The following is a 922,746-nucleotide window of genomic DNA, read 5'->3' as shown; positions in this document are numbered from 1 at the left end:
TAAAAATAAAGTCCTATTAATCTGCTGATTACAGGATGGAATTTATTGATGGTTAGCCGTTTATGTGTTGCTGAGTGTTTTAATATTTGTTGCATAAATTGATGATTTGTCGGAGTTTTCGTACATTTTTTTATAAATTTTCACCTGTTTGACATTGAGTTATAACTTTTGCATTCTTGAAAATGAGATTTACGAGTGTTCAAATAACCAACGCAAGTAGTCGATAATGCTTTTCGTTTTGTTTGTTTTGGTTTTTTGTAATGCTTTATATAAAAAAGGGAACCTAAAAAGGAATTCCTAACTAAGAAAAGGCAGTGGATTATGATGAAGAAAACTCTCGTTGCGTTATCGGTGCTTGCTGCATCTAACTCAGCATTTGCGATTGAACTTTATAACAAAGATAAAGTGTCCGTTAACATGACCGGCGACGTTGAAGTGGTTTATTTAAAGCCATTAACTGACGGAGAAGATTTCCAACAAGAAATTCAAGATGCTGACTTTGGTTTTGATGTTCAATATATGGTGAACAACGAACTATCTGTTGGTGCGTATCTTGAATTCAGTGCGGATGAAGATGATGGTTCAAATGAAGGTAATGCTTACGTTGCTTTATATAGCCAATCATACGGTAGCATTAAATTTGGTCGTTTAGACACTGTACTTGATGATGCAGGTATTGGTGATGACTATCAATTTGGTATTTCTTCATTCTTCCAAAATGGGCACCCATACAATATGGATGAAGCCTTGCGTTATGACCTTGATACAGGGACTTTCTACGCAGCATTGGCTTTGGCACAAAATAAAGATGGCGATGTTGCTACCATGGGCGAAGACGGTCTTTGGGTTGACGGTAAAGTCGGTGCGCGTTTCGCAGACTTTGATCTAACAGCATTCTTTGGTGATCTGGATTCTGACGGCGCAATGATAGGTGGTGACCCAGTTGGCGACCAAACGGTTGTTGCGCTTGAAGCGCGCTATGGCGGTTTCGGAAACTTAGGTCTTGCTGCGGGTTATTATTATTCTGATGTCGATGGGGATCTTCCTGGACAAGGTAAGGCCGATACTTTTGGCTTAGCAGCTAACTACGCACTGAGTGATTGGTTGTTTGCAGCTGGGTATAGCTATTCAGATCAAGACATCGGTGGTGACTACAATGCTTGGTACTTAAATGCTGGCTACGGTATTGCACCCGCAACGACCATCTATGCCGAGGTCGGTGGTGATGACGCTGATGACTCACAAACGGGTTATGCGATTGGCATGTTAGTTGAGTTTTAATTAAACTTAACAATATGTTGCAAGGAAGCCACCTTGATACAAGGTGGCTTTTTTAGTTGGTATCTTAGATTTAGTTGGTATCTTGGGGAATATAACATGACCATTGATGGTGTATCTTTGTGTAATCCAATCGCGTTAAAGGCAGCGAGACTGGGTAAATGGATTGGTGTTGCCGCCGTGAGTGTTGCCGCTTTTTGTGTACAGGCAACAACAGTCACCCCTCTTAGAGGTGTTGATCTTCTGTTTGTGAATGGGGTTGAGACAGAAAGTTCTTCTGATGATCATCAAGTCGCGCAGGGACCAGTACAACTTGTAGTGAGAATGAATAAAAAAGTAGGGCGAGGCAGCAATGAAAGGCCCTACGTGTCGTCACCCTATATCATGACGTTGCAAGCCAGCGGTGAGGAAATCAAGATCAATCACCCAGTCGCAAGAAGCCGTATCGAGGCCGAGGCGGTGTTCAGAAAAGATGAGCCAGAGTGGCGTGTACTGCAAGATGGTAATACGGTTCAATATACGGTGACTAAGCTGGAAGGTAACTCGGGGCTATTTCCGTACTCTGATATGGAGGGCTTGCTTGAAGAATATAACAAAGAACATGCTCCTCAATGGGCGACAAGTGTGTCATCAGCTAATACTGACTCTCTAGCTACCGCCGCCGTTGTCCCTGTCGCCACTGCTTCTGCGGTAGCAACATCAACGACAGCCTCTAATCACGCGCTGGAGGTATCAACCGTATCAACAGTATCAACACCGAGTGATTCAGAAAATATTGATCAACTTAAAGCTTGGTATTTAAAATCGAGTGTAGAGGAGCGTAAAGCGTTTCGTCGTTGGATGATCGATCAAGAATAATTCCGGCAGTGCGCTTCATCGGATTGAAGCGAAAGCCGATGATAGGTTTAAACGGGATAACGAATCTAAGGCCACCGCAGAGTGGCCTTTTTGATGCCTATTATTGTGGTTCGTCGAGCACTAACCAATCAATATGGACACCCGCTTGCTCAAACATATCTTGGCTGAGAGAAATTTTATCGCCCCAACGAGACAAGAAATCTTCACTTTGCGCAGGGCAGTGGACGACAGAAATGCCAGTCTGAATGATTTTTGCCGCACAGTTTGGGCAAGGAAAATGAGTGACCCAAATATCACAGCCATCGAGATCTCGTTTAGCGAACAGGATCGCGTTTTCTTCGGCATGCAAGGTTTTTAGGTATTTAGTCTCACGCTCATCAATTTCGGCACTGTCTGAGATCCCATGTGGGTAACCATTGAAACCGACAGAAACGATACGGTTATTTTTCGTAATCACAGCCCCAACTTGTGTCGATGGATCTTTACTCCAAGAACCAACCAGTTCTGCCATCTGAATAAATCGTTTTGCCCACTTCGACGCCATATCCCCTCCGATATTGATGTTTTATGTGTAGTTAATCGCTTGAGTTTACAAAAGTTATTGCCATTAGACGAGAAGAAAATTGTAAGCTCACCCTAGCACCCTAGCACCCTAGCACCCTAGCACCCTAGCACCTAAATCCCTTTCATACCTCGCCACCATACTCTCATTCCCCAACAGCCCGCCTTGATGTATATAAAGCAACGTATGATCGGGGTGGTGAGATTGCCATTCTAGTAAGCATTGCCACATCATCGGATCGTAGAGTAGATCGAACTCTATATGCGTTTGTTGCTGGAGCTCCGTCCAAATTTCATAATCCGCTGGGTAAAGCTTGCCAAAGTGGTGCTTGTAGTCGAGCTCAAGAATGGTCGGTGTGTGGTCAAATTGCCCTAATTGGCGAAATTGAGTTTTTAAGTACTCTTTGCCACCCACGCATGGACAGGTGAGCACCTCAATCCCATTAGGCTGTAGGGTTTGCGCTAAAAATAGCGCCGTCGTTCCCGTGCCTGAAGGGAGCGCGACTTTGAGCGGCTTGCCCTCGTTATTTAGCCTCGCCCAGTCTAAAATTTCCGCGGCTAATAAATCGATACCGGGCTTGGCGATAGTGGAGCGACCACCTTCGGGTACAATCAAACACTCGGGATCTTGCCCATGAGTGGCTTCAATATAATCTTGAGGATGGGGAGCTTCTTTGCCCAGTAATTCGGTTAACGAGATGATCTCTGCCCCGAGTTCTAATGCTGTGCGATAGTTGCCGATTGGCTTTTTGTCTAACCAATGAGGTTTGTGATCCACATAAAAGGTCAACTTCCAGCCTTTAACACACGCCAGAGCGGCTAAAGCCGTTAAGGAGTTAGCTTGGGCAGAACCCCAACCAATCAAGCGAGTGACTTTAGGAGCCGGTTCGGTAAGCAAGCTGTAAAACTTACGCGCTTTATTGCCATTGAAGTGTCCGTGCAATAGGTCATCACGCTTTAAATAGAAACGTTGTCCATGAAAACAATGCTGGGTCACTGGGCTGTCTTTAAGGTTCACAACGGGTCATTCTTTGAGAAAAGAGGGGGATTCTACCGCTATCGTCAGTAAGAGACAATTAACGAATCACTTAACAAGTGGTATTGCGATTATTATTCGCTTGAGATTGAGATTGAGATTGAGATTGAAGGCGTTTAGCGTGAAAAAAATAAGGGCATTTTGACAATGCCCTTATTGGATAACTTAGTGCGCTCTCTGTTTGCGGCGTGTGGAGCTAGGCTTACCGGAACCTTGTTTACCTGCTCTTGGTTTGCCTGTGCCTTGTTTCCCAGAACTTTGTTTTCCAGAGCCTTGTTTTCCAGAGCTGTGTTTGCCTGGGCTTTGATTACCTTGTCCCGCTTTACCTTGATTAGGCTTATGGCTGTTCGCTTTGCCTTGTGCGGTGTTATTTCCGTTACGGCTTTGCGGGCTTGAATTTCCCTTGTTTTGTTGCTGCCCATCGGTACGGATATCCGGTTGACCTTTGGTGTGCTTAGTGGCAAAACGATTGGCGCCATGACGACCCGACTTTCTGCGTTGAGCCGGTGTTTGGGCTTGCAAGTCTTCAGCAGGAACTAAACAGCTTGCTTTATCACCAATCAGGTAGCTTTTACCCATGCTAGTCAAAGCTTCACGAATTAATGGCCAGTTTGCCGGATCGTGATAACGCAGTAGTGCTTTATGTAAACGGCGCTGGCGTTCGCCCTTGGCGACAGGAACATCTTCGCGTTTTTTGTACTTTACACGTTTTAACGGGTTGGTTTCTGAGTAATACATCGACGTTGCATTACACATCGGTGAAGGGTAGAAGTTTTGTACTTGATCGCATTCATAGTTGTTGCGTTTCAGCCACAGCGCGAGATTTAGCATGTCTTCATCTTCTGTACCCGGGTGAGCCGAGATAAAGTAGGGGATCAAGTACTGTTTCTTACCGGCTTGTTCGCTATATTTTTCAAACATCTCTTTAAAGCGATCATAGGCACCCATGCCCGGTTTCATCATCAGATCCAGTGGACCTTTTTCCGTGTGCTCTGGCGCAATTTTTAGATAGCCGCCGACGTGGTGAGTGACGAGTTCTTTCACGTACTCCGGAGATTCAATCGCAAGATCGTAACGAACACCCGAAGCAATCATGACCTTTTTAATGCCGTCCACTTTACGTGCCGCGCGATAGAGGTCGATGGTGTGCTTGTGATCGGTATTGAGTTTGTTACAGATCCCCGGGAAGACGCAAGATGGACGTCGACAGTTAATCTCTGCTTTTGGATCGGAGCAGCCAAGACGATACATGTTGGCGGTTGGACCACCAAGATCGGAAATCGTACCGGTAAAGCCCGGTACTTTGTCGCGAATTTCTTCTAACTCGTTCAGGATAGACTCTTGTGAACGGTTCTGAATAATACGCCCCTCATGTTCGGTAATGGAGCAGAACGAACAACCACCAAAGCAGCCACGCATGATATTGACCGAGGTTTTGATCATGTCATAAGCCGGGATCTTGGATTTTCCGTATTTTGGGTGCGGCACACGAGCAAAAGGTAAACCAAACACATAATCCATCTCTTCGGTGGTGAGTGGAATCGGCGCACGGTTGACCCATAACTCACGGTTGCCATGACGTTGGATTAATGCACGACCTGAATATGGGTTTGTCTCAAGATGCATCACACGGCTTGCATGAGCATAAAGAATACGGTCATTGTTCAGCTTTTCGAAAGGAGGTAAACGAACCGCAGTGCGCTCAGCATCATGGCGCGATGGTTGCACTGTGATAGGTGCCGCTTTTGGCTGCTCGACTTTGGTATCGCAGTTTTCTTCAACTTGATAAGGGTTAGTCGGAACAAAGGCTTTACCCGGTTTCTCAATTCTTGAGGAATCAATAATCGCAAAACCTTCTGGCTCATTGGCGAGGTTCACAGCAGTACCGCGAATATTGGTCAATGAGCTAATGCTTTCACCCTCAGCAAGACGGTGAGCGACGTCAACAAGTGCGCGTTCTGCGTTACCAAACAACAGAATATCGGCTTTGGCGTCGAGTAGTACGGAGCGACGCACTTTATCTGACCAATAATCATAATGCGCAATGCGGCGCAGACTGGCTTCAATACCACCCAACACAATCGGTGTTTCTTTGTAGGCTTCTCGGCAGCGCTGAGAGTAAACTAGCGTCGCTCGGTCAGGACGTTTGCCCCCTTCATTATTTGGGGTATAAGCATCGTCATGACGAAGTTTACGGTCGGCAGTATAGCGGTTGATCATGGAATCCATGTTGCCGGCTGTAATGCCAAAAAACAGGTTTGGCTGACCCAGCGTCATAAAGTCGTTTTTATTGCTCCAGTCAGGTTGGGCAATAATACCGACACGGAAGCCTTGCGCCTCCAAAAGACGACCAATAATCGCCATACCAAAACTAGGGTGATCCACATAAGCATCGCCAGTGACAATAATGATGTCGCAACTGTCCCAGCCTAATGCCTCCATCTCTTTTCTTGATGTTGGTAGAAAAGGCGCGACTCCAAAGCACTCCGCCCAGTGCTTTTTGTAGTCATAGATGGGGGTAATCGAATTGTGCATATTTTAACCTCTAGTTTTGACGGCGTGCATTATATACTTATGCCTCAGGCAAGTCACCTTGAGATCTTATCCCTTATATAGCGTGTGGTTAAACAAAAGTAGGTGTTAACAAGCTTAATTTACAACCGCGATTCACAAGCTAAATGTTCGCTAAACGTATAAGGGTAGGATATGATTGCTCGCTTCATAAACCAGATAGTATAGATAGACAATGACGTTCGCAGTTTTAACACTTTTTGCTCCTGCATTGACCACCACTTTACTGATTTTGACGCTGATCTTGGCGAAAGGGGAAATTTGTCCGGGTCAAAGAGGACGTATTCACCGCCTACTGCCCGCACTGGCTGTTTTATGGTTGGCGGTTGCTTCATTGAAGATAGAAGCGTTTATGGTGGTATTTGCGATTGTTTATTTCTATTCACGAGTAAGCAAAGAGAAAACTCGTGACAAAGGTCCTTTCTGGTTGCTCCATTTAGCGAATGGTTTAAGCCTTTCTTTTGCCGCTATTATTGTTGTTCAGCAGCCTTCAGTATCGCTATCGGTCTTTGTCGCTATCAGTGGTTTGCTGATTGGCTTAGCCATGAGCAGTCTGTTTTTGGTGGTCGCCAAGTCGAGACTGCAAGCCTTTCATCGCATTTTACCGGTTGTGGGGGTTGTCGTATCCATGTTTTGTGTGGTCGCACTCGCATGGAATTTGTCATCTTGGGATGATGCATTCATTGAGTCTAGTTTAAGCCTTATCGTCGTTTCGATAGTATTGTTATTTGTCGGCATTGGCTTTTGGTGCTGGCCTTTGATTAAGCATACTCCAGCTAAGCCGTTAGGCACTGCACTTGGACTACTTGCTTTAATCGGTGCAACAGCGCCGATGTTATCTCTGTTTTGGCATCAATGATCCAAATCTAAACGGTGATTTGTTAGCCAAGTCACTACCTATTTAGGCGAATAGAGCTAACATTATAAAAGCGCCAAGTTTTGAACTGGGTGGATGCGGTTTGGTAACGCTTAAGGTGTTTAGTTTTGCTTAGAGAGGTGTGGCGATGGATCTTAGTAATGTAAACCATTTTGATAGTTCAATTTTGCTCGGGATATTGAATGAGAAACTTCGTTTGGAGTGTGACTCTTTCGAAGAATTGGCAAGTCGATATGAGATGGATGTGGAGAATGTAGTCGGCAAACTTGATGGTCTTGGCTACCAGTATGATCCGCTTACGAATCAATTCAAAGCGCTTCGATAGAGTTGAACGGGTTTAGTTAAAGCGAGTGGCTTTTGAACCGAAAGACCCACCATAATTAAGGCATACCGAGTCATCAGTATGCCTTTTTGATTGGTTCAATCGCAGCAATGTTCAAATGGTTTACGTCTTGCAAGCTATGCACAGCATACAACCTATCCGCAGCATACAACCTATCCGCAGTATATAGCCTAGCCGCAGCATTTTTTGTATTTCTTACCACTTCCACATGGGCAGGGATCGTTACGTTGTACTTTTAGCGAATGTTTCGGGAGCGGTTTAGGCGCTATGCTATCGTCAATCACACCGTCGACGTAATACCATTGCTGGTTTTCAAACAAGAACCGTGAACGTTCAGCGAGGGTATATTCCATCCCATCTTCATGCAGAGTTGCTTGAAAGGTAACAAAGCCTTCGCTGTCTGTCTCTCCGGCTTCGCTACTAATAACCGATAAACCTTTCCAATCACTGTGGATTGATTCTGCAATAGCCTGACGGTCAGCTTCGGCGTTGCAGCTTGGATGATAGGTATTGACGACAAAGTCGACATCTCTACAGCAGTGTGCGCTGTAGCGGGCTCTCATAAGCTGTTCAGGTTTGGTTGCCTTACTTGGATCTTGATGGATCGGTTGGCAACATTGACGATATTCTTGAGAACTCCCGCAGTAACATAGAGTCATAGTTACTCCATTCTGCTAATTTGATCGGGTTCGATAGTCAACAGATCTTCTGTCCACTTAATCGAGGCGTCATAGTGCTTGGCTAACTGCTCATCGTTAAGTTTCAGCTTATTGCACAGCCCTGAAACCTTGTCCCATTCCGCTACTTCATAGGCTTTAACTAAGGAAAGCATATGCCCTAACTTGCCTTGACCTGTCACAAGTGCCACCTTAACCAAGCTATTGATCGGCATTTTCTCGACCAATTCAATCAATGGCTGATCAAATAGCGAATCGAGTAGGGAGAACATCCCGGTTAAGAAACCAAGTCCATCATCGATACTTCGGTCGATATCGTTGACAAGCAGTTGGCAAAATCTCGCTCGCTGGATTGAGAGATTATAAAGGGTATCAGGCTTATCATCTTGCGTTGATGTGATCGCAACTAGAGAGATAAATTTTCGTACTCTGTCTTCGCCAAGATAAATAAAAGCTTGTTTAAACGAGGTGATCTCGGAACGAATCAGATACGATGAATTAACAAAAGTCAGCAGTTTATACGACAGGGTAACGTCGATGGAGATAAGCCGTTCAAGCTCATCGTAGTCGAGTTCTGTTTTTGAGATCTCTTTGACCAATTGAATTACGGTCAAAAAAGACGGCTTTATCTGCTTGCGTCGAATCAGTTGTGGTTTGCTAAAGAAGTAACCTTGGAATTTACTAAAGCCCATCTCTTTGGCTTGTTCAAATTCCTCATGGGTTTCCACTTTTTCTGCTAAGAACTCGATATCGTACGGCGCGAGGCGTTGAATAAGCTTTTGCGCTTTTTGCAGTGAGTAGAGGCGAATATCGATCTTAATGATCGATGTGTACGCTAAGAACGGCAGCCACTCTTTTTTGGGGATAAAGTCATCCAGTGCGATGGTATAGCCTGCGTGGTGCATTTTACGCACAGCTTGCAGCAACTCTTGAGTCGGTTCGCAGGTTTCCAAGATCTCTATCACTAGATTGTCTTTTGGAAAGAGAGTTGGAACCAAATTCACTAAACTTTGGTAAGGAAAATTAACAAAAGCCAACTTATCCCCAATCGTTGAGTAATGAGTCGCGAGAAAGTGTTCGGATAGTAGTCGGTTAGTCGCTAGCTCAGGATCGATGTCTGGGAAAGTATTGTTTGGACCGTCTCTAAATAGCAGTTCGTATCCGACGGTATTCTGCTCGCGGTTTAGAATCGGTTGTCTAGCTATATATGAGTATTTCAAATCGGGCATCGTGCTCTCAAAAACTTAGCTATCATGTTATCGCTATATGGGGCTCCTTGACCAACAGTGTCGTTCTGTTTTGTGCGCAGAAGCCTACGTTTAAGCGAAATTTCTTACTTGTAAATCCTGTTTATCTGGATAGCAGACTAGAACAGAGCCTTGGTGATACCAATCACCAAGCACAATGCGTTGCATATCGCGACCATTGGCTTGGAACTCATGGATATCGGGTCGATGGGTATGACCGTGAATCAAAAGCGTAACATCAGCTTGGATCATCACGTTCTCTACTTCACTCTGGGTGACATCCATAATCTCAAGTGACTTGCTTCCTTTGTCATGCCTGATATCGGTTTGAACCTTCTGAACTATACGTTTTCTAATAAAAAATGGAAGTGTCTTGAATAGCTTTTGAATCCAAGAGGTATGCACTTTAGCTCTAAATTGCTGATATTTTATATCCTCAATACAGAGTGTATCCCCGTGCATAATTAACACCGGCTTTCCGTAGAGGTCAATCACTGTGTGCTCATCGAGCAGTGTAACCCCTGTCTTTTTACAGAACTTCTTGCCCAATAAAAAGTCGCGATTCCCTTGAATAAAGTAGCAAGGCACGCCTTTCTGGGTCAGGGTGGAAAATTCGTCTCGAATCTGTTGCGCAAACTCACTTGGGTCGTCGTCACCAATCCAGAACTCAAACAGATCACCTAATACATACAATGCATCGGCATCAATTGCTTCTTGACGCATAAAACGAACAAAACAATCTGTTGTCTTTGGCAGAGAAGGGGATAGGTGGAGGTCGGAAATAAACAGTGTTGCCATAATACTCACTAATTGGGAGGGCGAACCCTCCCGATATTACTTATTTGCTATTACTAACGGCTTGCTATTACTAACGACTTATTACTCGCTAATCGTTGTGCCAGTAATCATCACTTCTTCAAGAGGCACGTCTTGGTGCATACCCATAGAACCTGTGCTAACCGTTTTAATCTTGTTAACGATATCCAGGCCTTCAATGACTTCACCAAATACACAATAACCCCAACCGTCTAGGCTTTCTGAACGAAAATCTAGGAAAGTGTTGTCGTTAACATTGATAAAGAACTGTGAGCTTGCAGAATGCGGTTCCATAGTACGAGCCATGGCAAGTGTACCGATTTTATTGCTCAGACCGTTGTTAGCTTCATTTTTGATAGGTGCGCGGGTTGCTTTCTCTTTTAGACCAGAAGTCATACCGCCACCTTGGATCATAAAGCCATCGATCACGCGGTGAAACAGAGTGTTATCGTAGAAACCGTCTTTACAATACTGTAGAAAGTTTGCACTTGTTTCAGGTGCTTTTTCTTCGTTTAGTTGAATTTTGATATCACCGAAATTCGTGTGAAGAGTGATCATGATGAATTCCTATTCCATGTTTTGCTGTTTAAGACCACAGAGTTTAGCGTAACTCGCATCACAAGCAAACGATGAAACGGAGATATATTTGATTAAAGATGAGTTTTTGTACAGTTTGGTTTGCCAATTTGATCCATCTTGGCAAGGATTAGATAAAGCGACGGTTATTGTTTTAATTCTTAGGCGGTTCTCGCTATAATCGCCACTCATTTGTAAACCGGAATTATTTAGATAGCGATCATGTTAAAAATATACAACACACTGACAAGACAAAAAGAGGAATTCAAACCTATTCATGCTGGTAAAGTCGGCATGTATGTCTGTGGAGTCACTATTTACGATCTCTGTCATATTGGTCACGGTCGTACTTTTGTGTCGTTTGATGTTGTCTCACGTTACCTACGCTATGTAGGTTATGACTTGACCTTTGTGCGCAACATTACCGATATTGACGATAAAATTATCAAACGCGCCAATGAAAATGGTGAAGCTTGCGAAGCGTTAACAGAGCGCCTTATTGGCGAAATGCATACAGATTTTGATGCGCTGAATATGAAGCGTCCAGATGTTGAGCCTCGCGCGACGGAATTTATTGCTGAGATCATTGCTCTGGTAGAGAAACTGATTGAGCGTGGCTTTGCTTACGTTGCGGATAACGGTGACGTTATGTTTGAAGTGCGTAAATTTGACGACTATGGCAAGCTTTCTAAGCAGGATCTTGATCAATTGCAAGCGGGTGCACGCGTCGATATTGAAAGCGCTAAGCGCAGCCCACTGGACTTCGTTCTTTGGAAAATGTCAAAACCGGGAGAGCCAACATGGGAATCTCCATGGGGCGCAGGTCGCCCAGGTTGGCACATTGAATGCTCGGCCATGAATTCATCTATCTTAGGTGATCACTTCGATATTCACGGTGGTGGTTCGGATCTGCAGTTCCCACACCATGAAAATGAAATTGCGCAATCTTGCTGCGCTCACGATACCCAATATGTCAACACTTGGATGCACAGCGGTATGGTGATGGTCGATAAAGAGAAGATGTCTAAGTCTCTAGGCAATTTCTTTACTATCCGTGATGTATTGAACCATTACGACGCCGAAACAGTGCGCTACTTCTTAATGTCTGGGCACTATCGTAGTCAGCTAAACTACAGTGAAGAGAATCTAGACCAAGCAAGAGCGGGTCTAGAACGTCTCTATACTTCTCTGCGCGGACTGGATGCGCATGCTGAACCGACAACGCATGGTGAAGAGTATGTGACTCGTTTCACTACGGCGATGAATGATGACTTTAACACTCCAGAAGCTTACTCAGTACTGTTTGATATGGCGCGAGAAATTAACCGTCTGAAAACCGTGGATGTTGTGCAAGCGAGCCAACTTGGCGCATTGATGCGCGAGCTAGCGGATGTGATTGGTATTCTGCATCAAGACCCTGATGCGTTCCTTAAAGGTGATGCAGGCAACAACGATGAAGTCGCTGAAATCGAAGCGCTGATTAAGTTACGCAATGACTCTCGTGCCAGTAAAGACTGGGCGAATGCCGATATGGCACGTGATAAGTTAACTGAGATGGGCATCGTACTTGAAGATGGTCCAGAAGGGACAACTTGGCGTCGTAAATAACGTGTGTTTTTGACTGAATAAGCCCTTGTTACAAGGGCTTATTTTTATGTTCAAACCGTATAAATAACAGTTTTATTAATAAGTTATTCGTTACTTAATAGAGCTGGTTCTATTCAAATTTAATTATGTGGTGATCCGTTTTGGCTCAGATGTATTTTTATTACTCTGCAATGAATGCAGGTAAGTCGACCACCCTGTTGCAATCTTCATTCAATTATCGAGAGCGCGGAATGACACCGGTCATTTTTACCGCTGCCTTGGATGATCGTTATGGTGTGGGTAAAGTAAGTTCTCGAATTGGTCTTAGCGCTGAAGCGGAACTGTTTCATCAACAAACCGATTTGTTTGAGCATATCAAAGCCCTTCACCAACAAACGCCAAGACACTGCATCTTAGTGGATGAATGCCAGTTCTTATCTAAAGAGCAGGTGTATCAATTGACGGAAGTGGTTGATAAGTTGCGTATTCCTGTACTGTGTTATGGGTTGAGAACCGACTTTTTAGGTGAACTGTTTGAAGGCAGTAAGCACCTACTTGCTTGGGCAGATAAGTTAATTGAGTTGAAAACCGTTTGTCATTGTGGTCGTAAAGCCAATATGGTCATTCGTACCGATGAACACGGCAAAGCGATCGCTCAGGGTGATCAAGTGGCGATTGGTGGCAACGACAGATATGTGTCGGTCTGTCGTCAGCATTACAAAGAAGCTTTGGATCAGTAAATTCACTGCAGTCACAGTAAAAAAAGAGGTCATTGACCTCTTTTTTCGTTTTCAGCCCTAAACCACCGATTTCAGTCGCTGGTTATTATTGAAAGGGCAGTAGCTTTGTTTGAAGGGAAGTATTGTTTACAGGGAGCATTGTTTAAGGGGAGCATTGTTTAAAGGGAAGTTTTGCAGTCTAAAGCGCGTCAAGCGTATGTTGATACTTAAACACATAACCTAGGCGTTCTGCTCGTTCACTTGAGATGGTTTTATTGGGGACCGAATTGACGTGGTTGAGTGAGGTATCCAAACCCGCAGAACGCAGCGCAGCGCGGTAGAAACTTGCCTTGTCGCAAGTTTTTGGCGTGGTTGCATTGATCACTTGAGCGCTGACGTTTTCTAAAGCGAATAGCGTGATGCCAATAGCGTCATCAAGATGCAGCATATTCGCGGCGGCTTGGTCACTCACTGAGCTGAGTTTTGCCGCAAAACGTGACGGATGACGAAGTGGTCCAAATAGACCGCTACAGCGAATAATCGCGTAGTCAAGCGTTGAGTTCCTGACCGCTTCTTCCGCAGTGAGTAGAATCACCGATTTATCATTAAATGCTGGATTTTCGATGGCGATCGGCAGCTTAGCCATATCTTCAGTCATGATCTCACCTTGCTCTGGATAGACCGCTGAAGAGCTTATCATGACAAGCTTTTTTACCTTTGCCTGTTTCGCGATCTGTGTGAGGGTTTGCCAGTGCTTCGGATAGCCGTCGCCTGCCCCTTTTCTGAAGCCAGGTGGGAAACAACCAATAATAGCGGTAATGCCTAAATTTTCGATATCTAAACTGGTTTGCTTTATGGCGAGTTCAGTGTCTTGCTTGGCAAGATCGAGTGAAAAGCCATTGATTCCGTGTTCTACTAATGCCGTTACACCAGACTCTAGTGTTCGAGTGGCTGTGACTTTATATCCCTGCTGCATTAGCGCTTTTGCTAATGGCATACCCAACCAACCAGCACCGACGATGAGAATATGTGATTGTTCCATAGGGCACTCCTTGTGCGACACGGATTGAAAGTTGCTGAACTTTTCTGTGAGGTTGAATCTATTATTGAGAAAAGATTATTTTTCTGCAACTCAGCAGATGCACTAGCGTGTTAAGAATTGAATGTCGGGCTAGGAGTTAGGGCAGAGGTCAAGGATGATATGTGATATGACCCCTTAAAAGTAGACAACCCACACCCGCAGAGGTGTGGGTAGGTAACTGTTATACCGAGGCGGATAAGATTCTAAGGATCTTGTCAGCGTGCTCGGCGACTTCTATGCCTTCGTCAGTCAGATAGCCACCGTCGGGAAGGGTACATAGCTTTTTATTGTAAAGAGCGGCAATCGCTTGTCGCGTCTCCTCGCTGGCATCGTTGTGAACCTTGATGCCAGTTGCTGCACTGCTAAGGTCAAACTGCATTAGCAAGTTCATTTGTGCGAGAAGCTCTGGTGTGAATTTCATAGGCGTACCTTTCGTTTCTGAGTTTCCTTCAACATAGTGTGGAATAGAGGGGAAGACAATCTCCAACGGTGCAAATTGCTACTCAAGACAAAATTCTGACATCAGAGCGTTTTTAATAAGCGATAAATGATTGAAAATTAGACAAATAAATTGAAACTATTATATTTTGTCACGACTTTTGCATATATAATGGCACGGCTATCGAAGCGGCAACGAACATCGTGCAACATTCGGCTAAAGATGTTGGTTCGATAAAGATAAGATTGGAGTTCAAGGAGTAAACATGCTTTCACTTAAACATGTGATTTTGGTTATTAGTACCATGACGCTATTTTCATGCGCCAGTACTTCAGAGCCTGAGACTCAGCCAGAAAGCAGCGTTGTACAGAAAGATGTTGTCGCAAATCGCGAATATCAGGCGATCACAGAAACTCATCAGCATTGGTCACAAACCCTTGAGGGGGCAGGTGACCTTGAACTCTATGCACCTGAAAACTACAGAGAGATGATGTCGGTTTGGAAAAACGCTCACGGACACTTTCTTGATATCCGCAAAGATCCCAGTCAGTTGAATCGTAAGCATTCCATGTTTTCCAGTGAAACTTATGCGGTGGCGTTCCGCGATCGTATTAATACCGTCGAACATCACTACAAAGCGATTCTCAAGCTAAAGCAACAAGCTGATCAAGTATTAGCGCCGGCAATGGTGGAGTACGCTTATCTAGAGCAGTTGGAGGCGAGTCAGTATTTTAAATATGCGATGAGTAGCCTCACGGAAGAGTACCAACGGCTATTTGAATACTTAGTGATTGCTGAGGAAGACAGAGCCAAACAAGAACAGACTCTGTGGTTAGGTCGTGCGAATGCGCTGGAAGTGAGAGTGATTGACACCATTTACGTTGCGCCTTTGGTACAGCGATTAGAGCAGTTAGAGCTGGAAGATTATCATCGTTTGGCACCGATAACTTATGCCAATGTGACTCATGATATTGAAGAGTTAGGACAGTTTGTTAGCCAGAAACCTCGAGCGTTTGAAGAGATCAAACACCAAGCGGCTCGTATACGCTTTCAAACTCGTCGCTTAGAAGTGGTCGCGAAACAGGTGAAACAACTGTCGAGTGTGAGTAAAGGTCAGTTCGAACCCATCGTATTGGAGATGGAAGCGCGCCTACATAAGATTTCCGCTAATCTGAAAGGTGAAGATTATCGTGACCACGATTTTGCGACACATTCTGAATGGATTGTGCACGACATTGATAGGTTAAAACAAGATGGTCGCGTCGATACTTTGTTGACGGAAAATCAACGTTTAAAGCAACAAATTGCTTTGCTAGAACAGCAACTTGCTCATTCTAAGACGTTTAGCCTCGACGCAAGTGCTTCGGCGCTGAATAATGATGAAATTGAGGCTCTGAAAAAATTGGTGTCTTCGATGCAAGCTTCGCAACTGACGCAAGAGCCACAGTCTATACAAGATCCACAACCTATTCAGCAGCCTGAATCTATTCAAGAGTAAGGCTCACAATCCGCACAAGGATCAATCGAGCAGTCGGTTAACCTTGAGCGCTGCAAACCATCAACCCACCAGATTACGGTGGGTTTGTTTTATCTGGATCAAATATCTGACGGTGTTGCTATCTCAGCAACACTCCCAGTTCTCAGTGAAGGCAAGCGCAGTCAAAGTCGAGTCAGTTAACCGATAAACTCGCCAGCCTCGGTAGTGTTTGCTCACTCCCGCACAATGCGTCTTGTTCCGGTCTTTTAGCTTGAATTTCTTCGGGATCGCATATCAGCCAATTCTTAGCTTCATCATCGATGAAATATCGTGATTCCATTGCTGTATTCGCATAATTCATAGCCCACTCCTTGTGACGTGTCATGTTCACCTATCCACACACTAGTCGCCGCCTATGACACTAATATGAAATTGGATGTATTCCATTGCGTGCGAGTTGCCTTGCCTCGTGGACGGTATTGATAAGTATATGAGTTAACTTTAGTTTAGTTATCCACATTTATTGTGGATAACCTAGTTTAAACTCCGTGCGTAACGAACTTGTCAATAGGTTTTGCTCACTCAGACTGGTATTTTTTCGGGTTATGCGTAATTTTCTTGATGGTAAAATCTGTGTGTTGACGACCAACAAGAGACACGCGTTAGCGGCGCTGAACATCACCACCTAGATGATCAACATGCTATGTGATAGCAGTAATAGGGTTAGGTCCAGTGAGGATTTTACGGGTCATTTTAGCTTATGACTTTTGTATGGGTTGCAGCAATTTTAATCGATTACGATGCAAAGCGGCGTCCAATAGAACGGGCGACACTTGATTACATTTTAGTAACAATATTGTTATTTATCGGTCTGTTTTGGCGGTCATTTATTTCGAAAATCGTACAGTAACGGGCGCCCTAGGTTGAAAAATTGTTAATTTGGCACATAATTTTAAAGGTCTTATTTCTTCATTTCTGTTAATAATTTTTCACATCGATATTTAATTAAATACAACTCAGGATGACCTCAAAGAATGGTTGAATAATAAGGCTTGAAACGTCGGAAGTGTTTGAATCGAGAGCAGAGTTTGGTTTAGCATTTTCACTATAAAACAGAATTTGAGTGACGAGCCAACCGCTGGTCAAAAAAATTTTAGCGATTACAAAATAGGCAAATGTATGAGTGATGTTAAAAAAGTGGATGATGCTGGACAGCACAGCATGGAATGGAAGTCATTTTTTATTATCTGCGCGGTATTTTTCCCACTGCTGGCGGTGGCCATTGTCGGTGGTTACGGCTTTATCGTTTGGATGCTACAGGTATTTTTCTTGGGTCCTCCGGGTGCACACGGTTAAACACACAGCATAAACAGATATAACGATTTGAGAGATTAAGACATGAAATCCTTTTTAATTAAACTTTGGCGCACCATCAGTCGCCCAGCAGTGCACATCAGTTTAGGTGTACTCACCGCAGGTGGCTTTATTGGCGGCATTATCTTTTGGGGCGGCTTTAACACCGCACTCGAAGTAACGAATACCGAAGAGTTTTGTATTAGCTGCCACACCATGAGTGAAAATGTTTACGTTGAACTGCAAGAAACGGTTCACTGGAAAAACACCTCGGGTGTTCGTGCGACGTGCCCAGACTGTCACGTGCCTCACAACTGGACAGACAAAATTGCTCGTAAGATGCAGGCATCGAAAGAAGTGTTTGCTCAAGTGTTTGGCGATCTTGATACCCCAGAAAAGTTTGAGGCTCGTCGTCTTGAGCTAGCGCGTCATGAATGGGACCGTTTCTCTGCAAATGGCTCTCTTGAATGTAAAAACTGCCACAACTATGACTCGATGGACTTTGAAAACATGTCACCAACGGCTCGCATACAGATGACGTCGGCAGCCGAGCGTGATCAGAGCTGTGTTGACTGTCACAAAGGTATCGCTCACCACCTGCCAAAAGATATGGCAGCCGCGAGCGGTATTGTGGGTGACTTAGAGCAGATCGCCAACAGCACCTCTTACTCGACAGGCAACAAAGTGGTGTCTGTACGTCACTTACCTCTTTATACCGATGCAACGGCCACAACCGAGGTAGGTCTTCTAAGCCCAGCTAGCCAAGTTCAAGTGCTAGAAGTGAAAGACGATATGGTGAAAGTAGAGATTGATGGCTGGCGTAAAGCCAAAGGCTATGGTCGCGTCATCCAAGAAGATTTTGGTATGAACATTTCGACTGCAATCTTGAACAAAGAAGTGTCACAAAGCGCCGACGTTGTTGTGGGTGAAAAGAAAGAAGATGAGCTAACTGGTCTACCTTGGGAAAAAGTGGCGGTCAATCTTTGGATGAAACAAGAATCTATGGTGTCTGACTTTAATCCTATTTGGGATGCCGCTGGTGAAGCGTATAAGACCAACTGTTCTACCTGTCACACACAACCTGATGAAGCACACTTCAGTGCCAATGGTTGGGTAGGCATGCTTGACGGTATGATCGCCTTTGTAAACTTCGATACCGATACAGAAGCCTTGGTATTGAAATATCTTCAAAAGCACTCTTCAGATTTTTCTGAAGGTCACCACTAATCAGACGTCAATTGGAGCAACATAATGGCAATAACAAGAAGAAGCTTTCTTAAAGGTACAGCCGGTGCAGGTGTCGCCTCTCTAGTTGGCCCAAGTCTATTGGTTTCTGCGTCAGCGAAAGCGGCAGAGACGGATGGCGTTTGGAAAGTATCGGGTTCACACTGGGGCGCATTCCGTGCTCGAGTGTGGGCTGGCAAAGTTCAAGAAATTAAACCGCTGGAAGTGGATAAATATCCAACGGATATGCTCAATGGTATCAAAGGTATCATTTACAGCCCATCAAGGGTGCGTTACCCGATGGTTCGTCTTGACTGGCTTAAAAAGCACAAGTACGCAGCAGAGACTCGCGGTAACAACCGTTTTGTTCGTGTCACTTGGGATGAGGCACTGGATCTTTTTTACCGTGAGTTAGAGCGTGTTCAAAAAGATTACGGTCCATACGCATTGCATGCGGGTCAAACCGGTTGGCGTCAAACGGGACAAATGCATAGCTGTAACAACCATATGCAGCGTGCTATCGGTATGCACGGCTATTCAGTTAAGAAAGTGGGTGACTACTCAACAGGTGCGGGTCAAACGATCCTGCCTTACGTTCTAGGCTCAACCGAAGTGTATGCACAGGGCACCTCTTGGGAATTGATTCTTGAGAATAGTGACAACATTATTCTTTGGGCAAACGACCCTGTGAAGAACCTTCAGGTGGGTTGGACTTGTGAAACTCATGAATCTTTTGAGTACCTTGAGCAGCTGAAACAGAAAGTGGCCGACAAAGAGATCAACGTTATCTCTGTTGATCCCGTCAAGAACAAGACGCAACGTTACCTAGAAAACGATCATATCTATGTAAACCCGCAGTCTGACGTGGCGTTTATGTTGGGTCTTGCACACACGCTTTACACGGAAGATCTCTACGATAAGAAGTTTATCGATACCTACTGCTTAGGTTTTGAAGATTTTGTCAACTATGTCACGGGCAAAACCAAAGACAAGGTTGAGAAGACGCCAGAGTGGGCAGCCGACATCTGTGGCGTATCAGCCGATAAGATCCGCGAGTTCGCTCGCATGTTGGTGAATGGTCGTACTCAGCTACTGTTCGGCTGGTGTATTCAGCGTCAAGAGCATGGTGAGCAACCTTACTGGATGGGCGCGGTTCTTGCGGCAATGATTGGTCAAATCGGTCTGCCTGGTGGTGGTGTTTCTTATGGTCACCACTATTCAGGTATTGGTGTACCGTCAACGGGTTTCGCTAAGCCGGGTTCATTCCCGCTTAACTTAGATCAAGGTCAAACGCCTAAATACACTAACCAAGACTTCAAGGGCTACAGTCGTGTGATTCCTGTTGCTCGTTGGGTAGACTCGCTACTCGAGCCGGGCAAGGTCATTAATGCCAACGGCGCGAAAGTGACGTTGCCAGATATTAAGATGATGGTATTCAGTGGTAATAACCCTTGGCACCATCACCAAGATCGTAACCGTATGAAGAAAGCATTTAGACATCTTCATACAGTCGTTGCGATTGACTTTGCATGGACGGCAACCTGTCGTCACGCAGATATTGTACTGCCTGCTTGTACTCAGTTTGAACGTAATGATATTGATGGTTACGGCGCGTATTCTGGTCGAGGTCTACTCGCAATGCATAAGCTTGTCGACCCGCTGTTCCAGTCGAAGACCGACTTTGAGATCATGACAGAACTGACTCGCCGCTGGGGACGTTCAGAAGACTACACCCGCGGTATGACCGAAATGGAATGGGTCAAGAGTCTCTATGATGACTGCCGTGCTGCAAACAAAGGCAAATTTGATATGCCAGAGTTTGACGAGTTTTGGGAGCAAGGCTTGCTAGACTTTGGCAAAGGTAAACCATGGACTCGTCATGCAGCGTTCCGTGAAGATCCTGAGATCAATGCCTTGGGTACGCCGTCTGGCTTTATTGAAATCACCAGTCGTACTATTGGTAAAATGGGCTACAAGCACTGTCAGGAACACCCAATGTGGTTTGAGAAGACCGAGCGCTCTCACGGTGGTCCGGGTTCTGAAAAACACCCATACTGGCTGCAATCTTGTCACCCTGATAAGCGCCTGCACTCGCAGATGTGTGAGTCGGAAGAGTTCCGTGCCACGTATGCGGTACAAGGTCGTGAGCCGATTTACATCAACCCAACGGATGCCAAGTCAAAAGGCATCAAAGATGGCGACTTGGTACGCGTATTCAATGATCGCGGTCAGTTGCTAGCGGGTGCGGTAGTCACTGATAGCTATGCGCCGGGTGTGGTGCGTATTGAAGAGGGAGCTTGGTACGGTCCTCTGAACGAAAAGATTGGTGCTATCGATACTTACGGCGATCCAAATACGTTAACCATGGATATTGGTTCTTCTGAATTAGCGCAAGCAACGTCGGCAAACACTTGCTTAGTTGATTTTGAGAAATTCGTTGGTGAAGCGCCACCTGTAACAGCATTTGGTGGTCCAATTGAAGTCTCGTAGAGCCGTTTGATAGAGCAATAGTTCGACTTTACGCACAAAACCCATCCGCTAAGGATGGGTTTTTTTATTGGCTGTCTATAATTGAGGTATAAGCAACGTATTGTAGATAAAGGGAAATGAACGAATATATTTCTGTTTCTCAAGACATAGAGGCGATTGCCGTTAATGCCAATATTCAGGTCAGTGTTCGATATGAACAACTCTATTTTGAATATGCGGGCGTGAGTCTTGAACCCGTACCGGACAGAACACCACTTGTTCGTTTCGAAAACCAACTTGAGCTTACCGCAACTGTGTTGGGTGATGGCTTTCAGCAACCCAATCTTTTTTCCGGTCGCCCTGAGCAACTCGAAGAGCTCGGTGGTCGAGAGTTTGAGTTACAGCAAAGTGCCACCAGTCGCCCATTGCCACCCCATCGTTTTTACAATTACCTTGTGCTAGAACAATCCAGCGGCTTTGTTTTATTTGGGTTTACCAGTTGCTTTCGCTTTGCTGGCTATTTCGAATTGCATCAGGGTGAACTGGGAACCGATGTTCTGGCTTTAATTGATGGGGAAGACAGTCCACCTCAATATTGGGATAGCAATGTTTTAGAGTCGCTTGCTGTGATTCAAGGTGAGCAGTTAAGCGAGGTGTTTGCTCGCTATGTTGAATTGATCAACCATCATCATCCCCGCCGCAGTGTCGATGGCTTTACCGATATGCTCGGCTGGAGCAGCAAATGTGTTGATGAAGTGCCGATTTCTCATCAAGCTCTATGTGACAACTTGGTCAAGTTGAAAGCACAACAAGCCATGTTGAGTTGGGTTGCACTAGAGCACTACCCGCTAACACTATCAAACCTCACTCAGCCGGAGTTAGCGCAAAGAATCAGTCAGGATATCGAGCAAGTAAAACAATGCGGTAAACAATTGGCACTTCGACTGATGCCTCTCGCCGTTGGTACTGACGATCCCTTGATTGAGGAGCACCCGGATTGGTTTATTCACGATGCTCGTGGGTGTGCTATCACTTTGGTTCATCATAGCTCTCAATTTAATGAGTCAAACCAGTTTCAATTGCTTGATGGTAGCCAGTTAGAGGTTCAGGCTTTCATTACTCAGCGTTGCCAATTGCTTTGCCAACGCTGGGGAGTTCAACTGTTAATGTTGGATTTTAACTTGTGGGGTGCCATTAAGGGTTATCGGCACCAATTTGGTGTCACGGGCGTTTCCGCTTACCGACTGAGCATGCAAGCGATACAAGAAGGAGTGGGAGATAAGGTTCACTTGATGGCCATTAACGCTCCGGCTTGGCCGTCGTTAGGTTTGGTCGATATCATGCGATTTTATGATAGTGACGAACGTACCTTTGCACACTTTGAAACAACGGCTAGACAGGCGTTCTTCCGCTACTGGCAACACCAGACGCTTTGGCTGATGGACCCCGATAGCGCAAGATTTATGTCGCTTCCCAATCAAGGAGCCCCTCGCTGGGCCTATGAATTTCACCGCAATGCGTTATTGACCAGTGGTGGTATCTTGCTGTCTGGCGACCCTTTGTCGGATATGACGCCATTTTGCGCTGAGAGCTTACAGCAATTAATCGTTCGCCATAGGAGCAATCACAATTCAGCCACCTTTGCTTCATTGGCCGTCAACCATGCCGTGTTGCCTTTGTCGGAAAACAACCGCCTGCACTGCTTGTTTCATTATCAGGATCAGGTGTCTGAATATACCTTAACCTCGGAGTATCCTTGTGACTGGTTTGATTTTTGGACTGGCGAAAAGTACAACCTTGAGCCGACTCAAATCCAGATTGTCGCAGTGAATAGCCAGCAAGACAGTCGAGCGATTGTCGCAGTCACGCATTTGGATGAATAGTCAGCTCGAATATTTACCATTTTCCTCGGTCAAACGATGACAAACGCTCAAAATCAGGTAAAGTATCAGCCCTAAACACCAAGGTAGATGCGATAGGCGTCGATAGAAACAATAGATTTAGGAAGCAAAATGATTTTAGTTGTTGGTCATAAAAATCCAGATAGTGATAGCATTTGTGGCGCTCTAGTGGCGGCTGAGTTACTTAAAGCTCGCGGCCTTGAAGCGAAAGCAGTTCGTCAAGGTGAAATTAACCGTGAGACTCAGCATATTCTTGAAACCGCTGGCATGGATCAGCCGGAATTCTGTGACAGCGTTGCAGGCAAAAAAGTATGGCTGGTTGACTATACCGACGTTGCTCAAGCACCGGATGACATCAATGACGCTGAAATCCTAGGTATTGTTGATCACCACCGTCTAGGTGATGTGATGACAGTGAACCCGCTAGAAGCGTGGATCTGGCCAGTAGGCTGTACCTGTACAATTCTGTTCAACCTTTTCAAAATGGAACAAGCAGAAATCACACGTCCACATGCCTTGCTAATGATGTCAGCGATTCTTTCTGACACGGTTGGCTTTGCTTCACCCACTTGTACTGACAAGGACAAAGAAGCGGTTCAACAACTGGCTGAAATCGCGGGCGTTGAAGATCTTGATTCATTCATCAAAGATCTACTGATTGCTAAAACAAACATTGAAGGTCTGTCAGCGGCTGAGTTGGTTGAAAAAGACCTAAAAGCTTACCCATTCAATGGTCGTGACGTGGTGGTTGGTCAAGTTGAGTTAGCAACGCTTGAACAAGTTGACGGCATGATCGAAGCCCTTGAGCAAGATCTAGAGCGTCGCTGCCAACAAGACGGTTTGGCATTTGCGGCGGTTATGTTGACAGATATCACGACGGCGAACACTCGTCTTCTTTACAAAGGTGAGTGGGCAGAGAAGCTTGTTAAACACGAAGTGGATGGCATCTTGATGATGGCAGAAACGCTAAGCCGTAAGAAACAAGGTTGGCCTTGGCTACAAGCTGAACTGGTTTAATTCGAGCGAGCACTTGTTTAATTCGAGCGAATATTGCTAATTCAAACCCTAGCATCAATATGGTGCTAGGGTTTTTTATTACCGCTACACTAAGACGTAGCGAACAAGAACAATTGCGGGTGGAGAAAAATGATGGCATTAGACGCTAATCAGATGGCTGAAATTGCAGCATACGATGAAGAAAAGCGACTGAACTACAGTGTGAAAACCATGGTTCAAGAGCGACAGATTTGGATTCTTACCGATGAACACGGTTGCGTGATGCTCAATACGGAAGATGAGGACTGCGTGCCGGTTTGACCAAATGAAGAGTTCGCGACTCAGTGGGCAACCGGTGAATGGCAAGAGTGCAAAGCCGAAGCGATTTCATTGAATAAATGGCACAGTCGCTGGACTTACGGCCTAGAGGATGACGAATTGGCAGTCGTCGTATTCCCAAATCAACAAGAAGAGGGTGTGGTGCTGTATCCAGATGAATTTGATTTTGAGCTAAAAAAACAGGCTCAAAAATTGAATCGTTGATTGAAAGAAGTATTGACTGATTGAAGTATTGATCGATTGAGTTATTGATCGATTAAGGTACGGAGCGCTTGCGTGTTATCGCGTTGCCTTATTGGCGGATGCAAACGGGCAGAGTGACGCAAACAAAAAGAGCAAGAGGTCATCACCCCTTGCTCTTTTAATCGACTTAGCCAAATGACTCTAAACTAAATGACTTTTGACCAAATGACTTTGCTCAATCACGTTTCCATAAAATGTGGCAGAACTTATTGTCAGGATCGCGGCTCACAAGTAGGCGCGCAAACACATCATCGAGAACATCGTCCTCTTCATTCACTAAGCCAATGCGAACTTCCGCAAAAGTTTCATCCACTTCAAAGCCAACATGGTCACCCCAATCCGCTCCCGTTTCGACCAACTCAGCAGCGCCTCGTTCATCAAACTGGGCAGTAAACAGAATGACGTCTACAGCTTCTAGATTGTCGGCTGCCATCTCAAGGAAGATGTCATAAGCCGCGTCAATCGTGTCGTCAAAAGAGATAAGATCAGTCATGGTCAATTACGCTCGGTTCATGTATTTACGTTCAGTAGTGTTGATCACTACGCGGTCACCAGTGGCGATATACTCAGGGACTTGAACCGTTAGACCAGTAGCAAAACGTGCTGGCTTAGTACGTGCCGACGCTGAAGCCCCTTTGATTGATGGGTCGGTTTCTTCAATGACCATCTCAACAGAAGAAGGCAGTTCAATACCTGCGGCATTACCATTGATAAGGATAACTTGAACACCTTGTGTCTCTTCGTTGATAAACAGTAATTCGTCTGCGATGTCGTTCTGTTTGAAGGTGAATTGACTGTAATCTTCATTGTCCATAAAGATGTACTCGTCACCGTCTACATATGAGAACACGACGTTACGCTTGTTCATATCGACAGTGTCAACAACGTCATCAGATTTGAAACGTTCGTCAACACGAGAGCCTGTTGCTAAGTCGGTGCAACGCAGTTTGTATATCTTTGCACCGCCGCGGCCACCTGGAGTAGTGATTTCAATATCTTTGATTAGCAACGTTTTGCCATTTGATTCAATCGCAAAACCTTTTTTTAGCTCACTTGCCTTTGGCATGGAATAGTTCCTATATATTGGTTTAAACAGAGTGATTATACGACCGAAGCATAGCATTGCTCAAGATACAAATGATGGGGTGTGAAATTCGACGTTAGTGCCTAAACTTGAATAATAAACGCGATCATTTTTGGAGGTTATATCGATGAAACGTCTTCGCCTATTGAATTTACTGTTAGCGGTACCGCTCATCTCGCTGGTGGCTTGTTCATCCCCTAATCCCTATGGTGACTCCTATGGTTCTCAAGACACTCGAACCATTCAGCAAGTCTATTATGGCACCATAGAAAAACTCGCTCCGGTTACCATTGAAGCTTCTCAAGGCTCCAACGCGGTGGGTACGATTGCCGGTGCGGCGATTGGTGGCATCCTTGGCTCCAAGGTTGGTGGCGGTAGCGGCTCAGATATTGCTGCGATTGGTGGTGGTGTGCTTGGTGGTTATGCGGGGAGTAAAGCTACAGAAGAACTAGGTAAGAGTAACGGCGTGAATATGACGATTCGACTTGAAGACGGCAAAACTATCTCAGTGGTTCAAGAAGTGAATCCAGAAATGATATTCCAAGTCGGGCAAGAGGTGCAGGTAAACGTTAACGGCAAAGATGCTCGGGTGGTGCCGCGCTAACCGCTTTCAATGAGAAACAAGCGACAGTAAAGAATCCGTATCATCAAACTTATGAAACTAAAAACTTATGCAACTAACATGGCTTAAGGTTCCCTTGAGCCATTACAAAGGCGCAAATAGCCAAGGGCAATTTGCGCATCGAAATTCAGCAACTGGCTGATTGAATCATCGAACAATCCTCAGTAGTATATGCGCAACCCAGTCAATTTAGTCCGCTACCGTGTCAACCGATCAAGATTATCTATCGAGCGTCAGTCAGTCCGAATACCAACCTGTGGTAAGAGAGTTAGTGACCTATTTAAAAAGTGGTCTCAAGGATAACCTCCACAGCGTCTATCTTTATGGCTCTGTCGCGGCGGGGCGAGCCATTCCTTATCTCTCCAATATTGATGTGGTGGTGATTACCCATAGACCGTTTTCTGATACCAAAACGACCTTGTTTAATACTATTAATTGGCGTTTTCAGCGTGCTTACCCATTTGTTAATGGGGTGTCGATACGCACTGCGCTGGTGAATGAGGTTGCCTCTTTAGAGGCTCTATTTACTTGGGGGTTCTTACTACGGGAATGTTGTGTTTGTATTCATGGCGAAGATCTGGCGGAGTGCTTTGGTCATTTTGTGCCGAGCTGGGAAATCGCTAAGCAATGGAACATGGATACGGTCGATTATCTTCCCGTGATTCGTCAGCAGATTGCCACAGCAACCGGTCAAGCGTCACAAATTCAACTACAGCGAAAGTTGGCTAAGAAGCTGCTGCGCGCTGCATATAGCCTCGTTATGCATAAAGAAAAGCGCTGGATAGAGGAACCGCTGGAGTGCGGGCAACGGTTTTTACGTTACTATCCACAACATGAGCAAACCGTAGCGCGCCTTAATATCCTTTTGGGTACTCGAGTGATCCCCAAACGCTCAGTGGTCGGCTTGCTGGACCATTTCGGTTCTTGGCTGGTGGAAGAGTACAAAAAGACCGAGTTTAAGATTGGTTAGCTTGGCGAAATCGTTCACCAAGACCGATTCACTCAGATTAAAACAATCCCATCTGTGGCGCGCTGAGATCATCAAAACTTTGATTAATAAAAGGCAGAATCGCTTCTGCGACCGGACGTAACTGTTTATCAACATAGTGTTGGTAATCAATGGGTGAATTTAGGTACTCTTTTGGCTCTGGACCGTTGGTGGTAATGACGTATTCAATACGTCCACGATTTTGATATTGCAGCGGGCGACCCAGTTGTTCATTGATGGCATCCGCCATACGCGCTGCTTTGACTTGAGGAGGTATATTCTTCTGATAGTCATTCAATTTTCTGCGTAACCGTTTTTGATAGACCAACTCTTGGTCATAGTCTCCCCTTGAGGTTGCCTCGACAAACTCTCTCACATATTCCGATGGGTCTTGGTTATCAAATACCATTTGATACAGTTGGCGCTGGAATCGTTGAGCCAGCGGTGTCCAGTCTGTTCTGACGCTTTCCAAGCCTTTAAATACGATGGTTTCAGACTGCTCACTGGTCTTGACGCCAGCATAACGTTTTTTGGAACCGGTTTCGGCTCCTCGGATGGTGGGCATCAAAAACTTGCGAAAGTGGGTTTCGTATTCCAATTCAAGGTAACAGTCTAAATTGTATTGTTGACGCAAGGTGTCTTGCCAAGACTGGTTCATAACGTTAACCAGTGTTTTGCCGACTTGATCGGCTTCTTGGTGAGAGTGGACTTTGCCTAAATAAACAAAGACCGAATCCGTATCGCCGTAAATCACTTGATAGCCGTGCTGTTCAATCCACTCCTTGGTCTGTTTTAGCACTTGGTGACCGCGAAGCGTAATGGATGAAGCCAAGCGCGTATCGAAGAAACGACAACCGGACGATCCTAAAACACCGTAAAACGAGTTCATAATGATTTTGATTGCCTGAGAGAAGGCTTTTTCGTTGTTGGCTTTGGCTTGATCTCGGGCTTGCCACAGTTGCGAGATTAAACTGGGTAAAAAGTGTTTCTCTCTATCAAACTGACCCCCCCTAAAACCTTCGACCGCCTGATCGGGCGCTTTACCGACCTCTTTGTTTAAGCCTTCAATCAGTCCAAGCGGGTCGATGAGGAAAGAACGAATGATGGATGGGTATAGACTTTTGAAGTCTAGCACCAACACCGAGTCGTAAAGTCCTGGAATTGAGTCCATCACATAGCCGCCGGGACTGGCGATCCAATTTTCTGGATGCAGGTTAGGTGCCGCATATTGAGCGCGGTGCAGTCTCGGTAGGTAGAGGTTAGTGAACGCAGCCACTGAGCCGCCGACGCGATCCAGTTCAATCCCGGTTAATTTCGTGCGCTCGATGGCGAAATCCATTAAATGGGTATGCTCAAAAATGCGATTGACCAATACACAGTCTTGCAAGTTGTAGCCCGCAAGCGCGGGTTTATCGGAGCGAAACATCTGATTGATTTCCGCCATACGGTCGTGAACATTATGGATCTGTTTTCCTTCGCCGAGCAGGGTTTGCGATACCGATTCCAGTGACCATGAACGGAATTGGTAGGTAGCAGTTTTCAGGGTATCGATGCCATCCAACACCACGCGACCAGCGATAGAGATAAAGGTTTGCCCGCTAGAGGGCAGAGTACGCACGTAAGCGGTTTGTTCGCTTCGCCCCAGAGTGAGCGGAATACGATGATACTCAGCGCGGCGATGAAGCAGTTTGAAGTCAAAATCGATCACGCTCCATCCAATCACCACATCGGGGTCAAACCATTTAAACCATTCAATAAGTGCCAATAGCAACGCTTTTTCATTCTCGACCCATTGAATTGCCGTTGTTGCTTCCTCAGGCGCACCGATCATGATGACGCGACTGTCCCTTGGGCTATCGAGACCAATGGAATACAACACGCCTTTTTCGGAGCATTCAATATCCAAAGAGACAATATTGAGCTGAGGCGAATAGTCGTGAGCCTTGCACTTAGCTTGAGTGATTCTTAGGTATTGATTTGCCTTGCTCCCATTGATGACTTGAGTTTGTCCTGTGACCGCAAGGGAGCCTTGAATAAAGCGCTCCATTAGATAGCGATCAGCCAGTTTAATATCATCTTCGAGAACAAGGATGTCATTGTCTTTAAGCGACTGTGCGAGTTGGCGAGCATGCGCGATTGTCGTGCAATAGACGGCGACCAAAGGCTGATGGTCGAAACTTTTGAGATCAATAGCTTGTAAGCGCACATCGATATTCGATGAGTGAGCAATATCAACCGCTCGTTGCTGTTGCGCTTTATCGACGAAAAACACCGGCTGTTCACCTTGAATGATAACTTGGGCAGGACCGCTCTCGGTCGACAACCAAAGCTCAATTTGTGGGCCATTGTGCGTATCTCGGGCTTGACGAGTGAGTAGAAATCCGGTGTATATATTCAATCAGTAATCCTAAACCAATGGCGGTGGTAATGCTTTACGCTCCAAGGTGTTATATACCCAAGTTACCTCTGAACTCTGCATCTTGAGGTCACTCGGATATGTCGTAGTATACTCAAGCAATGAGATTATGCTAGATAACCCCTGTCTGATTGAGCGACGGGCGAATCGTGAGCGAACAGTGATTGCCTTCAAGCTTTTGTTATAAAATAAGTGGCCGTTGTTTATGCTATCGCACGTGGATTTTGTGTGAGAAAACCGTTGGTTACATTATTGATTTAGATTATTAATTGACTTGTAACTCAATGATTTTAAAACTTTTATGATTGACGGAAATTAAAGTAGATCGTAATGTGTACGACCTAGGTGAGAGAATTGCTCGACGGAATAGAGCTTTTGATACTAAATTAAGTTATTATTGGTTGTTATGCTGCTATCCACTAGCCTTGATGTGGTTGCAGAGCCAATAAATAAGTGTGGAGATACAAGTTTGATTAATGTTTTCCTTGTAGATGATCACGAACTGGTTCGCACAGGGATCCGACGTATTATTGAAGACGTTCGTGGAATGAAAGTAGCAGGGGAAGCTGACAGTGGTGAAGACGTCGTAAAGTGGTGCCGAAGCAATCACGCAGATGTGATTTTGATGGACATGAATATGCCCGGAATCGGTGGTCTTGAAGCGACAAAGAAAATTCTTCGTCACAAACCAGATGTCAAGATTATCGTACTAACCGTTCATACCGAAAACCCGTTCCCAACCAAAGTGATGCAGGCGGGCGCATCGGGTTATTTGACCAAGGGCGCTGCGCCCGATGAAATGGTTAACGCAATACGGTTAGTCAACAGTGGTCAGAGATATATCTCGCCGCAGATTGCTCAACAGATGGCGTTAAGTCAGTTCTCTTCAGCATCAGAAAATCCATTTAAAGATCTTTCAGAACGCGAACTGCAGATCATGCTGATGATCACCAAGGGTCAGAAAGTAACGGATATTTCCGAGCAGCTGAGCCTGAGCCCTAAAACCGTTAATAGTTATCGCTATAGACTGTTTAATAAGCTAGACATCAGTGGTGATGTTGAGCTCACTCACTTAGCGATTCGTCACGGAATGTTAGATACCGAGACGCTCTAGTGCCCAACCGCGAGTTTGATTCTAAGTCTTTTCTTAGCACAGTGACCAACCAGCCCGGCGTTTATCGAATGTATGACGCCGAGTCGGTGGTGATTTATGTGGGTAAAGCGAAAGACTTAAAAAAACGCCTTTCCAGCTATTTCCGTAAAAAAATAGACAGCGAAAAAACTCGCGCTTTAGTGAGCCATATTTGCAAAATTGATGTCACCGTCACGCACACCGAGACTGAAGCATTAATTCTCGAACACAATTACATCAAGCAGTACTTGCCCAAATACAACGTACTGCTTCGTGATGACAAATCCTATTCCTATATCTTCCTCTCTAAGCATCAACACCCAAGGCTGTCGGTGCATCGGGGTGCGCGCAAACGTAAAGGTGAGTATTTCGGTCCGTATCCAGACTCAGGCGCGGTGCGGGAAACCTTGCATCTGCTGCAAAAAATCTTCCCGGTACGCCAATGCGAAGACTCCGTTTATGCTAACCGCAGTCGACCATGTTTGATGTATCAGATTGGTCGCTGTGCGGGTCCTTGTGTGTCGTCTATTATCTCCGATGAAGAGTATACAGAGTTGGTGAACTACGTTCGCTTGTTTCTGAAAGGTAAGGATCAACATGTTCTGCAAACCTTGGTGGACAAGATGGAGCAAGCCAGTCAGCAGTTGAAATTTGAGGCTGCGGCTCAATATCGCGATCAGATCCAAGCAATTCGCCGAGTACAGGAGCAGCAATTTGTTTCTGAGCAGAGTGATGCGGATATGGACGTATTAGGCTTTGCTCAAGAGAACGGCGTCGCCTGTATCCATATCTTAATGATACGTCAGGGTAAAGTATTAGGCAGCCGTAGCCACTTTCCTAAGATCCCAAACAACACCCAAAAGCATGAGGTGTTTTACAGTTTCATCTCTCAGTACTACCTCAATCAAAGTGAATCACGCACGATTCCGTCGCGAATTTTGCTCAACAAAGACGATATCGGTGATAGCTCTGATCTTGAGCAAGCTTTATCGGAAATCGCGGGTCACAAGGTCAGTTTTCACCTTAGTCCGACAGGGGCGAGGGGACGTTATCTTAAACTCTCTAACACCAACGCTTTAACGGCGATCACCACTAAGATCAATCATAAGATGACGATTAACCAGAGGTTTAAGGCGTTGCAAAGTGTGCTGGATATGCCAAGTATTCAGCGTATGGAGTGTTTTGATATCAGCCATACCATGGGAGAAAGCACCATAGCGTCTTGTGTGGTGTTTAACACCGAAGGACCAATAAAGCAGGAGTATAGACGTTACAACATCACCGGCATTACTGGCGGTGATGATTATGCCGCCATGGCTCAAGTGCTTGAACGTCGTTACTCTAAACAGTTGGATGTGGATAAAATACCCGACATCATCTTTATCGATGGTGGTAAGGGGCAACTTAACCGTGCGGTAGAGATTATTTCAAAATATTGGCAACAATGGCCAAAGATACCGGTGATGTTAGGGATAGCGAAAGGGGTAACGCGCAAACCGGGGCTTGAAACTATCGTCACCCCCAAAGGGACGGAGTTTAATCTTCCTAGCGATGATCCCGCTTTGCACCTGATTCAACATATTCGAGATGAGAGCCACAATCATGCGATTTCTGGGCATAGAGCAAAGCGAGCGAAAACTCGCCGCACCAGTCCATTAGAAGGAATTGAAGGAGTTGGACCAAAACGACGCCAATCGTTACTAAAATATATGGGTGGAATTCAAGAACTGAAGCGCGCCAGTGTTGAAGAAATAGCCAAAGTACCAGGAATTAGTCATTCTTTGGCAGAAAACATCTATCAAGCATTGAAACAGTCGTAAAAATCCCGCAACATAAACACGCATCAAATTAGAGCTGATACCAATATGCGTTTAAATATACCTAACATTCTGTCTTTGCTAAGATTATTTCTTATCCCAGTTTTTGTCGTCGCCTTTTACTTACCCTACAGTTGGGGGCCTTTTGTTGCTGCAATGATTTTCTGGGTAGCCGGTTTTACCGACTGGTTAGACGGTATGTTAGCCCGCAAACTCAACCAGACCTCAAGGTTTGGGGCATTTATTGACCCTGTTGCGGATAAAGTGTTGGTCGCGACGGCTCTTATCTTGATTACTGAGCACTATGCCTCGTTCTGGATAACGATCCCGGCGGTCACGATGATCGCACGAGAAATCATTATCTCGGCTCTCCGTGAGTGGATGGCAGAAATTGGTAAACGCGCCAGTGTTGCGGTCTCTTGGATTGGTAAAGTAAAAACCATGACGCAAATGCTCGCACTGTGGTTTTTGGTGTGGCGACATGACGATTGGATGGTGTGGATTGGTTATGCCGCGCTGTACATTGCGACCTTCTTGACCTATTGGTCGATGATGCAATATCTCGCTGCTGCCAAAGACGATTTATTAAATTCCGAAGATTAATTTCTCATGATTGTAGAAAACGAGTCAGATATTGACTCGTTTTTTTATGGGACAAATACACCAACCTTGCTATTGAGTGTCTGAAACCTTTAGTCCTTTGAATTGTTTAGTGATTGAAACTATGGGGCATTGAAATCCAAGGCTGAATGCTGTTAATCATTGCTTCGATGCAATCGTGTTCAACCACGAGTAAAAACGTAACTTCAATCAGTTACAGGTTGTGAGAATAGGGCAAAAGAGTCGAATCCAAACATCTTTTCCGAATCAAATTGGCACCAATCCGTTAGTTAATTAAACAATTATGCTCATTTTGAGTGTTTATTGGTCAAACGATTCAAAAACTAAAAAATAGTGTTGACTCATTTTACTGATTGCGTAAAATGCCTGCCGTACCCAAGAGGAACGGTCAAGCAAAACGTAAGTAAGTTTGGTGTTTTTGGGTAACAACAAGAAGGCGCCTTGGCAGAGTGGCTATGCAGCGGATTGCAAATCCGTGGACCTCGGTTCGACTCCGGGAGGCGCCTCCATTCTCTCTTTGAGAATTTGCGACACTAGCTCAGTTGGTAGAGCGCAACCTTGCCAAGGTTGAGGTCACGAGTTCGAACCTCGTGTGTCGCTCCAAATATAAAGATATGGCGAAAGCGGTATCCAAGATGGTGTCTCCATCGCAACAAGTTTTGCGTGCCCTGGTGGTGGAATTGGTAGACACAAGGGATTTAAAATCCCTCGGCGTTCGCGCTGTGCCGGTTCAAGTCCGGCCCGGGGCACCATCTCAATATAGTTTGATAGATTTAGTCTGAATAGACAAATGCGACACTAGCTCAGTTGGTAGAGCGCAACCTTGCCAAGGTTGAGGTCACGAGTTCGAACCTCGTGTGTCGCTCCAAATCACAAGCCCTAGCAGAAATGCTGGGGCTTTTTTGTTTTCTGCCTAACCATTAATCTCAGCGCCCCTCTTTCTATTATTGACGAGTTTTGTCATCATTAGCGTACTTTCCCGTATGTATAAAATGCGGTATATAAAAGCACAAAGAGGGAATTATGTTTACTGGTATTATTCAGTCTGTCGCCACTATCGACACCATTACCGACTTAAATGGTATCCGAACCTTTGAAATCGAATTTGAACCGGGGTTTTGCGTTGACCTAGAGATAGGTGCGAGCGTGGCGGTTGATGGTGTATGCCTAACTGTGACGACCATTGTCTCTGACACTCGCGTGCTGTTTGATGTGATGTTACAGAGCTTAAATATCACCACACTGAGCCAGTTTGAAGCGGGTCAGCGTATCAACGTCGAGCGAGCCGCTAAAGACGGCGCTGAAATCGGCGGTCATCCTCTGTCAGGTCATGTTGATTTTAATACCTCGGTGAGAGCCATTGAGCAGCAAGGCGACAACTACCGCATCCTGTTTGATCTTCCTCCAGAGTGGAAGCCCTATGTGTTCCCTAAAGGGTATATCGCCATCAACGGTGCCAGCTTGACCATTTCTGAGGTCAACAAGCAAGAGGCTTGGTTTGATGTTTGGCTTATCCCAGAAACCCGCCGTATGACCACCTTTGGATTGAAAGCTGAGGGCTCGAATGTCAACATCGAGATAGAGCGCGGTACTCAAGTGATTGTTGATACGGTTAAAGAGACCATCGCCGAAACACTTGGACCTGTGTTGCCATTGTTCGAGCAGTTTCTTGCTCAACAGGGGCTCGATGTGGATGATATCGGTCAACTGACGACCAAAGGGCTTACAGCTCAACAACAAGACCACAAAAAATAACGCGAAAATCTGGCTGGCTTAGGATTGAGCCGACTGATATTGTCTTTCGGAATATCATTTAACAAGACGTGGACGTAGGGAATACGCGTAGTTGCGCTTGGTGGTAGGAATACAGCGTTGAATGTCAATTGAATAGCGACTCTACTCAACAACAAACAACGCTGCGTGTTATTTTACCAACAGGGCTCTGACCGTTACAAAGAGGTCACCGACAACGCCTTGGTAACAATATTAAATGTTATCTTAAAGCTGCCATCGGTATCCGCTGTGAAAGTGATATTGCCATCGCCGCTGATTCGGGCATCTTGTGAAACGATGTCCTGACTACCATGTTCAAATACCCCCCAACTTTCACCAGTGATTTTAAACTCAGCAGTGCTGCCTGCGGTCATATTGTCGAATTGGGCGCTCCATGTCGTTGATGACTCCTGTAGCATTTTTTGAGCATCGCTATGTTGCCAACCCAATAGCGAACCGGGTAAATACCAAGTCGTGTTGCTGTAGTCTTCAACTAAACTCGCGCTAATCTCAGGATTGGAGGTGTCGTTCGCATCCATGGTGAGCAAATACATGCCCAAAGAGGTAAATCCTGCATTGCAATTTCCTCCTCCACAGCCAAACGCCGTATCCCAATGACCAAAGGTAAACTTAAACTCAGAGTCATCACTGAGTCCCACTCGTTGCTGATAGACACCATCACCCGCATACGCTGCTAAAGTGCCATCCACCGTCCAGCCATTGAAATCTCCGGCAATATAGATCGCCTGACTGGCACCAAAAGGAGGAATATCCGCTTTCGAAGAGACCGGTAAACCTTGACCTCGAGTGTCACTCCTTGGTTCAACAAACACCGCCGCTGACCATGCTGGAACGCTAAACTTACCATCAGCAAAACTCGCGCTGCCAGCAATAGAGCGTGTATCGGCATGGGTTTCAATCAGTTCAAAGTCACCAAGGGTAATCGGATCACCATTATGATCGATGAAGTGAGTTGCTGTCTGCGTCTCAGGCGTTGCGTTAATCATGACCACGACAGAATTATAACGACTGTCTATATCGGTTTCCTGAGTATTACCATTGTCTATGGTCATCACGATCAATCCAGCCGTTTGCTCGGGTCCGGTGTTGCGGAAATCGACTCTCGACAGAATCTGCTGCGCATCGGGCAAAGTCAGCAAGGCGGTAGATGTGCGTACCTGAAGCAACTCTTGATAGAAATCGAACATCTGCTCGATTTGTGTCGCTTGTGGATCTGCCTGTTGTGTCAGCACTTTTTCTATCAATTCATAGTTGGCTTCATCTTTCTCTTTGGCAGGTAAGCCTTTATCCCAATTGTTGTCTTGCAGGCTAAAATCGACACGATTATACCAATCGCCAAAGTCGTAGGAGTCACGCTGCATTGACTTTGAGCGCAGTAGTTCACCGCCCATATGATTAAATGGCATCGCTTGTCCAAGTAGCACCGTCGACATCCCGACAGCTTGCATCCTTACGCGGTCGTCGAGCGAGATATCATGGGCGACTTTGTACATATTGATGTCCCAGAATGTCTGGTTATCGTGTTTGGATACGTAGTTTTGGACTTCCCAAGGTTGCTCTGCGTAGCCAGCACTTTGTCCATTGTAATCAAGCGTCGCGCCTGTTTGGCTGGTACCTTGATGATCCACCAGTTGAAAAGACTTTAGGTTACCGGCCATACCAAGGCGAATAAGATCAGATTGATGGAGGGCGCGTGCCAATTCATCGGCGACACCATCATCGTCTTGATCTGTGGTGAGAGCGTCTTGCATTAACTCGTTGGCAGCCACATAGGCTCCGGTCGCAAAACCTTGGGCGCGTCGAATATCGTCACCACTTTCGAAAGGGCTGCCGCCTCTGACCGCATCACGTAAACGGTCAGAGAACGATCCGATGCCAGTGCCACCAAGATGTTTTTGCGTCGCTTGTATAAAGCGAGCATCGTCTTGAACTTCACCAAAGTTCCAGCCTTCACCATAGAAATAGACTTCAGGATTGACGGTTCTTGCTGCCTCAAGCGTCGTTACCATCTGACTTAGCGGGTGATGCCCCATAAGATCCCAACGGAATGCGTCTATTTTGTATTGCTCGGTCCAAACCTTAATCGAGTCGTCAATCAATTTGGCAAACATGGCATGCTCAGGAGCGGTGTTATCACAGCATGTCGAGGTCTCGACCGCACCGGTATCAGGGACGAGTCGGTGGTAGTAAAGCGGGACAATTCTATCTAATACCGATTTATCACTGGTTAGACCCGAGGCATTGGTATGGTTGTAGACCACATCCACCACCACATTCATTCCAATATCTTGCTTAATGGATTGCACCATTTGACGAAACTCTATGATGCGATCGGCACCATCGCTGTTGGTCGCGTAGGAACCTTCAGGCACGGTGTAATGGAATGGGTCGTAGCCCCAGTTATAGCTATCGACGCCACGCACATACTCGTTAAGCGCCTCAACGACCGCATTGTCTTTGCTGTCTTGCTCAGACAGTTGCTCAAATACTTCCGCGATGGTCACATCTTGTGAGCAGTAGCCAGAGAACTGCGATTGCTGAACATTTGGGTTGACTGAGCATAGCTGACTAAAGGGCTGATCAATGTTGGCAACTTGCTGCGGATCTTCGTTGATGGTCGCAATATCGAACACTGGCATAAGATGTAGGTGAGTGACGCCAGCGGCTTTCAGTTTATGCAGATGGTTAACTGGTACGCTCTGTTGCTCGGTAAAGGCGAGGTATTTGCCTTTATTTTCGGTGGAATCATCGAGGGCGGAGAAATCGCGCACATGAGACTCATAGATCACCACTTTGGATAGGTCTGACTCTGCTTGCGAATGAGGGACCTCAAGGGCATCCCAGCCGCTGGGTTTTAGCTGTTCGGAATCGAGGTTAATCGCTTGGCTATATTCCGAATTCATCGCAAGGCTCACAGAGTAGGGATCGGTAACTTCAAATTGATACCCTTGTTGCTCTCTTGGTTGGAACAGACTCATTTGATAGCGATAAAACTGCCCATCCACTAGGTCTTGATCGAGTGTGACACTCCAACTACCGCTGGCGCTGTCTTCGGTCATTTCGTGGCTTGAGTCGGGCGTTTTGTCGCTGTTATACAGGGATAAAGAGACTTTTTGCGCCGTGGGTGCCCAGAGGCGGAAAGTGACCGCGTTATCTTGGTAAACCGCACCATAATCTAATTGGCTTGCTTGTGGCGCATAGATGGCATCAAGCGCCCCGGCGGTTTGAATCCCAGTCGCAGATCTCATCGTGCCGTCACTGTCACTGGCCACAGCAACCAAATTGGCTTTGAGTAATTTGTCCAAGCTCATCGTGTCAGGCAGTGTCGGTAGAGCAAACACAGGGTGATTAACAAGGTGTGGATATTGGCTTGCTTGCTCAGACGTCAATGTAGCGGCGGTTAATACAATGGACGCGCCCGAAACGGTGGTGGTGGAACCATCGTCGGTCTCTTCTTGGGTGGTTTGAAACTCTCCGTTGTTGCTAAACATAATCTGAACCACATCCGCGTTTTTCGCGGCATGCCAAACCAGAGTTTGGTCATCGATCAATAGCGCACCATGGGTATCAATCACAAATTCCGAGGATGGACCCGCAAGTTGAAACGCTTCACTACGAGAAGCAAATTGTGTGCTGTTATTTGGCATAAAGGTGGCGCTAAGATTGCTTGCTAGGTTTGCGATATCTATCTTTACATCATCGCCAATTAGTTTGCTGTTGTTGTTATCACGGAAGATAACGTTAAAGCAGCCCTCTTCGTTACTCGTGACCGGGAGATACCAAACCGGACCGAACTGATCCATTGCATCAGGTGTCACGGATTGGTCATCCCAATTGCTATTGGCTTGTTCTAACCCACTGCAACCCCCATCGGGTTGTTGCACTGTGCCCCATAGATGGAGGCTAAAGTCATCATAAGGGGCGTAATCCCCCATCGGGTCATACAACTGCAAAGCGACTTGATTGGCACTACCCGCAGGGAGTTCATCGGGTGCGGTGACGCTAGGCAGGATGATATCGGTGTCGTCTTGAGGCAGTCCGATGGCGGCAAGATAGCCGTCTTGTCGTGTGCCTGAGCTTGGTGAACCCGTTGAAGTGAGATAAAAGCTATGCCCAAAGTCTTGCTGGTCAAAAGTGACTGGGGAGCCAAAACTCTGACCATTTTTATTAATCTCAGCGGTGCCACACGCGTCGATTTGTTGCCGAGACAATTTCCACAGTGCGCCGAAACTATCGTCAGTCGATGGAGCAATCGAGGTTTGATCATCACAGACAATCAGCCATTGGTCGGCACTTGTCGAGGTGGCGTCAACATCGTTGATGGCACTTAAAACTATCTCATCGGCACTGGGTGCGTCTTCCGCGCTCGGCAGAACGACCACTGGATCCAGTTCCACTTCTTGTGGTGTTGTTGATGAGTGTGGTGTGTTGATGCTTATGGTTTCAGGCTCATCGCTGTTACAGCCCATTAAGACAGATGCTGCGATTAGCGATAACATCCATCGGGTCGGTGTGGGAGAATGATGAATTAACTTGCTATGTTTCACGTTATAACCTCCATATTATACGGCGATATTCGCCGGATTTTTAGCCAGTATAAGGAGGGGCTTGTCAACCGAGTTCATCCTGCTCTTTGTCGTTAGGGAGGAGGGAAAGGGCTGAGTTGGTTAATATGTGTACAGCGAATCACACAATGTAGGCGTAATGATGTAACTGGGTTTCAGCACGGTTTCTCCTTGGTGGCTCGGCTTCACAGTTCAACGGCTAGAAAGTCATTTTTTGTTAGGATATTTCTTCGGTAAATCTGTGACTAGGCACAAATAGAACCGATCGACATTGGTGGCGATCGACTCTGGTAGATAGTTGCTTAACCACGATAGTCGTGAACCTTACTTTTCTCAGTCAAAATAGTTTGTCACAGATACCGAATACAAATCGGTTGCTATGATAATGAGTTTTATGTTAATTTCCCGCGCAATCTCGGAATGCATCTGGGGGAGACGCGCTGTGACCATTCAAGCTGATTGTGACACAGCGTAGGGTAGGTACTGATTAAGATATTAATCAGTAGACGGGATACTAATGCCGAACATTGGCATGTTAATGGGAAACCCAACATTGAAATTCACAAACTTGCTATTAATAATCAGCTCTAAACTTCCAAACTGTGTATTGCGCTTAACTCGTAGTATCACCGAGCCTTGATCAACAAAATCATTCTATTTTACTAAACCTGCGTGTTTAGCCTTTGCCGTACCTTACATTTAGGGTCTGGCATGTTTTGTTATCTGTGATGTTTATTATCATCGCAGCGATCAGGGATTACTCATGACTACCGCTTTTGAATTAAATACCAATACCGATGCTTCATTCTCGGCGCAAATTCCTTATGTCGAAGCGCCTTACGATTTAACACCCGATCAAATGCTGCTCAATCAGCAACAACACGAGTCTGATGTGCGCTCGTACCCGCGCCGCCTGCCGATTGCTATCAAGCAAGCCTTTGGCGCGCTGGTGGAAGATACCCGTGGACAGATCTTTCTCGATTGTCTAGCTGGAGCTGGCACTCTTGCCATGGGATATAACCATCCCGAAATCAATGCTGCTCTCAAGCTGCAACTCGATTCAGGCTTGCCTTATCAAACCCTTGATATCACCACACAGGCTAAGGATACCTTTATCCAAGCCGTTAAAGCTTTCTTGCCGAGTGCTTTTGCCGAGCAATCGGTACTGCAATTTTGTGGTCCATCGGGCGCTGATGCAGTGGAAGCCGCCATCAAATTGGCGAAGCAAACCACGGGGCGCAACACCATGTTTGCTTTCCGTGGTGCCTACCACGGTATGACCAACGGCACCATGGGAATGATGGGCAATTTAGGCACCAAAGCACGTCGCACGGGGCTGATGTCTGACGTTCACTTTATGCCTTTCCCTTATAGCCTGCGCTGTCCATTTGGTTTAGGCGGTGATGCAGGGGCAAAACAGAGCATTCGCTATATCGAACGCCTTTTGAACGACGATGAAGCGGGTATTATGAAACCGGCCGCGATTATTGTTGAGCCAGTACAAGGCGAGGGTGGGGTGATTCCCGCTCCGGCGTTTTGGCTGCAAGCACTTCGTCGTATCTGTGATGAACACGAAATCCTGCTGATTCTGGATGAAATTCAGTGCGGTGTCGGCAAAACCGGCTACCGATTCGCTTTCGAAGAAGCGGGTATAGAGCCAGATATTCTGTGTTTATCCAAAGCCATTGGTGGCGGATTGCCAATGTCGTTGCTGGTATTCAACAAGAAAATTGATACTTGGAATGCCGGCGAACATACCGGGACATTCCGTGGCAACCAACTTGCGATGGTATCCGGTGCCAAAGCGCTAGAAATTATTGAACGAGATAACCTAGTCGAACATGCCCGTGTTGCTGGTGAATACTTGCGCATGGGACTCAACGCGATCAAGCAAAGAGTCTCTTGTATTGCCGAGGTTCGCGGCAAAGGCTTGATGCTGGGTGTTGAAATTGCCAAGCCAAACGGTGAGTTGAACAAGTTTGGTGAGCCAGCATCGGATGGCGAGTTGACCCTTAAAATCCAAAGAGCCGCGCTCGAACGCGGTCTGATGGTCGAGAAAGGGGGACGCGACGGTTCCGTGATTCGTTTTCTACCGCCATTAATTATCAGCTTTGAGCAGATTGATTTTGCATTGCGAACGCTAGAGCAGGCGATTTCGGTCGCCGGCGGGGGGGAAGTTTCCCAGCAAGCGCACAGCCAACAAGGTTGGAAGAAACACTTTATTCATACCGGAGAGCATGGTTCCACCGAGTTCTCGAAAGTAATGAACCACACGACACAAGTAATGAAAGAGGTGTTTGCCAACACGGATAAACCCTATTCCGGTCTTGATCCTAAGGTGTTAGAAAGCGCCATCAATGCGGTTAACCTTAATGGTGCCAATGAAAGCCTACCCGCGATCATCGATCACACGGCGGAGTTAGTGGTCGAAAACTCGATTTTCACCCAGCACCCTAATTGTATCGCGCACCTGCACACACCACCGCTGATGCCAGCAGTGGCAGCAGAGGCGATGATTGCGGCTCTTAACCAATCAATGGACTCGTGGGATCAAGCGTCAGCGGCGACTTACGTTGAACAAAAGGTATTGGATTGGCTGTGTGAGCGCTACCAATTGGGCGATGATGCCGATGGCATTTTCACCAGTGGCGGGACTCAGAGCAACCTAATGGGGCTGTTGTTGGCTCGCGACCGTATTGCGGATATCACCAACGGTCATTCAATTCAAAAACTCGGTCTGCCCGACTATGCGGATAAGCTTCGTATCCTTTGTTCTGACAAATCGCATTTCACGGTTCAGAAATCCGCTTCTCTGCTGGGCTTAGGGGAAAAAGCGGTTCACACCGTCGCAACCCATAACAACGGCACCATTAAGATAGCGGCGCTTGAAGCGGATATTGCCACTCTGAAATCACAAGGCTTGATTCCATTTGCTTTGGTTGGCACCGCCGGAACCACCGATCACGGAGCCATTGATGACCTAACGGCGATGGCGCGCATCGCGAAGCAATTTGCGTTGTGGTTCCATGTCGATAGTGCTTATGGTGGGGCTTTAATTCTCAGTCAGCAAAAAACACGATTGGCGGGTATCGAGTTAGCGGACTCGGTGAGTGTCGATTTTCATAAGCTGTTCTATCAAACCATTAGCTGCGGCTCACTGTTGCTTAAAGATCGCCGTCATTTCAAATATCTACTGCACCATGCCGACTACTTGAATCGTGAGCATGATGAACTGCCAAACTTGGTGGACAAATCCATCGCCACGACGAAACGTTTTGATGCTTTGAAAGTCTTTATGACAATGCAAAACGTGGGTCCTGATGCGTTAGGTGAAATGGTGGATCACTTAATGGATCAAACGCAACAAGTCGCTAAGCTTATTGACGGGCATAACCAATTTGAGCTTTTGGCACAGCCTTCGCTATCAACGGTTTTATTCCGCGCAGTTAATCATAACGGCATGGATTTGGATGAACTTAATAAACTCATTCGTATGGAAGCACTGACGCGCGGAGTCGCGGTATTAGGGGAAACCGTGGTTCAGGGTCATAGTGCGCTGAAATTTACCATCTTGAACCCTTGCTTGGAGCTATCTGACTTCGAGACATTACTTAACACGATTAATCTTTTAGCTCTTGAGCTAGCTAACTAAGGAAAACGAACAATGGCAATTCTACAAATTGGCGCTGGTGGTGTTGGTTGGGTTGTGGCGCATAAAGCGGCGCAAAATAACGACGTATTAGGCGATATCACAATCGCATCACGCACGGTTGCAAAATGTGAAAAGATTATTGAGTCGATCAAAGGTAAGAACAACCTTAAAGACGCAAGCAAAAAGCTAGAAGCCCGCGCAGTCAATGCAGACGATGTGGATGCATTGGTGGCACTGATTAAAGAAGTGCAGCCTGATCTGGTGATCAACGCTGGTCCTCCGTGGGTCAACATCACCATTATGGAAGCGTGTCTGCAAGCGAAAGTTTCTTACTTAGACACGTCTGTTGCGGTTGACTTGTGTTCAGAGGGTCAACAAGTCCCTCAAGCCTATGATTGGCAATGGGGCTTCCGTGACAAATTTAAGCAAGCGGGTATTACCGGTATTCTTGGTGCCGGTTTCGATCCTGGCGTGGTGAGCGTTTTTGCTGCGTATGCCGTCAAACATCTATTTGATGAAATTGACACTATCGACGTGATGGACGTCAATGCCGGTGACCACGGTAAGAAGTTTGCGACTAACTTCGATCCAGAAACCAACATGCTAGAGATCCAAGGCGACTCTTTCTACTGGGAAAACGAAGAGTGGAAACAAGTACCTTGCCACACCCGTATGCTTGAGTTCGATTTCCCGCTCGTAGGTAAGCACAAGGTTTACTCTATGGCGCACGACGAAGTGCGTTCTATGCAAGAGTTTATTCCAGCAAAACGCATCGAATTTTGGATGGGCTTTGGTGATAAATACCTAAACTACTTCAACTGCATGCGTGATATCGGTTTGCTTTCACCAGACCCACTGACACTGCACGATGGTACTGTGGTACAGCCACTGCACGTATTGAAAGCGTTGCTGCCAGACCCAACATCGTTAGCGCCGGGCTATACTGGTAAAACCTGTATTGGTACTTGGGTTCAGGGTAATAAAGACGGTAAAGCGCGCAGCGTATTTATCTACAATAACGCGGATCACGAAGTGGCTTATGAAGATGTTGAGCATCAAGCGATTTCGTACACCACAGGTGTTCCGGCGATTACTGCCGCGTTACAATTCTTCCGTGGTAAGTGGGCGGATGCGGGTGTGTTCAATATGGAACAACTAGACCCAGATCCGTTCCTAGAAACCATGCCGGAGATTGGTCTTGATTGGCATGTTCAAGAACTCGACGTTGGCGCTCCTGACATCCAGATCTTAAAATAGATCGTATACTTGAACTGACTAACATCGCCATCCCTAATACATTTAGGGATGGTCTCAAAAGCCGCCTTCTTCGAGGGCGGGTTTTTACGTTTTAGAGTAAATAAGTGATGCAAAAAAGCGAACTGAAAACACCTTACTTCATGATTGATGAAGCTAAGCTGATAGCGAACTTAGAGAAAGCGAAACAGCTCAAAGCGATCTCTGGGGTCAAACTGGTATTGGCGCTTAAGTGCTTTTCAACTTGGGGTGTCTTCGACATCATCAAACCTTATCTTGACGGCTCGACCAGCAGCGGTCCATTTGAGGTTAAGCTTGGCTACGAAACCTTTGGTGGTGAAACGCATGCTTACAGCGTGGGTTATACCGAAGAAGACGTTATTGAAGTGGCAGACATCTGTGACAAGATGATCTTCAACTCTCAGTCGCAGCTTAAAGCTTATCGCCACCTTGTTGAGGGCAAAGCCTCTTTGGGTTTACGCCTTAATCCGGGTGTTAGCTACGCGGGTCAAGATCTGGCCAACCCAGCGCGAAAATACTCGCGTCTTGGCGTCCAAGCTGACCATATCGATCCTAGCGTGTTTGATACTATCAATGGTGTGATGTTCCACATGAACTGTGAGAACAAGGACGTCGATGCCTTTATCGCTTTGCTGGATGCGATTTCCCACCAGTTTGGTGAACAGCTGGATAAGCTTGATTGGGTCAGCATGGGTGGCGGCGTGTTCTTTACTTGGCCGGGTTATGATATCGACAAACTTGGTGCGGCATTGAAAGCTTTCTCTGATAAGCACGGTGTCCAGCTCTATCTTGAACCGGGTGAGGCCATCATCACTAAGACCACCGATCTTGTCGTGACGGTGGTTGATATTGTTGAGAACGAGAAAAAGACCGCTATCGTCAACTCGGCAACCGAAGCGCATCGACTTGATACCTTGATCTATAATGAGCCAGCGTCGATTCTGGAAGCCAGTGACATGGGTGAGCATGAGTATGTGATTGGCTCTTGCTCGTGTCTAGCGGGTGACCAGTTCTGTGTAGCAAAGTTTGAACAACCGCTGCAAGTAGGGCAGAAGCTGCATATCCTCGATAGCGCAGGTTATACCATGGTTAAGTTAAACTGGTTTAACGGTTTGAAGATGCCGGCTATCTATTGTGAACGTGGCAATGGAGACATCGAAAAATTGAATGAATTTGACTACGATGACTTTAAGCGTTCACTGTCGCAATGGTCGATAAGCTAACTCGCGATCAAGACAGGAAAGACAGAACCAAAAAGCGCTGCCATTGAGCAGCGCTTTTGTTATCTAGAAAGCGAGGTATTACAGCGTCGTGTGGTTCTGATGAGAAAACATCTTAGCGGCGTACTCGACTCTTTGCTCTGGTGTTGGATAGTTGAACGGGTCCGGCTTACCAAGGGATTCAATATGCTTGAGGCGCGGTAAGATACCACAGCCATTGGCAATCTGAATCGCCAGCCCTGGGCGAGCATTCAGCTCCAATACCATTGGTCCTTCTTCACGGTCTAACACCATATCGGTGCCCATATAGCCTAACGTTGTCATTTCATAGGCGCTGGATGCCAAAGTAAGCAGACGTTTCCAGTGAGGAACGGTCAGTAAGGCCAACTCTTTTCCGGTATCGGGATGATGGGTGACAGGGCGATCAAACTGCACCGCGCGCACCGCTTTACCCGTCGCGATGTCGATGCCAACACCGACCGCGCCTTGGTGTAAGTTGGCCTTGCCGTCAGACGCAGAGGTTGATAAGCGCATCATCGCCATAACAGGGTAGCCTTGGAATACGATAATCCGTACATCCGGCACCCCTTCATAACTAAAGCCATCAAAGCAGTCATCAAACTTGATTAAGTTCTCCACCACCGCCACATCGTTTTTGCCACCCAGAGAAAAAAGACCCGCCAAGGCATTACTGATATGGCGCTCAACATCTTCTTCGTTTATGGTCGCACCGGATGGTTTGGTGTAAACGCCATCTTTATGTTCAGTGACTACAAGGATTCCTTTGCCACCACTGCCTTGCGCTGGCTTGATCACAAACCCGGGCCAAGACTTCACCATGTTATGAATGGTTTTCACTTCGGCTTGACTGCGAATCACACCGATAAGGGCAGGGGTAGTTGCCCCCGCTTTTTCAGCAATGATTTTGGTCTTGAGTTTGTCATCCACCAGTGGATACTTCGAGCGGTCGTTATAGCGACTGATGTAACTGTGGTTTCGTTGGTTCATTCCCATAATGCCGCGGGAACGGAGCTTAAAAGGACTGGTAAAGTCTTGAAACATAGCTTAGTCCTCCGTCAACGGTTTAAAGCGACGAAGCTCGGTTAGGCGATAACCGGTGTAGGTACCGAGCAGTAAGATGCCGCCAAGAATGACCAGTTGCAGACCGATAAAGTTAAAGGTGAGGTGCTGAACGTAGGAGTTGGTCATCGCAAGATAAACCAAAACCGCCGTGAGCAGTGAGCCTCCGCCTTGCAACACCACCTCTTTTGCACCTTCCTCTTCCCAAAGAATCGACATACGCTCGATAGTCCATGAAAGAATAATCATCGGGAAGAAAGTAATCGAAAGCCCTTCGGTCAGACCAATCTTATAGGCAACCACGGTAAATACCGAGATGATTAAGATAACCGTAATAATGACGGCGGATATCCGCGCCACCAGCAATAGATTGAGCTTAGAAAGATAGCTACGAATCACCAGACCCGTGCCAACAATCAACAAGAAACCGACGATGCCGGTCACCAACTGCGTCTGTACAAATGCCACCGCAATAAGGACAGGCATAAAAGTGCCCGAGGTTTTTAAACCGATCAGAATACGCAGGAAAACGACAATCAATGCGCCAATTGGGATCAGCATGATGGTTTTAAACATCGCTTGCTCTTCAAGAGGCAAACTATGGATAGAGAAGTTGAGTAAGCCATCAGCATTGACTTTGCTTGCCGTTGCTTCGCTTGCCGACACCTCTTGAGCAATCATAGTAAAGTGAACCTTACTGTCTTTGCCCCCAATTACGTCTAACAGTGAAACGTTGGATTGATCCCATACCAGCAGGTTCTGTTTATCTTTGCCCTCATTATTGTCAGGAGCGAAGATTTGCCAATGGCTGCCATCCCAGACTTGAATCATCTGTTGAACCGTTTGACGACGGCGACCATCTTCAAGTTCGATCACGCCGACGACCTTAGCGGGAACTTGTGCAAAAGCGAGTAATTTTGCAACTGCCTCGGTTTTGTCCATATCGTTAAGCAGTAGTGCGGCGTTTTGGCTATCACTATCGTTGAGGGTTTTGATGAGCTCGCGAGTGAAAGTGATATCGTCAGCAGACCGCCCTTTAGCACGTGAGATAAGTGCGTTCGCGGCGGCTTCTTCTGGACCATTGAAAGTCGGCGCAGCGATTTCACCAGTAGGGGGCGTTGGGTCAGCGACGGCCTGATCATCGACCAGAAACTGGGTTTTGTAATAGATGGTTTGCGCCCCCGTCGCTTGTCGGATAGACCACTCGGCGCGGCGTCCTGCATCAGAGTCAACATAGGAAACCCCATAACCCTGCGAAGAGGCCGATTCATTGGTCAGTGTATAGCCACTTTGGGTTTGTGGTGCTGCCAGAGAGATTTTGACTGCATCCCCAGTGGCTTTAAATTCGATTCTTGCTTCAATGTCCCAAACTTGCCTAGATTCTCCAGGTGTCCAAGGTACACCATAAGTTTGATGCCTTATTACGCTCAAGGCGATGCCGGCAATAATAAGCAGACTTACGGATAGATAAAATGGAATACGCGATGTCATAAACAGCCTTATTATTGTATTTTCGTCCCGTGAATAGTTAGTGCGGGTTTGGATTTATTAATTGACCTTCTGAATGTATTGCTTACTCACATCCACTAAAGCGATATCTTTAATAAATTCTCTCCCTAGAAGTATAGGGTGGGACATTTGCGAGCGATCTGCCAGTGTAAATTGCGCTTTTTCATGGATTTTTCCAACTTTTATCCATAATTCCACTACCGCTCTGCGTTCCCCTTTTTCATTCGCTGACTGACGTATTTTGGCATAGCGAATTACTGGTGCTTCAATATAGGGCGATTCACTGCTTTTGGTATTTTGTGAGAGCAGCTTAAATTTAACCCACTCTTTGCCATCACGCTCGAAAAATTGAATATCTCCCGCATTTAACGAAGAGGTTGCCGCACCAGTGTCGACTCGAGCATCAAACTGGGTCGCTAAGCTGTCGATCTCTACCGTTTCAATTGCCCCAAGCACGGTGACATTGCTGGGTTCTGATGTGGCTACCGCAGCAACCGGTGCAGGAGTCGATGACTCAGTTTGTTTCGGTGCTTCAGCCGTTTTTTGTTGTTGCAGCTGCTGGACTTGCTGTTGCAAGGTGTCTACCGATAACTCCAGACTATCGATATAGTCGGTTTGATTACTCAGCTGAAGATTTAAATTATAGAGTCGATTTTCGATTCTAGACTCTGCCTGTTCAATGGCAGTGAGTGTACTTTGGTGCAAATCCTGATGATTGACGGTTGAGCAACCGCTAACCATGACAATAAGAGAGATCAATGCCAAACGCTTATGCATGATAAACCCAAGAAAAAAGTGTAAGTAAGATGATTTATAACGAAATTTAGCGTGACAATAGAGGGTTACACTGCCTCTATTGTCAGAGCTTCGTCAGAGTTGGTCACCTAGGTTCAGAACCTAGGAATTATTCCAATCTGACGAGAAAATGGTCAGCTATTCGTTCGGGTTAGTTGCTACTAACACTGCGCGTCTCGGCGCAGGGTAGCCTTCAACTGTTTTGGTTGGATCATTAGGATCCAGATACTCAGGCAGAGAATTATGTGTCATCCACTGAGTTGTGCGTTGTTCTTTGGTCGATGTGACATTTTCATCAACGATGCGAACATTCTCAAAGCCGACTTTTTCTAGCCAGACTTTTAACGCTTTTGCTGATGGGAAGAAATAGACATTACGCATTTGGGCATAACGGTCAAATGGCACCAGTACCGCATTTTCATCGCCGTCGATCACCAAGGTTTCAAGGATCAGTTCGCCGCCCGCAACCAACTGGTTTTTCAATTGAATCAAGTGATCCAGTGGCGAACGGCGGTGATACAGCACACCCATGCTGAAAACAGTATCAAAGGCTTTCAGTTCAGGTAGTTGCTCGATACCTAAAGGTAATAGGTGGGCGCGTTGATCGTCTCCCATTAACTTACGGATGGCTTCAAATTGCACCAAGAACAGATGCGATGGATCAATCCCTACACAAAGACGCGCCCCTTCGCCCAGCATGCGCCACATGTGGTAGCCATTACCACAACCCACATCCAACACAGAGCGATTTTTAAGCGGGGAAATATGCGGCAACACGCGATCCCATTTCCAATCTGAGCGCCATTCGGTGTCAATATGGATATCATGGACATGATAAGGACCTTTGCGCCATGGATGGAAGGTGCGCAATAGGTTTTCCAGCTTTTTCATCTCACCTTGAGCAAGCGGTGTCTCGTTAGAGATCGCCACACGCTGTTGTAGTTCGACGTTATCCGGTCGGTCAGCTGGAATTTTAGCTAATGCTCGCAGCCAGCGATCAAAGTCGCCGTGCTGAGCGTTTTGCCAGTCAGTCAGTTGCTGCGGCAAGATATTGAGCCAAGGTTGAAGACGCGTATCTTGCGCGATAAGTTGATAGAAGTTTGCAAAATTAAACATGAATATCTCTACTTATTTGACGGCAAACATGGAGCCAAAATTAAAACACTGGAACCAAACTTCGTAGCTACTAAAGCCGATCTCTTTAAAGCGTTGCTTGTGGGCATTAATCGAATCTGGACGCATCACATTCTCAATCGCACTGCGTTTTTGACTGATTTCCAATTCGCTATAGCCATTGGCACGCTTAAAGTCGTGGTGAAGATCGATTAATAATTCGTGTGCGCCTTCATCTTCAAACACAAACTTCTCGGACAATATCAAAATACCGCCCGGTTTAAGACCTTGATAGATCTTCTCAAGCAGAGTGCGACGATCGTCCGGAGATAAGAATTGCAGCGTGAAGTTAAGCACCACAACGGAGGCGTTTTCTATCTCAATATCACGGATATCAGCTTCAACCACACTCACTGGCGTTTCGGCACGATAGGCGTTGACGTGCAACTTGCAGCGCTCAACCATAGCCGACGAGTTATCGACCGCAATAATATGGCAGCCCTCTTGATCGATATTGCGACGCATAGAAAGGGTCGCCGCGCCCAATGAACAACCGAGGTCATAAATGTTGGAATGAGGTTTAGCGAAGCGCTGCGCCAGCATGCCAATGGCAGAAATGATATTGCTGTATCCTGGGACACTGCGTTGAATCATATCAGGAAAGACTTCTGCCACACGCTCATCGAACGTGAAATCGCCAATTTTATCAATAGGTGCAGAGAAAATATTGTCTTTATTCTGCGTGTCTTCGTTGTGCATGAAAACCTCGTTGAACAGGGAATGTCGAAATAGAAAAAGGCGCGCATTTTACGCTATAGAATATTAAATGTCACTCATAGACCCTAAAGTGAAAGGGGAGTGCTGACTTGGTGCTTGTTTGCATCAATAAAACCGTGTGCCTCAAGCTTAAAACTTACACTCAAAATTCAAGAACTCAAAACTTAAGAACTCAAAACATAGCAAGTTGCTGACCATCATCATCTTCAGCGGGAAAACGCGCTAGCGCAGGCAGGGTCGTTAACTGTTGCAGTTGTTGGTACAACTGTTTAGCAAGCTGCGGCGCTAAATTGTTGTCGGGTGTATGCACCATAATATAAGGCGTTTTCCCTTGCTCAATCCATTGCGGTATTGTTTTAAGCCAAGGTGCAAAAAACGTACTGTTTGCTTCGAGGTCTGGATGACCAATAAAGCGGATCATGGGCTGCTCTGCGGTGGCAATGGCATGAGTCGGTACACGCGGCTTTTGACTATGCGCCTCAATCACGGCGGGCGTGTCTGGTTTAGCGGCAAACACTGGGCGGCTGTCCATAATAATTCGGTCTATGCCCGTTTCGACTAGCCAATGATTGAGACGCTTTTCATTCTCTCCCTTGTCGAAGAACGCCAGATGACGCACCTCAATGCCAAGAGGAAAGTCTTTAGGAAACCACTGGCAAAACGCCATCAAGTTCGATAACTGCTCGGGAGAAAATTGCGCTGGCAGTTGGATGGTCCACATGCCAACCTTTTCATGCAGCGGCGACATAACGCGAAGGAAGTCAGACAGTGCCTCTTGGCAGTTAACTAACTGATGTTGGTGGGTGATCGCACTTGGCAGTTTAAAGGTAAAGCGGAAATTATCGGGTGTCGCGCTATGCCAATTAGCGACTGTCGAACTCGCGGGCGTGGCGTAGAAAGTGGTGTTGCCCTCGACGGTATTAAAGACTTGGGCATATTTTTCTAGGCGCTGACTCGTTTTGGTGCCGCGACCAAAAAAGGACGCCTGCCACTCATTATGCGACCACATGGTTAAACCGATTCGACAGCGGGGCTCAGTAACTCGCATTAGGCGAAATCCTCGACTTGTGTTGATATTTTATACGTTTGCACCCGATACCAGCCCTAGACCGCGATTAATGACAATAAATCTGTTGAATTAGGTCGATTTTAAACGATTTTCCGAGTATAAATGAACCTTTGATTTTGCAGGCTGGACCTTTTACTTTTCATGGTTAGCCTACAATATAGATTTCATATAAACATTGGAAATTGGGAAATTCATTATGCGTAGCCATTACTGTGGTCACCTGAACAAGTCCCTTGCAGGACAAACTGTAGAACTGTGCGGCTGGGTTAATCGCCGTCGAGATTTAGGCGGTCTTATCTTTATTGATATGCGAGATCGTGAGGGTATCGTTCAGGTAGTAGTTGATCCGGATATGGCGGAAGCTTATGAAGTTGCTAACCAACTTCGCAATGAGTTCTGCATCAAATTAACGGGTGAAGTTCGTGTGCGTCCAGAGAGCCAAGTCAACAAAGACATGGCGACGGGCGAAGTTGAAGTATTGGCAAAAGGTCTGGAGATCATCAACCGTTCTGACGTGTTGCCACTTGACTTCAACCAGACCAACACCGAAGAGCAGCGTCTAAAGTACCGTTATATTGACCTACGTCGTCCAGAAATGAGCGACCGTATTAAACTGCGTGCCAAAGCCAGCAGCTTTGTGCGTCGTTTCCTTGACGAAAATGGTTTCCTAGATATCGAAACGCCAGTGCTGACAAAAGCGACGCCGGAAGGTGCGCGTGACTATCTCGTCCCAAGCCGTGTTCATAAAGGCTCATTCTACGCACTGCCTCAATCGCCTCAACTGTTTAAGCAGTTGCTGATGATGTCTGGTTTTGACCGCTACTATCAAATCGTAAAATGTTTCCGTGATGAAGATTTACGTGCTGATCGTCAACCTGAATTTACTCAGATCGATATCGAAACATCATTTATGAGTGCCGATCAAGTGCGTGAAGTGACGGAGAAAATGGTTCGCGATATGTGGCAAGAGCTACTGAACGTAGACCTAGGTCAGTTCCCTGTGATGCCATTCTCTGAAGCGATTCGTCGTTTTGGTTCTGATAAGCCTGATCTGCGTAACCCGCTTGAGCTAGTGGATGTGGCTGATCTTGTTAAAGATGTCGAGTTCAAAGTGTTCTCGGGTCCAGCAAACGATGACAAAGGTCGCGTTGCGGTTATCCGTGTACCGGGCGGTGCTTCACTCACACGTAAGCAGATTGATAGCTACGGCGAATACGTGGGTATCTACGGTGCTAAAGGTTTAGCATGGATGAAGGTGAATGACCGTGCAGCGGGCATGGAAGGCATCCAGTCTCCAGTGGCTAAATTCCTAAGCGAAGATGTGATCAACGGTATTCTTGAGCGTACTCAAGCAGAGTCGGGTGACATCATTCTATTCGGTGCGGATAAAGCCAACGTAGTCGCGGAAGCATTGGGCGCATTGCGTCTGAAACTCGGTAAAGATCTAGAGCTCACCGATAACTCTGCATGGGCACCGCTATGGGTTGTCGACTTCCCGATGTTTGAAGAAGATGATGAAGGTAACTTGCATGCAATGCACCACCCATTCACTTCGCCACTCGGTGTTAATGCAGAAGAGCTAACAGCGAATCCAGCGGCAGCAAACTCAAACGCCTACGATATGGTACTTAACGGCTATGAAGTTGGTGGCGGTTCAGTTCGTATCCACAATGCAGAAATGCAAGCGGCTGTGTTTGAAATCTTAGGCATTAATGCTGAAGAGCAGCGTGAGAAGTTTGGCTTCCTACTGGATGCACTTAAGTACGGCACACCACCACACGCAGGTCTTGCGTTCGGTCTTGACCGTCTGGTGATGCTACTGTGTGGCACAGAGAACATCCGTGACGTGATTGCATTCCCGAAAACCACCGCAGCAGCTTGTCTGTTGACGGATGCGCCAAGTGTTGCCAATCCAGCAGCCCTTGAAGAACTTGCGATTGCAGTGACAGCGGCGAAACAGAAAGACGCTTAATTTCAGTCTTGAATAGAAACTCCCGCACTTGCGGGAGTTTTTGTTTCCGCTGAGATCAAGAGAAGAGATAGGTAGTTAATGTCGATAATTTTAGGAATTGACCCAGGCTCGAGAATTACCGGTTACGGGGTGATTCGCCAACAAGGACGCCATTTGCACTATTTAGGCAGTGGTTGTATCCGCACCTCGGAAAAAGATCTACCCGGTCGATTGAAGCAGATTTATGCTGGGGTCAGTGAAATTATTACCCAATTCCAGCCGGATGTATTTGCTATCGAGCAGGTATTTATGTCCAAAAATGCCGACTCGGCACTTAAGCTTGGTCAAGCACGAGGCAGCGCGATTGTTGCTGCGGTGAATCATGACCTTCCGGTGTATGAATACGCCGCCAGATTGATTAAGCAAGCGGTCGTCGGCACGGGGGGTGCAGATAAAGCCCAAGTTCAGCATATGGTGATGAGCATGTTAAAGCTGGCAGCGAAACCCCAAGCAGACGCAGCCGATGCACTCGGTGTCGCCATTTGTCATGCCAATACCAATAAAACTCTCGTAGCCCTTGCTGGCAAAGCGACAGGTGCGAAAAAAGGACGCTATCGTTAATTGGGGGCATACTAACTCAGTGGGCTGCACAAAAGTGAACGAATAACTGGATGTCTATCCAGTTATTCTATATTCTAAGCCCCATTCAAGATCGTTATGAGAGAAACAAAGTGATAGGAAGATTACGAGGCATTCTAGTAGAGAAGCAACCACCAGAACTGTTAATTGAAGTCGGCGGCGTGGGCTATGAAGTCCAGATGCCAATGAGCTGCTTTTATGAACTGCCTGAAGTGGGACAAGAAGCCGTGATCTATACCCATTTTGTGGTTCGAGAAGATGCTCAGTTGCTGTATGGATTTAATACCGTTTCAGAGCGTGCGCTGTTCCGTGAGGTGATTAAAGCGAACGGGGTTGGACCTAAACTCGGACTTGGTATCCTTTCTGGAATGTCTGCCGCACAATTTGTTTCTTGCGTGGAGCGCGAAGATATCTCTACTCTGATTAAGTTGCCGGGCGTGGGTAAAAAAACCGCCGAGCGCTTAGTGGTAGAAATGAAAGACAGGCTAAAAGGTTGGGGCGCAGGTGATCTGTTCACGCCAGCCACGGATGCCGCTCCGATGGATTCCGTCTCTGCCGCGACATCAGGAACGCATGCAGAAGACGAAGCCGTTGCCGCGCTTCTTGCTCTTGGCTATAAACCAGCGCAAGCCTCTAAGGTGGTCTCGCAGGTTGCTCAGTCTGGAATGACGAGTGAAGCTATTATCCGCGAATCCTTGCGTGCTATGGTTTAAAGGAAACAGTGGTCTAAAGAAAACGGTTTAACAAAAAACTTGCTTAGTAAAAGAGTTTAATTTAGTCAGTCAGTAATTAGAGAGACATTCCCGTATGATTGAAGCGGATCGCTTAATTTCAGCCGATAGCCCTGACTTTAAAGATGAAGAGGTGATTGACCGTGCCATCCGACCCAAAAAGTTGGATGACTATGAGGGTCAAGAGCATGTGCGTGGTCAAATGGAGATCTTTATTAAGGCTGCACAGCTTCGTAATGAGGCGCTCGACCATCTACTGATCTTCGGTCCTCCCGGATTAGGTAAAACCACGTTGGCGAATATTGTTGCCAATGAAATGGAAGTCAATATTCGTACCACCTCGGGTCCTGTGCTTGAAAAGGCGGGAGATCTTGCTGCACTGCTGACTAACCTCGAAGAAAACGATGTGCTGTTTATTGATGAAATCCATCGTCTGAGTCCAATGGTCGAAGAAGTGCTTTACCCGGCGATGGAAGATTACCAGTTGGATATCATGATTGGTGAAGGACCCGCGGCGCGCTCGATTAAAATCGATCTGCCCCCGTTTACTCTGATTGGAGCCACGACGAGAGCCGGTTCATTAACCTCGCCACTGCGTGATCGCTTTGGTATTGTTCAGCGACTCGAATACTATAAAGTTGAAGACCTGCAGTCTATTGTTCAGCGCAGCGCTCACTGTTTAGGGCTAGAGATGCAAGCCGAAGGCGCATTAGAAATTGCTCGTCGAGCAAGGGGAACGCCTCGTATTGCCAACCGTTTATTACGCCGTGTTCGAGATTATGCAGAAGTGAAAGCGGATGGTGTGATTAGCAAAGATATCGCTGACAAAGCACTTAATATGCTGGATGTCGATAGTCGTGGTTTTGACTACATGGATAGAAAGCTACTGCTCGCTATCATGGAGAAATTCTCCGGTGGTCCAGTTGGCTTAGACAACCTTGCCGCCGCGATCGGTGAAGAAAAAGACACCATTGAAGATGTGATTGAGCCATACTTAATTCAGCAAGGTTATTTACAGCGTACACCTCGAGGACGTATTGCCTCAGATCGCGCTTATCTACATTTTGGTATTGACCGCCCAGATTAACGTTTTTTATAACAATTCTAAATATTGCACAAAGATCACAAAGTGATCTTTGTGCAATTTCTTGTATAACAATCTGTCCAAATTGATTGTTTTAGACACATCTCATTACAAAGCTCCTTGTATTAACCTGCCTTTCTATTGATGCAAATCAAGTTTAATTTAATTGTCATACATGTGCTTAAAATTAATTGATTCACATCAAGACAAGTTAATGGAGAAACCTTTTGAAACTGGCGTCAAATCGCAGTAATATTAGCGTCAGCTATATTAGCGCAAGCTTAACAATTAAATAACCAACAAGGTACATTTTCGCAACAGGGATGAGTGAAAAGCTCAACATTTTTAATGTAAACTCAACCAATATCCTTGGAGCAAGATGTAAAACGTGTCCACAATAAGGCACACAAGGAGTTACTATGATAGATGTTGTTGATCTGTCTCGATTGCAATTTGCACTCACGGCAATGTATCACTTCCTGTTCGTTCCATTGACTCTCGGTATGGCATTCTTACTTGCCATCATGGAGTCCCTCTACGTAATGACCAATAAGCAGATCTATAAGGACATGACCAAGTTCTGGGGTAAGCTGTTTGGTATTAACTTTGCCTTAGGTGTTGCCACCGGCCTAACCATGGAATTCCAGTTCGGTACTAACTGGTCCTACTATTCCCACTATGTCGGCGATATCTTTGGTGCTCCGTTAGCGATTGAGGCACTGGTTGCTTTCTTCCTCGAATCCACTTTTGTTGGTCTTTTCTTCTTCGGGTGGGATCGTCTATCTAAACGTCAACACTTGGTTGTCACCTGGTTGGTAGCACTTGGCTCTAACTTCTCTGCGTTGTGGATCTTGGTCGCCAACGGCTGGATGCAACATCCTGTCGGTGCCGAGTTCAACTTTGAAACCATGCGTATGGAAATGGTCAGCTTTGCCGAAGTGGTGCTTAACCCTGTTGCTCAGGTGAAATTTGTTCACACTGTGGCGTCAGGTTATACCACCGGTGCGATGTTTATCCTTGGCGTGAGTTCTTACTACCTACTGAAAGGTCGTGACATTGCTTTTGCACGTCGTTCATTTGCTATCGCGGCTTCGTTCGGTATGGCATCTATCCTGTCTGTTATCGTGCTGGGTGACGAGTCAGGTTATGAGCTTGGTGACGTACAGAAAGTAAAACTGGCGGCGATTGAAGCTGAGTGGCATACAGAGCCAGCTCCGGCAGCGTTCACGCTATTTGGTCTTCCAAACCAAGAGACCATGCACACCGATTACGCGATTAAGATCCCTTATGTGATGGGTATCATCGCAACACGTTCATTCGATACGCCGGTACAAGGTCTGCGTGACTTGCGTGAAGAGCACGTCGATCGTATCCGTAACGGTATGTATGCTTATGACCTACTAGAAAAACTGCGTGCAGGTGAGCGTTCAGAGCAAAACCTAACGGCTTTTGATGAAGTGAAAGACGATCTAGGTTATGGCTTACTATTGAAGCGCTATACCGATAATGTTGTTGACGCAACAGAAGACCAAATTCAAGCCGCAGCGGATGACTCTATCCCAACGGTTTGGCCGCTATTCTGGTCGTTCCGCATCATGGTGGGTTGTGGTTTCGTAATGTTATTTATCTTTGGTGCCGCGTTTGTTCAAACATGTCGTCACAAGATTGAACAGAAACCTTGGATCCTTAAAGCCGCACTGTTTGGTATTCCTCTACCTTGGATTGCAATCGAAGCGGGCTGGTTTGTCGCTGAGTATGGTCGCCAACCTTGGGCGGTCGGTGAAATCCTACCAGTACACGTTGCCGCCTCGGCGCTGACTCACTCTCAACTATGGACATCACTGTTTGCCATTATTGCGCTCTATACCGTGTTCTTGATCGCTGAAGTTTACCTCATGGTTAAATTTGCGCGTAAAGGGCCAAGTAGCTTGAAAACTGGACGTTATCACTTTGAGCAAAACGTCGACACAGTTGAAAGCAAAGTTAGTCGTCAAGTAGAAGCGTAGACAGGGAGAAAAAATATGTTTGATTACGAAGTCTTACGATTCATCTGGTGGGTACTGATTGGCGTACTATGCGTTGGCTTTGCCGTAACCGATGGTTTTGATATGGGCGTTGGTGCGTTGGTGCCAATCCTAGGTAAAAGCGACACTCAACGTCGCGTGATGATCAACTCGATTGCTCCGCACTGGGATGGTAACCAAGTATGGCTTATCACTGCGGGTGGTGCGTTGTTTGCGGCGTGGCCACTGGTTTATGCTACGTCATTCTCTGGTTTTTATCTGGCGATGATTGTGACCTTAGCGGCATTATGGCTGCGTCCAATTGGTCTTGATTACCGTTCTAAACTGGAAGATGCCCGTTGGCGTCAAGCGTGGGATGTTGGTATCTCAATCAGTGGTTTTGTTCCACCGCTTATCTTTGGTGTGGCTTTTGGTAACCTGCTACAAGGTGTGCCGTTCCAACTGAGCGACTTTATGATGCCAACTTACCATGGCTCATTCTTCGGTCTGCTTAATCCGTTTGCTTTGTTATGTGGCTTAGTCAGCGTGTTTATGATTTTGTTGCAAGGTTCAACTTGGCTGCAGATGAAAACCACAGGGGATATCCACACCAGAGCGCGTTCAGTTGCGCAAATCATGGGTTTACTGGTTGTGGTCACTTTTGTGGCGGCGGGTGTTTGGATTCAATCTATCGAAGGTTATCTGATAGTGAGTGCGATTGATGGCAATGCCGCTTCAAACCCACTGAACAAAGAAGTGATCCGTGAAGCGGGCGCTTGGATGACAAACTTTGAAAAATATCCGTTACTTTGGATTGCGCCTGCACTGGGTGTTGTGATGCCACTGCTTGCTGCATTGATGTCTCGCATGGAAAAATGCGCACTGTCGTTTATTGCTTCTTCGCTCGCTAACGCTGGGGTTATCTTCACTGCGGGTGTGGCGATGTTCCCATTCGTGATGCCAAGTAGCTTGAACCCTTCACACAGCTTAACTATGTGGGATTCAACCTCAAGTGAGTTAACGTTGAACCTAATGACCGCCGTCGCCTTTGTTATGGTGCCCGTGATCTTAAGTTACACAGCGTGGACTTATTACAAGATGTTTGGTCGTCTCGATGACAAGTTCATCGAAGAAAACAAAAATTCACTTTACTAAGGAGCAATCAATATGTGGTATTTCGCTTGGATTTTAGGTGTATTGCTTGCTTGTGCTTTCGGTATCATCAACGCACTGTGGCTTGAACACAGTGAAATGATGGACAAAGACAGTGAGTAATTTGAATCAGTCGATTGAACAGATTCACCAGCCAATGGACAGATGGTGGTTGCGTATCGCGACCATCTTGCTGGGGTTTGTTCATGTTGGGTTATTTATGTGGGAACCAGTGCTTTACGATCAAGCCATTGGTGGTTTTACACCATTGCTGGGTATCTTGTTTCTGGTCTCTGTCTGTACCAGCATGGTTTATGGCATCGGATTTAAGCCAAGGTTTTGGCTGTGGCAGTTGGTGTTTACGCCATACTTGTCCTTGAGCGTCTTGCTTTATTTGACAGTGCTATACTTGATGTAATACCTGACTTAATCGCTGACTAGAATTTAAACAAAGCCCGAGGTTGTACCTCGGGCTTTTTGCTTAGTTTGCATGCTAATCACTGATAACTTTATCAATTTCATGTAAATTATCGCACTTTATTCAAAAATTCTTGTCACTATTAATAACAATCATCACCAGTTGAGTTATATTAAGGTTTTTCAAGGAAGTGCATAGTTTGTCTAACATACCATCAGAATTTCAGTTCCCGGTCACCGTCTATTACGAAGATACCGATGCAGGAGGCGTGGTTTACCATTCAAATTATTTAAACTTCTTTGAACGCGCACGTACTGAAATGCTGCGCAGTAAAGGGATTAACCAGCGTATTCTGCTCGAACAGAGTACTGGTTTTGTCGTTCGTCATATGGATATTGACTTTATTCGTGGTGCGAGGCTTGATGATCAACTCACGGTGAAAACCACAATTGGTCAGTTTAAGCGCGCCTCATTAACATTTTTACAAGAAATAACCGATCAACACGATGTGACAATCGCCAAGGCGGTGGTTAAAGTGGCATGTGTTGATAGTTCAATTATGAAGCCCAAGGCGATCCCGACGCCAATACTTACGGAGTTAAAACACAGTGACGGCTGATATTTCATTTTTAGATCTGTTTCTACAAGCAAGTCTGCTAGTAAAACTTGTCATGTTGATTTTGCTTGGCATGTCAGTGGTATCGTGGGCGATGATCATTAAGCGTAGCAAGGTTCTTAATAGCGCCACCAAAGAAAGCCATACGTTTGAAGACAAGTTCTGGTCAGGTGGCGATTTAACTCAGCTGTACCAAGATGCGAAGAAACGTAAAGAAGCGCTTTCGGGTACGGAAGAGATCTTCTTCAATGGCTTTAGCGAATTTTTGCGACTGCGTAAATCTAACCCGGATTCCCCTGCGTTTGTGATGGAAGGCACTGGTCGTGCGATGCGTGTTGCTGTTGCTCGTGAAGTCGATGAACTTGAAACCAACCTGCCTTTCTTGGCGACGGTGGGATCCATCAGTCCATACATCGGTCTATTTGGTACGGTTTGGGGCATCATGCATGCCTTTATCGCACTGGGCGAAGTCAAGCAGGCGACGTTGGCGATGGTTGCTCCTGGTATCGCTGAAGCGTTGATTGCAACTGCAATGGGTCTGTTTGCCGCCATTCCAGCGGTCATGGCTTACAACCGACTCAGCAATAAAGTGGACAAACTTGAGCACAACTACGCGACCTTTTCCGAAGAATTCCACAGTCTACTGCACCGTCAAGCGATGGCGGGTAGGGAGCAGTAATGGCTGGTTATCAACCCAAAAAGCGTAAGCTAACGGCAGAAATCAACGTTGTACCTTACATTGATGTCATGTTGGTGCTGCTGATCATCTTTATGGTGACCTCACCGTTTGTGACTCAAGGGGTTGATGTCGAACTGCCAAAAACGTCGACGGCAAAACCTGCCTCTGAATTAGCTGGTGATACTGAAGCCAGTTTTATCATTGTCGAGGTGGATGCTGACGGCAATCTAGGCTTAAGCGTCAACAATGAAGACGTAGTGCGAGGTCTAAGTCTACAAGATGTGATTTTGCGAGTCAGAGCGGAACTGAGCATCAATCCAAACTCTCCCGTTGCGGTTGGCGGCGATGCCGCTACTCCCTATGCCGAGGTTGTACTGTTATTAGATGAATTAAGTCGTGCGGGCGTACCAAAAGTAGGCTTGTTGACTGACATCAGGGAATAGAACGTTTCAGGGTATGAAAAACAAAAATAAACAGAATAACAGTTATTTATTGCCAGTCATGGTCTCTTTAGGCGCTCATGCCGTGTTGATGGCGGCGCTGTTATGGGGAACTGACTTTACCATGGAGCAAGCCGAGCCTACCGGAATGGTTGAGGCAGTGGTGATTGATCCGGCTCAGGTTCGCCAGCAAGCGGCGGAGATCCGCAAACAGAGAGAAACGGCAGCGAAGAAAGAGCAAGACCGACTAGACAAATTGCGCCGTGAGAGTGAGCAGCTTGAACGAAATCGCAAAGAGGAAGAAGAGCGTATTCGCAAGCTAAAACAGCAGCAAGCGCAAGATGCACAAGCCGCGCGTGAAGCGGAAAAGCGTCGTGAAGTCGAACGAAAACGCGCCGTAGAAGCGGAGACAGAACGAAAAATACAAGAAGAAGCCGTACGCAAAGCCGAACAGCAGCGTAAGGAAAAAGAAGCCGCGATAGCCAGAGCTGAGAAAGAGCGCATCGCTAAAGAAGCGGCGGTAGCGAAAGCCGAGCAAGAACGAATTGCCAAAGAAAAAGCGCTAAAAGAAGCACAAGAAAAAGCCCAGCGTGAAAAAGAGGCCGCTGAACGAGCCGAACAAGAGCGCATTGCCAAAGAAAAAGCCGCTGCTGAGGCGGCAGAAAAGGCACGCCAAGAGCAACTCCGTTTAGATCAACTGGAACGCGAGCGTCAAGAGAAAGAGGCGGCACTGAATGATATTTTTTCGGGACTAGAGAGTGAAGCTGCTGCGAACAGCACAGCGCGCTCTCGTTTCGTTTCTTCCGAAGTGCAAAGAATGGGTGCGATTTACACCCAACTGATTCAACAAAATCTACTGCTTGAAGACAGCTTTAGGGGTAAAGAGTGCAAAGTGAATCTTAGACTGATACCCGCGGGTAAAGATGCTGTTGTCGGCAATGTATCTATTATTGAAGGCGAGAGCAGGCTTTGTTCTGCCGCGAAACGAGCGATAGCGAAAGTCGGTAGCTTTCCGTTGTCCACGGATGCGGACGTGAACAGTCAACTAAAGAACATTAATCTGACAGTAGTTCCATAGAAAAAGGAAAGACGAGTGTTAAAGCGAATACTTTTAGGGATGGCAGTGATGCTTGGCGTGGTCAGCCAACATGCGACGGCAGCACTAGAGCTAGTAATAACGGACGGTATCGATTCAGCACGTCCTATTGCTATTGTTCCATTTAAATGGGAAGGCGCGGAGCCATTGCCGCAAGATGTGTCGGCGGTCGTAGCCTCTGATTTACAGCGCAGTGGCAAATTCAGCCCAGTGGCAACCAGCAAGATGCCACAAACGCCTTATGATGCGATGGACGTCAATTTCAATGCTTGGACTTCTTTGGGTGTCGATTCGTTACTGACGGGCACCATTAAAAAGAACGAGCAAGGCAACTATGAGGTCAGTTACCAATTGGTTGACGTGATTCGTGGTCAGTTAACGGGTGGTAAGTCACGAGCGTTGAGTGATGATGGTCAATTAGTGTTATCAAACGACCATGTGTTATTCAAAAAGCGCGCGACCGTGCCTGCGAACCGCTTAAGAGAATATGCACACCGTATCTCTGATCTTGTCTATCAAGAGTTGACTGGTGAGCGCGGTGCGTTTCTCACTCGTATCGCGTATGTTGTGGTCTCAGACAAAGCGGATTATCCCTACCAACTGCGTATCTCCGATTACGATGGCTACAACGAAAAGCTCGTACTGCAATCTAAGCAGCCGCTGATGTCTCCGGCTTGGTCTCCCGATGGTAAAAAAATCGCCTACGTGAGTTTCCAAAGCGGTCAGGCAGAAATTTTTGTGATGAATATCTATACCGGGAAAAGTGAACGTATTACGTCATTCCCGCGTCACAATGGTGCGCCAAGATTCTCACCGGATGGCAAGTCGCTGGCATTAGTATTGTCTAAAACCGGTCAGCTTCAGGTGTACACGTTAAATCTTGAAAGCAGAAAGTTGACGCAAATTACTAGCGGTCGGTCGAATAATACCGAACCTTTCTGGAAACCTGATGGGAAATCTCTTATTTTTACGTCCGACAGGGGTGGTAACCCTCAGATTTATGAAGTAAATTTGTCTGACGGCAAAACTGAGAGAATCACTTGGCAGGGTAGCCAAAACCTCGGTGGGCAGATCACCCCCGACGGTCGTTACCTCGTCATGGTTAATGGCTCACGTTCTGGCTTTAATCTTGCAAAACAAGATCTTGAAACCGGTTCAGTGCAAATTTTAACCAAAACACTGCTGGATGAATCGCCAAGCATTGCACCGAACGGTAGCATGGTGATATACAGTTCCATCTATAACAAAACTAACGTGTTATCAATGGTTTCCATTGATGGACGCTTTAAGGCGAGATTGCCTGCGACTAACGGACGTGTTCGTGCGCCAGCTTGGTCGCCATTTTTATAGCAAATAAATTTATAGCAAATAAATAAGAAGTTAAGGAAATAATAAAATGCAAATGAACAAAGTATTTAAGGGTTTGCTGATTGCGCTACCTGTTCTCGCTATGACAGCGTGTAGCTCAAGCGACGACGCATCATCTTCTGCTGCAGCTCAAGATGCGGCAACAAATCAACAGCAGCAAGAAACGACTGTTGTTACGCCGATTGATGCAAATGGTCAGCTAACTGAGCAAGAGCTTAAAGAGAAAGCGCTACGCGAAAATCAAACTATCTACTTTGCATTTGATAACGCTTCAATCGCAGGTGACTACGAAGATATGCTAGCAGCACATGCCGCATACCTTAGCCAAGATCCGGCAATGAAAGTGACAATCGAAGGTCACGCAGATGAGCGCGGTACACCTGAGTACAACATCGCCCTTGGTGAGCGTCGTGCACAAGCTGTTGCGAAATACATTCAAGCATTGGGTGTTCAAGCTGACCAAATTTCTATCGTAAGCTACGGTGAAGAGAAACCACTCGTTTTTGGTCAATCTGACGATGCTTATGCGAAGAACCGCCGCGCAGTTCTTGTATACTAATCTCGCTTTTACGGCAAGTAAGGTAATTTAACTTATGAAAAGTAACATTAAGCGCCTAATCACGCTGACGTTACTTGCCGGTGCGGCGAGCTCAGCGCTCGCTGCACAAGCACCGGTTTCCGACTTAAACTCTTCTGCCGCGACCAGCACAACCTCTCGTGCTTCCGCAAGTAGTGAGACCGAAGTTCAGCGTCTGCAAAGACTACTGCAGAACCAAAATCGTGTGCAGGCAAGAATGCAGCAGCAACTTGATGAAATGAGTCAAGAGGTTGCCACCCTTAGAGGACAACTTGAGCGCAATAGCTACGATATGAATCAAATGCTACAGCGCCAACGTGAACTGTTTATCGAGATCGATAAATTGCGATCGCAAGCCAGCGCAACTCCGGTTGTTAGCGAACCTCAAGGTGAAACGCAAACACAGGGTAAATATAGCTCTGATGTTAGCGAGCAAGCCGCCTATCAAGCCGCAGTGGATATGATCCTTAAAAAACGTGATTACGCTGGCGCAATCAAAGCGTTTAAGCAGTTCCAAAAGGACTATCCGAACTCAACTTATGCCCCTAACACACACTACTGGTTAGGTCAGCTCTATTTTGCACAGCGTCAAGATGATCTGGCAGAGCAGAGCTTTAGTGCGGTTGTGAGTTTTAAAGACTCCAATAAACGTGCCGATGCATTGGTGAAGTTGGGCGATATTGCCAAGCGTGGCAATAAAGCTGAGCAAGCCGCTAAGTATTATCAGCAAGTGATTACTGAATATCCTGATAGCTCCTCGGCTAAAGTTGCTAAGTCGAGCTTGAGTCAATAATACGCTGCAAACCCCTAATACAGTCCGGTTAGGGGTTTTTTATTGATGTCGCTTCAAGCCCAATTCCACCCCCTGCGTTTAGCCCGTTCGCCAGTTTGTACTAAGATTTTGTCCTGACAATTTGTACGGTTAACTTGTTTAGACAACAGTTATCTTGCACAGACAACAGTGACTGGTTGCCTTTCTTTTCCTGCCAATATTCGTCTCGGATTCACTTTGTCCTCAGGTTCAGATGGGTGTACAATGTGCGGATTCATTTGCAAGTAGCATAGAGCAAGCGCTATGAGCCACATCCTAGATACAATCGATACGGTTTACCCGTTTCCACCGAAACCTGTTCCACTTAGCGATCAGGAGAAGCAGCAGCACGTTGCGAATATTAAAGCGTTACTAAAACAGAAAGACGCCGTGTTGATCGCTCACTATTATACTGACCCAGAGATCCAAGCTTTAGCGGAAGAGACCGGCGGCTTTGTTGGTGATTCGCTTGAGATGGCAAAATTTGGTAATCGTCATCCAGCCTCAACGCTTATCGTCGCGGGTGTACGCTTTATGGGCGAGTCAGCGAAGATATTGACACCAGAAAAAACCATTCTTATGCCGACACTTGAAGCCGAGTGCTCGCTGGACTTAGGTTGCCCTGCTGATAAATTCACTGAATTTTGCGATGCTCATCCAGACCACACCGTGGTGGTTTACGCCAATACCTCAGCGGCGGTAAAAGCGCGCGCAGATTGGGTCGTGACATCCAGTATCGCGTTGGAAATCGTTGAGCATTTGGATGAAGAAGGTAAACCGATTATCTGGGGTCCTGACCGCCATTTGGGCTCATACATCGCAAAGCAAACCGGTGCCGATATGCTGTTATGGCAAGGGGAGTGCGTGGTTCACGACGAGTTCTCAGCCAAAGCGTTGAAAGATATGAAGTCGGTTTACCCAGATGCAGCGATTCTGGTTCACCCAGAGTCTCCGGCGAGCGTGGTTGAATTAGCCGATGCGGTTGGTTCAACCAGCCAATTAATTAAATCCGCTAAAGCGCTCCCTCATAAACAAATGATTGTGGCGACTGACAAAGGCATCTTTTATAAGATGCAGCAGATGGTGCCGGACAAAGAACTGATCGAAGCACCGACGGCAGGCGCGGGTGCCACGTGTCGCAGTTGTGCTCACTGCCCTTGGATGGCGATGAACGGCTTGAAAGCCATTGAAGCTGCGCTGACTGAAGGCGGTCAAGAGCACGAGATCTTCGTCGATGAAGCATTGCGTCTCAAATCATTGATCCCGCTGAACCGCATGCTTGATTTTGCTGAGCAGCTACAGATCAAAGTGAAAGGAAATGCTTAGTTAATCACCGATTAACCTAAGTTATGATGAAAAAACCAGTCTTCGGGCTGGTTTTTTTGTGGCGATTTGCCAAGATGAACACAAGAATATAAGTCACGAGGAACAGTCAAAGTGATGATTTGGTTGCAGTTAAAACGATGGTTCCAAAGCCATCTTTTTGACATTCGGTTTAAGACCTTACTATTGATCGCCATTGGATATTTAGTGCTCTGCTGGGTGCTGCTTGTCGCGGCGGGAGAAACTGAGTTAACAGAATCGTTTTCTCGTTTTGTCTATTTTATGGTGGTGACGGGTTCCACGGTGGGCTATGGAGATTATTCGCCAACCACCTCAATGGGTCGTTGGGTGGTTGCTATTTTGGTTATTCCAGGTGGTTTAACTCTGTTTGCGTCTTTGCTTGGGCGTATCGCAGGGACAGGTTTAGAGTATTGGCGTTCAGGGCAATTGGGTAAAAGGAGAGTAAAAGTGGACAAACATATCTTGATATTAGGCTGGAATGGTCAGCGTACCGTGCATTTAATTCGTATGCTGCAACATGAGGAAACCGGTCGACGCCCAATCGTATTGTGCTGTCGTTCTGATATTGAGAACCCGTTACCCGGAGAAATTGGTTTTGTTAGAGTCAACAGCTATACCGATGGGCGAGAAATGGAAAAAGCCAACATCGAGTCTGCGGATTGTATCTTGATTGATAACCCAGAAGATGACATTACGCTCTCTGCGGCACTGTACTGTTATAGCAAAAACCCAAATGCGCACTTGTTGGTGTATTTCAAGGATGAAGCCCTTAGCGACTTGTTACATCAACATTGTCCAAATTCTGAATGTATTCCTGCTGTGGGTGCGGAGATGCTTGCCAAAGCAGCGGTGGATCCCGGTTCCAGCGTGCTACATCAGGAGTTGCTCAGTTCGACTCGAGGCATGACTCAATATTCCACCTATTACCCGCAAGATAGTGCTGAGACCACCATGGCAGTTCTGTTTATGGCTATGAAAAAACACCACGCTGCGACCTTGATAGCCGTCGACAGCGGGCAGGGAATTGAGCTTAATCCCGACCTAGATCGCGTGATTACTGGGGGAACCAAAGTTTTCTACATTGCTGATGAGAGGGTCGACAGCATTGACTGGAACTCACTAGTCAAATAACCAGCATAATTGTTGCTAGTTATTATACAAAGCGACGAAATATTTCTTGCTGCCGTCTTGCGTTCTGTATATTATGCGCGCTCATTTAATTGATGCTATGTGCCAAATAAATTGGAACGCAAATGATACGACTATCATCTCTATTACCAGTGCTCTTGTTACTTGCTCCAGCTTTTGTGAGTGCTAACGAAAGTGACGTTGTTTTGCCAGATTATGCTCATCTGGCGACTGATAAAGACCAGATCATTTACCAAGCTGATCTTGATGCAGCAGAAGCAGGACTTACCCAATATGAAACTGCGATTGAAAAATTAGAGCAGGACAACATCAATGATCAGTACGATCAGGCCATCGAGAACCTTGAATATGGTCAAAAGTACTATCAAGAAATCAATGGCTTACCCATGTTTAGCTTTTTGGGTGGTCCTGCCTATACACCAGAGCAAGGGTTACTGGTTGCAGCAGGTGGACTCTACTCATTTAAAACGGATCGTAGCCAGCCATTATTACAGCGTTCTAGCGCATCTATGTTCCTGATCGGTAACTATGTCGATTCTGAGATCGGTTACGGTTTGCGTTCAAAGCACGATATGTTTTGGGATAACAACGATATTCGTTTCCAAGGTGAGTTGAATGCCGGTGTTCAAAGCAAGCATTACTGGGGTATTGGTTATGACGCCGCTCAGGCAAACGACCTTGGTGATGAGACTCAGTACAAATCGAAATCCACTAATTACCACGGTACGCTCGTTTATCGCGTTCATGACGACTGGTATCTAGGTCCTGCGATTAAGGTGAACTATCTCAGCCCTAATGATACGCCGGATGTCGCGGTTGACGATGAAAACTTTAATAAGTTCAAAGACAAGCCATTTACTTGGGGTATTGGTGGTGTGATCCAGTACGATACACGCGATGTCGTGGTCAACCCATGGAAAGGTATTTTATTTAAAACTGAAGCGCTACTTTATAGCGAAGCCCTGGGCAGCCAAGCCGAATATCAAAAGCTCGATGTTGAATTACGCGGCTTTCACAGTTTTTCGACGGGACGAGTGCTAGCCTTACTCGCCCATTACCAGCAAGCATATGGTGACGTGCCTTATTATGATATGCCTGAGCTTGGCGGCGCAAAATCGATGCGCGGCTATTTCCAAGGTCAATATCGCGACAAGGTCGCAGGTGAATTAACCGCTGAATATCGCCATATGTTTAGACGCTCAACAGGTGATCTGTCGAATCATGGTTTAACAACTTGGTTAGGTCTAGGCGCGGTTGGTAACGGTATTGAAGATCTTGCGGGGCACACCGTGGTTTCTTACGGTGTGGGTTATCGCTATGAATTACAACCAAGAATGAACATTCGACTCGATCTTGGCATGGGTGAGCATGGAGCGGCCTTCTACTTTAATTTTACGGAAGCATTTTAATTTTACGGAAGCATTTTAATTTCGCGGAAGTATTTTAATTTTAAGGTATTCAGTTGTGAATAAGCTATTAGTTGGTCTGGCATTGCTTGGTGGTAGTGCCGTATCTAGTCACGTTTCTGCTCTTGAGTTTGCCGCCGATGATGATCTAAGACAGCAAGTTGAACGCGATAAGAACGAAGCTCACTGGAGTGGTCTCCCTGTATGGGGTGACAAGGTTCGTGAGATGGGTTATGAACTGCCTATTCCTGTCGGTATCGGCATCTATATGAACTCGCAAGATGTTGAGTATATTGCTAACGATGACTTTAAGATTGCGGCAACCAATGGGCTGTTAGGTAAGGCTGGCGATCATTGTAATATCTGGCAAGATTGCACCACCAATTACTCTATCCCTAAGTCTGATGTCGATATTCTTGGTCAAGATAAAAGTATTCAATTGCGTCTAGATGCATGGGTGTTTCCATTCTTAAATGTCTATGGACTGCTTGGTTACACCGAAGGAAGCAAAGATATTCAAGTCGATCTATCTAATGCTGAAATGGAGGGCGACCCGTTTCCTATTACAGGTGTCCAGTTTACGCTACCTCTTGAATATAAAGCTTATAATGTAGGTTTAGGTGCGGTTCTGGCGGGGCAAGTTGAAATTGCCGAAGGAATCAACCCAATCATTATTACTGCGGCTGGTGCGATCACAAACTCGTGGACCACCACCACAGACAGTACTATTTTGACGACGATTGGCGCAGTACGTGTTGGTCAGCGCTATGATGTCCCTTACGGTAAGCTTGCGGTTTTACTGGGTTATCAATATCAAAGTATTTCGCAAAATGTCACAGGGTCGATTGACCTCGGTGTTATAGCAGAAGAGTTGCACTTTGACGTTGACCTAGAAAGCAAAGAAACCTCAAATATGTCGGTCGCGATGGTCTATGACTTTGGATACCAAAAAGAGTGGAACATTATGGCGGAATACAGCTTCCTAAACTGGGACCAGTTGATTGTGGCTCTTGGCTATCGCTTCTAAAAAACCGCTCCTAAAAAATCGCGTCTCTATAAAAAACAAGCCTCGTAATGGAAACATTGCGAGGCTTGTTACTATTTGGTGAAGGCGAGTGCTTGCTGCCAGTGGCGCTCAATCACGACTAAAGCTCTTGAGCTAAAATTGCGCCTTTTTGCGTGATGCCACATAGCATCATCGGCATGGCAGCATAGATCTCGGCAAACTGCTCTAATCCCTGAATCCCTTGAGCTTGAAGTGTTGCCATTGAAGTTTCTGGATCGAACAGCATGCTCAGTGATAACAGGACGCCACCCAGTAGCGCATTGTCTTCGCTCTCTTCTGGCATAAGCGTTTCCCAGTCATCGCGAGCCAGTTGCCATCCTTGCAGCATCCCCTCACAAAATTGCTTGGTTTCTTCGGTCACAATCTCTTCTTCACTTAATTGGCATGCTTCAGGCCATTGCCATTCACCATCCAATAGTGCTGGGCGATATTCATTCCAAAGTGTTACGACTTGTTGAGCAAACTGCTCAAGTTGCTCTCCACTGGTAAAAGGAGAAACTTCTTCGCCGCCCCAAAGAAATGGCAGCCATTCTTCCGGCGGCAACGTATGAGGAGCGGAAGCCATGGCGGTGATAAACCCTTGCGTCTGTGGCAGAGTCAGTAATCTTCCGTCAAGCTCAGGAAGGGAAAGTATGTCTTTTAAAGTCAAAATGCTTTACCGTATAAGCAGAAAATTGGCTTAATAGTAGCAATCTGTCATCGAATAACAAGTAGTTGCAGTCAATCAGTGTCACCATAGAAGAAGGGAAGACTTCGTAGATTATGTACATTCGTCGTTCATTAAGAAGAAAGAGCATTATTGCACTAGGCATCTATCTGGCGGCGATGCTCATTCTGGTTGCGACAGTCACCTATTGGGTTGTCAAACCACCGGTACAGACCAAACTTGAACAAACGCTTGATGCGCGTACGCAATTGCTGGCGAAAGATGTCTCTGCGCCACTTAATGAATCCATTGGCGTCCTTAAAAGCGTGGTTGCCACGACGCAGTCGGTTAAAGACGTCCCTTTGCTTGATAAAATTCTCACCCAAGTGTTTACCACTCATTCTGGTGTTATTGTTGGCGGTGGAGTTTGGCCAGAGCCCTTTAGCGTTGACTCCAATAAAGAGTTAGCCAGTCTATTTTACAATCGAACTTCTCAGGGTGAGGTTGATAAGATCGATCTATGGAATAATCCTTATGGTAGCGGGTATCATCATGAGACTTGGTACTTGTCGGCAGTTTCGCAACCTACGGGTAGCGTGCAATGGTCATCGGTTTATATTGATCCCTACACCAATGTGCAGATGATTACCGCTTCTTCTCCTTATTACATCGACAATCAATTTGCTGGCGTAGCCACGATAGACCTGTCACTGGAACAACTGGTGCGCTATGTAGGACGTAAAGCGAGAGAGCATGATCTTGGCGTGCTGATTCGCGATTCAAAACACCACATAGTGAGCGAGTACAACTTCCGTCTTGGCAAAGACGTTTATGTCAGTCAAGTTTCATTTGGGCAATTTGATTGGCAGTTAGATGCGGTCAATGCACACCACTTGGTTGCCGATCAAGTGTCCGATATGGTTATGGGCGTTGAGTTAGGTATTTTGCCAGTGATGCTGCTTTGTGTCATAGGGGGCTATTTCTTAATCAATCGCCATCTGATTCGACCGATTACACGCATTGCCAAAAAAGTCGAAGCCTCCAATCCGGGTGACACGATTCATGTCTACTATCAGGGGCACGATGAGATCCGCTATTTAATCGACTCATTTAACCAAAAAACGGATTTATTAGAAAAGGAACGCGCTAAAGCACTGGCGTCAACCAACGCTAAGACGGCTTTCCTTGCCACATTGTCACATGAGATACGCACACCAATGAATGGAGTGTTGGGAACCGCACAACTGTTACTCAAGTCAGAACTCTCCAAAGAACAGCGTAAGCATTTGCGAACCCTATATGAATCAGGTGAGCACATGATGGTGTTGCTGAACGAGATCCTTGATTTCTCCAAAATTGAGCAGGGACATTTGGAGCTTGAGAACCATCCATTTCCTATCGCTTCGATTGTTGGCAGTGTCAACAGCGTCTATCACACCATGTGCACGGAAAAAGGCTTGGACTTCGAGATTATTTCCCATATTCCCAAGCATGTTTGGTATTTGGGTGACAAAGCGAGACTTAGACAGATTCTATTTAACCTGCTCAACAATGCGGTCAAATTTACCTCAGATGGCAAAGTTGAAGTGCATCTATTAGAAACGCGTGTTAATGATTTGGTATGGCTAAACATTAAGGTCAAAGATACCGGGATTGGCATCTCTCAAGAAGCCAAACAGCGCATCTTTAAGCCATTTGAACAAGCAGAGTCCAGCACCACACGTCGTTTTGGCGGCACAGGTTTAGGGCTTGCGATTGTGCATGAAATCGTCGACAAAATGAATGGCAGCATTAGCGTTGAAAGCCAAGTCGGGCAGGGGACTGAGTTTGATATTAATATTCAGCTTCAGAGCACTAAACCGGAGTCAAAACGTCAACGAGGCGACCAAAAGCTCGACTACTCGGGTCTAAGAGTATTAATCGTTGAAGACAACCGCACCAACACCATCATTCTCGACACCTTTATGAAGCGTAAAGGGTTTACCACAGAATCGGTTGTTAACGGTCGTCACGCGCTAAAGCTCCTAGCCGATAAACAATATGACCTTATTTTGATGGACAATCATATGCCGGTTATGGATGGGGTTGAAGCGATCACGCATATCCGTAATGATCAATCCATTAACCAAAACACGCTGATATTTGGCTGTACTGCGGATGTTTTTAAAGAGACAAGAGAAAAAATGCTGAATGCGGGCGCTGACTTTATTGTTGGGAAACCGGTTGATGAAAGGGTCATTGATGATGCCTTATATCAGTTTGCTCAGAAACTCTACCAATACCAGGCAGTAGACACTATCGCCACTGGAGTGTGATCTAGTCAAATTAACTGGTTTGATTATAAAAAGCAGTGCTTAGCACCAAAGATGATTCATAAAATAGAACCTAAAACTACAAAAATGGTGATTTAATAGCGCACCTTTCTGGCTAGTGCTTAATAACGAGTGAATCCATTGGTTATTAGGTTGTTTTTGTAGTTTTTTTGTCTATTGGTAGCGCAAGTGAGTAGTAAGAATCGTTTTTGTTTTCGTGGTGCAGCAGCAGATACTTTTGCAATGGTCGTGTTTTGCTTTGTTTCTGGAATGTTGATTGAAGTTCTGGTTTCAGGAATGACTTTTGAACAGTCGTTAGCCTCGCGTCTTCTCTCTATCCCCGTCAATATTGCCATCGCATATCCTTACGGCGTGTTTCGCGATTGGGTGCTAAGAAATGGTGCTAAACTCTCTGACCGTTCGTGGATGAAAAACCTAGCGGATTTACTTGCTTACGTCTCGTTCCAATCGCCAGTATACGCAGGTATCTTATTGACGGTAGGCGCATCACCAGAACAGATCGTCACAGCAGTCTCAAGCAATGCCGCCATTTCGTGTGCAATGGGCGTCGTTTACGGCTATTTTCTCGATTTTTGCCGCCGCTGGTTCCGTGTACCGGGTTACGCTCAACAAGTATAAGGTCCAATAGTTGTTCAAATTACCCATAATTTGAGCAGTTAAACCTAAAGCAGGCGTTTTTTGTCGATAAGGGCTTGACCAAACCCAAGATAATCATTAAATTAGCGCCTCGTTAGCCAATTACGCTAACCACAATTTGATTCGGTGAGTTGTCCGAGTGGCTGAAGGAGCACGCCTGGAAAGTGTGTATACGGCAACGTATCGAGAGTTCGAATCTCTCACTCACCGCCACATTCTATACTAAAGACGTCCTAGGACGTCTTTTTTTATGCCTATTATACTTCTAAATCAATAAGTTATCGTCCGATAACGTCCAAAGATGTCCTAGTTCGTTCGCCATTTTGGGGTATGACAAAGTGTATGTTTTAATCTTTCCCGACTTCGGGAATATACCACTTGAACCTGATTTGCTTAGCTCCTATTTAAGTGATTAGAAACTTAGGAATTACATGAGTTACAGCTTTGATTTTATATAAATCAATTACTTAGGGTTGAGTGGTATGACGCGAAAAACTTAACTTTTTCTGAGTGTAGCTTAGTCATACCAGGGGGCAATATGTCGCACTTAATACATCGTCTGAAAGACAAGGAAATCGAACAAGCACAGGGCCGTGATCGAATCTATCGCTTACCTGATGGTGGTGGACTTTATCTATTGGTAAAACCCAATAACCTCAAATACTGGGAGTTTCGTTACACTAAACCAGGTACAAAAAACAGAACCTTCTTAGGATTGGGTAGCCTAGATATGATCAACGTTGATGGCGCTCGTGACAAAGCGTTTGAGATGCGCAAACTTCTGAAGGAAGGTATTGACCCTAAATTAGACAGGATCGAGAAGAGGACCCAGATTCAACAAGAGCAAGCTTGTACATTCAAGTCAGTCGCTGATGAATGGGTTAAGACAAAGACGAAACTAAAACCTAAGACCGTCCAAGGTAACTGGAGAAAGCTCGAGCTTTATGCATTTCCAAAGTTCGGTGGGATCCCGGTTAAATCACTGACGCCAATAATAGTTCAGGAAGCGTTTAGGCCGATTGCTCGTAGAGGCAAGTTGGAGACAGTAAAACGCACCATCCAGTTGGTAAATGAAATCATGCGCTTTGCCATTAATAGCGGTTTGATCCAACACAACGTTTTATCTGGAGTTGGAGAAACTTTTGCTTCTCCTGATGTGAAACACATGGCGGCACTTAAACCTGATGAACTAACAGAGTTACTACAGACAGTTGCAACTGCAAATATGCAGCTGGCTACCAAATGCTTAATTGAGTGGCAGCTGCACACCATGACTAGACCAAGTGAAGCTGCTGGTGCTCGCTGGGATGAGATTGACATAGAAAATCGACTCTGGTTTATTCCAGACACACGGATGAAAATGAAACGTGAACATCGCATTCCATTGACTGACCAGACTATTGCCATACTGGAGCGCATACATCCTATCAGTGGACATAGGGTGCATGTATTTCCATCTATGCGCTTCCCTAAGCGGTCTATTGACTCTGAGACCATCAATAAGGCCCTGGGACGCATCGGGTTCAAAGACCGCACCACCGCGCATGGTATGCGCTCTCTCGCCAGTACTACGTTGAATGAAAGAGGTTTTGATCCGGATATCATTGAAGCAGCTTTAGCTCACCAGGACCGTAATGCTATCCGCTCTGCCTATAATCGAACAGATTACCTGGAACGCCGACGAAAAATGATGGAGTGGTGGAGTAGTTACATCGATGATGCAGCAGTAGGTTCATTGTCAGTAACAGGTGCTGTACATTTAAGAGCGATCGGTTGAATTCATGGTAAATGGTAATTTAGGGCTTAGCTGTAAAGCCCTAAACTTTTTTCATTTTTACTTCTGCTAACTACACGCAGATTTCAGTAATACGATTTTCACCAGTGGGAAGGCTTTCTAGTTTGACGTAGCCTTTTTGCTCCATGTGATTGATGAAATTCATGAAGGTTTTGAATTCCGTATTATTCACTTGAAAACTTGGGTCTAGAGCTTTCATCCTGTCATTAGCAATGGAAACGTTGCTTGGAAGTTTGCTCTGGTTCATATTCCTGACGGCGCTCATAAAAAGCTTATCAAGGTTGCCCACTACAGAAATATCTTTCTTTGGAAGGAAATCTTCGACGAACAATAAGTTGTCGAATGACTTAGCGATAATCGCTCTATCTTTGTCGGATTTTTTGCAGACTAACCATACTTCTCTACCGAACTTTCTCAGTTTATCTGCAATTACAGTAAAGTCAGAATCTGTGGTCATAAAGCAATATCTATCAACTCTCGGGTTATCAAGGTGCAGACTTTCAAAGGCATCCAAGCTGAGTAACAAATCCGCTCTGTTCTTCTCTTTACCAATTTTGGGCGTGTCAATAATATTGAAATTATGCTCTAAGATTTGAGCTTTCAGTGATTTCTTTGCTGTCGCTTGGTTCCCATAAGCCGACTTAATTGTGAATATACAGTTGTACTCGTCGTCAGCGCTGAGGAAAGAATTCATTACTTCTTCAAGCTGAAAGTCGCTAGCAGCTATGTTTTCCATATCAATGTAAACAGCGATATTAAAGTTTTTCTTTTTCATCAAGTTGTGTCCCGGAAATAAATTCAAGAAGGGGTAAACTAGGCAGTGACTTAGCCACTGCCTTTACTGTTAATGCTTTTTCAGTTCGTAACAGAGCCTGAAGCCTGTCTTCATGCCTTTGTATTTTCCGGTTGAATCTTGAGGACCATGTGCCCTTAACACATAAGCGTCCATATAGAACGAAGTGAGACTAGCTGAACGGATCTGAACCCCTTCTAGTAGCCACTCACAAAAGAAGTTTGAATCAATAAACTGTAATCCGTTCTCTTCGATACAGTGAAGAGGTTTTGGGAACCGAAGGTGTAAGTTGTCAAAGTCATTTTGAGCCATGTAGGGTGGGTGAGAATCATATTTGTCACCTGTAGTGGTGATGAATATCATGTCACTGTCTTGGCCACGTTTTGGTTTTGACCAGTTTTCTCCTCTCAATGATTTGTATTCTGAGTAGTTCAGAATACGAAGTGGAACCCCCGTTTGTTTCTCCAACCAGTTAATGTAGGCTAGGACGTCAAAAAATGTACATGATGCCGGCAGAGTGATATCACTCTCGGCGTTGACTGGGGCTAGTGAATCACCTTGTCTGTTTTCGTTGTACTCTGCGTTTTGTTCTAGGAAGTAGATGAGATCACCAATCGTTATGAGTTCGGAGACCATCATTTCTTTTTCATCGATGGATACTTGATTGAAACCATCAAGACGAACGTTAGAACGTCTGTGCTCAGGATGATAAATCCCTTTATATTGAAAGTACTCACGCAATATAGTCTGGGTACCGGGGTAGTTTTGCATGAGGCCACCACTGTGGTAATAGTTCATTTCTGAGCAGTGACTATCCCATTCTCGGTTCCCCTCATATTCAAAGTAGTGCCAGCGTTCAAAGCGATAATCTTCTATAAAGCTCGGGATATCTGCTCGTTTTAAATTGTCACCATATACCTCGTGAGTAAAGACCGCATCGCGTTGGTTTTGGACGAGGAAGTCAAAGTTTCCTCTGCCATCCGATAAAAAAATCAGTTTATCGTTGTAAGGCAATACGTTCACCCAGCCTGCATCACTTTGTTTAAACCGTGCTGCGAGAAGTGTTTGAATATATTTTTGAGAGTCGATATCAAGAGTCGCTTCTTCTTCAGGAGTGGTGCTTTGAGCGTAAAGTTTGATATAAGCAGTGGTACTAGGAATGTTGGTTAGAGCATTTCCTAGAAGGTGATAACTGCTGCCACTAGTAATAATCCTGTTGTTTAGCAGTATAAGGTCGACAATTTTCACCGATATTTGTTTATATCGGGTTGGTCGCTCTACTGGCTCTGTGGTTTTGTTGGTTAGATAGTCTAATACTGAAGGCAAGTTTGTTCTATCCACCACAGATAGCGTAATTTCAGATGCGACATCCAAGCTAAGTAATTCCTGTTGCCTTATTGGAAGCACGCTTGGATCAAATTTACTGTCGGCGATTTGTCGTACGTGATAATTGTTGAGTATGATCTGTTCCCAATCAGCGTCTTGCTGCAGTGCATCATGCAAGTCGCCACTATGCCATCCGAATACACCAGAAAAGTCAAAATCATGCCCGGTAAACAGTTTCTGAGGTGTAGGTTCTTCAGAGAAGAACAATCTCTCTGATACTTGCTGGTGGGTGAAAGGATAGTATAAGTGATGCGCGCCCTTTTTTCTGTGTTTGAGTAGGTCTTTGCGCTTTTTAAGGTTATGTTTTGCCATGAACGGAAGTAAGCTTCCATTGTACTCTTTCTCGTAAGCGGCAAATCCACCAGCTATTCCAAGACATTTAGTAATGGCGTTTAGTTTTGTTGTATGAGTGATTTTTTCACGGTCACGTGATGTTCTTTTCGCAGAGACTTTGAGCTCTGCTGGAGATAGCCCTGTTAAGGGAACAATATGGAACTTCTCTAATGGGATGTATGTAGTTGGGATTGAGTTATTAGTCATTCTAAAACCTTTAAAAATAAACAAGCCCCATCACACTTTAGTGACGGCGTACTTCCGGCTATAAGGTCCGAGAATGATGGTTTGATCGTGAGTGGTAGTGTCTTTTTCTTCAACGATGTGAGTGCTTTGTTTTGTAAGAAGTACATTACAAACCGCAGGTAAGCCTCAGCCCTTTGTGTATAACCTAAATTGAAATATTGGCTAAGTCAATAGATTGTTCGCGTAAATCTTCATCACTTATTCGTTTTCCAATTTGCTCTCCGGAATTGTCAAAGGTAGTCTAGCAAGTACTTTTTATGACTTACAAAACATTAAGTTGCTGCTATTTCTGCTACTAATAGCAACAAATAGCTATGAATGGAGATGCTTCGTGAGATTGTCAAACAAGCTGACTTATAAGCTTAGTGATGTTGATGAGATAGCCCCTATTGCAGATAAACTTAGAAAGTGCATTCTGTTAGAAATTCCAGTTTTCGTACCTGTACCGAGCGGTTTTCCGGTTTGGGCTATAGACCCACAACTAGAGAGCTTAACTAAATCCGATGTTATTTTAAGTGAAACGAATATTCTCAAGAAAGCACAACTTGTCAGGTATTTTATGGGAGAGCAAGATTTCAACGCTTTCGGACAGCCAAACGTGGTTACATCGAACCTGCGTTCTTCCACATTGCTTAGTGACGTAGAGCTTTTACAACTTGATACCAATGATGTAAAAAAACTTGCTGATTCAGACAGGATATCAGTTAGGAGTTTCTCAGGTGTGTTTATGTATGATGTTGAGAAGAAACATCATCGAGTATGCAAATCTGTACCTGTGCCCAAATATGTATTTGAGGTGGATGATAGCCATCAAGCGAATCTCGCCAATATTTTTTCTAAGTTCATGATGGTTGGTTCTGAACTGAGGTTTGTATTATGCTCTCAGAGCAGCACAAAGGGTGTAAAATTCAACCACCCTGTAGAGGACATCAAGACCCAAGAAATTTTCGCTTCGGATTGTGAAATATTGGAGCAAGATGTATCGAAATATCTATTCAACGAAGCTGAATACCAAAGTAGCGTTTATCATCTCGAACCTGAGTATCACGTAGCAACGACCTTTGTCGAGCTGTCAAAAGCTGGATTCCTTTTGCATGTGAAGAGTATGCCTATTGTCTCCGGAGGCGTCGCTGGCTTTATAGGACGAAAGTGCCCTAGCATTAAAGGGAAGGGAGCTAGGGAGGCTAGTGCTTTCTTAATTGCTCCTGAGCCCAGAGGTCGAGTTCAAATCAAAGGATGTCAATTTCCATGTTTAAAAAGTGTTTTTAATACTCATTGGGGCAATCAACAACGGTTGAAACGAGACGCGATTAAGAAAAAAAAGGAACAGGTTATTGGCACATTTGAAGAGTTAGGCTTCAGTGAATACTATGCCAAAGAAGCTGAAAAAATCATAAGACCCGACCAATATAAAAAAAGTTAGGAGGAGTTGAAGCCCAGTTAAATCAAGGGCTACGGATTCTTTCTCTCACCTGAACGGACGTCTTCTCCTATGACTTCCTCATGCTAATGTTTTTTACTTCTCCCATCACAACAAATTGGGAGAAGTAATATGCAAGACCAGTCCTTATCACATTCAAACAAAATCCTTCGCTTGAAAGATATAGCGTTGTTGATTGGCTTGTCGCGCTCAGCTTTATATGACAAGCAAAACCCCAAATCCCCAAGGTTTGATCCAACATTCCCTTCGAAGATCCAGCTAGGCGCAAGAGCCGTAGGTTGGAGAGAAAAGGACATCATAGAGTGGATCAACTCTATGAGGAATGAATCTACTGTTAGCGCCAAATAGAAAGCTTTTGTAAATCAACCTTAAAAGAGGAGTTGTGCACTGTGAATCACTATAGATATCAATTTCCAATCGATGGGGGGTACAGCCCAAGAGTCGAACATTCAAAGTTGATAACAAATGCGTTTAATGAGGCCAAAACAATCACTCAAGCGCCAGACCCAATGGTTTACTTAGCAACAATCAGTGCAGCGTCTGTTGCTCTACAAGGGGGTATAGATGTAGAGCTGCCAACAGGAAAGGTGGCACCAGTTTCTTTGATGTCATTAATTATTGCGGAATCAGGAGAGCGGAAGTCATCACTAGAAAATTTACTTACTAAGGGGATTAAATCCTTTCATAAGGAATCTACCGGGCGATTTAACGATAAAGTGAAGGAGTACAGTATTAGGGAAATGCTGTTCGAGAAGAGAAAAAATCAGATCGAAAAATCTTTCAACATGGAAGATGAAGGTGCAGTGGAGGAAATGGTCCATGCCTTACTTGAACATGAAAACGATGCTCCGAAGAAGCCGAAGCTAAAAAGTCTGAGTTTTGAAGACAGCACTGTTGAGGCGTTATTGAGTGGTTTGAGTGAACACATTCCTAATGCTTACCTTGGCTCTAGCGAAGGTGGAGTGCTGCTAAACAGCCGATTAATGTCTCATACAGCAAGCCTCAATGCTATATGGAGCGGCGATGAAGTTACGGTAAGTAGAAAAACAGCAGGCTCATTTACGGTAGAAGATGCTCGACTTACGATTAATATCATGACGCAATGGAGCGCGTTAGAGCGCTTCTTTAAGAGAGGCAAGGATGATGTTCGTGGTAATGGTTTTTTGTCTAGATTTCTCGTTTGCGCCCCAGAGTCTAATTGTGGTTTTAGACAATCCTATGGAGTTGAGTACTCGCTGGAAGATCTCTCAGTCTTCAACGAAAGGTTGAGTAAATTACTAACCCAAGCATCAGAGTTGCCGGATTACACTTCGAGACAGATTGTTCGGTTCTCAAATGAAGCAAAACAAGTTTGGATTGATATTGCGAATGATATTGAGTTTAAAATGGCACCAGAAGGCGTTTTTGAACATGTAAAAGATCATGCTTCTAAGCTACCTGAGAATATAGCTCGTCTAGCAGCAATAATTCATAGTTTTGATGACTTGCCAGAAGAAGATATCTCCAAAGCAGCTTTACTTGAGGCTGTTGATCTTATGGCATATTTTTCTGGCGAGTTTATTAAGGTTTTCGCAATGCAGCCTAAATACAAACAGGACGCAGAGAACTTATATTACTGGTTTAATGAGCAAGCTAATATGGGTGTCAGATATGTAAAAAGAGATAAATTGCTTCAATTTGGCCCGGATGGAACAAGAAATAAGAAATCACTTGATCTTGCTCTGGAGTATCTTAAAGTCAAAGAGCCATTTGGTGAGATCTTATTCAAGAAAACCAAGGTTATTGATTTGTTTCCTAATAACTTGTATGACGAAAGTAAACTTAGAGAAGATTTGCTATTTGATGTTGTTCATTAGTTGATATTTAACCTTAATTAATGAGGGTAGTGGATGAAGTTAATAAGTTTGGTTCAAGTTAAAAATATTACCGGTCTTGGTAAAACTAATATATATAGACTCATGAAAGATAGAAAGTTTCCTCAAAATATCAATGTGGGGAGTAGAACCCGGCGTTGGTTGGAAAGTGAAGTGCTTCAATGGGTAAAAGTAAAGCGGGGTGAGAGGTTGATGTTGTGCTCCGTTATAGTTAATCCACATAAAGAAATTATTGATAAGGTTTTTAATTAAAATAAATAGAGAGTGGCGTCTTTCTATTTATACTAGGTTTTGTTGGGTTTTTTATTTTTGTCCTTCAGTTTTTTCTTGGTTTTATTTTTCTGAAAAGGATATCTACATACTAACTTTTGGTTTGTTAATAAATTCAGGTGTCATAATGAGAGTGTGTTATGTATTATGAGATTTACAAATATTCAAAATATCTAGGGTTAAGTGTTAATAGTAACCATGACTTTAATGAAGTTTATCTTCGTTCTGTTCATAAGGTTTTATCAAGTGCGTTAAATGAGCACCCTAGAACTTTGATGTTTCATGTTGTGCTTCGTTATCCGGAAAATCAGCTTGGTGGGATAGAGGGAAGTATTAGCCGTTTTATCAACTCATTCAGAGAGAAGATAAAAGCTGACTGTGAACGAAAGACCAGGTTACACAAGAATGTCCATCGTACAAGTATTAGGTATGTCTGGTGCAGAGAGTACAGTGAGTCGATGAAGGAACACTTTCATGTCTTTTTTCTACTCAATAACGATACTTACTTCAGATTAGGAAATTATTTTTCACCAAAGGAGGGACATTTGACATGGATGGTGAATACGGCATGGGCAAGTGCTATTAATATATCATGGGAGAATATGCCTGGTCTCGTAGAGTTTGCAGGCTGCAAAACGATTAACGCTAGAAGAATTGCATCTAGTCACGTCAAGGAACGTGATGGGGTTCTTCGAGATTCATTTGAATCCGCGTTTCATTGGATGAGCTACCTTTGTAAAGTCGCAACTAAAGCTTATGGAGATAGTGTTAGAAACTTTGGCTGTAGTCGAAACTAAATTGAAGCTTGCACCGAATGTGACTTGGCTCTTGAGTCTTGCAAAAATAATTAACTCCTATCGTTACTTCCTTGAAAAGCAACAAAATATCCCACAGATGTAACTGTGGATAAATAGAGGAGTTACAAATGAGCTGGGAAACGAGATGGAGTGGAAGCGCCGTTACATGCACATGTGATGGGGAAGATTATCACGTAGAGGGTCTGATGTTGGAAAATCATGTTCATCATACAGAGCCTGGCATGAATCCAGGGGAAACCGATATAGTTCTAACGGAACATTACTCCGCAAACAATGAGCTTGGTAGCTTCAGGTGGAAGGTCACTTCAAGATTGTCTGGTCCAGAAGGTAGTGCTGTGATTGAAGATACATCCCTAATTAGCTGTGTGATTCATAGACATCCTTTCAACTATACTGGGTGTCTATGGACAGAGAAATCCAACAAAGACTACAGTGGGTAAAAATGTATGAGGAATGTGGTGACGCAGGTCTCGTATGTCGACGCTGTGGTATTTCCAGACCAACATTACGCAAGTGGGCTAAGCGATATAAGAAGTGTGGAATAGCTGGCCTGGAAAGTCAGAGCAGACGACCTCATTCATCTCCAGTTACTAAAGTCACTGATGAGCTAAGAGCATTGATCCTTACGATGCGTGAGAAACGCAATTTAGGGGCGCGGCGTTTACAAACGGAATTAATCCGACTTCACCAAATACACTTAAGCACCGCGACACTCCATAAAGTTTTATCTGAAGCGTCAGTCAAACCCATTGTAACTTACCGACGCAAAAAAGATTTCCAAAGATATGAGCGCCCAATTCCTGGTGATAGAGTCCAGATGGACACCTGTAAAATAGCACCTGGAATTTATCAGTACACAGCTATTGATGACTGCTCTCGCTATCGGGTTCTGAGGTGCTACTCACGGCGCACAGCAGCAAATACAGTCGATTTTATTGATTGTGTCGTGGAAGAGATGCCATTTCCTATCCAGCGTATTCAGACGGACAGAGGGCGTGAATTCTTTGCTGAGAAAGTCCAGAAAAAACTCATGATTTATGGAATCAAGTTTCGCCCAAATAAACCTGGCTCACCTCACTTGAATGGCAAAGTTGAACGCTCTCAGAAAACAGATAAAAGTGAGTTCTATCCGACCATAGATGTCTCCGTGGGGCTGGAAGAGCTGGATCTGTTACTAGCTGAATGGCAACACTACTACAACTGGGAACGCCCCCACAGCTCGTTAAATGGGCTAACCCCGATAGACAGGATTACTGAGATATCTGATCAAACTCCTTTGTCTGAAGAGGTATCTCAGCACTACCAGATCGAGAAAGAGCGGTTTCAAGAGCAGAATTACAAGCTTGATCTTCAGCTAAGAAAATTGAAACCATCTCTATGAATCACACAAATTAGCGTACCGGAAAGGTGCACTGTCGAGACACCGCTGTTTGAGATTATTAGCTAGACCATATCGCCATTATATTGTTAAACGCCCTTCAAAAGTAAGGGCGTCTTTTTACTTTTTAGTATATTTTAATTCTGGATAGTCGAATGTTTAAGATAAGGCCGTTTGGTCTCCACAAGGGTTTTTCTCAATAATATATCTTTGAAAGTACTAGGAAACTAATCTCCCCATACATGCTGTTAAAGCTCTGACCACCATAGGTTCTCTTGTGGGTCAAAGACATCAGGCCAACCTACAACTGAGGTAATACTTTGGCTTGAGTCTATCTCAACTTCAAAAATCATGTGTGGCTCAATGCCTGTAACCGATGATTCTAGTATGAAGTCACAAATGAATGCATTTGGCTTACCGTTATGTGAGTCAGCGATTATTGGCTGTTGACTCATCTGTGCAACAGCACCTGCCTTAGGTATGTGGGTATCAAATTGATTCTTAGTAAATTCCACGTTTGTTTCGAAAACGGTCTCGCAGATCTGGACTCTGGCTAACTCGCGAAATTTAGAACTACGTTGTGAGTCAATGCTGGTGGTTTTCTTTGATTGTGAGTGTAGACCATTAATCACATTTTCTGTTCTAACGACATCACCGTCATAGTCAAGCTTTACAATGGTAAAGACATTAATGCCTTTTGTATCGAAATTGGCATCGAGTTCGTATGGACAAGCGATAGCTGCGCCGTTGTGGCCGCGTTCTGCTGTAATTAGTTCCTCGTTGACACCATCAACTTGAATCTTCCCTGGTCTGCCAGATTCGAACAACTTTAGTTTTAAGTGGTTGTTGATTTCATCTTCAACCTCGTCCAGAACATCCTCACAGATGCCTACAAATTGATTTTTAAGCATGGCTTCCTCAGACGTATTTCCTGTAACAAGAGCCCATCCACCAATAACGATGGAAAGAGCTAGCCAACCCAGAATGATTTTTTTGATTGAACTCATGTGATTTCCTTATTTACTAGTTTGATTTTTTGCCGCCAAACAAAATGATGGCCACGATGACGAGCCAAAATGGAAGGCTTTTTGAGCCGAGTAAAACAGACAGTCCGATACCGATTGCGAGGAGAGCTTTCATAGCGCTGTCCTTGTAGTTGACTGATTTGCTGAATCGCACTTTAGTTGGCAGGATGGTTTCGTAATGCAAGCCAGTAACGTTTTAGTGAATGTCATCTAGTATCCTTTTATTGTTTTTAGTTTGAGCCCTACATGGTCGTAGGGCGGTTGTTATGCTTAATTGAGTTCTGTTGCTCGGTTGCGAGTTGCTGTTTGATGTAAGCCTTGATTGAAAATTCTTTTGGCCTTTTGAAATCGAAGGTTGATAGGTCTGCATTGGTTATGTCTGAGACGTCGGCATGCTTCACTTGACAGCTTTCTGCCTCTTGATAGACAACAGTTAAACCTTGCTCCGTTATCGCCAAACCTAGGGGTTCAATGTTTTGTTGACCACCAGGTAATTCAACTTTGAGTTGATTTGTGTTCATCAGTGCCTTGCATATCAGCTCGAAAGCTGAGCTGAAGACAGACGTGTAGCTAATGTTTGGAATCAAAGACTCGTCTACGTAGAGCAGTTCTTGCAATGGCATGGTGTCGTGTCTTTGGGACTTCTGTTGCTGGATGTCATTAAAGATAGAGTGGATGATGGCTCGATACTCGACTGGAAAAGTGTTAGTTAGCCATTGCTCTGCGAAGGTAAGAAGGATAGTTTCTCTTTCCCCGAAGCTATTTAGCGTTGAAGCCTCACGGCGATACCCATAAGGGCGGTCACGGGTATCTTTGGAAACGTTGAGGTGTTGGACAAGAATGTCGAGATTTCTTTGGATAGTTCGAATATCTCGTTCGATTCCGATAGAAGATAGTTGCTGTTGTAACTCCTGTACGGCTATTGAGTGAGTTTGTGGTATGCGATTGTGCAGCTCAAAAAGAAGCGATACGTGGTCTCTCAAGTTGGGTTTAGTCGCCATAACTAACTGCTGTGTAGGTTAAGGCAGAGCAATGCTATTCAGATAGAGTGGTTTGAACTAACTTGCTGTGCTATCAGTAAATAATTTCTGATGCTACGGATTGAGCGGGCATTACTTGCCGGATGGATTTTATGGCTTGCTTTATTTGCTATCAGTCACGGTTGGCGCAATTGAAAGGGAAGCTTCAAAGTGTGCGATGCTTAACTGATTAATAGCAATTAAAGGCGGCCGATTCACCTTGGTAATGTATGTTTGTTTTATTTTTGAATTGACTTAGCTGGCGACTTAAAGACCCAAACTACACACCAGGGGACTGCGGCGAACAAAAATTAGCTCTACTAATGTCATATCTTATGAATGGACGATAGTAGGGGGTATCATGCGATTTATCAGGATGAAGCAAGTGATGGAAATGACGAGTTTGAGTCGCTCTTCTATCAATCGTTATATCAAAGAAGAACGTTTCCCAAGATGTGTTCCGTTGGGCTGTCGAGCTGCGGTTTGGCTTGAAAGCGAAGTGCAAGATTGGATGCGCGATGTACTAGGGCGCCGTAATGAAAATGTTTTGTATGGCTATGATATGGACTGAGGTATTACATGGACCAGGGAGATTGGCTCAATGTTCGTCAGGTAATGAGTCGTGTTGCCTTAGGGCGAACCTGTATCTACAAGCTTATGGAATTTCAACAATTTCCTCGCCAAGTACGTGTAGGGGCTAAGTCGGTAAAATGGAGAGCTCGGGATATTGACGCTTGGATGAGGCAAAAAATTCGAAATCGTTAATACTAAGGCAACAAGGCTTGGTCACCCAAGCCTTGCTTTTGCTGTTTAAAAGCACTCAACTTTTATTTCATCAAAGCTTCCCATATCCAGATAAGCTAGAAAATTTCTTTCCCAAAGCGTATACATCTCACGTACATCGTCGCTATCAAGGCATTGCCAGCCCGAGTAGCGAGCAAAGAACGCATTGTTACCGATATCAAAATCCAAATCACGAGCAAGTTCGGGGTAGTGGCCTCCGGAGAAGCTGAAGTCTGTGATGTAAAGTAGGTGGCAATGATTGCCGTTAACTTTAGTAAAGCAAATTTCAACTGGATGAAATCCACCAGTATCGGCCGTGTAACTGGTATCTCTAAAGTTAACAGTGACGGTTCTTGCCTCAGATATATTCTTGTTTGACACTGTTGTTATTAGTGCATTAAGTAACTTATCTGAAACCCTTAGAGCGGTATTGGCAAAGGTTAATGGGGGTTGTGTGGTCGTTGTTACAGACATAAAGGCTCCTTACCGCTGTTGCGAGCGGCAATTAATTCAAGAGGTTGTGCTTAAGGCAAAAGCGTTTTAAGAACGGTAAGAGTGAGTTGGTTGAAGCCTTTGTTATTTAGTAACTTCACAAAGGCTTTGTCCCAAGACTGAAATAGCTCAATGACTTGTGGCTGGTCGAGATCACAGCGTTCAATGTCTGGTTGATAAAACCAGCCATGACAAAAGTTGAAGTAGAGCTGGACTTCCATTTGTGTACTGTGCTCATCTGGATAGGCAAAGCTCGCCATGACCGCGATGTGCCAAGGGCTCTCAATGGTATCTCTGGCCAGATGAACCTCGATAGGGTGAGACCCATTACCGGTTTGATAGTACTGAGTATCCCGAAAATTAAGAGCGATACGTTTTGCTTCTTTGGGAACTGCACACAATTCAAGTGAAGCGCAAAGTCTTACTTTAAGCTCGTTCGATAATGGCAATACGTCGTTATGCAAAATTGGCAAGCTCATATTAGCCCCCTTTCAGCAAATGAAACGGGTGTTTCTCCAATCACAAAATGATCAAGCACTCTAATATCGATCAAAGCTAATGCGTCACTAAGCCGTGAAGTGATGCGTCTATCTGCTTGTGAGGGCTCAGCCTGTCCTGATGGATGGTTGTGAGCGAAAATGACTGCTGCGGCGTTTCGCTCTAATGCAAGCTTAACGACTTCTCTCGGATAAACCGTAGCAGCATCAATGGTTCCAAAGAACAGCTCATTGTATTCAATCAATCGATGTTGATTGTCCAGTAATAGCACTGCGAAAACTTCGCGTTCGTGTTGAGCCAGTTTGTAAGTCAAAAACTCTTTTGTGGCGTTGGGGCTTGTAAATACATCTCCTTTTAAATGTCGGTTAGCTATTATTTGCGCGGTCTGCTCCAGCACTTGGTGTTCCGGCAACGATTTGGCTTTTAGGTAGCTGGTGGATTTGTCCTTCATTTTATTTCTCCAATCTAATCAATGCACTACTTCACCTAAGTAATATATGCCTGAGATTTTTTTGAATTGAATGAGTTGGACGTCTAGGGATGGTAAGGGAGCCAGTGACAAAAAGTGGTACTAGTTTTTCCTATATCTATGAACGAAGAAGGAGTACGAACATGAATAGGCTAATTCGTCTAAATGAGGTGATGAATCTAACCGCACTTTCTAGGTCTGCGATTTACCGAAAAATGAAAACTGGAGAATTTCCCCAAAGTGTCAACATCGGAGATAGAGCTGTTGCCTGGGTTGAACAAGATATCAAGGAATGGATCGTGTCTGTGATTGAGAGAGGTAGTGATGATAAAAGAAGATAAGTTTGTTTACTGCAAGGACTCATCTAACATCCATAAACAAGATTGGTTTGAGAAGATGCAAGTCAATCAAGAGCGAGGACCATTGTTATCTGGAGCAATTTCTTTATTCAAACAGCACTACGAACAAGCGACACAATCAAACGCAATGCTCATTGCCTATCATTTCACAATCAAGCTTCCTCAGATTGGACCCAAGTTGGTTGAACCGGTAGCCCAGCGGTGGTTCTCGATTTTTCTGAAGTCGATAGATGATTGTGTTCGATTTCAAGGAAGAGCGAATCAAAGCTGGAAAGTGATGCAAGATAGTGGGATTCGTTGCTTTTGGTCTAATGATTGTCGTGAAGTCGGCCATAACTTGGTCAAGGTTTACATTGTCTCTATGAGGCATGAGCTTCAGGAGTGGGAGTTATTGCATTTAGTACGAATGGACCTTGAAAAATACCTAAGAATTGCGGTTAACCGTTGTTCTAAGGAACTCTTTGATGGTGAAGTGGGGTTGCCCGTTGAAACTATCATTTCGGAAAAATCTGCCTTGACTCTGATTCGGCCAGATGACGAGGATTATGAACTACAAAAGGGGCTATTGTTTTATCAGCTAAGCGCGCTAGCAGTGAAACCGAAAAATTTAACCAAGGACGATTTAATGTATTTATCTGTGTTAACTAGCCCAGATAAAGACCAGACTGCACAGGTGAAAGGGGATAAATCGACACGGAGTCTAGACGTTATGTACTCATCTGCAAGAACTGGCGAAAATAAGCAGGATAAATGGCAGACTCCACTAGATATTTTTAACCAGCTAAATCAGCAGTTTGGTTTCACTCTTGACGCAGCAGCTGAGCCTGAGACTGCTCTTTGTGGAAAATATTTTACGGAAGAGGATAACGCTTTAGTGCAGGATTGGAGTGGCCATATTGTTTTTTGTAACCCGCCATATTCAAAGCTGAAAGCATTCGCCAAAAAAGCTTATGAAGAATCACTTAAGGGGGTGACAGTAGTGATGTTAGTTCCAGCTAGAACCGATACTAAGGCATGCCATGATTATCTATCAAATGGCGAGATTCGTTTTATTAAGGGGCGTCTGAAGTTCTTGCAAGGTGGTAAGTCACAAGATGCTGCGCCCTTCCCAAGTATGGTATGCGTATTGGGACCTGATGTTAAAAAAAGGGGAGTGTTTGTAGAAAAGACAGAACTATAATAGTAACCATACTGACTCAGTCAGAGAAGGAGCAACTGATATCTTGATAGCTAGGAATTGCTTTTGAAAGTTACTAGTGAGTTTAAATAGATTAGCCCCAATCCCTCTTGAAGTTCCTGCTCTACGTTTCACAGCTAGTGCATATACTTACTATTATCGTCAGTTTAAGGCTTGGTTGAGTGGCTATGAAAATCGGAAAGTTAGTTCAGGCACTTCTGCCTAAGGTACTGGAGTATTGCGAACAAAAAAATCACAATGAGTTCGAGCGTCTTTGCGATGCTGATTACTCCAAGCGCAATTTTAACCTTAACTTTCCTTTTTTGATTCCAATCAGTAGCCTTCCTTCGGATTTATCCAAACGATACTGGACCAAAGTTTACTTGGTGCGTGGGCAAACTGTTCGTGCATGTAGTCAGTGGTTTGAAAAAGATGCGGTTTACTTTGTTAAATACTCAAAACGAATCGGCATCGACTATGACCAATCTCAGTTGGAGAGTGAGTCACTTGAATCAAGAACTACACTCTCGCACAAACTATCAGCACCAACTGCCAGAGCCAATAGCCGCTACCGCGGTAATGCGATAGGCAATGCTCAAAACCTATTAGTGCGAAATATCCTTAGTAACCTTGGAACAGAGCAGTTTTCTGAAGAGGATTGGCAGGCAACCAAAGCCTACTTCAACCATCAATGTGCTTATTGTGGAGAGTCAAAGGAACTGGTGATTGAGCACGCAATCCCTATTAATAAAGTTTACCTAGGAGAGCATCGACTCGGAAATCTGGTACCGAGCTGTAGAGAATGTAATAGCGCAAAAGCAAGCAAAGATTTTCGTGAGTTCCTAGAAGGGCGGGATGACAAGGTTAAGGCGATTGAATTTTATATGGACGAGAAAAACTACGTACCTCTTGAAAACAACGAGCAGGTATCAATGATTCTCGAGATGGCTTATCGAGAGGTTGGCACAGTGGCTGAGCGATATATCACAATAATCAACGAGCTGTTTGTTAGTGACGATGATTCTTGCTGTTCATAGTTACACTTCACTATCGTGCTCGATGCTTTACTAGATTTATGGTATAGTCCTCGCAAAGTTAAAGTTGATTTTGGTAGTTAAAGTGAAAATCGTTGGTGTTGACCTATTTTGTGGTGCTGGTGGCCTGACCCATGGCTTACAAAAGGCAGGGATTGATGTAAAAGCTGGGTTTGATATTGAGGTGAACTGCAAATTTCCGTATGAGCACAACAACAGTGCTGAGTTTGTTCTAAAAAGTGTAGCGGATGTTACAGCCGAAGATATTAAGTCAAGATTTGACGATAGTGCATACTCGCTACTTGCTGGTTGTGCACCTTGCCAACCTTTCTCTAAGTACACTCAAGCGAAACCTAAAGAACAAGATGAGAGATGGGGGCTACTTTATCAGTTCGCTCGCCTAGTTAAAGAATCACAACCTGACTTCATTACAATGGAAAATGTTCCTGATTTGAATAAGCATAAAGTCTACGCTGACTTCAAAGAAGGCCTAAAATCAGAAGGTTACTTCGTTGATGAGAGAGTTGTTTTTTGTCCGGACTATGGGATGGCACAGACTAGAAGTAGGCTCGTTTTATTAGCTTCCCGTCTGGGAAAAATTGAATTAATAAAACCAACTCACGATAAAAGCAAATACATAACGGTCAAAGATGTTATAGGACATCTGCCAAGAATTAAGGCGGGTAGTGTTAGTAAGCATGATCCATTGCATCGCTCAAGTAGTTTGTCTGAGTTGAATCTGAAGCGAATAAAAGCATCAAAACCAGGAGGCACGTGGCGAGATTGGCCTGAGGAACTACGGGCTAAATGCCATACGAAAGCTAGTGGAAAAGGCTATGCTAGCGTTTATGGTCGTATGACATGGGATGAGCCTAGTCCAACTATCACGACTCAGTGCTTTGGTTTTGGGAATGGTCGTTTTGGACACCCAACTCAAGCCCGAGCAATTTCATTGCGGGAAGCCGCAATTTTACAGTCGTTTCCTGATGACTATGAGTTCGTTGAGCCAGATGGCGAATATGCGATAAAAAACCTTGGTAAAATGATTGGAAACGCAGTACCTGTGCGTCTTGGTGAAATAGTTGGTACTTCCCTACAGAATCATATCAACCAGCAACCCAATCAGTAGTTTTTACTTTAAGGCTCGATAGTATTGATTTGCACATGTTAGAGTGAAAAATGTACAGTTAACTTATTGATGTGAAGCAACTTTAGCGTTTAAGTAACTCCTCATAACTGAGTGTTCAATGCTATAATCATAGGCTGCTTTCTCTATCAGCAATAAGTAGCTATGACACAAACCATCGAATATTCAGTCACTCCAGAACCAGGCCAACTGGTTGAAGTTAGAAAGCGACAATGGATTGTCGCTGACGTGAAAACTTCACAACTCCCAACTTCATTTCGCACAAAGCAAAATTATGTAACGTTATCCTCTATTGATGAAGATGGCTTAGGCGAAGAACTTGAAGTGATCTGGGAGATTGAGCCCGGCGCTCACATTATTGAGAAATCAGGCTTGCCAGAAATAACTGGTTTTGATGATGCAAGCAAGCTGGATGCATTTCTAGATGCAGTTCGTTGGGGGGCCGCTACCAACGCAGATAGAAACTTCTTACAAGCCCCTTTTCGCAGCGGTGTGAGCATTGAAAACTTTCAGCTTGATCCTTTAGTTCGAGCAATCAATATGGCTCGTGTAAATCTTCTGATAGCAGACGACGTCGGCCTAGGTAAAACCATTGAAGCCGGCTTAGTTATTCAGGAGATGTTAATTCGCCACCGTGCTCGAACAGTGCTCATTATTTGCCCAGCTTCTTTGCAATTGAAGTGGCAAGACGAGATGCAAGAAAAGTTTGGTTTGGAGTTCAAACTTGTTAATACCGAGTATGTGAAACAACTTCGCCGCGAGCGAGGGATTCATGCTAACCCTTGGACGTCGTTTCCTCGACTTATTGCTTCGCAAGACTGGATAAAAAGTGGAGAAGGTTTAAGGCTTCTCAGAGAAACTATGCCAGCAAAGGCTGAATACCCGCGTAAGTTTGATATGTTGGTCATTGACGAAGCGCATAATATCGCTCCATCTGGCTCAGCGAATTACGCTGTTGCAAGTCAGCGTACAAAAATTATTCGAGAAATTGCGCCTCACTTTCAGCATAAGCTGTTTTTAACCGCGACACCCCACAATGGTTACACAGAGTCATTTACTTCCTTGCTAGAAATACTGGATGACCAGCGTTTCTCTCGCAACATCTTACCAAACGAGAAACAGCTCCAAAAAGTTATGATTAGGCGTTTGAAAACCGATCTTGTCGATGAAAATGGTGAGGCTCTTTATCCGAAGAGAAAACTACAAGCCTTGGAAGTGAATTTCACCGAGCTTGAGCGAAGCATGCACCAAAAGCTTGATCAATATGCGGAAAGTCGAGAATCATCTAACGCCGATGCAAAAAATGTGATGGCTACAAAGTTTGTCAACGGCTTACTAAAGAAAAGACTGTTTTCTTCGCCGGCGTCTTTTGCATCGACGCTAGAAAAACATATCAACACTCTAAACAAGGCCTCAGAATCAAAACAAACGACAGCTATTGAAGAGCGAATCCTTCGAAAAGCGATGCTTAAAGCCGAAGAGGATTACGCAAATGACCAAGATTTTGAACTGGCGCAAGAAGAGGCGATTGAGGAGGCAAGTCGTCGAGCTGTACCGCTGAGTCAGAAAGAACGATCTTTGCTCAATGAATTGAGAAGTTGGGCGCAAGCAGCGCAATATCAATCAGATTCAAAAGCTGATGCTATTTGTGGTTGGATTAATCGCAATTTAAAAGATGGTAAAAAATGGAATAATCAGCGTGTTATCCTATTTACAGAGTATCGAACAACTCAACAATGGTTGGAGAAAATTCTTACCGAAAAAGGGTTGGCTGGTAAACGCCTAGCTATCATCAATGGAGGTATGGATCATGAAGAGCGTGAAGATGTTAAAGCTGCTTTTCAAACCCATCCAGAGCAATCTGATGTCAGAATATTGTTAGCTACAGATGCAGCTTCCGAAGGTATTGATTTACAGAATCATTGTAATTGTCTAATACACTTAGAAATTCCATACAATCCAAATGTAATGGAACAGCGGAATGGTCGTATCGACCGACACGGTCAAAAAGCAAAGGAAATTCTAATTTGGCACCCTGTTGATGCTGGCTCAGCAACCGATAGTGACACTGTTGGTGGTCATAAAGATGACATCATCAGAGCACTTATCAAGCTAGAGTCGATGCGTGAAGACATGGGGAGTGTAAACCCTGTCATCGCTCCTCAAATGGCGGGATTAATTGAAGGTCGAGCCACTGAGCTCAATACACTACAAGCCGAAGCCAAAATGGCTAAAGCGAAAAAGGCGGTTAGAGCCGAGCGAGACTTACAAGAAAAGATAAAGCGTCTACACCAGCAACTTATCTCAACTCAAGAAGATTTTCACTTAACACCTGAACATGTTTTGGCTGCTGTTCAGACAGCCTTAGAAGTTGCTCAGAAACCGCCACTGAAGCCAATAACTCTCACGAATACACCTGAAGGAAGTGTGTTCATAATGCCAGAGTTTACAGGTTCTTGGGCTCCTTGTAACAAAGGTTTACGCCACCCTTTCACTAAACAAATTAGACCAATAACGTTTGATCATAACGTCGCTAAAGGGAGAGATGATGTAGTGCTGGTGCACTTAAATCATCGTTTGGTGCAAATGTGTTTGCGGCTATTACGCAGTAGGGTTTGGGAGAAAGACGATAAGCTCCACCGAGTCACAGTAAGGAGTGTCCCTTCTACAGAACTGCAAAGTGTGGTTGCGATTGTTGCATCAAGGTTAGTTGTAGTTGGTGGGACTCATAACCGCCTACACGAAGAAATTACCTATGCTGGTGGTTATCTCAAAGACAGTGGACATAGTCGAGAGCGAGGTGTGAATCAAATAGACACATGGCTTGAGCTATCAACACCAGCATATGTCTCTCAGCAAACGAAAGATGCGCTAAAAACCAGGTTTACGAATCAAGCCCAATCGATTCATCAGTCTGTCGAAGCAAGATCAAAAGAGCGTCTTACTAATTTGGAAAGCACTCTTGAACGTCTTAAACAGAAAGAGATAGACGATATTACTACCGTGCTTGATGAGTTAGATCATTCAATTGGTGAACAGCTATCACTCGAAGGTGTTCTTCACGAACAGTTGAGCTTATTTGGAGAAGATGAGAGGACTGAAGTGAAAAAAGACAGAGTAGCAATTGCAGCAAGGAAGCAGCGAATAGAGTCGGATAAAAAAGCAGAGACCGAAGCAATCGAAAAACGCTACGCAAACTACATCGACCGTACATTCCCCGTAGCGGTAATTTTCCTGGTACCAGATAACTTGTGTGAGGCGAACTGATGGCATTTTCCACAACTCAACATGCCGACTGGCTGTCACTCATTGAAGTATCAGGCCCGTTTTTGGCTGAGCCTATACTTAATCAAGCATTTCCGCAGGGACTTGAAAAACTAGACTCAATAAAGAAGAGACAGTTTCGTCAAACGTACGATGAATGGCGTGAAGTCATTGATAGTGATGTTCTAGAAGATCTAAAAATCAAAGACAAGATTCACCATCAATGGATCAACTGGGTGTTGAAATTTGGCTTGGAACTAGATGAGGATGGAGATGGAGATGTACTCAAAGAGCAACCTCAGATGCATGACTCCATTGCGGCCACTGTTCCGGAGCATCAAGTAACAATAAAACCAGATTATGCGGTCATTGCTAGTGACGAAACCAAACCTTATATGTTGATACAAACCTATCCGTCAGGTACGGCTCTGAGTGAAGTATTTCCGGGGGACAGCTGGTCTACAACGCCAGCAGAACGCATGGCACATTTATGTCGAGGTGTTGGAACTAGACTGGGGCTGATCACAAATGGAGAACAATGGATGTTCATTGATGCTCCTGTTGGGGGAATAACGACCTATGCCAGCTGGTATGCTCGTCTATGGGGGCTAGAACCTATAACGTTAAAAGCATTCTATAGCCTATTTAACATAGGAGTTGTATTTAACGGCTTTGATGAAGCTAAAACTCTCCCAGAGTTAATTGATGAATCATTGCAGCATCAAGATGATGTCACTCAAACACTTGGTGTTCAAGTAAGTCGAGCGGTTGAAGTGCTTATTCAGTCAATTGACCGCATTAATCATGATCACAATGGAGAGCTATTGGAAGGCGTTGAGCCTGAAGAGTTATACGAGGCTGGCTTAACATTAATGATGCGCTTGGTATTTTTACTTTGTGCGGAAGAACGTGGTCTATTGCTCTTAGGTGATCAAGCCTATGAAGCTAATTATGCAATGTCGACATTGCGAGCTAAGTTGAGAGAAGAAGCGAGTTTACATGGTGATGAAGTGCTCTCTTATCGTAAAAACGCATGGGCGCGTTTATTAGCTATCTTCCGATCTGTTTATTCCGGTGTTGAGCATGAAAATATGCGTATGCCAGCATTGGGCGGCTCGCTTTTTGATCCTGATAGGTTCCCTTTCTTGGAAGGTAGAAAGAAAGGTAGTAGCTGGCTTGAAGAAGAAGCCAAGCCGCTACCGATTGATAATCGAACTGTCTTATTGTTCCTTGATGCCATTCAATTGTATCAAGGTAGAACACTGTCTTATCGAGCGCTAGATGTAGAGCAAATTGGTTATGTCTATGAGGGTCTATTGGAGCAGACAGTAAAACGAGCTTCTGATGTTACGTTGGAGTTATCTGGTAGCAAAAGCTGCAAAAAGCCTTGGGTCCAGTTAGGGGAGTTAGCCTCAGCTGCTCTTGATGGCTTGCCTGCATTGAAGAAACTTCTCAAAGAACGCACTGGCAGTTCTCCATCTCGAATCACGAATGATTTGAATAAAGAAGTGACAGACGCAGATGTCGATAAGCTCCTGGTAGCTTGTTATAACGATATGGAACTGTGTCAGCGTATTAAACCTTATTACCACTTTCTAAGGTTTGATGCTTGGGGTAATCCGCTACTTTATCCTAAAAATGCTTTCATGTTGACAACTGGCTCTGATAGGCGAGAGACAGGCTCTCACTACACGCCTAAGTCATTAACCGAATCTATTGTGACCGAAACGCTTGAGGCAGTTGTTTATGTCGGACCAGCAGAAGGAAAACCTCGAGAAGAGTGGCAGTTGAAGTCACCAGAAGAACTACTTGGTCTAAAAATTTGTGACCCAGCAATGGGCTCTGGTGCATTTCTTGTTCAAGTGTGTCGATGGCTGGCTGAACGAGTGTGTGAATCATGGTTAATAGCCGAACAAACAGGTGTTTTTGTCACAGTGAAGGGAGCAACGACTCACGATGAAACTATGGAGTTGTTGCCAATTGATGCTGAAGAGCGTTTGATTGTCGCTAGGCGGTTAATCTCAGAACGTTGCCTCTATGGTGTTGATATCAACCCGCTAGCGGTTGAACTAGCAAAACTATCAATTTGGCTTGTCACTTTATCGAAGGATCGACCTTTTGGCTTTTTAGATCACAATCTAAAGTCAGGTGACAGTTTACTAGGTATACATAACCTAGATCAGCTCTGTTTCTTAAATTTAAATCCATCTCAAGCTAAAAAATCACAGTTGGTAGAGCTACCTATTGCAGAGCAAGTAAAAAAGCGGGTAACAGATGCTGCAGAACTGAGAAAACAAATTGCAGTTCATGATATCAATAGAGTGTCTGATATAGCGGAAATGGTACTCACGGCTGATCAGGTTAAAGAAGCAATAGCGTTTCCAAAGTTAGTAGCAGATGCCTTGGTTGGTATGAAATTAAAGTCTGGTGGAAAGTTAGCTGACACTTCCGTTCTTGCCGCTTTGTTACCGCAATCCATAGCTGGTGATTTAGAGTGTACTCATTACTTGAAGTCTACAGCCTTAGATGGATTGTCTGCTGACCTAACAGACAGGAAAAAAGCAAGAACGGCCTTTCATTGGTGTTTAGAGTTTCCAGAGGTATTCAGTACCAAAAAATGTGGCTTTGACGCAATTGTCGGAAATCCTCCTTTCCTTGGTGGTCAAAAAATAACGGGATTCATGGGTACATGTTATCGCGATTATTTAGTTGAATGTTTAGCTGATGGTAAAAGAGGTTCTGCAGACCTAGTTGCCTACTTTTTCTTACAGGCTTATAAGCTACTAGCTCCCAATAGTACAATGGGACTGATTGCAGTTAATACCATTGCGGAAGGAAATACGAGAGACATATCACTATCTCAAATGTTGGCAATAGGTGCTAGCATTTATCAGGCTGTACCCAGCGAAGTTTGGCCCGGTAATGCAAGTGTAGTTACTAGCCGAGTGCATTTATACAAAGGGAGCTGGACTGGAGAAAAAACCATAAATGGTCAGAAAGTTGATTATATATCTCCAAGTTTAAGCCATAGAGATAACTGGTCCCCTGTAAAAATAAACTCAAATAAAAAAATGGTTTATCAAGGTACTATCCTCCTTGGGGATGGTTTTTTGGTTGACTCAGACACAACAGAAAAGTGGGTGAAGCAGCAGCCTGAAACTAAAAATGTGATTTTTGACTTTTTAATTGGTAGAGAAGTAAACCAGAGTTTTACGCACTCTCCTGAAAGGAAGGTTATTTCCTTTTTTGATTGGGAGATAGAAGAAGCTGAAAAATATGAATTGCCATTTGCGCATTTAGAGGAAAATGTAAAGCAAGAGAGGTTATCTGGTAAAGATAAAGGAGCTCAGGAATATTGGTGGAGACATTTGAGACCAAGACCAGAGTTGTATCATAAGGTTGGAAGGGGGCATTCATTTGAACAGCATCCCAAACATTGGGATGCAATGCAGGAACCGATGGAGAAGGTCTTGGTTTTTGCAACTGGAGCGACCAAATACCCATGTTTCACATTTGTTCCTAACAGGTATATTTACGCTAATACATTATGTGTAGTAACAAGTGACAGTATGTCTTTGTTTGCATGTTTATCATCAGACTTCCATGCAGTGTGGGCCTTTGAACATGGTTCAAGGTTGCATGAGCGTCTTAGGTACACTCATGGTGATATATTTGAAACGTTCCCATTTCCAGAAAAAGTGCTGGAAGGTACACATGACGATTTAAATCGAATGGGGCGAGAATTTTTTGATTTGAGAGCAAGATATATGCTTGAAAATCAAAAAGGTATGACAAAGTTTTATAATGATTTACATGATCAAGCTTTATATTCATTTGAGATTAGTGCGTTGCGAGAAAAGCAAATCGCTCTAAACGACGCTGTTTTGTCCGCCTACGGTTTCAACGATTTGGAACCAGAGTATGGGTTTCACTGTGTGGGTTATTTACCTGAAGGAAAAAATACTCGCTTTACTATTAGTGAGAAAGCTAGAGAAGAAATCTTATATCGCCTCTCAATGTTGAACAAAGCTAGACATGAGGCTGAACAAGGATAAGGGTTGAATGGTTAGGATAACTAAGAACAAAGCATTTATTGCACTAAACACTACTAAACCAAGTAATTCGCGTTGTGCGAATTATTGCGTACAGTTGCATGGTAAGAGAGAAATATTCTCAGGTATTGTTGAAGGCTGTTGGGTACTCGTAGTTGATAGCGCAAATGCACTACTCGGTGTAGGACGGGTTTATCGGCAACGTAGTGATTTAGATTCAACAACGTTATTTTTCGATAAGTACCTGAAATCTGAACTATCTGTGGCAGTACCATTTACGTGTTCTGGTCAAGTATCACGTATTGAATGGACAAAATTTGCTGAAGAGGTCCCTAATCTCCTCGGAAAAACGCTAGCCGAGGTTCCACTTATTCAAGATGATGTTTATGTAAGGGAACTTCTGCAGTATGCGGTGATGGATGATTTGTTAGGTCCAGCAAATGGACCGCATGAGCAAATTCTTGATATGAGTGTGCGTGACCGTTACCTCGTCGGTCGTTTAGCACCATTAGATGCTGCTGAAAAAGGTGGAGAGTTTGGTATTGATGGCTCTGGAGATGAGGATGAAGACCCAGAGGATTTAATCGTCAAAGCTACCTCGACGAAATCTGACTCGCCGTCTAGCAGCGTTAAACCAGATCCTGAATCTAGCGAAGAAGTCGATGCTGCGAGTAACCAATCATTAATTCCCTCAAGCATGGGTTTTACATTCTGTGTGTCTGGTGAGGAAAAAAGTATTGAGATTCAAGCCTCTTGGGGACGTTATCAGCGCTTCTATGAGCATGATATGTACAAGACTCATACTGATCCTGAAACAGGTGAAGAATCGCAAGGTGCTAAAGTTAAAGTTTGGCAACGTATACCTTGTGGTGGTTCCATAAACTTACCATTAGAAACGGGGTCGATTAAGCCTGTTGCTATCGACAAAGAAAACTCTAATGTCGTTATTCAAGGAACCGTGAGAAAGCCGAATGAAAATGGCGATCGACTTGTTACAGTTTTCTTGGTCAATACACAAGAAGAACCAGAGTCAAACAGAGATACAGCGTGGGTTTTTCAACCTGAGATTTCAGCCTCTGCTGTTAGCGAATCCTCAAGAAAAGACGTTTTCCGCAAGCGCCCGGTACTAAAGCCTGATGGTGAGGACTTGGAGCGTGAATCATTGGAAATGGTTTATCGTAACCAAGTAGAATTTGCCTCTGGTCACGGTATCGCTGTTCATGCAGATGTGTCATCAGAGGACGTAGAGAGGGCGTCGAAAGTCAAAACCGTTGTCATGCCACAATATGAAGTGCCAGTAACGGAAGTTCCAGGCCTCCGTGATGGGGACAGGCCAGCGCTAAAGGCAATGGTATCCGGTGGCTATTTGAATATGCTGAAGTTAGCTGAAATGACAAGAGAAGAGCTTGTCGTTGCGTTAACTCAGATGACCGACGATTACACCGCTTGGATAGATGAGCAGAAACACCGAATAGGTGATGATGTCGTCAATCATGATGATGCTGCATATCGAGCTATTGCTAGTTGTTCGGAAATAAATCAGCGCTTAAAGGAAGGCATAGAGGTATTAGCAGATCCCGAAAACGACAATGCATTGGAAGCATTTCGTTTTGCAAACCTTGCTATGGCTAAGCAACGTGTTCAGAGTATTTACGCCCATAAACGTAGAACCGATAAAGCCATAAAAGTTGACGAACTTTATAAAGATCCAAAAAACTACTCATGGCGTTCATTCCAGCTTGCATTTCTTCTGTTATCTATTCCTGCTTTAGCACAGCCTGATCATCAAGATAGAACGGAGTCGGCTGAGTCTTTCGCCGACTTGTTATGGTTCCCAACTGGTGGTGGTAAAACAGAAGCTTACCTTGGTGTGGCTGCATTCACTATGTCGATTCGTCGTTTTCAGGGCAACTTGGGAGGGTATGATGCAAGCCGAGGTCTGGCCGTAATAATGCGTTACACCCTAAGACTGCTTACGCTCCAGCAGTTTCAACGTGCGACTACATTGATTTGTGCAATGGAAGTTATTCGTCAAGAGTCTGTGAAAAATGGTGATATGCGGCTTGGCGAAACACCATTTACTATCGGCTTATGGGTTGGCAATAAGGTGGCGCCCGGTAGCACTGATGATAGCGCAAAAGCGATAAAAGATATTCGAGACCCTGATAAATACAATGCAGGAGGTTCATCACCGGCTCAGTTAACGAGTTGTCCGTGGTGTGGGGAAGAGATTGAACCAGGTAAGCATATTGAGGTTAACAAGGATAAGTTACAAACAGCAATCTACTGTGGGGATAAAAAAGCACGCTGTGAGTTTTCTAAAGGTAAGTCAGCCAAATCAGCACATCCGGGTATTCCTGCTTTAGTCGTTGATGAAGAGATGTACCACCGCCCACCTTCAATGATGATTGCCACGGTAGACAAGTTTGCAATGATGGCGTGGCGAGGTGAAATCAGAAATTTGTTTGGTAAAGCAAGTCTTGAGTGCGAACGGCATGGGTTGATCTGGTCGGACTCGAATTCCTGTAATGGTAACCACCCTAAATCTAAAGCAGGCCCAACAGTAAAAGTTAAAGCTATTTCTGAAATCCGTCCGCCGGATCTCATCATTCAAGATGAGTTCCACCTAATTAGTGGTCCACTAGGGACGATGGTGGGCTTATATGAAACGGCAGTCGATGAGTTGTGTTCATGGACACTTGGCGGTAAGTTTATTCGACCAAAAGTTATTGCTTCAACAGCAACGGTGAGGAAAGCAAAGCAACAAGTTAGTGGCGTTTTTAATCGTCAAGTCGCAGTATTTCCCCCACATGGCTTAGATATTGAAGACAACTTTTTTTCTGTCCAGCGACCAATCAAAGATCACTATGGTCGCCGTTATATCGGAGTGTGTTCCCCTGGCAGCGCAAGACCTGCAGTATTAATACGAGTATACACAGCATTTTTGACAGCATCTCAAGCATTGTTTGAACGCTTTGGTCAAGTAGCTGACCCCTACATGACGAGTGTTGGTTACTTTAACTCTTTACGTGAATTAGGCGGCATGAAACGACTAGCCGAGGATGATGTTCAAACTCGTTCTTACCGAGTGCAAATGAGTTTGGTTGATCGACCTGGATTGCAGCAGCGAAGTGTCAACAATATACGAGAGTTGACTTCTCGTGTATCAAGCCAAGACATCCCTAAATATCTTGATCAGCTAGAGGTTAAATTTAAGGCAGATTTCGATCCCGTCGAAGGTAAGTATATTACTAGGTGGGGTGAGGGAGAAAGTCGCGCTATTGATGTGGTACTAGCAACCAACATGTTATCAGTTGGGGTTGACGTTAATAGACTCGGTGTGATGGCAGTCAATGGTCAACCTAAGAGTACTGCCGAGTATATCCAGGCAACCAGCCGTGTTGGACGTAGTTTCCCAGGGCTAGTTTGTACTGTTTTGACATGGTCAAGGCCGAGAGATCTATCTCACTACGAAACTTTCGAGCACTATCATTCGACATTCTACAAACATGTTGAAGCGCAATCAGTGACTCCGTTTTCTCCTCGAGCGATGGATAGAGGCCTAACAGGCTCAATGCTGAGTTTAATGCGTTTAAGCGATGACAAGTTGAACCCCAATGATGGGGCAGCAAAACTAAAATCGCCAAGTTCAAGTATTGTTCAAACAACGATCAGCTCAATTACGGATAGGGTGCACTTGGTTGAAGAGAGTTCCGAGTCAAAGAAATTAGCCAGCGCTGCTATTAAACAGAGAGTTGATGAGTGGGTAAAAGAGACTCATGTTCCAGGTCGTACGGTGGCTTATGAGAAGAAAGGGGAAAGCGTCGACTCGAAGATTGCTTTGATTAATAAACCTGGAATAGGCGAGTGGGGGCGATTTACTGTTCCTATGTCTATGCGTGAAGTTGAGCCTGGAGTTAAATTACAAATGAATACTCAACAACTCCCGGATGGTCCTTCTTGGAAGCCTCCAGTGAAGAAGAAAAGTGCAACAGAAGGTGATTTATAATGGGCGCTGGTAAAAAGACGATTTCAAACATTACTCCTGTTGGTGATGTAAGACCAAGTCAGCTTCTTTGGACCTATGGACCTGGAGCATTAATAGATATGCCAAGTCTATCGGTTGTTACACAGGGAATAGACCGTTGGGATAAAGATAGGTGCCCTCCTATTACTGAAGCTCGTTTATTGTCTGCGGTAAAAAAAGTACTTGGGCAACAAGTCGAAAGTATGAGAATGCCACCGTTTCCAAATAAAGAATCCAGTGATCCATTTTCGGCGGAAGCACGAGTGGGAGTCCCAGTGAGGCCGTTTCCTCGATGGTTACGCTGTGTTAAGTGCGGAATGTTAGCAGAGTATGACTCTGGACTTTTTGATATTAAAGAAAACAGATTCAGGCCAGAACAAACGAGATTTGTTCATTCAATGTGCCGAGGTTCCAAAGGGGATAAACCAGCGAAAAATGCTGATGCTGTACCTGCTCGTTTTCTCTTGGCATGTCGCAATGGTCACTTAGATGACTTCCCTTGGCGCTACTATGTGCACGGTGGGCACTCTACTTGTACTGGTGGTTTACGTTTCTTCGAAAGCGGTGCTTCGTTGCAAACAGAAAACCTTTGGGTTAAGTGTGATGAATGTGACGCTAAACGAAATTTAGCGCAGGCTTTTGGAAAAGCAGGTAAAGAAAATCTCCCGGCGTGTAGGGGGCGGCATCCTCATTTAGACAAATATGATTCTAGTTGTGAAGAAGATGCTAGAGCTGTGCTACTTGGAGCAACAAATAGTTGGTTCCCAATAACTTTATCTGCCCTCGCTATTCCACTAACTCGTGATCCTATTATTCAGCTGGTTCAGGATGGCTGGGATAACTTTTCAGATGTTGAGTCTGTTTTTGAAGTCAAAGCGATTCTTAAAGTATTAGTGAAAAATGCAATACTACCTGGAATTGACCAATATTCTGCTGAGGAAATTTGGTCCGTTATAGAAGCTATCAATAATGGTGAAGTAGGTGGTACGGTAACTCAGGAAGATATTAAGGGGCCAGAATGGGAAGTGTTTATTGAGCCCAACCCGCCAACTGATTGGCCACACTTTTTAAGTGAGGCAACAAGTGTACCCGCAAAATACAAGAAGCAAATATCGAATGTTTTACTACTGAAACGATTGAGGGAGGTGAATGCTTTAATTGGTTTCACGCGAGTAGAAGCTCCTGAGGAAAGCAATAATCCAGATGAGCAACCGCCAATGGCTTCGTTATGTAAGGATACACCTACTTGGGTACCAGCTAGCCAGGTACATGGTGAAGGTATTTTTATTTGTTTCAATGAGGATGAACTGAATCAATGGGAGCAGATTCCGGCTGTTCAGGTTATTAATGAAAAATTAATTAATGGCCATAAAGGCTGGAGATTAGCTAGGGGATTATCTCCAGATAGTGGGTATCCAGGGGTTCGTTATGTCTTGCTACACACTATAGCTCATTTACTAATTAGGGAGCTCGCTCTTGAGTGTGGCTACAATGCAGCAAGTATTCGTGAAAGAATTTATGGTGATACAAGTGGTGAAAACAACCAAGCTGGTATCTTGATATACACCGCGGCTGCTGACTCTGATGGTACCCTCGGAGGGTTGGTTGAGTTAGGCAAGGCTGAAAACTTGGAAAGACTACTCCATCAAGCACTAAATCGCGCGAGAGTTTGTTCATCGGATCCACTCTGCTCAGAGCATAACCCTGAAAAAGACCGAACTTTACATGCTGCGGCTTGCCACGCTTGTACTTTTGCTGCTGAAACGTCATGTGAAAAAAACAACCGCTACCTTGACAGAGCGTTGGTAGTACCAACGCTTGATAATGATGGTGCAGCGTTTTTTGAGGTTGACTGTTGATGGATGACTTACTTCTGTATATCTATGATGTCGTCAAAGATCAGCACTTTGATAAAATAAAGTCACTTTCAAAGAAAATTAAAGTGACTGAATCAATGGATTCTTTTGTATTAAAGGGTTTTTTTAATGCAGAAGCTTCCAATGATGCACTTAATTCACTTTTAAGTGCTTGGAAGAACAGTACTTGTACAAGTGAAGAGTTAGCGGCGCTGATACTCGGCGCCTCTTATGCGTCATCAAAACAAAGAGAGCATGAATCGACAGAACTTGTATGGACAGGCCCTGACTCAAACTTGTTTCCGGTTCGAAGGTCCGAACAAGTTCTATTAGACATTATAAATTCTGCTAAAGAGACGTTATTTATCGTTTCGTTCGTATTGGTGAACATCCCCAATGTTGAGCAAGCACTTAAGCAGGCAATTGCGAGGGGTGTACAAGTAAGAATGCTTTTGGAGTCTGAGGATAAGGAGTCATCAAGCGTTTTTTTAAAGACACTTGAGAGACTCCATACGAACATCCCAAACATTCAGTTGTATATTTGGCCTCGTGAGAACAGAGAAAAGTATCAAAGTGGATTTGCTCGAGTACACGCAAAGTGCGCTGTTGCTGATAGGCGAGGGGCATTTATAACTAGTGCCAACTTGACCGAAGCTGCGCTCGATAGAAATATAGAAATGGGCATCAATATCGAAGGAGGAAGTATTCCGGCTGATATTTGTAGTCAACTCAACTCTATGATTAATTCTAAAGAGATTTTTCCGTATACTTCTTCGGTCTTTGTAAACAAGAATATTCCTGAGCTTACAGATAAAAACACAATAAATTTAGATGATGCGTCAAAGGCATTGGAAGAGGGTGAACCCGTACGCATAGAGTTTGAAAACCAAAAAACTGGCTGTAAAGATGTGAGGAAATTTATCAAGTGTGACTCTAACGAGGGCAAGCCAAAAGCTGGCACATTGGTCATAATCAGCTTTGATGGAAAACTGTATTTGGGCAACTATCGCTGGAATAAGCAGCAAAATATTACTGATGGACAGCAATACTATCTTGTGACGGTTAAGGGCTTTGGTCCGACAGAGAAAATTAAAATAAGTGAAGATGAGTGGTTAGATTTCGTGCCACTAGCAATGGAAGTTATATAAAAATAGGATATTGATTTTGGCTAGATTAATTCCAAAGGTTAACATTGAAGATATAAGCATTAAGTCGGAAAGGGATGTCGCAAGGTTTCTGGTAGATTTGTTACCTGACGATTGTGTTATTTATCATAGTTACCCATGGCTTAGGGTCGACAGAAATGACAAAGGTAATACGACGCTCAAAGAAGGTGAAACGGATTTTGTAGTTATTCTTCCTTCTCATGGAATGTTGGTGCTTGAGGTAAAAGGGGGGGAAATTAGATATGACAACGAAACTCGTGAATGGAACAGGGTTTTACCTAATGGCAATCTAAGGTCAATTCAAGACCCTTTTGAACAGGCACGAAGAAATACTCATTTCTTGGAGAAGGAAATTAAGCAAAAGGGCTATAACGGAGCAAACAGTTTGCCATTTGGTTACGGTTATGCCGCCGTGTTTCCTGATTGTGAATATAGTGGGGAGACTCCAGCAGGAGCTACACCATCAGTCATACTATCTGCAAATGACCTCCCGTTTTTAGATAGAAGAATTAAGTCCGCCTTATCTCAATGGGTTAGGCGTGAAAACCCAATTCCTCTTTCAAAAGAGGATAGACAAAAAATCTACAAGTCCATTTCGCCAAGTTTTGCTCTGCTTCCAGTTCTTTTTCGGAAAATAGAAGACCAAGAAGAAAAACTATTTCGTCTTACTAACGACCAGCTCATGCTTTTGGATTTTTTATCGCATACACAAAGAGCTTGTATAAATGGTATAGCTGGCTCAGGAAAAACCATGTTGGCACAAGCTCAAGCAGAGAAGTTTGCTAGCCAAGGAATGAAGACGCTGCTTGTGTGTTACAACAGAGCCCTTGCAAAATGGTTGAGGGACAGCATCTCTCCTGTTTATACCGACAGAATCACGGTTACACATTTTCACGGTCTTTGCTCAGATTTATGTAGAAAAGCTGGAATCCCATTTAATCCTTATACTCAAAATGAAGACGAGTTCTGGCGGGAAGAAGCACCAGAGCTGTTGGTGGAGGCAATTGACGTTTTAGAAGATAGGTATGATGCTGTCATTGTTGATGAAGGCCAAGACTTTCAATCAGATTGGTGGTTGCCACTAGAGCTTATCAATACAAATGGTGACGAGGGGGCTATGTATGTCTTCTTTGATCCCAATCAGAATTTATATGTAGATCAAGAGCCGTCTTTACCTGCTTTAGGGCAGCCATTTAATCTTCCAGTCAACTGCCGCAATACTAAATCTATAGCCAGTTTGTGTAGCGAGATTCTTGATAAGCAAATTCCTACTAAAGGTGATGCTCCTGTTGGGGATGAGCCAATCATCGTTCGACTGGATAATAGTTTTGAAATCCAAAAGCGCGTAGAACGATATGTACATGAATGGATAAATAAAGGTAACTTAAAGCCAAGTCAAGTAGCGGTTTTAAGCCCATATAAGCAGAGTAATTCTTCCTTGGCTACGTTAAGCAAAGCTAGAGGAGTAGAGATTACTGGCGACATAGAACGTTGGCAGGAAGGAAAGGGAATTTTGTTCTCCACAGTTAAGGGATTTAAAGGCCTGGAGGCTGACGCGATAATGCTCATAGATATCCCTTATAATAGGGAGTCCCCCATCTTTCAACGAGCTGATTACTATGTTGCATGTTCAAGAGCTAAGCACTTGTTAGTCGTTATTAATGAGCATTGAACGAATATTTTTTGAATTAAATAGCCTAGAGTGTGGTTGCTTAAAGGTAATCGTGATAAATATCACAAAAACGAAATGTATGACAGAGTGTATATTCCCGAAAGTCGACTTGCTATAAGTTCTTAAGTTTCAGATAGATAATCTATTTGGTCGACTCCCTCACTCACCGCCACATTTTAAGCCGCAGCATTACGCTGCGGCTTTTTCGTATATATTTCAATAAACTATATGTGTAGTCATGGTATTCGGTCGATGGCGTCGACCAATTTAAATGAGCTAGAGTTCAACCTCAGGTACGTTGACATGTGCCTAGCACATGAAGTTAAAGGTGAGGTAGAAGCCGCATATGATAAAGCGGAGAATGTGAAAGCACGTTGTAAAATTATGGATCAATGGTGTAAGCACTATCGCTCTCGATCAAATCACTTTAACCTGCCGTTTACTCAGTAAAAATTTGCGTAAAAAACAAAGGACCGTGGTAGTAGAGGGACTATAGCCCCTCTACTTCTTGATCGGTAAAAGTCGTTTGGTTTAATGTGTGGATGAGTTGGATAAGAAGCAAAATTCCCGTTACTCCTAAACCGACTCCAATCCCAGCCCAAATTCCGGCTAATCCATACTGCTGCATTAATAGCCACGCGGCAGGTAGACCAAAAATCCAATAGCCAATACCTGTCATTAGGGTTGGAGAAAGAACTATTTTCATGCCACGTAATAGGTTTAGTGCAAGTAGTTGCCAAGCATCGACAACGAAACAGAGCGCAACAACCCAAATTGATGACAGCAATACTTGAGTTAGGTCACTGTTAGTCGCACTGTCTCCTTCGCCTAGCTGGAAAAGTGTCGCAATGGACTCTGGCCAAGAGATAAAAACAAACACAAGAGTAAAGCTTATGGCTGTGACGAGTAGAAAGCTCTGACTAGATATACGTTTGATGCCAGTATAATTTTCTGCCCCAAAATCTTTGCTGACGAGTATTGAAGCAGCCTGAGAAAAACCAAAGTTGATATTCCAGGTAAAGCTAAGACACTGCAGTAATATCTGGTGCATTGCTAAAGAAGTAATACTTATCATCCCAGCCATCAATGTTCCGCCGTAAATAAGTCCGTGTTCTAGAATACCCGCTAACGCGATCGGGAATCCCATGCTCAAGAGTGGAAGCATTAGTTTAAATGAATATTCTTCAACATTTTTCCACGGTGCGAACCTAGCATATTTATGGTGAGTAAAAACCCAATAACCATAGCCGATAAGTACTATTAGCGCGGAAAGAGAAGTACCGGCTCCAAGCCCGGCAATGCCGTAATTGAGGGTAAAGGCAAGGAAATAGCTTATCGGTACATTGATTAATACAGTCACTATCGACATCAGCATGACACTGCGAACATCACCAAATGTACTCGTGAGCCCTCTTAAAATCAGTAGCAGCAAAGTTGGGAGCATTGCCCATTTCAATGCGTTAAGGTAATTCATCGCGATAGTGATAACCGTTTCTGGTTGATTGGCATAACTTAAAAGGTTGGGTGCATAGGAAAAGCTAATGGTGAGTAAAGCCGTGCAGATAACCGCTAGCATAACAGCACCTTTAACACTGTTGCGAATCTGCTGAAAACCAAATTCTGGTCGGGAAATACTTTGACCAAAAGCCACAGCAATAAGATTGGCACTATAGCCAACCATGCTGGAGGCAACCAAAAAAACGAAAGCGTAAACGGATGCGCCTAGACCTCCCGCCGCGAGATCAGCCACACTGATCTGTGACATCATCCAGATATCTGTCAGCACTAGTGCCATAGAGATAAGCTGGGAGATAATAAGGGGAAAGGCGAGTGAAAATATTTTTTGCATGGAAACCTCATTGATAATGGTGACAAAGTAACGGTTTCATTGCTGGTATTCAATTTACATTTATGCCACTCTGACATTACCTAAACTCATGTGAAATATTATGACTCCGTATCCAGATTTACCCTATTCTCATAAAGGTCTTCAGGTGTTTGAATCTGTAGCAAGGCTTATGAGCTTTACTCTTGCGGCTAATGAACTCAATGTTACTCAAAGTGCGGTAAGTCGACAGGTGAAACAACTGGAAGATGACTTGAATGAATCTCTAGTTATCCGAAAAAATCGTTCTATTGAGTTAACGCTAAAGGGGGAATCTCTGTATTCTGCGCTAGAGAGTAACTATCAATCTATACAGTCTCTTTTGGCGAGTTGGAAAAGCATTCCTCAGAAAAAAATCGTTATCAAGGCTGCCCTTAGTTACGCAACGCGCTCTTTAATTCCTAAGACCCAGATGTTGATTGATAGGTATCCAGATTACGAAATCGTGATTGTTCCGACAATCGATGAAGATGAAAGTATCAATGCGAGCGATTATGACCTATTAATTCTTAACACTCGTCGCGGCAGCCTTTATAAAAATACACCAAATATTCATTACCTAAGAGAAGAGTATATGGCGCCAGTATGCGCCCAACAACTTGTTGCAGAAGGTGCCAGTATCACGTCTATTTTTCAAATGCCCAGGTTACATCCAACGATGGATCATTTTGACTGGAATACTTGGCTGCGTGGAACAAAATATAAAGTCGAACAGAATGCCCGTAACACCACGTTTTTCACCTTGGACATGGCTCTGAGTGCATGTTTAGCGGGTCAAGGCGTGACCGTTACCGATCTACTTCTGATTCTTCCAGAACTGGAACATGGTTATTTGGTTTGTCCGCCAGAAACCCCAGTGCAATTCAGTCCTTGGCAATATTTTTGTCACAGTCGTTCTCAATCTCCAGTGATCGATGAGCTGGTGGCGTGGCTAAAAGCAGAGTCAGAAAAAGAGATAGAGATTCTCTCTGAACTCGCGACCAAACATCAATGGTTGGGCGTTGTACGGTAGCTAGATAGCCTAGGAGTTAGACTCCCTCACTTAGCGCCACATTCACAGCCTCAGCATTACGCTGCGGCTTTTTATTTTATATATTTCAGTAAGTTACATTTCTGTATCTTCTGTGCTGTTCCCTTGTTATAAGCGCAAATTAATGAACTGAAGTAACCCTTGTAGTCGTCAACCCAAGTAATGCGCGATATGCCGAACCCTTAGTTGTAATAGGCGACCATCTTCTAATAACTCATCTTACTCCATTAATATTTGTTACTGACAACGATTCGGTTTCTACAATTTCTGTGATTAATTTCGTTCTTTAGCACTTTTTATTGCGGAAATTTTTACTTTTAGTGTCCCTAGAGTATTTAGTTAGCGACTGATTAACTTATGCGAGGGTTTACTGAGGATCTTCGACTCTAATTGAGAGCCAAAAGGTATCATTAATATCGTCATCTGTTGTTTGATTTTCATTCAATTTTGGCTGCAAAATTCGATAACAAGGCGTCAGTAACTTCCCCCTTATTTATTGAGCTTTGTCTAGCACTTAAGTACCAAAGTGTGTGTGATGATATAAAAATCACAAATAGAAACATTTACTTACATCTGTGATTTTTATTTCTATACAATTGATTTTTAGAAAATAAAGGTGAAGTAATGAGCAAAGGTAATATAAAAGGAAAAGCAGAACAGTTTGCTGATCGCGCAAAGAATAGCATTGATGTTAATGCTATTAAAAAAGGGGCTCAGGAAGCAAAGGTAACTTAATATTAGGGGGATTTAAAGGACTCGACACCACGAAAAAGATGATTACGAAAATGGGCACTCGCTTGACTAAAAATGCCTTATATACACATCAACTAGTTTTATCCAAATATCAAAGTTTAATTCGATGACTTTATTGAGTCATCAAGTAAAAACTAAATGAACAAATTAGAGGGAATTATGCAATTCAAAAATAAAGTTCTGACCGCGGTTATTGTTTCGATTATTAGCGTCCCAAGTTTCGCCTTTCTCGGCAGTGATATTACACTTAAAAAAAACCGTAGCCCAACTCAACCTATTCCAGCGGAAGGTTTTAAACGTAAGGTGTATCAGTTAAATACATCAGAAATTCCCAAAATCACAGTTCATGGTCAAGAACAACGTGCCCTCGATCAATTGATTTCGTCGATAGATTTACAAAACTTAGATGCCGCCGCTTTCCCAACTCTGACGTATCAGGGCGCTGAATCAAAAGCTCTGGAAGCAAACTTCTATTCAATTATTGAAGAAATGAAAGTAGCCCAGCAACGCGTACTCGCTGATGAGCAGATGAAAATTGAACAGGCAAAAGCGAGCGATGTGCGGCTTTTAGAACAAATGGCTGCTGTTGAAGCAAGTAAGGTCGGGTATCTAGCTGATGTACAAGTTGTATTGGATCGTGAGGTTGAAGTTGATCGACTACTTGTTGAGAGTGAAAAAACGATTGAAACTCTGGCGGCACAGTTGGCAGATAGTTTTAATGCTCTTGGTTCCGATGTTGTAGGTTCTAAACCAATGACAGGAAAGAAATTTGAAAAAGTAAGAATGAAATACAAAGCATGTGACGAAGAAATTGAAGTTAAAGGAAGCTACATTGCGACGTCACAAGAGATTCGGGGTTATTGCTTCACCTCTAGAATCCCGGTGAAGAGGGATGTGAGTAGTGTTGTGCTGAATAATTCGTCATTAATGAGTCACTACCACGATCTGACTGGCGCTATTTATAATGAGCTCATTCTGCAAGGTGAAGCTGATCATCGCGACAACCTGATTAGTGGCTATCGTCAAGAAGCAAAATCCTTCAGCCGAGGCGTAACCAATGACGCAAAAATTCAAGCAAGAGAAAAGCATGGCTTTACGGATAAATCTGCAGATATAAAGCTTAAAAGTCTTAGCAAGACGCACCGGTCAAACGTTGCTAAAGTCGCACGGATGGAAAAAGACCTTGCTAGAGTTGTAAATCAACAATTACTGAAATCTCCAGAAATGGAAGCACTTAGACCTAAATACGAACAACTAAAGCTGACTTCTAATGCTTATTTGATGTCCTTTGCAAAGGACATTCTTGGTAAGCCCGTAAGTGTTGATGATGACGCAAGCTACGAAATAATAGAACTAGACTATGCTGATTCAGATGAATTGACTTATGTTATCGACAGCTATTCAAATCAACTAGAAGTCTATATTGTGAACACGGAAATGTTAGAACATTACAGTGATCACCGCGACTTAAAAGGATATGACCAACTTCCAATTAACATAGCGGTAGAAGTGAGAGCTGTTGGTGTTGTAAGAGGGGAACTGTCAGATGATAATTTCCGTAAGGGTGTGAATATTGGCACGAAGGTTTTACTAGCGGGATTAGCCGATAAAAAATATCTTGAATAAGGGCACTGCAAGTAAGGATCCTGTAAATAAGGCTGTTTGCACCGTCTTGATATAGGTAAGCGTAGAACCCACCGCTCGAAGCCGCAGCATTACGCTGCGGCTTTTTAGTGGCGATGTTTTAATCGGTTATACTCCAATCTCTTCCGTGCGAATCCTTTGCTATAGGCGTAGAACAATGAACCGAAAAGTAATGCGTATCATTTTTTATGACCAAGAAAATTGCTCGCAACTTGTAGCTCGCCACGTCGTTTGATAAATCAAAGCCGCTTAAAGTGGGAAATAAGGTCTTTCTCAAATTAAGCGGTCTCTTTTGGTATTACGCTAACGTTGTTTAATTAATGGTCAAATAGGCTTTCAATGTGTTGCTGTGTTTAATAGCGTGGGATTAAGGAAAGGATCAATCATTGTCATTTTGGTATATACCCTTATTACATCTGAATCCTATATTTTGAGGTAACTTGGGTATATGTTTATTATATTGTGGCGCTCTTAGAGCTGGTTGCTCAATTTACCCCAAAGCTGCTGCCAATCATCTCGAAACGCAAAAGCTTTCTGCTGGTCTTGAAGCTCTGTGAACATTTGCCTAGCGCGCTGATCCTCTCCGACGTCAAGTAGTAAGTCGCATAGGTACAGGGCTTGAGCGGCGTTGAAGATATTGCGGTATTCTTTATTGTTCGCTATACGCGCTTCAAGCTGTTCAATGGCCTCTTTAGGCTCAACGTGCTTGCCATAAAAGTAGATAAGCTCGTTGAGTTGGTAAAAGCCTTGGTCAAATTCAAAACTGAGTGTTTGTGGCAGGTCGCTAGGCTTTGGCAGTAGAATTAGGGTGTCATTTACTTTGCCCAGATTAAGACTCAAAATGGCCAGATAGATTTTTTGCTCGCGGGCACTGAGTTTGGACTGGGCAATTTGTTGCTCTGCGGATTTCCAGTCGTTATTGATTGCTGGCGTCCAAGCGTGTCGATGCAACTGACGTATGCCATATGCTTCAAGACCGTTGTCTTCGAGTAATTTAAAGTAGAGCTCAAAGTCTGTCTCAAGCTCTGATAAGAGCTGTTGAACCTTATCCCAATCGTGCTGAATAATGGCAAGATCTAGGCCTTGATAGGCAGAGTCATGCTTCCAATCTAAACGTCTCACACGCATTGCTTGGCTTTGTAGATAGTTGTCTAAATAGTTGATGATTACTGGACTGCCTAAGCGCAGGCTCTGTTTTTGTAGCAGGCTTAGGTGGGTCATCATGTCTCCGTATTCGCTGCCATAGCGGCGACGAAACTCAGCGAGATTGTCGCGTACAATGTCTTTGTTGTGGTCGTAGCTCGCTTCGGAAAACGGGTTAAATTGCAACTCAATGGTGTTTATTTGGGCGCTGTCGACCAATTGGGTTTGCGAAAGCAGCTCGTTGAGTTGTGGGCTGATCAAAGCCTGTAGTTGCGCTGGACTTTGCGTAGGATCGATAGCCGTGATCGCCAACTGCAGACGATAGTAGTCTTGAATACTCAGTGACTCAACTCCAAGCATATCCGTTAATGCCGGTAAGATGCTGCGCATCTGTTGACGCAACTCAAAGTGGTGATCCAAGTTATTGACTGCGCGGCTTTGGTCGAAAAACGGACTTTCCGCGCTGCCGAGGTAAATAAACGCCAACAAGTCTAAACGCTGGGCGGTATTTAATGCGTGCGCTTCTAATAAATAGGGGCTCGCTTGGGCAAAAAGTGCTTGGTATTGCAACCTTCGCAGCTCTATGTCGAAGGGCATGGGGACCTTTAGCGCTGCGATGATGGCATGGAGCTGTAGTGGGTTAAGCTGTTGCTGCGAGTTAAGTGAGGCAATAAGTTGTTTTGCCAGCGGTGCTGCGGGGTTGCTATCGGGAATTAGGCTGGGATCGTTGCGGTAATTGTAAAAACTAAAGTTATCGTCACCGTAGGTCGTTTCAATGCCTTTAAAGGCGTTGAAGGTGTGAGCAAGCATCCAATAATACTGTAGCTGCAGTTGTTGCTCGTTTTGCATATCGAGTTCAGTTGCAACCTCCAAGGCTTCTAGGATGTCGAAAACAAGATCTACGTTTTCGCTGTAGTCAATAAACAAGCCCTGAATAAACAGCAAGCCGGTTTGCATTCTTGCTTGCTTGGTTAAATTTTGCTGCTGACCTAGCCAGCGTTTGGCTCCTTGAACGTAAAGTTGTTCAACTGGAGGCTGCTCAAAGCGGTGGTGTAGGTGAGGAAAGTTATCGCGTAGCATTTGTTCAAGCTGAGCCATCACTTGTTGACTGGAGGTCTGTTCGGCCATCAACACTTGGTTGTGACGCCAGGTCGCGACACTGGTTCCAATCAATAAGCTTAGGCTGAGCGCAATTGACGCGTTTATTAGTGGTCGTCGGGTGAGCCCTTTTTGGGCGCGGTATAACCAGCTATTGGAGTATTCCTTTATCGCGAAACCTTGGCGAAAGCGTTGAATAACTGCGAGAAACTCATTGGCGTCGCGATAACGCTGCGCTGGGTCGGGACTTAGGGACTTAGCGATAATCGCCCGAAGTTCTCGATCATTGATAGTATTGAGATCATCTCGACTTGGGGTTGTGCCGCTGAGCATAAACGCCAGAATTGCCCCCAAAGAATAAACGTCCGATTGGGATTTGTTCCACTTGCCTTGTCGCTGTTCGGGCGCGCTCCAATATTGCGAAAAAGCCTGAATGTAGTGTTGGGTAAAGTCGTCCTTATCATGCGGGTCGAACTGCTTAGCTAAACCTAAATCTATAAGGGTGAGCTGACCTTGACCATCAACGAGAATGTTCTGCGGTTTTAGGTCGCCATGATAAATATGTTTGTTATGGGCGTAGCACATAGCTTTTAAAAGAACCACAAATAGGGCTAAGACTTTGTCTTGCTCAATACGATGCTCCGCCAGCCAGTCGTCAAGCGCGACGCCATCGATGAAATCCATGACAATACAGGCTTGATCGAGTATCTGAGAGATGCCGTAGATCTTACAAATATTCGGCTGATCGAGTTCCATCAGGCTAGCCGCTTCACGGTAGAAAAACTGTTGCTGCTGCTCGGCGTTCATGCGCTCGTAACGCAATACTTTAACGGCGGCGCGATGCACTTTCAGCTCTTTGCTATCAGGGGAGTAGAGTTCTTGCTGCGCAAGAAAAACAAGACCCATGCCGCCTGCCTCAGAGAGGATCTCGGTAATGGTGAACCCCATGACGACTTGACCGATGTAACGCTGATAATCGACGGCTGGACCGGCTTGCATATGCTTGGCAATAAGTTGACTGCCGCTGAGTAGTTCGGTGCCAGCATCTAGCATATTACGAAGCTCATCACGTTGTTCTGGGTCTAAGTCGCTAAGCGCCTCCATGCGAGCATTTTGCTCTGCTAAGGGCAGCTCAATGAGCTCAAAGTAAAGGCTAACGATATCCATTATTTATCCAGCTTAGTGCGCAACCAAACCGTTGAAAAGCGCAGATAGTTGTCGACAGTTCGAGGTGAAATTTCCAATATTTCAGCTATTTGTGCTTGGCTGACCATGGCGAAATGTTTCAACTCAAAGACTTCGGATTGTAGAGGGTATTTTTGCTGGAGTAGCTCTAGTGCTTTGGACAGATCCATATTTTGATCCCACTGCTGCTGATGCCCCACGAGCTCTGTCATTTGCTGCTTGAGATAGCTCTTTTTAGCTTGCTGTCGATTGACCATAGCCTGATGAGGTTGGCCAAAAAGGAGGTGCCATACCGATACTCGAACATAATCAAAAAACTGTTTCCGGTTTTCGAAGGGCTGCTCGTCATTACGCCAGCGATGCAATTTGACAAAGGCCTCAGACGCGAGCTCGGTGATACTTGCGTCATGCAGGAGTGTCTCATTGGGGCTGTGTTGCTGCTTGTATTTACTGACAATGTTACGAATATCCTGATAGGCGTAACTTAGAAACTCTTTGCTTTTCTGTTGATCTCGGCTCTGCCAGGCAAGCAATAGCTGAGTTGCATCATCCAAATCTTTAATCGACATCATCAGTCCTTTGCGGGCTTTCTTTAAGGCTTATAGTAACAAAATATTAATTAAATTTGTTCAAAAGTAACAAAGGTTTAGTGTGCCAGTCTAGCCAGCATGTAACGTGCTATTGGCAGCGAATAGTGCTAGGGGAGTCAAACACAAGCGCTGGCTCATGGCGTAGGTGTCGGTCCAGTATCGATTACCGATACGCAGCAGAGAAGGTACTGGACAGTGGCCATGGACGACAGCATCTACCTCCGTGATCGATGCCACTGCGCCCATACGCTTCAGTGGTCTGCTCCATAAGCTGCGCCATACCTGTCTGGCACTGAGTCGACCGCTTTGCATCTGTGACCAACAGCCAAGACTTGACGCATGCACAAGACCGATAGTCATGTTTTGATAGGAAAGGGTTATGCTTAATGGCATGCAGATCTCTATCAGAGTCTTCCAACGCATCAGCTGATCACTGCAGTGTAAGGTATGACCTAACCAATCGCCGTTTTCTCGGGCAAGGATATCCCAGTACTTTGCCTGTTCAAATCCGAGTAAAAACAACTGCTCATGATTGCCCATCACGGAATAAAACCATTTCTGAGTGAGCAAATTAAGCGCCTCGCCAGAGTTGGGACCGCGACCAATTAGGTCCCCACAGCAAAAAACTCGGTCAACTTGGTAGTCAAAGCCTACCGCTTGTAATTGGCGATAAAATTGAGCGAGTTGTCCATGCAAATCACCAACAATAAAGTCACGACCTAAGGGGTTCATCTGAAAGAACTGATGCTGTTTGCGCGGTTTAAAATCCATATTGAGCCCCTTAGTTATTGATTATTTTTGGATGAGTTTTTTCCACAGTGCGCTGTTGGTTTTGTAGCCTGGCTTGAACAGCACCACGAGTAACAGAACCAGCGCCGCCAAAAAAACATAGGAACCAAGACCAAGTAAATCTAACGGCAAAGAATAGGTATTACGGCTGCCATAGCTGCTCACCTGCATCATGTCGTTTGCAGCGGAGACCGCTTTTAACACAACCGTGGCAAGTAAGCTTAGAGTTAATAACCGCGATAGCGCTTGCTTGGCACCAAATAGGTGTGAGAGCAGACCGCAAATCGCTAACAGGTATAGCCAAGTTGGTGAGAATTCACCCAGTGAAATACTCGCGCCAAAAAGCTCAGCGAAAGGGAGGTAGGTGCTAAGGAGTAGCAGCGCATAAGCAAAGACCGAGAAAAGGTTCATTATTTTGATCCCGCTGTAATCAACCTCTGAGGCGGCGGCTTTGGCTTTGCCAAGGGCATCGCTAGTGCGGGCAAAGGCATCACTTTGCGTTAGGTTACTGGTAAGTTGCTCGGCGGATTGTTTAGCGTCGTTGGCTATCGCTAGGGCTTTGTCTTTATTACTCATAGTCTTTTCCTCAATAATTTCAGTCGATTAAAATTGGACGATATTGGCTTGCAGAACTTTCTTTTCGAGGTATACCCCTTCGCCCTCGGCGATTTTTGTTATTAGTTCTAGTGTGCAGGCGTTGTAGACCTGTGATTGTCTGTCGGTCATATCATCCATCAGACTGCGCACCTTAGCCTGTTTAAAGCATTGTTCAATGACCTCTAGTTTTTGGTCATAGTGGGCAAAACTGTCCCATTTTTCTATCCACGCGATTTGCTCTTGAGTGCTGGATGAGTTACAAGCAGTAAGCATTGCAGCACCGACGGTGACCAATAACATGCCTTGAGCGGCTTTCAGGTTTGGCTTAGTCATGGTGTCTTCCTTTATTTGTTTTTTGGTTGTCTTAAGTGATGGAAGTAGATTAAGAAAATCTGAGTTTTTGCGGCAGTGACGTAGATTGTTTTTTTTTGCGCAAAATAAATGGAAGAAATTTTGATTTTTTATTGCGTGAATGATTTACGGGCTTCCTAATCTTTCTAAGACCAATTGAAGTGGCGTACAGCATAGCCCATCTATGCTAGACTCCCGCTATTCGCAAGATAAGTGTTTTTATTTATCAGCGAGAAGGCATACAAGTAGCCATTTTATTTTTACAAAGGTATATCAATGAGCAAATTGAGTTCAGCAGAACGCAAAGCACGCGACAACGAGCGCTTTTCACAACGTGTAAATGAACGCAGAGAGAAAGGTGAAGATGTCGTTGCGTACGCACTTTCAAACAAGAAGGCGGTGAAGTTTCTGACGAAGTCAGAAAAAAAAGCACTGAACGAACGTAAAGCCGCCGTTCAAGAAGAAATTAAGCTGAAAGAACAAGAAGAACTAAAAAGAATTGAAGAGTCTTTCTCAGTTGATGAGCACGAAGACTAGATAATACTTACGCCGTGTCTGACAAATTTAAATCTGTACGGGTAGGGTTGGACATCAACTCTCTGCTAATAAGACACCAAGATTGGTGAGTAGAATCAAGTTATCCGCGTTAACAGTAAAGCTGAGTTTGTAGCAACCCTTATAGCACAGCCTATTCTGGCTAGTATGGAAACAACAGCGGGCGCACTCGTTGTTGGTTGAGCGAGTCGCCGAATATCGGTCGGCGACTTATGCTTAGCCCATGGCTGCAAAAAAAAACGCTCATTGATGACTTTGACGATTGGCATCGTTTGTGGATAGTACCATTCAAAATCAGCGTCAGTTTTTATGACCGAAGGTTCAATAAATCCTGTTAATATATAAATGATTTTTATAAAACCATGCGTCACATATCTTAAATTGTATAATGATACTAACTTAATTAGATACCTAAATTACCAGTGAATTCGGCATTTTGAGGTAAATAGGGTATATAAATATCTAGAAATATTGAACGCTAATAAATAGAATAGCCAAGATTTTAGAACCTTAAACTTATCCTCTGTGTCTAATTGGATATATTGGATTTGGTGTAATTTATAAATTATACAATTGTGAGAAACCGATGAAAAATACCTTTTTAATTTCCCTTTCAGTCATTCTTTGTGGGTGTTCAGCATCTACTCAGTTTAATACGACCCAAGATAACACCGCGTTGACCGTTAAAGACAACGAACAATTTGTGGTGGATTTTGAACAAGAGCATACCTACAGTACGACCAGTTTTGGTCAATATGAATTTAAGGCTGAGTCAGAGGGTTATAGCGCTATGTATGGTTCTATGCCATTAAAGTTTAACGGAGGGTACTTGGTTGCTGATATCCTATTTTTTGCACCCGCGCTATTTTTTAACCTAAGAGAAGTATTCCCGTACTACGAGTTTGATGTCGAAAATAAACTTATCAAATACAAAAACAATGAGCAGGATGAATGGACGGTTTATCAGCCATCACAAGCTGAAGTTGACCGCGCAATGAAATATTTTGGTGACGCAAAAACATCAAAGTAATCGTTACATAGAATAAAAATCAAAGCCCAAAAGTCAGACAGCAGATTTTTGGGCTTTGTATGTTAGTTACTTCACAGTATGAAAAGACAGTTTTATATCTTATTGCTCTAACGACACCTTCCGCTTGCGGAGGCAGTTCGTCTAGTGGTAGCGGTTCTACAATGAGTCTAGAAGGCAAGTTATTAGCCAATGGAGACTTATTTACCAAACCAATCCAAACAGCTTTAACGTTTCGTCCGGTAACAAAGAAACGGTATCGGATGATAATGCTTAGACCGCATGTGGCGAGCGGAACAATCGACCCACTGACACTGACACTGACCCCAACCGGGTGACTGTAATTTAGTGAGACATTAGAGCCAAGCAACGTAAAGGGTATGGTTGCGCTTATTTCATTGCCAATGACGATAATCTAAAAATAATGTGATATTAGTTCCATGTGGCTGCAAATAAATGTTACATTACGCAGGTTAATGTGAAGTTTTGCTTAAAGGATGTAACAAGCAATGAGTGTCTATGATGACCTAAAGAGGTTCGAGAAAAATACGGGGTGCGATACTATTAATTTTATTAGTATGCCAACGCATGTTCGCCATAATAAAACTCGTCGCTACGCTATTTTGAATCAACTTGATGAAAAAATAGCCAGTGATTCAATGGAAATTATTGACAGACTCGATGGTACATTGGATAAAAATAACTACATTCAGCACAATGAACAGCCGTCTTTACCCTTTAAATTGCAGCAAGGTTCTGGAGATCAGACGATATTATCAAGTCTAAGCATGGTTCCCATTGCCCATAATTTAGTCGCAGAAACACCATCAGATAAAGACGCTGACGCTCCAGAAACACACGAACAAACGACATATTCTAACGTACACACCACAGTGCGAGCCGTATCATGCCCTTAATTACTGTATCTTCACCTAAAGGCGGAGTGGGCTGCACGACTATCGTAGCCAACCTTTGTTATGCGCTATCGGCTAAGGGAATTAAGACGTTAGCGATTGATTTTGACCGCCAAAACTCCCTTCGACTCCATTTCGGGCTTCCTATTAGCGACGAGCGCGGCTACGTTGCGCAGAGTCAGGAACAATCCAATTGGGGTGAGATGGCGCTGTCGTATAAAAATAATATTTTTGTTCTGCCTTATGGTGAAACCAGCAATCAACAAAGTGACGCTTTTGAATCTCGATTAACGCAGGATGAATTGTTTGTTTCTCGAGGGTTATATTCCTTACTGCAAGATCCCAAGCTGGTGATTATTGCCGATGTGCCGGGAAGTCAGTTCGCGGCATGTAGAGCGGTATCAAAGCTCGCTGATATTTGTATTACCCCTTTATTGGCGGATACGGCCTCATTATCCTTGTTGCCGAAAGTAGAAAAGATGTTTGCTGAAAATACCCATTGCCCCCATTACTTTGTACTCAACCAAACCGATCTTAAAAAACGAGTCAGTAGTGAGGTGATTGTATTTAGCCAAGATCGCTTACAAGATAAATTACTTGGTCAGATCCACAGAGATGAAAGCGTTGTCGAAGCCAATGCTTCACAAAAGTCGATATATGACTTCAATCCTAACTCTTCCGCTGCCTTTGACGTAGATATGATTAGTAATAAGATTATCACTGCTTTAGATATTAACGTGGGTGATGGTTTAACCTCTTAATTTGCAGGGTTATCACTCCAATTAAAAATATAATATGAACAAATTAAGACTTATTTTACTGCTGGTCATTCTCACTCCTATCATTATGTTGGTGGTAATGACACCGATGGATGGTGATAAACAGTATTTGTTTGCGCTGTTTAGTCTCGGGGCATTATTGTTACTGAACTTTAGCAAGAGCCGCAAAGTATCGATTGTGATGGTGGTTTTTTCCATCATTACATCCACGCGCTATCTGTATTACCGGGCGACGGAAACCCTATTATTTGAAACTCAGTTTGAAGCGATCTTAGGCATTATATTATTCATTGCCGAGGTCTACTCATGGACAATGCTATTGCTAGGTTACTTGCAAACCTCGTTTCCACTTGAGCGCAAGATCGAGCCTCTACCAAAAGACACGTCACTGTGGCCAACCGTCGATGTGTATATTCCAACGTACAACGAAGAGTTGGATGTGGTGCAAGATACGGTATTGGCGGCTCAATGTTTAGATTATCCAAGAGACAAGCTCAACATCTATTTACTCGATGACGGAAATCGACAGGAGTTTGCTGTGTTTGCCGCGAACTCAGGTGTTGGCTATATCACGCGTACGGATAATACCCACGCAAAAGCGGGCAACCTTAATAATGCGTTAAAGCTTACGAAGGGTGATTTGATCTGTATTTTCGATTGTGACCACGTTTCGACTCGGATTTTTTTGCAGGCAACGGTCGGCGCATTTGTTAAAGATCCTAAACTGGGCATTATCCAAACCCCTCACCATTTTTACTCTCCCGATCCTTTTGAACGAAACCTCTACGGTGGTCGAGATATTCCTAATGAAGGCGAGCTATTTTATGGTCCGATTCAACAAGGTAACGACACTTGGAATGCGAGTTTTTTCTGTGGTTCCTGTGCGGTATTAAGACGTACGGCTATTGAGGAAATTGGCGGTATTGCGGTCGAAACCGTCACCGAGGACGCGCACACTGCATTAAAAATGCAGCGATTAGGGTGGAGCACGGCGTACTTGCCGCTTAGACTCTCGGCGGGTTTAGCCACAGAACGTTTGGGTGTTCACGTTGTGCAGCGTAACCGTTGGGCTCGGGGGATGGTACAGATTTTCCGGTTAGACAACCCTTTATTCGGTAAAGGGCTGAGTATTCAGCAAAGACTGTGTTATCTCAGTGCGATGATGTACTTTTTATTTCCGTTGCCGAGGGTAATTTATCTGGTCGCCCCATTGGCGTACTTGTTGTTTGACTTGAAAATTATTCACGCCTCAGCGCCCGTAATTTTTGCCTACGCATTGCCGCATTTTATCATTTCCACGATGGTGACATCACGATTGAACGGTCAGCATCGTTATAGTTTTTGGGGTGATATTTACGACATTGCTTTGTCATTGCATCTGGTCATTCCGACCTTGATCACCATTTTCTCACCGCATAGAGGTAAATTTAACGTTACCGACAAAGGGCAGTTGCTCGACAAAACTTATTTCGATTTCAATATCGTTCGTCCCCACATCATTGTGGCGCTACTGCTTGTTGTCGCGGTACTTTGGGGCGGGTGGCGAATGGTTTTCCACCATCAATTCGATATGAATCCCAATGTGCTCGCGCTTAATATTGGCTGGGCGTTTTATAGCTTGTTTTTCTTGAGTGCGGCGATTGCAACAGGAAGGGAAACCAAGCAGGTGCGTAACACGATACGTTTGGATGTGACTATTCCTGCTGTGGTTCATTATGCAAACGGCATTGCATCTCGCTCGAATACAATTGATGTTTCGATGGGAGGTTGCCTGCTTGATATTCATCAGCAACCCGAATCTCCCATTGAACAGGTTGAGTTAGAACTGCAATCTGGCGCGATTTCAATTCCAGTGACCAAAACAATCATCAATGCAAAAGGCTGCGCGTTGCAGTTTGATGAGATGTCGATAACCCAGCGCCGTGAGCTAGTGAGAATTGTGCTAGCACGAGCCGATGCTTGGGTGACACCACCAAGAGCCAAAGATAATGCACTGCGCTCGATGGTGACGATCAGCCAATGTGTTTATGACGTATTGCGTGCCTCCATTCGGGAGCGACGTAGTAACAAAGGTTTAGAAAATAAAGAGATAGCAGCGAATAAAGACACCGCTAAACAGGAGCTGACCTCATGATGCGATTGCTGCTGAGTCGCCTTTCTAAGGTGAGGAGCCTTTCCAACGTGAAGTGCTTATCCAACGTGAAGTGCTTATCTAAAGTGCAGTCTGTCTTCTTGACCATGCTGCTATTGACTTCCCATGTGTTTAGTCAGGAAGTGACTTTCCAACAACTTGGTCATTCTCAAGGTATACGCTTTATGCAGGGACAAACTCAGGCGGGTCTGCGCCTTGGTATGCCTGCCGATCAGTTGGTAAATAAAGCGCAGTTGGTGTTGGATATTGATGTTAAGCAAACGCTGATTGACCGTGGGGACAGTCTGACGGTTAGCCTCAATGGTCAACAAATCGCCCAATTGCCGTTTGGGACGATGTTTGAAACCCAAGCGAGTTATTTGTTAGATATCCCTGCAGTGTTGATGACTTCACAAACGGTTATCGCATTTCAGTTAGAACAGAGTGGTCAGATCTTGTGTTACCCCGAAGCGATTCCAACGCCGGACTTAACGATTCTGCCAACCAGTCGTATCATTGTTGACACGACGGCGTTAAGCGTCACACCCGCCTTAAGTCGATTCCCAGAGCCCTTTATTGATACCAGCTATTTTGACGGTGGTCGTGTATTTGTTGGCTTACCGCAAACGCCTTCCAGTTCTCAGGTTTCAGCGGCAGCGATGCTCTCTTCTTGGTTTGGTATCCAGACAGACCATAAGACCAGCGACTTTGCGGTCACACTTGGTGAGTTGCCAAAAGAAAATGGCATTGTTTTCGCCGCTCCCGGAGAAAAAATAGGGTCTTTAACCTTTCCATACAGTGAACATCCTTATATTAAAATCATCAGTAACCCAGTGAGTCCCAAACACAATCTACTGATGGTCGCTGGTAAAGATAAACAGCAATTGCGCTCCGCGGTGTGGACTTTGATTCATGAAAAATTTCCGCATGGCGCACAATCCTTTGGCGTAAAACAACAGGCGATTGCAAAACGTTCTGCTTATGATGCGCCACGTTGGTTGCCCACTGATCGCCCGACCTATCTGCGTGATTTACTCTCGGAGTCTCAAAGTTTAGTGACTTCAGGGGTTTGGCACGAACCGATGAACATCAGCTTTAGAGCCGCGCCCGATCTGTTCTTGTGGGATGGTAACAGCGTGCCACTCAATATCGACTATCGTTTCCCTACCGTGGATTGGATGAGTGACGAACAGTCTCTGCTCAGCATTACCCTTAATCAACAGTATCTGACCGGATTAGCGGTGAATAAAACCGGTACCCTAGAAAAAATTTGGCACCAGTTGGGCGGCGATATAAGAAAAGAACAGGCTCGCGTGCCAGTGCAGCCTTATATGATTTATGGCGATAATGAGCTGTCTCTGTTTTTTAATCTCTCTTACCAGCCGGGTACGCCTTGCCATCAGCTTGCCAATGCCAATATACGCAGCAGCATTGGAGAAAATTCCAACTTGGATCTTACCCAAACGCGTCATTTTGCCAAATTACCCAACCTATCGTTTTTTGTCGGGGCTTCATTCCCTTTTAGTCGCTATTCCGATCTATCAGACACAGCTATTGTCTTGCCAGAAAGTCCGAAAGCTGAGCAGATCGCAGTGTTGTTGAATTTAACCTCTCGTTCAGGCAGTGCCACGGGCTCGGTTGTTACTTATCCCGATGTCTATTTAGGTATGCCGGATACAAAACGATTAGTTTCAAGGGATGTGTTAGCCGTCTCAGTCATGTCCGACGAGGTTTTCAATCAGGCTCTGTTCTCTGACTCTCCCTATACCATGAAACAAAATCATATTGGGTTAAAGGAAATTGGCTTAGTTGAAAAATGGCGCAACATGCTACTGGGCGAGTGGTCTTTACAGCGTTTGGAGGCGGAACGATATTTTGCTTCTGCCTCTCAATGGCGTGGATTCTTAAGCTATCGCTCGCCTTGGGATCCCGAGCGCGTAGTGGTGTTAGTGTCGGCGTCGCACAGTGAACAGCTATCAAAGATTGGCGCGGACTTACAATCTCAATCGACGAATGCCGCCATTCGTGGCGACACCACCATTATCACCAATGATAACGATGTGGCCAGCTTCCAAGTCTCGACCACCTTCCCATCAGGAGAGCTACCTTGGTATCAAGTCGTGATGTGGTATGCCAACCAACATAGTGTCATGTTGGTCGGCATTTTGTTGTTAGTTTCAATGATTTTAGGCTTCGCCATCTATCCAACGCTTGTCAAAGTCGCACAAAGACGACTGACGTCTTCTCAGCACCAACATAAAGATCAGTAATTAAGATGCAGTATAAAATTCAATCCATGATTTCGTTAACCTGCTTGGTGCAAGCGCTGAGTATGAATGTTAATGCCACTGAATTAGCCGCGAATAACTCGACGCTGAATACCTTGTTTGAGCAGGCGGAATATTGGCACTCTAAGTCCAACGATACCTTGGCAAGCGAATCGCTTGAAAAAGTCTTGATGGTGGAAGCGGACAATGAGCGCGCGCTCTATTATTTGTCGCTTTGGGCCGATCAACGCGGTGATACAAAACAAGCCGTTGAGTGGCAAACGAGACTGGCTCAAACGGCGCCACAATCGCCATATTTGCAGCAATTGCAGTCACGAGCAGGGCTTAAGCAATTACCGCAAGCACAACTTGAGCAAGCGCGTCGCTTAGCAAATACTGGCAATTTGCAACAAGCTCTAGAAACGTGGAGAACCTTGTTTGAGGACGGTGAGCCGCCTTTGGCACTGGCGCCTGAGTATTATCTCACTATGGCCAGTGATAAGGCTCAATACAACGAGGCGAAAACACAACTTAAAGAGTTATATCGTCGCTACCCGGAAAATACCGCCATTAAGCTGACCTATGCCAAGGTCCTTAGTTACCGGAAAAGTACCCGCCGCCAAGGAATGGATATGCTGCAAAGCATGGCGGAGACGAACAAAGAAGCCGATGCAAGTCTAAGACAGACGCTATTGTGGTTACAACCGACACCTGAGGATGAACGCTATTATCAAGCTTGGGTAAAAAGGCATCCGCAAGATAAAGAGATCAAGCAGTTATTCGATAAAAAAGTCAGTAATGCGGTCAGAAGTAGTGGCTTTGAGCTGCTTAACAAGGGTCAGTTAACCCAGGCGAAACGTGCTTTTTTACAAGCGATTGATGTTAACCCCAAAGATGCCGATGCATTAGCGGGTTTGGGTTACGTTTATTCTCAGCAAGGGGACTTTGCTAAAGCAGCCGATTACCTGAGTCGCTCTGCAAGTCTTGGTGGTAAACAGGCGAGCGCCAGAAGAAAACAAGCGAGCGAAGCTAAGTTCTATGCGGACTTAAACCGTGCCAAACAGCAGCAGAAACAAGGCAACGTCAAACAGGCTTTGCAGTTAAGTCATCCTTTGGCGGCGCGTTCAGACCAACTAGGTAACACAGCAAAACTGTTTAGAGCCCAATTGTTGAGACAAGTTGGCGATTACAGCGAAGCAGAAAGACTGTTGTCATCGGTGCTTAAGTCGAGCCCTAAAAATTCGGCGGCAAAAGAGCAGCTGTATTATGTGCTAGTTGAACAAAATGATGCTGAAAGAGCTCAGCAACTGCTTAACGATCTGCCTGCGGAGCAGCAACGCAAGATAAAATCCGCCGACCAGTTCGGTAATATTCGCAGTTTAGCGGAGCAGGCGGTAGCAATGGGTAACATTGAAACTGCGATTGTTATCATAGAAAACGGCGTCGATAGGCTCCCCAATAACCCGTGGATGAGACTCGAATTGGCCCGTTTGCTGCACTTGACCAACAGAGGAAGTGAAGCCGAACAAGTGATCGCACATCTGTATCGCTCCGAAGCGTCCAATGAGTCTTTGTATGCGGCTGCGGTTTATTATTCTGGTCAAGATCAGTGGCAGCGCGCTAACTCGTATCTTGGACGCATTCCTGAGGCAGAAAGAACCGACAGAATGGACGGCCTCTATCAAGAGGGCTTGCTTAATCAAACCTTGGATCGTGTTGCCAGTTATATTGCACAGGGAAATAGAGATAAATCGCTAGAGCTACTCAAAGCATTGGCGTCAGAGCCGTTTGATAAACCTTATCAAGCTGGTAAAGCGGCAGAGTTGATGGTGCAAAGTGGTGACATGAACCTAGCGGTTGAAACCATCCAAAAGAATCTCGATCAAGGCATCGAGGGCAATGCGCAAGATTACGCGAACCACATTACTATTCTCTATCAGGCGGGTTTGAAAAAAGCGGCACAGAATCTTCTTAATGATCCGCTGATCACCGCCAATAGCAGCGAGGCTCAACTGGCGAGAGCAAGAAACGTTTATGTTATTGCTGAGGCTGATCAACTGCGTTTAGCGGGGCATTATGCGCCAGCTTATGATGTGTTGACCATGGCATTGCAGCAAGATCCAAACAGTGTTGAGCTGATGCTTGCGATGGCAAGACTGTATCAATCCGGCAAGATGCACCAAGAAGCTGGTGTGGTGTATGACTATCTTATTTCAACGGATCAAGACAGCAATCAGCAGGATGCACGCATTGGGGCGATTAATATTGCACTCGCCAATAATGATCCGCAAACGGCTCGCGAGCTTGCCAAAGAACTCAAAGATACTCAAAGTCCATCAAGACTATTATTGCTGGCGCGCGTCTATCATGCTGAGGGCGACCATCAGCAAGCGATGGCGACATTGCGAAATGCTCGGGGTAAATTACTCGGCATGGAGCTGACGTCGATATCTTCAAGCCCGATGCAAGGTGGTCAGCTATTAGCGGATAACCCATTCCGAACCCATTCCAATCCTCTAGCGGATGTCAGTGCACAATCCGTCTACGGTACGACTATGCCTTGGCAGGTGGAAAGCGACGGAAATAGTCGTTCTGATGTGCCTAAATTAACGACTCAGCAGCAAACCTTAGCTCAAGTGGATAAGTTGATCGCAAGCATAGGTCAAGAAACCTCGTCACGGCTTGAAGCGGATATCGAGATCCGTGGTAGAGAAGGGGAAGCGGGTCTGAGTAAGTTAACCGAAGCTAAGTCTACCTTGGCTTGGTCTACGCAGCCTTTTGCCAATACTCGCTTCAAAGTAGAGGTGAGTGCGGTTGCATTGAATTCGGGTTCTTCTTCCGGTGATGCCAGTCGCCGCTTTGGTACGGGGGCGACAATTCAAGGGCAGGTTGCGGAAGATGAGGATTTATCAGAGCTCAATGGTGACGAGTTGCCTTCTGTGGCATCGCAAGGTTCTCAACAGCAAACTGGGGTAGAAGTTGCCATGTCAATGCAAGGTCGTGACTACACCTTGGATATTGGTACCACGCCGCTGGGGTTTGAAGAAAATACATTCGTCGGTGGCGTAGAGTGGCGTCCGAAGCTTAACAACTTTACGCGTCTTACTTTGTCGGCTCAAAGAAGACTCATCAAAGATAGCTTGTTGTCTTACGCAGGGGTAACCGATAAATATTCGGGTCAAACTTGGGGTCAAGTCACCAAAAATGGCGCTGAAGTTGCGCTGAGTTACGATGATGGTTTTGCAGGCTACTATGTTAATGCTGAGGGTTGGGCTTACCTTGGCGAAAATGTCGCGGATAATACCAGCCTCGGCGTCAGTTCCGGCTTCTATTTTAGACCGCATGTTAACGATGATGCTGAACTAAAAGCGGGTATCAGCATGTCTTATCTCAACTTTGCTGAAAACTTGAGTTATTTCACCATGGGACATGGTGGCTACTTTAGTCCACAAAACTACGTCAATATCGCGTTCCCGTTTACCTATAGCCATGAGTATATGGGGCTGAATTATTCTATTGGTGGCTCGTTGGGTTATCAGTCATACAGTTTAGATTCTGCCGGTTATTACCCGAATGATGGTGCATTGCAATCCGAGCTGGAGTATTACGCTGGGTTGGGTTACACCGAAGAAGCGTATTATGACGGTGAAGCCGTTGGTGGCATCGGTTATCAATTTAATGCCACGTTGCAGTACCTGATTCAGCGCAACTTAATGCTCGAAGCGCGAGTGTTGTATGACACCTTTGGTTCCTATAATGAGGCGCTGGGACAAATCTGGCTAAGACATTATTTTAATGATTACTGATGTTTCACTGATTACTGATATTTCAATGACGACTCATCGATTGATGTTAAAACAAAACGACGCATAAAAGGAAAGTGATGTTGTTTACAAAATGGCTGGTGATTTTTATGGCTGCGTTGGTACTTCCGGTTCATGCTGCCAGTGACACAGATTGGTTGCGTTATAAACAGCGATTTATTCAAGCGGATGGTCGAGTGGTTGATACGGGAAATCAAAATATTAGTCACAGTGAAGGTCAAGGTTTTGGGATGTTATTCGCCGTGGCGTTCGACGATCCGCAGACCTTTGAGCAGCTATGGAAATGGACTCAAGCGACCTTACATGATGAGGCAACGGGTCTATTTTATTGGAAATATAATCCCAATGCCGCTACGCCAATCGAAGATAAGAATAACGCCTCGGATGGCGATGTGCTTATTGCTTGGGCACTATTAAAAGCTGGGCAACAGTGGGATCAGCGACACTATCTACAAGCCTCCGATAAAATACTGCGTGCGTTGTTAAAACATAATATTGTCGATTTTGCCGGTAAAAAGGTCATGTTGCCTGGGAGCCATGGGTTTACTTTTGCTTCCAGTATGACGCTGAATCCGTCGTACTTTATTTATCCTGCATGGCAGGATTTTTTCGCTCGCACACGCCTGTATGATTTGCAGACGCTAATAGACGACACCCAGCAATTGATGCTCGATATTGATTGGGGTAAGCGCAAGATAGCGACCGACTGGATCACTTTATATGCTGATGGAACCACGTCTCCAGCCACGCAATGGCCGGCTCGTGCGAGCTATGACGCGATTAGAGTGCCAGTGTATATTGCTTGGCGTAATCCGGATCATCCGATCTTGGCACGTTGGCAGGCGCTGTTTTCTCCTTATAATCGGTTGACTACACCCGCTTGGGAGATGGTTAGTGGCAATCAAAAAGCTGATTATCCAATGAGTGGCGGACTATTAGCGGTTCGAGATTTCACCATGGGAGAGCTGTCGCCGAGTTCAACTCATATCAGTCGTTATGAAGATTACTATTCAGCCAGCCTTAAGATGTTGGTTAAGTTGGCTGACACGGGTTTCTAATCAGGATTGTCGCACAGGATTGTCGCAAGCCATTCGTTGATACACAAACAGCACGCTTCTGAAATCTAGTACGTTCGTTGGCAAATGGGTGGAATGTAGAGTTGCAGATACGCTTCAGAAAGGCGCAGTGCTTCTGTGGCTAATTCAGGGGTGATGTAACCGTACTTACGGTAAGAGAGAGAATAGATTTTATCGGCGACTTGCAAAGAAATAGCGAAAATATTGATTGGCTGAGGTAGCTGAGGAATATCAAAAAACTGGCGATAGATCATTTCAACTTGGTGCCCTAATTCAAGGTCGTGCTCGGTATCAGCATGTCCCAATTCGGCGAAAGTGTGGCGACCTAATATTAATTTTTTTGCGATAGGGTTTTGGTTGTAGTAATTCACATACGCCGTTTCGATCATCCGATTAATATCAGTCCAATGGAAAACTTGATCTTCATTAATGCACCGACCTAATAATAAATCAAAATCAACAAACACATTTTTTAATAAACTATGAAATAAATTTTCTATATTAGGATAATGATGATAAACCGTAGAGGTCGCCATGCCACACTCTTTCGCCACATCGTACATAGAAATATCCGTCGCTTCTCGTCTTTCTATCAAGCGGACAACCGCTTGGTTAATTTTTAACAGTTTTTCCTCTGTGCTGACTTTGCGCATATTTTATTGCCTATCCAAGATTTAATTAACGCCAAATAGTAAAGGCCACAGTGTCGATGCTTGATAAACGTTGACCTGCGACCTCAATTTGGGCATTAGCTTGTCAGACGTTTAGCGTTTTACATGAGTACCGGATTTGCCTTCTATGATTTCTAGTGCGCAAGACAAATCGCCGATATGCCCCATGCTTCCTGTGTTATCAACAAACTGACAACACGCGTCCACTTTCGGTCCCATAGAGCCCGCAGCAAAATCGTATTGTTTCATCTGTGTAACGCTCACATTTTCCAGTTTTTGTTCTTCAGGCGTGCCCCAATTTAGACAGACGTGAGTGCCGTCAGTCAGAATAAGTAGGTGCTCTGCGCCTATTTCTTCGGCTATAAGAGCCGCTGTCATATCTTTATCGATGACTGCCTCAAAGCCGACATAGGCGCCATCTTTCTCCACTACGGGTGCGCCGCCGCCGCCGCCGCAAATGATCAGGTGTTCCTTTTCAAGCAGATCTTTAATGGCTTTTATTTCCAGCACCTCTTGTGGTTTTGGCGACGGAACAACACGACGCCAGTGTGCGCCGTCTGGTTTCACGACCCAATTATGTGTTTCAGCGAGTTGTTTCGCTTGCTGCTCGCTATAAACAGGACCAATAAATTTAGAAGGGTCCGCGATAGCTGGGTCATTTTCATCAACAACAATCCGCGTCAGTATCGTCGTGGTAAAGCGGTCGTCAATCGCAGCGTTTAGCCCTTGCTGAATCAAATACCCAATCATGCCTTGTGTTTCTGCGCCAAGAACATCGAACGGATAAGGCGGACAGTCTTTGTATGCGTTGTTTTGCAAAGAAAGCAGCCCTACTTGTGGACCATTGCCGTGAACAATGACTAAACGATAGTTTTTACTCAACTCAGCCAGCGAACTTGCGGTTTGTGCGATGCTTTTTTGTTGGTTTTCGCAGCTCATGACCTCGCCGCGTTGCAATAGAGCATTGCCCCCAATCGCCACAACAATAATAGGTTTTGACATAGATAAATCTCCAAGCAAGTGATCTCAAAATAGACGGTAGATACTGTATTGAATTACCCACCTGCAATTGGCGATAAAAATCACTATTCGAACGCTATCTATAACTTGGTCTAGAAAATCATGTCGATGTCACGGAGTCATTATTATTATCGTTTTTAAATTCGATATGTGATCTGCGAATTGTTTTAGGTGTTTTGTGAGTAAGAAAGTTCTGATTTTCATAAATTGATTAAGAACAACTATTTTGCAAAAAATGTTTTTTTACTGAAAAAATGTCTTAGCTCTTTAAATTTTCAGCGTGATTAATATCAGTCATGCCGATATTAAGTTTTCATCAAGGTTCATTTTTCGAAATTCACGTCTAATTATTGCCATATTCAGTAATTAAGCGGTAGTGAAGGAGCGAAATAATGAGCAACGAAACTCAAGGCAAAATGGGGGTCATGAGTATTGCACTATTTACATTATGTGCAGTATTGGTGGTCGACACACTCACAGCGTCCGCAAGTATAGGGGTCAGTTCCATCGGTTGGTGGGTGGTGATGCTGATCATTTTTGTTATCCCTTATGGATTTATCACCTCTGAGCTAAGCACTGCTTATCCCGGTGATGGTGGGATCTATGACTGGGTAAAAGAAGCGTTCAATTTTAAATGGGCAGTCCGTACGACGTGGTTTTATTGGATTAACGTCGGTCTGTGGATGCCGGCTGTTTACATCATGTTCGCCGGCATGTTCGCGGAGTTATTCATGCCAGATCTATCGTTGTGGGGGCAAATCGCGATTTGTATTGTTCTCACTTGGTTTACCGTTTGGATCTGTAATGTCTCGGCAGACATTGGCGTTTGGGTGACCAACATCGGTGCTATTTTAAAAATCTTAGTGATTGGCACATTAGGTGTTGGCGGCTTTGTCTATGCGATGAAGCACGGTGTCGCGAATGAATTTACCTTCTCTGCGATGATGCCCACACTCGATTCTGCGGTAGCCTTTCTTCCGGCAATTGTCTTTAACCTAATGGGGTTTGAGTTGGTTGCCACTATGACCAAAGAGATGAAAGACGTGCGTGATATGCCCAAAGCCGTATTCCTTTCGATTGGTATCACTGCGTTCCTCTACATTTTTGGCACCGTGGGCATTCTGATGGCGCTGCCGGTTGAAAGTATCGGCTTGGTAGCCGGTTTAATCGATACCTTTAAAACGTTATTTGGTAATGGTCCATTCGGTACTGCCATGGTCTATTTCTTCGGTATCTGTGCGCTATTGACGCTTATTGGCAATATGGTGAGTTGGACTATGGGTTCAAGCCGTGCCGCCGCAGAAGCCGCTCAAGAAGGCGAGCTTCCCGCCCCAGTGGCAAAAATGTCTGACAAGGGTTCACCGGTTGGCGCTAACAACATCACTGGTGCTGTCTCGACAGTGGTCATTCTTTCTTACGCTTTATTTGCGCAGGGTAATGATGACTTGTTCTGGTCCATCTTTGCTTTTTCTAGCTGCATATTCTTACTGCCTTATCTGTTTATGTTCCCTGCCTACCTAAAACTGCGTGTGGTGGATGGCGAACGTGAACGTCCATTTAAAGTGCCGGGCGGGCTTGGCGCACAAGTCGTGATGTCCACGGTGTGCTTCTTAGTCATTCTCCAAGCCGTGGTGCTTTTCATCTTCCCTGAAGCGCTTGACTTGACCGTCGCCGATTGGAGTTATACCGCTCCAGTATTAATTGGCGTCATCGTCATGATCTTAATGGGAGAGTGGATCTTACTCGGTGCTTTGAAACGCAAAAATCAACAACTGGAACAGGAAAGCTGAGGCTTAGTTTAGGAGATAGACAATGAAAAAACTATTAGAGACAACACCAAAGCAAGACGGATTCAGGATGCCTGGCGAGCATGCCCCTCACAGTGAAATTTGGATGGCTTGGCCAGAGCGCACAGACAATTGGCGCAATGGCGCAAAACCAGCACAAAAAGTGTTTGCTGATGTGGCGAAGCAAATTAACAAGACCACTCCGGTCACCATGTTAGTTAGTGCCGATCAATACGACAACGCGGTTTCCCGTTTACCTGATGAGATTCGTGTCCTTGAGGTATCGACCGACGACTCATGGATGCGCGACATTGGCGCTAGCTATGTTGTTAATGATACTGGCGAGCGTCGCGGTGTTGACTGGGAATTCAATGCTTGGGGCGGGTTTGTGGATGGGCTTTACTGGCCTTGGAAGCGTGACGATCAAGTTGCACAGAAAATGTGTGAAATTACCGCTGACCCACGTTACAGAGCGCCGATTGTGCTGGAAGGAGGTTCAATCCACATCGACGGCGAAGGCACTTTGTACACCACAGAAGAGTGTTTGTTGGATGAAAGCCGCAACCCTGACTTGAGCAAAGAAGAGCTCAGTGAAGTGCTTTGTGAACACCTAAATGTTGAAAAGATCGTTTGGCTGCCTCGTGGCTTGTACAACGATGAAACCAACGGTCACGTTGACAACATTCTTCATGTCGTTAAGCCCGGTGAAGTGGTGCTGACTTGGTGCGATGACCCGCAAGACCCTCAGTATGAGATCAGCCGAGAAGCGTACGATTGCTTGTGTAATCAAACGGATGCAAAAGGTCGCAGAATCAAGGTTCATAAGCTGCCAATGCCGGGTCCTTTGTATATGACCAAAGAAGAAGCGGCTGGCATTGATATTGCCGAAGGGATGGAGCGTGAGGCGGGTGAACGCTTAGCGGCGTCGTATGCCAACTATCTGATCACCAATAACCAGATTGTCCTACCGCTGCTTGATGACCGCTATGACGCGGAGGTGAAAGCACTGTTGGAGGCGCTGTATCCGGGCTACGAAGTTAATGGTGTCCCAGCTCGTGAAATCCTGCTGGGTGGCGGCAATATTCACTGCATTACGCAACAAGTGCCCAAAGTATAAATCCATTTTAATCCAATAACTTAATACAAAAAATTTAATCCAAAGACGGAAAACAAAAGGGGCGAACTTAAGTGAGCCCCGGACGATAAAAATAGGACTATTATTATGAAATTACCTTCTTCAAGTGCAACTGACCTACACAAAGCAAACCTTGAGCACATGGTATCAATGAAAGATTTCTCGGTTCGAGAAATGGATAACATGATGGAGTTAATGAGCTACCTTAAACAAGCTCGCAAAGATAATGCTATCCCTCAACTATTCAAAGGTAAGTCCGTTGGGATGATTTTTGAAGCGGGCTCCACGCGTACCCGTGTGTCATTTGAAGTCGCGGCGACACTGCTGGGTGGTCATGCGCTCTTCCTGTCTCCGAAAGATATCCATCTTGGTGGTAAAGAGTCTATTGATGATACATCGCGAGTGCTATCACGCATGTGCGATGTGATTATGGCGCGCACTAATAGCCCGGAAACCCTCGATGGGCTATTGAATATGTCAACCGTGCCTGTCATCAACGGTCTGGATACTCGCTTCCACCCAACGCAAATGCTGGCGGACTTATTTACCATCCGTGAGCACATTACCGATGGACGCCAACTAAATGAGCTGACGTTAGCCTTTATGGGTGACGCGACTGACGTTTGCCGTTCATTAATGCTGACCTGTGCGAAATACGGCATGGGCTTTAAGCAAATCGGTCCAGTCAAGTATCACATGGAACCAGAGTGGGTGGAGCTAGCGCAATCTTACTGTGCCGAGTCTGGTGGTCATATTGAAATTACCGATGATGTGGAACGAATCAGTGAGTGTGATGTGGTCTATGGTGACAGTTTCTACTGGGTTACTCAAATGGATGAGAAAGCAGAGCGCTTGGCCGCTTTCATGCCTGATTATGTGATTTCTGAAGAGTTGATGGCAAAAGCGAAACCCGGCGCGATGCTACTGCACTGCTTGCCAGCTAATGACAAAGAAGAAGTGACCCGTGGCGCATTAGAAAGCGAGTACTCGGTGGCCTTTGATGAAGCAGAAAACCGCCTAACCGCGCAAATGGCGATTTTGGTTTACTTTACTCACAAGGATGCGGTGACGCCAAGTGAAGATACCATTAGGCGCCACGAAGATAAAATTCAAACCTTCCTTAGCACCTTGTAAGCCTCACGATTGGGTTTACTTCCCCTTTAATTCGACGCATAACCGGCTGCTCTCAATGGTTGGGAGTAGCCTAGCGCTTTTTTACCTGTAACCGTCAATAAACGTGAACCTATCTCGTCCACGTTTTGTTTATCAATTGGAGAGTATTCGACATGAGTGGCAAGATCATCAAAGTTTCTAGAAATACAGAAAACGCCCCAATCAATCGCAGTTCAACCCAATCTGTGGCATTTTCTCACTACAACAATATATCCGCACAACTGCCTATTGTTCCTAGTAGCGGCAAGTTAGTTGAAGGCGGAATTAGAGAGCATTCCCGCCAGTGTCTAGACAATATCAAGGCGATCGTCGAAAGCGTCGGTCACGGGTTGCACGATGTGGTTAAGATAACCGTCTATCTAAAATCGATGGCTGATCTTGATGCCGTCGATGAAGTTTACAACGAATATTTCTCTAGCCACCTTCCAACACGCAGTGTACTTGCTGTCGCGGCGCTGCCAACAGAAGGGGCTTTGGTGCAAATGGATGCGCTGATCTCAAATGGGGAAGGGACTCATCCACAAGCGCCATGCGAACTGATAAAACGAGTCAGAAATACACCCAAAGCGCCAATGGATCGTTTATCGAGTCAGAGCGTTGCCTTTTCCCATTACAATCACATCTCGGCTCAACTTCCTATCGAACCTAATACAGGAAACATCGCCGCCGGTGGAGTGAAAGCGCAAGCAAGACAATGTTTGACGAACCTCAAAGCGGTATTAACGAGTATTGATGTACCACTTGATGACATTGTGAAAATTAACATACACGTCACCAATCTTGATGATATTTGTGCAGTCAATGAAGTGTACTCCTCATTCTTTCCATGTTCTGCCATTGCCAGAAGCGTTGCTTACATGCCAGCCCGTTCAATCATCAAGGCGGAAGGATTACCGATGGATGCATTGGTACAAATTGATGCCACCGTGTCACACGGTGATGGCACACCACCGCAAGCCGTGGAAGATCGCCACGGTATCGTGATTCGGGCTCACAACACGGAAAACGCACCCGTAAGCAAACTCGCGACCCATACCGTTGCGTTTTCACACTACAATAATGTTTCTGCACAGCTGCCGATTCAACCTCAGAGTGGGGATCTTATTGCCAGCGACGTACGACAACAAACAGCACAATGCCTAAGTAATATTAAAGCCATTGTAGAGAGTGTGAATCATGATATGGATGATATCGTGAAGTTCAATATTCAGTTAAAACAGGTGGAAGATCTCGCCCAAGTGGATCAAGTACTGGCAGACTACTTTGACAACGATTATCCATCTCGAACCGTGATTGGAGTCTCTGATATTGCGATGGGCGCATTAGTGCAAATCGACGCGATTGTATCGAATGCCGAGGGAACACCGCCACAAGCATGAGATTAATATAAGTGAAACGCCCTGTCATTTCTGGCTCGGAGATACAGGGCGATTCCAACACATTCTTATTCCCGCACAGGCTAAAGCTCACATTCATTAAAACCCGCATTCACCAAAGCCCGCATTCACTAAAGACACTGAAGGACCAAAAAGGCAGTGTCGATAACGATATTTTGGTTCGTTCAGCCAAGCTTTTATCGCTTGGTTTTTGTACTTTTTGGCAATATGCGCTAAAATCTAGGCATATTGCCAAGAGGTGCTCACTATGACAGCAACAATCGAATTGACAGTTAATGCAAACCTCAGTCAGTGGTTTGATGCCACGATCGAGGACGAACTTGATCTGTCTAATTTGGTAAGGGATGGAGTCGACCCATCAGCGCTATCCAGATTGTATCAACATGGTTTTGAAAAGCAGGAGTTAAATTGGGTAATCCCAGCAAGAACCTTAACTCATCGAATTAATAAAGCAGAAAAGCTGAATCGTGATGAAAGCGCAAAGCTAATCCGAGCCGCACGGTTAACCGCGCAGGCTCGTGTCATTTTTGGTGATGAAACCAAGGCAAACCGTTGGTTAAGCAAACCCAAAAAGCAACTGGATGGGAAAACACCCAAAGAGGCGATGCAAGATGAGTTTGGTGGCAACATTGTTGAACAACTACTCAACAGAATCGAATCCGGATACTTCTAATGCCTATACTATGGCGCATCTCCAATTTTGAGGATCTGGATGGTATTGGTGGCTTGTACGCATCTGGTCGATGGCATAGCCGCGGAAATCAGATTGTGTATTTAGCAGAGCATCCAGCTCTCGCTCTATTAGAAGTGATGGCTGGACTTGAGATTGACCTTGATGATCTACCTAATGACTTTAAGCTGCTCAAGGTACAAGTGCCAGAACATGACATTAGCAGCAGCCATGTTTTCCAATTAAAAAGCGATTGGAATCATAGTGAGAAGGAGACCCAAGAGCTAGGTAATGATTGGCTAGCAAACAAACAACCGTTGCTAGCCAAAGTGCCCAGCGCCATTCTTCCTGAGTCGAGCAATTTTCTCTATAACCCTCGTCATCCAGATGCCCAGAATACCAAGGTGATTGAAGTGATCACTTTTCCTTTTGACCAGCGATTGGTGACCTAGCCACGGCTTCGAGGGCGCTAAAGTCAAGCCAGTGAGGATTAAATCGTCCAAAGCACGCGTAGCGCAAGCAGCAGCAACACGACTCCCGACAACCTATCAATCAAAACCGCTTTGGCGCGAATTCGATCCACCACCAGCGAGTTCGACAGCACCAGCGTAATGAAGGTATACCACAAACCATCGACAACCAAAGGCGTGGCGACAATAAGCATTTTATCGCTAATTCCGTTGCCTATCGCCACAAACTGACTAAAAAGCGCGATAAAAAATAGCGCGATCTTTGGACTTAAAATCGAAATGAGAAACCCTTCTCGGGCGGATTGAATGGCGGTGGTCTGTTCCCCAGACTTCAATTTCGCAGCAACCCCTCCCTTTGAGCGAAGCGCATTGATGCCGAGATAAGCCAAATAAGCCGCACCCGCAAGACTGATGGTTTTAAACAGCAGTGGACTTTGTTGCAATACCACGGCTAAGCCGACCAGAGTGATGATGGCATAGATCCCAATGCCGAGAGCATGAGCCCAAGCCGTCGCCAAGCCGTTGACTCTGCCACCCGCCAAAGCATGCTTAGCGACAATCGCCAAGCTGGGTCCCGGTGACATTGCGCCTAATAAACAGATGGTAAAAAGTGATAGCCAAATTGTCAGTGTCATAAAAAGTTCTCCTCTGCCCGACGATAGAGGCTAAGCCTATAACACGCAACACTTTTTTGCTGCTGATAAGCTTAAAACTAAACTAAGCATCAATAAGCATGGCGTTACCTAATCCTTTTGTTTTAACGGTATGGATATTGGTATGAAATCGTCTGTATATCAGTGTTTGGACACTATACTTATACTCAACGTTCGACGGAGTTTTAATTTTTTGCACAATGCCTAGCTGAGTTTTAGGGGGGCAAATGTCACATTTGTATGTTGGTGAGTCAAACCGTGATGGCGAGGGTAACGCATCCGTTCTAAAAAACAGTGCCTTTATCACCCACAATATCGACCTTAAAAACGCCGAGTCCTACCACGATTTTGGCGATTTCTATTATTTTCATATCCCTGATATATCCGTGTTTTCTTTACAAGGGCAATGGAACATGCCTGGCTATAAAGAGATACATCTGGAATTGGAACCGCTTATTGGGCAGGACAGTACTTGGGTGGAAATCGAAAACTTTGTCGATGTTTCTCTAGAGTGTAATTTTGAGTACAGCGATATTTTTATCTACGATGCAAAACGCGGTGACATCATCACTGGTGATGGGGAAGACTCGATCGAAATCGTGGTACACAGCAATACGACGCAACAAGGCAGTTGGTCAAATCTGTTTACTATTGACAGCGGTGGGGGTGATGACGAGATCATAATTCCAATCATTGATAAGCTGCAATCGGGTTATCATGATATGACGGGCTCTCAATGGACTGAATTGGATATTGATGCGGGTTCCGGCGATGATGTGGTGTCCTTGCTTGGGCTAAAAGATCCTCAAGCTAATGTGTCGCGATTTATTGATGGTGGCGCTGATTTTGATATGCTCACTTTCGCTGGTGTCGATAGCGTTGATTTTGTTAATTTTGAAGTGGTAAGTGGGGTGAGTAAAGAGCCAAGTGTAGAGCATCCAAGTAGCCTATTGACTGCCTCAGAGTTACGTTTAACGGAAGAACTGCTGTCTGCTAACTATGAAAACAATCAGCTTGCAGATATAGGATTAGGGTTAATCGTGAGTCATGCCAGTTTGACGTTGGCTGAAAACTTGCTGTACCAAGAGGTCTCTTTGACTACTCAAAGTACCGACTTTCTTGAGGCTAACGACTTTTTAGTCTCGGAATTTACTGCTTATGATATTAGTAACGACAACGGCGATTACATTGGTAGAATTATTGCCAATGATTTAGTGGTGTAATTGAGTTACCAAAGCCAAAGGCGGTCTACCCAAGTGACCTCTGAAGTCTGCATCTTGAGGTTACTTGGCTATAAACATCGCTCATAACGCCAACAATATGCGCGCCTCATTTTGCTGCAATGAGGCGCGCATTTTTCACCTTAAAGGCTTACCTTAATCCCTGCTTTAATATCTCCCTCTCTGCCTCAGTCATTTCCGTTTTATTAAGAAATGGCATGTCACTGCTTTCAACAGCGCGGGCGACAATGCGTGTTGACCAGCGTTCGACATCTTGCCAATTATCAAAGGCAGCACCGCCGGGGGCGACAGTGAATACATCATCAGTCGGTTGCGTGCTGTGACAGGTGGAGCAGCGCTGTGTGACGATATCGAAAACTTGCTGTTGGCTTGCTGCCATTGCATCGTTGAGCCCAGCGGTCTGTTGAGGTTGGTTGGGGTCTGCAATGTCGTTGTTTTCAGTGATGTTGTTTTCAGTAATGCTGCTTTCAGTGATATCGCTTTTGGTGACGCTGTCACTTAATGTGGGTTTGCTGACTATCGGCCAACTGACCACCAGTGCCAACAGACTCATCGCCAAAGCACCGCTGACAATGACGCTGGGTTTGGTGATGCCGCTATGTTTTAGGTTGAAATAGTGACGAATCCAAGCACTGAACAGCATCACCATCAGACCGACTAACCAGTTGTTCGGGTGCTGATAGATCATCGGATAGTGGTTGCTGATCATCAAGAAGATCACCGGCAGAGTGAAGTAGTTGTTGTGGATAGAGCGACGCTTACCCTCGAGTCCCGGCTTTGGATCGACAGGCTTACCAGCGGCGACCTGAGCAACCATTTTACGCTGTCCGGGAATGATTTTATGGAACACATTATTGACCATGATAGAGCCGATCAATACGCCCATATGAATGAATGCGCCGCGACCACTAAACACCTCGCTAAAGCCATAAAAAAACAGTGCGCCGATAAGCACAATAGCTGAAACCAGTGAGGCTCTTGTCGTCGCCAAAGGAGAGCGAAGCACCGCTTCATAAACGATAACGCCTGCGAGCACGCCACCGATGCCAATGGCGACCGCTTCCATACTAGAAAGCGGCATAATACGCGGATCAATCAGATAGGCTTGCGCATTAAAATAGTACATCCAAATTAACAGCGCAGTGCCGGTCATCCATGTGGTATAGGCTTCCCATTTAAACCAATGCAGCTTTTCTGGCATCTGCTCGGGACCGACTTGGTATTTGGCGACTTCATAAAATCCGCCGCCATGTACTGCCCAGAGATCGCCTTTAATGCCTTTGTCTTTTTTCCATTTGGGTGGTGTCTCAAGACTGTTATCGAGCCAAGTGAAATAGAAACTGGCACCAATCCAGGCAATGCCACAAATTACATGGAACCATTTGATAAATAACGCAATCCACTCGTAGAGTTGAGGCCACATACTTTACTTCCTTTCTTGTATACTAAATTCCCGCACACATAAGTGCGTTCAATAATTCGTTCGTCGCTTAGGGTGATGATGGCGAACAGTTGCTCGCTCAGGGTTTTGCAGCGCAATAGGCGCTGTTGCAGCATGGGCGTTGCCATAAAGTCGAGTTCGACAAAATCCGCTTCGCTGCCCGGATTGAGATTGCCAACGAGATGGTCGATATCCATCGCACTCGCAGCGCCTTGGGTGCAGAGGTAGAGCGACTCAAAGGGATTGAGACTGCTGTTTTGCAGTTGACAGATTTTGTAGGCGTCCGCTTGGTTGGCAAACAGACTCAAACTGGTGCCCGCGCCAACGTCACTCGCCATCGCGATCTTGATACCATCAGCCTTGGCTTTGTCGTAGTTAAATAGCCCACTGCCCAAGAACAGGTTCGAGGATGGGCAAAAACTGACACTGGCTCCGCTGGTTTTTAATCCCTGATACTCTCTTGGCTGCAAATGCACTGCATGACCAAATAGGGCACGATCACGCACAAGGTCGTACGCTTCATAGACCCCTAAATAGTCGGGGTGTTGAGGGTAGAGTTCCTTAATCCATTCAATTTCACCTAAGTTTTCACTCAAATGGGTTTGGATAAAGGCGTCGGGATGTTCGTTGGCCAGTTGCCCCGCTTTGGCAAGCTGTTCTGGACTGCTGGTGGGTGCAAAGCGCGGCGTAATCGCATACAGTGCGCGACCGTTTTTATGCCAGCGTTCCAGCAGGGCTTTGCTGTCTCGATAACCCTGTTCGGGGGTGTCTTGTAGATCGTCAGGACAGAAGCGATCCATCATGACTTTGCCACAAATCATCCGTGCTTGTATCGACTCAGCGGCATTAAAAAAGGCGTTGACAGACTGTGGGTGAACCGTAGCAAAAACACTGGCAGTCGTGGTGCCATGAGCGATCAGTTGGCTCAGGAAAAACTCCGCCTGAGCGTTGGCATATTCCTCATTGGCGAACTGCTTTTCCGTTGGGAAAGTGTACTCATTCAACCAATCGAGCAGTTGTTTGCCATAACTGGCGATCATCTCGACTTGCGGAAAGTGTACATGGCTATCAATTAAGCCGGGAATCAACAATCCTTTATGAAGTTCGACGCCGCCATAGTTAAGCAATTGCTGATTAGCCGGCAGTCGAAAGAAGTCGCTGGCTTCACCGAGGTGTGTCACTCGACCATTTTCGGTAACCAGTACGCCATCGTTGAAATATTGATAGTGGCTCGCAGGATCCGATGTGGTGTGAGGAAAGTGCAGAATACTGCCTCTATGAACCTGTCTTGGCATATTAACTCCCTCTATAGGTTGAATAAGAGTAAGGCGACAGCAGCACTGGTACATGATGGTGGCGCGAATCGGCAACGTGGAAATGCACCTCAATCAGTGGGAAAAACACCGCGCCGAAGGTGTGCTGGCAATAGTCGGCGACCTCAAAGCTCAGCGTATAGTTTTCGCCTATAGGCAAAGTCGTCTCGAAACGAGCACGTCCATCCGCATCGGTGGTTTCGCTGGCTAAGGGCTGTTGGCTGTTAAACGGGTAAACCGTGACGCGAATACCGGCAGCGGGATGGCCGCTACTGGTATCAAGAACATGGCAACTTAAACGGCTCATTGATAGACCTCCAGACGAAGTTGACTAATTTTTCTCTGCTCAACGGAAGCGGTGATTAACTCTTGGTTGCGTGGGTTGTTGATGCGTTGTGTCAGCAGCGTCAGCATCTCGCTGGCGGATTTTTCGCTGGCACAAACGATGAAGATAAAACCAAATTTGTCGAGGTAGGCTTGGTTAAGCGTCAATAATTGCTCTAATACCGCTTGCTCGGCGTTGTTGACCCCAGCCTGTTCATGGGCGCTGAGTTGCTTACCTTGCGAGTATTTCTTTTCTAGGGTGGAAAGATCACCAATCATTGGGTGCCCAGCAAAGGCTTCTAACCAGTCAGACTCATTTAATTCACTAAACGCTTGGTCGGCAGCGAGGCAAAGGGCGCGATAATCGGCAAAGGGCGCATTGCGCTGCATCAGATATTGCCAGCGTTGACTGGTGCAGATCTGAGCCAACTGCGTGTTGCTTAGCGTTAGGGTGGTGGGCATTAACGTCATAAGTTCACCTCGGTAAGCGTCTTGCGCAGTTGATTGACTTGCTGCCAATTGCGTTGTTTCGGTTCATCAGTGACATCGCATTTTTCAGTGTGGGCAAGCGGTTCAAATTTCTGCATCAGCTGAGCTGCAATGGACAGGGCAACCTGCATCGGTAGTTTGCCGCGAATATCGGGATGGCCAATCGGGCAGGTGAGTGAGTTGAGCAGGGCAGCATCGGATAACTGCTCGGTTAAACGGTAGCGAAAACGTTGGTTTTTTCCTTGCGAGCCAATCAATCCAATAAAGGGGAACTGATTGCACTCGAGTGCGCGTTTGCTGATCTCAAAATCAAGGCTGTGGTCTTGAGTCATGATTACAAGATGGGCATCGCTAGGGAGTTCACAGACGGCATCTTCAGGCGTTGCCATAAGCAGAGTAGAAATACCTAGCGCTTCAAGAGGCTGCAACCATTCGGGGCGATTATCAACCACCGTCAGATGGCAAGGTAGTTGGGTTAAAACGGTCGCGAGGGCGTGGCACACATGACCTGCGCCAAAAACCACCACTTTTGGTTGTTGGGTATGCATAAATTCCAGCAACACTTGTACGGCGCCGCCACAGCATTGACCAAGATCCGCAGCCAGTGAGAAACGTTCAATATGATTGGTACTCTGTGAGTTGTTAAGCGCGGCTCTGGCTTTGTCTATCACCTGATATTCGAGATTGCCACCGCCGAGGGTGTCAAATTGCTGTGTCGCAGTGATGATCATCTTAGCGCCTTGCGAGCGAGGCACCGAGCCGACTTCGGCAATAACGGTAGCGATGCAATACGGCTCGCCAGTTTGTTCTAAGTGTTGGCAAGCGGACAACCAATTGAGTCTTGGCTGTTTGAGTAAAGAGGCGGTCAGTGGACTCGCTGATTTTTCTGTTAATGAGGACATATCACACCTCTTGCTGTTTTTCTGGCTCATGCTGGGGCATGGCTTTAAATTGATTTACGTCGGCTTTAGCACCAAGGGTTTCACTGCGGGTGTAGCCGATGCGGTCATATTGGTCTAAACAAGCTTGTAAAATACGTTCGCCGGTTGCAGGCGCGTGCAGATCGGCTTCAAGTTGATGATTGCTAATCGAGGCAATGGCGTCATAAATGGCACACCAGACACTAATTCCATGCATAAAAGGTGGCTCGCCGACGGCTTTGGAGCGGTAGATGCTGTGCTCGGGGTTGGCTTTGTCGTATAAGGCAATGTTCATCTGCTTTGGATAGTCGCCGATGGTTGGGATCTTGTAGTTCATTGGACTGTTGCTGAGTAGTTCGCCTTTGTCATTCCACAGCAATTCTTCATTAGTGAGCCAACCTAATCCTTGAACAAACGCCCCTTCGATCTGACCGATATCAATCGCTGGATTGAGGCTGTTGCCCACGTCATGCAGAATATCGACACGATCAAGGCGCATCTCTCCGGTCAAGGTATCGATAGTGACCTCTGAGCAAGAGGCACCGATAGAAAAGTAGAAGAAAGGACGACCCACGGATTTTTCCATATCAAACCAAATCTTGGGTGTTTTATAGAAACCAGTTGTGGAAAGGGAAACCCGCGCCAGATAGGCTTGCTGAACCAGTTCCGCCCAGTCAATTTGCTGTTTATCCAGCGTCACTTTACCTTGCTTGATTTGAGGTTCTTCACTCAGGTTGTAGTGCTGTTTGGCAAAGGTACACAGGCGTTCAAGTAGTGTTTTGGCGGCATTGTGCGCCGCCATGCCGTTGAGATCGGCACCGGATGAGGCGGCGGTCGGCGAGCTGTTGGGCACTTTGTCGGTTCGCGTAGAAGTGACCAGCACCAATGCCATCGGAATATTGAGAGTCTGAGCCACGATCTGCTGGATCTTGGTATGTAAGCCTTGACCCATTTCTGTGCCGCCATGAGAAACCTGAACACTGCCATCGGTATAAATATGGATCAGCGCGCCAGCTTGGTTAAGGTGGGTAGCGGTAAAGGAGATACCAAACTTGACCGGCGTCAGTGCCAGTCCTTTTTTTAGCACCAGATTGTCACGATTCCATCGTTCAATCTCGATACGCCTTTGACGGTATTCGGCGCTGTCGGCAAGTTGCTCGATCACGGCTTTCAGCGTGTCGGTCTGCTCAACCTCCATTCCATAGGGCGTGACATTGTTGCCTTGGCGGTACAAGTTTTTCAGCCGAATATCGAGCGCATCCATATCGGCGTGAATGCTGAGTGATTGCATCGCTTTTTCAATGGTAATCATCCCTTGCGGACCACCAAAGCCACGGTAAGCGGTATGGCTGACAGTGTCGGTTTTCAGGCGGTTGCCCGTAATGGTCGCCGCACCGAGTGAGTAGGCGTTGTCTGAGTGAAACATCGCTCGGTCAACAATCGCACCGGAAAGATCCGCTGAGTGACCGCAGAGTCCATTGACCTCGATGTTCGCGCGATTAATCACGCCTTGTTGGTCGGCGGTGAGTTGGTATTGATTGTAGAATGGATGACGTTTGCCCGTGGCGGACATATCGACACTGCGGGGCAATCTTAGCTTAACCGCTTTGCCAGTATGATGAACCCCTAAAGCAGCAAGGCAGGCCCATTGTGCCGCTTGAGATTCTTTACCACCAAAACCACCGCCCATGCGTCTCATATCGACGGTCACCTTATTAAACGGAATCGCCAGCACTTCAGCCACCAGAGTTTGTACTTCAGTCGGGTGTTGGCTTGAACTGCGAACATAGATACCGCCGTCTTCTGTTGGTTCAGCTAAGCTGATTTGCCCCTCAAGGTAGAAGTGTTCTTGACCGCCAACGTGCAGGTCGCCTTCAATTGACAGTTCTGAAATAGATCGCTCTGATGCAGGCAATGGCGTGCCCTCCGCTTTGACAGCAAATTGTCGCGAGGGCAGTAAATGGGGCTGCTGACTTGCTGGCTCGAAGTCGGTGGTCGCCTGTTGCGAGCAATACTCGATCTGCGCTTTTTTCGCCGCTTGCCAAGCAAGATGATGAGTACGCGCCAGCACCACAGCAATAGGTTGGCGATGGTATTTTATCTCACCATCCGCGAGCAGCGGATCGCCTTTGAATATTGGACCGATATCTTTTTCACCGGGAATGTCGTCACTACTCAGCACCTTAATCACCCCAGAGCTTCGCGTGACTTCACTCAGGTCAATATGTTGGATTGAGCCTTTGGCGATATCGCTTAGGATGACCGCAGCATGTAGACAGTTAGCGCTGGTGGCGTAATCATCAACAAACAGCGCTTCACCACTGACTTGTTTTTCCGCACTTTCATGTTTGTGCGAGCGACCAACAACCTGACAATCCAAAGGTTGTGATTGAGAAGAGATATGATTGATGGTGGTTAGTTTACGCGTGGTTAATTTACGCATGGTTAATTTACGCATGGTCAGTCAGCCTCGTCGAAAGTTGGTGGCACTCAAAATAGAAGCGTTGAATCAGGTTCTGAATTAACTGCACTCGGTACTGTGCGCTACCTCGAACATCGGAGAGAGGATGAATCACCTCAGGCACCACCGCTTTCACTTTGCGCACTAGCAACTGGGTGAAAGGACGACCGATAAATAGCTGCTCTAGCTCGGTTAAACGCACCGATTTAGCGGCAATACCACCCGCCGAAAGGATGCAGTGCTTAACGCGGTTGTCGCTGTCGATGGTCATATTGAGCGCTAACACAACCGTCGCAATATCGTCTTCGTAGCGTTTACTCACCTTGTAAATAGCGTGTTTTTGATTTGGGGCTAAACGAGGAATATGGATGGCACTGATCCACTGGTCAGGCTGAATTAAGGTTTCGCGATAGCCCGTAATATAGTCTTGCGGCGCGTGAAGCTGGGTCTTGTGACCGTTATCGATCTCTATTTTGCCGTTTAAGCTGATGAGCAAGGGGGCAATATCGCCGATAGGAGAGGCGTGACCTAAGCTGCCACCTAATGTGGCACGGTGACGAATCGTCAGGCTGCCTAAGCGCTCGATCACCTCATCGGTGCTTGGAAAGTGTTGACGCATAAACTCATGAACTTGATAAAGAGGCACCGCAGCACCGATACGCCAACCGGTGCTGGTTTCACTGATGGTCATCAGTTCTTCTACCTCAGAGAGGTCAATAATCTGTGGAATGTTTTTTAATTGTTGTGTGACTTCCAGTGCTAAATCGGTCGCACCGGTTAGCAGCGTGGCATTGGGCATTTGTTGCTTGGCTTGAGCCAATTCTTGACGGTTAGTGGGTTTCAGGTAATTAACGGTTTGTTGTTTATCGCAACTTAATATCCAAGCCTTAATGTCATCCTCGTTGGCTTGTGCAGGGTCGTAGTAATCGACGCCAGCGATCGCTTGAGCCGCTTCAATCAGTGGTCCATAACCGGTGCAGCGGCACAGGTTGCCAGCAAGAAAGTCGGCGGGGTTGTTGGGTGGTTGTTTCTGTTTCGACAGGGCGTACAGTGACATCACAATCCCCGGAGTACAGAAACCGCACTGAGTGCCGTGTTTCTCGACCACGGCTTTTTGCACGGGGTGCAACTCTCCGTTCTGTTTTAAGTGCTCAACAGTAATGATCTGCTTGCCATGCAGAGCGTTAAGCGGAGTAATACAGGCGTTGATCTGGCGATAACGTAGTTCGTGGTTCTGCTCCATATCCACCATAACAACCGTACAGGCACCACAATCACCACTTGCGCAGCCTTCCTTTGAGCCGATAAGCCCTTGCTGTTCTCTCAGGTAGTTGAGTAGCATGCGGTCAGGCGCGGCATAGTCTATCTCCACCAACTGATCATTGATCATGAGTTCTAACATCACTTCCTCTGTCGCTATTTAACTCGTTAGTTATATGATGAGTTATATGATTATTTTTATGGTTACTTTTCGGCTGACAAAACCTGTCTAAATGGTCAGGTTATGGATCAAAAAAAGACCTGCTGGTCGACAACTAAGCCGATTGAGCAGGTCTAAGCGGGGTCTAATTAGGGATCGTTGCGTCGATACCCTCGACATACCAGTTAATGGCTGCTAGTTCGTTATCCGTTAGGGTGTAACCTGCGGCAACCACCTCTTTACCAGTGTTGTCTTTCAGTGGTCCAGTGAATGGGTGGAACTCGCCAGATTTGATCTGAGCATGGCTTGTTTGGATCGCTTGCTGCAAATCTGCGGGTAAGCTTGGGTTGATGGATACAATCTGCAGAATGTCATCCTTGAAGCCCCCCCAGAAGTTCTCTGGTTGCCAATCTTTATCCATCACCTCTTTAGCACTGCGAATATAATGAGGTCCCCACACATCACGTACTGAGAACATATGAGATTTTGGTGCAAACTGACTCATATCTGAGGCTTGACCAATTCCCATCACCCCGCGCTTTTCCGCCGCAATAAGGGGCGCTGGGCTATCTGTATGTTGCAGCATGATATCGACCCCTTGGTCCATCAATGCGTTTGCTGCATCTGACTCTTTCCCCGGGTCATACCAAGTGTTTACCCAAACGATTTTGATCTTTACATCCGGATTGACGCTTTTCGCGCCCATATAAACCGCATTGATATCACGAATCACTTCGGGAATAGGGAATGAGGCAATGTAACCGATGGTGTTGGTTTTGGTCGCCATACCAGCGGCAACACCAGAAACATAGCGGCTTTCGTAGGTGCGTAAGGTGTAGGTCGAGACGTTTTTCGAACGTTTGTAACCAGTCGCGTGTTCAAACTTAACGTTAGGGAAACGCTTAGCCACTTTGATGGTCGGGTTCATAAAGCCAAAAGAGGTGGTGAAAATTAAATCGTGACCGGACTTAGCGAGCTGAGTGATAACACGCTCTGCATCAGCACCTTCTGGCACATTTTCAACATAGGTGGTTTCAACTTTGCCCCCATAATGTTGCTCTAGTTCTTTACGACCTTGGTCATGCTCGTAACTCCAGCCATGATCGCCGACCGGACCGACGTATACGAAGCCGACTTTGAGTGGTTCTTCTGCCAAGGTTGAGGCAGAAAATAGCGCGGACACTGACAGCGCCGTCGCTTTCATCCATGTTTTAAGTTTCATGAAACTCTCCATTTTCATTGTTTTGGGTAGCAGTTCTTTGTTTAGGAAAGCTGCTGGTTGTTGAGTTAATGGAAGTAATTGCAAAAACCTGACCAATTGGTCGTGTTTTTTCTGATTATTTCATCAGCCACTTGTTGAAACCTTTGTGAGACAAGTGTTGCGGTGCTGTTAATGTGCTGGGTAGGTTGGGTAAATGAAGCGATAAGGTGTGGTAAGGGAATGCTTTGTTGATGTTTTACATCTTATTAACGCACGGTTGTTGGGCATTGCACTGATTTTGTTCGTTTAGCGAAAAGGAGGGGGGGATTAGGTTGTTAGGTTTTAGGTTTTAGGTGTTAGGAAAGGCTCTCTTGATTCGGTCAATCCCTCACACACCGTCATCCCTTCGAAGGAAGGGATCTACCATCCGCGACCACAGAACTTCATGAAGCCGCTTTGACAGTACCCCCCACCTTTTGGGTCAACCCAGTTTGCATTTAATGCAACTTAGGATCGAATGGCTTACCCAAGCTCATAGGCGTTGCCAATTTTTGCTTGAGGGCGTTGGAGCTGATGATCACCATAACGGCGATGGTGGCGACATAAGGGGTCATGGCGAGTAGGTTTGGTGAAATATCAAAACCGAAGCCTTGCATCACAAGGTGTAGGATTGAGGCGAAGCCGAACAAGTATGCCCCCAAAGCCAGAAAGCCAATACGCCAAGAAGCAAACACCACCAGTGCCAATGCAATCCAACCTCGACCTGCGGTCATGTTTTCCATCCACATTGGCGTGTAGGCCAGTGACATATAGGCTCCGGCTAAACCCGCCATTGCGCCGCCGAATAGGGTGGCGAGGTAGCGCACTTTGATCACATTGATACCCAGAGCGTTGGCAGAGTGTGGGTTTTCGCCAACCGCACGTAGCGTCAGACCCACTCGGGTTTTGTTCATCACGTACCAAGCTAAGACCACAATGACAAAGCTGGCGTAGATCAGAATATCTTGGTTAAACAGCAGTGCTCCGAGTATTGGAATATCACTTAACAAGGGAATAGCAATGGGCTGAAAACCGGATAAGGTTGAGCCAACGAGCCCGCTGCCTAAGAACGAACTTAAGCCGGTACCAAAGATGGTGAGCGCTAATCCTGTTGCGACTTGATTGGTGTTGAGCGACAGAGATAGGGCTGCGAACAATAAAGCCATTGCCATGCCTGCCATGATCGCCAGACTAATCCCAAGAAATAGGTGACCGCTGTAATAAGCGCCGGCAAAACCTGCCATCGCGCCCATCAGCATCATGCCTTCTTGTCCGAGGTTAAGCACGCCGGATTTTTCGCAAATTAACTCACCAAGTGCAATAAGCAGGAGAGGAGTGCCAGTTTTCAGTGCTGCGACCAAGATTTGTTGAATTAATAGCAGGTCCATTACACCGCTCCTTGTTGTGTGCTTTTGGGTTCGAGTTCGGGCATAGGTTCGCGTTGTTGGGATTGCTGGTTGTTATGGTTTCCACGCGGCACAATTGTGATGCGGTAGTAAACCAGAAAATCACAAGCAAGCAGGAAGAACAGTAAGGTGCCTTGGAATAAGCCCGTGATTGCGGTTGGCATCCCCAGTTCTATCTGTGCTAAATCACCGCCCATATATAAGGTGCCCATAAACAGCGCTGACAAGATGATGCCAAATGGATTGAGTCGTCCAAGGTAGGCAACGATGATCGCGGCATAACCATAACCCGGTGAGACGGATGGAATTAACTGACCGATGGGTCCTGTGACCTCCGCTGCGCCCGCTAATCCAGCAAGAGCGCCGGAAAAAAGCATCACCATCCAGACAATTTTACTCGAACTAAATCCAGCATAACGCGCCGCTGCTTGGTCCTCGCCAAAGACACGTAACTGAAAGCCGGGTAGGGTTTTAAACAGCAGCACGCCCGCTACGATGGCAATGATAATGGCGATCACGATGCTGATTGAGGCGCGTCCTTCATCCATCAGCGTCGGTAGCAATACACTGTCGGCAAACATTACGGATTCGGGGAACCCAAATCCTTGAGGATCCGCTAACGGACCGTGCACCGCCCACAACAGGATATACAAACCGATATAATTGAGCATGATGGTGGTAAGGATAAGATTGGTGTGAAATAAGCGATTTAATAGCGTTGGGATCGCCGCCCAACACATTCCAGCGCCGATGCCACCGACCAGCGACAGCAGTAACATACCGCTGCTTTCGTCATGCGCTTGAATCGCAATGGCACTCGCGACGACCGCGCCGACTAACAGTTGTCCCTCTGCCCCTATATTCCATATATTGGCACGATAGCAGAGTGCCAAGCCGATAGCGCATAACATCAAAGGCGTTGCTTTCACCATTAACTCGCCCAGATTATAAGCGTCGCCAATCGGTTGTAGGATAAACACTTCAAATGCTTTGATGGGGCTGATATCGAGCAGAGTAAACATGATCCCAGACACTAAAGCGGTGAGGGCAATGGCGATCAGCGGTGAAAACCAAGCCATCGTTTTTGAGCTTTGGATACGAGGTTGCACTTTAAGCATGAGTGACCTCCTTGCTGTTAATGTTGTTCTGGTTATCAATAGCGTCTTTTCTATCAATAGCGTTTTCTGTATCAATAAAGCTACCAGCGATCCACTTACCGATTTGTTCGATGTTGGTCGCTTCGGTCGCGACCGTTGGCGATAATCTGCCTTCATAAAGTGCCGCCATACGGTCACAAATAACAAACAGTTCATCAATGTCTTCTGAGATAACCAGCACCGCAGCGCCGGCATTACGGAGCGCAATCAATTGGCGATGGATAGCACTGGCGGCACCAATGTCGACGCCCCATGTTGGGTGAGCGCAGATCAGTACTGTGGGCGCTTGTTCCACTTCACGTCCAATAATGAATTTTTGTAGATTGCCTCCTGAGAGACTTTTGGCTTGAGAGGTTTGGTTATGACACTTCACCTTGTTGTCACTAATGATCTTATCGGCGAGTGTGCGCAGCTTATCTTTGAGGATGAAGCTAAATTGAGTCAGGCTATCGGAATGAGTAAGCAGCGTATTATCCGTCAGACTCATCTCAGGGACAGCGCCATGACCCAGACGATCCGCGGGAACATACGCCATGCCCATGTTACGTCGTGTAGACGCATTTTGGTCGCCGACAGCTTGATTGTTGAAGAGAATGGTGTCGGCTTTGGCTCGGGTATCTTCGCCACTGAGTGCCTGCAATAAATCTTCTTGCCCATTCCCCGCCACGCCGGCGATTCCCAAAATTTCTCCGGCGTTCAGTTGTAAGGTTACGTTGGTGAGCCCGCAGCCAAATGGGTGAGAGGGCGCTAGCGTCAGATTTTCGGTGGAAAATAGAGCCCGATCCGTCAACTGTTTGGAATAACTCTCTGACAGTTCGGCGTCGCTGCCGACCATCATGCGAGCAATAGAATCGGGAGTTTCATTGGCAGGCGTACATTCGCCGCTGACTTTCCCACCGCGGAGGATGACTGCGCGGTCACAGAGTTCGGTGACTTCCTTTAACTTGTGACTGATAAACATGATGCTACATCCCTCAGTCGCGAGACTCTTAAGCACTCGAAATAGACCGGCGACCTCCTGCGGTGTCAGAACCGAAGTCGGTTCATCTAATATTAGCAGTTTTACCTGTTGAATTAAGCAGCGTAGGATTTCGAGTCGTTGACGTTCGCCAATACTTAGGCTGTGTACATAGCGGTCGGGATCAACATGCAGTTGGTATTTAGAGCTGATGTCTAGGATACGTTGGCGCAGATCATCAATTTGGTCGACAAAGCTTTTATCCAACCCCAGTTCAATATTCTCCTGAACCGTCAGGGTTTCAAACACCGAAAAGTGCTGGAAAACCATGCCAATGCCCATAGCGCGAGCTTGATTAGGAGAAGTGATCGTCACCTCTTGGTTGTTCCACAAAATAGCGCCTTTATCTGGGCGGTTCACTCCATAGATCATCTTCACTAAGGTGGATTTACCGGCACCATTTTCACCGAGCAGCGCCAGTATCTCTCCTTGATGTAATTTAAGGTTAACTTTGTCATTTGCTATCACACCTGGAAACATTTTGCTTACGTTCCAGAGTTCTAGCAAGGGTGTTTTCTTCATGTTGAGCATCTTCCTTTATGCCTGCCAAATAGGGGCTGATTGATATTGTCGTTGTAATATTTGGCGATATTTACATTAGTGATAAAAATAAGGTGGTAAAAATAAAGTGATAAAAACAGTGAATCCGATTATCAATGCAATAACCTGACCAAGTGTTCAAGAAAGCTGAGTTATTGGCTTTGTTGTCAATATGTGTCTATTTGGTTGCAACTTATGGTGGCTTTATAGTGCAACTGCGCCATGTTAGTGCGTCGTGCTCTTGGGCAAACCTCAATATGACAAGGTACTTTTCTGCTTGACAGTTTGGTTGAGATTGCTGAATGTAAAGAAAGAGTTATTGGGTGATTAGAAACAAGGATGAGGATCGATAGTGACCACGGTATCGAAATCGAAGGACAAAACAGAAACCACAGGCGCGATACGCAAGAAAAATCAACAGCGAATTCTCAGCGCCGCTGCTCAAGAATTTGTGAGGCATGGATTTAAAGGCACATCGGTTCAGGCGATCGCCGATAGAGTCGAACTCCCTAAAGCCAATATTTTATATTACTTCAAGTCAAAAACGGGACTCTATAAGGCGCTGTTAAGCGACATCATGGATATGTGGAATCAAGGATTTTCGGAGCAACATCGCGAACAAGAACCCGCGCTGGTGATTGGCAACTATATTCGCGAAAAAATGCGCTATAGCCGCACCCATCCGATGGAATCAAAGATTTTTGCTATGGAAATTATCCAAGGTGCGCCCAATGTGAAGGATATTCTAGAGCGCCCGATGATCAGTTGGAGTAAACAGAAGTCCGCGGTTATTCAGCAATGGATTGATGAAGGGAAATTGCGTGCCATCGAACCGCTGTATCTGCTGTTTATGATTTGGGGAACCACCCAATTTTATGCCGATTTTGATACAGAAATTGGCTTGTTAAACGGCCAACCTCTCACCGAGCAAGAGTTTGCTGAAGCCGAAGAGTTTACGGTGCAAATGGTATTGAGTGGGTTGGGGTTAGTGTAATTTCATTGTTTTTAAGAGAAACAGTTTTTAAGAGAAACTGTTGTTAAGAGAAACTGTTGTTAAGAGAAATCGTTGCTAAAGGAGATTATTGTTAGGAAAAGTTACTGTAAAGAAAAATTGCTGTTAGGAGAAATACTCAAGAAACGATAGGCTTGGTCGATACAATGTGGTAACAATTAATTACAAGAGTTAACGCTCAAACAATATGCCAGTATCAGTTGTCCATAATTATATGTTTTATTGGAGTAAAAATGGATTTTAAGCAGACTTTATCTTTTAAAGACAAGACGTACTTTATCGGCGTTCCCCTCTCTCTTTTGTCTTTCGTGTACTTTTTCCGCTATGGCTATAGCACGATCGATTTGACGATTGCACTTGTATTAACCGCAGCAGTATTTCTATTAAACGCGAAAACTTACCGTTCAATTTTACCCTACCTTTTATACGGTTTTGTCGCTTTACATATCCATCAAGCTTATGGGGATGAGATGCTTCATTTTGAAGTCTTCATCCTACTGGGGTTGATGACGCTTTATATCGATTGGTTGATGGTTTTGCATACTCTTATCGCGGCGGCGTTACACCATGTCGGCTTCTATATGTTACAAAACTATGGATTTCCAGTTTACGCTTACCCGCCGGGCACCGAGTTTTCGCTGGTAATTGAACACTGCTTGTATGCTATTTTCCAAGCGAGCGTATCAATTTACGCGTGTTTGACGATGGCTCAGAGTGAGCGTCGTACAGAGTATGTTGCGCGTTCGATTGAAAAATTAGTGCAAGACGATAAATTGGATTTACGTCTAGAACTTCAGCAAGGCGATGAGTTTTACCAACGATTTAATCAACTGATCTCTCAGCTGCAAAGTATGGTTTCGGTTCAAAAGCAGGCCATTGGCAACTTGGAAAGTGTTGCTGACAACTTGGTATCCAATGTGTCCGTGGTTGAACATCAGGTTTCGCAAAATGCGATGAACTCAGAAATGGTGGCGACTGCTATTGAAGAACTGGGCAGTTCATTTAGTTCGATGTCATCGATTGCACAAACTTGTAATGAAAATACTGAGCAGGCGAGCAATTTAAGTAGCAATGCGCTTGATAGGTCGGCAATGTGCCAAACAACATTGGACACACTGAAACAAACGATTGGCGATACACAAGATAATGTCGCTAACGTTGTCCGCGACACAGAGAGTATCCATAAGATACTACTAACCATTACAGGTATTTCTGAGCAGACTAACCTGCTGGCGTTAAATGCGTCTATCGAGGCAGCTCGAGCGGGTGAGGCAGGTCGAGGTTTTGCAGTGGTTGCAGATGAAGTTCGTCAATTAGCAACCCGAACCAATGCAAGTGTTGAAGAGATCAACCAGTCACTGTCCGTGTTGGATAATAATATTAAACTCTCGACAAGTAACATTAGTCGCGTAATAGATTACTCAGATAATGTTAGCCATGCCGTACAAGAGATTATCGAGGTCACTCAAGATATTTCAACGAACATCTCATCGGTCAATGATCAGATGTATCATGTCACCACCTCGGTGAGTGAACAGTCGCAGGCGTTGAATCAAATTACCGATACGATGTCGAGTGTTAATCGCTCATCTCACTCTATTGCTGAACAGTCAGAAGAGCAAAAATTGGCGATCAAAGCACTGTCTAGCTCTATTGATGGATTAACTAAAGAGAGCCAGCGTTTCGTAGTGTAGTCGTTTGTTGGATGACAGCTCATAGGGTCATAGTTACCTCAAGCTCGCCACCTCAAGCAACAATGACATCTTGAACAAAGATTATGATGTACAAAAAACTGTTAGCGATTGTATTGCTGTTTTTGGTTGGGTATTCATTACCCAACCTATTTTCTCTCGATAAAAAGATGGAATTTGCGCAGGAGTTGCAAGATCCGCTTCTTTTTGAGTGTCGGTTAATCAATAATCGATGTGAAAATGGTGGGTTAGCGTTGAGAATACACAAGGGTGAATTTAGCACTTTACAGCGAACCACATTTACTCTCGCCATCAACAATACACCCATCACGACCCCGGTATTAATTTCTTCCGATGATGGTCAATTTGGTACCTTGCTTGGTCAAATGTCTAAAGAGTCACCCTCAATGGTCGAGGTGTTGCTCCCTTATTGCGGCAATAAGATTATGAAAATGATTGTCGTTGATAAGAGTAGCAACACAGGATTATTGGTTACCCTCTAGCTTATCGAAACGCCATCGCCCCTTTGCCAACACCCTCGTATGCCACGATTTGTAGTGTCTGCTGCGGTGCTAACGTTGGTTTTATCTCATCGGCGATATAGTCTGCCAATAGTTCAACCGTGGTGTCAGTGGTCAGGATCTCGGTGTCGCTTTTTGCGATGGCGAGTTCAAACGTGCCTTGAGGCGCGTTGTAGCGAAATGCGAAGTGACTGCTGTCGGTAATTGCCTTAGCGTTGTCGCTCAGATCCAGTTCCGCTAGCGTGACTTGATCTTCTTTTGAAGCCAAATAGATATCTTGCCAGCGTTTGGCAAAGGCGTTCTCTTTTTGCGCGTCACGTTGACCGTCAACCCAAATTTCTATTGGGGAGCGATGACCGTGCGCAATACGTTGGCAGTTACCATCATGTTTTTTGAGCCCGTGAGTGTAGTGATAATACGCACCTTGAATATCTTCGTGGCGCAGTGTGAGGGTTAAACCCGTTACATTGCTAGGAAGGTTAGCGCGCAAAATGTCATAAACGTGGCGAGTGACAGTTTCAATCGTGATCGATTCCGCATCGATCAAGCAGAAAGCCTCATCAGGGCAGTGCAGGTGGAGGCTTTTTTCGCCACGTAACACATCGAGCTTGGCGTATCCGGTTTTGCTTGGTTCAAGCGTAATAGCCTGATTGCGCATCGGAAGCAACAAACGGTGATCGACCTGTTCATCAACCAAGTGTTTGATCTGTTTTTTAACCTTGCCAAAATCGAGCACCATGCTCATCTCATTCAATTCACCGGATAGGGTGACATCTAGAATCCAACTATCTCCTACGACTCCTCTGTGTTCACAGATATATGATGAATCGATAACGGTAAGATCTCTTACAAATAGGTTCAAGTGGAACTCCTTACTACTCATGAGATACGGGAGGCTGAGGAATCGCTCAGCAGGCACTTCGTCTCATTGGCTAGGTTAAATAAATGGACGGGAAGAATGTCTTAACGCTGGTGTGAAGTCCACCTTTTTTACAAATAACTTCACGGATTGCCGCGTATTGATTAGTAATACTTCCCTTGGCGGTATGAAATTCAATCGTATTTTCTACATACATGGCCTTGCGCTATTTTAATGCTCGCCCCCGAGTCATTAGCAAGAACATTGAAGGCACAAAATAGAATGAGAGCAAGGTTGTTAATACCGTACCGCCCGCAATCGCCACTGCAAATGGCGGCCAAAAGCCACCTCCGGCGAGAATAAGTGGCATAAATCCACCCACCGTGGTGATGGTGGTGGATGAAATGTGTCGCGTACAAGACATCACGGCGGCGACGATGGCACTGATATCGCCAGAAGCGGCGTTGGCGTCTTGTTTTAGTTCAGCCAAGATGACAATGGCGGCGTTAATCGCCAAGCCAATAATCCCTAGCATGGCAATAATCACAGTAAAGCCAAACGGGTAGTCAAATAGCCACACCGAAAGCAGTCCCAAACCGCCTGCCAGCCAACCGACACTAAAGATAATAGTACTCAGTCTGAATGAGTTGAATGACATGACCACCACTAAGATCATCAACACCACCACCACGGCGATGTTGGACACCAGACTGTTCACCGAGCGATCACGTTCAGCGGATTCCCCTCCAAAGTCAATGCGATAACCCGTGGGTAATGAATAATCTTTCAGCCGTTGCTGGAACGCATTGAGAACTGTCTGCGGTAACACTCCAGCATCAATATAGCCCTCAATCGAGTTAACCCTTTCACCGTTGCGGCGAGGAATAGCGCCTCGACTTGGGGTAAGAGTTAAATCCGCTAAGGTCGAGACGCTGACACCCGCCGTTTGTATATCAGATTGCACCGGTAAATGGATATTGCCCAGATTGGAGACGGTTTCGCGCTGTTCGTCCGATACGCGCACACGCACCGGAAGCGATTCACTGCCCTCGATAATCGAGCCACTTTTCTGACCGATAAAGGTGGCTTGCAGCAGCCCAGCCACTTGATTAAGTGATAGACCATTCAGCTTGGCGGTATCTTCATCAACGTGCAGCCAAACCTTTGGCGTACCGGGTTGCAGTGTCTCACGAGTGTGCGAAACATGGGGCGTGCTGGCGAGGATAAGGCGTATGTCTTCGCCGATGGCTTTTAGGGTATTGAGGTTTTCGCCATAGACACGCAATTCAATCGGTGCGGTAAACGGGGGACCTTGATTGAGCTCTCGAACCAAGATCTGCGCTTGGGGCACTCGCTCATTAACCACTTGCTGCAATTTCGGAATTAACGCATAAGCTTGACTAAAATCGCCGGTTTTCACCATCGCTTGCGCAAAGTAGGGTGCGTTGTTTTCCCGAGCTTGCAGGTTGTAATAAAACGAAGGGAAGTTGGCACCAACCATCCAGTTGACACTTTCGACCTCTGCATAGCTGCGGATAATCGTGTCAATCTCGTCAGTGACGGCTTTCGTCGCGTGAATACTCGCCTGAGGTGGAAGGTAAACCTGAACCTCAAACATATCACGATCTGAAGGTGGGAAGAATTGCTCCGTGAGTTGGCTGATGCTCCAGTAACCCGTTATGGGAACGATAAGGACTAAGACAATCGCAAGCTTAGGATAATTGACCCCCGCACGGACCGACTTTTCAAATGCACGCGTTAACGCAGGAATACGCAGCCCAGTGACATACCAAGCATCGCTGTGGGTTTGATTGGCTTGATGTAAGTGACCGGGTAACAATTTGGTCGCCAATCCGGCAATTAAAGTATGAGACAGGAGATAGGAACCCAGCAGAGAGAAGGAGACGGTGATGGCAATCGCGCCAACGAACTCGCCCGTTGCGCCGGGCATCAAAATAATCGGGGCAAAGGCAAGAACCGTGGTTAATGTTGAGCCGAGCAGAGGCACCCACAAATGTTTGATGGCTTGATAGGTCGCTTGTAAACGCTGCTGCCCCTTGAGGCGGTAGCTCTGTATGGTGTCGACCATGACCACAGCGTTATCCACCATGATACCCAAAGCGACAATCAGACCCGTCACTGACATCTGGTTAATGGGCACACCCGTGGCTTTCATTAAAGACAGCGTTAATAAAGAGGTGAGTGGTAATGAGATGGCGACCAACAGCGCGGCACGAACGCCTAATGTGACAAACAGCACGATTAAGATCAGCACGAAGCCGATCAACAGGCTCTGAGCCAAGTCGCTAAGGCGAGTTTCGGTATAACCTTGTTGATTGAACAAGACATTGACTTTGATATTGCTCGGTAAATCTTGCTCAAAACGCTGAATCGCCGCGGTGGCATTCTCGGTCCAGTGATCAACCCGCAGTGTCGGTTGCATTCGAGCGGCTATAATGACGCCCGGTTTTCCATTGATAATGGCGATCTCTTCGCTTGGGGTTTTCTCGCTGCGTTTGACCTTGGCAATATCTTCTAAGTGAATGATATGACCGAGGCTGTTGATAGAGATAGGCACTTGTTTGACCCGTTCGATTGAGTCTAAATCCGAGGCGATTTCGAGACCAAAGCGAGTATGCTGGCTGACCAACTCGCCCGATGAGTTCTTTGCATCGGCACCACTCAGTGCGTCGGCGATCGTGAGGCTGGAAAGGCCTAACGCTGCCGCATCGGCAGTGTTTATGGTCACGAGGATCTCTTCCTCGGGCATTCCATATTCATCAACAAATTCCGTTCCTGAAAGGTTGCGCAGTCTCTTCGCTAGCTCCTTGCCGTAGCGACCTATGGTTAACTTGTTGGGCTCTCCTGCCCCTTGCCAAGTTAACGCGGTAATCATGGTAAAGGCATAGGTGTGGTCACTGTCGATCTCGGGGCTGCCCGCTCCATCGGGAAGTTGCGGTGTGACATCATTGAGTTTATCGCGGGCTTTTGACCACACCGGCTCTGGCTCAACAATGTCATCTTTAAGCTCGATGGTGATGATGGAAATCCCCGGACGAGAGTTGGAGGTCAGTAATTTCACCTCGCTAAGTTCACGCAGTTGATTCTCAACCACGTCGGTCACTAGGGTTTCTACACGCTCTGCGCTGGCACCGGGAAAGGTCGTAATCACCGTCGCAAAGCGATTACTGATAATGGGATCTTCGGCTCTAGGTAAGGTGGTAAACGCGGATATTCCTGCCACTAAAACCAATGCAGTAATAAGAATCAGCAGTCGAGTATTGGCAATTGCGCCCATGATATTCATTCATCGCTCCTACGATTCTGTTGTTCTATTCGGTTACGGTGCTATCAGTGATCAGCGTGGGGTTGACCCGCTGACCCGGAACGATGCGATGTAATCCCGAAGCGATAATCTGTTCGTTTGGTTCAATGGCACCAGTGATAAACGCCATCTGGTCGTTGGCAAATAGCACCTCAACAGTGCGACGTTCGACTTGATGGTCGCGGTTGACGATAAATACATTCCAGACACCTCTTAAGCCATCAATCAAACCGGTCAGTGGGATCCAGTAGCCTGTCTCGCTTATCTCATCTTGGTAGAGCAAGTAAGCCAGCTCTCCGTCAAGCACTGGTGCCTGTTGTGGAAGTAAATAACGCAGCCCCACGGTTCTTGATTGGGTGTCGACCAGTGCGCCGGAATTGAGCAACGTAGCGGGATAGTTTGTGCGACCTATCTTGATGGTTTGTTCTGGGTTGGCGGTGATTTTGCCAACCAGATAAGCTGGGATACCAATAAACGCTTCTTTGTCGTCGGCGGCGAGTAATGTCAGGGTTGGGTTGCCGACATTAACCACATCTCCTAAAGAAATATGGCGACTGGCGATGATGCCAGAGTAGGGGGCAATGATGGTGGACTTGTTTTTTCTCAGTTCGTTGGCTTGAATGGTGGCGTCAAGGCGCAATAGGTTGGCTTGCAGCACTTGCTGCTGACTGGTGAGGGAATCAATTTCTGCCTCGGCACTGAAACCTTTGCTTTTAAGCGAACGTTGACGCTTGAGATTGGCATTAACTAAGTCGAGTTGCGCTTTCACCTCATGTTTTTGCGCTTGATATTGGCTCAATTCGGTTTCTAGCAATGCCGTGTCGAGCTTCACAAGTGGCTGCCCTTGTTCGATATGATCACCGACATCGACAAGAAGCGCCTCTACCTTGCCTGCCAACTCAAAACCGAGGTTAGCTTGCTGACCCGCTTTGACCGTTCCCACATATTGACGCTCCACATGATAGGAGTCGACTTGAACCAGTGGCTGAGTTTGTACACTAAGCGCCTTTGGGGTGGGATCGACGGATTCCGTTGCAGGGTTACATCCAGCCAAGACGCTGATCATTAGCATAGCCAGAGCGCTGAGTTTACGGTGGCGCAGTGTTGATTTATTTCCAGCGTGGCGACTGGTTCCGTTGCTTGCTTCCATCAAGAACTTCTCGTCGGGTCAATAATGTTCATTAAGCCTAAACTGATCAAACTAGACTGTCTAGTTTGATTATGTTAATAATTGGTTTAATTTTGAAATGCACTAATCTTAATGTTATGCAGCGAAGTGAAAAGAAACGACAACAGATCCTAGAGGCGGCCTCGCAACTATTTAGTGAGCAAGGTTATCGCATCAATATGGAACAGATAGCCAAAGCCGCCAACGTCTCGAAGCAGACGGTTTACGCGCACTTTCAAAACAAAGACCAGTTGTTTGCTACTTGCATGCATGAGCGCTGTGCTGAGCGGGTGTTTGATCCTAATGCGCTGGATGTTGAATTGCCCCTCAAGCAAGTCTTGATCGACTTCGGCTTTAATTTTCAGGAACTTTTGCTCGATCCTCAAGCCAAGCAGACTTTTCATAATGCCGTCTCTCAATCCATCACTCACCCTGATATCGCCAAGACGTTTATCAAAATGGGCGCCGAGCAAACAACGCAGGTATTGACGGAATATTTAGAGAAAAAAATCGACCGTGGAGACCTGACATTGAATCTGCATAGCAGCGCGAAGTCAGCCGCCAGTCAATTACTGTTGCTGTTCCATGGCAAGTCGGTCTATTGGAGCTTTTTTGATTTGGATAGCGGCGAAACCGTCGCAGAGAGACGAGCCTATATTCAGGAGTGTGTTGAGATGTTTTTGGCGGCGAATGAGTGCAAATCGTAGTCAGTGCTGGGTTGGAAGTGAATATAATGCAGTGGATATTAACTCTGCCTTGTCGTTATCCAAGGCAGAGTTATTTCTTAGAGGTTATAAACCGTTCGTCAATCGTTATTGTTGATAAATCAGTTCACCATCTTTGTAGGTCTGCATTACCTCGATAGTATTGATTTTATCTTCTTCAATCGTGAGTGGGTTGGCTGACAGTCTCACTAGGTCGGCACGTTTTCCAACCTCAATCGTCCCTTTTGAATCTTCTTCAAAATATTGATAAGCCGCATTCTTGGTCATCGATGCCAGTGCTTCATAAGCGGTGGCTTTCTGCTCTTCACCTAACGTTTGTCCAGAGCGGGTGACACGGTTAACGGTGTTATACATGAGGCGGATCATATCAGGGTCGACGACAGGCGCATCATTGTGGGTGGTATAAGCAATATTGAGGTTGCTTGCGGAGCGAGTTGGACTGATACGTTCAGCTCTTTCGACGCCAAAGACTTCATCACGATGCCAGTCTCCCCAGAAGAAGGTATGGGCACTAAAAAAGGAGGGGATCATCTGATAGGTCAGCATACGTTCAAGTTGGTCGTCTCGAGTCGTTTGTGAGTGTATTGATACCGGGCGGATTGTGCTGTAATCGGTCTCTTCTGTGGTCACGGTTTCAAGCGCGTCAAGGTACATATCAACAGAAGCGTCACCATTGGTATGAACAATAAATTGCGTGCCCTCTTCGAGATAATCGCTCAATTTGACTTCAAGGAAATCACTGGTGAGTGTTGCATAGCCGACATAGGAGTTGGATTCACCAGTGGGTGGATTAAGGTAAGGTTGGGTCATAAAAGCGGTTTTACCTTGCGGTGAACCATCCAATATTAATTTTACTCCACCAATTCGGAATCTGTTGTCGTACTCTTTACTGGTACTGTAGTCATCGAGTTTCATCATGGCGTAGGCATCCCAAGTTGGGAAAGCGACCACATCCAGCATCAACTGCTCCGCACTGGCAAGGGACTCATAGTATTTAATGGTTTCATAGCCTGCAGCGCCATCTTGCACCGTAGTAATGCCAAAGCTAGCGTAGTAATCTTGTGTGTCTTGATACATGTCTAGGACGCTTTGTTCATCTTGTGGAGCGGAGCTAAATGCCACCATTGCAAGGTACATCGCCGTTTCTTCAAGCACACCGTTCGGTTCATTGCTGTCATCATAGCGAACGATTTTACCCCCATCAGGATCTTCGGTTTCTGCTGTGATGCCTAACACTTCGAGTGCTTTGCTATTAACGACGGCTAAGTGATATGAGACATGAATGATTACAATAGGCACTTCAGTGCTGATTTGGTCGAGGTCATCCCGGGTCGGGTGAGTTTGTTCGGCTAATAAGGAATCGTCATAGCCTGTCCCTATCATCCACTGACCATCAGCGAGCTCTATATCTTGCCAAAAGGTTTGCATTTCATTGACGAGCAGAGCAATAGAGTCACTAGTACCAATAGGAGAAGGGGCAAGGTTGGCATAACTCGCGGTTTGAGCAACACTGGAAAGGTGCCCATGCGCATCAATAAAGCCAGGAACAATGGTCTGGCTTGAGAGGTCAACCTTATTGGTATTTACGGTGGAGTACTCATCGGGGTCAACATTCAGTGCGACGATCACGCCATCTTTAATCGCCACGCTCGTTGCAACACTTTGCTCATCATCCATAGTGACCACGGTGCCATTGTAGAATACGGTATCGGCGTCGACCGTCGTTGTTTGATCCTCAGAATTACAAGCACTCAGCAACAATGCAGGTAGAACCGCAAGGGCGAGTTTTGACTTTGAATACATATCAAGCTCCTTTTGAAATGTAGAAATATGCATCCACACCTTAGTAAAGTAAGCTCAAGCTTCGGTAGTACCAGTTCTATCGGATTAGGGGACAGTAATGGGTCATTTTAGTGCAAAGGATAATTTATTGCTGTTTGGTCTGTGTCCATATATAACCGCTAGCCAAGATTCCAGAACCTAACATCAAGATCACCGACACGGCATTGATAACCGGGGTCGATCCCTCGCGCATTCGTTGATACATCTCAACGGTTAATGGTGAGTCTGAGCCGACCAGCATGAGTGTGGTATTAAAGTTTTCGAAGGACATCAAAAAACTGACGATGAATGCACTGACAATTGTCGGGCGCAAAAAGGGCAGGGTTACCGCGTAAAAGGCACGCCATGGCGTCGCGCCAAGGTTGAGTGCCGCTTCTTCTAAGCTCGGATCGAATCGTCGATAACGCGCGAGCAAAACCAGCGTGGTAATCGAAGTAATGAAGGTCGCTTGACCCAGTACGACAAGAATCAGCCCGGGTCTCGCCCACTGCCATTCCCATAACCATAGGTCATCAACACTGTTTGCTAATGAACTGGAGGCTACAAGGATAGAAATGCCCAGAATTACCCCCGGAATCACTAAAGGTATCAGCATTAAGATCGACAACAACTCTTTGCCTCGAAAACGATAACGGACGAGTAGATGAGCATTACTTAAGCCAAGCAGGGTTGAAATCAGAGCGACGCCAAATGCGACTTGAATACTGGTGAATAGGCTGTCGAGTAGGCGAGAGTCGTGGATTAATCCAATGTATGGTGCGGAGTCGCCAAAATACCAAACCCAACTGGCGCCTTGCCATGGGAGCGAAGGGTAGGTGGCATGGTGAAATGAGAATCCTACCACCACCGCCAGCGGTAGCAATAAAAACAGCAGGAACAGGGCGACTAGGCACTGATAAAGGCGAAGTGATGGGTTAGAAAATGGCACAGATGAAATCATAGAACAGGCTCCTAGCGACCCACGGTAGATTGAAGAGATTGACCGCTAATTTTGAGTCCCAGCCAGACCAACAGCGACGATAGAATCAGCAATAGAAGCCCAAGTGCTGAGCCTTGTTCCCAGTTAAAACGGGTAATGAATTGAGTGAATATTTGCTCGGTAAACCATAAGCTGTCTTTACCTCCCATAAGACTTGGTATCAGGTAATTACCTAAACTGAGCATAAATACAATGATACAACCCGAGACAATGCCCGGCATCGCATGAGGGATAACAATGGCGGTTAAAGCCACCCAACGGGATGCGCCGAGATCGAACGCAGCTTCAATATGACTATTGTCTAAGCTATCCAAGGCACTGATGAGTGGCACGAGCATAAATAACAGACCGTTGTAGATAAGCCCCATAATAATGGCGTAATCATTGTAGAGAAATTCGATACGATGTTCTGTCACACCAAGCCAAACAAGCAAGTGACTGAGTAAGCCCGATTCGCGTAAAACGATCATCCAGCCATACGCTCGCACGAGCTCACTGAGCCAAAATGGCAGAATACAGACCATGACTAACAGCAGTCGATTTTTAGTGTTGGCGATTTTGGCGATATAGTAGGCGATGGGGAAAGCAAGCAGTAGCGTGAACAACGTCGCCAGCAGAGACATCCATGCGGTACGAATAAAGGTATTCCAATATAAGCTGTGAGCAAAAAACTGTTCGAAATGCCGTGTTGTCCAACCGCCACGCCTGTCGGAGAAAGCCAATTCGAGTAATTGCACATGTGGAATCAGTATGAGTGCGACTAGCCAGACGCAAGCTGGTGCTAAAAACAAGCCAATCGCCCATTTCTGGTGTGTAGACAATCGATGAATCATTGTGCCTCCAAAATAATGGCTTGCTCAGGCGCCCAATGTATGGATATCGGTCTATCTTGGAGCGAGAGTGACGGTCCTTGTAACTGATTTAATTGGGTTGGTGTAATCGATAGTCTCAGGTCACCAAGATCACTGGTCACGACAATGCCGCTTGCTGCGCCATCAAAGAGTAGTTCTTTTATCTGACCTGCAATGCTGTTGTCTTGATTGGGCTCGTGACTGAAATGAATAGATTCCGGACGGAGATACAAGCTTATCGCTTGCCCGACGTTTAGGGGTGGAGTTTGGGGTGTCGGTAGTGTTACCGTATGCTCTGAGTTGAGCTTACATTGGATATGGTCACGGTCAATACGCACGACTTGTCCGGCGATTTTGTTGTTTTGGCCCACAAATTCGGCAACAAAGGGGGTGAGCGGATTCATATACAAGTCTGTAGGAGTGCCTATCTGTTCGAACCGTCCAGCGTTCATTACTGCAACACGGTCAGACATCATTAGCGCTTCACTTTGGTCATGCGTAATATAAATAAACGTGGTGCCAAATGACTTTTGCAAATGTTTAAGTTCAATCTTCATCTGTTCACGAAGCTTCAGATCCAATGCACCTAAGGGCTCATCCAGTAATAATACACTGGGCTCAAGCACTAAAGAGCGAGCAAGGGCGACACGCTGCTTCTGACCACCAGACAGTTGTTGAACACGCTTCGCGCCTTGAGAAGCAAGATCAACGCGCTTTAGGATGTTGGTGACTTTATTTTCAATCGTTGCTCGCGACTCACCACGCTGTTTAAGACCAAAAGCAACATTATCCGCCACACTCATGTTTGGGAACAACGCGAGGTGCTGAAATACCATGTTGAGTGGACGCCGATTCGGTGGCGTCTGGGTGATGTTGGTTTGATTAAGCAATATTTGCCCGCTTGTCGGCGTTTCAAAGCCCGAGAGCATGCGTAGCAAAGTGGTTTTTCCGCACCCTGATGGACCTAATATTGAGAAAAACTCGCCCTGTTCAATGCAGAGGTCTAGGTTGTGGACAGCGGTAAACTCACCGAAAGATTTGTTGAGATTGCGACATTCTAAGATCGTATTGGAATCGGACATAGACAACTTCGATATTTGGATAAGATAGCGTCACTTCTTGCCCCGTGGTTTCTGTTGAACAGATTATCGAGCAAGAAGTGACAAGATGGATAAATACTATTTAGAGGCTTGAATGCGATCTAAGGTCAACCCTTCCATCTCTTCCAATCCAGCAGGAACTGCCGGATACCATTTAATATTATCAATAGCGGCAGTTGGGAAGCTTTTGCTGTAGAGCGCTTTGGCTTGCTCGTTGACGAACTCTTCACTGCCTTGGGAAGCGGTGAAGTTTCCAGCGGATTCAGTGATCATGGCCGCAATTTCAGGGCGCATAACAAAGTTGATCCATTGGTAAGCGGCGTCTTCATTTTTGGTTTTACGCGGTAAAGCGAACGTGTCAATCCAACCCAATGCGCCAGATTTTGGAGCGATAAACTCGATGTCGCTATTCTCTTTGTTGAGTTTCCAGCCGCCGGCATCCCACGCCATACTTGCAACGACTTCTTCGCTGCGCAGCAGGTTCATCAGTGCATCCGAGCCACTCCAATAGGTTTTGACGTTAGACTTACAATCAATCAGTGTTTTCTCAACTTTATCTAATATACTCTGATACTTACTCGGGTTAGAGTAGGCGGCGAACGGGTCTTCACCGATGGCAAAAGCAAAGCCAATTAGGGTAGGTCTTTTTAAGCGGTAGCTGACCTTTCCTTGGTAGTTGCTTTGACACAGATCGGTGTAGTCAGCAACGTCGCTTGCTTGCTTTGTATTGACGACTAAGCCACTTGTTCCCCAGATATGCGGTACACCATAAATCGAACTCTCTACGGTGGTGATTTCCTTGGTAGATTCGAGCATGGATGGAATGAATTGATTGGCTTCGATCTTGCTTAAGTCGAGAGGCTTATAAATGTTAAATTCGAGTTGTGCGCCAGCGATGCGATCTTGTGATGGTTGAGCAAGGTCAAAGCCAGAGCCACCCGTCGCCCGCAGTTTTGAAATCATATCTTCGTTGTTTGAAGTGGTGACTTTGACCTCGATTCCGGTCTCTTTTTCGAACATTTCCACTACTTCGTCAGGCGCATAACCACCCCAGGTGAGTAGTCTAAGTGTGTCGGCATTAGCCAAAGATGGAAGCATGGCATACGAGAGTGTCGCGGCAACCGCGACGGTAAACTTACAAGTCATAATGTGTCCCTTTTTATATAACATTGGCTATCTATTCAATTTGTTATACAAAACTGTCTCATGAGATTATGAATAAAATATGACCATGTCAGTTGAAGTGAGGGCAAAAGCCGATATGCTAATGATTGATTAGAGTGATTCGGAGGATTGCAACCAACCGTTCTTCATTATCCCAGTGTGAGCATGATTGTTTACTCAAGGTAGCAGTATCACTGACTCAAGTGTTCGCCATGTTTTAACGATGTTCATCTTCTATCAAAGGTGATCAATGTAATAAAATTTACGATTGCTATCGGGGAATAAGTAAGAAAATGGTTTGCTTCACACTCTTTAATAAAACTATCGATTAAGCTCTTTCCCACGCAGCAAGTAAGGAAACTTGATGACGTAAAAGTGCAATTTATATTGCCGATTATCCGTTATTCATTATTCGTGTCTTGTTCAGTTATGACAGACGCGTTAGAGGGGGGAACTATGATCGATATTTTAACGAACACTATTACGCTAGCCCATATCTCATTTATCCTTATTGCCATGTCAATTATTGGGCTTTCTATCAAAGAGCTATCGAGCAAAGAAAAGGCAACTCGCTCAAAATCTAAATCACGCCGATAGCCTTATTCGGTCTGCGTTCGGCAACGAATAACTGGCGTTATCAATGTAAACAGACAGATAACAAAGCGCTCCTTGTGAGCGCTTTGTTATTGTATGCCCGAGTTATCTCTGAACTCTGCATCTTATAGGTTGTTCAATAATACCAACCGTTGTGATGGTCATAGCGCCAGAAAATGTGTGATATTCATCTCATCGATTTTGTTTACCATTGAAAGCTATCTCAGCATTGCGAACGTTGCAGCCTGTTATTACTGAGTCAATTGTAATTTCAGCAGGACATGAACACACTTTCTGTTTAATGGTGCAACATATTAAACAGGGATAGTGAAAGATGATAACTCCAGAACGTATGACACACCTTAAGCAACTGGAAGCTGAGTCAATTCATATCATGCGAGAGGTCGTCGCTGAATTCGATAATCCAGTGATGCTCTATTCGGTCGGTAAAGACTCTTCAGTGATGCTGCACTTGGCGCGTAAGGCGTTTGCTCCGGGCGCTCCTCCTTTCCCACTGATGCACGTCGATACGACCTGGAAGTTTAAACAGATGATTGCATTTCGAAACTACATGGCCGAGAAGTTATGTATGCGTCTCATCGTGCATCAAAATCCTGAGGGTTTAGCGATGAACATCAGTCCTTTTGTTCATGGCAGTTCAAAGCACACCGATATTATGAAGACGCAAGGGCTAAAGCAGGCCTTAGATAAATACGGTTTTGATGCTGCCTTCGGAGGGGCTAGGCGAGATGAAGAGAAATCTAGAGCAAAGGAGCGAGTCTATTCGTTTCGTGATCAACACCATAGATGGGACCCCAAAAATCAACGCCCAGAATTGTGGAATATTTATAACAGCAAGGTAAACAAGGGCGAGAGTATCCGAGTTTTCCCTTTATCCAATTGGACAGAACTCGATATTTGGCAATATATCTACCTTGAAGAAATAGAGATTCCAGATCTTTATTTATCGGCGGTAAGACCCGTTGTGGAACGTGATGGCATGTTGATTATGGTGGATGACGATCGCATGGAACTTAAACTGGGTGAAAAAATTGAACAGAAAATGGTGCGCTTTAGAACGCTAGGTTGCTATCCGCTCACTGGGGCGGTTGAATCTGAGGCGACGACGTTACCGGAAGTGATTCAAGAGATGCTATTGACCACAACATCAGAGAGGCAAGGACGAGCCATTGACCATGATAGTGCTGGCTCAATGGAGAAGAAGAAGCGTGAAGGTTACTTCTAAAGATGCGGAGTTGATAAGACTGTCTAACGGAAATAAAGGCTTGAACGCGCTCAAGCAATGGCTTTTTAGTATAAGGATATAACTATGTCTCATTCATCTGAGCTGATAGCAACGGACATTGAAGCTTATCTTAAGGTTCATGAAAATAAAGATTTACTGAGGTTTTTGACCTGTGGGAATGTTGATGATGGTAAGTCGACTCTGATTGGTCGCTTGCTTTTCGATAGTAAGTTGATCTATGAAGACCAAATGGCGGCGATCGAGAAAGACTCGCAGAAATTTAATACCACGGATCAGTCGTTTGATTTAGCGCTGCTGGTGGACGGATTGCAATCCGAACGCGAACAGGGCATTACGATTGATGTTGCTTATCGTTATTTTTCGACTGATAAACGAAAATTTATTATTGCGGATACACCTGGGCATGAACAATATACTCGGAATATGGTTACCGGAGCTTCTACTTGTGACCTAGCCATTGTCATCGTTGACGCACGTTTTGGTATCCAGACACAAACCAAAAGACATAGCTACATTTGTAGCCTGTTAGGTATTAAACATGTGATAGTGGCTGTCAACAAGATGGATTTGATGGATTATAGCCAAGACGTCTATCAAAAAATCAAAGCAGATTATCGCCAGATGGCTCAGGGCTTTGATATCGATGATATTCGCTTTGTCCCAATTTCTGCCCTGATCGGCGATAACGTGGTGACATCAAGTGATAATATGCCTTGGTATCCCGGTGCGACCTTAATGAAGCTACTGGAAACGGTAAAGGTCAATCAAGACACCGATACGAATTACATGCGTTTTCCCATCCAATATGTTAATCGCCCAAACCTTGATTTTAGAGGATTTTGCGGGACGTTAGCATCGGGAACGCTGGAAGTTGGTGATAAGGTTACCGCGTTGCCTTCAATGAAAACCTCTCAGATTAAATCAATTCTGACTTATGATGGAGAACTCAAATCCGCCGCGCCTAAACAGGCGATTACCGTAACGTTGGAAGATGAAATTGATGTGTCCAGAGGTGACATGTTAGTGCATACCGGACGAGAGCCAAAGGTGACGAGTTACTTTGGTGCATCGCTGGTATGGATGGATGAAAATCCAATGCGTACCTATAAAGAGTATATCTTTAAGTTTGCCACCAAGTCATGCACGGGGAAGATGAATGAGATGGCTTATAAGGTGGATGTGAATACGCTTAATCAACATGCTGAACAGAGTGAAACATTGGAGTTAAACGAGATCGGTCAAGTTGAGGTACAACTGACCGACGAGGTTGCAATCGATATATACGCGACGCTCCCTCAAACTGGATCTTTTATTGTGATTGATCGTCATACTAACGTGACGGTTGGGGCAGGTATGGTTAATCGTTTAATGCAAGACTCGCAACGACAAACCATCGCCTATTCACAAGCAGATAAAGACCTGAATACCTATATTCGCAAGCATTTCCCTGAGTGGGGGTGCAGCGAAATCTAACCTGAGAACAATTGATATTTTCGGATTGCTTTAGGTGCTCTAAGTAAAATTATCGCCCAAAACGAATCGTTACTTGCGATCTGCTTTGGGCGTTTTCTATGCTATTTCGGACTTTTATGTAAAGGGGTTCATTGCTTGTCCATTTCATAAAATTGAGAAACGGTGGGCTAAACAACGCAATGACTGCACACTAATCTGCACAACTTAACCACTAAATCATCCATAGCTGTAGCTAATGGTGCATCATTCCGTATAATGCGATGTCTATTATTTTTCTGAACGTAGTAAGTGGTTGGGACCAACGACTTACCTTATGACTAAGCTCGAAGCATATGTTATTTATCTGTTTTGGGTACATGCCAGATTCACACTAGGAGAGAACCATGGCACGTATTTCTAGAGAAGATCATCATCGTAATAAGCAGTTGTTGGACCAAACCGTATGGGAACTGTTTAAACAGAGTGGTTGGAGTGGTTTGACGTATTCAAAAATTGCTGAGCAGATGGGTATGAGCAAGAGTACGGTTCAAGGCTATTATCCATCTTCTGCTGATTTTCTTGAAGCGCTGGAGGGAAAAGGGTTGCCTGCAATGCTCCCGAAACTGGATCTAACCTGCCCACAGTCATTTTTAAACTCGTGGCGAGTTTTGATTACTCAAACTTTCTTTGCGAATCAGTTTGAGCTATTTGTTCTCGATGCGATCCAAGGGCTGAATGGACGCTATGCGCAAAGTGGCAAGGTGCGCATTTTGAAATTTTTACAGGAAACGTTTGATATTGACCAACAAGCAGCAGAGCAAGTGGTGCAGCAAGCGGTGGGTATTGCAGTGTTCGAGTTACTGGCTAAACAGCAGCAAAAGCAAAAGGTTGAAGCCTGCGAATAATGGTGTCGAATGACCGTAGATTGGAAAATATCTTGAAGATAAAGTCAGCCTTGCTAACTGAGTTAGCAAGGCTGTTTTCTATTACTTGTCTAGACCAACAAAGTAATCGAAGATAACAGGTACGTCGTTTTGACCTAGACCTGCATCAACTGCAGCTTGTAGGCTCTTAGAAGTACCTTCAGCGATTAGAGACTCAGTACCTAGGTCTTTAACCATTTCTAGGAAGTAGCCAAGGTCTTTGTTTGCGTTTGCAACAGAGAAACCTAGCTTTTCTTCGCCGTCTACTGCGTAGAACTTACAGAACTGCATGAATGGCGAGTTAGATGGACCCGCTGACATGATGTCGAACAACTGTTGGCCGTCAACACCAGCGCGTTTAGCAACTGCGAATGCTTGAGACATAGTTGCAACAGTTGTCATGCCCATGAAGTTGTTAACAAGCTTAGTTACGTGACCAGAACCTAGAGCGCCTAGGTGGAATACGTTTTCGCCTTGCTCGTCAAGAACTGGCTTAACTTTGTTGAAAGTGTCGATATCGCCAGCTGCCATGATGTTAAGAAGACCATCTTTAGCGTGAGCAGGAGTACGACCTAGAGGCGCATCGATCATGCCAGCGCCTTTAGCTGCTAGATCGGCACCGATCTTGCGAGTTGAAGCTGGGATAGAAGTACCGAAGTCGATTAGCGTTGCGCCTTCTTTAATACCCGCAAGGATACCTTCGTCACCGTAAATTACTTTTTCTACAACTGCTGAAGTAGTTAGACAAAGCATTACGATGTCAGAGTTCTCAGCAAGCTCTTTAGCAGTTGCTGGAGCTTTAGCGCCGCGTGCAACACATGCTGCTACTGCGTCTGCGTTTAGATCCATTACGTTTAGCTCGTAACCACGGTTCTGTAGGTTCTCAACCATGTTGCCGCCCATAAGGCCAAGGCCGATGAAACCAATGACAGGTTTAGTCATGTCATACTCCTGAATATATATGTCAAATTCATTTTGACGGTTTAGATTAGTGTCCGCTTTTATGCGGTCAAAATTGCAGGTCATACACTATCAGATTATTTGTATGATTAATACCGCAAAAGTCACATGCTTGATGTAAAGGAACGAAAATTGGTCATACCGCTTAACATTTAAGCTAAGCATGCTTTACCCACTGTCCAGTTCCCTTTAACGGTCGTTTGTCATCTAACGTGTTTTACAGATCTATCATCTGACTTATCAAACGATTATTCGCGTCAGTGAGGTACCAGTTGAACCCCGCTATAAGTACTAGTGATTTGATGATGTGCGCGAAAGGTAGTTCGCTTTTTAAAGCAGTAAATGGGAATAAACCAACAAGGATAAGCAGACAATATTAAGTTTTGATGAACGTTATATTTATGTTTAGTTATGGAAATAATAATACTAATTTCTGTAATATATTGTAGAGTGGCATTAATTTTGAGCGGTCATTTAATAGTGCTTTAGTTTATTTTTTGTTTGTTGATATAAGTAATTTTTACTATTAAAATAGAACCCGTCTAGCCATTTTTATTATAAACATATGATTTCTCGTTTGTTGATTTTCATCGCAAATATTTTTGTTAATCTAATTTTGCGAATTGTCATTTGATTTTGCATTGCAAATTGATAAAGATCACGTTTCTGGATTGCTACTTTTATTTAATTAAATCAATTGCTTGTAGTCTTGTTGTGGGTGAGGGGTGAAATAAGTGTGATGTAGATCTCAATGAATTTGTGTGTTGCTGAAAGTGTTCTCAAAAATAAGAACCAATAAGTTACTCATTAGCTTTGTCTTGAAATTACCCAGTACTCTCCACAAACTAACAAACGGTAGATATACTTAGGATGAGCTGAGAATTAATAGTTTTGGATAAAGTATTAAGTTCTCTATAATGTCTAGCTCACCGATGTCTGAGTGTGTTTATATTTTTAAGTATTAACTGACGCTAAAGTTGAATTGGCATTGATGTCTAGTTACCGAGCTAACGAGTGACATGGATACCTAGTTGCATAGCGTACTAATAATAGGCTTGAGAAGGTAAACAAATGTTATACATGGAACGTATTCGCAATTATGGCGAAGAGTCGACATCGGCTTACAGGATATTAGATATCTCCATTATCTTTTCGATACTTGTGATTGCTACAGAAATTTATCTGGGTGAAATGTCCAGTATCTATTTGCTTGCATCACTCTCCGCTATTGCTCTGTATACGGTTTTTGCCGAGTTGATGGGGGTTTACAAGGCCGTTCATACTAGTCGCTTACGAGATACTTTGGTTCATATATTCATCACCTGGTTTGTTTGTACGACAACACTGCTTGTTGCTGCATTTCTATTAAAATCAACAGGTTACTATTCAAGGGTGGTGATTGGCGCTTGGTTTGCATTTACTCCTATCGCGTTGGTGACATGGCGCTGGGTAGTGAAGAAGCTATCGTCGTTTCCAAGCCAAGACAATGAATACAAACAAAAAACCGTCATCATAGGTGTCACACCCGTCGGTTTAAAGTTGGCTGAAGAGATACGTCACCATGATCATCTCGGGCTTGAGCTTGTAGGATTATATGATGATAGGACCTTAGATCGTCTCGAACTGGAACAGGAACAATTGCCCGCTGAATACAAGGGTACTATCAATGATGCTTTTGTGCTGGCGAAAAACAGCAGTATCAAAAATGTTTATGTTGCCTTGCCTTTAGAAGCCACGAAACGCATTAAAGAGATCCTTCACCACTTTAGAGACAGTGCCGCTCGAGTTCATATCGTACCCGACTTTTTTATCTATGATTTAATGCAAGCACGTTGGGGTCACCTTGGTTCCGTTCCCACTTTAAGTGTGCATGACACACCGTTCTACGGTTTTAGTCAGTTTCTTAAACGTACTCAAGATGTGGTTTTATCGAGCATTATTATTACGCTCATTAGTCCTGTCTTGCTCGCTGTCGCCATCGGAGTGAAATTATCCTCTCCGGGTCCAGTGCTGTTTAAACAAAAACGTTACGGTTTAGATGGCCGACCGATTACTGTTTGGAAGTTTCGATCCATGAGTACGATGGATAATGGTTCGGTGGTTAAGCAGGCCACACGTAACGATCCAAGAATTACCCCTTTTGGTAGCTTTATTCGTCGAACGTCTTTGGATGAACTGCCACAGTTTCTTAATGTGTTGACGGGACAAATGTCCATCGTTGGACCGCGACCGCACGCGGTGGCACACAATGAAAAATATCGTACGCTGATTGACAGTTATATGCTCAGACATCACGTTAAGCCTGGAATTACTGGCTGGGCACAAATTAATGGCTACCGAGGTGAAACCGACACCCTAGATAAGATGGAAAAGCGTGTCGAGCATGACTTGGATTACATTCGCTCTTGGTCATTATGGCTGGACTTGAAGATTATCTTCTTGACCACCTTTAAGGGATTTGTAAGCAAAACCGCCTATTAGATTTGGGTAGGCTTAGAGTAGTAGCGGATTACACATACAATTTGATAAGGGATTTATCATGAAAATTGTCATTGTTGGACTAGGGTACGTAGGGCTTTCGAATGCCATGTTATTGGCGCAAAACCATGAAGTGGTGGCATTAGACATTGTTAGAGAGAAGGTAGACTTACTTAATGATCGCCAGTCACCGATTGTTGACGCGGATATCTCTCGTTTTTTACGTGAAGAAAAACTTAACTTCCGGGCAACAGTCGACCCAGAAGTGATTGCATCGGCGCAATTTGTCATTGTAGCGACGCCGACAGATTACGACCCAATTAATAACTACTTTAACACTTCGTCAGTTGAGTCCGTGATTGAGCAAGTATTACAGCTCAATAAAGAAGCAACGATTGTCATTAAATCAACGGTTCCTGTGGGATACACTCAAGGATTGCGCGAACGCTATCAAAGCAACAATATTGTATTTTCTCCCGAGTTTTTAAGGGAAGGCAAAGCACTTCACGACAACCTCTATCCATCTCGTGTCATTGTGGGTGATACAACACCAGAGGCGAAACAGTTTGCGGACTTATTAGTCGAAGGGGCGAAAAAACAAGATATCGATGTCCTGTTTACTAATTCCACCGAGGCTGAGGCGATCAAGTTGTTCTCTAACACCTATTTAGCGATGCGAGTGGCCTACTTCAATGAACTTGACTCGTACGCTGAAGCGCATGATCTTAGCTCAAGACAAATTATAGAGGGTGTCTGCCTCGATCCAAGAATCGGTGCGCATTACAACAATCCATCGTTTGGGTATGGTGGTTATTGCTTGCCGAAAGATACCAAGCAGTTACTCGCCAACTATTGTAACGTTCCTAACAACATCATTGCCGCTATCGTTGATGCCAACCGCACACGTAAAGACTTTATAGCCGATTCGATTCTAAGTCGTAAGCCAAAAACGGTGGGCGTGTATCGTCTTATTATGAAAGCCGGGTCGGACAATTTTAGAACCTCTTCAATACAAGGCATTATGAAACGCATCAAAGCCAAGGGGGTTGAGGTGATTGTTTATGAGCCCGTCTTAAACGAACCCACCTTCTTCCATTCACCAGTGATTCAAGACCTCGATGAGTTTAAAAGACTGTCTGATGTGATTGTTTCTAATCGGATGCTTGAAGAACTTAATGATGTCTCGAATAAAGTCTACACCCGAGACTTGTACGGTTCAGACTAAATAACACTTTCTGAAGCAAAATTAACCTTAAGTAGAGAGTCTGAACATACGTTATGGAACAACCAAAAATAAATCAGGTGCTTTTTATCACCCGAAAGAATATTCAGAGCGAAGTGTTGTTATCACATATTGAATCCAAAGTAGGTTTACCGATCAACTTGGTAGATTACAAAGTGTTTGACAGCCATTTGATGACTGACGCTTTTACTATGGTGATGGTTGATATGAGCATCAATGATAGTTTAAGCCCAATATCCAGTGTGATTGCGAAGTCGTCGTTTCGACCGGTTATTGTGCTGATTAATGCAAGAGCGGTGACCGAAGAACAGTTGGCTCAGTGGCGAAACCTACAAGGGTGCTTTTTGACGGATCATAGTCTAGATTTTATCTGTGATGGTCTGAACCATATTACTCAAGGGCAGAACTGGTTATCGCGAGACATCATGAATCGTTTGGTCAATTATTATCAAGATCTTTATTTAATTCGACACCCTGTAGATGTTGAATGTTTAGAGTTAACGAAAAGGGAAGTTGAGATTTTGAATAGCTTGAAGTCGGGCGGTTCTAACTTGGAAATCGCTAACGAATTGTTTGTCAGTGAAAACACCGTCAAAACTCATCTTTATAATATTTTCAAAAAGATTGAGGTTAAAAATCGAATGCAGGCAATCAGCTGGGCTCAGGAACACATTTAACAACGCTTATTTATATGGAGTAGAGCGCGTGACAAGGAAATCACAGAGTCGGTTTTTCAGTTTTATGGTTTGTATGTTGGCGTCACCTATCGTCACCGCCACAGAAGGTAGAGTGGTTAACGGCGTCAATATCAAAACGGATGTAGGACTTGAAGTAGGTCACAATGATAACCTTCTTAAAGCAGAAAGAAGCAGCGACGAAGTCGCAACAGAATACGCAATCTTATCACCTCAAATTTCCTTGGCAATTTCTCCCAAAGACAATTATTTTGCTGTCAGGTATAGGTTGAGTGCTGGTGAATATTTTAGTAGCAAGGATGACAATTTTATTGACCATGATCTAAGCAGCAATAATCTGATTCGCCTCAGTCTACGCAATGCAATTAAGCTGGATTTAAAATACAAGTATCAACATGAAGAACGCGGTTCATCTATCACAGCGGGTAGTCGAAATCGTTATGATGAACCTCTTGAGTATAGTGATACCAGTGCTAGAGCGACCTATATCTATGGTGCTCCATCGGCTAAGGGCAAGTTGTCGCTGTTTGCTCAATGGCACAAGTTGAAGTACCAAAACTTCCGCAACATTGACGATATTGCAATTGGGTATAGCACAAGATTTAACGACTATGATGATATTTCCACTGGCGTAGAATTTATCAATGCTTGGCGACGCAATGCCAAACTGGTGTTGTCTTACATTTACAATAACAAAAATTATGATTATCTCCGTAGCGGTGAGCTACGAAAAGACAGCTATAACCATTTATTGTATGCCGGTCTTGATTGGGATTTAGTCGAAAAAACCAATGGTTACATACGATTGGGTGTGCAAGACAAGAATTTTAAAGACGGAGGTCGAGAAGACTTTACCGGCTTCAGTTGGTTGGTTGGTGCCAACTGGAAACCAGTGAATCACTCTAATATCAGATTAGAGACTTCGCAAATTACAAAAGATCCAGATCAAGATGGAGACTACCTCAGACAAACCGTTTACTCATTGAACTGGAAACACTTTTGGCATAGCCAGATTTATTCAGACGTTGGTATTGATTATACCCAAGATGATTATACCGGTGCATATCAAAATGGTGTGTTGAGGGAAGAAGATTTAACCAAGTATAAATTGGCTCTGGGTTACGAGTTTAGCCGAAACATTGATACCCACCTTCGTTTGACGGTGTCAGACAAAGAGTCGTCTTGGGACCTATATGGATATGATCAAAATCTTTGGTCATTAATTGTTAAAGTGAAATTTTAGATGGTTATCGTTATGGAAAAGATTAAACAAGTAATAGCAGTGATGCTGATGGTATGTAGTGCGCCAATGGCATGGGCGACGGCTGAAGTCGATAACTATAGGCTGGGTTCCGGCGATAGGATTGAGATTACGGTTTATGCGGAGCCTGAGTTATCGCAATCGGTGTTGATCAGTTCAAGCGGTATGTTTGACTATCCGTACCTTGGTAACATCAGTGCAAAAGGAAAGACGGTACGACAGTTGCAAGCCGTGATTACTGATGGGTTAAGAGGCGATTATTTAGTTAACCCGAAGGTCATGGTGAATGTGATTGAGTACCGAAAAATTTATGTGAACGGTGAGGTTAAACAGCCTGGAGGCTATATTTTTCAACCCGGCTTAACGGTAGAGAAAGCGATAGCATTAGCTGGAGGTTTCACCGATAGAGCGGCACGTAAAAAAATCAACATTACTCCCAATGAGAACGGTATGACTCAAAAAGGTGTGGCTTTGCACACTAGTGTTGCACCAGGAGACATTATCGTGATTGAACAGAGTTTCTTTTAATGCAGTTTCTTTTAATGCATAAGTATCATGGAATTTAAGATGAAAGGTCGATATAGCCAAGAGTTTAAAAATAAAGCTGTGTCACTGGTATTAGAGCAGGGAAATAGCGTACAGGCTGTCGCTCACGAGATGGGTGTGAGTGATAAGTCACTATACAACTGGCTCGCCAAAGCGAGACCTTCTGGGTCGTCGGGGCATCAAGTCTGTGATGAGATAGATCGGCTTAAAGCCGAATTAAGGCAGGTAAAAGCTGAGCGGGATATATTAAAGGAAGCGAGCGTATTTTTCTCAGTGGAGTCAGAGAAAAATACGCATTCATAAAATCTCGACTCGATCATTGGAAAGTCGCACAGATGTGCTCATTACTTGAGGTACACCGCAGCGGCTTTTATGCTTGGCTTAAGTCACCTCAATCACAGCGTGATATAGAAAATCAAGCGCTTACTACACAAATCAAAAAGAGTTTTGTCGAATCTGGCGGTCAATATGGCAGCCCTAGAATTGCCCAGCAGTTAAGAGATAGCGGCATAACCGTCGGTGAAAATCGGGTTGCTAAATTGATGCGAGAGGCAAACCTCAATGCGAATCTCGCGCGAGGAATGTCGTTACCGAATCTGACTAATAATGATGCCCTTGAGACGCAACAATCATTAAGCCGGAAAATGAAACCTAATCTAATTTGGGTGGCTGACATTACGTATGTCGAAACCTATGAAGGGTGGTTATATCTAGCGGTCGTTATTGATGTATTTTCAAGCCGTGTGGTTGGGTGGTCAATGTGTAATAGGTTAGACAATCGACTGGTCAATCAAGCCTTGTCTAAGGCTTTAGAAATTCGTGAGCCGCGTTCTCAAGTCGTGGTGTACAACGAATTAGAAAAGCACCAAACGGATAGTGAGTACCAGCACTTTTTAGCTATCCATAACCTATCCAGTAGTCATCGTCACAAAGATCTTGTGATCGATAACAATGTTACTCAACAGTTCTTCTCTGCTTTGAACGATGAGCATGTTTGTCATCAACGCTACACCAGTAGGGTGCAAGCAAAACAAGATTTACGTCAATATATTGAAGAGTTTTATAACGCTGTTCGAGTTAACGATGGTCTTGGTTTTTGTTCGCCCGTCGAATACGAATCTCTCTGTCAAAATATTAGCCGCTTACCATAGTTTTTAAGTGTCGTGTGTACTTATATCCAAGTAATTTGCTCATTTTGAGTTTACTTGGGTATATTATATTTTTTACTTGGCGGTATGAGGATTTTTCATTTTGTTTTTTTGATGGTATAGCAAACGTTTAATTATTAGGTAATGCATGGTAATTATTGTGCTATCTCAAAAGTGCTACACGTTGTGACTTTAAAGTGTTTCGAAAGATGCTAAAGTTTATATTGGGTCTTTTTGGGTTTATATTATTTTTTTAAAATTAAACTTTCGTTTAGTTACATAGTTATAATAGTGCTACGCAAGCAATTATCATTCTAAGTTCTGAAGGTTAGTTTTATTATTCGTTATGATTCGATAGCTCTAACCAATAAGGTTGTTCGTGTTTGAATTTCGATTGCATTGAGAGTTTACCGTGCTCTTTTTTTTGTTAACTTGCTGATATTTTGGTTAATATTTGGGGGCTGACTAATTGAGCTGTCGAGGGTGTTATTAGGTTTAGTATGATTTTAATTTGTTTTACTGTGTTTAGCTTTAAATGGAATTATAATCTACCCGTGGTGGTTAGAATACTGTCATGTTTTGGTTAAATATTTTTAAATTAGGTAATCTAGGAGTTGCTAAAGATTGTTTTTTGATCTGATTGGTGCAGTGAAATTTGCAGTAAAACTATATTTGGCTTAGTGGATGCCTCAAGGGAGATACGGAAATGAGTACAGTTTATACAGGTTATACCAACACCGACAATACAGGTTCAAAGTTAAGCGAGTTTAATAATTCAGTTGATTTGGATGAAGGCACATTTCTAAATGTAGACGATGTACAGTTGAGTGACACGGGCCTAACGGGTGTGTCAATTGTCAATAACGGTGAATGGAATCAAGCTGGATACAAAGAAGTAGAAGTAGATACCGACAAAACCAGTGTCTTTATTGAGAATTTCGTTGATGTCAGCATTACTGCGACATCGAGTGATGGCGTTACGATAGATGTATTACAAGCGAAGCGAGGTACCATAGATACGGGCTCTGGTGATGACGTTATTAATGTGTCGGTGTTCAGTAATGAAAACGTTTGGGATAACACGTTCTACATTGATTCAGGGGCAGGTGATGACACTATCACATTGGATCACGACTTAAACTCCGAATATACAGAATTTAGCATTGATGCTGGTGCTGGTGATGACGTTGTCGATATATCGGCGTTGGATGAAACCATCGATGATGTAGCGGATCGTTTTGTTGATGGTGGCGACGGTTTTGATGTTTTGGTGATTTCTGGTGAAGATGCAGTGACCTTTGCGGATTTTGAAGTGATTCAAGGGGGCGAAGTTAATTCAGCGTTGACGGTAACCGCAGAACTATTAAATGCCAATGACTCATTCGTCGACCCTATCGATTTGGGTGAACGCTTCGATGAGTCGACTTTAGGTCTGATCTTTACCAATGTCGATATTACTCTGTCGGGCTTTGATGCTATGGACATTCAAGAAGTAGATTTGAGCATTTTACAGCTTGCTTATCTGATTTCAGAAGATGAGACCATTTCTGATTACAGTGCTTATACGATCTTTGATGGTGTGACTACACATACCATTCTGACCGATGATTCAGACATAATGGCCTAGTTACCCGCCACAGTGGGGATGGCATCGATGATGCTATCCCTTGAGGTTTTGCGATGGATACCGCTAGCTTAAATAGGGATAGGATTAGACAATGAAAGCATGGAATGACTTTAAGTCCTTTTCCAACAAAAATTACCGCTACTTCTTGCTGTTCTCGATTTTCGCGAATCTACTACTGCTCGTTCTTCCCCTATACAGTTTGCAGATTTTTAATCGCGTATTAACGTCGAGAAGTGAGGAAACGTTACTTTACCTTGCTGTTTTAGCGGGTGCTTTGCTATTAGTGCAAGTCATCATGGATTATGCCAGACAGCAGTTACTCAATAATGCCAGTAGTGTTTACGAAAGCGAATTTAGTACACAAGTCGGTGAACAAGCACTGCAACAAGCGAAAGCCCAAAAGCAACTGGGTGCCGAAACCTTATACAATCACCAACAAGCTAAGTTCTATCTTCAATCCCCATTTCATCGCCACCTCGCTGATTTACCCTGGAGTGTGGCATTTATTCTGGTTCTTTTTGTACTTCACCCGGCGTTGGGTGGTTATGCGCTGGTATGTGCTCTGACGATCGCCACGTTGAGTGGGTTGATGCTTATCCGTTCTCATGAGCAACAGAAAAAACATCAAGCACTCACGCAAACGCAGGGAATTGGTATCCGTAAGATGCTTCTCAAGGGACGCGTGATCTCTGCGTTGAATATTGCTCCGCAGTTATTGCAAAATTGGCAGCGACACAACCAACATCTTACGATGAGTGAAAGCGAAACCAAGCAGCAGAACGAACAGGGTATGTCTCTGCTCAAGTTAATTAGAACTTGGGTTCAAGTCGGAGTCTATGCCATTGGTGCGTGGTTGGTGATTGAAGAACAGATATTAGCGGGTTCACTGCTTGCAGCGTCCATCTTATTAGGTCGTATTTTGGCACCGATAGAGCAGGGAGCACAGCATTACACTAAGTGGCGTGATGCCAAACAAGGCTATCATGCCATTGCAGCCATGCTTGCAAGACCACAACAGGTAGAGCAGATCGATCTGCCATTACAGCAGATAGAGTTATCTCTGGATAACGTGAGTTTTTTCTCCTCCGTCACAGAAAAAGAGCTACTCAGTGGTGTGACATTTAGGCTCAAGCCCGGTCAATGTCTGGAGATCAAAGGCGCGGCAGGAGCAGGTAAGTCGATTCTGTTAGAGTTGGTGGCGAATTACCTATCACCAACACGTGGACAAGTGTGTATCAATGGTATTGATGTTGACAAGATTCAAAGTCAGAACCTAGCTGAAAATATCGGTTACCTACCGCAAGATATTGAGTTATTTGATGCTTCTATTGCCGATAACATTAGCGGTTTCGACCGCAGTCAACAACGTTCTGAAAGGTTAATTCTTGCTGGGAAGTTATCTGGCTCTCACGAATTTGTGGCGCGTTTACCGCAAAACTATATGACGTTATTAAAATCTGATGATGTGACCTTGTCACGCAGTGAGCTACAGCGGATCGGTATCGCACGCTGTTTCTATCATGCGCCTAAACTATTGATCTTAGATCAACCGACTACAGCTCTAGATAAAGTAGCCTCTGAACGCTTGCTCTCTTTAATTCAGCAAGCGAAAACGGAGGGTTCCACCATCATTTTCACCAGTGATTACAAACCATTGCAAGCTATTGCCGATTATGTGGTGGAATTGAAACACGGAACGGTAGCGAAAGCCTACCCCAACAAAGCGCAAGAGCAAGTTAGCAACGTTAAGTCAATCAATAAACCTAACTATCAAACCGTTAAGTATTAAGGTCAGTAGATGGAAATAGCGAACGAAATTCAATCAAAAAATCGACGACTCATCACACGTAGTCTGGTTATTATTGTGATCACTTTTGGCGGTTTTTTTGGCTGGAGTTGGTTTGCGACATTAGAATCGGCGGCAATCGCTCCGGGTATTGTGGTTGTTGAAAGTAAACGCAAGAGCATTGAGCACCTTGAGGGGGGAATTGTCGCTGCAGTGTATGTCAATGAGGGCGATGTTGTTAAACCGGGAGCGGCGTTAATAAAAATCGCCGATACGTCATCTGCGAGTCGACTCAAACAATCAAGACTGGCTTGGATGAGTAGGAAAATTGAATACATGCGTTTGCTGGCTGAACGCAAAGACGAACCTTCTTTTTCTCCAAAAATCGATCGGGAATTGACCAGAGGGATAGAACTAGAAGTTGAGACATTGGCAGCGAACCAGCAATCGTTGTTTTTAAGTCGCGCCAATATCCGCCAACAAGAGCATGCCATTATCAGTTCGCGCTTACTAAATGCACGTGACAGACAAAAGTTTGTTGCGCGCATGCTAAAGCAGAATGAGAACGCAAGACGTTATCTGTTGCAAGAAATCAATATGCACGCCACCTTGCTCCAAGACGGTTATACCTCAAAGATTAAACTGTTGGAGCTGAAACGATCCCGAGTGCTATTGGAGTCTGAAATTATTTCAGTGCAAGCGGATCTGGCTTCTTCTCAACAATCTGCAATTGAACTCGAACAACAACTCAATGCTATTAGCCAGCGCAACCGTTCAGAAATTGAAAATATGATTGCCGAGGTAAAAAACGACCTGATTATTGCGGAGGCTGACCTTAAACTCGCCATTGATACACAGCAGCGCTCTATTGTAACCAGCCCTGTGAATGGCATTGTAAAAAGCATTACCGTCAACGCCATTGGTGAGGTCGTTTCTCCCGGTGAAGTGATTATGGAAGTGGTGCCCGATCAAGATGGCTTGGTGGTGGAAGCGATTGTTGCTCCGGTGGATATTGATATGGTGCAATTAGGACAAAAAGCCTTGATACGCTTGTCGGCATTGAACTATAACAAGGTGCCGCCAGTTCATGGTGAGGTGATTTTTGTCGACGCAGATATCAATGAAAATGCCCAAGGTGAAAAGACCGGCTTTAAGGTTAAAGTGAAGCTTGATCCTGCGGATGTAGAAAATAGTGAGGATATACAGCTGTACCCCGGTATGCCAGCTGAGGTATACGTTCTGCTTGAGAAAAAACGTCCCCTTGATTTTTTATTGGATCCATTACGAACCAGTTTGCTAAGAGCGTTTAGAGAAAGCTAGTTACCCTAACAAGTTGTAACATTTCAGTTGGACATCTATAGTAACTTGATAACTGGAACACGGTTTTAAACCCAACTTAAGGGTGGTATCGTGTGTCACCTCTCATTTTTAAGCATAAAGTTACATATGGGCCGTTCGAAACAAAGTGCAATTTTCATTTTTATTATTGTTTCTCTTGCTGTATCAATCCTATCACTCATTAAAAGCTTTGGAACTAATCCGGCATTTATGCAATCGTTAGAGCTTTTTATGGGCAATGATACTATTCTTCATTTTGCCCTCGCTGGCAGTTTAGGTTTGTGTTCGGGCTGGTTGAGTCTATTGATGCAACGACCGATGTTTATTGCTGTGATTGCGGTCCTGATTGTCGATGAGGGATTACAGTATTGGATACCAACCCGTGACTTTTCTTTTTCTGATATGGGCGCTAATGTCTTTGGATGTTTGAGTGGTGTGCTTGTTGTCACTGCGCTACATAAATCCCTGTTACTGGTTAGAGAGCGTAGCAACGTTAAATAACTGAAAAAACCACCTATCCAAGCGTTGCTGTTGAACGGCAGAACCTGATAACGCGACCAGTCCCTGCTGTTTTGCTTGTGACCAGCTAATTTTCCCTGTCGCTAGTGCATCGAGTATATCAAGTTCGGTGATGACCATGAGATCGTTGGATGTCGGCAAAGTGTCTCTAGCGGTCACTCGGGATTGGTTCTGAACCTCGACCAAGCTGTAGTGACCTTTGATAGCCTCAAAAATGGTGAAGTTCAATTTCAGTGGCTCGGGGGTATTGAGGGCAGCACGAAAGGCAAAAAGTCGAAAATGATCGGGTTTATCTAGATTGCCGAAGCGATTTTGCTGTCTTGCATCAATCACATTAGAAAATACCATTAGCGATCCGGGTTCAGTGGTTAGGTTAAATCCGGTTGTTTGATGGAGACCACAAGCGTGGCTTAAAAAGGAAACCAAACTCATTAGCACCACTAAAGTACGTTTTATCACCATGTCGCTACCCCGTAGATTAAACAATAGAAAATAAAGGAACCCAAATGGGTTCCTTTTGGATTGCTGACGAATAGCATATTAACTACTTAGCGTACTATCAGCATCAACTCTTCTGGAGACAGGGGTTGGTCAAAATAACCCATAAACTGTCCGAAACCTTGAATATTACCGGTTGCAAACTTAAATTCACCTGTCTGCATCGTCTGACCGATCACTTGCTGAGCATTAGTACCAGCCAGCAAGATCTGGTTAAGTACCTGGCGAGTAGTGACGATTTCTACATCTGAAGAGGAGAGAGCTTGGTGGTGCAATTGAGCAATACCGTTACGAATCTCAATGGTGTATGACTCTTGAGTGTCGGTAAAACGGTAGGTCAGCGCCATATTGACATCCAGTGTTTTCTCGGCAATCAACGTAGAGGTCATCATATCGAAGATCTGAACACTCGGTAGTGCCGTCAATACATCGGCTGATGCGAAGCTAATAAGGTTTGAAAAATCTCTTGTGCCTTCGAGCTCAGCCGCTGCATTTAACGCCCAGTTACGCCAGTTGATGTTCACTTGCTCGGCCGCCCATGCTTTATAGGCTTGCGCTTTGAGGCTACGAGCTTCCATATCTTGTTTGTTAACCGTAATAGGGTAGCTTAAGATCTCGGCAGCGAAAGTATAGTTTGATGCCTGAATCGCCGCTTTTGCGGTTGAAATAATGTTATTTCGTCCACCCATGATTTCGACAAAGGCTTTGGCTCTTTGCTCGTAGGCCATTGGCTCGAGCTGCCATGGGTCCGCTTCAAAAAAACCGTTATAGCCCACATAGATCTGACGTACAGCATGAGCAACGGTGCCATAGTGCTCGCCGAGCCAAGGGTGGTGAGCAAGATGCTCTGGGAGTTTTACCACCTCTACTAATTCATCCGGAGTCATGCCTTTATTCATGTAACGAATGGTTTGGTCATGGGTAAATTGAATCGCGTCACGATAGGCGGTTAATACGTTGCTGACGGCAGCTTTGCCTTCAACAGGTCGTCCATGTGAGTTGATCATTACTTCCGTATCAAACTGGCGCATGATATCGATGCCCTTAAACCACATCGATGGGTCACGGAATTTAGTGCCGCGAATCGAATGAAGGTTCGGGAAGTTTTCGCCTTGCAGTACCTCTGCCGCATGCAGAATTTTCTGATTAGGTAAATAGACGACGATTTCATCTTTGGTTTCTGATGGCACATTGACAATTTGCATCTCAACGCCGGCAATGGTCGTATCTAAGCGGTCCTTAAACACAACATTTGGCTCGATGAACGAGATGTCGCCCTGCATAAATCGAGGACCTAAACCATCATTAACAGTACCGTGTTCACCCTCTTCAACGTGCTTAGCGCCAGTGTAGGAAGTACGGTGACCAAACAGAGTTCCAAGGTTTGAAGACCAGTTAGCCACTGCCGCCGTTAAGCCCTCTTGAGCAATGATCTGGATCTCTCCCGCGTTAACTTGTGCATCAGTAGCCCAAGCACGAACTCCAGAAATATGGTCGATATGGTTGTGAGAGTAAATGATCGCTTTTACTGGCTTTTGGGTAATTTGACGAAATTGCGCCTTAACTGCTTGAGCCATTTGCACCGATTCGCCGGGGTCAATGATGATAATACCGTCATCACCTTCAATCATTACCGGGGTATCGAGACCAAAACCGTAACCGAGATAGACATTATCATCGACCTGAATAATGGCTTGTTGCATCTTACGGCTGTGTTTGGTCAGAATCGGGTGCACGTGATCAGAGGCTTGAGTATAAGCTAATGATTGACCCGTTTGAGACAATACCTTGATACGCTCGCCTTTACCCCAGAAAAGGTTGGATTCATGTTCAAACAGTTGTTTGCTTTGATAGCGTGAATCAAGGTCGATATTTTGATATTGAGGCGCGGAACTGGTACGGAGTGGGTGACCAACCTGAGATGTGGCTTGCGTGGTTGGTGTTGCATGAGCAAACGATGCACTCAAGAGTGCGGTAGAGATGACACTAGCGAGTAGCATTTTATTGTAGCTATTTTTCATAAACACGACCTTAAAGGCAAATAAGCAATTGTGGTTCATGGTATGAAGCTGCCCCTTGATGATCGAGGCAGTAATACGATTTTAAACTATCGTAATAGCGATTGATTATAGAAAAATTAATTGGATTTATAATAAGTGGGAGCTAAGTCGCGGATTTTTAGCGGATCTCAGTGTGATTACCATCGAAGCGACATGAGTCTGATAGAACAATCTAACACTTGAAATGGTAGATTGTTCTATTGTTAGCAATCAACGACGGTTCATTTTTTACAGACAGATTACAAGAAACTGTAATTGACCTGTAAACCCACATAGTGCGCAGAGTTGTCATACTGACCGCTAATATTCACTAATCCTTGATAATCAATTTTTGGCGTATCCAAATCAATGTAGTCGTAATATCCACGAAGGGTCCATTGTGGATTAACGGTATAAGTGAAGCCTAGACCAAGGCGACGCGTCGACCCGACGGGTAGATCAATGTATTGATGTTGAGCGTCGTCTTGCGGAGACGTTTCGTAGCTGACGCCCGACTCTAATCGCCATTGTTTATTTAGCTGAAAATGAGTACCAATAGCAAAGGTCCAGATATCGTCGAAATTGCGGTCGACAATCTTGATTGGATTGCCGTTGACATCGATGGTCAGATCTTTCCAAGTTGAAAAATCATACCAAGTTACACTCCAAAGCATATCCCAGCGACGATCTACCTGATGAACTCCGCTCATTTGTAGGTGCTGCGGCATGGTAAATTTAAGCCCAACATCTAGGTTTAAATCGCCGTCACTCTGCTCTCCATGCCCTTCACCGTAGTGATCGATCTCAGATCGATACAGCATACCGATTCGATGTTTGTCATTAAACTTGTAGAACGCGCTAAGCGAATATCCCACAGTAAAGTCGTCAGCTTCTGCGTCGAGTACACTGCTGCCAATGTTGGCGATGGGATCCAGTGTGCCATTAGCGGTCAGGTACTCAAGGTTAACCGATGCTGCTATCGCGAGTTTTTGATTCACTTTGTAGGATATTGAAGGCATCAATTGTAAGGTCATAAATTCCACATCTTGCAATAAACGCGCGCCGGAAAAGTTATCGCCATAGTCGATACCGGTTCCCCCTTGGGAGGCGAAGGCTAAGCCTGCATGAAATTTGTCATTGATTGGAGTCACAAAGTACAGGCTAGCAATCGGTGCTGTGCTGCCAGCGTCAATGCGTCTGTCGACTTCTTGTTTGTCCGTGTAGTCGGTAAATTTAACGTCAGTCGCCAATGCGGCAAGGTTGGTGCTTAACTGCGTGGTCTCTAATTCAGACATCGCAGCAGGGTTGGTCCATGATGTAAGGGCACTTTCTGCGAGAGCTGCACTACCTGCGCCAGCAGTACTAGCATTTAAAGAGCCTAGCTCTGGTAGCATGTGACCAGCGGCAAAGACATTTGGGCTTGATAGCAGCAATGCGAGAAGAGGTTTTTTCATCCGTTCGACCTGTATTTGTAACATTTGGGAGCGTGGATGCTAATGTTCTGAGTTGGTAAGAAAAATAGTCTTTTGCTATTTTTATCTATCGCTATTACGATATAACTTGTGTGTTAATGGCTTAATTTGACGATATGAATAACGACATCCCCAATTTTAATTTGTTGGCAATCTTTGCCGCAGTGATGGAACAAGGCAGTTTTAGCCAAGCAGCGGAACATCTTAATACGAATCAGTCGACCATCAGTACCGCTTTGGCGCGCTTAAAGAAACAGGTAGGGCAGGAATTATTTGTTCGTAAAGGAAGAGGGGTCGTTCCAACTAGTTACTCGGAAAGTCTGTATGCTCAGATTCAGCAGCCTATTACGCAGCTTAACGACATCTTTCAAGGCTTGGGCGACTTTGATCCTGAACATAGCCAGCGTCAGTTTGTGATTACCGCACCAGAACATTTGCAATGGGTACTTCTTGATCAATTTGCTAAGCGAAAAAATCAAGGGATTGCATTAGAGGTCTATGATCAACCGGACAATGACGCTCAATTGTATGAAGAGTTGCTAACGCAAAAATATGACCTGATGATCGATATTATTCCGCCAGAGCATCCAGGCATTGTGAGCCAACCACTTTATCAAGGCGAGTTTGTTGTGGTATGCAGTCGCCAGCATCCACGCATTCAAGGAGAACTCACTGAACAACAATATATGGCAGAAAACCATGCGCTATTGGCAAGAAAACGAAATCATCTGCGTAGCTTAAATCTGTATACCAAGCTGGATCTTTCCAAGCGCAAAGCGGTTTACCATGGGCGCTCACTGTTTAACAATATGATGCTGTGTAGTCAATCGGACTGCTTGACCGCTGTTCCCACTTCTATGGCACTGCAATTTCAAGAGCGTTTGCAGTTACAAATTTTTTATCCGCCTTTTGAAGCAAAGCCGATTACGAATTACCTTATTTGGCTCAAGAAGTTTGATCATGATCCTGCGCATAAATGGTTAAGAAACGAGTTGATTACTCTATCGGGCAAGATTGATCATTTTATTCAGACTCAGTGGAAACACAATTAATGCTTGAGCTTAAATTGAATTTTAAAACAGTGTATAAGCCAGTTGAGTACCTGGAATAGCGCGGGTGTGCGTTCGGCTCTCAGAGATAAAATCGGCATCAAATTCATCAACATACCTTTGGATAAAATCAATTAATTCATTGCGGGCGGCTTGTTTGTGGATCCCCAAAGACCACATGCTACGAATATCATTATCAGAGCGTCTGACTAGCCACACTTTGTGGATATCAGCCACCATGGAACGAATACAGATTTCAGCGTCGGCATCCTGCCGGATATCAATGGCAATGTTCTGGTTGGGACTGCTTTGCGTTTTAGCAAATACGAAGTTAATTGGTAACAGATTAGGGTCGGAGGCGTAGATTGATTCTATGTTCGATTGGGCGACAATCGGAAACGAATAATCTTTATGCCATTGTTTGATGTGGATATGAGAATCGAGAAAAAGGGAAAATTCCACTTGTAGCCAAGTGTCCCAATCTTTTAGCACACGAGTATCAATGCGTTGTAGACGTTGTACAATATGGGGTTGACGAAAAAAGTGTACGAGCAATTCCTGCACAAAGTCTAAATCACGCTTCATATTTTCATTCCTTGAAAAAGCAGAGTGTCAACATTACGGTGTTTTGATCATTACGGTCTTTTAATAGAGATACTGTACCGCAAACAATCACTGTCACCCCAGTATCCTTAGTTTTTATATGTCTAATATTTGCTTTCAATCACGTTATAGCGTTAGGCAATTAATGACATTCTAGGATGATATATCCAAGTTACCTCTCATTTTGAGGTAACTTGGATATAACTGAGGAACAAGTCAGTGACAACAAAATAAAAGCAGAGCAAAGAGTTCGCTCTGCTTTGCTATGAATTGTGGAAATTAACTAGCATGAACCAGTTGGGCAGTTTTACGGTTTTTTGCCAGCAGTATAAGCAGAATGACCAGTCCGACGATATTAATAAGCAGCGAGCCAGTCAGTACACTCAGTGCCACAGCCATTAAGATGATTCGCTCGATAGGGTTCAGCCGCGCGAATAAAAACCCTTCAATAGCGCCAGCAAAGGCGATAATTAACACAATGGTCTCCACTATTGCTAACGCAAATTCCAATGGTTGCTCGCCCGTCCAGATTAATCCGGAGAAAATCATCATAGCGGGGATCAAGAAGAAACCTTGCGCCAATTTGAAAGCCTGCACCGCCGCGCGCATTGGCGAACATTTTGCTATCCCTGCACCAGCAAATGCCGCAAGGGCGATGGGCGGGGTAACATTGGACGTTTGCGACAACCAAAAAACCACGAGATGAGCAGCAAGCAGTGAAACCCCAAAGTCGAGTAGGGTGGGAACCGCCATGATCGACAACACAATATACGCTGCGGTAACCGGTAATCCCATTCCTAATACAATGGCGGCGATGGCGATGAGGATCAGAACCATAAATAGTTGTCCACCCGACAGTGCAATTAAGAACTGAGTGAACTGCAAACCGATTCCGGTTTGTCCGACGACACCGACAACGATACCAGCGGTGGCACAAGCGATTGATATGGGGAGAGCGAGCAGCGCTCCTTGCTTTAGCCCTTCAAAAAACTGACCCAGTGAGATTCGACTGTGTGGTCTGAGTAATGAAGCCACAATAATCGCTGCACATCCGGCAATACCCACCAGCACTGGGGAATAACTCATCAGCAATAGTGTGGTGATCATCACTAAAGGCACCAGATAGTGCCAACCTTTATGCATTACCGATTTTAAGCTCTCAATGCTATCGAGCCCTTTGAGTCCGAGTTTGCAGGCCATAATATGGACATAAAGTAGTGTGCAGGCGAAATACAAGATGGCGGGTGCAATCGACACTAACAAGATCTCGCTATAGGCAATGCCAGTAAATTGTGCCATTACAAAAGCACCAGCTCCCATCACAGGAGGCATAATTTGTCCTCCGGTTGATGCAGCCGCTTCGATTCCTGCGGCTTGCTCGGACTTATAACCGAGCTTTTTCATCATCGGAATAGTCAGTGACCCCGTGGTTACTGTGTTGGCAATGGCTGAGCCAGAAATGGAGCCCAATGCAGCCGACGCAACGACGCTCGCTTTGGCCGGTCCACCACGGTATTTGCCCGCAACAGCAAAGGCGCCATCAATGAAGAAATTACCTGCTCCCGTGACTTGTAGAAAGGCACCAAATAAAACAAAAATAAACACCACCCCGGCTGCAATGGCAAGCGGTGCGCCATAGACTCCGTTGGTGGAAAAGATATGAAATCGAATGATCTCCTGTAGCGAGAATCCGTTACTGGCAACTTGGCTCGGCAGCAGGTTTCCAAACATGGCATAGAGCAGGAAAATGACCGCAATGGCGACCATGACCATGCCGACAGTCCGACGGGTGGCTTCAAGCAGCAACACGATGGTAATACAACCGGCAAGTTGGTCAACTTGGTTGATGCCTTCGATCAGAAACATAATGTCGTCATAATCGAATGACGCGATACGCCAAGTTGCCCAAATGGCAGCGATACAGAAACCAAGGTCGATTAACCTTGATGCGATACCTTGCCAACCTTGTTGATTGCCCCATAAAGGGTGAGTGACAAACACCAAGCACATCACCCAACTTAAATGTATTGGACGGAATACTGGGGCAGAGATTTGGGCGCTGATTCCCTGATAGATTTGAAAGATGGATAGGCAGATGGCCGCGAGTGCAGCCATCTTGACTAAAACATCAGACAACGTATACCACTTGTTTGCTGTCATTTTAGCCTACCTTTATTGATGTTCTTTTAGGTATTTCATTGCCCCTGGGTGAAGTGGTACTCCACTGAGTTTCTGCATATTGTCGAGGGTGGTATAACTCGTTGCCTTAATGTTTTGGCGAACGGTGTCAATGTTTTCAAACATGGTTTTAGTCATTGAATAAACCAAGTCTTCGTCGGCGTTTTTGTTGACAAGCAGTACGTTCCAAACCGCTGCGGTGGTAAAGGCAGGAACATTGCGATAGCTGTCGGCTGGGATCTCGATGGATTGATGAGACGGCATCGCTTTGGAGATGGCGGCAAGCTGCTCGGGTGTAAATGAAAGCATACGAATATCACGGGTGAGTGCTAACTCGGTCACGGCGCCAACGCCTAAGCTTCCGACGATAACACCAGCGTCGATCTGTCCGTTGGCGAGCGCATTGGTCGTCGCGGTATAGTTGAGGCTTTGTGCTTTTAAGTCATCTTCTTTGATACCGAGAGCATCAAGAATGGCGATGGCGCTATTGCGCGTACCAGAGCCCGGCGCACCCAGCGATACGCGTTTTCCTTTGAGGTCGGTGACACTTTGAATATCAGAGTCGGCAGGCACCATAAAGTGGACCACGTTGGGATAGAGTGCAGTGACCACAGCAACGTCCATTTTCGCAGGGAAAGGTTTTGTCCCTTGGTAAGCCTTGAGTACTACACTGCCCATAGCAATGCCCGCAAGCTGTTTGTTTTGCGCCACTTTAATGCTGTTTTCAACCGAACCCGCCGTGACTTCGGCACGCATGGTAAAGTCTGGAATTTGTTCTCCCCAAAGTTTAGCAAGTGTGCCACCCAATGGGTAATAGGTACCACTTTGGCTGCCCGTTCCTATGGTGTAGTTGTCTGCGTAAGCGGTCAGAGATACGCCTAGAGCCAGGATCACTGTGCTGATCCGAACTGCCATATTTCTCATCATTAGAACTCCTTGTTATTGTGTCGAAAAATGTAGGGTACATTTTCGGTATCGCTTTTATTTCGATATAGCTTCTAAAGTGTGGAATAAAAAGCAAAAAGTGCTTAAAAATTAGTCATTTTATATGATTGAAATGTGGGCTGGTTTGCAATTTTTACTGGAATGAGAAGTTGAGATTAAGGCAGGGGGAATGATAATGGTGCTAGGTGCTAGGTGCTAGGTGCTAGGTGCTAGGTGCTAGGTGCTAGGTGCTAGGTGCTAGGTGCTAGGTGCTAGGTGCTAGGTGCTAGGTGCTAGGTGCTAGGTGCTAGGTGCTAGGTGTGATATGACCCCGTAGATGAGTACGGGGTCTGTTGGTTGTGGTGTTAGGTGGTTTGTTTTTCGGTGATGAGTGCGTTGTAGCGTGCTAGTCCGGCTTCTAGGTCGGCGATGAGATCGTCGATATCTTCTAGACCAATATGCAGACGAATCAGTGTACCGGTGAAGTTCGGGTTTGCTACGGTGCGTAGAGACTCAAAACTTTTTGGTTCATTGGCGAGAATAAGGCTTTCAAATCCACCCCAAGAATAGCCCATCGAGAAGTGACGCATACCATCAAGTAGTGCGGTGGTTGCTCTCGGGTAACTGGTTTTGAGTACAAATGAGAAGAGACCGTTTCCGCCCGTAAAGTCGCGCGCAAAATATTCATGTCCAGGGCAGGTTTCTAATGCGGGGTGGCGCACATGATCCACCTCTGGGCGAGTTGCAAGCCACTGAGCGACTTTTAGGCTGTTCTGTGCGTGTTGTTTTAGACGCACATCTAACGTTCTGATCCCGCGCAGACCCAAATAGGCATCGTCTGGCGAGACGCACTGCCCCATAAGGTAACTCTGCTCTCTGAGTTGATCCCAGTATTTCTCCGATGCGACTGCGGTACCAAGCATGACGTCCGAGTGACCCACAATATATTTTGTTGCCGCTTGAATTGATATATCAACGCCATGTTCAAAAGGCGAGAAATTCACACCAGCCCCCCAAGTATTGTCGAGCATGACGATTACATCGTGTTGATGTGCGATGCTCGCCATACCGGGGACATCTTGCACTTCCATCGTGATAGAGCCAGGGGATTCTAAGAATAGGATCTTAGTGTTGGGGCGAATAAGCTCACTAATGCCCGCGCCAATCATAGGGTCAAAGTAGGTAGTTTCAATGCCCATTTTCTTCATGATGGTGTCACAAAAATCACGCGTCGGCTCGTAGCAGGTATCGACCATCAGGATGTGATCGCCCGTCTCAACAAAGGACAAGATGGCGTTAGAAATCGCCGCGGTGCCGCAAGGATAGAGGGCACAACCAGCGCCACCCTCGATCTGTGTCATCGCATCTTGTAAGGCGAAATGGGTATTAGTGCCTCGGCGACCATAAAATAGCGTCTTGTTTTGACGATTAACCGTGGCTTTGTGTTTTTCTGCAACGGTTTCAAATACGATGGTTGAGGCGCGCTGTACAGGCGGGTTGACGACACCATTGGTCCATTTTTTATCGCGACCAGCGGTAATGAATTGGGTTTTTTTATTTTCTGACATTTTCTATCCCTGAACGACATCTTAAGAGTGTGGTTGAGGGCCACACTCAAGCTAGGTTTGATTCTATCCATCACTAAAACATGATGCTAAAAGGGTTGCAAGTAAATCTCGCGCAACCGCTCGTCATAGGGGTACGGAGGTCAGAGCAGCGGATTAAACAGATAGAACACACGCTCGAAGAATCGGTGATAAAGACTTCTCTTCTCCCACTGGTTGTGGCTAAGCAGTTCAGACTGCTCGATATACTCGGTCTGTAATTGATACATTTGATAGGTGAAACTGGGATCTTCCACCGCAAGGGTCACTTCAAAGTTGAGCCATAGGCTGCGCATGTCCATATTGACGGTACCGACTAAGCAAAACAGATTATCGATCACAACGGATTTTGTGTGTAGCAAGCCGCCATCAAACTCGTAGATATTGACACCACATGAAAGCAGATCGGAATAGAAAGCTCGAGAAGCCCATTGCACCATCAAAGAGTCATTGTGTTTTGGGATGATTAAGTCCACTTTGACGCCGCGCTGAGCGGTGGTTTTAATGGTATCGAGTAGGTCGGCACTGGGCACAAAGTAGGGCGTGGTTATGCGAACCGACTGCTCTGCTTGATGCATGGCTAACTTTAACACCTGACCAATCAGTTGATCTGGCATACCGGGTCCAGAAGGAACGACTTGAATAGGTTTGGAGTCATCGGGAATGTTGATATCGCATTCAGGTAATGCGGGCAATTGTCGATCTCCAGTCTCGACTTCCCAATCCCAACCATGGATTGCGGAAAGCACATTAACGGTGGGTCCTTCCACACGCACCATGATATCAATCCATTGACCCACACCAGAGTTTTGCTTGAAGTAAGCAGGGTCGACCATATTCATTGAGCCGGTGTAGGCAACTTCATCATCAATAACGACGATTTTTCGGTGTTGGCGCAGATCGAGTCGGCGTAAGAATAAACGCCAAGGTGACACTTCCAACCCTTCGACCAACTCGATACCCGCATCACGCATCATCTTAGCCCAGTGACTGCGGAAAAAAGTCACGCTGCCAGCGGAGTCCAATAGCACCTTAACCTGCACGTCTCGTTTGCGGGCTTGAATCAGTGCCGCTGCAACCGAGTCTGCCAACCCGCCGGGGTGCCAGATATAAAACACCATGCGAATGCTGTGCTTCGCCTGCTTAATATCATTGATCACGGATAACAAGCTTTCTTGAGGCGTGGTGTGGAGCTGCAACTCATTGCCAACCAAGGCGGGAATCCCCATACGGTTGTTACACAGTCTATCGATCTTTGAAATATGGGTTCCAAGTCCATCACGTTTATGAGCATTGCAATTGTTGAGCAGGTAGAACCATTCACCAAAAGGGTTGAACATCATTTTGGCGCGTTCGGCACGTTTGCGACCGAGGTTAAGCTCGCCAAATAAGAAGTAACACACCACACCAACAATAGGAATGATATAAATCACCATTAACCACGCCAGTGAAACGCTGACGGCGCGGCGCTTGAGTACAACTCGGAAAGTAACACCAGCGACCAATAGCCAGTAGAGTCCAATCATAGCAAGGGTAAAAAAGTGGTAGACCTTGTCCATTCAACCTCAAATAAATAGTCACGAGCGCGTTGGTATTGTGCAGGCTTTAGCCGTTGACGCTCCAATCTATCGCTTTATTAATGTTCTTGGCACTAAAGTGAATTGAGCCAAAGTGAATCGCGCTGAACCTCGCATCTTGAGGTTACTTGGTTATATAGGGTTTATTTTAAACCGACAATATCAATTGTTGCAGCAAAAAGCTGATAGTGAAGGGTGTTTTGTGTATTATCCAAAACAATTTTACTCTTTAGCCTGTATTTATGTTCACAATACATTTTGAAAATGACCAGTTTGTTGTTATTGACAAACAGCCCAACGTTAGCGTTCATAAAGATGAGGGTGAGACGATGCTCGTCGCAGAGGTGGCACGCTCACTTGGATTGTCGCAACTGTTTTTGGTTCATCGACTAGACAAAATGACCTCAGGTTTATTGATTTTGGCTAAGTCGAGTGAGGTCGCCCGCGAATTCGCTGAGCTATTTGCCGAGCGAAAAATGGACAAATATTATCTTGCTTTGGCGGATAAAAAGCCGAAAAAAAAGCAGGGCACCATCAAGGGGGATATGGAACGTTCAAGACGTTCTGCGTGGAAACTGACGCCAACAATGAAAAACCCTGCCATAACGCAGTTTGTTTCTCAAGCGACGCAACCCGGCGTTCGTCTGTTTTTATGTCGCCCTCTATCAGGCAAAACCCATCAAATTCGTGTGGCGTTAAAGTCGGTGGGTTCAGCTATCATTGGTGACCCTATTTATCACAGCACGAGCCAATCAGATAGAGGTTATCTGCACGCTTTTGCACTGCGTTTCCGTTTAGGCGATAAAGAATATCAGTTTGTCTCTGATCCAAGAGCGAAGTCCGAAATGGGGCAAGCGTGGAATCAAATGGAAACCTCATCTGCGATTGAACAATGGTCTAAGCCTTGGGAGTTATCATGGCCGAAGAAGTAAACACAATGGATATGAATGCACTGCCTACTTTTTTTACTCAGGTAACCCGCCAATTAGCGTTAGTGGAGGGTGAAATTCGTAGATTGTTTCACGGTAGGGGAAAGTGTTGGCCCGGTTTGGAGCAACTGACTTGTGATTGGGTCGATCGACAGTTGATAGTGAATGTGTTTAAAGAGGTCGATGACGCCTTTTTGCAGCAACTCGCCAGCGGGTTACTTGCCATTACACAAAGCGAGCTGTGGTTGGAGAAACAAGGCAAAGCGGTGGCAATTCAACATCGTTACGCTCAAGGTGCGCCAACGGAAGTGGTCTTTGGCGAGTTTGAACATCGTCCCGTGGTGACGGAACTAGGCTGCCAATATCAACTCGATATCGGTCGCAATCAAAACTTTGGTCTGTTCCTTGATATGCGCTTGGGTAGAGAGTGGGTAAAGCAACAGGCGAAAGGTAAGCGAATCTTAAATCTGTTTGCGTATACTTGCGGTTTTTCTGTTGCTGCCATTGAGGGCGGAGCCGAGCACGTGGTGAATGTTGATATGGCAAGATCATCCTTAAATAAGGGGCGCGATAACCATAGGCTCAACGGTCATGATCTTTCGCAAGTGACGTTTCTTGCCCATGATATCTTTAAGTCTTGGGGTAAAATTAAGAAATATGGTCCGTATGACATGGTGATCATCGATCCCCCTTCTTTTCAGAAAGGCAGCTTCGCGTTAACCAAAGACTATAAGAAAATTTTAAGACGTTTAGATGAGTTGATGGCTGCTGGTGGCGATGTTATGGCTTGTGTCAACTCTCCAGCAGTGACCTCAGAGTTTTTGATTGAGAGCATGCAACAGGAAGCGCCACAACTGACGTTTGTTCGTCGTTTAGAGAATCCAGCGGAATTTAACGATGTGGATAGCGAGGCAGCATTAAAAGTGATGCTGTTTTCGTAGTGTGTGTTTTTGTGGTGCAGGTTTTCATGACTGCGGAATAAAAAGCGATGACTGCCAATGAATAGGGCAGTCATCGCCTAGCGAGACTGAGAGATTAATTAACCCAATCTTTGAGTTCAAACGTCAAGGTATGAGCTGCTCCTTTGAGCTCAAGTCCTTGCTTAGTGACCGTGATGTCACTCCAGTCTGATAGGGTTTGTGACATGGCTTGTTCGACATCCATATTTGCATCCAAACACATCTTCATCGTCATACCCATTTTCTCGATTCGGAATTTACCTTTTTCGAGCTCACCTTGACCAAAGAAGTTATTACAGCCGGCGTTACCGTTGGCCATCATCTTTTCGCCAATCTCAAGGCGAGGTGCTTGTTCTTTATTCTTTAGTTGAATCGCTTCACCATCAATCTTCACTAAATTCCAGTTGTGGTGCTGTAGATCTTGAGCAGTAACCGTCGCGTTTGACGCTTTATTATCGCTTTGGCTGCAAGCCGCGAGTAATACTGATGCAACAACAGGGACAAGGTACTTTTTGGATAAAATCTTCATGTTTTTGGCTCCGACTTATAAGATTTTCGCGAATTATAGGCAATAAAACACTGTTTTTTGTCAAGGTTAGGTTATCTTTATTATAGGTGACTATTTTAAGCAAGGAGCGAGCGATTAATTATGGAGCAGTTAGAGTTTTTTTCCGTCCCAAGCCCTTGCATTGGGGTTTGCAGTGTTGATGACCGAGGTTATTGCCAAGGTTGTATGCGCAAACGTGAAGAACGTTTTAATTGGCTCTCATTCACTCCAGCTCAACAAAGACACATAATAAAACTGTGCCGCCAGAGATATAGACGAAAAATGGCAGCAAAAAAAGCAGAGACTAATAAAGAAACGATTCCGGTCAACACACCTCAACAAGCGTTGTTTTAATAGGCGACTCAATAGCATAGGATTGCTCTAGGGTGAATAAAACAACAGTGTGATCCTCGACAAATAATGTGACCTCGGTTCAAATTTCTTCTGGTAAACTGGATGAGATTCCGTTTATTATAGAGCGGTTATTGCTCACATTTGTCACCCTAGGAATTTCATGCAGATACTGATTTGTGATGATTCTAAAGTCGCCCGCAGAAGTATGGCGCGATGCATTTCTGAATCATTCTCCGGAGAGATATTATTTGCCGAACACGGCATCGAAGCACTTTCCGTCTTGGAAAGCACATCGATAGATATTCTATTTCTGGATCTCACCATGCCCGAAATGGATGGCTTTGAAGTTCTAGCTGAAGTCAAAAAGCGTGGCATTAAGACCCAGATCGTGGTGGTTTCAGGCGATATTCAAGCGATCGCCCAGCAGAGATGCTACGACTTAGGGGCATACGCGTTTGTTGAGAAGCCCCTTAAACAAGAGGTTGCTAAACCTCTGTTCCATGATCTTGGTATCCCTTACTATCTTGAAGATGAAGCGCCCAAAGAAATGCCAACGGCAGGTACGCTGTTTGAACGTTTTCAAGAGGTATCCAATGTGGCACTGGGTGTTGGTGCCGCAACGATTGCAGAGCAATTAAAAGAGTTTATTGTTTTGCCTGTCCCTCAAGTCGGCGATTTGTCATTTGGTGAATTGACCATGATGATTCTGGATACGGTATCGCGTCCAGACAGTTGTGCCGTAGCGCAACGATTTGTCGGGGGTGGCTTACATGGTGAAGCTTTGGTGTGCATTGAGGGAAATGCCATACAGCAAGTCGGTGAGCGTTTAGGTTATGCGCCCGGCGCTATCTCTAACGATGAAGTCGTGGTTAACCTTGTCAACGTCTTGGTTTCTTCATTCTTAGTCTCACTGTCAGAGCAAATTGGCTTAGATTTTTCACTACGCGAACCGCTGCGTATTGAAAACTTTAATCCTAATGATTCAATGCTGAGCGAAAACGAACATATTTTTACCGTAGAATATACCTACAACGCAGAAAGTATCGACCTAGATTGTTCCGTACTGTTTATGTTTGACCAAACTTCGGTTGCGATTATTGAAGGTCAGTTGGAGATGTTGCAATGAGTACAATGACACTCGACTTATCGGACTTTCACTGGACAATGCAGCTTATCGATACACTGGACGCGGGTCTGGTGGTAATTGATAAAGATTATAAAGTCTGTGCATGGAACAGTTTCATGCAGAATTACAGTGGCATTAACGCTGAAAATATTATGGGACAGTGTCTGTTTGCCAGCTACCCGAATCTGCCAGAAGAGTGGTTGAAAGCCAAACTGGCTTCAACGGAAAAACTGAAAACGCGTGGTTTCTCTAACTGGGAAGACAGACCGGTTATCTTTGAGTTTAAAAACTTCTCGCCAGTTTCTCAGGGCTTGCTCACCATGTACCAAAATATGGTGATCACCCCACTAAAATCACCGACGGGAATCGTGACGCATTTTGCGATCATGCTGCAAGATGTTTCAGAAATCGCCAAGAGCAAACTGCACCTTAAGCAATCGAACGAAAAATTGACCGAAATAGGTCGCCGTGATGGTTTGACTCAGCTATTTAACCGCGCTTACTGGGAATCTCGTCTGTTTGATGAATATGTGCAACTGTCCACAACAGGCGGTCGCTCAACGCTGGTAATGTTTGATATTGACCACTTTAAACGTGTTAATGATGGTCATGGTCACGCGGTGGGTGATCAGGTGATCAAAGACACCGCTCGCTTGTTGATGAAAACTGCGCGCGAAACCGACTTCTGTGGTCGATATGGTGGTGAAGAGTTCGCCGTGTTACTGGCTAATACCACCATCGACCAAGCGCACTATTTTGCTGAGCGTTTAAGAAAGCGCATTGCGGGCTTAGAAATCGAAGCGAATGGTTCGACCATCAAATTTACTATTAGTGTTGGCTTGTCTGAATTTGACCCAGAAGATGCAAACCATGTTGATTGGTTAAAGCGTGTCGACAAAGCCTTATATCAATCCAAAGACAATGGACGAAATCAAACGACCGTGGCCTAGATTGAAATATGCTTAAATAGATACTCGGACAAATCATTTTGAGACAAAAAAGGCAAGGTATGTATGTACCTTGCCTTTTTTTGTGCTTCACCGTTGTGAATAAAACGCCGTGATTAAATCAGCAGGAATGATTAGCGGTGTCCTGCGGTTAAATGGCGGCGAGTCTTGGATTATCCAACAGGTTTTGCCACTGCTGTTTCTTTTCCGTTAAGTAGAGGTCTAATTGCTCAAGACGTACTTTCACTAGGGCCTGCTCATACTTTTCTTTCACGCTGGAGCAGGCACTGGCAATCATAGATTGCTTTAATGTTTCGTATTCTTGCAGCTTTTCCAGTAACTGTTGTAACTCACTTTCGAAAGTAGCCAGAATCTTTTCAGGATTGGGCAGCGCAATAATATTAGTTTTCGCTTGTTGGAACTGTTGAGTCAGCTTAGCCTTTTCGATCTTGAAGTTGCTCACGGTACGCAAATTCTGAGCGAGTCCCAACCAAGACGCGGATTTGATCAACCACTTTGTCGGGTCAAACTGCCACCAGCGAATGCCATTGCGATAGTCGCTTTCGAATAGGTGGTGGTAATTGTGGTAGCCCTCACCAAAGGTCAGCAAGGCTAACAAATGATTGTCTCTAGCCGTGTTCTTGGTGGTATACGGTTGAGAACCCCACACATGAGCCAATGAGTTAATAAAGAAAGTCGTGTGATGACTCAGAACCAGTCGTAACGCGCCGACCATCAACATAAAGCCAATGATGTCGCCATAAATAACACCAAGAAGAAACGGAATACCCAAGTTGGTCGCCAGTGCCAAGGCGACATAGTGCTTGTGCTGCCACATAACGATTGGGTCGCGCTGTAAATCACGACAGTGACGATAATCAGAATAGCTCTCGCCTTGATACTCTCTCAGCATCCAGCCGATATGAGAAAACCAAAAACCGCGTTTGGCTGAATAAGGATCTTTGTCATTGTCATCGACATACTTGTGGTGACGGCGATGGTCGGAAGACCAATGCAAGACGCTGTTTTGTAGTGCAAAAGCACCGCCAATGGCAAAGATGGCTCTTAAAAAGAAGTGAGCTTGATAGCTCTTGTGTGACCACAAACGATGGTATCCGGCGGTGATCGATAAACCACAGAAGCTAAAGCAGATAATTAACCAAATCCAATGCGGCGCAGAATAGCCAGAGTGGAATCCATACAGGATCACTCCTGCGGTCGCGAGTACAAAAGTGCCAACAAACAGAGCAAGATTAGCCCAAAGTATCGGCGGCTTGGATTGAGTTTGCATAACAAATTCCTTTTAGCTTACAGATGTTCGCTAGAATATCAGCGTACAGTTGTAAGTCAAACATTGGTGACCAGCTTATAAACACTTTGTGACAATTAAACCAAAAAGTGACCAGTTAGCGCTGGGATTGGCATAAATAACAAATAACGCTTGCGACCACGCAAACGTTTTACTACTATCTGGACAAAAGTTTAATCGACTGGATTTATGTCTAAATGACTGAGCGTGAACAACAGATTTTACAACTGATTAAGCAAGACCCTTTGATTGCACAGAACGATCTGGCAGAGAAGTTAGGGTTAAGTCGAAGCGCCGTCGCAAGCCATATCATGAACTTGACTCGCAAGGGCTATATTCAAGGTAAAGGTTATGTGATTGCACCGGAGCGATTTGCGGCGGTCGTGGGTGGCGCAAATATGGATTTATGTGGTCGTTCATTGCAAAGCTTGCAAGTGGGCGATTCGAACCCCGGTATATTAACTTCCGGTCCTGGTGGTGTGGCTCGTAACATTGCCGATAACTTGGGGCGCATGGGCAGTAACGTTCAGTTTATTGGTGCGGTGGGCGATGACACATGGGGACTCAATTTGCTTGATTCCTGTCGAGATGTCGGTGTTAACGTTGACCACTGTTTTGTGATGCCAAATCGCACCACAAGCACCTATCTGTCGATTCATGATGCCGACGGAGAAATGCAGTTAGCGCTGAATGATATGGCACTTATTGATGAGTTGGACCAGTCTAAGTTAGCGAAACGTGCACAGGTATTTAATCGAGCTGGGGTGATCGTTTTAGATGCCAACCTACCGGAATCTGCGTTGGAATATCTGTTTCATGCCCATAGTGACAAAGCGATATTTGTTGACCCGGTATCCGGTCTGAAAGCACATAAAATTAAGCCTTATCTTGCTCATATACATACCCTTAAACCGAATCTTGCTGAAGCTGAGTTTTTATCAGGTATCACCATTGATGCAGACGACAAACTGGATCAAGTCGCCAACGCTTTGCATGAACAAGGGGTTAAGCAACTTCTTATTAGCTTAGGTGCCAAAGGCGCTTATTCCAGTGTTGAGGGGCAAGGGCGATTCATTCCTGCACCAAGAACGCAGGTGACCAATGTGACCGGAGCAGGCGATGCATTGATGGCGGGGCTTGTACACGGCTTTTTAAATCATTGGAATTGGGACCAAAGTGTTGAGTTTGCCCTTGCTGCGGCAAGACTGACACTGAGTGCCAGCACAACTATTAATTCTATTATGTCAGAACAAGCGGTGTTTCGCTTGATAGAGGAATCCTCATGTTAGAAAACTACCTAGATATCCTGCCTGAAGTGGCAGACGCGTTAGCAAATAACCAACCTGTCGTGGCGCTTGAGTCGACGATCATTTCTCATGGTATGCCTTATCCTCGAAATGTTGAAACTGCTCTGATAGTCGAACAAACGATTCGTGAATCCGGTGCTGTACCTGCGACGATTGCGATTATTGAAGGTCGATTGAAAGTCGGTCTAAGTCATGATCAAATTGAATATCTAGGCAAAGCGGGTCGCAAAGTGACGAAAGTAAGCCGCCGTGATATTCCATTCTTGGTTGCGGGTAAGCGAGATGGCGCGACGACGGTTGCAGCGACGATGATTCTTGCTCAAATGGCAGGTATCAAGGTCTTTGCAACGGGCGGTATCGGTGGTGTTCACCGTGGTGCGCAAGAGACATTTGATATTTCAGCGGACCTTCAAGAGCTTGCAAATACCGACGTTGCAGTGGTGTGTGCGGGGGCGAAATCGATTCTTGATTTGGCACTGACTCGTGAATACCTAGAAACTCAAGGTGTTCCTGTGATCGGCTATCAAACCGATACGCTGCCAGCGTTCTACACTCGTGAGAGCGAACACAGCATTGATTATCGTTTAGACAGCGCTGAAGATATTGCACTGGCGCTAAAAGCGAAATGGGAAATGGGGCTAAACGGTGGCGCTGTGATTGCTAACCCAATCCCTGAAGCCTATGCCATGCCAGTTGAAACGATCACACAGGTGATTGAACAAGCATTAGCGGAAGCAGAAGAGCAAGGCATTGCAGGTAAAGAATCGACGCCATTCTTGTTGGCTCGCGTGTGCGAATTGACTGGTGGTAACAGCTTAGACTCAAATATTCAGTTAGTGCTGAACAACGCTCGCCTTGGTGCAGCGATTGCCAAATCATACTGTGAGATCTAATCACAGTCTGATTTATTGATATTAGCGCTCGTCAGTGGACGGGCGCTTTTTCGTTTATGCTTTTGCTTTCGCTCTAGTTTAAGCTTTCGCTTTAGTTTATCGCTGCCTTTTAAAGGGCACCTCAGCACCTAGCCCTGCGAATAAAAATACGGCACAATAGCGCCACACCAATGTTGCCAAAGAAATTAAAATGAAATTCCAAGCTGCCATCTTTGATATGGATGGTCTCCTTCTCGATACTGAAAACGTCTGTAAGCAGGTGTTTGCTCAATCTTGCGCCAATCTTCAAGTGCCGTTTCTCGAACAAGAGTACTTGTCGATTATTGGTTGCAACTCGAAAACGATCAACGCCCAGTTAACGCAAGCGTATCAAGGCATTATTGATTATTCGCTGTTAAATCAAGAGTGGCGAAACAACTATGATGATGTAGTACTTAATCGTGCCATACCCAAAAAGCATGGTGTAATTGAATTACTTGAATGGTTGAAACATCAAGGGATCCCGATGGCCGTGGCGACGTCTACACAGCGCAATGTTGCAGAGGTGAAGCTAAAGTTGGCTGGCTTAGCTGACTACTTTTCTGCTTTAGCGACAGGTTGTGAGGTGAAAGCGGGCAAGCCTGCACCAGAGATCTATCAATTGGCGGCTCAGCGTCTTGGCGTTGATGCACATTCGTGTATTGCGTTTGAAGATTCAAACAACGGCGTAAAGTCGGCGGTGTCTGCGGGAATGACGACCTATCAAATCCCCGATCTAGTCACACCTTGCGCTGAGGTGTTAGCGTTGGGAAGTCAGCTAAGAACATCACTGTTTGATGTTTACCAAGAACTGAGCCTACAAAGTAAAAGCGAATTGATGATATACCCAAGCAACCTCTGAATCCTAGCTCTTGAGAACATTTGGCTGGATATCATCAATAGAGATGTAGCTATAGATAAGTAAAGTAGCTATAGATAGATAAAGTAGCTATAGGTAGATACAAAAGGAAAGGGGTTAAGTACTGGTACTTAACCCCTTTCTTATTTAGGTCAAATCAGAGTTATGCGTATTCGCCTTCACTTTGATTGCTCGCTTGAGTGTATTCAGCTTGCTCGATACCTAGTAGGTCTGCGATGCCTTTCGCGTATGCAGGATCCGCTTGATAACAGTGTTTCAGGTGACGCAGTTGAATCTCTTTTGGCACACCGTCAAGGTTGCGAGCTGTGTTACCAAACAGTAGCGCCTGCTTCTCTGGTGTCATAAGACGGAACAGCTCACCTGGTTGAGTGAAGTAATCATCATCTTCTCTATGATTCCAATGATCAGCTGCACCCTCAAGGCTTAGCGGCGGCTCAGAAAAGTCTGGTTGCTCTGCCCATTCACCTTGGTCGTTAGGCTCGTAACCCAATGTGCTGCCGTAGTTACCATCAACGCGCATTGCGCCATCACGGTGATAACTATGAACTGGGCAACGAGGCGCATTGACTGGGATGCTGTGGTGGTTCACACCTAAGCGGTAGCGTTGAGCATCGCCGTAAGAGAATAGGCGACCTTGTAGCATTTTATCTGGTGAGAAACTGATACCCGGAACCACGCTTGCTGGGTTAAATGCAGATTGCTCGACTTCAGCAAAGAAGTTTTCTGGGTTGCGGTTCAGCTCAAGAATACCGACATCAAGAAGTGGGTAGTCTGTGTGTGGCCAAACTTTGGTTAGGTCGAATGGGTTGTACGGCACTTTTGAAGCGTCAGCTTCAGGCATAATTTGCACCTGCATTAACCATTTAGGGAAATCTTGGTTGTCGATGCTTTCTAACAGATCACGGTGGTGACTTTCACGATCTTTACCCACCAAGGCTTCCGCTTCTTGGTCAGTCAGGTTTTGAATACCTTGCTGAGATTTGAAATGGAATTTAACCCAGTAGCGCTCATTGTCAGCGTTGATAAAGCTGAACGTATGGCTACCATAGCCATGCATGTGACGGTAAGTCGCAGGAATACCACGGTCACTCATTACAATGGTAATCTGGTGCAGAGCTTCTGGCAGTGAAGTCCAGAAATCCCAGTTGTTTTTTGCGCTACGCATGTTAGTTCTTGGGTCACGTTTTACCGCGTGGTTAAGATCTGGGAACTTAAGTGGATCGCGCAGGAAGAAGACCGGAGTGTTGTTACCAACCAGATCCCAGTTGCCTTCTTCGGTATAAAATTTAAGAGCAAAGCCACGGATATCACGTTCAGCATCCGCCGCGCCGCGCTCACCAGCAACCGTTGTAAAGCGAGCAAATAATTCAGTTTTTTTGCCTACTTCAGAAAAGATTTTTGCTTTAGTGAATTGAGAAATGTCATGTGTAACCGTAAACGTACCGTAAGCACCTGAACCTTTCGCGTGCATACGACGCTCTGGGATAACTTCTCTATCGAAATGAGCGAGCTTTTCTAGAAACCAAACATCTTGCAGCAACTGAGGACCACGTTTACCCGCGGTCATCACGTTTTGGTTGTGAGCAACAGGGCAACCTGCAGCGGTGGTTAGTTTTTTACTCATCGAAAATTCCTTTTACATTGCTTTTTAATGGAATGTAGTTGTCGGCTTAGGACAAAGCACGATTGAGCAATGAGGCAATCAATCGCGTTAACAAAATATTACATTTACCCAGTGTTGGAAAATGCACGTAACAGCTATTAACTGATAATTAACAATTGTGGTCTTTGATTTAAATCAAAAACTTAGCTTGTTTCGCAAATGATTCTTAATGTTAATAACAAATATTTTTTATTACGACTCTGACCGAAGTGAATTTGAGTAAACGTTTATAAAATTAAATAGGTAGCTCGCTCAATGATTCATCAGTAAATGCAATAAACCAGTGAGCGGCGTATTGGAATAATGGGGCGCTAGCGGAGAAAAATGAACCAGAAGCAGCGAGCATTTGACCTTTAGTTGTTACATTTTGGCGTCGTAGTTTTTGCTGAGTTGATTCGTTTAGATTGGATTTGCGCGTTTATCTGGCTGCTTTTGACATTGTACTAAAGCGGAAGAATATCAGAGCTGATAACAATATGGCACAGCCGATCATTTTGGATACAGGCAGAGTTTCACCATACACCAAGATACTGAGCAGTAGCGTCCAAATCGGCTCAAGCAACATGATTAATGCTGCATTTGTGGATTCAACTAGTTTTTGTCCTGTGGTTTGCAATAGATAGCGCAGGCTGGTGGCAATAATGACACTGCAAGTGAACCAAGCCCATGTGTTATGAGATACCGTCTCTGGCCAAGTTTCTAGGTGGTAGGACAATAGCAATCCCAAGCTGCCAGTAGTTAAGAGTTGTAAACTCGTGAGCAAAATCGGCGATATCTTAGCGACATAGATGCGATTGAGGTTGAAGTGAATCGAGAAGCCGATTGCCGCCATTAAAAACCACAGTTGACTAAGATCGAATTGCCATCCGGTCGCCGAGGAGATCAATAACAGCCCGACCAGCGCCATCGGTAACGCGAGCCAAAAACTGCGTGGTGGCGCCGTTCCCGTCATGACCCATGCGACAAGCGGCACAATGAGCATCGAAAGACTCATAATAAATGCCCCTTCCCCAAGGGTGTCCGAAACCGAAACGGCGAATATCCAACAAAACAAGGCACTCGCCATAAAACAACCTACCATCATGGCTCTGAGTATGTGCGCCCAGCCCAAGGCTTTGAGTTCTTTGCGACAAAACGGCAACAAAATCAACGCAGCAAGCAAAAACCGCGAACCGATAAAGCCCAAAGGGGGCAGTTCTACTATAGATTGTTTGGAAAATACCCAGCCTGCGCCTGCAATTAAGGTCGTTAAGATCAGGATCATTTCGGCACGGTAGCGAGACTTCATAGTGACAGATTAAAGCAAGATAAGATGCGGCTAATTTAGCCTAGTTTGTGCTGACTGCCTATCAAATTAGTCGCAAAACAGTATGGATGAACCGTGACACCCTGCTAATGCGAAAAATGACACCAACTTTTCATCGTGACATTCAGTTTTTGTTGACGTAAATTCCGATGTCGTACACACTAAGTGTCAACTTTTCGTGACACCTTTCAATAGGAAATTCTTAGTGCGTTTACAAGTGCTTTGTGAGGATAGATTAGGTCTAACCAGAGAGTTATTAGAGCTGTTGACGGCTCGCAGCTTAGACCTGAGAGGGATTGAAATCGATCCCGTCGGTATCATCTATCTGAACTGTCCTGATATTGATTTTGACACCTTTCGTGATCTTATGGCAGAAATTCGCCGCATTGACGGGGTTAAAGATGTACGCAAAATTCAATTTATGCCCAGTGAAAGGCATAATAACGAACTGATTTCTCTGCTTACTAATCTGCCGTATCCGGTGCTATCCATCGATCTCAAAGGTGCGGTGGATATTGCGAACCATGCCGCTCTAAAGCTGTTAGCCAAAACTGAGCAAGAAGCGGTAGGGCAGCAAATCTCTTCTTTGATCCCTAGCTTTAATTTTGCTAAATGGATGGAAGGCGAGGTCTCTCGCCAGCAAAGTACCGTTGTGATTGATGGTATCGACCACAAAATGGATATTTTGCCAGTGTATATCACCAACCATAGCGATGAAGCGGTATTGACGAGCATCGTTGTGAGCGTGTATCCAAAAGGCGCGGGTAAAACGAGTGATATGTTGCCCGATAGCCATGCCCTTGGTTTTGAGCATTTTGTCGGCATCTCCAATAAACATAAAGCACTGATCAGCCAAGCGAAAAAACTCGCATTATTGGATCAACCTCTTTTGATTACTGGCGATACTGGTACGGGTAAAGAGATGCTAGCTCGAGCTTGCCATACTCGCTCAAGTCGCGCCGAGCATCCGTTCTTGGTGGTTAGTTGCGCGTCAATGCCCGATGACGTAGCGGAGACAGAATTGTTTGGTCATGCACCGGGTTCTTTTAATCATGAACATGGACATAAAGGCATTTTCGAACAAGCTAACGGCGGTACGGTGCTGCTGGATGAAATTGGTGAAATGAGTCCGCATTTGCAGATCAAAATGTTGCGCTTGTTACAAGACGGTCGTTTTAGGCGAGTCGGTGAAGAGCACGAAATGCAGGCAGATGTCCGCATTATCGCATCAACTCGACACAATTTAGCGCAGTTAGCGGAAGCGGGGCAGTTCCGTGAAGATCTATTTTATCGACTAAATGTACTGACATTGAATATACCGCCGCTATGTGAACGCTCAAGTGACATTGCACCTTTATTGGAGCTGTTTATTACTAAGCACAGCCATCATCTAGGGTTAACTAAACCCAGTTTTGATGAAGAGTTAGTCAAGGAGCTTAGCCAATATGCGTGGCCAGGCAATATGCGTCAGCTTGATAACATGGTGTTACGTGCGCTCACTCAATTTACGGGTCATGAGCTAAAATCAAAAGACTTCAATTTGCCTCGTCTCGATGCCGTCTCTTCTTCAAGTGCAGCCTTGAACTTGGAAGGTTCGCTGGACGATATTATGAAAGAATATGAGTCTAAGGTATTGGAAAAGTTGTATCAGGCGTTTCCTTCAAGCCGCAAGTTGGCGAAGCGACTTAACGTGTCTCATACATCGATAGCAAACAAGCTTCGTGACTACAATATTCGGAAGAATTGATGCAAGACTTGAGCTCGCCAGTACAGATGTATTGCAGCGATGGGGAGATATTGGTGCGAACCACCAAGCCCTCAGATGCTTATATGTTAGCTGATTACTTTCAGCACAACCGTGAACATCTTAAACCTTGGGAACCAGAACGCGGTGAAGATTTTTATCGAGTGGATAGTTGGGCTTCGAAACTGATTAAGTTGGATGAACTGCACCGCTTAGGGAAAGCGTACTATTGCATTATCGTAGAGTTGAGCAGCCAAAAAATGATTGGCACTGTCTCCTTTAGCCATTTAGTACGATTCCCAGTTTATAGTTGCAATTTAGGGTATTCACTGGCTCAAAGCGCGCAAGGACAGGGCTTTATGCAGAAAGCCTTAGCACTTGCGTTACCTTATATGTTTGATACCCAGCAGATGCATCGAATTGGCGCCACTTATATGCCCAATAATCATCGCAGTGGCGCGGTACTTCATTCGATGGGATTTGAAAAAGAGGGGATAGCGAAAGACTATCTATTGATCAACGGAAAATGGGAGGACCATATCCTCACTGCCTTGATTAACCCTAACTGGCAAGCAAATTCGCAACGTTATATGCAAAAGATGTCGTAAAATGATGACGGCATATTGATACTTAGGAGACGAAATGTCTTACGAAACTTTGGAGCAATACCAAAGAAAATGGATTTTTACTCACCAATCTATGCCAGTTCCTGAACAGGATTGGTCACAGATTAAACCGATGACTCAAGCCCGCGCGGCTCAGTTTTGGAAAGAGAATGTCAGTGCGCAAAGCCCAGATGCTGAACGACTCAGCAGTCAAGACTGGCCAATGAATGAAAGCAACTGGCTAGAGAGCGTTGACTGGATGCAAGAGTGGGAATCGGATGATAACGCCCTACCATCAGCGGTGAATGAGTTTTTAGACTGGCAAGATGATGTGACGGTGTATTTTTGTTATGAGAAGTACAACATCATTGAAACCAAATGGTCGGTATTTAAAAAGTACTGGAAGAACTTTCTATTTTACGATGACGGTCCATTCCTCCTTGCTCGCCGTCGCAATCAAGCCTTGTGGTTTAATACAGACGGTACTGTTAGGTTGGGTCAACGCAGTTGATGCCGTTAACCGTTGCAGATTCAGTGAACAGTATGATGGTTTAAACGATGCTTTTCTAAAACAATAAAGCGGTCACTCAATACGGTGACCGCTTTACCATGTGCTAATCGCTGGTCTGGTTTAATTTCGACTTCTTCTTCATTTTCATTGTCGAGTACACGGAGAATATGGCCAACAAGATAAAACCTAAAGCAATGGGACGCTCGTAGAGGAAAGACCAAGAGTTGTCATACATTAATAGTGCTTTTCTGAGGTTAGTTTCTGCCATCGGACCTAAAATAATCGCCAGCAAAATAGGAGATGACGGAATATCCATTTTTCCTAATACAAAACCGAGTAAACCAAAGGCGATAGCGATACCCACATCAAACATCGAATTGTTGATGGCATAAGCGCCAACGACCGATAAGAATATGATGATCGGGATCATTAATAACTTAGGGACTTCAATGATTCGACAGAAAAAGCGAATACCGACTAAGCCCACCAATAACATCACCACATTAGCGACAAGCATCGAGCTGAATACGCCATAGACGACCTCAGGACTATGGGCAAAGAGCAACGGACCGGGAGTTAAGCCTTGTACGATCAGTGCGCCGAGCAAAACAGCAGCAACAGCGTCACCGGGGACACCCAATGTTAGCAAAGGAACCAATGATCCCCCCGTCACGCCATTATTTCCTGCCTCAGCGGCGGCTAAGCCTCGAATTGAGCCTTTACCGAATTCGTCAGGGTTTTTTGAAACGCGTTTTGCTTCGTTGTAGCAGACGAACGCGGAAATATCAGCACCTGCTCCGGGTACAGAACCAATCGATGTCCCCATAAGACCACTCTTGATAGCGGTTGGCATCATATCTTTGAGGTCTTGTCGGCTAAGCAAAGTGTGGTCAAACTTAGGCACTTCCGTACGTTTTTCTTTAATGATTTTCTCGATTTGATTAATGGCTTCAGACAATGCGAATAAGCCAATCAATACCGGAATGACATTAATACCGCTATAGAGATCCATAATACCAAAGGTAAACCTCGGTACGCTGCTGATAGGATCTAAGCCAACGGTTGAAATTAATAATCCAATACTACCAGCAAGCAATCCCTTTAAGATATTTTGTGCCGAGACGCTAGCAATGATAGTGAGCCCGAACAGAGCCAGTGCAAAATACTCAGGAGCATTAAATCGCAAGGCGAAATTGGCTAAAAGTGGTGAGATGGCGATCAATACGATGGTACTGATCAGACCGCCAACAAATGAAGCCACCGCAGAAATACTAAGAGCTCTTGCTGCTTGTCCTTTGGCTGCTAGCGTATGTCCGTCGAGAACGGTCGCCGCAGAGGCCGGAGTGCCGGGGGTTTTTAATAGTATGGCTGCAATCGAACCACCATAGATACCACCAATATAGACACCCACCAACATAACAAGAGCGGGCGTTGACGCCATACCAAAGGTAAAAGGAAGCAAGATGGCAACGCCCATTGTTGCAGTAAGACCCGGCAATGCACCAAGAACGATGCCTCCGACCACGCCGAAGATCAAAATGGGTAAGACCTCAGGGCTAAAAGCGGTTAAGAGGCCGTTAAATAGATGCTCTAACATAGTGTGCCCTTAATAAAAGTAGCCTTCAGGAAGCGCAATATAGAACACTTCACCAAATAGGTAGTAAACACAGAATACAAATGCCCAAGCGACAGCGTAGAACAAGGGTTTTTTGACTTTGAAAAATATCAGGTAGGCAGTGAAGGCAACAAGGCTCGCATATAGGTAGCCAATAACGCTAATTAAAACAGCGTAGGCAATAAGGAAACCAACGCCAAATGCCGCCATTTTAGAGAAAATTGGCTGCTGGTTAGCTGCCAGCTTTTTAATGCGAACTTGCACAATTAAAGCGATACAAATGAGAATTTGAATAATAGCGATTGCCGTAGGAAAAAACTTTGCATCAACACTTGCGTCTTGAAAGCGAGGTTCTGCAAATTGAGAGATAATGACCAGTACGATTGCACTTATAACAATAATAAGGGAAGGAAAGATCATGTTTCTATTGATCATATAAATACCCCAAAAAAACAAAATGGGAGCATTAATAATAATGCTCCCAAAAACAGCGGCTTAATTAATTAGTTTGCCTAGCGACTTAGTATCTTGCTCAACAAACTGAGTGAACTCTTCTGCATTCATGTTATGGATGGTCATTGCACCTTTTTCCATAAACTCTTTGAATTCTGCAGAAGCCATAGCTTCATCGAATGCTTTACCTAGCGTTTCGATGATTGCATCTGGTGTATCTTTTGGTGCGCCAATACCACGCCAAGTCCCTGTAACGACATCAACACCTTGCTCTTTCAGTGTCGGAACTTCAGGCAAGTAACCAATGCGCTCTTCAGACATAACGCCAAGCGCTTTTAGCTGACCAGAACGTAGTTGTGCAATCGCTTCACCTGGAGTCACCATAGTGACATCTGTGTGTTTGCCCAGCACTGCAGGAATGGCTTCAGAGGCTCCGTTGTACGGGATTGCGTTTAGTTTGATGTTTTGGTCCTTTTCAAGCGCCATTAAATAGAAGTTTGGCGCTGCGGTAGAAGCAAATTTGACTACGCCATCGCCTTTTTTCGCTTCGGCAATCAAATCATTAATGGTGTTGTATGGGCTGTCTTTATGAACCAGCACCACGGCAGGGTCGAGGTTAACAAGGCGAATGAGTTTAAAGTCGCTCGCGTCATGCTGCATAAGCCCCATTTGTGGAAGGGAAGCGATTTCACGCGTAACAACGGTCAGCGTGTAGCCATCAGGACGTTGCTGAGCGCCGAAGCTCATTCCGACAGCACCCGCACCGCCAGTACGGTTCATAACTGCAATATTTTGACCCAGAATGTCTTTTGCTGAGTTAGCAAGAGTACGACCCACGGCATCGGTACCGCCACCGGCTCCAAATGGTACAACGAGACGAATATTTTTTGATGGGTAATCAGCAGAAATAGCTGAAGCTGAAGCCATCACACCAGCGGTGACAAGTAGCGATTTTAGTAACTTGTTCATAATCAAGACCTTCTATACGTTATTTACGGTAAGTTTGTGTAGGGTTATTGGTTTTATTATTTTGATATTCACTCATGCAGAGTTGTTCGAACGCGACAGCTATCCAACCGCTGATAAGCATGTCGTACCATTGTTCAACGCCACTACAGGCGACAACAATGTCTCCATAGACAAAAGATCCGTAGAACAGCAGATCTTCTTCCTGTAAAGATGAGGTATGTAAAGTTTGGTTTGTTAAGTTAGGGCGACCGTTGCGCCATGCTTGTTGTGCTTTTTTACGCGCAAATTGATCGAACGGGATTGTCCACTGTTCGGGGGAGCCAAGGGATGTTTGGTACAAGATAGCTTCTTCAAATGTGCTTTCCCAAGGTTTTACTCGTGGGTCCATCACAACAATATGGAGCTCTTTTCGATTGGTTCTTTCAAATAATTTTTCGATTGAAGGCTTAACAAGTTCGACAGCATCGATAGCCAAATCTAAGTGATTCTTTACCATTGAATTAATTCCATGTTTTGTTAATCACAGAACAAAGGATATTGTATGGCAAAGTTAATTAGTAATTAAGAAAGTGTTGGATGCTACTTAGATCACTGCTGCTGTCGGCAAATAGTGCGCTGAATCTTGTTTTAGGTGATTTTAATACGACATCTAGTGATCTTCGTCGGCAGTACGCACGACGCTATAAACATGATATTTAAATCCGACTTTTCGAAGTCGATATGATTGCGCATAAATCATACAAATTCAGCAACATTTAACCTGTTGCTTGAGTTTTGGTCATACTTTGGGAAAAACAGTCTTATCAAAGCGAGAGACTCTCTTAAACTCGCGCCCGATCATGCCTAGAAACCTTGAACTAACTCAACAAATATTGATCATACGCTAAACACCTTAGCCTTAATTTAGCAATACTACGTGCCAGTCAGTTTATTGCTCGAGTTAAAGATGGACCATGCGCTCATATATTAAATTTGTCATTCCAATTCTTATTCCGTTAATTGTTCTTTGTTTACCGTTATCCGCGTTTCCTTTTGAAGGCTTAACCATAGTACAGCAACGTGTGATTGCCATTTTCCTGTTGGCGGCGCTTTGTTGGGTATTTGAGCCTATTCCTATTTACGCCACTTCTGTGGTGATTATCGTCTTGGAACTGTTGTTAATCTCGAATAAAGGCATCTATCTGTTCCGAATGTCAGAAAATGAGCCGCATTTTGGCGAATTACTCAGCTACAGCGATATCATGGCGACGTTTGCCAGTCCAATTATCATGTTGTTTCTCGGTGGTTTCTTTCTAGCAATGGCGGCGACCAAGTATCGGCTTGATGTCAATCTCGCAAGGGTGCTACTCAAGCCTTTTGGTCAAGATCCCCGTTTTGTTATGCTGGGTCTAATGCTCATTACCGGCATTTTTTCCATGTTTATGTCTAACACCGCGACCACAGCGATGATGTTGTCGATACTCACTCCGGTGATCGCCGTGTTTGGACCGAAAGATCCTGGTCGTATCGCCTTTGCGCTTTGTATTCCTGTTGCTGCCAATATTGGCGGTATCGGCACGCCAATCGGTACGCCACCCAACGCTATCGCACTCAAATATTTGGTGGGTGACAACTTGATTAGTTTTGGCGAGTGGATGGCATTTGGTGTGCCGTTTGTCGTGGTGATGATGGCGTTCGCTTGGTTTGTGATTAACGCGCTCTATAAAGCAGACCAACAGAAAATTGATTTGGAAATCAAAGGTCGATTCTTAAAAACACCCAAGGCGATCATGGTTTATATTACCTTTGGTTTAACCATTCTACTGTGGTTGATGGGCTCTTCCCATGGCATGAACTCGTATACGGTCGCATTAATCCCTGTCGCGATTTTCTCCATCACCGGCATCATCAATAAAGAAGATTTGAAAAAAATCTCTTGGGATGTGCTGTGGTTGGTGTCGGGCGGTATTGCGTTAGGTCTCGCTCTGGATAAAACCGGATTAGCCAAACTGGTGGTACACAGTATTCCGTTTGATGCTTATTCCCCTTATGTGGTGTTATTCGGTGCCGCTTTCCTATGTTTGCTGATGGCGAACTTTATGTCTCATACTGCGACGGCAAACTTGTTGATGCCTATTATGGCGGCATTAGGCGCTTCGATGGTCAGCCTTGCGCCGCTTGGTGGTGAGGTGACCTTGATTCTTGTGGTGACGTTCGCCGCCTCGTTGGGTATGTCATTGCCGATAAGTACCCCACCGAATGCTTTAGCGCATGCAACTGGTCATGTTCAGAGCAGCCAAATGGCAAAAGTTGGGGTGATTCTAGGTGTGGTTGGCGTGCTGCTCAGCTTTGTGTTGGTGTGGCTACTGCATGCGGTTGGGCATATAGGTTAAGTTGATATGCAAAACACCGTGCAGGCGCTTATACAACGCTACTTTGCTGCCGAACAGCGACAAATCACCTTGCAGCCGGATAGCGTTCTGTTCAGGCAAAGCGGTCATAATGACCGTCTATATTATGTTTTGGATGGTGAGCTTGCGGGTTATTATGAGCAAGATAGCGCCGACAATTTAGTCAAAGTCTTTAGTGCCCAACAAGGGGCTTTTATTGGTGTCCACAGTTTCTTTTCTGGAACTTGGCAAGCCTCTTCAACGGTGATAACCAAAACCCAGGTAAAACTGGCCTGGATCGACCGCCATACTGCGGCGGAGTCTCCCGACGTTAATGGACCGCTTAGTGCTCAGTTTATGCCTGTTATGGTTAACGAGTTGTCACGCAGGCAGAGGCGAGCCACCCAAGAGGCGATTGCTAAAGAAAAAGCGCTGCAAACCCTGCATACCGCTGAGCAAATGAGTACCTTGGGACAGTTGGCGGCGGGGATCGCTCATGAACTAAACAACGCGATTGGTGTGGTGAGTAGTAAGAGCGATCGGCTGCAACATGCGTTGATACAGCTTTTAGAAGAGGTCCACTCTGACGCGAGTCAATTTTTTGATGTTGGCCTGCTACAGGGACAAGTGATTTCTTCGACCGAAGCGAGAAACCAAGCCAAGCGATTGCAAAAGAAACATAAACTGGATGTCATGGTGGCTAAAAAATTGGCCAAAGCGGTGAATGATGAAGCGCTGACAGAAGCTTGGTTGAATAACCCTGAGCAAGCCGTCAGATTTTGGGAGTTAGGGCGAGATTTGCACGATCTTCGTTTGGCGGCAAAGCATACGGTCGGGATTGTTAAATCAGTGAAACAGTTGGGCAGAACCGACACTGAGCAAGATGCGTTGTTTGATATTAATGATTCCATTCATAAGGCGATGGCATTGTTGCAAAGTGATTTACGTCGTGTATCGGTCAGAATAAGACCGGCAAATTTACCCCTTATTCGCGGAGTCTCAACGGAATATGTGCAAGTGTGGAGTAACATTTTAAAAAATGCCTGCGACGCCTTGGCAAGGACGGAAGACCCACATATCGATATTCAAACCAAATTATCCAATCAAAAGATTCAAGTGATTATCGCCAATAATGGACCAGAAATAGACGAAGCCACAAGACGCAAAATTTTCCAGCCCAATTTCACCACTAAAAAAGGTGGGTTATCGTTTGGGTTGGGGTTGGGGCTTTCAATTGTGAAAAGAATTATCAGTGAAAATGGCGGTAGCATAGCGGTAAAGAGCGATGCTAACAGCACAATTTTCCGAATCAAATTACCGGTAGGAGAAGGTTATGGAAAAGCTTAACGTTATTTGTGTCGATGACCAAAGGGAAGTACTGAGCGCGGTGATACAAGACCTCGAACCTCTGAGCGCTTGGCTAAATGTTGAAGATTGTGAATCTGCTGATGAAGCGCTCGAACTGATGGATGAATTAGATGCCAATGGTGAATGGATTACCGTTTTGATATCGGATCACGTTATGCCTGTGATGACAGGGGTCGAGTTGTTAACCAAAGTTTCAAAAGATAGTCGATATGCCAGCACCAAAAAAGTTTTGCTTACTGGACAGGCGACCCACACTGATACGATTACCGCCATCAACACTGCTGGCGTAAGCCACTATTTTGAAAAGCCTTGGAATGCTCAAGAGCTTATTGAGTGCGTGCGATCTCTCGTGACCCATTTCTTATTTGATCAAGGCATCGACTATCAAGCCTACTTAGAGCACCTTGATCAGCAAGTGGTGTTAGAACGTCTACGCTAAGGGTTGATATTGGTGAAGATAAACCTTGGCTGAAGTTGATAAAGCCCGATTGCTACTATTGCTGTCCAACTATTGCTGTCCAACTATTGGGGGTCAGTTCACCGTTTTATGGACGACTCTTTTAGGCTTGCTCGGCGACTGATCTGCGATAACTGCGCCGAGTTGATCTGGGCAACATGATCGGCAATAAGATTGCTCGTCGCTAAAATGAACATCGCGCTAGCGACGTCTTTAGCTTCGATGGGTTTAAAGTTGCGAAGCGGTCCGATAAGTAAAGGCGTGATAAAGCCAAGTAGGCGTTGAACTAGCACTTCATCGGCGCGTATGTTTTCTTGTCGACCTGCCAGAGGTCCGGGGCGAGCGAAAATGACTTGTCTAAATCCCAACTCTGCGAGTTGCAGCTCCATCTCTCCTTTGGTTTTGAGGTAGTGGGAAAGCGCGTTAACGGAGGCGCCTAAACTGGAAACGACGACGACTTTAGACACACCGACTTCACGCATAGACTTGGCAACCTTGACGACTAGGTCACAATCTATTTCCCTGAGAGCCTGTTTGCTACCAGCTTGTTTGAGCGTAGTGCCTAAGCAGATAAAACCGATATCCGCTGTCATATTGGTTTTGTCATGATCAGGTACAGATAAGTCATTCGTGACCAGTTGTTCCCCTTTTACCGTGCCCTCAATGGCACGGCGACTTAAGATAAACAAACGTTCCACGTTATTGGCTTCATCGAGTTGTTGTAAAAGGTGACGCCCAACTAAACCTGTTGCGCCAGCGATAATGGCTTTATGCTTCATAAACTTTGTGCTTCATAAAATAGACGACTAGTTTACTGGACTGACTCAACAGAGTTTAATCTATTTCTTGTTTAGTGAGGTTTTGTCGATGAAGTTTTTCTTTGAGTATGTCCATCGCATTTTTCTGGATCTGTCTGACGCGCTCTCGCGTGACGCCAACAATCTCACCGACTTCTTCGAGGGTTTTAGGCGAATCGTCCAATAACCCGAAGCGGTGGTACAAAATGGTACGCGGTTTGTCTGGGAGTTGATCAACTAAGCCAATTAATGCTTTATTGAGGTTTTGACTGACGATTTCCTGTTCAGGCAGTTCGAACACATCCTCATCATCAATAGCTTGCAAGTGATCTTTGTGATCGCCATCCTCGTCCCAACCATTATCTAATGACAAAGACTGTTCAGATAGTTTGAGTAGTTTACTGACTTCTTCCGGGCTGCGTCCGGTACGATTGGCAATGTCAGCCGATGTCGGCTCATGCTTGCCTTCTTTGCGTAGTTCATTCGCCGCTTTATTGCATTCGCGGATCTGTTTTGTGATGTGGACAGGAACGCGAATGGTTCGTCCTTGGTTCATGATTGCGCGATCAATAGCTTGTTGAATCCACCAGACGCCATAGGTTGAAAAACGATAACCCAATTCAGGGTCAAATTTGTCTACCGCCTGAATGAGTCCAATATTGCCCTCATTAATTAGGTCATAAAAATCTAAGCCTCGACCTGAATAACGTTTTGCGGTTCTTATCACTAAACGTAGATTTGAGTTAATCATTTTTGCCGAGCAAGTTGATCCCCTTTAATAGCTTTACGTGCAAGGAATTTCTCTTCTTCAGCAGTAAGCAGGTTATGGTTTGAGACCTCTTTAAAATAGGTAGCGCCAATATTGAGGGCTTCGTCGTGGTTACTTTTTGTTCGATTTTGTTTTTTTTCTTCTATAACTCTCATACCCATACCTCTACACTGAACATATGTTACAAAAAAAAGCTGTAGTAATTGACGTTTATTGAATGTAAGTAATCATAACCTCGGTTGTCAGAATCTAACTTACACTATATTTCAATCAAATAGCAATGATTGATTAATAATGAATATACAATGCTGCAACATATTCGACGCTATCTTAGCCTTTCTGTTATCTATATTTGATGGAATTAGCGCTATAAAATGGCGCTATTATGTTAATTATTACTAACGGACGCTAAGGGCTAATGTTGTGCTACAGTGTTAAGTTATTGTAATTAAGTTATTTTACTCATTTTCATAGTAGGAGAAACCTGTGCTCCTTGATCTAAATGAGTTTCTTTATCACTTTCTGGTATTTAATATTAACGAAACGCTCAATGCGGGTTGAATCTGCTATTATTTTCAGTTATGTCAATTTAATTATCCGATATGTTGGGGTTTTTTGACGGATAAATTGGGGTTGTTATCTGTTCTTAGGATGTTCTACTTATTTTGTGATTTGTATACTTGCATTTATTTATTTCTTGATTAATGTCAATGGTGTTTATAAATAAAGTAATAATTTGTAATATATGTTAAATATTAATAACTGGAGTAGATATCGTGTAAGGGTGTATTACACTTGAATATAGACGCTGTATTAACTGTAGTAAATGAGGTTAGCTGTTAGATATGAATGCACAACTACAAAGTAAAATTGAAGAGCTACTCGTGTTGGCAAAGTCACAAGGTGTTTCGATTGTTGGGCTTGTCGATATTCCAGGCAACAACGTATGTCACGTATTTAAGTCTATTGAACCCGATTGCAAACAAGGAACAAGAAACCTCGATAACGTCATGATGCGCCAGTTATGTACTGGTGACTCCGATTCTTGTAAAACGTGTCATATGGGCAAGTCTACCGTATCAGAAAATGGCTTAGCCTTGCTGGCTGCCGAATTGAACGAACTCTCTTAAACATATTGTTTTCTGTTGGTTTAAATGCAGATATCCCTAACCCCAAGTTACCCCTGAACTCTGCGTCTTGAGGTAACTTGGGAATAATAGGTAAACAAGTCAATTGACAATTTATTATCAATGTTCGTTTTTCTAGCGTGCTGACGCCTTTGACAGTAAACTGGCTGACTTATGCTCTCAATGTCATCAAATTGTTCGAGCAATCAATGAGTAAAGCAAGATAGGGACAGCATGCTAAACCAACAATTTGACCACCATATCCAACAACGTATCGATCAAAAAACCAAGCCAATAGGCGCTCTGGGGCAACTAGAAGCGATAGCCTTTCAATTGGCAAAAATCCAGTCATGTCGGCTTAACTCCGCCACGAATTCAATCTCTATCAATAAACCGTCTCTGGTCATTTTTGCCGGAGACCACGGCATTGCCGATCGTGGCGTGAGCATTGCACCCAGTGTCGTGACCCAGCAGATGGTCGGAAATTTTTTGCAGGGCGGGGCAGCCATCAACTGTTTCTGTCGAGTCAATCAAATTGATCTCTCCGTCGTCGATTGCGGGATCTTGGCTCCAATCGCCTCCAATGATGATCGTCTTTTATTGAGTCGACTAGGCAAAGGCACTCAAGACTTCTCAACTCAAGCTGCAATGACTGTAGAACAAGTTCAACAAGGCATCAGTCAGGGAAAAGAAATTGTAGAAACTCTGATAGCACAGGGCTGTGAGGTCTTGATGTTTGGTGAAATGGGGATTGGCAATACCAGCAGCGCTTCGGCATTGTTATCAGCGAACTTTAATCTTGATGCAATCAGTTCAGTCGGTCGCGGTACGGGGATTGACGACAAACAACTGCTTTTGAAGCAACAACTGGTTCAGCAAGGTGTTGAGCGTTTTCAATCCAAGGATGTCGCGTGTTCTGAGGAAGAGCATGTTATAGCCAGTTTGGTTGAACTGGGCGGTTTTGAGATTGTGCATTTGGTCGGCGCTTTTTTGCAGGCAGCAGAGCGCAAAATCCCTGTGTTAGTCGATGGGTTTATTATTTCTGTTGCAGCGGCTTTAGCCTATAAGATGCAGCCTGAAACGCGAGAGGTAATGATCTTTGCCCATACTTCCCAAGAATCCGCGCATTGTGCGCTGCTGTCTATTTTGGACGTAGAGCCATTACTTGATCTCGGTTTAAGATTGGGTGAAGGCACAGGCGCTGCATTGGCCATGCCGCTACTGCGTTGCGCTGCGGAGTTTTATAACCATATGGCGAGTTTTGAATCCGCAGGGGTGACCGTTTGAATCCGCCAATGAGTCAGTGGTGTCGTTATCAAGTGCAACTGTTTTGCCTTGCAGTGAGTTTTTTCTCTCGTCTGCCTATCCCGAGCTCAACCCCTTATTCACCCGAAAGAATGAACCGCGCTGGGCGTTATTTTGCCTTGGTGGGTACGCTATTGGGTTTGCTGTGTGGATTGGTGTTTCATCTGGTTGAATACGCACTGCCTTCGTCCGTTGCCGTTATTGTCACTATGGCATTTAGCCTATTATTGACCGGCGCTTTTCATGAGGACGGTCTGGCGGATATGGCAGATGGCATCGGCGGCGGTATGACGGTCGAGCGGCGGTTAGCCATTATGAAAGATAGCCGGCTCGGCACATACGGTACCGTAACATTAGTCTTGGCTTTGATGATGAAATTTAGCTTGCTGGATGAATTATCAAATCACACGGCTTTGCTCGCCATTTTTGTCTTGGCTTACACTTACAGTCGAGCTGTGGCAGCCAGTCTTATTTCGGCTATGCCATATGTTTCTGATCTTGATACCAGTAAGAGTAAGCCATTAGCCAGTACCCAAACCCAACAGGAATTGGCGTTTCTGGTATTTTGTGGCGTGCTGTCATCACTGATTTTTGGTCTGACGGTAGCTTTACTGCTTGCGGTGGTTGCGGTTCTATTTCGTTATCTGTTTATCAAGTGGTTAACGGCAAGGTTGGGCGGCTTTACTGGTGATTGCCTTGGTGCGGCTCAACAAATTATGGAATTGCTAATCTATCTTGTTCTACTGGTTTATTGGTCGAATGGGGGAGGACGATGAGTATCGAACTTGTCTTGGGTGGTGCGCGATCGGGTAAGTCTCGATATGCGGAATCTGTGGTTAATCAAGCGCTGCAACAGCAAGTTGAGTTGGGGTCGTGTCCGGATAGCAAAAAGCACTATGTCGCGACCGCTGAGGCATTTGACGATGAAATGCGCCAAAGAATTCAGCATCACCAACGCAGTCGTGATTCACTTTGGCAACAGTGGCAAACGCCCCTTGAACTTGCACAGCAACTCAAGCAGTTTGACGCCAAGGATATTGTTCTGATCGATTGCTTAACACTGTGGATGAACAATCAGATATTTTACGCTGGTGAAAGTTGCAATGACGAGCTTTTAGAGTGCAAAGTGCAACAACTGGTCGAGGCCTTGCTTGAATGTAAAGCTCATGTGGTCTTGGTATCGAATGAGGTTGGTTTAGGCGTGGTTCCGCTAGGCAAGGTTTCGAGGTTATTTGTCGATAATGCGGGACGAATGAATCAGCGGCTTGCCAGTATTGCTGATAAGGTGGTCTTTGTCGCCGCGGGTCTCCCCATGACTTTAAAACATGACGTTAAAGCTGGGTCTTGAAATCTGGCTTCTGAAAGTTGGCTCCTGAAAGCAGGGCTCTGAAAACATGGTTTTGAAACATAGCCTATGAATAATTTTATACTGGTGCGACACGCCAAAGTGAATGCGCAAGCGGGGTTGTTTGGTCAAACCGATATAGACGTGTTGCCCCATGAACAGCAAAGCTTGCTGTCGAATCTTGTGGAGTCTTCGGTGAAGTTTGAGCGTGTGATCTCGTCGCCGCTTGTGCGTTGTGCCGAGCTTGCAACGCTGATAGAGCAACGCTATCAAGTGCCTATTGAGTTTGATGAAAATATTCAAGAAATGAATTTTGGTGACTATGACGGTTTGACCTTTGATCAAATGAGCGCCGAACAGTGGCAACTCATGGAGCAGTTCTGGCGTCATCCCGCCAAAGTGACGTTACCCAATGGTGAGTCTTTGGCGCAGTTTCAAGCTCGCGTAGTACATGCTTGGCAACAGATACAACAACGGCAAGGCAACAGCTTGATCCTTGCCCATGGCGGCGTTATCCGTATTATTATTGCTCATATACTTGGGCTTGATTGGCAACAGCCACAACTTTATGCCAATTTGCATATCGACAACGGCAGCGCCACACACATTCAAATTCATCCACAGGCTTTGCAGTTTGCACGCTTAAAAGCCATTGGAACTTCATTAAAAGGAATCTTGCTATGACCGCTGTTTGGGACTTGAGCATCGCCTACCAAGGGCTAGATGATCCGAAAATCGAACAAGATATTGAGTTAATCAAACGCTCCATTGAACTGCTCAATCTTCATCAACAAGAAAGAGAGCATGTTGTCACGATTCAAAACGCTATCCAGACGATGGAGGCTGCGAGTACCTTGCTGGCAACAGTGAATACGATGGCGATGTGTCAGGCGTCAACCAACGCGCAAAATCAATCGGCGAAGCAGATGATTGCGCGCATTGCTCAATTAAGTTCTGAATTGCAGCAAGCCTATACACCTTATGAAAATCAGTTAGCATTTGCCTCTAGCGAGTTTATTGAAGAGGTCTTGCAGCATGACAATCCGTCAGTGTCTGGACAAGCTTTCCAAATCGCACTGATGCAAATTCAAGCCACAACACAAATGAGTATAGAGTCAGAACAGTTGCTGTCGGCAATGGAAGTTGATGGACGCGATGCATGGGGACGTTTATACGATAATTTAACGGGTTCGCTAACCATTAAGGTAGCGCTTGAAAGCGGCGTTGAAGAGATGGGTTTTTCTCAGGCGGCAAGTCTGTTATATGGCGGCGAGTTTGATAAGCAGCAAGCGGTTTGGAGCGGTATTCAAGCTGCAATGAAGCAGAATGAGATTACCTTGGCTTCCATTGTTAATGCCCTTGCAGGGTGGCGACATAACGAGGGTTCAAAGCGCTCTCATACTCAACCGCAACACTTCCTTGATCCAAGCCTGTTTGAAAACCGCATCAGTCGTGACACGCTTGAAGCCATGATGTCGGTCGCAGAGCAAAACAAACATATCGGTCAGAAAGCGGGTAAATTGATGGCTAAGGTTCATGGTCTTGAAGCCATGAAACCTTGGAATCACCTTGCCGCCATGCCGCCACTGGAAAATGCGCCTGCCAAAGTTTATACCTTTGATGAAGCCATTGAGCTGATTAAAGCTGCTTTTGCTACGGTCGAGCCGGAAATGGCGGAATTTGTGCAAACGATGGTAGACAACGGCTGGATTGATGCTGAGCCAAGTGAACACCGCCGCTTGGGTGCTTATTGTACCAAGCTTGCCGCGACTCGTACTCCTTTGGTCTTTATGACTTGGGGCGGCAGTCGTTCTGATTTACTGACGCTTGCCCATGAGTTAGGGCATGCATTCCATAATTGGGTAATGCGCGATCTGCCTTTGTGTCAGACACACTATCCCATGACCTTGGCAGAAACCGCTTCGATTTTTGCTGAGAACATAGTACGAGACTATCTTTTAGAACAGGCTTCGACGCCGCAAGAACAGTTGGAAATGCTGTGGGAAGAACTCTCTTCTGCGTACGCATTGACCATCAATATTCCCGTTCGCTATGAGTTTGAAAAAGCATTCTATGAGCAACGTCTGCAAAATGAACTGGATGCACCGCAACTGTGTGAGTTGATGTCATCGACATGGCAAGCATGGTATGGCGACTCAATGACAGGAAGTGATCCCTATTTCTGGGCGAGTAAGCTGCACTTTAGTATCTCTGAGTTGAGTTTCTACAACTATCCGTATCTGTTTGGTTATCTGTTTAGTTTAGGGGTCTATGCTGAGCGAGCGAACAAAGGAGAGGCTTTCTATAGGGATTATGTCTCTTTGTTGCGCGATACTGGCAGTTATCTTGCGGAAGAGGTTGTCGATAAACATCTGGGACAAGATTTGACTCAACCGCAGTTTTGGCAACAAAGCATGGCACGCATCGAGCAGAAAGTTGACCAGTTTGAACGACTTTTGAACGAAGTGGTCATGCAGCAGACCGAAAAGGCTATGCAGTAGATCGAAGCAACCACACAACAGCCATCATTGTTGTAGCATGACTTGATGAGTTGAGTTGCATAGAAAAGGCAAGTTTGCACAGATGAATCAGCCATCATTAGTGTGCAGACTTGCTGTATTTTTGCGCAATTGCTTCATTTTCTTACAATCTTGGGTGATAGACTTCGACAAACGAGATCTTGCCCGTATAATTAACTTCAATGTTTCATTAACATACCGCTGTTATATTAGGGAGCAGCGCATGACGAAATCGCTTTTTCGCCAATCATTTCTAAAAGATACTTTAAATACCGATGCAGAGTTCGTCGGTGGTTCGCTTGTTACGGATAATGGTGTCACACTGGAACACCGTGCCCGAGGTTTGCTCGAGGTCACGCCAGAGACACTCGGACCAGATAGTAAACACATTATCATTTCTTGTGGGGTTCACGGCGATGAGACTGCGCCGATGGAGCTGATCGACAAGTTGATTGCTGATATTGAATCCGGATCAACCACGCTAAAAGCGCGTTGTCTGTTTATCATTGCTCACCCAGCAGCGACAAACCAGCAGCAGCGTTTTGTTGATGAAAACCTCAATCGTCTGTTTGGCGACAAGAAATATCCACAAAGCCAAGAGCTTGATATTGCCAAGCGCCTTAAGTCATGGGTCGCAGACTTCTATCAAGGTGTTGAGGTGGAACAACGTTGGCACCTCGACCTCCATTGTGCTATTCGTCAATCTAAACACTATTCCTTTGTGGTGAGCCCTAAGGTTCGTCACGAAACTCGCAGTAAAGCACTGTTTGACTTCGTTTCCAGCGCACAAATTGACGCGATTTTGCTATCCAATGCGCCATCGAGCACGTTTAGCTGGTTTACCGCAGAGAACTATGAAGCTCAAGCGTTAACCATGGAGCTGGGTCGTGTTGCAGCACTGGGTGATAATGACCTAGCGCGCCTAAAGGCTTTTGATGTTGCGACGCGCCATCTACTTGCCGACGAAAAACTGCAGCAGGCTTCAAGTACTCCAGTGATTTACCGTGTGGCGCGTAGTATTATCCGACGTGAAGAAGACTTTGGTTTCTTATTTGATGATGATGTAGAGAACTTTACCGAGTTCATGCATGGTGAGGTGTTCGGTCATGATGGTGATAAACCATTAATGGCGAAGAACGAACACGAGGCGATCGTTTTCCCTAATCGGCATGTCAAAGTGGGTCAACGTGCGGCGTTGATGGTGGTTGCAGTATCGGCACGCTATGACGGTGACCAGTTGGTTTACGACTGGTAAATGTGGAATAGAATCAGCAGCTTGAATAAGCTGCTGATTTGTATATTAAATGGATTTTGATCAGCTACTCTCTAAAAATCAATCTCGATGGCGATGGATACTTGTCTTAGCCTCGCTGCTACTTATCATTTGCTCCTTAGCGCATTTGGCTATCGGTGAGCATATCGTCAATCCTTTCTTTCCTAGTTCGCCCCTCGATCAATTACTGGTTTACGAACTTCGCGCCCCGCGTTTAGTCGCAGCACTAGTCATTGGAGCTGCGCTCGCTATTTCTGGTGCAACATTGCAGGTCTTATTGAGTAACGTGTTAGCCGAACCCGGTGTACTTGGTATTTCCGGAGGTGCCAGTTTAGGCATGGTGATCGTGATGTTTGCCATTCCGGCGGCAGCAACGCCACTAGGCTTTATGTCGGCGGCGGTTGTCGGGGCTTTATGCTTTACCTTGCTGCTTGTTAGCGCCACTCGAACATTGCGTTTATCGACCACACGTTTGTTATTGGTTGGGGTAGCATTGGGTATTCTGTCTGGCGCGATGGTCACTTGGGCGTTCTACTTTAGTGATGACTTAAGCATGCGTCAGCTGATGTATTGGCTAATGGGCAGCCTTGGTGGTCTAGATTGGTATCAGCATATTTTAAGTCTGTTTATGCTGCCGATTATGGTTTGGTTATGTTGGCAAGGTACTCTGTTAGATAAACTAATGATAGGTGAGGTGCATGCTAAGCAGTTGGGTGTGGATGTTGCCAAAATTCGTTGGCAACTTATTCTCGCTATTTCGATTTTGGTGGGTTGCAGTGTCGCCTTAGCTGGTGTGATCAGTTTTGTTGGCTTAGTGATTCCCCATCTTCTGCGCCTCGCTTTTGGCACTGAAAATCGTTATTTGTTGCCGCTATCGGCGATTGCTGGCGCGACACTTTTGGTGCTATCAGACATTTTTGCTCGAACTCTGTTGAGCTCGGCAGAGCTGCCTATCGGTGTGATGACTACAACCATCGGAGCGCCGATCTTTATTTGGATGCTGGTGAAAAATCATGATACAGGTTCGTAATCTCGCCCTCGGTGAGCGACTGCTGCCGATGTCGCTGGCATTCCCGCAAGGTCACGTGACACATATCATCGGACCGAATGGTAGCGGCAAAAGCACCTTATTGAGTTGTGTGTCTGGCATATTAGAGTGCGCTGGCGAGATAGAGATGGATGGAGAACCGCACACCTCTCTGTCATTGGCCGATTTAGCCCTGACGCGAGCCTACTTGAGCCAGAGTGAGCGTCCCGCTTTCAATATGCCTGTGTACCAGTTTCTATCCGTATCAGTGCCAGCTTGTTGCACGGATAAAGAAGCGTTAAATCAGGCAGTGCGCCAAGTCACTGAGTTGCTGAATCTGACCCGATTGCTTACCCGAACCGTGCATCATCTTTCTGGTGGCGAGTGGCAGCGTGTCAGGTTAGCGGCTTGCGCGCTTCAAGTATGGCGACCTATCAACCCCTACGCCAAACTGCTCATTCTTGATGAACCCTCAGCACCATTGGATATTGGTCAGCAAAAGTACTTGCATCGTTTGGTGGACATCATTAAGCAGCAGGGGACAACGGTAGTCATTGCTAATCATGACCTCAATGTGACCTTGCGATATGCAGATTATGTGGTGGTATTAAAGCGCGGTGTGATGGTGGCGAAAGGGACGCCAGATGAAGTGATGAACGAGGCATTATTGCAGCAGGTTTACCATACCAATATTACTCGCATTGAGTGGCAACATCGCCCTTACTTAGTGTTTGAAAAGTGATCCCTTGAATTGGACTCAAGGGATCGCTTGTCACCAGCTATAAATTATTATACCAGTGGTGAAAGATCAGCAGGACGGTAATAGACCGACTTTAGAACCTTACCTTGTCGGATAGTCTTTGCATCTGAAACAAAATCTTCGGCACACTTAGCAATAATATAGTTGCCTTTTTCAACCGCCATCAGCTTAATACCTTGCTCTGCATAGTATGCTTGCGTTTCTTGGTACTCAGTCATATTGCGGCAGACTTTACTCATATTACTTGAATGGATCTCATCCCAGCATTTGATGAAATCGATATCGCGGTTGGCAGCCACATGCAACAGCAGTTCAATTAGATAGCTGATCGCAAGATTGTCTTCCACCTTGCTGTCACCAAGATGCACTAGACGACCCATCAAGACATAAACAGAATCAATAATGGCATCAGCCTGTTCGACTTTACTGTCCGCTTCAGCCAATTCAGTCATCTCTTCAATCGCCAGCGAACTATGCAATTTATCCGCCGCATCATCCAGAGAAGCCACATCGTTCACAGGCAAATCAAAAGTGGTACGAAATTCAGTAATATCGCGGTAAAGATGATCGAAAATGTCTTGGGTAAGTAGTGTTAGTTTCATAAATTTGCTTCTTGAGACTCGGGAAATATTTGGCGAGGATTATAACTGATTCGTTGCAATGTTGCAGGTGCAATAAAGCGCACACGGCAGTTTTTAAAGGAGCAAGCAAAAGACCAAGCAAAGGGACAGGCAATATATGAAAACGGCTGAGTCATTGCATAAAACTTCAAACTCACGCGTGAAACTCTGTTGTGATTCGGTTTTCTATCAACTGGCAGGGGATATTGGCAGTTTTATTTTTCCTGTCTCTATAGAGTCCTCGAATTTCTTCTAAAAATTGGCTTACCATCTCCACTCTCTATTGCTGTATGTTTGTACAGTTTATTAGGTTTGAATCTGGTTTGAGTATGAAAAATGACTTGTTTTGTTGAGTGCATAGTCGTGCTTTGTTGGTAGAGGATTTAGTAAGGCATTGTTCATTAGGAGATTTGTGATGATCATACCTTAGATAACACGCACGGTTAAAAAGTGATAATACACTGGCGCGTTTCTATGTGATGACAGAATATATAGCGCGATGTATTTGCTTTAATTTTTAGTGGGTTATGATAAATTGATTAAAATTTAGCCAGAAAGAAAAACGAGACTGCCTGTTATTAAGAATGTTAGGTGTCTAATGGAGAACGATTTTGCAGCAGGTATTTTTTATTGAAAAAACAGTAGCAGGTAGGTGTGGTCCTGACAATCGCATGTGGGATCTTGCTGAGCTACGCAATAATAACGTAGCTGCAATTCTGTCTGTGAATGACGGTGAAATGGTGCATGTTTCTCTTCTTGATACATTGGGCATTGCTTACAAAAACATACCGCTTTCAAGTAATGCACCAGCTCTTGATGGTGACCTAGAACTTTGCTTGAATTCTCTTCCACAAATACTCGGTTTCCTAGATCTGCACAAACGCGATGGTTTGGTTATTGTTCACTGTAAATCGGGTAAAGACCGAACAGGTCTAGCTCTAGCTGCATATCTAATGCAAACCAAAAAGCTACTACCAATAGAGGCTATCGAAGCCGTTAAAAAGGTCAGGAGTGTTGCATTTACTGCGCCGGGTTGGGATGAATTTTCGCTCAAGGTGCTAAGTGCGCTGAGAGACACCTAACAAATTGTTCAAGAGTGATTCGGCACGCGTGGCATTTTTACTATGCGTTAAAGCAAAAGGGACAGGCAATATATGAAAACGGCTGAGTCATTGCATAAAACTTCAAACTCACTCGTAATACTCTGCTGTGATTCGGTTTTCTATCAACTGGCAGGGGATATTGGCAGTTTTATTTTTCCTGTCCCTATAGAGTCCTCGAATTTCTTCTAAAAATTGGCTTACCATCTTCACCCTCCATTGCTGTTTATTTGTACAGTTCATTAGGTTTGAATCTGGTTTGAGTATGAAAAATGGCTTGTTTTGTTGAGTGCATAGTCGCGCTTTGTTGGTAGAGGATTTAGTAAGTCATTGCTCATCAGGGGATTTGTGATGATCGTATCTTAGATAACGCGCACGGTTAAAAAGTGATAACACGCTGGCGTGTTTTTATGTGATGACAGAATATATAGCACGAGTTATTTGCTTTAATTTTTAGTGGGTTATGATAAATTGATTGAAATTCAGGCAGGCAGAGGAACGAGACTGCCTGTTATTAAGAATGTTAACTGGCAAAGGGAGTATTGAACAATGGAAGAATTGATAGCCCAATATACGGGTGCAAACGAAGACGAAAGACTAACTCGCCAATACATCGCTCAGTTAGAGTTTGATACTACGATGCATAAACTAGCGCCTTATTTACTTAAAGGTAAATCTGTATGTGAGTTAGGAGCAGCAACGGGGCGTTATTCCTTAAATTTTGCGAAATTAGGTTGTGGAGTTACAGCTGTAGAGCTTGCACCCGACCAAGTGAATATCTTAAACACTAAAGCAAAATCTGAAGGAATTGAGTTAAAAGTGTTCGAGGGTAATGCTTGTGATGTGTCATTTATCGAAAGCAGTTCTCAAGACGTTTGTGTAATTCTTGGCCCTTTGTACCACCTGAAAACTCTGCATGAAAGAGAGCTTGCGGTAAATGAAGCACTAAGAATTTTAAAACCAAATGGCGTACTAGCTATAGCGTATATTTCACGTTTCTTTGTTGCTGGTATGTTTGCACAGCAGTTTCCAGAGTTAGTAACTCCCGAGGTACTTTCAGAGTTAAATAAACATGGCACGGTATCAAACACTAAGGCAGATAGTTTTTTCAAAGTTGGGTATTTCGCAACGCCTAGTGAAATTGAAAGCCTTGCAAAAGAAAATGGTTTTAACGTAATTGGACATTCAGCAACAGATGGATTTGGGCGCTATATATCTAGTGGTGTTAATAATTTTACTCCATCTCAATATCAGACATGGTTAGATTATCATTTAGAAAATTGCGATGAACCCAGTCTTTTGGGGTCAAGTAATCATGGTTTAGTGATCGCTAGAAAAGCCAGTTAACAATGCAATTAAGTCGGATTCATGAACGCGTGCCGACTCGCTTACGCTCAAACATAGCACGCGTTCATTCACCGCTTATTGCGGCGTTATGAGGCATATGGATATTCAACTAATAAAAATAGAAAGTGATGAGTTTGAAAGTCTGTTTTCTGTTGTGAAACAAGGACTTTATTCGCATGTTGATGCCGTCTTTGGTTGGTGTGATGAGTTTCAGGTCAATCGCTTAAAAAGTGACTATGAGCCTCATTGGTTTTACTGGGTTTGTTTCAATAACACGCAAGTTGGAATGCTATGCTTTAAGCCATACTACGACAATGCCATTCATGTACATTTACTCATTATATTTCCAGAATTTCAAAATCAACAATTGGGTGAAAGGGTCATGAATATGGTTCACGACATAGCGCGAGAGCAAGAGCGTAGTCAAGTAACCCTATCAAGCTTTACTAGAAATGAGTCAGCGGTAAGGTTTTACAAATCACTTGGCTATAAGGTGACTGAAAGCGATGAAAACTTCCTTTCTTTGTCGCTTCAACTTGCCTCATAACAAACGACTATGGCGTCAATAGTTAATTTTTGGCGCTACTTTCATCCCACATCGTGCCGTCTCTCAACATCGAATTTAAGATAACAACCCTCTTCTTTACACACGCTATGATAGCCACTTTTTTAGGCTTTCCTGCGTCTAAAAGTCGCTGATACGTCGCTTTGAAAACAGGGTTACATTGCATGGCGGACATCATTGCCATATACAGAACTGTCCGAGCTTGGGCGGGGGATCCTTCAGGGACAGGCAATATATGAAAACGGCTGGCTCATTGCATAAAACTTCAACCTGACTCAGCAAGAGTGGCTCAAAGTATGTACCTAACTAGAAAGACAGCGGGCGACTTTAGTTGGCAGCAAAGCCAGCTTTCCATTAGTGATAGCGAAGATGCAACGGCAGCGGATGTGTGGCTACCAAATTGGATAATGTCATTTAAAAATCTTGCTATTAATATCAGCAAGGAAAGCTGAGCTTTCGTGTGGCAGGCATTTTGGCATTTCCCTCGTTTTCGAAAATTAGTGGTTCAACCTCACTAAGAAATACCCTAGGTTAAAGTCTGAGGAAAATAAGCTTGAAGCTGTTATGTAATTTGTTTTATTTGACCTGTCCCTATAAGAAAAAGGAGGCGAGTTAGCCTCCTTTATACATTCTTTCAAAGTTCTTTGGGTTCCAGCCGATCATAATCTGGTCGCCAATCTTAAGCACTGGCAATGAACGAGCACCGATAGCGTCCAATTCCTTTCTTCCCCTTTGCATTTTGGCGTTCGTCATTCTGTATTTATAGCCTTTTTCATCGAGGTATCGTTGAGCGTCCTTACAATGAGGGCATTTGTCTTTAACATATAGAACTAAGCGTTTCATGGGTTTTGTGCCTTGCGAAGATAATGTGCTTTGCGGAATGAAGCGCTATTTTAGCCTTTATTCGTGTCCGGCACAAAACCTAGCAACGCTTTAGTCTCAACGGGTCTGTATTTTTTGGTTGATGAAACAGAGTTGTTGATAAAGTGTCTCGGTCTTGTGCATCGGCACTCCAATTTTTGCGGCGATATCGAGCATATTTTTATACATATATTCGATCTCTAACTCTCGACCATTCCTGTAATCGAGCAGCATACTGGTGAGGTAGGGTTGCATCTTGGCGGTGTTGTTGATCATGGTATCCACGACCGCGCTATCGAGCGCAGTGCCATGGGCGTTGGCGGCAGCAATCACTTCCAGCATGATGTCTCTGGCGAGTTCGACTATCTGTTCCGTCGCCATCATTTGTGCAGTATCGGCATTGAGGATAGTTGATAGACCGTTGAAAGGTACGTTCCACAGCAACTTTTTCCAGCGTGCGCTGACGATATCGCCCGCAAAATCAGCACCGACGCCCGCGGCTTGAAATTGTTCGGTGAGCCAGTTTATGTGCGAGTCACACTCTGGGTTTAATCGACCTAAGGTGAGGTTGCCGTAATCAATATGATGAATATGACCGGGACCGACTTTATTTGAGCAGATGAAACAAAGCCCGCCACCAATTTGAGAGTGGCTAAGCTGCTCGGCAATGACCTGCTCGCCCGCGATACCATTTTGTAACAGTACGATGGTTGAGTTAGGCTTTAATATCGGTTTTAGCAGTTGCGGCAATAGTGCATTTTGAGTGGTCTTTAATGCCACTAAAATGATGTCAGCCGCTGGCATATCTTGACTATTTTGATAGGCGTTAATCGCCTCGGCTGGAATCGAAAAATTGCCCTCTTGGGAATCAACTTTCAAGCCATGTTGCGTGACATGATCAAAATCTGAGTGAAACAAAAAATGCACCTGACATTGCGCATGGTGAAGACGGGCTCCGTAGTATCCGCCAATCGCGCCAGTGCCAATCACGGCTATCGTGTGGTTATCCATAACAGCAAGTCTCTCCTTTGACTAGATAACGAGAACAATGATCTACCATCAAGACCTAAATGCTCAATAGATCCGAGGTAACTTGGGTATCAGTCTAATGTACAACAATTGCCCATGAACAGAAATTGCTGATGTAAAGAAATTAGTAGCGTACAGAAATTGACAGCGATAAAAGGATTGAATACAAGCGGGTAACGTTGATGAGAGGAGCGAAAACTCCTCTCATTTTATATTGAGACTGACTGTGTGAGATTTAATGAGTATCGTTGCCAAACTGATAGCCTTGATAGATTTCAGATAGGCTTTTCGGTTTTTTATTGTGAGTCTGTTGTTGAGAGACTTCTTTGTTTAATGCTTGCTCATGAGCTTTGGCTGATTCGACAAATTCAGGATTGCTCAGAGCTTGTTTTCTTAGCTCGTTGATACGGTCAAGTCGTTGTTGCAACATAAGCGAACCTCATTTTGTTACTGGTTGTATAAACAGTATATACCTGCCTGTATAAATATCCAGTAAAAATATTAATTCGCTTGTTAGTCACTCATTTATTTAGGTTTTGGCTCTAGTCGATAGATATTGCCATTGTCGGTGCTGAAGTAGATTAGACCATCTGGGCTTATGGCTATGTCTCGGACGCGCTCACCAAGATCGGTGACTAATCTTAGTTGTTCTTTTAACTGATCCCCCTGAATATCAACCACGTTAATATGGGCTAGTTTGAGTGCGCCGGACAGCAGTTTGCCATTGAGCTGCGGATAGTGTTCTCCGCGATAGAGAATCAGACTGCCAGGAGCAATTGATGGAATGTAAACCCATTTGGGTTGTTCAATACCCGGTAATGTCTTTGCTTCGCCAACCGTTAACGGTCCCCAGTATTCCTTGCCGTGAGAGGTTTTCGCCCAACCGTAATTGAGTCCTTTACCAATCAGGTTAATTTCGTCGCCACCGCGAGGACCATGTTCAATTTCCCATAGAGAATCGGTTGCTTTATCAAAGAAAAGACCTTGCGGATTTCTGTGCCCATAAGACCAGATTTCATTCGCCACCTTGTTGTCGTTCACAAAGGGATTGTCGGTTGGCACCGACCCGTCAAGATTAAGACGAAGAATCGCGGCAGCATGGTTACTCGTGTCTTGACCATTGTCTCTATCGCCTCGGTCGCCAATGCCAAAATAGAGATGTCCCTTATCATCAAACGTTATGCGACTGCCAAAATGTCGACCAGAGTCACTGTCGGCGTTGGCTTTGAGTAATCGCGTCCAATTTGAGAGTTTGCCATTGCTGATCGTGGCGGTCGCCAGAGAAGTGGTTGCCCCTTTGTCGGTTTTATCACTGTAGGTAAAGTAGTAGCGGTTGGCATCCTCTGGAGATTGTGCGATGTCCATCAGACCGCCTTGTCCTTTCGCATAAAGGTTGTTAACGCTGTATAAGGTGGTTTTCGTTTGCTCAGATAATGTCACTTGCACTAGATTACCTGTTCGCTCGGTCACCAGTAGAGTATCGGCGTCAGAGAACGCCATGCCCCAAGGAATCATTAAACCATCGATTACTTTGGTTACAGTGTAACTATTATCAAGCAACACTTCTTCCATCCCCGCTTCATCGGCAACAGCGTTTGACACAATAAGCTGTGTGCCAATCAAACTGGTGGCGACAAGTGCACTGACCGAAGAGAAAATCCCTGACTTCATGTTTATCTCCTTGAGGCTGTTTATATCGCGATACCTGACCCGCTTAGCGAGTGGTCTTATCCATAACTTGGTCCATCAGCGCCATACTCTGGGTAAAGTAGGGATTGTAGGTTAAACGGGCAAAGATTTTTCCCGGCTCTTGATGACCCCATGACGAAAACCAGACTGGCGCACCATTGATACAGGCTTGTTCATGCTCGGGAGTTTGACCGTTACCACAAATGATATTGCTGCCGTTGATTCCGTAAAGCGGATTGTCCGGCGAGATCAGTAATCCCTGATGAGAACCATTGGCAATGCGTTGCTCTGGCAGCTTCATTGAAAAGCGAGAGATGTGTGTATCGGTCGCCTTGGTTTCACCTTGCCAGACTAAATGTTTATTGGGGTGGGTCATGGTGTGTTGAAATACTTCAGCTGCATAGCCCGTGTCTATAATGCCGTCCGCTTCACTCATGATCATAAACACCGGCTTATCATAGCTGCGACCTTTTAGTGCCTGCTTGACGACTTCGGTGGTTTGGTAATAAACAGCGGCACCATTCATCGGTAACGAGTTGTACCTCAACGGATTGTCTTCAGGATCTTGGTCAGCCCATGTCACAAAATAGCTGGCTAGTCCTGCCCAGCGTACCGCGGTAGAGGTCGGTTCAAAAGCGGGAGAGAATAGCAGCAGCCCATCGATCGTGGGGTCTTTTATCGCCGCTTCGGTGGCCAGATTCGCGCCAGTCGAGTAGCCGCCTAACCAGAGACTTGGCGTCTGCCGTTTAAGAAGTTGAATATGGTGATGGACGACACCTTGCCAATCCTCTAATGATGGAAGTGCAAGATCACCGGCTTTACTGGCGTGACCGGGGAGCAAGATAGTGCGAACTAAGTAGCCTTTATCCGCAAGGTGCTGAGCTACATCAACAAAAGAGTAGGGGCTATCGCCAAGTCCATGTACCAACAAAACCCCTTTACCGTTTGGGTGAGTCGGTCGGTATTCTGTGGGTAGCACCAAATCAAGTTCTTGCTCATGATTGTCGGTCATAAAGACGCGATTGTCATTGAGCCACAGTTTAGTGGCTTCACGGTACTGTTCAAAACTGCGTTGGTTATAGTCAGGAAGTTCGTTTGCAACTTGGTATGCGGGATCAGCCGACGCATTACTACAACCGGTTAAGAGTCCGGCGATAACCGTTGCACTAGCCAGTAATGCTAGGCACGAAATTCGGGTCATATACAATCCTCTGTAATCACCACTAGGGTTAGTTTTAGTGGAAGCAAAATAAATTCAAGCGGTAACGAATGATTGTAAGTTTAGATACGGACCTAGTTTCAAGAAAGTCTTTTATTCAAAAATCCAATAGTAACCATAGCCGACCACCAAAGCGGGAAGTGCAGAATAAAATGTCGCAACCAAAGCAGCCTTTGGTGCCATAGCGATAGCAGGGAACAAGGCATCGCCATCATTGGATATCGCATTAGATAGCTGTGCTGACATTGGAACCGCCCCCGAGAGATAGAGGCTAGTGACCAATATTTGCGGACCGCATCCCGGCAGTAAACCCACCATCATTCCTAAGAATGGCATCCATATTCCCCACCCAGAAAGACTTTGCGTGATATTGATTTGGGCAAAATGGGTGATGAGCTCGAAAGCAAGAAAGCCAACGATGACCCAAGCGGTGATAAAGTTGGTATCTTGTGCCGCCTTTTGAAACGGGTGAGAGGCGAGTGGCTTATTATCTTCCGAAACGGTCGATTGATAGTCTTTGATTTCTCGGGTCAACGACCAAAGTAACATGCTGCCAACGATCATCACGGTGCCTGCCCATTCTATGGTCATCTCTGGTAGGGACAGCAGTGCGTTAACGTCAACTTGAAATGAGCCAAGTAGGGCGACCGCCAGCGTTGGTAGCATAATCCAACGCCAAAATTCACCCTGAACGTTAATGGCTTTTTGTTCATTCTCTGTCGGTTGCTGATCACAGCTCGCAGGGTCTTGAGCAACAGATAATGATGGCGTTGGAGGTCTAAGAAAATCATCAGCATGTAATGCATTCACTAAGCAGCCCGTTAACCAACCCACGACAACGCCCAGTGCTACGACACCTAAACCAACATCAGGTTGACTGGCGAGAAGTAAAAACGCCGCATCGCCCATGGTCGAGGTTAACACAGCAACGATTGCGCCAAAGCCGACTCGACCGCTGACGAATTGAGTGGTGACAACAATGGCACCGCCACAACCGGGTAGGGCACCGAGTAACGCGGCAAAGAAAACTTGATAGTGACGTGAGTTGCGATAGAGGGAAGCAAGCTTGTTTTCTGAACTAATAAACGCCGACAAATAGTGATAAACAACCAGAGTGAATGCAACGTACGTCGATACCGCCCAAAATGCGTCGGATAGAGAATTCACCACCAGATCTCGGGTTGAATCGGTCGCCAGCAGTGCAATCAAGCATACCGGCAAAAGTAAGCGTTTGTATGCCGGTTGAAATTGATTGACGGTAAGGGTTCTGCTGGTCATGGGTTGTTTAGAGAAGACAGTCATACTTCCTCATAAATGCAAATGATAACAATTATCATTATAGCAATTATCAAGGTGACTTCAACAATAAAAAGCGACTTCAGCAATCGGTTTCAAAAACAACAAATTGATAGAAACATAAGCGGGCAAAAAATAGCTGAGCAAAGTGGCTCTATGTGACGGATTAAATGATGCGCTTTTGGCGATGCAGCAAGTCAGGCGATGGGGTGTTGGGTTTGATTGGATTTGTCTGGTTTGTGCCTGATGGAGCACCGCACAGTTTGTCGGCACAATTATTAAGACAAAGTTGCCAAACAAACTGTTTTGCATCTGGGTTTAAGCAACGAATATGCGCAGCGCACAGGTGCCCGCTTTTGACTAAACTCGCGAGTTTATCAGCGCTGATTTCGATTTGGATATAATTGGGATCGGAAGGCATCCTGCTCTCTTAACCATTGACGAAGAATATTTGATGATAATAGTTATCAATATCGTTAAATGTCAAGTGATTGCTGTCGAGGTGCTTGCTTTCGCGATCATAAAGAGCTTTCGAGATCATAAAGAGTTTTCAAGGACATAAACCGCTTTCTCCCTTCAAAAGGGGGATTGGATAGGCAATCCACAGCAGGGAATGTTGCAACAAAAGAGTTATATCCAGTGGTATGTGGGTGATAACTTGCTCTCAAGGAATGATGAGAAATTGAACGACTGGCTCGATATGATCGAACGGGGTTGTGGGGGATGTTAAATGGTTTCTTAATGTAAATTCACTCACGGATAAAGTTGATCAAGGTCAATAATGATTATGAGAATTATTATTACTATGCTTATTCCTTAACTAAGCAGAAAACCACATTGAGCTAGATTATGCCGATTCAGAAATTAATGACAGCCGCCGCCATTGCGGTCACAGCGCTTACCTCAATGCCAAGCGCATTGGCGGATGACTCCACCCTTACTTTTGCAAACTACCGTGATATTCGTGATCTCAATCCACACCTTTATGGTGGTGAGATCTTTGCTCAGAATCTGATTTTTGAAGGTCTGATTCATTTGGGTCAGGATGGAGTATTGGAGCCTTGGTTGGCAAAGAGCTGGTCAACGTCTGAAGATGGCAAAGTCTATACTTTTAAGCTGCGCGATGATGTGAATTTCACTGATGGCACACACTTCGACGCTAATGTGGTCAAAGCAAATTTTGAAGCGCTGCTCGATAACGCCAATCGTCACAATTGGCTTGAGTCGATTCGCCTAATGGTGGAAGTAGAAAGCGCGGGCAAAAAGAGTGTCCGCGTTGTCGATGACTACACCGTTGAGGTGGAGTTTGCAGAGTCTTATTATCCGTTCCTGGTAGAATTGGGTGTGACTCGTCCATTTCGTTTCCTCTCCCCAAAATGCTTTAAAGAGGGAACGACGAAAAACGGTGCGAGCTGTTATGTCGGAACGGGTAGTTATGCGCTCAAGAACAATGTGGTGGATCAGCACGCAACATTTGACCGCAATGAGCAATACTGGGGTGAAAAGCCCGAGGTGAAGAGCATTGTTGCTCGAGTGATCCCGGATAACCAATCGCGTCTACTCTCTCTGCGTAGCGGTGAAATTGATATGGTGTATGGTCTGCAACTGATCAACGCCCAATCATTTAAACAGTTTGAAAAAGATCCACGTTTTGGCACCGCATTGTCTGAACCGGTGTCGACACGTATGTTGATCCTAAACTCGACCAGTGAAAACCTCAGTGATACTCGTGTTCGTCAGGCGCTTAGCCATTTGACGAACAAATCGATCATTGCGGAACGCATCATGCTTGGATTGGAGAAACCCGCAGACACCTTGTTGGCGAAAAACGTTCCTTACGCGAATATTCCACTGACGCCTTACGATTATAGCGTGGCACAAGCTGAGCAACTACTGGATGCAGCCGGTTGGGTGAAACAGGGCGCGGTTCGCAAGCGTGATGGTAAGGCATTTGAAATTACCCTGTCGTACGACAGCGACAAAGTGGTTGAGCGTACGATCGCCCAGTACCTGCAAAGTGAATGGTCAAAAGTGGGTCTGAAGATGAACATCGTCGGTGAAGAAGAGCAAGCTCACCGTGATCGACTCAAACAAGGTCAGTTTGATTTATCGTTCAATATCTCTTGGGGGACACCGTATGATCCACAGTCTTTCTTAGGCGGGATGCGTAAACCTGTTTATGGTGACTATGCGGCACAAAAAGGTATTCCTGAAAAAGCTGAGCTAGATAAGCAGATCCTTGAGGCTCTTGAAGCGAATGATGAGCAACAACGTCAACAACACTATACTTATGTGTTAGAAACACTACACAATCAAGCGATTTATATTCCGCTCACCTATGAGCAAAATCGTGCGATTTATAGCACCAAAGTGCAAGGAGTTGGCTTCAACCCATCTCAGTTTGAGATCCCATTACAGCGCATGTCTATAAAACCGTAGGTTGCGGTTTTAATGTTGACGCCTGTTATGACTGACACTTGCTTAGCAAGTGTCAGTTTTTTCATTTCAATTTATGTAACGTTAGAGAAAGTGTCTAAGTGGCAAAGTATATAATTAAACGACTGTTGAGCGCGATAGTGACCCTGTTTTTCGTTTCGTTCATCGCGTTTGCATTGGTCAATATTATTCCTGCCGACCCAGCAGAAGTGGCGCTTAGGGTGAACGATACGACGCCGAGTCCTGAAGCGATTGAGGAAATCCGTCAAGAACTCGGTTTAGATAAACCTTTTTTGATTCGCTACGTTAATTGGCTGTCTGCGTCTATCCAGGGTGATTTTGGGGTCTCTTATACCAATACCAATCGATTGGTATTGGAAGAACTGACGCGCAGCTTTCCGTATACCCTAAAGCTGGCGGGCTTATCATTGGTGCTACTGGTTGGTTTAAGTATCCCGATTGGTGTGTTGAGTGCAGTGTATAAAGACCACTGGTTTGATCGTATTGTACGGGTGTTTATCTTTGCCAGTACTGCGATGCCAAATTTCTGGCTGGCGTTTATCCTTATCTGGATTTTTTCCATCAGCCTTTACTGGCTGCCAAGTAGTGGCGCGTCGACGCTAGGCCATTATATCTTGCCATCAATTACCCTTTGTATGGCGTATGTTGCCACTTATATTCGATTGATTCGTAACTCTATGCTGGAATCTATGCACCATCATTACGTGGCGTATGCTCGTGCCCGAGGTATTCCAGAGCATAGGGTGATATGGAAACACCTGCTAAAGAACTCGTTACAAACCTCCATGACGGCGCTGGGTATTGGTGTGGTGCGCTTGATCGCGGGGACGGTGGTGATTGAAAGCATTTTCGCTATACCGGGATTAGGTCGCCTTGCACTTGCGGCTATTTTTAATCGCGATTACCCCATTATTCAAGCCTATATCTTAGTAATGGGCAGCCTGTTCGTGGTGTCTAATCTGATTATCGACATCTTACATACGGTGGTTGACCCTCGATTAAAGCAGGGAGGAAAATCGTAATGTGGCAACGTCTGTTTTCTAATAAAACGGTGCTATTTTGTCTGCTACTGCTGTTTATTGTCTGTATGATGGGGGCATTTGCACCTTATCTTGCTCCCCATGATCCCAACCTTGCCGATGTGATTAACACTCTCATGCCTATGTCGAGTGAGTATCCGTTGGGGACTGACTATTTGGGACGCTGCAATTACTCCCGGTTACTGTTTGGTATTCGAACCACGCTGTATTATTCACTTCTTACCATGGTAATCACAGCGGTTGTCGGCGGCTTTATTGGTGTCATTGCAGGCTATATGCGTGGCAAGGTCGATGCTTTGATTATGCGCGCTTGCGAAGTGATGCTGTCGTTTCCATATGAGATCATTGTATTGAGCATTGTCGGCATTATGGGACCCGGCATCGTTAATATTATCGTGGCGAACTTTATCGCTAAAATCGCTTGGTATGTGCGTATCGTGCGCAGTTCGGTAATCAGTTTCAATCATCAAAACTATATCCTCTATTCACGAACGGTGAAAACGCCCCAGCGCTTTATCTTCGCCAAGCACCTTGCGCCTAATATTGCAGCAGAAGTGATTATCTTGGCTACCCTCGATTTAGGCTGGATTATTTTAAGTATCTCAACCTTGTCATTTTTAGGTCTAGGTATCCAACCGCCAACGCCAGAGTGGGGCGCGATGCTATCCGATGCTAAGGAAGTGTTATTCTCCAATCCAGAGCAGATGCTGATTCCCGGCGCTGCCATTATGGTTGTGGTGGCGTGTTGTAACTTACTCGGTGACTCGCTTCGTGATGTGTTAGATCCAAGAACGGAGCGTCAATAATGCTACAGGTAAATAATCTTTGCGTATCCTTGATTCAACCTCAGCCTAAAGAACTACTATCGAATGTCAGCTTTCATTTAGGTCATGACCAATGCCTTGGGATTTTGGGGGAGTCAGGAAGTGGTAAATCGTTAACGTGTAACGCGATTAATGGATTGTTAGGCGAGAACTTTGCGGTCTCTGGCGAGGCTAAATTTGAAGGGCAAGATCTGCTGACCTTGCCTTTGGCTCAACGCCGAAAGTTGCGCGGCGAGACGATTTCCATGATCATGCAAAGCCCGATGACTGCGTTTAACCCTCTGTTTACCATAGGTAATCAAGCGGTTGAAACCATTAAACTGCACAGCGAATTATCGGCGAAGCAAGCCAGAGAATTGTTTTGTGATGTGCTGGTGAGAGTGAATCTAAAATCGCCAACCACACTGATTGATAAGTACCCGCATGAGCTAAGTGGTGGTATGTTGCAACGCATCATGGTTGCGCTCGCCTTGGTGTTGAAACCTAAATTGATCATTGCCGATGAACCCACGACAGCGATTGATTATATCTCCCAGAAAGAAGTGATTAAAGAGCTGCAGTTTGTTCGTGAGCAGTTCGCGACGAGCTTGATCTTTGTCAGTCACGATTTAAGTTTAGTGTCCCATATTGCCGACAATGTACTGGTGATGAATCAGGGGCAGGTGGTTGAATATGGTGAAACCAAACAGATCTTTACCCAGCCTAGCAGTGAATACACTCGATATTTAGTCGATACCCGTATGACTTTGATTCATCGTTTTAAATCTGTCATGGAGCCGTCCAATGTTAATTGATATAAAAGCCGTGACTAAATCCTTTAAAACCGACAATAGTTGGTTGTTTTCGACCACTCAGCAAGTCATTAACGGTGTCTCTTTAACCATTAATTACGGGGAGTGCGTCGGTATCGTGGGTGAGTCGGGCAGCGGAAAGAGCACTCTCGGCAAACTGATACTTGGACTAGAGCCAGTCGATAGCGGTGAGATTGTCTTTAACGATGAGTTGGCGAGTCTGTCAACGCACAAGGCGCTCAGTGTGGTGTTCCAAGACTACAACACCTCGGTCAACCCACGATTAACCGTGAAAGAGATCATCAACGAACCTTTGATCAAAGAGAAACTCAGCAAAAAGCAGCGACAGACGCTGCTGGAGGAGTTACTGTTTGAAGTCGGTTTAAGCGCTGACATGTTGACTCGTTATCCTCATCAATTGAGTGGTGGTCAACTACAGCGTGTCTGTATCGCCAGAGCCATTGCCCCTAACCCTAAGTTTATCTTATTGGATGAAGCGGTCAGTTCATTGGATGTGTCGGTTCAAGTTCAGATACTGGAACTGCTCGCACGTCTAAAGCAGCAGCGAGGTATCGCTTATCTATTCATTACCCACGATATTGCCGTTGCCAGTTATTTATGTGATCGCCTGATGTTTTTTAAAGACGGCATGATCGTTGAGCGCGTCGAGGATATGCGCCAATTAACGCAAGTCAAAGACCCTTATACCCAACAGCTTCTAGCCGCTGCCAGTTACCTAGAGCTTCCTTTTGAATCCGAGTTGAAGTAACGATGACCCTAACTCATAAAGATTATTTTAAAATTGCCTTCCCGTTTATTGTTTCCACCGTCACTCAGCCTTTGCTGGGGGCAGTGGACACGGCTGTTATTGGTCAGTTGGGTGTTGCCGAACTGATTGGCGGTGTTGCGATTGGTACGGTGATCATGAACACCCTCTATTGGTTGTTTGGTTTTTTCCGTGTCAGTACCACCGGTCAAAGTGCGATTGCTTTGGGGAAAAACGATCCCAAAGAGCAGGCAACCAGTCTGTTTAGACCGTTTATTCTTGCCCTGTCGGTGGGGATAATTTTTATCTTACTGCAATCGCTGATCTGGCAAGGAGCGCAGTGGGTGATCGACCCGGAAGCCGCGGTGGGAGCCAACGCGAAAATCTATTTTGATATTATGATTTTTGGCGCGCCTTTTGTGTTACTCAACTACACCTTGATCGGTTGGTTAATGGGGCAGGCGAAAGCGAAAGAGACCCTGTTTACTCAAGTGTTTGGTAACGTGTTGAACATCGTGCTGGATATTATTTTTGTACTCTATTTTGATTGGGGAATTGCTGGCGTTGCCTATGCGACCTTGATTGCGCAGATCAGCACGTTTGCTATTGGTGCCTTCCTTGTGCTGCGCACCTGCCAGTTTTCGCTGTTTGATTATCTGGGTACTGCAAGCATGAGTAAGGCAGATCTGAAAGTAATTGTGTCGTCTAATATGGACCTGTTGCTGCGCACGGTTTGTATTCTGATTTTCTTTAATATGATGGCGCGAGTCGGCTCCCAACTGGGCGCGGATGTGCTGGCGGCGAACGCGATTTTGATGCAAGTGACCTTTATTGTCAGCTATATGTTTGATGGTGTCGCCAATGCCTCAAGCGTGTTTGCAGGCAAAGCGGTAGGGCAGAAGAATATCGGTCTACTTAAATCCGTGATTAAGATGAACACGGTATGGACCACAGGATTTGTGGTCGTGCTGACCTTGTTGACGATACTGTTTAAGCAGCATATTGTCACTCTGTTTACCGAGTTGCCAGCGCTTGTCGCGATCTATAACCAGATGTCACCATGGTTACTGGTGTTCCCACTGGTGGCAGGCTATGGATTAACGTTTTACGGCATCTTTACCGGGACAGGCACCACAAGACCGGTCAGAAATTCCAGTGCCGTGACCTTGTTGCTGTTTCTTACGGTGCAGTATTTTATGGTGCCGGTATGGGGTAACCACGGTTTGTGGCTTGGGTTTACTCTGTTTTACGTTGGGCGGTTTATCTTCTTGTACCCTTACATCGGGCTAGTGAAGGGTAAGTGTTGCGAGTAAGACGATAATGACCCGCGAATACACCACTCTAAATTTAGAGTGGTGTATTCGTTCAATGCGCTATAGCGCCGCGAGAATCGTTTCCGCTTTACTGACTTCAAACTCGCCGCCAGTTTCCACATTGAGCGTAGTGACAACGCCGTTGTCGATGATCATCGCGTAACGCTGAGAACGAATACCACCAAAGTCGCCCGTATCCATCTCCAATCCCAGCGCCTTAGTAAAACTGGCACTGCCATCTCCTAGCATTAGTAGCTCAGAGGCATTTTGTGCTTCGCCCCATGCCTGCATCACGAAAGCATCATTGACCGCGACACACGCGATAAGATCAACGCCTTTGTCTTTAAGTTGATCCGCCAGCACCACATAGCCGGGTAGGTGAGCTTCAGAGCAAGTCGGAGTGAAAGCGCCGGGTACGGCGAATAGCACGACTTTTTTGTTGGCGAATAACGCTTCGGTTTTGTGTTGTTGCATCCCGTTTTCGGTGAGTTCACTTAATACTGCGTTGGGTAGAGCTTGTCCTTGTTGAATCATGATGGTTTCCTTTAGTTGTTGCGGGTTAGGTGTTGCGGGTTAGTTGCTAGGGGTGAGTGGTTACGGATTAGTTATTACCGATGTCTACCAAGTCTAACCCTTATACGCGCAGCCACAACAAAAAAGCTAAAATCGATTTTTTACGTCAACATTTTACGTCAACAAGTGCGGGATAAATAATTTTTTTAATGCGTGAAATAAAGCTTGAAATTGTGGTTAATTAGAGCGATTATCGCCGCCCATTTTTTTGTCTTGTATAAAAACCAAACAGAATGAACCTAAATCAATTTGACTCTTTGCTACCGCCACAAATGGCGGAACGCGCTGCCGAGATTGGACTCGGCAAAGCGACTAAAGATCCGGTTAAATCGTTTTTGCTGGCTATTTCAGCCGGGATCCATATCGGTATCGCATTTGTGTTTTACACCATCGTCACCACTGGTGCAGCGGATATGTCATGGGGCATGACGCGCTTTATTGGGGGTGTTGCTTTTAGTTTGGGACTTATCCTTGTGGTGGTCACGGGTGGAGAGCTGTTTACCAGTTCAGTACTGACTCTGGTCGCCAGAGCAAGCGGTAAAATCTCGTGGCTTACCTTGGTCAAAAACTGGGTTGTGGTTTATCTGGGTAACTTGATAGGCGCGCTGCTGTTGGTTATCTGCATGTTGGTGACCAAGCAATATATGTTTGACCATGGTCAGGTGGGGCTTAACGCGTTGGCGATTTCCCAGCACAAACTGCATCATGGGTTTTGGCAAGCGGTCGCATTGGGCATTATGTGTAATGTGCTGGTGTGTATCGCGGTATGGATGACCTTTAGTGGTCGTACTTTGACAGATAAAATTATCGTGATGATTCTGCCTGTTGCTATGTTTGTTTCTTCGGGGTTTGAACACTGTATCGCCAATATGTTTCAAGTACCGATGGCCATCGCGATTAAGACTTTTGCGCCTGCGGAATTTTGGCAGATGACCGGCGCAAACATTGCCGACTATGCCGACCTCAATATGCTGGACTTTATTATCAATAACTTAGTGCCCGTGACGCTGGGTAACATTATTGGCGGTGGTCTATTTGTTGGTATGTGGTATTGGATGATTTATCTTCGTGACGAACAGCCGTTGCTATAAGGGTATAGTGGCGCTCTGACATCAATAGATACCAGTGATATAAGTAATTTTGGTTGGTGATATAAGTATATCTATCAAGGGATTATATTGATAATAACCACTCTAATTACTCACTTATCAATATCCTATGTAAGGATAGGCAAGGAACTCAAAATGTCAGACGCTATTGCAACAGCTCGTTTACAAAATAAAATGAAAAACCCAATCGTAGCACTTATCCTGGGCTTTATTATCCCAGGTGCAGGTCAAATGTACGCAGGTAGCGTGATGTGGGGTGTGATTAACCTTATTTTATGTATCGTTTTCGCTATCACTGTGATTGCAAGTCCGTTGGCGTTCGTTGTGTGGTTGGTTTCTCTAGTGCTAGGTTACAAAGGCACTAAGGCACATAACGACAAAATGCTAAACGAAGCAGAATCTGAATCTGACCAAAGCGCTTAATCGCCTTACGTTTTGATTCTCTATCAGCTCTGCTATTTACTGCAGAGCTGATATTTAAAACACTCTTGTTACCTTGCTACCTTGCTACCTTGCTATCCTCCCACAGTTCCATTTTTTTCTAATCGCTCAGTTTTTCCACTTTCTTTCGACATTATCGTTACTGGGTCGCCTCGGTTATTTTGACCTCCTCTCGTCAATCACTTGAGTTTGCAGCGAAACAAAATAGATTTGTTAATCAACAGTCATTCCCTAACTTATTTTAAAAGGCGCTTTTTATGAGGTAGGGTAATGAGAAACAAAAAATTATTCGCATTCTGTGCAATAGTAATGCTTAGTGCGATTGGTTTATTGTTGTTTGATGGTTACCGCTCAGTCAACCACGGTGAGACGGCGTCTCAAGACGAGCTGCATGGTCACTCGCATGATGATGACCATAATCATGGCTCAGATAAAGAGCCGCACCATAATGCCCTCTCTTATGCCAGTTTGGTCACCAGTGACGCTCCGATTCAGCCGATATTGCCTTATGAAGAGGGTGATGAGGATGTGATTCGCTTAGGTTGGGTGTTATTTAGAGATACTAACCTTTCTTCCAATAACAAAGTCAGTTGCCAATCATGCCATGATCTTAATACCAATGGCGCAGAACCGCTCAGTGTCTCGATTGGTGTTAACGGTGTGGGGAAGCGCAATTCACTGACGGTCTTTAACGTCGCCCACAATTACCGCTTTTTTTGGGATGGCAGGGTGAATACCTTGCAAGACCAGATCGATGGTCCGGTTCATGACCCCGTAGAAATGGACTCGTCGTGGCAAAAAATTGTCGATTACGTCACCGCCTCCAATCAATATCTTGCACTGTTTGCACGTGCCGACCTTACCCCTAGTGAAGAGACCATCAAACACGCCATGGTCGAGTTTATGAAAAGCTTAACCACGATGAATGCGCCGTTTGACCAATACCTGATGGGCGATAGCGATGCCATTAACGAATCAGCCGTTCGCGGTTGGCAGACGTTTCAATCGTTAGGCTGTATCGCCTGTCACCGAGGCACCAATGTCGGCGGAGGTTTAGTGATGCAGTTTGGTTATTTTGGCGTGGATAGCCGAGGTGCGGAGCGCAGCAATGATCTGGGTCGATTCAATGTGACGTCAAAGCAAGAAGATAAACACCTGTTTCGGGTGGCGAGTCTGCGCAACGTCGCGATCACATCGCCCTATTTTCATGATGGCATGACCGGTTCTTTAGATGAGGCGATAAAAATAATGGCGCGGAGTCAGTTAGGAAAGGAATTAGAACCTGACACCGTCGCTGATATTAAAGCTTTCCTAGAATCCCTCACTGGAGAGCGCCCAACCATCCTTGAGGAGTTGCAAAATGAGCAGAATTAAGTGGATCATGATGAGCGCCGGGGCCTTATTATGTCTTTTGCTCGGTTTGCTGATGATTTCCTATCTTGAATATAAGACGGCCGCTCAATATCGACAGAAGATCAGTGTACTTGGGTATGAGCTAATAGAAACGCGCGATTTGATTACCTTTAATTCGATCAATGAAGTGACCGCCTCCTACGAGTTAGCAAGGCATCTGGTGGCAATCGAGCAGAGAGTCGGGGAGTTGGATCGCTCTTTTCAATTACATGATTCCAAATTTTTACCTTTCAGCAAAATCACAGCGTTTGCGCTAATTTCAGACTTTAGCAACACCGTACTTTCCGTCACGGATGCACTTGATCATATTACGGGATTGTTAGTAGCGAGAGAATCGACGTTGCAAGGGATCCGTCAGATAGGAGGACGACAGAGTGGCGAGGTGGAGACCAGTCTATTTGCCCCGTTTATTGATTCCATATCCTCAGCCAATATCGAACAAACCAATCCAGAATTACTTCGCTTGGTGGGTGTCTACCAGGGGCTGAACGATCAATTACAAGAGCTACTGGGGAGCGTGTTATCGGGGAAAAATGCCTCTTTTGTTGAGGGAACGGAATTTGCTTTTACCGACTTAGTGCAAAGCATTGAACATCGCATGGTGGCGATACTGTTGGTTATTTCATTACTGGTGCTGGCGACATTAAGCATGGTCTATTTTGACCGAATTCGGGAGTTACAAAGAAATAACCTGGCCTATAAACAATCGGTAGAGAAAGCCAAACACGCCAGTGAAGCAAAGTCGTTGTTTTTGGCGACCATGAGCCATGAACTCAGAACCCCAATGAATGGCGTCTTAGGCATTGCTCAGTTGATCAAAGAGCAGTCTAACGAAGCGGATATTCAGAGTCAGGCACAGATCATGATCGAATCGGGTCAGCATTTAGTGACGTTGCTTAATGATATCCTCGATTTCTCAAAAGTTGAGCAGGGTAAGATGACGCTTGAGATGCAGCCATTTACCTTTGACAGCATCACTCGCCATATAGAGGGAACCCTAGCGCCATTAGCGGAAAATAAAGGGGTTCAATTAGAGATAGACAATGAGACGCCGAGCGATCTTCGGTATATCGGTGATTCATCGAGAATACGCCAGATCTTGTTTAATATTGTGGGTAACGCCATTAAGTTTACCGAGCAAGGTAAAGTTAACTTAACCCTCTCTGCGTGCGAGGACAGACCATACAACCTAGTCATTGTGGTAAAAGATACTGGTATCGGCATTAGCCAAGATAAATTGGCGACTATTTTCAGCCCATTTGAACAAGCGGAGTTGTCAACCACTCGGAATTACGGTGGAACGGGTTTGGGGTTATCCATCGTCAAGAAACTGATAGAGCTTATGAACGGTGATATCAGCGTGTTTAGTCAGCCCAATGTGGGGAGCGAGTTTACGATTAAGCTCCATTTAGCCAGTGAAGAGTTGGCGCCAAAGCAACAACAAAGCGAGGTGCTGAAAAAAACGGCGCTTGAACCCAATCAAATCCATGTGTTATTAGCGGAAGATAACAAGGTCAATGCACTGGTCATGAAACAGTTCTTCCGCGCCGAAGGTTATCAAATGACCCATGTGACTAATGGACGTGATGCAGTGAATCAGTTGCAATCCGACGGGTTTGATCTGGTGATTATGGACAATCACATGCCAAAAATGAGTGGTATTGAAGCGATCAAATTTATTCGACGCGACCTCAAGTTGGATGTGTGTATCTTTGCCTTTACTGCCGATGTATTCAAAGAGGCGCATGATGCCTTTATTGCTGCGGGAGCCGACTATGTCCTCACCAAACCGCTACAGATTAATAGCTTGCGCGAGGCGATTGATCGATTTATCCACGCTGCTAATGCGCCACTGACGGTGACGGAGAGTTTGACGACTGCGGAGAACGTAGTGTATCTCACTCGCTCACCGATTGAGACGCTTCCTATGACGGAGGAAGAACTCTCTCAATCCGCGTTATTAGTTGAGAGCGGTTTATCTCCGGAAGAAACCGCGGATCTGCTCGCGACTTTTATTGAAGAAGTTGAGCTAAAAATAGAAGACTTAATCAACGCTTATTCGCAATCTTCTTGCGAACCGCTCTATAAAACCTTGCACTCGGTGAAAGGTATCCTATTTGAGCTTGGACTCTCTGAGGCATCGAATTTAGCGCAACAAACGGAAGCTTCTGCCAGAGATGGGGTGATACCGGATTTGATTCTGCTTCAATCGCTGATCAATCGTTTGCAAGTGAATGTTCATCAAGCAAATCGCCTGATTGCTGAACAGCAACAGCAAAATACAACTATGGGGCAGAATGGATGAAATCAGTGGTTAAGCATGTGCCTTTGAATGCCGCACTGTTGTTATTAAGTGGGGGGATTTTTTACGTTGACCTGACAATCCCTCTCGGCGTCGCAGCAGGTGTGCCTTACGTGACCGTGATTCTTGTTTCGCTCATCTCACAACGTCAATCTACCATCTTGATATGGGCAACAGCGTGTACGCTGCTGACACTGTTTGGTTATTACCTTTCCCCTATTGGCAGCGAAACTTGGAAGGTGGTCACCAATCGAATATTAGCCATTTATGCGATTTGGGCAGTGGCGATAGTCTCTATTGTAGTAAAAGAGCGTGCACGAACACTGTCGAAATTGGAGCAAAACCTAAAATTGTCCGAGTCTAGGGCGACTCTAGGTTTAGTGGCGGAGTATACCAAGGACGCGATCGTTATTACCGACAAACAAGGTTTGATCACTTGGGTTAATCAAGGATTTATATCTCTGTCGGGTTATCAGTTAGACGAGGTGCTAGGTAGCAAGCCAAGTTCCTTGTTACAGGGGAAAAAACGGATATTTCAACGGTAAAACGGTTATCGGAAGCGGTGAAAGCTGCCAAGCCTATTGATTGTGAAATCATCAATTATCATAAAGATGGCTCGGAATATTGGATAGATATTTCTATTTCTCCGGTATTTGAAAACGGGGAGTTGGTGAAGTTCATCGCTGTTGAGCGAGATATTACCCAGCGTAAACAGCTAGAAATAAAACTACAGACGGATAGAAACCTAGCGCTAAGCGAGAGTGAGCAATCCGAGAACTTGTTCTACTTGCTTAACTATTTTGTTGTTCAACAAAACAAACTAGCGCTTAAAGGCATGAGCGAAAAAGAGGACACTAGAAATTCTAGGGAACACCTAGAGTTGCTGGAGAGCGTCCGGCATCACGTGGCATTTATGGCAAGCCATGATAAAAACCAGATGCTAAGTACGCCAATAGCCCTGCAGTCATTGAGCCAGAGCTTGTCGCAAGATTTTGCTAAGTTCGCGACTAAAATGGAATTTGCCTATAGCGGCAGTATTGATGATTCCGTTGAGTCATTGCTGGTGGCCGGTAATGCAGAGACTTTATTTCGTTTTGCGTTTCATTTAGCGATGCTTATTGCGCTAACACACCGCCCTGATGCGATGACCTTACAGGTAAAAGCCAGCGTCAAGCAGGATAAAGTTCAGCTACAACTCGAGTTTATTGTGGAAGACCATGGTCAGCTACTTGAGCTGATACAAAAGTTAGTGACCTCGGATTATGATTCATCTTCGCGGTTGATGGCTGCTTTAGAGTATGCCCATAGAAAAGCGGTCACTTCTATCAATGAAAGTCATGGGCAAGTAACCAGTGGCTTATCGGGCAACAATAGCCGCTTTAGCCTCAGTCAAACGGTTGATTTAGTCGAAGATAACAAAAGGCAAGGTAGTGCCGGCTATAAAATCCTTATTGCGGAAGATAATAAAGTGAATACCATCGTGCTGACGAAGCTATTACAGACGCTGGGCTATGACACGGTTGATACGGCAGTGAATGGCAAACAGGCGGTAGACATGGCTAAAGACAATCGTTACGACCTAATTTTGATGGATAATCATATGCCGGAGATGACCGGACTTGAGGCGACCCAGAAGTTGAAACAACAGCATGCCATTGATGCGCCGATCATCGCCTGTACCGCGGATACCTCAGAACAAGCGACACAGGATTTTCTCGATTTCGGGGCGCAAAGCGTCATATATAAACCGCTAAAGAAAGCGCTATTGAGTCGAGAAATTGATGCAGCGAAGTCGGGTGCGAGAGCCGAATTGGCATCTTGAGTCCCAAGCGCATTGTGATTCCCAGTAATAAGAACTTAACTCATTCTCTCGCTTAAGACTTGCGTTTATTGGTTAATCATAAGTAGAAAAAAACCGACCAAGACTTTTCACGTGATGAAGTTTAGCATTTTGCAATTTATGCTAATGCAGGTTGCAAATTCGTTGCAATCTACTGACTAATTAGGTGATAAACTAATGACTTAGGTAGCGTAAGAGGTAATCTTAATTACCTTTTTATTACATTGCTTTAGCATTTATTTGCCTCTCAATATGCAATGATATTTTAATCTTCGCGAGTGCTAGCAAACTTGGCACGAACTATGATTGGACGTCATGTCAACTTCAAAAGCTACCTTAAGGGCAAACCAGTTGAAAGACTGGGACGCAAAGTGACAGCACTGATGGATATAGCACTAATGGATATATAGTGGGCTGCGCTACTAGGTGAATGTAAATTCATACTTAGGGCAATATGACATGGCGTATAACAAAACGTTACTCTCAACACTTCTCGTCGGGGCAATGGTCTCTTCATCCTCCTTCGCCGCCGATGACGTGACATACAGTCAAAGCTTCGGCGCTGAATTACTCCCAACACCTCAGGTGCAGGAAGACTTCAATAAAGGATCTTGGTCTTTGGTGCAATTTAATGACGCACCAGATAGCGCTGATATCTTGCAATTGCTTTCTTTACTGGTCGACCGTTCAGATTTTGCCACTGGGCAGGTCGTGAACGGTGCGATTGATGGTCAGATTCACTTTGAGACAATATGGACTCGTTCTACCTTAAAGGCGATGCTGGGTCTGGATAATTTCAAAGCGCTGCGTCAAGACTATACCGTCAAAGAAATTCGTACCGCTGTGAATGACGTCTGTGCTCCGGTACTGGAACTCGGTACTGCAGCAACATATGGTGCGCCGTATAATATTAAATCGAATGAAGTTAACTATATCGCAGAGCTAGACAGTGATTCTAAGCACTGTACAGGGCGTTCGGTCACCGTGGGTACGGCCGCGCCTTTGCCGATACTGGGCGGCAACCCTGCAAACGTTCGTATTCGCTCTTTCGTTCCAACGGTGCCAGGTGCGACTTATAGTATGGATGTTGAGTTTCAGAAGCGCTCAACCAACAGTCGTGATGTCGGTGACTTGATTGTGAGAGTCGGCGGTGAAGTAATGAGCGTTGCGGGTGTTGATGGTATTGATTGGGATACGGGTGATCAGCGAGCGGTGTTCCCAACAACCCCAGCAGTTGTCGACATTAATGAGCTTGAACATGGCTTCTTTAAAGGAACGGTGACATTTAAGGCAACACGCTTCTTTACACCGATTAATCTGCGTGACAATGGTATTCCCGATTCGTATGGCGTATTGGTCGATGATGTGACCGTGACTCAGACGCAGCCTAATGAACTGTATGATTGGTGTTCGATGCTGTTTAAGGCGCAAAGTAAGAATCTAAAACTGTGTCTACAAGGTAACGATGAATCGAGTGACAATTTCTTTAGTTGTGATTTCGACAATTTAATCGGTCGTAATGTGAAAATAAAGAGAAAGACGGAAGGCGGGCACAGTCCTGAACTCATTCAAAATTTGACTGGCGATCAGGGATCGAGCACTTTCTTCCGTATGGGATTAAATGCGCGAGTCACGATACCGATGGCGGGTAGAGGCTGCCCAATCTACAACAATACCTTGGCGCTGAATGAGTTTACCAATAACTACCCAGCGGAAACGTTTAGTGACTATCCAGAGCAGGGTACAGTGACGGCTGTTTTAAGATGCTATGATGCTAATGAAGACAGTATGTACACCAGAAACGTGGTGTTGAATAAGGTTGAAGAAGTCGACTTAACTAGCGGTATTACTCCGGATGATGACGAGACACTTCTGCGTACTAATCAAGAGATCTTTTACACCTTTGACGGTGATGAAGATAAGTCTTGTCGTTTAGTCAAGGTTCGAATTAAAGATAAGACGCCACGCATTTCGCCAACCTCAATCAGTCATGACGGTATTGATATTCAAGGCTTGCGTATCATTGTCAACGAATAGCAGGGTGATAAAGCGGCAACCATTCGTTCAATAATTTTGAACTATTAAGCCTCTCTTCCTTTACTGCAAAAGGAGAGAGGCTTTGTTTATCGGTGAGTGAGTTTATAGCCGAGTAAGTTTATAGCCGAGTAAGTTTATAGCTGAGTCAGTTAATAACTGAGTGAGTTTACAGCTCAGTTTATTTCTTGCTAAGCGGCTTGAGGTTGAACCAGAGGCGTAGGCTCAATGGCTGTTTGATGACGCTTTATCACAAAGCGCAATCTCAACAACATCAGAGCGGCGGCGACACTGAGACCGGTTAAGATGCCAACCCAAAAGCCTTTTTCGCCCATCGCAGGGATAATATGGTCAGTTAAACCTAAAACGATACCCAAAGGTAACGCGAGCCCCCAGTAAGAGGCAATCGCTAATATCATCGGCACTTTAGTATCCTTGTAACCACGCAACGCGCCGTTGGCTGAGGTTTGCAGGGCATCACTAAATTGGTACATAGCGGTGAACAGCAGTAACGTCGCTGCGGTCGCGCTGACTGCCGGATCGCTGGTATACAGCCTGATAATGGTGTCAGGAATGGTCAAGAACATAACGATAGAGACCAAAGAGATCAATGCCGCGACCACAATACCAATTTTGCTACGCTCAACCGCACCAAGGTGATCTCTCGCACCGAGTGCGTGACCGACACGTATGGTAATACCAAACGAAATACTCATTGGGATCACATAGGTCATGCTAGACACATTCAGCGCGATTTGCGCCGCTGCGACGTTTTCCGCACCGATACGACCAATCAATAGCGCGATAACCGCAAAGATACTGCCGCATACTGCAATATTCATCCCAATCGGCAAACCCAGTTTAAGCAGATGTACCATTTGGCTCGGCTTAGGTTTGATATCGCTAAACTGGATGATGCGCTTATAGTGGTGATGGGTTTTGATATAGGAGTACAGTAATCCTGACATCATCCAATAAACGATGCTGGTTGCCCAACCACATCCCACAGCGCCCATTTCCGGCAAGCCAAACTTACCGTAGATCAGTACATAGTTGATGGGAATATTGACCAATAGCCCGAACACAGAAATGATCATCGGCGCTTTGGTGTTGTTCATCCCCTCACAAAAGCCATTCATGATATAGAACAGGGCGATACCGGGAACACCAAAGGCGAGCGCAATCGCGTAGTCGCTGGCAATAGGTATGATCTCTTGAGCCACGCCGATCCACTCAAGCAGAGGTTTAGCGTTAAGCAAATAGGCAATCAATAACACGGAAAACAGCAATGCCAACCAAGTCATCTGTAGACATTCAGTGGAGATACTTTTTAGGTCTCTTGCGCCACGATGAAAGGCAACGACGGGTGTCAGCGCCATAATGGTGCCGCGTAGCAACAGCAGCACGGGAATCCATAGGCTGGTGCCAAGAGCAATAGCCGCGAGATCCGCCGCACTGACTTGACCGGCCATGGTGGTATCGACAAAGCCCATAGCTTGGGTTGCGAGTTGGGTAAAGATAATAGGAATCGAGAGATGCATTAATGCACCAGATTCACGAGTAAAACGAGAAAAAGGAGAATTATTCGTTTGCATGATGTGTATAAACACCTATAGAAATGCACGAATGATAGCAGGATGGCTGGTGTGCATTTTAGGGTGTGCCGTTAAGACGGCGCCAATATAAACAGCTTGATTTGTCGAGTCAAGAGTGGAGATATTTTCACCAGTTATACACTTATCTTTAAGAGAATGAATAATGGTGAACTGTTGGTGATGTGACCGATTGCGCAAACGATAAAACTGATTGTCAACTGGGAAATAAAGGAGTATCTTCTCGCCCTTTATAGCGATGCTGTCAGTAACGCTATCGGTTTCGACTGTTCACCATGGACGTGTGATTATACCCAAGTTACCTCGCATCTTGAGATGACTTGGGGATAGGTCAATTTTTAATATTTAGATGTTTACTAGCCCCACGATGGATCGATTTAGGGAGCTTTGCCGTTTTACTTCTACAAAGGTACAACCATGTCCAACAATACCTCAACGCCATCCGAAGCGGACAAACAGTCTGGTCATCAAAGAAACAACCGTTGGCTAGATAACTACTTTATGATTTCACAGCGAGGCAGCAGCGTTCGCCAAGAGATCCTTGCTGGTGCCACGACGTTTCTTGCCATGGTCTATTCCGTTATTGTGGTGCCGAATATGTTAGGAGCGGCAGGCTTTAATCAAAGTGCGGTGTTTATTGCTACCTGCTTGGTTGCGGCTTTTGGTTCTTTATTAATGGGTCTGTGGGCTAAGCTACCACTCGCCATTGGTTGTGCGATTTCTTTGACGGCTTTTACCGCCTTTAGTTTGGTGCTAGGGCAGGGTGTTTCGATTCCTGTTGCACTGGGCGCGGTGTTCTTGATGGGTGTGTTGTTCACTGCGATTACCGTGACCGGCGTTCGTCAGTGGATTTTGACCAATTTACCTTCAGGCATTGCTCATGGTACCGGGATTGGTATCGGTCTGTTTTTGCTGCTGATTGCGGCCGACGGTGTGGGTCTGGTGGTAAAAAACCCACATGCAGGTCTGCCGGTTGCGCTGGGTGAATTTACCTCTTTTCCTGTGATTATGTCGATTGTTGGTTTAGCGGCGATCATCGGTGTTGAAAAGCGTCGTGTTACTGGTGGTATCTTGTTGGTGATTATCGCCATTTCGGCGCTTGGGCTGCTGGTTGACCCATCGGTGACGTATCAAGGTCTGTTTGCTCTGCCATCATTCGGCGGCGAAAACTCTCTGATTGCTTCTATGGATATTATCGGCGCGCTAAATCCTATCGTCCTACCAAGTGTCTTAGCTTTGGTGATGACAGCGATTTTTGACGCTACAGGCACCATTCGAGCCGTTGCTGGGCAAGCGAATCTTTTGGATGATCAAGGGAACATTATCAATGGTGGCAAAGCACTGACCGCGGATTCTGTCAGCAGCATATTCTCTGGCTTTGTTGGTGGCTCGCCAGCAGCCGTCTATATCGAATCGGCAACGGGGACAGCCGCGGGCGGTAAAACTGGGCTTACGGCGGTGGTGGTAGGACTGGCGTTTTTAGTCTTGCTGTTCTTGTCGCCAATTAGCTACCTTGTTCCGAGCTATGCAACGGCTCCAGCTTTGATGTATGTCGGTCTATTGATGCTCAGCAATGTCACTAAACTGGACTTTGATGATCTGGTTGGCGCACTGTCGGGCTTAGTGTGTGCGGTATTTATTGTTCTAACCTCAAACATCGTGACTGGCATCATGCTGGGTTTCGTCTGCCTTGTTGGTGGTCGCCTGATTGCTGGTGAGTGGCGTCAATTGAATCTGGGTACGGTATTAATTACCATCGCCTTGGTGGCGTTCTACGCTGGCGGTTGGGCGATCTAGAACTCAGGTTTCTGCTCGCTGTTGTTACCGTTAAGACATTTATAGTGTTCAAGCCTGTGGTAATGCCACAGGCTTTTTTTCGTGTTAATTTTTGTTCAGTAGTATCGGCAGTGACTATGTTGTAGCGTAGATATTTGCAGCGTAAAGACTGGCAGCGCAGAGACACACAGCGAGTTGGGAAGTTAGGCTAAAGCTGTCTGGTGAATAAGAAATGTGAAACAGACGATAGGTGCGAGTAGATTGAAGTGCTGTATGGACGGGGAGGGAAGCCCAAAAACGGTGAAACCCCGACAGTTGGTAGCTATCGGGGTTTCGAATTTTTCAGATTACAGGGTTGGTAAGACCGAGAATCTTTCTATATGCAAAAGGCTGGATTTAATCCGAGTAATTCCTTGGTAGGGAATTAGATACGGATGAAGTCCATGTGCTCAACTTTTGGCTTGAATGCGTGGCGTTGAACATCTTGTGGCTTAACCTTAACTTCTTCGCCGCCGATCACTAGAGTGATTGCTTCGTAGAATTCAGGCTTGTCCATTTGGTTTAGTACTTCGTCGTGTGCTAGAGCGATAGAAACAGGCGCTGCTTCACCACCGTAAACGATTGCTGGGAATTGGCCAGCGTGACGTAGGCGGCGGCTCGCACCCTTACCTAGTTCAGTACGTACTACTGCTTCGAATTTCATAGTATTTACTCTCAAATAGTAAAATTAAAAAAATGCCATCTGACATAGCGACCTAGTCGAGATGGAGAACGTTAAGTGATCCTTAATGGATACTCACAAAACGAGCGCGGATACTAACATCCAATCGGGTTACGGGCAATAGAAAAACACTGATAAGCCACTAAATTTTACTCCTTGGCGAGGTGCAGGCGTAAAATCGCCTTAAGTCCGCCCATCGTGCTTTTATGTAGCGTCAGTTGACCTCGGTAACTATGCGCCATTTCACTAACAATATTTAACCCCAATCCCGTTCCCGGTGTGGATTCGTCGAGTCGCACACCGCGCTTAATGGCTTTGGCGCACTCGTCCTCCGGAATACCAGGACCATCATCCTCGATAATGATGTTAGTTTCATTACCGTCGATCACTTCGGAGTTAACTTTGATCATTCCATTCGCCCATTTGTAGGCATTTTCTAATAGGTTGCCCAGCATTTCATCGAGATCAGCTTGCTCAACCGCAACAAACAGGTCGGTATCGAGTTCGCTAATCAGCATTAATTCTCTGGAGGCATAAACCTTGTCAAACGCCATTGAGATGGCATCTACGCGCTCACTGGGCGAGGCTTTGACGGCTAAGATGTTCATCGAACCCGCCATTCGAGCGCGCCCTAAATGGTAATCGATCTGCGCTTGGATCTGTTGAATACTAGGCGCGAGTTTGGCTGCGTCTTGCTCGCTTAAGTGGGCAATATCATTTTTAAGCACCGACAGGGGCGTTTTAAGCGCATGGGATAGGTTCCCTGCGTGATTTCTTGCTCGATCTAGCAACTCTTGATAGTGGAAAATCAGCGCGTTAAGGTCATCAACGAGCGGCGCGACTTCTTTAGGATATTGTTGCTCTAGCGTACTTCGTTGCCCAGCTTTGAGCTGTTTGAGCTCTTTTTGCATCTTATTTAATGGTCTCAATGACCAACTGACTTGCGCTATGACTAAAGTGAGGATACCGCCAGCCAATACCGCCAGAATAACCCAAAGTTGTCCCGTCAATGATTGCAGCGTGGCTTCAATCGGGTCTTCATCTTGACCAATAATGATGTGAACAGGGCTTTCTACGTCGGGCAGAAAAATGGTGCGCTCAATCGCCACCAGTTGCTCTTTTTTAGCACCGAAGTAGCTTTTGTGCTTTTTACTTTTGTGTTTCACATCAATATGTTGATCCCAAAGTGATCGAGAGCGTACCACTTGGTCTGCACTGTCAATGCTCAGGTAAAGACCACTGTACGGTTGATTAAATCTTGGGTCGGAGAGTGTGGATGTCAGTTCTAGGCGACCTTGTTTGTTGACTTCAAGGCTGGCGACGACTTCATCCATGGTGTGGCTAAGTTGTTGCTGCAACTCTTGATCAAGATAGTCACGCACCAACCCCGGAATGATAACGCCGGCGACAATTAACATGGCGGACAGCCACAGTGTCGCGGCAAGCAGCAAGCGTGTTTTTAGACTGAGTTGACTGACCTTGCTGCGCATCATCGCCAGTTGGTCGTGGAGTCTAGGCATTTAATTGGTAACCCAGTCCACGAACCGTTTTAATTATTTGCGGCGCGATCTTTTTACGAATACGACCGATGAATACCTCAATGGTGTTGGAGTCGCGATCAAAGTCTTGCTTATAGATATGCTCAACCAGTTCGGTGCGAGAAATGACCTTTTCACTGTTGTGCATAAAGTAAGCGACGACCTTATATTCCAGAGCGGTCAGGCTGACCGACTGTCCTTGCCATAAGACTTTTGAGGTTCGAGTGTCGAGGCTTAAATCGCCCACTTGCAATACCGGAGAGGCGTTGCCTGATGCGCGTCGTAATTGGGCGCGAATACGCGCGATTAACTCAATCATCTCGAAGGGTTTGGTGAGATAGTCATCAGCACCGGCATTCAGCCCTTCAACTCTTTGACTCAATGTATCGCGCGCACTGAGTATAACAACGGGCGTGTTGATGTTTTCATCACGGATGCCTTTCAGCACGGTAAGCCCATCAATTTTTGGTAGACCGAGATCCAAAACTATCGCATCCCACTCTTCAGAGGTGGCTCGATAAAGTGCATCAATGCCGTCTTGCGCCAGTTCTGGAACCCAGTCTGCGCTTTCGAGGGTTTCAATGATTTGTTGTCCTAGGAGTGGCTCATCTTCTACAACTAAAATTTTCATAGATTTCGCTCTTATTTCTTTAAGGCTTGTTGAAGATTGTGACCTTTGATTGCCATCATCTCCAGTGTGGTGGCGTTGTAATCCACATTGATAACGTTCTGTTCGTAGAGCAGTTTCAATTCGTATACCCATAGATCATCGTCTTCTTCAAGCTCTACCTTGATCACACGACCATTCAGGTCTTGTTCTACTTTAGCAAACAGTTCTGAGAAAGGCTTAATCAGCCCTTCCTGTACCGCTTCATAGACTTCATCTTGGTCTTCTTCAAATTCAATTCTGGCGCCGTTGGGCTCAATGTCTTGTACCAACTCGTGACCATTATGTGAGTGGGAAAACAGACTGGCATAGCCTTGAGTCGGCAAGGCACTGAGGCAGGCGGTGGCCAATAAACCTATGGAATAAAGTGACTTTTTTGACATGATTGAACTCCAGATAACCCGAATGAAAAGACTATACCGAATAGCGGATGAATGAAAGCTGAACAGCGGTTAGTTCAACTCGTCATCAAAGACTTTGTCACGCATTTTCCAAAATCGCCCTTGTTTGGAGGCGATAACAAAAGCGGGAGGGCGAAAACGGTGTTGGTTATCCACCACTTTGGTTGGCGAGAGGGCGTTAAATTCCCGATGTTTATCGGCAAGGTGCGGACGAACGAACTTTTGCGCGAACACCTGTTTCTGCTTTGGCGTTGATAATGACCAGAATTCGCTCACTTGGGCGTCATTCTCGCCCACATATTGCACTCTTAGGCTGTTTTTACCTTTGGCATCTTTATGGACGGAGAGTTGCATTTCGAGACATTCAAAGACGAGAGAGTCTTTGAGATTTAAGGCGTCTTTCAACTTTTTGTCTGGGTCTACTAAGGTGGCGTCACACTCATGACAGATCCGAGCGGCAATATCATTATCGGCACCGCAATCGGAGCAGTATTTTGCTCGAAAGCGATAGTTGCAGTGTTCGCGCTCTTGAGTGTCATCATCGGTGAAGTAGCCTTGGCACTTGCGACCATAATGCTCAATTAAAAAGCCATTGCTGTCGAGCTTGCCCCAGAAGTTGTTATTAAATCCGCAAGCCGGACAGGGGATGGTGATCAACTCTGAATCCGAGTCGGGTTTGGGGTTGCCGACTTCGGGTTGATACAGATCGTAAGTGTTGCCGGCGTAGTCCAACACCAGGCATTCTTGTTTGCCGTCTGATAGTCGCAGTCCTCGACCAACAATCTGCTGATATAAACTGACCGATTCGGTTGGGCGCAGAATGGCAATGAGATCAACATGCGGCGCATCAAAACCGGTGGTTAGTACCGAGACATTCACCAGATATTTAATGCGACGCGCTTTAAAGTCACTGATAATTTGGTCACGCTCGGGAGTGGGCGTGTCGCCGATGACAATCTCGCTGCTGTTTTCGGGGAGCAAAGACAAGATCTCTTGTGCATGGCGAACCGTTGCAGCAAAAATCATGATGCCTTGTCGATCTTGGCTATAGCGAATAATCTGTTCAACAATCTGCGGTGTGGCACGTTTAGATTGTTCAATCACAAGATCCAATTCTGACTCGCGATACTTGCCCATAGACGTGGGTTTTAGCTGAGAGAAGTCATAACTTAATACTGGTGCATCAATCAGTTTGGCGGGCGTTAAAAAGCCTTCATCTAACAGATAGTGAATCGGCAACTCGAAAATGCAGTCTCGAAAAAAACGCGCTTCTTCACTGCGCACTAAACCTCGAGTGTGATATTGATAAATCCAGCCGACACCTAAGCGGTAAGGCGTCGCGGTGAGACCTAATATTTTTATCCCCGGATTGATGTCACATAGGTGTTTAATCACTTTTTGGTAGCTAGAGCTGCGATTCTCAGGAACGCGATGACACTCATCAATCACCAACAGAGAAAACTGATTAGCAAACTGTTCAAGATTACGAACCACCGACTGCACCGAGGCAAAGACCACCTTTTCGGAGGTTTCTTTACGTCCTAATCCCGCAGAGAAGATAGAGCCCTTTAAACCGTAACCTTCGTATTTGGCATGGTTTTGTTCCACTAACTCTTTGACATGCGCAAGCACAAGCACTCGCCCTTTTGCCAATCGCGCTAATTCCGCTATCACCAAACTTTTGCCAGCACCGGTTGGCAATACAATGACCGCAGGGGTGGTGTTTTGGCGAAAGTAGTGGATGACTGCTTTGACAGATTCAGCTTGGTAGGGACGAAGTGTGTACATAAAGGTGTGTTTTGCTCTACATTTTAAAAATCCGCTTTATAATACCCCACGAATTAGAATTGAGGTATGTATGCGTTTAGATAAGTTTTTGTGTGATGCTTTAGGTGCAACCCGAAAAGAAGCAACGAAAATCATCAAATCCGGTGACGTGACCGTGGATGGCGTGATGCAAAAAAGCGGGGCATTTAAAGTGGCAGAGGGCAGTGAAGTCGAGTGGCAGGGTCGTGAAATCAATAAGCCCGGACCTCGTTATATCATGCTATTTAAGCCTGATGGCTTTGTCTGCTCTCACGAAGATGGTTTTAATCAGACGGCCTTTATGTTGCTCGATGAAGTAAAAATGGAAACGCTCCATTTTGCGGGTCGTTTGGATGTGGATACCACCGGATTGGTGCTGATCACCGATGATGGTCAATGGTCACATCGCATTACTTCGCCCAAACATAAGTGTGATAAAACCTATCGTGTTTGGTTGGCTGATCCGGTTCAAGCGTCTTATCAACAAGCCTTTGCCGATGGTATTCAGCTAAAGAACGAAAAAGCCCCCACTTTGCCGGCGCAACTGGAGGTTATCGACGACCATGAGGTGGTGTTAACTATCCACGAAGGCAAGTATCACCAAGTGAAGCGTATGTTTGCGGCCTTGGGCAATAAAGTTGAAGCATTACACCGTGAACGCATTGGTGAGCTTGAGTTAGACGAAATGCTTGAGCCGGGTGAGTATCGTTATTTAACTCAGGAAGAGATCGATTCAGTCTGGAATAAATAACCTACCGCCAAATTCACTTTGAATCCGGTATTTTGGCGTCACTATGCCATACAAACGATTGAAATATTCGCACTAAGCAGAGCCTGTTTGGTGTTATAATGACTGCTTCTGGCACCTATTGTCCTATCTTAGGTGCCATTTTTATCGCCTTTCATGCTTAACAATGGATGTTAAGTTGTAAATCTGACCTCGCTTGTTATGGAATTATGGCTGGTCACGTGTTCTCTATTTATTAGGAGCGATATGATTTCAAAATCAGCATCGCAGCCCACAACACCTCAATTAGGTCTCGTGCTGTTTTTAGTACTGGGTGCAATTGGTGCGTTAACACCGTTAGCCATTGATATGTATTTACCCGCTATGCCAGCCATTGCAAAAGATCTTGGGGTTAACGCTGGTGCTGTGCAGATCACCCTTACCGTTTACACCGCAGGTTTTGCCATCGGACAGCTATTACATGGTCCGCTGGCTGATAGTTTTGGTCGTCGTCCAATTCTGCTGTTTGGCGTTTTCTTCTTCGGCATTGCTTCTATGGTCAGTGCCATGACCACCAGTATTGAATCGTTAACTCTGGTTCGTACCGCGCAAGGGTTTGCTGGTGCGGCGGCGGCAGTGATCATTCAAGCGGTTGTCCGTGACATGTTCGACAAAGAAGATTTTGCTCGCACGATGTCGTTTGTCACCTTAGTGATTACCTTAGCACCTCTGGTTGCGCCTATGATTGGTGGGCATCTTGCTATTTGGTTTGGCTGGCGTGCCATTTTTTGGGTGTTAGCCGGCTTTTCTGTGGTGGTTATCTTGGCGGTGCTGTGGAAAATTCCAGAAACCTTAGCCCCAGAAAATCGTCAACCGCTCAGATTCAGAACCACAATCAAGAACTATGTGCGCTTGTGTCGCAACCCTGTTGCCATGGGACTGATGTTTTCCGGCGCATTCTCTTTTTCCGGTATGTTCGCTTTTTTAACGGCGGGGTCGTTTGTCTATATTGATATCTATGGAGTGACGCCGGACCAGTTTGGTTATCTGTTTGGTTTGAATATTGTCACCATGATCATCATGACCAGTATCAATGGTCGCATGGTGAAAAAAGTGGGTCTGCATGGCATGCTCAAGTTTGGCTTATCGGTGCAGTTAGTTGCTGGCTTGGCGTTGTTGTTGTCAGGAATACTGGATTTAGGCATTTGGGGTACCGTGCCCTTTGTTATGCTCTACATCGGGACGTTATCGACCATTGGTAGTAACACTATGGGGTTGCTGTTGAGTGGTTATCCAACCATGGCAGGAACCGCATCATCCTTGGCGGGAACGCTTAGATTTGGCACCGGATCGGTTATTGGCGCGACGGTAGCGATGTTGCCGAGCGATTCTGTCTGGCCAATGATTGCTATTATGGCGCTTTGTTCTGTATTATCCGCGTCAATGTATGCCTTATTGGGGAAAAAAGCATAATGGCTGAATACTTTTCTGAAATTCAAAATGTGGTCAATCAAGCAATTGCTGAGCTAGAGCAGGAGCATGCATCGGGTAAGCTCGTCAATGCGCCTATTGCCAATAACCACTTCCTTGTCCGATGGGTGACTAAAGCGATTAAAACGCAACGATTTGAAAGGATAACCCGTGACGATCTGCTGGGTTGGCAAAAACTAGGGCGCTCGAAAGGCAATCAAGCTTTGCTTGAGCCAACGTTTCGACGCATTGCCGCTTATTATCAGTCGGTCTTTACTGGTGAGATAAAGCCACTCACTGATAAGCAGATAGAGGTATTCCTCGATACTATGGAAAGTGCCAATTGGGAGATCTCAACCTCTGAAGTGTTGACGGATGGCAGTAAGGTGCAAATTTTCACTGATGGTCAAAACTCGCTCGCTTTATGTGCCGACCAGTGTGACCAGTGTTTTGATGGTGAGGCGCTGGTGAAACCCATGAGTTGGTTTGTCCGTGGTAACCATGCTGAATTTATCTCTAAGGCATATCAGGCTGGGTTTATGGTCCATAAACGCACCGATTACAAATCCAAGGTTAAGTACCATGGCGAGTATTTGGTTTATCCAATGAATCAAGGTGACCAATTAGCAGAGATCCCGTTGGACTTTACTCTCGCTTAACTCTTATTCGCTTAACTCTTATTCGCTTAACTTTTATTCACTGAATTCTCACTCACTTAATCATCACTCGCTTGTCGACAGAGTGCCCGCACCATACCTTTAAAAATAAACAGGTGAGCGGGCATCATGGCAAACCAATACAGCAGCCCTAAGAATCCTTGAGGGTGCCACCAAGCGGTAATGTCGATTTTTCTTGTTTCGCCTAAATCTTCTATCGACACCTCTAAACGCCCAAGCCCAGGTCCTTTCATACCAAACAGTAGCGATAGGAAGTAGGGCTTGTCACAGCGAATCACTTTCCAAGAATCAATAAAGTCACCCACCTTTAACTCTGGTCCCTCCGGAGAGCGGCGTATCGGTCTGCCTCCGCCAAACAGCAGATCCAACCATTCACGAGTGCGCCAAAGGCTGTTAGCAAAGTAGTAGCCTTTTTCTTTACTGCCGATTTTTGCCACCGCCTGCCAAAGTGCAGCGGTGGATTTGGTGGTGGTAAAGCTCGCCCCGGTTTTCTTGGGATAATAACCATAGCCCGTTTGCCAGCGCTTGAGTGCCGCGGGATCAAAGCCCCATACGTTGCTTTTCACAAAGGTATCGGCTTGCTTTAAGCTATCTGTGACCGCTTGATCGTAGGGAATGAGGTGTTGCGGGTAAAGTTGACTGATATCGTGGTTATCGGCGATAAAATCATGTTCGATACCGGCGAGTAGGGCGCTACCGATAGAAGCCGGAACGGAAGTAACTAAGGAGAGCCAGCGTGTCGCCAATTTAGGCGTCATTAAGCCAAGTTTAATGAGTCGCAAGGGCTTATTGATTTGCTTAGCGATGATTTCCATTTGTTGCTGATAGGTGAGGATATCGGGTCCTCCGACTTGATAATGGCTGTGTTGCTTTGGTCGGTGCTCAGCAAGCGCGAGTAGGTAATGATTGAGGTTTTGTAAGGCGATAGGGTTGGCTTTTGAGTCGACGGATTGGGGGACGACCAAAAAGGGCAGATTGTAGATAAAGTCACACATAATCTCGTAGGCTGCGGAGCCTGAACCAATGACGACGCCGGCTTGCAATTCGGTAATCGGCACTTGGCTTTGACGTAGCAGATGACCGGTTTCACGTCTTGCGGCTAAATGTGCTGAGTTGCCGGTTTGGGGTTGAAGCGCACTCAGGTAAATGACGTGTTGCACTGAACTGGCATCGAGCGCGGTTTTGAAATTCTGCGCCAGTGACAGTTCATATTCTAAAAAGTCATGACCATGAGCCATGCCGTGTACTAAAAAGTACACCACATCATGTTGCGGTACAATCTCTAAGGTCGCTTGTGGGTCCGCCAAATCGAGATAACAAAAGTTGAGCTGGCTATGGGGCAACACGCGTGATTTTAAATAGTCAATTTGTCTCGCGGCAGCAGTGACTTTATGACCTTGTTGTAGCAATTGCGGTATCAGCTGTGAGCCGATGTAGCCGGATGCACCTAACACAAGTATTCGTTTCATTCTCTATCCCGGTTTTTACGCCTTATTGGTGGGTATATGATGAGTATATATCGATATGCGTACATTGCTCAGCGTTGAGCGAGATGCAGTTGTTTGATGCATATAAAGAAATTGTGCTTTAACAGCGTTGCTGACGCGGGCTAATGGCGTGTTTAAATGCATTATTAATGGCTTAATAAACCAGAGCCTTTAACGGCTAAAATCGCCGCAAATACCGGCTACCTACAGTAATTATCGCTAATTTGCTCTGAATTAAGGTGAATATGCCTATCGACCCTTTCGGTTAGCATAATTTTAGTGTAGATTCTCAACCCAATTTTAATGTTAATAAATAAGTTTTGCATGCTAAAGCTGTCTAACCTCTGCAAAGGCTACATGGATGGTAGTGAGTTCCACCCGGTATTACAGGGTGCGCAATTGACGCTGTCTCGCGGAGAACAATTGGCATTGATGGGCGAAAGTGGCTCAGGTAAAAGTACATTACTGAATTTGCTTGCGGGTATTGATAAAGCAGACTCCGGGGAAATTTGGTATCCGAATTTTGCCATGCATGATGCTAAAGAGAGCCATCGTACCGCCTATCGTCGTGACAATGTTGGACACATTTTTCAGCAGTTCAATTTATTACCTACCCTGAATATTGCCGACAATATTCGCTTTTGTCGTCAGCTTAAAGGCTTACCGGAAGATCGGGGCTTATGGCGTCAAATCTTGTCTGCACTTGATTTAATGAGCCTATTGGGTCGCTACCCAGAAGAGTTGTCCGGTGGTCAACAGCAAAGAGCAGCGATTGCGCGCGCCCTGTATATGGAGCCTAAAATCCTATTAGCGGATGAGCCGACCGGAAGCTTGGATGAGCGTAATGCCGAGGCAGTGATGCGTCTGCTGACCTCTTTAAGCAAACGTTTAGAGTGCACCTTAATGGTGGTCACCCACAGTGAAAAGGTTGCCAACCATCTTGATGGTTGTATTCGCCTACAGGGGGGACAATTGCATGTTGTGGCCCGTAGCTAAGGCTCTACTGGGACATTATCGACGTCATCCACTGCAGATTTTATTGGTATGGCTGGGCTTAACGCTCGGGGTATCTTTGCTTGTTGGTGTTACGGCGATCAATCATCATGCTAAGCAGGCTTATGCGAGCGGTGAAAAGCTGTTCGCGAATCCGGTACCTTATCGCATACGTCCAAAACTGAACGATTCTAAAATCCCCCAAGGTTTCTATATTGACCTGCGCCGTCAGGGATTCAAAGAGTGTGTGCCGTTCGATATTCAAAAAGTCACCACCAAAGACAAGCTTGAGCTGAATTTAGTGGGGGCTGACCCTATCGCATTGATGCAGCTTCGTGACACTGTCACTATGAGTGATATTGCCTCTCAAGCTTTGATTTCTAATTCCTCGACACTACTGGTGAGTCACGACTATGCAGTTCGCAAAGGGTGGCAAAACGGCGATATGCTGACCCTAGAGTCTGGTCAACAAATTGGTCCAATCGAAGTTGACTCACCCGACGGTATTCGCGGTAGTCGCTTGATCACCGATATTTCGGTCGTGCGCAGTGTCTATCCGTCATCCGGCTTGTCGGTGATCGCATGTGGCGATATGCCACCAGAAAAATTGGAACAACTGAGAAAAACCATTCCAAGTGGTATGACGTTAGCGCGTAGTTCGCAGTCTGAGTTGGAGTCACTGACTCGCGCGTTCCATACCAATTTGTCGGCGATGAGTATGTTGTCATTTGTGGTCGGGCTGTTTATTTTCTATCAAGCAATGTCTTTGTCTTTAGCACAAAGGCAACCGCTCGTCGGTCGATTGAGACAGATTGGCGTGTCTGGTTGGCAACTGGGACAAGCATTGGTACTTGAGTTGGTCACTTTGGTCGCGGTGAGTTGGCTGGGAGGAAATGTCCTCGGGTTAATGCTTGCCAACCAATTAATGCCAGCGGTATCGCAAAGTTTAAGTGATCTTTACAACGCAGACATTGGTGTTCATATCGATTGGAGCTGGCAATGGAGCCTGTATAGCTTCTGTCTGGCTTTCTTTGGTGCGTTGCTGTCATGTGGTTGGCCGCTGATACGCCTAGTCAGAACGCAACCTGTGCGCCTGTCATCGCGTTTATCATTGATGCGCTTTACTGGACGAGAATTTGCGTGGCAGGCTTGGGTGGCGTGCTTATGTGTGATTGCTGCTATTGCTTGCTACCAAGCCCCTAAATCCCAGCATATGGGTTATGCCATTATCGGCTTTATGCTGCTGAGTGTGGCGCTGATTACGCCGTTTATTATTTGGCAAATATTCGTCGGGCTCTCTTATTCATTACGTTGGGTTAAGGCGCGTTGGTTCTTTGCCGATGCTGCGGCCAGTATGAGTTATCGTGGCGTGGCGAATATGGCTTTCATGTTGGCCATGGCGGTGAACATGGGTGTCGAGACGATGGTGGGCAGTTTTAGAGATACAACCGACAGTTGGTTAACGCAACGTCTTGCCGCCGATGTCTATATTTATCCTAACAACAATAGCGCGACGCAAATCAATAAATGGCTTGAAGTACAGCCTGAAGTTGAACGTGTTTGGTGGCGTTGGGAAGAAGAAGTACCCAGTGACAGCGGGATGATGCAAGTCGTGAGTACCGGAGATTCACTGGGGGAGCAGCAATCACTCACGGTGAAAATTGCGATTCCTGATTACTGGTATCATTTGCATCATTCTCGTGGAGTGATGATCAGTGAGTCCATGTCCATCAAATTAAAACTGCGCCCAGGGGATTATGTCGACTTGGGTGATCCGTTAGGGGATAACTGGCAGGTCACTGGCGTTTATTACGATTATGGCAATCCTTATCATCAGGTGTTGTTGTCAGAGAAACAGTGGCTGAGTCACTTGGCGGGGTCGGGTGATGTGGTACTTGGAGCGCTGGTTCGAGAAAAAAGCGATGCCGAATATATCGAAAGACAAGTGCAGGGTATCTTCAATTTGGGCACAGAGCGGGTGTTTGATAGCACCTCTATTCACAGTCAGGCAATGACAACCTTTGATCGTACGTTCGCGATTGCTGACACGCTAGGTCATATTACCTTAGTGATTGCTGTGTTTGGCATATTCTTCTCGACCGTTGCTGGCGAGGTCACTCGACAAAGACATACCTCGTTACTGCGCTGTTTGGGTATTTCAAGTAAAGAACTGATTCTGATTGGTGGTTTACAGCTGTTTGTGTTGGGAATGATTTCAGCCGTTATTGCTATGCCACTGGGTGTCGCGTTAGCTCAGTTAACGGTCGATATCGTGATTAAGCAAGCATTTGGCTGGAGTATGCAATTGCAAATTATACCTTGGCGCTATTTGGCAACGTGCTTTTGGTCGTTATTGGCATTGATTGTTGCAGGCGCTTTACCAGTATTGAAGCTGGTACGAAATTCACCCATTAAGACCTTGAGGGATGCGTTGTAAATGAATCGAGTACAAAAACTGCTGTTTTTATGTTTATCGGTACTGGTTGCATCCGTTACATTTATTTGGTTGAGCACAACGGATGAGTTTGCACACACTCAAGAAACTGCTAATAACAGTATGGAACAATGGATTGGAACGGTCGACAATCGCGTTTTTGAGCCCGTCCTACCCAACCAAGAGCTAAGTTTGCCTGAAGACTTTGAGCAGCATCCAGAATATCGTCATGAGTGGTGGCAGGTGATTAGCCAGTTAAGCGATGAAGCTGGCAATCAATATTGGCTTCGCTGGCGCTTCTTTCGCTACGCCTTAGATGAGGGGAATCGCTCAAGTTGGAATGATCCGCAAATCTATATTTCAAATGCGGTGTTGACGGGTCAGTTCGGTATGTTCACGGATCAACGCATTGCGCGCGGTGGTATCGGTCAAGCTGGGACGGATACTAAGCCTTTTAAGGTGTGGGTTGATGAGTGGTCGTGGCAATCAATGTCAGATTTTCCGATGCCTAGTACGTTGAAGATTGAGACCGAGCAGTTTGCGGCGCAACTGAATATTTCACAGCAAGCACAGTTTGCCAAGTCGGGTGAACAGGGCTATCAGCCAATGCATCAATTTGTTCCAAGAGCGTCATATTTACTTGAAGCTCCATTCACTTCCGTGCAAGGAACGTTAAAACTGGCACAGAGAGGAAATACGCTGAATGTTGAAGGTCATGCATGGCTGAGCAAAGAGTGGAGCAGTGAACTCCTTGGTAAAGGCTATGTGGGTCAAGATAACTTGATACTCTGGTTGCCAGATGATAAAGCGTTGCGTCTACGTCGCTTTCGATACAGCGATATGCAGCCTTATACCACGGCATCGGTTATTGATAAGTCTGGACACGTGGTGACGGTAGAGCAAGAGGAGATTCAGTTTGATATCCTCAACTACAGTGTCTTGCAGTCCGGTAAACGTGTGCCGCTCACTTGGAAATTACAGATCCCAAGTTTGGATCTAAGCGTCATGATTAACTCGCGAAAACAGGATAACTGGGTAAACTTTGTAGTGCCTCAATGGCAGGGTGTCGTTCATGCGACAGGGACACACCGCTCCACCGGCTATATGCAGTTGTCAGGCTATTAATTTGGTGGGGAGTATTTGTATACCCAAGTTACCTCGCATCTTGAAGTAATTTGGGTATACAAATACTCTCATCTAAAGCCAAAATTCTCGGTTAAAACCATAACACTCGTCTTTAGCTCTTCGCTAGAAAACCCAAAACTTTCACTGCTCACTGCTGTTAGCACTTGCATCCAGCCAACAATGCCTGTTCCAAGGGTGATGGTGATACGCTGATATCACTCTAGCGTTCTCACGCTATTTGCTCGCCCCACCAAAGCCGAATTGCCGTTTGGTGGAGTGAGGAGTCCATAACATTTATCTACTTGAATCAGCACGCCGTTGTGTTTATAAATGATGCTTTGAATATCATTGGGTGTTTTTGTTGTAATTAAGTTACATTAGTAACGTTTCTATCTGTAATTAGAGGTAAGCAGGCATTGCTATCCGGTGCAGTGGTGAGAATCCTTTTTCGCTGGCTACCGTTTGTGCAATCTTATGCACTATACTTTTTGTTATGGGCAGTAAACCTTTTGAATATATCGAACCTTTAAAGCGAATCATTCGGAAAAACCGATATTGAAACTCTGTAGAATCGATTATTTTTGAAATAAAACTAGATATAGAATTGTTTCATTCAAACAAGTGAATAAATATTAAGGGCTTTACAACAATGAATGACGTCATTAGAAACTTTTTTAAGATGGAGTCTGCGGGGGGCATCATCCTTGTCATCGCTGCCGCCATAGCCATGTTTATCGCTAACTCACCTTTAAATGAATTATACCAAGGTGTACTTCATACTTACGTTTTTGGTCTGTCGATTTCTCATTGGATTAACGATGGTCTGATGGCAATCTTCTTTTTCCTTATCGGTCTTGAAGTAAAACGTGAGCTACTTGAGGGGGCACTGAAGTCAAAGGAAACGGCAATCTTTCCTGCGATTGCAGCCGTTGGCGGTATGCTTGCACCAGCACTTATCTATGTTCTTTTCAATGCGGGCGATGCAGAAGCGCTAAGTGGTTGGGCGATTCCAGCGGCAACGGATATCGCATTCGCACTCGGTATCATGGCATTACTTGGTAAGCGTGTACCTGTTGCGTTAAAAGTATTCTTACTTGCGCTTGCGATTATCGATGACTTAGGTGTTATCGTGATTATTGCCTTGTTCTACAGCAGTGACTTGTCTACTTGGGCGCTTGCCTTGGCCTTTGCGATGACCGCTTTGCTGTTCTTTATGAATACTAAGCGTGTGACTAGCCTACCGGCCTATCTCGCTGTGGGAGCCGTTCTCTGGGTGAGTGTATTAGCCTCCGGTGTTCACGCAACCCTAGCGGGTGTGGTACTGGGCTTTGCGATTCCATTGAAAGGCAAACCTGGTGAGCATTCTCCACTTAAACACTTAGAACACATGCTCCACCCATACGTTGCCTTTGCGATTCTACCGATTTTCGCTTTTGCTAACGCAGGTATCTCACTTGAGGGAGTCTCGGTAGACGGTCTAACGTCTATGCTGCCGCTAGGTATTGCAATGGGTCTATTGGTTGGTAAACCACTCGGTATCTACACCTTTAGCTGGGCGGCTGTGAAATTCGGTGTGGCGAAACTACCAGAGGGTGTGACGTTTAAGCAGATCTTCGCAGTATCCGTGCTATGTGGTATCGGCTTTACTATGTCTATCTTCATCGCGTCTCTTGCCTTTACTGGTGTGAGTGCGGAGTTCGACACCTACGCAAGACTGGGTATCCTTATGGGCTCTACCACATCAGCGCTGCTTGGTTATGCACTGCTTCACATGTCTTTACCAAAGGAAGCCGCACCTGAGCCTAAGTTGGAGTACTAATTAGCGACTTAGTTGATTGAGTAACCTAGTTCCTCAGGTCAAATAAAAACACCGCCCCAGTTCTGCTGGGGCGGTGTTTTTTTATGTCTCTTTCGTACACATCCAAAAACTGCCGACAAAAAAAAGCCCAGACTAAGTTGTAGTTTGGGCCGGTATAAAAAGGAGTTATATGAAAAAAGCAGCTTTAATAAAGGTAGTCATATCGATAAAGGGAATATCAGTTCAATACTTAATGTGTCCAAGTAATCTTGACTACACCTTTTAAGACTTGCTCGATCAAACAAAGTTCAAACAAAAAATGAATTTTTTTTAGTCAATGTTGTTTTCTTTATATTTCAGAAACATAAATGGCTCGAAAAACAGCGTTTAAAAATAATCAGAAAATGTGATGTTAAATTCTTGTTATTAACTTGTTGGCTATGTATATTCAAACGAGTGTTTGATACGGTTGATTGATATGCAAGAGAGAACTTCAACAAAGCTTAAGATCCTTGATGTTGCTGAAACCTTATTTGCGGAGCATGGTTTTAAAGAGACATCCCTGAGAACGATTACCTCAAAAGCGGCGGTGAATCTGGCTGCCGTCAACTATCACTTTGGTGATAAAAAAACCTTAGTGCGAGCGGTGCTAGAGCGTTATCTGGAAGTGTTTATGCCCGCGGTGGAGTCGGCACTGATAGAATTGAATCAACAGCAAGACTACAACTTGCAACACGTATTTTCTGCCCTTAAGCCACCCTTGCTGTCTCTTAACCAATATAAACCGAATGGTGCTGCGCAGTTTATGCTACTGGTCGGTCGAGGATACACCGATGTTCAGGGGCATTTGCGTTGGTTTATTGTCAACCGTTACGCCAGTGCTCTCGATTTGTTTATCTCATCGGTAACTAAAGCAAAACCCGAACTACAGCCTGAGATTCTATTCTGGCGCTTACACCTTACTCTCGGAACATGCGTTTTTACCATGGCTTCAAGCCAAGCTCTGTCAGAGATTGCACTGAGTTCATTTAGCAAACAGATTGAAGCCGAAGATATCATCGATCAATTAATACCTTATCTCGCAGCCGGTGTTGCTGCAGATCGATAACCCTACTAACACCCTATAAAAAATATAACCCTACATAAAAATATAACCATAAAAACCGGAACAAAAGGACATACACCATGAGCTCTCTAAGAAAAAAGTGGATTAGTGATCCAGCGTTTAAGTTGTTCAAACAGGTTCTTCCTCCATTGTCGCAAACCGAGCGTGAAGCAATGGAAGCGGGCAGTGTCTGGTGGGACGGCGAACTGTTTTCTGGTCATCCCAACTTTAATACCCTGCATCAATACAATAAACCCACGCTGTCGACCGAAGAGCAGGCGTTTATTGATAACGAGCTGGAAACCCTACTGGCTATGCTCGACGACCAACAAATCGTCAAACAAGATAGAGACTTGCCCAAGGAAGTTTGGGAGTATCTGCGTAAAGAGCGCTTTTTCTCTCTTATTATTGCGAAAGAGTATGGTGGACGAGCGTTTTCAGCGCTCGCTAACTCGACCATTGTCAGTCGTATCGCGACGCGCAGTATCAGTGCGGCCGTGACAGTGATGGTGCCAAACTCACTCGGTCCCGGTGAATTGCTGAGCCATTATGGAACCGAACAGCAAAAAGATTACTGGTTGCCACGCTTAGCGGACGGCACCGACATTCCATGTTTCGCTTTGACTGGACCTGAAGCCGGTTCCGATGCCGGTGCGATTCCCGATACCGGTGTGGTTTGTTATGGGCAACACAATGGCGAAGAGGTGCTTGGTATCCGCTTAAACTGGAACAAGCGTTATATCACGCTTGCTCCCGTGTCTACCGTGCTTGGTTTGGCGTTTAAATTGTACGATCCAGAGCATCTGATTGGAGAGAAAGATGCCTTGGGTATCACTTGTGCGCTGATCCCAACCCATCATCAAGGGGTGGAAGTCGGTGAACGTCATGACCCAATGCACCTTGCGTTTATGAATGGTCCAACCCGAGGTCAAGATGTCTTTATACCGATGGATTGGATTATTGGCGGTGCGGATTATGCGGGTAAAGGTTGGCGTATGCTGGTTGAGTGTTTATCCGCAGGTCGGGGGATATCATTGCCAGCACTCGGGACAGCCATTGGACACCTCACAACGCGAACCACCGGTGCTTATGCCTATGTGCGTAAGCAATTTGGTATGTCGATCGGTAAATTTGAAGGGGTATCCGAGGCGCTTGGTCGCATTGGTGGGTTAACCTATTTGTTAGAAGCGACGCGAACGCTAACGACAACGGCGCTCGATATGGGGGAAAAACCGGGGATTGTCACTGCCATTGCCAAATACCATATGACAGAAATGGCACGGACGGTGCTCAATGATTCGATGGACATTCATGCTGGTCGCGCAATCCAAGATGGTCCAATGAACTATCTGGCATCGAGTTATCTGGGTATTCCGGTGGCGATTACAGTGGAAGGGGCAAACATTCTAACGCGCAATCTTATGATATTTGGTCAAGGTGCTACGCGTTGTCATCCTTATGTACTTAAAGAGATGGAAGCGGCGGCGGATACCGATGAGCAAAGAGGCAGCGAAGATTTTGAGCAGCTGTTGTTTAAGCATATTGGTCATGCTTCTGGCAACACGTTCTCGGCATTGATCGCCGCCTTAACAGGTTCTCGTCTGTTTAATGTGCCAATGAGTGGTCCGACAAAGCAGCACTATCAAGACATTAAGCGATTAAGCAAAGTACTTGCAGTCAGTAGTGATGTCGCTATGTTGACGCTGGGCGGCGACCTTAAACGAAAAGAGATGATCTCAGCGCGTTTAGGTGACGGTTTAGCGTATTTGTATATGGCGTCAGCGGCACTGAAAAAGTATGAAGATGATGGTCGACATGAAAGCGATCTTGATTTTGTTAATTATGCCGTGACTCATTGCTTATATCATGCCGCGAAGTCAATGAATGAGGCGTATCGTAACTTGCCTAATCGGATCGCTGGTAACAGTTTATCTGGCTTAATGTTCCCCTTAGGTAATCGCTTTAAAGCACCTTCGGATCAACTTACGCTCAAGCTTGCTAAGAAACTAATGACGCCTGGAGTACAACGCGATCGTTTAACTCACCTGTGTTATATCGGCGATAAAGAAGACGACAAAGTGGCTATCATGGAAAATGCGTTTGTCGCCATGGTTGATGTTGCACCATTAGAGAAAAAACTGTTTGCTGCGATCAAAGAACAGAAGATAGATAGAAAAGCGTCGTTAACCGAAAAATTGCAACAAGCACTGGAGCAACAAGTGTTAACGGAGCAAGAGGTGGCTCAGGTCACTGCCGCAGAACGCTTACGCTATCATGCTATTCAAGTTGACCACTTTAGCCATGACTTCTCTGAAGTGCGTACGACTCATTCAACAACCAAACCTCAACTGAATAGTGTGGCATAGCGCCTAAATTAACAGGCTAATTGCTTTCTCTCAGCTAAAGTCGGTGGCAATTTATTCGAATTTGCCACCGACTTTTCATATTCAGTGACTAAAATGACGTAAAGTGCAGCTAAAGTCCTCCAACCACTGACAAAATTGGCGCATATTGACAGAAATTAGATGCGATTTAGCGCGGAAACTCTTATCCTACAGGGGATATTTTGAGGAACTGAATATGATCATCAAACCAAGAATTCGTGGATTTATTTGTACCACAACGCATCCAGTTGGCTGTGAAGCAAATGTGAAGGAACAGATTGCTTATACTAAAGCTCAAGGTCCGGTCGCTAATGCACCAAAGCGTGTACTCGTTGTTGGCTCTTCAAGTGGCTATGGCTTGTCTTCTCGTATCGCTGCGGCTTATGGCGGTGATGCAGCAACGATCGGTGTCTTCTTCGAAAAGCCGGCGACTGAGCGTAAACCGGGTACAGCGGGTTACTACAACGCAGCCGCTTTCGATAAAATCGCTAAGCAAGATGGTTTATATGCAAAAAGCATCAATGGCGACGCGTTTTCTCATGAAGCGAAACAAAAAGCGATTGAGTTGATTAAGGAAGATCTTGGTCAAATTGATATGGTTGTTTATTCACTGGCTTCTCCTGTGCGTAAGATGCCAGAAACCGGTGAACTGGTTCGTTCGGCGCTAAAACCTATCGGTGAAACTTACACGTCAACAGCGGTAGACACTAACTCTGATAAGATCATCGAAGCCAGTGTTGAGCCCGCGACTGACGAAGAGATTGCGGATACTGTTACAGTAATGGGCGGTCAAGATTGGGAACTGTGGATCAATGCGCTTGCTGAAGCGGGTGTGCTGGCTGAGGGCTGTAAAACCGTCGCTTATTCTTACATTGGTACTGAGTTGACGTGGCCGATTTATTGGAATGGCGCACTTGGCAAAGCGAAGATGGACCTTGACCGTGCAGCGACTGAACTGAACCAAAAATTGGCTCAGATTGGCGGTACAGCGAATGTGGCGGTATTGAAGTCTGTGGTAACACAAGCAAGTTCCGCTATTCCAGTGATGCCACTTTATATCGCAATGGTGTTTAAGAAGATGCGTGAAGAGGGAATTCATGAGGGCTGCATGGAGCAGATTTTCCGTATGTTCTCTCAACGTCTTTATAAACAAGACGGCTCTGCACCAGAAGTGGATGAAGCTAACCGTCTTCGTTTAGATGATTGGGAATTGCGTGAAGATATTCAGGCTCACTGCGCTAAGTTATGGCCGCAAATCACCACTGAGAACCTAAAAGAACTGACAGACTATGTTGAATACAAAGAAGAGTTCTTGAAACTGTTTGGTTTTGGCATCGAAGGTGTTGACTACGAGGCGGACGTCTCGACACTTGTCGACTTTGATGTGGTTAACCTGTAATCCCAGCGAGTTATTGAAAAAGACTGATTGAGATTGCAAACATCGAATTGCAAACATAGAAAAAGACCAATGGGAACGTTTCCCCGTTGGTCTTTTTTATTTTACCTGTTGTATTGATGACGGCATGATCAGGAGATAATCATCACCACCGTTCCAGCCAGTGTCATCAAGATATTAGCAATAGCGTAAGTCCCGGCATAACCGAGCGCCGGAATCGTCGAGCGGGCGTGTTCATTGACAACATCCATCGCAGGTGCACAAGTTCGAGCGCCGACGATAGCACCGAGCAGCAAGGCGCGGTTCATTTTAAGCACATATGCGCCAACTAGGTAAGCAAACACCACCGGCAGTACACTGATGATAAAGGCAATAATAATGACCTGTGCACCGACCTGAGTCAGATACTCAAACATCTTGCTTCCCGCGCTGAGTCCAATCCCGGTCATAAACACCATCAGCCCGAGATCTTTCACCATATTTAACGCCCCTTGTGGAACGTAACCGAAAGTAGGGTGGTTAGCTCGCAAGAAGCCCAACGTGATCCCAGAAAGCAGTAAACCGACGGCATTGCCCAGACCAAATGACACTTGACCAAACGTCATGGTAATTAAGCCAAACATGATGCCAAGAATAAAGAAGCTGCAGAAAGCGAGTAGGTCGGCCATTTGACTGTGAATAGAGATAAAGCCGATCTTTTCCGCGATACCATGCACACGGCTTTTCTCACCACTCACTTGCAGTATGTCACCTTTTGCGAGCACCACGTTGGCGTCCATCGGCATTTCAATTTGCGCACGAATGACGCGGTTAAGGAAACAGCCATCTTCCGATAGGTTAAGGCTCGATAGACTTTTTCCTGCGATATTGTCGTTCTTGACCACAATTTCTTCTTCGACAATTCTTAAGTCGAGAAGATTTCGGTCAAAGACCTCTTTACCGTTTCTGAAGCTCGGATCTAATCGTGCATGGCTATCAGGGAAGCCCACCAACGCGATTTCGTCGCCTTCTTGAAGAATGGCATCGCCATCTGGGTGGGCAAGTATACCATTGCGACGAATACGTTCGATGTAACAGCCCGTTTGGCGGTAAATACCAAGCTCACGCAGATTCTTACCATCGGTCCAGTCAATCAACTCTTGTCCAACTCGATAGGCGCGGATAATCGGTAGATAAACTTTGCGCTGTCCTGAACCACTTAGTCCGCGTTCTTGTGCAATTTGCTGTGCGGAATCGTGGAGGTTTTGTTTCTGTAGTTTTGGTAATAGCTTGGCTAGCGCCACCATGCTGATCAATCCAACCAGATAAGCCATCGCATAACCCACAGACAGATTTTCAACCACGAGAGAGAAATCCATCCCTCTCGGAGCCGAGGCTAACCCAGAGTTAAGAGCGTCTTGTGCACCAACCAACACCGGAGTTGCGGTCAAAGATCCGGCCATGACGCCAGCAGATAAGCCGTAGTCTAAGGTCAAATAATGGTTGGCGACGTAGGTAACGGTTAAAGCCGTGATGAGGACAACCAGACTTAGGATTAGGTAGTGTTTCCCATCTCGGAAAAAGATACCGAAAAAGTTGGGACCGGCTTCTATACCGACGCAGTAAATAAATAACATGAAGCCAATGGTGAGTGCTTCAGCGTTAAAACTAAATCCTAGGTGCCCCATAAACAACGCGGTAATCAGAACCCCGATAGAGTTCCCCAGTTGCAGACTACCAAAACGGATTTTTCCAAAGGCAAGACCTATCGCTAATACAACAAATATCAATAAGATAGGGTTTTCATCAAGTAAGTGTACTACGTCTATATTCACGTCGACGGCTCAAAAGTGTGCAAAGAAGATTGGGTCACAGACCCGGTCGTTAAAAATGAAAATAAGTGAGCTTAAACGCGAGCTCAACGTGATTGATTGTAATAGATATTAGTAAAAAGATAAGTGTTATTTTACTTAAATGACGATCTTCTTTTGACCATTAAAAAATGACCGTTTAATAGAGTTCATCAGCGGGGTTACTTGACGATATTTCACTGTCTCAAAACGTAAAAAAACCAGCTTCACTTAGCTGGTTTTCAATACGAGGTATAGTGCTTGGACTATACTGCAACAAGGAATACCTTACTCGTCAAAAAGACCTAGGTGTTCTTTAGCGTACGCTTCAAACTCTGTGCAGCCGCCGATATGGTCTTGATCGATAAAGATCTGTGGCACGGTTTCAACTGGCTTACCAACGGTTTTTTCTAGGTCAGCTTTGCTGATGCCTTCAGCTTGGATATCAACGTAGCGGTAGTTGAAATCGTCTCGTTTGGCTTTCAGTGTTTCTGCGTGCTCTTTTGCACGAACACAGAATGGGCAAGCAGGACGACCAAAAATAACGACGAACATGACTTTCTCTCCTTGGAGGGGTTGGTGTCAATCGACAACAAAATGCCGCTTGAATGTTTAGTTTTATTGTTATACCCAAGTTACCTCAAGATGCGAGGTTCAGCGAGATTTGCTTGGTTTGTGGACAAGGCAACGACTCGAAGATTTAGTGGTTCTAAATAAAGAGTCGTTAACGCCGGCCACGAGCCAAGCAAACTCGCCCGAAGGGAGGTCCTAGATGACTTTATCTCGGCGTCAAATATGCTTGAAAGGATTCACCATTCCTTCACATCTTTTCCTTGATATAAAGTCATCTAGGACCTCTGAACTCTGCATCTTGAGGTAACTTGGGTATATCACTATGCCTCAAGACGTCATGAAAATAAAGTGTGAATTGGCTGTTAATTTAATAGATAAAAACTATCAGCCTATAAGTTGTACAAGTGTGACACTATGCGCAAGTGACGCGCACGATGTGAGCTGCAACAAAGTTATAACGTGAAGTCAGTGATAAACCGTGGTTTGTTTAATAAAGGTCAATTTTCCGGCTGTGTATCTGTTTCATGCTAAGTAGCGTTTGCTATCCAATATGTTTGTGCCGTCTGTTTTTTCCGTCTGTTTTTGCTTCCCCCGACCAAACAGACAATCAGCAGCAAAGTGAACAAAGTGTGAGTTGTTATCGTATGGTTTCTGAACCTAACCGGGGAATGGTTTATCTCAAGGAGATTGCTATGTTTCAATTTATGACTTCCAGTCGCATTATTTTTGGAGAGGGCGCGCTGCACTCCTCACTTTCAATCATCAATCAATTTGGTTACAGCGTACTGTTAGTGACAGGCAAAAATAGAACGCGTCCGGAACCGGTACTCCAATATCTTAGTCAGCAGAATATTCGCTATCAGCATGTTGCCATTCACGGAGAGCCTAATATCACAATGGTGGAAGAAACCGCGATTATGGGGCGTCGCTTTAAACCTGACTTGATTGTCGCGATGGGTGGCGGAAGCGTCATTGACATGGGTAAGGCGTTATCGGCGATTATTCCCAACCAAGGTGATGTGTATGACTATGTAGAAGTGGTAGGGCGAAATGTGCCGCTCAAAGCGAAGTGCTTACCCATGATCGCGATCCCCACAACGGCGAGCACAGGCGCAGAAGTGACAAAAAATGCGGTATTAAAATCGGGGCAAGATAAATTGAAAGTGAGCCTAAGAAGTGCCGATTTGCTGCCTGATGTCGCTATTATTGATCCAGTTCTCACATACGAAACCAATGCCTACATCTCTGGACGTGGTGCGATGGAAGCGTTTGTACATCTTATGGAAGCGTATGTTTGTGGAGAGCCGAACCCTCTGACCGATATGATATGCGAAGAGGGGATGCGAAAGATAGCCCGTTCGGTGATTTCGGGGTGCCGTCAAGACAATCCAAAGGCGAGAGCCGATCTTGCTTTTGCTGCCATGTTAGGCGGTATGGCGAGTACAAACGCTAAATTAGGTGCAGCATGTGGTTTGGCATCCGCGCTGGGCGGTAAGATCACGGCGCCGCACAGTGTGATTGCAGCGCGGTTAGCGCCTCATGTGATGCGAGAAAACATCAAAGCCGCTAAACGTGCGGGGCGTAGTGATGTACTGAACCGTTATCGAACCCTTGCAAGGCTTTTATTGGAAGATGATGAGGCGCATATTGAACAAGGCGTGGAGTGGCTGGAAACGATATTGGTTCGTTTAGAACTTCCGGAGTTATCGGAGTTTGGTGTCTGTCATACGCCGTTCCAACAAGTGGCTGTCGATGCGATGAAATCGGTGGCAATCAAAGGGAATCCATTGCCGTTAACTGAGGAGCGTCTGATCTACATTCTCAACCAAGTGTGCCAGTGTCATTGCAGTGAACACGGTGAAGAGCAAACGGATGGTAACGTTGAAGTGTACAACAATCCGCTGGAAATGAATTGATAGTGAACCGAATCCATCAAAACACATTAAAACAAAAAGGCCATTAAGGCCTTTTTGTTTTAATCAAATGACTTGGTTATTCGAATCACTTTTGTTTGCTGTCATCAAAAGTTCGTTAAGCTGTTATCAAGCTTAGTGTAGCGAGACTCTTTTAACGCCTCTTTAACCCGTTTCAGGTTGTCGCGAAAACCAGTGCCACGGCGCAAGGTAAAGCCCGTCGCCAGTACATCAATAATGGTCATCTGTACAACACGACTTGCCATTGGCATATAGACGTCGGTATCTTCCGGCACGTCAACGGTAATAGACAAAGAACTTGCCTTATCCAATGGAGAGTCTTTGGCGGTAATCGCAATGACAGTCGCGCCATTTTCTCTTGCGAGGTGCGCGATCTCGACCTGACTTTTTGTTCGACCAGTATGGGAGATAAGAACAATCACATCATTGTCTGAACAATTGATACAACTCATGCGCTGCATAACAACATCTTCAAAGCAAGAAATCGGAATGTTGAAGCGAATAAATTTGTTCTGAGCATCTCTTGCTACCGAAGAAGAAGCCCCCAATCCAAAGAAAGAAATGCGTTTAGCCTGTGTAAGTAAATCAACAGCGCGGTTCACTTGCATGGCATCAAGACTGTTTTTCGCCACATCAAGGCAAGCCATGGTTGATTCAAAGATCTTATGCGTGTAAGCATCTGGACCGTCATCTTCTTCGACGTTACGGTTCACATAAGGTGTACCATTGGCTAGGCTTTGAGCAAGATGAAGTTTAAAGTCAGGGAAACCCTTGGTATCCAGGCGACGACAAAAACGGTTTACTGTCGGTTCACTTACGTCAGCCATTTTTGCCAGGGTCGCAATACTAGAGTGGATAGCAGTCTGAGGCGACGCCATGATCACTTCCGCAACTTTACGTTCGGATTTACTAAAATTTTCTAAGTTTTTTTGAACTTTTTCTAATGTATTCATAGTGTTCACAAAGTAAAGGGAACATCTTGTTGATGCGAAGACCCAAAAAATAAAATGGCAACGTGCCAGTGCTACGTTGAGACTCAGTACGGTAGTTTAAGATTAACGACAAAGACCCGGTGACTTGTGTTTAATCAGTGCTTGGTTGATTCAGAGCATTGTTTATTTAGTGTATTGTTTATTCAGAGCATTAGTTTATTCAGAGCATAAGTTTATTGAGCACGTTGTCTATTAAGCGTTTGCGTGAACTTAACAAGCGGATAAATAAAAGTTTACAGCCAAAGGTTAGTTCTAGTTCTGCACTTGGGGAGCATCAACTCCAATAAAACCAGTATAAACTAACGACTTGTTTAGCAGTAATAAAAGTGCGTAACAATTCACCATAACATGACCACCATCAAACAAAATTTTGGAAGAAAAAAACAAATTATCGAAATTAGACCAATATTTAGTCAAAGTTACGACATCTGAAACAACAAAAGAGTAAGAAAATTTCAGTTTAAGGTCACGTGTAAAGTGTCGAGTCAGGGTTGATGATGACGGCACACTTTGAACGTCAGTTAATGACCTTGGCCACGAGAAACATCTTCCGCCAATTGCTCCAATCGAGACATTAAGTTAGGAACTCGCTTTGCGACCTCGCGTTGCTCTTTCAATACATTTTGCAGGACATCTTTTGTTGTGAGTGGATTAGCTAACACAACGCGGAACACGATAGTATCTAACCCAGACCATTGACGTGGATTGAGCTGTGTACGCGATACAAAGGACAAGCCCGCTTCACGTTGTTTCTTCTGAATGATCTTGGTGAGTTCATTGAGTAGTCCATGGATTTGACTACGTTGAGTCTCGTTTGCAATCACGAGTGCTTGTTGAATGGTTTTTGGAACATAACGATAAGTGAGCAAACAGAGCTCAGGCTCTGAGATAAGTTCAAAGTCATCCTGTGCTTTGATGAGGGCTGCAAAATAACGCGCTTTTTCGATACTTTGGTTGATCAACAACTCATAACCCGGGCGGCTAATGATATGCATCGCCGCATACACTAGCATTGCCATTCCCGAACGCGAGCCTTCCAGAGTGTGGCTTCCGAGATCTTTCGAGCCTTTACGCAGAATATATTGAGCATGGTGCTCGATACTTTCCATGGCATTGGGATCTTTGAATAGCACCATGCCAGCGCCCATCGGAATGTATAGCTGTTTATGGGCATCAATGGTGACGGAGTCCGCGAGTTCGATACCGTCCAATAAAGGACGATATGTATTCGACATTAAAGTTGCGCCGCCCCATGCTGCATCCACATGGAAATGACACGCTTCTTGTTGGCAAATTGCGGCTATTTCTGCCAGTGGGTCAATGTTGCCCGTCTCTGTTGTACCAGCAACACCGATCACCGCAAACGGTTTGATGTTTTGTGCCTTTAGTTGACGAAATTTTGCCTGTAGGTCGATAGGGCAAATTCGGTTATTTTCATCGGTTTTAACCGCGACTAAACCTTGTTGACCAACCCCCAAAACATCTGCCGCTTTTTTAAGTGAGTAGTGTCCGCGCTCAGACACTAAAATCGCCAAACCTTCGTAGCCATAATGCTTCATGGCGCGAAACAGCCCTTCTTTTTCGACACCTGCAAAGTCGCCATCGGCGGCTAGTGCGTTATTACGGGCTACCCAAAGCGCCGTGATATTGGCAATGGTGCCACCCGAGCAAAACGCACCAAGGGAATGGTTAGCGCTATGCATCCATTTTCCATAGAAGTCATCTTCTTGCTGGTAAATAAGCTTGTGAAGCATGCCTAATACTTGGCGCTCAAGGGGAGTAAACGCTTTCGAGGTTTCGATCTTCACCAAGTTTTGATTGAGCGCAATCATGATTTTTGATAGCGGCATCAAAAAGTAGGGCAGCGCCGATGTCATGTGACCGATAAAACTCGGTGACGAGGTATGGACGGAGTGGGCGACCAAGGTGTCCAATAAATGTTCGGTATGCTCGGAAACAAAAGCGGGTTGTTCAGGAATCAAAGCGGAAGAGAAGTCTTTTTCTATTTCGTGCAGCGGTTTTTCTTCTGCGACGATATGCTCTCGCAAAAACTGGTTAAGGTTCTGCGATAAGCTTGCTTCAATTTGAGTGAGTGTAGAGTCTGGGCCTTCTGGAATCGTGAATATACGCAGCAGGCTTTCAAAGCTGACGTCAGCTATTTTTTGCTCAGATACCATATTATTGCTCAGATACCCCTTATCGTTAATGACTTTTGTTCCATAATTGCAAGCGAGTCAATCTAAACTAAATGTCACAGAATGTCTCTCAAAATTTGAGTGAAGATCATGATTTTTACCTTGACCGCTTACTAGAGCAACAGTTCGTGAGAGAAGTGTGCGCCGTTATATGCAATGGTCGTTATACATAATGGTCGTTGGTATAAGCAATGACAGGCAGAGCTTGCTGTGGCTTCAGCCTGTCAACGATTCATCTGCCTGTTATCACGTAAAGGTTAAGGACATTGAGTGGCTTCGATATCAGCAATACTCGTGTTGTAACGAGTTAGCGCGGTATCGATCTGCTGAGGGTGACTAAGAAGATCGGCAAGTGCAGAACGCAGTTGGTAATTGTCTTGGTGTGGTTGGGACTGACGATCGCTGTAAGTTAGTGCGGCGGCTTTGCCAAGCAAATCGTTTCGTTGTGAGAGCTGTTTTATTTGCGCTTGGTCAAGACGAAGCCAGGATTCGATGCCGGAGTCGGTGGCGACTTTTTCTGGGCTATTTTTAAGAAAGTAGTGAACCGCTTGACGGTTGAATTCAAAGTGGTTTTTGCGACCATTGAGAAACCAATCGCTCACAGATTGAAGTTGAGGCTGCTGCTGAGTGATCATCTGCGTTAAGTCTTGATACCAAACGATAGAAGCGTCAACGTAAGCGTCGTATTTTTGTTCTAGGCACTGAGTGTCTTGTGCCGATGCCGTCAATGCAGCACTGCTGAGTAGACTAGCAAGTATCCACTTTTTCATTTTTACTTCCTTTTAAGCTTCTTTTTTATAGCGCCGAAACGGATGGTGAAAAAACGATCGGTTTCGGCAGATTGTTATTCTCATTGAGGCTAAAAATTATAGCGTTCAGCTAAGCAAAGTCTATGATCTAGCCTGCAAAGGACACAAAGAACAGCATTAGCACTGGGACTAACAGACTGAGGATAAACCCGCTTACGATCGCGACAGGTACACAACGCACCCCTCCAGTGTTTTGAATCACTGGTAGCGTAAAGTCCATCGCAGTTGCACCAGCATAGCCGATTGCGGTGCAGGGCTTACGTCCAATCAGCATGGGAATGAGTATCAAGGCGACTAATTCACGCAGTAGTTCAATCATAAAGGAAGCGCCGCCAAATACGGGACCAAATGCATCGCCCATTAAAATCCCTGCCAAAGAATACCAGCCAAAACCAGAGGCCATAGCAAGTCCTTGATAGATGTGAATATCAAGCAACACTGCCGCTAAGGCACCACCGGCTAAAGAACTGACAACAATGATAGTTGCGATGGCCATTCCTTGTTTATTGACCAAGATTTGCTTCAAGGTTAAACCACTGTTACGGAGCGAGATGCCAATAAAAAATAGCAAGATAAGCAGAATCCATTCGCTTGCGGTATCCACCCATTCCAGTCCGATGGGCAACACTAAACCCAGAAATAAGCCAAGACCAACAACCAATACTAGTTTAACGGATTCAAGTGCCATCGCAGAAAGAGGCAGTCGCTTGGTATGACTTTCGGTGTGCAGCGGGAAGACTTTATCAATCAGCGGAAGCGCGAGCAGATTCGCGACACCAATGCAGATAAAGAAAGTCGCCGTCATGGTGAGTATGGTTTTAACATTCGCACCAAAATTATCCAGAGCCGCTAAACTTAACCCCATCAAAAACAGAATCACAAAGATCAGGTAAGACGTCGCTTGATTGATTTTGTCTAATAGTGATTTGTTAGAAATCGCGAATAAGTAGCCAATAATTAACGGCGTAAAGATAAATAACATCCCTGTAAACATCTTAGGGCAATCCTTGGAAAGTAATTTGAGGGGCTCATTGTGAAAGTTTTCTCATATAAACTCAAGCCTATCCGTGGCGAGAGTTGATGATTTTAACAGCGGGTAAAAGGGGGGGATCAGAGTCGGTTACATACCCGACGAGCGAAGAATCTCTTTGAGTTGCAGTTGGAATTCATCATCATCCATCGAAGTAAGTTGATACATGACTTGCGCACCATCGACATTTATTTCAACTTCATGCTGCTCTAACGCTTGTTGGTCTTGTTTTCTAAACAGCAAGATGTAGTGGGCGATTCGCGCAATATCGAGATAGGAGACTTCGGGACGTGTTTCCGATAAGCGTTGGTTGCAGGCCACTTCGATGAAATCATGGTCGAAGCGCCAAGTCGTGAGTACTTTTTTACTCGTCGTTGAGCACTGAGATTGGAATATTTCTAGTGCCAACTCTGGCGCAATATAGTTGCCGTTTTCGAGGTATAGATGATATTCGTTCACCAAACAGAACAGACCAATATCCGCTAAGAACCCCACTAATAGCGCCTTGCCTTGCTCCAAATAACTGTAGTCACAGTCATTTTGTTGCTGCAAGGTTCGAGTCACAAGAACCATCGTCGCAGCCAGTTCTTTTGAAATAGCCGCACTCTTGATTAAAACCTTTTTACAATCTTCAGAGATGTTTACGGAATGCTTAAGCATCTCGATAGATTGGGCAGTGACAATGTCACGTACTCGAATAATCCCAAGGCGAGATACCGCGGTATGTAAATCGTGGCAGGTGACATTTCGGCGATTAAAAACCACGGAATTAGCTATTTTTAGCACGATAGCGGCGAGACTAGGGTCTTCCAACAGGGTATCGGCAATATCAACAATCGCTGTGGCTTCATCATTACTTAGAGCTTGTATCTGAGTCACCACCTCGGGAATAGGTGGCAGCGATATCTTTCCTGTTGCGATGGACTGATGTACTTGCTCTGCAAACTCGGATGACAGGCTCTCTAGATAGCGTTGTTTATTATGGGGTAACCAGTAAAAGGATAGATGGTCCATAGGATACTAAGCAATGAATATTATACGGTAAGTGTACCGTTACGTTGACACGATTGCTATATGAATGGAACAAATACTGTTGAAAATGCGTCCCTTAGCGAGCTAATTGGCTATGTGTGATGACTATTCGTTTACTTTTGTTCCGATTTGGAAAGCAGTTGACGAAAGCCTAACCAATTACGATCTCGTTATTAACATTCAACAGTGATATCGCTTCAATTGCGATAACAAAGGAACGATTTTCATACTCGACAGTTTGGCGTGTATTTCACACACTGCTTACCAAGCGGTAATCAATATGCTGCGTATCAATAATCATAACCAATAATCGTCTTACTTTTTACGTTTACTGTCGTGAATGTTTCTCTATGTTGGGAAAACATAAGGATCATCAGCATGAAGCACTCAAGATATGATTTTTATATCAATCAGTACGTTGAATTTACCACGCGTTCAATGTTTGGCGGCTTAGGCTTGTTCCATAAAGGAGCTATGTTCGCGCTTGTTGCCGACAATCTTCTGATTCTGCGAGGCGGCAAGGATTTAAGTTGTGCTATGAATCTATTGGGCTGCAAGCAGTATCGACAGGTCAAAAAGCGCACGATCGCAAGCGTCGACTATTTTGACGTCACGGCTCTGTATGATTGCAAAGCTGAGGCGCTGCCACAGTTAATTATCGATTCAGCGATGTTCGCCTTTCAGCAGAAAAAGTGGCAATCCAATGGTCGTGATAAGCGAATCCGAGAGTTAATAAACCTACAATTCAGTATCGAGCGCATGCTTAGTAAAGTGGGCGTCATCGATCTTGCTACCTTGCAAGAAATAGGTGCAGCTCATGCGTTTTCTTTACTCAAACGGCGCTATGGGGAGCAGGTTAATGCTCAACTTCTGTGGAAGTTAGCCGCAGCAATAGAAGGGATACACTGGTGGTTGCTGCAAGAGCCGAAAAAGAAGCAATTGTGGCAACAGTATCGCAAGCTGAGCTTTGGCATAAGCGATGTTGAAAATAGCTCTGATACAAATAGCTTTGATACAAATAGCTTTGATACGAATAGCTTTGATACGAATAGCTTTGATACAAACATCTCTGAGATAAAAGGCTCGGAGATAAAAAGCACTGACTAGCCTCTTGCACATATTACTAATATACCCAAGTCACCTCTGAACTCTGCACCTTGAGGTAACTTGGGTATAAACCTAGCGCAATCTCATCTTTGATATCTGCCTCTTGACGTGGATTATTTCGAACCGAGGGGGAACTATTTTGGCTCAGCGATATAAAATGAATAAAACAACCGAAATGGTTGTTTTATAAGTGATTGAATGAATTTAAATGTATTTAATCTTTGTTTTTTGTAATGAGCTGGGTGGGTTTTTATTGATGTTGATATTAATTAATTACGTTCTCAGTTTCTTGGGTTTATTCATTTGTGTATTTATTGCACATGTTTAGTAATAGTGAGTAAATGTAAACGTTTTCTTTTCAAGGTATGGCTTTTTAATATCATCCCTATAGATTAGTATTTATTTTCTCTAGTTCAAGTAAGTTTGTTTATATTGCGAATTAAGAAGGTTGGTTAGATTGGTATATGTTAGTTATTGTTTAAAATCAGTAGTTTGGCGATTTTGTTATGAAATGTATATATTTGTCAGTTAATTTATTTTGTGATTGGTATCGATAAAGAATAATATTTCTATTCTATTTAATGTTGATTATGAATAATTTATTAAAGTTTCTCCTATAACTTAATTGTAATAAATACAGGATATTTTTAATTTATAGATTTACTTGCAATGTATTTTAATGGGTTTTTATTAATTGAATTGTTATTTGTAGCTGACAAGAATGGAGTCGTTTAATAATGAATAAACTTGCGTTGATTACAGGTTCTAAGGGTGGGATTGGTTCTGCGATATCATCAAGGCTTGTAGAAAATGGATATCGCTTAATTGCTACTTACTACACTGGCAATTATGAGTGCGCAAAAGAGTGGTTTGAAGAGAAAGGTTTTACTGAAGAGCAGGTAAGGTTGTTCGAAATTGATGTTACGAATACTCAGGAGTGCCATGACAAATTGGAAGCACTACAAGAAGAAGAAGGGACCTTTGACCTTGTTGTGAATAACGCAGGGATCACCCGTGACGGTCAATTTAAAAAAATGGCACCTGATGCTTGGTTTGACGTCATCAACACCAACCTAAATAGCGTCTACAACGTAACCCAACCTTTATTTGCTGCGATGTGTGAAAAAGGCAATTGTCGCATTATTAACATCTCGTCAGTGAACGGCCAAAAAGGGCAGTTTGGACAGACAAACTATTCAGCAGCCAAAGCGGGAATGATTGGCTTTACCAAAGCGTTAGCGGCTGAAGGTGCTCGTTATGGTGTGACTGCCAATGTTATCGCTCCAGGGTATACAGGGACACCAATGGTTGAAGCGATGAAAGAAGAGGTTTTAGATTCGATTAAGAATACGATTCCTTTACGTCGTTTAGCAAAACCGGAAGAGATCGCTGCTGCAGTGGCGTATTTAGCCAGCGATGACGCATCGTATATTACAGGTGAAACCGTTGCCATTAATGGCGGCCTATACATGGCTTAACTGAGTAGGAGTAGGGTTAATGGAAAAGGTCTATATTGTTGCAGCAAAGCGCACTCCAATTGGAAATTTTGGTGGCACATTAAGCGGAGTGGCTGCAGGTAAATTGGCAGCAACGGCGATCACAGGTGCAGCGGAAATGTGTGGCATTGATAAAACGCAGATTGATGAAGTCATTGTTGGCAACGTGATTGGCGCTTTGCAAGGTATGAGCGTGGGTCGTCAAGCGGCATTGTATTCGGATATTCCCAATACCGTGCCGGCATATACGGTCAATATGGTTTGCGGCAGTGGTATGAAAACCGTTATGGACGCAGCCGCTCACATAAAAGCGGGCGAGGCAGAGGTTGTCGTCGCAGCCGGTGTTGAAGTGATGTCGCAGATCCCATTTGCTCTGCCGGCATCAGCTCGCTCTGGTCACAAAATGGGAGATATGACAGCAAAAGATCTCCTAGTCGCTGATGGTTTGACCGATGTCTTTAATGGTTATCACATGGGTGTTACCGCAGAAAATATTGCTAAACAAGCAAACCTATCGAGAGAGCAGCAAGATGCGTACGCTTTAAGCAGTCAACAAAAAGCGGTCGCCGCAATTGAAGCGGATGTGTTTGCTGATGAGATCGTGCCAGTCGAGGTAACGGTGAAACGTAACACAGCACTATTCGCTGTTGATGAGTATCCAAAATCAAACGCGACGTTAGAGGGATTAGCGAAACTTCGTCCAGCGTTTGATCGAGAAGGTACGGTCACTGCGGGTAATGCGTCAGGTATTAACGATGGGGCGAGCGCTGTGATTCTTGCGTCAGAGTCAGCGGTTGAGCGACTGGGGCTTGAGCCACTATGTGAATTGGTATCCACCGCTCAAACGGGTCTTGATCCGAAAGTCATGGGCTTGGGACCTGTCAAAGCTGTGACCAATGCGCTCAGCAAAGCTGAATTGTCCATTGACGATATCGATTTATTTGAGTTAAACGAAGCCTTTGCAGCACAAGCCCTAGGTGTGATTCATGGCTTGGCGGAACAACACAAGGTGTCGGTCAACTCGATTATGGACAAAGCAAACCCCAATGGCGGCGCCATTGCCCTAGGTCACCCATTGGGTGCGTCTGGGAATCGTATCTTAGTCACTCTTATCCATCAAATGCGTAAAGTCGGTCACAACTATGGTGTTGCTTCTTTATGCGTTGGAGGCGGTATGGGTACAGCAGTCGTGGTAAAGCGCTGCTGAGTTAACTACTGAATTCTCTATGTCATTTAGAGATGGCTTGAAATAAAAAATGAAATACTTCTAGGAGAAACGCTGATGTACACGGATATTTTTAAAGTTTTTAACGAGCAGTCGGAAAAATCACTGGCACCTTATGCCAAGTTTAATAAGCTGATGACGAAAAATGTGGAAACACTGACCGACCTTCAACTCAACGCAATGCGTGCCTACTCTGAGCTAGGTTTATCGCAGATGAAAGCCGCAGCAGAGGTAAAGGATGTCTCTTCTTTGGCTGCCTTTAATACTCAACAATTAAGCACGCTAACTCGCCTTTCTCAGCAGATGATGGATGACAGCACTAAACTGCAGCAAGTGGCGAAAGAGTTTAAACAAGATATTGAAGAGCTGACCTCAGATACGCTTAAAGCTAATACGCCTGCGTAATCACACTGTTGTCCTTCAAGGGTTGTTGAGACTGAGTTTCTTCAACCCTTACTCATAATACTAAGAAAAGGGTTTTTGTTATGTTCCAAAACTTCTTTTCGGACTACCTTGTGACAATGCAGGAGAGCAACCAGCAATGGTGGAAAGACTTCGAGCAAGGCAAGGCAGCCGTGAATAGCCCATTAACCAAAGCGATGCAGGAACTCAATTTAGAGGATACTGCCGAGCTTATGAACAAAGCTTCGCACCAGCCGGCTATGATGCTAGATATGCAAACCAAATGGTGGCAACAGCAGCTAGAAATTTGGCAGCGAGTCGCTCTTAATCAAAGCAGTGACCAAGTGGTCGAGGTAGAAAAAGGCGACCGACGCTTTGAAGATAACGCATGGAAAGAAGAAGCGTTTTATAATTTTATTAAGCAGTCCTATATTCTGTTTAGCAATACCTACTTAGAGACCATTAACTCGGTGGAAGGCGTTGATCCTCAGGTAAAAGAGCGTCTCTCATTTTTCTCGCGTCAAACTCTTAACGCATTATCGCCGAGTAACTTCATTGCCACCAATCCTGAATTACTTAAGCTTACCTTAGAACAAAACGGTGAGAACTTATTGGCGGGTCTACAGCAGTTTCAGCATGATATGGAAGCGAGTGCTGACGTATTGAAGATTCGCATGACCAATACGGAAGCGTTCCAGATCGGCGAGCATGTGGCGAATACCCAAGGCGAGGTTGTGTATCAAAACGAGTTGTTTGAGCTGATCCAGTATCGTCCACTGACCGAAACGGTGAATGCAACCCCCTTATTGATCGTCCCGCCGTTTATTAACAAATATTATATCCTCGACCTAAGAGAAAAGAACTCTATGGTCAAGTGGCTACTAGAACAGGGTCACGCGGTGTTTATGATGTCCTGGCGAAATCCAGGTGCCGCTCAGGCTCAGTTAGAGTTTGGCGACTATGTCACTGAAGGGGTGGTTAAAGCGGTCTCGGCTATTGAGTCGATTACTGGCAAAGACCAGATCAATGCAGCTGGCTACTGTATCGGTGGTACGGTATTAGCGTCTACCGTCGCTTATTACGCAGCAAAGCGCATGAAAAAGCGAATTGTTTCGGCATCATTTTTCACTACCTTGTTAGATTTTAGTCAACCCGGAGAAGTGGGGGCCTATATCAATGACACCATAATTCGCGCGATTGAACTGCAGAATAATGCGCTAGGGTATATGGATGGACGTTCTTTAAGTGTGACTTTTAGTTTGCTGCGTGAGAACAGTCTGTATTGGAATTACTATATCGACAATTATCTCAAGGGTAATAGTCCGGTTGATTTTGATCTGTTGTATTGGAATAGCGACAGCACCAATGTAGCGGCTGCGACGCACAATTTCTTGCTACGCAACCTCTATCTAGAAAATAAATTGGTTCAAGACAAGGGCGTCAAGATTGGTGGCGTCTGGATCGATCTAGATAAAATTCGCATACCTAGTTACTTTATTTCCACTAAAGAAGACCATATTGCTCTTTGGCAGGGCACGTATCGTGGCGCTTTAAAGATGGGCGGTAACAAGACGTTTGTACTGGGAGAGTCTGGTCATATTGCGGGTATTGTTAATCATCCAGCTAAACAGAAATATGGCTTCTGGACCAACTCTACGCTTGATGAATCAGCCGAGGAATGGGTAAAAAATGCAGACCACCATAAAGGATCGTGGTGGTTGCATTGGAATGATTGGATGCAACAGTTTATTCCAGAAGAAAAGGTAGAACCTTTCTCCATCGGCAACGAAGAATTTCCAGTACTCAGTAAAGCGCCGGGTAACTATGTGAAACAGACGTTGCCGATTGTTGATGCCCAAGTGAATGAAGTTAAGGATGACGTTGCGGCTGAAACCGAATAACGAATAACTGCTATCAATTGGACAACGAGAAGCCCTTAGTTCGCTAAGGGCACTTTTTTATGTTTCGAACGGCTGGTTTTCGGATAGGTGAGATAGGCAATCGCGCTCCACACCAAGCACTGAATCCAAAGTTGACGCCATAAAGGGGCGACCTGCCACCAATCTGCCGCCATTTGATTTAGCTTGAGAAAACCATTGATGGCTGGCGCGGTGGGTAATAGTTGTGCAAACAGCACCAAAGGTTGAGGCAGTGCTTCCGTCGGCCAAACCACACCCGAAATAAACAGCAAAGGCATGGAACTCATCAACACTAAGGTCGTTACATATTCGCGTTTAGAAGCAATGTTGCCGAGCCAAATTCCAATTGCGATGGTGCAGAGGAAAAACGGCAACATTAACGCCAGTAACTGACCGATATGAGCGTAAACACTGACCCCATGCAGACTAAAGCTCCAACCAAAATAATACATGCCTAACAGGTAATAAACAGCGCTGAGCAGTGCCATCCGAACGGTGATCAACTCGAACCTAGAGACTTGATTCCAATATCCAGTTTGATTCTTTTGCGTTGCCCCGAGCAAGCCTGCGGCAATTAGCAGTGTTTGCTGTAGGATCAATACGAATACCGCTGGCACGATGTAATCAATGTAGCCCATCCTTGGGTTAAAGGTCGGTTTACTGTTAAGTTTAACCGCAGAATATTGTTCACTTGCCAGTACTAAAGGCACGCCTTGTTGCAGATACTTTGCCACTTTTGCTTCGGCCGCTAAGGTTCCGCCTGCTTGCGCTAGACCCTCAACGACGGTGCCGTAAACAAGTAACAACGAGGCATTACCCGCATAAGACAGAACGGGTGCTTTGCCGAGTAAAACATCCTTATAAAAATGCTCTGGAATGACCACAAAGCCAGTGATCTTATCTTGCATAAACTGCCGTTTGGCAGAGTCGATACTATGTAAACGTTCGACGACTTTGACATTGGGTGAAGCATCCACCATACGTTCCAGTTTGTAACTCAATTGGCTGGCATCAAGGTTCACCACCGCGATGGGAAGATCTCGTGGAATTTGCTGCTGATAGGGCAGAGGGTAGAGGAACGAATAGAAAACCGTACCGCCAAACACGGTTAATGCGATGACAGGATTGAGCACCAACGCCTTAAGCTCATGAAAGATAAGATCCATCAGTTTCATTGTGCGACTTCCTTATTGACATGTCGGCGAACAAACCCCAAGCAAAGAATAAGTGGCACTAGATAACCTATCATTGGCAACAGCATAGCTAATGATGTTTGGCTTGGTAGTCCGTAGCTCGCTTGCGAGATTTGCACTTCGATATAGTGGCTTACCGGCAATAACTGTCGCCAAAACAACGCTAAGCTATTCATGTCACTGGCAGGGAAGGTAATTCCCATAAAAGCAAAGCTTGGTGCGGTATAGGCGGCAGCAAAACTCATCGCTCTTGCAGCGTCGCAGGTGAGAAAAAAGAACAAGCTCCCCATAATCATACAGGCAAATGTGGTGGCGATTTGGGCCACGACAATGACCCAAAGCTCACCGTGCATTGGCCAATTAAGTAGGTAGTAAAAACCACCTAAATAAAGGATCCCAAGTGCAGAAAACCAAAGCGCGTAGGGCGTCAGCACCAAAAGTAGACCGCTAAAGTAGCGCTGGTTAGCAAACCAAGTCGACAATCCCAAGTGGCGGTAGTTCTTTGCTAACGCCAGCACCGTCAGTGCCACCGCCATGATTTGCCAGACAGCAGGGATAAGAGCAGGCACCAAGAATTGGGCATAATTACTAGAATTGTTAAACAAGGGCGTGATCTGGGTACGAACCGTAACAGCATTACCCATCGCGCTTGCAAGAGTCTGTTGGTGAGACATAAGCTGCCGCTGTGTTTCCACCGCTGCGTTAAAGTAGCCTTGTGCTTGAACCGCTGCTGAATTAACCAGTCTGGCGACCAACAAATATTGGCTGTTATAAAATAAGGTGGCAGTGGGTGGCGGAACGGCCGTGATCACTTGCTTATCGAAGTTTTCAGGAATCACCAAGAACGCATAGATATCGCCATTCACTAATGCTTGCTTCGCCTTTGTCACATCAGAAAAGTCCTCACTGACCTTTAACATGGGCGTCGCATCATAATGACGCACCAATTCCTGAGACAGAGCACTGCGATTAAAGTCGACAATACCGATGGGCAAAGACGTCGCGATCCCCTGAGAAAATACCCAGTAGAGCGTGAGACAGAAACCGATAGGTATCCAAGTCAGTAGAGAGAAAAACCAGCGATCGCCAGCGATGAGCTGCCATTGTAATGCCAGCACAGACCGAAGGGAGCGTTGATTAAGCGGTGATGTGCTCATGCTTACAGCTCGACAACTAGGCTCATGCCCATGCGAAGTTGGATGTTGTCATCCACAGGACGCGCTTCGACTTCGAAGGTACGCAGATCAAACCCTTGTGAAGAGTCCGTCGCGCGCCAAGTGGCAAAATCGCCCATGACCGCAATATGCGTGACCTCGAAAGTGACGGTTTGATCCAGAGCTGGCAGGTAAGCAGAAAACTGTTCGCCTTTGTTAAAGGCTTTCAGCTTATCTTCACGAACATTCAGCACCGCCCATGAATCTTGAGTGTCAATCACCGTCACGACGGGAAAGCCTTGAGGTGCTAACTCGCCGCTATGCAATAGAACTTGGGAGACTTCACCATCAAACCAAGAGTAGATTTGCGTATCTTCGGCATAAGCTTCAACTTCCGCAACTGCCCCAGCAGCCATGCGTGCTTTTTCCTCAGCGGCTTGTTTGGTTTCGTCTCTCGCGCCTTCTTTGGTCATTTGGTACATCTGGAACGCCGCACTTTCCGTGTATTGTGCTGCTTGCCACTGGGTTTTAACCTCGTCACGCTTCTGTTCTGCAACTACGCCATCTTTATATAGGTTATTGACGCGCAAGTAGGTTTTCTCTAAGAGTTCTGCCGCCGCCTTAGCTTTGCGCCACTGATCTTCAGCGGCTTTTATTTGTTGTTGTCTTGCTCCAACTTGGGCTTCCTTTGCCAGTGCTCCGGCGGCTCTTTGCCCGGCTTCCGCCTGCTCGAGTTTGGCTTCTATTTCTGGGCTATGCAGCGTAAAAATAAGCTCGCCCTTGGAGACAGTGTCACCTTTGCGAACCAATACCTTATCAACACGTCCCGGCAACTTCGAGGAGATGCTGTATTGCTGCGACTCTATCTGCCCTTGAATGGTATAAGGCGGTTGCTGATATGACAGGAAAAATTCGTAGCCAACCCAAGCAATAATCGCAATAACAATAACGGCGAGTAATGGTGATTTAACGCGATTCATTGGGAGTCCTTAGTGTGGGTAAACGGGGTAGATAAACCATTGTATTGATAGCTCGCAAAACTATTCATCTGATTGGATAGCGCCAGTAATTTAGTGAGAGATTGCAGGTATTGGAAACTGGCAGCAGATTGCTGAGTTTGAATCGCCGCGATGTAAAGTTGAGCGTCGACCACATCAATCGAGCGTCCTAAGCCTTGAGCGAACGCTTTTTCTCTTAAACGCAGGTTCTCTTTGGCAAGGGTGATACTTGATTCGAGTCCCTCGACTTCTTCTCGAGCTTGCTCTGCCTCTAGATAGGTTTTCTCAACCAAAATAGAGAGATCTTGTTTGGCTTGTTGCTTCAAGTATTGAACCTGATAAATAGCGCTTTTAGCCGCTTTGACCTGTTCACTTCGGCCTGAGCTTTCGACAAGAGGAATACTGACACCAATGCCGACTAACCAATCTGGGGCGACTTGCGCGGCGAGTGAATCCCCTTCATACAGATTGTAATCTCCGTAGGCATAAACTTCTGGGTAATATCGCCCTTGTTCTGCCTTAAGTAAGCTCTCTGCTTGCTTGTTTTTTGCATCTAACAGAGATAAGCCGGGATACGTGGTTAATGTTTGTTGCTTGAATGTACTGAGTTGCGGTAGGGCAGCGTTAATAAACAGTTCGCCGGTCGGGGAGACGGGTTCCGTTTGACCAAGAATTTGAGTCAGTGCCATTTGCGCGATACGTTGGCTTCGTTGCGCCTTGTTAAGCTCGATCACCGCATTGTCATAGGAGACTTGGGCTTGTAATTTCTCCACTCGAGCAATCTGACCCTGCTGTTCTAATTTAATGGCGTTATTGTAGTGCTGCTTGAGTCCTTGTACTGCGGCGGTGCGAGTCTCAACGACTCGTTGGGCTAGAACGACGCTAAAATAATATTTACTAAGATCTTCATAGCGCGCTTGAGTCTCCATCGCGAGCATGCTTTCCGCTTCATTTTTTCTTCCCTCAGCTGCGGCTTGTGCTGCGCTGATGCGCCCACCGGTAAAAATTGGCCAGATAGCGCGAATAGAAGAAGTAAAAATGTCTTTATCTTCGATGGTAGAGGTGATGCCGCCTAAACCGGGTAATAGACTGTTGATCGCAGCGAGTGTCGCACCGTCTATACCACTTAGGCTGTCCGCAAATTGCTGTCCATTGATAGTGACATCGTCATCAAGGCGAGTGTAGTTGGCGCTGATGGAGATTTGAGGGTAATTAAGATTGTCCGTTGCTTGTTGTAAATACGCCTGACGGTTAACGTTCTCTTTTTGTGCTGAAAGAGAGTGATTGTTTTGCTGTAGTAACTGCCACGCTTGTTCAAAGCTGATTGAGTCTGCCTGACTAGGTAGCGGGAGCGCGACTAACAGGGCAATCAACCCTTTTATTCCATTTGGCATATTATCTCCACAAATCCTATCGCCGCAAATATTGTCGCCACTGTTTCGCAGTGGGGGGACAAAAATAAATTAGAGTTTATACTCTAATTTATTTTTGTTCAATATCATTAATATAGACGTATTCGTTATACATGGCGCGGAGAGGTAGTGGATTTAGGTTCTAGGTTCTAGGGTAAAGGAGGGATTAAGGATGAGAGCAAGAGCCATAGCAGGAGTAATAAAGATAAGCGGCACTGACAATGCCGCTTATCTCATTGAAGCAATGTGGGATATTTTTAGTGAGTCTCTGGGCACACAAACCCAGCGCGCCACACTAAATCTTTGGCCTGTTTCATCTGTTTAAGCACATCAAGCCCCGACATCTGTGGACTAGAAAAACTGACTAACAGTTCTTCATGAGAGTCTGTTGGTGTAAGGCTAGTTTGAACGCTGTATCCACGAACGTGAGTAAAGGTAGCGTGTTGATTTTTTCGTAATACGTTTTTATCTAAACAGATACCAAAACAATCTCGTTTCATCGTGTCGCTCCTTGGTGCTGTATTGTAAGATGTATTGATTTTACAAGATAAGCGCCGATTAAAGGTGAACAAAACATGTTCAATTGTAATCAATTATGGCGAGTCATTCTTTGTTGCGCATCATGCTAACACTAGTTAGATAATACGAAAGGGGTAGAAGTTCAGTTCAAAATCAATTTGCACAAAAATGACAAAAGCCTCAAACTACGCACGGGGAAATGACAATTGATTGATCAAGTTGGCATTAGTACCGTCGAAAAACAGAGTTGCAAATCTATCGTTTTACACTGTCGAACTATAAGTTGCAGCTAACACTAATAACCCGGTTGATTACGTTTCCTAGACGACACTTACTGACATGCTCAATTCTAAATTTACATATCGCCTCGCCAATCATGATGACTTAGCCCAGTTAAATCAATTGATGCATCTTCTTCATCACGAACACTATATACAGGCACCGAGTGAGTTTAAAACGGCTCAAGAAATCGAGAAAAGTAAGAGTATTAGTCTGTATTTGGATTCTCCAGAATGTTTGGTTTTGGTCTGTGAGTATCAGCAAAGTCTTTTCGGATTTGTAACTGCACAGTTGTGTGAATTTAACTCGCCAATCAGTCCTTCGTGCTTGATGGGCAGTGTCGACGAGTTATACGTGGTCAACAAGTATCGTCAGCAAGGTATCGCGACAAGGCTACTTAGCGATATCCAGCAGCGACTGACAGAGTGGGGAGCAACTCAAATTATGGTGGAAGTCTGGGACTTCAATCAATCTGCACTTAAACTCTATAAAGAGTGTGGCTTTGTTCCTCATATCCATTGTTTAAAAAAGTCAATTTAGGGTAGAGATGCTTTGAGTCAATTTTTACCTTATCGAAACGTACTTAATTTACTACTGCTTTTCGTCTTACTGCTCTCGTTCTCTAGCGCTGTTTGGGCAGAATCGAGTGACCCAGTGCAACCGACGAAGCCAAGCAGTTTGCCAAGCTTTCAGCCTGAATTAATTGGCGCACTCTGTCTTATTCGCAGTGATGATCGTTTGCTGTTAATCCGTGAGTACATTACGCACAAACTCTCTTTGCCCGGCGGCACGATAAAAAAGGGAGAAGACCCACGGGTGACTGCTCAACGTGAAACCTGGGAAGAGTCGGGCATCGCGGTGGATGTGCTTGATGAGTTGGGACGCACCGAATCAGCCATCATTTATAACTGTCAGGTTCAGTCAGAGATCATTGCCTACAACAACAGTAACCGCGACCAGAGGTTAGAGCTTCCCATCTTCAATGCACCACATTTTGGTGTCGAGGTGTTGAGTGCGCAGTTGGTCTTGCCAAAAAATGTCAATGTTAGTCAGTATCGTTATGCCTATCAGTGGCCATTGGTTGAGCATCTTTTTGAATCGGCCAATAACCAGTCTATTCGTCATATCAATCACTTAATTGACCTTGCGCCGAGCTATCAAAGAGTTCAATTGAGTTGGCTGAACTCACTGCAAACTGCCGTGAAACATGGACCGAGTTGGTTGCAGTCGATGATTATGTTGGGCGGAGAAGCACTGAATTTGGTCATGCAGCCATTGATTCTGCTCATTTTATTACCCGTGTTTATTTGGCAATGGGGACGGATATTTACGGCGGAGTTGGTCTTTGCTTGCGTGACGACGTCACTTTTTGTTCTGGTGACTAAACAAGGGTTTTCATTACCCTTGCCTCATGCTTATTTACCGAGCATCAATTTTACTCAGCAAAGTGGTTACAGTTTTCCGGATATCTATTTAGCCAATTGGAGCTGTATTTCGCTGATAGTCATGTCGCAAATAGAGCGTTATTATCGGAGCCGATTCTTAATCATTGCGCTCGTATCCACGGCAATTTTAGTCTTTTACCAGTTTATCAGTGGTGCGGCTTTCTTGACGGATATGCTGGTGGGTTCATTGATTGGCATGTTGTCTGGTTGGCATTTTGTTCGTCACTATTTAAGTAATAGTCGAGATCAATTAGCCATTTTTATCGGTGTAAAAGCGTGGTCTATCGTACTGACAGTGGCAGCATTACTGACCATCACTTGGCCACACCCTTCCTTTATCGGTTGGACGACATTGAGTTTGGGCATGCTGGCGTATGCACTGATTAATCGCCAATGTTGCTCTATCACACCGATGTCACTTTTAGAGTTATTTGTTTCTGTAGCGGTGGTAATAGGTGTGCTGAGTGGTTTTTATCATTGGCTACCAAGTATTTCCCATGAAACCAGTTATGTGCTGTTATCTAAGGTGAGTGTGATGGTGTTGATCGTCGCATTACCCGCGCTGGTGATGTTTGGGTTTCGTCGTAAGAAAACCCTATAAAAAAGCCTGCGATTCATACATTGAATGGCAGGCTCATGTCTATTTTGTATCGCTAGTGTTGTTTAAGTCATGTCGCCTAGCGATTGTTAGCTAATTGATGGTTTTAGCTAATGATTAACCAGCACTTGCGGCTTTGCCATGGTTTGCGAAGAATAGGCGTGTCTCGTCAATAACGACCTGTCTAAGTAGAATCAGACCAATCAAGTTTGGAATCGCCATTAGACCATTCACGATGTCGGCAATGATCCAGATGAGATCAAGATGCAAGAATGCCCCTGACGCGACCAATGCAACAAAAATGATCTTATAGGGTAGTACGGCTTTGGTTCCCATCAGGTAAACCACACAACGCTCACCGTAATAGTTCCAGCCTAAAATGGTGGTAAATGCAAAGAAAATAAGACCAATTGATACTAAGAGAGGACCGAAAGTCTCTGAATTTAAGCCGGTTGCAAAGGCTTGCGTCGTCATTGCTGCGCCCGCTAAATCACCTTGCCAGACACCCGTAAGAATTAATGCAAGACCCGTCATGGTACAGATGATAATGGTATCAAAGAAAGTCCCGGTCATTGAGATCAACCCTTGACGTACACAACTGTCGGTTTTCGCGGCTGCCGCGGCCATGGGGGCGCTGCCTAATCCACTCTCGTTTGAGAATACACCACGCGCGATACCCGACTGAATCGCCAACATAATGCTGGCACCTAGGAAGCCACCGGTTGCCGCGGTTGGAGTAAAGGCAGAGACAATCACCAGAGAGATCGCATCCAGCAATTGGTCTGCGTTCATGACGATAACGCTTAAACAGGCAAGCACATAGAATACCGCCATCGTTGGAACGACTTTACCTGCAACCTTAGCAATCGATTTGATGCCGCCTAGCGTAACAACCGCAACCAATAGTGTCAGTACCGTTGCTGCCACACCGCGATGTAGACCAAACGATATTTCAGTCGCGTCAAGAATCGCGTTTACTTGCGGAAAGGTTCCGATACCAAAACAGGCAACACCCAGTGCGAACACGGCAAACAGGTTCGCTAGCCATTTGGAACCCACACCATCGCGAAGGTAGTACATTGGACCACCAAGCATTTCGCCTTTGTCATCTGTTTTGCGATATTTTACTGCTAATAAACATTCGGCGTATTTAGTCGCCATCCCAAACAGAGCAGCTAGCCACATCCAGAATAGAGCGCCGGGACCACCTAATTTAATCGCCGTTGCAACACCAACGATGTTGCCCGTACCTATGGTGGCAGAGAGTGCGGTACAAAGAGCGGCAAAGCTCGAAACGTCACCATTACCGGAAGAACCATTACGACTGAATACAAAGCGCAGCGCTGTTGGCAAGTGTCTAAACTGCAGTAAACCGAGTTTAAACGTGAAATAAGCGCCGGTTCCCACAAGCAAAATTAATAGCGGTGGACCCCAAACAAATGAGTCAATGGTTGATAAAAGTGAGTGTAGATCGTTCATGATTTCCCCTTAATAAAACAAAATTTAAGGAGAAGAGAGAAAGGCATGTGCTTAGATAGATCTTGATACGGACCCCCAGAAATGGGTTACAACGAATACCATGACGCCGTGATAGCAAAAGATTCTATCTTAGACATAAACACATAAAGCGAATTAAATTTCTCTCCTCTGTCCTTTTGCCTGAGAGTTTCACCTTGCTCAATAGCAAGGCTTGCTCCTTCGGCGACCGACTTAACGGTTCTCTCCAGAGGTTCCTCCAACTACAGTCCTTTTGCCTGAAATAATTAAATCTTCGGCGGACAACTCTAGGTTGCCTCTCTCCAGCAGTCTTCATCGGAACGTTGCCCAAAATATGGGCGGGTCAGTTATCGAGTAGATAACTTGGCTGCGAAATTTATCATCTTTGTTGAATAAATCAAGTAATTTTAAAACTGGAGCAGTTTTGTATGGAAACTCATCGTTTAGGTAGTGTTTTTTACTCTTTGTTGTGGCACTTCTTTGACTTTAATAGGACTTAAAACAGTGGGGTTTGGTATATTGGTGCTCATTGCGAGTAAAAATATTCGTTAACTCGTCACATCATGGGAGAGAGTATGGCACGCTTAATTGCGATTACCGCTTTGTTGGGTCTAGCATTTTTGCTATTTAAGTATCGAACGAATGAGAAATTACAAAAGGGAGTGGTTATTGCTTTGATCTCTGGTTTTGTTATTTATACTATCAGCCTGATGACCACAGAGTTGTTACGTTAAGAGGGGAATCGTGGATAAACAACCTGAAAGTCGAGATGACCAGAATGAAGAACTCGTTATCATCGAAGAAAAGGATAAAAAGGCGCGTTTGTATATTGCGATAGCAACGGCGTTAAGTCTTGCTGCCGGTGGATTGATTGGAGCGGTAATCACCAAGTCAGATTGGCAACAAAGATACCGTTTGCTGAATACTCAATATCAACAGCAGTTATCTCAGACGCAGCAACATCAAAGTGAGTTAGAGTCACAAAAGCTACAGATAGAAGCCGATGAGCAACTGAAGCGCAGAAAAGTGCTTGATGACGCATTACAAACCCATCAATTGGAATTGGACAAGCTGCAATCTGAAATCAAATCGTTGACGGCGAAAAACGGTGCCTTAAGCAAGCAGTTAGCGGATAAGCAGCAGACGATAGCGGTACAGCAGGAGCAAAACAACCAGTTAGAGCGTAAAGCGGATATGCAAAGCTCGATGTTTGGTCAGTCTCAAGAGATCTTCAAGCGTGAAACAGAGTTACAATCGGAGATTGCCAAGCTAAACAAAGAGAAACAACAACTGGAGAAGGATAAGCCTAAATTAGAGAAGCAATGCAACTTGTACCTCGAAGGCACTTCTTGGGATGCACGTTCTGATTCTTGTGACCGTTTTGATGACTTAACGGCAAGGTTGAGCCAAATAAATCAGATGCTACAGGTTCATAATATGGATCTCACCCATATTAATGCACTGAAACAAGAACTCGGATTGTAGCGACTTGCGAATTTCAACCGCTGGTGAGTTTCAAGCACCAGTGCTCAAGCCACGAATGTCGATGAGTGCCATCTGATCAAAAAAACGCCAAACTCTTTTGAGTGTTGGCGTTTTTTATAAGTGTTGGCGTTCTGTATAGTACTTATCGCGATATAGTAGTTATCGCGATATAGTAACTATCGCGATGCGAAACTGAGTTGAATGTCTTTATCTTGCTTGTGCATCCACAGTAAACGAATACCCAAAAGCACGGCTGCCGTGGATAAACCGGCAATAAAGCCAATCCAGAATCCAAATACACCCATTCTTGGTACCAAAGCATCCGTCATTGCTAAAATGTAGCCAAGCGGTAAGCCGATGATCCAATAGGATACAAAGGTACAATTGAAAATCGCTTTCATGTCCTTATAGCCGCGCAGTGCACCAGCGGCAACCACTTGTACTGAGTCGGTACATTGATAAATTGCGGCAAATAGCAACAGCTGCATCGCAAGTGACATTACCTCAGGGTTGTCGGTGTAAAGGCTAATAATGGGTTGTTTGAATATCAGCGTCGCGGTCGCGGTACACATCGCTGACAGTAACCCAACAGCGAGTCCAACACGACAGGCAATGGCTGCGCCGTCAGTGTCATTTGCGCCCAGTTTGTTACCCACCCGAATACTCACCGCCGCACCAATACTCATCGGGATCATAAACACCAAAGAAGAGAAGTTGATCGCCACTTGGTGAGACGCAACCACTAGCGAGCCTAGCGGCGCAACCAGTAGTGATACCACGGCAAACAAAGTAACCTCAAAAAAGATCGAAGCGGCAACCGGCAGACCGAGCTTAAATAGGCGAGAGACCGCTTTGAATTGCGGTTTATGCCAGTGAGTAAACATCTCAATGTGTTTGAGTCTCGGTGTTGTCATGGCATACAGCAGCATCAAAATAAACATTAACCAATACACGATGGTGGTGGCAACGCCACAACCCACGCCACCAAGGGCAGGCATGCCAAATTTGCCATAAACAAAAATCCAGTTGAGTGGAATATTAACGAGCAGTCCAATAAAACCGATGACCATGGCAGGTTTGGTTAACGCCATACCATCGGTATAGCTGCGTAATGTTTGAAACAGTAAAAATGCCGGAACAGCAAAAATCACAGCATGAATATAGCCGATGGTTTTGCTCATCATCGCAACATCCACATCCATCCAGTTTAAAATCGACTTGATTTGCAGCAATACAATAATGATCGGCACACTGATGATCAGAGCGAGCACGACACCTTGATGAATTTCAAATGGGATCTGTTTCTGCTTATCTGCACCATTCAGTTGCGCCACGATAGGGACCAGCGCCATCAGTAAACCGACACCAAATAAAATAGAGGGTAGCCAAACGCTGGCGGCAATAGAGACCGCCGCCATATCCACAGCACTTACGCCACCGGCCATGACAGTATCAACGAATCCCATGCCAGTTTGAGCCACTGAGGCAATCAGTACTGGTGTGGCAAGTTTGATAAGATTGGACGCTTCTTTCTGGTATCGATGCACGTGTTATTACTCCGAGTGCGCAAATGGCTAAGGGCCGCATGATAATGAAATATTCGACGTTCGACCATCATTAAATGCCGATCCGTTGATAGAAAAGAGTTTGGTCAAAAACAGCGACTTAACTATCTGCTTTTAAAAACAAAAAAACCATCGTATGAGTACGATGGTTTTGGTGTGGAACGCTAGAGTTAGTGTCAATCAATGCAAGGCGAGACTAACAAGTATCCGACTTATAGCCTGCACGTTATCTGGTATTAGTAAATCACTTTTACTTTTTTGGCACTGGTGATGGCATCATCAATGGCGGTTTCTACAGATTTACGCATTGTTAACGCAACACCAAGGCGGCGTCGACCGTCAATGTCAGGCTTACCGAATAATCGTATCTGAGTCTGTGGCATAGCCAGTGCTTCGTTTAATCCTTCATAACGTAAATTGTTCGATGTGCCTTGTCCTAAAATGACCGCAGAGGCCGCAGGGCTAAGTTGGGTAATTTGGTTAATTGGCATCCCAGTGAATGCACGAACATGGAGGGCGAACTCGGACATATCCTGAGCAATCAATGTCACTAAACCAGTATCATGTGGGCGAGGGGAGACTTCGTTAAAAATAACCTTGTCCCCTTTAACAAACAACTCAACACCAAAGATGCCGTAACCCCCTAAAGCGTCGACAATTTTCTCAGCCGTGTATTCTGCCGCTTTTAATGCGTTAGCAGACATAGACTGCGGTTGCCATGATTCGCGATAGTCACCGTCTTCTTGACGATGACCGATAGGTGCGCAGAAATGAACCCCATCGACAGCGCGAACCGTTAACAGAGTGATCTCATAGTCAAAATCAATAAAGCCTTCGACAATCACACGACCAGCGCCAGTGCGACCGCCTTCTTGTGCGTAGTGCCATGCTTTATCAATATCCTCAGCGCTCTTGATGACACTTTGACCTTTACCTGAAGAGCTCATTACCGGTTTAACAACACAAGGCAACCCCACCGCTTCGACGGCGGCGACAAATTCTTCTTGGCTATCAGCAAACTGATAAGGGGAGGTGTTGAGGTCGAGTTCTTCTGCTGCAAGACGACGAATGCCTTCACGGTTCATCGTTAGCTTGGTTGCGTTTGCGGTTGGAACGACATTAATACCTTGTTGCTCAAGCTCAACCAGTTTATCGGTCGCAATCGCTTCAATCTCAGGCACAATATAATCGGGTTTTTCTTTTGCAATAATGGCTTCGAGGGCGTCACCGTCAAGCATATCAAGGACATAACTACGATGAGCGACTTGCATTGCAGGCGCGTTTTCGTAACGGTCACAAGCAATCACCTCTAAGCCGAGGCGCTGGCATTCGATCGCCACTTCTTTACCCAATTCGCCAGAGCCTAACAGTAGCACTCGGCTAGCACTTTCACGGGTTGCAGTACCAAACATATAAAATCCTTGAGCGGTCTTGAACAAAATTGCGGTGAATCATACTGGAAGTGAGCGAAAAAGCAAACGTTTGCGTGCTGGTTTTTTATTTTGCGAAAATGTCAGAGAGTCAACGGAGTTGACCCTCTGAATTCGCGAGCAAAAAAGCAGCAAGATTAAAGCGAAATGTATTCAAACTCGATGTCGGGATTGATCGCTTCCAGTGTCGCCTGTGTATCTCCAAGATGACTGATCTTACTGTCAGAGACCTCGATCAGGGCGGCAGACACAATATGTTCTGGTAGCGCTCCATTTAATATCAATTGTGACAGCGCGACTTGCAGTGGAGGCAGGCTAGGGTTAAATGCCGCATTTTCAGCGTAACTGCCGCGGTAGATTTGACCGGTGCGAGTTTCGAGCGCAACACCGCTGTAGTTGCGTGAATAAGGCGCATAGCTGGATGAAAATGCTTGGGCTGCCTGCGAAATGATCGCAGAGCCGGTGTCTATGTCTATGTCTATGGCATGATTTTGCTGAGACATTAAGGCATCTTTTATACCTAAATCACTGGGACCAAAAGCTTGAGGAAGGTATTCGGCGAGTGTCTGCTCATCCACTTGTGGCAACTGAATTGATAGGCTATCTGCCGTGGTCAATTCATTCATAAACTGACGACAGTGACCACAAGGGCTGTAATTGATGGTGATATCTTTAATCCCGGTTTCACCGTTCATCCATGCATGACTGATCGCTGACTGTTCTGCATGAATCGTTTGACCTAACTGGGTGTCTCGAAACTCCATATTCGCGCCAAAATAGAGCTTTCCTGAAACACCGCGCACAATCGCTCCGACATAAAACTCTGAAATGGTCGCATACGAGTAGCAAGCGGCGATAGGAAGCAAAGCGACCCTTAACTCATCATCGCTTAGACCGGATAAATCGAGAAGTTGTTGGAACTCCTGTGCTGACAGCGTGGCGTCAAAATTGGGACGAGAAACAATAGAACGCAGGGACTGCGCGATTGGGTTGGGGATATCAGCCAGTGCAGACTCGAAAGTTACGGCCATGATCCGTTCCTTAGAATTGTTATTACGGAGAGTGATAATAGCAATCTTGACGGTCTTTACCAACTGTTTAGCGACTCTTTAGTGAATGGCGTTACGCTCCTTTTAGCGACTTAATTAAGCGGTTAGGATTTTCGTTTAGGTATCGGCTTAGGTATCGGTTTAGGTCTGAGTTTAGATAGTGGTTGAGCTTTAGAATGGGTCAATGAATAGACGTCCAAACCGATGCAGAGTATTGAAAAGGAACCAGTAGAGCTAGCGAAGAAACCAGTGGTTAAGTTTTGTACCAATTAGAGTAGTAAGGTTAGATTTGTTATTAAAGCGAGTTATTATTGTGATGGCGATCATGTTTATATCGCATTTTATTCGTAATCATCATTATCTTCACACGATTTAGTAGTAAAGTCTTAGTCTGATATTTAGTTACACTATTTCCCAATAGGTCTACGTTACTTATGAACATGGTATTTCAGGATGAAATCCCTTTGTCACGCTATTTAAGCTTGTTTGAAACTAAGGATGAAGGTCTATTCCTGATTGATTCATCAGCGAACATCAAATTCTATAACTCACTTTTTTATCATCAATTTGCTATTGAATCGGATACGGTCTCTGCCGAACAGTGGCTGAGTTTGGTGTATCCAGAAGACCAGCAAGCTTTACAAAATAATATTGAAAGTCTAAAACAGGGGCGAGTTGAGTCTATCTGCTCTCAATACCAGTTGCGTGTGCGTAAGCGAGATGGACAATATGCTTGGATTGAAGCAAGTGTCAGCTATAAGCAGGATAATTTAGGTCACTACATCGTTGGTCGGCATCGAGAAGTGACCGAAAAGATTAAACTGCAATCAAGTCTTAAGCGTCTCGCCTTTTATGATAAGCAATCCGGTTTACCGAATCATGAACAGCTAAAACGTCACCTCAATCAGCGTCAGACCGAAACGACGTTACTTAAGATTCGCCTCGGGCGACTCGAAACCTATTTGTATCGTTATGGCGATGCAATTATAAGTAAAGTGGTGGAATGTCTAAAAAGCTGTTTGTCTATCTTCGTGGATATACCACACACTTTATATCGTTCAGGAACCGATTCATTTATTTTGCTGTTTGATGTCAAGGTGACTGAGTCAACGCTGGCAATGATGTGCCAAGGCATCTTGCGTCAATTTGAAATACAGTCGTACGAGTCAGTGTACACAGGCAAGATTTTCATTGGTGCATACACCAATTATGACCTTGAGCAATCGGCTGACGACATATTGATGATTACTGAGCAGACGTTGAATTATGTGACTGATAATGTCGTTGAGCAGTATGTCATTTTTAACAACGACATTCGCAACTCTATTGAACGTTATGTCTATATAGAAAACCATCTTAAGTCTGCTATCGAGCAAGACCAGATCACGATTCAATTGCAACCGATAGTGTGTGGACGTACCAATGCAGTTATTAGTTTTGAAGCCTTGGCTCGCTGGTTGGATACGCCTTTTGGTCCTATCGGTCCTCATGAGTTTGTTTTGGTCGCGGAAAGAAGTGGGTTAGTGAATGCGCTGGGAGAAAAAGTCCTCAAGCAAGCCTGCGAGTTTATCCTTCGCTATAACCAAAAATGGGACACTCAGGTCAGTGTTAACGTCAACATTTCCGTGTTGCAACTGCTTGATGGCAACTTTCCGTTGTACGCAGCGCAGATCCTTGAAGAGCTGGGTGTCGCGTCTCATCTAGTGAAACTCGAAGTGACGGAGTCTATTCTATTAGACGATAAACAACTGGCGGTTGAACAACTTGGTAAATTAAGACAATTAGGTTTCGAGCTTATTATTGATGACTTTGGATCTGGGGCAAGTTCCACCATGAGCTTATTTAATCTGCCTTTTAGCCAAATAAAAATTGATAGGATGTTAGCGACGGCGGCAATGACAGATAGGGATTGCCTATCCTATATTCACTATATTACTCATCTTTGTGCCAACAAAGGCATTGATGTCACGGTGGAAGGGGTTGAAGATCTCGCGATGTATCAATGCTTTATTCAGTGCCGAGTTTCTAAGTTACAGGGATACTATCTTTCTTATCCACTGCGTGATGTTGACGCACTGAATATCGACTACCAACATTGCGTTAGTGATAGTCAATTTGTTGAGTAAAGTGATCATTTTTGCTAAGTAAAGCGAGCATTGTGGTTTAACGAGCAAGGTGAATGCTTTGCTCAAAATTCGCAGCGACAACGAATTTTTGTTCATAACCCTTGCTTGCTGAAGGCAAACTATTGGATACTTCCCGTTATTCAAGTGTTTCACACTAATAGACATCAACGCTGGACAGCAATATGACCTCTGACAATCAAGCCACTTTCTTTTTTTTCGATTATGAAACCTGGGGTGTCAGTCCTAGCAAAGATCGTCCCTGTCAGTTTGCGGGTGTGAGAACCGATGCCGACTTTAATATCATCGGTGAGCCGTTGGTTATTTATTGTCAGCCACCTTCTGATTATTTGCCTTCACCGGAGGCGGCGCTGATCACTGGCATTACTCCCCAATTGTGTGTGGAGAAAGGTCTGCCTGAGCCAGAGTTCATTGCAAAGATTCATCATGAGTTATCAAAACCGAATACCACCAGTTTGGGCTACAACAGTATTCGATTTGATGATGAAGTGACCCGCTATACCTGTTATCGCAATTTTATCGATCCTTATGCTTGGAGTTGGCAAAATGGTAACTCACGTTGGGATTTGCTGGATCTAATGCGTGTTTGTCATGCTCTAAGACCCGATGGCATCGAGTGGCCAGAAAATGAAGACGGGTTTACCAGTTTTAAACTCGAACATTTGTCCGTTGTCAACGGGATTGAACACGCTAATGCGCATGATGCGATGGCGGATGTTATCGCCACCATAGAGCTTGCTAAGAAAGTTAAGACCGCGCAGCCTAAATTATTCGACTACTTCTTTTCTATGCGTCACAAGCGCAAGCTCAATGAGTTGATTGACGTGGCAGGGTTGACGCCGCTAATGCATACCTCGGGAATGTTAGGAAGAGAGTGTCAGTATACAAGTTGGGTGGTTCCGCTTGCTTGGCACCCGAGCAATCAGAATGCAGTTATCGTGGCTGATCTTGCCAAAGATCCACAGCCGTTGATTGATTTGGAGCCAGAAGCACTGCATCAACGTCTGTATACCAAACGCGAAGACCTCGCCGCTGATGAACTTCCGGTGCCGTTGAAGTTGGTGCATATCAATAAGTGCCCAATTCTCGCGCCCGCTAAAACGTTGACGGCAGATAATGCCGCGGTGATCGGAATCGACAGAGAGCAGTGCCTTAAAAACCTTGCAGTGATCAAACAGCACCCTGAAATTCGCGAGAAATTGGTAAAACTGTATGAAATAGAGCGAGAGTTTGCCGCAATCTCAAGCGTTGACGAGCAGTTATACCAAGGCTTCTTTAATCCATCTGATCGCAGTGCTATGGAAATTATTCGCCAGACTTCCGCTGAACAGCTCGTGGGATTGGATATCAGCTACTCTGATGAGCGTATTGCTCCGTTGTTGTTTAGATATCGAGCTCGCAACTATCCGTGGACACTGAATGAACAAGAGCAGCATCAATGGGCGATGCATTGCCAACAGACCTTTGAGTTAGGTTGGGATGACTATCTACTCAATTTAGAGAACTTAGTTCATCAGCATGAAAGTGACGAACACAAGATAAAGATTTTGAAAGCGGTGTACCATTATGTGGAAAAATTGGTTTCTTAGTTAATATAAAATAAAGGCTCAATCAAGAATGGATGTGGTGTCTATCATACAACAGTTGTTGCGTTATATCGTGTCGTTTGCGCTGATCTTTGTTGCGCTGTTTTTGGGTAAATTGATTCAAGCTGCGCTTGGCGTGTCTATTCCCGGCAGTATCTTTGGCATGTTGATTTTGTTTACAGCCATGGCAAGCGGATTGTTGTCAGTGAAATGGGTTCAACCTGGAGCCTCAGCCTTTATCCGTTATATGATCTTACTGTTTGTTCCCATTAGTGTTGGCTTGGTGAATCATCTCGACTTATTGGCGGACAACGCACTCGCCATTGTGGCGGGAGTGATAGGCGGATCTTTATTGGTTCTGATGACACTCTCTTTACTGCTACAAAAGATTTTAACCAAGGGGGACAAATAGATGTGGTTGATCGTCACCCTTGTTGTGTTTTTCTTTGCTCGCGCCGTGGCAATAAAACTCAAAAATCCTATCTTTAACCCTTTGTTGATCAGTATCGCGATATTGATTCCGATGCTATTGGTGTTGAATGTTCCGTTTGAGGTGTATTACGCCGACAATCGATTGATCAGCGACTTGTTACAACCTGCGGTGGTGGCACTGGCTTATCCCTTATATGAGCAATTGCCTCAGATAAAAGCCAATTGGAAAATTATTATTTTGGCTTGCGGGATAGGGAGCATCGCTTCCATGCTGACGGCATCACTGATCGCGGTCTATCTTGGAGCCGACACCACCTTGATTGCCAGTATGATGGGCAAATCGGTCACCACGCCCATTGCAATGGAACTGTCTGGGCAAATGGGGGGAGAACCGGCGATTGCTGCGATACTGGTGTTGCTTGCGGGTCTTTTTGGGGCGGTGTTTGCCTATCCTATTTATAATTTGATCGGCATTACTCATCCGGTAGCACGCGGCTTGGCGATGGGGACGGTATCTCACGCATTAGGCACAGCAACCAGCGCAGAAAAAAATCCACAAGACGCCGCTTTCAGCTCATTAGCTTTAGTCGTTTGTGGCGTTATCACCTCTATTTTAGCGCCTGTGGTGTTTACTTTTGCCCTTTGGCTAAGCCAATAATCAATCTAGCAATCTAACGATTACCTAACTTTAGCTGCGTTCCTTCACAGCGCTCAAACAACCTCTTCCAAGCAAGAACGTGATTCTTAATGCTGGATTGGAATTGCAGGTGTATCGCCTCAAGATTAGTTTGGTGGCTCAGCGTCTTTTGGTTCAGAAATGCCGTGACTGGCGCGAGGCGGTAGTAGAGTTGATTGATCTCAGCCAGATAAGGCTGGATACGCTGGCGATACTGTTGCTCAAACACGTTTTTCATATAGCGGTACTGTGTTGTATCACGCTGTTTCCCACAACCAATTTTGTGTTGATGTTGATTGATCAATTGGTTCAGACGCGTGAGCTGCTTGATACTGTTCTCCATAGAAAACAGCAAGCTACCCACAAGAGGGAGCTTTTCGATGGTCTCTTGCGCCTGTATTAATTGATGCCGATGCTGTTGCTTATTTTCTGTTTCACTTAGCATTTGCAACACGTTCAGTGCGCTTATCAGCAGCGCACTGTTGTCGATATCTTGAGCTTCAATCCAGTGCTGTTGAGAAAATTGTTTGCGCATAGCGTTGGATGTCCAGACAAGATTGGAGAAGTGGATTGGCATCAACTCTTGCTGCTTGACGTCAATGGCGGTTTGAATCTGTTCGGCAAGTGAGGTATCTAACTCGCTCGATAATACACAACGCTGGGCTACGTCTATAAACGCCATCTGGTAAGCGTATTGCCGGAACGGATCAGCGACCTTACCTAAAATAGAGTTACGCTCACTCACCAATTGCAACAGTCCACAATGTCTAAGTTGATAGCTCTCTAACAAACCCACGGTCATTTGAGTTGCTTCTCGAGCCAAAACGCGTTTTGCAGGAATAGGATAGAGTTGCGACGCTGGTAATGGTTCAGCTTCAACATTCATAACGTTCGCCAATCTTTGCATATAGCGCTGCATGTTTTTCTCCGGCTCTGGGGTACAGCCAAGCAAACCAAGCAGTAGAGACAGTAAACCGATAACGCGGCGCAAAATGATCTCCTAAAACAGTGTCCTATGGGCGGTTGATATTAATTAATGTTGAGTTATACGAGCCATAAAAGTAGTGTAGATCAAACATTTGTGATGAATACGGAGAGCCGCATGAATCTAATCAGACTTCAATTACAGTACAGGGAAGCGTTTCAACGCTTTTATCATGATTTCTTGCAACATGATGCGCAAAATGCTGATTACTATCGTCAAGGTATTGATGACTTTGCCGCCTATATCCAACATTTAGATGACGAAGAGCAAGGTATCAATCTGAAGTTGGATTATGTCCCTTGCAGCCACTTGTGGCTCATTGATGATAAACAGCAAATTGTCGGGGCTATCCGTATTCGTCACCGCATCGATAATCCTTTTCTTTCTCTTGAAGGTGGGCATATCGGCTACGACGTCGCGCCGAGTTTTCGAGGGCAGGGTTATGGTAAGCAGATGCTGAAGTTAGCGCTGCCTGTTGCCCACGATCTCGGGTTAGATCCTGTACTTATCACTGCGGACGAAGACAACGTCGCCTCACGCCGAGTCATTGAGACTAATGGAGGAAGATTGGACAACATTGTAATGGGCGAGGTGTTCACCAATCTGTTGGCACGTTACTGGGTTAAGACAAGTGCTTAGTAATATACCCCAACAAGCTTTGATTCTTGAATCCTGGATGTGATCCGTAAAACAACAAGATTTGAGTGGGCAAAAAAAATCCTCTGTCATGACAAAGGATTTTTTAATTGAGGCTAATAACCGAGTTCAATAGTGATAAGTTATATTCGACTAGTCACGGAAGTTATTGAATTGGAATGGTTGACCGAGTTCGCCGTTTTTGACCAGTTGCATCGTAGCTTGGAGATCATCACGTTTTTTACCGGTAACACGAACTTTATCGCCCTGAATAGAAACCTGCACTTTGATCTTTGAGTCTTTCACCAATTTCACGATTTTCTTCGCGATGTTGGTTTCAATACCTTGTTTAAAAAGTATATTTTGGTGCCACAGTTTACCCGATTGCTCAGCAGTCTGTGATTCCATCGCGTGAACATCAACGCCGCGTTTAGTCAGGTTGCCACGCAGAATGTCACGCATTTGTTTGAGCTGAAAATCGCCCTCGCAAGAGAGTTTTACAGTCTCGTCATTGTGTGAAAAAGACGCTTCAACGTTGCGAAAATCAAAACGAGTCGCAAGCTCACGGTTTGCGTTTTCTACCGCATTACGTAGCTCTACATTGTCGATTTCAGACACAATATCAAAAGATGGCATGTTAACTTTCCTTTAGATTACGTTGTTTTACAGCTGCCGCTAGGGTATCCAACATAGCGACAGTATCGTTCCAGCTTAAACATGGATCAGTAATAGACTGACCATAAGTTAGGTTGTCGATATTGTCCATGCTTTGATTGCCTTCTTCAATAAAGCTTTCCGCCATGATGCCAGCGATGTGATCAGAGCCAGCGATAATCTGGCGAGCGATCTCTTGAGCCACATCCAATTGCTTACGGTGCTGCTTTTGACAGTTAGCGTGACTAAAATCCACCACGAGTCGAGCGGGCAAGTCGAAAGAAGCTAGACTCTCACAAGCGTCCTTTATCGAAGCTTGGTCAAAGTTAGGACCTGAATCACCACCACGCAGAATGACGTGACCGTGTGGATTGCCACTGGTGCGGTACACCGTCATACGACCTTGCTTATCTGGTGAGTAAAAATAGTGTTGCGCTTTCGCCGCGCGAATCGCGTCAATCGCAATTTTTACACTGCCGTTGGTGCCATTTTTAAAGCCAACTGGGCATGACAGCGCAGAAGCCATTTCACGGTGAATTTGAGATTCCGTGGTACGAGCCCCAATCGCGCCCCAAGAGATCAGGTCTGAGATGTATTGACCTGTGATCATATCCAGAAACTCAGTGGCGGTCGCAAGACCCAGTTTATTGATGTTTAACAGCAGTTCGCGTGCTTTGTTTAAGCCAGTTTCTAATGCGTATGAGCCGTCTAGATTGGGGTCGGTGATCAGACCTTTCCAACCAACGACAGTACGTGGCTTTTCAAAGTAAGTACGCATCACAATAAACAACTCGTCTTGGTATTGTGATTGAATCGCACTCAAACGGCGCGCATAATCCATTGCGGCTTCAGTATCATGTACCGAGCATGGTCCAACAATACAGATTAAACGAGAGTCTTCACCTTTAAGGATCGCTTCGATTTGTTTACGAGAAGAAGCAATGCGTTCTGCAACATCGTCCGTAACAGGATGGTTGTTACTTAACTCAGAGGGAGTTGGCATTGGACCCAATGCCTGAGTTCTTAATTCGTCAGTTTTTAATGCCATCTGGCAGCCTACCTATACTTTTTGAAGCGATAAAGATAACGGAATTGGTGTAGCTAATAAACCTTTAATTGTGTGTTAAGTTAGTGAAATCGGCTAAAGCCTTGCTTACATCTTGACTTGCAAATGAGTATTGTTATCATTTATTGGTCGAAAGATAGGAGAAGCCGCTATGTTACAAGACTGGATTTTATGCAGCTTAATGGTGATAGTGTTCATGGCTTGTGTCAAAAAACGCTCAGGTAAACACTTTCATTATTGGATTGCACAAGCCATAAAATTCTATTTTGCCCGCTAAAGTTTGCAGCAATCTGCCAACGGCAGCGTTAGTGTAAATCTTTTCTCCTATGGTTTTCACCGAATGTTTTGCACAGAATGGTTTTCATACCATTGCTTTCACAGCACCGCTTTCACTCCACGGTTTTCACCGCTATCCAAATCAACCAATCTAATCGCAACTTATTCTTTTAGTTACCCTTGTATTCCCTTAATGAAGTCGGTATTTTGCTTGTTAATGCAAACAAGAGGCTAGCCTACGCAGCAGAAACGCAGGCGGCAATTCGCAATGACACAAGGAGTAAGCATGGGTCTGAATATTGGCAATAGTTTTCCGAGTTTTTCGGAGCAAACAGAGGCGCAGCATCTCTACGTGTCCCTATCTGAATTAATGATGGAGAAAATCTTCTTTCATCCTAATTATGCGTCGCTTGGTGATGAGTTAGACTCGGTTGAGCAACAAGCCATCGAAGCGCTGTTAGGGGATAAGTCGAGTGACGAATTTTTTGTTGATAGCTTAGTGGCTGAAATCATGAGTGCCATATCTTCGCAACACAAATCCATTCGTGTTGAACTGAATGATGCCAATAGTTATGAAATGAGTGCCTTACTGGGTGGTAAGTGTGAGCCAGAAGAAATCAACCCAGTGCTTGGGCTTCGTGGTGTGTCTCGATTCGCGTCTGAGTTTTATCGTTCTAGTTTTGCGTTAGAGTGTCAGGTTCTCAAAGGCTTAAGAGAGCAAGGTGTTGAGGTTGAAATCGTCGTGCCTTGTGTTCGTGCGTTGAGTGACGCGGCGAAAATTATTGATCGTTTAGCGGAACAAGGATTGCCTCGCGGTCTAAAAGGGCTCAAGGTTTTGTTTGCTTGTGATACGCCTTCAGCCGTACTGCTTTCAGAGCGACTACTGCATTATTTCGATGGCTTAGTGATCAAGGTTGAGAATTTAACCCAACTCACGCTTGGGGTCGATATTAACCAAGAAGCACTGGCTCATCTTTACGATATACAAAATGAAGCGGTTCTGAAGCTCATCAAAGAAGCGATTGTGACAGCAAAAGCAGCTAAAAAACCCGCGCTGGTTTGTGTTGGTTCTCTTGAGGAGTCACCACTATTGGTTGAGTTGCTGGAAACGTTAGGTGATGTCGACGTTTACCTAACGGTATAGGTTTGGCACGGCAGTGAAATAGAGCCACGCATCGACGTGGCTTTGTTGTTTTCCCCCTTTGTTTTTTCTTCCTTTGTTGGTTTTACTTTTATCTTGATAAAGCCCGTTTCCTAGAGTCCACCTCATAGAATCCACAGTTCATTTTTGACAACTTAACGACTATTGACTTAACTGATCGGAGCAGTTGCAAAGGAGAAGCAAGATGTTGTCACCATTAACAAAAGCCAATTTATATCTTTCATTGTTTGGTATTTTTAAGGTGCCATTGATTTGGACATGCCGACCTAAACTTAAGTCACTGGACGATGACAAAGTGGTGGTGGCGATGCCGTTAAAACGCAAAAACAAAAATCACTTAAACAGTATGTATTTTGGCGCTTTAGCGGTGGGGGCAGATGTCGCCGGAGGCTTTATGGCGATGAGTAAGGCTAAGCAGCGCGGCGTGCCCATCTCTCTTGCATTCAAAGGTGTCCAAGCCGAATTTTTAAAGCGCCCCGAAGCAGATGTTGAGTTCGTCTGCCATGATGGCAAGTTGATTGATGAGATGCTTGATACCACGATGGCATCGGGTGAGCGTGTCAATCAGGCGGTGAAAATTACCGCATTGTGCCCAAGTCTACACGGCGATGAACCGATGGCGGAGTTTTCTTTGGTGTTGTCAGTAAAAGCAAAATTTCGTGATTGAGTTCAACTATGTCATCAAGTCTAACTATGTTATCGAGTCTAAGCATGTCATCGAATAGCGTTGGCTTAAACGACTCAAATTCAAGTAGGTTAGTGGAACTTGTCTGATATTGCGTAGGCGTGATAACAACAGAGTATGGCTATTTTGACTACCTTGCTGAATCATGAATCGCTAAAACCCCAAGGGTTCGCTAATTGAGAAGTAGGATTGAGCTTGCATAATTAGCGTGAGGACATCACAATACCGCTCCTTTTCCAGCGTATCAGAGCAACAAGGGTTGTTCTGGCACCTTATTTATGAGAACTCTATGCCATTTAACGCTCTCGGTTTATCCTCGCCTATTGTCCGCGCTATTACAGATGCGGGTTATCAACAACCTACTCCCATTCAAGCTGAAGCGATACCAGCGATCCTTCAAGGGAAGGATGTTATGGCAGAAGCACAAACCGGAACGGGCAAAACAGCGGGCTTTATGCTACCAATCTTGGAGCGTCTGTTAGAGGGACCACGCGCTAAGAGCAACCACATCAGAACCTTAGTTCTTACACCGACTCGTGAACTTGCGGCACAGATTTACGACAATACTCAGTCGTACAGCCAACATCTGCCACTGCGCAGTCAAGTGGTATTCGGTGGCGTGAAAGCGAATCCTCAAATGATGGAATTACGTAAAGGCAGTGATGTTCTGGTAGCGACACCGGGTCGACTGCTCGATCTTTATTCACAAAATGCGATTAAGTTTTCTCAATTAGAGGTGTTGGTGCTCGATGAAGCAGACCGTATGTTGGATATGGGCTTTATTCGTGACATCAATAAGATCATCGCGTTATTACCAAAGCAGCGTCAAAATTTGTTGTTTTCCGCGACTTTTAATAATGAAGTGAGAGCGTTGGCGAAAACTTTGGTCAATCAACCGGTTGAGATCTCAGTGACACCACCGAATACCACTGCGAAAACCGTCGAGCAGTCGATCTATACCACCGATAAGCGCAAAAAAGCACCATTGTTGGTGCAGTTGATCAATGAGAACGATTGGTCGCAAGTATTGGTTTTCTGCCGCACCAAACATGGTGCTAACCGTTTGAGTACGTTTTTAGACAAGCAGGGCATTTCATCCGCTGCTATCCATGGTAATAAGAGCCAAGGCGCACGAACTCGCGCACTACAAGGTTTTAAGCAGGGAGAAATTAAAGCGCTGGTGGCGACGGATATCGCCGCACGCGGTATCGACATCTCTCAACTTCCTTGTGTAGTGAACTATGATCTACCGAATATCGCTGAAGACTACGTACACCGAATCGGTCGTACGGGTCGTGCGGGGGAAGTCGGTGTGGCCATATCGCTGGTTTGTGATGATGAGACCTCAGAACTGTTTGCGATAGAGCGCTTAACTCAAGCCTTGTTACTGAGAAAACAACACCCAGATTTTGTGGCGGTCAATGAAGTGCCAGAGTCTAAGTTAGATACTCGCCCATTCAAACCTAAGAAGCCTAAAAAACCGAACAAGCCAAAGCAACATAAAGCCAATGAAGGCGAGCAAGGTAAAAAAGGCAATACGCGCTCAACAAACAAAGACAGCAAAGGGCCAAACACAAGCAAGCCCAAGCCTAAAACAGGTCAAAAACAGTGGCGCCGCCCAAAACGCCAAACCACGCAAAATAATTAATCCAATCTAAAATTACCCTTGCCACCAGCAAGGGTAATTTTTTCCCTAGCACCTAGCACCTAGCACCTCAAACCTCATCTTTTACCCAAAACTAAATCCATAATTCGCTAAATTATCATTGACCTGTCTATAACTTTATAGTTTAAAGTGCATAACCACAAACGGACATCAAGTGACTCACTATGTACAAAATATCTGAGCTAGGCGCACGGGTTGGCATGTCGCGTACCGCGCTGCTGTACTATGAACAACAGCAACTCATCTCCGGCCGACGACTGGATAATGGCTACCGTGTCTATAGTGATAAAGACGTACAACGTGTCCGTTTGATTCAGCAGTTATTGGCGGGAGGCTTAACGGTCAAAGAGTGTAAAGCCTGCTTAGAAGCCAAAGTCGATAAACAGTTACTGCAGAATCGATTAAAAACGCTAGATGAAGACATTGCTCAGAAAAAACAATCCAGGGATTTGTTAGCAGCAATGTTGGGTGAGGGTGATAGCAAATCATGGCATCAAGGCTTAGATAAAGTCGCGCCCGAAGCTCATCTAGATTGGTTAATTAAGCAAGGCTTTAGTGAAAAAGAGGCGTTGCGATTACGATGGTTGTCGAAAAACATGAATCAACACGATCAATATATGACGGACTTTATGAAGGTGTTCGAAACGCTTGAGCGTTGGGGACCTGGCAGTGAAAGTGACACACATAAAGCGCTTACGCTGTGTCGTCATCCAATAAACACAATACTTGAGATTGGTTGTGGTAAAGGCTTAGCGACACAGGTTTTAGCCCAACACAGCCGCGCACCAATTACCGCAATAGATAATGAACAGTCTGCTTTAGACCGTTTAACGGAGCAGTTTACCCGCCGAGGATGGGCAGATCGTTTAGAGACCCAGTGCGCCAGTATGACTGAACTACCGTTTGCGGATAACAGCTTCGATCTGATATGGGCGGAGGGCAGTGCCTATATTATGGGAGTGGAAAAAGCGTTGAGCCAGTGGAAATCGCTGCTCACTAAATCGGGTTGCTTAATGTTCAGTGACATGGTTTGGTGTACGGAATCGCCCAGTGAGGAGTCCGTCGCGTTTTGGCAGCAAGAGTATCCTGATATTCAATCGGTAGCGACTCGTATCGAGCAAATTGAAAAAGCGGGTTATCAAGTGGTCGCGCATTTTCCGCAAAGCGAACAAGCATGGTTGAATTACTTTGCACCGTTGGGAGAGCGAGTCAATGAATTAGCGGCAACAATGGCAGATTCTGAGGCGATTAAGGACATACAGCATGAGGTGCACATTTGCACTGAATATGCCGATGAATTTGGTTATCACATGTTTGTTATTGCGCAGAAATCGTGATTATAGTCTAACTCTAAAAAAGCGCAGTTATGCTAAGACTGCGCTTTTTGGTTTGAATGCATTACAACTCAATCGGTTCGATATCCACTATTTTTGAACGGCTCAGCGTGACTTTATAGCGGTAAAACGTCGGCTCTTGCTGATGGTCGTTTACCTTGATGATTAAGTTGATAAGGTGGCGCTTCTCCAGTGATTCTTTAACCACTTGACCTTCTTGTAAACGGAAGTAGCGATTACTGGCTTTATCCATGAGGCGAGTCAAGGCACGGAAGTTGATATGGATACTCTGTTTTGTTTCCTCATAGCCACTGGTGAATTTTGACGTTGCCATGGTGGTTAATGAGCGGTAATGCAGAATCTCTTCCTCACGCTGAACAACGCGCTTCTTACGAATGCGTTGAATATCATCGTCGAGTTCACTGAAAGTGACATAATCGAGCCATTCGGTTTTATACCCGACTTGTTTTTTGGTGGTGGGATCAATATATCGACGACGCCATTTCGGCTTGCCTTTTTGAATCCAGCGCCACATTAAGTCTCTGAGGTCATCTTTAAACACTTCACGTAGCGCATAGATAAAAGATAGGACCAAGATAAAGGAAGCGGTAATTTCACCCAAGTAATCGCGTGCCATAATGACGGCGCTGGTGACGAAAAGCATCACGAAACCGGTGGCTAGACCTTTAGTCATTCTGCGAGTGTTGGTGCCCATAGATTCGGTTTTTTCTAACAGCACAATCGGGTGCTCGATTAAGCGGCGCAGTAAGCGCATCTTATTGGTTAAACGCGTCGGGTCCTTACGCACTTTTTCGGAGTTGTAATTATTGAGCTTGCGGTGCGCTTGCTCTTTTTCAACAATCGTGATTAAACGCTCTTTCAATGGGGTATAGGCTTTACCGTTCGGAATATAGACCACCAGTTCCAGAAACTTCTGACCAGTGTACCAAGAGATATAGTTGTCGATGTTGGCATAGTAGCGCTTTAGGTTCTCTTCATAAGGAATGGTACGGCGCATTTTTCGCATAATATCTAACGCGAGTTCGATGATTTCATCAATTTCATCGGCAGTGATTTCTTCGCTCTTAGAATGTTTAAGTCTGCTGATGGCTTTATCAAGGGCAACCACATATTGATAGGCGAATAGGCTTAAACTCACACGGTACTGGGTGTTAGAAAGGTGCCCCCGTTGCGCTAAGCGTGAGTGAACCAGAGGCAGCAGTGTTTGATTACTGTAGTAAGCGCGCTTTTGAGACATGGACTCATAGTAAAAGTCGGTTTCTGAGACTAAGTGTGACTTTAATTCGAGTTCATTTGGGAAAAAAAGATAGATATCCAAATCGAGTTTTTTGGAATTGCTCAGCGCATGGCCAATCTTAAGGGTGATGGCATCTTGCTTATCAACAGTGACCAACCGAATTCTCCATGAGTTGACAAGGTGTTTATCTAACAGACGCTGACTGTTTGAATGTTAGCAGGGCTAGCGATAGATGGATGTAGCAACAGCGTCTATCTAAGTTGCTCTATTGGCGCTATAGAATATCAGAAGCTTACATTCATCGCACTATAATCAATCCATAGCATGACAATCAATCGGGCTTTACCTAGCATAACAACTAAAGTTAGTTATATAATCGCCCCTCAAATTTCTATAGAGACAATATCATGATAAATCCAGGTCAAATCAATCGCCTAAAAGTGGTCAAAGAAGCCGATTTTGGTTGGTTTTTAGACGGACAAGACTACGGTTCGATCTTATTAAGTAAAAAGTATGCTCCTGATGGTTTGACTGCTGAGGATATGATTGATGTGTTTCTTTATTTCGATGCGGACAACCAGCTTGCAGCGACAACCGAGAAACCGGTTGCTCAGGTCGGCGAGTGGGGCTTGATGAAGGTTGAGGGTGTCAATAGTGTCGGCGCATTTGCCAGTTGGGGCATTAAAGAAAAAGATCTTTTGATCCCATTTAGTGAGCAACGTGGACGTTTAACCGTTGGTCAAACGATATTGGTCTACGTCTACACCGATAAGGCGTCAGGTCGTATTGTGGGCACGACGAAGTTTAATAAGTGGTTGGATAACACACCAGCGACATACACTAAAAACCAACAAGTTGACCTGTTGATTGCCGAGCGTAGTGACCTAGGTTACAAGGCTATCATCAATGGCGAACACTGGGGGATGATTTTCCCATCAGATGTGTTTGGAAAACTGTTTGTTGGCAAGCGCTTGAAGGGTTACGTCAAGCAGGTTCGCGAAGATGGCAAGATCGATTTGACGTTGCAAAAAATTGGCGTTGCGAAGATGGATGACCTGAGCGAAAAGGTTCTGGATCTGCTTGAGAAAAAAGGTGGCTTCTTACCGCTAAGCGATAAATCTACCCCAGAAGCGATTTTTGCTACGTTCAAGACCAGTAAAGGTACGTTCAAAAAGACCATTGGTGGTCTATATAAGCAAGGTCGAATTTCTATCGATAAAGATGGTATCCGTTTAGTTGGAAACGAGTAGCACTCTCTGTACAAAACGCGCTGTAATTTAATCAGGCCTCTACTTGAAGTAGGGGCTTTTTTGTATCAGTCCTTTTTGTATTAGTCCTTTGATGTAAGAGCTTTTTATGTAAGAGCTTTTGATGCAGAGTTTTTGTTGCCAGAGGCTTTGTTATCAGAGCTTTTTGTTACCAGATTTTAGCTGTGAAACTGCAGATAAAAAGAGGCCCAAAACTGATCCTGATTTGGGCCTAGGGGAATGGCTCTTAGAGAGCCTACGCTAACTTTGGAAATGAATGGCAATTTGTTCAATCGCTGTTTTCTGCAACACTTAAAGTGTAGTACATAACCAAAATAGTGCGATGTAAATCCCACTTTTCTCGAGTAACTTGTCCTATCTATTTAACTTAAAATAGATTTTTATCTCGTACTAATTCTCTTGGCAGCCCATTTTTGACTCGATTCCCGACCCATTTACCTAAGCCTATAATGAAGCCACGATAGCTGACGAGTACTTCACCTTTACCGCTATTTGTTGTTTGTGGATGGGTGGTTTCTGAGTGGATGATTTCTGGGCGGACATCTCGACCCATAAACCATTCTCTAGCATCAGCGGTCGTTAGTTCGACACTTTGTGGTACCTGATCACTAGCGAGTGCATCTGGGTTGCTTGCCAGTGCCGTGGCGACTTGATGCTGCCAGCGGTAGCCTTTTTTGTGTTGCTCTGCGATTTTAATGCCCATGCGTGAGAAACGGAATTCACCCAACATCGGTTCAAGTGCGGTTGGGAACAGCCAAATATCATTATCGCGTTGCCATAACTGACTTTCGACGGGCAGACTCAGCCCCAAAGTTTGTTGCAGCTGTGCGGCGATATCATCGGAGGCTTTATTAGACAGTTTTGCGAATGGAAACTTTCCGAGACGCTTTTTCACGCTTGGTGCAGGGACTGAGCTCAGTTTGCGAAACTTAGCAATGAAAAAACCTTCACTATCAAAAATTTGCGGAAATACATGCAAGAACCCTTGTTCTGTACAGGCTTTGTCTGCATCACTAAACAGTTGATTCAAAGGTAAGGCTTCAACGGCACCCGCAAAAGTGTCAAGGAGGTGCTGGGCGACATGTTGGTTTTCTTCCGGACTCAAAGCACAGGTGGAATAAACCAGTTCGCCGCCAATTTTAAGGGCGTGAAAGGCACTCTCGATCAGATCCTTTTGTGTTGCAGCGATCGCTTCGGTGGATGCCTTTGACCAGTTTTTAAGGGCGTCAACATCCTTACGAACCGTGCCTTCACCGGAGCAGGGGGCATCGAGCAAGATAGCGTCAAACTGTTCCGGAAGCCAACCACCGAAAACGCGAGCATCATAATTACTAATGGCGACATTTTTCACGCCACATCGTTCGACGTTGGCGTGCAGCACTTTGACTCGACTGGCAGCATACTCGTTGGCGACCAAGATACCTTCATTGTTCATACAGGCGGCAATCTGTGTGGTTTTAGAGCCAGGGGCGGCCGCCATGTCTAGAACCGCTTCAAAGTGATGCTGCGTTTGGTTAAAAAGTGCGGCTGGTGGCAGCATAGAACTGGCTTCTTGAATATAGAATAATCCGGCTAAGTGTTCGGCACTATTACCTAAAGGTACTTGAGATTCATCAGCATCGATCCAAAAACCTTCGTTACACCAAGGGATTGATGTCAGAGTCCAGCCATTCGACTCAGCTCTATGTTTAAAATCGGCAACAGAAACCTTAAGAGTATTGACGCGGATGCTTTTTCTTAACGGGCTTTGACACGCTTTAAGAAAATCTTCCATGTTCAGGTGTGATGGTAAAAAGGATTCAACGTGGTGAAGAAAGTCGTCTGGGAGATAAACGTTTGAATGCAAAATAGGACCCATATGGCGCGGATAATAGTGGATAGGGCTAATTATAACCCTAACTAACGATGGGTTGCAGTAGTAATACAAATTTAGTGTGTCACCTTACCTCGGCAAATTATAACCTTGGTAAACAATAACCTTGGTAAACTTAGCCCGATACAACTGAAGGGCGATAAAGCCTGACGTGCCTTTGTCGCTGATTGAACAGAGGCACATCGAGATTGTAAGGATTACGGAGCGGGAATGGCTGTGCGCCATTGTGTCCACTTAGGGTCACCTTGTGCGTTGAGATAAAAGGATTGCCCGGCTTTGGCTGCAGGTTGCAATTGGGTACCTTCAGGTGTTGAGAAAGTAATGCCGCCTCGCACAAGACTGTCAACGGTGCCAGCACGAATTTGAGCGCCTGACAGGCCAATATCGACGTTTAGTCCTGAGACATTCCAAAACACACTGTTGGCACGGACAAGATAAGCGTAACTTTTATCGATCACTATGCTGGTAATGACTCGGTCAGCGAAAGGACCGAGTTCGACCGTGGTAACCCGACCGACTTCAATATCACGGTAAAACACAGGAGTGCCGGGCTTAATTGAACCACGTTGTTCACTCTGTAAGGTAAATTCAGCCCCATTTTCTAATTTCTTAAAATCAAATAGCTTGAAGTCTTTGCTGCTGCTGCCGTTACCCGGTTCGACCGCGATATAGGGAGACACTAAGGCCGACAGATTTTTCACCCCATTTAGCCCTATCTGTGGATGAACAAGCCAAAAATAGCTGCCTTGTTTGGTAATTCTTTGCGCGTATTCGGGTAGGATTCGCGCAGTCACTTCGACACGTTGTTGTTCGAAGTCGGGTACGGTGAGCATGACTTCGCCAACCTTGATACCTTGGTATTGAATCGCCATGCCTTTGCGCACGGTCTGATCGGTTGTCGTTGTCGTCAGCGTGATGGATTGACCAAATTTTCTTGCGGAATCAAAATCGCGATACAGCTTCCATTGTTTACCGACTTTGTTTTCAATCCCTGTCAGGTTATCGAAAGCAATCCCACCGTCGATAAGCGTTTTAAGCGGCGCTGCTTTAACGCTAATGCCGGAAAGCGAGGCATCGACTTCGACACCAGAGCGGTTCCAAAACACGGCGTTGGACGTAACGAGGTGTTTGTAACGATTTTCGATATTGGCATTAATCAAGACGCCGCTATCCGTTAATTGATAATTCTTAACAATGCCGACCTGCAGGTTGCGATACAAGATAGGGCTATTTTCTTGCACTGGAGGTAATTCACTGGCTAACAGTGTGACACTCATCGAACCTAGACTATTACTTTTTGCTAGCTCTGCAAGCGATCGAGTTTGGAATAAAGGAAACTCGGCTCGGTCGGTTTTGCTGCCTTCACTGACAAAGCTAATGGAGCCGCTTAATAGCTGCTTTGCTGGCGGTACGGTGACATTGAGTCCGGATTTTGTTAACTCAGCCGTTGCGCTACCGGTCACAAAGAAGCGGTTTTGAGAGCGGATCAGATCCTTGTAGGCAATATCGACGGAGATATCTAACACCACTTGTTGTTCGAATAACTCAACATTAGTAATAGAGCCTACCTCGATCCCTTTGAACAGCACCTTACTGCCGGCTTCTAGACCGAATGAGTTATCTGAAATTAATCGAATAGCAATAGACTTAGCCTGCACGCGGTCAAGTTCGTCTTGTTTAATCGCAACAAAATCCCGCGCCTTTTCTCCTTGTCCCGGAACTAGGGTAAGAAAATTACCGGTGACAAGGTTGGATAGATTTTCGACTCCAGAGAGCGACACTTTGGCTTCTTCGAGCAGAAATAGCGTCCCTTGATTGAGCATATCGCTGAATGCGGGCTCAATAGAGGCAGAGGCGAGAATCGAGTCTCTTTCTTTATTTAGGGCGAGGTTATTTACCTGACCAATTTCAATGCCTCGGAACATGATCGGCGAACCGTTAGGCTTGACTTGGTTGTCATCTGGTAATGCAATCGTGATCGGGATACCGCGACCCGCAGTTTTTAGATTTGGATAGAGCTTAAATTCACTTCCCGCTTTGACGGGTTCGCCACCATCAGGGGAGTCGACAGCAATCGCCCCCGCCAAGATAGCACTTAAACTTTCGAGTCTGATATCAACGCCGTTAAAACCGACACTCGCCCCAATACCACTGACATTCCAAAAACGGCTTTGATTGGTGATGATGTGCTTGAACTCTTTTTGGATAGAGGCTTTGATGATGACTTGCTCGGCTTTATCATCAAGTTGGTAGCTGTACACTTTACCAACCGGAATTTTGCGATAAACGATCTTTGAACCAATAGAGACACCACCCAAATCTCGAGCGGTTAAGGTCACGGTAAGACCGTCATCGACAGCCAACTCGGACGGCACAGCGCTGAGTGCATGGAATTTTTTCACAGAATCATCTTGCTGGGTCGCTGGATAGATCGCGACATAATTGCCGCTCACGAGAGCATCAAGCCCCGAGATCCCTGATAGACTTGCGGAGGGTTTGACGAGCCAAAACTTGGTGTCCTCGCCAAGTAATTTCTCCGCTTCAGGGTAGATATCAGCCTCAACATAGATACTGCCGAGATCGTCAGATAGGTTAATATCACGCACCATACCGACTTCGAGACCTTGATAGCGAATCGTCGTGCGACCAGCGATCAGTCCCTGAGCATCTGAGAAAAATATCTGAACTCGCTGTCCAGAGTCATGCACTGCTTTGACCAATAGCCAGCCTGCTAACACCATGGTTAAGATGGGGATGATCCATAAAGGAGAAAGCTTGCGCTCTTTATGGATATTCGGTGCGTGTACAGTTTGTTGCTGATTGTCGTTACTCATTAAAACTACTTCTCAACGTTATCTGAATCATGGGAAACAAAGGGTTCGCTGTATCGCCAAAGCAAACGAGGGTCAAGGCTTTCTGCGGCAAACATCGTCAGAACGACCACCGCCCCAAAAGCCAAAGCGCCAAGACCCGGCGTAAAGTTAAGCACTTGGCCTCGGTCGACTAAGGTTAACATAATGGCGATAACAAACAGGTCGGTCATTGACCACTTACCAATCCATTTGATTGCTCGGTAAAGCTTTACGTCAGTTCGACTGCAGCCTTTTTGTTTAAATTGGATGCGTAATAGTAGGTATCCCAAGCCAAGAATTTTTGCAACCGGTACGATAATACTGGCGGTAAAAATGATGATGGCGATCCCTAACATATCGTTGGCGATTAAACCAGAGACACCGGAAAAGATGGTATCCTCTAGCCGTTGTCCATTGGTTATCAAGATAGAAATAGGGAGCAGGTTTGCAGGGATCAAGCATATGCTGGCAGAGATTAAGTAGGCCCAGGTTTTCTGCACTGAATTTGGCATACGATAGTGGAGTTTATGTCCACAACGAGTGCAGATCTCGGCATGCTGTTGCGAAAGATGGCAATGGTAACAGTGAACGGCATGTTGACCGGATTCAACGCTGTGCTCAGGCTGCCAAACTTCCCAGTAACGACGGACGTTAATGCGAGACAACAACAGAACAGTGACAACCTGTAAAATCACTAAACAATAGAGCCCCTTACCAATATAGATATCCGAGTAGTCCTGCAGCTTAAAACAAGAAATAGCCAAACTAAACAGAAATACATCGAGCATAACCCAGTGTTTGATTGGGTTTAGAATCGTCATAGACCACTTAAACAGCCGAGTTAAACGATAACGAATGGCGATATGGGCGGCGAAGATTGAGCTACACATCAAAATGGGGGCGAGTGTGTGACACAGGAAAGTCAATATGGCGAGGCTCAGATAGCCTTCTTGATATAAAGCAACAACGCTTTGCCACAAGGTTCCCTCAATTTTGACGCCAACCAAACGTATGGTAATAAAGTCAAAATACTGCGCAGGGATCAACAAGATTAAGCAAGTAATGGCGAGAGCAAGGTTACCATTGATACGTTTCGTTTGATTTTGGTGCTGATAGAGTTGCGAACCGCAACGGGGACAGTTGGCACTTTGACCCTCTTCAATCGGAACAATGTCGATCGCGAGATCACAACAGTGACAAAGACGGACCCCGTTTTTAGTTTCCAAGGCTAAATCAGTCATGCTCGCCTCTATAATGCAAGAGGCGAGTGAGGGAATTAAATCTAACTTGCTGACTGAATATTTCCATATAAGGTTTGGTAAAGCCCTTGTGTTTCAACGAGTTCATTGTGTGTCCCTGATTGCGAAACTTGGCCGTCTTCAAGCACATAAATCAAATCCGCTTGTTTCACTGCCGATAATCTATGCGCCACGATCAGGGTGGTGCGATTGTGTAAAAATTCGCTTAATGCTTTGTGCAACGCCGCCTCCGTCGCCGTATCTAGCGCTGAGGTAGCTTCATCAAGTATCACAAATTGTGGATCACTTAGAATCATACGCGCAATAGCAAGGCGCTGTCTTTGCCCACCAGATAAGCGAATTCCGTTGCGACCAATCTGAGTCTCTAATCCCTCAGTTAACTGATCCGTGACATCTTGAAGTTGAGCGACTTTAAGTGCATTCCAAATCGTAATGTTATCGTACGACTTACCCAGCGTCAGGTTATGTTTAAGCGAGTCATTAAACAGTATAGGTTGTTGTAAAACAACAGCAATTTTATTTCTGATTATTTCAAAGCCTATCTCATTGCTGTCACAACCATTAAACAAAAGTTTGCCCTGACTTTGTTGATAGACGCCAATCAGCAGTTGAATCAGGGTTGATTTTCCTCCGCCACTCGCACCAACAAGGGCGACTTTTTTGCCAGCAGGTATGGTGAGATTTAGGTTGTTGAGTACCTGTTTATCACCATCATAAGCAAATGAAACATTTTTTACCTCTACATCTACTTGTCGTTGCGATGAAAAAGGATTGACTTGGCTGATAGGGCGTGGCTCTTCTTCGAGATCGAGCAAGGTGTTGATACGACCTAACGCCGCCTTTGCGCTGTACCAAGAAAATTGGATGCCGAGTAGTTCTTGTACTGGACCGAGCATAAACCAAAGATAGCCAAAGACTGCGAAAATTTGACCGATGGTCAGGTCGCTAAACAGAACCATGACCATCGCGATAGCACGAAATAACTCAAAACCAATCAAAAATAGTAGAAAAGAGACTCGCCCAGCCGCTTCGGATTGCCACGCATATTTATCGGCATTGGCTCTCACATCGTTAGCTTGGGACTTTAACTGTTCAAGAAAGTCACGTTCGCGATTGGCAGCTCGAAGTTGATAGATACCGTCAAGGGTTTCAACCAAACGGTTTTGGAATATTTCAAACGCGTGGTTTTCTCGTCGTTTTAGGTGTTTAACCATGCCACCTAGTTTGCGCGAGAAGTAAACCACGATAGGGTTGACGAGCAAAATGAATAAACCCAGTCGCCACTCAAGCCATAACAAAACAATCGCAGTACCAATAACCGTTAATAGGCTGATAATGAATTTGCTTAAGGTCGAACCGATGAATTGATCGATGGTTTCGATGTCTGTGATCAAATGTGCATTGATACCGCCACTGCCGCGTGTTTCGTACTGCTTAATGCTGATACGACCGAGTTTGTCGATCATTTTGCAGCGCATTTGATAGGTGATCGTTTTAGACACAAGGGTAAATTGACGACCCTGCAAAATATTAAGTGCTTGGCTAGCAGTACGCATAAAGATGACCAATAACAGGGTCAACACGATGTAGCCAATGGGCGTTTGCCAGCCAGTAGGCAACAGATGATTCATGTAATCCAGCCCAGTGCCGGGTTGATTGAGCAACACTTCATCCACCATCAACGGCATCAAAAGTGGGATAGGAACACTGATTAATGTGGCGATAATAGCGATGATATTCGCCCCAATAAGACGAGGCTTGTGTTTTTTTGCTTGTGTTATCAACCACGAACGGCTAATAGTATCCTTTGAATTTGTCATTTTTATGAGAATAATTCCTATTTTTATTGTGCTGGCATTGTACGGAGTTACCCAGCTAAGCTCAATAGGGTCGATTTGAGTTAATCTGTATCAAATCCGACCTTTATATCTAAGTAAACTCAAAACTGCACTGACGGTAACTTGAATCGCTTAGCTTTCATTGTGTACGATGTTTCGCAGCGCTCAGCCTCAAAGAAGTATTACGGAAATTTAATGAACCTAGAAAATTATCAACGATTAACCCGCCAAGCGGTTGCACTTATTGAATCTGAATCGGATTTCATTGCGAACCTCTCTAATGTTAGTGCTTTGCTTAATATGGAACTAGACGACTTAAACTGGGTAGGCTTTTACTTGATGAAAGACGGGGAATTAGTCCTTGGTCCATTTCAGGGTAAGCCAGCATGCGTGCGAATTCCAGTTGGACGCGGAGTCTGTGGTACAGCGGTAGCGACCAACGAAGTTCAACGTATTGAGGATGTGCACGCTTTTGAAGGTCATATTGCTTGTGATGCAGCCAGTAATTCAGAACTAGTGATCCCGTTTACGGTGACTGGATTGACTGGTGATAACGTCACCGGCGTACTTGATATTGATAGTCCGTCATTGTCACGGTTTTCGGAAATTGACGAAATTGGTCTGAGCAACTTGATGAAATCGGTAGAAAAGGTGCTTAATTCCCATACAAACAGGGATTAAAATGGTATTTGCCTGTGGTTTTTCTATTGCAGGTCACTATAATACCAAGAATATTTTTCTAAACGCTCTGCGGAAAAAGCCGCATTAACCAGGAACCCACATGGAAAACACTGAGAAGTTGAAAAACAGCAAAGAAATTATCGCTTACATTGCTGAATGTTTCCCTAAATGCTTTACTGTAGAAGGTGAGGCAAAGCCATTAAAGATTGGTATCTTTCAAGATCTTGCCGAACGTCTGAAAGATGATGAGAAAGTCAGCAAGACTCAACTGCGTGCAGCGTTAAGACAGTACACTTCTTCTTGGCGTTATCTGCACGGTGTAAAAGCGGATGCGGTTCGTGTTGACCTTGATGGTAATGAATGTGGTGCTTTAGAAGCGGAACACGTTGAACACGCTCAAGCGACGCTAGCAGAAAGCAAAGCAAAAGTTGCTGCTCGCCGTAAGGAACAAGCGGCTAAAGCACGCGAAGAAGCGAAAGCGAAGAAGCCAAAAACAGCTAAGCCTCAAGCTCGCAAGCCACAAAACAGCGCTAAAAACACAGCTAAAGTAAACAAGCCGGTGGAAACGCGTGCACTGAATGCTGATGAAATGATCGTAGGCAAGCAGGTAAACGTAAACATGGGTAAAGGCAACATGGCTGCGACCATTGTTGAAATCAATAAGGAAGATGTGCGCGTTCAGCTAGTAAATGGCCTTCAAATGGTTGTTAAAGCGGAGCACCTGCGCGCATAAAGGAGACTTTCCTACGCATGAAGTGCCGTTCAAAAGTATCATTAGTAGCTGCTAGCCTTTGGCTAGCAGCCTTTTCTGCTCAAGCTCTCGATGCCAAATATCAAAAGAGTGATATTCCCAAATTGGCTCCAGAAACTCAGCATGAAACCGCCAGTAAGCGAGTGACCTCTCGTTTTACTCGATCCCACTATAAACACTTCACTCTTGATGACGAGTTTTCAAAAGCGATTTTCAATCGTTATGTTGAAATGCTCGACTACAATCGAAACGTTTTCACCCAAGCCGATATCGATAGCTTTGCCCCTTGGTCAGTTCAACTGGATGACCAACTAAAAGCAGGTAACAACCAGATTGCGTTTGATGTTTACAATCTGTCGATGCAGAAGCGTTACGATCGTTTTGTCTATGCATTGTCATTACTTGATAAAGAAATGAAGTTTAATATCGATGAATCAATAACGATTGACCGTTCAGAAAGCCCTTGGGCGAAGAATCAAGCGGAACTTGATGAGTTATGGCGAAAGCGAGTTAAGTATGATGCTTTGAACTTGAAACTTGCTGGCAAAGATTGGGAAGAGATCAAAACAACACTGAGCAAACGCTATAACAATGCCATTAAGCGTTTGATGCAATCTCACAACGAAGATGCTTTCCAAGTGTATATGAATGCGTTCGCTCGTGAAGTTGATCCACATACCAGTTATCTATCACCAAGAAATGCGGAGCAGTTCCAATCTGAGATGAACTTGTCTCTGGAAGGGATTGGTGCCGTACTTCAGTTGACTGACGACTATACCGTAATTCGCTCTCTCGTAACCGGAGGTCCGGCTTCTAAGAGTAATGAATTAGGGGAAGGTGACAAGATCATCGGTGTTGGTCAAGACGGCGAAGATATCGTCGATGTGATTGGCTGGCGTTTAGATGATGTTGTTCAGTTAATTAAGGGACCGAAAGGGACCAAAGTGAAACTGGAAGTGCTCTCTGAAGGCAAAGATGCCCAAGCTCGCGTGGTGGAAATTGTTCGAGATAAGATCCGTCTTGAAGATCGAGCCGTCAAATCTGAAGTCATTGAGAAAGATGGCAAGAAGATAGGCGTACTTGAGGTACCAAGTTTCTACGTTGGTTTGTCGAAAGAGACCGAGAAGCTGATTGCTGAACTTAAGCAGCAAAAAGTAGATGGTATTATCGTTGATCTGCGAAACAACGGCGGTGGTGCATTGACAGAAGCCAATGCCTTGTCTGGTTTGTTTATCGAGAGTGGTCCAATTGTTCAGGTTCGTGATAGCTATGGCAGAGTCAACGTCAACAGTGATACCGGCGGTGAAATTAGCTATGACGGTCCGATGACGGTGTTAATCAACCGCTATAGTGCCTCGGCATCGGAAATTTTTGCAGCGGCGATGCAAGACTATGGTCGTGCCATTATCTTAGGTGAAAACTCCTTTGGTAAAGGTACGGTACAGCAGCATCGTTCATTGAATCATATCTATGATCTTTTCGATAAAGAGCTGGGTTATGTGCAATACACTATTCAGAAGTTCTATCGCATTGACGGTGGTAGCACTCAGAACAAAGGTGTTGTACCAGATATTCCATACCCAACTCCTATTGCCGCATCGGAAACTGGTGAAAGCGTCGAAGACAATGCGCTTCCTTGGGATCAAATTGATAGAGCCGATTACAAGGTGTTACGCCGTAACGATGATTTAATTGCTGCATTGAACAGCAAGCATGCACAGCGTATTAAGTCTGACATGGAATTTGGTTTTATTGAGCAAGATATCAAGAGATATGCTTCCGAAAAGAATGACCAAACGATTTCACTTAATTTAGCGACTCGACAGGCGCAAAGTGATAAAACGGAACAACTTAACCTAGAGCGTGTTAACGCGAGACAAAAAGCACTAGGTAAAGAAGTATTTAAAACCGTTGACGATATTCCAAAAGACTATGAGCAGCCAGATCCCTACTTAGATGAGTCTGTTGCCATTATGCTAGACATGCTAAACAGCTAAACATTGAAATAATCACTCAACGAAAAGCGAGCCTAGGCTCGCTTTTATTTTAATTTGTACATGACATTTGTATGAATCTGCAGCCTTTTATGCCTCAAATTCGATACATCTCCTCATTGATAGTTTGATGTAGATCAAAAAATTTCGCTTTTCATCATGATGACTCCTAAGCTTAAAAAAAACACAAAGGAGCGCGTGTATGAAATGGCTAGCCATGTTAATCATTTTTTGTTCGTTTTCTGTCGTTTCGAGCCCAAGTCGAGATAACAATGACCTGACTCATTTCGATCAACCCTTTCTATTGGGGGATTGGTATTTGGTCAATCCTGAGCCGGACAATGAAACCGACTCTTTTTTAGCCATTAAGCTGTCTCTTGAATCAAATTACACATTTTCAATCGATATTCAAAAATCGGACTATAGTGTCGAACATTGGAGTGGGTTGTTTTCGGCGAATGAAGAGACACTGATTCTTGGACTTAACAGTGAAGATCCGCAAATTTACGACTATCAAAGCAACCATAACAAACTGAATTTAAATGGTGTGTTGTTTACTAAGGCATTATCAAATGGTCTAGCAGGTATTTGGTCGTCGGTAACCGTATCGGGTGACGATAAACAAGCCAAGATCATTAACCAAATGGATCTCATTCTTCAGCCTGATTTTGTATTCACATTCCGAGTTCGTTCCGATGCAGGGGATGAAGCGATTCATAGTGGCGTCTATTACACCGAGGATGACCACTTAGTGCTGCTTTATCAAAATGGTGAGCATGATACGACGTATACGTTGACTGAGGATGAACTGACATTGGAAGTTGAGGATGGTGATATGTTTGCTGTGCTAAACCGGATCCGGTGAAGAGTTAATCGACTTTGGTATAGACATTAAGCGCCAATGACAATTGGTGCTTTTTTTTGCTAACAATTCTGCAAACAACTGGCACTTAAGTATATAATCCGAATGTTAAGAGCCTATCGGCTCCATCAGAATATTATAAGGACTAAAGGATGACAGAGTCAGCACCTCAAGCCAAATACCGTAAAGATTATCAATCTCCTACGCATACCATCACAGATGTAAACTTAACCTTCGATCTCAACCCAGAACGTACTCGTGTAACAGCAATCTCTCAAGTTGAACAACTTAGCGATCAGACCGAGCTAGAACTGGATGGCGAAGGTATCGAATTGGTATCCGTCACCGTTAATGGTGTCGCTTGGCAAGATTATCAGCAAACTGAAAGTGGCTTAACGCTTTCTAATCTGCCACAAAAATTTGAACTGGTGATAGAAAATGATATCGCACCAGCAAAGAATACTGCACTTGAAGGTTTATACATTTCAGACGGGGCGTACTGCACCCAATGCGAAGCGGAAGGTTTCCGTCGTATTACCTATTTCCTCGATCGACCTGATGTTTTGGCGACTTATTTCACTAAGGTGATTGCTGATAAAGCAGAGTTTCCTTATCTATTGAGCAACGGTAATAAGGTTGAGCATGGTGATCTTGACGATGGTAAACATTTCGTTTCTTGGCAAGATCCTCATCCAAAACCCAGTTACCTCTTCGCATTGGTGGCGGGTGATTTTGATGTACTCAAAGATAAATACGTCACTCAATCTGGTCGCAATGTCGCTTTGGAAATATTTGTCGACAAAGGCAACCTTGAACGCGCACATCATGCGATGACGTCATTAGTCAATTCAATGAAATGGGATGAAGAGCGCTTTGGTCTTGAGTACGATCTCGATATTTATATGATTGTCGCCGTTGATTTCTTCAACATGGGTGCAATGGAAAATAAAGGTTTAAATGTCTTTAATTCAAAATTTGTATTAGCCAATGAACAAACGGCAACAGATACGGATTACCTTGGAATTGAAGCCGTCATTGGTCACGAGTATTTTCACAACTGGACAGGTAACCGAGTTACCTGTCGCGACTGGTTCCAATTGAGCCTTAAAGAAGGTTTGACGGTATTCCGCGATCAAGAATTCTCGTCGGATTTGGGCTCAAGAGCGGTTAACCGTATTAACAATGTTCGCATCATCAGAGGTCCTCAATTTGCCGAAGATGCAAGCCCGATGTCGCACCCAATTCGTCCGGAAAAAGTGATAGAAATGAATAACTTCTATACTTTAACCGTGTATGAGAAGGGCAGTGAAGTGATCCGAATGATGCACACTTTGCTGGGCGAATCAAAGTTCCAAGCGGGTATGAAGCTTTACTTTGAACGCCATGATGGTACTGCTGCGACTTGTGAAGATTTTGTTGCCGCAATGGAAGATGCGTCGGGTGTCGATTTGTCACAATTTAGACTTTGGTATAGCCAGTCGGGTACGCCAACGGTGACAGTGACTGACCGTTATGATCAAGACAATCAGACCTATACTTTATCGGTTTCACAGAGCACGGCGTCGACTCAAGATCAGTCTGAGAAACAACCTCTGCATATTCCGTTCGATATTGAGCTTTATGCCGCAGATGGTCAAGCTATTGAGTTACGCTGTAACGGTTCAAAAGTGGCGAATGTTCTCGACATAACTCAAGCGAATCAAGAGTTTGTCTTTGACAATGTGAGCGAAAAGCCGGTCCCATCAATGTTAAGAGAATTCTCTGCACCAGTGAAACTTAACTTCGAGTACAGTGATGAGCAGTTAGCTTTCTTGATGGTGCATGCTCAAAATGAGTTTGCCAAATGGGATGCGGGTCAGATGCTATTGGCTAAGTACATCAAGTCAAATGTTGTTGCGCTGTCTAAAGGGGACAAAGTTCATTTACCGGAGATGGTCATTGATGCTTTCCGTGGTGTATTACTGGATAGTGAATTAGAGCCTGCGTTTATTGCCGAAGCGCTATCGCTACCCAGCTTCAATGAAGTGAGCGGTTGGTATGAAACTGTTGACGTGGATGCCGTTTGCGATGTGATCAAAGGTATAAAGTTGATTTTAGCGGAAGCACTGCAAGATGAATTGTCCGCAATGTACCATATGCTAAAGCAAGCGGAATACAGTGTAGAACATGAGGCGATTGGCAAACGTTCGCTGAGAAATCTATGTCTACAATATTTGGTACATTTGGCACCGTTCAGTGGGCTAGCGGTTGAGCAGTATCAAACGGCGAACAATATGACCGATACCATGGCGGCAATGAGCGCGGTTAACTCGGCATCGTTGAAACAGCGTCAGGCAATTATGAATGATTACAGTGACAAGTGGTCTCATGACGGTTTGGTGATGGATAAGTGGTTTGCACTACAAGGAACCAATCCTGCCGATGATGCGTTGGATAATCTAAAAGCTTGTATGCAACATAAAGCGTTCAGCTTAAGCAATCCAAATCGTACCCGCAGTCTAGTTGGTTCATTCTTGAATATGAACCCGAAACGTTTTCATGACAAGTCGGGGAGTGGCTATCAATTTGCTGGGGAAATTTTGGCACAATTGAATGAGTCGAACCCTCAAGTTGCGTCGCGTTTGATTGACCCGCTATTGAAGTTCAAGAAATACGACCAAGAGCGTCAATCTCTTATCCGTACTGAGTTAGAAAAACTTCAACAGCTCGACAATCTTGCTAAAGATCTATTTGAGAAAGTCAGTAAAGCGCTGAATTAATCGGTATAAATAGCACAGGCGATACTAACTGATGAGATCGCCTGTGCTAGTTTCAGTGATGAGTTCATAATGAATAGTTATTTTTTTAACCTCAACATTCCTTATCAAACCTATTTGTCGCATTACTCTGGTCAGGCTTCCAGTATTGTGGTTCATACTGATCAAGGACTTAGGCTGCAACTGCCGGCAAGTCGCTTTAGACCATTTGTGACACAATTGGGTCTTAAAGGACGTTTTCGATTGGTGACTGACGCAAATAACAAGTTTATAAAACTAGAGTCACTATAAACTACGATATTTAATATAAATCAAAGCATTAGTCACACAACCCAACTTCTGCATGTGCTAACCTCCAATTAAAAGTTAACGACTTGGCAATAAAACTTTTACAATATAAGTAAATCGTAAGTTTCGTTGCCAAAATGATAATAATAAAGCTGGAGCGTTTTTATGACCACACGCGAACCTGTAGTACCAGTCCTACTTGAGAAAGTCTATCAACTGATTGCGGATAAATTTGAAGACCAACAGCAGGTCAACATTACCCACCTTGCTCAACACCTTTTTAGTAATGTTTCTGAAGATGATCTGCTTCAGCGTAATGAATCTGATCTTTATGGTGCGATCGTCAGTCTTTGGCATCATCTCAACGACACCTCTCAACAAAGTATCTCCGTGCGAGTGTTTAACCCAACCGTCAAACGCAATGGTTGGCAGTCAACCCATACTGTTGTCGAGATTTCGGTGACGGATTCGCCGTTTTTGGTGGATTCGGTAAAAATGGCATTAAGCCGTTTAGAGTTGACTTGTCATTTAATGATCCACGGTCCGACTCAGATAGAACGAGACGAAGCAGGGCAGATCTTAGCCATTAACCAATCAACGGGAGGATTACAATCTGTCTTCCATATTGAAGTTGATCGCATGAGTGACAAGCATGAGATGGCAGCGTTAAAGCAAGAGCTAGAGTCGATCTTTAATGATGCCGCCATGGTGGTCGATGCATGGCAACCGATGGCAAAAAAATTACAGCAAATTACCGATGAGCTCGTGACTAATCAATCACAGTTGCCAGTCGATACTGCTCATTTAGATGAGACCATCGCTTTTCTTAAATGGTTAGGAAAGCACAACTTTACCTTTATGGGTTACAAAGAGTTTGATCTTGTTGGCAAACAAGATGATTTCATTCTCGCTCCCACAGATGAATCAGGGTTAGGACTGTTTGCTGACAAGGAGAGAGTCAGAGCGGTGAAGCTAACCGAGTTTTCTGATTCTGCTCGCTTAGAAGCTCAGAAACCGTACTTACTGATCCTTACTAAAGGCAATAAGGCGAGTAAAATCCATAGACCGGCGTATACCGACTATATCGGTATCAAAAAATTCGACAGTAAAGGTAAGGTGATAGGCGAGCATAGATTTACCGGTCTTTATACCTCTGCGGTATACAACCAAAGTGTTGCCACTATCCCGCTGATTGGCGATAAAGTTGAACGTATCTTACAAGCGAGTGGTTATCGCCAAGGCTCATACTCCTATAAAGCGCTAAGAAACATACTTGAAAACTACCCAAGAGACGAACTGCTTCAAGCCACTGAACAAGAGTTGCTGGAAGTGGGCACGGGAGTAGTGCAAATGCAGGACAGGGATTTGATCCGTCTGTTTGTGCGCAAAGATCCTTTTGGTCGCTTCTTTAGTTGCATGGTTTACGTGAGTAAAGATCGTTATAACACCCAGCTGAGAAAAGACACGCAACGGATCCTGAAAAGTTATTTTGGTTGTGATCAACAAGTTGAATTTACAACTTATTTCTCTGAGAGTCCGCTCGCCAGAACGCACTATATCGTTAGAGTGGATAACAACAATTTGGACGTAGATGTGAAAGCGATAGAAAGAAACCTAATGGAGGTCTCGGCATCTTGGGATGACCGTTTAACGGAATCGATCGTTGCGCATTTTGGCGAGAGTTTAGGTCTACCTTTGGCTAAAACCTATGCTCACGCTTTTCCACGCTCTTACAAAGAAGATACGTTGGCTGCAACAGCGGTATCAGACATTGAACATTTACAGCAACTTGATCAAGACAACAAGCTCGGCATGTTGTTTTATCGACCACAAGAACTGGCTTCGGATTCAAAGCGTGTACGACTAAAACTCTACCATCGGGATGAACCGATCCACCTGTCGGATGTGATGCCGATGCTGGAAAATCTTGGTCTACGAGTCATTGGCGAGTCGCCGTATGAAATTATTAAATCTGATGGAAATACCTATTGGATTCTAGATTTTTCAATGCTTCATAAAAGCGATCAAAGTGTTGATCTTCAAGCCGCTAGTGAGCGTTTTCAATCAGCATTTGCCGATATTTGGGCAGGAAGATTGGAGAGCGATGGCTTTAACCGCTTGGTTTTGTCTGCTGCGTTAACTGGGAGAGAGGTCTCTATCTTAAGAGCTTATGCCCGTTATATGCGACAAGTAGGATTCCCATTCAGTCAGCACTATATCGAAGATACCTTTGACCATTATCCCGAGTTAGCAAAAGACATTATTACTCTGTTTGAGAAACGTTTTAAGCCAAGCCTGAAAGGCAGCAGTAAAGGTCAGGCTCGCACTATTGAAAAGATCAATCAACAGTTAGATCAAGTAGAAAGCTTAGATGATGATCGAATCATTCGTCGCTATATCGAGATGATCACTGCCACTTTACGCACCAACTACTACCAAAAAGATGCTGATGGTGAAGCAAAAGCTTGGCTGTCGCTAAAGTTACAACCTAATAGCATCACGGATATTCCGGCGCCTGTTCCAGCTTACGAGATTTTTGTCTACTCGCCAGATATAGAGGGTGTCCACTTAAGAGGCGGAAAAGTGGCGCGTGGTGGATTGCGTTGGTCTGACAGACAAGAAGACTTCCGTACGGAAATACTTGGCTTGGTGAAAGCGCAACAGGTTAAGAATACAGTCATTGTGCCAGTAGGGGCAAAAGGAGGATTCGTTTGTAAACATCAACCCTTGATGACCTCAAGAGAGCAGATTTTTGCTGAGGGTCAGCGTTGCTACCGGATGTTTATTCGCGGATTGCTGGATGTTTCAGACAATATTATTGATGGTCAGGTTGTCGTTCCGCAGCAACTCGTGCGACATGATGACGATGATCCTTACTTGGTGGTTGCAGCAGACAAAGGAACCGCCACATTTTCAGATCTTGCTAACTCGGTTTCCCAAGAGTACAACTTTTGGCTAGGTGACGCATTTGCCTCCGGTGGTTCTAATGGTTATGACCACAAGGCGATGGGGATTACGGCTAAAGGTGGTTGGGAATCGGTTAAACGTCATTTTAGAGAACTCGGTATAGATTGCCAAAGTGAAGAGTTCACTGCGATAGGAATCGGTGATATGGCGGGGGACGTGTTTGGCAATGGCATGCTCCTATCTAAGCACACGCGACTAGTCGCAGCGTTTAACCACTTACATATTTTTATTGATCCCAATCCGCAGGCGGATAAAAGTTGGATCGAACGTAAGCGTCTCTTTGATCTTCCGGGTTCCTCATGGCTCGACTACGAGAGCGCTTTGATCTCCCAAGGAGGCGGGATTTTCTCTAGACGATCTAAATCCATTGATCTGTCTCCTGAAATTCAAAAGCTGGTAGGAACAAGAAAATCGGCGGTAACCCCCAACGAATTGATCCAAATGCTACTCAGATCGCCAGTAGATTTACTTTGGAATGGTGGTATTGGCACCTATGTTAAATCCATTAATGAAACTCATACTGATGTGGGCGACAGAGCCAATGATGTCGTCAGAATCGATGGTGTAGAGTTACAGGCGAAAGTGGTCGGTGAAGGCGGAAACTTAGGTATGACCCAACTCGGTCGTATTGAATTTGCGCTCAATGGTGGTCGAGTGAATACCGACTTTGTTGATAACGTTGGCGGGGTGGATTGCTCCGACAATGAAGTCAATATTAAGATTTTACTTAATAGTATTGTCGCTTCGGGTGATCTGACGGTTAAGCAGCGCAATAAGATCTTGGACTCGATGGAAGATGAAGTCGCTGAGATTGTGTTGGATGATGCTTACTGTCAGTCTGAATCTATTTCAGTCACAGATTATCAAGGCGTTGGTCTAGTGAAAGAACAAATTCGCTTTATCCATACGCTTGAAAAGTTAGGCTACTTAGATCGTGGTTTGGAAAACATACCAACCGATGAAGAACTGCTCGAGAGGGAAAAGCAGGGCGTCGGACTGACAAGACCGGAACTTTCTGTCTTGGTCGCATATGGAAAAATGGTGTTAAAGCAAGAGCTCGTTCATGACGACATAAGCACGGAATCCTACCATCAGCAGCAATTGTACAAATACTTCCCAACTGAGTTACAACGTAACTATTTGGCAAATATGCTGCAACATCCGTTGCAAGCTGAAATTATTGCTACTCAACTAGCCAATCAGATGGTCAATGAGATGGGGTGCAATTTTGTGCACCGTTTACAAGAAGAGACTGGGGCGAGCATTATCGATATTGCCAATGCTTATGCCGCATCTCGAGCGATATTCAGCTTTGACAGTATTTTTAAGCAAATTCGAGATATGGATAATAGCGCATCGGCACCAGCGCAGTATGAAGTGTTGTCCCATGTACGTCGCACCATGCGGAGAATGTCGAGATGGATGCTACGAAACCACCCGGGTACTCAATCTGTTGATCATTTGATTGATCGCTATAAAGATCAGCTTCAATTGATCGATCAAATGTTAGATCAATGTTTGGTGGAACAAGAGGTAGAGGAGTATCGTCAATTAGCGAAAAACTGGGTTGAGCAGGGTATCGAAGAGGAAACAGCAATATACGTTGCTCGATTGTCGAGTTTGCTGTCTGCGGGTGATATCGTCGAAATTGCCCTGCAAGTGGGAAGTAGTGTTGAGTTAGCCTCAAAAGCCTATTTTACTCTTGGTCACCAGCTATCACTGCATTGGTTCTTGCAACAGATAAATAACCAAGTTGTCGATAATAACTGGCAAGCTCTAGCACGAGCAGCCTTTAGAGAGGACTTAGATTGGCAACAGAGGCAGTTAACCGTTCAGGTGCTTAATTGCCAATGTGATAGAGAATCGCTTGATGTGACGGCGTCACTTAATCAATGGTCTGATTCTAATCGAGTCAGTTTGCAGCGTTGGGAAAATATTCTCAACGAGTTCAAAGTAGGGAATGTGCATGAGTTTGCCAAGTTCTCGGTCGCTTTGAGGGAATTGAGTTTGTTAAATCTAAATTGTGCGAAATAGTCATGCTGTTAAATAACAGTTAAAACAAAACGATAGCTAGCTGCTTAATCATGGTGACGTTGTCACTAAAATTGACAGCTAGCGGCTGAAATGATTAATAAAATCATTTGATGATTGCATATTATTGCATTTGCTAAGATAATATCGCCCCGTTTACACGGGTTTTCTATCGGAGGCACAATGCTTTACCGTCTTGCCAGAACTGGCTTTTTCCAACTTGATGCCGAAAAGGCTCATGATCTTGCTATTCAAAACTTTAAGCGCTTCAACGGAACACCGTTTGACCTCGCTTACCGTCAACAACTCCCACATCGCCCAGTTGAGTGTATGGGGCTTACTTTTAAGAATCCTGTCGGCCTTGCTGCTGGTTTGGATAAAAACGGCGAATGTATTGAGGCCTTTGGTGCTATGGGTTTTGGCTTCATTGAAGTTGGAACGGTTACGCCACGTCCACAACCAGGTAACGATAAACCACGCCTATTTCGCTTAGTTCAAGCCGAAGGTATCATTAACCGTATGGGTTTCAACAACGATGGTGTTGATAACTTGGTAGAAAACGTTAAGAAAGCAAAGTATGACGGCATTCTGGGTATCAATATCGGCAAAAACAAAGATACACCAATAGAGAAAGGGGCTGAAGACTACCTTATCTGTATGGAAAAAGTGTATGAGCATGCAGGTTATATCGCAGTCAACATCTCCTCACCAAATACGCCAGGGTTACGTTCTTTACAGTACGGTGAAGCGCTTGACGAGTTGCTTGCGGAACTGAAACAGAAACAAGCAGAACTTGAGCAAAAACACGGTAAGTATGTACCGCTTGCGTTGAAAATCGCTCCTGATCTAAGTGATGACGAGATTAAACAAATCTGTGACTCGTTAATTAAAAATAGTATCGACGGCGTTATTGCAACCAATACGACGCTTGATCGCTCTATTGTTGAGGGAATGAAGTTTGCTAATGAGGCCGGTGGTCTAAGTGGCCGTCCAGTGCAATTACGAAGCACTGAAGTTGTTAAGCTGCTTAGCGAAAACCTACAAGGTAAATTACCTATTATCGGGGTAGGTGGCGTTGACTCTTATGTTTCAGCGAAAGAAAAATTAATGGCTGGTGCTTCATTGGTTCAAGTATATTCTGGTTTTATTTACCACGGACCAAAACTTGTAAAAGACATAGTTAAAAATTTATAAACTCGCAAGTTTCTGTGATTAAAAATTTTATATCTAAAAAAAGGGAAAGTAATTTCCCTTTTTTTTTATTCAATCGTTTGTAAGAATTAATTTGGCTGAATCAAATAGGGTCATTTATCTATTTGTTCATGAGTCGATCAATTAATCATTTATTTTAACGAGATGGAATTATGCTTAAACCCAGTGATACATGGATTTGGTATATGGATGAGAGTGAAGATGCTCTTATGCTGGATTTGGGAGACGATATGGTCTTCAAAACCAACCTTTCTCGTAAATTACTGGTTGAATGTGCCCTTGGTGAAAACAACTTCACCGTTGACGATGCGTCATCCTTCCAAATATTTAAAGACCAGATTGACCATTTAGACCTTTCTGAGCCTCGACAAGCAGAGCTCACTTTGTATTGTGTTGCCGCTAAGCGCTTTCACAAGCCCGTACAGCCTAAAAGTTGGTTCTTTGACCATCAAGGTCAAGGTCACGAACCGCAAGAAGGTGAGCTTGTAAGCTTGGTTAATGGCTACTCAAATGGCCATTTCATTGTGCTAGAAGTCGGTGAGAGCGCCAGTTTATGTGTCAGTGTCGATCTTGATGGGTTTCAGCTTAATCCATCAAAAGTGGTCGGCTTTGGTCAAAGCATTAAGGTGATGCACGATCGTATGGCATCAGCCTCACATCATATTGAATTACAACAGCCTATAGCCTTAGTGGGTTAGGGTAAATAGAGAGGGTAAACCTCTAAGAAAAAGCAGTGACAAACCAATAATAATTAATCTCGTAGTCATTTTCATCGGCCAATAGGCCGATTTTTTTTGCCTGTTATTTAGCCTGTTACCATTCAGAACCGTCGTTGCCATAGCAAAGTGCACTCTCATAGAGACTGTTCGCCGCGATTTTTCGTTACCTTAATGGCAGACTCCTCTCATTTTTGGATATTTTTTCAATCTCAATAGTCACTTCCATTGTCGTAAATGCGTCCATTTATTCCTCCTTTTGCTGTTTTTGTAATTAACTTTCATGATAAATAGGGTGCTGGTATAGACCAATATTGATGTAAATAAGTATTCACTATCATTCTGTAGCCCATTGCTTTGTCGTTGCCAGGTAGGGAGTCTTGAAATGGCGTGTAACTAAGTAATAAACGTCAATATGACTAAACCTTGTACAAACAGAGCCAACATTGGCGAACTATCCTCAGGTTTATTTAGAGAGTTAGCCGTTTGTCAGGTATACTTGACGTCATTTTTACTAGCTAGATGAACAATATGAACCAATATCTTGCCGTCACTTCCAATGGGTTAGAAAACCTGCTTGCTCAAGAGTTAGAGCAGTTGGGTATGACATCCGTCAAGCCTGTGCAAGCTGGCGTTAAATTTAAAGCGACCAAAGAGCTGATCTACCGCGCTTGCCTGTGGAGTCGATACGCTTCTCGTTTTGTGCGTATCTTGGCGGAGTTTACTTGTCAGGATGATATGGATTTGTATTTGGCAGCTTCCGCCGTTAATTGGGCGAATCATTTTCATAGCAGTAAGAACTTTATTGTTGATTTTAATGGTACTAACCGTGAAATCCGTAACAGCCAATACGGGGCGATGAAGGTCAAAGACGCCATCGTCGATAGCTTTAACAAGAAAGGTCAGCCACGCCCTAATATCAGCAAAGAGAACGCCGATGTTAGAGTGCATGTACGTCTACACCGTGACAAAGCACTATTAGGTCTTGATATGGTGGGCACTGGTCTTCATCAGCGTGGCTATCGAACCGCTGCTGGTAAAGCACCGCTGCGTGAAACACTAGCCGCAGCCATTATCTCGCGCAGTGGATGGGACAAAGAACAGAACTTACTTGATCCTATGTGTGGTTCAGGCACTTTACTGATTGAAGCGGCTTTGATTGCAGCCAATATGGCTCCCGGTGTAAAGCGTCAGTCATGGTGTTTTGAGTCTTTAGAAGACTTTGAGCCAGAGCTATGGGCTGAGATAAAATCGGAAGCTAATGTACAGGCTAGACGTGGTGTCAAAAAAGTTGACGCTCGTTTTTGGGGCTTTGATAATGACCCTAGAGTCATTCAAACGGCGCGAGAGAATGCGCGTCGTGCCGGTGTTGAAGAGTTAATTACTTTTGAAGTGGGCGATGCCTCAAAAGTGATAAAACCTGATACGTTTGGTCAGGGTGTTATCGTCTGTAACCCTCCATACGGCGAACGTTTAGGGACAGAGCCAGGTTTAATCGCTCTATATACAGAGTTCGGTGAGCAGTTAAAGAGCCAGTTTGGTGGCTGCAAGGCGTCGATTTTCTCAAGTTCTGATGATTTATTGAGTTGTTTACGCATGCGTGCTGAGAAGCAATTCAAGCTCAACAATGGCGCGTTACCGTGTCACCAAAAAAACTATTCAATATCTGAGCGTAGTGGTGATGCTTCTCAAACAAATGAGCAACCACTTATTGCCCCAGACTTTGCGAATAGATTAAAGAAAAATATAGCGAAAATTACAAAGTGGGCAAAACGCGAGCAATTAGATTGCTACCGTATCTACGATGCCGACTTACCAGAATATAACGTTGCGATTGATATTTATCTGGACCATTTAGTGATTCAAGAATATTCAGCGCCTAAAGATATTCCAGAAGAGAAAGCCAAGCGTCGATTAACTGATATTATTCGCGCTTCAATTCAAGTGACTGGCATCGACACGAATAATGTGGTTCTGAAAGTCAGAGAAAAGAAAAAAGGCACCAGTCAATATAATAAATTGGCGAGTAAGTCTTCTACATTCTCGGTGAATGAATATGGTGTCAAACTACGGGTTAATTTACATGATTACCTAGACACTGGGTTATTTTTAGACCACAAAATCACGCGCCGAAAATTAGGTGAAATGGCACAGGGCAAAGATTTCTTGAATCTGTTCGCTTACACCGGTTCGGCAACTGTACACGCTGCGGTTGGTGGCGCTAAGTCTACAACGACGGTCGATATGTCAAATACCTACCTAGAGTGGGCTAAAGACAATATGAAATTGAATGGTCAAGTAGGGCGTCAGCATCAGTTTGTTCAAGAAGATTGTTTAAAATGGCTTGAGAATGCCAAAGGCAGCTATGACCTGATCTTTATTGACCCACCAACGTTTTCTAACTCTAAGCGTATGAGTCAGACTTTTGATGTCCAGCGCGATCACATTCAGTTAATTACTCATCTCAAGCGTCTGTTGAATCAGAAAGGAACGATAGTGTTCTCCAACAACAAACGCCACTTTAAGATGGATGCGGAAGCACTGGCAGAGTTGAATCTCAATGCGGAAAATATTTCTGCTAAAACGCTGCCTATGGATTTCAGTCGCAATAAGCAGATCCATAACTGCTGGTTAATCACTCATAAAGACTGATTGATGAGTAAACTACTTACTTTATATAGTACGCAAGGCTGCCATCTCTGTGAGATGGCGCTAGAGTTGGTGGCGCAAATCGGTTTATCGGATGCAACTCAAGTGGTTGATATTGCATTTGATGATACGCTATTTGAGCGTTACGGCGTCACTATACCTGTATTAAAAGTCGAACAGGCTGAACTCAACTGGCCTTTCGACCTTACCTCGTTAACACAATGGTTATCTGATAATGGCATTACTTACCATACATAATGGGCAATTGGCTTTTGGCGATCATCCTTTACTCGACAAAGCCGATTTTGCACTGCAAGAAAATGAAAGAGTGTGTTTAGTGGGTCGCAATGGTGCTGGCAAATCAACCTTAATGAAGGTGTTAGCTGGCAATATCATTATGGACGATGGCAAATTGCAGATTACGCAAGATGTCGTTGTATCGCGCCTAGAACAAGACCCGCCTCGTGATCAACAGGGCTCTGTTGCAGATTATGTGGCTGAAGGGCTTGCTGAGATTGGTGAGCAGCTAAAGACTTATCATGCTCAATTGGATTTGGTTGCGACTGATCCGAGTGAATCTAACATCAATCGCTTAGCAAAAATACAAGAGAACCTCGAAGTATCAGGGGCATGGCGCTTTGAAGACCGTGTGAAAAATATTCTAGCGGCACTGAAGCTTGATGGTAATACTTTACTCACCGACCTTTCGGGTGGTTGGCAGCGTAAAGCAGCGCTTGCTCGCGCCTTAGTGTGTGATCCTGATGTGTTGTTGTTGGATGAGCCAACCAACCATTTGGATGTTGCGACCATTGAGTGGCTGGAAACATTTCTGAAAGACTTCCGTGGTTCAATTATTTTTATTTCTCACGACCGTGCATTTATTCGTTCTATGGCAACGCGTATTGTCGATCTCGACCGTGGTCAGTTGGTTTCGTTCCCGGGTAATTATGAGACCTATTTGATAGAGAAAGAAGAGGCGTTACGTGTTGAAGAGATGCAAAATGCCGAGTTCGACAAGAAGTTAGCGCAAGAGGAAGTCTGGATTCGTCAAGGTATCAAAGCACGTCGTACTCGTAATGAAGGGCGCGTTAGAGCTCTGAAAAAGCTTCGTGAAGAGAGACAGGGTCGTCGCGAGGTTCAAGGCAAAGTGAACTTGCAACTCGATGACACCTCACGTTCTGGAAAAATTGTTTTTGAGACAAATGATTTGTCTTACACAATAGACGGTAAAAATATTGTTTCTAAGTTCAATGCTACCATTCAGCGCGGAGACCGTATTGCACTGATCGGTCCTAATGGATGTGGTAAAAGTACCCTTATTAAGCTGTTGCTTGAGGAACTCAAACCAACAGAAGGAAGTATCAAGTGTGGTACCAAGCTTGATGTTGCTTACTTCGACCAATATCGAGAGGCTCTTGACCCTGAAAAGAGTGTTATCGATAACCTAGCGGATGGTAAGCAAGAGGTGATGGTCGGTGGCAGACAGCGTCACGCCTTGAGCTACTTGCAAGACTTTCTATTTGCACCAAAACGAGCACGCACACCCGTTAAAGCACTATCTGGTGGTGAGAAGAACCGTTTGTTGTTAGCTCGACTATTTTTAAAGTCTAACAATCTGTTGGTTCTCGATGAGCCAACCAATGATTTGGATATAGAGACCCTTGAGCTTTTAGAAGAATTGTTGGCGACATACCAAGGAACTCTGCTATTAGTGAGTCACGATCGTCAGTTTGTTGATAATACTGTGACCACAAGCTGGATTTTTGAAGGGAATGGCGTGATAGAAGAGTTCGTTGGCGGTTATCATGATGCGCAACAACAACGTGCACAAGTCATGGAAGCACGACAAGCTATGCTCGCGGATGTCCCGGCAGCTAAAAAGACCGAGTCTTCACAAAAGCTGGCACAGAGTGTGAACTCTAAACCTAAAAAGCTGTCGTATAAGCTGCAAAGAGAACTTGAGGCTTTGCCTGCTCTGTTAGAGCAATTGGAACAAGACATTGAAGATTTGCAGCAAGCCGTGAATCACCCTGATTTTTTTGCTAAATCGACGCAAGAAACTCAGCCAATTTTAGAACAGTTATCTGCAAAAGAGCAGGAACTCGACGTTGCTTTTGAGCGCTGGGAAGAGCTCGAAGCGATGCAACAGGAAAGTTAATTTAGATGAGTTGTAAAGTATTTAATAAATCAATTATTGCGGCGAGTATTCTCGCTGCAACATCAGCAAACGCTGCATTGTATAACATTGTAGAAGTTGATCCATCCGCTGACATTGAAGCGAACGGTGTGTATTCTGCTGAGTTTACGGAATTCTATGCCTCAGCGCTTGAAGCTGTCGATGAAGGTTCAATTACCGATCCTGATAGCTATTTAGGCTGTTTTGCAACTGGCGTGTCATGTCAAGATTTCACTCTATACGGTGACACATTAAATGGTTCAGAAGGGCATTCATATCGCCAAGAAGTGCCATTTAATTACGATAGTCGTTTTTATTATACTTCGCGGGGGCGTAATGAGGACTATTGCGATGGTCAACTGGGTTACGCTACCTGTGAGTCATGGGCAGATAAGCTTTGGTACAGCTTTAGTGATTTTGGCGGGTTAGAGCGCGAGCGAAATGCGTTCGAGGCGACAGAATATTTGTCCAACGCCCATGCGTTTGTCGGTAGTAATAAATTAGCGGTTTCGCCATCGTCGGTTTATGTTCCGGGCGGTACGTCAACGTTAAATAGTAACTCAGAGAATACGGTGATTAACAGCGTGACTGCTGATGGCGCTATCATTGGTACCACAAGCTCGGGTTATTATTCTCTCGATAGCGGTAATCTCGCTTTAGCTTATCGTCAACGTGGTTATCTATTTGATGACACCGCTAGCACTACAACGATGTTGTTGCCGCTTGCCAACGATGAGAATGCGACAGAGGATCAAATCCGTATTACCGAGCAAATGGGTCGCTCCATGGCGTGGGATTCCTTTAGCTATAACGGCGAAACCTATGTTGTAGGTTCGGCATCAGTGGGACCGTTTGATTATGGTGACAGTGACAAAGATTGGACCGGTGATCTAAATAACTGTGTAGGCAGTGACGTACTTGATCCGGCGGCATTGGCCGATTGTCAAAACTTTGCCTTTGCTAGTAAAGCGACGGTTTGGAAGCTAAGCGATACTGACTCTGCAACCAATACGCTTAATGCTATTGAAGCGTCAGCTTGGAACAGAGGGACAAGCAGAAACGTTGAAGAACGCGCGATGCAAGGCAGCGTTCGAGGTGCTGCAATCGCTGCGGATTCTATCAGTGACTTACAAGATCAACCAGTATTGGTGGGTTTAAATAGTTATGCCGATGATGATGAGCTATTTATGGAAGCCACCGTGTTTATTCCGCAGGTAGCTTCCGGCAGTGTCGATATCGATGCTGGTCAGGCGTGGAGTCCAATTCGAATTAGTAAAGCGACCATTAAAGATGATGGTGATTATGTTTATAGCAATTCCTATGCGGCGGATGTGAACCAGAACTTAGTGGTGGTTGGTGCTGCCAAGCGTAGGGGGAATAACCCTGAAAATGGTGCGATGCCAAACCGCATGTTTTTGACGGAAATCGAAGGCAATGATACGGATGGTTATAGTGCATCGGCAAAATACTTCGATGATATTAACAGTAACTCCGGTATTTTCTTTAGAGGTGTGGGTGGCGAGATCGGTGCGATAAACAATTTCAATGAAATTGTGGGTAGTGTTGATGCTGAGCAATCTCGTGAAGATGGGGGTAAACAGCGTAGAAGACGCGGGTTTATCTACCCTTATGATGCAGACGCTGGTGGTAGTGTCGATGACCGTATGGCGATTTTTGATAACCAGCCTTGGCTTTTAGATGATCTGACCAATAGTGGCGACGCATTAGAAAGCAACAACCAATATCGTATCATTAGTGCTTCTGATATTAATGATGATGGCGTAATTGCAGCAACGGCGATCAAGTGTGAAAACGGTTATGACACAACCGCTCACAACTCGTTATGCGGTTCTGGTTCTATCACAGAAAAAGTCGTATCGGTTAAGTTGATCCCGATCGCAGAAAGCACAGCCGAAGATATCAAAACACGAGCGGTAGAATCGGACACGATTTCACGCGAAGGTGGGTCATTAGGCGGTTCAATGTTGCTGATTTTAATGACAATGCTTGGGTTACGTCGTAACAAATAACCTATAGATGATTTAAAGCCCAGAGAGTTTAAGACACTTTCTGGGCTTTTTTATCGCTTGTTTTCCGTAACGGTTTGAGCAATTATTACTAAGGAGCAATAAAAACTCCATAAATCTTTAATGATAGAAAGTTGGGAAACCAACTTTGTACAGCGAGGACCGCACTATGAAGAGACAAAAGCGTGATCGTCTAGAACGAGCACAATCACAAGGTTATAAAGCTGGGTTGAATGGTCGCTCTATGGAAGCTTGTCCATATCAACAGATGGATGCTAAATCTTATTGGCTAGGCGGTTGGCGTGACGCTAGAGATGATAAACAGGCGGGGCTCTTCAAATAGGCGGGAGCAAAATTGAAGTAAAAAAGACCTCGAAATGAGGTCTTTTTGCTATCTTGGGTATGTGATTTTATATCAATACGTTCTAGAAGCTTGTGGTGTCGGTAAATAAGCCTACTTTGAGATCTTTAGCGACATAAATTTCTTTACCATCGACAAGTACACGTCCATCGGCAATACCCATGACCAGCTTGCGATTAACAACACGCTTTAGGTGTAGCTCATAGGTGACTTTTTTAGCGGTTGGTAGAACTTGACCAGTAAACTTCAATTCACCTACACCGAGTGCTCGGCCTTTTCCTTCACCACCGATCCAACCTAAGTAAAATCCAACTAACTGCCACATCGCATCCAAGCCAAGACAGCCCGGCATCACAGGATCACCGATAAAGTGACAATCAAAAAACCACAAGTCAGGCGTAATATCCAGTTCTGCTATGACTAGACCTTTGCCAAAGTCACCCTCGGTTTGTGACATTTTAGTCACGCGGTCCATCATCAGCATATTGGGTGCTGGTAGTTGAGGGTAGCCTGGTCCAAATAGCTCTCCACGACTTGACGCTAAAAGGTCTTCGCGGCTGTATGATTCACGTCTGTTTTGCATTATTAAGTTACTCCATTTTTACTACGAGCATCTTAGTGAACAGGTGTACGCTAGACAACTCCGACCACAAAGATAACCTGCTATTATTCAGCTATTTTTACAATACTTCGATCTAAGTTGTGCTTTGTTACAACTAACAACCACCAACCCAATGGATTCTCTTGATTGGAACATTAGCCAATTCAACACAGGCGCATGATAAAACCATTGATGATAACCGATTGGTATGAATAATTAGTGACGTCAACTCACGAATCTCTAGATAATAGCGCTTTAATCTTATCGAACCATGATTCGGAATGATGATGTTTTTCAAATTGGTCGATACGCTCAGCGATCTTATTAATGACGCACGCGTCTTCTTCATTGTTAAATGGCTTGCCTAACAATAAGGGGGTGACTTCATCCACGTGAGAAACCGGCCAAATATGAAATTCACCCTTTTGAATACTTGTGACGACTTCGGTGCTTAACGCCAAGTGTTGAATGTTGGTTTTCGGTAAGATGACACCTTGTTTGCCCGATAAGCCTTGGTGTTTACATACGTTGTAGAAACCTTCAACTTTTTCGTTTAAACCACCTACAGCTTGGACTCGCCCAAACTGATCGACAGCACCCGTGACTGCAATCTGTTGGTCGATAGGGTATCCAGATAAGGCGCTCACTAATGAGCACAATTCAGCTAACGAGGCACTATCGCCATCCACTTCACAGTAAGATTGTTCAAATACGATAGAAGCAGAATAGGGTAATGGCGCATCGAGATTTAATTCTGCACTCACAAACGCTTGCATGATCATCATGCCTTTAGCATGGATATTGCCACCTAGCTCGACTTTGCGCTCAACATCAGAAACGTCGCCGTCACCAAAGTGAACCACGCAAGAGATACGGGCAGGTTCTCCATAACTGATGGGGTGACCAGGAATTTCAATGACAGTGAGACCATTAACTTGACCGACTTGCTTACCTTTGGTTTCAATCACTACCTGACCTTCCAAAATGTCCTCGATGGCACGTTGAGGCAGGTAACTTTCTCTTTGTTTCTTAGCGCAAATAGCCGTTTCAATATGCTCAGCGGTGATCGTTGCTTGAGTGCGGTATTGGGATGCTTCACCTAATAAAGCGGTCAGCCACTCGATAGAGAGAGGCAAATACTGCTTATCTTCGGTAAGTCTTGCACCAGCTTGAAGTAAGCGCAGATAAGCAGAACGGTCTAGTGTGATATCAGGAAAATGTTTAGTGGTGACACCGTTGATAAATCCAATGAACTGCTCAAGGTTGGAGGACGTCAGCTTAAAGTCCTGCTCAATTTCTGTGTATTGCATAAAACCGCTGCGGAAATCAGAATCGGCATAGTCTAACTCAGCCAGTTGGTCTCGCTCGCCGACAATAATCAATTTACAATCCGCACGATAGGTAGAAACCGCAGTACTCACTTGGTTTTTACTTAGCGGTCGAGCGGTCAATGCACCACCAAGCAACAAGGTTTTGACGTCGTTCCACACATTGAGTGAAGACAAAGCGGTTTGCGCGGCGGCGACGAGAACGCCTTGGTCGGCTTGATGAATTAATCCAGTCGCGTATTCCAAACCGTCATCAGTCTTTTGGTAGCGGTCAAATAACAACCCTGCATCGCTATCGACAGAAACTACGGTTTTTTTGCCCAGTCGGTTTACAATGTCAGCGATCATCTGGCGATATTCAAAATTATCCCCATCTTTAATTACCAATACTTTAGAGAGGCAATGCTCTGAACAGAAAAATTCTAACGTACTCAGTAGTCTAGGTTGTAGCTGTTCGAAGCTAAGGGGAGGAATATCGGCGGCTCTATCAAGAGTCGTATTGAACACTTCATATTGTGGGCAAACATCTTGCCAAGAGACTGGATTCATTGGGTCACTAACTTGTATAAATTTGGCAAGGAGTATACATGGAATTGCTGTGTAACGTTAGTGGTATCACTCGTGACACAAGAGACATAGCTCTCAATAACTTGCGTGATTAATTGAGGTTTTGGCTGTCTTGGGTTACGCTGTCACTCTAAATGGAGTAGGGATAAGAAATCGATGAAATACCAACAACTTGAAAACCTTGAATGTGGTTGGAAGTGGCAGTATTTAAATAAAAAGTGGCGTGAGGGTGAAAACATTACTCGCTATATCGATACGAGCGAAATTGATCATGCCGTGTCATTGTTGAAGTCGATCGAGTATGACACAACACATGTGGTTGATTGGATCGAACAACATATGGCACCTGAGTTGGATAATAAACTCAAGCAAGCGATACGAGCAAAGCGCAAGCGCCACTATAACTCAGAACAAACTCACACCAAGAAGAAGTCAATCGACTTAGATTTTCGAGTGTGGGAAAAGCTGTCTCATAGAGCCAATGAGCTAGGCTGTACTCTTTCTGAAGCGATCGAATACCTGCTTAGTGAAGCTTCCCGTAGCGAAAAAGCAACAAAAACGGTGAGTAGTTTGAAGGAAGATTTGAGTAAGTTGTTATCTTAATAGTCCAATGGAGAATAAGTCATGTTGTATGTGATTATTATTGCTTTAGCGATCATTATTTGGTTGGTGGCTGTCGATAGACCGAGACTGGTGGTCAAGTGTCATGATGGAAAAATCAACCAAATAAAAGGGCATATCCCGCCATCTTTTCATCATAACTTAAAAGATATCCTTGAGAGAGCGAAAGCCAGTGGTATGTTAAAAGTCTATCAAACCCGAAATGGCGCTAAATTGGTTTTCTCTAAACAGCTCGACAAGTCTACCCAGCAAAAAATCCGCAATGTATTTCCTCACCAAGGCTTTAAGCCAAAGGGCAATAAAAAATCGCGCTAATATTTGCCATACTCATATCAAATCTTTAAATAAAAACACCTGTCTATAATGAACTGACCCCCAATAGTTGGACCCCAATTATTGGGGGTGTTTTTATTTATACCTTACTCAATTCGATTAAAGACGATCATTACTGACGATAGCGAGGTCCCTAGAGACTGTTAGACGAGTTTTGAGCCCAAACTCGTCCGGAAGATTTCTATCGCTTATCCGCTGGATAACCTAAATACGCTGTTCAACTATCCTCAAGATACCCTAGAGCTTCACCTCTACACTAAAAATATGGTTGACTTACTGAATGGTACGTCGGGAAAAGCGAAAATATACGTGAGTTACTGCTGACAGATAAAATCGCAAAAATGAGCGATATCTGGTGATTGTGGTTCTTTCCAATAGGTGGGTAATGTCAATCCATCACTATAATCAGGCACTAAAGCACCTTAAGATCACGTCCCAGTGTCGATAATCTAAATTATTTTTAGGGGTAAGTGGTTGTTTTATTTATTCCCTACAAGAGTATAAGAAAATGACTACATTAGTTTTTAATTTGATTGATACTAATGCAAATAGGAAAAAATTATAATTTGCGATGTTGATGGAATGAAAATTATTTTTATCAATACTGCCATGCTCAGCGATTAGGAAGAATAGACTTGGTTGGATAAATAGTTCGGATGTAAGTAAGAGGTATTAATGGAAAATACGTTTAGTGCTCAATTATCAGCATGGTTAAAAAACATATCTTTGGATAGAAGACAGGTCATAGCATTGTTGCAACAAACATACTACGAGACGTTTTGTGGGCTTGATGAGATAACACTCAGTCGCTGGTCAACGAACAAAGTAGTTCCGCCAATTTATAAGCAGTTACTTATTGCAAAGGTATTGAATCAAGACTTAGCTGATTACATTATTAATGTTAATTTGAATGACATAAAGAATACGAAAAAGAACGCCAATTATTTGGATAGTTTCAAACAAAGTCTCGACGCTTCAATGAATGTACTGTCATATAATAACCAGGGCAAACAGGTCACCTTCGAGCTTGCCATACATGATCAAGTACAACACCGGAAAATTTTTGATGGCTTTTATTCCAATATTTCGGCTCTAAATCAATTTAGGAGAGAGCTTTCGAAAGGATTGTATATTCAACATCACGCTATTTTGCTCAAAAATCATCTTGGTGCAGTATTAGCGCATTGGTCTGCAATATTAGATATCAAGCACTTTCAACACTTTGAATCTTTTCCAACTCTAGATAAAGAAATGATAAAGAGAAGTTGTTTGGTTCAGTTAGGGTATTTTTCAAACACATCGCAATATTTTGACCTGATTGTATATGCTATGTGTTACTACCTACTTAAATTATCAAAAACAAAAGATTATGCGTATGTGTTTGTTATGAGTAAGCCGGTTGTTGAATTCTCATCAAACGTATTTGGAGGGGAGGTGGTACGTTATTATCGCCCTTCAAGAAGTGAGAATGAACTGGGAGTATACTTAATGAAGTTTGACTTAGTCAGATGCGCTGCAAATCCAATCATCTTTGCGAAAGTTCAAGAGCGATTAAATTGTATAATGAATTGTAGTGCATGTGGAAAGTGTAACGCTAATAGTATGATGTCCCTTTAATCGACCTTTCGTTAGCGGTGCTCAAGTATCAAGCGAATCGTCATTCAGTAATCAGTAATCATCAGAGTTTGTATTAGCCACACATGAGTTACAAAACGTAAACTCTCTCTAGGTCACTAGAATGACGAAAGCGATCGAATTTTTTACCAAGTTCTCTGGTGTGTTTGCAGATATATTCGATGACTCGTTGCACTAAATTCATTCAATCGATCAAAGGGAAAATGATGGAAATTTCTTTTACACGGTTTCTTAACACTAAAACGGAGATGAGATGATGGATACGCAACGTAATGAGTTGATGGAGGTGATCGAGCAAGCATTTATCGACTACCACACAATGACAACTGACGATATCACTACAAAAAGAGAAAAAAAGCAGTTTATTGATGGATTGATGACAGCAGCAAGGGTGATTGGGGTTCACTATGAAGAACTAGACGCATTGACTAAAGCAGTTCCTATTATGTTACAGCGGCAGCCGATAGATATGACAACTCCCGCTTATATTCGACAGTTAGCTAGGCAAATCGCTATACGACAAAACGAGAATCAATAGTTGCCATTCAAGTTGCGTGGTGACATAGATTCGTGTCAAAAACAAAATCAACGCCAGATAAAGAACAACATTCATCGTCATTAAAGTCAGAATAACGAGAGCGATTCGTTGTCGTAAGACTCACTACCATAGTGCGCATTATGTATATTATGTTAAATATAAGGCGTATTAGCTTGAATCTACCCGCCTTTACGTGCCCAATCATCCATAATCCATCCACTTTCGCTGACCAATTAAACATAAATGCTATTTACCATAAAATACCTAATAATCAGTTAATTAATCTTTCGATTAATTAACTGATTATTAGCAGACTCAAATGCCACTATTGTTCGCTCATGTTATTGATCGGCTATGGTTATGCTGGCTTGCAGTTCACCGTTTGCATGAAACAAGATTGTTATTGGTAAACGTACGTTATTGATGACGCGGGATTGTGATTCTTCTGCTGCCGTGATGGAAGATTCTTCACTATTTGTTGTAACCGAATTTGTTGTAACCGACAGTGATTTGGGTGCGATCACTAACAGCGTTGAACTATCAGCTTGATAGCTCAACGCTACCTCTTGATTAGTCTTCTCAAGGCTAACAACACAAACCTCGTGGCTTGTACATGTGTGTGTTTTATCGTGATTATCAAACGTCATGGTCCTGTAGATAAATGCTGTCACTAATAGCACCATCATTGCCATTATTTGAATAAACCTCTGTTTTGTTAACTTTTGTGCTGCCATATTGCGATGTGGACTCCATGTAACAGGCTTCAAACTTTTGAAATAAATCGTCAAAACGCAAGCTGCGATAAGGTTATCGCCCTGTTCTTGAATTGTTAATTGAAGTATTATTGCTGCTTGAAAATGCTACTTTTTGTTAAAACTTGGGTGATGACTAACATTATGATTAAAAATTAGTCACCTGCCAGTGTTTGGGTAGCATTACGACATGTGTCGTGTCGGAAGTAAAGTCTAGTAAATTAGAAAATTGGAAGCATGTTCATGAGCCAAGAAAAACAGCTTGAACAAGTCTACAACTATACCGTCGTACGCCAATTCACTTTAGTGACCATTCTTTGGGGTATCGTTGGCATGGCTGTAGGTGTTTTGATTGCCGCTCAGTTAGTTTGGCCACAGCTCAACTTTGATACGCCGTGGTTGACGTATAGTCGTTTACGTCCTCTGCATACTAACGCGGTAATTTTTGCGTTTGGCACCAGTGCCTTGTTTGCAACGTCTTACTACGTTGTGCAACGTACTTGTCAAACACGTCTATTTGGTGGACCTTTGGTCGCCTTCACGTTCTGGGGTTGGCAAGCCATTATTTTGGCCGCCGCTATTACTCTTCCCTTGGGATACACTTCAGGGAAAGAGTACGCCGAGCTTGAATGGCCAATTGATATCGCCATCGCCTTGGTCTGGGTGTCATACGCCGTGGTATTCTTTGGCACTTTAGTAAAACGAAAAACCTCCCACATTTATGTGGCTAACTGGTTCTTTGGTGCCTTTATCATCACGGTCGCTGTTCTACATATTGTTAACAGCATGGCAATTCCGGTGTCTATGGGTAAATCCTATTCGGTTTATTCTGGCGCTGTCGATGCCATGGTGCAATGGTGGTATGGTCATAATGCGGTCGGCTTCCTTTTGACAGCGGGTTTCTTAGGTATGATGTATTACTTCGTTCCTAAGCAAGCGGAACGTCCAGTCTACTCATATCGCCTTTCAATTGTTCACTTTTGGGCATTGGTTTCCCTCTACATTTGGGCGGGTCCGCACCACTTACATTACACAGCTCTGCCTGACTGGACTCAGTCTCTTGGTATGGTAATGTCGCTGGTCCTGTTTGCGCCATCTTGGGGAGGAATGATCAATGGTATTATGACGTTATCAGGTGCATGGCATAAGCTTCGTTATGATCCAATCCTAAGATTCCTTATCGTTTCACTCTCGTTCTACGGCATGTCGACGTTTGAAGGACCGATGATGTCAATTAAGACCGTAAACGCCCTATCCCACTACACCGACTGGACTATTGGTCACGTACACTCGGGTGCATTAGGTTGGGTTGCAATGGTATCGATTGGCTCAGTGTATCACTTAGTACCACGTCTATTTGGTCAAGAGCGCATGTACTCGGTCGGTCTAATCAACACTCACTTCTGGTTGGCAACGATTGGTACCGTGCTTTATATCGTTGCGATGTGGATTTCCGGTGTTATGCAAGGACTGATGTGGCGAGCGGTTAACTCCGACGGTACGTTGACATATAGCTTCGTCGAGTCGGTGCAGGCGTCTTATCCTTACTACACAGTACGTTTTATTGGTGGTTTTATCTTCTTATCGGGCATGTTCTTGATGGCGTACAACACCTATAAAACAATCACTGCAGCAAAGGGTAGCCTTAGAGCTATCCCTCAACCGGCTTAAGGAGATTGACTATGAGCTCAAACTCAAAAAATCGCCATGAAGTGGTTGAACGTAATGTTGGCTTATTGGCAATTCTGATTGTCTTTGCAATCAGCTTAGGTGCATTGGTAGAGATAACCCCGCTTATCTTCCAAAAGCAAACGACTGAACCCGTTCAAAATTTACGCGTTTACAGTGCGTTGGAAATGGAAGGTCGCGATGTGTATATCCGTGAAGGCTGTAACGTTTGCCATAGCCAGATGATTCGCCCTTTCCGTTCTGAAACCGAACGATATGGTCACTATTCTGTAGCCGGTGAAAGTGTTTGGGAGCACCCATTCCTTTGGGGTTCAAAACGTACCGGTCCAGACCTCGCTCGTGTTGGTGGTCGTTATTCTGATGAATGGCATCGTGTTCACTTAATCAACCCTCGCCAATTGGTTCCTGAGTCTAATATGCCGGGTTTCCCTTGGTTGGAGGAAAATGGTTTAGATGGCAAATTGACACAGAAAAAATTGGAAGTGTTTAAGAATCAATTTGGTGTGCCATACACGGATGAGCAGATCGCTTCCGCTTCACAAGAGGTACAAGGTAAGACAGAGATGGATGCCATCATTGCTTATCTTCAATCTCTTGGTCATGCGATGAAATAAGGAGGGCGTATGGATATAGGTACAATACACAGCATCTGGACCATAGTGCTATTCGTTAGTTTTATCGGTGTCGTTTGGTGGGCTTATGGCAAGCGACGTAAAGCCCGCTTTGAAGAAGCAGCCAATCTAGTGTTCGCGGATGAACCTGAATCACCTAAAAACGAGAAAGGAGTAACCAAGTAATGACTACATTCTGGAGTTTATGGATTATTGTCATCACTGTAGGTACCTTGCTTGGTTGTGCAGCCGTACTGGTATGGTGTCTACGCGATAAAATGGGTGTTGAAGAAGGTGAAGATATGGGACACGAATACGATGGTATTCGTGAACTCAACAACCCGCTACCTAAATGGTGGAGCTATTTATTTGTCAGTACGTTTATTTTTGCGGCTATCTATCTTGCTCTGTACCCTGGTTTGGGCAACTACAAAGGTTTGCTTGGTTGGCAAAGTTCTGATCAAACCGTTACGTCCATTGAGGAGTCAAGAGCGTCAATAGCTCAGGCTCAGCAAGACAAGCGTTTGATACAGTATGCCAAAGAACTTGATGATGCAGAGCAATACTTTGGTGAGGCGTTCAAGCGTTTAGCTACCACTGACGATGGCTCTTCCCTACGTCCTGTCAAAGAGATTGCAGGCGATGAAGAGGCGTTAAAAGTAGGTCAACGTTTATTCTTACAGAACTGCTCTCAATGTCACGGCTCCGATGCTCGTGGTCAGAAAGGCTTCCCTAACCTAACCGATCAGGCATGGTTGTATGGTGGTGAACCAGAGGCAATCGTGACCAGCATTATGCAAGGTCGTGTTGGTCAAATGGCGGCTTGGAAAGAGGTGTTAGGTGACGATGGTGTTGACGAAGTGGTTAGCTATGTCCTCAGCCTATCGGGTCGTAAGGTGAATGTTCGTGAAGCCGCTGCGGGTAAAAAACGATTTGTTGTCTGTGCTGCGTGTCACGGCACCGATGGTAAAGGTAACCCAGCGTTAGGTGCACCGGATCTTACTGATAATATCTGGTTGTACGGTGACTCTCGTGCAGATGTCACTGAGACAGTAATGAATGGTCGTCAAGGTGTTATGCCAGCATGGAAAGACATCCTTGGCGAAGAAAAAGTTCAGCTACTAGCGGCTTACGTTTGGAGCCTCAGCAATTCCGAAAACAATAAGTAACATTTCACTAACAGCCCCTTGTCAGGGGCTGTCTTTTCTAGATAAATTGTCAGTAACCTTCTAATTATAGAGATCTTTTTTATGGTAACGCCTTGGTATAAACAGTTCTGGCCGTGGTTTCTTATTGCCCTTCCGATGTCTGTTGTGGTCGCAACCTTATACACCGTTGTATTGTTTAGCAAAAACTCCGTCGACCTTGTCGCTGAGGATTACTATAAAAAAGGTAAAGGTATTAACATTGACCTTACAAAGATCGATGCAGCAAAGGTGTTGGGGTTAAACGCCTCTGTCGCCTCTCAGGATAGCGATGTCGTCATCCAAGTCGATAAAGGACAACTGGATTATTTCCCCGCACTTACCGTGACGTTTACCCATCGAACGCTTCCTGATCGTGATTTTTCGCAGTTGTTGAGTGCCGACGCATCAGGCGTGTATCGCCTTTCTCTACCTGATGCTATTCAAGGACCTTGGTTTGTTGAATTGCAACCGCATGATCAATCGTGGATGATTCAAGGTCGTGTTACCTTTCCTTCTGAGGCTTTCGTAGCGCTACTAGATTAAAACGATGTGTTTAGAGAACGATGTGTTTAGAAAATTATGTGTAAAGAGTGTTATCACTGCGGTGAAGTTGTACCAGTCAACACTGATTTCAAGGTAGAAATTCTTGGAGAGCATAGGGTTATGTGCTGTCCCGGGTGCGCAAGTGTCGCCACCGCCATCATGGACAGTGGTTTGGAATCTTATTATCGCTACAGAACGTCTCCGGCCGAGAAAGCAGACCTAGTGCCTGAACAACTTAAGGCATTAATTCACTATGATAATGAAGAAGTCCAAAACGAATTCGTTACAAAAGAGGCAGATATTGCCGAGGTGACATTGTCACTTGACGGGATCTCTTGTGCGGCATGTGCTTGGTTGATTGAGAAACGATTAAGCTCTGAGAACGGCGTAATTCAAATTAGGGTCAACACCACTACTCAGCGAGCGTTGTTGCGCTGGAACAGTACCCAAACTCAATTGAGTACTTTGCTCGGTGTCATCCATGCTCTGGGCTACAAAGCCGCGCCCTTTGAGGCGGACAAACAAGAGGCGAGTTACCACCAAACGATGAAGCAATATCTTTATCGCTTAGGTGTTGCTGGCTTAGCGACCATGCAAGTGATGATGCTGGCCGTCGCTTTATATCTTGAAGTCTTTGGTAGCTTAGAACCTGAGTTCAAATACTACTTCCGATGGGTAAGCTTGATCTTCGCAACCCCAGTATTACTCTATTCTGCCCTCCCTTTCTATCTGAATGCTTGGCGAAGTCTTAAAGCGAAAACCTTAGGTATGGATGTACCGGTTTCTATCGCGCTTATTTTTGCCTATGTCGCCAGTTTAGTGGCGACTGTGACGGAAGATGGAGAGGTGTTTTTTGAATCCATTTCCATGTTTACGTTTTTCTTGTTAATCGGGCGCTACCTAGAGATGCGGGCAAGAAGAAAAGCGGCTGCGGCTAGTGGAAACTTGTTAAAGCTGATCCCAGCAATGGCGACGACCATCAGCGGAGAGCAAGTGGCGGTCAAGTCGTTAAAGATTGGTGATAAGTTGCGAGTGTTGCCGGGAGAACATATCCCTTCCGATGGCGTGATTTTGTCGATGCGTGTTTATATTGATGAATCCATGCTGACTGGCGAATCGCTTCCCGTTGCAAAAGTTACTGGAGAGATGGCCTTTGCGGGTTCCATCAACGGTGAAGAAGCCTTCGATCTTGAGGTCGCGCGCACAAAAGCCGACTCAATGCTGTCGAGTATTGTACGACTGCAAGATGAAGCGCAATCCAGTAAACCCAAAATCGCCGAAATTGCTGATATTGTTGCGCGTTATTTCGTCGCCGCTATCTTAATTATCGCATTCGTGACTTGGTTGTATTGGCATCAGACGGGTTCAAAAGATGCTTTTTGGATCATGCTTTCTGTGTTGGTGGCGACTTGTCCTTGCGCGCTGTCCCTTGCAACGCCGACAGCCATTACTTGTGCCAGTTCTCGAATGGGCGGCATGGGGATCCTCTCCCGCCGAGGGCATGTGTTTGAGACCTTGTGCAAAGTCAATCATTTGGTTATCGACAAAACAGGGACATTGACGGAAGGGAAAATTGAAATTGATAAGGTATACTCTGTATCTGAGTTTTCTGAACAAACACTGCTGGCGTTGGCCGCCGCGTTAGAATCTCACGCCAACCACCCCATTGCGAAAGCATTTAAACCTTACCAAGACGAACAAGTAGAAGTCACAGAGGTAACAAACCTTATTGGGCAAGGGTTATCGGGTAACTATCAAAATAAGACATTAGCTATCGGTAATGGTGAATTTGTGTTGGGGAAAACGACTCATGACATTAATACGGTTTATCTATCACTGGATGGAGAGCTCATTGGTTCATTTTGTTATCATGATCCAATACGCTCGCAAGCCAAGTCGTTTATTGAAAAAGTACGTCACGCAGGCATCACCACGACACTACTGACTGGTGACACTGTCACTAATGCTAGGTTAGTTTCCGAGTTTATCCACATTGACAAAGTCGTCGCCTCTGCCTCGCCCGAAGACAAGTTGGCATATTTGCAGCAGTTACCATCATCCGATGTCACTATGATGGTTGGAGATGGAATCAATGATGCGCCAACCTTGGCTGGCGCTCACCTTTCGGTGGCGATGGGCGGCGGTACTGACGTTGCCAAAGCGTCGGCTGATTTGGTGCTGTTAGGTGACCAACTCGATAAATTGATACAAGCGCGACAATTAGCATTGCAAACGCGTACCATCATAAGAGAAAATCTCGCATGGTCTCTGGGCTATAACTTATTGATTCTACCGCTTGCAGTGTGTGGTCTTGTTGCCCCTTATATTGCTGTAGTCGGTATGTCTGCCAGTTCGATTATCGTTGTGTCTAATTCACTGCGACTCCTCAAGGACAAGTAAGCGTTATGGAAAGTATTTATATCCTTATCCCGATTGCCATTGTTTTGGTTTGTGTCGCTGTGGGAATCTTTTTATGGGCAGTAAAAAGTGAGCAGTTTGAAGATTTAGAACGCCAAGGTCACAACGTGCTTTTTGATGACGAAACGCCTGTGGATACACCTGTTTCACACAAAACCTCTTCACACAAAACGTCAGTCTTAAACCAAAAGGATCAATCTGGTGACGCTTGACTTAGTCGGTGCTTTTACTATCGGTTTATTGGGTGCGGGTCATTGTATCGGTATGTGCGGTGGTATTGCGTCGCTACTCACCCTCAATCGTGCCCGAAGTTGGTTTATTGTCATCAACTACAATGTGGGTCGATTGCTAAGCTATGCCCTATTCGGTGCGGTGATTGGCGGTGCGGTAACGACGATTGCGCATCTTGCCGATTTCAACCAGTTATTGGCTGTTTTACGTCTGTTCTCAGCCTTGGTTATGGTGGCGTTAGCCGCTTATATTGGTCGTTGGTGGAATGCGTTGATCTATGTGGAGAAAGCGGGACAAGGTGTCTGGAAACGCATATCTCCAATAGCTAAGCGCCTATTGCCTATACAACACCCTATCCACGCAATTCCGTTTGGTTTTATCTGGGGTTGGCTGCCGTGTGGGTTAGTCTACTCTGCCTTAACTTGGTCGGCTGTATCAGGCAGTGCAACCAATGGAGCGCTATTGATGCTGGCTTTTGGGCTAGGCACTTTGCCTGCGATGCTGTTAGTTGGCAATGCGGCAACAAAATTAAAGGCTCTGCAAACTTCCCCTACCTTCCGTAACATTGCTGCTTTTTCTATCCTAATTTATGCACTCTATCTAGCTGGGATCAGTATCAAAATACTCGTGTGAATTTACACTTAGTTGTTTTCGCAGTGCTTTTTTCTCTACCTTTTACCACTAATGAGTGATAAAATATTGATGTACATCAAATAGTGAAGGTAGTTATGATTTCTGAAAAGCCTGCAGCAAAACGTATCCAGTCAGGTGGCTGTGCCATTCATTGTCAAGATTGTAGTATTAGTCAACTCTGTATTCCTTTTACATTGAATGAGTCTGAACTTGATCAACTTGACCAAATCATTGAACGTAAAAAGCCGATTCAAAAGGGTCAAGAGCTGTTTAAAGCAGGCGATGAACTTAAATCTCTGTATGCGATTCGTTCTGGCACCATCAAGAGCTATACCATAACTGAGCAGGGTGACGAACAGATTACAGCTTTTCACTTAGCTGGTGATTTGGTGGGTTTTGATGCCATCACAAATGATGAACACCCTAGCTTCGCACAAGCATTAGAAACCTCGATGGTTTGTGAAATCCCTTACGAGATCCTTGATGACCTCTCAGGAAAGATGCCAAAGCTACGCCAACAGATCATGCGTTTGATGTCTAATGAAATCAAAGGCGACCAAGAGATGATTCTACTGTTGTCGAAAAAGAATGCGGAAGAGCGCTTAGCTGCCTTCTTGTATAATCTTTCTTCTCGATTCTCTCAGCGTGGTTTTAGCCCGAGAGAATTCCGACTCACGATGACGCGTGGCGATATCGGCAACTACTTAGGTCTGACGGTAGAGACCATCAGCCGCTTGCTTGGTCGCTTCCAAAAGTCTGAAATTCTAAGCGTTAAGGGTAAATACATTACTATCCTTGACCACGATGCTTTAGCCGAAATGGCAGGCGCTTCTTCAGACTAATCTCCATTAGTTATTGATTGATGTGGCGTTTATAACGCGCCACATCAAAGTTATTTCACCTTCCCCTACACTTTTCCTAAACAGATTCAGAGATTTGCGCTAAAGTTATCAGTAGTTACAGTTCCATTTTGGAAAAGGAGTATCTATGAGCATCTATAGTAAAATACTCGTGGTTGCCAATCTAAATAGCGACGAACAACCCGCACTCGCTCGAGCCGTGCAACTCGCCAAGCAGAGCCAGTCTCGAAGCCAAATCTGTCTATTTCTCTCCATATATGACTTTTCCTACGATATGACATCCATGCTGTCTCACGAAGAGCGAGATGCGATGCGTCGAGGTGTCATACAGCAGCGTGAAGAATGGATGAGAGAAATCGCAGCGCCCCACCTTGATGACAGCTTCGATTTTAGTGTTCAAGTGGTGTGGCACAACCGTCCTTATATCGCCATTGTTGAGGAAGTGTTTGCAGGTAAACACGACATCATCATTAAAGCGACGCGTAAACACGACATTCTAGAGTCAGTAATTTTTACTCCGACAGATTGGCATTTATTAAGAAAATGTCCGGTTCCTGTGCTGTTGGTGAAAAATGCTCATTGGCCAGAAGATGCGAATATTATCGCGTCGGTTCATGTAGGCTCGGAAAGTCAAACTCACATTGATCTTAACGATGGTATTGTTACCCAGTTGGATAGTCTTACTCAACGCCTTGGCGCCAAAGGATACTTGGTTAATGCCTATCCCGTCACTCCCGCCAATATCACCATTGAGTTACCCGAGTTTGATCCGGCAACTTATACCGATGCGGTACGTGGGCATCATCTCACCGCCATGAAAGCACTGCGCCAAAAACATGGTTATGCAGAAGAGCAAACCATTGTCGAGCAAGGACTGCCGGAAGATATCATTCCGCAGGTTTCCAGCGAGTTAAATGCGGCGATGGTCATCTTGGGCACGACCGGACGTACTGGTTTGTCCGCGGTATTTATTGGTAATACCGCCGAACATGTTATCGATAAGATTAACTGTGATGTTATGGCATTGAAACCTAACGGTTACATCAGTCCCTTCGATCCCGAACATTCATAACGGCTAACTGTTCCCCCTTCTCCGTAAGGGGGAATTTACCCTTCTTGATACACATTTCTCTGGCATCTTAGGCTGTAATCCGTATCATACGCAGTTCATTTTTTTTCAATCAACACCATAGAATATTATGACTGAGCAGGCTCAAGAGCGTACTAAAGCGCAACAGTACAACTATAACAAGTTACAAAAACGTATTCGCCGTAATACGGGTCAAGCGATTGCTGATTTCAATATGATTGAAGACGGCGACCGTATTATGGTGTGCCTATCTGGCGGTAAAGATAGTTTTACTATGCTGGATATCTTGATGAGCCTGAAAAAAAGTGCTCCAGTTAATTTTGAATTGATTGCCGTTAACCTTGATCAAAAGCAGCCGGGTTTCCCAGGGCATATTTTGCCAGACTATCTAGAGAGTTTGGGTGTTGAGTATAAGATTGTCGAAGAGGACACCTACTCGATCGTTCAAGATAAAATCCCTGAAGGTAAAACGACGTGTTCACTTTGCTCTCGTTTACGTCGCGGTATCTTGTACCGCACCGCCAAAGAGCTGGGAGCAACGAAAATTGCACTTGGACACCATCGTGATGACATCATTGAGACCTTGTTCTTAAACATGTTCCATGGCGGTAAAATGAAAGGTATGCCACCAAAGTTGGTTTCTGATAATGGGGAACATGTGGTGATTCGTCCGCTTGCTTACTGTCGAGAAAAAGACATCATCAAGTATGCTGACATGAAAGAGTACCCAATTATTCCTTGTAATCTTTGTGGCTCACAACCTAACTTACAGCGTCAAGCGATCAAACAAATGCTTAACGGTTGGGACAAGCAGTTCCCTGGTCGTATCGAGTCACTATTTCGTTCAATGCAAAACGTGGTGCCTAGCCATTTAGCTGACTTTGAACTGTTTGACTTTAAATCTATCGATCGTGACTCCGGCGTTATCAACGGTGGCGACATCGGTTTTGATAAAGAAGAATTTGCGCCACAGCAACAAGAAGCTGTCGCTGAGTTCGACCCAAGTTTAATGTTGGATGTCACTAACGTTGATTAGCCAGTAATACCTTGCTGTTAATAAAAAACGCCAATGATGTGTGAAGTCATTGGCGTTTTTTATTGGATTTTTCCTAGGTGTAACTTGCTTATCAGTTATTTGCTATTTAGCAATATACGGCATGACTCTCAGGGTTTTATTCGGCAGTTGGAATGAATTCCCTACCCCAATATCTTCAAGCTGAATCACCGCTTTCCCTGCTTCTATCGCGATTCGACGCCCATCAGATAGTTGAATATCACCCTGTTGGTCTGGTGCAAACTCTAACGTTAAACCCGTTATCTCAGGTGTAAACCAACCGGAAAACAACCCGCCAAGATCGGCAAGCATGGCTTCCATTTGTGGTAATAATTGAGCAACGTCCTCATAGCTAACGCTGCCTTCTAATGGCTGTTTACTCATGACGACCATAGAAAAATCGCATTGCTGTTGCTCCGGAGTATGAATAAATACCAGAGGGTTAGCTTGGCGCAAGTTGTTATCGATTGGAACCAGCAGTTCATTGGCATAACCGCTCGATAACTCTTCATAATGTTGCTCTTTTTCCATCCACGCTTTGGTAATAACACAGGGCTTTTGAGTGCGAGCATCAACAAAGAATAGACCCACCTTAACGGCATCATGCCCTGGTTTGTTGTTGTTCTTCAATTGAGTAAAAAGCTTAGAGTAAGTAAATCGATACTCCTCGGCTTGCAGAGGCATACTGATGCTGCTGACAGCGAGACAAGCTAACAGTGCAGGTGCAACGAACTTCATGGGCATCCTTGTTATATTCGGTTGAGGGTTAAAAAAGGTGAAGCTATTCACTCCACCTTAGTGCGCCTTATTGTTATGGACGGTTAATTGTTATGAACGGTTAATTGCTATCACAGGTTAACTGCTATCAAAGGTTATCTGGCGATCAACAATGATATCGCTATCAATGATTAAGCGTCGAACGAGTCAGACTGGTTATCACTGGATTTGGTTTGACTCTTAGCGGTTTGCGGTATGTCGTGGTTGCTCTCTGCTGAAGCGACAACAGTGAGTCGGACCCCAAACATTTCGCGATACAAAATTCCTTTTACATGGAAGAAAAATGGTAAAAATAGAATCAAGCCCAAACCATAGAATGCGGTAGCAAACAGGAACATCACCACAAGAACAAAATAGATTAATGATAAAACCAGAATCTTTTTGTTTACCGCTCGTAGCGAGGTCAACAGGGATTGCATCGGCGTCATACGTTTTTCACAAATCAGAAGCAGCGATTGGCTAAAAGCTAGAGATAAGTACATGGAGACAAACGGCAACAACATACTCATAACGCCTTGTAGCAATAGGCTGATTAAGGTCGCAATGATCACTGGAACAGTAAATTGAAGCCCTTTAGCAATATGAGAGGTTTTGGTTGTTAGACCGACAATATGGCTCATTGCCATAAGACTTAACCCAGCATAAAGCGGTGCGCTGATAACCTCATAACTAAAGTTAGCGATAAAAATCGACTGGAAAATGTTTTCTGTTAGTAAATTGGGGTCTTGGAAAGCATCCAAAATAACCGAAAGATCACCAAGTTGAAGCTTAAGGGCGATATAGAAAATCCCTGCTTGCGCTACGATCAAAAACAGCACTGAAGGAGAAAACGACATAAAGTGCTTTAAGGTTGCACGCCACGCCTCTTTGAAAACATTGCCGATCTTTAGCTCATATTGACCTGACAGTGCTCGTTCGACACTGCCCCCAACAATAAGCTCTTTCTCTAAATCTTTACTCATAACTATTCCATTCGAATCCGAAAAGGTGTTTTTTCTAATCGTTAAATTGCTTGTCATTATAGCTTTATCCACCGTCAGAGATCATGGCAATTCACTTGATTTATTGCCTTTTTGACCAATAATTAACCACTTAACGTAGTAAAAACGTAATCCTGACTTGCTACAAAGTAACGATGACTTGATGACATCGAGTGAATGGCAAAAAAAATTCAGAAATTAGGTAAGAAAATGCTTTGAATTCACCGAATTGGTGATTATGATGCGCGCCACTAAATGTGTATAACAATCGGCCAACAATCTTCCGGCCAGGGTGGAGAAAAACAGACATTGAACGCACTAAAATCAGTAGGTAAACCAGTTATTCAACTCACTGGGATTAAAAAGAGTTTCGATGGTAAGGAAATAATCAGTAATCTTGATTTAAACGTCAACCACGGTGAATTCCTTACGATATTGGGTCCTTCGGGCTGCGGTAAAACCACCGTGTTGCGAATGATCGCCGGCTTTGAAACCGTGGATAGCGGTAACATACTTTTAGCCGAGCAAGATGTCACCGATACCCCTGCTGAACAGCGTCATGTCAACACTGTTTTCCAAAGTTATGCACTGTTCCCACACATGACAGTTTTTGAAAACGTTGCCTTTGGTTTGCGTATGCAAAAAGTGCCTGCTGCGGATATTGAGCCAAGAGTATTAGAAGCCCTGAAAATGGTTCGTCTGGAAGCCATGGCGCAACGTAAACCGCATCAGCTTTCTGGTGGACAACAACAGCGCATTGCGATTGCTCGTGCGGTTGTGAATAAGCCAAAAGTATTGCTGCTGGATGAGTCGCTGTCCGCGTTGGATTACAAATTGCGTAAACAGATGCAAATTGAGCTCAAGCAACTACAACGCCAATTGGGTATTACCTTTATTTTTGTTACGCACGACCAAGAAGAAGCGCTGTCCATGTCAGACCGCATCATTGTTATGCGTGATGGCGTGATTGAACAAGATGGCTCCCCTCGTGAGATTTACGAAGAGCCGAAAAACCTTTTTGTGGCCCGCTTTATTGGCGAGATCAACGTATTCAACGCGATTGCTCAAGAGCGTATCGACGAAAAAACCATACGTGCCGAGCTTGAAGGTCAAATCAGCACCGTGTATCACGACAAACCGGTGACTCAAGGTGACAAGTTGCAAGTCTTGTTGCGTCCAGAAGATTTGCGTATTGAAGAGATCAAAGAGTCTGAAAACCGCGGCATCGTTGGTCATGTTGTCGAGCGTACCTATAAAGGGATGACGCTTGATTCTGTGGTGGAGCTCGAATCGGGTCAACGCGTTATGGTAAGCGAATTCTTCAACGAAGATGATCCTGACGTGGACCACTCTCTAGGTCAAAAAGTGGCCGTGACTTGGGTAGAAAGCTGGGAAGTGGTGTTGAGTGATGACCAAGAAGATTAATCTGCAAAACGCGATTATTACACTGATCGTTAGCTGGTTGGTACTGTTTGTTCTCATCCCGAATGTGATGATCATCGGCACCAGTTTTCTGACTCGTGATGAAGCCAACCTTATTGAATTAACGTTTACGCTGGATAACTACGCTCGCCTGCTTGATCCACTGTATGCAAAAGTGCTGTTCCACTCGTTTTATATGGCGATTGTTGCAACCTTGTGCTGTTTGGTCATCGGTTACCCGTTTGCCTACATAGTGGCGAAAATGCCGGAAAAATGGCGTCCGTTTATGCTGTTTTTAGTGATTGTGCCATTTTGGACCAACTCGCTAATTCGTACCTATGGCTTAAAAATCGTTTTGGGTACGCAAGGTATTTTAAACAAGAGCCTGATGTATTTAGACATTATTGATAAGCCAATGCGAATCATGTACACCGAAACCGCGGTCATGATTGGTTTAGTGTATATCCTGTTGCCATTTATGATTCTGCCGCTCTACTCGGCGATCGAGAAACTCGACAACACGTATATTGAAGCGGCTAAAGACTTGGGTGCCAACAAGTTTCAAACGCTTACTAAGGTGATTTTGCCTCTGACCATGCCAGGTATTATTGGTGGCTGTTTGCTGGTGTTACTCCCAGCTCTGGGGATGTTCTATATCTCTGACCTATTAGGCGGCGCAAAGAACCTACTGATTGGTAACGTTATCAAGAGTCAAATTCTCAATGCGAGAGATTGGCCGTTTGGTGCCGCGACCAGTATTGCACTGACTGCTGCTATGGCAGTAATGCTCTATGCCTATTATAGAGCGGGCAAGTTGCTTAATCGTAAAGTGGAGTTGGACTAATGGGACGCACCCTTAAATTCAGTTTTATGGCTTTGGTCTATGCATTTTTGTATCTACCTATTGTCGTGCTTATCGCCAACTCCTTTAATGCCAACAAATTTGGTATGAAATGGGGTGGTTTTACCACTAAATGGTATGACGCTTTAGTCAACAACGACAGCTTAATTCAAGCAGCTTGGCACTCGATTAACGTTGCGGTATTTTCTGCAACCGTTGCCACTTTGATTGGTAGTTTGACGGCGGTTGCCCTGTTCCGTTACCAGTTCAAAGGTAAACGTGCAGTGAGTGGTATGTTGTTTGTGGTGATGATGTCACCGGATATCGTCATGGCGATTTCATTGCTGGCGATTTTCTTGGTGCTAGGGGCACAACTGGGCTTTTTAACCCTGTTGATTGCCCATATCACCTTCTGTTTACCTTTTGTTGTTGTTACCGTCTACAGTCGCTTAAAAGGCTTTGACGTTAAGATGCTTGAGGCCGCAAAAGACTTAGGGGCAAGTGAGTGGACAATCTTAAAACAGATTATTCTGCCGCTGGCAAAACCCGCAGTTGCAGCAGGTTGGTTACTTTCATTCACCCTATCGTTAGATGATGTGATTGTGAGTTCGTTTGTTACCGGACCAACTTATGAGATTTTACCTCTGAAAATCTACTCTATGGTTAAGGTGGGGATCTCTCCTGAAGTCAATGCATTAGCTACGGTGATGCTGATTGTCTCTCTTGTATTGGTCGTGTTATCACAGCTGCTCGCTCGTGAAAAAATCAAATAATCGAGATCCACGATCTCGCTTTTAAACTAAGATCCTTAAAGCAAGGTCGCTTACCTTGCTTTTATTCACTAATGCCGAAAGGCGACGTTTGTTTTGGAGCTTACGTAAATGAAAAAATGGGCAACTTTGCTTGCAAGCGGTGCATGCGCACTTTCTCTTCTCTCTGGTGCAGCGAAAGCCGAAGAGAACAAAGAACTCGTATTTATGAACTGGGGACCGTATATCAACAGTAGTCTTCTTGAACAGTTCACTAAAGAAACGGGAATTAAGGTTATTTACTCAACGTATGAGTCTAATGAAACCCTTTATGCAAAGCTGAAGACGCACAACCAAGGATACGATCTCGTCGTTCCTTCAACCTATTTCGTGGCTAAAATGCGCGATGAAGGTATGCTACAAAAGATTGATAAGAGCAAACTGACTCACTTTGACAAGCTTGATAGCAACTACCTAGATAAGCCTTTTGACCCAAATAACGACTACTCTATCCCTCACGTTGTTGCCATTACGGGTCTTGCGGTTAACACCGACATGTATGACGCAGACCAATTTACAAGCTGGGCGGATCTTTGGAACCCTGAGCTAGCGGGTCAACTGATGCTGATGGATGACACACGTGAAGTTTTCCATATCGCGCTGCGTAAGCTTGGCTATTCAGGTAATACCACTGACGAAAAACAGATTGATGAAGCGTATGCGGAGCTGCAAAAGCTGATGCCAAACGTACTGCTGTTCAACTCAGATAACCCAGGTGCGCCTTATATGTCAGGTGAAGTGGGTCTTGGTATGCTGTGGAATGGCTCTGCTGCTGCTGCGCAAAAAGAAGGCGTGCCAATAAAATTGGTGTTCCCAAAAGAAGGTGGTATTGGCTGGGTTGATAACTTTGCGATCAGTTCTGGTGCTAAAAACGTAGAAGCGGCACATAAGATGATTGATTTCTTATTGCGTCCAGAGATCGCCGAGCAGATCTCCAATGACACCGGCTACCTGACGGCAGTGAAAGAGTCTAACGAGAAGTTTAAAGACATCCCTGCTCTATTCCCGTCGCAAGAAGACCTTGATCGAGTGGAATGGCAAGATGCGGTTGGCGATAAAACGGCTATCTACGAAAACTACTTTATTAAGTTGAAAGCGGGTCAGTAATTACCGCTTCGCAAAAATTAAACGCTATCAAGGTGACCGTTGGGTCACCTTTTTTTTGCTTCTAGTTTATGTACGCCAAATTTTGTAAGCGACTCAAGGCATAGAGAATTATTTTGCCGGTTGCTATAATGCGTCCCATTGCTTTTAGAAGTGACTACACCATAACGCTCTCTGAGTCTTTAAAGAGAAGCGGCTTATCGCAATGTTCGATAAGATGATCTTTATTACAACCAAGGACAGCTAATGAAAAATAGAATCGCAGCGTCTGCAATGATTGCAGCATCACTCTTTACCACCACGACTCTAGCGGCGGATAAAGAACTCTATTTTTACAACTGGTCGGAATATATTCCAAACGAAGTGCTTGAAGACTTCACCAAAGAAACCGGTATTAAAGTTTTCTATTCCACCTATGAATCTAACGAAAGCATGTATGCCAAACTGAAAACTCAGGGTTCTGGCTACGATCTTGTGGTTCCATCGACCTATTTCGTATCTAAAATGCGCAAAGAAGGCATGATTCAGCCTCTTGATAAGAGCAAGCTGTCGCATTTTAAAGATCTCGACCCGAATTACCTCGATAAGTCGTTTGACCCAGACAACACCTATTCAATCCCTTATATCTGGGGTGCAACGGGTATTGGTATCAATGTCGATATGCTTGATAAGTCGACGGTTAAAAACTGGGCTGATTTATGGGACCCGAAATGGGAAGGTCAGTTAATGATGATGGATGATTCTCGTGAAGTGTTCCATATCGCGTTAACCAAGTTAGGTTATTCCCCTAACACAACCGATCCAAAACAGATCGAAGAAGCCTTTCAAGAGCTAAGAAAACTGGTTCCAAACGTATTAGTATTTAACTCTGACTTCCCAGCAAACCCTTATTTAGCGGGTGAAGTGTCATTGGGTATGCTTTGGAATGGTTCGGCTTACATGGCGCGTCAAGAAGGGGCTTCAATCGATATCATTTGGCCAGAAAAAGGCACCATTTTTTGGATGGACAGTTTAGCCGTCCCTAGTGGCGCGAAGAACGTTGATGCCGCACACAAAATGATCGACTTTTTATTGCGTCCAGAAAATGCCGCCAAGATTGCGGTTGAAATTGGTTACCCAACCCCAGTTAAAACGGCTTACCCTTTGCTTCCAAAAGAATTTGCTGAAGACCAAAACGTATTTCCTCCTCAAAGCGTGATGGATTCAGGCACATGGCAAGATGAAGTGGGTGACGCTGCCACTTTATATGAAGAGTACTTCCAGAAGTTAAAAGTCGATAACTAATCTATTTAAGCTAATTAAGCTATTTGAGCTAACTAAGCTATTTAAGATAAGTTAAACCATAGAAAAAGGCACTACCGCAAGGTGGTGCCTTTTTACTATTGAAATGTTCAGAACCGTGCAGAGTATCAAAGTGCGCAACCTAGGCAGCACAGGCAACCTACACCACTTGAAGTGCCAGCAGTTCTTGTACCAGCTTGGGTATTTCTATACTTGCCTTTCCATAGCGCTTTTCGGCAAACTCGCTCTGTATCGCACTAGGTTCTAGATTGACTTCAATGGTATGGGCACCGTGTAGCTTTGCATCATGAACAAAGCCTGCGGCGGGATAAACCACGCCAGAGGTGCCAATAGAGATAAATAGGTCTGCCTTTTCAATCGCAGAGTATATTTCGCCCATTCGCAGCGGCATTTCACCAAACCAAACAATATGCGGCCTTAATTGGGACGGAATTTGGCAACAGTGGCATAAATCTCCGGTGTGGATATCGCCCGTCATATCGACCACTTGACCCGATTCACTGCAACGTGCCTTGAGTAACTCACCATGCATATGAATCACGTTACTACTGCCGCCAGCTTCATGCAGATTATCAATATTCTGCGTCACTATGGTCACGCTACCGTGGAATTGTTGTTCTAGTTCACCCAGAGCAATATGGGCTTGGTTGGGTTTGATATCGACTTGCTGCAACTTATGACGACGTTGATTATAGAAAGCTTGCACTAAATCGGGATCTCTTGCGAAACCTTCTGGCGTTGCAACATCTTCAATTCGATGGTCTTCCCATAACCCATCACTCGCTCGAAAAGTTTGGATTCCCGATTCAGCAGAAATACCAGCACCGGTTAAAATCACGATATTGTTGTAGGGAAATTCCATATTTAAGCCTTCCTTTTTACTTTGCCAGTGACTGATTGAGCATAACACGCTTTTGTGTATCGACGTAGTTGCTCAGCATTAGACCATGGTATTAGTAAGGCTACTCTTTGTTCTTGAAATGGCTTAGCTCTTGAGAGCTTAGATCTTGAAATCTTATGGATCGTAAAAGCTTAGATTGTGAAAGCTAAGCTCGTGAAATGCATTCGCTATAGAAACAAAAAGCGCATCGAGATGAGTCATCCCGATGCGCTTAGCCTATTAATAGTAATAAATCTTAGTCTTCGTTAGTCGCGGAAATTTTGTGAATCGCCAAATCTGCGCCTTTGAATTCATCTTCTTCAGAGAGACGAAGACCGGTAATTTTATCCAGTACACCATAGACAATAGCGGCACCAATCAGCGCAACAGCAATACCAATAATAGTGCCCACAACTTGAGCTGCAAAACTCACCCCACCAAGACCGCCAAGTGCTGTCTGACCGAAGATACCCGCAGCAACACCGCCCCAAGCACCGCACAAACCGTGTAGAGGCCAAACCCCCAGCACGTCGTCAATTTTGGTTTTGTTTTGTAGGTAGGTAAACACCCAAACAAATAGCGCGCCGGCGACTGAACCCGTAATCAATGCGCCGATGGGATGCATTAAGTCCGAACCAGCACAGACTGCAACCAAGCCCGCTAAAGGACCATTATGAATAAAGCCTGGGTCATTCTTACCGACGAACAAGGCCGCAAGGATGCCGCCCACCATCGCCATTAGCGAGTTCATCGCTACTAAGCCACTGATCCCTTCCAGCGTTTGCGCCGACATAACGTTAAAACCGAACCAACCCACACTGAGGATCCAAGCGCCTAGTGCAAGGAATGGAATGTTTGAAGGTGCAAAGTTCGTATGCTTGCCTGCGCGTACTCGCCCTCTACGCATACCAAGGAAAATAACCGCTACCAGAGCGATCCAACCACCAACACCATGCACAACGACAGAGCCAGCGAAATCATGAAAACCTGCGCCGAAAGTCGCTTCTAACCAAGCTTGTAAACCAAAGTTACCATTCCAAATCATGCCCTCAAACAGCGGGTAAACTAAGCCAACCGTAAAGAAAGTCGCGAGAAGAATCGGATAGAAGCGTGCACGCTCAGCGATACCGCCGGAGACAATCGCTGGAATCGCAGCAGCAAAGGTCAATAAGAAGAAGAATTTCACCAGCTCATAGCCGTTACCTGACGAAAGGGTTTCAGCATCGGCAAAGAAAGTACCCCCGTAAGCAACCCAGTAGCCAATAAAGAAATAGGCAATGGCCGAGACACCAAAGTCAGCTAAAATTTTCACCAAGGCATTGACTTGGTTCTTATGTCTCACGGTACCGACTTCTAGAAAAGCAAATCCCGCATGCATTAAAAACACCATGATGGCGCCAAGCAATAAGAAAAGTGTGTCTGAACTTTGTGTTAATGTTTGTACGGCACCATGTACCTGTTCTACCGAAGGATTCATTCCTCGATTACTCCTTTATATCTAACATCTCTCTGCGCACCTTACTTGTGCCCAAAAACTAAGCAATAACACCAAAATGGTGAATATTATTTACTAGGCGTATCAGTTAGCAATTAGTGTTCCAAAAGTTTAAATTGCGCCGTTAATTTGTAAGGTATTGATTTTTAATTTGTATTTTTTAATGAGGATTAATATCGCTGGTCAGTTGGTTTGAGTTCTAATGAATCAATGCACCATAATGATGCGATGGCACTGCAATGGTTCGCACTAATGTGTGGCGCGAAATGTCAGTTGTCAGCGTATTAGGCATGTTGCACGGGATGGGAATAAACAAAAGCCCCAAAAAGGGGCTTAGTGATGGGATTAATGAAAAGTGGAGAGCTTAATTACATTTGTGACTCGCTATATTTATCGAGTAATTGGGGACCTTTGCCAAAGGTCATGGGTATGTTCTGCTTTAGTTTCTGCATTCCTAAAAACATGCGAACTATCCAAACGACAATAGCGATGGTCGCGAATAACATACCGATGTAAGGGATAACGTTGGCGATCTGATCGATCCAATTTGCTCGATACCAATAATGGCTTACCCCTTTAAGCAGTCCATTTGATGTCGCTACCGTGACAATCAGCACCACAAAAAAGGTCAAGTTCAAAAAGAAAGTGCGGATCAAACCATAATAATGCGATTCAACGACCTCACTATCCTCTCCTTTGTCCAATCGATAGCCCGCATAGACAATGGCAATAACGCCAGAAATAAGGCAAGTAAAAGGGGTAAATAAGCTCAGTATGTAGGCAACCCAAATCCCCTTATGTTGTTTTTCCATCCGGTTTACTCCTTAACTGGGTTCTTTGTGACGGGTTAGCGACGGATCAGGCTGTGATTTATTCGCCTCAGGGCTACCTGCGGCATCAGGGTTATCTTTCACTTCGTTATACCACTTGTCATGATGCTCTTTCGCCCAAGTTTCATCGACCTTACCTGTCACCATACCTTCTAGCGCCCCTTCCATACCGAATAAACCGATATAGATATGGAATACAAAGCCACAGATCAAAATCAGTGCCGAGAACATATGAATCAGGTTAGAAAGCTCCATATCACGTCGTGTCTGACCAAAGATTGGGAAATCAAGAATCAGTCCACTGGCGGCAGCAATTGCTCCAAATACTATCAGTAGCCAAAACAGCGCCTTTTCTCCCCCGTTGGAGAAGTCTGCCGATGGATGTGTACCTTTATGCTTGCCTACCATCCCGCCGAGTTTCATAAACCACTGCACATCGGTTTTGTTGAATATGGATTTGCGCCACCATTTGAGTAACACCAGAATCAGCAACACAAAGAACAGTGGTCCCATATAGTTGTGATACTGCTTGGCGATGTAGACAGTCCAGCCCCACAACTCCGTCGGCACGTACGGTTTCATAAAGTGTTTGCCGTAAACCAGCATCAAACCACTAAAGGCTAAGGTTAAGAAAGTAAACGCCATACTCCAGTGCAGCGCCCTATCCATACGCGACCAGCGCATGATTTTTTTACCCGTCCGTTCACCGCTCAGCTTTAATGGTCCGACTATCCAATACATCAATACAACCATACTGATACTGCCAAAGATCGCCACGGCAGCGGCAGGCGACATCCATTTTTCCTTGAGAATAAACCAAGTTTCCCCAGGAACACTGATCAGGACATTATGCTCTGGCCATTGCGAGGTTGTCGTTCCCTCAACCCCGCTTTTTACCTCACGCCAATAGTCGGCTCCGGCAAGTTGGGTGACTTCTGCGGCTACCTGTTTATCAGCTTTGCTCTCTTCGGCGAAAGCGGCATTGATCGGCGCTATGATCCATAGCGCCATCAATAGAGATAGCCATGCAAAGATTGGTGCTCTTAACACACTTAGCATAGGATTCTCCCTTAACTCTTGGTGGCATCATACGCAATGTCGTTACCATCGCTCCAACCTGCGCCTTTGGCACCGCGCTCAACCACACGCTGACGGAAGATATCAGAGATTTTTTCTGCATCACCGGCAAGCAACGATTTGGTCGAACACAACTCGGCACACATAGGCAGTTTGCCTTCTGCGATTCGGTTTGCACCGTATTTGGCTTTTTCTTCTGCAGAGCCCGGTTCGGTTTCTGGACCGCCAGCACAGAAGGTGCATTTATCCATCTTGCCTCGCTCTCCAAATGCAGACTGCTTCGGAAATTGCGGAGCGCCAAACGGACAGGCAAACAAACAATATCCACAACCAATGCAGAGATCTTTGTTATGACGCACAATGCCATCTTCGGTGTATTCAAAGCAGTCAGCAGGACAAACCGCGACACAAGGCGCATCGGTACAGTGCATACAGGCGACGGAAATGGAGTTCTCACCCGGTAGACCATCGTTCAATGTCACCACGCGGCGACGCTGGATGCCCCACTCTAAGGCATCGTCGTTGGCATTCTTACATGCGGTGACACAACCGTTACATTCAATACAACGTTTGGTGTCACACATAAATTTCATTCTAGCCATGATATGACTCCTTACGCTTTAGTGATATTGCACAGGGTGACTTTGGTTTCCTGCATCTGAGTCACAGGATCGTAGCCATAAGTCGTCGCCGTATTTGCCGCTTCACCGACAACATAAGGCTGAGTACCTTCTGGATATTTCGGGCGTAAATCTTCACCCTCAAAGCGACCTCCAAAGTGGAAAGGAATAAATGCTAAGCCCGGTTTCACACGAGGTGTGACCATCGCTTTGACCTTGATTCGTCCTTTTTCTGCCCCTTCAACCCAGACCATATCACCGTCTTTGAAACCGATATCGTTGGCATCTTTTGGATTCACTTCAACAAACATTTCTTGCTGTAATTCTGCTAACCAAGGATTAGAGCGGGTTTCCTCGCCACCGCCTTCGTATTCCACAAGACGTCCCGACGTCAGCACAATCGGATATTCAGCGGATTTGTCTTGGTCTTGAATCGATTTATACAGTGTCGGTAGTCGATAGATGGATTCACTGTCGTTCCAAGTTGGATAGTCCGTGACAAGGTCACGTCTAGGAGTGTAGAGCGGTTCACGGTGTAGCGGGACACGATCTGGGAAAGTCCAAACAATGGCGCGAGCCTTGGCATTACCAAACGGAATACAACCGTGTTTGATTGCGACGCGCTGAATACCGCCGGATAGATCCGTTTTCCAGTTTTTACCTTCCGCAGCGACTTTCTCTTCGGCGGTAAGATCATCCCACCAGCCTAACTGTTTCAGCAGTTTATCGCTAAATTCCGGATAACCATCTTCTAGCTCACAACCGAGTGAATAACTGTCTTGCGCCAATAGACTCTGACCTTCAAACTCGACCCCAAAGCGCGCGCGGAAGTTACCGCCACCTTGAGCCACGGGTTTGGACGTGTCATACAGAATATGAGTACCCGGATGTTTCATTTCTGCCGTTCCCCAACATGGCCACGGTAATCCGTATGTCTCGCCATGAATCGGACCACCTTCTGCTTCTAGCGACGTTTTGTGGAACGTGTGCCAGTTCTGTTGGTGAAGTTTGAGGCGCTCTGGGCTCTGTCCGGTATAACCAATGGTCCACATCCCTTTGTTAAACTCTCGGGTGACGTCTTCGATTCTCGGCTGGTTGTTTTCTACCGTGATATTTTTGAATAGCTGATCAGCAAAACCTAACTTGCTGGACAGCAGGTACATGATCTCGTGATCCGGTTTCGAGTCAAACAGTGGTTCGATGACTTGGTCACGCCACTGAATCGAGCGGTTCGATGCGGTGACCGAACCATGAGTTTCAAACTGCGTCGTCGCTGGCAGTAGATAAACACCATCAGTGCGGTTGTTCATGACAGCGGCATGAGTGGGATAAGGATCGACGATGACCATCATATCGAGTTTTTGCATCGCCTTTTGCATCTCGACCCCACGGGTTTGCGAGTTAACCGCATGACCCCAATAGAACATCGCTCGAATATTGTCATTTTGTTCGATGTTGTCTTTGTTCTCTAATACGCCATCGATCCAACGGGAAACTGGGATCCCCATATTGTTCATTGGTTTTTTGCCGCGATACTCATTCTGATCGAAGCGTGCTTTGACCCATTCAAAGTCGAGGTCCCATACCTTAGCCCAGTGTTTCCATGAGCCATCTGCGAGACCGTAGTAACCCGGTAAAGTATGTGACAACACACCAAGGTCGGTCGCGCCCTGTACGTTATCGTGTCCACGGAAGATATTGGCACCGCCACCAGATTTGCCCAAGTTGCCCAAGGCCAATTCGAGCACGCAGTAAGCACGGGTATTATTATTACCGGTGGTGTGTTGAGTGCCTCCCATACACCAGATAATACTGCCGGGACGATTCTCAGAAAGGATCTTCGCTGCCTTATAGACATCATCCTCACTTACCCCAGTGACCCGCTCCACCTCTTTGGGCGGCCACTTGGCCACTTCGGTTCGTATTTCATCCATCCCAAATACGCGTTGTTCGATAAACTGTTTATCTTCCCACTCGTTGGCGAAGATGTGCCACAACAAGCCCCAAATAAAGGCCACATCGGTACCGGGACGCAATGAGCAGTAGTGATCAGATTTCGCTGCGGTGCGAGTGCGTCGCGGATCGGCAACAACGATTTTGCACTGGTTTTTCTCTTTAGCGATCAAGATATGCTGCATCGCAACTGGGTGCGCTTCCGCTGGATTAGAGCCAATAAACAACATAGATTTGCAGTTATGCATATCGTTGAACGAGTTGGTCATCGCCCCGTAACCCCATGTATTTGCTACTCCAGATACCGTAGTGGAGTGACAAATTCGTGCTTGGTGGTCGACATTATTCGTGCCCCATAGCGAGGCCATTTTTCGAAATAGGTAGGCTTGTTCGTTATTATGTTTTGCACTCCCGAGCCAATAGACGGAATCCGGTCCCGACTCTTCTCGAATCGACAGAACCTTAGCGCCGATTTCTTCAATCGCTTGATCCCAAGAGAGCTTTTTCCATTTGCCCCCTTCCAATTTCATTGGGTATTTTAGACGGCGTTCACCATGCCCGTGTTCGCGTAAAGCGGCACCTTTGGCACAGTGCCCTCCCGCATTAAACGGATGGTCAAAGGCAGGTTCTTGTCCGGTCCATACGCCGTCTTGCACATGAGCGTAGACACCACAACCGACCGAGCAGTGTGAGCAGATGGTGCGCTTCACTTCGACTTTAGCATCAGGGTCAACGGTTTCGGCTTGCGCCTTTTTTATCATGCTTGGGCCGAAGGTGTAGGCACCGGCGGCGATACCACCAGTGGCAATGGCACTATTGCGCATAAAAGCACGACGTGACACTCCAAGGCTGTTGCTATTGGATTTGACGCTTTCTGAGCGTTTTGTCAGTTTCATCTCAGCCTCCTACAGGGAATCGTAATAGTCTTTGATATGCTGGGTTTCGCGATAGACAGTGTTTTTGTCGTCGCTGTTTTGGCTCGTTAACTCGTCGCTATTGGCATGTGCCGCGGTCGTTCCCAGTGCGCTGGCGACAGCAACGGTCGTCACGCCTTTAAGAAAGGTACGACGTTCCTCATTGACCTTAGCATCTGAGGGTGATGACTTAGGGTGCTTCATAGTGTTCTCCCTGATGGAGTCTGCCTTAAATGGCTTTCTCTTTTTTAATGACTGACATTGCTAATTATTTTGACTTTACTGACGCTAATTACATTAGCGAATCCGATTTAGCCCTTAATACTCGCTACCTAGCACCGAGTAACCAATACCTAAATCGTTATATTCTTCACATCAATTTTCACTCCACCCCTACTACCTTCAGGCGCTTGAACATATTTCACCTGTTCGACATCGAAAAACGCTTGTATCAAGCGAGCGACAGCAAGATAGAAGTTTGCACTAGGTGCCGTGTCGAACTGTCGGCAAAAGTCACGATACCAAGGTGAGAGGTGTGCATTGAAAAACTGTTGAGCGTCCAGTTCATCACCTTGGTCGATGAGCATCGCCACGACATCGCATAACGCAGAGATATGGTCTTCCGGCTCTTTGACATTGTCCTCTCGCTCAAAACCCAATCGCTTAAGATCATGGCGAACCTTTGCTAACGGTTGATCCATCAATGAACCCGCTTGATGCCAAGATCCAAAAGGTATGACCTCGCCTTTACCAACACCGATAAAGAGGTCTTGATATTCATCCTCCAAATCGCTGACTGAGGCAATTGACGCAGTTTGCGCCAGTTGCTGCCACGCCAAGGTTAATTCTGGAATACCTTGCTCGATCTCTATGTGCGTTAAGAATTGCAATAAATCTCTGTCGGGAGCCTGACGACATAAGGTGGAAAGTAACAAGTAGATGTCGCGACGCAGTTGATTTTGTTCGTTATTCATTACGTCAATTCCTTAATACTTCAGTTGTTGCATCGGGTTTTCAGCCATATCTTCAAACACGTCGATCACGCGGCAATCTTCACACATGGCGATGCGACGTAACGCGGTTTCGCTATCAAAATGCGAGTGACCGCGTAACTTATCTTGTAGCATGGTGATCATTGACTGAGGTGCAAACGGCTTACCGCAGCGCAAACACTCGGCTGCTTTTTCTTCATGCAGGGCGACCACTTGATTACGCTGTTGTTTATCCCAGTTAAAACGCGGTTCTAATGTTAATGCTGACTCAGGGCAAGCCTTAACGCACATTCCGCATTGCACGCAGTCCTGTTCAATAAAATCCAGTGCTGGGCGGTCGCCATTATTGTGAAGTGCCTTGGTTGGGCAGACGGCAACGCATCCCATGCATAAGGTACATTTGTCAGACTCACAGGTCACAGAGCCATAAGGGGCACTGTTTGGTAGTGTTTGTAGCATGTCGGCGGGCGTGGACGACTCAGCGAGTTGGTCGAGACAAGTGAATAGACGAGTGCGTTTGTCGCCTTCTATATCCCCCATTCGTAGCGGACTGTCTTGATCAATGAGTGTCGGTGCGCCTTGTCTTAAGGACTCTAGATAAAGTATGTCGATACTGTCTGCGGGATAATCAATATGACGCAACAGATGTTGAGCGATTTCGACCTCGCGAGTTAATTGTGTGCGGATGGTTTCTGGCATATGTTCGCTGGCAGCAAACAGCACTTGGCTTGCGCCGTTGGCGAGCGCGGCAAACCAGGTATCAATACCCACCGAGGGCAACTCTTCTACCACAATTGGAATAACGCTATCGGGAAGCAGTTGCAGCGCCATAACATTGTATTTTTCGTGCCGTGAGCTGCAAAATAATACCGTGGGCGTCACTCCGCCCTGCTCAAAGTAGTGAGCAAGGGTGCGTTCGATAAACTTTTGCGTTTCCGTCGGGTTGGGTAATGCGTAATGAATGGCTTCGGTTGGACATGCGGTCGCGCAAGTTCCGATGCCTTGGCATAGATAAGGATTGATTTCTATATGATGTCCAATTTGGTCATTCCCCTGACTCGATAAAGCACCAGCAGGACAGGCATCAACGCAGCGTTCACACCCTTTTACCCCTCTTGAACTATGAGCACAAAGATCCGGATTTAGGCGAAAATACTTCGGCTTATCAAACGTACCCTTTAAGTCGGGAATCTGCTCAAGGGCATCCGCCAAACTTGGATAACCACGACCGACCGGAAAATACCCCGGAGCGGGAACTTCATCCGCGATGCAACCGTTGAGTGAATGATCCAAAACAATATCAAAACACGCTTTGCCAATGGTAATTTGGGCTAAGTTTTCTCTTTGATTGTCTGAGGTGATAAAAGCAGAAAACGCGCCTAAAAATCCGCTGATTTCAATTTGGTCGGCAAAATATAAGGTCAAGTCCGCTGACGGTATACCATCCGTGGAAAACAGCGTGACGCTGCTAAGGGTACCGAGTTGCGCTGCGGTTGCGGTGATAATGTCCGTTGGACCAATTAATAACAGATGCCCGTCACTTTGATAGCTAACGGTGGGTGGAATAAGGTTGGCTAATTCAACGGTATTCTCAATCGCATAGCGCCTTGCTACACCGTTGTCACTAATGCTCTGTTGTAATAGTTGTTTTAGCATGATTGCTCCATCGCAAGCGAATACGCGCATTACGTCTGCTTCATTACGTCTACTGTAATGCGCTAGGTCGATGGCTAGTTGTGCAAGTTCTATTCCATGAAAATAATGGGGAGATAGATCAGTAATCTCGGTGTTTATTGGGATCTATTGATGGGAATTAACTGTATCAAATTGTCCCATTGAGACATTTTGTCTAAGCTCACTCTCCGGCTACTGCGACAAAATGTCCCTACTCGTTATCAGGGAATTAGGACGTGAGTTTGGGGTTTTTCAGGTTATTAGTGACGGTGTTTGGCTCGGTCTGCTTGGTCTGTTCGGTTGCAAGTTCTGTTGGCTGTTTCTCCTCACAATCATCAAGGCTGATTGGATCATCGCTTCCTTGTTGCGCAGCCACTAGAGGCTCAGTTTCCTGATGAAGAGACTCAACGTCTTCGTTTTGTTGCGCTTCTTGATTCACCCAGTCGCGTAGCGTTTGAGCGACATCAACGGAAAGATCTTTAACCGCCGCATAGTCGTGATCATAATCGTTTAAACCATCGACAACGTTAAATTCCGGTTGATGAAATAGACTGCGAAGTGCCGCTTTTTTTAGCGCCTTATCCACCTTGGCATCTTTAAGCAGCGTCGCGACTGACGCCTGCTCAGCGGTGTTTTCATCTTCACCATTGGTGAGAGGTTCCTGCTGTGCTAGCCACTCTTGTTTATCGCTGTCTCGCTCAGTATCTTGAGTCTCAACCTCAAACTCGATCTCAACCGCAGCATCACTAAGTTGCTGAGCCTCTTGGTGGTTACTATCTTGGTGGTCGCTATCTTTGTAGTAACTATCGGCTTGCTGTTTTTTCTCTGACCAGCGTTTAAAAAAATCATTGCTCACTAGAACGCCCCGCTCCCTTCTTACGTTTTTTACCGCGCATCTCAAGTAACTCACCATGACGACCAATAAAGGCTTCCATCCATGCTTGCACTGGCAGCGGCATCGGCGCAGACAGAACAGTGTAATCACCATCGAGATACGATCCTGCCACGGTTTGTGACGCAGTGACGACCAGCGGCGTCAGTTGAGTGTCATCGTGATTTTCTAACACTACAAATAAGCGAGGATCACTGGAGCTTAGATTAAAACGGTAGTCGGTACGCTCGTCACGATGTAGCTCTAGCAAACTGATAGCGGATTCACTCGACTCAGAAGCAAGTGCAAACCCTTGCAACTCGCGCTGTTGAACCTGCCATCTGCCGACCTGTTTATCCACCAACACGAGCTGAGCTTGGATTGGCCATTGATTTTCATTCTTTGTTACGGTCTTTACGTGAGCATCTGCATTGACTACATGACCTTGTGTCATTCAATATTACTCCTCGGCATCATTGTGTTAATGGTGATTTCAACCATACTAGGCTGTATGGATTTGCAATAATCACGCCTACTCTTTAAATATAGTGAAACTCAGCCAGTCTTGATAAGGGAATCGACTTTGTTACAACCTAATATTATTAAAACAACAGAAAACCCACTGCAGACGATCGAAGTCGAAGTCTATGATGAATATGGCGAAAAGTTAGTGAAACAAATCGCCTGCGAACGTCCGTTAACTGTCATGCTTAACTGGAAAGAAGTGGTCACCTTAATGACCTTGGGCTCAAGACCAGAATCGCTGGTGTTAGGGTATTTAAAAAACCAGGGCTTTATCACCGACCCGAGCGCAGTCGAGTCGATCATCATTGACTGGGAAACCCACAGTGCCGCCGTCGTCACTAAGGAAAATGTCGAGGGTGTCGAACAGGCTTTAAAGAAAAAAACCGTCACCTCTGGTTGTGGTCAAGGCACTATGTACGGCAATGTGATGATGCAACTTGAGGGTTATCAGGTGCCACAAATCACGGTGAAGCAGTCTGATGTCTACGCCACCCTTGAAGCGCTGACTCACTATAATGATACCTACAAAAAAGCAGGCGCAGTGCATGGCTGTGCCGTGTGCAACAATAACCAAGTGCAATCGTTTGTCGAAGATGTGGGCCGCCATAACGCCGTTGACACCTTAGCGGGTGAAATGTGGATCAACCAAGATTCAGGTGACGATAAGATTTTCTATACCACAGGTCGCTTAACCTCTGAAATGGTGATCAAAGTGGCGCAAATGGGCATTCCTGTGCTGTTGTCTCGTTCAGGTGTGACCCAGATGGGGTTAGATTTGGCGCGCCAGTTTGGTATTACCACGATAGCGAGAGCCAAAGGGTTACGCTTTCAGGTATTTACAGGGGGTGACAAGATGACATTTGATGTTAAGGGTGAGTCTCAATAGAACAAACCGCGCGAAGGGGTTTATCCTCAGCGACAAAAAAGCCACCATGAGAAGGAACCTCAATGGTGGCTTTTACGATTATAGATCGTGGTTACGAGTTATCGTGATTACTGAGTAACACCACGACTCTTTAAGTACTCTTCGTAGGTACCTTTGAAGTCGAAGATCTTATTGTCTTTGATTTCAAGAATCCGTGTCGCAATAGAAGAAACAAACTGGCGGTCGTGAGAAACGAAGAACAGTGTGCCCTTGTAGTTTTCTAGCGCCAAGTTGAGTGCTTCAATCGATTCCATATCCATGTGGTTGGTTGGTTCATCCATAAGCAAGATATTTGGCTTATGCATCATCAACTTACCTAGTAACATACGACCTTGTTCACCACCAGAAAGCACTTTGACAGACTTTTTGATGTCATCTTGACCAAACAGCATACGCCCTAAGAAGCTACGGACTACTTGCTCATCGTCGCCCTCTTGACGCCATTGACCCATCCAATCGGTTAGGTTCATATCTTGTTCAAAGTCATGAGCATGGTCTTGTGCGTAGTAGCCAATGTTTGCGTTATCAGACCACTTAAATTCCCCTGCTTTTGCATCAACGGCACCCGCAAGTGTATTAAGTAGCGTTGTCTTACCGACACCGTTTTCACCAATGATCGCAACGCGCTCACCGACTTCAAAGATGGCATCAAAATCAGACCAAAGCATGTGTTCAAAGCCATTCGCCAAACCTTCGACATTCAAAGCGTTACGGAATAGCTCTTTTTCCTGCTCAAAACGGATAAATGGGTTTTGACGGCTTGACGCTTTCACTTCTTCTAATTGGATCTTATCGATCTGCTTAGCGCGTGATGTTGCTTGTTTTGCTTTAGAAGCGTTAGCAGAGAATCGAGAAACGAAAGTCTGTAGCTCAGCAATTTGAGCTTTTTTCTTCGCATTGTCCGCTAATAGACGCTCTCTCACCTGCGTTGCTGCAAACATGTACTCGTCGTAGTTGCCGTGATAAACACGCAGTTCACCGTAATCCAAGTCCGCCATATGGGTGCAAACACTGTTTAGGAAGTGACGGTCGTGCGAGATGATGATCATGGTGCAGTCGCGTTGATTCAACGTCTGCTCAAGCCAGCGAATGGTATCCATATCCAAGTTGTTGGTAGGTTCGTCCAACAGCAAAATATGCGGGTCAGCAAACAGTACTTGCGCAAGTAGGACACGCAGTTTCCAACCCGGTGCAACTTGACTCATTAAGCCATAGTGTTGCTCTTCTGGAATACCCACCGCCAACAATAGCTCTCCCGCTTTTGCTTCAGCCATGTAGCCATCAAGTTCCGCGAATTGAACCTCAAGGTCGGCGACCTTCATCCCATCTTCTTCGCTCATTTCAGCCAGCGAGTAGATACGATCGCGCTCTTTCTTGATTTCCCATAACTCTTTATGACCCATGATAACGGTATCAATAACCGTAAACTGCTCGTAAGCAAACTGATCCTGATTCAGTTTAGCAACACGTTCGTTCGGGTCATAAGAGACAGTACCGCTGGTTTGCTCTAGCTCACCACTCAGGATTTTCATAAAAGTTGATTTACCACAACCATTTGCGCCGATTAAACCGTAGCGGTTACCCTCACCAAATTTGATTGAGATATTTTCAAACAAGGGCTTAGCCCCGAATTGCTGTGTGATATTGGCTGTTGAAAGCACTAGCGATACCTTTATAAGTTGACAAAACGGCGCCACCCTACCGCCTCTTGAATGTAGATGCAAGCAGCTTGTGACAGTTAATCTGCACTAAGGAGATGACCAAGAGATGAAACCCGCCAAACGAATACCAAATCGACGATTTTTACTGACCTAACTTATGCGCTAAATTCCATGCAGCAGGATGAATATTCACTGTCTACACTTAGGTAAGTCACTGGACTTGCTGAGGTATCTCATTGGTCCGTCATCTAAAGGCTCTATTTTTCACGCTGCATTGTTTACGTCGTCTTTTTGATATTGAATAACTTAGGTTGAATACTGCGGTTGAATACTTAGGTTGAATGGTTCAAGTTGAATCGCACACGTTAAAAATATCGCAGCAGATTGGTTAGGTTTGCAATGATTACTCTGTATAGGCTCTGTTTACTCACCATGCTGTTGCTGTTCACTGGCATTAGCCACGCCAACTGGCGGTTGCAGGTGGATGACATCCCGCAAATTTCTCAGCCGGCAACGGAGTTGCAGCAAAAAGTTACCGCGCTTCCTGAACCGCTGTTTATGAGTCAAAACGATCATACGCAGGTGAGACGCTTGTTATCACAAGTGTTGCGTCTGCAAGATCAGGACATCGACAGCTTTCAGCAATCTTTGGCGCAGTTTCGGCAACAACTCAATGATGAAACGTGGCAACAGGTTGAGAGTCATTACTTAACGTTAAATAGTCTCAGCCACAGCAAACAGACACTGCTCGCCCTTGCAGACGACTCCGTAAGAGAGCAGTTGACGGGTTTTGGTCCGACGGGAGTTATTCAGTTTAAGCAGGAGTTAAAACTCACTCAGTACAATATTGAGTATTTTATTTTCTATCAAATCCGCAGCTTTAAGCTGCTTTTTGATGAGTTATTGATCTCGCCCATTCCCGTGGTTTGGGTTGGCATCAAGGTATTTGTCATTTATCTACTACTGATGTGGTGGCTTGCAAACAGCGGCAGAATGCTTAAGCGGCTAAAGCAAAACGTCAGCCAGTCAACCACACGTCCACCCTTTTGGGTTCACCTTATTCTGTTATTTGGTAAGGCTCAGAAATCTATTGCTTGGTTAATCGCCATTACGCTTTCGCTGCGTGTATTAAGCCAGATTGAAGCCTTAGTGCATCTTCGATATTTAGAGACGTTAACTTGGTGGATACTTGGCGGCTCCATCGCTATATCGTTAACGTTGGAATTGGTTCATCGCTACAGCCTGTCGACGGGTGAAGAGTTAGTTAAGCTTCGACTGTCAACCCTACGTCGATATGTTTGGAGTGCCATTGCTGCCGGTTTGGTGTTACAGATTGCCGCTGAAACGGTTGGTAAGGGGACGATTTACTACTGGATTGTGAGCTTTTTCTGGTTCTGGTTTATCCTCATCACGCTCAGCGTGATTTTAATGTGGAAAAAGCGCGTATTTCATACCCTTGAGCGGATACCAGAAAAACCACTATTGGTAGTTTGGGCGGTTGACAAGCAGAATCGCTGGCTGATAGGGCTTATTGCCACCATTATTGGCGCGACTTGGCTCTCTTTCTATCAACTGAAAAATCGTTTAATCAGTCTGCTGTCTCGCTATGGGATTTTTAATCAGGTACTTGCCTACCTTTTTAAGATAGAAGTGGAAAAACAGACCAGTAGCGAAAGCGATAACCAACTTGTGCGGGTAAAAGGGAGCGACACGTTTAACTATGTGTTGCCCGGAGATGATAACAGTCCATTGGTCAACTTCGGTGAGAGTGAAATGACTAAGCTAGCCAAATATCTGCTGACCGATAGCCCGACGATATGTGTAGTATCCGGTGAACGTGGTATCGGGGCGACCCGCTTACTGGTTCAGATGTTGGATCGGGTAAAAAACGCCGAACCGATTTATATCAACTGCCCTATTGCCGGTTATGACGAGCTACTGATTGATTTAGCGCTCAGCTTAGGACTGGAGCAAGACACCAGCGAAATTAAAATCCTTAACCATCTACGAAAAAGTGACACCAGCTACCTTATCGCGATTGATAACTGCCAACGTTTAGTCAAACCAAAGGTGGGAGGTTTAGCGGATCTGATTAAATTCACCAATCTACTGCGCCGCTCAAAGAAAAATCATCGAGCGGTGTTTTCGATAGAAAAAGCGAGTTGGCGCTTTGTCGACCGCGCCCGTGGTGAACGATTGTTGTTTGATTTGGTCTGTTTCTTACCGAGATGGAATGAAGCTGAATTGACCCAATTACTCGATAGTCGTATCAATCAAGATGACCAGTTCCCGATTCATTTTGATGGTTTGGTGGTACCAAAGCAGTGGGATAACGATAGCGAAAGCGAAGAAGAACGAGCAAAACAAGGCTTCTATCGTATTCTTTGGCACTATGCCGATGGCAACCCGACGGTTGCATTACGCTTTTTTCGCTACTCTCTAAAACGGGATAAACAGACTGATAAAGTCTATGTTCGCTTATTCCATACCCCAGATTCTGAAGAACTCGAAAAAATGCCCAAACCTATGCTGGCGATTATCCGTTCTATCGTGCAACTCGGCTCCGCGTCGCCCGAGGAGCTTTCTGACAGTACTCAACTGACCATTTCAGAAGTAATCGGCACCTTGAGATATTTTGAAAGCCGAGGTTATATCGAATGGACTGAGGACAAAGCGAGAGTGTCCGATCACTGGTTCCGTTCCATTACCAATGTTCTTGACCGACAACATCTACTGGTGAAATAGGAGATCACATGCTGCGTTATTGTTTGACAGTGCTGCTGTTCGTTTTGAGTGTGACCTCCGCTTACGCAACGGAAGAACCGGTGTCGATGGAGAATATTACCCAAATCGCCTCTTTGATCCGCTGGTCAGGGGTGTTTTTTAGTGTCTTTATTATTGCTGGTTGTTGGTTACTGATTAAGTTTATGAACTCCATGGTAGAGAGTATTGGTGGGCAGTTTGTTCAATACCGAATGTTATTGCAGAAGCTACAATCCTTTTTGCAGTTCTTTGTCTATTTAACCGCGGGGATCGTGGTGTTTATGCTGAGTTTTCGCATTAACGACCATATACTCGCGCTGATAGGCGGGACGCTTGCGGTATCAGTAGGTTTTGCTATGAAAGACCTCGCCGCTTCGTTTATTGCAGGCTTAACGGTGATGATCGACAGACCGTTTCAAGTGGGTGACAGGGTCACTTTTGAGGGGCATTATGGCGATATTTTGACGATAGGGTTACGTTCGGTGCGTATGCGTACTTTAACTGACGACATTATCACGATCCCCAACAACAAGTTCCTCAGTGAAGTCACGGTCAGCGGCAACTACGGCGAACTGGATATGCAGGTGGTCATTCCCTTTTATATCGGTATGAACGAAGACATCGTGTTAGCGCGTAACCTTATTCAAGAGGCCGCCTCTTCTAGCCGTTATGTGCATCTTCCTAAGCCGGTCACGGTATTGGTCAAGCAGACTATTAGTGATAGCTATTTAGCGATTCAACTGACGTGTAAGGCTTATGTGGTGGATACCGCGTATGAGAAACTGTTTGAAACCGACATCACGTTGCGGGTCATGAGTGAATTTCAAAAGCATAGTATTAAGCCACCGCAAATTACGGTAAAGACGCAGGTTTAAGACACGGTAAAACTGCGTCATCCGCCCTACACTACGTCATCGACCCACACACCGTCATTCGCCCCACACTACGTCATCCCTTCGAAGGAAGGGATCTTATTACAGCGAGTGCCCCACTTAAGTAGGTTCCTGCCTCCGCAGGAAAGACGTTGTGGTTGGGAAAAACAGTGGTTAGGAAAGACGTTATGGTTGGGTATGGCGTTATGGTTAGGAAAGACGTTCGAATCAGGCCACACGCAGCGGTACGCTTCTACGTTACCCGTACATATCTACGTCATCCGCACCTGTCTACGTCATCCCTTCGAAGGAAGGGATCTTATTACAGCAAGTGCCCCACTTAAGTAGGTTCCTGCCTCCGCAGGAAAAACGTGACGTGGTTGGGAAAGACATAACCTGGCAGGCGAAGACACAGTGGTTGGAAAGGCGGAGTCATTGAGAGCCAACCTAACCAACCTGAGAAATAATCGTATGCTGCTCCGCTTTTACAGGCAAATACAGCGTAAAGCGACTGCCTTGTCCCAGTGTAGACTCGACTTTAATCTCGCCACCCGTTTCACTCAAAATACTCTGTGAGACGGATAAGCCTAAGCCTGTTCCCTCTCTCTTCGTGGTAAAAAACGGGTCAAAAATACGTTTAAGGTTACTTTCACTAATCCCGCTTCCTTCATCGACAACGTGGATCATAGCGCCCAAAGTTTTATCATTTTCTATCCAATCTTCCGTTTCTAATCGCAATGTCCCCTTACCTTGCATCGCATGGATGCCATTCATCTGTAGGTTCACGAGTACTTGCAATAAGTGATGGCGATTTACCTCGACGGAAACCGAAGCATTAAGCTTCTTAACAAACTGAATATCCCGCTTTTTCGCGCCGGTTCGCACTAAGGTAACGCTCTCTTCAACAATCGGATTAACGTGCTGCCAAGTGATCTGGTCTTGTACGCCGCCTTGACGACTGTATTGCAGCAGGCTGCGGGTAATATTGCGTATACGGTCAATCTGGGTCAGTATCGCGTCAATCTCTTCTTCTACTCGCGGTGCATCTTGAGCTAATTCAAGGCGAATCAGTTCAACGTTGCCAAGAATCACCGCGGTTGGGTTATTAATTTCATGGGCAATGCCTGCGGTAAGCTCCCCTAATGCGGCCAGTTTTTCACTGGTGATCAGTTTATCTTGCGTCTGATTTAATAGCTGAATATGCAGCTCTAGCTGTTCGGTTTTTTCTTTGAGGCTCGCCGTCCGGCTTTCGACTTTACTCTCAAGTTCATGGGCGGCCTCTTGGATCTGTATGTTTCGATATTGCAGTTGATTAAGCATATTATCGAACTGCTTTGCGAGTTGCGTCAGCTCATGCTTATCACTCAGTCCAAGGTCGCCAATTCTCTGCTCATCTTTTCCAATCTGTATTAATTTGACCACACGATGAATATGCTCAATAGGACGAAAGAGATCCCTTGCTCCCCGATAAACGATAAAACCGGAAACCAGCAATAGCAGGAGGACGATCACCGTCACTTCACCCAGATTGGTGATATAGGTTTTAATCAGCGGTGAAATAAGATAGCCGGTGTACAACATGCCAATAATGTTGTCTTGCTTATCTGTTAACGGCTGATAACCAGCAATGTACCACTGGTCATAAACATACGCTTTGTCAGCCCAAACTTTTCCCTCATTCAAGACGGCCTGCTTAACCTCATTCGAGACTAAGGTGCCCGTTGCGCGATGATCGGTTAACTGGGCGCTCGTCGGAACATTCGTAGTAATGCGAAGATCGCCAAGGAAAAGCGTTACAGAACCTTGCTGTTGCGATTTCTGCTGTAACGGATAAACCGTGTCACGCAATTGATCGACCAAAGGATAATTGTTGTTTAGCAGAAAGCCACCATCCAGATAACCCAATAATTCGCTATCGGAGGTAAATACAGGGACCTGTGTCCGACTGACCAGTGAACGTTGCTCTATATAGTCTTGCTCTTGGTGTCTGACTTGCGCACTTGTTGTTAACTGCTGATCAAGCTGGGCTGTTTGTTCGGGAGCTAATACTTGAAAATAAGTTTCCGTTTGTTTATTGAACGACTGCTCCGTTTGCGAGTTTGCAGGGTGCCAGACCAAAAAGTCGAGTTGAGCGGACTGCTTCTGAGTGTTCAGCCATTGCTTAATCTCTTGGGGAGATTCTGCTTGATTGAGCTTATTTTGGAATGAAAAGGAGTTAGCGATATTTTCAACCGTGGCTGCTTTACGATCTTGGATCTGAGTGAGCGTATTATTGGCGCTATGCAGTCGTTCGGTGACATCAACCAAAGCGCTTTGCCAAGTGTAATGTACTGACCAGTATGCCGTAATCGCAAACAAGGCGAGCAGTGTTAGCAGTATCGGCGCAGAAGTTAGAAACAGTAAGCGATAGCGAACCATAGAGCGACCGCGGTACAGCCATTTATTCAGATTACTCATCGCAATCTTCACCGTTTAACCAATCTTTGTACTTGCGTTCAAGGGTTTTACGGGCAACGCCGAGATCTCTTGATGCTGCGGACTTATTGCCATCGTGATGCTCAACCACTTGCTGAATATGAGATTTCTCTACTTTTTTAAGCGACCAGTGACTGGGATAACCGAAACATGACGCACTATCTTGGTTTTGGCGACTGGCTGTCAGTTTAGCTTGTTCGGTGTCAAAATCCCCATTATCGTCAAGCAGATCTGCCGGGGTGCGCTTCAACAAAATACAACGTTCCAGCATATTTCTTAATTCACGTACATTGCCGGGCCAAGAGTAAGCTTGCATCGCCAGCATATCTTGATGTGCCCATTGTGGTTCAGCGACCCCCACTTCTGCCGCGAGTTGACGGGTAAAATAGGGAACCAAGTCAGAAAGGTCGTCGCGGCGTTCTCTCAAAGGAGGAACATCTATTTTTACCACGTTTAAACGATAGTAAAGATCTTGGCGGAAACAGCCCTGCTCGACTTCTTGCTCTAAGCTGCGGTTGGTGGCAGCTAGCACTCGAACATCGACGTTGATTTCTTTTTCACTTCCCACCGGTCGAACGGTGCGCTGCTCAAGAACTCGAAGCAAGGTTGTTTGCATCGTTAGTGGCATCTCGCCGATTTCATCAAGGAATAGTGTTCCACCACTGGCGACACGAAACAGACCTTCTCGACTCTTATTTGCGCCAGTAAATGCGCCGGCAGTATGACCAAACAGTTCACTTTCCAGCAATTCGGGAGCCAGTGCACCGCAGTTGATCGCCACAAAAGGGCCTTTTCTTTGGCTGAACTGATGTAACTCTCTGGCGACTAACTCTTTACCTGTACCCGATTCCCCTTCGATTAACACACTGGCTTTTGACGGTGCGAGTTGTTGAATCAATTGCAACATCTGTAAGGTTGCCTCGCATTGCCCGATGATCTGCTTGCTATGTTTCTGCTGAACTTCTCGAGCTAAAGCGATATTCATGCGCTCGGATAAGCGGCGATCCATACAGCGACTGACGGCTTTTAGCATTTGATCGAGATTAAATGGCTTTAAGATAAAGTCGGCAGCGCCAAGTTTTAAGGCGCTAATCGCCAGTTCCAGATCCGCATAGCCCGTCATAAAGATAACATCGGATTTTTTGCTTGGGTCATTAAACGCTTCTTCCCATTCAGTGCCTAACCGACCTGGCAGATTGATATCTAAAACAATTAAGTCAACGTGTTGCTGCTGGCGTAACTGTTCAGCCTGTTCGATATTCGAGGCGGTTGAGACATTACCAAACCATTTATTGAGGGCTTTGGTCAGAATGGTACGCATACCGGGCTCATCATCTACGATAAGGACCGAGAATGCCGAATATTGTGAAGCTTGCTGGACGGGTGATATTGGGGTTTGTAAAGTGCTCATAACCGACTGTTATTGTTCCCATTTAAAACAAGTGTAGCAACGGAGTTGTCGTTGTAAGTAATATTATTGCGACAATTTGTCTCAATCTAACCCACTAAAATCTAAGTTTGTGAAAATTTAGCAAATTCTGACGGAATTTTTGTTTATTATTATGAAAATTATGGCATTGTCCTCATAATCTCTGAGGGTTTTTACCTACAGGTTGTGAGTAACACCGAATCTCGAAATTTCGTTAAGGAACTTTCGTTAAGGAACTTTGTTAAGGAAAAACACAGTAATGAATACAACAACTTCATTTTCACGCTTATCACGTATAGTCACACACAGCGCACTTCTATTCACGGCGGTTTCAGTTAGCACATTCACCATAGCGAGTGACAATGTACCCGTTGAAAGCCGAGTCAAATTGGCGACCACAACCAGCACTTATCATTCGGGGTTGCTTGATTATCTTCTACCTGAATTTACTAAACAGACCGGTTACACCGTGGATGTTATCGCCGCTGGCACAGGTAAGTCTTTAAAAATGGCAGAAAATGGTGATGTGGATATCGTAATGACACACGCACCAAAAGCAGAAGCGGCTTTTGTCGCTGCGGGCTACGGTATTGAGCCTCGTAAGGTGATGTATAACGACTTTGTGATCGTAGGTCCCAAAACGGACCCTGCAAAGGTAGCAGAGCAGACCACTATTGGCAGTGCATTTGCTACCATAGCGACCACTAATTCTGTGTTTGTTTCTCGTGGCGACGATTCAGGTACTCATAAAAAAGAGCTGCAACTCTGGGCACAAAACAAGATTGAGCCGGCATTCGGTGGCTATCGTTCTGTCGGTCAAGGTATGGGACCCACACTCAATATGGCTTCTGAGATGCAGGCTTATACGATGACGGACCGCGGCACTTGGTTAGCTTACCAAGCCAAGCTAGAACTTAAAATTGTGTTTGAGGGTGACAAGCAACTGTTTAACCCTTATCAAGTCATCATTGTGAATCCAAAGCGCTATACTGACTTGAATACCAAAGGGGCGGAAGCGCTGAGTCAATGGTTAGTGTCAAACAAGGGGCAAGCAATGATCAATAACTACAAAAAGATGGATGAACAACTGTTTGTTGCTAATGCGGACCCACAGTAATTAATGGATATTACCCAAACGACGATGGAGGCGATAAGCCTCCTTTTTAGCTTTGACCAAGATCTTTGGAAGATAGTTGGCGTCTCTTTTTCGGTTTCCCTATCTGCGATCAGTATCGTGATATTACCCGCCATTCTTGTCTCCTACTTCCTTGCTTATCGCCATTTCACTGGCAAATGGTTTCTCCTTTCGGTGATTAATACCTTGCAAGCCGTTCCTACCGTGGTTATTGGCTTATTGCTTTATATGTTTTTATCCCGTTCTGGTCCTTTGGGGGATTGGCAGATGCTATTTACCCAACGCGCGATGATTCTCGGGCAAATGATAATCTGTTTTCCGGTGTTGGTTTCGATGATGCATGGCGCGCTGCAAAGTACCGATCGCCGCGTATTAGAAACGTCCGTCACCCTTGGCGTATCACGATTGCGTACACTCGGTACGCTGGTATGGGAAGCGCGCTTTCCGATCCTAGCGGCGATTATTGCCGGCTACTCTCGTATTGTTACCGAGGTCGGTTGTTCAATGATGGTGGGCGGCAACATTATGGGGTTAACCCGTAATATCCCAACCGCGATTGCGATGGAGAGCCACAAGGGCGCATTTGCTCAAGGTGTTGCGCTGGGGATCGTGTTACTGATTTTAGCGCTGATTCTGAACTTTATGCTGTCGTCGATGCGAGGTCGAGGGGTATTAAGGAGCTAATCTGGCTCAAATTAATTATCTACCACTATAATAACCCCATGGTAGCGTCGACATACCGTGATAATGGGGATTGGCTGTTCAATGGAAGTCCCAGTTGTAGGAGCATGGCAAATAATGACAATACAATTACATGCAACACAGGTATCAATGCGGTTCAAAGACCGTGTGCTTTTTCATATTCCCAGTCTCACGATTGGTCCTAATGAAGCGGTCTATCTCAAGGGCGCGAATGGCGTTGGCAAAACCACCTTATTAAAAATTTTAGCGGGTCTTATCAAGCCCACTTGTGGTGAAATCTTACCCAAGAACGCCTGTTTGCTTGGTCGATTAACGGGCAACTTGGGTCGCAAAGATGTGATCTATCTGCACCAGTCTCCTTACTTGTTTGATGGTAGCGTGTTCAACAACGTTGCCTATGGTTTGAAGCACAAGATTAAAGATGCCCAACTCAAACGTTCAGAAGTGATCAACGCACTGAGAATGGTCGGGTTAGAAACCCTCGCGGATGAACATATTTCGGTATTGTCCGGCGGTGAGAAACAGCGCGTAGCAATGGCACGTGCTTGGGTGCTTAAACCCTCAATCTTATTAATGGATGAACCTAGCGCGTCACTCGATAAAGAATCAACCGCCAAACTGGTAACAATGGCGCAAGACTTATTGGCTCACGGTTCTAGCATCGTGGTGACCAGTCATCATTCCAATGAACTCACCAAGTTATGCCACAAACAGTGGTGGATAAAAGAGTGTACCTTGGTAGAATCGCCATTATTACAAGTCATCGACAAAACCAATCACAACAGAGAGAGTACCTATGTTGTCTCCAACTCAGACTAGTTGGGTAATTTTGGCCGGCGGGCAAGCCTCACGGATGGGGGGCAATGATAAAGGATTGATTGAGTTTCGTGGGCAACCCTTGATTGAGCATGTCTTTTCTCGCCTTATTAAACAAGTGGACCGAGTGTCTATCAACGCGAATCGCAACCTTGAGCGTTATCAGCAATATGCCCCTGTTATTACCGATACCTTTGCTGATTATCCGGGGCCTTTAGGTGGCATTCACGCTGCTTTGTCCGCCGCCGACACCGATTGGGTCGGTTTCGTCCCTTGTGACAGTCCTTTTATCAGCGATGATTTAGTGAAGCGGTTTTGTGACAGTGTGACAAATGAAGCGGATATTCTCGTCGCACACGATGGTCAGTTCCATCAGCCTGTGTTTACTATGTTCCATAAGAGAGCACTCGCACCATTAGAAGCTTTTCTTGAGCGCGGTGACCGGAAAATTATCTTACTCTATAAAGAGTGTCACACTGAGTATGTCGATTTCTCACAACACCCAGCGTGTTTTATCAATTTAAATACGCCAGAAGAATTGCAGCAACTCGCTGCACAAGACATTAGCTGCACAAAACATTAGCTCCACAAAACATTAGCTCCACAAAACAATAATCGCATAAGACAATAATTGAGCGTCCAATGATAAAAAAAACCATCAATAACGTCCCTATCCTTGGTTTCGCCGCTTATAGCGGCACCGGAAAAACCACCTTACTCGAAGCACTGTTACCGTTATTAACCGAGTCTGGTCTTCGTGTTGGTGTGCTAAAACATGCTCATCATAATTTCGACGTTGATAAACCGGGCAAAGACAGTTATCGCCTACGCAAAGCGGGTGCGAGCCAGATGTTGATAGCCTCTCGTTATCGTCATGCGCTAATGACCGAGACACCCGAGGCGGAAGCCGAGTTTGAACATTTGCTGGCTCGCTTTGATCATCAAGGCTTAGATCTGATTTTGGTTGAGGGCTGCAAGAATATCGCCTTTCCCAAGATAGAGTTAAACCGACAGCAAGTGGGCAAACCGTGGTTATATGTGAACGACAACAACATCATCGCGATTGCCTGTGACAGTCAACCAGAAACGTCGCTGCCTACGGTCGATATTAATGATCTTTCAGCAATTAAAGCTCTAGTCATCAACTATCTTGATGCCGACAGTAAAGCCTCGGCTGCCAACTGTTGCGATACCCTTTCCCCTGCACTGCTTTCGGTGACTCAGGGACAACAAAAGATCCTTGATGCGATCCCTTTATTGAAGCAAAGCGAATCGGTTGAGCTAGAGCAAGCTTTAGGTCGTGTTCTTGCCACTGATATAGCCTCGCCAATCAATGTGCCTGCATATACTAATTCGGCGATGGATGGCTATGCCATTCGTGGTGACGATATTGGGTCGAGCGATTTTAAAGTGGTTGGCTCTGTAATGGCGGGCTACGGTTTTGAGGGCGAATTGCAAGCGGGTCAAGCGATCCAAATTATGACTGGCGCGCCGATGCCAAGCGGTGGCGATACGGTTGTGATGCGTGAGCAAGCCGTGACTTCCGCCGATCGAGTCTCTTTTGGCGAAGCCGTCATTAAGCAAGGTCAGAATGTGCGTCAGGCGGGTGAAGATTTAGCACAGGGTAAACCCGTGTTTACTGCTGGCACCGCTATCAAATCGGCGGAACTTGGTATGATTGCCTCGTTGGGTATTGACCAAGTATCGGTCATTAAACAACTTAAGGTGGCGGTGTTCTCTACTGGTGATGAAGTGCAAGCGCCGGGTTCGCCTCTTAAAGCAAACTCTATCTACGACTCCAATCGTTACACCATAAAATCCATGTTAACCCAGTTGGGCTGTAACATCTTAGATTTGGGCATTTTAGCGGATGATGAATCCGAGATGGAGCAAGCGATCGTCACCGCAAGTGAGCAAGCGGATATGATCATTACCTCTGGAGGCGTCTCCGTTGGCGATGCAGACTTCATTAAAAATGTGCTAGAAAAACGCGGTAATGTCGATTTTTGGCGTATCAATATGCGTCCCGGTCGCCCTTTGGCCTTTGGACATATTGATCAGGTGCCGTTCTTCGGTCTGCCGGGCAACCCTGTGGCGGTGATGGTTTCATTTATTAATTTTGTCGAACCCGCGATTAAGAAAATGCAAGGTGTCCGAGAGTTTACGCCACTCAAAGTCACCGCGATAGCGTCGGAATCCCTACGTTCTCGTCAAGGTCGCACCGAATTTAGTCGAGGTATCTACGACTTCGACCCACAAAGCGGGCAATTGAGTGTCAAAACCACAGGTAAACAAGGCTCTGGTATTTTACGTTCGATGAGTGAAGCGAACTGCTTAATCGAAATAGCGCCTCATGTGGATATGGTAAAAGTCGGTGAAAGCGTGACAATTATCCCGCTTCAAGGCAGAATCTAGCGCCTGTCCATATTTCAATTAGATTTAGGTAAACAAATTATGGCTCGTACCATCATTTATCAATATAAAGACCAAGAGAAAACACTGACGTTTTCGTATCAACAGCACCGTAATATTCACGAGGCGGTAGCGGAAGCTGAAGGTATCGACCTGACTGAATTTTTGAAAATGGAACAGCAAATTGAAGCGATATCCGACACCAAAGCCGTGCGTAACTATCGTGACAATCACTTCAAAAAGTTGGGGTTTGGTAAGTTCACCTTAATGCAGAAAGAGAATCATGGTGTTGGCAATAAACCTCGCGATTAATTCTGCATCTTGAGGTCACTTGACTATAAGTTAGGCGGAGCCTTTGACGCTCTGCTTAGCTTAAAACTCCCCCTTTTCAAACAGCAGCTTTATCCCCAGAATCACTAATACCGCGCCAGTAATCCCTTCCATCCAGCGCATAAAGCCACTGCTATTGAGCAACTTCTTAGCACCGTTCAACATCGCCGACAGCCCGCATTGCCAGATCATTGCAATAATAAAATGAATGCCCGCCATCACAAGCGATTGAATCAACGGTGAATGTTCTGGATTAACAAATTGGGGTAAAAAGGCTAAATAGAATACCGCGGTTTTAGGATTAAGCACATTAGATAAAAAGCCCTCTCGCAAAGAGCGCAACACTGAAAGGTCTTGCTTTGTGCCAACATCGACCCGAATTCCTTGCGGTGTGGTCGCAGCACGTAAACTGCCGATCCCAAGCCAAATTAGATAGGCTGCCCCAACCGCTTTGACTAGGTAAAATAGCTCCGCTGATTGGGTTAATATAAACGACACACCCAGCGCCGATAAGGTGGCATGGACAAATAAACCCAGGCAGATACCGAAACTGGTCACCGCACCATCAGAAAAACCGGCTCGACTGGTATTGCGTAACACCAGTGCAGTATCCAATCCGGGTGTTAATGTCAGTATGGTGATAGCAATAATAAATGCTTCAAAATTCAAAATATTTAGCACGTCCTACAAGCTCCATTTGCTGATCACGCTGCGAGTGCCATAGTCATTATTGATTATCCGATACTTTTCGCTATCAGCAATACGTGTTAACTTGGCTAGATCATTGATGTACAAGGGTAAAGAAATGGAATATTACACCAAACTTGTCGAACACTATAAAACTATTTCTAACTTCGGCCACCTATCTGCGATTAGCGGTTGGGATGCAGCGGCGATGATGCCATCCGGTGGTAACGAGGCACGTTCGCAAGCGATGGCTCAGCTTTCACTGCACATTCATCAACTCTCTACCGCACCTCAACTGGGTGAATGGTTTGATAAAGCGCAGAGTGAGTCACTGAATTCTGAACTAAGTGCCAGCTTGCGCGAGATGCACCGCACTTGGCAACTAACGACCGTGGTTCCCGAACAATTGGTAAAAGCCAAATCATTAGCTGGCTCGAAATGTGAACATGCTTGGCGAACTCAACGTGGAGACAACGACTGGAATGGCTTTAGCGCCAACTTTGCCGAGGTCGTTAACCTTTCTCGCCAAGAAGCACAAATTCGTGCCGACGCAACCGGTCTGACCCCTTATGACGCTATGCTCAATATTTACGAGCCGGGCACGACCACAGAGCAATTAGACAAGCTGTTTGGTGATCTCACCAGTTGGTTACCTGATCTGACTCAGCAAGTCATCGACAAGCAGAGCCAAGAAAAGGTATTGATGCCAAATGAGCGCTATTCAATCGAGCAACAGAACAAACTCGGTCTTGAAGTGATGAAGCTACTCGGCTTTGATTTCAACCATGGTCGCTTGGATATCAGTTCTCACCCATTCTGCGGTGGCGTGCCGTCAGATGTCCGAATAACGACGCGCTACGATGAGCAGGATTTTACTCAATCGCTTATGGGCATCGTACATGAAACCGGACACGCGCGTTATGAGCAAGGTCTACCCAACGGTTTATCAGGGCTGCCTGCGGGTGAAGCGCGTTCTATGGGCATCCATGAATCTCAGTCGCTGCTGTTTGAAATGCAACTTGGGCGTAGCAACGAGTTTATTAATAAACTTTCACCACTTGCGACGCAACTGTTTACTGAAAACAACGCCGCCACATTTGAAGTCGCAAACCTGCAAAAGATCTACACCCGCGTTCAACCGGGCTTTATCCGCGTCGATGCAGACGAACTCACCTACCCTGCACACGTGATCCTACGCTATGAAATGGAGCGTGATTTGATGAACGGCGTCATTGAATATCAAGACATCCCTGAATTATGGAATATCAAGATGCAGCAATACCTTGGACTTTCCACGCAAGGCAACTTCAAAGATGGTTGTATGCAAGATATTCATTGGACAGATGGAAGCTTCGGCTACTTCCCAAGCTACACATTAGGCGCGATGTATGCAGCGCAGTTTATGGCGGCAATGAAGCAAACGGTGAATGTAGATGAAGCGGTTCGCAGTGGCGACCTTACGCCAATCTTCCATTGGTTAAGTGAGAATATTTGGAGTAAAGGTAGTTTGCTAACGACGGATGAATTGGTTAAATCAGCAACAGGGGAAGTGTTGAATCCTTTATACTTCCAACAGCATCTTCGCTCACGTTATCTTTAAAGCGATATTGCCCTATTACAACATACCGCTTCCATGGGAAGCGGTATGTTGTCTTTATTGATCGTATTCGGTTGACGATCAAATCACCCGCTTTACATATAGCACGGTTTACTCACCCACTAAACTCAAAGCGTATTCACGCAGAACCCTTGCATTGTCTGCGTAGTGAGCATTGCCACAAACTATGCTGCCATAACTGATGGTTGGAGATGAATAAAAGGGGTGTGTTTGGTCAGCGTACGCCATGATCGTTCCTTTCCCACCGCAAATATAGCCGTAGGAGTACTTTTTCACTTTGTGTTTTACGCTTAGCGGTAGTTGATTTGATAGATCAAATGGCATTCCGTCAGTTTGAGTGGATAACGTATCCATATCATGACTTGCCCAAGCCAAATGTCCTAGCTCATGCTCTAATACATGATCTTTACATGTCAGACCAATAGTAAAAAATTTGGCATAAACCGAAGCGTTAGTTTCACCGCACCACTCACTGGTAAATTTAGAAAGATTTGTCTTATAGATGAGTCCATAAAACTTAGCTTTAGCATTGTTTAGTGCTTCGATTTCTTGCGGGTAATAATATTCTAAGAAAGCATGAACAACTGACAACTCTTCACTTTCTTCACCCAAAATTTCGGGTGTAAAGATAATTTTATCCAATGTTCTCGTAAGCGGAATGCACGAATTCTGCAAAGCTTGGTTAGAGAAATCCAGCCAACGCTGAATATGCCCCTCAATATCGACCACTTCATAACCTTTAATCACTGAATCTGAGATGAAAAAGGTTATTGGTGTCTCGACCACGGCTTCAATCTTACATTTAGGCAACTTTACTTCATTAGCGTGGACTTGCCAGCATAGCAAAAGCAACCCTGATACGAATATTGACTTCATCTATTGTCGATTCCTAAACAAAAAAACAAAAAGAAAACAAAAAGGACAGGCATATTATGAAAATGGATTAGTAATTTCATAAAACTTCAAAGTCTCCCGTAAAATTCTGTTGGGATCCAGCTTTCTATCAATCGGTGGGTTATATTGGTGAAAATTTCACCGTCGGAGCCCATCATGACCCAAGCTAGAAGTCAGCAAGTCTGTTTAGAAGCTACACCGTACTATCACTGCGTTTCCCGCTGTGTTCGCCGTACATTTCTGTGCGGTTATGATGAACAATCACAAACAAGTTATGAGCATCGGCGAGGCTGGATACAGTCCAGAATCAAACAACTAAGCCAAGTTTTTTGTATCGACATCTGTGCCTATGCAGTGATGAGTAATCACTATCATGTGGTGGTACATATCAATCAACAGCAAGCGAAAGCATTGTCGGATTTTGATGTGATTGAGCGGTGGAGTCAGCTTCATACAAAACCCTTGCTAATACAGCGCTTGCTTTCAAATCAGATAAACAGTGTTGCCGAATTAAACGCAGTCTATGAAATCGTAGAGCAGTGGCGAGAGCGCTTGTACAGCCTTAGTTGGTTCATGCGCGAGCTGAACTTTGACATTGCGATGAAGGCGAACCGAGAGGAGGACTGCACAGGACACTTCTGGGAAAGTCGCTACAAAAGTCAGGCACTATTAGATGAAAAAGCGCTACTTGCCGCTATGGCTTATACCGACTTAAATCCCATTCGAGCAAGCACGGCTAAAAGGTCAGAAACATCAGACTATACCTCAATTCAAGACCGCCTCAAGGCTCTGAATCGGGGGCAACACACCGCACCTTGTCTTCATCCGTTTGTGGGAAGTTCAACTAATGACATGTTAGCAGGGATCCCGTTCAGGCTGATGGATTATCTGGAACTAGTCGACTGGACTGGGCGACAACTCAGGCAAGGAAAAGCGCGTATTAACCCCGAGTTACCTCCCCTTCTGCAAAGACTGAGTCTTACGCAGCAAGAGTGGCTAAAAGTGTGTACTCAACTTGAAAAACAACGTGCAACTTTAGTCGGCGGCAAAGCCAGTTTTCCCTCAGTACTCATAAAGATGCAAAGGCATCGAATGTGTGGCTACCAACTCGGATAATGTCATTTAAAAACTTTGTAACTGGCATCAGCAACTAAGGCTGAGAGTTGGTGTGGTTGTTATCCTAAGATTTTCCTCACTTTGAAGGTTATCGGCTTAATCTTACTCACAAACACCATACGCTAGAATCTAAGCAAAGCGGATTTGACGTTGTTGTAAAATTTACTTTTTAATTTGCCTGTCCTTTTATTCTTTTTTTATTCTTTTTTATTCTTGCTACTCCTAAGAACTATCGTAGCAATCAATTGGATTTTCGGAGACATTAAACGGTCAAGCAAAGGGAATTATGCTTTGCAGTTCAAGTAAACCCAAGTTTAAAGAATTTCAACTACTATCCTGAGCAAACGAGGTGGGTAGGCTAAAAGTCGTAGATACAAGTTTTACTCCCCCCCATCTATCTAGGCAATGTTTAGGGAGCCAGTTGTGTGGCTCCCAGAAAAAATGGAGAGTACATTTTAACTCAATGTGACCACCGTTTTTAATTTGGTAAATTCACTATGTTCCAATGCATCAAACATTTTCTCGAACGCAAGAGTGATTGGAAAACCAACTTCAACGCTGCCATTCGCAACACGTTTAAGTAACGCTTCACCATTTTGCATCAATGTATACCAATCTTTTTTATCACCAAATTCATGTAATGCTCCTAGAGCTATTTCGTGGTAGGAAATAGTACGGGTAAATGGAGGATCAATGGGTTTAGGTATGCGATCTTGAATACAGATAATGTGTCCATTAGCTCTCAACAGTGGCACTAGATGGGCGGCATTTTCTCCACTTATCGCATCAAAAATAGCGAAATATTTAATGCTGACTTGAGATTGTTCTCGATAAACCTGACGAATGCCTAGCTTTTCTGCATGCTCTTCGTTCAGACTCGCAGAGACGACATCAACAACATAACCAGCATTAACCAAGAGTTGGGATAGCAAATTGTTAACCGCCCCAAAACCAACAATAAGCACTTCTCTCTGTTGAGTTAATGGGATCTTTTCAAATGCTTGCCATGCAGTAAGCATCGGACAAGGCAGTGCCGCAGCCAGTTCAAACGATAAGCTTTCAGGCAGCATCATCACTCTATCAGCACTCAAAACTGTATATTCAGCGAAGCTACCATAGTGATTAAGTGAAGCATGATACGCTACTCGACACCCAACGAAACTGGTATCAACTTTAGCTCCTACTTGTACAATGATACCAGCGCCATCAACACCAGGAACATGACCATTAGACCAATTTAAAGGGTTAGCCTTGATAAATTTCCAATCGACAGGATTAATGCCAATCGCTTTGTTTTCCACCAAGATTTCGTTGTCATCTAAAGTTGGCTTTTCTGCCTTACCCAGTGTAAGACTGCGTGTCTCCGACTGATATTGCCAAATTTGATATTGTTCCATCTCATTTCCGTTTATTTAATGAAAAAGATAAGGCACCAAAGAGTTACTCTTGGTGCCAAGTGGATTAGATCTGATAAGTTGTATAATCGATGTAGCCCTCTTCTCCGCCTCCGTACAAGGTGAGCCTTGCATTGGCATCAAACTCACTCAGTGGTAAATCATGTGCAAAGCGGGTAACTAAATCTGGGTTCGTTACGAAAGGAGTACCAAAGGCAACGAAATCAGCATACTGCTTATCTAGCAACTGTTGTGCAGATTGCTTGGTCAGCTTTCCTGCTATCATGATAGGCTTTGGATACACTTCGCGAACTTGCTTACGAAATGTTTCTGGAACGTCAACATAACGAGAAATTCGCTCAGAAAAATGAACATAAGCTAAGTTCATCGGTGCCATTTTTTCAAGTGCTTTTAGCGTAACCTCAATGATTTCAGGATCCTCATCAGCAAAACCTTCGATCACGTGTGGAGAGACGCGTACCGCGACTTTATCGCTACCGATTTCGTTGACGACCGCTTGTAACGTTTCCAACAGAAATCGCATACGGTTTTCTTGACTACCACCATATTGATCTTGACGTTGATTACTCTCTAGACGCATAAATGTATCAAACAGATAGCCGTGTGCAGCATGGATTTCTACACCGTCAAAACCCGCTTCGACAGCATTTCTAGCCGCTTGGACAAAATCAGCGCTTGTATTCTCGATGTCTTGAAGCGCCATTTCTTGCGGCGTTTCTGTTTCAATCATTCCGAACCCACCTTCTGACAATGGACCAAAAACTTGATCGGGTACTTTAATGGCTGACGGGGCCAAAGGTTGTTCACCAGAAATAGCAGAATGACTACGCCGCCCAACATGCCAGAGTTGGATAAATATCTTCCCTCCTTCCTCATGGACAGCCTGAGTCACTTTCTTCCAGCCTTCAATGTGCTCTTCTGTGTAAATGCCTGGCGTCATAGAGTAGCCTCGACCTACGGCTGAGACCGGTGCACCTTCAGTGACAACCAAACCTGCACTGGCACGCTGACGGTAGTAAGTTGCCATCATCTCGTTTGGCACGTCACCAGGTTGAGATGTGCGTGAACGAGTCATCGGAGCCATTGCAATACGGTTTCTTGTCTTGAGTGCGTCACCTTTAAATATATTAAACATATTTTCCCCTTAAGCCTTATACGTTGGATAATCAATAAGCCCTTTTTCAGTGCCACCAAACAAGGTGTTTGGATCATGCTCTGCCAATGGGTAGCCGTGAAGTAGACGTTCAGGAAGATCAGGATTCGCCACAAAAGGTCGGCCAAAGCCGATCAGATCAGCCAGACCGTCATTAATAGCTTGTTCAGCTTTTTCCGCATTATAACGACCTGCATAAATCAAAACGCCTTGGTAACACTCTCGTAAGGCATGTTTAAAAGAGACTGGCGTATCGGGGGCGTCATCCCAATCGACCTCAGCAATATGCAGATATACAATACCGTGCTTATTCAGTACCGCTGCTGCTGCGGTATAGGTCTCGATAGGGTTCGCATCTACGGTGCCATTTAAGGTAGTCAACGGAGCCAGACGAACACCTACACGGTCAGCGCCAATCGCTTCAACTAATGCTGCAACGACTTCATCAAGAAAACGAAGACGATTTTCCAGGCTACCACCGTATTCATCGTTACGGTTATTAGCTTCCGAGTCTATGAATTGGTTGATCAAATAACCATTCGCCGCATGAAGTTCAATGCCATCAAAGCCAGCTTCAACGGCATTCAATGCCGCTTGACGATAATCTGCGATGACTTGTTGAATATCCGATTTTGTCATTGCTCTAGGCTGCACGACGTCAACAAAACCAGGTTCATCACTGCCATTATCAACGAATACTTTTACGTTTTCCGCTTTTAACGCTGATGAAGAAATCGGTTGTTCGCCACCGATATTGTCGGGATGAGTGACTCTACCTACATGCCAAAGCTGCGCGAAAATTGCGCCATTTTCAGCATGTACTGCTTCAGTCACTTTACGCCAGCCTTCGATTTGCTTAGGTGTGTAAATACCAGGCGTCCATGCATAGCCTTTTGCATTGGGTGAAATTTGTGTGCCTTCGGAGACAGTTAAACCTGCACTGGCTCTCTGCGCGTAATAAGTCGCCATCATTTCATTAGCGACATCGCCAGGTTGACTTGCTCTGGAGCGTGTCATAGGAGGCATGACGACGCGGTTTTTGAGAGTCAACACCCCCAATTTTATAGGTTGAAAAAGTGATTTAGACATAATAAGCCCTCTTATTTCTTGAGGGGAATACTAACAAAATCACCGCAGCACATTGATAGCAATAAAGACAAATGATACTTGTTAAAATTGCAATAATACATCGACTTTTATAGGTATCTGTTTTGTCCAAGGTGCTAGAAGAAATAGCCTAAGCGAGGTACGAAGTTACCTCACTTGGAACGATTTACAGATCCAGTTTCGGCTGAATAAAATCGATAAAAGCAGAAATCCGCTTGGCAACAGAAGAAGACTTATAGTAAACCGCATTAATTTGCTCCCTGCCTGAGTTGCCGATTTTTTCACCTTCTAACAAGGCAATTAATCTTCCTTCCGCAATATCTCTTTTCACCATAAAGCCCGATAGACAGGCGATTCCATTTCCCATCAAAGCAAGTTGTCTAACCGTTTCACCGTTACTTGAAGTCAGAGTTGGTGTCAGTCCTGAAAATCCTTTCAGCGGCCATTCATTAAGTGTTTTTGGTGTTGAAAAGCCGATGGTATCGTGATGTTCCAAATCACTACTCTTACTCGGAAAGCCGCGCTTTGATAAATAATCAGGTGAAGCAACAATGTGAAGTAAACTTCGGCCAAGAGGCCTAGCATGTAAGGTTGAATCATTTAATGCGCCTATACGAATAGCGATATCGGTTTTCTTTTCTAGTAAATCAACAAAACCCTCATTGGAGGTCATCTCTAACTCAATATCAGGATAGGCTTGATTGAATGGCTGAACGAGTGGGACTAACTGGTGAAACACAAACGGACTAGCGGCATCAACACGCAGTCGCCCTTTGGGTAATTCTCCACGGGATATGATCTCTTCTTCCGCTTGTTGTAACTGCATCAATCCAATTCGTACCGAATCCACAAATTGCCGTCCCTCATCCGTTAATTCAATCCGTCTTGTCGTTCGGTTTAATATGGTCACGCCAAGTTGGCTTTCCACCTTACTCACTGCTCGCGATACCCGTGCGACCTGTATATCTAAACTATATGCTGCCGCCGTAAACCCGCCAGTATCGACCACAGAAAGTAGAATTTCTAAATCATCCGATTTCGTCCTCATGCTTACTCACCATTTACTTAACGATTTAGTTTTAATTATTGCATTTATAACAAATATCATTTGTTAAATAACCTATTTTTTGCAAAGTAATTTCCGTGCAGAATCCTCACATCGATTAGCGACACAGCAACTGGTTGGTAATCAGATTATCGGCTGTGCACTAAAACCTTATAAAAGAGAGTAAATGATATGCCATTAGCACTTCTCGCATTGACGCTAAGCGCCTTTGCTATTGGAACGACAGAATTTGTGATCGTAGGGCTGATCCCGACGATGGCTTCTGACTTAAATGTCTCATTACCATCCGCAGGACTGCTAGTGAGCCTTTACGCATTGGGTGTCGCGATAGGCGCACCGGTATTAACCGCTTTAACCGGTAAGTGGAACCGTAAACACGTGTTACTTTCGGTTATGTCATTATTTGTGATCGGCAATCTATTGGCCTGGCAAGCACCAGGTTACAACACCCTTATCTTTGCTCGCATTTTGACTGGTTTGGCTCATGGTGTGTTTTTCTCTATCGGCTCTACGATTGCTACAGGTCTTGTACCTAAAGAAAAAGCAGCAAGCGCGATTGCGATTATGTTTACAGGATTAACTGTTGCGCTAGTGACAGGCGTGCCACTTGGCACTTACATCGGTCAAACCTTTGGTTGGCAATCGACTTTTCTGATTGTTGCGCTATTGGGATTGATTGCGTTGATTGGTAGTGCTTTCTTAGTGCCAAGCAACCTAAAACAGCCTGCTGCCGCTAAACTGTCATCGCAGTTAAAAGTGTTAACCCAGCCAAGGCTACTACTCGTTTATGCGATTACGGCATTGGGTTACGGTGGTACATTTACTGCTTTCACTTTCCTTGCTCCAATTTTGCAGCAGGAAACAGGATTTAGTGCCAATGCTATTAGCCTAATTATGTTGGTGTACGGTGTATCCGTGGCGATTGGTAATATTTGGGGCGGAAAAATGGCCGATAAGATGGGACCAATTAAAGCGCTGACGATTATTTTTGCAGGACTCGCGACTATCCTAGTGATATTTAACTTTACTGCTGTTAACCCTATCGCAGCGGTAGCGACTATTTTAGTTTGGGGGGCTTTTGCATTCGGTAATGTTCCTGGCTTACAAGTTTATGTAGTGAAACTGGCTGAAAAATACACCCCTGATGCTGTGGATGTTGCATCTGGTCTAAACATTGCGGCGTTTAACGTTGGTATTGCTCTTGGCTCTTGGGGAGGAGGTATGATTGTGTCTGAAATGGGATTGATGCATACCCCTTGGATTGGTGCCGTGGTCGTACTTGTTGCGTTGGCTCTGACTCAAATCAGTGGTCGCCTTGATAAGCGTACCGCAATTCATTTGTCGGAAAAAAGTGTACTTGTGAAATAAGCATCATAATTTCCATTAGAAACTGGTCAATGCTCTGCATTGACCAGTTCATTCTTACTTTGCATCAACTTAGGTACTACATAATGAAAACGGTTTTCATCACGGGAGCAAATCGAGGTTTAGGACTCGAGCTTGTCAAACAATACGCTCTGCGGGGGTGGAATGTCATTGCCTGCTGTCGTGACATTCACACCGCTCATGCATTGACCCTCTTGGCACAAAACTATCCCACTATTTCTACTCATACGTTGGATGTCAGTAATGAGTCCCATATTCTCGCTTTGACCGAAAAATTTGCAGACATCGCCATTGATGTGCTTATTCACAACGCAGGTGTGAGTGGAGACGAATGTGAAAGCTTAGGTAATATGGGGCAAAAAGAGTGGATAAATGTATTAAAGGTCAACACCATTGCGCCCATGTTGATTACACAGGCTTTACTTAATAACATTCTTGCTGGCGAAGATAAAACTATCATTGGAATGACCTCGATACTCGCTAGCATCGATGATAACCGCTCTGGTGGTCGATACAGTTACCGCGCATCAAAAGCCGCCCTCAACCAAATAATTAAATCTTTGGCCTGTGAACTATGCGAAGCCGATGTAAAGACCATGGCAATTCATCCAGGGTGGGTACAAACCGATATGGGAGGTCAGGATGGAAAGGTGACTGTAGAAAATAGTGTTAAAGGCATGCTTAATGTCATCGACAATCTAAGACTTAAACATTCAGGTTCATTTTTTGTCTACGATGGCACTCAATTACCATGGTAAGCCCAGTAGTTATGTCACATGCAAGCTCCAAGAGTATGATATGCTTTTCCGCTCTATAGTATTAATCCTTTTTATTGTCGCTTTGCTCGGGTGGTATTTACTCAAAGCCACCCGAGATCTTTCCCAATTTGACTGGGATTGGGATGACGATGAGATCCTATAAAGCTTGTTACACTCATTTATCACAATCACCAAAATCATGTATCACATCACACCTGTTGCGGTGTCCACGCCCTCACACGCTTTGGTAGATCCCCTTCTACAACGTGATGGCGAGGTTTTATCTTAATTCATAGCAAGAAACGAGTAGCTCCCAGCTTAATAAAACATGCATTAACTGAACGCTTAATCAAGAGTCCGGTATCACTGAGCCGATCAGAAGTACTATTTCTCACCAACTGGACACGCTTTCCCATCCATAAGAACAATGGAAATAATCATCGACTTCAGTGTCAATAACTTATAAATTAATTGTACCAAGTCCCTGAAAATTAGCGCTTTCGTCCTGTCAACAGATTGTGACCTAGGTGTTTGATTGAATTTTTCTCCACGGTTCAGGTTAAGACCAATATGTTAATACCCCACTTATATTATCTTGAGAGATATCGCAATAAAGGTACTCGAACCTACAGCACACATGCTTCGTTTACAGAAGCTGTTGATTGCTATCGACCGGATTCTGATAGAGAGCAGTTTGAACTTCCGGTGCTGACTCTGCCGAAAGACAAAGTGAACATCTACCTCGCCAATCCAACACAAGCGCTAGCAAATAAATTTATTGGTTCTTCGGAGGTGAATTTCTGTATCCACCCGCAAGTGTTGGAGGCTCCAGGCGCAGATACTTCCCCATTGCGAGGCGAAGCGTTACCACAACAAAATAGTTCAATATCGGTTGTTCCAAGTTCATCGACGCGAACGCTGTTTGTTTTGGATGATGAGATACCACATGCAGTAAAAGTCCACTTCCCTTTTAAGGTATCCCGATACACACGCAAAATGCGTGACGAAGTGATAGAGCAAGCGGTCAATGTCTCTTTGGAGCTAGAAAATGGCATTGACCAAATGGGAGACGATTTCGCCTATTTACGCGAAGTCATCGGTATCAGCTATAAACAAGAACAAACGTTAGACCAAAGGGGTGAAAACTGGGGCTACGTGGTACGAGATATGCGACCTTTCCCATATGTTGCAGAAGCTCGCAAACTAATACCGGGATTTGCACTATTCGGGGAGGACTTCTACCAACCCGATACCCCGCCCATTCTTTACGGATTGATCGCCGAGCAAAACCCACTCGATTTTGTGCTGCACAATATTATGCTACCTATCGTTCGGCACTGGGTCGATTGTTTCCGTCACTTTGGCTATATCATTGAGCCTCACGGACAGAACGTTCTGATAGAGCTAGATCAATCAAACGCTATCACCCGTATTGTTCATCGCGACTTAAGTGTTGGCATTGATATGAGAAGAAGAAGAGATATTGGTCTGTCCAGTGACAAACTCAACCAATATAACCGAATGGAAAACAGTGCTTTTCATAGTATCGCTTATGATCGCTTTATGGGAAATCACTTCTTCACTCGTCTCGTTGAGTGCTGTATTGCCAAGTTTCCCTACCTAGCGAAAGAAGATTTCACGATTCCTTGTCAAAGAGAGTTTGCTCGGCGACTACCAGAGTACCGAAATTACTTTCCGAAGAACATCTGGTATTTCAGTGAGGAAAGGGATCCGTTTAATAAACCCCTCTACGAAGATACGGGCGTTGTACCAGAATGGCGACCATGTGATGAGTAAAGGTGTGTATAACGGGCATTGCCACTAATTAGCGTCTAGTGAGTCAGTGGCGATTCATTGATTGCTCTTGGTTCTCATGAAAACTGCTATCGTGACGTAAAAAATAATGACTAAAGAGTGAATAGCCGCTATCTCACTAGACGCTAACTTAGCTCTCCATCATATGGTTTTTATTCTCTACAGGTGGTAGCTGATTGCTTTTTGATATGCCTGTCCTTTTATCCTTCTTTTATCCTCTTTTATCCCTTCATCCTTTTAAGCCATCGCCACCAGACCAGATTTTAAGTGCTCGTGATGTTGAGTGATGGTGTTTCTGGTTTTAAGCTACTCCCTTCTTTTTTAGGTCAGCCATCTTTATCTAGCCATATATTGCCACTTTCCTTACAATATTCGATTTCTAAACAGGCTCGATTTTAAGTGCCTGTGCTGTTAACAACACAAAGAGATAACAATGAACATCGATAACAACGAGATAACCACCCTAGACGAGCTTAAACAGTTTCTAATTCAGGTTGAAAGCGGTGTATTAGGTTTGCAGAATGTTGGTGGCGTTGCGTTGGCAACTTCAAACTCTGATGGTCGCCCCTTTGTTGCTGTGTTGAGTGAACAGCATCAGTTGTTGCTGGGACGTTGGGTGTCAAAAGAAGTGTATGACAATGGCAAAGATATGGTTCGTTTTGGTGTCAACAATAAACACTAAGCGATTGATTATCTGTTAAATAGTGAGCGGAAAGCACGACAAGGCTTGCCGCTCATTTAAATCAATAGCTCCCTCCCCTATGTGCTTGTATTGGTCTAGCTCGACGTTTATTCAACCGACATTAAACCTTCATCATCCTGTCACTTTTAACTGCAATCATTTCCACAATTCTGGAATTATAATTATATTTAGGTTGATGGATGACATTTCCTATCGCGATTTTCGCTATCGCACAAACTCTGTTGTACGCATGTTTCTACTATATTTTCCCTGCCACACTGCTTGAGTGGGAGGCGATGACTTCATGGAATCGTATCGATATTACCCTTGCGTTTACCTTATCCATTGCGATTTCTGGCTTATGCTCGCCTATCGCCGGTCATTTTATTGATAAGGGTAAAGGTCCGATTGTGATTGCTGCGGGCGTGATGCTCGGCGGTTGCTTGTTATGGTGCTTGCAATACGACTTATCGCTGACCCAGTTTTATCTTATTTGGATTGGGATTGGTATTGCGATGTCCAGTTGTCTCTATGAGCCGATATTTGCTTATATCATTAAGTATCGTGGTCAAAAGGCGAAAGCCGACATTACCACGATTACATTAGTCGCCGGATTTGCGAGTACCCTGTGTTTTCCCACTGTCCGTTATTTACTGACCCATTACACCCTTAGTCATGTGATGATGGTAGCGGCTGTATTGGTGATTGGTTTGGTATTGCCCTTTTATTGCGCCTGTCGCCAATTGAAGAACCAAAGCGTCGAAACGTGGGAACATCATTCAACCGCTCAGTTTAGCGAGCGCAAGCCCTCCGCCCTCTCCCTCATCAACAATCGGATATTCTTGTTACTCGCCGTCAGTTTCGCGCTGCTTGGTTTGGCTCATACCGTGGTGATTAGCCACCTTCTGCCACTATTGGATGAACGAGAGCTCACATTACAAAGCGCAACATTAATCGCCTCGTTGATCGGACCGATGCAGGTATTTGGGCGGATTGTGTCAATTTTCGCAGATAAAGTGCTTAACTTGGTGAACCTTACCTTGAGTTGTTTTATCGGCATCAACTTAGCGCTTATCGCCCTCTACTTTGCGGGAGACAATCTTGCATTATTGGTGATCTTTGTGATGTTCCAAGGAGGAAGCTACGGCGTGATCAGTATTATGAAACCATTGGTTATCAAACACTTTATGGGGAAAAGCAATATGGGAGTGATCTCGGGAATGTTAGCTTTGCCTTATTTACTCTGCTCAGCGATTGCGCCTTATCTTGGCTCAATTATCTGGCAAACGGGCAGTTATTACGCGGTTATCTTGTGCATGTTGTTATTTAGTGCCATCGCGCTAGCCTGCTTTACGGTATTAACGGGATTATCGAAACGAATGGACAATGACGAGGCAACTGACCACCTAGATTTGGTGCAAAAGTCTTAATTGCTATGTTTTCATTCTTATGTCTTAATTTCTATGCCTTGATTACAGTGTTCACTGAAAACGCAACGCTTCGATTCGTGACATTGTCACCTATGGGTGAGTATAAAAAAACGGTCGTACTATCACGACCGTTTTAACCAAAACTCTAACAGTGAGACACACTCAATTAGAAGATATGAATCGTTGCGTTAAAGCTGAAGCTATCCAGTTCTTTATCGCTACTGATGGTTTTTACACCACTGAAACGTTGCCAACTTGCACCAATTGAAAGTAGATCGGTAACGAAATAGTCAGCGCCCAGACCGTACATGATATCAGTACCGTCGGCATCGTTTCGACTGCTTAGACCACCTTTGTAGCTACCTTCAAAGTAGTGAAAGCCGCCTTTAGCCCACAGTTGGATTGGACCAATATCGATGCTTGGCTTTAGTGCTCCATACCATGAACCCATCTCAACATGACCGCCAGTCAAGTCGTAGCTACCATGTTTCCAGTAACCACCTTCAATACCAATAATAGGTAAGATGCCAGTACCCACATGGAAACCCAGTGGAGTATCGCTGTTGCCATTGTAATCTGCACTACCTGCAGATACACCACCATATAACCAAGCGTCAGCGAAAGCTGTAGTCGATGCGCCAGCAAGCATAAGCGCTAATAGTGTTTTTTTCATCGAGAACCTTCTCTTGTTTTAAAGTGAGATGTCACCACCGTTGGTGACATCTCGTGTTTTACATCCTTGCCCCTGTTAATTAGGCAACTTGCATAAATTTTTTAAGATTAACACGCATCTATGGCGTTGATAACACGTTTATCAGACACGGGATAAGGTGTACCAAGCTGTTGAGCAAAGTAGCTTACTCGTAACTCTTCAATCATCCAACGTATCTGTTTCACGTTATCGGGTACTTTCATTCCTTTCGGTATCTTATTCAGTAACTCTTTGTAATTTTGTGTCACTGATTCAACTTTTAATAGATGTACCCGATCTCTATTTGGGTCAATCGGCAGTTTTTCCATGCGGCGCTCAATCGCTTTAAGGTAGCGAAGAATGTCGGGTAAACGTTGCCAACCACATTCCGTGGCAAAGCCGCGGAAAATCAAACCTTCGATTTGTGCTTTGATATCAGACAGAGCAAACGCCATCGCTAAGTCGACACGACCTTTGAGCTTTTTGTTGATCTGAAAAGCGGTCGTCAATATGGTTTCGACTTGCTGGGCAATATCGACCACGGTGTCACCCAACTCAGCGCGTACATGCTCTTTCAGTGCTTCAAATTTATCATCTTGCCACACCAAACCGCCCTGTTGTTCGATCAGCTTATCGACCCCACAGGCGATACAGTCGTCAATCAGATCCATCACTCGCCCGTAAGGGTTAAAGTAAAGTCCGAGCTTTGACTTGTTCGGTAAGTTCGCGTGCAAATACTTAATCGGTGACGGCACGTTTAACAAGATCAAACGACGTTGACCTTCTCGCATCACCAACTCTTGTTCCGCTTCGGTTTCAAACAGTTTGATTTCAACACTGTCTTTATTATCGACTAAAGCTGGATAAGCTTTAACATCAAAACCACCACGTTTTTGCGCGTACACCTTAGGCAGTGAACCAAAGCTCCAAGTGTGCAAACCTTGTTGCTCGATGTCATCATCCGCTACTTTTGACAGCGTTTGCTGTACTTTCTCTTTCAAGCTTTCTTTAAGCTCGTAAAGATCGCGATGCTCTTTAAGCTTGCGATTGCGGTGATCAACGGCGCGGTAAGTGATTTTTAAGTGATCCGGAATTTGCTCAAGGTTCCAATCTTCACGCAGCACTTCGGTTCCCGTCATACGACGTAACTCTTTTTCTAGTGCGTCTAGCAATGGCATCTCCATTGGAGTCACGCGAGCAAGAAATGCTTGAGCATAGTTAGGTGCAGGAACAAAATTCTTACGCAGACTCTTTGGCAGTGCTTTGATTAAGGAGATAATCAACTCTTCACGCAATCCCGGGATCTGCCAATCAAACCCTTGTGGCTCGATCTGATTGAGGATTGGCAACGGAATATGCACCGTAACCCCATCATTGTCTTCACCGGGTTCAAACTGGTAGCTGAGCTTGAGCTTAAAGCCCGCTTGGTGCCAGAAGTTTGGATAGTCCAACTCCGTCACATGACTGGCGTCACCTCTAAACAGCATCTCCTTCTCAAAGTTGAGTAGTTCGCTGTCGTTAGCGCTGGCTTTCTTCCACCACGTATCAAAGTGACGACCTGAAACGACTTCTGTGCCGACACGCTGGTCATAGAAGTTAAACAGCTCGTCATCGTCAACTAAGATATCGCGACGGCGAGATTTGTGTTCTAACTCTTCCACTTCCTGCAATAGCTTGCGGTTCTGCTTAAAGAAGGCATGTTTGGTTTCCCAATCCCCTTCAACCAAGGCACTGCGGACAAATATTCCTCGGCTAATCACCGCGTCGATTGGTCCATAATTCACTAAGCGCTTCGGTACAATGGGCACGCCATACAGCATGACTTTTTCATGTGCCATGACCGCGGCACGTTTTTTCGACCAATGTGGTTCGCTGTAGCTGCGTTTAATCAGATGCTTGGCGACGGGCTCAATCCATTCAGGTTGGATCTTCGCCACAATGCGCCCCCACAATTTGGACGTCTCGACCAACTCGGCGGAGATAATCCATTTGGGCTGTTTCTTAAATAGACCGGAGCCAGGGAAGATATGGAAACGGGCATTACGAGCGCCCTGATAATCGTTTTTCTCCTGATCTTTCACACCAACATGGGATAACAACCCGACCAACAGCGCGGTATGAATCGACTGATAATCCGCCGCTTCTTGGTTGAGCTTGCCGTCCATTTCACGCATTGCTTGATGGATCTGAAAATAGACGTCTTGCCATTCACGTACCCGAAGGTAGTTGAGGAAATCTTGCTTACACTGCTTACGGAATTGATTACTCGACAACTCTTTTTGTTTGCCTTGCACGTAGTCCCACAGGTTCACAAAGGTGATGAAGTCTGACTCTTTATCAAAGAAGCGCTTGTGCTTGTCGTCGGAAGATTGCTGTTTATCACTCGGGCGCTCTCTAGGATCTTGGATTGAGAGCGCAGAAGCGATCACCATGACTTCTTTTAAACAGCCAAGGCGCGGCGCTTCAAGCACCATACGCGCTAATCTTGGATCGATAGGCAGTTTCGCTAACTGGCGACCCATCGTCGTCAACCGCTTACGCGGATCTTTGACTTTATCGTTGATTGCGCCCAACTCTTCCAGCAGGCGAACACCGTCTTGAATGTTGCGCTTGTCCGGTGCTTCAACAAATGGGAAGGCCTCAATATCGCCCAAACCAATCGCCGTCATCTGTAAAATAACCGACGCTAAGTTGGTACGAAGAATTTCTGGGTCGGTAAACTCGGGACGGGATTCAAAGTCTTCCTCGGAATAGAGGCGAATACAGATCCCCTCTTCGACACGACCACAGCGACCTTTACGCTGATTGGCGCTCGCTTGTGAAATCGGCTCAATCGGTAAACGTTGTACTTTGGTGCGATAACTATAGCGACTGATACGCGCTGTACCCGGATCGATAACGTATTTAATACCGGGAACCGTTAATGACGTTTCTGCGACGTTGGTGGCAAGCACAATACGTCTGCCGCGATGAGATTGGAAAATTTTGTTCTGCTCACCCGCGGACAAACGCGCATAAAGCGGGACGACTTCAGTATCTTTCAGATTACGCTTATTGAGTGCATCTGCGGTATCACGGATTTCACGTTCACCGTTCATAAAGATAAGAATATCACCCAGTCCTTCATCACATAGCTCATCCACCGCGTCGAAGATGCCTTCCAGTTGATCTCTGTCGGTATCGTCATCACCACTAAGCGGTCGATAGCGGGTGTCTACTGGGTAGGTTCGACCTGACACTTCAATAATTGGCGCATTGTTGAAGTGATTAGAGAAACGCTCGGGATCAATGGTAGCAGAGGTAATAATAACTTTAAGATCGGGACGCTTGGGCAACAACTCGCGCAGGTAACCCAAGATAAAATCAATATTAAGGCTACGTTCGTGCGCTTCATCAATAATGATGGTGTCATATTGATTCAGATAACGGTCATGCTGTATCTCTGCCAGCAAGATACCATCAGTCATCAACTTCACTTGCGTCTGGTCTGAGATTTGATCGTTGAATCGAACCTTATAACCGACAAAATCACCGAGATTAGATTCCATCTCTTCCGCGATTCGGTTAGCGACCGAGCGTGCGGCGAGACGTCTTGGCTGCGTATGACCAATAAGACCAAACTTACCACGCCCCAACTCAGCACAGATTTTAGGTAGCTGAGTGGTCTTACCCGAGCCCGTTTCACCCGCCACAATCACCACTTGGTGATTGGCAATCGCATCGGCGATATCTTGTTTCTTCTGACTAACCGGCAGTAGCTCTGGATAACTGATTTTTGGTTTATGATTTTCACGCTGTTGCGCGACCATCATTGATTGAGCGATATCCGCAGCGATCTCGTCAAAAACCGCAGAGCGAGCTTGTGGGTTATTAATTTTGTTCGCGCCTGAAATACGCTTTGAGAGACGAAAACGGTCTTTTATCATACAGTCATTCAGTGCTTTTCTTAATGACTGTGCGCTATTGGTTTTCGCGGAGACTGAACTGTCTTTGTGTTGCGAGGAAGTCAAAACGTTCCCTAGTTTACTTTTCTATTTAAAAACTGCTCGGATTGTAGCACAGCTTATAAATGGAGGTTAACAACAACTAACAGCAAATCATTGAGTCAACAATGTTTACGATTAAACAGTGTCTACGACTAAACAATGTTTGCGATTAGTTGTTTGCTCTGAAGAGCTTGCCCGGCTTTGATGTTTATCCGGCTTTGCTATCTGCTCGTTAACCCATTAGAAGTGGTATTGCAGATACACCGTATTGTAGTTGCTTCCGCCCTTGATACGCCCGTATTGCGAGGCGGTTTCAAATATCGAGCTACGGTGGTGAAGTGAATAACCTAGCCACCAGTTTTCCAAGCGGTTACTTTTGGTCAACGAAGCCAAACTCACATCTAAAGAAATATCGATATAGTTCATAAACTTATTGGAGCGTTTCTCTTTTTCATCCATCTCGGTCTGTTCGATATACGTCACGCTATCAATATAAGAAACACCGTTTCCTACACCTAAGCGGAAATCTACCGGCCAAGTAAAGGTGTAGTAAGCTTTAAGCAGAGTTACAAACTCGGTGCTTGCACTTTGCACTTCGGAGTCCCAGTGATGAGCAATACCCGGGCTAAGATAAATGTCTAAAGGCAGACCAAACAACTCATCCGTGAGTGGATGACCATAAAATACCGAGGTAAGTTGGTTGTTGTAGGGATCTTTCTCGCGATTAAACGAGAAAATTTCGTTCATGTTAGACGGTGTCGCCCAACCATGTGCCACTCTTACATACGGTTTTGGACCTTTGCTACTTATCCCCTGTGAGCGCGACTTGGTTTTGGTTTTATCATTAAAGAAACCAAAGCCAACAAACACCTCCCCCTCGAAGCGTTGATCAATGACCGAGGCGTGATAGGCATTATTGTCTAACATGCGTAGGTTGGTTTCACCGAGTAGATACAGGTTGGAGTAAACATGATACTTCGCTTCAACACCGACGCTATAATCTAAGCCCGCCCCAATACTTTCGCTGACACCATTGTATTGACCGTAATACTGCGAGTTGAAATCCGCATCTTTGTAACGCAAGGTGACGTTAGGTTTCAGCTCCAACGCACCCAGTTCATATTCACCCAATAATCTCAAATTACCGTGGTAGCGATGACCCTTATCTGAAAGCAGTTCGGCTTGAGCTACCCAGTTCTGATCCATTTGATATTGAAGTTGTAACCCGAAATCAGCGCTATCTCCACCATTCTGGTTTTGCTCGTCTTTGGGGATATCAACAAATCGAAGTCGACCAATAGCATTCAATTGCCAAATGTCATCATCGCTGTTGTATAAATGCGCGCCTGCAGTGAGTCCATCAATAAACACATAATCGTTTTGAAAATACAGGGTTGGAATAAAAGTCGATACCGATGTATCCGCGCCTTGAGTGTCAAAAGATATCGATGACGTGCGCCAAAGCGCAGCGATGCCCCACTCCTGCTCACTTAACTCTGTCGCCAAAATCATCGTCGGCGTCGCGCCGAAAACCAGTGCTAAAGTGAAAGGGACATGGCGAAAAATCATGATTTTAGAATCTCCGAAAAACTAAAAGTTACAAATTAAAATTATACATTTAATTGAGTGAAATAAACGTCAACGAGCGCTATCTATTGTAGGTAGACCTGTTATATTATGTGCGCCTCGACATAAAACTGTCACTATAACGTCATTAATTGGCTTTTTAATCAAATTAATTGATATTATTGAGTGACCTAGCCCGTTCCTATTTGAAGTATCGTGAACCTAGTAAAACTGCTCGACATCCTTAACCAACTCCCAAAAGACCAGAATATTCAAGTGGTTACCGGGGAAGACTTTTTACCAGAACGTCTGGTCGATATTCATCGTGATCACGATTTACTCTTTATGCAGTTTGATAACGCTCCAGATGAAGGCGAACAAACTGAAGAAGGTCGTGGTTTTGTCGATCATGAGATAGAACTGTTGCGTTTACGTCTTGAACAAATTGTTAGTCAAAGTGACGACAAACAGCAAGTTGCGGATGCCTTGCTCGGTTTCTTTTTGATTGGTCATGAAGCCTCAAGCTCAGAATTTGTTGAGTTGCTTGAGAATATGGACACAGAAGCTCACTAAATAACTGCCAACGACTTCCCCTTTACAACTCCGATTCCAATAGACTTGTATTCCTATCCATTAGCGACTATTTATTAATGTCACACTGTTTTCTTTCTCATCCCAGAAAGTCAGAGTGTCAGTTTCATCATGATAAAGAGAATGTTTATGTTTAATGCTATTACTTCAATATTTAAACAACTTATTGAAGGAGACGATCTCGCCACCCACACCCACCGCCCCACTCCAGAACTCGCGATCGCTGCTCTGCTAATCGAAGTTTCGAAGGCTGACCACACGGTTGAAGCAGATGAAGAGCAAGCTAAAGTGGCGCTGCTATGTCGCTTGTTGACACTGGAGGCACCGCAAGCCGAGGAATTGATAACTCGCGCCAACGCCTTTGTAGAACAATCGGTTTCACTGTATGACTTTACTTCGCAACTACGTGAATTACCCCAAGAGAAACGTTATCACTTGATCAAAGCGATGTGGGATGTGGCTCATGCCGATGGTGTGATTGACCCGCTCGAAGACGCCGTTATTCGCAAAGCGGCGGAATTACTCTATGTTGACCATAGTGAGTTCATTCGTGCGAAATTAGAATCGTCGCAAGCTAAACCATAAGAAAGAGCGATGGTCGAACATCGCTCTTTTACGTGTCATTAATTCGTTGTATCACAGTAAGGTCAAAGCAAGCTTGGCCAGATTATAGGCATCGACATAGCCAGAGTGCTGTCGCCCTTCCCATTCAATACCCTGCGCTTCTTGTGCTGCTCGGTGCCCAATACGCTTATCTTTCAATCGTTTCTGCATACGATAGACGGTAGCAAGATTAATAAACTCTTTGAATGGTGCATCGATCTGCTTGGCGGCACACTCTTCAAACAGAATAAGGTCATCTCGTCCCCAAGCGGTATAGATTTTATTAGGGCCGCCAAAGTTTTTGATCATCGACTGGATAACGGATTGCAACGGACGCCCTTGCTTGGCGATTTTTTTAGGCGTGATCCCTGTTAATTCGGTGCAAAACAGGGATATCTCATCTTGTTCAGGCTTTACATAGTATTGCGCGCGTTTAACGATCTGTTGCTTAACCAGATCTATCTCAGCTAAACCGACCTCAATGATCTCGCCTGTTGTACCAACACCATCCTTGTTCCAACAACACATCTCAAGATCAAAACAAACAACGCGATTATAATTCATAGCCCTAACTGTCTTTATTTAGTAACTCGCCAATTGTAGCGGATAGCAATTAAAAGCTCGACCCGTTACTGGCTAAGTGTTGCTTTATCACACAACACTGGCTCTATTTCGTCCTTGCTCCTTACTAAAGTAGAGCTGTTCATCGGCGCGGTTTAACAACTGTTCTAATTGCTCGCCCCGGTAAATTGCTGCACCAATACTCAAGGTGCATGAGAAATCATGATCAATATCGGGCCATTCTAAATGTTCGATTTGGCGGCATAAATTGGAAAGATAATGGCCTAACGTGAGATAGTCATGCCTTTCTGAGATAATTGCGAACTCATCGCCACCCAGTCTAAACACTGTATCTTTATCTGATACGTAACCTCGCATAAAGCAGGCTACTTTACGCAGAATAGCGTCTCCGGTGACATGCCCATATTGGTCGTTGATCGTTTTGAAATTATCAATATCAACAATAACTAATGAGAAGCACTGATGGCGCTCAATTTGATATTCCGCCAGTCGGTTAAAGGCTCGGCGATTATAGACTTCGGTCAATGGGTCGCGATCGACGAGATATTGTAAGTCGCGAGTACGGCGACTGACCAACATCGCCAGTCTGTACTGCTCCCGCAACATCAGTTGTACAACATAAGCAAGCAACAATGAAATTACGACACCGCTAAAGGCGATACAAGCGAGCAGAAATATATCGCTGTCAGACATTCTATGGTCTTGCTTGAATTGTAGAGTCCAATCATGGTTATAAAACTTCATCGTCACTTCGGTGACTTGACCTTGATTACTGTCCCAGTGAGAATTTTGATAGAGAATAGTGTTTGAAGGGTCGGATAGCGCGATATCCAAGACACGGACTCCGATATCTTGCCCCCAAGAGGTATGAGTAACCATATTGTCGAAGTACACCGTGGAGCGTATCGCACCAACAACGACACCTTGCAAAGTTTGACTGCCCGATTTGAACACAGGATAAAATGCTAAAAACCCACGTTGGGGCTGCCCTTCTACCGCTCGATCCTGCAACAAGACCGTGCGCCCAGAGATAGCGGGAAGTCCGGTGCTTTTTGCAGCATCAATCAATTGAGTGATTTTGGGGTTAGAAGGATAGAACCCAAGAGTTTCAACGTTGGCTTTATTGATAGGAAAGGTATCACTAATCAGATAAATCGCTTTATTACCATCACCGACATAGCCTTGTTTGATCACTCCGAATTCAGGCATCGTTTTTATGCTATAACCGGGAAATCGCGTACGCATTTTTGCGACATAATCCGTTATTTGCTCCGGATACACCGTCTTCATCCACTGCATGGCGACAAGGCTTTTAGAGTTAGCTATCAGTGGTTGTGCGAATGTGGAAAAATGAACCCATGCGGGAGGGTTGGTCGCTTGAAAAAAACTGGCACCTGCGCCAATAAAACTGATGTCATTGTTGACCAGTGTTTCGAGAGACTCAACTTGCCTATCAATAAAAAACTCAACATTGTTTTGTGTCGTCTGTTTCTGCCCAATACTCACTAAGTGTAAGATCAAAACCGTGAACATTATTCCGCAAACAAACACAGTTAGAGAGTATCGCTTAACGCCGCGATCCTCTAGGTTGACTCGTGTTACCATGCTCTAGCCCTAGCTGACTTGATTATTGTTATTTTGTCAGTTGCATCATCTGTTTAAATGAAAAAGTAACGGCAAAGGTGCCAATTTGTGTAATTTTTTTACATTTTTACATAAAGTTAGCATACGCAACACCATAAAGTGTCAAAAACAGCCGCCATGATCACTATAAAAGGTCTAATCTTTAATTTAAACGTTGAATTTTTAAGCAAATACTCGCGGTTACTTGAGTGATTAAAGTGAAAGGTTCGCCTTGTAACTGTTGATTATGCTAAAATCCGCCGCAAAATTAGTTAATAATGATAATCATATAGAGACATTGCTATGAACTTCGATCTAAACGTCATTCCCACTACTTTCGATATGCTTCACGCTGGTTTAGCCGCATCAAGTGTCCTGCTACTTGCGGTTGCCGTTTCACGCAAAAGCAAAGTGATCGAGAAGGTGGTTGAAAAGCCGGTTGAAAAAATCGTCGAGGTAGAAAAGCCCGTTGAGAAGATTGTTGAAGTAGAAAAAGTCGTTGAAGTTGAGAAAGTGATCGAAAAGGTCGTTGAAGTCGAATCTAAACTTGCCACTGCGACCACAGACTCTGCGATGCAACTGCTTTCTCTGATGCAAAAAGAAGCGCGTATGATTGACTTCCTTCAAGAAGATCTTACCGCTTTTTCTGATGAAGAAGTTGGCGCGGCGGCGCGTGTGGTTCACACGGGTGGTAAGAAAGTGATCTCAGAATACTTCGAGCTTTCGCCAATTCGTAGCGAAGACGAAGAAACACGAATTCAAATTGCTGAAGGCTTCAACCCTCAGGCAGTACGCTTAATTGGAAATGTCACCGGCAGCGCGCCATTTACCGGCACATTGGTACATAAAGGCTGGAAAGCTGACAAGGTCACTCTGCCTAAGTTAGCTGAAAATTTCGATGCCTCTATCATTGCCCCTGCTGAGGTCGAGTTATAATGGAACATAGTGCTAAATTCAGTGTTGGTATCGATTTAGGGACGACTCACTGTGTGATGTCGTACGTCGATACTGAGGTGGAAAACCCACAAGTTTATGTGGTCGATATCCCTCAATTAACGGGAGCTGGAACCATCGAGTCATTCAAACAACTAGGCTCGTTTCTTTACCAACCGTACGAACATGAAATGGGCGCAGGCTCACGCACTCTGCCTTGGACCAATGAACCTAATGCACTGGTCGGTGCGATTGCGCGTAACTTCGGTGCAAAAACGCCTATTCGCCTTGTGGCTAGTGCAAAATCTTGGCTTTGTCACGGCGGCGTTAACCGCAGAGATAGCTTTTTGCCGCAAGGTAGCCCAGAAGAAGTGGCAAAAGTGTCACCGCTGCGCGCAACGGAACTCTATCTTGAGCACCTCAAACTGGCTTGGAATCACGCTCATCCCGAGCACAACCTCGAGTCGCAAGACGTCACTATTACGGTGCCTGCCTCCTTTGATCCTGCTGCGCGTGATTTGACCGCAGAAGCAGCACGAAACATTGGACTGCATCATTTAACCCTACTTGAAGAACCTCAAGCGGCGCTTTATAGCTGGATTGACAATAGCGATGACAAGTGGCGCGATGAAGTCAGCGTTGGCGATATTGTCCTTGTGATTGATGTCGGTGGTGGTACAACGGATTTATCCCTTGTTGCGGTCACCGAAAACGATGGCAACCTAAGCCTAGAGCGTGTCGCGGTCGGTGAACATATTCTGTTGGGCGGTGACAACATGGATCTCGCCCTCGCCTATCGCCTTAAAATGAAACTGGCATCAGAAGGCAAAGAGTTGCAACCGTGGCAAGTGCAAGCGATGACGCACGCCTGTCGCGATGCCAAAGAAGCCTTGCTGAACGATGCTGATCTGCAAGCGGTTCCGATTGTGGTGCCAAGTCGTGGCTCAAAACTGCTTGGTGCAACGCTCAAAACGGAATTGACCCAGCAAGAAGTACAGCAAACCTTGGTGGATGGTTTCTTCCCTCAGGTTGCGATTAATGAACATCCGGTGCAACGTGCTCGCGGTGCTCTAACCCAAATGGGCTTGCCCTACGCACAAGATGCGGCGATCACTCGTCATATCGCGGCGTTCTTAAGTCGTCAAAGTGATGCAGCGGATAACCTATTTGCCGGTATGCCGGGCATGAACAGTTCGCCAGAATTTATCAAACCCACTGCACTATTGTTTAACGGTGGAGTGCTAAAATCTAAGCTACTGTCGGAGCGTTTATTTACCACGATTAATCAATGGCTTGAGAAAGCGCAGTCGCCAACTGCCAAGAGGCTAGCAGGTCTTGATTTGGATCTCGCTGTCGCCAGTGGCGCAGCCTACTATGGCAGCGTGCGCCGTGGGCAAGGTGTCCGCATCCGTGGTGGTATCGCATCGAGTTATTACATTGGTATTGAAAGTGCGATGCCAGCGATTCCAGGAATGGCACCGCCAATGGAAGCGTTATGTGTTGCGCCATTTGGGATGGAAGAAGGCAGCAGCGTTGCAGTTCCAAGCCAAGAGTTTGGCTTGGTCATCGGTCAACCCGTGCACTTCCAATTCTTTGGCTCAACCACGCGACGTGACGATGATGCCGGCGTTCACTTAGATTTCTGGCAACCAGAAGAACTTGAAGAACTTCCAGAAATTCAGGTGACTTTACCATTATCAGAAGGTCGCAGTGTTGGAGAAGTGGTCCCCGTTACCCTTGCGTCACGAGTCACAGAACTTGGCACACTCTACTTAGAAGCCATTGCCTCCGACAATGGTCAAAAATGGCATGTCGAATTTGATGTGCGCGAAGAGAGTTAAGCAAAATTCTCACTATTTTAACGGCACTTTCGAGTGCCGTTTTCTCATCTCACGATCTGGCACTATTTAATCACGGAGCGAAATCATGGCAACGGCACAATATTTAGTTGGTATTGATTTAGGCACAACCAATACCGTCGTCGCGTATTGTGAAATTCAACACGACTTGTCGCAATCCCCTGTTTCACTGTTTGAAATCGATCAATTAGTCGGTCCCGGCGAGGTTGCACGTAAACCGCTGCTGCCTTCTTTTCGTTATCACCCAGCCACTGATCAAGTTGCTCAAGCAGACCTTGCGTTACCGTGGGAATCGACGCTCGTTCAAGGCGATATTGAGCAAGTTATTATTGGCGAGTGGGCACGTGAGTTGGGTGCGAAAGTTGAGGGACGCCAAGTCGCCAGTGCGAAAAGTTGGCTGTCGCATCAAGGCGTTGATCGCCAAGACGATATTCTTCCGTGGGCGGGCGCTAGCGATGTTGAAAAAGTGTCTCCGGTGGTCGCCAGCGCCAGCTATCTTAACCATATTCGTCAAGCGTGGAATCATCGACATCACTATAACAAACTGGAGCAGCAAGAGGTGGTGATTACTGTGCCTGCTTCGTTTGATGAAACAGCACGTAAACTGACGTTACAAGCCGCTAAACTCGCGGGACTCGATAAGGTTCACCTACTCGAAGAACCTCAGGCGGTTTGCTATGATTGGTACGCACGACATAAGGTGACAGCGTCACAAGAGCTTGATCAAGTTCCACTGATTTTAGTCTGTGATGTGGGCGGTGGTACTACTGACTTAAGCTTAATTGAAGCCAAGAATGAAGAGAATGAGTTGTCTCTTAACCGTATCGGCGTTGGCGAACACTTGATGCTTGGCGGGGATAACCTCGACCTTGCATTGGCGCATGTTTCAGAGCAGAGATTCAATCATTCAAGTAAGCTTAATGCTGCCAACTTAAGCAAACTGATTCAACAAACCCGCAGCGCTAAAGAAGCGCTACTCTCCTCGCAAGCGCCTGAAGAACTCAAGATCACCATGTTGGGCAGCGGCTCGAAACTGATCGGTGGCACTAAAAGCATCACGCTGAATAAACAGGAAGTCCATCAAATTGCACTGGAAGGTTTCTTTCCCAAAACCGCTTGTGATCAACTGCCGGATAAAAAGCGCTCAGCGGTGGTCGAGTTTGGTTTGCCCTACGTTGCCGACCCCGCAGTCAGCAAGCATATTGCTGAGTTTTTGTACTCCCATCAGCAAGTGTGTCAACAGGCATTAAATAGCGATCAATTACCAGCGATCCCTGTTGGATTGCTGCTTAATGGCGGAGTCTTCAATAGTGATTTGGTCGCTGGGCGTTTAACTGAGCTTATCTCTGAATGGAAAGGCTCTCCGGTTACTGTATTAGATAACCCGCATCCAGACTGGTCTGTAGCGCTGGGTGCCGTTGCTTTTGCTAAAGCCAGACGCGGAGCACAACTCAAAATCGGCGGCGGCAGTCCACGTTCCTACTTCTTGCACTTGCCAGATAAAAACAAATCGAGCCAATCCCTCTGTTTGCTCGCCAAAGGCACCGATGAAGGACAAGAGATCCGCTTAACGGGTCGTCGCTTCTCTCTTACATTAGGCGAACCGGTACGCTTTAACTTGTTAACGTCGACTCACGATTATTTTGCTGATAATCAAAAAGTCCAAAATGGTTTGATGGTTAAGGTTGATCCCGATAAGTTTTCACCACTTCCTCCCTATATCAGTACCCTCGCAGGTACAGAAGTAGAACTTGCTGCCAATCAAAAACAGCGAGTCGAAGTGGTGTTAGCGTGTCAATTAACCGAAGTCGGTACACTCAAATTGGAATGTGTTAGCGTTGCAGATGACGCTCAGCGTTGGCTGTTAGAGTTTGAAGTCCGTGGGGCGCAATCTCAGGAGTCTGAGATAAAAGTCCATCCCGGCTTGGAGTCATCACAAGCGTTAATCTCTCGTCTTTATAGCGGTAACAAGCAGAGCGCCGATAGCAAAGATATTAAACTGCTTAGCAAAAACTTAGAGAAGAACCTTGGTAAAAAGGAAGATTGGGATTCCTATACGATTCGCTCTCTGGTGGACAGTTTTAATCTTGGCCGCAAACGTCGCCGACGCTCTGAGCAACACGAGAAAAACTGGCTAAGATTGACGGGGTTTTGTATGCGTCCCGGCTTCGGTGACGCTACCGACTCATGGCGAATGGAGCAAATCTGGGCATTGTACAACCAAGGGATCCAGTTCCAAAACCCCCAAGGTTGGAGTGATTGGTGGGTATTCTGGCGTCGTGTTTCTGGAGGATTAAACCAAGAACAGCAAGAGACTATTCTAGCGGACATCGCTAAATACCTTCACCCCGGCGCAATAAAAAACGCCAAGACCTTTCAAGGTGCAAAAGATAAAGGCTATGAAGCGATGGTGCGCTTGTCAGCCAGTTTAGAGAATCTCTACGTTGACGACAAAGTGTTACTCGCCACTTGGTTCTTGAACAAAGCGATTAACTCGCCATTATTTGTTCAAGCGCATTGGTGGGCTTTAGGTCGTTTAGCCGGAAGAACCCCGCTTTATGGCAGCCAACATAACGTGGTGCCAAGAGAGCAAATCGAGCAGTGGCTAGAGCGTATCTTAACGTTGGATTGGAACAAGGAAAGTATGATTGGTTTTGCTTGTATGTTGATGTGTCGAAAAACCGGGGATAGAACGATCGACATCCAAGAGAGTTATCGTCAGCAAGTGATTGATAAACTAAAAGCGAGCAAAGCGCCGCAAACTTGGTTGGATTTAGTGTCTGAGGTACAGACTCTCGATACTCAAGATACAAAACGGCTGTTTGGGGATGCTCTGCCCACTGGTTTACAGCTTATTTCCCAATAACTAAACTCACGATAGCTGAACTCACAAGCAATCGATATATTGAAACGGCGAACATCATCTTGTTCGCCGTTTTGTCTGTTGCGGATAACAATAGCATATAGCGCTATTTGATCTTGGCTAACTCAATCACTTGATCACCCTCTTTGATAAGCAGGTAAGCACTAGAGTTGGGTGAAATAAATACCACGACTCTTTGTTGCTGAGATTTACTCGCACTTATCTCGCCAGCCACATTCGTCAGTTGATCGTAGGCAATCCGCTCTGCATCTCGGCGCACCAAATCAATAAAGCTAAACGGACAATTTTTGTCGTGGTAAACGATTTCTGCCTCTTGCATTAGACGCAACGCTTTAATCGGCAATAGTTCAGGGTCTTCACCATATTCAATCCAAGTACAAGAATCGACAAAAGGCACATTTTGTTGAATAAGCCCTTGGTATAACTGTTGCAGTTGTTGGTTATTGCTGCTGCTTAGCACAGCAGGCGTCTGAAAGAAACGCTCCCAAAACTTGCGTCTTTCATCAACGGTCGCGTAATGAGATTTAATGTCTTCCCTTTTGCTCGCTGCAAAATCCGCCAATTGTGCGGTATTCATTGGCAATACGGACTCGATTTTTTCGCGAATACCACGGATTAGTACCGGAGACGCCCCACCGCTGGATATCGCTAATTGAATACGTCCGCGGTTAATAATAGAGGGTGTAATAAAATCGCAGTAAGGGGTGTCATCGACCACGTTGACCAAAACCCCCACTTCTTTTGCATTTTTATGCACTTTATGATTGAGCGCTGGATTGTCAGTGGTCGCCCAAACTTGCAAATAATCTCGGGTTAACATGCTCGGCTCATAGAATCTCTGTATCCAGTGGCATTTGCCTGATTCTATCTGTGTCTGCAAATAAGATTCTACCTTTGGCGACACAATAGTCACTTTAGCGCCGGCTCGAAGTAAGCTATCCACTTTGCGACAAGCGACCTCACCGCCACCAACGACAAGCACAGGCTTATTTTGAAGATCCATAAAAAGTGGAAAGTAACGCATATTCTTCCTTCACTACCTAATAATAGTTATTCATTCAATTTCACCAAAACGGTGCATTATTAAGCCGATCCATGATTGCATAATGTAATTTTGTCCTGAATTTACACTACAGATCGACAATTAATATCGGATATTACCCATACCGCAACACCTTACGTTGCTGCAACTAAAATTTAACAAAATTATCGCTATCTCACTAACTTGGTGCTCGCTTGCACTATTTACAAATTAGTTACAGTTCGTCATTCTAACAATTGTTTAAGTGTGTGTGACACTCAAAACATCATTTAAATTAATAATTTGAGAAATCGCAAATCATTATCTACGCTTTAGACGATTGTTACAAATGCACCATTTCGGTTCGTTTTTAACACAACACGATGCAACACAACAACAATTAGCACATTGTATTCAGGCTGGACCTGATTTACACGGAACTAACAGGAAGGATACACAATGGCAAAGAAACTTACTCTAATCGCCACATTGGTAGCAGCTTCTGCTGCTATGATGAGTACGTCAGCTTCTGCAGCGGACAGCACTCTAGATAAAGTCACTAAAGCTGGCACACTAACGTGCGGCGTAAGTACCGGTCTACCAGGTTTCTCAAACCCTAACTCTAAAGGTGAATGGGAAGGTATTGACGTTGAGTATTGTCAGGCGCTTGCTGCTGCAGTACTTGGTGACAAAACTAAAGTGAAATATGTACCGTTAACTGCAAAAGAACGTTTCACTGCACTTCAGTCTGGTGAAATTGATGTTCTTTCACGTAATACTACATGGACTCTACACCGTGATACAGCGTTAGGTCTAAATTTTGTTGGTGTTAACTATTACGATGGTCAAGGCTTCATGGTTAAGAAAGACCTTGGCATTTCAAGCGCAATGGAACTGGATGGTGCATCGGTTTGTATTCAATCAGGGACAACAACCGAGCTTAACTTAGCGGATTACTTCCGCAACAAAGGCATGTCATACAAGCCAGTGGTATTTGATACTTCGGCACAAACGGCAAAAGGTTTCGACTCTGGTCGTTGTGATGTGTTGACGAGTGACCAATCTCAGCTTTATGCATTGCGTATCAACCTGTCTGATCCAACGTCTGCAGTGGTTCTTCCTGACATCATATCTAAAGAGCCTCTAGGTCCTGTTGTTCGTCAAGGTGATGACCAATGGTTTAACATTGCTAAGTGGACACTGGCTGCAATGGTGAACGCTGAAGAGTATGGCGTAACCTCTAAGAATGCTGAAGAAATGCTTAAATCAACCGATCCAAACATCAAGCGTATCCTTGGTGTTGATGGTCCTAAAGGTAAAGGTCTAGGCATCAGCGATGATTGGAGCTACCAAATCATCAAGCAAGTGGGTAACTACGGCGAAAGTTTTGAGCGTTCAGTTGGTACAGGTTCACCTCTACAAATTTCACGTGGCGTTAACGCGCTGTGGAATGAAGGTGGCTTCATGTACGCTCCACCACTACGTTAATACGATTTAACGTTATCAAGGGCGGAATAATCCGCCCTTTTTCTCAAAGGATTTGAGGTTAGTTGTATGAAACCTACTACTCAACAAGTCGCCTCGCAGGATAAACCCGCGAAAAGCGCAAATCTACTATACAATCCCACATTCCGCTCTGTCGTATTTCAAGTGTTAGCTGTCGTTGCGTTGGGTCTGTTTTTTTACACCATCGTTAATAACGCACTCACCAACTTGTCATCACGCGGTATCGCAACGGGCTTTGACTTTCTAAGTCAAGAAGCGGGGTTTGGTATTGGTCTCACCTTGATCGAATATGATGAGACTTTTTCTTATGGTCGCACTTTTTATGTTGGATTGCTCAACACCGCGCTAGTGTCCGTACTGGGTATTTTACTTGCTACGGTACTTGGCTTTGTTATGGGTATTGCACGCTTGTCATCTAACTGGTTGGTAAGTCGTTTTGCTGCTGTTTATATAGAAATCTTTCGTAACATCCCCCTTTTATTACAAATATTTTTCTGGTACTTCGCTGTACTCCAAGCACTCCCTTCACCAAGACAGAGTATGAGCTTAGGTGAAGCGATTTTTCTAAACGTACGTGGTCTTTACTTCCCTGCTCCGGTATTCGAACAAGGCAGTGGTGTGGTGATTGCTGTCTTTGTTATTGGTGTTATCGCGACGGCATGTATCGCTTACTGGGCCAAAAACAAGCAAAAACTGACGGGGCAACAAACACCAGTGGGTCGCATTGGTGCCGCGCTTATTATTGGTTTACCTTTAGTGGCGTATTTTATCACTGGAATGCCGATCAGTGCCGAGTATCCGGTGCTTAAAGGATTTAACTTCCGCGGTGGTATTAGCATTATTCCAGAACTGGCTGCGTTGACGTTAGCGCTAAGTATCTATACCGCGTCGTTTATTGCTGAAATCGTACGTTCTGGTATCAACGCAGTGAGCCATGGGCAAACTGAAGCGGCGATGTCATTAGGACTGCCACGAAACCGCACCTTAAAGCTGGTGGTGATTCCGCAAGCGATGCGCATCATTATCCCACCATTGACAAGCCAATATCTTAACCTCACCAAAAACTCATCGTTAGCGATGGCGATTGGTTATCCAGATCTGGTTTCGGTGTTCGCGGGTACGACACTAAACCAAGTCGGTCAGGCGATTGAGATCATTGCAATGACCATGGGTGTTTATCTCGCACTGAGTTTGATCACGTCAGCCTTGATGAATTTGTACAACAAGAAAGTCGCTTTGGTGGAGAGATAATATGGCACAACATCAATTTCAACCGGATCTGCCACCACCTTCTAACACCGTCGGTGTGATTGGCTGGCTTCGTAAAAATTTATTCAACAGTCCCGTTAACTCGGTGGTGACAATCGTCTTAGCCTATTTTTCCTTGTCATTGATTTGGTACCTGTTTGACTGGGCTGTCCTCAATGCAGATTGGATCGGCAGCACTCGTGATGCCTGTACAAGCGAAGGCGCATGCTGGGTATTTATCAGTGTTCGCTGGCAGCAATTTATGTATGGCTTCTACCCGACTGAAGAGCTTTGGCGTCCACAGTTGTTTTACGCCACACTGGCTATTTTTGTCGCGTTACTCGCCTATGAGCGCACACCCAAGCGTGTTTGGCTTTGGCTGTTCTTTGTCAACGTGTACCCATTTATCATAGCGGCGTTGCTGTATGGTGGCGTGTTCGGTCTTGAGGTGGTGGAAACACACAAATGGGGCGGTCTGTTGGTCACCTTGATTATCGCCCTTGTGGGTATTATTGCATCATTACCGATTGGTATTGCTTTAGCCTTGGGTCGCCGCTCAGATATGCCGATTATTCGTAGTATCTGTACGGTTTACATCGAAGTCTGGCGTGGTGTACCACTGATTACCGTACTATTTATGGCGTCGGTCATGCTACCGCTGTTCCTTTCAGAAGGCACTGAAACCGATAAACTGATTCGCGCTCTCATCGGTGTCATCATGTTTAGTTCTGCTTATATGGCGGAAGTGGTGCGCGGTGGCTTGCAAGCAATACCAAAAGGTCAATATGAGGCAGCCGATGCCCTTGGTTTAAGCTACTGGAAAAAAACTGGCTTAATCATTTTGCCGCAAGCTCTAAAAATCACCATCCCATCAATTGTAAACACCTTTATTGGTCTGTTTAAAGATACCAGTCTGGTACTGATTATCGGTATGTTCGACGTACTCGGTATTGGACAAGCAGCGAATACCGATCCTGAATGGTTAGGTTTCGCTACGGAAAGCTATGTATTTGTCGCGTTAGTGTTCTGGGTGTTCTGTTTTGGCATGTCGAGATATTCGATATGGCTAGAGAACAAACTGCATACTGGTCACAAACGATAACACTGGAATTCAAGGACGTATTATGACGCAACAACAAGATTATATGATCCAATTAAAGGACATGAACAAATGGTACGGAGAATTTCACGTACTAAAAAACATCAACCTAGACGTTAAGAAAGGCGAAAAGATCGTAATTTGTGGCCCGTCAGGCTCAGGTAAATCGACCATGATTCGCTGCATTAACCGCTTAGAAGAGCACCAAGCCGGTCATATCTTCGTCTCTGGTAACGAGTTGACAGAAGACTTGAAGAATATCGAAGCGGTGCGACGCGAAGTGGGTATGTGTTTTCAGCACTTTAACCTCTTCCCTCACCTAACGGTCTTGGAAAACTGTACACTAGCGCCTATCTGGGTCAAAAAGATGCCGAAAGAGGAAGCAGAAGCTCTGGCAATGAAGTATCTTGAACGCGTTAAGATCCCAGACCAAGCCGACAAGTTCCCGGGACAGCTTTCCGGTGGTCAGCAGCAACGTGTGGCAATCGCCCGCTCTCTGTGCATGAACCCACAGGTCATGCTGTTTGATGAACCGACATCGGCGCTTGACCCAGAAATGGTACGTGAAGTACTTGATGTTATGGTCGAGTTGGCCGACGAAGGGATGACGATGCTTTGTGTGACTCACGAGATGGGTTTTGCTAAAGAAGTGGCAGACCGAGTCATCTTTATGGATGCGGGTGAAATCATTGAAGAGAACAATCCGGTTGATTTCTTCGAAAATCCGCAGTCAGATCGTACTCAGAACTTCTTGAGTCAAATTTTACATCACTGATGAATCTCATCTAATTGATAAACGTATAAAAAGGTGGCAAGTCCGCCTTTTTTGCTATTATTGAAATATCAGGTTACAAAGTGAGTGATACTTAAGCGCTTATTTTTATTATGATTCTGCTCAGGATGTTTGCTTGTAGCACTTGATTTTTTACTGAAACACCCCCATAAATAGACCCATAACACAATGAATCACCTGTGAGGAAGATTATGAACGACCGTATTGTATCGCGTGGCGGCATTGATACCAGTGCGCTGCAAACTAACAAGGTATTAAGAAATACCTATGCCCTACTCTCAATGACCCTACTTTGGTCTGCGCTAGTTGCGGCATTTTCTATGGCAATGAACCTGCCTCGTCCCGGTTTAATCATCATGCTGGTTGGCTTTTATGGTCTACTATTCTTGACTGAGAAGAACCGCAACAACAGCATGGGTCTGGTGTTTACTTTCCTATTCACTGGATTCCTAGGCTACACCACTGGACCGATTTTAAACATGTACGTCGGTGCAGGTATGGGTGACGTGATTGTCACGGCACTGGGTGGCACAGCGCTCGCGTTCTTGGGCGCATCGGCTTATGCATTGACAACCAAGCGTGACCTTTCTTTCCTAGGTGGCGTGTTAATGGCTGGCTTCGTTGTTCTGCTGATTGGTATGGTGGCTAACATCTTCCTACAGATGCCAATGATTCACCTAGCAATGAGCGGCATGTTTGTACTGTTTTCTACTGGTGTGATTTTGCTAACAACACAGCAAATCGTTCGTGGCGGTGAAACCAACTACATCTCTGCGACAATCAGCTTGTACGTGTCAATCTACAACCTATTCATCAGCCTACTTTCAATCTTAGGCATTATGAACAACGACTAATTAACCGTTAGCTCGTCAATAAAATGTAAGCCCAAAACTCCGGTTTTGGGCTTTTTGCTATTTGCAGTTTTGTTTGTGAGGTAACTTGAAAATGTCATGGTAACTAAGCTAATCTTGCCCACATTGAATTTAGCGGATCATATGCAATGTTTACATACAACGGAATCCACATAGAGACTGACGCCGAAGGTTATCTATTAGATCATAAACAGTGGCAACCTGAAATGGTGCCAACGCTGGCTCAAGAGGAAGGCATTGAGTTAACCGACGCACACCTCGAAGTTATCATGTTTGTTCGTGAGTTCTATATTGAGTTCAACACCTCTCCTGCCGTGAGAATGCTGGTTAAGGCGATGGAAAAAGCGCACGGTCCTGAAAAAGGCAATAGCAAATACCTGTTTAAGCTATTTAAAAAAGGCCCGGCGAAGCAAGCAACAAAACTAGCGGGTCTACCTAAACCTGCCAAATGCTTGTAGTTAGCCAATGACAACTAGTTAGACAATTCTATATAGTTAGCCAATGACAAATCCTTTGTAATGTTTGTATTCACAAGGCTCAACGTTCAACCCTGTTACATGGGCGGTTCGTGGGTCTTGTTTTAACCACTCAAACATTTGCTCTACTTGTTGCGGCGCACCGCATGCCATCACCTCGACCGAACCATCATTTAAATTTTTCGCATAACCACTTAATCCCAATTTCAAACCTTGATGACAAGTGTGATAACGAAACCCCACGCCTTGTACATGCCCTTGCACTATCGCTTTTGCGCATATCTGTTCCATTGCTCGTCCTTTTGACATCAGTTGTCTGCTAAGCTGATTTTAGTTGAGTTCACTATTATTGGCTAAATTTAAGGGTAGTGGCTAAGTTTAGTGGCGAATGGTGGCTAGTTGATTTGCATTTGTTTGAAACTTCACACAAAATACTCGCCCTTTACCCCTATTGACCATAAGGCACATCATGAGTTTAGAAATTCATCTCGTTAAAGGACGTGACAAATCTGTCCGTCGCAAACACCCTTGGATCTTTTCAAGAGGTATCGCTCGCGTTGTTGGCGAACCTGCACTTGGTGAAACGGTTGATGTGTTCGCTCATAATGGCGAATGGCTAGGTAAAGCAGCCTATTCACCTCATTCACAAATTCGTGCCCGTATGTGGAGTTTTGGCGATAAGAAGCAAAACATTGATGTCGACTTCTTTATCCAACGTGTTCAACAGGCACAATTACTTCGTGACGATATTATCGAGCGCGACGGTCTGACTGGTTATCGCTTAATTGCCGCTGAATCTGATGGTTTACCGGGCATTACTATCGATAAATACGACAATTTTTTGGTGTGCCAACTTCTAAGTGCCGGTGCCGAGTTTCAGAAACAAGCACTGGTTGACGCGTTAGTCCACTGTTACCCAGATTGCTCTATCTACGAGCGTTCAGATGTCGCGATTCGCAAAAAAGAGGGGCTAACAGAGCGCACCGGCGTACTGCATGGCGATGCGCCGCAACAACCTGTCATCATTGAAGAGAACGGCATTAAGATCAGTGTCGATATTATTAACGGTCACAAAACGGGCTTCTATCTTGATCAACGTGATAGCCGCAACCAAGCGCAAAAGTATGTCAAAGATAAAGAAGTACTTAACTGCTTTAGTTATACCGGTGGTTTTGGTCTGTATGCGTTAAAAGGCGGCGCAAGTCGCGTAATCAATGCTGACGTCTCTCAGCCAGCACTTGATACCGCACGCAGCAATGCGGAAATGAACGGCTTTAAAGGTAAACAAGCCGTATTCCTTAACGCTGACGTGTTCAAGCTATTGCGTGAATATCGCGATCAAGGCACTAAGTTTGATGTGGTCATTATGGATCCACCCAAGTTTGCCGACTCTAAAGCACAACTAAACGGCGCATGTCGTGGCTACAAAGACATCAACATGTTGGCGATGCAAATCCTCAAACCTGGTGGCACTTTGCTGACTTATTCATGTTCAGGACTGATGGATCAAAACTTGTTCCAAAAAATCATTGCTGATGCGGCAATCGACGCGAACAGAAGCGTCAAGTTTGTCGAACGCTTTGAACAGGCCGCCGATCATCCCACCGATACCGCATATCCAGAAGGTTTCTACTTAAAAGGCTTTGCTTGTCGAGTTATGTAGTTCTCTAGTACTGCAATATATGACTAATAGGGTCCACTGGACCCTATTAGTTTATTGACGGCAGCCTTATTGTATTATTTAACCATACCCTCTATTGCTCTCCTTTGGCTTTTATGCTCATTTTAAGCCTTGAATCCTTTCAAATTTCTCCTTGTCTTATTCTCGACACACTCACTCTTCAAAATTTATTTGAAAACAGATATTTGCTCACTATAGTTTATTTAGATGCAGCGCCGTTTGTTATTTCATCTCTCACAACCAATATCATAAACGGTTAATTACGCATCGATTACCAAAAATTACAGGCACTATATTTAACGATCTTAACTTATGGACCATGTCGTAAGGCGGGTTAAGGAGTATCATTTTGAGCAAGTTCATGATGACGGTAGGCGCATTTTTTATTGCGCACAGCCTGCCAGCAAGTAGCCAAACTCTTGAACAAGCAGTTGCAAGAACCTTGGCCACCAATCCAGACATCAAAGCGAGTTATAACGAGTATGTCAGTAAACGCTATGAAGCCGACGCATCTGGAGGAGCATACTTACCCAAGCTCGATCTTGATGGTGGCATAGGTTATGAGCGAACCGATTATGATCGAGATGATGGGGACAACACCAACGAAGATCTCACTCGAAAGGAGCTCGGTATTACCCTCACCCAATTAATCTGGGACGGTAATGAAACACTCAATGATATGGATAGAACCGCCGCCGAAGCGGAATCCGTACGCTATCAACTCTTGGCTGATGCGTCCGATATTGCTCTCGAAGTGACTCAGATTTATCTTGAATCAACGCAAGCTTATGAGGTGCTTAGGCTCTCGGAAGCCAATCTTGCAGTCCATAAGGAAATCTATAGCGACATCAAAAAACGCGTTGATTCTGGTATCGGTTCAACCGCCGATCTATCACAGGTAGAAGCTCGTATCGCTAAAGCACACGGTAATTTACTTGCGGCGCAAAACAACTTGGTTGATACGCATACACAATTCACTGCCCTTGTGGGTCAAACACCTCAGGGGCTCAACTTCCCTCGTGCTGATGTCACTGCGATAGCCTACACCGTTGATCAAGCCGTCGATATTGCCTTTGAGGCTCATCCTGTAATCAAAATCTCCCAAGTGGATGTCGATGCGGCACGATTCCAATACGACCAGTCTAAAGGGGTCAATTACCCAACCTTTTACATTGATGCGGGTCACAACTGGCGCGATGATGCCAATGGCAATCGCGGCACCGATAACGAAACCCGAGCCATGTTGCGCATGAACTACAATTTATTTAACGGTGGTTCAGACGCAGACCGCACTCAATCTTTTGCCCATCAACTTAACAAAGCCAAAGACTTCCGTGACCGTTCTTTTCGTCAAGTTGAGGAAGGATTGCGCCTTGCTTGGACTGCCCTAGATTTAACGACCCAGCAGAAGGCATTTTTAGCCGACAATGTAGACTCGACCTCCGAGACGCTTATTGCTTACCAAAAGCAGTATAAAATCGGTAAGCGTACCCTACTGGATGTACTCAATACGGAAAACGAGTTGTTTGAAGCGCGTAAGGGCTATCTTGATGCCAAGTATGCAGAGCAACTGGCTCGATATCGAGTGATGAATGCAACAGGAAACCTGTTGCAAGCACTGAGAGTCGATACGCCAAAAGAGTGGCATGAAAAAGTGGAGTACTAAATGATGACAAAACCCATGGTATTAGTTAGCAGCCTAGTTTTGCTCTTTAGCCAAGCTACTTTCGCTGCTTATGACGAAAATGATGAATATGATTACATCCCTGTCCCGCTGGCAGACCAGAGCTTTGATCTGCTTGATGATGATGTCGATGGCGTGATTAACGCGCGTGATCTTTGTGCCGCAACGCCAAGAGGCTCCGAGTTAGACAACGATGGCTGTGAAGCGTATATCGATACATCTCAATCAATGGCTCTTCGTATCTTGTTTGATAATAACTCCACCGTGATAAAACCGGTTTTCCAAAACCAAATCGCCGAAATGGCGCGATTTTTACAGGAATACCCAAGCACTTCGATAGAGATTGAAGGTTATGCAAGTGCGTTAGGTGATCAGGAATCGAACCTAGTGCTGTCGGAAAATCGAGCCAAAGCAGTGCGCCAAGCGCTGATTAATTACGGTATTTCTGCCGATAGGTTGGCTATCATCGGTTTTGGTGAAACCAAACCGGAAGTTCAAGGCGATAGTCCGTTTGCGTATGCGGTCAATAGAAAGGTGGTAGCATCGGTTATCGGCTTTCGTGGTGAAGTGGGTAAAGAGTGGACAATTTTCGACGTTATCCCAGATTAACCTTTAGACGCAAACACTTAATACACAGACACTTGGGTAGGCATTGCCTGCCCTTTTTATTGGTTGAAAATGACAACTCGTGCTAATCTTGTCGCAATAATCACTAAGAGTACAAATCAATGAGCAAATTAACTGCTGATATCGAACAAAATCTTGCACTATTTATCCAAGAAACTAAACAGTCTGAGCTTGTTTGGGGTCTGAAAAATGAAGATGGTTGGCTAGCGGTCGATTCTACTGAGTTTGAAAACAGTGAAGTGATGCCTTTTTGGTCTACTGAGGCGGATGCTAAACTGCATAACGTCGAAGAGTGGGCGGATTTTGAAGTGTTACAGATCCCACTTGATATCTTTGTTGAAGATTGGCTTCTGACCTTAGATGAAGATGGCGTACTGATTGGCACTAACTGGAACAGCCAACTAGAAGGTAAAGAGATGGAGCCTTCTGAAATCGCTAAACTGTACATTGCTGAATAACACCCACGTTTGAGCAATTGCCGTTCAGTAATAACCATTCAGTAATAGCACTTCAGCAACAACGGTTCAAAGCAAAAAGCGAGCAGTCAGCTCGCTTTTTTATTGGTACTTTGTGTTTAGTGTAGGGAGACTACTTCGCTTTAGCGTTTAATCTTGTCATCACCTGCTGTTGATTGTCCAAGTACTCATTTAAGCCATTAGCACGCAACTCACAAGAAGGACATTCTCCACAACCGTCACCAATCACGCCGTTATAACAGGTTAACGTTTCATTGCGCACCAACTGCAATGCTCCAACAGAGTCCGCTAGTGCCCACGTTTCTGCCTTATCTAGCCACATTAACGGGGTGACAATATCAAGTTGGCGATCCATGCCTTGCACCAACGCGCTATTCATCGCTTTAATGAATGAGTCGCGGCAATCGGGATAACCCGAAAAGTCCGTTTCGCAGACGCCAGTAATCACCGCTTGCGCCCCAATCTGGTACGCATAAATGCCCGCCAATGTTAGGAACAGAATATTTCGCCCCGGTACAAAAGAGTTAGGTAAGCCATTTTCCTGTAGTTCATGGGACACAGGAATATCATCACGGGTCAGTGAGCTAATCGCCAGTTCATTAAGCAAACCAACATCCATTACCTTGTGCGCTTTGACACCAAGTTTTTGTGCTAATTTTTGCGCCACTTCGATCTCTAATTTATGACGCTGTCCATAATCAAAGGTAATAGCATGGACTTCGTCATACTGCTGCATCGCTTGCATCAGACAGGTTGTGGAATCTTGACCGCCGCTAAATACAACAACTGCTTTTCTCATTTTGTGACTTCCTTTGTTAAGCAATGCTCAGATATTTGTGGGTTTGCACTGATAAGCGCCAATTACGTTCGATACAAGTATCAATACATAACTGAGTCGCGCGCGGTTTTTGGCTGATCGGTTGCAGTGCCATGACGACATCAGGTTTAAGAACAATGTCGCTGATTAATTGGTCTAGTTGATCAATATGGTGTTGAGTCGCGACCGGATGCTTGATTTCGTCCGCGCGTTGTAACGCACTGACAAGTACTTGTTTCTTGCCTTTCATGGCAATTTTCGGTGACAGTGTCACCCAGGTTGCATCAGAAACGCGGACTTCAGAGGTGCCGCTGGTTTCAATTTGGCAAACACAACCCATCGCTTCAAAGGCATGACACAAGTCGGAGAGATCATATTCACATGGCTCACCACCGGTAATGACGATATGTCTCGCGCTGTAGCCCTGTTGTTGATACATAGCCACAATCTCTTGGGCACTCGCTTGCGTCCATGTCGGGCTATCGCCTTGTTTGACGATAATTTCACCGAAACTACGTTGATCGGTGGCTTCCGCTTGCCAGGTTTGTTTGGTATCACACCAAGAGCAACCGACTTGGCAGATCTGAAGTCGAATAAATACAGCGGGAACACCAGTGAAGTGCCCTTCTCCTTGGATGGTTTCAAACATCTCGTTGACTTTGTAACCTGTCGACTGCATCGAAAACGGTACCTTTTATAAACCCAAATTTAAGATGTGCAGACCTTAAAGTAAGCGGTCATCAATTTCAACACAAACTGTCATGCAAATTCGCTAGTTTCACACCCAGAGTTTGTTTATGCTCACTCTATTATTACAATGATACTCAACTGCGCCAACTCTAAAGCCAAATTACCTCTGTTAGCGCCAAAAGGAACCAAGATGTACAAGCTTATTGCAATCGACTTAGACGGCACCCTACTCACTTCAGACAAACAGATTTCTCCACGTACCCAAGAAGCGCTGCTAAGTGCCAAACAGCAAGGCGTGCAGGTACTTCTCGCCTCTGGACGTCCACTCAAGGGGATGTTGCCTTATTTACAACAGCTCGGCTTAATCACTGATCAAGATTACGTTGTGCATTCTAATGGCTGTTTTGTCGCTAATGTCGGCAGTGGTGAAGTGATTCATCAGCAACTTATTTCCGGTGCCGATGCGAAGAAAGTGGCAGTGCTCGCCAAACAACTCGGTCTTGACTGTCACGCATTTAGTACCGAATTGGGTTTAATCACCCCTAAAACTAATCCTTATACCCAATTGGAAGCCAAGATCAATAATCTAGAGATCAACGAGTATGATTTTGCCCAACTTGAAGATGACCACCGCATCATCAAAGCGATGATCGTCGCGGCACCGGAAGATCTCGCGAAAGCCGCACCTCTCGTTCCACAGAGCTTTAAAGATGACTATACTGTGGTCCAGAGTTCGCCTTATTTCCTTGAGTTTATTAACCCGGCGACCAACAAAGGTCAAGGCGTTCAAGTGGTCGCTGACAGGCTTAATGTTGCGCAGAGTGAAGTTATCTGTTTTGGTGACGCTGAAAATGATCACCATATGATTGAATGGGCAGGATTAGGCATTGCTATGGATAATGCGATGCCACAAACCAAAGCCCTTGCTGATGAATTAACCGATAACAACAACGCTGACGGTGTAGCAAAAGGGGTTGAAAGACACGTTTTAAATGTGATTGAAAAACAAAATTTCGCTTAACTAGATTCAATGAGTTCACAATAAAAAAGGAGCGACCTCCGTCACGAGGTCGCTCCTTTTTTTAATTTCTCTGTGCCGTTAGGCTTGAGTGATATTCAAGAATGCTGCACCACGCACACCACCTGAGTCGCCGTGTTTAGCCTTGAGGATCTTAGGGCATTGAGCGACAGACAGCAGGTATTTTGGAATACGCTTTGGTAATTCTTCATACAGCAGCGCAAAATTTGAAAGCCCGCCGCCTAAAGTCACCACATGAGGATCATGGGCAGTGAACAGATTCGCCAAACACATTGAGAGCATTTCGATAAACTTGTCGACAAACTCTAGTGCAAACTGGTTGCCTTGCTCGTAGTCAGCAATGATATCGATCGCTTTACGTTGAGTTCCTGAAAAATGGTGGTAAAGAAGTTCAAAACCACGTCCCGACAAATAGCTATCTAGGCAACCCTTTTTGCCACAACCACAACCGAGTAAAGGCGCGTTATCCCCCAAAGACAACCACGCATCAACCGGTAATCGCGTATGACCTAACTCACCCGCAACATGGTTAAAGCCCGAAAAGACTTTACCGTCAAAAACTAAGCCTCCGCCAAAACCAGTACCAAGAATTAAACCCATCACTGAGGGCATATCTTTTAACTCTTCATCCCACGCTTCCGATAGCGCAAAACAGTTGGCATCATTTTCTATCGAAACCTGACGACCAATTTTTGCTTCGAGATCTTGTCTTAGCGGTTTATGGTTGGCACAAGGTACGTTAACGGTTAACACAGCTTGAGTCGTTGCGTCTTCCATACCTGGAATACCTAAGCCGACCTTGCCCTCTACACCAAACTGTTGGTCATACTTCTTCACTAACTGCGCTAGCGTGTCGATCAACAAGTCATAATCATGACCCGGTGTAGCAACCCGTTCCGTTGCCACGCGATTTAACGATTGGTCAAACGCACCAAATTCAATTTTGGTACCTCCAACATCAAAACCGTAATACATTATTTTCTCCTTTGTCATACAACCTTGATCTTGTGGTGACATTACCACGGCAAGCCCCTACAGCACAGTGACTTAACGCTAATTTAGAGACTGAAAGCCGCTATCTTTTGTCATAAACCAGTGGTGAATGTAACAAGCCTACCCTTACGGTAACTGTTGAATAAATTGAGTATACGCACCTAGTTGCGGTCTTGATTCATCTGGCGCAATGCGCGTCTTGCTCAGCATATAACTTTCACGAAAGGCGGCAAACCAATGTTTCAGCACTTCTGCTTCTTGCTGTCCGCCAAACTGCTCAAACACCAAACTCGCCACCTCCGCGGTAGCAAGGTGGTCTTGATTATCACTCTTACGCATCACATAGTTGGAGACAAACTCCGGCTTGATGGAACATACCGGCAAAGCATCAAGATAGGGAGACTTACGAAACATACGCCTTGCTTCGCGCCAGCTACCATCAAGAAAGATAAATAATGGGGTTTTATTCGTGGTTAGCGATGCTGGCTGAGGCGCAATTAATCGTTGCTTGTCCTCCACATACTCTTCAGGAAAGACAATAATCGGCTGATATGTCGGGTCTTTAAGCAACTCGAGAAAATCATCGGCGACTTCAATGCGCTGCCACGGAAAGCAATAGCCCTGTTTAATGGTATCAAGAATGAGCTTTCCCGTATTGCTGGGTTTGAGGATTTCAGCATCCGCAACTAACAGTACCACCGCGAACGGTGACTCAATATCGGGTTGAAATTCACAAATACAATATTTGGTCGCGATATGGCAGTAGGGACAGCGCTGGACCTTTGCACCACGCGCGTTAAATGGCTTGGTGGCTGCCGCCAGCCTCTGTTGATATAGTGTATGAAAAGTATGACGTCTCATGATGATATTAACCTGTACAAATAGCTGCGGCAGTGTAGCCTCTACAACGTCGAGTGTAAAAAGGATTCAAGGCTATGTTTGAGATCAAAGCAGTGTTAGAACACAGCGATAGTGTGCGTTTGTCTATCTTTGTGATGGTGTTTATCGCTTGTCTGCTTTGGGAGTGGACGCTACCGCGCATTAAGCGAAACCAGACACGTCTTCTTCGCTGGAGCAACAACCTCGCTTTAGTTGCCTTTAACTCAGTGCTGTTACAGCTCATTATGCCTTTGCTGGCCATCGACTCAGCCTATCTCGCCAGCGAGAATCAATGGGGCTTGTTCAATCAGGTTTCTATCTCCAGTTGGCTGTTGATTCCACTCTGTATCCTGATGCTGGATCTATTGGTTTATTCACAGCATTGGTTATTTCACCGCATCCCGCTTTTATGGCGTTTACATCGAGTTCATCATACGGATCGCGACCTAGACTTTACCACCGGAGCTCGATTTCACCCGTTAGAAATTCTTTTATCCATGTGGATAAAAATTGCGGCAGTCATATTGCTGGGTATGCCAGTTATTGCGGTGCTTTTGTTTGAAATCTTACTCAACGCAAGCGCCATGTTTAATCATAGTAACGCCCGACTAGCACCAACACTCGATCGTCGTCTAAGGCGCTTTATCGTTACCCCAGATTTCCATCGTGTCCATCACTCTGATCGCCCGAGAGAAACCCACTCTAATTTTGGATTTTTCTTGTCGGTTTGGGATCGACTTTTTAAAACGTGTATTGAACAACCCCGAGACGGACACCATAAAATGGCGATTGGTTTGCCCCTATTTACTGATGACAAGCAGCAAAGGCTAGATAATTTACTCACCCAGCCTTTTAGACGTGAAACTGACTAGATTTACCCAAGTATTAGCATAAAAAAACACAAACTCTATTTTGACGAGATGGCGTCTTATTGTTAACTTTATAGAAATTGACAATAAGGAAGTGACAAACATTCTGTCTCATTTATATCGCACACCAATGCATCCAATATTACCCAGCAAACGGTTAGTTGTTTGCTCGCTCTGTTTAACCATCGCCGCGCTCAGTGGTTGTGCTCAATCGCCGACCTCGCAAAGCACTGGCGGTGACTATTTAGCGCATCCCGACAATCAGCGATTTATCACTCAGTATGATAAATGGCAAGGTACGCCCTATCGATTGGGTGGAAATAGCTTATATGGCATTGATTGCTCTGCGTTTGTGCAAACCGTCTATCAAGACGCCTACGGCTTGGCATTACCTCGCACTACAGCCTATCAATCTAAAGTTGGAACAAAAGTGGCGTATCAAGAGGCTAAGAGCGGTGACTTGGTGTTTTTTAAGACCGGAAGGAAAACAAGACACGTCGGCATTTATTTGGGTTCAAATGCTTTTATGCACGCATCAACATCAAAAGGTGTGATTATTTCAAGGTTAGATAATCCCTATTGGGCATCGGTATTTTGGCACTTTAGAACCGTCAATTAACCGAAGACCAACAGGGAAAGCAGAAACTGCAAATCATTCTGTGTATCAAGCGAGATTCGCTACACATCAATCATATTTTGCAACCGCGCTATCGAACAAGTTTTTAACCAAAGAGATGTACTCTTCTAGAAAAGCAATTTGTTGATTGCTTGCACTGCGGTTCCAACACCCCGCTAAGACCTCTTCAAGATCTTGAATAACAAGGTCGACTTCCTTGAGCAGCTTGAAACGCACGCTTGAATGAAGTTCAGGGTTTTGTTCAAACAGAGCCATGATATTTGAAGCCACCATATCAGTGGCAACTTCTTCTATAGACTCATTTTCATTAGCATCCGGGTTGGAAAGAAACACATCTAAATTCATCGCCAGATGCTCGATTAGAGCTTGATAGCCATCAGTATCTACTACCACAACATAACTCCCAGATAAGATGTTGATACAATTGTTGTTACGATACCAAATTTCATACTGTCATGCGATGTTCAACAGACAGAAAATTAACGATTGCCGCGTTATTGCGTTATAAGTGATAGTTTAAAACACAAGCTGTGCCGACAATCACTGTATAGATACAAATGTTGTTCTAAAATGATGAAATGGAAAAGGTATTGGGAGTATCGTTATATGTGGCAAGCCATTTCGGACCAACTATCTGACACACTGATGTTTAAGTTTTCGATTCAAGAGCGTAATAAACTATCTGGTGGCGATATTAACCAGTGCTACATGATCAGCGATGGCGACCAACGCTACTTCGTTAAGATTAATGACCGAGATTTTCTTAGCAAATTTGAAGTCGAAGTCGACAACTTAAGAGCCCTACGTGAGACCGACACTGTGCACGTTCCCGAAGTCGTGTTGTTAGGGCAAACGAAAGAATGTAGCTTTGTTATCCTAAATTATATTCCTGTCAAACCCCTCGATACACCAAGCGCCAATAGCCAATTTGGACTCGAGCTTGCAAAACTTCATAAATGGGGCGAGCAAGTCGACTTTGGCTTTGATTTTGACAACTATATTGGCGCGACACTGCAACCGAACCAGTGGCGCAAAAAATGGTCACGCTTCTTTTCTGAGCAACGCATTGGTTGGCAGTTGCAACTCCTTAAAGAAAAGCAGATCACCCTGACCCATATCGAGTCGTTTGTTGAACTGGTCAATGAACAACTTTGCGGTCATAACCCGAAGCCATCACTGCTGCATGGGGATTTATGGAACGGCAACGTCGCCAACACCGCCTTTGCACCCATCTGCTATGACCCTGCGAGTTACTGGGGAGACCGCGAGTGCGATATCGCGATGACGGAGCTGTTTGGTGGTTTTAGCGATGAGTTCTATCAAAGTTATGAAAGTATCTTACCGCTCGAACCTGGCTATGAAATGCGTAAGCCTATTTATAACCTTTACCATATACTTAATCACTGCAATCTGTTTGGTGGTAATTATCTGGATCAAGCCAAACAACTTATTGATCAAATTCAGCGGGATTAAAGATTGAGATAATCTGCCAAGAGTCTGCTCCATCAAAAAGACGTATTGGCAGATGACTCACAACCTCTTTGTCAGCCATTCTAAAATTGATCGCCAAACGAGATTCTGGTGTCGGTGCCACAGAGCTGTAGTGTGTGACTGAACCACATATTGAACAGCTGCTAAAATTAATCTCTTTGTCTCCCCAGCAGTAACGGTTAAGCTTGCCGTTTTCCACGGTCACCTTGACCTCTTCACTGCGAAAGTATCCCCAGAGTGCGGCATAACGACGACACAAAGAACAGTTACAACGAGTTAAATGTTCTGGCTGCTGCTGATAACTCAGCGTGATATTGCCACAGTGACACTGCACATTATGCTGCTTCGTCATCATAAGCTCCTATTTCTATCCATAATTTCTGGTTATCGCTGCTAACTTCCAACCACCAAGCTAATTGCAATCGTTAACATAATGCAACCGACCAATAACTCTAATACCTTCCATGCTTTAGGCTGTTTAAATAGCGGAGCTAATAACCTAGCACCATAGCCAAGCGAGAAAAAGAATACGAAGGAGGCGCAAACCGCCCCAGCACCAAACCAGGCTTGCTTTGGTACATACTGGGATGAAATAGATCCAAGAAGAACGAGTGTATCAAGATAAACATGAGGATTGAGCCAAGTTAATCCAAGACAGATCAACATTGATTTCATTAAACTCTGCTCTGTTTCCGCGGCGGGTTCAAGCTGATGAGAACGACGCAATACATTGTAAAAGCTCAAATAAGCATACCAAAAAAGGAAAGCCGCCCCCGCGTATCGCGCGATCCATTCTACATTGGGATAACGCTCAACAACCGTACCAAAGCCGGTCACACCAAGCGTGATCAACAATGCATCAGATAATGCGCAAACCAAACAGACCGCAAATACGTGCTGCCGCTTGAGTCCTTGTTTTAATACAAATGCATTTTGTGCACCAATGGCGAGAATTAACGAAAAACCGAGGGAAAAGCCGGTAACAAAAATGGTCGCGTCCAAGCTAGCACTTCCTTAAAGGTGAAAATCATATTGAATATATACCCAAGTTACCTCAAGATGCGAGGTTCAGCGAGATTTGCTTGGTTTGTGGACAAGGCAACGACTCGAAGATTTAGTGGTTCTAAATAAAGAGTCGCTAACGCCGGCCACGAGCCAAGCAAACTCGCCCGAAGGGAGGTCCTAGATGACTTTATCTCGGCGTCAAATATGCTTGAAAGGATTCACCATTCCTTCACATCTTTTCCTTGATATAAAGTCATCTAGGACCTCTGAACTCTGCATCTTGAGGTAACTTGGGTATAAAGTTTTACCTCTTGTATTCAATAAGTTCAACCTAATCTAGCGACCAAGTGTTAACCCTCGTTTTCATGTTTGACCGTGACGGTTAAGTTGTCATCATAGACGCTCACTTGAAATAGGATCGGTCGACAGCAGACATAGCAATCTTCGATGTACTCCTGCTGTTCAACCGAACAGTCGATGGAAGTATCAAATCGCTCACCACAATAGGGGCAGCGAATTTGCCATTGGGTTAATGCTTCCATCTTTCCTCCTGTTTTTGTTCTCTGTTTTAGCTTTTTGCTTTTAGCCTCTAGCTCTCAGCTTTAACTCTCTATTTGAGCCCCTTTAACCATATGTAGATGAACGTCCTGTTGTGGGAACGGGATAGAAATGCCCTCTCGGTCAAAACGGAGCTTCACTTCTTTGGTGATGTCCCAGTAAACATCCCAGTAATCATCGGTTTTCACCCAAGGGCGGACAATAAAATCCACCGATGAAGTGTTTAAAGTGTGGACTCTGATATTAGTCTCCGGCGACTTAAGCACTGCTGGATGGGCTTGCACAATATCTTGCAACACCTGTTCTGCTTTCAATAGGTCGTCACCGTAGCCAATACCAAACACCATATCAACACGACGAATTCGCTCATGGGTAACGTTCTTGATAACGTCCCCCCAAATCTTGCTGTTCGGCACGATGATAATTTGATTATCAAAGGTGCGTATCGTGGTATTAACTAAACTCATATGGCTCACTTTGCCGTCTACACCACCCGCAAATACAAAATCCCCAACATCAAATGGACGATAAATCAGTAACATCATACCAGCTGCGAAGTTGGATAAGGTGTCCTGTAACGCAAAACCAATGATGACACCAGCGATACCGAAACCAGTCAAGATTGGCGCTAGGTTGAGCCCTACTTGGGACAGTCCCACCATAATACCGATAACCCAAATGATGTTACCGGACATGCCGACAAAAAAGTTCTGCATCAAGTGGGAGAGATTGAGGTTTTTGCTTTTAACTGTTTTTTCCACCAAACGGCGAACACCGCGTACCACAAGACGCGTCAGTAATAGTATTAAGGCAAAGACAACCAATTGGAAAAGATGCGAGGGTGCATTGTCGACTAACCAGTCGAGACCGCCACTCCACCAGTGACTGACTATCGACAGTAACACCTTGGAATCAAAAATGTCTTGGGTAATATTTCCTGTGACATCAAACATTTGGCGCTTATATTCGGACGTTTCCATCCCCATTTTGTCACCAAGCGTAATCAGGCTTTGCAAACTGTCGGTTTCGATGGAGCGTCTCTGGCGCACGATCAGTTGATTCATTTGCAAAGCCGTCTTTTCAGACTCAGGGGCGGCAGAAATTTGCGTGTCAAAAGTCGTCAATTGCTGATTAAAATAATCAATCGTGGCGGAGATCAAGCGCATGCGTTGCGCAAGTACACTGCTGAGTTGCTCCTCGCCCTCAACATCGGTCTGCCCTAACTTTCCCAACCATTCGAGGTTTTGCCAACTTTGCGCATACACCGAGTCAAGGTATTCATTTAATTCACGATAGTCGTTAAGCAGTGAAAGTTTGTCTTTATCTTGTGCCTTGTCTATCTCTACTTCTACTTTTGAGATGGTTTCCTCAAGATAAGTTTTTGCACCGGCAGCGTAACCCTGTTGAATATCAACTCTCTTGATCAACTCCTGATTCGGCAAACTTTTGTTATTGATTGCAGTGCCAATGATGTTTCTTAGCTGGTTGTTTTTGTTAAACAACTGCAATTGAATAGCATCTTTCTGTTCGCCCTGCGCCTGTTGCAGCGACGCTGATAAATCCTTTAGATCTTTTTCTGCCTGAGTCAGTTTTACTTCGATTTTATCGGCATTGGTTTGAACTGCCGTACTCACCCCTGTCGAATCGACCTTAGTCGCTGATGTCTCCGACTCTGCAAAAACCTGTGATGTCAGCATGACACAACCCAATAACAAACATAACAATGAGTTACCCAACCACTTACAACTAGAGAACTGCAACATCCTTCACCTCAACTCTACAACTACGTCAATCAACATTGAAAACCAACTTTACTGTATATGTTAGTACAATCGCTGATTTAACAGTGAGTAATAAGTGGATTACTGACGCAATCTTTCTTATAAAATCATGCGAACAATCCCCAACAGAAGAAAGGTTTGGCTGATAAATTGGGTATTTAGCTAAAAAGGTCTACCTTTGAAATGGAATGAACTAGCCTGTGTCATTCTTAAACGCAACATTTACCTGATAATAGAGGAACGAATAATGGGTATTTTATCTTGGATTATTCTTGGTTTAATTGCCGGAGCACTGGCAAAGTGGCTGATGCCTGGTAACGATGGCGGTGGTTGGATCGCGACCATTTTACTCGGTATTGGTGGCGCATTTATCGGTGGTTTTCTTGGCGGGTTTCTTGGGCTTGGAGGCGCAGACGGTGTGAACATTGGCAGTATCATCACCGCGACATTAGGCGCTTTCGTTTTGCTATTTGTTTACAACCGATTTATTCGTGGCTAGTTAATCTCATACCCTAACAGACTGCAGCTAAGTCATTTGTTTTGGGGTGTCACCAATGACACCCCAAAACAACGTTTGTACGCGCAATCACAAAGCTGCTCTAACCGACTTGCCAACCTGACTACTTGGGCTACTTAGATTCAATTAACCAAACTTCTTCCGCAAATCGCGTTAATCCTTGCTTAATTCTACGATGATCCTCACCCGCTTCGTCTCGATAAAGTCGCGTAAGTTGATAGTCACCAGCAAAGTACTCCGTTAGCTCTGCCTCTGTCACACTGAAAGGAGGGCCAGATAACTCTTGCTGAATATAATCCAGCGTCACCAACAGTATTCGCCCACCCGGCTTTAGTAACTGCTTCAACTTGCTCACATACTCACCACGAATTTCCTTTGGCATCGCCACTAACGCTGCTCGGTCGTAAATCAAATCGACAGGCGCAATCGGCAACGAAAAATAATCACCGACATAGAGGTTCAGCTCATCGAACTGATAGAGCTCATATTGACCACTGATAGCTGTCACCAGCGGAGTATAAAAGTGTTCGGCAAAGAAGGCTCTCACCGCAATTTGGCTTAACTCGACGCCGTACACCTCGTCATGTTGCTGCGCAAGCCAAACTAAATCTTCTGATTTACCACATAGAGGAACAAACACCGTTTCGTTCTTTAACGGTTTTAGCTTCGACCAATAGTCGATTAGCAAAGGATTGACGTCTTCAAGGTGGAAGCCAATTTGGTTTGCCGCCCACTTATCATGCCAAATTTCAAAATCGTTCATGATGGATTCATATTCAACGTTAGATAATCATTTCCGCAGTTTACCGAGACTACAGAAAATGTCATGAGCAAATTACTCACACGGCTTTTTCAGCTGGTTTTATCTCGGTGTGGCTACTGCGTCAGTGAAGTTAAAATCAGGGCTTTGTCAGCGGAAAGTGAAACTGAGTTCAGCATCACAATTAGAATACTGTTTTGATTAAATGAGTAGTGATAGCCACTGTCAGACCTTATGATGGCTTTGTTCCAAGTTTATCAGTACTCCTGACGTTATCGCCTTTATTTCACCGTTTTATAACGTAATAAGGAGAGAGAATGAGCCAATTCCTTCGTACCGCAGCACTAATGCTATTGGTACTCAGCCGCGCTCCTGCATTTGCGGTTACGCTTAATCCATCCGAAACTAACCAGTCAAAAGGCAAGCAAGAACAGAACCAAATTTCCGCCTCTACATTTAAACACAGTTTAAGTGGTCTTTACGGTATTGAGTCATTCGACCAAGCCGCCAAGCAACCTTATGAAGACTTCGATGTGCTGTACAGTAAGGCGCATCAAGCTCAAAGCGAATTGGAAGCCTTGTGTAAAACAACCACTCTTCTGACTCAAACAGAGAGTTTGTTTTCCGGTGTTAAATCCTACCAACGCGCCCAAGAAAAAATAGCGACCGAACTGGGCGGTGAAACCAACAAAATTACAGACCTTGCAAGAGCAACTATCGTCGCAAACGATGTCGACTCTTTAGTCGGGGCCTATGAAACACTCAGTCGCGAAGCAAAAATTGTTCGAGTCAAAAATCGATTTAAATCGCCTGCTCCATCAGGCTATCGTGACTTAAACGTACTCGTGAAACTCCCTAAAACTGGCATCATTGCTGAAGTACAATTTCATTTACAAGCCATTGCCGATGTGAAAAGTGGTCCTGAGCATGATCTCTATGAAATTATTCAAGATATCGAGCGAAACGCACTTGCTCAACAAAGAGTCCTTAACGACTTTGAAACTGCACAGATTGCCAGCCTAAGACGCCAGTCGCTGCAGTTATATCAAGATGCATGGCAACCTTATATTACGACGCATATTAAAGCGGCTTAAATTATCCATAACCCAAAGAGATCACATTAATGTGGTCTCTTTTTTTATCCACTCGTGATGGTTGAGAACGCTGCGCTAACTCATCGTATTTTCAACCAACGTATCCTCTGTAAATATTTGCCGATGAAATCACCATCATTGATCATCAATATCAAACAGATATGAAATTATTTTCATTTGGTACCTCCACAGCTCGCTAATTTCACAAAAACTCGACATTGGTGGCGCTACACTCCCAGCATGACTTATTGGGAGAGCGATCATGAACAAACCACTATTACTTTGTGTGATATTACCTTGTGCGATTATCGCAACGATATTGCCCCCCTTTAGCCATGCCGTTGAGCTAATAGGTAAAACGATCAGCAAAAACCCTTTAAATGTGGTCTCCGAAGTTAGTGGTGTCATCGAAAAAGTACATTGGCAAACTGGAGACATCGTTACCCAAGGCAATCGTCTCGCCACGATTAAGGATCAAGATTTCAAACTTGAGGTGAGTAAGCAACAAGCTAATTTGGCGCTCATGCAAGCAGACTGGGATATTAAGCAATCTGTCTACACTCGTTATCAAAAGCTACGATCGAAAAAAAGTTTGTCTCAGAACGAGCTGGATATCGCCAAAGCCGAGTTTTCTGCGGCTCAAGCCAACTTATCGTTAGCCCAGATAGAGTTAAAGAAAGCAAAGTTGGATCTAAACAATACGCAGGTCGATGTTGCGATCAATGGCTACGTGGTTGAGCGTTCCGTTGACAACGGCACTTGGGTCAACCAAGGGGATTTACTGTACAAACTCACCAACATTGATCAGTTAAATGTCCGTTTACTCGCCAGCGAATTCGACCTCCAAGCGCTCGCCGTCGGTCAACCTATCCAAGTCTGGTCAGAAGCTCAGCCAACGCAGCGTGTTAACGCTCGAATTAACCGCATTGGTGTCGAACTTGATCCTGTTACATTTGCCTATTTCGTCGATGTTGAAATCAACAATGAGCAACACCTTTTTAAGCCGGGTATGTCTATTCACGCGACCACTGAATTTGAAAGCAGTGGTGCAGAACACGTAACCATCGTGCAATAAGGCGGGAACCATGAATAACTTTCTCGCTTACTTCGCAGAACGTAGCTTTTTGGCACGTCTAATCACCATTATGGTGTTGCTGATTGGCTTGGGTTCAATGAGTATCCTTAAGCTACAGGAATTGCCTGACGTTGCCTTTGCTGAAGTCGAAATTACCACTCAGTACCCCGGTGCATCAGCACAAGATATTGAGTTGAACATTACCAATCGAATCGAGAAAGAGTTGAAGTCGGTACAAGGACTCACTAAGTACGACTCTCAATCATTCGACGGTCAATCTTTGATCACCATCGAGCTTGATGAAGGTGACGATATTCAAAAAACCATCCGCGATATTCAGCAGGCTGTTGATAGAGTTCAAGGATTGCCTAAAGACATTTCGAATCCGCCACTGGTCGAACAAATCAGTACGTCTTCATTTGAAATAATGACATTTGGTGTCATCACCCAACTTGATAACGCACAACTGCAAAGCTACGTTCGTGATTTAGATAAAAAAGTGAGAAGTATTGCTGGCGTCGGCACCGTTTCACTGTCCGGGTTTACCGAACGTGAATTTTGGATTGAGGTTGATCCATCAAAAACACAGCGCTATCAACTGGCGCTGTCCGATATAACATCAGCGATCAATACCCGCAACCTTTCACTGTCGGGCGGCGTGATCGAATCATGGAACAGCGAACAACGTATTGTTACCTTGACTCAAATCCATTCAATTGAAGAGTTATCAAATACGATTATTAAGGTGTTACCTAGTGGTGAAACGGTGCGACTGGGTGATGTTGCGCGTGTTTCCGATTCATTCGAAAAAGCGACTGAGTTAGGCATGGTTAATGGCGAATCCGCGGTGCTATTTACCGTTGCTAAGAGTGCTAACGCCGATATCATTGCTACCATTGATCGCGTCAAAGCGTTGCTTGAACAAGAGAGCAAGCGCTTGAACGGTCAGTTTGCTTTTCCTATCTCTCTCAACCTTGCTGATGATATGAGTGACAAATTCTCAATTGTCACCACCAATGGCGTTGTGGGACTTGTCCTGATTCTTATTGTTCTGAGTCTGATCTTACAACGCGCCATCGCTTTTTGGGTTTCGGTTTCGATTCCATTTTGCGTACTGGGTGTAATGACCGTTCTGCCTATTCTTGGTATGAACTTAGACAGTATTACGCTGGCTGCACTGTTGTTGGTTATCGGCATTATCGTTGACGATTCAGTCATCGTTGCCGAGAGTATTTATCAACAACGTCAACAAGGTAAAACGCCACTCGACGCAGCAAAATCTGGAGTGCAAAACGTTATCCGCCCAATCTTTGCAAGCTTGACTACGACGGCTCTTGTGTTTATCCCCATGTTCTTTATTCCCGGAACAATGGGGAAAGCCATTATGGTGATCCCGATTACCGTTATCGCTGCGCTACTGTTCTCTTTGGCTGAATGCACGTTTACCCTACCCGCTCATCTTGCAAACGCTCTAAAAAAACAGCAAAACAAACCGCAAGAACAGGATCGATTCAACGGTGTGATCAGACGCTATCGATTGCTGTTACAGCGCTGTTTAGTGTGGAAGAAGTCGGTACTTGCCGTTTCTATTATCGCCCTTGCGAGCGGGGGCACACTGTTGATGACACTGAAACTTGATATCTTCCCAAGCGAAACCGCAAAATACATAAAGATATACACCGAAGTCGCCCCTGGAGCGTCGCTGAAACAGGTTCGTCAGGCTCATTCCGTATTTGAAGACGCTATTGCACAACTCGATAAGAGCGAACTCGTCTCCTATCGTATGACTTATGGCAGTCCGGCGAGTCACGGGGTACTGACGCTTTCAAACTATGAGCAGCGAGATAGAACCGCCAATCAAATTGCTGACCATTTAAATGAGAAATTACAACACGCGCCAACAATTAACTTTGTTAAATTTACTGTCGACGCAGGAGGTCCTCCTCCAGGTGAACCCATTGAGATCCGTGTGATCAGCAATAACGAAACCGAACGCAACCACGCTGTGAATTTGGTCATGGCTTGGATGCAACAACAATCAAGCTTAGATAAAGTCACCAATAATGAACTACTGACTGACCCACAACTGCAAATATTGCCACAATATGAGTGGTTAGCCCGTTACAACTTAACGGTTCAAGATTTGGCGACAACATTACGCATCGCATTCGATGGCGAAAGTGTCACGTCAACTTGGATTGGCGACCAAGAGGTGAATTTACGTGTTCTGTTGGACCAAGAATATCGAAATATTGAACGGCTCAAGACCACCAAGATAACGACGCCAAGCGGAGTCAAAGTGCCACTAAACCGCCTTGCAAAGGTGCAACAGGTACAGGCTCCACGAGAACTCCTACATTACAATGGCGACCGTCAGGTATTGGTAAGCGCACAAATTGTTGATGACGCGATGAGTTCAGGTGAGTTAAGCCAACGACTTTCTGATGCATTAGCACCGCAGGTTGGAAAAAGTGTCCAGTTAGACATTGGCGGTGAAGCGGAAAATACCAGTGATACTATGTCTGGGTTTGTTGTCGCTTTCCCGATGGCGATGGTTGGTATCTATTTTGTACTGGCGATTATGTTTAGCTCTTTGCTGCAACCTCTGCTGATCATGGCCGTCATTCCATTTGCTGTGGTCTCCGCATTGATGGCACTGTTCGTTCACATGCAACCATTATCGCTGTTCGCGTTGATTGGTGTGCTGGGTATGACGGGCGTTGTGGTCAATAATTCGTTGGTGCTAATCAATAGAATTAATGAGTTAAGGGTAGAAGGATTACCCGTCATCGACGCTGTAATTGGCGCTGCCGCTAGTCGACTTCGCCCGATACTTTTAACATCAATAACGACCGTGGTTGGTTTGTTGCCTCTTGCGTATGGCATCGGCGGTACCGATGTGTATATGGGTCCAATGTCTCTCACTTTAGGCTACGGACTGTTGTTCTCACTACCGGTGGTACTGATTGTTATCCCCTGCCTCTACGCCCTCTTTTTGCTCGTAAACCGATCACCAATTAATGGCTAACCCGCCTACGTTATTTAGCAATGCCTTAGTCTTCTCTAAGGCTTTGTTTGATCTTTTCTAGTACGAGAATACCATCGCCGAATGGAAGCTAATTTGTCTTGGATGTCGAAATCACGCGACATAAAACTAGAAAAATACCTCACGGCCATCAGTAAAATTACGAGTTCTCTATTTTTGTCGAAATAATATATTGGCACTTATCAAAGGTGAACACGGATAGGTGTCGACAATGAACCACTCATTTAATCTCGAACAAGATAACCAACAACTACAGCTGATCCTGAATTTAGACTTTCTGAACAACTTACTGTCACTGGTTATTTTAATCAGTTGCTTGTTGTTAACAGCATGGGCTTGGGATACAGGTCATTACGCAATGTTAATCGCCACCGTTGCGGCCATTATCTATGTCTACCAAAAATATTACGGGAATAACCTCGATAATATGCACCACCTCAAGCTAACAGATAAGCTTCTAACCAAACGTCTTGCTTCTAAACATCAATACACTCTCGCCGCCAACTTCTCAACATTCATTGTTAACATCAATGATATCGGGCTATATGTCGATCCTTGGGAACTGAAAAAGCTGTTTCAATTCATAGCAACTCAAGAGTTGGATAACCCTACTGCATTTATCATCCGTGACCTATACAAGATCCATTTGTTAGAGCAATTAGCCATTACCCCTGAGTCACCCCCATTGGTGTCCAGTTAGAACTCATCTGTCGCTATTCCTTTGCTACTTCGTGTTAGAAACCTAATCCATTTATTATCGTTCTGGAGATATACTCATGAAATATCTTGTTAAGTTGATGATGTTGTTAATCACCATCATCTTTCCTCCGTTTGCTTTGGCGTTTGAATCGCATTCAAGCCAACTTACCGCCATCGACAACCCGCTAGCCATTCTTGCCTTGCTGATTTTTTTCGGCTCATATCTATTGGTCATTTTTGAGGAAAAGATTCACTTACCAAAATCGAAACCGATGATTTTTTCGGCTGGATTATTGTGGATCATAGCCGCAATTGTTGGTCGTCAACTAGGAGTTAGCCATGAAGCAATGGAAGCTGCGGTGACACACAACCTTGAAGAGTTTGCCGAGCTGTTTTTATTCTTGCTAGTGGCGATGATTTATATCAACGCCCTCGAAGAGAGAAACGTGTTTGAGGCGCTTAAGGGCTATTTGATTAACCGTGGTTTCAATTATCAACAACTTTTTTGGGTGACAAGCGGCATCGCGTTTGTGTTGTCCCCTATCGCCGATAACCTGACAACGGCGTTGATTATGGGCGCTGTGGTGATGGCAGTTGGACGAGGTAACCCTAAATTCATTGGACAAACTTGTGTGGTGATCGTAATTGCCGCTAACGCGGGCGGTGCTTTTTCGCCGTTTGGTGATATCACAACGCTGATGGTATGGCAGTCCGGTCATGCGAGCTTCTTTGATTTCTTCCAGCTGTTTATACCTGCTGTTATCAACTATCTCATTCCAGCAGCGATTATCTCTCGTTACCTACCCAAAGGGCAGCCACCGATGCTGACTGAACGTACTGAAGTCAAAACGGGGGGATATCTAGTTTGTGGGTTATTTCTGGTAACGATCTGTCTCGCCGTGACGTTTGAGAACCTACTTGGTTTACCGCCATATTTGGGCATGATGTTCGGTCTATCGCTTCTGTTCTTAACCATTTACTTCAAAAAACGCACGCTAAAACAAGATGATGAAGATGTGAAATTCAATGTGTTTAGCAAATTAGCTAAGCCAGAATGGGACACGTTATTGTTCTTCTTCGGTGTGATGTATTGTGTAGGCGCACTCGGGTTCTTTGGTTACCTGACGTCCATTTCACAAATCATGTACGGTGACTGGGGAGCAACGACAGCGAATATTGCCGCCGGCGCCATTTCAGCCATCATCGATAACATCCCCGTGATGTTCGCCATTCTCACTATGCACCCAGATATGGACCACTTCCAGTGGCTACTGATCACCTTTACTGCCGGTGTTGGTGGCAGTCTATTGTCAGTAGGCTCTGCGGCAGGAGTGGCATTGATGGGAACAGCAAAAGGTCACTACACCTTTATGACACATTTGAAATGGACCTGGGCAATAGCGCTCGGCTATCTAGGGGGCATAGTGGCGCATTTCTTGTTGAATGGTTAAGCAAAAACCTATCGAGATAAGATCCAAAAACACAAAAAGACCGCATCAGCGGTCTTTTTATCAAACTCAGCAAGTGATCAGTCTACTTTGATGTTTTCAACTCTTGCTTTTAGTTTCTGGCCAGGACGGAATGTAACGACGCGACGAGCAGAAATTGGAATATCTTCTCCAGTTTTGGGATTTCTGCCAGGACGTTCATTTTTGTCCCGTAGATCAAAATTACCAAAACCCGACAGTTTCACCTGTTCGCCACTTTCGAGTGATTTTCTGACTTCCTCAAAAAATACTTCTACCGTTTCCTTGGCATCCCGTTTACTGAATCCGAGTTTCTCAAATAGGTTCTCAGCCAGATCGGCCTTTGTGAGCGCCATAAAACTCCCCTCAAAGCTAATTATACTTTACTTACTGCCAGTCCCGGCAGCACCAAATTTTAGTCGGTCAATCAACAACATAACCCACCAACATCCAAAAGTGTAAGTCAAGCTTATGATTTTCGCCAACTTTTTTATTTCAATTAAGTGTAAGAATATTCATTTATTTATTAGTCTTTTACATCAAAAGCAGCATACGAGCCCACAATAAACCACACATCCAGAATATAACACTACCAAAAGGATATTTGGGAGTGATTTTTGGGTGAATATATCACGGAGAGGTACGATGTCTCATTTAAGGGTATCATCAGAATAATTGCAGAATAACGTAAAAGTCGTTTTATTTTAAAGGGATAGTGAAACCATTGGCGGAAAAAGCATAAACAACGAAGTGAAGTCTAACCTTGTTCGATGTACGAAACATTACAGATATACGCGTAAAAAAAAGAGCATAGAAGAAACCTCTATGCTCTTAAATATTGCTAAGCTATCGAACTCGCTTAGTCTCGCAGAGTCGCACCAAACTGCTCAGAAATTGCCTCTACGATAGCGTCAACCGCGCCCGCGATATCTGCATCTTCTAGGGTTCTCTCAAGAGATTGAAGGGTCAGTGCAATCGCAAGACTCTTCTTACCTTCTTCTACGCCTTTACCCACGTAGACATCAAACAGTTTCGCGTCTTTTAGGAACTCACCGCCCTGCTCTAGACAGGCGTTAACGATATCGCCTGAGGCAACGTCTTCATCAACAACCACCGCGATATCACGACGGTTTGCAGGGAACTTAGAAAGCTGTACCGCTTCTGGAATTACCTTGCTGTTAATCGCAGACCACTCAATCTCAAACACGATAGTACGGCCGTTTAGACCAAACTTGCGTTCAAGTTCTGGGTGAACCGTACCGATGACACCAACAGGTTCTCCATCAACAACGATGGCAGCAGATTGACCTGGATGCAGTGCTGGGTGCTGACAAGCGGTGAATGAGTACGCTTTTTCGTTGGCAGAAAGCTCAAGAATCGCTTCTAGATCGCCTTTCAAATCAAAGAAATCAACCGTATTGGTTTCGATATCCCAATGCTCATCACTACGTGTACCGGCAATCACACCAGCAAGCATTGGCTCTTGACGCATACCGTTTTCTGCTGATTCACATGGAATAAAACGTAGACCGTATTCAAATAGACGAACACGTGACTGCTGACGCTTTTGGTTGTGAACAACCGTGTTCAATAGACCCTGAATCAGACCTAGACGCATTGCTGACATATCCGCAGAGATTGGGAATGGCAGGATTAACGGCTCAACTTCTGGAACCACCAACTTTTGTTGCTCTGGTTCGACGAAACTGTAGGTGATCGCTTCTTGGTAACCACGGTCAACCAGCAGGTTACGGACACGCTTAAGTGGAAGAGCCGCTTCTACATGATTGTGCATTTTCAGCGCAGCAATTGGGTGCTGGTTTGGAATGTTATCGTAGCCATAGATACGACCGACTTCTTCAATTAGGTCTTGCTCGATCGCAATATCAAAACGCCATGTTGGCGCCGTTGCTGACCAACCAGCCTCGCCGTTCTCAGAAACCGTCGCTTCTACCGTTAGACCTAAGCGCTCAAGGATCTCAACCACGTCGCTGTCTGCGATGTGATGACCCAGTAAGCTATCTAGCTTGATACGACGCAGTTCTACGGTATTCGCTTTAGGTAGATCGGCGTCTGACTCAACGCCAACGACAGGTGCAACGTCACCACCACAAATATCAACCAGAAGCTGAGTTGCACGCTCCATAGCGCTTGCTTGCAGTGCGAAATCCACACCACGCTCAAAACGCATTGAAGAATCTGTATGCAGACCGTAGTTACGCGCGCGACCACGGATATGATCCGGTGCGAAGAACGCACACTCAAGTAGCACGTCTTTAGTCTCAGTGGTTACACCAGACTCTTCACCACCAAAGATACCCGCGATGGCGAGTGCTTTATTGTGGTCAGCGACGACGAGAGTCTCTGCGTTAAGTTCTGCTTCGTTACCGTCTAGAAGCGTCAGCTTTTCGCCCTGCTCGGCTAGACGAACCACGATACCACCTTCGATCTTCGCGAGATCGAACGCGTGCATCGGTTGACCTTGCTCTAGAAGCACGTAGTTAGTGATGTCAACGACAGGGTCGATGGAACGAATACCACAACGACGCAGCTTTTCTTGCATCCACAGTGGGGTTTCAGCTTGAACGTTAACGTTCTTAACCACACGACCAAGGTAACGAGGACATGCAGCAGGTGCTTTCACTTCGATAGACACAGTGTCTTGAATTGAAGTTGCCACCGTAGCTACTGATGGCTCAGTCACGTCGGCACGATTAAGTACGCCCACTTCACGAGCAAGACCACGGATGCTGAAACAGTCCGCACGGTTTGCTGTTAAGTCAACGTCTACGGTAACGTCGTCAAGACCCAAGAATTCGCGGAAATCAGTGCCGATAACGGCATCTTCTGCAAGCTCAAGGATACCGTCTGATTCTACGTCGATGCCTAGCTCAGAGAATGAGCAAAGCATACCGTGTGATGGTTGACCACGTAGTTTTGCTTTTTTGATTTTGAAATCGCCTGGTAATACTGCGCCAACCGTTGCTACCGCAACCTTGATGCCAAGGCGGCAGTTCGATGCGCCACAAACGATGTCGAGGAGTTCTTCAGCGCCAACATCTACTTTAGTCACACGTAGTTTGTCTGCGTCTGGGTGTTGACCACACTCAACCACTTTACCGACTTTAACGCCAGTAAATGAACCCGCTACAGGAAGAACATCGTCAACCTCTAGACCAGCCATTGTGATTTGATGGGTAAGTTCGTCAGTCGATACCGCAGGGTTTACCCACTCACGAAGCCATGATTCGCTAAATTTCATAGTGATGTATCCCCTGGATTACTTGAACTGTTTTAGGAAACGAAGATCGTTCTCGAAGAACGCACGTAGGTCGTTTACGCCGTAACGAAGCATAGTTAGACGCTCTACACCCATACCAAATGCGAAACCAGAGTATTTCTCAGGGTCGATGCCAACGCTGCGAAGTACGTTCGGGTGAACCATGCCACAACCTAGAACTTCCAGCCATTTGCCGTTTTTGCCTTTCACGTCCACTTCTGCTGAAGGCTCAGTGAATGGGAAGTAAGAAGGACGGAAACGCACTTCAACTTCTTCTTCAAAGAAGTTACATAGGAAGTCGTGCAAAATGCCCTTTAGCTGTGCAAAGTTGACGTTTTCGTCAACGAGCATGCCTTCCACTTGGTGGAACATTGGCGTGTGTGTTTGGTCGTAGTCGTTACGGTAAACACGGCCCGGTGCGATAAAGCGGAACGGCGGTTTGCCATTTTCCATCGTACGGATCTGCACACCAGAGGTGTGAGTACGCAACATAAGATCAGGATTAAAGAAGAACGTATCGTGATCCGTACGCGCAGGGTGATCTTCTGCGATGTTTAGGGCATCAAAGTTGTGGAATGCATCTTCGATCTCTGGACCAGATTCGGTGTTAAAGCCCAACTCACCAAAGAACTGTTCAATACGCTCGACAGTACGAGTCACCGGGTGTAGGCCACCGTTCTCGATACGACGACCTGGTAGCGTAACATCAACGGTTTCCGCAGCAAGTTTGGCTTCCAGTTCTGCACGTTGCAATGCATCTTTACGTGCTGCAATCGCTTGTTGAACAACGCCTTTTGCTTTGTTGATCTCTTGACCCGCAGTGCGGCGCTCTTCTGGTGGTAGTTTACCTAGGCTTTGAAGCTGAGCCGTTAGCTCACCTTTTTTACCTAGATACTGAACTCGCACTTCATCGAGTGCAACTAACGAGTCTGCGGCGTCAATCGCAGTACCAGCGTTAGCAATAATCTCTTCTAGATGTTGCATCGTTTCCTCGCCTACCATTCGGTAGTATCCATAAGGGTGTTTTTTGATAGCTGTACATACTAATAAAACCGAGCCGCAATGCCAAATTGAATTGTAAATTGAATCAGTTATCGGGCAAAAATAGCCGTTTTTTCAGCCGATATCGCTAAAATTGGAGTAAACGACTCCCCAATCATGCTTCGGCTATGGGTTCAGACTGGTTTAAATAGCAATAAAGTGGGACTTGCAGCATCGCTTTTTTGAATACATTGCCAGCTGAATTTGGTCATTTCGACTTCAATTATCCTTTAGAAATGTGTCTCTGTTATTGCCAACGTTACTGCCAACGCCTATCGCTAGATAAACAAATCGCTTAATGAATATTCAACACGACAGAAATCCATTGCAATTAAACTGGGCGCTTGATTGATTTAGTGAGTATAGTTTTAGTAACCAATTGAAAAATAGCTTGTTGTGTACTAGAACTAACAACAACTTTATTAGAACCATTGAGAATCACTATGCCTGACAATAGCAAACGAGTTTTGGTCCTCTATGCCCATCCATCGCAACGACGTTCGGAGGTCAATGCGCCCATGTTTGCCGATGCGTGTGAGATAGAAGGCGTCACTGCCGTCGATCTTTACCACGAATATCCCACGTTCAATATCAACATTGACCGGGAACAACAACGTTTGCTCGACCATGATGTGATTATTTTTCAATTTCCTCTTTATTGGTATTCGACTCCATCGATATTAAAAGAGTGGCAAGATCTGGTTCTTGAATATGGTTTTGCATACGGGAACGATGGCACCGCTCTGCATGGTAAAACCTTTATCTGTGCCCTCTCTGCAGGAGGCAAGGCGGATGCTTATCAAACCGATGGCTATAATCACTTCACCATTCGTGAGTTATTACAACCTCTTGAGCAGATGGCAGCGATGACCGGACTGATCTATCTACCGCCTTTCACTCTGTTTGGCTCTCGTACTGCAAAAGAAGACCACCGAATTGCTCAGCATCGTTCCCAATGGAAACAGTTACTCCAACAACTCGTCGCCGATGAAATAGATCTCGATAAAGCTCAGCCTCTGGCTAAGCTCAATCACTATTGGCGACAGCAAGAACAAGAGGTAACCCGATGACCGCTTATTTTCTACAAGCTTTTATCTATTTAGTCGCGGCGGTTATTGCAGTTCCCATTGCGAAGCGTCTTGGCTTAGGTTCCGTACTGGGCTATTTAATCGCCGGCGTGGTGATTGGTCCCATTATTGGCTTGGTGGGTGAAGAAACCACAACGATCCAGCACTTTGCTGAGTTTGGCGTGGTGATGATGTTGTTCTTGGTTGGCTTAGAACTCGAACCAAAAATGTTGTGGGGGATGCGCCATAAATTGATTGGCTTAGGGGGCATTCAAGTCGGCGGAACCGCCGCTGCAGTCATGGGGATTGCGCTGGCTTTCGATCAAACATGGACCATCGCCTTAACCATTGGCTTAATTTTCGCGCTCTCCTCAACCGCAATCGTACTGCAAACCTTCCAAGAAAAAGGGCTCTCTAAAACGGAAGGTGGTAAAAGTGCGTTCTCGGTACTGCTATTTCAAGATATTGCCGTCATACCTATGTTGGCCTTTATTCCACTGCTGGCGCTACCGGAGTTAGTCGAACAAGCTCAGAATGCGGTGGGTCAAGCAGCCGATCATCATGACGAACTTAGCCTAGTCGCCGGCTTACCCGGTTGGGCGTATGGCTTAGTGATCACCCTCTCTATTGCTGTTGTCGTTGTCGGCGGACATTTTTTGAGTCGTCCGTTATTCCGCTTTGTCGCTTCTTCTGGCTTACGTGAGATCTTCACCGCCACCGCGTTAATGCTGGTTATCGGTATCGCCGCCTTGATGAGCCTTGTCGGTCTATCGCCAGCGCTGGGGACTTTCCTTGCCGGTGTTGTTCTTGCGAACAGTGAGTTTAGGCATGAATTAGAATCCAATATCGACCCATTCAAGGGCTTATTGTTGGGTCTATTCTTTATCACGGTTGGCGCTGGAATTAACTTTGGTATTTTGTTTGCTGACTTCTTTGTCATTATTGGCCTGACTGTTGGTGTGATGCTGCTTAAAGCAGCCGTGCTATTTATCTTGGCGATCATATTTAGAGTCAAATACAGTGACCGCTGGTTGTTCGCCTTGAGCTTAGCGCAAGCCGGCGAATTTGGTTTTGTGCTGTTGAGCTTCTCGGTTCAAAACCATGTACTGCCAACCGATATTGCGCAGACGCTTTCACTGGTGGTGGCGCTATCGATGTTCCTCACTCCGGGGTTATTTATCCTGTTCGATAAGGTCATTTTGCCGCGCTATGAAAAACAGTCTAACGATCGTGAATCAGACAGCATTGAAGAGCAAGGTACGGTACTGATCGCCGGTATTGGTCGTTTCGGTCAGATTGTTAACCGTCTACTGGTCACCAATGATGTTCATACTGTGGTGTTAGATGTGCGTGCTGAGCAAGTTGACTTGATGCGCGCGATTGGAACCAAGGCGTATTTCGGTGACGCAACTAAGCCTGACATGCTGCATACCGCGGGTATAGAACAAGCGAAACTGTTCGTTGTCGCGATTGATAACCGAGAAGGCGGCGTCGAATTAGTCAAGTATGTCAAACACACCTACCCTCATGTGAAGATATTGGCACGCGCTTTCGACCGTGGTCACAACTACCAATTGAAGCAAGCGGGGGCTGACTATATTGAGTCCGAAACCTACCACTCCGCCCTAGAGCTTGGCGCACAGACAATGAAATGTCTTGGTCATCATCCATTCTTCGTAGAACGCCAAAAAACCGTGTTCAAAAATATCGAAGATCGCCAATCTGGCGCGTTATACCAAGCTTGGTCAAAAGGCTCTGAAGAGGAGCGATTTGATAACAACTATCGTAAGTTATTCGTTGAGTTGGAAGCGTTGATCGAAGAGGCTATGAAACAAGACCGAAATGATAGGCACTCGCGCGAACGTGGATGGACACCACCACCTAAAGGTTACGCCGATAAATTTGTTGATAAAGAGGACTAAAACCGTCACCCTACAGACCATAAATTAAAGCACTTTCAAGGACGAGTCTTAATCAACTCGTCCTTGTTACATTCAATCGCTGCTATCATCAACGGTTATAGTAAACAGTGCCTAGTTGCGGGCGAATTAAATAAGCAACATCAGGGACGATATGCCATGTTGACACGGTACGCTTGTGTCAACAGAAACCATAAGACCATCAAATGAGTTCCTAGTGAATAAAAACAAGCCATCTTTAGCAAGACAGTTATTTAATATGACACTCCCCATGGTATTGGGCGTGATGTCACTTATGAGCTTTCAATTAGTCGACAGTGCCTTTATCGGTCAACTTGGTGTACTTCCGCTGGCGGCGCAGGGTTTTACCTTGCCGATGCAAATGGTGATTATTGGTCTACAAGTGGGTTTAGGTATCGCCACCACGGCTATCATATCTCGCGCTTTAGGGTCGCAACAAGATCGATACGCCAAACAACTCGGGGGATTGATTTTGCTGTTTGGTAGCATTGGTATTGCGGTCATCAGCGTCTTAATCTGGTTAATCCGCCATCCCATTTTACTGCTGCTTAGCGCACCGGAATCCGTTTACCCGGTTATTGATAGTTACTGGCCTTATTGGCTATTGAGCTCTTGGGTCGGTGCGGTTCTCTATTTTTATTACAGTGTCTGTCGTGCCAACGGTAATACCGTCTTACCGGGAATGATGATGGTGGTCACCAGCATCATTAACCTAATCCTCGATCCATTGTTTATTTTTACTTTCGACTTAGGAATCAATGGTGCCGCCATCGCGACGATTATTGCCTTCGCTTTAGGGATTGTCGTCGTCGCGCCCAAAGTGGTCTCGAAACAGTGGGCATCATTCGATTGGGCGGATTTGGATGTCGCTGCCAGCATAAACGCGTTGTGGAAAGTGATGGCACCGGCGATGGTGAGTCAACTGCTTCCTCCGCTCTCATCCATGCTCGCGACCAAACTATTAGCAACGTTTGGCACCGCTGCCGTGGCAGCTTGGGCGCTAGGGTCTCGCTATGAATTTTTTGCCATCGTAACCGTACTAGCATTAACCATGTCGATGCCACCGATGGTTGGTAAACTCCTTGGTGCCAAAAATATCAACGACATCAAGAAACTGGTCAACATTGCCGTGGTTTACATCCTTGGCTTCCAAACACTGGTCGCCATCGCAACCATGATATTTGCCACACCGCTGTCAGGTTTGATGGCCAGTGAAGTGAACGTGTCGAGCATCCTTAATTATCACCTGTGGATCGTGCCGTTCAGTTTAGGACCTCTTGGTGTGTGTATGCTGATGGTGTCGATTTCAAACGCTTTAGGTAAGGCGAAAACAGCGCTGGTTATTTCGACACTTCGGCTGTTTTTATTCTTCTTACCTTGCTTATGGCTAGGCTCACAATTTGGCGGCATTGAAGGACTGTTTATTGGGGCTTTAGTCGGTAATATTCTTGCTGGAACCAGCGCATGGTTTACCTACCGCTACTCACTGCAACAACTTGAAGCGAAATTAGCGGCACAACCGCAGTAAATCGTTCAAGTTGTTTAAACGCCCACTTTCCGGCAAAAATGTGACAGTGGGCAGTCGCTGCACTCTGGGGTTTTACGGCAGAACTGTTGCCCATGATCGACAATCACACCATGATAGTAGCCATACTTCACTTCATTTCCTTGCAGCGCACTTTGCATAAGGGAGCGAAACGCCTCATAGCTTTTCGGTACATCCAGTCCCACCCGAGACAACAACCTCCGCGCATAGGCATCAATAACAAATGACGGTTTGCCTATGGCGTAAGTCAAAATCACATCGGCTGTCTCACCGCCTACGCCTTTTATCGTCAGTAGCTCATTCCTTAAATGCGTAAATGATTGGTCACGCACACGCTCAATTTGATATTGATAATTGGCAAACCACTGAGTCACCGCTTTGAGCTTCTTCGCTTTTTGGTTGTAGTAACCGCTGGAACGAATAGCTTGCGCTAGAGTATTGATATCAATCCGTTCAATATAAAGGGGGTTGGCATCGTGACCCAAGGTTTCGAGGGCTTTTTCAGCATTTCGCCAATTAGTGTTTTGAACCAAGATCGCGCCCAAGATGACTTGGTACGGATCGGTTTCTGGCCACCATTGATACAACCCGTAATGAGACTCTAAACGCTCAAAGGTACGTTGAATAAGTACAGCTGCTTGATGGTGAGACATTGGCAAAGGGATATTCTCTTAATTGACCATATCTTAAGAGTAACAGAGTCATCGCCATTTATAAGAAGTGATAGCCATTTATGGTCAGTGATAGCCACTCAAGACTAAAGCTTGAGTGGCTAGCGTTCCGCCTAGGGATTAGACTTCAAACCGCCCGACTAGTTGGTCAAGGCGGGTAATCGCATTCTGCATCAGAGAAGTACGTCGCGCCAATTGCTTGGATTGAAATTGTAACGTCTGGGTAGAACCCGCCGCCTGTTCTGCTGTCACCGAGTTGCTTTTACTCATCTGAGCTAAATCTGTAATCGCTTCAAACAGCAGATTGACCGAGCCTTGCAAGCGATCATTTTTATGTTGTGAATCGATAACATGTGTATTATTTTCTACGTTAGCAATGCCCTCTTGCATGGTGTTCACCGCTTTTTCTGATTGCACTCTTAATTGGCTCATTAACTGACCAATGTCTTGCGCTGCTGTTGCGGTTCGGTCTGCCAACACTCTGACTTCATCGGCAACAACGGAGAAACCTCGCCCATGCTCACCCGCTCGTGCGGCTTCAATCGCTGCATTGAGCGCCAGTAAGTTGGTTTGCGCGGTGATTTCAGTGATTAACGTGACGATGTCACCTATTTTCTGCATTTCACTGTTCACATCATTGACACTGACTGCAGAGGATTGAACAATCTGTTTAATAGATTCCGCGTTATTGCTCGCCTTTTCGTATTCACTCTGTGCTTGATCAACCGATTCCGTCATCAACACATGCATCTCGCGGGCATTATCGTTTGCCGACTGAATTTCTATCCCTTGCTTCTCAGAAAGGTCCGTCAGTTGCGCAATCGACTGCGCCGTCGAGTCACTAGAACTGGTCAGTCTCTGCGAACAACGGAACATTGACTCAGACACTTTGTTTACCTCGCGACTCGCATACACCAGTTCAGAAACCACCGTTTCCAAGTTATCGATAAAGCTGTTAGTCCATCGACCCAAATCGCCCGTTTCATCCGATTTAAACTTAGATTCATCTAAACGTTGCTTCAGGTTGCCATCGCCCTCTGCCAGCACTTTCATCACGCGTGTCATTTGCGTCAGGTTGTTAGCGATAGGCTTTGCGGTAAATTGTTTAAATGTCCATGTCATAAACAGCACGAATAAAAGTGCCGTTGCCGCGCAGGCGATGGGCGACCAATTCAAGACACTTTGCAGCACCACGGGCAAACTGGTTAATATCACGGCACTCAAAGCAAAACGCGACGTTAATACTTGAGACAGTGAACGGTGACGATGCACCTCTTCAAGATCAGATTCACACATCATGCCCCAAGTATCGAGCGAGCCGGGCAACTTAAATGTCACCCCTTTACCAATCACAGGAATATGACGGTAATCCGAGTAACCCGGATATTCGACATAAATGTTGCTGCCATTTTTTATGGTTTCTCTGACGCCGGGGTGCAACGCATTGGTTGCAGGGTCATTAAACATCACTTCAAATTCGGTGTGATTATGGATACGCACCGTGCCATAGTCGGTAGAGATACCCTGCTTGAGGTTTTCACCATGAGAGAAGGTATTGTCTTCAAAGCGAGAGCGAGATAACGCAACGCCCTGTTGAATCGTTGGGTCAAATTCGGGCTTAACCATAAACAGGTAATTATCACCTGACTCACTGTATATATGCCCTGCCTCACGCTGGATTAAGTCGCCAATAACGTCATTCGGCACCCTACCGCACAATACCCACTGTTCATTATTATTAAGGATGACGGGTTGATAGAACATCAATGTCACCGCATCATGGAACTTAGAGGAAGAAGGTCCTATATCCAGTGTGAGTTTATCAACATAAGGTCCGTGTAAAAGAGGTCGTTTACGACCTAGATCCATTGCTTTAACCGAACAGTCTTTCATTCCAACGTGGCTTAGGTAGCTTGAATAAGCGACCTCACCATCGGGTGACACCATAAACAGTTCTGAGAAGTCGCGCCCGCGTTCATTCAGTAGCGATAACGCATCGGTATATTCGTTCTCGGGTTTGGAAGAGAGATAAAACGCCGCATCATCTAAAAATCGCCACTGGTTTTCAGCCCAAGTGGTCAATAATTTCACTCGGGTCTGAGCGATACTTTCAAAAGTCTGCTCTAATTCAGTGGTTCGATTGCGGTTAAAAAAGCACGCCTTGCGCATCGCCAGTTTTCCGGTTGCCCCAAACCAGGGTAGCCAACGGCGTTCATCAGAGGTGAGGTTCATGTAACATCCTTATTAATCATAATTATTTTTATTTGGTCACTAGCTTCTAGCCGGCTGAATTTACTGCAATTTTTATTCCTAAGTCGATAATAGCGCTCTATTTCATCGCTAAGTCTTATTAATACTAAGGTTTAGATTGCAATGACGATAACACTTACCCGCACAAATTAAGTGCATATGCACCATTATAAATATCAATTGCACCAATACAGTGCTTGCAAAGTTAGCCTTGCCTCTTAGACGACAGCGAGTGTTCAACTTTAACCATTAAAATTGAACACTTAGGTTTTCATTGCTCACCATCTATGTTAATTGTGACACTCTATTTCAAATCATTATTTCTGTGAGTCTTTCAATGGATTGGACCACCCTTACTCTATTTATCCCTACTTTCTTTTTTGTTTCCATTACCCCCGGCATGTGCATGACTTTGGCTCTTACCATGGGAATGAGTATCGGTTATAAACGAACATTATGGATGATGCTGGGAGAATTAATTGGCGTCGCACTCGTCTCCCTCGCGGCGCTACTGGGTGTTGCCGCCATTATGTTGAAATACCCTGTGGTGTTTACCCTGTTTAAAATCGTTGGCGCAAGTTATCTATTCTATCTTGGTATTCAGATGTGGCGCTCCAAGGGCAAATTAGCCATCAGTCAGCAAACACAAGATGATATTGATCAGCGAGATTGGGATTTGGTGATACAAGGTTTTGTAACGGCCATTGCCAATCCTAAAGGTTGGGCGTTTATGATCTCGTTATTGCCACCATTTATTGATCAATCACAGCCAATGACACTGCAAGTCAGCGTTATGGTCAGTATTATTTTGTTGAGCGAGTTTGTCTGCATGACCATATACGCCACTGGCGGTAAAGGATTAAAGCGCGCTTTAGGGAATGCCAACAACGTCAAAACCATGAATCGTATCGCAGGTTCACTGATGTGCGGGGTCGGGATCTGGCTGTTTTTGGGTTAATTAGGGCGGTGATATCGCTGATCTGCGCTGAGCGAGAAAACTGTAACACTTTCAGTTTTACTTTCAGCAACATGGCAAAAAAGCACCACCAACTCGCTATTTCCGAGTCTAAAATTCGGTATTTGTATTATAAAATGATAAATATTGCTCATTCCTACCCCTTTAGGGTAGTTTAATTCCGTAATTGATTTACATCATGTCCGAAAAGTCTCACACCTATAACAATGCGCTCAGATTTAAAGAACTACTACTTGGGTATAAATATGAGCAAGATAAAGCTGGTCGTTATAGGGAACGGTATGGTAGGACACCGTTACCTTGAAGATCTGGTTGATAAAGGTCATGCCGAGCAATTTGATATCACTGTCTTTTGCGAAGAACCGCGCGTCGCCTATGACCGAGTCCACCTCTCCTCTTACTTCTCTCACCATACTGCTGACGAACTCTCTCTCGTTAAAGAAGGCTTCTATCAAAAGCATGCGATCAATGTATTAATTGGTGAGCGTGCTATCAACATTAATCGAGAAAACAAGATTGTTTACTCTAGCACCGGTCGCGAAATCACATACGACAAGCTGGTCCTTGCGACGGGTTCTTACCCGTTTGTTCCGCCGATCAAAGGTAACGAAGGTAAAGACTGCTTTGTCTACCGCACTATCGAAGATTTGAAAGCGATTGAAGCAACGGCTAAGAAGAGTAAGTCAGGTGTTGTCATCGGTGGTGGTCTGCTAGGTCTTGAGGCAGCTGGCGCGCTTAAAGCATTAGGGGTGCAAACTCATGTTGTTGAATTTGCACCAAAGCTAATGGCTGAACAGCTTGACCAAGCGGGTGGTAACCAACTTCGTCAAAAAATTGAAAGCATGGGCGTCAACGTTCACACCAGCAAAAACACGCTGGAAATCGTGCCAGAAGGAACGACTGCACGTAATGTAATGCGTTTTGCTGACGGCACCGAACTAGAAACAGACTTCATCGTTTTCTCGGCGGGGATTCGCCCTCAGGACAAGCTAGCACGCGCAATGAAACTCGATATTGCACCACGTGGTGGTATTGCCATCAATGACTACTGCCAAACTTCTGATGCAGACATTTATGCTATCGGTGAATGTGCTTCTTGGAATGAAATGTTCTACGGACTTGTTGCACCAGGCTACAAGATGGCGACGGTTGCCGTTGATCACCTGATCGGTCACGACAGCAAGTTTGAAGGCGCAGATATGTCTGCCAAGCTTAAACTTCTCGGTGTCAAAGTCGGCTCTATTGGTGACGCAAATGGTCGCACGCCTGGTTGTAAAAGCTATGTTTATCAAAATGAAGAACTGGAAGTTTACAAGCGTTTGATCGTTTCTGAAGACAACAAAAAACTGCTCGGTGCGGTGATGGTTGGCGACACTTCAGATTACGGTGATTTGCTGCAACTGATGCTGAATGAAATCGAGCTACCAGAGCACCCAGATGCTTTAATTCTACCGGCACATGCTGGTGCTGAGAAGCCGACGCTCGGTGCTGATTCTCTGCCAGAATCGGCGGTTATCTGCTCTTGCTTTGATGTGACAAAAGGCAAAATTGCTCAAGCCGTTGCCGATGGTCACCACACGATTGGTGATATAAAGGCAGTCACTGGCGCAGGTACGGGTTGTGGCGGTTGTATTCCACTGGTCACATCGGTACTGAATGCTGAACTTGCTAAATCCGGTATTGAAGTTAAAAACGATATCTGCGAACACTTTGCCTATTCACGTCAAGAGTTGTTCCACCTAATTCGCATTGAAGCGATCAAGAGCTTCGATGAATTATTAGAAAAATATGGTTCAGGCTATGGCTGTGAAGTGTGTAAACCCGCGGTCGGTTCTATCCTTGCGTCTTGCTGGGGCGAACACATCCTTAAACCTGAACTGGTTAAACTGCACGACACCAACGATAACTTCTTAGGCAACATCCAAAAAGACGGAACCTACTCAGTTATTCCTCGAATGGCGGGCGGTGAAGTGACACCGCAAGCGCTTAAAGTGCTGGCGGAAGTGGCGGCTGAATACAATCTTTACACCAAGGTGACGGGTGCTCAACGTATCGGTCTATTTGGCGCGCAAAAAGATGACCTTCCAGCGATCTGGAAAAAATTGATCGAAGCGGGTTATGAAACCGGTCAAGCCTATGCGAAAGCTCTGCGTATGGCGAAAACCTGTGTCGGTTCGACTTGGTGTCGTTATGGCGTTCAAGATTCTGTGGGCTTAGGTTCACGAATCGAGAATCGTTATAAGGGCATACGCACTCCGCATAAGATGAAGTTTGGTGTGTCTGGTTGTACTCGTGAATGTGCCGAAGCACAAGGTAAAGACCTTGGCATCATTGCAACGGATGCCGGTTGGAACATGTACGTGTGCGGTAACGGTGGTATGAAACCGCGCCACGCAGATTTACTTGCGTCAGACCTCGATGAAGCCACTCTTATCCAGTACATCGACCGCTTTATGATGTTCTACATTCGCACCGCTGCGCCACTGCAACGTACCTCAGTTTGGCTAGAAAATATGGAAGGCGGCGTTGACTACCTGCGTGAAGTCATCGTTGACAACAAGCTAGGCATTAATGAACAGCTAGAATCTGATGTTCAACAACTCGTGGGTAGCTATAGCTGTGAATGGAAAAATACCATCGAAGATGAAGCTCAATTGACTCGCTTCGCTCACTTTATTAACAGTGATCAACGCGATGACAATGTGGTTTTCGTTACCGAGCGTGACCAACACCGCCCAGCGACATTCACTGAGAAGCACCCTGAAGCGAAAGGCGACATCTTGCATGTTGCATTGGAGAAGTAATCATGGCATTTGAAAAAATCTGCGATATCACCAGTATCATTCCAGGAACAGGAGTCTGCGCCTTGATTGACGGGCAGCAAGTCGCGGTATTTAGACCAACACAAGCTGAGGAAGTCTTTGCTATCAGCAATACCGACCCTTTCTTTCAAGCCAATGTGTTGTCACGCGGTCTTATTTGCCAGCACGATGACCAACTTTGGGTTGCAAGCCCGCTTAAAAAGCAGCGCTTCAATCTAACTAGCGGTGTTTGTATGGAAGATGAACGTTTTAGCGTTAAAGCCTATCAAGCACGAGTCGTTGACGGCAGTGTTCAGATTTCAGCCTAATTAAATCGTTTACTGAGATTCAATTCGTTTGCTGAAATTCAATAGCCTATAGGGGTTGATTGCTCGCTCAATGAGCCCCTATCACTATTTGATTTTATCTTTTTTTTAATTTTTATTATTTTTGGAGACACCTTATGTCTTATTTAAAACCTGTAGAATTTGTTCAAACCATGATAGACACGGGCGAGGCTAAGCTTTGCACTTCGACCCGTGATCTTATTTTACGAGGCACGATGGCGGGCATTATCCTATCGCTAGCGGTTGTGGTTGCGATTACCACGATTACGCAAACTGGCATCGGTATCGTCGGCGCACTGGTGTTCCCTGTCGGCTTTTGTATCCTAAGTTTGATGGGCTACGACCTTGTTACTGGTGTATTTGGTCTAGCGCCTCTAGCAAAATTCGCTAACCGCCCGGGTGTTACATGGGGTCGCATTCTGCGCTGCTGGGGCTGGGTTGGTCTGGGTAACTTAATCGGTTCTTTAATTGTTGCTTACCTCATTGCGGTATCACTCACCATGAACTTCTCGATTGAACCAAACGCGGTCGCGAAGAAGTTTATTGCCGTATCGACAGCACGTACCGTTGGCTTTGAGAACTTAGGCGCTGATGGTTGGATCACCTGCTTCGTTCGCGGCATTTTCTGTAACTTGATGGTATGTTTGGGCGTTGTTGGTAACATGACCGCGCGTTCTGTCGCTGGCAAAATTACCGCGATGTGGCTACCTATCTTTATCTTCTTTGCTTTGGTCTTTGAGCACACAGTGGTCAACATGTTCCTATTCCCACTGGGTATGATGTTAGGTGCCGACTTTGGCATTGCAACTTGGTTGAACTTTAACCTTATCCCAACTATTCTGGGCAACCTTGTTGGTGGTCTGCTATTTACTTGTGTACCTCTATATCTGACTCATGCACGTACTGCGCCTGCTTTAGATGTACAACAAGACGAGCAAGAACAACTGACGAATATCGAGCCTGTTCTTAGCAGCAAGTAATCGCTCAGCAGTAAGTGTGACGTTTACTGAACACCGCTTATCCCGAGTGGATACGCGGTGTTCTTCGATATACTAAAGTGACTTTTATCAAACAAACTTTAAGGTCACTTCGGTATATCCAAATTTCTACAGATACAAATTTCTACAGGTAATAGTATGACTGCCTTAACTTCATCATCTCAACAAGGTTTTGTATCACTTGTCGGTGCCGGTCCCGGTGACCCTGACCTATTGACGGTCAAAGGCTATCGAGTCATTCAAGCTGCCGACGTTGTGGTTTACGACCGATTGGTATCCCAACAGATCCTCGCCCTTGCTAGTGAACAAGCGGAGATGATCTATGTGGGTAAAAAGCTCGACTACCATTGTGTACCGCAAGACCAAATCAACCAAATACTGGTTGAAAAAGCACGAGAAGGTAAAAATGTAGTGCGCCTTAAAGGAGGCGATTCGTTTATCTTTGGACGTGGCGGCGAAGAGTTGGAAACGCTGGCTGAGCAAGGTATTTCGTTTGAAGTCGTTCCGGGTATCACTGCCGCAGCTGGCGCGACTGCCTATGCTGGTATTCCGCTTACTCACAGAGATCATGCCCAAAGCGTTCAATTTATCACCGGACATGTCCAAAAAGATGGTCGCGAGATCGAATGGTCATCTTTAGCCCAGCCAAACAATACGCTGGTGTTCTATATGGGATTAAAACAGAGTGGTCATATCACCGAGCAATTGATTGCTAATGGTTTAGACGCTAATACACCTTGTGCCATTATTGAAAATGGCACCAGAAGTGAACAGCGAGTGTTCCAAGGTGCACTATCTGACCTAGCGAACCTTGCCCAACAAGCCATCAGCCCCGCTCTAATCGTCGTTGGCAGCGTCACCCAACTCCACCACAAACTTAAGTGGTTCTAGATTTAGGTTCTAGGTTTTAGGTTTTAGGTTTTAGGTTTTAGGTTTTAGGCTCTACCCCTAGCTCCTAGTTCCTAGCCCCTAATCCCTTTTTTTACCTACCACCTTTCTATGACATTTTTAATAAATCACTGTTCATTATTTGACCACCTTATGATTGACCTCTATTGTTGTTAAGCCGATCACAAAGATGGAGGTCATTTATGAAGAAAATGAGCAAGGCGTACCGCATGCAAGTCATCAAAGAAGTCGCGGAACGTAAACAGAGAGAGCAGATGCAAGACCCTATGGCGCTCTACATAAATCAACTACTTAGTCAAAGTCCAAGCAAGGACAAGGTGGTTGAATACAAACAAGAATTCAGTGGAACCTATTTTGATGAACATGCTGGGGGATGGGTTAGTAAAACTTGGCAAGCCAAATAAGGATTGTTTTGAGTTACTCGAAGCCACACGCACGCTTTAACCAGAATAAACACACGTCAGGGAACTCGTATAATGAAATGGGAAAGTGAACAGGAACATCGCTAAAATGGCGCCTAAATATAGGAACTCAGGCGCCCCCCAGTTTTAATTACTGATTGTGTTGTCTAAAGAACTCCCACGCATCCACAACCTCACCCGATTTCAATTTACATTGCCCCGTTTTCAAATCATATTCTCCTTGCTCTTCACAAAACACCGCCGCCGGATTAGCCATATCGAGCTTGTTAGTGTCTTCTGCTTGTTCTGAACAAGCCGCAACCATAAACACAGTGACGAACAACCCCCACGTTTTCATACCTTTAAACAACGAAAATTGCATAATTAACTCCTTTTTATTTTCCGAACTTTACCCAGCTTTACACTATTTAGGATAGACGCTGAGGATTTAAATCGGAGATAATTGACCATTACTGCTCAACTAAGCACCCTAATAACACAAACTCCATCAGTTGCTTATACCCAAGTTACCTCGCACCTGAAGTAACTTGGAAATATACAAGTCACAACAAAGGACAATGACATGCACACAGCTTCACTCTCTAAGAGAACCATCATGCTTCACTGGGCAACAGGCATTCTATTTTTGGTTACATTCGCTATAGGTTGGTACTTAGGAGATATGGAGCGCGGACCGGATAAAAATCAGTTGCGCGATCTTCACAAGTCTCTCGGTGTATTAGTCATGATTGTGGCATCGTTACGATTGGCGTGGCGTATCAAGGAAGGCGCTGTTCCTGCAATACCCGGCATGGCAGAATGGCAGCGAAAATCCGCAACTGCTGTACATCACCTACTTTTGCTAGCGACCATCGCCATGCCTTTGTCTGGCGTGCTCATGAGTATCGGTGGCGGGCGTTCGATCAAGCTGTTTGGTTTCGTTCTATACGATGGCGGAGAGAAAGTTCAGTGGTTGCAAGATATCACGGCACCGATTCACCATGCGACAGTCAATGTGTTATTGATGATTATTGCCTTGCATATCATTGCGGCTTTAAAACATCAATTTGTCGATAAAGACGGAACCCTAAGCCGAATGCTTGGAAAATAGCACAACATTGCCTCTAGGCATCATCCTGAACGTGGTGATGCCTGCCCTCTTCCCTACTGCTACCTACAAAAATCCTTAATTTTACAAAGTGTTGACAGCTCTGCTAGACTGGATAGACCATTAAAAATAAATTGTCAGATATAATCGCTGACAATTATTATCACTTCGTCGAAAATTATGTTTCTAAATCCATACGTTTCTACTAATAACGATCAGTTTAAATTCACTCGTCAGCAAGCCAGTCACTTCGCAAAAGGCGTCGCTGGTGACTTCAATCCTATCCATGACGAGGACAACAAGCGCTTTTGTGTACCGGGCGATCTACTCTTTGCAGTATTGCTGCAAAAAGAAGGGATCAGCCAAAAAATGCGCTTCGATTTTTCTGGTATGGTCTCGGACGGAATACCGCTGTCGATAGTAGAAAAGTGCGATAGAGAAAGTTCCCTCACCGATGGGAACGGTAAAGAATACCTGCATATGACTCGTGAGGGCGATGTCACATATAACCCCGAGTTTATTCAGCACCTCGTGACCAACTATGTGCAGTTTTCCGGAATGAATTTCCCTCATATTTTGGTGCCTTTGATGCAAGATAAGCAGGTGATGATCAATTGCCAGCGTCCATTGGTGATCTACGAATGTATGCAGGTTGAATTTGATACTCTTGATGTTCAAAAGCCTGAAATCGACTTTGTTGGCGCTAGTTTTGATGTGGAAGGGAAACGTGGTGTGGTGACGCTCAACTTTGCTTTCAGTGAGAATGGTCAAATGGTTGGTAAAGGCTTTAAGCGCTTGGTGACCAGTGGACTTAAGCCTTATGACACAGCCTCGGTTGATAACCTTGTGACTCGATTCAACCAACTGAAAGCGAATTACGCTCAACTCGTTTGAACCCGCAATAAACCCTCTATTTAACAACTCACCGAGTGCGTTTGGGTGAGTTGTTCGCTATCTATTTTTACTATCTTTTTTACTATCTAACCATCTGCTTTTCGCTATCTTAGCTATCTTAGTTTATATCCAACGCCTGACTTTTGCTTTGTAGTCAAGATACTCACTGCCAAACTTCTCCGCTAATGCCAATTCCTCTGGAACAATCTGAAAACGATTGATATAGGGAACAAATAACGTCGTTAGCAATAGACTGATCCCATCCTCTAACCAAACACCCCACGCCAATAACAGAAACAATAACGTAAGGTACATAGGGTTTCGACTTATAGAAAATACCCCTGTGGTTACGATACAAGATGCTTTAGTGACTGCTCTCGGATCAAGCGAGGTGCGATGACGAACGAATGCCAGTGTTGCCATTCCACCGAAGACAGTACCAGTGACAGCAAATATCGCCACCCAGACGTATTTAAATGGGATATAAAGATACCACCACCCATTGTCGATCATCGCCGCCAAATACATTGCGATCAAGAATACAACGAAGACGAGCGGTGGCGGGATCTTAAGATGCAAACCTGTCATTGGGATATCCTATCTCATACTAACCAAAAATTAGCCCCATCAAACGCTCTGTATGATGGGGCTAGTGAAAGAGGTCATCGAATTATGCACTTAGCTTTATCAAGTCTAATAAAGCTTGTAATGGATGACGGACTTTGTGTGATTCAAAGCGTTTCACCTGACTTCGACATGAATATCCCGTCACCAAGCAGCGGTCCTTTGGTAGCTTATCCAGATTCGGCTGCCAACTAAGATTGTAAATGTCTTTAGACATTTGCAGCTTATCCGCTTCATGACCAAATGTACCTGCCATACCGCAGCAACCAACAGGTACTGTGGTGAGCCTTCCACCAAAGTGGCTAAATATAGCCCCCCACTCTTTTTCTGCATTTGGCAACTTGGTCTTTTCAGTACAGTGGGCAAATAAGTACCAGTCATTGGCATCGACAACTTCTTGCTTAGGCTGCTCAGTTAATAAGGGCAATAACCACTCATGAACGGTCAGCACATCAAAATCACCCCGCTTATCCGCTAAAATCTCGGCGTATTCATCGCGATAACACAGCACTAACGCCGGATCGACACCAACCAGCGGGAATCCGAGTTCGGCGACCTGTTCAAGAAAATCAGCGGTGTTCTGTGCGCTTTTAGCAAACTGTTTAAGGAAGCCTTTAATATGCGCCGCTTTACCATTGGGTTTAAAAGGCAATAAAACTGGCTTTTTACCAAGCTTAATCACCAATTGAGCAAACTCATCCACGACCTCAGCATCGTAATAACTGGTAAATGGGTCCTGCACAATACACACATATTGATCACGCTCAGATGGTGAAATTTGGCGTAAAGCATCCAGATCAAACTGTAATATCGCTTGTGGTTTGATGCGCTGCTTCAATGTTGGAACAGACATGAGTGGCGTATCGACATAACCGATAGTCTTTTTGGTTAAGCCTTGGATCCACTTCTGCTTAAGAGCGAAGTTAACCGTGGTCGGCATTGCTGCCATTACTGGTAATAACGTCTCAATGTTTGCAACGAGGTAATCCTTAACCGGTCGTTGGTAACGAGTATGGTAAAGATTGAGAAAACGCGCTCTAAAACTCGGCACATCGACTTTAATTGGGCACTGACTTGCACACGCTTTACACGCTAAACAGCCGTTCATCGCTTCATAGACTTCGTGAGAGAAGTCATATTGATGACGTTTGTTAAAGGTGTTGCGCCATTTTTCGATCAACCCTTTGACACTGTTTTGTTGCATGGTCATCGATTCAAGTTCAACGACATCGTAGCCTTGCTCCGAAAGTTGACGCAGCCACTCCCTCACTAATCCTGCTCGCCCTTTTGGAGAATGACGCCTATCGGCGGTCACTTTCATCGAAGGACACATTGGAGAACTGGTATCATAGTTAAAGCACAAGCCGTTGCCATTACACTCCATCGCCTGAGAGAAACTATCTCGGACATGGATCGGGATCTGGCGGTCATAGGTGCCGCGTTTTACATCCGTGACTTTAACCAGTTGGGCATCACTTTCTAGCGGCGTACAGATCTTACCGGGATTGAGTTTATTATGCGGGTCGAAAGCCCCTTTAATACGTCGAAGCTCGTTAAATAAGGTTTCACCGAAAAACGCCGGACCATATTCAGAGCGGAAACCTTTGCCATGTTCACCCCACATCAATCCGCCATATTTAGCGACTAACGCAACGACTTGATCGGAGATTTGATGCATTAAAGCTTCTTGTTCCGGGTCACACATATCTAGCGCCGGTCTGACGTGCAAAACACCTGCGTCAACGTGACCAAACATGCCATAGTGCAAACCGTATTGGTCGAGTAACACTCGGAATTCGGCAATAAAGTCGGCAAGATTTTCTGGTGGAACACAGGTATCTTCGGCAAACGCGATTGGCTTGGCACTGCCTTTCACTGCGCCCAATAAACCCACCGCTTTCTTGCGCATATTATAGATTTTACCAATGCTCGCCAGATCGCTAGTGACCTGATAACCAATGATGCCCGCTTCTTCGGTGGTCACCATACGATCGAGCTGATCGGTCAATTGGCGCACCGCCTCAGCCACTTCTGCTTCATCTTGACCCGCATACTCGACCACATTGATACCTGATAATGTCTTACCCGGCACCTCGCAAATCAAATCACTGACGGTATGCCAAACAATATCCTGCTTAGCCAGATCAAGAACTTTTGAGTCAATGGTTTCCACTGACAACGCATTCGCTTCAACCATAAAAGGCGCGTTGCGTAGTGCAGCATCAAAACTGTTGTATTTGACGTTAATCAGAGTACGGACTTTCGGGATAGGCGTGAGGTTTAGCTTGGCTTCGGTAATAAAGGCTAATGAGCCTTCAGAGCCACAAAGGATACGACCAAAATCTATCTCGTCTTGTTGAGGCAAGTAGGCATTTTTTAAATCGTAGCCGGTAAGAAAACGGTTCAGTGGCGGGAATTTTTCTTCAATCACCGCGCGTTGTTGGCGACAAACCTGACTCACCATGTTCAAAGCTTTATCGGCAAAACTGTCTGCTTGCGGGTTGCCTTGCGAACCATCGGTTTCGTAAACACTGCCATCGGCAAACACCGCTTGCATGGACAATACATGATCAGACGTTTTGCCGTACTTTAATGAGCCTTGCCCTGACGCGTCGGTATTGATCATCCCGCCCAAAGTCGCACGGTTGCTGGTTGACAGATCCGGAGAGAAAAAGTATCCATAAGGACGCACTGCGTCGTTCAACACATCTTTAACAATACCGGTTTGTACTCGAACCCATCCCTCTTGCTCATTAATCTCTAGCACTTGATTCATATATCGAGAAAGATCAACGACAACACCCTGTGTCAATGCTTGGCCATTGGTTCCCGTACCGCCACCGCGTGGTGAAAACGTAATGGAGAGGAATTGCTCTTGGTTTGATAACTGATTGATCAGGGCAATATCTTGGGTTGATTTGGGTAAAACCACCGCTTGAGGTAACTGCTGATATACGCTGTTGTCCGTTGCAACAGCCAAACGGCTTGAGTAGTGCGTTTCAATATCACCGCTAAAGCCTTTTGCTTCTAGTTGTTGGAGGAATACAACTAAGGTTGGATCAATGTCCGTTTGAATGTCTAATCTTGGTAACATCTCGCTTCCTGCTCTCCCAAATTACGCTGATCCGCTCAGCTTAAGGAGTCTATGGCTAAAAATTAACCCGTTAACTGATTGGATATGATTTTTTTTATTTAACGGGCCTACGGATTTTACTCATCTTGCCGCTATACAACAAATAAAATGTGATCAAATCTTAAACTCACATTGCAAGAGACTGTTCGCCACTTTTCAAGCGGGTCACTTCATGACACACTCGGCAACAGAAAAACAAAAACAACTTTGCGGTACATCATGAAAAAAACTAAAGTCGTTACCACCGAAGACATTCTTCTAAAGCTGTGTCAATCCGTCTCTTCGGTCCTTACTTCAGCTTCTCAGTCTAAAGTGACCTATTCAGCTATGGTTCAAAAGATCCCTAAAACAACACTTAAGCCTGACTTCGGCTGCTTCGTGTTGTTTGATGGCGGTTTCTCTGGGCTGGTCGTTATTAACTTCACCTCTCAAGCCGCGCTTGAACTGTATCACAACTACATGATCAGCATGGGTATGCCAAAAGAAGAGCTGGCTATTCACCACAATGCGGATGATGTTGGTAACGTATTAGGCGAACTAATGAACCAACTTGTTGGTGACTTTACTAGTAAGGTACGTAAAGAACTACAAACAAACATCACTCAAAACCAACCTAAAATGATGTCCATCAATAAGCAGGTTGTACTCTCGGTTGATACTAACTTAGAGCGTCCACAAGCAAGACGGGTAACTTTCTCTACTGAGGGTAACAACATCTTTTACCTTGAGTTTGCTATGGACAAAACCGAATTTATTCAAATGGAAGAATTTGAAGTTCAACCAGAAGAAACACCTGATGACATCATCGAACAGCAACGCGCAGCGAAACAAGAGCGTGAGATGCTGAGTTCAAAAGAGGATGACAATCAAGACTTATTGGATGAGTTGGGTATCTAACTCAAATCCTTACCAATAGTGACCAAGAGGGTGCCGAATAGGCGCCCTCTTTTCGTTTACGACGCCGCTGCGACTTTAACTTTTTAGTAAAAATCGTTAAAATAGCTGCCTTTTCTTTTGCGGTAGAGATTTAATTTTGTCGGTGGATAAGCAAAAAGCCCTTAAAAAAATTGCTAAGTGTTTAGAACTTGGTAATTCAGCTAACGTTAACGAAGCTGCAAACGCCATTAAAATGGCTCATCGCTTGATGCTCAAGTATGGTCTTGATAAAGACGACATCGAATTCATTAAGATGGGTAAAACCCAATCGACTCACCTCTTGCCGACGAGCATTAGTTCAACCTTGTTGCGCATTATTCGCGGCATCAATACCAAGTTTGGTGTCGAGGCAGTGTTGTTAAATCACAAAGGACTAAAGCGCGTTGAGTATATTGGTGAAGCTGACCGTGCCATTTTTGCTGCGTTTGCGTTTGATATTATTTATCGCGAGATGAATGAACAAACGGGTCAATTCCGCAACAGCTTTGCAGGCTCAGGGAAGTCGACCACTGAAGTCACAAGGCGCGTCAATTCATTCGTTTCTGGTTGGATTGAGGGCGCGCTCGAAAAACTTCCCGTGATAACACCAGATGATGAGTCTGCCAATAAGATCAACAATTACATCGACAAAGAGTTTAAAAACATTGATCGCGAAACTTTTAAGCAACAGCTCAAAGAGGCGATGAAGAATATTACCGCCGACTACGAAGTTGGATTAAAAAAAGGTCGCACTGTCTCAGTTAATCGCCCAATTGATGGTGCTCAAGCACCGAAGATGTTGAAATAGCCACGACGAATCGGACAGTTCAAGGAGTGAAACCGGTCATCTATGTATCGACATCTAACGCGAATTAATCTCTCTGGGCTACTTGTGCTCACCGCTTCATGGAGCTGCATAGCCGCACCATCCGTCGCCCAACTTGAACAACTCGCAGCAAGCAACGACCCTCAAGCCCAATATCAATTGGGCTTAGCTTATGAAACCGGTGAAGGCGTTAATAAAAACTTGGTAGAAGCCACCAAGTGGTACCGCATCGCCAGTGACAACGGACATCAGGCGGCTCGCTTTAACTATGCTCAGGCATTGGAACTCGGCACAGGGACCAAGCGAAATCCCAGCAAGGCGGCACTGCTTTATACTCAATTAGCGGTAACGGGACAAAACGCTGCCTTCGCCAAGTTAGGTAATCTCTACAGCCAATTTGATATTGAGATCCCATTAGAAGATCAAGCGGTACTTTGGTATCACTTAGCCAGTGAAGACTCCCCTCAATACCAAGACGCCTACAACCAAGCGCTGCAACGTCAATATAATGCCCGTCAAAAGCGCCAAGTTGATGCCTTGCAGCAAAAAGAGCAACAGACCCTAAGCGCGCCACTCGAAGTCATTGATGCCACTCCAATAAAAAGCAACGCGCCTTTCCCTTGGTTGCACTTAATGTACTTATTGTTGATAGGAATACTGTCGGCGCTATTCATCACTCGAGAATTTCGCCGTAGACAGCGCACCAGCGCAAGTGAACAATCGACCCAACAATTAAGACAGCAAATAGAACTTCAACAGCAGAAAATCAAACAACTGACAAAGCATATCAAGATCATAAGCGAACGTTACCAAAACGTTGCCAATGACCAACCCACCTCTCCTGACGCACAACTGCAACTCGCCTACGCGCGATTTGGTTTCGACTTTGCTGATAGACAGAACCTCACGATTCGTCATTTGAAACAGCGATATAAAAAACTTTCCCGCGTATACCATCCTGATGCGCAAGGCAGTGAAGAAGAAATGAAGCAGTTAAACCTTGCTCTGGATGTCATTCTTAATCGAATCAAGCAAAACCGTAAAGCGTAGCGGATCAGTGATAGTATTTATTTTACTTATTGAAATTATTGACCTTTCTAATTAATCATACAAATACTGTGATCACGCTTGAGTAAATGACACGGATTGAAACGTTATCGTCACCGAGTTAGCACGACTATGTAATAATGCAGCGCGACAATACTAAAGCAATTCTACTAACGAGGATAACCATGCGTACTTTTTCTATAGCGGGTGTTTGTGATTGGTGTAAGAAACCGAGTATGGTCACCAAGCACGAATATGTCGACGGCAAATGCAACCATTCATGCCAAGAATGCAACGACATCGCTACTCTTGATGTTCGACAATTTAATCTCGAAGAGCTGGCAATTAGAGCCAAGCACGCCGAAACGCTTCTCCAAGCCAGTTAAAAACAAAAACGCCTCTGCTAAAGAGGCGTTTTTGTTTCTACACTCCTAAAGATTCCACAGCCCAACCTCCCGCCCTAGCGCCTAATTTCTATAACCTAGCGACCTTCCCCTAAATCCTGCCGACAAAAAAATAACCATTTTTGGTAAAAATTGCTTGATTTATCCGCAAAACAACAATACTGTATATTCATACAGTATGTATATAAGGACAGCAAATCATGCATTCTCAAAACATTTACACCGGTTACAAGCAAGCATCAAACACGGTAAGCGCTACTGCTCGCCAAGCCTCACTATTGAACGATGATATCCTTTGTAAAGTGAACCAATTGATTAGCAAAAAACAGTGGGTATTAATGACTGCTGAGTGTCCTCGTCCTACTATGGCACAAGTCAGCCGCTTCCATGCATTAGGTCAAAATATGGTTCAAATGAAACCATCCCACACATTGAATCAATTCCAAGTGGTTGAGAAAGCGATTCGCTCTGGCAATGCTTGTGCTGTGATTGCTAATGGCACTTTCTCTACCTCAGAACAGGCGCGCCTTCATACCTTAGCGATTGAATTTGACTGTGAACTTATCTATCTCAATAGCGCGCACCGCCTGCACTAACTTGTTGTTAAACTGTCGCGACGTTCAGATCGGCTACAGCTCTATTTTCAAATTGACGGTATGATTGTCACCCGTAAATCGTCGAACGAGCGTTAGACGCACCACCCGTATTGCTGGCTGTTACCCTGCTAATTTTGCTGTCCTAATTCACCCTAGCCTATTCATAGGGTGAATTTTAATCACTCCCGCCCCCGAATTAACACAAATTGCGCAAACGTTTGCTATTTCTCTGGCAGCGAATAATAGTTCTGGTATTATGCGTGGCATGTAAACGAGCGATTATGCTTTTTGTCCTTTGTCGTATATTTCGACACCAACTATAGATAGGAATGTCTACATGAGCCTTGCTAACCAAGTTCTTGCTGTTAACGACGATCTTCCCATTCGCACCGACAAGCCGGTACATAGCGGAAAAGTACGATCCGTCTATTGGTTAACTGAAGAAGATAGCCGTCGCCTAATCAAACAGAAAGGTTACGACGTTGCTGAAGATGCACCACTCGCCATTATGGTGATCAGCGACCGCATCTCTGCCTTTGACTGCATTTGGCATGGTGAGGGCGGAATTAAAGGTGTACCTGGAAAAGGCGCAGCACTGAATGCTATCTCAAATCACTGGTTCAGCCTGTTTAAACAACAAGGTCTTGCAGACAGCCATATTCTAGATATTCCCCACCCATTTGTTTGGATTGTACAAAAAGCGCGCCCAGTGATGATCGAGGCGATCTGCCGCCAATACATTACTGGCTCTATGTGGCGAGCTTATGAGAAAGGCGAACGCGAGTTCTGCGGTATCACACTACCAGAAGGCTTGGCAAAAGATAGCAAACTTGATGATGTGCTTATCACCCCATCTACAAAGGGCATTTTACGTGGTATTCCTGACGTGCCAGAAGCGGACGATGTGAATATTACCCGCAGCAATATTAGCGATAATTATCAAGCGTTCAACTTTACCCAAGCACAAGATATTGACCGCTATGAACAGCTGCTTAAAGAAGGTTTCTCACTGATCAGTAATGCGCTCGAAAATATTGAGCAAACCTTTGTTGATACCAAGTTTGAATTTGGCTATGTCACTGACGCAAGTGGCAATGAAAAGCTGATCTATATGGATGAGGTAGGTACACCGGATTCATCGCGTATTTGGGATACACAAGCTTATCAAGACGGTGACATTGTTGAAAACTCCAAAGAAGGTTTCCGTCAGTTCCTACTGAATTACTTCCCTGATCCCGACATCTTGCTCAACAAAGAACGCATGCCTGAACGCGAAGCCCTTGCGAAAGATAATGCGCTACCGCTTAAAGCATTAATGGATGTTTCTGACACTTATGTCGGTATTGCCGAGAAAATCACTGGTCAGAAAATAGTACTGAGTGACGATCCTAAGCAAGAAATCATCGATATTTTAAGAAGCCAATACGATCTTATTCAAGATTAACTAACTTAAATTGCGGCATTAAAAACGACAAAGAGAGGATTAAATCCTCTCTTTGTTTATTTAGCTTTTTTTACCTAGCATGGTTAAGCCAACAAGCAAAACACTAACAAATACAAAAGTAGCGATAAAACCCAGTTGTTGTTACTCGGCAATATCTCTCAAAAGGTGACAATTAAAGTCATGCTTTCCACGCTAGTTGTTAATACTCCCCCACTAACGTCAGTTACATCATAGGCAAGATAGATACAACAAGGTCATCATTACCTACCATGGGCGAAATGTTGACTAACGCTCGCTGCTCAATCGACGCAATTTGCCCCTGTTCAAGCGCGTAAGGCATCGCGATCTTTAGCGCATTCACCTGATATTGACGAGCTAACTTCATTAACTCGACCAAATTTTCCTCATCGCTATGACCACAAGCTAACGAAGTAAACGCTTGGTCAAAAAGTCTATCGTGGGTATTCAATGTATCTTCATTATATTGATTTGACTTGAAGCCAAAACTCGGTGCGATTGCAGAAAACAACTCGAGAAAAGTCCATTTTTTACTGCAGGACGCTCCTAAGAAACTGGTATAGTCAAATTCCACTTCCACACTGTCTTTGTTGCACATAATCACTCCAGATTAGAGAACACCGACCGTTACTATTAGTGATGATGTTGCATAGCGCAATAGGATATAAAAAAATAATCTTTATTACAGAGATTAACTCCAAGACGTGTATAAAAATGCTTTTTTTGCAACATCAAAGAAACCAATTTGCTGCATAGTATTACTGGAAAATAACCAATGACTCACTCTGTTATCTACTGATATTTTTCACTTTATATCGATCACTCGACTGGCTTTTTGATACTTAATTCGCCACCCCGACCAGACCGGCAACTCTTTCCGTTTAGGGTCCTCTTTTCGAGCGCCCGACTCATAAGTCAATTTCACCAGTTTTGCTTTAGCTAAATACTCCACCGATAACGTCAGTCCGCTCAGGATCACTTTAAGCGGGAAACGCTGAGCAAAGTCGTCATATTCCCAATCCGGAATCCCCTCAAAACTAAAATCTTCGGCTTCAATCAACTCAAGATCATCCCACTGTGTCACCCCAAGATCGTTCAGTTGCTTCTCAAACCAAGCCTTTAGATCGATATCTTGCATTTGAAACGACGGAGAGGATAGTGTTTGATAAAGCTGCCAATGATACTGTTTTTGATACATGGCTTGCGCCAGTTCAGGATAGCGCTCTCCTGCACATATCTGGTCTGCTATCACACCACAGATATGCTCTGTTGCCAGTTCGCCCTGCCGAGTGGCAATGGTGCGCCCGGCATAAACCAGTTTTTCTTGAGACACCATGCCATGCTCGGTATCAAGCAGTCCATCTGCCTGCCATTGTCCCAGATTTAATGCAGCAACTTGCTTAAACGATACTGGCATCATCACAGTCGCCAGGGTTAGCGTCTGTTTTACTCCGCGTCCCGGTAGGCTATGAGTATCTAACACCAAGGCGGCTTCAAAATCAGCAGGAATACGCGTCTCCCTTGGGAGCAAGGCTTCTATCTGACCGTTGGACATCGCATCTTGACGCTTTTCACGTCGAACAAACAGCAGCGTGGCGTTCGCTAATACGATCTGTTCAATCAATGCCTCTCTTTGATAACGAGAGGCGACTTCAAGGCGCGGTAGTTGATACAATTCTCGCATCTGTTCCGACAATCCTTGCGCTTCAAGACATCGTTCCTTATCAAGAGTCACGCCAGTAAACTCTCGCCCCCGAACCAAGCTAATGAGCAATTGCACATCACAACCAAACGGCTCTTGTTTCGCCAGTTGTTCACGTTGCTGTTCGTTATTTGATACTTGGTATAACCGCCCAGCAACACTGAGCGCGGCGACCAGATCGATACACGCCTCCTGAGTGGCTTTGCTTGCCATCTTGTTGACTAAATCTGCATACAGAATATCGACGGGAAGTGGCGCAAGTCGCCGACCATGCTCAGTAATAACGCCTTGTTCATCGAGTGCTCCAAGATCCAGTAACTGCTTATTGGCGCTATCCAAGGTCTTCTGCGGTAACGGATCAAGAAACCTTAATTGAGGCAATGAATAGTGACAACTTGCTGCTGCCAACATCGGCTCAGTCAGCGCCTCACGCTGCAACTCCGGCGGTGTCGTTTTAATTAATGCCGCGTGTTGACCGTACAAGCGAATGCATCGTCCATGCATCACACGCCCTGCCCGACCCGCTCGTTGTTTGGCACTACTTTGAGAAATATGGCTGAGCATTAAGGTGGTGCGACCATTTCGTTGCTGGTTTCTGCGCTCTAAACCCGAGTCAATCACCAAACTAATATTGGGAATAGTCAAAGACGTTTCAGCCACATTGGTGGCAAGGACAATTTTTTGCTGTGACTGTTGTGATAGCGCAAGATTTCGTTCTGCATCAGTGACGCTGGCGTGGAGAGGCACCACTAGAACATGGTCGAGCTTAGCTCGTAGGATTTGCATCGCCTGCTGGATCTCTTTTCGTCCGGGAACAAACACCAAGATATCGCCTTGCTGTTTATCTAGTTGCTCCAGCACTTGCTCGGCAATACGCGTATCAAGATGTCGTGCGTCAGGAAGATGCGAGCTATCTTTTGCCGCATACTCAATGGTGACCTCATAATTGCGTCCTTGAGCAGTCAAGCGTTTAGCATCAAAGTAACGGGCGAGCTTTTCTCCCTCAATGGTGGCAGAAGTGATCACCACTCTATGCTTTTGATGATGTTTCAACATAGCGACTAACAGGTCCGTGTCCCAGCGCCTTTCATGAAATTCATCGACTATAATGGTGCTAAATTGCGCTAACCTATCCTGTTCAAACCAACGCAGCGCCACACCCGGTGTTGCGAATACCACTTTCGTCCGCTCGGTGAAGCAACTGGCAAGCTTAATCGCATAGCCTATGGTTTCTCCCTCTTGTTCATTCAGGGTCTGAGCTAAATGACTCGCTAACGAAGTACACGCAATACGGCGCGGTTCAATCACCAAAACGCGACCGCTCTCCATTGCCCAAAGTGGTAAACGAGTCGATTTACCGGATCCAGTTTCTGCTTCGACGATTAAATGATCAGTTTTCAGGGCAGATTGAAATTGTTGCTGTATGGAATCGATCGGTAATGAGGTCATGCGGCTATATCGTGGTTCAACGTGATGATTAGACCCAGCAGCATATCAAACCCGCGCCCAAATGCCCATTTCACCGTATTGTTCAAAAGGGCAACAAACACACTCAATTAGCCGCAGTAAGTGCGGTGATAAGATCGCGAAAACACTGGAAATATGTTAATTTATGCACCACATTGTTATCTAATCCCTAATTGTCCCACATCTAGGAAAACCATGAACAAACGACCACTTTATATCCCTTTTGCGGGTTCGGCATTACTCAGCACTCCATTACTCAACAAAGGCAGTGGCTTCACCGCTGAAGAGCGTCGCTCATTCAACCTTGAAGGCTTATTGCCAGAGAATACCGAAACCATTCAAGAGCAGGTAGAACGTGCTTACCAGCAATACATCAGTTTCGAAAACGATATGGACAAGCATATCTATCTACGAAACATTCAAGATACCAATGAAACGCTTTTCTATCGTTTAGTCCAAAACCACATTTCGGAGATGATGCCGATCATCTACACGCCAACTGTTGGCGCTGCGTGTGAGAAGTTCTCTAATATCTATCGTCGTGGTCGTGGCTTGTTTATCTCTTATCCCAACCGTGACCGAATTGATGACTTGTTGAATAATGCTCGGACACAAAACGTCAAAGTGATCGTGGTCACCGATGGTGAACGTATTTTAGGCTTGGGCGACCAAGGCATCGGTGGTATGGGGATCCCGATAGGTAAACTGGCGCTGTATACCGCTTGTGGTGGTATCAGTCCGGCTTATACTCTGCCTATCGTATTAGATGTGGGTACCAACAATCCGCAGCGCTTAGCCGATCGTATGTATATGGGCTGGCGTCACCCTCGTATTACTGGCGATGAATATAAGGCTTTTGTTGAAGACTTTATGCTGGCGGTGCAACGTCGTTGGCCTGATGCCTTGATCCAGTTTGAAGACTTCGCTCAGAAAAATGCCATGCCTTTACTAGAGCGATATAAAGACCGCTTCTGCTGTTTTAATGACGATATCCAAGGTACGGCGGCAGTGACTGTGGGTTCACTGCTGGCGGCATGTAAAGCGGCCAATAGCCAGCTATCGGAACAAACTATCGCGTTTCTTGGCGCGGGTTCTGCCGGTTGTGGTATTGCCGAAGCGATTATTGCTCAGATGGTGTCAGAAGGGATCAGTGATGAGCAAGCTCGCAGTCAAGTATTTATGATTGACCGTTGGGGACTATTACAAGAAGGGATGACTAACCTGCTCGACTTCCAGCAACGATTGGTGCAAAAAACCAGCACCACCGCCGCGTGGCAACACGAAGACCCAAGCCAAGGCTTCTCTTTGTTCGATGTCGTTAAAAATGCCAAACCAACCGTATTGATTGGCGTTTCCGGCGCTCCGGGGCTATTTAGTAAAGAAGTGGTTCAGGAGATGCACCAGCATTGTCAGCGCCCGATCATCTTCCCGCTATCCAACCCGACAAGTCGTGTCGAAGCCACGCCCAATGAGATCCTGCGTTGGACTAAAGGTCAGGCATTAGTCGCGACAGGCAGTCCGTTTGAGCCTGTGGTACTTGATGGTCAAACCTTCCCTATCGCTCAATGTAACAACAGCTACATTTTCCCGGGTATTGGTTTAGGGGTTCTTGCGACTCAAGCGTCAAGAGTCACCGATGAGATGCTAATGGAATCAAGCCGCGCATTAGCACTCTGCTCACCGCTGGCTAAAAATGGTCAAGGTAGATTGTTGCCGCCATTAGAAGAGATCCATCAAGTGTCTAAATTTATTGCTTTTGCGGTGGCGAAAAAAGCCATTGAGCAAGGTGTAGCGCTTGAGATCACCGATGACGCGTTACACGCTGCTATCGATGAGAACTTCTGGCAACCGGTTTATCGTCAATACAAGCGCACTGCTTTCTAAACCTTTCAATTCAGCGCCTCTATCCTTGATAGCAACCATTGATAGAGGCGACTTATCAATAATATCGATATTATCTACTCTCTCCCATCAAGCAGAGTCACTATACTGGATGGTATGGTTAAGGTAAGGTAACGTTTCGAGTTGGATAGAAATCAATCTTATAGCACCCATTTTTTAACTTAGGTTATGGGTTTTAATCTTGTAGTCGGGTAACCTACGTAAAATTTGTTGCGATGGGTTATAAAGGAATCAATGGATTTGGTCAGCAATAAACACAGTCATAAGACTCAACACTTTCAACGTTTACGCGTTTGGTTAAAGAGAGGTGTGATAGCGCTGTGTCTGCTGATTATTAGCTGTGCTGCGAGTGTGCTATTGATTGACCGTTGGATCAGTTGGCAAACAGACCAGCAGATTATCAATTCAATTGATGATGTCCAAGGTGTCGAAGTGGCGGTAATATTAGGGACCAGTAAATATCTGGGAAAAACCTTAAATCACTATTACCATCACCGAATTGATGCGGCGATTGAACTCTATCGACAAAACAAGATTACTCATTTCCTCCTCAGTGGCGACAATGCCCATCGTTCCTATAACGAACCTTGGACCATGAAACGTGATCTACTTCGAGCGGAGATCCCAGAATCTTCCATCCATTTAGATTATGCCGGTTTTCGAACCTTAGACTCGATCGTAAGAGCAAAGAAAATATTCGATACCAATAACTTCATCATTGTTACACAACGTTTTCACTGTGAGCGGGCGTTATTTATCGCCAACTACCACAACATCCAAGCACAGTGCCTTGCTGTGCCCGGACCAGCAACAGGCGCTTATAAGGTGCGATTGCGCGAAGTGTTTGCTCGCACTAAAGCCGTGTTGGATCTCTATATTATGAATACCCAACCTCGCTTCCTAGGTCCTAAAGAACCCATTGTGACTCACAGTCAAAACGAAGCTGAAGAGTCACTGAGCCAAAATTAATCAAACAGCCAATAATAAAATCAAAATATAACCAGAGTAATGTCATGTCTAAATTAGCAACCGGAACCTTAAGCAAAATGCGTGGTTCACTTGATTCTACCTTGAGCTATCGCCTACCCGTCGGCGATGAAGAAATTGAGTTGAATCGCTTTATTGGTCACACGCTTAGCCTACAGCACACAGGGAATATCTTTTGTAGTTCATGCGGGAAAAAAACCAAGAAGAGCTACTCTCAAGGGCACTGCTTTGTTTGTATGAAAAAACTCGCCAGTTGCGATATGTGTATTATGAAGCCTGAAACCTGTCACTATGAAGCGGGTACCTGCCGAGAACCACAATGGGGTGAAGATAACTGCATGGTTGACCACTATGTTTACCTTTCTAACACTTCAAGCTTAAAGGTGGGGATTACTCGTCATAGTCAAATTCCAACCCGCTGGATCGATCAAGGTGCCACTCAAGGTCTGCCGATACTTAAGGTCGCGACTCGATATATCTCTGGCTTGATTGAAGTGGAATTGGCCAAACACATTGCCGATAAAACCAATTGGCGAACGCTGCTAAAACAGGACGGTGAGCCACTTGACCTTGTCAGTCACGCTCAACAACTTCTCCCTTTGGTTGCCGATACCATCGCAGAGGTTCGTCAACGTTTTGGTGAAGAAAGTGTTCAGATATTGGATGATTCCATCACAGACATTGCCTTCCCTGTTGACGCTCACCCAACGAAAATTGTGTCACACAATTTTGATAAGCAGCCTTTGGTCACTGGCGTATTACAAGGCATTAAAGGTCAATATCTGATTTTTGACACTGGTGTGATCAATATAAGAAAGTTCACCTCCTACGAGGTCGAAGTCTTTGATGAAGTGCTATAAATATTAATAAAATTTTGCCCATAAACTCGGTGCAGGTTAATCAAGTGTTAGGCTTGATTCTAAAAACAATAACCCAATATAGTAACCAATAAGCCGAAAATAAACGGGCAAGGTCGACCTAAGGTCGCAACTAGAAATAGAACAATTGACACCCTGCTTTGAATGCGGGGCAAGATAATTAAATGTGAGAGTAAAGAATGGCCGACACTAAACACTGTAAATTACTGATCCTTGGCTCAGGTCCTGCGGGTTACACCGCCGCGGTCTATGCTGCCCGCGCTAACCTAAACCCTGTGTTAGTCACAGGCATGCAACAGGGCGGTCAGCTAACGACCACCACTGAGGTAGAAAACTGGCCGGGTGATGCCGAAGGGCTTACTGGTCCGGGTCTGATGGAACGCATGAAAGAACATGCTGAAAAATTTGAAACCGAGATCGTTTTCGATCATATCAACCAAGTCGACTTTTCTAGCCGCCCGTTCAAACTATTCGGTGATTCACAAGCTTACACTGCCGATGCGGTCATTATTTCGACTGGTGCGTCTGCAATGTATTTAGGTCTTGAGTCAGAAGAAGCATTCAAAGGTCGTGGCGTATCAGCCTGCGCAACCTGTGATGGATTTTTCTATCGCAATCAAAAAGTCGCCGTTGTCGGTGGTGGTAATACTGCGGTTGAAGAAGCGCTTTATCTGTCTAACATCGCCTCAGAAGTTCACCTTATCCATCGCAGAGACTCTTTCCGCGCCGAAAAGATCTTAGTAAAGCGCCTAATGGATAAAGTAGAAAACGGCAATATCGTATTGCATACCGACCGAACTCTAGAAGAAGTGGTTGGCGATGAGATGGGTGTTACCGGTGTTCGTATCAAAGACACCCAATCGGATGCAATAGAACAATTTGATGTGATGGGCGCCTTTATAGCTATCGGTCACCAGCCAAATACGGAATTGTTCGCAGATCAATTAGAAATGAACAACGGCTACATCATCGTTAATTCTGGTTTAGCAGGTAACGCCACTCAAACCAGCATACCCGGCGTCTTTGCCGCGGGCGATGTGATGGACCACAACTACCGTCAAGCGATCACCTCGGCGGGCACTGGTTGTATGGCAGCACTGGATGCAGAACGCTTCCTCGATGCCATGGACAGCAAAGGCTAACTTGCCTCAATTTATTCTTCCTATTGAATAACCTTAGAACCCAGCGGTATATCCGCTGGGTTGTTTTTTGTATAATGCCCCATCATTCTAATAATTAGTCACTCGTTTTCTCTAGTGACAAACAATCAAGTAGCCTTCATAGTCCATGGATAAGAAAAAACAGCGTAGTTTGAATAAATGGCTGCGGTCTCAAAGCAAGTTAGCAAAACGCTGGCTGTTGGCGACCGTCGGTCTTGGTGTTGTATCGAGCCTGCTTTTGTTAGCCCAAGCTGGTTTTCTCGCCTCCATTTTGCATCAACTGATCATTGACCAAGTGGATAAATATACCCTCGTACCACAGTTTGTTGGACTCGCGGGCACAATTGCCCTGCGCGCGCTATGTGCTTGGGCACGCGAAATCGCGGGTTTTAAGTGCGGCGAACAAGTTCGACTTTATATTCGACAACTGATTCTCGATAAGCTCAACCAATTAGGTCCCGCTTATATCAAAGGCAAACCTGCGGGAACATGGGCAACCTTGGTGCTAGAGCAAGTGGAAGATATGCAGGATTTTTTCTCCAAATACCTGCCACAAATGTCATTGTCGGTGTTAATCCCATTCATTATTTTAGTGGTGGTTTTTCCGCTCAACTGGGCTGCTGGGCTGATTTTTCTTGTTACCGCCCCACTCGTCCCTATGTTTATGGCGTTAGTCGGTCTTAAAGCAGCCGATGCAAATAGTAAAAACTTTAAAGCGTTACAAAGGCTGTCCGGTCATTTCTATGATCGCCTGCAATCAATGACAACCTTACGACTGTTCAACCGAGTTGAATCAGAAACTCAAGTGCTACAAGGCGCTTCTGAGGTATTCCGTAAGCGCACCATGGATGTTTTACGGCTGGCTTTTTTATCGTCTGCGGTTCTTGAGTTTTTTACCTCCATCTCCATCGCCATTACCGCCGTCTACTTTGGCTTTAGTTTTATTGGCGAACTCAACTTTGGTCACTATGGTGGGCAGGTCACGCTCTTTACCGGTCTGTTCATTCTGATTCTTGCCCCTGAGTTCTACCAACCTTTGCGAGATCTTGGCACTTTTTATCATGCCAAAGCTCAAGCGGTAGGCGCTGCTGAAAATATCGTTGAGTTCCTTAATACGGAAGCCAGTGAGCTACCATCCGGTGAGCAACGAGTTGAACATCCCGACGTTATCACCATCAAAGCAAGCCAACTCGAAGTGTTTAGTGTCGAAGGAAAGCGTCTGGTTGGTCCTATCGATTTTGAACTGAGCGCCGGTCAAACCACCGCCCTCGTTGGTCCAAGCGGTGCAGGTAAAACCACCTTGGTTAACGCTATTTTAGGATTTCTGCCCTATCAAGGCTCATTGCAAATCAATGGCGTCGAATTGAAACAGTTAAAGCAAACCTCTTGGCGCAAATGTATTAGTTGGGTCGGTCAAAATCCGCTATTAGTGCACGGTTCGATCCGTGACAACGTCAAGCTTGGTGATCCCAACATCAGTGATGACAGCATAGAGCAAGCTTTACAGCGCTCTTATGCTGCGGAATTCATCGACCTTCATGGTTTGGATTACATGATTAGTGACCGTTCATCGGGCATTTCTGTCGGTCAGGCGCAGCGTATTGCCCTTGCCCGCGCCATGGTGCAAAACGGCAGTTTTTGGTTGCTTGACGAGCCGACAGCCAGCTTAGATGCCAACAGTGAGAAATTGGTCAACCAAGGTATTGAACACAGTATTGAAGGCAAGACCACGCTGACCATCACTCACCAACTCGCTTACCTAAAACAGGTCAGTAATATTATTGTGTTAGCGAATGGAAAGATTGTGGAGTCCGGTAATTATCAAGCGCTCGCGTCACAATCGGGACTATTTAGCCAGATGCTCGATGCGCATCAAACTTCTCTTCAGCAACAGCGAGGCGATCTCGATGCGTGATTTACTCCCTTATCTCAAACTGTACAAAAAGCATTGGTTCGGTCTCTCACTCGGCATATGGCTCGCGTTGGCCACCCTGTTGGCGTCTATTGGCTTGTTAACCCTATCAGGTTGGTTCTTGTCTGCTGCCGCGGTTGCAGGACTGACTATCGCCAGAGAAACCTTTAACTATATGTTACCCGGTGCGGGTGTGCGTGGCGCTGCTATGGCGCGAACTGCCGGTCGCTGGGGAGAACGAGTCGTCAGCCATGATGCTACTTTTAAGCTGCTTACCGATCTGCGTTTGTTCTTCTTTAAACGTTTAGCACCGCTAATCCCCAGCGCTAAGTTAAATATCCGTGATGCCGATATGCTGAACCGTTTGGTGGCTGATGTAGACGCGATGGACCATGTCTACTTGCGACTGATCAGCCCTATTGTTTCCGGTTTGCTGGCTATTCTTTGCTTAACGGGAGTGTTGGTTTGGTTTGATACCACACTCGGTTTAACACTCGGTGGCGCTTTAATTGTCATTCTATTGATTTGGCCAGTGATCTTTTATCGCTTAGGCGCAAACAATGGTGAACAACTGACGTATAACAAGTCAGCCCTTCGAGTGAAAGCGCTTGATTGGTTACAAGGCTATAGTGAACTCACTCTGTTTGGTGCCGAGTCGCGTTATCGTCAAGCGGTTTTGGAAGCGCAACAAAAACTGGTCACCAACCAACTGCATAACGCTAAGGTATCGGGGTTAGCTCAAGGGTTGTTGATGCTGGCAAACGGCTGGCTATTGGTTTGTATCTTATGGCTGGCAGCCGATGGCGTCGGCGGCAATGCGCCCGATCCACTGATTGCGCTTATGGCTTTCGCTGCTCTTGCCAGCGTTGAGTTATTGATGCCTATCGCTGGGGCTTTTCAATATCTGGGGCAAACCTTGACCTCTGCTAAGCGACTGAACGAAGTTATTCTGTCCGAGCCAGACGTTACTTTCCCTGAACAAGGCGTCGAGCATAGCCAAGCATACAGTATTCACATTGATCAGGCGTCGTTTTGCTATCCGAACAGTGATAACTTCGCCGTGAAACAGCTTTGCATTGATCTGCCTGCAGGTAAGAAACTCGCTGTCTTGGGGCAAACGGGATCAGGTAAATCTACCCTATTGCAACTGCTGGTGCGCCACTGGGATTTGACCCAAGGTAACATTCAGATTGCGGGAGCCGATCTACGTCAATGGAGTGAAGCGCAACTAAGACAAGCGATTTGTGTGGTGAGCCAAAAAGTCGATGTGCTCAACGGCAGCTTACGCGATAACCTGACGATTGCCTCACCCGATGCCAAAGAGACCGAACTCATGGTGGCGCTGAATAAAGTCGGCTTAGACACCCTGCTAGAAGGACAAGGGTTGGATGCATGGCTAGGCGACGGTGGTCGCCAATTATCTGGCGGCGAAAAGCGTCGCATTGGTATTGCGCGCGCTTTACTTCACGATGCCCCTATCCTGCTGCTTGATGAGCCGACCGAGGGACTGGATAAGCAGACGGAGCAACAGATTATGAATATTCTTGAGCAACACTTTGAGAATAAAACGGTGCTGTTTATCACTCACCGCCTAGTCAACCTGCATAAGTTTGATGCGATCTGTTTGCTTGAACAAGGTGAAATCGTTGAATACGGTAGCCACTCTAGTTTGATTGCTCAGCAAGGGCGTTACTGTGAGCTAAACCAGACGCTTTAGACAAATGCTTTAGAGGTGCCTATTCAGCCCACTTGAACTTGCACTAAATAATCTTGCACTAAATAACAGAGCCCGCATAAAGCGGGCTCTGTTTTATTAATTGTTACGTCAGCGCAGATTATGCGTGTTGTGCTTCAAACTGCTTCATAAAGCTCACAAGAGCCTGAACCCCTTCCAGTGGCATAGCATTGTAGATTGAAGCTCTCATTCCACCGACCGCTTTGTGACCTTTAAGCGCACGTAAACCTGCTTCATCGGCTTGCGATAAGAACAGTGAATCTAATTCTGGTTTGGCGAGTTGGAACGGAACATTCATCAACGAACGGTTGTCCGAGTGAACGTTATTACGGTAGAAAGGCGACGCGTCAATATAGTCATAAAGCAGTGCCGCTTTTTCACGGTTCACTTTCTCAATCGCCTGAACGCCACCCTGAGCTTTAAGCCACTGGAATACTAAACCCGATAGATACCAAGCAAACGTCGGTGGCGTGTTATACATTGAATCACGCTCAGCAAGCAGTTTGTAGCTAAGTACACTTGGCAGTATCTCACTGGCAAGATCGAGTAAATCATCACGTACAATCGCGATACCGATACCCGCCGGACCAATATTCTTTTGGGCACCCGCATAGATCACGCCAAATTTCGACACATCAATCTCGCGCGATAGAATCGTCGATGACATATCGGCGACAATTGGCAATTCCGTTTCTGGTAGGTCGTTGATTTCGATACCATCAATCGTTTCATTTGGGCAGAAGTGAACATAAGCAGAATCGCTATCGATCGTCCATTCAGAGGCAGGAATGACTGCGAGTTTACCGTCACGTTCAATCGTGGCTTCAACCACTTGAGGTTGACAGTATTTTTTCGCTTCACTTACTGCGCTTTGCGCCCAATAGCCAGCATCGACATAGGTCGCTTTGGTTTTGCCACCCAGCAGGTTCATCGGAACCGCGGCAAATTGCGCTCTGGCACCGCCTTGGGTAAACAACACTTTATAGTTATCTGGGATATTCAGCAGATCCCTTAGGTCTTGCTCTGCCTGTGCGGCAACCTGAACAAACTCTTTGCTGCGATGGCTGATTTCCATCACGGATGTCCCCAAATTATTCCAGTCAACTAACTCGGATTGCGCCTTTTCTAATACCGCACGTGGCAAGCCTGCTGGTCCAGCACTGAAATTAAATACATTGGGTGAAATCGATTCCATGACCTCAATACTCCTGATAGACAAAATTAAATTAACTATGCAGTAATACCATGTTTTTATACATATAAAAAGCAACAAAAGAGGCGTTTCCGCCTCTTTTGTTTTTTCATCATCAATGGTGAGTCATTCTAAACACTAGCCAAGGGCCATTTGTTTATCAATGACAATCCATTACCGTTGCATCATCACCGAGTAAAACAGTGCCACCAGCGGTATCTTTTGACCATTAGAGAACACTAACTCGCCTTGCTCGACATTAGCGTTAAGCTGATATCCCTTCTCGTCTTGAGTCACTATGTTCATTAAGGCTAGCTCATCCAAACCCATCGCAATGGTTGGATTGACTTGTGTCATATCTTCGCTCACTGACGCATTAAGAGCGCCCGTCAATGCAGGGATGACTGAGTCTGGATTTTGCACCACATTATCTGTTCCTTCCGGTACAGAGAGTAGAAGATTAGAGCGGAACTGCTCACCTTGAATATCAAAGTCCACATGACCCAGTGACACTTCGAAACCACGTGAAAAAAGTTGGTTAATCAGAGGAATGATCTGATTCACGTCGATATCTTCTGCCAATAAACCAGAATTGTTCAGATTAGAAAAACCTTCAAAGACTTCTCGATCTAGGTGGTTCATAGCAAAATTAACGTGCAATTTTTGAACGCCTGGATTGTCAGGATAGATGAAATTATCAACGAGAAACGTTTGATCTACATTGATTCTATCTTGTTCCTTTTCGTAGTCAGACTGGAAACGGTATGACGCGTTTTCAACCATGACTACCGGGGTTCGATTATCATCAAGAATTTCCATGTTCGCCATAGAAAGCTTCTGCTCACCCAACCACAAACCTAGCTCTTTTTTACCGTTGGCGGTCAACGCCACGTCACTAAGATTCATCTGCTCACCGTTATCAAAGTCGATTTGTACCGATGGCACCAGTGAATCAAGTAAAAACTCGCCTAGCACGGTAATTCGACCCGTTGCCTTAGAAGGCGATAAGGATATTTTGACATTTTCCTGATCGCTACTTTGATAGTTCCAACTGTCCAACGTTAAGGTAAAGTCGGTATTGCCGTTAAGTTGTGTCGTTGTTTGCAACAGCAGCGGTAACTCCGGCAGAGTGCTTAAAACAGAATCCGCTGACAGGCTCAATAGACCATGGCTGACATCGCTGTCGACAATCAGTTCAGCAGGAATATTGTCCATCGCTAGTTGCTCTGCCAACGCTGGATCGGAAATGCGGTAGCGAGTCTGTACTTTCGAGGACAAATAACTACGCTCGTAGCTGACAATCTCGGCATCAATGATTGGGTTTTCAAGATTAGCCACGCCATCTTCAATCACTTTCTGACCAATATGACCAACAGCAAGAGGCCAACATAATACTAGAGCAACCGCGCCACCAATGGCGCCCATCTTCTTTAATTGATTCATATATCTATCTACTTCTTTGTTATAGCCAACAGTGTTTCCCAGTCTAACTCAAGTTGATTCGATCGCCAATGTCATACCTACTTCTCATAACTTCATGCTTGTTATTGATATATTGAGGTTAATATAAATCGTGTTGGCTTGTAGACTATGACTCATTTACACAAATACGCCATCCTCTGTATGGAGAGCGATCTGGTCAATCTCGATATTCTTGATACCGAGCTATCGCTTTATCAGCCCCTATTCGACGTTCATTTGGTGACCTCCGTCACCGAGGCTCAAGATTTAGTTGAGTCACTTGGGCGCAAACAACACCAGCTCGCGCTTGTTATTGCCAGACAGCACAGCCAGTTAAATGGGGAGCAATTTTTAATTCACCTCGAGCAGTCTCATCACGCTCAAAGCGCCAGAAAGATCTTACTTAGTAACACCAGCTCTGATGACATTCATGCCATTGTTAACGCGATTAACCAAGGTCGACTTGATCACTGCTTGCGCTTACCTCTCTCTGATAAAGAGCTGCATGCTACAGTGACGAAAGAGCTAACCCACTACGTTATTCATCATGAGAAACAACATCTGCTTTCTTATGGGCGCATCTTAGATCAGCAAAAAATCTTAAGAGCGCATATCGAAAATAAAATGCACTCCTACCGCGCCAGTTTCATTCACGATTTTCATGAGCTGACTGATGAGCAACTGGCAACGCAAGTCATTGAGGCGCTTCAAGAGTTTTTCGCCGCCGGTGATGAAAGTCGCGCGATACGAAGTTATTCTCCAAACCATCTTCTGACTTCAGAAGGGGGAGCTAACCAGTTTTTATGGTTTATTGTTGAGGGTGAAGTCGCTCTATATAAAACGGATGAATTGGGGCAGAAGCGTGAGGTAATACGACACGGCAAAGGCGGTATTGTTGGCGGTATGTCTTTCGTTACCGGAGAGTGCTCTTTCTCTACCGCAAAGACGCTCACTAAAACCGATGTGATTAAGCTCGATAGAAACGTGTTTACCAAGGTTATGCATAGTAATACCGACTTATTACCCTTATTCACTAACCTGCTATTGCGCCATTTTAATCGCCGTTTACAACGTAGTATCAATACCAAGCTTGAGCTGCAAAAAACCATCGATTCATTGGAATCTGCCCATAATCACCTTATCGAACAAGAAAAAATGGCAATGCTTGGTCAACTGATTGCGGGTGTGGCTCATGAGTTAAATAACCCAGTATCCGCGATACTGCGAGGTGCAGAACGCTTGTCGGCAGCCATTGATACGATTTTCCAATCCTTGCCCCACTCCTCTCAGTTTCAACTGGGGTTAGACATCATGCAGCAGTCACAGCAATCTCAGCCTCTATCGACTTCTGAGCTGCGACAAAGGACAAAAGTCTTACAAGCACAACTTGAAGATCGCCGTTTGGCTAAACGTTTAGTGAATCTCAATTTGCAAGATCATAGTGAAATGTTGACACAGGCACACACCAATCCAACCGTTTGTGGGGAACAACTCCATCAACTTGAGCAATTTCAAATTACTGGCAGCACGTTGCGCTCAGTTCAAGTGTGCGCGCAGCGCATTGCCGATATGGTGAAAAGCTTAAAGGGGTATTCTCGCCCAGATAATGAGTCATTTGAACGCGTCGATCTGCATGAGGGTATTGAAGATACATTGGTCATCTTTGAAAATCGGCTAAAACACTATCAACTGATTAAAGAATATAGCTCGCTACCTTTCACGCTAAGCAAACCTCATTCACTGCAGCAAGTTTGGACTAATTTGGTCTCTAACGCGTTGGATGCCATGCCTCACGGTGGGCAATTAACTCTGCGTAGCTATGCCAAAACCGTCGCTGAGATTGACTATAACGTTTATGAATTTTCTGATACGGGTTCAGGCATTGCCCCCGAGCAACTCGATCAAATATTTGAGTTAAACTTTACCACCAAAAAACAAGGCAATTTTGGACTGGGAATTGGTCTATCTGTGTGCCAACAAATCGTTACCCAGCATCAAGGCTGGATTGAAGTAGAGTCTATCCCCAATCAATTTACCAAGATGTCAGTCTATATCCCGATTGACCCGACGACCATGGATTAAGGAGAGTCATGATGCCAAGCTACCTGATTATATGTATTGATGATGAACGTGTCGTACTGGACTCTGTTGTCGATGACTTAGCCGAACTGGACTCTTATTTCATCATTGAAGCCGCCGAATCGGCGGAGGAAGCCAGACAAGTCATCGAAGAGAAAACGTCGCAAGAGGTGCAACTGGCTCTCGTGGTCTGTGATCAAATTATGCCACAGCAACATGGGGTGGATTTCCTTATCGAACTGCATGATAACCCGAAGTATCAAGCAAGCAAAAAGATCCTACTCACCGGTCAAGCGAGTCATCAAGACACGATTGAAGCCGTCAATCATGCCTGCCTTGACTACTATATTAGCAAGCCGTGGGATCAATCAGAGCTTTACCAAGTTGTCCGTCAACAGCTAACAAACTATATGATTGAAACCCATGCTGACCTCGCCCCTTGGACACAAATTCTCGATACCGAAGCGATTCTCAATGCGATGGCGAAACAACGAATTGAGTTCGGTGATGGTTAAAAATCACCAAAAGTGTAAAAATTTGGGAAATTTCCCCCATTTACAACACTTTTTGTTGGTGAAATTACAAGATTTTCGATTATGATACTGACCAACTATTGTTGCTATAAGCTCCCCGTATTCGGCGCTTATAGCCAAAGGAATACATTTAAATTAAAAGGTTTAAACACACTATGCGCAAAACTCTTTTAGCGGCGTTAATCGTTTTGACATCGCAACAGGCAGTTGCAAACCAAGACCAACGTGTCACCATGAGCAACTTTAACTACGACTATGTTGAAGCTCGCATCGGCGCAAGTCCTCTGACTTTCGGTGCTGCGTTTAGTACATCCGTTCACCCGAACGCGCACTTCATCGCTAGTGCAGACTCAAAATTTGAAGGTGACTTCGATTTTACTGGTGGTTTTGGCTTTCATGCTCCAATAAACAACTGGGCAGATATCACCGGTGAAATGCTTGCGCACATCACTGACAATGGTAACCACCATAAAACCGATACTGGTATGGAAGTGAACATTGGTATTCGCCAGTGGTTAGGTCCACAGTTTGAAGTAGGCGGTGAAACGGGTTATTTGAGCGTTGGCGATCTTGACCAGTGGATGGGAAGTGTTTACGGTCGTTTCCACTCAACAGAGCTATTCTCTCTTGGTGTAGAAGCTCGCTTCAACCACATCTATGACGAGCAGCTCATGTTTACTGCGCGCTTCGCATTCTAAGCTTATTAGTAATCGCTTTAAACTAACTGCAATAATTCGCAAAATACCCCATAGTGAAAGGTTCACTATGGGGTATTTTTATAATAAAACTGTTTTGGTAATGGGACTGCTTATTTACCTGTGATGATATCTATACACTCACGCAGTTCAGCCGGTTTCCTTTCGATTAACACTTCTCCCTTTCGTACTGACCACAGCACCTCACCCTGCTTTTGAATCACCTCAACATCATTACCACCTTGTAAAATGATAAAGTTGGCAGGTTTTCCACACTCTATTCCGTATTCACTTTCAATATGAAGCGCTTTAGCGCCATTGTCAGTAATCAAATCCAAGGCGTCTTGTAGGTCCTCGTAGCCCATCATGTGACAACAATGAAGCCCGCTATCCAGAACACGCAGCAGTTTACCATTACCTAACGAATACCATGGATCTTGAATAGAGTCTTGAGCAAAACAGATGTTCATCCCTGCATCACGGATCTCTTTTACTCGAGTAATGCCTCGAATTTTTGGATAGGAATCAAAGCGCCCTTGCAAGTGAATACTCTCTGTTGGGCAGGAAATAAAATTGATCTTTGAGCGTTTTAGTAAGCGAAAAAGTTTATAGCAATAAGCGTTGTTATAAGAAGCCATGGCGGTGGTATGACTTGCCGTCACACGTTCACCTATGCCCTTTTCTAACGCTCGAGTTGCCAGTGTCTCTAAAAAACGTGAGGCACCATCATCTATTTCATCACAATGTACATCGACCAACTTATGATATTTCTCCGCTAGATCGATAATGAAGTTCAACGAATCAACACCATATTCTCTAGTGTACTCAAAGTGAGGAATGCCACCAATAACGTCAGCCCCCATCTCCATGGCTTGCTCTAGCAGAGCTTTACCATTCGGAAAGGATAAAATGCCCTCTTGAGGAAACGCAACGATTTGCAACTCTATGTAGGGTGCGAGGACAGAATCTCGCAACTCAATCATCGCTTTTAATGCCGTTAAATCCGGATCGGTAATATCCACATGGGTACGCACATATTGGATACCATTTTCTACCAACATTTGGACCGTCTTGATCACACGGTGTTGAACGTCATCATTCGTTAACATCGGCTTTCGCTCGGCCCAACGCTCAATCCCTTCAAACAGTGTCCCGCTCATATTCCAATTAGGTTCGCCTGCTGTCATTGCCGCATCAAGATGAATATGAGGTTCAACAAAGGGGGAACAGACCAAATTGCCTGTGGCATCAATGTCACTATCTCCACCATGATAATAATCATCTTGCTTGCTGATGTTTGAAAACAGACCATCACGACACTCAATGGTGTAATAGCCCTCCTCGCCACGAAGTCTAGCGTTTACAACTCGCATCTTAAGCTCTCCTTGTGATGTTCTAATTATTGAAAAATCTTTGTGCCACCAGTGCAACTTGAATACTCAGTCTTTGATGCGCATTGCTAAGATCTTTTCCTGTTAACGCTTCAAATTTATCTAAGCGTTTTGTCAGTGTATTTCTATGAATTTCAAGTTCGCTGGCGGTTTGCCGGAGCGAACAAAGATTGTCGAAATAGCACAGCACTGTCTGCTGCAACATTTCTATCTGCTCATCTTCATTTAACCTAAACACCTCTCCCAACTGCTGTTGGCAAAAGTGGTCAAGTACTTGTTTATCTTCAACTTGAGTAAATAGCTGAGCGATACCTAATTCATCGTAATGCATCACGCCATCACTTTGAGCAAAGTCTATGCTCTGCTTGGCTTTGCGCACCGCGTGGGGAAATTCCATCAAATTGGATAGACTACACACCCCAACCTTAGCGATGACTTGTTGTACCTTAAGTTCGGTGATTAAATCACGCCATTGCGCAATTTCAGAACCTCGCTGATTAGCAAGAGGCAGTATCGCTAGCCAACCATGTTGATATTCAACCAACGGAAAAGGGGAATGCTGCCCCTGAATAAACTGTTCAATAAGATAATGTACTTTTACCGATTGCTGAGGCTGTTGGTTTTGTAATCGCAAAAACGCCACTGAATACGGTTGGTTTAAACACAAACCCAACTCGGTTGCTTTCTCCATATCAACCTCTGACACCCTTGGACAATCCGCTAAGTATTGGATAAACCATTTAATCGACTTATGTTCCAAGTCATCCATAATAATGGCGTTGGAGATTAATTCAGTAACGGTGACCATAGGTAAAGAATATGGCTGTTCGATCAGAGGAATGCCTAAAGCATCAGCATGTTGTTTTACTTTAGCTGATATCGATGAAATATACGGAGAGCCCGTTAAGATCACCAAGCCACTGATCGAACATTTTAAGCCTCGGTTAAGAAGCTCAATAAAATCAGCTTCTAACCAGTCCCAGTTTAAGCCCGTGACAAAGACCAACTCACCGCCTTTGGTCCAAGGCTCAATATCTAAGTTTTCTGCGATATAAGGCCAGCGGATAACATTATCCTTACCCTGATGACCCGCAATTCGATTCAATGCATCAAGACCCTGTAGTTGGGCTAAAGAATCGATTTTTATCATATTAAGCAGCCTCTAGCCTTTCTGACTTTGCCGAAGCGACGAAAAGTAAATAGCTATACGTAAGGCTAGAAACCACAATCCCGACGAGTGGTGCTACCCACGGAGACATATAAGCGCAAGCCGAACCAATAACATAGGCGACAATACCTATCTTGTTGTATTTTGGTAGCTCAACTTGGTCAAGACTCGGCATACTGCCACGATATCTTACAAAGTACTCTGTCATTATGATGGCGCCAATCGGTGGGATAAAAGTACCGAGCAAAATCAAGAATGGGATCAGCATGTTATACATACCCGCAATGGCCATCACAGTACCTAACCCAGCACCAACCCACGTAACTAAGCGACGCTTATCCGTTCGCAATAGGTTACAACCCGCGGCGGCAAAGTTATAAATGGTGTTATCTTGAGTAGTCCAAATATTGGTGAAGAGCATCAATACCGCAGCGAGCATAAAACCCTGAGACACCAGCACATCAACGATATCTGCCTGTTGATAAATGGAGGCACCAAATGCGCCAACAAACACCATCAACCCATTGCCGATAAAAAAGGCAGCAAGTGTGGTGAATACCGCGATTTTGCCACTGCTTGCAAAGCGACTCCAGTTGGTTGCTTGAGTACCGCCACTGACAAACGTGCCAAATACCATAGTGATTGCTGCCGCCACCGGCATAGACTCTGTTGGTTCTATTGCCACAAGTTGTGATAAGCCACCGACATCGACGAGTCCTTTATAAAAGCTCAATCCGATAAAGAAAAGCATGGCAGGTACGGAATACTTTGAGAGTAATTCTAGCGCCTTATAGCCAATGGATGCCGTAATACAAAAACTAAACCCAAACACCACCATCAAGGGAACGGCCCATGACTCTGGCAGATCAAGGAGTTTGACAAGTATCAAGGCAATCGTCGCTGTACCCCAGGCATACCAACCTATTTGAGTAAACCCTAAGATAAAATCAGACAATTTACTGCCGTAAGTACCAAAACTGTAACGACCCAGTAAAACCGTATTAAGACCTGTTTTTGACGCAACGTACGCAAGACCAGCCGAATAGGCGCCAAGTAGCAAATTACCAACAAAGATAATGCCTAACATCTCATAAAACGTAAAAGCACTACCAAGCGTACCACCCGCCCACATCGTTGATGTAAAAAAGGTAAAACCCAATAGGACCGACATCATCGACCACAATCCTTTGCGCTGGTCATTCGGCACTGCGCTCAGTGGGAAATCACTAGTTTGACTCATAGCTATTCATCCTTAAATTTATAAACCTAGGTGTGAGGTTACAACTCGTGTGCCAAATCTATTCAGACACAGAAATAAGCAGTAATTGAGCCATAAGCACAACCACGACTTAAATTTATGTACCACCTGCACACTAGGTAAATTTTGACGGAAAATAGATCATGAGAAAGGAGGGAAAATGCCCTAATTTGGGTATCAAAGGATCACTTTGGTGCGACTAAGTCGCATAACTTAAACAACCAAAGCTCACAATGTGTTTAATCGTTTTTGACGACCAAAAAGCTCTGCGTTTCACCGTTATCGACGGTATCCAAAGCAGGTTCTGTCTCAGAACGGTCTTTAAGTCCAACGCCAGAAAGCTGAAGTTTTAACGACTCACTAAGCAGGTAGTAGGCTTTATCCGCCGCCTCTGAGTAGCCAAAGCCTTCTGGGCGAATATTTGAGATGCAGTTGCGCTGAGAATCCTTACACCCTCTTTTGGGATCCCAGGTCAGGTAAATTCCCATACTATCGGGAGAGGTTAAACCGGGTCTTTCGCCAATAAAAATTAATGTGACTTTCGCTTTAAGTGCCTCGCCAATGTCATCGCCAGACGCCACTCGTGCTTGGGTTGCCAGCGTTAGCGGCGCTATCGACCAATCATAAGTTTCATCATTGTCCAGTCGCACTAGCAATTGCTCTAACACTGGCATCGCGTGCTTTTGAATTGCGGATGAAGAAAGACCATCGGCAATCACTATCGCTAAATCATAAACAAGCCCCGTTTTGGCTTGGAAATTGGTTAAAGCTTCAATATCTTCGTCTGCGATTTGACGTCCCAGATCGGGGCGCTGTAAATAGAGCATCCGATCATTCGCTTTACTATTGACAACAAATGGTTGGCTGTTTGGGATTCCAGTTAACGTTGGCGACTGGTGATACTGTTCCAAAAGTAGCGGAATATCTAAAGCGGTATGCACGGCGTCAATCGCCTTAGCGTGGTCTAATTGAAAGCTCAGTGACTCGTGGGTTGGAATACTGTTTCCAGCCCGTCCTAAAGCGATACGAGCCGAGGTTAACGACTTAAGCTGTTGCCAAGGACTCTCTATTACCAATTCATCTGAGCGATGGTTGTTCTCTAACTGATCACTTTGTCGCTCGTTATTGGGCTGCTTCCCCATGTATTATTCTCCCGCCATAAGAGACAAACTGTGACTAAACGGCTTTGCAAGCGTTGGACTCAGTTTGACTTGATCGACGTCTTGAAAAATTCCCATCTCAGAAAGCCAACGTTCAAATTCGGGAGCCGGTTTCAATCCCAACACTTTACGAGCGTAGAGTGCATCGTGGAAAGATGTGGTTTGGTAATTGAGCATAATGTCATCCGAACCCGGGATCCCCATAATAAACGAACATCCCGCAACGCCTAACAGAGTAAGCAGATTATCCATGTCGTTCTGGTCGGCATAAGCGTGGTTGGTATAGCAAATATCACAGCCCATCGGCAAGCCGAGCAGCTTGCCACAAAAATGATCCTCCAACCCGGCGCGAATAATTTGTTTGCCATCAAACAGATATTCGGGACCAATAAAGCCAACCACCGTATTCACTAATAAAGGATCAAACTGTCTCGCTACGGCATAGGCTCTCGCCTCACAGGTTTGCTGGTCAACACCAAAATAAGCGTCTGAAGAGAGCGCCGTGCCCTGCCCGGTCTCGAAATACATCAGGTTGTTGCCGACCGTTCCTCGCTGAAGAGACAGTGCCGCGTCTTGAGCTTCTTGCAAAATGTTTAAATTGACACCAAAGGTGTCATTGGTGCCTTGTGTCCCTCCAACGGATTGAAACACCAAATCAACAGGCGCGCCTTTTTCTATGGCTTCAATCGTATTCGTGACATGAGTGAGTACACAAGATTGGGTCGGTATTTGATAGTGCTGAATCACTTCGTCGAGCATAGAAAGCAGCTTAATAGTTTGCGGAACATTGTCGGTTGCTGGATTGATTCCAATGACCGCATCGCCATTCCCATACATAAGACCATCAAAAATGGTCGCTGCAATGCCATCAATCGAATCTGTGGGATGATTTGGCTGTAATCGGGTTGAAAAGCGTTTCTCTAAACCTATAGTGTTGCGAAACTGGGTGATAACTCGGCACTTTTGCGCCACCATAATCAGGTCTTGGTTACGCATAATTTTACTGACCGCAGCCACCATTTCCGGAGTTAGCCCACGGGACAATTGACTCAAGGTCTGTTCATTCGCCGCCTCACTTAATAACCAGTTGCGAAAGTCACCCACCGTCATATGAGAAACGGTTTTAAAAGCATCGCTATCGTGAGTGTCGATAATTAGCCGGGTGATTTCATCCGACTCGTAAGGAATCACCACTTCGTTAAGAAATGTGGTTAAAGGCAGGTCCGCTAGCGTCATTTGCGCAATGACTCGTTCTTCTGCATTTGCGGCACAAACGCCGGCTAGTGCATCGCCTGAGCGCTCTGGTGTAGCTTTCGCCATTAACTCAGTGAGTGAATGAAATAGATAAACTTTATCACCCTGTTGCCAACGGTATCTTGCTGTCATAACCATCCTTTCCATTGTTGACATAAGCCCATTAGTGACAGCGTCACCAATGGGCTTAACGCTTTAGCGATAACGAAATGTTAGCCATAACGAAACGCTGGCTGTAACGATAGACTAGCTGTAACGATATGGACGCCCTGCTTTCTCCATATCTGCGTTGTATTTCTTAAATATCTCTACAACTTTAGCCTTAGTTGGCGATTCTTTGGCGATCTCATCCCAGAATTTATGTGCATCGGCTTCTACCTGAGCCCACTCTTCATCCGGAATGGAGGTGAGTTCCATCTCTGTGCCATCAACACGCAGTTTTGCCTCGCCCCCCCAATACCACCATTGACGGTAGTAGTGAGACGTATCCATACAGATTTTCAACAGCTCTTTAAGATGATCAGGAAGTTCGTTGTATCGATCCATGTTGGCAAAGAACGAGCCAATCCACGCCCCTGAAATGTTATTAGTCAAAAAGTAGTTCGTCACTTTTGACCAGCCAACGGTGTAGTCTTCTGTGATTCCTGACCAAGCGATGCCATCAAGTTCACCTGTTTGCAGCGCCACTTCAACATCTTCCCAAGGAATCGAAACAGGTATAACGCCAAACTTAGCCATAAATCGACCCGCGGTCGGGAATGTAAACACTCTCAAACCTTTCAGATCGTTAAGGCTATTGATCGGCTTTTTCGTCGCAAAATGGCATGGATCCCAAGCACCTGCGGAAATATGTTTCACACCCACCTTGGCGTACTCTTCCTTCCAGATTTCGTCCAAACCGTATTGATGGAATAGAACTGGCACATCCAGCGAGTAACGGCTACCAAATGGGAAGTAACCCCCAAAGGTGGTGACTTCGGTTGGTGACGCCATAGAGTCATCATCCGATTGTACTGCGTCAATAATGCCCTTCTGCATCGCGCGGAACAGTTCTCCCGTCGGAACCAATTGGTCAGCAAAATAGAGCTCTATCTGCATTTCTTCGCCAGCAATACGATTAAACGCTTCAATCGCAGGTTTAACTACATGCTCGGCTAATGCCGGTCCCGCATAGGTCTGCATACGCCATTTAATTTTTGGTGATGCTGCAAAGGTTTTCGCAGGGGCTAACATTGTGCCTGCGGTGATTGCCGCCGCGCCGGTTAAAAACTTACGTCTTGAGTTCATATATCCCTCCATTGGATTGTCGTTGCGGCGCATCTCGCCCGCGAAAGTAAAAATCTAGTTATACACAGTATTTCAAACAGTTAACTGCCATAGACGTACTCGGGTAGCCACAACGCAAGCTGTGGGAACAGCATAATAAGGACTAACGAAAGCACCATAATGGCGACAAATGGACCGATTGAATTGTAGATATCACGTAAGGTGATTTCTGGCGGCGCCATCGCTCGCATAAGAAACAGGTTGTAACCGAACGGCGGCGTCATGTAAGCGATTTGGCAAGTGATGGTGTAAAGCACGCCATACCAAATCAGGTCGAATCCCAGCGCATTGACTAATGGGACATACAAAGGAGCAACAATCACCAGCATGGCGGTGTCATCCAAAAACGTGCCCATAACAAGAAATGAAAGCTGCATCAGAATCAAAATCGTCCAAGGACTTAAGCCGAGTTGTTCTGTAAATAGATCGGCAATCGCTCTTACCGCGCCTAACCCATCGAACACAGCACCAAACCCTAAAGCCGCGAGAATAATCCACATAAACATGCAAGAGATAGCGAGCGTATTTCGCAATGAGTTTTCAAACACTTGCTTGGTCATACGTCGCTTTAAGATAGCCGCCAATAATGCCGACATAGCACCAATGGCAGAACTCTCCACTAAACTCGTCCAGCCGTTGACAAACGGCACCATCATGACCGCAAAAATTCCAAGAGGTAATAACCCTGCCGCTAATAGTTTCATTTTTTCAGCCTGCGAAACCTGACGTTCCTCTAAGGGCAAAACTGGACCTAACTGAGGATTGAGTCGGCAACGAACCACAATATAGATGATAAACAGCGTTGCCATTACCAAACCGGGAACCACCCCTGCTAACCATAATTGTCCGACCGGTTGACGGGCGATCATTGCATACAACACCAACACCACTGACGGGGGCACCAGAATCCCCAATGATGAGCCAGCCTGAACCACTCCGGTGACCATCTTTTTATCGTATCCTCGCTTTAGTAGCTCAGGCAGAGCGATGGTTGCGCCTATCGCCATGCCCGCGACTGACAACCCATTCATGGCTGATACCAATACCATCAGCGCAATCGTACCGATTGCCAATCCACCGGGCATGGGGCCCATCCAGACGTGGAACATCTTGTATAAATCATCGGCAATCTTGGATTCCGAAAGTATGTATCCCATAAAAATAAACATCGGTAGCGTCAACATGGGATACCAATTCATCAGCTTCATCGCGGCGGTAAAGGGCAACTCCACCCCACCGGTATCCCACAATAAGATAGCGGCGATTGAAGCGACTGCTCCGATAGCAGCAAATACTCGCTGACCCGTTGCCATCAGCAACGCCATCATTGAGAACATCATTGTTGCGATCATGCTATAACTCATCGAATCTCCACTCCTCGAATCACTGCGATATCTTTAAATAATTGCGAAATTGCTTGTAACAGCATCATGATAAAACCGACACACATCACCGCTTTGATCGGCCAAAGCAGAGGACGCCATGCCGTGCGACTTCGCTGACTGTATTCCAATGAATACGACATGCTTTCTAAGCCACCGTAAAGTAGAACTAATAAGAAAAAAATCAGGAAGAAGATGGTGAAAACGTCAACCCATGCTCGGGTCTTCACCGACCAACGACCATAGAACAAGTCCATTCGAACGTTGGCATTAAGTTGAATTGCATACGCGCCACCAAGAATGTAATACGCCACCATCGCGAACTGGGCCGATTCCAGTGTCCATAGTGACGGCATAAAAAATGTTTTCGAGATAGAGGACCACAACAGCACTCCGACAATGATGAAAATTCCATAAGTCATTATGCGGCCGACAAAATAATTGAACCTATCTACATACTTTATGTAAGCAACGATAAAAGCAGGCATTGTTTATCCTTTCGTCAGTTGGTTCGTTTTTTGCTCAATAACAAATAAACAGTGATAAAAGACTCAATGCCAGAACTGTTCCTTTGTGATATCGAAATTTGGCAAAGACAACAAATTACAATAAAACAAAGAGTTATATAGATTTTCGCACCCTAATGACGCAGAAGTAACACAGAGAATGCAACGGATAGCACAAGATAACGATACCGATAATGAACCAAGGCTGTGCAGTATTTACTCTAATGATGCAAACTATCAGGCGAGTAATCTTACTGACTGGGATCAAGAGTTTGACCAAATTAGCGATGGTTACTTTCTAGGTTCAATCGATGAGATTCATTTTGAAGGGGTTCATGTTTTTAAGGAAACCACCAACCGCAGTTTGCGGCAGCAGTGTCGTGTTAATAATCCGGGGATTTGGCTTGGATTCAGTAGTGATAATAAAAGTTGTCTTATCAATAATAGAGCGGCTCCGAGTGATCAGTTCCTCTGTATGCCAAGCGGGCAAGACTTCGAACTGCTTACGCCCGATCATTTCTCTATTTTCGGCATCGTGTTAAACCAACAACAACTGTCCGAGGCAGTGGGTGATGATATCGACCTTACATCTAACCACGATGAATTATGGCTTAATCACCTCTGCCCGACCCGACTGATGGACTTTCGAAACTACCTCACGGCATTGTTAAGCGCTCAACACCCTGCATGGAGTTGCCATACTCATGAAGTGATCCTTCGCGACGCGGTGTTTGATTTACTTTATCAAAGTAAGCTGAGTGGTTCTAACGACACCATTCCAGCCCAGCGTCAGAGAGTTATTGCTCGCATCAAAGAGTATTTGAATGACGCTCAGTTGCAGTCACCGATCACCATTACTGATATTTGTCAGGCGGTGCATGTAAGTCGCCGCAGCCTACAAGACGTGTTTAACGCTTGCTTTGGTATTTCACCTAAACGCTACATTCATATGTTACGCCTAAACCAAGTCAGGCGTGCGCTATTACAGAGTTCGAACAACAATACGGTCGCTGATATTGCGTTTAACTTCGGTTTTTTTCATCTGGGACAATTTAGCCAAGATTACAAACGGTTATTTGGTGAATGTCCAAGTGATACCGCGAAGCGTCAACGTGTGAATAGTGAACAACCCATTTCCTCATCATCGAAAGAGATTGTTGATGTCACTTTGTAGCCAAAAATTAAAAATCCGATAAGCCATCAATTCATGCTTATCGGATTGGTCATCGCTGATATAGGCACATAACACTACATCACTTCTTCATTTCATCTCGGCAAAAACAAAAATTACCGCTATGCTCGCTTAGTTGCGTGCGCTGCTAACTCTGTCATCGAAGTCTGTGCGACCCACTCACCATTGAGATAATAGCTGACCGATTCACCATCACGGATGCCTGTTAATGTCGCTGTTTCACCATTGGTGTAGGTAATCTCCATCTCAACCGTATTGTCATCAATTTTCTGCATCTCACCACGTTCAATCTCACGATAGTTTGTTAGCGGAGCAATCGGGGCTGTTGTCAGCGACTTATCAACTTGGTCATTAATATCAATCAGCGTATCCATCTTCTTATCAAAGATATGTGATTGACCATTCAAAGGGTTGCGACCCGTCCAGAACTCGAGCGAGTTAAACACGATATAATCAACAGAAATCGCCAAACCATAAACAGGCGCCATCAACATGTTTAAACCGCCACGCGCATAACGGTTATCCACCGCTTTTAAGTTAGCGCCCATCACGTAACCCGTTACGGCATTACTACCTACACAACCAGAAAGTGATACTGCTAACGCAGTCATAACACCCATCTTAGCCATCGCCTTGTTCATTCAAGCCTCTATATATATCGAGCTACATTAAAATTCGGCGCGGATAGTAGCGGATAAACACAGACTCGGGAAGCTAGGGAATTGTCAAATGCACGTCAAATTTAACGGCGGAACAATAGTGCATTGTATGGAAATGTTTCTGGTCATGGAAACCGCTTATGTTTATTGGTCAAGCAACCATCAAGAGCTGACCATTTAATGCTACAACTGTACTAATATCGCTCTGTGACGCGACTTCATTACCCATACTTTGTTAGCAGCGCTTGGTTACCTGTGTTGTTGCGATTGTTTTAGCCTTGCGAGTGACTGTAGTCGTAAATATATTGCGGCAGCAAAATAAGAGTGTAAAAGCCCCATATAACTAAGACGACGTGCAGCACATCATTTTCTGAAAACCATCGACCCTTTTGCCACAACTTCTCGGTTAATCCAGCTTTATCGTATCGGTCATAACCCCACCATGATAAAAAAATCAACGCCCAAGAACCCAGCATCACCAAGTCCATAACATTGCCATCCATCAAATATCGTCCAAGGTTTAATAAACAAAACATCACAAAACTGGGCAAGGAGACCAGGATCATCAATTCAAAGGTAATCAGTGATTTGTTTGGTTTAACAGCACCATATAACGTAGACAGGGTATAAAGTATAGACAAGATGATTGAGTACCAAATCAGTGCCTCTCGAAATAGACCGCTGGTACATGAATAAGCGACGGCAATCGTCATTGCGTTCATACTGACTTGCTGGAAAATTAAATAAATCACTTCCCACCATGTTGTCCATGAACAGGTTTCGCGCCGCGCACACTTGAGTTCATAGCCCAAAGCTTGGTAACTGGTGCCAGCAATTAACGCACCCACACCCCAAAGGATCAGAGAAATCCCCCACCAATACCGAGAAATCTGACCCTCTTGATTCCACAAAAAATGAGCGCCCGCGATGGTAACAAGTACCCCTAGAAAGTAGACCCAAAATGTCGACCAGGGCTGATTGAGCATAAACTTAACGCCACCCAGCGTTATTCGTTTACCGGGCTGTTTGTCAAACCAATTTTCTTTGGTTAGCACTTCATGTTTGATTGAGTGGACTCTCTCAAAGATGCCTTGGGTTTTCATGGAAATTCCTTTTTGCCATTTTTGATAATATACGTCTTATCAATACCTAGACTGCGATACACCTAGATTGCGATACCGATAAAACGGTGTCAAAGGTTACTCACTAAAGGAACGTATCATAAAAATAATTGAGATAACTATCTATAGCTAAATGACCTCAAGCTATAGCCAAATTACCTCAAGAGGCATTTAGTCCAAGTGATCGGGGGTATTCAAGTAGGTTCCGCAAAGGGTGCATTTATAGTCTCCTGTCGGCGCTTTAGAGATAAATTCAGCTAGGGTTCTCAACAAAAATCCTTTAATCCAAGGGGACTGTTCGGTTTGAGTGCCGAACATTGTATATTTATGTAGAGTGAGTTTATTACAATTGCAGCAAAACGCCTTTGTCTGCTCTGTGCCATACATATTCCTAGCCCTCTTGATTACCTTGCTTATAAATGCAAACTTCAGTTATCAATATCAACTCTCCACAAAGTCAACAATCCCCAACTCCATTCGCTTACGTTTACTGAGCCCTAAAGCCACGGTCTTGTAGGACTGAAGCAAATAGTAAGTTAACTCTTCATCCTGAGCGTCACTAGCCGCGAACTGTTGGATCCACTTCATACCTCGAGAGGCAAAATAGGGTGCAGGGCGATAGCCAACATGGCTTTCGAGAAAACAATAGTTCTGATCTGAGGTCTTAAATGTAAACCAAGTCTGGTTATCTTCCCCGACCCCGCCAAGTGCAAACACTTTGCCACCCACTTTCCAAACATGAGCACCGCCCCATTGAACGACATAGGTAGTCGCAGGCAGTGACTGGCAAAAGTGGTTAAATGCTGTGATGTCCATTGCCGATACCTCTCTAACAAAAAAATTGAATAAACGTACTTGATTCTCTGACTATTTTGTACGACTACCGAACAAATTAATTGGTTGTTGTCCAAGATAATTCTTCACTAACCCGTCTGATTTCAATTTATTACATTTCCTTGATAGTTCTTTTATAAAAGTTTTCGTTCCCTAGTTTCGTAGCGGACATTCTGAAAATAACACAACCATCCGGACACACAATTTCTTTCGTCAATCTTGTCTCTCCTCCAATGTTAGTCAAGTCACCGCCGCTTCTGACTGATTCCATAATAGGAAACATCGCCACCATCACTTTGGAGCAGATACCCTGACCTTCACTATTTATGGGGCAACCATAAGTACATTTATATTTATCACCGATTTCTTCGCCATTTCTACAGTATTCTGCTGTTTCACTGCCACGAAGAAAACCGGTGACTTCAATTTCCCACTCAAACTCTTCTTCAAACCACTTCTTCATTTTCCATGCCCTTGTTATATCTTCAAAATACAGCTATTTATTGCATTAATAATTAATCCAATCCATGAGGAACTCATACTATAAACTCTACATTTTGCTAAATATATTCACACGGGGATTATCTATAAACTGGATCTCTGACAAATTATTTTATATTTTAATAATCATTCTGTTTGATTTTGGTTTTCAATATCTGTTAATACCAACCTATCTTAAACGCTTTTATTAACGTTTCACCGCAACGACAGAGTACGTGTGCCAATGCTTCATCCTACCCAACGAAGTTTTTGCTTTTTCGTCACGCTCAAACCACCTAACGATCTCAAAGCCTGCGAATAGATCTATAACCTGTGATTCCGAAAAAGGCGTGGTGGGATTGCGGTAATGTTCAGCCCAACTGTCTTTTTCTCCCATAAAGTCGCCAGCAAACACCCCGCCATTTTCAATGGATGAGTGGATGTTGTTCCAAGTCTCGTCAAATCGGTGTGGGTTAGCAAAGAACAAACTTGAATTAGCAATGACCACACCAGATCTTGGGTAATCAAATGACTCAAATGAAGATTCTGAAATCTCCACCATTGACTTTGAAGCAAACCTGTCTTTGCAAATTGCTATCGCGTCGGGATTGACATCGAAGCCATACACTTGCAAGCCTTGCTGTTCCAGATACTGGATATCACTTCCCGTTCCACAGCCACAGTCTGTCGCAACGTTTAGGTTTGATTCGTTAAGCCGAACAGCCAGTTCAGTGCGTTTTGAATGGGTGCGAGACAGTGCCCTTTGGTAGTACTGACGCCATATTTCCGTGTTTTCATCCATCGTTATCTCATTTTCTGTAAAAGCACATTAACGCTGCATTTAGGCGTGAGGTACAAAATACCGATGCCGCCAAATCGCGGTTTAATGCCTATTATTTGAATTTAGACTCGGAACTGAGTAACGCGTACTGATATTCGTCACCCCAAGCGCCTTTGAAAAAGATATTCTGAATAAAGTGCGCTTCTCTTCGGAAACCCAACTTTTCTAATACAGAATATGAAGCCACATTGTTTGCGTCGGTTGTCGCGACCACTCTGTGCTTACCGAGTTCGCTAAACAAATAAGCCAATAACGCGCTCGCCGCTTCCGTTGCAACGCCTTGACCTTGAAAATCGGGGGCAACCGTAAAACCGAGTTCAACTTGTTCATCATCAATGAAATGAACCGCCAAATCACCGACCAATTCATCACTATCTTGTAACGCTATCGCCAACTGATACCATTGCCCGACAACCGCAAACCTGAAATAGTCTGTACTTTCAAATAGAGCAACCGCATCTTGGTATGTGTAATCACTCCAACTTTGATACTGCGCCACACTCTTTTGTGCTCGGTACTGTGCAAACCGATTTAAGTCCTTGGTTTCAAACGCTCTTAATCGGTAATTATTTGTCTTTAGTTCTGGGCAGTTCATGGTATTCCTTTTTATTTCTCACCACATCATGTTGAGTGGTAAACCGCGTGATGCCGGCGTTATCGCGACCACTTTCATCATGTAATCCAACGCCGAGCGACAAGGTAGGCATAATGACACGCGTTGCTAATCCCTAGTCAAACGCTTGTATGATGCAATACTTTCCAGTTCATCACTATATTTGCTTGGTTTCTTGTAGCTTACCTGCCACACTTAGCACGCATTTTATATTAGGCAATCACTATGAAACTTTTAGTTCGCAATCTTGAGCGTACAACGACTGAACAAGAAATCCGTGTTCTATTCTCGACTCACGGCACCGTCACTGAGTGCAACTTAGTATTAGACCAAGAAACCGGTCTATCGAAAGGCTTCGCATTTGTCGAAATGCCTGACGAAACAGAAGCTAAAACAGCGCTTGAAGCCTTAAACCTTTCAACCGTTGCTAAGAGTAAAATCAGAGTTAAATTCGCTCAAAGCTAACTCACGCAAAGCTAATCACGCATAGAGCCAGTACACACGTGAATACTGGCTCTATGTAAAATCCGTCAAATGACACTCAACACCCTACTTATATAGACTAAATTTTTTCGTAAACTCTCGTAACGTCTCAGTATCACCAAAGACACAGACTCCCAAATACTCCAAATCCGCTTCGTTCGTTGCTTGGGTTCTCAGTTGTTGTTCTGTTGAGCCACCCTCTATCATAGTGCTGGTAAAATCGGTGAATTTGATGCCGAGCCTCAGCGCCTCTTCTCGAACTTTACGCAGCTTGTTTGAGTTATCCGCCTTCAAAACAATAAATGGATAATGCGACAAACTAGGGTGAACATTGCCATCCATATCGACGTAATCTAAGTACTTCGTTTCATCATTAGATAGTTGCTGCGCCAAACCGACACTTAGGTGTCCCAGTACATTCAAGCTACGCCCTAAATCCATTTTTTTACTTAAAACTGCAATGTATCTTTTCTGATTTTCATCGGGTAAATCAAGCATAATGTGTCCTTATATCGACCTTAAGGCGATGCTATGTGCTGAGTTCGGCGATAAATGCTTTTGCCTTTTGGGGGCTAGTTATTCTGACAAAGTCTATATGATGGTACTTAGGATCATTCAGCAATTCTGTATAACGCACTCGATTTTTGTTATACGTTTTCAATGTCCAGAGAACAATAGAGTCTCTGCTAAGAAAGGATTTTTTGAATGATTCAATGTTACCTGTTTTGTCCCACAACTCTTGTTTGGTCGCAATTCGAATTAACGCCCTCTTCACCGCTTGGTATAGCGTTCTTGCAAAAGAGTAGTCCACCCAAACAATAGTATCGACTCTAGCCCATTTTATTTCAGCGGTTCGGTTGTAATTGCCATCAAGCACCCAACACTCGTCATTTAGGCGATCGGTGAGGTTAGCAAAGAACTCTTCATCTGAAGATTCTTGCCAATTGGGTTTCCAGAATATGGCGTCCATTTCTAGGTAGGGATATTGGAGCCTATTGGCAAGCATACGACTGACCGTGCTTTTACCACTTCCACTGGTGCCTATTACGTTGATTCTTTTCATCGCTTAACCGTTACTATTGTCCATCGCCCACCATGTTTTACCAACATACCATTATTTGGTGTTGCTATCTGATTTGGTGCTGCGACCTGCGAAACATTTTGCACTGACTCCGCTTTGACCTTATGTATCGAATCTAGCGCATGGAGAGTTCTTAACGTGTGAGCAAGCACTTATCAATCGTTTTATGTTTCAGAGCAATTTAGACATATAGAATTCATTGACATACTGACCGTCAATTTTTAAAGAATTACGCTTTATCCCCTCAACTTCAAATCCACAAGACAAATAGAGGCGATGCGCTCTGTCATTGTGGCACATCACCGTCAGTTCAAGTCGGGAAAACTCATGTGCCCTAGCCCAAGCTTCGAGACAACTGAGCAGTTGTTTACCATAGCCATGACCAGACATAGCCTGCTTAATCCCCATGACACAATACATCGAGTGGCGATTGCGATTCGCTGTATTTCCGATACCTGCAACATAGCCATGAATTCCCGCATTATCGGAAAGCACTAACATCGATTGAGTATGGCTTGCAGTATATGATTCGAGGATTTTTGTCTGCTGTTCAAGCGTTGTGTCCCTTTCGCCTTGCTCCAGCATCATAAAGCTTGTTTCACTATCGAGTTGATGCATAAGATCCAATATAGACTTCGCATCGTCGATTTGAACCTCTCTGATTTTCATAACAACGTCCTAGTATCACCTGAGAGCTTAATGGTGGATTAGTATGTTTAACAGGCATGCGTCTATCAGCGATCTAGTTGACGACCATACTAAACTTTTACTCGATATAAAAGTTTCTCCAATTCACCAGCCCCATAACAAATGTCTCGAAATTTTCCGCCAAAAAAGTAATTTTATAGTCACAATCTTGATCTACATGGACTACTTGAGGAATACCGTCTCTACCACACTTTCGGTAATCAAGAGCGATCATATCGTGACCTGCAGAAGGGCATTTAGCAAAATAAATGCCTATATCAGGATAACCCCATTCCTTCACCATAAATTGGCTTCCAAATTGCCCACAAAGTGAATTAGATTTTCTATTCCCTATATTTAAAAAACCGGATATTGCTACATGGTCTGGAGCCCAAGATGTTTCTTCTTTACAGGGAAAGCTGTTATTGTTGGGAATGCCGCCATTTTGGCTCTTCATAAAATCAAGATATGCTATTGGTAGTTTATATCCTAGTTCACTCTCAACTTCTTTGATTAACTCATCACTTGGAAAAACATCGACATAGTTTTTTCTTGAATAATCACCATCTTCCCAAAAAGAATTTAAATCAAAATCAATAAAAAATTTACTCATATTATCCACCTTAACATAATATCAATCTAAATACGTCCAAACAATCAATCTGTAATTACAAATTAAACACTATTTTATGACTACGAGTTGCAGTACATTTATTTACCTTGTGTCCTAGTCGAAGTCATCTCTAACAGTCAAACCCATAGCAAACGTCTCAAAGTTTTCAGCTAAAAAGGAAATTTGATATTCATACTCTTGATCAACATGAACTACTTGAGGAATACCATCTCTACTACACTTTCTGTAATCAAGAGCGATCATATCGTGACCTGCAGAAGGACAAGTCGCAAAATAGATTCCTATATCAGGATACCACCATGAATCGATCATAAACTGACTTCCCCCTTCACCGCAAAGTGAAAAAGTCTTTGTTCTTCCAATATTTAAAAAACCGTCTATTGCTATATGATCTTTAGCCCATGAAGTTCTCACTTGACAAGGGAATCTAGTGTTGACAGGGATACCGCCATTTTTATTTCGCATAAGCTCAATGTATGAATCTGGTAGTTTATAACCAAGTTCACTTTCTATTTTCTTAATCTCTTCATCACTTGGTAATGCGTCGACATAAGCCCTCATAGAGTATTCTGAGTCTTCCCAAAAAGAGCTCAGGTCAAAGCTTTCAAAATCTTTTTTCATACTAATCCTGCCTTAACATACAATCTCTAAATTAAGCATCATAACGCCACTTGTAAACCGTTGATGACTGATTATTTTATGAATGTGTTTTTTGCTCTTTTAGAAAAGAAAAGGTACGGAGACCAAACAAATAACCACACTAATCTACGGAATATTTCTTTCGTTGTTTCAGCATCAAACATCTCAATATCTGGCAGCAAAAAAGATATTGCATATGCATCGAGGAAAATAAATAGCATCGAACATAACGCCAATCCAAAGTACCATTTTGGAAAAGACCTTTTTTTAGTAAAGAACAGATAAATCAAGCAAATTCCAATGATAAAAAATAGCGCGTCAGCTACTATTTCGATAATTATGATCGGTGCCCAAAGCGGTGAGTAGAATTCACTCCCCCGTGTAGTAAGTAATTCCCACGTTCCATCGGCGAAAATTGTCGGGTATATTTCACCCACTATGTATAATGTTCTAATTGGTGTAACGATGATACCAATGGCAATTAGAATCAACCAACCACGAATTTTTAATGGCTCTTTTGCATCTGATATATGTGATAATTCCACATTCCAATCCTATAATTACATCTCTGCTCATAAAAAAGTTTATTACATAAACAGTCATCATCTAAGTTGTAAACCCTCAAAAACAAACTATTGCTTAGTACATACCACTTATTATTGACTCACTTACAACAATCATTCGATAGAGTTTTCTCTTAATCAGCCTTCGCCAAAAAGATCGCTTAGATGGCATGAAGATCCGACGCTGGTACTAATTATTTCATGAACGAGTAAGTAGTACTCTCCTTGTTTTTCCTGAACTTTGGCTCTAACGTGAGCCTGAACAAGGCTATTATCGTTCAAATCTGGCAATTGTTCTTTTAACTTATCGTCCTCGAACTTCATGATAAAATCAACGGATTATGAAACCAAATATAGAGATAATGATCCAAAAAAATATCAATAGTTCCAAGAAAGACGCTGGTTTTATAACGTTCGTAAACGTCTTCCACTTTGACTTTGCTTCTTGTGCTTTTTCCAAAACTACTTATCCTTTCGATTTCGCCCCTGTTGAGTTAGTGTCAATGGTTTATTGAAAACTCAACTCTCAGAACCAAGAGTAACGGGCTATTCATTGCTTTTATTCACAACACCTAAACTATTTAATTCGACTTGCTAATTTTGACGCTTTATTAAGCCAAAACGCTCTTGTCTTCGCACTGGAACTGGCTATGGGACCAAAGTACGTGGCGGAACGATTTTTGATCCCTGAAAAGTCTAATATAGTGTTTTTGACATGCTTATAAATGACATTGCCGTTGAAGTACTTGTACCAAAATGGGGGCGTGTCTAATGTGATCATTAGCTCTGAAGTTCGACCTGACAATAGCTTTTCTGGAAAGGATTTTCCTTTTACATATTTGAATGCAAAATTGGGTAGAAATACCCTATCAACCAGTCCCTTAAACTTTGCAGGCAAAGATCCCCACCAAACTGGCGTCACTATGACAATGTGCTCAGCCCAAAGAATGAGCTCTTGGAAACGTAGCAAATCAGGCTCTAATGCTATCGTATCGTCAAAGCCGTGATCCAAGCTGATGGCAAAGCTCATTTCACTAATATGGAGTTGTTTAACCTCATGCTCTAATGCCGCAGATAAAGCATAGCTATTTGCTAAGGATCGACAGAAACTTTCACGCTTTGGGTTTGCATTAATGACCAGGACTTTTTTCATAATAGACGCTCTGTTTGAAGAAAAGTACAGTCTAAAGTCTCACCTATAGGTCAGAGTCAACCCCTTGAATGCAAATATCGATGGATTCCCGATACTGCGCGAGACGATCTCGTTGTATTTCTAACTGTTGAATTTGTATTGCAACATCTTGTTGCTTTTCAATCAGTAAATCTCTCACGGTTTCCCAATTGAAACTGTCATTGCCCTCTTTTAAGTCGGCAACTTCTGATAGTTTAATCCCCAAACTTTGAGCCTCTTTGATCATTTTTATCAGATTGACATTCGTCTCCGTGTACACACGATATTTTCCGGAACGGGAAACTTTGATTAACCCCAAAGATTCATAAAATCTTATTGCTCTCTGTGTGGCACCTGATAATTCGGACGCTTCTTTTATAAACATATCAACCTATGGTATTGTTCAAATAAGCAAACTAACACAATATTGAGCTGAGTAAAATTATTGCCAAATCTTAGATACCGCCCCCAAGAGTAATGAATACTCCCTATTCACTCGGGTATATTTTGGTCCATTCTGCGCGGCTAAGCCCATAAATTGCGTGGTCAACGACGTTGCCGTTTAAGTTTTCAGCTCTTGTTATAATGCCCTCTAGGCTGAATCCCATACGTATACACACACTTCGACTTGGTTGATTGCCAACTGCGGTTGCAATCTGAATCTTTTGCATGCTTAATTCTGAAAACGCAAAATTGATAAGCTTTGAAACGGATTTGCTGATTATGCCTTTGCCCTGATAGTCATCTCGCAACCAGTAGCCAATTTCTACTTTACTCAATTCATGGTCGATACGATTAAAACTGATATTTCCAACCAACTCATCTTGGAAAAATATGGCACACACTAAAGATTTTCCGTCGGCATAATCATGTAGGGAGCGTTTTATGAAGTTAAGGAAAAATTCTTCATTTTCAGCATGAGCGGGCCAAGCAAGCCATTCGCTTAAATACTCACGCTGCTTTGTTACGACTTTTAAATATAAAGGAGCAAACTTGGGCTCAACAAGAGCCAATTCTAAGCCCTTTTCAACTTCCAATGTAAACATCATATCCTCTTAAAAACGGCATGCCACGTTAATATGTTTTTCTAAATACACGCGAACAAAGCCAAATTCCGTATCGGTTTCTTGGTTAACGATAACCCAACCATTCTTCTCATAAAAACGAATTGCTTGAGTATTGGTATTAAACGTTTCCAATTTGAGGACGTTATGCCCAGAACTGACCATACTCGTTTCGATATGAGCTAAAAAGGAACTCCCTAAACCTTTGCGTTGAATATTGGGGCGAATCATCAGGATATGAATGAAATTATCTTTACATACACCGTAGCCGACAATCTCACCTTGTAGTTCTGCGACTAGGCAATGAGAAAGGTTGTTGGCAACTTCCTTATCGGATTCACCCGAAGTAAGATACCCATCCACGGATTCATCCCCGAGAAATGAGCGATAGCATCTGTCGATTGTCTCTCTTGCAAGTAATTGAATTGATGCCAAATCTGCTTCACTTGCTATTCTATATTGCATGATTTTCTCACTGTTAACGTACTGACCCAACGTTGATCATTCGTGACGTTCAAGTTTTACAAGCCACCCGCCAAGTCTAAAAAGTTTCCTGTCGAAAATGAGGATTTGTCTGATGCAAGCCAATAGATAGCTTCAGCCACTTCTTCTGGTTGTCCACCACGCTGTAAGGGGATAATACTTTTCAGTCGTTCAACCCTTTTAGGCTCTCCGCCATCAGCGTGCATTTCTGTATGAATTAAGCCAGGACGCACACAATTTACTCTAATACCTTCCGACGCAACCTCCAATGATAAACCTTTTGTCAGTGTATCAATGGCACCTTTTGACGCGGCATAATCAATGTATTCATTCGGTGAACCAGAACGAGCAGCACCAGATGACACATTGACAATCACACCTCCGTTGCCACCATGACGAGTCGACATTCGCTTAACAGCCTCTCGACTGCATAAGAAATAACTCGTCACATTGTTGGTTAATATAGTATTGATTCTGTCAGCTGTCATATCTTCCAGCCGAGCTTGCTGATGCAAGATACCTGCATTATTTACAACGACAGACACGCGACCTAACTCTCTATCAATACGTTTGAACAGGCGTATAACTTCCTGCTCATCCGAAACATCCGCTTGAGCGGTGATACAATAACTACCATTAGTATTACCGTTAGAATTAGCATTGATTTCTAAAGCGAGCTTCTCTGCGGCAAGAGCATTGGACTTGTAGTTTATGCAAACAGCAAAGCCTTGAGCAGCAAACAACCTAGAGGTAGCAGCGCCGATACCTCGACTGCCTCCTGTAATTAAAACAACCTTTGAGTTTCTCATAAACTATCCCTGTGTGGTGAAGTTGAAGTGTATCCGGTCGTTGTGGCTACAACTTTAAAACCACGCTTTGATACGATAGGCTTGCTCATATCTGAAGCATCTATTGTCAGGTACTTGACGCCTCTTGCTTTCGCCTCTGCAATCCGTTTATTTAGCAGCAAACTATAGTAACCATTGTCTCGACATGATTTGATGGTACTTCCACCCCAGATACCGGCAAATGGGCTATCTCCGTTAAATGTTAGCCAAGCGGACGTTACAGGTTGACCATTCACATACACGACATAGATTGAAACCGAATCTGGAGAGTGTTCCTTAAGCTTCAGTAGGTATTGGTACTGCCAATCGAAATCTCCACCCCAAACTTGTTCCTGAACTCTTATCGCATCACGAATGCCTTTGCTATCCGAGACTTCGGTAATTAGAGATTCATCAAACGATTTATTGGTCGTTTTTAAAAGGTCCAACACCATAAATGACTCGGACTCTTGTTGCTCAAAACCATTAGCCAGTAAAACGTCGCCAATATTGCTTGGCGTATCTGTGCTTTAGGTTTTCCACTCAAAACATAAATTGCGCTTATTAAAGTAATCGAGTTGCTGTTTGACTATTGAAGCTGCAACGCTTTCTCCAAAGTTGAAGAAAGAAATGTAGCTACCGTGGTGTTGCTCAGAGACAAACTTAGTGAGGTTGCTATCAGATACTTTTACACCATTAAACGAGCTAATACGCTTTCGTTCATACTCGTTGTATTGTCGCATTACTTCCACTGTATTCATGATGTCCTCTTATATAACCAATCAATGATTCTCGAACTATCTACTGGTCAACTGTCTATTCGTCAACTGTCCGTTCGCCAATACACAAAGGTCGATTCCTTTCGGAATCGACCTTAAGCATCTTACAATAGTGTTCGGAACTAAATCTCGATTAAAATGCGACTGATTGAAATCATACTTAAAGTTTCCTACCTAGACGTTTTTCTATTTGACGCTTTTCCCATTTAGCACCAAAAAAGTCAAAAACTTCAAAGGCATTTAGCCCGTGGTTTATGATACCAATTCCCCACCCCATTGCTGGCCACCAAGCCCAAATGTAGCTTGGGTCTGTGATAAGGTTTATCGCAAACAATAAAACGATGACCATTGCATATGTCATTAGGTGAGAATAAAACCCTTTAATCGCTCTCACCTGATCAATAACGATTTGCTCTTCGTCGGTAAATTTCACTTCGTTTGTCATTTCTGGCTCCTGCTGAAGTTCTGACACGCTCGTTTCAAAAACAGCGGCAAGAGATTTTAATGATTCAAGGCTCGGCTTTTGACCTCGTTCAATTCGTTGAATTGTACGGATGTTAAGACCACTTAGGTCGGCAAGTTGCTCCTGAGACCAACCCTGTTTCAGTCTGAGTTTTCTGATTATCATTAAACAAATCCTTTATGCTGTATCGACTTTGAAATTATCAATAATGGACAGCGAATTTAACGACACAAATGCGACAACCTTAAGACAGCACTTATATTTCAGATAGTTATGAATAAAAGTAATACCAAATGCTAAGAGTCATTGTTATTGCTGCGTGATAACACAACTCTCAGGGATGGCCACTGAGCTAACCATCCTTTTGAATTTACACGTTTTTCAAATGTATCTCGTGACCTTTTCGGATTGTGTGTGACACAGTAACCGAATAGTGACTCGACCCCAAAAGCAGCAATACACTCATATTGTTCTGGTGCAACTAGACGAATAGCCACTGCCGTTTCTTTTTCTGGCCAATAACTCATCGCGTCCAAAGTGCTGGTATAGGGCGAGTCGCCATTGCGGATATGCATTGCCGCTTGATTACGAACCTGCCAATTTATGTCTGGCATGTTTCGTTTAAGCTGAGACTCATACAGTAGATAGGCATTAGGATCTCGTTCATTAGGGTCAAAATAAATAACGTCAACGTCATTCATTGGAGTGGCGACTTCAAGCCTATGCAAAGCATCCCAAACGATAAAGCATGAGCGATTGCAACCAACATCTAGCGATGTCAATGGTGAACTAAATGCAACGGTCAATTTGAATTCCAAACCCCTTACATTAAACATTATCTATGAGCTGCTTGTCGGTCTGTTACATCTCGATCAAAGTAACACACCAATCACTCCAATCACTTGCATTCAGATAATCTATCACCGCATCTGGGTTTTCTCTAAGCCACCAGTTAAACACTGACTGATATTCCTCTTCCAACAGGCTAAAAGGTTCCCATTCACCCATGAGGCAATCTTGGTCACACGGATCGCTTCCACCTTCAAAAAATTCATTGATAAACTCTACCGGAGGGAAATACTTCTCACCATTTATAAAGCGGAATATACCGTGCATCACTTTCTTATTATCTGACAGTATACGAATTGCGAATTCCGATTTTGCTTTCATGGTGTTCCCCCCATTAGTACTATCACTTCAACAGATGTGAGCAACGCTACGACCAAGCCTCAAACATTTCGGCGTACGTAAATTGAGCCCAGCAAGAGAGTGAACACAATAGCATAATCTTCATTGAGTTAGATGCAACCTTGTGTTTCATCTAGCTCACCATTTGATAACAATCATCCTGGCGAATACCCAATCGCTCGCAAACAGTTCTTCGTCGGTAAAAGATGCTACAAAAAAATAGCGGATATAAAGTGATACCCACCGCAGTGGTTGAGTCACTTTATATCCGCTATCAACGATTGTTTTAATTGAGGGTTCTTGAAACAAGAGCCCTCGGTGTACACCTATTTAGAAGGAATGGTTATCGAGTTCGTTCTCATAACCTCCATTACTGGATTGGTCACTATCAAAGCTGCCGGAATCATCATTGAAGTCAACACCCTCATCCTGACCACCTGACGATGTCCAATCGCCACCAGAACCTTCGGAAGCATCCATTTGGTTGGCGTTTTGATCTTGGTTTTGACTTGACGACATTGTGTGCTGTTCATCGACCTCAATCGGGACACTCGCTTGCGCATCATCGACATTGCTTCCCAGTTCATCAACACCTTGGAAGCCTACATCCAAGTTGCCCTCAAAGCCTTCCGGAAGTTCGACACTGACAGGTTGTGACAAGTCGCCACTGATGGTGTAGTTACCATCACCATTATCCAGTGCGCCACTAACGTTTGAACCGTCTGGCAGACCACTCATTTCGACATGATCAACGTCATCATGACTGCCCACTTCATCAGGGATTGCGATATTAATCGTGTCACCCGGTGCGGCTGTCATATCGACATCGCTCTCATCCTCTGACATTGCTTCAACAGCGGCTTCATCAGTAGGCTGAACTTCAGACTCTGCTTGCGACTCTGTTTCCACTTGTGCTTGCTCGGTCTGGCTTGTTTCAGTGTCAACTGCACTTGTTTCAGCCTGAACGGTTAATGAGTGTTCTGTGACAGAACCGTTATCATTCACTTCGACTTTCATTGGTAATTCACCGTTAAAGTCGTCGTTAGGCCAGAAGGTCCATTCGCTATCACCTGAGTCAACAAAGAAGCCAACATCCCCGTCATCAACGACATCGAGCACTTCTGCCGAAGGACTCACATCAAGTTCATTGAGTAACTGCTCTTCGCCAATCACTATCGAACCGTCATCCGCTTGTACATACCCATCACTGATTTCACTCGAACCCTGCAGGTTGACATTAAATTGGCTCTCAACTCGATTCTCACCATCAGTTGCAATAAAGCCAATTTCTACCGGTCCATCGTATCCGTCTGCTGGAGTAAACTGATAGTTACCTTCATTATCAGATTCGATCATACCTTGACCTTCCATCAAGCTTACCGACTCAATAGACAGCGCATCAGTATCTGCATCACTCAAGTTCGCCAGCATATCTTGTTCGGTGAACTCCAATGTCGCTCCCGGCGCAAGATCTGTGGTGGTAATGGATTGAACTTCTGGTGCCGTATTCTCCACCTCTCCCGGTTCACTGACAACAACACCGGTCTGCTCATCATGGAGTACGCCGTCTTTATCGATAACATAAGCGATATCCACTTCACCGGTAAACCCATCGGCAGGATTGAATGTCCAAGTACCATCACCGTTATCGACGATTTCACCCTGGCTACGGTCAGCGAGGTGAACCAGTTTCACTTCATCTCCCGCATCGACATCGACGTTTTCAGCAATCGCCATTAAGTCATCTGCGGTTAACAGAATAGACTCGCCCGCGACGGTAGCAAAGTCACCAGAATCAATCCCATCTTCAAAGGCTTCGGGCTCATCACCATAGTCCACGGTTGTTGCCGAGACAGTGACATTAAAGCTGCCATTGAAGTTTTCTGGAGGCGTAATTTGCAGATCCGACATGTTCCATTCTGTAATATCGATGTATTGATCTGGCGAGGTAATGGTGAGGGTATTCTCACCGTCAGACACTTCAAAGCCAACAGGGAAGCCCGTCATCACCAAGTTACTTAGGGTTTCAGAGTCATCAATCAGATCCACATTCAAACCAAGGTGACCAGAACTGTCTTCGCCAATCACCAGAGGTCCATCATGTTCGGTGGTAATAACCGCACCATCGGCAACCGGACGAACATAAACCGGAACATCTAACGCCGTTTCAAATTCACCGTCACTGACAACGACTTGAAGGTCAGCTAAGCCAGCGAAATCATCGGTTGGTGTAAAGGTCCAAGTGCCGTCACCGTTATCGGTTATTGCACCGCCATCTTCATCGTCCGGCATGATAATTCTTGATACCACAAGATTCTCGGTATCAATATCATCAAACAAGTTCATCAGATCACCGGCATCGAAGGTGAAAGCACCATCCTCATCGGTTGCCATCATGGCATTACCGGTATTGAAAGGCGCATCGTTAACCGGAATCACATCAACATTTAAAGAACCCTCAACCGACTCTGTACCATCGGTGACCGTGTAGCCAAGTTCAACGAGCCCGTTATAGTCTTGCGACGTCACTAAGTGGAACATACCATCAGGCTGCTGAGTTACCGTCGCGTTCGCCGGTGCTCTCACTGTGATGTTCTCTAGTGAGATTTCATCGCCATCAAGGTCGGTAATTTGGTTAGTAATAAAGCTCGGGTCGATGACCATCAATTGGTCTTCTTCACCTTGCATTTGAATTGATGGGGCATCTGGAGCATCGTTCACAGCGGCAACATCAATATTACCCGACACCGTTGTCGTTAAGTCGCCATCACTCACTTGGAATTCCATTGGCACATCGCCATTGAAGTTTTCCGTCGGAGTAAATGACCAAGTACCATCTTGATTGTCAACCAAGTCACCAAATGACTCATCAATGTTCAAACCAACAGCCGTCAGTTCATCCGCCGTGTTATCCACATCCGTAGCTTGTGCAAGCAACATTTCTTGGGTGATGAGTAACGTGGTGTCTTCCGTGCCCTGCACTTCGATGTGCGCTGACTCAGGTAAGTCATTAACTGGATTAACCGTGAGATCAGCCGTTGCTTGAATGGTTTCTGTGCCATCGGTAATATCAAAGTGAAGGTCAATGTCACCATTGAAATCCGCATCCGGTACGATTGTGAATGACCCATCATCGTTCGCGGTCACTACTGCATTTCCATCAACGATGAGATTTGATGCCGTCAGTTCATCGCCCTCCACATCTGATGTTTGTGACAACAGCTGTTCTTGGCTAATGGTTATTGAACCATCTTCGTTAACTTGGTAAGACGTTGCGCCTGAGACTGGCACATCATTGATAGGCAACACATCCACATTGATAACAGTATCGACCGTTGCGCCATCATCATCAGTGATCGTTACGTTGAGCTGTACTTCGCCATTAAAGTTCTCATTCGGAGCAAAGCTGCACGTACCGTCGCCATTGATACTGAACACCCCATCGGGACCATCGTAACTGATGCCGACCAGTGACACTTCCCCATCCACATCGGACGCATTGGCTAATACTTGAGATTCGTTGAATGTCAGAACGGAATCTTCATTGATGGTATAGGAAGTAGGTCCTGCAACTGGTGGATCGTTAACCTCTGTGACTTGAACAGCAATGCTTGCAGATGAAGTTTCGGTGCCATCTGATACATCAAAGCTAAGCTCAACATCACCAGAGAAATTCTCATTTGGCGCAAAACTATAGGTGCCATCGCCATTGTCGGACAAGATACCGTCTGTACCAGCATAAGAGACGCCTTCAACCGAAAGCTCATCACCATCAATATCAATTGCGTTTTCTAGTAACTGTTCATCTGTGAAGGTCAGCGTGCCATCTTCTTCAACCGTGTAGGCTTTATCTTCCGGAACGGGTGCATCATTAACCGGATTAACCGTTAAGTTGAGGTCGGTAGAAACAATCTGGTCACCATCCGATACATCGAAGGTAAAGTCGATATCTCCGTTGTAGTCTGCGTCTGGTGTCAATGTGTAGCTACCATCACCATTATCGGTAATGGTGACATTTTCATTATCAGTCGCTAGGTTGAGCGCCGTTAAGTCATCGCCATCCAAATCACTTGCATTCGCAAGCAAGTCTTCCTGCGTAATAATGATTGAACCATCTTCATCCACTGTCGCGGATACTGCATCGGCTTCAGGTGCATGTTCAATATCAATGGTGATCGTTTGACTCACGGTTTCGGTATCATCATTTGACAACTCAGTCGCCGTCGCGGTGACGTTGATATCAAATGACTCTTCTGTCCCTTCAGGAAGAACAAATTCAATGGTCTGATCGATTGCTGTTGTAGGAATGACAACAGAGCCATCTTCTCCAACGGTGAGTTCACCGCTGTAGATTTGGCTGTTGACTTCACCTACATCAATGGTGAAGTTGAAGTCGCTATAATCAGCATCGCCTCCACCGTAGAGGTCTTCAAAGCCATAAACCAGTTCACCGTCTTCATTGAGCGTCGTTCTGGTATGCTCTATCCCGTCTTGGTTTAAGTCTGAACTTGAACCGCCGTGGAACACCGCATCACCGAACTGCCCTTGTATCGTCGTTGTGTCACCATTTTCATCCACAAAGATAAGTTGTGGATCAACGGTATCCATGGTCGCGGGCTCGCCGTTGGCGTCAACGAACGCGAAGTTACCGTTTTCCATCGCATCAAAGTCGTTGTGGTTGAAACCATTCGGAATCAAGAACAGGTTAAAGCTTTCCCCTTCCTCAATAGGGAAAGAAAATGAACTTTGCCCAGGAAGAAGATCACCGCCACCACCAACTTGCGATGCATTTTCGTAGACAACCTCTACCCCGGTGATATTGCCGTCTTCATCCACTTTATAGTAGCCGGCTGCGTTCTGGAATCCAGCAGTTTCACCCTCAAACGTCACCGTGATTTCAGTATCATTGTAACTGGTGATACCGTTATCTTGGTCATTCAATACGGATTCACTGTCATAGCGAACGACAGTTCCCTCTGGTATACCATCGACTTCAACAGTCAGCGTTTCTGACAGATCTTGGTCAACCAAGCTGGCACCGATGTTGAGTTCAACCGTTCCTCCAGGTTCAGTCACTATGGTGCTGCCGCCAACCTCTTGTCCCTCTCCATCCGTCACTACAAGATCCGGTGCATCCGCTACCGCTTCTACATGCACATCGAGAGTCTGAGAGACTTCCGCCTCGCCATCTGAGACCGTAAAGCCGAGCTGCAAGTCGCCGCTGAAGTGTTCGCTTGGCGTAAATGAGTAGGTGCCATCACCGTTGTCAACGAGTTCACCTTGGTCACCACTGTAGTCAACGTTACTGACACTGAGCGTATCGCCATCAATATCGGTGGCATTCGCCAGCAGTTGTTCATCAGTGATCAGGAGCGTGCCATCCTCTTGCATTTCGAAGGCAAGAGCGTCGACTTCTGGTGCATCATTAACCGGCGTCACATCAAGGTTCAACTGAGTCGTCGTACTCAATTCACCGTCATTCACCTCGTAGTCAAATTGAATTTCACCATTAAAGTTCTCTGAAGGTGTGACTGAGAACGTGCCGTCACCATTGTCGACAACTTGTGCATTCGGATCATTGGTGGTTAAGTTTGAGGCAAATAATGCGTCGCCATCAACATCAGAGGCATTCTCTAGCAACATATCTTGAGTCACGAGTATCGTGCCATCTTCTTCAACCGTAGCAGCAACCGCTTCTGCCTCAGGTGCGTCATTTACAAACTCGACTTTAAGATCGATATTGGCAGTGACAATGTCAGTACCATCACTGACATCAAAGGTCAGATCAGCGTTGCCAAAGTACCCTTCATCCGGCGTGAGCGTGAAGGTACCGTCACCATTATCGACGACATCGACGTTAGGGTTATCGGTGTTCACGTTAAGTGCGGTTAATGCATCTCCTTCAATATCCGTTGCCTGAGCCAGTAGCTGCTCTTGAGTGACGATAATGGACTCGCCATCTTCAGTGGTAAATGATAGGTCTGGGACATCAGGTAAGTCATTGATAGGATTAACCGTCAGGTTCAACCCCGTTGAAACGATCTCAATCGCATCGGTCACATCATAAGTAAACTCAACCTCACCAAAGAAGTTCTCACTCGGTGTAATGGTGAAGCTACCATCTGCGTTTTCTACGATGGTCGCATTCGGATCATTGGTTTGTAGGTTGATCGCTTCGAGGTTATCGCCATCAAGGTCCGAAGCGTTTTCTAGCAGCGCTTCTTGTGTGATGGTAATCGAGCCATCTTCATCTACAACCGCTTCAACGGGACCTGAGACTTCTGGACCTTCATTGACAATTTCTACGTCGATAGATGCGGTACTTGGCGCACTTGCCATACCGTCACTAATATCAAACGTTAGATTGACCTCACCATAGAAATCCGTTGCGGGTTCAAAGGTAAACGTATTGTCACCGTTGTCCGTCAACGTACCTTGGGATTGGTCGACCAAGAGTAGGTTTTCAATGTGTAGAATATCACCATCAACGTCTGACGCACCGGATAGGAGATCTTTCGCTTCAATGACGATCGTGCCATTCTCGAGCATTTGCGTATGCAGCGGAGCACCGGGAACCGGCACATCATTGACAGGAATCACGGTTAAATCAAGATTGGTCTCTGTTGTATCCGTGCCATCAAATACCGAGTAATTAATGTCGACTTCACCATTGAAGTTTTCATTCGGCATAAAGGTATAAGTGCCATCACCATTATCGGTTAGCTCGCCATTTTCACCGCTGTAGCTAATATCCGTCACCGATAACTCGTCACCTTCGACGTCACTGGAATTTGCCAGTAAATCATCTGCGCTAAATGTGATGCCTTCATCTTCGTCAGTTTGAAGAACAATGGGACCTGATACGATGGGGGCATCATTAACCGATTCAAAGTTGATGTTGATGATATTATCATCCGTCAACTCTCCATCCGTCACTTGATAGCCAAGTTCGATTTCACCATGGAAGTTTTCATCCGGTGTCACCGTCCACGTGCCATCACCATTGTCCGTCAATGTTGCGTTTTCTGCGTTGTCACCGACCAGTTCGAGGTTTTGAATATCTAGGTCTTCACTGTCGATATCAGTAGCTTGAGCTAGTAACTGCTCTTCAGTTATCACCACTGATGCAAACTGTCCCGCGCCTTCACTATCGATTGCTAGGTTCGGCAAGTCAGCCGTCAAATCAATCTCCGTGTCCCCTTCGTGAAGTTGCAAGGTGACCGCTTCAGTGATTTCAGTGCCGTCGACACCCAATGAAGTAAATACCGCTTCATCTGGCACAGTTTGTGACACTGTCATGTTTTGCACGACATAGGTACCATTACCTTGAATCGTACCCAGTTCAAAATACGATACTGGCTGATCAACGGTTAGGGTGTAATCTGTTTCATACGAGCCGCGATCCTCTTTGTGATAAGTCATCGAATCAATCAGTTCGCCTTCATCATTGAATGCCTTGATTTCGACTTCAGTAAAGTGGCGCGACTCTTCCATAAACCAACCACCCAAGCCATCAAGGTGGAAGCTGATTTCATTGATATCTTGCCCTTCAACGGAAACCGTTAACTTCTCATCACCACTCAAACCTTGACGGTCAGTATCGCCAATGCCATGACCAATATGTGTATTGCCGTTCCATGCACCAAGAGGGTCATCATTACTTTGAACGGTAACGGTAAGATCACCATCCGTGTACTCGCGGGTATAAGGGTCAACTTCGGTTCCCCAGTCATCTACACTCGCGTTGTCATCAAATGTCCCGATTTGCGTGGTATGTGTTCCGGCAGCAACATCCTCTTCATTGGCAACAAAACGGACTTCGGTATCGGCTGGAATTTCTACACCAACTTCTAGTTCAACCCACTCATCATTGAGATTCGCTTCAATAATACCGTGTTCAGGTGCTTGGTCTAAACGTAGGCTTGGTTCTTCGCGCAGAGTAACACCGACGGTTTGATCTTCTTCTGCTTGAATATAGAGTTCTTCGCCAGCATCTGGTGCGTCATTCACTGGGTTGACCGTCAGTTCAGCACTGGTCTGAACCACATTGTCGCCATCGGAAACATCGAAGCTAATATCGATGTCGCCGTTCCAGTCAGCGTCTGGTGTAATGGTAAAGGAACCATCATCATTTTCGGTAACGGTCGCATTGCCATTAACGGATAGGTTTTGTGCTGTTAATTGGTCGCCCTCTGCATCACTGGCGTGCGTGAGCAACTGCTCTTGGCTTAGGGTAATTTGACCATCTTCATTTATCGTATAGGCAAGGTTCCCATCGACCGTTGGTGCATCGTTAACGGGTGTGACATTCACATCAATGTTGGCGGCAACGACATCGGTACCGTCACTAACATCGAATGAGAAGTTGACCTCTCCATTGAAGTTTTCATTAGGTGCAAACCCATAAACACCGTCACCATAATCCGTGAGAATACCATCCGTACCGGAGTAGCTGACGCCCTCAACCGTCAAGTTGTCGCCTTCAATATCGGTAGCACCTTGAAGTAACTGTTCGTCGGTGAAAGTCAGGATGCCATCTTCTTGAATGGTAAATTCATGATCTTGCGGCTGTGGCAAATCATTAACCGGATTAACAGTTAAGTCAGCGGTTCCCTGTATCGTATCCGTGCCGTCGCTGATATCGAAGTGCATGTCGATATCACCATTCCAATCCGCATCCGGCGTGATAGTAAATGATCCATCTTCATTGACGGTCACTTCCGCATTGCCATCGACAATTAAGTTCGTTGCCGTTAGTTCATCGCCCTCAACATCAGAAGTCTGAGACAATAACTGTTCCTGGCTGATGGTAATTGAACCATCTTCGTTCACTTGATATGACGTGGAACCCGTAACCGGAACATCATTAATTGGTAACACATCAATACTTGCTGTTGCGTCGGCAGTGGCGCCATCCTCATCGACAACAGTCACAGTCAGGGAAACATCACCATTAAAGTTTTCGTTTGGCGCAAAACTAAAGGTGCCATTGCCGTTGTCCGTCAAGATACCATCCGAGCCGGAATAGCTGACACCGCCTAAGGCGACCTCGCCTTCTACATCACTCGATTGTGCAAGTAATTGATCGGCGGTAAACACCAATACCTGGTCTTCATTAATACTGTATGCCGTATCACCTGCAATTGGAGGGTCATTAACTTCAATGACGTCGATTGTCGCTGTGGTCTCAGCGGTTTCATTATGAAGATCGGCAACCGTCACATCGAGGCTAATATCGCCAGTGAAGTTTTCATTTGGCGAGAAGGTATAAGTTCCATTACCATTATCAACAAATACCCCATCAGTGCCGGAGTACGAGACATCGGCAACACTTACCGCGCCCTCTATATCACTCGAATTAACCAGTAATTGCTCATCACTGATCGTGATGGAATGATCTTCTTGAACCGTGTAAGACGTCGCACCTGCAACCGGTGGATCGTTAACATCTGTTACCGTCACATCAATATTGGCGGTCACGGTGTCAGTACCATCGGTTACATCAAAGGTAAACTGCACATCGCCAAGGAAGTTCTCATTTGGCGCAAAGCTATAAGTACCATCGCCATTATCCGTTAAGATGCCATCCGTACCGGTATAGCTCACACCAGAGACTTCTAGGTTATCGCCATCAATATCGGTTGCGTTTTGCAGTAGCTGCTCTTCGGTGAAGACTAGCGTGCCGTCTTCCTCGACCATGTAAGATTTATCTTCCGGCTGTGGCAGGTCATTCACTGGGTTAACCGTTAGGTCTGCCCCGGCTTGTACTACATTGTTGCCATCAGAAATATCGAAGCTGATATCAATATCGCCATTCCAATCGGCGTCTGGGGTAATGGTAAATGAGCCATCATCATTGACCGTTACCTCTGCGTTGCCATCTACCGCTAAATTAGACGCTGTTAGCTGGTCGCCTTCAACGTCCGTTGCTTGAGATAACAACTGATCTTGGCTCAGAGTAATCTGACCGTCTTCGTTCACTGTGTACGCTAAATCACCCGACACAGGAGCGTCGTCAACAGGCGTCACCGACACATCAATATTCGCGCTTACCGTATCGGTGCCATCAGACACATCAAAGCTAAACTCAACGTCGCCATTAAAGTTTTCGTTCGGCGCAAAGCTGTACGTTCCATTGCCGTTATCCGTTAGGATACCGTCGGTACCGTCATAACTAATACCTTCAACCGATAGGTTATCGCCATCAATATCGGTCGCACCTTGAAGTAGGTGTGCATCGGTAAAGGTCAAGATACCATCTTCTTGAATGGTAAATGCTTGGTCTTGCGGTTGTGGCAAGTCATTCACTGGGTTGACCGTTAAGTCTGCACCCGATACCACCAGATTTTCACCGTCAGAAACATCGAAGCTGATGTCAATATCACCATTCCAATCGGCGTCTGGCGTAATAGTGAATGAGCCATCGTCATTGACAGTGACTTCCGCATTGCCATCAACGCTTAGGTTCGATGCGGTTAAATCATCGCCTTCTACATCACTGACGTTAGACAATAACTGCTCTTGGCTAAGGGTGATTTCGCCGTCTTCATTGACGCTATACGCTAGGTTGCCCTCTACCGTTGGAGCGTCATCCACCGGTGTCACGGACACATCAATATTCGCGCTTACCGTATCCGTGCCATCAGACACATCAAAGCTAAACTCAACGTCGCCATTAAAGTTTTCGTTCGGCGCAAAGCTGTACGTTCCATTGCCGTTATCCGTTAGGATACCGTCAGTACCGTCATAACTAATACCTTCAACCGATAGGTTATCGCCATCAATATCGGTCGCACCTTGAAGTAGGTGTGCATCGGTAAAGGTCAAGATACCATCTTCTTGAATGGTAAATGCTTGGTCTTGCGGTTGTGGTAAGTCATTCACTGGGTTGACCGTTAAGTCTGCACCCGATACCACCAGATTTTCACCGTCAGAAACATCGAAGCTGATGTCAATATCACCATTCCAATCGGCGTCTGGCGTAATGGTAAATGAGCCATCGTCGTTGACAGTGACTTCCGCATTACCATCAACACTGAGATTCGAAGCCGTTAAGTCATCACCTTCTACATCACTGACGTTAGACAATAACTGCTCTTGGCTGAGCGTAATTTCACCATCTTCATTGACGCTATACGCTAGGTTACCGTCTACCGTTGGAGCGTCATCCACTGGTGTCACAGACACGTCAATATTGGCGGAAACCGTATCCGTGCCGTCAGACACATCGAAGCTAAACTCAACATCGCCGTTAAAGTTCTCATTCGGCGCAAAGCTATAAGTACCGTTACCGTTATCCGTTAAAATACCGTCGGTACCCTCATAACTAATACCTTCAACCGACAAGTTATCCCCTTCAATATCAGTTGCCCCTTGAAGCAGATGGGCATCGGTAAAGGTAAGAATTCCGTCTTCTTGAATGGTAAACGCTTGGTCTTGTGGTTGCGGTAAGTCGTTGACTGGGTTAACAGTGAGATCTGCCTCGGCTTGAACTACGTTATTGCCGTCAGAGACATCGAAGCTGATATCAATATCGCCGTTCCAATCGGCATCTGGGGTAATGGTGAACGAGCCATCGTTATTGACCGTCACTTCGGCATTGCCATCAACACTGAGATTCGAGGCAGTCAGGTCATCGCCTTCCACGTCACTAACATTGGATAGTAACTGTTCTTGGCTGAGGGTAATTTCACCGTCTTCGTTAACGCTATACGCAAGGTTGCCCTCTACCGTTGGCGCATCATCCACTGGTGTCACGGACACATCAATGTTAGCCGAAACCGTATCCGTGCCATCATTCACATCGAAGCTAAACTCAACCTCACCGTTAAAGTTCTCGTTCGGTGCAAAGCTATACGTGCCATCACCGTTATCGGTTAAGATACCGTCGGTGCCGGAGTAACTAACACCCTCAACCGACAAGTCATCGCCATCAATATCCGTCGCACCCGTGAGTAGATCTGCGTCAGTGAAGACCAACGTGCCGTCTTCTTCCATGCTGAACGCTTGGTCTTGTGGTTGCGGTAAGTCGTTGACTGGGTTGACCGTTAAATCTGCACCAGAGGCTACTAGGTTTTCACCGTCAGAGACATCAAAGCTGATATCAATATCGCCATTCCAATCGGCATCTGGGGTAATGGTAAACGAGCCATCGTCATTGACGCTGACTTCCGCGTTACCATCAACACTGAGGTTCGAGGCAGTTAAGTCATCGCCTTCCACGTCACTAACATTGGATAGTAACTGCTCTTGGCTTAGGGTAATTTCACCATCTTCATTAACGGTATAAGCAAGATTGCCGTCGACGGTTGGCGCATCATCCACTGGTGTCACAGAGACATCAATGTTAGCCGAAACCGTATCCGTGCCATCATTCACATCGAAGCTAAACTCAACGTCACCGTTAAAGTTCTCGTTCGGCGCAAAGCTATACGTGCCATCACCGTTATCGGTCAAGATACCGTCGGTGCCGGAGTAGTTGACGCTCTCAACCGATAGATCATCGCCATCAATATCCGTCGCACCCGTGAGTAGATCCGCATCGGTGAAGACCAACGTACCGTCTTCTTCCATGCTGAACGCTTGGTCTTGTGGTTGTGGTAAGTCGTTGACTGGGTTGACTGTTAAATCTGCACCAGAGGCTACTAGGTTTTCACCGTCAGAGACATCAAAGCTGATATCAATGTCGCCATTCCAATCGGCATCTGGGGTAATGGTGAACGAGCCATCGTTATTGACCGTCACTTCGGCATTGCCATCCACACTGAGGTTCGAGGCAGTCAAGTCATCGCCTTCCACGTCACTAACATTGGATAGTAACTGCTCTTGGCTTATGGTGATTTCACCATCTTCGTTGACCGAGTACGCGAGATTGCCCTCAACGGTTGGTGCATCATCAATTGGTGTCACTGAGACATCAATATTGGCGCTCACCGTATCGGTGCCGTCATTGACATCAAAGCTAAATTCAACCTCACCGTTAAAGTTCTCATTCGGTGCAAAGCTATACGTGCCGTCGCCGTTATCGGTCAAGATACCATCGGTACCGGAGTAGTTGACGCTCTCAACCGATAGATCATCGCCATCAATATCGGTCGCACCCGTCAATAGGTCAGCATCAGTGAAGACCAACGTACCGTCTTCTTCCATGCTAAACGCTTGATCTTGCGGTTGTGGTAAGTCGTTGACTGGGTTGACTGTTAAATCCGCGCCAGAGGCTACTAGGTTTTCACCATCAGAGACATCAAAGCTGATATCAATATCGCCATTCCAATCAGCATCTGGGGTAATGGTGAACGAGCCATCGTCATTCACTGTGACTTCCGCATTGCCATCCACGGACAGATTAGACGCGGTTAGGTCATCGCCTTCTACATCCGATACGTTTGATAGTAACTGCTCTTGGCTAAGGGTGATTTCGCCATCTTCGTTGACCGAGTACGCGAGATTGCCCTCAACGGTTGGTGCATCATCAATTGGTGTCACTGAGACATCAATATTGGCGCTCACCGTATCGGTGCCGTCATTGACATCAAAGCTAAATTCAACATCACCGTTAAAGTTCTCATTCGGTGCAAAGCTATACGTGCCGTCGCCGTTATCGGTCAAGATACCATCGGTACCGGAGTAGTTGACGCTCTCAACCGATAGATCATCGCCATCAATATCCGTCGCACCCGTGAGTAGATCTGCGTCAGTGAAGACCAACGTGCCATCTTCTTCCATGCTGAACGCTTGATCTTGTGGTTGCGGTAAGTCATTGACTGGGTTGACCGTCAAGTCAGCCTGCGATTGCACCACATTGTTGCCGTCAGAGACATCAAAGCTGATATCAATATCGCCATTCCAATCGGCATCTGGGGTAATGGTAAACGAGCCATCGTCATTCACAGTGACTTCCGCATTGCCATCCACGGACAGATTAGACGCGGTTAGATCATCGCCTTCCACATCCGAAACGTTTGATAGTAACTGCTCTTGGCTTAGGGTGATTTCACCGTCTTCGCTGACCGAGTACGCTAAATTTCCGTCAACCGTTGGCGCGTCATCCACTGGTGTCACAGAGACATCGATATTAGCCGAAACCGTATCCGTACCATCATTGACATCAAAGCTAAACTCAACATCACCGTTAAAGTTCTCATTCGGTGCAAAGCTATAAGTCCCGTCGCCGTTGTCAGTCAAGATACCGTCAGTACCGCTGTAACTAACGCCCTCAACCGATAGATCATCGCCATCAATATCCGTCGCACCCGTGAGTAGATCTGCGTCAGTGAAGACCAACGTACCGTCTTCTTCCATGCTGAACGCTTGGTCTTGTGGTTGCGGTAAGTCGTTGACAGGATTGACCGTCAAGTCAGCCTGCGATTGCACCACATTGTTGCCGTCAGAGACATCAAAGCTGATATCAATGTCGCCATTCCAATCGGCATCCGGGGTAATGGTGAACGAACCATCGTCATTCACGGTGACTTCGGCGTTGCCATCAACACTGAGGTTCGAAGCAGTCAGGTCATCGCCTTCCACGTCACTAACATTGGATAGTAACTGCTCTTGGCTTAGGGTGATTTCACCGTCTTCGTTAACGCTATACGCAAGGTTGCCCTCTACCGTTGGCGCATCATCCACTGGTGTCACAGACACGTCAATATTGGCTGAAACCGTATCCGTGCCATCATTCACATCGAAGCTAAACTCAACGTCACCGTTAAAGTTCTCGTTCGGCGCAAAGCTATACGTGCCATCACCGTTATCGGTCAAGATACCGTCGGTGCCGGAGTAACTAACACCCTCAACCGACAAGTCATCGCCATCAATATCCGTCGCACCCGTGAGTAGATCTGCGTCAGTGAAGACCAACGTGCCGTCTTCTTCCATGCTAAACGCTTGGTCTTGCGGTTGTGGCAAGTCATTGACAGGATTGACCGTTAAGTCTGCGCCAGAGGCTACTAGGTTTTCACCATCAGAGACATCAAAGCTGATATCAATATCGCCATTCCAATCAGCATCTGGGGTAATGGTGAATGAACCATCGTCATTCACCGTCACTTCGGCATTGCCATCCACGGACAGATTAGACGCAGTTAAGTCATCGCCTTCCACGTCACTAACATTGGATAGTAACTGCTCTTGGCTTAGGGTAATTTCGCCATCTTCATTGACGGTATAAGCAAGGTTGCCGTCAACAGTTGGCGCGTCATCCACTGGTGTGACAGAGACATCGATATTAGCCGAAACCGTATCGGTGCCATCGTTAACATCGAAGCTAAACTCAACATCACCGTTGAAGTTCTCGTTTGGCGCAAAGCTATACGTGCCATCACCGTTATCGGTCAAGATACCGTCAGTACCTGAGTAGTTAACCCCCTCAACCGATAGTTCATCGCCATCAATATCTGTCGCGCCCGTTAATAGATCTGCGTCAGTGAAGACCAACGTGCCGTCTTCTTCCATGCTGAACGCTTGATCTTGTGGTTGTGGCAAGTCATTGACTGGGTTGACTGTTAAATCTGCACCTGAAGCTACAAGGTTTTCACCGTCTGAGACATCGAAGCTGATGTCGATATCACCGTTCCAATCGGCGTCAGGCGTAATGGTGAATGAGCCATCATCGTTGACGGTGACTTCCGCATTGCCATCAACGCTGAGGTTCGAGGCAGTCAGGTCATCGCCTTCCACGTCACTAACATTGGATAGTAACTGCTCTTGGCTTAGGGTGATTTCGCCATCTTCATTGACGGTATAAGCAAGGTTGCCGTCAACAGTTGGCGCGTCATCCACTGGTGTCACAGAGACATCAATATTAGCCGAAACCGTATCCGTACCATCATTGACATCGAAGCTAAACTCAACATCACCGTTAAAGTTCTCATTCGGTGCAAAGCTATACGTGCCATCACCGTTATCGGTCAAGATACCGTCGGTGCCAGAGTAACTAACCCCCTCAACCGACAAGTCATCGCCATCAATATCCGTCGCACCCGTTAATAGATCTGCGTCAGTGAAGACCAACGTGCCGTCTTCTTCCATGCTGAACGCTTGATCTTGTGGTTGTGGCAAGTCATTGACTGGGTTGACTGTTAAATCTGCACCTGAAGCTACAAGGTTTTCACCGTCAGAGACATCAAAGCTGATATCAATGTCGCCATTCCAATCGGCGTCTGGGGTAATGGTAAACGAGCCATCGTCATTGACCGTCACTTCGGCATTGCCATCCACACTGAGGTTCGAGGCAGTCAGGTCATCGCCTTCCACGTCACTAACATTGGATAGTAACTGCTCTTGGCTTAGGGTAATTTCGCCATCTTCATTGACGGTATAAGCAAGGTTGCCGTCAACAGTTGGCGCGTCATCCACTGGTGTGACAGAGACATCGATATTAGCCGAAACCGTATCCGTACCATCATTGACATCGAAGCTAAACTCAACATCACCGTTGAAGTTCTCGTTTGGCGCAAAGCTATACGTGCCATCACCGTTATCGGTCAAGATACCGTCAGTACCTGAGTAGTTAACCCCCTCAACCGATAGTTCATCGCCATCAATATCTGTCGCGCCCGTCAATAGATCTGCGTCAGTAAAGACCAGCGTACCGTCTTCTTCCATGCTGAACGCTTGGTCTTGTGGTTGCGGTAAGTCGTTGACTGGGTTGACTGTTAAATCTGCACCAGAGGCTACTAGGTTTTCACCGTCAGAGACATCGAAGCTGATATCAATATCGCCGTTCCAGTCCGCATCTGGCGTGATTGTGAAGGAACCATCGTCATTCACGCTGACTTCGGCATTGCCATCGACACTGAGGTTCGAGGCGGTTAAGTCATCACCTTCGACATCCGAAACGTTAGAAAGCAGCTGCTCTTGGCTTAACGTGATTTCGCCATCTTCGTTGACCGAGTACGCTAGGTTGCCCTCTACGGTTGGCGCGTCATCCACTGGTGTGACAGAGACATCAATATTAGCCGAAACCGTATCCGTGCCGTCATTGACATCAAAGCTAAATTCAACATCACCGTTAAAGTTCTCGTTCGGCGCAAAGCTATAAGTCCCATCACCGTTATCGGTCAAGATACCGTCAGTACCTGAGTAGTTAACCCCCTCAACCGATAGATCATCGCCATCAATATCGGTGGCACCTGTCAATAAGTCAGCATCGGTGAAGACCAACGTGCCGTCTTCTTCCATGCTGAACGCTTGGTCTTGTGGTTGCGGTAAGTCGTTGACTGGGTTGACTGTTAAATCTGCCTGCGATTGCACCACATTGTTGCCGTCAGAGACATCAAAGCTGATATCAATATCGCCATTCCAATCAGCATCCGGGGTAATGGTGAACGAGCCATCGTCATTCACAGTGACTTCAGCATTGCCATCCACAGACAGATTAGACGCAGTTAGATCATCGCCTTCCACATCCGAAACGTTTGATAGTAACTGCTCTTGGCTTAGGGTGATTTCACCGTCTTCGTTGACCGAGTACGCTAAATTTCCGTCAACCGTTGGCGCGTCATCCACTGGTGTCACAGAGACATCGATATTAGCCGAAACCGTATCCGTACCATCATTGACATCAAAGCTAAACTCAACATCACCGTTAAAGTTCTCATTCGGTGCAAAGCTATAAGTCCCGTCGCCGTTGTCAGTCAAGATACCGTCAGTACCGCTGTAACTAACGCCCTCAACCGATAGATCATCGCCATCAATATCCGTCGCACCCATGAGTAGATCTGCGTCAGTGAAGACCAACGTGCCGTCTTCTTCCATGCTGAACGCTTGATCTTGCGGCTGTGGCAGGTCGTTGACTGGATTCACGGTAAGATCTGCCGTCGCTTGGATCGTATCGGTACCATCAGTAATATCGAAGTGCATATCGATATCACCATTCCAATCGGCATCAGGGGTAATGGTAAACGAGCCATCGTCATTAGCGGTCACTTGCGCATGACCATCAACCACAAGATTGCTGGCGGTTAGGTCATCACCTTCTACATCTGACGATTGTGAAAGCAGTTGTTCTTGGCTGATTGTGATGGAGCCATCTTCATCGACTTGATATGCAGTACTGCCCGACACTGGCGCATCATTGATTGGCAATACATCAACATTAATCACTGTTTCAACGGTCGCACCATCATCATCGATGATCATAACATTGAGTTGAACTTCACCATTAAAGTTCTCATTGGGTGCAAAGCTACAAGTGCCATCCCCATTGATGCTGAACACACCATCAGGACCGTCATAACTGATCCCAACCAGTTCGACTTCACCATCAATGTCTGACGCATTCGCAAGAACTTGAGACTCATTGAAAGTGAGAACGCTATCTTCATCAATCGTATATGACGTAGGTCCTGCGATAGGAGGGTCATTCACTTCAATGACTTGAATACCTGCCGTCGTATCTGCGGTCGCGCCATCCTCATCAACGACCGATACATCAAGGCTGATATCACCAGAAAAGTTTTCATTAGGAGAGAACGTATAGGTACCATCACCATTGTCGCTAAAAACACCATCGGTGCCCGAATAGGACACATTTTCAATCGCAACTTCACCCTCGACGTCACTGGAATTGGCGAGCAACTGCTCATTGCTGATGGTGATTGAGTTATCTTCTTGAACGGTATACGACGTGGCGCCCGCAACCGGAGGATCATTGACTGCAGTGACTTGGACATCAACGTTTGCTGTAACGGTTTCAGTGCCGTCCGATACATCGAAACTGAACGCAACGTCGCCGTTGAAGTTCTCGTTCGGCGCAAAGCTGTAGGTACCGTCGCCATTGTCGGTTAAAACCCCATCCGTTCCGGTGTAGGAAACGTTTTCAACCGATAATTCATCCCCATCAATATCGCTGGCATTGGCTAATAAGTCGGCTTCAGTGAAGACCAAAACCCCGTCTTCTTCCATCGTATAGGCGAGATCTTCCGCTTCTGGGGCGTCATTCTCACCCTCGACATTAACCTCAAACGTAGTATTGGTCGTTTCCGAGTCAAAATCGTCTTCTACTTGTGATATCGATTCGACACTGCTGTCTTGCACATCAACTGTGAAATCTTCACTGACTGTTTCAGAATCGACATCCTCTTCCGTTGCCTCTCCCTGGCTATCACTTGATGAGGTGGCGGCTGGAGCTGCGCTACCGCTTTGAGCTTGTGCTTGAGTGGCTCCCTCTGCATCACTACCGCCATCTGAACCTTCTGCACTGTCTCCACCAATTGCCTGAGCACCAGCACCACTGGCTGCACCGCCACCACCGGTTTCATCTTCCGTCGCGCCACTCTCCGCCGAGCCTCCCACGGATTGAGATTGGGAAGCCTCAGAGTCAGCACCATCAGAATCCTTTGACGCCGAAGATTTTGCGGCGGATTCACCCTCATCAGAACTATCACCAGCCCCTGACGGTCCCTCTTCCATCGCTTGATTCGCTTGCGCAGCACTATCTTGCGACCCCGTTGCCGTCGCTGCCGCGGTTGCCGCAGTACTTTGCTGGTTTCGACTATTTGCCTGTTGTGAGTCTGTCCCCGAATCTTGGGTTACCTGTTGTTCTTCGGCATCGTTTAATTGGTTGTCTTGGTTTTTAGGGTCGTTATTGTCAGCCATGATACGCTCCATAAGGGAAATCCATATACGTTCAATGGCATTAAAGAAAACTAATCCTAAACATCAAATTTATTTCCCACATTTTTATGGAAAAAAATTTGAAAAACAGGCAGCTAGCTACTTAATTACTATCATAAGTGAAAGATAATGTTAACCGGATTTAATACGGGAAAAAATTATAAATCCATGACGTCTAATCACAATGAAATAGCACTACTTTCGGCGGGTTACGATGACAAGAATGTTTTTCAACGATGAGGATACACCCGTAAAGCTCTCCAAATTGGAGCACATTGCTAAACATGAATTTTATCCACCAGTAGATTTGATTAACGCCATCAAACTTGATTCAGCGGTCCTTTAGAATCAAATCAAGCAATTAGTCAATAGTGGCAGCCATAACCAAATGAACACAGGTGTAATGTGAGCAAGAACCCCATTGAACAGCATCTTAAAAATGCGCTAATTTCGAACAACGCGTCTGAAGAGAGCACGCTAGATGACAGCATTGTACTGTCAAGCACAATGACGCCTGTTCACAAGACGCTGCTCGTTATTTTTTTCTTAATTCTTATCTCCACTATCGTTGCCTCGCAAGCGCGTATTGATATCGTCGTTTCTGTCCGTGGAGAGCTACTGCTTGATTCAGACATAGAGAAAGTACAGCATTTGGAAGGTGGGATACTGGATACATTACTGGTACACAAAGGTGATCTCGTTTATCAGGGGCAACCTATCGCTAGACTAAAAGCGCTAGAACGAAACAGCCAGCTCGATACCGTCAATACTGAGTTGGTTCAGTTGCAACTCGACAAAATCCGATATACCAGTCTTTTGAATATGGTGGAGCCTGACTTTTCACAATATCAAACCAGCCACCAAGATCTCGTTACAACCAATAGAAATACATGGCATCAAGAGTTCACCAAAAACCAATCCAACGAGCAGCTTATTTCCCATGATATTGAGCATAAGCAAGCCTTGATCCGTTCGATGAAAAAGCGCCGTAAAAGCTCACTCAATCAACTCAAGTTAATTCGGAAACAACTCGATATAAAGCAAACGCTCTATAAAGAAGAAATGGGATCCTATGTCGACGTTTTAAACATGCAGGTTCAAGAATCGAACATGGTTCGTGAGATAGAAAATCTTGATGAATCGCTAATGAACGAAGACTTTCAATTCAAAAAACTCGATAAGCAGTTACGCGACCTAATTGAGAATCGTAACGCGGAATACCAAGCCCAGATCATTCAGGCAGAAAAAGACATCAGAATCAAACAGCTTCAACAACCTCAGCATTCAGATAAAGTCGACCGATTAACGGTCTATTCTCCGATAGATGGTGTGGTCGATAAAGTTCACTTCAACTTTAAGTCTGCCATTGTACCTCCAGGAGAGAGTATCGCAGACATTGCACCACTCAATAATACTCTGCATGGCGAAGCCAAAATACCTCGTAAAGAGATGGGGTTTGTGGAAGTGGGACAGCAAGTTAAAGTCAAACTTGATACTTATAACTTTGCTAAATATGGATTTATTCAAGGCACGATTACCTCAATCAGCCGTTCCTCTTACGAAGAAGAAGACACGCAATTTTATTTGGCGGCAATCGAGCTAGAGAATAACTTCCTTGAGCGCTCTGGAGCCAAGTACAATCTGTCCCCTTATATGGAGTTTACCGCGGATATAAAAACCGGCTCGCGAAGGGTCATCGAGTACGCAGCGAAACCTGTAATGTCCGCAATCGAAGATGCGTTTGATGAGAGGTAGCCTTAAGTGAGTCTATCGAAACCCTATTTCACCTTTTCTTTATTCCGATTGTGCATCGCACTATCGGTCTTATTTACGCTCATTACCGCCGTGCTATTTTTCCAATGGAAAGCCATCACGCCACTAGAAACCACCAATGCGCATCCACTTGTCCGAGCATCAAAAAAACTCAATGAAGCGACAAGCAGTGTGACATTGTCGATCCAAGACTGCTTAATTGCCAACGATTGCAGGTTTGACCCTATTAACTCTCAACTTAACAACATCAAAGCCGATTTAGCGCAATTGATCGCCTCTGCATCGTCAGACAAAAGCCAGTTGAGTCTCGTTGGAGCGGTTGAATACGCTAACCTTCAACTCGCACTCTCTCGCTATCACCGCCACTCAATATCCCTAGACAGTCATCGAACACTCTATGATGCGTTAGTTGTCGCGAACATACGTTTGCAACAAAATCATCAAAATCTCGTTCTAGCGATACTCGCATCAGAACTCAATCAAAAGCAACGATACACTTATCAACTCAGCTTAGTTATCGTTGGCTTAATCGTCACCATTCTCGCGACAAGCCGTCTTTACTTTAGAAAAATCTCAAACATCAACCAAAACACGTTCAGCGAAAGTGAACGTATTGTCACGCTATCAAAGCACATCGAGCAAATGGACCCAGACCAGATCCGAGTTCAACTGAATGATACCAGTCTTGATAGCCACATGCGCCGCGTCTATTCGTTACTCAAACAGATATTTGAACAACTGGAGCGACAAAAACAAGTTAGCGACCTCTATAAGCAGCTTTATGCACTGATTGGTTACGAAATCAGAAGTATCACAACGACCATCAAAGGTGGGATCCAATATCTAGTCCAAGAGACCGACGAAAATGGCGTGTTGATGGCGAAAGACATCACCTCCGCCGCAAATACGCTATCTGAGCTTGCGGATAACTACAACCGTTTGATTTCTAAGGGCGGGGAAAATGAACACGCTGAATTCTCTTTGCCTAACACCTTATCCGAGTTAGTGATTCACTTAAGCTCAAAAGCAAGCCGCGAGCAGACACGACTAGAATGTTATATCGATAGCGGCATCCCAAATCGTACCGAGGGTCAATCTACCCGTCTGTTTTGGATACTGTTCTTGCAAATGTCGAGCGCCATGCAAGTTCAATCAAGTCAGCACCGCTTGTTCCACGTTCAATCGGGTGCAGCTCACAGCGTGGAAAAAACACGCCTGACCTTATCTTTGTATTTTTTGACCACTTCTAACGTGTCGTTAACTAAGCTGGAACAATTGCACTGGAGCGAACATCCAAATCCCCCCACCAGCAACGAAGAACTGGCTAAAACACTGCTCAATGAGGACAGTAATTTCCATATCCGTTGGAAACAATCAGGTCACCAGACGTGTTTTCAAATCGAGTTGGATTTAAAAGTAAAAGGCTACCTATCTGACGAAACCGAACTCAAAGATAGAAAGCTCTTGGTGTTATCTGATTCGCCTCTTCAAATTGACATCATTTCCAATACCTTAGCGCATACTGGAGCAACGATTGAAGGCGTAAAATCAACCAACGAACTATTCAAATTGGCGAGCAACTTCAAGCAATACGACGCCATTTTTCTGACTGATACGATTGAAAACAACAAACTACCCAGTTTATGCAAAACGGTTAAATCACAGTTAAAAAACGTTCCTGATACCAAACTGTTTATTTCTGTCTCTTCTGCACAATTAGCCCAAGAAGCCATTTCTTATGTAGATAAAATTTTCTACTCGCCTATTTTAGGTTTTGAGTTTATTCCAACGTTAGCCACGGCGTTAGACTCTGAATCTACCGAAGACAATGCACAAAATAGTTCATTTTTGATTGTCGAAGATGACCGAGTGCAACAAATCCTGCTCAAGCGAATACTGACTAAACAAGAGTATGAACCACATGTCGTCAGTGACGGTTCAATCGCGGTTGAACATTATAAGAGCTCGCGTTCAGATATTATCTTCATGGATTGTATTATGCCGGGAATGAATGGTCTTGAGGCCACCAAACTTATAAGGACTTATGAAAAACAGCAAGACTTTATACCCTGCACCATCATTGGTGCGACTGCATTAACCAGTAGTCAAGAACATCAAGCATGTATTGAAGCTGGTATGGATTTTGTCATCAGTAAGCCTTACAAGAATGAAGAAATCATTAAGGTAATAAACAAATATGTTGCTGTTCAAAAGCTCAACTAGAATCGGACTTGCTATGGCTTTATGCCTAGCTCCACTTTACTGTCAAAGTGCCAGTTTACTGGAGGCGGTAGAGATGGGATTGCAAAATAATCTCTCTGTTAAAGCGAGCATTAAGGGATTGGAAGAGAGCGAAAACAACATTGGGGTAAGCCGTTCTAAGTTCTTACCATCACTTACCGCCAGCGCCAATACAAATTGGGCTGAAAACAATGCCATTCGACGAGGGGAAAAAGACACGACCACGTACTCTCAAACCAGTGGGTTGGCACTGTCTTTATCACAAACTATCTTCAATATCGGTGACATATACAAATACCAAACCGCAAAACTCAACTACTCCGCCGAAGAGTTGTCGCACGAAGACAAAATACAAAGCACGATAGTAGAAATTGCCTCCAGCTACTTCGAGTACCTAAAGAATAATGCGCAGATTAAGGCAACGGAAGTTGAGCTAAAGTCGTCCGCCTCACGAGAAGCCCAAATGAGACGTAATGTTGAACTGGGTAACACCGCAGGCAGTGAGATGTATGAAGTGATCGCACAGCGGGAGGAAGTCAGCAATCGCTTGCGAAGTCTGCGTAAAGACCGAGATGTGATACTCAACGATCTGACACTGCTGCTTCAATATCCAGTCACTCCCTCCGAAGACTTATTGACCCGAGCTGAACTGGACCAATTTGACCGCTCCCAGATCCAAGTTCTCATCACTGATGCATTAAGATTCAACAGCTCCGTTCTTGTTGCACGCAATACCCTTGAGGTGACACGACAAGGCTTAAAAGAAAGCGCCGCTAATTTTATCCCAACCCTTTCAATGACCGCTGGGTATAACTATGACTACACCCATGACTTTGAAGATAGCGATGATGCCGCAGCAACAGGTAACAGCGACTCAGCCAATATCGGTCTTAACTTGAGTATTCCAATCACCTCTGGTGGCTCTGATTATTACGATTACCAAAAATCTTCAAAATCGCTTGAACGTCAAGAAATTCTCTACCAAGAGACGTTATTAACAACCCGAAATGAGGTCAATAATGTCCTTATGAGCATTAATGACCTCTCTCAGTCCGTCGCTAGTTACCAACGAATCATTCGAGCTAATTATGCCTCGTATCGTGGTATTCAAAGAGCTCAGAAACTCGGTACAAGAACGATTACCGACCTGCTTGCTGCAGAGAGTAAGCTGTTCAATGCGGTACGTGATTATCAAAACACACGCTATGACTACATGATTAATATCATTAACCTCGAGCGCTCAAAAGGTTCTCTATCTATTGAAGCCATTCAAAAATTAGCGCCATTAATGACAAAAATGACACCACAAACCGAAGAAGAACTGATCCCGATGCATCTTTTGGAATAATGGAACTGAGAGAATATTGATATGCAAACTAAACACTTCTCACAGCGAATCAACTTAGCCGATAAGCTTTACTTGACTGCGTCAACGGTGCTTTCCACTTTGCTCGGCTTAGTGCTGCCCTTTTCCATTCTTATTATCTTTGATCGAGTGTTACCTAATCAGGCAAAAGACACGCTGTTTCTGCTTTTTGCGATTATCTTGTTTGCTATCTATTTGGACTATTTACTAAAAGCTCAAGAAGAAAAAATATCCTCCGCACTGATGAGTCAGTTTGAAAGCAATTTAACCAACAAAGTATTCCGCTCAGTTTGCCTAGCCGAATTCTCTAAATTTCGCCAACGGGAACCCGGAGAATATCTTGAAAGAATCGCAACCATTCCAGAAATTAAGTCTTTTTTTGGCGGAGAATCGGTTCGAGCCCTTATCAACCTAGCAGTCAGTATCATCACAATAACGTTAATCGGCGTGATTAATACCGGTGCGGGATTAACGCTTTTATTGGCGTCAATCGCCTTAGCGGTAGCGGCAGTGAGACTTTCTGATAAAAAAGTCGCCAATCTACAGAGTAAATCAGATATCGAGGGGTTAACGACGTCTAAAATTATCGAGATAGTTTCAAGCCCGATGGATATCAAGGCTCGAAACATGGAATATCGTATCGAAAGCTTGATGACAGAGATGATCAAGGATCGAGAGAAAGAAGCCATTAACTATGAACAAATCGAGTCACACTTTGGGCTTATCTTATCCCTAACTCAACAACTCTCCATTGCTTGTGTGGTGGTTTTACTTGCGTCAGCGGTCATCAACTTAGAATCCAGTCAAGGTATTATGGCTGCTATCATTATGCTGACTAACCGTTACTTCGCTCCTTATCAGCAAGTCATGCGCACTTTAAGTCGTTGGAAATTAAATAAACTTCATATCCGACGCATCGGTGAAGTATTAGACTTGGTGACCGAGCAGGACAATAATAACGAACAACTCTCGGTAGAGCAGATAACGGTTGTCTTCCCTAATCGAACGCGAATTCAATTTAATCAAGGTACAGCTTATTTATTGACCGGCATAAGCGGTTCTGGCAAAACTCACCTCTCTTCGTGCTTATCAAGACAGAGAATTGACGCTCAATTGTTAATCACTATCAATGATAACCCCTTAGAAGCCATCAACTATAACACCTGGAAAAACAGCGTTATTCTCGTCAACAATCAAAGTACGTTTGTCGAGGGCTCAATTATTGATAACCTAACCTGTTTTAAACCGAAATCGAACACTGCAGCCTATGCGCTTTGTGAGACGCTAGGTATAAAAGCCCAGATAGATAGCCTTCCTGATGGTTTCTATACTCAACTCAGTGGCAATCAACGAGTGCCATTCTCACGACAGGTCGTCTACTCACTCTATATCGTGCGTGCAGTGCTTGCGGATAAACCCCTTGTTATTCTGGATGATATTGATGGCGTCTACGATGAGACCTTTGTCCGTAAGATTCTCGCGACCTTAATTACTCGCACTCAAAATAAGATAACCATTATTGCTAGCAACAAAATAAGCGCGACAGCAAAACTTAAAAAAGTCAGTCTGAGTCGTGAGTTTGAGCATAAAATTGCGCAGGAACAGGAAGGGTAATTCGCTATGAGTATTCTTATTGACTTTAATAATGTCGCTCAGAGGCTTGCTGACTTTGATACTCCTGCCTACCATGAGCGATATCAAGCTTCGCCTATAATCCGGGGGCTTGCCTACTTATTGATTTCAATCGAATGGGAAGGGACGCCGAATATTCTCAGTGATGCATTTGTCCCCCATGCCAACGATGCTAATAGTTTCCAACTCACCTTAGAAAGGATTGGCTATCAATGCAATGTCAACAAATTAAACAGTAACCGTGAATTGCTTTCCCAGCCTGATATATGCTTTGTCCAAATTGAAAACCTCTGCGCACTATACTTGGGTCACCACAACGGAAACATCGTCTTATTTGACTACGCCAACAATACCACCTTTGAAATAACACCAACGGACACCCCTTGTCGAACAGTGACAATCAGTGACTATTCTCGGTTATTTCGCGAGCCACCCCCAGAGTCACAAGATAAGTCCAATTGGATTAAGTACTCATTTTATCGCTACAACAGTGAGCTAAAAAGCCTCATTATCTTAAGTTTTGTTATTAGTGTGTTAGGCGCGCTGCAGCCTTTCTTTATTATGAGCGTTTACAACTTTGCATTAACGTCCAGCTCACAAGTCACCCTGTACTGGCTGACCTTATTCGCGGTTATTGTTGCTTTTTCTGAATATCTGTTTAAAAAACTAAGAGTCAAAATTATTAGTACCTCGGGTAAAGATCTTGCCGTTCATATTTCTAAGAATGTTGTCTCAAAACTGCTTTGGCTGCCCTACTCGATGACCTCCACGGCCGGCGTTTCCAGTCAGTTGGCTCGGTTAAAGGACATTGATAATTTCCGTCGTCTGGTCACCGCAGAATCAACATTAAGTTACTTTGATATGCCCTTTGTTATCGTTTTTATTATTGCTATTGCGATAATGTCTGGGACCGCTGCTATTGTGGTTTTTGCGGGTCTATTACTTATGCTGGTCTTCTGCGTTTATTCCAGATATCAATATACTCAGGCAACATCGAAAAGTTCACGAGCAAACGCGATGGTTTCCTATCAGTGGAACGAAATACTCCGTGGTATCCGCACAATACAAGGTTTGCCACTACTAAGGGTTATACAATCTCGGTTTAGAGCCTGTCACAGCCAAAGCTCTGAAGACGCCGAACGCGTTGCGGTTACAAACAGTAAGGTACAAGCCGCTGGCGGAAGTTTGATTCAGGTAATTGGTACTGCAAGTATTGTCGTCGCTGTACTCGGTGTGATGGATGGAACCTCTGATGCCGGTGCGATGTTAGCGACAGTGATACTTGTTTGGAAAGCGCTCGGTCCGATAATGGGAATCTATAACTCAATTTCAAAGTTTCAATCACTTAAAGCCTCTGCCGCACAGATCAATAATCTCATGTCACTCAATGACGACAAGCTAACCTTGCATAAGAGCCCGCCTATTCGCCAATTTGACGGATTGATCACCGGCAGCGGCATCAGTCACCGTTATCAAGGGGCAACAACGGGGTTAACTAACCTCGGTTTCAAAATCCCGCCGCGCTCAAAAACGGTGGTTGCTGGCGCATCGGGATGCGGAAAGACAACGCTACTCAATATTATCTCTGGTATGGAAGAGCGCTATCAAGGGGCGGTTTATGTCGATGGATATAATATTAAACAATTTAATAGCTTTAGGTTTAGAAAAGCGATTTGCCATATCCCATTCGAGTTACATATATTTGACGGCAGTGTGGAAGCCAATTTTATTTTTCACAGCGGTCTTATCCCAAAACAGACTATGCTCGACTGGTTATCATTTTTTGATTTAATGAAATGGATGCCAAATGGCTTAGAAACCGAAATATCAATGGATATAGTGCAAGGTTTACCTAATAGCGTCCAACAAAAACTGCGCTTAGCTTTAGGGCTGGGAAATATAGAACAACAAATAGTGATTATTGATGAACCATTTTGCGGCTCCGAAGCAGAAAACGCGCACTATTTTAAACAGCTTTTTAGCGACAAACTCTCTGAAAAAACCGTCATTTTCACTTCAAATGACACCCATTTAATTTCCACCACTAATTTTAGTTTAGTTCTTGAACAAGACGGAAATAGCAAATACTTCGGTATGACCGATAAGTACTTGGCGAGTTTAGGGTGAGGCAGTTTAGTACCAAGCCCCATCAATCTTGCGAATTGGAATAGATGAAAGCATATCATTTTCAGCCATTCTCATATTTACCGCCAAGATCTCTTCTGGGCATTTCGCCGTTGTTACATAGTGCGTTAAACAGCCACATATATTGCAACGATGAAATTCGACTTCTTTGTCACCCCAACAATAGAAAGCGGTTTTTTTATTCACGTTAATTTGAACTTGCTCTGGAGGAAAGTAAGCCCAAGCCGCGGCATAACGGCGGCAAATAGAACAGTTACACTCGCCGACCTCTTTCGGCAGTGAACTCAACTCTAAGCGAACGTTTCCGCAGTGACAATTTAATTCCATTCGATTACTCCCTACATTCACCAAACCACGTTGAGCAATGAGCAGAGCTATCACCCAACCTAAACCGTTGTGTCGTAGACACTAAAGCCAACTCAAACCCAAAGTGCCAAGCGTTGGAAATCCGTCTTAAACGCTTTATGTGACATTAAAGCGAATAGTTTGGTCACTTTTGGGAATTCCATTGATGACAGTGCACCAGTGACCATCAGATAAAACATCATAACTATTGAAACAACAAGGGATGCCCTTAGCTGTTCTGACATCAAGACGATCCATCAGTTGAAAATGTAAATGGGGCGCAGTAGAGTTTCCGGAATGACCTAATTCTGCAACGACATCCCCAGCTTTGACCACATCGCCTACTTTGGGAACAATAGAGCCCGTTTTGGCATGTGCTATCCATGCACAGCACTCAGCGCCTTCAATAATTAAATAGTTACCACCAATTTTATGCACTTCATCTTTTTCGAATGAATAAAATAGCCCATTGTATATCGCTAACCCTAAGTCGCTTAATAAATGAAGCCGCTCTCGTTCTTTAACAAAATTGACCACTTCACGCACAACACCATCTATCGGTGAAAAGATTGGTTCGCCCCAACCGTGACAATCGGGCAATGTCACTTGAGCCATCCAGTAACTTAACTGTGATTTGGTATGAAAACTATCTTTGTGATTAACAGATTTAAATCTCACAAAGTCATAAGCGTAAGTCTGTCCAAATTGGTGAGTTCCATGGCTGGGGATACGATCACCGGGCGTATTGGCGGCCTTCCAATCTCCACGTAATGGCGGTGATACAGATATCATTTTCACTGAATTCTCCTTGGTGCTACGCGTGCCGAATCACTCTTATGAGTGTGCTTTAACGTACTTTTTAACCTTTTTCATCGCCATTTGACGCTTAAGGGGTGAAAGGTAGTCAATAAATAAGTTACCTGACAAGTGATCAATTTCGTGCTGCATTACGATAGCTAAGAAATCATCGCTTTCAATAGTCACAGGCTTACCTTCACGATCTAAAGCAGATACCACAACAGAACTAAAACGCGCTACATCCGCATAGTAATCAGGAACTGATAAGCAACCTTCTTGACCGAATACTGTGCCAGAACCGCTAACCACTTCAGGATTAACCAAAATAAGGGGGTCGTCTCGACTCTCTGACAGGTCGATAATAACAACGGCTTCCTTGTGACCAACTTGGGTTGACGCTGTAAACATCCCTTTTTTAGTGGCACTCAAAATTAGAGCTTTCCCTTTGCTGTGATTTAGCCAAATATTCCCATGGAGTGAGATCTCCCAGTGAATCATGCGGCCGTTCATGATTATATTCTTTCAACCATACTTCTGTACGGTCTCGAACTTCATTCAGCGTCTTGAACGCGTACATATTCAGAATTGCATCACGATAAGTTCTGTTAAAACGTTCAATGTATGAGTTCTGGGTAGGCTTTCCTGGCTTGATGAACTCGAGCTCTATCTGATTCAACTCTGCCCATTCAGCTAGTTGTATTGAAATAAATTCTGGTCCATTGTCCATCCGAATTTTTCGTGGGTAGCCACGCCAAGCCACAACCCGTTCAAGAACTCGAAGTACACGTGCTGTCGGTAAACTCAAATCAATTTCTATGGCGAGTGCTTCCCGATTAAAATCGTCTAAAAGATTAAATGTTCGGAAGCGACGTCCACACATTAATGAATCGCTCATGAAGTCCATGGACCAGCACATATTTGCTTGTTCAGGGACACATAGAGGCATCGGATTACGAGTTGGTAATCGCTTCTTACCTCGTCGTCGCATATTCAAGTTCAGCAAACGATATACACGATGAACACGTTTATGATTCCACTTATAATGCCATCGTTTTAGAGTCTTGAATAACTTACCAAAACCATACGCTGGATAGCGTTCAACTGCTTTCTGAAGTGCATCAATGATCTCATCATCTCGATGGGCATCTGGCTGGTATCGATAAACTGAGTCACTAATGCCAACAACTCGGCACGCTCTGCGCAGGCTAACATTGTGCTCTTGTTTCACGTAGTCAACTAGCTCACGGCGTACCGATGGCCTTACAGCTTTTTTTCGATAACATCTTTAAGAATGGAGTGATCCAAACTCAAATCAGCATACATTTGTTTTAATCGGCGGTTTTCCTCTTCAAGCTCTTTCAGTCGCTTAACATCGGAGCTTTCCATTCCGCCGTATTTGGATTTCCAGTTGTAATAGGTTGCATCTGCAATGCCGTATTCCCGACAAACATCAGACACTTTTCTACCTGCCTCAACTTCCTTCAAGATCTTAACGATCTGTGATTCTGTATAGCGTGATTTTTTCATCAGCGTTCTCCGTTTGAATCAGTTTAAACGGAAAAACTCTAAATCGGAATACACCTATTTTAGGGGATGCTTACAATGCCCCCCACGAAGTGCTAGCCTCCAATCTCGTGGGTTAGCTTGACGCCAGAGCCATAATTAGTGTGTTAACAACTAAATTTGGAGGCTAGCATGAATAACGATAGCATAATTTTCATTAGCTTAGATACACACAAGTCTTTTATCCAGGTCGCAGTTTTACAAGATCATCGTGGCGCAAAACCAGAGCACTTAGGACGAATTAAATCCAATAAATCTGCGCTGATTAAACTTGCGCAGCAATTGCAATCTAAGTATCCAAAAGCCACACTTCACTTTGTTTACGAAGCGGGGCCATGTGGATATTGGACTTACCGTTTGCTCACAAGCCTAGGGCATTGCTGCTATGTCATCGCACCTTCACTCATCCCGAAAAAATCAGGTGATAGAGTGAAAACCGACAAACGTGATGCAGCGAAACTTGCCAAGCTTTTTAAGGCTGAAGAGCTCACACCTATCTACGTTCCTGAGTCAGAAGATGAAGCCATTCGAGATTTATCTCGTGCTCGTGAAACCGCGATGAAAGATCTCAAGGACGCCAAGTTCCAACTAAAAGGCTTCCTACTTCGAAACAATATCCAAGCTACGGTGAAAGATAACTGGTCCAAAAAGCATCTACGGTGGCTGACCGACCTCATCTTGCCTCACCATAGCCAGCAAATTGTTCTGCAAGAAATGATCATTACCATCAGTGAGCGAATGCAACGGCTACAGCGACTCGATAATGAGCTGCTCCATCAAGTCAAAAACTGGCGCTATTATCCCGTCGTTAAAGCCATTCAAGCCATGCGTGGAGTCAGACTACTCGTTGCTCTCGGCACCATTGCCGAACTGGGTGACTTACGTCGGTTCGACCACCCCAGAAAACTCATGGCTTACTTAGGATTAGTACCAACTGAAAACTCCAGTGGCGGCAAGTTCAAACGCGGCAGTCTCACTAAATGTGGGAATAGCCGAGCAAGGCGACTACTCGTTGAAGGTGCGCATACCTACAAACACAAGGCGAATATCTCTGTCGAGCTCTTACGCAGGCAAGAAGGTCTGCCCAAGGAGATTGTCGACATCGCCTGGCATGCGCAACAGAGGTTGTGCCGTCGTTACCAGCGACTGCTGCAAAAAGGAAAGCATCGCAGTGTTGTTGTCGCCATCGCCCGTGAGATGATTGCCTATATATGGGCAATCGCTAGAGAAGTGGTGGTCAGCCAAGTCGATCCGAAAACTCGTATCGCAAGGTTGCCAGCATGAGAAAAGAATTAGTGTTATCGCATTGGATGAAGCATCGGGTGTGGCACAACCACCGACGGCGTTAGGACGGCAATAGAGCGCAAGCTTTATTGAACCACGAGCATAGACTGAAGACAGGTGCCACGACGGAATAAGTAAGGTAGGCTCTGTTCATCGAATGGTGAGTAATCCACGAATATCAGCATGAGAACCGACGACATTACTTGCTTCATCTATGCGGTAACACTACTACTGAAAAGCTAAAAGGCTCTGGAAATGCGTGAGCAGGAACTCTTGCATTTTAATTGACAGTGGGGGTCATATCAACGCCCTGTTCTTACGAATCCCCTCATAATTTCTATATAAAACAATGAGTAGACGCGCATCGCTCATTCTGATCTAATGAATTTCGCCAAAAACACACCTGATTTAATGGATTTAATAGGGAGTCCTAACGATGCGCGATGTTCAAATTCTACAGCAAACTCTTGAGAATCAATGCCCTGACATTCACAAAAAACGACTTAGATCTCTGATACTTGCAACCAAAACTGTACTTGATGGCTCTGACCTCACACTCACCAAAATTGGACGAGCTCTCGATACTGATACTACGGTGAAACATGCCATCAAACGTATCGACCGATTGCTTGGTAATCACAATCTACACCGTGAAAAAGAGTCCATATATAAATGGCATGCTTCCTTTATTACCCGCGCCAACCCTTTTCCTGTAGTGCTGGTTGATTGGTCGGATGTTCGTGAGCAACTGCGCTATATGACATTGCGCGCTTCGGTATCCGTTAAAGGTCGTGCCGTCACGCTTTATGAGCAGGCATTTGAGTACAAAAACTACAACTCACCCAAGAGCCATCAGCACTTTCTCGATAAGCTGCAATCCCTGATCCCCCATGGCTGCACGCCTATCATTATCTCCGACGCTGGCTTTAGAAATACGTGGTTCAGGCAAGTCGCCAGCAAAGGTTGGTTCTGGCTTGGGCGTGTACGTGGCGAAGTCTCGATTAAGTGTGGCGAGGGCGCTTGGCAATGGAATAAAACGTTTTATCCTCAAGCAACAGATAAGCCGCTGTTTTTAGGAGAAAGCCAACTTGCTAGGCGCTCACCGCTTAAGTGCTTTGCTTACTTATACAAGAGTCATCCCAAAGGCAGAAAAGCGCATCGACATAGCCGAACCTGCCAGAAACACTCGGCAGGAAAAGTGTTCCATAAAGGAGCAAAAGAACCTTGGCTTCTGGTCACTAACATCCCAAATCATGTACTTAACGGCGTTAAAATCACCCGTTTGTACGCTAAAAGAATGCAAATTGAAGAGTCGTTCCGAGATTTGAAAAGCCCCGCTTACGGGTTAGCGCTACGCCACAATCGAACACGTTGCACTAAGCGCATTGATATCTTGTTGCTCATGGCATTGATGGCCGAAATCATCATGTGGTGGAATGGCTTACGCCATGCAAGCCAAATGGCATTATGACTTCCAAGCCAACAGTATTAAACATCGCCGTGTTCTATCAATACCACGCCTAGGAGAGAAGTGCGAAATCATCGGCGATACCAGATTAACGAATCTCAATATCAATGGGGGATGTTTGAATATCAAAAACTGACACACAATTCAGGACTGGGGGAATTATGAGGGGCTCCCTCAGCGCCAGCTTAAACCGCAGACAACGCACAAAACAAGCCGCTGCATTGCACCTTAAACTCTAAAATCACTGCAAACCAAAAATGCCACGCGTTGGCTGTCGGTTTGAAGCTTTTGTTATGTTTTGGGCTCACTTCGTTTACCTAACCAAGCCACACCGTTACTCAATACTAGCGATTCATCTCGCTCAGGAAGAACCAAAATACAACCTTCATCCTCGTATAGAAAATTTCCCCAATTTCTGCGAAAAACTCCCCAGCTAGTTTTAAGACCAATTTCTCTCATCCAAAATACAATAAGAGTACTGTTGTCCGGAATGCCTATATCCTGCAGTCGATTACTAAACTCTAGAAAATTGTCGCTGTTCCAGCTTTCTAACCAGTGATAAAAGCAATTTTTTCCAGAAACGATCTTTACAGGCCACTCATCATCTCTCATTCGCATGTAGTGACGACTTACTTTACTAATATATGCAGACCATTTTTCTACACAGTCTTTTTCACTAAGAATATCGATCTGATCTAGGTCCTTTGATGACATTTTGGGGTCATCATAAAAAACGCCTGCGATTTCATTTTTCATTCAATACCTCGTGAAAAAATAACGCCCAATTAAGTTGATGAGATGGTCTCCCCCTACCACTTCACATAGCTATGAACCATGCTTGGAGTGTTCAGACCCATAGCAGAAGGAGAAGACCATGACTCAGCATAAAACCATCGGCATCGACTTAGCAAAAAATATTTTCTTTCTTTTTGAAATCAATCATAAAGGAAAGAACCTAGGGCGTAAAAAACTTCAACGAGGTAAACTACTTAACTACGTTGCAAACCAAACTCCATCCATCATCGCTATGGAGACCTGCTCTGGTGCCCATTACTGGGCTCGTGAATTTAAAAAACTTGGGCACGAAGTACTTTTATATCCGCCTCAGCATGTCAAAAGTCAGCGACGCAAACAAAAGAACGACTATAACGATGCTGAAGCGATTGCTGAACTCACGCTTTACCAACGACATCCTCCCGTCCTACACAAATCTATCGAGCAGCAAGATATTCAATCACTGATTCGAATGCGTAGATTATGCGTCACTGAAAGAACCCGCTTGATTAATCAAGTTCGAGGTTTAATTGCCGAATACGGCATTGTTATTCCCAAAGGAAAAGCCTCATTTAGGCAAGCCATTCCAGAGATACTGGAAGATGCAGAAAACCAAATATCGCCAATACTGCGTGAACTTCTATCGCGCCAGTACGAGCGCTATTTATACATCGATGAGCAAATCAAATGGTTTGAAGATAAACTCAACCAGACCGTTAAACGATTCGATAATGCCAAGCGATTGATGTCAATTCCTGGCTTTGGGTCACTCACCAGCCAAGCGGTGGCGGTCTGGCTCGGTTCAGGTCAACAGTTTAAAACTGGGCGAGATGCCTCTGCGGCGATGGGGCTTGTTCCAAAGCAAGATACGACAGGCGGGAACGTAATGCTTCTAAGCAAGGTAATACTTATATTCGGTCCTTACTTGTTCATGGAGCTAGGACAGCTTTGAGACGAGCCAAGTTTAAACTGAGCAAATGGATGCTGGATTTACAAGAACGACGGGGACCAAACCGAGCGGCTGTCGCGCTTGCGAACAAGCTCATGCGAATACGCATGGGCAATCACAACAAAAACGAAGAGTATCAACCAAAATTAGCTGACACAGAATTCTGAACGCCCTCCTAGCTTTTAAAGTCGATAAGTTGATCAGGACCTCGTGTTCGACTGCCTCATATTGCTCAAGGCAATAGCCGTCAAAACAGGCCGTATATATGGTAGTTAACCTGCGCTTTTAATCACACTGCTAACTTACAAAACTGGGGAGACCATACAGGTGAGCAACGCATACCACCTAACCTAAACCTTTACACCGTAAACACTTACCCCAACTTAGAATGCAAAACGCCAAGCGTTGGGAATCTATCTTAAACGTTTGTTATTGCGATTTTTCCTTCAGAATCATCGACCGAGCAAAAGACGCAATTAAGATACCTACGACTAGCCCTAAACCATTTGCGCCTAAGTCAAGCCATTCACCATAGCGATTTACATATGGCTGAACTAATTCAATTACACCACTACAACCTAAGAATCCTACGATAAATAACAGCCACTTTTCTGGTCTCGCCAACGCAACTGGAAATGCCAAGGCTCCATAAGCAATAAAATGGTGAGTTTTATCTGTACCTGGAACCGAAGGAAGACTATCTACTGGATACAGGGACAAAACCGTAATTAACAGAGCTATTATAATTGTGAATAGCAGCCAATGAAGTTGAACTAAATTTAACAAAGATTTCATAATATACCCCGAATCGCTATAGACATAATGCCCCCCACGAAGTGCTAGCCTCCAATCTCGTGGGTTAGCTTGACGCCAGAGCCATAATTAGTGTGTTAACAACTAAATTTGGAGGCTAGCATGAATAACGATAGCATAATTTTCATTGGCTTAGATACACACAAGTCTTTTATCCAGGTCGCAGTTTTACAAGATCATCGTGGCGCAAAACCAGAGCACTTAGAACGAATTAAGTCCAATAAATCTGCGCTGATTAAACTTGCGCAGCAATTGCAATCTAAGTATCCAAAAGCCACACTTCACTTTGTTTACGAAGCGGGGCCATGTGGATATTGGACTTACCGTTTGCTCACAAGCCTAGGGCATTGCTGCTATGTCATCGCACCTTCACTCATCCCGAAAAAATCAGGTGATAGAGTGAAAACCGACAAACGTGATGCAGCGAAACTTGCCAAGCTTTTTAAGGCTGAAGAGCTCACACCTATCTACGTTCCTGAGTCAGAAGATGAAGCCATTCGAGATTTATCTCGTGCTCGTGAAACCGCGATGAAAGATCTCAAGGACGCCAAGTTCCAACTAAAAGGCTTCCTACTTCGAAACAATATCCAAGCTACGGTGAAAGATAACTGGTCCAAAAAGCATCTACGGTGGCTGACCGACCTCATCTTGCCTCACCATAGCCAGCAAATCGTTCTGCAAGAAATGATCATTACCATCAGCGAACGAATGCAACGGCTACAACGACTCGATAATGAGCTGCTCCATCAAGTCAAAAACTGGCGCTATTATCCCGTCGTTAAAGCCATTCAAGCCATGCGTGGAGTCAGACTACTCGTTGCTCTCGGCACCATTGCCGAACTGGGTGACTTACGTCGGTTCGACCACCCCAGAAAACTCATGGCTTACTTAGGATTAGTACCAACTGAAAACTCCAGTGGCGGCAAGTCCAAACGCGGCAGTCTCACTAAATGTGGAAATAGCCGAGCAAGACGATTACTCGTTGAAGGTGCGCATACCTACAAGCACAAAGCGAACATCTCTGTCGAGCTCTTACGCAGGCAAGAAGGTCTGCCCAAGGAAATTGTCGATATCGCATGGCATGCACAACAGAGGTTGTGTCGTCGTTACCAGCGATTGCTGCAAAAAGGAAAGCATCGCAGTGTTGTTGTTGTCGCCATCGCCCGCGAGATGATTGCCTATATATGGGCAATCGCTAGAGAAGTGGTGGTCAGCCAAGTCGATCCGAAAACTCGTATCGCAAGGTTGCCAGCATGAGAAAAGAATTAGTGTTATCGCATTGGATGAAACATCGGGTGTGGCACAACCACCGACGGCGTTAGGACGGCAATAGAGCGCAAGCTTTATTGAACCACGAGCATAGACTGAAGACAGGTGCCACGACGGAATAAGTAAGGTAGGCTCTGTTCATCGAATGGTGAGTAATCCACGAATATCAGCATGAGAACCGACGACATTACTTGCTTCATCTATGCGGTAACACTACTACTGAAAAGCTAAAAGGCTCTGGAAATGCGGGAGCAGGAACTCTTGCATTTTTAATTGACAGTGGGGGTCATATCAACGCCTTGTTTAAGGTGTGAGGCACGCAATACACAAGCTACCGCATACCACCTTAATCACTTAAACCAACGCATAGTAAAAATGCCACGCGTGCCGAATCACTCTTAAATTGTTTGTAGGTCAACTCCAAGGGAGCACCTGTACTTTTTGCCACCTAGCCTTATAGCCATCGGTCATTTTGTTGTAGTGAGCTTCTGTCATTGCCTTTCTGTTAGGTTTGATCAACATATTAAATGCGTCCTCTACCCCATAGGGAGCGAACAATTTAATGTTTCCTGAGCTATCTAGAGTGAACCCAATAGCAAAGGCAGAAAGCCAAGACTCGATACCTTGTTCGACACGCTCGTATGCCTGAATGGAACAACCAAACTTCTTTAAATAGCGCTCATGTATAATTGCTTGGTTTTTTACATCAACGTCCACACCATGACTCAACCGTGAACTAATACGATTTTTGAACTCATCTTCGGTGGCATGATTAGACCTGTCAAAATAAACAACATCGAAGTCTTTAACTTGAGCAAGAAACGATTTACTTTCGATACTGTTCCAGATGATTTGAGTAATAACACCGCCTGCGATATAGAAGTTTGGCAGCCCTACTTCCCGGCACACTTCAGCTGTTTCGATCAACTCTGGGACTTGCTGAATTAGATGCTTGAGTTTTTGTTTATTCATCCTGACCTACTAACGCTCTATACACGGAATTATTCCGTACTTTGCCCCAAAACCATTTCCGCATAAGTCGACAATATACTACTACGCAAACAACAATCCCCTATAAAACCAGTTGATTAGTATGAGTTTTTGATTGTACATCAAAAAAAATGGATTATTTCCATATAAGTTGAAAACATTCCTTACCGTCAAATACTGTGAATGTAATCAGTATTGGAGTAAAGCATGAAATCACCTATTTTAAACGACATTCGGGAGATTATGTATGCTAGGCATTATGCTAAAAACACGGTTAATGCCTATCTATCATGGATACTTCAATACATCGTCTATCATGATAAAAAGCATCCTAAAGAATTGGGGTCAAATCAAAGCAGGTTGAAGAGTTCCTTTCCCATTTGATTACGGCACGTTGAGAATCTGGAAAGCAAAAGGTAAAAAAGTCGTATTGTCACACTAGCGCTGGAGCTATTCCCTACATTGGTTCAACAGCGACAGCATGCAACCAACCTTTGGAGACGAGATAAAAAACCACACAACTATGCTGAAGTGTGGTTACCCGATGCGCTATCGAAAGAATATCCTAACACAAATAGATACTCACGCTGTTAATCAGGGTGCGGCAGGGGTAATGAGTCCGCAATCGACAATATTGCAGACATAAAAAAGGAGAGCTTTCGCTCCCCTTTCAATAGACCTAAACTGCTTTAATTAAAAATTAAAGAGCAGCTTTCGCTTTTTCAACTAGAACTGCAAATGCAGCTTTGTCGAATACCGCGATGTCAGCAAGGATCTTACGGTCGATCTCGATAGATGCTTTCTTAAGACCGTTGATGAAACGGCTGTAAGATAGACCATTTTGACGAGATGCAGCGTTGATACGCGCGATCCATAGTTGACGGAACTGACGCTTCTTAGTGCGACGGTCACGGTAAGCGTATTGACCAGCTTTAGTAACTGCTTGGAAAGCTACGCGGAATACACGTGAACGTGCTCCGTAGTAACCTTTAGCTTGTTTTAGAACTTTCTTATGACGTGCACGAGCTTGTACACCACGTTTTACGCGAGGCATTGTGTCTCTCCTAAACTAAACGATTGATAAACTAAAAGAATTAAGCGTATGGAAGCATACGTGCAACTGCAGCCACTTCACATTTTGGAAGGATTGCATTTGGACGAAGCTGACGCTTGTTCTTAGTAGTACGCTTGGTCAGGATGTGACGCTTAGTAGCGTGCTTGTACTTAATACCACCAGCAGTTTTCTTAAAACGCTTAGCAGCACCTTTGTTGGTTTTCATCTTAGGCATGATGAATAACTCCGCATTGTTAGTTGTTAAATAAACGTGTAATTAGGGCGAATAAAACCCTGTAACTGTTGCCAGCTACAGGGGTCCATTACTTGTAAGCCGTTAATTACTTCTTCTTAGGGGCTAGAACCATGATCATTTGGCGGCCTTCGATTCTAGTCGGGAAAGATTCTACTACAGCTAAATCTACAGTATCTTCTTTCAGACGATTTAGAACGTCGACACCAATATCTTGGTGAGCCATTTCTCGGCCACGGAAGCGAATTGTTACCTTCACTTTGTTGCCTTCTTCTAGGAAACGCGTCAGGTTGCGTAGTTTTACCTGATAGTCTCCAATATCAGTCCCAGGACGGAATTTTACTTCCTTAATCTGGATCTGTTTTTGCTTCTTCTTCTGCTCTTTAGCAGCTTTGCTCTTCTCGAAGAGGAACTTGCCATAGTCCATCACACGACAAACTGGTGGCTCGGCGTTAGGGCTGATCTCTACGAGATCCATACCAGCTTCTGCAGCTGCATCTAGTGCTTCTTGAATAGAAACAACACCAACAGATTCACCATCTGCACCTGTTAAGCGAACTTCACGAACGCCACGAATTTCACCGTTTAAACGGTGCTGGTTTTGTTTGGCCGGTTGTTGGCCACGTCTTCCGCCTTTAATAGCTTATTCCTCCAGATTGAGCTTACGGCTAGAAACCTCGTCTTGGATGTATGCAATAAAGTCATCCACTTTAAACTTGCCGAGGTCTTTACCTTTGCGTGTACGTACTGCAATTTCGCCAGCTTCCATTTCTTGGTCGCCACAAACAAGCATGTACGGGATACGCTTCAAAGTGTGTTCGCGGATTTTAAAGCCAATCTTCTCATTTCTCAAGTCCGCTTTGGCTCTAATTCCACTTTTTTGCAGTTTTTTTGTTACTTCTTGAACATATTCGGACTGTTTGTCCGTAATATTCATAATAACAGCCTGCTCAGGCGCCAACCATGTTGGGAAGAAGCCTGCATATTCTTCAATCAAAATACCGATGAAACGCTCAAGCGAACCTAAGATCGCACGGTGAATCATAACCGGAACTTGACGTTCGTTGTTCTCATCTACATAAGTCGCGCCAAGACGACCTGGTAGGTTAAAGTCTAGCTGAACGGTACCACACTGCCATGCACGGTCTAGGCAGTCATACAGAGTAAACTCGATCTTAGGACCGTAGAATGCACCCTCGCCTTCTTGAATTTCGAATGGAATTTCCATTGCTTCAAGAGACTGCTTCAGGGCTTCTTCAGAGCGATCCCAAATTTCGTCAGAGCCAACACGTTTTTCTGGACGCGTAGACAGTTTTACAACGATGTTGGTAAAGCCGAACGTATTATACGTGTCGTACACCATTTTGATACAAGAAGTGACTTCTTCTTGAATCTGGCTTTCAGTACAGAAGATGTGTGCATCATCTTGAGTAAAGCCACGAACACGCATGATACCGTGTAGTGCGCCTGATGGTTCGTTACGGTGACATGAACCGAACTCAGCCATACGCAGGGGTAAATCACGATATGATTTTAGACCTTGGTTAAAGATCTGCACGTGACCCGGACAGTTCATCGGCTTAATCGCATATTCACGGTTCTCAGAAGACGTCGTGAACATCGCATCCGCGTACTTATCCCAGTGACCAGAGCGTTCCCAAAGCACGCGGTCCATCATTAGAGGACCTTTCACTTCCTGATAATCATACTCAGTCAGTTTTTCACGAACAAACACTTCTAGGTCACGGAATACTGACCAACCATTGTGGTGCCAGAAAACCATGCCCGGTGCTTCTTGCTGCATGTGGAACAGGTCAAGTTGCTTACCGATCTTACGGTGGTCACGCTTCGCCGCTTCTTCTAAACGGGTTAGGTGCTCTTTCAGTGCTTTCTTGTCGTGGAATGCCGTACCGTAGATACGCTGCAACATCTTGTTGTCGCTGTTACCACGCCAATATGCGCCTGCAACATTCAACAGTTTAAAGTGTTGGCAGAAGCTCATGTTCGGTACGTGTGGACCGCGACACATATCAATGTATTCTTCGTGATGGTACAGACCTGGACGATCATCTTTCGATACGTTCTCGTCCAAGATTTCCATCTTGTAGCTTTCGCCGCGACTCTCAAATGTGTCACGAGCTTCCTGCCAGCTTACCTTTTTCTTGATAACTTGATACTTGGTCTTCGCTAGCTCTTTCATGCGTTTTTCGATTTTTTCCACATCTTCCATTGTCAGGGAGTGGTCTAAATCAATGTCATAGTAAAAACCGCTATCGATAGTTGGACCGATCGCCATTTTCACATCTGGATAAAGCTGCTTAATTGCGTGACCCAGCAGGTGCGCGCAAGAGTGGCGTACAATTTCAAGACCGTCTTCGTCTTTCGCCGTGATGATTTCTAAACTTGCGTCAGCTTCAATAAGATCACACGCATCAACGCGTTCACCATCGACACGACCGGCGATGGTTGCTTTCGCAAGACCAGGACCGATAGAAAGTGCGACATCCATTGTAGAAACTGGGTTATCAAATTGACGTTGGCTACCGTCAGGAAGAGTAATTACAGGCATGATATATCCTATTACAGTGGTCTTGCACACCAAGCAAGACTTGCATTTCAATTAATTGGTGCTTACCGCGCTTGTGTATGCGCATCAGAAATAAACACCTCGTTTAAACTCGCTTCCTTTAGATGCAAATACGGATGCACCCTGTAAAGCGAACGAGCATTTTAACCAATGCGCAAAAAATAACAAATTAAATTGCGGTTAATCTTTCCGGTGTTAGTCATATCGTATTAACTTGCCCCTGTCGAACGGGCTTGAAGGAACCATTGCCAGGCTTTTTTCGCTAACATTAATGCTAAATCACCTTAGTCAACCACGATGACAATCCAACACCAATTTATATCACCTTCCCGCTACAAAGGTATTTTCTTAATCAAACGAAAGACGTTTTTGTTTTGCTCTCGATTGAGCTCCACTTTATCGACCAACGCTGCCAATATAATAAAACCACGCCCGGAGGTAGACCAAGTGTTGGGATCATCCACTTCCGGCTCCAAAAAATCGGCTTCCAATGCGGACAGAAACTGACATTGCGGCATCTCAACACCAAAATTCGCGACATCGATAATCATTACTCCGTTGTGGTACTGGCTAAATATCTCAATCGGTTCGCCATCACGATTTTCATAAGCATGTTCATAGGCGTTATTGACCAACTCAACCACACACAACTCCAATTCAACCACTACGGTATCGCTCACATCAGACTCGCGCCAAAATAGCTTAAGATCTTCAGCAACCACTCGTGAGGTTTCTATTGAGCTGGGATACTGCCTGGAGAACACCTGTTCTCGAACTTCCATATGTTTCGCTCCAACGGGTCAATAAATAATGGGGCTGTCAACGCCCCTGTGCATCAGTCATAACAACTCGACGATTTCGACTAAGCTTGAGGGTTGGGTTGCTCCATTTTCCCACGTCTATCCACTATTACTCTATCGCCGCCATTACTGAGTGATTTAAGCGATTACGCTTGTGGGACCATCGCTTGTTCTAGACTGTCGTAGGTTTTAACTAAGCGATCCATGCGTGTCAATTTCAGAAGATCGCGTACCGCAGGGGTTGCGCCAACAAGCACTATCTGTTTATCACGCAATAACTTATACATTGCCATTATTGCGCCAAGACCACTACTATCCATAAACGTTACCGAAGAGAGTTCAAGAAGCAGGTTGGGTCTAATATCCGCTTGAATATCTTCTATCGCCTGACGAAAACCTGAGGCAAGCTTGGCATCAAATCTCGGCTCTTGAATATGAACAATAGTAAAATTTTGATTATTAAACACTTCATACTTCATCTTGACTCCTTAGACTCAGGGATCCATTTACAGGCAAGAATACTGATGTCATCCTCAAATAGAACTGAGCTTTGCCATTGACTGACTGAAGCCACGATGTGTTGTGGCTTGTCGCTAAATGGCTGTAGGTGAATGGTATCGATAAGATCTTTTAAGCGTTGTTCTGAGTAAAACTCACCCTCTACGCGTGCCTCGGTGATGCCATCGGTATAAAACCAAATCTCATCATGGGGTTGTAACTTGATGGTGTGCGCTTTGTAGTCAGCAAAATCAAACATGCCAACGACAAAGTTATTATCGGATAAAAACTCGGTACTTTGCGGATTTGCTATCGCTCTAATCACCGGAGGATGACCGGCAATGCAGTAATTTAATTCGCCACTCTCTCGATTCAACACCGCATAAACCATCGTAAAATAGAGAGGATTGCTATCGTCCTGGGTGTAAATCTCATTCAGCTTCGTCACCACATCCGCGGCAGAGCGTATTGACTTGTGTTGACCTTCGACCTTAAACACCACAGAGCTTTCGCCATTAATAACGGAAAGAGTCTGTTGCACTGAAAAAGAGAGCAAAGCAGAAGCAACACCATGCCCAGAGACATCGATAAGATACAAGCCAAGGTGCTGTTCATCCAATTCCATATAGCCAAGGATATCCCCGCCGATTTGCGCACTCGGCATAGAGACATAAGCCATTTGAGCTTGATTGAATGCGGTCTTTCTCGGCAGCAACTGTCTAATAAAATCACCTGCCGAATCGAGATCGCCGCGAATAGTGGCATACGCTTGATCAAGCTGTTGATTCTTAGTGAGTAGTTCAATGTGCAGATTGAGGTTACGAAAACCCGCTCTAATACGTGCATCCAGCTCATCAATGGCGGTATTTTTTGCCACGAAATCGTCAGCACCTGCATCGATTCCGCTGATAATGGAATCTTTATCATCTTGGGATGAGAGCAAAACAAAAAAGATGTAGCGATTGTAATTGGTCGACTTGAGTCGCTTACACAACTCAACCCCATCCATTTTCGGCATTACCCAGTCGCTCAATACGAATTGGATCTGTTCACTACTATCGAGTATTTCAAGCGCTTCATGACCATGGTTTGCCACTGTCACTTTATACCCACGCTTTTCTAATAACGAACTAATGAGCAGTTGAGTGGCTTTATGGTCCTCAACGAGCAAAATTTGTTGCTGTCGACCTGATTGTGTTTGCTCATCTGCCGCCATCTGGTCAGTATCCGTCTCATTTATAAAGCAATATCTACTAGGATAGGAAATCGACTGATAGTTACCAAAAAATTTAGGCGTTCTTTACCTTAGGGCGGCTTATACCCAAGTTACCTCGCTTCTTGAGGTAACTTGGGTATATGTGTGAATAAATATGATTTCTAGCGGGCTTAATTTATACGATACTTCGGCGTCTAAAGCGAACTGATGCTGCGACTAGAGCCATCAATAACAACCAGTTCAGTGATACGGTTCCACCGCTATCGCTGGAGCTCGTGCTAGAAGTTGAGTCTGAACCATAGACATAATCATAACGCTCTTGATCCGTCACCGTATAAACGGGCGTTTCATTACCACTTAACACACTGCTTACCCATGCGGAGTAATCCGCGACTTCTGTGAAAACAGCAGTATCAGTGTTGAATTCGTTAGAGCACCCTGTCCAACCATAACTGGTCACGCCAATTTGTACATACTGGCTACCATCGTACCAAAACAGTGGACCGCCTGAATCACCATTGCAGGTGGAGTTTCGGACGTCCGTCGAGAAATTATAATCACCAGTGGTGCAGATCTGTGAATCACCAGCGCCAAGGGAACAGTTGGCTTGTGTTTGATAGTTAAGGGTTGTTTGCAATAATTCTCCGTAACTCCCAGTCTCGGTGATACCATAACCTACGGCAACAAACTCCTCATCGGTTTGACGATAGCTTGAAGCTTGGGACGATAAACCTTGCACTGTATAGGCATTGCTATCGACATTCATGGGAGTTTCCAGCTTAATAATAGCAATGTCGTTAGGCCACGGAACCGCTTCGGATATCGCAGAGTCAACAAAATCAGGGTGGGCATAAAACTCTGAGGCTCGAATGGGCGTCACTAAGCCATTCACTGCATCCGATTCATCATTCATCTGCGGTACGACGGAGGTATAAATGAGATAAGGTTCGAACACCTCATCACCGTCATAAAGACAGTGCGCCGCGGTCAGGACATGCTGCTCATCAAGTATCGTACCGGTACAGTAACTTTCTTGATCGCCACCATAATCTGAAGCATCGTAATAAATTGAAGCGATGGATGGCCACTCTTCCGCACTGGTATCAGTGCCATTAAAGATCATGGCTGAAATATCCGTCGATGCTTCGGCAGATGTTGAGAGGCACCCTAATGCGGCAAGCATAGTCACGACCGCAGATTTGTTTGTTGTGAACACTGTTACATCCTTATCTCTGTTCCTACCTCCGAGTGCGTGCCAGCGTTTTGCAAAGCAAATCGCAGATAGCACCAACTCGATCATTCTAGAAATTATAAAAATTAAAGTTTATATATCAAATAGATACAAGACCCGTTATTTATAAAATCAGAACAGTGACAGATTAACATAGACGTAAGTCTTTAGAGTAATTATTTTATACTATCACTCTCAATCACACGCTTTCCCGTGGCATTTTACCTAGGAATGTAACTCAGCAAATGTTGTTTCACCGAATCACTGGCAAACGCGTTGCCTACACTATGTCTGTAAATAGCGTAGTAATCGTCGATTGTTAGATCAAATGTCTCCATCACCTTGCGAACTTCATCGGTCATGGTCGTGTTCGATACGGTGCGATTATCCGTATTGATGGTCACAACAACGCCGTCATGATAAAAGTCAGCAATAGGATGCTGCGGCAGAGACTCAATGCATTTGGTATTTACATTACTGGTAGGACAGACTTCCAGTGCGACAGCTTGCTGCTTGACCATATCATAGGCCGCTTGATGATCTTTGATATAGACACCATGACCAATGCGTTCCGCCCCAAGTAAGGTGACTGCATCTAGCACATTTTTGCCATACCACTGCTCTCCCGCGTGAACGGTCAAACGATAACCTAATTGAGCGGCATAGCGGGTAAATTCGGTATACTTCGCACTAAAATCTGGTTGTTCACCACCAGCAATATCAAACGCAACAACGCCATTATTAAGCCACGTTTTACCCGCATCTAACATCGCCTTCACGTTGTCTGTTGGCATATTACGCACAATGGATAAGATATAGTTGCCCTTGATATCGTATTGCTGCTCTGCTCGTTGCATACCACGAATCACACTATCAATGATCTGTTCTACGGATAGCCCATTGCGGGTATGTAATAGTGGCGCAAAGCGAACTTCTTGATATTTCACATTCTCTTGCGCAGCATCTTCATACAACTCAAACGAGATACGCTCCAACGCTTCCTCGGTCTGCATTAATTGGATTGGCAACTTAAAGCAATCAATATATTCATCCAAGTTTTGACAATCTTCCGGGGCAACAAGTAAGTCAAGCAAGACCTGTTCATCGTCAGGAACACTCACGCCAGACTGCTCGGCTAAATCACGTATTGTTTGTGGTCTCACACTGCCGTCTAGGTGACAATGCAGTTCAATTTTTGCTAATTGTTGGTAATCCATCTGAGCGACTCTCACTATTGTTATTAAATATTATTGTTTTTGGATGCTGTTGTTTTGGATGCTGTTGTTTTAGATGCTGTTGTTTTAGATGCTATAGCTTTTAGATGCTTTAGCTTTTAAATTCTGCTGTTTACTGCCTTTACTATAACGGCTGTGTGTTATGATTTGCAGTGACTATTTTTCAACTTAAACATGAACCAATGGAATATCATGCTTGATATCAAATCGTTATTGCACAGTGATATGAACCTCCTTATCTGTTTGCATGTGTTGCTTGAAGAAAGAAGCGTCAGTCAAGCCGCTAAGCGAATGCACTTAACCCAATCGGCGATCAGTAAACAGCTAACCCGTTTAAGGGTGTTATTTGATGACCCTTTATTTGAACGTGTATCTAAAGGGCTACTTCCCACACCTAAAGCGGTGGCTTTAGCCCCTAAGATTCATCAAATTTTAGTTCAAGTTGAACAACTTGCGCAGTTAGACGAGTTTATTCCTAATGATAGCCAGCGTAGTTTTCATTTTGAGTTAGTGGAAACCGCCTATAGCGCCATCTATACCCAAAGCGTGATAACGGCTATGAAACAAGCGCCTTCTATTACGCTGAATGCACAAACATGGAATGAACAGAGCCTTGAACGATTGGTCAGGCGGGAAGCGGATTTTGGTATCGGTATGTTTGAATATGACAGTCGCGCTAAACATCATATCGCGACCATACCAAAGGAGTTGCAATATCAAGAACTGTTTCGGGACCACTCAGTCTGCTTAATGCATCCAAAGCACCCTGCCCTTCAGCAGCCATGGAACCTAGACACTTTTGTCAGTCATCGTCATATTCATGTGGTCACCGGAGGGGTCGGACGTTGGTTATTAATGGACTTGCTGGATCAGCAAAGTAAATCCCTAGATAAAGCGATCTTAGTTTCGGACATGAATAGTGCGGTAGAAATGTGTCAGCACAGCGACCTACTGATGTGTTATCCGTATAAAAATGTTAAGCACTTGGTCGATAACGGCACGTTGGTGATGAAACCTCTACCACTCAAGTTGGAACCTGGTGGTCTATTCCTGATATGGCATAAACATTTCGACCAAGATCAGGGACACCAGTGGATGCGGCAGCAAATCATTGACCAGAGTAGTGTCATTCATTAAGCAGTATCATTCACTAAACAATACCATTCACCCAAGCAACACCGCTTGCATAAGCATCAGATTTACATAAACAAGTATTAAAAAAGGTCTGTCACATTGTGACAGACCTTTTCGTAAGCTATTTTTCTCTAGTCATTAGAGAGACGAAGTCTTATTCGTCTGAGCTTGAATCATCGGCATCCGCTGCTGGTGCTTGATCGTCTGCTGCTGGTGTTTCTTCACCCTCAACGTCCTCACCTTCAACTGGTTCAATTTCATCAATCTCATCGATACGTTGTAGCGCAACCACGTTTTCGTCTTCAGCAGTACGGATTAGCGTTACACCTTGAGTGTTACGACCGACTTGGCTAACTTCAGAAACACGCGTACGAACCAGAGTACCAGCGTCGGTGATCATCATCATCTCGTCGCCTTCTTCTACTTGGATTGCACCCACTACACTACCGTTACGCTCAGAAACCTTAATCGAGACTACACCTTGAGTCGCACGACTCTTCGCTGGGTATTCTGCAAGAACGGTACGCTTACCATAGCCGTTCTCTGTTGCCGTCAAGATGTCACCATCTGTCTTAGGTACAATCAGAGAAACAACCTGGTCTTCGGCAGTCAGTTTAATACCGCGAACACCCGCTGCTGTACGACCCATGGCACGAACTTGGTCTTCTTTAAAGCGAACCACTTTACCTGACTTAGAGAACAGCATGATGTCGTTATCACCGTTAGTGATATCGACACCGATCAATTGGTCGTCATCACGTAGGTTAACGGCAATCAGACCGTTGGCACGAACGTTGGCAAAGCTAGCCAAAGAGGTTTTCTTAACGGTACCGTCGCCAGTCGCCATAAAGATAAACTTATCTTCGGTAAATTCAGACACAGGTAGGATCGCAGTGATACGCTCGCCTTCTTCAAGTGGCAGAATATTAACGATAGGCTTACCACGCGCAGTGCGGCTCGCTAATGGTAGTTGATACACTTTCAAGCGATAAGTTTTACCGCGAGTCGAGAAACAAAGGATGTTATCGTGAGTATTGGCTACCAATAGGCGGTCAATATAGTCCTCATCCTTCATCTTAGTGGCGCTCTTACCTTTACCACCACGACGCTGTGCTTCGTAATCACTCAGCACTTGGTACTTCACATAACCTTCATGAGATAGCGTCACAACCACGTCTTCGCGGGCAATGAGCTCTTCCATATCGATATCGTGAACAGCCGCTGTGATTTCACTGCGACGCACATCGCCGTAAGTCGCTTGAACAAGCTCAAGCTCTTCGGTAATCACTTCCATCAAACGCTCAGTGCTCGCAAGAATGTGCATTAGCTCAGCAATTTCTTCAAGCAGCGCTTTGTATTCGTCAAGGATCTTCTCGTGTTCTAGACCGGTTAGACGGTGTAGACGAAGCTCAAGAATCGCTTGCGCTTGCTGTTCGGTCAGATAGTACAGACCATCACGGATGCCATACTGGTCTTCCAACCAATCAGGACGTGCTGCGTCAGTACCTGCGCGCTCTAGCATAGATGCGACGTTGCCCAGTTTCCAACCACGAGAGATTAAGCCCTCTTTGGCTTCCGCTGGCGTTGGCGCACTCTTGATCAGTTCGATCACTTCATCAATGTTAGCCAGTGCTAATGAAAGTGCTTCAAGAATATGAGCACGGTCACGAGCTTTGCGTAGTTCAAAGATGGTGCGACGAGTCACTACTTCGCGACGGTGGTCAACGAAGCACTTCAGCATATCTTTCAGGTTAAACAGTTGCGGCTGTCCGTTATTCAGCGCAACCATGTTGATACCGAAAGTCGTCTGCAATTGAGTCTGTGAATAAAGGTTGTTTAGAACCACTTCACCCACGGCATCACGCTTACATTCAATAACGATGCGCATACCGTCTTTGTCAGACTCATCGCGAAGAGCGCTGATGCCCTCAACTTTCTTATCTTTAACCAGTTCAGCAATTTTCTCGATCAGGCGAGCTTTGTTCACTTGGTACGGAATTTCCGTAACAATAATGGTCTCTCTACCCGCTTTATCGCTTTCGATCTCCGCTTTCGAACGCATGTAAACTTTACCGCGTCCTGTTTTATAAGCGTCGATGATACCCTTACGACCGCTAATCAGCGCTGCCGTTGGGAAGTCTGGCCCCGGAATGAACTCCATCAACTCATCGATGGTAATATCTTCATTGTTGATGTAAGCCAAGCAACCATCAATAACTTCATTCAAGTTATGAGGTGGAATATTGGTCGCCATACCAACCGCGATACCTGATGAACCGTTAACTAATAGGTTCGGGATCTTCGTTGGCAGTACTGCTGGGATCTGCTCCGTTCCATCATAGTTAGGAACGTAGTCAACCGTGTCTTTCTCTAAATCGGCTAGCAGCTCATGAGCAATTTTAGCCATACGTACTTCGGTGTAACGCATAGCCGCTGCTGAGTCGCCATCGATTGAGCCAAAGTTACCTTGACCATCGACCAGCATATAGCGCAGTGAGAATGGCTGAGCCATACGCACTATAGTGTCATAAACGGCACTATCACCGTGTGGGTGGTATTTACCGATAACATCGCCCACTACACGGGCAGATTTTTTATATGGTTTGTTCCAATCATTACCTAGCACATTCATCGCGAATAAAACGCGACGGTGTACAGGCTTTAGGCCATCACGCACATCTGGAAGTGCTCGACCGACGATAACGGACATCGCATAGTCGAGGTATGAGCCTCTCAGCTCATCTTCAATGTTTACAGGCGTGATCTCTCTAGCTAGATCGCTCATAGAGCTAATATCCCTCTATAGTTTGATCGTATTCTCGATACGTATAAGGTGAAAAAATATAACACATTAAACGCCAATACGGCATCTCTTTCCCTATGCTTTTATCACGTTGTGACCTTTGTTACGCTTCAACTGCTGACATTTTGCACATTTGATCACGGCGCACTCCATATTCGGCGAAAAAATCAACAACTTATTCGATCGACCTTGATGGAAAAACTTGATGCTTTGTGTTTTTTATTCGCGTTTAGCGGTCACTTTTCCCATAGAGGCTCCGATTGAAATTGGTTATACTGCCGCACAACAACCCGCAACATCTTATGTGAATTATGGAAATGCAGCACAACGTTGACCCAGAAGAAATCAAAAAATTTGAAGATATCGCCAGCCGTTGGTGGGATTTAGAAGGCGAATTCAAGCCGCTACATCAAATCAACCCGCTGCGTTTGAATTATGTTCTTGAACGAGCCAATGGCTTGTTTGGTAAGACGGTTCTCGACGTGGGATGCGGCGGTGGTATTCTTGCAGAAAGCATGGCGAAACAAGGCGCCAATGTCACTGGCTTAGATATGGGCAAAGAACCCTTAGAAGTGGCACGACTTCACGCATTGGAAACTGGTGTTAAGCTTGACTATGTGCAAAGCACGGTAGAAAGCCATGCCGATGACAACCCTGAAAAATATGACGTTGTCACCTGTATGGAGATGCTAGAACACGTTCCCGATCCCGCCTCAGTTATCGCGGCATGCAGTCGCTTAGTGAAGCCAGGTGGGCATGTGTTTTTCTCGACTTTAAACCGAAACATACAGTCTTACCTGTTCGCCATCGTCGGTGCGGAAAAATTGCTCAAAATTGTTCCGGACAATACCCATCAGTATGAAAAGTTCATCAAGCCATCAGAAATGATGAAAATGATTGATGCGACGCCGCTGCAAGACCAAGCCATCACAGGATTGCACTATAACCCGCTCACGGGTCGCTACAAGCTTGGACCGCGTGTCGATGTGAATTATATCGTCCACAGCCAAAAACCGGACTAAACCAAAGACCCGACAAAGAAAAAGATCCGCCGAAAGATCATTTGTGATCTTTCGGCTTTTTTACGTCTATTTTATCGGACCAATGACAACGCTGGCACTGCCATAGCGAGATGAGAAACTCAAGTGAAGTTTTATGATTTAGCGCTCAAATTTCCGACGTATTTCAGCACTCAACATCACCGTAAATTCTAGCAAAAGATCAAGAGATTTTTTTTTTGCTTTGATTAATATCAAAGCAAATTGATTGTTCATGAAAACACGAGCCAAGTCTGCTATATGCTGTTACGTTAGTGGATACTTACTGATTTTTTTATTTTCCCAACTTATCCACAAGTCATCCTCGCTCATTCACTTGAAAAAAAAACCAAAATAGCACTATCTTGTAACTCAAATCGAACCACACCCCTACATGTTGTGTTTGGATGCACTAGATGTAGGAGAATTTGGAATGCGAAGTTTTCAATCTGACTCAACAAATTTTCCAAAATTGAAGCTTCGTTCCGCTTTGTTAGGGAACACCTTAGAATGAACCAACAATTAACCGTTACTAAACGTAATGGCATCAAAGAAAGTATTGATTTAGAAAAAATCCACCGAGTGATCACATGGGCTGCCGAAGGACTGGACAACGTGTCTGTATCACAGGTTGAACTTAAGGCTCACATTCAGTTCTACGACGGTATTACCACCTCAGACATCCACGAAACGATCATTAAATCTGCAGCGGATCTTATCTCTGAGGAAGCGCCAGATTACCAATACCTAGCGGCACGACTTGCTGTATTCCACCTGCGCAAAAAAGCGTACGGTCAATACGAGCCACCAGCGCTGTTCGACCACGTGTCTAAAATGGTTGAACAAGGCAAATACGACAGCCACTTACTGGAAGATTACACTCAAGCTGAATTTGCCGAGCTTGACCGTTATATCGACCACACCCGTGATCACAACTTCTCTTACGCTGCAGTTAAACAGCTTGAAGGTAAGTACTTTGTCCAAAACCGTGTCACCGGTCAGATCTTTGAAAGTGCTCAGTTCCTCTACATCTTAGTCGCGGCATGCTTATTTGCTAAGTACCCGAAAGAGAGTCGCCTTGACTATGTTAAGCGTTTCTATGATGCAACATCGACATTTAAGATTTCACTACCAACCCCGATTATGTCTGGTGTTCGTACGCCAACACGTCAGTTCAGTTCTTGTGTACTGATTGAGTGTGGCGATAGCCTTGATTCTATCAATGCGACCGCAAGCTCTATCGTGCGCTATGTATCGCAACGTGCAGGTATCGGTATCAATGCCGGTCGTATCCGTTCATTGGGTTCAGAGATCCGTGGCGGCGAGGCTTTCCATACTGGTTGTATCCCGTTCTACAAATACTTCCAAACGGCAGTAAAATGCTGTTCACAAGGTGGCGTACGTGGTGGCGCTGCGACGGTATTCTATCCAATGTGGCATGGCGAAGTGCAATCCCTATTGGTACTGAAGAATAACCGTGGTGTGGAAGAAAACCGTGTTCGTCATATGGACTACGGGGTTCAACTCAACAAACTGATGTATTCACGCCTTGTTAAAGGTGGCAACATTACCCTATTTTCTCCCTCTGACGTTCCGGGTCTGTACGATGCCTTCTTCGAAGACCAAGATAAGTTTGAACGTCTGTATGTGAAATATGAAAACGATCCATCAATCAAGAAGCAAGCCGTTAAAGCGGTTGAACTGTTCTCGCTATTAATGCAAGAGCGCGCTTCAACAGGTCGTATCTATATCCAGAACGTGGACCACTGTAATACACACAGCCCATTTGATTCTGAGGTGGCACCGGTTCGTCAATCTAACCTATGTCTTGAAATCGCGCTGCCAACTAAGCCATTAAGCAACGTAGAAGACGATGAAGGTGAGATTGCACTTTGTACGCTATCCGCGTTTAACCTTGGTGCAATTAACGAGTTAGACGACCTAGCAGAGCTGTCTCAGTTGGTGGTTCGTGCCCTAGATGCATTGCTTGACTATCAAGACTACCCGCTACCTGCGGCGTACAAGTCAACCATGAATCGTCGTACTCTTGGCGTGGGCGTTATCAACTATGCTTACTACCTTGCGAAGAATGGCGTGAAGTATTCAGACGGCTCAGCCAACAATCTGACACACCGTACCTTTGAAGCGATTCAATACCACTTACTAAGAGCCTCGGTTGAACTGGCGAAAGAACAGGGTCGCTGCCCTTCTTTCCACGAAACCAACTATGCTAAAGGTTTGCTACCTATCGACACGTATAAAAACGATGTTGATCTGGTCTGCGATGAACCCCTGCATTACGACTGGGATGAACTGCGCAGCGACATCATGGAATACGGTCTGCGTAACTCCACACTGACTGCGCTTATGCCGTCAGAGACATCGTCACAGATCTCGAACGCGACTAACGGTATCGAGCCACCTCGTGGTTATGTATCAGTGAAAGCGTCAAAAGACGGTATCTTGAAACAGGTGGTGCCTGACTTCACCAACCTAAAAGAGAACTATGAGCTTTTATGGAACATCGGCGGCAATGACGGTTATCTGCATCTTGTTGGTATTATGCAAAAGTTTGTAGACCAAGCGATTTCAGCCAACACTAACTATGATCCAAGTCTGTACGAAAGCGGCAAAGTGCCAATGAAGAAACTGCTTCAAGATCTTCTGACTGCGTATAAGTACGGTGTCAAGACACTGTATTATCACAACACTCGTGATGGCGCGAAAGACGATCAAGGCGACAAAGCGGTCGAAGCACAAGACGATGATTGCGCAGGCGGCGGTTGTAAGATTTAATCTCATCAATAGACAGTTTATAGACAGATTTAAGGCTCCCGCTTAACGCGGGAGCACATAAGGATTGCAGCACCATGGCATACAGTATTTTTACCCAAACAAAAAACGACCAGCTAAAAGAGCCGATGTTTCTTGGTCAACCGGTAAACGTGGCTCGATACGACCAACAGAAATTTGAGATTTTTGAAAAGCTGATTGAAAAGCAACTGAGCTTCTTCTGGCGTCCAGAAGAGGTGGATGTGTCGAGCGACCGTATCGACTACAACAAGTTGCCCGATCATGAAAAGCATATTTTTATCAGTAACCTAAAGTATCAAACTCTGCTTGATTCGATTCAAGGTCGTAGTCCAAACGTTGCTCTATTACCTTTGGTTTCACTGCCCGAATTAGAGACATGGATTGAGACGTGGTCATTCTCTGAAACCATCCACTCACGTTCATACACTCATATCATCCGTAACATCGTCAATGATCCGGGCGTGGTATTTGACGACATCGTTGACAACGAGCACATCCTAAAGCGCGCAAAAGACATTGCTCACTATTATGATGATCTGATCAAAATGACCAATGACTACCACCGATTTGGTGAAGGGACGCACACGGCAAATGGTGAAGAGGTCAACGTTAGCCTGCATGAGTTGAAGAAACAGCTTTACGTCTGCCTGATGTCCGTCAACGCGCTCGAAGCGATCCGTTTCTACGTCAGCTTTGCTTGCTCATTCGCGTTCGCAGAGCGTGAGTTGATGGAAGGTAACGCAAAAATCATTAAGCTGATTGCACGTGATGAAGCACTACACCTCACGGGAACTCAGCATATGATTAACCTGCTGCGCAACGGTCAAGACGATTTCTCGTTTATGCAGATCGCCGAAGAGTGCAAACAGCAGTGTTTCGACCTATTCAAAGAAGCCGCTGAGCAAGAAAAAGAGTGGGCTGAATACCTGTTTAAAGATGGTTCTATGATTGGTCTCAACAAAGATATTCTTTGCCAATACGTCGAATACATCACTAACGTGCGTATGAAAGCGGTCGGTCTTGATGCCGCTTACCCAGAGGCGACCTCTAACCCGATTCCATGGATTAACGCATGGTTATCGTCTGACAACGTTCAGGTCGCTCCACAAGAAGCGGAAATCAGCTCTTACCTTGTTGGTCAGATCGACAACGAAGTCAGTGCAGACGATTTTGAGGACTTTGAGCTGTAATGGCAAAAATTACTATCAACAGTATGACTACCATCGAATCGAATCCATCGAACACGCTATTAGAAACGATGGAACAAGCGGGTTTGACACCAGAGTACAACTGTCGCGACGGTCACTGCGGTGCCTGTCGCTGTACTTTAGTCTCTGGCGAAGTGGAATACGTTGGTTTTGCCATGGCTTACACTCAAGCTGATGAAATTTTGCCATGCATTTGTAAGGCAAAAACAGACGTTGCCATCGGCAATGCGGTGTTTCAAGAAAAGAAGCGCGCTTGATTGAATAGACCAGACAGCATAAATTGAAGAGTTGTATAGATTGAAGAGTCGCATAGCCAATGCGGCTCTTTTTTTGTCTCGTTTTCATGCTGTTATCTCGTTATCATTGTTTTTATCGTCATCATTTCACTTCAAAGGATTGTCTATGCTGAAAACACTCGCTATCTCCAATTATCGTTCACTGCAAGAGATCGTCATGCCGCTTGAGCGACTCAATCTCGTCACGGGCGGTAACGGCAGCGGCAAATCCAATATCTATAAGGCACTACGCTTATTAGCGGAAACCGCCAGCGGTGGGGTTATCAGTGCATTGGCGAAAGAAGGCGGATTGGAGTCGACCTATTGGGCAGGACCTAAAGCGATCACCAACGCGATGCGTCGTGGCGATGTCGACATTCAAGGCAATCAAAAGATTGGCAATAAACGTCTTAAACTCGGTTTTGCCAGTGACGATTTTGGTTACTCGGTGGCATTGGGGATCACGCCGCCCGTTCCCTATCCCAGCGCATTTAACCTAGATCCCGAAATCAAACGCGAATCCATTTGGCAGGGCAACCACTACCGACCCGCTTCTGCGTTGGTCGAACGTAAGGATGCCATGGTCAAAGTGCGTGAAGGTCGCAAGTGGCAGGTCGTCAATCAACATGTGCCCATGTATGAAAGTATGTTCACTCAAGTCGCCGACCCCAGTAAAGCGCCCGAAGTGCTGGCGATGCGTGAATATGTTAAGAACTGGCGCTTTTACGACCACTTTCGTACTGATGTCGATGCACCAGCGAGGCAACCGCAACTGGGTACTCGTACCACTGTAATGAGTCACGATGGTTCGGATTTAGCCGCCGCTCTGCAAACCATTATCGAAATCGGCGACGAAGCCGGATTAAATGAAGCCATTGACCAAGCCTTTCCCGGCGCAAACATCGCGATTAAAGTCTCTGAAGATGGCTTGTTTAGTCTGCTATTCCAGCAACATGGACTATTGCGTCCTTTAACGGGTAAAGAGCTTTCTGATGGTACACTCCGGTTTTTATTATGGGTCGCGGCGCTATTAACCCCTCGCCCGCCGTCTCTTATGGTCATCAATGAGCCTGAGACCAGTCTGCATCCCGATTTACTGCCTGCTTTAGCCAAACTTATCATCAAAGCATCGCAATCCACCCAGGTCTGGGTGGTTTCTCACTCCGATACTCTGATCAGTGAGTTGCAATATCACGGAGAATGTCACTGTATCCAACTCGACAAACAATTTGGGCAGACCCTTATTCAAGGGCAAGATTTACTGACTACGCCAAGTTGGCACTGGCCGAGTTAGCGTTAACCTAATGAGCATGGATTTAGTTAACATTAACTTAGTTAGCATAGACCTAGTGAGCATAGACCCTCCAGTGACCACCAAAAGTGGACTCAAAGGTCGATCCGCATAGAGCCATTGTCAGTAAATCGTCTTAGAGACAATGGCTTAGCTATGATTCAAACCTATGGTTAAAATTGAAAATTGCGCTATTTTTTTGTCATATGATAATTTAAATTGCAAAATTTTCCGCTTAGAGTTAAAACAGCACATCGTTAAATATTAGGTGTCGGTTGTGCGCGCTTACTTCGTTGGTGTTTTGGTCTTTTTAAGTGCTTTGATGGCTTGTGTATCGAGTCAGGCACAGTTGCCAGCAAATTTACACCATGGCATTCAACTAAGCCCGCTGTTCACTGAGGCTCAAAGCGTCCAGCAAGACTCAATTATTCTGAGTCATAAACCGAGAGCGAGTCTACTCAGTCGCAATTCCCTGCGCATTAATCCGCCAAACAAAAGTAAACCGTGGCTTGAGAACCCAGGGCGGCTAAAGTATGACGCTATTGCCCAGTTCAAGTTTACCAAGCAGGCATTCGAACAACTCGTTGCTTGTTACCATTATCTGATTTTTCCTTACTCACACCGTCGCCCTTCTAATGGCGAACCGTCGAACCTACTCTATCGATTCATGCATGCCAAATAGACCTAACCCGCGCGTAACGCCGCTGCATTAAGTTAACCAGTAAGATGCGTCAATAAGTAATAAGCGTTAATAAGTAAATAACGCTATCCCATAAAAAGCGTTAACCCGTAAAGAACGTTAACCAGTGAATTGCATTAGCCGCTGCATCGCAATTAGTTAGTAAATCGCACTAGTCAGTAGATTGCACTAGTTAGTAACTTGCATAAACCGTTAGGAGTTTTCATGTTTGATTCGATTATTCAAGTTTTGCTGGCCTTATGGCACCAAGACTTTACTTCATTGATGGCGCCAGGAAGTGCCGGGCTTATTTATTTTGTTGTTGCCACCCTTATATTTTTAGAAAGTGGCTTTATTCCAGCCGCGCCGTTTCCGTGTGACAGTATCGTGGTACTGTCCGGCACACTGGCTGCCGTTGGCGTGCTTGACCCTGTCGCGATTATGTTAGTGATCGTAGTCAGTGCAGCACTGGGGAGTTGGGCTGCGTACCTACAAGGTAAATGGCTCAATCGATTAGGTCCAGTTAAGCGATGGGTTGATGCCGTACCAGCAAAACGCATGGCTCAAGTTGACACCTTACTCGGCAAGCATGGTCTTATTGCACTGTTTTGTGCCCGCTTTATTCCGGTGGTTCGCTCGCTGCTGCCACTAATGATGGGTTTTCGTGTCAACAAAGTCGCCAAGTTTCAATATTTCGCTTGGCTGAGTGCTATTCTTTGGACTCTGCTGTTGTGTGGATTAGGGCTGCTGCTGCCTCTGTTGCCAGAAAAGATCAATAAAGTCATTACGATGGGACTGATGGCGGCACCAGTGATCACATTGACCATCGCTGTATTCAGTTTTCTCATCGTGAAAATTCGCAAGACGGTACGTAAATCAAAAGCCACACCTGGATTACCTCTGTAGTCATTCTAATTCCTTGTTGCTTATGATTGAGATCGTCCACACATAAAAAAATCCGGCACCAAGCTTGCGCATGGTGCCGGATCAACCGTGAAAACTTATTGGCTACATTGCTGCGAGAATAGAATCTGCAGTACCCATAGAGACCGTTTTGTCGGCGACATGACGCCCGCCGTCATCATAGAGGGCGATACGAAAGCCCTCCTCGGTTCTCACCTCTTCATTGGGCGCTTTTAGCCACATTGAAACAACATCACTGTACTTCTCGCTTAGCGTCTCACCTAGCATGATCTGCTCATTTGCGACCTGATAAAACACTCTTATTCTTGTTTGTGGAATCATGTTTATCCTCCTGCACACTGCTAATCAGGTTGAACCTCAAGTTTAAACAAGGATGGAAAAACGACCACTGTTAATTATGAGATATTTTTCTTATCCGCATAAATTCAACAACTTAGCGCTTATAACCAATAATTATATGACTAAAAATGTCCCAACTATGATGGGACATTGGATAATTATAAACAGAACACAGCCCAAATTTAGGCGTTATGAGTTAAGGTATCCGAAGGCAAAAATATTTGGTCTTTACGTGCAAAAAATCCATATTCGACAAACATCGGCAAACCCGCTAGATAACGACGTAACATGTCTGCTGCCACGACACTAATCACATGCTTAGTGTTTTTACTATCATAGTCACGCTGTAGAGTTAACGTCTGTCCCCACTCCCCTCGCGGCGTCGAGATGGCCAACGAAAAAGTGGATTGTTCGAGCTTACCTGTGGCGATGGCGATGTCTGTGTTGCAGTTAGTTCGTGTCGCGCCCGCTAGCGCCAAGGTTGCGCCTAATTGCTCTTCTTCTCGGTCCACTGGCGAGTGAGTCTGCTCACCCAAAACCCAAGTCGCTCCACACTGCTGCTCGATACGCGCATCATCCTGCAACCAAGAAGAGAGGTAGCCCTTAGTCACATGCTCGGCAATGGCTAAGGTTGGTTTCTGCTGCTCAATCAAAAAGCCTATACGCTCTAGCATAGGCTGTTCGATACTCACCACATTATGGCTCAAAAGTTTTGATATCATCGCTAACAAGCGTTGCCCGCGCTCATCATCCGCCATAGGACCAAATAATTTCACCTCAATAAAAGGCAGATAAGAGCGATAACCTAACTCATACTCTGGAGGCAGTGCCAGAGTTGCGAGCGTGTCTGAAATCCCAGACTCTGATAACCCAAAGGTAAATACTCGACGGCATTGTTTACCTTGCTGTTGTGGAAACAGTTGTTTTAAGTCAGGAATGATCTGTTCCATTGCCATTTTTTTAAACTCGCTCGGTACGCCAGGCGTAAAATAGAACAAGCAATCATTGATCATCATCTTAAAACCACAAGCGGTGCCAATCGGGTTATCGACCAAAATGGCGCTCTCCGGCAACATCGCCTGCTTAATATTGCTCTCTGGCATCGGTTTACCACGCTTAGCAAAGAAGGTTTTGAGAACCTCAAGCCAAGACTCATGCAATATCAAAGACTCACCCGCAGCTTCTGCCGCGACTTCTGTTGACAGATCATCCGAGGTTGGACCGAGACCACCGTTAACGATGACAATATCAAGATTAAGGCTCAACATCACAATCTCTTGTAGCAGAGAATCCCTCTGATCGCCCACGGTGGCGCGTTTGGTCATAGAAAAGCCATGTTCATAAAATGTTCGGCTTAACCAAGCAGCATTGGTATCGACAATATCTCCATACAACACCTCTTCGCCGGTACTTAACATCGCTATCTTTGGCATCGGTAAATCCTATTTATTAACCCATTTGCTAAAGGATGCCATGACGTTACCAAATAACAACCGTTATCTTGCCATTGAGTACCTTAAACGGCCAATTCTCGACCTTGTAACGGACGGAAGTTGTTGCACCCAATTGATGGACAAAACCGATTGAGCGATCACAATATGCTTTGTTGAGGCAAATAAATGTATGACGAATAATGCACACCTAAAGGCGTAGACTAACAAAGTAATCATTAGTCATTTCCAGCTAATTTAATTTGAACGATTCACATCTTAATAAAAATTAAACTGAATCGCAGAAATAACAACTTCGTTATATACAAATCCATCATTACAACAAAAAGTAATAATAAACCAACGACTTATTTATCAACAAATCACTCTAGTACCAATGACTGATAACAGCCTGAACCTAGATCGAAAAATTATATTATTGACCTGAGCCGTTATTTACAAAAAGGTAATTAGTGGTCGTTTCGCTTTTGCATTATTAGTGAAATTGCGTCACCTCACATAAATACCCCCGTTATTTTTATTTACGCCGCAACCCATCACAGTTTCACGTTTGTTTTATTGTACGACAAGTAAAAAAGTAATTAGCTAAGTTTATAGCAAGCGACTTATCCATTGAGTCATTTGTAAATATAACGACTAACTCATCCTGGAGTGAAACAACATGAAAAAGACAACTTTAACCTTGGCGGCTGCATCCATTTTATTTGCGTTGGGCGCCAATGCAAAAACCTTGACCCTCGGTCATGCAATGAACCTAGAAAGTGCTGCGCACAAAGGTATGGTAATCTTTGCTGAAAAAGTCGAAGAGAAGTCTAAAGGCGAATTGAAGGTCAAGATTTTTGCCAATGGTATGTTGGGCTCGGAGCGTGACCAAGCTGAGCAAGTGGTCACTGGCGCTATTGATATGGCAAAAATCAACGGCTCTCTTGCGGAGTCTTTTGAACCGACCTTCAAAGCCGTGTCGATTCCGTTTCTATTCCGCAGCGCTGAACACATGCATGACTTTATTCGCAGTGATGCCGCTGAAAAGATGCTTAAGTCCAGTGCCGGCAAAGGTTTCCTTGGCTTAACTTTTTATGATTCAGGTTCGCGCAGTTTCTACAGCTCTAAGCCGATTAATTCACCAGACGATCTCGCTGGCTTGAAGATTCGCGTTCCAGAGTCACCAACTATGATTGAAATGGTTCGTTTGCTTGGTGCTAAAGCCACTCCAGTACCGTTTACAGAAGTGTATACCGCGCTACAACAAGGTGTTATTGATGCCGCGGAAAACAACATTTCCAGCCTAGTTGAAATGAAGCATATGGAAGTCGCTAAGTTCTATGCGATGGACCAGCATATGATTACTCCGGATCTGATTATGATTTCTGAAACCACATGGAATGGTCTGTCTGCCGACCAACAAAAACTGGTTAAAGAAGCGGCGCTTGAGTCGATGGAAGAAGAGATCAAAATCTGGGCTGAAATCGACAACATGAACATGAAAAAAGCCAAGCAAAATGGCGTTGAATTTATCGAAGTTGATAAGAGCAAGTTCCGCGAAAAAGTGGCTCCTATGATTGCAGACGCAAAAGCTGATCCTGTTCTCGGCTATTACATCGATGAAATTAACAAGCTTTGATTGATGTCGGTGCGCCAAAGTGATTTGGCGCACTTTTAATTTGGAACAAAAGAATTATGTATAAAAACATTCATATTTTTAAGCAGTTAATTGATAAATTTGTGCTCTGCTTTTGCGGTTTCGCTATTGTTAGTTTGGTTATTACAGTTACATGGCAAGTTTTTAGCCGATATGTATTAAATGACCCGAGTTCTTGGACTGACGAATTGGCGAGATATTTAATGATTTGGTTCGGTCTTTCTGGAGCCAGTTATTTATTCGGTAAAAATGGTCACCTTGCCATTACATTATTTGTTGGAGCGGTAAAACCCGCTTTTCAGAAATATTGTTACCTTGTGATTAACCTTGTCTCTATCTCTTTTATCAACGTCGCTATGGTTAAGGGCGGTTTGCAACTGATTGGTAGAACCACCACTCAGCTTTCTCCTGCTTTGCAACTTCCTATGTCCTATGTCTATCTTATTTTGCCTATCTCTGGTGTTCTGATGACCATCTATATCATCCTTAACACTTTAGAAATCTTCACCAAGCCCGCACCAAGTCGAGGTTAATATGGATATCTCCGTCGGATTTTGGCTACTTTGCCTATTTTTGGTTTTAATTGCCTTTAGTGTGCCCATCGCTATCGCGATTGCCATGTCTTCATTGGTCATCATGTGTACCATCATGCCTATCGAGGTCGCTTTCATGACGGCCGGTCAAAAGATCATAACCGGTATTGATAGTTTTAGTTTGCTCGCCATACCGTTCTTTATCTTGGCGGGTAATATTATGAACCGAGGTGGCATTGCTTCACGGCTCGTGGACTTTGCCAAGATACTGGTTGGCAGAATGCCCGGCAGTTTGTGCCACGTAAACGTGATCGCCAACATGCTGTTTGGTTCCGTTTCTGGCTCGGCTGTGGCTGCGGCGGCTGCCGTTGGTAAAACCCTAGAGCCAGAGTTAGAAAAAGAAGGGTATGATAAATCGTTCTCCACCGCGGTGAACGTCGCTTCTTGTCCTGCTGGTTTATTGATTCCACCAAGTAACTCTTTGATTGTTTTCTCCGTAGTGAGTGGCGGTACCTCGATTGCTGCCCTATTTATCGCTGGCTACGTGCCGGGAATATTGATGGGTTTAACCTGTATGGTGTTAGCCTATTTTATTGCTAAGAAGCGTGGCTATCGTAATTCCGACCAAAAAGTCACGCCATCGCAGGCGTTTAGAATCACCCTTAGTGCGATACCCAGCTTAGGTCTGATTATTGTCGTCATTGGCGGTATTATTGGGGGAGTATTTACGGCGACTGAAGGGGCATGTATTGCGGTGTTGTATGCCTTTGGATTGTCGCTCTGTTATCGCAGTTTAACCTGGAGCACGATGCGAACCATTCTAGTTGAAACCGCTGAGATCACGGGCATCATGCTGTTTCTTATTGGCGCTTCAACCATCATGTCTTGGGCGATGGCGTTTACCGGGTTACCAAGTCTCATCAGTGAATGGATGATGTCAATTTCAGATAACCCTATCATCATCTTTATCTTGATGAACCTGATCTTATTGGTCGTTGGGATGTTTATGGATTTAACACCCGCGGTGTTGATCTTTACGCCTATCTTTATGCCTATTGCTGAACAATTAGGTATGCACCCTATTCACTTTGCCATGATGATCATTTTCAACCTCTGTATCGGTATTGCCACCCCTCCGGTGGGAACCGCGCTGTTTGTCGGTTGTAGTGTCAGTAACGCCAAAATAGAAGATGTGATCAAATCGGTAATACCGTTCTGCGCCTTGCTAATCGTGACGCTATTGGCAATCACCTTCATTCCATCTATCAGTCTTGCGCTTCCAAGAGCATTTGGTCTGATTCAATAATGCCTCATAGCCTCCCGTTACTGGGAGGCTATCTTATTCACTTTTCTAACAAAATTAACAGTTAGCCCTGCTTCTTGGCGAAATATGTGCAGTGGTTAGCATTTCCATCTTAAGCCATTTTGTTTGCAACAAAACATTGAAGTTCATCATGCACTACGTTCGGTTTAGGGCTAGACTGAACTTAGTTAATCAACAACTTATCTTTCCTCAATATGTCGTCGGTTAACCTAGCACACTGCTTGCTTACGTAGAATGAGAGCACGTACAAGACAGTATCAATTTGAGACCTGTGGAGGGCATCGTATGAGCAACTGTACTTTTATTGCCAACTTAGTTGGTCAAGCAACCCCAAACACCATCAGGAACCTCGCAACTGTGACTCATGATAATGATGGTAAATGGTTGGTCAGTAAGGTGAATTTTGTTGAAGAGCATGTGTCGGCGATCATCAAAGTAGAGTTACCTGAAGAGAACAAACAAGCGGTACAAGACGCCTTTAGAGCCGTTGAATCCATCGTCGTACAGTTTACTGATACTGATGCCCATAAACACAACGTTGATACTATCTTCAAGCTACGTTTCGATTCGAATGACCGTGCAGGTATCGTGAAAGAGATCACCCACCTGCTTGATGGTCAAGATATCCATATTCTCGATATGGACTGCCAACGAGTTTTCGTTGCTGGCGGTGGTGGCGTGAGTTCTAGCCTGTTTACCGCAAATATGGCGCTGAAGCTGCCAGAAGCGCTACAAATTGAAGATGTTGCGAACGACCTTGAAGCCCTGAGCGATGACACCCGAGTCATCTTAACTCCGTAGCGCAAATCCATCCTAATTGAGTTCGCTAAGCGAGCGCTGTGAAAAAATCCCCACAAGTTTGTGGGGATTTTTTCGAGAATTCACTGATACTTACGTACGTGCGCTCTGAGGGATCCCCATTTATTTGAGTGGTTGGCTTATTATTTGACAGTAGCATTTAGACAAGCTTTCCACTCCATACCTGAAAAGTTTAATCACAACCCTCAATGGTGTGTCTTTTAGCACGTTTTTAGCTAAGGTCAAAAAAGACAACACTCTTTTATTTTTTAATGAGTTAGCTTGGTATCTATAGTGTTTATTTTTGTCGCTCAGATTCAAACCCTACCAGCCAAAGAACTAAGGTGGCTACACAAGCTATAAGACATAATACTGCAATCCTTTTTGCTCCAAGCGTTTTACTGTGATGCCATGAAAAGCCATATCTCTGGCTTTTGTCGTCACGGAAGTTTTGCTCTATTTGCATTCTTTTGCTGTAGTAAATAACCGCTTTTTGGGGCGATAAATTCGCGTCATTGGTGACAAGCAACCAGGGCTCATTCGCTATCGATTTATAAGTTCTTTCAGCATCGGGGTAGATTTGGCTTTTTCTTCTTTTCTTATTGTGACGATGTTTACTTTTGGCTTTGAACAAATGGAAAAAACATTCGACCTGTGTTTTAGAGGTTTTACCTAATTTACCAAACCCTAATCCATGAGGGCGGCTAGATGCATTCATGTTGAGTTCAGGCACTGATTTCCAAGTTCCGTTCTTTACCTGACCGTGAATACGTCCCCTTACTCTGCCAAGAAAAAACCACCCCAGTGAAGCGACTTTGCTAAACCATGGTGTTTTAAATCCACCGTCCGTAACAATGTAAACAGGCTTACCCTTTGGTAAAATCGTGAACAAAGAATCTAAGAATTGGTTATGCACGTATTCTTTTTCTTGTTCCTCGGCAGTAACCACAGTATTAAAAATAGGGATAGCACGCCCATCGACAAGTAAACTGGCTCTCAATAACCAAAAATCACGATTACAGCAACCACTCCAGTCGACAGCAATCACAATAAAAGGCATGGCGTTGAGCGTAAACGATGAAAGTGCTTTGTATAGTGGGAGTAATTCACTTTGAAGTTTAGTATTACCTAAGAAACGATCTGTTCGCTTGATTTTGTGCTTTATAGCAGAAGGACCCTCTATGTTGCGACCGATGGTCGTTAGACTTAGTTCGTTTCCTCTGATAAGAGCATTACTGCAGTCTAGCAATGTCTTGACTCTAGCTTGATTGAAGTTCTTTAAAGATCTGGCAAGGATTTTGTGGCAAAATTTGGATATAAGCATGGCATTATGAGTTGTTTCTTTGTTTTTTGGCGATTACATAAGATCACAACTCGCCATGCTTGTCTAATTTTTGGGGATTCGTCAGTACGTGCGCTGGTATTACTATTCACTTGCATTAACATCCTCTGCCATTAACATCCTCTGCTATTAACAACCGCTGGTGTCCATGACAATCTCTGCACTGTCGGTATCTTCCCAACCATTACCTTCATTTTTCGAGGCTGTGGTATAGGTGACGTAGCAGTTTTGCGAAGTTGCCGTATAACCCTGAGGCATAAAGTGGAACATGTTCTGTTCCGTGACACCGTACCATTCCGCATCGGCATTTTGCTCGCATGAAGCATCAATCGTCATATTAAGCCAAACCGAAAGCTCGGCAACAAAATTATTGCAACTTGCAGCGACACGAGGATAACCACTTCTTACATTGATATCGTCAACGCCATCATCATTGAAATCGACATAATCCGTGCCGCTATCCACATCTTGAATGACAGATTTAGCATGTACCAACGACGCACCTGAGACCAATGCGCCTTTTAAACCTTCCACCGCTGATGCTCGTGCATCGCTGGAGTAATTTAAAAATCTCGGAGCAGCGATCACGGCCAGAATACCTAAAATAGTGATCACGACGATCATCTCTATCAGCGTAAAGCCTCTGTTCTTATCATTTACCACAACTTAAGTCCTTGTAACTGTGAAAAACCGCTCGCGTCTTTTTCAGGCGCAAACTCAACCAGATGACTTCAATTGTAAGTAAATTTTACCGCATTGTGTAGTACTGACGACTTATTAAGCCAATTATTAGTACTAGTACTCGACTCAGACCCGATTTTCACCAAAACTGTAGGCAATAATCTGGCTGATCTCGGATAAACTCCGACCTGACTCGCGTTGCCACGCGACAAATGCCGAGTTGGCGGCTTTTAGCGCTCGCTTAGTATTACGACCAGAATCAATAATATGGGTGTTACGCAGATACGCTTCCACATCTTGAGATAAGATAAACGTATCCACCCCCAATTGTCTTAATGCGTAAGGACCGGTATTGCCACCCAGTCTTGCTCCATGCTTACGCAGATACTCCCAAAGTTCAGTGATCGACTCTGCTTGCCATTGCGCCACCATCTTGGCAAAAGAACCATATTCACGCCGTGCATTGAAAATCATCGACGCATTGGTTTGAATCGATTTCACCTTGGTCATGTGACGAATGATCTTGGGATCGCTGCCTTTCATTTCCCATTGCGGCTCAGAGAGCATTAATAGCGGCTCGACTTTGAATTGAAAAAACAGTTGTTCAAAATTGGGCCATTTGTTACGTACTACTTTCCAACTCATGCCACTTTGGAATACTTTCATTGTAAACGCGGCCAGCCATCTATCATCTGGAATTTGCGCGAGTTCTTGCTTCGATAAAGGATGTGACAGCAGTGACTCTAAACTCGCTTCGCCACCTTTTCGATGGGCGGCTCTCGCATATATATTGGCAAATTTTTCCATCATTTCCACGCTTTACTATACTTTAGCTATTCTCATTGCAGTCTATTTTACATCGAATAAGGAAATTCACCATGAAAGCATGGTTTGCATTAGTTTTGTTACCCTTCACCCTCTCAGCAGCACAATTTGGTTATGGAGAATATCAAGGCAAAGCCTATTGGCTTAAAGTGTCTGACAGCAACCCCAATCAATATCAATTACTTTCCAACGCGCCTTTTGAGTCTTATCAAACTGTGCAAACCGTTAACGCTGATCAGGTTGCAAAACTGCCACCGATCGAAAAAGGCAGTGTGTATGCGGTTGGGCTCAACTATCGCAGCCATGCAGGTGATTCCGGCGCTCGTAAACCAGAAATCTTTTTTAAGTCCTATGACTCAGTGGTATTGAGTGGCGATTTAACACGCCCTAAAGGTGCAACCAATGTTCATTTTGAAGGAGAGTTGGTCGTAGTCATTGGGCGTCAATGCTATCAGGTAAGCGAGGCCGAGGCATTGCAATGTGTCTTTGGCTATCTTGCGGGTAACGATTTGACCGAACGAAGTTGGCAAGGGCAAGATTTGCAGTGGTGGCGAGCGAAAGGAGCGAAAGGCTTTGGTCCGGTATCCGATTGGATTCAAACCGCAATAACCATCGACAAGCAGGTTGTCACAACGACCCTTAACGGACAAATTATGCAGCAAGAGACCGTTGCTAACATGATCCATGGTGTGAGCGACATTATTGTTCATGCGAGTCAATATATTGAACTGCGACCCGGCGATCTTATTTTTACAGGGACACCGGGCAGAACACGTGCTCTCAAATCGGGTGATGTTGTGTCAGTATCGATTGATGATATTGGCTCGGTTACCAATACTATTCGATAACCCTTTAATCACTCAATTCGCCTAGCTTGCATTTATTGTGCGTTAACCAACTGGAACTCAATTCCCTGCCGTTGGTAATCGTCGAGTAACTGTTGGCGGCGATAACAGTCTTGACTGTGATCATTAATCAAACCCGTTGCCTGTAAGTAGGCGTACATAATGGTCGTGCCGATAAATTTAAAGCCACGCTTTTTTAGATCTTTACTCAATGCATCAGAAACCGATGATGTGGTTGGGTACTGTTCCAAACTCTGCCAACTGCCCACCTGTACTTTGTGATCAACAAAGTCCCATAGGTATTGGCTAAAACTGCCAAACTCTTGCTGCACCGCGATAAACCGCTGCGCGTTGTTGATGGTGGCGGCAATTTTTAATTTATTGCGAATAATGCCCGCATCATTTTGCAGCCTTAATTGGTCTTGCTCTGTAAACTGAGCCACTTGCTGCACATCAAAACTGGCAAAAGCCGATCGGTAGCCTTCTCTTCTTCTTAGAATGGTGTACCAACTCAATCCGGCTTGTGCCGATTCAAGGATAAGAAACTCAAACAAGGTTTGGTCATCATAGACGGGCACGCCCCACTCTTTGTCGTGGTATTCAACATAATCGGGCTTACTGGTGTCTAACCAAGGGCAACGTTGGCACATAGAATTTCACTCCATCAACGAAAACGTGCAAAAAATGCCACTTTCAAAGTGGCATTTTTAACTATTGTCTGTCCATGATATCAAAGACGGTGTGATTTACCGTGTACCGCATAGCAATTAATACATGCCGTTAATACACAGCAATGATGCCTATTGCCACGTAAACCTAACTTAATGCACTAGCTCGCGACCTTAATCTTGTGGAACAGTCTGTAAAACACAGGGACCACAATCAGGGTTAACACGGTGGCAAAACCTAAACCAAACATAATCGTTACTGCCATTGGCTTGAAGAAAATGTCCGGCAGCAGCGGAATCATACCTAAAATCGTGGTGATGGCCGCCATACAGACAGGTCTTACACGACTTAGCGCAGCATCAACTACCGCCACATAAGGCTCCTTCCCTGAACGGATCTCGATGTCGATCTGATCTAACAGAACGATACCATTTTTCAATACCATGCCTGATAAGCTTAAGAATCCAAGCAACGCCATAAAGCCGAACGGAGTATTAAGCGCAAGCAAGCCCGTCGTCACCCCAATCAATGCCAGTGGCACCGTCAACCAGACGATTACCGCTTCTTTCACTGCATTAAACAAGAAGATGGTGATTAGGAACATAAACAAGTAGCCCATTGGCATCGTTTGGAATAGTGAAGCTTGGGCATCACCCGACGATTCATATTCTCCGCCCCACTCCAGAGAGTAACCCGGTGGCAGTTCTATTGCTTCGATCTGCGGTTGGATACGCTTTTGCAGTGTTGCTGCGGTTTCTTCACCCAATAAATCGGGGTCAGCCATTATCGTAAGCATTCGCTTGCGATTTTTACGCACAATAATGGGGTCTTCCCAGCGCACATCATAACCCTGTGTCACTTGCTGAAACGGAATAAACTCGCTCAGCGTCGGACTCCAAATCATCATGCCTTCGATGTTACGAATATCAACTCGCTCTTCGTCAGGAAGGCGGGCAACAATCGGCATCAAAGTGGTGCCGTCACGATACAGACCGACACTCTTACCGGAGAACGACATTTCCAACACATCATCGACATCGGATTTGGTAATGCCATAGCGTCGAGCTTGGCTTTCTATGAAGATAGGCTCCAACACCTTAGTCCGCTCACGCCAGTCATGACGAATATTAAACGCCCCTGGGTCCGCATACATGATGTCCATCACCTGTGCCGCAATCGAACGCAACACGGTTGGGTCTGAACCAATAACACGCGCCTCTATTTTCGCACCACCGCCTGGACCTAATTCAATCTGCTTCAGCTTGTAGTTGATCTCAGGAAAGCTGTCATTCATGTATACCCGGAATCTTTCCATCAGTGGCTGTAAGCCCGTGTAATCTTTCACTCGCGTGGTAATTTCACCATAGGCGGCATAGCTCTTTTCCGGAGAATAGGTCAGCATAAAACGCTGCAAACCTTTGCCTGCCGTGGTGGTGATATGGTCAGTTTCAGGCTGATCGGCAATCCAAGACTCTAACGCTTTTAGCTTGGTATTGGTGGCGCGAATATCCGTTCCCTCAGGCAACCAAACATCCACCTGAAACATCGGTGTCGTAGACGCTGGGAAAAAGGACTGCTTCACCAAGGTAAAGCCATAAATACTGCCAGCTAACAGCGATACCAACACCACAACCGTGAGCCATGCTCGATGCATACAAAATTCAAGAAATTTTCTATACACAACAAAAATCACGCCGTTATAGGGATCGCTTCCTCCCTCCTCTTCACCCTTGATTTTCTGTCCTCGGAAGAAAAGGTCAGCAAAGAATGGCGTTAACGAAATGGCAGTAAACCAACTCAACATCAGTGATATCAACAGCACGGTAAATAACGTACCGCAATACTCACCAGTTGAATCTTCGGACAGTCCAATAGGTGCAAACGCGGTTACCGCGATCACTGTTGCGCCCAACAATGGCCACTTAGTCTGGGTCACAATGTCTGTGGCGGCTTGCAGCCTAGTCCTCCCTTTCTGCGTGCCTATCAATATCCCTTCGACCACCACAATGGCGTTATCCACCAGCATCCCTAAGGCGATGACCAGCGCCCCCAGCGAAATACGTTGCAGGTCAATAGCCATATACTGCATAAAGATAAAGGTACCCAATACCGTCAACAGTAAAATTAAACCGATTAATAGTCCTGAACGCAGCCCCATAAAAAACAGCAACACGATGATTACGATCGCGACGGCTTGCCCCAAGCTCACCACAAAACCGCGTACCGACTTATCGACCTCTTTCGGCTGGCTATAAACTTCTAGTATTTCAATGCCGACTGGTTGCTGAAACTTGAGTTCTGCAAGACGACGGTAGAGTCGATCCCCTACTTCCACAACGTTCACACCCGAAGCGAACGAGATACCAACGTTAAGTGCCACTTCACCGTTATAGTTGATGATGTTGCTCGGCACTTCTATAAAGCCTCGTTTTATTTCCGCCACGTCTTTCAGGAATATCAGACCTTGCGCGCCACCTTCTGTCAAAATCAAATCGCCCAGCTCTGAGACATCGGCAAACTGACCAGTGGGTTGGATACGAATATACTCGCTGCCAATTCGAGTCGCGCCAGCATCGGACACCACGTTTTGGGTTTCTAACAGGTTAAAAATGGTACTCGGCGCGATACCCAACGAACTAATCCGCTTGATCGAGATCTCGATAAATACCTGCTCTTGCTGCTCACCCGTCACCGAGACTTTACTGACACCATCAATCAGCTCGAGTTCACGACGCAAATAGTCCACATAATCGAGCAGTTCTTTGTAACTATAACCCTTACCGGTCAGTGCAAATAAAACCCCGTAAACATCACCAAAATCATCAATAACGGTCGGAGAACTGACGCCTGGAGGCAAAGAACTTTCAATGTCATTCACCTTACGTCGTAGTTCATCCCAAATCTGCGGGAGATCATCAGGACCATAGTTATTTTTCATGGTCACCGTGATCTGCGATAAACCTCGGCTAGAGATGGAGTTAACCTCATCAACATAAGTCAATTGTTGGATCGCTTTCTCTATCGGATAGGTCACCTCCTCCTCAACTTGCTGAGGTGTGGCACCCGGATAGTTAGTCACCACCATGGCATCTTTGATGGTAAAGGCGGGATCTTCTAAACGCCCAAGCCCAAAGAAAGCTGACACTCCACCAATCAAAAAGATCAATGCCATCATCCAACTGATGACCTTATTGCGAATAAAATAGGCCGCGACACCGGTGATTTCATCGTCGCTTTGAGGCTGATTCGTTTGCTGCTGGCTCATTATTTCGCCTCCTGCGATATCACTTCGACTTCAATTCCTTCACGTAGGCGACTCAGACCCGCAACCACGATTGGTTGTTGTTGGCTTAGACCATCTATGATCTGAATTCTTGCGCTAGTGACCTTACCAGTAACCACTTTCTGTTTACTGACCGTGTTATCTTGATTCAGCACCCAAACGTATTTCTCATGGCTATTTAACGAATCACCATCTTGGTTAAACACCGCTTCAATCGGCGCATTCACCCCTGTGTTTAGCTTCAGTCCAACATCTGCCGCCGCCGAGGTCACATCAACAGCCATGCCATCTAAGACAAATTCATCCTCCGGCATCGGCATTGCCAGCGTGGCAGTGTAAGTACCCAAAGCCGGATCCGGTTCCGTAGTGAACTCCTTAAGGTAAGCGGTATATTCATTGCCTGACGGAACGCGCACAACAGCAGTAATACCGCCATTTTTATCATCATGAGGCTGATTAAGGGAATAGCTGTCTGGAAGTTGCAGTACTATCTCAACCGCTTCAATACTATGGATATTAACCACCTGCTGACCAATTTTTACGTTCTCAAACTGCTCAGCAGAGACACGCGAGATCACCCCATCTACCGGCGCTATCAGTTGAGTATAAGAAAGACGTAGCTTGGCAAGGTCAAGCTCGGCACGAGCGTAAGCCCGCTGCGCCGCAATCTCATCAAATTGCGACTGAGCCAATAGCCCTTTCGCCACCAAAGGACTGGAACGTCGATACTGGCTATCCACGACGTTAAACGATGCTTGGGCGTTGTCGACGTCCAGTTGATAGTCCGTGGGGTCAAGCTTTGCCAATACTTGCCCCTTCTTAACAAAATCCCCCTCATTTAAGTCAATGACGCTGATTTCGCCATTGACCCGAAAACTTAATTGAGAGCGATCCGCCGCTCTCGCAATCGCTGGGAAATAAAGTTGGCTCTTAAGATCTTGCGTTGAAATGTTCGCTACCTTCACTTTAGGAACTTCATTTCTTGGTTCAACGGGAGCCGTCTCGCAACCGACTAGTGCTAATACCACTACTGAGAGCAATATCATCTTCATATTAAAGCCCTCTTTCCTTAATCCACTCACGCACCTTGATGCCGGGTTCTATCCCTTCAATGCCGGAAATAACAATCTGATCACCGTTATTTAATCCAACCTCGACTTGTCCTTTGTCATTCAAGGTCACCGGCACTTTTTCAACGATGCCTTCAGCATTTACTCGCCAAACACATTGCTTGCCACTCTCCTCAAATAGAGCAGATCGGGGAATGACCGTCGCCGATGTACTTTTTGCGATAATGCGTAGTTGCCCTGCCATGCCCGGTAAGATCCCAACATCATTCGGACGCTCCATGACCATCGTCACGTTGTAGGCTCCAGTTTGAGGATCGGCTTCGGTATCAATTTCTTGGAAAGTCACCTCATAAGAATGCTTAGGATAGGCATCAAACGTCATCGACGCCTCAATCCCTTGATCGGCTTGAAAGCGATTAAGCAGATAGTCCGGCATCTGGAAAATAACCTTGAGTAACTGATTGGACTGGATATTCATCACACCTTGATTGGTCGCGATGTATTCATAGTTGTTGGCTGGAATAATGGAGACCGTTCCGTCGTAGGGCGCAACGAGTTGAGTGTAGGTGAGATTAGCTTGTGCTTGTGACCAGTTAGCCCGCGCTGAGTTCATATTTGACTTCGCTTGATCAAAGTCCTGTTCTGAAACAACTTGGTCTTTGCGCAATTTAAGCGCACGTTTGTACTGTACATCCGCTAACTGGAAATTGGCTTTCGCCTGTTTTTCTAATAGTTGATATTCCTCAGGATCCAACTGGGCAAGTCGTGCCCCTTTTGTGACCTGTTGCCCTTCTCGGACACTAATATCCATCAACTGTCCAGGGACGCGAAAAGTCAAAACCGCTTTATCACCCGCTTCCGAAGTGGCAGGAAAGGTTCTTTCGAATTGACTATTACCCACCGTGACCACAAACAATTTTGCTGGCCGTGATTCAGGTTCAGGAACCGGTGGTGGCTCCTGACCGCACCCCACTAACGTACTTACAACAATAAATAGTGAAAGGAGACTTTTGTTCATGTTTAACTATCCTGTCAAACCAAAGTGACCGCTTGATTTGTCAAAACAATTTGTCAAAACAGATCGATAAGCCACTTGGACATACTGTGATAGCTTAAAACATAGTATAGAGATGTCACCTTTACCACCAAGTGACTAATTATTAATTATTTTATTTACCCACAGGGTAAAATATTAGAGTTTACTGAACTCTCGATTTACCTTAAACGATTCGGAAGTGACATACGCTTCCATCTCTCGTAAACGCCCTTCCACTTGATTTAGGTCACCTTCAACCGTTTTAAGCAGTTGTGCGGGATTCTGTCCTTGCTTCCAAGGCTTACTTTTCAATGAGTGTTCTTGCTTAGCTTGTTGCGCCATACGTTGGTCTTCCGGTTGTTTCTCCAACATAAGACTCATGGCGATGTAAGCCAACATTACTAAAAAGCTACCACCAAGCAGAGCGGCTGAGATGACCAGTATCCGCACCAGCCACACCTCAAGGTTAAAAAAGTTGGCCAAGCCGGCACAAACACCTGATAATTTGCCGTTGACCGGGTCTTTATACAGGTTTTTATGAATCATGACGTTGCCTCCACGTTGGGGTTTCTGCATCAAGAATACGCTCCAATGTCGTGACACGTTGTTGCATCTGCTCAGCGCGCTCACTCAAGGTTTGTAGCTGTTGCTGTTCTTTTTCCGACAAACCTAGCCCAGACTTGCGCTTACTCCGATAGTGTAAAAACAGCCACAAGGGGGCGACAAAAATTAAGAAAACAATCAGTGGTCCGGCGATCAAAAATGTCGACATACAACTCTTCCTCGGTGATTACTGGTCTTTATTCAGTTGCTGCTTAAGTTTCTCTAACTCTTTTTCAATCTCATCTTGAGCTTTAAGTTCAGCAAACTCTTGGTCTAACGATTTAGCTTGACCCGTTTGTGCGTAAAGGTCCGCTTCAGCTTCTAACTCGTCAATCTTACGAGAATACTGTTCGAACTTCGCCATCGCTTCGTTAGTACGACTGGTGTGCAGATGCTTTTGAACATCACGGCGATTATTGGCTGTTTGTGAGCGAATCGTTAGCGCCTGCTGCTTTGCACGAGTCTCGGTAATCTTGGTTTCTAACTTAGTAATTTCACCAGTTAGCTTATCGATGGTCTCTTCAATCAACGTTTGTTCATCATGCAACCCTTTGACAATAGACTCTAATTTTTGCTTCTCAATTAAAGCGGCTCGAGCTAAATCTTCACGCTGCTTGGTCACGGCAAGTGTCGCTTTGTGTTGCCACTCTTCAATTTGTGCTTCGATACTGGTCACTTTACGTGCCAACTCTTTTTTATCGGCAATGGCTTTCGCGGAATTAGTGCGCACTTCCACTAGAGTGTCTTCCATCTCCTGAATAATCAGGCGAATCATTTTTTCTGGATCTTCCGCTTTATCCAATAGTGCACTAATGTTTGAATTTACGATATCTGCAAATCGAGAAAAGATACCCATATGTCACTCTCCTAATATTTGGTTTTCATTACAACACATTACCTAGTCTATCTAACAAGAGTCGTGCCAATTTTTAATGTTAATAAATTCAAATAGATAGCTTTTATCCTATCTTCACCTAGACCAAGCGTGCTAGTCTTAAACCAATTATTGGCGATATTTACCAAGTTTGGAACTTAGCATGGCAGACAACCTGATTGGCGAATCCCCTTATTTCTTGAGCGTGTTGGACAAGGTGTCACAGTTAGCCCCGATCAATCGACCAGTTCTGGTCATCGGTGAGCGTGGTACCGGGAAAGAACTCATCGCTCACCGATTACATTACTTGTCGACTCGCTGGGACCAACCGCTTGTTTCGTTAAATTGCTCCACCTTAAGTGAAGGCTTGATAGACTCTGAACTGTTTGGTCATGAGTCTGGATCGTTTACCGGCGCTAAAGGGCGCCATCAAGGGCGGTTTGAGCGCGCAGAAAACGGAACACTGTTCTTGGACGAACTGGCGACCACTCCACTCGCTGTTCAAGAAAAATTACTCCGCGTGATTGAATATGGTCAATACGAGCGCGTTGGAGGCTCACAGACATTGGAAGCCAATGTCCGTCTAGTCTGTGCCACCAATGAAGACCTTCCAGAACTTGCCAAACAAGGCTTATTTCGGGCCGATTTACTTGACCGACTCGCCTTTGATGTTATCCATATTCCACCGCTGCGTCATCGCCAGCAAGACATTGCTTTGCTGGCACAACATTTTGCCATCAAAATGTGTCGGGAATTGGCATTGCCTTTATTTGTCGGCTTTGCCGAGAGCGCATGGCAACAAATGCTGGAATACCCTTGGCCGGGGAACATTCGTGAACTCAAAAACGTTGTCGAACGCGCCATCTACCTACATGGTCGCAATCCAGACCCTATCGAACATATGATCCTTGACCCATTTAAAGCGCCGTTTGACAGTGAACTCATGACGACTAATCGTCATACTGAAAGCAGTCATCATGTTGACAGCAGTCATCATACCGAAAGCGATAACCCTAAGGACACGATTCAAACGCATGACACGGACGCGAATCCACTCAACATTGAGTTCACCGCTCCAGCATTTCCCCTTAATTTCAAGGCGTGGCAGCAAGAGCAAGATATTCAACTATTGAAGTTAGCGTTGCTCGAAACCCAATATAACCAGCGAGAAACCGCTAAGTTACTGAGTTTAAGCTATGATCAGCTAAGAGGCATGGTGAGAAAATACCAGCTAGTCTAGTCTTATCCGGAATATGACGATGATTGCATCCACAGGGCATCAAACCATTAATTTCATCGTTAAGTACCTGTACTTGTTGGTTAAGGCCTACAAAAAGTGGTAGATTACTCGGATCTGTATACCCAGCATCTTTAGCGCCCAATGGATTGGGTATATTGCATTCACTTTTTCAGAATGTAGCGTGTTTATGAAGGCATCACATAAATTAACTCTTGGCTTATTCAGCCTGCTCACCCTCGTTGGGTGTGGTAAAGAAATTGATCATACGAAAATTCGCCAAGACGGTTTTGTGTTTTGTGGCCAAGGTCGACCAAGCACTTTCAACCCTCAATTGGTCGATGGCGGTATTACCGTCGAGTCTATCGCGCCTCAATTATTTGATACTTTACTCACTCTTGACCCGATTACTCATCAGCCAAGACCCAACATTGCCAAGCATTGGACCGTCAATGATTCAGGCACTGAGTATGTGTTTTCATTGAGAGAAGGGGTCGAGTTTCAAACCACCAAGTGGTTTACGCCAACCAGATCAATGAATGCAGACGATGTGGTGTTTAGCTTTGACCGTATCATCAATAAACACAACCCGTTCCATCATGTCGGCGAAAGCATCTATCCTTGGTTCGCAGCCATCAACTTCTCGGCTCTGGTCTCTGAAGTCACGGCAATTGATGACTTACATGTACGCTTTACCCTGACCAAGCCAGATAATTCTTTTATTTCCAATATTTCGACGGCTCACGCGCCGATTTTATCCGCTGAATACGCCCAACAATTGAAGCAAAATGGTCAACGCGCCAACATTGACCAGTTGCCAGTCGGTAGTGGACCTTTCTACTTAGACGAGTACCAAGTCTCTGACTTAGTGCGACTAAAACGCCACGACCACTATTGGGGCGGTGCAGCATCAATGAAACAAGTGGTCTTTGATATCTCTCACCGCGGTGCCGGGGCTTTAGCAAAACTGCTACGCCAAGAGTGTGATGTACTAAACTCACCCTTATCTAGTCAAATCCCAATTATTGATGCCGATGAGTCGGTTGTACTACAAGCAAAACCGGCGATGAACGCGGCATTTGTTGCCATCAATACCCAGCATCAGGCGCTAGCCGATGTGCGGGTGCGCAAGGCGCTGAGTTTAGCGATCAATCGAGATACCATTATTGAGGCGGTCTATTTTGGTAGTGGCACCAAAGCAGACTCCCTTGTTCCGCCTGATATTGTTCGCTACGACACCAATGCCAGTCAACTAAGGTATGACCGCAATTATGCGATGGCACTATTGCGTGAAGCTGGATACGAGAACAACTTGGTGCTGGATATGGCGGTTCCACTCGAACCTCGTGTCTACAACCCAAGCCCGCGTAAAACGGCGGAATTGATTCAAGCCAATTTCTCGGATATTGGTGTCCAACTAAATCTAATCACCGACGATCGAAGCAAGCGAGTAGAGTTAGCGAACATGGATAACATCGACCTATTGCTTACCGGATGGGTTGGCAATACTGGTGATCCCGATAACTATCTGCGCCCTTTACTATCGTGTGCCTCAAAGCAAAAAGGGCTGAACCTGTCCTCGTGGTGCAACCCGGATTTTGACACTCTACTTGATCTTGCCTTAGAAGTAGCGAATCCTCGTTATCGCGCCAACCTTTACAATCAAGCTCAAGAGATACTCAGTGAGGAAATGCCAGTATTACCCCTTGCTCACGGTAAAAAATATCAAGCACATAGTGTGAATTTAGGCGGTTTTAAAACCAGTCCGTTCAACTCTCAACCTTTTGACCAAGTAACGAGGCTAAAATAGATGTTTTGGTACGCAATTAGGCGCTTGAACTTATTCTTTATTACCTTGCTGATGTTAACCGTCGTCGGCTTTAGTCTGTTAAAACTTGAGCCAGACTCTTCATTGTATGACATGACGTTTTTGGCTGGCTGGTTAGAGTATCTAGGTCAATTAAGCCAATTTAACTTTGGCTATACCAAGGCAGGCGTACCCATCAGCCAAGAGCTCGCCAGTGTGTTGCCAGCGACGTTAGAGCTCTGTTTCGCGGCATTCAGCATTTCTCTGCTCGTGGGTATTCCCGCCGGCACGATTGCGGGAATGCGTAAGGGCAAACTCATCGACACGGTGATTTCCTTCACCTCGATGATCGGTTATGCCGCGCCGCTATTTTGGATAGCGCTGCTGATGATTATGTATTTTTCACTCAACTTTGAGTGGTTCCCTGTCGCTGGGCGCTATGACCTGTTGTACGAAATCGATCATGTTACTGGTTTTGCGCTTATTGATGCCATTGTTTCAGATAGCCCTTATCGCGCCGAAGCGCTGCAGAGCGTCATTGAACATATGTTCTTGCCGTGCTTAGTGTTAGCGCTTTCTCCTACCATGCAGGTTATTCGCATGATGCGCACCTCAGTCACCGAAGTCATGGCACAAAACTATATCCGCGTTGCTCGTATTAAGGGTCTTTCCAATTACGAAATTGTCATCGAACACGTACTTCGTAACGCTATTCCACCAATTATTCCCAAATTAGGGGTACAGCTGTCGAGTATGATTACGCTTGCCATCATGACCGAATCGATTTTCAACTGGCCCGGTATTGGTCGCTGGTTATTGGATGCGCTCTCTAACCAAGACTACGCCTCTATTCAAGCGGGTGTCATTGTGGTTGCCACCATTGTTCTCGCCGCCAGTATTCTATCGGATTTGTTTGGCGCGATAATTAATCCACTGGTAAGGAAGAACTGGAATGCCGTCAGATAACGTTTATCAAGAAGAACGAATTCCATCACAGCTAGAACGTTTTTGGCGCAGTTATCGCGACAATAATCTGTCGATGTTTGGGCTTTGGTGTTTGATCGCCACTATTTTGGTGACCCTCCTGTCTCCTTGGATCATGCCATTTGACCCCATAGAACAAAGCACCAAATTGCTTATGCCGCCTTCATGGTCACCAGATGGCACGGTAGAGAACTTCTTAGGCACTGATGATCTGGGGCGTGATATTTTATCGCGCATCATCGATGGTACGCGTCTCTCCTTTGGCGCGGCGTTAGTGATTACCGCTATTGCGATGATGATTGGTTCAGTGATCGGTATTTTAGCGGGCGTGACAAAAGGTTTACTATCAAGCACCTTGAACCACCTGCTTGATACGGTAATGTCAATCCCATCACTATTATTGGCTATCATCTTTGTGGCGTTTTTAGGACCGGGCGAGTTCAATATTTTGCTCGCTATCTGTTTGGCGCTGATTCCACGGTTTATTCGCACTATTTATGTCGCAGTCCATGCCGAGATCGCCAAAGATTACATTATGGCAGCCCGATTAGATGGCGCGAATGACTTTTATCTAGTGTGGAACTCCATTTTGCCGAATATTCTCGCGATTATCGCCGCTGAAGTGACCTTTGCGCTATCGGTGGCTATTTTAGATATTACTGCTCTTGGCTTTTTAGGGTTAGGCGCTCAAGCACCGAGTAGTGAATGGGGCGCTATGCTTGGTGATGCTGCTGAGTTGCTCTATCTTGCGCCTTGGACTGTGGTATTACCCGGTCTAGCCATCCTTTATGTTGTTGTTGTTATCAACATTGTTGGCGAAGGAATTCGCAGTGCGTTGAACGCAGGAATTGAATAATGCCAGTTTTAGATATTCGACATCTCACTATTGAAATCGAAACACCACGCGGCTTGGTTAAAGCCGTTGATCGCATGAGCTTCACCATTAACGAAGGTGAAATTCGTGGCCTTGTGGGTGAATCCGGCTCGGGTAAAAGCTTAGTCGCAAAGGCGCTGGTGGGTGTTAAAAAAGACACTTGGCGTATCACTGCTGACCGTATGCGTCTTGGCAATGTTGACCTTTTACAGTTAAGCCCAAAAGAGCGTCGCCGTGTCATTGCTCGCGATGTCGCCATGATATTTCAAGAGCCTTCGACTTGTCTTGACCCATCTGAACCGGTCGGCAAGCAGTTAATGGATTCGATTCCCTCTCGCGCCTTTGAAGGCAAATGGTGGCAAAGATTTAAATGGCGAAAAAAACAGGCCAGCGCCCTACTGCATAAAGTGGGCATTAAAGAACACACCAAAGTGATGCGTCGTTATCCCTATGAGTTAACCGATGGAGAGTGTCAAAAGATCATGATTGCGATGGCAATCGCGGCGAAACCCAAACTGCTGATTGCTGACGAGCCGACCAATGACTTGGACCCGATCACTCAGTCACAGATACTGCGTCTGCTGAGCCGCATGAACCAATTGAATAACACCACGATTATTCTTATCGGTCATGACTTAACAACCATTACCCAATGGGCAACCCGAATCACTGTGATGTATTGTGGGCAATCCGTCGAATCTGCGGATACGCCTAAGCTGTTAACGGCACCCAAGCATCCTTATACGGTTGCGTTATTAAAAGCCATGCCTGACTTTGCCGACAGCGTCAATCACAAACAGAAATTGCAATCATTACCCGGGTCAATTCCTCCATTGCAGAATCTCCCGATTGGATGTCGACTTGGACCAAGGTGCCCGTACGCCCAACGTCAATGTGTTGAAATCCCTCAACCAGTCAGGGTGAAGAACCATAAGTTTAACTGTCACTTCCCGCTGAATTTGGAGACTAAATCATGAGTGAACTCCTTGAAGTCACTGGGTTAAAGAAAGATTTCGTGACCCGCTCTAGCCTATTCAGACGCCATGTTGAACAAGCGGTTAAACCGGTGAGTTTTACACTTAAAGCAGGTGAAACCATCGGTTTTATTGGCAAAAATGGCTCAGGAAAGTCTACTTTAGCGCGCATGCTGGCGGGTGTGGTTGAGCCAACTTCTGGCGAAATACGTGTTAATGGCGACCTGCTGGAACATAAAGATTATTCAACTCGCTGTAAGCTGATTCGCATGATTTTTCAAGATCCCAACACTTCGCTAAACCCGCGTATTCAGATTGGGCGTATTCTTGAAGGTCCACTCAAGCGTAATACCAATATGACGCCAGAAGCCCGTATCCGCCGAGTCAAGGACACGCTGGTTCGCGTTGGTCTGTTACCAGAACACGCTTATTTCTACCCACAAATGCTTGCGGCAGGGCAAAAGCAGCGTGTCTGCCTTGCAAGGGCGCTCATTCTGCAGCCGTCTATCATAGTGGCAGACGAAGCATTGAATGGCTTAGATATGGCAATGCGTTCACAGATCATCAATCTGTTTTTAGAGCTACAAGAAGAGATGGGCGTCGCGTTTGTGTACGTATCCCAGCACATAGGGATTGTTAAGCATATTACCGACCAAGTGATGGTGATGCATGAAGGAACGGTGGTAGAGTACGGCAATACCAAAAAGGTTATTGAAAACCCGCAACATATCATTACGCAGCGTATGGTAGAAAGTCACTTCAATAAGTCACCCGTCCATCGCTAGCCTCAAAATATCAAATAATTATCATAGATATTCCGAGTAAAGCAATAAACAGTAAAACAGCGAGTAACCAAGGTTACTCGCTGTTTTACTGTTATCTAATTAAAAATTGACCGTGAATATCAATACCTATGAACTTTATCGGTTAAGATCTAACAGGTTTGCGATATATTTCGTGTGATAAAAGTTGTCTCCACCATGAATAATAACATCGTGAATATAATTTGGGATATCGCCTTTATATTTTGACCTGATATCTTTCTTTATTTTTTCCATCGACGTAGAGATTGGGTGTCCATTTACCTCTTTTTTTCGTAAGACGTCATTAGACATATCAAAACAGATAACTCTAACATCAGTACCGTACTGCTTTAAGGCGTTCACTTTTCTAGCAACTTTCCAATCTTCAATATTATCACATTCATATATTCCAGCTACTTTTTCGTCAAAATCTTCGCCAAAGTCAAAATCATTGCTACTCAAAACAGTGAACCTTTCTTCAAAGTAACTGAGAATACTATCAAAGTGCTCTGTAACTGCTGGCCACAAGATAGCGACATAATATGCATGATTTTTAATGACTAACTCTTTATATTTATCGTTGATGATTTTTAACTCTTCATCGTTAAAATCATTACTTTCAAACCAAGAATAAGAGTAATCCACTATTCCATGCTTTCTATATTTAATAGATGTCATTGGACGTTGAAAATACAATGAGCAAGCTAATCTATGCGAGCCATCAACCATACTACCAGCATGATTTGTTGTGATTAAAGAGTATGGGTCAAATCCATTTTCATTTACGCTATCAATAAGATTTTTAAACCTTATTTCAGAGCCGTCATTTTTGTTACTCGACCTTTTTTCTTGCATTTTATTGTAAATAATCCAACCTTTATCATTCCCTTCTAGGTATGATTCAATTGCAAGATATCGAACAATTACATCAAAACGATTAAAATTACCATGTTCATCTCTTTGTTGATTAAAGAGCTGAATGGTATCAATAGTTCGAACAGAAATATCCGTAATATCCGTCGACTTCTTGTTTTTTTGATGAAGTTTAACTATTTTTCTTTTTAGTTTATTTACCCGTCTTTTAAAATAGAGCTTTGCAATTATTCGACGAAGTTGCCATTGTTTTGTGACTCGCGCGGAGACATTTTTGGGATAACAATGATAATCATGAAAATTACAGCTACTAAAAAATGAACGTATGTACTTTAAGTGATGACGTTTTCCTGGATTCCGGATCAGTTCAGATACTGCAATAAAAAAATCGGTTTCTTGCGAGGCAAAATACACACCATTTTTTTCAACCGATTTGCTTATACTTTCACTAATGAATAACTTAGAATAGAAATGATCATATTTTGTAAAATCAAACTGGATGACGAGTTTAAATTCATGTTCCAACCTGAGTTTTACTCTCCCTAAATCTTCATCAATATATAAATCACATCCTGTGTTATTAAAGGACTGTTTAAATACTTCAACAATCTTATCAAAACTATCTTCGCCGACCAAGAAGTCAATATCTTTCCCCCAAGGCAATACCTTAAGATCACCATTACTAAATCCATGCTGCTTGATAATAATGTAATCTAAGTTATTTATAGTATCAATACATTTAAAAAATAGTGTATTTAAATTATCCTTTATATTATTCATTTTTATTTTATAACCTTTTAAATTTCAGATATGCACTAGGATAAATCTATAACAAAGATTATAACATAAGCCTCAGGCTTGTAATAGCGGTTAGCATTCCAATTAGACGACTTGATCACTCATCATATTCCCCCCTCTAAACCTTCTAAAGACCATGCCTATTGGCGAAGCTAAGAATACGCTATCCAAAAAAAATCCCTCAATGATGAGGGATTTTTCACTATTCAAACAGGTCTGTTAACAACACTGGGCTATTAACAACAGAGCTATTAGCAACGAAGCAGATTAAGAACGGCGAGTCTTAGCGCGTGCGCCCTGCTCTCCAGCGGCTTTCTTATTGCGACGCTGTTGATTGCTGCGACCTTTCGGTGCGCTTACACGTTCTTCGTGACGACGCACTGCGCGGCGAATCTTTTGGCTACGAGAACGCTCACGTTGGCGAGAAGTGTTCGCTTGATTAAGATCCAATAGCGTTTCTTTTTCTGCTTTTAACTCAACCAATTCACGTAGATAGTTCACTTGTTTCAGGTCAAGTTCCATCCAGCCGCCACGAGGCAGTTTTTTGTCTAAATAGATGTCGCCGTAACGAACACGCTTTAGACGGCTTACGGTTGTCTCTTGAGATTCCCACAAACGACGAACTTCGCGGTTACGACCTTCGTTAATGGCAACGTAGAAAGTATGGTTCATACCTTCACCGCCGGCGTAAACCACGTCTTCAAAACGAGCCATACCATCTTCAAGCTTGACACCGTTCACTAGGTTGCGAACTTTTTGCTCGTTCACTTCACCAAATACACGGACCAAATACTCTCGTTCAACTTGGCGACTTGGGTGCATGAGACGGTTTGCTAATTCACCGTCTGTAGTGAATAGTAATAAACCTGAAGTATTGGCATCAAGACGACCAACAGAGATCCAGCGAGAGCCACGGATCTTAGGTAGACGATCGAAAACAGTACGTCGGCCTTCTGGGTCATTACGCGTACACAACTCACCCTCAGGTTTGTAGTATGCAAGTACGCGACACACCACTTCTTCCTGCACTTTCGCAGAAATTGCGTGTCCATCAATGCGAATAACCGCGTTTTCGTCTTCAAGACGCTCGCCTAATTTCGCAACTTGACCGTTAACACTTACACGACCCGATTTGATTAATGTCTCTAACTCTCGACGAGAACCATGACCTGCTCGTGCCAGTACCTTTTGTAATTTTTCGCTCATTTATCTACCTATAATGTCGTCTTCACAGACGTCGTGACCAGATATCGCGACCTAAAAATCGCGGGCCAGCATTATTACAAATAAACCCCGATCACGCACCAAATTTCTTTGTAAAATTTTCGCTAAGGTTATTGCCCATCCAACCAGTGATTCGTCTGATGTTGCTTCGGGTTTGAACTACTCAAACGGAGCAGTATCTCCCGAACCGACACGGTGAATTTCTACTTCATCGTTGCTGAAGTCCACCACGGTGGTTGGCTGTTCGCCAAGGTAACCACCGTTTAGGATAACATCAACGACGTTATCCAATTGATCCCTTATCTCTTCCGGATCAGATTCGGTCGTTGTATTACCCGGCAAAATCAGTGACGTTGACATCAAAGGCTCACCTAATGCTTCAAGCAAATCCAAGGCAATACGATTATCAGGAACACGTATCCCAATGGTTTTACGCTTTGGGTTCATCAAACGACGCGGCACTTCTTTTGTACCTTTAAAGATAAACGTATATGGACCAGGGGTGTTGTTCTTCAACAAACGGAAAGCATCATTATCGACACGCGCGTACAGCGATAGCTCAGAAAGATCGCGGCACATCAGCGTAAAGTTATGTTTGTCATCCAGACGACGAATGCGGCAAATGCGCTCGAGGGCCTGTTTGTTTTCTAACTGGCAACCAAGGGCATAACCCGAATCCGTTGGGTAGATAATCACACCACCATTTCTAACAATGGCGACAGCTTGACTGATCAGGCGCGTTTGAGGGTTTTCTGGGTGTACATAAAAAAATTGACTCATTGATTATTCCTTCATTATTGGACCGTCATCTGTTGAGTTTTACTTGTTGTTCGACATCGAAGACCGTCGTCAATCACCGTCCATTATAGCGGTGAAATCTCTGTTTTTAATACTAATTTTTCCCATACAGGCGTCACACCCGACGGTAGCCACAGGTTACGACCTAATTCCATCCATGGCGATGGATAATGAAAATCCGACCCTTGTGAGGCTAACAAATTGTAATGTATAGCATAATCGGCTAATAACCGTCGCTCTTGCATTCCTTGCTGCGGTTGTGCCACTTCCATTGCATCACCTTTTGCCTCACTAAAGGCTTCAAGTAACCGCTTCAACCACTTGGTCTTGAGTTGATAACGTGCAGGATGAGCTAACACCGCCACACCTCCTGCGGCGTGGATAGCGCTGATCGCTTCTTCCATCGAGCCCCAATTGGGTGGCACGTAACCGGAATTGTCACGAGTCAGATACTTCTTAAAGACCTGTTGCATAGTTTTCGCATAACCGTTGCTCACTAACCATTGAGCAAAGTGAGCACGGGTAATGGGTGCTTTACCAGCAATCTGCTGTACTTCTTCCAGCACCCCTTCACGGGTGGCTTTGCTGAGACGATGCGCCATCAATTCCGCTCGTTCTTTACGGCGCTGTTTTTGTAATTCAATCAGCGCCAATAGTTGCGGGTTTTGCTCATCAATGCCCAGACCGACAATATGAATATCCTTGTTTTGCCAAACGGTGGAAATTTCGATGCCACTGACCAACTCTATTGGCAGTTCAAGATCGTCAATTACAGATCTGGCTTCGTCGAGTGCGTCGATGGTGTCATGGTCGGTAATGGCTAAAACCGCCACATCAAAGGAGACGGCTCGCTCTAACAATTGTTGAACCGACAAACGCCCATCTGACGCCGTGGTATGGCTATGCAGATCTATCTTCATTTTTTCAATTTTATCTGTTGACTTTCGAACAGCAAACTAGTTAACTAGTACGCAGATACGAAAACTGAGTAATGCACACATGTTACAAGAAAGTAGCACAATCAAGAAAGCTTTAATCCACGCAACCGTAACTCTTGGTTCGTGGTGGCGCACTTGGACACAATCCAGGTGGGCGTTTTCCTGTGCATGACTCGCAGAAAAAGAATTGAAACTAGCCCACTCCATTGAGTGGGTTTTTTATTATCTAAATCAATTGAATAAAGCTTCAACAACGACGCTTTGAAGACATCAGAATTTTATGACACTATACCAAACCGCAAGCGATGATTTGATGGATAGTTTGTCGGATTAAACAAGATTATGGATAAGGAGCTTTTGTGAATAAAGCCATTACAATCAATAAATTAGGGCAATTGGAAGTCAAATCTCTCACACTTCCTTATACACAAGACCCAACCCGTCTGTTTCATACGCTTTGTGAGAACAAAACAGACAGTCTTTTGCTAGAGTCGGCAGAAATCAGCTCCAAGCAAGATCTACAAAGCTTACTGATTGTTGATTCAGCAGTGCGCATCGTCTGCCACGCTCACACCGTCGAGTTTCAAGCGCTCACCTCCAATGGTAGTAATTTATTAGCTCTGATTGCTCAAAACATCAACAGTGAACTGCCCGTCACTCATTCGCAAAACTCGCTAACGATTGAATTCGACATGCCTTCCGACCAACTGGATGAAGACTCAAGACTGCGTGAAGCGTCAAGCTTTGATGCTCTGCGTCTGGTTCGTCATAGCTTCGACCTAGCGGGTTTAGATAAAAACGCGCTATTCATGGGCGGCTTATTTGCTTACGATATGGTGGCAAACTTCGAACCTCTTGGCTCTGCTAAACCAATCAATCAGTGTCCTGATTATGTATTCTACGTCGCTGAAAACTTATTGGTCGTTGATCATCAAACCGAATCATGCGAACTCAAAAGCACACTGTTCAATCACGACGAACAAGAGTTACAGCGCATTGAAGCGCGCATGGACTCTATTCTCAAGCAGTGCCAAGCACTCAAGTCACTACCCGCAGCGACCAAGGTCGCTAACATCCAAGAGCAAGTAAATGTCTCTGACCAAGCCTTCTGCGATACGGTGACCGAGCTCAAGCAATACGTGGTGAAAGGCGATATCTTCCAAGTCGTGCCTTCACGTCGCTTTAGCCTGCCTTGCCCTTCACCATTAGCGGCTTACAAAGAGCTAAAACAGAGCAATCCAAGCCCTTACATGTTCTATATGCAAGATGAGCTCTTTACCCTGTTTGGTGCTTCTCCAGAGAGTGCATTGAAATACTCCGCTCAAACCGACCAAGTCGAGATCTATCCGATTGCTGGCACGCGTCGTCGTGGTAAAAATCCAGATGGAACCATCAACCATGATCTCGACAGCCGCATGGAACTTGAACTGCGCAGCGACACCAAAGAGAACGCAGAACACATGATGTTGGTCGACCTTGCCCGCAACGATGTAGCTCGTATTTCTGAGCCGGGAACGCGCCACGTTGCCGATCTGCTGCAAACGGACCGCTATAGCCACGTTATGCATTTAGTGTCTCGCGTTGTCGGTCAACTGCGTCATGATCTCGACGCGCTGCATGCCTATCAAGCGTGTATGAATATGGGCACATTGACTGGCGCACCTAAAATTCGTGCCATGCAACTGATTCGTCAATTTGAAGGGGAAACCCGTGGCAGCTATGGTGGCGCAGTGGGTTATATGAACGGTGCTGGTGACATGGATACCTGTATCGTGATTCGCTCAGCGTATGTTGAAGATGGCGTCGCAACAGTACAAGCTGGTGCTGGGGTCGTGTTTGATTCTGACCCACAATCAGAAGCTGACGAAACTCGCGGTAAGGCGCAAGCCGTTATTTCTGCGATTAAGAACGCCCACAAGGAGTAAATTGCTATGGCATCTCAAACTACTATGACATCTCAAACTGCTAACCTCGTCTTTGTCGACAACTTTGACTCCTTTACCTATAACTTGGTCGATCAGTTCCGTAGCCTAGGCTATCCGGTGACGATCTACCGTAACCACATTGACGCTAAAGCACTTGCTCAAACGGTGTTGGAGCTTACCAATCCTGTAGTTGTTTTATCTCCGGGTCCGGGCGCACCTTCTGAAGCAGGCTGTATGCCGGAATTGATTCAGCTTTTGCGTGGCAAAGTACCCATGATTGGCATCTGTCTTGGGCATCAAGCGATTGTCGAGGCTTATGGCGGTATCGTTGCCGGTGCTGGCGAAATCCTGCATGGCAAAGTCTCTATGATGAAGCATGAAAATCACGAGATTTATCAAGGTCTGCCTGCTGAACTCGCCATTGCACGCTACCATTCTCTTGTTGCCACACACGTGCCAGAGTCACTGGAAGTCACTGCCGAGGTGGATGGCTTAGTGATGTCGGTTGCCAATCAGCAAGATCGCGTCTGCGGTTTTCAATTCCACCCAGAGTCTATTATGACAACGCATGGTGCGACCCTATTGAGCAACGCCATTCACTGGGCAACAACGCCAAACTCGGTCAACAACAAGGAGCTGTAATTATGGAACAGATTATCGAGAAACTATACGCTCAAGAGTCACTGACTGAGCAGGAAAGCCAGCAGCTTTTTGACACCATTATCAAGGGCGAGCTAGACCCTATTCTTATGTCAGCCGCGCTAACCGCACTCAAAATCAAAGGCGAAACGCCAGCAGAAATTTCTGGTGCTGCCAAAGCATTACTGGCTAACGCAAAAGAATTCCCGCGTCCCGATTACGATTTTGCTGACATTGTCGGCACTGGTGGCGACGGTGCCAATACCATCAATATCTCGACCACCGCTGCTTTTGTTGCTGCCGCCTGTGGTCTTAAAGTTGCCAAACACGGCAACCGCGGTGTCTCAAGCAAATCTGGCTCTTCAGACCTGCTTGACTCTTTCGGTATCGACTTGGCGATGAGCCCTGAAGATACCCGTGCTGCCGTTGATGAAATCGGCGTCGCGTTTCTGTTTGCGCCGCAATATCACGGTGGTGTGCGTCATGCCATGCCAGTGCGTCAAACCATGAAAACCCGCACTATTTTCAATATTCTTGGTCCACTGATTAACCCCGCTCGTCCTAACATCGAACTGATGGGAGTTTATGACGCAAAATTGGTTCGCCCTATTGCGGAAACCATGCTTAAAATGGGCATGAAGCGCGCAGCAGTGGTACATGGCAGCGGATTAGATGAAGTGGCGATCCACGGCGAAACCTTGGTCGCTGAGATTAAACAGGGTCAAATCATCGAATACACCTTATCACCGGCGGATTTTGGTCTACAAAACCATCCACTGGAAGCAATCAAAGGTGGCGAGCCAGAAGAGAACCGTACCATCATCACCAATATGCTAACGGGTAAAGGCAGCGACGCACAGCTCGGTGCGGTTGCCGTCAACGTAGCACTGCTGATGAAGCTATTTGGTCACGAAGATTTAGCGGCTAACGCCCAGCAAGCGATTGACGCAATGAACAATGGCGCAGCCTACGAGCTTGTACAAAAGCTCGCTGCGTTTAAAAAGTAAGGTAGCAATGACATGGAAACCGTATTAGCGAAAATCGTTGATGACAAGCGACTTTGGGTGGCAGCACGCAAAGAGTCTCAGCCGTTAGAGGAATTTCAAGCCTCACTCACGCCATCCGACCGCAGTTTTTACCAAGCGCTGTCGACAGGCAAAACTGCATTTATTCTTGAGTGCAAAAAGGCATCACCTTCTAAAGGTTTGATTCGCGATGATTTCAATCTTGATTACATCGCCTCAGTCTATAACCAGCATGCAAGCGCGATTTCTGTTCTCACGGACGAAAAGTATTTCCAAGGTAACTTTGATTTCTTGCCGCAAGTTCGTAACCAAGTGTCCGTCCCTGTGTTGTGCAAAGACTTTATGATCGACCCTTATCAAGTCTATTTGGCGCGTCACTACAATGCGGATGCCATTTTGTTGATGCTGTCTGTGCTCAACGATGAAGAGTATCAACAACTGGCTGAAATCGCTCATTCGCTTAACCTTGGCATCCTGACCGAGGTTAGTAACGAACAAGAACTTGAGCGCGCGATTAAGCTTGGCGCTAAAGTGGTCGGCATCAACAACCGCAATCTAAGAGATCTGTCGGTTGATTTAACCCGTACCAAGCAACTTGCACCTAAGCTGCCAAAAGATACCGTGGTGATTTCTGAGTCGGGTATCTACAACCACCAGCAAGTTCGCGACCTTATTCACTATGCCAATGGCTTTTTGATTGGTAGCTCGCTGATGGCAGAGGACAATCTTGAACTCGCGGTACGCAAAGTATTGCTGGGTGAAAACAAAGTGTGCGGACTTACCCACGCTGACGATGCGGCAAAAGCGTATCAAGCAGGGGCAGTCAAAGGTGGACTGATCTTTGTCGAAAAATCTCCGCGTTTTGTTGACCAAGAATCTGCGCGTTTAGTGATGAGCGGTGCGCCGCTTGAGTATGTAGGCGTATTCCAAAATCATGACGTCGATTTTGTTGCTTCGACGGCTAACACCCTGAATCTATCTGCGGTGCAACTGCATGGTGCCGAAGATCAAAACTACGTGGATGCGCTGCGCTCAGAGCTCAATGATGACATCAAGATCTGGAAAGCACACGGCGTAAGCGATGCACTGCCTGATTTACACAGCATCAAGGTTGACCGCCACCTACTCGATAGTCAGGTTGGCTCGCAATCGGGAGGCACAGGTCAAACCTTTGATTGGGCACTGATCAATCAAGCCTCAGACGTGATGCTTGCTGGTGGTCTGTCACCCGATAACGTCAAGCAGGCAAGCCAATTAGGCTGTATTGGTTTAGACCTCAACTCTGGTGTTGAAACGGCACCCGGCAAGAAAGACGCAACAAAGCTAAATCAAGCTTTCGCGTCAATTAGAGATTACTAGACCTTGCATGACGCAAGGAATAAAAACGAATAGTTAAGGAAATCATCATGGCAAAACTCGATGCCTACTTTGGTGAATATGGCGGTCAATTTGTCCCTCAGATTCTAGTGCCAGCGCTTGACCAACTTGAACAAGCATTTATTGATGCGCAGAGCGACGACGCATTCCGTGCTGAGTTTATGACCCTGCTGCAAGAGTATGCGGGTCGCCCAACGGCGTTGACGCTGACTCGCAACCTAACCAAGGGCACCAAAACCAAGCTCTATCTCAAACGTGAAGATCTGCTGCACGGTGGCGCCCACAAAACCAACCAAGTATTGGGTCAGGCACTGTTAGCCAAGCGTATGGGCAAACACGAAATCATCGCTGAGACCGGTGCAGGTCAACACGGTGTTGCGACTGCACTGGCTTGTGCTCTGCTCGGATTAAAATGTCGTGTTTATATGGGTGCCAAAGACGTAGAACGTCAAAGCCCTAACGTATTTAGAATGCGACTGATGGGCGCGGAGGTGATTCCGGTTCACTCGGGGAGCTCTACCCTAAAAGATGCGTGTAACGAAGCCCTGCGCGACTGGTCTGCTAGCTACGAAACCGCTCACTATCTCTTGGGTACAGCCGCAGGTCCGCACCCATTCCCAACCATTGTGCGTGAATTCCAACGTATGATCGGTGAAGAGACTAAGAACCAAATCTTAGCGCGCGAAGGTCGATTACCTGATGCAGTCATTGCTTGTGTCGGCGGCGGTTCAAACGCTATCGGTATGTTTGCAGACTTTATCGAGGAACAGAATGTCAGTCTTATCGGCGTCGAGCCTGCTGGTCTGGGTATCGACACGGATCAACACGGCGCGCCACTTAAACACGGTACAACGGGCATCTTCTTTGGGATGAAAGCCCCATTGATGCAAGATCCTAATGGTCAGGTTGAAGAATCTTATTCAGTCTCTGCGGGTCTGGACTTCCCTTCTGTTGGTCCACAACATGCTCACCTAAACGCGATTGGGCGTGCCCAATATGAATCTATCTCAGACGATGAAGCACTGGAAGCATTCCAAGAACTCGCTCGTCACGAAGGGATTATTCCAGCATTGGAATCGTCGCACGCACTGGCGTGGGCACTAAAAATGGCAAGAGAAAACCCTGAAAAAGAACAGCTTCTTGTGGTCAACTTATCAGGGCGCGGTGACAAAGATATTTTCACGGTTCACGACATTCTTAAAGAAAAAGGAGCGCTCTAATGGATCGCTATCAATCTATGTTTGCTCGCCTTGAGCAAAATAACCAAGGTGCTTTTGTTCCTTTCGTCACTATCGGCGATCCAAATCCAGAGTTGTCGTTGCAGATTATGGAAACTCTGGTCGCAGCAGGCGCTGACGCGCTTGAGCTTGGTTTTCCGTTTTCTGATCCTCAAGCCGACGGTCCAACGATTCAAGGTGCCAACATTCGCGCCCTAAATTCAAACACCACGCCCGCGATCTGTTTCGAGTTAATTGGCAAAGTTCGTGCAAAATACCCTGAATTGCCAATCGGTTTGCTAATGTACGCCAACCTTGTGTACGCAAAAGGCATTGATGCGTTCTATCAACAGTGTGCAGAAGTGGGTATTGACTCTGTGTTGATCGCTGATGTTCCGACTAATGAAAGTGCCGAATTTGTTGCAGCGGCTAACAAACATGGTGTTCATCCGATCTTTATCGCGCCACCGACCGCCAGTGAACAAACCATTCAACAAGTGGCTCAACTGGGCAGCGGCTACACCTACCTGCTATCACGCGCTGGCGTCACGGGCGCTGAAACGAAAGCACAGATGCCACTGACCAACCAGTTAACCACGCTAAAACAGTATGATGCTGCACCGTCATTACTGGGTTTTGGTATTTCTCAACCAGACCAAGTAAAACAAGCGCTCACTTCAGGCGCCGCCGGGGCAATTTCTGGTTCTGCGGTGGTGAAAATCATTGAGAGCAATCTGGACAATGCGGAAGAAATGTTAAAACAACTGCATCAGTTCATTGCCTCAATGAAAGCCGCCACTCAAAAGTAACCCGCGACTTCATATACTCCATGTAAAGGTTGCACGAATTGGTGCAACCTTTAATTTACCTTCAGCAGCCAATTCACCTACCTTTCAGTCTCACTTTTAGCATTTGCGTTACACAAGCGATCCCGCAAACGTTTGCCTGTGATTATTTTTTATGCGACCGTTCAATAAATTAGCATTTTTCCCATATTTTATGCGGTTTAATGCTTGCAGAGCACAGACGGAAAATGCCACAATCCCCACCGAACTATAGTCTTCTCAACAAGGGTTGTTCGAGATACTATTCTGTAATTTATGCATTTCATAGCACAGGAGTTAAGGAAGTGTTAAAAGAAAAGTCAATGCTAAATAACATTGGTGTACAAGTGGTTATCGCAATGATCCTTGGTACAGCCGTTGGGGCTGTAATGGGTGAGTCTGCGGCACTATTTGCGCCATTGGGCACTATTTTTATCAACCTCATCAAGATGTTGGTCATCCCTCTAGTTGCTGTCGCACTTATCTCTGGCGCAGCTGGGCTTGGCAATAGCAGCAATGCGGGCAAAGTCGGTGTAGCAACTCTGGGTTACTTTGGCTTAACTTCTGCGCTGGCAGTGGCTCTGGCACTGTTTATGGGCGAGATGTTCCAACCAGGCATCAATATCGATACTGCGGGCATCGAAGGTATGTTCTCAGCAGAATACGCTTCAAAGGGTGAACTTCCCACTTTCTGGGCGACCATCACTGGTATGATCCCAACCAACGTTTTCCAATCCCTAAACGAAGCCAATATCCTGCAAATTCTTGTGTTCTGTTTATTCTTTGGTATCGCACTCTCTAAGCAAGATAAACAAAAACGCGAACCTATCATCAATGGCGTAAACGCGATTGTTGATAGCATGGTTTGGATGATCAACAAAGTGATGATCATCGCGCCACTAGGCGTATTTGGTCTGATGGCGGAAGCTGTAGGGACATTTGGCTTTGGCGCATTGATGGTGGTCTTTAAACTATTTATGGTTTACATCGCTGCGATCCTAATCTTTGGTTTTGTTGTTTACCCGCTGATGGTGCAAGTCTTCACCAAGACGTCGGCTAAGAAGTTCCTAGTGGCAATGAAGAAGCCACAAGCGGTTGCACTGTCTACTGCTTCTTCAATGGCAACACTTCCTGTGACGATGGACACGGTAGAAAACGAGCTGGGCGTGAAAAACTCAACGGCATCGTTCGTACTGCCTCTTGGCGCAACCATCAACATGAGTGGTAATGCGATTTACTACGGCTTGGTCGCTATTTTCTTCGCTCAGCTATTTAACATCGACCTGTCTATCGGCGCTTACATCGCGATCATCGTAACATCGACACTGGGTGCTGTTGGTCAAGCCGGCGTTCCGGGTCCATCATTCCTTGTGGTCGCGGTACTGCTTGCGGCAGGTATTCCAATCGAAGGTCTACCTCTGCTGTTTGCTCTTGACCGTATCTTTGACATGATTCGTACAGCGCTAAACATCACTGGTGATGCGGCTTGTGCAGTCATTGTTGATGCTATTGCTCAAGAAGAAGCAACAGTTGAAGAAACCGAACTGGAAATGAACGAGCAAAAAGCCTAATAAAAGGTGAATTGAAACGATTAACGGTTACCGTAAAATGTGACCGTTAATCGTTAACTAGCAAAATAACCTAACCATCATTCGACTCAATTTACCCTCTGCCTTCTAAAATAACCGCACCAGCACGACAACTCTCCCTAAGTGACCAACCTCACATCTAACACAGGTTTATCGCTATTAATTCGCTCATCCCTACCATCAACATCGAGTTAGATATAAGATATCGTCCTACATACCTATAAAATTCTAGCGACTTATTTTACCCATCACGCAATAAACCACTTAAAATTTCAAATCTGCACAAGTAGAAACCTTTTAGATCAACCGGTTACCATTAATTATGATTAAAAAAATATCACTAAAAAACAAGCTGACATTCGCAGCAAGCCTGGCAATCACCATTGGTGGGCTATTCGTCGAAGCACTTTCTTATAATGCATCATTAAATCGACTGGAAAACGAAGTTGAATCATCCCTTACCGGTACCGTCACTGCCTACAACCAATATGTGGTTGATTGGTTAGCTTCAAAAGAGCGATCGTTAACCTCGCTATCTTCAGACATTCCACCGCAAAACGTCATTACTCACCTTGAGCAAGTTCGCCATTCCGGCGCTTTTGATAACGTGTTTCTTGCACTGCCCGATGGCTCACAAAAGAATGCTAATGAGGTGATTCTGCCAGCAGGCAACAATGACCCTCGTGAATGGGGTTGGTACATCAACGCAATTAAAGCGCCTTCGAAAGTCTTTATGGACAACCCAACTGTCGCAGCAGCGACTGGTGCTAACGTTGTATCGTTGGGCAAAGCGATTCAATTTAGCGGCAGCAGTGCGGTTCTGGGTGCGGATGTCGAAATTACAGATATTGTTAATGGGCTGTCACAGGTAATTCTTCCTGGGACGGGCTATATGTTTATTATGAATGAACAAGGCAATGTTTTTACCCATGCCAACACTCAACTGCTCCACAAACCTGTATCTGAGCTTGGTTTAACCGCTCAAATCATTAACGCCGCAAACCGCAGTTCCACTAGTGTCATGGCATCGGTCAACGGCATGGATTCGGTCATTCGCGTAATCAAGATACCAGGAACGTCATTAACCACGGTGGCAGTCGTTGACTATAGCTCACTCGTTGCACCATTAAATGATGCGATCTGGAAACAAGTTCTCGCGGCCCTAGTTATTGTCATTATCTGTATCGTTCTATTTAGCGCGCTATGTAATATTCTATTTAAACCTCTAAATAACGTATCTAACGCGTTAGAAAAAATAGCGACCGGCGACGCGGATTTGACACAAAGAATCCATGTTGAAAGCAATGATGAGGTGGGCAAGCTTGCCAATAACTTCAATCTGTTCGTCACCAGTTTGAACACGCTTATCGCCAATATTCGCACGCAATCGAGCCGTCTGAACGACTACTCTGAAGAAAACTCACAGCTTGCGACCAAAGCGGTTGATGGTGTCAATCAGCAGCAACAAGAGATTACGATGGTGGCAACAGCCGTTCACGAACTGTCTCTCGCGACTCAAGAAATTTCACAAAATGCCGTGCAAGCTGCCAACGCCGCGCGCGAATCAGAGGACAACACGGTGCATGGTCAAGAGATGGTGCACAAAACCCGCGGTTCGATAAATAGACTGGCGGAAGAACTTGAAACTGCAGGTCAGGTTGTCAGTGATCTTGATAAACATGCTCAAGAGATCTCCACCGTTCTCTCGACTATTCAAGGCATTGCTGAGCAAACCAATTTACTGGCGCTTAACGCCGCTATCGAAGCTGCGCGCGCAGGTGAACAAGGACGAGGTTTTGCGGTGGTTGCTGACGAAGTAAGAGTGCTTTCACAACGCACCCACTCTTCGACTGAAGAGATCAAAGCGACCATTGAAACTCTGCAAAATACAACCAATAAAGCCGTGACGATAATGGAAAGCAGCGCTGAGTTTGCTGAAAACTCGGTGGAAGATGCCGATAAAGCGACGCTAGCGCTGAAAGAGATTAATTCATCCGTCAGCTTAATTAGCGACATGGCAACGCAAATTGCCACTGCAGCAGAAGAGCAAACTCATGTGACTAGCCAAGTCACAGAAAATATTACTCTAATCAAAGATGTTGCCGATCAACTGGTGCTTCACTCACAAGACAGTTCAAGCTCTTCAAGTAAAGTAAAACTAGAACTTGAAGAGTTAAGTCAAAAAGTATCCACTTTTAAAGTTTCTTAATCGCCTCCAACCAAGCTAATGGCATTGACCATGTTCTGTGGCGAGATTTGTCGCCACAGAACACATATCATTTGATACGTTGCCCCATAGCCTTTCAGCTTCGCTTTACTCTCCTTTGCTCCTGCTCAACCTATGCTTTAATGTTTCCATTTGTCACTAATGGTTTTGTCTGCTGTCACTTTTCGGTACACTGTGTGCCACTGTTTTTATCGGACTTGCTAGAACAATGAAGCAAATTATTGATTTTATTCCCCTGATTATCTTTTTCGCTCTTTACAAGATGCAGGATATCTATGTCGCTACCGGCGCATTAATTGCGGCAACGGCGGTACAGATTGTCGTCACTTACTTCTTGTATAAGAAAGTAGAAAAGATGCAGCTGATTACTTTCGCCATGGTGACGGTATTTGGCGGTATGACCATTTTCTTGCAAGACGAGAACTTTATTAAATGGAAAGTGACCATTGTCTACGCCATCTTCGCTATCGGCTTGGCAGTCAGTCACGCGATTGGGCGCAGTGCCATCAAAGGTATGTTGGGCAAAGAAATCTCATTACCCGACCCTGTTTGGACCAAGATCAACACCGCTTGGGTCGCCTTTTTCTCATTCTGTGCGGGTCTTAATATCTATGTCGCCTACGAAATGCCGCTGGATGTTTGGGTTAACTTCAAGGTATTTGGTTTATTGATCGTCACCTTACTGTTCACTGTCCTTACTGGTATCTACATCTACAAAAAAATGGATAAAAGTGAGCAACCTGAGCAAGAGTTAGACCAAAAGCTAAATAAAGACGAACAAGATCACACTTCTTGACCTGCATCGCGTAATTCGTATACTCCACCTTAGATAAACGATTGATCTGTAGCGACCTTAGGGTCGCTACCTTTTTGCCTAAGGATAGCTGTATGTCTACCTCTCCCAAGGGTCAACTACTGACTCGTACTTTAGCCATGCCAAGCGATTGTAATGCCAATGGCGATATTTTCGGTGGCTGGATTATGTCCCAACTCGATTTAGCTGGCGGTATTCTTGCTAAAGAGATCTCCCACGGACGCATCGTGACCGTTTCCGTTTCAAGTATTACCTTTAAAAAACCGGTAAGCGTAGGTGATGTTGTTTGTGTTTACGGTGAGTGTTCTCGTATCGGCAACACCTCAATGAACATTGACCTGGAAGTTTGGGTTAAGCCCGTGAGAGACCACGGTGTCGAAGAACGTTTTATGGTATGTGACGCCACATTTAACTATGTCGCCATTGATGAAGCGGGACGACCAAGACCGATTCAGAAGTAATTCACTATTAAACTGATGACCTGAATTGTCGATATTCAAATAGGTAACATCGTCGGTAATGGTAAAAATAAACAAGGGAAAGCATCTTTGCTTTCCCTTGTTGGTTTTAATGCGGTTTAGCTTTTTACTCGTACTAGCTTTTAACTCGTATCAGCTTTAAACACGAATTAGCTTTTAACGCGTATTAACTTTTAACAAGCTACGTTAAACCGTCATTGATTGTTCATTCACCTGTACGCCGACTTAACCCGCCGAACAGACATACAGTGAGCGCTTCGACTGAGAGGTATATTCACTAGAGCAATTAAGTGCATGCTGCTCAATCACAGGCTCTACGTCACGACCTCGACCGATAAGATGGAATGCCGGCAGATCCGACAACTCAACCAATTTTTCGGTACTTACGATTCTCTTCGCTTGCCCTTGGCTGTAAAACTGCCCAGAGAAAGGACGTTTGCCAACATAAAATACCGGCATATCTTGCTCAACTAAGGCGTGGAGAACACGATCGCTGCGTGAATCCGCTTTGCCTAAGTTCAAGAACACCATCGCGCCGATAAGCAAAACCGGAAGCACTGTCGCAGTCGCACCTAACCATTTAAAGTCTTCCTTTTTCACCAACATCGTGATTAACACCGCTAAAGCAGGCAGGCCTGGCAGCACATAAGCAGGTAAGATATTTCCCGCTAAAGTAAACACTAATAAAGGAGCAAGCATCCACATTAATAGAAAGCTAAATAATCCATTGTTGTCCGTTTCTGCGCTACGAACGCGCTCTTTTCTGCGCCATGCAATAACAGGAAAAACAATCGACCAAGGCAATGCAGATTGTAGCCAGTAAACCCAAATCATACCTCGGGTGCGTTCGTGAGCACTGCCATAAAGATCCCCTTCCCAACCGGAAACCACAAAGCGCTTAAAGTGTTCGCCAACGATAAAATAATCAATGAAGCCCGGCGTCGCCTGCTCTGCCATGTAGTACCAAGGGGTGGCGATGGCTAACATAAGTAGCGAACCTGTCACCAAGGGAAAGCGAGTCCAAAGTACACTGAATGCTTTGAAAAAACCGTGTTGGAATATAAGCCATGGCATCACCGCAGCCCCCATAAGCACAACTACAATCGGTCCTTTTGCTAATAGTCCAATCCCTAAGCCAACAAAACCTACATATCCCCAAAGTTTGGCATTGTCTTGCTGTAACCAGCAATAATAGAAACCGACCATCGCCAAGGTAAAGCTAAAGGTCAATGCCATGTCCGTCATCACTGCTCCGGCAGCAATCGAAAACATACCGCATGTTGCTAACACCAATGCCGTGATCAGCGGATCCAGATTGGCACGCTTTGCGACCATACACACCAACGCAATCGTCAAAATTCCCGCCAACCAATGTGGGGCGCGTACGGCAAACTCATTTAATCCAAACAGCTCAATACCCACGGCACTCATCCAAGTAAACAGCGGCGGTTTACCCCAAAAAGGAATATTGTAATCAAAATGTGGCGTTAACCAGTTGCCTGTTTCCACCATAAGACGTGCCATTTCGCCATAGCGAGCTTCCGTGGTGTCCATCAATGGATAGGTGGCTAATGATAGAAGGCGAAGCAATAATGCAAACCCTAATAATGCCCATAAATGAGACCGATTAATGCTCATAAGTTAGTGTTTCCTCGCGGTTTTACAACGCTATGGCTGTATAAAAATCTTTATTACGGGCATCATAAAGGGGGCAGTGTGAAAGAGTTGTTGTTGACAGTTTTTTCACGTTATCCTTGGATAATGACCTTAGATTTTTCGCCAGCTAAACCTGTGGGAACAAAAGATGAAACGAGTACTGTTAGTTGAAGATAACCGTGAGATTGCCGGCGTATTATTCGATTTTTTTGAAGCCAGTGGGCTACAGTTGGATTATGCCGACAATGGTCAGTTAGGACTTAAATTGGCGATGGAAGGTACCTTCGATTTAATTCTGCTCGACCTAATGCTGCCAAGAATCGATGGATTGACGATCTGTAATCAGTTGCGCGCGGCAGGAAAGAACACGCCGATTCTGATGTTAACCGCACTTGATAGCCGCGAAGATATGTTAAAAGGGTTTGAGCACGGCGCAGATGACTACCTCACCAAACCGTTTGATCTCGATATACTTGAAGCCAGAATGAAAGCATTGATGAATCGCTACCGAGGTGAAGTCGCCTCTGGCGATCTGAGCTACCAAAATGTGCGTATCGACCTCAAACAGCGCAAAGCCTACCGTGAAGATAAACTACTGGCTTTAAACCCAACTACCTACACCATTTTGGAGATGTTGCTGCGCAATGCGCCTGAGGTGGTGACTCGTCAAGAGATAGCCCTCAAGCTTTGGGATGAAGATGAACCCAATCACGACGTACTACGCAGCCACATCTATCAATTGCGCAATCAGTTAGATAAGCCCTTTGCCACCGCACTGCTAAAGACGATTCCTAAAATCGGCTATGCACTGGACGGCGAGTCATGAGATCTCGTTTTTTCTCCGATGTACAAAGTATGACCGGGCGATTGGCGCTGTTTTTCTCGCTCGTCTCTGCCGTGGTGGGTTTGTTTTGTTTTGTCATTATTTCCGCTGTGATCTATTGGGCGGAAGATAGAGTCAGTGAGCGTCGAATCCATATCGACCGCGATGCGGCAATCGCAATCTTTCAACAAGGTGTCGCCAAGGGCTCGTTAAAGTTAGACACCATCACCTACGCTTATAACGACCTTGACCTAGTGCCAGAACGCGTCAAACCCTATCTAGAAGGCAAAACTAGCTACCTTAATGACATCGGAAGCGAACCCGATTCTGTAATGGTGCTATTTCAGCACTATGAACATCAAGGCGAGCTCTACCCCATTGTGGTGGTTTCCGCCATCGACCGTGTGGAGACCCCTGCGCTTGAGTTTACTGCGGTTATTGGTCTTATTTTGCTGCTCGTCACGATTTTAATGTTACTGTTTGGACGCCTATTGCAACGACTCTCCGCAAGCTTGATACAACCCGTCAATGTGCTCAATCATCAATTAGAACTACATCAAGGCGATCCTTCTCTGCAATTCTTGATGCCCGAAGGTTCAGCGAGAGAATTTAAATTGCTCGCCGCCAAATTGAACGAATATCGTGTACAAGCCGATAAATTACTGAAACGAGAGCAAGCCTTTGCGCGCTACGCCAGTCATGAATTACGCACTCCTTTGACCGTTATAAAAGGCGCAAGTGGACTGTTGGCACGTAACAGCCAAACCCCATTTGAAGAACGTCAAGTAACACGTATTAAGGATTCCACCAATCAGATGTCGGCAATGATCGACACGCTGCTTAGCTTAGTACGCTATGAACGTGACCGAGATTCTGCTCCCATTCGCACCATCACGGCACAAGAGATCCATGACATTGTGGCACTCAACCAAGCGCAAGCTGACCTTAAAAACCTTGCGATTGAAGTCAATGTTGTTAGCACTCCGCAAACGCAAGCGACCTACGCAACCATGATCATCGTACTGGGTAACTTATTGCGTAATGCCATCGCCGCGAGTCAAAATGGTCCTATTCAAGTATTAATGAACAGCAAAAGCCTGATAGTAACGGATGATGGTGAAGGACTCTCTGAAACCCCAACCGCTGAGGGGCATGGATTGGGTCTATTGATTGTTGACGACCTGTGTAAGCGATACGGCTGGCGATTTAAGTTAGAAAACCACCCCCAAGGCGGATGTCACGCCTCAATTGAATTTTCATCGCTGAATTAATAATGTTTATCCGATAAAACGGTGACATTTGCCAGCAAAAATGACATCTTAGGCGTTTAGACTGTTTCATTCCATACCGCTATCGTTGCAACGAACGATTTGCTTTATGGTCAACGGAGTATGCCTATGTGGTATGTTATTTTTTCGCAAGATGTTGAAAATTCGTTAGAAAAACGACAAGCGGTAAGAGCACAACATTTGGCGCGCCTACAAAGCTTACAAAATGAGGGACGCCTTCTGACCGCGGGTCCCATGCCCGCTATCGATAGCGAAACACCCGGAGAAGCGGGTTTTACGGGTTCCACAGTGATTGCCGACTTTGATTCTCTCGATGCCGCTCAGCAATGGGCTCAGCAAGATCCCTATATGACCGCCGGCGTCTATCAAAGTGTCATCGTTAAACCCTACAAACAAGTATTTTAACCTAGTGAACAATATGATTAATAAAATTAAGTTCAGTCTTGTCCTCGCTGCCGTGCTGACAGTGATGGGCTGTGCCAGCCAAGACGACGAAGAACGTAAAAGAATTGAAGCCCTCGCCCAGAGTCGCGCCAGTATTATTTCCTCAGGTCTGCCTATTGAGAGCGGTCCTCTTTCAATAATGAAAGCATCAGCCAGCAACGGCATTGTTGAAATAATGATGCTCTACAACACCGATGCCAGAGGCGCGATGCCGATGAGCCAGATGTTGTACAACAGCACCAGTTACTATTGCACTAGCCCAGACGTTGTCGACAATCTTAAACAAGGTGTGATGTACCGTATTTTAATGCGTAATTCTCGTGGTCAATTAGTCGTTGATGAACTCATCAGTGAAGACTACTGTAAGCAGCGAGCAAAATAACGTTTCCTTCACCACATTTTGCTGACTAAAATATCAAAAAGGATACCCGCGGGTATCCTTTTTGGTGTTCGTTACTTATTCTACATTAATTGGTTTATGCCAAGCTAAGTGATGCCAAGGTTTGTCTTGCGCGTACTGTTGCAATCTTGGACATGGGTTCACTAAAAATGCTTGGTCGGCATATTCGCACATGGGTACATCGTTGACAGAGTCAGTGTAGAAATAGACCGACGAATAGGTTTTTCCTTGTGCCTCTAACCATTGTTGCAATCGAACCACCTTACCTTCACGATAACTCGGCACCCCAACAATATCCGCACGATAGCTTCCTTGAGTGCTGTCGACATCAATCCCCAGTGAATGTTCAATACCCAGTTGCTTCGCCACTGCATGTACAATAAAGCTCACTGTGGCAGAAATAATCAACATGTCTATGTCCTGCTGTTTCAACTCACTAATGAGTTGCTTAGCTTGTAGAAACTGCTCTGGCGCTATTCTTGTCGCAACACATTCAGCAACCCATTCATCCACTTGGTGTTTGGGTAATCCTTCAAGGGGGGCTAAACAAAACGCCAAATATTCATCAATATCAAGTTCTCCTTGCGCATATTGCTGCATCAAATACGCATCTTGCTGCAAAAATGCCGGATCGGTGACCAGACCTTTTTCCAGCATAAATTGGTTCCAAAGCACACCGCTATCCGCAGCAATAAGGGTTTCATCTAGATCAAAAACATAAAGTGGTGAAGTCATAGTAATCTCTAACGGCAAACGTCTTATAAGCAACCATAATTGAACCGTATATCATCCGCGTGGAATGAAATACGCATTCCAAGCCAGCAACGAAGCGATACTGTTCACAGGGTAAGTGTTTAACAAATAGCGTTATTAAAAACGAGGGGTATTGCAAATTGATGACTCATAGACCCAACGATAAGCTAACCTGATGATAACTGCTAGTACCCGCGCGGTGAATAAGTTGGTCATTGAACCAAGAAGCCACTTCGCACCGTTCAGGTTTTCTAGCGCAGTCAAGAACCTCGCACTAGAACCTAAAAATAAAACCCGTGGAAATCGTTGGGGCGATTGAACTTGAAAGAAATGTTGATGATGAGTTTAGATAGTTGAGGTCCAGAGCAATTTTTGCAGCGATATGCTGATTGAGCTCAATCGCCCATGCTACCGATGTACTGAACCCATCTTGATCAAGATAACGTTTACTCCCAAAAATATATTCTCGTTCTCCATTATAGGTGGCAATGCCTGCTTCTAGCTGGAGAGACATTTTAGGTGACTCAACCAATTGAATTTGCCCCCCAAGTCGGTATGTTGTGATCTGATCCTGATCCACATCGAGAAACTCTGCGTTGGTGTCGGTATAGGAGAAATAAAGAGACTCCAGACCAAACAGGTCACTCAGTCCAAGTTGCAGCCCATAACCAGAAATCCCCGACCCCGCGTAAGGACCCGATTTTATCTCCGGTGAAAAATGAATCGTGCTTGCTTTTGTTTGGGCAGATAACAATGCCGCAGCCATTAAGGTGAGATGTATTATTTTCATTGTTTGACCTAAAGGTAGAGAGAATACGTACTTTGAGCCCCTCTAAAGATAGGGACTGCGTTTTACAATCAGCAGTGTGTTGCTCTAGATGTGGTAACAGGTAATCGAAGCAAAGCAACCATCGTTAGCGCTATCGTCCAATACCGTGCTGACTATTGGCAAACAAAAGGGCTGAGAGAAATGATGAACAGATGAAAGGAATGGATTGAGTGTTGTGATCGCAGTTGTCATAGTGGTCTCAAAATGTAGGTTTAAACGTCCCTTTAACTCATATTCCATTTGAACGAGACCATTTTAAGAAATCGGCTTAATCTCATCTAATCATTACTCCTTGTTGGTGTAATAACTACAACTTATTGATTGACCACCCCCTGTCACTGCATATTTTTGAGCGCTAATTGTCGTGTACTGTTTCCTGCTTAATGACCTGTTGAACTTGTTCGATTAACCACATAATAAACTCTGTGTCTCTGTATTTCATGTTGTAGTAAGCATAAATTTCGCTTAGGTAGGGTTCTCCATCAATTAAAGGGGTCAGCGCTTTTAATAACGGATAGCGTTTAACAGGAAATAGGGTGGAATGTGGCATAAAGAAGTCTGTATTCTCAATGACGTCGATGACAGCCATAGCAAATTCAGAGCGAAATCCAACGGTTGGTTCTAATCCTTCTTTTTCCATAATCATCGCGGCTTCAGTAAGTTGCTCGTTATAACCAGGAGTGATCACTGAAGCAATGGGGTAAGATTCCATCTGCGCGGGGGTGACTGTTTTAGATTGTATTGGATGACCGTTACGCACGATAATTCTTGCTTCCAATTCTACTAATTGAAGCATATGAACACCTTGGCCTGGTTCATGCACAAAACTAACACCTAGGGTCGTCTCATCGCTCTGTATGCTTTTCAGAGAGTCGCCCTTCCAAGCAACCAATTCAAGAGTACAGTGTGGTGCAACTCTGGAAAAGTGACGAAAAAGCGCCCCAGAAAGGCACGTTAGCACAATGGGGGCGACAGCAATTCGTATTGAGGCGTTAAGTGAAAGTGGATCAAACGATCTGTTTTTATTTAAAGCGACAGATAAACCATTTAAATAAGGGCTGACTTCCAGCGCAAGTTGTTCTGCGAATGGCGTTGCCTTTAATCCGTTTGGTGCTTTAACAAATAACTCATCCCCAAGCTGTGCTCTCAGCTTTTGTAACCCTTGACTAACGGCTGGTTGTGAAACATGCAGACGCTCCGAAGCCTTGCGTGTATTGAGCTCTTGCGAGAGAACAAGGAATGTTCTCAACAAATTCAAATCCATGCTAAAAAACAAGTCTTTCGCCATTCTTTTCCCTTGGGCAATTTGTTTAATCGGCAGTCGCCCTAAGACATGTATTGCCTGAGCCACGTTGACAGCAATAAACCATAAGAAGAATAGGCTTCATTGACTTGCCTACTGTGCGAGTTCCAATATCGAATCCGTGTATTACACATCGACGACTGGTAATAAGCATAGCTAATTAGGTCAATGAATCATAGTCATTGAGCGTAACAATTGTCAGTTCATCAAGTAATAAAGCTGTCCAAAACGCTATACCAAACCAGAAGCTATACCAAGCTAAAACCTATAAAAAACCCAGAGTGCGACAAACTGTTCGAAAGCATGGGAAAGCAGTTAAAACAGAATGGATATAGAAATTTATCCATTCTCATGTTCAATGAGACAATGTTCACAAAGGCAATGTTTACAAAAGCAATGTTCAAAAAGACAATCGACCCCCAATGGTCCAGCTGTAATCGGCTTTATTCATACCATAGTACACCCCATTTGGAACCAGCGCGGAAACCGTGGCATAAGGGAAAACATTGAAAATAGACTTCATGGTGCCAAGCGACAACTCATACTCGCTAGCTTGACCTTGATTGAAGTCGACCATATCAGATTTGTCTTGAGAGTAATGATATTCAAACTTGCTGCTTAAATAGACATGTTGCAGGTACTTTGCCCCAGCGACATAGGCTGAATATTTATTGGCATCATCGACAGTAATCCAAGTAAATCCATTACGGATAAACTCTCCCGTCACACCAAATTTAACAGAATAGCCGTTAAAAAAGCGGCTTGCAGAAAGCTTCACTAAATGCGTATTGGTCTTAACGCCGTCAGCGCCAACCATTTCACTTAACAGCCAATCGTTTTTTATTCCATATTCATAATACGAATCAATTTTCCAACGAGGAGAAATAAATGCGTGATAGCCTAGTCCCATTCCTACCCACTCACTGCTATCACCACCAATATACAAGTACGTATTATCCGTTACAGGGGCTGTTACCCCTAGCTCTACAACATCCCTTTCAATAGATAAATCAATTCCAGCAAAAGCTGAACTGCAGAGCATGACTGCACCGCAAGCCATTGAGATAGTCTTCATGAATTAACCTAGAAAATTGCTCCCAGTAACACTGGGAGCATAAGGGAATTAGTTTAAGCGTGCGCGAATAGAGTCACGAATAGAGTTACGGTCGATAGAGGGTTGAGAGCCTTCCATCATAGGTCTTAGCCCACCTTGAAGAGCGTCACCACCAATGATAATGCTTTCACCGTTAATGATAATACCGAAGTCACCTTCAAACTCACCTTGGCGAATAATACTCACATGGTACTCATTACCTTCTTTATCTAGCACGACCATCGTTTGACCATGCCAATCGACATCACTAATTAAATAGGTGTTTCCATGAGCATCGGTAATGGTGTTTCCCGATATGGTATAAGCGGCTTCAGGACCATTATCTATCGGTGGCATTTCAGGACCGCCCCAAACGGGAGGGAGTCGATCTGGCGTATTCTCTGTATCTGGAATGCCAAAGTCTGGGTCCACGATACCCCAATCTGGAGTATCACCAAAATCTAGCCCCCATTGAGGTGAATCATCAAGATCAGGAAGAACAGGGGTTGAGGGGTTACTGCCCGTTGAGTCATTTGAAGAAGAGCAGCCAGTTAAAATTAATGAAGCAGAAACTAATATCGCAAATATAGGGGTTTTCATGTTGAGTAGTCCAATGTCGCATTTCAATAAACCAGTTCCTTGGTGTAATCACGATCAGCAAATCCGTACTGAACTGTTTATGCGGGCTACTATAAATACCTTTAGTTTCAAGCTCTAATCAGATGATCTTATACCGTTGATAATCAGTGGTTATTGCTTATCGTTGAGCGAGAAAATTTTCTGGATAAGTAGATTCGAGGGAAAATGTCCTCAGCGCAACGGATGGTTTTGGAATACTGACACATCGCTTACTGTTGTTGCAGCTTATAATTGGACAAAAGTGATTGAATATAAAATCGTCATTGCACGTAGAGGCTTGTTATACTGTTTAGCAGACGCTAAAGCGAGCATAATGAAGACCATCAAATATTTATTTGATAACAATGTATATGAAACAACTAAACCTTATCAATGAACCATCCATTGGCTGGGTGACACTTCCAAGCGGTGAAACCGCGACATGGTTCTATAACCCTGACACCACCGAAATTGCACGATATGCGACGAAAGTTGTTTTCCGCTCTGCTGAAAATGAACAAGAGTACATTTACATATTGCTACTTCCCGAGAACAACATTGACGATGACTCAACCCGTAAATCATGGTCTATTGCTCAAGACTTGGGGTCAGTGGATGGTAAGCTTTATCAGCCGTCTTTTTCCAAACTCATCTATTCCCTTGAAGATTGTGATATTAAAAAATGACTAGCCAACTTTGTTAAGCTCCCTGCTGCCTAGCGTAGTAAATAGCGAGTACTGCGTCCTGCCCCAGATTTTTCTAAACAGCCCTGCTCTACCAGCGCGATCAAGTGACGCGTTGCAGTTGGTTTACTGACCTTAGTGACCTTATGGTATTGAGAGGTATTAATCCCGTCAGTAAAGTCGCCATCAAGCATCCGGTTGAGTACTTTCACTTGCTCTTTCGTCAATGCTGTTTGATCGACATTGCGCCAAAAATTGGTTTTAAAAACGGTCTGATCGATCTGTTTTAAAACCTCATCAAACGTATCGTTCAAGGTTTCAAAAAACCAAACTAACCAATCGGTTATGTCCAGATCCCCTTTTTGGGTTTGTTCAAGGATCTCGTAGTAGCTTTTTCTATTCGCCAGTATCCCCACTGACATGGCGTAGAAGCGCACTGATTGCTGTTCCGCTTGAGCCAACGCTAAGTCAGTCAATAAGCGAGTGATACGCCCGTTCCCGTCATCAAGCGGATGCAAGGTAATAAACCACAAGTGCGTCATTGCCGCTCTTAACAGCGGATCGAGCGAGGTGTCATCTCTGGATTGGTTAAACCACAAGATAAACTCATTTAACGCGCGATCTAATTTCTCGCGCTCCGGTGCTTCAAAGTGAACCGTCGGTCTATCGATTCGCCCAGAAACGACCTGCATCGGTGTATTGCCTCGTAATTGACCACCAATCACTGGATGGAATATTGAGTCCCCCTCAGGAAACAACCGAGCATGCCAGTGTAAGACTCGTTCAAGCGTTAAAGGCGACGCTAGGTTTTCAACCGCATCTACCATTATTTCAGCAAGACCGTCGGTTTGTTCGGTTGTCGGGTAAGGTTGAGCCTCTGATAAGCCCAGTTTATTGGCCAGCGATGAGCGTACAGAGAAAGCATTGAGTTTCTCACCTTCAATCGCACTGGAATGGACAATGTTCGCCAATAAGGTATCTAAAAAGCTTTCTGATTTATCTTGAGAATGACTGAACATTTTACCCAATAAGATACCTTGGTTGAGACGAGTAAGCCTAACCAACGGTTCTATAACGGTTTTATCCCAATGAAAGTTCGGCCAACCTGTCTGTTGCCAGATCCACATAGCGGCTCCTTGATTTGAAAATACACCATATTCAAATCACATTATGATTCGATTATTACTTAATATCAAATCACATTATGATTTGATTAGCTATATTATTCCAATCATGATGTCAGCGCACGGTATAGAGAGTCGCTGAGTTCAGACCAATACCGTTAAAACAGAACCGTTTGTATGGGGTGATTTCACCTCAATACAAAAACGCCCAAAGTTATTCGCTTTGGGCGTTTTTTCTTGCAAATTTGGTGACGGGAGACCGAGCTTTATAATGTTGCTATGTGGATTTTAGCCAAAAAATGATGACATGAACTGTAGAATGCGGTGGCAAATCCGCTTTCATTGCTATTTTTTATAAGCGCTTATTTTCACGCAACATATACACGAAATTCTTATCTTCGCTTACTTGCTTAAAACCAAATCTGTCATACAGACTCGCCACTCTATTACCCTGCAAATAACACAATTTAATGGGCTTTTGACGCACATCGGCTTCAATCACTAATTTCTCCAAAATTTGACTACCAATGCCCAAACCATGATATTCAGAAAGCAGAAAGAAACGACCAAAATAAAAATACCCAGAGTGTTCTTGGAACAAATAACTACCCGACGATACACCAGATATTTCAATGATCGTTGGTTGCGCTTCTTTCCATTCAGATTCATGAATATCACGCTGAACTTGCTCATCCCAACCAAAAACAGCATTGATGGCATCGTATTCAGCTGATTTTTTAAGAGTAAATAGAAACTCATAGTCGGATTGCTTTGATTGTCTTTCGAAGAACTTCATTGATGCTCAATTTTCCTTGTACTTATAACACCTCGTTAAGCGATAAGGCACGCAATGAATATCTGCATATTTTTCCTTGATGCATAACATTATATAGAAGGCGTTTCTCATATATACATTGCGACTATATTGCGGTTATGCATTATAAAACTCAATCAGTATCAATGAGTTATGACAGTAGAAAGCTAATTTCAGAAGATAGCTACAGAAAATTTCCATATCCCCACTGAACTTGGACTCGATTCATTGGGTCGGCGCTAATGCATTCTGAATGCATCTTGCTGGCGCTAAAGCACTTTAGGACACGGACGTGTAATGCCCTAAAGTCTGAATCCACTATGCCGCAGCTTATTCAGGCAACGTTCGCCTTTGCTTTAACCTTAAACACGCTATCGAGCTCACTGACTCCCAACCCGGAGTGTTTTGTCACTTTCAGTTGCACTGGCACACGTTCTTTCAGCGCTTCAACGTGGCTAATAACACCGATCATTTTTCCAGTCGCATTGAGGTTATCGAGCGCATTAAGCGCTATATCCAAGGTATCCGAGTCCAAAGTACCAAAGCCTTCATCAAGGAATAAGGAGTCAATGCTGGTCTTATGACTGACAAGATCTGAAAGTGCGAGCGCCAGTGCCAAGCTGACTAGGAAGCTCTCACCGCCGGACAATGTCGCGGTGTCGCGCACCACATCGCCTTGCCAAGTATCCAAGACTTGCAATGCAAGACCATCGTGGTGCTTACGCTGCAATTGATAGCGACCATGTAAACGATCCAGCTGTTTATTGGCCAGATAGACCAAGTTTTCAAGGATCAAACCCTGTGCAAAGGTGCGGAATTTATCGCCTTATCGTCATTGTACGTAGAGGCTTGTTATACTGTTTAGCAGACGCTAAAGCGAGCATAATGAAGACCATCAAATATTTATTTGATAACAATGTATATGAAACAACTAAACCTTATCAATGAACCATCCATTGGCTGGGTGACGCTTCCAAGCGGTGAAACCGCGACATGGTTCTATAACCCTGACACCACCGAAATCGCACGATATGCGACGAAAGTTGTTTTCCGCTCTGCTGAAAATGAACAAGAGTACATTTATATATTGCTACTTCCCGAGAACAACATTGACGATGACTCAACCTGTAAATCATGGTCTATTGCTCAAGACTTGGGGTCAGTGGATGGTAAGCTTTATCAGCCGTCTTTTTCCAAACTCATTTATTCCCTTAAAGATTTTGATATTAAAAAATGACTTGCCAGTCTAAGACTCGTTCAAGCGTTAAAGGCGAGGCTAGGTTTTCAACCGCACCTACCATTATTTCAGCAAGATCGTCGGTTTGTTCGGTTGTCGGGTAAGGTTGAGCTTCTGATAAGCCCAGTTTATTGGTCAGCGATGAGCGTACAGAGAAAGCACTTAATTTCTCACCTTCAATCGCACTGGAATGGACAATATTCGCCAATAAGGTATCTAAAAAACTTTCTGATTCATCTTGAGAATGACTGAACATTTTACCCAATAAGATACCTTGGTTGAGATGAGTAAGCCTAACCAACGGTTCTATAACGGTTTTATTCCAATGAAAGTTCGGTCAACCCGTCTGTTGCCAGACCCGCATAGCGGCTCCTTGATTTGAAAACACACCATATTCAAATCACATAGTGATTTGAATATCTATATTATTCCAATCATGATGTCAGCGCACGGTATAGAGAGTCGCTGAGTTCAGACCAATACCGTTAAAACAGAACCGTTTGTATGGGGTGATTTCACCTCATACAAAAACGCCCAAAGTTATTCGCTTTGGGCGTTTTTTCTTGCAAATTTGATTGCGTGAGATCGGTCTTTATAGTGTTGTCATACGGATTTTAGCCCGCAAATGCTTCTAGTTCATTGCCTGCTAACCGATAAATTACCCACTCATCTTGCGGTTTAGCGCCAATTGACTTGTAGAAGTCGATCGCTGGCTCATTCCAATCAAGTACACACCACTCAAACCGACCACAGTTCTTTGAAACCGCTAGCTTAGCCAAATACTTGAGGATAGCTTTTCCGGCTCCAATGTTTCTAAACTCCCGTGAAACGTATAAGTCCTCTAAATAGAGACCATTTTTACCTAACCAAGTTGAGTAATTATAGAAATAGACCGCAAAACCTATAGGCACACCGTTCACTTCGCAAATGATGGCATGAGCTGTAGATTGCGGTGAAAATAAACTACTTTCAATGTCTGAAATACTCGTTCTAACTTCATCTTCTAATTTTTCATATATAGCTAACTCAGTGATAAATCTCAATATGATTTCCGTATCTTCTACAAGCGCTTCTCTAATTGCTATATTGTTCATTTTTCCCCCTTAAGTTTACTATTCCTATAATGTTGCGCTTCTTTCCATTCAGATTTATGAATATCACGCTGAACTTGCTCATCCCAACCAAAAACAGCATTGATGGCATCGTATTCAGCTGATTTTTTAAGAGTAAATAGAAACTCATAGTCGGATTGCTTTGATTGTCTTTCAAAGAACTTCATTTATGTTTAATTTTCCATTCAATTACAATACGCTATACGGCTATTCACCTTGTCGTTCAATACCATCCCAATTTTCGTAGTCTGAGAAATCATTGACCCCTATTGACGACTTATTACCCGAACCTCGAATAACCTCTTTTAAAAGTTATGTAGTCAAGAATTTCTGTCTCATTGCTATTAATTGATGCTCACCAACCACCTCTACTTCTTCAATAAACTCAAAGCCAAGTCTTTGATAGTAATTTTGCAAGTAGCTGTGAGCATGAATTTCGATAGAGCTTACACCTTTCTTCTTGGCGTACTCAATCAACGCCTTTACGACAACTGAAGCGATACCACGACCTCGATATGCTTCGATAACAGCGACTCTTGCCATAACCGAAGAACCATCAGCATTGATAACCAAACGCGCGGTCGCTACGGATCGATTCGTTTCTGTCACAAGGACATGCTCTGCAACACTATCTAAACCATCAAAATCCAGCTCATTCGGGATATTTTGTTCCACAGTGAAGACTTGATAACGAATAGCTTGCGCTTTTTCGATCAATTCAGCAGACTTTCCAATCGTCACTTCCATGCCAATTTCCTTTTAAGCACAACGCCCACTTAATTGCGCCCTAGACACAATATTCATTGCAAACCAAAAGCCTATCCGTTTGCAGCATTTGTTATAAATCACTTAAATGCCACCTACTAACATTTGCAGCAATAAACTAACCCCCATAACGACAAATACACTGAGTAAACTGACACCACCAAGCGAACGAATAACCTCACCAAAACTTTCTTCGGACACTAGAGAATTCGATACCTTTGTTATCTTTGATTGGGAAAATTTAAAATAGGCATAATTGCCGAATATGCCCATCAATAGCATTAGAAATAGTAGTGCTGAAACGACGCAAGAAAATGCAACCAAGGGTTCAAGCCTTAGTTCCTTCACGGTCATTAGTGCTGAAGCGATAATCAAATTTTCAATAATAAAAAGGGTTAGACCCAACTTGGTCATCTTCCTAAACAAGAACCAACGATACCCAAATAAGAAAGCCCAAAAATTGAATCCAAGGTAACCCTTACCGTCTTCGACATGAGTATTAAACTTTTCTGCATAGTAGTCACTCCAAGTAAATGCCCGATAGGCTTCAATAGATTCCTTTTTATCAATGATGACTTTGTCACGACTCTCTGATTCTATTCCTACTGGTATCATTTTATCCCGCCTTATTCTTAACGCTTATAGACGGAATGCTTCCGTCTATATTGCGGTTATGCATTATAAAACTCAATCAGTATCAATGAGTTATGACAGTCGAAAGCTAATTTCAGAAGATAGCTACAGAAAATTTCCATATCCCTACTGAACTTGGACTCGATTCATTGGGTCGGCGCTAATGCATTCTGAATGCATCTTGCTGGCTCTAAAGCACTTTAGGACACGGACGTGTAATGCCCTAAAGTCTGAATCCACTATGCCGCAGCTTATTCAGGCAACGTTCGCCTTTGCTTTAACCTTAAACACGCTATCGAGCTCACTGACTCCCAACCCGGAGTGTTTTGTCACTTTCAGTTGCACTGGCACACGTTCTTTCAGCGCTTCAACGTGGCTAATAACACCGATCATTTTTCCAGTCGCATTGAGGTTATCGAGCGCATTAAGCGCTATATCCAAGGTATCCGAGTCCAAAGTACCAAAGCCTTCATCAAGGAATAAGGAGTCAATGCTGGTCTTATGACTGACAAGATCTGAGAGTGCGAGCGCCAGTGCCAAGCTGACTAGGAAGCTCTCACCGCCGGACAATGTCGCGGTGTCGCGCACCACATCGCCTTGCCAAGTATCCAAGACTTGCAATGCAAGACCGTCGTGGTGCTTACGCTGCAATTGATAGCGACCATGTAAACGATCCAGCTGTTTATTGGCCAGATAGACCAAGTTTTCAAGGGTCAAACCCTGTGCAAAGGTGCGGAATTTATCGCCTTTTTGCGAGCCTACCAGCGAATTAAGATAAGAAATATCATCATATTCGGCTTGTTTGTTGGCAATGGTGACGAATAAATCCGATTGACGGTGACGATTGTCTTCATCCGCTTTCAGTTTGCCATTCACCTCGCCCACTTGCGTCGCTTTAGCTTGCAGTTGTTGGTCAAGGTCGGCGATTTGCGACTCGACCTCACTGCGAGGCATTTGCTGCCAATCGCTGGCGTTATCGGCGGTTTTTAGATCGGTGACCGCTTGTTCGGCTGAGGTAAATTTGGTGGTCGCCTCGATTTGTCGCTTCTCTAGCGTGGCTTTGAGTTGTTGTAACTGCTCGCGCTCTGTTTCATCAAGCAGTGCGGCAATAAACGCTTGTTCATCAGCAAATGGACTGCTTGCAAGGGTTTGCTGCCACTGCTGTTGAGCCTCTTTAAACTCGGTCGATAGCTGTTCAAGATACTGACTCTGCTCGTTCAGTTTGGTTTGCAATGCTGTCATCTCACTATCGGCGTTCACTTTTGCTTGCTGGGCTTTGTCCAACTCGTCACCCGCATGCTTAACTTGCTGCTTGGCATGGGTCAACGCTTGTTCGATATCTTTGTCGGCAAACAGTTGTTGTCGTTGTTGTGATAACTCAGTTAGTGACAACGTCACCAGCTTAAGCTGTTCTTGACTCTCCGTGAGTTCCTTGGTGATGTTTTGCCATTCAGTTTCTTTGTTCGTTAGGCGTTCGCCCAGCAAACTGATTTCATTTTTCAACTCAATTGAACGCGCTTGTTGGTTTGCCCAGACTTGAGCGTCTTGCTGTTTAGTTGCTATCCAGCTTTCCATCTCGGTCAGTGCTGGTGCGACAAGCTGACATTGATTAATCGAGTCAATTAAGCGCTGTTGTTGCTGCTCACGACGGGTGTTAAGCGTAGCAATGCTCTGTTCTAGATCAGCCAAATATTTATCCATATTGGCAAGCTCGGTCTTTTTAGCATTGAGTTGATTCAGCGCCTCATCCACCCCTTGTTGCTGACGCAATTGCAGACGCTCCGCTTCACCGATGGCGGTGGTCGCGCTATCGATCGCTTCAATATGCGTTTGACACTCAAGCAACAACGATTTTAATTGTTGAGTGAAGTGGCTCACCGACGCCAACTGCCCCAACTGTAGACTCTCGGCAGTCAGACCGTTCACGCCAATAGTTTGCTGAATTTCGGCAGTGGAATCCGTCCACTGGGTGGAAGCCGTATTTCGTTTACCGTTGGCTTTTTCTAGCTGTTGCTCGGTGACTGAAATCGCATTTTTCAAGCTGTTGTAGGCTATACGCGCGTCGCTAAGTTGTTGTGTCGCCGATTCAACTTCTTCAATCGCCCGCTGCTTTTGAGCAACCAGAGTAGCGATATCGGAATTATCTTGCTGTGTCAGTAATGGATGCTGCTCGGAGCCGCACAAAGGACACGCTTGGTCAGGTTGCAGTTGCGCCCGATACTTTGCCAAGTCACCCTCTTGATCCACCAAACGTGCTAGCTGATCGGCAATGGTCTTTTTATCTTTTTCTGTCTGCGCTAACGCTAAGCCTTGCTGTTTCGATTGTTCTAAGGTGGCGTTTTGTTCATTGAACGTTTTGGTTAAAGCGTCTATATCACTGGTCGCTTCGACAAATTGTTGGTTAACGGCTTTAAGTGCTTCGAGCTGGTAAATGGCGCTATCCAAAGCCGTTCGTTTGCTCGCCGTGCTGGCTTTATCTTGCTGTTCAAGCAGTTTAGCTAAATGTTCTGACGCTGAGGCAAACGCCTTATCTGCACCCTGTTTTGCATCAAGCGCCTCGGTATGTTGCTTGGTCAACGCTTCAATCTGCTCGGGAAGTTGCTTGAGCTGCGTGCTGGATTCACTCTTATGGTGAGTCAGTTTTGTTAGCTCCGCCTCCAAGCTGGCGATTTGTTCAGACTCAACGCGCCACTGCCCAAGATGATTGGCAAGGTGCGCATCCGCTTGATGCTGTTCAAGGTAGCTTTCTAGGGTTTGCTGCTGTTGCTGTTTATTGTGACTGTCGGCTTTAAGACCGTCGAGTTCTTGCTGGCTCTGCTGCAACTTTGCCTGCGCCTTGTCTATCTGTTGCTGACAAGATTGCTGCGCTTTGGTCTGTTGAGCAATCTCGCTGTCCAGTGGACGTAGCGTCTGCGCGAGCTCATCCAGTTGAGTGAATTCAGATTGCGTCTTATCGCTTCGCTGCTTGCTAAGGTCGACCTGAGCTGCCGCATTTTGCTGTTGTTGTTGCTGTTGCTGGTGTAACGCCTGCGTGGCGTTTTTGGTCAGCAGCGCTTGTTGATGCTGCTTATCTAAACGCTGCCACTCTTTATGAGGAGCGCGCAGTTTCTCGGCTGGTTCCGACTGGGTTAGCCGTTGTAACTGAGGCTGATTTTGTTCTATGGCGCTATTCGCCGTTTGCACCTCGCCGCGCGCATTAGTCAGCTCCATTTGCGCTTTTTCGCTATTTAGCCACCAAGTGAGGTGTTGGTTCCAATCCAGCAGTTGCGCTTTTAACACCTGCTGTTGCTGTTCAAGCTCTGCCTTGTCATGGTTGAATTGTTCAATCTGCTCTGGCGTTAGCAGGTTAACACCCTCTGCTTTGGCTTTGAGTTGTTGCAGTTCTTGAGACGCCTGTTTCCAATGTTGATAGATGCGCTCGGAAACTAAGCTGTAGATTTCGGTCCCTGTCAGTTCTTCCAGCAATTCGGCACGCTCTTTATCCGCAGCATTTAAAAAAGCCGCAAACTGACCCTGAGACAACATCATGGATTTAGTGAAGCGTTCGAAGTCTAACCCCGTTAACTCCGCCACTTTATCGGCTTTTTTCGAGACTTTGGTTTCCAGCACTTTATCATTGGTGACATCATGCAGTTCGCACTTTGGTGCCTGTAATGCACCATCGCCTTTTTTATAGGCTCTGGCTTGATAGAAATTGGAACGATAAACCGTACCTTTTACTTCAAATTCGACCTCGGCAAAACATTCCGCACTGCCGCGTGTCATCAGTTCATTGGCACCTTTCGAGATCAGTTTAAGACGTGGCGTATAATGGTATAGCGCCAAACAGATAGCATCTAGGATGGTAGTTTTGCCCGCGCCGGTTGGACCCGTAATGGCAAACAGGCCATTTTCAACAAATGGCGATTGGGTAAAATCAATCTTCCAGCGACCTTTAAGCGCGTTTAGGTTTTCAAATTCTAGGCTTAAGATCTTCATGCCGATTCTCCATCGTTCTGCTCTGAGTGCGGGTTCGTTTCTACTTCTGACAGGATCTGTTTGAACTTGAGTCGCATACGCTGCAAACGTTGCTGCTCCTCGTCACTGTCAAAGGCTTCCAATTCAATCCGTTTCTCAAACACATCTAACGGTTTAAGCTCGGACAGCATCTCATTGTTTTGCCCTGCCAGCGTCGCCATGCGTTGTTCGCGTGAGCGTTTCAGTTGCAACACCTCGACATTCAGCCCTTGGGTTAACTCGCGTACTTTGTCTTGCAAATCTGACAGGTAATCTTGCAGCGATACCTCTATCGACAACCAAACACGCTGCTCGCTCTCTGCATAGTTCGCCAATTGCGACTCGATGCTAGCCAAGTCGCCTTTTATTTCAGCCATCAATTGGAATCTCGGAACAGGCAAACCGGTGATATGTCGGTTGCCCTGATCAAACTCCACCAACATGACTTGTTTGTCCGACTTTAATTCATCAAAGCTCAGAGCAATGGGAGAGCCGGAGTAACGAATATGCTCCGACTTGGCGACGATCTGTGGACGGTGAATATGACCGAGCGCGATATAGTCAGCAGGAGGAAAGCCCTCTGCCGCAAAGCCATCAAGGGTGCCAATATAAATATCACGCACGGATTCTGATTGACTGACGCCAAGCGCGGTCAAATGGCCGGTGGCAATAATCGGGATTGATTGCTGCGCTTGAGGTAAGGATTGACGATGTTCAACGGCCGCCTGATACACCAACTGATAGTGCTGCTTTATCGCCTCCCCCAATTGCTGCTGACGTTCGCTTCCGGTTACCCCTGCCTGACTCGCCAGCACATCTCTTGGTCGAATAAAGGGAATGGCGCACACCAGTGCTTCTACTGCACCAGACTTGCCTTTCACCTCGACGACCTGTTGTTCAATGTCACCCGCGGTATTGGGAACCACCGCGGTATTGAGATAATTGACGATCTGCTTACTCTCATTAAGTACCGATACCGAATCATGATTGCCGCCGAGCATAAGCAGTTGGCAATTCACCTTGTTGGCTTCGACCACAAATCGGTGGTACATCTCACGGGCATAACTTGGCGGCGTGCTGGTATCAAAAATATCACCAGCAACAATAATGGCATCCACTGAGTGTTGGGTGACTTGTTGCAACAACCAATTGAGAAACTGTTCGTGTTCCGCTTTACGGCTCTTGTTGTAGAAGTTTTGGCCCAAGTGCCAATCGGAGGTATGGAGTATTTTCATAGGGTAATGTTCGTTGTTAGTGCAACAGGTCAGTGTCAATTGAATCAGGTCTTGCAGTATATCGTAAACGCCCGTCAATCTGACGACTTAAGTATCAATTTGGCGCGAAAAAATAACAGGTTAGCGACCAACCTATTATTGGATCAATTCATTCTTCATCATCGTCTTGTTGATTGATTATCTTGCCACAGCCAAGACAAACTGGCTCGAGATGGGTCGGCATCATAACGATAAAACCGCAATGGGGACAAAGGTCCCTACAAACGCAGGCAACTCGCTAATATTTATAAACTTATCTCACGGCTACGCTTAGGTCGAGTATACTAAAGTCAGACACGGAGTAAGAGATGGAATATGAAAGTATCAAAACGAGAGTCGAGAATCATTTCGCAAGCCCTTGAACAGTGGCGAACCGAAACGCTGATCTCTCAACAGCAACACGATGATTTGCAGCAAAGCCTCGAAGTGTCGTATATCGATTGGCCTCAAGTCGCCAAATATTCATTCTGGATCGCCATCGCCTGTATCGTCTTTGCACTGCTGTCTTTCATGCTCGATGGTTGGATCGTCAATTTAATGCAGCGCCTGTTCAGCGCCCCTGATACGGCTAAAAGCGTTCTGTTCGCCATCAGTGCCGCGCTGTTTTGCCTGTGCGGGCTCTATCGCAAAAAACAGTCGCCAAACCGACTATTTAGCAATGAGGCGTTTTTTGTGGTTGCGGTGCTTAACGCGGGTATTGCCATCTTCTATTTAGGGCAGGTCATTGAAACGGATAATCTTGCGAATTTGGTGCTATTCGCCAGCGTGATTTATGCGCTATTAGCCTTGTGGTTGCCGTCGGCGATGGTTTGGGTCTGTACCTTAATTACCCTTGGATTTTGGTTCGGGCTACAAACACACCATAGTGCGACTGATGGCTATTTTTTAGCGATGAATTTCCCACTGAGGTTTACCCTGTTTGGTGCCGTCATGACCTTATTGGCTCATGTTTACAAAACTCACAACGCTGACCGCAATGAATTTGGTTTTATTGCAAAAGTGGCGGGGTTAAGCTACTTGTTTGTTTCACTCTGGCTGGTGTCGATATTCGGCAACTATGTGAATTTTTCAGGGTGGAGTCAGGTGAGCCAACTTGAGTTTATTGGCTGGGCGCTACTGCTTGGCGCACTATCAATTTATGCGCTTTATTATGGGATCAGGTATGACGATGAGGTAAGCAAAGCGTTTGGTTTAGTGTTTATTTTGATTAACTTATACAGTCGGTTCTTCGAATACTTCTGGCAAGATACGCACAAAGCGCTGTTCTTTGCCATTCTTGGCTTAAGCTTTTGGTTTGTGGGTAGTAAAGCGGAATCCTTGTACAACTTAAACCGCAATGGTTCTAAATCCTCTCAAGTTCGCTCACCTCAAGACAGGTCTCCTCAAGATAAATAGACGCAAGATAAATAGACACAAGATAAGTAACCTCAAACGCTGAGGTTACTTGGAGATACTAATGATCCTTCTGCCCTTCTATCGCATCGAATCTATACCGTTTCTCGCCTAAGATTCTTGGTATACCGACTGCTTGGTTAACAGAGGTTCAATCACCTCGATGGGTCCTGGTCGATGGAAATAGAAGCCTTGTATCTCATCGCAGCCCATTTGCTTGATAAAGGTGTACTGTTCATGCGACTCGACCCCTTCGGCAATAATCTTTAATTGTAGATTCTGACCAATCAATACCGTGCCTTTAATGATGGCTTCGTTGCGCTTGTTATAGACCGCATCTTTAACAAAAGAACGGTCAATCTTGATCGTGTCGATAGGATAGAGATTGATACAACTCAGTGACGAAAATCCGGTTCCAAAGTCATCAAGTGCAATGCTAATACCATAATCTTTAAAGCCTTGCAGGATCCCTAGGGCCACTTTTTCATTACCAATCAGCGCATTTTCGGTAATCTCCAGCTGAATATGACGCGGTTCAACCTGATACTTTTGCAAGATATCGGTATATCGAATCAACACCGCATCATTACGCAACTGCATCGCCGATAGGTTGATCGACAATCGCGGCAGCACATAGCCTTGCTCACGCCATTTGGCATACTGGGCGCATGTATGCTCAAACACCCACTCATCGACTTGTCCAATCAGACCCAACTCTTCGGCTAATGGAATAAACAGGTTGGGGGCGACGATTCCCATCTGCGCATTATCAATGCGCACCAAGGTTTCTAAGCCGACAATCTGATTGGTTTCAATATCAACTTGGGGTTGGTAGTGCAGAACAAAACCGTCCGTGGTGAGCGCTTCGCGCAACACTTCTTCATAGGTATTGCGTAGTGTGTTCTTCTTCTCAAGCTCAGTATCATAGAAAACATAGCCATTGCGCCCTTGGGACTTGGCTTGATACATCGCACTGTCGCCTTTCTTCAACAGAGTTTCTGCTTCCAAACCATCGTTTGGATAGATGCTGATACCTAAGCTCAGTGTGCTATAAATTGACTTGTTTTGAACCACGATTGCAGGTTGTAGATTTTTGAAGATTCGATGAGCGACATCAATCACCTCGGCTTCATTGTCTATATCTGCAAGGATAATGACAAACTCATCGCCTCCCAAACGGGCTAACGTGTCTGAACGACGAATCGAGTTGTTTAATCTTTCCGTTAACTCCACCAAGAGTTGGTCGCCCGCGGCATGCCCCATAGAATCATTGATGTTTTTAAAATGGTCGAGGTCAATAAACATCAACGCAAACTGCTGATCATACTTGCTGGAGATACGAATGGTCTCCTGCAACTTTTCGTGTAGCAAAGTACGGTTGGGTAATCCGGTTAAGATATCGGAGTAAGCGAGGCTCTTAATTTTTTCTTCTTGCAGGCGCTGCTCGGTCACATCCTCAAAGATACCTCGATAGCCACTAAACACCCCTTTGTGGATGATCGGTTTGGCGGAAATCAACAAACAGATAATGCGGCCATTCTGGTGCTGATACCAACACTCAATCTCCACCAAAGCCTCATGGTTATGCATCATTTGAATGTAGCTATCACCACTCTCGACATTCAACTCGTGAATGTCTTTACCCATCAAGAAATCGGGCGCGTAGCCAATAACATCATTTGAGGAGTGAGAACAATACGTGAAACGATGTTGTGCATCGGTTTCCCACAACCAGTTTGAGGTGCTGTGGGCAATGTCACTAAAACGCTCTTCCGCTCGTTTTAGGTCTTGGATCAGCATTTCGTTTTTCAGCGCTGAGCTAATGATGGCACGCAAGTTTTCAAATGCCGTGCCCTTACGACCACTTAGGTTCGTCGTCATAAAGCCAAGGGGTTTGTTGCCAAAAGAGAGTGGAAACACCATTAGTGTATATAAACCTTGGTACGGTTCTACGCCTTGTGGTATCAACTCTTGCGCGCAAAAATCTTTGTTTTCAATCTCAATAAACTGGTTATTTCGTACTGAAACGATATTTTTTGCCGTGAGTTTTTCCGCATTGGGATCATGGAAGATATGGATATACAACTCAGACAACTGCAAGATATCAACGGTGTACTTTTTAATGGTAGTGAGATCGAACGACGCATTGAGGTTGTTTACAATCGCTCTAAAGTAGTTGAGATAATATTCGGTCTCAAAACTTTGGAATTTAAAGGTAATCTGTTCCGCTTCATTTTTAATTGTGGTGAGCTCTGCAATAAAATCCACCAAAGTTATAGAATTGCCAGCCGCTTTCAAATAGCGCAGCGCACTCAGTTCAAGTTGAGCAATTAATGACAGCCATAACACCACATCTTCCGAGCGCAATGAGTGTTCCAGCTTGTTGCGTAATTCAGTAAGCAGCGAACTAAACTCACCTTTGTAGATAGACTCTTGGAATAGGCGCAGGATGACATTCACGTCGTCGCGAATAATGCCCCCTTTGTGCTGCTCGATGGTTTTTTCAAAGAAGTCTTGAGTCTCCTTAAAAATAGGATCATGACCGTTAACGACTGCCGTCGAACACGCCGAACTCTCCTGATGAAGCCGCTTACGTGTTTCCAAGGCGTTGCAGCCGCATGAGTCACGAGTGATTAAGGAAGTCGGAATTTTGATTTCTACGGTTGCGGGCTTGCCTTCAATTTGGTTGATGACTTCAATAGCCGCCGCTTGCCCTAATTCAAACAGAGGCTCTTTAATACTACTCAGCGAAGGGGAAGAAAACGCACCCTCCAATGAATCCATAGAACCGATAACACCGATGTCTTCAGGAACGCGCAGACCACGCTCCTTACAAGCATCAATCACCCCTAACGCTTGATTGTCACTGATGGCAATGACCGCATCAACGGGCTTATTCACATGATCAAAATAGTGCTCGACCGCCGCTTTTGCTGTGCGCCTTTTTAAATCACACTTGAGGACTAAGTCGTCGTCGTAGGGAAGCTGATACTGTTCGAGAAGTTTCTTATACACCTTAGCTCGACTCACTGACGAAGCGTGATGTTCAGGACCTCGAACCAGCATGATATTGCGATAGCCATGCGTGTGGTAAAGGTGGTCAAATAACTCTGTAAACGCCACTTCGTAGTCAGCGACAACGTTGGTGTATCCGGAAATATGACTGCCAATATTAACTACCGGAACGCTGTTGTATTGGGCGACAAAGGCTTCACTCTCTTCACCTGTTACGAAGCGCATATGCGAACTAAACGGACTGATAACCCCGGCGATAAGGTTCATATTAATCAACTTGAAAACCTTGTCCCTTGCCAGCGTAAGGTGGTCGCTGGAGTTGATTACCCCACCACAAAAACCGATAACATTGTAATTTTTTTGCCTCGCAATATAAGCAGCACCTCGCATGATGCCTTCATGATAATGCGACGTCATTGAACCGACTAATACTGCTATGGTTGGGCGACCATTCTTAAGGACATGGGGGGTTTCTAGAGGGGAATCTATCACTACTACTTGTTCCTGAGGTTTACAACTCGCATGTGACAGTTTAATTATTTTTATTTTGTTTCAAAGCATGAATACGCCACAGCGTGATCACGGCGACTTTTCTGCAATTTGTTTTATAAAAACCTAAACCGCTACATCAGATTGCGAATTTCATGAAGCAATTTTTCGCGTCGAATGGGTTTCGGCACATAACCATCCATCCCTGAGTCGTAACATTTCTGAATATCGTCATCAACCACACTCGCTGTTAACGCAATGATAGGTGTCGGTGATAGTGCTTGCTGTTTTTCATAACGGCGAATATCTTCGGTCGCACCAAAACCGTCTTTCACTGGCATCATGCAATCCATTAAAATCAGGTCAAAGTTTTGATCTGCCATATAGGTTTGCAATGCTTGTTCTCCATCACCGGCAATCACATAGTCAAAGCCAGCTTTTTGCAAGTGCAATGAGGCCACTTTTTGATTAACTAAGTTATCTTCAACCAACAGGATCCGCCCCTGATGGCTTGCTGTCACAACACCATTACCGGAGTTCACCGCGCTCTCTTGTTGAGCTTTTTGCTCACTTTGCTGATGAGGTTGCTGCCGTTTGAGTGGCTTGGCTTCGATACTGGCTTGTTTCGCCTCGATGGCCGTTAAAATCTTTTCCTTAAGCACATCCGCTTTAAACGGTTTAGGTACATAATCGTCCATCCCGGAGTCGAAACAGAGCTGAATATCGTCATCAATAATACTCGCCGTTAGAGCGATAATCGGTGTTCGCGCTTTTTGATTGGATGCTTCATATTTTCGAATTTCTTGAGTCGCGACAAAACCGTCCATCACTGGCATCATGCAGTCCATCAGTACCAAGGTATAATCCGAGTTGTCACTGAACATTTGCACCGCCTCTTGACCATTGTTCGCCACATCAAACGTACAGCCTATTTTCTTAAGATGCAGACTCGCCACTTTCTGATTCACCGCGTTATCTTCTACTAATAACACTTTCGCCAGTTCTTGTGTGGTGACGACTTGCGGTTGATCCTCGATCGGATCCATACGCTCAAAATGCTGACTGCAAACTTCCATCGCTTTGTAGAGGCGATGACCTAATAATGGATACGTCACTAACGCGCTAATGCTGCTACCAAAGTCTTGGTTGGTGCTGCCCAACTGTCGGATTAAGCACACCTTTGTATTGCTCTTATCTTGCTGTAAGCGTCGCAAGCCCAACATATCGACCGTTTGCTCTGACTCGACAACCAGCAGGATCGACTTCACGCTGGGATCGTCAACCTCTGCCTGTTCAAGAGACGAGGCAACACGATCAATCTTTAGGTTAAAATAGTGCAAGTCGCGCCGCACACGCTCTTGATATACAGCATCAGCACATACCAGTACTAATTCATCGTATTGCAATGGCGATACGGCTTGATAATCATGCCTATCAATACCGACATCAAGCTCAAAGAAGAAGCGACTGCCAACCCCTTTTTCAGACTCTAACTGAATATGTCCGCCCATCAATTCAATTAATTGTGTACTAATGGTCAGTCCTAGCCCTGTTCCTCCAAATTGCCTTGTTGTAGTGTCATCTTCTTGTGCAAAGGCCTCAAAAATATTGGCTTGCCGTGCCTTATCAATCCCGATCCCTGAATCAATCACCTCAAATTGCAGCTTGGCGATATTGTCGGCTTCGCCTAAATAGTGAATCCCTAACGTGACCGCACCACTCTCCGTAAACTTGACGGCATTTGACATGAAGTTCATAAAGACTTGGCGTAATCGATGGTCATCAACCAGAATTCGGTTGGGAACATCAGGGTCGATATCAACATGGAGAGCGAGTCCCTTTTCTTTAATTTTGGGCGCGACGACAGAGGCAATATCATAAACGGTCTCACGTATCTGTGTTGAATGGGCGTTAATCTGCAACATGCCCGACTCAATTTTCGAGAAGTCTAAGATGTCATTAATCAAACTCAGTAATAGCTGCGACGACGTCTCGATCGTGTCAACATAGTCTTTTTGTGGCGCGCTTAAGTCGGTTTCTGCCAACACCTCAGAAATGCCGATCACCCCATTGAGCGGGGTACGGATTTCATGGGACATATTCGCCAAAAAGCTACTTTTCGCTTTGCTTGCCATAACGGCCTTTTCACGCGCACTTTCTGCTTCTTCTTTGGCGATAACCAACTTCTGTTCACCCTCAATACGCTCGTTGGTTAAACGCTCAACTTCATGCGCAAAGCGACTCAATTCATCTCGGCCTTTTATTTGCGCGATTAAGGATTGTTGCCTTTGATCGTCGGCATTATCAAGAAAGCGCAATACCAAATTCAGGTTGCTCACGATACGATGCGACAAACTTACACCGATAAAAATGATACAAGCCGTCAGTATCAGCACCACCGCTAAAAATGCGATTCTCTGACTTTCAAAGTCACTAATGGCTGAAGACATTGCGTCGCGCAATTGCTTTTCTATCTGATTAGACACGCCGTCAAGCAGCAACAATCGCGCTTCCAAAGACGCTAAACCGTCTGTTCGCTGAGCGTCGCTAAGTTGTTTCACACTCTCCTGCACTAAAATCTGATTGCGAAACTCACTGCTACGTTCAAATGCGGGATCGGTGAAGGTGTTAAGCAACAGTCCGACCTGACTTGCATTGGCATTAATGGCAATAAAACGATTCACAAATAGCTGTTGATTGGTCACCAACTGCTCTATTTGGTTGATAATGTCGATAACCAGATCCTGCTCAACCGATTCGGTCAGCAGGGTTTGGACTGCCCAAATCTCTTCTTCCGCCCAAAACATTAACCACTCAATTTGGTACAGGGCCTGTAAATGCCCCGCGACTTCTGGCGAAAGCGCCACAAACGGTGTTTTCTCCATCGCTAACAGTATGTTTTGGTAACTTTCTGACTGCCAATCGACATAATCAATCCGCTCATAAAGATCACCCGCCTCCGACAATGAAGTCACGCTATCTTGAAAGTCACTCAGTAAGCCCTCTATTTGAGGCTGTTCATTGGCAGAGAAAATTTGCGGAGTGAGCACCGCCAACCGAGAAACCACCGGCGAAAAATCCACCTTGTCACTCGACAGACGAGCTTCCGTTGATAACGTATGAAGCTCGGATAGCACCTGCGAGTATTGCGACAATTGATCCGCTTTGTTGATGTCATGAAGCTGAGTATTGAGCGCTGATACCTGCCTAAACGCTAAGTAGAGGATTAAAGTGGTCGGCAAAAACAGCATCACGAAGATCTTCTGCTTTACTGACAATGTGTTCCAGACTTCTTTTGTTGTCATTATCATTAACTATGCAAACCAAAGTTTATATAGTTAATAAATTAGTACACTCACATTAGGAATCTAGCTTAAGAGGGAATTAGTTTGAAATGTGCGGATAAAGGGGTCATTTTCGTTGCCTGTCCGATAGGGTTTTCACGGCGTGGTTTCCGAGACATGGCTTTCAAAAACTTGTTCATCGCTAAGCATTGTCGACTCAAGAGCGGTAACTTCTAATAACTTCCACTAAACCAAGAGATAGGTCAGTAATCTAAATTCAAACGATGCAATAATAAAATCGTTATATTTCTCAATAATTTATTTGTGCTTTTAAACGTTAGTCGATACTGTACTTTCAATCGTGAACACGCATAAAGCCTTGGTAAATAATGGCATTTCGTGATCTTTCCCTGAAGAGTGAAGCGAATATATTTCGTTGTGAACATTGCAATAGATAAGGAGTCGAGATGTTTGAGCCACTAGTTCTTGAAGATGATGAATTACAACTAGCGATCTCATTACCTGATTTAATCTCAGTAGAGAGCGGGCAACTAATTTCACCAAGTCAACTCACCGAGACGACATTGTCCACCTGCTCCTATGATGCTTTGTTTGTCTCTGGTCTTTTACCAGAACAACGCGATGAGTTATCTCATCTTTGTGCTGCAAAGCACATTGAACTGGTTGTGTTCGATAACCCTTCTAATAATGCGGCGGCTATTCAAGATGTGGTTGTTAATTTATCTGACAAGCTATTTTCAGACGAAATGCCCAATAATGTGGATTTGGCTGATATCCGTAATTTGAATCAGTCGTCAGATTATCTATTTGCATTTAGCAACAAAACTGCCGCTGTCGATTTTATGGAAACTCAATCAATCGGTGTCGTGGTGGGTGGCATTTATCTGGCTCATGCTCAAACAGATTTAAGTGAGTATGAAGCAACAAATAAGGCATTGCTCCATCATTTCTCAGAGTATGCTTTCTTGTGTTCAAGCTTTCACTCCGCTGGACGTTCGGAGTGCACAATATTGCTGGGTGTTAAAGAAGATTAGATTTAAGAGGCTTTGGTTCTCAACAGTTTTATTAATGAGCAGTTCAAAGCGATTTTGAAGATAATTAAAGACAGGGAGCTTCAGGTCAGGGAGTCATTTAGCCTTTCTGGTTCAACAGCATCACTTAATCGCATGGCTAAGAACTGTGGCATCTCAATTGGTGAATCGCCAGAGGTTGTAGCAGCTAAGAAAGAAATCAACGATTTCTACAATGCCGAGATCGCTAAACTGGAAGCTGAGCGTAAGAAGAAATTAGCTAACGTGAAAGATTAAGTAAAGTGTACTGACTCATACTCGATCTTGCACGTTCGTGGAACATGACTAGATCCTACTGACGACCTGCTAGCATCGTAACTCACAACTGGACATTTCTGAGTTAGCGATTTTACTATATTAGTAAGATTCGGATTAGCTTATGTATGGTTAAGCACCAAGTTAGTCGAAAAAATTCTTGGTAATACAGTATCACAAATCAATGTGTGTAAATTAACAAGCCCTAACGATTGGTTGGGGCAGTCAAGGTTCACTGTTTAATGGTCGTCATTTAGAGTTTGGAGATAACGAAGCTTTAAGCATTATAGAAATGCTAATTTGCTACTTTTTGCTTTTGGTTATCTGCAACCGTGTTTTTTAATGACATAATCTTAGACTTTAGGTACTGTTCATTCTCAAAAATTGGGTGACGCGTATTCTGATGAGAAATCTGACTTTCACCCCAACCACATTCAACAAGCTCACTAACTGCGTAAATAAATTCGAAAAAGCACGTGAATAAAACTTGATATTGATGCATTTGAAGGGGAGTAAGCTGTTTAAACTCGGAGCCATGTACATGGTAGTTTCTAGCTTTTATCGCTAACCCCAGAACTAGCTCTATATCCTCTAAATCGAAATCTCTTGATTTAAGGTAGCTTTCGATAACGGAAAGTCTTTCATTAACTCGATCTTTAAGCGACTTCCTCGTAAGTAAGCCAATCGACATTAGTAAAGAGTTCTTGATTTCATTCAGTTCAGAAAATTCTTCTTTAATGTGCAGTTTAAGTTTTTTGAGTTTTTCGGACTCTTCCTTCTTAAGCGCTTTCCTAGTGTTACCTTTCGATGCAGGAAAAATATCGAACATGTTGGCTGCGTTTATGAGTCGGTCAGAGGAATAGCTCCGCCCTTTTAGAAAACCATCATAGAAACTATACCTAACAATGTCACGATCAACATGACTTAACCAAGAAGCTAGGAACGGTGGGAAATCTTCGCTTGAAATATCAATCAGCGGATTACCTGATTTATTGCTAGTTAGAGCTTCCCCCCAAGAATACGTATTGTGAAGAAGTTGAAAGTTGCTATCTGACTCGTCTGATATCGTTAAGTCTTGAAAGAAAAGACTCTCGCCAGCAATAAATCGCAAAAGTAAAGATACTTTATGAGCGATATTCAGCGCTTCATTTAAGGTCTTTCTATCATGGAATTTAACCTTCAGCATCACCTTATTTCGAATGCTTACACCATCACTATTAAATCCACCTCCTGTAGATACATAGTTGTTAGCTTCAATAATGCCTAGTTCTGTGTTTTGGGAAAATATCTCAAAGTTTCCATTGAAATACGCAAGCATAGGCTTATGTTCAGTAGAAAATGGTGATACATACTTCTGAGCGCTTAACTGACTTACCAATTCATCGTCAGGAGCACTTATATATCCGAATGACGTAAACAAATTAAGCAGAGCTTGCGAGTTTCCGATTGCAAGTGATATCGAGCAAAATTTGTCATTATCAGGGTCAACACGTTTGTTCCCTGTGAGAACAGCATGAGGTGTTATTATATTGCTATACGTCGCGCCCCCCATACCGAAAGCCGATGACTCGCTGCTCAAGCAATTAAGGAGCGAAATTGTCTTATTGTCCTGCGTTTTTCCATAAATATTCGAGTGATTTTCGACAAAAAAGTACGTTGATGACCAACAGTTAAATGCATACTTCTTAACATCCGACAATACACCAGAAACATTTTCATTTTCATTTACTTCAAATTGAGCATTGATGCATTTTGTCATTACTATTTTCTCTATGTTCAGGTGATAGCTCCGCAGCAAACAGAGCCACGACGAACACCGGTTCAAATTCACTAGGGCTTTCATTATACACAAACCAAAATTGAGACAACTTAGCAAGAGAAAATCAATATATTAGCACCGTTAATTAGGCTACCTAGCTAGTGGCGTAACAATGAGAAAAAGTAAGCCCACTCACAGGTTAAAGCACGCCCAAACCTTGCTAGTGACTTCCTATGGTTAGCCATCACTGTTTAGTATTAAAAAGTCTCTAAGTGTTACGAATCAACTTGATGTGTTTACTACATGAAACGTTCATCATCATGATTTTTAAATGAAAAATTAATGCTGTTAACTTTAAATAGGTTGGAGCTATTAAAGTCCACACAATCCAAATCAAATAAAGCGAGATTCAGTCCTGTACATAATGAGCTTTTAAATGCGATTCCGTCATAACTTAAAGACTTTATTAACTCAGCAATGATTTGAGTGGGAGCATAATCCGATTTTTGGTCACTATTAGCTACAGGCTCAGAGAAGGCTTTATCAATATGCGTCCAAACAGCTTCTATTTTCTTTGCATCATCAGGTTCTGCAAAGAAAAACGGTAACGTACCATTATGATATTTTGAACAATCTATTACTTTAAGCGCCTTTCTATTTGAAAAATTAGCGACGGAAACAGTTGAACCTAACCAAGGGCGTATCTCTGACATAGCCGTTTCTTTGTCTGAAGCAACATATAAACAAGGAATTCCCTTTGGGTTGGCTCTGCCCTCCGTTGCACTGTCTTCCAAAGGTCTCATACGCGATTCAGGATAAGGAACAAACATATCATCTACTTCAATATCATTCTGAATAAAAGGTACGGTGTTGTGTCCCATTTGTGCTCGCCACAGGACTGAGTTTGGCTCGATTACTTTAACTCGATTAGCACATGTGTCTTTTATTCCCTCCAAAAAGTTCTGTGAGTCACTATCAAGAACGTATCGTGATTTGTGTTTGACTGAGTGATTGAACTGCATATAGCTAGCCCATGATTTAAAACTCATAAAATGCCTTTACCTATTCTTGTAAGTATCCACTTTAGCTAGACAATACACTGATAAGAAAAAATAGGTCAAGTTTCCATCAGCGGACTGTGATAGATATGTTCGCTAGCTTAAAAATGGGCAGATACAATTTAGGGCAACCTGTCCGTTCTAGTCACATTCTGGGTACGAACAACCAACAAAGCCCCCATATCATGAGGGCTTCCTGACACCATAACTATTGCTTCAACTTTACCGCCTTCTACGGTGAGCAAGATGTGTTGGCAGTATAAATCTGGAAGCTCTACCATGCTGCTGGTTAGCCGTTCTGCTTTCTTAAATATAGCGTTAACTGTGTTTTTATCTCATTTCATGCCTTGCTGCGGTCGCTAAAAAGTGGCTTCTATCTTTATATTCATTTGATGATTTTACGTATTCATCAATTCGAGCTATAAGCGTATCTGGCATGCTGATATTGATGCGCTTTGGTTTGCCTTCAAAGTCAGACAGATCAATATCTAATAATAACCAAGCGTCACAATAAGCATAGTCATCATGCGCACGATAATATAAAACACCCTTATCATTGACATTCAATAGCGGATAGCTGTCTTCAATCATGGCTTCGACCATATCAATAACAGCCTCTTTCACCATCGATGGGATCTCGCTTTCCTTATCCGCCGCACTAAAGCAACCATAATTAGCATCACATAACGCAGGGACAACCAAGCCAAACGCTTGATCGTCCTCTTTAGGTAGTTCGATACCGACTGAAAATAACATAAACCCTTCCTCCAAGGTTGCAGCGAGCTAGATGCCCGCTGCTTTTTTAATCGACTTAACGATTCCGACTGGTAGTGAGCCTTTAGGGTGTGGGACTGGAAACGTCTTTCCTGTTATTGGCGAGTACCATATTTGATGACTCCCCTTGCCCTGCCTTTTTAGTTCACAACCAGCTTTGCGCAAGTCTTTGATTAGGTCAGCTGATTTCATATATCCTCCTAATCAACACAATTAATTATACACACCAATACACACAGATCAAATGTTAAAAATGCATGACCATAGTGGCAGCACACATCATCTAACCCAGACAGCGGAGCAACAGCATCAAGACCGGTTAACTCAGTTAATCTAGCGTCAAGATACTCTTTGATGATGCGAGCATTTCTAAATGGCGCTCCGTTATGATTCACGAGCGCGAAAACGCGAAAACGCGAAAACACCTTATGTCGCAATACCAGTGACACAAGCTATTAAAGATATTGTGGAACTATCGAAAACCGACAGACTTCTTTGCCCTTACGTCGTACATCGCAAACCCATCAAAAATAATGAGATCTCCAATCAATGTGATCACCGTTATCAGTGACAAGCAGGATGATCAGTAAAACGTTCTCGGCAATACGCGATGGTCTTGGACTGTATGATCATGCAGAAAAAGCAAAGCGCCCTACTTTTCATGAGATCCGTCGATTATCAGCAAAATTAATTGATGAAATGGGCATAAATCCACGACAACGCATGGCACATGCAAGCGATAAGACAACTCAGATTTACACCGATAAAAATGACGTAGAATGGCATAAGGTTCCGCCCATTAGCGTGGCAATTTAGCGGTTTGAAAACTACTGTATATTACCACCCTTTTACCACCCCCCTAAATTTCGAGATTTCGAATATTCAAAACAGTGAATTTTTAATCAAAACGATATACGGAGAGGACGGCAAGATGATTTTGTTTCAGGCGATGACTTTATTTCAGGCAAAGAAAAACCCGCCTAAAAAGACGGGTTTTTCTATAATTTGGTGGGTCCGACCAGATTCGAACTGGTGACCCCTACCATGTCAAGGTAGTACTCTAACCAACTGAGCTACGGACCCAAATTATGTGTTCTTTGACTACTTATGCAGTCAGGATGGTGCGTCCGAGTGAACTCGAATCACCGACCCCCACCATGTCAAGGTGGTGCTCTAACCAACTGAGCTACGGACGCATTATCTTGAGAACGAGAGGGATATTAACCACCCTCACGGTGCTGTGCAAGTAGATTTTTGCTTTTTTACGCCCGTTTGCTGCATTAGTCATCAATTCGAGGCTTTTTTATACTTTACCCAAACCCATCACCTAGCTTTGGGCTATTGAAGCGGCAGGTTCTCGTCCTCAAACACAACATTATAGTTTTCAGTATATTGGCATGCAGGGTGGCGGCTGCAGGTAAAGAAGCGACGACCTTTAAACTCACCTTGCGCGGCGGTCTTGATAGTCATCGGACTGCCGCAACGTTTACAAAAACGCACTTCTTTCTCCGGCTCGATTAGGTCGATATGAGCCGCCAACAATCTGCGTAGCTTACTCACTTGGTAGCTCAGTTTCACGCTTGCACCAATCAGAGGAATACCGGCTGACTTACAGACCTGCATGATCAACTTTTGGCGTTCAACCTTTCCCGGGTGCAGTTTATCACCATTATCATATTCAATAATGACGCGCACCTGCATGGTTCTAGGGTCACAGACGACAAAATCAAAGTAGCTTTTGGCGATCAAGTTGTTGGCTATAAACCACTGTTTTTTGTTCGCTTGCTGTTTAGGCGTAATAATGGTGGACATATTCACCTTAGAAACAATCACACCATGCTCACCCACGGCTTCTTTTAGAGCATTGTAAAACGCTGTCTGCTGAGCAGACATGATTGGACCTTTGACTTTGTATTGATAAGTTTTAGTATCTTCTTGTTTTACAAAATATTTAAGTGCAACAAAAGAGAAGGTCACCAATAAGGCAAGTACGATAAAGATTTCGACCATCAGAACACCGTTATAATCACTATTAAAACGCAGAATATCACCCTACACTACTTTTTGTCATCCAAAGCGTATGTAACCAAGTTACCTCAAGGCAATAATTTGATTAAATGCGCCCTTTGACTCGAATCTTCGAAAGTGCATGATAAAGTTAAAGGAAAGATGTATTCCCAAGTAACCTCAACATGCAGAATTCAGAGGTAATTTGGGCATAGAGCAGAAGGAGTTATCTATGTCTAAAATGAAAGTGTCTAAAAAGAAAATGGCTAAAAAGAAACGGTCTCAAACAGCAATGTTTCCATTCAATCTATCTCATTTTAAACCGTGGCTTTCTAAGCCCGCGGCGGTCTTCGTTGCGCTGTTATTGGTCGCGTGTACGGGTGTTCCAGACAAAGTGACCCCTGTAAACTCGTTTAAACTTGAGCCGTATCTTGGTACTTGGTACGAAATCGCCCGCCTCGACCACAGCTTTGAACGCAATCTCTCCAATGTCACTGCAAATTACACGCTCAACGCTGATGGAAGCGTTAAGGTGATCAATCGAGGCTGGAATACAGTAGAAAATCGCTGGTCCGAGGCTGAAGGCAAGGCGAAGTTTGTTGAACAAGATAATGTCGGCTACTTAAAAGTCTCTTTCTTTGGTCCGTTTTACGGCAGTTATATCGTCTACTATCTCGAACCCGATTACTCGGTGTCACTGGTCAGTGGACCCAATCACGACTATTTTTGGATTTTATCTCGCACTCCCAACATCTCGGAGCAGCAGTTATCCCGCTATATCTCCATCGCCAACGGCGCAGGATTCAATACCGACGCACTCATCTTCCCAGCCCAAGACAGAGCCACCACAAACTAATTCCCTCAACAACAGGAGCGCCCCCGCGCTCCTCCCTATCAACCCAGTTCCCTACCACCTAGCTCCTAGCTCCTAGCTCCTAGCTCCTCAAACCTAAACATAAACCTTTAGTTACAACAATTGACCTGCCTCAGATAATTTAACCATCATTACGGTGTAAAGTACGCGCATTCGTTGTAACAGGTAGTAATGACTATGACCCAAGTAAATAAAGAGCGCTTGATTGAACACTTTTTCGATCTAGTAAAAATTGACAGTGAATCAGGCAATGAGAAAGCCATCGCCGAGACCTTATGTGAACAACTCGGCGAGCTCGGTTTTGCCGTCAGCAAACTACCGGTTCCAGAAAAATACACCAACGGTTTTAACGTCTATGGTCGTCTTGACGGCGAGCTTGAGGGTAGCATTGTATTCAGTGCGCATATGGACACAGTAACACCGGGCATTGGTATTGAACCCATTATTGAAGACGGCATTATTCGTTCTAAAGGCAATACCATCCTTGGCGGTGATGATAAATCTGGCATTGCGGCAGTGATTGAGGCAGTACGTTGTCTTCAAGAAAACAACACCGCGCACAAAACCATTGAGGTGGCGTTTACCGTTCATGAAGAAGGTGGTCTGTATGGTTCAGAATTCTTCGATATGTCCTATATCCAATCAGATAAAGCGATTGTGCTTGATACCGGTGGTGCTATCGGCACGATTGTGACTGGCGCACCGGGTCAAGAACACATTGAAGCGACGATTATCGGTCGTCCAGCTCATGCGGGGCTTGCTCCTGAAGAGGGGATCAGCGCAGCTATGGTTGCCGCTGACGCGATTTCTAACATGAAACTGCTGCGCATTGATGAAGAAACCACGGCTAACATTGGTATCGTTTCGGGTGGTCAAGCGACCAATATCGTGATGCCAGAAATCAAGATTGTAGCTGAAACCCGCTCTCTCAATGAAGCAAAGCTCACCAAGCAAGTGTCTCATATGGTTGAAACGCTGCAAGCATCAGCAGACAAGTTTGGCGCTAAGGTGGAGATCGACTGTCACCGTGCTTATAACGCCTTTGTGATTGCTGACGATCATCCTGCGGTTGTTGAAGTCAAAGCGGTATTTGCGGATATGGGTATTGTGGCTCAAACCAAACATACTGGCGGCGGCAGTGATGCCAACAACTTCAATGCGAACGGCCTACCAACGCTAAACCTATCCACAGGGATGGCGAAAGTACACACCACTGAAGAGTACATCGCGGTAGACGATATGGTCGCCATTACTGACTTTATCGTTCGTTACACCAGCAGCAAGTAATCACAAATGCGCAGGCAAGTCCTGTGCTTTGAGTTTTGAATTAACGGCTGTTGCTTGATACGCAGCCGTTAAAATCCTTCATGTTCATCAATAGCAGCCCGCGCCTCAGCCACAGTGCAACCGGACTGTTGTACCAACTCCATCACAGATATATCGGGATTGCGTTCTAATATCTCGGTCACGGCGGGTTTAAATGGCTCACACGCTTGTTCTATTTTGGCGCTGATCCAAGGGACAGTAATCGCGCTGGAAAAGAGACGTAATTGATCTAACCCTCCTGAAATCTGCCAATGACGCGAGCGACGAATACGCTTAAGCACACAACCGTGTTGTGCCGCCAGTTGAATGATTTCGGCTTTGTTATCGACCCGATGAACAAAGCTATTGAGCTGAATTAAAAGCCTCTCTGTTTCCAAAACTGACCTTGATCCTTTGCCACCACTTTAAAGGTTTTCTCGGCAACGACTCGACCATTGATTTCCATCGTCATATGCCACTCGCCTAGATTGCTTTCTAAGCCATCAATCGGATGCAGTAGTTGGATGGTATCACCCAAATAAAAGTCCCAATCGTTACTACCAACATGCACCTCACCATCAAAAGGTGCGAGGGTTTGCCCTTTTTTATTGATAATGCCCGGATGTGTGATGCAATAACGCAGACGTTCGCCTTTGGCTTTCTTAATATTGACGATAAAACCGAACTCTATTTGAGGCTCCGCGGCAATTTGTGTGGTGAACTGCTGGATTTTCGGCAGATCTTTCGATCCTGAATCCCAAGTGTCATACACACCGTAGGAGACAATTTCGACCACCGCTGAACGTCTTGCCATATTATTGATTCTCTCTCTATTGACTGCATGTGATTTAACTGCCCGATTTTATGATTGCCAGCGTCGACGCATCTTTTCAATGGTTGTCGTGCTGACACCATGAACATTGGGGTAATTTCCGCTGCAAACCACGACTTGCAACTCGGCACGGTACTTGGTTGCCAACTGTTGGTAGGGTTTCATTTCCCACCGACGCACAAAGGTATTCGATACCACCACATCCTTGCCCTCAGCCAGTAATCGTTCTGTCTGTTGCTGGCACCAAAGATGCGCCGCTGGCAACCTCTCTAGGTCAAACTGATATTCCCCTTGCTGATCGACAAAGAACATATCGGCTTCAAGATGATGCCCTGAAAGAGTCTTCGCCAATGTTGATTTACCTGAACCGGGTAAACCTCGAATAAGGGTTAACTTCGCCACCGAACTCTATCCTGCCAGTTATGATTCTTGGCGCAGAGTACCGAACAAAACACTAAGAAACAAGCCATACTCACTGAGTGTCACTTTGCGTTTAATTACTATCGACATTCGACAAAATTTGCGGTAGTTTTAGAAGTATAGCCATCCAGACGACCATTAGCTTAGGGAGAAAGCTGTGCCGATTAAGATTCCAGATCAACTGCCTGCATCGGATGTATTGCGCCATGAAAACATCTTTGTCATGTCCGAGTCTCGTGCTTCTTCACAGGAAATTCGTCCACTTAAAGTGCTGATCCTCAATTTAATGCCGAAAAAAATTGAGACCGAAACTCAGTTCTTACGCCTGTTATCCAATAGCCCGCTGCAAGTGGATATCGAACTGCTGCGCATTGACAATCGCCCGAGTAAAAACACCCCGACAGAGCACCTTGATAACTTTTATCGCCAATTTGAAATGGTCAAGGAACGCAATTTTGATGGACTGATCATTACTGGCGCGCCGTTAGGTCTTGTGCAGTTTGAGGATGTGATTTATTGGGAGCACCTGCAAACCATCATGAACTGGGCCAATAAGCATGTGACGTCAACGCTCTATGTCTGCTGGGCGGCGCAAGCTGGTTTAAAACTGCTTTATGACTTACCTAAGCGTACCCGCAAAGAAAAACTATCGGGCGTTTACCAACACGATATTCATGATCCATTCCATGCTCTGTTGCGTGGCTTTGATGACAGCTTTCTTGCGCCTCACTCTCGTTATGCCGACTTTTCTGCCGACTATTTAGAGCAGAACACCGACCTCGATATCTTAGCAACCTCAGAGGTCGCCGGAGTCTACCTTGCCGCGACTAAAGATAAGCGTAATGTGTTTGTTACTGGTCATCCTGAATACGACTCCCATACGCTGCATAATGAGTATGTTCGCGATCTTGGAGAGGGGCTAGAGCCCGCTATTCCACTTAACTACTATCCCGATAACAACCCCGACAACAAGCCTTGTGCAAGTTGGCGCAGTCATGGGCATTTACTGTTTGCGAACTGGTTAAACTACTGCGTTTACCAACAAACACCTTATAACCTTGATCAATTTAGCGAAGCGAATTTCACTAAGGATGAATAGGTTAAGTAACCCAAATCAAGCACACAGGATGCGCTTGATTTGGGTGGCACGTTTTGCAATTTCCCTATTTGATAACGAAATGCGCCACCAATTGTGTTTGCTCACTCGAAAGCGCGTTCAACGATTCACTATTACGAGCCGACTCATCCACCTCTTCCGCGATTCGTGTCGCCTTCTCTGAAATGTAAGCAATACTCGTCACCACCTCTTTCGCCGTTTGCGTTTGCTGCTCAGATTTATCCGCAATCGAACGACTCATTTGATTGATGGTTGAGAGACGTTGCACGATGGTTTCTAAAGAACGATGGCTATCATGACTCTGATTGACTGAAATCTCGGCTTGCTCAAGATTTTGCTCGACCAATTCCACCGCGGTTTCTGCCTTAGTTTGTAGCGTATCAATCATCCCAGCAATATCATCTGCGGAGTTTTGGGTACGCGTCGCTAATGAACGCACTTCATCTGCAACCACAGCAAAACCGCGCCCCTGTTCACCAGCACGAGCTGCCTCAATGGCAGCGTTAAGCGCCAGCAAATTGGTCTGCTCTGAAATCGATTTGATCACGGTAAGAATGTCACCAATCTGGCGTGACTCATTGGAGAGTTGGTGGATGACTTGAGTCGCATCGACAAGAGAGCTTTGCAGTTGACTAACAAACTTCAAATTCTGCTGCATACCTTCCATATTGCCATGCGCCAATACAGTGATTTGATCCACTTCTTTGCTGGTTTCCATTGCCGAACTGGCGACCTCTTCTGTCGCCTGCTTCATATCCTCAACAGAACCGGCAATCGCTTTGGTTTGCGTCTGTTGCTTAGCCACATCCACATTGGTTTTACTACTTAATTGATGGCTTTCATTGGCAACACCGCTGAGCATGGTCGCCGATTGCTGCACTTGTGCGATCACCTGACTCAACTGCTCACCAAGCTGGTTAACATTGACCGCAATCGCACCTAACTCCGAACGAAAGCCGGTCTCAATTCGATGGGTCAGATCGCCTGATGTCATCTTGTCTAGCGCTTGCATAATACGACTCAAAGGACGTTTTATTGATAGCACTATCGTCACCGATAAAATAATGGCGATCACCGTTGAGATCAGCGCCAACACACCGTTGAGTAACATCGCACGCTCCGAATCATGCTTTGCCTGTTGGGCTGTACGACTCACTAGCGTTTGAATTTCGGCAATAATCCGCTCAAACTCTTCTATCGCAATGTCCATATCCCCAGCAATCTGCCCCAACAAATGGTCACTTTTTGCCGTTAGGTCGATATAAGTTAAATGCTGCTGTAGCACCCCTTGCGGGTTTTCAATCGCTCGCACTAATGTGTCTAAATAAAAAGCGATACTCTCTTTACTTTCAGGCATTGAAAGTGACACTCGCGTCGCTTTATCTTTAAAGCGTTCAATATGCGCCACCAATTCTTGTCGCACTAATTCTGCATCTGCAATATCTTCCATCGCATAGATTTTTTGCAAATAGCGATCTGCCCCGACTCCCTGCGCGATAATGTAGTTGAGGTTGCGATTATTCGTGCGCTGCTTATTGGCTTTGGCAACATAGGCAAGATCACCGACATCTTGTTCAAAGAACTTCCACTTTTCATCAAAACCGTTCAGCTCTTGAGAGGTTTTACTTCGCGCTTCAATACGTTGATTTTTAATCGCAATATGACTTTCTGCATCTTGGAAAATACGTTTTGCCTGACCATCTAATTCATCTAATAAGGTTTGAATCTCTGGGTAAGCATTAAGCTCATCGAAAAATGAACCATAATTTTCTAAGTAGCGCTTTTTCTCCAGCAGAAACTCATCCTCAAGTTCGATTCTCATCTGTGGATCATCAGTGTTAGCGTGTACAAGAACCGAACGATTAAGATTTTGTAGGTTCTGCACCAAGTGGTTCGAACTGGCGAGCAAATTCGTCATTTTAATCGAAGTAATATCAAGCTGATTCGCCATATTTAACTGACTAAAATAAGCAGAACCACTAATCGAAACGACAAATACAATAACAACAGAAAAGCCAATCACAATCCGCTGGATAATAGATAAGTACATTATTAACCTCATACTTATAGTGTTTATTTTAAGGTTTAATTTATTGGTAATAATCAACAGCTCGTCTATTAGATATGCAAACTGTCAATTAAACTTTTTTACTAAATTTAAATGAGATTTGTGACTTTTTTATGAATCTTCACTCTATATTGCTTTGCAAGCAAACAGGCATGATGCTTTCTAACCACCAGAAACAAAAAGAAAAATCATCTATCCACACGACTCAATATGTTTTCTCAATGTTCAATGCTTGGCTTTGAAATCGCCTTAGTTTTTCCCTATCTTAAATAGGCACAAATGTAACTATTTGTAATAAATCTATAATATCCATGTCTCCTCTATGTCACATTTCGCTGTTGAAATAACACTCGTTCAATTAACCAATCGAACTTTAATTTAAGTCCGCATTGACGCGGACAGTATTAACGAAATTGTCAACTTGGAGGTTGATGTGAAAATTAAAGCGCTCGTTGCTACTACAACAGTTGCATTAACAATGGCTTCATCAAGCGTTGTAAACGCGGCATCTCGCGACTACATCAGTATTGTTGGTTCATCTACCGTGTTCCCATTCGCAACCGTAGTTGCGGAGCGATTCGGTCGCACTACGTCTTTCTCTGTACCTAAGATCGAATCGACAGGTTCAGGCGGTGGTCTAAAGCTTTTCTGTGCTGGCATTGGTGAAAACACACCAGACATCACTAACGCTTCACGTAAGATCAAATCTTCAGAAGTCGAGCTTTGCGCTAAAAACGGCGTGAAAGATATTGTTGAGATCAAGATTGGTTATGACGGTATCGTTCTAGCTAACTCTAAAGATGCCACTCAATTTAAGCTTAGCCTTGAAGATGTTTATAAAGGCGTAGCAAAAACAGTTCCGGATGCGAACGGTAACCTAGTTGAAAACCCATACAAAACTTGGAACGAAGTAAACCCTGCGCTTCCTGCTATCAAGATTGAAGTGCTTGGTCCACCGCCAACGTCAGGAACTCGTGACGCATTCGCAGAGCTAGCGCTTGAAGGTGGCTGTAAGAAATTCCCACAAATCGCTGCACTTAAAAAGAGCGACAAGAGCAAGTACAAAGCAGTTTGTCACTCTGTACGTGAAGACGGTGGCTACATCGAAGCGGGTGAAAACGATAACCTAATCGTGCAAAAGCTTGCGGCTAACCCTAATGCGCTAGGTGTATTTGGTTACTCATTCCTAGAAGAGAATGCTGACAAGGTTCAGGCTTCTATCATCAACGGTGTAGAGCCAACGTTTGAAGCAATTGGTAGCGGTGATTACCCTGTTTCTCGCTCTCTATACTTCTACGTTAAAGAAGATCACAAAGACACTATCCCAGGTCTTAAGGAATACGTAGCAGCGTTCACTTCTGAGCAAGCTATCGGTGAAGAAGGTTACCTGACTGATCGTGGCCTCATTCCTCTACCACAAACAGATTGGAAAATGGTTCGTGCTGCCGGTACTGAGCTAACACCAAACCTATAATTTGTTGGTAGATTTTACGGGGTACCTATTTATTTTATAGGTTGCCCCGTCGTGATTTTTAGAGGCTTTATGAATTCTTTGCTAATGCTTTCCTTGCTCTGCATCTCTTCGCTAGCGTATTTTCTAGCCAAGAGTCGAACAGTGCAAATAGCAAATTCAAATGGTGGATTAAGATACCTTCACTCCAGACCTTCCTATTATGCAACGCTTGCCGCGATTATTTCAGCCATTCCAGCGTTACTTATCTTTGCTATTTGGAGTCTGTTTTATCCCTATATTGTAGAAACTATGGTGATGGCTAGAGTACCCAATGGAATATTATCCAGCGGTACCGATCCTTCGCTACTTTATAGTCAAATCAAACACGTGGCTTCGGGCATCACTGCCACGGACCAAGATTGGTTAAACGATGCTTCTTATTATTATCGAAGTGTCATTTTCACTGGAAACAATATCCGTTTCGCCTCTCTGGTAGCACTCTCCTTAATTGGTCTAGTGATCGGTTTAAAACTGGTTCAACCTAAAGTCAAAGCGCGCCTACATGTTGAAAAAATGATGCGTTTTTTCTTAGTGGTTTGCTCGGTCATTGCCATTTTAACCACACTCGGCATTGTGCTTTCGGTGTTATTTGAAGCGGTACGTTTCTTCAATATCATCCCAATTACCGATTTTCTATTTGGCTTGGAGTGGTCACCGCAAGTGGCGCTTCGTGAAGATCAGCAAGGCGCGAGTGGCGCTTTTGGTTTTATTCCCCTATTGACCGGCACATTAATGATTTCAACCATCGCGATGCTGATCGCCGCTCCGGTGGGTTTACTCAGTGCCATCTACTTAGCCGAATACGCCTCTACAAAAGTGCGTAATATTGTTAAGCCTGTGTTGGAAATCTTGGCGGGGATCCCGACCGTTGTGTACGGTTTTTTTGCCGCGCTGGTGGTTGCCCCTTTGATTCGAGAAACCGCTCACTCCGTTGGGTTGACCTCGGCCTCGTCAGAGAGTGCGCTTGCCGCAGGATTGATCATGGGCATTATGATAATTCCGTTTGTTTCTTCTCTATCGGATGACGTGATCACCGCCGTTCCTCAATCTTTACGAGATGGATCTTTAAGCCTTGGAGCGACCGACTCAGAAACCATTAAAAACGTGGTGCTCCCAGCGGCGTTGCCCGGGGTTGTCGGTGGATTACTGTTAGCCGTCTCCCGTGCAATTGGTGAGACAATGATCGTGGTGATGGCGGCAGGTCTTTCGGCTAATTTAACCGCGAATCCACTCGAATCGGTGACCACCATTACGGTGCAAATCGTGACCTTGTTAGTGGGTGACCAAGAGTTTGATAGCCCGAAAACGCTGGCTGCTTTTGCCCTGGGTCTTTCCCTGTTCGTGGTAACCCTATTCCTCAACTTTATTGCCTTGCGCATTGTGAAGAAATATCGAGAGCAATATGACTAGTATCCTTAACCAAATCGCTGAAACTAAACAGCAAAAAGTCAAAGCCAGTTTGGCGAAACGCAAATCAAAAGAGCGCCGCTTTAGACTCTATGGCGTCGTTTCTATCAGTGCCGCGATTCTTTTTCTGGTGGTTCTTATCGCCTCGATCACTTCACAAGGCTATACCGCGTTTTTTACTACCGAAATTCGCCTAAAAGTGAATCTGGATGCTGAAACACTCGGTCTGATTAGTGAACAACCCACTAAAGAAGAGTTATTTAGCGCTAACTACATGAAAGCGTTGCGTAATGCGATACGCAATGAGATTCCCGTGACAGGTCGTAAGGATCGTAAAGCACTGTATTCGTTTATCTCTCGCGGCGCAGAATATAAGTTACGCGATCAAATCGTGGCGAACCCCTCGCTGGTCGGTGGCACCATAACCTATTGGGCATTAGCCGGAGATCTGTTTAACCAGTACAACAAAGGCAATATTGACGCTTCAATCCCAGAAAGGATGCGTAAATTTAAAGACCAACAGGTTGGCTGGTATCAACTCCTCGATCGTCAAAGCAAGGTTCGTACGGTATTTAACAAAAACTTCTTCACCCATGGTGATAGTCGTGATGCCGAACTTGCGGGTATTTGGGGCGCAATGGTCGGCTCATTTTATACTCTGCTAGTCTGCTTCTGTATTAGCTTCCCGATTGGGGTTGCCGCCGCCACTTACTTAGAAGAGTTTGCGCCTAAAAACCGAATCACAGACCTGATTGAAATCAACATCAATAACCTAGCGGCAGTGCCGTCCATCGTATTCGGATTACTGGGTTTAGCTATCTTCCTGAATGTCGCAGAACTGCCCCGCTCCGCACCGATTGTCGGGGGCTTGGTACTGTCTTTGATGACACTGCCAACGATCATTATTTCCAGTCGAGCGGCGATTAAGTCCGTTCCCCCGTCAATTAAAGATGCCGCTTTGGGCGTCGGCGCTTCAAAAATGCAGGCGGTCACGCATCATGTATTGCCATTGGCGATGCCCGGTATGCTAACTGGCACCATTATTGGCATGGCGCAAGCGCTGGGTGAGACCGCACCATTAATCATGATTGGTATGGTGGCATTTATTGTCGATATTCCTGAAGGTCCCTTTGATGCGGCAAGCGCCTTGCCAGTTCAAATTTACTTATGGGCGGAGAACCCAGAGAAAGGCTTTGCCGAAAACACCTCTGGCGCAATCATGGTATTGCTATTTTTCCTCGCCTTTATGAATTCTTGCGCAGTCATTTTGCGCAAACGCTTAGAAAAACGTTGGTAGGAGCGTTCTCAAATGACAACATTAATCAGAACTTTAAATGAGAATGGACAAACTGAGGCGGTCGCTGCAGGTTCAGTACATCACCGCAGTGAAGATGAATCTCGCGACACCATTGGCGTACCGTTTTTAGAGAAATCCCGTATTTCGGCTCGCAACGTTGACGTGTTTTATGATCATGGCGAAAAGCAAGCGATCAAAAATGTCAGCCTTGATATTGGTGAACGCCAAGTATTATCAATGATCGGTCCTTCTGGCTGTGGTAAGTCCACGTTTTTGCGCTGTTTGAACCGTATGAACGACACTGTAGATGGCTGTGTGATAACGGGCGATATTAATCTCGATGGACGGAATATCTACAGCAAAGACCAAGAGATCGTTGAGCTTCGCTCGCAAGTTGGCATGGTGTTTCAGCGCCCTAACCCATTCCCTAAATCGATCTACGACAATATCGCTTACGGTCCTCGCCTGCATGGCTTGGTCGAAAATAAAGCGGATATGGATCTATTGGTGGAAGAGTCGCTAACCAAGGCGGGTCTTTGGAATGAAGTGAAAGATCGCTTAGACCATCCGGCAACCGGACTCTCCGGTGGACAACAACAGCGATTATGTATTGCCCGAACCATTGCTATCAGCCCCGAGGTCATCTTGATGGATGAGCCTTGTTCAGCACTCGACCCGATTGCGACAGAGGTTATCGAAGCTTTAATTCATGACCTTAAACAGACTTTTAGTATCGTGATTGTGACCCACTCTATGCAGCAAGCTTTGCGCGTCTCCGACCGAACCGCTTACTTCCACTTGGGTGATCTGATCGAAATCAATTCGACCAAAGAGGTGTTCCATAATCCTCAGCATCGATTGACGAAAGATTATATCAGTGGTCGTTTTGGATAAGGGGCAAGACAGCGGCAAAGGCAGCAGAGAAACAACCTCTGCTGCCTTGCGTAACAATCAGGCGCGTAAACGGATTTTTATTTTAGGTGATGCCAACAGTGAATTAACCGCCTTTGCTTTCCAACAACTGAATTCAAAATGCTTTGGTCTATTTGATATTGTTTGTTATTCCGTCTCTTCTTGTCACGATATGACGCGTGAAAAGTTTCAGTGTTCGGGGCATTTTGACCCACAAGCAGAAAACTTCCTTGAGCATCATTACGATGTAATGATTGCCGTTGGACTCAATGTGATTCAGGTAGTGAAGCAGCCACCGTCTTACGACAAATTATTGTTTTGGGATATTGAGGGGGCGAGCGATGAATACGATGCGGTGGTAGAAAACGTGAACTATTTTATTTCTCGCTATCTGTTTCTTTGAGTTGATATTGACTGAGTTTATAGCGACTGAGTTGATAATATAGAAAGGATTGGCTAAAAGGATTGCTGGAGGATGGCAGCGGGGAAACACTCCGTGTTCCCGCTATTTTCAAAGTCTTTATCGTCAATAGAGACTTACTTTAGTTATCACGCTTAAGACAGAGTGAACAGTGTTGCCACAATTAACAACGACACAATGCTAATGCGCTCAAGCAGACCAAATACCGGTTGCTCGACATGACTTTTAACGGTTTGAATTTTCTTCATAGCTTACCTCGCTTAATTAAAATGTCATTCCATTGTAATACAATTATGCATTGAGGTACATAATTTAACCAGATTTCGTCTTGTTAATCACAAAGCCGAGACTTAACGGACTTTTTTTGTTGATGGTCACTTTGTGTGGACTATGTTCGATCCTCTATCCTTACGCCTCTATCCTTTGGGTACGGTCCTTGAAGTACAACAGACGTTGCCGTATAAAAAAATCCCCAACAACTCTCCGTTGTTGAGGATTGTTTAAATCAAGCTGATTTGGATTTAGTCAAGGAAACGATTAGTCTCGCAACTCTCGTCTTAAGACTTTACCAACGTTGGTTTTTGGTAACTCATCTCTGAACTCAATCGCGGTTGGGATTTTGTAACCTGTCAGGTGTTGACGGCAATGCTTTTTGATCTCATCCAATGTCACTGAGCCGTTGGTAACGACCACCAATTTTACGCGTTCTCCCGCAACACTGTCTGGCACACCTACCGCTGCCGCTTCAACAATTCTTGGGTGCAAGGTCGCGACTTCTTCAACTTCAGAAGGGAACACATTGAAGCCGGAAACAAGGATCATGTCTTTTTTACGGTCTTCAATATAGAAGATACCTTGCTCATCCATTCGCCCGATGTCACCAGAATTTAGCCAACCATCCGCGGACAAAATGGCTTTGGTTTCAGCGTCTTGCTTCCAGTATCCTTTCATCACTTGATCGCCACGAATTTGAATTTCGCCCACTTCACCCATAGGTAACGGGTTGCCAGCCTCGTCGACGATGCGCAATTCGGTGCTCGGTAATGGGACACCAACCGCAGGCACAAAGCTTTGTTGAGTATGAACACCACCGGCAACCACCGGTGAACACTCGGTTAAACCGTAACCTTCGATGATCGGCATACCTGTGATCTCTTGCCACTCTTGCGCCACGTGTTGCTGAGTTGCCATACCACCAGCGATAGTAAACTCGGCATGAGAAAAATCGAGCTGTTTGAATTTTTCGTGCTTGTTCAGCGCAGCAAACAACGTGTTGAGACCAAAGATCATGGTAAACGGGTATTTACTCAAATCATTAACGAAGCTGTTCAAGTCTCTTGGGTTGGTGATCAATAAGTTAGAGCCGCCCATATACATGATTAACATCATGCTCACGGAGTTAGCAAAGATATGATAAAGCGGGAGTGGCGTCACCGCATGCTCTTGGTCTTTTGCCGTTCTTGGACCAAAGTGACCGTAAACTTGCAGTACGTTGGCGATGATATTTCTATGGGTCAGCATTGCCCCTTTTGCCAATCCCGTGGTGCCACCGGTATATTGTAAGTAAGCCAAATCGTCACTTTCAATCTTAGGCACGTTCAAGGTCATGCGTTTGCCTTCCGTCAACACGCGACGCAGTGAAATCGCACCGGGTAAGTGATACTTGGGCACCATTTTCTTCACATACTTAACCACAAAGTTAACCAGCGTACGTTTATGGGGAGCCAGTTCGTCACCAATCTTGGTCAGAATTACATGTTTGATACTGGTCTTGGCAATCACCTGCTGCAAACTGTTACCAAAGTTCGTCACCGCCACAATGACGGCAGCGCCAGAATCTCGCAACTGGTGCTCTAATTCGCGTGGGGTGTAAAGAGGGTTCACGTTTACTACCACCAAACCCGCTTTCAATGCGCCTAAAATCGTGATCGGATATTGCAGCAAATTCGGCATCATCAGGGCAATACGCTCGCCTTTTTTCACCTTCAATTCATTTTGCAAATAAGCCGCAAAAGCATCACTTTTTTCCGCCAATTCACTAAAGGTAAGGGAGTGCCCCATGTTTACAAATGCGGTCTTGTCAGCGTATTTCTCAAATGTCGCTTTGAACATGTCGTTGATATTAGTGTATTGATCAATATCAACCACCGCCGGCACATCGTCAGGGTAGGTTTTGAGCCAAGGTTTAGTATCTGTAGTCATTTCTTTGCATCTTCTTATTTGAACCCCATAACTTTAACCAACTTTAGCGATAAGTGGTAGATTTGTGGCTTGTTTTGGGATTATATGCTTATTTTCTGGTCAGATGCGCTGTGCTGTGATCAGGTTGATAGGACGTAATATTGAAATAAATAGGTGTAGAAAGCGTCGTAAATTCATGCAGAGACTTCACACAACCCAACAGATAAACTCGTTTAACCCTAAAGCACAATGCCAAGATAGCCGACAGCTTTAATCATCAAGTGGGTGTGAATGGTATGATTCGCTTTGTTAGACTCGCGTTTGCTTTACCCCTGTTACTGGCTTGCCAAGCTTCACCGACTCGCACCATAACTGGTGATGATCATCGCATCGCTATGGCTAACGCAAGAATCGACTTAGGGATTGGCTATATGGAACTCAGCCAATATTCAAAAGCACTGCAAAATTTTCAACGCGCTAAACAGCACGCCGAACATCACTATCGAGTCTACTTGTCACTGGGTAAACTGCATAGCTTGATGCAACACGATAAGCAAGCGGAACAGTTCTACCAACAAGCGCTACAACTCGCTCCCGACAACGACGATGCCCTGTTTCACTTTGCGCTACACGTTTGCTATCACGACTCATACGCTAAGGCGCTCCCTTGGTTCCAAGCAACCCGCGAGCATGCGCATTTCATCCAGTTATCTGAGGTTTTTTATGCCCGTGGCGTCTGTGCAAACACCCACCAACTGCCCCAGCAGGCAAAACAAGACTTTGAAACTGCTCTGCGCTATCAACCTAACCACATTGATGCCGTCTATCACCTCGCCTTACTTGAACTCTCTTCGCATCAGTACCAACAGGCTGAGCAGCGTTTAATGGTGTTTCATCATCGTTTTGGCGAACACGAAAGAACTAAGAACCTGTTACAGCGGATTCATCAACGAGCCGTTAGCCAAGAACGAGTGCTTGTGCCATCTTTAGACGCTGATCGTGATCCATAAAACTCCAAGCCACAAAGCGGCTTTTCTTTTGACCCTGCGCCATATCTTGAATCAAGATTTGGGTAACGCCCAATTTCTCTAGACGCTTTCGCAGTGGTCGTACGTTGTCTTTTTTCGACACTAAGGTCGAGAACCAGATGACGTGGTTGGCATAGTCGAGGCTCTCGTTTGCCATTTTTTCAATAAAGGCTAACTCCCCTCCTTCACACCAGAGTTCTGCTTTTTGACCACCAAAATTCAGTGGCTGTGACGGATCTTGTTGGCGTTCTTCACCCCGAGACTTGGCAAGGTTGCTGTTCTTGCGCAATGTCCCTTGCGCGGCATCCTGTAGCGATTTATGGAAGGGAGGATTACAAGTGGTTGCAACAAAAAACTCATCCTCGGCAATAACGCCACGAAAGATAAGCTCGCTGTCTGTCTGCTGACGCAAGCTGATCTTGTTTTTTAGGGTGGCATTATTGCTGACGATTTGTTGGGCGCATTCAATTGAGATTGGGTCGATGTCACTGCCCACCCAGTTCCATTTATATTGACTGGCACCAATGATGGGATAGATACAGTTAGCCCCAACGCCCACATCCAGGGCATTGATTTTTAGCTTCTGTTTCGGTCCAAGTTCAACCGCAAGATCCGCTAGCAACCAATCATTTAGGCGATGAATGTATTCGGCTCTACCCGGTACTGGTGGACATAAAAAACCTGGCGGAATATCCCAGTAGTCGACAGCGTAATACTGCTTCAGCAGCGCCTTATTGAGAAACTTCACTGACTCGGGATCAGAAAAGTTGATAGTCTTCTGTCCCGCGGGATTTTGGGTAATAAATGGCTTGAGTTCTGGCAAGGTCAGACAAAGCTGATCGATATCATATCGACCTTGATGGAGATTATTTGCATGCAAACCGCGACTGGTGCGCTTGGTGACAGCAACCGGACTTTCACTGTTTTTATGGGCTTTGCTGCTTTTATTGCTTTTGCGGTTGCTATTACTGTTACTGCCTTTACTCGAACTTTGTGTGCGACGTTTCGGGTTATTTTGCATTGTTGAGCTCCAGATAAATCATAAACAGACGTCCCTCAAATTCGAGTTGGTGATAGTGCGGTTCCATGTGACAACAGAGGTGGTAAAACGCTTTATCGTGCTGCTTTTCTTTGATGTGCGCTAACTCATGCACCACCAACATTCGCAACAAGGCTTCCGGCGCATCTTTAAATACACTGGCGATCCGAATTTCATTTTTGGTTTTTATTTTCGAGCCGTGTACGCGAGACACATAGCTGTGTAAGCCGAGTGCGTTGTTAATCAGGTGGATTTTATTGTCCCAGACGACTTTAGACAGCGGTGCGGTCTTTTTCATATAACGATTTTTGATCTCAAGGGTGAAATCAAACAACGCTTTTTCGCTTTTTATCTGATGGCGGGAGGGATGACGCTGTTCGAACCAAGGGACGAATTTGCCAGAATCAACAATTTGAGAAATTTGGGCGACCACTTGCTCTGGATAACCCGAAATGTATTTTAATGCCTGATGCATCGCCCGCGCCTCGAATAAAAAGAGGCGCTATTCTAACCATCTGCGTTGGCGATGAATAGCGCTATGTGAACAAACTACGCTAGAAATTAAGGTGCTTACCAGCACTGGTGATAACGTTAGCTGACAATCGTCTCAACATCAGAGAAGAAAGATTTCACCCAAAGTACCACACTATCCCAGACACGCTTAAAAATAGAACCTTGTTCGACGGTTTGTTTAGCGACTAACGGCGCTGAAGCTATCGGATCATTCCCTGAATACCAATTAATGGTGCCGACAACCTCACCTTGATTTATTGGCGCCATGACCGGACCTTTGATCTCAATTTCTTTGGTGATACGACTATCTCGACTGCGTAAGTAAGTGGCGTAGATATCTTTCTCAAAACCGACCTTTATCGTCGATTCATCGCCTTTCCATACCTTAACCACCGCTTCTTCTTTATCTGACTCAGCCAACTGGTCGGTTTCATAGAATCTAAAACCATAGTTCAGCAGTTGGCGAGAGGCTTCTACACGTGTCTGCTTGCTCGGCGTCCCCATCACCACCGAAATCAATCGCATTGGTCCTTGAGTCGCTGAACTCACCAAGCTATAACCCGCTTGTGAGGTATAACCTGTTTTGCCCCCATCGACATTGAGCGAGTTATCCCACAACAAGCGATTGCGGTTGTATTGTTGTATATCCGCCCAAACAAAACGCTTCTCTGAGTAAAGTTTATAAACCTCAGGCACATCTTGAATGATACGAGTCATCAATATCGCCATCTCTCTAGGCGTGGTGTAAATACCTTCACCATCCAAGCCATGCGCGTTGATAAATTGGGTCTGATTCATTCCCAATGTCTGTGCCCAATCGTTCATCAGCGACACAAAGCCATTTTCCGAGCCAGCAACATGCTCCGCTAACGCGACTGCAGCATCATTACCGGATTGAACAATCAGCCCTCGCATCAGATCAATAACTGTGACACTGTCACCTGGCTTGATGAACATTTTGGATGAATCTGGGAATTTTACCGACCATGCATTCTCACTTATGGCTACTTTGCTGTCCCAAGTGGTACGTCCCTGCTGTATTTCTTTGCCAACGACATAGGCGGTCATCAACTTAGTCAGGCTGGCTGGCGCTAAAGGTTGGTCCGCGTTGTGACCAACTAGAATATCGCCAGATTGGAAATCCATTAATACATAGCCCTTGGCATTCAATGTTGGGGGGTTTGGCACGACAATAGCCATTGCCGGCAAAGATGCAACAAGGGTAAGCGTTAACAGTGAAGCACGGCCTTTAACACGCTGCATCAAATTGTTCATCTCTCGGACTCCTTGGATAGTGAGAGTTAAGGAAAAATACATTGTTTTATTGGTGAGGTTCACTGGACGAGTTGTTGATAGATTAAGCAGTAAAGCCAGCGAAAATTGAATCTTTCCCAATATGTGTAAACTAGAATAATTTGCGCCGTTTTACTTATGTTTTTTTGTAAATCTTATTGTATTTCCCCGCTCTCTCATTTTTGAGCTAGTCATACAAATCAAAAGGTGTTATCGACAATTAACTCTAAAATGATCTCATCGTTTCACGGTAATGACTTCAGTAAAGAGGATACTTGGGTAACGCCCCGGCTTATGTCACAATACGCTCAATTAATACCAGCATGACAACTCGACTCACTCCTCGGATAAACCAACCGCGATATGACCAGCAAACCCAACCTAGCTCAGGCAACACGACAACTGATTGACGACGTTAAAAGCCAACTGCCTCTGTATGACGAGGACACCTTTGTCTGTGGTCCAGACAATACCTGCATCGGCTGTCCTAAAAAGCTAATGGAACTAGTAGAAACGGAAGTCAGCTATTGGGAATCATCGCTTGAGCGCGGAATTGCACCTAACTTTGAGGAGCTAAGACGCTTTGGAAAACTCTGCTCAAGTGTTCGTCGTGGATTAGTTCGTAATGGAATGGTCGAGAAATAACAAATAATTATTAATTACTGAAATTTTTGCCCCATCTTTCTGGTCTCTGTTTTAAGCGCGAAGAATGTAGACGTGTGGTTTATTTTCAACCATTTAACCTACCAAATCGCACCTTAGCACTTGAATAACCCCCTTTAAACATTAGTATCTTAATGTAACAAGCAGGCAGGGTTTGCCACATTTATAACAATACGGACACCAAAATGATTCCAAACCAACTAAAAAGAAAGGCGTTTTTCCGTCTATTGTGCCCGCTACTCTTGGGCTTTTCTGGTTCCAGTTTTGCTGACACATCGGCTCCCTCATCAACGCCGTCAGCAGAGTGGCAGCAAGTGATTGAAAATGCCAAAGGGCAAAAAGTCTATTTCCATGCTTGGGGTGGCAGCCAAGAGATTAACCGTTATTTACAGTGGACCAGTCGTCAACTCAAGCAGCGCTATGACGTGCAATTTTACCATGTCAAAGTCAGTGACATCGCAGAGACCGCTTCAAGGTTGGTCGCCGAAAAAGCGGCGGGCAAAAACAGTGGCGGCAGTGTCGATATGGTTTGGATCAATGGCGAAAACTTTAAATCAATGAAAGACAACCAGTTACTGTTTGGTCCGTTTGTTGAGCAGTTACCAAACTGGCAATATGTCGACAAAAGCTTGCCTGTAGACAGTGATTTTTCTGAACCTACCGAAGGACTTGAAGCCCCTTGGGGTGTGGGACAATTGGTGTTTATTCACGATAAGCAGCAGCTCAACAATCCACCTCAATCTCATCAAGAGATGCTCTCTTACGCTAAAGCCTTTCCTAACCGCCTTAGTTATCCTAAGCCACCGGAATTTCATGGCACCAGCTACCTCAAATCGTTATTGATTGAGTTGACCGATAATGACCCATCACTCAGCCAGCCAGTTAACGATGAAGATTTTAACCTGATTACCCGCCCACTTTGGGATTACCTTGACCAATTCCATCAAGTGGCGTGGAAGCAAGGTAAGCAGTTCCCATCCGGTACCGCGGAAACGATCCAATTACTCGATGATGGACAACTGGATCTTGCCATCAGCTTTAACCCTAATGCGGTGTTTACTGCGCAAAACAATGGTAATTTAGCACCCTCCACCTATGCCTACGCCTTACAACATGGTGCACTTTCTAATATCCATTTTTTAGCCATTCCGTGGAACAGTGCGGCTACCGAAGGGGCGCGTGTGGCGATTAACTTTCTATTAAGCCCTGAAGCACAATCTCGTAAAGGCGATCTGCAAATCTGGGGCGACCCTTCTGTGCTTAAGAAATCGGTACTGACGGGGAATGCCGCCAAAACCGAAGCCTTTCCATCCGTGGCTGAACCTCACCCAAGTTGGCAAGCTGCACTGGAGCGCGAATGGTTGCGTCGTTACGGTAGTTAGTGATGATTCTCAGACTGTTGTACGCCTTATTGGTGATTGTCTGTATTGTTCCTACCGTTCCGGGTTTAGCCGGTGTGTTGTTGGCAGCGGCAGGTTATCTACCGCAACTGGGTTTTGACACCGCCAGCCTTGATTCCTTGGTACAAGTACTGCGCTGGCCGGGAGTGGAAAAGTCCGTTGCCTTAACGGTGTCGACAACATTTATCAGTAGCTATTTAGCACTGATTATCACTTTTTTTATTTTGCAATCATGTTGGCACTCTAACGCTTGGCGCAAGATTGAGTGGCTGTTGTCACCAATGTTGGCGTTTCCTCATGTCGCCTTTGCCATCGGTTTTGCTTTTTTGTTTTCTCCCACTGGCTTAGTCGCTCGTCTCTGGCAAAGCTCGTTAGGACAAAGCTCTTTTGGACAAAGCTTATTGGGGCAAGTGCCGCTAGGGAGTGAATCCCTGCTGATCCACGATGCTTGGGGCTTGGGCATGATTGCCATGTTAGTGGTAAAAGAGGTGCCTTTTCTATTGCTGATGAGCATACCGATTCTCAACCAACTCAATGTCTCTCGCTCATTGATCATGGCACAATCGTTAGGCTACTCCTCGTATCAGGCATGGTGGAAAGTGATTCTTCCTCAATGGCTGGTTAAGATCCGTTTTCCTTTATTAGCCGTGGTGGCTTATGGGGTTTCTGTGGTCGATATTGCACTGATATTGGGTCCGACGACGCCTCCGACTTTTTCCGTACTGGTTTGGCAATGGTTCAACGATCCTGCTCTCTCTCTGCTGCCTCAAGCGAGTGCAGGGGCTGTGCTACTGTTTGCGATTGCCTGCCTGTTTATTGGCTTGGTTAAAGCCATTGAGTGGCTGGTTTGCCAACGGCTCAATCAATGGCACTATTCGGGACGATTTGCTTTGCACGCCTCGGGTAGAGTGCTGTTTTCAATTCTTGCGACCGTTGTGGCTGTGATTATTCCCATCACATTGATCTGGTCATTTGCTCAGCGCTGGCGCTTTCCCGATATGCTGCCTAGCCGCTATACTACACGCTTTTGGCACTATGAATGGGACAACCTGATTAGCGTCGTCAATCAGAGCTTACTGATTGCCATCGTTAGCGCCTCTCTTGCGCTGCTGTTTGCCGTCATCGCGCATGAATTTCATCACAAGCACAAATACCGATTGCCCAATAGCGTGATCGCAATTCCGATGCTGCTTCCGCAACTCAGCCTCCTGTTTGGGTTACAAGTCACCACCTTATTGCTGAGTTCCAACAGTTTTTCATTCTGGGTTTATTGGTCGCACGTATTCTTTGCATTCCCTTATGTCTATCTGGCGTTAGATGGACCTTGGAGCAGCTACGATCATAGGCTAACTCAAGCCGCACTGAGCTTAGGTAAAAGTCCATTACAGAGCTGGTTTAAAGTGAAATTACCGCAACTTCTGCCCGCCGTGCTATTCGCATGGGCGATTGGTATCAGTGTCAGTTTGGCGCAATACCTACCGACTCTGATGCTCGGTGCCGGGCGCGTGGCAACAGTGACCACCGAGGCGGTGGCGCTATCGAGCGGTTTTGATCGCCGTGTCACTGCTATTTATGCGTTATTCCAAGCCTTGTTGCCCTTGGCATTTTTCTTATTGGTTGTTGTGTTTAACCGCTGCCATATGAGTCGGCGTAAACTTAAAGTAAAAGGAACGATTGGCCATGCCGCTTACGATCGAAAACCTCACCATTCTTAATCATCAGGGGCAGCCTTTGCTGAGCGACTTTGACCTATCCGTCGGCAAAGGAGAAATCGTCACCATTATGGGACCCAGCGGTTGTGGAAAATCCACTCTGTTGAATATGATCGCCGGACACCTTTGCAACGATTTTTCTTATCAAGGTAGCATCTCAATATCGGGCACCGACCTCACCCAGTTGCCCGCTCACAAAAGACAGGTTGGGATTTTGTTTCAAGACGATCTGCTATTTCCCCACCTCAATGTGTGGCAAAACTTAGCCTTTGCTCTGCCTAACGCGGTTAAGGGTGAAACGCGTAAACAGCAAGCACTTGCCGCCCTTGAAGAGATAAACCTATCAAACTTGGCTGAACATTATCCGGAGCAACTCTCCGGTGGACAAAGAGCTCGTGTCAGTCTCACACGAATGTTACTCGCTCAACCTAAACTTGCTTTGCTCGACGAGCCCTTTAGTAAATTGGATAAAGAGTTGCGGATACAATTCAGAGACTGGGTCGCAGCCCAACTCAGCGCTGCCAATATTCCAACCTTGTTAGTGACGCACGATGTTCAAGATGCACCGACGCAAGGACGTATTATTGATTGGACGATGGAAGTTAACCATGCTTGATCGACTAACGATTAAACTTATCAAAGCACCACTGGATAACGCTGCAATAGCGCTGAATGCACGAGGTGTTACCGCAAACAAAACTACGCTATTTGGTTTTGCTATTGGGTGCTTGGCACTTCCTGCGTTGGCGTGCCAGCAGTATGGATTAGCGCTCGTCTTTATCCTTATCAATCGCATTTGTGATGGATTAGACGGCGCACTGGCTCGTATTCAGGGCATCTCCGACTCTGGGGGGTTCTTGGATATCAGTTTGGATTTCTTGTTCTATTCGCTTATCCCATTTGGCTTTGTCATTGCCGATCCACAAAGCAATGCAATAGCTGGCAGCTTGTTGATTTTCTCTTTTGTCGGCACAGGTACCAGCTTTCTTGCCTTTGCGGTTATGGCTGGTAAACAAGGCATTGAGAATCCGGTGTACAAACATAAATCTCTCTACTATATGAGCGGTCTCACTGAGGGAACCGAAACCATACTCTGCTTTGTCGCCTTGTGTTTGTTACCGCAGCACTTCGCTATCATTGCCACGCTTTTTGCGACAGCCTGTTGGTTTACCACCGCAACACGTATCTACTCTGGCTTTCACACGCTCAGAGATAACGAGCACTAACTCACTCAAATTCAACCCGCCACAACATATATTTCGATTTTTATCGAAATATATGTTGACTCATATCACGTTGCTTCTATAATTCGAGAATATTCGAATCGTTAATCTTAATTTAGATTTAATTTGGTGGTGCGCCACCTAAAGAGGCAACATGAATCCAGAACTATTAAACATGGGCAAAGAAGCACTCGATATGTTTGCTTTCTTAGCAACCGAACTGGTGATCCTATTCTTGGTGATCAGCTATCTTGTGGGAGTACTGCAAGAGTTTCTAACACCAGAAAAGATCCAATCCATTTTAAGCTCGAAACAAGGCAAAGGTTATGTTGTCGCTGCGTTGTTAGGCTCAATTACGCCGTTTTGCTCTTGCTCAACCATTCCTTTCTTAAAAGGCTTGCTACGTGCTAGAGCGGGATTTGGTCCTATGATGGTGTTCTTGTTTGCCAGTCCGCTGCTTAACCCTATCATCATTGGTTTGTTTGTGGTCACCTTTGGTTGGCAGGTTGCAGTTTTCTACTTTGTGATTGCTATGCTAGTTTCTGTGGTAGCTGGCTACATTCTGGAGAAACTGGGCTTCGAGCGCTACGTTAAACCGGAAGCTTATCAATCTGCAGAACAAACCAGTTGTGGAACAACTAGTCGCTGTGAAACTGGCAACCGTGAAGTCAGTAGCTGTAAAACTAATGACCTTGAAAACAGCAACCTTGAAACCAGTAACCTTGAAACCAGTGATTTTGAAAAAAATCGCCGTTGCGGTACTGAAAAACCGACTGTGGAAAGCGCTTGCTGTAGTGCTAAACCAGAACCGAAACCAGCGCCAAGTTGTCCGACTCAACAGCCAACAACCACCAGCGCGTGTTGCAGTGCTGAAGCGAAACCAGAAACTGTCGCCGTGTCATGTTGCTCGACTGATGGCACTGCAACAGCCAAATTGGTCACAGAGCAACCGAGTCGTTGGCTGCGTATTTGGCGCTCAACATGGAAAGACTTTAAGCAAGTTCTGCCTTACTTAATGTTGGGTGTCGCGGTCGGTTCATTTATCTACGGATTTATTCCAACGGATATGATTGCTAAGTACGCGGGTGAAGGCTTATGGTATGCAATTCCTGTCGCAGCGGTGATTGGTATTCCACTCTATATTCGTGCTGAAGCAGTGATTCCACTGAGTGCGGCATTGGTACAAAAAGGGATGGCTTTAGGCTCGGTGATGGCGTTGATTATTGGTAGTGCGGGCGCAAGTTTAACCGAAGTGATATTACTAAAATCTATCTTTAAGAATCAGATGATCGCAGCGTTTTTGTTTGTGATTCTCAGCATGGCCATTGGCGCTGGATTCTTATATAGTTTTATTTTTGCTTAATGGTTAATGGTTAATCAACACTCAGAATAGAAGTATGCATACTTAGCCCTGAAAGATAATTCAGGGTTAAGATCATTGTGTAAGTTCCACTAAACTGAGTGTTGCTATTAATGTGATTTAACTGGTCTCCAAAAACTATTCTAATCGATACGTTGTAATCTCTGATAGTACTTAGTCAAACATCATAAAAATGAACTATATTTAGTCAATACTAGCTGACTAAATTTAAATAAGCATCAATCATTAATATTTCGAATAAAATAAATATCCATCAAATAGTTTAATAGAGGAAACAGTTTACCAGTTGCAGGTATCTGAACGTTCAGAATCTAATTTAAAGCCAGTGTCTGTAAACCAACTTTTTGTAAATGAATCTTCTGGCAGTAATTCAGTTCTATCACTTGACACTTTAAGCTTAAAATTGCCATTTGAGCTCACGCTCAAATTGATATCCCCCTCAACCGATATCGAATACTTGCCTCGAGCCATACCGCCTACATACGCCTTACCATCTTCACAGAAAACCACGTCCTTGATTAAAGCGTCTTTTTCTAGATTAATGTAAACACCTTCAAGCCATTCTGATGAAAAACAACTTAACGAAACTGAACTCATCAAGAAAAAACCAAATAATTTATACACCTTTTTCACTTTCACTCTCCTTGGTAAAATAATGAATAACCAAATAACAGGGTGTCATGCTACATTTCGAACAATATAAAAACAATAGCCTTTGCATCTATTCTAATAATATAAACTTAATTAAGAAATTAATGATTATTTTAGAAATGAAAAACAGCGCCATACTCTTATTTATCAACAGTTTCCTTAAATAAGGCGTCCAATTGATATTATTTTTAAAATTATAAATAACCATTAATTGAACAAGCTATTATTAGTGTTATCAATATTCAATACCCCAAACTCTAGAATAATATCAAAAGACTATTTGGCACAGAGGTTACTTGATGGGGGGAATTTTGTTGAGGTTATCACTGGCATTAAAAAAGGAGAGCAACGGCTCTCCTTTGTTCATTGAGTCAATCAACTGCGATTAAACATCGTAAGTGGTTGATGCCGTGTCGCCGCCTGTACCAGTCCAGTTAGTGTGGAAGAATTCACCACGTGGACGGTCAACGCGCTCATAGGTGTGAGCACCAAAGTAGTCACGCTGAGCTTGCAGCAGGTTAGCTGGCAGACGTGCCGTTGTATAACCATCAAGGAAAGTCAGCGCAGAAGTCGTACAAGGCATTGGGATACCAGTCTCTAGAGACTTAGCAGCCACTTTACGCCATGCTGCTAGGCTAGTGGTTAGGATATCTTTGAAGTACTTATCTGAACCAAGGAAAGCCAACTCTGGATCTTTCTCGAATGCATCACGGATGTTGCCAAGGAATGCAGAGCGAATGATACAACCACCACGCCACATCAGCGCAACGTTACCATAGTTAAGATCCCAGCCGTTTTCGTTTGAAGCTTCACGCATTAACATAAAGCCTTGAGCGTAAGAGATGATCTTAGACGCAAGTAGTGCTTGGCGTAATGCGTCGATCCACTCTTGCTTGTCACCTTCAACTGGCGTGATCGTCTTGCCAAATAGGCTTTGTGCTTCAACACGCTGCTCTTTAAGCGCAGACAAACAACGAGAGAATACCGATTCAGAGATAAGCGTCAGTGGGATACCCAAATCTAGCGCGTTAATACCCGTCCACTTACCCGTTCCTTTTTGACCGGCAGTATCGAGGATCTTCTCAACAAGAGGCTCACCCTCTTCGTCTTTATAGCCCAGAATATCTGCGGTAATTTCCACTAGATAGCTATCAAGTTCTGTGGTGTTCCACTGTGCAAAGACTTGCTGCATTTCATCAGCAGACATACCAAGACCGTCTTTCATAAACTGATACGCTTCAGTGATCAGTTGCATGTCACCATATTCGATGCCGTTGTGAACCATTTTCACAAAGTGACCTGCGCCGTCGTTGCCAACCCAATCACAGCAAGGTTCACCTGCGTCAGTTTTTGCAGAGATACCTTGGAAGATCGGCTTCACTGCTTCCCAAGCTTCTGCCGCGCCACCCGGCATAATGGATGGACCAAAACGTGCGCCCTCTTCACCACCAGAAACACCCGCTCCAATGAAATGGATGCCTTTCTCTTTAAGCGCAGCAACACGGCGGTTAGTGTCAGGATAGTTAGTGTTACCACCATCGATGATGATGTCACCCTCATCTAAAAGCGGAACTAGGTTTTCGATAAAGGTATCAACCACTGCACCGGCACGTACCATCAGCATCACTTTACGTGGCGCTTCTAGTTTCTCAACCAACTCTTCAAGTGAGTATGCGCCGATAATGTTAGTGCCTTTTGCTGGACCTTCAAGGAATTCATCCACTTTGGCCGCAGTGCGGTTATGAGCAACAACCTTAAAGCCGTGGTCGTTCATATTTAGGATCAGGTTTTGGCCCATTACCGCCAAACCAATTACACCAATATCACCTTTCATTGTTTTCTCCATTTCATCGGCAACATATCTTGCTGCTTGACTTCTGTTTGCCATCTCTGCACTTATTTCTGCATTTGAATCAACAAACTTAAATTTGTTTTTGCCTTGCAGGATAATGACATAAAGCCACACACCTGCACTAGGCTTGAATTAAAACTGATTACAATTACAGTTCACAGTAATCTGTATCGGTTAGGTTTTTACATGGGAATCGCCACTCTCGACCACCACGCTCAAGCAGGTGATCCGACTCTTTCGGTCCCCAAGTACCACAGGCATAACCAAACAGCGATCTTGGATCTTGTTTGTAATCTAAAATAGGCTGAACAAATTGCCAACAGGCCTCTACCGCATCGGTACGCGCAAACAATGTTGCATCGCCATTCAGCGCATCCAATAGTAAGCGCTCATAAGCGGTGAGCATTTGAGTCTCTTGCAAAGACGTGTAATGGAAGTTCATTTTCACTTCTTTGGCGTTGAAGCCAGCACCTGGCTCTTTAAGACCAAAGCTCAACTGGATACCTTCATCCGGTTGAATCCTGATGATCAGCTTATTCTCAGGCGCATCTTGACCGAATACGGGATGTGGCGTTTTCTTAAAGTGAATGACCACTTCCGTCACGCGAGTTGGCAATCGCTTACCAGTACGCACATAGAAAGGCACACCGTTCCAACGCCAGTTATCGATAAACATTTTCAAGCCGACGTAAGTCTCGGTTCGAGAATCTGGATCGACGCCCTGCTCATCACGATAACTGGGTAGGAATTGACCACGCACGTTAGACTCGGTGTACTGACCCAACACTAAATTATTGCGTAGGTCTTCGTCTGATAATGGACGCAAACACTGCAACACTTTCACCACTTCATTACGAATGGCATCAGCATTGATCTGGGCTGGCGATTCCATACCGACCATAGCGAGAACTTGCAGCAGGTGGTTTTGGAACATATCGCGAACCGCACCCGAGCCGTCATAGTAACCGCCACGCTCTTCAACGCCTAAAAACTCTGCGCCGGTGATTTCAACGTAATCCACATACTTGTTGTTCCATAGCGGTTCAAACATGGCATTTGAGAAACGCAAAACCAGCAGATTTTGAACCGTTTCTTTACCGAGGTAGTGGTCGATACGATAAATCTGATGCTCTTGGAAGTGCTCATGGATCTCTTTATCCAACTGGCGAGCAGAAGCAAGATCATAGCCGAATGGCTTCTCTACGATAAGGCGTTTCCAGCCATCGTGCTCTTGGTTCATTCCGTGCGCAGCAAGGCTTGCTGGAATCACACTATAAAGACTCGGAGGAGTAGCAAGGTAGAACAGAGTATTGCGCTGTTCAAACTGATATTGCGTCGCCATCTCATCAAGGCGAGTCGCCAGTTTGGCATAATCTTGAGTATCGGAGGTATCAATGGCTTGATAGTGTAGATGATTACAAAACGCTTCCAGAATTTCCGGTTCCGTTTTTTCCATCTCCACCAGCGATTTCTTCAGTTTTTCACGATACGACTCATCACTGTACTGAGTACGGCTGACACCAAGAATGGCGAATGATTTTGGCAGCTGTTGACTGGCATATAAATGGTAAAGCGCAGGGATAAGCTTGCGATAGGTCAGATCCCCGGAAGCACCAAATATCACGATGCTACTATTTTCAGGTATTACCATCTCTTTTCCTTTGAGAATTAAGCGGTTGTATAAAGCGGACGCCATGTTAACAGCGCACTCAGTAAATTGAAAATAAGTTTTGGCTATAATTAAGATAGTCTGACTCTTAGTTGGCGCAAGGTTTGAGCGCAAATCCTACCCAACCTGAATCCATGTTAGCCAAACAATGATACTAAATATTTCTGCGTGCTAGAACTACAAAAGTCGATGATTCCAGCTGAAAGCTTTAGATTAGTCAGTCATCATATTTAGCAATAAAAATATAAGACATTATGTTGATTTTCAGGCTAGAATCCGCGACATAATTTTCACGGCAATATCGCTATATCCCGCAGTGGGATCGGCAAAGAAGGTGAACATGCTTTCCATTTTCGAAATCTATAAAATTGGCGTTGGTCCATCCAGTTCTCACACTAATGGTCCAATGATCGCAGGTTTTCAGTTTGCTCAAAAACTTATCGACAAACTTAACCAAGTGCACCGGGTGCAGATCGATTTATACGGTTCGCTATCGCTGACAGGCATCGGTCACCACACGGATAGAGCCACCCTACTCGGTCTTTTGGGTCATGAGCCTGATACGATAAAGATTCGCAGTGCCAATAAAGGGATGCTTCACGCGATAGAAAGTGGCGCATTGCTGTTGGCAGGCAAGCACAATATTGCATTCGATTATCAAAGGGATCTGCGTTTTCATGCAGACAATCTGCCCCTGCACGAAAATGGCATGACGTTAACCGCGTTTGATGTGAACGATGACATTCTTGAGTTCGAAACCTATTACTCAATCGGTGGCGGATTTATCGCGACTGAAAATGAGTTGAAACACGGTAAGGAAGAGCCGCCAGTTCAGGTTGAGTTTCCTTTTTGCTCCGCCGATGAGATGCTTGAACAAGCCGAAACTCATGGTATGAGTCTTGGCGGAATGGTTATTCGCAACGAGACTGCTTTCCAATCTCTCAATATGATCGATAGCAAGGTGGACCAAATCTGGAAAGTCATGACCCGTTGTATGCAGCGTGGATTTGAAACCGAAGGCATATTGGAAGGTGGTCTGAAAGTAACACGTCGCGCCCCTAACCTACTGAAAAAACTCGAAGCCAATGCCGCGATTGAAAACGACCCGATGGAAATCATGGATTGGATCAACCTGTTTGCTTTTGCCGTTAGTGAAGAGAATGCCGCGGGCGGTCAAGTGGTCACATCACCGACCAACGGCGCAGCAGGTGTGATTCCAGCGGTATTGATGTACTACCATAAGTTCATCAAGCCGCTAGATACTAAACAGCTGAAAGACTTCCTAGCAGTATCCGGCGCTATCGGTATTTTGTACAAGACTAACGCCTCTATTTCTGGCGCTGAAGTGGGCTGCCAAGGCGAAATTGGCGTTTCCTCTTCAATGGCCGCAGCAGGTCTCACGGCACTGCGCGGCGGAAGTAATGAACAGATATGCATTGCCGCAGAGATCGCAATGGAGCACTCACTTGGGATGACTTGTGACCCGATTGGCGGTTTAGTACAAGTACCCTGTATCGAGCGTAATGCGATGGGCGCAATGAAAGCAATTAATGCCTCACGCATGGCGCTAAAACGCACCAGCAAGTGTCTTATCTCTCTTGATAAGGTCATTGATACCATGTATCAGACGGGTAAAGACATGAACAAAAAATACCGTGAGACCTCGCAAGGCGGATTGGCACTGATTCATTTAGCGCCACCATGCGAGTAATCGGCTGATATGAAGTTAACGACAATGCGGCGTACAAGTCAGTAAGTGCTGCTTGAGCTTGCATGAGCGAGACAAAAAAAGGTCGAGTTTGAATTTGAATTCACGCTCGACCTTTTTATCATTGGTTACTACGAACTGGTTACTGCGAACTGTTTATGTTTACTGCGAACAGGTTACTGCGAATTGATTACTGCACATTAGCTACTGAGCTTTCTGAAACGAGCGCTTCGAACACTACTTTGATAGGCGAAGTTTCATATCGTCAATCACTTGCTTGCGAATTGCGCTCAGCTTTGGCTTGTTATCATCACTAAAAGGGATAGGACGCATCAGGCTCATGGTCTTTAGCCCCAATCTCGCCGTCACTAACGCAACGCCAAGACCTTGCCCCGCTCGAGTAGATAACTTTTCGGTCAAATTCATCGACAAAAGATCGGCACCCGTCTCTATCGCCAATTCACTGGCACCCGCTAACGCAATGTTAATCAGCACCAGCTTAAATAACTTCAGTCTCGACCAGTAGCTCAACTCAACCCCATAAACTTGGGAGATTTTGTCGATCATCTTAAAATTTCGCCAAGCAATAAGCAGCATATCGGCAATCGCCAATGGGCTAAGTGCAACCAATATTGCCGCCTCTCCGGATAAACGTGACACCACTTTTAATGCCTGCTTATCTTGTTGAGACAGCACCATGGATTGGTACATATCCAAAATTTCTGCGTCGCTGTGGACACTTTGCACGCTGTTTTTCCAGCGGTCATAGGCGGGGTTTTCCGGCTTAATCGCGCCTTGCTGCGCCAAATCCACACAGAAACTCTCCCCTTTGCCGACACCATTATCGTCGATGATCTGCTCCGCCTGCTCTTGGACGGAAAAGTGACGTTTCAGACGTCGCAGTGTCAGCATTTCTTTGCCGATAGCACCGATGCCAAGACTCGCAATTGCGGCAATAAACGCCGACCAACCCAGAGTGAGCCAATCTGACTGAGTGACTGCCGTGATAACAGAATCAATCGCTTGCCAACCGACAAGACCGGCAAAGCTCGCAATCAAGCCAGTGGCTAACCACCCCTTTTTATTGCTGCCCTTAAAAGTCTGCTCCAATTCTGGCTCATCGTTTTCGATCTCTGGAGTCTCTACCTGAGGCACAAACTGCTCTTTTTGATCAAATACTTGCTGTTCAAGCGCTTGTTTTTCAAACAGTCGTTGGCTAGTCAGTTCCGCTTCCGTTGATGTTTCATGGTGTTGAAAAACTTGACGCCCTTTTAAATCGCTCATCGTAATTTATCTCCCAGCAAATATTGCAGCACTTTATCCATTCTCGTATGTGGACACGGCTCATCCATTGCCGACTCTAAAGGTCGAAACGCGGTGAATTCAAACCGATTATGTTGCCAATAATCCGGCTTAGGCAGTCGCTCTGGCACATCGCCCGGATAGAGCGTCATCGGTTCACCTTGTAGCGTCACACCTCTAAGCGCAGGAATATTATCGCTCCCTTTAGTAATGAAACCTGCTTGCGTTGCTTGAATAGAGGCGATACTCATACAGTTCATTTCAATATTCTCAAACGCTGCTTCTTGCCATGTTGGATGGACCATTTGTTGCAGTAAACTGACCAAATTAGCATGTTGATCGGGCGTGACATGATCCGATTTGGTCGCAGCAAATAACACTTTATCAATGCGCGATGAAAACAGTCGTCTAAGCAAATTGTTGTTGCCGTAGCGAAAGCTTTTCATGATCTGTTGCAGCGCATTTTTCATATCATGAAATGACTCGCTGCCAGCCATGAGCGGCTGTAAGCAATCCACTAACACAATCTGGCGATCAAACGTTGAGAAATATTTGCGATAGAACTGTTTCACCACCTTGTTTTGGTACTCTTGATAGCGATGTTTCAGCATGGCATAGCTGCTATGTTTATTGGGCTTATGTTTATCAGGTTTATGTTTATATGACTTACGTTGATCCAGTTGCCCTTCAGGCGCAGTACAGGGGAAAAACTGCAAGACTGGCGCACCTTCTAAATCGCCAGGTAAAACAAACCGTCCGGGTTGCACCCAGTGCAGTCCCGCGTCTTTACATTGATGAAGATAGTCGGTGAACTGGGCAGCAATATCGGCAATCTGTTTTTCATCCGCCGCAAGTGTGGCGTCAAACGTTTCCATCGTTGCCAGCCAAGTGGCCGCTAACTGTTGACGAACACCGGTAAGTTGGCTGAGTTGCTGTTCACTCCATTGCTCGAACGTCATATCCAGCAGAGGCAAGTCTAATAACCATTCCCCCGGATAATCGATCACATCAAGATAGAGTGTCGAGGTACGTTTTAGCAGTCGCTTAGCGCCTTTCTGCGATTGAAATTTTATCGCTAAACGTATTTCGCTAACATCTCTTGTTGGCACAGGCCACTGAGGTGGCTCGGCGTGTAACTGCTGCATCGCTTCATCATAGGCAAAGCGAGCCACCAGAAGATCTTCTTGAGGAACGCGTTTCGCGCCGACTAATCGGTTGTCACGAGCACATTCAAGTAATGGCAGATTATCATGGGTCGATGAGTGCAAAAGTTGGTTCACCAGCGAGGAGATAAACGCCGTTTTACCGGCTCGAGACAAACCAGTCACCGCGACACGAACATGAGAGTCCATACTTCTGTGTAATAACTCTGACACTTCTTGGCCAATTCGACTCATGTAAAAGCTCCGACAATAAGATTGATATTTAGGCTGCACACTATGCGCAAAGCAAGATTAATCTAACATGAACACCCTGCAATTAAGCATGATGAAAATCACCCGTTAGGTGTTAAGTGTTCGGTGTCACGTATAGTCCAGCACGGTAAGGAGGCCAACAATAGGATTTGAAACAGAATAGTAAACGTTGAAACGGTGGATAAATTATCGTAATAACTCGTCCACCGCCTGTAGGAGATTAAGTGCTTTGTGACAACACACTGCCTTTTAGATAAAGGCGTTAATCATCCTCGATTAGCTTATAAATAACGAACAGTGCAATCTCAAGCAGCGCAGTTAATATACACGCCATTGTGACGTATTTTTCATGGAAAATACTGACCCCGTGCAGGATAAGATCATAACCGACAAAGAAGCCGACCACACCAAGTACGATAAGTTGTAGAATCTGAATAAACCGAGGCATCCAACACTCTCCTTTGATTAAATTGATACGCTTGAGTATATGTCTGAATTATAGACAAAAAAAGTGAATGTACCCAAGTTACCTCAAACTGCGGGATTGAGAGGTCATTTGGGTCTATGCTGCACCAGATTCACTTTTTTTATCGGGCTATCAATTATTGAACCATGATTATCGAGTTATTAAAACTCGGGCTACAGATTGCCTTCTGCTTCAGCTATTTTCACTTTCCAAGTATCAGGTCCAATTTGGTGAGCGTTGGCTCCCGAAGAATCCACCGCCACCGATACCGGCATATCTTCCACTTCAAACTCATAAATGGCTTCCATACCTAAATCTTCGAACGCGACAACACACGCTTTTTTGATTGCCTTAGCAACCAAATACGCGGCACCGCCGACCGCCATAAGATAAACCGCTTTGTGTTGTTTGATAGACTCAATCGCGGCGTCACCACGCTCTGCTTTTCCTATCATGCCAGTTAAACCCGTCTGCTCAAGCATCATATCGGTAAACTTATCCATACGAGTTGACGTTGTTGGACCGGCAGGACCGACGACCTCATCACCGACAGCATCAACGGGTCCAACGTAATAGATAAACTTACCCTTAAAGTCGACGCCTTCCGGTAGCCCTTCACCGCTTTCCAACATGCCTTGGATACGCTTGTGTGCGGCATCACGACCAGTGAGTATTTTTCCGCTCAGCAGTATGGTTTCACCGGTTTTCCATTGCTGTACATCTTCCTTCGTGACTTGGTCAAGGTTGACTCGGCGAGTGTTATCACCCGCTTCCCAAGTAATGTCAGGCCAATCTTCCAATTTAGGTGGCGTGAGTTCCGCAGGTCCGCTGCCATCCAAGGTAAAATGAACGTGGCGAGTAGCCGCGCAATTGGGGATCATACAAACCGGTTTCGAAGCGGCATGGGTTGGCGCGGTCTTGATCTTGACGTCTACTACGGTAGTTAAACCGCCAAGACCCTGCGCACCGATACCCAGTCGATTAACACGGTTGAAGATATCAAGGCGCAACTCTTCTTCGGCATTTTCTGGACCGCGTTCGATCAATTCTTGAATGTCGATATGCTCCATCAGAGACTCTTTCGCCAGCACGGCGGCTTTCTCTGCGGTGCCACCAATGCCGATACCGAGCATGCCCGGTGGACACCAACCCGCGCCCATCGTTGGCAACGTTTTTTCTACCCATGCGGCTATATCGTCAGATGGATTAAGCATCACCATCTTGGTCTTGTTTTCCGAACCTCCGCCTTTAGCCGCGATTTGAATCTCGACTTTGTCGCCCGGCACCATATTGATATGCACAACGGCTGGCGTATTGTCTTTGGTATTGATGCGTTTGCCTGCCGGGTCCTTAAGTACCGACGCACGCAGTGGATTATCTGGGTTGTTGTAAGCCTGTCGAACCCCTTCATCCACCATTTCTTGAACCGTCAAGTCGCTGTCCCATTGAACATTCATGCCTATGTTAACGAAACAGGTCACAATCCCCGTATCTTGACAAATTGGACGATGACCTTCAGCCGCCATGCGGGAGTTAATCAAAATTTGCGCCATGGCATCTTTTGCCGCTTGGCTCTGTTCTCTTTGATACGCTTGATCTAGGGCCTGAATAAAATCGAGTGGATGATAGTAAGAGATGTACTGTAATGCATCCGCCACACTACTAATCACATCCTGCTTTTTTATAATCGCCATTGAATACCTCTTTATTATCATTACTTCCTAATTGTGCGCCGTTTTCATTCACCCTAGACCTCGTGCTAACCAGAAACTTGGGCGAAACCCCAGTAAACATAAGGATAAATGGACGACTTTTTGCTGTAAAAATATGATACTCTTGCTTTTCTCTATGCGCCATCTATCTGATAACGCTTTTGTCACAAATTAAGCAAATGAACAACAAACAACCACTTTCTTGTCAATTTCTGTCCTTGGACTACTCTCCAGAACTAGCCAAAGACTATTTCGCATTGATTCAACATCTGCCGTGGTCGATGCTGCTCAACTCCTCTGGTCACCAGCATGAAAACAGTCGCTTCGATATCCTCGTCGCCCAACCCTGCGCGACGGTTGTCACTCGCGGTGAATCATCACACTACACCAGTCAGGGTCAACAGCAGCAAACCAACCGCGATCCGTTCCAACTATTACAGTCTTTGATTCAAATCGAGATAGGTGAAGGTCAAGTTGACACACCTTGGCCATTTGTCGGTGGCGCACTGGGTTATTTTGCTTACGATCTTGGTCGTCGTGTCGAAACGATTCCGACCTTAGCCAGTAATGACACACAAACTGCCGATATGTCTGTCGGAATTTATCGTTGTGCCTTAATGGTGGATCATCAACAACAGCAAGCGGTTGTCGTTGCCCCAACGATTGAACAAGCACAACAATTTTTAGCTTGGCTGACGCAGTCTCACGCCGAGAAAGATGGGGAATTTTGTTTACAATCCCCTTGGCAATCCAATATGGATAAAACCCGTTATTCGGACAAAATAGCCTCGGTTCATCGCTATCTACAATCTGGCGATTGCTACCAAATCAATCTAGCACAACGCTTTCATGCTCAATATCAGGGCAGCGAGTGGCAAGCCTATCAGCGATTGGATCGCGCCAATAACGCGCCATTTAGTGCTTTCATTCGTACCGATGATAGCGCTATTTTAAGTGTCTCTCCTGAGCGCTTTTTACAGCTTGATCAACACAAGATAGAAACTAAGCCAATCAAAGGCACACGCCCCCGCGGTCAAACGTCTGAGGAAGATCAAGCCAACGCCGCTGAACTGGCGTCAGCAAGTAAGGATCAGGCGGAGAATTTGATGATCGTTGACTTACTGCGGAACGATATTGGTCGCGTATCCAAACCGGGTAGTGTGCAAGTTCCTAAGCTATTTGAAATCGAGAGCTTTTCTGCGGTCCATCACTTAGTGAGCACTGTGGTTGGAGAGTTGGACAAACAATACCGTGCTTGTGATTTGTTGCGTGCCTGTTTTCCTGGAGGATCGATTACTGGCGCGCCTAAGGTAAGAGCCATGGAAATCATTGAAGAGTTAGAACCAAACCGACGCAGTGTCTATTGCGGCAGCATCGGTTATATCAGTGCCCACGGAAAAATGGATACCAGTATCACCATTCGTACGTTACTGGCCAAACAAGGCAAACTTTATGCTTGGGCGGGCGGCGGTATCGTCGCGGATAGTCAATGGGAATCTGAGTACCAAGAAACCTTCGATAAGCTATCAAAAATACTGCCTGTGCTACAAAACGAGTCAGTGTGAATCACCGTTGAATAACAGACGACTATCTCAGTCTCGGTACTATCTCAGTCTCGGTACTAACTCGGTCTCGATGCTATCTCAGTCTCGAAATCATCTCAGCCCCCACTTAGATAGCGTCTGTTTCAGATCATTAGCGGTATAAGGTTTGGATAAAATGTCATCCATGCCGACATCAAAACAAGTTTGACGCTCTTCCAATGTCGTCCCCGCCGTTAACGCAACTATAGGTTGACTATAGTTGGCATCACGCAGTTGTTTAGTCGCCTCAAAACCGTCCATCACTGGCATACGACAATCCATAAAGATGATGTCATATTGCTTCGCGCTGGCATGTTGTACCGCTTCTAAACCATTCACAGCAAGGTCGGCCGTGATGCCTAGCTTGTGCAGCATTTTGGTGATAATGACTTGATTGAGTTTAATGTCATCCACGACTAACACATCAAGCATGGAGTAGTCGGTCGACTCTTCATCATGCTGAGTTGCATGCTGCACACTCTGTTGGATCTTCTTCACCGGCAGAGGCAGTCGAACCTCAAAACGAGTACCGACACCCAGTTCACTGCTGAGTTGTATCTCGCCCCCCATCACCTCAATGAGCTTTTTGCATATCGCTAGCCCTAAACCTGTGCCTTCGTAGTTTCTTGAGCTTGAGCGATCAACTTGGATAAAGGGCTGAAATAGCCGCTCTTGTGCCTGTTCACTGATACCGATACCAGTATCTTTGACCTCAAAAACAAATTGTTGTTGCTCGAGCTGAATATTGACATCGACTTGTCCGTGGTGGGTGAACTTAATGGCATTGCCGATTAGGTTAACGAATACTTGCGTCAAACGCTCTAAGTCAGCATGTATCACCATGCCTTCCAAGCATGATGCATTGATATTAAAGCCAATCTGTTTTTCATCCGCTTTGTACTCAAAAATACTGCGCAGGGTTTTCTCTAACGTACTCCAAGCAAATTCACTTTTGATCAGCTCTAACATACCAGCATTAATTTTACTGTAATCAAGCAGGTCGTTGATGATAGCCCGCAATAACTGCCCGGACTGGCTCAAATTGTGGTGTAGGTCTTTTTGTGGTTCGCTTAGATCGGTATCCGCCAGTAATTCGACACTGCCGAGCAAGCCATTAAGTGGCGTGCGTAGCTCGTGATTAATCATGGCAAGAAATTCACGAGTAGAACGCTCCGAGGCTTCCGCGCGCTCTTTTGAGGCAATCAACCGCTTGTTCATCATCTGACGACTCAGTGCGCTGGATATCAACTCACAAACCAGCGACATTTGACTGGTCACAAATTCACTATCATAGCTATTGTCACAGACCGTGACCTCTAAAGTCCCTATCGCTAACTGCTCAACCTCAATCGCAATGGCTATCTGGTTAAGTTCGCCTTCCCCATCAGTGATGGATTGACTATTGCCATAATGACCAAATGTCAGGCTAGCGAGGAGATCGTTGGGTAGAGTTATCTCACATTCGAGTTGGTCGGAAATAGCGTTTAACTGCCTGACGAGATCGAGAACCAGCACATCATCAGGATTGGTGCGCAGGAAGGTACGACCGAAGTGAATCAGTATTTTCTCCACCCGCTCTTGCAGTTCTAAACGCTTAAAGCTGTCTTGAGAGCGCTCTTCGACCTGCTTTAATGCCACTTCGAGCTGTTGATTGGCAGTAAACAACTCCAAGCTTTTTTGCTCAAGTAGCGCCTCCGCTGCTTTTCGTGCAGAGACCTCTCGCTTTAATTTGCGTTCTAACGCTGACCCTTCAGGCATACGCGAGCTAGGCGAGAGTTAAATGGAAACGCACTAAACTGCTGTCATCACTTTGAGGGGACATATCTACCGTGATCGTTTCCCCAAAGTGCGTTGCACAGCCCTCGATGAGTCCCAAGCAGACATTAGACATACACCTCGCACTTTGATAATCCATCACCATTTCCGTCTCTGTTTCACTGATAAAGTAAAATTTCGGCGGCTGCGCATCGGAATAAAGTTTTTTTACCTCGACATGAATGTAGTCTTCCACATGACGAATAAACTGGAAGGTAGAATGGCTCTGACCGATACTAGCTGTCTCGGGTATGGACGCGAGTAACGTCTTAAACACGGTTTGACCAAACACTTGTTGTAGTGTTGCTGGGTCAATCTTGGTCTTTTTACTCAAGTTAACGATAAGCTTAACCAGATCATTGTGGTCATAACTGCCCACTGCGGTGTAGATGCCTTCATCCCCCGACATCTCAAGCACTTCGTCCAAGACTTCGAGTCCAAATTTATCTTCCACCAACTCCATAAACTCAGTGAATATGATCCCTTTCATTCGCTTTCCCCTGTATTCGACATGATCACAGACCGTTCAATACGATCACAAACTGTTCAGCATGGTCGCACTTATTATCTTAAATTGGGTATAACAACTTTCTGAAAAGTCATAGTGTTAGTAATAGAACACACAACGACAATGTCCAGTTATTCCGCTATCTCAATCTTAAGACTATGACGATATGTTACGAGGTACGTTAACAATGAGCGCTATCAATTTATGGAGACAACGAAGCTATAGATGACAACGAAGCTATAGATGACAACGAAGCTATGGATGCCAACGAAGCTATTAACGACAACGAACCGATGGGTAACGCTGCCCGACTCAAATATTGATCGAAGAAAAACCCAAACTGCCATCTTCAAACGTTAAGGTCAGGTTCAACCTGACTTGCGAGAGCCATTCTGTCGTCCATAATGCACAAGTCTCTGCGTCCGACATGGTGACACAGGCTGTGTTGCAGTTAATGTCGAGATGTTGAATACGCTTTTTGGTTCTTTTAGCAATCAGGTTTTCTATCTCTTTGGTTGAGATTTGCCATTGATGCTCATTGCGTTCCTGAACACAGCGATGAAAAACCAAGTTCGGCATAAATACCAACTCAAAACTTAGATAGCCCTCAGAGACTCTATCTTCACTCGCACTGAGTGACAGTTTCCCTAATCCATGACTGCTACTTTGCGCGTTGAGCGTCAGTTCATCGCCACTTTCAGTCACCACATCAACCCAATCACAATGTTGATAGGACACGGAATTTAAACGGTCTGTATTATCTACTACCGCACTGGCTAGCAGGTCTTGTTTATTGACCTTGATATCACACCATTTTTTCACCGCTAAGGAGGGGTTGTTATGTTCCACTGAGGATAACGATGGCATCACTACCCCTAATGCAACAATATCAATGGCATCAGAAATGCTGTAGATAAAGTGCGGATCTCGATCAGTCGGTAGCTTAAACGAGCCGTTCTCCGTCGCGACAAGAAACTCGTCGTTTTCTACGCTGTAAACGCTATCAATAAATAGTATCGGGCTAGAGAGTTCCCCGGCGGAACGCAATAAATCGGATTGACTTAAGTACTTTGGTTGCGTTTGGTGACGCGTTGCTATCGGAGTCACAAAGATATGATGGAACAAGCTCAGATCAAGCGGTAACGTGTGGTGATAGAGCTGTTTGGTCACACAATTTAGCAGCTCTATTTGTATGTTAACCATTTTTGGTAATGGCGAAGTGAGACTGGTATAGACTGGATGATGGCGACAAAGTAAGCAAAAATCCCTTGATAACTTCGCTTGATACTCGTCTCCTGCAACCGTGACTTTGTGTATTTTAAAACCTTGCGCCTGCGATTGCGACAATCCTAACAGAGCCCACAACTGCTTATGGGTGAGCAGCAAACTGTTGTCTGCCAATATACTGAAACATCCTAAGTGATTGGGCAACGCATCCAACAGATGGGTACGTTCAACACACAATACCTCACCTTTTCCGGAAGGATAAAAATCACAACAAGCCGTGATGGGAACACCCGCAACGACACAACGAAACTCCACCGTTCCATCAAAAGAATCAGAGGGCATCAACAAGTAAACACCATGCCCAAAATCTCTGAGCACCCCAGCTTGGTTTTCAATCACGAGTTGCTCTGGAATCAACTGATTCAGTTCAGGTATACGTCGAATCAAGTAGTCACTGTTAAACACCAACAGTCCGTTTGATAACTCGACTAACAAGTCTTGCTGGGTTAGTAATACTTGACTATCCGAAACTTCCCGATCCATAACTCGTCCCTTAACTGATACCTTAATGCTGACTACATTTCACTAAAGGTGTTAGTTGACCTTTAGCTCTTATAGCCATTAGCTAACTCTTGTAGTAACTGGGTTATTTGTTCAACCGGCATGGGCTTATAAAAGAAAAAACCTTGAATGTAGTCCACACTCATCTCCTTTAAGGTATCAAGCTCGCTTTGACACTCTACGCCCTCTGCCACCACTTTGATGTTTAAGTCATGGGAGAGTTGCCGCAGCATATTGACCGCAAAATATTTCTGCTTTACTTGATGGATATTTGAGATGAATTTCTTATCAATTTTTAACTCATCGAAGTGAAAATCACTAAAGTAAGAGAACGAAGAACTGCCCGTGCCGAAGTCATCAACGGCAATCTTAATCCCAGCGGAGCGTATCTTTTTAATCAGGTTGGAGTTATTAATATTATTTTCAAAATAGGCACTCTCGGTGATCTCTATCGTTACTCTGCTATTATCAACGGCGGAACGATTAATGAGATCATACACTTCTGACAAGTGGCACTGTGCACGTTTGGCATCGGCGATGGAGCAGTTTAGTGACAGCGAAAGCGTATCGTTACCCGTTGCTTCAATGAGTTGCAGAAACTCCTCGATCGCTCTTTCCGCCACCATGGTATCAAGCCTAGCGATGACTTTTAAATCTTCCGCTAGATAAATCACCTCTTGAACCGAGTATTGAAAATCCTCAAATCGAAAACGGCACAGCGCCTCTAACTTGATAATCTGGTTCGATTTCGTATCGACAATAGGTTGAAAGTTAATATCAATGGCTCTTCGACGTAACGCATCGATCAATAACTGCTCTAAGCGTTTACGTCTGATGTTGGCTCTGACTAACTTATCATCATAAAAGTTAATCCTAGCCTTGGATTTATCGTGCAAAAACATCGCTTGCGCCGATTGAGAAATCACCTCATCCATATTGGTCGCATTAAAGCCAGACAGGGCGACACCAATCTGACCGTCCTCAATATCGTTGATAATATGGTCATCTAAGTACTTCTTGAGCCCTTTGAAAAACTTAAGCGTGCAAGTATTGATGGTTTTAAGATCTTCGATATCGTCAGATCGGATATGAATTAACACCGCAAAGGTATTGCGACCGAGATAGCCAAAACTGTTTTTGTCATGAAAAGCACTCAGAGCATTCAGTACCTTATCTCGTGATTCTTGTTCCAACTCGCTGTAAAAGCTAGGTCGAAAACTGATCACGATATGCTTCCCCCCTTGCTTTGCAAGATGACGCGCTTTTTTTCTAAAGGTGGCTTCATCAAGAACATGGTCTGTAGATAGATACAATGACTTGGCTTTTTGATGCCGTTTGATTTCACTATCACCAAAAAAGGCATACAGATACACACACCCTTGCTGTTGCAATTCGATTTTTTTGACTGTCACTGTCTCAAGCATCGCTTGCTGCTGATAAGAGCTAGTAATCATCGCGCCGTGCCATTTTTGACTCTGAGCAATCACATTTTTAAACGCTTCAATATGCGCGCGGTCCTGCTGGAAAAGGTCAATATCGGTAATATTGCTGCCTAATAAACTCGCCGCGGTTAAGTCATGCTTCAAACAGAGAGCAGTGTTAACAAATAACACATTGTGATTGTAATCGGTCACCATTACGCCACGAACCGGATCATCCAAAAGGTGTTCGATCATGGTGATGAGATTGATGCGAGTATGAGATCGAGATAGAAGTTTGAGACTACCTTTCACAACATTATCCAGTATTAAGCAAATCTCGAATTTCGCGACCAACAGTTCTCCATCTGTCGTTTCGAGTGCGATAGGAAGTGCAGATGGTGCACCAGAAAACTGCACATCTCTTATCTGGGACAAGATGTGATTGATGCTCTTGATTGACGGTGGCTGAATATTGGAAATCCTTTCATCCACAGAAATATAACGCTGCCAAAACTCGCCTGTGGTAATCACTGAGGTAATGTCTGCCAGAGATTCTGACCAAAAAACTTTTTGTGTTTCAGCCTGATGCGGTCGCGCCATTTGATTCTCGCTCTAGTCTTTTGTTAGCCAACTCATTATTGTTTTTCAGTAAACTAGGAGAGTCGCTTATGAAATCAAGGGCATTTAAATAAGTTTGAATCGGTCAGTAAAACTACTAGCTTGTCACATAAGGTTAATAGATAGAGCGAGCGAATCATTATGGCTTATGTCTATGTTAACGACGTCTATGATGATCATTATGTTACCCCTCCTCCCAAGGCTCAGTGCTTGAATCGCTTTGATGTTCCTGAAGAGGAAATGGAGATACGTGAAATTCTTGATTGTTGGTACGAACAAGGACTGGTTCCTTTGCGGCAAACCAAATTAAGTCCGACAACATTTTGGACTCAAACTCACAACTTTAAACGGTTAAGCCGGACACTGAACACACTTATTCGTCACCGCGCCTATTATTGTGCAGTGCAGCGTGTTAGCTCTCTCTGGGTTGGCAATTCATTAGAAAAACAGTATGTAGATTACTTACTTACACGCAACCAATCCTAGACTGACCCGACCATTATCATACTGAATGGCTTATATGCATCAGATTGAATTTAATAATTATCGCCTCTGATGAAAAGTAGACCATTTACTCTACTAACACTAAACTCAGTTAGAAATCATGATATTGTTATGCTAGTTTATATTTTGTTAGCGTTTACAACAAAAATTAACAACTGTGGTAGGTCACAACAATGTACAAATACGTCGCACACAAGCTTGATACCGAGTACATCGGTAGCTTGCCTGATAAAATCGTTTTCAACGTTGAAGAGATCCCAGTCGAAGAGATAGAGATCCGAGAAATGATTTGCGCTTGGTATGAGACTGGTTTTATTCCTGCGACTGAGACATCCAATCACGACGCTGTCGCACGATTGAAAAAGCTAGAAAGCACCTTATTGATGGTATTAAAAAACCCAATTTATCGTGCCGCGTATATTCGTGTATTAACGACACTAAAGCCAAAAGATTGCACAGTTCGACTTCAGCACTTACTGGAACTCTCTCAAAACAAAACCATTACGCATTAAAAAACTCGCCAGCTAGGGACGAGTTTTCATGTCATCATTAAATCATTAACGCTAGTTTCTGAAACCAGACATCGATATGCTTAGTTTATCCAACCTTCAAACTGCAATTTAGACTGTAGCTTAGCGACCCCTTCTTGCTGCAACTGCCTGACGCGTTCTTTAGATAAGCCATACTTCTCACCCAGTGTATCGAGCGTCATCACACTTTCACCAAACAAACCAAAGCGATGAATCACAATGTCTCGGTATTTGTCGGGCAATGACATCACTACTTGCTCAAGATTTTTGTACAGTTTCTCATCATGGCATACCTCATAAGGCTCAGGTATTGCCTCAGAGCGACAAGTCTCTAGCGTATGATAAACTTTATCGGTAATGTCCACTGACGAACTGGACTCGATAAAACCACTCATATGAATTAACTCACTGACGTTACTCTGAGTCTTTTCAGTACGCTCTGCGATCTCTTTTACCGATGGCGCGCGCTTGAGGTCAGCACTGATTTCATTGGTCTTACGAGATAAACGATTGATCTCTTTAATGATATGTACAGGTAGTCTAACGGTACGACCGGTATTCATCAGTGAGGACTCGATGCTCTCTTTAATCCACCAAACTGCGTAGGTACTAAAGCGAAAGCCTTTCTCTGGGTCAAACTTTTCAATCGCTTTAATTAAACCTAAGTTACCCTCTTCGATAAGGTCCAAGATGGTATGGTTACTCAACCCTCGCTTGGTATAGCCTCGTGCAATCTTCACCACTAAACGCAGATTAGATTCGATCAACACATCCCGAGCGGCCTGATCCCCTTTTCTCGCTAACGACGCGTAGTGAAATTCCTGCTCTTGCGTAAGCAGATCAATGCCCACCACATCATTAATGTACTGAGAGTAAAAGTCTTTACTACTCTCTACCTTACTACTATCTACATAGGAGGTTTGTTTTTCGGTACTACTTGCTGTCCTTGTTTTCATTATTAGACTCCATATTGTCGATACCGAGTTAGCCAAATTGACGCGTGTTGTTACAATTTTGTAATACTTCCCTTACTTCTTGAAGAATAGACAGGATTAATCAATGTGACAAAGTTTAGTTAAAAAGAATGATCCATTTCTCATAAATTTAGACATAAAGTATTATTAATCTCAAAACTCAAGCTAGCCTTTCTTGTTAAGCAACTAAACACTCAGTCCATTACTGCATATTTGTTACTAAACACGCTGCAGTCGCTCTCCGCGACCCTGTTACCACGCATTTTATTTTTAATTTTGCCGCACCTGTACTAAGGTGTAACTGTATGAAGTTGGTACGATTGTGGCTGTTTGGTTGAGGTAAAAACACGCTATCATCAGCATTAATCTAAAGAAGGGATTTAGAATGATCGATTTCGATATACTACGTAGCTATATGGATAACGATGACGACATCATCGAGGCAGTTTTTATGGCATTTCTTGAAGAACATGACGACGGTGCAGAGAAAATTCAGCAACTTTATAACAACAAAGACTGGTCCGAATTGTTTATCACTGCTCACTCACTAAAAGGTATCCTCGCGAGTTTTGGAGAGGCACAAGCGGTTGAAAAGTTGGAAACAATCGAAGGAATTACCCGACAAAACGGCGAACCTAATGCCGACGATATTGATTATGTGGTCAAAGAAATCGCTACCATCAAGCAACAAATCAGCGATTATTTAGGTTCAATGGCGTAACAGCGGATGACCAGAGAGGAATTTTTATTCAGGTTTTATCATTCTCCTACATTAAGACCATCTAACGAAATAGACGTCATTCTTCAACAACAAGGCGTAACACCACGAGCCGCGAGTGTGTTAATTGGACTGGTCGTTCGTGATGGTGGCTTGAACGTCATATTGACTCAACGAGCCAAACACCTTAAGCATCATCCTGGTCAAATCAGTTTTCCAGGAGGTAAGGTAGAAGAGTTTGATCGCTCTCCCATTGACACCGCGTTACGAGAGACAGAGGAAGAAGTCGGTATTTCATCCACAGATATCAAGGTGATAGGTTCGTTACCGCCCATCGCGACTTTGTCACGGTTTAGTGTGACGCCTATCATCGCCTTTGTATCGCCCTCTTATACCGTAGCCATTGATGAAAACGAGGTGGAGTGTCTATTTGAGGTTCCACTCGCATTCCTCGCTAACCCCAGCAATATGTTTCGTGACACCTTAATTCGCAAGCATCAATCCATCCCCGTTTTTGCCATTCCTTATCAGCAGCACTTTATCTGGGGCGTGACAGCACAAATCATCGATCAACTGCAAAGTTATTTGGCTTAAGCCAAAAGAACCTAAGCCAAGAGAACTTGAAAAAAGAGCGATTGAACCAACAGGATTTAACTCACACTAAGGTTTAGCAACGGGTTGCTTATCAGACAGATCCAACAATCCGCTGCCAATTTAGGGACTGAATAGCGATGAGTGTTGCGTAACAAGCACTAGAGATACTAGTGCTTACGCGACACAACTCATACTTCACATTGTAAAGTCTCTCACCATCAAACAGTGAAAAACATCTTAGAGAAGAAACCAATGGTGATAAAACAACCTGCGACGGCTCCTAGCAAGGTGACCGGCATTCTTGCCTTTGGAAAGCGCTCCAACAGCATAAAGATCCCAAGATAAGTGGGATAAAGCCCCATGATATATCGCGGCATTGCATTGACGCCTGACGACAAAGGTAGCCAAAGGCTAATCAGCATAAATACGCCTTCCGCAAATTTCTTCTTCGTGAACAGGTAGATATTCAACGCTAAGCCAAGCAGAGACACTATCGCTAAATAGAGCTTTGCGCCACCGCGCTCAAAACCATATTGCAACCAATTCAAAGGATGGGTAAAGGTTCTCCCCCATGCGACTTGAATGTGTCCAAACGCCAACGCATCACCGACATGAAAATAGAGATAGGTCATTAAGAGGAAAAAGCCTAAAGGGATCAACCAAATAGCCGTTATGACGCGAACGGCTTCGGTACGCAAGCGGATAAAACTGGCGAGTCCGTAATACTGTACGCCAAAGATGAGTGCGGAAAACACCAACATCACTCCGAGGTTACGCGTCACCGCCGCTAACAGTCCCATCAGCGCCACTGCCCACCAATTGCCACGATAACAAGCGATAAAGAAGCCCGCCACCAACGCAATATACAGAGGCTCTGAATAACCGGACAGAGAATAAACGGTATAGGGTGAAAAACAGATCAACCAAATCGCACTATTTTGCAACCCATCGCTAAATTTTAGCTGCTTAAGTGCCATCAACAACACCACAACACTGGCTATAAAAGCCAAGTTGGAAACAATAATCAAGCCGAGACGAATGTCACCGACGGCATAGCTTATCAATTTACCCAAATAAGGAGTGACCGGCATAAATGCCCAGTTTGCAGCGTTGCCTCCTGACATATAGGAAGGCGCGACATCATAGCCAGTCTCTGCTAAACGATGAAACCACACACAGTCAAACCGGCAGATTTGCTGCCAAATAGGCAAGTCCGCGACCACTTCTGGATTAAAAAGATGAGCACCGAGTAGTCCAAACCCATAAAAAACACCACGACTCAGCAGTACGGCAGCGATCACCGTCCACCATTGAGAGGATGTCAACGACAAAGATGGCGCTTTATCAGGCGCTGATTGAGGATGATAAAACATCGGTTCACCCCTCATTCAAGACAAGAACGGCTGTGCGTTCTTGGTCGATGGGTGTGACGGATATCTGACGGACTTGCAGTTTTTGTTGCAACCCAAATTGAATATGATGAATAACGTTCTCATCGGCGCTATCTTCACCAGAACCCATTGCATCAGCATAAGAAGTAACGTTAGCATGAGAAGTGACGTTGATTTCTGTTTGCAACGTTTTATTGTCAAGCCATGTAAATTCTGCGGGTGATTGACCGTCGAATAACGCGACAACTGGAATAGGCTGTGTTTGTGCTTTCGCTAATGTTAGCTCGATTTTTACTTTATCCACTTTCGGTTGAGCAAAACTAAAAAATAGCCCCGCCTTATCTTCCAAGCCTCTTTGATTATCTTCTGCCACCTTGTCCCAGCCCTCTCGGCTGATAAACGGCGTTTTTTGTGTCACATCGATAATTTCTTGCGAACCAATCGCGAGTTGATGATTCTCTTTCGCCCAGTAGAGGGTATCGGTATTGATGTAATAAGTTTGGTAGGCTGGGCTAACTTTCGGTGTCGCCGCCAGATACAAAACCCAAAGGTAGTAACCAGACAGTAAAATAAGCAGGGTGAGAACAAGATTGGTAGGCAATCCAAAAACACGAGTATCGGATCGATTTGGTGATGACAAAGTAGTGGCTCCAAATGGATAGCATAAGCATGAAAGTTACATTTTGACACATTAAGCCGAATTGACGACAGAACTGTCAATGCTTGGTTAGAATTTTACGCACAATAATCCACCATTCTATCGGTTAATTAAGCGTTTTTCGATGCCAAGCGGCGATTATTAGTGGCAATAACCATAATAAAGGTTGAACCAAGAAATTTGACAGGTAATATGTCGGTTTGAAAAGAATTTCACCCTAAGATTTGGGTGGTTTATGCCAAGGTGAACATGATGTCATCGGTATAAACATCTTTAGTGATGAACCTCTAATGGAGAAGATTAATAACATGACTTACGCGCCTGTAACTGACGTACTTAGCGGTAAGCTTGCTGTGGACAGTGAAGTCACTGTACGCGGCTGGATCCGTTCACGTCGTGATTCCAAAGCTGGGATCTCTTTCCTTGCCATCTACGACGGCTCTTGTTTCGACCCGATTCAGGCCGTGGTCCCAAATAATCTAAATAATTACCAAGACGAAGTGCTCAAACTGACAACAGGTTGTTCTGTTGAAGTTACAGGTACCATCGTTGAGTCTCCAGCAAAAGGTCAAGACTTTGAACTGGCAGCGACTGGCGTAAAAGTTGTCGGTTGGGTAGAAGATGCGGATACTTATCCAATGGCAAAAACTCGCCATTCTATTGAGTATCTGCGTGAAGTGGCACACCTGCGTCCACGTACCAACGTGATTGGTGCGGTTGCGCGCGTTCGCAACTGTTTGTCTCAAGCGATTCACCGCTTCTACCACGAGCAAGGCTTCTTCTGGACGTCTGCGCCACTGATCACAGCATCAGACGCAGAAGGTGCTGGCGAGATGTTCCGTGTTTCGACACTCGACATGGAAAACCTACCTCGCACTGACAAGGGCGACGTAGATTACAACGAAGATTTCTTCGGTAAGGAAACGTTCCTAACGGTATCTGGTCAGCTTAACGCTGAAGCTTACGCTTGTGCGCTAAGCAAAGTTTACACGTTTGGTCCTACGTTCCGTGCTGAAAACTCAAACACCAGTCGCCACCTCGCGGAATTCTGGATGGTTGAGCCTGAAGTCGCATTTGCTGACCTAGACGATGTAGCAAAACTGGCTGAAGATATGCTTAAGTACGTATTCAAGGCAGTTCTCGCTGAGCGCCGCGACGATCTTGAGTTTTTTGCGCAACGTATCGACAAGCAAGCGATCACTCGTTTAGAGCAGTTTGTTGACGCTGACTTTGCACAAGTCGACTACACCGACGCCATCCAAATCCTGCTTGATTCTGGTCGAGAATTCGAATTCCCTGTGGAATGGGGTATCGATATGTCTTCTGAGCACGAGCGTTTCTTGGCTGAAGAACACTTCAAAGCACCCGTTATAGTTAAAAACTACCCGAAAGACATCAAAGCTTTCTACATGCGTCTCAACGACGATGGTAAAACAGTAGCGGCAATGGACGTTCTAGCACCGGGCATCGGTGAAATCATTGGTGGTGCACAACGTGAAGAGCGTCTAGACATTCTTGATCAGCGTATGGTCGCAATGAACATCGATCCTGAGCACATGAACTGGTATCGCGACCTACGCCGTTACGGCACCGTACCACATGCTGGTTTCGGTCTAGGTTTTGAGCGTTTAGTCTCTTACGTAACAGGAATGGGTAACGTGCGTGACGTCATTCCTTTCCCACGTACGCCACGTAGCGCAAACTTCTAATTAAGTTTGTCTTAGTTATTCTATTAAGGTCAGCGATTGCTGACCTTTTTTTTGCTTATTTTCCGGCGATAAAGTGTCGTATTAATTGTAGTATTGTTACTGCAATTCGAGTAACAGGTCGACGCACCGCAAACGTTTCCGTCCAAAACCACCTTTATTCTGTTTTAAATCAAAAATAATTGTCAATTTCTTCTCTAATCTGGTTGTCACCTTTGTTGTCGAAAGGTATAAATAACCTGCTGTGCTTGTAGCACATACTCGATTCCCCCTCTCAATTTACATGGATGACGAAAATGTTTGAAAAAGTTGTTGCCGCACCCGCCGATCCAATCCTTGGTTTAACGGAAGAGTTTAAAAAAGACGCTCGTGCAGAAAAAATCAACCTTGGTGTTGGTATTTACAAAAACGAACAAGGTGAAACCCCGGTTCTCGCTACCGTTAAACAAGCTGAAGCGGCACTACTTGAGACGGAAAAAACCAAATCTTATCTGACTATCGAAGGTACTCAAGAGTATGGTCTTGCAGTACAAAAACTGCTGTTCGGTGCCGACTCTGATGTTGTGACGGCTAAGCGCGGTAAAACGGCTCAAGCTCCAGGTGGTACTGGCGCACTTCGTGTTGCTGGTGAGTTCATTAAACGTCAACTAGGCGAAGCCAAAATTTGGATCAGTAACCCAACGTGGGCAAACCACAACGGTGTGTTTACTGCTGCCGGTATCGAAACGGCACAGTACCGTTACTACGATGCAGCAACCAAAGACAAAGACTTTGCTGGTATGGTGGCTGATCTTGAGCAAGCGGCGGCGGGCGATATCGTTCTGCTGCACGGCTGCTGTCATAACCCAACGGGTATTGATCCAACCGCTGATGAGTGGGAACAACTGGCTAAGCTTGTGGCAGAGAAAGGTCTGATTCCATTATTCGATTTTGCCTATCAAGGCTTTGCAAAAGGCGTTGAGGAAGATGCTCAAGGTCTACGCACATTCGCTAAATACAACAAAGAACTGCTTGTTGCGAGTTCATTCTCAAAGAACTTTGGTCTTTACAACGAGCGTGTCGGTGCATTTACATTAGTTGCCGAGTCTGAAGAAGTCGCAACAACGGCATTTTCACAAGTGAAAAGCATCATCCGTTCAATCTATTCAAATCCACCTGCACATGGTGCCGCAGTGGTGACCTATATTTTGAATAACGAAGAACTTCGCGCTCAATGGGAGCAAGAAGTGGCTGAAATGCGCGACCGCATCCAAGAAATGCGTGAACTGTTTGTCGCGACACTGAAAGCAGAAGGTGTCGACGCAGACTTTAGCTTTATCGAACGCCAAAACGGTATGTTCTCTTTCTCTGGTCTCAATAAAGATCAAGTTGAGCAGCTAAAACGTGATTTCGCGATTTATATTGTCGGTTCTGGTCGTATCAGTGTGGCGGGCATGACAAAAACCAACATGGCTCCTCTATGTAAAGGCATCGCAGCGGTACTTTAATTTTCTTTAAATATCAGCTAATAAGATTCAAAGGTCAGCAAATGCTGACCTTTTTTGGTTCTCGATATATACTCAAATGACTCCGGTTATCTACAAGGTCTACCATGGACGCAGAATTAGTCGAAATACAGAATTTCCTTGCCTCTTACACCCCTTTTGATGAACTTCCTGAAGAGAAGTTAGCCTCCGTTGCTGGGCAAATCGAAATCGCCTACTACCGTCAAGATACGCCCATTATCCATTTTGGTGATGATATCTCAGACCTCTACATGGTGCGCAGTGGCGTAGTTGAGATCTATCGCCGTAAGGGCGAGCTATACAACCGTATCGACACGGGTGGCCTGTTTGGTCAAATGGGACTGCTCACCAATAATAAGGTTCGATTCCCAGCCAAAGCGGTCGAAGACACCTTGGTTTACTGCATTCCTGCGGAAGTGTTTCAAGATCTCTACGACAACTTTGATTCATTCGCGGACTTTGTGGAAGTCGAGGATAACGTTCGCCTGCGACAAGCCGTGTCAAGCAACAGCAACACTAATGACTTAACCACGTCTAAAGTACGCACCCTGCTGACCCGTGATGCTCCGGCGATCGACAAAGGCAGCACAATCCAAAACGCAGCGAAACTGATGGCGGATGAGCAGGTCTCCGCGCTGTTAATTATCGACCCTGAAGTGGTCGAAGATGACGAAGACGATAGCTCGCCAGTTTCCGGTATCATTACCGACCGCGACCTCTGCACCCGAGTTTTAGCACAGAATCTCGATCCCCAAGATGATGTTGCTTCGGTCATGTCTACCGATGTGATCTCGCTCGACCATAACGCTTATGTCTATGAAGCGATGCTGGTCATGCTTCGTTATAACGTCCATCACTTGCCGGTTCTTAAGAATAAAAAGCCCATTGGTATTATTGAAACCACGGATATTGTTCGTTACGAATCGCAAAACTCGCTGCTACTGGTGAGCACTATCTTCCAACAGCAATCCGTTGAAGAGCTGAAAGCACTGTCCGAGAAAGTGCGTGATAGTTTTGTACGCTTAGTTAATGAAGACGCCAACGCCCACATGGTGGGAACCGCAATGTCGGTGATTGGTCGTAGTTTCAAGCAGCGTATCATTGAACTGGGTGAAGAAAAATTTGGCAAAGCCCCTATCCCGTTCTGTTTCCTTGCTCTTGGCTCTATGGGGCGCGATGAACAGCTTGTGGTGACCGATCAAGATAATGCCATCATTCTCGACGACAGCTATGACAAAAAGAAGCATGGTCAATACTTTGCCGACCTCTCAACATTTATCTGTGATGCTTTAGCCGATTGCGGATACACCTATTGTACTGGCGATATTATGGCGACCAATCCTGAGTGGCGTATGACACGTAAAGAGTGGGAAGCCTGTTTTGCTGATTGGATTGATGACCCCAATCCGAAAGCCCTATTGAACGCCTCTATTTTCTTCGATCTTGATGGTGTTTACGGCAAATTAAAATGGGCTGAGCAGCTAAATAGCTTTATTGTTCGTCGTGCCCGTCGTAACAATCGCTTCCTTGCCTGCTTGGCAAGAAACGCCCTTAACCGCAAGCCACCACTTGGTTTCTTTAAAGATTTTGTGATGGAGAAAGATGGTCGTCACAATAACTCGATCAACTTAAAACGTCGCGGCACCGCGCCACTGGTTGATCTTATTCGCGTCCACGCACTTGCGGTGGGTTCTCGCTCAACCAACTCGTTTGAACGCCTCGATGATATTCATGAAGCAGGGATATTGCCTAAGGGGCGCGCTCGCGACCTAAAAGACGCGTTGGAGTTTATCTCAATGGTGCGTATTTCCCACCAAGCTTGGGACGTGGAGCAAGGGATTGAGCCTGATAATAACGTCGAGCCGGAAAACCTGTCAGACTTTGAGCGCCGCAACCTCAAAGATGCTTTCCAGGTGTTAAGCAATGGTCAGAACTTCTTGAAATTCCGCTACCAAGCTAACAATAGCTTTAAGTAGGTCGCATGATAAAAAAACTTCTGACTCCACCCGTGGTTCAATGGCATAGCAAATTCGAGACCTTAATTGAACGCTCGAAAGATCCGCGACTGACGGCTTTTTATCAAGCGGGATTGCCCGCGGCAGACACCTCAATGCACGAAGTGCCTTTTGTGGCACTCGACTTTGAAACCACCGGTTTAAGTGCCGACAAGGATGGTATCCTGTCTATCGGTTTGGTGCCCTTTAGTCTCAGTCGTATCCATTTGCGTCAAGCGGCGCACTGGACGGTGAGACCGAAGGAAAAACTAGAGGAGGAGTCGGTCGTGATTCATGGTATCACTCATAATGATATCTTAGATGCGCCGACATTGGACGACATCCTTGCTGAAGTATTAACGGCGCTCTCGGGGAAAATCATCGTGGTACACTATCGACCGATTGAGCGTGGTTTTTTAAATGCAGCCCTAAAGCGTATGTTAGGTGAAGGGATCGATTTTCCTGTCGTTGACACCATGCAGATCGAGTCAAATTACCAAGCCAAGCGCGCATCAGGGCTATTGAACAAGCTAAAAGGTCACAGCGCGCAGCCTGTTCGACTCGGTCAAACGCGACGTCGCTACGGGCTTCCGGACTACCCTCCTCACCACGCTCTAACGGATGCCATTGCAACCGCAGAATTACTGCAAGCACAGATGGCCTACCACTTTGATGAGAGCGCAAAACTCTCTGATTTTTGGCTATAAATGATAGTGATCGCAATAAAGTCTCAATCATAAAAAATGCCACCCTATCAAGGGTGGCATTTATCAGTTATATCAAGCGACAGAGATTAATAACGCTCTGTCTTCATGCCCATAAGCAAGCTCACACACATGGTCAATAGAATAACGGTAAATGGCAGTGCCGAAGAAATTGCCCCCGCTTGTAACGCTTGAATCGCTTCTTGACCACCAATCCAGAGCAGAGCAACCGCAATCGCTCCTTCCATAAATGCCCAGAACACGCGCTGAATCACAGGTGCATCGACTTTACCGCCCGCGGTAATACTATCGATCACCAATGAACCCGAGTCTGATGAGGTGATAAAGAACACCAGCACTAAGACCACGGCAATAATCGACAACATCGTGCCCATTGGTAGTGCATCAAACATCTCAAACATGGCTAACGGTACATCACGTAGCCCGTTGGCACCCAGTGTACCGACCTGATTAATCACTTGGTCAATCGCCAGGCCACCAAACACGGACATCCAAATCAGCGTCACTGCTGTTGGAACAATCAATACAGCGGTAATGAATTCACGAACCGTACGACCTTTAGAGACTCGCGCGATAAACATCCCAACAAATGGGGACCATGAAATCCACCAAGCCCAATAGAATACAGTCCAGCCATGCATCCAAGCCACGTCTTCACGACCGTGTGGATTACTTAACGGCACGAGATTTTTTAGGTAAGCAAATAGCGTCTCAGGTATTGCCGCAAACGTCACTGTATAGCCAATCACAGCAACCAAAATCAGTAGTACGAAAGCAACAATCATGTTGATATTACTAATGACTTTTACACCGCCATCAATACCACGCAACACCGATACCACCGCGAGCAGTGTTACCGCAGTTATCACCACAACTTGCAGTGTCATATTCGCTTCAATACCGAATACGTGCTGAATACCACTGGCGGCTTGTTGAGCGCCTAAGCCAAGCGAGGTCGCTAAGCCAAATAGGGTGGCAAGTACAGCCAGAATATCAACAATATGACCCGCCCAACCCCAAGCTCTGTCACCTAGAATAGGATAAAAAACCGAGCGCATTGAGAGCGGTAGACCCTTGTTATAGGTAAAGAAAGCAAGCGAAAGCGCCACGACACCATAAATAGCCCAAGGGTGCAGTCCCCAGTGGAACATCACCGCCCCCATCGCCATTTGCTTCGCTTCTTCTGTATTGGGCACTGCGCCGAGTGGGGTTTCATACCAACCGGTAAAATAGGCAACCGGTTCAGCCACACTCCAGAACATCAAGCCGATACCCATGCCCGCGGCAAACAGCATTGCCAACCAAGACATAAAAGAGTAATCCGCAACCGCTTCTGTGCCACCCAAACGGATCTTACCAAACGGGGAGACGACCAGCGCCAAACAGAACACCACAAAGATATTTCCTGACCACATAAACAGCCAATCAAAGTTATCAATGATCTTCCATTTCATCCCATCCAAGGCAGCTTTAGCTGTATCCGCATCAACGATCACGGTTAGCACTAGCAGTAGTGCGATAAAGCCGGCACTAACCCCGAATACAGGGTTATGAACATCAAACCCCCATTTTTGGACATTGTCTTGTCCAATCGTATAGTCCGTACTGTCTATACTGTATTTATCGACACCTTTTGTCATCACGCCTCACCTTGAGTGATTTCATTTCAACTCTAACTATTTTAATGCACATACATGACACAAATACTCTAGTTAGGTTTTTAATCCACTGTTGTTAACAGCGGCGCACCTTAGCAAATTATAGGTATAATTTCACTTAAAGTTTCGAAAGTTAAGAGACTTTGCCCAATCCTAAGCCAGCAGCATACTTTGTACTCTAACTGTTTCCAGCCGTTATTTGGTCAATCCATGCTCAAACGCATATTTAGCTAACTCTGCGGTTGAGTGTAAATCAAGCTTATGTTTAATGTTCTGACGATGGGTTTCGACGGTGCGATAAGAGATATTTAACAACTGAGCGATTTTCTTGCTGCTACCGCCCTGTGCGACCAATCTCAGCACAGATTCTTCACGACGACTTAAAGGGTTAGCCGTCGGCTGACTTGCTTCAATTTGTTGAGAAAACAGCGTCTGAGTGGTGGATTCACAGAAATAGGTCGAGCCCTGATGTACCGTTTTAATTGCTTGTACCATCTTTTCTGCGCTAATTTCTTTGAGCATATAACCCACTGCACCCGATTGCATCACCTTCATTATATATTCACGATTATCATGCATGGTTAACATCAACACTCGCGCTTCCGCATACTCTTTAGCCAACACTTCCGTCGCTTCAATGCCATTCATAATCGGCATACTGACATCCATCAACACCACATCCGGCTGATGGACTTTCACCATTTCAATCGCCTCAACCCCATTGCTTGCGGTGGCAACCACTTTGATATCAGGTTCTCTTTCTAGGCGAGCAATAAACCCCTCCAACACCACACGGTGATCATCAGCAATGACTATTTTTATCCCCTTATGCAATGCGCTTTCTGTTAGGTATGTCATTCATTCTCTCCGTCCATGTACAGTAAGACCGTCACCTCTGTCCCTGCGCCATACTCACTGTGCAAATCAAACTCGCCTCCGATAAACTCAACCCGCTCACGCATGTTGCGTAAACCGATACCTTGAAAGCCAATACCTTGATGATTTAATCCTGCTCTCGCATCAAAACCGATACCGTTGTCACGAACGATTAACTGCAGCCTTTGATTAAAACGTTGCAGATACACGCTCACCTGAGTCGCTTGCGCATGTTTTTCTATATTATTCAGTGATTCCTGAACCACCCTATAAAGCGTAGTCGCCACTTCTGATTTCAGCTTAACTTTGGGCAAATCGACCACCAATTCTGTGTCAGCAATCGAATACTGACCAAAATCCTCCAATAGGGTTTTGATCGCCGCATCTAAACCAATATCATCCAGCGCGCTGGGACGAAGACGATGAGAAATACGTCGAACCTCCAAAATGGCTTCGGATAAAGAATCTTGAGCCTGATCCAAATGACCCACAGAGTTCGCATCGAGTTGGGTGCTAGTAACCAACTCTAAATGACACTTACCTGACGCCAGCAGCTGATTGACCCCATCATGCAGCTCCTGTGCGATGTGTTTTTTTTCCGCCTCTTGAAACATCACTGTTTTATGGGACAACTCTTTCAAATGGCGATCGGCTAACTTGTGCTCGTGCCAATTTACCGCCAGCGTCAACACCACAATCACGGCCACGGTGACACAGAAAATGGTCGCAATCGAAAACATGGTGGTTTCGATATTGGCATCAATTTGCTCCGTTAATTGGGTGACCTCTAACGCAATATCCTCAATATAAAGCCCCGTCCCTATCATCCATTGCCAATCGTCCAACCATGCGGCATAACTCAACTTTGTGACCACCTCCCCTGTTGACGGTTTTTGCCACTGATACTGATGAAAACCGCCCCCTGACTGCGCTTGAAACAGCAACGCCTCTATCACATAGTCTCCATTCTCATCTTGCAACTTGATCAACTCCTGCCCCACCAAGTTGGGTAAGATGGGATGAACCAAGTTACGACCAGTTTTGTCATAGACAAAAAAGTAACCATCGGTGCCATAACGCAGTTGATTGACGATCGCTTTGACCCGCTGCTGCGCCGTGACCATATCTAAACTTTCATCTTGATAGACATGCCAAATCGCGCTAACAGCCTGCTGGACACTGTCTTTTAACGCCGACTCTTTCGAGCGCGCCAAGCTGTCATTAAATAATTGGATCTCACTGGCACCAAGGCTCTTTGCTTGGTGAAACACAATCCATCCCACGCTGGAAGTCAAGATGACCAGAGGCAGCAAGGTAAGCAGTATCAACTTAACTTTCAACGACATACTGTTCATTTATTTCATCACACCGGTCTAAAAAGCGTCGCCCAATAGCGCTCGTCCATTAACATTCGTTCAATGCCATTCGTTCAATCACACTCGCCAAAAACAATGATGACTAGGTTTAATTTAAACCTAGTCATCATTAGTTAAAAATTGAATTATCAATGAGTTGACCTGTAGACAGGATCACATCCCATAGAAGTTAGGGAAGAAAAGTATTGATGCTAACACCACAATTTGAATCGCAATAAAAGGGATGACACCACGATAGATATCTCGTGTGGTTACGCCATCCGGCGCAACGCCTTTCAGGTAAAACAGACTGAAACCAAAAGGAGGGGTCAAAAACGACGTCTGCAGGTTCATCGCAACCAGAATCGCAAACCACGTCATATTAATGCCAAGTAGTTCGGCGACAGGAGCAATCATTGGCACGATGATAAAGCAAATTTCAACGAAATCGATAAAGAAGCCCAGTAGCAAAATGACCAACATGGTGATCACCAAGAAGCCCCACTTTTCGCCGGGAATCGCCAACATCCATTCTTCAACCAACATATCGCCACCGGTATAGGTAAATGCCATCGAGAAAGCCGTCGCCCCCAAGAGAATGGCAAAAACCATCGCCGTCACTTTCACCGTCTCTTTTGCGGCGTCGTATAACATACCCCAACTAAATTGACGATAGAACAGCGCTAATACGATGGCACCCGCACCACCGAGTGCTGCTGATTCTGTCGGTGTCGCGATGCCGGCAAAGATAGATCCGAGTACGACGATGATAAGCGTAAGTGGTGGCAATACCGCTTTTAACGCCTTGAATACTTCTTGCTGACGCGAAATGGATTCATCAGGGGCAATCACGCTTGCACTCTCAGGGTTGAGTTTGGCGTAGATTAAGATGTAAACCACGTAAGCCCCAACCAGCACTAATCCGGGATAAAGCGCCGCTTGGAATAAATCTCCGACCGGGATCCCCAGAACATCACCCAGCAAGATAAGTACGATGGATGGCGGAATGATCTGCCCAAGCGTTCCTGACGCACAGATGGTGCCGCACGCCAGTCCTTTATCATAATTATATTTCAGCATCACCGGTAAGGAGATCAGTCCCATCGCCACAACCGACGCTCCGACAACACCCGTTGATGCTGCCAGTAATGCGCCAACTAAAACCGTTGAAATGGCGATGCCCCCTCTAACGCCGCCAAACAAACGTCCCATTGACTCTAGCAGCTGCTCTGCCAGTTTGGTTTTTTGCAATACCAAACCCATAAACACGAACAGAGGCACCGCCATCAGCACCGTATTCTCCATGATAGATTGAATGCGATAAGGCATAAAAGCGAACATATCGAACCCTTCCGCCCACACACCAAAAATCAGTGCGATGCCTCCAAATGTAAAGGCAACCGGAAACCCTAATAGCAGCGCTAGAAGGGCAACAAAAAACATGACAATACCAATCATCTTGCATTCCTATTATTGTGTTTTTGAATCCTTTGCGTACAGCAAGTGAGGGTGAAGGAGTTTATTGAGTGAGTGGATTAACAAACCGAATCCGCTCAACGCCATCATCAGAAAAGAAACGGGAATAAGTGCCTTTACGACCCAGCGGTAAGGCAAACCGCCGGGGTCACCTGAGCCTTCTCCCAGTTGATAGCTCTCATAGGCAAAGTCATAGCCATACCAAGCCACCAACAAGCAAAAAGGCAGCAGCAGACAAACACAGCCAATCAAATCGATGACCGCCTGAGCCTTAAAAGACAGACGCTCATAAAAAATATCCACTCGTACATGACCACCAGTACGAATGGCAAACGGGATACCCAATAGAAACACGGCCGAAAACAGATGCCATTCCATCTCCTGAAAAGCGATGGAGACATCATTGAATGCATAACGCATCACAACGTCATAGACCACATTGGTGAGCAGCAGCAGAAACAGCACACTCGCTAACCAACCCAACCCATCACTCACCCTATTGATTCCTCGCTCTATACAAATTAGCTTGCTCATGGCTCCATCCAAGTCATTGCTTTATCGAGTCTTAAACTCATGTATGCCAACACTTCTCGGCATAAAAAAGCCATGACAACGGATGCTGTCATGGCTTAATGGCAGTTTAATCAAAGTTATTGAGGTACGCTTTGGTGGCAATATCGGTCCAAGAACGAACCTGCTCAAGATACGCTGCCTGCGATGCTTGGATCTGTTTCGCCATTTCATCTTTTTCAGCATGTTCTTTAAGTAGCTTGTCGTTCGCTTCTCGCAGTGCTGTGATTACTTCAGGCGGGAAATCCTTGATCTTCACATCGGGATATTCGGTGCGTATTTGCGCCCAGTTCTTACCACTTTCATGCGTGGACTGAATATACATGTCATACGCGGCCGCTTTCATCGCCACGGTTAGAATCGCTTTGAGATCATCCGGTAATTTTGACCAAGTACGCTTATTGACTAAGAACTGCAACTCCGTCGCAGGCTCGTGCCAACCGGTGTAATAGTACGGCGCAATCTTGTGGAATCCCATGCGCAAGTCTAATGACGGTCCCACCCACTCCAACGCATCAATGGTTCGGCGTTCAAGGGCAGTATAGAGTTCGCCAGGGGCAATGTTGGTGGGCTTAGCCCCAACTTCCGCTAACACCTCACCCGCAAAGCCCGGAATACGCATCTTTAACCCTTTGAGATCGTCGATGGTTTTGATCTCTTTTTGAAACCAGCCACCCATTTGTACATCGGTGTTACCACCTGGGAATGACAACATATTATGGGGCTCATACACCTGCTCCATCAGTTTCATACCGTCATCGTAATAAAACCAAGCGTACTGTTCAGGAGGCGTCATACCAAAAGGCATTGAAGTAAAATAGAGGGTATTTGGCACCTTGCCTTTCCAGTAATAAGATGCAGAGTGCCCCATGTCATATTGACCTGACTTCACCATATCAAATACACCGAATGGGGCTTTGTGTTTATTGGAGGAGTCAATACGGATCTGTAGACGCCCATTAGACATCTCTTCCGCCATCTTCGCCATGTTGCGTGGCGCATCGCCAAAGATGGGAAAGTTTGGTCCCCATGTCTCCGCCATCGTTAATCGGTAGACTTTATCAGCAGCAGAAGCAGACATCGCCATAAAGGCAGCACAAGCTGTGGTTAATAACGCCGTTCCCTTTAAAGTGCGACGCACACACTGTGTTATTAAGCTCATTTTTATTTCCTTGCGTGGTTTCCTTTTAAAGCATCAACAAGACACTTTAGGTATTAGAATCACTGCAACTATGGCGCTTAAATAACAAGGATTGTATGAGTATGAGTACGCAACTCATACTCGGTGCGAGACGGCCATTCGACCAAGGTATTAAGTAGTTATTCGTAGGAGATTGGTAACGGGTGAAGTTTTATTGATAGAAATGAATCTGTTATCGAGAAGAAAGAATCGCTGAATGGGTAGTAAATACTTAGGTAGTTATCATCAAATGAGCGCAACATTTTCCTTACCTTTATGGCGTAACATCAAGGATATCGCACCGGAAACCAAGAAAATAAACCCACATAGCAAAAGCTTCGACCGATCAAAAACGCCCCGTAAGCACGATTGACTTATGGGGCGCTTTGGCGCTGGTAGGTTGAGTTCGCACAATAAAGTCAGCGCAACATTCAACCCAAGCGTATGCTGATTATTGGGCTTTGTAGATGACTTTATTGCCAGCTAACTGCTCTTTTGCAACCAAGCCTTCTTCTAGCAACTTCTTCAGAGCGCCTGTTGCCCAAGATGCTGCTTTAGCATCGTCTTGACCCGCTTCAAGACCAATGCCTTTCGGGTTAATACCGTCATTGTGTTTAACAACGATATCAAGAACTTGTTGCTGCTTAGGAGTTAAAGCCACGTCAACTTTTTTTGTCGTAGAAACTGATTCAACAACCGCTGCTTTTGCTGCAACAGGTTTTGCTGTTTGAGTTGCAGCCGCTGTGTTAGCAACTACCGCTTTAATACGCTTTTGCAATTTAGCTTGCACTTTGCGTTTATGAGCAAGTCTCATTGAGTTCTCTCTCCGTTTCACTGTCTTGAGACAGTGGTCTAAAATTATCAGCGCGTCTTATACCAAAATTTTGCCTTCTTTTGTAGCGAAATAGAGAAAATGCCCCCGAAAAGCCCGACATTCACCTATAACTGATGGAAAATTGAACAATCTGTGATGCACTACGTAATAGCCTCAAGACTTAGCAAGATAGACCGAAATGGATAATATGGAAACGCGACATTTTAGTAATCACAACTATTCGATTCGCTCGCCTGTCGTCGTAAAAATCATCAGCGCTGCGTTCTGTTTTACCGTCATCAGCTTGTTTTTTGTTGGCAACCTAGCCCAAGGCGCCGTGCTGGTGTTAAGTGTGATCACCCTGGGTTGCGTCGCCTACTATCTACTGATGAAAAGTCGCGTTTCCTTCACCTTTACCGCGACTCATATACAACAACATCTTGCCAAAGGCGGGTGGGTTCTCAAGTGGGAAAACATCGAAAAAATCGGCTTATGCCACTATCAAAAGGAGGGTTGGCAAAAGCCCTTACCTTGGATTGGCATCAAAATCCGTGACTATGAGCCATATTTAGACAGCATCTGCCCACGTATTGCCACTGACATTTTATTGGATCAACGCGCCTTACTCTATGTCGGCTTTCAGCAGCAAGCACCCAGTCAGCCCTTTGAGGATATTGTGCTCGATTCAACCCCTTACCAGAGCCCGCATCATCTTTACCGAGGTTTAGTTGCCATGCTCGCAAATCGCATGCGCCATCAGCGAAGTTTCTTTGACTATGATATTTATATCGCCGAGACGGATCTTGCTGGTAACGCAGAGGACTTTGTGGGATTAGCACGTCGTTACCTCGCCGCCGCTGAGCGCACTCAACCTTAATCTGGCAAGTAGCCTTGATTTTGCACGTAGCCTTAATCTCACAAGTAACCTCAATCGCATCCGTCACTTCGATTTCACCAAATGCCAAAACGTACTCGCTAGCGGGCAGAAACTGGCGGACTAAAATAAGGTCTGTGACGCTGACACAAAAATGCCCCTAATTACAGGGGCATTGATTGAGTAGTAATACGATACCAAGACCATTGAGACTTAATAAAGTGGCATCTCATCCGCGACAAACGGGTTAGTGCGGCGCTCATAGCCAAACGTGGACTCTGGACCATGACCCGGAATAAAGGTCACTTCGTTCCCGAGTGGCCACAGCTTGGTTTTGATTGAGTTGATGAGCGTTGGGTGATCGCCTTTCGGGAAATCGGTACGACCAATGCCACCATTAAACAATACATCGCCCACAAACGCGCGTTGGCTATCTTGGTTAAACAGCACAATATGACCCGGGGTATGACCGGGAGTATGCAGCACCGAAAGAGATTGATGACCAAACTCAATCACGTCGCCTTCATCTAACCAAGTATCCGGTTCAAACGCCTCAGTCAAAGGAAAACCAAACATTTGGCTCTGCCCTTCCAAACCCTGCAACCAGAAATTATCGGCTTTATGAGGACCAATGACCGGAACATTAAGCGCACGAGCTAAAGGCTGTGTACCACCGACATGGTCTAAGTGGCCATGAGTCAGTACCAGTTTTTCAACTTGAACACCCAACTCTTTAATAATGACCTCTAATTGAGGCACATCACCACCTGGATCGATCACAACCCCTTTCATCGTTTCATCACACCAGACAATCGAGCAGTTCTGTGCGAATGAAGTAACGGGGACGGTTTGGTATTTAAGGCTCATGACTCATCCTGTAAACATAATATTGATAGGCTGAGATGATTATACTCAAGCAACACAAATATGCTAGAAATCAACCGCGCCAGCTACGTACCTGACCCGTATCGATATGAACGAAGTTGCTACGTGGATAGTAACCAACGCCCCCCGCTCTCAGCGTTAACGCCGCTTCTCGAACATGGCTCAATTTAACGCCATCCAATCGAAAGTCGATGGCTTGACCTGTCATATGAAAACTCTTTTTCGCGACTCCGGAAGACTTGGCGCGCAAATTGGCGTTACTCGCAGGCGAACGATAACCAGAAATGATCAACACCTCACTGGAAACACCCAGCAGACGTTGAATTTCATCAATTTGATCAAACAGTATTCTATCCATTGGATAGACTTCATTACGACGATGATCACGGCAAAGATTATCTAAGCGACGCAACTCCGGCTTAATGTAACGCGTACCATCGAAATATCGACTTTCAAGGCTTTCACCGGTATGTAAATTATTAAGTGCTAACGACCTTGGTATCGAGACAGGTTTGGCAATACCTAGCGATGGGATGCAAGACGCTCCAATCCCTAGAGCAGCCATTTTCATTAGCTCTCTTCTTGATAAATTTTTTTGGATCATACTACTTCAATGGGGATGTACTACTTAGTGTCTGGCACGAAAGATACCCAGTTAATCGACATAACACAAATCGATAGAGCAACGAAATCTGGTGAGGTCTGAACAAAAAAACAACAAAAACACGTTTACTCTTTGAGCGTAAACGTGTTTTTTTCATTGATTATTTTTCACTAATTTTTGGAAAGTGCGGCATCATTCACGCTTTGCTTTGGGGAGTCGTATTCGTACACGTCATTTCTGAAGTGCACCTGCCCATCCTCAAGCCAAGCGGTTTGATAGATAATATGTACCGGTATGCGCTGTTTAAAACCAATCGACTTATTTGAGCGTTCCGTGATCATGCTATCCACGGATCTGCCCTGACCTTTCAACAAGACCTGTGCAAACTGTTCAGCATGCTCGACCCTGACACACCCTGAACTAAACGCACGGCTACTTTGATTAAACAGATACTTACTTGGCGTGTCATGCAAGAAGATCGCTCTATCGTTGGGCGTATTAAACTTAACTTGACCTAATGCATTGAATGCGCCCGCGCGTTGACGCATACGGTAAGGAAAACGCTTTGCGTTAATTTCACTCCAATCGATCATGGTCGGATCGACGCGCTCTTGCGTGTGCCAGCCCTCCAAGATTTCAATCTGTTGCGAAAAAAGATAAGTCGGATCGCGCTTAACCTTGGGGATAATATCTTTAACCATAATTTTCCAAGGCACGTTCCAAGTCGGATTGACAATAATCGAGTCCATTTGAGTCACAAATATTGGCGTTTGACGCGTGTATTTGCCCACAATCACCCGCGATTGAAAGCGAGCTTTGCCGCTATCCCAATACTGCAATTGAAAGCTAGGAACATTCACCAACACGATATTTTCACGCTGTTGTGGCCACAATCGAGAGCGCTCTGAATTCAGCGCTAAGATCTGTAGTTTGTCGTTTGCGGTTCTATTTAACCATTTGATCGTATTAGGACCAATAACCCCATCGTCTTTTAAACCATAAAGGCGTTGAAACTCTCGCACGGCATCGTCAAGCGCTGAATCAAATAGCCATTCATTATTTTCTAATACCAAGAGACCTGACTCGTTAAGACGCGAGAGTAATGCTTGATACTGCTCAACATCGAAAATATCGCCTTTGCGCTTCAAGCCAGTTTGATGAAATGTCTCAACCGGCAACTGCGACTTCGCCAATAGATCAACATACACCTGATCAAAACCCGGTTGCATGATCATTGGCGATGCCAGACTTTGTACAAACTCTAATATGTGGTCTTGATTGACAGCCGCAACAAGTAAGTCGATTTCGGTTTGCGACGGCGGTGGTAGTTGCTCATTGAGTCTATGAGTAAAGAACCACTCTTTTCCTCCATCGACCACCGAGCCGACGTAGCTCATATACAGCAACACCGTATCTGTCATAATTTGATCATACGTTGCGAAATCTTGCTGTTGGAACAGATGCTCAAGCTTATCAACGCGCTGCTCGAACACTGGGCTAAAACCTGCCAATCTCATCATATCAAGTTGCAAATGGAATTGAGCATTGACTTCACTATTGCTCCACACTGATTGACCATTGATTTGCTGGTACAGTTCACTGACCAGTGATGGATAAAATAAATCACTAGGCGCAACCAACAGGTTGCTATCTGTTCCCGTTACTGGGCTATCAGGATATTGAACGTCGATCTTTTGAGACCCTACGAGAAATCCCTGTATTTCACCAGGTTGAGCATTTAATTGACTTTCTTCAGACACCGCGATGGATGAAAGCGAAAACACTGCTATGCCCACAGATGATAAAATAATTCGACTTAACATCTTCAGACCTCCGTTATTCTGAGATCTTAAGTATGGCAGAAATCGATCCAGTGACATGCTTAATAATGTTTAAATTTTCACCTATCTCATTTGTGCAATTTCGGTCCAGTGATTATCCCATTGAATTTTCGAATGATAGCTTTGCCTAGTGAGATCGGAATTTATTTTGACGACTTTTCCCGCACCAGAACTGACAAAAAAGCAGCCTTGATCGACAACCACACCAGAAGCATCAGGCAAGGCATTGATCGACAAAAGATCTTGTGTCTCACGCTCCCAAATACCATAACAGTTGCCGCGAGGAGAGGTCGCCACAATATGATGCTTGGACACGCCAATGCTGGCAATATAGTGACGAAAACGCGCCCACTGTTCCGGTTCAGCATGGAGATGTTTGAGCGTTTTTCCCCTTTGATGCATCGCAACCAAGGGAACAAACTCGTCTGGATCTCCGCGATACTGTTGACCAATAAACACCGTTCCATCGGCGGTCGAAGAAAGATGGCGGATACTATTTTTATTGTCGCCCAAACTGACCTGTTCCAATAGCTTTCCTTCTGAGCTGAGATAACTGAGATTAGGTTGCATGGTTTGTAAATTGATCGGTGTGCGACCTTGAGTATGCACACCGCCTACCGCAACCACCAAGTCTCCATTTTCTAACACCTTTAACTCATGAGGACCAATGCCAAAACCTCGCCATTCGGCGACTTTTTGGTACTGCTGATGAACGTCATAAACACCGATAATTCCCTCACTGCTATGACTCTCTCCTTCTGTCGCGTACAACCAGCGCCCATCTTGCGAATAATCACCATGTCCATAAAAGTGGCGATTGTGGCTTGCCAGAATCACTTGTTGGTTTTCTCCGCGATTGAAATCGAGTATCACAGCAAAACTGCCCGGACGGCGCGCAAAAACAGCGCATTGGTTATGCTTGCCAGACACGGCAACCCCATGACCACGATCAGGCAGAGGCAGTCGATGGATTGCTTGACCAAACACATCAGACACGACCGCTTCATAACGGTCTTGAGATTGAATCCCGCAGCCAATAACTTGTGGCTTGAGGTCGCCGTCACGCAGCGCTGCAACACTGGATGACATTCCACTTACCAGCGTTGGGGCTAACATCGGGGAAGCCACTAAACCTCGTCCAGCCCATTTGATCAGTCTGCGTCTCTGGTTATCAATCGCCATCGGTAGCATTAAACCCGACGACAACGCCTAACTGAATCGCCGCCTGTTCTGACAATAAATAGCGCAGGTATTCCAGTTTATTGTACTGACTTAACACCTCGGTATAACCTGACTTGGTCTGTAATAAATCAAACAGACTGGCTTGTGATGACCATGTCGACAGTAACAAATCAAATTGCTTACTAATGCTATCGGCAAGCTCTACGTTGCCGTACTCTCTCAACACGTTGTCCAGCCCATGACCCTTCGCAAAATAAAGTGCTTTAAGAGCCTCAACATTCACTTTCAATTGTGCCATGGACGTTTTTGCTCGCCATGACTCCGAAAAATAGGGTTTAGGGTGCCCCATCTTGGCTAAAGGTCTCGACAGCTTTTTCATGCTGTAATCTAACTGATTACTCAGCAGCGCAAGGTATTCCCCATGCCAAGCTTGCTGATTAAGCGGCAACCAAGGGTTACTCGACCAAGCCGACGCGATTAGCTGAGAACGATTCACTAAGGCTTCAGAGATAGCGACCGCCAATGAGCAAGTCGCTCGGCTGCCTTGGCTCATTGATGCCTGTGAATCAAACAACAACCATTCCATCGCACCAAGCCCTTGCACTGTGACACTTTGCTGCTGCAGTTGATCGACTTGCCACTCGTCAGTTTTCACTGCAAGTAACATTTTTCTGCCCGTGGTATTTTTTTTATCTGGCCAGAACTGAATATTCCAACTCTGCTCCAAAGCCACTTCCGGTCCACGTTCTTGCCCTTGTAGCCTCATCCAAGCATTCGTGCCCTGTTGCCAAGCCAGTTTGACCTCTGAGATTTCGGTATCATGCTGACAAAACTGCCAAACGGACTGACTTAGGTCGACAAATCGCTCATTCAGTGACTGGGCTGACTGGTATTGCAGTTGATAGACAGCGTCACTCGGATGGCGAACGCTCGTCTCCGCAAAGGCATTTCCAAGGCAAGCTAGATAGAATAAACCAATAACAAAATGCTTCATTACGCCTCCTAGAGTGAGTTCAAAAACGCAATTAACGCGTCTCGTTCTGTTTTACTCATAGCCAATACCGCTTGCTTGGCTGATTGGGCTTCTCCAGCATGCCAAAGAATCGCTTCTGTCAGATTTCTGGCTCGTCCATCATGGAGAAATTGGGTATGACCATTGACTTCTTGGGTATAGCCAATGCCCCAAAGTGGTGGCGTACGCCACTCTCGACCTGTTGCTAGAAACTCTGGACGTTGGTCAGCTAAACCGTCTCCCATATCATGCAGCAGCATATCGGTGTACGGATGGATCACTTGCTCAGACAGCGCAGGTCTATCTGGACGCAGTGCCGTCTTTATGTGGGTTCGGTGACAGCTTTCACACCCTACTTGGTTAAACAGTGTTTGACCTAATATCACTTGAGGATCATTAACGTAACGGCGTTTAGGTACCGCTAGATGCTGACTATAAAATTCGACAAAGTTGAGTATTTTCTCGCTCACTTCCGGTTCACCGCCACTGTACTTTGGATGACAGACTTCTTGAGTAGAACTGCAATTTTCTTGCGGAAAGAGTGAACTGGTTAATCCGACATCACCATTAAACGCGGCGGCATTTTGCTGCATCAGACTCGGTTGACCCGCCTTCCAGCCAAAACGTCCTAAAGCTTGGCTATTGGTGGTCACATCCCAGACATAATTGGCTTTGCCAGACACTTTGCCCTCTGCCTGTTGCTGCTGGGCAATCGCGAGAATCGTTTGCTCAGGGATCGTTTCAAGCAAACCAAGACCAATCATAGGGGGCGCTACCCGAGCAGAAAACAATACATCAGGATGTAACTCTCCATAAGCAAGATCGACAATCGTTAGGTCAGGCTTTCTCAATAACACCGTCGTGCCATCGTCAAATTGCACCGGAAACTCTTGATAATCAACCACGATGCGACCTTCAGGCTGCATATTCGGTAAGGCAAAGTCTTGTAACTGATCACCGTAGTTGGGCTCAGGGATGACACCAGATTGTATAAGCTGCGCTTTTTGCTCACTAGTCACCGCCGGAATACTTAAACGAACCAACATAGACACCGCGGTACGCTCACCTTGTTCTGGCGGGTGGCCACGACCATCTTTTATATGGCAGTTTTGGCAACCATTGGTATTGAATAACGGTCCTAACCCATCCCTCGCATCAGTTGACGCGGGAGCTTGAACCCAAGGGTTACGAAAGAAGCTATTACCGACACTGAAATCAAGACGTTTACTCATGGGGAGATTAGCAGCGGGCAGAGAAAAGGCATTCGCGCCTTGTTTAGAAACCGTGGTGCTTCCGCCAGAACGCTCAGTGTTTTTGTGTGAGATGATATTGTTATTTGAGATATCGTTGTTAGAGATATTGTTGTTAGAGATATTGCTATTAGATAAACCGCTATTAGCCGTCGATTCGTTAACGGTCGCATGCGCCACGCCCGCATAGCTTGTAACGAACACCGCCATCCACATTGTGATTAATTTACGCTGTTTCATACCACATACTCACATTGATCAGCAAAGGGGGCATTGCGCCCCCAAAAAATTAGTGTTGTTGTTCTATTAAAATTCGTGGTCAGCCGTATCTGGATTTAGGCTGGTGATGCCGACAATTTTTGCCGCACGTTCAATAGAATCCGTTTGTGCAACCAAGGCGATAATGGCTTCATTGACCAGTTTGTTCCCTTGTGGGTTATTGGCTGCGATAAGTTGATCGAAATGTTGATCATCCTTTTCAGCGGCTGAAACCAATTGACCAACCTGAGCTCGCGCAAGATCAAACTGCTTTTGGATCTCTTTTGCCGCAGCGGTATCTTGTTGTGCCACTAAATCCGAGATGCTCGCACCTTCAACCAGCGAACCGTCTGCACGAACATAAGTCCCCGTATAGACATTGTAGATACCTTGCTCATTGTAGTAATGAGAGTTATGAGTGTTGTCTGAGAAACAATCATGTTCATCTTCTGATGAGTTGGCTTCCAATGCCACTTTCATACGCTCACCTGCCAATTCACCGAGTGAAAGCGAGCCCATGCCAAATAACATTTTACGTAAGCCATTATCGGCGTTGTCTGCAAGCAACGCTTGGCGGTAGTTGTCTTTACCCTCTTCTGCCCACTGCTCAGTCATCCAAGTGAGGTCTTCAATTAATAGCTCGGATGCCGCTTTTAGGTACGCACCACGGCGATCACAATAGCCATTTGTACACGCATCGCCTTTGGCATAATCGGTATAAGGGCGTTCACCTGCACCCGAGTTAGTGCCATTTAGATCCTGTCCCCATAATAAGAATTCAATGGCATGATAACCGGAAGCAACGTTAGCCTCAGAGCCACCCACTTCATTGAGAGAGGCGAGCAACGTTGGGGTTAGTGACGACGTATCGAGTGTTGTCGCACCGATTTGTAGGCTGGTATTCGCAACGATATTAGCCTGTGCCCCTTCGTTGCCGAGTTCATATTGATAATCACTCGCGACATAATCAATCAGCCCTTCGTCCAAAGGCCAAGCATTTAACTGCCCTTCCCAATCATCAACAATTTCGTTACCAAAACGGAACACTTCTGTCTGTTGGTATGGTACACGAGAGTCGATCCATGCCTGTTTAACATCAGAGAAGGTCTTTTCATTTGGGTTGGCTAAGAATGTATCGATAGAGGCATCAAGCGTCTTTGCTGTGATTAATGCATCTTCGAATACGGCATGAGCAAGGTCGGCATAATGTTCAACAACTTGCTGCTTGTTGACGGGTTCGGCATAAGCCATTGAAGCGCCGAGTGCTGCGCCTACTATAGCCGTACCCTTAAGAATTGGGGTTACATTCATGGAAATCATCCTTGTTGAGCAGTTATTCTATTTATAGTTACAATTATAAGTACGAATTATTATCATTAGCACTTTAATTGGATAATACTGGTTCACAGATAATTTTCAATAACAAACAATAAAAAAGCCTTACATTTCTGCAAGGCTTTTTACATTTAGTAACTTTCGGTATTGAGGCACTTTCTCGATTCAGTCACTCGGTGGAAAAATTAAAGGTCGAGTTGATGTTTACCGTGTGCCACTTTTGCTTTTAGGTAATTTTCATTGCCATCTTTGATGTGTGCGTGGGTATGAACAACCTCAATGATGTCAATACCGTGCTCTTGTAATTCTTTAATTTTTTTAGGGTTGTTAGTCACCAAACGGATTCGGTCTACCCCTAATGCATTCAGCATCTGCGCGGCTTCGGTAAAATCTCGAAGATCATCGCCAAAACCAAGATGATTGTTGGCTTCGTAGGTGTTCATTCCCTGGGATTGCAGCCTGTATGCATCGAGTTTGTTATACAGCCCGATACCACGACCTTCTTGGCGCAAGTACAAAATAATACCGCCCTGCTGACCCATTTTTTGAATGGTCTCTTCTAACTGTTCACCACAATCACAACGTGATGAGTGAAAGACATCTCCAGTTAAACACTCAGAATGCATGCGTACCATTGGCACATCATGTTTTTGGTCAGCTTGATGAAAAATCACTGCTACGTGTTCTTTGTCTGTTTTTAGACCACTAAACGACAGCATCTCTGCTTGTATATCGCTTTTTGCTCCAACTTTTAATTCAATTCTGGCTCGAACTTCCGCCATATTTTCTCTCACTTGCATATTTGAGGCTGACACCGATTTGATAGCCGCTCTTTTTATTTGCACTTCATAGCCGTTACTATGAGGGCGCTCGGTCGGCTTTTCAATCTCTAACGGGTAATCATACACCTGTGCTTGTAATCCGTCTTTCATAACTATCACCTAATGTTGCGATTTGCCTATCGTCGACGGTAACCGAGGGTATGTGGGTTCGACCGACGTTCTGTTTTGATACGGTCGAATTGTTATAATATAACAATAATAAACCTTTAGGTACAAAAAAACCCTGAGTATTCAACCTCAGGGTCTTACGCGAACATCGGGTGGTTAGATCAGGATCGGGGGCTAACCTTGATAATAATTTAGTTTTGGTGCTCTTCAGGATTGCTGTTTTTTCCAAACCGCAAGTTGGATCCAAACATTTTCTAATTCGCTCAGTTCCTCTTTGGTAAGAATAGCAATGGTTGTACTGTTTTCACTGCTATTGCGACCATCAGATGATCTTAAATGCGCATAAAAATCCTTTTTCAATTGGCTTATCACTGCTTCCACTACACTACCCACCCGAAACATCTAGTTACTACCTGAACTGTTTCATCATACCATTGTGATCGGATCGTACAGTATTTTCAAATCAAAGTGGAACTATGGTCACATATTGTTTTTAAAAAATGTTAAAGTTAACTCGATTTTGGTCGAGAGGAATCAGAGTATGCCGCTCGACACTCTCTGCAGTACATCCAATTGACCTCTGAACTCTGCATCTTAAGGTAACTTGGGTATAAATGATCCATTTTGCAGTATACTAACCCCCATTACTTTTCTGCTTGCTCACGACGCGCAAGCGCCATCAAGGATACTTAACTTGAATACTGAAAGCTTCTCTTCCCTGAATTTGTCACCCGCGCTACTCTCAACGCTTGATAGCTTGGGTTATCACACAATGACAGCGATACAGTCACAGTCATTACCTGAAATTCTTCAGGGCAACGATGTGATAGGCCAAGGCAAAACAGGGTCTGGAAAAACCGCTGCCTTCACTCTTGGACTTCTTTCAAACTTGAACGTGAAACGCTTTAGAGTTCAGTCCCTAGTTCTTTGCCCAACGCGAGAACTGGCAGACCAAGTTGCCAAAGAAATTCGTACCCTAGCACGCGGTATTCATAATATTAAGGTGCTGACTCTGTGTGGCGGTATGCCAATGGGTCCGCAAATTGGCTCTCTGGAGCATGGGGCACATATTTTAGTCGGCACGCCTGGTCGTATTTTGGATCATTTACAAAAAGGTCGCATCCAACTCGACGAGCTCAATACTTTGGTGCTGGACGAAGCGGACCGTATGTTAGAAATGGGGTTTAAGGAAGCAATTGATACTATTATCAACGAAGCACCTGTGCAGCGACAAACGCTGCTGTTTAGCGCCACCTTCCCAGAGCAAATCAAAACGATTGCTTCTCAGGTGATGAAAAATCCTTCCATCGTCAAAGTAGAAAGTAAACACGATCATTCCAGTATCAAACAGTATTTCTACCAATTGAGCTCGGGCGAAGAGCGCGATAATGCACTAGAAACCTTGTTACTGACTCACCAGCCGGAATCCGCCGTGGTATTCTGCAACACGAAACGAGAAGTACAGAATGTCGCGGATGAGCTTCATCATCGTGGTTTTAGTGTGATTGATATCCATGGCGATCTTGAGCAGAGAGATCGCGATCAAGCTCTGGTTCAATTTGCTAACAAAAGCGTTAATATTTTGGTGGCCACTGACGTAGCGGCGCGTGGTTTAGACGTGGATAACCTTGACGCCGTATTCAACTACGAACTGTCCCGTGATCCAGAAGTACATGTCCACCGAATCGGTCGAACGGGTCGCGCAGGTAACAAAGGGTTGGCGTTTAGTTTCTTTAGCGAAAAAGAGACTTACCGTGTCGCTCGTATTGATGAATATATGGACCTCCCTATTGAACCTTCTCAATTGCCATCAAGCGCCAATCAATCGCCGATGCAGCCAAAAATGGTTACGATTCAAATCCTAGGGGGCAAGAAACAAAAACTACGTCCTGGCGATATCCTTGGCGCTTTGACTGGGGACAAAACGCTATCGGGCGATCATGTCGGTAAAATCAATATGTTCCCTATGAACGCTTATGTTGCAGTCAATAAGTCGGTTGCTAAAAAGGCATTAGGCAAGATTACTAACGGCAAGATGAAAGGGCGACAGTTTAGAGCTCGCTTGCTTAAAGATTAATAGGATTTTGTTGATAACAAAGCAAGATTAAGCAGCGGAAGGTTGATGTCACTCTCTATAAGTCAGTAAAACTATAGAAGTCAGTCAAACTCCGCTGCCAATATACGCTGGGTTCTAGCTTGGTAAAAAGCAATTTGATTCCTCACAATCATAAAGTTAAACAAACTGATTAACATAACAACAGATGAGCGGTTTGGGCAGTGTCCTCAAAGCAACACTTCTGGTCATTATTCTAATTCAGTAAAAAACGTAAAAATATCGCCAATTCGCGACGGTAATAAGTATAGAAGTCCTTGTATGTTTTTTTTGATTTTTTGAGCTTAATATACTTCAGTTCACCATCAACAAGCCAAATTTCTTTGACGCCTGCCAATTTGTGATACCATCGGCGCCTGACTTTTTTTAGAGTAGTCGTGCTTCCGTTTTGATTCATACTTTAATCTAATAACTGATAATATACTTTATATCAATCCGCACTATATCTTTCTCAAGCTATAAAAGCTATTGAATCAACCTCATTTTGTTTACTTAATGAACAATAATTTATCCTCCATCACAAATTAATATAACTATCACTTACATTTGCGTGACATAATCAATCGTAAATGTTCAATTAAAAATTTATAAATTCAACCAGTTAATCACCTTCGTAAATGTAGCTATATCAAACATTACCTTAAATTGAATCAATTTAACCCCTTAGTTTTAATAAGTGATTACCCATTTAAACCATAATGTTTGTGGTGATATATAAAGTAACTGGGAACATTTCAAATCTATTACATTAATAAAAATCAGGACTATAACGACAAAACATAAAACAGTTTCCGAACGCTTATACATAGAGATATATCGACATAACCTCTGACTCCATGATTTATCACTTATATGTAACGGGTTTACCGAGCTAATAAACCTAAGTCAATGTCGCTATTTTTCTTATTGTTCAGATATAAAAAAGCCAGAGCGTATGCTCTGGCTTAATCATTTAAAATGACTGAGGATCTGGCTTATCGAAGATCCCGTTCATTAACCTAATACTTCATCAACCCAATGCTTCATCCATCAACACCTGCGCGTTGGATTGTTTTGGTTGTTCGCCAAAACCTCTCAAGCCAACCACATGCACATGCTCATGGTCTTTAAAGACCTTACGAACTAACTTGTAGGTCGTACCTTTCTCTGGGCTAATGTTTTCCGGTGCAGCGATCAATAACTGCATACCTTGACGATCACAAAGCTCAAATAGCGTCGCGATAGACTTGGCATCAAGACGCGCGGCTTCGTCCAAGAACAACAAGCGACATGGCAAGATATCTTTGCTGCGCAGGCGGCGAGACTCTTCTTCCCAACTCTGAACCACCATCAATAGGATGGATTGACCAGTACCAATCGCCTCACCTGTTGACAGTGCGCCGGATTCCGCTTGTAACCATCCATCTGAGCCGCGATTCACTTCAACACTTAGCTCTAGGTAATTACGGTAATCCAGCAACTCTTCACCCAGCACCTGTGGTGAACGTTGTCCCATGTCAATATGTGGGTTAACGCGTTGGAACAACTTCGCCATCGCTTCTGAAAACGTGAAGCGTGATGATTCGAACAGGTCTTTGTTTTCAGCCGTTAACGCCGATAGCAATTGTTCGTGGCTATCACGTACTTTGACATTCAAGCGCACGCCTTTGACCTGACCAAAGTGGATATTCGACAATCCTTGGTTGAGCATACGAATTCGGTTCTGCTCACGCTGGATAGTCTTTCTGATGATACTCGCCACCGAATCAGCACTGATCGCCAAACGGTTTTCGCGTTGGGTCAGTTCTTGAGTGAGACGCGCCAACTCGACTTCCATCTCTTCAATCGCTTCAACCGGATCGTCGGTACGAATAATATCCTGACGAATACGCTCACGCAGATGTTGATAAACCGAGATATAGAATAGCACCTTGCGCTCTGGCTTAGAGATATCTTCTGACTGTCTTAAAGCATCACGCAACGTTTCGTTGTTTGCCACCGCAAGACGCAATGAGCCCAAAGATTTATCCGAGATTGAACGCAGTTCTTGAGCCGATAAGTAAGCAAATTCACGCTTGAGTAATCGACGCTCTACATCATTCTCTTTCGCAAGACGCAGTACACTACACCAACCTGCTTTGGCCGCAACCACAAACTGACGTAACTCAGCGTAGTCTTTCTGAACCTTCTTAAGACGTTTAACCAGACCTTTCATTTCTAGTTCTGTCGCCGTCAGCGTCTTTTCATACTCGCTCTTTCGGCTACGCGAGGTTTGCAGAGCAAGATTCAGTTCGTTGCGGCGAGATTCAGCGCGTTCTAGCGCAATTTCATCGGCGACGACGCCGTATTCTTGCAACTCTAGCTTAAACTCTTCAACCGTTTCACGCTTCGCTTGATGCGAGCTTTTCAGTGAGGCAAGCACCTGTTGATATTGGCTTGCTTGCTCTTGCACTTGCTTTAGACCATCGCGTAAACGGCGGCGACTGGCTTCCGCTTCCACTAACTTGGCTTTCAGTTGCTCACTCAATTCACTGCCTTGGTTTAAGATTTCGACTGAGTCTGAATACGCGAAGTAATGACGACGTTCAACCACATCAGAGACAGCAAAAATTTGCGCTTTATTGGCTTGAAGTTCGCTATCGAGTTGTTGATATCGCTCGGTCAGTGCCTCGGATTGTTCAGGATCGCTGTCAAGAACATTAACCAACGATGCCAGTTTATTCAGCGCATCATCATGTTGAGAAATAAAGCGTTTAGCTTGCTCTAACTCCTCGACAGACTGTGCGACTTCCTCAAAACGTTGTTGCAGCGTGTCATCAAACGCTTTCGCCGCCAATAAGCTAAGGCGACCTAGCGCTGCAATTGACTGTTTAACTTGATTGTTTTGTGCCGTCACTTGCTGTTGCTGCTGAGCAATTTCGCTGAGATGACGTAAGCTTGCATTGCGTTTTTCACGCAGCTTTGCCAGTGCTAATTCGGGATCCGCTTCAAAAGCTAACTGTAGATACTCGGCGACAAAGTGGTTCATTGCCTGATACTGACGCTGCAACTTCTGAGCATCGAATGCCGCTTTAGCGTGTTTCTCTACCACTTGCTCTTTTTCTTCTCTCAACAGTGCAAGGCGCTGTTCACGCGCAGCACGACCAAACAGAGGAATTTCGGGCAAACGAGAGTAGCGCAATTGACGGTCATTAAGCTGAACGCACACCGCGCCCTCTAATTCATCCGCGTCAAAGCTGCTGTCATCGAATGCATCAACATCACCTTCGATGATATAGAGATCCTCTGGGCAGTCATCTAACTCAACCAACTTCTCTTTGATACCGTCGAGGTTTGAAACCACAATCGCATGACGGGCTGGACCATACATGGCACTAAAGTAAGGCGCATCGGCGAGCGTGATATCATCATAAATTTCAGACAGCAACACGCCACCTAAGGTATCCGCCAACCCTTTAAGACGCGGATCATTCGAGCCGCCTGGAGAGGCAAGATGTTCAATTTCTGTCTCTAATTGTTGACGACGCACGGCATAGCCATCGCGCTCTATAATCAATGCCCGCTCTTGCTCGTTGATCGAGTGCATGGATTCGACCACGGCACTGCGATCCAACAACTCAAGGTTGGTTAATTCACGTAAAGATTCCAAAGCATTAAACGAAGCGATCCAAGCCGGAGCAGACTGCTCTAACACCTTAATGTCATTAGCTGCCGTTTGCTCAAGTTGCTGCTCTTGGTGCTGAGCATCACGTAAAGACTCCGCTTGTAGCGAAAGCTCTGTTGCCGTCTCTTGTAAGCGCTCAGTTTCAAGTTCTACATCGCTTTCGATCTCAACAGTAATACCAGAAGTTTGCAGTTGGGCAATAAGCTGTTGTGCCTGTTTCTGTTGTTCGATGGACTTTTCAAGCTCACGATATTGAGCTCTTAGTTGCGCTTCATGTTTCAATTGCTCGCGATATTGCTGCGCTTGCTGCAAACAATGCTTCGCTTGCTGCGCCGCTTCATTGCGCGGACAATCTGCAACGATTTGCTTCAAGGTTGCATAGGCTTGCTCAAACTGCGCTTGAGCGGCACTGGTCAAATCGACCTTATGCTTAAGCTCCAACAGGGTTTGTGTGCTGGTCTGCTCAAGCTGTTTCAGTTGTGCCAGTTTTTGTTGTGCATTGGTTTGAGACAGGGTGTCATCATCAAGCAATTGACGCGCCTTCTCTAGTGCTTGCACTGCCTGCTGATATTGCAAAGCACGAGTTTGTTGTACATCAAGCGCTTGCTGATAGTCAGCCAACTGAGTTTTTAGGCTATCCACTTCTTCTTCAGCATGGGTGGCCTGCTCTTCCGCTTCGAGCTTACGGTCATTCGCTTCTTCCACCACCATCATTTGTTCTTCAAGACGCTCATTGAGTTCTTCAAGATCGTCTTGGTAGCGGACAATTTTTTCTTGTTGACGCAACGCATTCACCACCAGTTGTAAGTGGTCTTGTGCGCCTTGGTAGTCTTGCTCTAACGAAGATTCACCTTCCACTAACTCAGCCAGTTCTTGCGTTGCTTTCGCGTGCTGCTCATTAAATGAGTTCAAGCTATCTCGAGAACCAAAAAGCTCGGAGCGTAAGGCAAGCGACTGCTCAAGTTTGCTACGACGATCGTTAGCGTGACGCATAAAGTCTGCGGCCACATAGTTGGTCGATTCGGTAATCAAGTGCTTAAATAGATCACGATCCGCTTGTGTGACCTTAATAGCTTCAAGGGTCATGCGGTTTTCACGTAGCGCCGATTCCATATCTTGGAACGCTTTTTTGACCCCCCCGTTTTGCGGTAATAGATAATCACGCAAAGAGCGGGTTATCGCACTAGAAATGCCCCCGTACAAGGATGCTTCAATTAAACGATAGAACTTAGAGCGGTCGCTACTGTTACGCAACTTCTTAGGCAGCACACCCAGTTCAAACATCTGAGTGTGATAATCAACGATGGAGTTAAATGCCTTAAACTGCACACCCTCAAGCTCCGCAACTGCGGCTTTAACTTCGTTAATTTGGCGCACACGCGCGTTGTTGTTCGATAGTGTTTCTATCAAGATATCGGTAGGCTTAATTCCACTTGGAAGCCCTTGGATAAGGAAAGGTTTAATGTCTACTTTCTTATCTCGACCTGCGACTTGCTGTAGTTTGACCACAAACAATACACGCTGATTTCGTGAGTTCACCACATCAAGGGCGGAATAACAGGTGCCCGGTTGCAGTTTTCCGTAAAGACCTTTATCACGTGATGCCTGAGAACTGCCCGCTTCGGTGGTGTTCCTAAAGTGAAGCAGGCTCTGGTCTGGTATTAAGGCAGTGATGAATGATGCCATCGTGGTGGATTTACCGGCACCATTACCGCCTGAAAGCGTGGTGACTAAGCTATCAATATCGAACGTTCTGGCGAAGAAACCGTTCCAGTTCACCATTGTGAGTGATTGATATTTACCTCTTTCAATCATGCGTCATTCTCCGCTTGGTCTTGTTGTTGCTCTTCTTGCGGTGACACTGCTTCGTCATCGAGAATCAAACTTCTTTGCGTTGGGGCTTGCGCGTGTGTGACGGCTTCACCATCACGGATCAAGCGTAGTTGTGCTTCTTTGATATCATCGCCGATACGGACATCGGCACCAAAGCGAAACACCGCTTCACTGATACGAAACTTGCCACTGTCGCCGATGGAAATGGTCATACCAAGGCGACGCAAGCGACGTAATGAGGTACGGACTTTTTCAAACAGTTTTTCTTTATCGAGATCGGAACCTGTGGCTCGATGAGTCACTAAGCGCATCAATTTTTTTTCGTCAGCCAATGACAAGATTTCTTCGAAAAGTTCTTGATTGGTAAAGATACCTTCGTGAGCTAAACGCTCAGGGCTGAGGTAGAGAAAACAGAGTACTTTACCCACCAACATGTCGAGTTCTGAGAGAACGCTACGCGCAATCAAAGAAGTCGAACGTGGGCGTAAATAGAAAAAACCCTCTGGCGCTTTGACCAATTCGCTATTGTATCGCTGATAAAAACCAGCAAGTTCTACCTCGAAATCGCTCAGAAAGGCGTGATTATCCATATCTTCTGTCGAGATATGACGACCAGAACGCAATGCGCTGTCTAACCCGGGAAACAGTGGGTTTGTTATTGCTTTTGCCAGATTCTCTGACATGTATTCATCAATATTTGTCAATGACATTTGCTTGTACCTTTGCGCCAAAATCGTTGATGCTTTGCCAATCGGGCTGAATCGCAGAATAATCTGACTGCGAATAGCCGAGTCTTACTGCTTGGTCAACAACCATTCTCGCTAAATCAAAATGACGGGCTTGTGGATGAGTCGCTAGGTAGTCTCTCAACACACTGCCAAGATCGATGGGTGTTCCATTGCGTTTATGCAAGGTCAACATATCGCTAATTCGCTGGCGCAGTTCGTCATTTACTTGTGTTAATTCTTCATATTCCACATCAAGTGGTGCAGCACCAATCACCTCATCATCACGTAGCACTAATGCTTCATCACGAAGATCGGTCAGTTTTTCGGCGTCGGCATACGTCAGATACCAAGGCGCGTCAAAATACTCAGTCACCGACTGTCTTAGTCGTTGACTGAAGGCGCGGTTTTGGTCCATATCAATGGCAGTTCGGATAAATTTATGGACATGTCGGTCATAGCCAATCCATAAATCAATAGCTTGTTGACCCCAACTGGTGATGCGGTCAAGTTTCATCTGTAAGCCAAACAGTGCTTCACTGACAAACTCCAACTCATCGTTGTTGTAAACGAGCTCTTGAATATCCAATAACTGGGTCTGCAACTCATCCCCCGCGGCTTGCAAAGTGTCTTGTAGCTCTCGGAGGTTGGCTGAGGTTTCTGACAGTAAGGACTCACAGTTATTGATCGCCTCACGCCAGTCTTTATTGAGCAGCTCAGCAATCTGTTGTTTAACGGATTGCTGATGTTCATCCATTACCCTCTGGTTAAGGTCAATCTGATCAAAGATCTCCCCAACAGAGTATTTCAGTACCGCAAACACATTTTTACGCCAATGCTCGGGGGTGCCGCCATCAGTGGCGGCTTGAGCTGCCTTTGCCATTTCATCTGCCACCATTGACAGTTGAATCGAAAGGCGCAGCTTAGAAAACTCTCGGTGACGGACGTAATAGTCTGTGATACCCATCGCCAATGGGGTCAAACGATAGATGCTCGCACCCTCATTGATATCACTGGTAAATCGGCTCAACAGCTTCTGTTTTACTAATTCATTAACGGCGTTATTAGCGCGAAATCCTGTGGCTTCACCCGTTGTTTCAAATTGCTGGGTGACGATTTTGAATGCATCATGCAGTTCGCCCTCCCCCAACTCTTCATCAAATCTTTCATTACTTAAGACGGCGATTGAAATCAGAAATGCCAGTCGTTCGGTGGAAAGATTTAATGCAAAGTCGTGCTGTTTCACCCAACCGACGAGTTCATCGATCGGTTGGTCAACAACCCTTAGAGTGTTTTCACTCATACTCTTTCCTGCTAATTATTGCTTTGCTGCTAAATTATCGTTTTATGGATAACTATCGCTTTACTGCCCATACATGAATGTATCGACCCATGGACAAGTACGGCTCTTGTCGACACAACATCTGTTCCAGTTTTAGAACATCCTCTGCGCTGTAATCGCCCATGTATTGTCTATTGCCAATGTAATCGCTAAATGAACGAATCCCGGATTTACCTTGAATGGTAAAACCGCTCTCCTCAATCCATTTGTAGACATCTTCTGGAACCAGTCCTTTTTGTGGCTGGAGCTTAAATCTCTTGCGGTGTGGCATGCCTTCTAATACGTGAGGAATGTTGCCACAAATAGCATTTTTAAAAACTAACCCATGATGGTTATAAAACATCACTGACGCAACGCCACCGGGTTTCACCTGGGCTAATACCGTTTCTAGTGCGAGTCGCGGATCTGCGAGCCACTCCATTACCGCATGAAACAGTGCCATGTCTACCTGATGATCAAGATGCTGCTCTAACTCTTGGACCGGGCAATTAAGCCAGCGATAATGCTCAAGTAGCCCGCTTTTTTCAACCGATGCCTTAGCTAGCTTCAACATTTCACCAGACAGATCACACAATGTAACATCGTGTCCTCGGCCTGCAATTTTTTGGGATACCTGCCCCAATCCACCACCTGCATCTAACACTTTTAGTCGTGTGTTGGTATCATCTAGCACGGTCAGTGCCGCTGTGATATCTTCCCAAACAATGGTTTGGCGGATCTCACCCTTCTCTGAGCCATAGATATTTTTGGCAAATTTGTGGGCAATATCGTCGAAATTACGGTCTTGCATCTGAGTTTATTAAGTTACTATAACCAGTCGTGCCGCTATTCTGTCATATAAGCGACAGGAATAAAGAGGTATCACCTCTTTTTAGCGTTAAGTGGTGTTTTTTCGGACTATTGTATGTTTGAACTGAAAAAAATTGTCTCAGCCTTTTTGATGCCGTTACCGGCTCTTTTGATTATTGGCTTTTTGGGTCTCGCCCTAATTATGTTTACGTCTCGACGTAAATTTGGCTGTTTGGTGGTTCTACTCTCACTGACCGGCATCCTGCTTATCAGTATTCAACCTATTTCTAACCGTTTGCTGTTACCGTTAGAACGCCAATACTCAGCATTTTTACCGGTAAATGAGCCCATCGATTATGTGATGGTGCTCGGTCACGCTCATGTTGTGGATAGTTCTATCCCTCCAACGTCAGAACTGAGTCCAACGGCGTTAACCCGATTAGCTGAAGGCATCCGTATATTAAGAATGTACCCTAATGCCAAACTGATTTTATCCGGCTACGGTCGTCATAGCGAAACTAGTCATGCTCGAATGATGGCTAAGGTTGCTCTAGCTCTGGGGGTTTCCAAACCTAACATTGTGCTTTTGGAAACAGCAAAAGATACCTGGGAAGAGGCGCGTTTGGCGACGGCTTATGTTCAAGACAGCAATTTAGTCTTGGTCACATCCGCGAGCCACATGCCTCGCGCTATGAATGAATTTACACAAGCAGGGCTTAAACCCTATCCAGCTCCAACCAACTACATCGCGTCCAAGCATCTTCTCAACGGTTGGGAGCGCTATTTGCCTGACTCTCAATATCTTGCTCAAACCGAACTATATTGGCACGAAACTCTGGGGTCACACTGGCGTGAACTGCAAGACTGGGCTGTCGATGTCAGTAACCTTGAGTTCGCCGAACCTGAAGAACCCGAGCTAAATGCAGTGGAAGTAGGAAGCGAAGATGAATTAGAAACGCTCGAAGTGAACGAAACCGAGACAAACGAGATTGAGGAAGTAGAAATTGAGCTAAACAGCGATTCAAGCCAACCTTAATTGTGCGACTGACACTCTGTTTTTTTAGATTCTATTCTGCCTTAACTTAAAAATTGACGGCATCAAAATACAGGCATTGCCATTGGCAATGCCTGTATTTTTTAGTCGGCGAACATATACCCTTCACCGTGTACGGTAATAAATATCTGCGGGTTTTTCGGGTCTAGCTCCATTTTAGCGCGCATGCGGCGGATCAATACGTCAATAGTACGGTCATTGGGTGCATCTACTCGATGACTGATCATATTAAGTATGCGCTCTCGGCTGAGCACCTGATTAGGATAAGAAGATAACGCCACAAGCAATTCATATTCTGCCTTGGTGAGTTTTACTGGTTCCCCACCATTCGTCAGTGAGCGGCGCTGTTTATCAAATATCCAATCACCAAAATGCAGTTTACTTTCTTGCTTATCACTACCTTTGTCCACCGGCGTTTTTCGCGCCAGAGCAATACGCCAAAGTAAATTCTTCACTCTGACCAGTAACTCACGATATTCAAACGGTTTCGTCACATAGTCGTCAGCGCCCATTTCGAGACCAACGATACGATCGATGCTGTCGGTGCGCCCAGTCACCAGCACAATACCGATGTCTGATTGGCTTCTTAATTCACGGGTAAGGGTTAAACCATCCTCGCCCGGCAGATTGATATCTAGCATCACCAGATCGACACTCGATTCAGACAGCACTTGTCTCATCTGCTCACCGTTTTCAGCTTCACTGACGAGATAGCCTTCGTGTTCAAAGTAACCCACGAGTTTGCTTCTTGTCACGACATCATCTTCGACGACCAAAACATGATATTTCATTGTTTCTACTTCTTCTAATCTTGACCCCACTGCCATTTTAAGCGTTACGCTTCAAGATACTAGCAGTGAGTCTATTTATTTAAGAAAACCTTGATTCAGCACCACGCCAATACGCACCCCATTCCTTATGCTTCAAAGTTTAGTTTTAATTTATTCATATTACTTTATATTGTTTGGTTTTTTTTCACATTGTGAGTGACTGTTATTCATATTTTTTGTCTACACTATGAATAACTTGGGTATATACCCATAGAATATTTGCTGGAGAGTACCAAAGTGCAAGAAGTAAAAGCCTTTAATGAACAACGCGCAGAAATCTACTGGTGGTTATCAAGTTTATTCACCAAAGAGTTAACAGAAAGTGAACTAGAGCAATATCAATCGCCAGAGATCCGCGCTTTCTTGTCTGGGTTAGGTGAAAACGAAGCGCTAAAACAACCTATCGACAAATTGGTGGACGCACTGAACCGTCTGCAGGTTCGCCACGATGCTCAACTCGAACTATCCGCCGACTTCTGCGAGCTTTTCTTGAAAAGTGATAAACATGGCGCACTGCCATACGCTTCAATTTATCTTGATAAATCCGGTCTTCTTAATGGCGAACCCGCTTTACAAATGCAGCAATTATTAACCAAGCACAATATTGCCGTCACGAAAGATCTCAATGAACCCGCGGATCACCTCGCCATTGAATTAGATTATCTTGGCAACCTCATTATTCGCAGCAACGAACTTGAGGCTGAAAAACATCTTAACGAAGCGTTCTCAGAGCAAGCTGACTTTATTGAGCAGCACCTACTCACTTGGATCGAACAATTCAGTCAAGCGTGTGAAAAACACGATGAGTTTGGATTTTATTCAGCCTGTAGTGCTCTATTAGTCGCATTTTGCCAATTAGACCTGACTTATCTGCGTCCTTAGGAGTCAGCGTAACTTGCCGATTCTATTGGAAATTCAGTGGCACATCTCGCCACTGATATAAATTTATACAGATTTACATTGCTTGCAATGGATGCTCGACATACAATTCGCCGTTTCAGCGATTTATAGTCGCTCTGGTTAACTTTAAATAGGCATGAAACCTTGCTTATTTACCACTTTCTCTTCGTGTCCGTTTTGAAGCAGAAGGTGAGATATTAGGATATCGCGATGGCAACGATAAAAGATGTAGCTCGTCTCGCTGGCGTTTCAACGACCACCGTTTCTCACGTCATTAACAAAACTCGCTTCGTGGCAGAAACGACACAAGAAAAAGTCATGGCCGCGGTTGACGAGCTTAACTACGCACCAAGTGCCGTGGCTCGCAGTTTAAAGTGTAACACGACCAAAACCATAGGCATGTTGGTGACCCAATCAACCAACCTATTCTTTTCGGAAGTGATCGACGGTGTAGAAAGTTACTGTTATCGCCAAGGCTATACCCTAATTCTGTGTAACACAGGTGGTGTATATGAGAAGCAGCGCGATTATATTCGCATGCTGGCGGAAAAACGTGTCGATGGTATTTTGGTGATGTGCTCCGACCTCACGGAAGAGTTGTTAGAAATGCTTGATCGCCATGCCGATATACCAAAAGTTATCATGGACTGGGGCCCAGAAAGCTCACAAGCGGATAAAATCATTGATAACTCAGAAGAAGGTGGCTATCTAGCCACTAAATTCCTGATTGGTAAAGGTCATACCGATATCGCTTGTTTAAGTGGTCATCTGGAAAAAGCCGTCTGCCAAGAGCGTATTGATGGTTATAAGCGAGCCATGACCGAAGCGGGCATCGAAATGAAAGCTGACCGAATCCTTGAGGGTAATTTCGAGTGTGATACCGCAGTCATTGCAGCAAACCGAATCGCGGCGATGGAAGATCGTCCAACGGCTGTGTTCTGTTTTAATGACACAATGGCACTTGGCTTAATGAGTCGCCTTCAGCAACTTGGTGTCAAAGTCCCTGAAGATATCTCTGTGATTGGCTACGATAACATTGAACTTGCGGAATACTTCTCTCCACCGCTAACGACGGTTCACCAACCGAAGCGACGCGTGGGTAAAAACGCCTTTGAAATTTTGCTTGAGCGTATCAAAGATAAAGGTCATGACAAGCGTATTTTCGAGATGCATCCAGAAATCATTGAGCGTGATTCCGTATTGGATCTCAACAGATAACTTTCATCAGCTAGCAATGTTTGTAATAAAAGCCCGACGCGGGCTTTTACTCTCATGACAGAACTAGTCGATTCATTGCTTTCTAACCACTCTATTTTTTGAACCAACATCACACTTCACAGGTCAAGCCTCCGTTATCGAATCGCTTTTCCTTTATTCTTTAGCTTGTCACGCACAGGGCAAACCACTTGAAAAGGTGGGACGCAAAGCCTCCGGCCTAAACCCAATCAGGTAGGTAGCGGGGTTACCGATGGCAGCAGAGGAATTAACAGCAAATTCTCAAACTTTGCTAACAATTAATAACCTCTGTTTTGCTAATCTCTCGGACCTGATCTAGGTGGCGTAGTTATAGAAACCGAGAAATAAGAAACATGGATAAACCTATCTTAACAAATTCGATGAAGCTGTTTTCCGAAATCGGCGTGGTCAAATCACGCTCAATGTTCGGTGGCTTCGGAATATTTATTGACGACACGATGTTTGCACTCGTCGTCAATGATCGCATTCATATTCGTGCAGACAAATCAACGGCAACCAAATTTCAGCAACTGGCATACCATCCTTACGTTTACCAAAAACGTGGGTTTCCTGTGGTCACCAACTATTTCGCGCTACCTGACGCTTATTGGCAAACCCCAGAAAAGATCATTGAGTACGCAAAAGAAGCATTACAGGTGGCTAAGCAGGCCAAGATTGCCCAACAAAAACCAACCTCGATTCGACTTAAAGATCTTCCGAACTTGCGACTCACAACCGAACGCATGCTAAAGAAAGCGGGCATTGATTCGGTGTCTGAATTGCAACAACAAGGCTCCGTAGAAGCTTTTAAAGCTATCCAACGCACACATAAAGGCAACGTGAGTATCGAATTGCTATGGGCGCTTGAAGGCGCAATTGAGGGCAAACACTGGTCGGTGATTCCCCAAGACAAGCGTCAGCAGCTTGCTGAGTTAATTTAATTCGCGTTGGTTGGCTTGGCTGAAAGGCGAAAGACTTCGCTGAGTCATGAGAAATAGTAACGACTTTTTCAGACCCATTTAATTTACTATTGATGAAAGTTATTCGCTCATCCACCTGTCTACTAAACTATAGAGTGATATAGACAGAGGATAAAAAAGATGACGAAGCAAACTCATGACACGCCCAAGCGCTCCCCAAGTAAAAAACTCATTGTCGGGGTGTTACTGGTTATCCTCGTTGTTTGGGCGGGTATCCATTTCGGTCAATATCTGACTCTTGAAAATGCTAAAGCTCAGCAACTCGCGTTAGCGGAATTTATTGACGCTAATTTTGTTTTAGCGACATCAATTTACTTTTTTGCGTATATCGCTATTACCGCATTTTCTATACCCGGTGCCGCTGTAGTGACGTTACTAGGTGCCGCGCTGTTTGGTTTTTGGACCAGTTTAGGCTTAGTTTCATTCGCGAGTACAATTGGCGCAACACTCGCCTTTTTAAGCAGTCGGTTTTTCTTGCGCGACTGGGTCCAATCCAAATTCGCTTCTAAGTTAACCACCATCAATGAAGGCGTTCGTAAAGACGGCGCATTTTACCTGCTGTCATTGCGCCTTATCCCGGTATTTCCTTTTTTCTTAATCAATCTCTTGATGGGATTAACCCCGATTAAAGCTAGTAAGTTCTATCTGGTGAGTCAGTTAGGTATGCTTCCGGGTACCGCGGTTTACCTTAATGCTGGTACGCAGTTGGCGAATATTGATAGCCTAGCAGGTATCGTTTCTCCGACTGTACTCGCTTCTTTTGCATTGCTTGGCTTGTTCCCAATAATCACCAAGTGGTTAATGAACAAATTTAGACAAACACCACAGGTTCAAGAATAGATGAAGATATTTATTGCCAACTCCCCTGCTGAAGCCCATATCGCACATCAGCAGTTAGTTTCGCAGGGAATACAATCTGAGGTACGAGGAGAGTCGTTGTATGGATTGCGCGGTGAAGTGCCGTTTGACGAAAGTACTCTACCTTACGTGTGGCTAATAGACACGCGTCGAGCACCGGAGGCTAAACGTACCATAGAAAATTGGCAGATCAACCTATCAAACGCGGGAGAAGGCTTAATGTGGCTTTGCCAAGCCTGTGAGGAAGAAAATGAAGCGCAATTCGATATTTGCTGGAATTGCATGCAACCGAATATCAGTGAGGTCAAATCTTAACAGGCGCGTACCGAACGAATAAACGCGATGGAGTAACGATTAAACTCTTCTGGACGTTCCACATTACAAACATGCCCACAGTCGTTAATCTCTAGTAATTGACTCGACTTATGCTCTGCGACCATTTCTTTTACCGGCTTAATAAACATATAGTCCTGATCGCCCATCAAATACAGCGTGGGAATCGGCAGTTCTCTATCTTTAAAGTAACGGTTCAATGGATTCACTTCAGAGGTAAGTTCATACCAACGTTTGAACTCTTTTTGACACAGTTTCTTGGCCTCATGAACAAACATGAGTCTAGACTCTTTTTGACCTCGTTGCGGCATGACAATGTACGCAAACAGGCGATAGAGCCACATATACGGAATCACGTGTTTGCTCATATTGCCGATCTTAACCAAGATCTGAGAACGAGTGTTGAAGCGCGTCACAGCACCACCCAGCACCATTGAGGTGACACGGTCGGTCGCAATCTCAGCCAGATTACGCACGATGATGGTTCCCAATGACATCCCCACAAAGTGAGCGCTCTGAATTTTTAGATGGTCCAACACTTTCAGTATGTCCATTGTGACGGACTTAAAGGTGTATTGATTAGAAATAATGCCTTTTAGCAGATTGTTCGACTTTCCATGCCCTCTTAAATCGACAAACAGTAAATTAAAGTGTTCGCGATAGGCTCTAATTTGCTTAAACCAGATAGAGGAACTGCCGCCTGCTCCATGCACAAATACCACCCACTCTTTACTTGTAGGATGGTGATAAGTTTTATGAAACAGTAAACTTTCTGACATAGATGAATCCAAAAAAATATCAATAACACCGAGACAGCATACCATAATAGCGCTTTAGGTAGAAAATTTCTCCATGAGCTTGGTCCGCTAAATCATGACAAAATGTGTCTAACTCTGGTTAGCTTATTTTAAATTTAGTCCAAATTCCCGAACGCCAACGCCTAAACATCACAATTCCGCGTACCCATTCATCTAATGAGATGGCCATCCAAGCACCAAACACACCCCAACCAAGGTGCAAACCAAATAGATACGAGAAGACAACGCCCAATCCCCACATACTTAATATCCCCATTTGAACGGGGAACTTGATGTCACCGGCTCCTTTGAGCGCAGAAATAAAGATCAGGTTGAACACTCGCCCTGACTCCATCAACACCGAGCCAAGAATCAAAGAGCTCGTCAATAGGACAATCTCTGGCTGGTCAGTAAACAACGCAAGGATCGGTTCGCGCAATGCATAGATCAGTAAACTGGCACTTAGTGAGACAATAAAGCCTACCAAAAAATAGATTTGTACCCGCTTGGTAATCGCACTCACCCAGCCTTTACCTAGATAATAACCGGTTTGAATCTGCGAAGCCTGTCCAAGCGCCAACGAAAAAGCAAAAGAGAATCGAGCAATGTTCTGAGCGTAAGTAAACGCTGCCATTGATGCGGTTCCCATTTGAACCACAAAATAGACAATCGTAATCTGGGCAAGATTGTATGACAGGATCTCACCGGCATTCATCCCACCAATTTTCAATATGCGTGTATAAACATGCTTGGAAATATCACGAAACGTTTTTAATGGAAGATGGATGCCACTGCGACCAACTAATAGACAAAGCAGTAACGTACCCACCACCTGACTGAACACAGTCGCAATCGCGACCCCCTCAACACCGTAGACGGGTAAACCGAATGGCTGATAAAGCGCGATGTAGTTACCAACAATGTTCAACACGCCGCTGATGATGTTCACCACCATAGGTAAGTTGGTATAACCGTGGCTTCGGAAAATTGTCGTCAAAACAATGCCGATGGTCACGTTAAACGTCATCGCTCCGCTAATCAGCAGGTATTCTTGTGCATACTGCTCGACCTGTGGTTCAAGTCCATAATAAGGCAAAAAGTAAATCGCACACATCAGCGCTAAAACGCTCAGTACCGCACCAACCACAAAGGACAATACAATACTCGCCACACCCACATCTTGGGACTGTTGAGGCTTGTCAGCACCGTTATATTGCGCAATCAATATACCAGTACCACTGCTTACAAACATGGAGACAATAATCAAGAAAAACGTTAGCTGAGAAATCACACCCACGGCAGAGACAGCCTTATCCGAATAGCCACTCAGCATGAATACATCACTGGTTCCCAATATAGTGCGCAGCAAGATCTCGACTAAAATAGGCCAAGCGAGAGCCGTAATAGACATACGTTTGTTGATATCATTGCCGTTTGGACTGCAGTTTTTGCCTGTTGGCATACTAGGATGACCTCTAATCACGTTTCTTAAGCATCAAAAAAACCGCTTATCAACAATAAGATAAGCGGTTTTTGCATTGCGGTCACTGTCGTTGATATTTATTCAGACAGTGCTAACTGATACATATCGATGTAACTTTTTGCGGACTCTGTCCAGCTAAAGTCCATGCGCATACCTCGCTGTTGCATGCCGCGCATTATATCCGGATATTGTAAATAAAACAGTAGTGCACGCTGAAGAGTCACTAAAAGTGCATCATGGCAAGGCTCATCAAAGCCAAAACCCGTGGCATTGTCTGGATCATCATCAAAGTCGATGACCGTATCTCTTAGACCGCCAACCTTACGAACAATAGGTAAGGTGCCATAAGCCATGCTGTAAATCTGATTCAGACCACAGGCCTCAAATTCCGAAGGCATTAGGAAGAAATCGGAACCCGCTTCCACCAGATGAGCTAATCTTTCGTTGTAGGTTTCTACAAACGCAAACTTATCTGGATACTGCTGTGCGATTTGCCTCAGATGAGCAGCAATCTGTGGTTCACCGGTTCCTACAATTACCACCTGCACATTATTTTTCAAAAACTGATTAAGAATCGGCAGAATGTAATGGAAGCCTTTCTGGTGAGTCAGGCGGCATACCATGCCGACCATCGGAGTATCTTGATCAGGCAAGCCGAGTTCTTGCTGTAAGGTCTGCTTAGAAGCTCGCTTACCTTGCAACATACTGTCTAACTCATCATTGTAAGTTTGCGGCAAAAAAGCGTCCGTTTTCGGGTTCCATTCTGAATAATCACAGCCGTTAACAATGCCAAATAAGTCCCTAGAACGATGCACAAAATCATCCACTAAACCATGAGCGCCAAGTGGGGTAAGAAGTTCCGCTGCGTAGTTTGGGCTCACCGCGTTAACCTTGTCCGCAAAGGCAATACCAGCACGGAGCATACTCACATGCCCTTCACCGTACTGCAAAAACTCCATACCAGACAGTTGCAATTCAGGAATAAGCTCAAGCTGGTTGTAGCTAAAGTTACCCTTAAAAATGGCATTGTGAATGGTTAATACCGATTTAATCCCATGAAAACGCTCATCATGTTCATAGCGCGTTTTAAGTAGAAATGGAACAAAACCAGTATGCCAGTCATTCGCGTGAACAATGGACGGTTTGATGCCAAGCTTTGGCAGTACATCCAAACTAGCGGCAGCAAAAAAGCTAAAACGCTCACCATTGTCCAAATAGGCTTGGTTATGCTCAGCATAGAGCTCCGGGCGATCGAAATAGCGAGCGCATTCGATCACAAATACCTCAACACCATCAAGCTCTGTTTTCTTTACTTGATAAGGGGTATGAGGCCAGTGTTCTAATTCAGTAGCAAGCACATCCTGATAATGCTCTTTATTTGGTAAGGTTTGATAGCCAGGTAGTACAATTGCTACCGTTTTGCCCAACTCTTGCAATGCTTTTGGCAGAGCCTTAGCAACATCTGCCAAGCCTCCACTTTTAACAAGTCCTTGAGCTTCTGATACTGAAAACCATATATCTATGTTTCTCATTCTAGAATCCAACTTTAGTCCCTTTTTTGATGACGACTACGCCACCTGGAGATACATGAAAACGTTTCGCATCTAATTCAAGATCCTCGCCAATCACCGTTCCAGGGGCAATTTCCACATTTTTATCGATAATCGCACGCTTGATAGTACAGCCTGCACCTATCTTACTGTCCCCCAGAATAACAGATTCACTGATAATAGAGCCAGCAGCAATATTACTTCGATAACCTAACACTGATTTATAGATCGAACTGCCTTGAATATAACTACCACCCGAGATCAAACTGTCGGTAACCTTGACCTTGCGATCTTCCGCATCAACAAAGGTGGCTGGCGGTAATGGTGGATAGTAGGTGTGCAGCGGCCAGTTTCGGTTATAGAGCGAGAATTCAGGGTCTCTGTCTAGCAGATCCATATGGGCGCTCCAGTAAGCATCAATCGTACCTACATCACGCCAATAGGTGCTGTCCTTTTCGCCATTTATTTTATTCGAAGCGAAATCATAGACGTAAACCTCACCCTTAGGGAACATCTTAGGTATAATATCTTTACCGAAATCGTGACTGGATGTTTCTAGCTCCGCGTCTACTCGCAGTTCGTGGCATAAGCTTTCGGCTTCAAAAATGTAATTCCCCATTGAAACCAAAGCCATATCCGGCATACCAGGAATTGATTTAGGGTTATCTGGCTTTTCTTCAAAGCCTATCATTTTACCATTAGCATCCACCTCAATAACGCCAAACTCTGACGCCTCTTCCAATGGCATTCGTAGCGCCGATACCGTTAACTTAGCCTGATTGGTTTTATGGAAGTCGAGCATCTGACCAATATCCATTTTATAAATATGGTCAGAGCCAAAAATACAAACGTGATCCGGTTCAGCAATTTCAATAAACCCGATATTTTGATAAATGGCGTCCGCGGTTCCCTCATACCAGCGCTTACCAACCCGCATCTGTGCAGGAATGGGGTCGATAAATCGGTCAGTAATACCCGTTAGATTCCAGCCCTTACGCATGTGTTGATAGAGGGATTGAGACTTAAATTGCGTGAGCACATAAATTCTCATTAAGTCAGCATTGATAAAATTGTTCAGCGCAAAATCTATTAAACGATAACTGCCACCAAATGGAACCGCAGGTTTACTGCGCAATTCCGTTAAAGGACGTAAACGTGACCCCTCACCGCCCGCCAAAATCATTCCTAATACACCAGCCATAAGTATCTCCATTTTTCATTATTTTTAAAGACTTAATTCAACGTTGTTCTAAAGTCATATTGTTCTAGAATCATATTGCTCTAAAGTCGGATTGTTCTAAAATCGTCAGGGTAATCAACCACCCTTGAATAGTAGAGACTAGTGTTTAAATTATCTTTTTACAGAAAGATTGCTATGCACTAGGACGCATTGTTAAATATTGGTCTTATTTTCAAACAAACTCGGGCGATTAGTCACAAATTTCTAATTCAAAACGGTCACAACCGATAGGTAATCTTACCCATTTAGAGCTGGACAGAGTTAAATCGAACAAATCCTACCTAACAAATGAGCTCTATCACATAGAATTGATGACGTTTACATTTGGGCATAGCACACGCAGTGACGCGCAAAAAAAAAGCAGCACCTCAAAGGTGCTGCTTAAAACGTAATTAATGGTGGAAATTACTTGGCTTTTTTGCGCTTGTCTGTGATTTCCCATTTACCATCGACGAACATTCCAGTCCAGCCAGATGGCTTACCATCAATCTCAGAGCGAATGTAATTCTCTTTGCTCTTACGGCTAAAGCGAACCACGGCATCACGACCGTCAGGGTCGGTCTGAGGTGCCTCTGCCAAATAATGAAATTTCGGTGACAAACGCTCTTTAAATCTTGCCAACTCACTCACCAACGGAGCACGAGTTTCACGAGATTTAGGGAATGTGCTCGCGGCTAAAAACAGACCTGATGCACCATCACGTAACACAAAATACGCGTCTGAGTTTTCACACGGTAATTCCGGCAAATGTACAGGGTCTTCTTTCGGTGGCGCGACTTCGCCGTTACGCAAGATCTTGCGGGTGTTCTTACACTCTTCATTGGTACAGCCCATATACTTACCAAATCGACCGTTTTTCAGCACCATATCTGAACCGCACTTATCACATTCCACCGTTGGACCGTCATAACCTTTGGCTTTAAACTCACCCTTTTCAACCACATAACCTTCACAGTTCGGGTTATTACCACAAACATGCAGCTTGCGCTTGTCGTCAATAAGGTACGCGTCCATTGCTGTTTCACAGATAGGACAACGTTTTTTAGCGCGAAGGGCTGCTGTTTCAACATCTTCTTCAAGAACGTTGACAATGCCTTCTTCATCACCCAGGTTGATGGTGGTTTTACAGCGCTCTTTAGGCGGCAACGCATAACCAGAACAACCCAAGAACACACCGGTAGAAGCCGTTCGAATCCCCATTGGACGTGAACAGGTCGGACATTCAATATCGGTCAAGACGATATGATTTGGCTTCATACCACCGTGATCTTCCTCTTGCTCAGCTTGACCGAGATCAGTGGTAAACTCTTGGAAGAACTCGTTTAGCACGCCTTTCCAATCAGCCCCACCCTCTGCGATCTGGTCCAATTTCTGTTCCATACGTGCAGTGAAGTCATAGTTCATCAAATCGGTAAAACTGTCATCCAAGCGATCAGTGACAATCTCACCCATTTTTTCTGCGTAGAAACGGCGCTGCTCCACTTTGACATAACCACGATCTTGGATAGTCGAAATGATTGACGCATAGGTTGAAGGACGACCGATGCCTTTCTTCTCTAGCTCTTTAACCAGAGCCGCTTCGGTAAAACGGGCTGGCGGTTTGGTGAAGTGCTGTTTCGGATCCAGAGCAATCAACTCAAGCTTATCACCCACTTGCACTGCTGGCAGGATCGCATCTTCATTTTTACCAAGTGGACGCTGTACTCGTGTCCAACCGTCAAACTTGAGAATACGACCTTTGGCTTTCAGCGTGAACTCGTCAGCCTTAACACTAATGGTGGTCGAATCATATTTAGCGTGGGTCATCTGACACGCGACAAACTGATTCCAAATCAGCGAGTACAGTTTATGCGCATCCGCTTCCATACCTTGTAAATCATCAACTTTTACGTTGACGTCGGATGGACGAATCGCTTCGTGCGCTTCTTGTGCACCCTCTTTGCTGCCATAGAAGATCGGTTTTTCTGGTAGGTAAGGGTTACCAAACTCACTGCCAATATAGCCACGTACCGCGTCTACAGCCTCTGAACTCAAGTTGGTAGAGTCAGTACGCATGTAAGTGATATAACCCGCTTCATAGAGACGCTGAGCGAGTATCATGGTTTTCTTAACACCGTAGCCAAGACGCGTACTTGCCGCCTGTTGCAGTGTCGAAGTAATAAACGGCGCAGAAGGCTTGCTCTGTGTTGGACGATCTTCGCGTTTACACACTTCATAAGCCGCTTTATCAAGAGTCGCTACCGCTTGCTTAGCTTCACTCTCGTTAACGGGTTTAAAGCTCTTACCGTCTTTCTGAGCCACTAACAGACGAAAATCGGTTTTATCTGTTGTTTTTGTGTCTGCATGCATATCCCAGAACTCTTCTGGAATGAAAGCGTTAATCTCACGCTCACGCTCTACCAGTAACTTAACCGCTACCGATTGAACACGCCCAGCGGATAGACCACGAGCGACTTTTTTCCAAAGTAGAGGCGAGACCATAAAGCCCACAACACGGTCGAGGAAACGCCGAGTCTGTTGAGCGTTTACGCCATCCATATTCAGTTCACCAGGCGCTTCAAACGCCTGTTGAATCGCATTTTTGGTGATTTCGTTAAAAACCACTCGCTTGTAGCGCTGTTCATCGCCGCCGATGATCTCGCGAAGGTGCCACGCAATAGCTTCTCCCTCACGGTCCAAATCGGTTGCGAGATAAACATGGTCAGCATCTTTCGCTAACTTTTGCAGTTCAGCAACCACTTTCTCTTTCCCAGGCAACACTTGATAGTTGGCTGCCCAGTCGCTGTATGGGTCGATACCCATTTTCTTGATAAGTGCCTTGCGATCTTTCTCTTTTTTAATACGTGCTTTTTCTTCAGCACTTAAGCCTTTCGTCGACACCGCCGCCGCTTTCTTGCCTGTACTCTGCCCTGCAGTTGGCAAATCGCGCACGTGACCAACACTCGACTTAACAACAAAGTCTTTACCAAGATATTTGTTGATAGTTTTCGCCTTGGCTGGTGACTCCACTATAACCAGTGACTTACCCATAATGACACTAACGCCCTATTTCACAGTGCGATTGAATAATCGCTCGATGTTCATAATTTTTGCTTCTTTTTACTATTGAGCGAGAATAAACGAAGGTCAACCAGTTTTTTTCAATTGACTTCTAATTGCTCGACAATTGCTCTACTGCAATTACACTCACAGCGTTAAATTTTCGGCCATAGTAAAGATACCGAGATCAATTGCAATATCACTGACAGCGAAACATCGCTGCGTATCACAGTTTTAAAATAGGCGATCCCACATGAAATTGCACCGCCCTCTTTGCTCATCATTGCGATTCTACTTGCAAAATGCCCTGCGACTCATACACAATTAAGCCAAATTTTTCGCTAATCAGCCCGCAAAAGACGTAGATAAAATCGGCGTCATTGCCCATTTAACGGCGTCTGAATAGCACCAATAAATATTGGCTTAACAAACAATAAAGGCTCGACTATGTTTGATAAAAAAACAGCATCCGATAAAAAAACCGTTTCCGAATTTGATCTACTATTGATTGCTAACCAAATCATTCAAAGTCACGATGACTACATTGAGGGTATGCGCGCGGATAGTGTTGAAGAAAAAGAGGGAGTTTTGGTGTTTAAAGGTCACTATTTCTTGGATGAAAAAGGATTGCCAACGGCGAATACCACGGCGGTATTCAACATGTTTAAATACCTAGCGCATCATCTTTCTAAAGAGTTTACATTGGAAAAATAATCCCCAACGAAACCGACTGACAGCAACAAACTCCAGTTATTTATCACTAACCAAATAACTGGAGTTTATCTGCAATCTACCAATAAAAAATATCGTTCTAGCGACAAAAAATAGCGTTACTGCCAATTTTTGGCGCTATTTTCTATCTTGATTCAGAGCACTAACATTAATTATTGACTCAATCCTGCCAGTTTATCGAAATAATCTGGGAACGTTTTTGAGGTGCATTTTGGATCATTGATTGTCACTGGCGTATCACTCAGTGCCACCAAAGAGAAGCACATCGCCATTCGGTGATCGTCATAGGTATCAATCGCTGCGTGAGTCAGGTTTTCTAACGGTTCAACGATGATATAGTCTTCACCTTCTTCTACTTTTGCACCGACTTTTCTTAGCTCTGTCGCCATTGCTGACAGTCTATCGGTCTCTTTAACACGCCAGTTATACACATTGCGAATAGCCGTCGTTCCCTTAGCAAACAGTGCCGTCGTCGCAATAGTCATCGCTGCGTCTGGAATATGGTTGTAATCCATATCGATGCCGTTCAATTCACCTTTGCGGCACAGGATGTAATCGTCACCCCATTCAATTTCTGCACCCATTTTTTCCAGTGCATCCGCGAAGTGAATATCTCCTTGAATACTATTTTTACCAATCCCCGTGACCTTAATTTCGCCCCCTTTAATGGCAGCGGCCGCCAAGAAATACGAGGCAGAAGAAGCATCCCCTTCTACTAAGAAGTGACCCGGCGCTTGATATTGTTGACCACCTTTTACCACAAAGCTCTGATAGTCGTTATTTTCAACCTCAACACCAAATTGAGCCATGATATGCAAGGTAATATCAATATAAGGTTTTGAAACCAGATCACCGACAATTTCAATTTTGGTATCCCCTTTCGCCAAAGGAGCCGCCATCAAAAATGCGGTCAAAAACTGGCTAGAAATAGAGCCGTCGATAGAAACCTTGCCGCCTTCAAGTCCAGTGCCTTGAATTTTTAGAGGCGGATAGTTTTTATTCTCAAGATAGTCAACTTTAGCACCCGCTTGTTGCAATGCATCCACTAAGTGACCAATCGGACGCTCTTTCATTCGAGGTTCACCAGTAAGTACATACTCACCCTCACCCAAACATAACGCAGCGGCTAATGGACGCATTGCCGTTCCAGCATTGCCTAAAAACAGTTCGGTGAGGTCGGACACCTGAAATGCACGCCCTAAACCATTGACGACACATTCGGTTTTGTCTGCGGACAACTGATAATCGACACCAAGCTTGGTTAACGCGTTCAACATATGACGAATATCGTCGCTATCGAGTAGGTTGGTAAGACGGGTTTGACCTTTTGCTAAAGCTGCTAGAAGTAGCGCGCGGTTAGAAACACTTTTTGACCCTGGTAGGTTAACGGTTCCTGACACTTTTGAAATCGGTTGAAGTGTTAAGCTTTCCATTAGTTGAACTCAATCCTTAGTTTCTCACTGCCTATCTATTTTCAGTGAGCGGTAACAATTTTTCGTACTCAGCAGCGTAACCAATCTAAAGGCTAAACGCTAGCGTAAAACACCGTGTCATTGCTGTTTTATTCGACAAACAATACTAGCTAACGAGTACATCACCATGATAAGCGCTTGCTCGATGATTTTATTCACTTAAAATATCGACTTGCCTCTTCTATAGTATTGATATACCCAAGTTACCTCTGAACTCTACATCTTGAGGTAACTTGGGTATATTCATCCCACCGACAAAGGAAACCATCACGAGCAGGATTCAACGTAAACAATGAATCACTCTCTCTGATAAGCTAACTATGACTCTCTATCTACCTGAATTAGCGTTGGATAATTTTGCTTTCCCTTCGCCATTTGAAGCCCTTTGCGAGCCGAATGGTCTGTTAGCGTTTGGTGGCGACTTAAACCCGCAACGTATTCTGTGTGCTTATCAGAATGGGATTTTTCCATGGTTTGGTCCCGATGAACCTATTCTTTGGTGGAGCCCCGCCCCAAGAGCGGTATTCGATCCTAGCGATTATTGTCCGTCGAAAAGCCTTAGGAAACATCAGCGAAAAGTGGGCTTCAAGGTGACGATCAATCAAGCCACTAATGAAGTGATCAAACTCTGCGCTGAACTGCGTCCTCCAGAGGAGACTTGGCTCAGCTCAGACATGCAACAAGCCTATAGTGAACTTGCCAAACAAGGTCATTGTCATTCTGTGGAAGTTTGGCAGGATGAGCGTTTGGTTGGCGGGTTATACGGTCTGTCCATCGGTAGACTGTTTTGTGGTGAATCAATGTTCTCACTGGTCTCAAATGCGTCCAAAACTGCACTTTGGTATTTTTGTCACCATTTTGCTCGCAAAGGCGGACAATTGATCGATTGCCAAGTAATGAATCCGCACCTAGCTTCATTGGGCGCCAAAGAGCTCACAAGGTCGGACTTTATCGACCAATTATTACAACATCGCAGCCAATCCTTGCCACTCGATTGCTTTGTCCCTCAAGAGCTTTTTGTTTCTAAAGAACTGTGTGTTTCTAAAGAGCTGATTGAATCTCAAAAGCTTCTTGTCTCTGCGCCACTCTCTGTAGCTCAAGAGTCCTCAATATCTCATGAGCCGTCGCGACCAGAGGATTCGGAACGTTTATGAATCAACCTACCCAGCAAATTAGAATTGGGCTGAGCCAACCACACGCATGCAGTTACTTAGCGAACCAAATGGAGCAAGTGGCGGTGGTATTGGAGCAAAGTTATCACTATCAAGATGCTTTTGAGATGCTGCTTGCCAATGGCTTTAGACGTAGCGGGAACACCATATATAAACCTCACTGTCGCCAGTGTCAGGCATGCCAAGCAATAAGAGTATCAATACCCGACTTCACTCCCTCTAAGAGTCAAAAGCGACTAAACAACAAATGCCAAGCGCTCACATGGCAACTGAAACAACAATTGGATGAGGGCTGGTATTCACTCTATGAACGCTATATCACCGCTCGGCATTCCGATGGCAGCATGTATCCGCCTAATACTCAGGTATTTCACGACTTTGCCAAATGTGGCTGGCTAACGATGCATTATCTTCATATCTATGAGGGGGAAAAGTTGGTCGCTGTCGCCGTGACTGATGTGCTTTCCAATAGTGCGAGTGCCTTTTACACTTTCTTCGATCCTGATTACCCCTTATCTCTCGGCACTTATGCTGTGTTATGCCAGATTGAATTATGCCAACAAAGGCAGTTTCAATGGTTATATTTAGGTTATCAAATCGACGAATGCGCCGCGATGAACTATAAAACACGATTTGTACCTCATCAAAGGCTAGTAAATCAGCGGTGGCAAGGGTAGAATACCCCGACTTTACATATCACAGTTTTATCGGCACAATTTGCAGCCGTTAAAAGCGCCACATTTCAAAGAGGATTAAATGGCTAAAGAAGACGTAATTGAGATGCAAGGCACTGTCCTTGATACTCTACCAAACACAATGTTTCGTGTTGAACTAGAAAACGGTCACGTAGTAACTGCTCATATTTCAGGTAAGATGCGTAAAAACTACATCCGTATCCTTACTGGTGACAAAGTAACTGTAGAGATGACTCCGTATGACCTATCTAAGGGTCGCATCGTCTTCCGTGCTCGTTAATCTTTAAGGTTTAACCGAACACAAAAAAACGGAGCTTTAAGCTCCGTTTTTTGTTGTCATAGTGATGTTGTCATGATGATACTGTTAATGGTGCAATTCCGCTTCTTTCGCGCCAACGTACTCAAACTCAAGTTCATCTTCGACTAAAGTCACTTTCACCGTACCGCCATCAACTAGCGCGCCAAATAACAGTTCATTAGCCAGTGGTTTCTTCAACTTATCTTGAATCACGCGCCCCATAGGTCTTGCGCCCATGGTCTTGTCATAACCTTTGACCGCTAACCAATCTCTCGCGTCAGCCGAGACCTCCATAGACACACCTCGGGAATCAAGTTGTGCTTGCAGCTCAACGATAAATTTATCCACTACCTGATGAATCACCGAATCATCAAGGCTATTGAACCAAATAATACCATCTAGGCGGTTGCGGAACTCGGGAGTAAACACTTGCTTAATCGCACCCATCGCGTCCGGTTTATGGTCTTGTTGAATAAGACCAATTGATTTTTTCTCTGTTTCAGCCACACCCGCATTACTGGTCATGACTAAGATAACATTACGGAAATCCGCTTTGCGACCATTGTTGTCGGTCAGCGTACCGTTATCCATCACCTGTAGCAGTAGGTTAAAGATGTCTGGGTGCGCTTTCTCAATCTCATCCAGTAGCACAACAGAGTGAGGATGCTTAATGACCGAGTCCGTTAACAATCCGCCTTGATCGTACCCCACATAACCCGGAGGCGCACCAATCAGGCGACTTACTGAGTGACGTTCCCCATACTCAGACATATCGAAACGGAGCAATTCAATGCCAAGCAGTTTAGACAACTGCACCGTCACTTCGGTTTTACCAACCCCAGTCGGTCCAGCAAACAAGAAAGAACCAACCGGTCTATCGTCATGTCCCAGACCCGCTCGGGTCATCTTAATGGCTTCGCACAGCACATCAATGGCTTGATCCTGACCGAAGACTAACATCTTCATCTGCTCGTCAAGGCTTTGCAGAATGTCCTTATCTGACGATGATACTGACTTTTCAGGAATACGAGCCATCTTAGCGACCATCGCTTCGATGTCCGATACATTCACGGTTTTTTTGCGGCGACTCGCCGGCACCAAACGACTGCGAGCACCCGCTTCATCAATCACGTCAATTGCTTTGTCTGGTAAATGTCTTTCGTTGATGTACTTAGCGGACAACTCCACCGCAGCACGCAGTGCCTTATTGGTATAACGAACTTCATGGTGCTGTTCGTACTTAGGCTTAAGTCCCATCAAAATCTTAGTCGTGTCATCAAGAGACGGTTCGACCACATCAATCTTTTGGAAACGACGAGATAAAGCGCGCTCTTTGTCAAAGATGTTGCTGTACTCTTGGTAGGTTGTCGAGCCAATACAACGTAGCTTACCGCTGCTAAGCAGAGGTTTGATCAAGTTCGCGGCATCGACTTGACCGCCAGAAGCGGCGCCGGCACCGATGATCGTATGGATCTCATCAATGAAAAGGATGGCATCGTCTTCTTTTTCAAGTTGTTTAAGGATGGTCTTGAAACGTTTCTCAAAATCACCACGATATTTCGTACCAGCCAGCAATGAACCAATATCTAAGGAGTAGATGACACTGTCTTTGATGACTTCTGGCACTTGTCCTTCAACAATTCTCCAAGCTAAACCTTCCGCAATAGCGGTCTTACCAACCCCGGCTTCACCCACTAATAACGGGTTATTCTTGCGACGGCGGCATAACACTTGAATGGTGCGTTCAAGCTCTTTATCGCGACCGATCAGTGGGTCAATATTGCCCTCTCTGGCGACTTGATTGAGGTTGGTGGCAAAGCTTTCTAATCGCTCTTCGTTGCTGACATCTTCAATATTCTCATTATTGCTGCCCATTGAGCCGCTACCCGCGCTGCTGTCACCCGTTGAGTCCGAGCTTTTAGTAATGCCGTGAGAGATGAAGTTGACGATATCCAAGCGACTGATGTCGTTTTTCTTGAGTAAGTAAGCCGCGTGAGATTCTTGTTCGCTAAAAATAGCCACCAAAACATTAGCGCCTGCGACTTCACTGCGACCTGAGGATTGCACATGGAATACAGCGCGTTGTAAAACTCGCTGAAAGCTCAGCGTTGGCTGAGTCTCACGAGTTTCATCATTATCTGGAATGAGAGGCGTGGTCTGCTCAATAAACATTTCAAGCTCGCCCTGCAGACTATCTAACTTAGCATCACAAGCCGTTAGCGCTTCTTTTGCTGAGTCATTTTCTAACAAAGCTAACAGGAGATGCTCGACGGTCATAAATTCGTGTCGCATATCGCGAGCGCGAGAGAAAGCTCCGTTCAGACTCGATTCTAGTTCTTTGTTAAGCATACGTACCTCCTAAGGGATATCATGTGACATCCGAATATAAATTAGGCTTTTTCCATGGTACACAAAAGTGGGTGTTCGTGTTCCCGTGAATACATGGTCACTTGAGCTACTTTGGTTTCAGCGACTTCTGATGTGTAAGTGCCACAGACTGCTTTGCCTTCGTAATGCACTGTTAGCATTACCTGTGTCGCCTTGTCTCCGTCGAGTGAAAAAAAGCGTTCCAAGATTTCGACTACAAAATCCATCGGTGTGTAATCATCGTTGTTCAAAATGACGTTATACATCGCCGGCGGTTCAACCTTAGTTTCTTCCTTCTCCAATAAATCTGAGTCTGGAGTCACCCATTCAAAATTTCTACTCATGGCCAGTTTTGTGAGAGTTTTCGTCGTTCGATTTAAAGGTACGTGTCGTGGGCAAAGATCGGGCAAATGATTGACTTATCTAACGCCAGCAACACTCGAAAAGCATCTCTTATTTAGAGACTAATGCACCAATTGTATCGCTGCAAATAAAACAATGCTATTAGTGTGTGTCATATCTGAGCCGAATGACGAATTAAACAGCGTCGATTGCTTACTCTTATCGAAGGGCGTCGGACAATATCCATAGATTACATGAAGTTGATATGAAAATAATATTAGCTTTAAGCATTTGTTAAAACTAAACGTCATATGTATAGCATATGTGGCTATTTGAACTATTTTACTATTGACTACCGGTAATGTTTGGCTAGAGTGGTTAACTAGTGGCTAAATTTTTAACAGATTTCGTCACACAAGCTGTTAATAACAATCAGTTGGTTGTCACTCTAGGGAAGATCGCACTGCTGGTGTAGTGTATTCAAGTGACGTAAGTAACAAAATGCATGAGGGATGTATAGCATGGCTACAGGTACAGTAAAATGGTTCAACAATGCTAAAGGGTTTGGGTTTATTTGTCCTGAGGGAGGAGACGGTGACATCTTTGCTCACTACTCAACCATTAATATGGATGGATATCGTACCCTGAAAGCAGGACAGCAAGTTAATTACGAATTGGAAGAAGGACCAAAAGGTTACCACGCCAGTTCTGTCACGCCGGTAGAAGGCGACGCTGCCAAGTAGAATCACTATTGACTTGAACAGCTATCAAGCTCAATAACTGAAAACACAGCCATAAAAAAACCACCTTACGGTGGTTTTTTCAGTTAATCGCTGTTTGGGCTAGCCAACAATTGCATTTAGTGTTGCACTTGGACGCATCAGAGGCGCTGCTTTTGCCTCATCTGGCTGGTAGTAACCACCGATGTCACCCACGATTCCCTGTGCATTATTCAGCTCTGCAACAATCTTCTCTTCGTTAGTCGCTAACTGCTGCGCGATTGGCGCAAACTCTTTCGCCAATTCTGCATCTTCGGTCTGAACCGCAAGCGCTTGCGCCCAATACATTGCCAAGTAGAAGTGCGAACCGCGATTATCCAGCTCACCGACTTTACGGGATGGTGATTTATTGTTGTTCAAGAACTCACCCGTTGCCGAATCTAACGCTTTCGCTAATACATCGGCTTTGGCGTTGCCAGTAATGGTCGATAGATGCTCTAGAGACGCTGCTAGCGCTAAGAACTCTCCCAATGAGTCCCAACGTAAGTGGTTTTCTTTTTGAACCTGCTGTACGTGCTTAGGCGCTGAACCACCGGCACCTGTTTCAAACAGACCACCGCCATTCATCAGCGGAACAATCGACAGCATTTTAGCGGAGGTTCCTAGCTCTAGAATTGGGAACAAGTCCGTCAGGTAATCACGTAATACGTTACCGGTTACTGAGATCGTGTCTTCGCCTTTGTGAATTCGCTCAAGAGAGAACTCTGTCGCTTCTAATGGAGCCATGATATGAATATCTAAGCCTGCGGTATCATGGTTTGGTAAGTACTGGTTTACTTTCGCAATCAGTTGAGCGTCATGAGCACGATTTTCATCCAACCAGAATACCGCTGGCGTTTCAGAAGCGCGTGCACGTGTTACCGCTAATTTCACCCAATCTTGGATTGGTGCATCTTTCACCTGACACATACGGAAGATATCGCCTTCCTCAACAGGTTGTTCAATCAGCACCGCGCCTTGAGCGTCAATCACGCTTACTGTACCCGCTTCTGATAAGATGAAGGTCTTGTCGTGCGAGCCGTACTCTTCTGCTTTCTGAGCCATTAAGCCAACGTTTGGAACACTGCCCATCGTCGTTGGATCAAAAGCGCCGTTTTTCTTACAGAAGTCGATCACCGCTTGATAAATACTTGCATAGCTGCGGTCAGGGATCATCGCCTTAGTATCTTTTTGCTTACCATCTGGTCCCCACATTTGACCAGAAGAACGCAGCATGGCGGGCATAGAAGCATCAACAATGATATCACTAGGTACGTGTAGGTTGGTGATACCGCGATCTGAATCAACCATCGCCAATGGTGGCTGTGTTTCATAAACCGCTTGCAGATCTGCTTCAATCTCTGCTTTGGTATCTTGAGGCAGCGCTGCAATCTTGGCATACACATCGCCAATGCCGTTGTTCACATCAACACCGAGCTCTTCAAATAGTGCACCGTGCTTCGCAAACACCTCTTTGTAGTACACTTTTACCGCGTAACCGAAGATCACGGGATCAGACACTTTCATCATAGTTGCTTTCATATGCAACGACAGCAGAACGTCTTGCTGTTTCGCTTCTTCAATCTGTTGCTCAAAAAAGCGCACTAAAGCGTTTTTGTTCATCACTGAAGCATCAATGATCTCACCAGATTGGATAGCAAATGGCGCTTTAAGGACTTTAGTTTGACCTGATTGCGCCGAGAATTGAATGCTCACCTCGGTGGCTTCTGCGACAGTGACCGATTTCTCGCTACCAAAAAAGTCGTTCGATTCCATGCTAGAGACATGAGATTTTGAATCGCTTGCCCAAGCACCCATTGAGTGCGGGTTTTTCTTCGCGTAGTTCTTAACAGACAGCGGTGCACGACGATCAGAGTTACCTTCACGTAGCACTGGGTTTACCGCACTGCCTTTGATCTTGTCGTAAGTCGCTTTAATCGCTTCTTGTTCGTAAGTGGCTGGCTCTTCTGGGTAATCAGGTAGATCATAACCGTTATCTTGCAGCTCTTTAATCGCGGCTTTCAGCTGAGGGATAGAAGCCGAGATATTTGGCAACTTAATGATGTTCGCTTCCGGTGTCTTGGCGAGATCACCGAGTTCAGTCAATGCGTCACCAATGCGTTGCTCTTGCGTTAAATGTTCTGGAAAGTTAGCAATGATTCGACCAGCAAGTGAGATATCCCTTGTTTCAACACTGATTCCTGACGAGGCGGTAAACGACTGAATGATAGGCAGCAAAGAATACGTCGCTAAAGCTGGAGCTTCATCAGTAATGGTGTAGATAATGGTTGGCTTTTCTTGAGGCATGAAATTTCCCTATAGTTCTATTCGGACTTTTGGTCCTTTTTGATTAACGTGCTGCTTTTCACATGCACGTAAACGTTTTAACTCCCCTTTCCCTGTGTCACTTGAGCTTAAACGGCTAATAATCCAGCACAAAGATGGTTTATTGGGCTAAAACGAAATCCTAAGCACGTATAATTAAACAAATTTAACTAATTAGTCTATTATTCTGTGCAATATTCCTAGTTTTGAGCGCGCCTATGATAGCTCAAAAGGTCATTTGGCAAAACTAAAGCACACAGTTTGTTTACATTTTTGCAAGGTAGTTAACATGACGCGACAGTTAGTAGCAAACAAAAACACATCAAACACACGCTCCACCAGCAAGCGTTTTAAACACAATCCGAAGAGCAACCCGTCGAACGGAGCAAAAAAATCTCAAGCCGATAAAGCAAAACCAACGGTGTCAAAAGAGAATCGTAAGGTGGTGATTTTCAACAAGCCATTCGACACTCTGAGCCAATTTACTGACGGCGATGGGCGACAAACATTGGCAGACTTTATCCCGATTAAAGAGATTTACGCTGCGGGACGTTTAGACCGTGACAGTGAAGGTTTAATGGTGCTCACCAACGATGGTATTTTGCAGGCTAAACTCACCCAACCCAATTCAAAATCCCCTAAAACCTATTGGGTACAAGTGGATGGTGCGCCCGATGAACAAGCTCTAGACAAACTCCGTAAAGGGGTGGTTTTGAAAGATGGTCCAACCTTACCCGCTCAGGTAGCCGTCATCGATGAACCCAAGGTATGGGATCGTCATCCACCCGTGCGTTTTCGAGCCAACATTCCAACCACTTGGCTAAGCATTACCATTGTTGAGGGTCGAAACCGACAAGTTCGCCGTATGACCGCCAATATTGGTTTTCCGACTCTGCGCTTGATCCGTGCTTCTATTGGTGCGTTTGAGTTGAATGATCTCGCGAGTGGAGAGTGGCAACAACTCGATCACTCTCACCCTGCTCTAAAAGGCTTGTAAGCCCTTTTAAACTCTACTTTGTCGCTGCAACAATCGCTCGCACGTGTTGCAAATCAGCTGGCGTATCGACGCCTGCTGGCGGTGCCTCTTTTGCCACAGCGACATGGATTTTCTCGCCATACCAAAGCACGCGAAGCTGCTCTAGGCTCTCTATTCTCTCAAGCGCACTTGGCTGCCATGAGACATAGGTATTGATAAAACCAGCGCGGTAGGCATAAATGCCAATATGTCGCATGAGTGGCTGAACAGCACGGGGTTTATCTCCATTAGCGTAGGCGTCACGATCCCATGGGATGGTTGCTCGGCTGAAATACAAAGCATAACCTTGCTCATCGGTGACGACCTTAACGGCATTGGGGTTGAACACCTCGTCTGGTTCACTAATCTCCACGGCTAATGTTGCCATTGGAGCGACACTTTGCTCAAGGTTCGTTGCGACTTGACCGATGATCGAAGACGGAATTAATGGTTCATCACCTTGCACATTGACCACAATCTGATCCGCAGACAAACCCAATAGTTTAACCACTTCAGCCAGACGTTCGGTGCCTGACTCATGATCGGGTGATGTCATGCAGACCTCGCCACCAAACGCTTTAACCGCTTGCTGTACACGTTCATCATCTGTCGCAACAACCACTCGCTCTGCACCCGACGCCAACGCCTTTTGATAGACATGTTGAACCATTGGCATACCACCAATATCCGCCAACGGCTTACCCGGTAGTCGAGACGACTGGTAGCGAGCGGGAATGATCACTGTAAAAGCCATTATCTGCCCTCATCCATGGTCATAGCTCGAGCTTCGTCTTCAAGCAAAACCGGAATCCCCTCTTTGATGGGATACGCCAAACGATCGAGTTTACAAATGAGTTCTTGCTGCACCTTATCAAAGGTCAGTTTACCCTTACACACTGGGCAAGCGACAATTTCAAGTAGTCGATGATCCATAACTTTCTATTACCTTTCCTATTTGTTGCAATATCTGCTGACTATCCTGCTGTGAAAATTGGGCTGAAACAGGCAGATACCACCAATTATCTTGTGCAAATGCGCGACACTTCACCGCGTCTTTTTCTGTCATGACGACATTATCCATACCTTGAGCCAACGCCATGATCTCTTGTTGAGTAAAATCATGGTGATCAGAAAAAGGCTCAAAGCGCTGAACGTTGGCATGCAAACTATTGAGGGTGTCCAAAAATCGCGGCGGATGTCCAATACCAGCAAAAGCAGCTAATGAACCCAGCCCTGATAATGGCAGCACTTCCCCCGTCAGCAAGTTTTTCGCCAGCTCAGCATTCAATACGAAACATTTCTCGTCCGTACGCTGGCTTTGACCACCATTGACGACGATCAAATCGACTTCATCAAGACGCTCTGTGCTCTCTCGCAACGGACCTAGTGGAATTATTTGTTGATTACCGAATCTACGTTTGCCATCAACCACCACGATTTCAAAGCTACGATCTAATGCATAGTGTTGTAGTCCATCGTCAGTAATCACCACATCAACGCCCATCTGCTCGACTTGTTTCACCGCATTACTGCGAACAGGGTCGACCACCACAGGAACTTGGGTTCGGTTATAGATAAGCTTGGGTTCATCGCCAGATTGTGAAGTACGAGTACCCTCCTCGACCACGAGCGGATAACGCTCTGCTTTGCCACCATAGCCTCGCGAAACCACACCCGGTTTATAACCCTGCGCCTGCAGTTGCTCTATCAGCCAGATAACCATTGGGGTTTTACCATTTCCCCCAGCGGTGATGTTGCCAACAACAATCACCGGTACGCTGGCTTTATAGCGCACTTTACTGCCCGATTGATAACGGGCTCGGCGCTGCTTGGCAATCAATAGATAAAGACGACTTAATGGCCACAATAGTGGCCATAGAAGATAACGGATGGGATGGTTTTCAAACCAAAGTTTTTCAACCACTACTGGACACCAAACTGAATCTTATGCAATTGCGCATAGGCACCTTTTGCTGCGAGTAGCGTCGCATGATCGCCACGCTCAACAATCTCACCTTCTTCGACAACCAGTATTTCGTCGGCTTCTTCGATGGTCGATAAACGGTGGGCGATAACCAGTACGGTTTTATCTTTTTGTAGTTCATCTAACGCTGACTGAATCGCACGTTCAGATTCGGTATCCAAAGCTGATGTCGCTTCATCAAGGATCAGCACCGGAGCATCACGCAATAACGCGCGGGCAATGGCGACACGTTGACGTTGACCACCCGACAAGCTGGCTCCATTTTCACCAATCATGGTATCAAGACCGTCTTCCATGCGATCAACAAACTCCATCGCGTGAGCTAACTTAGCCGCTCGTTCAATCTGTTCACGGCTGTATTCATCTTGCGCCGCATACGCGATGTTATTCGCAATCGTATCGTTAAACAGATGCACATTTTGCGAGACCAGAGCAAAGTGTTGACGTAGGTTAGTCAGCTTATATTCGTCGATAGCGTGACCGTCCAGTTCAATACAACCACTATCGAGATCATAGAAACGAGTAAACAGGTTGGCGATGGTGCTTTTGCCCGAACCGGAACGACCTACCAAGGCGATGGTTTTACCTGCTGGCAGATCGAAGCTGACATTTCTCAATGCTGGCTTTTCCGTCCCGTCATAGGTAAAGGTCACATCAGTGACTTTAATGTCGCCTTTCACTTTAGCGGTTTCTAACGTGCCCGTGTCTTTTTCAGTATCAAGATCGATAAGACCAAACAAGGTCTGGCTCGCGGCAATACCACGTTGGAAATCCGCCGTGACATTGGTTAATGACTTCAATGGTCGCATTAATGAGAACATGGCTGAGAAAATAACGGTAAAGGTACCCGCTGTCAGTTCACTGCGAACCGAATCAAAACTGGCAAGATACAACACGGCAACGAGTGCCGTTGAAGCGATCATCTGTATCGTTGGGTTAGCAATAGCCGACGCCGCCACCATCTTCATGGTTTGTTGGCGCATTTTATTACTTACGTTGTCAAAACGCGCTTTTTCTACGTCTTGACCACCATAACTTAACACCACTTTATGACCTTTCAGCATCTGTTCTGCCGATGTCGTCATATGCCCCATCGAAGTTTGCATATTACGAGAAATACTACGGAAGCGTTTTGATACAATACGAATTGCCCAGGCGACCACAGGCGCGACAAGCAGCAAAACCAGTGAAAGCTTCCAGCTACTCCAGAACATCAAACCTAACAAGCCAATGATCGATGCCCCTTCACGGACGATGCTCACCAAAGCTCGACTGGTGGCACCCGCTACCTGCTCGGAGTCATAAGTAATACGAGAGAGTAATCCCCCCGTCGATTCCCTATCAAAGAAAGAGACGGGCATATGCATAAAGTGATTAAACACTTTACGGCGCAACTGCATCACGACATTGCCTGACACCCAGCTGAGGCAGTAGGTTGAGACAAAACCACTCAAACCACGAACAAACATCATGGCAATAATAATCAGTGGTAAGATTTGCAAGAAGTTTGACTCAATATTACCAAAACCTTCATCAAGGAGAGGCTTTAGGAGCGAGATCATATAGGTATCTGAGGCGGCGTTAATGACCAACGCGATGACGGCGACCACTAAGCCTTTTTTATAATCGCGGATATAAGTCCATAAACGCTTAAAGGTCTGCAGTGTGGTTTGGTCTTGATTTTTCGACATAATTTAAATCATTTTTTTTATCTATTACGGTTATTCTACTCCGTAACGCAACATCTGCCTATACCAAGGCGTGAGGTAATGTTGTCGAAGTGTAGAAACTTGCAGTGACTCACCCTGTATATGAAAGCGAATTTGACCACTCTCTCCCGTTTCAAACCATTGAGTACCGCGTTCAAGATAGCCTTGTTTGACCTCCGGATGAGGAATGTTCCAACGCGATTGCCATTGAGCCGACGCCACGGCGTAATCAGCCTGTAGTTTATTATGTAAAAACGTTGAGGATGAAGTTCGGCTACCATGGTGCGGGACACTAAGCACATTGATAGGAGTTTTAGCGGTTTCTCGAAACACTAAGATTTCTGCTATTTTCTCAATATCCCCAGTCAGCAGGAAGGTTACTGGGTTGCTTGCATCGTTTTCTCTATAGGTAACTAAAACCACACAAGAATGAGGATTGTAAGCCCGAGTGACCGTTTCAGGCGGCCAAAACACTGAGAACTCGAATTGTCGCCAATGCCATTGCCGACCTTTTTTACATGGCAATTCAGTCGGTTTGGGATCCGGTCTCATAACCCAAGAAGGCGCCCACGTATCAACAATGTCCTGAACACCCCCGGCGTGGTCATTATCACTGTGACTGATGATCACGCCATCCAAATAGTCCACGCCCATTTTACGCAGGCTTGGCGTCAAAACATCATTCGCGATTGAGCGCTGCTGGAATTTAGCACCAGTGTCATAGAGCACAGCCCGATTGCCTTGTTGCAGCACCACCGCCAGTCCGTGACCGACATCCATAAAGTTGACTGTTGTTGACTTTGCTTGGTGTGCGGTTTCGCGACTCAAGTAAAATACCAAGAGCAACACCAGCACATATTGAAACTGAAGCCACTTATGCAGGGTTAGGGCGAGTAATCCCACCAACGCCATCCACGCCCAATATGGCGGTAAGCTTAGCCAGCCGCCTTCGGTGTGACTCAATGCATAATCAATCGGAATAAATAACCTATCAACAAGCTCCCAAACCCAACTCGCTTGCTCAAATACAACAGAGTACAGGACAGCAAGCACCATTGCGGGCATCAAACAAAAGCTAAACCAAGGCACAAAAATTAAGTTATAGATAAACATTAGCGGCGCGATACCTTGGAACAGCAATAGATTCATCGGTACAAATGCCACTGACAAAAATAAGTGCGTCTTCACAACCGCGAGCCAAGTCAAACGCGCTTGTCCCAAACGAGCAATAAACATCAGACTCGCCACCGCAAACAGCGACAACCAAAAACTGGTACTCGCGGCGGAAAAAGGCAGCATCGTGACCAGTAACGCCGCACACCAAGCAAGTAGGCACAATGCGCTGACTCGAACCACATGCCACTGAAGCAGTGATAACATGGCGAGCATAATAAATGCCCGCACCGTCGGTATCGCAAACTGAGCAAGCGCGCAGTACCCCAATGTCACGAGTAAACTGCAACCCAAATTCGCTAACGGACCATATTTCTCGACCTTAAGCCGATAACGACCAAAGTAATACCGGCAGACCAAGGCAAACAACGCACGATACAATCCCCAAACAATCGCGAATATAATGCCCACATGCAGACCAGAAATCGCTAATAGATGAGAGAGCCCCGTCTGTTTTAGTTCGCGCCAGTCCTCAAAACTCAACCCATTCCTATCGCCAAATATCAAGGCATTATAAAAACGGCGATAGTCACTGGTGTCGAATTGAGTTCCTAAACGCTGATATAGCCAAGCCCGCCAGTTACCCGTTGTTATGACCATAAAATGGGCGTTGCTAGCAATATTTGCCTGTGCGACCCAGCGATTAGAAAAGTAATACTTCTCCTTATCAAATCCCGCTTGATTTAAACGACCAAACACTTTTTTTAGTGTGACTGGCGCAATAACTTTTGCCCCGAATTCAACAGGTTGTGGTGTATATAAAATCAGCGTTGGGCGCGACCAAAAGGGTAATTTCTCACCATTAACGGCGAAAACCGTCACAGCCACCTCATAACCGTAACTTAATTGTTTAAAATAGCTGTCAACTCTTGCATTTATGGTAATATCTGAGCCCGAATTAAAAAGCAATTTTGACTGATAGCGCAGGCTATTGGCTTGAGTAACAACTACTAATATCGCGAAAAAAACTGTTACCCATAACCACTGGCGCTTAGTGACAAAAAAGATAATTATCAACGCTATAGAAAATAGATAACAAGCATCAGGCATCACTGGCCACCACATGGCACTAATGACTATCCATGTATAAACTAGTGGTGCTGCAATTCCCGTTAGAAGAGTCATATATTCCTATGCCAAGAAAGTTCATAAAACGCTTTATGCCTCATCCAGACACCATTAAGCAGCAAAAGGCGTTGAGAGTATTCGGCAATGTTCTCTATAACCCCAACTTATGGAACTTAAACCGTCGCTCTGCGTCGGGGGCATTTGCTGTGGGACTTTTTATGGCTTTTGTCCCACTGCCAAGTCAGATGATCATGGCGGCAGGTCTGGCTATCTTATTCGGTGTTAATCTGCCTCTAGCGGTCACTTTGGTCTGGATCAGTAATCCAATCACTATGCCCGTGATGTTTTACTTCGCCTATAAAGTGGGTGCATTCTGTCTGAAGACCCCGCCACAACCGTTTCATTTTGAGCTCTCATGGGCTTACCTTGCCGATCAAATGACAACGATTGGTCCTCCATTTCTGCTCGGCTGCGCGGTTTGCGCCATCGGCTTTGCGTTGATTGGTTATTTTGGTATTCGAGGCTTATGGCGCTACTCGGTAGTGAGAAGTTGGCAAAAACGAGGGTCACGCTAACGGTCTCACCCTAGCAAGGTCGGCATCAAGTCAACAAATTGAATCATTTGATGTGCTAAGACGTTCCAATGGAAGTGTAATTGAGATGTTGCCAGCCATAAAAAAACACGAGCTTGCTCGTGTTTTTTTTTATGACTATTCATTTTGTTAAATCAGTAGCGTGCGTTACTCATTGCACGCATGTTAATTGAAGCAAATCACTATTTGGCACTTAACACACTTGCAGGGTTTAACTGACTCGCTTTCTTAGCGGGATACCATGTCGCGATAAGACTTAACACCATTGCGGTTAACGCCACCGTCACGACATCTTCGACTCTCAATTCCGACGGAAGAAAGTCGACAAAGTAGATATCCCCAGACAGGAATTTATGGCCAATCAGTCGCTCTAGGCTGGCTATCATCGGCGTCAGATTAAGCGCTAGTAAACAGCCTAACCCACCACCAATCACGCTGCCGACCACTCCTGAAAACAGTCCTTGCCAGATAAAAATACGCTTCACTAAACCATCACTTGCGCCCATTGTACGCAAAATAGCGATATCACCAGCACGGTCTTTCACCGCCATCATAAGCGTCGAGACGATATTAAAGCAGGCAACACCAATCACTAAGAACATCACTAAATACATGATGGTGCGAACCAACTGTATATCGCGATGCAGAAAACCATATTTTTGTTCCCAGCTTCTTAAATACACATAGTCTGTCAGTTGCATGCCGATCTGACGCACGGTATAACGCGCGGCAAACACATCATCCATTTTTATCGACACACCCGTCACTTTATCACCAAGGCGCGCATATTGCTGAGCGTCCTCAAGCGGTACCAGAGCGAGGTTATGGTCAATCTGCCCATTGAGGGTCAATAAGCCATGCACCTTGACTCTTACTCGTCTTGGGGCTTGTATCTTGGTCGCATCCGTCGTGGTTGGAATCATTAATGTCACCGAGTCTCCGACTTCGACATTCAACTCATTCGCTACCCCACGACCCAAAATGACTCGGTTTTCTCCGGCTTTGAACGACTGCCATGCCTCTTTATCGACAAACTGAGCTAGGCTAGAGACTTTCTGCTCTAAACTCGGCTCAACCCCTTTGATTTCCACCGCCTTCAAATCTTTGCCTCTTTCGACCAAGGCGGTCATTCGAACGTAAGGTGCCGCCGCGACCACGTTGCTGTTGCTGAGCGAGGTATCCGCGATACGTTGCCAGTTGTAAATCGGCTCGTTCACACCCTCAAATTCGCCATGAGCAATCACTGACAATACCCGTTGGTTTAATTCTCGTTCAAAGCCATTCATCGCCGACAGACCAACAACAATCACGGCAACGCCGACCGCAATCCCAACAATCGAGGAGATAGAAATAAACGACACCATTTTATTTCTTTGCTTTGCGCGGCTAAATCTTTGACCAATAAAAAATGATAGGGACACAAGCACTCCTTTACGCCGATACCACAGCAACGTTTTGCAATAAACCGTCCTGCATGTGCATTTGTCGATCCATTTTATCCGCGAGCTCATTATCATGGGTGACAACCAAGAACGCCGTGCCGTACTCTCGGTTTAACGTGCGCATCAATTCGTAGATAGCAAGCGCCGTCTTATGGTCGAGATTACCGGTCGGTTCATCAGCCAACACCAGAGCCGGTCTATTCACCAGCGCACGCGCAATCGCTACTCGCTGACGTTCACCACCGGATAACTCCGACGGTCGATGCTCAATTCGATGACTCAGCCCAACACGCTCTAACAACTGTTTTGCTTGTTCTTGAGCTTGTTTTTTATTGGTGCCCCCAATTAGCAACGGCATCGCGACATTTTCTAATGCGGTAAAATCACTCAGTAAATGGTGAAATTGATACACAAAGCCTAAATGCTGATTGCGAAGTTTGGCTTGCTGGTTACGCGTTAAATCAAACAGAGGCTGATCTTGAAAACTGACCGTTCCCGAGGTGGCGTCATCTAACGCACCGAGAATATGTAACAGCGTCGACTTACCGGAGCCGGATGAGCCGATAATCGCCACTAATTCGCCTTTAGCGATTTGAAAGCTAACGCCTTTGAGAACCTGAGTATCGACAGAACCATCATGGTAGGTTTTACAAATCTCGTGACACGAAATTAGAGAATTACTCATATCTTAAAGCCTCAGCAGGTTTCACCATGGACGCACGGTAGGAAGGAAATAGAGTGGCAACGAGGCTCAGCAACACCGCTGCGATAACAACAATAATAATTTGCTGCCAATTAATAAGTACAGGAAGCGAGCCACCAACGTTAAATAGTGCCACACCAAAAGACTCTAAAATTTGATTAAGGTGACTTGCAAACGCAACGCCTAATACGCCACCAATGATGGCGCCAAGCGCACCGCTACTCGCGCCTTGCACCATAAAAATCATCAATACCTGGCGGTCTGTCATGCCTTGCGTCTTAAGTATCGCTACCTCAGACTGTTTTTCCATCACGACCATAATCAATGCCGAAATAATATTGAACGCCGCAACACCAATGATCAGACCCAGCATCAAACCCATCATGTTTTTTTCCATTTTGACCGCTTGAAACAGTTCCCCACGTTGATCACGCCAATCGCTCCATGACCACGGTTCAGGCATAGCCTGCTGACTCAGTGTCGAGACCACAAATGGGTCTTCAAAAAACAGACGCCATCCTGTAGCTTGATCTGCTTTGTAGCGCATTAATTTGGCACTGTCTTCAAGGTGAGTAACGACCAGTTGGCTATCAACATCCGAGCCGGTGCTATAAAGACCCGCCACGGTAAACATGCGCTGACTTGGTATGCGACCTAAAGGCGTATATTGACTGGCACTGGTTAGCATAAGACGGACTTTATCGCCCACCGTCACATCTAAGGTACGCGCTAAACTATGCCCTAAAAGAACACGATACTCACCAGCTTTAAGGTTCTCTAAGCTACCGCTTACCAGTCGATAACCAATAGGATCATCACTTTCTGGACTGATACCAATCATTAAGGCTGCCGAGAGGTTTTTATGGCTCTGCACCACCGCTTCGCTGCGCACGATAGGAACAGGCGTTGTCTGATTGGGGAATTGTTGCAAAAACGAAGGAGGCTCAAGGGTAGACACTGGCGAGTTATCGCTATGGGTGATCACAGCTTGTGGCAACACACCCAAAATACGCCCTTTAAGTTGCGCTTCAAAACCGTTCATCACTGAAAGAACGGTAATCAATGACATTACCCCGATAGTGATTCCTGCGGTAGAAATAAAGGAAACAAAGCGGCTAAATCGATCTCCAGAGCGGCCTCTTAGATAGCGCAATCCAATAAACAAGGAGATGGGGTGAAACATAGCATTGACCGTCATAATTATAATAGTGGCTAATGTAACCAACAATCGACCAAGGTTGTAGCCCTGGTAGCAATATTTCAGTTAAATTCTGTCGTTTTAGCGATTTCCCTCGCCAATTTCTTGATAACTATGGCTTAGGCAGAGATAATTGACGTAAGTTGACCAGGAAAACCCTATGAAGCAAAACGACTTTTTTACCGTTCGAGCGCCACTTAAGACGAATATTAAACCTTTAGCCGTCGGCGAACCGACTCCAAGCTTTGAAGATTATCTTGCCCAGATCCCTGCTCCCTTTGCCGCCTCTAGCGAGTTCAGTGCGTTAGAACAGCAGAATGACGCAGCGACTCATGAGCTCAATCAACATAATCTTCGGCATGTAGCCCAACTGATTGAACAGCAAAATAGTAAGCTTAACCTGCTACTCAACTACCTTATTTCGCAACAAGATCAAGCCGAGTTCCGCCATACCGCCACACAGTTTGGTGCCGGAGAGCTCACTTATCGCGCTAATCATACGTTGCAAACAGGACAGTTCGCTGAAGTAAAATTGTTCCTCGACCACCCGCCAGCGGGAATCTACTGTATCGGTGAGGTCAGTCACATCAAAGAGCATCAAGATCAATTTGATATTACAATTCGATTTGTCCACATTCTGGAAGAGCATCAGGATATGCTCATTAAAGCGGCCCTGCATCAACAACAGAAACTACTCAGACAACGCTCACTAGACAGAGAAAAATAACGATTATGCCCACTCATAACCCTCTGCTTCCGCTCAATATGCCGCAGAGCAGCGGTGATAAAAAATACCTTGGCAACCTTGTTGGTGGTTCTCTCGCATTGTCGATCAGTGAACATGCGCTTAGCCATGCCGCTCACACCTTGTTGGTCGTGCCTGACCCACAACTTGCGATAAAGCTGCAAGGCGAGCTTGAGCAATTTCACCCCAATCAAGTCACTCTATTCCCTGATTGGGAAACGCTACCTTATGACAACTTTTCGCCTCATCAGGACATCATTTCTGATCGTATCGCGACCCTTTACGCTCTGCCACATAAAAACAGCGGCATCACCATTGTTCCTGTCAGCACACTATTACAACGCCAAAGCCCAAGGGACTATTTGTTGCAACACACCTTGATGGTCAAAGCGGGCGATAATTTTTCCTTAGATAAACTGAGAATGCAGTTGGAACAGTCCGGTTATCGCAATGTTGACCAAGTGTTTGGACCTGGCGAGTATGCCAGTCGTGGCTCCATTTTAGACCTCTATCCAACGGGGAGCAGTCTGCCCTATCGCATCGACTTCTTCGATGACGAGATAGACACCATTCGTACCTTTGATCCCGAGACACAACGCTCGATTGACAACATCAGCGAGATCAATCTACTGCCTGCTCACGAATTCCCGACCACACAACAAGCCATCGAAGATTTTCGTGGTCGTTGGCGACAAAAGTTCGAAGCACGTCGTGAGCCTGAATCGGTTTATATGCAGGTAACTAAGGGCACTTGGCCATCGGGTATTGAGTACTGGCAACCGCTGTTCTTCGACCACACGGAAACCCTATTCGATTACATCGCAACTGACACTCAAATGGTGTTGGTGGGTGAGATAGAAACCGCTGTCGACCAAGCTTTAGCGGATATTGAACATCGCTACCAACAGAGAAAAGTCGATCCATTACGACCACTTCTTGAACCAAATGAACTGTGGCTTGCCAAAGATGAACTGTACAGTTCACTGAAACAGTATCAGCAGTTATTGTGTTCCACAGAGCCTTTGGAAATCAAAGCGGGTCGAGAAAATAGCCCCGTCGATAAACTCCCAGATATTGCGGTTCAACATCAACTGAAAGAACCGATGGCGCAACTGCGTCAATTCTGCGAGCAATTTACCGGTAAAATCGTATTTTCTGTCGAGTCTGAGGGACGACGCGAAGCGCTGTTAGAGTTGCTCGTTCGCATTAAACTCAAGCCTCAACAATGCGACTCTTTAGCAGAAGCATTAACAGATAAAAATCGATTCAGTCTTATCATTGGTCAATGCGAGCATGGCTTTGTCTATCCCGAACATTTTGCTCTGGTGTGTGAAAGCGACATGCTTGGCGATCGCGTTATCCAGCGCCGTAAAAAAGATAAGCGCTCGATTAACAGCGATACCGTTATTCGCAACCTCGCGGAATTAAAACCTGGTCAGCCAGTGGTTCATATTGACCACGGCATCGGTCGCTATATCGGTCTGCAAACCCTTGAAGCCGGCGGTCTAACGACCGAATACGTGACGCTAGAGTATCAAGGCGACGCAAAACTTTATGTTCCGGTTGCCTCTCTTAACCTTATCAGTCGTTATTCCGGCGGCGCTGAAGAATCCGCACCACTGCACAAGTTAGGTGGCGAAGCGTGGGCTAAAGCGCGACGCAAAGCCGCAGAGAAAGTGCGAGATGTGGCCGCTGAACTGCTTGATGTCTATGCCAAACGTGAATTGAAGCCGGGCTATAAATTTCAACTCGACCGCGGTCAATACGCGACCTTTAAGGCAGGTTTCCCATTTGAGGAAACCGACGACCAAGCGCAAGCTATCAATGCTGTTATGTCTGATATGTGCCAACCAAAAGCGATGGATCGTTTGGTGTGTGGTGACGTTGGTTTTGGTAAAACAGAAGTGGCTATGCGTGCGGCATTTGTTGCCACCGACAACAGCAAGCAAGTTGCGGTTTTGGTGCCAACCACCCTGCTAGCACAGCAGCACTTTGAAAACTTCCGAGACCGCTTTGCCAACCTGCCGATTCGCGTCGAAGTACTGTCACGCTTTAAATCCGCTAAAGAACAAAAGGCTATTCTCAAAGATATAGCGGAAGGCAAAGTGGATATTGTCGTTGGCACCCACAAACTACTGTCCAGTGACCTTCGATTTAGCGATCTTGGTCTGTTGATCGTCGATGAAGAACACCGATTTGGCGTACGACAAAAAGAGAAAGTGAAAGCGATGCGCGCTGACGTTGATATTCTGACGCTAACCGCGACGCCAATTCCTCGAACTCTCAATATGGCCATGAGTGGTATGCGCGATCTTTCCATTATCGCCACCCCTCCGGCTAGACGCCTTGCGATCAAAACCTTTGTAAGACAGCATGATGATGCCGTTATTCGTGAAGCCGTGTTAAGAGAAATCATGCGTGGTGGTCAGGTTTATTTCCTGCATAACCAAGTCGAAACCATTGATAAGGTCGCCGCAGATTTAGAAAAGCTGCTCCCTGAAGCTCGCATCACCACCGCACACGGTCAGATGCGTGAGCGTGAACTAGAGCGCGTCATGAACGACTTCTATCATCAGCGTTTTAACTTACTGGTTTGTACCACCATTATTGAAACCGGTATCGATGTTCCAACGGCCAATACCATTATTATGGATCGTGCAGACAACCTTGGCCTAGCGCAGTTACATCAGTTAAGAGGTCGTGTGGGACGTTCTCACCACCAAGCCTATGCTTATCTGCTGACACCACATCCGAAAGCAATCACAAAGGATGCAATCAAACGCCTTGACGCCATCGCATCGTTAGAAGATCTCGGTGCTGGCTTTACATTAGCAACCCATGACTTAGAGATCCGTGGCGCGGGCGAACTGTTGGGCGATGAGCAAAGTGGTCAAATTCATTCGGTTGGTTTCTCTTTGTATATGGAGATGCTCGAACAAGCGGTTGAAGCTCTAAAAGAAGGCAAAGAGCCCTCTCTTGACGACCTGTTGCGTGAACAGACCGAGGTGGAATTACGCATCCCGGCACTACTGCCCGATGATTATATCCCGGATATCAATACTCGTTTATCTATGTATAAGCGTATTGCGAGTGTTTCAGACAGTGACGAGCTTGACGAAATAAAAGTGGAGTTGATCGATCGATTTGGTTTGCTACCCGATGCCGCTAAACACCTACTCAGCGTCTCTCAAATGAAGCTGCGCGCTGGTGCCATGAAGGTGAAAAAACTTGAGGCTCATGATAAAGGTGGCTTTATCGAGTTTTATCCCGATGCTGACATTAATCCGGCATTTTTGGTTAAACTGTTGCAAGCACAACCAAACAAGTTTGCCATGGAAGGGCCAACTAAGTTTAAGTTTATTGAGACTTTAACAGACCGACGTAAGAGATTGCGTTATCTTAATGATTTATTGAGTGACTTTGAGCAAAATCGCTTAGCAAATTAGGCGTTCAATTGACGGTCACCCAGAAATAAGTAACCGAAAGCGACAAGACCCCTTGCTTAGGTATATACTTAATTTATTGAATTAAAAACCTTTTGCTATTAAAGCACTAAATAGCAATTGATGGAGATAGAATGAAAAAGCTGATTCCACTGCTACTCCTATTTGTCTCGCTACCTAGCTTGGCGCAAAGACAATTTGATATAGAAGTGATCATTTTTAAACGAGCGACCAACCCTGAAACGACCAGCGAATCATGGCCTAATCAATTGCCAGAGATCGAGTTCGGTCGAGCGGGATCACTCACCAACCGGCAGTATACTAACTCTAAAGGCGTCACTCGCCTGTCAAGTTCGTCGTTCCAACTCAACGGACAAGCGCAAAAATTAAGAAATCATGCGGGCTACACCGTTTTGGTTCATGAAGCATGGCGTCAAGGAGATAACGGCAGAGCCTCCGCTCCTGTTTTTCATATTCGTGCCGGCAGAGATTTCTCCGCCAGTTACAACGCCGATGGCAGTGAAAAAGGCTCCAGCGATAACTTGAGTAACCCAATTGATGGAGTGCAAGAAGTCGCTATCGACAAACCGCTCTACGAGTTAGACGGCAAGCTGCAAGTGTATGTGCAACACTACCTGTTCACTGAAGCACAGTTTGATTTGAAATCACCGAGCACTAAAGAGGTGATTGTCGAGGAATCAATCACGCCAGAACTCACCAGCATTACGGTAGACAATCAGTACAATGGTGCGCCATTAGCAGACAGCACCGTTGTAGCAGGCAACCTGCAAGCGATTGAGCCTAAGACTGAAGTGTTCCGCTTCTTAAAGTCATACCGCCTCGATCAAAAACGTCGAATGAGAAGCAGTGAAACCCACTACTTCGACCACCCTTTAATGGGAATGATTGTGCAAGTTCGCCGAGTCGGCAACTGATCTGAATTGATAAACAAGGTCCGTCATTGCGGACCTTGTTTTTTCTCGTTAAAACCATTTTCTCGTTAAAGATATCTTCTAGTTAAAGCTATCTTTTACTTACCGCTATCTTTTAGCTGAAACAACCTTCTAGTTAAAACAACCGAGCAGCAAAGTGATGCAAGTAGATTACGTGATTTATACACCACGACTAAAGCTTGGGCTTTTCGCTCTGGATCACGCCTCTGAGCTATCCATCGCTATTCAAGATTCCCCTACGCTACATCAATGGATCGACTGGTGCCATGGTGACTTTGACCAACAAGACGCCGAAGACTTTATTCGTGCAACTCGACTAAGTTGGGTCAAAGGCAACGCCCTCGGCTTCGCTATTTTCGCTCGCGATAGCCATCAACTGCTCGGCATGGTCGCCGTCAATGAGTTCTACCATACTTTCAATATGGCGAGTTTGGGGTACTGGATAGCGGATGAATTTCAAGGGCAAGGCGTAGGTAAGGAAGCCTTAGAGGCACTGATCGATTTCTGTTTTGAACAGCTAAAACTAACTCGACTAGAAATCGTCTGCGATCCCAATAACCTTGCCAGTAATAAACTCGCTCTGGCAGTAGGCGGAGAGTTTGAGTGTGAGGCTAGAAACCGCTTTGTGTTTAACGGGGTGCCGCAAACTGGCAAAGTGTACTCTGTTATATAAGCAATTCACGTCAACTAATATCGGCAATTGTTATATAAAAAAGGCAGGTGATAACACCTGCCTTACTGCTTTTGACTGCTGTTCAGTTTACTATTTCTAAATTAGTGCAGCTTTAGATTCGGACGCAACACACGGTTGATTCGCCCCACCAGCATCATCAGGCTGGTTTTAAGCACGCCATGAAGTGCCACTTGGTGCATACGATACAGTGAGATGTACACTGCACGAGCAATACGACCCTCAACCATCATTGAACCTTTCGTCAGGTTGCCCATCAAGCTACCCACCGTCGAAAAGCGGCTGAGTGAAACCAGTGAACCATGGTCGCTATACTCGTATGGCTTAAGGTCACGGTTATTGAGCTTAGCAATGATATTGCTGTATGCGCGACTCGCCATTTGGTGTGCTGCTTGTGCGCGTGGCGGTACAAAAGAGCCATCAGCCTGAGTGCACTGGGCAAGATCACCAATCACGAAGATGTCATCATCACGAGTGGTTTGCAGCGTCTCTTTCACCACCAGTTGGTTAATGCGGTTTGTCTCAAGACCTGCGATATCTTTGATAAAGTCTGGGGCTTTAATACCCGCAGCCCAAACCATGATCTGTGCTGGAATATGCTCACCGTCTTTGGTCGTCAGACCCTCTTTGTCCGCTTTGGTGACCATCGTCGTGGTGCGAACCGTCACGCCAAGCTTAGTCAGCTCTGAGTGTGCCGCTGACGAGATACGCGGTGGCAATGCTGGAAGAATACGTTCACCGGCCTCGACCAAGTTCACATTGAGCTTGCTTGAATCTAGGTCACCGAAACCATAGGTGCGCAGCTCTTTGATCGCGTTATGTAATTCAGCAGACAGCTCAACACCCGTCGCACCCGCACCCACAATGGCGATATCAACAGTGCCTTGACCGTTTTTCGCGTGCAGTTTTAGGAATTGATTATTCATCTCGGTGCGAAAACGGTGAGCCTGCTCTGGACTATCAAGGAAGATACAGTTTTCACGAACACCCGGAGTGTTAAAGTCGTTGGAAGTAGAGCCAATCGCCAATACCAAAACGTCATAGTCAAGCTCACGCGACGGCATTAACAGTTCGCCATGCTCATCTTTTAGCTCACTCAATACGATACGCTTGTTGTCACGATCGATATCTTCAAGACTACCCATCTGGAAATCAAAATGATGGTTTTTGGCGTGGGCGCGGTAACTCAGCGCATCAACACCTTCATCCAGCGAGCCTGTTGCGACTTCATGCAACAAAGGTTTCCACAAATGGCTGGCTTTTCTATCTACTAACGTGATGTTGGCACGCTGTTTACGACCCAAGGTACGTCCCAACTTAGTCGCAAGCTCTAAACCACCTGCACCACCACCTACAACGACAATATTAGTCACAATGGCTATCCTCTACATTATGAAAACGGGTTTGACTAAATCAAATCTAGTCACAAATTCTTTCTATTGAGCAAACTTTCGTCACTGAGAAGCAACATTTGGTTATCAAACCTAGAAATCTTGATGCAATCCCAAAGCGCTCATTAAACTTTTTTTGATTTCTATCAAAAAAAATGGAATGGTTTTATTATATAGCCCAATTTTATGACCGCAACCATTCTGTGGAATTATTTTTTTCGATCCGTAAAAATAACCCCTTGTGATTATCCTGTCACAGTTGTAACGCGTCAATGACATTTGTTAATCGACACGTTAACAACTTTAGGTCTTGCGCCATAATTTAAGATCTTGCGATAGATAGATAGGCAAGCGAGTTCGCTTTGAGTTGAGTTGGTTTTGAAGCATAAAAAGCTTCGCGGTATAAATAGCTTTAAAAAACAAAAAGCTTTGAGATACAAAAGCTTTGAAGCACAAAAAAAGCTTCCACTGGAAGCTTTTTTATTGGTCACTTATACGATTGTCCGCTTAAGCTTGCTGTTTAAATGCTTTCATCGCTTGTAAGTGATGAGAGATCTTCTTGAACTTATGTGTTTGTGTTTCATCCCACACGACCTCATAGAAAGGGGCTAGTTCATCGGCCGTCGCTTGGTTATCACGAATTTCATCTTCTCTCGATAAAATCACTAAACACTGACCTTTGTTCTTGGTTCGGAACTGCTCAACACACTTTGTCGCAATGTCTTCATACTCTTCTGGGCGATCGATACGCCCTTGCATATTGTGCTCTGGATTGAGGTTAGGGTTAAAAACAACCTGCTTTATACCGCATAAAAATCCGATACGCTCGGACCAGAAGCCACCCAGTCCCACGCCACAGATAAGTGGCTCTGAGTCATTAGACTCTTGCACCAATTTATGCACTTCTTTCAGCAAATGCTGCATATCATGTTTCGGGTGTAAAGTGCTGTAGTTTACGAAACGGACGTCTTCGTCAATAAATTGCAATTGCAGCACTTTCTCGTGATTGCCCGGGCTTGTTGAGTCATAGCCATGAAGATAGATAATCATAGTACCTCTCTAATTCATCCTTTATTGGTACGCTTTTAACGTTAAATCTAACACGAAACCACTACATTTATACTACCGTTGCAACAATTCTCACTACATAACTTGCAAACAGTGATCATCTCAACAAATTTGATATTAGCGGGTTATTTCAAGTAAGCCAGCAGGGACTTAATGATTGGCTTCCAGCCTAATACGTGCCTCATCGGCATCAGCAACAAACGATGGATTATCCCAAACCTCAGCAGCAACTAAATACCAAAGCATCGCCATCGCATCCGCATAAGGTCGCCAAGTGATAATATCTTGTTCGAGCTGTTGTTGAGTGAGCCGAGAATGACTGAATTGCGGTTGATGACGGCAGTAGTGTTGGAAAAACAACGCTTGCCGTTCGGGAAGCATGGATAAGGTGAGAGCAAGATCAAGACTGGCAGGCGCTAACGCCGCATACTCCCAGTCGATGACCGACATCGCTTGCTCACCAACAATGATATTGTGAGCACCGAAGTCAAAGTGGCACAGTGTATGTTCTTGAATCAACAAATTCGGCGTCGCTCTATAGCTTTGATAGACTTCGCGAAAACGTCGTTTGACCTCTTGGCTGGATATTTGTGACCAGTAATAATCCATTTTTTCGGTAAAGTTAAACGCTCTAATGGGTCGATCAATTTCAACCCGATGCGTCTTCGCCATGAGTACAGCGAGTGCAAAAACATCGCTTTCATCCAAGGCATTTTTATTCGCCAAGCATTGCCCATCAATCCAACGGACTAATAACCCTGAATCACCACTGGCAATGACGGTGCTGCAAGGCACTTTTTGCTCAAGAACCTGGAGTACGTTCCGCTCATTCTGGCGATCAATATCGAAAGCTTGGCAATGATGACCGACGCCACGATAAACCACCCAACCATGAGTTTTGCTTGCGATGCGCCATCCTCGGTTACTGAGTCCACCAGAAACAGGAAGTGCCCCGAGGGGCACTTCATTCAGCATTTCCGATACACAAGCCAATTCTGGCGCTTGTTGCAGGGCTTGCTGCCAAGACAACACGTCTTTTTACAAACCAAGTAGAGTGCGCGACTGCTGCTTACGAATCTCTGTCTCGTCAGCCCATTCAACTAAACCTGTTTCCAGATCCATAAGGCGCATAGTCATCTTGTAATAAACGTCTTTGTCTTTGCCAGCGGTCTTAACGATGCTGCTTAGGTTGCCGTAAAGCATATATTGCGCACCAACCATTTTGCCAAACTGGATTGCCGTGCTTTGATTCACTAACTCATCATTGTTTTGGAAGTTAAGTTGATCGCGCACAGACTCCACTCGATCCATATCAACAAAACGGAATTTACCGGAATTCAGCATCTTAGTACTAATCGTATCGGTAATTGATTCGGTATCAATATGCTCTGTGGTTTTGTTTTTGATGCTTTCCACAAATACGATTGGACGGTTATCACGAGTGATTGCCGCCACTGACCCAGACATTAGCATGCTATCAATCATCTCACTGGCGATTTTTTGCAAATCAGTCGACCCAAAATCAATCGTTGTGGTTTCTTCTGCTTGAGCGTCACCATAGCTGACTTTGTTGGAACAGCCACCAAGGATCACAGCCAGACCCAGTAAAGCAATCATTGTCTTTTTCATTCTATTTCCTTTGTTTTCTCATCTACTACAGCCGATGAGGCTTAATCTTTGGCTTCTCTTAACTGCATACGAAACTCTTTACCCTCAGGGCTAATTGAGACTTCGGAAAGCGTTAAGGTTTCCCCGCCTCGAAAGATCTGTCGCTTCCAAGGGGCTTGTTTCGTATTCACTTCTAACCCTTGTTGGTCATACCAATAAAAGCGGTATTGAATCGACTGGTTAAAATCCGAGGTATTGGTCAATTCGACCACGCCACGTGCATGACCATGTCGATCAAGGGTGCGTATATTCTTAACATCAAACTGGGCACCCAAATATTCATCGCCATAAAAGACGCTCTGAGTCTGTCCCTCAACACTCACGCCAGCAGAATAGTTGTTGGTGCATCCTGCCAACCCCAAAACCAGAGCTAACATAAAAATCATGGATTTATTCATCTACATCCTACCTAGTTGCTTATGCCAAATCGTGGCGTTGTTACCTTGAGAAGAGACCCAAACTAAGGTTGTTTGCCCCTCTCTCACTTCAAAAGTATAGCTTTTACCCGCAACCGCCGCCGTATGAGTGCCCGCCTTTACCAAGCTCGACGAACCATAAGCGGCTTGTGGCAAGGTTTGCCAACTGCGAGTATCCGGCTGTTCGGTCAAAGTATTCCAAACATTGAACAATAGGTTGCCAACATCATCTTTACCATTGGTCGCCCCCTTACGCAGTTGGTCTTTCGCGTAAACTCGTAGCGCCTGACGCAGGATAATCGACGGCATGTTCTCTGTTAGCTGTTGCTGTGCCATAAGATTAACATCAACAAGCATATCGCCTTTGACTAACTTTCCGTCGATAGCAATAGAAGAAGTGGAACGCACTGCCGATTTTGGATAGTAAGGTAACGCTAAACTATACAGCGCCCCATTACCTCGACTGTCATAAATGGGTAAAGTTAACTTCCAAGCTTGCATCGCCGAAACTGCACTTTGCTCTTCAATCACAATCACTCTGCCCTGACCTTTTTGCATTGCTGGTTGCTGACCATATTGCTTGGTGAGCTTAGCGAGATCAGAACGGCGACTTGAGCGAGTTGCCACGCGAATCGTTGCATCAATGATGGCTTGGTTGTTGGGCGCGACGGTTAACGCTCTGGTGTAATCAATATAGGCGTTGTTTAAGTCGCCTTCTGCTTCATAGAGTAGACCCGATAAAAACAGCAAATAGCCATTTTGCACCGCTTTCAATGTGTCACCAGCGTCAGGATATCGAGATAAAATCGAACCCAAATTCGGCGACAACCCTTGCTGTTTCATTTGCGACTGGGCTGAATTAAGTTCTTTTTCTCTTACCTGTTTGGCTCTTTCTTGAACTTGGTTGGCTCTTCGAACCTCAACCAAAGCCCCTTCTAAATCATTACGCTGGATATAGTTGAGTGCCAAATAGAGATGCAAAAACCCAAGTTCATAGTCTGCGGGAACGTATTCAGTAATATTATCATTGACTGCAATCGCGCCGACGTTAGTCACCGTATCTGATATTGAAACCAGAGCTTTATCCTGCTGGACACGAATCGCATTATCACTGATTTCTAATGCAGCTTTACTCTGAGGATAAGACGCAGCTAAAAACTCGACTCGCCCACGCTCGAAGTTATCAAGGATCTCCCCTGCTCCACTCTCTTGCGGTAACAGAGCTTGCGCCTGTTGATATTGGCCATTCTTAGTTGCTTGATAAAGGGCGGCGTTTTGTTGGCTGTAATGGCTAAACAGGTTTCCCGCGGTTATCGACGCACAAGCCGTCAGCAAAGCTGAAGTGAAAACGACAAAGGCACTTCGAACCCTACGACGACCTAACACTGAAACACTCAAATCATTAACCTGTAACCAAAGTACCTAGAGGGCGTCCACCCAATAGATGCATATGGATATGGTAAACTTCCTGTCCACCGTGAGAATTGCAGTTCACAATCAGACGATAACCATCGTCCGCAATACCTTCCTGCTGAGCCAATTTTTTCGCCACTGTAAATAGACGCCCCATCGCCAGCTCATCTTCCGTTTCAATATCGTTTACCGTCGGAATCAACTTGTTTGGAACAATCAATATATGGCTTGGCGCTCGCGGGCTGATATCACGAAAAGCCGTGACCAAGTCATCTTGGTACAACAGCTCAGTAGGAATTTCTTTGCGTATGATTTTGCTAAAAATGGTTTCTTCAGCCATGAGTGACTCCATGAAAAGGTGAGTATTGTTGATAATCTCTAAAACAGTATGCAGATCCACCAAGATACTTTTATTTGAGATACTGCTTTTAAGACACTGCTATTTAAGCAAATTCTTGCTCTCTGATTTGATACAGCAAAGTATGCACGATGCGAAAGATAAGCACAATTTAAGAAACGATGAATATAGAGAAACGTCCATCGACTAGTAATCATACAGAACCAATATACGACATCGTTGTTAGTTAACACTTTTGTACAAAACACTCTTTTTTCTTACGTTTTTGCCGCATTGGTCATAAAACCATCCATTAGATGTCATATATATTCTAGAGCATGACAGATTTGTCGATAAAAGAGACAAGCTCAATCTGACAAAGTTCATCATATACTGACAATAATTGACTGTGATTGAATTGAGCAAACTAAGGTCCAAGGCGAATTTGTAATTTTTATATAGTGGGTAGTTTAGGGTTAAGGAAGTAAATCTATGCAGGGTTCTGTAATCAGACGAATGTACGCAGGCTTTACGCTGATCGTCATTCTTTTTGTTGTCACCATCATGATCATGTTAGATGGCATGAGTAAGATACATAACTATTTTGGTTCGGTATCGACGTCATCATTACCTTTGGTCTCTCTCTCCAATCAAACCAGTGTCCAATTGTTGTCTGCGGACAAATCTTTTAAGGACTTTTTAACAACGCAAAATAGCGAGCGCATGGAAGCGCGGAGAAAGGACTTCACCGAGTCAATGGATGCGTTTGGCACCGTTTTGGATCAACTTGCCGCGGTGAGTACGGGTAATCCCGAACTTGAAACTAGAATCCGTGAATTACGTGAAGCGCGCGATCGCTACTCACTCGAAGCACAAACGGCGATGAACAACTACCAATCTATGTTTGTTTCTCAAGAACAAGTGCAAAAATCAACGCGCCGCTTCCAAATTTTGAATACCGAGCTTTCCGTTAACATGAAAGAGTCCGTCAATGATTCTCGCAACATTGCGGTCAGAATGATGGCAAAAAGTTTCTTTATTCGCATGAAAGATGCCGAGCTGATCACTTCAGATGCACTGGCGAGCAATCATACCCAATTGGTACAAGAAGCGGTGATTCGTAACCAAAAGCCGGTCAGCCTACTGCAAACATCTTTCCAAGGTATCGTTGATAAAATGCCTGAGATTGGTGAACTCTATGGCGAGTCCATGAGCCTGTTTATCAAAGACCTTGGTGAGAAAGGGGGCGTATTAGATCAACACAATGACTACCTTATTTCTCGTGCCGCACTGTATGAAAACATCGAAAACCTAGCCAACCAAGTTGATCAAACTATGGTCACTCTTAAGAGTTTCAATGATGTTGCCACGCAAAACCTGAACCTCTCTTTTGCTGAAGCCGGCGAAATTTATGACCAAGGGATTATCAAAGCCATCGGCATTGGTCTGATTGTCACGTTGATCGCCGCCGGTATTGGTTATCATATTGCCCGTAGTGTACGTCAACCACTCAATAGCATGCTGTTGACGCTGGAAGATCTTACTGATGGTGATATGACCAAGCGCATTGAAGTCAAATATAACAATGAATTCCGCCGTCTTGGCGACCATATCAATACCCTTGCAGATAGTTTGCATGATGTCTTAGTCAAGCTTAACGACGCATCTAATGACCTTACAACTACCGCCAGCGACAACCAAACCACTTCTGCCAGTGCGCAAACTCAACTTGATGCGCAAAGAGAACAGACAGCAAACGTCGCCACCGCTATGACCGAAATGGCACATTCTGTTCAAGAAGTCGCGCATAGCGCGCAAAACTCGCTAGAGAAAGTCCATCAGGTTGAATCGGCGTCTGAATCAGGTCGTCAGATCATGAATACCAATATCAGCACCATTAACCAGCTTGAATCACGTTTGACTGAGTCTGTTGATGCCGTAGGTGAATTACAACGCATGAGCAGTCAAATCGGTGGCATCTTAGATGTTATCCGCAATATTGCTGAACAGACTAACCTGCTGGCACTTAATGCAGCAATCGAAGCGGCGCGCGCCGGTGATCAAGGTCGTGGCTTTGCGGTCGTTGCCGATGAAGTTCGAGTACTTGCACAGAAGACAACGCAATCGACCACCGAAATTGAAAACATGATTGGCAACTTACAAACCAGCTCTAAGAGTGCTGGGCACGTGATTGAAAGCTGCATGAAGGATATGGAGCAGTCGGTAGACCAAGCGTCTAATGCCAATAGTGCGATGGAGGAAATTCAGGCTCTGATCATCGAGATCAGTCAAATGAGTACTCATATTTCACAAGCGGCGGCAGAACAAAGTGAAACCACTTCCGATATCGCTAAAAATATCGAAGAAATTACTTATATCGCAGATAAGAGTTACCATGCAATGTCAACCATAGCTGAGACCAGTGACAACTTGTCGCTGTTAGCAAACCAACAGAGCGAGTTAGTACATCGCTTTAAGTTATAACACCTTATCGTCAGTGAGAGTTATGAGGTATTTAGCGCTGCTTTTGATAAATCGTTAACCAGCGCCATTTAATTACTTGATAAAGAGCAGGTTTTGTAAAACCTGCTCTTGTTTTTTCACTATATGCCACAATATGTATTGATAAGGCTTACATCATATCTTATGACATAACGTCACACCCATTTTCAGTAAGCCGATTGTTGAAGGATACTTTATGGCCGTTCACGTAGGCATTATTGATCGCGATCCCATTCGCTTAGTCACTCCATTACTCGACGAGAGAACGGTCAGTCAGCACATCATCTTTATTGGTGTCGACACTCAATTCAGTATGTACGAGAGACTCAATACCGTTCTCTCGGCTCGCGGGATTAGCTGTGAGTTTTTTGAAATTCCCGATGTCGTGAATATCGCAGAAATAAAGCACGCCATTCAACAACTCGCCAACCGACTGAAGCAGCAAAACGAAGAAGTGAAACTCAACGCCAGTTGTGGCTTAAGACATCGGCTACTGTCTGTTTACGAAGTATTTCGGACATTCCACTGGCCAATTTTTGTGGTAGAACCAAACAGCGATAAAATGTGCTGGCTTTACCCAGAAGGTCAAAAAGACGCCCAAGTGCAAGACCATATTACTATTTCGGAATACCTCACTGTTTTTGGGGCTCGGGGGGAATTCAGTGACTATCAACTGCCACCGACCCTTGATGAAAAGCTTTATCGACTTGGCGAAAAATGGGCCAGTAATGCGTTTGAACTCGGTCCGGGACTGGCGACGCTGAACTATCTTGCGACGACCTGCCGTAAAGAACAAAAACTCGACGTTGAACTTTCAGAGAAACAACAGGGCTACAAAGAGCTAAATATGTTGATCAGCGATCTTGTTGACTCTGAAATTGCCCATTACCAATCTGGAGTGCTGACCTTTGTTAACGAAGATGCGCGCCGTTTCTCCAATGGTGAGTGGTTAGAAAACTTGGTACACAGTACCGTTAAGCAAATCCAAGATCAGATACCGACTATTCAAGACCACTCTCTTAACGTTCAAGTCTATCGTAAACGAGGAGAGCAAGAGGTTCGAAATGAACTTGATGTGGCTTCTGTGGTGAATAATAAGCTGCATATTATTGAATGTAAGACCAAAGGCATGCGCGATGACGGTGATGATACACTCTACAAGCTAGAATCATTACGTGACTTACTCGGTGGTCTGCAAGCAAGAGCGATGCTGGTGAGCTTCCGCCCTCTTCGACATCAAGATATCACCCGCGCAGAAGATCTCGGTTTAGCCCTTATTGGTCCCGATGAGTTGACCGATCTGCGTCATCACTTGTCAATGTGGTTCCACGGTGCAGGTGGTATCGACGAACAGTTGTCACTGGCATAACTGCGATAGTCGCCTTGACTAGATAGTCACGTTGCTTAGATAGTCGCCTTGAACAAATAAAAAAGATCGCTTCGATGATGAAGCGATCTTTTTTATTTCAGCTTTACTCGTTTAACTTTTTCACTGTTTTAATAGACGCGCTGCGGCATCGACCACCACACTGATAGAGCGAGTTTCTGCCAAACGAAGGGTTTCATGGTCTGGGGTTTCTGTTTGGGTACGATTCACTATCACGCCCGCGACACAGCCAGCTCTTAACCCTGAACTCGCACACATGGTCAACAGCGTTGCTGATTCCATCTCAAGGTTTAACACCCCCATTTGTTGCCACTCTTCTACCGAGCCCTGAAAACGTCTTACTACACGTCCAGTATGCGTGTCATAACGCTCTTGCCCCGGATAAAAGGTGTCACTCGATGCAGTAATACCAGTATGAACTTGTGCACCTGAGGCGATGGCTGCCTCTCGAAGCGCGAGCGTGACATCAAAGTCAGCGACCGCAGGAAACTCCATCGGTGCAAAGTGCAGACTCGCACCATCTAAACGCACAGAGCCGGTGGTTACGATCATATCTCCGATATTAATATCAGACTGAATCGCACCCGTAGTGCCAACTCTCAAGAAAGTATCAATACCCAGTTGTGCCAGTTCTTCCACGGCAATGGAGGTAGAAGGCCCGCCAATACCGGTTGAACAAACAATCACCGCTTGTCCGTCGATACGGGCGCGATAAAGCGTAAATTCTCGATGACTAGCAAGAAACTCGGGCTGCTCCATCAGGCGGGCAATTTTCTCTACCCGTGCAGGGTCGCCAGGAATAATGGCCAGAGTGGCACCCTGAAGATCTTCTTTTGTCACACCAATATGAAATGCACCCATTATACTCTCCTATTAAATCGAATTTAGGCGGTGACTCTATCTGCTATGGTCTTACTTAGTGAACATTGCTCTTAGTGAACATCGCTCTCAGTGAACATCGGTTACGCTCTCCGCTAAGAGTAAGATAAGCGTAGCGGAATCTCATCACATTAGTCTGAGAAACCACCAACCAACCCCAGCAATCAAATAAGCTTTTCGTCACTTTATTGGTGTAACGTAGCATTTATATTTCATAAAATATTCGACATCAATCACATTAAATCACCCTACTCGTGATCAATTAGCCGAGATTTTCGATTCTTCAATCGGCATCACTTTAGAGCGAAACCTTAGCAACCGCAGCGCGTTGATCGTGACAATCGCCGTTGCCCCACTATCTGCAAGCACCGCTACCCAAAGTCCGGTGATACCTAGCAAACTAGTCACCAAGAACACACCTTTCAACCCAAGGGCTAGCGCAATATTTTGCTTGATATTGCGTAAAGTGGCTCGTGAGAGTTCAATCATAACCGGCAGTTCAGTCAGTCGATTGTGCGTCAAAGCGGCATCGGCGACTTCCAGCGCCACATCCGTTCCTCCCCCCATTGCAACACCAATGTGTGCCGCTTTCATTGCGGGCGCATCATTGATACCGTCACCCACCATGGCGACTTTATGCGTGTCGTTGATATCGTTAACAAACGTCACCTTATCTTGAGGCATTAGGCTCGCTTGGTAATCAATGCCAAGAGGATGAGCGATAGCATACGCACTACGAGGATTATCGCCTGTGAGCATTGTGGCTTTGATACCAAGAGAAGTCAGTGCGCTCATGGCTAACTTGGCTTCTTGTCTCACGGTATCTTGCCAAGCAATCAGACCGACGACACGCTGCTGTTGCAACACCAGCACCACGGTTTTGCCCTGCTGTTCAATATGTTCTATCTGGTCACGCACTGGTTGTTCAATATCGAAGGGCAGCTTAGACGGAGCAGAAAGTTGCCACAAAATGCCCTCAATATGCCCTTGAACGCCCACTCCCGCATTGGCGCTGATCTCGTTTGCCATTGGTAGCTCGATATTTTGCTGTTTAACATATTGCAGCAACGAAACGGCTAACGGGTGATTAGAGCCCGTTTCGATGGCGGCTGCACACGATAATAGCTGTTCACGGCTAGAATGCGGGTCAATCACCACCACATCCGTCACTTGCGGCTTACCCAAGGTCAAGGTTCCGGTCTTATCGAAAGCGATCGACTCAACTGCACCCAGTCGCTCTAAAGCGGCTCCCCCTTTAATCAGAGCGCCTCGGCGCGTAGCTGCCGCTAACCCTGAGGTGATTGCAGCTGGCGTTGAGATCACCAACGCACATGGACAAGCGATTAACAGTAGCGCGAGTCCTCGATAGATCCAGGTATGCCAATCTTGGCTAAACAGTAAAGGCGGCGTAATGATGACCAGCAGAGACACCAGCATCATTAATGGCGTGTACCAACGACTGAACTTATCCAAAAATCGTTCGATTGGCGCTTTATGAGACTCGGCTTGTTCAATCAGATGCAAAATTCTGTCGATGGCGTTTTCACCCTGTTTTGACGTCACTCGCAGTGTCACCACTTTATCGACCAACACCGAACCCGCCATGATCGTGTCACCAAACTGACGCTCTACCGGTAGCGACTCTCCTGTCAGTGCGCTTTCATCAAAACTGGCACTGGTCACCAGCAATTCTGCGTCGGCACACATTCGGTCTCCGGGACCCAGTTGTAGAGTATCGCCAACTTGCAACTCACTCGCCGCTTTTTGTATTGGTTTTCCATCGACCAATACCGTCGCGTCTTCAGGCACCAAAGACATTAAGGCTTTCACGCCACTTCTTGCTTGAGAGGCAGCAAACGCTTCTAATCGCTCACCAATTAAAAACAGCAACAGCACCATCGCAGCTTCGACGGTTTCCCCTAAATAAAGAGCGCCAACCGCGGCAACACTCATCAAGGTTTCAATCGCAAATGGGGTGCCTGATTTGGCAAGTTTGATCGCTTTAGAAGCAATAGGCGCCAAACCGAGTAGGCAGACTAGCGCGTACATTCCTTGGCTGTAATCTGGGTAATACGCTGAGGCTAAACTAGCCGCAAGCATGCCGAACACAATGGCAAGGATATGCCCATTAGATTTGAGAAACGCAAAGCGATCAGTGTCGGCATTTTTCTTGGTCGCGCCGCTGTTATTCACTGGAGAGAGTGTGAAGCCCGCACTTTTAATTGCGGCTTCTATTTGAGCAATTTGCCCAGCATCCGTCACATTCACCAGCAATTTCTCAGTGGCAAACAGAACTTTTGCCTGACCCTCGCCCACCACATTGGTGGCTGCGGTCTCAACCTTACGGGCGCAAGAAGGGCAATCCATTCCGCGAATAAACCAAGCGTGTTGGCTGTGCGATTGCCTCGTGCTGGAAGTTGCCTCGGAGAGCGGCGGTTGCTGTGACGCTTGACTCGAAGAGCAGCAAGCTTGGCCACTGCAATCTTGGCTCGGTGATAAAACGGCGTCAGACTGCTGAGGTCTTAGATTCGGCGAATTCGAAGATAAAGGTTTCACTGCGGATAAAGAGTGAAAAATAGGCTTTTTGCTGCCATCGCTCATAACGGTCATCCTGATAAAGCGGTTGATAATGGCAATTGTAAACCTTGGAGTGGACTCCAAGGTCAAGAAAAAATTAGCCAGATAAGAAGGGTTGCTCTAAGCCTTCTTCATTTTTAGCCACATCTTCGAGTAATACCGCATCATGAGTACAGAATGGCTGTGAGTTGACCGCAAGCAGACTCGGGTCATGTTTGGCGATGCATTCATTGGTTTGTCTTAACTCTTTAAGATGAAAACGCAGCACGATCAATCCTAAGATCCCAAACACAATATTGCCCAGCGCTTGACCGTAAATGACGCCCAGTGCGCCAAGGTGTTGTGCGCCAAGATAAACAAATGGCAAGGTGCCTAAGGTGGCTTTACCTAAATTCAATGCGGTCGAATACAGAGGCTTGCCGAGATTATTAAAACTGGTGTTAGCAACAAATAAGGCCCCATTGAATATAAACGTCACTGCGACATAAGTGGCAAAGGCAACCAAAATCAGAGCGGCATCACCGGTTAATGAAAACAGTTGAACGACTTGCTCGCGAAGCAAATAGAGTATTGCGCAGACCAGCAAGGTATATACAGTAGTAACAATCAATGAATTGCGTAACGTTTCTGACACCCTATCAATACGTTTAGCCCCATAGTTTTGACCAATAATGGGACCTACTGCGCCAGATAAAGCAAAAATCACAGCAAAGCAGACCGGAGTCAGTCGGCCAATGACCGCGTATCCTGCAACAAAATCTTCGCCAAACTTGGCGAGTGCCGTGGTCACTATCGCGTTGGCAATCGGCGTTGCGGTATTGGTGACAATCGCGGGGATCGCAATGGCCAAAATAGCATGAACATCATTCTTTAACGCCTTAACCGATGGCAAACTCAATAACTGATGCACACGGACTAACGGCATAAAAGAGAAATAAAACACGGTAAATCGCGCAATCACTGACGCAATGGCTGCCCCTTCAATATTCCAACCAAAGCCAAAAATAAACAACGGATCTAAGATGGCGTTAACAATCCCGCCCCAGAGCGTCGCCCACATGGATCGCTTTGCATCCCCGGCAGCTCTTAATCCGGCACCACAAGCCATACCCAATGCGATGATTGGACTCGTGGGTAGCAAAATCCACAAATAAGCTTCGGCACGCTCCAGAGCCTCACCGCTTGCGCCAATTGCGGTTAACAATTCAGGAATGTAAAAACACATCACCGCGGTAATCACGGCGCTAATGGCAAAAGCGATCACCAAAACACTGGAGCCTAGTTGCTTGGCATAACGTCTATGTTTTGCACCAATCGCTTTTGACATCAAGGCACCCATCGCGATGGAGGTGCCAATGGATACCGAAGTCGCAAAAAAAGTGAGCGTACCTGCAAACCCAACCGCGGCGGCTAACTCAGTTTGCCCAAGCATACTGATAAACAGCATATCAAGTAGGTCAACAACAAACAGCGACATCAAGCCAATAGAGCCAGTGCCTGACATCACAAGAATATGACGCATCGTTGAGCCTTCAACGAACTTTGCGGATGAATCAGCCATGGTTTTCCTTCATATAGACTAAAAAGAGCGCCGAGGCGCTCTTTATTGTTTCCCTTTCATAAGGTTAGACCGGATGTTTAAAACATGCCTCTAGATTTTTACCAATCGCTCGCAATACATCTCTACGGGTAATGGTGCCGACAAGACGCCCATTATCAATCACCGGATAAACCTTGGGTTTGCCGACTTTCATCATATCCGCCAGTTCGATAATGGACATTTCTGGAGAGACAGAAAGCACTTCTTGGTACATGCAATCACCCACGATATGAGTGTCTTGGCAGTGATAGCTGACCTTAACCAATTTATCCAGTAAGTCCTGTTCAGAAATAAAACCAATCACACGCTCTTGGTCGTCAATCACCGGACCACCGAGATGGGTCGACTGCATCACTTTATCCAATGCCGCACTCAGTGGCATATCCTTGGTAAAGGTGACCGTTCTTTGTGTCATATAGTCTCTAACTTTCAACGATTCCATAGCTATCTCCTTGCAACCCAATCAGTAAACACTGAAGCATTTTCCTACTATTGGCTGACTTTACGAAATGGGATATAACAATACCTGCAATCGTTGATGACTATCATCGCTGTTCGGCATATTTGCTGTTCGACATATTGCTGTTAGGCACATTACTACTAGGTCGATTACTGTTAGGTCGATCGCATTTTGTGCAATGTTCATCCCGTATTCCTCTAAGATTAAGACCAAAGTTAATAATTTGCCTATTAAATTGTTAAATTATTTAACAATTGCTTTCGCTGACACGTCAAAAGGTCGCAACAAAAAAGCCAGCCCTTTCGGACTGGCAATGCCTTTGCACACAACAACTAATAGGCAAGTTAACTTAACGATATAAATAGCTCATGATAAATTGCTCATGATAAACAGCTAATAACAAGTCGCTCATGCTTAAGCCGCTTTCTGACTTAACTGCACTTGATCATCGACCACACGGACATCAAAACACTTCAGTGAAAGCGTCGGATCTTCAAAACACTCGCCAGTTTTAAGATTGAAGTGCTGCTTATAAAGTGGCGAAGCTACACACGGTTCACCCTCTATTGAGCCCATGATTCCACGAGACATGACATACGCCTTGCCAAACGGGTCGTAATTACACAGCGCGTACAGTGACTCACTGCGCTGGCAATAAAATATCGCCACTTGTTGCTCGTCAAACTTGGCGCACACACCCGTTTGCGGCACAAGATCAGTTTTTGCACAAACAGTTATCCAATCACTCATGATTTTTCCTCCAAAAACAGTTTAGATTCATCTCTTTTAACAAGCCGGTTTACTCAACTTCAACCACATCAATGCGTTGTTCTAATATCAGAGACTCTTTCTTATTCTCTGTTGGCAAGCGTTGATCACGCACGGTCACAAACTGCAGGTTGCCATCCATTTCGTCACTGTTGATGTAATGACGGAAACGCTTAAGTTTTTCTGGGCTTTCCAAGGTGGTTTTCCACTCACACTGATATTTGCCCACATTGGTATTCATGTCGTTTTCCAGCTCTTGAGCCAGACCTAATTTGTCATCAATAATGACTTGTTTAAGGTAATCAATACCGCCCTCTAGGTTCTCCAACCAGACTGACGTTCGTTGTAGACGGTCAGCGGTACGAATATAGAACATCAAAATACGGTCGATATAGTTAAGCAGCGTCTGTTCATCAAGGTCGGTTGCAAACAGATCCGCATGACGTGGACGCATACCACCGTTACCGCAGACATACAGGTTCCAGCCTTTATCCGATGCAATCACACCGATATCTTTAGACTGCGCTTCCGCACATTCGCGGGTACAGCCCGACACCGCAAACTTCAGCTTGTGAGGCGCTCGCAAGCCTTTGTAGCGGTTTTCAATATCAATCGCCAAGCCAACGCTGTCCGCGACCCCATAACGGCACCAAGTGCTACCCACACAAGATTTCACCGTTCGTACTGACTTGCCGTAGGCATGCCCTGTTTCAAAACCAGCATCCACCAATTTCTTCCAAATGTCTGGCAGCTCATTTAATTGCGCTCCGAACAGGTCAACACGCTGTCCACCCGTGATCTTGGTATAGAGATCGTACTCTTTCGCCACTTCACCCAACACAATCAACTTTTCTGGTGTGATTTCACCGCCAGGGATACGTGGAACAACCGAGTAAGTACCGTCTTTTTGCATGTTACCCAAGTAGATATCATTGGTGTCTTGCAACTCCATATGTTGATCTTCAAGGATATAATCATTCCAATAAGAGGCGAGAATCGAACCTGCGGTCGGCTTACAGATTTCACAGCCTAGACCTTTACCATGCTTCTCCAATAACTCATCAAAAGTGGCAATCTTATTGACGCGAATAATGTCACTCAATTCTTGACGAGAATAAGCAAAGTGTTCGCACAGATCGTTGTTCACTTCTACGCCAAGGTTAAGCAGTTCAGAATCTAATACTTGTTTGGCAAGTGCGGCACACCCACCACAACCTGTCGAGGCGTTAGTGGTCTCTTTAAGCGCGCCCATGGTGGTGCAACCATCCGCGACCGCTTGCTTGATATCACCTTTAGTGACGTCGAAACACGAACAGATCACGGCGGTATCCGGCAATGCTTCGACCCCCATCGCTGAAGAACTGTCATCCGCGACATTCGGTAAGATCAGCACGGACGGATTCTCAGGCAGTGGCATATCGTTTTGCTTTAATTGCAATAAAGTGCCGTATGCTTCCGCATCACCAACCAGAACAGCGCCGACGATCTTGCTACCATCCTCAGACACAATCAGTCGTTTATAAACCTGTTCAATCTCGTCGTTATAGGTATAGGATTGCGCGCCCGGTGTGCGACCATGAACTTCGCCGATACTGGCAACATCCACTCCTAACAATTTGAGTTTGGTGCTCATGTCAGAGCCAGTAAACGCTTGTGGGTCACTCGGATTTAGAATATGAGCCGCAGCGACTTTCGCCATTTGATAACCCGGCGCAACCAAGCCAAAAATCTTGTTGTCCCAAAGCGCGCACTCACCGATGGCGTAGATATCTAACTCGCTGGTTTGACAGAAGTTATCAATCACTATGCCGCCGCGCTCACCAATTTGAATATCCGCTTGTCGAGCCAGTTCATCTTGTGGACGGATACCCGCAGAAAATACCACGACATCCGTTTCCAAGTAGGTGCCATCAGCAAAATTGAGTCGATAACGCGACTCTTCACCAGCAACGATTTCCGTGGTCGCTTTGTCTGTATGAACACTAACGCCCAAATTTTCTATTTTACGACGCAGCAGCGCGCCGCCGCCTTCGTCAAGTTGCACCGCCATCAGTCGAGGGGCAAACTCAACCACGTGAGTTTCTAGTCCTAAGTTCTTGATGGCGTTTGCCGCTTCAAGACCTAACAGACCCCCACCGATGACGACACCGCTTTTACTGACTTGGCTTGAAGCCTCGATCGCATCAAGATCTTCAATAGTACGATAGACATGACAATGCTCCTGATCTTTACCGGGAATCGGTGGCACAAATGGGAAAGAGCCGGTTGCCAAAATTAGCTTGTCGTAGGCTTCGGTGCGTCCACTTTCGGTAACCACTTGCCCATTCTGTTTATCAATCGAGACGACCTTGTCCGACACCACATACGAAATTCCATTGCTCTCATAATAGGCTTCATCGGTCAGGGCTAAGTGACTGGCATCTTTATCTTCATCGAAGTAGCTTGTCAGCTGAACTCGGTCATAGGCCAACCTAGGCTCATCAGAAAAGGTTATCACCTGATATTCTTCCGTCTTGGCGGCAATTATGCTGTCGATAAACTTGTGACCGACCATACCATTGCCGACGACAACAATCCTTTGTTTACTCATATCACTTCCTTCCAATGTTTAAGCTGACAACTTAAGTTTTTGTTGTTTATTTTGAGCCGTACCCGACTCGATTGCAGCGCGGGTATTGAGCTGAGATAGCCACTGCATCTGTTCAGCAACCGTGACGACCTTACCGATAACAATAAGCGCAGGTGACTGGATGCGATGCTGCTGTTTTATCTGTTCAAGATCTGACAACTGCCCGATATAGGTTCTTTGCTCTGGGCAGCAACCTTTTTCGATAATGGCAACCGGTGTGGTTGCTGCCATTCCGGATTCGATTAGGTTGTCAGAGATCCACTGCGCTTTACTTAACCCCATATAAATCACAATGGTTTGGTTCAACTCAGCCAGCGCGCGCCATTTCACCTCTAAACTTTTCTCTGCGTGGGCAGTAATAAACGTACAGCTTTGCGCTAAGCCACGATGAGTCAGTGGGATATCAGCATAGGTAGTACAGCCGGAAGCCGCGGTAATGCCCGGAACAACGGATACTTCAATACCATGCTGTGCTAACCACAACATCTCTTCACCGCCACGCCCAAATACAAAGGCATCGCCCCCTTTTACTCGACACACCGTTTTGCCTGCCAATGCTTGATCAAGCAGTGTTTGGTTGATCTCTTTTTGAGTGTAGCTATGGCAGTTTTTCGCTTTGCCAACATAGAGTTGGGTAACGTCGCTGGGGAATAATTCACGGATCCCTTCACTGACCAAGTTGTCGTATATGATGACATCGGCATTCTCGATGGCTCTAACGGCTCGGAGTGTCAGTAAGTCAGGATCACCCGGACCGGCGCCGACTAATGTCACTTGAGTTTGTTGCGGCTTGCTTCCTTTCATCTTTCTCTCCATTACCCACTCTTCCTTGGGGGCTAATTTGTTACGAATTTGTACAAGCAATATGAATGCCAATATTAAGATCGCACTCACCAGTCAAGATTAACAGTCATAAAAACAACCATTTACAACAAAGAAACCAGATAAAACCGACTTGTTAACAAGTCTAATTGAAATCATAAAAGTACACTTTTTGAGCCACTACAGTGCACACAAAACCAAAACGGTGCACAAATCACATCAAACACAACAGTTTAGGAGCAAATTACCTATCTACCACTTTAGTGGTAGATAGGTTAAGTTGTTGTTATTTAATTCTTTTTATAATAAATAGCCACTTTTAAGCATCTAATGCACAATGGCGCACATCTTGCTTAAATATTAACATTACAAAATATAAAAGGCGGTCGATATGAGCAAGGAAGGCTGGATAAAGACAACGTGCGCATACTGTGGTGTTGGCTGTGGAGTAGAAGCCAGACCCATGAGCAATGGATTATTAGAGATCAGGGGTGACAAACAACACCCCGCCAATTTCGGTAAGCTCTGCACTAAGGGGATTGCGCTCGGTGAGACGGTTATCACCGATGGTCGACTGTTGGCTCCAACATTGGTGACCGATAAAACCCAATCACGGCAAGAGCAAACTCTAAGTTGGGACGACGCCACTCAGCTTGTTGCCGAAAAATTCAAACAAACCATACAAGAACACGGTCCAGATTCAGTGGCATTTTATGTTTCTGGTCAGCTGCTTACTGAAGATTACTATGTCGCCAATAAACTCATTAAGGGTTTTATTGGCACTGCGAACATTGACAGCAACTCTCGTCTTTGTATGGCGTCCAGTGTGGTGGGTCACAAACGCGCATTTGGTACCGATACGGTGCCGGTGGTCTATCAAGATTTAGAGCATGCCGACTTGGTTGTTTTAACTGGCTCAAACCTCGCTTGGTGTCACCCTGTGCTGTTTCAACGCCTCAAGATCGCCAAACAAACTCGCCCAGAAATGAAAGTCGTCGTTATCGATCCCCGACAAACCGCGACCTGTGAAATTGCAGATTTACACCTGGCAATCGAATCAGGCTCCGATGTGGCGTTATTTAATGGTTTACTCCGCTATCTCGCCGATCACGACCAACTCAATCAAGCCTATATCAGCCAGCATACCCAAGGCTTCGAATCGGCATTGCAAGGCTGCCTTAACGTTGTGCAAGCCGCTGAGATAACCGGTATTGATAGCGAGCTTCTAACACAGTTCTATCAACTGTTTGCCGATACCGACAAAACCATCACCGTCTACTCGCAAGGCGTCAATCAATCGAGCCAAGGGGCAGACAAGGTGAACAGCATTCTCAACTGTCATCTGGCGACGGGGCGTATCGGTCAACAAGGTTCAGGACCGTTTTCGGTCACAGGACAACCCAACGCAATGGGGGGACGCGAGGTGGGAGGATTGGCAAATACCCTAGCGTCTCATCTCGAGTTTGATAAACCCGAAGATGTTGAACTGGTCAAAGCCTATTGGGAAAGTGACAATGTCACGACCAAGCCCGGACTCAAGGCGATAGATCTGTTTGACGCTATCGATGCCGGTAAGGTGAAAGCGGTATGGATAATGGCGACAAATCCCGTCGTTAGCCTACCCGACACAGAAAAAGTAAAACGCGCCCTCGCTAATTGCCCTTTTGTTGTCGTCTCGGATTGCATCAAGGAAACGGAAACCACCGCACTGGCTGACCTACTGCTGCCTTCTCAAGGATGGAGTGAAAAGTCGGGGACGGTCACCAACTCTGAGCGTCGTATTTCGCGCCAAAGACGTATCCTCGCCAGTCCCGGTATGGCAAAGCCTGATTGGTGGATACTGACTCAAGTCGCGAAAAAAATGGGCTATAGCCGCGCCTTTAACTATCTTCACGAAGGGCAGATTTTTAACGAATACGCCAAAATGACCACAATTAACAATACCCGTGGGGAGAACCGAGATCTCAATTTGATTGGTTTAACTCAGCTTGATGATAGCGGCTACAGCAAGTTGACTCCGCAACAGTGGCCGGTTTTAGAATATCAGACCGAACTACAGCACCAGCGCATGTTTAGCAATGGTCAGTTTTACACCGCATCAGGCAGAGCCAATTTTGTTACCGTCCAATACAGCAAACCTAAATCGACCACTGATCAGCGCTACCCGCTGTTATTAAATAGTGGACGCGCAAGAGATCACTGGCACACGATGTCGAGAACAGGGCTCGCACCGAGCTTGGCAATGCACACGCCTGAGCCTTATGTCAGCGTCCACCCTGATACCGCCAAGCAATTCAAACTGACCGAGGGTGGCATCGCCAACATCAGTAACGGCGACATCGATATTCAAGCTCGAGTCGACCTTGACTCAGGAATGGCACGCAACCAGATCTTTATGCCTATCCATTGGAATGAAGCGACCGCGAGCAATGGCAAACCTTGCGCATTAATTGCGCCATACGCTGATCCCATTTCAGGTCAACCAGAATTTAAGCATACCCCAGTCAAGGTGGAATCATGGGCATATCGCTGTGAAGCCTTAGTGCTAACCCGCTCACCCCTTGATTTGGGCAGCATGGATTATTGGGTGAAACAAAAGTTGCCGCAGGGTTATCTCTATCGTGTCGCGAGTCAAACCGCTTCCACGGATTTAGTGCTGCAACTATCCCAACTGATGCAGTCGGAAACAGGAAAAACGCTCGCTTATGATGGACAAGAGAGTGAATATCGCCAAGCCATCGTACGCGCAGACCGAATGCAACGCGCCTTTGTTGTGAAGCAACAGTTATCCGACGACGATTTAGAATGGTTAAAGGCGTTATTTGACGAAACCGAAGCCGACAGCATCGAACAACAGTTCCTCGCGATTTAGGGCTTTTTACATTTACCAATTCAAGAAGCAAAAAAGCACCTTGTTCAATGTGAGCAAGGTGCTTTTTATTAACACTTTTTATTAACACTTTCTATTAACATAGAGATTGCGTTTTAGCTGACCACTTCCCCAGTGCCACCTGATTGGCAATAGAATGCCCAGCATTCCATGGCTTTGTCACGCGCCTGCTGCCAATCACCTCCAATGGCAAACAGTGCCGCGGTTAAGGTATCAACCACAGTATGTGCCATCAACGACCACTCTTCTTGCGGTGTCTCAAGTGGGCAGCTGGTTGGCAAAGGAATTTCTTTGTCCATAAATTCCGGCAAGTAACACGAGTGAACTTGGTCAGCTTCTACCCACCACACCGTTTGGCTCACTTTAGGATTATATTCGGCCTCACCACCTTGCCCCTTAAATGAGAGCATACGCTGATACTCACGCACGCCACTACTTTGGCGTGCCAAAAGATGCTCTACCTGAGCATGCAGCTCTTGAAAGCCGGGGTGAAAACTGCCGCGCATTCCGTAGGGCGCATCGGATGGGTTCATCGCCCGAATGACCGTATTTATTGGCGTTCTTAATCCATATCGGTGTTTCCAATCCAGCATACGCTTAGCAAGTGGACTGAAACTTTCTAAGGAGAGGTAAACGATATTATCTCTGCCAATGATTTGTTGCGCTTGTTCTAAGCTATCCGCTTGAGAGATATTGAGGTTTTGAAGGTAATCGCGGGCATGGATGCGATCACTCTCTTTATCCAAATCGCCATGTAAAAAGACTTTCACACCCTGTTGTGCCAAAAGCAGCGCTGCCAGCAGATGCCACGGTTTTCCTGATGTCGCCCCGACGCGTTTACCCGCGTACAGCGGCCAATCGAAATCAGCTCGAACGGGTTGTTGACTCGCTTTCAGACCTTCAACAAAACCGGCGATTTCTTCTGGTGTTTCATCACGCACACGAATAAGCATTAACAGCATCGCCATCTGGTCATCGTCAAACTCACCCGCGACAAATTGCTCCATAACTTGTCTTGCTTGCTCTTGCGTCAACGGACCTCTTCCGCGCGAACCACGTCCCACGGTACGAATGCACTCTTTAATTAAAGACACAATTATTCCCTTAAAACGACTATAACATTTGTGTCACTTTTACCATGTTGACAAAAGAAAGACAAAAAAAAGGTGCCAGCCTATCGGGAAGCTCGCACCATGCTAAACGGTAGTGTGAAACTACCAAATCTCAATATAGGGGAATAACACTCTTCAAAGTTAACCGCTATTCATATAACGCGTAGCAAGTAAAGTACCAAGATTGGCAATGACCGTTATTCATACACTTAAAGGCAATTTGAACAAAATATCACTCTCTAACAATAGTAGGCGCACCAAGACAGTGCGGCGCTATTAACTTATTGCTCAATTATAGACCATCGCTTGCGCTAGCCAGCGGCGAAACAGAGATGTGTTCTGGTTCGATTATCGCTATAATTCCCCATCCCTTTATCACAATCAGTTGACGCTATGCCTTGCCACCAAATTCGTTTTATCGCCACCGACATGGACGGTTCGCTGCTCAATGAACAGGGTCAATTACCCGACGGTTTCTTTCCATTGTTTGAACAAATCGACAAGCACGATATCCTTTTTGCTGCTGCTTCTGGGCGCCAGTATTACAGTCTGGCGGAGACCTTTGCATCCATCAAAGATCGTATGTTGTTTATTGCCGAGAATGGCACGCTAGTCATTCAAAACGATGAAATCCTATACAGTTGTGGGATCGAAAAATCCGTCACCGATAAGGTGATCAAACAGACAAGAGAACTGGACGGTGCTTTTGTTGTGCTGTGTGGCAAAAAATCCGCTTATATCGAAACCCAAGATGCTACGGCAGTAGAAGAGATTAAAAAGTACTATCACCGCTGCCAATACGTCGACGATCTCACCCAAGTTAACGACGAGTTTATCAAGGTCGCTATCTGCCATTTTTCAGGCACACAAGACAATGTCTACCCAACGGTAAACACGGCATTTGGGCAAGAGTTGCAAGTGGTCGTGAGTGCCAAGATTTGGCTAGACGTGATGAACAAGAGTGCCTCAAAAGGCACGGCGATTGAATTCTTACAGCAACGATTTGATTTTACTCAGCAACAGACGATGAGTTTTGGTGACTATTTCAATGATGTTGAAATGTTGAAAGTGAGTGATTTTTCTTATGCGATGGATAACGCCCATCCAGAGATCAAAGCACTCGCCAACTATATCGCGCCAAGCAACCGCGACTCTGGGGTACTAACGGTTATTCGTGACTATTTGCAAGATTTAGAGCAATAAGTCAGAGATTGATGATGGCCTGTCGCAAAACCGTTCGCCACAGGCCCATTCATTAATGACTTTCCCAGCGACCCGCCGCTTGATTATCACTCTCTCGAGCTTCAATCCAGCGTTCGCTATCCGCAACACGTTCTTTCTTCCAGAAAGGCGCTTGGGTCTTGAGGTAATCCATAATGTATTCACACGCCTCAAATGCTGCGCCGCGATGGGCGCTCGACACCGCAACCAGCACAATCTGATCACCGACATCCAATGCCCCAACGCGATGTATCACACGCACGCCATTAAGTGGCCAGCGCTCAGTCGCTTGTTGGCAAATAGCATTGAGCGACTTTTCAGTCATCCCTGGATAATGCTCTAGGGTAAGACCAGTGACGTTGTCCCCAAGGTTCATATCTCGAACCTTGCCGGCAAACGTCACCACCGCACCAGCCTGATTATCTTGAGCGAGTTGTTGGTATTCAAAACCGAGATCGAAATCTTGCTGCTGTACCGAAACAGAGATGCTCATGATCAGCCTCCCGTAACAGGTGGGAAAAACGCCACCTCATCGCCCGCCGTCACCGGACTATCCAAAGGAGAGATATTTTGATTGATCGCCACCAACAGTTTGCCGCTATCAAGAGCTAACTCCCATTGACGTCCCTTTGATGCCAGATGGACGCGAATCTCTTCTGCGGTGGTAAAAGCTGGCTCGAGCTCCAAAGCATCTTGACCGATTAACTCGCGCGTTTGGGCAAAAAACAAAACTTTAATCATGATCCCGCCTTAAAGTGTCCTGATTTCCCGCCAGTTTTTTCTAGCAGTCTTACCGATTCAATCACCATATCTTTTTGAACTGCTTTGCACATATCATAGATGGTTAACGCTGCGACTGAAGCTGCGGTCAACGCCTCCATCTCGACGCCCGTCTTGCCTGCTAGTTTGCATACTGACTCGATACGGACTTTATTCTCCGCCTCAATCGCTTGCAATTGGACTTCGACTTTAGACAACAACAGCGGGTGGCAAAGCGGGATCAAATCCCAAGTCTTTTTCGCCGCTTGAATACCCGCCAATCGAGCCGTGGCAAAAACGTCGCCTTTATGGTGATTACCAGAGACAATCATTGCCAGAGTTTCTGGTGCCATATGAACAAACGCCTCTGCTCTCGCTTCACGAACCGTATCCGCTTTGGCGGAAACATCCACCATATTGGCTTCACCCGAGGCATTAATATGGGTAAATTCAGACATGGGGTTTCCTTATAGGCTGAGGTGAGGCATAAAATTACACGGACGATGGCTGGCATCTAGCTGCTGCTTGATGATTTTAGTCCAACCGGTTCGACATGCGCCAGTTGAGCCCGGCATAGCAAAAATGACCGTGTGATTAGCAAAACCCGCAATCGCGCGCGACTGGATAGTCGACGTGCCAATTTCTTCATAAGAAACCATACGGAACAACTCGCCAAAACCCTCAACTTGTTTATCAAACAGTGGAACCAAAGCCTCTGGAGTGCTATCACGAGAAGTAAAACCGGTACCGCCAGTAATCATCACCGCTTGTACCGATTCATCCGCAATCCACTTCGACACAATCGCACGGATCTGATAGATATCATCAATCACGATCTGTTTATCTGCCAAGGTATGTCCAGCGTCTTGAAGGTTTTCGACTAAGTAACGACCAGAGGTATCGTTTTCTTCAGTTCTGGTATCAGAAACAGTTAACACCGCTATGTTTGCAGGCACAAATTTGCTCTCTGCGTGACCCATGTTGCTCACCCCTAAAATAATAAAAATGGTTAGTTGGCGGTAAAGTTAACCGCCAATAGATGCCAAGTTCGGCGTCATTCCCGAATTTCCATCGTGGAGGAAATGACTCACCGACTTGTTTTGTAATTGAGTTTGAATGCGCTCAATCAGAGCGTTCTCTTGTGAGTCGTGTTGCAGCAGATCTCTTAGATCCACCCCTTGCTCACCAAACAGGCATAAATGCAGCTTACCCATTGCCGACACTCTTAAGCGATTGCAGCTTTCACAAAAGTTCTTTTCGTAAGGCATAATCAAGCCAATCTCACCTTGATAATCGGCATGAACAAACACCTGTGCCGGTCCATCACTCTCACCTTTCGCTTTTAAGATCCAGCCATTGGCAATCAATTGATTACGAATTTCGACCCCGGAGACATGGTGGTTATTAAATAACTCGTCCATCTCACCGGTTTGCATCAATTCGATAAAGCGAAGTTGGATCGGGCGATCCTTGATCCACTGTAGAAACTCCGGAAGCTGCTTAGCGTTGCGGTCTTTCATCAACACCACATTCACTTTCACCTGCGGGTAACCAATTTCCAGCGCACGATCGATCCCAGCCATCACATCGAAGAATTTATTTTCTCCGGTGATCTGGTGAAACATACGCGGATCTAGGCTATCAACACTGACATTGATGTGGGTCAACCCAGCCTCTCGCCAAGTAGCCACTTGCTTCGCCATGCGATAGCCATTGGTCGTCGTCGCTACCTTACGAATACCCTGCGTATTCGCAACCGCTTCGATAATCTGTGGAAAATCTTTTCGTAGACTCGGCTCTCCACCGGTAATTCTGACCTTAGAAGTACCGCAATCAGCGAACGCCGTCACCACGCGTTTGATTTCTTCAAGCGTCAAAAAAGCAGGTCGTTTTCGACCTGGCGGTTGGTAGCCATCGGGTAGGCAATATGTACATCGGAAGTTACAGACGTCTGTAACCGATAGACGCAAGTAATAAAACTTGCGATGGAATTTATCTTCAAATTGTTGCGCCACGGAACACCTTTCCAAACACGGGAGGCAGAATCATTTCCAATCATGCCCTTGTGACCTTTAGCCACTGGCTGAGCTAGCATATCAACGCGACTTAGCTAACAAAGCTCGGAGTTATTTATGGCAGTTAACGGAACTTGTCTCGATAACAGCTATGATGAGTAAAATACTCAATTCTGACTCGGTTTTCCAGCACCAAAAGAGATTATGCGGGATCCGTTCATGGTTTTATTATAGTTGAGTATCTGACATCAAGCATTTCGCCTATTATCATCACTAAATGTCATCAATAAAATAACCATAAAGAATTACTCACTATGTCTCTATTTGATTCCAAGCGTGTCGTCGCTGTTGGCGGCGGTCACGGTTTAGGTCGATTACTCGCCGCCCTCAGCGAGTTTGGGTGTAACGCTACTGGCATCGTCGCAACGACGGATAATGGCGGTTCGACCGGAATAATTCGTGATAACTTTGGCGGCATCGCATGGGGCGATACCCGAAACTGTATCAATCAGTTGATTACTGAGCCCTCAATCAGTTCGATGATGTTTGAATACCGCTTTAAAGGTCGTGGCGACTTACATGGACATAACCTAGGCAATTTAATGTTAACGGCATTAGATAACCTCTCGGTCAGACCGCTGGAAGCGATCAACCTGATCCGCGGGATGTTAAAGGTCGATGTCAATATTATCCCCATGTCTGAACATCCTTCTGATCTCACCGCGCTGACAACCAAGGGCGCATGGATCACTGGAGAAACCAGCGTTGATGTCGCAGAAGAAGATTTGTTAAGACTTGATCTCGACCCCAGCGTTCCGGCGACCAAAGAAGCGGTTGAAGCCATTGAGCACGCCGACTGCATTGTACTGGGGCCGGGTAGCTTTCTCACCAGTATTATGCCGCCGTTGCTGCTGCCTGAGTTAAGCCGTGCGCTAGAACAAAATCGACAAGCCAAACTCATCTTTGTTGAGAACCTATCACCGGAGTATGGTCCCGCGGGGCGAATGACGCTTGAACAAAAGATTACTTGGTGTGAGCGCGCCATGCATGGTCGAAAATTGGACATTATTTTAGGGCAAGATCCTCACCCAGAAATTGAAGATAAATGGAATTTTGTCACCACACCTCTCGCGTCATCCAATCGAGACTGGCGTCACGACAGGGATAAATTGAAGCAAGCGATCATTAGCTTAATGTAAACATCGACTTAAGGGGAAATATTAACTTAAGGAAAACATTGAGTTGAGATAAACATTGGCTGAGCAAAATATTGAGTGAACAAAATATCGAGGGGACAACATAAAGCAACAACCATCACAGTGACGACTCGGTTGAGCCACTGTGATGGTTGATATTAATCAGACTCCAGCGTGGCAAGGACTTGTTGATAACAGCCAAGTGTACGCTGTAACAGCAGTAAGAACGCATCAACCCTTGCTAGGTCGTGACGATACGCGCCATCCTTGACTTCGTCGTCGACCTCCGTCGCCACCTGACAAAGATCTTCAGCGCCAAAACTGGCTGCGCTACTTTTCAATGAATGGCAAATTTCTTGGAACTGACTTGCCTGCTCTGTCTCTGTGGTCAACGCGGCTTGATACTGTTCAAGCTCTGAGGTAAATATCCCCAGTAAAATCGGTAGGTTATCCGCCCCGATTTCATTACGCAAAGAGTCGATGGTTTTGGTATTCATCTCCATTATGCTTGTGCCTCATTCGCCGTCCAGGCTTGAATCTTACGGTAAATCGTCGATGGACTCACATCCAAATACTTAGCCGCTTGAGGGATATTGCCATCACAGGCTTTAATGGCACTTTCTATCGCTATTCGCTCTATCTTGGACAGTGGCAAGATATTTTCCGGTGTTAAGTGGCTACTTGTTACCTGAGCGACCACCTTATCTTCTTCAATTGGCACATTGAGTGGCGGTGGCAGCATATCAAGACGGATCTCTTTGCCCTGATTAAGTACCACAACGTTACGCAGCACATTTTGCAACTGGCGGACATTGCCCGGCCATTCGTATTGCGTAAATCGCTCAATCACTTCAGGCGCAAAGCGAACAAAACTTTTCCCTTCTTCATAAGACATGAAACCTAGTAAAGAGTAGGCAATTTCGATGACGTCGTCTTCACGCTCTCGCAAGGGCGGCAGATGAAGTGGGATAACATAAAGGCGGTAATACAAATCTTCTCGAAAACGACCGGCTTGAACCTCTTGCCAAGGGTCACGGTTAGTCGCACAAACAAAGCGGACATCGACTTTCTTCATGCTTGAAGATCCCACTTTCTGAAACGTACCAGTCTGAATAAAGCGCAACAATTTAGTCTGTAGCTCTAAATCCATCTCACACAGTTCATCAAGAAACAAGGTGCCGCCATCGGCAAGCTCTGCAGCCCCTTGTCTGTCACCTGCTGCTCCAGTAAATGCGCCTTTGACGTGACCAAACAGTTCGCTCTCAATAAGATCCTTAGGAATCGCGGCACAGTTAATGGCAATAAACGGTTTATCCCCTCTTTTACTGGCGGCGTGAATTGCCTCAGCGCACACCTCTTTACCCGTACCACTTTCCCCGGTGATAAAGATACTGGCTTTACTCGAAGCGGCAGAGTCAATGGTGCGATAAACCGCTAGCATGGTTTGGCTACTGCCAATAAAGCCTTGATAGGTCTGAGTACCTGTATCGTTAAACTCTTGCTTTAGCTTGGAGGCTTTGCGGATGGCATTAGTCACCGTGATCCTTAAGCGGTCAGGTTCACAGGGTTTAATCAAAAAATCTTGCGCCCCATGCTGCATGGCATCGACCGCAGTATCAATCGAACCATGGGCGGTCATAAAGATCACCGGAACATCGGGGTTGAACTGTGTCACTTTATCCAACACATCCATACCGGTCATGTCAGGCAGGCGCAGGTCGAGCAAAATTAAGTCTGGCGTTCTATGGGCAAGACTGTCTATCGCATCGCGTCCATTGCCAACAATATTGATATCAATACCTAAAGGGGCTAAGTATGACCGATAAAGTGCAGCAACCGAAGCGGTGTCTTCTACCATCAGTAGATAGCGCGACTTAGGTTCGGTAAGGTTATTTTGCATAAGTCCTAGTTAACTATCGTTGTGTTGTATCGACTGCCCCGTGTATTCGTTAAGCACAAGGCGGTCATTTTAATAATATTTTTTATAAGGCTATCAAAGAGCTTGTTTAATGTTAACTATTTACGATGAAATGTTGTCGAAGCTTCTCTATCTCATCACGTTTTTCTGCGGCTGCTTCAAATTCTAGGTTCTGTGCGTGCTGGTACATCTGCGTTTCAAGCGCTTGGATCTGCTTCTCAATATCTTGTGGAGACAACGCGACATAGCTTTGCGAAGGCTCTGCCACTTTCGACAACGGAACCTGTTTACTCGCCTTCGCTTTATTGCCTTTGGTGACGCTACCGAGCTCCATAATATCTTTAACGTTGCGTTTTAGCGCTTGAGGTACCAGATTATGCTGTTTGTTGTAGGCATCCTGCTTTTCTCTGCGACGTTCCGTCTCGTCAATCGCTCTTTTCATCGACTTAGTAATCGTATCACCATAAAGGATCGCTTTACCTTTGAGGTTACGTGCTGCTCGCCCTATGGTCTGAATCAATGAGCGCTCCGAACGCAAGAAGCCTTCTTTATCCGCATCAAGAATGGCAACTAATGAAACTTCTGGCATGTCCAAACCCTCACGAAGCAAGTTAATGCCCACCAGAACATCAAACTCACCTAAGCGCAGATCGCGAATGATTTCTACACGCTCAACCGTATCAATATCTGAGTGCAGATAGCGAACCCGCACATCGTGCTCAGCCAAGTACTCGGTGAGATCTTCTGCCATCCTTTTGGTCAGCGTGGTGACGAGCACTCGCTCCTCAATTGCGGCGCGAGCTCTTACTTCTGAGAGTAAATCATCAACTTGAGTCGCGACTGGTCTGACTTCAATTTCTGGGTCCAACAAACCGGTAGGGCGAACCACTTGGTCAGCAATATCAGTGCCCGATTTCTCCAATTCGTAAGGTCCTGGTGTCGCGGAAACAAAAATCGTCTGCGGCGCTAAGCTCTCAAATTCGTCAAATTTCAGTGGGCGGTTATCCAATGCTGACGGCAATCTAAAACCGTACTCGACTAATGTCTCCTTGCGAGATCGGTCGCCTTTATACATCGCACCAATTTGTGGCACGGTAACATGGGATTCGTCAATGATAAGTAGACCATCGGCTGGCAGATAGTCAAATAGCGTCGGTGGCGGCTCCCCTTCACTGCGACCACTGAGGTATCTTGAGTAGTTTTCAACACCCGAGCAAAAGCCCAGCTCATTCATCATCTCGATATCGAACTGGGTCCGTTGACTAATACGCTGCTCTTCCAGCAGTTTGTTACTGTCTTTGAGAAACTGTTGGCGCTGAGCGAGTTCCAATTTAATATTTTCAATCGCCTCAAGGATACGTTCTCTTGGGGTGACATAGTGCGTTTTGGGATAAATAGTGAAACGAGCGAGATCTCTTTGGGTAATCGCCCCGGTTAACGGGTCAAATAAGCTAATGCACTCAACCTCTTCATCAAACATCTCCAAGCGAACCGCCTCTTGCTCAGATTCTGCCGGGAATATGTCAATCACCTCGCCACGTACTCTGAAATGACCCCGTTCAAAGGTCATATCGTTACGGGTATATTGTAGCTCTGCTAAGCGTCTTAGGATCGCGCGCTGATCGATAACATCGCCTCGGGTAACGTGCAGCATCATTTTTAGATAAGAATCGGGATCGCCCAGGCCATAAATCGCCGATACAGAGGCGACAATAATGGCATCTTTACGCTCTAGCAGTGCCTTAGTCGCTGATAGCCTCATCTGTTCGATATGCGCATTCACAGAAGAGTCTTTTTCTATAAAGGTATCCGTGGTCGGCACATACGCTTCCGGTTGATAGTAATCATAGTAAGAAACAAAATATTCAACCGCATTATTTGGAAAGAAAGACTTCATCTCACCATAAAGCTGTGCCGCCAGCGTCTTATTCGGGGCTAACACTATTGCCGGGCGCTGTGCTTGCGCTATCACATTCGCCAATGTGAATGTTTTGCCCGAGCCCGTCACTCCTAATAAGGTTTGGTGAGCTAACCCTGACTCCAAGCCATCAAACAGTTTCTCTATCGCTGCTGGTTGATCTCCTGAGGGTTGATACTCAGAGGAGAGTTGAAAATATTTATCCATGAATGCGCCCTTTTTGATTCTTGGCTGTATTTCACATCTAGCTGACAAAATTTGCAACCTCAAGTCGCGCGTTGAAAAACATTTCTCAGGTTTTCCACACTTTTTCCCCAACTTACTGAGACTTTAGCGATTGAATTGACGAACAAATAAGGACACCAATCAACAACCTAAATATAAAAATAAGCAAAACAGCCACTTAAATAATCACTGACAAAGTTATTCACAAATTATTTGTCATACAATCTTGCTCAATCGTCTTAAAGTACCACTATTAACAAGTTTATCCACAAATTTGGTGGATAACTAACTCCGACTCTGATGAGACAAGGCATCCAGAAAAGTAAAGACCATTTTATCTGTTTTTTATCGCCGTGATGGAAGCAAGTCACTGTTTTTAAAATAGCAATTGTCCCAAGTCGTTACAGTCTGATTTTTAACCCGTTTCACTTTCTGCCTTAAAAGTGTCCAGAACGTTACTGTTTGGCACTCTGGCATGCTTTTTCCCCATTCTTTGCTAACATCGTTTTAGACTAAGCCAATACTGTCAGGTTTTTTACAACCAAAAAACTCGCCGATATAATGTTCACAAATTAACCAGAAAGAGGTTCGAATACATGAAGCTAAGTGAAGAAGCAATACAAGTTACTAAGTGTTTAGCAACGTAACATCGCACAAGCTAAATCTATTATAAATGAACTTAAACCTGCTCAAGTAATCGAGCATTACGATGGCATACTTTATCGCCTATCTTCTTACGGATTTACTATAGCCGATCAAAGCTAACAGTATTAGGCGGGCTGCATCAACCGAATTGAAACCTCTATTTTAGTATTGCAAGAGATGACGTGTACCATAACAACAAAGGTATCTTGAATGGCAGTTATTAACCTCAACAATTCACATACACAGATAGACTGTGAAAAGCTTAAGCCAAGAGAACAAATGCTAGAGAAGGCCTTCGACTTTCATACGATGTGCACAGATTCAAGCAGAAATAGCTTGTATTGCGTTCATTCCGTAATATCTGGTTTAGCATTAGAAATCATACTCAAAAGTTTCAATTCGGTAGAAACTGAAGTTCAAAGTGAACACATTACCAAGTATGCATACAACCGAAGCAATAAGCCCAGAGAAAATCACGATTTAGTGTCATTGTTAGATAATGTGCCATTAACCATCAAAACACATCTATTCAATGAGCGAGACATAGAGATAATCAAAGCGTATCGGGACGTTTTCTTTAATGGTCGATACCTGTACGAGAAAACGGCTAGAGATAGATTTGATAATAGTTTTATCAAACTAGTCGGAAGAACGATCTTCAAAATGATCTGCTTGTACAAGAATCAGGGGTCAGTTGACCCATTCATCACCTATATTGATGATGAAACTTTAGAAAGCTATCGTCAGGAGTTATATCGATTATAAGTGCTGATGATTTTAGTAAAGTTACCCATTTCCGAACAAAATTTATTGGTCACCGACACTAGAACAGCGAAGGTTGCCAACCCTTAGCTTTTAGCTCATCAATCATAACTCGGCGGTGCCAGCGTTTAAGAGCTTCAAGAACTTGAGACGCTTGATACTCGTCACACCAAGCATTGCAATCCACTTTATGTTGTTGATGCCTCAAAATGCGGCGCGTGTATTTGTTTAGCGCTGCCTCTGAACGGTCTCGGTACTCTTGGCTAGGCAGGCGCAGTGCTTGACGGTAACAAAAAAGACGTTACGTTTATTGCCAAGCTTAAGAACAGCAGAAAGTTTATGGGTATCGTTGATAGTAAGATTTCCATGAAGTTACAGGCAGGGGTTGCGATGTAAAAAGCCATGTTGAAGCATGGCTTTTTGGGGGGTGTTATAGATGTTCTGGCTAGTCGAACAGAAGGCTAGCTTGAGTCTAGGTAGAACGATTTCGATGAATAGATCTATTATTAGACCCAAACCCAAAATGCCAAGAGTTGAAATTACTCTTAAATACCTGTTATTTGCGTTGTTCGTCTATTACTTCAACTATCTGATTTGTACTATTAAGTAGTTCTGACTTGATTGCCACCCCCAGAGAAAAAATAGAAACTATCGCCGCTAATATTGCAACATTTAACGACAATTTAAAACGGCTATGCTCATTTGACAGATCTGCAACAATAGATGACAGCATAGGGAAATTTATGCAATGTCGGTCTCTGCCCACGGACAAATTGAACAAATAGTTTGTAATGCCGTCAGAATTGTCATGTTGATATTTAGGATTTAAATGATAATAAAGGCGACCAAAAACTAAATCTCCTTCGATATCAAAATGCTTGGCAACATGGTCTATATCGATTGGGACATGGATTTTGGCTTCTCTATTTTTGGTTGTTTCATAAGTCAAGTAATCATCCATATAATGATTAAAAATGTACTCTAATATTTTTAAATCTGTCGGTATTTTCATTGTACCTCTCAAGCACATACGTCCAATTAAGTGAGCAATACCCACCTAACGAAACTATTGTGCCGCAAACACTTAAGTCAATTCAAACCGAAAGTGCCGAATATTGCGAGTCTGCTTGAATTGTTTGTTAAGCGTATTTTCTACGATGAACAAACTGTGTATATCCAGACCGTTATGATCAATATTGATATTGGATAATGACAAAAGTCCCAAATACGATATAGAAAAATTTTGGCTGTCCAGCCTAAGTTTACATACCAATCAATCTTAGTGTCTTCCTCTTTAGCCGATTCATTCTTATGCTCTTTTTTGGCAACAGTGTAGTCATGAGAACTATGGTTTTCGTAACGCCCTAAACACTGATAGTAGCGACCCACGTAACTAAGATACTCCTTCCTGCCGACCTTAGCCTTGCTGTCGACCATGAATTTCAATTCTCTTGCTAGTTCAGCTAATTCCAAACCACATTGATGTATTTTGGCTGATCGTGCAGAGAAATCTCCCATACCAAGCAATAGAGAGTACGCTAGTACTACTACTGCAAAAAACACAGCTACTGCATTCTGAGCATTACTTGATATCGATGTGGTGGTTAACTCAAAGATGGGTAACATTGACAATATAATTTGACCTATAGCCATATAAGCTAAAGTCCATTGTGAGAACCAACTTTGTGAACGTAGGCGCCGACTAGCTTCATAGCGAGCTTTCGATGTCACCGATACTCTTTTATATAGATATTGATATGTATCCAATTTTTCCTCATTTCTCAAATACGCTTAACGCTTATTAGACGGAATAATTCCGACTTTTCTTTCCGTATATCATGCTCAAAGCTCATATGCAATTCAACACCTATGGCGAATCATGTGAAGTATGAACAAATAATTGTGGGAAAAGTCACCATAGCAAACTAGAAATCAATCATTTTCTATATTTGCCTAAATTAGGGCTACGAAAATGAACTAGGTAGAATACTCTAAGAGACGTAAGCTTGAGCCAAGGTAACCCGTCAGCCCTTGTCACATCGAGCAAACAAATCTAACCAGCTGCTAAAGATTTGACCAAGCATTTACATTTCTGAATGACTCTAAGTTTTTCCGAGCTGTGCCAATTGGGTATAATGTACAGTTTAAATTTGCATAAAAAACATAGAAAGAACTGTTAATGAAATACACAATTACTATATTTATTTTTATATTTAGTTTCAGTGCCTTAGCTGATTCCGCTTGGGTTATTGCACCTGATAATTCTTGGTCAAATGGCAAAGTAATGATGTTTAATTTTGATGAAGACATTGAATTGAGTAAAGTTGGCGTAGCAGAAGTTAGCAGAGATAGTAGAGGAAATATCACTACGTTTTTTTACTACTTTTCGATTAATGACGAAACGCGGAGCATTTGTGACTATGACAGGTTAAAAGACCTGAATAATGAAGGTCAGCACGTGATAAAAGGAGTTTCGGTTCATAAGTTTAATAACCAGCCTGTGAAAATGACAGGTTTTTGTGTGGCTGGAACGGAAGAGAGACCTTCGATGGTTTACTTTAGACCCCAAACATACGAGGGTTTACAGTTCGTCGTCAATCAATTTAAAAAAAGCAAATCGGTAACGGTTGAAACTAACTACTGGGAAGAGTTTAAGAGAATTGAATTTACTGCATTAGGATTCACAAAATATTGGGATTCCAACAACCGCGAAGCTCTTTAGCTAACCTATACTGTTTGTCATTATAAATATCGAGAAAGAGCAACTTACTCAACGTCACCCGCTCTGGTGCGTGATGCTTAATACATTTCTGTACAGTCCGAGGAGAGTAGTCGTGTTTGTAAAGGGCGACTCAATGGCTGATACCATTACAGATAACGACTCACTACTGATTGATACTGAATCAAGAGTGCCTATTGATGGTCATATCTATGTGGTTAGACTTGGTGATGAGCTTTACGCTAAAAGAATCCAGAAGAGCTTTGACGGTTCTTTGGTGCTGATTAGTGACAATAAAGACTATGGACCTATTGCCGTTCCGAAAGAACAACTCAACGAGCTGTGCATCGTTGGTAAGGTCGTTCAACGGGCAACTGATCTTTAAACGCTCTCAAAACATAGAATCGGATGATTGTGCTCATATCATCCGTTTTCTAAATCCACGCGGTGTAATGAAAGTAGATCCGCGTCGTTTCTCATTTCTTGCGGCTTTTAACTTTCATCGCTGAATATAGCCTCACCCCTTTGAAAAACAAGGCGTTGCCGACCTAATCCGGTTTGTTCCTAGCTATTCCTTAGTTATCATTCTATGTGGTGGGTTACAGTTTTTAAAATAGCAATCCTTTGCGTTGTGTCGACTGCAATCGACACAAGCCACCGTCGAGTATTAGTCTTGCGACCACCCAGAAATGCTCTCACGCACGCGGTCATTTTGGCATCCTGAGCAAGGGCTACATTACCACAATCGACCATTTATTCGTCAAACAGCACGTCGTCGGTTAATTTTTTTATTTTCAGTCTAGATTTTGCCAAATGGTGGTGTTAGTATTCCCGCCATCAACTTTTCCCCCTTAGTTCAGTTGGTAGAACGGCGGACTGTTAATCCGTATGTCGCAGGTTCGAGTCCCGCAGGGGGAGCCAAATTAGAAAAAGACGCCTTTTACGGCGTCTTTTTTGCTTTCTGTCATACACACTTTCCCTGCCGCACCGTAACGACTACACTCTGAGAACAATATGCCTCTCGCCTGTCACTGCATGTCCCTTGGCCGAATGGATAAAACCCTAGCTTTATCCGGTTGTTATTCGGCGCGCAAAACAGGATAATAGGGAGATCACAGCTCTTTACATCGACTATTTATGACCGAATATCTTTTGTTGTTGGTAGGCACGGTTCTCGTCAACAACTTTGTACTGGTAAAATTCCTTGGCTTATGCCCTTTTATGGGGGTCTCTAAAAAGCTAGAAACCGCTATTGGCATGGGGTTAGCCACGACATTTGTGCTAACGCTCGCTTCTGTCTGCGCTTATCTGGTTGAGACATACGTACTCGAGCCGCTGAGTATCTCCTATCTGCGTACGATGAGCTTTATCTTAGTGATCGCGGTCGTGGTGCAGTTCACTGAGATGGTGGTACATAAAACCAGCCCAACACTCTATCGCTTGCTCGGCATCTTCTTGCCCCTAATTACCACCAATTGCGCGGTTTTGGGTGTCGCCTTGCTGAATATCAATGAAAATCATAACTTTATCGAATCGATTATCTATGGTTTTGGTGCGGCCTTGGGCTTTTCTCTGGTACTGATTTTATTCGCTTCGATGCGTGAACGTATTGCGGCTGCTGACGTTCCAGCGCCCTTCAAAGGCGCTTCTATTGCCATGATTACCGCAGGTTTAATGTCATTGGCTTTCATGGGCTTTACTGGGTTGGTGAAACTTTAATGGATACCATCGTTATTTCAGTGATTGCTCTTGTCGTTCTTGCCGCTATCTTCGGGATTCTCCTCGGCTTTGCTTCCATCAAATTTAAGGTGGAATCCGATCCTATTGTTGAACAGATCGACGCTATTTTGCCTCAAACGCAATGTGGTCAATGCGGTTACCCCGGCTGTCGTCCATACGCAGAAGCCATTGCTAGTGGCGATGACATCAACAAGTGTCCACCGGGTGGTCAAGCCACCATCGAAAAACTTGCCGATCTGATGGGGGTTGACGCTCAAGAGTCCGCTCATGAGGAAGAAGCCGTTAAGACCGTGGCGTTTATTCATGAAGACATGTGTATTGGCTGTACTAAATGCATTCAAGCTTGCCCCGTGGACGCCATCGTCGGCGGAACCAAAGCGTTGCATACCGTCATAAAAGACGAATGCACAGGCTGTGATCTTTGTGTCGCTCCGTGCCCTACTGATTGTATAGAAATGATTGAGGTGAAAGAGACGACCGACAGTTGGAAGTGGCAACTCAATATGATCCCAGTGAAAGACATCACTGACGCGACACAACAAAAGCAAGCACACTAGGAAGCCGTATGTTATCACTAATAGAACAAATTCAATCTGGTCTGTTATGGGATTTTCCTGGTGGCGTGCACCCTGTCGAAAATAAAACCCAATCGAACCAAACGGCGATTGCCGAAGCCATTATACCTAGTGAGTTGGTCATTCCGATCAAACAGCACATCGGTAAACCGGGCGATATTCTCGTCTCTGTCGGAGATACCGTACTTAAAGGTCAGTGCCTAACGGAAGTGAATGCCGCCATGATGCTGCCAGTACATGCCTCAACGTCAGGAATCATCGTCGCTATTGAACCCAGAACGGTGGCGCATCCATCGGGTTTAAGTGAGTTGTGCATTGTCTTGCAGCCTAATGGTCAAGATCAGTGGATCGACAAAACGCCGATTGAAAACTATCAGCAGCATACACCGGAACAACTGATAGAAATCATTCGCCAAGCCGGTGTCTCTGGTATGGGTGGCGCAGGCTTCCCAACGGCTAAAAAAATCCAAGCGGGACAAAAACGTACCGACGTGCTGATTATCAATGCCGCCGAGTGCGAGCCGTATATCACCGCCGACGACACCCTAATGCAGCACTTTGCTGACGAGATTATCGCTGGCATTGAAGTGCTGGAACATATACTCGAACCAAAACTGACCGTCATTGGTGTTGAAGACAATAAACCGCAAGCAATACAGGCATTGCAACAAGCGGCACAGCATCTTGATATTGTTATTCGTGTGATTCCAACCAAATACCCGTCCGGTGGCGAAAAACAGCTGATCAAAATTATCACCAACCTGGAAGTCCCCAGCGGCGGTATCCCAGCCGATATTGGAGTGATGGTACAAAACGTCGGCTCGGTGTACAGCGTAAAAAAAGCGGTTTTAGATGCCGAACCTTTGATTCAACGAGTCGTCACCCTGACCGGTGATACCTTTGCGCAGCCGAGAAATGTTTGGACGCTTATTGGCACACCGGTGCAAGCCCTGCTTGATGAGTACAGCTACCAAGCGGACAAAAAATCGCCTCGTCTGATCATGGGCGGTCCCATGATGGGCTTTACCTTGCCACATGCTAATGTGCCAATAACTAAAACATCCAACTGTATACTGGCGCCAACACGCAAAGAGATCGCACCCCACAGCTATGAAATGCCCTGTATTCGTTGCAGCCAATGCGCTGAAGCTTGCCCTGCCTCGCTGCTCCCTCAACAGCTACAGTGGTATGCAAAATCGGCGGAATACGATAAGTGTGAAGAGCTGAATATCAAAGACTGCATTGAGTGCGGGGCTTGCGCTTATGTCTGCCCAAGTGAAATTCCGCTGGTTCAATACTACCGACAAGCGAAAGCAGAGATTCGCAGCCGCAACCAAGAAGCAGAAGCCGCTGAGCGCGCACGATTACGTTTTGAAGAGAAAAAGGCGCGCATGGAGCGAGATAAGCAAGAGCGAGAAAATCGCTTTAAGCAAGCCGCTGATGCCCGTCGCCAACAGATGAAGGCAAGCACCGATGGCGATGCGGTCGCCGCAGCGATTGCTCGAGTGAAGGCGAAACAAACCAGTGATATCGCATCATCGCAGCCAAAACCCGCCGTTGCGGCCGCCATTGCTCGCGCCAAAGCCAAACAAGCCGAAGCGTTAGCGAGCCAAAAAGCGGAACCTGATAACAGTGAAATGAATAAGCTGCGCGAAGAACGCAAGCGCCTTGCTCGGGAACGTAAAGCGGAAAAAGCGAGTAACGAAGCCCAAGAAAGCGCGGAAAATGGCGCGGATAAATCGACGGTTGTTGCCGCGGCGATCGCCCGAGCCAAAGCGCGCAAAGCAGAGCAACAAGCAGGCTCACCTCAAGGTGATGAACCTCAAGCTGACAGCAAAAAAGACGCTGTCGCGGCAGCGATTGCCCGCGCCAAAGCACGCAAAGCGGAACAACAAACTGCCTCATCTCAGAGTGACGAATCTCAAGGCGACAGCAAAAAAGACGCTGTCGCGGCAGCGATTGCCCGTGCCAAAGCACGCAAAGCAGAGCAGCAAGCAGCCTCATCTCAAGAGGATGAATCGCCAGAGGAAAGTAAAAAAGCCGCTGTTGCCGCGGCGGTTGCCCGTGCCAAAGCACGCAAAGCGGAGCAACAAACTGCCTCATCTCAGAGTGACGAATCTCCTGAGGACAACAAAAAAGCTGCCGTTGCTGCAGCGGTTGCCCGTGCTAAAGCACGCAAAGCGGAACAACAAACTGCCTCATCTCAGGATCATGAGTCTCCAAAAGATGACAAAAAAGCCGCCGTTGCCGCTGCCATCGCTCGAGCTAAAGCAAAAAAAGCGCAAAGCAAAACAACTAATAAGGAAAATGAGTAATGGCTTTTTTTATTGCTAGCTCACCTCACGCGCACAACCGTAAGCGCACTTCAGATCTTATGAAAGCCGTCGCGCTGTGTGCTTTACCGGGTTTAGTCGCTCAGACTTACTTCTTCGGATGGGGGACGGTGATTCAGCTCGTCTTCGCACTCGTCATCGGCTTAGCGATGGAAGCCGCAGTATTAGCGATAAGAAAGCGCCCAGTAACAGCCACGCTCAACGATGGTAGTGCGCTTGTCACTAGTTGGTTGCTGGCTATCGCGATCCCTCCGTTATCGCCATGGTGGGTCATCACCATAGGTCTTATTTTTGCCATTGTGATTGCTAAACAGCTCTATGGGGGGCTTGGGCAAAACCCATTTAACCCAGCAATGGTTGCCTATGTGGTGTTACTGATTTCATTTCCGTTGCAGATGACCAGCTGGCTGCCAGCGACCGGGATGCAAGGGGCGAGTTACAGTTTTGTAGATGCTATTTCCGTGATTTTTACTGGATTCGACATCAATGGTTTCTCGTTACAACAGATTCGCTCTGGCATCGACGGCGTAACGGCGGCGACACCGCTCGATGCTATCAAGACGGGGCTAAAAAATGGCAACACCCTGCCTGAGATAACCCAAGACTCGGTATTTTCTGGACTGGCTGGCGTGGGCTGGCAATGGGTCAATATCTGCTACTTGCTGGGTGGCTTGGTGTTATTAAAACTACGCGTTATCCAATGGCATATTCCTGTCGCCATGTTAGCTGGACTGTTCGCAATCAGTGGTCTCTGTGCGTTATTTATGCCCGGTGAAACCGCCTCGCCTATCCTGCATCTGTTATCTGGTGCCACCATGCTAGGGGCGTTCTTTATTGCCACCGATCCTGTTTCCGCCTCAACCACCAAAAAAGGGCGATTGGTCTATGGCGCTTTTATTGGGGTGATGATTTTTATCATTCGTGCTTGGGGAGGCTTCCCTGATGGCGTGGCGTTTGCGGTACTGTTGGCAAATATGTGCGTTCCGCTGATTGATTATTACACTAAACCAAGAACCTATGGACACTAACTAACATGTTGAATGCCATTAAAAAAAATGGGCTGACCCTTGCGATATTTGCCTGTGCATCAACCGGGTTAGTCGCTTTGACTCAATTCTTGACCAAAGATCAGATTCAGTACCAACAGCAAGCCCAATTAGCGGCGACGCTGAATCAAGTGATCCCAAAGGATTTACATGATAATGAACTGGCGCAGGCTTGCACTTGGGTCAGTAGTCCGCTGCTAGGTTCCTCAGAGCCACAACACGCTTATGTCGCGACACTGGCAGGACAGCCTGCGGCTATTGCTGTAGAGAGTATCGCTCCCGATGGCTATAACGGTGCAATCAAAATCATCGTCGGTATCGACAACCAAGGAACCGTTTTGGCAACGCGCGTTCTAAGTCATCAAGAAACGCCCGGACTGGGTGATAAGATCGATCTGCGAATTAGCGACTGGATACTCAGCTTTAGTGGCAAAACCATCACAGAGCAAAACCAAGCGCAATGGGCAGTAAAAAAAGATGGCGGGATGTTTGATTCCTTTACTGGCGCAACCATTACGCCTCGCGCGGTTGTTCATGCTGTCAAAAATACCGCCACCTTTATTAACGACAATCGCAGCACGATTTACCAACAGACATTAGGCTGTGAGGAGTAAGCCATGGATAGTAACAAGCAACTGTTAAAAAATGGACTCTGGGACAACAACCCGGCCTTAGTGCAACTTCTTGGTTTGTGTCCTTTGCTCGCGGTATCTTCGACTGTAACGAATGCGTTAGGTTTAGGTATCGCCACCCTACTGGTATTGGTCGGCTCTAATGTCACCGTGTCGCTGATCCGTAACTACGTTCCTAACGAAGTCCGTATTCCGGTGTTTGTGATGATCATTGCCGCCCTCGTTACCTGTGTCCAGTTGCTCATGAACGCATACGCTTACGGGTTGTACCTCTCTTTAGGCATCTTTATTCCCCTGATCGTAACCAACTGTATCATCATTGGTCGAGCCGAAGCCTTTGCTTCAAAGAATACACCGGCTAAATCCGCATTGGATGGCTTTTGGATGGGATTAGGGATGACATTGGCTCTCGTCATACTCGGCGCGATGCGCGAGATCATTGGCAATGGCACACTGTTCGATGGTGCCGATTTGCTACTTGGGGATTGGGCATCGATGTTACGCATTGAAATTTTTCAATTCGATAGCCAGTTTTTACTCGCTTTATTGCCACCCGGTGCCTTTATCGGCGTGGGCTTTTTAATCGCACTTAAAAACATCATCGACCACTTTATTGCTCAAAGACAACCAAAACAACAGAAAGCCCCCATAGAGCGGGCTCGCGTGACCAATTAATGTGACTATTACTCGATAAATAAGTGCACGAAAAATAAGTGCACGACAAAGAAGTACAGGCACACGATGACTAGGAAGTAAAGTGGCTCAATTATGAATAAAGACAAACGAAAGCTGATATTAGAACGTTTACGTGAAAACAACCCAAACCCACAAACCGAGCTTAACTGGTCGACACCGTTTGAGTTGCTGATCGCGGTGTTATTGTCTGCACAAGCCACCGACGTCAGCGTCAATAAAGCCACCGATAAACTCTATCCCGTGGCAAACACACCTGAAGGTATTCTTGCGCTCGGTGTGGATGGTGTGAAACAGTACATCAAGACGATTGGACTGTTTAACTCCAAGGCCGAAAATGTCATCAAGACTTGTAAAATATTGATTGAACAGCATGATAGCGTTGTTCCTGAAGATAGAGCGGCACTGGAAGCGTTACCCGGCGTAGGACGTAAAACCGCGAATGTGGTTTTAAATACCGCCTTTGGCTGGCCGACTATCGCCGTCGATACCCATATTTACCGAGTATCAAACCGAACCAAACTCGCGATGGGAAAAAGCGTTGATGACGTAGAGCAAAAGTTACTCAAGGTGGTTCCCAAAGAGTTTAAGCTTGACGTCCATCATTGGTTGATTTTACATGGTCGCTATACTTGTGTGGCGCGCAAGCCGCGTTGCGGAAGTTGTATTATCGAAGATCTGTGTGAGTTTAAAGAAAAGGTTTACCCAGAATAAAACTATCTGTTAATGACTAAGGAGCAATGTCATGTCTAACGGTCGTATTTTGCATACTATGTTACGTGTTGGTGATCTTGATAAATCGATCGCTTTCTACACCGATGTAATTGGTATGAAACTACTGCGCAAAAATGAAAACACTGAGTACAAGTACACCCTTGCGTTCTTAGGCTTTGGAAATAACCCTGATGCCGCAGAAATCGAACTGACTTACAACTGGGGCGTATCTGAATACGACCTTGGTTCTGCATACGGTCATATCGCGATTGGTGTTGATGATATTTACACCACGTGTGATGCGATAAAAGCAGCGGGTGGCAACGTCACTCGTGAGCCGGGTCCAGTAAAAGGCGGAACGACCGAGATTGCCTTTATCAAAGATCCTGATGGCTACATGGTCGAGCTTATCCAAAATACTCAAGCAGATGCGGGTATCGAAGGCTAGTCTATTGAGCAATCAGTGCCGTCCCAAAACTAGAACACCCCGACAAAAATCGGGGTGTTTTTTTGTAAGTACTGTCATTATTGGGTCAACGGCAAAGCAAGAGTCGCTATTACACCGATTAGCGTGGTGATTAACAAACCACCCATCACACACCAGCGATTAAAATGGCAAACAGCGACTTGTCTCAGCCCCACTCAACACATGATATTCAAATAAAACCTCAAAAACACGACCAGATTAGTGTCGGTGGACAATAAAGATTAGAACCCGACAATAAAGTTTGAAACTTTTCGAGGCTTTTGCGTAGTTTGCCTTTTGCTCTAACAAGGTTTTGCCCCTTTTCTACTTAAAGTAATAGCTCTGAAGAGGAATATCGACAGAGTTTACGATACTTGAAATTATGGTAGAAAAAGAAACTAAAACAGCTTCCAAAACAACGCCAAATTACCACACCAGATTTGGGGGGTCGTATTGTCGCAATGTCAGTACAGGTGGTAGATCTTTTATTATCCTCCCTGAAATCTTTATCGGTTACATCTAGAATATTTGTTCTCTTCTGGCGTATTCTTACCAAAGCATTACAAAACTTAAGGGGCAATATGGACAGTAAAACTCGTGCTGAACTTGGGAATATACTTACAGATCAAGAAAGACTTCTAGAAATCTTATCTCAGAATCCAGCCGCCTTAGAAGGCTACCCTAATTTACAATCGCATTTAACAGATAAAAACCAAAAGTCTGTAGAATATAGGCGTGCGATTCGCAACAAAGAATTCACCAAGGATGACTATCGCGATGAGATCTTATCGAAGCTCGATTGGATAGGCTACAAGGTCTGCAGTGAGTTAGATATGGATTTCGTTATCAATAGTGTGGCGGCTAAGTGCGGTGCGGATATCGAATCGGTAAAAAATATTACCTTAGAAGACATAGGAATCGAAAAAGTCAGCCGCTTGTTACACATGATGGGGGAAGCCATTTACTCTCAGTCGGAATCACTACCGTCTTTTCCTTGGGAGGCAAAAAAAGGGCAGACGAACCATGCCTTTTGGAAAAAGTGTCACTTGGCCTACGACGCGATGATGCTCGAGGGCTATGGCAGTCATTACAAATTGAATCAATGGGCTCAGTTGACACTAGGCGTTTCGTGTCCGCAAAGCTTTCCTCGATTTGCACGGACGTATGGTGACCCTCGACTAATTGAAAGCTGGGTTAAATGGTCTGAGTGGACTGATAGCGAAAAATAGCGGTTCAATTTATTGGCTTTTTTGGCTGTAACTACTTGCAGGGAGGAGATGGTTTGAATGCCTCTTACCACCTTTTCTGATGACTAAATCTAGAGTGAAGCTAGTGGCTTATATTCCCCCCTAGATTGATCATAGTGACACCCGAGACAATCAGCAGTAGCCCCATAATCACTTGCCCATTAGGGATTTTGCCAAACATCGCTTGAACCAAGGCGATAAGAACAATTCCGACACCACACCAAATTGCGTATGCGGTAGAGCTAGACATACCAGACGCAGTCGCCAGAGATAAGAAGTAAAAAGCCGCCGCATAGCCCAAAGCACATCCAACAGATGGAAAAAACTTGGTGAAGCCGTTTGTTAAAGGTAGAAGTGTTGTTGCGATAACTTCAGAAATAATGGCAATGGCTAAATAGAACATGTTGTTACCTCTCTTGCGTTTAGAGCTCCATCATGCCTGACGTTGTTTTTCTAAAGTAATGCATTGCTTTTAGAAAGCGTTGGAAATGAAATTCAAGTGGATTGGAAATCGCAGAGCCCTTTGTCAATAAACTCTTAGGCTCGATAATCGGCTACATCTACTCCTTATCCAAACGCTTACCTAAAACGATAAGTCCCCCAGTTTTCAGTCCCCCTCCCTAGAAAATAACCGCAACATTCTACTGATGCCCGAGTGTTGTAGTGTTTTTGTCCAACAGCGCAAAAGTTTACGCCTCATATCACTAATTTGTATTTCTAAGTATCTCTAGAGACGACCAAATTGCTTGGAAAAAGTTAGGTGACTAAATTGACCTCATTGAATTTCACTGCGGCAAGGACAGCAGACCCATTTTACGGACCAGTGAACGTATAAACCATAAATGAGGCAACCATAATGAAGAAAACAATCCTAGCCGCTACTGTTGCACTAACTACCGCATTTGGCGCTCAAGCTATTGAGGTTCACAATCCAGATACAGCTTTTCTTGATCAAGTGGGAGCAGTTGGTATCACTCAAGCTAACTGGGAATCTGGTCAATCAGCAAAGCTTACTTTGAAACACGCTTACAAGTTCACTCACTACGTTGAACTATCTAAAGGCGAGTTCACTCACGATATTGGCGTGGCTCAAGGTTTCGATTTAAAAGGCCCATTGGCGTATGACCTAGATGGTTTACACGATATGGAAACTGTCCTCCGTGACCGCCTAAACACTGAGTCAATTGTAATGCTAAAAGATGGTCAGTTGGTTGATGAGTTCTACTGGTCAGGTATGCACAAAGACCACACGCATCTAATGATGAGCGTAACAAAGTCTTTCACGGCACTAACTCTGCAAACTCTTGTTGAAGAGGGCAAGGTAGACGTAAACAAACTGATTTCTGACTACCTACCAGAACTTAAAGACTCTGGCTTTGGTGATGCGACTGTTCAAGAAATGCTCGATATGCGTTCTGGTGTAAAGATTGAGTTCACACCTGGCAAAATCTGGGATGAGCGCATGACGCACGTTCAAGAGTGGAATGGCGTTAACAACTACTCAGAACTTAAATCGATTCTAGACTTTGGCGCAACACTAGGTAAGCGCACAGACGTTAATACCGGTGAAGCGTTCGACTACCAGTGCGCACACACTGAAATGCTAGGCATGTTGATTGCTCGCGTTACTGGCATGACAGCAGCAGAAGCTATGGAAGAACGACTATGGAAGCGTGTTGGTTTCGAAAACAACGCAAAACTGCAGTCTAACCACAACGGTGAAGCAGTCATGTCTGGTGGCCTGAACGCTACTACTCGAGACGCAGCAATCATGATGGATGTTCTGGTTAACGGCGGTAAGAACCGAGCTGGTGAGCAAATCGTTTCTCCTGAATACATCAGTAACTTAATGGTTGGTAATGATGAGGTTAAGAGCGCTTGGAAGCATGACGGATTCTCTCAACTGCACGCTGACGCTTGGTACAAAGATCAATTCCGTGTTCTTAATGTAGATGGTCATAGCTTCATTCTGATGGTTGGTATTCACGGACAAGTCATTGTTGGTGAGCCATCTACGGGCAAAGTAATTGCTATGACTGGTGCTCAAGACCAAATGCAAGCACCTCGCACAGTTGGTATGACGATGTTGAGCGTTATCCCTACCTTACTTAAGTCAATGTAATACCCCTAATGTGTGCCGTCTGGTGGCGGCACACCTAGAGCCATGCGCAAAGCGATCATTCGCTTTTCGGATATTTCTTCCAAAGGACAATTAAGCAAGGATGCCTTTAATTAAACAAGGCAATTAAAAATGAAAACGACTCTTTTAGCAGTAGCATTGGTATCAACTTTCGCAGCGAACGCCGCGTACCTAGACGAAGAGACAGGCGAAGTTGTAGTACCTGAGAACCCAGAACTACTAGGTGAACCAGCTCAAGAAAAGGTTAACTATGGCGATCCAACTGCTTCATTTAAGGGTTTTGGTTTGACCACTGGTTCTAAAGGTTTCAAGCAAGGTAACTTTGTGTATGGATCTGGTGATCACATCTTCTCTGGTGATGTCGGTACGTCTGGCGACAAGGATATTACTTATCGCGCTCGCTACTTCAATATCGATAGAGAAACCAATATTGGTTGGTCTGTAGATGTTCTTGGTGATTACAAGAACCACGATGGTGTTAAGACTAGCTCAAACGCTTTCCTTGCTGGTGGTCTGTATAAGATGGACTTTGGCAACATCATCGTTGCACCCATGGCTTATGCCGGTTACGCAACTGGTGAGACTCAATATAAAGACGTACCAGGCTCAAAGTTAAAAGCTGACTCATATCTAGGTCAGGCCGGTGTTTACGCTATGTATGGATTTGAAGCTGGTCACTGGTTATATGTGAACCCTAAGACTACCTATGTGTTTAAAGATAAGAACTTCAACAACCAAATTGAGGTTGGTGGCGGCTTTATGGTTACGGACAATAGTTCTTTAGGCTTTAAGAGCGAACTATCTAAATACGGGAAAGGCAAAACAGACTTCCTGAACACCGTAAACTACTACGTGTACTTCTAATACATTTCTAAAGGATTACCTTAGACCAAGGACGGCACCTCTCGATATTGAGAATTTAAAATGAAAAAGCAAAACGGTTTTACTTTAATTGAGCTAGTTATCGTCATCGTGATTTTAGGCGTCTTGTCAGCTACTGTTGCACCAAAGTTTTTGGGTATTCATTCTGGCGCAAGAGAAAGTGTATTAAAAGGTGCAGTTGGCGCAATAAAGGGAGCGGACGGCATTGTCTACGGAAAGTCTGTTATTGCTGGTCGTGAGAATCTGGAGCGATCTGAAATCAAGTCTGGGAAAAATATCATCGAAGCTGCGTTTGGTCATATCTTCAATACCAAGATAAATTTAAAGAACGCTGTGAATTTCGACGGCGTTGACGTGACGGAGTTGGTTAATTCCATGGGTGATGACTATACGGTGATTTCGTTTGGTAAGTGGAAAGATACCAATACATGCCATGTAAAAATATATCAGGACTTAGAAACTGGTGAGCTTGAGTTCGAGCTTGTCAATGAAGGATGTTAAGTTAAGTCGATTGACCAAACGAAAGGCCGCAATATGCGGCCTCAGATTGTTGATGAAACTTACTTTCGACTTAGAATTCCTCGTTAGGTGATGTGCCATAAGCCGCACTGCTAATTTTCAATAGCGCCCCCCCATAGCGATCACCCTACTGTTTTACGCCTCTCCCGTAAGCAAAATGTCTCCCTCACTATTTAGCCCACGGCAACGAACATAACGATCTCAATAATTTCGCCTGTGTCAGTTCATTCGACGATGTCACTTCAGGCTTGTAATCCTTTCCATAGCCAGAATGCGTATTCGACTCGCTCTAACTATTGCATCGGTATAGATATGCCAAGTGATAGCGTTTTATATGTTTTGACTTTAGATACCGTTATTTCGCATTAAATGGAGCCCTGCCCTCTTGGGCATTGGGATGAACTGCCATTACCATTTTGAATGGATATGAGCCATTTCATCATGTACGAGTTTGGTGATATGAACTACGTAGCGTTGAGTAACCAGTTGTTTCATCCTTACTATTTCGATTTTAGTTCAGTGAAAAGATGGTCATTGAAACGTAGCTGTAAAGCTATCCCTTACATCGCTTTCCCTATTAGAACAACGCTTTTGCATGATGACTAATCTTTTATCAGTTGTCTGAAGTACCCCAAAGGCTATCTTTTGTAGTTGCCGTTACACCCCATTTCTAAGGATCAATAAAACCCTCTGAAATCACTCGAAATGCGTTTGAGAATACTATTATCGCCAGTGTTGAACGTGAACTGATTATTTTAATAATTTATTGATATTTATTGAATTTTTTCGCGTGACCTTTGAAGAAGGTTTTACTATCAATGGAAAATTAAATTACCTCATACGGATATGGCATTACAAATGAGGAATAAAAATGAAATTCAAATTAACAGCACTTACAGCGCTTGTACTTTCAACTAACACGATGGCCGATATTTACGTAGATGCGAACTATAAATCTCACGACATCGGCGCGGTCAAAGTTGGTTCTAACTTTGGTCTCGAGGGTCTTGATGTGAATGCTGAAGTTTCTACTGTCAAAGGCAACTACGACAAAACGGAACTTGAAGCGGCTTATCAATTCAACATTACTAGCAACTGGTATGTTACTCCTTCAGCGAATTACGTGTTCAACAAGAAGATGAGTGGTCTTATTGGAAGTAATTACAGTATCGACGATACATACTTCATCGACAATGATGGCAAGGAAATTACCGGCCTTGGATTTACTGGATCTGAAGAGGTCGAGCAGTTTGAACGCACTAACGTTGCTAAGTTCAGCCTCAAGACGGGTTACAATTTCGATAATGGTTTCTACACGGCAGCTCGTTTCCGTCATGAAATGGGGGGAACTAAACTAATTTCCGAATCTACTGCTTACGGCGCATATATTGAGCGTATTGGGAATGATTCAAAAAAACCAGTACTCACCAAGTTAGGCACAAAATCTTCAAGTGAAGAGCTAAAGACCAACCGTTGGGACTTGACAGTGGGTTACGACGCTAGTGAGTTTGCTCCAATCGCAGCTCAATACAACTATGTGCACCGTGACTACTCTGGTGTCTTCACAGGCCAAGAAAAATCTCACGAAATGAAGCTTGTCTACACTGGCTTCGAAAGTGCTGCTCCATACATCGAGTACACCGCTAACGAATCTCGCGACAACGAGTTGAAAGCAGGCTTTCACTACACGTTCTAATCATCAAGGGAGACTTTGGTCTCCCTCTTTTTTTTCCCACTAAGCAAGAAACAAGATGATAAAAGCAATCGCGCTATTGGTCTTAGCAATTTTAGCTGGTTGTAGTGAACCAGAAACAAAGTCATTCGAATCTGAAATGACGATGTTCTACTCAGAACAATGTCGCCCTTGTCATACGATGAAAGGCTTTATTGATGACTTTTCAGAAAAGCACAACATCGACGTGCAATACATCGAAGTTGAGACCAACCGAGAGTTGGTCAAAGAGCACAACATTTCTGCTACACCAACAATCTTCGTTGAAGACAACAAAGTATCGTTCGAACAAGTTGCTTCTTTCGAGGAACTAGAAACCCTTTTACTACAAATGAGATCTACAAAATGAAAAGAGCCCTATCACTTACTGTTATCGTTACTCTAGCTGGTTGTGCTGGCCCATCTATCATGGATATCCTTAACCTTTCAAAAGACTACAAGGTTGAACAAAAAGGAGCTGCTATCTTCACAGCGGCTAATAAAAAGCAATATCATATTCCAGCACCTCGCAACTCGAACACAGATCGAATCTTAGTCTGTTCTACTTCAGGTGGCCTGTTCAACAAAGTCGATAAACAAGAGCTTCAAGAGGCAGGACAAGATTGGTTGAATATCAGAAAGCAAGGCAATGTCATAGTTAGTTCTTCTAAGTCTCCCACGGACTTAGATGGCCGCACTTGCTATGAATTCACCTACCAAGAATAACCACCGCTCTAACCGATTTTACGACACGAAGGAATCGTCAAAGTATTTAGCAGAAGTCTGATTGAACAATAAAATTAGACAAGGGTCTTTCGGTCCCTTGTCTACAAGTAACAGTTGTTAAGTGGTCTGGGAAGAACTAAGCGTGAGGTGAAACTTGCCACTTATCTACTGTCACAATTCTAATACAAAGCACCAGTATCACTCTACTGCTAGACTTAATGCTAAAGTAAAGGAGGTGTTAATGGACCATGAAGCAAGGCAACAGTTTGGGTTGTTGCTAACAGACCACGAAAAGCTCTTAGATATATTGGCATCAAGTGTTGATATGCTAGAGGATTACCCAGAGTTAAGAGCCTTTTTGGTTGAAAAGAACGAACAAAGCGTCTCTTTTAGGACCGCTATACGCAAAAAAACTTTCAGCAAAGATGACTACCGCGATGAGATTTTGGCACGTCTCGATACGCTTGGTTACGATATCTGCACCTCAAATGGGTTTGATATGGACTTTATTATTAATCACGTTGCTAGTATCTGTGGTGATGATATAGGCAAGATCCAAAGCTTAAATGTCAAACAGTTAAACGCCTCGAACCTAAGCAAATTACTGCATATGATGTCTTTGGCGGTTTATGCTGAGGTGGACGACAAACCTAATGAGTTTCCTTTCTTAAGTATACGTGGGCAGGCGAATGTTAAATTTTGGCGTAAACTGGATGAAGTTCATATAGCATACATAAATGGCTACTCTACGCACTGGAAGCTAAATAGTTGGTGTAAAGATTCATTGGGTTTATCCTGCCCGCAATCGGCCATACGATTCTTCAAAAGATATGGAGACCCTTCAGACGTTATCGAATGGGTGGAGTGGAAAAAAGCTAAAGATAAAAGCAGATAACCTACCTTTTCAAAACAGTTGGTGATTCCTATGAAGCCCTGCAGCTTGGTAGCGAGGACTTTGAATGCCTGATTAAAAGCCAGCAGCAATTCCCGTGAAGTTGGCTGATAACATTAACATCGGTTTAGGTTGAACTTACTGTGTATTCATAGGAGTATCCACTATGAACGCACTAGAAATCTAGCCCTAAGATGTGTGATTCATAGAGATGGTTTCAATTTTCTTAGCTGAAGATCAAGCTTGTAATTCTGCTCTTGAAACCGCTCTTTCTCGATCTGGTAGTGCTGAGATACCTCTTCAGACAAAGGAGTTTGATCAGATATCTCAGTAATCCTGTCTATCGGGGTTAGCCCATTTAACGAGCTGTGGGGGCGTTCCCAGTTGTAGTAGTGTTGCCATTCAGCTAGTAACAGATCCAGCTCTTCCAGCCCCACGGAGACATCTATGGTCGGATAGAACTCACTTTTATCTGTTTTCTGAGAGCGTTCAACTTTGCCATTCAAGTGAGGTGAGCCAGGTTTATTTGGGCGAAACTTGATTCCATAAATCATGAGTTTTTTCTGGACTTTCTCAGCAAAGAATTCACGCCCTCTGTCCGTCTGAATACGCTGGATAGGAAATGGCATCTCTTCCACGACACAATCAATAAAATCGACTGTATTTGCTGCTGTGCGCCGTGAGTAGCACCTCAGAACCCGATAGCGAGAGCAGTCATCAATAGCTGTGTACTGATAAATTCCAGGTGCTATTTTACAGGTGTCCATCTGGACTCTATCACCAGGAATTGGGCGCTCATATCTTTGGAAATCTTTTTTGCGTCGGTAAGTTACAATGGGTTTGACTGACGCTTCAGATAAAACTTTATGGAGTGTCGCGGTGCTTAAGTGTATTTGGTGAAGTCGGATTAATTCCGTTTGTAAACGCCGCGCCCCTAAATTGCGTTTCTCACGCATCGTAAGGATCAATGCTCTTAGCTCATCAGTGACTTTAGTAACTGGAGATGAATGAGGTCGTCTGCTCTGACTTTCCAGGCCAGCTATTCCACACTTCTTATATCGCTTAGCCCACTTGCGTAATGTTGGTCTGGAAATACCACAGCGTCGACATACGAGACCTGCGTCACCACATTCCTCATACATTTTTACCCACTGTAGTCTTTGTTGGATTTCTCTGTCCATAGACACCCAGTATAGTTGAAAGGATGTCTATGAATCACACACCTAAGAAGGTTTGCCATAAAATCATTTAGACATTAGATGTTAATTTAAACGTAGGACAATTACTCGTAATCAGAAGCGTAAGTATCTTCGTAAGAGTGAGAGTAAAACTCGAACAAGTTACCAAACGGGTCTTCTAGGTAAACCATCTGCGCTTGTTTTAGCTCGTCTTCTGGGTGGTAACGGTGAATATCCATGCGCACTTCACCGCCAAACTCTTCTACACGCTTCATTGCAGACTCAAACTGCTCTTTTGGTAGTTGCAGACAGAAGTGGAAGATACCTAGGCGAGAAAAATCAACGTTATGACGCTCTTCACGGTCAACCATTTCGAACAGTTCCACACCAATACCATCAGTTGTCACTAGGTGAGCGATGTTGAAGCCTTTGAAACCTTCACCAAACACTGCAATACACATACGACCGATTGCAGATTCACGTTCTTCGATGACTTTAGTGTTGTTCATTACAACGCGAAGGCCCAAAGCTTTAGTGTAGAACTCTACAGCCTTGTCCATATCGCCAACCATGATGCCCACGTGATTCATTTTCATAACTTTCTCCAAAAACTGATCTAATTATTTGTTTGTGTTTCGTTTCGATATGGAGAAGTATAGGTATGAAATAACCAAAATTAAAATTATCGATAATTATAAATTTGATAACATAATTTTATGATTATTTAGTGTGTAGCATTCTATGAGTAATGGTTTAGCTGACTCATTTCTGCCCCGTTGTGAGTTAGGGTGGGATTGGATGTGAATTCAATCTCTGCAATTTAAATCGATTAGCAAATTGTAATCAACCAAAGGCAGTTCTTGCGCAGAATGGACAATTTTCGTAGATATACAATTTCATTTGGCTTTCCTTACATTGTTTAGAATCCGCCAGCTCAGCGATCAAATTCGTCAATATTATCAAGCTGAGCTTAGCTTTCTTTCTTATTCCGCTAACTTTTGCTTTTTCACTAGTGCTTTGACACCTACCTCTGCGGCATCAATCGCGCCAGCCACATAGCCCGGAAATCTTTGTGACCACTCGCTACCGATGCCAGTGATCTTGTTACTCCAAAGACCATCATTAATAAAAGCGATTGGCGGTTTGGTGTGCTCTCCACTATCTTGAGCATCTAACTCTGTTGATGTCCAAACATCTTGCGACCAGTCTTTAATCACATCAACCTCAGGGATAGCTTGTTCACCGTATAAGCGAATGATCTGCTGGCGACAAGCTTGCTTTAGCTCATCTTCTGTGACTTTCTTTCTTACCTCAGCCGGCACACCGAAAAAGCCAAGCAATGCTGCTTTACCATCTGGAATAGAGGCATCACGGATTTCAACCATTGGACCTACTGAGCTGCGTGAGTCACCAGATAGGCCCTGCTCGCGCCAGAATGGCTTATCAAAAATAGCAAAGTATTTCGCATGAGGAGCCATCCAAGTTGAGGTCGCTTGCCACTGCGTACTGATTGCGTCAGATAACGCCGGGCTGAACTCAATCGACTTCTCAATCAATCGTGGTGGCATAGCAAACAACACATGCTCTGTTTCAATGGTGAAGCTATTAGATGAATCCGTAGACTCACACTCAATATGGATAGTGTTACTTGCTGTTTGAACAATTACTTTCTTCACGGCACTATTGACCAAAATACGGTCACTAGATTGCAGCTTATTGGCCAGAGTATTAACAATTTTACCCATGCCACCATGAATGCGTCGCGACTCTGGTGCTGACTGATACGCAGCATAGCGCGCAGGATCTTGGTCGATAGTTCGCTCAATTAGCGTGTCGCCTTGTTCATATTGTGGGTAATGCTCAATACCGAGCTCTGCAAGCAAATTTGTAAGATCAGGCTGGAAATCAGGCCAAAACCATGATGGCCCAAGATCGAAAATACTATTTTTATCCTCGCCGTCTTGACCATCAGCAATTACAGGGTAATCAACAATTCGCCCGCCAATCGAATCTTTCGCTTCAAGGATCACATAATCAGTGATGCCGTATTTCTCTAAAAGGAAACCAGCATACACACCACTTAAACCTGCACCGATAATTGTTACTTGTTTTTTCATCTCTTAGACCATCAATTTTTGATTCAGTGGGCTCATGCCCTGAAAGTGCTATCCCTACTTACAACTTGCTCTAAAAATTCAAAGCCCATCAAAATCATTGAGTACGATTTTGATGGGCTTAGTCTTTTATAGAATTACAGCTGATCGTGAGCGTCTAGAACTCGTGCGCTGTAAGTCATTGCAGCGCCAGCATTGAGTGCAACTGCAACACCCAGTGCTTCAGCAATTTCTTGCTTAGTTGCACTGTGCTCTACCGCTTTCTTAGTATGCACAGCAATACAGCCATCGCATCGTGTAGTTACAGCCACCGCTAAGGCAATAAGCTCATGAATTTTAGGCTCAAGATGACCTGTTTTTGCTGCGGCTGAATCCATTGTCATCAGACCTTTTACAACATCTGGGCTCTCTTTTGCGAACTCACCGACTTTACCCATTAGCTGATCACGGTATTCATTCCAATCATTATTCATTGTGTCTCTCTCCTCAAATCCGATATTTGCTGTTAATTCAAATGTTAGTTACGGCCAGCCATTACGCCGCCATCAACATCCCATACTGCGCCAGTTACCCAGCCTGCTTTTTCCGATAAAAGGAAGACAATTGAGTTAGCTACGTCTTGAGGTGTACCAAAACGACCAATTGGGTGGAACTCATTGAAGCCTTGTAGCGCTGTATCCACTTCCTCTTTTGGAATGAAGCCTTCGTAGATTGGCGTTTTAACTACCGCTGGAGAGACCGCATTTACACGAATGTTATGCTGTGCAAGCTCCATCGCAAGGTTTTGGGTTAGAGAGTGCAGACCCGCTTTCGCCATTGAGTAAGCAGATGAAGGTGTCGCTGCAATCGCTTGTTTTGCCCACATAGAGCCTACATTGACAATCGTACCTTGACGCTTGTTTGCCACTAGGTTTGCCGCCACTTTTTGTGTAATGAAGAAAGTTGCACGGTTAATACTCATGTATTGATCGTAGTCATTCGAATCATGCTCTAAGAAAGGCTTAGGGAAGAATACACCTGCTGCATTCACGAGCATGTCGACATCTGAGTGTTTTTCATCAATCACGCTCAGTAAACTTTGGACGCCATCTTCAGATTTTAGGTTTGCACTCAGCGCTTCAACCGGTCCAAACTCTGCGAGCTCTTTTTGCGCCGCTTGTGCTTTTTCAGGGCGGTTACCCACAATAACTACTTCACCACCTTCTTGCAGAACCATCTTCGCTGTTTCGAACCCCATGCCGCTTGTGCCACCGACAACTAGAAGTTTTTTACCAGAAAATTGTTTGTTCATGATGCAATCTCTTATATCTGTTGTGATTGTTTGTATCGAATCCTAAGCCATGAAATATCTATGCTCGCAGATTCGATACACAGTGCAGTTCATTGAAATACACTTGCTGTTTAGTGACATAAGCAGTGGACCTGTCATGTCGTGTAGGGGCATTCTTGATAAATTTACTAGACTCTACAAACGAGTTAATCTGTACCGACGATAAAGAAAATATTTAGTGATATGCAAATTCCCGTACACTTGAATGCACTTAAGGCGTTTGAAGCCAGTGCCCGGCATCGAAGTTTCTCTGGTGCAGCTGCTGAGCTGTACGTCACCCCTGCAGCTGTGGGGCAATTAGTTCGCTCCTTGGAAGACTGGTTGGGTGAGCCACTATTTATCCGCTCCAATAGTGGTAAATACCGCTTAACATTGACCGAAGCCGCTGAAAGAGCATTGCCTGACATTCAATCGGGCTTTGAGCAATTGGCGTTAGGGCTTGAGAAGATGAAGCAAAGCCCAACCTGTGGCGTACTAAACGTTACCGTCAGTCCAGCGTTTGCCGCCAAGTGGCTATTGCCCAAGTTGCACCGCTTTCAAAGTGCTTATCCAGATACCGACGTTCGGCTTGATATGAGCCGGCATTCGGTTGACTTTGTTGCGCAGCATATTGATGTCGGTGTGCGTTATGGTCTCGGTCAGTGGGCGGGGCTCAGTGCTGAAAAGCTGATGGATGAAGAGGTGTTCCCCGTATGCTCCCCAACATTGCTTAAACAAAAAGGCTTTGCAAAACCAGAAGAACTGCTAAGTGAGGTGTTAATTCACGATACCTCAATTGAGAAACACAAAGCCTTTCCTACGTGGCGGCAGTGGCTAGATAAGGCTGGCTCTTCGGAGCACACTGCCGAGCACAATCTTAAAATCAACAATTCAGCTGGAGTGCTTCAGTCTGCGATAGACGGTGCAGGTATCGCCCTTGCTCGAAGTGTGATGGCAAAGGATGACTTAGCCGCAGGTCGATTGGTGCGTTTGTTCCCTGAGCTGTCTTTTGAATCACCATTGGCCTATTACGTTGTCTACAAGCAAGAAGACGCAGAGCTTGCAAGAATGCAGGTATTTAAATTCTGGTTGCTACAAGAAGTGGTCGATAAACCCGAGCGCTAAAGTTTTTCTATTCGACAATTAAAGATCTTCTTGTTTGTTGATAAGGACTACTAAGACTAAAGTAACCCTCCACGTAACGCAGACTAAGAAGTAAATCATGGCTGAAGTAGCGCAATTACCACTCAATGAAGAGCAGCTAGTCTCTAAATACCATCGCTCTAATTTATGGCGGTTGACTATTTCTCAGGCATTGGCAGGGGCGAACTCGGTTGTTATTTATGCCACAGGCGCGATTGTCGGTAGTATGCTCGCTCCAACAGCGGTGCTAGCGACCTTACCTATCTCTATCTTTGTGGTGGGCATGGCATCGTGCGTATTACCTGCTGGTGAAATTGCACGACGCTTTGGTCGCCGAATGGCCTTCATGGTTGGGACATCTACCGGTGCATTGACAGGCATACTGGCAGCATTGGCTATGTACTTTGGGTGGTTTTGGCTTTTTTGCTTCTCTGCATTTCTGGGTGGAGCTTATGCCTCGGTCACTGTTTCTTTCCGATTTGCCGCCGCCGATGGTGTACCTGCTGAGAAGAGAGCGCAAGCACTATCGTTTGTCATGATTGGCGGTATTGCGGCCGGGGTCATTGGCCCTCAACTGATCACGCATACCATGCACCTATTTCCTGAGAGGCTTTATGTAGCCACCTTTATAGGCCAAGCAATTGTGGCGATGCTCTCTGGTTTTATCCTGTCGGGGGTGCGGGTGCCGGATATCAAACAATCAAAGGAAGTGGTTGGACGCACACTAACGGACATAGCGACTCAGCCACGCTTCATTTCAGCGGTAATCTGTGGAGCGGCTTCCTACCTTATTATGAACTTCCTAATGACGTCCGCACCATTGGCAATGCAAATGCACGGTCATAGCTATGAGTCTGCGAACCTCGGTATTCAATGGCATGTAATGGCGATGTATGTACCGAGCTTTTTTACTGGCAAATTAATTTCCCGTTTTGGAGCAACGTTGGTTTCTACGGTTGGTATTGTCTTAACCGGTATTTCGGCAATGATTGGCCTGCTTGGTAGTGACGTCTTCCACTTCTATGCACTCCTTATCTTACTTGGTGTTGGCTGGAACTTTGGTTTTCTTGGTGCATCTGCTTTGGTTCTTGAGTGCCACCGACCTGAAGAAAAGAACCAAGTCCAATCGCTGAACGACTTTATTATTTTTGGGCTAATGGCAATTGGCTCATTTGCTTCTGGTGGCGTCTTAAGTGCTTATGGCTGGGAAGTCGTTTTATGGCTATCGCTGATCCCATTGGTTTTAGCTGCGTTAACCCTTGCAGCGACAAAAATAAAGCGTGCTGAACCTCTAAATCAGGAATCTAGACTAGGTGAGGTTGACTTATGACCTATCGTGCAATGCAAGTATCTCAACCCGGTAAGCTTGAATTAGTTGAAAGACAAGTGCCAACACCGAGCTTTGGTGAAGTAATCATTAAAGTTGAAGCGTGCGGAATATGTGGTGCAGATATATTCGACATTGATGGTATCGCACCTAATCAGTCAACACCACGAATCCCCGGACATGAAGTTGTTGGCCGCATCATATCGCTAGGCCAAGGAGTTTCAAATACTTGGCAAGTAGGCCAAAGAGTTGGGGTTGGTCGACTTGGTGGGCCTTGTCTCGCTTGCGACTCTTGTCGTGCTGGACACTTTCAGCAGTGCTCAGATCAACCGGTAGTAGGCTCTTCAATGGATGGTGGTTATGCTGAAATGATGCGAGTTCGGTCTTCAGGCTTAGTTTCCATCCCAGAGAGTCTATCCTCCGTAGAAGCTGCTCCCATGCTTTGTGCTGGTATAGCAACATTTAATGCATTGAAAAAGTGTGGGGCAGAGCCCGGTGATACGGTTGCGATCCTAGGTATTGGGGGATTAGGTCATATGGCGATTCAGTATACTCAACGAATGGGATACCGAGTGGTTGCTATTGGTAGGGGAAAAGATATTGAAGGTGACATATTAAGCCTTGGCGCTCACCATTACATTGATACTAATGAAGAATCCATCACTGAAGTATGTGCAAAATTAGAACCTATACAAGTGCTCATCGCGACGATTAATCACCCAGACTTAACCTCTCAGCTAACCAATATACTCGCACCAAAAGGACGAGTCATGATTTTAGGAGCAGGAGCTAAACCGCTTGTATTTAGAAGTGGCGCTTTAGTTGGCGGAGAGACGCAAATTTTGGGTTCTATCACAGGAACCCCATTTGAAAATGAAAAGGCATTGAAATTTAGCGTGTTGACTGACGTCCGACCTAGAATCGAAATCATGCCTTTTGAGCAAGCGAATGAGGCTTTTCAAAAGATGAAGTCCGGTGATGTGAATTTCAGAATGGTTTTGACGATGAAGTAAACCATTGCTTTTTAATGTCTTAGCAAAAAAATTATAGTTTGAGCAGTGGTGAGATTATGAATATTAGAGAGATTTCAAAGCAAACGAACCTATCGGCAAAATCTATTCGTTTGTATGAGGAGAAAGGCATCATTTCGCCTCTTCAACGAAGTGAATCTGGTTACCGAGAGTTTTCACAACATCATATTAATGAGCTTAACCTTATCTCTAGAGCAAAGAATGCCGGCTTTTCCTTACAAGAGTGTAAGGAGTTTGCTGAGATGTCACGGAACCCCAAGCGAGAAAGTCGAGTCGTGAAGCTCCATGCCAAAACAAAGCTAGTTGAAGTAGATGCGAAAATAGCAGAATTGCTCGAAATGAAAGCGCAATTAGAATGCTGGATCTCAGCATGACTGGGTGATTCTGACAGTTATTGCCCGATAATTGATGACTTAACAAAAGTAGTTGTAAGTTGAATTTAGAAGGCTTTAATGGGAGGGAATAAAACAGGAGTAAAACACTCAGGTTAGAAAAGTCTAGCGGTTCAAAATGCGCTTGGAGTTGGGCTCTGAACATACGAAATTGCTACTGTTCAATCTTGTAATTGAAAGCTAGTAGATTAGATATAGTTATCGACTTTTGAACAGCAGTAGTTTTTATTCTAAAACGTTTTTGTCCAAAAGTGAGTTTCGAACTTTATGCACATTTGACCTCTGGTAGCCACGATAGAAACGAATGTCGGAAGTCAAAAAGTTTCAACTTTAATGTCCTCCGACAATGAGCGCTTTTGAGCTCTGCAAACCAATGGTAGCAAACGTTCTTCAATTAAGTTCAAAAAACTCACTTTCTGACAAACCGCTCAATTACAGCCGGTTTCTATAATTCTGTCCGCCCAAAAGAGATGACTACGCGTTGGTTTTTTGCCTTACCGATTGGTGAGGTATTGTCGGCTATCGGTCGACGCTTACCGTATCCTTGTACTTGAATTCGATCTCTAGGGAGCCCTATCGATTCAAAATAGTCTTGCAGGATAATTGCACGCTGAATCGATAATTGCTGACTCTCACTCTTGCTCGTCGTTGAATCCGTGTAGGCCGAGACCAGCACAAGATCGATATCCGCATTGTAACGAATATACTCCGCAATCTGATTCAGTCTTTGTTGAGAGGTTTTGTTCAATTGCTCATTATTTCGATCATAGTGAAGGATCGTGAATGAGATGTCTTCAAAGCTATACGGTAATAAATTCGCTAAACAGTCGCTGAATACATTAAATTTGGCTTGGAACAGTACTGAAGACAAGGAGACTTCAATTCGCTCATCGCGACTTTGCCAGTCTTGATAACTAAAGGTCGGGTAGCGTCCTTTCTCCAATTCACTTAACAAACTCCAAGCCGTTTGCTCTCCGACGTAACCATCAAATTGCTTAAAAAATTGCAAGTTGGTGATGCGATCCGCACTCTCGCCCGGTCGCCAAGGGGGCGGCATAGAAACCAAGCTAACGTTTCGAGTGTCTCCCATTGAACGACGCATTTTTAACTCAAAGTCCAAGTTTTTCTTCTTGTTGGCACGAGCCGTAAATACCGCGTCACCAAAATTAGGGATTGGGTGCACTAAGCGGCACTCTAACGGCGTATTGACTACCATTTCCCATTTCGATTGGCTCGGAGTGGCGGCATAACGCTTCTCCATTGCCGCTTTAGCCATCGAGGTTTGTGAAAGCATTAAAAGAGAGATGGTAGCTAAAGCTTTGAATTTCATAACAATAAATAACTCACAAAGACGTTGTTATCATGGCAGCGTGTTGCCGCTTTAATGTATATTTTGCATCGTACAACTAGCATATGCAAAATACTCGCCATATTTCCTGATTTTGTGCCACTATCAAATGATCACACCACAGCGCTCTGGGTCAAGTTACCGTATATTGTTGGATTCAATAGTTACTTGGGTATAAGTGGGACTATGGGTTTTTTATATACTGATAATCTGCAATAATGCAGCCCTTGTCACACTAGAAAACTCTAAAATGTCTACAGAAAACCAAGCTTTGAGCCTTAAAAATCGATTTCGTGGTTACTTTCCTGTTGTTGTTGATGTTGAAACCGCGGGTTTCAATTCACAAACCGACGCTCTGTTAGAGATCTGCGCTATCACCCTAGCCATGGATGAAGAGGGTAATCTCCAACCAGCGACAACACTGCATTTCCACATCGAGCCTTTTGAAGGAGCTAATCTCGAAAAAGAAGCGCTTGAATTCAATGGTATTCGTGATCCCTTTAGTCCCCTTCGAGGTGCCGTGTCTGAACAAGAGGCGCTAAAAGAGATCTATAAAGTCATTCGTAAAGAGCAGAAACAACATGACTGTAGTCGAGCCATCATGGTCGCCCACAATGCGAACTTTGACCTAAGCTTTGTTAATGCTGCCAACGAGCGAGCCAAGCTAAAAAGAGTGCCATTCCATCCATTTGCCACGTTCGATACCGCGGCTCTGAGTGGATTAGCGTTTGGTCAAACCGTATTAGCCAAAGCGTGTAAAACTGCAGGAATGGAGTTTGACAACAAAGAGGCACATTCCGCGCTGTATGATACTCAAAAAACAGCCGAGCTATTTTGTAAAATTGTCAACAAATGGAAAGCCCTTGGTGGCTGGCCGTTGTCAGACAGCAATAATTAAAAATCATCACAACATTAAATTTGGGAAAATTATGAATCCTGTCGTTATATCCGTATGCGTCATGCTTGTTTTGGCATTGATGCGTGTCAATGTCGTCGTTGCCTTGACGCTAAGTGCCATGATTGGCGGTGTCGCATCTGGCATGTCACTTGGCGATACTGTCAGTGCTTTTGAAGGCGGTCTTGGTGGCGGCGCAACTATCGCACTTAGCTATGCGATGTTAGGCACCTTCGCTGTTGCGATTTCTAAGTCAGGTATTACTGACCTACTTGCGCAAAGTGTTATCAAGCGCATCCATGGCAAAGAGAGTTCGGCGTCAACCACCGGATTAAAATACGCGGTGTTAGTCGCGCTGATCCTTGTGACCATGTCTTCACAAAATATTATCCCGGTGCATATCGCCTTTATCCCTATTCTGATCCCACCTCTTTTAGGCGTTTTTGCAAAACTTAAACTCGATAGACGACTGGTTGCCTGTGTTCTAACGTTCGGTCTAGTCACACCTTATATGGTGTTACCGGTTGGCTTTGGTGGCATCTTCCTAAACAACATCCTGCTTAAAAACCTGCATGATAATGGCATGGAAACCATTACCGCGGCACAGGTTCCAATGGCAATGTTGCTGCCTGCTGCGGGTATGATCACTGGACTGTTGGTCGCCATTTTCATTAGCTACAGAAAACCTCGCGAATACCAAGCGACTGAGCTGACACAAATCGATGAAGAACCATCGCACATAAACAAAAAGAGTATCTTGGTAGCCGTTGCCGGTATCGTGACAGCGCTTGCGGTTCAGCTCACCACGGGTTCTATGATTATTGGTGCATTAGCTGGCTTTATGGTGTTCACTTTTGGGGGCGTCATTGCGTGGAAAGAAACGCAAGATGTGTTCACTAAAGGGGTACACATGATGGCGATGATTGGCTTTATCATGATTTCAGCAGCGGGCTTTGCGGCGGTAATGAAGCAGACCGGTGGTGTTGAATCTTTGGTTGAAGCGCTATCAACAAGTATTGGTGACAACAAGCCTCTTGCTGCGCTACTGATGTTAGTCGTAGGTTTGTTGGTCACGATGGGAATTGGGTCTTCGTTTTCCACTATCCCTATTATCGCGACGATCTATGTCCCTCTGGCGATTGCTTTTGGCTTCTCTCCAATGGCGACAGTGGCATTAGTTGGTACGGCAGCCGCTTTGGGTGATGCAGGCTCACCAGCCTCTGACTCGACATTAGGTCCAACATCTGGCTTAAATGCTGACGGTCAGCATGAGCACATTTGGGAAACCGTCGTTCCAACCTTCCTGCATTACAACCTACCGCTGATTGTGTTTGGTTGGATTGCTGCGATGGTGCTCTAATCTAAGACACCTGATTCGCAGACTTAACTTTGCAAAAACAAAAAGGCTTGGTCATACCAAGCCTTTTTTAAACACAAGTTAGCGGTTAAAGCGAATTATGCTTCTCCAGCTTTTCTGTATTACAAGCGTTTTGTATTACGAACCTTCTGCATTACGAGCAGCGGCTTCTTTCACGAGTGGCTGTAATTCGCCTTTCTGAAACATCTCTACAATAATGTCACAGCCGCCAATTAACTCACCTTCAACCCACAGTTGCGGGAACGTTGGCCATTGAGCGTACTTTGGAAGTTCAGCGCGGATGTCTGGGTTTTGTAAGATATCTACATAAGCAAACTTCTCACCACATGTCATAAGTGCTTGAGCTGCCTGCGAAGAAAAACCACAGCTAGGTAGCTTTGGTGAGCCTTTCATATAAAGAAGGATCGCGTTCTCTTCGATTTGTTGTTTGATTTTGTCGATAGTTTCCATTTTTTCCTCAAATACTTATATCGCTGTTGTTGACATTTTAGCGGATTGACACAGAATAAAAAGCACAATAATAATGTGGTTATATTTTTATAACGCAAACCCACCCGATCGCGCAACACGTTATTAACACAAACGCGCTAAATTGGGTCAAAGAGTCATCAACTGTCATTCTCAACTAGGATTAATTTTTACCTTACCCTTTTAATAAAGTAAAAACTTGCTAAAATGACAGTCAGCCTAACATAGGTCAGACTCAACGATAAAGATATTGGAAGCAATCAAGGGCTTAGCCCAGTAAAATCAATGGAGAAACAAGCAATGTCATTTGAATTACCAGCGCTACCATACGCAAAAGACGCTCTAGAACCACACATTTCTGCGGAAACTTTGGATTTCCACCACGGCAAACACCACAACACTTACGTGGTAAAGCTAAATGGTCTGATCCCTGGTACAGAATTTGAAGGCAAAACGCTTGAAGAGATCGTGAAGACTTCAGCGGGTGGTATCTTCAACAACGCTGCTCAAATCTGGAACCACACGTTCTACTGGCACTGCCTAGCACCAAACGCGGGTGGCGAACCAACAGGCGCAGTAGCGGACGCTATTAATGCCGCATTTGGTTCATTTGAAGCGTTTAAAGCTAAGTTTACTGATTCTGCAATCAACAACTTCGGTTCTTCATGGACGTGGCTTGTGAAAAAGGCGGACGGTTCTCTTGATATTGTTAACACATCAAACGCAGCAACACCTCTCACTGAAGAAGGTATTACTCCGCTGCTAACGGTTGACCTTTGGGAACACGCTTACTACATCGATTACCGCAACGTACGTCCAGATTACATGAACGGTTTCTGGGCACTTGTGAACTGGGATTTTGTTGCTGAAAACCTAGCAAAATAAGCGACAACCTAAGTCGAATGATAGAGGCCTGTTTGATACAGGCCTTTTTAATGTCTGCGCGATCCTCGCATCCCTATTCGTTTGTCAGTATATATTTGTCAGCATGTATTTATCAGCATAAAGCGCTAAAGGTCTGCTATGGTTTGCCGATAAAGTCCCTGTAACAAGAGGTACTTATGCAAATTCATCGCTTAGACACAGCAAATTTAATCAACGAACTCCAGTGCGGAAGCTCACTCAGCCAAGCGGTTGAGCAAGGCCGACGTGCGGACTTTTCGTTGCTGCTATCTATGCTAAGCCAGGATTGTCGCGAGACATCAACCTTGGAAACAGGCGATCACCAAGAAATCACCGAATCCGAACTGAAAGCTCAGTTGGGTATTGCTGAGCCACAAAGGCTAAAAGCAGAAACCAGCGATTATGAAAACTCAGCAAAGATTGCCAATTTGTTCCACCAAGGTGGGCTTGCGGGGGCAAAACTCCAGCATTATGTTAAGCCTGAACCATTAAGCTACTCTCCGGCTCATACCCATGGGTTTTCTGAAGATGTTTATCAAAACCTCAGCGGTCACACGCGACGTCAGTTGAGTGAAGGCGAATCACGAAAATCGACCATAGATACTCTCTATCTCACTCTTGCCGAAAGTCGTCGTACCGACCAAATATCCGTGCGCCTATAAGCGTTATACGGGCAACAAAAATCATTTGTCACCAGACATCTGTTTCTCACATTCCGTGACAAGTTCCAAATTTTTCGATGACCCCACACCAAGCTTGATTAATTTTTGACCTTCTTCACGCTTAATTGCGTAATTTTTTCCCAAGTTACTAGTTCTTATCCTTTGTGCCATTTGCGTCATTTCGCATTTTGGCTCATACGGGTAGATTGAAGCGACACATCGATCTACTAACGCGAATTATGCTTGAGGGAAGCTGTCCATGGTCATAAAAGATTCCGTTGTAGTGATAACATCAGCAGCCACTCCGCTTGGAGCGATGTTTGCCACTCACTTTTCTCGTCTCGATGCGCATGTCATTGTGTGTGACACTAACATTCAAGGACTCAAAGATACCTTTTCACGTTGTCGTGAAATCACCTCAAAAGTAGACATGATGGCGCTAAATGATGTCAGTCTCTCAGCAGTCGATGATCTCTTTAACGGAATCGAAACCAAACTGGGTCGATCACCAAACATCTTGGTTAATCACTGGACAGCATTGCCTCGATTGTCGTTCACAGACACTTTGTCTGGCGCTCAGTTTATTCAACAATTTTCTCTGTTAGCATCCCGTTTATTTTTGTTTGGGCAGGTCGCTGCCGAACGTATGGCGTCTCATCAATCCGGCGTTATCGTTAATGTAGTGGCGCAAGAGCCGGATCAGAAACAGAGTGACATAGACAGCACCACGTCCATGGTGACAGGTTTCACTAAAAGCTGGGCCAAAGAACTCAAGATTCATAACATCCGAGTGGGTGGTATTATCCCAGTCTCAACTCACAACTATTCGGTATCGGTTAACTGGGCAAAGTTTCAAGATGAACTGACCCGCACCACTGAGTACATTGTGACTAATGACTATTTCAGTGGTCGAGTGGTAAGCACCGACGGGTAACTCTGTGTTTATTTCTTTATCGTCTCCGCTACCAGACAAGCCTATACAAAAAAGCCCCTGCTACCTTACGGTAACAGGGGCTTTTATTCAGCTAACTGAGATTACGCTTTTGCTTTTTTCGCTTTAGGCGCTTCTTGGTCTGCTTTCTTCTTGATAACGGTTGTACCTTCGAAAGTTTCACCTTCTACAAACGCTTTACCGTAGTAAGCGGCTGTTAGCACTTCTTTAAGCTCACTGATCAATGGGTAGCGTGGGTTCGCACCAGTACATTGGTCATCGAACGCTTCTACCGCGAGTTCTTCAAGCTTCGCTAAGAAGTCAGCTTCCGCTACACCCGCTGCTTGGATAGACAGTGGGATGTCTAGGTCGCCTTTCAACTCTTCCAACCAAGCAAGTAGACGCTCAATTTTCTGTGCTGTACGGTCGCCAGCTTGGCTTAGACCTAGGTGGTCAGCAACTTCTGCATAACGACGACGTGCTTGTGGACGGTCGTATTGAGAGAATGCTGTCTGCTTCGTTGGGTTGTCGTTCGCGTTGTAACGTACCACGTTCGAGATTAGCAATGCGTTTGCTAGACCGTGTGGTAGGTGGAACTCAGCACCCAGTTTGTGAGCCATCGAGTGACACACACCTAGGAATGCGTTCGCAAATGCCACGCCCGCGATAGTCGCAGCGTTGTGTACTTTTTCACGAGCGATTGGGTCATTGGCACCATTCGCATAGCTAGAAGGTAGGTACTCTTTTAGCATCTTAAGTGCTTGTAGAGCCTGACCGTCAGAGTATTCGTTCGCTAGAACAGACACATAAGCTTCCAGAGCGTGAGTCACAGCATCGTAACCACCAAATGCGGTTAGAGACTTAGGCATGTTCATAACAAGGTTAGCATCAACGATTGCCATGTTAGGCGTTAACTCGTAGTCAGCTAGTGGGTATTTAGCCCCTGTCTCGTCGTCAGTCACTACCGCAAATGGTGTGACTTCAGAACCAGTACCCGACGTTGTTGTGATACACACAAGTTCTGCTTTAGAACCCATTTTAGGGAACTTGTAGATACGCTTACGGATGTCCATAAAGCGCATTGCCAGTTCTTCGAAGTGTGTTTCTGGGTGCTCGTACATTACCCACATGATCTTAGCGGCATCCATTGGAGAACCACCACCTAGAGCAAGGATAACGTCTGGCTGGAAGCTTTGCATTGCGTCCGCACCTTTCTTAACTACAGATAGCGTTGGATCCGCTTCTACGTCAAAGAAAGTTTGAACTTCCATGCCTTGTGCTTTCAGTAGTTGTACCACGTCGTCAGCATAACCGTTGTTGAATAGGAAACGGTCTGTTACTAGGAATGCACGTTTCTTACCTTCTAGATCGCTAAGTGCGATTGGAAGGCTACCACGGCGGAAGTAGATTGACTTAGGTAGTTTGTGCCACAACATGTTTTCAGCTCGCTTCGCAACAGTTTTCTTGTTGATTAGGTGTTTAGGACCTACGTTCTCAGAAATTGAGTTACCACCCCATGAACCACAACCCAGTGTTAGTGAAGGCGCAACGTTAAAGTTGTACAGGTCACCGATACCACCGTGAGTGGTTGGGATATTGATCAGGATACGAGCCGTCTTCATCTTGTCGCCGAAGTAACGGATGCGGTCTGCGTTCACATCTTGGTTGGTGTATAGACCAGAAGTGTGACCGATACCACCGATTTCAACCATAGTCACCGCTTGAGCAACCGCATCTTCGAAGTTGTCAGCACGGAATAGACCTAGCGTTGGCGATAGTTTTTCGTGTGCGAATGCGTCGTCGTAAGAAACCTTACCTAGACCTTCACCGACAAGAACTTTCGTGTCTGCTGGTACTTTTACGCCTGCCATTTCAGCGATAGCTGGTGCTGGTTGACCAACGATTTTCGCGTTCAGTGCGCCATCGATAAGAAGAACTTTACGAACTTTATCCGCTTCAGCTTTGCTTAACACATACGCTTTATGAGATGCGAAACGCTCTTTCACTTCGTCATACACTTCATCAACCACGATAGCAGCCTGCTCAGAAGCACAAACTACACCGTTATCGAATGTCTTAGACATAAGGATAGAAGCCACTGCACGCTTAACGTCAGCCGTTTCATCGATAACAACAGGAACGTTACCTGCACCAACACCAATTGCTGGCTTACCAGAAGAGTATGCCGCTTTAACCATGCCTGGACCGCCAGTCGCAAGGATAAGCGCGATATCGTCGTGCTTCATAAGCGCGTTAGAAAGCTCAACAGATGGCTGGTCAATCCAACCGATGATGTCTTTTGGCGCACCCGCTGCCACTGCTGCATCTAGAACCAGTTTTGCTGCATCGTTGGTTGAGTTCTTCGCACGTGGGTGTGGCGAAAAGATGATAGCGTTACGAGTCTTAAGTGAAATTAGAGACTTAAAGATTGCCGTAGACGTTGGGTTAGTGGTCGGTACGATACCGCAGATGATACCAACAGGCTCTGCAATCGTCATCGTGCCTAGGTTGTCGTCCTCATCCAGAACGCCACAAGTTTTCTCGTCCTTGTATTTGTTATAGATGAACTCAGAAGCAAAGTGGTTTTTGATTACTTTGTCTTCCACGATACCCATACCAGACTCGGCAACCGCTTGTTGTGCAAGAGGGATACGAGCTTGGTTTGCTGCAAGTGAAGCGGCACGGAAAATTTTGTCAACTTGCTCTTGAGAGTAAGTTGCAAACTCAGCTTGTGCTGCTTTTACGCGAGCGACTAGAGCATCTAGTTCAGCTAAATTTGTTACAGGCATAATAGGATCTCCTAAAATAAAAAACTAAAAACTTTTTATTAAACCAGTTGTTTACAGCATAAAAAGCTCGGATTGCAGAACAACATAACTTAGTAAATCGCTTTCATGGAGTGAGTATAATATTTCACGCCGTGAAAAAAATTGATTCAGATCACACGTAAAAATTTATTTACCCACTTAGAGTTAATCAAAATGGGTTAACTCAAGATAAGCGATTGATTTTACAGGTTAAAAATACAACTCAAAAAACTCAATAAAAATTTCAGTACTCGAATTAAATAATCTATTCGAACAAAACCTAATCATAAAGTGGTGTCTGTGTGGCGCGTTTCAAGGCCAAATGGGGCAAATTTCGCTCTGATCAGTATAAGCGCTTTGTTTTACCTCGCTATTTAACGGTCACTTTTTTGATAAAATTTTGTACTGGCTCAACGATTGAGGTTTCCGTCGACTTCCTACTTTGCTTTTTTACGCACTAGAATGACTTTTTGTCAGCGTTGGCTCATTTTTTTGTCGCATATCTTTGGAGCTTGTCGTACATTACGCGCCTTTCTTGGACACACTATACTTCCCTTACATGGCGCTTACGTTAATGTGGTAATTTAACCGTTAGTTGTGTCGATAATGAACAACATGAGCATTGTGCGATGAACAATATAGAAATAGCTATCTATCTACAGTTTTTCTTGGGTTTAGTAGCCGCTGTTAACCCAGTGGGTATCATGCCTGTTTTCGTATCGTTAACCGGTCACCTATCCCCAGAAGATAAAAACAAAACTGCCACGACAGCCAATGTTGCGGTGGCGATTATTTTGATCACTTCCCTACTCGCTGGGCAGATCCTCTTAGACATGTTCAGTATCTCGCTGGACTCATTCCGTGTTGCCGGTGGTTTACTGCTATTAAGCATCGCCTTCTCGATGATGTCAGGGAAATTAGGTGAGGATAAGCAGAACAAGCAAGAAAAGTCTGAATACGTGAGCAAAGAGCAAATCGGTGTGGTCCCACTCGCGATGCCTCTTATGGCGGGTCCCGGTGCTATCAGTTCCACCATTGTTTATGGCTCTCGCTACCCGGGTATGTTTGAAACAATGGGAATCATTGCTACCATCATTGTGTTTAGTTTCTGCTCTTGGTTGCTGTTTAGATCGGCTCCGCTTATCGTCCGATTTCTTGGTCAAACCGGTATTAACGTCATCACACGTATCATGGGTTTGATTCTTGGTGCGCTTGGCATCGAATTTATGGCTAATGGGTTACGAGCGCTGTTCCCTGGACTCGCCTAACTCTAAACTCAATAAACTCAATAAACTCAATAAACTCAATAAACTCAATAACAATAGATACTCAGAGCCGTTTTAAAAACACGGCTCTTTTTGTTCCTAATGGCCATGTTTTTTCCTTTACGCTGACTTATACCCAAGTTACCCCAAGATGTAGAATTCAGAGGTAACTTAGGTATATGATCGCTATACTTTCTTGTAGTGAACATAGATAAGCGCTCGTCATGGAACCAGAACACAAGTTAAAACATCAGCTCTATATCATCATTTTTGGTACACACACCCGTGCAGGTCGTGCTTTTGATATCACTGTCATTATCGCCATATTGTTGTCGCTATTGGTGTTAATTCTTCATTCTCTTCAAGGCGTCGCGACAAAATGGGATCGTGAACTTCAACTTGCTGAGTATTTCTTTACCGGCGTATTCACTCTAGAGTATCTACTCCGCCTCTACTGCTCGCCAAAACCCAAAGCCTACGCAACGAGCTTTTATGGCGTGGTCGATTTACTTGCGATATTACCGACTTATCTCGCGCTGATATTTCCGTCCGCTTCGTTTATGGGTGTGATTCGTCTGCTACGCGTTATGCGTATCTTTCGTATCCTTAAATTGGTTAGATACTTACAAGACTCCAATATTTTACTGCGCTCACTGCTGCAATCACGGCGAAAGATATTTGTCTTTTTCAGTTCTGTCGCCGTATTGGTGACCATTTTTGGCGCGCTCATTTATGTGATAGAAGGTCCCAGCAATGGTTTTACCAGTATCCCTCAAAGTATTTACTGGGCAATCGTGACCATTACCACCGTGGGTTACGGAGACTTGGTTCCTAGCACTGCGCTAGGTAAAGCGGTCGCTTCGCTCACTATGTTGCTGGGTTATTCTATTCTCGCGGTCCCCACAGGGATTATCACCGCGGAACTCAGCCAAGAAATCAGCGCCCATAGAAGCTTGGTCAAATGCCCTAATTGCTCTCGCGCCGGACATGAAAGCGATGCGCTGCATTGCAAATACTGTGGCAGCGAATTAGCGACACCTGAAGCGCGCGTGGTTAGTGAGGATAATCATTCTGGAGCAAACCATTCAAAAGCAAGTCACTCCTAGTGGCAATCATTCCAACATCGAGAACGAGTTCATCAATCACGACCGCATGCTGAAATAGTAAATGACACGCAATAAAAAAACCCTTGGACGCCATCGGCAACCAAGGGTTTATCTCGATAATTTATATTGTCCGTCTAAATGACTTAGGCTTTTTCAGCTAGCACGATACGCAGTGTACGGCGTAGCGGTTCCGCGGCACCCCAAAGAAGTTGGTCACCCACAGTAAACGCATTCAAGAAGTCATCGCCCATGCTCATCTTACGCAGACGACCCACAGGAATTGACATTGTGCCAGTGACTTTCGCTGGGGTAAGTTCTTGAGCGGTAATATCACGCTCATTTGGAACCACCTTAACCCAATCATTGTGCGTCGCGATGATCTCTTCAATTTCGTCCATCGGTACATTTTGTTTCAGCTTGATAGTCAATGCTTGAGCGTGACAACGCATCGCACCGATTCGAACACAGGTACCGTCAATCGCAATTGGGCTATCCTGAAGACCTAGGATTTTGTTCGCTTCAACCGCAGCTTTCCACTCTTCTTTGCTCTGACCATTATCACGTTTCACATCAATCCATGGAATTAATGATCCCGCAAGAGGGACGCCAAATTGGTCGGTTGGGAAAGAAGAAGAACGCAGAGTTTCAGCAACCTTGCGGTCAATATCAAGAATCGAACTGGCTGGATTGGCAAGCTCAGAAGTCACAGCGTCGTTGACGACACCCATCTGAGAAATCAACTCGCGCATATTTTTAGCACCTGCACCAGAAGCCGCTTGGTAGGTCATTGACGACATCCACTCAACCAAACCTTTCTCAAACAGACCGCCAAGACCGAGCAACATCAAACTAACCGTACAGTTGCCGCCCACAAAGGTATTGGTGCCTTTGGCGATACCTTGTTGGATCTGCGTCAAGTTAACTGGGTCAAGCGTAATAATAGAGTCTTGAGCCATGCGAAGTGTTGATGCAGCATCAATCCAGTAACCTTTCCACCCTGCTTGACGCAAAGCTGGATAGACACGCTCTGTATAACTGCCACCTTGACATGTCACAACCGCATCAAGTTGTTTCAAACTTTCAATGTCGAATGCGTCTTGTAGCATACCGGCATCTTTACCCAAGTTTGGAGCTGGGATACCCACTTGTGAGGTGCTGTAGAACACAGGTTCGATCAAATCGAAGTCTCTTTCTTCTACCATGCGTTGCATAAGGACGGAACCTACCATGCCACGCCAACCTACTAAACCAACTCTCATTTATCTACTCTCCGTGTGAATTTTAAAATGGCATTGCACATCTATAAAAGTTTCCGCGATAGAACACAAGTCTAAAATGAAAATTAATGCCTATTTTTTTAACTAAGCCTACCAGTAGCCAGTGAATCCAGCTGGGATGAGTAGCAAAATTGCGCCTCTGATAGGAAAAATAGACGCTAAGGTGAATTTAATGAAGTTTTTGACTAATGACATCTGGCTCGCTGGTCCCTTGATTACTGGCACCTTACGAACCCATATATTGGCTTAAATAGCATTGACTTAAATAACATTAGCTTAAGTAACACTGACTTAAATAACACTCAGTTAAACAGCAAATATCTACGAACTGTGTTTAGCGATGTAACTATGTTTAGCGATGTAACTATGAACCAACCCAAGCGTGGCATCCAGTTCTTTCTCTAACTGAATAATCTGCTCTTCTTGTACCGAATTACCGGCACAAAGTGTCTCTTCGAGCTCAATCGCTATCGCTCTTAGACCATCGGCAAATAAGGTGCCCGATACCCCTTTTAACGTGTGTACGACGCGGGTTGCCTTTTCTCTATCTTCAGACAAAGTCTGACGAAAAAGCGGGACATCCTGTGAATGCTCCGAAATAAAGACATTTAACAGCAGCAACATAGAGTCTTGATCATCATCCAGCGTATGGAGCATCTGGTCGAAGTCTATCGCCATTCGGGGCGCTGGCTTTGTTTTATTTGGCTTGGTATTACTTGATTCTACGCTATCCACCGTTTGTTGATTGTGTTGCTGTTTCTGTCTTTGTGATTCTTGTTCAACCTCTTCGGACAAAACCACCAGCTCTTGGTTATGTTCGATCAACTTTTGGCGAACCAACTCTTCACTTCTCTCAATATCCTGCGCCATCAAGAGATCGGCGGAACGGTCATCGGGCTCATGGGCTTGCTGTTGTGATTCAAGATCTTGTTTCTCTGCATCGTTGTCCTTGTCACGACGAGACTTCAAAACCAATACCAACAACGCCAACATGACCAGTCCGCTGAACAAAGTCACCATCCAAAGTTGCTGGTTTAGCAGAGATTGAGACTTTTTCATCTGACGATCGAGTTCATTGTATATCGGGTGATTGATGGTACGAGCAATCAAAAACTCCGTATTCGCCGACTGAGAAAGGATTGATGAGGCTTGCGCGATTAACTGCAATAATCGAGGTTGTTCGGTGACAGGAAGTTGATAAGTTTGATGCTGAATCTGCTCTAACCTCAAATAGACGGCGCGAGGGTTCGTTACCTCACTATAAAGCGTATTGAGTACCACTGACGCCAGTTCATTGCCTAGCCCCAACGCTTCAGGGCTAATCGTATCTGGTTGAACCGTAATATTTTCAATAAAGTCACTAAAGCGCACTTCGTCTGCCAATAGCAGAGCCAACTGCTCCATAAAACGTTCAAGGAGATAAACCGTATGGGTAATATCGACACCCAGCCAAGACAAGGTTTCCGATTTTAGCTGGAGTGTTTGCGCATAAAGCAATTGACGCTCAAGATCGATGTCGTCGATCAGCTTTACACGCTGAGTCGTAGGTAGGTAGAGTTTATGTTGTAATTCATTAATGCTCAGTGTTATTTCTTCAATCTGATCCGTTAGCTGCTGCTGTTTGTGGCTGTAATGTAAAACAGCGGCTACCACTAATAACCAAAGCGCTAATGCAATAGCAACGAAACGAAAATAACGACGGTTTAATTCCAACACCCTTCATCCTTGATATTGAGTTTCTCACACCCTAACTAGGGAATAGATAAAAAATACCCAAGTAACCGTAATTACTTGGGTAATCATTAACTGTTTCTTAGAAGCTGATCTTTTAGGTTAGGTGGCGTACCTTTAATGGTCAGCGTGTCCGTATCCGGATCGTAAAACACTCGCTCACCGAGCAATAAGCTATCAAAGCTGACGTTTAAACCACCCCCTGCACCGACAAATTTGGTCAGTTTACGAACCGTTGCACGATCAGCGGGGAAACTTTGTTCTAATTCATACCCTCTCTCTTGGGTATAGTCTAAGAAACTCGCGCCTTGGTTACTAGGCAATTCCCCTGATAACTCTTGAATCTGAACTTCATCACCCGATTTAAGCTGCTCATTACAGTAATCAAAAGCCTGTTTTTTATAGCTGATGGTTTCTTGTTTATCGAGTTGCGAATCACTACAAAAGTCATCCAAGGCTTGCATTAAGATGGTATTTTGCTGCTTGGTGTCTAACCCTACTTCTGCTTGTAAAAAATCAAGGAAGAAGTCTGCAACTTTACGCCCCACTCGCCCCTTGATATAGCTAAGATATCGGTTGGACTCTTTATCCATCTGGTAAGCGGTCAGATCAATGCGCGCAACAATGTCCATTTTAGCAATATCAAGATAATGAATAGAGTCAATGTTCAACCCTTCCGTTACCTGCAAGCTATTGTATGATGGCAGCAAACCGATAAACAGGAAGTCTGTTGCTAAAGACTGATACTGAGCTAAGACCAATGTGCCGGATTCAGCAAAAGGGTATTTTGCCAGTTCGTCACGTAGACGTTTGGTACTTTCAGAAGAGAAAGTGTAAAAATCCATGTTATTGGCTAGCAATTCGTTCAGCCAACCCTGAAACTGACTATCATCAGCAAATGCGCCGAAGCCTTTACCAGACTTAGCATTGAAGACGCGATGCAACTCAGCAACGAGATTCTCTGTTGCCGCATCATTATTTAATACGTCTTGACGAAAGTGGATCTCAAGCTGTTCCTGATCATTTATCGCCAATTGGTGTAAAATTACGTTAGATAAGTTCAAACTCATGATGAAATTATTGGTCTAGCCATGTTCGTTTGTGATGCCAAGTAGGTTATCATAGGCCGTTTTCATTATCATTCATATTCACTACTTAGAGTTTTTATGCCAATTACTTCAAAATATACCGACCAACAAGTCGAAGAAATCCTGACCGAAATTGCCGCGGTACTAGACAAACATGGCGCGGGTCCAGAACTTTCTCTTATGATTGTTGGTAATATCGCTACCAATGTCTTAAATCAGAATGTTGCTGCTTCACAAAGACGCGCGATTGCGGAAAAATTCTCTAGTGCCCTGATTTCTTCAGTTGGCGAATAAGAACAACATTAATATCAACGGATTATAAACGCCAAAATGGTAGATAGCGGAAATTCTTATGGTGAACGTGTCTCTCGACTAGTGGGTTGGGGACATTGGTTTGCATTCTTCAATATCATCGCAGCCATGCTGATTGGCACGCGATATATCGTTGCTTCACCTTGGCCAGAAACACTACTCGGCCAATTCTATTTACTTACCTCATGGATAGGTCATTTTGGCTTTTTAGTCTTTGCCTTATACCTGCTCATACTCTTCCCTCTCACGTTTGTCACACCGGCTCGGAAACTGTTCCGACTGTTTGCGGTTATATTTGCGACGTGCGGACAAACTATCTTGATCATTGATACTCAAGCTTATCAATCCATCAGTTTGCACCTTTCGCCTGTGGTGTGGGAGTTGTTATTTAGCAAAGATGACAGCTTAGTAAGTACCGACCTACAACATCTGTTTGTGATGATGCCGCCTATTTTTCTGGCACAAATCGGCTTATCTGAGTGGGTATGGCGTCAACAACGAAAATTGTCTCACAAACATATTGGACGCCCTGTCACCGCCGTCTTTTTCTTATGTTTTATCGCTAGCCACCTAATTTTTATTTGGGCTGATGCGTACTTCTATAACCCAGTCACGGTGCAGAAAGCCAACTTCCCGCTCTCTTACCCTATGACCGCTAAGTCATTTATGGAAAAACACGGCTTACTCGATAGAGAAGAGTACCTGAAGAAACTGGAACAGAACGAATTCGTCACCGACCTCATTGACTATCCGCTTTCAGAGATCACGTTTAACCGCCGTTCAGAAAGCCTCAATGTTCTGCTGGTTAACATCAATAACCTAAGAGCCGATACGCTGAACGAAGCAACGATGCCAAACAGCTACCAGTTCGCGCAGCAAAACCAAAATTTCCTCAACCACTATAGTTCGAGTAACGATAGTTACGGGGCTTTTGGCTTGATGTACGGTATTCCTAACAGTTATTCCAGTAGTATCAAAGCACAAGGGGACGCACCGATCTTCTTGTCGACCTTATTCAAGCAAGGCTACAGTTTCCACTTATACAGTGGCGACAATTTTGACAATGACCTGTATCGAGAGACCATCTTTAAACCTTTCCCAATGGTTGATCTTAGCAACATTGAGGCAACAGAGATTGACGATGATCTGGCTATCGAACAGTGGCAGCAGGCTATTACCTTGACGCCAAAAGCGCCTTGGTTCAGCTACATCGAATTGACGACGATGGATAACTTCGATACCTATCAGTCGACCAATGCTCAAGTGCCAGCACAAGAACAGTTTATCCAAGCCTACTCTTCTGCAGCTGCTGCAGCCGATAAAGAGTTTGGAAAAATAATAAGCACGCTTGATGAACAAGGACTTTTAGAACGCACCATTGTGATCCTGACCTCCAACCACGGGACAGAGTTTAACGAAACTAATACGCGCAGCTGGGGATCAAACAGCAACTATAGTCAGTATCAGCTTAAAGTACCGATGGTGATTCATTGGCCGGGCAAACTCGCCGCGACTTACAGTCATAAAACCAGCCATTTAGATCTCTCTGTCACTATCATGCAAGATCTAAGCGGCGTCTCCACCAATAGTAAGCAGTACAGCAGTGGGCGCAATTTGTTTGATGAGAGCAAGCGCAAGTGGGTCATCGCCGGAGATGCTCGCGAGCTCGCCGTGATTACCGATACTGAAACCACGGTGGTTGATAAATTTGGTAATTACAGCCTCTACGATATCAACTACAAAAAGCAGAAAGACAAGAGCCCTAAGCTACCTATCTTAATGCAGGGTTTTACCGAGTTGCAGCGCTTTTACGCTAAAAGCCAATAATTATTAGCTTTAATTCAATCTAACCTATTGACCCTAAACGGACAGTGGTTTAGATTAAATGCCATCGGACTGTAGCGCAGCTTGGTAGCGCACCGTCATGGGGTGTCGGGGGTCGGAGGTTCAAATCCTCTCAGTCCGACCATTTTTATAGATATCGGCGCAAAAATCGCCAGTATCATAATAGTTATTGTTTAGTTATAGGCACCCTACCCTAAATATTTGATCAAACGCTCATAAAACAAGCAAACAGTTAAATTAGGGGTTTACAAACAATAAGATGCCTATTATTATTCGCATCAACACGGAGAGATGGCTGAGTGGTCGAAAGCACCGGTCTTGAAAACCGGCAACCGTTAATAGCGGTTCTAGGGTTCAAATCCCTATCTCTCCGCCACATTCAAGAAAAAACCGCTGTTTTTACAGCGGTTTTTTCGTATCTAGAGCCTCGAAAATCATCTTGCACATATAGGTGGCACAGATGTACTTATCGAGACTTCCAAATAGCGTTTACTACACACGTATCGCAACCCCTTCCGCCGCGTGAAAGGGGCTACCCTAAAGAGTTCAAATTTCCCTTTTTACCCGTGAGCGCATGGTTACTTACCTGAGAAATATCGAACAGGCTCAACTGCTTCACGCTATTTTCGACAAAGCCAAAGCGACGGCATTAAGTTTTGCCGAGTTCAAAGCAGAGCTTGCCGATGCTATTAATCAGTTGCGTCAAAATTATCGTTCCGAGCCAGAAACGCCGACCAGCGTACCGATACTTAGTGGCACTACGGCAGTAAAGACAGCTCCAGCCTGCTCTAGTGTCGGTAAACCAATTCATTAAATCCAAACAGCTTGAAAATGTCACCCAATTAACGATTAAATAGCTGCAGCAGCAGTGTAGTGATTTTCTTAACTGCCTGTCTAGGCATGGAGGAGCGAAACCAACAACCACACATCAGTGGCGATACATGTTCGTTGTCACCATAAACCCGGCTTACATCAAATCACACATCAATTGCTCGTACTCTTCGTTGGCGTTTTTTATCAGACGACTCAACTGTTCCGCATCTTGGTGTTCTAGTTCAATATGCCATGCTTTTTGGTTAACTTGCTCAACACCTTGCAGTTGGGTACCGTTGTTCTTTCGCTGAAACTTCAGTTGTTCGAATTCGCTAGAGAAATGCTGTTTGGATTCCATGATATCAATATCGAGTTCACCAATGGGGTTAATATGAACTTCGGCATGATGAGATCGGGGACCATGAAGCAGAACGTTGCAGTGAGACTTAATCATCGCTTTCTCCTCAACTTCGATTGTGGGTTCACTCACTCATTGTAGGATACTTTCTGGCAACGACAGATCGAATACCCGATTCCTTTGACCTCAATCAATCCAGTGTCGATCTTTGCCTCAAATCTTTATCTTGCATCTTTGTTGCATCTCAGACTATTCTCGCTTTGACCAGCCTCCAAAGTCGTAAACAAAGTAAAGCAAATCAGAATTCCCTTGCCTCTTTATCTGATGTCTCACGTTATGCTAACCCAAGTATTTATTATTGATAAAGACATTGCTTATTTCTGATATAAGAGCGATTGCATTGCAGTATTCGACCAAGTCACTACCCTATTAATTGGATTTATATATTTGATTATATTAGGAATAATTACATGCACCTTGTAAGAAGAAAAACTCTTGCTGCACTAATCTTAGCCACATTAGTTGGATGTGGGGGTAGCGATAGCAGCTCTAATGATAATTCACCGTCAGAGGAAAGTTCATTCGATGCTCCGACGGGTGAACTAAAAACTTCTATGGAAAAGATCGAGATCAGCGATAGCGCCAATGCACCAACTTTCTCTTGCCAAGCACCTGAAGAAGCAACCACCGTTTTTGAAACTGAGGACCTAATCGTTAGTTTTGGTCAAAAATCCCAGGCACCATACTACGAGCAAGACTTAGCGTATGCTGCACAGATGAGCCAACTTGGACTTGATGAGCTCATCAGTGTAACCGGTCTAGACAAAGAAACAGATTTAAATCTGAATGGCACCGACAAATGGTTCATCTGCTTTGAGAACAGTAAGCTCGGTGAAGGCACTGGCTACATTAATGGTATGCGCGTTAATCCTAAGGCATTTGATAACAATGCGTTAGCGCTCACCAAGCATGAATTATTTCACACTATTCAAGCCGAATTACTTCAGGATAACGAGGCATATTCACACCTACCATTCTGGTTCCAAGAAGCAACAGCTGAATATTTTGCTCATGCTGAGCTTCAAGAGAGTGAGTCTCGCAGCTTCCTTGAGGAATTTACAGCCAATATCGCCAATGTCACATCGGCGGCCGATCCGGCAGACACCTCATATGATGTATTGCACTACGCTCAAGACCAAGCAATCCGTACCGATGTCGGTTATGAGAACAAGCTATACGATATCTATGTCACATCATTAAAATATTTGGTTGATGTGGGTCTGGACAAAGGTGACATGCTAAACTTAATTCGCAATTCGCACTCCAATGGCAGTGACTACACTCGTGAGGCGTTTCATTCTGCGATGAACGATCTCGAAGCTGATAGCGACATTGAAATCCCTACAGGGTATACCTATGAAGATCTGCGTACAGTGGCTGGATTTACCGAACTTGTCTTAAATGACTGGCTAGCAGACACCGAATACAGTGCTGGTTTCACTAGTGTGAACGAGACGATTGAGATTGGTGAGTTATTCCTGATAAATGAAGATGGTATCAGCTACACAGCCACCGTTACTCAAGATCAAACAACTTACTACTATACTGCCAACTCGATTCCTGATGGTGACTATGATATCTACGCCGTGGACAGTGACGATGAAAATATTTATGGTCCAAAATCACAGACTGTAACTGATGGCAGTTTAGGTGATGTGGATTTCACTGATCAACCGGTCTGTACTACGGGCGCTTGCTCAGACGAAGATTAAGTACGGCAAACTGAGCGTGTTGGTATTTTAACGACACTTATTAATAATCCCCGAACCTCTAACAAGGTTGGGGATTATTATACAACCAAGTATCGACTGATCGGGTTCAATTATAATAATGATCGTTGACACAATAACCAATAACAGGGACAGGCAGGTGACTTAAATCGGCCAAAGCATGTTCCTGCTTTGCTACAACGCCATATTAGTGGTAACCACACGTTCGTTGCAGTCATACGCCCGCCTTACATCAAATCACACATCAATTGCTCGTACTCTTCATTGGCGTTTTTTATCAAGCGACTCACCTGTTTCGCATCTTGGTGTGCCAGCTCAATATGCCACGGTTTCTGATTCACTTGCTCAACGCCTTGCAGTTGAGTACCGCTGCGTTTTCGCTGAAACTTCAGTTGGTCAAATTCGCTGGATAAATGCTGTTTGGATTCCAAGATATCAATATCGACTTCACCGATGGGGTTAATATGAACTTCGGCATGGTAGGACTGGGAGCCATGAAGCAGAACGTTGCAGTGAAATTTAATCATCGCTTTCTCCTCAACTTCGATAGTGGGTTCACTAGCTCATTGTAGGATATTTTCTACCAACGACCGTTCTAATCAGTCATGCCTTTGACGGCAATCAATCATGTGCCGATCTTTACCTCAAATCCTTATCTTGCGGCTTTCTTGCACCTAAAACTGCTCCCGCTTCGAACCACTCCTAATTTAATAAACATTAATACGGCAGTCATCTGTATCAGTCCATGTATATTGTATTGGCTCGCGATAACGTGAGTTCGGTTAAGTGATAAATCGTTTTGAGTTTTGGGGCAAAGTACGGGAGTAAAGTCGTTGTTTACTTTATTGATGTCTATATTGGTGGCAATCTTGGCGTTTTACGCCATGTACGCAACATTGAAAGCGACCGGAAGAATATCTAGGTTGGAAGCGGAAGTCTCACAGCTTCATAAAGATTTGGCAGAGTTGCGTTCGCGTGTGATTGAAAAGGTTAAACCGGCTGAGGATTTGCCAAACCTTGACCTTGAACCTGACCTCGACCTCGAGACAAGCAAACCGATTGCGCCACAGCCAGCAATACCGATAGAAGTCTCACCAAGCCATTATCAAATGCCCCCAGAACCAACTGCGGCGTGTACTTCCAAAGAGCCTGCGCAGCCCGTTGTTAAACCAAGTATCCCTACTTCTGATAATCGTCATATTGCTCGCCCGACCCAACATGGTGAATCCTTATTCGACCAGCAAGTCAGTAAGTTACTGACCAATATTAAAGAAAATTGGCTCGTCTGGGTCGGTGCGCTTGCGATGCTGATTGGGGGCGGTTATCTAGTGCAGGTAATTAGCCGCCATATTGAGTTCTCGCCAATCATGCGTATCGCCATTGCGTTTTCTATTTCACTCGCGACTGTACTTGCTGGCGAGTGGTTTCATCGAAAGGAGCAAAAAAGCCTACACCGCGCCAAACGTGCACAAAGCTTTACCTATGCACCCGCCGCCATCACAGGAACGGGGTTAACTGGGATTTACTGTACGGTCATTTTTGCCTTTGTATTTTATCAGCTCTTAACGCCGAGCGTTTCTTTGATTATCTTGGCAGGCGCGGCTTTCTCTAGCCTTGCGTTGTCGTTACGCCAAGGTCCTTTAATGATCGTGCTTGGCTTAATCGGAGGCTACACTGCGCCATTTTGGATTGGTGGCAGCGAGCCCAATTACTACATATTGGCTGGCTATATCTGCGCGATTTCCATTGCGACAACCCTATTGTTGCAAACTGTGCGTCACGCGTGGATCTCTCCATGCGTGACCATTCCTCATCTATTGTGGATGTGGCTGTTAATCGACATCATGCCACGAGAACAATTGTTCTCGTGGCTGGCTATCTTTCTCTCGCTCACCTTGTATCTGCTTTTTGCTGTACCAAGGTTGGGATGGTTGCTTAATCCGCGCTTTCGTCATTGCCAAGGGAAATGGACCCACCCGCCCAGCATCATTTCGCTCGCACTGATCATGTTGATGTTCTTCGCTATTGTTCGGATAGCAATCATCGACACAATACAAATGGTCTACTTTTATGGTTTTTTACTGGCTCTCATTTGGTTGCCAGCGATTCGTAAAGGCTGGTCGCTTAGGATCTTCCTGCCCTCTATGCTTGTTTCTTCGGTTGCAATCTTACTGCTCTCGTTTGTGCTCAAGTATGCCTACGTGGTCGATACACAAACAGGAGTCTTAGTCGCGCTGGCTATCAGTATCGGATTCATAGCCGCTAGAACTCTGTGCCAAAGACTCGGCGGCGATCGTTCACAAACAACGAGCATTATTTTCCTTGTTGCTGTCCCTTTAATGACGCTGATTGCTTTGCTCTACACCTATGAATTTATCCACATTCACGCGCTTGCTTGGACAGGTTTTACTGCACTAGTCGCCATCTATTACGCTGCACTGGGTCAACGCTTTAAAGTGTTAGCGACCGAGTGCTCTGCCGTTATGCACGCCATCGTCAGTGCAATTTGCTTTGTGTGGCTCAACGATATTTGGCTAACCACCGCTATCTCCATTCAGGTCGCAGTCATGGCGCTGCAAACGCAATTTACGCTATTCCGCCCTGCAAGTTGGGCGATTAAAATTGCGATGGGAATATTAGCCGTGCATCTCACCTTGTTGCCATTTATCCCTGAGTGGCAACCTGCCTATGGTGGGCATTGGGCGTGGGTATTGATCAGTTACTTGCCATCGCTGTTAATTTTGGCATACGCGCGCACCGCCTTGCGCAATACAAATGACGACCTTGCTAACTGGTTTGAAGGAGCATTTTTGCATGTGTTCTTGATGACCGTATTTATCCAAACCAACTATTGGTTGACGGGAGACTATGGTTATCTTGGTTATATAGATTTCACTTCGGCCATTGTGTTTGCTAACCAAACATTAGTGATGGGTTTGGTATATAGCTATCGCTGTCAGTTTTCGCAGCAGCTAAAGCGTGTCTACCAAGCTTATAGTTACCTACTCTGGGGAGTTTTTACTCTGTTAGTCTTGGAGCTTAACAGCGTTGAATCACCGCTAGTAACCAACAATGTATCGGCTGAATCACTGCCTATTTTCAACATGTTGTCGTTGGGGTGGTTATTGCCTGCTGTGATTCTTATTCTCACCGCCTATAAACGATGGAACACCTTGAACGTTCCAAGAGTGGGGGTTGCCGGCATTGGTATCACCCTTGGCACGATTTGGCTGATTATGTCGATTCGTCAGTTCTGGCAACCCATATCGATGACATTAGCGCAACCAACCAGCACAGCAGAATTGTTCAGTTACTCGATTATAGGTTTGATTATCGGATACCTGCTGACATGGGGTGGCGCTATTCGCAAAGCGCCCAAAGTTCAACACATTGGACTTGTCGTGCTGGGTTGTGTCGCATTGAAAGTCTTTTTATGGGATGTACGCTCACTCGATGGCGTCTGGCGAGCGATCAGCTTTTTAGGATTAGGGGCGTCTTTAATTGCTCTTGGTTGGCTATTCCAGAGATTGAACCGTTCAGTTAGTCAATCTGAAAAGCAACCAGACTAAGGGCTTGCTCTTGTTCCATCTTCGATAACACAAATAACCAAATAATAGGGGCAGGCATGTTACTTAATATGCCTGTCCTTTTTTGTGTTTTTTGTGCTGTTTTACGAGATCCTTGAAGCTAGCTTTTTATACACTGCATCTTTGTCACGTTTTCCTATAGCTAACACGTATACAACAATTTCATCATCAATAACTTCATAAGCTAGACGGTAGCCTGCTGTGCGCAGTTTGATCTTGTAAACAGAGTCGTAACCACGGAGCTTGGAAGATGGAACATGTGGATTTTCGAGACGTTCCTTAAGTTTCTTTTTAAACTGACTTTGAATTGGTGTCGCTAATTTGCTCCACTCTTTCTTTGCAGCAGGTAGAAATTTAAGTTTATAAGTCATCGATATCCACTTCCACAGCTTCAGATAGCTCAACACGACGACTTTCAACAAGCTTTGCAAGCTCATAGTCATCAAGCATATCCATCAGAAACTCGTAAGTTTCCGCAGGAACAAGATAAGCTGCGGGCTTATTGTGGTTTAAAATGGCAATCGCAGAGCCATCCGCTTCTTTTAGTAAAGCGGTAGGATTTTTCTTTAGCTCAGAAATACTTGCTGAGCAATCAGCTAAGACTTGTCTCATAACAACACCAATTAAGCATTTAAATTAGCGCTAATTTTAGACCATAATTTAAGTCGTAGCTAGAGAATTGTGAAAGCTGCATGATGCCCATTTGGTAGTGAGCAACGCTGCTACATTACCTAAACCATTGCGCCGTAAACACTAAATTCAAAGCAAACCGAAAATGCCACGCGTTGCGAATCCGTCTTAAATGCCTGCCATGCAGTGCAATCCTGTTTTTAAGGCAAGTTACACACAACTTGTCCAACAGAGATACTGGTAATGACATGCCTGTCCCTGTAGTTCGCTGTCGTTATGTTTGACACAAACCAATCCGGCGTCAATTTAGCTTCAAACCGTCATTGGAAGACCGCCACTAACAAGATTTGCAGGCGGATTGCGGGGTTGTGGATTGATGACTTGAGGGGGAGTTGGGGTCGAAATCCATTAAGTTGCCCTGACTGTCGATGGACATCTGGCAACAGTCATCAAACAAGTGCTTTAACTTGTTGCGACTCTTAGCCACTCGTGACTTTAGAGTCGAGTATTTAATGCCATGTTGCTCAGCATACTGTTTTTGCGACACACCGTTAATTTCGATCGCGGTGAGCAAGTCGGCGTCTTGTTGTGGTAACGCCTTGATAAAAGGCTCTACGCACTGAGCGAGCTGGTCAACCACCTTCGGCTCATCTTGCTCGTACCACAATGCGTCTGCGTTCGGCTCTGGTTTACCGTTCTGGCGATAAAAATCGATGATAGTGTGGTTAGCGACTTGGAATAACCAAGACTTTATCTTGCTGCTTTCTTGCACCGTGGGCAGTTTTTGATAGGTTTTAATCAAGATCTCTTGCAGCAAATCCTCCACGTCAGCGTGGTTGGCGACATTTTTATGTAAGAACGCCTTCAAACTGGACTGGTATTCACGCCACACATCTTCAATCTTGATCGTCATCGAAAACGCTTCCTATTGCTCGTTTGGCGTTTCTGGCTCAGCGGTTAGGTTTTGCTCTTGAGACTCTTGCTCTTGTTCCATCTTCGCGCGTTCTGCCTTAGAGATGTATTTCGGCTTGTTGCTCTTATGTATTTTTGCGTTGGTTTTTTTTACCTTCGCTTTCAAAATTTGGTTGATACGTTTTTTACGGTTCATCACCGACAGTCCTCAGTTGTTTTGGGGTCACGCATCATATACTTTATGGACTCAAAGTTACAGTGTCGATGACCAGACCTTTTTTGCCGCCTTCAACAAGCATAGATGCAGTGGCGTTAATTGATCATGGTCACTGCGATAGCCACCGCCAATAACACACGCCACCGGTATTCCCTGCTGCTTTAGATGATCCAGCAGCCACTCATCTCGATCTTGTATACCTTGTTGAGAAATCGACAAATAACCTAGTTCATCGTCTTGATGAATATCAACACCAGCGTCATAAATCACCAAATCAGGGCTATGCAGGCGAATGGCAAACTCGACCACCTGTTGGAAACTCATTAAGAACTCACCATCTTGAGTCTCTCTGGCTAACGGTACGTCAAAATCTGAGCTCGGTTTTTTGGCGGGGAAGTTTTTATCGCAGTGCAAAGAGAGCGTAATAATATCCTCCCGCCCTTGCGTTAACGTTGCCGTCCCGTCGCCATGATGCACATCGCTATCGATGATCAACACCTTAGACACCCCGCTGCTGACAGCATGATGCGCGGCGATAGCCAGATCATTAAACAAGCAAAATCCGCTACCAAAATCATAGTGAGCATGGTGATAGCCACCGCTTAAGTGAATCGCTATCCCCTGCTGTTGTGCCAAATCGACCGTTAGACAGCTTCCCGCGACCGAGGTCAGGGTTCTTTCAATCAATAACTCGCTCCACGGAAAACCGATACGACGCATCTTAGCGGCGGGCAAGTCGCCTCGTACTAGCTGATCCACATAGTCGCTATCATGGACTTGCTTCACCACATCCAGTGATATTGGCTCTGGCTGGTGATAACGCCAAGCGTCAGGAGACCAACCAGCATGCTGCTCTATCCCTTGATACAGCAGTCGATACTTATGGATTGGATAACGATGCTCTTCTGGTAAGGGCAGCGCGGAATAAATGGGATGATAAATCAATGGAATGGACTTGCTCTGCATAACTAATTCGACGATGCTAAACCTAGATTTTCCATTCTACGTTTTAGGAGCTGACAATGACAACTGTGTTTATTACCGGCGCGAACCGAGGCATTGGTCTTGCCTTAACTCGCCAATATTTAGACCACGACTTTGACGTGTACGCCAGCTATCGCGATATCAACACTTCTCAGGATCTTATCGCGATGCAGCAGCAATATACCAATCTGACGCTGATTCAGTTTGATGTAACGGACTATGCTTCATGGCAAACTGCTCTTGGTGATCTGCCTAACCTCGATATTTTCATCAATAATGCGGGCTACTATGGACCCAAAGGTTATGGGTTTGGGCATACTGATATTGAAGAGTGGCGCAAGGTTTTTGAGATCAACACCATCGCGCCGCTTAAATTGGTCGAGTTTCTCTATCCAAAGCTCCTTGCCAACACCACACGTAAGATCGCTTGCCTATCGTCAAAAGTGGGCAGTATGACCGAGAATACCTCCGGCGGCGGCTACATTTATCGCTCGTCAAAAGCAGCGCTCAACTCGGTCGTAAAAAGTCTAAGCAACGATTTACGCCAAGATAACTTTACGGTTCTTGCGCTGCACCCCGGCTGGGTTCAAACCGAAATGGGTGGACCCAATGCTCTGATTACCACCGAAACCTCAGTCAACGGACTTTATGATGTCATCGCCAACAGCCATGTGAATCAATCGGGGAAATTTATCAATTACGATGGTCAATCGCTGCCTTGGTAAGCATGAATCCATAGGGTCAGTACTCACTTACTGAATGGATGAGGACTTCGGCATCTTATCTCAACAACACCTGTTCGTGGCTTGCAAATTAGATAATCTGAACCAGAATTAACGAGATTTCTCACTTAGCATTATTTTGCACTAACGATTATTTCTCACCAACCACATAAGGAACAGAGTTATGGCAAGCGATCGAGATCTGGTTAACTTCAGTGAAGAGCACGAATTAAATCACTGCTTAAGAAGTGCTGGAAAAAGACAAACACAAGCTAATCGACACGCGTTAATTGGCTTAGGCAAAGAGGTCAAAGGTGAGCTGGGTAAGCGCGTACTTACTCATGAAGATGTCAGTAACGCAATACGTGATAATGAAGAACTGTTTGAATAAATCGAATTAGCGCCATAAAGGGAGGGCATCCTCCCTTTATTTAGTCATTATGGATATTGATTTAATGAGCTATGATCTGGTGCTCTTTCTGCCCTTTTGAGTGGCTTTTTTACTGCTGCCGGAAAAGCGGCGTTTCTTCTTATACGCAGGTCGCTCGACCTTGGGTAAATGCCGCAATGAATCTGGAACCGGCGCGTTTTTTACACTCTGCATAAGCTGCTCTATTTGCCCTTGCAACGCTGCCATAAAAGGCGCGTAAGATTGAGTTTTTTCCGCCATACCTTGTAACTGATGTTCCCAGTGAGCCGTCATATCGGGATAAGTCGAGGCATCCGGTAGCGCATGAATCAAACCTCTACCCGCTGGACTACTTAGGACAGATTTTCCAGAACGTTGCAACAGTTGACGCTTAAACAGCGTATCAAGGATGCCAGCACGAGTTGCTTCTGTGCCGATGCCATCGGTCTCGCGCAAAATTTTCTTTAACGATTTATCTTCAACAAAGCGTCCAATTCCGGTCATCGCTTGCAGCAGCGTTGCCTCAGTAAAGTGCTTAGGTGGCTCTGTCTTCCGCAGTTTGATCTCGCCCTCGCGACACGTCAATACCGTGCCTTGTGAAAGCGGCGGTACCAAATCATCTTGTTGAGCCTGATCATCCACTTGCTGACCAAGCAGTTCACGCCATCCCGGTTGTTGCAGCTTTTTGCCTTTGGCAATAAAACAGCCACCAGCGATATCAAACTCCAGTAGCGCCTCGGCATACACCGCCGCGGGATAAAATTGCATCACATACTGTCTTGCGATCAGCGCATAGACTTTTTCTTCATAACTCGACAACACCGCCGCGCTTTTCTTTGGGGTTGGAATGATCGCATGGTGAGCATCCACTTTGGCGTCATTCCACGCTTTCGATCTTTTGCTTGAGTCCGCCTTCGACACCGCTGAAGCCAGTGACTTGTCATTGTTGCTAATGGCAGAGAGCACGCTGTCCGCTTGATGAAAATGGTCTTTGGGTAAGTGGCGGCTATCGGATCTTGGGTAGGTAATCAGCTTATGCTTTTCATACAATTGTTGGCAAACATCCAACACCTGTTGAGCACTCATACCAAAGCGTTTAGCGGCATCGATCTGCAAGGCTGATAGCGAATAAGGCAAAGGCGGGTTCTGCTTGCTCGACTTGTGCTCAGACTTTACCACTTTGGCAGGCTGCCCCTGAATACGATTGGCAACGTTCTCGACCAGTTTCAGATTTAGTACTCGCCCCTCTTCGTCCTGCCAAGGTTGGCAAGCTTCGCTGGGTTTCCATTTGGCACGGATATCAAAACTGGACTGGCTGTCCTGATAAGGAATCAAGGCATCCAATGTGTAATAGTCTTTGGAGACAAAATTTTCGATCTCTTCGTCACGGCGCACCACCAAACCCAGTACTGGCGTTTGCACGCGCCCAACGGACAGCACGCCCTGATAGCCCGCTTTTTGCCCCAACAGAGTATAAGCGCGTGACATATTCATGCCATACAACCAATCGGCTCGGGAGCGAGCCAAAGCGGAGACCGACAGCGGAATAAAATCCCGGTTCATGCGCATTGAGGTCAACGCTTTTTTCACCGCGGGTAGGTTCAAGTCGCTAATCAATAAACGCTGAGCCTGCTGTTTTTTACTCTGACTCACTTTGCAGTAATCGATCACTTCATCGACCAAGAGTTGCCCTTCTCGATCGGGGTCACCCGCGTTAACAATACTATCCGCGCTCTTGAGTAGCTTTTTAACCACGGTTAACTGTTTCGATGCCGATTTTCTGGGTCTGAGTTGCCACTGCTGAGGAATGATCGGCAGATCGTGCATATTCCATTTTTTGTAGCGATCATCATATGCATCGGGCTCGACTTGCTCCAGCAAGTGACCAATACACCAAGTCACCACGTCGCCATTACCACAGCTAATGTAACCGTCGGATTTTTTTTGAGGAGCAGGAAGCGCGGCAGCGATGGCTCTTCCTAGACTGGGTTTCTCTGCGATAAATAAGCGGGTCATAACGATGAATACGTTGTAAAACAAAAGGCAAGCTTATCGAAGCTTGCCTAAGGAGATCAAGAGAAACTGTATAAAATCACAGTAAAAATGGTTTGCGGTAGAACTATAACGCCATCGCAGGTCGTGACGCGATTGAATCAAACCAACGCTTGATGTTGGGATAGTGTTCAAACACGTCAATCTTCAATGCATTCACGGCAACCAAAATCAAGGTGTAAGCGCTGATATCCGCAATGGTGTACTTTTCTGTTGCCACGTAAGCAGATTGTGCCAACTGGGCGTCGAGCTTAGGCAAAAACAGACCAAGGCGATGTTTGGCTTCCTCACCCCACGCTTCGACACAGTTTTCTCTATCTTTGTAGAGCCCTGTTAAGTTGCGAAACGCTTGGAATGCATTTTGGATACCATCGATTTCCACGATGCGGTTCCACATTTCCACTTTTGCTCGCTCGACTGGCGTGGCACCGAACAGCGCGAGATCATTGTCGGTGGTTTCGTCAAAGTAACGACTGATTGCCACCGTTTCACTGATAAAAGTGCCATCATCCAATTCCAGTAGCGGCACTTTGCCATTGATACTCTTGGCTTGGTATTCGGCATCCACATTCGCTCCTTCGCGAACATTCACCTCAACCGTCTCCAAATCCTTGATACCAAGTTCATTAAGTACAAATTTCAGCCTCTTGCTGCTGACAGTGGCAGAAAAATCGTAAAGTTTCATGCTATTCCCTTTTATCTAACCGAACGTTTAGTTAAACTTTATGCAATAACTAAACGTTCGGTCAAGAATAATTTATTATGACACCCGGAGAAAAAGGCATATGGCAAGAAAGGTCGGCTTTGATAAGCAACAGAAACTCGAACAAGCAATGGCACTGTTTTGGAGAAAAGGCTTCGCCAATACCTCGATCAACGATCTGGTGACTGAATTGGAGATCAATCGCTTTAGTCTGTACAACAGCTTTGGCGACAAGGAGACACTGTATTATTTGGCGCTGGATCACTATCTCAATACGGTCTCTTTACCTAAATTGCAGAGTTTGCGTGATCCCAAAAGCGACCTCGCCACTTTACAGCGCTTTTTGCAGCAGTTTGCTGCAATGCAAAAGCAGAGCTTGAATGGCTGTTTGATTCAAAATGCGATTATTGAACATGGCGGGCAAGACACAACAGTGCAAAACAAGAGTGATCAACTTTACGACACACTGCTTGAGGCGATGATGATTCCATTACAACATGCGCGTCAAAACAATCAGTTGATAGCCAAGGCGAACATAGCAACCATTGCGCAATTTATCCTATGTCAATTGCAAGGCATCCGAGTGCTCGGCAAAGCAAGACGTTATGCCGATATTGATGCCTCGTTGACTATGACACTGGCGGCACTGCAAACCTTTGCGATTGAGTCACATGCATAATAAAACAGACATCGGCAGGTCTGTTTATAATTAACAATATAGCAGTTAGGAATATCGCAGTTAGAAATATAGCGGTTAAAAATAGGCTAGCTAAAATACTGCCTTAAAAAGGCAGCGTTTTAGTCTCATTCGCTATATAAACTCAACAAACTGACTCAAATCTCTAACCGCGGCTTTCATCGGTTCTGTCGCGGGCGTACCGACATACAAGAAACCCACGATCTCATCATCACCGTGAACATTGAGCGCTTGGCGGACGTTGGCGTCGAACATTAACGGTCCTGAGCGCCAAAATCCTTGAAAGCCTTGCGCAATACAAGCCAGTTGCATCGCTTGCACCGCACATCCCGCTGACAAGTGTTGCTCAATCGGCGGGACCTTTTCGTGGGGCGTCACTTTGGCGATAACCGTAATCACCAATGGCGCTCGAAACGGTGCCTTACTTGCCTTTTCAATCGCGGCTTCATCGCCGCCACGCTGTTGGGCGGCATGCTGTAATATGTCGGCAAGCTTTTGTCGACCTTCGCCTTGCGCTAATACAAAGCGCCAAGGCGTTAGGTTGCCGTGATCGGGCGCTCTTAAGCCCGCTTTAATAATATTCTCTAAATGCTCACCTTCAGGCGCTGGCTCAACCAGTTTCGCGACCGAACGTCGATTCAATAACAACTCTAATGCATCCATACTACTTCTCGCTGTTTAACAGTGACTGGTTTCAAGGATAACAAAGTCAATGCGGGATAACACCACTGAAAAAGTGAGGATAAACCATTGTTATAGCCCTATTGTTATAGCCTCTTTGTTATAATTTAGCAGCCAACTCAAAACCCTGCCTAATCGCCCGCACCGCATCGAGTTCGCCTGCGTGATCAGCACCACCAATAATATGTAATTTATCGCCAAACTCCGACCATCTGTCTACGAAAGGTTTGACCGAGTCTTGACCAGCACAAATCACCACGGTATCCGCGGGGATAATCTTGCGTTCTCCCTTGAGTTTAATATGCAGTCCCTCGGCATCAATCTTTTCATAGTCAACGCCACTCACCAGATTTACGCCGCGTTTTTGCAAGGTTTTTCTATGAATCCAACCCGTGGTTTTCCCCGGTCCTCGACCCACACGACCTGCTTTGCGCTGCATTAGCCACACATCCACATCGGGCGTCGTTTCTGGATAAGGATATAAGCCACCCGCATGTTCAAGTTGCTTATCAATCCCCCACTCTTGCAGCCAATCATCCAAAGTTTGCTCGGTCGGCTCAGTAATCATGGTCGCCACGTCAATGCCAATGCCACCAGCTCCGACAATAGCGACGGTTTTACCGACATAGGTTTTATCTCGGATCAACGTTTGATAATCGATCACCTTATCTGCCGTCTCAATGCCTTCCAGTTTCGGCATTCTCGGTTGCACCCCAGTCGCCATCACAATGTCATCGTATTCCGCCAACAAGTCCGCATTGGCTTCTACATTGAGGTGAAGATTAACGCCTGTGGTTTCGATACGGTTGGCAAAGTAACGAATCGTCTCGCGAAACTCCTCTTTACCGGGAATTTGCATCGCCAGTCGGAACTGCCCACCGATGCGGTCGCTCTTTTCAAATAGATCAACCTTGTGCCCTTTCTCTGCCAACTTGGTCGCACAAGCAAGTCCTGCTGGACCTGCACCGACAACGGCAATATTTTTACGGGCGTTGGTCGCTTCAATCACCAACTCCGTCTCGTAACAGGCTTGTGGATTGACCAAGCAAGTGGCGCGTTTGCCTTTAAAGGCGTTGTCCAAACAGGCTTGATTGCAACCAATACATGTATTGATTAGGTTCGCTTGCCCCTTGGCTGCTTTTGCGACAAATTCTGGGTCGGCTAAAAACGGTCGCGCCATAGACACCATATCGGCGTGCCCTTGCGACAAAATCCGTTCCGCTTCATCTGGGGTGTTGATGCGGTTGGTGGTAATCACAGGAATAGACAGGTGAGGTTTCACTTTTTCGGTGACCCAAGTAAACGCGCCTCGCGGCACTTGAGTCGCGATGGTGGGAATTTTTGCCTCATGCCAGCCAATACCAGTATTAATAATGGTCACACCCGCTTGTTCTAGTGCCTGACCAAGCTCAATCACCTGTTCGAACGTACTGCCTTGCTCAACTAAATCCAGCATCGAGAGCCGGAAAATGATAATGAACTCTTCGCCTACCGCTTTACGCACCGCTTTCACCACTTCGAGCGGAAAGCGTATCCGGTTTGAGTAACTACCGCCCCACTCATCGTAACGGACATTAGAGCGCTGACAAATGAACTGGTTGATTAAATAGCCCTCAGAACCCATGATTTCGACGCCATCGTAACCAGCAGTTTTTGCTAGCTCGGCACTATTGCCATAGGACTCGATGGTTTTCCATATCTGACGGCTACTCATTGCGCTGGGCGTAAAGGGCGAAATCGGTGATTTTATATTTGAGGCACTTAATGAAAACGGGTGATAACCATATCGACCCGCATGCAATAATTGCAGGGCAATTTTTCCACCATGGCGATGCACAGCTTCGGTAATCACTTTGTGCTGCTGAGCATGTTTGGGTTTGCTAAATTCGGCACTAAACGGCGCTAAACGCCCACGTAAATTGGGGGAAAACCCACCCGTCACGATTAAACCCACCCCGCCTTTTGCTCGCTCCTCATAGAAAGCCGCCAGTTTTGCTAATCCGCCTTTATGTTCTTCAAGACCCGTGTGCATTGAGCCCATCAAAATACGGTTTTTTAGCTGGGTGAATCCAAGATCTAGAGGCTTTAGTAAGTTCGGGTACATACAGGCATCCCCTTGTTTATTATTGTTTGATTATTACTGTCGTGGTCAGACCAGATTATTACAGCAACAAGAGAAAAATCAAACTTTGCTTTACATTTTTGCAACATAACGCTTTTTTTAAATCCAAGAAGGGAACTCAACTGCAGCAACAAACCTCTAATTCTATTGATTTACTTTCATTAGTGACTAAAAAACCCCATACTTTCGTAACATAATAAGTTTCGATATATATACCCAAGTTACCTCAAGATGCGAGGTTCAGTGTAAATTTGGGTATAACCATATTTCGTAGTACAACAATTTTCGTAGTACAACAATGAATGTGAACGGTAAACTCACCCGCTCACTAACATCAACCATCTTGGCGCTGTGCAAACGACCAAGCTGGTGTGGAGACGTAATGAAAAAGCTATTCAAATTTATCGGCACGGTCTTTAAGGGATTATGGAAACTGATCAACTTCACCCGACTGGCTATCATCAATTTACTGTTTTTCACCATGATCGCTCTGGTCTATTTCTCGTTCACTCAAGTTGAAAAATCCACTCCTCCTGAACGCGTCGCCTCGGCACTGGTGCTCAATCTGTCCGGTCCTATTGTTGAACAAAGCACTTATGTCAACCCAATGGATTCGGTGACAGGCTCACTTTTCGGTCGTGAATTGCCGAAAGAAAACGTCCTGTTTGATGTGGTTGACACCATTCGATATGCGGCAGAAGACGAAAAGATAACCGGATTGGTTCTTTCATTGAAAGACATGCCAGAAACTAATCTGACCAAGCTTCGATATATCGCCAAAGCCCTGAACGAGTTCAAAGCAACGGGCAAACCGATTATTGCTTACGGCGCTTTCTATAACCAAAGCCAGTACTACCTCGCCAGTTACGCTGACAAGATATATCTCGCCCCCGATGGTGCGGTGTTAGTAAAAGGCTACAGCGCGTATTCGATTTACTACAAAACGCTACTAGAAAAGCTGGATGTGACCACGCATGTCTTCCGTGTTGGTACCTACAAGTCAGCGGTAGAACCTTTCCTTCGTGATGATATGTCTGAGGAAGCCAAGTCTTCCGCCATTCGTTGGGTGACCCAACTCTGGGGCGCGTACGTTGACGATGTCGCTAACAACCGAGCGATTGACTCGTCCGTGCTCACCCCGACCATGGACCAATTCCTCGACGAGTTAAAAGCGGTCAATGGCGATTTTGCGGCGCTATCAAAAAATCTCGGCTTAGTCGATGAACTGGCGACCAGACAACAAGTTAACCAAGCCTTGATCGACCAGTTCGGTAGCGATGGCGCAGCAAGTTTTAATGGTGTTGGCTACTACGATTACCTGATGACGGCTCAAATGGCGAACATCTCTTATGCAGAGGACAGTGTTGCTATTGTGGTCGCCAGCGGCACCATTATGGATGGTGAGCAGCCAAGAGGCTCTATTGGTGGAGAAACCACCGCCGCTCTACTCAGACAAGCTGCTGAAGAAGACCATGTCAAAGCGGTGGTGCTTCGAGTTGACAGTCCGGGCGGCAGTGCCTTTGCATCCGAAGTGATTCGCAACGAGGTCGAGGCTCTGCGCGCCAAGGGTAAGCCTGTGGTGGTTTCGATGTCGAGTGTCGCCGCATCGGGAGGCTACTGGATCTCGATGAGTGCCGATAAAATTATGGCGCAGCCGACCACAATTACGGGTTCTATTGGGATTTTCAGCGTAATGACTACATTTGAGAAAGGTCTAAACAACATGGGAATCTATACCGATGGCGTGGGTACGACGCCGTTCTCAGGTGTGGGTTTGACGACCGGACTCAGCGAGGGCGCATCTGCAACCATTCAAATGGGCATTGAACACGGTTATCAGCGTTTCATCTCTTTGGTGGCAGAGAATCGAGACATGACCGTTGATAAAGTGGACCAAGTAGCTCAAGGGCGCGTTTGGACCGGGAAAGATGCACTGCAACACGGTCTGATTGACCAGATTGGTGATTTTGATGATGCAGTAAAAGCAGCGGCGCAAATCGCTAACATCGAAGATTACGCTATCTACTTTGTTGAAGAGCCGCTAAGCCCTGCTCAGCAGTTTATTCAAGATGTGATGCAACAGGTTAAGGTTTCTCTTGGTATTGATGTGTCAACTTGGTTGCCAGAAAGCTTGCAGCCTGTCGCCCAACAAGTGCAACAACAAGCGTCACTGATGCAGAGCTTTAATGACCCAAGAGGTCAGTACGTTCTCTGCTTAACCTGCAACATTCAATAGCATCCCATTTCAATCGCCACAACATTCAATCACCACAGCATTCAATTACCGCCGAGCCTCCCTCTTGATTCCAAGAGGGAGGCGAATCCTAGATAACACCAGACTTCCATTAGCACTTTGCGGTTTTTTCGCTATAATCTCGCCAACAGTTCCTCAAGCCCAAATTTCTGGGTCTATTAAGCCATTTTTTAATTAAAGCTATTTTTAATTAAGCGACTCCTAATGAAGCTATTTCCAATATGACAAGAAAACATATCTATATCGCCTATACCGGTGGCACAATCGGGATGCAGAAATCAGATCATGGCTATATTCCCGTGGCTGGGTTTATGGAGAAACAATTGGCATCAATGCCTGAGTTTCACCGCCCAGAGATGCCAGAATTCACTATTCACGAGTATGAGCCCCTTATCGATTCATCGGATATGACACCGGCAGATTGGCAGCAGATTGCGGATGACATTCGTGATAATTATGACAATTACGACGGCTTTGTGATTCTTCATGGCACCGATACCATGGCTTACACTGCCTCCGCTTTGTCCTTTATGTTGGAAAACTTAGCCAAGCCTGTGATCGTTACTGGCTCGCAAATTCCACTGGCTGAACTTCGCTCTGATGGACAAGCGAACCTGTTGAATGCATTGCACATTGCGGCGAACTATCCGATTAATGAGGTGACGCTGTTTTTTAATAACCAGCTTATGCGTGGCAACCGCAGCACCAAATCTCACGCCGACGGTTTTAATGCCTTCACATCGCCGAATCTGCCACCTTTGTTAGAAGCGGGGATTAATATTCAGTTAAGTAGTGGCGTAGAGATCAACCGTCAGCCCGATGGTCCTTTTAAGGTTCATGACATCACCCCACAACCCGTTGGCGTGATTACCATGTATCCGGGAATTTCTCATGAAGTGATTCGCAATACGCTGTTGCAACCGGTAAACGCGATGATCTTACTAACTTTTGGCGTGGGTAATGCACCGCAAAACCCTGAGTTGCTGTCACACCTAAAACAAGCCTCTGAGCGTGGTGTGATTGTAGTGAATCTAACCCAGTGTCTTGCAGGAAAGGTCAACATGGGCGGCTATGCAACCGGCTGTGCCCTTGCCGATGCTGGAGTCATCAGCGGCTACGATATGACACCTGAAGCTGCCCTTGCCAAATTGCACTATCTGCTCAGCCAGAATTTAAGCTACGAGCAAGTCAAAGCTGAGATGCTCAAGGTGCTACGTGGTGAGATGAGTCTATAAGTTTTTAACGTCACCCAAGCCTCAGTGAGGCTTGGGTCATTTATCCTGCCACTTTTGACAAGATAGCATCCGCCGCATCTTCGATCAGATCCAATACGGTCTCAAAACCTTGCTCGCCGCCATAATAAGGGTCAGGAACCTCCGATACCGCTGAATTACCATGACTGAGAAACAGTGACAGCTTATGTTGATACTCGGCAGGGCACATGCGTTTTAAATCTCTAAGATTATCTTTATCCGCCGCCAGAATAAGATCAAATTGAGTAAAGTCGTCCAACTCTACCGGTCTCGCTTTCATACCACTAAAGCTATAGCCTCTCGCCTCTCCCGCTTTTCTTGCCCTCGGATCAGGCGCATTACCACGATGGAAGTCGATGGTGCCAGCAGAATCGACCACTACAGATTTACCGAGTGCTTGAGCTCTCGCTTTAATAACGGCTTCTCCGGTTGGAGAGCGGCAAATGTTACCCATACAGACCACCAAGATTTTGGTTTTTTCTTTATTAATCATAATCTTAATCCATTAAAAATCTATTATTCCCATCCATATGAACAAAAATAAATGGTTTTGAAATCAAATGTTTAATAGTAATTTTGGAGGGGATTTTTTTCAAAATCAAGAGCTAGCAGGATGGATTTTGCATTCATAAAATCAGGTAAATTAATTCAAAGTGCTCATAACTCACTGTAAATAAACAAAAAATACCTTTCTTACGTTTAGGGGCAGTTTAAGTGTTTTTTGGGGTATCAAAATGTAGGTACATCACACATAAATTAAACGCAATAGGTCTTACAACTGGAGTGAGATTGTTAGCTTTTTATCAATGCTAATGAAATCAGAGTTTGCCGCGATGCACTGAGCTAATCACAGCATGCTTACTAAGCTCTGCCATTACGGTTCACAATTTGCACCAACCGACTGCCACGGTGTTCACACAGTGTTACGTTGCGCAAACTCGAAATTGGACAAAAATGAGTCAGTTATATTACTAAATTAGAATGTAACGGATTAGTCCACGTATGGAAAAGTAACGCCTTGCTAAGGTGCGGCTAAGCCACTAAACCTAAGCAAAGCCACCGTAACCACTAAACTAAACTAAACCAAAAATGCCAAAGGTTAGCCGTCACTCTTAAGCAATTTGTTAGGCATATTTACCTACCCCAGTCATTAAGGCTTCCATCTGATGAGATCCACATGCCGTCTCCCAGATAAGCGGCGCCACCACTACCATCTGAGCAGGCATTATAGATATCTATCATTTCATTTCTCGAATTCTTACGTTCAAGAGCTTGTTTTTTCAACTCTTCTGTTCTTTTATCAGACTGCCCTTGAGCCACAAAATACCGCTCTAAATCGTTTTCATTATTAAGAAAGCTATTTGAAAAACGCTGAAGCCCCTCAAGCAAATTGAAAGTAGTGTGAGCAAAAGAATGTCTTACAACTTTTCCTTCACTAAATGACCCGTTATATAAGCTAAAAGGTTTAATTGTCTCCTCCCCACCTCTTGGGATAACTTGTATATCCACTCCATTCCTGCGAAAAAACATATACGCAATGCTTGTAATATTTAGGTTAGTGAAAACCGAACGATAGATTCGTTGTGTAGTCTTAATCTGAATCCAACCACTACCCTTAAGTGCTTTTATTAAGAGTTCTGGAGTAGATAAACCATAACTTATCGGACTGCCCTTAGGTAAAATCACCTCACCTAGAGGGTCAAATGTACATTCACTTTTTTTACATTCAATTCTCCCTTTACAATCCCAGTTCAAATACTTCGTATACAAAGCTTTAGCTAACCTTAACTTCCCGTCAGATCGTCGAATTACAACCTCTTCGTTGGTCTTAATGTCTGTCCTAAAGCACTGAACAGGGAACTCTTTACCTGAATCAGAAAACGAAACAAATGCAATTATGTAACTCATAACTTAAACCTAAAATCACCTGCTATTGCCTAACGCTTTGCTCACCGGTAAATTGCGAGCACAGCGAGTAATTTATCCGTGTGAAGCAACTTGTTATGCCCTTGCACGTCAATCTTTATCCCAACCAGCTCGACCATCACAGAATTCGCAGCCTCTCCAATATGAGTCCTCAGACAAATTGGTAGACTCGTCGCTACACCAACCGCAAACTCCATACGTGTCAGAAACTGCGAAGCATTCGGTACAAAGATATTGAGCATCAGCTACCTCAACGACGGTTTCGTAACCCATACACTCGCCACAATTAAGAGGGAATGGATAGTCACCCCCGTCTTTGACGGCCATATAGGCTGCCCCATCATCTACAAACTTCTCAAGTAACTGGCTTCCATCGTGGTGATGTCCACAGCTAGAGCACTCTGCTTCAGCTATTCCTCGATACAATGCTTCCCCTTCCTCACATTCAGTACACTCAATGAGGATGCATTGCTCGTTAAGGCCACACACAAGACATTTCGATTCGTACAGACTGTCTCTTTCATCTGGATGTCTATCAGACTCAAATCCACAAGAAGGACAGGTATGAAAGACATACCCTTCAGATACTTGTTCCTTAATTTTCGGTTTGAGTGCTTCAAACACCACTTTTAAAAACTCATGATGCTCGCGTAATTTCGCATCAATTTCCGAAATTTCTTGTTCCCAATCGTTAAATGTCTCTTTCCATTGGCCAAGCATCAAATCATGTAAAAAATACCAAGCCGATAACTGCTCCTTAACAATAGCTTGAATTCTTTGAATTCCCGCTTGCTCTGTTTCTGCCGCGTGGTAAAAGTGCACCATCTGGTTTCTATGCTTTGTTACAGCCCGGAAAGACTTGAGTTGCTTATCTCCTAGACCTGATTGAGCAACTTTTTCCAATCTTGTTGCTGCCTCTTCTAAAGTTACAGAGACAAATTTACCTTGGGTGAACTCCTGCCAGTCTGCTTGCTTTTTAGGTGAAACAACTAGAGACCAATGTTCGCTCATCAATCTTGCTTTCAATACAAGCTCAATGGCTGCATGAAAATGAATCACGGAATACTTCGGCTTCTGTTGTAGTTCATCAATCGACTGCTCCAAGAAGTCGAGCGCATTATTAACAACATGCTGGAACATTTCTTGAGGAATTTTTGATTTACTCATACTTACCATCCAAAGGCATAACGCCGCGTTAAGTGGTGAGCAACGCCTACCACCTTACCTAACCCATTGTGACATAAACACTTAAACTGAAGGAATCCGAAAATGCCAAGCGTTGGGAATCCGTCTTAAACGCTTTGTTAACTAGCTGAGTGATGCGCTAAATACCACTCTCGCATAACTTTTGCATTAGTGTATGCTTTCTGTATGTTGCAGTCAGAGTACGACATGTCGAGCCTTAATACATTTGATTCGACTCTAATGGGGCGAGGCAACCAATGATACTTTAACTTCACTCGATGCTCGATAGTCGTAAGAATTAACGCCTTGTGCATGGTATTGGTTGAACCCACGAAGAAATCGGTACTTTCTACATTTGACCAAGGAACGAAACCTATTTGGTGATGATATACTCCATCGTAACCGATAGCTAACAAAGTCGGTTTGAGCGCCATGCGACGTATTTCATGCACTAATAAGCCGAAGAAAATTAAAACTAGAACATAGGCGAACAGTGGTTCGTTGCCCCTTGTTGCTGGACTAGATACAAGTAGAAAGAAGCCGAATATGACCAGCCTACAATATCTTGTCTTGTAGACGTGATTTCCAACTAAAACTTCGACACCTTGAACTGATATTTTTTGCATAACTTCTACTGCTAGTTAACGCTTTATAGACGGACTTTTTCCGTCTATGTTGCTGCCATTCATTATGAAACTCAACTGGTATCAACCTGTTATGTGAATTAGCATATAGTTGCGGGGTCGAATTACGGAAAAATTCCGTATAAGAGAACAAAGTACAGATTAGATTAACTTGGTCTATTGGTGTATTGCTTAGGTTTTCCGTTTGCAAGTTCTGTGAAGGTTTGGGGCACTTTTGAGTTAGAAAGTGCCCTAGGTAAAAATTCAGCCTGTGAAGATTTTGGACAAAAATGAGTCAGCGATTTTGCTAAATTAGAAATAAATGAATAACTACAGGTATGGAAAATCACGTCGTAAAGATTTCCAACCTACCTTGAGGTTACTTCTAGGGGAAGAGAAATAGTAATGAGTAAAAAGGAATCACAGGTTTTACTGTTTTTAAGTTTGACTGGTTATATTAATAAAAAAAACGAGCTACCATCTTGATAACTCGGGCCTAATTAATACGCTTTCGTCCAACCAATCTAGCCGGTTAGTATACTAGCACCTAGCTCATTACTGTTTGTTTCCAGCCATAAGTTAAGCTCTTGCGGCCAAGCAACGGTGGGCTCAACAAAGAAGCCGTTTTTATAAGTCTGAATTAGTATTTAATCGCAGTTTTGCCAATTGATGCGCTGCTTTCAATACGTTGGTGTGCGTCTTTTAACGTCTCAACACTAAAGCCATTCAATGTGGTGGTCAGTGTAGACTTAATGCGGCCAGCATCAATCAAGTTTGCAGCTTGGAATAGGATATCTTGCTGCTTCTGGATATCGTCAGTGTTAAACAGTGAGCGAGTAAACATCAGCTCCCAGATAAAGCCAGCTGATTTGCCTTGTAGTTTTGATAGGTCAACACCACCATCAAATTCTACAATTGAACTGATCATGCCTTGCGGAGCAATCAACTCGACCATTGTATCCCAGTGACCTTTGGTATCTGCAACGTTGAAGATGTAGTCCACATGCTGAATGCCTTGTTCACGTACCGACTCCACTAGATTGCGGTGATTCACAACATGGTCAGCGCCCATATCTCTTACCCACTGCTCAGTCTCTGGTCTTGAAGCGGTCGCAATCACTGTTAGGTTAGTGAGCTGCTTCGCCAGTTGAATCGTAATCGAGCCGACACCGCCTGCGCCACCAATAATCAGGATAGATTTCTTCTCTTCTGGACGAACGCGTAGGCGATCAAACAGGGCTTCCCAACCTGTCAATGTAGCGAGAGGCATAACGGCTGCTGATTCGTCAGAAAGGCTTTTTGGAGCGTGGGCTGTAATTCGGTAATCGACTGCTTGGTACTCAGCATTCGCCCCCATACGTGTCACATCACCTGCGTAATAAACACGGTCACCAATTTCGAAGCCTGAAACATTGCCACCTTTAGCAACCACTTCACCCACCGCGTCATAGCCCAATACTTTTGGCTGCTCTAGGGTTTTATCTTGTGCGTTTCGGATACGTATTTTTGCATCTGCTGGGTTAATCGAGGTCGCACTCACTTTCACCAGCAGGTCATTGTCTTTTAGCTCTGGTAGGCTTGTTTCAAACTCGAATAAGCTGTCTTGCTCTGTAATTGCTAGTGATTGAGTAAAACCAATTGCTTTCATTGTTGTTGGTGCTGACATGTTGTTTCTCCTTTGATCGGACACCTTCATCATAGAGATTTTTTACCCTAGATAAACCGCCTAATCTTTTAATTACATTCAATATATTTTTGATAATCACACGACTCGACCGGGTAGTGTTGAGATACTTATCTGTTAACCTAGTTAGATAACACCTTGTGCAACCAACCACTCATACGTTACTTCATCTTGTGGTTTACCCTCACGGCACACTTTATAATCAAGCTCTGCAATAATATCGTTGGAGAAACGTAATGAATCTAAGGTTTTAAGCTGCTCATCATTAAACAGATTTTTCTTATCATCTCTCAGTAACAGTACAGCTCGGTCTACAATTCCAAGCAGCCCTTTCGGCTCTTTAAGCTCGCGAATATCATAACGATAGTGAAGAAATTGCGGTTTCCATAGCGGCACAATGACCCACTCTTTATTTGCGACGGCAGCTTCAAAAGCACTAAAACAGTCGTCTTCACTGCCTGTATAAAACTCATAGCCTGCTTTACTTAAACCGTACTCTGCCATCATCTGGATAGAGAAGCGAGTGATACCAGCTCCTGGATTAATACCTTGAATTTTAGGTCTCATTTGCTCGACGACTTCAGGCTTCAATAAATCCGCCACTTCAGCGACCATCTCTTCAGGTACGTAATCCGGCACACCCCACAGTGCGTAAGGTTCGTAATGAAGTCCAAGCTCGATTAATAGCTCAACTTTTTCAACGTCCGACTTATAGATACCATGGCTCGATGGTAACCAAGCAGAAGAGAGCATATCGATTTCACCCGTTTTCAGTTTTTCAAAATTTTCCTGATGTGGGGAAAAGATTCGCTCAACTTCGAAGCCCATACTTTTCAATACATTGCTAACTAGTGAAGCTGTCGTACGATGAAATGATAAATCTGTTACACCCATTGTGATTTTTTTATTCATTGTTCTTTCGCTCTTATCGTTGTTTATAGATTGATAATACAAGGCACTAGAGCAATCAAAAACAGCCTAATGTTCGAATCATTATCAAAAATTAATTGATAGACACCAATTTACACTTAATAAAAAAGCGCATGCATTGATGAAATACATACGCTTTATATTGACGAGTCTATCTATTGTCGTCTTAATCTAGTTTGATGCGTAACACATGAAACGGTTTGCTCGCACCTTCTTCACCTTCATTAAGGGCGGGGTTTAGGTGCAGAGAGTTTTGCGTCACGTAGAGGTAACCACCCTGAATTGAGAAGCCATCTGCCCATGACAGTAATTTGTCATCTTGTGCAAACGTCTTGAAGCTCTCACTCGTCACAATGCTCACAGCGTTTTTCTCAACATCGCCGACATAGATATCACCGTTATCAGCAATGATCATGCCGTCACTTGGGCGCTTTTCATTGTAGAACTCGATAGATTGAGCAAGCTCTTTATCTGTCAACTTCTCGTTTGCAAGCGCCCCCGCTGGTAGTCGGAAAATCGCGCTGCCATTCACCGTGCCGAAATATACCCACTCGTTCGCAGCATCAATCGTTACTGGGTTCAGTCCAAGATAAAGCGCATCCGAGCTACCATCTTCACGCTTTGCACCCATCAGTGAACCATCAATAATTACGTCATGCTCTGGTGATAATAGCGCCTTGTAAGACTCAAGAACGCGGCGAGATTTCCCCGTTTCTAAATCCACAACAACAAATGCAGGTGCCGGGTCACCGAACAAGTTACCAAGGCTGGTATCTGCAATGTACATCTGGTTACGTTTGGTATCTAAAGCGAAATCCTGTAGGAAAGAGTTGCCGACAGTGACATCTTTGCTTATCTCGATGCGTTTAAATAGCTTGTTGTTTACTGTATCCCAAGCCACAATCTGCGCTGGCGCTTCAGAACTGCCCATATCCAGAATCCAAACCACACCCTCTTTGGTACTATCAATACCAATAACCGACGAAAGCCCAACTTTGCCAGTCTCCGGACCATTCGCCCAGTCCTCACTTGGGAAAGGCTGAGTTGAACCATCTTTCATCAGTTCAACAACGCGATATTTGGGGCCATCAAGAGGCTGCATTGAAAGGAATATGCGGCCTTGTTCTGTCACAGTGATGTTCCCAGGGCGGGTACCGTTAAGTTCAGCGACAACTTCGATCTCTGCTGCTTGAGCAGTATTAAAGAGGGTTGCTACCGCAATAGCTAAAAGTGATTTTACGTTTTTCATTTCATGCATCCTACTGGGATTCACTTGATTATGGATTGCTATAAATAGCTGATGACCATCTAATGTAACGTTAAGCGATTTGAGTCATCTCATTCAGTGTGAAACTTGCAACACACCCTTCTGTTGCTGCCATATATTCTGCAAGGTGAGTATTACCCATATGAACTTGCCACAGTTCACGAGATACCCAGTTCTCATAGAACATGAAATGTGCTGGGTTTTCGTTGTCTTGATGAAGGTCGTAGTTAATGCACCCCTCTTCCGCCCGAGTGATATCAATCAGCTTCAATAGCTCTGCTTTTACCAGTTCTACTTTATCTTCGTTCGCAACAATATTTGCAACAATATTTGCAACAATAGTCAATTTAGCCATGTTTAATTCCTTTATCCCTCTACTTATTAACGACAACAAAACCAATATAAACAAAATTTTATTAATAAATGATCATCATAAGCACTGGCAATACACACTCAGTGTAGACAATAAAACATCATTGATTATCTAATCATTTTTGAAACAGTGTCTAAAGTGAATTGATAATCATAAACGTCATACATTAGGTCTTGTGTTTGACCGGTTTTGTTTGAATGGAGTTATGATAGGCGAGTTATTGACAATGAAAAACAGGCTCTAATTTGAATTATTATCAAAAATATTTTGAAATTATATTGTTCTGTCGTCATAGCTGCATTATAAATAGAAAGCACTCAGCAATTATTGCTGTCCTTTCCTAACGAAGGTCTTGTCATGCTTTTAGAAGATTTACAGGTTATTTTGAAAGTCGCGGAGTTTCGCAGCATCACCGCCGCCGCAACCGCTTTAGATATGCGCACCGCGACAGCCAGTGCAGCGGTAAAGCGCGTTGAAGCATCATTGGGCGCTGAGCTTTTTGTCCGAACCACTCGCCATTTACGATTGTCCTCTGCTGGAGAGCGTTATTTACCTCAGTGTGAGGAGGCATTAAAAATGCTTGAGCAGGCCAAAATGAATATGCATGAAGAGTTAGGCATTATTGATGGTGAAATTCGTATCGCGTTATCTTCTGATTTGGGGCGCAATCTTATCACCCCTTGGTTAGATGAATTTTTATTGCAGTATCCGAATGTCTCACTGCGATCAAGCATTAGTGATAGCAATATTGATTTCTACCGCGACTCTGTCGACATGGCTCTGCGCTATGGCTCACCAACAGATGCCAATATGTATGGCTTTAAAATCTGTGATGTGCCGAGAGTGCTATGCGCGAGTCCAAGCTATTTAGCAGAGAATCCCGCTCCCACTAAGCCTAATGATCTGCTTGAGCACAATGTACTGTTTTATCAGCTGCATGATGTGTTGCAAAATGAGTGGTTATTAAGCCATGAGGATACAGTTCATAAGGTAAAACTTAAGGGTAATAGGGCTTCGAATGATGGAGATCTGGTTAGACGCTGGTGTGTTGCAGGTAAAGGCGTGGCAATCAAATCTTGCCTTGATATGTCGGATAACCTTCTTAGCGGTCGTGTTGTGAGTATTATGCGGGAGTATAAGCCGACTCCGACTGAGTTGTGGTTGGTTTGTCCGAGCCGTCAGTCCATCACACCAACGGTTCGACTGTTAAGAGATTTATTTAGAGAGAAAACCAACGTGATTCTTGAGGAGTTAGCAAGAAAAGAAGTGATATAAGATACGGCCTATGACTTATAGCGAGGCGATTCCAGAGTACAGCATTTTTATCGCCGTAATGAATAATACACTATAGCTAATTTTATAAATCAGCTCTTGAGATATGATGTTAACCAACCAAACACCGGTTCTCACCCCCAAGAATGCAATAGGTATAAGCACGAGTGATGTCATTAAATTTTGTCTATCAAGCTGTCCCATATAACTGTATGGGACTAACTTAACAAAATTAAGCCCAGCGAAAAATACAACACTGGTGCCTATAAGTTGCTCTTTAGGCAGTTTCTTGGGTAGTAAATACATGCTTGCTGGCGGTCCCCCTGCATGAGCTATCGTACTTGAGAAACCTGATAATAGGTTTAATGCATAGCCTTTGATTCGGTTAGGTGAACTTGATTGCTTCAACAATAACTTTTTCCCCAGAAAAGTCAGCGCCAATCCACCAATCATTAGTTCAACAATGTGTGTCGGAAGACTACCCATGAAATAAGAAGCGGTCATTACTCCTAGCACAGCAAAAGGCATCATGATTTTGAGTTCGGTATAATTGCAATTTTTACGATGATAAAACAGCGCCATTAGATCCATTCCACATAAAAGTGGCAATAAAATCGCAGCGGCTTGGACAGGCGAAATACTCATTGCCATTAATGGCACCGAGAGCATACCCAAGATCCCTCCAACACCGCCTTTTCCCATTCCATAAAAGAACACAGCAGGTATCGCAGCTAGATAGAACCAGATATCAGTAATCATTATTTTCACTACATCGACAGGCAAAAAAAGAAGGCCATAATGGCCTTGCTGACACTACAGTCGTAAAGGTGCTTACGCGATTTGTGTCATCTCATTCAGAGTGAAACTTGCAACACACCCTTCCGTTGCTGTCATGTATTCTACAAGGTGGGTGTTACCCATATGTGCTTGCCATAATTCGCGAGATACCCAGTTTTCGTAAAACATGAAATGTGCAGGGTTTTCATTATCTTGGTAAAGGTCATAGTTAATGCAACCCTCTTCTGCGCGAGTGATATCAATCAGCTTCAGTAGTTCAGCTTTTGCCAGTTCAATTTTATCTTCATTGGCAACGATGTTAGCGACGATAGTGAGCTTGCTCATAGGAATTTCCTGATAATTAACGAATGTAACCGCTTAGGCTACCGTGTTTTGATAGTCGTATAATAGGTGGTGACTGGTGTTGGATAAACAGGGTTATAGCGGATATATTGTCAAATATATTTTGATAATATATCAAAATTTACCTTGTTTTTTACTTACCTTGTTTCACGTAGGATTAGTGAATTGATTTCACTATTAAGATTCGCTATGACACACATTCAGTTTCAACAAGGTCCAATTCGTCCACCCTCTGAAGCAAACAGTTTGCTGATAAGAACAACGCAAGGCTGCCCATGGAATAAATGTAAGTTCTGCACTTTATTTGAAGGGATGGAGTTCGCTATTCGTCCCGTTGAAGATATTAAGCGTGATATCTGGGCGGCAAGAACCTTCTATAAAAACCGACAGTTCAAGAGTTGTTTTTTACAAGATGGTGATTCGTTTGCAATGGAAACGGACGATTTACTGGATGTGCTTAATACACTAAAAGAGGCGTTCCCGGAGCTCACACAAATTAGCTCATATGGCAGAGCTCAAACCATGACTAAAAAGTCTCCAGCCGAGATGCAGGCGATCTGCGATGCAGGGCTAAACATGCTGTATTGCGGTATGGAGTCGGGCTCACTTGAGGTACTCAAGTTGATGAAAAAAGGGATCACCCCTAAGTCAATTTTAAAATCAGCCCAGTATGCGAAGCAAGCCGGTATGAAGATGATGACATTCATCATTCTTGGTTTAGGTGGCAAGGCGTTGTCTGATGACCATGTTGCACAGACTGCTCAGCTATTAAATCAGATTGATCCTGATGAGATTCGAATATTATCGCTAGCAGTTAAACCCGGTACAGGGTTGGATGACATGGTTCAAAACGGCCAGTTTACGCCTCTAACCGAGCGTGAGATGCTTGTAGAGCAATATCAATTGATTAGCCAATTAAATGGTATCAACAGCAATTACGGTAATTATCATGGGATAAACTTGCTGATGGAACTCAATGGACAATTTCCGCATGATAAAGAGGCGTTTTTGCGTACTATTGATCATTTCATGATGATGAACAAAAACGATCAAAATAACTTTATTTTAGGCCGTCGCACCCACCACTATGCAACACTGAATGACATGAACAATACGCTTATGTATGACACGGTGCAGCAACAGCTAATGCGCATAGAGCAGCAAAAACTTGGCGACCTTGAAGATATTTTTTATAGCCTTCGCCAACGCATGATCTGAACCCAAGGAGTCCGAAATGAAGAATTTAAACGACTGGCACATTCAAAATGAGAACCCAAGCCATTGGTCATTTGATAACGGGCTGTTGTCGATGCAAGTGCAAGAGGGCAATATTTTTGGCGCGGGTTCAAGTGACGTGGATAACATTTTCATCTACCCGGTATCTCAACTCAATTATAGCGCAGAAGTAACCATCACCTTAGAGCCAACCTTGCCATTTGAACAAGCTGGTCTAGGCATTTACTGGGACAACGATAATTACATCAAAATTAGTAAAGAAATGTTCATGGGCGAGCCTTCCATTGTGTTTGTTGTAGAGCAAGATGGTCAACCAGAGATCAAACAACTTCGCACATTTGAAGGCACGACAGCGTCAGTTAAGATTGAAAAAAATGATGGTACTATCACTGCGTTCTTGGGATGTAATCAAAAACGCTCTTGGCAAGTCATTGGATCTGCGAAGACATTAAACGGCCAAGCAAAAGGACTTATGCTTTATACCTTTAGTGGTAGTTCAAACACACCTAATTTTGCTAAGTTTAGTGAATTTCAACTAATGAGTTGAGCCAGTCTGGTATATAGTAATTGACTTTTTGTATTAGTTTTATTTTTGAAAAAGTCATGTTAGTCATAGCGCTTAGTGGGATCGAAACACACAATGGGGCAGTTTCGTGTTACATGCCCCAGACAGCACTGCTCTGGACAGAAATCAGCTAGAGCATCTACTTAAATTAGCAATTCATAAATTACTTTTTGTATGGCAAAGTGAGTTTGGGAGAGCTAGCGCTTCGGTTAAGATAGCGCTAGCTAAAAGGATTGCCTCAAGATTAGGCTTTGGCTTGGTGCGCACAACGAGCGTTACGTTAAATTCAATTCTTCATATTAAGCGATATGTTGCGATCTAACATGCAAAGTGTCGTTTTAAGTCTTTGAATTTATGTTGACCATGAAAGATTAAATGGGCTTAAATCGCCGCATAAAAACGGCTTGTTGCTGTATAGAAAGCGTTATGGCGCAGGGCAAAAATCAGCTAAGGGAGTATATGAGCGAGAAAGTAAAAGTAGCCTTGAACTGGCTGAAAATTCTTTTGGAATCGGAGAGTATCGAATACCAAATTGTCGGTGGTTTAGCGGCAACAATTCATGGCGGTAGTCGTGAAATTGCAGATATTGATCTCTATATCCATAACTCAGATGCAAATAAAATACTTGCTCACGTTGCCCCGTATATTTCTAAAGCGCTTGCTCACTACTCGGAATATGGCTGGGATTTAGAGTATTTTCAGCTAGTCTATCAAAATCAAAAAATTGAAATAGGCTTGGCTCTCAATACAAAAATCCAGTCATCGTTGGACGGTTCGTGGCACCAACTGGAAATCGACTTTTCAAAGTCAGTTACCAAAAGCTATCAAGGCATCGAATTACAGGTTATCCCAGTCCACCAATTGGTAGAGTACAAGCGGATATTGGGCAGGGAAGTAGACCTAATTGACATTCAACAACTAGCTTCAAGTTCAGCGCCATAACAATCAATTTAAGAGGGATTCACAACGCTTGGCATTTTTACTTCTACTTCAAATTTAGTGTTTATGGCAGAATGCTTTAGGTGTGGGTGAAGGCGTTGTTCACCCCTTAATTGGGCGTTAGCGGCTAGGCGGGAAATTAAATAACATTATCACTTATATAGTATAGTGTATCAAATATATTATTCGAGGTTCTATCATCGCAAAAGTTATGAAAAATGATGGTTCATGGACAGCTAAACCATCTGGGCTAAAAAAGGGAAACTTAAACGCGTGGCGGCAGATGATGTTTAATGCTCGCCCTGAACCTGAGGTAGACGATATTATTGTTGATACAACTACCTCTGGGGAAATTATTGGATATTTGTGTACCGTAGCTGATGGTTATGACAGTTATTGGAAAAGAGTAGCAAAACCTATAGACATCCCGAAAATGGGTGGTGGTCAACAGCAACAGCAGGGCGGATGGGGTCAACCTCAACTTCAGCAAGGTAATGTGTTCTACACTCAAAGAGCACAACAGCAGCTCGGCGTATCGAAACAGGCTCAATCTCAATACAATGAGCCACCAATGAATTTTGATGACGATATACCGTTTTGATTTGAAGCCGGTATATCGTATGCGTGTACGCAGCTAACAAAGCGTTTAAGACGGATTCCCAACGCTTGGCTTTTTCGGTTTGATTCGGCTTTAGTGTCTACGGCACAATAGTTTAGGTCTGGTGGTAGCGTTGCTCACCACTTAACGCGGCGTTAGGCTTAAAATAACAGTATGTCATCTTTTATGTTTGTTTTATAATCTCGCTACTTTTTACTTTCCAGAGTTGTAGTTCTCGATGAAACAATGGTTGTATGAGAAATCGCTTGCCGTTTTCATTATTACATTAGCAGTTTATATTTTGATTTGGTGCACAGTCTCTTACGTTGGAGTTTATGTGACATATGTTGCGGGACCTATTTTAGTTGTGTCTGGGATTATTTCTTATTGTTGTTCACCCGACGAAAATACGTCTAACTAAGGTAGATTGAGTAATGCCAATGTGCGACGAGTTTCCCGAACTATATTTTCCTGATGAAAATGGAGATTTCGCTTGGGATAAGCCGGGTTGGGGAGATTCTTTTGAAGAGCCTGAAGAGGAGCTAAAAGAGGAATTTAGTGGTGCTTCAAACTACTTCTCTTCTTTGGCGGACGCTAAAGCTTATGCTCTAGCTCACCCTGGAACAACTTTAGTTCGAAACCCACAAGGAGAGGGTTTTGTAGTTAAAGGTACTGTAGCTTCTGAGAAAGTTGTTTATAGACAAAAGCAAGATGCCCATAAACGTTCAGAGAATGAACGTGCAGGTCGACCAAGAAATGCAGGGCTCAGTTGGTACGATCGAGATTTGGCTATATTGTTAAGGCTCCATAGCCAGAGATTAGATATAAAAGAGATAGCGCTCCAACTTGAAAGAAGTCCGTTGTCAATATCTGCCAAATTACTCAATTTAGAGTTGTTGTCGGAGCAAGAACATCAAAGCAATATGACTTTATATTCACAACCAAGATTTTAAGCCTAACAAAGCATTTAAGAGTGATTCGCAACACTTGCCGTGAGTCTTTCTTGTAGCGACCTTACCAACATAAAAAATCACTTTTACTGCATGAGTTTTTTGGGCGTCACATGAGCTGTATTTGGGCAAATTCCGGTTGTCTATGCACGCGAATGTTCTGACCGAAACTCATAATTGGGCATTAGTGTTTAGCCTCCTCACAACGTCATACACCTTCTTTAGTTGAACGAGTTTAAGTCTATTTCATAACGTTCCAGTACTTCTTGAAGCTGAAGCTTTTTCTGACCTGCCGCTACAGCCATAACTTTGGCTGTTACATCCGAAATTTCGCCTTTCGTGATTCCCGCCTTTTTTGCCTGTTTTAGATAATAGTTTGTACATGGCAGGCAATTCATCCCCATGGCTGCGGCCAAA

782 protein-coding genes, 10 tRNA genes, 10 pseudogenes and 5 riboswitches (1 of these 807 only partly in view) are annotated in these 922,746 nt (G+C 45.0%); of the genes and pseudogenes, 424 read left to right on the top strand and 378 right to left on the bottom strand.

Features of this window, described 5'->3' with window-relative positions; translation table 11 throughout:
- Positions 1–321 precede the first annotated feature (321 nt).
- Positions 322–1,281 (top strand): porin, encoded by a 960-nt coding sequence (locus L9Q39_RS08815; RefSeq protein WP_354004647.1) that lies wholly within the window; start codon positions 322–324, stop codon positions 1,279–1,281.
- Positions 1,282–1,377: 96 nt separating this feature from the next.
- On the top strand, positions 1,378–2,136 hold the full coding sequence (locus tag L9Q39_RS08810) for a YccT family protein (protein ID WP_237484715.1): 759 nt from the start codon (positions 1,378–1,380) through the stop codon (positions 2,134–2,136).
- A gap of 100 nt (positions 2,137–2,236) precedes the next feature.
- Here the strand turns inward: L9Q39_RS08810 and L9Q39_RS08805 are convergent, their stop codons facing one another.
- The 3 genes from L9Q39_RS08805 to L9Q39_RS08795 form a co-directional block, all read right to left on the bottom strand.
- Entirely contained in the window at positions 2,237–2,680 is a 444-nt protein-coding gene (locus L9Q39_RS08805; protein ID WP_237484714.1) for a dCMP deaminase family protein, read from the bottom strand.
- Between the two features lie 108 nt (positions 2,681–2,788).
- Positions 2,789–3,715 (bottom strand): 1-aminocyclopropane-1-carboxylate deaminase/D-cysteine desulfhydrase, encoded by a 927-nt coding sequence (locus tag L9Q39_RS08800; protein ID WP_237484713.1) that lies wholly within the window; start codon positions 3,713–3,715, stop codon positions 2,789–2,791.
- Positions 3,716–3,898: 183 nt separating this feature from the next.
- Entirely contained in the window at positions 3,899–6,268 is a 2,370-nt protein-coding gene (locus tag L9Q39_RS08795) for a YgiQ family radical SAM protein (RefSeq protein WP_237484712.1), read from the bottom strand.
- Between the two features lie 211 nt (positions 6,269–6,479).
- On the opposite strand from L9Q39_RS08795, the gene L9Q39_RS08790 reads away from it, so the two are divergent.
- Both L9Q39_RS08790 and L9Q39_RS08785 read left to right on the top strand, forming a co-directional pair.
- Complete coding sequence (locus L9Q39_RS08790; RefSeq protein ID WP_237484711.1) at positions 6,480–7,163, top strand: HI_1241 family integral membrane domain; 684 nt, start codon at positions 6,480–6,482, stop codon at positions 7,161–7,163.
- A gap of 145 nt (positions 7,164–7,308) precedes the next feature.
- Entirely contained in the window at positions 7,309–7,506 is a 198-nt protein-coding gene (locus L9Q39_RS08785; protein WP_237484710.1) for a DUF4250 domain-containing protein, read from the top strand.
- Between the two features lie 188 nt (positions 7,507–7,694).
- Here L9Q39_RS08785 and L9Q39_RS08780 read toward each other — a convergent pair whose 3' ends face one another.
- The 4 genes from L9Q39_RS08780 to L9Q39_RS08765 form a co-directional block, all read right to left on the bottom strand.
- Complete coding sequence (locus tag L9Q39_RS08780) at positions 7,695–8,183, bottom strand: YchJ family metal-binding protein (RefSeq protein WP_237484709.1); 489 nt, start codon at positions 8,181–8,183, stop codon at positions 7,695–7,697.
- Between the two features lie 2 nt (positions 8,184–8,185).
- Positions 8,186–9,421: an EAL and HDOD domain-containing protein gene (locus L9Q39_RS08775; RefSeq protein WP_237485540.1), complete on the bottom strand. Its 1,236-nt coding sequence runs from the start codon at positions 9,419–9,421 to the stop codon at positions 8,186–8,188.
- 99 nt (positions 9,422–9,520) lie between these two features.
- A complete protein-coding gene (lpxH, locus tag L9Q39_RS08770) occupies positions 9,521–10,246 on the bottom strand; it encodes a UDP-2,3-diacylglucosamine diphosphatase (protein ID WP_237484708.1) in 726 nt (241 codons plus the stop codon).
- 81 nt (positions 10,247–10,327) lie between these two features.
- Entirely contained in the window at positions 10,328–10,822 is a 495-nt protein-coding gene (locus tag L9Q39_RS08765; protein WP_237484707.1) for a peptidylprolyl isomerase, read from the bottom strand.
- 240 nt (positions 10,823–11,062) lie between these two features.
- On the opposite strand from L9Q39_RS08765, the gene cysS reads away from it, so the two are divergent.
- Both cysS and L9Q39_RS08755 read left to right on the top strand, forming a co-directional pair.
- Positions 11,063–12,448 (top strand): cysteine--tRNA ligase, encoded by a 1,386-nt coding sequence (gene cysS / locus L9Q39_RS08760; protein ID WP_237484706.1) that lies wholly within the window; start codon positions 11,063–11,065, stop codon positions 12,446–12,448.
- Positions 12,449–12,588: 140 nt separating this feature from the next.
- A complete protein-coding gene (locus tag L9Q39_RS08755) occupies positions 12,589–13,167 on the top strand; it encodes a thymidine kinase (protein WP_237484705.1) in 579 nt (192 codons plus the stop codon).
- A gap of 178 nt (positions 13,168–13,345) precedes the next feature.
- On the opposite strand, the gene L9Q39_RS08750 is transcribed toward L9Q39_RS08755, so the two are convergent.
- The gene (locus L9Q39_RS08750; RefSeq protein ID WP_237484704.1) at positions 13,346–14,188 is read right to left on the bottom strand and encodes an NAD-dependent epimerase/dehydratase family protein; all 843 of its coding nucleotides are present in this window, start codon (positions 14,186–14,188) and stop codon (positions 13,346–13,348) included.
- A gap of 220 nt (positions 14,189–14,408) precedes the next feature.
- A complete protein-coding gene (locus L9Q39_RS08745; RefSeq protein WP_237484703.1) occupies positions 14,409–14,648 on the bottom strand; it encodes a TIGR02647 family protein in 240 nt (79 codons plus the stop codon).
- A gap of 283 nt (positions 14,649–14,931) precedes the next feature.
- On the opposite strand from L9Q39_RS08745, the gene L9Q39_RS08740 reads away from it, so the two are divergent.
- Positions 14,932–16,164: a hypothetical protein gene (locus tag L9Q39_RS08740; protein WP_237484702.1), complete on the top strand. Its 1,233-nt coding sequence runs from the start codon at positions 14,932–14,934 to the stop codon at positions 16,162–16,164.
- 172 nt (positions 16,165–16,336) lie between these two features.
- Here the strand turns inward: L9Q39_RS08740 and L9Q39_RS08735 are convergent, their stop codons facing one another.
- Positions 16,337–16,504, bottom strand: a complete 168-nt coding sequence (locus L9Q39_RS08735) for a hypothetical protein (RefSeq protein WP_237484701.1) — start codon at positions 16,502–16,504, stop codon at positions 16,337–16,339.
- A gap of 818 nt (positions 16,505–17,322) precedes the next feature.
- Here L9Q39_RS08735 and L9Q39_RS08730 point away from each other — a divergent pair.
- The 6 genes and pseudogenes from L9Q39_RS08730 (at position 17,323) to L9Q39_RS08705 (ending at position 24,629) form a co-directional block, all read left to right on the top strand.
- Positions 17,323–17,499: a periplasmic nitrate reductase, NapE protein gene (locus L9Q39_RS08730; protein WP_237484700.1), complete on the top strand. Its 177-nt coding sequence runs from the start codon at positions 17,323–17,325 to the stop codon at positions 17,497–17,499.
- Positions 17,500–17,541: 42 nt separating this feature from the next.
- Entirely contained in the window at positions 17,542–18,723 is a 1,182-nt protein-coding gene (gene torC / locus L9Q39_RS08725; RefSeq protein ID WP_237484699.1) for a pentaheme c-type cytochrome TorC, read from the top strand.
- Between the two features lie 24 nt (positions 18,724–18,747).
- Positions 18,748–21,210, top strand: coding sequence for a trimethylamine-N-oxide reductase TorA (torA, locus tag L9Q39_RS08720; RefSeq protein WP_237484698.1), 2,463 nt, complete (start codon positions 18,748–18,750; stop codon positions 21,208–21,210).
- A gap of 116 nt (positions 21,211–21,326) precedes the next feature.
- On the top strand, positions 21,327–23,072 hold the full coding sequence (locus tag L9Q39_RS08715; RefSeq protein WP_237484697.1) for an alpha-amylase family protein: 1,746 nt from the start codon (positions 21,327–21,329) through the stop codon (positions 23,070–23,072).
- A gap of 129 nt (positions 23,073–23,201) precedes the next feature.
- The gene (locus tag L9Q39_RS08710; RefSeq protein WP_237484696.1) at positions 23,202–24,107 is read left to right on the top strand and encodes a manganese-dependent inorganic pyrophosphatase; all 906 of its coding nucleotides are present in this window, start codon (positions 23,202–23,204) and stop codon (positions 24,105–24,107) included.
- Positions 24,108–24,239: 132 nt separating this feature from the next.
- Positions 24,240–24,629 (top strand): annotated as a pseudogene (locus L9Q39_RS08705) (DUF2750 domain-containing protein).
- Positions 24,630–24,843: 214 nt separating this feature from the next.
- Here L9Q39_RS08705 and L9Q39_RS08700 read toward each other — a convergent pair.
- Entirely contained in the window at positions 24,844–25,161 is a 318-nt protein-coding gene (locus L9Q39_RS08700; RefSeq protein WP_237484695.1) for an HI1450 family dsDNA-mimic protein, read from the bottom strand.
- 6 nt (positions 25,162–25,167) lie between these two features.
- The gene (efpL, locus tag L9Q39_RS08695; protein WP_237484694.1) at positions 25,168–25,734 is read right to left on the bottom strand and encodes an elongation factor P-like protein EfpL; all 567 of its coding nucleotides are present in this window, start codon (positions 25,732–25,734) and stop codon (positions 25,168–25,170) included.
- 145 nt (positions 25,735–25,879) lie between these two features.
- On the opposite strand from efpL, the gene L9Q39_RS08690 reads away from it, so the two are divergent.
- On the top strand, positions 25,880–26,356 hold the full coding sequence (locus L9Q39_RS08690; protein ID WP_237484693.1) for an outer membrane lipoprotein: 477 nt from the start codon (positions 25,880–25,882) through the stop codon (positions 26,354–26,356).
- Positions 26,357–26,576: 220 nt separating this feature from the next.
- A complete protein-coding gene (locus L9Q39_RS08685; protein ID WP_237484692.1) occupies positions 26,577–27,344 on the top strand; it encodes a nucleotidyltransferase domain-containing protein in 768 nt (255 codons plus the stop codon).
- Between the two features lie 37 nt (positions 27,345–27,381).
- Here the strand turns inward: L9Q39_RS08685 and L9Q39_RS08680 are convergent, their stop codons facing one another.
- Positions 27,382–29,760, bottom strand: coding sequence for a DNA polymerase II (locus L9Q39_RS08680; RefSeq protein WP_237484691.1), 2,379 nt, complete (start codon positions 29,758–29,760; stop codon positions 27,382–27,384).
- Positions 29,761–30,247: 487 nt separating this feature from the next.
- Here L9Q39_RS08680 and uvrY point away from each other — a divergent pair, with 487 nt between their 5' ends.
- From uvrY to L9Q39_RS08640, 8 genes are all read left to right on the top strand, one after another.
- Positions 30,248–30,892 (top strand): UvrY/SirA/GacA family response regulator transcription factor, encoded by a 645-nt coding sequence (uvrY, locus tag L9Q39_RS08675; protein WP_237484690.1) that lies wholly within the window; start codon positions 30,248–30,250, stop codon positions 30,890–30,892.
- A complete protein-coding gene (gene uvrC, locus L9Q39_RS08670) occupies positions 30,892–32,730 on the top strand; it encodes an excinuclease ABC subunit UvrC (protein ID WP_237484689.1) in 1,839 nt (612 codons plus the stop codon). The genes uvrY and uvrC overlap by 1 nt, the downstream gene beginning before the upstream one ends.
- A gap of 45 nt (positions 32,731–32,775) precedes the next feature.
- On the top strand, positions 32,776–33,330 hold the full coding sequence (gene pgsA, locus L9Q39_RS08665; RefSeq protein ID WP_237484688.1) for a CDP-diacylglycerol--glycerol-3-phosphate 3-phosphatidyltransferase: 555 nt from the start codon (positions 32,776–32,778) through the stop codon (positions 33,328–33,330).
- 453 nt (positions 33,331–33,783) lie between these two features.
- Positions 33,784–33,857, top strand: a tRNA-Cys gene (locus L9Q39_RS08660).
- Positions 33,858–33,875: 18 nt separating this feature from the next.
- Positions 33,876–33,951: transfer RNA gene (locus L9Q39_RS08655), tRNA-Gly, on the top strand.
- Positions 33,952–34,013: 62 nt separating this feature from the next.
- A tRNA-Leu gene (locus L9Q39_RS08650) sits at positions 34,014–34,100 on the top strand.
- 40 nt (positions 34,101–34,140) lie between these two features.
- Positions 34,141–34,216 (top strand) — tRNA-Gly (locus L9Q39_RS08645).
- A gap of 155 nt (positions 34,217–34,371) precedes the next feature.
- Positions 34,372–35,103, top strand: a complete 732-nt coding sequence (locus L9Q39_RS08640) for a riboflavin synthase subunit alpha (protein ID WP_237484687.1) — start codon at positions 34,372–34,374, stop codon at positions 35,101–35,103.
- Positions 35,104–35,297: 194 nt separating this feature from the next.
- Here the strand turns inward: L9Q39_RS08640 and pulA are convergent, their stop codons facing one another.
- Positions 35,298–39,689 (bottom strand): pullulanase-type alpha-1,6-glucosidase, encoded by a 4,392-nt coding sequence (gene pulA, locus L9Q39_RS08635; RefSeq protein WP_237484686.1) that lies wholly within the window; start codon positions 39,687–39,689, stop codon positions 35,298–35,300.
- Between the two features lie 781 nt (positions 39,690–40,470).
- Here pulA and L9Q39_RS08630 point away from each other — a divergent pair.
- The 3 genes from L9Q39_RS08630 to nspC all read left to right on the top strand — a co-directional run bounded on the left by L9Q39_RS08630 (position 40,471) and on the right by nspC (position 45,857).
- Positions 40,471–43,359: a pyridoxal phosphate-dependent class III aminotransferase gene (locus L9Q39_RS08630; protein WP_237484685.1), complete on the top strand. Its 2,889-nt coding sequence runs from the start codon at positions 40,471–40,473 to the stop codon at positions 43,357–43,359.
- 12 nt (positions 43,360–43,371) lie between these two features.
- Positions 43,372–44,616 (top strand): carboxynorspermidine synthase, encoded by a 1,245-nt coding sequence (locus L9Q39_RS08625; RefSeq protein WP_237484684.1) that lies wholly within the window; start codon positions 43,372–43,374, stop codon positions 44,614–44,616.
- A gap of 107 nt (positions 44,617–44,723) precedes the next feature.
- Positions 44,724–45,857 carry a carboxynorspermidine decarboxylase gene (gene nspC, locus L9Q39_RS08620; protein ID WP_237484683.1) on the top strand — a complete coding sequence of 378 codons (1,134 nt, stop codon included), beginning with the start codon at positions 44,724–44,726 and terminating at the stop codon, positions 45,855–45,857.
- 78 nt (positions 45,858–45,935) lie between these two features.
- Here nspC and L9Q39_RS08615 read toward each other — a convergent pair whose 3' ends face one another.
- The 6 genes from L9Q39_RS08615 to L9Q39_RS08590 all read right to left on the bottom strand — a co-directional run bounded on the left by L9Q39_RS08615 (position 45,936) and on the right by L9Q39_RS08590 (position 52,176).
- Positions 45,936–46,916 (bottom strand): alpha-L-glutamate ligase-like protein, encoded by a 981-nt coding sequence (locus tag L9Q39_RS08615; protein ID WP_237484682.1) that lies wholly within the window; start codon positions 46,914–46,916, stop codon positions 45,936–45,938.
- A gap of 3 nt (positions 46,917–46,919) precedes the next feature.
- Positions 46,920–48,425, bottom strand: coding sequence for an inactive transglutaminase family protein (locus L9Q39_RS08610; RefSeq protein WP_237484681.1), 1,506 nt, complete (start codon positions 48,423–48,425; stop codon positions 46,920–46,922).
- Positions 48,426–48,482: 57 nt separating this feature from the next.
- The gene (locus tag L9Q39_RS08605) at positions 48,483–49,220 is read right to left on the bottom strand and encodes an ATP-dependent zinc protease family protein (RefSeq protein WP_237484680.1); all 738 of its coding nucleotides are present in this window, start codon (positions 49,218–49,220) and stop codon (positions 48,483–48,485) included.
- Positions 49,221–49,376: 156 nt separating this feature from the next.
- Positions 49,377–50,354: a tRNA 5-methoxyuridine(34)/uridine 5-oxyacetic acid(34) synthase CmoB gene (gene cmoB / locus L9Q39_RS08600; RefSeq protein ID WP_237484679.1), complete on the bottom strand. Its 978-nt coding sequence runs from the start codon at positions 50,352–50,354 to the stop codon at positions 49,377–49,379.
- Positions 50,355–50,366: 12 nt separating this feature from the next.
- Positions 50,367–51,110, bottom strand: coding sequence for a carboxy-S-adenosyl-L-methionine synthase CmoA (cmoA, locus tag L9Q39_RS08595; RefSeq protein ID WP_237484678.1), 744 nt, complete (start codon positions 51,108–51,110; stop codon positions 50,367–50,369).
- A gap of 190 nt (positions 51,111–51,300) precedes the next feature.
- On the bottom strand, positions 51,301–52,176 hold the full coding sequence (locus L9Q39_RS08590) for a DUF72 domain-containing protein (RefSeq protein WP_494337055.1): 876 nt from the start codon (positions 52,174–52,176) through the stop codon (positions 51,301–51,303).
- Positions 52,177–52,393: 217 nt separating this feature from the next.
- Between L9Q39_RS08590 and aspS the strand changes: the two genes are divergently transcribed.
- The 19 genes from aspS to L9Q39_RS08495 all read left to right on the top strand — a co-directional run bounded on the left by aspS (position 52,394) and on the right by L9Q39_RS08495 (position 70,688).
- Positions 52,394–54,169, top strand: coding sequence for an aspartate--tRNA ligase (gene aspS, locus L9Q39_RS08585; RefSeq protein ID WP_237484676.1), 1,776 nt, complete (start codon positions 52,394–52,396; stop codon positions 54,167–54,169).
- Between the two features lie 78 nt (positions 54,170–54,247).
- Positions 54,248–54,769, top strand: a complete 522-nt coding sequence (ruvC, locus tag L9Q39_RS08580; RefSeq protein WP_237484675.1) for a crossover junction endodeoxyribonuclease RuvC — start codon at positions 54,248–54,250, stop codon at positions 54,767–54,769.
- Between the two features lie 110 nt (positions 54,770–54,879).
- Positions 54,880–55,500, top strand: coding sequence for a Holliday junction branch migration protein RuvA (gene ruvA, locus L9Q39_RS08575; RefSeq protein ID WP_237485539.1), 621 nt, complete (start codon positions 54,880–54,882; stop codon positions 55,498–55,500).
- A gap of 94 nt (positions 55,501–55,594) precedes the next feature.
- Positions 55,595–56,605 carry a Holliday junction branch migration DNA helicase RuvB gene (gene ruvB, locus L9Q39_RS08570; RefSeq protein WP_237484674.1) on the top strand — a complete coding sequence of 337 codons (1,011 nt, stop codon included), beginning with the start codon at positions 55,595–55,597 and terminating at the stop codon, positions 56,603–56,605.
- Positions 56,606–57,021: 416 nt separating this feature from the next.
- Entirely contained in the window at positions 57,022–58,608 is a 1,587-nt protein-coding gene (gene cydA, locus L9Q39_RS08565; protein ID WP_237484673.1) for a cytochrome ubiquinol oxidase subunit I, read from the top strand.
- 15 nt (positions 58,609–58,623) lie between these two features.
- Positions 58,624–59,760 (top strand): cytochrome d ubiquinol oxidase subunit II, encoded by a 1,137-nt coding sequence (gene cydB / locus L9Q39_RS08560; RefSeq protein ID WP_237484672.1) that lies wholly within the window; start codon positions 58,624–58,626, stop codon positions 59,758–59,760.
- A 12-nt stretch (positions 59,761–59,772) separates the two neighbouring features.
- A complete protein-coding gene (cydX, locus tag L9Q39_RS08555; RefSeq protein ID WP_000270284.1) occupies positions 59,773–59,880 on the top strand; it encodes a cytochrome bd-I oxidase subunit CydX in 108 nt (35 codons plus the stop codon).
- Positions 59,873–60,175, top strand: coding sequence for a cyd operon protein YbgE (gene ybgE, locus L9Q39_RS08550; protein ID WP_237484671.1), 303 nt, complete (start codon positions 59,873–59,875; stop codon positions 60,173–60,175). The genes cydX and ybgE overlap by 8 nt, the downstream gene beginning before the upstream one ends.
- Positions 60,176–60,374: 199 nt before the next feature.
- Positions 60,375–60,794, top strand: coding sequence for a tol-pal system-associated acyl-CoA thioesterase (gene ybgC, locus L9Q39_RS08545; RefSeq protein WP_290369138.1), 420 nt, complete (start codon positions 60,375–60,377; stop codon positions 60,792–60,794).
- The gene (gene tolQ / locus L9Q39_RS08540) at positions 60,784–61,470 is read left to right on the top strand and encodes a protein TolQ (protein ID WP_237484670.1); all 687 of its coding nucleotides are present in this window, start codon (positions 60,784–60,786) and stop codon (positions 61,468–61,470) included. Before ybgC ends, tolQ begins: the two co-directional genes overlap by 11 nt.
- Complete coding sequence (locus tag L9Q39_RS08535) at positions 61,470–61,913, top strand: ExbD/TolR family protein (protein WP_237484669.1); 444 nt, start codon at positions 61,470–61,472, stop codon at positions 61,911–61,913. Before tolQ ends, L9Q39_RS08535 begins: the two co-directional genes overlap by 1 nt.
- 13 nt (positions 61,914–61,926) lie before the next feature.
- Positions 61,927–62,988, top strand: a complete 1,062-nt coding sequence (tolA, locus tag L9Q39_RS08530) for a cell envelope integrity protein TolA (RefSeq protein ID WP_237484668.1) — start codon at positions 61,927–61,929, stop codon at positions 62,986–62,988.
- A gap of 15 nt (positions 62,989–63,003) precedes the next feature.
- Positions 63,004–64,356, top strand: a complete 1,353-nt coding sequence (tolB, locus tag L9Q39_RS08525; RefSeq protein WP_237484667.1) for a Tol-Pal system beta propeller repeat protein TolB — start codon at positions 63,004–63,006, stop codon at positions 64,354–64,356.
- Positions 64,357–64,402: 46 nt separating this feature from the next.
- Positions 64,403–64,933: a peptidoglycan-associated lipoprotein Pal gene (pal, locus tag L9Q39_RS08520; protein WP_237484666.1), complete on the top strand. Its 531-nt coding sequence runs from the start codon at positions 64,403–64,405 to the stop codon at positions 64,931–64,933.
- Between the two features lie 34 nt (positions 64,934–64,967).
- Positions 64,968–65,744, top strand: coding sequence for a tol-pal system protein YbgF (ybgF, locus tag L9Q39_RS08515; RefSeq protein ID WP_237484665.1), 777 nt, complete (start codon positions 64,968–64,970; stop codon positions 65,742–65,744).
- 282 nt (positions 65,745–66,026) lie between these two features.
- Complete coding sequence (gene nadA / locus L9Q39_RS08510; RefSeq protein ID WP_237484664.1) at positions 66,027–67,088, top strand: quinolinate synthase NadA; 1,062 nt, start codon at positions 66,027–66,029, stop codon at positions 67,086–67,088.
- A 111-nt stretch (positions 67,089–67,199) separates the two neighbouring features.
- Complete coding sequence (locus tag L9Q39_RS08505; RefSeq protein ID WP_237484663.1) at positions 67,200–68,237, top strand: potassium channel family protein; 1,038 nt, start codon at positions 67,200–67,202, stop codon at positions 68,235–68,237.
- Between the two features lie 122 nt (positions 68,238–68,359).
- Positions 68,360–69,664 carry a BamA/TamA family outer membrane protein gene (locus L9Q39_RS08500; RefSeq protein WP_237484662.1) on the top strand — a complete coding sequence of 435 codons (1,305 nt, stop codon included), beginning with the start codon at positions 68,360–68,362 and terminating at the stop codon, positions 69,662–69,664.
- A gap of 55 nt (positions 69,665–69,719) precedes the next feature.
- Positions 69,720–70,688: a hypothetical protein gene (locus tag L9Q39_RS08495; RefSeq protein WP_237484661.1), complete on the top strand. Its 969-nt coding sequence runs from the start codon at positions 69,720–69,722 to the stop codon at positions 70,686–70,688.
- A gap of 118 nt (positions 70,689–70,806) precedes the next feature.
- Here the strand turns inward: L9Q39_RS08495 and L9Q39_RS08490 are convergent, their stop codons facing one another.
- Entirely contained in the window at positions 70,807–71,376 is a 570-nt protein-coding gene (locus L9Q39_RS08490) for a UPF0149 family protein (protein ID WP_237484660.1), read from the bottom strand.
- 113 nt (positions 71,377–71,489) lie between these two features.
- Here L9Q39_RS08490 and L9Q39_RS08485 point away from each other — a divergent pair, with 113 nt between their 5' ends.
- The 4 genes from L9Q39_RS08485 to L9Q39_RS08470 all read left to right on the top strand — a co-directional run bounded on the left by L9Q39_RS08485 (position 71,490) and on the right by L9Q39_RS08470 (position 76,119).
- Complete coding sequence (locus L9Q39_RS08485) at positions 71,490–73,688, top strand: ATP-binding protein (protein WP_237484659.1); 2,199 nt, start codon at positions 71,490–71,492, stop codon at positions 73,686–73,688.
- Between the two features lie 186 nt (positions 73,689–73,874).
- Positions 73,875–74,324, top strand: coding sequence for an L-alanine exporter AlaE (locus tag L9Q39_RS08480; protein ID WP_237484658.1), 450 nt, complete (start codon positions 73,875–73,877; stop codon positions 74,322–74,324).
- A 143-nt stretch (positions 74,325–74,467) separates the two neighbouring features.
- Positions 74,468–74,555: transfer RNA gene (locus L9Q39_RS08475), tRNA-Ser, on the top strand.
- A 325-nt stretch (positions 74,556–74,880) separates the two neighbouring features.
- Positions 74,881–76,119, top strand: coding sequence for a tyrosine-type recombinase/integrase (locus tag L9Q39_RS08470; RefSeq protein ID WP_237484657.1), 1,239 nt, complete (start codon positions 74,881–74,883; stop codon positions 76,117–76,119).
- Positions 76,120–76,189: 70 nt separating this feature from the next.
- Here the strand turns inward: L9Q39_RS08470 and L9Q39_RS08465 are convergent, their stop codons facing one another.
- Positions 76,190–76,912: an NYN domain-containing protein gene (locus tag L9Q39_RS08465; protein WP_237484656.1), complete on the bottom strand. Its 723-nt coding sequence runs from the start codon at positions 76,910–76,912 to the stop codon at positions 76,190–76,192.
- Positions 76,913–76,981: 69 nt separating this feature from the next.
- Positions 76,982–78,856: a hypothetical protein gene (locus L9Q39_RS08460; RefSeq protein ID WP_237484655.1), complete on the bottom strand. Its 1,875-nt coding sequence runs from the start codon at positions 78,854–78,856 to the stop codon at positions 76,982–76,984.
- A 370-nt stretch (positions 78,857–79,226) separates the two neighbouring features.
- On the opposite strand from L9Q39_RS08460, the gene L9Q39_RS08455 reads away from it, so the two are divergent.
- From L9Q39_RS08455 to L9Q39_RS08430, 6 genes are all read left to right on the top strand, one after another.
- Positions 79,227–80,318, top strand: a complete 1,092-nt coding sequence (locus tag L9Q39_RS08455; RefSeq protein ID WP_237484654.1) for a hypothetical protein — start codon at positions 79,227–79,229, stop codon at positions 80,316–80,318.
- 129 nt (positions 80,319–80,447) lie between these two features.
- The gene (locus L9Q39_RS08450; protein ID WP_237484653.1) at positions 80,448–80,684 is read left to right on the top strand and encodes a helix-turn-helix transcriptional regulator; all 237 of its coding nucleotides are present in this window, start codon (positions 80,448–80,450) and stop codon (positions 80,682–80,684) included.
- Between the two features lie 41 nt (positions 80,685–80,725).
- Complete coding sequence (locus L9Q39_RS08445) at positions 80,726–82,192, top strand: YfjI family protein (protein ID WP_237484652.1); 1,467 nt, start codon at positions 80,726–80,728, stop codon at positions 82,190–82,192.
- 33 nt (positions 82,193–82,225) lie between these two features.
- Positions 82,226–82,462, top strand: coding sequence for a helix-turn-helix transcriptional regulator (locus L9Q39_RS08440; RefSeq protein ID WP_237484651.1), 237 nt, complete (start codon positions 82,226–82,228; stop codon positions 82,460–82,462).
- Between the two features lie 158 nt (positions 82,463–82,620).
- Entirely contained in the window at positions 82,621–83,277 is a 657-nt protein-coding gene (locus L9Q39_RS08435; RefSeq protein ID WP_237484650.1) for an inovirus Gp2 family protein, read from the top strand.
- A 424-nt stretch (positions 83,278–83,701) separates the two neighbouring features.
- Complete coding sequence (locus L9Q39_RS08430) at positions 83,702–84,679, top strand: IS481 family transposase (RefSeq protein ID WP_237483978.1); 978 nt, start codon at positions 83,702–83,704, stop codon at positions 84,677–84,679.
- A 245-nt stretch (positions 84,680–84,924) separates the two neighbouring features.
- Here L9Q39_RS08430 and L9Q39_RS08425 read toward each other — a convergent pair whose 3' ends face one another.
- Together L9Q39_RS08425 and L9Q39_RS08420 are read right to left on the bottom strand one after the other, a co-directional pair.
- Entirely contained in the window at positions 84,925–85,683 is a 759-nt protein-coding gene (locus L9Q39_RS08425; protein WP_237484649.1) for a hypothetical protein, read from the bottom strand.
- Between the two features lie 260 nt (positions 85,684–85,943).
- The gene (locus L9Q39_RS08420; protein ID WP_237484648.1) at positions 85,944–86,702 is read right to left on the bottom strand and encodes a hypothetical protein; all 759 of its coding nucleotides are present in this window, start codon (positions 86,700–86,702) and stop codon (positions 85,944–85,946) included.
- Between the two features lie 379 nt (positions 86,703–87,081).
- On the opposite strand from L9Q39_RS08420, the gene L9Q39_RS08415 reads away from it, so the two are divergent.
- The gene (locus tag L9Q39_RS08415) at positions 87,082–87,291 is read left to right on the top strand and encodes an AlpA family transcriptional regulator (protein ID WP_237484647.1); all 210 of its coding nucleotides are present in this window, start codon (positions 87,082–87,084) and stop codon (positions 87,289–87,291) included.
- A gap of 8 nt (positions 87,292–87,299) precedes the next feature.
- Positions 87,300–87,485, top strand: a complete 186-nt coding sequence (locus L9Q39_RS08410; RefSeq protein ID WP_237484646.1) for a helix-turn-helix transcriptional regulator — start codon at positions 87,300–87,302, stop codon at positions 87,483–87,485.
- 45 nt (positions 87,486–87,530) lie between these two features.
- Here the strand turns inward: L9Q39_RS08410 and L9Q39_RS08405 are convergent, their stop codons facing one another.
- From L9Q39_RS08405 to radC, 3 genes are read right to left on the bottom strand one after another with little or no spacing between them, the layout of a single operon-like run.
- On the bottom strand, positions 87,531–87,977 hold the full coding sequence (locus L9Q39_RS08405) for a DUF2787 domain-containing protein (protein ID WP_237484645.1): 447 nt from the start codon (positions 87,975–87,977) through the stop codon (positions 87,531–87,533).
- A gap of 50 nt (positions 87,978–88,027) precedes the next feature.
- Positions 88,028–88,474 (bottom strand): DUF2787 family protein, encoded by a 447-nt coding sequence (locus L9Q39_RS08400; RefSeq protein ID WP_237484644.1) that lies wholly within the window; start codon positions 88,472–88,474, stop codon positions 88,028–88,030.
- Positions 88,471–88,944: a RadC family protein gene (gene radC / locus L9Q39_RS08395; RefSeq protein WP_237484643.1), complete on the bottom strand. Its 474-nt coding sequence runs from the start codon at positions 88,942–88,944 to the stop codon at positions 88,471–88,473. The genes L9Q39_RS08400 and radC overlap by 4 nt, the downstream gene beginning before the upstream one ends.
- Positions 88,945–89,105: 161 nt before the next feature.
- Between radC and L9Q39_RS08390 the strand changes: the two genes are divergently transcribed.
- The 11 genes from L9Q39_RS08390 to L9Q39_RS08340 all read left to right on the top strand — a co-directional run bounded on the left by L9Q39_RS08390 (position 89,106) and on the right by L9Q39_RS08340 (position 109,166).
- Positions 89,106–89,303, top strand: a complete 198-nt coding sequence (locus L9Q39_RS08390) for an AlpA family transcriptional regulator (RefSeq protein WP_237484642.1) — start codon at positions 89,106–89,108, stop codon at positions 89,301–89,303.
- The gene (locus L9Q39_RS08385; RefSeq protein ID WP_237484641.1) at positions 89,287–90,501 is read left to right on the top strand and encodes a phage N-6-adenine-methyltransferase; all 1,215 of its coding nucleotides are present in this window, start codon (positions 89,287–89,289) and stop codon (positions 90,499–90,501) included. Before L9Q39_RS08390 ends, L9Q39_RS08385 begins: the two co-directional genes overlap by 17 nt.
- A gap of 185 nt (positions 90,502–90,686) precedes the next feature.
- The gene (locus L9Q39_RS08380) at positions 90,687–91,535 is read left to right on the top strand and encodes an HNH endonuclease (protein WP_237484640.1); all 849 of its coding nucleotides are present in this window, start codon (positions 90,687–90,689) and stop codon (positions 91,533–91,535) included.
- Between the two features lie 82 nt (positions 91,536–91,617).
- Positions 91,618–92,661, top strand: coding sequence for a DNA cytosine methyltransferase (locus L9Q39_RS08375; RefSeq protein ID WP_237484639.1), 1,044 nt, complete (start codon positions 91,618–91,620; stop codon positions 92,659–92,661).
- A 162-nt stretch (positions 92,662–92,823) separates the two neighbouring features.
- The gene (gene drmD / locus L9Q39_RS08370) at positions 92,824–95,946 is read left to right on the top strand and encodes a DISARM system SNF2-like helicase DrmD (protein WP_237484638.1); all 3,123 of its coding nucleotides are present in this window, start codon (positions 92,824–92,826) and stop codon (positions 95,944–95,946) included.
- Positions 95,947–96,008: 62 nt separating this feature from the next.
- Positions 96,009–99,998, top strand: a complete 3,990-nt coding sequence (locus tag L9Q39_RS08365) for a BREX-1 system adenine-specific DNA-methyltransferase PglX (protein ID WP_237484637.1) — start codon at positions 96,009–96,011, stop codon at positions 99,996–99,998.
- A gap of 7 nt (positions 99,999–100,005) precedes the next feature.
- A complete protein-coding gene (gene drmA, locus L9Q39_RS08360; protein ID WP_237484636.1) occupies positions 100,006–104,004 on the top strand; it encodes a DISARM system helicase DrmA in 3,999 nt (1,332 codons plus the stop codon).
- Positions 104,004–105,881 carry a DUF1998 domain-containing protein gene (gene drmB, locus L9Q39_RS08355; protein WP_237484635.1) on the top strand — a complete coding sequence of 626 codons (1,878 nt, stop codon included), beginning with the start codon at positions 104,004–104,006 and terminating at the stop codon, positions 105,879–105,881. The genes drmA and drmB overlap by 1 nt, the downstream gene beginning before the upstream one ends.
- On the top strand, positions 105,881–107,026 hold the full coding sequence (drmC, locus tag L9Q39_RS08350; RefSeq protein ID WP_237484634.1) for a DISARM system phospholipase D-like protein DrmC: 1,146 nt from the start codon (positions 105,881–105,883) through the stop codon (positions 107,024–107,026). Before drmB ends, drmC begins: the two co-directional genes overlap by 1 nt.
- A 16-nt stretch (positions 107,027–107,042) precedes the next feature.
- On the top strand, positions 107,043–108,716 hold the full coding sequence (locus L9Q39_RS08345) for an NERD domain-containing protein (RefSeq protein ID WP_237484633.1): 1,674 nt from the start codon (positions 107,043–107,045) through the stop codon (positions 108,714–108,716).
- A 303-nt stretch (positions 108,717–109,019) separates the two neighbouring features.
- A complete protein-coding gene (locus L9Q39_RS08340) occupies positions 109,020–109,166 on the top strand; it encodes a hypothetical protein (RefSeq protein ID WP_237484632.1) in 147 nt (48 codons plus the stop codon).
- Between the two features lie 40 nt (positions 109,167–109,206).
- Here the strand turns inward: L9Q39_RS08340 and L9Q39_RS08335 are convergent, their stop codons facing one another.
- On the bottom strand, positions 109,207–110,565 hold the full coding sequence (locus L9Q39_RS08335; RefSeq protein ID WP_237484631.1) for an MATE family efflux transporter: 1,359 nt from the start codon (positions 110,563–110,565) through the stop codon (positions 109,207–109,209).
- 100 nt (positions 110,566–110,665) lie between these two features.
- Between L9Q39_RS08335 and L9Q39_RS08330 the strand changes: the two genes are divergently transcribed.
- A complete protein-coding gene (locus L9Q39_RS08330; RefSeq protein ID WP_237484630.1) occupies positions 110,666–111,613 on the top strand; it encodes a LysR family transcriptional regulator in 948 nt (315 codons plus the stop codon).
- Between the two features lie 909 nt (positions 111,614–112,522).
- On the top strand, positions 112,523–114,010 hold the full coding sequence (locus L9Q39_RS08325; protein ID WP_237484629.1) for a hypothetical protein: 1,488 nt from the start codon (positions 112,523–112,525) through the stop codon (positions 114,008–114,010).
- 489 nt (positions 114,011–114,499) lie between these two features.
- On the opposite strand, the gene L9Q39_RS08320 is transcribed toward L9Q39_RS08325, so the two are convergent.
- From L9Q39_RS08320 to L9Q39_RS08300, 5 genes are all read right to left on the bottom strand, one after another.
- The gene (locus tag L9Q39_RS08320) at positions 114,500–117,436 is read right to left on the bottom strand and encodes a serine/threonine protein kinase (RefSeq protein WP_237484628.1); all 2,937 of its coding nucleotides are present in this window, start codon (positions 117,434–117,436) and stop codon (positions 114,500–114,502) included.
- Positions 117,436–118,023 carry a sigma-70 family RNA polymerase sigma factor gene (locus L9Q39_RS08315; RefSeq protein WP_237484627.1) on the bottom strand — a complete coding sequence of 196 codons (588 nt, stop codon included), beginning with the start codon at positions 118,021–118,023 and terminating at the stop codon, positions 117,436–117,438. Before L9Q39_RS08315 ends, L9Q39_RS08320 begins: the two co-directional genes overlap by 1 nt.
- A gap of 90 nt (positions 118,024–118,113) precedes the next feature.
- Positions 118,114–118,815 carry a metallophosphoesterase gene (locus L9Q39_RS08310; RefSeq protein WP_237484626.1) on the bottom strand — a complete coding sequence of 234 codons (702 nt, stop codon included), beginning with the start codon at positions 118,813–118,815 and terminating at the stop codon, positions 118,114–118,116.
- A gap of 21 nt (positions 118,816–118,836) precedes the next feature.
- Entirely contained in the window at positions 118,837–119,409 is a 573-nt protein-coding gene (locus L9Q39_RS08305) for a hypothetical protein (protein WP_237484625.1), read from the bottom strand.
- Positions 119,410–119,436: 27 nt separating this feature from the next.
- Entirely contained in the window at positions 119,437–119,763 is a 327-nt protein-coding gene (locus L9Q39_RS08300) for a hypothetical protein (protein WP_237484624.1), read from the bottom strand.
- Between the two features lie 294 nt (positions 119,764–120,057).
- On the opposite strand from L9Q39_RS08300, the gene L9Q39_RS08295 reads away from it, so the two are divergent.
- The 8 genes from L9Q39_RS08295 to L9Q39_RS08260 all read left to right on the top strand — a co-directional run bounded on the left by L9Q39_RS08295 (position 120,058) and on the right by L9Q39_RS08260 (position 132,336).
- Positions 120,058–120,318 carry a DNA polymerase III subunit epsilon gene (locus tag L9Q39_RS08295; RefSeq protein ID WP_237484623.1) on the top strand — a complete coding sequence of 87 codons (261 nt, stop codon included), beginning with the start codon at positions 120,058–120,060 and terminating at the stop codon, positions 120,316–120,318.
- Between the two features lie 604 nt (positions 120,319–120,922).
- A complete protein-coding gene (locus L9Q39_RS08290) occupies positions 120,923–121,366 on the top strand; it encodes a hypothetical protein (RefSeq protein WP_237484622.1) in 444 nt (147 codons plus the stop codon).
- Positions 121,367–121,872: 506 nt separating this feature from the next.
- Positions 121,873–122,280, top strand: coding sequence for a cellulose biosynthesis protein BcsO (bcsO, locus tag L9Q39_RS08285; protein WP_237484621.1), 408 nt, complete (start codon positions 121,873–121,875; stop codon positions 122,278–122,280).
- Positions 122,271–123,038: a cellulose biosynthesis protein BcsQ gene (bcsQ, locus tag L9Q39_RS08280; RefSeq protein WP_237484620.1), complete on the top strand. Its 768-nt coding sequence runs from the start codon at positions 122,271–122,273 to the stop codon at positions 123,036–123,038. The genes bcsO and bcsQ overlap by 10 nt, the downstream gene beginning before the upstream one ends.
- Positions 123,039–123,072: 34 nt before the next feature.
- On the top strand, positions 123,073–125,190 hold the full coding sequence (gene bcsA, locus L9Q39_RS08275) for a UDP-forming cellulose synthase catalytic subunit (RefSeq protein ID WP_237484619.1): 2,118 nt from the start codon (positions 123,073–123,075) through the stop codon (positions 125,188–125,190).
- Between the two features lie 47 nt (positions 125,191–125,237).
- Entirely contained in the window at positions 125,238–127,457 is a 2,220-nt protein-coding gene (gene bcsB / locus L9Q39_RS08270; RefSeq protein ID WP_237484618.1) for a cellulose biosynthesis cyclic di-GMP-binding regulatory protein BcsB, read from the top strand.
- A gap of 5 nt (positions 127,458–127,462) precedes the next feature.
- A complete protein-coding gene (locus L9Q39_RS08265; protein WP_237484617.1) occupies positions 127,463–131,260 on the top strand; it encodes a cellulose biosynthesis protein BcsC in 3,798 nt (1,265 codons plus the stop codon).
- Positions 131,261–131,337: 77 nt separating this feature from the next.
- Positions 131,338–132,336, top strand: a complete 999-nt coding sequence (locus tag L9Q39_RS08260) for a family 8 glycosyl hydrolase (RefSeq protein ID WP_237484616.1) — start codon at positions 131,338–131,340, stop codon at positions 132,334–132,336.
- A gap of 65 nt (positions 132,337–132,401) precedes the next feature.
- Here L9Q39_RS08260 and L9Q39_RS08255 read toward each other — a convergent pair whose 3' ends face one another.
- Positions 132,402–133,007, bottom strand: coding sequence for a TetR/AcrR family transcriptional regulator (locus L9Q39_RS08255; protein WP_237484615.1), 606 nt, complete (start codon positions 133,005–133,007; stop codon positions 132,402–132,404).
- A 111-nt stretch (positions 133,008–133,118) separates the two neighbouring features.
- Complete coding sequence (gene arcC / locus L9Q39_RS08250) at positions 133,119–134,027, bottom strand: carbamate kinase (protein ID WP_237484614.1); 909 nt, start codon at positions 134,025–134,027, stop codon at positions 133,119–133,121.
- 410 nt (positions 134,028–134,437) lie between these two features.
- Here arcC and L9Q39_RS08245 point away from each other — a divergent pair, with 410 nt between their 5' ends.
- From L9Q39_RS08245 to L9Q39_RS08220, 6 genes are all read left to right on the top strand, one after another.
- Positions 134,438–135,835, top strand: coding sequence for an APC family permease (locus tag L9Q39_RS08245; RefSeq protein WP_237484613.1), 1,398 nt, complete (start codon positions 134,438–134,440; stop codon positions 135,833–135,835).
- 22 nt (positions 135,836–135,857) lie between these two features.
- A complete protein-coding gene (aguA, locus tag L9Q39_RS08240) occupies positions 135,858–136,949 on the top strand; it encodes an agmatine deiminase (RefSeq protein ID WP_237484612.1) in 1,092 nt (363 codons plus the stop codon).
- A gap of 105 nt (positions 136,950–137,054) precedes the next feature.
- Positions 137,055–138,101 (top strand): ornithine carbamoyltransferase, encoded by a 1,047-nt coding sequence (argF, locus tag L9Q39_RS08235; protein ID WP_237484611.1) that lies wholly within the window; start codon positions 137,055–137,057, stop codon positions 138,099–138,101.
- A 152-nt stretch (positions 138,102–138,253) separates the two neighbouring features.
- Entirely contained in the window at positions 138,254–139,519 is a 1,266-nt protein-coding gene (locus L9Q39_RS08230; protein ID WP_237484610.1) for a RidA family protein, read from the top strand.
- 265 nt (positions 139,520–139,784) lie between these two features.
- On the top strand, positions 139,785–140,210 hold the full coding sequence (locus L9Q39_RS08225) for an Xre family toxin-antitoxin system antitoxin (RefSeq protein ID WP_237484609.1): 426 nt from the start codon (positions 139,785–139,787) through the stop codon (positions 140,208–140,210).
- Positions 140,210–140,659, top strand: coding sequence for an RES family NAD+ phosphorylase (locus L9Q39_RS08220; RefSeq protein ID WP_237484608.1), 450 nt, complete (start codon positions 140,210–140,212; stop codon positions 140,657–140,659). The genes L9Q39_RS08225 and L9Q39_RS08220 overlap by 1 nt, the downstream gene beginning before the upstream one ends.
- Positions 140,660–140,697: 38 nt before the next feature.
- Here L9Q39_RS08220 and L9Q39_RS08215 read toward each other — a convergent pair whose 3' ends face one another.
- Positions 140,698–141,312, bottom strand: a complete 615-nt coding sequence (locus L9Q39_RS08215; protein ID WP_237484607.1) for a LysE family translocator — start codon at positions 141,310–141,312, stop codon at positions 140,698–140,700.
- Between the two features lie 245 nt (positions 141,313–141,557).
- Here L9Q39_RS08215 and L9Q39_RS08210 point away from each other — a divergent pair, with 245 nt between their 5' ends.
- Positions 141,558–142,553 (top strand): hypothetical protein, encoded by a 996-nt coding sequence (locus tag L9Q39_RS08210; protein WP_237484606.1) that lies wholly within the window; start codon positions 141,558–141,560, stop codon positions 142,551–142,553.
- Between the two features lie 148 nt (positions 142,554–142,701).
- Here the strand turns inward: L9Q39_RS08210 and L9Q39_RS08205 are convergent, their stop codons facing one another.
- From L9Q39_RS08205 to L9Q39_RS08155, 11 genes are all read right to left on the bottom strand, one after another.
- On the bottom strand, positions 142,702–143,994 hold the full coding sequence (locus L9Q39_RS08205; RefSeq protein WP_237484605.1) for a urate hydroxylase PuuD: 1,293 nt from the start codon (positions 143,992–143,994) through the stop codon (positions 142,702–142,704).
- Positions 143,940–145,307 carry a guanine deaminase gene (gene guaD, locus L9Q39_RS08200; protein ID WP_237484604.1) on the bottom strand — a complete coding sequence of 456 codons (1,368 nt, stop codon included), beginning with the start codon at positions 145,305–145,307 and terminating at the stop codon, positions 143,940–143,942. Before guaD ends, L9Q39_RS08205 begins: the two co-directional genes overlap by 55 nt.
- Position 145,308: 1 nt before the next feature.
- Positions 145,309–145,632: a hydroxyisourate hydrolase gene (gene uraH / locus L9Q39_RS08195; protein WP_237484603.1), complete on the bottom strand. Its 324-nt coding sequence runs from the start codon at positions 145,630–145,632 to the stop codon at positions 145,309–145,311.
- Positions 145,629–146,120 (bottom strand): 2-oxo-4-hydroxy-4-carboxy-5-ureidoimidazoline decarboxylase, encoded by a 492-nt coding sequence (locus L9Q39_RS08190; protein ID WP_237484602.1) that lies wholly within the window; start codon positions 146,118–146,120, stop codon positions 145,629–145,631. The genes uraH and L9Q39_RS08190 overlap by 4 nt, the downstream gene beginning before the upstream one ends.
- The gene (gene xdhC / locus L9Q39_RS08185; protein WP_237484601.1) at positions 146,117–147,040 is read right to left on the bottom strand and encodes a xanthine dehydrogenase accessory protein XdhC; all 924 of its coding nucleotides are present in this window, start codon (positions 147,038–147,040) and stop codon (positions 146,117–146,119) included. Before xdhC ends, L9Q39_RS08190 begins: the two co-directional genes overlap by 4 nt.
- A gap of 1 nt (position 147,041) precedes the next feature.
- Positions 147,042–149,516: a xanthine dehydrogenase molybdopterin binding subunit gene (gene xdhB / locus L9Q39_RS08180; protein ID WP_237484600.1), complete on the bottom strand. Its 2,475-nt coding sequence runs from the start codon at positions 149,514–149,516 to the stop codon at positions 147,042–147,044.
- Positions 149,509–150,921 (bottom strand): xanthine dehydrogenase small subunit, encoded by a 1,413-nt coding sequence (gene xdhA / locus L9Q39_RS08175; RefSeq protein WP_237484599.1) that lies wholly within the window; start codon positions 150,919–150,921, stop codon positions 149,509–149,511. The genes xdhB and xdhA overlap by 8 nt, the downstream gene beginning before the upstream one ends.
- Before the next feature lie 163 nt (positions 150,922–151,084).
- Positions 151,085–152,161, bottom strand: coding sequence for a BMP family ABC transporter substrate-binding protein (locus L9Q39_RS08170; protein ID WP_237484598.1), 1,077 nt, complete (start codon positions 152,159–152,161; stop codon positions 151,085–151,087).
- A gap of 476 nt (positions 152,162–152,637) precedes the next feature.
- On the bottom strand, positions 152,638–153,567 hold the full coding sequence (locus L9Q39_RS08165; RefSeq protein ID WP_237484597.1) for an ABC transporter permease: 930 nt from the start codon (positions 153,565–153,567) through the stop codon (positions 152,638–152,640).
- Positions 153,567–154,703, bottom strand: coding sequence for an ABC transporter permease (locus tag L9Q39_RS08160; protein WP_237484596.1), 1,137 nt, complete (start codon positions 154,701–154,703; stop codon positions 153,567–153,569). Before L9Q39_RS08160 ends, L9Q39_RS08165 begins: the two co-directional genes overlap by 1 nt.
- Positions 154,696–156,282 (bottom strand): ABC transporter ATP-binding protein, encoded by a 1,587-nt coding sequence (locus tag L9Q39_RS08155; RefSeq protein WP_237484595.1) that lies wholly within the window; start codon positions 156,280–156,282, stop codon positions 154,696–154,698. The genes L9Q39_RS08160 and L9Q39_RS08155 overlap by 8 nt, the downstream gene beginning before the upstream one ends.
- Positions 156,283–156,652: 370 nt before the next feature.
- On the opposite strand from L9Q39_RS08155, the gene L9Q39_RS08150 reads away from it, so the two are divergent.
- The 3 genes from L9Q39_RS08150 (at position 156,653) to L9Q39_RS08140 (ending at position 159,506) form a co-directional block, all read left to right on the top strand.
- The gene (locus tag L9Q39_RS08150; RefSeq protein ID WP_237484594.1) at positions 156,653–157,294 is read left to right on the top strand and encodes a TetR/AcrR family transcriptional regulator; all 642 of its coding nucleotides are present in this window, start codon (positions 156,653–156,655) and stop codon (positions 157,292–157,294) included.
- 251 nt (positions 157,295–157,545) lie between these two features.
- A complete protein-coding gene (locus L9Q39_RS08145) occupies positions 157,546–159,006 on the top strand; it encodes a methyl-accepting chemotaxis protein (RefSeq protein ID WP_237484593.1) in 1,461 nt (486 codons plus the stop codon).
- 83 nt (positions 159,007–159,089) lie between these two features.
- On the top strand, positions 159,090–159,506 hold the full coding sequence (locus L9Q39_RS08140; protein ID WP_237484592.1) for a hypothetical protein: 417 nt from the start codon (positions 159,090–159,092) through the stop codon (positions 159,504–159,506).
- Position 159,507: 1 nt separating this feature from the next.
- Here the strand turns inward: L9Q39_RS08140 and L9Q39_RS08135 are convergent, their stop codons facing one another.
- From L9Q39_RS08135 to L9Q39_RS08125, 3 genes are all read right to left on the bottom strand, one after another.
- Positions 159,508–160,386 (bottom strand): 6-pyruvoyl trahydropterin synthase family protein, encoded by an 879-nt coding sequence (locus L9Q39_RS08135; RefSeq protein WP_237484591.1) that lies wholly within the window; start codon positions 160,384–160,386, stop codon positions 159,508–159,510.
- 223 nt (positions 160,387–160,609) lie between these two features.
- A complete protein-coding gene (locus L9Q39_RS08130) occupies positions 160,610–163,690 on the bottom strand; it encodes an efflux RND transporter permease subunit (RefSeq protein ID WP_237484590.1) in 3,081 nt (1,026 codons plus the stop codon).
- Positions 163,691–163,715: 25 nt separating this feature from the next.
- Entirely contained in the window at positions 163,716–164,858 is a 1,143-nt protein-coding gene (locus tag L9Q39_RS08125) for an efflux RND transporter periplasmic adaptor subunit (protein WP_237484589.1), read from the bottom strand.
- A gap of 116 nt (positions 164,859–164,974) precedes the next feature.
- Between L9Q39_RS08125 and L9Q39_RS08120 the strand changes: the two genes are divergently transcribed.
- The gene (locus L9Q39_RS08120) at positions 164,975–165,583 is read left to right on the top strand and encodes a TetR/AcrR family transcriptional regulator (protein ID WP_237484588.1); all 609 of its coding nucleotides are present in this window, start codon (positions 164,975–164,977) and stop codon (positions 165,581–165,583) included.
- Between the two features lie 105 nt (positions 165,584–165,688).
- Here L9Q39_RS08120 and L9Q39_RS08115 read toward each other — a convergent pair whose 3' ends face one another.
- The 5 genes from L9Q39_RS08115 to L9Q39_RS08095 form a co-directional block, all read right to left on the bottom strand.
- Positions 165,689–167,404, bottom strand: coding sequence for an amidohydrolase (locus tag L9Q39_RS08115; RefSeq protein ID WP_237484587.1), 1,716 nt, complete (start codon positions 167,402–167,404; stop codon positions 165,689–165,691).
- A 124-nt stretch (positions 167,405–167,528) separates the two neighbouring features.
- Positions 167,529–168,383 (bottom strand): ABC transporter permease, encoded by an 855-nt coding sequence (locus L9Q39_RS08110; RefSeq protein ID WP_237484586.1) that lies wholly within the window; start codon positions 168,381–168,383, stop codon positions 167,529–167,531.
- Between the two features lie 11 nt (positions 168,384–168,394).
- A complete protein-coding gene (locus L9Q39_RS08105) occupies positions 168,395–169,255 on the bottom strand; it encodes an ABC transporter permease (RefSeq protein ID WP_237484585.1) in 861 nt (286 codons plus the stop codon).
- Entirely contained in the window at positions 169,252–170,355 is a 1,104-nt protein-coding gene (locus L9Q39_RS08100) for an ABC transporter ATP-binding protein (protein ID WP_237484584.1), read from the bottom strand. The genes L9Q39_RS08105 and L9Q39_RS08100 overlap by 4 nt, the downstream gene beginning before the upstream one ends.
- Positions 170,356–170,451: 96 nt before the next feature.
- The gene (locus L9Q39_RS08095; RefSeq protein WP_237484583.1) at positions 170,452–171,519 is read right to left on the bottom strand and encodes an extracellular solute-binding protein; all 1,068 of its coding nucleotides are present in this window, start codon (positions 171,517–171,519) and stop codon (positions 170,452–170,454) included.
- 946 nt (positions 171,520–172,465) lie between these two features.
- On the opposite strand from L9Q39_RS08095, the gene cysD reads away from it, so the two are divergent.
- The 3 genes from cysD (at position 172,466) to L9Q39_RS08080 (ending at position 175,755) form a co-directional block, all read left to right on the top strand.
- A complete protein-coding gene (gene cysD, locus L9Q39_RS08090) occupies positions 172,466–173,377 on the top strand; it encodes a sulfate adenylyltransferase subunit CysD (RefSeq protein ID WP_237484582.1) in 912 nt (303 codons plus the stop codon).
- Positions 173,378–173,461: 84 nt separating this feature from the next.
- Positions 173,462–174,871: a sulfate adenylyltransferase subunit CysN gene (gene cysN, locus L9Q39_RS08085; RefSeq protein WP_237484581.1), complete on the top strand. Its 1,410-nt coding sequence runs from the start codon at positions 173,462–173,464 to the stop codon at positions 174,869–174,871.
- A 383-nt stretch (positions 174,872–175,254) separates the two neighbouring features.
- Positions 175,255–175,755 carry a TetR/AcrR family transcriptional regulator gene (locus L9Q39_RS08080; RefSeq protein ID WP_237484580.1) on the top strand — a complete coding sequence of 167 codons (501 nt, stop codon included), beginning with the start codon at positions 175,255–175,257 and terminating at the stop codon, positions 175,753–175,755.
- 81 nt (positions 175,756–175,836) lie between these two features.
- Here L9Q39_RS08080 and L9Q39_RS08075 read toward each other — a convergent pair whose 3' ends face one another.
- Positions 175,837–176,799 (bottom strand): NAD(P)-dependent oxidoreductase, encoded by a 963-nt coding sequence (locus L9Q39_RS08075; RefSeq protein WP_290369135.1) that lies wholly within the window; start codon positions 176,797–176,799, stop codon positions 175,837–175,839.
- Between the two features lie 1,005 nt (positions 176,800–177,804).
- Between L9Q39_RS08075 and L9Q39_RS08070 the strand changes: the two genes are divergently transcribed.
- The 11 genes from L9Q39_RS08070 to L9Q39_RS08020 all read left to right on the top strand — a co-directional run bounded on the left by L9Q39_RS08070 (position 177,805) and on the right by L9Q39_RS08020 (position 189,356).
- The gene (locus L9Q39_RS08070; RefSeq protein WP_237484578.1) at positions 177,805–179,214 is read left to right on the top strand and encodes an undecaprenyl-phosphate glucose phosphotransferase; all 1,410 of its coding nucleotides are present in this window, start codon (positions 177,805–177,807) and stop codon (positions 179,212–179,214) included.
- A 58-nt stretch (positions 179,215–179,272) separates the two neighbouring features.
- A complete protein-coding gene (locus tag L9Q39_RS08065) occupies positions 179,273–180,436 on the top strand; it encodes a nucleotide sugar dehydrogenase (RefSeq protein ID WP_237484577.1) in 1,164 nt (387 codons plus the stop codon).
- A 53-nt stretch (positions 180,437–180,489) separates the two neighbouring features.
- Entirely contained in the window at positions 180,490–181,131 is a 642-nt protein-coding gene (locus tag L9Q39_RS08060; RefSeq protein ID WP_237484576.1) for a LuxR C-terminal-related transcriptional regulator, read from the top strand.
- A gap of 28 nt (positions 181,132–181,159) precedes the next feature.
- A complete protein-coding gene (locus tag L9Q39_RS08055; RefSeq protein WP_237484575.1) occupies positions 181,160–182,392 on the top strand; it encodes an outer membrane beta-barrel protein in 1,233 nt (410 codons plus the stop codon).
- Positions 182,393–182,404: 12 nt separating this feature from the next.
- A complete protein-coding gene (locus tag L9Q39_RS08050) occupies positions 182,405–182,938 on the top strand; it encodes a polysaccharide biosynthesis/export family protein (protein WP_237484574.1) in 534 nt (177 codons plus the stop codon).
- 39 nt (positions 182,939–182,977) lie between these two features.
- Positions 182,978–183,259: a transposase gene (locus L9Q39_RS08045; protein WP_237484573.1), complete on the top strand. Its 282-nt coding sequence runs from the start codon at positions 182,978–182,980 to the stop codon at positions 183,257–183,259.
- Positions 183,202–184,107: an IS3 family transposase gene (locus L9Q39_RS08040; protein WP_354004653.1), complete on the top strand. Its 906-nt coding sequence runs from the start codon at positions 183,202–183,204 to the stop codon at positions 184,105–184,107. The genes L9Q39_RS08045 and L9Q39_RS08040 overlap by 58 nt, the downstream gene beginning before the upstream one ends.
- A 703-nt stretch (positions 184,108–184,810) precedes the next feature.
- Complete coding sequence (locus L9Q39_RS08035; protein WP_237484572.1) at positions 184,811–185,731, top strand: hypothetical protein; 921 nt, start codon at positions 184,811–184,813, stop codon at positions 185,729–185,731.
- Positions 185,732–185,822: 91 nt separating this feature from the next.
- Positions 185,823–187,520 (top strand): ATP-binding cassette domain-containing protein, encoded by a 1,698-nt coding sequence (locus L9Q39_RS08030; RefSeq protein WP_237484571.1) that lies wholly within the window; start codon positions 185,823–185,825, stop codon positions 187,518–187,520.
- Positions 187,521–187,529: 9 nt separating this feature from the next.
- On the top strand, positions 187,530–188,837 hold the full coding sequence (locus L9Q39_RS08025; protein WP_237484570.1) for an HlyD family type I secretion periplasmic adaptor subunit: 1,308 nt from the start codon (positions 187,530–187,532) through the stop codon (positions 188,835–188,837).
- A 249-nt stretch (positions 188,838–189,086) separates the two neighbouring features.
- The gene (locus tag L9Q39_RS08020; protein WP_237484569.1) at positions 189,087–189,356 is read left to right on the top strand and encodes a VanZ family protein; all 270 of its coding nucleotides are present in this window, start codon (positions 189,087–189,089) and stop codon (positions 189,354–189,356) included.
- Here the strand turns inward: L9Q39_RS08020 and L9Q39_RS08015 are convergent.
- From L9Q39_RS08015 to L9Q39_RS08005, 3 genes are all read right to left on the bottom strand, one after another.
- Entirely contained in the window at positions 189,324–189,836 is a 513-nt protein-coding gene (locus L9Q39_RS08015; protein ID WP_435532814.1) for a hypothetical protein, read from the bottom strand. The genes L9Q39_RS08020 and L9Q39_RS08015 overlap by 33 nt on opposite strands.
- 86 nt (positions 189,837–189,922) lie before the next feature.
- Positions 189,923–191,893 (bottom strand): alkyl sulfatase dimerization domain-containing protein, encoded by a 1,971-nt coding sequence (locus L9Q39_RS08010; protein WP_237484568.1) that lies wholly within the window; start codon positions 191,891–191,893, stop codon positions 189,923–189,925.
- 278 nt (positions 191,894–192,171) lie between these two features.
- A complete protein-coding gene (locus L9Q39_RS08005) occupies positions 192,172–193,365 on the bottom strand; it encodes an OmpP1/FadL family transporter (RefSeq protein WP_237484567.1) in 1,194 nt (397 codons plus the stop codon).
- 134 nt (positions 193,366–193,499) lie between these two features.
- Between L9Q39_RS08005 and L9Q39_RS08000 the strand changes: the two genes are divergently transcribed.
- Positions 193,500–194,435 carry a LysR family transcriptional regulator gene (locus tag L9Q39_RS08000; protein WP_237484566.1) on the top strand — a complete coding sequence of 312 codons (936 nt, stop codon included), beginning with the start codon at positions 193,500–193,502 and terminating at the stop codon, positions 194,433–194,435.
- A 21-nt stretch (positions 194,436–194,456) separates the two neighbouring features.
- On the opposite strand, the gene L9Q39_RS07995 is transcribed toward L9Q39_RS08000, so the two are convergent.
- The 5 genes from L9Q39_RS07995 to cls form a co-directional block, all read right to left on the bottom strand.
- The gene (locus L9Q39_RS07995) at positions 194,457–195,017 is read right to left on the bottom strand and encodes a hypothetical protein (RefSeq protein ID WP_237484565.1); all 561 of its coding nucleotides are present in this window, start codon (positions 195,015–195,017) and stop codon (positions 194,457–194,459) included.
- 297 nt (positions 195,018–195,314) lie between these two features.
- On the bottom strand, positions 195,315–197,195 hold the full coding sequence (locus tag L9Q39_RS07990) for a TRAP transporter permease (RefSeq protein WP_237484564.1): 1,881 nt from the start codon (positions 197,193–197,195) through the stop codon (positions 195,315–195,317).
- 12 nt (positions 197,196–197,207) lie between these two features.
- Positions 197,208–198,137, bottom strand: a complete 930-nt coding sequence (locus tag L9Q39_RS07985; protein WP_237485535.1) for a TAXI family TRAP transporter solute-binding subunit — start codon at positions 198,135–198,137, stop codon at positions 197,208–197,210.
- A gap of 365 nt (positions 198,138–198,502) precedes the next feature.
- The gene (locus L9Q39_RS07980; protein WP_237484563.1) at positions 198,503–199,705 is read right to left on the bottom strand and encodes a cystathionine beta-lyase; all 1,203 of its coding nucleotides are present in this window, start codon (positions 199,703–199,705) and stop codon (positions 198,503–198,505) included.
- Positions 199,706–199,845: 140 nt separating this feature from the next.
- A complete protein-coding gene (cls, locus tag L9Q39_RS07975) occupies positions 199,846–201,300 on the bottom strand; it encodes a cardiolipin synthase (RefSeq protein WP_237484562.1) in 1,455 nt (484 codons plus the stop codon).
- A 260-nt stretch (positions 201,301–201,560) separates the two neighbouring features.
- On the opposite strand from cls, the gene L9Q39_RS07970 reads away from it, so the two are divergent.
- Both L9Q39_RS07970 and L9Q39_RS07965 read left to right on the top strand, forming a co-directional pair.
- Positions 201,561–202,250: a TIGR01621 family pseudouridine synthase gene (locus L9Q39_RS07970; protein WP_237484561.1), complete on the top strand. Its 690-nt coding sequence runs from the start codon at positions 201,561–201,563 to the stop codon at positions 202,248–202,250.
- Positions 202,251–202,255: 5 nt separating this feature from the next.
- Positions 202,256–203,188 carry a class I SAM-dependent methyltransferase gene (locus tag L9Q39_RS07965; RefSeq protein WP_435532834.1) on the top strand — a complete coding sequence of 311 codons (933 nt, stop codon included), beginning with the start codon at positions 202,256–202,258 and terminating at the stop codon, positions 203,186–203,188.
- Between the two features lie 94 nt (positions 203,189–203,282).
- Here L9Q39_RS07965 and L9Q39_RS07960 read toward each other — a convergent pair whose 3' ends face one another.
- Positions 203,283–203,735: an META domain-containing protein gene (locus L9Q39_RS07960; RefSeq protein WP_237484560.1), complete on the bottom strand. Its 453-nt coding sequence runs from the start codon at positions 203,733–203,735 to the stop codon at positions 203,283–203,285.
- Positions 203,736–203,855: 120 nt separating this feature from the next.
- Between L9Q39_RS07960 and L9Q39_RS07955 the strand changes: the two genes are divergently transcribed.
- The 3 genes from L9Q39_RS07955 to L9Q39_RS07945 all read left to right on the top strand — a co-directional run bounded on the left by L9Q39_RS07955 (position 203,856) and on the right by L9Q39_RS07945 (position 206,183).
- Positions 203,856–204,107: a DUF1289 domain-containing protein gene (locus L9Q39_RS07955; protein ID WP_237484559.1), complete on the top strand. Its 252-nt coding sequence runs from the start codon at positions 203,856–203,858 to the stop codon at positions 204,105–204,107.
- 160 nt (positions 204,108–204,267) lie between these two features.
- The gene (locus tag L9Q39_RS07950; protein ID WP_237484558.1) at positions 204,268–205,233 is read left to right on the top strand and encodes a response regulator; all 966 of its coding nucleotides are present in this window, start codon (positions 204,268–204,270) and stop codon (positions 205,231–205,233) included.
- Positions 205,230–206,183: a sensor domain-containing diguanylate cyclase gene (locus L9Q39_RS07945; RefSeq protein WP_237484557.1), complete on the top strand. Its 954-nt coding sequence runs from the start codon at positions 205,230–205,232 to the stop codon at positions 206,181–206,183. The genes L9Q39_RS07950 and L9Q39_RS07945 overlap by 4 nt, the downstream gene beginning before the upstream one ends.
- Positions 206,184–206,331: 148 nt before the next feature.
- Here L9Q39_RS07945 and L9Q39_RS07940 read toward each other — a convergent pair whose 3' ends face one another.
- A complete protein-coding gene (locus L9Q39_RS07940; protein ID WP_237484556.1) occupies positions 206,332–207,471 on the bottom strand; it encodes an acyl-CoA desaturase in 1,140 nt (379 codons plus the stop codon).
- A gap of 215 nt (positions 207,472–207,686) precedes the next feature.
- Here L9Q39_RS07940 and L9Q39_RS07935 point away from each other — a divergent pair, with 215 nt between their 5' ends.
- The 3 genes from L9Q39_RS07935 (at position 207,687) to L9Q39_RS07925 (ending at position 210,569) form a co-directional block, all read left to right on the top strand.
- Complete coding sequence (locus L9Q39_RS07935) at positions 207,687–208,778, top strand: PfkB family carbohydrate kinase (protein WP_237484555.1); 1,092 nt, start codon at positions 207,687–207,689, stop codon at positions 208,776–208,778.
- Positions 208,772–209,689, top strand: coding sequence for a pseudouridine-5'-phosphate glycosidase (locus tag L9Q39_RS07930; protein ID WP_237484554.1), 918 nt, complete (start codon positions 208,772–208,774; stop codon positions 209,687–209,689). Before L9Q39_RS07935 ends, L9Q39_RS07930 begins: the two co-directional genes overlap by 7 nt.
- A gap of 190 nt (positions 209,690–209,879) precedes the next feature.
- On the top strand, positions 209,880–210,569 hold the full coding sequence (locus L9Q39_RS07925; RefSeq protein ID WP_237484553.1) for an HAD family hydrolase: 690 nt from the start codon (positions 209,880–209,882) through the stop codon (positions 210,567–210,569).
- A gap of 160 nt (positions 210,570–210,729) precedes the next feature.
- On the opposite strand, the gene katE2 is transcribed toward L9Q39_RS07925, so the two are convergent.
- Together katE2 and L9Q39_RS07915 are read right to left on the bottom strand one after the other, a co-directional pair.
- Positions 210,730–212,211: a catalase KatE2 gene (gene katE2 / locus L9Q39_RS07920; protein ID WP_237484552.1), complete on the bottom strand. Its 1,482-nt coding sequence runs from the start codon at positions 212,209–212,211 to the stop codon at positions 210,730–210,732.
- A gap of 457 nt (positions 212,212–212,668) precedes the next feature.
- On the bottom strand, positions 212,669–213,538 hold the full coding sequence (locus L9Q39_RS07915) for a DMT family transporter (protein WP_237484551.1): 870 nt from the start codon (positions 213,536–213,538) through the stop codon (positions 212,669–212,671).
- 223 nt (positions 213,539–213,761) lie between these two features.
- On the opposite strand from L9Q39_RS07915, the gene tyrR reads away from it, so the two are divergent.
- From tyrR to L9Q39_RS07900, 3 genes are read left to right on the top strand one after another with little or no spacing between them, the layout of a single operon-like run.
- Positions 213,762–215,303, top strand: coding sequence for a transcriptional regulator TyrR (tyrR, locus tag L9Q39_RS07910; RefSeq protein ID WP_237484550.1), 1,542 nt, complete (start codon positions 213,762–213,764; stop codon positions 215,301–215,303).
- On the top strand, positions 215,303–215,908 hold the full coding sequence (rimJ, locus tag L9Q39_RS07905) for a ribosomal protein S5-alanine N-acetyltransferase (RefSeq protein ID WP_237484549.1): 606 nt from the start codon (positions 215,303–215,305) through the stop codon (positions 215,906–215,908). Before tyrR ends, rimJ begins: the two co-directional genes overlap by 1 nt.
- Before the next feature lie 34 nt (positions 215,909–215,942).
- A complete protein-coding gene (locus L9Q39_RS07900; protein WP_237484548.1) occupies positions 215,943–216,416 on the top strand; it encodes a DUF2947 domain-containing protein in 474 nt (157 codons plus the stop codon).
- A gap of 103 nt (positions 216,417–216,519) precedes the next feature.
- Here L9Q39_RS07900 and L9Q39_RS07895 read toward each other — a convergent pair whose 3' ends face one another.
- Genes L9Q39_RS07895 through L9Q39_RS07880 form a run of 4 tightly spaced genes read right to left on the bottom strand, consistent with a single transcriptional unit; the run spans position 216,520 to position 219,949 of the window.
- A complete protein-coding gene (locus tag L9Q39_RS07895; RefSeq protein ID WP_237484547.1) occupies positions 216,520–218,013 on the bottom strand; it encodes a tripartite tricarboxylate transporter permease in 1,494 nt (497 codons plus the stop codon).
- Between the two features lie 9 nt (positions 218,014–218,022).
- Positions 218,023–218,466 carry a tripartite tricarboxylate transporter TctB family protein gene (locus L9Q39_RS07890; protein ID WP_237484546.1) on the bottom strand — a complete coding sequence of 148 codons (444 nt, stop codon included), beginning with the start codon at positions 218,464–218,466 and terminating at the stop codon, positions 218,023–218,025.
- Between the two features lie 60 nt (positions 218,467–218,526).
- Positions 218,527–219,453 (bottom strand): tripartite tricarboxylate transporter substrate binding protein, encoded by a 927-nt coding sequence (locus L9Q39_RS07885; protein ID WP_237484545.1) that lies wholly within the window; start codon positions 219,451–219,453, stop codon positions 218,527–218,529.
- Between the two features lie 19 nt (positions 219,454–219,472).
- Positions 219,473–219,949, bottom strand: coding sequence for a hypothetical protein (locus L9Q39_RS07880; protein ID WP_237484544.1), 477 nt, complete (start codon positions 219,947–219,949; stop codon positions 219,473–219,475).
- 457 nt (positions 219,950–220,406) lie between these two features.
- Between L9Q39_RS07880 and L9Q39_RS07875 the strand changes: the two genes are divergently transcribed.
- From L9Q39_RS07875 to L9Q39_RS07865, 3 genes are read left to right on the top strand one after another with little or no spacing between them, the layout of a single operon-like run.
- Entirely contained in the window at positions 220,407–221,825 is a 1,419-nt protein-coding gene (locus L9Q39_RS07875; protein WP_237484543.1) for an SLC13 family permease, read from the top strand.
- Positions 221,826–221,831: 6 nt separating this feature from the next.
- On the top strand, positions 221,832–223,169 hold the full coding sequence (locus L9Q39_RS07870) for an ATP-binding protein (protein ID WP_237484542.1): 1,338 nt from the start codon (positions 221,832–221,834) through the stop codon (positions 223,167–223,169).
- Entirely contained in the window at positions 223,156–223,629 is a 474-nt protein-coding gene (locus tag L9Q39_RS07865; protein WP_237484541.1) for a response regulator, read from the top strand. Before L9Q39_RS07870 ends, L9Q39_RS07865 begins: the two co-directional genes overlap by 14 nt.
- Positions 223,630–223,727: 98 nt before the next feature.
- Here L9Q39_RS07865 and L9Q39_RS07860 read toward each other — a convergent pair whose 3' ends face one another.
- From L9Q39_RS07860 to L9Q39_RS07850, 3 genes are read right to left on the bottom strand one after another with little or no spacing between them, the layout of a single operon-like run.
- Entirely contained in the window at positions 223,728–224,426 is a 699-nt protein-coding gene (locus L9Q39_RS07860) for an NAD(P)H-binding protein (RefSeq protein WP_237484540.1), read from the bottom strand.
- Positions 224,427–224,481: 55 nt separating this feature from the next.
- On the bottom strand, positions 224,482–225,195 hold the full coding sequence (locus L9Q39_RS07855) for a sigma-70 family RNA polymerase sigma factor (protein WP_237484539.1): 714 nt from the start codon (positions 225,193–225,195) through the stop codon (positions 224,482–224,484).
- Positions 225,192–225,368: a sigma-70 factor domain-containing protein gene (locus L9Q39_RS07850; RefSeq protein WP_237484538.1), complete on the bottom strand. Its 177-nt coding sequence runs from the start codon at positions 225,366–225,368 to the stop codon at positions 225,192–225,194. Before L9Q39_RS07850 ends, L9Q39_RS07855 begins: the two co-directional genes overlap by 4 nt.
- A 690-nt stretch (positions 225,369–226,058) precedes the next feature.
- On the opposite strand from L9Q39_RS07850, the gene L9Q39_RS07845 reads away from it, so the two are divergent.
- The 9 genes from L9Q39_RS07845 to btuD all read left to right on the top strand — a co-directional run bounded on the left by L9Q39_RS07845 (position 226,059) and on the right by btuD (position 234,551).
- A complete protein-coding gene (locus L9Q39_RS07845; protein ID WP_237484537.1) occupies positions 226,059–226,343 on the top strand; it encodes a hypothetical protein in 285 nt (94 codons plus the stop codon).
- 231 nt (positions 226,344–226,574) lie between these two features.
- Positions 226,575–227,627, top strand: coding sequence for a nicotinate-nucleotide--dimethylbenzimidazole phosphoribosyltransferase (gene cobT / locus L9Q39_RS07840; protein ID WP_237484536.1), 1,053 nt, complete (start codon positions 226,575–226,577; stop codon positions 227,625–227,627).
- A gap of 8 nt (positions 227,628–227,635) precedes the next feature.
- Positions 227,636–228,421 (top strand): adenosylcobinamide-GDP ribazoletransferase, encoded by a 786-nt coding sequence (locus L9Q39_RS07835; protein ID WP_237484535.1) that lies wholly within the window; start codon positions 227,636–227,638, stop codon positions 228,419–228,421.
- Positions 228,418–228,993, top strand: a complete 576-nt coding sequence (cobU, locus tag L9Q39_RS07830) for a bifunctional adenosylcobinamide kinase/adenosylcobinamide-phosphate guanylyltransferase (protein WP_237484534.1) — start codon at positions 228,418–228,420, stop codon at positions 228,991–228,993. Before L9Q39_RS07835 ends, cobU begins: the two co-directional genes overlap by 4 nt.
- 66 nt (positions 228,994–229,059) lie before the next feature.
- A complete protein-coding gene (locus tag L9Q39_RS07825; RefSeq protein ID WP_237484533.1) occupies positions 229,060–229,674 on the top strand; it encodes a histidine phosphatase family protein in 615 nt (204 codons plus the stop codon).
- A complete protein-coding gene (locus tag L9Q39_RS07820; protein WP_237484532.1) occupies positions 229,671–231,491 on the top strand; it encodes a M3 family oligoendopeptidase in 1,821 nt (606 codons plus the stop codon). The genes L9Q39_RS07825 and L9Q39_RS07820 overlap by 4 nt, the downstream gene beginning before the upstream one ends.
- A gap of 241 nt (positions 231,492–231,732) precedes the next feature.
- On the top strand, positions 231,733–232,764 hold the full coding sequence (locus L9Q39_RS07815) for a succinylglutamate desuccinylase (protein WP_237484531.1): 1,032 nt from the start codon (positions 231,733–231,735) through the stop codon (positions 232,762–232,764).
- A gap of 49 nt (positions 232,765–232,813) precedes the next feature.
- Positions 232,814–233,812, top strand: a complete 999-nt coding sequence (gene btuC, locus L9Q39_RS07810; RefSeq protein ID WP_237484530.1) for a vitamin B12 ABC transporter permease BtuC — start codon at positions 232,814–232,816, stop codon at positions 233,810–233,812.
- Positions 233,796–234,551 (top strand): vitamin B12 ABC transporter ATP-binding protein BtuD, encoded by a 756-nt coding sequence (gene btuD / locus L9Q39_RS07805; protein WP_237484529.1) that lies wholly within the window; start codon positions 233,796–233,798, stop codon positions 234,549–234,551. The genes btuC and btuD overlap by 17 nt, the downstream gene beginning before the upstream one ends.
- Before the next feature lie 47 nt (positions 234,552–234,598).
- On the opposite strand, the gene L9Q39_RS07800 is transcribed toward btuD, so the two are convergent.
- A complete protein-coding gene (locus tag L9Q39_RS07800; protein WP_237484528.1) occupies positions 234,599–235,171 on the bottom strand; it encodes a nucleoside triphosphate pyrophosphohydrolase family protein in 573 nt (190 codons plus the stop codon).
- Between the two features lie 629 nt (positions 235,172–235,800).
- Between L9Q39_RS07800 and L9Q39_RS07795 the strand changes: the two genes are divergently transcribed.
- From L9Q39_RS07795 to L9Q39_RS07785, 3 genes are all read left to right on the top strand, one after another.
- On the top strand, positions 235,801–236,271 hold the full coding sequence (locus tag L9Q39_RS07795) for a dual specificity protein phosphatase family protein (protein ID WP_237484527.1): 471 nt from the start codon (positions 235,801–235,803) through the stop codon (positions 236,269–236,271).
- A gap of 567 nt (positions 236,272–236,838) precedes the next feature.
- Positions 236,839–237,636, top strand: coding sequence for a class I SAM-dependent methyltransferase (locus L9Q39_RS07790; RefSeq protein ID WP_237484526.1), 798 nt, complete (start codon positions 236,839–236,841; stop codon positions 237,634–237,636).
- A gap of 88 nt (positions 237,637–237,724) precedes the next feature.
- Positions 237,725–238,183: a GNAT family N-acetyltransferase gene (locus L9Q39_RS07785; protein WP_237484525.1), complete on the top strand. Its 459-nt coding sequence runs from the start codon at positions 237,725–237,727 to the stop codon at positions 238,181–238,183.
- Positions 238,184–238,205: 22 nt separating this feature from the next.
- Here the strand turns inward: L9Q39_RS07785 and L9Q39_RS07780 are convergent.
- Positions 238,206–238,409 (bottom strand): annotated as a pseudogene (locus tag L9Q39_RS07780) (IS110 family transposase); the annotation flags it as partial.
- Between the two features lie 88 nt (positions 238,410–238,497).
- On the opposite strand from L9Q39_RS07780, the gene L9Q39_RS07775 reads away from it, so the two are divergent.
- Positions 238,498–238,653 (top strand): hypothetical protein, encoded by a 156-nt coding sequence (locus L9Q39_RS07775; RefSeq protein WP_237484524.1) that lies wholly within the window; start codon positions 238,498–238,500, stop codon positions 238,651–238,653.
- A gap of 160 nt (positions 238,654–238,813) precedes the next feature.
- On the opposite strand, the gene L9Q39_RS07770 is transcribed toward L9Q39_RS07775, so the two are convergent.
- The 6 genes from L9Q39_RS07770 to L9Q39_RS07745 form a co-directional block, all read right to left on the bottom strand.
- Complete coding sequence (locus L9Q39_RS07770) at positions 238,814–239,044, bottom strand: glutaredoxin family protein (protein WP_237484523.1); 231 nt, start codon at positions 239,042–239,044, stop codon at positions 238,814–238,816.
- Positions 239,045–239,140: 96 nt separating this feature from the next.
- Positions 239,141–240,073, bottom strand: a complete 933-nt coding sequence (locus tag L9Q39_RS07765) for a putative 2-dehydropantoate 2-reductase (RefSeq protein ID WP_237484522.1) — start codon at positions 240,071–240,073, stop codon at positions 239,141–239,143.
- Between the two features lie 253 nt (positions 240,074–240,326).
- Positions 240,327–240,521 (bottom strand): hypothetical protein, encoded by a 195-nt coding sequence (locus L9Q39_RS07760; protein WP_237484521.1) that lies wholly within the window; start codon positions 240,519–240,521, stop codon positions 240,327–240,329.
- 95 nt (positions 240,522–240,616) lie between these two features.
- Complete coding sequence (locus L9Q39_RS07755; protein ID WP_237485533.1) at positions 240,617–241,663, bottom strand: PQQ-dependent sugar dehydrogenase; 1,047 nt, start codon at positions 241,661–241,663, stop codon at positions 240,617–240,619.
- A gap of 142 nt (positions 241,664–241,805) precedes the next feature.
- Entirely contained in the window at positions 241,806–242,981 is a 1,176-nt protein-coding gene (locus tag L9Q39_RS07750; protein ID WP_237484520.1) for an alpha/beta hydrolase, read from the bottom strand.
- Positions 242,982–243,092: 111 nt separating this feature from the next.
- A complete protein-coding gene (locus L9Q39_RS07745) occupies positions 243,093–244,301 on the bottom strand; it encodes a putative manganese transporter (protein WP_237484519.1) in 1,209 nt (402 codons plus the stop codon).
- An 843-nt stretch (positions 244,302–245,144) separates the two neighbouring features.
- Here L9Q39_RS07745 and nikA point away from each other — a divergent pair.
- From nikA to L9Q39_RS07715, 6 genes are all read left to right on the top strand, one after another.
- On the top strand, positions 245,145–246,734 hold the full coding sequence (gene nikA, locus L9Q39_RS07740; RefSeq protein ID WP_237484518.1) for a nickel ABC transporter substrate-binding protein: 1,590 nt from the start codon (positions 245,145–245,147) through the stop codon (positions 246,732–246,734).
- 98 nt (positions 246,735–246,832) lie between these two features.
- A complete protein-coding gene (gene opp1B / locus L9Q39_RS07735) occupies positions 246,833–247,774 on the top strand; it encodes a nickel/cobalt ABC transporter permease (RefSeq protein WP_237484517.1) in 942 nt (313 codons plus the stop codon).
- Complete coding sequence (opp1C, locus tag L9Q39_RS07730) at positions 247,774–248,598, top strand: nickel/cobalt ABC transporter permease (RefSeq protein WP_237484516.1); 825 nt, start codon at positions 247,774–247,776, stop codon at positions 248,596–248,598. Before opp1B ends, opp1C begins: the two co-directional genes overlap by 1 nt.
- Positions 248,598–249,410 (top strand): ABC transporter ATP-binding protein, encoded by an 813-nt coding sequence (locus L9Q39_RS07725; RefSeq protein WP_237484515.1) that lies wholly within the window; start codon positions 248,598–248,600, stop codon positions 249,408–249,410. The genes opp1C and L9Q39_RS07725 overlap by 1 nt, the downstream gene beginning before the upstream one ends.
- The gene (locus L9Q39_RS07720) at positions 249,400–250,176 is read left to right on the top strand and encodes an ABC transporter ATP-binding protein (RefSeq protein WP_237484514.1); all 777 of its coding nucleotides are present in this window, start codon (positions 249,400–249,402) and stop codon (positions 250,174–250,176) included. The genes L9Q39_RS07725 and L9Q39_RS07720 overlap by 11 nt, the downstream gene beginning before the upstream one ends.
- A gap of 2 nt (positions 250,177–250,178) precedes the next feature.
- Complete coding sequence (locus tag L9Q39_RS07715; RefSeq protein ID WP_237484513.1) at positions 250,179–251,486, top strand: MATE family efflux transporter; 1,308 nt, start codon at positions 250,179–250,181, stop codon at positions 251,484–251,486.
- A 60-nt stretch (positions 251,487–251,546) separates the two neighbouring features.
- Here L9Q39_RS07715 and L9Q39_RS07710 read toward each other — a convergent pair whose 3' ends face one another.
- Positions 251,547–252,020, bottom strand: coding sequence for a peroxiredoxin (locus tag L9Q39_RS07710; protein WP_237484512.1), 474 nt, complete (start codon positions 252,018–252,020; stop codon positions 251,547–251,549).
- Between the two features lie 272 nt (positions 252,021–252,292).
- Here L9Q39_RS07710 and focA point away from each other — a divergent pair, with 272 nt between their 5' ends.
- The 7 genes from focA (at position 252,293) to L9Q39_RS07675 (ending at position 261,201) form a co-directional block, all read left to right on the top strand.
- Positions 252,293–253,150, top strand: a complete 858-nt coding sequence (gene focA / locus L9Q39_RS07705) for a formate transporter FocA (RefSeq protein ID WP_237484511.1) — start codon at positions 252,293–252,295, stop codon at positions 253,148–253,150.
- A gap of 153 nt (positions 253,151–253,303) precedes the next feature.
- On the top strand, positions 253,304–253,591 hold the full coding sequence (locus L9Q39_RS07700; protein WP_237484510.1) for a hypothetical protein: 288 nt from the start codon (positions 253,304–253,306) through the stop codon (positions 253,589–253,591).
- Between the two features lie 288 nt (positions 253,592–253,879).
- Entirely contained in the window at positions 253,880–254,983 is a 1,104-nt protein-coding gene (locus L9Q39_RS07695) for a cytochrome-c peroxidase (protein WP_237484509.1), read from the top strand.
- On the top strand, positions 254,970–257,327 hold the full coding sequence (locus tag L9Q39_RS07690; protein WP_237484508.1) for an ATP-binding protein: 2,358 nt from the start codon (positions 254,970–254,972) through the stop codon (positions 257,325–257,327). The genes L9Q39_RS07695 and L9Q39_RS07690 overlap by 14 nt, the downstream gene beginning before the upstream one ends.
- Complete coding sequence (locus tag L9Q39_RS07685) at positions 257,324–257,869, top strand: PAS domain S-box protein (RefSeq protein WP_253073294.1); 546 nt, start codon at positions 257,324–257,326, stop codon at positions 257,867–257,869. Before L9Q39_RS07690 ends, L9Q39_RS07685 begins: the two co-directional genes overlap by 4 nt.
- A gap of 17 nt (positions 257,870–257,886) precedes the next feature.
- Complete coding sequence (locus L9Q39_RS20635) at positions 257,887–259,146, top strand: response regulator (protein ID WP_253073293.1); 1,260 nt, start codon at positions 257,887–257,889, stop codon at positions 259,144–259,146.
- Between the two features lie 349 nt (positions 259,147–259,495).
- A riboswitch (cyclic di-GMP riboswitch) is annotated at positions 259,496–259,591 on the top strand.
- A 32-nt stretch (positions 259,592–259,623) separates the two neighbouring features.
- Positions 259,624–261,201 carry a hypothetical protein gene (locus L9Q39_RS07675; protein WP_237484507.1) on the top strand — a complete coding sequence of 526 codons (1,578 nt, stop codon included), beginning with the start codon at positions 259,624–259,626 and terminating at the stop codon, positions 261,199–261,201.
- A 188-nt stretch (positions 261,202–261,389) separates the two neighbouring features.
- On the opposite strand, the gene L9Q39_RS07670 is transcribed toward L9Q39_RS07675, so the two are convergent.
- Positions 261,390–262,793, bottom strand: a complete 1,404-nt coding sequence (locus L9Q39_RS07670; RefSeq protein WP_237484506.1) for an MATE family efflux transporter — start codon at positions 262,791–262,793, stop codon at positions 261,390–261,392.
- A gap of 435 nt (positions 262,794–263,228) precedes the next feature.
- Between L9Q39_RS07670 and L9Q39_RS07665 the strand changes: the two genes are divergently transcribed.
- On the top strand, positions 263,229–264,608 hold the full coding sequence (locus L9Q39_RS07665) for an NCS2 family permease (RefSeq protein WP_290369133.1): 1,380 nt from the start codon (positions 263,229–263,231) through the stop codon (positions 264,606–264,608).
- A gap of 403 nt (positions 264,609–265,011) precedes the next feature.
- Here the strand turns inward: L9Q39_RS07665 and rplY are convergent, their stop codons facing one another.
- From rplY to radD, 5 genes are all read right to left on the bottom strand, one after another.
- The gene (gene rplY, locus L9Q39_RS07660; RefSeq protein WP_237484505.1) at positions 265,012–265,290 is read right to left on the bottom strand and encodes a 50S ribosomal protein L25; all 279 of its coding nucleotides are present in this window, start codon (positions 265,288–265,290) and stop codon (positions 265,012–265,014) included.
- A gap of 167 nt (positions 265,291–265,457) precedes the next feature.
- Complete coding sequence (locus L9Q39_RS07655) at positions 265,458–266,807, bottom strand: ATP-binding protein (RefSeq protein ID WP_435532833.1); 1,350 nt, start codon at positions 266,805–266,807, stop codon at positions 265,458–265,460.
- A 13-nt stretch (positions 266,808–266,820) separates the two neighbouring features.
- Positions 266,821–267,477, bottom strand: coding sequence for a response regulator transcription factor (locus L9Q39_RS07650; protein ID WP_237484503.1), 657 nt, complete (start codon positions 267,475–267,477; stop codon positions 266,821–266,823).
- Positions 267,478–267,488: 11 nt separating this feature from the next.
- Positions 267,489–267,911, bottom strand: a complete 423-nt coding sequence (locus L9Q39_RS07645) for a PepSY domain-containing protein (RefSeq protein WP_435532832.1) — start codon at positions 267,909–267,911, stop codon at positions 267,489–267,491.
- A 54-nt stretch (positions 267,912–267,965) separates the two neighbouring features.
- Complete coding sequence (gene radD / locus L9Q39_RS07640; protein WP_237484501.1) at positions 267,966–269,702, bottom strand: DNA repair helicase RadD; 1,737 nt, start codon at positions 269,700–269,702, stop codon at positions 267,966–267,968.
- Positions 269,703–269,772: 70 nt separating this feature from the next.
- On the opposite strand from radD, the gene rsuA reads away from it, so the two are divergent.
- The 3 genes from rsuA to L9Q39_RS07625 all read left to right on the top strand — a co-directional run bounded on the left by rsuA (position 269,773) and on the right by L9Q39_RS07625 (position 272,576).
- Positions 269,773–270,471 (top strand): 16S rRNA pseudouridine(516) synthase RsuA, encoded by a 699-nt coding sequence (gene rsuA, locus L9Q39_RS07635; RefSeq protein WP_237484500.1) that lies wholly within the window; start codon positions 269,773–269,775, stop codon positions 270,469–270,471.
- A 243-nt stretch (positions 270,472–270,714) separates the two neighbouring features.
- Entirely contained in the window at positions 270,715–271,920 is a 1,206-nt protein-coding gene (locus tag L9Q39_RS07630) for a Bcr/CflA family multidrug efflux MFS transporter (protein WP_237484499.1), read from the top strand.
- Positions 271,920–272,576, top strand: a complete 657-nt coding sequence (locus L9Q39_RS07625; protein WP_237484498.1) for a DUF2913 family protein — start codon at positions 271,920–271,922, stop codon at positions 272,574–272,576. Before L9Q39_RS07630 ends, L9Q39_RS07625 begins: the two co-directional genes overlap by 1 nt.
- A gap of 56 nt (positions 272,577–272,632) precedes the next feature.
- On the opposite strand, the gene L9Q39_RS07620 is transcribed toward L9Q39_RS07625, so the two are convergent.
- On the bottom strand, positions 272,633–274,063 hold the full coding sequence (locus L9Q39_RS07620) for a DUF2867 domain-containing protein (RefSeq protein WP_237484497.1): 1,431 nt from the start codon (positions 274,061–274,063) through the stop codon (positions 272,633–272,635).
- 342 nt (positions 274,064–274,405) lie between these two features.
- Here L9Q39_RS07620 and L9Q39_RS07615 point away from each other — a divergent pair, with 342 nt between their 5' ends.
- The 7 genes from L9Q39_RS07615 (at position 274,406) to fabV (ending at position 285,319) form a co-directional block, all read left to right on the top strand.
- The gene (locus L9Q39_RS07615; protein ID WP_237484496.1) at positions 274,406–275,077 is read left to right on the top strand and encodes an ABC transporter ATP-binding protein; all 672 of its coding nucleotides are present in this window, start codon (positions 274,406–274,408) and stop codon (positions 275,075–275,077) included.
- A complete protein-coding gene (locus L9Q39_RS07610) occupies positions 275,058–277,511 on the top strand; it encodes an ABC transporter permease (protein ID WP_237484495.1) in 2,454 nt (817 codons plus the stop codon). The genes L9Q39_RS07615 and L9Q39_RS07610 overlap by 20 nt, the downstream gene beginning before the upstream one ends.
- Complete coding sequence (locus L9Q39_RS07605) at positions 277,512–278,633, top strand: lipocalin-like domain-containing protein (RefSeq protein ID WP_237484494.1); 1,122 nt, start codon at positions 277,512–277,514, stop codon at positions 278,631–278,633.
- Between the two features lie 649 nt (positions 278,634–279,282).
- Complete coding sequence (gene nhaA / locus L9Q39_RS07600) at positions 279,283–280,452, top strand: Na+/H+ antiporter NhaA (RefSeq protein ID WP_237484493.1); 1,170 nt, start codon at positions 279,283–279,285, stop codon at positions 280,450–280,452.
- Between the two features lie 457 nt (positions 280,453–280,909).
- Positions 280,910–281,539 (top strand): TetR family transcriptional repressor PsrA, encoded by a 630-nt coding sequence (psrA, locus tag L9Q39_RS07595; RefSeq protein ID WP_237484492.1) that lies wholly within the window; start codon positions 280,910–280,912, stop codon positions 281,537–281,539.
- 77 nt (positions 281,540–281,616) lie between these two features.
- The gene (locus L9Q39_RS07590; RefSeq protein ID WP_237484491.1) at positions 281,617–283,902 is read left to right on the top strand and encodes an acyl-CoA dehydrogenase; all 2,286 of its coding nucleotides are present in this window, start codon (positions 281,617–281,619) and stop codon (positions 283,900–283,902) included.
- Positions 283,903–284,116: 214 nt separating this feature from the next.
- A complete protein-coding gene (gene fabV, locus L9Q39_RS07585) occupies positions 284,117–285,319 on the top strand; it encodes an enoyl-ACP reductase FabV (RefSeq protein ID WP_237484490.1) in 1,203 nt (400 codons plus the stop codon).
- 128 nt (positions 285,320–285,447) lie between these two features.
- On the opposite strand, the gene L9Q39_RS07580 is transcribed toward fabV, so the two are convergent.
- The gene (locus L9Q39_RS07580; protein ID WP_237484489.1) at positions 285,448–287,130 is read right to left on the bottom strand and encodes an aspartate:alanine antiporter; all 1,683 of its coding nucleotides are present in this window, start codon (positions 287,128–287,130) and stop codon (positions 285,448–285,450) included.
- Positions 287,131–287,433: 303 nt separating this feature from the next.
- Positions 287,434–287,700, bottom strand: a complete 267-nt coding sequence (locus tag L9Q39_RS07575) for a GrxA family glutaredoxin (RefSeq protein WP_005597645.1) — start codon at positions 287,698–287,700, stop codon at positions 287,434–287,436.
- Between the two features lie 710 nt (positions 287,701–288,410).
- Here L9Q39_RS07575 and L9Q39_RS07570 point away from each other — a divergent pair.
- On the top strand, positions 288,411–289,634 hold the full coding sequence (locus L9Q39_RS07570) for an iron-containing alcohol dehydrogenase (protein WP_237484488.1): 1,224 nt from the start codon (positions 288,411–288,413) through the stop codon (positions 289,632–289,634).
- A 104-nt stretch (positions 289,635–289,738) separates the two neighbouring features.
- Here the strand turns inward: L9Q39_RS07570 and L9Q39_RS07565 are convergent, their stop codons facing one another.
- The 5 genes from L9Q39_RS07565 to L9Q39_RS07545 form a co-directional block, all read right to left on the bottom strand.
- Positions 289,739–290,605 (bottom strand): MurR/RpiR family transcriptional regulator, encoded by an 867-nt coding sequence (locus L9Q39_RS07565; protein ID WP_237484487.1) that lies wholly within the window; start codon positions 290,603–290,605, stop codon positions 289,739–289,741.
- Positions 290,606–291,165: 560 nt separating this feature from the next.
- A complete protein-coding gene (gene panP, locus L9Q39_RS07560) occupies positions 291,166–292,821 on the bottom strand; it encodes a pyridoxal-dependent aspartate 1-decarboxylase PanP (protein ID WP_237484486.1) in 1,656 nt (551 codons plus the stop codon).
- Positions 292,822–293,096: 275 nt separating this feature from the next.
- Positions 293,097–293,609, bottom strand: coding sequence for a hypothetical protein (locus L9Q39_RS07555; RefSeq protein WP_237484485.1), 513 nt, complete (start codon positions 293,607–293,609; stop codon positions 293,097–293,099).
- A gap of 127 nt (positions 293,610–293,736) precedes the next feature.
- Positions 293,737–294,642 carry a LysO family transporter gene (locus tag L9Q39_RS07550; protein WP_237484484.1) on the bottom strand — a complete coding sequence of 302 codons (906 nt, stop codon included), beginning with the start codon at positions 294,640–294,642 and terminating at the stop codon, positions 293,737–293,739.
- A gap of 126 nt (positions 294,643–294,768) precedes the next feature.
- Entirely contained in the window at positions 294,769–295,692 is a 924-nt protein-coding gene (locus tag L9Q39_RS07545; protein ID WP_237484483.1) for an HDOD domain-containing protein, read from the bottom strand.
- Positions 295,693–296,088: 396 nt separating this feature from the next.
- On the opposite strand from L9Q39_RS07545, the gene L9Q39_RS07540 reads away from it, so the two are divergent.
- The 5 genes from L9Q39_RS07540 to phaC all read left to right on the top strand — a co-directional run bounded on the left by L9Q39_RS07540 (position 296,089) and on the right by phaC (position 301,841).
- Entirely contained in the window at positions 296,089–296,817 is a 729-nt protein-coding gene (locus tag L9Q39_RS07540) for a TfoX/Sxy family DNA transformation protein (protein WP_237484482.1), read from the top strand.
- A gap of 737 nt (positions 296,818–297,554) precedes the next feature.
- On the top strand, positions 297,555–298,295 hold the full coding sequence (locus L9Q39_RS07535; RefSeq protein ID WP_237484481.1) for an SDR family oxidoreductase: 741 nt from the start codon (positions 297,555–297,557) through the stop codon (positions 298,293–298,295).
- Between the two features lie 19 nt (positions 298,296–298,314).
- Positions 298,315–299,520, top strand: coding sequence for an acetyl-CoA C-acetyltransferase (locus tag L9Q39_RS07530; protein ID WP_237484480.1), 1,206 nt, complete (start codon positions 298,315–298,317; stop codon positions 299,518–299,520).
- Positions 299,521–299,595: 75 nt separating this feature from the next.
- Entirely contained in the window at positions 299,596–299,943 is a 348-nt protein-coding gene (locus tag L9Q39_RS07525) for a phasin family protein (protein ID WP_237484479.1), read from the top strand.
- Positions 299,944–300,023: 80 nt separating this feature from the next.
- Positions 300,024–301,841, top strand: a complete 1,818-nt coding sequence (phaC, locus tag L9Q39_RS07520) for a class I poly(R)-hydroxyalkanoic acid synthase (protein WP_237484478.1) — start codon at positions 300,024–300,026, stop codon at positions 301,839–301,841.
- A gap of 35 nt (positions 301,842–301,876) precedes the next feature.
- On the opposite strand, the gene L9Q39_RS07515 is transcribed toward phaC, so the two are convergent.
- The 5 genes from L9Q39_RS07515 to L9Q39_RS07495 all read right to left on the bottom strand — a co-directional run bounded on the left by L9Q39_RS07515 (position 301,877) and on the right by L9Q39_RS07495 (position 307,116).
- A complete protein-coding gene (locus tag L9Q39_RS07515) occupies positions 301,877–303,034 on the bottom strand; it encodes an ABC transporter permease (protein WP_237484477.1) in 1,158 nt (385 codons plus the stop codon).
- Positions 303,031–304,209, bottom strand: coding sequence for an ABC transporter permease (locus L9Q39_RS07510; RefSeq protein ID WP_237484476.1), 1,179 nt, complete (start codon positions 304,207–304,209; stop codon positions 303,031–303,033). The genes L9Q39_RS07515 and L9Q39_RS07510 overlap by 4 nt, the downstream gene beginning before the upstream one ends.
- 2 nt (positions 304,210–304,211) lie before the next feature.
- Entirely contained in the window at positions 304,212–305,186 is a 975-nt protein-coding gene (locus L9Q39_RS07505; protein WP_237484475.1) for an HlyD family secretion protein, read from the bottom strand.
- Positions 305,183–306,598, bottom strand: a complete 1,416-nt coding sequence (locus L9Q39_RS07500) for a TolC family protein (RefSeq protein WP_237484474.1) — start codon at positions 306,596–306,598, stop codon at positions 305,183–305,185. The genes L9Q39_RS07505 and L9Q39_RS07500 overlap by 4 nt, the downstream gene beginning before the upstream one ends.
- Positions 306,599–306,873: 275 nt before the next feature.
- Positions 306,874–307,116, bottom strand: coding sequence for a cation transporter (locus L9Q39_RS07495; RefSeq protein WP_237484473.1), 243 nt, complete (start codon positions 307,114–307,116; stop codon positions 306,874–306,876).
- 358 nt (positions 307,117–307,474) lie between these two features.
- Here L9Q39_RS07495 and L9Q39_RS07490 point away from each other — a divergent pair, with 358 nt between their 5' ends.
- Both L9Q39_RS07490 and L9Q39_RS07485 read left to right on the top strand, forming a co-directional pair.
- Positions 307,475–307,954: a GNAT family N-acetyltransferase gene (locus L9Q39_RS07490; RefSeq protein ID WP_237484472.1), complete on the top strand. Its 480-nt coding sequence runs from the start codon at positions 307,475–307,477 to the stop codon at positions 307,952–307,954.
- Between the two features lie 12 nt (positions 307,955–307,966).
- Entirely contained in the window at positions 307,967–309,460 is a 1,494-nt protein-coding gene (locus tag L9Q39_RS07485) for a bifunctional NUDIX hydrolase/phosphatase PAP2 family protein (RefSeq protein WP_237484471.1), read from the top strand.
- 114 nt (positions 309,461–309,574) lie between these two features.
- Here L9Q39_RS07485 and L9Q39_RS07480 read toward each other — a convergent pair whose 3' ends face one another.
- Positions 309,575–310,936 (bottom strand): alanine/glycine:cation symporter family protein, encoded by a 1,362-nt coding sequence (locus L9Q39_RS07480; protein ID WP_237484470.1) that lies wholly within the window; start codon positions 310,934–310,936, stop codon positions 309,575–309,577.
- Between the two features lie 165 nt (positions 310,937–311,101).
- A riboswitch (glycine riboswitch) is annotated at positions 311,102–311,187 on the bottom strand.
- A 2-nt stretch (positions 311,188–311,189) separates the two neighbouring features.
- A riboswitch (glycine riboswitch) is annotated at positions 311,190–311,270 on the bottom strand.
- A gap of 259 nt (positions 311,271–311,529) precedes the next feature.
- Between L9Q39_RS07480 and L9Q39_RS07475 the strand changes: the two genes are divergently transcribed.
- Both L9Q39_RS07475 and L9Q39_RS07470 read left to right on the top strand, forming a co-directional pair.
- Positions 311,530–311,688: a hypothetical protein gene (locus L9Q39_RS07475; protein WP_237484469.1), complete on the top strand. Its 159-nt coding sequence runs from the start codon at positions 311,530–311,532 to the stop codon at positions 311,686–311,688.
- Positions 311,689–311,698: 10 nt separating this feature from the next.
- Positions 311,699–312,439, top strand: a complete 741-nt coding sequence (locus tag L9Q39_RS07470; protein WP_237484468.1) for a chromosome partitioning protein ParA — start codon at positions 311,699–311,701, stop codon at positions 312,437–312,439.
- Positions 312,440–312,615: 176 nt separating this feature from the next.
- Here L9Q39_RS07470 and L9Q39_RS07465 read toward each other — a convergent pair whose 3' ends face one another.
- The 3 genes from L9Q39_RS07465 to cdd all read right to left on the bottom strand — a co-directional run bounded on the left by L9Q39_RS07465 (position 312,616) and on the right by cdd (position 316,465).
- On the bottom strand, positions 312,616–313,986 hold the full coding sequence (locus tag L9Q39_RS07465) for an MATE family efflux transporter (protein ID WP_237484467.1): 1,371 nt from the start codon (positions 313,984–313,986) through the stop codon (positions 312,616–312,618).
- A gap of 254 nt (positions 313,987–314,240) precedes the next feature.
- Positions 314,241–315,416, bottom strand: a complete 1,176-nt coding sequence (gene purT, locus L9Q39_RS07460) for a formate-dependent phosphoribosylglycinamide formyltransferase (protein WP_237484466.1) — start codon at positions 315,414–315,416, stop codon at positions 314,241–314,243.
- Positions 315,417–315,571: 155 nt separating this feature from the next.
- Positions 315,572–316,465 (bottom strand): cytidine deaminase, encoded by an 894-nt coding sequence (gene cdd / locus L9Q39_RS07455; RefSeq protein ID WP_237484465.1) that lies wholly within the window; start codon positions 316,463–316,465, stop codon positions 315,572–315,574.
- A 452-nt stretch (positions 316,466–316,917) separates the two neighbouring features.
- Between cdd and L9Q39_RS07450 the strand changes: the two genes are divergently transcribed.
- From L9Q39_RS07450 to L9Q39_RS07435, 4 genes are all read left to right on the top strand, one after another.
- Positions 316,918–318,609: an EAL domain-containing protein gene (locus tag L9Q39_RS07450; protein ID WP_237484464.1), complete on the top strand. Its 1,692-nt coding sequence runs from the start codon at positions 316,918–316,920 to the stop codon at positions 318,607–318,609.
- Positions 318,610–318,791: 182 nt separating this feature from the next.
- Positions 318,792–320,216: an exodeoxyribonuclease I gene (gene sbcB, locus L9Q39_RS07445; protein ID WP_237484463.1), complete on the top strand. Its 1,425-nt coding sequence runs from the start codon at positions 318,792–318,794 to the stop codon at positions 320,214–320,216.
- Between the two features lie 43 nt (positions 320,217–320,259).
- Complete coding sequence (locus tag L9Q39_RS07440) at positions 320,260–320,625, top strand: CidA/LrgA family protein (RefSeq protein WP_237485530.1); 366 nt, start codon at positions 320,260–320,262, stop codon at positions 320,623–320,625.
- Complete coding sequence (locus tag L9Q39_RS07435) at positions 320,626–321,303, top strand: CidB/LrgB family autolysis modulator (RefSeq protein WP_237484462.1); 678 nt, start codon at positions 320,626–320,628, stop codon at positions 321,301–321,303. It abuts the gene before it with no gap.
- Between the two features lie 13 nt (positions 321,304–321,316).
- Here the strand turns inward: L9Q39_RS07435 and L9Q39_RS07430 are convergent, their stop codons facing one another.
- Positions 321,317–322,312, bottom strand: a complete 996-nt coding sequence (locus L9Q39_RS07430) for a DUF3080 family protein (RefSeq protein ID WP_237484461.1) — start codon at positions 322,310–322,312, stop codon at positions 321,317–321,319.
- A gap of 111 nt (positions 322,313–322,423) precedes the next feature.
- Between L9Q39_RS07430 and L9Q39_RS07425 the strand changes: the two genes are divergently transcribed.
- Positions 322,424–322,945, top strand: coding sequence for a GNAT family N-acetyltransferase (locus tag L9Q39_RS07425; RefSeq protein WP_237484460.1), 522 nt, complete (start codon positions 322,424–322,426; stop codon positions 322,943–322,945).
- A 150-nt stretch (positions 322,946–323,095) separates the two neighbouring features.
- On the opposite strand, the gene L9Q39_RS07420 is transcribed toward L9Q39_RS07425, so the two are convergent.
- Both L9Q39_RS07420 and L9Q39_RS07415 read right to left on the bottom strand, forming a co-directional pair.
- Positions 323,096–323,578, bottom strand: a complete 483-nt coding sequence (locus L9Q39_RS07420; protein WP_237484459.1) for a YajQ family cyclic di-GMP-binding protein — start codon at positions 323,576–323,578, stop codon at positions 323,096–323,098.
- 1 nt (position 323,579) lies between these two features.
- Positions 323,580–324,644, bottom strand: a complete 1,065-nt coding sequence (locus L9Q39_RS07415) for a 3-deoxy-7-phosphoheptulonate synthase (RefSeq protein WP_237484458.1) — start codon at positions 324,642–324,644, stop codon at positions 323,580–323,582.
- 580 nt (positions 324,645–325,224) lie between these two features.
- Here L9Q39_RS07415 and L9Q39_RS07410 point away from each other — a divergent pair.
- The 4 genes from L9Q39_RS07410 to L9Q39_RS07395 all read left to right on the top strand — a co-directional run bounded on the left by L9Q39_RS07410 (position 325,225) and on the right by L9Q39_RS07395 (position 329,788).
- Entirely contained in the window at positions 325,225–326,082 is an 858-nt protein-coding gene (locus tag L9Q39_RS07410) for a putative PEP-binding protein (RefSeq protein WP_237484457.1), read from the top strand.
- A gap of 202 nt (positions 326,083–326,284) precedes the next feature.
- Positions 326,285–326,767: a DUF4442 domain-containing protein gene (locus L9Q39_RS07405; RefSeq protein WP_237484456.1), complete on the top strand. Its 483-nt coding sequence runs from the start codon at positions 326,285–326,287 to the stop codon at positions 326,765–326,767.
- Between the two features lie 307 nt (positions 326,768–327,074).
- Positions 327,075–328,433, top strand: coding sequence for a DEAD/DEAH box helicase (locus tag L9Q39_RS07400; RefSeq protein WP_237484455.1), 1,359 nt, complete (start codon positions 327,075–327,077; stop codon positions 328,431–328,433).
- A gap of 182 nt (positions 328,434–328,615) precedes the next feature.
- Entirely contained in the window at positions 328,616–329,788 is a 1,173-nt protein-coding gene (locus tag L9Q39_RS07395) for a MerR family transcriptional regulator (RefSeq protein ID WP_237484454.1), read from the top strand.
- Positions 329,789–329,849: 61 nt separating this feature from the next.
- Here L9Q39_RS07395 and L9Q39_RS07390 read toward each other — a convergent pair whose 3' ends face one another.
- On the bottom strand, positions 329,850–331,199 hold the full coding sequence (locus L9Q39_RS07390; RefSeq protein ID WP_237484453.1) for a hypothetical protein: 1,350 nt from the start codon (positions 331,197–331,199) through the stop codon (positions 329,850–329,852).
- 251 nt (positions 331,200–331,450) lie between these two features.
- On the opposite strand from L9Q39_RS07390, the gene L9Q39_RS07385 reads away from it, so the two are divergent.
- Positions 331,451–332,293 carry a CvfB family protein gene (locus L9Q39_RS07385; protein ID WP_237484452.1) on the top strand — a complete coding sequence of 281 codons (843 nt, stop codon included), beginning with the start codon at positions 331,451–331,453 and terminating at the stop codon, positions 332,291–332,293.
- Between the two features lie 385 nt (positions 332,294–332,678).
- Here the strand turns inward: L9Q39_RS07385 and rsmF are convergent, their stop codons facing one another.
- The 4 genes from rsmF to L9Q39_RS07365 form a co-directional block, all read right to left on the bottom strand.
- On the bottom strand, positions 332,679–334,157 hold the full coding sequence (gene rsmF / locus L9Q39_RS07380; protein WP_237484451.1) for a 16S rRNA (cytosine(1407)-C(5))-methyltransferase RsmF: 1,479 nt from the start codon (positions 334,155–334,157) through the stop codon (positions 332,679–332,681).
- Positions 334,158–334,381: 224 nt separating this feature from the next.
- Positions 334,382–337,018, bottom strand: coding sequence for a PqiB family protein (locus L9Q39_RS07375; RefSeq protein ID WP_237484450.1), 2,637 nt, complete (start codon positions 337,016–337,018; stop codon positions 334,382–334,384).
- 5 nt (positions 337,019–337,023) lie between these two features.
- Complete coding sequence (locus L9Q39_RS07370) at positions 337,024–338,277, bottom strand: paraquat-inducible protein A (protein WP_237484449.1); 1,254 nt, start codon at positions 338,275–338,277, stop codon at positions 337,024–337,026.
- A 41-nt stretch (positions 338,278–338,318) separates the two neighbouring features.
- The gene (locus L9Q39_RS07365) at positions 338,319–340,115 is read right to left on the bottom strand and encodes an ABC transporter ATP-binding protein (protein ID WP_237484448.1); all 1,797 of its coding nucleotides are present in this window, start codon (positions 340,113–340,115) and stop codon (positions 338,319–338,321) included.
- Between the two features lie 213 nt (positions 340,116–340,328).
- On the opposite strand from L9Q39_RS07365, the gene L9Q39_RS07360 reads away from it, so the two are divergent.
- The 14 genes from L9Q39_RS07360 to rmf all read left to right on the top strand — a co-directional run bounded on the left by L9Q39_RS07360 (position 340,329) and on the right by rmf (position 361,586).
- A complete protein-coding gene (locus L9Q39_RS07360; RefSeq protein WP_237484447.1) occupies positions 340,329–340,814 on the top strand; it encodes a GAF domain-containing protein in 486 nt (161 codons plus the stop codon).
- A 100-nt stretch (positions 340,815–340,914) separates the two neighbouring features.
- Positions 340,915–341,547 carry an RNA chaperone ProQ gene (gene proQ / locus L9Q39_RS07355; RefSeq protein ID WP_237484446.1) on the top strand — a complete coding sequence of 211 codons (633 nt, stop codon included), beginning with the start codon at positions 340,915–340,917 and terminating at the stop codon, positions 341,545–341,547.
- 17 nt (positions 341,548–341,564) lie between these two features.
- A complete protein-coding gene (gene prc / locus L9Q39_RS07350) occupies positions 341,565–343,562 on the top strand; it encodes a carboxy terminal-processing peptidase (RefSeq protein ID WP_237484445.1) in 1,998 nt (665 codons plus the stop codon).
- A gap of 199 nt (positions 343,563–343,761) precedes the next feature.
- Positions 343,762–344,424 carry a hypothetical protein gene (locus L9Q39_RS07345; RefSeq protein WP_237484444.1) on the top strand — a complete coding sequence of 221 codons (663 nt, stop codon included), beginning with the start codon at positions 343,762–343,764 and terminating at the stop codon, positions 344,422–344,424.
- A 149-nt stretch (positions 344,425–344,573) separates the two neighbouring features.
- A complete protein-coding gene (pepN, locus tag L9Q39_RS07340; RefSeq protein WP_237484443.1) occupies positions 344,574–347,180 on the top strand; it encodes an aminopeptidase N in 2,607 nt (868 codons plus the stop codon).
- Between the two features lie 69 nt (positions 347,181–347,249).
- Positions 347,250–347,468 (top strand): DUF2835 domain-containing protein, encoded by a 219-nt coding sequence (locus tag L9Q39_RS07335; protein WP_237484442.1) that lies wholly within the window; start codon positions 347,250–347,252, stop codon positions 347,466–347,468.
- A gap of 162 nt (positions 347,469–347,630) precedes the next feature.
- On the top strand, positions 347,631–352,466 hold the full coding sequence (locus tag L9Q39_RS07330; protein ID WP_237484441.1) for an NAD-glutamate dehydrogenase: 4,836 nt from the start codon (positions 347,631–347,633) through the stop codon (positions 352,464–352,466).
- 180 nt (positions 352,467–352,646) lie between these two features.
- Entirely contained in the window at positions 352,647–353,657 is a 1,011-nt protein-coding gene (pyrD, locus tag L9Q39_RS07325) for a quinone-dependent dihydroorotate dehydrogenase (RefSeq protein ID WP_237484440.1), read from the top strand.
- Positions 353,658–353,824: 167 nt separating this feature from the next.
- Positions 353,825–354,373, top strand: a complete 549-nt coding sequence (locus L9Q39_RS07320) for a cell division protein ZapC (RefSeq protein WP_237485529.1) — start codon at positions 353,825–353,827, stop codon at positions 354,371–354,373.
- Positions 354,374–354,922: 549 nt separating this feature from the next.
- Positions 354,923–357,043: a bifunctional 23S rRNA (guanine(2069)-N(7))-methyltransferase RlmK/23S rRNA (guanine(2445)-N(2))-methyltransferase RlmL gene (rlmKL, locus tag L9Q39_RS07315; protein WP_237484439.1), complete on the top strand. Its 2,121-nt coding sequence runs from the start codon at positions 354,923–354,925 to the stop codon at positions 357,041–357,043.
- A gap of 3 nt (positions 357,044–357,046) precedes the next feature.
- The gene (locus L9Q39_RS07310; protein WP_237484438.1) at positions 357,047–357,298 is read left to right on the top strand and encodes a glutaredoxin family protein; all 252 of its coding nucleotides are present in this window, start codon (positions 357,047–357,049) and stop codon (positions 357,296–357,298) included.
- Positions 357,276–359,198, top strand: a complete 1,923-nt coding sequence (locus L9Q39_RS07305; protein ID WP_237484437.1) for an ABC transporter ATP-binding protein — start codon at positions 357,276–357,278, stop codon at positions 359,196–359,198. The genes L9Q39_RS07310 and L9Q39_RS07305 overlap by 23 nt, the downstream gene beginning before the upstream one ends.
- A gap of 5 nt (positions 359,199–359,203) precedes the next feature.
- The gene (locus L9Q39_RS07300; protein WP_237484436.1) at positions 359,204–361,246 is read left to right on the top strand and encodes a DUF3466 family protein; all 2,043 of its coding nucleotides are present in this window, start codon (positions 359,204–359,206) and stop codon (positions 361,244–361,246) included.
- Positions 361,247–361,412: 166 nt separating this feature from the next.
- Complete coding sequence (rmf, locus tag L9Q39_RS07295; RefSeq protein ID WP_237484435.1) at positions 361,413–361,586, top strand: ribosome modulation factor; 174 nt, start codon at positions 361,413–361,415, stop codon at positions 361,584–361,586.
- A gap of 82 nt (positions 361,587–361,668) precedes the next feature.
- Here the strand turns inward: rmf and fabA are convergent, their stop codons facing one another.
- Entirely contained in the window at positions 361,669–362,187 is a 519-nt protein-coding gene (gene fabA / locus L9Q39_RS07290) for a bifunctional 3-hydroxydecanoyl-ACP dehydratase/trans-2-decenoyl-ACP isomerase (protein ID WP_237484434.1), read from the bottom strand.
- A 248-nt stretch (positions 362,188–362,435) separates the two neighbouring features.
- Positions 362,436–364,082: a S16 family serine protease gene (locus L9Q39_RS07285; RefSeq protein ID WP_237484433.1), complete on the bottom strand. Its 1,647-nt coding sequence runs from the start codon at positions 364,080–364,082 to the stop codon at positions 362,436–362,438.
- Between the two features lie 174 nt (positions 364,083–364,256).
- Between L9Q39_RS07285 and matP the strand changes: the two genes are divergently transcribed.
- From matP to L9Q39_RS07265, 4 genes are all read left to right on the top strand, one after another.
- On the top strand, positions 364,257–364,703 hold the full coding sequence (matP, locus tag L9Q39_RS07280; protein ID WP_237484432.1) for a macrodomain Ter protein MatP: 447 nt from the start codon (positions 364,257–364,259) through the stop codon (positions 364,701–364,703).
- A gap of 21 nt (positions 364,704–364,724) precedes the next feature.
- Positions 364,725–365,036, top strand: a complete 312-nt coding sequence (locus L9Q39_RS07275; protein WP_237484431.1) for a DUF3634 family protein — start codon at positions 364,725–364,727, stop codon at positions 365,034–365,036.
- Positions 365,037–365,729: 693 nt separating this feature from the next.
- The gene (locus tag L9Q39_RS07270; RefSeq protein WP_237484430.1) at positions 365,730–366,671 is read left to right on the top strand and encodes an XRE family transcriptional regulator; all 942 of its coding nucleotides are present in this window, start codon (positions 365,730–365,732) and stop codon (positions 366,669–366,671) included.
- Between the two features lie 271 nt (positions 366,672–366,942).
- Positions 366,943–367,227: a hypothetical protein gene (locus tag L9Q39_RS07265; protein ID WP_237484429.1), complete on the top strand. Its 285-nt coding sequence runs from the start codon at positions 366,943–366,945 to the stop codon at positions 367,225–367,227.
- Between the two features lie 341 nt (positions 367,228–367,568).
- Here L9Q39_RS07265 and L9Q39_RS07260 read toward each other — a convergent pair whose 3' ends face one another.
- Positions 367,569–367,961, bottom strand: a complete 393-nt coding sequence (locus L9Q39_RS07260) for a hypothetical protein (protein WP_237484428.1) — start codon at positions 367,959–367,961, stop codon at positions 367,569–367,571.
- Between the two features lie 261 nt (positions 367,962–368,222).
- Between L9Q39_RS07260 and ccoN the strand changes: the two genes are divergently transcribed.
- The 11 genes from ccoN to ttcA all read left to right on the top strand — a co-directional run bounded on the left by ccoN (position 368,223) and on the right by ttcA (position 378,277).
- A complete protein-coding gene (ccoN, locus tag L9Q39_RS07255; protein ID WP_237484427.1) occupies positions 368,223–369,650 on the top strand; it encodes a cytochrome-c oxidase, cbb3-type subunit I in 1,428 nt (475 codons plus the stop codon).
- 11 nt (positions 369,651–369,661) lie between these two features.
- Entirely contained in the window at positions 369,662–370,282 is a 621-nt protein-coding gene (gene ccoO / locus L9Q39_RS07250) for a cytochrome-c oxidase, cbb3-type subunit II (RefSeq protein WP_237484426.1), read from the top strand.
- Between the two features lie 9 nt (positions 370,283–370,291).
- The gene (locus tag L9Q39_RS07245) at positions 370,292–370,465 is read left to right on the top strand and encodes a cbb3-type cytochrome oxidase subunit 3 (RefSeq protein WP_237484425.1); all 174 of its coding nucleotides are present in this window, start codon (positions 370,292–370,294) and stop codon (positions 370,463–370,465) included.
- A complete protein-coding gene (gene ccoP / locus L9Q39_RS07240; RefSeq protein WP_237484424.1) occupies positions 370,465–371,448 on the top strand; it encodes a cytochrome-c oxidase, cbb3-type subunit III in 984 nt (327 codons plus the stop codon). Before L9Q39_RS07245 ends, ccoP begins: the two co-directional genes overlap by 1 nt.
- 81 nt (positions 371,449–371,529) lie before the next feature.
- Entirely contained in the window at positions 371,530–372,009 is a 480-nt protein-coding gene (locus tag L9Q39_RS07235) for a FixH family protein (RefSeq protein ID WP_237484423.1), read from the top strand.
- A gap of 36 nt (positions 372,010–372,045) precedes the next feature.
- Positions 372,046–374,409 (top strand): heavy metal translocating P-type ATPase, encoded by a 2,364-nt coding sequence (locus L9Q39_RS07230; RefSeq protein WP_237484422.1) that lies wholly within the window; start codon positions 372,046–372,048, stop codon positions 374,407–374,409.
- A 5-nt stretch (positions 374,410–374,414) separates the two neighbouring features.
- Positions 374,415–374,639 (top strand): cbb3-type cytochrome oxidase assembly protein CcoS, encoded by a 225-nt coding sequence (ccoS, locus tag L9Q39_RS07225; RefSeq protein ID WP_237484421.1) that lies wholly within the window; start codon positions 374,415–374,417, stop codon positions 374,637–374,639.
- On the top strand, positions 374,629–375,291 hold the full coding sequence (locus L9Q39_RS07220; RefSeq protein WP_237484420.1) for a sulfite exporter TauE/SafE family protein: 663 nt from the start codon (positions 374,629–374,631) through the stop codon (positions 375,289–375,291). The genes ccoS and L9Q39_RS07220 overlap by 11 nt, the downstream gene beginning before the upstream one ends.
- Before the next feature lie 95 nt (positions 375,292–375,386).
- On the top strand, positions 375,387–376,133 hold the full coding sequence (gene fnr, locus L9Q39_RS07215; RefSeq protein ID WP_237484419.1) for a fumarate/nitrate reduction transcriptional regulator Fnr: 747 nt from the start codon (positions 375,387–375,389) through the stop codon (positions 376,131–376,133).
- A 145-nt stretch (positions 376,134–376,278) separates the two neighbouring features.
- Positions 376,279–377,223 (top strand): universal stress protein UspE, encoded by a 945-nt coding sequence (gene uspE, locus L9Q39_RS07210; RefSeq protein ID WP_237484418.1) that lies wholly within the window; start codon positions 376,279–376,281, stop codon positions 377,221–377,223.
- 127 nt (positions 377,224–377,350) lie between these two features.
- Positions 377,351–378,277, top strand: coding sequence for a tRNA 2-thiocytidine(32) synthetase TtcA (ttcA, locus tag L9Q39_RS07205; RefSeq protein ID WP_237484417.1), 927 nt, complete (start codon positions 377,351–377,353; stop codon positions 378,275–378,277).
- A gap of 102 nt (positions 378,278–378,379) precedes the next feature.
- On the opposite strand, the gene L9Q39_RS07200 is transcribed toward ttcA, so the two are convergent.
- Together L9Q39_RS07200 and L9Q39_RS07195 are read right to left on the bottom strand one after the other, a co-directional pair.
- A complete protein-coding gene (locus L9Q39_RS07200) occupies positions 378,380–379,033 on the bottom strand; it encodes a DUF2987 domain-containing protein (RefSeq protein WP_237484416.1) in 654 nt (217 codons plus the stop codon).
- A 170-nt stretch (positions 379,034–379,203) separates the two neighbouring features.
- The gene (locus L9Q39_RS07195) at positions 379,204–380,034 is read right to left on the bottom strand and encodes a DUF2189 domain-containing protein (RefSeq protein WP_237484415.1); all 831 of its coding nucleotides are present in this window, start codon (positions 380,032–380,034) and stop codon (positions 379,204–379,206) included.
- A 327-nt stretch (positions 380,035–380,361) separates the two neighbouring features.
- On the opposite strand from L9Q39_RS07195, the gene potA reads away from it, so the two are divergent.
- From potA to L9Q39_RS07170, 5 genes are all read left to right on the top strand, one after another.
- Positions 380,362–381,477, top strand: a complete 1,116-nt coding sequence (potA, locus tag L9Q39_RS07190) for a spermidine/putrescine ABC transporter ATP-binding protein PotA (protein ID WP_237484414.1) — start codon at positions 380,362–380,364, stop codon at positions 381,475–381,477.
- Positions 381,461–382,318, top strand: coding sequence for a spermidine/putrescine ABC transporter permease PotB (potB, locus tag L9Q39_RS07185; RefSeq protein ID WP_237484413.1), 858 nt, complete (start codon positions 381,461–381,463; stop codon positions 382,316–382,318). The genes potA and potB overlap by 17 nt, the downstream gene beginning before the upstream one ends.
- The gene (gene potC, locus L9Q39_RS07180; RefSeq protein ID WP_237484412.1) at positions 382,318–383,088 is read left to right on the top strand and encodes a spermidine/putrescine ABC transporter permease PotC; all 771 of its coding nucleotides are present in this window, start codon (positions 382,318–382,320) and stop codon (positions 383,086–383,088) included. Before potB ends, potC begins: the two co-directional genes overlap by 1 nt.
- 108 nt (positions 383,089–383,196) lie before the next feature.
- Positions 383,197–384,231, top strand: a complete 1,035-nt coding sequence (locus L9Q39_RS07175; RefSeq protein WP_237484411.1) for an extracellular solute-binding protein — start codon at positions 383,197–383,199, stop codon at positions 384,229–384,231.
- Positions 384,232–384,474: 243 nt separating this feature from the next.
- Positions 384,475–385,512, top strand: a complete 1,038-nt coding sequence (locus L9Q39_RS07170; protein ID WP_237484410.1) for an extracellular solute-binding protein — start codon at positions 384,475–384,477, stop codon at positions 385,510–385,512.
- Between the two features lie 157 nt (positions 385,513–385,669).
- Here the strand turns inward: L9Q39_RS07170 and cobB are convergent, their stop codons facing one another.
- From cobB to L9Q39_RS07115, 11 genes are all read right to left on the bottom strand, one after another.
- Positions 385,670–386,428, bottom strand: a complete 759-nt coding sequence (gene cobB / locus L9Q39_RS07165; protein WP_290369157.1) for a Sir2 family NAD+-dependent deacetylase — start codon at positions 386,426–386,428, stop codon at positions 385,670–385,672.
- A gap of 238 nt (positions 386,429–386,666) precedes the next feature.
- Complete coding sequence (locus tag L9Q39_RS07160; protein ID WP_237484408.1) at positions 386,667–387,887, bottom strand: ammonium transporter; 1,221 nt, start codon at positions 387,885–387,887, stop codon at positions 386,667–386,669.
- Between the two features lie 386 nt (positions 387,888–388,273).
- Positions 388,274–388,717: a hypothetical protein gene (locus tag L9Q39_RS07155; RefSeq protein ID WP_237484407.1), complete on the bottom strand. Its 444-nt coding sequence runs from the start codon at positions 388,715–388,717 to the stop codon at positions 388,274–388,276.
- A 12-nt stretch (positions 388,718–388,729) separates the two neighbouring features.
- Positions 388,730–389,794: a formate dehydrogenase subunit gamma gene (locus tag L9Q39_RS07150; protein WP_237484406.1), complete on the bottom strand. Its 1,065-nt coding sequence runs from the start codon at positions 389,792–389,794 to the stop codon at positions 388,730–388,732.
- A gap of 11 nt (positions 389,795–389,805) precedes the next feature.
- Positions 389,806–390,414 (bottom strand): formate dehydrogenase FDH3 subunit beta, encoded by a 609-nt coding sequence (fdh3B, locus tag L9Q39_RS07145; RefSeq protein WP_237484405.1) that lies wholly within the window; start codon positions 390,412–390,414, stop codon positions 389,806–389,808.
- Between the two features lie 11 nt (positions 390,415–390,425).
- Positions 390,426–393,281 (bottom strand): formate dehydrogenase subunit alpha, encoded by a 2,856-nt coding sequence (locus L9Q39_RS07140; protein WP_237484404.1) that lies wholly within the window; start codon positions 393,279–393,281, stop codon positions 390,426–390,428.
- A gap of 9 nt (positions 393,282–393,290) precedes the next feature.
- Entirely contained in the window at positions 393,291–393,503 is a 213-nt protein-coding gene (locus L9Q39_RS07135) for a twin-arginine translocation signal domain-containing protein (RefSeq protein ID WP_237484403.1), read from the bottom strand.
- A 149-nt stretch (positions 393,504–393,652) separates the two neighbouring features.
- Positions 393,653–394,273, bottom strand: coding sequence for a TorD/DmsD family molecular chaperone (locus L9Q39_RS07130; RefSeq protein WP_237484402.1), 621 nt, complete (start codon positions 394,271–394,273; stop codon positions 393,653–393,655).
- A gap of 12 nt (positions 394,274–394,285) precedes the next feature.
- Positions 394,286–395,947, bottom strand: coding sequence for a 4Fe-4S binding protein (locus L9Q39_RS07125; RefSeq protein WP_237484401.1), 1,662 nt, complete (start codon positions 395,945–395,947; stop codon positions 394,286–394,288).
- Between the two features lie 247 nt (positions 395,948–396,194).
- Positions 396,195–396,821, bottom strand: a complete 627-nt coding sequence (locus tag L9Q39_RS07120; RefSeq protein WP_237484400.1) for a DUF3306 domain-containing protein — start codon at positions 396,819–396,821, stop codon at positions 396,195–396,197.
- Positions 396,811–397,290 carry a DUF3305 domain-containing protein gene (locus tag L9Q39_RS07115; RefSeq protein ID WP_237484399.1) on the bottom strand — a complete coding sequence of 160 codons (480 nt, stop codon included), beginning with the start codon at positions 397,288–397,290 and terminating at the stop codon, positions 396,811–396,813. The genes L9Q39_RS07120 and L9Q39_RS07115 overlap by 11 nt, the downstream gene beginning before the upstream one ends.
- 129 nt (positions 397,291–397,419) lie before the next feature.
- Between L9Q39_RS07115 and L9Q39_RS07110 the strand changes: the two genes are divergently transcribed.
- Positions 397,420–398,247 (top strand): formate dehydrogenase accessory sulfurtransferase FdhD, encoded by an 828-nt coding sequence (locus tag L9Q39_RS07110; protein WP_237484398.1) that lies wholly within the window; start codon positions 397,420–397,422, stop codon positions 398,245–398,247.
- Between the two features lie 107 nt (positions 398,248–398,354).
- Here the strand turns inward: L9Q39_RS07110 and L9Q39_RS07105 are convergent, their stop codons facing one another.
- Positions 398,355–399,947: an ABC-F family ATPase gene (locus tag L9Q39_RS07105; protein ID WP_237484397.1), complete on the bottom strand. Its 1,593-nt coding sequence runs from the start codon at positions 399,945–399,947 to the stop codon at positions 398,355–398,357.
- 399 nt (positions 399,948–400,346) lie between these two features.
- Between L9Q39_RS07105 and L9Q39_RS07100 the strand changes: the two genes are divergently transcribed.
- Both L9Q39_RS07100 and L9Q39_RS07095 read left to right on the top strand, forming a co-directional pair.
- A complete protein-coding gene (locus tag L9Q39_RS07100) occupies positions 400,347–402,692 on the top strand; it encodes an AAA family ATPase (RefSeq protein ID WP_237484396.1) in 2,346 nt (781 codons plus the stop codon).
- Between the two features lie 8 nt (positions 402,693–402,700).
- Positions 402,701–403,585: a mechanosensitive ion channel family protein gene (locus L9Q39_RS07095; protein ID WP_237484395.1), complete on the top strand. Its 885-nt coding sequence runs from the start codon at positions 402,701–402,703 to the stop codon at positions 403,583–403,585.
- 444 nt (positions 403,586–404,029) lie between these two features.
- Here the strand turns inward: L9Q39_RS07095 and L9Q39_RS07090 are convergent, their stop codons facing one another.
- Together L9Q39_RS07090 and L9Q39_RS07085 are read right to left on the bottom strand one after the other, a co-directional pair.
- Positions 404,030–406,039 (bottom strand): sensor histidine kinase, encoded by a 2,010-nt coding sequence (locus tag L9Q39_RS07090; RefSeq protein ID WP_237484394.1) that lies wholly within the window; start codon positions 406,037–406,039, stop codon positions 404,030–404,032.
- Positions 406,032–407,468 (bottom strand): sigma-54-dependent transcriptional regulator, encoded by a 1,437-nt coding sequence (locus tag L9Q39_RS07085; protein ID WP_237484393.1) that lies wholly within the window; start codon positions 407,466–407,468, stop codon positions 406,032–406,034. Before L9Q39_RS07085 ends, L9Q39_RS07090 begins: the two co-directional genes overlap by 8 nt.
- 277 nt (positions 407,469–407,745) lie before the next feature.
- Here L9Q39_RS07085 and L9Q39_RS07080 point away from each other — a divergent pair, with 277 nt between their 5' ends.
- The 6 genes from L9Q39_RS07080 (at position 407,746) to L9Q39_RS07055 (ending at position 412,863) form a co-directional block, all read left to right on the top strand.
- The gene (locus L9Q39_RS07080) at positions 407,746–408,603 is read left to right on the top strand and encodes an ABC transporter substrate-binding protein (protein WP_237484392.1); all 858 of its coding nucleotides are present in this window, start codon (positions 407,746–407,748) and stop codon (positions 408,601–408,603) included.
- Between the two features lie 3 nt (positions 408,604–408,606).
- Entirely contained in the window at positions 408,607–409,305 is a 699-nt protein-coding gene (locus L9Q39_RS07075) for an ABC transporter permease (RefSeq protein ID WP_237484391.1), read from the top strand.
- A gap of 114 nt (positions 409,306–409,419) precedes the next feature.
- Positions 409,420–410,142, top strand: coding sequence for an energy-coupling factor ABC transporter ATP-binding protein (locus L9Q39_RS07070; RefSeq protein WP_237484390.1), 723 nt, complete (start codon positions 409,420–409,422; stop codon positions 410,140–410,142).
- On the top strand, positions 410,120–410,722 hold the full coding sequence (mobA, locus tag L9Q39_RS07065) for a molybdenum cofactor guanylyltransferase MobA (protein ID WP_237484389.1): 603 nt from the start codon (positions 410,120–410,122) through the stop codon (positions 410,720–410,722). Before L9Q39_RS07070 ends, mobA begins: the two co-directional genes overlap by 23 nt.
- A gap of 62 nt (positions 410,723–410,784) precedes the next feature.
- Positions 410,785–412,554 carry a bifunctional molybdopterin-guanine dinucleotide biosynthesis adaptor protein MobB/molybdopterin molybdotransferase MoeA gene (locus tag L9Q39_RS07060; protein WP_237485528.1) on the top strand — a complete coding sequence of 590 codons (1,770 nt, stop codon included), beginning with the start codon at positions 410,785–410,787 and terminating at the stop codon, positions 412,552–412,554.
- Between the two features lie 39 nt (positions 412,555–412,593).
- On the top strand, positions 412,594–412,863 hold the full coding sequence (locus L9Q39_RS07055; protein WP_237484388.1) for a DUF2960 family protein: 270 nt from the start codon (positions 412,594–412,596) through the stop codon (positions 412,861–412,863).
- A 60-nt stretch (positions 412,864–412,923) separates the two neighbouring features.
- On the opposite strand, the gene L9Q39_RS07050 is transcribed toward L9Q39_RS07055, so the two are convergent.
- A complete protein-coding gene (locus L9Q39_RS07050) occupies positions 412,924–413,562 on the bottom strand; it encodes a LysE family translocator (RefSeq protein ID WP_237484387.1) in 639 nt (212 codons plus the stop codon).
- A 124-nt stretch (positions 413,563–413,686) separates the two neighbouring features.
- On the opposite strand from L9Q39_RS07050, the gene L9Q39_RS07045 reads away from it, so the two are divergent.
- Complete coding sequence (locus tag L9Q39_RS07045; RefSeq protein WP_237485527.1) at positions 413,687–415,168, top strand: carboxypeptidase M32; 1,482 nt, start codon at positions 413,687–413,689, stop codon at positions 415,166–415,168.
- A gap of 108 nt (positions 415,169–415,276) precedes the next feature.
- Here L9Q39_RS07045 and L9Q39_RS07040 read toward each other — a convergent pair whose 3' ends face one another.
- Positions 415,277–416,062: a hypothetical protein gene (locus L9Q39_RS07040; protein ID WP_237484386.1), complete on the bottom strand. Its 786-nt coding sequence runs from the start codon at positions 416,060–416,062 to the stop codon at positions 415,277–415,279.
- 174 nt (positions 416,063–416,236) lie between these two features.
- On the opposite strand from L9Q39_RS07040, the gene L9Q39_RS07035 reads away from it, so the two are divergent.
- Complete coding sequence (locus L9Q39_RS07035) at positions 416,237–417,196, top strand: transposase (RefSeq protein ID WP_237484385.1); 960 nt, start codon at positions 416,237–416,239, stop codon at positions 417,194–417,196.
- A 455-nt stretch (positions 417,197–417,651) separates the two neighbouring features.
- Here L9Q39_RS07035 and L9Q39_RS07030 read toward each other — a convergent pair whose 3' ends face one another.
- From L9Q39_RS07030 to L9Q39_RS07015, 4 genes are all read right to left on the bottom strand, one after another.
- On the bottom strand, positions 417,652–418,593 hold the full coding sequence (locus L9Q39_RS07030) for a zinc-binding dehydrogenase (RefSeq protein WP_237484384.1): 942 nt from the start codon (positions 418,591–418,593) through the stop codon (positions 417,652–417,654).
- Between the two features lie 64 nt (positions 418,594–418,657).
- A complete protein-coding gene (locus tag L9Q39_RS07025) occupies positions 418,658–419,746 on the bottom strand; it encodes an alkene reductase (RefSeq protein ID WP_237484383.1) in 1,089 nt (362 codons plus the stop codon).
- Positions 419,747–419,755: 9 nt separating this feature from the next.
- Entirely contained in the window at positions 419,756–420,853 is a 1,098-nt protein-coding gene (locus L9Q39_RS07020) for an alkene reductase (RefSeq protein WP_237484382.1), read from the bottom strand.
- A gap of 184 nt (positions 420,854–421,037) precedes the next feature.
- Positions 421,038–421,919 carry a LysR substrate-binding domain-containing protein gene (locus L9Q39_RS07015; RefSeq protein ID WP_237484381.1) on the bottom strand — a complete coding sequence of 294 codons (882 nt, stop codon included), beginning with the start codon at positions 421,917–421,919 and terminating at the stop codon, positions 421,038–421,040.
- Positions 421,920–422,108: 189 nt separating this feature from the next.
- On the opposite strand from L9Q39_RS07015, the gene L9Q39_RS07010 reads away from it, so the two are divergent.
- The 5 genes from L9Q39_RS07010 to L9Q39_RS06990 all read left to right on the top strand — a co-directional run bounded on the left by L9Q39_RS07010 (position 422,109) and on the right by L9Q39_RS06990 (position 428,008).
- Positions 422,109–423,305, top strand: a complete 1,197-nt coding sequence (locus L9Q39_RS07010; RefSeq protein WP_237484380.1) for an MFS transporter — start codon at positions 422,109–422,111, stop codon at positions 423,303–423,305.
- 83 nt (positions 423,306–423,388) lie between these two features.
- Positions 423,389–424,081: an SDR family oxidoreductase gene (locus L9Q39_RS07005; RefSeq protein WP_237484379.1), complete on the top strand. Its 693-nt coding sequence runs from the start codon at positions 423,389–423,391 to the stop codon at positions 424,079–424,081.
- Between the two features lie 570 nt (positions 424,082–424,651).
- On the top strand, positions 424,652–425,878 hold the full coding sequence (locus tag L9Q39_RS07000) for an IucA/IucC family protein (protein ID WP_237484378.1): 1,227 nt from the start codon (positions 424,652–424,654) through the stop codon (positions 425,876–425,878).
- 451 nt (positions 425,879–426,329) lie between these two features.
- Positions 426,330–426,578: a hypothetical protein gene (locus L9Q39_RS06995; protein ID WP_237484377.1), complete on the top strand. Its 249-nt coding sequence runs from the start codon at positions 426,330–426,332 to the stop codon at positions 426,576–426,578.
- Between the two features lie 200 nt (positions 426,579–426,778).
- Entirely contained in the window at positions 426,779–428,008 is a 1,230-nt protein-coding gene (locus L9Q39_RS06990) for an MFS transporter (RefSeq protein WP_237484376.1), read from the top strand.
- Positions 428,009–428,174: 166 nt separating this feature from the next.
- Here the strand turns inward: L9Q39_RS06990 and L9Q39_RS06985 are convergent, their stop codons facing one another.
- The 3 genes from L9Q39_RS06985 to L9Q39_RS06975 all read right to left on the bottom strand — a co-directional run bounded on the left by L9Q39_RS06985 (position 428,175) and on the right by L9Q39_RS06975 (position 434,197).
- Positions 428,175–428,681: an outer membrane beta-barrel protein gene (locus tag L9Q39_RS06985; RefSeq protein WP_237484375.1), complete on the bottom strand. Its 507-nt coding sequence runs from the start codon at positions 428,679–428,681 to the stop codon at positions 428,175–428,177.
- 107 nt (positions 428,682–428,788) lie between these two features.
- Positions 428,789–432,709, bottom strand: a complete 3,921-nt coding sequence (hrpA, locus tag L9Q39_RS06980; RefSeq protein ID WP_290369130.1) for an ATP-dependent RNA helicase HrpA — start codon at positions 432,707–432,709, stop codon at positions 428,789–428,791.
- Between the two features lie 216 nt (positions 432,710–432,925).
- Positions 432,926–434,197, bottom strand: coding sequence for a MipA/OmpV family protein (locus L9Q39_RS06975; protein WP_237485525.1), 1,272 nt, complete (start codon positions 434,195–434,197; stop codon positions 432,926–432,928).
- 270 nt (positions 434,198–434,467) lie between these two features.
- Here L9Q39_RS06975 and L9Q39_RS06970 point away from each other — a divergent pair, with 270 nt between their 5' ends.
- On the top strand, positions 434,468–434,824 hold the full coding sequence (locus tag L9Q39_RS06970; RefSeq protein ID WP_237484374.1) for a VC1380 family protein: 357 nt from the start codon (positions 434,468–434,470) through the stop codon (positions 434,822–434,824).
- Between the two features lie 147 nt (positions 434,825–434,971).
- A complete protein-coding gene (locus L9Q39_RS06965) occupies positions 434,972–435,427 on the top strand; it encodes a tellurite resistance TerB family protein (RefSeq protein WP_237484373.1) in 456 nt (151 codons plus the stop codon).
- A 51-nt stretch (positions 435,428–435,478) separates the two neighbouring features.
- Here L9Q39_RS06965 and L9Q39_RS06960 read toward each other — a convergent pair whose 3' ends face one another.
- Positions 435,479–436,009 (bottom strand): 3'-5' exonuclease, encoded by a 531-nt coding sequence (locus tag L9Q39_RS06960; RefSeq protein WP_237484372.1) that lies wholly within the window; start codon positions 436,007–436,009, stop codon positions 435,479–435,481.
- An 87-nt stretch (positions 436,010–436,096) separates the two neighbouring features.
- Positions 436,097–437,632 (bottom strand): sensor domain-containing diguanylate cyclase, encoded by a 1,536-nt coding sequence (locus L9Q39_RS06955; RefSeq protein ID WP_237484371.1) that lies wholly within the window; start codon positions 437,630–437,632, stop codon positions 436,097–436,099.
- A gap of 321 nt (positions 437,633–437,953) precedes the next feature.
- On the opposite strand from L9Q39_RS06955, the gene L9Q39_RS06950 reads away from it, so the two are divergent.
- The 3 genes from L9Q39_RS06950 (at position 437,954) to L9Q39_RS06940 (ending at position 443,308) form a co-directional block, all read left to right on the top strand.
- Positions 437,954–438,586, top strand: a complete 633-nt coding sequence (locus tag L9Q39_RS06950; RefSeq protein ID WP_237484370.1) for a DUF2760 domain-containing protein — start codon at positions 437,954–437,956, stop codon at positions 438,584–438,586.
- Positions 438,586–440,424 (top strand): Hsp70 family protein, encoded by a 1,839-nt coding sequence (locus tag L9Q39_RS06945; protein WP_237484369.1) that lies wholly within the window; start codon positions 438,586–438,588, stop codon positions 440,422–440,424. The genes L9Q39_RS06950 and L9Q39_RS06945 overlap by 1 nt, the downstream gene beginning before the upstream one ends.
- 85 nt (positions 440,425–440,509) lie before the next feature.
- Entirely contained in the window at positions 440,510–443,308 is a 2,799-nt protein-coding gene (locus L9Q39_RS06940; protein ID WP_237484368.1) for an Hsp70 family protein, read from the top strand.
- 103 nt (positions 443,309–443,411) lie between these two features.
- Here L9Q39_RS06940 and L9Q39_RS06935 read toward each other — a convergent pair whose 3' ends face one another.
- Positions 443,412–444,350 (bottom strand): precorrin-2 dehydrogenase/sirohydrochlorin ferrochelatase family protein, encoded by a 939-nt coding sequence (locus tag L9Q39_RS06935; protein WP_237484367.1) that lies wholly within the window; start codon positions 444,348–444,350, stop codon positions 443,412–443,414.
- Positions 444,351–444,806: 456 nt separating this feature from the next.
- Between L9Q39_RS06935 and L9Q39_RS06930 the strand changes: the two genes are divergently transcribed.
- From L9Q39_RS06930 to L9Q39_RS06905, 6 genes are all read left to right on the top strand, one after another.
- A complete protein-coding gene (locus tag L9Q39_RS06930; protein WP_237484366.1) occupies positions 444,807–445,835 on the top strand; it encodes an amino acid ABC transporter substrate-binding protein in 1,029 nt (342 codons plus the stop codon).
- A 66-nt stretch (positions 445,836–445,901) separates the two neighbouring features.
- A complete protein-coding gene (locus L9Q39_RS06925) occupies positions 445,902–447,104 on the top strand; it encodes an amino acid ABC transporter permease (RefSeq protein WP_237484365.1) in 1,203 nt (400 codons plus the stop codon).
- 1 nt (position 447,105) lies between these two features.
- Entirely contained in the window at positions 447,106–448,203 is a 1,098-nt protein-coding gene (locus L9Q39_RS06920; protein ID WP_237484364.1) for an amino acid ABC transporter permease, read from the top strand.
- Between the two features lie 22 nt (positions 448,204–448,225).
- Positions 448,226–448,975, top strand: coding sequence for an amino acid ABC transporter ATP-binding protein (locus L9Q39_RS06915; RefSeq protein WP_237484363.1), 750 nt, complete (start codon positions 448,226–448,228; stop codon positions 448,973–448,975).
- Positions 448,976–449,184: 209 nt separating this feature from the next.
- Positions 449,185–449,847: a Bax inhibitor-1/YccA family protein gene (locus L9Q39_RS06910; protein ID WP_237484362.1), complete on the top strand. Its 663-nt coding sequence runs from the start codon at positions 449,185–449,187 to the stop codon at positions 449,845–449,847.
- Between the two features lie 146 nt (positions 449,848–449,993).
- Entirely contained in the window at positions 449,994–450,323 is a 330-nt protein-coding gene (locus L9Q39_RS06905) for a TusE/DsrC/DsvC family sulfur relay protein (RefSeq protein WP_237484361.1), read from the top strand.
- A 36-nt stretch (positions 450,324–450,359) separates the two neighbouring features.
- Here the strand turns inward: L9Q39_RS06905 and yccX are convergent, their stop codons facing one another.
- Positions 450,360–450,632 (bottom strand): acylphosphatase, encoded by a 273-nt coding sequence (gene yccX, locus L9Q39_RS06900; RefSeq protein WP_237484360.1) that lies wholly within the window; start codon positions 450,630–450,632, stop codon positions 450,360–450,362.
- Positions 450,633–450,810: 178 nt separating this feature from the next.
- Between yccX and L9Q39_RS06895 the strand changes: the two genes are divergently transcribed.
- The 4 genes from L9Q39_RS06895 to L9Q39_RS06880 all read left to right on the top strand — a co-directional run bounded on the left by L9Q39_RS06895 (position 450,811) and on the right by L9Q39_RS06880 (position 454,791).
- Positions 450,811–452,004, top strand: a complete 1,194-nt coding sequence (locus tag L9Q39_RS06895; protein ID WP_237484359.1) for a class I SAM-dependent methyltransferase — start codon at positions 450,811–450,813, stop codon at positions 452,002–452,004.
- Positions 452,005–452,383: 379 nt separating this feature from the next.
- Positions 452,384–453,688 carry a TolC family outer membrane protein gene (locus L9Q39_RS06890; protein ID WP_237485524.1) on the top strand — a complete coding sequence of 435 codons (1,305 nt, stop codon included), beginning with the start codon at positions 452,384–452,386 and terminating at the stop codon, positions 453,686–453,688.
- Between the two features lie 3 nt (positions 453,689–453,691).
- Complete coding sequence (locus tag L9Q39_RS06885; protein ID WP_237485523.1) at positions 453,692–454,315, top strand: OmpA family protein; 624 nt, start codon at positions 453,692–453,694, stop codon at positions 454,313–454,315.
- A gap of 119 nt (positions 454,316–454,434) precedes the next feature.
- Complete coding sequence (locus L9Q39_RS06880; RefSeq protein ID WP_237484358.1) at positions 454,435–454,791, top strand: DUF2750 domain-containing protein; 357 nt, start codon at positions 454,435–454,437, stop codon at positions 454,789–454,791.
- A gap of 130 nt (positions 454,792–454,921) precedes the next feature.
- Here L9Q39_RS06880 and queC read toward each other — a convergent pair whose 3' ends face one another.
- Positions 454,922–455,608, bottom strand: a complete 687-nt coding sequence (gene queC / locus L9Q39_RS06875; RefSeq protein ID WP_237484357.1) for a 7-cyano-7-deazaguanine synthase QueC — start codon at positions 455,606–455,608, stop codon at positions 454,922–454,924.
- 16 nt (positions 455,609–455,624) lie between these two features.
- Positions 455,625–456,305: a 7-carboxy-7-deazaguanine synthase QueE gene (gene queE / locus L9Q39_RS06870; RefSeq protein WP_237484356.1), complete on the bottom strand. Its 681-nt coding sequence runs from the start codon at positions 456,303–456,305 to the stop codon at positions 455,625–455,627.
- A 201-nt stretch (positions 456,306–456,506) separates the two neighbouring features.
- On the opposite strand from queE, the gene L9Q39_RS06865 reads away from it, so the two are divergent.
- On the top strand, positions 456,507–457,337 hold the full coding sequence (locus L9Q39_RS06865) for a Cof-type HAD-IIB family hydrolase (RefSeq protein WP_237484355.1): 831 nt from the start codon (positions 456,507–456,509) through the stop codon (positions 457,335–457,337).
- 78 nt (positions 457,338–457,415) lie between these two features.
- Here the strand turns inward: L9Q39_RS06865 and nagK are convergent, their stop codons facing one another.
- On the bottom strand, positions 457,416–458,330 hold the full coding sequence (gene nagK / locus L9Q39_RS06860) for an N-acetylglucosamine kinase (RefSeq protein WP_237484354.1): 915 nt from the start codon (positions 458,328–458,330) through the stop codon (positions 457,416–457,418).
- Positions 458,331–458,474: 144 nt separating this feature from the next.
- Entirely contained in the window at positions 458,475–459,209 is a 735-nt protein-coding gene (locus L9Q39_RS06855; RefSeq protein WP_237484353.1) for a tRNA-uridine aminocarboxypropyltransferase, read from the bottom strand.
- A gap of 74 nt (positions 459,210–459,283) precedes the next feature.
- Here L9Q39_RS06855 and L9Q39_RS06850 point away from each other — a divergent pair, with 74 nt between their 5' ends.
- Together L9Q39_RS06850 and L9Q39_RS06845 are read left to right on the top strand one after the other, a co-directional pair.
- A complete protein-coding gene (locus L9Q39_RS06850; RefSeq protein ID WP_237484352.1) occupies positions 459,284–460,099 on the top strand; it encodes a sterol desaturase family protein in 816 nt (271 codons plus the stop codon).
- Between the two features lie 91 nt (positions 460,100–460,190).
- Positions 460,191–460,715, top strand: coding sequence for an NlpC/P60 family protein (locus L9Q39_RS06845; protein WP_237484351.1), 525 nt, complete (start codon positions 460,191–460,193; stop codon positions 460,713–460,715).
- Between the two features lie 66 nt (positions 460,716–460,781).
- On the opposite strand, the gene L9Q39_RS06840 is transcribed toward L9Q39_RS06845, so the two are convergent.
- Complete coding sequence (locus L9Q39_RS06840) at positions 460,782–461,126, bottom strand: DUF3802 family protein (protein ID WP_237484350.1); 345 nt, start codon at positions 461,124–461,126, stop codon at positions 460,782–460,784.
- Between the two features lie 213 nt (positions 461,127–461,339).
- On the opposite strand from L9Q39_RS06840, the gene L9Q39_RS06835 reads away from it, so the two are divergent.
- Positions 461,340–462,206, top strand: a complete 867-nt coding sequence (locus L9Q39_RS06835) for a fructosamine kinase family protein (protein WP_237484349.1) — start codon at positions 461,340–461,342, stop codon at positions 462,204–462,206.
- Here L9Q39_RS06835 and L9Q39_RS06830 read toward each other — a convergent pair.
- The 4 genes from L9Q39_RS06830 to L9Q39_RS06815 form a co-directional block, all read right to left on the bottom strand.
- Positions 462,181–462,576 (bottom strand): GFA family protein, encoded by a 396-nt coding sequence (locus L9Q39_RS06830; protein WP_237484348.1) that lies wholly within the window; start codon positions 462,574–462,576, stop codon positions 462,181–462,183. The two genes, L9Q39_RS06835 and L9Q39_RS06830, sit on opposite strands and share 26 nt — an antisense overlap.
- Positions 462,577–462,617: 41 nt before the next feature.
- The gene (locus tag L9Q39_RS06825) at positions 462,618–463,226 is read right to left on the bottom strand and encodes a LysE/ArgO family amino acid transporter (protein ID WP_237484347.1); all 609 of its coding nucleotides are present in this window, start codon (positions 463,224–463,226) and stop codon (positions 462,618–462,620) included.
- 353 nt (positions 463,227–463,579) lie between these two features.
- Entirely contained in the window at positions 463,580–463,771 is a 192-nt protein-coding gene (locus tag L9Q39_RS06820) for a CPXCG motif-containing cysteine-rich protein (protein WP_237484346.1), read from the bottom strand.
- A 60-nt stretch (positions 463,772–463,831) separates the two neighbouring features.
- Positions 463,832–465,484, bottom strand: coding sequence for a mechanosensitive ion channel family protein (locus L9Q39_RS06815; protein ID WP_237484345.1), 1,653 nt, complete (start codon positions 465,482–465,484; stop codon positions 463,832–463,834).
- A 331-nt stretch (positions 465,485–465,815) separates the two neighbouring features.
- On the opposite strand from L9Q39_RS06815, the gene L9Q39_RS06810 reads away from it, so the two are divergent.
- Positions 465,816–466,067 (top strand): GlsB/YeaQ/YmgE family stress response membrane protein, encoded by a 252-nt coding sequence (locus L9Q39_RS06810; RefSeq protein WP_237484344.1) that lies wholly within the window; start codon positions 465,816–465,818, stop codon positions 466,065–466,067.
- A gap of 130 nt (positions 466,068–466,197) precedes the next feature.
- Here L9Q39_RS06810 and L9Q39_RS06805 read toward each other — a convergent pair whose 3' ends face one another.
- The gene (locus L9Q39_RS06805; protein ID WP_237484343.1) at positions 466,198–466,848 is read right to left on the bottom strand and encodes a thiopurine S-methyltransferase; all 651 of its coding nucleotides are present in this window, start codon (positions 466,846–466,848) and stop codon (positions 466,198–466,200) included.
- A gap of 314 nt (positions 466,849–467,162) precedes the next feature.
- Between L9Q39_RS06805 and L9Q39_RS06800 the strand changes: the two genes are divergently transcribed.
- From L9Q39_RS06800 to nhaD, 5 genes are all read left to right on the top strand, one after another.
- Entirely contained in the window at positions 467,163–467,939 is a 777-nt protein-coding gene (locus L9Q39_RS06800) for a RelA/SpoT domain-containing protein (RefSeq protein WP_237484342.1), read from the top strand.
- Between the two features lie 262 nt (positions 467,940–468,201).
- Positions 468,202–469,014, top strand: coding sequence for an efflux RND transporter periplasmic adaptor subunit (locus tag L9Q39_RS06795; RefSeq protein ID WP_237484341.1), 813 nt, complete (start codon positions 468,202–468,204; stop codon positions 469,012–469,014).
- Between the two features lie 10 nt (positions 469,015–469,024).
- Positions 469,025–472,042: an efflux RND transporter permease subunit gene (locus tag L9Q39_RS06790; protein WP_237484340.1), complete on the top strand. Its 3,018-nt coding sequence runs from the start codon at positions 469,025–469,027 to the stop codon at positions 472,040–472,042.
- Between the two features lie 229 nt (positions 472,043–472,271).
- Positions 472,272–472,760 carry a hypothetical protein gene (locus L9Q39_RS06785; RefSeq protein ID WP_237484339.1) on the top strand — a complete coding sequence of 163 codons (489 nt, stop codon included), beginning with the start codon at positions 472,272–472,274 and terminating at the stop codon, positions 472,758–472,760.
- 76 nt (positions 472,761–472,836) lie between these two features.
- Positions 472,837–474,210 (top strand): sodium:proton antiporter NhaD, encoded by a 1,374-nt coding sequence (nhaD, locus tag L9Q39_RS06780; RefSeq protein WP_237484338.1) that lies wholly within the window; start codon positions 472,837–472,839, stop codon positions 474,208–474,210.
- A gap of 77 nt (positions 474,211–474,287) precedes the next feature.
- Here nhaD and ihfA read toward each other — a convergent pair whose 3' ends face one another.
- The 3 genes from ihfA to pheS all read right to left on the bottom strand — a co-directional run bounded on the left by ihfA (position 474,288) and on the right by pheS (position 478,489).
- Positions 474,288–474,581, bottom strand: coding sequence for an integration host factor subunit alpha (ihfA, locus tag L9Q39_RS06775; protein WP_237484337.1), 294 nt, complete (start codon positions 474,579–474,581; stop codon positions 474,288–474,290).
- A 503-nt stretch (positions 474,582–475,084) separates the two neighbouring features.
- Positions 475,085–477,487 (bottom strand): phenylalanine--tRNA ligase subunit beta, encoded by a 2,403-nt coding sequence (pheT, locus tag L9Q39_RS06770; RefSeq protein ID WP_237484336.1) that lies wholly within the window; start codon positions 477,485–477,487, stop codon positions 475,085–475,087.
- Between the two features lie 18 nt (positions 477,488–477,505).
- Entirely contained in the window at positions 477,506–478,489 is a 984-nt protein-coding gene (pheS, locus tag L9Q39_RS06765; RefSeq protein ID WP_237485522.1) for a phenylalanine--tRNA ligase subunit alpha, read from the bottom strand.
- 500 nt (positions 478,490–478,989) lie between these two features.
- Between pheS and L9Q39_RS06760 the strand changes: the two genes are divergently transcribed.
- The 3 genes from L9Q39_RS06760 to L9Q39_RS06750 all read left to right on the top strand — a co-directional run bounded on the left by L9Q39_RS06760 (position 478,990) and on the right by L9Q39_RS06750 (position 483,081).
- On the top strand, positions 478,990–479,616 hold the full coding sequence (locus L9Q39_RS06760) for an NAD(P)H-dependent oxidoreductase (RefSeq protein WP_237484335.1): 627 nt from the start codon (positions 478,990–478,992) through the stop codon (positions 479,614–479,616).
- The gene (locus tag L9Q39_RS06755; RefSeq protein ID WP_237484334.1) at positions 479,613–481,535 is read left to right on the top strand and encodes a monovalent cation:proton antiporter-2 (CPA2) family protein; all 1,923 of its coding nucleotides are present in this window, start codon (positions 479,613–479,615) and stop codon (positions 481,533–481,535) included. The genes L9Q39_RS06760 and L9Q39_RS06755 overlap by 4 nt, the downstream gene beginning before the upstream one ends.
- 256 nt (positions 481,536–481,791) lie before the next feature.
- Positions 481,792–483,081, top strand: a complete 1,290-nt coding sequence (locus tag L9Q39_RS06750; RefSeq protein WP_237485521.1) for an MATE family efflux transporter — start codon at positions 481,792–481,794, stop codon at positions 483,079–483,081.
- Positions 483,082–483,095: 14 nt separating this feature from the next.
- On the opposite strand, the gene L9Q39_RS06745 is transcribed toward L9Q39_RS06750, so the two are convergent.
- On the bottom strand, positions 483,096–483,758 hold the full coding sequence (locus L9Q39_RS06745; RefSeq protein ID WP_435532813.1) for an endonuclease III domain-containing protein: 663 nt from the start codon (positions 483,756–483,758) through the stop codon (positions 483,096–483,098).
- Between the two features lie 132 nt (positions 483,759–483,890).
- Complete coding sequence (locus L9Q39_RS06740) at positions 483,891–486,002, bottom strand: methyl-accepting chemotaxis protein (protein ID WP_237484332.1); 2,112 nt, start codon at positions 486,000–486,002, stop codon at positions 483,891–483,893.
- A gap of 355 nt (positions 486,003–486,357) precedes the next feature.
- On the opposite strand from L9Q39_RS06740, the gene L9Q39_RS06735 reads away from it, so the two are divergent.
- The 6 genes from L9Q39_RS06735 to L9Q39_RS06710 all read left to right on the top strand — a co-directional run bounded on the left by L9Q39_RS06735 (position 486,358) and on the right by L9Q39_RS06710 (position 492,455).
- Complete coding sequence (locus L9Q39_RS06735) at positions 486,358–486,978, top strand: LysE family translocator (RefSeq protein WP_237484331.1); 621 nt, start codon at positions 486,358–486,360, stop codon at positions 486,976–486,978.
- Positions 486,979–487,241: 263 nt separating this feature from the next.
- Entirely contained in the window at positions 487,242–489,800 is a 2,559-nt protein-coding gene (gene nirB, locus L9Q39_RS06730; RefSeq protein WP_237484330.1) for a nitrite reductase large subunit NirB, read from the top strand.
- 2 nt (positions 489,801–489,802) lie between these two features.
- Entirely contained in the window at positions 489,803–490,126 is a 324-nt protein-coding gene (gene nirD / locus L9Q39_RS06725; RefSeq protein ID WP_237484329.1) for a nitrite reductase small subunit NirD, read from the top strand.
- A 134-nt stretch (positions 490,127–490,260) separates the two neighbouring features.
- Positions 490,261–491,124, top strand: a complete 864-nt coding sequence (locus L9Q39_RS06720) for a formate/nitrite transporter family protein (protein WP_237484328.1) — start codon at positions 490,261–490,263, stop codon at positions 491,122–491,124.
- Between the two features lie 156 nt (positions 491,125–491,280).
- Positions 491,281–492,033, top strand: coding sequence for a uroporphyrinogen-III C-methyltransferase (cobA, locus tag L9Q39_RS06715; RefSeq protein ID WP_237484327.1), 753 nt, complete (start codon positions 491,281–491,283; stop codon positions 492,031–492,033).
- Between the two features lie 200 nt (positions 492,034–492,233).
- A complete protein-coding gene (locus L9Q39_RS06710) occupies positions 492,234–492,455 on the top strand; it encodes a hypothetical protein (RefSeq protein ID WP_237484326.1) in 222 nt (73 codons plus the stop codon).
- Between the two features lie 148 nt (positions 492,456–492,603).
- Here L9Q39_RS06710 and L9Q39_RS06705 read toward each other — a convergent pair whose 3' ends face one another.
- Complete coding sequence (locus L9Q39_RS06705) at positions 492,604–492,834, bottom strand: putative hemolysin (RefSeq protein ID WP_237484325.1); 231 nt, start codon at positions 492,832–492,834, stop codon at positions 492,604–492,606.
- Positions 492,835–493,035: 201 nt separating this feature from the next.
- On the opposite strand from L9Q39_RS06705, the gene L9Q39_RS06700 reads away from it, so the two are divergent.
- Positions 493,036–493,563, top strand: coding sequence for a cytochrome b (locus L9Q39_RS06700; RefSeq protein ID WP_237484324.1), 528 nt, complete (start codon positions 493,036–493,038; stop codon positions 493,561–493,563).
- A gap of 177 nt (positions 493,564–493,740) precedes the next feature.
- On the top strand, positions 493,741–494,454 hold the full coding sequence (locus L9Q39_RS06695; RefSeq protein ID WP_237484323.1) for a DUF3581 domain-containing protein: 714 nt from the start codon (positions 493,741–493,743) through the stop codon (positions 494,452–494,454).
- A 123-nt stretch (positions 494,455–494,577) separates the two neighbouring features.
- Here L9Q39_RS06695 and L9Q39_RS06690 read toward each other — a convergent pair whose 3' ends face one another.
- Together L9Q39_RS06690 and ydiJ are read right to left on the bottom strand one after the other, a co-directional pair.
- On the bottom strand, positions 494,578–495,042 hold the full coding sequence (locus L9Q39_RS06690) for a methyltransferase family protein (protein WP_237484322.1): 465 nt from the start codon (positions 495,040–495,042) through the stop codon (positions 494,578–494,580).
- Positions 495,043–495,124: 82 nt separating this feature from the next.
- On the bottom strand, positions 495,125–498,172 hold the full coding sequence (ydiJ, locus tag L9Q39_RS06685; RefSeq protein WP_237484321.1) for a D-2-hydroxyglutarate dehydrogenase YdiJ: 3,048 nt from the start codon (positions 498,170–498,172) through the stop codon (positions 495,125–495,127).
- A 258-nt stretch (positions 498,173–498,430) separates the two neighbouring features.
- On the opposite strand from ydiJ, the gene L9Q39_RS06680 reads away from it, so the two are divergent.
- From L9Q39_RS06680 to L9Q39_RS06655, 6 genes are all read left to right on the top strand, one after another.
- Positions 498,431–499,108: a DUF3334 family protein gene (locus L9Q39_RS06680; protein ID WP_237484320.1), complete on the top strand. Its 678-nt coding sequence runs from the start codon at positions 498,431–498,433 to the stop codon at positions 499,106–499,108.
- Positions 499,109–499,250: 142 nt separating this feature from the next.
- Positions 499,251–499,934 carry a DUF2786 domain-containing protein gene (locus L9Q39_RS06675; RefSeq protein ID WP_237484319.1) on the top strand — a complete coding sequence of 228 codons (684 nt, stop codon included), beginning with the start codon at positions 499,251–499,253 and terminating at the stop codon, positions 499,932–499,934.
- Between the two features lie 42 nt (positions 499,935–499,976).
- Complete coding sequence (locus L9Q39_RS06670; RefSeq protein WP_237484318.1) at positions 499,977–501,002, top strand: tetratricopeptide repeat protein; 1,026 nt, start codon at positions 499,977–499,979, stop codon at positions 501,000–501,002.
- A 182-nt stretch (positions 501,003–501,184) separates the two neighbouring features.
- On the top strand, positions 501,185–501,385 hold the full coding sequence (locus L9Q39_RS06665) for a hypothetical protein (protein WP_237484317.1): 201 nt from the start codon (positions 501,185–501,187) through the stop codon (positions 501,383–501,385).
- A gap of 218 nt (positions 501,386–501,603) precedes the next feature.
- Positions 501,604–501,999 (top strand): hypothetical protein, encoded by a 396-nt coding sequence (locus tag L9Q39_RS06660; RefSeq protein ID WP_237484316.1) that lies wholly within the window; start codon positions 501,604–501,606, stop codon positions 501,997–501,999.
- Positions 502,000–502,336: 337 nt separating this feature from the next.
- The gene (locus L9Q39_RS06655; protein ID WP_237484315.1) at positions 502,337–503,443 is read left to right on the top strand and encodes a phosphoribosylaminoimidazolesuccinocarboxamide synthase; all 1,107 of its coding nucleotides are present in this window, start codon (positions 502,337–502,339) and stop codon (positions 503,441–503,443) included.
- A gap of 223 nt (positions 503,444–503,666) precedes the next feature.
- On the opposite strand, the gene L9Q39_RS06650 is transcribed toward L9Q39_RS06655, so the two are convergent.
- Both L9Q39_RS06650 and L9Q39_RS06645 read right to left on the bottom strand, forming a co-directional pair.
- Positions 503,667–504,059, bottom strand: coding sequence for a transporter (locus L9Q39_RS06650; RefSeq protein WP_237484314.1), 393 nt, complete (start codon positions 504,057–504,059; stop codon positions 503,667–503,669).
- A 207-nt stretch (positions 504,060–504,266) separates the two neighbouring features.
- The gene (locus L9Q39_RS06645) at positions 504,267–506,612 is read right to left on the bottom strand and encodes a helicase-related protein (protein WP_237484313.1); all 2,346 of its coding nucleotides are present in this window, start codon (positions 506,610–506,612) and stop codon (positions 504,267–504,269) included.
- A gap of 213 nt (positions 506,613–506,825) precedes the next feature.
- Between L9Q39_RS06645 and L9Q39_RS06640 the strand changes: the two genes are divergently transcribed.
- From L9Q39_RS06640 to cydC, 6 genes are all read left to right on the top strand, one after another.
- The gene (locus L9Q39_RS06640) at positions 506,826–508,514 is read left to right on the top strand and encodes an NAD-dependent malic enzyme (protein WP_237484312.1); all 1,689 of its coding nucleotides are present in this window, start codon (positions 506,826–506,828) and stop codon (positions 508,512–508,514) included.
- Positions 508,515–508,766: 252 nt separating this feature from the next.
- Positions 508,767–509,501 carry a SanA/YdcF family protein gene (locus L9Q39_RS06635; protein WP_237484311.1) on the top strand — a complete coding sequence of 245 codons (735 nt, stop codon included), beginning with the start codon at positions 508,767–508,769 and terminating at the stop codon, positions 509,499–509,501.
- Positions 509,502–509,545: 44 nt separating this feature from the next.
- On the top strand, positions 509,546–510,379 hold the full coding sequence (locus L9Q39_RS06630) for a DUF2797 domain-containing protein (RefSeq protein ID WP_237484310.1): 834 nt from the start codon (positions 509,546–509,548) through the stop codon (positions 510,377–510,379).
- 197 nt (positions 510,380–510,576) lie between these two features.
- A complete protein-coding gene (gene trxB, locus L9Q39_RS06625; RefSeq protein ID WP_237484309.1) occupies positions 510,577–511,539 on the top strand; it encodes a thioredoxin-disulfide reductase in 963 nt (320 codons plus the stop codon).
- A gap of 145 nt (positions 511,540–511,684) precedes the next feature.
- On the top strand, positions 511,685–513,472 hold the full coding sequence (gene cydD / locus L9Q39_RS06620) for a heme ABC transporter permease/ATP-binding protein CydD (protein WP_237484308.1): 1,788 nt from the start codon (positions 511,685–511,687) through the stop codon (positions 513,470–513,472).
- The gene (gene cydC, locus L9Q39_RS06615) at positions 513,465–515,186 is read left to right on the top strand and encodes a heme ABC transporter ATP-binding protein/permease CydC (RefSeq protein WP_237484307.1); all 1,722 of its coding nucleotides are present in this window, start codon (positions 513,465–513,467) and stop codon (positions 515,184–515,186) included. Before cydD ends, cydC begins: the two co-directional genes overlap by 8 nt.
- 118 nt (positions 515,187–515,304) lie before the next feature.
- On the opposite strand, the gene serC is transcribed toward cydC, so the two are convergent.
- Both serC and L9Q39_RS06605 read right to left on the bottom strand, forming a co-directional pair.
- Positions 515,305–516,399, bottom strand: a complete 1,095-nt coding sequence (gene serC, locus L9Q39_RS06610) for a 3-phosphoserine/phosphohydroxythreonine transaminase (RefSeq protein ID WP_237484306.1) — start codon at positions 516,397–516,399, stop codon at positions 515,305–515,307.
- A gap of 171 nt (positions 516,400–516,570) precedes the next feature.
- Positions 516,571–517,839, bottom strand: coding sequence for a DUF945 family protein (locus L9Q39_RS06605; RefSeq protein WP_237484305.1), 1,269 nt, complete (start codon positions 517,837–517,839; stop codon positions 516,571–516,573).
- 147 nt (positions 517,840–517,986) lie between these two features.
- Between L9Q39_RS06605 and L9Q39_RS06600 the strand changes: the two genes are divergently transcribed.
- The 3 genes from L9Q39_RS06600 (at position 517,987) to L9Q39_RS06590 (ending at position 521,167) form a co-directional block, all read left to right on the top strand.
- Positions 517,987–519,939, top strand: coding sequence for an ATP-binding protein (locus tag L9Q39_RS06600; protein ID WP_237484304.1), 1,953 nt, complete (start codon positions 517,987–517,989; stop codon positions 519,937–519,939).
- Between the two features lie 11 nt (positions 519,940–519,950).
- Positions 519,951–520,451 carry a response regulator gene (locus L9Q39_RS06595; RefSeq protein ID WP_237485520.1) on the top strand — a complete coding sequence of 167 codons (501 nt, stop codon included), beginning with the start codon at positions 519,951–519,953 and terminating at the stop codon, positions 520,449–520,451.
- Positions 520,452–520,624: 173 nt separating this feature from the next.
- A complete protein-coding gene (locus L9Q39_RS06590; RefSeq protein WP_237484303.1) occupies positions 520,625–521,167 on the top strand; it encodes a hypothetical protein in 543 nt (180 codons plus the stop codon).
- A 110-nt stretch (positions 521,168–521,277) separates the two neighbouring features.
- Here the strand turns inward: L9Q39_RS06590 and codA are convergent, their stop codons facing one another.
- The 8 genes from codA to L9Q39_RS06550 all read right to left on the bottom strand — a co-directional run bounded on the left by codA (position 521,278) and on the right by L9Q39_RS06550 (position 530,525).
- Entirely contained in the window at positions 521,278–522,537 is a 1,260-nt protein-coding gene (gene codA, locus L9Q39_RS06585) for a cytosine deaminase (protein ID WP_237484302.1), read from the bottom strand.
- Positions 522,538–522,559: 22 nt separating this feature from the next.
- Positions 522,560–523,705, bottom strand: a complete 1,146-nt coding sequence (locus tag L9Q39_RS06580; protein WP_237484301.1) for a PucR family transcriptional regulator — start codon at positions 523,703–523,705, stop codon at positions 522,560–522,562.
- A gap of 1 nt (position 523,706) precedes the next feature.
- Entirely contained in the window at positions 523,707–524,963 is a 1,257-nt protein-coding gene (gene codB / locus L9Q39_RS06575) for a cytosine permease (RefSeq protein ID WP_237484300.1), read from the bottom strand.
- Positions 524,964–525,220: 257 nt separating this feature from the next.
- Entirely contained in the window at positions 525,221–526,123 is a 903-nt protein-coding gene (eutC, locus tag L9Q39_RS06570) for an ethanolamine ammonia-lyase subunit EutC (RefSeq protein WP_237484299.1), read from the bottom strand.
- 3 nt (positions 526,124–526,126) lie between these two features.
- Positions 526,127–527,527: an ethanolamine ammonia-lyase subunit EutB gene (locus tag L9Q39_RS06565; RefSeq protein WP_237484298.1), complete on the bottom strand. Its 1,401-nt coding sequence runs from the start codon at positions 527,525–527,527 to the stop codon at positions 526,127–526,129.
- Positions 527,528–527,641: 114 nt separating this feature from the next.
- Positions 527,642–528,682: a TRAP transporter substrate-binding protein gene (locus L9Q39_RS06560; protein ID WP_237484297.1), complete on the bottom strand. Its 1,041-nt coding sequence runs from the start codon at positions 528,680–528,682 to the stop codon at positions 527,642–527,644.
- An 80-nt stretch (positions 528,683–528,762) separates the two neighbouring features.
- On the bottom strand, positions 528,763–530,085 hold the full coding sequence (locus L9Q39_RS06555) for a TRAP transporter large permease (RefSeq protein WP_237484296.1): 1,323 nt from the start codon (positions 530,083–530,085) through the stop codon (positions 528,763–528,765).
- The gene (locus L9Q39_RS06550; protein WP_237484295.1) at positions 530,082–530,525 is read right to left on the bottom strand and encodes a TRAP transporter small permease subunit; all 444 of its coding nucleotides are present in this window, start codon (positions 530,523–530,525) and stop codon (positions 530,082–530,084) included. The genes L9Q39_RS06555 and L9Q39_RS06550 overlap by 4 nt, the downstream gene beginning before the upstream one ends.
- 244 nt (positions 530,526–530,769) lie before the next feature.
- On the opposite strand from L9Q39_RS06550, the gene L9Q39_RS06545 reads away from it, so the two are divergent.
- On the top strand, positions 530,770–531,783 hold the full coding sequence (locus L9Q39_RS06545; RefSeq protein ID WP_237484294.1) for a helix-turn-helix domain-containing protein: 1,014 nt from the start codon (positions 530,770–530,772) through the stop codon (positions 531,781–531,783).
- Between the two features lie 119 nt (positions 531,784–531,902).
- Here the strand turns inward: L9Q39_RS06545 and L9Q39_RS06540 are convergent, their stop codons facing one another.
- The 6 genes from L9Q39_RS06540 to L9Q39_RS06515 all read right to left on the bottom strand — a co-directional run bounded on the left by L9Q39_RS06540 (position 531,903) and on the right by L9Q39_RS06515 (position 536,331).
- Positions 531,903–532,442: a DUF3332 family protein gene (locus L9Q39_RS06540; RefSeq protein WP_237484293.1), complete on the bottom strand. Its 540-nt coding sequence runs from the start codon at positions 532,440–532,442 to the stop codon at positions 531,903–531,905.
- 290 nt (positions 532,443–532,732) lie between these two features.
- Complete coding sequence (locus L9Q39_RS06535; protein WP_237484292.1) at positions 532,733–533,563, bottom strand: hypothetical protein; 831 nt, start codon at positions 533,561–533,563, stop codon at positions 532,733–532,735.
- Between the two features lie 459 nt (positions 533,564–534,022).
- Positions 534,023–534,397, bottom strand: coding sequence for an MmcQ/YjbR family DNA-binding protein (locus L9Q39_RS06530; RefSeq protein ID WP_237484291.1), 375 nt, complete (start codon positions 534,395–534,397; stop codon positions 534,023–534,025).
- 130 nt (positions 534,398–534,527) lie between these two features.
- The gene (locus L9Q39_RS06525) at positions 534,528–534,878 is read right to left on the bottom strand and encodes a TIGR04076 family protein (protein ID WP_237484290.1); all 351 of its coding nucleotides are present in this window, start codon (positions 534,876–534,878) and stop codon (positions 534,528–534,530) included.
- A gap of 225 nt (positions 534,879–535,103) precedes the next feature.
- Complete coding sequence (locus tag L9Q39_RS06520; RefSeq protein WP_237484289.1) at positions 535,104–535,697, bottom strand: class I SAM-dependent methyltransferase; 594 nt, start codon at positions 535,695–535,697, stop codon at positions 535,104–535,106.
- A gap of 91 nt (positions 535,698–535,788) precedes the next feature.
- Positions 535,789–536,331 carry a GNAT family N-acetyltransferase gene (locus L9Q39_RS06515; RefSeq protein WP_237484288.1) on the bottom strand — a complete coding sequence of 181 codons (543 nt, stop codon included), beginning with the start codon at positions 536,329–536,331 and terminating at the stop codon, positions 535,789–535,791.
- Positions 536,332–536,574: 243 nt separating this feature from the next.
- Between L9Q39_RS06515 and L9Q39_RS06510 the strand changes: the two genes are divergently transcribed.
- Complete coding sequence (locus L9Q39_RS06510) at positions 536,575–536,814, top strand: RNA recognition motif domain-containing protein (RefSeq protein WP_237484287.1); 240 nt, start codon at positions 536,575–536,577, stop codon at positions 536,812–536,814.
- Positions 536,815–536,898: 84 nt separating this feature from the next.
- Here L9Q39_RS06510 and L9Q39_RS06505 read toward each other — a convergent pair whose 3' ends face one another.
- The 17 genes from L9Q39_RS06505 to L9Q39_RS06425 form a co-directional block, all read right to left on the bottom strand.
- Entirely contained in the window at positions 536,899–537,330 is a 432-nt protein-coding gene (locus L9Q39_RS06505) for a DUF2000 domain-containing protein (protein ID WP_237484286.1), read from the bottom strand.
- 31 nt (positions 537,331–537,361) lie between these two features.
- A complete protein-coding gene (locus L9Q39_RS06500; RefSeq protein WP_237484285.1) occupies positions 537,362–537,895 on the bottom strand; it encodes a shikimate kinase in 534 nt (177 codons plus the stop codon).
- A gap of 189 nt (positions 537,896–538,084) precedes the next feature.
- Complete coding sequence (locus tag L9Q39_RS06495) at positions 538,085–538,582, bottom strand: GNAT family N-acetyltransferase (protein WP_237484284.1); 498 nt, start codon at positions 538,580–538,582, stop codon at positions 538,085–538,087.
- A gap of 97 nt (positions 538,583–538,679) precedes the next feature.
- Positions 538,680–539,213, bottom strand: a complete 534-nt coding sequence (locus L9Q39_RS06490) for an SMI1/KNR4 family protein (protein ID WP_237484283.1) — start codon at positions 539,211–539,213, stop codon at positions 538,680–538,682.
- Positions 539,214–539,327: 114 nt separating this feature from the next.
- Positions 539,328–539,855 (bottom strand): SMI1/KNR4 family protein, encoded by a 528-nt coding sequence (locus tag L9Q39_RS06485; protein ID WP_237484282.1) that lies wholly within the window; start codon positions 539,853–539,855, stop codon positions 539,328–539,330.
- 71 nt (positions 539,856–539,926) lie between these two features.
- The gene (locus tag L9Q39_RS06480; RefSeq protein WP_237484281.1) at positions 539,927–540,418 is read right to left on the bottom strand and encodes a DUF2569 domain-containing protein; all 492 of its coding nucleotides are present in this window, start codon (positions 540,416–540,418) and stop codon (positions 539,927–539,929) included.
- A 595-nt stretch (positions 540,419–541,013) separates the two neighbouring features.
- A complete protein-coding gene (locus L9Q39_RS06475) occupies positions 541,014–541,589 on the bottom strand; it encodes an NAD(P)H-dependent oxidoreductase (protein ID WP_237484280.1) in 576 nt (191 codons plus the stop codon).
- A gap of 43 nt (positions 541,590–541,632) precedes the next feature.
- A complete protein-coding gene (locus L9Q39_RS06470) occupies positions 541,633–541,992 on the bottom strand; it encodes a MerR family transcriptional regulator (RefSeq protein ID WP_237484279.1) in 360 nt (119 codons plus the stop codon).
- A 103-nt stretch (positions 541,993–542,095) separates the two neighbouring features.
- Positions 542,096–542,653, bottom strand: a complete 558-nt coding sequence (locus L9Q39_RS06465; RefSeq protein ID WP_237484278.1) for a GNAT family N-acetyltransferase — start codon at positions 542,651–542,653, stop codon at positions 542,096–542,098.
- 9 nt (positions 542,654–542,662) lie between these two features.
- Positions 542,663–543,136: a GNAT family N-acetyltransferase gene (locus L9Q39_RS06460; protein WP_237484277.1), complete on the bottom strand. Its 474-nt coding sequence runs from the start codon at positions 543,134–543,136 to the stop codon at positions 542,663–542,665.
- A 56-nt stretch (positions 543,137–543,192) separates the two neighbouring features.
- Positions 543,193–543,963, bottom strand: a complete 771-nt coding sequence (locus L9Q39_RS06455) for an SDR family oxidoreductase (RefSeq protein ID WP_237484276.1) — start codon at positions 543,961–543,963, stop codon at positions 543,193–543,195.
- Positions 543,960–544,436 (bottom strand): GNAT family N-acetyltransferase, encoded by a 477-nt coding sequence (locus L9Q39_RS06450; RefSeq protein ID WP_237484275.1) that lies wholly within the window; start codon positions 544,434–544,436, stop codon positions 543,960–543,962. The genes L9Q39_RS06455 and L9Q39_RS06450 overlap by 4 nt, the downstream gene beginning before the upstream one ends.
- Before the next feature lie 75 nt (positions 544,437–544,511).
- Positions 544,512–544,742, bottom strand: coding sequence for a hypothetical protein (locus L9Q39_RS06445; RefSeq protein ID WP_237484274.1), 231 nt, complete (start codon positions 544,740–544,742; stop codon positions 544,512–544,514).
- Positions 544,743–544,920: 178 nt separating this feature from the next.
- Positions 544,921–545,388, bottom strand: coding sequence for a 2TM domain-containing protein (locus L9Q39_RS06440; RefSeq protein WP_237484273.1), 468 nt, complete (start codon positions 545,386–545,388; stop codon positions 544,921–544,923).
- A 131-nt stretch (positions 545,389–545,519) separates the two neighbouring features.
- Positions 545,520–546,059 carry a nucleotidyltransferase family protein gene (locus tag L9Q39_RS06435; RefSeq protein WP_237484272.1) on the bottom strand — a complete coding sequence of 180 codons (540 nt, stop codon included), beginning with the start codon at positions 546,057–546,059 and terminating at the stop codon, positions 545,520–545,522.
- A gap of 25 nt (positions 546,060–546,084) precedes the next feature.
- Positions 546,085–546,393, bottom strand: coding sequence for a hypothetical protein (locus L9Q39_RS06430; protein WP_237484271.1), 309 nt, complete (start codon positions 546,391–546,393; stop codon positions 546,085–546,087).
- Between the two features lie 348 nt (positions 546,394–546,741).
- A complete protein-coding gene (locus tag L9Q39_RS06425; protein ID WP_435532831.1) occupies positions 546,742–565,824 on the bottom strand; it encodes a tandem-95 repeat protein in 19,083 nt (6,360 codons plus the stop codon).
- Between the two features lie 609 nt (positions 565,825–566,433).
- Here L9Q39_RS06425 and L9Q39_RS06420 point away from each other — a divergent pair.
- Genes L9Q39_RS06420 through L9Q39_RS06400 form a run of 5 tightly spaced genes read left to right on the top strand, consistent with a single transcriptional unit; the run spans position 566,434 to position 575,167 of the window.
- Positions 566,434–567,783: an HlyD family type I secretion periplasmic adaptor subunit gene (locus L9Q39_RS06420; protein WP_237484269.1), complete on the top strand. Its 1,350-nt coding sequence runs from the start codon at positions 566,434–566,436 to the stop codon at positions 567,781–567,783.
- 6 nt (positions 567,784–567,789) lie between these two features.
- Positions 567,790–570,024, top strand: coding sequence for an ATP-binding response regulator (locus L9Q39_RS06415; protein WP_237484268.1), 2,235 nt, complete (start codon positions 567,790–567,792; stop codon positions 570,022–570,024).
- Between the two features lie 13 nt (positions 570,025–570,037).
- Entirely contained in the window at positions 570,038–571,390 is a 1,353-nt protein-coding gene (locus L9Q39_RS06410) for a TolC family protein (RefSeq protein ID WP_237484267.1), read from the top strand.
- Positions 571,391–571,411: 21 nt separating this feature from the next.
- The gene (locus L9Q39_RS06405) at positions 571,412–573,022 is read left to right on the top strand and encodes an ATP-binding cassette domain-containing protein (protein ID WP_237484266.1); all 1,611 of its coding nucleotides are present in this window, start codon (positions 571,412–571,414) and stop codon (positions 573,020–573,022) included.
- 6 nt (positions 573,023–573,028) lie between these two features.
- Positions 573,029–575,167 carry an ATP-binding cassette domain-containing protein gene (locus L9Q39_RS06400; RefSeq protein WP_237484265.1) on the top strand — a complete coding sequence of 713 codons (2,139 nt, stop codon included), beginning with the start codon at positions 573,029–573,031 and terminating at the stop codon, positions 575,165–575,167.
- A 6-nt stretch (positions 575,168–575,173) separates the two neighbouring features.
- Here the strand turns inward: L9Q39_RS06400 and L9Q39_RS06395 are convergent, their stop codons facing one another.
- From L9Q39_RS06395 to L9Q39_RS06380, 4 genes and pseudogenes are all read right to left on the bottom strand, one after another.
- Positions 575,174–575,512: a GFA family protein gene (locus L9Q39_RS06395; protein ID WP_237484264.1), complete on the bottom strand. Its 339-nt coding sequence runs from the start codon at positions 575,510–575,512 to the stop codon at positions 575,174–575,176.
- A 135-nt stretch (positions 575,513–575,647) separates the two neighbouring features.
- Entirely contained in the window at positions 575,648–576,322 is a 675-nt protein-coding gene (locus tag L9Q39_RS20655; RefSeq protein WP_290369156.1) for a M23 family metallopeptidase, read from the bottom strand.
- A gap of 42 nt (positions 576,323–576,364) precedes the next feature.
- A pseudogene (gene def / locus L9Q39_RS06385) lies at positions 576,365–576,733 on the bottom strand (peptide deformylase); the annotation flags it as partial.
- Between the two features lie 10 nt (positions 576,734–576,743).
- Positions 576,744–577,855 (bottom strand): IS3 family transposase gene (locus tag L9Q39_RS06380; RefSeq protein WP_435532812.1). Its coding sequence is split into 2 segments (ribosomal slippage): positions 576,744–577,603 and positions 577,603–577,855, totalling 1,113 coding nucleotides; the frame shifts between segments, so codons are not numbered across the junction.
- 168 nt (positions 577,856–578,023) lie between these two features.
- On the opposite strand from L9Q39_RS06380, the gene L9Q39_RS06375 reads away from it, so the two are divergent.
- The gene (locus L9Q39_RS06375) at positions 578,024–579,175 is read left to right on the top strand and encodes an IS110 family RNA-guided transposase (protein WP_237484262.1); all 1,152 of its coding nucleotides are present in this window, start codon (positions 578,024–578,026) and stop codon (positions 579,173–579,175) included.
- Positions 579,176–579,611: 436 nt separating this feature from the next.
- A pseudogene (locus L9Q39_RS06370) lies at positions 579,612–580,808 on the top strand (IS4 family transposase).
- Between the two features lie 126 nt (positions 580,809–580,934).
- Here L9Q39_RS06370 and L9Q39_RS06365 read toward each other — a convergent pair.
- Positions 580,935–581,399 carry a DUF2947 family protein gene (locus L9Q39_RS06365; RefSeq protein WP_237484261.1) on the bottom strand — a complete coding sequence of 155 codons (465 nt, stop codon included), beginning with the start codon at positions 581,397–581,399 and terminating at the stop codon, positions 580,935–580,937.
- 118 nt (positions 581,400–581,517) lie between these two features.
- Between L9Q39_RS06365 and L9Q39_RS06360 the strand changes: the two are divergent.
- Positions 581,518–582,533, top strand: a pseudogene (locus tag L9Q39_RS06360) (IS110 family RNA-guided transposase).
- 262 nt (positions 582,534–582,795) lie between these two features.
- On the opposite strand, the gene L9Q39_RS06355 reads toward L9Q39_RS06360, so the two are convergent.
- Positions 582,796–583,161 (bottom strand): VanZ family protein, encoded by a 366-nt coding sequence (locus L9Q39_RS06355; RefSeq protein ID WP_237484259.1) that lies wholly within the window; start codon positions 583,159–583,161, stop codon positions 582,796–582,798.
- 120 nt (positions 583,162–583,281) lie between these two features.
- On the opposite strand from L9Q39_RS06355, the gene L9Q39_RS06350 reads away from it, so the two are divergent.
- Positions 583,282–584,436: an IS110 family RNA-guided transposase gene (locus L9Q39_RS06350; protein WP_237484258.1), complete on the top strand. Its 1,155-nt coding sequence runs from the start codon at positions 583,282–583,284 to the stop codon at positions 584,434–584,436.
- Positions 584,437–584,862: 426 nt separating this feature from the next.
- Here the strand turns inward: L9Q39_RS06350 and L9Q39_RS06340 are convergent, their stop codons facing one another.
- A complete protein-coding gene (locus tag L9Q39_RS06340) occupies positions 584,863–585,420 on the bottom strand; it encodes a nucleotidyltransferase family protein (protein WP_237484257.1) in 558 nt (185 codons plus the stop codon).
- 225 nt (positions 585,421–585,645) lie between these two features.
- On the opposite strand from L9Q39_RS06340, the gene L9Q39_RS06335 reads away from it, so the two are divergent.
- Complete coding sequence (locus tag L9Q39_RS06335; RefSeq protein ID WP_290369129.1) at positions 585,646–585,822, top strand: phage integrase N-terminal SAM-like domain-containing protein; 177 nt, start codon at positions 585,646–585,648, stop codon at positions 585,820–585,822.
- A 316-nt stretch (positions 585,823–586,138) separates the two neighbouring features.
- On the opposite strand, the gene rplT is transcribed toward L9Q39_RS06335, so the two are convergent.
- From rplT to add, 9 genes are all read right to left on the bottom strand, one after another.
- Positions 586,139–586,492 (bottom strand): 50S ribosomal protein L20, encoded by a 354-nt coding sequence (gene rplT, locus L9Q39_RS06330; RefSeq protein WP_237484256.1) that lies wholly within the window; start codon positions 586,490–586,492, stop codon positions 586,139–586,141.
- 40 nt (positions 586,493–586,532) lie between these two features.
- Positions 586,533–586,727: a 50S ribosomal protein L35 gene (gene rpmI, locus L9Q39_RS06325; RefSeq protein WP_237484255.1), complete on the bottom strand. Its 195-nt coding sequence runs from the start codon at positions 586,725–586,727 to the stop codon at positions 586,533–586,535.
- A 106-nt stretch (positions 586,728–586,833) separates the two neighbouring features.
- Positions 586,834–587,385: a translation initiation factor IF-3 gene (gene infC, locus L9Q39_RS06320; RefSeq protein ID WP_237485517.1), complete on the bottom strand. Its 552-nt coding sequence runs from the start codon at positions 587,383–587,385 to the stop codon at positions 586,834–586,836.
- A 3-nt stretch (positions 587,386–587,388) separates the two neighbouring features.
- Positions 587,389–589,314, bottom strand: a complete 1,926-nt coding sequence (gene thrS, locus L9Q39_RS06315; protein ID WP_237484254.1) for a threonine--tRNA ligase — start codon at positions 589,312–589,314, stop codon at positions 587,389–587,391.
- A 350-nt stretch (positions 589,315–589,664) separates the two neighbouring features.
- Positions 589,665–590,114 (bottom strand): ATP-binding protein, encoded by a 450-nt coding sequence (locus L9Q39_RS06310; RefSeq protein WP_237484253.1) that lies wholly within the window; start codon positions 590,112–590,114, stop codon positions 589,665–589,667.
- Positions 590,115–590,278: 164 nt separating this feature from the next.
- A complete protein-coding gene (locus tag L9Q39_RS06305; protein WP_237484252.1) occupies positions 590,279–590,611 on the bottom strand; it encodes an STAS domain-containing protein in 333 nt (110 codons plus the stop codon).
- Complete coding sequence (locus tag L9Q39_RS06300) at positions 590,608–591,846, bottom strand: PP2C family protein-serine/threonine phosphatase (RefSeq protein ID WP_237484251.1); 1,239 nt, start codon at positions 591,844–591,846, stop codon at positions 590,608–590,610. Before L9Q39_RS06300 ends, L9Q39_RS06305 begins: the two co-directional genes overlap by 4 nt.
- A gap of 175 nt (positions 591,847–592,021) precedes the next feature.
- The gene (locus L9Q39_RS06295) at positions 592,022–593,062 is read right to left on the bottom strand and encodes a S1 family peptidase (RefSeq protein ID WP_237484250.1); all 1,041 of its coding nucleotides are present in this window, start codon (positions 593,060–593,062) and stop codon (positions 592,022–592,024) included.
- 236 nt (positions 593,063–593,298) lie between these two features.
- Complete coding sequence (gene add, locus L9Q39_RS06290) at positions 593,299–594,294, bottom strand: adenosine deaminase (protein ID WP_237484249.1); 996 nt, start codon at positions 594,292–594,294, stop codon at positions 593,299–593,301.
- Between the two features lie 210 nt (positions 594,295–594,504).
- Between add and L9Q39_RS06285 the strand changes: the two genes are divergently transcribed.
- A complete protein-coding gene (locus tag L9Q39_RS06285; protein ID WP_237484248.1) occupies positions 594,505–595,449 on the top strand; it encodes a LysR substrate-binding domain-containing protein in 945 nt (314 codons plus the stop codon).
- 151 nt (positions 595,450–595,600) lie between these two features.
- Here the strand turns inward: L9Q39_RS06285 and gyrA are convergent, their stop codons facing one another.
- Positions 595,601–598,231, bottom strand: a complete 2,631-nt coding sequence (gene gyrA, locus L9Q39_RS06280; protein ID WP_237484247.1) for a DNA topoisomerase (ATP-hydrolyzing) subunit A — start codon at positions 598,229–598,231, stop codon at positions 595,601–595,603.
- 329 nt (positions 598,232–598,560) lie between these two features.
- Here gyrA and ubiG point away from each other — a divergent pair, with 329 nt between their 5' ends.
- The 7 genes from ubiG to L9Q39_RS06245 all read left to right on the top strand — a co-directional run bounded on the left by ubiG (position 598,561) and on the right by L9Q39_RS06245 (position 606,459).
- On the top strand, positions 598,561–599,271 hold the full coding sequence (gene ubiG, locus L9Q39_RS06275) for a bifunctional 2-polyprenyl-6-hydroxyphenol methylase/3-demethylubiquinol 3-O-methyltransferase UbiG (protein ID WP_237484246.1): 711 nt from the start codon (positions 598,561–598,563) through the stop codon (positions 599,269–599,271).
- 525 nt (positions 599,272–599,796) lie between these two features.
- The gene (nrdA, locus tag L9Q39_RS06270; RefSeq protein ID WP_237484245.1) at positions 599,797–602,082 is read left to right on the top strand and encodes a class 1a ribonucleoside-diphosphate reductase subunit alpha; all 2,286 of its coding nucleotides are present in this window, start codon (positions 599,797–599,799) and stop codon (positions 602,080–602,082) included.
- Positions 602,083–602,156: 74 nt separating this feature from the next.
- Positions 602,157–603,290, top strand: coding sequence for a class Ia ribonucleoside-diphosphate reductase subunit beta (nrdB, locus tag L9Q39_RS06265; RefSeq protein WP_237484244.1), 1,134 nt, complete (start codon positions 602,157–602,159; stop codon positions 603,288–603,290).
- Positions 603,290–603,565 carry a class I ribonucleotide reductase maintenance protein YfaE gene (gene yfaE, locus L9Q39_RS06260; RefSeq protein WP_237484243.1) on the top strand — a complete coding sequence of 92 codons (276 nt, stop codon included), beginning with the start codon at positions 603,290–603,292 and terminating at the stop codon, positions 603,563–603,565. The genes nrdB and yfaE overlap by 1 nt, the downstream gene beginning before the upstream one ends.
- Positions 603,566–603,710: 145 nt before the next feature.
- Entirely contained in the window at positions 603,711–604,877 is a 1,167-nt protein-coding gene (locus tag L9Q39_RS06255) for an AAA family ATPase (RefSeq protein WP_237484242.1), read from the top strand.
- A gap of 274 nt (positions 604,878–605,151) precedes the next feature.
- A complete protein-coding gene (locus L9Q39_RS06250; protein ID WP_237484241.1) occupies positions 605,152–605,556 on the top strand; it encodes a hypothetical protein in 405 nt (134 codons plus the stop codon).
- A 222-nt stretch (positions 605,557–605,778) separates the two neighbouring features.
- A complete protein-coding gene (locus L9Q39_RS06245) occupies positions 605,779–606,459 on the top strand; it encodes a DedA family protein (RefSeq protein WP_237484240.1) in 681 nt (226 codons plus the stop codon).
- Between the two features lie 102 nt (positions 606,460–606,561).
- Here the strand turns inward: L9Q39_RS06245 and L9Q39_RS06240 are convergent, their stop codons facing one another.
- Both L9Q39_RS06240 and L9Q39_RS06235 read right to left on the bottom strand, forming a co-directional pair.
- Positions 606,562–606,798, bottom strand: coding sequence for a hypothetical protein (locus L9Q39_RS06240; RefSeq protein ID WP_237484239.1), 237 nt, complete (start codon positions 606,796–606,798; stop codon positions 606,562–606,564).
- A gap of 200 nt (positions 606,799–606,998) precedes the next feature.
- Positions 606,999–608,249 (bottom strand): CinA family nicotinamide mononucleotide deamidase-related protein, encoded by a 1,251-nt coding sequence (locus tag L9Q39_RS06235; protein WP_237484238.1) that lies wholly within the window; start codon positions 608,247–608,249, stop codon positions 606,999–607,001.
- A gap of 679 nt (positions 608,250–608,928) precedes the next feature.
- Here L9Q39_RS06235 and L9Q39_RS06230 point away from each other — a divergent pair.
- The 4 genes from L9Q39_RS06230 (at position 608,929) to L9Q39_RS06215 (ending at position 612,564) form a co-directional block, all read left to right on the top strand.
- Positions 608,929–609,888: a TRAP transporter substrate-binding protein gene (locus tag L9Q39_RS06230; RefSeq protein ID WP_237484237.1), complete on the top strand. Its 960-nt coding sequence runs from the start codon at positions 608,929–608,931 to the stop codon at positions 609,886–609,888.
- A 56-nt stretch (positions 609,889–609,944) separates the two neighbouring features.
- Positions 609,945–610,439, top strand: coding sequence for a TRAP transporter small permease (locus L9Q39_RS06225; RefSeq protein WP_237484236.1), 495 nt, complete (start codon positions 609,945–609,947; stop codon positions 610,437–610,439).
- A gap of 1 nt (position 610,440) precedes the next feature.
- Positions 610,441–611,745 carry a TRAP transporter large permease gene (locus tag L9Q39_RS06220; protein WP_237484235.1) on the top strand — a complete coding sequence of 435 codons (1,305 nt, stop codon included), beginning with the start codon at positions 610,441–610,443 and terminating at the stop codon, positions 611,743–611,745.
- A 303-nt stretch (positions 611,746–612,048) separates the two neighbouring features.
- Entirely contained in the window at positions 612,049–612,564 is a 516-nt protein-coding gene (locus tag L9Q39_RS06215) for a glycine cleavage system transcriptional repressor (protein ID WP_237484234.1), read from the top strand.
- A gap of 295 nt (positions 612,565–612,859) precedes the next feature.
- Here L9Q39_RS06215 and L9Q39_RS06210 read toward each other — a convergent pair whose 3' ends face one another.
- The 3 genes from L9Q39_RS06210 to L9Q39_RS06200 form a co-directional block, all read right to left on the bottom strand.
- The gene (locus L9Q39_RS06210; protein ID WP_237484233.1) at positions 612,860–613,885 is read right to left on the bottom strand and encodes an IS4 family transposase; all 1,026 of its coding nucleotides are present in this window, start codon (positions 613,883–613,885) and stop codon (positions 612,860–612,862) included.
- Between the two features lie 147 nt (positions 613,886–614,032).
- Positions 614,033–614,566 carry a pilus assembly FimT family protein gene (locus L9Q39_RS20650; RefSeq protein ID WP_290369128.1) on the bottom strand — a complete coding sequence of 178 codons (534 nt, stop codon included), beginning with the start codon at positions 614,564–614,566 and terminating at the stop codon, positions 614,033–614,035.
- A gap of 144 nt (positions 614,567–614,710) precedes the next feature.
- A complete protein-coding gene (locus tag L9Q39_RS06200; protein WP_237485516.1) occupies positions 614,711–615,391 on the bottom strand; it encodes a DNA-3-methyladenine glycosylase I in 681 nt (226 codons plus the stop codon).
- Between the two features lie 71 nt (positions 615,392–615,462).
- On the opposite strand from L9Q39_RS06200, the gene L9Q39_RS06195 reads away from it, so the two are divergent.
- On the top strand, positions 615,463–616,257 hold the full coding sequence (locus L9Q39_RS06195) for a fumarylacetoacetate hydrolase family protein (RefSeq protein WP_237484232.1): 795 nt from the start codon (positions 615,463–615,465) through the stop codon (positions 616,255–616,257).
- A 32-nt stretch (positions 616,258–616,289) separates the two neighbouring features.
- Here the strand turns inward: L9Q39_RS06195 and L9Q39_RS06190 are convergent, their stop codons facing one another.
- The 7 genes from L9Q39_RS06190 to pspA form a co-directional block, all read right to left on the bottom strand.
- A complete protein-coding gene (locus L9Q39_RS06190; RefSeq protein ID WP_237484231.1) occupies positions 616,290–616,904 on the bottom strand; it encodes a DNA-3-methyladenine glycosylase I in 615 nt (204 codons plus the stop codon).
- Between the two features lie 179 nt (positions 616,905–617,083).
- Complete coding sequence (locus L9Q39_RS06185; protein ID WP_237484230.1) at positions 617,084–620,188, bottom strand: efflux RND transporter permease subunit; 3,105 nt, start codon at positions 620,186–620,188, stop codon at positions 617,084–617,086.
- A complete protein-coding gene (locus tag L9Q39_RS06180; protein WP_435532811.1) occupies positions 620,188–621,258 on the bottom strand; it encodes an efflux RND transporter periplasmic adaptor subunit in 1,071 nt (356 codons plus the stop codon). The genes L9Q39_RS06185 and L9Q39_RS06180 overlap by 1 nt, the downstream gene beginning before the upstream one ends.
- 1 nt (position 621,259) lies before the next feature.
- On the bottom strand, positions 621,260–622,294 hold the full coding sequence (locus L9Q39_RS06175) for an efflux RND transporter periplasmic adaptor subunit (RefSeq protein ID WP_237484228.1): 1,035 nt from the start codon (positions 622,292–622,294) through the stop codon (positions 621,260–621,262).
- Positions 622,295–622,468: 174 nt separating this feature from the next.
- Positions 622,469–622,858 (bottom strand): envelope stress response membrane protein PspC, encoded by a 390-nt coding sequence (pspC, locus tag L9Q39_RS06170; protein ID WP_237484227.1) that lies wholly within the window; start codon positions 622,856–622,858, stop codon positions 622,469–622,471.
- Entirely contained in the window at positions 622,848–623,084 is a 237-nt protein-coding gene (gene pspB / locus L9Q39_RS06165) for an envelope stress response membrane protein PspB (RefSeq protein WP_237484226.1), read from the bottom strand. Before pspB ends, pspC begins: the two co-directional genes overlap by 11 nt.
- 18 nt (positions 623,085–623,102) lie before the next feature.
- Entirely contained in the window at positions 623,103–623,771 is a 669-nt protein-coding gene (pspA, locus tag L9Q39_RS06160; RefSeq protein ID WP_237484225.1) for a phage shock protein PspA, read from the bottom strand.
- 181 nt (positions 623,772–623,952) lie between these two features.
- On the opposite strand from pspA, the gene pspF reads away from it, so the two are divergent.
- The 6 genes from pspF to L9Q39_RS06130 all read left to right on the top strand — a co-directional run bounded on the left by pspF (position 623,953) and on the right by L9Q39_RS06130 (position 630,450).
- Positions 623,953–625,029 carry a phage shock protein operon transcriptional activator gene (gene pspF, locus L9Q39_RS06155; protein WP_237484224.1) on the top strand — a complete coding sequence of 359 codons (1,077 nt, stop codon included), beginning with the start codon at positions 623,953–623,955 and terminating at the stop codon, positions 625,027–625,029.
- Between the two features lie 187 nt (positions 625,030–625,216).
- Positions 625,217–626,836, top strand: coding sequence for an ABC transporter substrate-binding protein (locus tag L9Q39_RS06150; protein ID WP_237484223.1), 1,620 nt, complete (start codon positions 625,217–625,219; stop codon positions 626,834–626,836).
- A complete protein-coding gene (locus tag L9Q39_RS06145; RefSeq protein ID WP_237484222.1) occupies positions 626,837–627,799 on the top strand; it encodes an ABC transporter permease in 963 nt (320 codons plus the stop codon).
- Positions 627,786–628,673, top strand: a complete 888-nt coding sequence (locus tag L9Q39_RS06140) for an ABC transporter permease subunit (RefSeq protein WP_237484221.1) — start codon at positions 627,786–627,788, stop codon at positions 628,671–628,673. Before L9Q39_RS06145 ends, L9Q39_RS06140 begins: the two co-directional genes overlap by 14 nt.
- The gene (locus tag L9Q39_RS06135) at positions 628,673–629,668 is read left to right on the top strand and encodes a peptide ABC transporter ATP-binding protein (RefSeq protein ID WP_237484220.1); all 996 of its coding nucleotides are present in this window, start codon (positions 628,673–628,675) and stop codon (positions 629,666–629,668) included. Before L9Q39_RS06140 ends, L9Q39_RS06135 begins: the two co-directional genes overlap by 1 nt.
- A complete protein-coding gene (locus tag L9Q39_RS06130; protein WP_237484219.1) occupies positions 629,665–630,450 on the top strand; it encodes a peptide ABC transporter ATP-binding protein in 786 nt (261 codons plus the stop codon). The genes L9Q39_RS06135 and L9Q39_RS06130 overlap by 4 nt, the downstream gene beginning before the upstream one ends.
- 135 nt (positions 630,451–630,585) lie before the next feature.
- Here the strand turns inward: L9Q39_RS06130 and L9Q39_RS06125 are convergent, their stop codons facing one another.
- The 4 genes from L9Q39_RS06125 to rnm all read right to left on the bottom strand — a co-directional run bounded on the left by L9Q39_RS06125 (position 630,586) and on the right by rnm (position 635,081).
- Positions 630,586–632,121, bottom strand: a complete 1,536-nt coding sequence (locus L9Q39_RS06125) for a hypothetical protein (RefSeq protein ID WP_237484218.1) — start codon at positions 632,119–632,121, stop codon at positions 630,586–630,588.
- A 285-nt stretch (positions 632,122–632,406) separates the two neighbouring features.
- Positions 632,407–633,345: a 23S rRNA pseudouridine(2605) synthase RluB gene (gene rluB, locus L9Q39_RS06120; RefSeq protein ID WP_237484217.1), complete on the bottom strand. Its 939-nt coding sequence runs from the start codon at positions 633,343–633,345 to the stop codon at positions 632,407–632,409.
- Positions 633,346–633,522: 177 nt separating this feature from the next.
- Positions 633,523–634,143, bottom strand: coding sequence for an L-threonylcarbamoyladenylate synthase (locus L9Q39_RS06115; RefSeq protein ID WP_237484216.1), 621 nt, complete (start codon positions 634,141–634,143; stop codon positions 633,523–633,525).
- A gap of 83 nt (positions 634,144–634,226) precedes the next feature.
- Positions 634,227–635,081, bottom strand: coding sequence for an RNase RNM (gene rnm, locus L9Q39_RS06110; RefSeq protein WP_237484215.1), 855 nt, complete (start codon positions 635,079–635,081; stop codon positions 634,227–634,229).
- Between the two features lie 377 nt (positions 635,082–635,458).
- Between rnm and L9Q39_RS06105 the strand changes: the two genes are divergently transcribed.
- The 10 genes from L9Q39_RS06105 to yciA all read left to right on the top strand — a co-directional run bounded on the left by L9Q39_RS06105 (position 635,459) and on the right by yciA (position 647,197).
- A complete protein-coding gene (locus L9Q39_RS06105) occupies positions 635,459–637,024 on the top strand; it encodes an anthranilate synthase component 1 (protein ID WP_237484214.1) in 1,566 nt (521 codons plus the stop codon).
- Positions 637,025–637,030: 6 nt separating this feature from the next.
- Complete coding sequence (locus tag L9Q39_RS06100; RefSeq protein ID WP_237484213.1) at positions 637,031–637,666, top strand: aminodeoxychorismate/anthranilate synthase component II; 636 nt, start codon at positions 637,031–637,033, stop codon at positions 637,664–637,666.
- A 2-nt stretch (positions 637,667–637,668) separates the two neighbouring features.
- Positions 637,669–638,670, top strand: coding sequence for an anthranilate phosphoribosyltransferase (gene trpD / locus L9Q39_RS06095; protein WP_237484212.1), 1,002 nt, complete (start codon positions 637,669–637,671; stop codon positions 638,668–638,670).
- 12 nt (positions 638,671–638,682) lie between these two features.
- Positions 638,683–640,047: a bifunctional indole-3-glycerol-phosphate synthase TrpC/phosphoribosylanthranilate isomerase TrpF gene (trpCF, locus tag L9Q39_RS06090; RefSeq protein WP_237484211.1), complete on the top strand. Its 1,365-nt coding sequence runs from the start codon at positions 638,683–638,685 to the stop codon at positions 640,045–640,047.
- A gap of 47 nt (positions 640,048–640,094) precedes the next feature.
- On the top strand, positions 640,095–641,285 hold the full coding sequence (gene trpB, locus L9Q39_RS06085) for a tryptophan synthase subunit beta (RefSeq protein ID WP_237484210.1): 1,191 nt from the start codon (positions 640,095–640,097) through the stop codon (positions 641,283–641,285).
- A complete protein-coding gene (trpA, locus tag L9Q39_RS06080; protein WP_237484209.1) occupies positions 641,285–642,091 on the top strand; it encodes a tryptophan synthase subunit alpha in 807 nt (268 codons plus the stop codon). Before trpB ends, trpA begins: the two co-directional genes overlap by 1 nt.
- A gap of 338 nt (positions 642,092–642,429) precedes the next feature.
- Positions 642,430–643,677, top strand: a complete 1,248-nt coding sequence (locus L9Q39_RS06075) for a dicarboxylate/amino acid:cation symporter (RefSeq protein WP_237484208.1) — start codon at positions 642,430–642,432, stop codon at positions 643,675–643,677.
- A gap of 340 nt (positions 643,678–644,017) precedes the next feature.
- Positions 644,018–645,904 carry a methyl-accepting chemotaxis protein gene (locus L9Q39_RS06070; protein ID WP_237484207.1) on the top strand — a complete coding sequence of 629 codons (1,887 nt, stop codon included), beginning with the start codon at positions 644,018–644,020 and terminating at the stop codon, positions 645,902–645,904.
- Between the two features lie 226 nt (positions 645,905–646,130).
- Positions 646,131–646,718, top strand: a complete 588-nt coding sequence (locus L9Q39_RS06065; protein WP_237484206.1) for a septation protein A — start codon at positions 646,131–646,133, stop codon at positions 646,716–646,718.
- 92 nt (positions 646,719–646,810) lie between these two features.
- Positions 646,811–647,197, top strand: a complete 387-nt coding sequence (yciA, locus tag L9Q39_RS06060) for an acyl-CoA thioester hydrolase YciA (protein ID WP_237484205.1) — start codon at positions 646,811–646,813, stop codon at positions 647,195–647,197.
- Positions 647,198–647,440: 243 nt separating this feature from the next.
- Here the strand turns inward: yciA and L9Q39_RS06055 are convergent, their stop codons facing one another.
- Positions 647,441–648,853, bottom strand: a complete 1,413-nt coding sequence (locus L9Q39_RS06055) for an ArnT family glycosyltransferase (protein WP_237484204.1) — start codon at positions 648,851–648,853, stop codon at positions 647,441–647,443.
- A gap of 166 nt (positions 648,854–649,019) precedes the next feature.
- Between L9Q39_RS06055 and L9Q39_RS06050 the strand changes: the two genes are divergently transcribed.
- The 4 genes from L9Q39_RS06050 (at position 649,020) to L9Q39_RS06035 (ending at position 651,809) form a co-directional block, all read left to right on the top strand.
- Positions 649,020–649,697, top strand: a complete 678-nt coding sequence (locus tag L9Q39_RS06050; RefSeq protein WP_237484203.1) for a response regulator transcription factor — start codon at positions 649,020–649,022, stop codon at positions 649,695–649,697.
- Complete coding sequence (locus L9Q39_RS06045) at positions 649,694–650,965, top strand: sensor histidine kinase (RefSeq protein ID WP_237484202.1); 1,272 nt, start codon at positions 649,694–649,696, stop codon at positions 650,963–650,965. Before L9Q39_RS06050 ends, L9Q39_RS06045 begins: the two co-directional genes overlap by 4 nt.
- Before the next feature lie 126 nt (positions 650,966–651,091).
- Positions 651,092–651,388 (top strand): YciI family protein, encoded by a 297-nt coding sequence (locus tag L9Q39_RS06040; RefSeq protein ID WP_237484201.1) that lies wholly within the window; start codon positions 651,092–651,094, stop codon positions 651,386–651,388.
- Between the two features lie 13 nt (positions 651,389–651,401).
- On the top strand, positions 651,402–651,809 hold the full coding sequence (locus tag L9Q39_RS06035) for a GspS/AspS pilotin family protein (protein ID WP_237484200.1): 408 nt from the start codon (positions 651,402–651,404) through the stop codon (positions 651,807–651,809).
- Positions 651,810–651,884: 75 nt separating this feature from the next.
- Here the strand turns inward: L9Q39_RS06035 and L9Q39_RS06030 are convergent, their stop codons facing one another.
- The 5 genes from L9Q39_RS06030 to L9Q39_RS06010 all read right to left on the bottom strand — a co-directional run bounded on the left by L9Q39_RS06030 (position 651,885) and on the right by L9Q39_RS06010 (position 656,405).
- Positions 651,885–652,562 (bottom strand): HAD family hydrolase, encoded by a 678-nt coding sequence (locus tag L9Q39_RS06030; RefSeq protein ID WP_237484199.1) that lies wholly within the window; start codon positions 652,560–652,562, stop codon positions 651,885–651,887.
- A 292-nt stretch (positions 652,563–652,854) separates the two neighbouring features.
- On the bottom strand, positions 652,855–653,370 hold the full coding sequence (locus tag L9Q39_RS06025; RefSeq protein ID WP_237484198.1) for a hypothetical protein: 516 nt from the start codon (positions 653,368–653,370) through the stop codon (positions 652,855–652,857).
- Between the two features lie 394 nt (positions 653,371–653,764).
- Positions 653,765–654,697 carry a LysR family transcriptional regulator gene (locus L9Q39_RS06020; protein WP_237484197.1) on the bottom strand — a complete coding sequence of 311 codons (933 nt, stop codon included), beginning with the start codon at positions 654,695–654,697 and terminating at the stop codon, positions 653,765–653,767.
- 415 nt (positions 654,698–655,112) lie between these two features.
- Positions 655,113–655,787 (bottom strand): hypothetical protein, encoded by a 675-nt coding sequence (locus L9Q39_RS06015; RefSeq protein WP_237484196.1) that lies wholly within the window; start codon positions 655,785–655,787, stop codon positions 655,113–655,115.
- A gap of 48 nt (positions 655,788–655,835) precedes the next feature.
- Complete coding sequence (locus tag L9Q39_RS06010) at positions 655,836–656,405, bottom strand: hypothetical protein (protein WP_237484195.1); 570 nt, start codon at positions 656,403–656,405, stop codon at positions 655,836–655,838.
- 389 nt (positions 656,406–656,794) lie between these two features.
- Here L9Q39_RS06010 and L9Q39_RS06005 point away from each other — a divergent pair, with 389 nt between their 5' ends.
- Positions 656,795–657,109, top strand: a complete 315-nt coding sequence (locus L9Q39_RS06005; protein WP_237484194.1) for a hypothetical protein — start codon at positions 656,795–656,797, stop codon at positions 657,107–657,109.
- Between the two features lie 29 nt (positions 657,110–657,138).
- Here the strand turns inward: L9Q39_RS06005 and L9Q39_RS06000 are convergent, their stop codons facing one another.
- From L9Q39_RS06000 to L9Q39_RS05990, 3 genes and pseudogenes are all read right to left on the bottom strand, one after another.
- Positions 657,139–658,233, bottom strand: coding sequence for a Fic family protein (locus tag L9Q39_RS06000; protein WP_237484193.1), 1,095 nt, complete (start codon positions 658,231–658,233; stop codon positions 657,139–657,141).
- 349 nt (positions 658,234–658,582) lie between these two features.
- Positions 658,583–659,026 (bottom strand): GNAT family N-acetyltransferase, encoded by a 444-nt coding sequence (locus tag L9Q39_RS05995; RefSeq protein WP_237484192.1) that lies wholly within the window; start codon positions 659,024–659,026, stop codon positions 658,583–658,585.
- A gap of 352 nt (positions 659,027–659,378) precedes the next feature.
- Positions 659,379–659,870, bottom strand: a pseudogene (locus L9Q39_RS05990) (SbcC/MukB-like Walker B domain-containing protein); the annotation flags it as partial.
- Positions 659,871–659,966: 96 nt separating this feature from the next.
- On the opposite strand from L9Q39_RS05990, the gene L9Q39_RS05985 reads away from it, so the two are divergent.
- A complete protein-coding gene (locus tag L9Q39_RS05985) occupies positions 659,967–660,281 on the top strand; it encodes a hypothetical protein (protein WP_237484191.1) in 315 nt (104 codons plus the stop codon).
- A 4-nt stretch (positions 660,282–660,285) separates the two neighbouring features.
- On the opposite strand, the pseudogene L9Q39_RS05980 reads toward L9Q39_RS05985, so the two are convergent.
- The 7 genes and pseudogenes from L9Q39_RS05980 to sbcD all read right to left on the bottom strand — a co-directional run.
- Positions 660,286–660,645: pseudogene (locus L9Q39_RS05980) on the bottom strand (DUF4172 domain-containing protein); the annotation flags it as partial.
- Positions 660,646–660,895: 250 nt separating this feature from the next.
- The gene (locus L9Q39_RS05975; protein ID WP_237484190.1) at positions 660,896–661,375 is read right to left on the bottom strand and encodes a GNAT family N-acetyltransferase; all 480 of its coding nucleotides are present in this window, start codon (positions 661,373–661,375) and stop codon (positions 660,896–660,898) included.
- Between the two features lie 38 nt (positions 661,376–661,413).
- Positions 661,414–661,560: pseudogene (locus L9Q39_RS05970) on the bottom strand (GNAT family N-acetyltransferase); the annotation flags it as partial.
- Between the two features lie 145 nt (positions 661,561–661,705).
- Complete coding sequence (locus L9Q39_RS05965; RefSeq protein ID WP_237484189.1) at positions 661,706–662,140, bottom strand: GNAT family N-acetyltransferase; 435 nt, start codon at positions 662,138–662,140, stop codon at positions 661,706–661,708.
- A gap of 102 nt (positions 662,141–662,242) precedes the next feature.
- On the bottom strand, positions 662,243–662,773 hold the full coding sequence (locus L9Q39_RS05960; RefSeq protein ID WP_237484188.1) for a DUF2628 domain-containing protein: 531 nt from the start codon (positions 662,771–662,773) through the stop codon (positions 662,243–662,245).
- Between the two features lie 273 nt (positions 662,774–663,046).
- Complete coding sequence (locus L9Q39_RS05955; RefSeq protein WP_237484187.1) at positions 663,047–666,769, bottom strand: AAA family ATPase; 3,723 nt, start codon at positions 666,767–666,769, stop codon at positions 663,047–663,049.
- Entirely contained in the window at positions 666,766–668,022 is a 1,257-nt protein-coding gene (gene sbcD, locus L9Q39_RS05950; protein WP_237484186.1) for an exonuclease subunit SbcD, read from the bottom strand. Before sbcD ends, L9Q39_RS05955 begins: the two co-directional genes overlap by 4 nt.
- Before the next feature lie 354 nt (positions 668,023–668,376).
- Between sbcD and L9Q39_RS05945 the strand changes: the two genes are divergently transcribed.
- Positions 668,377–669,456: a hypothetical protein gene (locus tag L9Q39_RS05945; RefSeq protein ID WP_237484185.1), complete on the top strand. Its 1,080-nt coding sequence runs from the start codon at positions 668,377–668,379 to the stop codon at positions 669,454–669,456.
- Positions 669,457–669,564: 108 nt separating this feature from the next.
- Here the strand turns inward: L9Q39_RS05945 and L9Q39_RS05940 are convergent, their stop codons facing one another.
- Together L9Q39_RS05940 and L9Q39_RS05935 are read right to left on the bottom strand one after the other, a co-directional pair.
- Positions 669,565–672,960 (bottom strand): EAL domain-containing protein, encoded by a 3,396-nt coding sequence (locus tag L9Q39_RS05940; RefSeq protein WP_237484184.1) that lies wholly within the window; start codon positions 672,958–672,960, stop codon positions 669,565–669,567.
- Between the two features lie 131 nt (positions 672,961–673,091).
- Positions 673,092–676,262, bottom strand: a complete 3,171-nt coding sequence (locus L9Q39_RS05935) for a response regulator (protein WP_435532810.1) — start codon at positions 676,260–676,262, stop codon at positions 673,092–673,094.
- Positions 676,263–676,708: 446 nt separating this feature from the next.
- On the opposite strand from L9Q39_RS05935, the gene L9Q39_RS05930 reads away from it, so the two are divergent.
- Together L9Q39_RS05930 and L9Q39_RS05925 are read left to right on the top strand one after the other, a co-directional pair.
- Positions 676,709–677,296: a hypothetical protein gene (locus tag L9Q39_RS05930; RefSeq protein ID WP_237484182.1), complete on the top strand. Its 588-nt coding sequence runs from the start codon at positions 676,709–676,711 to the stop codon at positions 677,294–677,296.
- Between the two features lie 54 nt (positions 677,297–677,350).
- The gene (locus L9Q39_RS05925) at positions 677,351–677,569 is read left to right on the top strand and encodes a hypothetical protein (RefSeq protein ID WP_237484181.1); all 219 of its coding nucleotides are present in this window, start codon (positions 677,351–677,353) and stop codon (positions 677,567–677,569) included.
- A 313-nt stretch (positions 677,570–677,882) separates the two neighbouring features.
- Here L9Q39_RS05925 and L9Q39_RS05920 read toward each other — a convergent pair whose 3' ends face one another.
- The 4 genes from L9Q39_RS05920 to L9Q39_RS05905 all read right to left on the bottom strand — a co-directional run bounded on the left by L9Q39_RS05920 (position 677,883) and on the right by L9Q39_RS05905 (position 681,370).
- The gene (locus L9Q39_RS05920; RefSeq protein WP_237484180.1) at positions 677,883–679,346 is read right to left on the bottom strand and encodes an ApeA N-terminal domain 1-containing protein; all 1,464 of its coding nucleotides are present in this window, start codon (positions 679,344–679,346) and stop codon (positions 677,883–677,885) included.
- Between the two features lie 299 nt (positions 679,347–679,645).
- A complete protein-coding gene (locus L9Q39_RS05915; RefSeq protein ID WP_237484179.1) occupies positions 679,646–680,227 on the bottom strand; it encodes an RES family NAD+ phosphorylase in 582 nt (193 codons plus the stop codon).
- A gap of 507 nt (positions 680,228–680,734) precedes the next feature.
- On the bottom strand, positions 680,735–681,160 hold the full coding sequence (locus L9Q39_RS05910; protein WP_237484178.1) for a type II toxin-antitoxin system HicB family antitoxin: 426 nt from the start codon (positions 681,158–681,160) through the stop codon (positions 680,735–680,737).
- Between the two features lie 27 nt (positions 681,161–681,187).
- On the bottom strand, positions 681,188–681,370 hold the full coding sequence (locus L9Q39_RS05905) for a type II toxin-antitoxin system HicA family toxin (RefSeq protein WP_237484177.1): 183 nt from the start codon (positions 681,368–681,370) through the stop codon (positions 681,188–681,190).
- 387 nt (positions 681,371–681,757) lie between these two features.
- On the opposite strand from L9Q39_RS05905, the gene L9Q39_RS05900 reads away from it, so the two are divergent.
- Positions 681,758–681,994, top strand: coding sequence for a site-specific integrase (locus L9Q39_RS05900; RefSeq protein ID WP_237484176.1), 237 nt, complete (start codon positions 681,758–681,760; stop codon positions 681,992–681,994).
- Positions 681,995–682,184: 190 nt separating this feature from the next.
- Here L9Q39_RS05900 and L9Q39_RS05895 read toward each other — a convergent pair.
- From L9Q39_RS05895 to L9Q39_RS05885, 3 genes are all read right to left on the bottom strand, one after another.
- Positions 682,185–682,261 (bottom strand) — tRNA-Val (locus L9Q39_RS05895).
- Between the two features lie 36 nt (positions 682,262–682,297).
- Positions 682,298–682,374 (bottom strand) — tRNA-Val (locus L9Q39_RS05890).
- A gap of 142 nt (positions 682,375–682,516) precedes the next feature.
- Positions 682,517–683,188: a DUF2726 domain-containing protein gene (locus L9Q39_RS05885; protein WP_237484175.1), complete on the bottom strand. Its 672-nt coding sequence runs from the start codon at positions 683,186–683,188 to the stop codon at positions 682,517–682,519.
- A gap of 289 nt (positions 683,189–683,477) precedes the next feature.
- On the opposite strand from L9Q39_RS05885, the gene L9Q39_RS05880 reads away from it, so the two are divergent.
- Positions 683,478–684,041: a lipocalin family protein gene (locus L9Q39_RS05880; protein WP_435532830.1), complete on the top strand. Its 564-nt coding sequence runs from the start codon at positions 683,478–683,480 to the stop codon at positions 684,039–684,041.
- Positions 684,042–684,236: 195 nt separating this feature from the next.
- Positions 684,237–685,346: a M20/M25/M40 family metallo-hydrolase gene (locus L9Q39_RS05875; RefSeq protein ID WP_237484173.1), complete on the top strand. Its 1,110-nt coding sequence runs from the start codon at positions 684,237–684,239 to the stop codon at positions 685,344–685,346.
- Positions 685,347–685,414: 68 nt separating this feature from the next.
- Here the strand turns inward: L9Q39_RS05875 and L9Q39_RS05870 are convergent, their stop codons facing one another.
- From L9Q39_RS05870 to L9Q39_RS05860, 3 genes are read right to left on the bottom strand one after another with little or no spacing between them, the layout of a single operon-like run.
- Positions 685,415–685,762, bottom strand: a complete 348-nt coding sequence (locus L9Q39_RS05870; protein ID WP_237484172.1) for a ribosome recycling factor family protein — start codon at positions 685,760–685,762, stop codon at positions 685,415–685,417.
- Complete coding sequence (locus tag L9Q39_RS05865; protein WP_237484171.1) at positions 685,741–686,178, bottom strand: DUF3859 domain-containing protein; 438 nt, start codon at positions 686,176–686,178, stop codon at positions 685,741–685,743. Before L9Q39_RS05865 ends, L9Q39_RS05870 begins: the two co-directional genes overlap by 22 nt.
- A 48-nt stretch (positions 686,179–686,226) precedes the next feature.
- Entirely contained in the window at positions 686,227–686,598 is a 372-nt protein-coding gene (locus tag L9Q39_RS05860; protein WP_237484170.1) for an AAA family ATPase, read from the bottom strand.
- Between the two features lie 175 nt (positions 686,599–686,773).
- Here L9Q39_RS05860 and metA point away from each other — a divergent pair, with 175 nt between their 5' ends.
- Entirely contained in the window at positions 686,774–687,715 is a 942-nt protein-coding gene (gene metA / locus L9Q39_RS05855) for a homoserine O-acetyltransferase MetA (RefSeq protein ID WP_237484169.1), read from the top strand.
- 64 nt (positions 687,716–687,779) lie between these two features.
- On the opposite strand, the gene L9Q39_RS05850 is transcribed toward metA, so the two are convergent.
- Complete coding sequence (locus L9Q39_RS05850) at positions 687,780–689,783, bottom strand: methyl-accepting chemotaxis protein (RefSeq protein WP_237484168.1); 2,004 nt, start codon at positions 689,781–689,783, stop codon at positions 687,780–687,782.
- 451 nt (positions 689,784–690,234) lie between these two features.
- Between L9Q39_RS05850 and L9Q39_RS05845 the strand changes: the two genes are divergently transcribed.
- The 5 genes from L9Q39_RS05845 to L9Q39_RS05825 all read left to right on the top strand — a co-directional run bounded on the left by L9Q39_RS05845 (position 690,235) and on the right by L9Q39_RS05825 (position 695,333).
- Positions 690,235–691,275, top strand: a complete 1,041-nt coding sequence (locus L9Q39_RS05845) for a PstS family phosphate ABC transporter substrate-binding protein (protein WP_237484167.1) — start codon at positions 690,235–690,237, stop codon at positions 691,273–691,275.
- 69 nt (positions 691,276–691,344) lie between these two features.
- Positions 691,345–692,724, top strand: a complete 1,380-nt coding sequence (gene pstC, locus L9Q39_RS05840; protein WP_290369126.1) for a phosphate ABC transporter permease subunit PstC — start codon at positions 691,345–691,347, stop codon at positions 692,722–692,724.
- Positions 692,717–694,018 carry a phosphate ABC transporter permease PstA gene (pstA, locus tag L9Q39_RS05835; RefSeq protein WP_237484165.1) on the top strand — a complete coding sequence of 434 codons (1,302 nt, stop codon included), beginning with the start codon at positions 692,717–692,719 and terminating at the stop codon, positions 694,016–694,018. The genes pstC and pstA overlap by 8 nt, the downstream gene beginning before the upstream one ends.
- Before the next feature lie 12 nt (positions 694,019–694,030).
- Positions 694,031–694,912, top strand: a complete 882-nt coding sequence (gene pstB, locus L9Q39_RS05830) for a phosphate ABC transporter ATP-binding protein PstB (RefSeq protein ID WP_237484164.1) — start codon at positions 694,031–694,033, stop codon at positions 694,910–694,912.
- Positions 694,896–695,333 (top strand): hypothetical protein, encoded by a 438-nt coding sequence (locus L9Q39_RS05825; protein ID WP_237484163.1) that lies wholly within the window; start codon positions 694,896–694,898, stop codon positions 695,331–695,333. Before pstB ends, L9Q39_RS05825 begins: the two co-directional genes overlap by 17 nt.
- Positions 695,334–695,888: 555 nt before the next feature.
- Here the strand turns inward: L9Q39_RS05825 and L9Q39_RS05820 are convergent.
- Entirely contained in the window at positions 695,889–697,553 is a 1,665-nt protein-coding gene (locus tag L9Q39_RS05820) for an AMP-binding protein (RefSeq protein ID WP_237484162.1), read from the bottom strand.
- Positions 697,554–697,828: 275 nt separating this feature from the next.
- On the opposite strand from L9Q39_RS05820, the gene L9Q39_RS05815 reads away from it, so the two are divergent.
- The gene (locus L9Q39_RS05815; protein WP_237484161.1) at positions 697,829–698,542 is read left to right on the top strand and encodes a tetratricopeptide repeat protein; all 714 of its coding nucleotides are present in this window, start codon (positions 697,829–697,831) and stop codon (positions 698,540–698,542) included.
- Here L9Q39_RS05815 and rlmF read toward each other — a convergent pair.
- From rlmF to L9Q39_RS05800, 3 genes are all read right to left on the bottom strand, one after another.
- Positions 698,490–699,581 carry a 23S rRNA (adenine(1618)-N(6))-methyltransferase RlmF gene (gene rlmF, locus L9Q39_RS05810; protein WP_237484160.1) on the bottom strand — a complete coding sequence of 364 codons (1,092 nt, stop codon included), beginning with the start codon at positions 699,579–699,581 and terminating at the stop codon, positions 698,490–698,492. The two genes, L9Q39_RS05815 and rlmF, sit on opposite strands and share 53 nt — an antisense overlap.
- Positions 699,571–700,074 (bottom strand): YgjP-like metallopeptidase domain-containing protein, encoded by a 504-nt coding sequence (locus L9Q39_RS05805; RefSeq protein ID WP_237484159.1) that lies wholly within the window; start codon positions 700,072–700,074, stop codon positions 699,571–699,573. The genes rlmF and L9Q39_RS05805 overlap by 11 nt, the downstream gene beginning before the upstream one ends.
- A 116-nt stretch (positions 700,075–700,190) precedes the next feature.
- On the bottom strand, positions 700,191–701,387 hold the full coding sequence (locus L9Q39_RS05800) for a D-alanyl-D-alanine carboxypeptidase family protein (protein WP_435532809.1): 1,197 nt from the start codon (positions 701,385–701,387) through the stop codon (positions 700,191–700,193).
- A 381-nt stretch (positions 701,388–701,768) separates the two neighbouring features.
- Between L9Q39_RS05800 and L9Q39_RS05795 the strand changes: the two genes are divergently transcribed.
- From L9Q39_RS05795 to L9Q39_RS05770, 6 genes are all read left to right on the top strand, one after another.
- Positions 701,769–702,050 (top strand): hypothetical protein, encoded by a 282-nt coding sequence (locus tag L9Q39_RS05795; protein WP_237484158.1) that lies wholly within the window; start codon positions 701,769–701,771, stop codon positions 702,048–702,050.
- 203 nt (positions 702,051–702,253) lie between these two features.
- Positions 702,254–703,450: an ABC transporter substrate-binding protein gene (locus tag L9Q39_RS05790; protein ID WP_237484157.1), complete on the top strand. Its 1,197-nt coding sequence runs from the start codon at positions 702,254–702,256 to the stop codon at positions 703,448–703,450.
- Between the two features lie 5 nt (positions 703,451–703,455).
- Positions 703,456–705,183, top strand: a complete 1,728-nt coding sequence (locus L9Q39_RS05785) for an ABC transporter permease (RefSeq protein ID WP_237485514.1) — start codon at positions 703,456–703,458, stop codon at positions 705,181–705,183.
- Positions 705,149–705,796, top strand: a complete 648-nt coding sequence (locus tag L9Q39_RS05780; RefSeq protein ID WP_237484156.1) for an ATP-binding cassette domain-containing protein — start codon at positions 705,149–705,151, stop codon at positions 705,794–705,796. The genes L9Q39_RS05785 and L9Q39_RS05780 overlap by 35 nt, the downstream gene beginning before the upstream one ends.
- A complete protein-coding gene (locus L9Q39_RS05775; RefSeq protein WP_237484155.1) occupies positions 705,789–706,406 on the top strand; it encodes a CDP-alcohol phosphatidyltransferase family protein in 618 nt (205 codons plus the stop codon). The genes L9Q39_RS05780 and L9Q39_RS05775 overlap by 8 nt, the downstream gene beginning before the upstream one ends.
- A 151-nt stretch (positions 706,407–706,557) precedes the next feature.
- Positions 706,558–707,766: a permease gene (locus L9Q39_RS05770; protein ID WP_237484154.1), complete on the top strand. Its 1,209-nt coding sequence runs from the start codon at positions 706,558–706,560 to the stop codon at positions 707,764–707,766.
- 297 nt (positions 707,767–708,063) lie between these two features.
- On the opposite strand, the gene L9Q39_RS05765 is transcribed toward L9Q39_RS05770, so the two are convergent.
- From L9Q39_RS05765 to zwf, 3 genes are all read right to left on the bottom strand, one after another.
- Positions 708,064–708,417, bottom strand: coding sequence for a hypothetical protein (locus L9Q39_RS05765; RefSeq protein ID WP_237484153.1), 354 nt, complete (start codon positions 708,415–708,417; stop codon positions 708,064–708,066).
- A gap of 403 nt (positions 708,418–708,820) precedes the next feature.
- On the bottom strand, positions 708,821–710,269 hold the full coding sequence (gene gnd, locus L9Q39_RS05760; RefSeq protein ID WP_237485513.1) for a decarboxylating NADP(+)-dependent phosphogluconate dehydrogenase: 1,449 nt from the start codon (positions 710,267–710,269) through the stop codon (positions 708,821–708,823).
- 166 nt (positions 710,270–710,435) lie between these two features.
- Positions 710,436–711,938, bottom strand: coding sequence for a glucose-6-phosphate dehydrogenase (gene zwf / locus L9Q39_RS05755; RefSeq protein ID WP_237484152.1), 1,503 nt, complete (start codon positions 711,936–711,938; stop codon positions 710,436–710,438).
- Between the two features lie 358 nt (positions 711,939–712,296).
- Here zwf and L9Q39_RS05750 point away from each other — a divergent pair, with 358 nt between their 5' ends.
- Positions 712,297–713,667 carry an L-serine ammonia-lyase gene (locus L9Q39_RS05750; protein WP_237484151.1) on the top strand — a complete coding sequence of 457 codons (1,371 nt, stop codon included), beginning with the start codon at positions 712,297–712,299 and terminating at the stop codon, positions 713,665–713,667.
- A gap of 234 nt (positions 713,668–713,901) precedes the next feature.
- On the opposite strand, the gene L9Q39_RS05745 is transcribed toward L9Q39_RS05750, so the two are convergent.
- From L9Q39_RS05745 to L9Q39_RS05730, 4 genes are all read right to left on the bottom strand, one after another.
- Positions 713,902–714,948 carry a YcjF family protein gene (locus tag L9Q39_RS05745; RefSeq protein WP_237484150.1) on the bottom strand — a complete coding sequence of 349 codons (1,047 nt, stop codon included), beginning with the start codon at positions 714,946–714,948 and terminating at the stop codon, positions 713,902–713,904.
- Complete coding sequence (locus L9Q39_RS05740) at positions 714,945–716,363, bottom strand: YcjX family GTP-binding protein (protein WP_237484149.1); 1,419 nt, start codon at positions 716,361–716,363, stop codon at positions 714,945–714,947. Before L9Q39_RS05740 ends, L9Q39_RS05745 begins: the two co-directional genes overlap by 4 nt.
- A 280-nt stretch (positions 716,364–716,643) precedes the next feature.
- Entirely contained in the window at positions 716,644–716,829 is a 186-nt protein-coding gene (locus L9Q39_RS05735) for a hypothetical protein (RefSeq protein WP_237484148.1), read from the bottom strand.
- 191 nt (positions 716,830–717,020) lie between these two features.
- Positions 717,021–718,541: a fumarate hydratase gene (locus L9Q39_RS05730; protein ID WP_237484147.1), complete on the bottom strand. Its 1,521-nt coding sequence runs from the start codon at positions 718,539–718,541 to the stop codon at positions 717,021–717,023.
- 197 nt (positions 718,542–718,738) lie between these two features.
- Between L9Q39_RS05730 and pabB the strand changes: the two genes are divergently transcribed.
- The gene (gene pabB / locus L9Q39_RS05725) at positions 718,739–720,124 is read left to right on the top strand and encodes an aminodeoxychorismate synthase component I (protein ID WP_237484146.1); all 1,386 of its coding nucleotides are present in this window, start codon (positions 718,739–718,741) and stop codon (positions 720,122–720,124) included.
- A gap of 90 nt (positions 720,125–720,214) precedes the next feature.
- Here the strand turns inward: pabB and L9Q39_RS05720 are convergent, their stop codons facing one another.
- The 4 genes from L9Q39_RS05720 to L9Q39_RS05705 form a co-directional block, all read right to left on the bottom strand.
- On the bottom strand, positions 720,215–721,900 hold the full coding sequence (locus L9Q39_RS05720) for an ATP-binding protein (protein ID WP_237484145.1): 1,686 nt from the start codon (positions 721,898–721,900) through the stop codon (positions 720,215–720,217).
- Between the two features lie 7 nt (positions 721,901–721,907).
- Entirely contained in the window at positions 721,908–722,447 is a 540-nt protein-coding gene (locus L9Q39_RS05715; RefSeq protein ID WP_237484144.1) for a heme NO-binding domain-containing protein, read from the bottom strand.
- Between the two features lie 330 nt (positions 722,448–722,777).
- The gene (locus tag L9Q39_RS05710; protein ID WP_237484143.1) at positions 722,778–724,235 is read right to left on the bottom strand and encodes a hypothetical protein; all 1,458 of its coding nucleotides are present in this window, start codon (positions 724,233–724,235) and stop codon (positions 722,778–722,780) included.
- Between the two features lie 62 nt (positions 724,236–724,297).
- Entirely contained in the window at positions 724,298–726,274 is a 1,977-nt protein-coding gene (locus L9Q39_RS05705; RefSeq protein WP_237484142.1) for an EAL domain-containing protein, read from the bottom strand.
- 695 nt (positions 726,275–726,969) lie between these two features.
- On the opposite strand from L9Q39_RS05705, the gene L9Q39_RS05700 reads away from it, so the two are divergent.
- On the top strand, positions 726,970–727,308 hold the full coding sequence (locus L9Q39_RS05700; RefSeq protein WP_237484141.1) for a hypothetical protein: 339 nt from the start codon (positions 726,970–726,972) through the stop codon (positions 727,306–727,308).
- Between the two features lie 80 nt (positions 727,309–727,388).
- On the opposite strand, the gene L9Q39_RS05695 is transcribed toward L9Q39_RS05700, so the two are convergent.
- Positions 727,389–728,282 carry a sigma-70 family RNA polymerase sigma factor gene (locus L9Q39_RS05695; RefSeq protein ID WP_237484140.1) on the bottom strand — a complete coding sequence of 298 codons (894 nt, stop codon included), beginning with the start codon at positions 728,280–728,282 and terminating at the stop codon, positions 727,389–727,391.
- Between the two features lie 403 nt (positions 728,283–728,685).
- On the opposite strand from L9Q39_RS05695, the gene L9Q39_RS05690 reads away from it, so the two are divergent.
- On the top strand, positions 728,686–729,021 hold the full coding sequence (locus tag L9Q39_RS05690; protein WP_237484139.1) for an Hpt domain-containing protein: 336 nt from the start codon (positions 728,686–728,688) through the stop codon (positions 729,019–729,021).
- A gap of 6 nt (positions 729,022–729,027) precedes the next feature.
- Positions 729,028–729,612 (top strand): CoA pyrophosphatase, encoded by a 585-nt coding sequence (locus tag L9Q39_RS05685; protein ID WP_290369125.1) that lies wholly within the window; start codon positions 729,028–729,030, stop codon positions 729,610–729,612.
- 218 nt (positions 729,613–729,830) lie between these two features.
- On the opposite strand, the gene L9Q39_RS05680 is transcribed toward L9Q39_RS05685, so the two are convergent.
- Positions 729,831–730,985: a mannosyltransferase family protein gene (locus L9Q39_RS05680; RefSeq protein ID WP_237484137.1), complete on the bottom strand. Its 1,155-nt coding sequence runs from the start codon at positions 730,983–730,985 to the stop codon at positions 729,831–729,833.
- Positions 730,986–730,989: 4 nt separating this feature from the next.
- The gene (locus L9Q39_RS05675) at positions 730,990–731,643 is read right to left on the bottom strand and encodes a hypothetical protein (protein WP_237484136.1); all 654 of its coding nucleotides are present in this window, start codon (positions 731,641–731,643) and stop codon (positions 730,990–730,992) included.
- A 326-nt stretch (positions 731,644–731,969) separates the two neighbouring features.
- Between L9Q39_RS05675 and asnS the strand changes: the two genes are divergently transcribed.
- The 4 genes from asnS (at position 731,970) to L9Q39_RS05655 (ending at position 737,573) form a co-directional block, all read left to right on the top strand.
- Positions 731,970–733,370, top strand: a complete 1,401-nt coding sequence (gene asnS / locus L9Q39_RS05670; protein WP_237485512.1) for an asparagine--tRNA ligase — start codon at positions 731,970–731,972, stop codon at positions 733,368–733,370.
- Between the two features lie 293 nt (positions 733,371–733,663).
- Entirely contained in the window at positions 733,664–734,854 is a 1,191-nt protein-coding gene (locus L9Q39_RS05665) for an amino acid aminotransferase (protein WP_237484135.1), read from the top strand.
- A 104-nt stretch (positions 734,855–734,958) separates the two neighbouring features.
- A complete protein-coding gene (locus tag L9Q39_RS05660; RefSeq protein ID WP_237484134.1) occupies positions 734,959–736,848 on the top strand; it encodes a putative nucleotidyltransferase substrate binding domain-containing protein in 1,890 nt (629 codons plus the stop codon).
- Between the two features lie 8 nt (positions 736,849–736,856).
- Positions 736,857–737,573, top strand: coding sequence for a 3'-5' exonuclease (locus L9Q39_RS05655; RefSeq protein WP_435532829.1), 717 nt, complete (start codon positions 736,857–736,859; stop codon positions 737,571–737,573).
- 86 nt (positions 737,574–737,659) lie between these two features.
- On the opposite strand, the gene L9Q39_RS05650 is transcribed toward L9Q39_RS05655, so the two are convergent.
- From L9Q39_RS05650 to L9Q39_RS05620, 7 genes are all read right to left on the bottom strand, one after another.
- Entirely contained in the window at positions 737,660–739,231 is a 1,572-nt protein-coding gene (locus L9Q39_RS05650; RefSeq protein WP_237484132.1) for a BCCT family transporter, read from the bottom strand.
- 213 nt (positions 739,232–739,444) lie between these two features.
- Positions 739,445–740,107 carry a response regulator transcription factor gene (locus L9Q39_RS05645; RefSeq protein WP_435532808.1) on the bottom strand — a complete coding sequence of 221 codons (663 nt, stop codon included), beginning with the start codon at positions 740,105–740,107 and terminating at the stop codon, positions 739,445–739,447.
- A complete protein-coding gene (locus L9Q39_RS05640) occupies positions 740,104–741,471 on the bottom strand; it encodes a cache domain-containing protein (protein ID WP_237484131.1) in 1,368 nt (455 codons plus the stop codon). The genes L9Q39_RS05645 and L9Q39_RS05640 overlap by 4 nt, the downstream gene beginning before the upstream one ends.
- Positions 741,472–741,654: 183 nt before the next feature.
- Positions 741,655–742,938, bottom strand: coding sequence for a TRAP transporter large permease (locus L9Q39_RS05635; protein WP_237484130.1), 1,284 nt, complete (start codon positions 742,936–742,938; stop codon positions 741,655–741,657).
- Positions 742,939–742,950: 12 nt separating this feature from the next.
- Positions 742,951–743,490, bottom strand: a complete 540-nt coding sequence (locus tag L9Q39_RS05630; protein WP_237484129.1) for a TRAP transporter small permease subunit — start codon at positions 743,488–743,490, stop codon at positions 742,951–742,953.
- A gap of 106 nt (positions 743,491–743,596) precedes the next feature.
- Entirely contained in the window at positions 743,597–744,688 is a 1,092-nt protein-coding gene (locus L9Q39_RS05625) for a TRAP transporter substrate-binding protein (protein ID WP_237484128.1), read from the bottom strand.
- 469 nt (positions 744,689–745,157) lie between these two features.
- Entirely contained in the window at positions 745,158–745,520 is a 363-nt protein-coding gene (locus tag L9Q39_RS05620) for a MarR family transcriptional regulator (RefSeq protein ID WP_237484127.1), read from the bottom strand.
- A gap of 208 nt (positions 745,521–745,728) precedes the next feature.
- Here L9Q39_RS05620 and L9Q39_RS05615 point away from each other — a divergent pair, with 208 nt between their 5' ends.
- Positions 745,729–746,397: a DUF2982 domain-containing protein gene (locus L9Q39_RS05615; RefSeq protein ID WP_237485510.1), complete on the top strand. Its 669-nt coding sequence runs from the start codon at positions 745,729–745,731 to the stop codon at positions 746,395–746,397.
- 210 nt (positions 746,398–746,607) lie between these two features.
- Here L9Q39_RS05615 and L9Q39_RS05610 read toward each other — a convergent pair whose 3' ends face one another.
- From L9Q39_RS05610 to L9Q39_RS05570, 9 genes and pseudogenes are all read right to left on the bottom strand, one after another.
- The gene (locus tag L9Q39_RS05610; protein WP_237484126.1) at positions 746,608–747,261 is read right to left on the bottom strand and encodes an MBL fold metallo-hydrolase; all 654 of its coding nucleotides are present in this window, start codon (positions 747,259–747,261) and stop codon (positions 746,608–746,610) included.
- 70 nt (positions 747,262–747,331) lie between these two features.
- Entirely contained in the window at positions 747,332–747,883 is a 552-nt protein-coding gene (mepK, locus tag L9Q39_RS05605) for a peptidoglycan L,D-endopeptidase MepK (RefSeq protein ID WP_237484125.1), read from the bottom strand.
- Between the two features lie 170 nt (positions 747,884–748,053).
- Complete coding sequence (locus L9Q39_RS05600; protein WP_237484124.1) at positions 748,054–749,706, bottom strand: L,D-transpeptidase family protein; 1,653 nt, start codon at positions 749,704–749,706, stop codon at positions 748,054–748,056.
- Between the two features lie 81 nt (positions 749,707–749,787).
- The gene (locus L9Q39_RS05595; RefSeq protein ID WP_237484123.1) at positions 749,788–750,906 is read right to left on the bottom strand and encodes a DUF1513 domain-containing protein; all 1,119 of its coding nucleotides are present in this window, start codon (positions 750,904–750,906) and stop codon (positions 749,788–749,790) included.
- Complete coding sequence (locus tag L9Q39_RS05590; protein WP_237484122.1) at positions 750,896–751,900, bottom strand: imelysin family protein; 1,005 nt, start codon at positions 751,898–751,900, stop codon at positions 750,896–750,898. The genes L9Q39_RS05595 and L9Q39_RS05590 overlap by 11 nt, the downstream gene beginning before the upstream one ends.
- A gap of 8 nt (positions 751,901–751,908) precedes the next feature.
- Complete coding sequence (locus L9Q39_RS05585) at positions 751,909–753,408, bottom strand: di-heme oxidoreductase family protein (RefSeq protein WP_237484121.1); 1,500 nt, start codon at positions 753,406–753,408, stop codon at positions 751,909–751,911.
- A 66-nt stretch (positions 753,409–753,474) separates the two neighbouring features.
- Positions 753,475–754,653 (bottom strand): annotated as a pseudogene (locus L9Q39_RS05580) (imelysin family protein); the annotation flags it as partial.
- A 293-nt stretch (positions 754,654–754,946) separates the two neighbouring features.
- A complete protein-coding gene (locus L9Q39_RS05575; RefSeq protein ID WP_435532828.1) occupies positions 754,947–755,561 on the bottom strand; it encodes a GTP cyclohydrolase II in 615 nt (204 codons plus the stop codon).
- Between the two features lie 357 nt (positions 755,562–755,918).
- Positions 755,919–756,092, bottom strand: a complete 174-nt coding sequence (locus L9Q39_RS05570; RefSeq protein WP_237484120.1) for a hypothetical protein — start codon at positions 756,090–756,092, stop codon at positions 755,919–755,921.
- 313 nt (positions 756,093–756,405) lie between these two features.
- Between L9Q39_RS05570 and dbpA the strand changes: the two genes are divergently transcribed.
- Positions 756,406–757,788: an ATP-dependent RNA helicase DbpA gene (gene dbpA, locus L9Q39_RS05565; protein ID WP_237484119.1), complete on the top strand. Its 1,383-nt coding sequence runs from the start codon at positions 756,406–756,408 to the stop codon at positions 757,786–757,788.
- 1,045 nt (positions 757,789–758,833) lie between these two features.
- On the opposite strand, the gene mukB is transcribed toward dbpA, so the two are convergent.
- From mukB to cmoM, 4 genes are read right to left on the bottom strand one after another with little or no spacing between them, the layout of a single operon-like run.
- On the bottom strand, positions 758,834–763,282 hold the full coding sequence (gene mukB / locus L9Q39_RS05560) for a chromosome partition protein MukB (protein ID WP_237484118.1): 4,449 nt from the start codon (positions 763,280–763,282) through the stop codon (positions 758,834–758,836).
- On the bottom strand, positions 763,279–764,010 hold the full coding sequence (mukE, locus tag L9Q39_RS05555; RefSeq protein WP_237484117.1) for a chromosome partition protein MukE: 732 nt from the start codon (positions 764,008–764,010) through the stop codon (positions 763,279–763,281). Before mukE ends, mukB begins: the two co-directional genes overlap by 4 nt.
- Complete coding sequence (gene mukF, locus L9Q39_RS05550) at positions 763,991–765,328, bottom strand: chromosome partition protein MukF (protein WP_237484116.1); 1,338 nt, start codon at positions 765,326–765,328, stop codon at positions 763,991–763,993. The genes mukE and mukF overlap by 20 nt, the downstream gene beginning before the upstream one ends.
- A gap of 52 nt (positions 765,329–765,380) precedes the next feature.
- Positions 765,381–766,157, bottom strand: coding sequence for a tRNA uridine 5-oxyacetic acid(34) methyltransferase CmoM (cmoM, locus tag L9Q39_RS05545; protein ID WP_237484115.1), 777 nt, complete (start codon positions 766,155–766,157; stop codon positions 765,381–765,383).
- Positions 766,158–766,271: 114 nt separating this feature from the next.
- On the opposite strand from cmoM, the gene elyC reads away from it, so the two are divergent.
- Positions 766,272–767,192, top strand: coding sequence for an envelope biogenesis factor ElyC (gene elyC / locus L9Q39_RS05540; protein ID WP_237484114.1), 921 nt, complete (start codon positions 766,272–766,274; stop codon positions 767,190–767,192).
- 101 nt (positions 767,193–767,293) lie between these two features.
- Here elyC and torR read toward each other — a convergent pair whose 3' ends face one another.
- Positions 767,294–768,001: a two-component system response regulator TorR gene (torR, locus tag L9Q39_RS05535; RefSeq protein WP_237484113.1), complete on the bottom strand. Its 708-nt coding sequence runs from the start codon at positions 767,999–768,001 to the stop codon at positions 767,294–767,296.
- A 276-nt stretch (positions 768,002–768,277) separates the two neighbouring features.
- Between torR and torD the strand changes: the two genes are divergently transcribed.
- The 5 genes from torD (at position 768,278) to L9Q39_RS05510 (ending at position 772,329) form a co-directional block, all read left to right on the top strand.
- The gene (gene torD / locus L9Q39_RS05530; RefSeq protein WP_237484112.1) at positions 768,278–768,922 is read left to right on the top strand and encodes a molecular chaperone TorD; all 645 of its coding nucleotides are present in this window, start codon (positions 768,278–768,280) and stop codon (positions 768,920–768,922) included.
- A 228-nt stretch (positions 768,923–769,150) separates the two neighbouring features.
- Positions 769,151–770,158, top strand: a complete 1,008-nt coding sequence (gene purR, locus L9Q39_RS05525) for an HTH-type transcriptional repressor PurR (protein WP_237484111.1) — start codon at positions 769,151–769,153, stop codon at positions 770,156–770,158.
- A 168-nt stretch (positions 770,159–770,326) separates the two neighbouring features.
- Positions 770,327–770,410, top strand: a riboswitch (cyclic di-GMP riboswitch).
- A 119-nt stretch (positions 770,411–770,529) separates the two neighbouring features.
- Positions 770,530–771,117, top strand: coding sequence for a TfoX/Sxy family DNA transformation protein (locus tag L9Q39_RS05520; protein ID WP_237484110.1), 588 nt, complete (start codon positions 770,530–770,532; stop codon positions 771,115–771,117).
- A 159-nt stretch (positions 771,118–771,276) separates the two neighbouring features.
- Entirely contained in the window at positions 771,277–771,996 is a 720-nt protein-coding gene (locus L9Q39_RS05515; RefSeq protein ID WP_237484109.1) for a TVP38/TMEM64 family protein, read from the top strand.
- Positions 771,997–772,329 (top strand): putative signal transducing protein, encoded by a 333-nt coding sequence (locus L9Q39_RS05510; protein ID WP_237484108.1) that lies wholly within the window; start codon positions 771,997–771,999, stop codon positions 772,327–772,329.
- Here L9Q39_RS05510 and L9Q39_RS05505 read toward each other — a convergent pair.
- From L9Q39_RS05505 to topA, 5 genes are all read right to left on the bottom strand, one after another.
- Positions 772,326–773,126 carry an alpha/beta fold hydrolase gene (locus tag L9Q39_RS05505; protein WP_237484107.1) on the bottom strand — a complete coding sequence of 267 codons (801 nt, stop codon included), beginning with the start codon at positions 773,124–773,126 and terminating at the stop codon, positions 772,326–772,328. The two genes, L9Q39_RS05510 and L9Q39_RS05505, sit on opposite strands and share 4 nt — an antisense overlap.
- A 118-nt stretch (positions 773,127–773,244) precedes the next feature.
- Positions 773,245–774,606 (bottom strand): MATE family efflux transporter, encoded by a 1,362-nt coding sequence (locus L9Q39_RS05500; RefSeq protein ID WP_237484106.1) that lies wholly within the window; start codon positions 774,604–774,606, stop codon positions 773,245–773,247.
- A 98-nt stretch (positions 774,607–774,704) separates the two neighbouring features.
- Positions 774,705–776,159, bottom strand: a complete 1,455-nt coding sequence (glgA, locus tag L9Q39_RS05495) for a glycogen synthase GlgA (protein WP_237484105.1) — start codon at positions 776,157–776,159, stop codon at positions 774,705–774,707.
- Position 776,160: 1 nt separating this feature from the next.
- On the bottom strand, positions 776,161–777,378 hold the full coding sequence (glgC, locus tag L9Q39_RS05490) for a glucose-1-phosphate adenylyltransferase (protein WP_237484104.1): 1,218 nt from the start codon (positions 777,376–777,378) through the stop codon (positions 776,161–776,163).
- Positions 777,379–777,822: 444 nt separating this feature from the next.
- Complete coding sequence (topA, locus tag L9Q39_RS05485; RefSeq protein ID WP_237484103.1) at positions 777,823–780,447, bottom strand: type I DNA topoisomerase; 2,625 nt, start codon at positions 780,445–780,447, stop codon at positions 777,823–777,825.
- 456 nt (positions 780,448–780,903) lie between these two features.
- Between topA and L9Q39_RS05480 the strand changes: the two genes are divergently transcribed.
- Entirely contained in the window at positions 780,904–781,170 is a 267-nt protein-coding gene (locus L9Q39_RS05480; RefSeq protein ID WP_237484102.1) for a YciN family protein, read from the top strand.
- A 170-nt stretch (positions 781,171–781,340) separates the two neighbouring features.
- Here the strand turns inward: L9Q39_RS05480 and aroA are convergent, their stop codons facing one another.
- Positions 781,341–782,621, bottom strand: coding sequence for a 3-phosphoshikimate 1-carboxyvinyltransferase (gene aroA, locus L9Q39_RS05475; RefSeq protein ID WP_237484101.1), 1,281 nt, complete (start codon positions 782,619–782,621; stop codon positions 781,341–781,343).
- A gap of 359 nt (positions 782,622–782,980) precedes the next feature.
- Here aroA and aat point away from each other — a divergent pair, with 359 nt between their 5' ends.
- The 3 genes from aat (at position 782,981) to infA (ending at position 784,807) form a co-directional block, all read left to right on the top strand.
- Positions 782,981–783,814 carry a leucyl/phenylalanyl-tRNA--protein transferase gene (gene aat / locus L9Q39_RS05470; protein ID WP_237484100.1) on the top strand — a complete coding sequence of 278 codons (834 nt, stop codon included), beginning with the start codon at positions 782,981–782,983 and terminating at the stop codon, positions 783,812–783,814.
- A complete protein-coding gene (locus L9Q39_RS05465; protein ID WP_237484099.1) occupies positions 783,811–784,509 on the top strand; it encodes an arginyltransferase in 699 nt (232 codons plus the stop codon). Before aat ends, L9Q39_RS05465 begins: the two co-directional genes overlap by 4 nt.
- Before the next feature lie 79 nt (positions 784,510–784,588).
- The gene (gene infA / locus L9Q39_RS05460; protein ID WP_001040192.1) at positions 784,589–784,807 is read left to right on the top strand and encodes a translation initiation factor IF-1; all 219 of its coding nucleotides are present in this window, start codon (positions 784,589–784,591) and stop codon (positions 784,805–784,807) included.
- Between the two features lie 84 nt (positions 784,808–784,891).
- Here infA and clpA read toward each other — a convergent pair whose 3' ends face one another.
- Together clpA and clpS are read right to left on the bottom strand one after the other, a co-directional pair.
- Positions 784,892–787,174: an ATP-dependent Clp protease ATP-binding subunit ClpA gene (gene clpA, locus L9Q39_RS05455; RefSeq protein ID WP_237484098.1), complete on the bottom strand. Its 2,283-nt coding sequence runs from the start codon at positions 787,172–787,174 to the stop codon at positions 784,892–784,894.
- A 41-nt stretch (positions 787,175–787,215) separates the two neighbouring features.
- Positions 787,216–787,536: an ATP-dependent Clp protease adapter ClpS gene (clpS, locus tag L9Q39_RS05450; RefSeq protein ID WP_237484097.1), complete on the bottom strand. Its 321-nt coding sequence runs from the start codon at positions 787,534–787,536 to the stop codon at positions 787,216–787,218.
- 519 nt (positions 787,537–788,055) lie between these two features.
- On the opposite strand from clpS, the gene cspD reads away from it, so the two are divergent.
- The gene (gene cspD, locus L9Q39_RS05445) at positions 788,056–788,277 is read left to right on the top strand and encodes a cold shock domain-containing protein CspD (protein ID WP_237484096.1); all 222 of its coding nucleotides are present in this window, start codon (positions 788,056–788,058) and stop codon (positions 788,275–788,277) included.
- A 99-nt stretch (positions 788,278–788,376) separates the two neighbouring features.
- On the opposite strand, the gene L9Q39_RS05440 is transcribed toward cspD, so the two are convergent.
- Entirely contained in the window at positions 788,377–790,599 is a 2,223-nt protein-coding gene (locus L9Q39_RS05440) for an NADP-dependent isocitrate dehydrogenase (RefSeq protein WP_237484095.1), read from the bottom strand.
- A gap of 307 nt (positions 790,600–790,906) precedes the next feature.
- Here L9Q39_RS05440 and L9Q39_RS05435 point away from each other — a divergent pair, with 307 nt between their 5' ends.
- Positions 790,907–791,614: a pseudouridine synthase gene (locus L9Q39_RS05435; RefSeq protein ID WP_237484094.1), complete on the top strand. Its 708-nt coding sequence runs from the start codon at positions 790,907–790,909 to the stop codon at positions 791,612–791,614.
- Positions 791,615–791,627: 13 nt separating this feature from the next.
- Here the strand turns inward: L9Q39_RS05435 and kdsB are convergent, their stop codons facing one another.
- From kdsB to L9Q39_RS05410, 5 genes are read right to left on the bottom strand one after another with little or no spacing between them, the layout of a single operon-like run.
- Entirely contained in the window at positions 791,628–792,386 is a 759-nt protein-coding gene (kdsB, locus tag L9Q39_RS05430; protein WP_237484093.1) for a 3-deoxy-manno-octulosonate cytidylyltransferase, read from the bottom strand.
- Entirely contained in the window at positions 792,386–792,565 is a 180-nt protein-coding gene (locus L9Q39_RS05425) for a Trm112 family protein (protein WP_237484092.1), read from the bottom strand. The genes kdsB and L9Q39_RS05425 overlap by 1 nt, the downstream gene beginning before the upstream one ends.
- Entirely contained in the window at positions 792,546–793,556 is a 1,011-nt protein-coding gene (gene lpxK, locus L9Q39_RS05420; protein WP_237484091.1) for a tetraacyldisaccharide 4'-kinase, read from the bottom strand. The genes L9Q39_RS05425 and lpxK overlap by 20 nt, the downstream gene beginning before the upstream one ends.
- Positions 793,556–795,307, bottom strand: a complete 1,752-nt coding sequence (gene msbA / locus L9Q39_RS05415) for a lipid A ABC transporter ATP-binding protein/permease MsbA (RefSeq protein WP_237484090.1) — start codon at positions 795,305–795,307, stop codon at positions 793,556–793,558. The genes lpxK and msbA overlap by 1 nt, the downstream gene beginning before the upstream one ends.
- 30 nt (positions 795,308–795,337) lie before the next feature.
- Positions 795,338–797,326: a DNA internalization-related competence protein ComEC/Rec2 gene (locus L9Q39_RS05410; RefSeq protein WP_237484089.1), complete on the bottom strand. Its 1,989-nt coding sequence runs from the start codon at positions 797,324–797,326 to the stop codon at positions 795,338–795,340.
- Positions 797,327–797,631: 305 nt separating this feature from the next.
- On the opposite strand from L9Q39_RS05410, the gene L9Q39_RS05405 reads away from it, so the two are divergent.
- On the top strand, positions 797,632–798,141 hold the full coding sequence (locus L9Q39_RS05405) for a DUF2062 domain-containing protein (protein ID WP_237485507.1): 510 nt from the start codon (positions 797,632–797,634) through the stop codon (positions 798,139–798,141).
- Between the two features lie 200 nt (positions 798,142–798,341).
- Here L9Q39_RS05405 and lolE read toward each other — a convergent pair whose 3' ends face one another.
- From lolE to lolC, 3 genes are read right to left on the bottom strand one after another with little or no spacing between them, the layout of a single operon-like run.
- A complete protein-coding gene (gene lolE / locus L9Q39_RS05400) occupies positions 798,342–799,586 on the bottom strand; it encodes a lipoprotein-releasing ABC transporter permease subunit LolE (protein WP_237484088.1) in 1,245 nt (414 codons plus the stop codon).
- A gap of 4 nt (positions 799,587–799,590) precedes the next feature.
- On the bottom strand, positions 799,591–800,286 hold the full coding sequence (gene lolD / locus L9Q39_RS05395) for a lipoprotein-releasing ABC transporter ATP-binding protein LolD (protein ID WP_237484087.1): 696 nt from the start codon (positions 800,284–800,286) through the stop codon (positions 799,591–799,593).
- Positions 800,279–801,487 carry a lipoprotein-releasing ABC transporter permease subunit LolC gene (gene lolC / locus L9Q39_RS05390; RefSeq protein ID WP_237484086.1) on the bottom strand — a complete coding sequence of 403 codons (1,209 nt, stop codon included), beginning with the start codon at positions 801,485–801,487 and terminating at the stop codon, positions 800,279–800,281. Before lolC ends, lolD begins: the two co-directional genes overlap by 8 nt.
- A gap of 175 nt (positions 801,488–801,662) precedes the next feature.
- Here lolC and L9Q39_RS05385 point away from each other — a divergent pair, with 175 nt between their 5' ends.
- The 4 genes from L9Q39_RS05385 to L9Q39_RS05370 all read left to right on the top strand — a co-directional run bounded on the left by L9Q39_RS05385 (position 801,663) and on the right by L9Q39_RS05370 (position 807,316).
- On the top strand, positions 801,663–802,229 hold the full coding sequence (locus L9Q39_RS05385) for a PilZ domain-containing protein (RefSeq protein WP_237484085.1): 567 nt from the start codon (positions 801,663–801,665) through the stop codon (positions 802,227–802,229).
- Between the two features lie 5 nt (positions 802,230–802,234).
- Entirely contained in the window at positions 802,235–805,693 is a 3,459-nt protein-coding gene (gene mfd / locus L9Q39_RS05380; RefSeq protein WP_237484084.1) for a transcription-repair coupling factor, read from the top strand.
- A 131-nt stretch (positions 805,694–805,824) separates the two neighbouring features.
- On the top strand, positions 805,825–806,625 hold the full coding sequence (locus L9Q39_RS05375) for a peptidoglycan binding protein CsiV (RefSeq protein ID WP_237484083.1): 801 nt from the start codon (positions 805,825–805,827) through the stop codon (positions 806,623–806,625).
- Positions 806,626–806,782: 157 nt separating this feature from the next.
- A complete protein-coding gene (locus tag L9Q39_RS05370; RefSeq protein WP_237484082.1) occupies positions 806,783–807,316 on the top strand; it encodes a GNAT family N-acetyltransferase in 534 nt (177 codons plus the stop codon).
- Positions 807,317–807,417: 101 nt separating this feature from the next.
- Here L9Q39_RS05370 and L9Q39_RS05365 read toward each other — a convergent pair whose 3' ends face one another.
- The 7 genes from L9Q39_RS05365 to hinT form a co-directional block, all read right to left on the bottom strand.
- Positions 807,418–808,707: an NAD(P)/FAD-dependent oxidoreductase gene (locus L9Q39_RS05365; RefSeq protein ID WP_237484081.1), complete on the bottom strand. Its 1,290-nt coding sequence runs from the start codon at positions 808,705–808,707 to the stop codon at positions 807,418–807,420.
- 525 nt (positions 808,708–809,232) lie between these two features.
- Positions 809,233–809,775: an alpha/beta hydrolase YcfP gene (ycfP, locus tag L9Q39_RS05360; RefSeq protein WP_237484080.1), complete on the bottom strand. Its 543-nt coding sequence runs from the start codon at positions 809,773–809,775 to the stop codon at positions 809,233–809,235.
- Between the two features lie 168 nt (positions 809,776–809,943).
- The gene (locus L9Q39_RS05355) at positions 809,944–810,825 is read right to left on the bottom strand and encodes a phosphotransferase (RefSeq protein ID WP_237484079.1); all 882 of its coding nucleotides are present in this window, start codon (positions 810,823–810,825) and stop codon (positions 809,944–809,946) included.
- 6 nt (positions 810,826–810,831) lie between these two features.
- The gene (gene lpoB, locus L9Q39_RS05350) at positions 810,832–811,422 is read right to left on the bottom strand and encodes a penicillin-binding protein activator LpoB (RefSeq protein ID WP_237484078.1); all 591 of its coding nucleotides are present in this window, start codon (positions 811,420–811,422) and stop codon (positions 810,832–810,834) included.
- A gap of 41 nt (positions 811,423–811,463) precedes the next feature.
- Positions 811,464–811,859, bottom strand: coding sequence for a YcfL family putative periplasmic lipoprotein (locus tag L9Q39_RS05345; protein ID WP_237484077.1), 396 nt, complete (start codon positions 811,857–811,859; stop codon positions 811,464–811,466).
- Entirely contained in the window at positions 811,860–813,275 is a 1,416-nt protein-coding gene (locus tag L9Q39_RS05340) for a COG3014 family protein (protein WP_237484076.1), read from the bottom strand.
- 4 nt (positions 813,276–813,279) lie between these two features.
- Positions 813,280–813,630 carry a purine nucleoside phosphoramidase gene (gene hinT / locus L9Q39_RS05335; protein WP_237484075.1) on the bottom strand — a complete coding sequence of 117 codons (351 nt, stop codon included), beginning with the start codon at positions 813,628–813,630 and terminating at the stop codon, positions 813,280–813,282.
- 489 nt (positions 813,631–814,119) lie between these two features.
- Here hinT and L9Q39_RS05330 point away from each other — a divergent pair, with 489 nt between their 5' ends.
- A complete protein-coding gene (locus L9Q39_RS05330) occupies positions 814,120–816,111 on the top strand; it encodes a methyl-accepting chemotaxis protein (protein WP_237484074.1) in 1,992 nt (663 codons plus the stop codon).
- A 214-nt stretch (positions 816,112–816,325) separates the two neighbouring features.
- Complete coding sequence (locus L9Q39_RS05325) at positions 816,326–817,498, top strand: DUF1887 family protein (protein WP_237484073.1); 1,173 nt, start codon at positions 816,326–816,328, stop codon at positions 817,496–817,498.
- 120 nt (positions 817,499–817,618) lie between these two features.
- Here the strand turns inward: L9Q39_RS05325 and udp are convergent, their stop codons facing one another.
- From udp to cobA (L9Q39_RS05290), 7 genes are all read right to left on the bottom strand, one after another.
- Entirely contained in the window at positions 817,619–818,377 is a 759-nt protein-coding gene (gene udp / locus L9Q39_RS05320) for a uridine phosphorylase (protein WP_237484072.1), read from the bottom strand.
- 276 nt (positions 818,378–818,653) lie between these two features.
- Positions 818,654–821,005 (bottom strand): zinc/cadmium/mercury/lead-transporting ATPase, encoded by a 2,352-nt coding sequence (locus L9Q39_RS05315; RefSeq protein WP_435532807.1) that lies wholly within the window; start codon positions 821,003–821,005, stop codon positions 818,654–818,656.
- Between the two features lie 64 nt (positions 821,006–821,069).
- Positions 821,070–822,533, bottom strand: coding sequence for an MATE family efflux transporter (locus tag L9Q39_RS05310; RefSeq protein WP_237484070.1), 1,464 nt, complete (start codon positions 822,531–822,533; stop codon positions 821,070–821,072).
- Positions 822,534–822,597: 64 nt separating this feature from the next.
- Entirely contained in the window at positions 822,598–823,014 is a 417-nt protein-coding gene (locus tag L9Q39_RS05305; RefSeq protein WP_237484069.1) for a CBS domain-containing protein, read from the bottom strand.
- Between the two features lie 432 nt (positions 823,015–823,446).
- The gene (gene nirD / locus L9Q39_RS05300) at positions 823,447–823,782 is read right to left on the bottom strand and encodes a nitrite reductase small subunit NirD (RefSeq protein WP_237484068.1); all 336 of its coding nucleotides are present in this window, start codon (positions 823,780–823,782) and stop codon (positions 823,447–823,449) included.
- A gap of 49 nt (positions 823,783–823,831) precedes the next feature.
- On the bottom strand, positions 823,832–826,390 hold the full coding sequence (nirB, locus tag L9Q39_RS05295; protein WP_237484067.1) for a nitrite reductase large subunit NirB: 2,559 nt from the start codon (positions 826,388–826,390) through the stop codon (positions 823,832–823,834).
- Between the two features lie 18 nt (positions 826,391–826,408).
- A complete protein-coding gene (cobA, locus tag L9Q39_RS05290) occupies positions 826,409–827,233 on the bottom strand; it encodes a uroporphyrinogen-III C-methyltransferase (protein WP_237484066.1) in 825 nt (274 codons plus the stop codon).
- A 409-nt stretch (positions 827,234–827,642) separates the two neighbouring features.
- On the opposite strand from cobA (L9Q39_RS05290), the gene L9Q39_RS05285 reads away from it, so the two are divergent.
- Positions 827,643–830,123: a molybdopterin oxidoreductase family protein gene (locus tag L9Q39_RS05285; protein ID WP_237484065.1), complete on the top strand. Its 2,481-nt coding sequence runs from the start codon at positions 827,643–827,645 to the stop codon at positions 830,121–830,123.
- Positions 830,124–830,236: 113 nt separating this feature from the next.
- On the opposite strand, the gene L9Q39_RS05280 is transcribed toward L9Q39_RS05285, so the two are convergent.
- Positions 830,237–831,235 (bottom strand): glycosyl transferase family protein, encoded by a 999-nt coding sequence (locus L9Q39_RS05280; RefSeq protein ID WP_237484064.1) that lies wholly within the window; start codon positions 831,233–831,235, stop codon positions 830,237–830,239.
- Positions 831,236–831,646: 411 nt separating this feature from the next.
- Between L9Q39_RS05280 and L9Q39_RS05275 the strand changes: the two genes are divergently transcribed.
- Positions 831,647–832,456 carry a Cof-type HAD-IIB family hydrolase gene (locus tag L9Q39_RS05275; protein WP_237484063.1) on the top strand — a complete coding sequence of 270 codons (810 nt, stop codon included), beginning with the start codon at positions 831,647–831,649 and terminating at the stop codon, positions 832,454–832,456.
- Between the two features lie 52 nt (positions 832,457–832,508).
- Here the strand turns inward: L9Q39_RS05275 and moaE are convergent, their stop codons facing one another.
- From moaE to moaA, 5 genes are all read right to left on the bottom strand, one after another.
- Entirely contained in the window at positions 832,509–832,967 is a 459-nt protein-coding gene (gene moaE, locus L9Q39_RS05270; RefSeq protein WP_237484062.1) for a molybdopterin synthase catalytic subunit MoaE, read from the bottom strand.
- Between the two features lie 2 nt (positions 832,968–832,969).
- On the bottom strand, positions 832,970–833,215 hold the full coding sequence (gene moaD, locus L9Q39_RS05265) for a molybdopterin synthase sulfur carrier subunit (protein WP_237484061.1): 246 nt from the start codon (positions 833,213–833,215) through the stop codon (positions 832,970–832,972).
- On the bottom strand, positions 833,212–833,691 hold the full coding sequence (moaC, locus tag L9Q39_RS05260; protein WP_237484060.1) for a cyclic pyranopterin monophosphate synthase MoaC: 480 nt from the start codon (positions 833,689–833,691) through the stop codon (positions 833,212–833,214). Before moaC ends, moaD begins: the two co-directional genes overlap by 4 nt.
- A gap of 9 nt (positions 833,692–833,700) precedes the next feature.
- Positions 833,701–834,213 carry a molybdenum cofactor biosynthesis protein B gene (gene moaB / locus L9Q39_RS05255; protein ID WP_237484059.1) on the bottom strand — a complete coding sequence of 171 codons (513 nt, stop codon included), beginning with the start codon at positions 834,211–834,213 and terminating at the stop codon, positions 833,701–833,703.
- A 45-nt stretch (positions 834,214–834,258) separates the two neighbouring features.
- On the bottom strand, positions 834,259–835,248 hold the full coding sequence (moaA, locus tag L9Q39_RS05250; protein WP_237484058.1) for a GTP 3',8-cyclase MoaA: 990 nt from the start codon (positions 835,246–835,248) through the stop codon (positions 834,259–834,261).
- Positions 835,237–835,371, bottom strand: a riboswitch (molybdenum cofactor riboswitch). It overlaps the preceding gene by 12 nt.
- A 191-nt stretch (positions 835,372–835,562) precedes the next feature.
- Between moaA and yvcK the strand changes: the two genes are divergently transcribed.
- A complete protein-coding gene (gene yvcK / locus L9Q39_RS05245) occupies positions 835,563–836,447 on the top strand; it encodes a uridine diphosphate-N-acetylglucosamine-binding protein YvcK (RefSeq protein ID WP_237484057.1) in 885 nt (294 codons plus the stop codon).
- 155 nt (positions 836,448–836,602) lie between these two features.
- Here yvcK and L9Q39_RS05240 read toward each other — a convergent pair whose 3' ends face one another.
- The 3 genes from L9Q39_RS05240 to uvrB form a co-directional block, all read right to left on the bottom strand.
- Positions 836,603–836,941: an Hpt domain-containing protein gene (locus L9Q39_RS05240; protein ID WP_237484056.1), complete on the bottom strand. Its 339-nt coding sequence runs from the start codon at positions 836,939–836,941 to the stop codon at positions 836,603–836,605.
- Positions 836,942–836,946: 5 nt separating this feature from the next.
- Positions 836,947–838,344 (bottom strand): quorum-sensing sigma-54 dependent transcriptional regulator LuxO, encoded by a 1,398-nt coding sequence (gene luxO / locus L9Q39_RS05235; RefSeq protein ID WP_237484055.1) that lies wholly within the window; start codon positions 838,342–838,344, stop codon positions 836,947–836,949.
- Between the two features lie 112 nt (positions 838,345–838,456).
- A complete protein-coding gene (uvrB, locus tag L9Q39_RS05230) occupies positions 838,457–840,487 on the bottom strand; it encodes an excinuclease ABC subunit UvrB (RefSeq protein ID WP_237484054.1) in 2,031 nt (676 codons plus the stop codon).
- Positions 840,488–841,360: 873 nt separating this feature from the next.
- On the opposite strand from uvrB, the gene L9Q39_RS05225 reads away from it, so the two are divergent.
- A complete protein-coding gene (locus tag L9Q39_RS05225) occupies positions 841,361–841,915 on the top strand; it encodes a hypothetical protein (RefSeq protein WP_237484053.1) in 555 nt (184 codons plus the stop codon).
- A gap of 58 nt (positions 841,916–841,973) precedes the next feature.
- On the opposite strand, the gene L9Q39_RS20690 is transcribed toward L9Q39_RS05225, so the two are convergent.
- The 3 genes from L9Q39_RS20690 to L9Q39_RS05215 all read right to left on the bottom strand — a co-directional run bounded on the left by L9Q39_RS20690 (position 841,974) and on the right by L9Q39_RS05215 (position 843,679).
- Positions 841,974–842,183 carry a phage protein GemA/Gp16 family protein gene (locus tag L9Q39_RS20690; RefSeq protein WP_354004652.1) on the bottom strand — a complete coding sequence of 70 codons (210 nt, stop codon included), beginning with the start codon at positions 842,181–842,183 and terminating at the stop codon, positions 841,974–841,976.
- Positions 842,184–842,468: 285 nt separating this feature from the next.
- Complete coding sequence (locus L9Q39_RS05220) at positions 842,469–842,924, bottom strand: hypothetical protein (protein ID WP_237484052.1); 456 nt, start codon at positions 842,922–842,924, stop codon at positions 842,469–842,471.
- 140 nt (positions 842,925–843,064) lie between these two features.
- Positions 843,065–843,679 carry an SLATT domain-containing protein gene (locus tag L9Q39_RS05215; RefSeq protein WP_290369124.1) on the bottom strand — a complete coding sequence of 205 codons (615 nt, stop codon included), beginning with the start codon at positions 843,677–843,679 and terminating at the stop codon, positions 843,065–843,067.
- A gap of 412 nt (positions 843,680–844,091) precedes the next feature.
- Between L9Q39_RS05215 and L9Q39_RS05210 the strand changes: the two genes are divergently transcribed.
- From L9Q39_RS05210 to L9Q39_RS05155, 12 genes are all read left to right on the top strand, one after another.
- Positions 844,092–844,634, top strand: coding sequence for a hypothetical protein (locus L9Q39_RS05210; RefSeq protein WP_237484050.1), 543 nt, complete (start codon positions 844,092–844,094; stop codon positions 844,632–844,634).
- A gap of 73 nt (positions 844,635–844,707) precedes the next feature.
- Positions 844,708–845,016: a S24 family peptidase gene (locus L9Q39_RS05205; RefSeq protein WP_290369123.1), complete on the top strand. Its 309-nt coding sequence runs from the start codon at positions 844,708–844,710 to the stop codon at positions 845,014–845,016.
- A gap of 460 nt (positions 845,017–845,476) precedes the next feature.
- Positions 845,477–845,552 (top strand) — tRNA-Asn (locus L9Q39_RS05200).
- A gap of 216 nt (positions 845,553–845,768) precedes the next feature.
- Positions 845,769–846,350, top strand: coding sequence for an electron transport complex subunit RsxA (gene rsxA / locus L9Q39_RS05195; protein WP_237484048.1), 582 nt, complete (start codon positions 845,769–845,771; stop codon positions 846,348–846,350).
- Complete coding sequence (gene rsxB / locus L9Q39_RS05190; protein ID WP_237484047.1) at positions 846,350–846,928, top strand: electron transport complex subunit RsxB; 579 nt, start codon at positions 846,350–846,352, stop codon at positions 846,926–846,928. The genes rsxA and rsxB overlap by 1 nt, the downstream gene beginning before the upstream one ends.
- 8 nt (positions 846,929–846,936) lie before the next feature.
- Positions 846,937–849,261: an electron transport complex subunit RsxC gene (gene rsxC, locus L9Q39_RS05185; RefSeq protein WP_237484046.1), complete on the top strand. Its 2,325-nt coding sequence runs from the start codon at positions 846,937–846,939 to the stop codon at positions 849,259–849,261.
- Complete coding sequence (gene rsxD, locus L9Q39_RS05180; protein ID WP_237484045.1) at positions 849,261–850,307, top strand: electron transport complex subunit RsxD; 1,047 nt, start codon at positions 849,261–849,263, stop codon at positions 850,305–850,307. Before rsxC ends, rsxD begins: the two co-directional genes overlap by 1 nt.
- Positions 850,308–850,312: 5 nt before the next feature.
- Positions 850,313–850,939 carry an electron transport complex subunit RsxG gene (gene rsxG, locus L9Q39_RS05175; protein WP_237484044.1) on the top strand — a complete coding sequence of 209 codons (627 nt, stop codon included), beginning with the start codon at positions 850,313–850,315 and terminating at the stop codon, positions 850,937–850,939.
- 3 nt (positions 850,940–850,942) lie between these two features.
- Complete coding sequence (locus tag L9Q39_RS05170; protein ID WP_237484043.1) at positions 850,943–851,632, top strand: electron transport complex subunit E; 690 nt, start codon at positions 850,943–850,945, stop codon at positions 851,630–851,632.
- Between the two features lie 93 nt (positions 851,633–851,725).
- The gene (gene nth, locus L9Q39_RS05165) at positions 851,726–852,364 is read left to right on the top strand and encodes an endonuclease III (protein ID WP_237484042.1); all 639 of its coding nucleotides are present in this window, start codon (positions 851,726–851,728) and stop codon (positions 852,362–852,364) included.
- A gap of 31 nt (positions 852,365–852,395) precedes the next feature.
- Positions 852,396–852,812 carry a lactoylglutathione lyase gene (gene gloA, locus L9Q39_RS05160; RefSeq protein WP_237484041.1) on the top strand — a complete coding sequence of 139 codons (417 nt, stop codon included), beginning with the start codon at positions 852,396–852,398 and terminating at the stop codon, positions 852,810–852,812.
- A 599-nt stretch (positions 852,813–853,411) separates the two neighbouring features.
- Positions 853,412–854,059 carry a hypothetical protein gene (locus L9Q39_RS05155; RefSeq protein ID WP_237484040.1) on the top strand — a complete coding sequence of 216 codons (648 nt, stop codon included), beginning with the start codon at positions 853,412–853,414 and terminating at the stop codon, positions 854,057–854,059.
- A gap of 100 nt (positions 854,060–854,159) precedes the next feature.
- Here the strand turns inward: L9Q39_RS05155 and L9Q39_RS05150 are convergent, their stop codons facing one another.
- The gene (locus tag L9Q39_RS05150; protein WP_237484039.1) at positions 854,160–854,480 is read right to left on the bottom strand and encodes a DMT family transporter; all 321 of its coding nucleotides are present in this window, start codon (positions 854,478–854,480) and stop codon (positions 854,160–854,162) included.
- 453 nt (positions 854,481–854,933) lie between these two features.
- On the opposite strand from L9Q39_RS05150, the gene L9Q39_RS05145 reads away from it, so the two are divergent.
- The 7 genes from L9Q39_RS05145 to L9Q39_RS05115 all read left to right on the top strand — a co-directional run bounded on the left by L9Q39_RS05145 (position 854,934) and on the right by L9Q39_RS05115 (position 860,950).
- Entirely contained in the window at positions 854,934–856,199 is a 1,266-nt protein-coding gene (locus L9Q39_RS05145; protein ID WP_237484038.1) for a serine hydrolase domain-containing protein, read from the top strand.
- 129 nt (positions 856,200–856,328) lie between these two features.
- Positions 856,329–857,081, top strand: coding sequence for a hypothetical protein (locus L9Q39_RS05140; RefSeq protein WP_237484037.1), 753 nt, complete (start codon positions 856,329–856,331; stop codon positions 857,079–857,081).
- Positions 857,082–857,141: 60 nt separating this feature from the next.
- A complete protein-coding gene (locus tag L9Q39_RS20645; protein ID WP_290369122.1) occupies positions 857,142–857,600 on the top strand; it encodes a type II secretion system protein in 459 nt (152 codons plus the stop codon).
- An 889-nt stretch (positions 857,601–858,489) separates the two neighbouring features.
- Positions 858,490–859,314, top strand: a complete 825-nt coding sequence (locus tag L9Q39_RS05130) for a hypothetical protein (protein WP_237484036.1) — start codon at positions 858,490–858,492, stop codon at positions 859,312–859,314.
- A 55-nt stretch (positions 859,315–859,369) separates the two neighbouring features.
- Complete coding sequence (locus L9Q39_RS05125) at positions 859,370–859,699, top strand: thioredoxin family protein (RefSeq protein WP_237484035.1); 330 nt, start codon at positions 859,370–859,372, stop codon at positions 859,697–859,699.
- The gene (locus tag L9Q39_RS05120) at positions 859,696–860,055 is read left to right on the top strand and encodes a hypothetical protein (RefSeq protein ID WP_237484034.1); all 360 of its coding nucleotides are present in this window, start codon (positions 859,696–859,698) and stop codon (positions 860,053–860,055) included. Before L9Q39_RS05125 ends, L9Q39_RS05120 begins: the two co-directional genes overlap by 4 nt.
- A gap of 241 nt (positions 860,056–860,296) precedes the next feature.
- Positions 860,297–860,950 carry a hypothetical protein gene (locus L9Q39_RS05115; protein WP_237484033.1) on the top strand — a complete coding sequence of 218 codons (654 nt, stop codon included), beginning with the start codon at positions 860,297–860,299 and terminating at the stop codon, positions 860,948–860,950.
- Positions 860,951–861,150: 200 nt separating this feature from the next.
- Here the strand turns inward: L9Q39_RS05115 and L9Q39_RS05110 are convergent, their stop codons facing one another.
- From L9Q39_RS05110 to L9Q39_RS05090, 5 genes are all read right to left on the bottom strand, one after another.
- Positions 861,151–862,128 (bottom strand): IS481 family transposase, encoded by a 978-nt coding sequence (locus L9Q39_RS05110; RefSeq protein ID WP_237483978.1) that lies wholly within the window; start codon positions 862,126–862,128, stop codon positions 861,151–861,153.
- Between the two features lie 101 nt (positions 862,129–862,229).
- On the bottom strand, positions 862,230–862,721 hold the full coding sequence (locus L9Q39_RS05105; protein WP_237484032.1) for a VOC family protein: 492 nt from the start codon (positions 862,719–862,721) through the stop codon (positions 862,230–862,232).
- Between the two features lie 387 nt (positions 862,722–863,108).
- Positions 863,109–864,242: a flavin monoamine oxidase family protein gene (locus tag L9Q39_RS05100; RefSeq protein ID WP_237484031.1), complete on the bottom strand. Its 1,134-nt coding sequence runs from the start codon at positions 864,240–864,242 to the stop codon at positions 863,109–863,111.
- A 134-nt stretch (positions 864,243–864,376) separates the two neighbouring features.
- Positions 864,377–864,712, bottom strand: coding sequence for a carboxymuconolactone decarboxylase family protein (locus L9Q39_RS05095; protein WP_237484030.1), 336 nt, complete (start codon positions 864,710–864,712; stop codon positions 864,377–864,379).
- 44 nt (positions 864,713–864,756) lie between these two features.
- On the bottom strand, positions 864,757–865,530 hold the full coding sequence (locus L9Q39_RS05090) for an SDR family NAD(P)-dependent oxidoreductase (protein WP_237484029.1): 774 nt from the start codon (positions 865,528–865,530) through the stop codon (positions 864,757–864,759).
- Positions 865,531–865,752: 222 nt separating this feature from the next.
- Between L9Q39_RS05090 and gcvA the strand changes: the two genes are divergently transcribed.
- The 4 genes from gcvA (at position 865,753) to L9Q39_RS05070 (ending at position 869,423) form a co-directional block, all read left to right on the top strand.
- Positions 865,753–866,673, top strand: a complete 921-nt coding sequence (gene gcvA, locus L9Q39_RS05085) for a transcriptional regulator GcvA (protein WP_237484028.1) — start codon at positions 865,753–865,755, stop codon at positions 866,671–866,673.
- A gap of 97 nt (positions 866,674–866,770) precedes the next feature.
- Entirely contained in the window at positions 866,771–868,021 is a 1,251-nt protein-coding gene (locus tag L9Q39_RS05080) for an MFS transporter (protein WP_237484027.1), read from the top strand.
- Complete coding sequence (locus L9Q39_RS05075) at positions 868,018–869,031, top strand: alcohol dehydrogenase catalytic domain-containing protein (protein ID WP_237484026.1); 1,014 nt, start codon at positions 868,018–868,020, stop codon at positions 869,029–869,031. Before L9Q39_RS05080 ends, L9Q39_RS05075 begins: the two co-directional genes overlap by 4 nt.
- Positions 869,032–869,087: 56 nt before the next feature.
- A complete protein-coding gene (locus L9Q39_RS05070) occupies positions 869,088–869,423 on the top strand; it encodes a MerR family transcriptional regulator (RefSeq protein WP_237484025.1) in 336 nt (111 codons plus the stop codon).
- A 463-nt stretch (positions 869,424–869,886) separates the two neighbouring features.
- On the opposite strand, the gene motY is transcribed toward L9Q39_RS05070, so the two are convergent.
- On the bottom strand, positions 869,887–870,735 hold the full coding sequence (gene motY, locus L9Q39_RS05065) for a flagellar protein MotY (RefSeq protein WP_435532827.1): 849 nt from the start codon (positions 870,733–870,735) through the stop codon (positions 869,887–869,889).
- Positions 870,736–871,039: 304 nt separating this feature from the next.
- Here motY and rnt point away from each other — a divergent pair, with 304 nt between their 5' ends.
- On the top strand, positions 871,040–871,687 hold the full coding sequence (rnt, locus tag L9Q39_RS05060) for a ribonuclease T (RefSeq protein WP_237484023.1): 648 nt from the start codon (positions 871,040–871,042) through the stop codon (positions 871,685–871,687).
- A 31-nt stretch (positions 871,688–871,718) separates the two neighbouring features.
- The gene (locus tag L9Q39_RS05055; protein WP_237484022.1) at positions 871,719–873,044 is read left to right on the top strand and encodes a Na+/H+ antiporter family protein; all 1,326 of its coding nucleotides are present in this window, start codon (positions 871,719–871,721) and stop codon (positions 873,042–873,044) included.
- 135 nt (positions 873,045–873,179) lie between these two features.
- Here the strand turns inward: L9Q39_RS05055 and L9Q39_RS05050 are convergent, their stop codons facing one another.
- Positions 873,180–873,512 carry a Grx4 family monothiol glutaredoxin gene (locus L9Q39_RS05050; protein WP_237484021.1) on the bottom strand — a complete coding sequence of 111 codons (333 nt, stop codon included), beginning with the start codon at positions 873,510–873,512 and terminating at the stop codon, positions 873,180–873,182.
- A 318-nt stretch (positions 873,513–873,830) separates the two neighbouring features.
- Here L9Q39_RS05050 and sodB point away from each other — a divergent pair, with 318 nt between their 5' ends.
- From sodB to L9Q39_RS05035, 3 genes are all read left to right on the top strand, one after another.
- Positions 873,831–874,415 (top strand): superoxide dismutase [Fe], encoded by a 585-nt coding sequence (gene sodB, locus L9Q39_RS05045; protein ID WP_237484020.1) that lies wholly within the window; start codon positions 873,831–873,833, stop codon positions 874,413–874,415.
- A gap of 176 nt (positions 874,416–874,591) precedes the next feature.
- The gene (locus L9Q39_RS05040) at positions 874,592–875,095 is read left to right on the top strand and encodes a VC2046/SO_2500 family protein (protein WP_237484019.1); all 504 of its coding nucleotides are present in this window, start codon (positions 874,592–874,594) and stop codon (positions 875,093–875,095) included.
- Positions 875,096–875,354: 259 nt separating this feature from the next.
- Complete coding sequence (locus L9Q39_RS05035; protein ID WP_237484018.1) at positions 875,355–876,029, top strand: SDR family oxidoreductase; 675 nt, start codon at positions 875,355–875,357, stop codon at positions 876,027–876,029.
- A 101-nt stretch (positions 876,030–876,130) separates the two neighbouring features.
- Here L9Q39_RS05035 and adhE read toward each other — a convergent pair whose 3' ends face one another.
- Positions 876,131–878,815, bottom strand: a complete 2,685-nt coding sequence (gene adhE, locus L9Q39_RS05030) for a bifunctional acetaldehyde-CoA/alcohol dehydrogenase (protein ID WP_237484017.1) — start codon at positions 878,813–878,815, stop codon at positions 876,131–876,133.
- 647 nt (positions 878,816–879,462) lie between these two features.
- On the opposite strand from adhE, the gene L9Q39_RS05025 reads away from it, so the two are divergent.
- Entirely contained in the window at positions 879,463–880,101 is a 639-nt protein-coding gene (locus L9Q39_RS05025; protein WP_237484016.1) for a YchE family NAAT transporter, read from the top strand.
- Between the two features lie 221 nt (positions 880,102–880,322).
- Positions 880,323–881,204, top strand: a complete 882-nt coding sequence (locus L9Q39_RS05020) for an ion transporter (protein WP_237484015.1) — start codon at positions 880,323–880,325, stop codon at positions 881,202–881,204.
- A gap of 143 nt (positions 881,205–881,347) precedes the next feature.
- On the opposite strand, the gene asd is transcribed toward L9Q39_RS05020, so the two are convergent.
- The 3 genes from asd to yejK form a co-directional block, all read right to left on the bottom strand.
- On the bottom strand, positions 881,348–882,463 hold the full coding sequence (gene asd, locus L9Q39_RS05015; RefSeq protein ID WP_237484014.1) for an aspartate-semialdehyde dehydrogenase: 1,116 nt from the start codon (positions 882,461–882,463) through the stop codon (positions 881,348–881,350).
- Positions 882,464–882,802: 339 nt separating this feature from the next.
- The gene (locus L9Q39_RS05010) at positions 882,803–884,197 is read right to left on the bottom strand and encodes an Hpt domain-containing protein (RefSeq protein WP_237484013.1); all 1,395 of its coding nucleotides are present in this window, start codon (positions 884,195–884,197) and stop codon (positions 882,803–882,805) included.
- Between the two features lie 86 nt (positions 884,198–884,283).
- On the bottom strand, positions 884,284–885,282 hold the full coding sequence (gene yejK / locus L9Q39_RS05005) for a nucleoid-associated protein YejK (RefSeq protein WP_237484012.1): 999 nt from the start codon (positions 885,280–885,282) through the stop codon (positions 884,284–884,286).
- A gap of 96 nt (positions 885,283–885,378) precedes the next feature.
- On the opposite strand from yejK, the gene L9Q39_RS05000 reads away from it, so the two are divergent.
- The 5 genes from L9Q39_RS05000 (at position 885,379) to L9Q39_RS04980 (ending at position 888,271) form a co-directional block, all read left to right on the top strand.
- Positions 885,379–885,594, top strand: coding sequence for a YejL family protein (locus tag L9Q39_RS05000; RefSeq protein ID WP_237484011.1), 216 nt, complete (start codon positions 885,379–885,381; stop codon positions 885,592–885,594).
- Positions 885,595–885,630: 36 nt separating this feature from the next.
- Positions 885,631–887,439 carry a DUF3413 domain-containing protein gene (locus L9Q39_RS04995; protein WP_237484010.1) on the top strand — a complete coding sequence of 603 codons (1,809 nt, stop codon included), beginning with the start codon at positions 885,631–885,633 and terminating at the stop codon, positions 887,437–887,439.
- 65 nt (positions 887,440–887,504) lie between these two features.
- A tRNA-Pro gene (locus tag L9Q39_RS04990) sits at positions 887,505–887,581 on the top strand.
- 161 nt (positions 887,582–887,742) lie between these two features.
- Positions 887,743–887,833, top strand: a tRNA-Ser gene (locus tag L9Q39_RS04985).
- A gap of 198 nt (positions 887,834–888,031) precedes the next feature.
- Complete coding sequence (locus tag L9Q39_RS04980; RefSeq protein WP_237484009.1) at positions 888,032–888,271, top strand: hypothetical protein; 240 nt, start codon at positions 888,032–888,034, stop codon at positions 888,269–888,271.
- 153 nt (positions 888,272–888,424) lie between these two features.
- On the opposite strand, the gene L9Q39_RS04975 is transcribed toward L9Q39_RS04980, so the two are convergent.
- Entirely contained in the window at positions 888,425–888,724 is a 300-nt protein-coding gene (locus L9Q39_RS04975; protein WP_237484008.1) for a hypothetical protein, read from the bottom strand.
- A 374-nt stretch (positions 888,725–889,098) separates the two neighbouring features.
- Here L9Q39_RS04975 and L9Q39_RS04970 point away from each other — a divergent pair, with 374 nt between their 5' ends.
- Positions 889,099–890,400 carry a hypothetical protein gene (locus L9Q39_RS04970; protein WP_237484007.1) on the top strand — a complete coding sequence of 434 codons (1,302 nt, stop codon included), beginning with the start codon at positions 889,099–889,101 and terminating at the stop codon, positions 890,398–890,400.
- 245 nt (positions 890,401–890,645) lie between these two features.
- Here the strand turns inward: L9Q39_RS04970 and L9Q39_RS04965 are convergent, their stop codons facing one another.
- Positions 890,646–890,945: a hypothetical protein gene (locus tag L9Q39_RS04965; protein WP_237484006.1), complete on the bottom strand. Its 300-nt coding sequence runs from the start codon at positions 890,943–890,945 to the stop codon at positions 890,646–890,648.
- A gap of 321 nt (positions 890,946–891,266) precedes the next feature.
- Between L9Q39_RS04965 and L9Q39_RS04960 the strand changes: the two genes are divergently transcribed.
- Positions 891,267–893,987 (top strand): DUF2339 domain-containing protein, encoded by a 2,721-nt coding sequence (locus L9Q39_RS04960; protein ID WP_237485506.1) that lies wholly within the window; start codon positions 891,267–891,269, stop codon positions 893,985–893,987.
- A 101-nt stretch (positions 893,988–894,088) separates the two neighbouring features.
- Here the strand turns inward: L9Q39_RS04960 and L9Q39_RS04955 are convergent, their stop codons facing one another.
- The 5 genes from L9Q39_RS04955 to L9Q39_RS04935 all read right to left on the bottom strand — a co-directional run bounded on the left by L9Q39_RS04955 (position 894,089) and on the right by L9Q39_RS04935 (position 896,730).
- Positions 894,089–894,376 carry a type II toxin-antitoxin system RelE family toxin gene (locus L9Q39_RS04955; protein ID WP_237484005.1) on the bottom strand — a complete coding sequence of 96 codons (288 nt, stop codon included), beginning with the start codon at positions 894,374–894,376 and terminating at the stop codon, positions 894,089–894,091.
- Positions 894,366–894,617, bottom strand: coding sequence for a type II toxin-antitoxin system Phd/YefM family antitoxin (locus tag L9Q39_RS04950; protein ID WP_237484004.1), 252 nt, complete (start codon positions 894,615–894,617; stop codon positions 894,366–894,368). The genes L9Q39_RS04955 and L9Q39_RS04950 overlap by 11 nt, the downstream gene beginning before the upstream one ends.
- 355 nt (positions 894,618–894,972) lie before the next feature.
- A complete protein-coding gene (gene sigZ / locus L9Q39_RS04945; RefSeq protein WP_237485505.1) occupies positions 894,973–895,542 on the bottom strand; it encodes an RNA polymerase sigma factor SigZ in 570 nt (189 codons plus the stop codon).
- A gap of 18 nt (positions 895,543–895,560) precedes the next feature.
- Positions 895,561–895,743: a DUF2986 domain-containing protein gene (locus tag L9Q39_RS04940; RefSeq protein ID WP_237484003.1), complete on the bottom strand. Its 183-nt coding sequence runs from the start codon at positions 895,741–895,743 to the stop codon at positions 895,561–895,563.
- A gap of 57 nt (positions 895,744–895,800) precedes the next feature.
- Positions 895,801–896,730 (bottom strand): histone deacetylase family protein, encoded by a 930-nt coding sequence (locus L9Q39_RS04935; RefSeq protein ID WP_237484002.1) that lies wholly within the window; start codon positions 896,728–896,730, stop codon positions 895,801–895,803.
- Positions 896,731–896,786: 56 nt separating this feature from the next.
- On the opposite strand from L9Q39_RS04935, the gene L9Q39_RS04930 reads away from it, so the two are divergent.
- Together L9Q39_RS04930 and L9Q39_RS04925 are read left to right on the top strand one after the other, a co-directional pair.
- On the top strand, positions 896,787–897,473 hold the full coding sequence (locus tag L9Q39_RS04930; protein WP_237484001.1) for an SDR family oxidoreductase: 687 nt from the start codon (positions 896,787–896,789) through the stop codon (positions 897,471–897,473).
- Positions 897,474–897,654: 181 nt separating this feature from the next.
- Entirely contained in the window at positions 897,655–897,861 is a 207-nt protein-coding gene (locus L9Q39_RS04925) for a hypothetical protein (RefSeq protein WP_237484000.1), read from the top strand.
- Between the two features lie 69 nt (positions 897,862–897,930).
- Here L9Q39_RS04925 and L9Q39_RS04920 read toward each other — a convergent pair whose 3' ends face one another.
- Complete coding sequence (locus L9Q39_RS04920) at positions 897,931–899,895, bottom strand: DNA topoisomerase III (RefSeq protein WP_237483999.1); 1,965 nt, start codon at positions 899,893–899,895, stop codon at positions 897,931–897,933.
- Between the two features lie 103 nt (positions 899,896–899,998).
- Positions 899,999–900,616: a glutathione binding-like protein gene (locus L9Q39_RS04915; protein ID WP_237483998.1), complete on the bottom strand. Its 618-nt coding sequence runs from the start codon at positions 900,614–900,616 to the stop codon at positions 899,999–900,001.
- A 100-nt stretch (positions 900,617–900,716) separates the two neighbouring features.
- On the opposite strand from L9Q39_RS04915, the gene L9Q39_RS04910 reads away from it, so the two are divergent.
- Positions 900,717–901,313: a TetR/AcrR family transcriptional regulator gene (locus L9Q39_RS04910; RefSeq protein ID WP_237483997.1), complete on the top strand. Its 597-nt coding sequence runs from the start codon at positions 900,717–900,719 to the stop codon at positions 901,311–901,313.
- 132 nt (positions 901,314–901,445) lie between these two features.
- Here L9Q39_RS04910 and L9Q39_RS04905 read toward each other — a convergent pair whose 3' ends face one another.
- Both L9Q39_RS04905 and L9Q39_RS04900 read right to left on the bottom strand, forming a co-directional pair.
- Entirely contained in the window at positions 901,446–901,994 is a 549-nt protein-coding gene (locus tag L9Q39_RS04905) for an NAD(P)H nitroreductase (RefSeq protein WP_237483996.1), read from the bottom strand.
- Positions 901,995–902,112: 118 nt separating this feature from the next.
- Positions 902,113–904,116 (bottom strand): NADPH-dependent 2,4-dienoyl-CoA reductase, encoded by a 2,004-nt coding sequence (locus tag L9Q39_RS04900; RefSeq protein WP_237483995.1) that lies wholly within the window; start codon positions 904,114–904,116, stop codon positions 902,113–902,115.
- A 400-nt stretch (positions 904,117–904,516) separates the two neighbouring features.
- On the opposite strand from L9Q39_RS04900, the gene sppA reads away from it, so the two are divergent.
- Together sppA and ansA are read left to right on the top strand one after the other, a co-directional pair.
- Positions 904,517–906,370, top strand: coding sequence for a signal peptide peptidase SppA (sppA, locus tag L9Q39_RS04895; RefSeq protein ID WP_237483994.1), 1,854 nt, complete (start codon positions 904,517–904,519; stop codon positions 906,368–906,370).
- Positions 906,371–906,609: 239 nt separating this feature from the next.
- On the top strand, positions 906,610–907,623 hold the full coding sequence (gene ansA / locus L9Q39_RS04890; RefSeq protein WP_237483993.1) for an asparaginase: 1,014 nt from the start codon (positions 906,610–906,612) through the stop codon (positions 907,621–907,623).
- A 40-nt stretch (positions 907,624–907,663) separates the two neighbouring features.
- Here ansA and L9Q39_RS04885 read toward each other — a convergent pair whose 3' ends face one another.
- From L9Q39_RS04885 to L9Q39_RS04855, 7 genes are all read right to left on the bottom strand, one after another.
- Positions 907,664–908,134 carry a low molecular weight protein-tyrosine-phosphatase gene (locus tag L9Q39_RS04885; RefSeq protein WP_237483992.1) on the bottom strand — a complete coding sequence of 157 codons (471 nt, stop codon included), beginning with the start codon at positions 908,132–908,134 and terminating at the stop codon, positions 907,664–907,666.
- Between the two features lie 641 nt (positions 908,135–908,775).
- Positions 908,776–909,549, bottom strand: a complete 774-nt coding sequence (locus L9Q39_RS04880; RefSeq protein WP_237483991.1) for a hypothetical protein — start codon at positions 909,547–909,549, stop codon at positions 908,776–908,778.
- A 108-nt stretch (positions 909,550–909,657) separates the two neighbouring features.
- Complete coding sequence (locus L9Q39_RS04875) at positions 909,658–910,734, bottom strand: hypothetical protein (RefSeq protein WP_237483990.1); 1,077 nt, start codon at positions 910,732–910,734, stop codon at positions 909,658–909,660.
- 1,281 nt (positions 910,735–912,015) lie between these two features.
- Positions 912,016–913,041, bottom strand: a complete 1,026-nt coding sequence (locus tag L9Q39_RS04870; protein WP_128813197.1) for a zinc-binding alcohol dehydrogenase family protein — start codon at positions 913,039–913,041, stop codon at positions 912,016–912,018.
- 144 nt (positions 913,042–913,185) lie between these two features.
- Entirely contained in the window at positions 913,186–913,953 is a 768-nt protein-coding gene (locus L9Q39_RS04865; protein ID WP_237485504.1) for a glycine betaine ABC transporter substrate-binding protein, read from the bottom strand.
- 202 nt (positions 913,954–914,155) lie between these two features.
- Positions 914,156–915,238, bottom strand: coding sequence for a major royal jelly family protein (locus tag L9Q39_RS04860; protein WP_237483989.1), 1,083 nt, complete (start codon positions 915,236–915,238; stop codon positions 914,156–914,158).
- A gap of 70 nt (positions 915,239–915,308) precedes the next feature.
- On the bottom strand, positions 915,309–915,611 hold the full coding sequence (locus tag L9Q39_RS04855; RefSeq protein ID WP_237483988.1) for a putative quinol monooxygenase: 303 nt from the start codon (positions 915,609–915,611) through the stop codon (positions 915,309–915,311).
- A 375-nt stretch (positions 915,612–915,986) separates the two neighbouring features.
- Here L9Q39_RS04855 and L9Q39_RS04850 point away from each other — a divergent pair, with 375 nt between their 5' ends.
- The gene (locus L9Q39_RS04850) at positions 915,987–916,904 is read left to right on the top strand and encodes a LysR family transcriptional regulator (RefSeq protein ID WP_237483987.1); all 918 of its coding nucleotides are present in this window, start codon (positions 915,987–915,989) and stop codon (positions 916,902–916,904) included.
- A gap of 15 nt (positions 916,905–916,919) precedes the next feature.
- On the opposite strand, the gene L9Q39_RS04845 is transcribed toward L9Q39_RS04850, so the two are convergent.
- Complete coding sequence (locus tag L9Q39_RS04845) at positions 916,920–917,660, bottom strand: sulfite exporter TauE/SafE family protein (RefSeq protein WP_237483986.1); 741 nt, start codon at positions 917,658–917,660, stop codon at positions 916,920–916,922.
- Positions 917,661–917,732: 72 nt separating this feature from the next.
- Positions 917,733–918,023 (bottom strand): putative quinol monooxygenase, encoded by a 291-nt coding sequence (locus tag L9Q39_RS04840; protein WP_237483985.1) that lies wholly within the window; start codon positions 918,021–918,023, stop codon positions 917,733–917,735.
- A gap of 207 nt (positions 918,024–918,230) precedes the next feature.
- Between L9Q39_RS04840 and L9Q39_RS04835 the strand changes: the two genes are divergently transcribed.
- The 5 genes and pseudogenes from L9Q39_RS04835 to L9Q39_RS04815 all read left to right on the top strand — a co-directional run bounded on the left by L9Q39_RS04835 (position 918,231) and on the right by L9Q39_RS04815 (position 922,332).
- Positions 918,231–919,259, top strand: a complete 1,029-nt coding sequence (locus L9Q39_RS04835) for a radical SAM protein (protein WP_237483984.1) — start codon at positions 918,231–918,233, stop codon at positions 919,257–919,259.
- Between the two features lie 16 nt (positions 919,260–919,275).
- Positions 919,276–919,824: a beta-xylosidase family glycoside hydrolase gene (locus tag L9Q39_RS04830; RefSeq protein WP_237483983.1), complete on the top strand. Its 549-nt coding sequence runs from the start codon at positions 919,276–919,278 to the stop codon at positions 919,822–919,824.
- Positions 919,825–920,301: 477 nt separating this feature from the next.
- Entirely contained in the window at positions 920,302–920,784 is a 483-nt protein-coding gene (locus L9Q39_RS04825; RefSeq protein WP_237485503.1) for a putative signal transducing protein, read from the top strand.
- 424 nt (positions 920,785–921,208) lie between these two features.
- Positions 921,209–921,382, top strand: a pseudogene (locus tag L9Q39_RS04820) (single-stranded DNA-binding protein); the annotation flags it as partial.
- 431 nt (positions 921,383–921,813) lie between these two features.
- Complete coding sequence (locus L9Q39_RS04815; RefSeq protein ID WP_143692592.1) at positions 921,814–922,332, top strand: hypothetical protein; 519 nt, start codon at positions 921,814–921,816, stop codon at positions 922,330–922,332.
- 218 nt (positions 922,333–922,550) lie between these two features.
- Here the strand turns inward: L9Q39_RS04815 and L9Q39_RS04810 are convergent, their stop codons facing one another.
- Positions 922,551–922,746: the 3' portion of a carboxymuconolactone decarboxylase family protein gene (locus L9Q39_RS04810; protein WP_237483982.1), read on the bottom strand. 92 nt of this gene lie beyond the right edge of the window; only the last 196 of its 288 coding nucleotides appear in the window; its start codon lies off the right edge, out of view; its stop codon occupies positions 922,551–922,553.

Origin of the sequence: Vibrio hippocampi (assembly GCF_921292975.1) — a bacterium.
Lineage (GTDB): Bacteria > Pseudomonadota > Gammaproteobacteria > Enterobacterales > Vibrionaceae > Vibrio > Vibrio hippocampi.
This window is presented reverse-complemented; position numbering and strand designations above follow the sequence as displayed.

Coding starts and splice junctions, on each gene's coding strand:
- nirB (WP_237484330.1), top strand. CDS start 487,242: ATGAGCAAGATAAAGCTGGTCGTTATAGGGAACGGTATGGTAGGACAC.
- L9Q39_RS07335 (WP_237484442.1), top strand. CDS start 347,250: ATGAATAGTTATTTTTTTAACCTCAACATTCCTTATCAAACCTATTTG.
- L9Q39_RS07835 (WP_237484535.1), top strand. CDS start 227,636: ATGAGTCAGTGGTGTCGTTATCAAGTGCAACTGTTTTGCCTTGCAGTG.
- ccoN (WP_237484427.1), top strand. CDS start 368,223: ATGAGCCAAGAAAAACAGCTTGAACAAGTCTACAACTATACCGTCGTA.
- gcvA (WP_237484028.1), top strand. CDS start 865,753: ATGCAAATTCCCGTACACTTGAATGCACTTAAGGCGTTTGAAGCCAGT.
- L9Q39_RS05130 (WP_237484036.1), top strand. CDS start 858,490: ATGAAATTCAAATTAACAGCACTTACAGCGCTTGTACTTTCAACTAAC.
- L9Q39_RS06395 (WP_237484264.1), bottom strand. CDS start 575,512: ATGGAATTAAATTGTCACTGCGGAAACGTTCGCTTAGAGTTGAGTTCA.
- L9Q39_RS05090 (WP_237484029.1), bottom strand. CDS start 865,530: ATGAACAAACAATTTTCTGGTAAAAAACTTCTAGTTGTCGGTGGCACA.
- L9Q39_RS07710 (WP_237484512.1), bottom strand. CDS start 252,020: ATGATTCAACAAGGACAAGCTCTACCCAACGCAGTATTAAGTGAACTC.
- nrdB (WP_237484244.1), top strand. CDS start 602,157: ATGGCATACAGTATTTTTACCCAAACAAAAAACGACCAGCTAAAAGAG.
- pspB (WP_237484226.1), bottom strand. CDS start 623,084: ATGTCGACATTTTTGATCGCCGGACCACTGATTGTTTTCTTAATTTTT.
- L9Q39_RS06220 (WP_237484235.1), top strand. CDS start 610,441: ATGGATATCTCCGTCGGATTTTGGCTACTTTGCCTATTTTTGGTTTTA.
- L9Q39_RS08060 (WP_237484576.1), top strand. CDS start 180,490: ATGGAACAACCAAAAATAAATCAGGTGCTTTTTATCACCCGAAAGAAT.
- L9Q39_RS06550 (WP_237484295.1), bottom strand. CDS start 530,525: ATGACTTATGGAATTTTCATCATTGTCGGAGTGCTGTTGTGGTCCTCT.
- L9Q39_RS07495 (WP_237484473.1), bottom strand. CDS start 307,116: ATGAAACGAGATTGTTTTGGTATCTGTTTAGATAAAAACGTATTACGA.
- L9Q39_RS07750 (WP_237484520.1), bottom strand. CDS start 242,981: ATGACCCGAATTTCGTGCCTAGCATTACTGGCTAGTGCAACGGTTATC.
- L9Q39_RS04910 (WP_237483997.1), top strand. CDS start 900,717: ATGGCAAGAAAGGTCGGCTTTGATAAGCAACAGAAACTCGAACAAGCA.
- L9Q39_RS07150 (WP_237484406.1), bottom strand. CDS start 389,794: ATGCTAAGTGTGTTAAGAGCACCAATCTTTGCATGGCTATCTCTATTG.
- L9Q39_RS08130 (WP_237484590.1), bottom strand. CDS start 163,690: ATGAATATCATGGGCGCAATTGCCAATACTCGACTGCTGATTCTTATT.
- L9Q39_RS08735 (WP_237484701.1), bottom strand. CDS start 16,504: ATGAATTATGCGAATACAGCAATGGAATCACGATATTTCATCGATGAT.
- L9Q39_RS05710 (WP_237484143.1), bottom strand. CDS start 724,235: ATGGATCGGGAAGTTTCGGATAGTCAAGTATTACTAACCCAGCAAGAC.
- L9Q39_RS06515 (WP_237484288.1), bottom strand. CDS start 536,331: ATGAACTGCCCAGAACTAAAGACAAATAATTACCGATTAAGAGCGTTT.
- L9Q39_RS08335 (WP_237484631.1), bottom strand. CDS start 110,565: ATGCAAAAAATATTTTCACTCGCCTTTCCCCTTATTATCTCCCAGCTT.
- L9Q39_RS06240 (WP_237484239.1), bottom strand. CDS start 606,798: ATGATTCCACAAACAAGAATAAGAGTGTTTTATCAGGTCGCAAATGAG.
- L9Q39_RS05850 (WP_237484168.1), bottom strand. CDS start 689,783: ATGTACTTATCTATTATCCAGCGGATTGTGATTGGCTTTTCTGTTGTT.
- L9Q39_RS05960 (WP_237484188.1), bottom strand. CDS start 662,773: ATGATACCAGTAGGAATAGAATCAGAGAGTCGTGACAAAGTCATCATT.
- L9Q39_RS07030 (WP_237484384.1), bottom strand. CDS start 418,593: ATGGAACAATATCAAATTTGGCAATATCAGTCGGAGACACGCAGTCTT.
- L9Q39_RS04855 (WP_237483988.1), bottom strand. CDS start 915,611: ATGGCTAAATTGACTATTGTTGCAAATATTGTTGCAAATATTGTTGCG.
- uvrB (WP_237484054.1), bottom strand. CDS start 840,487: ATGGATAAATATTTTCAACTCTCCTCTGAGTATCAACCCTCAGGAGAT.
- L9Q39_RS07575 (WP_005597645.1), bottom strand. CDS start 287,700: ATGTTCGTCGTTATTTTTGGTCGTCCTGCTTGCCCATTCTGTGTTCGT.
- L9Q39_RS07035 (WP_237484385.1), top strand. CDS start 416,237: ATGACCCAAGCTAGAAGTCAGCAAGTCTGTTTAGAAGCTACACCGTAC.
- L9Q39_RS08255 (WP_237484615.1), bottom strand. CDS start 133,007: ATGCGCAAAGTCAGCACAGAGGAAAAACTGTTAAAAATTAACCAAGCG.
- L9Q39_RS05025 (WP_237484016.1), top strand. CDS start 879,463: ATGAACAATATAGAAATAGCTATCTATCTACAGTTTTTCTTGGGTTTA.
- queC (WP_237484357.1), bottom strand. CDS start 455,608: ATGAGAAAAGCAGTTGTTGTATTTAGCGGCGGTCAAGATTCCACAACC.
- L9Q39_RS08050 (WP_237484574.1), top strand. CDS start 182,405: ATGGAAAAGATTAAACAAGTAATAGCAGTGATGCTGATGGTATGTAGT.
- L9Q39_RS07785 (WP_237484525.1), top strand. CDS start 237,725: ATGAGGCATATGGATATTCAACTAATAAAAATAGAAAGTGATGAGTTT.
- L9Q39_RS06950 (WP_237484370.1), top strand. CDS start 437,954: ATGAACTTCGATCTAAACGTCATTCCCACTACTTTCGATATGCTTCAC.
- yccX (WP_237484360.1), bottom strand. CDS start 450,632: ATGGAACAGATATGCGCAAAAGCGATAGTGCAAGGGCATGTACAAGGC.
- L9Q39_RS04845 (WP_237483986.1), bottom strand. CDS start 917,660: ATGATTACTGATATCTGGTTCTATCTAGCTGCGATACCTGCTGTGTTC.
- L9Q39_RS08110 (WP_237484586.1), bottom strand. CDS start 168,383: ATGATTTCATCTGTGCCATTTTCTAACCCATCACTTCGCCTTTATCAG.
- yfaE (WP_237484243.1), top strand. CDS start 603,290: ATGGCAAAAATTACTATCAACAGTATGACTACCATCGAATCGAATCCA.
- L9Q39_RS07100 (WP_237484396.1), top strand. CDS start 400,347: ATGATTACTCTGTATAGGCTCTGTTTACTCACCATGCTGTTGCTGTTC.
- L9Q39_RS05815 (WP_237484161.1), top strand. CDS start 697,829: ATGATTCGCTTTGTTAGACTCGCGTTTGCTTTACCCCTGTTACTGGCT.
- lpxH (WP_237484708.1), bottom strand. CDS start 10,246: ATGGCAACACTGTTTATTTCCGACCTCCACCTATCCCCTTCTCTGCCA.
- L9Q39_RS06855 (WP_237484353.1), bottom strand. CDS start 459,209: ATGAGACGTCATACTTTTCATACACTATATCAACAGAGGCTGGCGGCA.
- L9Q39_RS08410 (WP_237484646.1), top strand. CDS start 87,300: ATGGACCAGGGAGATTGGCTCAATGTTCGTCAGGTAATGAGTCGTGTT.
- L9Q39_RS05930 (WP_237484182.1), top strand. CDS start 676,709: ATGTTTGAGCCACTAGTTCTTGAAGATGATGAATTACAACTAGCGATC.
- L9Q39_RS06635 (WP_237484311.1), top strand. CDS start 508,767: ATGGATTTGGTCAGCAATAAACACAGTCATAAGACTCAACACTTTCAA.
- L9Q39_RS06920 (WP_237484364.1), top strand. CDS start 447,106: ATGGCACAACATCAATTTCAACCGGATCTGCCACCACCTTCTAACACC.
- L9Q39_RS05020 (WP_237484015.1), top strand. CDS start 880,323: ATGGAACCAGAACACAAGTTAAAACATCAGCTCTATATCATCATTTTT.
- L9Q39_RS07605 (WP_237484494.1), top strand. CDS start 277,512: ATGAATCGAGTACAAAAACTGCTGTTTTTATGTTTATCGGTACTGGTT.
- focA (WP_237484511.1), top strand. CDS start 252,293: ATGAACCTAAATCAATTTGACTCTTTGCTACCGCCACAAATGGCGGAA.
- cspD (WP_237484096.1), top strand. CDS start 788,056: ATGGCTACAGGTACAGTAAAATGGTTCAACAATGCTAAAGGGTTTGGG.
- L9Q39_RS06975 (WP_237485525.1), bottom strand. CDS start 434,197: ATGATTTTGGCGACAGAGTTAAGTGAGCAGGAGTGGGGCATCGCTGCG.
- L9Q39_RS04950 (WP_237484004.1), bottom strand. CDS start 894,617: ATGAGACAAGTCTTAGCTGATTGCTCAGCAAGTATTTCTGAGCTAAAG.
- L9Q39_RS05040 (WP_237484019.1), top strand. CDS start 874,592: ATGCAAATTCATCGCTTAGACACAGCAAATTTAATCAACGAACTCCAG.
- cysS (WP_237484706.1), top strand. CDS start 11,063: ATGTTAAAAATATACAACACACTGACAAGACAAAAAGAGGAATTCAAA.
- L9Q39_RS06115 (WP_237484216.1), bottom strand. CDS start 634,143: ATGAGTCAATTTTTTTATGTACACCCAGAAAACCCTCAAACGCGCCTG.
- L9Q39_RS06815 (WP_237484345.1), bottom strand. CDS start 465,484: ATGCTGACATCACAGGTTTTTGCAGAGTCGGAGACATCAGCGACTAAG.
- L9Q39_RS07480 (WP_237484470.1), bottom strand. CDS start 310,936: ATGAACGATCTACACTCACTTTTATCAACCATTGACTCATTTGTTTGG.
- L9Q39_RS07015 (WP_237484381.1), bottom strand. CDS start 421,919: ATGAGGACGAAATCGGATGATTTAGAAATTCTACTTTCTGTGGTCGAT.
- L9Q39_RS08035 (WP_237484572.1), top strand. CDS start 184,811: ATGAGTACAGTTTATACAGGTTATACCAACACCGACAATACAGGTTCA.
- L9Q39_RS04980 (WP_237484009.1), top strand. CDS start 888,032: ATGGTTACTTACCTGAGAAATATCGAACAGGCTCAACTGCTTCACGCT.
- cls (WP_237484562.1), bottom strand. CDS start 201,300: ATGGACAAGGTCTACCACTTTTTTACCCTTGCTATGATTGGACTCTAC.
- guaD (WP_237484604.1), bottom strand. CDS start 145,307: ATGCCAAGACAGGTTCATAGAGGCAGTATTCTGCACTTTCCTCACACC.
- cydB (WP_237484672.1), top strand. CDS start 58,624: ATGTTTGATTACGAAGTCTTACGATTCATCTGGTGGGTACTGATTGGC.
- moaB (WP_237484059.1), bottom strand. CDS start 834,213: ATGGGTCACGCAGAGAGCAAATTTGTGCCTGCAAACATAGCGGTGTTA.
- L9Q39_RS05205 (WP_290369123.1), top strand. CDS start 844,708: ATGCTTAATACATTTCTGTACAGTCCGAGGAGAGTAGTCGTGTTTGTA.
- L9Q39_RS05780 (WP_237484156.1), top strand. CDS start 705,149: ATGCCGCTTACGATCGAAAACCTCACCATTCTTAATCATCAGGGGCAG.
- L9Q39_RS08785 (WP_237484710.1), top strand. CDS start 7,309: ATGGATCTTAGTAATGTAAACCATTTTGATAGTTCAATTTTGCTCGGG.
- rnm (WP_237484215.1), bottom strand. CDS start 635,081: ATGAAGATAGATCTGCATAGCCATACCACGGCGTCAGATGGGCGTTTG.
- L9Q39_RS08730 (WP_237484700.1), top strand. CDS start 17,323: ATGAGTGATGTTAAAAAAGTGGATGATGCTGGACAGCACAGCATGGAA.
- L9Q39_RS06990 (WP_237484376.1), top strand. CDS start 426,779: ATGACATTTCCTATCGCGATTTTCGCTATCGCACAAACTCTGTTGTAC.
- L9Q39_RS06985 (WP_237484375.1), bottom strand. CDS start 428,681: ATGAAAAAAACACTATTAGCGCTTATGCTTGCTGGCGCATCGACTACA.
- elyC (WP_237484114.1), top strand. CDS start 766,272: ATGTTTGAACTGAAAAAAATTGTCTCAGCCTTTTTGATGCCGTTACCG.
- rsxA (WP_237484048.1), top strand. CDS start 845,769: ATGACCGAATATCTTTTGTTGTTGGTAGGCACGGTTCTCGTCAACAAC.
- L9Q39_RS05975 (WP_237484190.1), bottom strand. CDS start 661,375: ATGAACAATATAGCAATTAGAGAAGCGCTTGTAGAAGATACGGAAATC.
- L9Q39_RS07690 (WP_237484508.1), top strand. CDS start 254,970: ATGAGCAGAATTAAGTGGATCATGATGAGCGCCGGGGCCTTATTATGT.
- L9Q39_RS08210 (WP_237484606.1), top strand. CDS start 141,558: ATGTCACATTTGTATGTTGGTGAGTCAAACCGTGATGGCGAGGGTAAC.
- L9Q39_RS06150 (WP_237484223.1), top strand. CDS start 625,217: ATGAAGGCATCACATAAATTAACTCTTGGCTTATTCAGCCTGCTCACC.
- panP (WP_237484486.1), bottom strand. CDS start 292,821: ATGGTATCTGAGCAAAAAATAGCTGACGTCAGCTTTGAAAGCCTGCTG.
- L9Q39_RS06070 (WP_237484207.1), top strand. CDS start 644,018: ATGATTAAAAAAATATCACTAAAAAACAAGCTGACATTCGCAGCAAGC.
- cmoM (WP_237484115.1), bottom strand. CDS start 766,157: ATGCAAGACCGTAATTTCGACGATATTGCCCACAAATTTGCCAAAAAT.
- L9Q39_RS05120 (WP_237484034.1), top strand. CDS start 859,696: ATGAAAAGAGCCCTATCACTTACTGTTATCGTTACTCTAGCTGGTTGT.
- L9Q39_RS08160 (WP_237484596.1), bottom strand. CDS start 154,703: ATGCTTAAAGTGCAACCTCGTATCCAAAGCTCAAAAACGATGGCTTGG.
- L9Q39_RS04880 (WP_237483991.1), bottom strand. CDS start 909,549: ATGAGTTACATAATTGCATTTGTTTCGTTTTCTGATTCAGGTAAAGAG.
- L9Q39_RS08815 (WP_354004647.1), top strand. CDS start 322: ATGATGAAGAAAACTCTCGTTGCGTTATCGGTGCTTGCTGCATCTAAC.
- L9Q39_RS05100 (WP_237484031.1), bottom strand. CDS start 864,242: ATGAAAAAACAAGTAACAATTATCGGTGCAGGTTTAAGTGGTGTGTAT.
- lpoB (WP_237484078.1), bottom strand. CDS start 811,422: ATGAAAAAGACAATGATTGCTTTACTGGGTCTGGCTGTGATCCTTGGT.
- L9Q39_RS07870 (WP_237484542.1), top strand. CDS start 221,832: ATGCAAAACACCGTGCAGGCGCTTATACAACGCTACTTTGCTGCCGAA.
- L9Q39_RS05575 (WP_435532828.1), bottom strand. CDS start 755,561: ATGCAAGTGAGAGAAAATATGGCGGAAGTTCGAGCCAGAATTGAATTA.
- L9Q39_RS06885 (WP_237485523.1), top strand. CDS start 453,692: ATGACAAAACCCATGGTATTAGTTAGCAGCCTAGTTTTGCTCTTTAGC.
- L9Q39_RS06580 (WP_237484301.1), bottom strand. CDS start 523,705: ATGATAAAAATCGATTCTTTAGCCCAACTACAGGGTCTTGATGCATTG.
- pspC (WP_237484227.1), bottom strand. CDS start 622,858: ATGATTCATAAAAACCTGTATAAAGACCCGGTCAACGGCAAATTATCA.
- opp1C (WP_237484516.1), top strand. CDS start 247,774: ATGTGGCAACGTCTGTTTTCTAATAAAACGGTGCTATTTTGTCTGCTA.
- L9Q39_RS07845 (WP_237484537.1), top strand. CDS start 226,059: ATGAATGCACAACTACAAAGTAAAATTGAAGAGCTACTCGTGTTGGCA.
- L9Q39_RS08385 (WP_237484641.1), top strand. CDS start 89,287: ATGATAAAAGAAGATAAGTTTGTTTACTGCAAGGACTCATCTAACATC.
- L9Q39_RS08605 (WP_237484680.1), bottom strand. CDS start 49,220: ATGCATAAGCGTTTGGCATTGATCTCTCTTATTGTCATGGTTAGCGGT.
- pheT (WP_237484336.1), bottom strand. CDS start 477,487: ATGAAATTTAGCGAATCATGGCTTCGTGAGTGGGTAAACCCTGCGGTA.
- L9Q39_RS05905 (WP_237484177.1), bottom strand. CDS start 681,370: ATGAAATCAGCTGACCTAATCAAAGACTTGCGCAAAGCTGGTTGTGAA.
- L9Q39_RS07490 (WP_237484472.1), top strand. CDS start 307,475: ATGCTCAATTCTAAATTTACATATCGCCTCGCCAATCATGATGACTTA.
- L9Q39_RS07990 (WP_237484564.1), bottom strand. CDS start 197,195: ATGACAGCAAACAAGTGGTATACGTTGTCTGATGTTTTAGTCAAGATG.
- L9Q39_RS06560 (WP_237484297.1), bottom strand. CDS start 528,682: ATGAACTCAAGACGTAAGTTTTTAACCGGCGCGGCGGCAATCACCGCA.
- L9Q39_RS06425 (WP_435532831.1), bottom strand. CDS start 565,824: ATGGAAGAGGGACCGTCAGGGGCTGGTGATAGTTCTGATGAGGGTGAA.
- L9Q39_RS07330 (WP_237484441.1), top strand. CDS start 347,631: ATGACCACACGCGAACCTGTAGTACCAGTCCTACTTGAGAAAGTCTAT.
- L9Q39_RS08310 (WP_237484626.1), bottom strand. CDS start 118,815: ATGGATTTTAAACCGCGCAAACAGCATCAGTTCTTTCAGATGAACCCC.
- L9Q39_RS08170 (WP_237484598.1), bottom strand. CDS start 152,161: ATGAAACTTAAAACATGGATGAAAGCGACGGCGCTGTCAGTGTCCGCG.
- L9Q39_RS06890 (WP_237485524.1), top strand. CDS start 452,384: ATGATGACGGTAGGCGCATTTTTTATTGCGCACAGCCTGCCAGCAAGT.
- aat (WP_237484100.1), top strand. CDS start 782,981: ATGACTCTCTATCTACCTGAATTAGCGTTGGATAATTTTGCTTTCCCT.
- L9Q39_RS06490 (WP_237484283.1), bottom strand. CDS start 539,213: ATGAGTAAATTTTTTATTGATTTTGATTTAAATTCTTTTTGGGAAGAT.
- L9Q39_RS05110 (WP_237483978.1), bottom strand. CDS start 862,128: ATGGACAGAGAAATCCAACAAAGACTACAGTGGGTAAAAATGTATGAG.
- bcsQ (WP_237484620.1), top strand. CDS start 122,271: ATGCCCTTAATTACTGTATCTTCACCTAAAGGCGGAGTGGGCTGCACG.
- L9Q39_RS06435 (WP_237484272.1), bottom strand. CDS start 546,059: ATGTTTAATGTAAGGGGTTTGGAATTCAAATTGACCGTTGCATTTAGT.
- L9Q39_RS07860 (WP_237484540.1), bottom strand. CDS start 224,426: ATGAAGCATAAAGCCATTATCGCTGGCGCAACAGGTTTAGTTGGGCGT.
- L9Q39_RS07125 (WP_237484401.1), bottom strand. CDS start 395,947: ATGCTAAAACAACTATTACAACAGAGCATTAGTGACAACGGTGTAGCA.
- L9Q39_RS04960 (WP_237485506.1), top strand. CDS start 891,267: ATGTCTATATTGGTGGCAATCTTGGCGTTTTACGCCATGTACGCAACA.
- L9Q39_RS07375 (WP_237484450.1), bottom strand. CDS start 337,018: ATGAGTAACGACAATCAGCAACAAACTGTACACGCACCGAATATCCAT.
- L9Q39_RS07715 (WP_237484513.1), top strand. CDS start 250,179: ATGACCCTAACTCATAAAGATTATTTTAAAATTGCCTTCCCGTTTATT.
- gnd (WP_237485513.1), bottom strand. CDS start 710,269: ATGAAAGGTGATATTGGTGTAATTGGTTTGGCGGTAATGGGCCAAAAC.
- mukE (WP_237484117.1), bottom strand. CDS start 764,010: ATGTCATTGACAAATATTGATGAATACATGTCAGAGAATCTGGCAAAA.
- L9Q39_RS05635 (WP_237484130.1), bottom strand. CDS start 742,938: ATGATTGGTATTGTCATGTTTTTTGTTGCCCTTCTAGCGCTGCTATTA.
- L9Q39_RS04915 (WP_237483998.1), bottom strand. CDS start 900,616: ATGAAACTTTACGATTTTTCTGCCACTGTCAGCAGCAAGAGGCTGAAA.
- L9Q39_RS08325 (WP_237484629.1), top strand. CDS start 112,523: ATGAACAAATTAGAGGGAATTATGCAATTCAAAAATAAAGTTCTGACC.
- L9Q39_RS06680 (WP_237484320.1), top strand. CDS start 498,431: ATGAAAAAAACTAAAGTCGTTACCACCGAAGACATTCTTCTAAAGCTG.
- L9Q39_RS08005 (WP_237484567.1), bottom strand. CDS start 193,365: ATGAAAAAACCTCTTCTCGCATTGCTGCTATCAAGCCCAAATGTCTTT.
- L9Q39_RS05775 (WP_237484155.1), top strand. CDS start 705,789: ATGCTTGATCGACTAACGATTAAACTTATCAAAGCACCACTGGATAAC.
- L9Q39_RS07980 (WP_237484563.1), bottom strand. CDS start 199,705: ATGTCAGAAAATAAAAAAACCCAATTCATTACCGCTGGTCGCGATAAA.
- torA (WP_237484698.1), top strand. CDS start 18,748: ATGGCAATAACAAGAAGAAGCTTTCTTAAAGGTACAGCCGGTGCAGGT.
- L9Q39_RS08260 (WP_237484616.1), top strand. CDS start 131,338: ATGTTGTTTACAAAATGGCTGGTGATTTTTATGGCTGCGTTGGTACTT.
- L9Q39_RS05500 (WP_237484106.1), bottom strand. CDS start 774,606: ATGCCAACAGGCAAAAACTGCAGTCCAAACGGCAATGATATCAACAAA.
- L9Q39_RS06355 (WP_237484259.1), bottom strand. CDS start 583,161: ATGAAATCTTTGTTAAATTTAGTTCAACTTCATTGGCTGCTATTCACA.
- L9Q39_RS05805 (WP_237484159.1), bottom strand. CDS start 700,074: ATGCATCAGGCATTAAAATACATTTCGGGTTATCCAGAGCAAGTGGTC.
- rmf (WP_237484435.1), top strand. CDS start 361,413: ATGAAGAGACAAAAGCGTGATCGTCTAGAACGAGCACAATCACAAGGT.
- L9Q39_RS06255 (WP_237484242.1), top strand. CDS start 603,711: ATGCTGAAAACACTCGCTATCTCCAATTATCGTTCACTGCAAGAGATC.
- L9Q39_RS06530 (WP_237484291.1), bottom strand. CDS start 534,397: ATGGACATCACAGCATTTAACCACTTTTGCCAGTCACTGCCTGCGACT.
- L9Q39_RS08420 (WP_237484648.1), bottom strand. CDS start 86,702: ATGGCGACTAAACCCAACTTGAGAGACCACGTATCGCTTCTTTTTGAG.
- gyrA (WP_237484247.1), bottom strand. CDS start 598,231: ATGAGCGATCTAGCTAGAGAGATCACGCCTGTAAACATTGAAGATGAG.
- infA (WP_001040192.1), top strand. CDS start 784,589: ATGGCTAAAGAAGACGTAATTGAGATGCAAGGCACTGTCCTTGATACT.
- L9Q39_RS05315 (WP_435532807.1), bottom strand. CDS start 821,005: ATGACCGTTATGAGCGATGGCAGCAAAAAGCCTATTTTTCACTCTTTA.
- L9Q39_RS06790 (WP_237484340.1), top strand. CDS start 469,025: ATGAATAACTTTCTCGCTTACTTCGCAGAACGTAGCTTTTTGGCACGT.
- L9Q39_RS07515 (WP_237484477.1), bottom strand. CDS start 303,034: ATGAAACTGATGGATCTTATCTTTCATGAGCTTAAGGCGTTGGTGCTC.
- L9Q39_RS06830 (WP_237484348.1), bottom strand. CDS start 462,576: ATGACGAAGCAGCATAATGTGCAGTGTCACTGTGGCAATATCACGCTG.
- L9Q39_RS08105 (WP_237484585.1), bottom strand. CDS start 169,255: ATGATTCATCGATTGTCTACACACCAGAAATGGGCGATTGGCTTGTTT.
- L9Q39_RS05615 (WP_237485510.1), top strand. CDS start 745,729: ATGGAAACGCGACATTTTAGTAATCACAACTATTCGATTCGCTCGCCT.
- ruvC (WP_237484675.1), top strand. CDS start 54,248: ATGTCGATAATTTTAGGAATTGACCCAGGCTCGAGAATTACCGGTTAC.
- L9Q39_RS05645 (WP_435532808.1), bottom strand. CDS start 740,107: ATGACATACCTAACAGAAAGCGCATTGCATAAGGGGATAAAAATAGTC.
- rlmKL (WP_237484439.1), top strand. CDS start 354,923: ATGAACCAATATCTTGCCGTCACTTCCAATGGGTTAGAAAACCTGCTT.
- pstC (WP_290369126.1), top strand. CDS start 691,345: ATGAATTCTTTGCTAATGCTTTCCTTGCTCTGCATCTCTTCGCTAGCG.
- L9Q39_RS08715 (WP_237484697.1), top strand. CDS start 21,327: ATGAACGAATATATTTCTGTTTCTCAAGACATAGAGGCGATTGCCGTT.
- L9Q39_RS07170 (WP_237484410.1), top strand. CDS start 384,475: ATGAAAAATAGAATCGCAGCGTCTGCAATGATTGCAGCATCACTCTTT.
- L9Q39_RS07955 (WP_237484559.1), top strand. CDS start 203,856: ATGGAGCAGTTAGAGTTTTTTTCCGTCCCAAGCCCTTGCATTGGGGTT.
- L9Q39_RS07665 (WP_290369133.1), top strand. CDS start 263,229: ATGTCCAACAATACCTCAACGCCATCCGAAGCGGACAAACAGTCTGGT.
- L9Q39_RS07450 (WP_237484464.1), top strand. CDS start 316,918: ATGAACATGGTATTTCAGGATGAAATCCCTTTGTCACGCTATTTAAGC.
- L9Q39_RS05955 (WP_237484187.1), bottom strand. CDS start 666,769: ATGAAGATCTTAAGCCTAGAATTTGAAAACCTAAACGCGCTTAAAGGT.
- trpCF (WP_237484211.1), top strand. CDS start 638,683: ATGGAAACCGTATTAGCGAAAATCGTTGATGACAAGCGACTTTGGGTG.
- L9Q39_RS08320 (WP_237484628.1), bottom strand. CDS start 117,436: ATGGATATCGTTAGCCTTTACTTTGAGCTCATTGAGCTGCCCTTAGCA.
- rluB (WP_237484217.1), bottom strand. CDS start 633,345: ATGAGCGAAAAATTACAAAAGGTACTGGCACGAGCAGGTCATGGTTCT.
- cysD (WP_237484582.1), top strand. CDS start 172,466: ATGATAACTCCAGAACGTATGACACACCTTAAGCAACTGGAAGCTGAG.
- L9Q39_RS05620 (WP_237484127.1), bottom strand. CDS start 745,520: ATGAGACTTGCTCATAAACGCAAAGTGCAAGCTAAATTGCAAAAGCGT.
- trpD (WP_237484212.1), top strand. CDS start 637,669: ATGGAACAGATTATCGAGAAACTATACGCTCAAGAGTCACTGACTGAG.
- clpS (WP_237484097.1), bottom strand. CDS start 787,536: ATGAGTAGAAATTTTGAATGGGTGACTCCAGACTCAGATTTATTGGAG.
- L9Q39_RS08640 (WP_237484687.1), top strand. CDS start 34,372: ATGTTTACTGGTATTATTCAGTCTGTCGCCACTATCGACACCATTACC.
- L9Q39_RS06670 (WP_237484318.1), top strand. CDS start 499,977: ATGTATCGACATCTAACGCGAATTAATCTCTCTGGGCTACTTGTGCTC.
- L9Q39_RS07620 (WP_237484497.1), bottom strand. CDS start 274,063: ATGAAACGAATACTTGTGTTAGGTGCATCCGGCTACATCGGCTCACAG.
- pstA (WP_237484165.1), top strand. CDS start 692,717: ATGACTAGTATCCTTAACCAAATCGCTGAAACTAAACAGCAAAAAGTC.
- L9Q39_RS07025 (WP_237484383.1), bottom strand. CDS start 419,746: ATGTTTAATATATTTAAAGGTGACGCACTCAAGACAAGAAACCGTATT.
- L9Q39_RS07270 (WP_237484430.1), top strand. CDS start 365,730: ATGGAAAATACGTTTAGTGCTCAATTATCAGCATGGTTAAAAAACATA.
- L9Q39_RS07590 (WP_237484491.1), top strand. CDS start 281,617: ATGAGCTCTCTAAGAAAAAAGTGGATTAGTGATCCAGCGTTTAAGTTG.
- L9Q39_RS04905 (WP_237483996.1), bottom strand. CDS start 901,994: ATGGATGCATTAGAGTTGTTATTGAATCGACGTTCGGTCGCGAAACTG.
- L9Q39_RS06135 (WP_237484220.1), top strand. CDS start 628,673: ATGCCAGTTTTAGATATTCGACATCTCACTATTGAAATCGAAACACCA.
- kdsB (WP_237484093.1), bottom strand. CDS start 792,386: ATGGCTTTTACAGTGATCATTCCCGCTCGCTACCAGTCGTCTCGACTA.
- L9Q39_RS07970 (WP_237484561.1), top strand. CDS start 201,561: ATGTTCACAATACATTTTGAAAATGACCAGTTTGTTGTTATTGACAAA.
- L9Q39_RS04875 (WP_237483990.1), bottom strand. CDS start 910,734: ATGAGTAAATCAAAAATTCCTCAAGAAATGTTCCAGCATGTTGTTAAT.
- L9Q39_RS06805 (WP_237484343.1), bottom strand. CDS start 466,848: ATGAACGATTTTGAAATTTGGCATGATAAGTGGGCGGCAAACCAAATT.
- L9Q39_RS06100 (WP_237484213.1), top strand. CDS start 637,031: ATGGCATCTCAAACTACTATGACATCTCAAACTGCTAACCTCGTCTTT.
- L9Q39_RS08745 (WP_237484703.1), bottom strand. CDS start 14,648: ATGAAATTCACACCAGAGCTTCTCGCACAAATGAACTTGCTAATGCAG.
- L9Q39_RS05080 (WP_237484027.1), top strand. CDS start 866,771: ATGGCTGAAGTAGCGCAATTACCACTCAATGAAGAGCAGCTAGTCTCT.
- L9Q39_RS05730 (WP_237484147.1), bottom strand. CDS start 718,541: ATGGCGATTATAAAAAAGCAGGATGTGATTAGTAGTGTGGCGGATGCA.
- L9Q39_RS06660 (WP_237484316.1), top strand. CDS start 501,604: ATGCATTCTCAAAACATTTACACCGGTTACAAGCAAGCATCAAACACG.
- L9Q39_RS06410 (WP_237484267.1), top strand. CDS start 570,038: ATGGCTTTATGCCTAGCTCCACTTTACTGTCAAAGTGCCAGTTTACTG.
- L9Q39_RS05505 (WP_237484107.1), bottom strand. CDS start 773,126: ATGTCAGAAAGTTTACTGTTTCATAAAACTTATCACCATCCTACAAGT.
- L9Q39_RS05720 (WP_237484145.1), bottom strand. CDS start 721,900: ATGCCTGAAGGGTCAGCGTTAGAACGCAAATTAAAGCGAGAGGTCTCT.
- L9Q39_RS07890 (WP_237484546.1), bottom strand. CDS start 218,466: ATGATCAATAGAAACATGATCTTTCCTTCCCTTATTATTGTTATAAGT.
- moaC (WP_237484060.1), bottom strand. CDS start 833,691: ATGTCTGAATTTACCCATATTAATGCCTCGGGTGAAGCCAATATGGTG.
- cydC (WP_237484307.1), top strand. CDS start 513,465: ATGCGTGATTTACTCCCTTATCTCAAACTGTACAAAAAGCATTGGTTC.
- rsxC (WP_237484046.1), top strand. CDS start 846,937: ATGTTATCACTAATAGAACAAATTCAATCTGGTCTGTTATGGGATTTT.
- L9Q39_RS07155 (WP_237484407.1), bottom strand. CDS start 388,717: ATGGAAAAACAACATAAGGGGATTTGGGTTGCCTACATACTGAGCTTA.
- L9Q39_RS05440 (WP_237484095.1), bottom strand. CDS start 790,599: ATGCCTCAAGAAAAGCCAACCATTATCTACACCATTACTGATGAAGCT.
- L9Q39_RS08750 (WP_237484704.1), bottom strand. CDS start 14,188: ATGGAACAATCACATATTCTCATCGTCGGTGCTGGTTGGTTGGGTATG.
- pheS (WP_237485522.1), bottom strand. CDS start 478,489: ATGCAACATCTAGAAGAGATTATTGCTAACGCTGGTACTGCGATTGAC.
- L9Q39_RS06130 (WP_237484219.1), top strand. CDS start 629,665: ATGAGTGAACTCCTTGAAGTCACTGGGTTAAAGAAAGATTTCGTGACC.
- aguA (WP_237484612.1), top strand. CDS start 135,858: ATGAAAAAACTATTAGAGACAACACCAAAGCAAGACGGATTCAGGATG.
- xdhB (WP_237484600.1), bottom strand. CDS start 149,516: ATGCGTAAATTAACCATGCGTAAATTAACCACGCGTAAACTAACCACC.
- L9Q39_RS08025 (WP_237484570.1), top strand. CDS start 187,530: ATGGAAATAGCGAACGAAATTCAATCAAAAAATCGACGACTCATCACA.
- L9Q39_RS05170 (WP_237484043.1), top strand. CDS start 850,943: ATGGATAGTAACAAGCAACTGTTAAAAAATGGACTCTGGGACAACAAC.
- L9Q39_RS08625 (WP_237484684.1), top strand. CDS start 43,372: ATGGCAATTCTACAAATTGGCGCTGGTGGTGTTGGTTGGGTTGTGGCG.
- L9Q39_RS05125 (WP_237484035.1), top strand. CDS start 859,370: ATGATAAAAGCAATCGCGCTATTGGTCTTAGCAATTTTAGCTGGTTGT.
- L9Q39_RS06865 (WP_237484355.1), top strand. CDS start 456,507: ATGTACAAGCTTATTGCAATCGACTTAGACGGCACCCTACTCACTTCA.
- L9Q39_RS06010 (WP_237484195.1), bottom strand. CDS start 656,405: ATGAAAACCCCTATATTTGCGATATTAGTTTCTGCTTCATTAATTTTA.
- L9Q39_RS05705 (WP_237484142.1), bottom strand. CDS start 726,274: ATGGCGCGACCGCATCAGGCTGAAACACAAAAAGTTTTTTGGTCAGAA.
- clpA (WP_237484098.1), bottom strand. CDS start 787,174: ATGCTTAACAAAGAACTAGAATCGAGTCTGAACGGAGCTTTCTCTCGC.
- potC (WP_237484412.1), top strand. CDS start 382,318: ATGGGACGCACCCTTAAATTCAGTTTTATGGCTTTGGTCTATGCATTT.
- L9Q39_RS07530 (WP_237484480.1), top strand. CDS start 298,315: ATGGAAAAGGTCTATATTGTTGCAGCAAAGCGCACTCCAATTGGAAAT.
- L9Q39_RS05585 (WP_237484121.1), bottom strand. CDS start 753,408: ATGAAACAGCGTAAATTAATCACAATGTGGATGGCGGTGTTCGTTACA.
- L9Q39_RS05035 (WP_237484018.1), top strand. CDS start 875,355: ATGGTCATAAAAGATTCCGTTGTAGTGATAACATCAGCAGCCACTCCG.
- L9Q39_RS08290 (WP_237484622.1), top strand. CDS start 120,923: ATGAAAAATACCTTTTTAATTTCCCTTTCAGTCATTCTTTGTGGGTGT.
- L9Q39_RS07200 (WP_237484416.1), bottom strand. CDS start 379,033: ATGAAGTTCGTTGCACCTGCACTGTTAGCTTGTCTCGCTGTCAGCAGC.
- L9Q39_RS06895 (WP_237484359.1), top strand. CDS start 450,811: ATGAGTTTAGAAATTCATCTCGTTAAAGGACGTGACAAATCTGTCCGT.
- L9Q39_RS06475 (WP_237484280.1), bottom strand. CDS start 541,589: ATGAAAAAAGTCCTGGTCATTAATGCAAACCCAAAGCGTGAAAGTTTC.
- L9Q39_RS07815 (WP_237484531.1), top strand. CDS start 231,733: ATGACGAAATCGCTTTTTCGCCAATCATTTCTAAAAGATACTTTAAAT.
- L9Q39_RS05735 (WP_237484148.1), bottom strand. CDS start 716,829: ATGCCTCGGTTTATTCAGATTCTACAACTTATCGTACTTGGTGTGGTC.
- rimJ (WP_237484549.1), top strand. CDS start 215,303: ATGCAAGACTTGAGCTCGCCAGTACAGATGTATTGCAGCGATGGGGAG.
- matP (WP_237484432.1), top strand. CDS start 364,257: ATGAAATACCAACAACTTGAAAACCTTGAATGTGGTTGGAAGTGGCAG.
- pyrD (WP_237484440.1), top strand. CDS start 352,647: ATGCTTTACCGTCTTGCCAGAACTGGCTTTTTCCAACTTGATGCCGAA.
- L9Q39_RS08095 (WP_237484583.1), bottom strand. CDS start 171,519: ATGACTTGTAAGTTTACCGTCGCGGTTGCCGCGACACTCTCGTATGCC.
- L9Q39_RS07265 (WP_237484429.1), top strand. CDS start 366,943: ATGATGGATACGCAACGTAATGAGTTGATGGAGGTGATCGAGCAAGCA.
- zwf (WP_237484152.1), bottom strand. CDS start 711,938: ATGGTAATACCTGAAAATAGTAGCATCGTGATATTTGGTGCTTCCGGG.
- L9Q39_RS07825 (WP_237484533.1), top strand. CDS start 229,060: ATGAATAATTTTATACTGGTGCGACACGCCAAAGTGAATGCGCAAGCG.
- L9Q39_RS07755 (WP_237485533.1), bottom strand. CDS start 241,663: ATGGAAGAAGTGTTGCTTGATAATAGTTACACTGTAACCAAAGTAATC.
- rsxG (WP_237484044.1), top strand. CDS start 850,313: ATGTTGAATGCCATTAAAAAAAATGGGCTGACCCTTGCGATATTTGCC.
- L9Q39_RS07820 (WP_237484532.1), top strand. CDS start 229,671: ATGACCGCTGTTTGGGACTTGAGCATCGCCTACCAAGGGCTAGATGAT.
- nhaD (WP_237484338.1), top strand. CDS start 472,837: ATGAAATATCTTGTTAAGTTGATGATGTTGTTAATCACCATCATCTTT.
- yvcK (WP_237484057.1), top strand. CDS start 835,563: ATGTCTCTATTTGATTCCAAGCGTGTCGTCGCTGTTGGCGGCGGTCAC.
- L9Q39_RS07475 (WP_237484469.1), top strand. CDS start 311,530: ATGGCACGCTTAATTGCGATTACCGCTTTGTTGGGTCTAGCATTTTTG.
- L9Q39_RS07545 (WP_237484483.1), bottom strand. CDS start 295,692: ATGGACCATCTATCCTTTTACTGGTTACCCCATAATAAACAACGCTAT.
- ttcA (WP_237484417.1), top strand. CDS start 377,351: ATGACTGAGCAGGCTCAAGAGCGTACTAAAGCGCAACAGTACAACTAT.
- L9Q39_RS08535 (WP_237484669.1), top strand. CDS start 61,470: ATGGCTGGTTATCAACCCAAAAAGCGTAAGCTAACGGCAGAAATCAAC.
- L9Q39_RS07675 (WP_237484507.1), top strand. CDS start 259,624: ATGGCGTATAACAAAACGTTACTCTCAACACTTCTCGTCGGGGCAATG.
- L9Q39_RS06785 (WP_237484339.1), top strand. CDS start 472,272: ATGAACCACTCATTTAATCTCGAACAAGATAACCAACAACTACAGCTG.
- torR (WP_237484113.1), bottom strand. CDS start 768,001: ATGAAATATCATGTTTTGGTCGTCGAAGATGATGTCGTGACAAGAAGC.
- L9Q39_RS06040 (WP_237484201.1), top strand. CDS start 651,092: ATGTGGTATGTTATTTTTTCGCAAGATGTTGAAAATTCGTTAGAAAAA.
- L9Q39_RS08460 (WP_237484655.1), bottom strand. CDS start 78,856: ATGACTAATAACTCAATCCCAACTACATACATCCCATTAGAGAAGTTC.
- L9Q39_RS04830 (WP_237483983.1), top strand. CDS start 919,276: ATGAAGAATTTAAACGACTGGCACATTCAAAATGAGAACCCAAGCCAT.
- L9Q39_RS08630 (WP_237484685.1), top strand. CDS start 40,471: ATGACTACCGCTTTTGAATTAAATACCAATACCGATGCTTCATTCTCG.
- L9Q39_RS05900 (WP_237484176.1), top strand. CDS start 681,758: ATGATCAGTAAAACGTTCTCGGCAATACGCGATGGTCTTGGACTGTAT.
- phaC (WP_237484478.1), top strand. CDS start 300,024: ATGTTCCAAAACTTCTTTTCGGACTACCTTGTGACAATGCAGGAGAGC.
- L9Q39_RS07070 (WP_237484390.1), top strand. CDS start 409,420: ATGACAATACAATTACATGCAACACAGGTATCAATGCGGTTCAAAGAC.
- L9Q39_RS06195 (WP_237484232.1), top strand. CDS start 615,463: ATGAAAGCATGGTTTGCATTAGTTTTGTTACCCTTCACCCTCTCAGCA.
- L9Q39_RS05240 (WP_237484056.1), bottom strand. CDS start 836,941: ATGAATACCAAAACCATCGACTCTTTGCGTAATGAAATCGGGGCGGAT.
- L9Q39_RS07385 (WP_237484452.1), top strand. CDS start 331,451: ATGATAAATCCAGGTCAAATCAATCGCCTAAAAGTGGTCAAAGAAGCC.
- L9Q39_RS07435 (WP_237484462.1), top strand. CDS start 320,626: ATGTGGTTGATCGTCACCCTTGTTGTGTTTTTCTTTGCTCGCGCCGTG.
- L9Q39_RS05055 (WP_237484022.1), top strand. CDS start 871,719: ATGAATCCTGTCGTTATATCCGTATGCGTCATGCTTGTTTTGGCATTG.
- L9Q39_RS08810 (WP_237484715.1), top strand. CDS start 1,378: ATGACCATTGATGGTGTATCTTTGTGTAATCCAATCGCGTTAAAGGCA.
- L9Q39_RS05000 (WP_237484011.1), top strand. CDS start 885,379: ATGCCAATTACTTCAAAATATACCGACCAACAAGTCGAAGAAATCCTG.
- arcC (WP_237484614.1), bottom strand. CDS start 134,027: ATGTCAAAACCTATTATTGTTGTGGCGATTGGGGGCAATGCTCTATTG.
- L9Q39_RS08030 (WP_237484571.1), top strand. CDS start 185,823: ATGAAAGCATGGAATGACTTTAAGTCCTTTTCCAACAAAAATTACCGC.
- L9Q39_RS05140 (WP_237484037.1), top strand. CDS start 856,329: ATGAAAACGACTCTTTTAGCAGTAGCATTGGTATCAACTTTCGCAGCG.
- L9Q39_RS07625 (WP_237484498.1), top strand. CDS start 271,920: ATGGCTGAATACTTTTCTGAAATTCAAAATGTGGTCAATCAAGCAATT.
- L9Q39_RS07885 (WP_237484545.1), bottom strand. CDS start 219,453: ATGAACAAGTTACTAAAATCGCTACTTGTCACCGCTGGTGTGATGGCT.
- L9Q39_RS05480 (WP_237484102.1), top strand. CDS start 780,904: ATGTTTGATAAAAAAACAGCATCCGATAAAAAAACCGTTTCCGAATTT.
- L9Q39_RS06440 (WP_237484273.1), bottom strand. CDS start 545,388: ATGATAATCAGAAAACTCAGACTGAAACAGGGTTGGTCTCAGGAGCAA.
- L9Q39_RS08615 (WP_237484682.1), bottom strand. CDS start 46,916: ATGTTTCAAGACTTTACCAGTCCTTTTAAGCTCCGTTCCCGCGGCATT.
- btuC (WP_237484530.1), top strand. CDS start 232,814: ATGGATTTTGATCAGCTACTCTCTAAAAATCAATCTCGATGGCGATGG.
- L9Q39_RS06880 (WP_237484358.1), top strand. CDS start 454,435: ATGAGCAAATTAACTGCTGATATCGAACAAAATCTTGCACTATTTATC.
- mepK (WP_237484125.1), bottom strand. CDS start 747,883: ATGATCCAAAAAAATTTATCAAGAAGAGAGCTAATGAAAATGGCTGCT.
- L9Q39_RS06185 (WP_237484230.1), bottom strand. CDS start 620,188: ATGAGCCAGCAGCAAACGAATCAGCCTCAAAGCGACGATGAAATCACC.
- yejK (WP_237484012.1), bottom strand. CDS start 885,282: ATGAGTTTGAACTTATCTAACGTAATTTTACACCAATTGGCGATAAAT.
- L9Q39_RS08215 (WP_237484607.1), bottom strand. CDS start 141,312: ATGACACTGACAATTTGGCTATCACTTTTTACCATCTGTTTATTAGGC.
- L9Q39_RS06215 (WP_237484234.1), top strand. CDS start 612,049: ATGAGCAACTGTACTTTTATTGCCAACTTAGTTGGTCAAGCAACCCCA.
- L9Q39_RS06055 (WP_237484204.1), bottom strand. CDS start 648,853: ATGAGCATTAATCGGTCTCATTTATGGGCATTATTAGGGTTTGCATTA.
- L9Q39_RS08080 (WP_237484580.1), top strand. CDS start 175,255: ATGGCACGTATTTCTAGAGAAGATCATCATCGTAATAAGCAGTTGTTG.
- topA (WP_237484103.1), bottom strand. CDS start 780,447: ATGGGTAAGTCACTGGTTATAGTGGAGTCACCAGCCAAGGCGAAAACT.
- L9Q39_RS07175 (WP_237484411.1), top strand. CDS start 383,197: ATGAAAAAATGGGCAACTTTGCTTGCAAGCGGTGCATGCGCACTTTCT.
- L9Q39_RS04815 (WP_143692592.1), top strand. CDS start 921,814: ATGCCAATGTGCGACGAGTTTCCCGAACTATATTTTCCTGATGAAAAT.
- L9Q39_RS06020 (WP_237484197.1), bottom strand. CDS start 654,697: ATGGCGAAAGACTTGTTTTTTAGCATGGATTTGAATTTGTTGAGAACA.
- bcsO (WP_237484621.1), top strand. CDS start 121,873: ATGAGTGTCTATGATGACCTAAAGAGGTTCGAGAAAAATACGGGGTGC.
- L9Q39_RS04925 (WP_237484000.1), top strand. CDS start 897,655: ATGGCAAGCGATCGAGATCTGGTTAACTTCAGTGAAGAGCACGAATTA.
- L9Q39_RS06540 (WP_237484293.1), bottom strand. CDS start 532,442: ATGAACAAGGCGATGGCTAAGATGGGTGTTATGACTGCGTTAGCAGTA.
- drmD (WP_237484638.1), top strand. CDS start 92,824: ATGACACAAACCATCGAATATTCAGTCACTCCAGAACCAGGCCAACTG.
- eutC (WP_237484299.1), bottom strand. CDS start 526,123: ATGGGGAAGCAGCCCAATAACGAGCGACAAAGTGATCAGTTAGAGAAC.
- L9Q39_RS04885 (WP_237483992.1), bottom strand. CDS start 908,134: ATGATTAATAAAGAAAAAACCAAAATCTTGGTGGTCTGTATGGGTAAC.
- L9Q39_RS04920 (WP_237483999.1), bottom strand. CDS start 899,895: ATGACCCGCTTATTTATCGCAGAGAAACCCAGTCTAGGAAGAGCCATC.
- L9Q39_RS05465 (WP_237484099.1), top strand. CDS start 783,811: ATGAATCAACCTACCCAGCAAATTAGAATTGGGCTGAGCCAACCACAC.
- L9Q39_RS05155 (WP_237484040.1), top strand. CDS start 853,412: ATGGACAGTAAAACTCGTGCTGAACTTGGGAATATACTTACAGATCAA.
- L9Q39_RS08120 (WP_237484588.1), top strand. CDS start 164,975: ATGCAGCGAAGTGAAAAGAAACGACAACAGATCCTAGAGGCGGCCTCG.
- L9Q39_RS07195 (WP_237484415.1), bottom strand. CDS start 380,034: ATGAGTAAAGATTTAGAGAAAGAGCTTATTGTTGGGGGCAGTGTCGAA.
- ubiG (WP_237484246.1), top strand. CDS start 598,561: ATGGAAATGCAGCACAACGTTGACCCAGAAGAAATCAAAAAATTTGAA.
- L9Q39_RS06075 (WP_237484208.1), top strand. CDS start 642,430: ATGCTAAATAACATTGGTGTACAAGTGGTTATCGCAATGATCCTTGGT.
- L9Q39_RS06335 (WP_290369129.1), top strand. CDS start 585,646: ATGAAATCACCTATTTTAAACGACATTCGGGAGATTATGTATGCTAGG.
- efpL (WP_237484694.1), bottom strand. CDS start 25,734: ATGCCAAAGGCAAGTGAGCTAAAAAAAGGTTTTGCGATTGAATCAAAT.
- L9Q39_RS07850 (WP_237484538.1), bottom strand. CDS start 225,368: ATGAGAGTTATAGAAGAAAAAAAACAAAATCGAACAAAAAGTAACCAC.
- L9Q39_RS06695 (WP_237484323.1), top strand. CDS start 493,741: ATGTTTCTAAATCCATACGTTTCTACTAATAACGATCAGTTTAAATTC.
- L9Q39_RS07995 (WP_237484565.1), bottom strand. CDS start 195,017: ATGAAGCGTGATTTAGACTTTGTGCAGGAATTGCTCGTACACTTTTTT.
- gloA (WP_237484041.1), top strand. CDS start 852,396: ATGTCTAACGGTCGTATTTTGCATACTATGTTACGTGTTGGTGATCTT.
- L9Q39_RS08065 (WP_237484577.1), top strand. CDS start 179,273: ATGAAAATTGTCATTGTTGGACTAGGGTACGTAGGGCTTTCGAATGCC.
- L9Q39_RS08430 (WP_237483978.1), top strand. CDS start 83,702: ATGGACAGAGAAATCCAACAAAGACTACAGTGGGTAAAAATGTATGAG.
- L9Q39_RS08435 (WP_237484650.1), top strand. CDS start 82,621: ATGTATTATGAGATTTACAAATATTCAAAATATCTAGGGTTAAGTGTT.
- L9Q39_RS07925 (WP_237484553.1), top strand. CDS start 209,880: ATGAAATTCCAAGCTGCCATCTTTGATATGGATGGTCTCCTTCTCGAT.
- L9Q39_RS07535 (WP_237484481.1), top strand. CDS start 297,555: ATGAATAAACTTGCGTTGATTACAGGTTCTAAGGGTGGGATTGGTTCT.
- nagK (WP_237484354.1), bottom strand. CDS start 458,330: ATGTATTACGGTTTTGATGTTGGAGGTACCAAAATTGAATTTGGTGCG.
- L9Q39_RS07895 (WP_237484547.1), bottom strand. CDS start 218,013: ATGTTAGAGCATCTATTTAACGGCCTCTTAACCGCTTTTAGCCCTGAG.
- rsxB (WP_237484047.1), top strand. CDS start 846,350: ATGGATACCATCGTTATTTCAGTGATTGCTCTTGTCGTTCTTGCCGCT.
- L9Q39_RS06510 (WP_237484287.1), top strand. CDS start 536,575: ATGAAACTTTTAGTTCGCAATCTTGAGCGTACAACGACTGAACAAGAA.
- L9Q39_RS08780 (WP_237484709.1), bottom strand. CDS start 8,183: ATGACTCTATGTTACTGCGGGAGTTCTCAAGAATATCGTCAATGTTGC.
- moaD (WP_237484061.1), bottom strand. CDS start 833,215: ATGATTAAAGTTTTGTTTTTTGCCCAAACGCGCGAGTTAATCGGTCAA.
- L9Q39_RS08765 (WP_237484707.1), bottom strand. CDS start 10,822: ATGATCACTCTTCACACGAATTTCGGTGATATCAAAATTCAACTAAAC.
- ccoS (WP_237484421.1), top strand. CDS start 374,415: ATGGAAAGTATTTATATCCTTATCCCGATTGCCATTGTTTTGGTTTGT.
- L9Q39_RS07140 (WP_237484404.1), bottom strand. CDS start 393,281: ATGAAACTGACAAAACGCTCAGAAAGCGTCAAATCCAATAGCAACAGC.
- nadA (WP_237484664.1), top strand. CDS start 66,027: ATGAGCCACATCCTAGATACAATCGATACGGTTTACCCGTTTCCACCG.
- L9Q39_RS07305 (WP_237484437.1), top strand. CDS start 357,276: ATGGCATTACTTACCATACATAATGGGCAATTGGCTTTTGGCGATCAT.
- L9Q39_RS05515 (WP_237484109.1), top strand. CDS start 771,277: ATGACGAAGCAAACTCATGACACGCCCAAGCGCTCCCCAAGTAAAAAA.
- L9Q39_RS08225 (WP_237484609.1), top strand. CDS start 139,785: ATGACAGCAACAATCGAATTGACAGTTAATGCAAACCTCAGTCAGTGG.
- ccoO (WP_237484426.1), top strand. CDS start 369,662: ATGAGCTCAAACTCAAAAAATCGCCATGAAGTGGTTGAACGTAATGTT.
- L9Q39_RS07770 (WP_237484523.1), bottom strand. CDS start 239,044: ATGAAACGCTTAGTTCTATATGTTAAAGACAAATGCCCTCATTGTAAG.
- L9Q39_RS05650 (WP_237484132.1), bottom strand. CDS start 739,231: ATGACAAAAGGTGTCGATAAATACAGTATAGACAGTACGGACTATACG.
- L9Q39_RS07500 (WP_237484474.1), bottom strand. CDS start 306,598: ATGCCAAATGGAATAAAAGGGTTGATTGCCCTGTTAGTCGCGCTCCCG.
- aspS (WP_237484676.1), top strand. CDS start 52,394: ATGCGTAGCCATTACTGTGGTCACCTGAACAAGTCCCTTGCAGGACAA.
- hinT (WP_237484075.1), bottom strand. CDS start 813,630: ATGGCTGAAGAAACCATTTTTAGCAAAATCATACGCAAAGAAATTCCT.
- L9Q39_RS08205 (WP_237484605.1), bottom strand. CDS start 143,994: ATGTGGCCTCAACTCTACGAGTGGATTGCGTTATTTATCAAATGGTTC.
- L9Q39_RS07415 (WP_237484458.1), bottom strand. CDS start 324,644: ATGGCATTAAAAACTGACGAATTAAGAACTCAGGCATTGGGTCCAATG.
- L9Q39_RS06650 (WP_237484314.1), bottom strand. CDS start 504,059: ATGTGCAACAAAGACAGTGTGGAAGTGGAATTTGACTATACCAGTTTC.
- L9Q39_RS06125 (WP_237484218.1), bottom strand. CDS start 632,121: ATGAATAATATAAAGGATAATTTAAATACACTATTTTTTAAATGTATT.
- L9Q39_RS06465 (WP_237484278.1), bottom strand. CDS start 542,653: ATGTTTACATTGGAAGTTGAAAAGGGCTTAGAATTGGCTCTTGTTGAG.
- L9Q39_RS05740 (WP_237484149.1), bottom strand. CDS start 716,363: ATGAGTCGAATTGGCCAAGAAGTGTCAGAGTTATTACACAGAAGTATG.
- ydiJ (WP_237484321.1), bottom strand. CDS start 498,172: ATGTTACCAAGATTAGACATTCAAACGGACATTGATCCAACCTTAGTT.
- drmA (WP_237484636.1), top strand. CDS start 100,006: ATGGTTAGGATAACTAAGAACAAAGCATTTATTGCACTAAACACTACT.
- L9Q39_RS05405 (WP_237485507.1), top strand. CDS start 797,632: ATGCCAAGAAAGTTCATAAAACGCTTTATGCCTCATCCAGACACCATT.
- L9Q39_RS07080 (WP_237484392.1), top strand. CDS start 407,746: ATGAATACAACAACTTCATTTTCACGCTTATCACGTATAGTCACACAC.
- L9Q39_RS06145 (WP_237484222.1), top strand. CDS start 626,837: ATGTTTTGGTACGCAATTAGGCGCTTGAACTTATTCTTTATTACCTTG.
- L9Q39_RS06605 (WP_237484305.1), bottom strand. CDS start 517,839: ATGAATCAATTAAAGAAGATGGGCGCCATTGGTGGCGCGGTTGCTCTA.
- sbcB (WP_237484463.1), top strand. CDS start 318,792: ATGACCTCTGACAATCAAGCCACTTTCTTTTTTTTCGATTATGAAACC.
- cydA (WP_237484673.1), top strand. CDS start 57,022: ATGATAGATGTTGTTGATCTGTCTCGATTGCAATTTGCACTCACGGCA.
- udp (WP_237484072.1), bottom strand. CDS start 818,377: ATGGGTGCATTTCATATTGGTGTGACAAAAGAAGATCTTCAGGGTGCC.
- L9Q39_RS06300 (WP_237484251.1), bottom strand. CDS start 591,846: ATGGCGGCAGATGAGCAAACACAATCAGGTCGACAGCAACAAATTTTG.
- cobU (WP_237484534.1), top strand. CDS start 228,418: ATGAGTATCGAACTTGTCTTGGGTGGTGCGCGATCGGGTAAGTCTCGA.
- L9Q39_RS07855 (WP_237484539.1), bottom strand. CDS start 225,195: ATGATTAACTCAAATCTACGTTTAGTGATAAGAACCGCAAAACGTTAT.
- L9Q39_RS07930 (WP_237484554.1), top strand. CDS start 208,772: ATGTTAGAAAACTACCTAGATATCCTGCCTGAAGTGGCAGACGCGTTA.
- L9Q39_RS05910 (WP_237484178.1), bottom strand. CDS start 681,160: ATGTTATTTTCAGTCGGTATCGAACTACCTAAAGAGGACGATCAAGCG.
- pepN (WP_237484443.1), top strand. CDS start 344,574: ATGACAGAGTCAGCACCTCAAGCCAAATACCGTAAAGATTATCAATCT.
- L9Q39_RS06245 (WP_237484240.1), top strand. CDS start 605,779: ATGTTTGATTCGATTATTCAAGTTTTGCTGGCCTTATGGCACCAAGAC.
- L9Q39_RS05795 (WP_237484158.1), top strand. CDS start 701,769: ATGACCAGCAAACCCAACCTAGCTCAGGCAACACGACAACTGATTGAC.
- queE (WP_237484356.1), bottom strand. CDS start 456,305: ATGCAGTCGACAGGTTACAAAGTCAACGAGATGTTTGAAACCATCCAA.
- L9Q39_RS04970 (WP_237484007.1), top strand. CDS start 889,099: ATGCACCTTGTAAGAAGAAAAACTCTTGCTGCACTAATCTTAGCCACA.
- L9Q39_RS04995 (WP_237484010.1), top strand. CDS start 885,631: ATGGTAGATAGCGGAAATTCTTATGGTGAACGTGTCTCTCGACTAGTG.
- L9Q39_RS04860 (WP_237483989.1), bottom strand. CDS start 915,238: ATGAAAAACGTAAAATCACTTTTAGCTATTGCGGTAGCAACCCTCTTT.
- glgA (WP_237484105.1), bottom strand. CDS start 776,159: ATGAGAAACATAGATATATGGTTTTCAGTATCAGAAGCTCAAGGACTT.
- L9Q39_RS06375 (WP_237484262.1), top strand. CDS start 578,024: ATGAATAACGATAGCATAATTTTCATTAGCTTAGATACACACAAGTCT.
- L9Q39_RS07310 (WP_237484438.1), top strand. CDS start 357,047: ATGAGTAAACTACTTACTTTATATAGTACGCAAGGCTGCCATCTCTGT.
- L9Q39_RS07130 (WP_237484402.1), bottom strand. CDS start 394,273: ATGAATAACGAACAAAATCAACTGCGTCGCGACATCTACTTGTTACTT.
- L9Q39_RS07095 (WP_237484395.1), top strand. CDS start 402,701: ATGCTGCGTTATTGTTTGACAGTGCTGCTGTTCGTTTTGAGTGTGACC.
- L9Q39_RS08155 (WP_237484595.1), bottom strand. CDS start 156,282: ATGAAGAAAACACCCTTGCTAGAACTCTGGAACGTAAGCAAAATGTTT.
- L9Q39_RS06935 (WP_237484367.1), bottom strand. CDS start 444,350: ATGCGTTACTTTCCACTTTTTATGGATCTTCAAAATAAGCCTGTGCTT.
- L9Q39_RS08000 (WP_237484566.1), top strand. CDS start 193,500: ATGAATAACGACATCCCCAATTTTAATTTGTTGGCAATCTTTGCCGCA.
- L9Q39_RS04975 (WP_237484008.1), bottom strand. CDS start 888,724: ATGATTAAGTCTCACTGCAACGTTCTGCTTCATGGTCCCCGATCTCAT.
- L9Q39_RS07555 (WP_237484485.1), bottom strand. CDS start 293,609: ATGAAAAAGTGGATACTTGCTAGTCTACTCAGCAGTGCTGCATTGACG.
- L9Q39_RS05800 (WP_435532809.1), bottom strand. CDS start 701,387: ATGAACAATTTGATGCAGCGTGTTAAAGGCCGTGCTTCACTGTTAACG.
- L9Q39_RS05435 (WP_237484094.1), top strand. CDS start 790,907: ATGACGCGACAGTTAGTAGCAAACAAAAACACATCAAACACACGCTCC.
- L9Q39_RS07960 (WP_237484560.1), bottom strand. CDS start 203,735: ATGAAGATTTTATCCAAAAAGTACCTTGTCCCTGTTGTTGCATCAGTA.
- L9Q39_RS06210 (WP_237484233.1), bottom strand. CDS start 613,885: ATGCTTATATCCAAATTTTGCCACAAAATCCTTGCCAGATCTTTAAAG.
- L9Q39_RS05075 (WP_237484026.1), top strand. CDS start 868,018: ATGACCTATCGTGCAATGCAAGTATCTCAACCCGGTAAGCTTGAATTA.
- cdd (WP_237484465.1), bottom strand. CDS start 316,465: ATGGCCGTAACTTTCGAGTCTGCACTGGCTGATATCCCCAACCCAATC.
- tolA (WP_237484668.1), top strand. CDS start 61,927: ATGAAAAACAAAAATAAACAGAATAACAGTTATTTATTGCCAGTCATG.
- L9Q39_RS07670 (WP_237484506.1), bottom strand. CDS start 262,793: ATGCAAACGAATAATTCTCCTTTTTCTCGTTTTACTCGTGAATCTGGT.
- L9Q39_RS08020 (WP_237484569.1), top strand. CDS start 189,087: ATGGGCAATGATACTATTCTTCATTTTGCCCTCGCTGGCAGTTTAGGT.
- L9Q39_RS05920 (WP_237484180.1), bottom strand. CDS start 679,346: ATGACAAAATGCATCAATGCTCAATTTGAAGTAAATGAAAATGAAAAT.
- L9Q39_RS06450 (WP_237484275.1), bottom strand. CDS start 544,436: ATGGTGTTGGACCTTTTAAAAACGACCAATAAATCGTTTGATGAATCT.
- L9Q39_RS06705 (WP_237484325.1), bottom strand. CDS start 492,834: ATGCAATTTTCGTTGTTTAAAGGTATGAAAACGTGGGGGTTGTTCGTC.
- mobA (WP_237484389.1), top strand. CDS start 410,120: ATGTTGTCTCCAACTCAGACTAGTTGGGTAATTTTGGCCGGCGGGCAA.
- L9Q39_RS08245 (WP_237484613.1), top strand. CDS start 134,438: ATGAGCAACGAAACTCAAGGCAAAATGGGGGTCATGAGTATTGCACTA.
- L9Q39_RS06200 (WP_237485516.1), bottom strand. CDS start 615,391: ATGGAAAAATTTGCCAATATATATGCGAGAGCCGCCCATCGAAAAGGT.
- L9Q39_RS06035 (WP_237484200.1), top strand. CDS start 651,402: ATGATTAATAAAATTAAGTTCAGTCTTGTCCTCGCTGCCGTGCTGACA.
- lolD (WP_237484087.1), bottom strand. CDS start 800,286: ATGAGTAATTCTCTAATTTCGTGTCACGAGATTTGTAAAACCTACCAT.
- L9Q39_RS07630 (WP_237484499.1), top strand. CDS start 270,715: ATGATTTCAAAATCAGCATCGCAGCCCACAACACCTCAATTAGGTCTC.
- ihfA (WP_237484337.1), bottom strand. CDS start 474,581: ATGGCGCTCACAAAGGCCGATCTGGCTGAGAACCTATTTGAGAAACTC.
- L9Q39_RS05105 (WP_237484032.1), bottom strand. CDS start 862,721: ATGAAAATGAATCACGTGGGCATCATGGTTGGCGATATGGACAAGGCT.
- cobA (WP_237484327.1), top strand. CDS start 491,281: ATGACTGCCTTAACTTCATCATCTCAACAAGGTTTTGTATCACTTGTC.
- L9Q39_RS08500 (WP_237484662.1), top strand. CDS start 68,360: ATGATACGACTATCATCTCTATTACCAGTGCTCTTGTTACTTGCTCCA.
- L9Q39_RS08010 (WP_237484568.1), bottom strand. CDS start 191,893: ATGAAAAATAGCTACAATAAAATGCTACTCGCTAGTGTCATCTCTACC.
- L9Q39_RS05695 (WP_237484140.1), bottom strand. CDS start 728,282: ATGAAAACAAGGACAGCAAGTAGTACCGAAAAACAAACCTCCTATGTA.
- prc (WP_237484445.1), top strand. CDS start 341,565: ATGAAGTGCCGTTCAAAAGTATCATTAGTAGCTGCTAGCCTTTGGCTA.
- cmoA (WP_237484678.1), bottom strand. CDS start 51,110: ATGCACAACGAAGACACGCAGAATAAAGACAATATTTTCTCTGCACCT.
- L9Q39_RS07565 (WP_237484487.1), bottom strand. CDS start 290,605: ATGAATACATTAGAAAAAGTTCAAAAAAACTTAGAAAATTTTAGTAAA.
- L9Q39_RS04900 (WP_237483995.1), bottom strand. CDS start 904,116: ATGTACCCGAACTTACTAAAGCCTCTAGATCTTGGATTCACCCAGCTA.
- drmB (WP_237484635.1), top strand. CDS start 104,004: ATGGGCGCTGGTAAAAAGACGATTTCAAACATTACTCCTGTTGGTGAT.
- L9Q39_RS06960 (WP_237484372.1), bottom strand. CDS start 436,009: ATGAATTATAATCGCGTTGTTTGTTTTGATCTTGAGATGTGTTGTTGG.
- purT (WP_237484466.1), bottom strand. CDS start 315,416: ATGTTTGGTACTGCAACCCGTGAAAGTGCTAGCCGAGTGCTACTGTTA.
- L9Q39_RS07135 (WP_237484403.1), bottom strand. CDS start 393,503: ATGAAGCACCCTAAGTCATCACCCTCAGATGCTAAGGTCAATGAGGAA.
- pal (WP_237484666.1), top strand. CDS start 64,403: ATGCAAATGAACAAAGTATTTAAGGGTTTGCTGATTGCGCTACCTGTT.
- L9Q39_RS06600 (WP_237484304.1), top strand. CDS start 517,987: ATGACTCATTTACACAAATACGCCATCCTCTGTATGGAGAGCGATCTG.
- bcsA (WP_237484619.1), top strand. CDS start 123,073: ATGAACAAATTAAGACTTATTTTACTGCTGGTCATTCTCACTCCTATC.
- motY (WP_435532827.1), bottom strand. CDS start 870,735: ATGCTTTCACAAACCTCGATGGCTAAAGCGGCAATGGAGAAGCGTTAT.
- L9Q39_RS07685 (WP_253073294.1), top strand. CDS start 257,324: ATGAAATCAGTGGTTAAGCATGTGCCTTTGAATGCCGCACTGTTGTTA.
- L9Q39_RS06340 (WP_237484257.1), bottom strand. CDS start 585,420: ATGAATAAACAAAAACTCAAGCATCTAATTCAGCAAGTCCCAGAGTTG.
- L9Q39_RS06485 (WP_237484282.1), bottom strand. CDS start 539,855: ATGAAAAAAGATTTTGAAAGCTTTGACCTGAGCTCTTTTTGGGAAGAC.
- L9Q39_RS06755 (WP_237484334.1), top strand. CDS start 479,613: ATGACCGCTTATTTTCTACAAGCTTTTATCTATTTAGTCGCGGCGGTT.
- L9Q39_RS06700 (WP_237484324.1), top strand. CDS start 493,036: ATGCACACAGCTTCACTCTCTAAGAGAACCATCATGCTTCACTGGGCA.
- L9Q39_RS20655 (WP_290369156.1), bottom strand. CDS start 576,322: ATGATATCTGTATCACCGCCATTACGTGGAGATTGGAAGGCCGCCAAT.
- L9Q39_RS08045 (WP_237484573.1), top strand. CDS start 182,978: ATGAAAGGTCGATATAGCCAAGAGTTTAAAAATAAAGCTGTGTCACTG.
- L9Q39_RS05770 (WP_237484154.1), top strand. CDS start 706,558: ATGAATCCAGAACTATTAAACATGGGCAAAGAAGCACTCGATATGTTT.
- L9Q39_RS07700 (WP_237484510.1), top strand. CDS start 253,304: ATGTCAGACGCTATTGCAACAGCTCGTTTACAAAATAAAATGAAAAAC.
- L9Q39_RS06495 (WP_237484284.1), bottom strand. CDS start 538,582: ATGAAAATCAGAGAGGTTCAAATCGACGATGCGAAGTCTATATTGGAT.
- L9Q39_RS08465 (WP_237484656.1), bottom strand. CDS start 76,912: ATGAAAAAGAAAAACTTTAATATCGCTGTTTACATTGATATGGAAAAC.
- uspE (WP_237484418.1), top strand. CDS start 376,279: ATGAGCATCTATAGTAAAATACTCGTGGTTGCCAATCTAAATAGCGAC.
- L9Q39_RS08125 (WP_237484589.1), bottom strand. CDS start 164,858: ATGGAAGCAAGCAACGGAACCAGTCGCCACGCTGGAAATAAATCAACA.
- L9Q39_RS06405 (WP_237484266.1), top strand. CDS start 571,412: ATGCAAACTAAACACTTCTCACAGCGAATCAACTTAGCCGATAAGCTT.
- yciA (WP_237484205.1), top strand. CDS start 646,811: ATGTCTACCTCTCCCAAGGGTCAACTACTGACTCGTACTTTAGCCATG.
- L9Q39_RS07360 (WP_237484447.1), top strand. CDS start 340,329: ATGAACCTAGAAAATTATCAACGATTAACCCGCCAAGCGGTTGCACTT.
- L9Q39_RS05115 (WP_237484033.1), top strand. CDS start 860,297: ATGGACCATGAAGCAAGGCAACAGTTTGGGTTGTTGCTAACAGACCAC.
- ansA (WP_237483993.1), top strand. CDS start 906,610: ATGACAAGAAAACATATCTATATCGCCTATACCGGTGGCACAATCGGG.
- msbA (WP_237484090.1), bottom strand. CDS start 795,307: ATGTCGAAAAATCAAGACCAAACCACACTGCAGACCTTTAAGCGTTTA.
- adhE (WP_237484017.1), bottom strand. CDS start 878,815: ATGCCTGTAACAAATTTAGCTGAACTAGATGCTCTAGTCGCTCGCGTA.
- L9Q39_RS07610 (WP_237484495.1), top strand. CDS start 275,058: ATGTTGTGGCCCGTAGCTAAGGCTCTACTGGGACATTATCGACGTCAT.
- L9Q39_RS07090 (WP_237484394.1), bottom strand. CDS start 406,039: ATGAGTAATCTGAATAAATGGCTGTACCGCGGTCGCTCTATGGTTCGC.
- L9Q39_RS05945 (WP_237484185.1), top strand. CDS start 668,377: ATGAAAGTATCAAAACGAGAGTCGAGAATCATTTCGCAAGCCCTTGAA.
- L9Q39_RS04850 (WP_237483987.1), top strand. CDS start 915,987: ATGCTTTTAGAAGATTTACAGGTTATTTTGAAAGTCGCGGAGTTTCGC.
- L9Q39_RS05375 (WP_237484083.1), top strand. CDS start 805,825: ATGAAAAAGCTGATTCCACTGCTACTCCTATTTGTCTCGCTACCTAGC.
- fnr (WP_237484419.1), top strand. CDS start 375,387: ATGATTTCTGAAAAGCCTGCAGCAAAACGTATCCAGTCAGGTGGCTGT.
- nrdA (WP_237484245.1), top strand. CDS start 599,797: ATGAACCAACAATTAACCGTTACTAAACGTAATGGCATCAAAGAAAGT.
- L9Q39_RS06460 (WP_237484277.1), bottom strand. CDS start 543,136: ATGCAATATAGAATAGCAAGTGAAGCAGATTTGGCATCAATTCAATTA.
- L9Q39_RS06505 (WP_237484286.1), bottom strand. CDS start 537,330: ATGCTTGATTTACCCGATGAAAATCAGAAAAGATACATTGCAGTTTTA.
- L9Q39_RS05370 (WP_237484082.1), top strand. CDS start 806,783: ATGCAAGTAGATTACGTGATTTATACACCACGACTAAAGCTTGGGCTT.
- L9Q39_RS07425 (WP_237484460.1), top strand. CDS start 322,424: ATGAATCTAATCAGACTTCAATTACAGTACAGGGAAGCGTTTCAACGC.
- ycfP (WP_237484080.1), bottom strand. CDS start 809,775: ATGATTATCTATCTTCATGGCTATGACTCAACAAGCCCGGGCAATCAC.
- cobT (WP_237484536.1), top strand. CDS start 226,575: ATGCTAAACCAACAATTTGACCACCATATCCAACAACGTATCGATCAA.
- L9Q39_RS06720 (WP_237484328.1), top strand. CDS start 490,261: ATGTCTTATTTAAAACCTGTAGAATTTGTTCAAACCATGATAGACACG.
- L9Q39_RS07260 (WP_237484428.1), bottom strand. CDS start 367,961: ATGGCAGCACAAAAGTTAACAAAACAGAGGTTTATTCAAATAATGGCA.
- L9Q39_RS08590 (WP_494337055.1), bottom strand. CDS start 52,176: ATGCGAGTTACTGAGCCCCGCTGTCGAATCGGTTTAACCATGTGGTCG.
- L9Q39_RS07275 (WP_237484431.1), top strand. CDS start 364,725: ATGTTGTATGTGATTATTATTGCTTTAGCGATCATTATTTGGTTGGTG.
- L9Q39_RS06595 (WP_237485520.1), top strand. CDS start 519,951: ATGCCAAGCTACCTGATTATATGTATTGATGATGAACGTGTCGTACTG.
- L9Q39_RS05660 (WP_237484134.1), top strand. CDS start 734,959: ATGGACGCAGAATTAGTCGAAATACAGAATTTCCTTGCCTCTTACACC.
- L9Q39_RS05325 (WP_237484073.1), top strand. CDS start 816,326: ATGGCCGTTCACGTAGGCATTATTGATCGCGATCCCATTCGCTTAGTC.
- L9Q39_RS07765 (WP_237484522.1), bottom strand. CDS start 240,073: ATGGATAACCACACGATAGCCGTGATTGGCACTGGCGCGATTGGCGGA.
- L9Q39_RS07235 (WP_237484423.1), top strand. CDS start 371,530: ATGGTAACGCCTTGGTATAAACAGTTCTGGCCGTGGTTTCTTATTGCC.
- xdhC (WP_237484601.1), bottom strand. CDS start 147,040: ATGTCCTCATTAACAGAAAAATCAGCGAGTCCACTGACCGCCTCTTTA.
- L9Q39_RS08265 (WP_237484617.1), top strand. CDS start 127,463: ATGCAGTATAAAATTCAATCCATGATTTCGTTAACCTGCTTGGTGCAA.
- aroA (WP_237484101.1), bottom strand. CDS start 782,621: ATGGAAAGCTTAACACTTCAACCGATTTCAAAAGTGTCAGGAACCGTT.
- L9Q39_RS06000 (WP_237484193.1), bottom strand. CDS start 658,233: ATGTGGATCTGGCAACAGACAGGTTGGCCGAACTTTCATTGGGATAAA.
- L9Q39_RS07115 (WP_237484399.1), bottom strand. CDS start 397,290: ATGACACAAGGTCATGTAGTCAATGCAGATGCTCACGTAAAGACCGTA.
- ruvB (WP_237484674.1), top strand. CDS start 55,595: ATGATTGAAGCGGATCGCTTAATTTCAGCCGATAGCCCTGACTTTAAA.
- L9Q39_RS05425 (WP_237484092.1), bottom strand. CDS start 792,565: ATGGATCATCGACTACTTGAAATTGTCGCTTGCCCAGTGTGTAAGGGT.
- rlmF (WP_237484160.1), bottom strand. CDS start 699,581: ATGCAAAATAACCCGAAACGTCGCACACAAAGTTCGAGTAAAGGCAGT.
- L9Q39_RS05680 (WP_237484137.1), bottom strand. CDS start 730,985: ATGTTTTATCATCCTCAATCAGCGCCTGATAAAGCGCCATCTTTGTCG.
- L9Q39_RS05285 (WP_237484065.1), top strand. CDS start 827,643: ATGAGCAAGGAAGGCTGGATAAAGACAACGTGCGCATACTGTGGTGTT.
- L9Q39_RS05305 (WP_237484069.1), bottom strand. CDS start 823,014: ATGGAATCGTTGAAAGTTAGAGACTATATGACACAAAGAACGGTCACC.
- L9Q39_RS05690 (WP_237484139.1), top strand. CDS start 728,686: ATGATCGATTTCGATATACTACGTAGCTATATGGATAACGATGACGAC.
- L9Q39_RS05865 (WP_237484171.1), bottom strand. CDS start 686,178: ATGGCAAGACGTTCAGCGGTGGTCGAAATTGTCTCCTACGGTGTGTAT.
- L9Q39_RS07745 (WP_237484519.1), bottom strand. CDS start 244,301: ATGACTGTCTTCTCTAAACAACCCATGACCAGCAGAACCCTTACCGTC.
- L9Q39_RS08485 (WP_237484659.1), top strand. CDS start 71,490: ATGTACATTCGTCGTTCATTAAGAAGAAAGAGCATTATTGCACTAGGC.
- cysN (WP_237484581.1), top strand. CDS start 173,462: ATGTCTCATTCATCTGAGCTGATAGCAACGGACATTGAAGCTTATCTT.
- L9Q39_RS04835 (WP_237483984.1), top strand. CDS start 918,231: ATGACACACATTCAGTTTCAACAAGGTCCAATTCGTCCACCCTCTGAA.
- L9Q39_RS07695 (WP_237484509.1), top strand. CDS start 253,880: ATGAGAAACAAAAAATTATTCGCATTCTGTGCAATAGTAATGCTTAGT.
- rpmI (WP_237484255.1), bottom strand. CDS start 586,727: ATGCCTAAGATGAAAACCAACAAAGGTGCTGCTAAGCGTTTTAAGAAA.
- L9Q39_RS04930 (WP_237484001.1), top strand. CDS start 896,787: ATGACAACTGTGTTTATTACCGGCGCGAACCGAGGCATTGGTCTTGCC.
- L9Q39_RS08700 (WP_237484695.1), bottom strand. CDS start 25,161: ATGACTGATCTTATCTCTTTTGACGACACGATTGACGCGGCTTATGAC.
- L9Q39_RS06910 (WP_237484362.1), top strand. CDS start 449,185: ATGAACGACCGTATTGTATCGCGTGGCGGCATTGATACCAGTGCGCTG.
- L9Q39_RS05070 (WP_237484025.1), top strand. CDS start 869,088: ATGAATATTAGAGAGATTTCAAAGCAAACGAACCTATCGGCAAAATCT.
- L9Q39_RS06590 (WP_237484303.1), top strand. CDS start 520,625: ATGCGCAAAACTCTTTTAGCGGCGTTAATCGTTTTGACATCGCAACAG.
- L9Q39_RS06665 (WP_237484317.1), top strand. CDS start 501,185: ATGCGTACTTTTTCTATAGCGGGTGTTTGTGATTGGTGTAAGAAACCG.
- L9Q39_RS06470 (WP_237484279.1), bottom strand. CDS start 541,992: ATGTTTATAAAAGAAGCGTCCGAATTATCAGGTGCCACACAGAGAGCA.
- L9Q39_RS05790 (WP_237484157.1), top strand. CDS start 702,254: ATGATTCCAAACCAACTAAAAAGAAAGGCGTTTTTCCGTCTATTGTGC.
- L9Q39_RS07775 (WP_237484524.1), top strand. CDS start 238,498: ATGTACCTAACTAGAAAGACAGCGGGCGACTTTAGTTGGCAGCAAAGC.
- L9Q39_RS07160 (WP_237484408.1), bottom strand. CDS start 387,887: ATGAATCCTTCGGTAGAACAGGTACATGGTGCCGTACAAACATTAACA.
- L9Q39_RS06760 (WP_237484335.1), top strand. CDS start 478,990: ATGCCTGACAATAGCAAACGAGTTTTGGTCCTCTATGCCCATCCATCG.
- L9Q39_RS06190 (WP_237484231.1), bottom strand. CDS start 616,904: ATGTGCCAACGTTGCCCTTGGTTAGACACCAGTAAGCCCGATTATGTT.
- L9Q39_RS07005 (WP_237484379.1), top strand. CDS start 423,389: ATGAAAACGGTTTTCATCACGGGAGCAAATCGAGGTTTAGGACTCGAG.
- pstB (WP_237484164.1), top strand. CDS start 694,031: ATGACAACATTAATCAGAACTTTAAATGAGAATGGACAAACTGAGGCG.
- L9Q39_RS05150 (WP_237484039.1), bottom strand. CDS start 854,480: ATGTTCTATTTAGCCATTGCCATTATTTCTGAAGTTATCGCAACAACA.
- sbcD (WP_237484186.1), bottom strand. CDS start 668,022: ATGAAAATACTCCATACCTCCGATTGGCACTTGGGCCAAAACTTCTAC.
- L9Q39_RS08390 (WP_237484642.1), top strand. CDS start 89,106: ATGAATAGGCTAATTCGTCTAAATGAGGTGATGAATCTAACCGCACTT.
- L9Q39_RS07985 (WP_237485535.1), bottom strand. CDS start 198,137: ATGAGAAATATGGCAGTTCGGATCAGCACAGTGATCCTGGCTCTAGGC.
- L9Q39_RS05685 (WP_290369125.1), top strand. CDS start 729,028: ATGACCAGAGAGGAATTTTTATTCAGGTTTTATCATTCTCCTACATTA.
- radD (WP_237484501.1), bottom strand. CDS start 269,702: ATGTACACACTTCGTCCCTACCAAGCTGAATCTGTCAAAGCAGTCATC.
- trpB (WP_237484210.1), top strand. CDS start 640,095: ATGGCAAAACTCGATGCCTACTTTGGTGAATATGGCGGTCAATTTGTC.
- L9Q39_RS06455 (WP_237484276.1), bottom strand. CDS start 543,963: ATGAGAAACTCAAAGGTTGTTTTAATTACAGGAGGCAGTCGAGGTATC.
- L9Q39_RS05345 (WP_237484077.1), bottom strand. CDS start 811,859: ATGAATAAATCCATGATTTTTATGTTAGCTCTGGTTTTGGGGTTGGCA.
- L9Q39_RS05385 (WP_237484085.1), top strand. CDS start 801,663: ATGAAGCAAAACGACTTTTTTACCGTTCGAGCGCCACTTAAGACGAAT.
- L9Q39_RS07285 (WP_237484433.1), bottom strand. CDS start 364,082: ATGAATCCAGTCTCTTGGCAAGATGTTTGCCCACAATATGAAGTGTTC.
- drmC (WP_237484634.1), top strand. CDS start 105,881: ATGGATGACTTACTTCTGTATATCTATGATGTCGTCAAAGATCAGCAC.
- L9Q39_RS06690 (WP_237484322.1), bottom strand. CDS start 495,042: ATGACAGGTTTGCATCTTAAGATCCCGCCACCGCTCGTCTTCGTTGTA.
- L9Q39_RS06905 (WP_237484361.1), top strand. CDS start 449,994: ATGTTTACATACAACGGAATCCACATAGAGACTGACGCCGAAGGTTAT.
- L9Q39_RS08295 (WP_237484623.1), top strand. CDS start 120,058: ATGAGCAAATTGAGTTCAGCAGAACGCAAAGCACGCGACAACGAGCGC.
- L9Q39_RS07075 (WP_237484391.1), top strand. CDS start 408,607: ATGGATATTACCCAAACGACGATGGAGGCGATAAGCCTCCTTTTTAGC.
- L9Q39_RS08690 (WP_237484693.1), top strand. CDS start 25,880: ATGAAACGTCTTCGCCTATTGAATTTACTGTTAGCGGTACCGCTCATC.
- L9Q39_RS06175 (WP_237484228.1), bottom strand. CDS start 622,294: ATGAACAAAAGTCTCCTTTCACTATTTATTGTTGTAAGTACGTTAGTG.
- lolC (WP_237484086.1), bottom strand. CDS start 801,487: ATGTTTCACCCCATCTCCTTGTTTATTGGATTGCGCTATCTAAGAGGC.
- rnt (WP_237484023.1), top strand. CDS start 871,040: ATGTCTACAGAAAACCAAGCTTTGAGCCTTAAAAATCGATTTCGTGGT.
- trpA (WP_237484209.1), top strand. CDS start 641,285: ATGGATCGCTATCAATCTATGTTTGCTCGCCTTGAGCAAAATAACCAA.
- L9Q39_RS06955 (WP_237484371.1), bottom strand. CDS start 437,632: ATGGTAACACGAGTCAACCTAGAGGATCGCGGCGTTAAGCGATACTCT.
- glgC (WP_237484104.1), bottom strand. CDS start 777,378: ATGGCTGGTGTATTAGGAATGATTTTGGCGGGCGGTGAGGGGTCACGT.
- L9Q39_RS05715 (WP_237484144.1), bottom strand. CDS start 722,447: ATGAAAGGGATCATATTCACTGAGTTTATGGAGTTGGTGGAAGATAAA.
- L9Q39_RS04870 (WP_128813197.1), bottom strand. CDS start 913,041: ATGTCAGCACCAACAACAATGAAAGCAATTGGTTTTACTCAATCACTA.
- rplT (WP_237484256.1), bottom strand. CDS start 586,492: ATGCCTCGCGTAAAACGTGGTGTACAAGCTCGTGCACGTCATAAGAAA.
- L9Q39_RS05885 (WP_237484175.1), bottom strand. CDS start 683,188: ATGGTCGAAATCTTTATCGTACTTGCCTTATTGGTGACCTTCTCTTTT.
- L9Q39_RS07230 (WP_237484422.1), top strand. CDS start 372,046: ATGTGTAAAGAGTGTTATCACTGCGGTGAAGTTGTACCAGTCAACACT.
- L9Q39_RS06740 (WP_237484332.1), bottom strand. CDS start 486,002: ATGAACCTCACCTCTGATGAACGCCGTTGGCTACCCTGGTTTGGGGCA.
- add (WP_237484249.1), bottom strand. CDS start 594,294: ATGGATTACCAACAATTAGCAAAAATTGAACTGCATTGTCACCTAGAC.
- L9Q39_RS07020 (WP_237484382.1), bottom strand. CDS start 420,853: ATGTCTAAATCACTTTTTCAACCTATAAAATTGGGGGTGTTGACTCTC.
- L9Q39_RS07540 (WP_237484482.1), top strand. CDS start 296,089: ATGAAGCACTCAAGATATGATTTTTATATCAATCAGTACGTTGAATTT.
- L9Q39_RS08425 (WP_237484649.1), bottom strand. CDS start 85,683: ATGAGTTCAATCAAAAAAATCATTCTGGGTTGGCTAGCTCTTTCCATC.
- L9Q39_RS06430 (WP_237484271.1), bottom strand. CDS start 546,393: ATGAAAGCAAAATCGGAATTCGCAATTCGTATACTGTCAGATAATAAG.
- L9Q39_RS05820 (WP_237484162.1), bottom strand. CDS start 697,553: ATGACTACAGATACTAAACCTTGGCTCAAAACCTACCCTGACGATGTG.
- potB (WP_237484413.1), top strand. CDS start 381,461: ATGACCAAGAAGATTAATCTGCAAAACGCGATTATTACACTGATCGTT.
- L9Q39_RS05095 (WP_237484030.1), bottom strand. CDS start 864,712: ATGAATAATGATTGGAATGAATACCGTGATCAGCTAATGGGTAAAGTC.
- nirD (WP_237484068.1), bottom strand. CDS start 823,782: ATGAGTGATTGGATAACTGTTTGTGCAAAAACTGATCTTGTGCCGCAA.
- luxO (WP_237484055.1), bottom strand. CDS start 838,344: ATGCAAAATAACCTTACCGAACCTAAGTCGCGCTATCTACTGATGGTA.
- L9Q39_RS06050 (WP_237484203.1), top strand. CDS start 649,020: ATGAAACGAGTACTGTTAGTTGAAGATAACCGTGAGATTGCCGGCGTA.
- rsuA (WP_237484500.1), top strand. CDS start 269,773: ATGCGTTTAGATAAGTTTTTGTGTGATGCTTTAGGTGCAACCCGAAAA.
- L9Q39_RS07950 (WP_237484558.1), top strand. CDS start 204,268: ATGCAGATACTGATTTGTGATGATTCTAAAGTCGCCCGCAGAAGTATG.
- L9Q39_RS06445 (WP_237484274.1), bottom strand. CDS start 544,742: ATGAATACAGTGGAAGTAATGCGACAATACAACGAGTATGAACGAAAG.
- mukF (WP_237484116.1), bottom strand. CDS start 765,328: ATGAGTGAAAACACTCTAAGGGTTGTTGACCAACCGATCGATGAACTC.
- L9Q39_RS08140 (WP_237484592.1), top strand. CDS start 159,090: ATGATGTACAAAAAACTGTTAGCGATTGTATTGCTGTTTTTGGTTGGG.
- L9Q39_RS07570 (WP_237484488.1), top strand. CDS start 288,411: ATGTTTCAATTTATGACTTCCAGTCGCATTATTTTTGGAGAGGGCGCG.
- L9Q39_RS05330 (WP_237484074.1), top strand. CDS start 814,120: ATGCAGGGTTCTGTAATCAGACGAATGTACGCAGGCTTTACGCTGATC.
- L9Q39_RS06015 (WP_237484196.1), bottom strand. CDS start 655,787: ATGAAGACTATCTCAATGGCTTGCGGTGCAGTCATGCTCTGCAGTTCA.
- L9Q39_RS07045 (WP_237485527.1), top strand. CDS start 413,687: ATGGAATATTACACCAAACTTGTCGAACACTATAAAACTATTTCTAAC.
- L9Q39_RS07245 (WP_237484425.1), top strand. CDS start 370,292: ATGGATATAGGTACAATACACAGCATCTGGACCATAGTGCTATTCGTT.
- L9Q39_RS07865 (WP_237484541.1), top strand. CDS start 223,156: ATGGAAAAGCTTAACGTTATTTGTGTCGATGACCAAAGGGAAGTACTG.
- L9Q39_RS06655 (WP_237484315.1), top strand. CDS start 502,337: ATGAGCCTTGCTAACCAAGTTCTTGCTGTTAACGACGATCTTCCCATT.
- L9Q39_RS06930 (WP_237484366.1), top strand. CDS start 444,807: ATGGCAAAGAAACTTACTCTAATCGCCACATTGGTAGCAGCTTCTGCT.
- rplY (WP_237484505.1), bottom strand. CDS start 265,290: ATGAAATTCGAAGCAGTAGTACGTACTGAACTAGGTAAGGGTGCGAGC.
- L9Q39_RS07000 (WP_237484378.1), top strand. CDS start 424,652: ATGTTAATACCCCACTTATATTATCTTGAGAGATATCGCAATAAAGGT.
- L9Q39_RS06520 (WP_237484289.1), bottom strand. CDS start 535,697: ATGGATGAAAACACGGAAATATGGCGTCAGTACTACCAAAGGGCACTG.
- xdhA (WP_237484599.1), bottom strand. CDS start 150,921: ATGTTAGAACTCATGATCAATGATCAGTTGGTGGAGATAGACTATGCC.
- L9Q39_RS06710 (WP_237484326.1), top strand. CDS start 492,234: ATGAAGAAAATGAGCAAGGCGTACCGCATGCAAGTCATCAAAGAAGTC.
- L9Q39_RS05640 (WP_237484131.1), bottom strand. CDS start 741,471: ATGTCGTTGAAAGTTAAGTTGATACTGCTTACCTTGCTGCCTCTGGTC.
- nikA (WP_237484518.1), top strand. CDS start 245,145: ATGCCGATTCAGAAATTAATGACAGCCGCCGCCATTGCGGTCACAGCG.
- L9Q39_RS08230 (WP_237484610.1), top strand. CDS start 138,254: ATGAGTGGCAAGATCATCAAAGTTTCTAGAAATACAGAAAACGCCCCA.
- L9Q39_RS05665 (WP_237484135.1), top strand. CDS start 733,664: ATGTTTGAAAAAGTTGTTGCCGCACCCGCCGATCCAATCCTTGGTTTA.
- L9Q39_RS07010 (WP_237484380.1), top strand. CDS start 422,109: ATGCCATTAGCACTTCTCGCATTGACGCTAAGCGCCTTTGCTATTGGA.
- pgsA (WP_237484688.1), top strand. CDS start 32,776: ATGCGTTTAAATATACCTAACATTCTGTCTTTGCTAAGATTATTTCTT.
- asd (WP_237484014.1), bottom strand. CDS start 882,463: ATGAGAGTTGGTTTAGTAGGTTGGCGTGGCATGGTAGGTTCCGTCCTT.
- L9Q39_RS07040 (WP_237484386.1), bottom strand. CDS start 416,062: ATGAAGTCAATATTCGTATCAGGGTTGCTTTTGCTATGCTGGCAAGTC.
- L9Q39_RS06030 (WP_237484199.1), bottom strand. CDS start 652,562: ATGACTTCACCACTTTATGTTTTTGATCTAGATGAAACCCTTATTGCT.
- L9Q39_RS08190 (WP_237484602.1), bottom strand. CDS start 146,120: ATGACGTTAATGCCCACCACCCTAACGCTAAGCAACACGCAGTTGGCT.
- L9Q39_RS06235 (WP_237484238.1), bottom strand. CDS start 608,249: ATGCCAAAGATAGCGATGTTAAGTACCGGCGAAGAGGTGTTGTATGGA.
- L9Q39_RS08440 (WP_237484651.1), top strand. CDS start 82,226: ATGAAGTTAATAAGTTTGGTTCAAGTTAAAAATATTACCGGTCTTGGT.
- L9Q39_RS06565 (WP_237484298.1), bottom strand. CDS start 527,527: ATGACAGCAAGATACCGTTGGCAACAGGGTGATAAAGTTTATCTATTT.
- L9Q39_RS06925 (WP_237484365.1), top strand. CDS start 445,902: ATGAAACCTACTACTCAACAAGTCGCCTCGCAGGATAAACCCGCGAAA.
- L9Q39_RS08400 (WP_237484644.1), bottom strand. CDS start 88,474: ATGAGCTTGCCAATTTTGCATAACGACGTATTGCCATTATCGAACGAG.
- L9Q39_RS05965 (WP_237484189.1), bottom strand. CDS start 662,140: ATGGAAGTGACGATTGGAAAGTCTGCTGAATTGATCGAAAAAGCGCAA.
- L9Q39_RS06065 (WP_237484206.1), top strand. CDS start 646,131: ATGAAGCAAATTATTGATTTTATTCCCCTGATTATCTTTTTCGCTCTT.
- argF (WP_237484611.1), top strand. CDS start 137,055: ATGAAATTACCTTCTTCAAGTGCAACTGACCTACACAAAGCAAACCTT.
- L9Q39_RS08415 (WP_237484647.1), top strand. CDS start 87,082: ATGCGATTTATCAGGATGAAGCAAGTGATGGAAATGACGAGTTTGAGT.
- L9Q39_RS08340 (WP_237484632.1), top strand. CDS start 109,020: ATGTGCCTAGCACATGAAGTTAAAGGTGAGGTAGAAGCCGCATATGAT.
- L9Q39_RS06850 (WP_237484352.1), top strand. CDS start 459,284: ATGTTTGAGATCAAAGCAGTGTTAGAACACAGCGATAGTGTGCGTTTG.
- L9Q39_RS08795 (WP_237484712.1), bottom strand. CDS start 6,268: ATGCACAATTCGATTACCCCCATCTATGACTACAAAAAGCACTGGGCG.
- L9Q39_RS08710 (WP_237484696.1), top strand. CDS start 23,202: ATGATTTTAGTTGTTGGTCATAAAAATCCAGATAGTGATAGCATTTGT.
- L9Q39_RS05595 (WP_237484123.1), bottom strand. CDS start 750,906: ATGGCGATTGATAACCAGAGACGCAGACTGATCAAATGGGCTGGACGA.
- L9Q39_RS05050 (WP_237484021.1), bottom strand. CDS start 873,512: ATGGAAACTATCGACAAAATCAAACAACAAATCGAAGAGAACGCGATC.
- radC (WP_237484643.1), bottom strand. CDS start 88,944: ATGAAGGACAAATCCACCAGCTACCTAAAAGCCAAATCGTTGCCGGAA.
- trxB (WP_237484309.1), top strand. CDS start 510,577: ATGGCCGACACTAAACACTGTAAATTACTGATCCTTGGCTCAGGTCCT.
- L9Q39_RS08610 (WP_237484681.1), bottom strand. CDS start 48,425: ATGACATCGCGTATTCCATTTTATCTATCCGTAAGTCTGCTTATTATT.
- nirB (WP_237484067.1), bottom strand. CDS start 826,390: ATGAGTAAACAAAGGATTGTTGTCGTCGGCAATGGTATGGTCGGTCAC.
- L9Q39_RS07940 (WP_237484556.1), bottom strand. CDS start 207,471: ATGCAAACTCAATCCAAGCCGCCGATACTTTGGGCTAATCTTGCTCTG.
- L9Q39_RS05745 (WP_237484150.1), bottom strand. CDS start 714,948: ATGAGCGATTTAAAAGGGCGTCAAGTTTTTCAACACCATGAAACATCA.
- serC (WP_237484306.1), bottom strand. CDS start 516,399: ATGGAATCGATTTCACCCAATGTATTTAATTTCAGTGCTGGACCAGCA.
- L9Q39_RS07300 (WP_237484436.1), top strand. CDS start 359,204: ATGAGTTGTAAAGTATTTAATAAATCAATTATTGCGGCGAGTATTCTC.
- L9Q39_RS07945 (WP_237484557.1), top strand. CDS start 205,230: ATGAGTACAATGACACTCGACTTATCGGACTTTCACTGGACAATGCAG.
- L9Q39_RS06640 (WP_237484312.1), top strand. CDS start 506,826: ATGAACAAACGACCACTTTATATCCCTTTTGCGGGTTCGGCATTACTC.
- L9Q39_RS06535 (WP_237484292.1), bottom strand. CDS start 533,563: ATGAAAACCCAAGGCATCTTTGAGAGAGTCCACTCAATCAAACATGAA.
- mukB (WP_237484118.1), bottom strand. CDS start 763,282: ATGATTGAAAGAGGTAAATATCAATCACTCACAATGGTGAACTGGAAC.
- L9Q39_RS06750 (WP_237485521.1), top strand. CDS start 481,792: ATGACACTCCCCATGGTATTGGGCGTGATGTCACTTATGAGCTTTCAA.
- L9Q39_RS08300 (WP_237484624.1), bottom strand. CDS start 119,763: ATGACTAAGCCAAACCTGAAAGCCGCTCAAGGCATGTTATTGGTCACC.
- L9Q39_RS07055 (WP_237484388.1), top strand. CDS start 412,594: ATGGCTCGTACCATCATTTATCAATATAAAGACCAAGAGAAAACACTG.
- L9Q39_RS05520 (WP_237484110.1), top strand. CDS start 770,530: ATGGATAAACCTATCTTAACAAATTCGATGAAGCTGTTTTCCGAAATC.
- L9Q39_RS08305 (WP_237484625.1), bottom strand. CDS start 119,409: ATGAGTAATAAAGACAAAGCCCTAGCGATAGCCAACGACGCTAAACAA.
- L9Q39_RS07505 (WP_237484475.1), bottom strand. CDS start 305,186: ATGAATCGCGTTAAATCACCATTACTCGCCGTTATTGTTATTGCGATT.
- L9Q39_RS07410 (WP_237484457.1), top strand. CDS start 325,225: ATGGGTCTGAATATTGGCAATAGTTTTCCGAGTTTTTCGGAGCAAACA.
- psrA (WP_237484492.1), top strand. CDS start 280,910: ATGCAAGAGAGAACTTCAACAAAGCTTAAGATCCTTGATGTTGCTGAA.
- L9Q39_RS06940 (WP_237484368.1), top strand. CDS start 440,510: ATGGCAACGGCACAATATTTAGTTGGTATTGATTTAGGCACAACCAAT.
- ccoP (WP_237484424.1), top strand. CDS start 370,465: ATGACTACATTCTGGAGTTTATGGATTATTGTCATCACTGTAGGTACC.
- L9Q39_RS05590 (WP_237484122.1), bottom strand. CDS start 751,900: ATGAAGCATTTTGTTATTGGTTTATTCTATCTAGCTTGCCTTGGAAAT.
- L9Q39_RS05995 (WP_237484192.1), bottom strand. CDS start 659,026: ATGAAGTTCTTCGAAAGACAATCAAAGCAATCCGACTATGAGTTTCTA.
- codB (WP_237484300.1), bottom strand. CDS start 524,963: ATGAGTCAAACTAGTGATTTCCCACTGAGCGCAGTGCCGAATGACCAG.
- L9Q39_RS07525 (WP_237484479.1), top strand. CDS start 299,596: ATGTACACGGATATTTTTAAAGTTTTTAACGAGCAGTCGGAAAAATCA.
- thrS (WP_237484254.1), bottom strand. CDS start 589,314: ATGCCTGTAATTACTCTTCCTGACGGTAGCCAACGTCAATTTGATAAC.
- rsxD (WP_237484045.1), top strand. CDS start 849,261: ATGGCTTTTTTTATTGCTAGCTCACCTCACGCGCACAACCGTAAGCGC.
- L9Q39_RS04865 (WP_237485504.1), bottom strand. CDS start 913,953: ATGGGTGTAACAGATTTATCATTTCATCGTACGACAGCTTCACTAGTT.
- L9Q39_RS05985 (WP_237484191.1), top strand. CDS start 659,967: ATGAAACAACTAAACCTTATCAATGAACCATCCATTGGCTGGGTGACG.
- cobA (WP_237484066.1), bottom strand. CDS start 827,233: ATGAAAGGAAGCAAGCCGCAACAAACTCAAGTGACATTAGTCGGCGCC.
- asnS (WP_237485512.1), top strand. CDS start 731,970: ATGACTTACGCGCCTGTAACTGACGTACTTAGCGGTAAGCTTGCTGTG.
- L9Q39_RS06525 (WP_237484290.1), bottom strand. CDS start 534,878: ATGAAGAAGTGGTTTGAAGAAGAGTTTGAGTGGGAAATTGAAGTCACC.
- L9Q39_RS08145 (WP_237484593.1), top strand. CDS start 157,546: ATGGATTTTAAGCAGACTTTATCTTTTAAAGACAAGACGTACTTTATC.
- L9Q39_RS06835 (WP_237484349.1), top strand. CDS start 461,340: ATGTGGCAAGCCATTTCGGACCAACTATCTGACACACTGATGTTTAAG.
- L9Q39_RS06350 (WP_237484258.1), top strand. CDS start 583,282: ATGAATAACGATAGCATAATTTTCATTGGCTTAGATACACACAAGTCT.
- fabA (WP_237484434.1), bottom strand. CDS start 362,187: ATGCAAAACAGACGTGAATCATACAGCCGCGAAGACCTTTTAGCGTCA.
- proQ (WP_237484446.1), top strand. CDS start 340,915: ATGGAAAACACTGAGAAGTTGAAAAACAGCAAAGAAATTATCGCTTAC.
- L9Q39_RS07875 (WP_237484543.1), top strand. CDS start 220,407: ATGCGCTCATATATTAAATTTGTCATTCCAATTCTTATTCCGTTAATT.
- L9Q39_RS07550 (WP_237484484.1), bottom strand. CDS start 294,642: ATGTTTACAGGGATGTTATTTATCTTTACGCCGTTAATTATTGGCTAC.
- L9Q39_RS07720 (WP_237484514.1), top strand. CDS start 249,400: ATGTTAATTGATATAAAAGCCGTGACTAAATCCTTTAAAACCGACAAT.
- L9Q39_RS06310 (WP_237484253.1), bottom strand. CDS start 590,114: ATGGAAGTTCGAGAACAGGTGTTCTCCAGGCAGTATCCCAGCTCAATA.
- L9Q39_RS05225 (WP_237484053.1), top strand. CDS start 841,361: ATGGCAGTTATTAACCTCAACAATTCACATACACAGATAGACTGTGAA.
- L9Q39_RS06915 (WP_237484363.1), top strand. CDS start 448,226: ATGACGCAACAACAAGATTATATGATCCAATTAAAGGACATGAACAAA.
- L9Q39_RS08075 (WP_290369135.1), bottom strand. CDS start 176,799: ATGACCTGCAATTTTGACCGCATAAAAGCGGACACTAATCTAAACCGT.
- mfd (WP_237484084.1), top strand. CDS start 802,235: ATGCCCACTCATAACCCTCTGCTTCCGCTCAATATGCCGCAGAGCAGC.
- L9Q39_RS04840 (WP_237483985.1), bottom strand. CDS start 918,023: ATGAGCAAGCTCACTATCGTCGCTAACATCGTTGCCAATGAAGATAAA.
- L9Q39_RS07650 (WP_237484503.1), bottom strand. CDS start 267,477: ATGAAAATTTTAGTTGTAGAAGATGAGCCACTCCTAGGACAACAAATC.
- nhaA (WP_237484493.1), top strand. CDS start 279,283: ATGAATGACGTCATTAGAAACTTTTTTAAGATGGAGTCTGCGGGGGGC.
- L9Q39_RS06180 (WP_435532811.1), bottom strand. CDS start 621,258: ATGAAGATGATATTGCTCTCAGTAGTGGTATTAGCACTAGTCGGTTGC.
- cydX (WP_000270284.1), top strand. CDS start 59,773: ATGTGGTATTTCGCTTGGATTTTAGGTGTATTGCTTGCTTGTGCTTTC.
- L9Q39_RS08115 (WP_237484587.1), bottom strand. CDS start 167,404: ATGTATTCAAAGTCAAAACTCGCCCTTGCGGTTCTACCTGCATTGTTG.
- L9Q39_RS08315 (WP_237484627.1), bottom strand. CDS start 118,023: ATGTCGATTAAAGATTTGGATGATGCAACTCAGCTATTGCTTGCCTGG.
- L9Q39_RS05915 (WP_237484179.1), bottom strand. CDS start 680,227: ATGGGACACAACACCGTACCTTTTATTCAGAATGATATTGAAGTAGAT.
- L9Q39_RS07405 (WP_237484456.1), top strand. CDS start 326,285: ATGTTGTCACCATTAACAAAAGCCAATTTATATCTTTCATTGTTTGGT.
- moaE (WP_237484062.1), bottom strand. CDS start 832,967: ATGAGCATCTCTGTTTCGGTACAGCAGCAAGATTTCGATCTCGGTTTT.
- L9Q39_RS08070 (WP_237484578.1), top strand. CDS start 177,805: ATGTTATACATGGAACGTATTCGCAATTATGGCGAAGAGTCGACATCG.
- L9Q39_RS05275 (WP_237484063.1), top strand. CDS start 831,647: ATGCCTTGCCACCAAATTCGTTTTATCGCCACCGACATGGACGGTTCG.
- L9Q39_RS07345 (WP_237484444.1), top strand. CDS start 343,762: ATGAAATGGCTAGCCATGTTAATCATTTTTTGTTCGTTTTCTGTCGTT.
- L9Q39_RS08740 (WP_237484702.1), top strand. CDS start 14,932: ATGCTTTCACTTAAACATGTGATTTTGGTTATTAGTACCATGACGCTA.
- L9Q39_RS05700 (WP_237484141.1), top strand. CDS start 726,970: ATGTACAAATACGTCGCACACAAGCTTGATACCGAGTACATCGGTAGC.
- L9Q39_RS07915 (WP_237484551.1), bottom strand. CDS start 213,538: ATGAAGTCTCGCTACCGTGCCGAAATGATCCTGATCTTAACGACCTTA.
- L9Q39_RS08015 (WP_435532814.1), bottom strand. CDS start 189,836: ATGGTGATAAAACGTACTTTAGTGGTGCTAATGAGTTTGGTTTCCTTT.
- L9Q39_RS07615 (WP_237484496.1), top strand. CDS start 274,406: ATGCTAAAGCTGTCTAACCTCTGCAAAGGCTACATGGATGGTAGTGAG.
- L9Q39_RS05875 (WP_237484173.1), top strand. CDS start 684,237: ATGACCCAAGTAAATAAAGAGCGCTTGATTGAACACTTTTTCGATCTA.
- L9Q39_RS07790 (WP_237484526.1), top strand. CDS start 236,839: ATGGAAGAATTGATAGCCCAATATACGGGTGCAAACGAAGACGAAAGA.
- L9Q39_RS04940 (WP_237484003.1), bottom strand. CDS start 895,743: ATGAACCGTAAAAAACGTATCAACCAAATTTTGAAAGCGAAGGTAAAA.
- L9Q39_RS06735 (WP_237484331.1), top strand. CDS start 486,358: ATGGATTGGACCACCCTTACTCTATTTATCCCTACTTTCTTTTTTGTT.
- purR (WP_237484111.1), top strand. CDS start 769,151: ATGGCAACGATAAAAGATGTAGCTCGTCTCGCTGGCGTTTCAACGACC.
- L9Q39_RS06225 (WP_237484236.1), top strand. CDS start 609,945: ATGTATAAAAACATTCATATTTTTAAGCAGTTAATTGATAAATTTGTG.
- L9Q39_RS06645 (WP_237484313.1), bottom strand. CDS start 506,612: ATGACCTCATTACCGATCGATTCCATACAGCAACAATTTCAATCTGCC.
- L9Q39_RS05880 (WP_435532830.1), top strand. CDS start 683,478: ATGTTTCCATTCAATCTATCTCATTTTAAACCGTGGCTTTCTAAGCCC.
- L9Q39_RS06545 (WP_237484294.1), top strand. CDS start 530,770: ATGCAACGGATAGCACAAGATAACGATACCGATAATGAACCAAGGCTG.
- L9Q39_RS06400 (WP_237484265.1), top strand. CDS start 573,029: ATGAGTATTCTTATTGACTTTAATAATGTCGCTCAGAGGCTTGCTGAC.
- L9Q39_RS04935 (WP_237484002.1), bottom strand. CDS start 896,730: ATGCAGAGCAAGTCCATTCCATTGATTTATCATCCCATTTATTCCGCG.
- L9Q39_RS07965 (WP_435532834.1), top strand. CDS start 202,256: ATGGATATGAATGCACTGCCTACTTTTTTTACTCAGGTAACCCGCCAA.
- L9Q39_RS20645 (WP_290369122.1), top strand. CDS start 857,142: ATGAAAAAGCAAAACGGTTTTACTTTAATTGAGCTAGTTATCGTCATC.
- L9Q39_RS05750 (WP_237484151.1), top strand. CDS start 712,297: ATGCTTTCCATTTTCGAAATCTATAAAATTGGCGTTGGTCCATCCAGT.
- L9Q39_RS07725 (WP_237484515.1), top strand. CDS start 248,598: ATGCTACAGGTAAATAATCTTTGCGTATCCTTGATTCAACCTCAGCCT.
- L9Q39_RS06800 (WP_237484342.1), top strand. CDS start 467,163: ATGAGCCAATTCCTTCGTACCGCAGCACTAATGCTATTGGTACTCAGC.
- L9Q39_RS04965 (WP_237484006.1), bottom strand. CDS start 890,945: ATGATTAAATTTCACTGCAACGTTCTGCTTCATGGCTCCCAGTCCTAC.
- L9Q39_RS06025 (WP_237484198.1), bottom strand. CDS start 653,370: ATGAAAATAATACATCTCACCTTAATGGCTGCGGCATTGTTATCTGCC.
- codA (WP_237484302.1), bottom strand. CDS start 522,537: ATGCGAGTTGTAAACGCTAGACTTCGTGGCGAGGAGGGCTATTACACC.
- L9Q39_RS08805 (WP_237484714.1), bottom strand. CDS start 2,680: ATGGCGTCGAAGTGGGCAAAACGATTTATTCAGATGGCAGAACTGGTT.
- uraH (WP_237484603.1), bottom strand. CDS start 145,632: ATGAGCCGTTTAAGTTGCCATGTTCTTGATACCAGTAGCGGCCATCCC.
- nspC (WP_237484683.1), top strand. CDS start 44,724: ATGCAAAAAAGCGAACTGAAAACACCTTACTTCATGATTGATGAAGCT.
- katE2 (WP_237484552.1), bottom strand. CDS start 212,211: ATGAGTAAAAAACTAACCACCGCTGCAGGTTGCCCTGTTGCTCACAAC.
- fdh3B (WP_237484405.1), bottom strand. CDS start 390,414: ATGGCTAGAATGAAATTTATGTGTGACACCAAACGTTGTATTGAATGT.
- L9Q39_RS05145 (WP_237484038.1), top strand. CDS start 854,934: ATGAAGAAAACAATCCTAGCCGCTACTGTTGCACTAACTACCGCATTT.
- nirD (WP_237484329.1), top strand. CDS start 489,803: ATGGCATTTGAAAAAATCTGCGATATCACCAGTATCATTCCAGGAACA.
- L9Q39_RS08790 (WP_237484711.1), top strand. CDS start 6,480: ATGACGTTCGCAGTTTTAACACTTTTTGCTCCTGCATTGACCACCACT.
- L9Q39_RS08380 (WP_237484640.1), top strand. CDS start 90,687: ATGAAAATCGGAAAGTTAGTTCAGGCACTTCTGCCTAAGGTACTGGAG.
- L9Q39_RS06555 (WP_237484296.1), bottom strand. CDS start 530,085: ATGAGTTATAGCATGATCGCAACAATGATGTTCTCAATGATGGCGTTG.
- L9Q39_RS06305 (WP_237484252.1), bottom strand. CDS start 590,611: ATGAAGTATGAAGTGTTTAATAATCAAAATTTTACTATTGTTCATATT.
- L9Q39_RS07760 (WP_237484521.1), bottom strand. CDS start 240,521: ATGTTGCAACAACGACTTGACCGTATCAACGAGCTAAGAAAACAAGCT.
- L9Q39_RS06140 (WP_237484221.1), top strand. CDS start 627,786: ATGCCGTCAGATAACGTTTATCAAGAAGAACGAATTCCATCACAGCTA.
- L9Q39_RS07085 (WP_237484393.1), bottom strand. CDS start 407,468: ATGAGCACTTTACAAACCCCAATATCACCCGTCCAGCAAGCTTCACAA.
- cydD (WP_237484308.1), top strand. CDS start 511,685: ATGGATAAGAAAAAACAGCGTAGTTTGAATAAATGGCTGCGGTCTCAA.
- L9Q39_RS05210 (WP_237484050.1), top strand. CDS start 844,092: ATGAAATACACAATTACTATATTTATTTTTATATTTAGTTTCAGTGCC.
- L9Q39_RS08450 (WP_237484653.1), top strand. CDS start 80,448: ATGCAAGACCAGTCCTTATCACATTCAAACAAAATCCTTCGCTTGAAA.
- L9Q39_RS06965 (WP_237484373.1), top strand. CDS start 434,972: ATGTTTAATGCTATTACTTCAATATTTAAACAACTTATTGAAGGAGAC.
- L9Q39_RS07900 (WP_237484548.1), top strand. CDS start 215,943: ATGTCTTACGAAACTTTGGAGCAATACCAAAGAAAATGGATTTTTACT.
- L9Q39_RS04955 (WP_237484005.1), bottom strand. CDS start 894,376: ATGACTTATAAACTTAAATTTCTACCTGCTGCAAAGAAAGAGTGGAGC.
- fabV (WP_237484490.1), top strand. CDS start 284,117: ATGATCATCAAACCAAGAATTCGTGGATTTATTTGTACCACAACGCAT.
- L9Q39_RS08470 (WP_237484657.1), top strand. CDS start 74,881: ATGTCGCACTTAATACATCGTCTGAAAGACAAGGAAATCGAACAAGCA.
- L9Q39_RS05610 (WP_237484126.1), bottom strand. CDS start 747,261: ATGAGCCTTAAATACCAAACCGTCCCCGTTACTTCATTCGCACAGAAC.
- L9Q39_RS05630 (WP_237484129.1), bottom strand. CDS start 743,490: ATGAGCAAGCTAATTTGTATAGAGCGAGGAATCAATAGGGTGAGTGAT.
- L9Q39_RS05510 (WP_237484108.1), top strand. CDS start 771,997: ATGAAGATATTTATTGCCAACTCCCCTGCTGAAGCCCATATCGCACAT.
- L9Q39_RS07510 (WP_237484476.1), bottom strand. CDS start 304,209: ATGAGCACATCACCGCTTAATCAACGCTCCCTTCGGTCTGTGCTGGCA.
- L9Q39_RS08330 (WP_237484630.1), top strand. CDS start 110,666: ATGACTCCGTATCCAGATTTACCCTATTCTCATAAAGGTCTTCAGGTG.
- L9Q39_RS06995 (WP_237484377.1), top strand. CDS start 426,330: ATGAACATCGATAACAACGAGATAACCACCCTAGACGAGCTTAAACAG.
- L9Q39_RS07880 (WP_237484544.1), bottom strand. CDS start 219,949: ATGGTAAAGAATCACTTAGATTTGGCTATCGATGCTGTCGAACTTGTT.
- pspF (WP_237484224.1), top strand. CDS start 623,953: ATGGCAGACAACCTGATTGGCGAATCCCCTTATTTCTTGAGCGTGTTG.
- nth (WP_237484042.1), top strand. CDS start 851,726: ATGAATAAAGACAAACGAAAGCTGATATTAGAACGTTTACGTGAAAAC.
- L9Q39_RS06045 (WP_237484202.1), top strand. CDS start 649,694: ATGAGATCTCGTTTTTTCTCCGATGTACAAAGTATGACCGGGCGATTG.
- L9Q39_RS06500 (WP_237484285.1), bottom strand. CDS start 537,895: ATGAAAAGAATCAACGTAATAGGCACCAGTGGAAGTGGTAAAAGCACG.
- L9Q39_RS07935 (WP_237484555.1), top strand. CDS start 207,687: ATGACTGAGCGTGAACAACAGATTTTACAACTGATTAAGCAAGACCCT.
- cmoB (WP_237484679.1), bottom strand. CDS start 50,354: ATGTTTAATTTTGCAAACTTCTATCAACTTATCGCGCAAGATACGCGT.
- L9Q39_RS06285 (WP_237484248.1), top strand. CDS start 594,505: ATGCTTGATATCAAATCGTTATTGCACAGTGATATGAACCTCCTTATC.
- ybgF (WP_237484665.1), top strand. CDS start 64,968: ATGAAAAGTAACATTAAGCGCCTAATCACGCTGACGTTACTTGCCGGT.
- L9Q39_RS07370 (WP_237484449.1), bottom strand. CDS start 338,277: ATGACTGATTTAGCCTTGGAAACTAAAAACGGGGTCCGTCTTTGTCAC.
- L9Q39_RS05600 (WP_237484124.1), bottom strand. CDS start 749,706: ATGTTAAGTCGAATTATTTTATCATCTGTGGGCATAGCAGTGTTTTCG.
- L9Q39_RS05310 (WP_237484070.1), bottom strand. CDS start 822,533: ATGGCTGATTCATCCGCAAAGTTCGTTGAAGGCTCAACGATGCGTCAT.
- L9Q39_RS06945 (WP_237484369.1), top strand. CDS start 438,586: ATGGAACATAGTGCTAAATTCAGTGTTGGTATCGATTTAGGGACGACT.
- L9Q39_RS05220 (WP_237484052.1), bottom strand. CDS start 842,924: ATGAAAATACCGACAGATTTAAAAATATTAGAGTACATTTTTAATCAT.
- L9Q39_RS07395 (WP_237484454.1), top strand. CDS start 328,616: ATGTACAAAATATCTGAGCTAGGCGCACGGGTTGGCATGTCGCGTACC.
- btuD (WP_237484529.1), top strand. CDS start 233,796: ATGATACAGGTTCGTAATCTCGCCCTCGGTGAGCGACTGCTGCCGATG.
- L9Q39_RS06630 (WP_237484310.1), top strand. CDS start 509,546: ATGTCTAAATTAGCAACCGGAACCTTAAGCAAAATGCGTGGTTCACTT.
- L9Q39_RS08405 (WP_237484645.1), bottom strand. CDS start 87,977: ATGTCTGTAACAACGACCACACAACCCCCATTAACCTTTGCCAATACC.
- L9Q39_RS08220 (WP_237484608.1), top strand. CDS start 140,210: ATGCCTATACTATGGCGCATCTCCAATTTTGAGGATCTGGATGGTATT.
- L9Q39_RS08165 (WP_237484597.1), bottom strand. CDS start 153,567: ATGGACCTGCTATTAATTCAACAAATCTTGGTCGCAGCACTGAAAACT.
- torC (WP_237484699.1), top strand. CDS start 17,542: ATGAAATCCTTTTTAATTAAACTTTGGCGCACCATCAGTCGCCCAGCA.
- L9Q39_RS06810 (WP_237484344.1), top strand. CDS start 465,816: ATGGGTATTTTATCTTGGATTATTCTTGGTTTAATTGCCGGAGCACTG.
- L9Q39_RS06365 (WP_237484261.1), bottom strand. CDS start 581,399: ATGAAAAATGAAATCGCAGGCGTTTTTTATGATGACCCCAAAATGTCA.
- L9Q39_RS07800 (WP_237484528.1), bottom strand. CDS start 235,171: ATGAAACTAACACTACTTACCCAAGACATTTTCGATCATCTTTACCGC.
- sodB (WP_237484020.1), top strand. CDS start 873,831: ATGTCATTTGAATTACCAGCGCTACCATACGCAAAAGACGCTCTAGAA.
- L9Q39_RS07365 (WP_237484448.1), bottom strand. CDS start 340,115: ATGACAAATTCAAAGGATACTATTAGCCGTTCGTGGTTGATAACACAA.
- pabB (WP_237484146.1), top strand. CDS start 718,739: ATGAACAACAAACAACCACTTTCTTGTCAATTTCTGTCCTTGGACTAC.
- L9Q39_RS06795 (WP_237484341.1), top strand. CDS start 468,202: ATGAACAAACCACTATTACTTTGTGTGATATTACCTTGTGCGATTATC.
- L9Q39_RS05625 (WP_237484128.1), bottom strand. CDS start 744,688: ATGAGCTTAATAACACAGTGTGTGCGTCGCACTTTAAAGGGAACGGCG.
- L9Q39_RS07420 (WP_237484459.1), bottom strand. CDS start 323,578: ATGCCATCTTTTGATATTGTGTCTGAAATCGACAATGTAGAGCTACGT.
- L9Q39_RS08100 (WP_237484584.1), bottom strand. CDS start 170,355: ATGTCCGATTCCAATACGATCTTAGAATGTCGCAATCTCAACAAATCT.
- L9Q39_RS07400 (WP_237484455.1), top strand. CDS start 327,075: ATGCCATTTAACGCTCTCGGTTTATCCTCGCCTATTGTCCGCGCTATT.
- L9Q39_RS06005 (WP_237484194.1), top strand. CDS start 656,795: ATGAAACAACTAAACCTTATCAATGAACCATCCATTGGCTGGGTGACA.
- L9Q39_RS06230 (WP_237484237.1), top strand. CDS start 608,929: ATGAAAAAGACAACTTTAACCTTGGCGGCTGCATCCATTTTATTTGCG.
- sppA (WP_237483994.1), top strand. CDS start 904,517: ATGAAAAAGCTATTCAAATTTATCGGCACGGTCTTTAAGGGATTATGG.
- L9Q39_RS06820 (WP_237484346.1), bottom strand. CDS start 463,771: ATGGAAGCATTAACCCAATGGCAAATTCGCTGCCCCTATTGTGGTGAG.
- L9Q39_RS05935 (WP_435532810.1), bottom strand. CDS start 676,262: ATGACAACAAAAGAAGTCTGGAACACATTGTCAGTAAAGCAGAAGATC.
- pspA (WP_237484225.1), bottom strand. CDS start 623,771: ATGGGTATCTTTTCTCGATTTGCAGATATCGTAAATTCAAACATTAGT.
- L9Q39_RS04825 (WP_237485503.1), top strand. CDS start 920,302: ATGAGCGAGAAAGTAAAAGTAGCCTTGAACTGGCTGAAAATTCTTTTG.